Raw genomic sequence first — 853,212 nt, forward strand, 5'->3', positions numbered from 1 at the left:
ATGGGTTCAAATGGGCCATAGAGTTGCAGCGATGTTAATTTTCGCCTGGATACTATACGCGATGATTCTCGCTATTCGCCATTACAAGCAGCAACCTGTAGTATATTGGGGATGGATTATTTCATTTATCCTTGTTACACTTCAAGCTGTAGTAGGAGTTTTAGTTGTATTTACAAACGCTAGTTTAGCGATGGCATTGTTACATTCTCTATTCATTTCTTGCTTGTTTGCCGTACTATGCTATTTAGTTATGCTAGGAACAAGAAGTAAAGTGAATGCAAAAGAAGCCAAATCAACTTCTAAACAAACAAAATAATTTAAAACTAAAATCCCTTGCCAATTCGGCAAGGGATTTTTTGCAATAAAAAAGAGCTGTATTTACACAGCTCTTTTCTTATTTTAGTGATCTAATTCAATAAGTAAATCACCCGTTTGAATTGCATCACCATCGTTAACATATACTTTCTTCACTTTACCATTGAACGGCGCTTGAACTGTCGTTTCCATTTTCATCGCTTCTGTAATTGCCATAGAATCGCCTTTTTTCACTTCGTCGCCTTCTTTTACAACTACTTTAATTACCGTTCCTGGCATCGTTGCACTAATATGATTTGGATTCTCACGGTTCCCTTTCACACGTTGTGCAACTGTTGCTTTTACACTCTCGTCTTTCACGATAATTTCACGTGGTTGACCGTTAAATTCCAAGTAAAGAACGCGGTTTCCATCCGGCTGAGGTTCTCCAATTGATACTAGTTTAACCATCAATGTTTTACCCTGTTCAATTTCTACATCAATTTCTTCACCTAGTCTCATACCATAGAAGAACGTCGGTGTATCAAGTACAGATACATTTCCATAAAGCTCAGCAACTTTTTCATAATCCATAAATACTTTTGGATATAAAGCATATGCCACTACATCAAAAATCGTTACTTCGCGTCCAAGTTTATGGAATAATTCTTCTTTTAACGCTTCGAAATCTACTGGCTCTAGTAATTCACCTGGTCTTACTGTTAATGGCTCTTTCCCTTTTAAAATAATCTTTTGTAATTCTTTCGGGAAACCACCGTACGGTTGACCTAAATCACCAGAGAACATTTCAACAACAGACCCTGGGAAGTCCATAGCATGTCCACGCTCTAAAACATCTTGTTCTGTCAGATGGTTTTGAACCATAAATAATGCCATATCACCAACAACTTTTGATGATGGCGTTACTTTTACAATATCTCCAAACATGTCATTCACACGGCGGTACATTACTTTCACTTCATCGAATCGATCTCCTAAACCAACCGCCTTCGCTTGTTGCTGAAGATTACTATACTGCCCACCCGGCATTTCATGCATATACACCTCTGTATGAGGCGCATTCATACCACTTTCAAACGGTGCATAGTATTTGCGTACATCTTCCCAATAATGAGATAGTTTTTCTAAAGAATCTATATTAACATCTGGTTGTCTTTCGTTTCCGCCTAACGCATAGTATAGCGTGTTCGCACTTGGTTGTGACGTTTGACCAGCCATAGAACTCACTGCTACATCGACGATATCAACACCCGCTTCAATTGCCTTCGTATACGTTAATATACCATTTCCACTCGTATCGTGCGTGTGCAGATGAATTGGAATCGACACTGTCTCTTTTAATGCAGAAACTAAATCATATGCTGCATTTGGTTTTAGTAAGCCCGCCATATCTTTAATACCTAAAATGTGAGCTCCTGATGCTTCTAACTCTTTTGCTAAATTTTTATAGTAATTTAAATCATATTTACTACGCAGTGGATCATGAATATCCCCTGTGTAGCACATTGTTGCTTCTGCAATTTTACCAGTATCTCGTACAGCGTCAATTGCAACTCTCATGCCTTCCACCCAGTTTAAGCTATCAAAAATACGGAATACATCAATGCCTGCTTGAGCAGAACATTCCACAAATTTTTGAATTAAATTATCTGGATAGTTTTTGTATCCAACTGCGTTTGAAGAACGAAGTAACATTTGGAATAACACGTTCGGCATTTTTTCACGAAGATCTAGTAATCGTTCCCATGGATCTTCTTTTAAGAAACGATACGCAACATCAAACGTTGCACCGCCCCACATTTCCGCTGAGAATAGGTTCGGTAACATTCTCGCTGTTGGCTCCGCAATTTGATGTAAATCTTTTGTACGAATACGAGTTGCAAGTAATGACTGGTGTGCATCACGGAATGTTGTATCCGTTAAAAGTACACGTTTTTGATCCTGTACCCATTTTACTAATCCGTCCGCTCCACGCTCGTCCAAAATTTGTTTCGTTCCATTTTGGATTGGCTCTGAATGTTTTAAACATGGAATACGAGCATCTGGGAATATTGGTTTTTCTTTTTTCCCTACTCCTGGGAAACCATTTACTGTTACTGTACCAATGTAATTTAACATTTTCGTTCCACGGTCTTTACGTTTCGGGAACAAGAACAATTCAGGTGACGCATCGATAAATGAAGTATCATATTCTCCTGATAAGAAGTTTTTATGCTTTACTACATTCTCTAGGAATGGAATATTTGTTTTAATACCACGAATACGGAATTCTTTTAAGTTACGTTCCATTTTTGCAGCAGCTTGCTCAAAAGTAAGTGCCCAAGTTGTAACTTTTACAAGTAAAGAATCGTAGTACGGTGTAATAACTGCACCTTGGAAGCTATTTCCTGTATCAAGACGCACACCAAAACCACCACCTGATCGATACGCCATAATTTTTCCTGTATCCGGCATAAAATTATTTAGCGGATCTTCAGTTGTTACACGAGATTGAATTGCAAATCCATGTACAACTACTTCCTCTTGCTTCGGAACACCTACCATTTTGCTATGTAATGAATGTCCATCCGCTATTAAAATTTGTGATTGAACAATATCTACTCCCGTAATCATTTCTGTAATCGTATGTTCTACTTGAACACGTGGATTTACTTCAATAAAGTAAAACTCATCATCTTTTACAAGGAATTCTACTGTTCCTGCATTTAAATAGTTTACATTTTTCGTTAACTTCACAGCAGCATCACAAATACGCTGACGCAGATCATCTGAAAGTGATACACTCGGTGCAATTTCTACAACTTTTTGATGACGACGTTGTACAGAACAGTCACGCTCGTATAAATGAACAACATTGCCTTCTTCATCTGCTAAAATTTGTACTTCTATATGTTTAGGTTTTTCAACAAATTTTTCGACGTAAACTTCATCATTACCAAAAGCTGCTTTCGCTTCTGATTTCGCTCGATTATATGATTCTCCTAATTCCTCACTAGTACGCACAATACGCATACCACGACCGCCACCCCCAAGGGATGCTTTAATAATAATCGGGTAATCATACTTTTCAGCAAATTTTTCGACTTCTTCTAATGAATTTACTGGACCATCACTACCAGGTATAACTGGAATTTGTGCTAGCTGCGCTTGTGTTCTTGCTTTCACTTTATCTCCAAACATATCTAAATGCTTACTTTTCGGACCGATAAAGATAATTCCTTCTTCTTCACAACGTTTAGCGAATTGAATATTTTCTGACAAGAAACCATATCCAGGGTGGATTGCATCTACATGATTACTTTTTGCAATCTCAATAATGCCTTCAATATCTAGATAAGCATCAATTGGTTTTTTTCCTTCCCCAACTAAATAGGACTCATCGGCTTTATAGCGATGATAAGAACCACTATCCTCTTTAGAATAGATTGCAACTGTTTTTAATCCAAGTTCCGAACAAGCTCGAAACACACGAATTGCAATCTCTCCACGGTTAGCTACCAATACTTTTTGAATACGTTGCAGCTTTGTCATGATTTTCCCCCTCTACTTTCCTACCACTCTAGAGATAAAATATACACACACCTTAAAAAGCGTGAAGTTCTTCACTTTCCACATTATATTATACTTAGAAAGCTTCACTTTATTTTTATCCATCATACCTTATTTTCTAACAAATGATAAGTTTTCTGTGCAATTTGTTTCACAAAAATAGTATAGCATACCTCTTCCTTTCATAACAACTTAATTGTATATCACATTTAACTTAATGTGATATATCTTTTAGCTGAAAGAGAAATTAGTACATCATATTTAAAAATAAAAAACACATCATGCTCTAAAGCACAATGTGTTTTTATTTTACAACTACAAGATGTGGTCCATTTTGTTCTCTTTCTTTCATTACACCATTCTGTTGTTTCTCTTGTCGTTTCACGTGACTAGCAATATTGAGTAGTATTCCCATTGCAAGTAGATTAGCTAATAAAGAACTTCCGCCGTAACTAACAAACGGTAATGGTACTCCTGTAAGTGGTATTACTCCAGACATACCACCGACATTGATAAACGTTTGAACTCCAAACAAGCTTGCAATTCCGATAGCTATTAAACTTCCAAATGGATCTGTACACTTTTGCGCAACTCTAAATGACCGAATAATAATAAGTAATAAACAGATTAAAATGATAGCTACACCTATAAAACCAAGTTCTTCAGATATAATTGCCATTATAAAATCCGTTTGCGGTTCTGGTAAATAACCATATTTTTGTACACTATTCCCTAATCCTCTACCATTAAGCCCTCCAGAAGCGATTCCAATAAATGAATTCACTAATTGAAACCCATCCTTTTGAGGATCATTAAACGGATCAAGGAAAACAGAAAAACGTGCCTTTTGATATGGATTTAATGCATAATTACCAAGAAGATATAGTGCCGGAATCCATACTATAGAAGTTAAAGCAATTCGTTTAATCCATAAGTTAACCTGTACTCCCGAACAAAGAAACATAATTCCTACTGTTCCTGCAATTAACAAATCAGTACCTAAATCATTTTGCTTTAATATTAAAAACATGATTATTCCAACACCAATAAGTACTGGACCTGACCCTTTGAAAACAGGTGTATTCGTTTCTTGTCTTTTCGCAAAAAAATGAGCTAAGACGAGAATAACTGTTATCTTAACAAATTCTGCAGGCTGTATTCCAAATATCCACCCGTTTGCACCGTTTACTTTCTTAGTGAAAAAGGCAGCTGCAGCTAATAAGGCAACACTAGCACCGTAACTCCCCAACAAAAAAATTCGTTTTCTCCAAACTTTATATGGGATAGTAGCAATAATTATTAATACCATTGTCCCAACAACTAAAGTAATTAATTGTCTTTTAAAAAAGAAATTTGCTGGTTTATCAAATCTCGAAATCGCAACAATGGAACTCGAACTATATACCATTATTACCCCCAGCACACATAAAATAACAAGAGGAAGTAACAATGAATAATCCATTGATTTCCATACTTTTTTCATTTCATTTCCTCTTTCTGTTTCAATTTAATTATTGTTGTATTCCATATGTACATTGATTCTTCCTGCTTTATTATACAAATAAAAAGCTCAAACTAATTTAGTTTGAGCCCCCTTATTTGAACCCGTTATTGTTGTTTGTTTGTAAATGCTTCATGAAGTGCAGATAACTCACGTTCGAGCTCACCTAACATTGCTTTCCCTTGTTCTTCTGCAATAAGACCAAGGCGAACTGCAAAATCGACCTCGCGGGATAGTCCAAACATTTGTGTGTCTAACACTTCTTCATATAATGGACATTGCGGCATTGTAAGATGGTCCATTTGCACCTTAATAAGTCTTAAAATCTTCTCTGCATCCGCTTGTAGAAGGGCTAGTGCCTTTTCCTGATGATTTGCTACTGTCTCAGACGCCAAATTGATTCCCTCCGTTTCCGTCCTACTCTCCTCTATCCTATCTATTAATATTAGCGATAGTTTTAATAAATTGCAATAGAAACATTTTTTGTGACAACAGTGTCTAATACTATTATACTGAAAAGTGGGAGTATAACACAAATGGGGGAACAACAATGAGCGAAATTTTATTTATTAACGGAAAAGTACGTTTTCCAATCACTATTGATCCAACTGTTTGGATCTTTGATGATCGAAAAGTAGATTTGACAACTTACTTTGATGAAGCTAGAGAAAACACGTCTGAACTAGAAACTTATTTAAAAAACACTTCAGAACATTGGGATCGCGAAATCCGTGATGGTGCCGCTTTTCCTCCAATACAACAAAGTGTGAAGAAATATAAAAAAGAACAGCTGATTACTGGAACATTTGGTATACCATTTCATCCATTCCTTGCTAACGCTGAAATTTTAGAAGACGCTACGCAAGTTGAAATTGAAACGGTAGATCATACAATGACACTTCCATTAGAAACTGTCAAAAATGCTATACTAGGCTTTTCAAAAGAAGGAAAACCATTAAAAGAAGACGGGCCTGTTCATCTCTATTTCAATGATGGATCTAATCAACAAAATCCAATCCGTAACATCCGTAAATTTACAATTTTTTAAAGAAAAGGAGTGAGCTTAAGCTCACTCCTTTTTACAATAAATCTGCTGCTAGTTGAGCTAAATTAGATCGCTCCCCTTTAACAAACTTCACATGACCACTAATACGCTGTTCTTTAAACTTCTCTACAACATACGTTAAGCCATTATTATATTCATCTAAATATGGGTGATCAATTTGCTGAGGATCTCCCATCAATACAATCTTACTCTTTTCCCCTACCCTAGTTAATATCGTCTTCACTTCATGCTTTGTTAAATTTTGTGCTTCGTCAATGATAATGAACTGATCTGGAATACTTCTCCCGCGTATATAAGTAAGGGCCTCTACTTCAATCGAACCCATTCCAGCTAAAATAGCATCTAACTCTCCTGGCTTTTTCGTATTAAATAAATACTCTAGGTTATCAAAAATTGGCTGCATCCATGGTCTTAACTTTTCTTCTTTTTCTCCTGGTAAATAACCGATATCTTTTCCAACTGGAACAATTGGTCTTGCCACAAGTAATTTTTTATATAACCCTAAGTCTTCTGTTTGCATAAGTCCCGAAGCTAACGCAAGTAACGTTTTTCCTGTGCCGGCTTTCCCCGTTAACGTTACAAGCGGAATATCTTCACGAAGCAACAATTCTAATCCCATAATTTGCTGCACGTTTCGTGGTCGTATCCCCCACACTTGTTCATTGTGAAAAATAAGTTTCTTTACCTTCTTACCTAAGTGATCCACAATGCCAAGAGCAGAACTAGAGCCCCCTAATGCATCTTTCATCACTACAAATTGATTTGGATAAAAAGGATGATTCGCAATTTCAGATAGAGGCAATTCACCTTTCTCATAAAAATAATCCAATTGTTCTTTTGATATATATCCTTCTAAAAAACCAGAATATATATTTTCTACTTCAATTACGCGATCACTTAAATAATCTTCAGCCTTCAAACCAATTGCATCAGCTTTTACTCTTACTAGTACATCTTTACTTACTAAAATAACAGACTTCCCGTCCTCTTTTTCCTGTTCTTCTAAAGATAGATTTTTTGCTACAGCTAAAATTCGATTATCATTTGTTTTTTCTACAAAAATATCTTGTAGTTGCACAAATGAACGATGGTTCAATTCAATACGAAATGTTCCGCCGTTTTCTAGCGGGATACTTTCATGCAGCTTTCCTATTTCACGAAATTTATCTATTAACTTAGATACATAACGAGCGTTTCGTCCTACTTCATCCATATAACGTTTTTTCGAATCAACCTCTTCTAATACAACTGCTGGAATCACTACTTCATTGGTTTCAAATGAAAAAATAGATAAAGGATCCTGCAAAAGTACATTCGTATCTAACACATAAATTTTATCCAACCTGTTACCCCCTGACTCCACTTTTAAATTTGTAGAACAAGGGTTTCATCCATACAATATGGACGAACCATTGTTATAATTATATGTACCGTGTAAACGAGGTAGAATCGAAAATCATAGTCATTAAACCTTTTATTTATTCTTTATTCATTTCTATTCAATATATTACTTTTTATTATAATTATTAACGTTAAATCACAATAACCGATTACAAAAGTGAATAAACGAATTTCCTATTTAGCATCTTTATAATTCTCTTATCCCTACTAACACTTCATTATCCAGCTTTTTCGCTGCCCGAAGATCATATGTTTTTTCATATGTTGGTTCAATTGCAAGTTTCGCTCCATAAAACATAACATCACGCACTTCTTGCACATTTACTTCTATTACAGTTAATTTTAGAGAAATACCTTCCATTCTATCTGTCAAAATTTCACCTGCACCACTTATAGAAAATACGGATTCATTCGCCATTATAGTCAATACCACACCTGTATTATGCCGTATATTTTCCACAATACGTGAACGTTGATCTACTGCAAATCGAATACTAGTTTTACTCACTGCATACACCCAAGAAATAGCACTTACGTTAGGAACTTGCTTTTCGAAATCTGTCGTTGCTATCATAACAATACACTCTTTACGCAACGTTTGTACTAAATCCTCTGTTAAGGTAGGCTCTACTACATTCGCCATATTTTCACCTCCAAACATACTTGGTATATCCTTATCATAACTTATTTTTTGAATTGCGAAAATATTATTTTTTCCCGCTATTATTCAAAAACATTATACTTCCATGATATACTTATACTGATAGAATTCGTATTGAGGTGACGAAATGAGAGTCAAATGTATGATTTGTGATAAAAAAGATATGTTAGATGATGAAAATCCTATGGCAAAAAAACTGCGTAATCGCCCTATTCATACATATATGTGCATGGAATGTTCGGAACGAATTGCAGAGCGTACAATGGAACGTCATGCAAGTGGTAATTTCCGATTATATCGTGATAAAAAAATCGAAGATGATTGGTAAAATGTAAATAAGTCCTTACTCATATAGATAAGGACTTATTTATGTTTTTCTGGTTCACGATTCATCTGATCCAAAAAACAATCAATGGCTTCTAACGGAAACCTTGCAGATTTCCGTTCTCCATTCATTTCATATGTAATTAAATACATTTCCTCGTTCTTTTCGACTTCCACATTTCTTAATTTATGTTCTTCATATATCATATTTTGAAATAACAAATATGTTTCTTTTGCAGCACTATCATCTGGACGTGCTTCCGCAACTGTTTTAATTGTTAACCAATTATATAGTGCATCTTGTACTGAACGCATGAAAACTCCCCTTCCTTATCCTGCTTTTTGTTGTTTCGCTTGACGCAAACGCAATCTATAAATTCCAAGTACAATTGCCGCTACAACAAGTCCTTCTCCAACAGGTAAAAACACAGCAAAAAAGGTTAATACTGTGCATCCAATTGCTAATGATATGTATATCACAATATTTTTTAGTACAGACAACTTTCTAGCAAACCCTAAATTATAAACGAGAGCACTTAATATAATAATCGTCCCATAAAGTAACCACATTCCTAACTCTGGATTTTCATCTACCTTACACAATTTTGCAAAAAAAGACATCCTTTCTAACACACTCTTCCCCCCTAGCAGTAAAATGCAATTTTCTTTATACACTTAATACAAGAGTAACTCGCAAAAAAAATACTGTCCACAAAAATGAGTAAATATTCTAAAAAATAAACAAAATAAAAAAACAACGCCCTTTATAAAGGGCGTTGTTTTTTTATTTTTACGCTTCAACAGATTTCTTTTTCTTAGCAGCTCTTTCGCGCTCACTCTTATCAAGAATCTTTTTACGTAGACGAATTGATTCTGGAGTTACTTCACAGAACTCGTCATCGTTTAAGTACTCTAATGATTCTTCTAAAGTCATTAGGCGTGGTTTCTTCATTGTTGAAGTTTGATCTTTCGTCGCAGAACGAATGTTAGTTTGTTGTTTCATTTTCACAACGTTAACTGTTAAGTCGTTCTCACGAGTGTGTTCTCCTACAATCATACCAGCATATACTTCTGTACCTGGTTCAACGAAGATTACACCACGGTCTTCAACTTGCATAATACCGTATTGTGATGCTTTTCCTGTTTCAAGTGAAACTAGAACACCTTGACGACGTCCACCAACTTGTCCAGCGTGTACTGGTTGGTAGCAATCGAATGTATGGTTTAAAATACCGTAACCACGAGTTAATGTTAAGAATTCTGTTGTGTAACCAATTAAACCACGTGCTGGAACCATGAAAGTAAGGCGAACTTGACCGTTTCCGTTATTCACCATATCTAACATTTCACCTTTACGTGCACCCATAGATTCCATAATAGAACCAGTGTATTCTTCAGGTACATCGATTTGTACACGCTCTACAGGCTCACATCTTACGCCATCAACTTCTTTAATGATTACTTCTGGCTTAGATACTTGTAATTCATAACCTTCACGACGCATGTTTTCAATTAAGATAGATAAATGTAGTTCCCCACGTCCAGATACGATCCACGCATCAGGAGAATCTGTATTATCTACACGTAAACTTACATCTGTTTCTAATTGTGAACGAAGACGCTCTTCAATTTTACGAGATGTAATGTATTTACCTTCACGACCTGCAAATGGGCTGTTATTTACAAGGAACGTCATTTGTAGTGTTGGCTCATCAATACGTAATAATGGTAACGCATCTTCATGCTCAACTGGACATACTGTTTCACCAACGTTGATGTCTTCCATACCAGAAACAGCTACTAAGTCACCAGCTTTTGCTTCTTCAATTTCTTGACGTTTTAATCCAATGTAACCAAATAATTTTGTTACACGGAATTGTTTTACACTTCCATCAACTTTCATTAAAGCAACTTGTTGTCCTACTTTCATTGTACCGCGGAATACACGACCAACTCCAATACGTCCAACGTAGTCGTTGTAATCAAGAAGTGCTACTTGGAATTGAAGTGGCTCTTCGCTGTTATCAATTGGTGCTGGAATATGTTCGATAATTGTATCGAATAATGATTTCATATTCTCTTCTTGATTTGCTGGGTTTGAATCTAAGCTTGCTGTTCCGTTCATTGCTGATGCAAATACAACTGGGAACTCTAATTGATCTTCGTTTGCACCAAGCTCAATGAATAAGTCGATTACTTCATCAACTACTTCATCTGGACGAGCGAAGTCACGGTCAATTTTGTTTACAACTACGATTGGAGTTAAGTTTTGCTCAAGAGCTTTCTTTAAAACAAATCGTGTTTGTGGCATACAACCTTCATATGCATCAACAACAAGTAAAACACCATCAACCATTTTCATGATACGTTCTACTTCTCCACCGAAGTCAGCGTGACCAGGTGTATCTAAAATGTTAATTCTTTTATCTTCATAGTGAATCGCTGTATTTTTCGCTAAAATTGTAATACCGCGTTCTCTTTCTAGATCATTTGAATCCATTGCGCGTTCTTCAACGTGTTCGTTCGCACGGAAAGTCCCCGCTTGACGTAATAACTGGTCAACAAGTGTTGTTTTACCATGGTCAACGTGGGCAATAATTGCTATATTACGTAAATCTTGTCGTTTTTTCAACATGTCCAACTCCTAATGTCTTTTTAATCCTTCTCTATTATAAGAGCGAAGGGGATACAATAGCAATTAAAATAAAAGCAAGAATGAAAATATAGTTGTATTCTTACTTTTGTGAAAGTAAAATGAGATTGGAGGGTGAAGAAATGGAACACATTCAATATCGCTTTTTATTAACTGCAATTATCGGTGTTATTTTCTTAATCGGTATCGGCATTATGATTGCTGAAAATAGTCCAATCGGTATTATTATTTGCATTATCGGCACATTTGTTACAGTTGGATACGGTTTTGTAACAAAAAGAAAAATGCGCAAATCACAATAACGCTAAAAAGTAAGAAGCTTATACACAGCCTCTTACTTTTTTTGTTGCTCTCATATAAACGATAACACTTCTTCATACACTCCTGGTTTTGCAACTAACACACTGCTCTTCTCTATGATAGAAAGTGGCGCTCCAGAGAATGTCGTCACCTTACCTCCAACTTCTTCTACAATTATCTGTCCTCCGCCAAAATCCCATGGTGATAATCTCGGCGTTACATATGCATCTATTCTTCCTGTTGCAACGTATACCATCTCTAACGCTGCACAGCCATATGATCTTGTGCCCCTTGCTTTCTTAACAAGTGCCATCATACTTTCCATATTAAGCAATGGATTATCTGTAAGCCATATCGCATTTAAAGCTACAATACCTTGCTCTACAGTTCCTTTTTTCAATGGAGGAATTGATATATCATTACAAAAAGCTCCAGATCCCTTGACTGCATGATATAGTTCATCATGCACTGGATCATATATAAGTCCAATCTTTCCGATACCGTTCTCATAAATCCCAATTGAAATCGCAAAATTTCTTTTTTGATGAACAAAGTTCATCGTGCCGTCAATTGGATCAATTAACCAAACAACCCCGTCAGAAGACGTTATCTCGTCTCCATAACCCTCTTCTCCTAAAATATTATGATTCGGGAATGTTTCTTTAATTTTCCCAATTAAAAACTGTTCTATCTCTCGGTCCATATTTGTAACTAAGTCAGCTGCATTTGATTTTGTTTCTATAATAAGTGCTTTTTTCATTGATGCCATTAAATGCTCTCCTGCATCCCGAATCCACCGTTTGGCGTGTGCATCAATGTCTTTCCATACTTCTTGCATGTTTAAACACTCCGATCTATACTGTTCACAGAAAAAACGAACCCTTTATAAGGTTCGCACCAACTAATTTTTTATACATATACTATTATTACGCTTCTAAACGAATCATTTCAAGTCTTAACACTTCTAACTTTTGTACACACTCTTCTTTTTTCTGTTTGTCATCTTCCATCATCGCATCATATAAAGTTGCTAATTCATAATCTAGCTCCAAACGTAGCACCGGTATTCTCTTTTCAGCATCTGTTCTCTTTAACGCATTAATCACCTGTCTCATATTATTTGCCTCCTCCCAATATTCGTCTGCCCTCGGACTAGAATTAATTCAATTTTCTGATTTTTTGTTTTATACTATACTATGTTGGATAAATCATCTATGCAACAAAATTATATTTTTTTATTTAAATTTTTTTGTGCTGTTTTTTTTATGAATAGTACAAGCTATGCTAAAATAAAAGCAAAATAGGAGTTGGAGGAACAATCATGACAATACAAACATTCAAGTCAACTGATTTTGATGTCTTTACAGTTGATGGTCTCGAAGAACGAATGAGTGCAATTAAAACGAACATTCATCCTAAGCTAGAAGCTTTAGGGGAACAATTTGCAGAATACTTATCCAAACAAACTGATGAGAACTTTTTTTATCATGTTGCAAAACACGCACGCCGCAAAGTCAATCCACCAAACGATACTTGGGTTGCTTTTTCAACAAATAAACGAGGATATAAAATGCTACCGCATTTCCAAATCGGCTTATGGGGTACTCATGCCTTCATATACTTTGGTTTAATCTATGAGTGTCCACAAAAAGTTGAGACGGCTCATGCCTTCTTAGAACATTTAAATGATTTAAAAACAAATATTCCAAATGACTTCGTTTGGTCCATTGACCATACTAAACCAAGTGTGAAATTACATAAAACACTTGAAACTGAAGACTTACAAAAGATGATTGAACGATTAGCTACTGTAAAAAAAGCAGAATTATTAGTTGGTATTCATATATCACCAGAGGAGTTTTCAGCAATGACCAACGAACAATTCCTTGCTAAGATTGAATCTACGATGCAATCACTCCTTCCTTTATATGCACTTTGTAATCGATAGTAGAAAACGGACAATTTATATTGTCCGTTTTTAGTTGTTATCACATTATATCACTTCAGTTTTTATTTTTCAAAATATTTTTTACATTTTTACAAGCTTTTGTTCTTCGACTTCTTTTGCCCTTTGAATAGCACGATATATAGAGTATCCACTTACTTCTTCAAATTCTTTATCAATTTTCTTTTCTTCTGCTTTCGATGGAACAATCTCTTTAAAACGACGATATAAACCCATTAATTCTTCTCTTATAATCCCTTTTTCATAAGCTTTCTCAATCGCTTCATAAAACTTAACAATTGTAACCATTTCCTCATTTGACCAATCATAATCTAACGGATATTGATATTCCATTTCGCACCTCATTTATCATTTCTTCTTGTTTCATTATGCTATCTTAAAGAGAATATTTTATTCTTCATTATAGCCACTCTGCATTATACACTATTTATTCATTTTAATGGAATTGTCTTCCTCTATTCATTAATTGAGGCTAACTATTAAACATACTCACCTTAAAAACATTTTTTTCTATACATCTATAATTATTGGTGATATAATGCTTTTGTTTTATAGAAAGTAAAGTGAAGCTACCATCTCAAAAACGATTTTTTGAATGGCAGAAAAACAAGCCTTATTCTAAAAAGACTAAACTTTTTTAGAGCAGGATTATATAAAACAAATTACACTAAATATTATGAAGAAGAAGGGGTGTATAGATTGTCCCAATACGAAACACCATTGTTTACCGCTTTAGTTGAGCACAGTAAGCGAAATCCAATTCAATTCCATATTCCTGGTCATAAAAAAGGACAGGGCATGGATCCTACATTTCGCGAATTTATTGGGCATAATGCATTAGCAATTGATTTAATTAATATTGCGCCACTCGATGATTTACATCATCCCAAAGGTATGATTAAAGAAGCACAGGATTTAGCAGCCGTTGCATTCGGTGCAGATCATACTTTCTTTTCTATTCAAGGTACAAGTGGTGCTATTATGACAATGGTGATGAGCGTTTGCGGTCCTGGTGACAAAATCCTAGTACCACGAAACGTGCATAAGTCAGTAATGTCAGCTATTATTTTCTCAGGCGCAAAACCGATTTTCATGCATCCTGAAATCGATCCGAAGCTCGGTATTTCTCATGGAATCACAATTCAATCTGTCAAAAAAGCACTTGAAGAGCACTCAGATGCAAAGGGCTTACTTGTTATTAACCCAACGTACTTTGGGTTTGCTGCAGACTTAGAACAGATTGTACAATTAGCACATTCTTATGACATCCCTGTACTAGTCGACGAGGCTCATGGTGTTCATATTCATTTTCACGATGAATTACCCATGTCAGCGATGCAAGCTGGTGCAGATATGGCAGCAACAAGTGTTCACAAATTAGGAGGCTCTTTAACTCAAAGTTCTATTCTTAATGTGAAAGAAGGCTTAGTGAATGTAAAGCATGTCCAATCTATTATTAGCATGCTTACGACTACATCAACTTCTTACATCTTGTTAGCATCCCTTGATGTTGCGAGAAAACGTCTTGCTACAGAAGGAACAGCACTCATAGAACAAACAATACAATTAGCTGAACATGTTCGTGATGCTATAAATTCTATTGAGCATCTTTACTGTCCTGGAAAAGAAATGTTAGGTACAGATGCTACCTTTAACTATGATCCTACAAAGATAATTGTATCTGTAAAAGATTTAGGTATTACCGGCCACCAAGCTGAAGTATGGCTTAGAGAGCAATATAACATTGAAGTAGAACTCTCAGATCTATACAACATACTATGTCTTATCACTTTGGGAGATACAGAAAGTGATACAAATACACTTATTGCAGCTTTACACGATTTAGCAGCAACATTTAGAAATAGGGCAGATAAAGGTGTTCAAGTACAAGTAGAGATTCCAGAAATTCCAGTGCTAGCACTTTCTCCTCGAGATGCTTTTTATTCGGAAACAGAAGTCATTCCATTTGAAAATGCAGCGGGTCGTATTATAGCTGATTTTGTTATGGTTTATCCGCCAGGGATTCCAATCTTTACTCCGGGGGAAATTATTACACAAGAAAACTTAGAGTATATTCGTAAAAACTTAGAAGCAGGTTTACCTGTACAAGGTCCTGAAGATATGACATTACAAACATTACGTGTTATTAAAGAGTACAAGCCTATCAGTTGATAGGCTTTTTTTTCACCTTTTTTCCTTTTCTTCATACGATACTTAAGAATGTAACGTATAGGTGGGGATACTATTATGATTGTAATAGGCCGTTCTATTGTACATCCTTATATTACAAATGAATATGAGCCATTTGCAGCAGAGAAACAACAAATTTTATCAATAATGGCAGGAAATCAAGAAGTTTATTCCTTCCGAACAGCTGATGAACTCAGCTTTGATCTCAATTTACGAGTTAATATTATTATCTCTGCACTAGAGCTTTTTCAAAGTGGATTTCAGTTTCGTACATTTCAACAATCCTTTTGCAACCCCCAGTATTGGAAAAGAACGTCTCTTGGAGGATTCGAGCTTCTTCCAAACATACCACCTTCTATTGCCATACAGGATATTTTCAAAAACGGAAAACTATATGGAACTGAATGCGCAACCGCTATGATCATTATTTTTTATAAAGCTTTACTATCATTGTATGAGGAAGAAACTTTCAATCGTCTATTTGCAAACCTTTTACTTTATACATGGGACTACGATCAAGATCTAAGGCTCATAACAAAAAACGGTGGCGATCTTGTTCCAGGTGACCTCGTTTACTTTAAAAACCCACAAGTGAATCCAGCTACGATTGAGTGGCAAGGAGAAAACACAATCTATTTAGGAAATTTCTTTTTTTACGGACATGGCGTGGGTGTAAAAACAAAAGAAGAAATTATTTATTCATTAAATGAACGAAGAGTCCCTTACGCTTTTATTTCAGCTTTCTTGACTGATACTATTACCCGTATCGATAGCCGTATAATGAGCCAATACGCTTCTTCTAGTACACCACAGACATCCATAAGTTTTATTCCAATTAGAGATGATGCAATCGTTGCAACAGTTGGTCATACAACTACAATTTATTAAAAAAGCGCCTACACATGTAGGCGCTTTTTCTTATTATTAAGCTTTTGTATGTTCTTTATGGTCACATTCGCAATGAGATCCACATTTCCCGTATAGTACTGTTGATTTTTCATCTTCAAAATGTCCAATTGTTCCTTCACATACTTGGCATACGATTGTTCCCATTTTCATTTCCCCCTGAGTTTTAATAGTAATCTATTTATTTATCATTAAGCTTTCGCATTATCTTTTCTAGCACAGTCACAATTTGTTCCACATTTTCCGTAAAGTACCGTCGTTTTCTCATCTTCAAAATGTCCGATTGTTCCTTCACATACTTGGCATACGATTGTTCCCATTTTTCATTTCCCCCTAAGTTTATGGTCCTAAAAACTTTTAGCTGTCCATTTCCTATCAATTATTGGGCTTTTGTATGCTCTGTGTGATCACATCCGCAAGATCCACATTTCCCGTAAAGTACCGTTACTTTCTCATCTTCGAAGTGTGCAATTGTACCTTCACAATCTTGACATACGATTGTTCCCATTTTTCATTTCCCCCTAAGTTTATAATCCCAAAAACTTTTTGTAACCGCTTAACTTTCTGTCTTTATTTTAATATGTTATACTTTTTACGTCAATAGGTTTTCAGTATAACACATTAAATATTTTTAATTTAAATTAGTATGCGATATTCAAATAAAAAACAGCCATATTTATAAGTACGACTGTTTCAAAATAATTATTCTTCATATTCCGCATGTAAAGAAGTTGACGGAACTAGAAATTTGAAAAACTGAGCTAACTCCTTTGCTTCCTCTTCTGATCCTAATTTAAAAATCTCCTGTATATATTGAACATTCTCTACATCATCTCGTCCGAGTAAAGTAGACCTTCCTGTTTGCATACAAACAATGAGCGGCTTTCCAAAAAACATATTTGTATAAATAACACCAAAATCATAACGTGTATCATGTGTCATAAACCCTAAAAATCGTACCTTCACACTTTCATGCTCATCATACAATTTTTCAAACATTGGTTTCCACCTTTCTACATCACGTTTCATTAATAGTATATTAAACAAAACATGTCATACTCCTTTTAATTGTCAAAAAATTCAGTAGGATGTAGAATGATAGTATTCTACTAAGCTAGGGGGAACTTATATGCAACACGCCTTTATTACGCTTGTACCGAAATCCAACCAACAATCAGTTTCAATAGATGATATAAAACAACTTTTTCATTATTATAAAACAGTTACTTCTAAAACTGGTGCCCAAATTAATTACACGTATACAAATACCGCTTTTCCTTATGAAATTTTAGATACATCTACAACAACATTAAAACTTCAATCCACTCACGACCGGTATGACTCAATTTATATTGGTGTTGGTATAGAAAATGAACAATCTTTCATCCAAGTTTCTTTACCACCTAATGCAACATTTGGTGACAAAGGGAAAGCAAATGAATTTTGCCGTTTTTTAGCGAAGAAATTAGAAGGAGAGTTACAATTATTTAATGGAAGAACAATGTATTTTTATAAACGCTAATTTAAAAAATAGATAATATGATTAAAAATAATATACAATTCGAACATGTAAGAAATAAAGCTTGCTTTCTTACGTGCAATACAAAATATGCTATTACATAGGCTAAATATAGAAATACGAAAAAAAGAATAACTTTATAATGAAACTTATCACCATTCGATAATGTTAATACAGTGGAAAAGCCACTCCATAGTAGTAAATGATAAAATATAACATGTAATATTTTCATGGAACCTTCTCCTTTGACATGCTCTATTTTATTAATATATGGGGTTAAGTTTGAATCAATTACATATTATAGGATGATATATATTACCTTTGAAGTAAGTTAAGCCTGAATCATTTGTTAAAGTATTATATATTCATTCGACAAGTACGTTTAAAGACCTTGCAAGTCATTTGATGAAAATAAAAATAGCCCCTCTCTTACAATAAGAGAAGGGCTATTTACATTACTTAAATTATTTTACAATGTGAATTGGCATTCCAAGAGCAACTTCAGCTGCTTCCATTGTGATTTCACCTAATGTTGGGTGAGCATGGATTGTTTGAGCGATATCTTCAGCTGTCATTCCAGCTTCGATAGCTAAACCAATCTCAGAAATAATATCAGAAGCACCTGCACCTGCAACTTGAGCACCTACAAGAAGACCATCTTCTTTACGTGTTACAAGTTGTAGGAAACCGTCAGTGCTGTTTAATGATAATGCACGACCGTTAGCAGCGAATGGGAACTTAGATACAGTTACAGTCATTCCAGCTTCTTCAGCTTGTTTTTTAGTGTAACCAACAGATGCTAGTTCTGGATCAGTGAAGCATACTGCAGGAATTCCGATGTAATCGATAGCTGATGCATGGCCACTAATTGCTTCTACAGCTACTTTACCTTCGTAAGAAGCTTTGTGAGCTAATGGTGGTCCAGGAACGATATCACCGATTGCATAGATGTTTGGTACATTTGTACGACATTGCTCATCGATTTCGATGATGCCGCGGTCAGTCATTTTAACTCCAACTTGCTCAAGACCGATTTCTTGAGTGTTTGGACGACGACCTACAGTTACTAATACGTAATCTGCTTCTACAGTTTGGATTTCACCTTTAACTTCAAAGCTAACTTTTACGCCAGTTTCTGTTTCTTCAACGCCTTTAGCCATAGCTTTTGTATGGATATTTACGTTACCTTTTTTCTGTAGAGCACGTTTAACAACAGAGCTCATAGCTTTTTCGAAACCAGCTAAGATTTCGTCGCCAGCTTCTACTACAGTAACTTCTGTACCGAAGTTAGCATATGCAGTACCTAATTCCATACCGATGTAACCGCCGCCGATTACAACAAGTTTTTTAGGAATTTCAGGTAAGCTTAAAGCACCTGTAGAGTTGATAACACGTTTAGAGTATTTGAATCCTGGAATTTCGATTGGTGTAGAACCAGTTGCAAGAACAGCATTTTTAAACGTATAAGTTTGAGCTGCATCTTCAGTCATAACGCGTAATGTATTAGCATCTACGAAGTAAGCTTCACCGCGAATGATTTCAACTTTGTTACCTTTAAGAAGGCCTTCAACACCGCCAGTTAATTTCTTAACTACGCCATTTTTCCATTCTTGAACTTTTGTAAAGTCAACTTTTACGTTTTCTGCAGTAATACCCATGTCATCAGAATGCATTGCATTCTCATAACGATGACCTGCATTGATTAACGCTTTTGAAGGAATACATCCAACGTTTAAGCATACGCCACCAAGGTTAGCTTTTTCAATGATTGCTACCTTTTGACCTAATTGTGCTGCACGAATTGCCGCAACGTATCCACCAGGACCTGCACCAACAACGACTGTATCTAATTCAATTGGGAAATCTCCTACTACCATTGTTATTACGCCTCCATTACTAATAATTGTGGGTCATTCAATAGACGTTTAATTTGGTTTAACGCTTTTTGAGCAGTTGCACCGTCAATTAAACGATGGTCAAAGCTTAGAGATAATGCTAATACTGGAGCTGCAACGATCTCACCGTTTTTCACAACTGGTTTTTCAGCGATACGGCCGATACCAAGGATTGCTACTTCTGGGTGGTTGATAACTGGAGTGAACCATTGTCCACCTGCAGAACCAATGTTTGTAATTGTGCAAGAAGCACCTTTCATTTCAGCTGGAGCTAGACGACCTTCACGTGCTTTACCAGCAAGATCATTGATCTCGTTAGAGATTGTGAAGATAGACTTACGATCTGTATCTTTAACAACTGGTACTAATAGACCTTTGTCTGTATCAGCTGCGATACCGATGTTGAAGTAATGTTTATGAACTACTTCTTGAGATGCATCGTCTAAAGAAGTGTTTAACATTGGGTATTCACGTAATGCAGATGTTAAAGCTTTAACAACGTACGGAAGGTAAGTTAATTTAATACCTTTGTCAGCTGCTACTGCTTTGAACTTCTTACGGTGAGCAACAAGTTCTGTTACATCTACTTCGTCCATTAATGTTACGTGAGGAGCTGTGTGTTTAGAGTTAACCATTGCTTTCGCAATCGCTTTACGGATACCACTCATTTTCTCACGAGTTTCTGGATATTCACCAGCTGGGATTGGTTGTGCTTTTGGTGCTTCTTCTTTCGCTGCTGCTGGAGTAGCTTCTACTGCTGCTGGAGCCTCAGTTGCTGCTACAGTTTGTCCACCATTTGCAAATGCATCGATGTCAGCTTTTACGATACGGCCATTCTTACCAGTACCAGCTACTTTATGAATGTCTACACCTTTTTCACGAGCGTATTTACGAACAGATGGCATAGCGATTACGCGCTCATTTACTACTTCTGCAGTTGCTGCTGGAGTAGCTTCCGCTGCTGGAGCTTCTACTGCTGCTTCTTCAGCTTTTGGAGCTTCATCATGATCGTCACCTTTAAATTTAAGGTTTTCGTATCCAGGAGCATCAAATTTAATTAATGTATCTCCTACGATTGCAACTGTTCCTTCTTCTACAAGTACTTCAAGTACTTTACCTTTAACAGGAGAAGGGATTTCTACTACTGCTTTATCATTTTGTACTTCAAGAAGTACATCGTCTTCGTTTACTTCATCGCCTGGTTTAATAAACCATTTTACGATTTCACCTTCGTGGATACCTTCACCGATATCTGGTAGTTTAAATTCAAATGCCACGGAATTCAGCCCCCTGATTCATTTCATTATTATGGAATATGTACAAAAGAAACCAGCATGTGCTGATTTCTTTTGCACATGAAAAGCTAAAAATTAGAAGTTCATTACTTTGTTTACAGCTTCAACAATATCTTTGTGGTTTGGTAACCATACGCTCTCTGCTTGAGAGAATGGGAATACTGTATCAGCAGCTGCAACACGTACAACTGGAGCTTCTAAGTTTAAGATTGCACGGTCGTTAATTTCCGCTACAACGTTAGCTGCAATACCAGCTTGTTTTTGAGCTTCTTGAACTACAACTACGCGACCTGTTTTTTCAACAGAAGCGATGATTGTTTCGATATCTAATGGTTGAACTGTACGTAAGTCAACAACCTCTAAAGAGATACCTTCTTTTTCAAGTTCTTCAGCAGCTTTTAATGCAGCGTGAACCATAGCACCGTAAGCGATAACTGATACATCTGTACCTTCACGTTTGATATCAGCTTTACCTAAATCAATTGTGTAATCACCTTCTGGTACCTCTTGACGGAATGAACGGTACAATTTCATATGCTCTAAGTAGATAACTGGATCGTTGTCACGAATCGCAGAGATTAAAAGACCTTTAGCATCGTATGGAGTAGATGGAATAACAACTTTTAGACCAGGTTGTTGAGCCACTAATCCTTCTAAGCTATCAGCATGTAGTTCAGGAGTATGAACACCACCACCGAATGGAGAACGAACTGTTACTGGAGCAGTCCAACGTCCACCAGAACGGTAACGCATACGAGCTAATTGACCAGAAATTGAATCCATTACTTCATAAACGAAACCGAAGAATTGGATTTCTGGAACTGGACGGAATCCTTCAAGTGCAAGACCAACTGCAAGTCCACCAATACCAGACTCTGCAAGTGGAGTATCCATTACACGATCTTCACCAAATTCAGCTTGTAAACCTTCAGTAGCACGGAATACACCGCCGTTTACACCAACGTCTTCACCAAATACAAGTACGTTAGGGTCATTTTTCATTTCAACGCGTAAAGCATCAGTGATTGCTTGAATCATTGTCATTTGAGCCATGGCTTACTTCGACTCCTTTTCTTTGTAGATTTCATATTGTTCAGCTAAGTTGTAAGGCATTTTTTCGTACATGATTTCCATTAAATCAGTTACTTTTTGTTTTGGAGCTTGGTCAGCCTTAGCAATTGCTTGTTTGATATCTTCTTTTGCTTCTTCGATTACTGTCTCTTCAACTTCTTGAGACCATAGTCCTTTAGCTTCTAAGAACTTACGGAAGCGTACGATTGGGTCTTTTTGTTCCCATTCGTTTTCGATATCTTTTGTACGGTAACGAGTTGGGTCATCACCAGCCATTGTATGTGGACCGTAACGGAATGTTAAAGTCTCGATTAAAGTAGGGCCTTCGCCATTTACTGCGCGCTCACGAGCGAAAGCAGTTGCTGCGTATACAGCTAATGGATCCATACCGTCTACTTGAATTCCGTAAATACCTGCTGCTACTGCTTTTTGTGCTACAGTTTTAGCTGCAGATTGCTTTTCTACTGGAGTAGAGATTGCATAACGGTTGTTTTGAACAACGAAGATTGCTGGAGCTTTGAATGCACCTGCAAAGTTCATACCTTCGTAGAAGTCACCTTGTGAAGCACCACCGTCACCAGTGTAAGTAATTGCAACAGATTTTTTACCACGTAGTTTCATACCTAACGCAACACCAGCAGTTTGGATGATTTGCGCACCGATAATGATCTGTGGAGCTAATGCATTTACATTCTCAGGCATTTGGTTACCCATGAAGTGTCCACGAGAGAATAAGAATGCTTGGTATAATGGTAATCCGTGCCATACTAATTGTGGTACATCACGGTATCCTGGTAAGATGAAGTCTTCTGCTTCAAGTGCGAAATGACTTGCTAATTGAGAAGCTTCTTGTCCAGCTGTAGGTGCGTAGAAACCTAAACGTCCTTGACGGTTTAAAGAAATAGAACGTTGATCTAATACGCGAGTATACACCATACGACGCATTAATTCTTTTAATTGGTCATCAGATAATTCAGGCATAGCTGCTTCATTCACAACTTCACCGTTTTCATTTAAAATTTGTAATGTTTCAAATTGAGCTGCGATAGCTTTCATTTGCTCATCAACATTAAATAGGGTCTTTTTTGTTTTAGTACCCATTCCGTTCACCTCTTCCTCTCTTGAACCATATTCTGAAACGCTTTCACTGGCTATTTTCCAGTTTAAAAAGCGCAACGATGTAAACCAACATGTTTATATGTCGGTTGAGAATAATTTTGTGTACCTAACAATCTGTACTAATGTTTTTTCAGAAACATATTAATACAATCTTGATCACGTTTTTTAGTTTACAACTATTCTAATTACGATGTCAATTACTTTGAATACGTTTTTTTATAAATAATATGCAGGTTTCTACTACACAAACGTGTTTTTATTTTTTACATCTGTATTAGTAAGCATTGACCTACTGTTATATTATTCCCTTTTTCACTTATTTTTTCTCTTAGAATAATATGTAAACGATTTAATTCTCTTTAGTTTTTCTCTCTTCGTAACAAAAATATACAAACTACTCTTCCTTTTTTAGGTAAATACCTATACATTTCTACCCTCTCTTCCATACATTATAGTAACCGCAGTATTAGCGGGAAATAATAAAGGAGGTCATCTCATGTACGGATACTCATATTGCTATCCAACTTGTTCATATCCTTCCTACGGTTATGGCGGTTCTTGTGGCGGGTCTGGACGCGGCTTCGCCTTAATCGTTGTGTTGTTTATTCTTTTAATTATCGTTGGTGCTGCTTGCATTCGCTAATGTAAAACGAAACAACTATGGAAAGAAAAAGACGGCTTTGCCGTCTTTTTCTGTTTATCACATACATAACCTACTCTATAATAGAACGATTTCCAAAATGCCTTCCCTTTCTTGCCGATGACTTTTTCCATCTCCTTTGGTAGACTAAAGAGGAAAGGAGAGATTACATATGCTTACAATGAAAGATGTTATTCGCGAAGGAGATCCTATTTTGCGCAACGTTGCAGAAGAGGTGTCATTACCGGCAAGCGAAGAAGATACAACTACCTTAAAAGAAATGATTGAATTCGTAATAAATAGCCAAGATCCTGAAATGGCTGAAAAATATAGTTTACGCCCTGGAATCGGATTAGCGGCTCCGCAAATCGGTGTTTCAAAAAAAATGATTGCAGTTCATGTAACCGATGCGGATGGTACATTATATAGCCATGCATTATTCAATCCAAAAATCATTAGCCATTCTGTTGAACGTACATATTTACAGGGTGGTGAAGGCTGTCTATCTGTAGACCGCGAAGTACCTGGTTATGTTCCTCGTTATACAAGAATTACAGTAAAAGCAACTTCTATTAACGGAGAAGAAGTAAAATTACGTTTAAAAGGTTTACCAGCAATCGTATTCCAGCACGAGATTGACCATTTAAATGGCGTTATGTTCTATGACCATATCAATAAAGAAAATCCTTTTGCCGCTCCTGATGATTCCAAACCTCTAGAGCGATAATAATAAAGAGGCGGAAGTTAATCTTCCGCCTCTTTATTATGAAATGGGTTCCATATTCACTTATAACAATCCAGCCCACTTTAGTCCATGATATATACCGTCTTCATTAACATCCTTTGTCACATGATTTGCAAGTTTTTTCAAGTCTTCATGGCCATTTCCCATCACAATACCTGTGCCAACGGCTTCGATCATTTCTAAATCATTTAAGCCATCTCCAAATGCATACACTTGGTCACGATTAAAACCTAACTTTTCAATGTATTTCTCAATTCCTTTTGCCTTAGAACCACCATTCGGAATGATATCCATTGAATATGCATGCCAACGAATAAAATGAAAATCTGGATAATGATTAATAAACTTTTCCTCTTCATTTACTTCACAAAAAAGTAGTGTTTGATAAATATTACGTTCCTCATAAAAATTAGGCTCATATGTTGGATGCTCAAAGTTTAAGCTTCCAAAGCCTTCTTTCACATAATCATGATATTCCACTGATGCTCTCATATCTTGATGGTCAAGATATACAAGTGGATATCCTTCTTGTTTTGCAAACTGAGTAAACCTATGTAAAGCATCTGGATTTAACGGATTATTAAATATTACCTCATCTTCAAAGACAACATATTGCCCATTAAAACTAACATAATTATGTATATCAAGTTCCTTACGAATATCTTCGAACATAAATGGCGCGCGGCCTGTCGCAATTGCTACATGTACACCTTTTTCTTGTAACTGTTTTACTGCATCTCGTGTAGATTGCGGAATTTTTTTATCATGATCTAATAATGTTCCATCAATATCAAAAAAGACAATTTTATCATTCATTTGTCAAAATCCTTTCTGGCACTCTATATTCCTATTTTGAATATCACTTTTCAAATTCTAAAAAAAAGTATAACATATTAAACATCTGTGAAGAAAGCGTTCCCTTTCTGACCTTATTTATAAACTTTGCATATATATATTAGTAAAACATGTGGATACTTGTTCGGATGAATTTTCTTTTCCATTCTTCCTCATACTATACCTATAACTAACGGCTACTAATCGTTACTATAGAATAACTTTCACTGTATGGGAAAGGACAAGATTCACCCTTCACTTTTGTCCTATCTCTTATATCAGAGATAGAGTTTTCACTAGTAATAGGCATGTTTAAAATAAGGAAAGGAAGGAGTAATCATGCTGAAGAAGCTGAAGAAAAAGCTCAAGCGTTATTTAAACGGTCTAGTCCGTAAAAAGACAATCGCTTAAATTGTGCCCATTTCGGGCTTTTTCTTCATTCTCATTCGAAAAAACATGAAAATCGTGACTGTTTGCTTTATAATAAGTAACAGATAATGCAAAACATAGACAAGGAGAGGTTTTCCAAATGATTTTTAAAGTATTTTATCAAGAAAAATTAACTGAGGTTCCAGTACGTGAAAATACAAAAGTTTTATATTTAGAGGCTACGTCTGAAAAGGATGTTCGTACAAAATTAAATAAGTTCGCATATAATATCGAGTTTGTTCAGTCTGTTACTGGCGCTCATCTTGAATATGAAAAAGAAAACGCTGATTTAACATTAGCGGAAATCGTATAGCGATATGAAATTTCTAAAAAACGACCAAGTTGCTGTATTTGCTCTCGGTGGGCTTGGTGAAATCGGTAAAAATACATACGCTGTTCAATTTCAAGATGAAATTATTATAATTGATGCTGGAATTAAGTTTCCAGAGGACGAACTTCTCGGAATCGATTATGTAATACCAGACTACACTTATTTTGTGCGAAACGAAGATAAAATTAAAGGGTTATTCATTACACATGGTCACGAAGATCATATCGGCGGAATCCCTTACCTATTACGTCAAGTGAACATTCCGATTTACGGCGGAAAATTAGCAATTGCACTCATCAAAAACAAATTAGAAGAACACGGCTTACTTCGTAAAGCAAAACTTTACGAGATTCAAGAAGATGACGTTATTAAATTCAAAAAAACGTCTGTATCCTTCTTCCGTACAACTCACAGTATTCCAGATTCGTACGGCGTTGTTGTGAAAACACCTCAAGGTCAAGTTGTTCATACAGGTGACTTCAAATTTGACTTCACACCAGTTGGTGAACCAGCTGATTTAACAAAAATGGCTGAAATCGGTAAAGATGGCGTACTATGTCTATTATCTGATAGTACGAACAGTGAAGTTCCAAACTTTACTATGTCTGAGCGTCGCGTTGGTGATAGCATTCAAGACATTTTCCGTAAAGTAGAAGGACGGATTATATTCGCAACCTTTGCATCAAATATCCACCGCTTACAACAAGTTGTTGAAGCTGCTGTTGAAAACAACCGTAAAGTAGCTGTGTTTGGTCGAAGTATGGAAGCAGCGATTGAAATCGGACAAAACCTTGGTTATATTCGTTGCCCGAAAGATACGTTCATAGATGCATCTCAACTAAACCGATTACCAGCTAATAAAGTTGTTATTTTATGTACAGGTAGTCAAGGTGAACCGATGGCAGCACTTTCACGTATTGCAAACGGTACACACCGCCAAATTCAAATTATTCCTGGAGATACAGTTGTTTTCTCTTCTTCACCAATTCCAGGAAATACAATTAGCGTAAGTCGTACAATTAACATGTTGTACCGCGCTGGCGCTGATGTAATTCACGGGAAACTTTCAAATATCCATACAAGTGGACACGGTGGACAAGAAGAACAAAAGTTAATGTTACGTCTAATTAAACCGAAGTACTTCATGCCAATTCATGGTGAATATCGTATGCAGCGTATGCACATGAACATAGCAAATGATTGTGGCATCCCTGAAGAAAATTGCTTCATTATGGATAATGGCGATGTTCTTGCTTTACGTTCGGATGAAGCTAGCGTAGCTGGAAAAATCCCATCTGGTTCGGTCTACATTGATGGAAACGGTATTGGAGATATTGGCAATATCGTATTACGCGATCGTCGTATCCTTTCTGAAGAAGGACTTGTAATTGTAGTTGTAAGCATTGATATGAAAGAATTTAAAGTTGCAGCAGGACCTGATATCATCTCACGCGGTTTCGTTTACATGCGTGAAAGCAGCGATTTAATCAATGATGCACAAACATTAATTACAACTCATTTAGAAAAAGTAATGGAGCGTAAAACAACACAATGGTCTGAAATTAAAAATGAAATTACAGACACATTAGCCCCATTCCTATATGAAAAAACGAAACGTCGTCCAATGATTTTACCAATCATTATGGAAATATAAGAAAAAGGACAATGCCATGAAGGCATTGTCCTTTTCTCTTATCTTAAAAAGTGTTTAAATCGATCCACTTCATCGTCATGACCAATGACAATTAATATATCTCCTGCTTGAATATTCTCCGTAGCTCGAGGGGATACGATAACTTCTTTGCCTCGTTTAATTGCTACAATATTCAATCCAAACTTCGCACGAATATCTAATTCAATTAAAGAGTGCCCATCAATTTTTTTATTCGCAATAATCTCTACAATACTATGCTCATCTGAAAGCTCAAGGTAGTCTAGCACATTGCTTGATGCAATATTATTAGCAATCCTTTTTCCCATATCACGTTCTGGATGCACAATATGATCTGCACCTATTTTACTTAACACTTTTTCATGATAATCATTTTGAGCTTTTACAGTAATATTTTTTACACCCAACTCTTTCAAAATCAAAGTCGTTAAAATACTTGAATTTAAATTATCTCCAATAGCAACGACTACGTGATCAAAATTTCGAATACCAAGGCTTTTTAATACCATCTCATCTGTTGAATCTGCAATTACAGCATGCGAAGCTATATTTGCAAATTCATTAATTTTATCCTCATCTGAATCGATTGCCATTACTTCCATACCTAATTGAGCTAGTTCTCGGCAAATACTTCCACCAAAGCGACCAAGTCCAATGACAGCAAATTCTTTTTCTTTCTCACCCACAAGAATTCCTCCAATAACTTCAAGTACTATTTATTTTCAGTGTAACACACTTTATATGCGTCACAAAAACTGTAATTAGCTCTTATTTTTGTTTTTGTATATAAAAATATTGTTGCAAGTAAAAAGCGATACCAACAAGTAGCATAGCAAATACAAATATATTTCCAAAAGAACTAAATGTTTCAAAAACGAATAATAATGTTTCTTGACCAAAAAAGGCAAATAGAAGCTGTATGAATGCAAATAACAACGCCCATATGTAATGATGTTGATGGAATAAATAATGCGTTGCACCTAAAAAAGCAATAAACGAAACGATAAAGATCCACCAATTTTCTAAAAATAGTTGCCAATTAGAAAATTGATATCCATTTACTAATATCGCAATAAGCGCGATAACTGCCATCGTCGGCACACTCCAAAATAATGCCCGTCCTCTAAAGAAACGAGTACCTTTAACATCTCCTTTTTCATGTGCAATATATGTTAGTACTACTGTGCTTATATACAAAACAGAAAGAATTGTTAAAACGATAATAAGCCAAAAATGTAATTGATAATATTCATGCTCTATATTTGTCACGATTGCAGCTAACATGCACGGAATTAACATTCCCGTCCAACCATCTACTTTTCTTTCATTCCAAAAGACCGTATTACCAATCCTTATTCCTAACAACATAAAAATAATGATACCCAATACAAATAACGTAGTTTTATTCCCTACTAAACTCGTTGAGAAAGCAATTAATCCAATAAATAAAAAGAGCACAAACCCATTCATAATTTCTAGTACAGGTGATAAATATCTCTTCACCCATTTGTATGTTTCGTCATATTCATTATTATCTACTAGACGATAGGCATAAAAACTTATCCCAAAATAAACCGCCGCAATAATAACATACGCATATAAGACGAAACATAAAATCGCACTGCTAATTTGCACGTAATTCCCCACCCTTTTTTCTATGTTTCACATTGATTTTACACACTTTTCATACTAAAAGTAAATATATATAAGTTAGTCAAATAATTAATAATGAGCAGTGGCTAAACCCCCTGCTCATTATTAAAACAGTACAATTAACTTTAATTCTTCCATTTGTATGTAAATGTCTAAAATCAATCTATACGAGCGTTACTTACACCTCAGAACAAAAAGTTTTTTGGAACCTTCAAGAAAGCGGAAGTTTTATTTTCTATTCCCTTTCCACTTTACATATTGGCTTAAAAATGTAATTGCCTTTTCAATCACTTCTTCGTCTGGTTTTAATTTTGCATGATGTAAACCATATTCTGAATTTACTCCAAGCCAAAACATAAATCCAGGGATTTCTCGAAGCATATAACCAAAATCTTCACCTGTCATTGCCTCAGTACATGTAATAACATTCATATCAGTTTGTTTATGTACAAATTGCATAAACTCTCTCGTTAACTCTTCATGGTTATATACTTGATGATACATTGCTCCGTAATCTATAATCGACTCACACTGGAAAGAAGCTTCGATACCTGCAACAATTGCCTCAATTCTGCTTTTCACACGCTTCATTGATTCCACTGATAATGTTCGAATCGTTCCTTCTAAACGAGATTTTTCTGCAATAATATTTTGGACCGTACCACCTGTAATTTTCCCGATTGTAATTACTGCACTATCAAGAGGATTTACATTGCGACTAATAACGGATTGAAGCTGTGTAACAAGGTGACTCGCTGCAACAATCATGTCATTTGCAGTATGCGGATAGGCAGCATGGCCACCTTTCCCTTTTAAATCAATATATAATTCTGAAGTATTGGCAAATAACAGTCCTTCTTTCGTTGCAATTGTACCTACAGCGTATTCTGGTGCAATATGAAGACCAAGAATTATATTTGGTTTCCATTCTTTTAACTCTTCACTTTCTAACATAGGAAGAGCACCGCCTGGTCCTTCTTCTGCTGGCTGGAATAGAAATACAAGGTCATCATCTATTCTTTCGCTCACAACTTTCGTTAGAAGGCCTAAACCGATTGTTGTATGTACATCATGGCCACATGCATGCATCATCCCCTCATGAATAGAAGCAAACTCGTATCCAGTTTCCTCTGTAATTGGTAAACCGTCTATATCTGCACGATAACCTATTATTTTTTCGGGATTTTTTCCATTTACTTTAACGATTACACCCGTTTTCCATGTCTTCACTTCCACAAATTCATGAGAAAGTGTTCCTATATAATCTAAAATATACTGTTGTGTTTTCCATTCCTTAAATCCGATTTCTGGAATTCTATGTAGATCTCTACGAATTTGGACAAATTTGCTTACTGTCATTTTTGCACCTCTATCTATAAAAAGCGTAAGAGCCCTTTTACGCTCTTACGCTTTTTTTACTTTTTATTTCTCTGGGTTTAATTGACGAAGCTCTTGTTTAATTTCTGTTTTTGCTTTTGTCTTCTCATCAATTTCTTTAATTACACGTGCTGGAGTACCTGCAACAACTGTGTATGGAGGCACATCTTCTGTTACAACAGCTCCCGCTGCTACAACTGCACCTTTACCTACTGTAACACCCTCTAAAACAACTACGTTTGCACCGATTACTACATCATCTTCAACGATAACTGGTTTTGCAGAAGGTGGCTCAATAACACCTGCAAGTACAGCACCTGCACCTACGTGACAGTTTTTACCGACTGTTGCACGTCCACCAAGTACTGCATTCATGTCGATCATAGAACCTTCACCAATTACAGCACCAATGTTAATTGTTGCATTCATCATAATTACAGCGTTGTCACCAATTTCAACATGGTCACGAATAATAGCACCTGGCTCGATGCGAGCTTTAATACCTTTTAAATCAAGCATTGGGATTGCAGAATTACGACGATCGTTTTCTACAACGTAGTCAACGATGTGCTTATTATTCTCATCAAGAATTGTCTTAATTTCAGACCATTCTCCGAATAATACACCTGATTTTTTATTCACAAATGCTTGTACTGTTTCAGGGAATGTTACTTCTTTTAAATCCCCTTTTATGTATACCTTTACAGGAGTTTTCTTTTCACTTTTTTGAATAAACGAAATAATTTCGTTAGCATCCATCATTTTCATTCTTGTTGCCTCCTAAATCCATTTATAATGTTACTCTACCAAACGAAAGAGCGAGTAGCAAGATAATAATCTTATTTTTCCCTTTGAATTTCTTCTATAATTTCTAAAAATGCTTGCACTTGCTTCAACTGCCTTGCCGAGTCACTTGTTAACAACCATGTTTCTCTCGTCAGTTGAACAGGTGTTTTATACATATTTTCCTGTACTTCCTTTAAAACAGTAGAAGGTAAAAGGGCATAACCTATACCATTTAAAACAAGTTGTTTACATGTTTCAATTTGGTCAACTACAATTGTTCGCTTAGGCGGATTAGAAAATAAACCATACCACCAATTTTGTATTTGTCCATAATAAGTAGAGTCACTTTTAAATTGAATGAACGGCCTATTTGTTTCTTTTAACATCGAAATATCTTTTATTTCTTTATCAACTAAATACAGTTCATCTTCAAATAATTGTTGTTTCTGACCTTTATATTCTTGTGTGCCCCTCAGTATAGCAACATGAACGTCTCCTTCATAAAACTGCTTTTGCACTTCACTACTCCATCCAGTAAACAGCGATATCTTTACAGAAGGATATTTATGCACAAACTTTTTCAAAACAGGAGGGAGCCAATATTGACCAATAACTGACGCAACAGCTATTTTTAACGTTCCATGAGTTTCCGTTCTAAAAACAGCTAGCTCACTTTTTATATCTTCTTCCCTTTGCAACATTTCTTTAGCATAATTTGCTACTTTTTCCCCTTCAGGTGTAATTGTCAATCCTTTTTGTGAGCGAATAAAAAACTTCATTCCCCATTGTTTCTCCATAGATTGTAATCGTTGACTCAGCGCAGGTTGGGAAACAAATAAACGTTCCGCCGCTTTTCTCATATTTGATTCCTGAGCTAACACAACCATCATTTGAAAATCATCAATTTGCAACTTTCTCCCTCTTTCCTTAGCTTCCATACACCTTATTTTAATAAGCTTTTCATCCTTAATTTAGCCGAATGCTTTCATTCAGAAAATACAATTGTCCAGCGCAAACTTTCCTTATGTTTTATGTCTTTTTAAATATAATACATACACAAGTGATATGCACGAAAAAAAGTGACTTCTTCGTTTCTATGAAGTCACTTTTCTCACGTTATCGATTATATTGCCTTACTTTCTTATTCAACAATTTTAAAATAGCCCGACGTGTTAAAATCCCCTCAAAATAGCCTTCTTCATTAACAGCGCAAATAAAAGGATGATCAATTGTCATTTCTAAAGCTTTTGCAAATGAATCGTCTAATTTAAGAACAGGTATATCTTCCTTCATCACCTGCTCTACTTTCATATCATCGAGTCTTTCAAACTCAATACGCTCTAATCCTAACATACCATCTAATATCATGGCAGTACTAATCAAACCATGTAGTTTATACATTGGATCTAAGACAGGTATCGCCGAATATCCAGATTTCACAAGAACGAGTAAAGCATGTTCTAAACTATTTCCAATTTGGACATGAGCTACTTTTTCCGATGAAATCATTAAATCCTTCACAAGAATTTGTTGAAATTCGTCTTTCGGAATACTAATCATATTACATCCCCCATTTTCCTTTTTTCCTGCTTATGTTCACAACTCTATTCACATTTTATGACAGCGTTTTCATATTATTATTTTGTCCTAAATTTATTTCAATAAAAATACAATCACACAGCTATTTTAGCATACAGCACAAAAAAAAGACTACCATTCCGGTAGCGCTTAATACCCTTTATTTTTTAATCTGTAAAATAACCTTGTGATTTTTTTATATTGCATCACATCTGTCTGTTTCAAACCATTCTCAATATCTGTAAGTTCCACAGCTAAAATTTCACTTGCATAATTTTGCTGAAATAAAATATCTAGTAATAAACTTTCTTCTTCCTTTGTTAAAACAACTTCCCTTTGCATATACCCCTCTCCTTACACTCGCATCGTTACTCTTATTATATAAAAAATTCAACCTATTTAATAGATGTAATATTCAGTTTTTATTAAAAGATATGTAGCAATCGTACACATACAAAAAAATCATTTCGTATATCGATTTGCATAGCTAAACGCCGCATAAGCATCCGGCTTAATTTTTGCAGTTAATCCCATTGCTCGAATTTTTTCTGTCATATCTAAAATAAATTCTTTTGTTAAACCATCATTCCCAATGTCTAAATGAATTTCCATTATGAATCCAGCCCCATCTTGAGCATAAGGATGCAATAACTCCCATATTGTTTGTATATGAGTAGGCGTAAATAGACATGCGATTTCTTGACTAAACTGCGTTTCTAAATATATTTTCTCACGTAAGGTTGCCGGCTTATCTTTTACTGATCTGTGGTGTAAACAGCCCCAGGCACCTTTTCCAACACGATGAATATGGATTGCTGTAATAAACCTCGTATCCTTTTGATGCGCTTGCGAGTCTGTCCCAATGGATAATCGATATAAATTTCGCGGATCCTTTTCAATGAAACTACAAATACGGTTAAAGACCGTATCAAAATTTAAATGTCTCTCTGAAACATTGTAAAATTTATGTGCACCGTCCACAGAGTCACGTCCTTTCAATTAGACAGACTTTTCGTATTCTCATTGTATGGGACAAAAACTAAAATTATAACTTCCTATCCTTTATTCGTTTCAATATTTCGAATTACAAAGTGACAAACTTGGCACGTATAAATTACATTTTGATTAGATTGAGCCGTTAATACATGAATAATCTCAGCAGAACTTTGACAATTAGGACAAATCACAACTGGTAAACGTTCCATACGATAACCTCCTAGTTATATTTCTCCCGGCTATTTGCAGAACCCAGCGATTGTGAGAAGTTTAGCTTCACATATTCACCCAGTTGACGGGACTAATTTTCCACATGGATAAGCAAACTTGCACGGATTAAAATTTCATTTTAATACCATTGTAGGAAAAATAAAAAACTTCTATACATTCCGCTAGAAAGTAATAGAACTAAAAAAGGTACTGCCACATGGCAGTACCTTTTTTATATGTATCAAGAAATGATATCGTAAATCTCAATTGCAACCATGTCGATATTATCGAATTGATACACTTGAGGTTTTTCACCTTGTTGATACACTTCTAACTCATACATTTCACTTTTATCGAAAAATTTCACGCTACATTTGCGCTCACCGTTCACTTCAAAATAGCGTTGTGCTACTTCACCGCTTTCAGCTTGTTCTTGTAGACTAACAAGTCGAGTTAAAATTCCTTGGAGTAGAGACATGAAATCTCTCCTTTCTCTAATCTTCCTACCAATAGGTTTTACAGCTATACTCATTCTATCCGCCATAACAGAAAAAATGTTCCACACTCTAGGATAAAGGTTATTGGCCAGAAACTCAACTAAAAATTTGTCGAAATGCGAAGGAAAAAACAGAAAGAACATATTTCCCCTTCTTTATTGCGGTTTTTATACTGGAAGAATATAATAAAAAACAGAAAAAAGGAGGAATAACAATGAAAAAAATTGAGGTTTATACACAACCCGATTGTCCGCCATGTGTTATTGTGAAAGAATTTTTGAAGCATAATAACGTTGCATATGAAGAATTTGACGTAAAAAAAGACGCTGCTGCTCGCAATCGTCTTTTATACGACTATGATTCTTATTCAACTCCAACAGTCGTAATTGATGGCGAAGTAGTTGCAGGGTTTCAAATTGAAAAGTTACAACAACTACTCAATATAGAATAGGAATAGGTAAATACCTATTCCTATTCTTATCCCGCTATTTGTAGGTAGTAAAACTCCCACCCAAAATTTAGCTACAGCAAAGAAGTTAGATGGAAGAGTAATCCCTCTCACTGATTAAAAATTTCACTTTATAATTGTTGCAACCTTTTTATTTCAGTTAAAAGTTCCTGACTTTCATGATATCCTGCTAATTTCCATTTATCTTGATCCCTTTTCAATGTTACAATTTGATACTGTCCACTTTTTGTCCGCTCATATACATATAAATTTTTATGTTCTTCATCATACGACATTTTCGTTTCTGAATTAAAAGAAAACGGTGCTTCTTTTGCCGGAAGTAAATATTCACCACTTTGTTTATCACTTCTGCTATTTTCATCTGTAAATACTTGAAGGAAATTATCTGTAAAATACGGTGATAACGTCTCTATCATCTTATTCATCGGCAAATGCTTCCCACGAATTGAAAACTGTGTTTCATAGCCTTTTTGTATCGTTGTAAATACTTCTTTCCGATCGACTTCCACTTCCTCTTTTCCTAAAACAGTCGTAACACTATAACCAACTAGAAAGGCAACACATACAAATAGAACAAGCCATATTCCATATTTCCTCATTTTTTCACCTTCCTTTTAAAAGAACTTGTCTTTGTAGTATTCATTGTAACAATGATTATGCAAAGAAAGGACAGATTTCGTTCGTAAAATCTTTACAACGATAGACAGCATTTTCATCACCATTTTCACTATTACCAATTTATGATAAAAACAAACAAAAAATGCACGAATTCCTTCGTGCATTAAAATAAAACATCTTCTTCATATAAATATTCATAAGATAAATCTATAAATAAAAAGTTGTCATCATCAATCGGGAAAGAAAATGTTCGTACCATTTCTCCCGTTTCAATATCTGCATATAAATCTGAAAGCCTCGCCTTATTCTCAAAACGCATTTTCATGATATTCTCGAGAAAATACGGGCGCCAACTCCAGTTCTTCATATAATAATCCGGCATCACAATCCATTCTCCATCTTTTTTCATAACATTTCCTGATTGTTGGAAACCATCTTCATTACAAATAAATATACGAAAACTACACTGTGATACACTTTGACTAAATTGTAATAACCAATCATTTATATCTTCATTCTTTTTTTGTTTTGATAAAACATCGCCAATGCGATCGCGTAACATCTCTGTTAAATTATAAATTTTTTGTAACTTCTTCTTTTCATGCTGAATAAACTGATGACATTCATTACCCAGTCGCTCTTTCAAAACATTCGTTTCAATAAAATCAGGTAAACATTCTTTCAAATAATTACCTTGATAATATCTTCCACCGTTCTTCCAAGCATATTGCAGTTGATAAAAAGCATCTATTTCTTCATATAACAAAGTTGCACCAATTCTTCTAGCAAGTAATGATAAAGAATATAAAATATCTTGATAAGATTGTAAAAGTGCTGTTTGCCTTAAGTTCGTTAAATCTACTTTTAAAATATCAGGTGCTAACACGCTAATACGCTCTAAATTACTTGTGCCCGTTCCGACTTTATTAATCGAAATTTGAATACCATATGTACGATAATACATAAGCAAATGATTAAATTGCTCTATATCTTCTTTACATTCATGCTCTGTAATCTCTAAAACAATTTGTTTTAAATTTAAACCTTGTTCTTCATACCTCAATAAAAGTTGAAGCAAGCTTTCATCATTATCATTCATTAATACATTAGCATTCCGATGTATAAATAATAATAATTTTTGATCGCTTTCTAAATAACGATTTAAAGCTTTTTCTACTATAATATTATCCGCTTCCAGTTGAAATTCACTTGGAATCGAATCATCGTGAAAGAAAGAAGCTAAACTTTGTATGCCCTCTTCTGTTTGAATACGTCCTACTACTTCGTATCCAATTACAGTATGCTCATCAGCACTAAAAATAGCTTGATAATAAGGAAGGACTTTATCCAAGTTACTCATTACATCTAATGCATCTATCAACGTGCTTCCCTCCCTTTACTTTTCAAAAATTATAACATGATATTTACGGAAAAATAATAAAAAATCCCTTCAGTTTTCCTGAAGGGATTAGAGGGGTAAAATGCTAAGGGGAATTAGCAATTCTACTATGAAGAAAAAAGAGGTCTTAAATATAACGTATATATGACCTCTTGTAAACACTTTTCTTTCATATGTCACAATTCCGTCACATTTAACCGTAGAAAAATGAATCAAACATTCATTTTTTTATCCCTTTTAAAATGGATATTGATGTAAATGTTGTCCTCCATCCATTGTCATGCAAGTTCCATTTATGTACGCAGCTTCATCTGAACATAAATAATAAGCTAGGCCAGCGATTTCTTCTGGCGTACCCAACCTTCCAAGCGGAACACTTTGTATCGTACGTTTAGCCATTTCTTCTGAAATCCATAATTTATCAGCACCGCCCGTACGTTCAATTGGTCCTGGCGCGATAGCGTTAACTCGTATTCCATATTTACGTCCCCACTCAACAGCGAGCGTCTTCGTCATTGCTAATACTCCTGCCTTCGCTGCAGCCGAATGAATCACTCCTGGACCTGCATCCCATGCATATGTTGCTACCATGTTAATGATATTCCCTTTTATACCTTTTTCAATCCAATATTTTCCGACAGCATGACTACAGTAAAACGTACCGTTTAATACAATATTAATGACTGAATTCCAGCCATTCACAGATAAATCTTCTGCTGGACAAATAAAGTTTCCAGCTGCATTATTTATTAAAACATCAATTCTACCAAACTTCTCATCAATCTGTTCAATCATTTTCTGAATGTCATCCGTATTTCTTACATCCATTTGTACAGGTAATACTTGCCCTGGAAATTGTTCAATTTCCAACTTTGTTTCCTCTAGTTTTTCCTTTGTACGTCCTGTAATAACAACTCGTGCCCCTTCTTTTACAAAACGAGTCGCCATTCCTTTTCCCATTCCACTCGATCCACCTGTTATAATAACTACCTTTTCTTTCACATACATCCCCTCCAAAAAATGAATACACATTCATTTTATCACTTTATTTAATAGAAATCTTTATATTTTTAAACTTTTCTGATATTTTAGCGTAAAGAACTTTCTTTTTATTCATTTTTTTTCGTAATCTATACTACTTTTTATTATGTAAAGTATATTTTAAATAAACTGAAAGGAGATTTGAGTAGCCTATAAATGGAATGAAAACATTGAGGTATACTCATATTTTTATGAAGCACATTACAAGAAGAAATTTTTTAAAAATTGGTATGCGTACTTGTCTCTATTCATTTATAACCAGTAGCATCGGATACTACTATGCTAAATATATAGAGCCCCATTTCATTTCTTTTACACAGCACACATTAAAATCACAACTCATCCCAAAAAGTTTTCATGGTATGAAAATTCTTCAATTCAGCGATTTACATCTCGGATACTATTTCTCGCTTCAACATTTATCTAAAGTTGTTTCTAAAATTAATGCTGTAAATCCAGATATTGTCCTTTTTACCGGAGATCTCATTGATAATTATCAAACGTATACTGACACTCCTTTCGTTGCATCCATTTTAAAAAATATACAAGCCCCCTTTGGTAAATTCGCTATTTATGGTAACCATGATCACGGTGGATATGGAACTGAATACTATGAGCACATCATGCATGAATCAGGATTTGAGCTATTGCTCAATAGTGAAAAAAGAATTCGTCTAATGGATAATAGCGAAATTTCTATTTTCGGTCTCGATGATATACTACTAGGCAAACCAAAAATAGAGAAAACATTAGAGCATGCACGGCAAAGTACTTATAACATTGTTCTTGTTCACGAACCAGATATCGCGCCCAAAGTTTCTAGATATCCAATCAACTTGCAACTTTCTGGTCATAGTCACGGCGGACAAGTACAAATTCCTTTTTTAGGAGCTATTATTACACCTTCACTCGCCAAAGACTATATTGAAGGCTTCTATACAATTCAGGATTTAACTCTCTATGTCAATCGAGGCCTGGGAAGAACACGTGTCCCATTTCGTTTTATGTCAAAACCTGAAATCACAATTTTCACACTCCAACATTCGTAATAATTCGCCTATTTTCTTACATATCCTTTCTTGTACGCGCTCATCCACGTTTTGTTTACCATATGATAAAAGTGAGTCCAATAAAGGAGGTATGTTCATGTATCCATATTATCAACCAATTCCAGTCCGTTCAGCACCTATTGGTCCAGTAGGCGACTCACGCTTCTTCCCGTTTTTTGGCGTTCCCTTTCTAGCTGGAATTGCTGGTGGATTGCTCGGCGGAGCATTAGCTTTCGGCCCTCGACCATTTTATCCACCTTATCCAACACCTTTCCCGCCGCCAGCACCTTATCCTTGTTACGGTGGACCATGTCAGCAACCATACTATTACTAAGTTAAAATAACGATTCTTTCAAATATTATTCTCTCAACGAGCCATCTCATTACACACTTATAATAAAACTATTGTTTCTACTCATCCTTCCATTTTTGGAGCATATGAGTAGAAAAAAGTAAAAACCTCTTATTGACATAAGAGGTTTTTACTTTTTTCATTATTCAGCGTCTGTATTTTGATATGCCATCTTAAACAACTTCACTTGGCTATCAATTTCTTCTGTACTACTATTAATAACATAATAGTAATCACCATCTTTATTTTGTTCACGTGTTTTCACATTATCAGCTAATGTAAGCTGTAAAATCGCCTTAATTCGTGCCTTCATTTCAATATCTAATATTGGGAAAGATATTTCCACTCGCTTCTCCATATTTCGCGTCATCAAATCAGCTGAAGATAAATATATTTTCTCCTCCCCATTATGATGGAAATAATAAATACGGCTATGTTCTAAATATCTTCCAACAACACTAACTACACGAATATTTTCACTTACATTTGGAATGCCAGGTCGTAGGCAACATGTCCCTCGAACAATGAGCTCTACCTTTACTCCAGCTTGTGATGCTTCGTACATTTTTTTAATTAATGGTTTATCTGTTAATGAATTCATCTTAGCGATAATATATCCATTTCCATATTGCCTATGATAACGGATTTCTTCATCTATTAAATCTATAAATTGCTCTCTTATATCAAATGGAGCAACCGATAAATGATGAAAATGTGGCTTTGTTGTATAACCACTTAAATAATTAAAGAAATTGGTTGCATCAACCCCAAAGTCTTTTCTTGATGTAATATATCCAAAATCAGTATATAACTTCGCTGTTGCATCATTATAGTTTCCAGTTCCAAGATGTACGAACCTTTCGATTTTTCCGTTTTTTCTTCTTACAACTAACGTAATTTTACTATGTGTTTTCAAGTGACTTACACCGTAAATAACATGACAGCCTGCCTGTTCCAATTCTTTAGCCCAATGAACATTGTTTTCTTCATCAAATCTTGCCTTTAATTCAACTAATACTGTCACTTGTTTTCCCTTTTCAGCCGCTATCTTTAACGCCTGAATAATCGGTGAATCACCACTTACACGATATAACGTTTGTTTAATCGCAAGTACATTCGGATCGTCCGCCGCATCACGGACAAAATCAACTACCGGCTGAAATGATTCAAAAGGATGATGTAATAAAATATCATGCTCAATTGCTTTTTCAAATACATCTTCTTCATCACCTAAATCTTGAGGTGGTTGCGGAATAAGAGCCGGATATACAAGATGTTCATATAAAGGAGCTAGTTTTTTATATAAAGAAAACAAACATGTTAAATCTAATGGACCATCCATTATATATACATCTTCATCTTTTACTTCCAGAACCTCATATAATAACGCTAATACTCTTTCATCAATGTGTTCTTTCCCAACTTCTAAACGAACAGCAGCCCCCCACTTACGCTTTTTTAATTCTTTTTCAATTACCTTTAATAAATCTCTCGCACCTTCTTCATGAATCGTTAAATCTGCATTGCGTGTAATACGGAAACGAGTAACAGATGATACTGTATATCCCGTAAATAATTTATGAGTAAAGCTACTAATTACGTCTTCTAATAAAATAAATTTATGCTTTTGCCCTTCGCTCGGTAAAATTATGAAGCGCTCAAGTAATGAAGGAACTTGCACAATTCCTAACTTCGTCCTGTTTTCTTCTTCCGCTTGCTTCTCATCATATAAAAGAGTAGCCAAATTCAAACTTTTGTTTAATAACATTGGAAATGGGCGATATGCATCAATAGCTACAGGAGTTAACACCGGAAAAATTTGCTCATCAAAATACTCTTCTATAAATTCTCGCTGCTCTTTCGTCAAATCATTGAATGTTAAACGTTCAATTCCCTCTAACTCAAGTGCTGGTAATACATAATTTTTAAATGTATCATATTGTACTGTCATTAGTGCATGGGCTTTTATCGCAATTTTATTTAATTGCTTTTTTGGTGTTAAGCCAGCTTTATTTTCTGGCTGATTAAATCCAGCACTCACTTGATCCTTTAATCCCGCTACACGTACCATAAAAAATTCATCTAAATTCGAACTAAAAATACTAATAAATTTCAATCTTTCCAAAAGTGGATTATTTGCATCTTGCGCTTCTTGTAAGACACGTTCATTAAATGCTAACCAACTTAACTCTCGATTATTGTAATAAGCTGTATCATTTAAATTTACTGCATTCCCCTTCAATAATTCCATTCTCTTCACACTTCCCCTTGAAACTTTTTTACTATAATTTACTTACTTTTATTTTAGCAAATTACAATATTATAAAGTGTAATTTTTTTGTAAAGACATCCGTACAACCTAATATTTTAGTTCAAATGACAAGTTAATATTCGTTTTTAATACTCTTTCTAACTGTTTTTTTTGTTTTTCAGCTTGCACTTTTTCCGCTAATGCCGATTGTTCACATAAAGCTTTAAACGTTAATCCTTCTTCGCTTTCTGTTATAGATATGGTATCAATAAGCGATCGTTGCCTTGCATTTAAAGTAGCTGAAAATTGTAAAACAGCTCCTAACAGGCGGATTTTTTTTTGTTCGCTTTTATCAAACCAACCTTCAAATGGAGATAAATGTTGTTTAAATAACATTTTTGATTTATACGATGCAATAAGCGCTAGCCTTACTCGATCTTTATGCATCATGCCATCAATTGTCTTATTCGCTAATAAATAAAACGTATGTAAACGGCTCGCTTCTTCGTCTATATATTTGCCTATATTAAACACTTTCGCTGCTTGATGGAACACTTCCCAGTCTTTTACTGACATAGAAATAAGCCCTATTTCCTCAAGTTGTTTGCAAATTAGTCTTCCATGTTTAATAAGTTGAATAACAAATTCCATGTCCATTTCGTATTCATGTGATAGTAAATGCAGACTTTCTTCAACTACGTTCGGATAATATGAAATCCCCAAATCTTTTGTCAACTCTTCATAGAAAACACCTTCTCTTAACCCTTTTCTACTTAATACAAATGCCGGTGCCTCTATAACATTAACAAGTGTATGAAATACTTCAACCGCTGGAATAATCGTATCTGCTCGATCTTTTGCCAATCCTTCCAATTTCTGAAGTTCTATGAACGACAATCTTTCCAATTCATCTTTTACACTTTCAATATCTTCTTCTTTCATCTTGTATAAATGTAATCCTGCTATAGGATAACATATTAAATTTTGATGGATTTTTACTAAGTTCCTAGCACTACCACCAATTGCAATAAGAGGCAATTTCTTATTGATTAACCATGGTAACGTTCGAAGTTGAAACTCTAAATACTGTTGCATTCCCTCTAACTCATCTTTAGTAGGAATATCACCTTTAATAAATTGTTGCTTTAAAGAAAGTGCCCCAAAAGGAAAACTATGGTACTCTAAAATCTCTCTATTTCTAAAGTATGTAACTTCCGTACTTCCCCCACCAATATCTACCGTTATTCCTTCTGAAAACGATGTAGAATTCATAACCGCCAAGTATCCGTAACGCGCTTCCTCATACTCTGATAATACTCTAAGCGTAAAGTCCGTTTGTCCTTCAACAAGCTTTTTAATTTCCTCTTGATTCTCCGACTGTCTAATTGTTGCTGTTGCAACACAAAGTACATGATGCAACTGATGGAATCTTGTACTTTCTTGAAATTGAAATAATGTCTGTAATAATACTTCTATTCCCTCTTCATTCAACACACCATCAATTAAGTAATTCCTTAACCTAGCAACAACTTTCGTATTTTCAATCTCTTTATAAAAACCTCCATTTTGCTTTTCATAAATAACTAAACGCATTGTATTAGATCCAATATCTATAATGGCATACTGTTGTTTTAATATTTCTTTCAAACTTCTCACTCTTTCATTATCAAATTTCAAAAACATATTCTATTACTATTATACAAAATAGTTGTTTTTTGTAACAATATTGCTTTAATATTGAAAATATATACAATCACTTTTTGCGTATAATAAATACCTATTTTATTTATGGTATAATAATGAAAAATTGAAAGGAGATTCAATATGAAACCTTCACAACCACAATCTCAATTACAAAACCAACATTCTATTAATCGACTAGCTCAATCTATTTTCGTTGTGAATCGTCATGCTAAAGCAGCTACTAATCCTAAATATTTATACTGGTTAAAAAAGACAGCTTTAGAACGTTTGATTGCTGAAAAAAAAGCAATTAAAGAAGGATTACATTTTTCTAGAAACCCACGTTTTAGCCAACAACAATCTGATGTCCTTATACGTTTAGGCGATTATTTTTTCCACATCCCTCCTACGAAAGAAGATTTTCGAATTCTACCGCATCTTGGTCATCTTGAATCCTCCTATCGAAATCCGAAAACAACCTTATCTTTAACAGTGGCAAAAAAAACAATTCAAGATTATATTGGTCCTGAAGCATTAAAACAAGAAAAAAAATTAAGTGAACCTGTTCCATGGTATAGTCGTACTTATACAAAAAAATAAAACAGTTTGGCCAAGTGTAGGCCAAACTGTTTTATTTTTTCTCTTCTTTAATTTTAATATTTGCTTGTTTATAAAAAGCTACTTTTTCTGTATTATAAGACTTTGTGAATTCATTAAATTTATCTTTTTCTGACTCAATATCCTTATAAGATTGATTTACTACTTTTACTTTTTCACTAATATCTTTTAATTTAGTACCTTTATCTTGTAACATTGTATATAACTCTTTTTCTTGTTTTAAAGATTTGTCATAGCTGTCATACATTTTATTAAATGAATCGTGTCGTTTCTCATACGTGCTTTTCACTTTATCAGCTTGATCTTTCAATTTCTTATCTTCAATTTTCTTCACATACTTATCAGCTGACTTCACTTCTTCTTGCGCTTTATTTAAAACTTCTTTTTCTTTTGCAAGCACTTTTTCTCGTTCAGTTGTATTTTTCACTGCTTGATTCAGTTTTTCTTTAACGGTTTGATTATTATCTTTTCCTTCTTGAACAATCTGGTTATATAATTCTTGTCCTTCTTTCTCTAAAGTCTCAAGTTTTTTTGCATCTTCAAACATTGTTTTTTCTTGTTTAGCAGCGTTTTCAAACGCTACATATAATTCTTCTTCTGGTTTCGGACCGAAACAACCGGCTAATAAAATCATTGATAATGCAGTTACAATTGCTAATTTACTATATTTCAACATCTCTTCCTCCTACTTATAAACGACCATCGTGTAATATAAAAAAGTTATAAAATATGTAATTGTTCTATACACTCGCATCTTTTTTACGAAGATCATTAATATTGTTTGTACAAATTATTACTTGATATTACATTATTCTTTTTGAATTATTTAGCAATTCCATATCCATCTTTAAGTATACTACTTCGTGTTTTTTAAGGCCTGTTCACACTATGTATTACTTTAATGTCCACGGAATTTCACCTCAGTCTTAATAAGACTATAATAGTTCACCTGATAAAAGGTGATCGCTCCGCTCTCACGTCTATCATTCCCTTTCCAGCTTTCTATCAATTAATCTCTTTGTTCATTTTACACAGTACAATCAATATCTCGCAACAACTTACAAATATTCTTTTCATTTCCTAAAAAGGAAAAGTGTAGAGCTTGCTTTCCTCTACACTTTTAAAATAAAACACACTGTGCAAATTGCATTGACACTACCATCATAATTATATGCTTATTTCATATATTTTTAAAGACTTTTATTACAAACGTGGCGTTTTTTTGTAATAAAAGTCAAAAAAATGTTACAAATAAAACATCTTCCTATCATATATCTTCAAATCAAAGCTTCACTCATTTTCTTGCAAATTTCTATACTGGTACAATTGATTTTGCGACTTTCTCAACAGTTCTTCAAACGTTTTTCCTTCTACTGGATAGCTAGCTGCTCCAAATAAAAGAGTGACACTGAGTAAATCACCTTCTATTTCACTTTCAATATTTTTCATTAATCGTTTTGTTATTGTTGATGTTTCATGACCATTATCAATTGCTACAATAACGTACTTATTTTCATCCCACTTTGTAACAACATCGCCCTTCCGAATTGTCTTTACAATGGTACTCTCTAATTTTTGTACTAACACTCCCAACTTTTTTTCTTGCAACGTGTCTTTTAATCCTTCCCATTCTTTTACAGAAAGAATGTACACTGTAATATTACGAGAATCTCTTTCAGATAAAGCAGCTACTTTCCCAAAAAAATCAACAACAAAATCATTGCTTGCCATTCCTCCTACTTCCATACCCATACGCTCGTTCGCTCTTTTATCGTACCAATGTCCAAAATAATAACTTAGTATCATTTGCAATATATAAATAATAAAGACGGTATAAAATGATCGTGAATCCAGTTTTGCAATTACATCCTGAAGTGCAATCCATTCTGTAACTGCCACAGTATTGCCAAGCAATAATCCACTAATTTTCCCTTTATGTTTCATACTTTCCCCCCTTTTATACCAATATATGTTTCTATATCAATAATGTTTTTCTACAAAATAAAAAATGTACATATGCAATGTACATTTCTGCTTAAGCTTGTATACCTTTTCTACTCTATTTCATATATATATAATATAACTTTTATAGAAAGGAGTAATCTATATGCTACAAAAAGAGAATCTATCAGATGCTATGCGTTTACTAGCTGGTTTTCTATTATCATTAAAATTATTATTTACCTCTTTCGGCATACACTTTATTACAAACGATCAAATCGACGCTATTGTTAATGTTGTTTCATTTTTATTTATTCTATACTTTGGCTACAAAAATAACTATGTAGGAAAAAAAGGAATGGAGCAAAAAAAAATACTCAAAAAACACAACCTTCACTAAAAAAGGAACCTTTTGTACAGGTTCCTTTTTATCATTGACGCACAACAACTTCATTTGTTTGCAGTGGGCCATATGATATCTCTTTATCTTGAAATGTATATGTAGCCTGAAAGAATGTTTGTTTAAGAGCTTTATCTTTATTAGCTTTTATTTTACAACGTAGTTCCACCTTCTCATTCGGTAACAATTCATCAATTCGCCATCTAACAAGCTGGAATAAAAACTCACTTATCCCCCTATCAACTTTTAAAGAATTAGGAATATAAGCAAAGTAATCTCGAATCATATGACTTACAACGACTCTCGAAATCATTTCTACCCCTTTATTTTCCACTTCAATTCGCATAATAAGTATGTCGTTTACATCGTAGGTCAATTCATACGAAAATTGTTCTGTATACATACTACCAATTTGTAATGTAACGGCTACTTGAGGAAATTCGTTTTCCTTTTTCGATCCGTCAATCCACAATACTGGTTGTAGCGGTATTGAATACTTTCCTGTATCCGAAATTCGTCCCCATATTTTCATAATATATATTCACCTCATTTCAGATGTAACATACACACAATGAATTCCCCAAATTACTAAAGCTTGCTACAAGCAATCTTTAATATTTCTCTTCCTTTTATCCTATTCGACAATATGAAGAAAAAACCATTTTTCATCTATTAACAGAAGGTGTTCTTTATGAAATTTTTTTACAATTTACTTCATTTCCTTTATAGCAATATTCAGTATGGCTCACTCGTTCTCTACTCATACGAAAGAATATTTTGACGGAAGAAAAAGTTTGCCTTATAGTCAAATTTGACTATAATATTCTTTATGGCATATCAGTGCACTTATGGAAAAGAAATTAAAATCAACTATACATTAAAATTTTTTATCCACTGCACTCAAAACTTAATATAGTTTACTTATTTCTAAAGGAGGGTTATATTTGGAAACTCAACCATTAAAAAAAGACGCCAACAAGACAAAATTTGTTGTTGCTGGTTTACTGCTTGGTATATTAATGGCCGCAATGGATAATACAATCGTTGCAACCGCAATGGCAACAATCGTTGGAGACCTAGGAGGATTTGATAAGTTTGTTTGGGTCACATCAGCTTATATGGTAGCAACAATGGCAGGGATGCCTATCTTCGGGAAACTTTCTGATATGTACGGGCGGAAACGTTTTTATATTGGGGGCCTCATTCTTTTCTTATTCGGTTCTGCTCTTTGCGGAACAGCTTCAAGTATTGAGCAATTAAGTATTTATAGAGCTATTCAAGGTATCGGTGGTGGTGCCCTTATGCCTATCGCCTTCACAATTATGTATGATATCTTCCCACCAGAAAAACGCGGGAAGATGACAGGGCTATTTGGTGCTGTTTTCGGGACATCTAGTGTATTCGGTCCTTTATTAGGTGCTTATATTACTGACTACATAAGTTGGCATTGGGTCTTCTATATTAATATTCCATTAGGACTTATCTCCTTTTTCTTCATTACTAAATACTACAGTGAGTCTCTAGAATTTAGAAAACAAAAAATTGATTGGGCTGGTGCTATTACACTTGTCATAAGTATCGTTTGCTTAATGTTCGCATTAGAACTTGGTGGTAAAGAATATGCCTGGAATTCCACTGTAATTATTGGCTTATTTACAACAGTATTTATTACACTTATTATTTTCTTCTTTGTAGAACGAAAAGCAACCGAGCCTATTATTTCGTTCCATCTATTTAAAAAACCTTTATTCGCAGCTAGCCAAGGAGTTGCCTTTTTCTATGGTGCCGCTTTTATTATCTGTACAGTTTATATTCCAATCTTCATTCAAGGCGTTCTTGGAGGTTCCGCCTCTAATGCTGGATTAATTTTAACACCAATGATGGTTGGTTCTGTAATTGGAAGTCAAACAGGAGGACAATTAGCTTCTCGAACAAGCTATCGTAACATTATGATGGTATCTGGTGTCTTCTTCGTTCTTGGTATTTATTTATTAAGTACTTTAACAATGGACACACCTCGTTTACTCGTAACACTATTTATGATTCTCGCTGGGCTTGGTGTTGGCTTCTCATTCTCAGTATTAAGTATGTCTTCTATTCACAAGTTGGAAATGCGGGACCGTGGTTCGGCGACATCAACAAACTCATTCTTCCGATCACTCGGTATGACTCTTGGTGTAACGATTTTCGGTACAATTCAAAATCATATTTTTACAGATAAACTAAACTCTGTATTCCCACCTGAACTAGCAAAGTTAGCTCCAAAAGGCGGAGACACAAGTTTCTTATTATCACCAGGCGCTACCGCAAAAATTCCTGCTGAAGTATTAGCGGGTATTAAAGAAGCTCTCGCTACATCTATTGCGAATACATTCTTCTGGGCACTCATCCCGGCTGTACTAAGTATTATTTGTATTTTACTTATGGGAAATGAACGCCTCTTTACAGGCCCTAAAAAGAAAGAAAAACAAAAGCAAGTTAGTTAATATAAAAAAGAAGCGGCATATTCCTTTATGAAAAAGGATATGCCGTTTATAATATGTATAAAGTGAAACTTTAATCAGTGGGGGGTGTTCATCCCCCACTGATTATTAGCCCTCACCAATCGGGCTTTTACGGGCAGTTAATCCCCACCTAACTTCTTTGCTTCCGCTGAATTTTTGGGTGGGGATCTTACTGGATAAAGTTTTTATATACAGGAGTTGAGACAGCATGAGCATGAAATTAGTCATTCTCGGCTTGCTACTCGAAGGAGATAAACATCCATATGAAGTGCAGCATATTATGAAAGAACGACAAATGGATTGTTACATTAAATATGCTAAAGGATCACTTTATTACGCCTTCGAGCAATTAGAAAAGCAAGGCGCAATTCATATTACAAATGTAATTAGAGACACAAATCGACCTGACAAAACGATTTTTCATATAACAGAAGAAGGCAAAAAACTATTCCACACTTTACTATTAAAACAATTCGAAGCCAAAAACCAAATATATAAACCTATTTATTCAGCCTTATCTTTCGCTCACTTTAGCAATGATCACGAATTAGTTCCTATTTTAGAAAAAAAGAAAAACGATACTCTTCAATATTTACATACTATGCAAACGATATATGATTGTAATAAAGGAAAGGTTCCACGTGCACAACTATATATTTTGCAAAGTGTAATTGAGCATATTACAGTTGAATTACAATGGCTAAACACTCTCCTTAAAGATGCTATAGCAGGCCGACTTTCAGAAGTTGCTATAGATGAAAATTGAGCTATGAAAGAAGACATCCCTACTTCTTTCATAGCTCAATTTCTCTTTTTATACTGTACTATTATTAATTACTTCAGAATAAAAACTCAGAATAATAAGAAATAAAAAACTTTAGAATTTTCTTATTTCAAAACAGTAGACAAAATTCCAAAAATTGTGTTAGAATTTGTTTCAATATCATATCGCTTGTTAAATTCCTTTCAAAAGGAAAATAGGTACACGAAAGTTTCGTTTCGTGTTTAAAAGGGAAGCTTGGTGAAACTCCAACACGGTCCCGCCACTGTAAATGCTGAGATTTCTTTTTAGTACCACTGTGAAAACGGGAAGGTGAAAGAAATTATATGAAGCATAAGTCAGGAGACCTGCCTGTTTTAACAACACTGATAGATTCACGGATGATGATGAGGTGTTAAAACAAAAAGGAAGGCTTATTTTCTATGCCTTTGTACTTTTTGTTATAGGTATTTCCTAGTAAACGGAAATGCTTACTTTCAATTAGGGAGGAATTTAAAATGGCAATTCAAACAAGTAACTTAGGTTATCCACGTATCGGACTACAACGAGAGTGGAAAAAAACATTGGAAGCATTTTGGTCCAATAAAATCGATGAAGAACAATTTTTAACAACAATGAAAGAAATTCGCCTTCAACACGTAAAAGTACAGCAAGAAAAAGGGATTGAACTCATTCCAATTGGCGACTTTACATATTATGATCACGTTTTGGATACTGCCTATATGCTAGGATTTATTCCATCACGCTTTTCTGAGTTTACATCTTACCTTGATGTATATTTCGCAATGGCGCGTGGCTCTAAAGATCACGTAGCTTCCGAAATGACAAAATGGTTTAACACAAACTATCACTATATCGTTCCTGAATATGAAGAGGGATTACAAATCTCTTTAAAAGATAATCGTCCACTTCGCTTATACGAAGAGGCAAAACAAGAATTAGGAGTAGATGGAAAGCCTGTTATTTTAGGACCATATACTTTCTTAAAATTAGCTAAAGGCTATACACAACAACAATTTCCCACCATTTTAAAACAGTTAGTTGCACCTTACGTACAACTGCTTTCAGAACTACATGCAGCTGGGGCACAAGCCATTCAAGTTGATGAACCGATTTTCGCTTCTTTAACGAAAGAAGAAGTTCAACAAGCAAAAGAAATTTATGAAGCTATTCGTAAAGAAGTTCCAAATGCGACTCTTCTTTTACAAACATATTTTGATAGCGTAGAAGAAAACTATGAAGAAATTATTACATTCCCGGTATCCGGTATTGGATTAGATTTCATTCATGGTAAAGAAGGTAATTTAAATGCTATTTCAAAATATGGATTCCCAGCTGATAAAACTTTAGCTGTCGGTTGTATAGACGGCCGTAACATTTGGAGAGCTGACCTTGATGAAGTACTTGCGTTATTTACAACGTTACAAAAACAAGTCCAAACGAAAGATATCATCGTTCAACCTTCTTGTAGCTTATTGCATACACCAATCGATAAAACAGAAGAAACTCACTTATCGACTGAGCTGTTTGATGCGTTAGCATTTGCAAATCAAAAATTAGAAGAGCTAGTTCTTATTCATTCCGCTCTCACTCAAGGTACAGAAAGCATTAATAATGAGCTGGAAACATATCGAAACGTACATCATACAATTCGGTCATCTGCTGCTCGTAACCGAGAAGATGTCAAAGCAGCACGAACAGCACTAAAAGAAGAAGATTTTTCACGCCCTCTTCCATTTGAAAAACGATACGAATTACAACAAGTTGCCCTGGAGTTACCGCTATTACCAACAACGACCATTGGTAGCTTCCCGCAAACAACTGAAGTTCGTCAAACGCGAAAAGAATGGCGTAACGGTGTTATTTCAAATGAACAATACGAACAATTTATTGAAAAAGAGACAGAAAAGTGGATTCGTTACCAAGAAGAAATTGGGCTTGATGTACTTGTACATGGTGAATTTGAAAGAACTGACATGGTCGAATATTTTGGTGAGCGCCTTGCTGGTTTCTCATTCACTAAAAACGGTTGGGTACAATCTTACGGTTCCCGCTGCGTAAAACCACCTGTTATTTATGGTGATGTAGCCTTTATTAACGGCATGACTATTAAGGAAACAGTTTATGCACAAAGCTTAACAGAGAAAGTTGTAAAAGGAATGTTAACCGGACCTGTTACAATTTTAAATTGGTCCTTCGTTCGAAATGATATTCCAAGAAAAGAAGTTTCGTATCAAATTGCACTAGCTCTTCGTCACGAAATTGAACTACTTGAATCTTCCGGAATTAGAGTAATCCAAGTCGATGAGCCCGCACTTCGTGAAGGAATGCCACTAAAAGAAAAAGATTGGGATGCTTATATTACATGGGCAGTACAATCCTTCCTTTTAGCAACTTCTTCTGTAGCAAATGAAACACAAATTCATACTCATATGTGTTACAGTAACTTCGAAGATATTGTTGACGCGATTCGCGCATTAGATGCAGATGTAATTTCTATCGAAACATCAAGAAGTCACGGAGAATTTATTGATACTTTAAAACATACAACATATGAAAAAGGCATCGGCCTAGGTGTATATGATATTCATAGCCCACGTGTACCGAGTAAAGATGAAATGTATAAGATCGTAGAACAATCTTTAGAAGTATGTGATCCTAAATATTTCTGGATTAATCCTGATTGTGGTTTAAAAACGAGAAGAACAGAAGAAGTTATTCCAGCTTTAGAACATATGGTGCAAGCAGCGAAAGATGCTCGTTCCCTTTTAAAAACAAACGCATAACAAAAATGGGTTATCCTTTTCTCAGGATAACCCATTTTTTATTCTTTACTTTCAAAAAAGAATTCGTATTGTATTTTATATAATTCATCATCCGTTGGCTCTTCAAGAGGAATTGCTTGTAAGACAACTGTATACTCACCATTTGGAATAGGTATTTGAAATTTATTAGAAAGAATACTCGTTATAACGATACTTTCATTTTCAACTGTAAAAGGAACCGTAATCGTTCTAACTACTTCTTCTTTTTCAATATGTTTCCCTGGGGTCACTTTCACTTCACAAGTATAATCTGAAAGTGCTTCAAAAATAACAGTTCCATCTGCCTTAGCATAACCTCTTTCAAAATCTTCATCAGTCCAGTCTACATAAGGCTGCTCACCGTCATAGTTCATCAACATTAATTGCGAATAAGAAATCGTTAACTCCATAGTTCCCCTTCTCCTTCATTATGAAATGTACAACTACTACTTCACTTCAAATTTTACTCGCGTACCATCTGGATATTTATCTAACTTATTCCCTACCCAAGAGCCTGCTCCGCGGTTATCCGCCGGACTTATATATTCAATATGTGCTCCTTTTCCGCCTTCCTTGCACATCGCCATTGGCCATTCATCACGATCATACCCTTTTTTTGATGGATATGGTGCTAACGACAATTTCCTTCTATCTGCAGCACCACCACGATCGATTGTACAAACTTCTGAATGCCCTTCTTTTATAGCATCCGTAATATGTTTTCCGGTCTCTGGATAACGTTCTTTCGGAAATTCTAACACTTGATCATACGTATTTGTTTTCTTTACACTTGTTTCCTCTGGCACAAGTACTTCATAAACTGCCACTAAAATAGACAGAATTGCGATAATTGAAATGATAATACCTTTTAATTGCTTCATGTATACCTCCATGTTTCTACCAGTTTCTTTTCCTCCGTTATTATAACAAACTTCTCCTGTATATGTTTTCAGACATTATTTTAGTTATTCCTTGCCATTCCGCCAAAAATTTTCATTTTTTCACTAATGCTGTAGAAAACTAATAGCCTTCCGACATTCTTTTTCAAAGGAAGTCCTCATAAAAGATTGAAATGATATATACGATACTTTTTGGGGAGGAAATATGATGGAAGCTACCTATAAAACGAAAGATGTCACGAATAAAACAGGCATCCCAAAACATATAGTTCGCAAATATAGTCAGCTGTTAGAGGAACATGGTTATATGATTTCCAAAACAGCTGATGCTCGTATTTATAAACTTGATGATTTAAAACTATTGAAATCTATACACGAAAGAGCTGCTACATTACAAGAAGATATTTCAGAAACGATACCGATTATTTTAAAAGAAAAAGAGGCCCCGCCTGTACCAGTTATACAAGATAAGCAAGAGATACAAACGAAAGAAAAAGAAGATGGGCGTAACTTTGAGGAGTTCATGTTAAAACTTGAAATGCTAGCTCAATTAAATGAAGCAATTATTCATCAAAATTCTACTCTAATTACACAAAATCGTTTAAAGGATGAGAAACTAGACGAATTGATGCAACAAGTTTATGTAAAAGAAGGCTCTCAAGAAAAAATGCTTCAAGAGTTAGTCGATCACGCCGCTCAAACAGATGCACTGCAAAAAGAAAAGATGGACTTATTAATGAATCATATGTATAAACGAGAATCCAAACAGGAAGAAAAAATGAATAAACTTGTTAGTCAAATTTATAACAAGGACAGTAACCGTGATGCACAGCTTATGCAAGTTATTCGAGAAATTCAAGAAACAAAAAGAATGGTTGCTGCCTCAAAAGAGCAAAGCTTCTTTCAATCATTTAAAAGTTTATTTAGCCGAGCAAAACAAGAAAAAACAAATGAATAAACAATATAAAATAAAAAGTTACCTTCCATCGGTAACTTTTATTCCTTATTTTGTACAGCTGGTAATATAATAATTGCTTCAGTGCCTTTTCCACTTTCACTCTTATATTCCAATGTACCATTATGCGCTTGTAAAATACTAAATGTTACCATAAGCCCTAATCCTGTCCCTTTTTCTTTTAAAGAATAATATGGTTGCCCAAGCCTTGCTAACTGTTCTTTCGTCATACCAACACCACTATCTTTAACTCTTATTATGATTGTTTCGTCTTTTTGAATAGCTGTTACTTTTAAATATCCTTTATTTCCTTGAATTGCTTCAATACCATTTTTAACAACATTCATAATAGCTTGCTTCAATTTTGTCTTATCACCAATCGTATAAAGACTTTCTGAAATTTCAACTTGTAAATACACACCTTGCATCGCTGCAAATGACGACATGAGAGTGGTCATTTCTATTAATTGGGCTGATAAACAAATGTGTTCTTTTTTCTCAATTTGCGGCCTTGCTAAATTTAAGTAATCTGAAATAATTTGTTCCGCCCGATCCAATTCAGCTAATACGAGACTCATATAATCCTTATTCTTCACATCTTCCGTACTTTCTAGTAATTGGATAAACCCACGAACAACAGTTAGTGGATTTCGAACTTCATGTGCCACACTTGCTGCTAACTCACTTACAATATTAAGCTTTTCTGATTTTTGCATCTCTGTACGTAGCAATGCATTTTCATTTAAATATTCAGTTAAATACACCTGAAATACCATTGTCATGACCATGATAAGCGAGGCAAATATAAATCCGCTATATATTTGCGAAATATACGGTGTAAATCCTGTTTCCAAAAGAACATTAATCATGCCTAATACTAAAGAAACAAGCACATAAAATGATGAAATCATAAATGCTAAAATTAATTTCTTATCCCTTGAAAAAAGAGACCATTTCTTTGATAAAAATAGCGGAACTATTAATAGAAATATTACTTCTACAACCGGAAGAAAGCTCATTCCCTTTAGTAACCATTCATATGCAACAAAAATAACCGCTGGGATTAAACCAACAATCCCACCATATAAAAACCCACTGACTATTGGAATTGGGTGAAAGTTATACCCGCACACATTGCCAAAACAAATAGAATATGTCATGGAGAGAACGAGCGTAACGCTAGATAAAAACATAATAAAGTAACGATTTGGCTTCGGAGGCATTTCTTGATAGCGATTTAAACGAATCGCTTCATATAAAAATAGTGGCAAAATTATGATGGCAATTTGAATCAACAAATCACGGATAAGCTCCATAACCTCTCATCCCCTATATGTATTTTGATATGATTATATCATTTTATAGGTGTATTTGTTTTAAAATTTTGATTTTTCTTAACATATTTGTTAATTCTTTGTTAACAACTCATAATAATTGTTACAGATTTTCGAAATGATTGTAAACCCTGTACCAAATTTCCCTCGTGCAGTATACAATGAATACGGATTACAAAGAAAATATAAAAATACTTTTTTAGACGGACAACTATAGCAAAATACAGCATATAATCCATACTATCTATGTTTACAAATAAGTGATCATTACTTTAGTAGGAGGAAGATAAATATGGCGGGTACTACGCTTGTTTTAAAAGAAGAAAATTTGGTTGTTCTAGAAAATGTTGAAAAATCAGTATATGAAGAGTTACAGCATAAAGCAGGAGATGAAGATTGTACATGTGCTGTGAACGAATCAGTTGTTCACCTTGGCAAGGTATCCTCTGTACTCTGGAATGAAGATGAAATAGATTGGGAATACGGATATTAAAAAGTCGCTTATAGCGACTTTTTTTCTCTTTTCTCTCTCTTTCTAAATTACATATACAAAGCGCAATCATAGAAAATATGATAAAATGAACTTAATTTTCAAACGGAAGAAAGGGAGATACAATGGAACAATTCATTAACCCTAGAGTGAAGGATATCCAAATTTCTGGAATCCGTCAATTCTCTAACATGATTCAAAACTATGATAATTTGATTTCTTTAACAATCGGACAACCCGATTTCCCTACACCTTCTCTCGTAAAAGAAGCGGCAAAACGGGCTATTACAGAAAACTATACAAGCTATACACATAACGCTGGTTTACTAGAATTACGTAAGGCAGCTTGTAACTTCGTAAAAGATAACTACGATTTACATTACTCACCTGAAAACGAAACCATCGTTACAATTGGTGCTAGCGAAGCAATTGATGTTGCATTCCGAACGATTTTAGAGCCAGGAACAGAAGTAATTTTACCTGCTCCTATTTATCCAGGTTACGAACCTATTATTCGATTATGCGGTGCAACGCCCATTTTTGTAGATGTTCGTGAAACTGGATTCCGTTTAACAGCTGACGCGCTAAAAAATGCTATTACAGAAAAAACAAGATGTATCGTACTACCATATCCTTCTAACCCAACTGGTGTAACTTTATCCACAGAAGAATTAAAAGATATTGTAGATGTTTTAAAAGATAAAAATATTTTCGTCCTTTCAGATGAAATTTATAGCGAGCTTGTGTATGAACAAAAGCATACATCTATCGCTCATTTCCCAGAAATGCGTGAAAAGACAATTGTCATTAACGGTTTATCTAAATCACATTCTATGACTGGCTGGCGTGTTGGACTTTTATTTGCACCAAGCTATTTAGCAGGACACATATTAAAAGTTCATCAATACAATGTAACGTGTGCTACTTCAATCGCTCAATACGCTGCAATTGAAGCATTAACAGCGGCTAAAGACGCACCCAAAATGATGCGCCACCAATATAAAAAACGCCGTGATTACGTATATAATAGACTCACTCAAATGGGATTAACAGTTGAAAAGCCAACAGGTGCATTTTACTTATTCCCATATGTTGGTCATTTGACATCTTCATCATTTGATTTTGCACTTGATCTTGTCAAAGAAGCTGGACTAGCTGTAGTTCCTGGAACAGCATTCTCTGAATACGGTGAAGGCTACCTCCGCTTGTCCTATGCATATAGTATTGAAACTTTAAAAGAAGGCTGCGACCGATTAGAAGCCTTTCTAATAAAAAAAGCTAAGAGTTAAACTCTTAGCTTTTTTTATGCATAATGATCACAAGTTTGACGTTTTAGTAATTTATGAGGAATAATGATACACTTTGCAGTGGATTCTGCATTCTCTACTTTATCAACTAAAGCTTTTGCTGCCTCATATCCTAGCTGATAAATATTCACATCAACTGTCGAAAGTGGCGGGCTCGCAATTTCTGATAATAAAGCATTATTAAAGCTTACAATAGAAACATCTTTGGGTACAATGAATCCTTTTTTAGAAAGAGCACTTAACACACCAAGTCCAATTAAGTCATCCGTTGCCATAATTGCCGTCGGCGGTTGCTGCAGTCCCATTAATTCCTCAACAGCTTGTTGACCACTTTCCCTCGAAAAATCAAAATGTAAAATATATTCTTTTGGTAATACAATGTCTGCTAATTTCAAGGCATCACTCATACCAGCTAAACGATCTCTCGTTACAAGTAAATCTGATCCACCACCAATGAACGCGATTTGCTTATGCCCTAATGAAATTAAATATTCTGCCACTTCTCTTGCAGCTGTATAATTGTCATTATCTACATATGTAATTTCATCTTTTCGATCATATGGTTTTCCTATTAAAACAAACGGGAAATTTTGTTCATGTAAATATTGAATAATCCGATCATTCTCCCTTGAATATAAAAGAATAATGCCACCAATTTGGCGTCCCTGTACCATCTTTACGACACCATTAAAAATTTCTTCTTCCGTTTCACCTGTCGACATGTAAAGCGCATAACCTTCTACGTGTGCAAATGAACTAATCCCTCTTATAACTTCTGGGAAAAATGGATTTTGAAAAGCTTTACTTGCAGAACTTGGCATAACAAGACCAAGTGTTTTCGTCGTTTGGTTCGCAAGATTTCTCGCATTTAAATTGGGATGATACCCTAATTCACTCATCACTTTCCTAACACGGCGCTTTGTCTTTTCACTTATACTTGGATTATCAGCAATTACACGAGAAACTGTTGATGGTGCAACATTCGCTTGCTTCGCCACATCTTTAATTGTAACTGTCATAAAAATCCCCCTCCTCTCATTTCTCTGCCATTTTTCATATATTTTATCTCGCACTCATTGCAAGTCATAAACTTTCATTTCTTATATCTTGCAAAACTAATCCTATTCTCCCTCTTCATGTATTGTAAGGGATATAGCTATTTTTTCCTATACTATAATATACTATTTATTTCACTTCTTTTCACATGTGATGTCAAATCTCTTTTCATCTCCCTATAAACTTATTTATAGGGAGATGAAAAGAAAAATGGGACGTAATGTCCCATTTTTCATCCTTTTGTACCTCCAGCTGTTAAACCAGAAATAAAGTATTTTTGTAGTGATAGGAATAAAATTGAAATTGGGATCGCAATTAGCACAGAACCCGCTGCAAACGTTGTAAATTCATTACCGAATTTCTTCGCAACCATTTCATATAATCCAACTGCTAAAGTATAATTTTCTGGTGTTCGCAAAATAATACTCGCTAAAATGAAATCTGTAAATGGACCAATGAAAGTAAATAGCGCTACAACCGCTACGATTGGCTTTGCAAGTGGCATAATGATTTGCCAAAAAATACGAAAATGTCCTGCTCCATCCATACGAGCTGATTCATCCAGTTCTTTCGGAATCGTATCAAAATACCCTTTCATAAGCCATGTATTCATCGGAATGGCCCCGCCTACATAAATTAAAATTAATGCAAGGTGTGTATCAATTAATCCTGTTAATTGAGCTAATACGTATAGAGCAATTAACGCTGCAAAGTTTGGAATCATTTGCAGAATTAAAAATGTTAATAAACCATTTTTTCTTCCAACAAAACGATATCTCGAAAATGCATAAGCGGTAAAACTAATTGCTAACACTGAGAAAATCATCGTTAAAACACTTACTTTTAATGTGTTTTTATACCATAGTAAGTAATTACTATTCTCTAGATCTAATAACTTACGATAATGATCTAACGTTGCATTTTGTGGAATAATACTTGATCCAGATAAACTATCACCCGGATTAAACGATGAGCCAATAATCCATAATAACGGATAGAAAATGATGGCACACATTACGAAAATAACTAAATAACTTAATGAGAGACGTAACATCTTCTGTCTTTTAATATTCATTTACATCATATCCTCTTCTTGGAATGATTTTGTTCTCTTAAATTGCCATAACGCAACTGTAATAACGATTAACGATAATATCATTGTAAGAGCTGCTGCTTTTCCGTACTGCGCTGAAGTCATCGTTAACTTATAAATCCATGAAATTAAAATATCCGTTCCACCTGCGTCTTGTCCAGCTACAGCAGGACCTCCACCGTTGAATAGATAGATGATACTAAAGTTATTAAAGTTAAACGTATATTGCGTAATTAATATTGGCGCTGTTGCGTATAACACTAGTGGCAATGTAATTTTACGAAACTGTTGCCAAGCTGTCGCTCCATCTACTGTAGCCGCTTCATATAATTCTCCCGGAATCGATTGCAGTATACCTGTTGTCATCGCAAAGATAAACGGGAACCCAAGCCACGTTTGAATCATAATTAAAGCAATCTTCGCCCAAAATGGATCTGTCATCCAAGCAATCTTTTCAATTCCGAATAAAGCTAATACTTGATTGTTAATCGCTCCGAATGTTTCATTAAACATACCAGAGAAAACAAGAATAGATACGAATGCTGGAACCGCCCACGGTAAAATGAAGATTGTTCGAATAATCGCCTTTCCTTTAATACCGGGCTGATTTACGATAATCGCTAAGAAAATACCAAGTGCAACTTGTAATGTTGTTGCAACGAATGTCCAAATAACAGTCCAAGAGAATACACTTACAAATGTCTCTCTCCACATCGGTAAAGTGAAAATATCAATAAAGTTTTTAAAGCCCACCCAATCTACTAATTTAGCTGGAGGAGAATGATATAAATCATAGTTTGTAAATCCAATTAAAATTACGAAGATGATTGGAAATACGACCACAAAGATAAGTAGTAGAAAACCTGGTGAAACCATTAAATAAGGAAAACCTTGATCTAACAAATTACGGTATTGCTCTTTTACAGAATTTAACGGTGTTCCAATATCACGTTTCTTTCCATTTTGGTATGCATCATATAAGTTAAATGCATATATGCCGAGCCCAAAAGCGATAACGATAAGAGCCAAGATTCCTTCTACTAATAGAAAGACAGAATGGTCACGTGGAACTTCTGTACCAAGCGTTACAATACCCCATAATCCCATATTTAATAAATCAGCAAAGGCTACAATAAATGAACCTGTTAATACTAGAAAAATAAGACCTTTTACAAATTGTTTATTATACATTTGGCCCACGCCTGGAATGATTGATAACATGGTTGCCATTTTCCTATGCTTTGAATGGTTTAACCCATTTGCTGGTTCCATAGATGTTTGCATGTTCCTTCCCCCTCTTTTCTTCCTACATGGAAGGGAGAGAATTCGTGCCTCTCATATTAGAGGCACGAATTTCACCTTATTTTTTCTTGTTATGATTTGCCTCAATATTACCTTTAATTTGTTTCACTGCACTATCAAGCGCCGCTTTTGGTGCCTCTTTATCTGTAACAACTAATTGAAGCGCATCTCCAGCTGGTTTCCAAACTTCTTGCATTTCTGGAATGTTTGGCATTGGAATTCCATTTTCAGATTGCGTTGCAACTGCTTTTGCAGCTTCGTTATCTTTAATAATTGGATCTTCCATTACTGATTTTACTGGAGGAATCTCTTTTGTTTTCTCAAATCGAATTTTTGCGTTTTCTTCATTTGTTACCCACTCAGTGAATTTTGTAGCTAAATCATTTTGTTTAGAGAAACTTGTTACATGCCATCCTTTAACCCCAACAAACGTTTTCATTGGTTGACCATTTGGTAATTTCGGCATTGGAGCAACGCCATAATCAATCCCGTTCTTTTCCATTGCTTGGAACGCCCATGGGCCATTCATGATAGAAGCTGCTTTTCCTTCATTGAATAGTCCATCAGCAGCAGGCCCACCTGATTCACCGATAATACCTTTTGGGAATAATTTTTCCTTGTACCATTTTTGAAGATATTCAGCACCTTGTACTGCTCCGCTATTATTTAATCCAACATCACTTGCATTTGGCTTTCCATCTTTTTCACCAAATACATAACCGCCCATACCTGCCATGAATGCATTAGCAAAGTAGAAGTTATCTCCTAATGCTAAAAATCCGTACTTGCCATCTTTCGTAAATTCTTTTGAGAAGTTAAACAGCTCGTCCATCGTTTCTGGCGCTTTTGGCATTAGTTTTTTATTGTAAATAAAGACTGGTGTCTCAATTGCTTTTGGTAAACCATATAATTTTCCGTTATATGTCTGTGCTTCTATTGATGAATTAGTAAATTTACTCTTTACAGCATCATCTGCTTTCACTTCAGAAAGTAAACCTTCTGTTACTGCATTTCCGATTTGATCGTGTGGCAATGTTACAACATCTGGTCCAGTCCCCGCTGGCCCATCAAGGCGTAACTTCTTCACTTGATCTGTCATTTGCATTTCAACAACTTTTACTTTTACTTTATATTTTTCCTCAAAGCTTTTCACTGCTGGTTCTAACCCAACACCTTTTTTATCATCTTCCCAAACAAGAAGATCATAGTCTTTTTTCGCTTTACTTTCCTCTTTTTTCCCTGAATCTTTCGGTCCACATGCAGATAACATACCAATAGATAATGCTGAAACCGTTAATAATGATAATGCTTTCTTCATCCCAAAAACCTCCCTAAATTGTCTATGTACCTCAGTAACTGAAAACGTTTGCATTTAATAGTTTAATTGAAGCGCAAACAATATCTCAATCCATGAAAACGTTTGCGCTATTTGTCTATCATTATACATTCTTTTATTCATTTTGCAAATATTAATTTAAAAATTATGTCATTATACTCTTTATACATTGACTTTATATAAAATGAATACTACTCTTATAAGCAATATTAAAGCTACGAGAAAGGCAATCGTTTGCAATACAGGCTTTATTATTACACTTAAGGGAATACTATGTATAGAGATATTGAAGGGGGATTTTCTATATGTTTAAAGAAGCCATTTATCATAGGCCGAAAGATAATTATGCATACGCTTATGATGAACAAACAATTCACATCCGAGTACGTACTAAGAGAGATGATATTCAAAGCACCGATCTTATTTACGGTGATCCTTACGAATGGAAAGACGGGAAATGGATATCAGCAAGTACACCCATGAAAAAAACGGGTTCTACTGCATTATTTGATTATTGGTCCATTGCAATCGAACCAAAATTTAAGCGCTTACGTTATGGGTTTGAATTAAAATCTGAAACAGACACTCTTATTTATGCAGAGCGAGGATTCTTTTCTAGCATTCCAAATGATGATGTTGGTAACTTTTTCTGTTTTCCATTTATTCATGCAGATGATGTATTCAAAGCACCACCTTGGATTAAAGACACCATTTGGTATCAGATTTTCCCTGAGCGATTCGCTAATGGCGATAGTACGCTGAATCCAGAAAACACCCTTCCTTGGGGAAGTGCGAATCCAACTCCAACTAATTTTTTCGGCGGAGATTTTTCTGGTGTTATTCAAAACCTTGATTACCTTGTTAAGCTTGGCATTTCCGGAATATATTTCACACCTATTTTCAAAGCTCATTCAAACCATAAATATGACACAATTGACTATATGGAAATTGACCCACAATTTGGGACGAAAGAAACTTTTAAAGAGCTCGTTGAAGAATGTCATAAGCACGGTATAAAAGTAATGCTCGATGCTGTGTTTAATCATAGTGGATACTTTTTCGAGAAATTTCAAGACGTACTAGAGAATGGTGAGAAGTCCGCATATAAAGAGTGGTTCCACATTCATGAATTTCCGATTATAACCGAACCACTTCCAAATTATGATACTTTCGCCTTTACACCGTATATGCCTAAATTAAATACAGCTCATCCAGATGTAAAAGAATACTTACTTGAAGTAGGACGTTATTGGGTACGAGAATTCAATATAGATGGCTGGCGCCTTGATGTCGCCAATGAAGTCGATCACAACTTTTGGAGAGAATTCCGAACTGAAATAAAGACACTAAATCCTGAAGTATATATTTTGGGAGAAATTTGGCACGATGCCCTTCCGTGGCTACAAGGCGATCAATTTGATGCTGTCATGAGCTATCCTGTTACAAATGCTCTACTTTCTTACTTTGCTAACGATTCCATTAAAGCAAGTGAATTCATGAAGCAAATTACAGAATCTCTACATTCCTACTCTATGAATGTAAATGAAGCAGCATTTCATTTATTAGACAGCCATGATACTCCAAGAATTTTAACAACATGCAACGGAGATAAAAATAAGTTGAAATTGCTCTATGTATTCCATCTTTCTTTCATCGGCTCTCCTTGTATTTATTACGGGGATGAAATTGGTATGGATGGCGGCATGGACCCTGATTGCCGTAAATGTATGATTTGGGATACTAAGGAACAAGATCATGCATTATTTACCCATATACAAACATTGATTTTATTACGTAAACAACATAAAGCATTTGGAGGACATGGTACTTTTCAATTCATCGAAGCAAATGATGAACATAATTATATTTCTTATACGAAAACATATGAGGATGAAACTATCTTTTTCGTTTTAAACCCTACTAATAGTGAAGTTACAGTTTCACTCCCTCTTCATGTTACTGGTAAGAAAATAATTAACATTTATACAAACGAAGAATTTTCAGCGGAAGCAAGTGTATTACAAGTTACACTTCCTCCATATGGATTCTCCATATTAAAATGGTAATCCAAAAAAGCCTTATGCCAAGTTTGAAATGGCATAAGGCTTTTTCTTATTTCAATTTGAACACTATCGCTTCATACGGACGTAATGGAATGTTATCTATTGATCCGATTTCTACATCGTAATTGTGTATAAATAACTCTGATTCACTATAACTAATATCCTTAGGCATTTCAAATACACTTTCATCCGCAGTAAAGTTTGCAATGACAAGTAGTTTTTCATCTCCATATGTTCTTACATAAGCAAAAATAGAAGGGTCATTATCTAATATTAAATCATATGATCCATACACAACTATTTCATTATTTTTGCGTAGTTCAATTAATTTCTTATAGTAATAAAAAATTGAACCTTCATCTTGGATTGCTTGTTTCACATTAATCTCTTTATAGTTAGGATTTACAGTAATCCAAGGTTCACCTTTTGTAAATCCAGCGTGATTCTGATCATTCCACTGCATCGGAGTTCTAGCATTATCACGACCCTTTATATAAATAGATTCCATTACTTTTTCTATATCTTCACCATGGTCTATCACTTTTTCTTTATACATATTTAACGTTTCAATATCTCGATATTCATCAATTGATTGGAATCGAACGTTCGTCATTCCAATTTCCTCTCCTTGATAAATATATGGCGTTCCTTTCATCATATGAAGAACTGTCGCTAACATTTTTGCTGATTCAATGCGATACATTCCATCATTACCAAAACGAGATACAACGCGAGGCTGATCATGATTATTCCAATAAAGGCTATTCCATCCGGTATGCTCTAATGCTTTTTGCCACTTTGTTAAATTCTCTTTTAAAGTAAGAAGTGAGCATGGTTTTACATCCCACTTTCCACCTTCTCCTGAATCTAAATCCATATGTTCAAATTGGAATACCATTTGCAACTCTTTTCGTTCTTCTCCAGTATACAATTTCGCTTCTTCTGTCGTTACACCAGGCATTTCACCAACCGTCATAATATCATAATGCGATAATACTTCCTCATTCATTTCATGTAAATATTTATGAATGTTTGGACCGTTCATAAAATGCTTATGACCTGAAACATACCCCTCTTCTTCTGTTTCAACAGCTGGTAATCCCTCTTCTTTAGAAATAAAATTAATAACATCCATACGGAAGCCATCAATTCCTTTTTCTAACCAAAACTTCATCATTTCATAAACATCTTGTCTTACCTTTTCATTATCCCAATTTAAATCTGGCTGTTTTTTAGAAAACAGATGTAAATAATATTCATCTGTCATTTCATCATACTGCCATGCTGATCCACTAAACGCTGCTCCCCAGTTATTCGGCTCTTTTCCTTCTTTTCCAGGGCGCCATATATAGTAATCTCTATATTTATTATCTTTTGATTTACGTGATTCAATAAACCAATTATGTTCATCCGAAGTATGATTAACAACTAAGTCCATCATAAGTTTCATATTACGTTCATGCATTTCATGTAATAGCTCATCCCAATCTTCCATTGTTCCGAACTCGTTCATAATTTTACAATAATCGCTTATATCATAACCATTATCATCATTTGGAGATTCATAGACTGGTGATAACCAAATCACATCAATCCCTAACTCTTTTAAGTAATCTAGCTTTGAAATAATCCCTTGAAGATCTCCTATACCATCACCATTACTATCCATAAAGCTACGAGGATAAATTTGATATACTACACTTTCTTTCCACCATTGTTTTTCCATTATGCTACCCCATTTCATTCATCATTCATTTTTCTCTTTTTTAAGGCGCAAACGTTTTCATTAATGAATGATAACAGATTCTATCTCAATTTAAAATAGCGCTTACAATTTTTATTGTTCTTTTTCTAAGAAAACATATGAAAACCACTAATAAATCTCCAATAAATGAAAACGTTTTATTTTTTTATTTATTTTTTGAATCTATTCGTTTATAATGAACTCAAAGAAAACGTTTGCATAATTATTTCTAGGGGGAAATACCATGGCAGAACTTAAATTAGAAAACATTTATAAAATATATGATAATAACGTAACAGCTGTAACTGATTTTAATTTACACATTCAAGATAAAGAATTTATTGTATTTGTCGGTCCTTCTGGATGCGGAAAATCTACAACATTACGAATGGTAGCTGGACTTGAAGATATTTCAAAAGGCGAGTTTTCAATTGATGGTAAACTAATGAATGATGTTCCTCCAAAAGATCGAGATATCGCTATGGTATTCCAAAACTACGCTCTTTATCCACATATGAGTGTATATGATAATATGGCATTTGGATTAAAACTTCGAAAAATACCAAAAGATGAAATCGATCGTCGTGTGAAAGATGCAGCAAAAATTTTAGGACTTGAACAATATTTAGATAGAAAACCGAAAGCATTATCAGGTGGACAGCGCCAACGTGTTGCTTTAGGTAGAGCAATCGTTCGAGATGCAAAAGTTTTCTTAATGGATGAACCATTATCAAACTTAGATGCTAAACTCCGTGTTGCAATGCGCTCAGAAATTTCTAAGCTACATCATCGTCTTGGAACAACAACAATTTATGTAACACATGATCAAACAGAAGCAATGACTATGGCTTCGCGTCTTGTCGTTATGAAGGATGGAAAAATTCAACAAATTGGAACTCCAAAAGAAGTATATGAAACACCAGAAAACATTTTCGTGGGTGGATTTATCGGCTCACCAGCTATGAACTTCTTCCGTGGTAAATTGACTGAAACCGATTTCGTTATAGACAATACTATAAAAATTAAAGTATCTGAAGGAAAAATGAAGATGCTACGTGAACAAGGCTATGTAAATAAGGAAATTGTTTTAGGTATTCGTCCAGAGGACATTCATGATGAACTACTATTTTTAGAAGCTTCACAATCTACTGCCTTCACAACAAAAATTGAAGTCGCTGAGTTATTAGGTGCTGAATCCATTTTATATATGAAACTTGGGAATCAAGATTTTGCGGCACGTGTAGATGCAAGACATACGTTTTCACCTGGTGACCAAATTAAATTAGCATTTGATATGAATAAAGCGCATTTCTTTGATAACCAAACTGAACAACGTATTCGCTAAAAAATTTATCTTTACTATACACATACAAAAAACCGTCCACATATATTGAGGGCGGTTTTCATTATTATACTAGGGCTTCTACTGTATGAAATGATTGTCCTTTCGTGCTAATAATACCGAAAATCGGTAAATCACTAAGCACCACTTCTTCTTGCTGTTTCATAAAAGATGACGTTAATTGTTTTATCTCTATCCAAACGTCATTAATACAAAGTACATTGGAATCGTTCTCTTGTTGGCGAGAAAAAATAGAATCTATTTTATATAAACCTGCATTTTGAAAAAGCATATCAATGCGACTGAATGCATTCAAAGTAATGCTAATAACGCGTTGCCAATCTCCTTGCTTTCCCATATCATAGGATACAAAAAGTGCCTCTCCGCCTAGATTCATAATTTCCTCCACTGTTGCTTGTCCACTCTCTTGATCAATGTCCGTCACAATAACTTTTGCGCCTTGTTTAGCCAACAAAAGAGCTGTATTACGTCCAATACCGATGCCACCGCCAGTTACGATAGCAACTTTTCCTGCAAGCTTCATTTTCATTACCCCTTCTATAAGTCTTACCGTCATTCAGTATACTCCTTTATAAGATTAATCTGCAAGCAAGAAAAATTGCTATTTCATTTGTAAACGTTTACTTTTTATCCTTCTTTTTTCTTACTATTACGCTGATCGAAAACTAAACCGATGAAAATTAAAATCCCCCAAAAGATTACACTACCTCCAGTCATTTTAATCTCCCCCTTATTATATAAAGATATTATTTTAATCATTATAACATTTTCTAAATTTTCAATCTATTAAAAATAAAAATGATATTATTACATAAATGGTATTTGTATAACAAAAAAAGACCTTCTTATTTTATGTATAAAAAGGTCTTTTTTTCATTATACAAGACTTATTACTTTCGTTTTTGTAATTAAATCCTGAAAACCACAATTATCTTTGCGGAACAACATCATATATATATTACATATTAATGGAATTCCTAATAGCAATACGTTCGGTAATAACACTACAAAAAATCTTATAATTAATGTTTGCAACGTTAGCTTTTCACTCTTCAATGAAATTAATTTTATTCTCGTTACCTTTTTTCCAAGTGTAACACCGTTCCAAATAAAGGGTAACACAATAAAATATATCGCCATTAATATAAAAACTACTGCGAAATCATATCTAAAATCACCTAAGCTTATATTAAAGCGCTTAAACATAGCACTATAGTTTCCGGTCATAACAGCTACTACTGCACCATACATAACCGAGATTAAAAACATGTCAATTAGGGAAGCACCTATGCGATTCATTACAAGCGCTGGACGATGCATCTTTAACTTCATTTTATGTCGACTCCTTCATATCCTTCTTTACCCGTCTCATCGTACCACTTCTAAAAAACATTGTAAACTAGCGTTTCTCTTACTTTTCTTGTACAATTTGTTACAATAGCATTATAAAGGAGGTTCCCATATTGAAAAAATGGATAATCCTATTCGTCGCCTTCCTATTAACTGGTTGTGCAGGAAACACAGGTCACTTAACTTATACGGTTAACGATGAATACGAACTCATACGTACTTCTGGAAATGCATTTGAACTTTTCCCCTCGCCAGATGCTGTATATGCCACACAATACATCCCTGCAAAAATTACAGACATTGCTTGGGATGATAAATACATTATTGCAAAACAAACCGAGGAAAAATCAGATCCGAATAACCCTGACGCAGCAATTGCAAATAAAAAAAGTGAACATTATTGGATTATTGACGTAAAGCACAATAAACGTTTCGGTCCCTACAATGAAAAGCAATTTAATGAACAAAAAGATGCGTTTAAAATTAAGGTGCCTTTTCAAAATGTAGATTCATACATAAAAGAAATAAAAAAACAGTCAGCATAATATTTGAATGCTGACTGTTTTGTCTTACATTATTTTAGTGAGATGTTAAACGTTTGTGGCTCTTTTACAACATCTTGTGTTTCTGAATCCCCTGCAAGTAAATCATCAGTTGTAAACTGAATATCCTTTACCTTGTCTTTTCCATCGTCAAGTATTAAACCAATAATACCATCTCTTGTTTCACCAGGCTTATAGTCTTCTCTTGATACATTTTTTGTACCAACTAACGTATCTTCGTCATATAAAAAGTTTTGAGTGGCTACTTTAAAATGTTGCTTACCATTAATCATAACATCATTCATAGAGAAAAATTGCATATTTTTATTTCCGCTATTCTCCACTTTATATGTAATCTCAACGTAACGAATTGTATTACTAATCTCTGTTCCACTTAGCGATGCATATAATTCTGCATCTTCTTGGCTTACTTTATCCCCTAATCTCCGTTTTACTTCTTCAGGAGTTAGTGCCGTGTATACTTTCAATGTTTTTTTTGCCTTTTCACTCATCTGTGATAAAGAAATTACTTTCACATCTTGTACGTGAATTTTCATTGGCGCTACTTCAAATGTTTGATTCACAGAATGCATCTGCTCTAACTTGAAAGTACCCCATCCTGTTTCTTTCACTTTTTGTCCTACTTTTTTCAGCTCACGCCCACCATATTCTTTTGTTTCAGGAATAGATTCTTTCTTCTTTGGTTCAGCTTTCTTTTCTTCTTGATGGAAGCAACCACTTAACATAAGAAGAAAACTACATAAAACAAAAATACTTTTCCATGCTTTCATCATTTCATTTCTCCTAACGCTATCATTCATGAATATAAAATTAGTCCCTGGCTTTGTAAACTATAGAAACAATGACAAGTCCACAAAATGAACTTGTCAGTCCAGATACTATTATACCTCCAATTTGGAAAATATGAAAATAGGGATCTAGGAACGCGTGCATGATAAATATAATAGTTGCTACAACAATTACTGAAACCCAATACTTTCTTTTTTCCGAAGCTAAAATAAGATCTTTACCCATTTCATTTCTATACTTCCATAAAACGTATACTAATAATAGAACACCAATACATGTACTTCCATGTTGCATGTATTTATAAACAGAGATACCGTACCATTCTCTTTGTAATAATGGTATTTTCATAACAAAATAGCCTGTCTTATGAGTGAATGCATCCCAAACAACATGCGTTAACATACCGAATAATGCTGAATAACAAAATACAAAAAGATTCTTCCATGTATGAAGCCCCCACCGCTTGTCTACTACATATGTATAATACCCAGCAAACGGTTTAGGTAAATGCATTATAAAAGGCTTTTTTAAAATGTAATGATATATGTATGCTAACAAGAAGACAAGTGGTAAATTCAAATATAAGAATCCAAGCCACGTATGCCCAATTACACCATACGGTCTAAAGTGTAAAAAATATTCAAAGTCAGGCGCCATACTACCTAATATAAGAGCCGTTACTGAAATATGTTTAGAATGCTTTTTCGCAAAAGGAAGAACTGCTGCTGGATGTGCAAATGTAAACGGCATACTTTAACTCCTTCTCACATTTTCAATAGAATACCATATATCATAACGAGAGAATGGATCTTCATGCAATATTTATTTTCACATTGGAATATGATAGTTTAAATGATATAATCCACATAAAATATTCAGAAAATAAGGAAGGGATTCAGGTGTCATTAACACTTGTATTTGCCGCCTTTTTAGAATCAAAATCCTTTATGAATTGAGGTTTATATATTGATTGACGTACCTTTTTTACAAAATGTCACATTAAAAAAAGAAAATATCCCTAGTTTTTCCGCATATCCTTACTGCTTACCCGCTATTCGAACATTACAATCACTAGCTTTCCATCCAAATGTAACATTCATTATTGGAGAAAACGGAACAGGTAAATCAACATTACTTGAAGGAATTGCAATTGCGTTAGGCTTTAATGCAGAAGGTGGAACGAAGAATTTCCGCTTTAGCACTAACGATTCACATTCATCTTTACATGAATACCTTCGAATTTCCAAAAGTTTCAATACACCAAACGACGGTTTCTTTCTTCGCGCTGAATCATTTTATAACGTTGCTTCTTATATTGATGAAATAGATGCTATAAAATCTTACGGCGGCGTTTCACTACACGAACAATCTCACGGCGAATCATTCTTTTCCTTATTTATGAACCGTTTTTCAGGACAAGGTTTATACATTTTAGATGAGCCTGAGGCAGCTTTATCACCAATGAGACAACTTTCCATGCTCATTCGAATGCATGAGCTAGCGGAACAAGGTTCACAATTTGTTATTGCGACGCATTCTCCTATTTTAATGGCCTACCCTGAATCCACTATATATTCTTTAACACAAGAAGGGATTCACGAATCCACATTAGAAGAAACTGAGCATTACCAAACGACGAAACTTTTCTTTGAAAATCGTGATCGATTATTTCATCATCTATTTGAATCGTAAAAAAAGAAGCAGCAATAGCTGCTTCTTTTTTATAGTGCTTCTATAAATAAGGCAACCCCGATACCGCCACCGACGCATAAAGAGGCAATTCCTTTTTCTAACCCACGTCTTTTTAATTCGTGAATTAAACTTACTGTAATACGAGCCCCTGTACAACCAATTGGATGCCCAAGTCCTACGCCACTACCGTTTACGTTCACTTTTTCACGGTCTAAGGCTAACTCTTTCTCTACAGCCAAATATTGAGCCGCGAAAGCTTCATTAATTTCAAGTAAATCTGCATCTTCCAATGACCAATCTACTTTTTCTAAACCTTTACGAATTGCTGGTGCTGGTCCAATACCCATAACTTTTGGATCTACTCCAGCTACTGAATATCCAACAATTCTAGCTAACGGTTGTAAGCCTTTTTCTTTCGCTTTTTCTTCGCTCATTAATACTAGAACCGCGCTTCCGTCATTCAGGCCAGATGCATTACCTGCAGTTACTGAACCATCTTTACGGAAAGCTGGTTTTAATCCAGCTAATTTTTCTGCTGTAATATCAGCACGTGGATGTTCATCCTTTGAAAATACTACTTCTTTTCTACGTTCTTTTATTTTAATAGGAACAATTTGATCGTCAAAGTATCCAGACTCGATTGCCTTCAGTGCCAATGTATGACTTCGAAGAGCAACTTCATCTTGTTCCTCTCTTGTAATTTCATATTGTTCAACTAAATTTTCCGCTGTTTCCCCCATCATAATATGATGAATCGGATCTTCTAACACTTCCCACACCGTATCACGAATTTCTCCGTGCTGTAGACGTTGTCCCCAGCGGTGTTGTTTCAATGCATAAGGGCTTGAACTCATTGCTTCTACTCCACCTGCAATAACAACATCACTTACACCTAATTGAATTTGCATTGCAGCTGACATAATTGCTTGCATACCTGAAGAACATTGGCGTTGGATTGTATACCCTGTAACTGTGTCAGGAAATCCTGCCGCTAATGCAGCTGTTCTTGCCGTATTTGCTTCATCAGTTCTTTGAATACAATGACCTAAAATCACTTCATCAACTTCGTGTGGTTCTACCCCGCCTCGTTTTACAGCTTCCTGAAGTACAGGAACAGCTAATTCTACTGGCGTTACATTTTTTAGCGCTCCCCCAAAAGTTCCAATTGGCGAACGAACTGCAGCTGTAATAACAACATTATGCATTTTGCACTTGCCCCTCTCTTATGTACCCTAGTCAGTTTTTAGGTGAAATTCCATAAGATGTATATCTATAACTATCATACTATAAACATACTAAAAAATCAAAATATTTAATATAATAAAAATAGAAGGAATTAACCTTCTATTCTGTCAATGCATATAAAAATTTTTGTAAAATTTTCTCTGTCGTTTCATTCAATTTGGGTAACTTATCTACCGGAAAATATTGAAGCTTCAATCCTTCATGATCGAGCTTTAATTCCCCACTCACATGATGCCCTTGATACAGATGAATGACATTAAAAATTTCATCTCCATTAGGATAACGGAAATATACTTCCTTTCCTGATAGAACACCAAGAAATTGCATTATTTTTGCTTGTAACCCCGTCTCTTCGAATAATTCTCGGCGAGCAGTTTCTTCTGTCGTTTCTCCTAATTCCATCGCGCCGCCAGGTACACCCCAATCATATGTATCTGAACGATATTGAAGCAATACTTCTTGATTATCATTTAATATAATGATTGCTGACCCAACGAGAATAAGTGGCCTTGTCCCAACGACTTTGCGTAACTCTTCAATATACCCCAATATGTAAACTCTCCTTTCCTCACCCTCCCTTATCATAACAAAATTTTTCTCCTTTTGTTGATGTAATTTCCAAGAAAAAAAAGGAAGTTTCCGCTTCCTTTTTTCCCATTTCTATTTCTTAAAACTTTCATATTTTACAGCTTCAAAAGCTTCTTCAATTTCATCATTACGATAATGGACGTATGTAAATCGCCCTAATTCTACTAATCTTGCTATTTCTTGTAACGCTTTATGCTGCTCATATGTTTCTTTCAGCTTAATATGTACATAAAACTTCATCAACGGATGTTCATATAAAGGTTCTCCCACCTCTACATATACATCTTCAACCCCTTGCACAACTCTTACATAACTTGCAAATTGATAAAGAGCTTCTCTGTCTGAAACGATTTTTAATGTATACATATATTCTCCCCCTTTTCTTTACTATATCAAAAAGATGATCACACCATGTTATAGAACTATGAAATTTTTTCGACTTGTCATCTATATATTCAATAAAGAAGGCGTTTATCCATACATGACATCTTTTTCCCACATATATTATAGGAAGAACTTTTTTTCATTTGAGGTGTTCCTTATGGATCCATACGTCAATATATGTATTTGTATTACTCCCGGCGCCGATATTTCTGATGACCGCATCGCAAAAGATTTAGCTGTTGCAGAATCAATTTGGCACCCCATTACATTTCAAATTCAAGAAGTAATTGTATTAAATGAACTTTTCCGTTTTTTTGACCGTGAAATCAGTTATAAAAATTCCATTCAAAGTCAAGAAAAGCTGGCATCCTTTTTCCAAACATGTGTAGATGAAGCTCCTGAATGCGACCTTTATATTTGTTATATTGGCAGTGATTATTTCAAAGAAACAGCAGTAATTGCCTGCGCTTATTCTTTAGCAAAACAACAGCAACTTACTGGCTATATCGTTTTAACAAATTCGGCTGCTCCTATGAAAAATATATATACGCTCGCTCACGAAATCGGTCATATTTTATTTACAAGACGTGTTCACGGAAAACTTACTCATGCAGATCCTCATTCTCCAACCGGCTCGGAGCACCACCCTTCTCCAACAAATCTTATGTATCCGATAGTCCCTCGTCCAGAAAACGTTCATATTCATTCCTTATTAACAGCAGAACAAAAAGCGCTCTCTTTACAAAGCTCTTTATTACAAAGAAAAAAACAGTAACCCTCATGTTACTGTTTAAAACAACTTATTCCAATCAACAAAACAAATCCCGGCTGCTAGAAATAAAAATAGACAACTAAATGTAAATGTAATCCCTCTAAAAATCCCTATATAATATTTCTTTGGAAATAATTTTTGGTATATCCAGAGCAGCCGCTTTTTATTGAATTTCTAGTTCATACTTTTTCTTTCTTCAATTTTTAAAGACCATTTCATTAATCCATATATACTTCCATACATAAGTAAGACCTTTGCAATTCCCCAAAATACATTACTTTCTTCTAAGTCCTTAAATAAGAACATAATCATAAGAGGAACAATTAGTACAAAAACACCCATCCAGCCAAGAACATATACTTCACCAATAAGAAGTAATAAAAAGATAATTGCTGCTAATATATATGTTTGCATTGTCGCCAATTGCAATACAGGTGTCCCATACCATTTATTCATAAACATCAATAACACCAATAATAAAATAGGAACCATTACTATTACATAAATCATTCCAAATTCTACTAATTTACTTTTAAAAGAAGACATTCTAAATGCAACAATCGTTCCAATAATCGTAATGATTAAAACGATAGGATAACCAATTAACTGTACATTTGTTAACGTAAATTGTTGATCGGGGCTTCCAAATAAAATATTTGTCAGTAACCAATATCCACCAATACCAATAATCATCCCTAAAATACTTTTTATGCTCCCGCTTTTATCCTTCTCCATCTCTTTCGCTAATTCTTCCGCATACTCTTTTGGTGAGTCACCAAATATGTCACTTACTGTCTTTCCCTTTTTTTCACCTTCTATTAAATGAAGCTCTGCATCTTCTAGAAAAGCGTCCACATCTTCTTCTTTAATCCCTTTTGTTATTAAATATACTTTCGTATCAATTAAAAACTTTTCACCTTCTTTAGAAATCTTCATTATAACTCCTCCCTTATTTAACCATTTCTCTTCTATTCGTCTTCATCATAATTTCAACAAAAATTAAAATAAATAAACTTCCGTATAAACATATAATTTGAAATAGCATTGGCATAAGATCTTCCGTTGTAAATGTTTTAAACACTAACATAATTGAAAGTGGAATGATTAAATATAAATTTTTAAACCATCCTTCAAAATATATATTTATAGTTACTGTGATGATAAAAATCCCACCAGACACTATATAACTTTGCACTTCGGTGAATGTGAGCATTTTTGTCGGATATATCACATCTAATATCGTAACAACTCCTAATAAAAACATTGGAGCAATCATAACTAAAGACCACATAGAAAACCATGTTTTTGTAAAGCTTGTTACGAAGGTCATTTTGCGAAGTAGAAAATTAGGACCTATAACAACTAAAATAAATGAAAAACTATAACCGATACACTGAATAAGTGAAATCTGTAACATTCCATTATTCACTATTAAGATAGAAGCAATAATCCAAAACGATACGATATTCATTACTGTAAAACCAATTTGCTTCCACGTTTCCCGTCTATCCTTTTCCATTACCTTTACAAGTTCATGCGCATATTCTTTCGGGGAGCTTCCGAAAATATCTTCTACACTCTTCCCCTCACTCTCACCTTCTATTAAATGCAACTCTGCATCTTCTAAAAAGTTTTCAATATCACTTTCTTTTACACTCTTTGCCGTCAAAAATAATCTCATATCTAACAAAAACTTTCGTGCTTCTCTTGATAGCATTATTTTTTTCTCCCCTTCCCTACCAGTAGACGCTCTACACTACTTTGCATCGCTTCCCAGCGATCCATAAATTCATCAAGTGCTTCCTCGCCTTTTTCTGTTAATGTATAATATTTTCGCTTTGGACCAGATGGAGATTCCTTCATTACGCTTGTTATTAGTCCTTCTTTTTGCATTCGTATTAATAACGGATAAATACTCCCCTCACTCGCCATTGTAAAACCATACTTCGCTAGCTTTTCACTCATTTCATAACCGTATATTTCGCCTTCAGAAATAATAGCAAGTAAGCATCCTTCTAAAATCCCTTTCAGCATTTGACTTGTCGACATAATTCAAATCCTCCTACTATCTTGCTTTACAAGATAGATAAGCGTAAGTATCTTGCTTTACAAAATAGTATAGCAAAGACTATTTTGCAAAACAAGATAGCTAACGATATTTTTTCCAAATGTTTGCAGGAATTTCATTATAGCTTCTCTAAATAGAGCACTATGAAAACTTTATTATGAAGGGATGTTTTTCATCATGGTTACAAATCGAGTTGTCTTTTTAACAGGTGCTGCAAGTGGCATTGGTTATGAAATGGGAAAGGCTTTTGCAAAAGAAGGTGCAAAAGTTGTGATTACCGATCGGCTTGAAGAACGTGCAAAAGAAGCTGCTGAACAATTACAAAATGAAGGTTTTCAAGCTATCGGTTTAAAATGTGACGTTACATCTGAAGAGGAAATTACAGCAGCAATTTCTCAAACAGTTGATCATTTCGCTTCATTACATATATTAATTAACAACGCAGGAATGCAACACGTTTCACCCATTGAAGACTTTCCAACTGAAAAGTTCGAGCTACTAATTCAAATTATGCAAATTGCTCCGTTTATCGCAATTAAGCATGCCTTTCCGATTATGAAACAACAAAAATATGGTCGTATTATTAATGTCGCTTCTATTAACGGCCTTGTCGGATTTGCTGGAAAAGCTGCCTACAATAGTGCAAAACATGGCGTAATTGGATTAACAAAAGTTGCTGCTTTAGAAGGTGCTACGCATGGTATTACTGTTAATGCCCTTTGCCCTGGTTATGTCGATACCCCTCTTGTACGTAATCAACTACAAGACTTAGCTACTACACGAAATGTACCACTTGAAAATGTTTTAGAAGATGTTATTTATCCACTCGTCCCACAAAAGCGCTTATTACAAGTACAAGAAATCGCTGATTATGCGATGTTTTTAGCGAGTGAAAAAGCTAAAGGTATAACGGGACAAGCTGTTGTTATAGATGGGGGTTATACCGCTCAATAAAAATAAAGTTTGCTCAAGAAGAGCAAACTTTATTTTTTATCCCGAGGATCTTCGTACTTTAGTAATTGCCGCGGGAGCTTCTCAATTGCAACAATTACCCCCTCTAATTTACTTTCAATACGGTGGAGTAAATATAATGTTACAACAATCGGAAACCCTACATTACCTATCATCTTAATCCACTCTTCCATCCTCTTTCCCTCCTTTCATTATATAAGTAAGAGAAAACACTGCATTTAGGCATAAAAAAACAAGCTATTAAATTTCAGCTTGTCTTTCAAATAATGTCAGAATTTCTTTTTTATAATCTCCACGTAAAATCCCTTTCTCAGTAATAATTCCTGTAATTAATTCATTCGGCGTTATGTCAAATGCTGGATTATAAACATCCGTTCCAATTGGTGCTACTTGTTTTCCAAAGATTTTTGTAACTTCTGTTTCATCTCTTTCTTCAATAATAATTTCGGCTCCAGTTTCTTTCGTAACATCAAATGTTGACAGTGGAGCAGCAACGTAAAATGGGATATTAAAGTGCTTTGCTAAAATAGCTAAATTCATTGTCCCTATTTTATTGGCTGTATCTCCATTTGCGACAATTCGATCCGCTCCCACAATAATCGCGTTTATTTCTTTCGTTTGAATAGCATGAGCTGCAGTATTATCTGTAATAAGGGTCACATCAATATTTGCTTGCTTCAATTCCCACGTCGTTAAGCGACCACCTTGTAAAACTGGCCTCGTTTCACACGCATATGCATGTAAACGCACACCTTTCTCTTTTCCAATATAAAAGGGAGCTAATGCAGTTCCATATCTGGCAGTTGCAATACTTCCAGCGTTACAGATTGTTAAAATATTATCGCCATCTTTAAAACATGTTAACGCATATTCCCCAATATTTCGACACACCTCTTCATCTTCCTGTTGAATACGAAGCGCTTCTTCTTCTAATATTTTTTGTGCTTCTTTTATTGTAGTAATCTCTCGAATAGATTCTCTCATACGATCAATTGCCCAAAATAAATTTACTGCCGTTGGGCGTGATGTCCCTAAATAGTTACAGTCTCTATTAAACTTCTTTTGAAATTCTTCGATATGTAAAGTATTATATTTTTTCGCTGCAAGCGCCAAGCCAAATGCAGCTACAATTCCAATTGCAGGCGCTCCGCGTACTTCTAACATTATGATACTTTTCCAAACCTCTTCAATAGTCGTTAATGTTTTGTATTCTGTGCTATGTGGCAATTTCGTTTGATTTAATACCGCAATTGCATCACCTTTCCAACTTACAGATCTCGGAACAGTAACGATTGTACTCATGCTTTTACACCCCTTGAAACTGTCTGTTGAAATAATGTTCGAAACAGTTGAATATCAGCACTTTTAGATTCATATTTTATTAGTTCTTTTCCTAAGGATAGCGCTTGTTTCTTAGCTTGAATTCTTGTTTCTTTATTTTCTATTTCATCTAAATCTGCTACATGAGCTAAACCAATTGTTCTACGAATTAGTTCACATCCGGCAAATCCAACAGCATCAGTAAAGATATTTTGCAAAATAATTGGTAACCATTGTTTTTCTTTCGTATATGCTTCTACACCTCCCCCAATCCATAACTTTGTAAAAGTCTCTACAAAATAACTCCACGTCTTTTCTATATGAAAAAATAGTACACTTCTCTTTTCTTCTTCTCTAGATAAAGCATTTAATAATAGATTTGCAATAAATTGACCTATGTCAAATCCAAATGGGCCATATGTCGCAAATTCTGGATCAATCACTTTCGTTTCAGAAGGTGACGAAAAAATACTACCAGTATGTAAATCACCATGAATAAGAGTTTCTTTTCTTGTTAAGAACTTATATTTATATTGTGCTACTTTTAGTTTTAAAGTTTTATCACTCCAAAGTTCATCAACCACGAGCTGTAAATCTGGCTCATAATCATTTGTATCATAATGTCCAAATGGATCTGTAAACACTAAATCCTCTGTAATTTTACAAAGGTCCGGATTTACAAAGGCACCTTCTAGTACCCTCTTCTCTTCTGACTGTAAACCAAAATCTGAAGTGTAAAATAAAACATGTGCTAGAAAACGACCAATATGCTGGGATAAAAGCGGATATTCTTCTCCGTCTATTAATCCTTTTCTTGTAATTGTTAGTCTTGATAAGTCTTCTATTACCGTTATCGCTAACTCTTCATCATGACTGTACACTACTGGAACATAATCCGGTACATACTGCGCAAAAATTTGCAGTGCCTTGCTTTCAATCGTTGCTCTTTTTATAGACAATGGCCAGCTTTCACCAACTACTTTAGCATAAGGCAGTGCTTGTTTTATTATAATGGATTTCTCTCCATCATCTAATTTGAACACGTAATTTAAGTTTCCATCTCCAATTTCATGACAAATGACATTTGCCTTCTCTTCAAAATAGCCATGATCTTTCGCATATTGTACAGCTGTTATTTCTGTTAATGAATAATATCCCATCGTCTTCTCCCCCTTTTTAAATTCAGAGGTTTTTCTAACATAGAAAAACCTCTTTCCACTAAGAAAGAGGTTTGAAGTTTATCTTCTCCCCTCTTATCTGCCAGAAAGTTTTACTTTCTGCTGGAATTAGCACCGTGCCTTTTGGCGTAATAAACGCCCCATTTCACAATGGTATTACGGTCGGTTGCTGGGCTTCATCGGGCCAAATCCCTCCACCTGCTCTTGATAAGAGTTGTATAATTTTTTGAATTTTTAACTTTATGTTGAAGACTATACCAAGAATAAAAATCACTTGTCAACATTTTATTTGTATAATTCTGGACGGCGATCCGCAAAAACTGGAATTCCTTTACGTACTTCTTTAATTTTCTCGAATACAAGCTCTCCAAATAAAATTGATTCCTCTTCATTCGCCTCTACTACAACTTCACCCCAAGGATCCACAATTAAAGAATGACCTGCAAATACATTATTCGAATCCTTTCCTGCTCTATTACACGCAACAACATAACATTGATTTTCAACTGCTCTTGCTTGCAATAGCAAACGCCAATGTGCTAAACGAACTAATGGCCATTCAGCTACAACAAATAATAATTTTGCCCCTTTAGCAGTATGGACACGCATCCACTCTGGAAAACGAATGTCATAACAAATTGTTCCAGCGCATTCAACATCATCTAGCTTAAATTCGCCCGTACCATTACCAGCTATTAAATATTTATGTTCATCCATAAGCTGAAATAAATGTACTTTACTATATTCGTTGACTAGCTGTCCTTCATTATTTACAACATACATCGTATTTGTAACGCCTTGATCCGTTTGCTTCGCTATGGACCCACCAACAATATGTACATCATATTGCTTCGCCCATTCTATTAACTTTTCTTTCGTTTCTACTCCATCCCTATCTGCAATTTCAGAAAGTCTCGTTAAATCATATCCTGTTGTCCATAGTTCTGGTAAGACGATAACATCTGGCCTTTCCTTCATAGCTTCGCTTATTTTATTTTTAGCATTCTCAATATTTTTTTCTACATTTCCAAAAACAATATCCATTTGAATACATGCGACTTTCATTTTTTCAGCCCCATTCTTATTTTTCTCTTTACAAAATACTGGAAAGATTATATCATTTGTCACTAGAATTGTAACAACTTTCAAAAGAGGTGGAAAGTATGAAATTATTTCAACCTTCTGAGATAGTAACATCATTGCCAACACAATTTTTCGCTTCACTTGTTGCAAAAGTTAACAAAGTCGTTGCAGCTGGTCACGATGTTATTAATCTAGGTCAAGGTAATCCAGATCAACCAACACCGCAGCATATCGTAAAAGCTTTACAAGATGCTGCCGAAAAGACCATTCATCATAAATATCCGCCATTTCGCGGACATGAAAGCTTAAAGGAAGCCGTGGCTACATTCTATAAACGTGAATACGGCGTCGAATTAAACCCAAAAACTGAAGTTGCTATTTTGTTTGGCGGGAAGGCTGGACTAGTAGAATTACCGATTTGTTTTACAAATCCTGGTGATACGATTCTCGTTCCGGATCCAGGTTATCCAGATTATTTATCCGGGGTTGCTTTAGCAAAAGCACACTTTGAAACAATGCCGCTTATTGCAGAAAATAACTTTTTACCAGATTATACGAACATTGATGACTCTATTGCAGAGCGTGCAAAATTAATGTTTTTAAACTATCCAAATAATCCTACCGGTGCTACTGCATCAAAAGATTTTTTTGATGAAACCATTCACTTTGCTAATAAACATAATATATTAGTTGTTCACGATTTTGCTTATGGCGCTATCGGATTTGATGGTCAAAAACCTGTTAGTTTCTTGCAAGCAGATGGTGCGAAAGATATAGGAATTGAAATTTACACATTATCAAAAACTTTCAATATGGCTGGCTGGCGCATCGCTTTTGCTGTAGGGAATGAAAGTGTGATTGAAACAATTAACCTATTACAAGATCATATGTATGTTAGTATATTCGGTGCAGTTCAAGATGCTGCTCGAGAAGCGCTATTAAGTTCACAGTCTTGCGTAATAGACCTTGTAAATAGTTACGAATCTCGAAGAAACGCTCTTATTTCAGCCTGTCACTCAATTGGTTGGAATGTAGACATTCCAACAGGATCATTCTTTGCATGGCTTCCCGTTCCAAAAGGATATACCTCTGAGCAATTTTCTGATATTTTACTAGAAAAAGCACATGTCGCAGTTGCTCCTGGTGTTGGATTTGGTGAGCATGGGGAAGGGTATGTCCGTGTTGGTCTCTTGCATGCAGAAGATAGATTACGAGAAGCCATTAATCGAATTGGTAAATTAAATTTTTTCAAAATGTAATTGACAACACGAAAAATATCTGACAAAATTCAGTTATCTTAAAATTTTAAACATTTCTAAATACTTCTTATCAAGAGCAGGTGGAGGGACGAGCCCGACGAAACCCGGCAACCGATCTACAATTGTAGACACGGTGCTAATTCTCGCAGCATTACGCTGACAGATAAGGAGCTGGTTGTAAAAAAACCTCTCCTTAGCTGAGAGGTTTTTTTATTTAACTAGGAGGTTATAACAATGAGCGGAATTATAGCGACGTATTTAATCCATGATGATTCACATAACTTAGAAAAAAAAGCTGAGCAAATTGCACTCGGTTTAACAATTGGCTCTTGGACTCATTTGCCACACTTATTGCAAGAACAATTAAAGCAGCATAAAGGCAACGTCATTCATGTTGAGGAATTAGCTGAACATGAACATACCAATTCGTATTTACGTAAAAAAGTAAAACGCGGAATTATTAAAATCGAATATCCGCTATTAAACTTCAGTCCAGATTTACCAGCGATTTTAACGACTACATTTGGAAAGCTATCACTTGATGGCGAAGTAAAACTAATTGACTTAACTTTTTCAGACGAGTTAAAAAAACATTTTCCTGGTCCAAAATTCGGGATAGATGGTATTCGAAATCTTTTACAAGTGCATGATCGTCCCCTTTTAATGAGTATTTTTAAAGGAATGATTGGACGAAACATTGGGTATTTAAAAACGCAATTACGCGATCAAGCAATTGGTGGTGTAGATATAGTAAAAGATGATGAAATATTATTTGAAAATGCATTAACACCACTTACGAAACGCATTGTATCTGGAAAAGAAGTTTTACAATCTGTCTACGAAACATACGGTCATAAAACGTTATATGCCGTAAATTTAACAGGACGAACTTTTGATTTAAAAGAAAATGCTAAACGTGCAGTGCAAGCTGGAGCTGATATTCTATTATTCAACGTATTTGCTTACGGACTAGATGTACTACAATCACTTGCAGAAGATGATGAAATCCCAGTTCCTATTATGGCACATCCTGCTGTAAGCGGTGCTTATTCAGCATCCAAGTTATATGGAGTTTCATCTCCATTATTACTTGGAAAGCTACTACATTATGCTGGGGCTGACTTTTCATTATTCCCATCTCCATACGGAAGTGTTGCGCTAGAAAAAGAAGAGGCTCTTGCTATCTCAAAATATTTAACTGAAGACGATGCATTTTTCAAGAAGAGCTTTTCTGTTCCGTCTGCTGGTATTCATCCTGGTTTCGTTCCCTTTATTGTACGAGATTTCGGTAAAGATGTTGTTATTAATGCTGGCGGCGGGATACACGGACATCCAAATGGAGCGCAAGGCGGCGGTAAAGCTTTCCGTACTGCAATTGATGCTACGTTACAAAATAAACCACTCCATGAAGTAGACGACATAAATTTGCATAGTGCATTACAAATATGGGGAAATCCCTCTTATGAGGTGAAATTATGAGTATTCAAGTATTTTGTGATTTCGATGGCACGATTACAAATAATGATAACATTATGTCCATTATGGAAAAATTCGCACCACCAGAAGCCGAAGAAGTAAAGAATAAAATTTTATCACAAGAACTATTCATTCAAGAAGGTGTTTCTCAATTATTTCAATTAATACCTACTAATCTGCACGATGATATTATTCAATTTTTAATAGAAACTGCTGAAATCCGTAGTGGTTTTCATGAGTTTATACAATTCGTAAAGGAAAATAACATTTCTTTTTACGTGATATCAGGTGGAATGGATTTCTTCGTCTATCCACTCTTACAAGGAATCATTCCAAAAGAGCAAATTTATTGTAATGAAACAGACTTTTCAGCAGAGTTTATTACAGTTAAATGGCCTCATTCTTGTGATGATCATTGTCAAAATCATTGCGGATTATGTAAATCATCATTAATCCGTAAATTAAGTGATACAAATGACTTTCATATTGTAATTGGAGATTCTATTACTGATTTACAAGCCGCGAAACAAGCTGATAAAGTATTCGCTCGCGATTTTCTTATTACAAAGTGTGAAGAAAATCATATTGCTTATACACCGTTTGAAACATTTCAAGATGTGCAAGCTGAATTAAAACTTTTGTTGGAGGTGAAGGCATGAAACAACTTTTTCGTCAATGGTATGACTTAAGCGAGATAAAAAAAGAGTTAACAACACGAAATTGGTTCCCAGCAACAAGTGGTAATATTTCTATAAAGGTTAGTCATGAACCACTTACTTTTCTTATTACAGCAAGCGGTAAAGATAAAACAAAAACCACTCCAGATGATTTTCTATTAGTAGATCATGTAGGAGTTCCCGTTTTAGAGACTGAATTACGCCCTTCAGCAGAAACAATATTGCATACACACATTTATAACAATACGAATGCCGGTTGCGTACTTCATGTTCATACAACCGATAATAATGTCATCACAAATTTATATAGTGATGCAGTCATCCTTCAAAATCAAGAAATTATTAAAGCTCTCGATATTTGGGAAGAAGATGCAACCATTCACATTCCTATTATCGAAAACCATGCCCATATCCCAACACTTGGAGAAAACTTCCGAAAGCATATACAAGGAGATTCGGGTGCAGTATTAATCCGTAACCACGGTATTACCGTATGGGGCCGAGATAGCTTTGATGCAAAGAAGAGATTAGAAGCTTATGAGTTTTTATTCCAATTTCATATAAAACTATTATCAATTCAAGGAGGCGTTTCTAATGGCGCAAATTCGTATTCATGAAGTAAATACTCGTATTGAAAATGAAGTGGAAGTATCTAAATTTCTACAAGAGGAAGGCGTTTTATATGAGAAATGGAATATTTCTAAACTTCCTACTCATTTAAATGAAAATTATTCGTTAACAGATGAAAACAAAGCTGAAATATTAGCTGTGTTTTCAAAAGAAATCGCTGATGTTTCAGCACGCCGTGGTTATAAAGCACATGATGTAATTTCACTTTCAAATAGCACCCCTAACCTTGACGAATTATTAATTAATTTCCAAAAGGAACACCATCATACAGATGACGAAGTTCGCTTTATCGTCAGTGGTCATGGCATTTTCGCTATTGAAGGTAAAGATGGGAAATTCTTTGATGTTGAACTTGAGCCAGGCGATTTAATATCTGTTCCTGAAAATGCAAGACATTATTTTACCTTGCAAGATGATCGCCAAGTTGTAGCTATTCGTATTTTTGTGACAACTGAAGGCTGGGTTCCAATCTATTAAGGTAGTTAGTTGAATAAAAGGACTTGGACCCCCTTTTCCAAACTTTTATTCACTCTACATATATACATCCTCCTATGGAACAGGCTTATTTCATTTTGAAATAAGCCTGATTTTTTATTTACTTGAAAGTACTATTTCATCACAAATTTAACACCTTGATTTTTCAAGTGCATTTTCCGAACATTTTTTGAACATTTATTGAATTTTTTCTGAAAATTCTGTTTTATATGTGATATACTACAATTAATTAAGAAGGAAAATAATATCGCAAACAGAGGGGGATAATCATGAGCTTACTTATCGCACTTATACTTGGAGTTACATGTGGAGCATTTCCTGTTATTTTAGGAGCTATTATGGAAGAGTTAGAAATTGGTGTTTTAGGATTTGTCGCATCTTGTGTAAGCGCTTTATTGTTTGGTTTATTCGGCGCTATTCCTGTTTCAATTCTGTGTGCTTTTTATATAATACGCCATGCTCGTACAAAACAATTTGGCCCTAATCACATCGCACAAATTATCCCGTTCCCGATTGAACGATGCCGCCGGGCTTCTAACTTATAATTATAAAAATTAAAGATGACTAAATAAATAAAAGTCCTCATTTGAGGACTTTTATTTATTTTCTTCTAGAAATTGAAACAATTCTTGTAAATGTAGGGCATCTTCACCATAGCTAACAGATACATGAAATATGCCGTCAATCTCAGCTTGCATATAAAGATCCACTCCATCACGATCATATTTCAATGCTAAATAAAACTCCATTTCTTCTAACATCTTTTTTGAGGTTCGAATTACATAATGCCCCTTCTCATCTCTTCCATATTCAAATTCTGGTTCAAAATCATATTTTTGTTTAAAAGCTTCTTTTTGTCTTTCATTAATTTGCATACAAGTAGCTCGCTGTACAGTATCAATCATCTCATCAAACTTTTGAAGGTCCACCTCGTTTACCCCCTTATATATTTTTTATATAATACTTGTGTTCCACTATTTTCTTCGCCATCCTTAATTAACTCTTCATACAATTCTTTCGCCAAACTTAAGCCTGGGACTGGTAATTGTAATTTTTCTGCTTCCTCTAAAGCAATTTTCATATCTTTCATAAAATGCTTTACATAAAATCCTGGCTCAAAGTCTCCTTTTAACATTCGAGGAGCTAAATTACTTAATGACCAGCTACCTGCTGCCCCTGTTGAAATACTCTCTAACACTTTATCTGGATTCAGTCCAGCCTTCTTCGCGTAAGCAACAGCTTCACATACTCCAATCATATTGGAAGCAATGGCAATTTGATTACACATTTTTGTATGTTGTCCACTCCCAGCTGGTCCTTGTAATTGAATGTTTGTTCCTAACTTTTCAAGTAAAGGTAAGCATCTATCATATATTTCTTTCTCTCCACCTACCATAATTGCGAGTTTTGCTTCTTTCGCGCCAACATCTCCTCCTGAGACAGGTGCATCTAACGTATATATTTTTTTGCTTTTTGCAACTTCATTAATACGTTTTGCTAAAGTAGGTGTAGATGTCGTAAAGTCAATTGCTATCGTACCTTCTTTTGCATGTTCTATAATTCCTTCTATACCAAAATACACTTCTTCTACATCATGTGGATATCCAACCATTGTCATTACAATATCAACTTGCTTCACTAACTCTTTTGGCGTATCACACCAATGTGCACCAGCTTGCACTAAAGAATCTGTTTTTGCTTTCGTTCTATTATATACATATACTTTATGACCATCTTGCATTAAGTGATAAACCATACTTTTTCCCATTACGCCAATACCAATGAAACCTATTGATACAGTTTTATGTTCCATTTTCTCATCCCCTTTGTTCTAATAAATCATTTACCATCTTTCGGAACTCTTTATTAAAGTCATCATCCATACTATTTTTCACATTTGAAAATAACATAACAAAAATTCCTTTTTCTTTATTAAAATTATTGAAAGTGTTCCAACCAGATAATACACCATGATTATGAAAATAATCTGGATATATATAAAAACTAAATGCATATTTCCGTTCTGCTGAAGGCGAAAACATTGCTTGTATACTTTGTTCAGAAAGAAGTTTTCCATTTATAATAGCTTCGTCTAACTTCTTCATATCTCCAACTGTCGTATACATCTCACCACAACCATATAGCCAATCCATGCCTAACTTCTGCGCTGGTACAAGCTCTTGATTTTTTTTCACATAACCCTTTGCAAAATTTTTATCTCCAGGTACCATATTTCCCATACCGGATTCATGCATATCTACTTTTAAAAATATGTTTTCTTTTATGTAATCTCCTAATGGTTTTTTGGAGATATGTTCTATTATATAAGCAAGAACCATATAATTATAATCTGTATATCTCCAACCTGTTCCTGCAGGAAATTCTAAATTTTGACGTCCAATCCAATTAATTAATTGTAAGCGGGAAGCCGCATTCACATTTCCTTTCGCATGTTCAGGTAAACCAGAGGTATGCGTTAATAAATGATATAGCGTAATATTTTTATTCTCCGGAAATGAAGGAATATATTTATTTACATTATCTTGAATATTCAATTTACCTTGTTCTTGCAACTGTAAAATAGATGTGGCAACAACTGTTTTCGTAATAGAACCGATACGATATTTTGTTTGAGGCGTATTTTCTATTTTATTTTGAACATCAGCATACCCATATCCTTTATTCAATATAACATGCTCTTTATCTGTTACCAAAACTGTTCCATTAAATTGCTTTCCGACTAAATATTGATCTAATTTTTGAGATATACTAGCATAATCAATTTGTTGCTCTTCTTTTTCTTCTATATTCCCTTGTACTTCCGATTCAATAGTAGGATTCACTTTAGTTGTTAATACAGTGTTTTCCTTTATATTGGGGCTAACAAGAAAATAGTATACTCCGCCGCCAACTATAGCAGACAGTGAAGCCACCACCATTACTTTTTTTATCATATTGATCCTCCATAATTCCTTCGCTAAAAATTGTCCCCCCCTATTCTATTATCAAACAATAAAAAAAAATCGCAACAATTTGTTGCGAAAAATTACATTTTTTCTTTTCTATACACACATACTTGATTCTTTCCATTTTTTTTCGCTTCATATAATGCAATGTCCGCTCGTTGCATTAATTCTTCTCTTGCAGTTCCTTGTTCATATAACGCAACTCCAAAGCTAGCTGTTAACTTCGAAATTCCAGTAAATTGCTTTGTTTCAATGAAGAATCGTAATGACTCCGCAACTTGAAATGCTTCCTTTTCTACTGTATTTGTCACTAATATAATGAATTCTTCTCCTCCCCATCTTGCAAATACATGTTGCTGCTCCACTTTAGATTTCATAAGCTCTGCAAGTTGTATTAATGCTAAATCGCCAAAATCATGACCATATGTGTCATTAACTGTTTTAAAATTATCTATATCAAATAAAATGATTGCTATTTTCTCATCACTACGTATTACCTTTTCCCATTCTACCTCTAGTATTTGTTGAAACTTTAAACGATTATAAATCTCTGTCAATGAATCTATCATAGCAAGTCTTTCTTGTTCTTGATAGGTTTCATCTAATTCTGTAATTTCCGTGCACTTTACAATAAATCTTGATAAATCTTCTGGCAATGGTGTCGCACGTAATAGAAAAGTAGATACTGCCCCTTCATAATTTAACATCTTAATTCTTCTACCACTAGATAAAGTATCGTCTAGCCATGTTATATCATGCGTCGTCGAGTAGTATCCATTTTCTCTAATAAAATGTTCAGCAAATACTAAATGTTGCTCACGATAGGCAAACAAATTTTCATATCCGAAAAAAGCTAAAAAATTTGTATTACAATCAACTATTTCATCATCTTCTACTATAAATAATAGATCATTTTGAAAATCAAACATCGTTTGAAGCAATTCCTGCTGCAAACTAACTTGCCTTACTAAAGAAAGTTGATACAAACTCTTATTCACTTCCTCTAACACTGCTTGCGGAGTTACAGGAGCTATTACAATATTACGTATTCCTAATGCAAGTACATCTGTGAATTCTTTTGTTATTTGTTGATCCCAAATGACAATGAATGTACTGTGCGGAGTATACATATTCTTTATATATTTTATTTGAGAATAATCTGTTACATACGTAATGATAATGTGTGGTTTCGTTCTTTGAAATAATAGTTCGCCCTCTTCAAAACTATTTGCTATAAACATACATTTTGGATGGATATTTTCTACCGTTTGTTGATGCTTACATCCATTTTCTATATAAAGGACATTTAACTGCAGATCTTGTAACACATTTTGGAAAACCGTATTCTCTAATAAAAAATGTAGTATGTTCATCACTAGTCTTCACTCACTTCATATATCTTGTTCTACTGAATTCCTCACAAATTTTTTTAAAAGACTGGTCTCCAATAAACTTTAATTTGTGAGAGACACATATTAACAAGCTAATTGAGAATGTTATCTTCGCTTTTCACTCTATAAATTCCTTTTTTAGTGTATGATTGTAGGAATTGTATCGTTTGTATGAATGCCCTAGCTAATTTTTAAAACTTGACAATTAAAATAAAGATATTATATTCTTAAATTCGATAACTTACAAAATGTAAGTAGTGTATATTATTTTTTTGAAAATAATTCGATATACAATTTGGAGGATATACAATGACAAACGACAACTTTTTTGATGTTCTATATGAACGCACATCTACACGTGCATTCAACCCAAATAAAGAAATCTCATCTACAGAATTACATGAGATTTTAAAAGCCGCAGCACAAGCACCTTCCGCTTGGAACTTACAACACTGGAAATTCCTTGTTTTTCAAGGTGAAGATGTACAAAAACGATTACACCCAATAGCTTATAACCAACAACAAATTCTTGATGCTTCTGCAGTAGTCGCTATTTTAGGCGATTTAGAAGCTTATAAAAATGTTGAGCCGGTATATGGTCCAATTGTAGAACAAGGATTTATGAAAGAAGAAGCAAAAGAACGCTTAGCTAAAAATATTGAATCTGCATATGCTCGTGAACAATTCCCAAGAGATGCTGCCTTTTCAAATGCATCTTTAGCAGCAATGCAACTTATGCTTGCAGCTAAAGCAACTGGTTGGGATACTTGTGCTATTGGTGGCTTCAATCCACAAGCACTGACAGACGAATTTAACGTTTCATCTCGTTACGTTCCAATTATGCTTATTACAATTGGTGAATCAACTTTAAAAGGCCACCCTGCACCTCGCATGAGCGTAGAGCAAGTGAGTGAGTGGGCAAAATAATAAAAAACGAAGGTAACTACGTTGCCTTCGTTTTTTTATTTCCTGTCATACTTTTGTAATATTACTACAAATCATTCGACATTTATACTTATGGAAAAGTATATTCTATTCCCTCCTCATAAATAAACGTGACGTTTCGTGTCGAATTTTGTTAAGGTGTTGAAATATACCCGTGTATTTTTGTTACAATTGTGATACAATGATAACAAATAGATAACAAGAGAGGGATTTTCATTGAGTTCATACGGAAGCTTTATCGCACTTTTATGTTACATAGTAACTGTACTGCTTCTATATTTTATTGGTGATGCCGCAAACATCTCCATTTTACAATTTCCAAAAGAAGAAGCATTCCAATTAGAATCAGAAAAACATACTGCACGATCCATTGTGCCACTACTCCTAGCTCTTCCTGTATATATCATCGTTTTATATAAAAGTAAAAAAGTGTAAAGGCTACCCATTTCATTTATTTCGGTGGTTTTTACATTTTTTTGTTATATTCCCCCTATTTTAAACATCATTCCATACTAAACACCCAGCTAGTCATTTAAAATGAGAAAATCCCCTAGAAAAAATTCCACTCTCTGTCCAGTCACTAACTACCGAACTTACATAGATTATAAGTGTGAAGGGGGTGATGAGGATTATGTTTGGATCATTTGGATGCTGTGATAACTTTAGAGACTGTCATCATCGTGAAAGAGAGTGTGACCATCGCGAACATCGCGAGAAAGAGAGAGAAGTAGTTAGACCACAACAACCAGCTGTATGTAACGTACTTGCTAGCATTTCAGTTGGAACAGAGCTTTCTCTTTTAAGCATTAGAGGTAATGGCACTTTCAATAATGTAATTTTTGAAGGTTTCGCTAACGGTGTTGCTCTTTTCTCTGCTTTAGCTCGTAATAACAAAGACGACAAAGATAACAATAAAGACGATAAGAACAATCAAAATCGAAATACTTTTACTGGTATTTTACGTGTATGCCCAACTGATATCGTTGCAATCGCTATCTAATTCTGTCTCTTATCCTCAATAGTAAGCAAATAAGATTTACTTTTCTCATAGAAAAAACCTGAGACCGATTTCAAATCGGCTCAGGTTTTTTTATTGTTTATATGCTTTTAACTAGTTCAACAACTTCTTCAGCAGTTGACATCATTAATGCTTTTTCTGCTAATGTTTCCATTTCTGCTTTTGACAACTTGCTTAGCTGTGTTCTTGCAGGAAGAATAGATGTTGCACTCATACTGAACTCATCTAAACCTAATCCTAATAATAATGGGATAGCAAGTGAATCGCCCGCCATCTCACCACACATACCAGCCCATTTGCCTTCTTTATGAGCAGCATCGATAACCATTTTTACAAGACGTAAAATAGATGGGTTATATGGTTGGTATAAGTAAGATACTTGTTCGTTCATACGGTCTGCAGCCATTGTGTATTGGATTAAATCATTTGTTCCGATAGAGAAGAAGTCAACTTCTTTCGCGAATTGATCTGCTAATACTGCTGAAGCTGGGATTTCAACCATCATACCAACTTCAATAGAATCAGAAACAGTTGTACCCGCTTCTACAAGTTTCGCTTTCTCTTCTAATAAAATCGCTTTCGCTTGACGGAACTCATCAAGAGTTGCAATCATTGGGAACATAATTTTTAAGTTACCGTATACGCTAGCACGAAGTAATGCACGAAGTTGTGTACGGAACACATCTTGCTCATCAAGACATAAGCGAATTGCACGGTATCCTAAGAATGGGTTCATTTCTTTTGGTAAATGTAAGTATGGAAGCTCTTTATCTCCACCGATGTCAAGTGTACGAACAACGACTGGTTGACCTTCTTTTACACCTTCAAGAACTGCTTTATACGCTTCGAACTGCTCTTCTTCTGTTGGAAGATTGTCACGGCCCATGTATAAGAATTCTGTACGGTATAAGCCAACGCCTTCTCCGCCATTATCGATAATACCTTGTACATCATGTGGTGTTCCGATATTTGCAACAAGCTCAACGTGATGTCCGTCACTTGTTACAGTGGCTTGGTCTTTTAATTTAGCCCATTCAGCTTTTTGCTCTTCAAATTTCGCTTTCTTTTCTTCAAACGAACGAAGAGTTTCTTCTGATGGGTTTACAATTACTTCTCCATCTAAACCGTCAATGATAACGATATCGCCGTTTTGGATTTTCTCCATAACAACTTTCGTACCAACAACAGCTGGAATTTCCATAGAACGAGCCATAATTGCAGAGTGAGATGTACGTCCACCGATATCAGTAGTGAAACCTTTTGCATACTTACGGTTTAACTGAGCTGTATCAGATGGTGTTAAATCTTCAGCAATGATGATTACCTCTTCAGAAATTGTACCAGGATTTGAGAAGTTAATTCCTAGTAAATGTGCAAGAACGCGTTTTGTTACGTCACGAATGTCCGCAGCACGTTCTTTCATATATTCGTTATCCATGTTTTCAAACATAGAAATAAACATTGATGCAACTTCATCCATTGCAAATTCAGCATTTACTTTTTCGCTATTTACTTTATCTTTTACTAGGTTTACTAGTTCTGGATCATTTAACACTAATAAATGTGCTTCAAAGATCGCAGCTTTGTCAGCACCTAGTTCAGCAAATGCGTGGTCCTTAATAGCTTCTAATTCAGTTTTTGCTTTCTCAAGCGCAGCGTCTAAGCGTGCAATTTCTGCAGCTTCGTTTGTAATTGATTTCTTTTCGATGTTAAATTCAGGATTTTCAAGTCTGAAAGCCTTTGCAATAGCAATCCCACTTGATGCAGCGATCCCTTGAATGTTAAGAGTCATTATTCTCCTAATCCTTCGTTTTTCATAGTTTCTTCGATAGCTGCTAGTGCTTGAGCTGCATCATCACCATTTGCAGTGATTTTAATTTCTGCGTTTTGTTGAATGCCTAAAGACATAACGCCCATAATTGATTTTAAGTTAACGTTCTTTCCGTTATACTCTAAGTTAATGTCAGAACCGAATTTGCTTGCAGTGTTTACAAGTAGAGTTGCTGGACGAGCATGAATTCCTGAGTCGCTAGTTACTTTAAAGATTTTTTCCATGATAATTTATCTCCTTTAAATTACAGTATTTTTTAGTTGTATAGACGTGAGTACTACACCATCTATTGTATATAATAGGCGATGTTCGGTCAACCACATCGCCTATTATAATTATAAACATTTTGCGTCAAATTCCTACTGAATGTCAATAATAGCGGTTTCGCCCTTCTTAACATTTCCATCTTTTTTCAATTCGACTTGTTGCCCTTGTTGTAAGTTTGTAAAGACAATTGGTGTAATGATAGATGGTGCATTTTCTTTTACAAATGCAAGATCTACTTTTAATAATGGTTGGCCTTGTTTCACCTTGTCGCCTTGTGCTACAAGCGCTTCAAAACCTTCACCATTTAATTTTACAGTATCAATACCGAAGTGGATTAAAATTTCTTTTCCGCCTTCAGATTGAATGCCAATCGCATGTTTTGTAGGGAATACATTGACAATCTCACCGTTCACTGGAGAAACTACTGTTCCTTCAGTTGGTTCAATTGCAAATCCGTCTCCCATCATTTTTCCTGAGAATACTTGGTCAGGTACTTCTGTAATTGGTAAGATTTTTCCTTCGATTGGTGATACAATTGTTTCATTTTCATCAACTTTTTGAGGAGTTTCTTCCACTTTTACAGGTTCTTCTTTTTCAACATGAGGTGTACGACCTGACATAATATCATGAATTTGTGATTTTAATGTGTCAGACTTCGGCCCGAAAATAGCTTGAATGTTATTTCCAACTTCAAGTACACCAGCTGCTCCAAGTTCTTTTAAGCGGTCTTTGTTTACATTCTTTTGTTCGTTAACTTGAACACGTAAACGAGTAATACAAGCATCTAAAGAAGCAATGTTTTCTTTACCACCAAGTGCTACTAATACTTCACGAGGAAGTTCGCCTGCTTCTGCTTTTCCTGCGCCGTCATTTGCATTTGCCACTTCACGACCAGGTGTTTTTAGATTCCATTTGCGAATTGCAAAGCGGAATCCGAAGTAGTAAATAACTGCTAGTACAAGACCAACAATAATTACCCACCACCATGCTGTACGGCCTGGTAATACACCGAATAATAGGAAGTCAATTAAACCACCAGAGAATGTCATACCAATTTTAACACCTAAAATTTGCATTGTCATAAATGATAGACCAGCAAATACAGCGTGAATTCCGAATAATACTGGCGCTACGAATAAGAATGAAAATTCAAGTGGCTCTGTAATACCTGTTAAGAAAGATGTTAATGCTGCAGAACCTAAAATACCTGCTGCTAATTTTTTATTTTCTGGACGTGCTTCATGGTACATTGCTAAAGCTGCTGCTGGAAGACCAAACATCATGAACGGATACTTACCAGTTGTAAATGTACCTGCTGTTAATTCTACACCGTCTTTTAACTGTGCCATAAAGATTTTTTGGTCACCACGGATTAATTCGCCAGCTGCATTTGTATACTGACCGAATTCGAACCAGAACGGTGAATAGAAAATGTGATGTAATCCAAATGGAATTAATGAACGTTCAATTAAACCGAATATAAATGCTGCGATTGTTCTATTTGCATCAATCATTTGATGTGAGAACGTGTTTAAGCCACCTTGAATGTATGGCCAAATGAAGCACATGATAATACCTACTATTAAAGAGAATGTTGCAGTTGCGATCGGTACGAAGCGCTTACCTGCAAAGAAACCTAAGTATGATGGTAATTCAATGTTGAAGTATTTATTATAGCAATATGCCGCTACTATACCGACGATAATACCACCAAATACTCCTGTTTGTAGCGTTGGAATACCTAATACGTTTGCATATGCTGGATCTGCAAATCCAATTTTTACTGGGTCTGCTCCAGAACTTGTTACTTTCACTAGCTTATCTACTTCTAAGAACACACTCATCGTTTTGTTCATAATTAAGTAGCCGACGAATGCTGCTAAACCAGCTACTCCGTCTCCACCAGCTAAACCAATCGCTACCCCAACTGCGAATAATAATGCAAGGTTAGCGAAAATAATATCACCAGATTGTTCCATAATTTTTGCAACCATTACGAACCAATCTGCTTTTAAAGCAGGAATAACATTTGTTAACTGTGGATTTTGAAATGCATTACCAAATCCAAGTAAAATACCTGCCGCCGGTAAAATCGCTACTGGAAGCATTAACGCTTTTCCGACTTTTTGAAGAACACCAAAGATCTTCTTAAACATGGAAACCCTTCCTCTCTTATCTATATTGATACCTTCCGACAAACGCCAAAAAGACATGAGGAAAAAAAGATAGAACGATAGCTATACAAAGGGTAGTATATCCCTTTCTCTAGCTTACATTCCTTACTTTTCTCCACTCATGCCTGATCGAATCAGTAACACGTGTCAAAAATAGGTTTACGTATAAGTTCACTATAATTAAGGCAAACGTTTTCGTTACTCACCTTAATGTGTTTGTCGAAATTTGTATAACTTTGCAATAGTTATTATACATAACTATTGTAAGCGATTCAATCATTTTTTTTAACGTTTTCATTTTAGACAAAAATATATGACTTTTTACACATGCTCTGCCTTCACTAAGCGTTGCAAGTGCATCGTTAAATAAATACTTTCAGCTTCATATACAGGTAGTTGCAACTCTTTTTGCATGACCTTAACTAGCTTCCAAGCCAAGTTATAGCAAACTGGATACTCCGCCTTTAATAAATCAGCAAAACTTTGCGATTCTTCTACTTTTTCTCCTTTTTTCACCCTCTCAATAGCATATTGAAGATGACGAATAAGGCGTAAATAATGAATGCTCTCTTGGTCTAATGTAATTTGTAAGTTTGTCTCAATTAAAGATACAAGTTGTGCAATGAGACGGGAGTTTTGATTAACTGAAGATAAATCAGAATTTGTAAGCGAACTGTAAATGTGAAGTGCAATAAAACCAATTTCTCCTTCTGGCAATGTAATTTGCAAACGAGAATTTAAAAGTTGTACAACACCTTCCGCAATTTCATATTCCTCTGGATAGAGCATTTTTGTTTCAACTAAAAAAGGGTTATCAATTGTAAGTCCTTGTTTTAACCTTTTAATCGCAAATGAAATATGATCCGTTAACGCAATATGAATATGTTCATTTAGTGGAGATTTCGCTTTTCCTTGAATGTACAGCATAATATCGTTCATCAATTCAATCAATTTTTCACTAATATGCGGCACTAATAATTTATATTGTTCACGATCACGTTCATTTTTTAAGACAAACATTTTTTCGATTTGTTCTTGCTCCAATACATCTTTCGCTTTTTTCCCAAATCCAATTCCTTTTCCAATCACTACTACTTCCTCATGTTCAGGATGGCTAGCAATGATGACATTATTATTTAAAACTTTTTTAATTTCTAGATAATTATTCATATAACACCACCCTCGTACTTAAATAGCCTACTTTCATGTTACAGAATATTCTTCTTTGTCGTCAATGTAAAACATCTGCCATTTAATAAAAATTCATTTTTTAGACATGTTTATATATGATGCGTATAATGTAAGAGCAACTGTACATAGAAAGGAGATAACAGCATGATTAAAATGTTTGTAAGTGATATCGATGGTACAATGATGCAACACGGAGGTCTTATTGATGAACAAGATGTTGCGGCACTACGCAGCCTTGCCGAACAAAATGTTATTCTTTGCTTCGCTTCCGGAAGACTTGATAATGAAATTGCAGACTTAATGAAAGCTGTAAATACAAATTTTCATCGCATTAGTGTAAATGGTGTTTTTGTATATACACATGAAAATAAACAACTATTATCTGCAACTTTTGATTCCAGCATACTTCCCGATTTGTTAGCTATGACGAATGAAGATCCTTATTTCCGTTATGTAAGTGATGAGCATAATTATTACATTGAAGAGAAAACACCTTTTATTCAAGAACTTGAACAACAAGTAACTATGACTTCTGTTGAAGAACCAAACTTACTACAGAAGATTGATGATACAATTTTCCCAAATAAAATTTCTGTCGGTGGAACAAAGGAGAACTTACAACTCCTTCAGAAAAAAATTGATGAAAAATTCCACGGGAAAGTTAGTACTTTCATCTCAGCAGAACAATGTTTAGATGTAATGCCACCGAATGTTAGTAAAGGCTCTGCCATTTCTGTTTTATTAAATGAGTTTCAAATAAAACCTGAGGAAATTGCTTGTATAGGGGATTCTTACAATGATATTCCTATGTTTTCTTTAACTCCTCACAGTTTTGCTATGTCACAAGCAGATGATGCAGTAAAAAATCACGCTCACTATGTAGTAAATCACGTCAAAGATGCTGTTAACCACGTAATTGCTCATAATAAAAATACGACTCATTCCTTATAAGGATGAGTCGTATTTTTATTTCTTTACATGTTAACCATTTTCAATTCCACTGTACTTCACAAACTGAAATATACTATTTGTTACGTGCGATATTCGTAATAAATTTATAACGATCTCCACGATAAATACATTTCACGTACTCTAGCGGTACCTCACCTTCTGAATATGACCATTGACGCATTACAAGTACAGGCGCCTTTTTAGGAATATGCAGATGTTCAGCTTCATTTTCCGTCGCAACGGAAGCTTCAATTGACTGAGTAGCGCTAACAAGTTTAAAGCCCAGTTTTTTCTCTAAATGTTCATATAAAGATTGTTGCAATATCTCTTCGTTAATATCTTTTACAAGAGCTGGCGACAAATATGTCGTCTCAAAAGCAATCGGTTCATCATCAGCTAAGCGAATACGCCTCACTTCATAAACCGATTCCCCCTCCTGTATTCTCAACCGGTCTGCTATTTTTGCAGTAGCTGGAACTAGGCGGAAACTAAGTAATTGACTACTTGGGTTCATCCCACGAGAAATCATGTCTTCTGTGAATCCCGTCATTCCTTGCAATTTTTGTTCCACTTTCGGAAGTTGGACAAATGTTCCAATTCCACGCTTCCGATATAAATAGCCTTGTTCCACTAAATTATTAATCGCCTGTCTGATTGTCATTCGACTCACTTCGAACTTATCACAAAGTTCATTCTCAGATGGGATTTTATCTCCCGGCTTCCATTCGCCGTCCTCAATTAGCTGTTTCACCCACTCTTGAATCTGATAATAGATCGGAAATGGTGAATACTTGTCGATGTTCATCAGCAATCGCCTCACTGCATAAAGATAGAGCTTCTTGATCAGCGATTACGGTTACATTCGGATGACGTTGTAAAACTGTAGCCGGACACTCTTCACTATATTCACCTTGCAATAATTCTTTAACAGCTTCTGCCTTTTTAGAACCCATAGCAACTAGTAGAACTTGTTTCGCTTTCATAATGCTTCCAATTCCCATTGTAATCGCATGAGTTGGCACATCTTCTTCTTTTTCGAAGAAGCGAAGGTTTGCTTGGCGTGTAGATTCTGTTAATTCAACAATGTTTGTTGGAGAATTAAACGGTGTTCCTGGCTCATTAAATCCGATGTGACCGTTTTCACCGATTCCAAGAATCTGTAGGTCAACTGGGTTAGCAGCTAGAATGCTCTCGTAACGTTTGCACTCTTCCTCTAAATCACTTGCCATCCCGTTTGGTACATAAGTTTGTTTAAATGGAAGATGATCAAACAACTGTTCTTGCATGAAATAATGATAGCTGTTTTTATCTTCATGTGGTAAATTTACGTACTCATCTAAGTTTACAGTGGTTACACGGCTTGTATCAAGTTTATTTTTTCGCATTTCTGCATAAATACCTAATGGAGAGCTTCCTGTAGCCATTCCTAACGTTGGATTTTCTTTTGTTTTTACAACTTCTTCAATTAATTTATAACCTGCTTCTGCTAGTTCTTCTGGCGTTTTTACAACAAGAATATTCATTTAATTACTTCCCTTCCTTCATATGAATTCCTAAACGAACCGTATCATATACATGTAAATCTTCATTCATCACAACAAAGTCTGCATCTTTTCCTACCGCTAATGCACCTTTATTATTTAATCCAAACTCTTCTGCTTGGTTAACTGATGTCATCAGTACTGCATCTTCGATTGAACAACCTGTAAATTCAATTACATTTCGGAAAGCTTGATCCATTTTTAAAATACTACCAGCTAACGTTCCATCTTCTAATCGAGCACTACCATCTTTTACATGTACTGGCTGTCCGCCAAGCTCATATAATCCATCTTCAAGACCCTTTGCACGCATTGCGTCAGTGATAACACTTACTTTTTTTGGTCCTTTTAACTTATATGCTAATTTCACCATATCAGGGTGAATATGAATGCCATCTGTAATTACTTCAACCATTACATCTGGATTTAATAACACATGACCAACAACTCCTGGTTCACGGTGATGTAATCCACGCATTTGATTGTATAAATGTGTCGCATGTGTAATCTTTCTATTTTTTAGTTGCGCATCAATTGCATCTGTATGCCCCATTGTGCCAACTACACCAGTTTCAGCAAGATATTGTTCAAACTCTAACGCTCCCTCTTCTTCTGGTGCATATGTTACTAATTTAATTAAATTCCCACTTGCTTCTTGCCATTGTTTAAATTGCTCAATATTTGCAGGAACGATATGTTCAAGTGGTTGTGCACCTGCACGTTTCTTTGAAACATAAGGTCCTTCTAAGTGAATATATTCGAAATGCGCTCCTTTTTCTTTTGCTTCTTTTGCAGCAGTTAACGCTGCTTCAATTGCCTCTGGAGCTTGTGTCATTGTTGTTGGGAAGTAAGTTGTAACCCCTTCTTTTAACATTTCTTTACCTAGAGTTACTAACCCATCGCTATTTGCATCCATCGCATCAATATCGTATCCACCATGAATATGAACATCGATCATACCTGGAATTACAATCTTCCCTGTAGCATCAAAAACAGTTTCATTTTCTTGTGGTACATATTGAGCCATCAAACCAATTTCTTTAATGGTTTCTGCGTAACGAATAAATCCGTTTTCCACTATTTCTTGACCTGTGTAAATTTTGGCATTGATGACAATTTGCGTTTTCATTTTCATCGATCCTTTCCCATGAATTACCTACTTGTTATTATTACCTTATTCGCCTAGTTCCATCTTAATATACGCACGAGTAGTTGTCTATACATTCTAATGAAATTTCCTTTTTATTCAACAGAAAAGGAAATTTCTTACGTCTCTTATAATTATAATATATATTATTCATTTTTCCAAAAAGGGACAGTATCGCCCCCTAATCTAGAAATCACTTCAATAATGGCATTAACCCGCTAGACTCTAACATAATATGTTCACCATCTGTTTCCATTTCTACTGTACGTTTATTCGTTCTATATACCATTATACCGTGCCTTTTTAAGCGTTTCACTACACTTTGGTGAGGATGTCCATACGGATTACTACTCCCGTACGACAAAATAGCAAACTGCGGTTCCACTTTTTTTATAAACGTTTCACTTGTTGAAGTATATGAGCCGTGATGCCCCACTTTTAACACATCTGCATGGACATCAAATTGTTTTAATATTTCATGTTCTGTCCGTACATCCGCGTCACCCATTAATAAAAAATCCGCTTTTCCATATCGCACCTTTAAAACAATTGATGATTCATTATTTTCATCTTTTGATTTCCCGTTGTTTAATACTTGTATAGAAACATGTGGATCCAGCGGTATATATTGTCCTTCCTTTACTGAAACGAAAGGTATCCCTCTTTTTTTAATATTATTCCGATACGTATGATAAGTAAGAGAACTATATGTTTTTCCGCTATCTAATATAAGCGATACCGGCATTTGCTCTACAATTGGAATTAACCCCCCTATGTGATCCATATCGGGATGCGTACTGACAATTACATCTAAATGATTAATCCCTTTCTCAATTAATTTCTGAATAATAACCTCTCCTGCTTCATAAGGTCCTCCATCAATTAACATTGTTTGTCCATTTGGCATTATAATAAGTGTTGCGTCACCTTGCCCCACTTTTAAAAAGCTCACTTTCATTTTACTAAGATGTTGCCGATGCATATGTAAAGGAGACGTAGTATGAATGGACATCATATACCTTTTAGCTGATGCGCTATTTAAAGAAAAACATAATAAAACAGAAACTAATAATAAAATAATCCGCATACCTCTCATAACTCGTCTCCTTTTTTCATTTAGTATGGCACTGTAAATAATTGATATACAAAAAAAGCTTAGCAAAATGCTAAGCTTTTATTTCGATATCTCTTGTAAGGAACCGAAGAATAAATCTGCTTCATTCATTTGTTCATTCTCTTCAGAAAGCAGTGGTAAATCATCTAATGTTTTCAATCCAAATGTGTCCAAAAATTCTTTTGTTGTTCCGTATAAAATAGGACGCCCTGGTCCTTCTGCTCTTCCCATTTCTTTTATAAGTAAATGTGAAACCAACGTTTGTAACGCCTTATCAGTTTTAACTCCTCTAATCTCTTCCATTTCAGTCCTTGTGATTGGTTGGCGATATGCAACAATCGCTAAAGTTTCGAGGGCAGCTTGTGAGAGTGAAGCAGCTGTTGGTGTATCTATTAATTTTTGATAATATGAAGCATGTTCTTTCTTTGTAGCAAAACGATATACTTTTGCATACTGTACAATTTGCAAACCACGGTTTGCACCTTCACATTCTTGTTGCATTTCTTCTAAAATATTTATTACTTCATTCATTTCAATTTCAAGAACTTTCGCTATTTGTTCTGGATAAATCCCTTCATCACCAGAAACAAATAAAAGGCCTTCAATAATTGACTTTTGTTCTTTCCTATCCATTTCACGAGCTCCTTCCTTCTATTTTCTCATAAAAATACACATCAAAAAAACCGAATCACAATTAATGCGTTCGGTTCAATATTTTTTCTCTTGTTCCAAACGATACATAAAAACATAGCATGAGATAAAATGTTTCTATCCCATTTTCACATACTTGCTCTATGCAGATTTATTAGAGCTTGATACGAAAATTTCATCAAAATTATGTTCTTGCTCAATTATGATTTGTTGATTTTTCATAAGTTCCAGAACTGCTAAAAATGTTACAACCATTATTTCACGTTCATCATCAACAAACAAATCATAAAAACTTTGGCGACCACCCTTTATTTTTAACTGCTTTAAAATATCAGTCATTCGCTGTTCAATTGGTATTTCTTGACGAGTAATACGTGTTGTTACAGGTTTTTTTGCCTTTTTACGGCGCATTAATTTTTGAAATGCTGCTAGCATATCATATAACGTAACATCAAGAGGTAAGCTTGTCTCCTCTTCTTGTTGCAACGATGTAAAGTCAATTGGTGGACGTGTATATAGCTGTGCTCTTTCTTGTTCTCTTTCTTTTAACTCAGTAGCAACTTGCTTATATTTCTTATATTCAATTAACCTCTCCATCAATTCTTGACGAGGATCATCTATAAAATCATCACCGTTATCAAGTACATCTTCTTCATGTTTCGGCAACAACATCTTACTTTTAATTTGTAATAACGTTGCAGCCATTACTAAATACTCACTTGCAACATCTAATTGAAGTTCTTTCATCGTATGCACATAAGATAAATATTGCTCTGTAATATCTGCTACAGGAATATTATATATATCAATTTCATAACGATGTATTAAATGTAACAATAGATCTAACGGCCCTTCAAAAGCCTCTACTTTAAAATTATATTGCACAAAGCATCCCACCACATTTTTTCTATAACAACATAAGTATAGAGCATACTCATGTTCTATCCAACCTTTTTAAGAAATTTAATTAAAAATAGACCGATGCCTATGTCATCATGCCCACCACTTCATATGATAACAGTGTAGTAAGAACAATGTAGGAGGTCAAAAAACTATGGGTCACGTTGATTGTGGTTTTAGCGGTGGGTTCGCATTACTTGTTGTACTGTTTATTTTGCTAATTATTGTAGGAGCAGCTTGCTTCTGCTAATATGAACAATAACGGCTAGGGGGAAACCTCCTAGTCGTTTATTGTTCATATTTCTATGATACACTTATATGTATAACCGTTAGATAGGAGCGAGAAAACATGTATCCTACCGAATACATACAATTTTTAATTCATTTCCATGGAGATTATGACTATTTTGAATGCCACGAAATACTAGAAGAGTATTGGAAAACAAAACCAAGAGGTAATCGTGATCATTACTTAGTTGGTCTCATTCAAATTGCAGTTTCTTTATACCACCAAAGACGTGCTAATTGGAATGGTTCCACAAAAATGATGAAAAGCGCAATCACAATTTTAGAAAAAAGCGGTGTGCCTTTACAACGTTTAGGAATTAATCAAGTACAACTTCTTTCCTTGCTCAATGACAGATTGCAATCTATCCATAAAAAAGAACGTTTTGTACCTTTATTTTTACCCTTATCAGATCCATCGTTAGAGAAGCAGTGCATAGAGTTATGTCAAAAACAAAACCTCTCTTGGAAAGACTTGAATGCTATCCCAGGTGAATATATTATAAACAAGCACACTTTGCGTGATCGCACAGAGGTCATTACTGAACGAAACGAACAATTACAAAAAAGAAAGCAGAGATAATAAACTACTTATCTCTGCTTTCACGAATGTATATTTTGTTCTAGCCCTTTACATTTTTCGCAAAAACTTGCCGTTTGCTCATTTCCGCAAATTGTAAACTCAAGAAATTTACTCTTTAACTCTTGAACCATCTTCGTCCCAATCCCCACATGACGGTGAGACGGGTTCACACTCAAATGCTGAATTTCTAATACTTGATTCTCTTTTTTTACAATCCCCATTATTCCAACAAAATCTTCATTTTCTTTCCACAAATACAATTGCCAATCATCTTTTGCTTCATATTCTTTCATTGTCAATTGTAATGTTTTCACATCTTTTTCAGTTGGCATAAACGAAAGAAGCCCCATTGCAATTTTTTCATAACTTTTTTTAAAACGAATTAACATAACCCTTATCCCTTCTTACAAAAGTTACAAACTAGTAATCCCCTCAATCACTCTTTTCATATCACATTCATTTTACAATATTTTCAACAGAGTGAGAAGAGTCTAAAACAACTTGATAATCATACAAAGCGAAAAGAAGAAAGTCAAATCTATGTTTCAGCACTATTCCTTTAATAAATAGAGTTAAAAAAAGAAAATTTTATATGGAATGGAAAGAAACATATCATTCAACAGCACTTCATTCATAGTTACCCTAAAGCAGCACAATTCTAGCAAAATTAATATAACAAAAAATATTTATTGAAACATATAATGTAATGTATTCTATGTAATTGGTTAAAGGTTTGTTCTCACAAGCAATATATTTTAGCAACAATACTACTTGTATGATGAGCTGTAGAAGAAGTACTCAATCTCATTAAAAATAAAAAAGAGAGCAAAAGCTCTCTTTTTCCTTACCTTATTCTTCCCAAACTTTAACTTCTTTCATTACATCGCCTTGACGCATTTTTAATACTGTTTCAATACCGCTTGTTGCTTTACCAAATACAGTATGAACACCATCTAAATGCGGCTGTGGCTCATGAACGATAAAGAATTGGCTACCGCCTGTGTTACGGCCAGCGTGAGCCATAGAAAGTGATCCTACAAGGTGTCTATGAGGGTTTCCATCAGTTTCACATGGAATAGAGTAACCTGGGCCACCTGCACCTGTACCTGTTGGGTCTCCACCTTGGCTTACGAAGCCAGGAATAACACGGTGGAATGTCACACCGTCATAAAATCCTTGCTCTGCTAATTTTTTAAAGTTTTCTACTGTTTTCGGTGCTTCTTCTGGGAAAAATTCCAAGTCGATTTTTTCACCGTTTTCCATTAATATGTATCCTAAAGTTTTCATACGTATATGTCTCCTTTCAATTATCTCAGCACTATATTACCACATTCATGACTAGAAACAAAAAGAATCCGACAATCTAGATACTTCTTTTTTGAAATGTGGAAAAAGCTAGGTGACAAATAAGAAATATATACTATAATAACTTTGTTGCCCGAAAATTTTAGAAAGAGAAAGGGAGCGATTTTTCGTGAAAACGAAATTATTAGCTCTGCTATTAGCTGTAACGGTATTTATGATGCCAACAGCTTCATTTGCAGACATCATCGAGGGAGAATCAATTGTTACATTAGGAGAGAACTTATCCGAACAACAAAAACAAGATCTGTTAAAAGAAATGAAAGCACCAAAAGATGCTACAATTATCACTGTATCTAATGCGGAAGAACATAAATTTCTAGAAGGCATTGTTCCAAAAGCACAAATTGGTACGAGAGCAATTTCTTCTTCTATGATTACATACACAAAACCAGGATCTGGTCTTATTGTACGATCAAAGAACATTAACTGGGTAACAGATGCAATGTACACTAACGCTTTGATTACAGCAGGTGTAAAAGATGCAGAAATTCAAATTACTGCACCTTTTAAAGTTTCAGGAACTGCAGCTTTAACTGGATTAATGAAAGCATACGAAACTGCGTCCAATAAACAAATTCCTGAAGAAGTTAAAAAAGTAGCGAATGAAGAAATGGTACAAACAGCCCAGCTTGGTGATAAAATTGGTGAAGAAAAAGCAGTTCAACTTGTTGCAAAAATTAAAGAAGAAATTGCAAAAGAACAGCCAAAAACAACAGAAGATTTACGTTCATTAATTAAAAAAATTGCTGATCAACTCGGCATTACATTAACAGATGAACAGTTAGATAACTTAGTATCGTTATTTGATAAAATGAAGAATCTTAATATCGATTGGAATCAAGTTGGTAGTCAATTAAACAAAGCAAAAGAACATGTTTCTGCCTTTTTAGGATCTGAAGAAGGGCAAAGTTTTCTAGATAAAGTGAAAGATTTCTTCTCAAGTATCATTGATTTTGTTAAATCTTTATTCAAGTAAAAAAGAAGCCCGCCAATGACGGGCTTCTTTTTTATACAAGTAACGGTAATTTCATAACAGCCTCTTCAACCGAACGCACTATATGATTTGCTTTCTCCTTTACATATGGATGGGCATGATGAAGAGTAAATGAATGCGGGGTTACTTCAAACATAGAAATATCATTGAAAGAATCTCCAATACAAGCAACTTCATTTGCTTCAATTTGCAAATGATCCATTAGTCGCTTTAGAGCACTCCCCTTACTCACGCCTCTTGGCATAATATCAACATAGCGTTTACCTGATATAAAAACTTCCGCTTCGCCTTGAAACGTATCTCGTAGCTCTTGATCTAACGTCACAATTTTCTCTTCTTCTCCAAAAATAAACAATTTTGCAGGGTGTACAGTCTTACCAAACTCTTCTTCTAACGCTTCAATTTCAGCGATATGCACGCCCATATATGCTTCAAAATTATGGTGATGTTCATTCTTCCTTTTTGTATATCGCTGCTCATTTGCACAAACAATATCCGCTAGTCCTTTTTTATGTATATATCGATATATTTCCTGGGCAACCACATTTTCAAAACTCGATTCATGAAATAAATTTCCATCTGGAAGTAACATTGTCGCTCCATTTAAGCCAGTTGTGTAATATGGGAATGCAAACCTTTTTACAACTTCATCAATTCTGTGTGTAAAGCGGCCAGAGGCAAAACAAATATTTGTCCCTTTCTCAGCTAACCAACACAGCGCACGTTCATCTTCTTTTTGCATATGATTCACATCGTAAACGAGCGTGTCATCTAAATCACTTACAAATAATTTAATCATGTCCTCTTCCCCTTTCATACACAATATCTACTCTAAGTGTACACAAAAAATGTTTGATTTTTGTTAAAAAATAATAAATTTTTGCTAAAAAAAATAAACGGGTGTATAATCCCGTTTATTTTTGTCTTTTTACATTTTGAGGTCTTACAATACTTGGTCGTACTTTTAAACTAGACATCGTTGGACGGAGTAAAATTTTTGTTAACGCGCCCCAATCAAATGGTAAAAACGGCCATAAATAAGGTGTTTGTAAACTTTTTATAGACGTTAAAAATAAAATTAATATCGTCATACCAATTACAAATCCCATCTCATGGAAGAGACCTGTTAAAATAATAACAAACAATTTCCCAACCTTATTCCCTAATCCTAGTTCATAACTCGGTGTTGCATATGCACCAACCATCGAAACTGCTACATACAAAATTACTTCTGGCACAAACAAACCTACATCAATTGCAATTTGACCAATTAATATAGCGGAAATTAACCCTGCTGCAGACGATAACGGCGTTGGAGTATGAATGGCTGCCATCCTTAAAAACTCAAGTCCGACCTCTGCCATTAACACCTGTAATAAAATTGGTAAATGCGTCATCTTAGTCGGTCCAATAAAAGCAAGATTTGCTGGCAAAAGAGTTGGATCAAATACAAACACTAACCAAAATGGTAATAAAAATAACGAGAATATAACACCTAAAAAGCGCACCCAGCGTAAAAATGTACCGACAGCTGGATTTTGTCTAAACTCTTCCGCGTGCTGTAAATGATGAAAATATGTTGTCGGTGTAATCATAGCACTTGGCGATGTGTCAACAAGTACTAACACATGTCCTTCTAGTAGATGATTTGCTGCTACATCTGGCCTTTCTGTATATCGAATAAGTGGGAATGGGTTATAGCTTTGCTTTACAACAAATTCTTCTACTGTTTTATCCGCCATCGTAATTCCATCTACATCGATGTTATTTAATTCTTGTTTTATAATCTTTACTAAATCTGGATTTGCAACATCTTGAACGTATGTAATACAAATATCCGTTTGCGATCTATCTCCTACTCGAACCATTTCATTTCGAAGACGTGGATCTCGAATTCTCCTACGAATTAACGCTGTATTTACAACGATATTTTCAACAAATCCATCCCTCGCACCTCGTACTACCTTTTCGGTATCCGGTTCTGTCGGTGTTCGCCCTGGATAACTACGAACATCGATCGCGAACGCTTCCGTTTCACCTTCCACAAATATCACGATCAGTCCTGATAATACTTGGAGCATTACCTCATCCATCGTTTTCACTTTACTTACTTGTTGATGGATTAAGCGATTCTCTAAAAGCTTCACTGTATCTTCTTCTACATCCCTTATCTCATTTGTATCCACCGCTTCTTCTAAAATAGGGATAATATAATTTGTATCACAAAGTCCGTTTACAAATAACACACCAATTTCTTTATTCAAAATTTGAAATTTACGAATGCCGACATCGTATGTAACGCCTAGTCCAACTGTCTGCTTTAAATAATTTTCATTGTCACTTATGAAAGTTGATATAGGGATATCCACTTTTTTAGGCTTCGTCATAAAAACCACTCCTTTCCAAAATTAATTGAATTGCTTTCTTCGTAATAGGTGATCCCCTCTCCCATTCATCATTTCCACACATCTTACCAATGTCACCGACTCCAACAATGACAGGAACATTTAAATCGTCTAAACAATATATTGTATCTCCGCTAATCCTGCCAATTTCACCATCTGGAAGTCCAAATTTATCAACACCGTATTCGGTTAAATTCCCGTTCCGATCTACACTTACATCTACACGTGCCCATTCCCAATGATGCGTATTAGACGCTACTGCTAAAATACCGAGCACATCAATTTGTTTATGGGTAGCCACATATTTTAATGCCTTTTCACCAGATCCTTCTCCAATAAATCCACTGTCATCAAACATGACAAATACAGGGTCATATGGCGTTTGCATAATAAGCTCAACAACTTTTTTCCCTGTCAATTTGGTTGGATTACTTTGTGATGCTGAAATACACCTTCCCCCAAATTCCTTCGTTAAAAGCTCAATTGTCCGCTTTGCATATTCATCTCCATCTGTGACCAAAACAACCCTTCGTCTCATTTGATTTATCCTTTCGGTTTACATATAAGTGCTATAAAAAATGAAAACAATATCGCTGCGGAAATGCCCGCAGACGTTAAACTAAACATGCCAATACCAATTCCTAAATATCCATGTTTTTCTGCTGCATGCATTGCTCCGTGCAATAGTGAATGTCCAAAACTTGTAATAGGGACTGTCGCTCCAGCACCTGCAAATTTTATTAGTTTATCGTACAATCCAAATCCATCTAAAATTGCTCCGATGACTACAAAAGTTGCCATTAAATGAGCTGGTGTTAACTTTACGAAATCTAACAATAGTTGCCCAATTAAACAAATAGATCCACCTACAAGAAATGCATATATAAAATCCACAATTCACTCTCCTTTAACTCTCTCAAATACGACACCATGTGCAATTGTTGGAATCGTTTCCTTCTGTTGCATCATCATCGGGCTTAATAATGCACCAGTCGCAACGACAAAAATTCGTTGTAAATTCCCTTTTTGCATCTCGTGTAATAAATGGCCATACGTAACAACTGCTGAACAAGCGCAACCACTACCACCTGCAAACACTTCTTCTTGACTTGATTCATAAATCATCAATCCACAATCATTGTATATATGCCCAAGATCATAACCTTCCTCAAGTAAAAGTTGTTTCGCAATCGGCGTCCCAACAGCTGATAAATCACCCGTAACAATCAAATCATAATCATCGGCACTTCTTCTTAAATCTTCAAAATGTTGTTGAATTGTATGAGCTGCTGCTGGAGCCATCGCTGCCCCCATATCCAAAGGATTTGTAATTCCTAAATCTTGCACTTTTCCGATAGTAGCTGACGTAATTTTAATTGCACTTTTTTCATTGCTAATTAATATAGATCCTGCACCAGTCACAGTTGAATTTGCTGTCCCTGGTTTTTGCCCACCGTACTCTGTTGGATAGCGAAATTGTCTTTCAGCCGTTGCATTATGACTGCTTACTGTAGCTAAGACACGATTTGCAAATCCACCGTCTATAAAAGCTGAGCCAACTGCTAAAGTCTCCATAGACGTTGCACAAGCGCTAAACATTCCTAAAAAAGGAATGCCCCACTTACGCGCAACATAATTTGCTGTCACTGTTTGATTTAATAAATCTCCCGCTAAAAAGAAATCAATTTGCGATGTTTTTATATTCCCTTTTTGCACTGCTTGTTGAATTGAGTCTGACATTAATCTTCGTTCGGCGAGCTCCCAATTTTCTTCTCCACAATGCAAGTCATCATATGAAATATCAAATTTTTTCCCAAGAGGGCCCTCAGCTTCTTTCGGACCGACAGCAGTACCCGTTGCATTCACATATATATCATTTTGAAATACCCACGTTTGTTTTCCGGTCAACCTCATACTAGCCCCTCCTTTAAGACATAAAAATTTTAAAGGTATACCTTATTAACCCAATGATATATGCACCAACAACCCCAAATACAATCACACTTCCTGCCAGTTTAAACATATTTGTAGCAATCCCTAGAACAACCCCTTCGCTCTTATGTTCTAAGGCAGCGCTCGCCATAGAATTTGCAAATCCTGTTACCGGTACCGCTGATCCTGCTCCAGCAAATTGACCGATTTTATCATATACACCACACCCTGTTAAAATCGCGGATAATAAAACAAGGGTTGCAACAGTTGGGTTTCCTGCCTCTTGTTCACTGAAGTGAAAATAATGTATATAAAATTTCATCAATACTTCTCCAACTGTGCAAATGAGTCCACCTACAAGAAATGCTTTAATACAATTTAGCAAATAGTTTGGCTTTGGATGATACTCCTTCACTTTATTTATGTAATCATCCTTCAATTTCTGACTTGTCATTTATATACTGCCTCCTACTTTACGAAATAAATCCAGTGAAACAACGATCCTATTACTTTCCCAAGTACAAGAGCAACGAGTAAAACAATAATCTTCCCCTCTACCCCTACTCGTTTCGCTAAAATAGGTAGAACATTTAACACCTCTGTTAATGCTGCAGCAAGCATTCCAATGAACGTGCCACAAAATATCCCTAATATAACGAGCCAATATTGCGACGTTTGAAATGTAATGTTTTTCAAACTGCACCAAGCCCCTGTTAAAGTACCTGCAATGACTGCCCACTCAAAATATTGAATATGCTTTCCACTTCTCGTTAATTGGGCTAAACGGGGGATTATACCAAGTACAGCTAAAAATGCGACATATCCGCTACCTACCGCAATCCCTCCAGCTAAACCAATTAAAATAACAAATCCAGACTCAATCATCGGTAAGTTGTTTCATATTATCCTTGTTTTCATTAACGATTACATACTGATCAAGTGACTGTTGGTATTGAAACATCTCAACTTCTAGCGGACTTGGCTCTTCATTAATTCGCTTTTGAAATACATGATTAAAGAATAAAACCATCCCTAAGCCAAGACCTAAAGAATAAGGAATTTGAAATAAAAGTGGTTGCGCATTAAATTCTCCAGTAATCATGTAATATAACCGTTGATGTACTTGTTGCATACTTACATCTTCATGGAAATAAATGATCGCAAGGGCGGCTCCAATGAACAGTAACAGCCATACAAGCCCGAAAAAAATTGGGTGCGCCTTCTTTTTTTCGTATATAATTTCAACAAGAGTTTGTCCAGAACCGAGTAAATTAATTTGTACATGAGATGCTTTCTGTTGAATAATCTCAATTACTTTCATAACATCAATTACAACATGCGTCTTATCATGCGCTGTTATTTTGTAAACTATCTCATTTTGTAACAACTCAACTACGGAAGAATCTCCGGCAAGTTGAGCAACATCGCCCAGCTTTACTTCATAAGTAGGAGAAACTTTTAAACGATTGCGCATTTTAATATAAATCGTTTGTTCCAACTTTCATTCACCCCTTCACTCTTCCTCGTAGTTGTAGTATGGTTATTGAATTTTTTTCTAATACAATTTTTTCATAAAAAAACATCTGCACCATTTCGGTACAGATGTTTTTTACTTATGCCTTTTTCTTAAATAAGTTTGCAATACTTAATGCAAGCCCTCCCCAAATGACTACTATTCCAATAACCATCATCATAATTGCTGATCCACTCATTATGAAACACCTCGATCTTTCCATTCTTTTTCAAGCTTGGCAGAATCCGAATGTATTTGTGCATTCCATTTCTTTAGACTAATAATTAGCGCAACAATAAGGAAGGCTGCTGCTATCGACCAACCATACGTTACAACAAACTCAGTCGGATAATCTCCATAATTCTTTTTAATATTTTGGATTGTACCATCAATTAGCATATACCCTAACATAAGCGGAGTAATAACGAGTAAACTCACTCTCCAAAACGTTCCTAATTTAATATCAGATACAAAGTTTGCATGATTTTGATAAACTGGTAAACGACGTAAAATGAGCCCTATCGTCACTACTTCCGCAAGTGCAATTGTAATTAATCCGAAATTATTAGCGAAATAGTCGACAACATCTAAGAACATAAGCCCACCACGTGTTGCAAATACAAGAGAAACTAACACGAGAAGGGTTCCCATAATTCCAATGGTTTTTTCCCGACTTAAACTGAATTTTTCAGATACAGCGGCAAAACATACTTCCGCGAGTGAAATAAGTGATGTGATTCCAGCAACCGTTAGCGATAAGAAAAATAATACACCAAACAACGGTGACATCGGCAATTCATTAATAATTTGCGGAAATACTACGAACGCAAGCCCAACGCCAGCACTTGCTACTTTATCAACCGGTACTCCCATATTATTCGCCATAAATCCAAGAGCTGCAAAGACCCCAATACCTGCTAATAATTCAAATCCTGAGTTTGCAAATCCAGTAATAAAGGCATTATTTGTTGTATCCGAGGTTTTCGGTAAATAACTAGAATACGTAATCATAATTCCAAATGCTAAAGATAAACTAAAGAATATTTGACCATAAGCAGCAAGCCATACTTTCCCATCAAAAATACGACTCCAATCTGGTTTAAAGAATGCATCTAGTCCTTGCATAGCACCTTCCATCGTCACTGCACGAACGACGATAATAAGGAACATAACAACTAATAAAGGAATAAATATACGGTTAACAACTTCTATTCCTTTTTTAACTCCTTTAAATGCAACGCCAAGTACAATAATCCAAACGAGAGCTAATGGAATTAATACTTCCGGTACAAGTCCTCCAAATTGCCCTGGCTTATCTGCAACATGTAAGTACTCTTTAAATAAAAATGATTGCGTGTCTTTTCCCCATGCTCCAGTAATTGCAAAGTATGTATACGATATAGACCAAGCAATAATCACTGCATAATATGTTGAAACGATAAATGTTACGCACATTTGCCACCATCCAATAAATTCGGCACGCGGGCTAATACGGAAAAATGTAAGTGGTGCTGAACCACGATGACGATGACCAAGGGCAAACTCAAACGCTAACAATGAAATACCAGTCGTTAATAATGCAAATAAGTACGGTAAAAAGAATGCTCCTCCTCCATTTTCATACGCTGTATAAGGAAAACGCCATATGTTTCCTAATCCAACGGCAGATCCGACCGCTGCAAAAATAAATCCAGCTCTCGTTCCCCATTGTTGCCTCGTTTCCATGTTTCCTTCCCCCTTTATGACAAGTTCATACTTGGATTATATTTTAAATTGACTAAATTATCAATAAATTCTGTTAATTTTTACGAAAATTAACATCTCTCTCCTATTAACGGCATAAAAAAATCGAATAGACAATTATTCGTCTATTCGATCTTTCATCTGTTTTAATATTTTCTTTTCAAGTCTTGAAACTTGTACTTGCGAAATGCCTATGCGCTCTGCTACTTCTGACTGTGTTTGATCTTTATAGTAACGCAAGTATACAATTAAGCGCTCTCGTTCATCTAGTTCTCTAATCGCTTCTTTTAAAGCAATTTTATCGAACCATTTCGTTTCAGATTGATCTGCAATTTGATCTAAAATAGTGATTGGATCTCCATCGTTTTCATATACAGTTTCATGTATAGACGAAGGGGCCCGGCTCGCTTCTTGTGCTAGAACAACTTCCTCTGGCGTTAGTTCTAGTGCCTCTGCCACTTCATTAATCGTTGGAGCCCTTCCGAATTCTTTCGAAAGCTCATCTCTCATCTTTCGAATTTTGTTTCCTGTTTCTTTTAAAGACCTACTAACTTTCACTGATCCATCATCACGTAAGAAACGTTGTATTTCACCAATAATCATTGGAACTGCATATGTTGAAAATTTCACGTCGAAAGATAAATCAAATTTATCTACCGATTTCAAGAGCCCAATACATCCAATTTGAAATAGGTCGTCTGGTTCGTATCCTCGATTAAGAAACCGCTGTACAACCGACCAAACGAGGCGCATATTACTTTGAACGATTGTATCTCTCGCTTGTTGATCTCCATCTTGACTTTTTTGAATTAACGCTTTTAGCTCGTGGTCCTTTAACTGAGGTTTCTTCTTCTCATTTTTGACCTCTATGTCCATAGGCTATTCTCCTTAATTGCATAGAGCGTTACTATTTGATAAGTATTTTGTCAAATGGATTGTTGTCCCGAAAGATTCGTTTGAAATAACTTCTACTTCATCCATAAAATTTTCCATGATAGTAAATCCCATTCCGGAACGCTCTAATTCAGGTTTAGTTGTAAAAAGGGGTTGTCTCGCTTCATCTAAGTTAAAGATTCCAATCCCTTCATCTCGAATCGTGAGTTTCACCATTGCTTCTTCCAAAATTACAGAAATATAAACAATACCTTCTGCATTTCCTTCGTATCCATGAATAATTGCATTTGTAACCGCTTCTGACACAACTGTTTTAATCTCCGTTAATTCTTCCATCGTTGGATCTAGTTGTGCAATGAAAGCCGCTACTGTAACGCGAGCGAACGATTCATTTTGACTTAATGCTGAAAATTGAAGGTTCATTTCATTTCTCATCTATGCCACCCCCAACGTCGCGAGCGCGTGCGCTTCACTTTCTTCTAAGCGAACGATTTTGAATAAGCCCGACATTTCAAATAAACGCTTAACAGGCGGTGAAATTGCACAAACAACCATTTCTCCACCTAATCCCTTTACGTGTTTATATCGGCCTAATATAACACCTAGACCAGAACTATCCATAAAAGATAAGTTCTCTAGGCTCAAAACAATATGATGAACACCATGTGTCTCAATCATATCTGTTACTTTCGTTCGCAACTCTTCAGCCGTATGATGATCTAATTCACCCTCTAGTCTCACACATAGGACGTCACGTTTTACTTCTAATTGCATGGAAAGACTCACACGATTTCCTCCTTATGCTCAAACTTTACTTATTCACATACATAAAGATTTTCGTGATACAAAATAAGAATCCTTCCTGCTGACAAAAGAAGAACTATTTCGTCATAAAGTGAAACCTTTCAGCATTATTCACTTACATACGAATAGAAAAGCGGCAAAATATTTGCCGCTATTTTGATGTTGAAAACATCCCAAAACTTCTTTTAAATAACTCCCACCAGCTCGCTGCAGCAACATCTTCTTTTGCTACAATTGTTTGTTTTAATAAAACATCTTTATCTTTTTTAATAACAAGTGTACCAAGCGCGTCACCTTTTTTAATCGGTGCTTTTACTTTCTTTTCAGCAATTACTTCTTGTTTTACCTTGTCCATATTCTCGCCCTTCTTCATAAGAAGAGAAACATTATCTGATGCAACTAAATCTACTTTTTCTTTTTTCCCTTTCCCTACTTGAACTGTCTTAATTTTTTCGCCGCGCGTATACAATTTCTTTGTCATATATTGACCAAATGCGTAGTCAAGAAGCTTCGTCACTTGGTTGTTCCGTTCTTTTGATGTTGGTGCTCCCATGACAACTGAAATGACACGCATGCCATTTTTTTCAGCCGATGCTGTTAAACAATATTTCGCTTCTGTCGTAAAACCTGTTTTTACTCCATCTACGCCAGGATAAAAACGTACTAGCTTATTCGTATTAACGAGCCAAAACTTTTTATCCGTATCTTCACGTAAATAATCTTCGTACTTACCTGTGTATTTACGAATAAGTGGATACTTCATCAATTCTCTCGCCATTATAGCCATATCATTTGCTGTCGAATAATGGTCTTTGGCCGGAAGACCTGTTGGGTTTTGAAAATGTGTATTTTTCAGCCCTAGATCTTTCGCCTTTTTGTTCATCATATTTACAAATCCTTCTTCTGAACCTGCGATATGCTCGGCTACTGCAACAGATGCGTCATTTCCAGATGCAATTGCAATACCCTTTAACATCTCGTTTACAGTCATCTCTTCCCCAGGTTCTAAAAAGATTTGCGATCCACCCATTGAAGCTGCATGTTCGCTCGCTCTAACTTTATCGGTCAGTTTTAGTTTTCCTTTTTCAACTTGTTCCATAATTAAAAGCATTGTCATAATCTTTGTCATACTAGCAGGTGGTAATTTTTCATTTGGGTTTTTATCAAATAAAACTTTACCTGTATCTTGCTCAATTACGATTGCTGACGACGCTTGTTCCGCTAACTTCGGTGTTGTTTCTTCTGTTTTCTCCTGCTTCGTTTTCTCAGATTGTGCGAAACTCACTGAAGTTCCAGAAAGCAATAACATGAAACAAACAAGTATTCCAAAAACTCGCTTCATGACTAACCCTCCATTCTATATCAGACCTATTTTTTCCAATTTACCTTTTTTTAATACCAAATTTTTCTAAAATTTTCAGTTGACAAATACATTCGTCCCCTATATTGTATTAAGTGTATTGCACACAGTAGTACACTTAATACATATGAGGAAGGAGACATTGCTCTTGCATATTCAACTTGACCCAAGAAGCAACACTCCGATATGGGAACAAATTGTTCAAAATATAAAAGAACTCGTATTGAAAAACATGTTGGCTCCAAGTGATAAACTTCCTTCTGTACGCGAACTCGCTTCTTTACTCGTTATAAATCCAAATACAGTGAGTAAAGCGTATCAAGAGTTAGAGCGACAAGGAATTATTGAAACGTTACGAGGAAAAGGAACATTTGTATCCCAATCGATTACCCCAACATTAGACGAAAGGAAAATCGCTATGGTTGAAAAGCAATTTCATCAATTACTATTAGAAGCCTCTTATCTTGGTATTACGAAAGATAAAATTCATGATTGGATAGATTCATACTATAAAGAGATTGGAGGGAATACGGATGTTGAAAGTGACAAGCTTGAAGAAAACAATTGATAATCAAACAATTTTAGACGATGTTTCTTTTACATTGCAAAGAGGGAGTATCATCGGATTACTCGGAAGAAATGGCGCGGGAAAAACAACTTTATTGCGAACGATGGTCGGTATTTTAGACCCAGACGAGGGAACTGTTACATATGAGGATATCGACATCCATAAAAATCCTGAAACGAAACAAAAAATCGTATATGTTCCGGATTCTACTAACATGCTGAACGGTTATACAGTAAAAGAAATCGTGAAGTTTTATAAATCAGTTTATACAGCATTTGATGAACCATATTTCTATGAACTACTAGAACATTTCAACTTACCAAATAAACGAATTCGTAGTTATTCAAAAGGAATGAAAGCACTGCTCGCCATCATTTTAGCCGTTTCTACAAAGGCAGAATATATCATTTTAGATGAACCGACAAATGGACTTGATCCTATCGTGAAAAGGAAAATTTTACAGTTTCTCGTTGGAGAAGTTGCAGAAAAAGAGATTACCATTTTCATCTCCACTCACCATTTAGATGAAGTAGAACAAATTGCAGATACAATTATTATATTAAAAGGCCATACTATCTCGTCTATTACATCACTAGACGATGCAAAATCACGATTTGCTAAAATACAAGTTGCTTATGAACGTTCACTACCTCAAAAACTAGAAAACTTAAGCAATATTAAAATATTAAATCAAACAGGAAAAGTATATACAATCTTAATCGAAGGAAATGTGGCAGCTACATTAGAAAAGTTTCATAAAGAACAGCCACTGCTCATTGAAGAATTAGCCATGTCGCTCGAAGATATTTTTATCACAACGTTTGAGGAGGATTCGCATGTTTCATAAAGCTTTATGGATAAGGCAATGGAAGCAAGGAAAATATATAATTCTATTATTTTGGTTAATTAGTTTATATCAACTACCTTATAAATATTATCAAGAAGCGCAAATGCAGCTAAAACAATCAAAAATGAAGTTTGATGACTATGCATATTACTACTCCTACTATTTTCACGCATCTGATGGTGCCGTCCTCTTTCAAGGAGTTACTCTTATTGCACTTGCTTGTCTTTTAATTGGGTGGGAACGTAACAATCAATCAACTGATTTTCTCTTCTCAATGCCTTTTAAACGAAAAGATATTTTTTTAACAAAATGGTGGCTTGGTGTTTTGAATATTATTACAGTGCAAATTGTTTGCTGGCTTAGCATGTACGGAATAAAGAACATGTCGTTTCACAATGAGTATCAAATCTTTACTCCGTTCTATAGTTACTTTCTATATGCTACGGTTGTACTTATCGCTATTTATACATTCACCTTATTTATCGGAACCATTACTGGACATATATTCTCTCAAAGTAGTTTAGCTATCATTCTATTATTTTTACCATACGGTTTTGGATTGTTAATTTCCGGATTCATTTATTCCCATACACAATGGTCTTTAGATGCAATGGGAGAAATAGAGCAACGTACTCATGAGTACTTGCAACATATAGATATCATTTCACCATTAGAATCTTTTTCTATTACTTATGATTACCACCCGATAGAAACATTTGATAACTATGGCAATAAACTTTCTAGTGTACCACAGGACAATCCAATGGAGCATACTTTTGTACCTTCTCCTTGGACACTATTAACACCATCTGCTTACATCATTATCTTTTTATCAATGGCAACCTTTCTATACACACGTACACCAAACGAACAAAACGGAAAAATACTATTGTTTCCTAACTTGCAAAAATGGTTCATGATTTGCACTGTTCTATGCTTCGGACTGCTTGGCGGTAGAATATTAGGTGGACGAGATGCACTTCTGTCTTATTATGTTGGATTTTTCCTATTCGCTATCATAAGTTACTTCATTTTTACACGTCTATTAAAATTGAAGTTTGCTTTTGGAGGGAAATAAACATACATTAAGGTGATGAATACATGTTTCAAAAAGCATTATAGATGTGAAACTATAAAAACGGAACAATGGCATTAATAGAAGCTGACAAAAGAAAGATGTTATGAATTATTTAACTCTTATATGAACTAAATAAAAAGGCATTGCACAAGAGCAATGCTTTTTATTATATATGTCCCTATCTAAATAAAGAGGTTATTTCACATTCTCTCTCCTATCCCCATACACCATCTCTTCTTTCATCCCAAATCCATCACCATTTTGCACAATTTGCTCTGTCGGTGCAACTACACTTTCAGCAATTTTCCATTCCCCACGCTCTTTCACAAATACTTGTAGAAAATAGTTCATGCCATCTAGTTGATATGCATTTTCTTTTTTCACATTATAGTGAATCGCAATGTAGTATACTTGAATGTTTTCTTTTCCTGCTTTTGATACGTATTGCGATAATCTCGGTATATAGAGGGCCGCTTTCTGAAAAGGTAGTTGTTTCGCTTTAACAAGCGATGAACTTGTTACATTACGTAATGTGTCCTGATTACGAATATTATCGCTATGGTGGAATAATACTGCGTTTTGCATAGAACGAACCCATAATTTCGAATATAAGACTGTATTATCGGTTTCAATGTACTTCACTTCTTTTCGTACCACTTGGATAGGCGTATCTGCGTACGTAAATGTTTGAAAATAGAAAAAACCAACAAATAAAATGGTAAGTGCAGCAATATATTTCATAATCTTTCCTCCGATCTTTTAATTAAAGTATCGGAGTTTCAAAATATTTTTATTCAAAAGAAAAAGGATAGGAATGCTTTCGCTTCCTATCCTCATTTATTATAATACGCGGCCAAATAGTTCTAAGACCATTTCTATTTCTTGGTCGCTCCAACCTTTAAATCTCTCTTTATAATATTCTTTACGCACAGCTTCAAGTTTTTCAGTTACTTCTCTTCCGTGCTCTGTAATTTCTAAGTACACGATTCGACGATCTGAATTAGAACGTTTTCTTTCTACTAATCCTTTTCGTACGAGACGATCTGTAACAGCTGTAATATGACTGGAGGTTACGTTTACTTCACTCGCAATTTGCGAAGCCATCTGTGGACTCTTTAAAAATAACGCACGTAATACAGAAAATTCATTATATGGCATATGTTCTGCAAAACGTGTATTAATATCATTTTGTAATAAACGTATCATTTTTCGAAATGATGCAGATAAATCTAAAATCAGCGTTTCTCTTTTTTCGTTCAATAGCCTCGTCCCTTTTTTATCATATTTACACATATTATAATCTATAAATACCTATGTTGTACATGCTTTCTTTCCTCAACATTCTCATTTATGTAACTTTTTTCATATAAATTTCTTTTTTGTTCACACATATACATATAAAAAGGATGGTGATGGAAAATGCAGGGTGGAATGAATCCTTATTTACACAACGTACGCACAGCTAATACTGGTAAAGAAGCTACTATTACTGTACAAGGCGAAGGCGTTGTCAAAGCAAAACCGAATGTTGTCATATTAACGCTTGGCATTCGAACAGATGATAAAAATGTAAAACAGGCTCAAGAAGAAAATGCAGTGCAGTCCAAACAATTGCTGGATGCACTTAAACAGCTTGGTATTGCCGATAAAGATATAGAAACGATTTCTTATACGATTACTCCTCAATACGAATATGTAAATGATAAAGCATTGCTACAAGGATACCGTGTGGAGCATTTGTATGAAATTACCGTTTTAAATGTACAAAAAGCTGGGGAAGTATATGATATAGCCGTTTCAAATGGCGCAAATGTAGCAAAAGGTTTACGTTTCCGAGTATCTCATCCAAATAAATATTATGAGCAAGCTCTCATTCAAGCTCTGCACCAAGCAGTAGAAAAAGCTCGTGCTATTGCGAGTACATATAATTTAAATATTAATCCTGTTCCCCTCTCATTCGTTGAAGAATCTGCCCAATTACCACGGGAGGTTACGTCTTATGCTACTTTACATGCGCAAGCAGCCCCGCCCATTCAATCGGGTGAATTAGAAATCATTTCATCCATACGGGCTATTTTTACGTATTTATAACGAATTCTCTTTACAAGTAAACGTTATCATTTTACTTGTTGTAAAAACATGATGTTCTGATATAATAAAGAACGGTGAGCTCTTACAAAAGAGATATCACGGGTGGGAGAGGGATATGAAAAAGAAGGTTTAACATGAAAGGAATACTTGAAAGAACATTTAAATTAGGTTTACACGAAACATCACCAAAACAAGAAGTTTTAGCTGGAGTTACGTCATTTTTCACAATCGTATATATTATGATTGTAAATGCGTCAATCTTATCAGATGCTGGCATTCCTCTTGAAGCTGGAATTTTAGCAACTGTTTTTAGTTCATTTGTCGGATGTCTACTCATGGCATTTTGGGCAAATGCACCTGCTATTCTTGTCCCGGGTATGGGTGTAAATGCATTCTTCACGTACACAGCTGTGCATACGCTTGGACTAACTTGGCAAGAAGCATTGGCTGCTGTCTTTATCTCTGGTATTATTTTTGCAATTGCCGCTTTTACACCAATCGCTCGCGTGCTATCAGTATCAATTCCAAAGTCATTAAAGGAAGCGATTACTGTCGGCATCGGATTATTTTTAGCGTTTATCGGATTGCAAAAAGGTGGTTTAGTCGTTTCGAACCCAAATACTGCTGTGGCAATGGGGAAATTAAGTAATCCTGTCGTTCTTGCGACATTACTTACTCTTATCATTGCACTTGTATTATTTATTCGTAACGTACGTGGAAACTTTTTATGGACGATTGCAATAGGAACTGGTATCGCCTGGCTATTTGGTCTTGTGGATACTAGTCAAGTGGGAAATAGTTCATTCTCATTCGCCAATTACGGTGATGTGTTTGGAGCTATGTCATTTGGGAAACTTTCTTCCTTACCATTTTGGATTGCAACATTCTCTTTAAGCATGGTGCTTATTTTTGAGAACATGGGACTTCTGCACGGTTTATTAGAAGATGATCGTAAATTCCCACGTGCTTACCAAGCCAATGCAATTTCAGCAATGACATGTGGTCTATTTGGCACAAGTCCTACCGTTTCAACAGTAGAAAGTGCCGCAGGTATTACTGCAGGTGGTAAGACAGGTCTGACGTCTATCGTTACTGGGTTGCTATTTTTTGCATCACTGTTTGCTCTTCCATTTGTCAAATTAATTCCTGATAGTGCCATTGCACCCATCTTAATTATTATTGGCGGTCTGATGATTACAAGCATTCAACAAATTCCTCTGAATGATTTTTCAGAAGGATTTCCAGCATTCTTAATTATCGTTATGATCCCGCTCACATATAGTATCGCTGATGGCATTGCGTTCGGATTTATTGCTTACCCTATCTTAAAAGTTGCTCTTGGAAAGCGTAAAGAAGTCGCACCATCTATGTATATCATTACATGCTTATTCTTAGCTATGTTTGTATTACATGCTATTGGTTAAAAAAACACCGAGGAAATCCTCGGTGTTTTTTTTACTTAAACCATCCTTTTTTATAAAACCAGGCCATCATTCCGCCGCCAATTAGTGCCATAATAAGTAGACAAATAAAATAACTATATTGTCCACCAAGCTCTGGCATATGCGTAAAGTTCATTCCATATACTCCCGCAATAAATGTTAATGGCATGAAAATAGTCGAGAATACAGTTAATGTTTTCATAATGTTATTCATATGATGTGAGTTTAATGAAAAATAACTATCCCGAATATCTGCTGTTAACTCTCGGCTTGCCTCAATCATTTCTGTTAGTTTAAGCAAATGATCATGTATATCTTTAAAGTAAATTTCATGATCGCTTATACCGTAAAAACGAGTCGAATTTAAAATACGATATAATAAATCACGCATCGGAATAATTGTACGCCTTAGCTTTGATAAATCTGCACGTATATCAAATACCTCTTCTAATACACTTCCTGCTGTCTCCCCCGTTAAATTATCATCAATTGCATTTAAATGATCCTCAATGTAATATACAGGCGCAAAATAGTCATCTACAATTTGGTCGATAATTGTATGAGCTACGTGTAAAGGACTATTTTTAATACGCTTCTTTTCTCCAAGTGTTTTCCATACTCTTTCGATTGCATTGTTATGAGAAAAGTGGAAAGAAACAATATAACGATCACTAATAAATAAATCGATTTCGTGCGGTTCTAGTCCATCTTCCCCAAATGCATGAAGAACTAAAAAGTTATATCCATCATAAAAATCAACTTTTGGCCTCTGTACATATTCTATACAGTCTTCAATTGCAAGGGGATGGAACTTAAAATGGTCTTGCAGAATATATGTATACTCTTCTTTCGTTGGCTTATATAAATCTAGCCAATACCATACAATATGGTCTTTCTTTGTTTCTTCTAGCGAAACATCATATAATACTTCATCTGTTTTTGTTACTGCACAAATTCTAATCATAATTTCACCCATTATTATTATAAACAAAAAATAGTAAAAAAAGCCAAGGAGAAATCTCCTCAGCTTTTTTTATTACTTCGTTACGATACTGTGTACTAAAGTTGGTGCATCTACATGTTCTTTAGAGATCTTCATGTTCTCATAAATTTTCGCTTTTACATCTTCAACATTTTCGCGGTTTGCGTAAATTGTAACAAGGGATTCACCTTGCTTCACGCTATCGCCTACTTTTTTGCGCAGCATTAGACCAACTGCTAAATCAATTTCAGACTCTTTCGTTGCACGTCCTGCTCCTAAAAGCATTGCTGCTGTTCCGATTTCGTCTGCAACGATTTCTGATACATATCCGTCTTCTTTCGCTTCCACTTCAATTTTAAATTGTGCTTGTGGCAATTTAGAAGGATCATCAACAACAGATGCGTCGCCGCCTTGCGCTGATAAGAACGTTTTAAATGATTCTAGCGCTTTTCCGTTGTTCATTACTTCAATTAGCTTTTCACGTGCATCTTCTAAAGATGAAGCTTGTCCAGCAAGGTACACCATTTGACTTCCAAGTGTTAAACATAACTCTTCTAAATCTTTCGGCCCTTTACCTTGTAATGTATCAATTGCTTCTTGTACTTCTAGTGCGTTACCAATAGCTTCACCAAGTGGTTGACTCATATCCGAAATAACTGCCATCGTGTTACGACCAACGTTATTACCGATACGTACCATTGCTTCTGCTAAACGTTTTGCATCTTCATCCGTTTTCATAAATGCACCTGCTCCAGTTTTTACATCAAGAACAATTGCATCTGCACCAGCAGCAATTTTTTTACTCATAATCGAACTTGCAATAAGCGGAATTGAGTTTACTGTTGCTGTTACATCACGAAGTGCATATAACTTTTTATCAGCAGGTGTTAAGTTACCACTTTGGCCGATAACTGCGATTTTGTTTTCATTTACAAGACGCATGAATTCATCGTTTTCAATTTCCACATGGAATCCTGGGACTGCTTCTAATTTATCAATTGTACCACCAGTATGTCCTAAACCGCGTCCAGACATTTTCGCTACTGGTACATCTAAAGCAGCTACTAATGGACCTAATACAAGTGTCGTTGTATCACCAACACCACCTGTTGAATGCTTATCTACTTTTACACCTTCAATAGCTGATAAGTCGATTGTATCACCGCTATTTACCATTGCCATCGTTAAATCAGCACGCTCTTGATCGTTCATATCTTGGAAGAAAATTGCCATTGCAAGTGAACTTACTTGATAATCAGGAATATCACCATTTGTATATCCTTCAACAATAAAGTTAATTTCTTCTGTCGTTAATGCATGTCCGTCACGTTTTTTTGCAATTAGATCCACCATTCTCATTGTGAGGTCACCCCTTCATTTGTTTTACGATTGCTTTTACTAATGCTAAGAAGTTCGCTTTAACACGTTCTGTCGTTTCAATTACTTCATCGTGGTGAAGTGGCTGATCTAAAATACCAGCTGCCATATTTGAAATACAAGAAATACCTAATACTTTCATACCAGCATGACGCGCTACAATTACTTCAGGTACTGTTGACATACCAACTGCATCTCCGCCAAGTGTACGAAGCATACGAATTTCAGCAGGTGTTTCATATACAGGACCTGTCATTCCTACGTATACACCTTCTTGTACTTTAATATTTAAGTCTGCTGCAACTTGTTTCGCCATTTCGCGAAGTTCTACCGTATATGACGTAGACATATCAGGGAAACGTACGCCCATTTCAGAATCATTTGGTCCGATTAATGGATTCGTACCCATGAAGTTAATGTGGTCTGAGATTAACATAAGATCGCCTGGCTCAAATGATGTATTTACACCACCAGCTGCGTTTGTTACAACAACTGTTTCTACACCTAGTTCTTTCATAACACGAACTGGGAATGTTACTTTTTGCATGTCGTATCCTTCATAGAAGTGGAAACGTCCTTGCATTGCTACTACTGTTACACCTTGAAGTGTACCGAATACTAGTTGACCTGCATGACCTTCTACAGTTGATACTGGGAACTCAGGGATTTCACTGTAAGGTACTGTTACTGCGTTCTCAATTTCGTCTGCTAATACACCTAGTCCTGATCCAAGGATTAGTCCTACTTGTGGTGTCTCTTGAAATTTCTCTTTTAAGTATGAAGCTGATTTTGTAATAAGTTCACGATTCATTTGTTTATCCCCCTATTTCTTTAGCTCGTTTAAGAAGCTTTTTCCGTATTCTGGCATTTTCACACCGAAGTTTTCTGCTACTGTTGCACCAATATCAGCAAATGTTTGACGAAGTGGTAACTCTTGTCCGCCTTCTTTCATGCTTGGGCTATATGCTAATAATGGTACATATTCACGTGTGTGGTCAGTACCAGGGTGAATTGGATCATTACCGTGGTCTGCTGTAATTAATAATAAATCATCTTCTTTTAGTTTTGCGAATACTTCTGGAAGACGTGCATCATATTCTTGCAGAGCTTCTCCGTATCCTTGTGGATCACGGCGGTGGCCGAATAATGCATCAAAGTCAACTAAGTTTAAGAAGCTAAGACCTGTAAAGTCCATATTTAATGTATCTACAAGCTTATCCATTCCATCCATGTTAGACTTCGTACGAAGTGATTCCGTTACCCCTTCGCCATCATAAATATCAGAGATTTTACCGATAGCAATTACATCGTAGTCACTATCTTTTAATTCATTCATTACTGTACGGCCGAATGGTTTTAGTGCATAGTCATGACGGTTTGGTGTACGTGTAAAGTTTCCAGGTTCACCAACGAATGGACGAGCAATAACACGACCTACCATGTATTTCTCATCTAATGTTAATTCACGTGCAATTTTACAGATTTTATATAACTCATCAAGTGGCACTACTTCTTCGTGTGCTGCAATTTGTAATACGCTATCAGCAGAAGTATAAACGATTAAAGAGCCTGTTTCCATTTGCTCTTGACCAAGTTCATCAAGAATCTCAGTTCCTGAAGCTGGCTTATTACCGATAATTTTACGGCCTGTTTTTTCTTCTAATTCATCAAGTAATTCTTTCGGGAATCCTTCCGGGAACACTTGGAATGGTGTATCAATGTAAAGGCCCATGATTTCCCAGTGACCTGTCATTGTATCTTTACCAGTAGATTTCTCTTGCATTTTTGTGTAATATCCAAGTGGTTTCTCTACTTTAGAGATACCTTTCATTTCTCGAATGTTACCAAGACCTAATTTCACCATGTTAGGCATTTGTAACCCATTCATATGTTCAGCAATGTGACCAATTGTGTCAGATCCTAAATCTCCAAATTGCTCAGCATCTGGTGCTTCACCGATTCCCACAGAGTCCATTACGACTAGGAATATACGTTTATATTTATTCATAACTGCGACCTCCTATAAGTTCAGTTCTACTTCTTGTAGTATGTTCAAAACGCTATAAAGTGAAACTGTTATCCAAAAGAATTCTCATTGTCAAACAGTACTTCTTTAAATCATTTTCTAACCTATTTCGTTTACTTGAAACGATTCAAAAACATTTCTAGTTTTTTCTAAGTCAGATGTCAGACATCTGATACTGATATCATAACATGTTTACGCTTTCTTTTTAATACATTTTCGTAGAATTTCTCATTTTCTTCACACTTCTATTGTAATCCATTCTGCAACGAAGTGCTAATTTTTTTATGATTTATTTCTTCATATTAAAAATAAAAAGTAGCTCTAAAGAGCTACTTTTTATTTTACTTCTATTGTTTCTTCTTTATGTTCATGCAATTCGCCTTTTCTTACATGTACTTTCACTTTGTAAGCACCGTTCTCTTTGAAAGTATGTTTTGTTTCATACTCTCCTTTATTCCCTTCTTTCGCTGGAATAAATTCGTGTTTTTCAACACCATCTTTCCAAATCTCTAGTTGTACTTCAGCACCAGTTAGGGCTTCTTCTTTTTGTTTTAAATGAACTTTCATTGTAGATTCAGCATTTGCCTTTATGTCTCCAGCCATAAGATGGATCATTGTGTCACTTTTATGATCTCCATGTCCTGCACTGTGATCACTATTTTCTTTTTTTGCATCTTCTACTTTCGCATTTCCTACAGCAACTTTTACTTCTGGCATAACGTGCATTTCACGTGCATTTGTGTGAGCGATAATATGGTATACTCCATCCGTTTCGAATGTTTTCTCTACTGCATAAACACCTTTTCCTTTATGCTTACCATCTAACATCTCGTGTTTTTCGTCGCCATCTTTCCAAATTTCAAACTTTACATCATCGGCATCCGTTACTTTTTCTTTCCCTTGTGTAACAAGTGCTTGTACTTCTGTTTTTTCACCTGGTTTAATTTCTTTCGGATTTGTTTGTACTGCTACTTTTACAGCTTCAAGTTTCTGTTCTTTTTTCGGTTCTTCTTTGTTTGTATTACAGCCAGCCAACGCTAGCATCGCGATAAATAAAGTTATAATCAGTTTTTTCATCATCATTTCCTCCTTTATACTTTATTTAGTATAGAGGAAATACATTGTAATATTCCAGTCTTCTGCTGAAAACAATATACGAAATGTTTGTGAAGTTTCTGTGAAACGCTCTTCCCCTCTTAATCTATGAAAAAAAGAGCATAGTAACTATGCTCTCGGATGAAACTGTTTATATACATCTTTTAATCTAGTTTTTGAAACGTGCGTATAGATTTGCGTCGTTGAAATATCTGCATGTCCAAGCATTTCTTGTACAGCACGTAAATCTGCTCCATTTTCTAATAAGTGCGTAGCAAACGAATGACGCAACGTATGAGGTGTAAGCTCTTTTTCAATATTTGCTTCTTTCGCTAATCGTTTTAATATTTTCCAAAATCCTTGTCTTGATAATCGATTACCATGATGGTTTAAAAAGAGTGCATCTACTACTTTTTTCCCCATTAATTCTCTTCTTCCTTTTTCAATATACTTTTGAATCGCTTCCGTTGCTAAACTTCCTAGTGGAATAATTCTTTCTTTATTCCCTTTCCCTATGCAACGAACAAATCCCATTGTTAAATGTACATCTTCTAAATTGAGTGCAATCAATTCTGAAACACGAAGTCCTGTCGCATACAGTAACTCTAGCATCGCCTTATCACGAATCCCAAAAGCACTTGTCATTTTTGGTGTTTGAAGTAACGCCTCTACTTCATCAACTGATAATACTTTTGGTAATTTCCGTTCCCCTTGTGGCGTTTCAATATGTACGGATGGGTCGTGTTCTACCGCTCGTTCACGAAGTAAAAATTGGTGGAACGAACGAATTGATGCGATATGACGCGCCAATGTTTTCGAAGATTTTCCGTTCTCTTTTAAATACTGCAAAAAGTTAACAATGTGTAAACGGGTCACTTCATGAAAAGTTTTCGTCTGTTCCACATTTTGCAAATACTTTACGTAGCTTTTTAAATCCCGTTCATAAGATACTACTGTATTCTTTGCTAATCCTTTTTCGACAACCATATAATGAATAAAATCTTTTAATTGATCTTCCACTCTACACTACTCCCCATTTTCATAGAAAAACATCATTCTATTTACGAAAGCATCCTTTGCCGGTTCTTCATTCCCTGATACTTTTTCTACAGTCTCTTCTTTAGGTTTTTCATAACGATGATAGCTTTCATATTCTTCATTTATCCATAGTATAGCGAAATAAAACAAAATCGTACAACTTGTAAATAATAAAAATACTTTTATTCCATCAAAAGTTAATTTTAAAGCTCGGCGCATTGTAAATTCCTCCAAAATATAAGTTATTACAACATATGCCAAGCTTTCACCAATTTATACCTTATTCAAATAAAAAACCTCTTCCTAGATAAATAGGAAAAGGTTATTTTTCATCCGTTTCATTTTCTTGACAATTTTTACAAATCCCATGGAATGTTAAACGATGATCTTTCACCTTAAAGCTCCAGTCTCGTTCTACTTTCCTTTCCACTTCACCAAGTAAATCTTCTTGTATTTCTTGTACAGCACCACATTGTGTACAAATCAAATGATGGTGGAAACGCTGCGCACCTTCTTGGCGTAAGTCATAGCGTGAAACACCGTCTCCGAAGTTAATCTTATCGACAACTTTTAACTCAGATAATAGTTCTAAAGTTCGATAGACGGTTGCTAATCCGATCTCTGGCGACTTTTCTTTTACAAGGAGGTAAACATCTTCTGCGCTTAAATGATCTTCTTCATTTTCTAGCAGCACACGAACTGTTGCTTCACGTTGCGGTGTTAATTTGTAGCTCGCTGCATGTAATTGCTTCTTAATTCGTTCAATTCTTTCTTCCATTCGGTACTACTCCCTCCTCGCCACTCTTACACCATTATATCAGAAGAAGGGCTTCTGTCAAAAGAAAAAACAATAAAAACAAATTGATAATTATTCTCAAAAAGTATTTATTTTTTATTAATAGCCTCAACGACTTCTTTCATTAAAACTGGTGATGCGTAAGCCTCCACACTAGAAGCAAGTGCTAACACTACTCCAATTACGAGAAAGAAGCATGTATAACGGATTAATAATGGTAATAGTGGCTCGGTTATTTTTCTAATAAATTGATGCCTAATCATCCGTAAAGAAAAACTTGCAGCAATAGTTGTCATAACGAGAAAGACTGGAATGATAATTAAATTTTGTGGCAAAACAGATACAAATGCTAATAATAGTCCATTCCATCCATGCTGACTTACTAAAAAACCAACTGTAAATCCAACGACAACTCCTTTTACAAATAATAAAATAAAAATAAGTGGTAATCCAATAATTGAAATCCCTAAAATCCAAATAAACCCGATGTATTTTAATTGCGAAAAGTAACTTTCTCGAAACATTTCGCCCGCAATAGCAAATTCTCCTTTAGAGACTTGTCCAAAAAAACGTTGTAAATAAAATGATAAATCTTGTTTTTGATTGATTTGTAAACTATTCACCAGAATGGCTCCGAATATTACTCCCATCAATAATAAAACAGCGTTAAATATATATAATGAAGAGTTTTCCTGTATGTGAGACATTACACGGTCTTGCCAATTTTTTCGCCACATTTTTCTTCCCTCCGTTCACACTCTTATTAAAAATGTATGAAAGAAAGAAAAAAGTATGACGAATTAACATTGAAATTCCGCTCTACTTTGCTAAACTAAAAAGTAGAGAATAGGAGGGATTTCTCTTGAAACCATTATTATTAGATTTTCCAACATTATTTCAAACTGAACGCTTGCAAGTTCGTAAACCATTTCCAGGTGATGGTGCAGAAGTATATGAAGCAATCCAAGCTTCTCTAGAAGACTTAGTACCGTGGATACCAATTAACGCTGAAACAGAAGAGAGTGCTGAAGAAATTGTTCGCGAAGCTCACGGACAGTTTTTACTTCGTGAAACACTTGATTTTCACTTATACGATAAAGTATCTGGTACATTCATCGGAGCAATTACACTAAAGCCTGAAAACTGGGATATTCCAAAGTTTTCACTTCACTTCTGGCTACATAGTGCCTATACAAAACAAGGCTATATGACCGAAGCTGTTAAAGGTGCAATTCAGTTCGCCTTTGATAAACTAGGCGCTAGAAGAATTGAAATTCGTACTGATGCAACAAATATAAATGCATGTAGCTTAGCAGAACGTCTAGAATTCATTCTAGAAGGTACAATGGAAAATGATTTCCTAGCACCAGATGGTAGCTTACGTGATGCACGTGTATATGCAAAAATCAATTAAAAAACACTCGCCTTTGGCGAGTGTTTATTTTTGTAGTTGTAAATATTGTACTGCAAACATCGTCTTCGCATCATGAATACGAAGATCTTTCATAAGAGTAATCGCTTCTTCTAACGATACTTCCATTAATTCCACAAACTCATCTTCATCTAACTCAGCTTTATTTTCTTTTTTTGTCAAACCTGTCGCTTTATATACATATAAAATTTCATCTGCGAATCCTGGAGATGTATAGAAAGAAGTAATGAGCTCCATATTTTCGCATACATATCCTGTTTCCTCTTCTAATTCACGAACTGCTGTTACCTCAGGTTTTTCACCAGGTTCTAACTTGCCAGCCGGAATTTCTATAATCGCCTTTTCAAGTGCTTTACGATACTGCTCAACAAGCACAATTTTCCCCTCATCAGTAATAGCAATAATAGCAACTGCACCAGGGTGATTTACAATTTCACGTTTACTCATTGCTCCATTTGGTAATACTACATCATCAACACGAACTTTTATAACTCTACCATCAAAAATCGGCTCAGTTTTTACTGTTCTCTCTGCAAGATTACTCACACTACTTCATCTCCCTGTTCTATTTCCTATTCTTTCCTCATACATTTTACCACATTGAAAGGAGCGTGATAGAAATGAAAGTTTATATTTTACCAAATCGCGTCACTTTAGTCGGAAAAGCATGGCAAATTCGCCATAAGCTAAAGCAATATAGCAAAGAGTATACAACTGTACAAGAGTGGATTACAGCAAATAAAGTGAAACATTAATCATGTTTTTACGGGCAGTTAATGCGCAGCGAAAAGTAAACGTTTGTCAACCTCTTTTCCCTCTCGTACAATAAAGGTAAGGAGGTTGACCTATGAAAAAACGTCAATTAGGAAACTCAGATTTGTTTGTTACAGAAATGGGCCTTGGCTGTATGTCTCTCGGTACATCTGAAACAGAAGCTATGCATATTATCGATGAAGCGATCGATTTAGGAATTAATTTTTTTGATACAGCAGATTTATATGATTACGGATTAAATGAAGAATTTGTTGGAAAAGCCTTGAAGGGAAGAAGAGACCAAATTGTACTTACAACGAAGGTTGGAAATCGTTGGACAGAAGAAAAAAATGGCTGGTCTTGGGATCCTTCTAAAGCTTACATAAAGACTGAAGTAAAGGAAAGTTTACGTAGACTTCAAACTGATTATATTGACCTTTACCAACTTCATGGCGGAACGATTGAAGATCCAATAGATGAAACAATTGAAGCTTTTGAAGAATTGAAAAAGGAAGGTATTATTCGCCATTACGGTATTTCTTCTATACGCCCAAATGTCGTTCGTGAGTATGCAAAACGCTCAAACATCGTTAGTGTACTAATGGAATATAGCCTTTTAAATCGTCGTCCAGAAGAATGGTTCCCCCTTCTGAATGAACACCAAATTAGCGTCATTGCCCGCGGGCCACTTGCAAAAGGAATTTTAACTGACAACAATGCAAGAAAAATAGAAAGAGTAAAGGAAAAGGATTATCTCTCTTATTCTTACGATGAATTACATACAACTCTAGCGAGTGTAAAAGAAACGATTGGAGAACGCTCTTTAACAGGAACAGCTATTCAATATTGCTTACATAATAAGACTGTTGCAGCTGTTATACCTGGTGCAAGCTCGCTTCAACAATTACAGGAAAATATACGAGCTAGCCAACAGTTACCTTTAACGAAAGAAGAATATATACAACTTCAAAAGATTGTTAAATATGACACATATGCTTTGCATCGTTAAAAATATCGAATTACCGATAAATAGAAGACTGTCTCCAGTATTAGGAGACAGTCTTTTTTATAACGTATCATATTTATCAGGATTCGTTCCTACATGTAAATCACGATTCAACGTGTTAATTTGACGTATCTCTTCTTCAGTTAGTGCAAAATCAAAAATAGTAAAGTTTTCTTTAATACGAGATGGTGTAACAGATTTAGGAATTGTAACAATCCCGCTTTGAATATCCCACCTTAATATAACTTGTGCAGGTGTTTTTTCATATTTGTTAGCAATAGCCTGAATGATTGGATGCTGGAATACTTCTCCGCCCCTCATTAACGGACTCCATGCTTCCATTTGAATTTGCTCATCTTGACAATAATTGCGCAACTCAAATTGCGTCAACATCGGATGAAGTTCCACTTGGTTTACCATCGGCTTCACTTTGCAATTTGGTAATAATAGTTCTAAATGATGTTTATGAAAATTAGAAACACCAATCGCGCGCACTTTACCTTCTTCATACAATTTTTCCAAAGCTCGGTACGTATCAACATACTTCCCTCTTACCGGCCAATGTATTAAATATAAATCTACATAGTCCATTTGTAATTTTTTCAAACTCTTTTCAAATGCCTCGAGTGTCTCCTCATATCCTTGATCGTCGTTCCATACTTTTGTTGTAATAAATAGATCTTCTCTTGGAATTCCTGATTCACGTATCGCCTCTCCGACACCGCTTTCATTTTCATATACAGTTGCTGTATCAATCGAACGGTATCCAACTTCTAACGCTGTTTTTACTGCTTGCTTTACTTCGTCTCCTTCTTTCGCTTTATATACGCCTAGACCAATCATCGGCATTTTCACGCCATTATGAAGTGTAGTTGTTGGAATATGCACAGTCGTCTCCCTTTCATTGTTACATTTTTTATAAGCCACAACTTTATTTCAACAAGATTCATCCCAAAAGTCAAAACATACGTACAGTTTACATAACACTTTTATATAGTTAAAAAATAACGTGAATTCATTCATTCACGTTATTTTTTCTCCATTCTTTCGCTTTTTCATCCACATTGCGCACAAACTCATTTTTTCCTTCCGTATATAACGCGCCATCATATGTATACTTTTCGGCTAATTCTTTCTTTAAGGTTGCATATGCCTCTGCTTCTTCACAATGAGCCATCATATAATCACGAAATGCTAAATGCCTTACTATCTCTGGATTTCCTTTTTCAAACACGTGTAAATGATACGAACGTTTTTCTTCAGTTCCATGAATAAAATATCGGCGTCTTGAAATACCATTTTCCCCTTTTACGATGTAACCAAGCTCTATAAATCGTTCATTCCACCCATCTACTCTTTCGATATTTTCTACTTCCATGATCATATCAATAATAGGTTTAGCTGCCAGTCCAGGAACTGACGTACTTCCAATATGATGAATTTTTACCGTTTCTGGCATCGCTGATTTTAATCTTTTAGCCTCCATTTGAAATTTTTCACTCCAATGGTTTTCATGTGGAACAACGACAATTTTTCTCATTCTAACTCCCCTTTTCTTACAAGCTCGTCAAAAAATGATCAGTGGTATTTCACTGATCATTTTTTATTATTTAAAGTCTTTCCAAGTAAGGTTACTTTCACTTAGCAGTTCTTCAAATGATTTATTCTTTTCACGTTCTTTTTGTTCTTGGCGCTTTCTTTCCAGTTCAGCTGCCTCTTTTTCCTCTTCCCTCACTTGCAACTCTATCTTCTTACTCTTTAATTGTTGCATGAGTGAATCATTTAATTGATCGCCTAATGTAAGTGTTTCTTTCTTTGGTTGATTCACTTGTGATTGTCTTTGTATTTGTCTTTGTTTCTTTTTCTTCATGCTACTCACCTTTTACTTTTTTCTCCATTATAGTAGATACACGATGAAATCGACAATAAAAAAGGGTCTTTACTCTATTATTCACTTTTTGTAAATATGTTAATTTTTCGAAAAGACTAAATTTTTATGTAGCTATAATCCTATGAATCTATTAAAATTATGTCGTATGATGTCAGATTATAAAAAAAGGAGAATTATATTATGTGGAAAAAAATTATTCCTGCCGTTGCTGTTTTAAGCACCATTACTTTTTCAAGCGTATTTGCCGCTCCCCCATCTCAGAATCCAGCTGAACAAAACCGCTACATAGACGTACAAATGCTTGGTATTAATGATTTCCATGGACAACTAGATACTGTTAAAAAAATCAATAATAAAGAAGCTGGTGGCGCTGATTACTTAGCTACTTATTTAAAAGAACATAAAAAACAAAACCCTAATACACTTCTCGTACATGCTGGTGATATCGTCGGAGCTAGTCCACCAGTTTCAGCATTATTACAAGATGAACCGACAATTGAATTTTTAAATGACTTAAAATTTGATGTTGGTACAATCGGAAACCATGAATTTGATGAAGGTATTGATGAAATGCAACGCCTCATTTACGGTGGATATCATGAAAAAACAGGAAATTTCAAAGGAGCTAACTTCCCCTATGTAGCTGCTAACTTCTACAACAAATCAACTGGCCGCTTATTTTTACCACCGTTTACTGTAAAAATGGTAGATGGTGTTCCTGTAGGATTCATTGGGGTTGTTACAACTGATACACCAAATGTCGTTATGCCTACGATGCTTAAAAATGTACAAATTACTGATGAAGTAGAAGCAATTAATAAATCAACACAACAATTAAAACGTCTCGGCGTTAAATCTATCGTCGTTCTTGCTCATGTCGGTGGAACAACCGATGAGTCTGGAGTAACAAATGGCGATCTTACTCGAATTGCAAATGAAACAGACCCAGAAGTTGATGTTATTTTCGGTGGACATAGTCATACGTATGTAAATGGTACAGTAAATAATAAACTAATTGTCCAAGCAAATTCATACGGAACGGCTTTCTCAGACGTGGATGTAACAATTGATCGTAAAACAAAGGATATTGTAAAGAAAAAAGCTGAAGTTGTTACAACGTATCATGAAGGTGTAGAACCTGATAAACAAGTAAAGAAAAAACTAGATCAATATAAAGAAAAAATCGCACCACTTGTAAATGAAGTGGTCGGAAAATCTACAGCACCTATCGACCGTAAACAAAATGATGCTGGTGAGTCCACTCTTGGAAATTTAGTTGCCGATGCTCAGCGTCAAACGATGCAAACTCAAATTGCCCTCATGAATCCTGGTGGCATTCGTAATGACTTAGATGCTGGTGATATTACGTGGGGTGAGTTATACGGCATTCAACCTTTTGGAAATCAATTGATTAAAGTAGATTTAACAGGTCAAGACATTCGCGATATTTTAAATCAGCAATGGCAAAAAGGAACAACAAGAATGCTTCAAATTTCAGGTATTCAATATACGTGGGATGCAAATAAACCAAACGGTGAAAAAATTACAAATATACGTTTAACAAACGGAGAAGAATTATCTCCATCTACAACGTATAGCGTAGTTGCAAATGCCTTCTTAGCTTCTGGCGGTGACGGATTTGTATCATTTAAAAATGGTACAAATGCAGAAACTGGTCCAAACGACTTTGAAGCGTTAGTCGATTACGTAAAACAATTAAAAGAACCAATTCAGCCAGTTATTGATGGAAGAATTCAAAAAGTAAATTAAGTGTTTCTCTAATAATAAATTTCATTTTTCACACCATAAAGGATTTGTACTGATCCTCTATTTTATACGTAATATACATCATAAAAAGGATACTCGTTCTTCCAATGAACATAGTATCCTTTTCTTTAGTTATCAAAATGTGATGTTTTGTCAACTTCATATTGCTGTAAAAATTGTTGCAACGCTTCTTCTACAAGTTTAGATTTTTGAATTCCTTTCGATTCTGATATAAGGTCCAATCTTGCTAATATTTCTGTATTAATAGAAAAAGTTCGTCTCTTTTTCTCTGTACTTTTACTCACAATTGGTGCAATTACTTCTTCTCTTTTTCTTAATAACTCATAAATACTTTGTAATTGCTCATAAATTAATAATTGATAATCTGTTTTCTCATATTGAAGGGCGGTCGCTTCTTGGAGTTGTAAGTGACGTGGTTCTTCTCCATCTCCTACAAAAATACGTTTCTTCTGCTCTCCATCATATTCGTATCCAATCAATCTTAATTTCTTCGATAATGTATACGGGCTTATTTCAAGACGTTTTGCTATAATAGCGATGGATTCACGTCTATTTAAACCATCTATAATTTCTCCAATCGTCACAATTTCCCTCCTCCCGTGTTGAAATGACACTAGTATGGTATGTTACAATGATTTTCTAACAGTATATGCAAAATGAATAGCCTGTGCGATTCATACGATTTCACAAAAGGAGGTTTTCAATATGCTTTTTCGTAGCTACACCCCTCAGTTCTATAATGAAAACAAACAACTCATTCCTAATAGTATCGCTACGATAGAAAGCGTTATGATTAATAATCGAAAACAAACTCTCCTTATGCGTGGACAAAACGTAGAGCAACCTATTTTATTATGCTGTCACGGCGGACCTGGGATGGCACAAATCGGATTTATTCGCCATTTTCAAAAAGAATTAGAGAAGCAATTTATTGTTATTAATTGGGATCAGCGCGGGGCTGGTAAATCCTTTTCACTGAAAGATTTCGGAGCAAATTTCACAATCGAACAATTCGTTTCCGATGCAAAAGAAGTGATTCAATATGTACTTAAAAGGTTCAACAAACAAAAACTATTTCTCGCTGGTCATTCTTGGGGAAGTATTATTGGGCTTAACATAGCACATCAATATCCAAAGTATATCGAGGCTTACATCGGTATTGGGCAAATTGTACATATGAAACAAAATGAAGAATTGCTATATCAACATTTAATTCATTCTGCAAAAAAACATGATCATAAAAAGGCATTAGCTTCCCTTTTAAAATTAGGCAAACCACCATTTTTAGATACGAGACGTCTCATTATTCAAAGAAAGTGGCTTGGCACATTTGGAGGCGCAATCCAAAACGGATCTTCCTTTTCTTTCATACGAAAAGGTTTCTTTTCTCCTGAGTATACGCTATTAGATTGGTTCAAGTTTCTCGCAGGAAATTTAAAATCTGGCGTTTTATGGGAAGAAATGCTGACAATCGATTTCTTTTCTTCTATCTCAAGTTTATCTATTCCAGTTTATTTTTGTTCTGGTCGCTATGATTATCAAACTCCTTATGCACTCGTTCAGGAATATTGCGATATTATTGAAGCGCCTATAAAAAAGATGATTTGGTTCCCAAATTCAGCACATTCTCCTGATTTAGAAGAACCAGAATTATTCGCTAATTCTTTGCAATCAATTAAACAAGAGCTAGCTTTTCAGCATTAGTAACAAAAGGCTCTTTTACATTTCATAGAAAACATTTTATAATAATATGTCGCAAGTATGTATAAACATAGCAAAATGTTTCATATTTACTTGTCTTAACAGAATAAAAATTTAGGGAGATTACATTTATTATGAACGCTGTACTCGTCGCAGTAGCAATTATGCTATTGCTTAGTTTGTTACGTGTCCAGGTCATTGTCGCCATCATTGTTGGAGCTTTAACAGGCGGAATTATCGGCGGACTCGGTATTTCAGAAACGATTAACACTTTTACAACTGGTCTTGGAAACAGTGCTCCAATCGCTTTAAGTTATGCAATGCTTGGTGGTTTCGCTATTTCCCTTTCCAAAACAGGACTTCCAGATGCTATGATTCAAACTGCATTAAAATGGATTGGCAATGAACAAGACACGAAAAAACAAGTTTATTCTAAAATACTTATTTTATTCATTATCTTAACGATGGCTTGTTTCTCGCAAAATGTGATTCCTGTTCACATTGCTTTCATCCCCATCTTAATTCCAGCACTTTTAAAAGTATTAAATGAGCTGAAAGTGGATCGCAGACTTGTCACATGTATTATTACATTTGGATTGATTACTCCTTATATGTGGATCCCTGCAGGGTTCGGAAAAATTTATCATGACGTATTGCAAACCAACGCTGCGCAAAGCGGCCTTACATTTGATGTCACACTTATTCCAAAAGCAATGACTATTCCAGCAATCGGTATGATTATTGGATTATGTGTAGCAGTATTCATTACGTACCGAAAACCTCGTACGTATGAAACAGAACAAATTCATACTACCGAAAATGAAATCGTTCCCTATACAAAACGTAGTATTACTTTCGGGTTATTATCTATCATTGCTACATTAACTGTTCAATTAACAACAGAATCAATGATTTTCGGTGCTTTAGCAGGTATTATCGTCTTATCAGTTAGTGGCAGTCTACCACTTAAAGAAGCAGATGCGATATTAACAAGCGGAATGCGTATGATGTCCTTTATTGGCTTTGTTATGATTGCTGCCGCCGGATTCGGCGCTGTTCTTCGAAAAACAGGACATGTTGAATCTCTAGTGCAAACGAGTGCACATATAATTGGAAATAACAAACCACTCGCTGCATTTCTTATGCTCGTTATTGGACTTCTCGTTACGATGGGAATTGGTTCATCCTTTTCAACCATCCCTATCTTAACAACCATTTTTGTACCTCTTTGCATTCAGCTTGGATTTAGTCCAATGGCCACAATTGCTATTATCGGTACAGCCGGAGCGCTAGGTGACGCAGGATCTCCAGCATCGGATAGTACCCTTGGACCAACATCCGGTTTAAATGCTGATGGTCAGCACCATCATATATGGGATACATGTGTACCCACTTTTCTACATTACAATATACCGTTACTTATATTTGGCTTTATTGCCGCAATTACATTATAAAAAGGTGCGTATAAAACGCACCTTTTACTTTTTCATTTTTCCTTTTAATTGTTGAAAAGCTACTTTTCCGTTATCTTTGACACAGCTTTCAATTGTCGGTGGTGATGAACCTATCCATTCACACTCTATGCTCCCATTCGGTCCAACAATTTTTAATTTATCTGGTATATGTATATTTAGAAATCTCGCTGACCGAATTAACTCAATAGCAATCTGATCACTTGAGGCTACAATTCCATCTATATATGGATTGTTTTGCAATAATGTAATAAATTGTTTATTTGTATACCCTTGTACACATTCTTCTCGATAAGAGATTCCTTCATCCCAAACAGCGTCTAAAAACCCTGCTATATGATCTTCCATTTCTTCACTTTCTTCTCCCTCACCGAAATATGCAAGAAAGTGACACCCTTTCTCTTTTAATAAAGAAACAGCTCTCTGTCCACTTTCATAATAATTTCCATGTAATTGTTGCTCATCAATCACAACAAACGGAAATGGAATTTCTCCTACACTTTTAAAAACTGCTCTTGTCAAAATAACACCTGCAATGTTATTTTGCTTCAGCATATGTATGTATCTATCTTTATTCTCTATATTACAAATAATGATTTGATAACCTTCTTTATATGCTATTTCCTCAATACAATGTAGCAAAGTGATGTTTGATTGGTTACATAAATTATCTACAAGTAATGCAATTATCGTTGAATTCTCTTTAAATAGTGGCTTCGCTGCACTGTTTGGCCTATAACGTAATTCTTCAATTGCTTCCTTTACTTGTTTTACTGTGTCCTCATGAACGTATCCTTTTTCATTAATAACTCGTGAAACGGTTGCGACTGAAACACCTGCCAATTTTGCAACATCACGTATAGTTGCCACATCGTCACCCCTTAATATGGTAATAGATTACAATTTTACGGTATCCTAAATTACACTATCCGTCAAGATTAATAACTCACATTTCTGAAAATTGTTACATCACTTCACTAAACGATACTCCAACTGAATTTCATGTAAAATTGGGATATTATCATATCCAATACGTGGAATTTCTTTCTTTATTTTTCGTGCCTCCTCTACCGCATTCACATATAAATTAGTCATTACAAAATTACGTTTTTGGTAAAATCGTAACGCATTCATATTATCATTAGTTGTAATAAGCCAAACCTGTCTGCACCGTTCTTCTTCTGCAACTTGTAATACACAATCCACAAGTTTCGTCCCTATTCCTTTTCTTTCTTCAAAGCTATCTAGCGATACAATTTCGCACATATTTCCGGTCACTTCATACGTTATAATTCCGATTATTCTGTCATCTGAGAGCGCAACAAATCCTGGCAACTCTTCTAACTGATGTCCCTTACCACGTGAAACCATCAATGAACTTCCCCAATTCTCACACATGAACATTCGGATTGTTTCTTTCATCGCTGGCGTAATTTTTTGTATATGCAGCATTTCCTATTTCTCCCCTTTTATATCATTGTGATACAATATAAGTGTATCACATGTAACGGTATTTGGAGGATCAGGTAAAGTATGAAACGTTTTTTTGCAGCATTGTTTACTATACTAGGTGCAATAACTGCGCTTGGGATTTTCTTTACAAATAAAGTGATGTACTTAAAGAAAAAAACAGAGGAAGAAGTACTCGAAAGAGAAACGAAAAAACATTTTCGTATAGAGGATTTTGATGCTCTTCATAAAGAAGAAATTCATATCCCTTCACAATTCGGATACGACCTTCACGGATATTACATTCCTGCTGGTCATTCCACCAATAAGTTTATGGTTTTTTGCCACGGTGTAACTGTAAATAAAATAAACTCTGTAAAATATGCAAACTTATTCTTAAAAAGGGGATATAACGTCCTCATTTACGATCATCGTCGTCATGGTAAAACTGGCGGAAAAACAACAAGCTATGGATACTATGAAAAACATGATTTAAAATCCGTAGTTGACTGGCTAAAAAACCGTTTTGGCACCAATATTACACTTGGTATTCATGGTGAATCTATGGGAGCTGCAACACTTCTTCAATACGCAGGACTTGTAGAAGATGGTGCTGATTTCTATATTGCAGATTGTCCTTTCTCTGATTTTCACGGACAATTACAGCACCGTTTAAAGGTTGAATTCCATTTACCAAAATGGCCTTTATTACCTTTAGCAAACGCATTTTTGAAAGTTCGTGACGGTTATACAATTCGTGAAGTTTCACCAATCGATTGTATAAAAAACATTAACAATCCCGTTCTCTTTATTCATAGTAAAGATGACGACTATATTTTAGCTGATATGACAAAAGCGTTATATGAAGCGAAAGAAAATAATAAGCAACTTTATATTGCAGAACACGGTGCACACGCTTGCTCTTATAACGAAAATAAAGAAGAGTACGAAGCAGCCGTCGATCAATTTTTAAACACATATGTGAAAGAAACAAAAAACAGGCTTGCATAAGCCTGTTTTTTATTGCGCTAAAACGTCTGTAACTTGTTCCATATTTTCAGAAATCCATTGCATTGCATCATCTAACGTTGGGAATTCTGTCGTTTGAAATGTTACTTCATCTTGCAGTAACCAAACATCCTTTGCCTCTTGCCCTACACCTGCAATGGACCAATGCAACAAACTATATGGATGATTATCATTCAAAAATGATGCCCACGTGCGCTCATTTGCAATGTTTCGTAATGTATGTAATTGTTTATCCATCTCTCGTCACCTTACTCTAGTCAGTTATGAAAACTATTATAACACTCTCTTCTTTCTCAAACAAAGTGCTCTTTTTCCCCGCTATTTGCGGGCAGTAAAACTCCCACCTCAAAATTCGGCTGAAACAAAGAAGTTAGGTGGGAGATTAACTGCCCCTAAAAGCCCGATTGGTTCAACTAATAATTAGTGGGGGATGCCTCCCCCACTAATTAAAGTTTCACTTTATATTGCCAAGCACTTCCCTTGATTATATGATGAAATTAAGCGTTTGGGAAGGAGGGATAACGTTGGCAAAAGTACAAATTAAAGTAAATGATAATGGCTCTTTTCGCGTTACAGGGGACGTGGAATTAGTCGACTCACAAGGGAATGTATTCCCAGCAAAACCGGCATTTTCTTTATGCCGTTGTGGTTTATCAAAAAATATGCCTTATTGCGACGCTTCGCATAAAGGTAAATTCGAGTCTGTTGTTAGAGCACCAGAGGCAGAATAATTTTACATGTGACATGCACATTTTTTTGTGCATGTTTTTTCTTTTTAGCAACTCCGTTATATCCCTTCTCTTTACAACATTTCTAATACTTTTATTTCCATTCCAGCCTGCATATATTTTCACACAATTCTTCACATTCGAATATTTTTTACTAGCCTTTTATTTTTTTTGTGCTATAATTTGAGCAAACAGCATCCTTCGGGGTCGGGTGAAATTCCCAACCGGCGGTGATGAAGTGAAAACTTCTAAGTCCGTGACCCGTTTTCAACTCGAAAACGGTGGATCTAGTGAAACTCTAGGGCCGACAGTATAGTCTGGATGGGAGAAGGATATGTTTCTAGTTTTTTATATAGTGAATACACTTTTATTTCAGTATGCATATTTTTAAAGATTCATTTTGATTCTTTATATATGTTTAATTTTCTATACTTATTTTTTATACTGAAATAAAAAGAGACAACTAGCGTTTAAAAATTCGATATTTTGCTAGGTTTTTTCCTTATGCAGAAATATCAATTATCGTTAGGTTTCTTTCCTATGCTTTCGTATTCAAACTATATTTCTAGAAATCACGTCTCCCAAACCCCAAGGATATTAAATCCTTGGGGTTTTTTGATTTTTTTTGGAGAGGTGAAGAAAATGACAGATCAAGAATATATGAGGATTGCCCTGCAGTTAGCAGAAGGAACATCAGGACAAACAAGTCCAAATCCTATGGTTGGTGCTGTTGTTGTAAAAGATGGAAACATCGTTGGTATGGGGGCTCATTTACGAGCTGGTGAAGAACACGCAGAAGTTCATGCCCTTCAAATGGCTGGTCAGAACGCCAAAGACGCTACCGTTTATGTAACACTGGAACCGTGTAGCCACTTTGGAAAAACACCACCTTGTTGTGAATTGCTCATCGAAAAAGGAGTTAAGCGTGTTGTAATTGCTACTCTCGATTGTAATCCGCTCGTTTCTGGTACCGGAAAAAGAAGATTAGAGGAAGCTAAAATTGAAGTAACTACCGGTGTTCTTGAAGCAGAAGCAGTTTTATTAAATCGCTACTTTTTTCACTACATGAAAACGAAACGCCCTTTTGTAACAATCAAAACAGCGATGAGCTTAGATGGAAAGACAGCAACTGTAACTGGTGAAAGTAAGTGGATTACAGGTGAACAAGCACGTGCTGATGTTCACCAATATCGCCATACACATGATGCAATTCTTGTTGGAGTAAATACAGTTATAGCTGATAATCCTCATTTAACAACAAGAATTCCAAATGGTGGGAAACATCCTATTCGCGTTATTTTAGATACCCATTTACGAACGCCACCATCTTCTCATGTCATAACAGATGGTTTAGCACCAACATGGATTATTGTCGGTAGGGATGTAAAGAAAGAGAAGATATCTTCTTATGAATCTAAAAATATAGCTATATTCCAAATGGAAACGAAGTATATAGAAATCGAGGACCTTCTTTCCTTTCTTGGAGAGAAACAAATTCTTTCTCTATTCGTTGAAGGTGGCCAATCGATTCATGCAAGTTTCTTAAAAACAAACAATTTTAATGAAATTGTAACCTATATAAGCCCGAAATTAATTGGTGGGAAAGATGCTCCTACTTTATTTGGAGGAAATGGTTTTTCAAAATTACAAGATGCGCTTTCCTTGAAAATTCAAGAGATGAAACAAATTGGTGATGATATAAAAATCGTTGCGAATGCCCGAAACGAGGTGACGGAATGTTTACAGGAATTGTAGAAGAATTAGGAACGATAGCAAACATGCAACAAAGTGGAGAAGCGATGAAATTAACGATTCATGCAAACAAAATTTTATCAGATGTTCACTTAGGTGATAGTATCGCGGTTAACGGTATTTGCTTAACTGTAACAAGCTTTACAACTACTTCATTTACAGTTGATGCAATGCCTGAAACGATGCAGTCGACATCACTTCGCATGCTTAAACCGCACTCTAAAGTAAATTTAGAGCGAGCAATGGCTGCAAATGGACGATTCGGTGGACATTTCGTTTCAGGACATATTGATGGCATCGGAACGATTTTAAATAAAAAACAACATTACAATGCCGTCTATTACAAAATAGCAATTTCTGATGAACTGCTGCGCTATTGTTTGCAGAAAGGGTCCATTGCTGTTGATGGAACGAGTTTAACGATATTTGATATAGACGAATCTTCCATAACGATTTCACTCATCCCGCACACAGTAAGCGAGTCTGTCATTGGAGAAAAAAATGCCGGAGATATCGTAAACATTGAGTGTGACATGATTGGTAAATATATCGAACGCTTTATTACTAAACCTACAAAACGAGTAGGTTCAATGACTGAAAGCTTTTTACAAGAAAACGGATTTCTATAAGGGGGAAGCACAATGTTTCATCGTATTGAAGAAGCTCTAGAAGATTTAAAACAAGGTAAAGTCGTTATCGTATGTGATGATGAAAACCGAGAAAATGAAGGCGATTTTATTGCTTTAGCAGAGTACATTACACCAGAAACAATTAATTTTATGATTACACATGGCCGTGGTCTCGTTTGTGTACCGATTACAGCAGGGTACGCAGAACGTCTACAATTAGAACCAATGGTATCTCATAATACAGATTCACATCATACTGCGTTTACAGTGAGCATTGACCATGTTTCTACAACAACAGGGATTAGCGCTCACGAACGTGCAACTACGATACAAGAATTGTTAAACCCCGCATCAAAAGGCGCTGATTTCAATCGACCTGGACATATCTTTCCATTAATTGCGAAAGAAGGCGGTGTCCTGCGTCGTGCAGGTCATACAGAAGCTGCTGTTGATTTAGCAAAGCTATGCGGTGCCGAACCAGCTGGAGTTATTTGCGAAATTATAAATGAGGACGGCACGATGGCACGTGTACCTGATTTAATAGAATGTGCAAAACAATTTGATATAAAAATGATTACAATAGAAGATTTAATTGCTTATCGCCGCCATCATGAAACACTTGTGACGAGAGAAGTGGAAATTACATTACCTACAGATTTCGGTACTTTCCACGCAATTGGCTATTCTAACTCATTAGATACGAAAGAACATATCGCACTTGTAAAAGGTGATATTTCAACAGGTGAACCGGTACTTGTACGTGTCCATTCTGAATGCTTAACAGGAGATGTATTCGGTTCACATCGCTGCGATTGCGGACCACAACTCCATGCAGCACTTGCTCAAATTGAGCGTGAAGGAAAAGGTGTTCTTCTTTATATGAGACAAGAAGGAAGAGGCATTGGGCTTCTTAATAAGCTTCGCGCTTATAAATTACAAGAAGAAGGATTCGATACTGTAGAAGCAAATGAAAAACTCGGCTTCCCTGCTGATCTTCGTGATTACGGTATCGGTGCTCAAATATTAAAAGATTTAGGTTTACAAAGCTTACGATTATTAACGAATAACCCAAGAAAAATTGCTGGCTTACAAGGTTACGATTTAGAAGTAGTCGAGCGTGTACCGTTGCAAATGCCGGCAAAAGAAGAAAATAAATCGTATTTACAAACGAAAGTAAATAAATTAGGACACTTACTAAACTTATAATTAAAGGAGAGATTTATTATGGTATTCGAAGGTCATTTAGTTGGTACAGGATTAAAAGTTGGAGTTGTTGTTGGACGTTTTAACGAATTTATTACAAGTAAGTTACTTGGCGGAGCTTTAGACGGATTAAAGCGTCACGGTGTAGAAGAAAGTGATATTGATGTTGCTTGGGTTCCTGGTGCATTTGAAATTCCTTTAATCGCTAAAAAGATGGCTAGTAGCGGAAAGTATGATGCTGTTATTACATTAGGTACTGTAATCCGAGGTGCTACAACACACTACGATTACGTTTGTAATGAGGTAGCAAAAGGTGTTGCGTCTTTATCACTACAAATGGACATCCCAGTTATTTTCGGCGTATTAACGACAGAAACAATTGAACAAGCGATTGAACGCGCAGGTACGAAAGCTGGTAATAAAGGATATGAATCAGCTGTTGCTGCAATTGAAATGGCTCACTTATCAAAACAATGGGCATAAAAAAAAGAGGCTGCGGCCTCTTTTTATTTTTTCACCTTTTTTTGTACATCTTTTATTAATTCATTCATCGTTTTTCCTTCTGTTTTTATATGAAGAGCTTGTGCTGTTCTCCATACATTCTCTCTTTTTTTCGCTTCTTCTATAATAGTAATTTCTTTTCTAACTTCCTTTAAATCTTTTCCTTCCGTTTTCAATCCAAAATGTTCAGCTTTCGTTCGAAAGTGTTGTTCGATTCTTTGTTGCATCTCTTTTTGTTCAGGATTTTCAGCAGCCTTAACTGGATCAGAACTTATTGCTTTTATTAAAATTAAACAAGTCATAATCGCTAATATGTATTTGTACATGTAAAATCCTCCAACCCAATATAAATTACATATTTACTATGTACAACTAGGGCTTGGAAAATTCGTCCACAAAAATTCTTTTTTTCGCTCAAAAACCAATAATATCAAGCGTTCACAACTATTTATTACATTTTATTTACAAAAAAAGCAAACCCTTTTACAAGTTTGCTTTTTCATCTATCTTATAATGCACATTCTTCAATCTCAAATCCTAAATCTGCAATCATACCCCAGTCCGCAGTCGGCTCTTGTCCAGCTGTCGTTAAGTAGTCCCCGACAAAAATAGAATTTGCTGCAAATAAACCGATTGGCTGTACAGAACGTAAATTGATTTCACGTCCTCCTGAAATACGAATTTCTTTTGTTGGGTTTACAAAACGCATCATTGCAAGTACTTTTAAACATTCTACTGGCGTTAACTCTTTTTGCCCTTCAAGAGGTGTCCCCTTTACAGCAACAAGGAAATTACAAGGGATAGAATCTGCATCTATACGTTGTAATTCAAATGCAATTTCAGCACGCTCTTCAATTGTTTCTCCCATGCCAAAAATTGCTCCAGAGCATGGTGAAATACCAGCTTGTTTTGCTTTTTGAACTGTATCAACACGATCATCATACGTATGAGTTGAACAAATACTATCGTAATTATTTGCATGTGTATTTAAGTTGTGATTATAACGGTGCACGCCTGCTTCCGCTAAACGTCCTGCTTGATCTTCATTTAAGAAACCTAAACAACAACAAATCTTCAAGTCTGTCGTTTCACGAATTTCCTTAACTGCTCCAATTACGTGATTTACCTCTTTATCCGTTGGACGACGACCAGACGCTACAATACAATATGTACCTGCTTTACGGCGTATTGCTTCATGTGCCCCTTCTACAATCTTCTCCTGCGTTAACCATGCATATTTATCAATTGGTGCTTCTGAAATAATAGACTGTGAGCAATATCCACAATCTTCAGGACATAATCCAGATTTCGTATTAATAATCATATTCAATTTTACTTTCTTACCAAAGTGATGATGGCGAATAATGTAAGCTGCATTCATAATTTCTAAAACTTCTGTATCATCAGCTTCTAATATCGCTATTGCATCTTCTTTCGTAATCATCTTTTCTTCCACTACGTCGTATGCAAGTTTTTTCCAATCCCTTTTTGTTTGTACTTGTTTCATTTCATCTCTTCCCCTCTTTTGTTATGTGTATAAATAAAGCATGATACGTTGCCATTATCCCTTCATTTTCCGTGAAGTCTCTTTCGTATATGCGAAGCATCGCACGAAAGAGTGAGGGACTTTGACAATAGGATTCTTCATTACTATTGGTCGCTCCTACTTTTCGAATAGAATGTAGAAACTCCCTAACTTCTGTAAATCTCTCTATGTAACATGTTTCAGAAACATGTACATCCCCTGTTTCTATCTCACATATATGGCGCAACTGATTTTTCGAATAAAAACGTTGCCCAATCGATGTTTCATTTTGTATATTTTTTTCTTCTTTCGCCCGCTGGAACGAAGCATGCAATTCTTGAAATGTTTCCTGTCCAAACGTTGAAAAGAGTAATATTCCATCTATAGATAGATGATGAAATAAATTTCTTATCACTTGTTTTAAATCATTTAGCCATTGAAATGTGGCATTTGAAATAATGACATCATATGATTCTTCTAATCGTAATCTCTCAATATCTTCACAGTGAAACGTTACATTTTTTACATTTTGTTTAGTTTGCGCAATCGCAATCATACTTTCAGCAAAATCAACTGCTGTAATATGTGCTTTCGGAAATAACTTTGATAATTGCTCTGTTACATACCCCGTCCCGCATCCCAGTTCTAAAATACGTATTGATGCCGTTTCACTATATCGTTCCTTTAAGATTGAAAGTAATGAATGTGCCATCTTTTTTTGTACATTTGCATATCGATCGTAAGATACGGCTGCCCCATTAAACCGTTTTTGTAGTAACGTTTTGTTGATCATGTCGTATCCCCTCTACAAATTGAATCATCTCATTTGCACAATATTCAAAATTCGTTACACATAATGCATGCCCTGCTTCACTTACTACTTTCAGCTCGCTGCTGCTATTCTCCGTCATACTACGTGCCGCAGACAATGGGCATATTACATCCTGTTCTCCGTGAATAAGTAGTATAGGTACTTTAATTTCTTTTAGTTCTTCTCTCATATCTGTTTCTATTAAATAATCCAAACCTAGTTGTAAAGACTGAATAGAATCACCTTTAAAACGGTCTACAATGTCTTCAAAGTTTTTATTCCCTTTTAGCTCATCTTTCGTAAACATATTTTCATAAAACCGCTTGAGCGTATCCTCTCTCCTTCTCGCCAAATTCCTTTTCAGCCGTTCTACATGCAAAGCATTCCATCCATTACTATAGTCGCTCGTATTTGTAAATTTAGCAGTCCCACCAATTAATACGATGCCTTTTGCCTGAATCTTTTTATAAGCTTCAACTGCTGCTAACGCTCCTAGTGACCATCCAACTAAAATTACGTTGTCGTTATGCGCTACATCTATAATTCGTTCCGCAAATTCACTTCGTTCTTTCACATTACGCCAATCTACGCATTCAACAGGATATCCTTTAAAATACGGAAGTACTAAATCCCAAATATTCTCTTCCATTCCCCATCCGGGGATAAAAATAATCTTTAGCTCGTTCATACGAAAATCTCCTCTTCTTTCGCAATGTGAATAATTCGGTCAATAGCCCATTTTAAATCAGCTATTGTATGTTGCGATGTAACTGCAAAGCGAATTCGAGAACTATGAACCGGCACAGTTGGCGGACGAATTGCAATGGCCGCAATCCCTGCCTCTTGCAACCTTTTACTAAATCGTAAAGCATGTTCATTTGAACCGACTACAATCGGTACAATATGAGTTGAACTATTCCCAATATCAAAACCAGCATCCCTTAATTTAGTTCTGAAGTATTCTCCGTTTGCTATAAGGTTCTCTCTTCTTTCGTTATCTTCTTTTACAATTTCAATTGCTTTTTGCACTGCTCCTAACGTACTTGGTGGTAAAGCTGTAGTAAAAATAAAGCTTCTCATCATATTTTGTAAATACTCTATATAAATTTCATCACCTGTCAAATACGCACCATAACACCCTAAAGCCTTGCTAAACGTCCCCATATGTATATCAATTTTTTGAGCAAGATTTTTTTCAATATGAGATAACCCAGCTCCGCCGATTCCATATATTCCACTCGCATGTGCTTCATCGACTATAATGATTGCCCCGTATTTCTCTTTCAGCTGTACTAAATCTCTCAAATACGCAGTATCACCATCCATACTAAAAACGGTATCTGTTACGATTAATTTTCTGCTTTCAGGCGAAGCCATTTTCAACAGCTTCTCTAAATGATCCAAATCATTATGACGATACCTTTTATGCTCTGCCCCGCTTAATATGATTCCATCAACAATACTTGCGTGATTTAACTTGTCACTAAAAACAATATCGTGCCGAGAGGCCAAAGAAGATATGGCACCTATATTTGCCGTATACCCACTATTTACAATTAAAGCTCTTTCAGTACCTTTCCAGTCACATATGCTTCTCTCAACCTCTTCATATAATGGATGATTTCCTACAACGAGACGAGAGGCAGTCGCTCCAGTTCCATATCTTTTTGTACAGGCAATAGCAGCTTCTTTTAACCTTTCATCTCCAGCTAACCCTAAATAATTATTTGACGCTAAATTTAACATCCTTTTTTTATCTCGAATAAGCCAAGTCTCTTCTGCCTTCTCTGTTACATGCAAATCACGATACTGCCCTTGCTCATGTAATTGTTGTAATTTACATTGAAGGTGCGCCCGCCACGTTTGATTCATTTTGGATAAACTCCTCTAATTTTGAAATCATAATATGTTCTTTTGCAGATTCTAATACTTCTTCTTTCGTAAACTCACCTTCAAAGAATGGTAATAATCCTAAAACTGGTACCCCGCTCAGCTCTTCAATCATCTCTTTATTTTCTTGCACTCTTTCCATTTCACATTCTTTGCAACCTGATAAAATGACACCCGCTACGGTTAAGTCATGCGCCTTTGCATAAGCAATCGTTAACACTGTATGATTTACTGTTCCTAATGTAGGACGAGCTACTACAATAAGAGGCAACTGTAATTCTTTTGCAAAATCAATTACTAAAGCATCTTCTGTATATGGGACAGCAAGCCCACCTGCCCCTTCTACAAATAAGCTATTAAACTCTTTTAATAGTTCATTATAGTAATCAGTAATTTCTTTTAACTTTACTACTCTTCCAGCTCTTTTCATGGCAAGTCTCGGAGCAAGTGGTGCTTCAATAGAATAAGGGCAAATTTCATTTTCTTGTGTCGGCACACCTGATAATGCTTTTAACCTTGCCGCATCTCCCTCAGGGTTTGATGCAACATGCCCACTTTGCAACGGTTTATATACTCCGATGTTATATCCCAATTCTCTAAATACACCGGCTAATGCACCGGCAACGACAGTTTTCCCCACTTCAGTATCTGTTGCTGTTATAAAAAAACCGCGCATTATTCTCCCTCCGTAACATCCGAGATTGCTTTATACAAAATACGTAACATATCATCAATCTCCTCAATTGTAGAAGCAAGAGGTGGCATAAATACAATCGTATTACCGAGCGGTCGCAAGATCATACCCAGCTCTCTTGCGCGTTTACATACTTGAACACCGACTCTTTCTGTCCAGTCAAACGCTTCTTTCGTTTCCTTATTCTTCACAAGCTCAATACCAACCATTAATCCGCACTGACGAATATCACCTACATGTTTATACGCAAAGAGCTTTTCTAATTGCGCTGCCACATAATCCGTTTTATGTGCCACTTCTTCTATTAAATTTGTTTTTTCGTATAGCTCTAAATTCGCGATTGCTACGGCACACCCTAACGGATTGCCTGTGTAGCTATGTCCATGGAAAAATGTTTTTTGTTCTTCATATTCTCCTAAGAAGGCATTATATATTTCATCCGTCGTTACCGTAACTGCAATTGGTAAATATCCACCTGTTAAACCTTTCCCAGCAGTTAAAATGTCTGGCGTCACATTTTCATGTTCACACGCAAACATTTTCCCTGTACGCCCAAATCCAGTCGCTACCTCATCTGTAATAAATAATACATTGTACTTAGTACATAAATCGCGCAGTCCTTTTAAATATCCTTTTGGCATTGTAATCATCCCGCCAGCACCTTGCATTAATGGCTCCACAATGATGGCAGCTACTTCTTCATGCTTTTCTTTCAACAATTCTTCCATTTCTTCTAAATGGCTTTTTACAATTTCCTCCCTATTATTTCCGTAAGGAGAACGATATGTATATGGATACGGCATTTTAATCGCATCAAATAAGAGCGAACTATACACTTGGTGAAACAAGTCTATTGCTCCTACCGAAACAGCTCCAATTGTATCACCGTGATATGCTTCTTTTAATGTAACGAATCTTTGTTTCTTTCGTTTCCCTTTATGCTGCCAATATTGGAAAGCCATCTTAATTGCAATTTCAACAGCGGTAGAACCTGAATCAGAATAGAATACCTTCTTCAATCCATCTGGTACAACCTCAATAATTTTTTCTGCTAATAAAATAGATGGAACGTTAGCAAGTCCTAACATAGTAGAATGAGCAATTTTATTTAATTGCTCACGAATTGCTTCATCTAATTCCGGTACTTGATGTCCGTGAACATTTAACCATATAGATGAAACACCATCCCAATATTCATTACCATTTACATCGTATAGCTTTCTTCCCTCTCCACGTTCAATAATGACAGGATCTTCTTCTAAATAATCTTTCATTTGTGTAAATGGGTGCCATACGTAAGCTTTATTTTTCTCTGCTAATTCTTCATATGTATAAGATGATTTTTCAATCGTTTTACTATTTATTGTCACAATTGTCACCCCTAATGTTAACTTATTTATAAATATAGTTAACATTAAATCCGAATGACTGTCAATTATTTTAAAATCAAATAGTTCTTAAAAAAGAACAACTTATCATACGATAAGTTGTTCTACTTTCCATGCTGTATCTTTCCAATTTCTAAAATAATTTCTTCATCTTTTTTCCCCTCTGTATCAATTCCAAGTTGCTTAGCGTGCTCAATTAATAAATCATGACGCTTCTCAAACCTAGCGGTATTTACTTCTTTCGTAACCTCTTCTTTTGTTTTTCCCTCTGTAGAAACTCCTATTTTCTCTGCTGCTTTTTCCATTGATTTCTTCTCTTCTATTTCTTTTACTTTCTTCACTTCTGATTGTTGTATTTGCTTTTGTTTCAGCTGCTCTGATTCAGCCGCAAAAGCTGTGTAAATTCCAGTACTTCCTCCAATAACTAATAAAGTGGTAAAAAGAATTATTTTTTTCTTCACTCTTTCCTCCCCCTTTCAAATTCATTATAACGTACATTTTTACAGCATTAAAAACAATTATCCTTTATTTCCCTAAAAAAACATTTAATATTTTTATTGACATGTAAGATGAAAATATGATAAAAATTTAACTAACATCATATGAATCGGCGTTGATAGGATTTAGTAGTATTTCGATTTCTGATTTCAGAGAGCTGGTGGTCGGTGCGAACCAGTACAGAGCGAATTATGAATTACCCCCTGGAGCTTCTTTTACGAAACGTGAGGAGTAGTGAAAGACGGTTATAGACCGTTATGTCTAAAGAGTGGTGAAACGACACTGTTTCACAATTTAGGGTGGTACCGCGAATTTTTCGTCCCTGCATATATTGCAGGGGCGTTTTTTATTTTATAAGCGCATATCATATGACCCTTTATTTTGTGATACATTCATTTCACAAGCTAGGGTGGTACCGCGATTTCTTCGTCCCTGCATAATTATATGCAGGGACGTTTTTTTATCCAATCTTTTCCGTATCATATAGAAGAACAAACAATTACCGGTAATTTGTCACAAAATTCTAAATTTTAGAAGGAAATATACAATATTGGCGAATTTTATATAAAAAAGAGCTATTTCATATTACTTAGGAGGGGAAAACAATGGTTTCAAAAATTGAGTCTGTTCTTTTAACAATTTTTATCTTTTTCTGTATTGGTTTTAGTGTTATTCAATTAGAAGTTTCACCACACATCCCAATTTTATTTGGTATCGTTCTTTTATTAGCATTTGGATTCTTGAAGAGAATCTCTTGGTCTACTATGGAGAAAGGGATGATTAGTAGTATTTCAGCTGGTATTCCATCTATATTTATTTTCTTACTTGTAGGCGTATTAATTAGCGTTTGGATCGCAGCTGGAACTATTCCGACTTTAATGGTATACGGCTTCCAACTTGTATCTCCAAAAATTTTCGTTCCAACTGTTTTTGTTGTTTGTGCAATTGTTGGAACGAGTATCGGTAGTGCTTTTACAACTGCTGCAACTGTAGGACTTGCCTTTATGGGAATGGGTACTGCCCTTGGATACGATCCAGCTCTAATTGCTGGGGCAATTATTTCTGGGGCATTCTTCGGAGATAAAATGTCTCCTTTATCTGATACAACAAACTTAGCGCCTGCTGTAACGGGTGTAGATTTATTTGAACATATTCGTAACATGCTTTGGACAACAGTGCCAGCTTTCATTATTGCTTTTATCGCATTTTTCATTTTAGGAAGCGGATCTGATGGAAACGTTGATTTCTCAGCATTTATTAACACATTAGAAAAAAATGCAACGATTTCTATCGTTACACTGATTCCTATTTTATTACTGTTCCTATTCGCATTTAAAAAGGTACCCGCAGTTCCAACATTACTTGCAGGAATTGTGGTAGGAATTATTATTCTCTTTATTTTTAAACCTAGCACTTCTTTAGCTGATTTAATTAAAATTATGCAAGACGGTTACGTTTCTAAAACTGGTATCAAAGATATTGATAGCTTATTATCTCGCGGTGGCCTGCAAAGTATGATGATGTCAATTGCTCTTATTTTTCTAGCTCTTTGTATGGGAGGATTATTACAAGGAATGGGTATTATAGCGCAGCTGATGAATATTATCTCTAGCTTCGTAAAAACTAGTACACGCTTAATTATTTCTACTGCTTCAACTGCAATTGGTGTAAACTTCTTACTTGGTGAGCAGTACTTATCCATCGTTTTAACAGGACAAGCATTTGCTAATAAATACGATGAAGTCGGTTTAGAACGTCGTAATTTATCACGAGTATTAGAAGATGCTGGTACAGTAATTAATCCACTCGTACCATGGGGTGTAAGTGGCGTATTCTTAACAAACGTTCTTAGCGTTCCAACATTCGATTACCTGCCATACGCAATCTTCTGTTTAGCGTGTCCAGTCGTAACCATTATCGTCGGCTTTACTGGATTCGGTCTTTCATGGAAAAAAGAAAAAGCAGTACCAGTTTCATAATATAACAAAAAGGATTACCAAATCGGTAATCCTTTTTATATTTCTCTACTATCTATTCGCTTTCTTTTTTCTAAATAACATAAGTAATCCCGCTCCAACAAACGCAAGACCAGCTCCAATTGTAGAAGCAATACTTGCACCTGTTTTCGGTAAATCACGTTCATCTTTTTCAGCTTCTTTATTTTCACTTACAGTTGTTGTTGTTTCTTTTGTATTTTGATCATCTGTTGTAGTTTGTCCAGATCCAGTATTGTTTCCATCTTGTTTTGGTTCATTACCATTATTACCTTCTTCTGTTGGTGGTGTTGGGTTTTCTCCATTACCTGTTGGCGGTGTTGTTGGATTTTCTCCCCCACCTGTTGGCGGTGTCGTTGGATTTCCTTCACCAGTTTCTTTATCATCATTCTTCTTCGTTATATCAATTGCATATTTAGCAAATTCATTTTCAGATGGTCCAACATATGATATGTTCCCATCTTTCTTTATATACTTTTGTGCATTTGGTGAAGAATCAAATGTTGTATTTAATTTATCTGCAACAATCGGTTTAAACGTCCAATTTTGATCAGCTGCTGGATCAATATTTTTTATTTTTTGCATATACTTCACAATGATTTGACGTGTTTCATCTTGTGATTGGTATACAACTTCCCCTTCACTTACACCTGGGAACGTTTGACTACTTCCACGATAGTTATTTGTAGCGACGATGAACTTTTGATCATCAGCTACTGGCTTACCTTCATATGTCATATTTACAATACGATTCGTATTTGCATTTACAACTTTTCCATCTTTATCGTATTTCGCTGGTTGTGTTACATCAATTTCGTATTTTAAGCCATCTAAAATATCAAAGTTATATGTAGGATAGCCTATATTTACTAACGGCTGTTCTTCTGTTTTCTTTGGATCAATTTGATTAAACTGACCTGCAGACATTTCAAGCCATTCTTTCACTTGTGCCCCATTTACTTTTACAGCATATAACGTATTTGGATACACGTATAAATCCGCAACGTTTTTAATTGCTAACGTTCCAGCTGGAATATCCGTATAATATGTAGCACCGTTTCGGCCACCTGCTTTAAATGGTGCGCCTGCAGATAAAACCGGAATATCTTTAATCTCTTCGTACTCTGGTTTTTTAAGTTCTTGTTCTACATACCATTTTTGCGCATTTGTCACAATTTGTACGGAAGGATCATCTTGTACTAATGAAAAATAACTATTAATTGGTGCTTTCGTTTTACCTACAGGTGTATTTACATAGTCGATTGTCGCTTGATGCTCATCTTTAATTTCATTAACTAATTTTTGATCAGATTCTACTAATGGGGTACCTTTACTATTAGCAATCGGGCGAAGTTGTGGCTTAGATTGATCTTTTTGTACTTCCCATTTTCCGTTTACCTTTTTCAATTGCATATCAATAATACCTAAGTTACTTCCAAAGACACCAGGCATTACAACTGGAACACCATTAAATACATCCTTCACTTCAGTATGTGAATGTCCCATTAATACTGCATCTACGCCAGGAACTTCTGTCGCTAAATAAAACGATGAATTTTCCATTCCTTCGTTGTATCCACTCTTATCAACACCTGAATGCGCTAGTGCAACTATAATATCCGCACCTTGCGCCTTCATTTCCGGAACTAATTTTTTCGCTGTTTGCACAATATCTTTTGCTTTTACTTTTCCTTCTAAGTTCGCTTTATCCCAGTTCATGATTTGTGGTGGAACAAATCCCATTACACCAATTTTCACTATTTGTTTTTGGCCTGCTTCATCCACTACTTCTTTCTCTAAAATATGATATCTATCAAAGTAATGCTCGTCATTCTCATCATTACCATCATGGTCATCTATATAGACATTCGAGTTAATAACCGGGAAATCCGTTTTTTTAATCACTTTTTTTAAATAATCTAAACCGTAGTTAAATTCATGATTCCCAAGAGAGATGACGTCATACTTCATTAAATTCATTACACGATATAATGGATGTGTATAACTAGGATCCACAGGATTCTTCGGATCTTTTATTTTATTTGCTACATAATCTCCAAGCGGTGTCCCTTGTAATGCATCTCCATCATCAAATAGGACAGAGTTTTTCGCTTCTTCACGTGCTTTATTAACGAGTGTTGCAGTTTGCACGAGACCTACTTTATTATCTGTTTTCGTTTGATAATAATCGTAATTCATTAAGTTAACGTGAATATCTGATGTTTCTAGAATTCGTAAGTTAACTGTACTCTCCCCAGTGTTCTCATCTGCATGAGCTGTTGCTGGCAATACTTGCGGCGCTATAACACCAATAGCAAGAGTTGCTCCAGCCAGCATTTTTTTTGACTTTTTCACAAAAAATCCCCCTTATACAATTACCAGAAATAATGAAATGAATCCCTATCTGTCTCTAACCACATACCTTTTTTCTTCTATTAGAGACACAATTTTCATTTCATCCTGCGCTAACGAGTAGTCCCCTTAAACGCCCGATTGATGAAGACTAACAATTAATAGGAAATAAAGCTCCCACTAATTAAAGTTTCACCTTATCTGACATTATCATATATAAAGTTCTTTCCTATCGTCAATATTTTTTGACAAACTTCAACAAATTTTCTGTAAAGTTATTATAAACTTTTCATAAACATATAATATGCCCTTACATTGCTAATACTGCTGAATATGATACAATTACCAATTACAAGGAGGATGAATTTATGAAAAAAGTCATCTTAACAATTGTTTGTCTCCTCCTTCTGATCATTTCTTATTCTTATTTTGAAAAGAACGACGAGACAAAACAAAATGAATCTGAAGAAAAAACAGAAAAAACATCTGCCCCAAATTGGATTGATAAGCAAACAAACGAATCTTTTTATCATCTTGTATTAGGTGATTCACTCGCTAAAGGATATGGATCGACACAAGGTGGATTTGCTGAATTAGCTTCTAAGCAAATAGAAGCACAAATTCACAAACCAATTACAGTAGAAAACCTTGGGGTAAACGGTCTTACAACAGATCGTCTCGCTAAAAAAGTTCAATCAGAAGATGTAAAGGAAAAAATTAGAGCAGCAAATATAATTACAATTAATATTGGAGGAAATAATTTATTTCGTTTAAATCGTGATGTTGGTGTTATAGATGGTATAAAAATGTTAAATAAAGAAAAAGCCCATTTTGAAGCGGATATAAAAAGTATTGTAAAGACAGTTCGAGATCAAAATCCGGACGCTTTACTCATTCTCTCAGAACTCTATAACCCGTTACAACTCGATGACTCCATCGCAAGTTATGCAGATATGTTTTTAGATGGCTGGAATGAATCTGTTTATTCCATTTCCAAAGCAAATCAACCATCTATCGTTTTACCAATTCGCAAATTAATATCGAATGATAAAAAAGAGTTATTATTTGACCAAGTACACCCAAATGATAACGGCTATGCAATTATTGCCAATACATTTACAAAGCAAGTGTTATCCTACAAATATTAAAGCGACCATGAAACAATTCTATTTTTATAACATGTCTTTTTTGTTACAATGATAGTGGAAGGGGGCCTTTATATGGAATCACGCGAGTGGGAACGTATTGTTGATCATCTTCTTTCGCTAGTGCCTCTTTTTTATCGCAAATTTATGCTTCCTGGAGAATTTTCTTCTCAAAGACATATGCCGCCATCACATACACAAGTATTACTGCTTTTGCATGAAAACGGCACATTAGCAGTTTCCGAAATCGGCAAGCGGCTAGCGATTTCACGGCCTAACATGACACCTCTATTAAACAAACTTATTCAAGAAGAACTAATAGAGCGTCATTATAGCGAAAAAGATCGACGGGTCATTTTAATTTCCCTAACAGCTGAAGGGAAATTATTAGTAAATCAGTATCAGCAATTCATTTTAGACAAACTAAAAGAAAATTTCCAAACATTATCTGAGGAAGAGCGCGAAAAGCTCATTCATTCTCTTCAAACCATTCAAAATTTAATTTTGAAAACAAACGTATAAAGCTGCTTCTAAATAGAAGCAGCTTTATGATTCGTAATAGTTACCATAGTATACATTGGAATATGGCCATGTTGTTAAATATGGTTTTTTTTCCTGTGTAGGCTGTTGTGTTGGTAATTGTGGTATTTGTGATAATTGCTGTAATTGTTGTTGCCGATATAATTCGTGTTGTCTACTCGTATCATAAACCGGATAATAATTTACATATGGATATACTTGAGGTACGTAATAATAATACATTATCCTCTCCTCCTTTTTCTTAAACATATTCAAAGGAGAAAATGAATGTGACATTGTTTATAATTGTACAAGTGGTTCTCTCACTCGTTTCTTCCTTTTCTTCAAGCGTAACTTACGGTTCTTTTCGTATAAATAATGCACAACGAAATATGAAATGAGACCAAACACAACTCCTAAAATCGTCATTCCAATTAATACATACACTTCACTTTGTAATAAGCTCTTTAATATCGTAAAAATGTGACTTGAAAACAAGTCCGATATCGTAAATGGTTCATGATGAATTTTCTGTACATGAAATGGATAAATCATTTTTCCTAGCGCATACGCAAGCGGAAATAAAAATACTGGGAGAAACGATATTTTCCCAATAATATTGCCAATAACTGCCGCAGGAAAAGATCCCTTTGCTAACCTGACGATTGGATAAAATATTACATATACGAGCGATGCCGTATAAATGACTAACATTTCTAAGCCGAATCCTATAGCAAACCCTAACGATACTTTCTTTGCGCCTTCTGGCGATCGAAGCAACTTATAATATTGAAACTTTAATATTCTCCACATCCGCTGAAAAAACGAATATGTTTTCTTAGTTGTTTTCACCCTCATCATCTCTTTAACTATATTTTTATATGTAGTATGTCCTTACACACTCTGAAAAACAAATTTAGTTTTCTCTTTTATTATAAATGATATCGAAATGGTTAACTAAATATACATATGACATTTTAATATAAAAAAACCTCCCTTTTAGGAAGGCTCTTCTACATTTTTAAATAAACTCACTAATAACGCTTTTTGAGCATGCAATCGATTACCAGCTTGCTCAAAGACGATAGACTGCGGTCCATCTATAATTTCTCCTGTTACTTCTTCTTCACGATGGGCAGGTAAACAGTGTAAGAAACGATATGTTTGCTTCGCATGCTTAACAAGTTCGTTATTGATTTGGTAAGGTTGAAATAAAGAATATTTCTCTTCTTCGCCCTCTTGCCCCATGCTCATCCAAACGTCAGTATAAATGAAATCTGCTTCATTCACCGCTAATTCAGGATTATGCAAAACTTCAATTTCAGCTCCTGTTTCCTTGGCAATTGCTAACGCTTTTTTTACAATCTCTTCATTCGGTTCATATCCTACAGGCGTTGCAACAGTCATATGCATTCCAACTTTTGCACTCGCTAGCAACAATGAATGACACACATTATTGCCGTCACCTACGTAAGCCAATTTTATTCCTTTAAATGTATTTGTTTCTTCGTATATCGTCATAAGGTCTGCCAATGCTTGACAAGGATGATGATCATCCGTTAAACCGTTAATAACAGGAATACTCGATTCTTTTGCAAGCTCTTCTACATCCGCGTGTGAGAATGTACGTATCATGATCCCGTCAATATACTGCGATAATACTTTTGCAGTATCTGAAACGCTTTCTCCTCTTCCCATTTGCATCTCTTTCCCACTTAAAAACATACCATGTCCCCCGAGTTGTACCATTCCCGCTTCAAAAGATACACGAGTACGAGTGGAATGCTTATCAAAAATAAGCCCTAATATTTTGCCTTGTAATAAAGGCTCTTGCTTATTCTTTTTTAAATATATAGCGAACTCAATTAAAGAAATAATTTCTTCTTTCGTTAATTCTTCTAGCGTTAAAAGATCTTTCGTATTTAATTTCGGTACTTGTACAGTTGACATGAAACTTCCCCCTTATATGATTGATACGTTTTTTGTACAAACTACTTTTTTTATTATATATACTGCCTGTTCTAACTCTTCATTCGTGACAATGAGTGGCGGTAATAGTCTTATCACATTAGGACCTGCTTGTAATACGATAAGTCCTTCGTTTTCTAGTTGTTCTATAAAACTTGCAACTTCATGCTTACACTCAATCCCAATCATAAGCCCCTTACCACGTATATTTTGAATACATTCGACATGCTGTAATTCCTCTTGCAACTTCTCTAATACGTACTCGCCTTTTTCTTGTACTTCTTTTAAAAACGATGGTTTTTTACTTACTTGCAATACTTCTTTCGCTGCAGCCATCGCGATGTAATTCCCGCCAAAAGTTGAACCGTGTGATCCTGCAGTAAACGACGCTCCGAGCTCTTTCCGGCCAATCATCGCTCCGACAGGAATCCCATTCCCAAGCGCCTTTGCAACGGTAACGATATCAGGCTCTATTCCCACTTGTTCATAAGCGAATAGTGTCCCAGTTCTTCCTATCCCCGTTTGTACTTCGTCTATAATAAATAAGGAACCGAACTTATTACATAATGTTTCAATCTCTTTCAAAAAAGATAGATCAGCAGGTATTACTCCTCCCTCTCCTTGAACAACTTCTACCATTACCGCCGCAACTTCTTCATTCATTACTTCCTCTAATGCTTTAATATCGTTAAAAGGGATATGTAAAAAAGATGGAAGTAATGGACCAAATCCTTCTTTTACCTTATCTTGGCCCGTTGCACTCATCGTTCCAAATGTTCTACCGTGAAAAGACTGCTGGCATGTTACGACGAGAGATTTTCCAGTATGCTTACGTGCTAACTTTAAAGCTGCTTCATTTGCCTCTGCCCCACTATTACAGAAAAACACATAATCTAATGCTCTATTTTCTGTTAATAATGACGCAACTTCTTCTTGCAAGCTGTTTGTAAACAGGTTAGATATATGCCATATATCATCAAGTTGCTCTTGTACACCTTTGAGAACAGTAGGGTGACAATGTCCTAAATTACATACGCCAATTCCTGATGTGAAATCTAAATATTCCTTACCGTTATTATCAATAACTTTCGTTCCAGTTCCCTTTACAAACTCAATAGTTCTTCTGCCATACGTTTGAAAAAGATGACTCGTCATGCAATACTCACACCTTTCGTTACCGTCGTTCCAATACACTCTCCCGTAACCTCAGTAAAATCTTTTGTACCATTCACAATACTTATCTTTTGCACTCCCATTTTTAATGATGCTAGTGCCGCCTGTACTTTCGGAATCATCCCACCTGTAATAACACCTGTTTCTATAAAAGTAGCAATTTCAGATTCATCCGTTTCCTTTACCAAATTCCCTTCATGTAATATTCCATCTACATCCGTAATAAAAATAAGCTCTTTTGCCCCTAACGCAGCCGCAATCCCAGCTGCAGCATTGTCCGCATTTATGTTATAAACTTCATTACCATTTACCCCGATTGGAGCAATAACAGGAATATACTCCATATTTATTAATCCTTTTAATAAGGCTGTTTCTACATAACTTACTTCCCCCACATATCCTATCTCTTCACTGACAGGTTGAACTTGAAGTAAATTGCCGTCACATCCTGAACAACCTACCGCAAGTAAATTATGCTTTTGTAAATTCATTACGAGTTTTTTATTCGTACTTCCGCATAGCACCATTTGAACAACATCCATAACTTCTCTTGGTGTTACGCGTAATCCATCTCTTTTTTCTACGTTGATGTTACAATCTTTTAATTTGGCATCAATTTCTGGCCCACCACCATGAACAATCACTACTTTATACTTCTGTTGTAATTTCTTTATACATTCAAAAAACACAGCTTTTAATTGATTCAACATACTACCGCCGCATTTCACTACAATATATTCGCTCATCTTCTCTCTCCTTATGTACGATAACAAGCGTTTATTTTCACATATTCATAGCTTAAGTCACAGCCCCAAGCTGATCCTGTCTCTTCTCCTAAGTGTAAGTACACATTAATGACTATTTCATCTTCTTGTAATCTCTCTTTCATTTCTTCTTCAGAAAATGTTTGAGGCTCACTATTTTTTAATACCAATATAGATTGAAGAGTAATGTCAATTGTATTCGGATTAATAGCTACTTCACTTTGTCCAATACTGCTAATAATTCGCCCCCAGTTTGGATCTTCACCATGTATTGCTGTTTTCACAAGACTCGAACCGACTATTTGCTTTGCAATTTTTTTTGCCTCTTCATTCGTTTGAGCTCCTAGCACATTTACTTCTATTAACTTTGTAGCGCCTTCACCATCTTGCGCAATTTTCTTTGCTAAATCTTCACATACCTTCTGTAAAGCACATACGAAAGTTTCCCAATCTGTATGTTCCATATTTATCGGCCTTGTTTCTGATAATCCACTTGCCATAACGATGACCATATCATTCGTAGAAGTATCTCCATCCACCGTAATTTGATTAAATGTATGATTCGTAATTTGGGATAATGCTGTTTGCAATACGTCATGCTCTATATGAGCATCTGTCGTAATAAAACTAAGCATCGTTGCCATATTCGGATGAATCATCCCTGAACCTTTTGCAACACCCGCAATCGCCACTTTCTTCCCATCAATAATCATTTCATAGCAAGTTTCTTTCGTTATGAGATCCGTCGTTAAAATTGCTTCAGAAAAAGAATATGCTTCACTTTCTTCCTTCGTCGGTATAAGAGTTGCAACTCCCTTTCGGATTATATCCATCGGCAGTGGAACACCAATTACACCTGTTGAAGCTACAGCAACGTAATTTTCTTTCATCCCAAAATGTTCCGCCCCTAATGCGCGCATCTCGTATGCGTCTTGTAATCCTTGCATTCCAGTACAAGCATTTGCATTTCCACTATTAACGATAATTGCTTGTAACTTCCCTTCTGCCGTTATACTATCCTTCGTTACTTGCAAAGGAGCTGCTTGTATTTGATTCGTTGTATACACAGCGGCACATGATGCTGGTACGTCACAAACGATGGCACCTAAATCCTTTTTCTCCTTTTTCAGACCATTTGCAGTACCAATTGCCGAAAAGCCTTTCGGCGTTACAATTGAACCATTTTCTAATTTTGTAATAGACGCTACTTTAATCATCATGTCCCCCTTATAGATAAAGCGGCATATGTTGTAAACCTGTTGTCTCTTCTAGTCCCGCTATTATGTTTGCATTTTGAATCGCTTGCCCAGCCGCGCCTTTCATCATATTGTCTATAACAGAAACGACCGTAACTCTTTCTGTTCTTTCATCGTAAGCTATGCCAATATCGCAATAATTTGAGCCTCTCACTTCTTTTGGACTTGGAAATTTCCCTTGCTTACAAATTCGGATGAAAGGCGATTGTTCATACGTTTCTTCATACAATTTTTGAAGTTGCTTTATTTCCATCTTTTGTTTTACTTTTGCATAAAGTGTAATCATGATTCCTCGTGATATCGGTATTAAATGTGTGCTAAATGTAATTGGCTGTGATTCACTATTCCATTCTGTAAGCATTTGCTCAATCTCTGGAACGTGCTGATGCTGGTTTACTTTATAGATGTGTAAGTTATCGTATAGCTCAGGAAAATGAGTCATTGTTGTTGGTGTTTTACCTGCTCCTGATACCCCTGATTTCGCATCAATAATAATTGAATCTTCTTCAATCATGCTACTACGTACTAACGGCGCTATCGCTAGCAATGTGGCTGTAGCAAAACATCCTGGGTTTGCAATTAAATTTGCCTTTTGAATCTCAGTCCTTTTCCATTCACTTAACCCATACACTGCTTTTCTAAGAATTTCTTCTTTCGCTGCTGGCCTTTTATACCACAGTTCATATGACGAAGGATCTATCATACGAAAGTCTCCAGATAGGTCAATTACTTTTAAACCTTCTGCTAATAACTTGGGAGTTAACTCCGCCGATACTCCTGCTGGTGTTGCTAGAAATACGATTTCTGCTTCTTTCCCTATTGTCTCCACATCAATTTCTTGTAACGTATGAACGAGAACATTTCGAAGATGCGGATATACATTTGTTATACACTCACCAACTTGTGAAAAAGAATGAAGAGATGCTATAGAAAAATATGGATGTTGTTCTAATAAACGAATTAACTCAATACCCCCATATCCAGTGGCTCCAATAATTGCGACTTTCATAAGTTCCTCCTCAAATCGATTCTTTAAATTAAGTATGATTATAATATTGTATATTTATAGAGTCAATTAAATATTTATAAATTTTACAAACTTAAAAAACTTAATTTTACTAGAAAAATAATATACAAAACCGAATTTTTATACAAAAGTAGTGCGTGGTAGTTTTTTCATTTCACTTCAAGTACAATAAAACAATACATACGTACATACAGGCGGGAAAAAATATGAACGAAAAATTAATTGAGAAAATGATTATAAAAAGTTTTCAGCAATATCAATGCAGTCCAATATCAAAAGAAGATCAGGAAATGCTAGTGAAACATATTCAAACGGTGACTCATTCAAATATTGAAATTGATTTATACGAGGAGATTGAGGATATTGTTTATGATTATGTGACTGGAAAACAATAAAAAATAGGAGATTTCCATGTGGAAATCTCCTATTTTTTACTTAATGATTTACCTGCTACACGTTCAAATAAACCTGGGAATAAAGCATAAAGTTTCGGGCCAATTCCCATCCACTTCGGTAAGTTTACTTCACGTTTTTTCATGTGCATCGACTTTACGATTTGTTCTGCTACGTATGTTGGTTTTAACATGTAACGTCCCATATTCTTTACATATGTACCAGATTGATCCGCTATTTCAAAAAAGTTTGTATCTATCGGACCTGGATTAATTGCTGTAACATAAATATCTGTATTCGCTAATTCCATGCGTAAACTATTCGTAAATCCTAATACAGCATGTTTCGTTGCTGCATACGCACTTGATTTCGGAGTTGCAATTTTTCCGGCAAGGGAAGCAATATTAATAATATGTCCTTCGTTCTTGTTTACCATATAAGGTAGTACCGCTTTCGTACATGCTACTAATCCAAATACATTTACTTGGAACATATCTTTCACTTCATCCATTGACGCATCTTCAAACGTTTTAAAAATACCAAATCCCGCATTGTTTACTAATATATCAATACGTCCCACTTCTTGTAATACCTTTGAAAAAACAGACTGTACTTCCATCTCTTCACTTACATCTAATACATAATAATAGCAAGGCGTATTATAAGTTTCTTTAATTTTGTCTACTAACGCTTGTAGTTTCTCTTCTGTTCGAGCCATTAATACTGGAGTCGCTCCCTGTGCTGCAACTTGCATTGCAACTTGCTCACCAATCCCACTAGAAGCACCTGTAATGACGATTACTTTATTTTGTAAACGTCCTGTCATTGCTGTCACCTACTTTGCATAATAAATCAATTGTTGCGATGACTCATCAATCATCACTTGTTGATTATATGCTAAATAGTCCAATTGTCCAACCGTTTCTGAAATAGTAAGTGGTAATTGTTCTTTATATAATACCGGAAATAGTTTTACACATACTTCAAATGCTGTCATTGGTTTTTCCTTTAATAACTCAAGCACTTTAAAAGCACGTGTTTCTTGCTTTTGTAATCTCGTTTCAATAAGTTGTTTCACATTTAGAACATCTTCCCCATGCCCTGATAAAATGCGTGAAATATTCATTTCGCTTAAACGCTGTAATGTTTGATTATATTGTAGTAATGGGCGTGCCCGTTCTGTTTGCCCTTCATATGGTGGTTCTAGTATTGGATTCGAAGAAATATGACTGATGAGAGCATCTCCACCAATTAATATTCCATCAGATTCTCTATATAAAGAAATATGAGTAGAAGCATGACCTGGTGTTTCAAGTACTATAAATCCAGGCAAAGAATCAATACGATCTCCTTCTCTCACAGTATGCGTTAACGATCTATTACAAGAATATTTAAGTGTCCTCGTCGTCAATAACGACTCGTCTTTCAAAAATGCTGCTGGCACACCAAACTGTAAGGCCGTCTCTCTAAAAAATTCATGATACCGCTTTAAAAATTCTGGATTTTGTGTGATCCAAGGCTCATTCCAAGGATGTCCAATAATATTCGTCTTCTCAGAAAATATATTTAAAAGTCCACAATGATCTGCATGATGATGCGTAATGACTACTGTTTCAATATCTTCTAGCGTATGTCCTAATGCACCTAATTGACTTTCTAACGCATTCCTTGCCTCTTCTGTATTCGTCCCTGTATCAATTAATGTTAATGTCTCCCCCTCAACTAAAAACACATTCACAGTTTCCACTGCAAATGGTACAGGAATCTCCATTCGGTGAATCGCCGTCATGCTTAGCCCCCCTGTCTCTTTCCGGTTCAAAAATGAATACTTCTTCAGTTTACAACTTCTATATATATTTGTCATTATTTTCAGATAAAAAGAGGTGTTTCCTATAAAAAAACGAATGTATGTACATTTATAAGAATTTCTAACCAAAATTAAAGGAGGAACATCATGTCTATTCAAAACATTTCCTTTCTCGGTGCAGGCTCCATTGCCGAAGCTATTATTGGTGGCTTGTTACATGCAAATGTTGTTAAAGGTGAACAAATTACTGTAAGTAATCGTTCTAACGAGACAAGATTACAAGAGCTACATAAAAAATACGGTGTCAAAGGTACTCATAATAAAAAAGAATTACTTACTGATGCAAATATTCTTTTTCTAGCAATGAAACCAAAGGATGTTGCAGAGGCACTTACCCCTTTTAAAGAATACATAAATAATAACGTGCTTATTATTTCATTACTAGCAGGTGTTTCTACTCACTCAATTAGAAAACTACTTCAAAAAGACGTTCCAATTATTCGTGCAATGCCAAATACATCCGCAGCCATTTTAAAATCAGCTACCGCTATCTCCCCTTCAAAACATGCAACAGCGGAACATATTCGCACTGCAACATCTTTATTTGAAACGATTGGTCTCGTCTCTGTTGTAGAGGAAGAAGATATGCATGCTGTCACTGCATTATCCGGAAGTGGACCTGCTTATATTTATTACGTAGTGGAAGCTATGGAAGAAGCTGCAACAAAAATTGGTTTAAAAGAAGATGTTGCAAAATCACTTATTCTTCAAACGATGATTGGTGCTGCTGAAATGCTAAAAGCAAGTGACAAACACCCTTCTATTTTGCGAAAGGAAATTACTTCTCCTGGTGGAACTACCGAAGCAGGTATTGAAGTATTACAAGAACATAAATTTCAACAAGCACTTATTTCTTGTATTACACAGGCAACGAAACGATCACATAATCTTGGAAAAACATTAGAACAACTAACAAAAGAAAAATAGAAAAAGGAGCTCAAGTTTATTTGAGCTCCTTTTTTTATAATTACACTTAGTTATTGTTCTTCCCAAAAATCTCTTCTTGCAGGCGACGACCAGTCGGCGTTGCTGCAAGTCCACCTTCTGCTGTTTCACGAAGTGCTACTGGCATCGTTTGTCCGATTCTAAACATTGCCTCAATTACTTCATCACATGGAATTGTACTCGTTACACCAGCTAATGCTAAATCTGCTGAGATCATCGCATTTGCAGCTCCTGCTGCATTACGTTTTACACAAGGTACTTCTACAAGTCCTGCAACAGGATCACACACTAAACCAAGCATGTTCTTTAATGAAATTGCCATCGCTGTAGCTGCTTGATCTTGTGTTCCACCAGCCATCTCAACTGCAGCTGCAGCCGCCATTCCACTTGCTGAACCAACTTCAGCTTGGCATCCTCCTGCCGCACCAGAAATACAAGCGTTATTCGCAACAACCATACCGAAAGCTCCTGCTGTAAATAAGAATTCAATCATTTCTTCACGTGTAGGCTGCAATTTTTCTCTTAGTGCAAATAGTACACCTGGCACTGTTCCAGCAGACCCTGCTGTTGGTGTTGCACAAATAATTCCCATCGCTGAGTTTACTTCATTTGTTGCAACAGCTTTGCTTACTGCATCCAAAATCGTATCCCCAGATAAGCCTTTTCCACTCTTCATATACGCTTGAACTTTTACAGCATCTCCACCAGTTAAACCAGTTGGTGATTTCACGCCGCGAATACCACGTTCTACTGCTTGCTCCATCACGACCAAGTTCTTTTCCATACCAGCAATTACTTCTTCACGTGAAATACTTCTTGTTTTCATTTCACATTGAATCATAATTTCTGCGATTTTTACATTTTGTTCTTTAGCTTGCGCCACTAGTTCCGCTGCGTTCCGAAACATGGTGTGTCCCCCCTGCAATTATTCCATAATAGTTACTTGACAAATATTTTGTTGCGCTTTTATTTCTTCAATTACTTCATCTGCTAATAATTCATCTGTTTCAATGACCATAAGCGCTCTTCTTCCTTTTTCTTTACGAGATACACTCATTGTACTAATGTTAATCTCATGTTTCGCAAGGATTGAAGCTACCGCTGCAATAGCACCGAAGCGATCGTTATTTACAATAAGTAGTGCTGGGCTCGTGCCTGATAATTGAAGATCGAATCCGTTTAATTCTACAACTTCAATTTTACCGCCACCAATTGAGCAAGCAACAACTTCAATTTCATCTTCACCTTTATACAAACGAATTCTCGCTGTATTTGGGTGAGGTGCATTGGCATCTTCTTCAATGAATTCCACTTCAATTTCGCGCTCTTTTGCTATTTCTAGCGCCTCTGGAATACGTAAGTCATCTGTTTCAAATCCTAATATCCCACCTATTAGCGCTACATCCGTACCATGCCCACGATACGTCTTTGCAAATGATCCATATAACGAAATGCTTACTCTTTCTGGTTCATGACGAAACAGCTGGCGAGCAACTTGCCCCATTCTTGCTGCGCCTGCTGTATGTGAACTTGATGGTCCAATCATAACTGGACCGATAATATCAAATACTGAGCGATACTTCATCATAACTCCCCCTAAACCTCTATGAAAAAAATTTATTCTACTATTCTATTAAGCTGCTACATCTGTCGCTTTTCCAGTTGTACCACAAATTTGTTCTGCTATACGAATTGGATAGTTTTTGAATAAAAGTAATCCAATATAACCTGAAATAATACCAGTTATCATAATACATAAGAATCTTAGCATTATTTTCATTTAAAAATGATACAAGATAATCCACAATAAAGTCTGGTAGCAATCCAAAGTTTAACACAGAAGCCATTACAAGCATAGCATAAACAAGTGATATAACCATTGCTAATGCAACTAAATTTGCACCCGCTATTCCGCCTAGACTACCTGCTGATGTTCTGAACTCTTTTAAAGAGTGGTGTACCAATTAAATCTCCACCACCTTATTAATAAAAAGCTTCTACTAAGGAACTTGCAATAGATACACTCGCTAATCATATCGTTTAGCTAAAAAGTGAAAAAGACTTATGACAAATAATAGTAATATCTTTCCTATTATAATTCTCGTGTTACTCTCTCATGATTTAGTCAACTTCACTTGTTACGATAATGACTAAAATACATGTGACTTATCATAAATTATAATCTGCCCTCATTATAGCTTGTTTTTTATAAAACGCTTACTTTTGTTGAATTTTAAAAGTTCTGAATAAAAGTCCATTTCTGCTATTTGTATCACTTGTATGTCATCTGACTTATATAACAGTTTTTCTAAATAATCATTATTTCGTATTTTTATCCTATATATTCAAACCATCCTAATTTTCTGTATCATCCAAGTATAAGTATAAAATAATAACAGTTTTATTTTTAAATTTTTTTAGACATAAAAAAATGGTAACCCGCCGTTACCATTTTTTATAAAATTATCATTTTTCTACTGGGAATGATTTCAAATCCGTCGCTATTTCTGTATTAGAAAACAACTCTCTAGCCTCTTTCAATAATTCCTTATATGTATCTCCTTGATAGCGAGAACTAATGTGAGTTAATATTAGTCGCTTCGCATTTGCCTGAAGTGCAATGCTCGCAGCTTGCTTAGATGTAGAATGAAAATAATCATACGCTTGTTGCTCATCTTCTGCTGCGAAAGTCGCTTCATGGACAAGTACATCTGCATCTTGCGCAAGCTCCCTACTCGCTTCGCAATATCGCGTATCACCTAAGATAGTAATAATTCTCCCTTTTTGAGGTGGGCCGATAAACTCATTTCCATTTAATATCGTGCCATCCTCTAATTCAACTGCTTCACCATCTTTTAAACGTTTAAAGATTGGACCTGGTTTCACACCCATCTCAAGCAACTTATCAACTAAAAGAGCACCTTGTATATCTTTCTCTACAATACGATATCCAAAACATTCTATACCGTGTGACAATCTTTTCGTTTCTACATAAAATTCATTATCTTCAAATACGGTACCTTCTTCTGTTATCTCCACAACTTCAAGTGGATATTTCACATGTGTCGTACTTACCGATAATGCCACTTCAATAAATTGTTTAATTCCTTTCGGTCCATACACCGTTAAAGGCGTAGTTCCTCCTTGAAATGAACGGCTACCTAATAAACCAGGCAATCCAAAAATATGATCGCCATGTAAATGCGTAATAAATATTTTTTCAATGCGGCGCGGACGTACAGATGTATGTAATATTTGATGTTGCGTGGCCTCGCCACAATCAAATAACCAAGTTTGTCCTCGTTCTTCTAACAATTGTAAAGCAATTGCTGAAACGTTCCTTCCTTTTGAAGGAACACCTGCACCAGTTCCTAAAAATACAAATTCCACTTTCTTTCCTCCAGCTCTAAATATACTCTATCTCTCATCTTACGGAATGTTATTTCAAATGGCAAATTGAATTTACATAACCAATCATCTAGACAACTATATAACACGAACGTTATACTTAAAAAATTTAGCCATTGTTCGTGTTTTATGGTAAAATGATTATACTACATTTTAAGGGAGCGTTTTATTATGAAAGAAGTATTTCGTTTACAAACTGATTTTTCATCTTCATTTGATCGCTGGGTAAGTTCTTTCGTGTCTGATCACCCAGCACAATTAGAATGGACAACTTTAAAGGAATTAATCCATGAATATACAACATCACATACAAATGATACGTTACCAGCATATATTTCTTCAGCTTTAACATATTACGCCCAACGTGTTTCAACTACAAACAGTTCAGAAATTGTTATTTTTGAAAACCCTACAATCTCGTAATCTATAATAAAAAAGCACTGGTTACAGTGCTTTTTTATTTATACTTATTTAACAAATGATCATATTCCGTCCAAAAGTCGGTATACATACTTCGCTCAAACTCATTTGAAATTATCTTTTCACTTGATTTATTAAATAATTCTTTTGCTTGTAGTGCAAAAGAAACAATTTGTTTTCTATATTCATTTTCATTCAATTCTATATGAAGTCCTTCATAGTATATAGCCTTTTGATTAGTAGAAATAACTTTGACAAAGTCCTTTAAAATCACGTTTTCACCTATATGATTTATAGTCCAATGAATTGAAATTGGGCATCCTAACATTAGCATAGTGCCACATCCGTGCAAAATAAGCCCCGCTTCATTTTCAATATCACAAATATATTCTTTATCTAAAGTTCGTAACAAAGCTAAAGCTGATTCACTTATTCCCCATTCCTCATCCATACCTGTCTGCGTAATAATCGTTCCAGCCACATTTAAATATATTTCTCCATGAGAACATAAATCTTCATGCTCATTAAACAACCATTTTTGATTCTCAATATTTATAATAAAATTTTGTGGTCCCATTACAAATTCCCCTTTTATAAAAATATTTTTCCATATTATTCATAATCAATATCATGCATTTCATCCCACATATCTATTATAAATCCGTTTAATATTTTAAAAACACAGATAAAAAAGATATTGACACTACGATTTTCCATTGCTAACATTCAACATGTAATTGAATATGGTCTCTGTTAGGTGAGGCTCCTGTATAGAGAAACGCTGCTGCCCAAAAATGTCGAGAGACGCCAATGGGTCAACAGGAAAGGTCGGAATGAAGGCCTTTTTTAACGTAGCTGGTTTCAGTACCTATGCTATACAGTGCTAAAACTCAACGAGGGAGAAGTGCATGTATTTTGTCATACACAAAAACTGTTTTTATTTATGTCTACTAACAGTCTTTGTTGTGGACTCTTTTAACTGCGAATTCAGACCTTTACTCGTTTTGAGTAAAGGTCTTTTTACGTCTATATGCACCTTACTATGAAACAAACATAGCATATTCAGAAACTACTAAATTGTACGGAGGTGAGGAACAGTTGGCAATTGATGATTCGGCCCAGATACCCATACGTTTTACATTCATATTTCATCATGTAGGTAGGAAAGAAACTGTTCCTCACCATTTCAAATAGTTAGGTAACAGATTGTTTCCTCCTTCATGACAGAGGAGGAACTACCGATGTTTAATTTACAAAGACAAGAAACAAAGCATGCTTATGAGCAAGATAGCATGCAAACAAATAACGAATTATTAGTGGAGGTTGCAACACAAGATGTAAGCTCTGCGTTAAAACTTTTAGAAACAACACAAGGTGGATTATCTAAACAAGAAGCGTCTCGTAGACTTTCTTTATATGGTCCGAATGAAATAGCTCATAATAAAATGGCGCCGTGGTACATTCAATTTCTATTGGCATTTAAAAATCCATTTATTTTCGTTTTATTAGCTCTTGGAGCACTCTCCTTTTTCACAGATGATATGCAAGGAACGATTGTCGTATCTGTAATGGTCCTACTTAGTGCAACGATTCGGTTTTCCCAAGAATTTCGTTCTCAAAAAGCTGCCGATAAGTTAAAAGCTATGGTTCGAACAACTGCGAGCGTATTTAGAATAAATGGATTTGTACATGAAACAAAAAATGTAAAGAATTTAAACCGAAATTACACAACAGAAATTCCAATTGAGGAACTTGTACCTGGCGATATTATTTCCCTTTCAGCTGGTGATATCGTTCCAGCTGATGTGCGTGTTGTATCCGCTAAAGATTTATTTGTTAATCAATCTTCTTTGACAGGGGAAGCACTTCCTGTAGAAAAATACGAACACTGCTACCATACAGAAAATAAGCATATCTTACCGAAAAACATGAAAAAAAATTACAATCCACTCGATATGGAAAACCTTTGCTTCATGGGAACAAATATTGTAAGTGGTAGCGCAAAAGCTGTTGTCATCTCAACAAGTACCGATACGTATTTCGGCTCTTTAGCAAATAAGGTAATTGGAAAGCGTGTAGAAACAAGCTTTGATAAAGGTGTAAACAAAGTAAGCTGGCTCTTAATTACATTCATGCTTATTATGGCACCTATTGTCCTTCTCATTAATGGATTCACAAAAGGAGATTGGCAAGAAGCTTTCTTCTTCGCTATTGCCGTCGCTGTTGGCCTTACACCTGAAATGTTACCAATGATTGTAACTGCTAATTTAGCTAAAGGTGCCGTTAACATGTCTAAACAAAAAGTAATTGTAAAACAGCTAAATTCTATTCAAAACTTAGGTGCTATGAACATTCTTTGTACAGATAAAACCGGAACTTTAACAGAAGATAAAGTGGTCCTTGTTCGTCACTTAGATCCCAAGGGAAATGAATGCAATCGCGTCTTGCAATTTGCCTATTTAAATAGTTTCTATCAAACTGGATTGAAAAATTTAATAGATAAAGCTGTTATTAAGCATACAGAGGAAAACAATAAATTTAATCCATCAGCTTTTCAAAAGCTAGATGAAATTCCATTCGATTTCGCCCGCCGGCGTATGTCAGTTATCGTAAAGGATATTTCAGGTGAACATACAATGGTTTGTAAAGGTGCCGTAGAAGAAATTTTATCAATTTGTAACTACACTGAAGTGGATGAAAAAATCGTTCCACTCACCGAGGAAATACGTTCAAATGTCAAAAAACTAAGTGAGACACTAAATAGTGAAGGTATGCGAGTTATTGCTGTGGCTTATAAAAAAGATAGAAGAATAAATGATACAGAGTACGCAGTAAAAGACGAAACTGATATGATTCTCAGTGGATATATCGGCTTTTTAGATCCACCGAAACCATCTGCAGCAGCTGCAATTCAAGCATTACAAAAACATGGTGTACAAGTGAAAATTTTAACTGGCGATAACGAAATTGTTACAAGAAAGGTTTGTAAAGAAGTTGGATTAGATATCGGCGAACCAATCCTCGGTTACGAGATTGATTCTTTACCAGATAAAGCATTAGCAAAACTTGCTGAAGAAACGACTGTATTTGCGAAGCTTAATCCAATGCAAAAATCTCGTATTATACACGCATTACAAGGAAATGGACACACTGTAGGTTACATGGGAGACGGCATTAACGATGCTGTAGCATTACGTGAAGCTGATGTCGGAATATCTGTTAATACTGCTACTGATATTGCGAAAGAAGCTTCCGATATTATTCTACTCGAAAAAAGTTTAACTATATTAGAAGCAGGTATTTTAGAAGGACGTACTACATTCGGAAATATTTTAAAATATATTAAGATGACAGCTAGCTCTAACTTCGGTAATGTGTTTAGCGTGTTAGTAGCAAGTGCTTTCATTCCTTTTTTACCGATGCTTGCCATTCATCTTTTAATTCAAAACTTACTTTATGATATTTCACAACTTTCTATTCCATGGGACAAAATGGATAAAGAGTTTCTAGAAAAACCACGAAAATGGGATACTGCAAACTTACGAAGCTTCATTATTTCTATCGGCCCAATTAGTTCCGTATTTGATATTATCACATACGTAGTCATGTGGAATGTATTTGGTGCAAATACACCGAGCGAGCAATCATTATTCCAGTCCGGTTGGTTTGTCGTTGGATTGTTAACACAAACTTTAATTGTTCACATGATAAGAACACAAAAGATTCCATTTATTCAAAGCACTGCATCAACACCAGTCGTTTTATTAACCGCTCTTATTATGGCAATCGGGATTTATATTCCATTCTCACCACTTGGTGCAGCCGTTGGTTTGCAAGCATTGCCACTTAACTACTTCCCTTGGTTAGTAGGAATACTATTAGGCTACGCTTTTTTAACACAGTTCCTAAAAAAGCTTTATATTAAAAAGTTTCATAGCTGGTTGTAAAAATAAGAATGAGTGGGTATTCCCCGCTCATTCTAAAAAACATAACACATATTTATATATGGAGGTGACCATGATGGTATGGTACGACATTGTATTCAGATTAGTTATCGCAATTATTGTAGGAGCTTGCATTGGAATGGAAAGACAATGGAGACACCGAATGGCTGGGTTACGGACAAATGCTCTCGTATCACTTGGTACCTGTATAATAGGAAAGGTGTCATGATTTTACTACTTCATGACACCTTCTACATAAATTTATTTTCTAACTTTTGTTGAAACGACTTCTCTTGCTTACGTAGTAGTTGACTACCTCGTTGTAAAATCGGTGTTCCATACTTATCATTAATTTGATCAATGACAGCAAGTAGTGGTTCTTTTTTCGCATCCTCTTCAAATGAAAACAAATCTAATTGTTTCACCGATTCTGTCTTCCACTCTATTTCAGTAGCTGTAACACCTAGTAAACGAACGGAATCACCATCCCAATGTTGCTTCCATAAACGGGATGCTGCTTGAAAAATATCGCGTTCTTCCCAAATTGCATTTTTCAATTGCTTACTCCGTGTTACTGTTCGCCTATCATGGTATTTAATCATAATTTGAATATTATAGCTGACAAGGGTTCGCTTTTGTAATCTTTTACTCACTGATTTTGATAAACGTTCTAACATATCAAGCAATTCTTTCTCTTCATCCATATCCTTTGAAAAAGTCATCGAGTTACCGACACTTTTATGTTGGCCCATTTGACTCGGATCCACTTCCCTATCATCCGTACCTTTTGCACGCTTTTGTAAATCAATACCGTGCTTCCCAATTTTAGCGCGAATGATATGCTCGTCTCCCTTCGCTAACTGTTCAATTGTATGTATATGAATTTCATTTAATTTTTCAGCTGTTTTTTCTCCAATCCCATGCATTGCTTCAACTGGAAGTGTCCAAATCATTTCTGGAATATCACGTTTTCGAAGTACGGTAATACCGAGAGGTTTTTTCATATCAGAAGCTGTTTTTGCTAGGAAAAGATTTGGAGCAATTCCGATACTACACGGAAGCTGCAACTCTGTTAATAGTGCTTGTTGAATCATCTTTGCTATTTCAAGAGGCGAACCAAGTGCGTAGCAATCTGTAATATCTAAATATCCTTCATCTATTGAGACTGGTTGTATCTTTTCTGTAAAACGGGAAAGGACTTGAAACATTTGAAATGAAGCTTCGCGATATAATGTGAAATTAGGACGCCTTACAACTAATTGCGGGCATAACCTTTTCGCTTCCCAAAGGGGCATCGTCGTACGTATTCCGTATTCTCTCGCCTCATAACTACATGTTATAATAATTCCTTTTCTCTCTTTTTCATTTCCAGCAACCGCTAATGGCTTTCCTTGTAATGATGGATCATGAGCAATTTCAACAGATGCGAAAAAGCAATTCATATCTACATGTAAAATAACACGACCATTTTTCGGATACATTTCTCGCATAGTACTCACTCCCTAATCAGAACGTTCGTTCTTTCATTATATCAAATTTTGCACAATAGTTATAATAATTACTTGTTCTTTTTTATAATCGATATATATGTGAAAGGGTCTGATTATGATGAGATCAGCTAATAAAGTGAAACTTTAATCAGCCTCACCAATCGGGTTTTTGCGGGCAGCAGGGCCCCCACTTAACTTCTTTACTTTCGCAGAATTTTGAGGTAGGGAGCTTACTGTCCGGCAAATAGCGGGATAAACTCAACTATACATTCCTTGTAGTTATATTAATCATTGCAATTAATTATTTACTACTTCCGATTTTCAATATGAATACGTTAGGATTATTCCTTCGTCTAGTACATGTAGCAACAACGTATATACTTCCATAGGTTTTCTTATATTGGCTTATACGTCTTGTCAAAGCAATCGAATCAAAATAAAAAGCGTGTAAATCACAATTGATTTACACGCTTTTTCTATTTCATTACTTCGCTACTTCTTCAATAATTGCAACAACTAATTCTGCTGTTTTTGCTAATTCTTCAACAGGAATCTTCTCGTTTGTTGTATGAATTTCTTCATAACCAACTGCTAAGTTAACTGTTGGGATACCATGTCCTGCAATTACGTTTGCATCACTTCCGCCACCACTTTGGTGAAGAGAAGGTGTACGACCAATTTTTTCAGCTGCACGTTTTGCAACTTCTACAACGTGATCGCCATCAGCAAATTTAAATCCTGGGTACATAACGTTTACTTCAACGTCTGCATGCCCGCCCATTTCTTTTGCAGTTGTTTCAAATGCTTCTTTCATTTTCGCAACTTGTGCTTCCATTTTCTCATTGATTAAAGAACGAGCTTCTGCAAAGATTTGTACATGATCGCAAACGATATTCGTTTGTGTACCACCTTCAAAACGTCCAATATTTGCAGTCGTTTCAGAGTCAATGCGACCAAGTGGCATCTTCGCAATTGCTTTCGCTGCGATAGTAATTGCAGATACACCTTTCTCCGGCGCTACACCAGCGTGAGCTGTTTTTCCGCGAATAATTGCGTTCACTTTCGCTTGTGTTGGAGCTGCAACAACGATTTCACCAACTTTTCCATCGCTATCTAATGCGTAGCCATATTTCGCTGTAATACGCTCACGGTCTAATGCTTTTGCACCAACAAGACCTGATTCTTCTCCGACTGTAATAATAAATTCAATTTTACCATGAGGGATATTTTTCTCTTTTAAAACACGGATTGCTTCGAACATTGATGCTAATCCAGCTTTATCATCCGCACCTAAAATTGTTGTACCATCTGATACGATATATCCATCTTTAATAGAAGGCTTAATTCCATTACCAGGAACTACTGTATCCATATGAGAAGTAAAGTAAATTGTATCAACACCATCTTTTGTTGCTGGTAAAGTACAAATTAAGTTACCTGCACCATGACCAGTTACAGCCATTGTGTCATCTTCAAATACTTCTACACCTAAATCTGTGAATTTCTTCGTTAATACTTTGCAGATTTCTGCTTCAAATTTCGTTTCAGAATCTACTTGTACTAATTCCATAAATTCATTTACTAAACGTTCTTGATTAATCATAAGACTGCGCCTCCTGCACTACCATTATGTATGTAACACTATTAATTATAACAGAATTTCGCAAAAGTTTCGAAATACAAGACAAAAAACAGATGGTTTACATGTCTAGATAACCATCTGCTTTCTATTACTCATTTAACAATACCCAGCGCATATGATCTTCCCACACGCCATTTACCATTAACATCTTCCTAGACACGCCTTCATATTGAAAACCTATCTTCGTTACTACTTGTATAGATGCTAAATTACGAGGCATAATCGGAGCTTCTATACGATGTAACTGAAATTCCCCAAAAGCAACTTGAATTGCTTTTCTAAGCGCTTCTGTCGTATACCCTTTGTTTAACTCTGCTTTATCTAATTTATAACTGAGTACACAAGATTGATAAATGCCACGAACGATTAAATTAAATGAAATACACCCAATTATTTTCGTATCATCACCCTTTTTAAAAATCCATAGTCTGATGATTTTCCCTTCTTCGAACTCTTTTCTATCCTTTTGCAACTTTTTCTTTTGATAATCTAGCGTAAAAAAATCATCCGGTCTATACTCTTCCCAAGCTTTTAAAAATTCACGATTTCTGTCGTAATATTGAAGAACTGTTTCAGCATACGACTCATCAATTTCCCTTAAGTATAAACGATCTGTTTCGTATATTTTCATCATCGTATCTCCATTCTTCAGCTTGCCCAACTAAAAATTAACAATATACCCTTTTACTATATTCTCTACACACTCTCAAATTTCCTGTTATATTTTGCAATCCCCTCCCGAATTTTGTCCTCACTCTCCCCTTGTCCATAATTTCATTTCTCGTTACAATGAAATTGTACTGATTTGCAAGGAGGTATAACGATGCATAAAAAAGCTCAAAAAGTTATGGTTTATGTGATGCTAATTTCTATGCTTGTAACAACATTACTTGCTGGCGCGAGTATGTTTTGGTAAAAAGGGCGATGTGTTCGTCCTTTTTTTACTTTTTACACATAACAAAATAAACCATCTCGACATCGAGATGGTTTATTTTATATAAAACACAATCGCTACAATACTAAAGGAAAATGACATTACAAGCGCTATTACAAAACTTGTATATTGTTTCTGCTGAAATGCCCCAATAACAAAAGTGAGATTAAGTAATGCCATACATACAATCGCTACAAGATAAGAACATATATTAAAAGTTGCCAATATGAATGTAATAACAAATAGAAATCCCATAAAAAACTGCATATACGAAAGTTTTGGATTCAAGTACATATGAGCAACCCCTTTATCTAATTTTATCTTTCTATACTCTCATTAACGCACGGTTATGTACACATGTCAAGACAACTTATTATAATAGAAAAAGCCAACCTTTTCGTTGGCTTTTTCATATGCAACGGCTCCTTTTTCTTTTGCCAATTGCTGAAATGATTTTTTCGATTTCACAATCCATACTTTCGTTCCAATTGGAATGCGATCAAACAAATATTCCACATCGTTTTTCTTCATTCTTATACACCCTTGTGAAATATACTTTCCAATTGAACTCGGTTGGTTTGTTCCATGTATTCCATATTTACTTCCATCAGTTCCTCTTGCATTAAATCCAATCCACCTTGACCCAAGTGGATTTTTTGGCGATCCACCTGGAATATCCTTCGCAATGTAATACGGATCCTTTGCTTTCATTACAACATCAAAATTTCCTTCTGGAGTTAATTCATTCGTTTTCCCTGTCGCTACTGGAAAAACCTTTTGAATCTTTCCATCGTCAATGTAAGCTAATTTATTCGTTGCTTTATTTACAATAATAAAAGTATCTCCGGCACGTGGATTATCCCCAAGAGGCCAAATCGGCGATAAAGAAAGACATAATATGATAGAGAGAAGATACGGCATAGATAATTCCTACCTTCTATATAAGTTCTTTTATATTATCCTTTCCCTTAAAGCGACTTTTAATGAGTAAATATTGTTCCATTTCATACACAAGTTGAACAAGTTTCGCACGTATCTCAAATTCTTCGCGTGTAGCTGGCAATGGCATGTCTCTAAATAATCCCCTCATTTCTTGAAGCTGCCTTAAGGAAATAACGCCAGTACTCTCAGGGCTAATAGCATTACCAATGTTTTCAACAACATCTGCAATCATGTCAGCTTGTTCATATGTCCACGATAAAGAAGCTGCTAGTGGTATCATTCGCTCTAAAATTTCGAATTGTTGCATACGCATATTAAAATAACGATAGTAATAATCATCTTCTCGCATAAATGCATTCTCAAGTTTTTTAAACGATAAATCTCTTGCTTCATTTAACATATTCTCGGTTTCAATGAGTTCTGCTCCACTCCAACTACTTTCTCGATTTCGTAAATACACAACCATTTCAAACAAAATCGTTTTAAAATTATTCTCTATTTTATCCTGATACTCTTTTAGCTTATTTTCACTACTCGGCATATACATATTTACTAATAACGCCACGCTAATCCCTATCGTTAATATAGCAATTTCATTTCCAACTATAAGCCATGTAATTTGCTTCAATGAATATAGATGCATAACAATAACTGAACTCGTGACAATACCTTCTTGAATTTTAAGCATTACTGCAGTCGGAATAAATGTAAGTAACAATATGCTAATTGCAAGTGGTGTATAGCCAATCGTTTCAAAAATACAAAACGCGAATGCCATTGATAATACACACGCTAGAAAACGATGTAACGACACTTGAAGTGATTTGCGCTTCGTATTTTGTACACATAAAATAACTAAAATGCCTGCTGAACTATAAAATTCTAACCCTAATAACTGAGCAATAAAAACTGCCGCACCTGTCCCTATTGCTGTTTTTACTGTACGATATCCAATTTTAAACATATCATTACTCCTATATGTATAAACGTATTTACAGCTAGTATAAAAAAAGGATGACACAATGTCATCCTTTTCTACTTATTATTCACATAACCTTTTCATATTACAATATTTTTTGTAAAAATTGTTGCGCACGTTCACTTTTCGGCGCTGCAAAAAATTCTTCTGGCGCACTATCTTCTACAAGCTTTCCTCCGTCCAAGAAAAGAACACGATCTGCCACTTCTTTTGCAAAGCCCATTTCATGTGTAACGATAGCCATCGTCATTCCTGTCGTAACTAACGATTTCATAACTTCTAACACTTCTTTCACCATCTCTGGATCTAGCGCCGATGTCGGTTCATCAAATAACATAACTTCCGGTTCCATCGCTAACGCTCTTGCAATTGCTACACGTTGCTTTTGTCCTCCCGAAAGACGATTTGGATACGTATCTTTTTTATCTACTAATCCAACCTTTTCTAAAAGTTTCTCAGCTTTCTTTTCAGCTTCTTGCTTCGTTACCCCTTTTACATTGATAGGAGCATACGTAATATTTTCTAATACAGTCATATGAGGAAATAAGTGAAAATGTTGAAATACCATACCGACATTTTCACGAACATGCATAACATTCGTTTTCGGATTCGTTACTTCTTCCGTCCCAATCCAAATGTGACCATCCGTTGGTGCTTCTAACATATTCATACAACGTAAAAATGTTGATTTTCCTGATCCAGAAGGCCCTATAATTGCGACTACTTCCCCTTTTTCAATTGTTGTTGTAATTCCTTTTAATACTTCGTTTTTACCAAATGATTTATGAAGGTTTTCAATTTTAATCACTTTTCTTCATTCTCCCTTCAATTGCCTTCCCGACTAATGTAAGAATAATGACTAACATATAATAAATCAGTCCAACAAAAAGTAATGGTTCAAGATATTTAAATGTCTCACCGCCTACAATGTAAGCACGACGCATTAAATCAGTCGCGCCTATTACTGTTACTACAGCCGATTCTTTCGTAAGTGTCGCAAATTCGTTCACAAGCGCTGGTAATATATTTTTTAATGCTTGAGGGAAAATAATATTTCTCATCATTTTTCCGTACGGTATCCCTAAAGCCATTGCTGCTTCTGTTTGTCCTTTATCAACCGCTTGAATACCAGCACGAATTACTTCTGACATGTATGCACCTGAATTTAAGCTAAATGCAAGTACAGCAGCTAAAAATGCTGGTATTTCATAACCAATTATTTGTGGGACGCCGAAATAAATAATCATTAATTGCAATACAAGGGGTGTACCACGAAAAATTGATGTATAAAAATCTGCTGCTATATTTAATGCTCGTATTCTAGCAATTTTACAAAGTGCTAATAGCGTTCCTAAAATAAATCCTGCTAAAGCTGATACTGCTACAATTTTCAAAGTAACTTCTAAACCTTTTAGTATATATGGTATCGAAGGCGTAATCGCCGAAAAATCTAAGTTCATTCTTTTCATTCCCCTCACAGAAAAGTGAAAAGCAGCTTATTTTCCGCTGCCAAACCATTTCTTCACTAATTTATCCATTTCTCCATTTTCTTGCATTTTTTTAATTACTTTATTAAATTCAGCTGTTTTATCACTGTTTTTCGGAAGGGCAATTGCTGCTCCAACTTCTTCTGGTGCTTCTTTAATTTCAATTCCTTGTAAATCTTTCATTTTCTCTAAATAATTTTTAGCAACTGTATCTTCTATAATTGCAGCGTCAAAACGACCAGCTTTAATTTCTTGTACGATTTCTGGTATACGGTCACGTCCCTCAACTTGGAAATCTACTTGTTTTTTAAATTCTGCAGCTTTCTCTTCTTGAATAGACCCTGTTTGTACCCCTACTTTTTTCCCTTTTAAATCCTCTACAGATTTAATGTTAGAATCCTTTTTAGAAACGACCATATTTTTCGCAACAAAATAAATATCTGTAAAATCAACATTATTTTTACGCTCTGCAGTTGGCGTCATACCTGCCATTACGAAATCAACTTTTCCTGAACTAAGAGATGCTAATAAACCACCAAAATCCATATCTTTCACTTTCACTTCATACCCAAGTTCTTTTCCGATATATTTAGCAACATCAACATCAAAGCCAATAATTTCATCGCTCTTTGACGCATCTACATATTCATAAGGTTTATAATCTGCTGAAGTTCCCATTACGAGTACTTTTTTATTTCCTTTTGTTTCTTTCGATTCCCCATTACTACAAGCGCTGAATATACTTACAATTAAAATAAGTGCAAACGATATTGATACTAACTTCTTCATCTTTCTTCCCCCTAATAATGTATATTTAAAAGTTTAATAGAATATTTATTCGATGTTTGTATTGTATCAGCACTTTTATTTTTATGCAATATATAAAATAAAAATAAATAATATAACAATACAAATGCTGTTTGTTATGTATAAAATGATGCATAAAATAACATAACTATGCATATCTCAGAAATTTTAATAATAAATAAAAAAGGCGGCACATCCACTTGATTGTGGACGTGCCGCCTTTTCTCTTATTTTTTATAGTTCTTCACAATTCTCTTCGAAATACGATTGTAATTTCGCAATAACTTGCATCGGTTCATGACCTTCAATTTCATGACGCTCTACCATCGTTACAATTTTTCCATCTTTTAATAAAGCAAATGATGGAGAAGAAGGTGGGTACCCTTCGAAATATTCACGCGCTCTTGCTGTCGCTTCTTTATCTTGACCTGCAAACACCGTTACAAGGTGGTTAGGACGTTTATCATAATGTACGGAATGCGCAGCAGCAGGACGAGCAATACCACCTGCACAACCACATACAGAGTTTACCATTACAAGTGTTGTTCCATTTCTTTTAAACGCTTCTTCTACCGCTTCTGGCGTCGTCAATTCTGTATATCCAGCAGAGACAATCTCTTCACGCGCTTGGCGGACAACATCATTCATAAAAAAGTTAAAATTAATCACTCTTTTCCCTCCTCTAAAACTACCTATTTGTATCTTACCAGTTAATGTTTATGAAATACAAGTAAGTTTACTTGTATTTAAGTATAGAAAAGGTGTTAGAGCTCTTGCTCTAACACCTTTTCTTTAATGACCACGATATTTTTGCTTTGCTTTTTGTACTTTCATTAAACGTCTTCTTTCTTTTTCAGCTTCTCGCTTCTCTTTAGACTGCAGTTTCTTTTCTTGTTTATGCAATTCATAAGATAAACTAATCGCCTCTTGCGCCTTAGTAAAACGTTTAATAGTTGTTTCTTTTGCTGCTTGTCGTATGATACGCTTTATGTTTTTAGGACGCTGTTTTTCTTTAACTTCTACACCACATTTTGCAAAGTGCTGAAAATGCTCTAAAAGTGAACCATTCACAAACATAAGCACTTCTTCATCTGACGGTTCCGCCCCAAAAATATACCTCGCCCCATACAATTTCCCTTTTTCTTTACATGTAATGATTCCAACAAAAAATTGGCCATCGTGATATACTGTCAAATCCATTGACAGCCCCTCCTTTAAAAGATTAGAAATACGGGACATCCCGGAGGGGAAGGTTACTGACATGAAATCATGCGTCTGGACTACCAACCAGAGCTGTGTTTTTGTATTTCTTTCACTATTATTATATCTTTTTTTCCATAATCTTCATATATTCAGCAATCATTTTTTTATGCGATCCTACAATATAGTCAGGTAGTTCTGTTACTGAAAAGAATTTAAGCTGAACTGCTTCTTCTTTATTCATAACAAAATCCCCTTCGTATTCATCCGTATAATAGGCGGTTGTTACAGATTGAAATTCATCACCGTTTTCTAATTTTGTAAAGTAGTTCGCTCCAGAAAATACATTGATTAGTCGCAAGTTCTTCACTTTTATTCCTGTCTCTTCATATACTTCACGATAAGCTGTTTCTTCTGGTGATTCACTAAGCTCCATTAGCCCGCCAGGTAGCCCCCATTTTCCGTACGGCTCTGTCCGCTGCTGCAATAAAACATATCCATTTTCATTTATAACGAGTACAACAGCACCAACTAAAATTAAAGGGCGATGACCAACTATTTTTCGTAATTCTTCTACATATCCCACCGTATCGCCTCCTTTTTCGTTGTCCACACTATTGTATCATATGTACGAAACGACAAAATGCGTATATTTTTCATTTTTTTAACAAAATATTTATTTTATGTGATTCATCTACTGTAGCTAACATAATAGATTCGACTTCTGTACTCTCCTCTAGAAATTCTCTCGCCCACGCTTCTGTTTTTCCTAATAATGCAAGAACATCTTTCTGTATCCTCCCATCCTTTACTAATACAAAAGAAACTGGAGATTTTTTTCCCGCCACTTTAAGATCAAGCCGCGAAACTGCTTCATATTCTGGATACCGAAATATAGAAACGACACCGTTTGCTTCCCATAACGCTAATTTAATCGTTTGAATATCGCTCACATTTCGCATACGAAGTTCCGAAAACAAATATTCCAAGGTAATTCTCGCCTTTTTCAAATTGCTAAAATCAATGGAACCATTGTGTATAAGAATAATAGGTGCAGGCTCTAAAAAGCGTCTCCATCTATCCCATTTCAGCATTAACACTGAGCTTATAATATGAAGTACAACAAGTATGAACGTTGTAATCATCGATCCCAGTAACCCTACTTTTTCATCAGACAATGCGTTAGAAATATTCCCACCAAGCAATAACACTAATACAACATCTAAAAAACGAAGTTGTGCGATAGACCTTTGCCCCATCGCTTTCGCAACTAATATTAAAAATATGTATGCTATAATAGCCCGAATAACCCATTCACTAGTAGAAAGATGTCGTGCTCCTTCAAAAATATGCATATGCATCACTTTGCACTCCTTACCCGTCTCAAACTGCTATCCTGTTTAGTTTGCAACGTTTATGAGCATATATGTAAAAAAAGCTGGTTCGTTTAAAAACGAACCAGCTTTTTTTACTTAACTGAAAACATATATTTTTTATAAGTTTTCCGTACCGATAATATGAGCCCCATCATAATCATATTTGAGAATAAGGAACTTCCCCCATACGATAAGAAAGGTAATGCAATACCTTTTACAGGCATTAATCCAACGATCATACCGATGTTTTGGAATATTTGAACTGTTAATATACCGATTGATCCAGCGCATAATAATGTACCAAATAAATTATCAGCGGAATAACCAATAATAATTGTTCGATATAGTAGTAATAGGAACAAGAAGACAACTAAGGCTGCTACGATAAATCCACCTTCTTCGGCAATTGTAGCGAAAATAAAGTCAGTATGCTTCTCTGGGATATAGACGCTTCCTCCACCGTATCCTTTACCTTCCATTCCTCCACTACCTACAGCTAAAATCGATTGTTGTGTTTGATAACCTTGATCTGCATTTTCAAATGGATTTAACCAACCTACAATACGCGACTGTTGGTGAGGTTTTAGTAAAGTAACTAACTTATTATAGAAAAAATCTGGATACTTAAAGAAAATAAATATTAAAGCAGATAATATGGTCAACGGAATAACTGTACATAATGCTATCAATTTCTTTTGAATACCTGACATAAATAAAATACATGCAATAGCAGCAGCATATAAGAACACCATACCTGTATCCGGTTGGCTATATACAACAGCCATAGGCGGAAGAGAAACTAGCATAATTTTACCTACTAATTTTAAATCCGTTTGGAATGTCCTCGCCATATACTGCGCATTATGTTTCACAGCTATGCTTGCTACTACAAGAAGCAATGCAATTTTGAAAAACTCCGACGGCTGAATTTGTCCAAGTACTGGAAAAACGAACCATCTTTTTGCACCTAATTTTTCAGGTGTGAAGGTGGAAACCGGTAGTATTTTCAAAAGAATAAGTGAACCAAACCCGGCAATATAAAGTGGCCAAGATAATTTTTGCAATTGATCTAAGTCGATGCTTGCAACAAGAAGTAACAATACAACCCCAATTATGTAGTTAACACCTTGTTTCATAGCAAAGTTTGCAGCTCCATACTGTCCCGTTTGCTGACTGCTATATATAGCAGCTATACTCGTCACACATAGTGCACACAAAATTAAAATTAATTTTACATCTAAACTTTTTAGAAACTCGGTACTTCTTTTCATGACATCCTCCTGAAACATTGTTACGGCAAAAATAAAAAACCAGGAGTCAACATTCTTCATGTTTTGACGACTGATTACACATTATCTATAAAACACTTATATAGAATAACTCTCTTTTTCATACAATACAATATATTATACTACAGTTTCGTCAGTAAGATTTGCCAAAAAAATTATTCTTTTCTTATTTTATATCCATATACCATATATCAGCAATGTATTTTCGTAAATTCCTAATACATAATCGTTTATTGTAAGATTACTGGGAAAGATATTTATACATATAGTAGGATGTAGATGAAGAAATAAGATAATAAAAAGCTCGCATAAGCGAGCTTTTTATTAATATACAGATGTATTGTTTTCTGACATGTTTTCTAAAATTTCTTTAACACGTCCTAAGAACTTACCACAAATTAAACCATCAAGTACTCGGTGATCAAGTGATAAACATAAGTTAACCATATCACGAGCACCGAACATTCCATTATCCATAATTACTGGGCGTTTTACAATTGATTCAACTTGTAAAATAGCTGCTTGCGGGTAATTAATAATACCCATAGATTGAACAGAACCGAATGATCCTGTGTTATTAATTGTAAATGTTCCACCTTGCATTTCGTCTGCTTTTAACGATTTCGTACGTACTTTTCCTGCAAGTTCTGTAATTTCACGAGCGATACCTTTAATTGTTTTCTCGTCCGCTTGCTTAATTACTGGTACAAATAGTTCTTCCTCTGTTGCAACAGCGATAGAAAGGTTAATATCTTTCTTCTGAACAATTTTATCGCCAGCCCACATTGAATTAATTTGAGGATACTCTTTTAACGCTTGTGCTACTGCTTTTACGAAGAAAGCAAAGAACGTTAAGTTAAAGCCTTCACGCTTCTTAAAGTCACCTTTAATTGAGTTACGGTATGACACAAGGTTTGTCACATCTACTTCAATCATCATCCAAGCATGTGGTGCTTCGTGTTTACTACGTAACATGTTTGCTGCGATTGCTTTACGCACACCTGTTACTGGAATTTCGATATCTCCAGGCATTGTAGGTACAGAAACTGGTTTCGCAGCTTCTACTTTTTGCGCTACTGGTGCTGTTTTTGGTGCTTCTGGGCGAGCTTCTACTACTGCCGCTACAGCTTCCTCTTTCTTCGCCGCACCTGCTTGTGGGATATTTCCAGATTCCACTAGCTTTAAAATATCTTTACGAGTGATACGGCCGTTTGCTCCCGTACCTTCTACTAGATCTAAATCAACGTTATGCTCACCTGCAAGCTTTAACACAGCTGGTGAAAAACGTGGTTTTCCATCAGTTGGTTGTTTTACTTTCGGTGCTTTTTCAGACGTAGCTACTTCTGCCTTTGATTCTTCTTTTGTTTTTTCCTCAACAGCTGTTGCTGCTACTTCATCTGCGCCTTCTACTTGAATAACACAAACTACTTCACCTACAGCTAACGTATCACCTTCACCAGCGATTAACTCTTTCACAACACCCGTGAAAGAAGATGGTACTTCAGCATTTACTTTATCAGTCATTACTTCTGCAAGCGGATCATACTTATTTACGTGATCGCCAACATTAACGAGCCATTTACTAATTGTGCCCTCTGTAACGCTCTCCCCGAGCTGAGGCATTGTAATATTTTCTACAGCCATGTATAGTCCCCCCGATTAAAATTCCGCAAGTTCACGCATTGCTTTTTCAACTTTATCTGGATTTACCATAAAGAATTTTTCCATTGTTGGTGCATATGGCATTGCTGGAACGTCTGGACCTGCAAGACGTGCGATTGGCGCATCTAAATCAAATAGACAGTTTTCAGCGATAATTGCTGCCACTTCACTCATAATGCTTCCTTCTTTATTGTCTTCTGTTACAAGAAGAACTTTACCTGTTTTAGAAGCTGCTTCAATGATTGCTTCTTTATCTAATGGATATACAGTACGTAAATCAAGAATGTGTGCAGAGATGCCATCTTGTGCTAACTTTTCAGCCGCTTGAAGAGCAAAATGAACACATAATCCGTACGTGATAACTGTAATATCATCACCTTCACGTTTTACATCTGCTTTTCCGATTGGTAATACGTAGTCATCCTCCGGTACTTCACCTTTAATTAAACGATATGCACGTTTATGTTCAAAGAATAATACTGGATCTTCATCACGAATGGCTGCTTTTAATAAGCCTTTTGCATCATATGGTGTAGAAGGGATAACGATTTTTAAACCTGGTTGGTTTGCAAACATCGCTTCTACAGATTGTGAATGATACAATGCACCGTGAACACCCCCGCCAAATGGTGCACGGATTGTAACTGGACAAGTCCAATCATTATTAGAACGATAACGAATTTTTGCTGCCTCAGAAACAATTTGGTTTACTGCTGGCATGATGAAATCAGCAAACTGCATTTCAGCGATTGGACGCATACCATACATTGCTGCACCAATTGCTACCCCAGCAATTGCAGATTCTGCAAGCGGTGCATCAAGCGCACGATCTTCACCAAATTGATCATACAAACCGTGTGTCGCTTTAAACACGCCACCTTTTTTACCAACATCTTCTCCTAAAACGAATACTTTCTCATCGCGTTCCATTTCTTCGCGCATTGCTAATGTAATAGCATCAATATAAGACATTACAGCCATGAAACGTTCCCCCCTATTCTGCGTATACGTGCTTCAATGCATCTTCAGGTGCTGCATACGGAGCATTTTCTGCATATTCTGTTGCTTCATTTACGATATGCATAATTTCGTCTAACATTTGTTTTTCGGATTCCTCAGTTAACACACCAGCTTCTTTTAAATAAGCTGCGAATGTTATAATTGAATCTTTTTTCTTTGCTTCTTCTACTTCTTCTTTATCACGATAAACACGATCATCATCGTCACTAGAATGTGCTGTTAAACGATATGATACTGTTTCAATTAAAGTTGGTCCTTCACCACGACGACCGCGATCTGCTGCTTCTTTTACAGCTTTATATACTGCAAGTGGATCGTTTCCGTCTATTGTATATCCAGGCATACCGTAACCAATCGCACGATCTGATACGTTTTTACATGCTAATTGTTTTTCAACTGGAATAGAGATTGCATATTTGTTATTTTCACACATAAAAATAACAGGTAGTTTGTGTACACCAGCAAAGTTTGCCCCTTCATGGAAGTCACCTTGGTTTGAAGAACCTTCTCCAAATGTAACGAACGTTACTAAATCTTTCTTCTCCATTTTTCCAGCTAGTGCAATACCAACTGCATGTGGTACTTGTGTTGTTACTGGAGATGAACCTGTAACAATACGATTTTTCTTTTGACCGAAGTGACCAGGCATTTGACGACCACCAGAGTTTGGATCTCCAGCTTTCGCAAAAGCAGACAACATAAGCTCTTTAGCTGTCATACCAAATGCTAGTACAACACCCATATCCCGGTAGTATGGTAATGCATAATCTTTCTCTCTATCAAGAGCGAACGCCGCTCCAACTTGTGCAGCCTCTTGTCCTTGACAAGAAATTACGAATGGAATTTTACCAGCGCGGTTTAATAACCACATACGTTCGTCAATTTTACGTGCAAGTAACATCGTACGGAACATTTCTAATACTTGCTCATCACTTAAGCCAAGCTCTTCATGGCGCTTTTCTTTTACTTCTGCCATTTTTCATAACCTCCTAAATCCACATTTTTATGCGTGTAACGCTCTTCCATCTACAGCAAGTGCTGCTTCACCAATCGCCTCAGATAATGATGGATGCGGATGAATTGTATGTGCTACTTCCCAAGGTGTTGCATCAAGTACTCTTGCAAGACCCGCTTCAGAAATCATATCTGTTACATGTGGTCCAATCATATGAACACCAAGAATGTCATTTGTCTCTTCATCAACTACAAGTTTTACGAAACCATCTGATTCTCCGTATACAAGTGCTTTTCCGATTGCGCGGAATGAGAACTTACCTACTTTTAACTTATAGCCTTTTTCTTTCGCTTCTTGTTCTGTTAAACCGACAGAAGCAACTTCTGGACTGCTATATACGCATTTTGATACCATAGAGTAATCAATTGGTGTAACTTCTTTCCCTGCAATATGTTCTACTGCAGCAATTCCTTCATGAGAAGCAACATGAGCAAGTTGCAGGCCACCGATTACATCTCCAATTGCGTAAATATGCGATTCTTTCGTTTGATAAAACTCATTTGTTTGAATGTATCCTTTTTCCACAACGATATCTGTGTTCTCTAAGCCAATATTTTGCGTATTCGCTTGTCTTCCTACAGATACAAGCATTTTTTCTGCTTTAAATTCTTTATTTTCACCGTTGTGTTCAGCTTGGATTGTTACTCCATTATCTTTTACCAATGTTTCTGGTAATACTTTTGCACCAGTTACCACTTTAATACCTTTTTTCTTAAATAGACGTTGCATTTCTTTTGAAACGTCTTGATCTTCTAGTGGTAATATTGTTTTTGCATACTCTAATACTGTAACTTCTACACCGAAGTCAGCAAGCATAGATGCCCACTCAATACCGATTACACCGCCACCAACGATAATAATTGAACTAGGAAGCGTTTCCATTTTTAGGGCATGATCTGAAGACATTACGTACTCTCCGTCTAATTCTAAACCTGGTAATGAATTTGGACGAGAACCTGTTGCAATAAGTACATTTTTTGGAATTAACATTTCATTCTCTTCTCCACTTGCAAGTTCAACTGAAATTGTCCCTGGCATCGGAGAGAAAATAGATGGGCCAAGAATACGGCCAATACCTTCAAACACATCAATTTTACCTTGTTTCATTAAGTGTTGAACGCCTTTATGAAGCTGCGTTACAATCTTCTCTTTACGCTCTTGTACTTTCGCAAAGTTTAGTTCTACATTGCTTGCAATAACTCCGAACTCTTCGCTTTTTTTAGCAGTTGCATATACTTCCGCACTACGTAAAAGAGCTTTACTAGGGATACATCCTTTGTGTAAACAAGTACCACCAAGATTTTCTTTTTCGACTAGTGCAGTTTTTAACCCTAGTTGTGATGCACGAATTGCAGCAACATATCCACCAGTACCGCCGCCAACGATGACTAAATCATATTCTTTTGCCATTATCTCAACCCCTAGCTACCGTTTCTTTTTCACGTACAACGTATTCTTTTGGAGCTTCTTCTTCACGTAATACACGAAGTGCTCCTTCTGCTAACGCTTCTAACTCATCTTCGCCTGGATGTACGATAACATCTGCAATCCAGTCCACTCGCTCTTTTATTTCATCGACAAGAATTTTACTGTATGCCAGTCCACCAGTTAATACGATTGCATCGATTTTCCCGTGAAGTACAGCGCTAGCTCCGCCAATCTCTTTTGCAACTTGATATGCCATTGCTTTATAAATAAGAGTTGCTTCAGGATCACCTTTTTCAACCATTTTCTCTACTTTAATCGCATCATTTGTACCGATTAAACTTACAAGTCCACCTTGTCCGACAAGCTTTTTAATCATTTCATCTCGGTAATACTCACCAGAGAAACACATTTCTACTAGTTGCCCTACTGGCACTGTACCAGCACGCTCTGGACTAAATGGTCCTTCTCCGTTTAAACCGTTATTCACATCGATTACTCTTCCTTTTTTATGAGCACCAACTGTAATACCACCGCCCATATGTGTAACTAATAAATTTAAATCCTCATATTTGTGGTTTAACTGTTCGGCTACTTTACGAGCAACTGCTTTTTGATTTAATGCATGGAAGATACTTTTACGTTCCATACCAGCAATACCACTTATACGAGCAACTGGCTCCATCTCATCTACAACGACAGGATCCACAATAAATGCAGGAATGTTTAATCCAGAAGCAATTTCATATGCTAAAATGCCTCCAAGGTTTGAAGCGTGATGACCGCTAAACCCATTTTTTAAATCTTCTAACATCGCATCGTTTACTGTATACGTACCGCCTTCGATTGGACGAAGTAATCCACCACGTCCACAAACAGCGTTTAATTTTGAAATGTTAATACCATGAGAATGTAGAACTTCTAAAATCGTTTCTTTTCGAAACTCATATTGGTCGATAATTCGCTTGTATTTCCCAATCTGTTCTACGTCATGACGAATCGTTTCTTCTAAAACGGGTCTTTCATTATCAAAAACACCAATTTTTGTGGATGTACTACCTGGGTTAATAACAAGAATTCGATTTACAGACAATGTTGCTACCTCCACTAATAAATTCAAAAGGAAGTGGAAACCTCATAAGAGGTAACCACGCCTTTTGTAAAAGTTATATATGAATGATTAGCGACGGCTAATAATATCGTGACCGTTGCGTAAGTAAGTGCTACGAGAATTTTTCAAGCTTGCAATGCGCTCTTCAGCTAGACGATCTGCCGCTACATAAGTTGCTATGCCATCGCGTTTTGAAATTTCGATTACTTTTGCAATTGTGTCATAAATAGACTCAACACGTTTTAGTGCACGTTCTCTATTGTATCCATATAATTCGTCTGCTACGTTAATTACGCCACCTGCATTAATTACATAATCTGGTGCGTATACAATACCCATTTCATGAATGATGTCACCGTGACGATTTTCTTTTAATTGGTTATTTGCAGAACCTGCGATTACTTTTGCTTTAAGTTGTGGAATAGTTTCATCATTAACTGTTGCGCCTAATGCACATGGTGCGTAAATATCGCATTCAACACCATAAATTTCATTTGGTTCAACTGCTGATGCACCGAATTCTTCTACAGCACGTTGTACAGCTTCTTTATTAATATCTGTAACGATTAATTTTGCTCCTTCAGCGTGTAAATGTTTGCATAGGTGATATGCTACGTTACCAACGCCTTGAACAGCAATTACTTTTCCTTCTAAATTGTCAGTACCGAAAGCTTCTTTTGCAGCTGCTTTCATACCACGGTAAACACCGTATGCAGTTACTGGAGATGGGTTACCAGAAGAACCGAATGATGGTGAGATACCTGTTACAAAGTCAGTTTCTTCATGGATAATATCCATATCATCTACTGTTGTACCAACATCTTCAGCTGTAATGTAACGTCCGTTTAGTCCTTGGATATAACGTCCTAGTGCACGGAACATTGCTTCGCTCTTATCTTTACGAGGATCACCGATAATTACTGTTTTCGCACCACCTAAGTTTAAACCAGCTGCTGCGTTTTTGTATGTCATCCCTTTTGCAAGACGCAATGCATCTTCAATCGCCGCTTCTTCAGAATCATATGTCCACATTCTTGTTCCACCAAGAGCCGGTCCAAGTGTTGTATCATGAATTGCAATAATTGCTTTTAAACCAGATTCTTTATCTTGACAAAATACTACTTGCTCATAATCATATTTTTCTAAGTATTCGAAGATTTCTAATGTCATTGTCGTTTCCCCCTAATGTTTTACCCTTTTTGGTTTATTTTGAAGCAGTCGCAACTGCCAATGCTAATGAATATACTTTTGTTTCTGCTGAATCAGCACGAGATGTTAAAACAATCGGTGCTTTTGCGCCAGCAATCATTGCTCCTACTTTTGCATCCGCAAAGTATACGAGTGATTTATATAGCACATTTCCAGCTTCAATCGTTGGGACGAGTAAAATATCTGCCTTACCTGCTACATCACTTACTATGCCTTTATGTTCTGCTGCAATTTGTGATACTGCATTATCTAAAGCAAGTGGTCCATCAACGATACAATCTTTAATTTGTCCGCGGCGATTCATTTGTGTTAACATCGCTGCATCAATTGTCGCCTGCATCGCTGGATTCACAACTTCTACTGCTGCGATTGGTGCCACTTTGGGCAAGTCGATTCCTATTGCCTGGGCAACTTCTACAGTATTTTGTATAATAGCAGCTTTTTGTGTTACGTCAGGTGCGATGTTCATCGCTGCATCTGTAACGAAAATAAGACGGTCGTAATTTTGAACTTCAAATGCTGCTACATGTGAAAGTACGCTACCTTTACGTAGGCCCCACTCTTTGTTTAACACAGCCTTCAAAATATTCGCTGTTGGGATGTTCCCCTTCATAAGCACATCTGCTTCACCATTTCTCACAGCTTTAACAGAAAGTTCTGCAGCTTCAGCACTAGACATTGCTGCAATCACTTCAACATGTTCTGAAGTTTGTAAACCATGTTCTTGTAGCATCCCCATTATTTTTTCTTGATTTCCATATAGACGAAATTGAGCTAGCTGTAATTTAATTGCTTTCGCTACAGCTTCAATTACTTCATGATCTTCAGCTACTGCTACAGCCACAGTTTTTTTAGGCTTTCCTGCTGCTTGATCAATTAAGTATTCTAACTTCATATTTTGTAATCAACCCTTTCCGTCGTCCCTCGTCTATTTATAAAGCAAATACCGTGCCAACTTTTAAAAGTGGTCTTACCAATAATGAAAACGCATTCAAAATGCAGTAAAATCAATACTTTGGAAAATAACGAAAGATTCTGTCTTATTTTGTCGCTTTTTGTATACCATGCAATAAATTGCACGGTACGCAATTTATTGCATGCTATTTTTTGCATGGTCATACTTTTCTAGCTTGTAATATAAATTTCGAACGGAAATTCCTAACGCTTTTGCAGTTTGTGTTTTATTCCCATCAAATCTCTCCAAATATTCATAAATAATATTCCCTTCAAACTCTGTCACTAAATGTTCAAGTGGCTTTTCTTCTAATTCAGGTAATAAATGAGATTGCTTTGACTCCACCTGCTCTTCGTTATGTAATGGCGGTAAATGGTGTACATCAATATAGGTCTCGTTATAATTCATAAAGATAATAGCTCTCCCCAAAATATTTTCAAGTTCCCTCACATTTCCTGGCCATTCGTATGATTGTAAATATAAAACGGCTGAATCAGTGAGCCCTTCTACATTACGACCGTAATCTTGATTAATTTTTTGAATCAATCTGTCCGCAATTGTCGGTATATCTCCTTTACGTTGACGAAGAGATGGAATTTGAATTGGAATTTTATTTAATCGATAATATAAATCCTCCCTAAACTTCCCTTCTAGAATAGCCTTTTCTAAATTCACATGTGTCGCTGCAATTACTCGAACATTAATAGGTATCGCTTTCGTTCCACCAACTTTTACAATTTCTTTTTCCTGCAATACACGAAGGAGTTTCGCTTGTGTATTTGCAGACAACTCCCCTATTTCATCTAAAAAAATACTACCGTTATTCGCCTCCTCAAAGAACCCACGTTTCCCGCCTCTTTTCGCTCCAGAAAACGCCCCTTCCTCATAACCAAATAATTCACTTTCTAACAACGTCTCCGAAATGGCCGCACAGTTTACACGGACGAACTTATTGTATTTTCGATTACTTCCATTATGGATTGCATGTGCAAACAATTCTTTACCAGTCCCAGATTCCCCGCGTAACAGTACTGTTGCTGGTGTATTCGCTCCTAGCTTCGCCTGTTCGATAGCTGCCGTTGTTTCATCTGAATTTCCGACAATATCATCAAATGAATATTTCGCTTCTAATGTACGAATAATTTGCCTTGCTCTATTCAATTCATTTGTTAATTTTTGAATTTCCGACACGTCACGGATAACGCCGACGCTTCCTTTCAATATTCCATCCACAATAACTGGTGCTACGTTTACAATTACATCTCGCTTTTTTTGCCCAATCTTCATATGTATTCCGCGCACCGCACGACGCGTTCGAAGTACTTTCATATGCATACTTTCGCCTTCTACAATATCAGTTGTAGCAGGCTTCCCAATAATATCTTCTTCTGTTAAACCCGTTAATTTCGTATATGCTGGGTTAATGACTAAACCTCTTCCTTTTTCATCCACAACCGAAATCGCTTCTTCAGATGAGTTAATAATTGCCTCTAATAGTGTTTGAATTTCTTTTAAGTCTGTAACTTCTTCCGCAAGATCTACAACTTCTGTTATATCTTTAAAAATTGCAAATGCCCCTTGTACCTCTCCTCCTTCTTTTAATATTGGAATACGCGTTGTAATAATTTTCTTTCCATTCTCTAATGTCAGTTCATAATTTACTTCTATTTGTTTCGTACGTATAATGCGAAGTAATTTACTAGTTGGAATGACTTCTAAAATATACTTTCCTATCGCCTCTTCTTTTTTATATCCGATAATACGCTCTGCACTTTTATTAAAAAGACGAACTTGTCCCTCTCGATCAATTACAATCATGCCGTCATGTGTAGAATTTAAAATTAATTCTCCTTGTTGCGTCTGTTCCTCTAACCGCCCAATTAGCCCTTCCTTCTCATGCGCTAATCCTGTAACAATTTTTGCGATATCACCTGGTATAAGAAGAGTGTCTTTTTTCTTTTTTTCTAATAAAACTTTATGTACATCATCTTCACCTGTCATATCAAATATTACATCGATATGCATAGAAAGAAATGGAGTTACACTTTCTCCAATTGCAATCCCGTATTCCTTAGCAATTTGTAGTCCTTTTGCCAACGGATTTATATCAATAATCCCTATAATTTGAAATATATTCGAACTTTGTAACAGATTCAGCAGCGCGCTCCCGCCTTCACCTGCACCAACAATTAATACTTTTTGTTTCATATATTACACTTCCTCTCGAAGTAACTCTGCAAATTTTTTCACACCCTTATCTTACTCGTTCAGCACCCTCTTGACAAACCCCCTTTCCGTATAACATCATTAAAATATACGAAATAATCTGAAAAGGAGCGTTATGTATGCAGCGTTACGTTGCTCTACTATTAGCACTCATCCCTATTTCATTAGCTGTGTTTGGCATAAAGTTAATGAGAGATACTGTATTCGGGATTCTATTTCCACCAATTTCTATACTGTGGTTACAATTTTTAATCGGCGCTCTCTGCTTCGCGCTCGGGTTTTATATCTTTGGTGGCTTCGTCTTGCACCGAGATCGCAAACGAAATAAAGTACAAGCTCGCTTTAGAAGATAGGAATACCCCACTATTTATAAATAAAAAAATGAGACCGTTACACGCGGTCTCATTTTTTTATTGGCAATAACGTTCTTGCCGTTTCAGGGTAATCAGTAATAATCGCCGATATATTCATATCAAAATATTTACGCATAAGCGTTTCTTCATTAATTGTATAAGGGCGAACTTCTACACCACTTTCCATCGTTAGTTCGGCAATTGCATCTTGAAGATAACGATAATTCGGATGTACTGCTGTAGCCCCCATTTTTTTCGCGTATGCCCACGGACTATGCAAACCTTCGCGATATAAAATTGCTGTTTGAATATCAGGGGCCATCATATGGCACCGTTTCATACTGTAGTGATTAAACGAAGAAAATATAACACGATCCTCTAGACTAAATTTCCGTACAAGCGTTATAACTTCTTCCTCTAAACCTCTGTATGGAATTTTATTATTTTTAAGTTCAATATTAAGTAGCAAACTCGTTTGTTCAAGCCATTCTAATACCTCTTCTAAAAGTGGTATTTTACAAAAACCTACTTTATCACCAAATTTATAACTTGCATCTAACTTGCATAAGTCCTCATATACATAATTCCGAACCGCACCTTTTCCATTTGTTGTCCGGTCCACCGTTTCATCGTGAATGACGACAACTTTTCCATCTTTCGTTAATTGAACATCAAGTTCAATTCCATCCGCTCTAAAAGACTCAGCTGCTTCAAATGAAATCATTGTATTTTCTGGGTACGTTCCAGCCGCACCACGATGTGCAAATATAAGAGTCATCCTCACTCCCCCAATCTTATGCTATACTATACGAAAAAGGAGGTACTTCTATGAGACCATTACAAATCTCTCCAGATACTGCAGTCCGCTTATCAAAAGTACTAGGTGTTCCACTTGAACAACTCATGCATATGCCGCAGCACATTTTAATTCAAAAACTAGTTGAATTAGAAAAACAAAATAAAGACGAAGAATAATACAGTCCTGTTTTGCAGGACTTTTTATTATTTTCTATTATATCACGGATGCCTTTCCTACTAAAATCCTTTAACAGATGTACTACGATGTGATTTAGCCGTTCCTTCATCATTTAATAATGAATCACATCTTTTCTTTTTTGTTACACGTCATAAAGAAAGCAGACCATTTATTTATAAGTCCCCATTGCGTCCTAAAAACACGATCATAAAAAAACTAGAAGCCCTTTATATTGTTTTTATTGAACGTGCGGAGCATCCCCTGATTCGTATAGTTCTTTCGCTTTTTCCTCCCCGAATGTAGTTAAAATATAATGTTGCTCTTCTAACGCATCCATTGCTCTAGTTGCTTTACAAACGCTATCTTCTTGAGCATCTGAGAAATAATTGTGATCTTCTACAATTTTACTAAAATCTTTTTTCGCCCATCTATCAGCAATTGCTAAAAGTTCATTTTTCTTCGCAAAGCTACTCTTATTTATAATTTCTTTTAATTTTTTAGTATTACTTTGAATCATTGGGATAGAGCCCAATTTTCGTTCTGCCACCACTTTTTGATGAGTCATGCGATGCATGGCTGTAATGACTTCGCTTTCAGTAGAATTTTCAGTAACATACACATCAACAAAGACCCCATCTACCTCTCTACCTACTATTGTTTGGTCTTCTTTTTTATCTATTTGAGCACTCACTTCTTTATCTACGGGATTATCTGCAAGTTCTAACATTCCAAATGTAACTGCAATAGCAAGAACTCCCATAGCTGCTACTATTCCTAGCCAAGTTGAAATTTTATTTTCCATTCCCCTTCTCCCTATCTATATCTATTTTATTGCCTTATAAAAAACTCACTTACATGTAATATTACTAAAAATAGGTTTTATTTTCCATACTATCAAATAATCTCTTTTTCTCAACAAAATAAAAAGACCAACGAATTATAACATTCATTGGTCTTTAAATAAAAAGTTCATTGGTTTTAAATTTGATATCGAGTATCAATTTCAAGAATTATTAAGCTTTACTAAAGCTTAAATCCCTTACTACTTTTACTCTCAACTAGCTTTATGTTCAAGTCTCAGCTTATCCGCAACCATTGCGATAAACTCAGAATTCGTAGGTTTTGCTTTTGACATGGATACTGTATAACCGAATAAGGACGAAATAGAATCAATATTCCCACGGCTCCAAGCTACTTCAATTGCGTGACGAATTGCGCGCTCCACACGGCTTGCTGTTGTATTATATTTCTTTGCGATATCTGGATACAATACTTTCGTAATCGATCCTAATAATTCGATATCATTGTATACCATGGAGATTGCTTCTCGTAAATACATATATCCTTTAATATGAGCGGGTACACCAATTTCATGAATGATACTCGTAATACTCGCATCTAAGTTTTTCGGTTTTCCATCTACTGTTGTGGCTGATCGGAATGATGGTAGTGGACGCTTAATCATAGTGTTTGCTTTACCACTCACTTGACGAATATGACTCGTTAAATTCTCCATATCAAATGGTTTTAATATGAAATACGAGGCACCTAAGTCAACTGCTTTTTTCGTCACATCTTCTTGGCCAAATGCTGTCAACATAATTACGCTAGGCTGTTTTAACCTTTCAATATGTCGCATTTTCTCCAATACAGCTAAACCATCTAAGTGTGGCATAATAATGTCTAAAACGAGTACATCAGGTTGCTTATCTGTTAATAAGTTTAAACACTCTTGACCATTATAAGCAGTACCGATTACTTCCATATCATCTTGAGCGGCTACATAGCTCTCTAACATTGATACTAGTTCTTTATTATCATCCACAAGACATACTTTAATTTTCTCCACAGCTTTTCCTCCCTTACCGAATCGATTCTCCGACATGTGTATCCTTCTAGGCTACATGAATTGTTCGACAATTGTGTGAAAATTCCCTTTTAAAGTTTCTTACTTTCCGATAAAATCACAAAAAAATATGTTTATCGTTCATTTATTCCCTTTCGCAACACATTCCATCATAGAAATACAACGAAACGTTCAACCCTTTCCTTTTATTTTACAACAAAAAACACCTCTTGCGGAGCTTTTACAAAATTTCAACGAATTTTTCAACAGAAAAAGCGAGCTAATAATATATATTAGCTCGCTTTTTTCTCTTGATCATAAATATTAATTCCAGCTTGATGTAACATCCATTCAATATGAACACCATATCCTGATGTTGGATCATTTACAAATACATGTGTAACAGCACCAATTACTTTTCCATTTTGTACAATTGGACTTCCGCTCATTCCTTGTACGATACCGCCCGTTTTCGCTAATAGACGTTTATCTGTTACTTTTATTACCATACCCTTTGTGGCTGGGAATTTTTGCTGCACTGTACTAACAACTTCAATATCAAACGCTTCTACTTTATCTTGATCAATAACTGTTAATATTTTTGCCGGTCCTTCTTTTACTTGATGAGATAATGCGATAGGCATTGCTTTATCCATTATACCGTTTTTCATATTCGTATTTAATTTTCCAAAAATACCATATGGACTATTAATTGTAATATTGCCAATCACTTCACGGTCTGGTGAGAATCTTGCTAATTTCTCCCCTGGATTCCCATGACTACCTCTTTCAATTGATGTAACTGTCGAGCGCATAATTTGTCCATCTTCGACTTGAATCGGCTTTTTCGTATCATTATCAGAAATAACATGACCAAGTGCCCCATATTTCATAGAATCTGGATGAACAAATGTCATCGTTCCAATTCCAGCTGCCGAATCACGGATATACAAGCCAATTCGATAAGACGATTCACCGTTGTCTTTTTGTGGAGTTAGCTTCGTACGAATATATTTTCCATCTCTTAACAATACAAGATTAAGCGGTTCACCTGTTTCTCCACTATTATGAATAAACGGTGCTACATCACTCATTCTTTCAATTGTTTTACCATTAATTTCAGTAATCATATCTCCAATTTGTACACCTGCTGTTTCACCAGGAGATATTTTACCTTTTTCAGTTTGAATTAAATGATGGCCTACAACAAGTACACCTTTTGTATTTAATTTCACACCAATTGATTGTCCACCTGGAATCACTTTAAAATCTTTTAACACTTTCACATTTACTTTTTTCACTGGAAAACCAGCAAGCTGAAATACCATATCAGCTTCACCATTTTGATGAGAATTTACCATAAGTCCTTGTTTTTGTTCATTCGAACTCACTGTAAATACATGACGATTTGTGGATGAAGCTTTGAAAACTGGTAATGATGATATTTCTGATTGTTGTCCTTCAAAAACAACAAGTTGTTTCGGTGATGAAATAAACGTTCGAAGCGGTTTAAAACATCCAATAAAAACTAAAGAAACAAGGAGACAAAGACCTATTATTTTTCGAAATTTTTCTAATTTCAACTTGTTCACTCTCCTCGCTCCTACCCCACATTCAGCCTCTTGGCTTCACTTTTTAATCTCTCCTTGCAGTGCTTTATTTATAACCGGAAGAATTAAGAAATCGTCATTTGAGAAAAAAAGCTATCCATTACTGGATAGCCTCTGCTGTCTGTTTAAAATGATGCGCTTGCGTAAGTAATTCTTTCGCATGCTCTGTCGTTAAATCTGTGATTTCCACACCAGAAATCATTCGAGCTATTTCTGTTACTTTATCCTCCATAGTTAAAACAGTAACTGATGTAATTGTCCGATCATTCGCTACTTGTTTTCGAATAAATAAATGTGAATCCGCCATTGAAGCTACTTGAGGTAAGTGCGTAATACAAAGTACTTGCGAGTTTACTGATACTCGATAAATTTTTTCCGCAATAGCCTGTGCGACCCGGCCACTTACACCCGTATCCACTTCATCAAAAATAACAGATGCAACCCCTTGATGCTTAGAAAAAATGCTTTTTAAAGCTAAAATGATACGAGATAACTCTCCGCCAGAAGCAACCTTTGAAAGTGGTTTTAGCGGCTCTCCTGGGTTCGTTGAAATATAAAATTCCACATGATCGTAACCATCCGCCGTAAGTCTTACCGGCGCACCTTCCACAAGGGGCTCTTCTGCATTTCCTTCTCTCTTCATAATTCTCACTTCAAATTTCGTTTTTTCCATATATAATTCTTTTAATTCCTGATGAATTGCATTTGTAAGGTGTTCTGCAAGCTCATGACGCATATTACTTAACAACGTTGCTTCTTTCATAATAACACTTTCTAATTCCTTCAACTGTTTCTTCGTCGTTTCAATATGAACGTCTTTATTTTCAATCGTAAAAATTTCCTGTTCAATTTTATCAGCATACGCTAAAATCTCTTCTACATTATTTCCATATTTTCTCTTTAGCATACGAATTTCATTCAAACGTGTTTCGATTTCATCTAAACGATTTGGATCATATTCCATCATATCGAGCTTTTCCCTCAGTTGATAGGCAACCTCTTCTAATAAGTAATAGCTATTTGCAATTGAATCATGATTCTCTTGATACACTTCATCTAAATGTGTAATACTTTCCATTTGCCCCATTGCACTTCTTACATTATCTAATCCTTGTCCGTCGGCACTTAAAGAACGATATGCATCACCTAACGCTTTATAAATCTTTTCAAAATTAGAAATTTGCAATCGTTCCTCAGTTAATTCATTTTCTTCATCCATCTTTAAATCCGCCTTGCGAATTTCCTCGTGCTGAAATTGAATTAAATCTAAGCGATGTGCCATTTGTTGCTCATTTTCACTTAACGATTTCAATTGTTTTTTTAATTTTTCATAGTCAGCGTATACGTTTTGATATATGTCTAATTGTTTAACGATTCGATCCCCATCAAAGTGATCAAGCATAAACAGATGTCGTTCTTCATTCATTAAATCTTGCGTTTCGTGCTGTCCATGAATATCAACAAGTGTTTTCCCAATTTCTTTTAATATGCTAAGTGTAACAAGCTTCCCATTTACACGACATACACTCTTCCCGTTCGCAGCAATATCACGCTTTAAAATAATCATACCATCTTCTATTTCTATATCTAACTCTTCTGCCTTTTCAATACATGGATGCTTCTCATCTTCAACATAAAATAGCCCTTCAATCTCAGCCTTTTCTGTTCCATATCGAACAAATTCTGCTGACCCACGGCCACCTACAAGTAAACTAATTGCATCAATAATAATCGATTTTCCGGCCCCTGTTTCACCGCTTAAAACCGTTAAACCTTTTTGAAAAGAAATATTTAATGCTTCAATAATAGCAAAGTTTCTAATCGATAATTCCGATAACAATGCCCCATTCACCTCGTTATAAAATAATCCCTTACTAAAGGATTTTCTCAGTTCTTCATTCAAATAATCATGCTATATATTTGTATGTATATACTCTTCTAACCCGCTTCATTGTACCAAACATTTGTTTTACGGGTCAATCCATCTATTTTTTAACTTTATGCAAACAAAATATTATATTACAATTGAAAATTCATATTTTTAACCAATAAAAATATCTTGTTCACTTTCCACTTTACGATGGAAAGCAAACAAGATTTTTTGTTACAACATATTTAAGAAACGATCAGAGACAACACCTGTATCGTCAGGTGTACGGCAAATAATTAAGCAAGTATCATCACCACAGATGGTTCCGATGATCTCATCCCACTCTAAATGATCAATAAGTGCTCCAAGTGAATGAGCGTTACCAGGCAATGTTTTTAGCACAAGCATATGTCCTGCCGTGTCTAATTTTACAAATGAATCCACTAGATTTCGTTTTAATTTTTGTAACGGGTTAAATCGTTGATCTGCTGGCAAGCTATATTTATAGCGCCCATCATGTAATGGCACCTTCACTAAGTGCAGTTCTTTAATATCGCGCGATACTGTTGCTTGCGTTACATTAAATCCCTCATTACGTAAAATATCAACTAATTCATCTTGTGTTTCAATTTCTTTGTTTGCAATAATTTCCCTGATTTTAATATGGCGCTGACCTTTGTTCATACATTTGCACCTCACACTATCTCTTACCATAGTTTAAACATTGGTATACTTCACTTATTTATGTTAACTTATAATTCGTTTCTTGTACACAATTGTTTTTACAATCATTATACAATTACAGCAAAAAGAGGAACAACATATGTTATTCCCCTTTCCCTTTTTGTTTTAGAACGTCATGCGCTTCTGTAACAACTTGCTCTATAGAAATCGGAGAATGATTTTCGCCATTCTCACGTTCACCATGCCATTTCAGATGAATTAAAAATTCAATATTACCATCCCCACCCGTAATTGGTGAGAATGTTAAACCTTCCACATCATAGCCTTCTTTTAAAGCAAACTCGACAATCATTTCTACAACAGCTTCATGTACTTTTCTATCGCGAACGATACCTTTTTTCCCAACTTGCTCTCTTCCAGCTTCAAACTGCGGTTTAATTAACGCTGCTACATCTCCGTTAGGCATAAGCATTGTTTTTAAAACTGGCAGTATAAGCTTTAATGATATAAATGAAACATCAATACTTGCAAATTGAGGTAAACCACGTTCTAAGTCTGCTGGTGTCACGTAACGGAAGTTTGTTCGTTCCATTACAACAACACGCTCATCTTGACGTAATTTCCACGCTAGTTGATTGTATCCTACATCTAATGCATAAGATAATTTCGCTCCATTTTGAAGCGCGCAATCTGTAAAGCCACCAGTTGATGAACCAATATCTATCATAACTTTATCTTGTAAATCAAGATGAAATGTCTCTAATGCCTTTTCAAGTTTATAACCACCACGACTTACATACGGCATAACTTGTCCCTTCACCGTAATCTCAGTATCTTGCGAGATTTTCTCTCCTGGCTTATCAAGTCTCATCTCATTTGCATATACGAGTCCGGCCATAATGGCGCGCTTTGCTTTCTCACGCGTTTCTATAAGTCCTCGCTCTACTAATAGTACATCTACTCTTTCTTTTTTTACGCTCATTTGTTACGCCCTTTTTTGTTTTGATGGAATCATTGTATGAATACGGTCTATAACAGCATCTGTCGTTAAACCAATTTCTTCTAATAATTTTGTTACACTTCCGTGCTCTATGAAGCGGTCTGGAATACCCATTCGTTCAACTAATGCACTATGGTAACCATTTTCAGATGCAAATTCAACTACTCCTGTTCCAAAACCACCGATTAAACAAGCTTCTTCAATCGTTAAAATCGGTATATTCTTTCCTAGAAGATCATGTAAATATGCTTCATCCATTGGTTTAATAAAGCGAGCATTCACTACTTTCACTGAAACCCCAGCTTTTTCAAGACGCTCAGCTGCTTCCATTGCCATTGGTATTGTCGTACCAAACGTTAAAATAGCTGCTTGTGTACCCTCTTTTAACGTCTCCCACGTACCAATTGGAATCGCCTTTAATTCTTTATCCATATGAACGCCAAGTCCATTACCGCGAGCATAACGCAATGCGATTGGTCCATCTTCATATTGCATCGCCGTATAAACTAAATGTTGCCCTTCATTTTCATCTTTCGGCATCATAAGCACCATATTCGGCAAGTGACGTAAGAATGAGATATCAAATACGCCTTGATGCGTTTCACCATCTGCTCCTACTAATCCCGAGCGATCTATTCCGATGAAAACATTTAAATTTTGGCGGCATATATCATGAACAACTTGGTCATATGCTCTTTGTAAAAATGTTGAATAAATTGCTAAGAATGGCTTCATTCCTTGCGTTGCCATACCTGCTGCCATTGTTGTAGCATGCTGTTCTGCAATACCTACATCAATCATACGATCTGGGAATTCTTTTTGGAATTTCTCAAGTTTTGATCCAACAGGCATTGCAGGTGTAATTGCTACGATACGCTCATCCGCTCTCGCTAGCTTAAGTACTGTTTCACTAACGACAGCACTCCATGCTGGTGCAACTTCTTTCGGCTTAACGAAGTCACCTGATTCAATTTTATAAGGTCCTGTTCCATGCCAAGTTCCAATAACGTCACTCTCAGCCGGTTTATAACCTTTTCCTTTTTTCGTAATAACGTGAACAAGCACTGGGCCTTTTGTTTTCTTTGCATATTGCAACGTTTCGAATAACTTTTCATAATCATGCCCATCGACTGGACCTAAATATGTAAAGCCTAACTCTTCGAAAAAGACACCAGATACTAGTAAATATTTAAGACTATCTTTTATTTTCTCTGCTGTCGCAGCCACTTTCCCGCCAACTGCTGGGATTTTCTTTAATATATACTCTAATTCATCTTTTACCCAGTGATATTTTCCTGCGGTACGTAAACGACCGAGCACATTATGAAGCGCACCAACGTTTGGTGCAATTGACATTTCATTATCATTCAAAATAACAATCATGTCTGTTTTTTCATGTCCAATATGGTTCAATGCCTCTAAAGCCATTCCGCCTGTTAAAGCACCATCTCCAATAATTGGTATAACATATTCTTTCGTTTTCTTTAAATCACGTGCCAGAGCCATTCCCATTGCAGCCGATAACGAAGTCGAGCTATGACCAGTTTCCCATACATCGTGCTCACTCTCGCAACGTTTCGGGAAACCACATAGACCTTGATATTGCCTTAATGTACCAAACTCTTTCGCACGTCCAGTTAAAATTTTATGTACATAGGATTGATGTCCTACATCCCATAAAAATTTATCTTGCGGGCTATCAAATAATTTGTGCAGAGCAATTGTGAGTTCTACTACACCTAAATTAGGTGCAATATGTCCACCTGTTTGAGAGAGCTCTTCAATTAAAAACTTACGAATATCCTCACTCAATCCCTCTAGTTCACTGATAGACATATCTTTCAAAAAACTAGGGTTTTGAATTTGCGTTAGATCCACATGGATCACTCACTTTCATTTCATAATCTGTCAACATGTCAAATATTATAAAAAACATTTACACAAAACAAGAAATTCTCTTTTCTATTTTTCGTCTTGTCCCGCTATTAACCAGTCTATTGCGCCCTAATCCTATTATAAACCATATTTCTTTAGGCGATGAAAAAAATAGCCGCTAACACGAAGTGATAACGGCAATGTAATCTACATATATTTTTGCCAATAACAAGAAAAGAAAAACCTTTTCCTACATTTATATCATAAAATGATGAATGACTCAACAAATGAAAACGCTGTTATATTAGTTATTACGTTTTGCAATCAAATCACAAATAGATAGTAAATATTCATCTTGTAATTGCAAGGAACTAATCGCACCTTTTGCTTCTGCAATTGTTTCTTCTAAAATATCTTTTGCTCTATCTACAGTAAACAACGTTGTATATGTGCTCTTTTCATTAGAAAGATCGCTACCAATCGGTTTTCCAATCTCTTCTTCAGTTCCTTCGACATCTAAAATATCATCTCGAATTTGGAAAGCTAGACCGATATATTTGGCAAACGTAAGCAACTTTTCTTCTTGCTCTTCTGTCGCATCAGAAAGTATCGCACCCGCAAGTACAGCAAATTCAAGCAGTTTTCCGGTCTTATGTTTATGGATGTACTCCAATTCATCAATCGTAAGGCGTTTCCCTTCAGCTTCCATATCTGCCACTTGTCCGCCAACCATTCCTTCTGGTCCTGCTGCTTTTGCAAGTTCAAGTACAAGTCTTACTTTTTTTTCGGCAGAAATTTCTTTTTGCTCATATGCCATAATAACTTGAAAAGCATACGTCAATAAGCCATCTCCTGCTAAAACTGCCATCGCTTCACCAAATACTTTGTGATTTGTGGGCTTTCCTCTTCTTAAATCATCATCATCCATACAAGGTAAATCATCATGAACTAATGAATATGTATGAATCATTTCAAGAGCACAAGCTGCACCTACTCCAAGATTTCTTTCTTTCCCAAACGCTTGTAATGTTGCAAACAAAAGTAACGGGCGGAGACGTTTTCCACCCGCTTCCAAAGAATATGCCATCGCTTCACGAAGTACATTTGGACATTGTAATTCATTTGCATAGCTTACAAGTTTTTCTTCTACGAAAGTTTTACTTTCTTTCAAAAAAGTATCAAAAGCAATCGTCACTATGCTTCATCTCCTAAAGCAGTAAACGGTTCAAGCTCTCCATCTTCCCCAAGAATAACTGCCATTTGTTCTTGTACATTCTTCAGCTTCTCATCACAAAGCTTAGATAATTCCATACCTTCTTTAAAATAAGAAATCGCTTCTTCTAAAGGTACGTCACCTTGTTCTAGCTTAGAAACAAGATGCTCAAGTTGCGAAATTGCCTCTTCAAAGCTTAATTTATTTTCCATTATTCAATTCACGCTCCTCTATGCCTGATACGCTACAATCTAGTATTCCATCTTGTAATTGAACTGAAACAGCATCTCCAAGGCTTACATCTTTCACACTTTTTAACACTTGCTTCTCTTCATCATATACAAGCCCGTACCCTCTCATCATTACTTTAAGCGGACTTAACGCTTCAAGTTTTTGAGCAGCTCTTACAAAGGCAAATTCTTTCGTTTGAAGTAACGTTTGCATTTCACGTTGTAATTGCTTTTGCAACGTTTCAACAGCTACCTTCGTTTGCATAATTTTTTGAGATGGGTGGTGCTTCTCTAAATAAAATGAAAGTTGCTTTAACTGATTCACCTTTTTATCAATATAGCGCTCTTTCGCTAAAACAAGCTGTTCTAGCGCTCTATCTAATTGCTCTTCCTTTTGCTCATATACTTGTCTTGGATAACGGAACGCATACGATTTTTGCAACACTTGTAGTTTTTCTTCTTTTTTATGTACTAACTCTCTCATTGCTCTTTGCAATCTCAAAGTTCTTTGTAATACCTTTTCTTGTAACTCTATAATGTTAGGTGCTGCCAGCTCAGCTGCTGCAGTCGGTGTTGGCGCGCGTAAATCTGCAACAAAATCTGCGATTGTAAAATCCGTTTCATGGCCTACTGCCGAAATAATAGGAATTTCACTCTTAAAGATTGCTCTTGCAACCATTTCCTCATTGAAAGCCCATAATTCCTCAATAGAACCTCCACCACGACCAACGATTAGTACATCTATCTCTCCCATTTCATTCGCTGTACGAATCGCTTGTACAATCGAGGGAGCCGCTGACTCCCCTTGTACAAGTACCGGAAATACAATAACATTCCCAATTGGATAACGACGTTTAATCGTTGTTATAATATCACGAATCGCTGCTCCTGTTGGCGACGTAATCACACCTATTGTTTTAGCGTAAGGAGGAATCGCTTTTTTATAAACTTGAGAAAAAAGTCCTTCTTCTTCTAAACGAACTTTTAACTGTTCGTACGCTAAATGTAAATTCCCGACTCCGTCAGGCTGCATGTCTTGAATATAAATTTGATAAGAACCACTCGCCTCGTAAACAGAGATTTTCCCTTTCACGAGTACCTTCATCCCATTTTCAGGTTTGAATTTAATATTACGATTATGGCCCGCAAACATAACCGCTGCGATTCTTGCATTTTCATCTTTCAATGTAAAATACATGTGGCCACGGCTATGATTTTTAAAGTTGGAAATTTCACCTTTTAACCAAACAGACTGCAAATGCGGATCATATTCTATTTTTGTTTTTATATAGCGTGTTAACGCTGTAACGGTTAAATATTGCTTCTCCATTTCTCTCTCCTCATAGCCGACTCAAATTATTTACAAACGACACCTGCACGTTTGGCAGATTCAACAGTATTATGAAGAAGCATTGTGATTGTCATTGGACCAACACCCTTTGGCACAGGTGTAATGTAACCCGCAACATCTAACACGTTGTCAAAGTCAACATCACCACAAAGTTTTCCTGTTTCTAAACGGTTAACACCAACGTCAATTACAACCGCTCCTTCTTTAATATAATCCGCTGTTATCATTTTAGGTCGTCCAACAGCTACGATTAAAATATCAGCTAACTTCGATAACTCTTTCATATTTTGCGTCTTAGAATGACAATATGTTACAGTGGCATTTTCATTTAAAAACAATTGTCCCACTGGTTTACCGACAATATTACTTCTTCCAATTACTACTACATGTTTTCCAGAAATATCAAGATTTGTTTCTTTTACTAATTCTACAATACCATGCGGTGTACATGGAAGGAATGTATCTTGTCCCGTCATCATACGTCCCACGCTGATTGGGTGAAATCCGTCTACATCCTTTTCTGGTGAAATTCTTTCAATGATAGCTTTTTCTTCAATATGTTTTGGTAAAGGTAATTGCACTAATATGCCATTAATACGGTCATCTCCATTTAAGCGATCGATTTCAGCAAGCAAACGTTCCTCAGTAATTGTTTCAGGAAGTTCAATTAGCTCTGAGTAAATCCCTACTTGTTCACAGCCTTTTTCTTTTCCTTTCACATAAGAACGAGATGCTGGATCTTCTCCAACTAAAATAACTGCTAATCCTGGTACAATACCTTGCTCTTTCAACTTCACAACTTCTTCTGTTAATTGTGCTCGTTTTTTCTCCGCAACTTCATTTCCTTTGATGATTACTGCTACCATTTTAAGATTCCCCCTTAAAGAATTTACAGTGTATCTTTTATATTAGATAAAACGCCGTTAATAAAACGACGAGATTCCTCATCCCCAAATGTTTTTGCAATTTCAATTGCTTCGTTAATTGTTACGTTGTGTGGAATTTCTTCCATGTACTTCATTTCATACACAGCTACACGTAAAATACTGCGATCAACAATACTAATACGCTCAAGCTTCCACTTTTTTAAGTTTTGACGAATCGCTTCATCGATTGCTTCTTTATTTTCTACAAAACCTACTACAAGTGACTCTAGAAACTCATTTGTTTCTTCGCCTTCATCCAGCGTGTTTTCCACTGCTACTTTCGGTTCTAATTCACCTGTAATATCCATTTGGTATAATGCTTGCATTGCTCTTTCTCTAGCCGTCCTACGTTTCATTGTAACTCTCCTTTATGCTTCAAGTCTTTCCTTATACTTTGTTATATTATTATAATTTATAAGCCGTCAATTCACTTACTCTTACAGTTTTCATTGATTTTCCAACCTTATAATACAATGATAATAACACAATTTATCGTTTCACACACGGGTTACAAGGCTGAAAAATAATAAAAAGATTAACTTCAAGTTCCATATCTTATCACAATGTACGTTTTTTGGAAAAACGACACATTTTCTTGTTTATTTCTTATTTTTTGAAATAGTATAATAATTAGAGGGTTGTAATTTGTGAAGAAATGAAACGATAAAAAAGATGCCTATGTTACTAGGCACCTTTTCATTCTTACACTGGTTCGATTTCTGTTTTTTGTGTTTCGAATGTTACGCCAACGATGTGAACATTCACTTCTTTTGGCTCAAGTCCTGTCATTGTAAAGAGTGCTTGGCGAATATTGTCTTGAATCTTTTGTGCAACAACTGGAATTGCTACACCAAAATACATTACAACATAAAGGTCAACGATAATATCTTCGTTTGCTAATTCAACCTTTACACCTTTACCATGATTTTTCTTACCTAACTTCTCAACAACATCTGTAGCAAAATTACCGCGCATTGCCGCTACACCTTCTACTTCAGCAGCTGCAATACCTGCAATTACTTCAATTACTTCTGGTGCAATTTCTACTTTACCAAGAGTTGTATCTTGACCCATATCTAACATATGTTCAGCCATGAAAAAAACCTCCTTTAATGTATCACTGCGTCACAAGTTCATGCTCTTCCAAAAATTTCGTATTAAACTCACCTTTTACAAAATCAGGATGATCTAGCAATTGCAAATGGAACGGGATTGTTGTATGTACGCCTTCAATGACAAATTCACTAAGTGCGCGCTTCATTTTTGCAATTGCCTCTTCACGTGTTTTTCCGTGAACAATTAATTTAGCAACCATCGAATCATAGAAAGGTGGGATTGAATATCCCGGATATACAGCTGAATCGACGCGAATACCAAATCCTCCTGGTGGTAAGTACATTTCTACTTTACCTGGAGATGGCATAAATTTTTTGGCAGGGTTTTCCGCATTAATTCGACATTCAATTGCCCAACCATTAAATTGTACTTCTTCTTGCTGTAACGATAACTTTTCTCCTGAAGCAACAAGAATTTGCTCTTTAATTAAGTCCATTCCCGTTACCATTTCAGTAACCGGATGCTCAACCTGAATTCTCGTATTCATCTCCATGAAATAAAAGGTTTTCGTTTTATATTCATAAATAAACTCAACCGTACCAGCACCTGTATAATCAACCGCTACCGCCGCTTTAACTGCCGCTTCACCCATCTGCTTGCGAATATCTTCATCAAGTGCAGGTGATGGACTTTCTTCTAATAGTTTTTGCAAACGGCGCTGAATTGTACAATCACGCTCTCCTAAATGAATGGCATTTCCGTGTGTATCTGCCATTATTTGAATCTCAACATGGCGGAAATCTTCAACGTACTTTTCTAAGTATACACCAGGGTTCCCAAAAGCGGTACTAGCTTCTTGCTGTGTAATTTGAATTCCTTTTATAAGCTCTTCTTCATGGCGTGCAACACGAATACCTTTTCCACCGCCACCTGCAGTCGCTTTAATAATAACTGGATATCCAATTTGATTAGCAAGCTCGATCGCTTCTTCGGTATTTTTAATAATCCCTTGTGAACCTGGTACAATCGGAACCCCTGCTTCTTTCATTGTATCACGAGCAACGTCTTTTGTGCCCATCTTTGAAATAGCTTCTGGACTTGGACCGATAAAAATCAAGTTACATTCACGGCATAACTCTGCGAAATCTGCATTCTCTGCTAAAAATCCGTATCCCGGATGAATAGCATCGCAGCCTGTTAACTTCGCAACGCTAATAATGTTTGTCAAATTTAAATAGCTTTCTTTCGAAATCGTTGGTCCTACACAATACGCCTCGTCTGCAATCTGTACGTGAAGTGACTCTTTATCTGCTTCTGAATAAATTGCAACTGTTTCAATATCCATTTCTTTACAAGCACGAATAATTCGTACAGCAATTTCCCCACGATTGGCTATTAATACTTTTTTTATCATCACAAAGACTCCCTTATTACGCTTTTACAAGAAATAGCGGTTGTCCATACTCAACAAGCTGTCCGTTATTAACAAGAATTTCAACAATTTCGCCCTCTACATCAGCATCAATTTCGTTAAATAACTTCATAGCCTCGACAATACATACGATAGAATCTTTCGATACTCTATCCCCAACACTTACATATGGAGGTGTATCAGGCGAAGAAGAAGAATAGAATGTACCTACCATCGGTGATGTGATTTTATGTAGGTTTTCATTTTGAACAACCTTCTTCTCTTCTTGTTTTGGCGCTTCTGCTTGTGCTGCTGCTACTTTCGTTTCAACTTCAACAGGCGCTACTGGTTGCATAGCTTGTTTTGCTGCAGGTGCTTGCACAGCAACAACTTCATTACCACGCTTTTTCATTTTGATTGTTGTACCGTCTTTTTTGTATTCAAATTCATCAATATTAGAGCTATCAATTAATTTAATTAATTCGCGAACTTCTTGAATTTTAAACATGTAAAATCCACTCCCATACTCTTGTTTGTCCCGTTTTTACAGATTCTCGTCACGAAAACTAGATTGACTGTAAAAATACGATGTATTCTATTAGAAAATATATTTCATTAACTAATAGAAATATTTACTATTTCCATCTTACGATAAATTTTTTAAACATTCCAATTTATATTTCTTTATAATAAATCGAAACTCCTGTAAAAATATTATTCCAACAAAAAATTAATACCTAGTAATAATACCAAGTTTCACACGAAATTGGCAAGACCACTTCTTAAAAAACATTCACTACTTTTTCAAAACGTTACACAGCAAACATGCCATCCCCTCTACACTCTTCACACATCTATAGTCAACAACATATTTTTACCAAATATTATTTTTTTGTTTACACGCCATTCATCATTCCTTCATATAAGAATAGTATGTTCAAAGTGTAGAAAATATATTGTGTCGAGGTGTGGAAATATGATATGGCTCATTCTCTTTTTACCTGCCGTAATCGTTTGGGCATGCGTTCTTTGCATCCACGTCAAATCCGGAAAAAGTAATCATCAGTACCATGAACCATTAATCTTTTACTCACAACGTGTTTCTCCATTCCGAGTTGAACATAGTAAAAATAATTACAAAGACGAAATAGAAAAAAGCTATCGAAAATGATAGCTTTTTTCTATACACACGTTTACTTACATACTCTATTTTACTATTTGCATACCCTTTGCTTAGTAAAAGATAATAATCCGTAGGGAAATCCCTACGGATTAAGGTTTTACTTATTTCGCTGGTGGATCAAATTTCACACCTACATCTTTTGATCCGCCTTCACTTCTTACAAGTTGAATAATTTTATTTGCTTCTTTCTGTGAATGTTTTGCCGCTTTAACCGTTACTCTAATATCAGTACCATCAGCTCTTACAAGAGCATCTGGATATCCTCCTTGAGATTTAATTACTGTCTCAAGTAATTCTTGCTTCGTTTCCATTGTCGTAATGGCATCAAAATTTTCTTTCGCTTTATTCTTTTCTGTTGCTGAAGCTTTTGTTGAACTCATCACTTCTTGTAATTTTGCTTTTTGTTCACTACGCTGATCTTCCATTTGCATACGTAAAGCTGTGAAATTCTCATCACTTGATTGAACTGATACATTGCCCTCTTTTTTACTTGTTTCTTTTTTTGCATTTTCTTTTTTGTCTGTTTCTTTATTTGTTGTTTCTTTGCTTGTATTTTCTTTTTTCGGAGTTTCTTTAGGCGCTTCGTTTGTTACTGCTTTATCAGTACCTTGTTTTTCTTGTCCAATCTTTTCACCTGTTGCTGGCGATGCTGTATTCATTTTGTCAGGAGTTGTCACGTAATACACAGATAGTACAACAACTAAACTTAACATCGTTAATAACCAAACTGTTTGTTTTTTTAACACTTTATTTCCTCCCTATCAATTTTTCGGTGAAACTGAAACGCGATGGGCCGGTACATCTAGCAGCCTTATCACAGCTTCTTTTACCATTGCTTTAACTTGTATATTATCCACTCCCTTTGCTACTACAAGAACACCACGTACTTTCGGCTTCTCTGTTCGTAAAACAACAGGAGTTTCTTTATCCCCTTCACGTATAATGACAGTCTTTTCATCAAGAGACTCGTCCTCTACTTCTCTCTTACCGCCTGTTTTATCTGTTTCACCTGTTGTTTGTGAGCGTTTCACTGTATTTTTTTCTAAAATTTTTTCTTCAGATGAATCTAAATTCACTTTAATCGTTACGTCTTTTACTCCTGCTATTTCTTCTAAAGCAGTTTTTAATTCTTGTTCATACGCTTTTTCATATTTTTCTACATTTGACATACTATCATTACTTTTTTGTCCGAAAGTTGGTACGTCTTTTTCTTGGTTTTGAGTTTTTTGTTCTTTAAATACAGGTACTTCTTCTTTTTTACTTGAAAAGAGACTACTAGAAAACATAAGCAAAATTCCAAGTATGAGTAGGACAAGTAAAAACTTAGGTGTTACCTTTTTACCCTTCTCGTTGCTTTCTTTTTGATCCCCATTCAATAAGTTTCGGAAAAATGAGAACTTCGAATTTTTATCTTTATTGTCCATTTACTCTACCTGTCCTCCCTTCCACTTGAACTTGGATTTGTTTACCCTCTAGTTGCCACCTGCTTGAAAAGAAATCTTTCATTTCTCCATTCGTTTCTTCCACTTTTTTTGGAGGCTCTTTCGTGTTAATTTCAATTGGCTTTACTGTTTCGATTGCATCATTTTTACTACGTTCTTTTTCTTTCAACGTCACAACAACAGATTGAATATCTTTCGCTGACTTTACTTCTTCTATATTTTCTGCTGCGACTATTTGTATTTCAGAGACAGTCATACCATACTTTTTCTCAAACTCTTTTCCTACTTCTTTTTTCATTTTGGTAGCCATCTCTTCTAAACTATATGCACGTGTTAGAGCTTGTATTTCTTTTTTCTTCGAATCTATTGAATTTTTTACAGATCCTTCTGCTACGTACTTTTCTTTATTAAAATTTGCAATTACTTCATTTACATCTGTCTGCAATAGTTTAAAAAGGGGTGTTAAAATTAATACGACTAACAAAAGACTTACAACAAATTTAACGTATTTTTGCAAATTCGAATTTGGAAGAATAAGATGAAGCATTGTCGCTAAGAGCAAAAAAACGATAATATTTCTGATCCACTCTGTAACAAATTGCATACTCTTCACCTCCTACCGCATCATAAGTGTAATATTCCCCGCAGCAATAATAATTGTAATACTTAAAAAGAACATAAATGATACGATAGCTAAGCAAGCAAATACGTAAATGATGCTTCTTCCAATAATGTCTAAACATTGAATAATTGCTCCGCCGCCAACCGGTTGTAATACTGCTGCTGCGAATTTATAAATAAATGCAATACAGAAAATTTGAATCGCAGGAAAAGCAACAATTAAGCATAAAATGACGAGCCCAATAATTCCGACTGTGTTTTTCAATAATCCTGATGCGCTAATAACAGTATCTGCCGCTTCCGTAAACATTCTTCCAACTACTGGAATGAAGTTTCCTGTTACAAATTTAGCAGTTTTCACAGCTATGCCATCAGCAACGGCTGTCGCTGTTCCTTGTACAGATAATACCCCTAAAAAAATCGTTAAGAAGATACCGATAATCCCAACGCTAACGTTTTGCAGAAGCTTGGACAATTTTGTAACTTTATATTGATCACTCATTGTACTTACAATACTTAATATCGTTGCCAGTAATAAAAGCGGTAGAACGATATAATTCATAAGAAGCACGCTTGTATTCATTAAGAAAATGATAATCGGATGAAAGAAAGATACAGATACAACCCCGCCACCAGTCGTTATAAGCGCCAATAAAATTGGCAATAGCGCTAATATGAAATCTACCATTGTTTGTATCGTTTCTCTTGCATATGTCATAACGACATAAAAACTATTTAAAGCAAAAATAATAAGTACCATATATACAACAGCATCAGCAATTTTACTTACACTACTTTTTGAAAAAGCGGATTGCAGTGATTGCAACAATGCACTAAAGATTGTGAGCATAATGAGTGTGCCAAGCAGTTTTCCATTAGCTGCAAGCTCATGAAATAAATATTTTAATAACCCTATCATCCACTCTTTTAGAGAGAATTCTTTTTCTCCCTTTACAAACTCCATAAAACTCCCTTTTTGACTCTCTGGCAAATAGCCACCATATTTTGTAACAAGCCCGTCCCAAAATTGCTTCACATCTTCAATTCCGAGCTTATCCAATTGTTGATCAACGACGTTTGTTTCTACAGGAGAAGCTTGTACAACAACCGGTAAAGAAAAGAAAAGGAAGCAAGCAAATAGCAGCTTAGCTCCAAACCTCCTCAACATTCACTCCCCCTTATCCCGTCGGTAAAAATCCGAGAATAGTTTCAATTACAACCGTCAAAATAGGAATTGCCATAACGAGAATTAAGATTTTCCCAGCAAGTTCAATTTTCGAAGCGATGGCACCTTGACCAGCATCTTTTGTAATTTGAGCTCCAAACTCGGCAATATAAGCAATTCCAATAATTTTTAGTAACGTTTCCACGTAGACGTTGCTAACTTTCGCTTCACTCGCTACTCTCTCAATCATTTGTAAAATAGAATGAATTTGATCGATTAAAATAAGAAACATCACGCTACCTACGAACACAATAAATAAAGATGTAATACTAGATTTATGCTGGTTCAAAACAGCAGCTAAAAACGTAGCAACGAGGCCTAATCCGACAATTTGTATAATTTCGATTCGAACCGCCTCCTTTACTGGAAGAGAAAGACACTTTTAATCTTGTCGAATAGCGTATTAATTAAAAATGCAACATGAAATAAAATGACGACAAAACCGACAAGGATAACCCAATTTGCAATATCCTCACGCTTCAATTCTTTTAGTACAGTATGAATGAAAGCTAAAACAATGCCGATTCCGGCGATTTGAAATATTAATCCAACATCAATGGACATCGCCTTTCTCCCCCCTATAGCAGTAAAATTACAATAAGTAGCCCTGCTAGTACCCCTAAGCTCTTAATCATTTTTTCGTATTGCAGTTGTAAAGCTTTCGCTTCCTCTTCTTCTCTCTCCAAATGTGTAATACATAAGCGAATATGTTTTTGTTGTGATTCACGATCATGTTGCCCGAGCGTTTCACCAAATTGCTGCAGTATTTCATACTCGGTTTGTTGAAAAGCCGTCAACTTCCAATTCTCTTTCAAACTATCTATCCAAGCTTCCCTTACTGTTTGTTCTCCACTTTCTAGTTTTTTAGCGAAACTTTGAAATATCCAATTTAATGGCTTTGGCATTTGTTTAACTAATCGCTCGGCAGCCTCAGATAAAGGTGTGTGTCCATACATAATTTCTGCCTCTAATGATTGAAGTGCTGATTTTAATAACCTAAGTTGCCTCGGTCTCTCACTGTATCTTTTAGCGTACGAAAACCCGAAAAAGGTGCTGACCGCAACGATTAACACTGCACCAAATATTTTCACCATACGCCCTCAGCCTTTCTATTTGATAACACTGGTTTTCCATATTTATCTTTCACCTGCATAACCGTTCCTGGACCCCTCGCTTTTGACAACTCCACAAACCTATCAAATATACCAAGCTCTAGCACTGCCTTGAGCGATGGACGTCTCACAACATCCTCATAGGAAAATCCGTGTGCGCTTATAAAAAGCTGGACACCTGCATGCACTGCCTCCATAATTGCTTCACTATCTTCTTTACGGCCAATTTCATCTACGATCAAAATATCAGGACTCATAGAACGAATCATCATCATCATTCCTTCTGCCTTTGGACATGCGTCTAACACATCGACTCGGGTACCAAAATCATATTGCGGGATCCCTTTCACACAACCAGCAATTTCTGACCGTTCATCAACGATCCCCACTTTACAGGAAGGAATTTCCGAAGCACTTACCCCTTGACTCATGCAACGTGCTACATCTCTTAAGAGTGTCGTTTTTCCCGTTTGGGGAGGGCCAATTACCATCGTGTTTAACCACCTTTTTTCATACAAATATGGCAAAAGCGGTTCAGCAATCCCTATTTTTTGACGAGCAATACGAATATTAAAGGAAGAGACATCACGAATCATTTTCACTGCGCTTTTTTCTGTAATGACTTTTCCTGCTAACCCGATTCTATGCCCTCCGCGAAGCGTCACATACCCACGTTTTAATTCCTCTTCCATCGTATAAATTGAGAATTGACTTAACTTATTCAATAAGTAAATAGCATCCTCTGCAGTAGTGATATAGTCATAAAAAAACACCTTTCCGTGTGCAATACACTCTAGCGGCCTTCCAATTCGAACACGAATTTCCTCTAAAGCATCGTATTGCTTACATTCTTCAATTAAGTACTTCATCGTTTTTGGTAAAACTTCTAATACCTCTTTCATCGGCTTCTCCCCACTATACTCGACTTACTATTTCAGTAATGCGATAAAAATACAGCAAATTCCAAGCGCTAGAAAAAAGAGCTTCAAGAAAGAAATTTCACTTGCTACACTCGCTATCCCAATTGTCATTGTTAAAATTAATACGGTAGGTCCAACAAACGCCAACATACCATTTATAAACAACGCTTTCTTCGCATCATTCACATAAAGCATAAGCAAAGCAGCAAATATCTCCGCACTACCTGAAAATAATCGAAGTGCCCCCATAACAAGCACGGATGTTTCCATTGCCGCTAGCCACTGTTTCATTCTTCCACCTTCTCCCGTAACAGTTACTAACTTCGTATTCTAAAAAAGAATATATTTGTACAACCATATGCAGAGGTTGTCTATTTCAGAAGTAAAAACATAATTTTTCTCTAAATTCCGAATTACAATCTGAATATTCATATTATTTCATGGTATATTATGGTATATTTAGTTTAAAAGAGGTTTAAAACATGCAGCACGTCACTTTATTACCACTAGATTTATGCTATACAAATGTGATTTTCGAGCTATCAAGTGATCCACATATAAAAAATGCATTGGGGATAACGGTAGAAAACATCGAAGACACGAAAACATTTCTTCTTTTCGCAATAGACGAAGAGCGTCAAAAGAAATCCTTATCGAGAATGATTGTGAATGAAGAAAATGAAATAATTGGCCTCACCACACTTAAACATATTAATAATGAGAAAAAGCAATCTCACATTGGTAGTTGGCTCGGCTATCCGTACTGGGGAAAAGGCTATAACGAGGCTGCTAAAAAAGAAATCTTTAAAATCGCCTTTTTAGACTTACAACTTTCCTACGTATTTGCTGGTGCTAAAACAAATAATATCCGCTCTTTAAAAGCACAAGAAAAACTACCTTATATTTCATTGCATGTGGAAAACAAGTTTCCAGACGAACACGCTGCACTAGAGAAAGAAGTAAAGTCACCTTGCTCTCTGCATGTCGTGTCACGTGAAAATTTTTTAAACTGGTTGAAATTACAGAATGAGGGGGAAAAATATGAAGGCATTGAAAGTTAGTTTAACCGTTGTAGTAGAATTAGCTCTTATTTATCTTTTTTCATTATTGGTCGGTTGGTCATTTATAGAGACCTTTTTCCTTGGTAGTTTAGCAATATTTGCAATTATGTGGTTAATTATTATGAGTAACCATAGAAATAACATTACAGATCACGCAATAAGTAAAACATTAACTGGCGTTGAGACTGGCGAAATAAAACCATTTCAAATTGTTTTGACTCCATCTATTATGGGTACTCTTTCACTTGTTTTAGTCAGTTTTATAATAACAGCTATTTACTATCTACCCTATTTCCTATAAAAAAGCACTCGTGAATTATCACGAGTGCTTTTTTACTATGCACGAGAAACGTATTTACCTTCACCAGTGTTGATGATAAGCATTTCGCCTTCGTTAATGAAGATTGGTACTTGTACAACAAGACCAGTTTCCAATGTAGCTGGTTTTGTTACGTTAGAAGCAGTATCACCTTTAATACCAGGCTCTGTTTCTGTAACTTGTAATTCAACTGTGTTTGGAAGTTCAACACCAAGTACTTCGCCTTGGTAAGTCATGATTGCTACTTCCATGTTTTCTTTTAGGAATTTAAGCTCGCGCTCGATTTGTTTTTCACCAAGTTCGATTTGCTCATAAGTTCCGTTATCCATAAATACGTGAGCCTCACCGCTTGCGTATAAGTATTGCATACGACGGTTTTCGATGTGTGCTTTTTCTACTTTCTCACCTGCACGGAATGTTTTCTCTTGAACAGAACCTGTGCGAAGATTACGTAGTTTAGAACGAACGAATGCAGCACCTTTACCTGGCTTTACGTGTTGGAAATCAAGTACTTGCCAAAGGGCATTGTCCACTGAAATTGTTAAACCTGTACGAAAATCGTTTACTGAAATCATGTAAAAAAATCCTCCTGTGTATTACAAAATAATAAGTTCTTTTGGTGATTTCGTAATTACTTCATTACCTTCACTTGTCACAATGATATCATCTTCAATACGTACGCCGCCAATACCTGGAATATAAATACCTGGTTCTACTGTTACAGCCATACCTGGTTCAAGTACTGTATGAGAACGGAATGCTAAACCTGGTGCTTCATGGATTTCAAGACCTATTCCATGACCAGTAGAGTGTCCAAAGTATTCACCATATCCTTTTTCCGTTATGTAGTCACGCGTTAGCGCATCAGCCTCGCGACCTGTTAAACCAGCTTTAATACCGTTCACACCACGTAGTTGTGCTTCTAAAACGATATTATAAATTTCTTTTAATTTATCAGATGGTTCACCGACTGCAATCGTACGAGTAATATCAGAGCAATATCCTTTGTAATAAGCGCCGAAGTCTAATGTAACGAAATCTCCTGTTTCTATCACTTTTTCAGATGCCACGCCGTGCGGTAATGCCGAACGAAGACCTGAAGCAACGATAATATCAAACGAAGAAGATGTTGCTCCTTGTTTTCTCATGAAAAATTCAAGTTCATTTGACACTTCAATTTCAGATACTCCCGGGCGAATGAATGATAGAATATGCTCAAAGGCAGCATCTGCAATCTGTGCAGCTTCCTTTAATATCTTAATCTCTGAATCAGTCTTTATCAAGCGTAACTTTTCTACAAGTCCAGAAGTCGGGATAAATTCAGCATCAATCGCTTCCTTATGCACTGAATAAGAACTATATGTAAGAGTATCTTGCTCAAAACCAAGCTTTTGAATTCCAAGCTCTTTCACTTGCTTTGCCACTTCATCAATGATCAATCCTGCGTGCTGTACAACCTCATATCCAACCGCTTGTTTACTTGCCTGCTCGACGTAACGGAAATCTGTAATAAATTGAGCACGATCTTTTGAAATAAGAACAACGCCTGCTGTTCCTGTGAAGTTAGCCATATATCTACGACTATGTTCATTTGTTAACAAAATACCGTCAATACCAGCCTCATCAAATGCACTTCGTAATCTTTCAATTTTCTCCATTACTTTATGCCTCCCTCAATTTCTCCATTAATGCAAATAACGCTAACTTATAGCCATAAAAACCAAATCCTACAATTTGACCTGCACAAACAGCTGCCGTCACAGATTCATGACGGAACGATTCACGCTGATGAATGTTAGAAATATGTACTTCAATAACAGGAATCGAAATGCTCGCAATGGCATCACGAATCGCATAGCTATAATGCGTAAATGCTCCCGGATTTAAAATGATCCCTTCATATATATCTTCCGCTTCATGAATAATGTCGATAATGGCACCTTCATGATTCGATTGGAAACATTCTAACTCCACTCCCATTGTTTCTGCTTCTTGCTTCATATCTGCTTCAAGTGTCGTTAGCGTGCCCTTTCCATATACATTTACCTCACGAACACCGAGGCGATTTAGGTTAGGACCGTTTACGAGGAGTAACTTTTTCATATTCTTAAAACTCCTTAATATTAAATATCTATACAATATTTTAACATAGGAGTTACTTATTTGAATAGTTCGTCTTCTCTTACCCTTCTTGTTCTGCTTTATTGCTATTTACTGCGTAAGAAACAGAATATGCTATAAACACACCATACAATATAAAAATACATATTGTCGTCACAATTGTCTCTTTTGGTAAATGGAGCGCACTTTTAATAACAGGAGCCATTAAACCCATCCCCAAAAACAGTAGTGCCCACCAAAATAGCCCATAAATAATTCCCGCTATAATCCCTTCAAACTTTGCAAAAAATGCTTTATACAAAAAGGCAATTAAAATTGAAAGAAGTCCCATACACACTATTCCGAACACATTGCCCCATACACCCTCTTTCCAACTTCCAAACGCAAATGGTAAAAGGAAATAATTCGGGCCCGCCTCCGTGAATGAAAATATATGAAGGAAATACCATATCCCGCCCCAAAAGATTCCACCAAACAAACCAATCTGCACAAAATTCCTTGTTCCTAATTGTTCTTGACTCACATCGACACCTCCGCTCAATAGTATGCCCGAAACTATTTTGAAGCATGTTTAAATCCTGCGAAATTTGTCTATAAAAAGAATAAGAAATGTCCGACTCTCATAACATTTTCCCTTGTCATCTACTTGTATTTGCCGATAAAATAAAGGAAACTCGGTGATTGTCTTATTTCAAAACGACAGAACCCAGTATGACAATTGCCTCTTTTTCTACATAAGAGAGAAACAAATACAGGTTGGTGTTAACATGACAGAAGAGTCAAAACAAATATATGGCGGGCAAGCGGTCATAGAAGGAGTTATGTTTGGCGGTAGAGAATATACTGTTACAGCGGTTCGTCGTAAAGATAAATCGATTGAATTTTATCGATTACCACGCGTTCGTAATAAAGTACTATCTACCCTAAAAAAAATTCCATTTTTACGAGGGATTGCCGCTATTGTGGATGCAAGTGCGAATGGAGCAAAACATTTAAACTTCGCTTCAGAACGATTTGACGTCCACCCAGAAGATGATGAACAAATTGCAAATAAAAAAGAAGAACAATCAAAATTAACGATGGTATTAGGAGTTGCAGCTGTTGGCGTTTTATCTTTTATATTCGGTAAAGTCATTTTCACAGCAGTTCCTGCACTATTAGCTGAATTAACGAGACCGATTTTCCCATCTCATACTGGGCAAATTATTGTCGAAAGTGTCATTAAGCTCATGCTATTATTGAGCTATATATACTTTATTTCTTTAACCCCACTTATTAAGCGGGTATTTCAGTATCACGGTGCAGAGCATAAGGTAATCAATGCTTACGAGAATAACCTTCCTCTGACTGTAGAAAACGTTCAAAAGCAAACTCGTCTCCATTATAGATGCGGCAGTAGCTTTATTATATTTACAGTCATTATTGGAATGTTCGTTTATTTCCTAGTCCCTACAGATCCTCTTTGGGCACGAGTTATAAACCGAATTTTATTAATTCCAGTTGTACTTGGTATTTCTTTTGAAGTATTGCAATTTACAAATCGATTACGAGATATTCCTGTATTACGCGTACTTGGATATCCTGGATTATGGCTACAACTATTAACAACGAAAGAACCAACAGATGATCAAGTGGAAATAGCAATTGCATCGTTTGAAGAATTATTACGTTTAGAGAACAAACAATAATTATTTAAAAATGGTGTTCAACTCCTTTCCTCATCGTTAATATACTAATTTTAATATACGTTTTTAGGAGGTGTCCCTTATGAACGGTCGTTCGTTTACTTTCGCTATATTTGTGCTTATTATCGGATTGGCAATATTCGGCCTTGTTTCATCTGTTATTACAAATCCCATGGGTGTATTAAGAAATATCGGGTACATGTTACTTGTTGTCGGTATCTTTTACTTGCTATACAAGATGTTTACAAATTCCAATGGTTCTGCAAATTCACAAAGCTCATATAAGCGTGCGGCAAAACAATCGAACCGCAAACATGGGAAACAAAATGTAGCACCCCTAGGCAATTCTTTCTTTAAGTCAAATACTTCTAATGACAAAAGCAAAAAAGGGAATTCTCCCACTTTGAAACGAAAAAGAAAACAGTCTCATTTAACTGTCATTGAAGGCAAAAAAAGCAAAAAGAAAGACCGTGCTTCCTTTTAGGAAATACGGTCTTTTTTTATACTTTGAAGCACTTCTTTTAAACTTTTCTCTCTCATACTTTCAATTCGAAGATGATGATTTTCAAATGGTAAATTCCGTGTCACATCATTAGGTACAACAACGCACGTTAATCCCGCTGCAACCGCTGCTCTCAATCCATTTAATGAATCTTCAAATACAACAGCTTCAGACGGCTTAATTCCTAATTCTTCTATTGCAACTCGATAAAGAGCTGGATCTGGTTTTACCTTCTCAACATCTTCTCTCGTTTTAATCACTTCAAAATATTCTCGAATCTGTAGCTCTTCTAAAAAATGAATAACCCATTCTCTAGACGAACTAGAAGCCAGTGCGATTTTCAATCCCATTTCTTTCGCTTCTTCTAAATATTCTTTTACCCCGTCACGAGCTTCTGGTATTCTCATTTTCTCTTTATGTAAAGTTGCCACTTTTTCTTTTAATGCACTTTTGTTAAACTTCTCTTTTAATTGATCATTTAAATATGTATAAAGTACCTCATCTGTTGTTCCAATACATTTCGCAAATTCCTCTAAAGGTAGTTCCCCGCCGTATTCACGAACAGCATCTCTGAAAGAGTGAAACCATATCGTTTCTGTGTCCACAATTAATCCATCAAAATCAAAAATAATTGCTTTCATAATTCTCCCATCCTTTTCGAATTGAAATAAAAAAGGAAACGCCATACGTTCCCCTTAATTACTTTTCTCTTCATTTGCTCTTTGAACACCACGAAGTGTTTCCACTCGGACTGCATCTTGTTCAAAGTATTCCACTAAATCACCAATGCGATCAATTGCTTCCCAACTTAAATGATGTTCAATTCCTTCTACATCATTGTAAATTTTACTTTCATCCACACCGATAATACGCATAAATTGCTCTAGCAAGTCATGACGATATACGAGACGTTCTCCGATTTTTTTACCTTTTGTTGTTAATACAAGCCCTCTATATTTTTCATAAATTAGATATTCATCTTTGTCTAATTTTTGCACCATTTTTGTTACAGAGGATGGATGTACACTAAGCGCTTCAGCAATATCAGATACGCGGGCGTAACCCTTTTCATCAATCAACAAATAAATTTGTTCAATATAATCTTCCATACTAGGGGTAGGCATCGGTTTCCTCCATCCAAGTTCATTTTGCTTATTCCGTACGAAGCAATCAATAAAATGATACACCAGAAAGAATAACGTGACAAGTTGAAAACGAGCCTAAATATATAAAACAAAAAAGAATCTGTATTTGCATACAGACCCCCCTTAAGTAAAATATTGTATTTCTGCATTAGGAAAAAACTCATTTATATAACCTCTTATCGTTTCTTTTAATACTGCTGCATCATCCTTTTTATATACATATTTTCCGATGGTTTTGGAAAACGATGCTGAATCAATTCAAACGTTAAATTTGGTATCGTCATATCTTTGTCGCTCAAATAGTTTACGGTTCCTTCTTCCCATTCTTCATGCATTTAAATTGGCGCAACTATAAAACCAAGTGGATATTCAAGTGCCTTTCGTTCAAAGTAAACGAGCTTTGGCATAAATGGTCTCATATGCTTTTCGCCCTCTCGTTAGTATGGGGGACATTAAAGTTTTCCACCCCAGTAACTTGCGTTGCAAGTTACTGAATGTTATAATTTGGATGCCAGCTACCTTGCAACGCAAGTTACCTGAATAAAAGGTGGTGAAATCATGCACAGCCAAATGTTAAAAGGCGTGCTCGAAGGGTGCATCCTATACATCATTTCACAAGAAGAAGTGTACGGATATGAACTGAGTACAAAATTAAATAAACACGGATTTACATTTGTAAGCGAAGGAAGCATATATCCATTATTGTTACGTATGCAAAAAGAAAAGTTGATTGAAGGAACATTAAAAGCTTCCTCACTCGGTCCAAAGCGAAAATATTATCACGTAACCGATAAAGGATTAGAACAGCTTGAAGAATTTAAACAAAGCTGGGGGATGGTTTCAACGACCGTAAACAACTTATTATTACAAGGGGAGTGATAGGGATGAATGCACAAGACATGATTGAATTGAATAATAAAAAACGTGAGCTTCTAACTTCCGAAAACGAAATTGCTTATGGTGATATGCTAGTATATCTTCGGTTATCTAATGTACCGAACATCAAGTGGAAGAACTTTTGTTAGAAATATTAGACCACCTTATCGAAGCACAAGCTGAAAATAAAAATGCTTATGACATTTTCGGAAATGATTTACAATCTTACTGCGATGAACTTATAGCTGCTTTACCCGCCCAAACAAAATTAGAAAAAACTTCTTTAATTGGTTTTGTTATTAGTTTACTCCTTGCTATACAGTTTGGCATAAATGCAATTATTTCATTTTTTATGTTTCTCTTTGAAAAAAATAATACATTATCAAGTCCGCCTTTTAGCATCCTTGGAACTACTTTGTCTGTTTCAATAATTATACTAGGTATATTATTTATTTTATATTTATTAAAGCGTTACTCCTTTGATCAGAAAATGAATTGGAAAAGAAAAATTCTATTTGGATTCGCATTTGCTACTCCATTTTGTTCCGCTGTATTCTTAAATATTTATTTTCAAAAGCAACCTTATCTCATTTATCATCTAACCTTTTGGCAAAACGCCTTAATCGCAATCTTATTTTTTATTTTATATAAACTACTATACAAAAAATCAAATTTTTAACAGCCCTTCAAAAGGCTGTTTTTTCTTCTGTCTAATTTTACAAATTGAAAAATTTCATAAAGAAAATAAGAAAAATGCAAAATAATTAAAGTTAATTGTTGACGTGATGCTTTTATTATCGGTATCATAAATCTTCGTGAGCAATTATTTTTCGTTATACGATTTTTTTATTATTACTGAATTTTTGAGAGGAGAAATTAGATGTCAGTTAAGAAGAAAACGCAAGTACGCACCGGCAAAATGGTACGTGAACTAATGTTAGCAGACGAAGATGTAAATGCTTCGCTAATTATGGTATATAGTGAAAACGGTGTAAACGCAGAAATTAAAATCGAGGGCTTAACGCCGAAATGTAACGAAGAATTATTTTTGAGCGGAAACGTGGATTGGAACAAGAGTGTTATTTATAAAATTGTTGATTTCACTGGAAACGCTGAAGTTGGTAAAGTTACATTAACAGCGATGAACAAAAACAATGTTTCTCTAGAAATTGAACGCGTTATGTGGAGTAAAGAAAATAAAGAAGCTGCCGAGCAAGAAGAAACACAGGTAGAAGCAGCACCGAAAAAAGAAGTAGTTGTAGAAGCTCCAAAAGCAATTACACCTGCTCCTAAGCCTGTTACGCGTGTGGAAACACCTGCTATGGCTAAGCCTACTCCAGTACCGACACCGAAGCCAGTAAGCGTAGAAGCAGCTGTAGAACTAGTTACTCCAACGCCTGTGAAAAAAGCAGTCCCTACTCCAGTTACAAAGCAAGAGACAGCACCGGTTGCTCCTGCAAAACCGAAGCAGCCTGCTTTGACTGAAACAAATTCAAAACTACAAGAAAATTATGTTAAACTCGTGAAAAAGACAATTGAAGTTTGTCAAGATTACGAGCTTGGCATCGACATAGATGATTCTATTGAAAGCTTAAAAGAAGAACTACAAAGCCAAGGTATTAGCGTTACATTTGACAAAGAAATTATGGACGTTGTAAGTCGCCTTCGTTCTTTACAAGATAAAGGAATCAAAGTAGAAAAAGTACTTAATTTACTATAAAAAAATAAGAGGTGGCTATCGCCATCTCTTATTTTTTATAATTCCACTCATTACTTTCATACTTTTCTTTCGCTAACGTTTGAACTTCATGTAACTGTTCTTCTGTTAATTCATATGGAACAAGTTCTACATCTAATCCTTTTTCAAAGCCAACTTCAAACGCTTTAATTAACTGCTCTATCGTAAATGTACGGTCTGTTAATTCATTAATTGCTACTGCTTTAGAAGAGAACATACTCTTCATACGTTCCTTCACACGTTCATTTGGGAATAAAAATAGATCATATAGTTCATCTAAATCAATTTCTAATGGAATCGATCCATGCTGTAAAATAACACCTTTTTGACGTGTTTGAGCACTACCAGCAATTTTTCGTCCTTCCACTACAATTTCATACCAAGATGGTGCATCAAAACATACGCCTGAACGTGGATTTTTTAAATTTTCACGATCTGCTTCTGTTTTTGGAACTGCATAATAGGCTTCTAACCCTAATGCCTTAAAACCATCTAATAAACCTTGCGAAATAACACGATACGCTTCTGTAACTGTTTTCGGCATATTCGGATGATCTTCAGACACAATAACACTATACGTTAACTCTTTGTCATGTAGTACACCCCTGCCGCCTGTTTGACGACGAACGAATCCATATTTCTTTTCGTTAACTACATCCATATTAATATCTTTTTCAACACGTTGAAAATATCCAACTGTTAATGTTGGTACTTCCCATTCATAAAAACGAATTGTTGGTGGCATTTTCTTGTCACTTTGCCAATTTAATAAACATTCATCTAACGCCATATTAAATGCCGGTGAACATTGACCAGAGTTAATATAACACCATTTTTCTTTTCCCATCCTGCACCTCATATAACCAATTATTTTTCACATTCTCTAGTCTACCAAATTCGACAAAATTTGTGAAAGAATACGAAATTTCTTCTTATATGCAAATGAATCTGTTGCATAAATACATATGGGCATTATAATATTGAAAGTAGGATAAGAAAAAAGGGAGCGATAGAATCGTGTCAACAACTTGGATTATTTTATTAGCCGTAATCGTAGCATTTATCGGCTACACTGTATGGATGTACTTCTATCAGAAAAAATTAATTAAAACTCTTACAGAAGAAGAATTTCGCGCTGGCTACCGTAAAGCACAGCTTATCGATATTCGTGAAGCAGACGAATATAACGCAGGGCATATTTTAGGTGCACGTAACATTCCGTTATCACAAATTCGCCTTCGCCATAAAGAACTTCGTAAAGATCAACCTGTTTACTTATATTGCCAAAGCGGATTCCGTACAGGTCGTGCAGCGCAATACTTAAAAAAACAAGGCTACAAAGATTTCTACCAATTACAAGGTGGATTTAAATCTTGGACAGGCAAAATTAAAAAGAAATAATAACATACAAAAAACTAGCTGAATAAATCAGCTAGTTTTTTCATTTCATCTTATTCGCAATGTATAATAAATTCTGCTTGATTACCTTTTCATCGTTCTCTTCTACATTCCGATACAGCAGTTGATATTCAATTCCTTTCTCTTTCCATATAAGCGTAGCAAATTCGTCACCACGTTCATAATCATCTTTATTTTTAAAATAAGCAGACGTTCCATTATTCAGTTTCATTTGTTCTTGAAATCGCTTCTCTTCCACAAGATCCGGAAAACTATAAGGAAAGTTCGCGACATTTAACTCAATATACTCATTTCTACCTGACTCCTTCTGTTTATATTTAATCGTTAAGACAGTGTTCTTTTTCCCAAGCGTTCTTACTTCCCCCTTCACATCACTTGTAATGTCGTACGGTAAAAACGTTGGAACTTTAAACTTCACCGGAAAATATTTTGGGAGTTCCTTTAGCGGAATAGGATCCGTAACACGATCCATAGCTCCTCCTGTTGTTCCCACAAAGTGTTTTTCTTCTTGCATCGTTTGTTGAAATGAACACGAACTAAGCATGAAACTAGAAAACACGAAACAAATGATTCTTTTTTTCAATTTGTTTCCGCCCTTTCATACCGCTCTCTTAACGAACGAAGCGTTGATATTCTCTTCATATTCGCTTTGTCACCAAACTCCACCTTTGAAAACTTTCCACGTTATTCTCACACATTTTGACAACACTTTTTGCAAACAAAAAAGACCCCTATCATTCTTACGCCCAAGTGAAAAGGTTACGCGAATAAAAAGAAGTCTTATTAATACCATAGTTTGTGAAAAGCTTTTCAGGTCAAGATTTTTTCTTTCTTATTATTTTCCCTTTATAATAAGGGAAAGAGGTGATACATATGGCCAATATAAAACAAATTGCTAAAACTGCTGGTGTATCGATATCAACTGTTTCTCGTGTCCTGAATAATCACCCTTACGTAAAAGAAGAAAAGCGTAAGCGTGTTCTAGATGCTGTTGAAGAATTAAACTACGCAAAAAATATAAATGCTGTCCATTTAATAAGAGGGAAAACATATACAATTGGCGTTATGCTTCCTTTCATTAACCTCCCCTACTTCAGTACCATTATTGAAGGAATCGGAAACGAAGCGTTAGCTGCTGGCTATCACATTAATTTATGTCAAACGAACTACGATAGCATTGAAGAAATTCGTGTTCTTGAAATGATGAAAATGAAACAATTTGATGGGATGATTATTTGCTCCCGAACGAGCTCTTGGGAACAAATCGAACCTTTTGCAAAATTTGCCCCTATTATTTCATGTGAAAAAATGAAGCATCCCCTCATTTCATCCATCTACGTAAATCATTATGAAGGTTTCCGTCTCGGTACTGCCTATTTACTAAGTAGAGGCCATGAAAAAATCGGAATTTGTTTAGCAAGAAAAACAAGTGTAAATTCCATAGAGCGAGAAAAAGCGTTCGCCGATACACTTCGTAACGAAGGGAAAACGTTGCATCCTGAATGGATTTTCCACCAATGCTATACAATGCAGGACGGAGCACAAATACTCCATCGTATTTTAAATATGACAAATCGTCCAACTGCTATTTTCACAGCGAACGATCAAGTTGCAGCTGGTTTATTAACAGAGGCTCGAAAACATGGTATTCGAGTACCTGAAGACCTTGCTATCCTTGGATTTGATAATCATGAAATTTCAAAGGCATTAGAAATTTCCACAATTGAACATCCCGGTCTCGCAATGGGCTCACATGCTTTTTCTTTATTTCATAAGCAGATTCAAAGCGAGCAAATTGTCGGCAGTGCAAAAGAGCTTTCATTCCATTTAATTGAGCGAGAGACTGTCTAAAAAGAGCGTTACCTATAACGCTCTTTTTCAGCTCTTCACCTATTGACTTTATATTTTCCATCTCATATAATGAACCTAACGAACGGTAGGTAGGGGATAAAAATGACAGCAAACCGCATTAAAGCTGTAGCACTTTCTCATTTCGCACGCTACGGCTACGAAGGAACTTCATTAGCAAATATTGCTCAAGAAGTTGGGATTAAAAAGCCATCGATTTACGCACACTTTAAAGGAAAAGAAGAGCTATATTTTATATGCTTAGAATCCGCTCTTCAAAAAGATTTACAAAGCTTCACTGACGATATCGAAAAATTTTCAAATTCGTCTACTGAAGAATTGCTCTTACAATTACTAAAGGGCTACGCAAAACGATTTGGTGAAAGTGAAGAATCAATGTTTTGGTTACGAACTTCTTATTTTCCGCCTGATGCATTTCGCGAACAAATTATCGAAAAAGCGAATGCGCACATTGAAAACGTCGGAAAACTTTTATTCCCTATATTTAAACAGGCAAACGAGCAAAGTGAACTGCATAACATTGAAGTGAAAGACGCTCTAGAAGCTTTCCTATGCTTACTGGACGGACTTATGGTTGAACTACTATTCGCAGGTTTAAATCGCTTTGAGACTCGTTTAAACGCCTCTTGGCAAGTATTTTGGCGAGGCCTTTCAAACTGACGGATTGCTCCTTTGCAATGCGTCGTTTTTAAGCCCTTTACCTAACGACTGGTAGGAAGGAGAAATGACAAATGGCATGGATTTATGTAATCTTAGCTGGTATTATTGAAATCTTTTGGGTGATTGGATTAAAACACGCGGAAGCACCACTTGAATGGGCTGGTGTTGCTCTATTAATTACAATTAGTTTCGTCTTATTATTTAGAGCTTATAAAGATTTACCTGTCGGCACTGTATACGCAGTCTTTACAGGTATTGGAGCTGGTGGAATCGTTCTTACTGAGATTTTCGTTTTCGGAGAACCTTTCTCTATCGTAAAAGTTTTATTAATCGGTTTAATCTTCTTCGGAGTAATTGGTTTAAAACGAGTAACAGAAGAAAAAGAAGCGAAGGAGGCTGCATAAAATGGCTTGGGTATTTTTAATTCTAGCTGGTATTTGTGAAATTATTGGTGTACTCTTTATGAAAGTAGCCACTGAAAAGAAAGGCTGGGCACCAAAAGTTATCTTGATCGCTAACTTCGGCGTAAGCTTCTTCTTCTTATCTCTTGCGATGAACACATTACCGATGGGAACTGCTTACGCGATTTGGACTGGAATTGGAACTGCCGGAAGCGCACTTCTAGGCATCCTTATTTTCCGAGAATCAGCGGATTGGCGTCGTCTTGCTTTCTTAAGCTGCATTTTATGCGGCGCTGTTGGCTTAAAACTATTAAGCTAACGTGAGGTGAATGTCATGTGGAAAGAACAAGGAAAGAAAATATTAGCATGGATCACACTTTGTATCGTCATTCTATTACAAATAAGTTTTCATATAATAGAATCATTGTTTCATAAAGTATTATCCATTCTCACATTCCTTCCTAACATGACACTTGAAATTATATCGATTGTTTGGTCTATTATCGCCTCCATTGCAATCGTCATTATATGGAGTATCGCCAAACTATGGAATAAGTTATTTAAAAAGGACAGTACTTCTGAAAAAGAGTAACTGTCCTTTTTTATATTCATTCAGACTTTCTGTAGAAGTTAGATGTGATAAGACAAAACAGACCAACTATGGCAATATTTATACTACCCCCTTTATGTAAACTTGGAAATAACGGTGGTATATTCGAGTAAACATTTGCTAATATGAGACCGATTGAAAATAAAAATATTCCTATTCTATATAACCATTTTCTTTTGTTCATCATTCTCCCCTCCTAAAATTTTTCATACACTCCTTTCTTTTGGACATACTACCCTAAAAAAGGAGTGGATAATATGCAAAATTCTATACATAAGCAAATCCTATTTTTATTTTTCCTATTTCTTATTCTCATCATCGTTTTCAGCTTTATATTACATACTCCAAAAGATGTACCAAATAGCGTTTCTTTTTATAAACTACTGCTCTCGTATTGTCGTTATTGAAGAAGGTGCCTTTTTTTAAGGCACCTTTTAAAATTCTCTTTTTTTATATATTTTTACTGAAACAAAGATAGATATTATGAACATGCATATTGAACTAACGAATAACATGCTGTTATATAATTGAATTTGTTCCAAGTTGATTTGAAACAAAGTTTCTAAAATAACAATCGGCGCCATGAATATTACTATTGTAATAAGAATAGTTTTTTTATATCCTAACCAAAAAGATATTGGTAGAACAAAGCTTAAATACACTAAAATAAAGCTAATACTAGCAACCATTGTCGTTTCAATAAATTCAAATAAGTTAACCTCGCTCTTCATTCCTATCGTGAAACAACCGACCGTTACACTTATAAAAAGAATAATTATTGCTACTATATATTTCGCATACACAATTTGTTTTCTCAATATTGGTAAACTATTTACTATAACTTCACTCTCATTTTTACTATCTGCTTCAAATGTTTTTACTGTTGCCCCAATTGTAATAATTACTGACATAATGATGAATAAATTTTCCGTATCTGTTAAGGCCATATAAAAGAAAACAGGATACAGTATGTACCAAATTAAAAATTTCCATTGAATGATGAAATCTTTTAAAATTAGTTGCTTGATCATGTATTACACCTCCTAATATGAAAATGTCCCTTCTATAACTCTGCCTCCTGAAACATTTTCATTGAGAGGAACATGGATACGAATATACTCACTAATACTCCGATACTAAGAACACCCATTGCTTGTGTAGCCTCTTGAGAGTGAAGTACTTTTAACATAATTGTTTTATCACCAAAAATATTGCACATAAGACCAATCATACCCATTAAAGGAAAAAGCATAATCAAATTCAAGACAGTAATAACTTTATATCCCCCAATGTAATTAGTCGGTATCGTTACTGCACAATAAATCAAAGTTGCTACTATTGCTGAAAATATTGCATATCCGGGCATAACTATATCTCTGTTCAATAAAATATTCCCTAATATTACGACTATAAAAGTTACACTCAAACCAGCCATAATAAATAATGTGCTTGAAATATATTTAGCTATAATTATCTCTTTTCTCGTTATAGGCAAACTCACTAATACTTTTTCTGCTTTACTTTTCTCGTCATAATAAAAAGAAATATATATAATCGTACTACATGTTATAAATACTCCTATTGCAATCCCCATTGGTTCGACGGAATTCTTAAAAATAGATAAAATAGGGATTAAAAAATAGAAAGGAAACATCTTCTTCTGTAAAAAAAACTCCTTCAAAATCAACTGTTGCATATGAATTCTCCTCTCTATAAATCACGCGTTTCATAAATTTTAATTGTAAGAAGCATAGAAACGATATAGACACTAGCTAGTGTGATTAATCCAACTATAAATATGCCAAAATGTAATGGATTCATAATCCAATTAATGAATGATGCCGTAGCACTTTCTCCGTCACCAATAAACATTCCAACAATAACACCTATTCCAGCGGCTCCACCTGTAAATATTCCACGTACTACTTTTGATTTTGTCCCATAATAACTCGGGAATAATGCTGTAATATAAACTAAAGAATATACAGCACCTCTGACTACTACATACCAAGGAATTTCAATATACAAATTGGGATGATAAGCTCCAATATCACCAATGACAGCGATACCTCTTATAAGAAAAACAACTAGCGTAGTAGAAATCATGCCACCTACAATAAATATTACACCCGAAATATATCTAGCAATAATGATATCCTTTCGTCCAACAGGTAAACTATTTATAATAACATCACTTTTATTTTTTTCATCCATCGCTATTAGTATCATAGAAGATGATATCGTTATGAGTAAGCAACTCATTGGAAATAACAATTCACCATCTGGATCTAATCCAAAGAAAACAAGAGGCATAATAAAATACACTAACCACATAACCCGAAAAAAGAACAAATCTTTATAGATTAGCTGACGCATAGGCACCTCTCCCTTTCGCAGTGTAAACGATAATGTCATCTAATGTAGGCTTTTCTAGTACAACCTCATTTCCAAACCAATCGATAATTCCTTGTTTATCCTTCGCTAAACCTTCAAAACCAAACTTATTTTTTCGTAATCCAACAAATAGTTCTTTTCCTTCTCGGTCTAATAAATCATTACTTCCTTTTACGATTACGTAGTTCTCCATTAAGTCTTCTTTTTCACCAGTAAATATAATTTCTCCATCATTGATGAACGTAACATAATCTGCAATGCGCTCTAAATCTGTTGTAATGTGCGTTGAGAATAATACGGATACTTCATCTTCCATTACAATTTCTTGCAACATATCAAGTAATTCACTTCGAACAACTGGATCTAACCCTGCTGTCGGTTCGTCCATAATAATAAACTCTGCGTGGTGCGAAAGTGCGATTGCAATCGCAAATTTCATTTTCATTCCTTTTGATAATTCTTTAATTTTTTTATACTTTGGAACTTGTAATCTATGCATATACGATTGATACTGCTCTTCGTCCCACTTTTTATATAACGGTGCAATAATACGCTTCATTTGTTCACACGTTAAATCTTCGTAATAATGATTTTCATCATATACAAAGCCGATATTTTGTTTTATTTCCTTTTCAGCTTTCTTATTGTCCTTGCCAAAAATTTTTATATCTCCGTTATCTTTTTTAATTAAATTCATAATCATTTTGATCGTCGTACTTTTCCCGGCCCCATTCGGTCCGACAAACCCCATAATATATCCGCGTGGTAACGTAAAACTTATATTTTTCACTGCGAAACCTTCATAACTTTTACAAACGTTTTTTAACTCTAACATCTCTCTCATTCCCCCTTATATAAAAACGCAATCATCTGCTGTAATTCTTCAAGTGAAAGCTGCAACGCTTTACTTTCATTCACAATCTCTTCCGCTTTACTTTCCAATAGGCGAAGCCTTTGTTCTTTTAATAGTTCATTATTTTTACGTGAAACATAAGTCCCCTTCCCAGCAACAGTTTCTATATATCCTTCTTTTTCAAGCTCCTCGTATGCACGCTTCGTTGTAATGACACTAATTTGTAATTCCTTCGCTAAGCTACGAATAGACGGTAATTGATCTCCACCCTTTAAACCGCCATTTAAAATAAGCTGGCTTAATTGTTTTCTTATTTGCACATAAATAGGGTCTTGGGAAGAATTCGAAATAATAATATTCATGTTTTCCTCCAGTTTGTGTATATACTGTGTATACCTTATATATACAGTATATACACACTATCCTATTTTTGGCAAGAAAAAAAGACCAACATTTTCCTGTTGGTCTTTCGTATATGTATCACTTTTCAAAGCGATCTAACATCTCGTCTCTCATTCCGAAACTTACTACTGCAATTCCTATATACATAAACAGAAGGAATGCCGGATGAACTGTGTTGTACCAGCTGCTGTCAACGATTAAGTAAATCGTTAATGCCACAACAAGAACAAACGCTAAGATAAACATATAAAAGTGTCTTGTACTACCCATGATAAACTCCTCTCTTCTCACTTCACCATTCAACAGTTTATTTTATCGAATAATTCGATATGACTCAAGGTTAACTTTCTGTTATGTAATCAAGTTCCACCTTTACAATGTCCTCACATGCTATTGAAATGATTGTTCCTTGTTTATCAATCGCCGTCACTTCTCTATTATCCATTACACGATTTGCTACTCTTTCTAACACTTTTCCTTGGTCTCGATAGCAAAATTCTTTTACATCTTTAATTGTTTCTCCATTTTCTAAATGGTATACCATTCTATAACATCGATATCCCAAAATTTCACCCCCGTCTTGTTCGTTTTTTCACATATACATAAAAATGAGTAATCTTTGCCTCATCACATCTTCTTAATTTCAATAAAATTCTAACAAAAATAAATACTTTTATCAAACCGACTTTTTCAACAAAACTACCTATAAAACTACACCTTTACACCATTAGGAAACAAAAAACATATTTTTTTAACATTTTCTTCACTATTTCTGCATAAAGTGAAACTTTAATCAGTGGGGATTTTTGTTCATCCCCACTGATTATTAGTTGAACCAATCGGGCATTTACGGACAGTTTATCTCCCACCTGGCTTCTTTGCACCAGCTAAGTTTTGAGTTGGGAGTTTACTGTCCGTTAATGCGGGACAAATTATCCATACAAAAAAAGAACCCGCCTCAGCGAATTCTTCCTTTGTTATTTTAATCAAACTTGTACAGGAGCTGGCTTCGCATAACGTAAAACTGGTTTACGTGCAGCCATCGTTTCATCTAAACGTTTAATGACTGTCGTATGCGGTGCTTCTTGTACAACTTCTGGATTTTCTTCTACTTCTTTAGCGATTTGAATCATCTTATCAATGAAACCATCTAATGTTTCTTTTGATTCTGTTTCTGTCGGCTCAATCATAATACATTCTTCCACATTTAATGGGAAGTAAATTGTTGGTGGATGATAACCGAAATCAAGCAGACGTTTTGCAATATCTAATGTACGTACACCAAGTTTCTTTTGACGACGACCTGATAATACAAATTCATGTTTACAATGTCTATCGAATGGAAGATCGTAGAATGGCGCTAATCTTCTCATCATATAGTTCGCATTTAATACCGCATACTCAGTTACTGCACGCAATCCATCTGGACCCATAGAGCGAATATACGTGTATGCACGAACGTTAATTCCGAAGTTACCATAGAATGGTTTCACACGACCAATTGCTTCTGGACGGTCGTAGTTGAAGTGATAACCATTTTCGGTTTTCTCTAAAATCGGTTTTGGTAAGTACGGAATTAAATCAGCTTTCACACCTACTGGACCAGAACCTGGGCCACCACCGCCGTGAGGACCTGTAAATGTTTTATGAAGGTTTAAATGCACAACGTCAAATCCCATATCTCCTGGGCGTGCTTGGCTTAATACCGCATTTAAGTTTGCACCATCATAGTATAATTTACCGCCTGCATTATGGACGATTTCTGCCATTTCTAAAATATTTTCTTCGAATAGACCTAATGTATTAGGATTTGTTAACATAAGTGCTGCTGTTTCTTCGTTTACAACACGTTTTAAGTCTTCTAAGTCAACAAGGCCATTTTCATTTGATTTTACTGTAATTGTTTCAAAACCAGCTACAGTTGCAGATGCTGGGTTCGTTCCGTGAGCAGAGTCAGGCACAATTACTTTCGTACGGTTAAAGTCACCATTCGCTTCATGGTATGCACGAATTAACATTAAACCTGTCCATTCTCCGTGTGCACCAGCTGCTGGTTGTAAAGTAACAGTATCCATACCTGTAATTTCAATTAAATGCTCTTGTAAGTCGTACATTAATTCCATTGCACCTTGTACTGTCTTTTCATCTTGCAACGGATGAATATTTGCAAATCCTGCGAAACGAGCTACACTCTCATTAATTTTCGGATTATATTTCATCGTACAAGATCCAAGTGGATAGAATCCAGAATCCACACCGTGGTTACGGTTTGAAAGTGCTGTATAGTGGCGCATAATATCAAGTTCAGATACTTCTGGTAGCTCTGCATCTTCTACTCGAATATAATCGCTCTCAAACACATCTTCTAGTTTCACTTCTTCTACATCTAATTTGGGTAAGCTATATCCTATGCGTCCTTCTTTACTCACTTCAAAGATAAGTGCTTGGTCTTGGTTCTTCATTGGATAGCCCCCATTTCGTTTACAAGTGTGTCAATTTCCTCTTTTGTACGAAGCTCAGTTACTGCTACAAGCATATGGTTTTCATGCTCTTTATAATCACGGCCTAGATCGTAACCGCCGATAATATTCTTTTGTAATAATGCATCGTTTACTTCTTTCACTGGACGTTTGCAATCTACAACAAACTCATTGAAGAATGGTCCAGCAAATGTTACTGTGAAGCCTTTCGCTTCAAATTGACGTTTGGCATATTGTGCTTTAGAAATGTTTTGACGTGCCATTTCTTTCACACCTTGTTTGCCAAGTGCCGTCATTGCAACAGAAGCTGCTAATGCATTTAACGCTTGGTTTGAACAAATGTTAGATGTCGCTTTATCACGACGAATATGCTGTTCACGTGCTTGTAACGTTAATACAAATCCACGTTTACCATCTGAGTCTACAGTTTGTCCAACAAGACGTCCTGGAATTTTACGCATAAATGCTTTCGTTGTTGCAAAGTAACCACAGTGCGGTCCACCAAACTGCGTTGGAATACCGAATGGTTGTGCATCACCGATTACAATATCAGCACCAAATTTCCCTGGTGGTGTTAATGCGCCTAATGATAATGGATTTGAAGAAACGATAAATAATGATTTTTGTTGATGAACGATTTTTTCAATATCAGCTAATTTTTCAACTTGTCCGAAGAAGTTTGGATATTGAACGATTACACAAGCAACTGTATCATCTACTTCACTTTGTAATACGTCTAAATCTGTTACACCATCTTTATGATTAATTTCAACAACTTCAAGATTTTGACCTTTTGCATACGTTTCAAGCACTGCTCTTGATTCTGGATGAACCGCGCTAGATACAAGAATTTTCTTTTTGCGAGTATGACCAGCTGCTAACATTGCCGCTTCAGCTAAAGCTGTCCCCCCGTCGTACATAGAAGAGTTTGCTACATCCATTCCTGTTAATTCACAAATCATTGTTTGGAATTCAAAGATTGCTTGTAATTCCCCTTGTGAAATTTCCGGTTGGTATGGTGTGTAAGCTGTATAAAATTCTGAGCGAGAAATAACATGATCTACAATTACTGGAGCATAATGATCGTATACGCCTGCTCCTAAGAAAGAAGCGTATTCTTTTAAGTTAGCATTTTTACTAGCCATTTGAGATAGCTCTTTTAAAAGCTCTGGCTCTGATTTTGCTTCTTTAATTTTTAAATCCCCTTTAAAACGAACACTCTCTGGAATATCAGAGAATAATTCATCGATCGTTTGAACGCCGATCGTTTGTAACATTTCTTTTTTGTCTTCTTCTGTCATTGGAAGATAACGATGCAACATGAAATCTACCCCTCTCCCCGTTACTTTGAACGTTTGTAAAATGGTGTTGGAACAACTACTGCTTTGACGCGTTTATTACGAATTTCAATTTCTACTTCTGTATCAACTGCTGCGTATTTTACATCAATTAGTGCTAAACCAATGCTTTTCTTTAACGTTGGAGATTGTGTACCACTCGTTACTTCCCCAATTTTTTCTTCACCAATAAATACAGGGTAATGCGTACGAGGAATTCCACGTTCGATTACTTCGATGCCGACTAATTTACGAGGCGCACCGTTTTCTTTTTGCTCTTTTAACGTTGCTTTTCCAAAGAAGTCTGCTTCTTTATTTGTTTTTACCGCAAAGCCAATTCCAGCCTCAATCGGTGTAATATCTTTTGATAATTCTTGTCCATAAAGTGGTAATGTTGCTTCGAATCGAAGTGTATCACGAGCACCTAAACCACATGCTTTTAAGCCCTCTTCTGCTCCAACTTCAAGAAGTTTCTCCCAAAGTTTTGCAGCATCTTCACTCTTACAGTAAATTTCGAATCCATCTTCACCTGTGTAACCTGTACGAGATACAAGTGCTGGAATTCCATCTACAAGAATATCGTTTTTAAATTTAAAGAACTTAATTTCTTTCAAATCTTCTGACACAACTTTTTGTAAAATGCCTTCTGCTTTTGGTCCTTGAATTGCAAGCTGTGCAACTTCACTAGAAACATTGACTACTGTCGCATCGCCAATTACATGACTTGCTAGCCATTCGTAATCTTTCTCGATATTTGATGCATTGATTACTAATAAATAGTCTTCTTCACCACGTTTGTAGATTAATAAATCATCTACTGTACCACCATTTTCGTAGCACATAGCTGTATATTGTGCGCCCCCTACCTTTAAGGTAGATACGTCATTTGTAACAACACGTTGTAAAAATGCTAAACTATCTACACCTTTTACTTCAACTTCTCCCATATGAGATACATCGAACAAACCTGCAGCTGTACGTACAGCTTCGTGTTCTTCTTTAATGCTTGAAAATTGAACTGGTAATTCCCAACCACCGAAGTCGATTGTTTTCCCACCATACTTCGCGTATACATCAAATAACGGTGTACGTTGTAATGTAATCATGCTCTCTCCCCCTTATGCTTTGACAAATCAATAAAAGTTGCTTCCCTTTTCTAAACATTTTCATTCTGAAAAGATAGGATATACGGAATCTCATTATATTTTTTTATGAAAGCGTAAATAAAAAATCACTTTCTTGGATAAAATACGAAAGATTCCACACATTTCACACCATTATCCTAACATCATTCGCTATATTTCATCAATATTCTAGCATAAAAAATAATTTAGAATTTTTTATGTTAAAACACAATAAATACAGCTTTTGAGATTTAATACTTTATTATTGTCTATCATATAGCCTTTAATAACGATAATTTTGCCTTCTTTTAAGGCAAATCATCATACATTAAAAAATAATTACTTTAGTTTATAAAAGGTGGGAGAGTTGTAATGAATGTCGATATTTCCGTAGATCGGACATGGCAAAACAATTTTTTAAATAGAATTGACGAAGATGGTCCTTGGACAAACTGGGATTTATATCACTTAGCTTATGAAACAGAAAAATCGTTACTTGTTCCTACTTTTGATGGACTACAAGCACCGAAACATTTATCCCATTTCACACCGCTTCCGCATCAATTAGAAGTCGCTCAAAATGTGATTGAACAAATGAACGGTAAAGCGATTCTAGCAGATGAAGTAGGCCTTGGAAAAACAATCGAAGCTGGACTTATTTTGAAAGAATACATGGTCCGCGGGCTTGTGAAAAAGGTACTTATACTTGTCCCAGCTTCTCTCGTATCACAATGGGCATACGAACTGAATACAAAGTTTTTCATTCCCGCTGTAGCACAAAAGAAAAGCTACTCATGGGAACAAGCTGACGTAATCGTATCATCAATTGATACTGCGAAACGTTCACCACATCGCGATATCGTGTTGAACTTGGAATATGACCTTATTATTATCGATGAAGCACATAAACTGAAAAATAATAAAACAAAAAACTATGAATTTGCACAACGATTAAAAAAGAAGTTTTGTTTATTACTAACCGCTACTCCTGTTCAAAATAAGATTGATGAAATTTTTAACCTTGTTTCTTTATTAAAACCAGGACATTTAGGCAATCAATCCAACTTTGAAGAATATTACGCTTCCAAAAATCGCTCAGCCGAATCAGATGAAGACTTAAAAGCTCTCATTAATAAAGTAATGGTGCGAAATAGACGACATAATACCGGTATCGATTGGCCGAAGAGACATGTACGTACAATTTTTGTTGAGTTTAATGAACAAGAACAAGCTCTATATAATGATATCGAGAATTGGCGAGGACAAGACGCCTTCACATCTGCTTTCTCATCGTTAACTTTAAAACGGGAAGCGTGTAGTAGTCGTGAGGCTGTTTACTATTCATTGAAAAAGCATGTAGAAAAAAGACAGAAAGAAAACGAACATTATATAAAAGATCCACATATCGATGTGCTAATGGACAAAATTAATCATATTCCTTTCAACTCAAAAGCAAATAAAGCTCTTGAGCTTATAAAAGAAATTGACGATAAAGTCGTTATCTTCACAGAATATCGAGCGTCACAAATGTACTTACAATGGTTTTTACAACAACATGGTATTTCTTCCGTTCCATTCCGCGGCGGGTTTAAACGCGGGAAGAAAGATTGGATGAAGGAGCTTTTCCAAAACCACGCACAAGTATTAATTGCAACTGAAGCTGGTGGTGAAGGGATTAACTTACAGTTTTGTAGCCATATGATCAATTATGATTTGCCATGGAATCCAATGCGTCTTGAGCAAAGAATCGGACGTATTCACCGTCTCGGTCAAAAAAATGATGTTCATATTTATAACTTAGCTACAAAGCATACTGTTGAAGAACATATTCTGAAACTGTTATATGAAAAAATCAACTTATTCGAGCGTGTTATCGGTGAACTCGATGAAATTTTAACGAGAATTAATATGAAAAACATCGACGCGCACATTCAAGAAATTTTCGCGCAATCAAAAAGCGAAGGTGAAATTAGAATTAAGATGGAAAACTTAACATCTATTATCGACTTTGCGAAACGAAATGAAGCTGAGGTGCAAGGCTATGCAGCAACATGAAATTCATAATTACTTATACAATTTCTTTGAGGCGAATAACTGTGAAATTTTAGAACGTTCTCCTCATTTATTAGATGTACAGTTAACAATTGAGATGGATAAACTATTAATGAATCGCCCTTTTTATTGGCACTATCTTGAGAAAACGGGAGGCGTACCGAATCCGATGCGCCTTACTCTTATTACAAATCCAGAAAATGAAGAAAATGATGGTGAGCTTATTCACTACGGTTCACCACGTCTACATCAAATTTTCCAAACGACAAAAGAATTAGGCTCATACATACGTTTATATGAGGATGTAAGACATAATGGGGCAACACATACACCGCTCCACCCTTGGCTCGGTATTAATATAAAAGTTTCCTATCAATGTGATCGAAAAAAAGATATCCTTCACTCGATTGGTATTCATCTCATTTCTGGAACAATGATAGCAAACTTCCATGAAACATTAACAAACATTAAACTTACACCAAAAATACCTGATTTTTGTTTTACGCTCTCGCCCATCATTAAACCGCAAAGTGGTTTACAACGTATAGAAGACGCTTTAAAAAATATAATTGCAGAAGATGACCATACGTGGGCAAAAGAAGCAAGAGTGCGTTGGAATCATGATTTAGACCTTTTAAACCGTTTTTATGAAGAAAGTGACGAACTTCCTGAGAGCTATGAAATTGAAAAACAAGCTCTGCAAGAACAGTATGAACCACGTATTACAGTGCAAATTATTAACGGTGGACTCTTTTATGTTACCGCGAATCATTTTCTATCAAAATAAAGCTCCTTCTGCTTTAGAAGGAGCTTTATTTCGAGTTACTCTCTATCCTCATTACGCTCTTGTTGTTTTTGCTTTGCCATGCGTTTTTGATACGCACGATCCTTCGCGCTCACATGATTTGCATCAGTTGGAAGATTTTCTTTCGAACGTCCAATTCCATTGCTCATCTTTCCCACTCCTTTTTACGTTTTTCAGAATACATGTTTATTTTCAGCTAGAGTTACAATCCTTATACAAAAAAATAAGAGCAGCCATTGGCCACTCTTACTCGCTCACATATTTTTGAAACATATCATGGATGCCTTTATTTACTAGGTTCGAGATCTGCTCGTCAGATTTATTCGGATAACGATCACGCAATCTGATAGATGCCTTCACCATTAAATTTTCTAATACAGAACGGCCACCTTCTCCATAAATAATTTCAGCATATTTAACAAGCCTTCCATCCTCTACTGTTGCTGGATTATGATTGAAGAAAAATTTACTCATTGTCTCCACCTCTCTCTTTTGATAACGTTTACATTTATATAGATTATTTATGTTATTTATTTCACAATATTGTATGCATGTATATTTAATTAGTTTCATTATAAAGCAACATATCGATAGTAAATATGTGATTTTCCGTCCATTTTGTGAACAAATCAAAATGAAAGCGTTTCCTTTATTATATACTAAAAAAACTTACTACGCTAGGGGCAATTTTTTTCAATCTACTAACCCCTCGAAAATTGATATATTTTTTCTTTTCCCATTAAACCTTATACAATTTTCAGAAATTATATTATAAAATATATGTATGACTTAAGGAGGCTTTGTATGAATCAAAATAAAAAAGCTATATTAGATCTTGTCTTTTATCTCGTAATCCCATTCCTCATTTGGAAATTTGCAAAACCTTATATCGATCCTTATTACGCGATGTTACTTTCCTCTGTGCCGGGGATTATTTATACACTGTATACCTTTAAAAAAGAAAAACAGTTTAACGTGACAGGGTTCTTTATTTTAATTACACTCATTTCTAATACAACGGTAGATTTATTATCTGGGTCAGCTGAACGAATGTTGTGGAATGATGCATATTATCACATCGTACTCGGTATTATCGTCATCTGTACAATTTTCATAAAAAAACCACTTATGTTATATTTCGCTGCGGATATTGCAGCGCTGCAAGGCCATGACCGCGATAAAAGTCGTGAGCTTTATCGTGATAGTCGTATATATCCAGCACTGCAATATTTAACGTTATTTTTCGGACTGCAATTTATATTAAAAAGCTTTTTAAAAATTTATTTCATCTCTGTTTTTGGTGTAGATGGCTATGGTGAAATGAGAGCGATTATGACCGCTGTCGGCTGGGGCATTTCTATTTGTATCGGAATAGGATTCGTATGGGTGAACAATAAAATACATGCCGTTACGGAAGAACAAGAATCCGTGCAGTAAATAAAAATCCCCTAGTGTAATAAGACACTAGGGGATTTTTGGTTTGCTAAACATATGACTAAAATTTAACTTGATTTTTTTCTTTTACTTTTTACATTTCGGTAAAACAAAGCAGCACTCAGCGGCATAACACCAAACCACTTATTCATAAATGGCTCTTTTTCAGCACGGCGTTGTTCTTTCTTTTGTTTTCGATCTTCTTTTGGAGCATCCATATACGACACAAACTGCTGCGTCACAAAGCGAACATAATCATTAGTAGACATATTATCATCACCTCTACTTGATTAGTATGTCCACTTTTTTATACATTAATCTTTTCCTTTAATTCATTCATAATTTGCTTTACAGACTTATTTGTCGTATCGATATGAATATGAGCCTCTTCATAATAAGCTCGGCGTGATTCAAATTTCTTTACGAATGCATCTATATCTTTCTTTTGAAATAGTGGACGTGTCGTATCTTCCCGAAGCCTTTCTGCAATTACATGCGGATCACAATATAAATACACGACAGTTCCGTTCTCTTTCATCCACTTGCGATTTTCCGCTCGTTCAATAATTCCCCCACCAGTTGTAATAATAACATTATGGATTGGTAGCGCACGTAACATTTCGCTTTCATATTCCCGAAAAGCCATTTCGCCTTCTTCGGCAAAAATTTTTCGAATTGCCTTCTCTTGCTTCTCTTCGATTTTTTGATCAGTATCTACAACATCCATTTGAAGTTCTTTACTTAACGCTTTTCCAATTGTTGTTTTCCCTGCTCCCATGTAGCCGGTTATGTATATAGATTTCATTTCTTGTCCTCTCAATCGTCATTTATTAATTGTTATTATAACGAAAGATGCTACTTTGTTTAATAAAAAAACGTTTTGTTCTTATACTATAAAGAACAAAACGTAACACTCGCTTTTACTTATAAGTACCTCTTCTCACCCACTGCGTTGCAATCCATTTCTCGCCTTTCGTTACAGGTGCCCCTCCGTGTAACGTAAGCTCGTTTAGTGATTGATCTTGATAAAAATACTCAAAGTATACTGCCATTCCCTTTCTAGGGTGTACAGAAAGATTTAATTTTGGGAAGTACGTTTCTCCGCCTTCTTCTACATCATTTAAATACATTACAAGCGTACTAATACGATTGTTAGCAGCTGATCTACTATGTTCCGCAAAATAATCATAGTGTGCTTTATATTGTTGATCCACTTCATAATTTAAAATGTGCAATCCTTCTCCGTGCGCCACCGGAACATTCATGATAGATGAAATTCGTTTTTCAATCTTTGAAGTAAGTTCATTGTCTTCCAAAAATGCACCGCTACTTGTTCGAATATCATTTACATCACGTGATGAACCAATTTTAGAACGCTCCATTTTATTTTTAGACATTTCAATCAATTCGTCACATTCTTCATCACTTAGTACATTTGCTAATACGACAATAAGAGGTTCTTCGAATTTTGAAATAATGTGTATTTCTCTATCTTCTGTCATAATCGTATTTCCTTTATGATCAAAAATAGTTTGTTCCTTATTTTCACCTATTTGATTGTTGTTTGTCATTTCCCTATTCTCCCTAAAAATAATGATTGGATAGCATGAATATATCATATTCTTTCTACCTTTCTCTTTTTTGAGAAAATTTAAACTTTTAATCATTATATTTATCCATTTCTTCTAAAAAATCAATTCAATTTACAATAGGAAATCCTGGTTTATCTATATATATATTTTACATATTATCCTTCTATCCAATCGACTATTTTCCCATCCTTTTTTCTATACCGAAAACTCACCGTATAGAAAGCTTCCTGTTTGAGTGTACACTGCAAAGCAACGAGAATTAAATCATTTTCAAAGACATAATTTCCACTCGCTTCTCCCTTTTCATACTGAAAGAAAAATGTATCTTCTTTTTCTTTTTGCTGTAAGTCTTTTTTTATATCTGTAATAGATCGGTTAAGTAATTCATCCAATAAAAATTTTTGTTCTATTCCTATATAAAAATTTTTATCTGTAAACAACATATTTGTTTCGTATATAAAAAAAGAAGTTAATAAAATAAGAAAGATAATCGTTCCAGGCATTGTAAATCCCTTTTGCTTTCTCATACGTTTATTCCTATTTCGCTATATCGCATAACTACACCTTCATATATTTTCCCACTAGTATCTTTCACATTTATAATGAGTACATGAGGTGTTAGTTTGTAAGAAACCGTTCCAATATTTTGTAAAACAACTTCCCTCCCGCGCCTATTTACCTTTCTTATAAGACGACTATTCTCTTTTTCATACGATACTTCACTCCCATTACGCGATCGGAATTGTAAAATACTTTCTCCATTTTCAAATGCTAGCTGTTCTCCAGATGATACTTCACGAAACTCCAATTGCATTTGCCCTAAATACACATCCCACTCCCAATCATTTAACCCTTTCGACTGTTTATTTTCCATTTCAATGAAATGTAGGCGGGGAAAGAGCAAAAAAAATATTGATAATAGAAACAGACATACAATCATTTCTATTAATGAAAAACCAAATTCTAATTTATTTTTTCTCCTACATAAAAGCATTGTTCCATCATTCTGTCTTTCACATCTTTCCACATGGTACAAACTTCATTTCCTCCCCAATATGTGTAATACACAATTCCATTTATATTCTTTTCTATTATTCGCTTTTCTTCATTTCCATACATATATATAGCTGCTTCTTTTTTTAATAATCCAGTTGCCTTATAACGAATTTGTATATTTTTTCTTTCTTGCATAACTAATACTGTTTGCGGTAGTAGTAACGATACAGCCATCATTAAAACACTTAACGATACAATCATTTCAGCCATTATGGATCCTTTTTGACATTTCACGATACGTAAATCTCCCTCTTCCAAGCTGAAATACAATTTCATATTTATAATTTCTATACGAAATTATAATCGTACCACCTCTATTAATATTTCCACTTGGATTATATGTCATCGGATTTGGAAACGTATGCAAATCAATTTGTATATCTTCTTCATACTCTCGCTTAACGATATAATACTTTGTACCTGACTCTTTTATAGCATACATATTTCTATCTTTATGCCAACGTAATGTGTAGTGCTTTTGACGGTTTATCGCTAATTGCTGCATATACAAAATATCATTTGAAAACTGTCTCAAAAATTGTTCAACTTTTTGTCGCTCGTATAAGGAATGAACACTAAAATACGTAACTATACTTAATACAGAAATAACAAATAAAACGAGTAACATTTCTAAAAAAGTAAACCCTTGTTGTTTCACAATGCCCTAATTGATACTGTGCCATCATCTGATATATGAATAGATTCGCCATTCGGACACTTATCAGTTGTAATATACTTTTCATCTGCCAGTTCTTTTAACGATGGAATTTTATTATGTTGTAATTGATATACTTGTATTTGCGCTTCTATAGATTTCATGTAAGCTGCACACCCTTTTCCTTGGACCGATGAACGCTGTGTAACTACATTTGGAATAATTAATAGTAATAATATAGTTATGACAACCATTACTAATAGCATCTCTAACAGAGTAAATCCTTCCTCATTCTGCATACAAATGCCCCCTAAATAGAATTCATCATTTGAAACATCGGCATAATCATCGCTAAATACATAAGGACAACGATTCCTCCAATACATGTAAATAAAATAGGCTGAATGATAACTAACATATGTTTAATTTTTCGTTCCATCTTTTCCATAATAAGATCGCTATAGTCACCTAATTCAATCCCTAAATTGCCATTTGCTTGTCCATGCGTAATAACATAAGAAAGTTCTTTCTCGTAATACCCACTTTTAGCAATGATAGATTGTAACTGTTCTCCTCCAATTAATTGTCTTTCAATCCGATTCGCTTCATATTGAAAGAACGGATGATATCTTTGCTCCATCATTATTGTTAAAGCTTCGCATACTGATAGTCCACCATTTAATAAACCACTCAACTGAGTAGCAAAATAATGTGAATGCTTTAAAATAAGAAATGTTTTGATGAGAGGAATACGAAGCATGATTTTTACCTGTCTAATATGTGGAAGTTTCCTAAAATACAACATGTATAAACTACATCCAATAATAACAGTTAAAATAGCGGTTAAAATAATGTATGGTAGCAGTTTTATTGCACTTAAAATTTGTTCTGTAAGTAGTGGTGTATTAGAACCGAACGAACTATAAACCATTTCAACCTGAGGTAATAAAATGAGGTTAAAAATAAAAAGCATGATTAGTAGAAAAAACATCAAGAACATAGGATACTGCATTATTTTCATCATGTCTCTCCTATACTTATCTTTCTTATAAAGAAGTGCACTTCCTTGTTGCAAAGCAAAAGAAATATCACCATGTTGCTCGGCATAAAATAGATAACTTAACATGTCCTGATGAAACTTTAACTGATGAAAAGAATCGTGTAGACTTTCCCCATCTTTTAACCCCTCAATCATGCGCTGCAATTGTACTTTCTTTTCTACAGGTAATTGAAACTGTAAAAATTCTAATGCTTGTAAAAGAGAGTAGCCTTTTTCTAATAATTCTCCTAAACGTTTCAACAATACTACTTGATCACTTAAACTCCAAGTTTTCTTAAACATAAACATCTTCTTCTAAAAAACCTAAAGCATATCCTTTTCGTATTGACGATTCTAAAGTCTCATGTTTGTAAGTAACACATTCTCCATCTGCTTCTTTAAGTGCTTGTTTTAACTCATGTCCATATAGTAGCTCATAAATGCTTGCTTGCCTTACTTGCCTCATTGATTTACATAAAGTTGAGCACTTTCCTCTGCAAAACGGACACTTCAATTCGACAAGTCGCTGTGCAGCTACAGCCAATAAAGACTGTTCGATCTCTTGCCTCGTTATACCATAATCCATGAAACGAATGATTGCTCCTTTCGCATCATTCGTATGCAGCGTTGTCATTACTAAATGTCCTGTCAAACTTGCTCTTATAGCTATTTTTGCTGTTTCCTCATCCCGGATTTCACCGACTAAAATAATATCTGGATCATGACGTAAAATAGCCTTTAATCCTGTTTCATATGTGAGACCCGCTTTTTCATTTATTTGAATTTGTAATACATCGTCACTTCTTTTTTCAACAGGATCTTCAAGTGTAATGATGCGACGTGTTTTCTTTCTTCTAATTACTTCTAATAATGCATACATTGTCGTCGTCTTCCCAGATCCAGTCGGTCCAGTAAACACGAGTAGCCCCTGTGAATATCGTAAAAACGAGAGTAGTTTTGCTGCCGTACTTGGAAATAACGAAAGATGTGATAAGGGCTGAACAGATGCTTGTAAATGAAGGCGAATAACGAGACTTTCTTGATATACTGTTGGAAGTGTTGAAAGGCGTAAATACACTTCTTGTCCATCAATTTGCAAATACAACGAACCATTCTGTGGCTTCCGTTTCTCTCCTATGTCCATAGATGCTAAAAATTTGAAATGTGAGACAAGTTTTTCTCCAAACTCCTTTTCAATACACTGGCTCGTCATTAAATCTTTTCCTATACGTAGTTGCACTGCTACATCCTTCTGCCGGGGCACAATATGTAAATCTGACGCTTGTACCCTACACGCTTCTTTTAAAATTGTATTCGCAAAAATTTCAATCCCATTCATCACTTTTCCCTCCTCACTATGTATATAGCATGAAAACATGCACAATAAAAATTTGGACTTTTGTATTTTCAATAGAGTAAAAAGGAAAAATATGTTTGTGAAATTATGAACAATTTCCGAATTATTGTCTGAAATTACCTATAATAATGTTTATCTGTATTATAATGTTATTATCTTGGATAAAGTGATAAAGGTGGAGATCCTCATGGAACAAGCTTTAAAAATTACAGGTGTATTATCTGACCCAACTCGTTATTACATTTATAAATATATTTCGCAAAAACATAGTTACGTAACGGTACAAGAAATTGCAGATGAATTCGATATTCATCCAAACGTAGCGCGTTTACATTTATCTAAATTAGAAGATGTTCATATGCTAAAATCGGAAACGAAGAAAACTGGAAAAGGCGGAAGACCGAGCAGATTGTATGTCTTATCTGAAGATGTTATCCAATTACAATTTCCATTCCGTGATTATCAATTGTTAGCAAGAATCGCATTTAATTCTTTACTTAGCCTTGGCGCTGCTGGTGAGAAAGCGCTATACGAAACAGGAAAACAATTCGGAGCTGAATTAATGCAACAACATATGCAACGTTTAAATGTGAGTGAAGATGCTTTAACAGTGGAACAAAAAGTTCAAATTGCAAAAGAAGCTTTCTCAACAGCTGGCTTATCACCTGCATTTGAATTAAGTGCAGATGGAACAAAAATTTTCTATGATGTACACAATTGTCCATTTAAAGAAGTTGCTGTTCATCATCCAACTGAAATTTGTAACATGCACGGAGATATGATGAAAGGAATTTTTGAAATCCTATTCCCTAACATGGAATTAACTCGAAATGATAGTCTATTAGATGGATGTAAATCTTGTAATTATAAACTAACAATTTAATTTCTCATATAAAAAGAAGCCAATAATAATTGGCTTCTTTTTATATGAATGAATATTTACAATAGTAAGAAAAATAAACTATAATGAGGTGAGGTTTACTTTTTTTAGAAAAGGAGGGAGATGGCATGGAGCGCATGTTTCGCGTTCTCGGCTTTTGGACTGGAATTTTCTCGGTTATGTTTTACGTAGGGGATATGCAACAGACCGCACTACTATTTTTAGGACAAACAGGTTTCTTCGTACTTTTAAGCTATTTAAAATTAACAGAGCGTATGTATATATACGTATTTGGGGCATATTTAACTGTTTTCTTCATAGGATTTACATACTACACGACGTTTTTACTTGTCCCTGGGGCTGGACATTAAAAGATGGCATTTTGCCATCTTTTTTTAATTCCGGAATTTCCTAGTTGACTTATAGGTTTTATTACCTTATATTCTATATAACAGATTGGAATTAGGGGGAATCAACATGAATACACTGCTTGTCGGAATTAACGTTGCAGTCATGCTCATTTTAGTTGGCATATTATATTATATGCAACGTAAGCATGTATCTTTTAATAAACGTGTATTTACTGCTTTAGGAGTCGGAATTATATTCGGTCTTATATTACAATTTATTTATGAGCCAACTTCTAAAGTAATTATTGAATCAAATACTTGGTTTGGCTTAATCGGTAACGGTTATGTGAAATTACTTCAAATGATCGTTATGCCACTTATTTTAGTATCTATTATTTCAGCATTTACAAAATTACAGTTAACGAAAAACCTTGGTAAAATTAGTGGTCTTATTATCGGAATTTTAATTCTTACTACAGGAATCGCTGCAGCTGTCGGTATCGCTGCAAGTGCAGGATTTGATGTATCTGCAACAGGCCTACAACAAGGTGATGCAGAATCTGCTCGTCTGAAACTAGTTGAAGAAAGATTTACTTCTATTGAAAAGACAACAATTCCAGATAAATTATTAGAGCTATTGCCTACAAATCCGTTTCTTGATTTAACAGGCGCTCGTCCAACATCAACAATTTCTGTCGTAATATTTGCAGCCTTTATCGGCATTGCCTTTATAGGTGTAAAAAGAAAATATCCAGAACAAGCAGAACTATTTAAGAAAATGCTTGATGCTGTATATGCAATCGTAATGCGTATGGTAACATTAATTTTACGCCTTACTCCATACGGCGTATTAGCTCTTATGGCAAAAACAGTTGCTGGTAGCGATATAAATGCTATTTTAAAACTTGGTAACTTCGTGTTAGCCTCTTACGTAGCACTTATCGTAATGTTTATCATTCACTTATTATTAATTGCATTGTCTGGTTTAAATCCAATTCAATATTTGAAAAAAGTGTTCCCTGTACTAACTTTTGCATTCACATCTCGCTCTAGTGCTGGTGCGATGCCATTAAATATTGAAGCTCAAAAAGAAAAGCTTGGTATTTCCGAAGGAATTGCAAACTTCGCAGCTTCATTTGGGGTATCTATCGGACAAAACGGTTGCGCAGGTATTTATCCAGCAATGCTTGCAATGATGGTCGCTCCAACTGTAGGAATTGATCCATTACAACCACAATTTATTTTAACTTTAATCGCTGTTATCGCTATTAGCTCATTCGGTGTTGCCGGAGTTGGTGGCGGCGCAACATTCGCAGCTTTAATCGTACTATCTACAATGAACTTACCAATCGGTATTGTTGCTCTAGTTATCTCGGTTGAGCCATTAATCGATATGGGGCGTACAGCTCTTAACGTAAGTGGTTCTATGACAGCAGGTCTTATTTCAAGTAAATGGCTTGGTGAATTAGATCAAGATACGTACAATCAAGATGATACAAAAACTGGTGAAATTGCTTCATAATGAAAAAAAGACGCTAACATACAATTGTTAGCGTCTTTTTTATTCCGTTCCCTCTTTATAGATTTTATCTTGAGAATTCTTACTCCAAGTATTCTTCTAGTTGCTCTTTTAACTCCTCCTCAATCTCATAACAAGATTCATCAACAAGTTCCCCTACTTTCTTACTCCCAAAAATGTTTGATTGAATTGACATTCCTAAAAAGATTCTTTCGCATTTCCAAATTGGAATATAGTGAAATTCAATCATCTCTTTTTCTTCATCTAATATAGCTATGGCAACTGATGAATAATAACCCACCTCAAAGGGATTCTCTTTTTCTCTTGCAAATCCCATATCTAATTCCATGTGTTTTTCTATGTATAAATGCGCATACTCTTTATGCAGTTTAAGTGATATTCGCTCTATTTCCTTCTCCATACATTGAATGTTCTCTTTTAACTCCAACGTAAACTCCTGTTCTTTATATTTCATTTTCGCCTCCTTAAACATAGAAAAAGAGAATATAATAACATATCCTCTTTCCTCAAATATATTTCATTATCTCACAGCCCGTCCTTTTCACAAATAACCATTTTGTTCGCACCATTTATGAAATTGTCCTACGTCTACTCCAACTAACACGATATCCTTTAGCTCTACATCAATGATTTGTTCTCCAATTACAATAGCAAACTGCGATGCTAATTTTGTCTCGTTTTTCTTTACAATTCCAATTCGGTTCCGATGCGGTCCATCTTTTATATATGCTTTTTGTCCTACAATATCAAAGTTCAAAATTCTCACCTCTTTTACTGCGCTCAAATTGGAAATACGATCTCCACCTCGGAAAATTTCCTTTCATTGCACTATTTCTCTATATATATGACGAAACAATAAAAGAGTCCTTCCTTCTTTACAATTATTTTTTCTTTGTTTCATTTTTGTGATTGAAACGTAAAGTTTATAATAAAATACACTTGGAAGCGCTTTCTATGTAATTTTTTATGTTATAATATATAAGTAGAACTTCGTAAAGAGGGTTAAAAAATGAATACAAAAATGATTAAAAAAGTAATTGAAGCATTAAAAGTATATGGCTTTCAGGATGTATCATTCTGTGACAAAACGAAGCAATTTTTATTTCATAACGAAACCGATATTATGAGCGGCTATGCAGAAATAACATATAGTAGTCAATTTGAAAAATTCAACGTACAAATTCATCCAATTGAAACGCATCACCAAGCAGAGTTACAAGAGATTGAAAGACATATACAAGCTTGTATAAGAAAAGTGGAATATTTAAACGCACTTCTTACCGGGCAGACAAAACTAGATGATAAAATTATTATTATGTAAAAAAAGAACGTGATCCAATCACGTTCTTTTTTCATTATACGTTCATCTTTTCCTTTAGTTGTAATCCTGTAACAGATTCTAATACATCCATCGATTCTCCAAATGTCATATCAAAAATTGTCTTGTCCTCTATGTATGGAAACTGTCTGAAACGCTTTTCTAACACCTTCACAGCATCTGATGTAAAGTTTGCACTATCAATGCCAAATTCTGTTTCAAGAAGAACGATCCAATCTAGCACATGAAAACCTAATCCATTGACGAATGAAATAAGTTTTTCTTCTGGGTTTGAAGATAAGAATACTTGGCGTTCTATCTCACTAAAAAGTTCTTCTCCTAAGATTTCAGCTAACTCATCATCATGTTCACGTTCAACAAGTTCTTCGTAGCCGTAATCATCCACAAGCTCTTCTACTTCTTCACTATCCTGACAAAGCAATTGACTAAGAAGTGCCTCTTTCTTAAATTCACTATTTTGTACGACTTCTAAAAAGCTCGTTTCCCATCCATTTTCTAATTTCATATTATGTACTCCTTTATATACGTTTCTTATCATCACTGTACCCAAAAGATTACTTTTATAACCTTTTAGGTAGTTACTATTATTTCACATGATTCATAACAAAAGATGCAAACTCAGCTACATCTCCTTCAAAATTATTTATTTCTGGCAAGTGATAGAACGTTGTTTGGAGCGGGTTTCCTGCATGATATACATATATCGTTTTCTCTAGTACAATCGCCATTCCAAACTCTGTATGGCTCCCGTTTCCGCCATCTAATATAAGTAAAAATACATCCGCTTCTTTTACAGCATTTCGTTCTGCCTGACCAATTTCTCTTAATTGTTCTTCATTCGCTGCTCTTTCATTTTTGGTCCAATCATATGTATGGTGCCATCCTGCATGTTTCAGTTCATTTGCTACGGAATGTACAAGATGTTTATTTTGGAAACCTGAGGCGATATAAAAATTCATTTATATACACTCCTTCATTGTGTATGGGGAAACTCCTTTTTAGCGTTATTTGTTATAGCTATAATAAAGAACAACTTCAAAAAAAATCCCCATCTTTAAAACTTATTTGCGTTTAAATGATGGGATGCTTCATGGTCTTCTTTTATTTTTTGTTTTTTATAACTTTCATCAGCTAACATTTCTAGTTCAGCTGTTATCTCTGACTTTTCAAGCTCTCTTTCTTGCGAAAATTTCCTTGAAATATAAACAATAACACTACCAACGTACAACACAAAGCATATAATAAGTGCAGTATTTTCATAGAGACTTAGCTCCAACACAGTCACTCCTAATCCATTCGTATTTTCACGCCTCATTAATTGGAATTTCCCTATTAACCCATTTGTTATCCCGCTATTTGAGGGCAGTAAGACTCCCTCCTCAAAATTCAGTAACAGTAAAGAAGTTAGATGTAGGATGAACCCAACTGATTAAAGTTTCACTTTATTGTAACATAAAAATATCAATTCTTGGAATCTTTCACCCTACTAAAAGAGGCATGATTGTTTCATCATGCCTCTGAAATATTTTGAATGATTGTTTTAATTGCTTCTTTTCCATTATATTTTTTTAGTGCTGTTTTATACTTTTCATTATTTTGATTCAATTCTTCGACATACTTTATAAGAGATTTTACAGTTACATCTTCTTCATATAATACGGAGGCATACCCTTGCCTTTCAAAGGACTCTGCATTTAATATTTGATCTCCACGGCTTGCAAATTTCGATAATGGAATTAAAACCATCGGCTTTTGTAATGTTAAAAATTCAAAAATTGCGTTGGAGCCCGCGCGTGAAATAACAAAATCTGTTACCGCTAATATATCTGGCAGTTCTCCATGTACATATTCAAATTGTCTATATCCTTCTTTATTTTGTAAACTTTCATCAAGGTTACCTTTTCCGCAAAGGTGAACAATTTGATATTTTTTAAGAAGTTCTGGTAATGCTTCTCGAGCCGTATCATTAATTTTTTTCGCGCCCAAGCTGCCTCCCATAATCGTAATAACTGGCTTTTTACGTGAAAAACCTAAAAACGCTAAACCTTTTTCACGATTTCCCTTCAGCACTTCTTCACGTACAGGAGATCCCGTATATATTACTTTTTCTTTCGGTAAATGTTTCGCTGCTTCTTCAAATGTAACAAATATTTTCGAAGCGAAACGAAGCGCAATTTTATTTGCTAGTCCTGGTGTCATATCAGATTCATGTAATAAAACTGGTACTCTATTAAGCCATCCTCCAATTACGACTGGTACAGATACGAAACCGCCTTTTGAAAAAATTACATCTGGTTTTAGTTTTCGAATCCTTACATACGCATCCATAACACCCTTCATTACAAGAAAAGGATCTTTTATATTTTTCAAATCAAAATAACGACGTAGCTTTCCACTCGAAATACTATAGTAGGGAATGCCTTCCTTTTCTATAATCGTTTTCTCAATACCTTGATGAGAACCAATATAAGAGATATCCCAGTTGTCTTCCTGTAAATATGGGATAATGGCTAAATTAGGTGTTACATGTCCTGCCGAACCGCCACCTGTAAAGACTATTTTCTTCATACGTCTCCCCCTTCTAGACTATAATACTAAAATATCTTGCCTCAGGGTGAGAAAATACCATAGCCGTTACGGACGCTTCTGGCTCCATCATGAATCCTTCTGTTAATGAAATACCTATTTCCTCTGGATGAATTAAGCGAAATAGCTTTTCTTGATCTGCAAGTTCTGGACACGCCGGATAACCAAATGACACTCGTATTCCTCTATATTTCGTACGGAAACGTTCTTCCATCGTCAGTTCAGGTGAGTCCGGAATGCCCCAGCGGTCACGAATGAGCATATGTGTTTTTTCAGCAAGTCCTTCCGCTAATTCAAGCGCTAACGATTGAATGGCATGACTACGTAAGTAATCACCTTTCGCCTTCCACTCTTCAGCAATGTCCCGAACTCCTTCCCCAACCGTAACAGATAAGAAAGCAACATAGTCCATCTCATCTCCTATTGGGCGCAAATAATCACCTAAAGTACGATAGGGAGCCTTTCCTTGTCTAGGGAATGTGAAACGCTCTATAACACGCGTATGATCTTCTGGATCATATATTACAATGTTTTGTCCGTCGCTTTGCGCTGGGAAAAATTGATACACTGCTTTCGGCTTTAACCAAGATTGTCCTTCCTGCAATAATTCATCTATTAAATCATTTAATTCATGTGCTCTCTTATCTCCCTCTTTCAAAAGCTTCTTCACATTTCCTTTTAATCCAAGGTGATGCCCAAGTAGCATTTGTCTATTTAAAAATGGAGCGAGATGAAGGGCCGGAATATCGCGTAATACAATTCGTTTTGTTGAATCAGGCACGATAACTTCAGCCTTCGGTAATGGCTCAATTACTGCTGGAATTTCTACTTTCTTCTCCTCTTTTTTTACGATATGAAGATGACGTTCTTTTTTATCCTGTTTCATCTTCTCACGCTCTTCTTCTTTTTGAAGCTTATTAATAATATCGAGCCCCGTCATCGCATCACTCGCATAACAAACGAGCCCTTTATATGATGGTGAAATCCGATTATCTGTAAACTTTCTCGTTAACGCTGCACCACCTACAACAATGGGAACATCAATATTTGCTGCTTTTAAATCTTCAGCAGTCGTTACCATTTGTTGCGCTGATTTTACTAATAAACCTGAAAGGCCTATAATATCCGGCTTCTTTTCTTGTACTTCTTGAACAATTCGATCCGAACGTACATTAATTCCTAAATTAATAATCTCATATCCGTTATTTGCTAAAATAATTTCAACGAGATTTTTCCCAATATCATGCACGTCACCTTTTACAGTTGCTAATAATACTTTCCCTTTTTTCGCACTATCACTAGATTCCATATGTGGCTCTAAATAGCTTACAGCAGCTTTCATACTTTCGGCACTTTGCAATACTTCAGCAACAATAAGTTCATTATTATTAAATAGTCGTCCTACCTCATCCATCCCTGTCATAAGCGGACCGTTAATAATATCAAGAGGTTTTCTTCCTTCTTCAAGTGCAAGACTTAAATCCTCGTGTAATCCTTGTTTCGTACCTTCTACAATATAATTTGCTAGTCTTTCATCAAGCGTTAACGTTTCTTGCACAACGATATCTTTCTTTTTAGCAACTCGGTAAAAGTTTGTAAATTCTTCTAACGTCTCTTTCGTCGTTTCAAACAGTAATGCATCTGCAAGGCGTTTTTCTTCCTCTGGAATCGACGCATAGCGTTCTAATTTTTCCGTATTCACAATCGCGTAATCTAACCCTGCTTTCGTAGCATGATATAAAAAGACTGAATTTAATACTTCACGTCCAGCCGGTGGTAAACCAAATGATATGTTACTTACCCCTAAAATCGTTAAACACTCTGGTAACGCTTCTTTAATAAGGCGAATTCCTTCTATAGTCGCTGCCGCTGAACCAATATATTCTTCATCACCTGTCCCTACCGGAAACACAAGTGCATCAAAAATAATATCTGACGGGCGTATCCCATACTTCTTTGTAAGTAATTCATAGCTTCTTTTCGCAATTTCTATCTTTCGCTCCGCACTAACCGCCATACCGTCTTCATCAATTGTTCCTACAACTATAGCAGCACCATACTTCTGAAGAAGCGGTGTCACTTTTTTAAATCGTTCTTCTCCATCTTCTAAATTAATTGAATTAATAACAGCTTTTCCTTGAATATAAGTAAGAGCTCGCTCCATCACATTTTCATCTGTTGAATCAATCATAATCGGTACTTTTAAAACTTTCGTAACTTCTGCTAAGAAGTTTTCCATATCTTCTATTTCATCGCGATCAGGATCTGCCATACAAATATCAATAATATGAGCATTTTTCTTCACTTGCGCTCTTGCCACTTCAGCAGCCTCTTCAAATTTCCCTTCTGCTACTAATCGTTTAAATTTACGTGACCCAATAACATTCGTTCTTTCACCTACAAATAACGGTCTCATAGACTCATCATATTGCAGTGCTTCTAATCCACTAATTCCATGTCCTTCTCTCTCATCATGGTCACGAGGCTTAAGAGATGCTAGCGCGGATTTCATTGCTTTTATATGTTCTGGTGTCGTTCCACAACAACCACCAATAATATTAACCCACCCTTCTTCAGCAAATCGCTTCACCTTTTCAGCAAGAGAAGATGGAGATTCATGGTAATGTCCATCTTCATCAGGAAGACCTGCATTTGGATAACAAGAAATGTAACACTCCGATAAATCAGATAGTGAACGAATATGGTCCCTCATAAACTCCGGACCAGTCGCACAGTTTAACCCAACAGATAATGGTTTCATATGTTCTACTGATAAATAAAAAGCTTCAATTGTTTGCCCAGCCAGAGTCGTTCCCATTGGCTCAATCGTACCTGAAATCATAATAGGAACCGTTTTTTTCAGTTCTTCAAAAGCAGCTTGAATTCCAATATAAGCTGCTTTCACGTTACGCATATCTTGACTCGTCTCAACGAGTAATACATCAACTTCTCCTTTTAATAATCCTCGTGCCTGCCTTGTATAAGCCTCAATCAATTCTTCAAAAGTCACACCACCAGTAACACTAATTGCTTTCGTTGTTGGTCCCATCGCTCCCGCAACATATACTTCATTCCCGCTTTCTTTAACAGCTTGCTTCGCCAAAAGTGCTGCCTTTTCATTTAGTTCTTCATCTAAATGAGACAGCTCATAATCACTTAGTACAATATTCGTTGCCCCAAATGTATTTGTTTCAATAATATCCGCTCCAGCTTCAATATAAGCTTTATGAATCTTTAAAATAACGTCTGGTCTTGTTTCCACTAAATATTCATTACAGCCCTCGTACTCTTCTCCTCCGAAATCTTCAGCAGTTAAATCCTCTTGCTGAATCATTGTCCCCATTGCACCATCTAATATTAAAATGCTATTTTTCAATTTTTCTTCTATACACTTCATCAATTAATACCTTCTTTCACTTCTTGCTTTTCTCTTACATATTTAACAAGATGTTCTGTAATTTCATACTTTAAAAATGGTGTAATAAGATAAATACCATTAAAATATTTCATCGCCGCATCGATCAATTCTTGTGAAATGCGAATCCCTTCCTCAATTGCTGCCTCTTTCGTTTCATGTCCATCCATTCTCTCTCTTATTTCTTCAGGAAGAGTAATACCCGGCACCTCAAAATGAAGAAAATCTGCATTCCGCTTACTTACTAACGGCATAATTCCAATAAAAATAGGTTGTTCCAAATGCTTTGTCGCTTCATACACTTCTTCAATTAACTTGATATCGTAAATTGGCTGAGTTAAAAAATACTCCGCTCCAGCATCTATTTTTCGTTCCATTCGCTTAACCGCTGCTTTTAAGTGCCTCACGTGAGGATTAAATGCGCCGCCTACAGAAAACCTTGTCGCCGGTCCAATTGATTTCCCTAAAATTGAACGTCCATCGTTCATTTCTTTAATCATTTTAATAAGCTCAATAGAGGATAAATCATATACAGAAGTGGCACCGGGAAAATCACCAACGCGCGCTGGATCACCAGTTAAAGCTAACACTTCTTCCATCCCTAACGCCGATAAACCTAACAAATGAGATTGTAGTCCAATGACGTTATGATCTCTACACGTTAAATGCGTCAATACTGGGATATCATGCTTCGTTAATAACGCACCCATCGCCATATTAGAGACACGAGGCGATGCTAATGAATTATCTGCTAGAGTAATAGCATCTGCTCCCGCTCTTTTTAACGCTCTTGCTCCTTCAAAAAAACGCTGTGTATCTAACGTTTTCGGTGGATCTAATTCCACTACAACTGTCGTTTGTTTTTTTGCTTTCTCTGCTAGAGTGACGTGAGCCTTCGAACGTTTCTCATGCGTATGAACGACTTTTGGCCTTTGAATCGTTTCTTTTTCTATTACAGGGGTAATATTCGCAACAGCGCGCTTCATACTTTGAATATGTTCTGGAGTCGTACCACAACAGCCACCCAATAACCGAATACCTTGCTCAATAAATTTCGGTGTCATCACTTCAAAATAAGCTGGGCTTCCCTCATATACGTAACGTCCCTCTACATAATTCGGGAGACCTGCATTTGGGTATGCTGATAAATAGCCATTTTGCGGAATCGATATCATTTTGAAAGCTTCCGTCATATGAAGCGGCCCCAGTTGACAATTCAATCCAACAACATTTGCACCGTAATCTATAAACTGCTTTAATATTTCATTGACATCATTTCCATTTTGAGTCGTACCTGCTTCATGTAACGCTAATTGCGCAACAATCGGAATATTCGTTTGCTTACGCAACACTTTAACAGCATGAAGTAATTCAAATTCATCATAAAAAGTTTCTAATAGTAATCCATCAACCTGTTCTTCTAGTAAAGCCCCCGCCTGTTCAAGTAACATAAACTCCCTTTCCATATCAGTCGTTGTAACAGCTCCGATATGTTTCATACCACCAATTGTTCCTAAAATTGCATTTTTATCTGTCACAGATGCTTTCGCCAATTTCACTGCCGCTCTATTAATTTTTGTAACTTGATTTTCTAAACCATACATACGTAATTTCGCCTCATTTGCTCCATACGTATTCGTTTGAATTACATCTGCTCCAGCAGCTACATATTGTTTATGAATGGATATAATTAGATCTGGATCAGATACGTTCAATTCTTCAAAGCTACTTTGCAAACCATGTGAATGCAATAACGTTCCAACCGCACCATCACCTATTACAATTCCTTTTGATAATAAATCTAGTAATTTCACGAATCTCCCTCATTTCTATCAATATAAAAACCCCCTCTTCACTTTGAAGAGGGGGACATAATTGTTCCTCCTCTTATTATGCAAAACATTCGTTTTGCAGGTATTAGCACCGTTTCAAACATTTCGTTTGAAGGTTGCCGGGTTTCACAGGGCCTTTCCCTCCACCGCTCTCAATAAGAGTTGTCTTTATTATTTTATTTATGTAGCTAAAAGGAAATGCGTTCCCCTTTTAACAATGTTTGTTAATTTTTTAATAAATTTAGCATGCACAAAAGTAAAAGTCAATGACACTTGCGGAAAAATAAAAATTATTTAAAATAAAGTTGCAATTCAATTATCTTTTATTGTAAAGTTAAAAACATAATAAAAATTTCATACGAACATTCTTATCTAGAGAGGTAGAGGGACTGGCCCTGTGACGCCTCAGCAACCATTAACATTTTGTTAATAAGGTGCTAATTCCAGCAAATTGTGAAAGATTTGACAGATGAGAAGAAGACTCTATTCAAACCGAAAGCCTTCTTCTTAGAAGGCTTTTTTTATTTTATATTCACTTAATGTTTCAATTTAAAAAGGAGGAATTTTCACATGTCAACAATCGAAACCAAACTAGCACAAATCGGAAATCGTAGTGAAACTACAACTGGAACGGTTAATCCACCAGTTTATTTCTCAACCGCTTATCGTCACGAAGGAATTGGTAAATCTACTGGCTTTGACTATTCACGAACTGGCAATCCAACTCGCGGTCTTTTAGAACAGGCGATTGCAGACTTAGAATATGGCGAACAAGGTTATGCCTGTAGTTCAGGGATGGCGGCTGTTCTCCTCGTCCTTTCTCTATTCCGCTCTGGAGACGAACTTATTGTATCTGAAGATTTATACGGGGGAACGTATCGATTATTTTCTGAGCATGAAAAAAAGTGGAATGTTCGATGTAGATACGTAAATACACAGTCTATTAAACAAATTGAGCAAGCTATCACAACTGAAACGAAGGCTATTTTCATAGAAACTCCAACTAATCCATTAATGCAAGTTACTGATATTGCTGCTGTCGCAACTGTAGCGAAAAGGCACGGACTACTTCTTATTGTAGACAACACATTCTACACACCTTATATACAGCAACCATTAACAGAAGGTGCTGACATTGTACTTCATAGCGCAACGAAATATTTAGGGGGACATAACGATGTACTAAGCGGGCTTGTCGTTGCAAAAGGAAAGGAACTTTGCGAGGAAATCGCTCATTATCATAATGCATCAGGTGCAGTTTTAAGCCCATTTGACTCATGGTTATTAATTCGCGGTATGAAAACGTTAGCGCTTCGCATGAGACAACATGAAGAAAATGCGAAAGCAGTTGTTGCGTATTTAAGCGATGAAGACGGGGTAACAGATGTATTTTATCCAGGAAGAGGCGGCATGATTTCATTCCGCCTTAAAGATGAAGCTTGGATTAATCCATTCTTACAATCTTTATCCTTAATTACATTTGCCGAAAGTCTTGGTGGTGTAGAAAGTTTAATGACTTATCCAGCAACGCAAACACATGCTGATATTCCTGAAGAAATTAGAACAGCAAACGGCGTATGCAATCGTCTTCTTCGATTCTCAGTTGGCATTGAAAATAGTAACGATTTAATTCAAGACTTAAAGCAAGCCATTAAACTCGTAAAAGAAGGTGTAAGAATATGAGCTATTCTATAGATACACTCTTACTACACAACCAATATAAACATGACTCGCAAACAGGCGCTGTGAACGTTCCTATTTATAACACATCAACTTTTCACCAGTTTGATGTAGATACGTTAGGAAAATATGACTATAGCAGGTCAGGAAATCCAACTCGTGAAGCTCTTGAAGATATCATTGCTTTATTAGAAGGCGGAACAAAAGGATTCGCCTTTGCATCAGGCATTGCAGCGATTTCCACTGCATTCCTCCTTCTTTCACAAGGTGATCACGTACTCATTTCAGAAGATGTGTACGGAGGCACTTACCGAGTGATAACTGAGGTACTCTCCCGTTACGGTGTTTCACATACATTTGTTGATATGACCAATTTAGAAGAAATAAAACAAAACATGAAACCAAATACAAAGCTCTTTTATGTAGAAACACCTTCTAATCCACTTTTAAAAGTGACAGATATTCGCGAGGTTTCTAAACTCGCAAAATCTATTGGCGCTCTTACTTTTGTTGATAATACATTTTTGACACCACTATTCCAAAAACCACTTGAACTTGGAGCTGATGTCGTTCTTCATAGTGCTACAAAATTTATTGCTGGTCATAGTGATGTTACTGCCGGATTAGCAGTAGTAAAGGATGCAGAACTCGCTCAAAAGCTTGGATTTTTACAAAATGCATTCGGTGCTATTTTAGGACCTCAAGATTGTTCTCTCGTACTTCGCGGTCTAAAAACATTGCATGTACGCCTCGAGCATTCAGCTAAAAATGCGAATAAAATTGCACATTATTTACAAGAGCATGCTAAAGTACAAAATGTCTATTATCCGGGATTACAAACACATCTCGGATTTGATATTCAACAATCTCAAGCAACATCAGCTGGAGCGGTCTTATCGTTTACTTTGCAGTCAGAAGATGCACTCCGCCAATTTTTATCAAAAGTAAGATTACCTGTTTTTGCAGTTAGTTTAGGAGCTGTAGAGTCAATTCTTTCTTATCCAGCAAAAATGTCACATGCAGCACTGTCGCAAGAAGCTCGTGATGAAAGAGGAATCTCTAATTCATTACTTCGGTTATCAGTCGGTCTTGAAAATGTTAACGATTTAATATCCGATTTTGAAAATGCCCTTTCTTATGTAGAAGAACCTGTAAATGCATAGAGAAAAAGAAGATATGAGATTAGGTTTTCATATCTTCTTTTTCTGCGTTTTAGTTATATTCATTTGAATTTCTTCTTTTCTTATAGTCCATAAAAAAATAAAAGTATATCATCTATTTCTAAATAATGGATTAATTGATATATTAAGAAATAAAAAGGGGTGAAAATAATGGATACTTGTTCAGATATTTTAATCGTTATCGATTTACAAAATGGCGTATGTTATAGCGAGGAGCATTTATTTGATTTACAGAACTTACTAACAAAAGTAAATAAAAGAATTTATTCATACAGAAAATTAAATAAACCAATCCTTTTTGTTCAACATTGTGATGATGATTTAGTACCCGAGAAAGAACTTTGGGCTATTCATACCGATCTAGATGTTCAAGAACAAGATTTTTTTGTAAGAAAAACACATGCAAATTCATTTTATAAAACAAACTTAAAAGAAATTTTAGATCGATTATCTGTAAATTGCATTGAATTTTGTGGCGCCCAAACAGAGTACTGTATGGATGCTACGATTAAGTTTGCCCACGGACTAGGATACGAAAACTTTATGGTACAGAAAACAACCTCTACGTTGAATAATCCTTTTATGTCCGCAAAAGAGACAATTGATTTTTATGAGAACATATGGAATCACAGATTTTTAACGTTGCTAAAAGATGAATTTTAGAATAAATGACTAATGAATTGATCATCCTAAGATTTATCAGCCGTAATCAAATATTTCATTATCACCATAAAGAAGCGAATTACATTCAGCTTCTTTTCTTTTAACCTGTTTTATATTCTATATATATCATTATAATTCCTTTGTCATATTATTTTAAAAATTTCGTATATTCATTTGAAAGAATAAGAAAATCATGATAAAATTGTGTTACAAATATATCTATATCTTTCAATTTTTAAAACGCATCGAAATTTTCACCCAAAAATGTCATTTTACAAAAACATGCTAATTTACCTATTTTATTTACATCAGGGTCTCTTTTCTTACAATTTCTTTACTTTAGGACTTTTTTTCTGCAACAACTATTTTCTTTTCTTTAAATTTTTGGTATGTATAGTATGGTATAATAGCTCACACGGAGGTGGAAAAGAACATGTTAGAAACCTTTCAAAAAGAATTAGAACTATATGAAAGTAATGCAGAATTATTAAAAGTGCTAGCTCATCCTGTTCGTTTATGTATCGTAAAAGGATTAATCGAGCGCGGTCCAAGCAACGTTTCTACAATGTATACTGGCTTAAACATGCCACAATCTACAATTTCACAGCATTTAGCAAAATTAAAAAGCGCTAAAATCGTTTCTAGTGAAAGAAAAGGATTAGAAATTTATTACAAAGTAGAGAATGAAACAATCATTCAACTCGTTCGCGTATTATTAGGTTAGGGACTAATAATCGAAGAAAAAGAACGTATTCTATATTTTTCATCTCATATCTTTAATATAAATATATATCATGAGAGGAAATATATAATACTACATAAGTCGTATTAAAAAACAAGACACAGTATATACTGTGTCTTGTTTTTTATATTGTTACATACCGATCCAAATGTAAATGTTGCATATCTTTTGTATGTATAACAACATCAAATGCACTCCCTACTCCTCCATTCAAAATCATAGAACGAACAGCTCGATTTTGTTTTTGCGTTTCAGAAAAAGGATTCGTATCTTGATGGCTCGTAAGCTGTTCTAATATCCCTGCAGCTAACAAGAACTCAGATTGTTTCTTATGCCATACTGCATTCATTCCTTGCATACTAAACATCTCCTTTAGCTCGTCCCAATGAATATGAGTAGTAAGATCCATTTCACCTGGATGCGCTAGTGGGTTACGTATTAGCTTATGCTGATAATACCCTCGCAAACTTCCTTCACGGTGTGCTGGATGCATCCATTCTTCTTTTGTGTATCCGTAATCAACTGTAATACATATACCTTTTTGAAACCATTTCGCAATTTCTTTTATATACTCCTCCATCACAATTGGTACTTCAAAACGTTGCCCTTCAGCAATATGAATATTATATTTCAATAAATAGCGACCAATTCTTTTATCTAACGGTCTACATACTTCTGAAAGGCTTCCTTCCTCTGTATATGTAATACGTACTTCATACAACATACCATTTCTTTTCTCAATTATTTCAACAGGAAATGCATCAAACAACTCATTCGAAAAAAGAATTCCCTCGAAAGAATCTCCCATTTCACTATAGGAGGTATAGTACGATACATTAGAAAATGAGCCAAGGTGCTCCTGCTGTAATTTTCTATGAAAGGGGCTCACTTCAATCATTGAATAGTTTAAATCAATAAAGGTTTTTGGAGATAATTGCTTCCATTCTTGTAAAACATCATAGGCAAACTTCCCTGTTCCTCCGCCAATTTCACAAATATTCGGAGCAACTTCACCATTTTCAACAAGACGAATAAAAAGTTTAGCAAAAGTTTTTGCAAACACAGAGGATACGTTGCTACTTGTAAAAAAATCCCCTTGTCTTCCAATCTTTTCACGTTCTTTCATATAATATCCATGACCTTCTGTATACAATACAAGGTTCATATACGTACTATATGAAATTGAATAATCCTTTTCTTTCCCCATCCATTCTCTTAAAATGAGCTCCATTCCCATAATGACTCCTTATTGTAAAAACGGATTATTTTCTTTTTCAAAGCCAATGCTTGTTTCTGGACCATGTCCACATAAAACCGCTGTTTCATCTGGTAATACAAATAATTTCTCTTCAATACTTCCAATTAATTCAGCGAAACTTCCACCAGGTAAATCTGTTCTTCCAATGCTCATTTGGAACAATACATCTCCTGAGAATACAGCATTCGCCTCTTTACTATAATAAGAAATACTTCCTGGAGAATGTCCTGGTGTCTCAAAAATTTCAAAATTAAATGATCCAATTGTTAATGTACCTTCTGCATCAATAATATGATCCGCTGGTTTTGCTGTAATACTGCGGTTCATCATAAAAATTTGAGAGCCGTTTACAGTTGCATCTCCTAACCAATCTGCTTCTTCTTTATGTACGTACACAGGAATATGAAAAGTGTCTCTTACCGCATCAACAGCACCGATATGATCAAAGTGAGCATGTGTTAATAAAACAGCTAATGGTTTTAATTGTTCTTCTTGTACATATGTAACGAGCTTTTCACCTTCATGACCAGGGTCAAAGATAATGCACTCTTTTTGATCGTTCATTAAAATATAAGCATTTGTTTGTAATGGGCCTAACGGCATTTGTATCCATTTCATATGAAAATCTCCTCCAGTTATTAAACTTACTTTTAATGATACAACATTTCTTTCTCTGAGGAAAAGAAAGGATGCTATCTCGACAATCATTTTTAAAACATGTACAATATAAAAGAGTAAATATTCCAAAAACTCATAATAAGAAATGGGTAGACAGAGGAGGATATTGTATGGGCCTTGTTATTATTTTTACACTTGTCACTCTGTTAGCTGTATTTGCTACGCTTAGAACACTTCGTGAAAAAAACTTTTTCGCGAGCGGCTTTGCAATTGCAACTGTACTCGTTTTCGGATGGTTTACGATCATGACTGTTCTATATAACGGGTATCCACCAGCAGCTTAATTCGTTTACACTTTATTCTTCATCGAGATTTCACACAAAAAAGAGGAAGGGTTCCCCCCTTCCTCTTTTCATATTTCACAACTTATATCATCTTCGCTTCGTATTTGTGCTTTTTTACAAGCCAAGCTCCTCCGATAACACCTGCATCATTACCAAGTGTTGCAATAGCTAACTTCGTGCTCTTTACAGCACGTGAGAAAGCATATTGCTCGAAATAGCGTTGAATTGGTTCTAATAGCGCATCTCCAGCTTTAGACACGCCTCCACCAATAACAATTTTCTCTGGGTTCAATGTACTAGAAAGGTTCGCTACAGCTAATCCTAAATAAGAAGCTACTTTTTCTACTACTTCACCTGCTAATTCATCACCTTGTCCAAGTGCTTCAAAGACATCTTTTGATGTAATACGTCCTTCTTCAGCTAACATAGAACGCAACATGCTCTCTTTATTAGTCTCTTGTATTTTTTGCATAGCAACACGTACAATACCTGTCGCAGATGCTACTGTTTCTAAGCAACCAGACTTTCCGCAATTACATGGGAAAGCATTTTCTGTAACGACTGTAATATGTCCAATCTCACCAGCAGCACCACTCACGCCGTGTACAATCTCACCATTGGCGATTACACCACCACCAACGCCCGTACCAAGTGTCATACAGATTAAATCTTTTGCACCTTCACCAGCACCTTTCCACATTTCACCAAGCGCTGCTAAGTTTGCATCATTATCAATAACAACAGGTAATCCTGTTTCTACTTCTAATAAATCTTTTAGCGGATAGTTTTTCCACCCTAAATTAACCGCTTCATAAATCATTCCAGACGCCACATGTACAGGACCAGGAGCTCCCATACCAATACCAATTAACTTGCTCTTCAATTCGCCTAATTCTTCTAGCTTTTTATCAATTGCTTTCGCAACATCAAGTGTAATATGTTTTCCTTGCTCACCTGTATTCGTAGGGATTTCCCACTTATGTAAAATTTCACCGTATACATTAATAAATGCTAATTTAATCGTTGTACCACCAAGGTCAACACCAACTAACCATTTCTCTTCCATGTTGCTTACCTACCTTTATCTAATTCTTATTTAGCTCTTTTTGAATTTCTTGCTTCAATAAAAATAAAGCTGTTTGATAGTCTTGTGGATCGATTAGCTGTGATTGATTTAATTCACGCAATTCATCTTGCATTAATTGTAAATCTGCAATTCGATCTCCCGTATAAATAATCGTACCAAATTTCTTTAGCAATTGCTGAATATCATAAATGGATACCATTTCATCACCCTCTATGCTCACTTACTATAAAAAATTATAATAAGAAAACGTTCACATATTTTATTATAATCAAGAAGAAAAAGTCTCGTCAATTTTTATTTGTCTATACAAGCTTATTTGTAAGCATTGTTCCTTTTTCTGTAATAATTTTTTCTATGTTTTTATCAAATGGCTCTACCGGAATGTGTTTTACCATTTGAAAATCATACGCTAATGATAGCGTTTTCCCTTTATAATACACGAGATAACGATCATAATAGCCACCGCCGTACCCAATTCGCTCTCCTCGTTCTGTATAAGCTACGCCTGGGACAATTTGAAGATCAATTTCATCCATATTCACTTCTTCCGTAAGCCCGGGAATCGGTTCACGTAAATTCATATACACCGTTTCTAATTGATCAAAATTATTAATTTGCCGGAAGGACATCGTTCTTGTTCCTTTATTACACTTAGGAACTACAACTTTCTTTCCTTCTTCCCAAGCTTTTTCAATAATAGGATATGTATTCACTTCATTTTCCATTGAAAGAGTAATTCCAATTGTTTTAGCTTCAACCCACTCTTTTTGCGCATACAACGAAAATGCAATCTGTTCTGATAAAGTTGTATACTGTTCTTCTGATAAAGAATTCATGTGTTCTATTATTTGTTTACGTAAACGCACTTTCTCTGCTTTCACACATTCTCCCCCTTACAGTGACACTTTACTCTATGCTGATAGTGTATCACTTTTAACATAAGAATCGAATAAAAAAAGAAACAGTAGGAAAATATTCCTACTGCTTACTTTGTTTCACGGTGTAACGTAGACTTCTTGTCACGCTTGCAATACTTTTTAAGCTCGATACGCTCAGCGTTGTTACGTTTATTTTTCTTTGAGATATAGTTACGATCTCCGCATTCTGTACATGCTAGAGTAATATTCACACGCATTCTTATTTCCCTCCAGTACTAATAACTTAAATCAGACTATACTATAATACCACTTTTAGAATAAAAATTCTACACCTTTTGATATTGTCTAATTTTTTCTATAAGATTTTTCATGTTTTCCCTTGCTATTACTGGGTTTCTAGCATGTGAATACACCAAAAATTTTGGTTGTTTTGTGTCAGAAACGATATAAGACCACTCTTTTTCAGTATATTTGAACTGTACTCCTTCAAATATACCTTCTCCCTTCCTTTCTATATCATCCAATAATTTCCTCATAATTTCCCCTTTTTCATTCCATGAACATACCACTTCATCATAAAGTAAATAGAGCGGAGGTGATTGCTCTACTATGCTGAGGAACGTTTTTCCTTGCAATGCTATTAGCTCAAATAATTTTCCAATCCGATATAAAATATCTCGCTTCCACCTTACTTGAAACGACTTTCTTTCATCCTGCGTATAAAATAGAAGATAACATTCTCCTAACTTCAAAGACATTGGGTAAATATTTCCTGTCGATTCGAGTAAGAAATCTGGAATATCTACCTCTTCCAAATCTGTCCCCTGGTAAATATTACTATGTTTATCGTATAACTCGAAATGATTTCCTTGCTCAGAAAACATAAGAGCCATATTCGCTTTACTTGATTTCATCAAAGCTTTCACATGATCTTTTTGTTCGCTTGCATAAATCCATGTAACTGTACAACCAAGTCTTTGCAGAAAGAGCATGAGTAAATGTTGCAACGTATCATTTCTCTTATTAATAAGAAGATGAAACTTCTGCATCTGTATTTTCTCGATATCAATATGCTCCAATATAACTTCTATATACTCATTCATAGAAACATGAGCGAGCTTATTACGCCCCATTTCTTTCTCATGCACGTAATAAAACAATTCGGACATATATACTTGTTCTATCTCTTTTTGCTGCTTATACGTTAACGGCATGCCAGCTTGACCGTATAACTTTATAACAATCTCATTCTCATTCTCCACTTGAATGAAAACACCACCTGCACATTGCAAATGATGAACACTATATTGAAAAAGTGACTCGTTCATTTCTTTACATTCCATCGTATGAATCCCTATACCATGAATAGCATGTAAAAATAAATTTTTATAAGAGGTTGTTTCTATATTTTCTTGACTTCCAATTAATATACTTTCTCCTTTTGTAAAAAGAGAACCATACGCCATCGCAATCTTTACGATAAACTGAGGAGTAATTTCAACATTCCCTCTTCCTACAATGCGGCTTTTTTGTAACCACCCTGCACTCATTTCACTCTCTTGAATACCAGCCGCTCCTACTATCGAATGACTATCAATCGCCTTATAAGGCCATACTTTTCCTTTTTGCTTAATTACCGTACTTCTCCCGATATGACAGTGATCCGCTACAACGCTTTTTTGAAACAGTGTAACATCATCTTCAACTATTGTACGCTCTCCTATTGTCGTTTCTAATAGTTCACAATACTTCCCAATGTGGGCATTCGCAAAAACAATACTTTTTTGAAGATGAGAATAACTTGAAACGATACTATTTTTCCCAATAATAGAATATGGCTCAATTACAGCTCCTGTACCAATCTTTACTCCTTCTCCAATAAAAGAGGGGCCATGAATTTTCGTCCCTTTACCAATCGTCACCCCTTCTCCCATCCATACCATCGGTAATACTTCCGTATAAGGAATAGGTACTTGTAACTTTTTCGTTAACAAATCAAATTGTGCTTGTCGATATTGATTAAATGTGCCGATATCTAACCAATAACCTTCTGACAAATATGCGAATAATACATTTTTGTTTGCCAATAACGGAAACACATCATGACTGAAATCAAAAAATTGTCTAGGCGGTATGTAAGAAAAGATTTCTGGCTCCATAATATATATGCCTGTATTCACAACATTAGATACTACCTCATTCCAGCCCGGCTTTTCTATATATCGTGTAACCTCCTGGTCTTTATTCATTACAACCAAACCAAATGAGAGTGGATTTTCTACTTCTTTCACAAACATTGTTACCATTCTTTTCTTTTGTTCATGAAACCTAATTCCTTCTGATAATTGAAAGTCAGTTAATGCATCCCCGCTTATCACAACAAATGTTTCATCTAAAAATTGTTCTGCTTGTTTAATACTCCCTGCTGTGCCAAGCGGAGGAGAGTCTTCAAAATAATACAAGTTAACTCCCCATTTACTACCGTCACCAAAATATTGCTTAATGGTCGTACTCATATATTGAACAGTAATTGCAATTTCACGAATACCATGCTGACGTAATAACTCAATATTATATTCTAAAACTGGTTTTTCTAATAATGGTAACATCGGCTTTGGAGTATTACATGTTAATGGTCTAAGGCGTCTTCCTTTTCCTCCAGCTAAAATAACCCCCTTCATATACTTCAGCCTCCACTTATATAATGTTCAGTAACTCCATATACCATATGTATATTCCCTATCCCACATGAACTAGCAGCATAAACTTGATTAGTTAAACAAATCCTCATTTAGAAGACCATATAATTAAATTTCTCACCTATAAAAACGTACATTTCAAACAACAGGAAAGCGCTTACTATTAATTGTTAAATAATACTTATTAACGACCAACATATATACTAATTTTTCCATTACATTATGATACATCTTATCATCATAAACTAAAGGAAACAACGAGCTTTTTTTGTCATGTTTTGACTAAAAAAAGCAGGTGATTTCCCATCACCTACTTTAATTCCTACTCATTCAATAAATAATGCTTTCCTTTTACTAAATAAAAGACATTTTCAGCAATATTTGTAATATGATCTGCTACACGCTCAATATATCTCGCGACAAATGATAATTGTGTAATTTGCGTAATTGCTTCTGGTTGTTCCGGAACCGAAGATATAAACTCACGAATTGCTTTTCCATATATTTCATCAACGGAATCATCCATTTCAGCAATTTGTTTCGCAAAAGTTAAATTTTCTTGTTCATATGCTTCTAACGCTAAATGCAACATCTCATTTGCAACCGCAAACATTTCATCCAGGTTGTGCAAACTAACAGCCACTTCTTTTTCCCCAAGACGAATTGTAGCCTTTGCAATATTAACAGCATGATCTGCAATACGCTCTAAATCTGTCGCTGTTTTAATTGAAATAAAAATCCTTCTTAAGTCACTTGCTACAGGTTGCTGCTTCGTAATGAGCATAAGCGCAAGATCGTTTATTTCCTCTTCTAAATTATCCATGCGGTAATCACCATCAATGACCTCTAACGCTTTCTCTACATCCCTTGTATGCAGACCTTCCATAGCAATCAATAAAGCCGCATTTGCTAATTCTCCAAGCTCGATCACCTTTTGCTGTAACGCTTTTAAATCACCTTGAAACTGTTCTCTTACCATTTTTCTTCCCCCTCAATATTATGTGCCATTATATAAAAGTGAAACTTTAATCAACCCTCATCAATCGGGCTTTTATGCTTGTAATAAACCTTAAGATAAGGAGAAGTATTACTTCTCTATTAACAGTAAGATAAAATAAGAAATGCCCTCTGTTAAGAGGGCATTTGCTCTTAGCTTTGAAACGATATCAACCAAATCGACCTGTAATATAATCTTCTGTACGCTTATCTGAAGGAGTCGTAAATAATTTGTTTGTATCTGTATACTCCACAACTTCCCCGCTTAAGAAGAAAGCTGTTTTGTCTGAAATACGCGCTGCTTGTTGCATATTATGCGTTACGATAACAATACTAAAATCTTTCTTTAGCTCTTGAATTAATTCTTCTACTTTTAATGTTGAAATTGGATCTAATGCCGATGTTGGCTCATCCATTAAAATAACGTCTGGCTCAATAGCTAAGCAGCGCGCGATGCATAGACGCTGTTGCTGTCCACCAGATAAACCGTATGCATTATCGTGCAAACGATCTTTTAACTCATCCCAAATCGCTGCTCCACGTAAACTTTTTTCAACAATTTCATCTAATGTCTTTTTGTCACGAATACCATGGATTTTTGGACCGTATGCTACATTCTCATAAATAGATTTTGGAAATGGATTTGGCTTTTGGAACACCATTCCTACATGTGTTCTTAATTCTTCAACTGGATATGATTTATCAAATATATTGCGTTCTCTATACTCAATTACACCTGTAGTTCGAACGATCGGTACTAACTCTACCATGCGATTTAATGTTTTTAAATAAGTTGATTTACCACAGCCACTTGGACCGATAATGGCTGTAACTTTATTCTCATGAATACTTAAATTGATATCTTTTAAAGCATGGTCTTCCCCATACCATAAATTTAAGTTTTTCGTATCAAATACTACCTTCTTTGGCGTAGTCTCGATTTTCTCTTCGTTTTTCACCTGTACATTTACTACTGTTGCTACCATTTGAATTCCCCTTTCATCCACTTCCAACTTATTTTCGATTTCGTAACCATAAAACAAATATATTAATAAATAGCAACAAACCTAACAAAACAATCATCCCAGCTGCTGCTACATACTGAAATTCTTCTTGTGGCCTACTCATCCAATTAAAAATTTGAATTGGTAGAACTGTAAATCTATCAAACATACTAAATGGAACATAATTTGCAAACGCAAGTGCCCCAATAACTAATAGTGGTGCAGCTTCTCCAATTGCTCTTGATATCGCTAACGTACAGCCCGTTATAATCCCTGGGAAAGCATATGGCAATACAATTTGATACATCGTTTGCCACTTCGTAGCACCTAATCCGTAAGAACCCTCTAATAATACACTTGGTACTGATCGAATTGCTTCTTGACTCGCCACAACAACTGTTGGTAAAACGAGTAAACTCATCGTCAGTGCTGCTGCAACTATACTCTCTCCTAAATGAAGAGCATATACAAAAATAGTTAAACCAAGCAATCCAAATACAACGGATGGTACTCCTGCTAACGTTTGATTATTAATCTCTATTATTTTTTTAAATAGAGATTCCTTCGCATATTGCTCTAAATAAAGCGCTGTTCCAACTCCAAATATAAAAGAAACAGGTATAACAATACTCATAAATAATATTGTCCCTGACAAAGCTGCAGCAATACCAGCTTCTTTCGGATTACGTGAAGCGAAATTTGTAAAGAAATTTATTGAAAGATAACTTATACCTTTTTCAACAATTTGAAAAAGTAACAAAAACAAAATTACCATTGAAAATAAAATTGCTATATAAAATAACAATTTGTAAATTCGATCTTTTAAAAAGCGTGATGCCATGTTTTTTTGTATTTTTTTATGATTCAACATTCGCATATTATGTCATCCTCCTAAAACGGCGCATAATAGACTGCGAAATGATGTTCATAATAAAAGTAAACAAAAATAACGTTGCACCTACAGCATACATGCTGTAATACGTAATCGTTCCATGCGGAGCATCACCTAAACTTACTTGCACAATATAGGCTGTTAACGTTTGAATAGAATGTGTTGGATCAAGCGATACATTCGGTGTGGATCCTGCTGCAATTACAACAATCATCGTTTCACCAATTGCACGAGAAGCCGCTAATATAATCGCTGCCATAATCCCTGTAAAAGCGGACGGAAACACCACTTGTTTTACCATTTCAAACCGCGTCGCTCCGAGTGCTAATGAAGCTTCTTTCGTCCCTTTCGCCACAGCTCTCATCGCGTCTTCAGATAGAGATGCAACTGTAGGCATCATCATAAATCCGATAACGATTCCTGGACTAATCGCATTAAAAAACTGTAAATCTGGTATAAGCCTTTGTAAAAGCGGCGTAACAATTGTTAATGCAAAAAAACCATATACAATTGTCGGGATACCTGCTAATAGCTCTAACATCGGCTTTAATATTTTCCGTGCACCATTTGAAGCATATTCGCTTAAAAATACGGCACACGCTAAACCGATAGGAATTGCTACAAACATAGCAATTGCTGTTACAAGGAACGTTCCACATATAAGTGGTAATATACCGAATTTAGGATCTTCAAAAAATGGTAACCATTCTTTCTCCGTCAAAAAGGAGTATAATGATATTTTTTGAAAAAACATGATTGTTTCATTAGAGAGCGTAAAAACAATTCCAAGTGTCGTCACAATAGAAACGCTAGCAATTATTTTTAGTAATAAAGGCACTATTCGATTGATTCGCTGCGTTTTTTTTCTTTGCTTTATATTTCTTTCAATCAAATGTTGTACAGAAAATGTAATTTGACTTTTGTCATTATGAGCCAAAGATGAAAACCCCTTTCCACCCCGACATTACCTTTTTATTTCTGTTAACATACGCAGCTGTTCATTGTATTTTTCTTTTCGTAATTTTACATACCCGACCTCTTCAGCGAGGTTACCGACATGCTGAATCATAAACTCAACATAGTTTGCTACATTCATTTTATTTCGGATAGATGCATTATTCACATAAGCAAGTAGCGGCCTAGATAACGGCTTATACTTACCTGATTGAATGGTCTCTTTCGTCGGAAATACACCATTTACTTTTATTGCTTTCACCTTATCTCGATTAGCCATATAATAAGCATATCCTACAAAAGCAATGGCATGTTTATCATTCATTACCCCTTGCATAATAACTTGATCATCTTCAGACAAAGAGACTTTTTTTACAATGCGATGATTTTGTAAGATGACATTTTGAAAATAATCATACGTACCAGAGTCTACGCCTGGTGCATAAAACTTCACTTGTTCACGTGGCCATGTTGAATGAATTTGTGACCATCGCTTCTCTCTTCCATCTTCACTCCAAAGTAGTCGTAACTCGTCTACTGACATATCGTCTATCCATGTATTATGGCGATTCACAACAATCGTAAGACCGTCGTTAGCAACCTCAAAAGGTGTGAACTGAATAGAGTTTTTCTTCATTTCATTTTTCTCGACTTGTTTCATTACTCTCGAAGCATTATTTATATCTACTTCTCCTTTACTGAAACGATTAAATCCTCCCCCAGTTCCAGAAATACTGATGGAAATTTTCACGTCTGGATGCACCTTTGTATATTCCTCCGCTACTGCTTCTATAATAGGAAAAACCGTTGAGGATCCATCAACTCTCACTTCTCCCGTATCATTTAAAGCAAATGCAGTAGACATTTCAAAACAGAGGAACCATATTGATAATACGAAAATCTTAATCGGTGTACGCATCCATTTCACGTGTTCTTCCTCCTAGAAGTAACCGGAAATAACAGGATTACAGATATAAGAATACTGCTAAACTATTAATTCGGTTTTAATTGTTTGTAAAAGTTTTGTAAAGTTCCACAAAAATCAACATACGATACAATTTTAATTCAGTAGTAGCTATTCATTTCCTCTGATGATTTCCCTATAAAACAGTTATCTCCTATCCCATCATATACAAGTATCATTTATACGGCCGCGTTTTTTCAATGTTGTATACTTGTCCACATTTATTACACGATATGCATAAACCATAAAAAAAAGCACACTATCTTTTCAGATAGTGTGCTTTTTTACAACTTTTTTATTCATCATCTTGCTCTTTATTTTTATTGTCTTTATCATCTTTTGGAGCTTCACCATTTACTTCTTTGTTTTTCAAATCAAAGTAAGCGTCCATAATTTCACGACCAATATATCCATTAATACCAGTCTTATCATCATGTACCCATGGAACGACAACAGAGAATGCTACTTCTGGATCTTCAAGTGGCGCATAACCTACTAATGTTAAGTTATATGTTTCCACACGTTCACCTTTTGCATTTCTACCAATCTCTTTATCTCCACCATACACAGTTTGAGCTGTACCAGTTTTCCCAGCAGCTTTATATTTTGCACCTGTAAAGTACTTTGTAGCTGTACCACCTGAATCATTATACACTTGTCTAAATCCTTCTTGAACACGTTTAATTTGCGATTCCGGCATATCAATACGATTTAATACTTTCGGTTCCATAGATTGAACAACTTTCCCAACTTCATCTGGTTTCACTGCCGGTTGACGAATTTCTTTTACAACTTGTGGTTGCATACGATATCCACCATTGGCAATCGTCGAAATATATTGCGCTAATTGAAGCGGTGTATACGTATCATACTGTCCAATTGATAAATCTAGTAAGAAACCTGGTTGACTACTCTTACCCATCTGACCAGCAGATTCATTCGGTAAATCAATTCCTGTTTTTACACCAAGTCCAAACTGTCCGAAATAATAACGCATCGTATCAAATGCTTTTTGAGGTATATCTAACGTACCACCTCTCACATATGGAACACCGGCGATATTCATCGCTGTTTTAAACATATAAACGTTAGAAGACATTTTTAAAGCTGTAAGGTCATTAATGTATCCCATCGTTTTCCAAGACGACTTCGTAGGTGTACCTTTTAATTTAATTGGTTCATCCAATTGTACTGCCCCTGGTTGAATCGCACCAGTTTGATATCCAGTAAGTACTGTTGCACCTTTTACAGTTGATCCCATCGGATAAGAACTTGTCATGGTACCTAATGCAAAGTCATTTACTTTCGTTTGGCCATCTTCGTTAACTAATTGTTTCCCCGCCATAGATAAAACTTCACCATTTTTTGGGTTCATCATTACAACAAATGCGCGATCTAAAAGAGGTTCGCTTCCTTTAAACCTCATTAAATTCTTCGCAAGAATATCTTCCACGCGCTTTTGTAATTCCATATCAATTGTTAAGTTCAGGTCATTACCACTTTGTCCTTTTGATACATTAATCGTTTCTAAAATATTACCGTTTTTATCTGTAACATTTCTAACTTCTGCTTTCGTACCGTGCAGGCTATCTTCATACTGTTGTTCAAGATAACTTTTTCCTACTCGGTCATTTCGATTATAATCACGAACAAGATAGTAATCTAGTCTTTCTCTCGGTAAGCCTTCATCAGATGTCGACACCCCACCAAGTACACTTCGGAATAAATCATCGTACGTATATTTTCGCTCCCAATCAACATTCGTATCTACACCTGGTAATGCTGCTAGGTTTTCACTAATAATCGAATATTCCTTTTCTGTAGCATCCTTTTTAATAACTTGAGGTGTCATTGCATATCCGCCGTCCATCTTACTCTTAATCGCGAGTATTTCTAGATCTTTTGCGGATAATTGATTAATCTCTTCTTCTGTTACACGACTTCGCTGACGCTCGTCTAATTCTTTATCATCAATTTTTTTATCTTTAAACTCTTGACGATCTTTATTCGTAACTTTTTCTTTAGCTTCCTCTTTATGCATAGCAAGCCAATAATCTTTTTTATCACGATCTGTTAATTTATCTGTCGGTACTTCAATCAAATCTGCTAGCTTTTTCGCTGTTTCTAAGCGATCTTCTGCAGTTGATCCTTTCATTTTTGTAAATGTAATAGTACGAACGGCTGCATTATCTACTACAGGTCGCCCATAACGGTCAAATATTTTCCCACGCGGTACAGGATTACTTATCGTTGAGTTTTCTTTCTTCTCCACTTCATTCTTATATTCTTCACCGCGAACAATTTGTACATATCCGAGCCTTACAATAACCGCGGAGAACATTAAAAACACGCAGAAAAACAACACGTTTAATCGAAAAGGAACGTGGGTCTTTTTCTTATTTTGCTTCTGCTTCTTGCTCATACAAACCCCCTCTACCAACAGCTATGTAATGTGAAAGGGACACCTTCATACAGGTGTCCTCACTGCTGTCTTACATCTTTTTCTATTCTAGCATAAAACAAACGAGAAGTTAACCTTCTGGTTCAGTTTGGTTTTGCGCGTTCCCTTGCGTTACAACACTTGTTTTACTCGCATTTCCCTCATCATATTTGACATTTTTAACTGCAAAATAAATAAGAAAATGTCCAGCACCTAAAATACATAATAAGTAAGGTAAACTTTTTTCAGGTGGAAAGAATAGTACAGCACATAAAAAACTTAAAATGGAACAGATTCTTCCGGCGTTTAACCACAGCTCCCGAACAACGACATATTCCACACGCCATTCTCTCGCATTTTTTGCTCTACCAATTACGTCATATGTCATTGATCCGTACGGAACAAGTAAAATAGGATATGCAATTGCAATACATGCCGCATAAATAAGTAATTTCGTGTATGTAACATTGAAAATAACTAAAAAGACGACAGCATATAAAATAATGCCTCCAAGTAAAATTGCTTTTTTTCGCCACTCCTTCTTTAACATACGAGCAACTAAGTAATAACATACAAAGGATACAGCAGAGTTCACTAAACTGTATTTCCCTAATGCGAACTCACTATTAGTTGCTAAATAAACATATACTGAAATGACAAAAATAAACGTTCCTTCTCTCAATCCTTGGAAAAAATGAGCTCGTGTAATCTTTCCCCAATTTTTATCAATCCGTCGTTCTTTCAATACTTGCACGATTTCATAACGCCCTTCACATTCTCTTTTAGATAAAAAGAAGCTTAAGACGACAGCAATTGCAAATAGAACTAATGAAAGAAAGAATATAACAGTATAACCACTCCATTTCTCCATACGTGAAATTGTGTATCCTGCTGCTATTGGTCCGATCATTCCAGAGAAGGATGTAAGAAGTCCAAGAAACCCATTAAAGAAATCTCTTGTTTCTGGTTCCGTAATTTCAAATGTCAATAAGTTAAAAGCCAACCAGTAAAAACCGTATCCTACTCCTAAAAGAGCCCCCATTAATAAAATATACTGAGAAGCACTTTTTCCTGCTACTAAGACAACGATAAAAAAAATTGCGAGCGTTCCTACCCCTATTCGTAATAAAATCGAGCGATCGATACGTTTCGCTAATTTCCCCCCTACAAGAAATGTGAGAGGCTGTAATACCACGCTGGCTAAATTATACAAGCCAAGATTCACATAATTTTGTGTTTGTTTCCATAAATAAATATTTACAAACGTATTCGATAAAGAAATTGCGAGCGTGTATAAACCTCCTATAAGGAGCAATAACACTAAATCCCGATTCACTTCAACGTCACCAATTATATGTTTCCATTTCATACACAACTCTCCTTTACTTCATGTTCTAGTCTTCCAAAGACAAGCCCAATTATGTAAAAGGAAAGCATAGAAAAAAGCTAGGGGCTCTCCCCTAGCTTTTTCTATATTTATTACGATTATTTTGCTTCTTGGTAACGTTTTTCAGCAGCGTTCCAATCTACAACGTTCCAGAATGCACCGATGTAGTCTGGACGACGGTTTTGGTAGTTTAAGTAGTAAGCATGCTCCCAAACATCTAAACCGATAACTGGCGTTTTACCTTCAGTTAAAGGAGAATCTTGGTTTGGAGTGCTTGTTACTTCTAACTCACCATTGTTTACTACTAACCAAGCCCAACCAGAACCGAAGCGAGTTGCGCCAGCTTTTGCGAATTCTTCTTTGAATGCATCGAAGCTACCGAATTTTGCTTCAATTGCAGTTGCAAGTTCACCTACAGGTTGTCCTCCGCCGTTTGGAGATAGGATTGTCCAGAAGAATGTATGGTTAGCATGTCCGCCACCATTGTTACGTACTGCTGTACGGATTGCTTCTGGTACTTCGTTTAAGTTTGCAACTAATTCTTCTACGCTTTTGTCAGCTAATTCTGCATGACCTTCTAAAGCAGCGTTTAAGTTTGTAATGTACGTGTTGTGATGTTTTGTATGATGGATGTTCATTGTTTCTTTGTCAAAGTGAGGCTCTAAAGCATCATACGCATAAGGTAAATTTGGTAATTCGTGTTTTGCCATTGTTATATTCCTCCCAGTTTATGTATTGCCACTTAAGTGACATACAACTTCATTCTACCCTAATTGCCATAGGGTGCAAACAAATAAATCACATTGTCTTGCTATCATTAAAGTAGCAAAATTCCCACTTCTTTTCAATTAAAATGCTCATATATTCCGTAAAAAAAGCTTCCTTCTACAAGGAAGCTTCCTGCTAACATAATAAACATGCGAAATGGATATGGACCCTGTAGGACTCGAACCTACGACCGGACGGTTATGAGCCGTCTGCTCTAACCAGCTGAGCTAAGGGTCCACAATTATGTATGTAACAACATATCAAATAAAGGAATTCCTATCGGATATGCCCTTTAAGAAAGGTAAGATAAATTTACCATATAGAAAAGAAAAGTGTCAATTGTATTTTTCTTATTTAAAAGAAGAAAGTTAATAAAAAGAAATTTAGTTATCTCCACTATATGTAAATATAATATATCTTGAGATTCTCTAGATTACTACGTTACAATGATTTTATACATACATAAAGGAAGTGAATCTATGTCCATATTTACCCAATTCGTAAAAAGCATATACTCGCCTAAAGATATGGCGCTATTCCGTTTTCAAAAAATCGGTAAAACCATTTTGTATATTATGCTACTTTGCTTAATTACTACTATTCCAAGAACTTTTTTGTACGGTAGTTTTATCCAAGATGGTGTAAGCATGGTAAATCAAGTCATCGATAAAGATTTACCTGATTTTAAAATTGAAAATGGCGAACTAAAAGCCGATATTGATCAACCTATTGAAAAAGAAGAAGGAAATGCACTTTTCGTATTTGATCCAAATTCAACAGACCTAGAAAAATATCAAAATAAAACAGGTTTATTTGTTTTAAAAGATAAAGTAGTCTCTATGGGAAATGGTCAAACACAAACGTATTCTTATAACGATTTGTTAGGTGCATCTCTTGAGAAAAAAGATCTACAAGAATTTATTTCTTTATTCGATAATATTTATCCGATTTTATTATTTGTTATTGGATTCTTAGTGTACCTATTCCAATTATTCATCACTTTTGTAGGCGTGACTTTACTTGCGTTCATCGGTTCTGCTATGAGCGGTCAACGTAAACTATCCTATAAACAAGTTTGGACACTAACTGCATACAGCTACACAATCCCAACAATCTTCTTTATGATTATGGATGCATGTAAGATTGTCGTACCTGGATCAACATTCATCTATATCGCAGTTGTTTTAATTGTTCTGTACTTAACGATTAAAGAAGTTCCAAAACCAAAAGAAAAATAAGAACGAAAAAAATGCCTAAATAGGCATTTTTTTTTTGGACAAGCATATATTCCTAGCAAAGGAGTGAAGAATATGAAGAGATTAGGTATATTCCTATTCGTGCTTGTTCTCGGTTATATATTTTATTACGATATAAAAATCGGTACTTTACCGATGTTAAGTTCATATAAAAAAACAACTGCTGCTCAAACGATTAAAAAAGAAAACACAGACAGTCAACAAAATAAAGAGAACAAAACAGAAAAAGAAACGGATGTATCTTATAAAACAATTGAAGTAAAAACTGGTGAGACAGTTCTTTCTATTACAGAACAAATTAACAAGAAAAAAATTCCTTCCATAGAAAAAGTCATTGACGACTTTAAACAATTAAACAAAAGTACATCTGCTACAAAAATACAAATTGGAAAGTCTTATAAATTCCCCTTATATCAATAAGCTATCACTTAATCCTTGTCAATTACATAAAGGCGCTGATACAATAGTAAAAGTGAAACCGAGTACTTCGGTTTCTATAGCCCTATATCACGTATACTATCATTGATATGAGGGACTAAATAAGAAACTTCTTTTATAAGGAGAGCGATCTATTCGTGAATGAAATGACTCATCGTACAAAAACACGTCCAGTTAAAGTCGGTAATTTAACAATCGGCGGTAATAATGAATTAATTATACAAAGTATGACAACAACAAAAACACATGATGTTGAAGCAACAGTTGCTGAAATTAAGCGTTTGGAAGAAGCCGGCTGTCAAGTCGTCCGCGTTGCCGTTCCAGATGAACGCGCAGCAGATGCTATTGCTGATATAAAAAAACAAATCAACATTCCACTTGTTGCTGATATTCATTTTGATTATCGCCTTGCTTTAAAAGCAATTGAAGGCGGCATTGATAAAGTACGTATCAATCCAGGTAACATTGGTCGTCGCCATAAAGTAGAAGCTGTTGTAAATGCAGCAAAAGAGCGCGGTATTCCAATCCGTATTGGTGTAAACGCTGGTTCATTAGAGCGTCACATTTTAGAAAAGTACGGGTACCCAACTGCAGATGGTATGGTTGAGAGTGCGCTACATCATATTAAAATTTTAGAGGACTTAGATTTCCACGATATTATCGTATCTATGAAAGCCTCTGATGTTAACTTAGCAATTGAAGCATACGAGAAAGCTGCTCGTGCTTTTGATTATCCATTACATTTAGGTATTACAGAGTCCGGAACATTGTTTGCCGGAACTGTAAAAAGTGCTGCTGGTCTTGGAGCAATCTTAAATAAAGGTATCGGAAATACACTACGTATTTCATTAAGTGCTGATCCAGTTGAAGAAGTAAAAGTTGCTCGTGAACTATTAAAATCATTCGGTCTTGCGTCTAACGCAGCAACACTTATCTCTTGTCCAACTTGTGGTCGTATTGAAATCGATTTAATTAGCATCGCTAACGAAGTGGAAGAATACATCTCTACACTTCAAGTACCAATTAAAGTTGCAGTACTTGGTTGCGCTGTAAATGGCCCTGGTGAAGCTCGTGAAGCTGATATCGGTATTGCCGGTGCACGTGGAGAGGGATTATTATTCCGTAAAGGGCAAGTCGTTCGTAAAGTACCAGAAGAAACAATGGTAGAAGAACTGAAAAAAGAGATCGACGTAATTGCTGCTGAAATGGCTGCTGAGCGAGAAAAAGAAAAAGAGACACAAGAACAATAAAAAGAAGGTTGCCACAATATTTGTGAGCAACCTTCTTTTCTACGTAAAAAAGCTCGTCAGTTTAACCGACGAGCTTTTACTTTGCACATTTTGGACAACGACCATATATTTCAAACTTATGACCCGTTACTTCATAACCGGTAAAATCTTTATTCATAAAATCCATTGGGCAGGAAGTAATCTCTTTCGTTCCCCCACAATCCAAACAAATAAAATGATGATGATGTTCCATAATAGAACAAATAAAACGAAAATGTTTTTCACCATTTAATTCCGTTTGTTCTAAAACACCAATCTCAGCAAAAACTGTTAAGTTACGATAAATCGTATCAAAACTAAGTCCTGGATAATCGTCCTTCATATGCTCTAAAACGTCTTTCGCAGTTAAATAACGATTATGTGCTGCAAATAATCTGAGCATCTCTTCTCTTTTTCCAGTATGTTTGTATCCTTTTTCTTTCATTAGGCGTAAAGCTTCTGTTAGATTCATACCTATCCCTACTTTATGCAGTTTTTTTCTTCTTCCATAAAATCGCACCGATTAAAATAAGAACTGCTATCATAACAATTGTACCACCTGGCGCTAGATCAAGTTGATACGAAGCAAACATTCCACCAATTACTGCAATTTCACCGAATAAAATGGAAAAGAAAATTGTTTGTTTAAATCCTTTAGCAATACGAATACTTGCTGCAACTGGTAACGTCATTAATGATGATACAAGAAGAACCCCCACTACACGCATTGATACTGCAATGACAAGAGCAACTAATATAATGAAAATAAAGTGAATCCATTTCGCTCTTAAACCAGTTGATACTGCGTATTCCTCATCGAATGATAATAGAAACAGCTCTTTATATAATAAAATAATTGTCGCAACAACAACAATTGCTACAATCCCAATAATAATTAAATCTGTACTTGTTACAGCACTGACACTACCAAATAAATAACTAAATAAGTCTGTGTTAAATCCATTTGCAAGTGAAATGAAAATAACTCCAACCCCCATCCCTGCCGAAAGGATAATTGGAATTGCTAATTCTTGATAGTGCTTATATACAGTTCGTAACTTTTCGATTAGTAGCGCTCCACCAATCGAGAAAATCATCCCCATATATAAGGGGTTTAAAAACCCACCTGTAAAAATGGTTTTTTCAAGTAATAAACTTGCTGCAATACCCGATAACGTCACGTGACTTAATGCATCCGCAATAAGAGATAAACGACGAATAACAACAAACACACCAATTAGCGGTGCAACAAGTCCAATTAAAATACCTGCGTATAAAGAATTACGTAAAAAGTCATATTGTAAAAAATCTTGTATCATTATATCCTCCCGTGATGCTCATGTTCGTGTTCTAAACGATGAACATGATGTCCATATAAGACGGACATTTCTGCATCTTCTAACTCTCGGAACTTCTCTACATTTCCATGGAAATGTAGATGTTGGTTTAGGCATGCAACATGTGTTACTTTTTCAGTAACAGCTCCCATATCATGAGTAACAAGAATTAATGTGATCCCGAGCCTTTTGTTTAAATCCTCTAATATTTCGTAAAAACTTTCCACATTTTTTACATCGATTCCAACAGTAGGCTCGTCCAAAATAAGCAATTCAGGATCACTAACGAGCGCACGAGCAATAAATACACGCTGTTGCTGTCCACCAGAAAGCTCTCCAATGTTACGACCTTGAAACTCACTCATCCCTACATCAGCAATTGCTTTTTCTACCTTTTTCTTATCCTCTTTTGTGAAAAAGCGAAAAAGCCCTTTTTTCGAAACAAGTCCCATTGACACAACTTCAGAAACAGTTGCTGGAAAACCAGAATTGAAACTATTTGCCTTTTGGGATACATAACCAACTTTGTTCCATTCCTTAAACTTCTTACTATCAACGCCAAACACGCGAATGCTTCCTTCTTTTGGCTTTAAAACACCTAATAAACACTTAAGTAGAGTTGATTTACCTGAACCATTCGGTCCCACTAAACCTAAAAAAGCTCCCTTCGGAACTTGCAAATTAATATTTTCTAACACATTCCGATCTTCGTATCGGAATGTTAAACCTTCAATTTCTAATATATTATTCATAGCATCTCACCTATTTTAATTCAGAATGATTCCGATTTATATCTATTTGAATTATAGTACAGCTTATTATAGTTGTAAACCAATCTGCCTAAAATATATCTATTTTTTCAAGAAACCTTACTATTATAACAAAAAGCAGAGAAAAATTCTCTGCTTTCGAAAAATATTCCTATAAACTTTTTAGTGAATAGCCGATTTAAACTTACCACCATTTGTCTCTTGCGTGCTCATAATCGTAACAAACGCATTTTCATCAATTTCATGCACAATTGATTTTAACTTCGTCACTTCTAGACGCGTTACAACTGCATAAATAACTTCTTTTTCTTTATCCGTGTAACCACCTTTCGCTACAAGCTTTGTAGTTCCACGGCCAAGACGATGCAAAATCGCGTTTGATACTTCCTCATATTGATCAGATACAATTAAAACCGCCTTCGTTTCATCTAGCCCTTGAATTACTGTATCGATCGTTTTAAATGCGATATAGTACGTCATAACAGAATACATCGCTTGTTCCACACCAAACACAAATGCTGCCCATGCAAAAATAAATAAGTTCACAAACATTACGAATTCACCAACAGAGAATGGTAATTTCTTCGTTAATAAAATCCCCATAATTTCAGTTCCATCTAGCGATCCACCATGACGAATTACAAGTCCTACACCAAGACCTAAAATAAGACCACCAAACACTGTCGCTAAAATAGGTTCTGTTGTAAATGGTGGTACCGCATGTAACGTTGACTCAATGAAAGCTAACGCTACAATACCAAATGTCGAAGATAACATAAATGTTTTTCCAATTTGCTTATAACCGGAATACATAAATGGGATATTGAGAACAACGACTAAAGTAGAAAAACTTAACCACCAAATGTTAGGAGTAAGATAATCTAATATAAGAGAAATACCAATAATTCCACCATCAATAATTTTATTTGGCATTAAAAATAGTTCAATTGCTACCGCCGCGCATGCTGCTCCAAAAATAATCATAACTAAACGATAAATGAGATGAATAACACTTTCTTTTCGATGTTGCTTTTGCTCCATAAGTCCTCCCTTTACTCTTTTTCTGTAGTTTTGTCCTTATATTATAACATACGCTTCTTTTCCTCATGAAAAAAGAAACTCCATACGAATATGTACAAGCTATATGCTCATATATTTCGATAGAAGAACGCGTGAAGGAGGATAATAAGATGAACCTCATTAAACAAATTGTTAATAAAAAATTAAATCATATTTCTACAAAAGAGTTATTAAAATATAGCAAAGAATATGAAGTTCCCATTACAGCCGCACAAGCTGATCAAATCGTTTTACTTATGAAGGGTAAAAATATTAATATTTACGATAACAACGAGCGACTAGAGCTCTTAAAACAAATCGCAAAAGTAACTTCCCCTGCCACTGCCCAACAAGTAAATACATTATTTCAGCAACTACTAAAATAAGGAGGGGATTTCCCCCTCCTTATTGCGCTTTAATTTTTTCAAGAAGTCCTTCATCAAAAGTGCCGTTTTTCAGCATTTCAATTTCCAATTTGTATGGTGGCTTCTTATCTTTTTTATCTTCCCCTACATACGGTGTTTCAAGAATTTTTGGTACATGCATTAACTGTGGATGATGTACAATGTGATGCAATGCTTTATACCCAATGTGACCAAATCCAATGTTTTCATGACGGTCTTTTCCTGCTCCGCGTACATTTTTACTATCATTAATATGAAGTACTTGTAAACGATCTATACCAACGATCTTATCAAATTCGTTTAATACGCCGTCAAAGTCATTTACAATATCATATCCTGCATCATGCGTATGACATGTATCGAAGCATACAGATAGCTTTTCATTATATTTTACACCATCAATAATTTTTGCAATTTCTTCAAAGCTACGACCGCATTCTGTTCCTTTTCCTGCCATCGTCTCTAACGCAATGTTAACCGTCTGTTCTGGCGTTAATACTTCATTAAGCCCTTTAATAATTTGTTGAATACCAGCATCTGCTCCAGCACCAACGTGCGCTCCTGGGTGAAGAACAATTTGTTTCGCTACACCTAATGCCGATGTTCTTTCAATTTCCATGCGAAGAAAGTCTACTCCTAATTGGAATGTTTCTGGCTTCGTCGTATTCCCAACATTAATAATATACGGCGCATGGACGATAATTTCCTCAATTCCGTTCAGCTCCATATGTTTTCTTCCTGCTTCTATGTTCAATTCTTCAATTGGTTTTCTTCGTGTATTTTGCGGTGCACCTGTATAAATCATAAACGTTGTTGCACCGTATGAAACAGCCTCTTCACTTGCTGCTAATAACATTTTCTTACCACTCATGGAAACATGAGATCCAATCTTTAACATACAATCACCTCTTCAATATACAATAGATATAATGATAGCATAATTTGTAGAAATATGTAGTGAATTGTTTGTTCACAAAAGATGCACTACACAAATTTATATGACTATTTATACAGACTATACTTTTCATTTAAATTAGCTGGATTAAGTGAAACTTTAATCAATACTTTTCTATCCATATTGATTACACCTCCCACAAATAGCGGGATAAAAAAAAGATAAGGGAAACCCCTTATCTTTTTTTATTGCCATATTTTTTCTTCACTTTGTCACGTTCTGTTGCAAGTTTACGTTTATAGTTTGGTTTTACTTTTTTTGGTTTTTTAATAACTTTCGTTGCCATAACATCAAGTTCGTCATTTGGTTTTTTACGGCTCTTACGACGACGACGCTCACCTAAATCGGCCCACTCATCTCCGCGTAAATCTACATGCTTGAACTCAATATGACGTTGTTTTTCTAAACTATCTAACGCTTCTTCGTTTGCTGGATCATATATCGTCACTGCAATACCAGAATGCCCCGCACGTGCTGTTCTTCCAACGCGGTGAACGAAGAAATCTAAATCTGATGGTAGCTCATAGTTAATAACATGGCTAATCCCTTCAATATCAATACCACGTGCTGCTAAATCAGTCGCAACAATATATTGGAATTCAAGGTCACGAATTTGTTTCATCATTTTTTTACGATCACGTGGTGATAAATCCCCGTGAATTCGTCCAACTTTTAAGCCACGTTCCATTAATCCATCAGCAACTTGGTCTGCCATCTTTTTCGTATTCGTGAAAACAACTGCTAAATACGGTTTAAATTGAAGTAGCATTTTATGCACTAAATCAATTTTATTACGATGTTTAGAAGGCACTAAATAGTGTTCAATGTTTCCAGCTGCAACTTGTTTTGGATTGATATGAATATGCTCTGGATTCTCCATATACTTCTTCAGAAACGGTTTTAGTTTTTGAGGAATTGTTGCAGAGAAAACTAACATTTGCAAGTTTTTAGGCATGCGTGCTGCAATTTTATCTACATCATGAATGAATCCCATATCAAGCATTAAGTCTGCTTCATCGACAATAATCGTATTTGCTTTATGAACAAATAATGCTTGCTCTTCTACTAAATCTTTAATACGTCCTGGTGTTCCAACTACGATATGAGGTTGTTTTTTCAACTTTTCAATTGAGCGTTGTTTATCAGTTCCACCAATTAAACAACGTGCTGTAATCATTTGGTCTTCCGCACAAAACTTTGTTAATTTCACGATTTCTTCGTAAATTTGTTGTGCTAACTCACGAGTAGGCGCTGTAATAACAAGTTGTACTTCTTCACGACTTGCATTAATTCTGTTTAATGTAGGAAGTAAGTATGCATGTGTTTTCCCAGAACCTGTTTGGGATTGTCCAATTACACTTACACCTTTTTTCACGACCGGGAAAATTTTCTGCTGAATTCCTGTCGGCTCTGTAAAGCGTAGTTCACGAACTGCATCTATTAAAAATGGTTTAAAATCATACTGTGTAAAAGTTTGTTGTGTCATAAGTTACACCTTCTTTCTAAAATTTCTACTGCGCGCACAAATCAGTCAAGTCTACATTATATCGAAATCTACAAGTAAAATCCATCTTTAGTTTAGGTTTTCACTTCAAAAACTAACCTTCTTCCCTTTTATTGCATATTGTATGTGTATATACCTAACTGAAGAAAGGAGGATTTCTCACATGTTTCCGAAATCCCCTACAAGGCAAATGTATCCGAATCCAGGGCAGCAACCTTATACACCATATCCAATTCCACAACTACCACCAATGGCACAAAAAAAGAAAGGTTTTCTTGCTAAGCTTTTTAAAAAACACGATCCAACCGAGCCTTTTATGCAAATGGTTCCACCTTACCGACAAATGGAAGGGCAACTGATGATGCATCAGCAACCACCACCGCCGCCACAATATCAACAGCAATATCAGCAGCAATACCAGCAACAATATCAGCAGCAACATCCACAATATCAACCATACATGCAGCAACATCCTGAGCAAATGATACCGCCTCAAATGTATGAATCAAATGAAACGCGCGGCGGCGCAACTACAGCTGCCACAACAGCAAGCAGTGGCATCGGCAGTTTCTTTTCGAACTTAATTTCGAATCCTACTAATATGATAAACAACATCGAAAAAGTATCCCAAGTCGTTCAATCTGTAGGTCCTGTCGTCGAACAGTATGGTCCTATTATGCGTAGTCTACCAAGCATTGTTAAAATCCTCACCTCTGGAAAAAGTACGGAAGAAAATCAAACGGAAAATGTAACAGAGCCAGTTGAGGTAGAAAGTCCGCCTCCTGCACCTCAAAAAAAGAAACGAAAACGAAAGAAAATAGTGATTGAACCTGTAATAGAAAAAGAGTTACCGAAAGAACCAGTTCAACAAACAGCAACAAAACCAAAACTATATGTGTAACAATCCTTTGTTTTCTATCCACTCCTCCTTTATAATGTAAAAGACTATGCACAAAAGTATCCCTTGTTTAGAAGGAGAGGATTACTCATATGAAAATTGTTAAAATTTCCCCTCGTGGTTATTGCTACGGTGTTGTCGATGCAATGGTAATTGCACGTAACGCTGCATTAGATAAATCATTGCCGAGACCCATTTATATTTTAGGTATGATTGTTCACAATAAACATGTTACAGACGCTTTTGAAGAAGATGGAATCATCACATTAGACGGTCCAAGTCGCTTAGAAATTTTAGATAAAATTGATTCTGGTACTGTTATTTTCACAGCACACGGTGTTTCTCCAGAAGTTAAACAACGCGCAAAAGAAAAAGGTTTAACAACAATCGATGCCACTTGCCCAGATGTTACCAAAACGCATGACCTTATCGAAGCTAAGAAAGCGGAAGGGTATCATGTCATTTATATCGGTAAAAAAAATCATCCAGAGCCAGAAGGCGCAGTTGGTATTGCACCTGACATCGTTCACCTTATCGAAAGAGCCGATGATTTAAAAACATTAGAAATTCCAACAGATAAAATTTTAGTAACGAATCAAACAACGATGAGTCAATGGGATGTTCAACATTTAATGGAGGACATTCAAAAAAAATTCCCAACAGCAGAATTCCATAAAGAAATTTGTTTAGCTACTCAAGTTCGCCAAGAAGCTGTCGCTAAACAAGCTGATGTTGCAGACTTAACAATTGTTGTTGGTGATCCGAAAAGTAACAATTCAAATCGCTTAGCACAAGTATCACAAGAAATCGCGGGTACAAAAGCATATCGAGTTGCTGATGTAAGCGAAATTCAATTAGAGTGGCTACAAGGTGTAGAAAACGTAGCTGTTACAGCAGGTGCTTCTACTCCAACGCCGATTACAAAAGAAGTTATCGCGTTCTTAGAGCAATATGACCCAATGAATCCCGCTACATGGGAAAGAGTTCGAAAAGTACCGTTACAAAAAATATTACCTCGCGTGAAAGTGAAAAAAGAACAATAATAAAAACCGTTGCTTACATGAGCAACGGTTTTTATTTTTCTTATACAAATATAAATGGATCTGTATGTAACTGCGAAGCATGAATGTGTACATTGAGTTTCTTTGCATCCACTTTTTCTTGTAATTGCTTTTGCACACCTTGTTTCATTACTTTTTCAACATTATGTCCTGGGTCAACTATATTTAAACCGAGCATCATCGCATCATGAGCAACATGATAGTAGATGTCACCAGTTACATATACATCTGCTCCTTTAAATTTCGCTTGGTTTATATATTTATTACCATCTCCACCAAGTACAGCTACTTTACGCACTTTATCATCTAACTTACCGACAACTCTTGCGCCATTCACGTCTAATGATTGTTTCACATGTTCTGCAAATTGACCAAGCGTCATTTCTTCTTGTAAGTATCCTATTTTTCCTAGGCCTAACGTTTCACCTTTATTATCAAGCGGATACACATCGTATGCTACTTCTTCATACGGATGCGCCGTTATCATTGCTTTAATCACTTTCCGCTGTAATGAAGCTGGAATAATCGTTTCGATTCGCACTTCTTCTACACGTTCTAACTGTCCAGTTTCCCCGATATAAGGATTTGTCCCCTCTTGAGGTACAAATGTGCCTGTACCCTCGCTACTAAACGTACAGTGGCTATAATTACCGATATGACCAGCACCTGCGTCTCCTAATGCTTTCCTTACTTCTTCTGCATGAGTGACTGGCACAAACACAACAACTTTTTTCATTTCTTCTGCATATGTCGGTGCTAGAACTTCTGTATTTTGCAATCCTAACGCCTCAGCAAGTAAATCGTTTACCCCGCCCTTAGCAACATCCACATTTGTATGCGCTGCATAGATTGCAATATCATTTTTAATACACTTTTCAATAATTTTCCCATACACCTTATCTGTATGAATCGCTTTTAACGGGTTAAAAATTAAAGGATGATGAGCAATAATGACATTTGCCCCTAATTGAATTGCTTCATCCACAACTTCTTCCGTTACATCTAGCGCAATCAATACGTGCTGCACGGGTTTATTAAGCGCTCCAATCTGCAGACCAATCTTATCTCCTTCCATTGCCAAATGCTTCGGATACATACTTTCAAATAAAGAAATAATTTCATGGCCGTTTGGAATTTTACTCATGATAAAACCTCCCCTATCATTTTCATTTTCGCTTCTACTTCCCCACGCTTCGCTTTTGTTTCTTCAGAATCAGCCGCACGTTCTAACTGTTTTAAAATATTTTGGAAGTTTTTTAATTCTCCTTCCCATTTTTCAACGAAGGCTTCACTTTTTTCTGTTATTAAAAATGGTCCCATAAACAATTCAGCTTGTTTATTTTCAGAGTAAGGCGCTACAACATTTCCGCGCTCCCCTACTAAAATTTCGTAAATTTTCCCATCTTCTTTTACGATTTTTTCATGGATAAGCTCCCAACCATTCTCAATAAACCATTCACGAATATGATGCACTGCAATATTAGGCTGTAAAATTAAACGTGTTACACCTTCTAATTTCTCTTTACCACTTTCTAAAATGTCACGAATTAACGCTCCGCCCATTCCGGCAACCGTAATTACATCTACTTCTCCTGGCGCGATAACAGCTAATCCATTCCCTTTACGCACATCTACTTTATCTTGTAAACCACTTTCAGCTACAGTTGCTTGCGCAGAGCGAAATGGTCCATCTACAACCTCTCCTGCAACTGCTTTTGTAGCAATATTATTTATAATTGTATAACACGGTAAATACGCATGATCCGATCCAATATCAGCAACTGTAGATCCTACTGGTATTTCACGTACAACTTCTTCTAATCGTTTTGAAAGCTTTACTTCATTCATGTATTTCCATTACTCCTTCTCTTGTCAGTCTGTCTGTCTCCATGATAATGAATTTATAGTAGTTGTTGCAAGCCCATAACAACAATTCACCGCTCTATCATTCATCGTATTTTAGAAAATATAGAAAAACAAGCCCTTTGCATAAGCAAAAGGCTTGTCATACGGAACTTTATTTTTTCTTCGATAACCAATCAGCTACTTTAGCGGCTTGATCAGCTGGAACTATATTGGCAGGCATATTGCCTTTTCCTTTCGAAAGAATTTCTTTAATTTCATCCTTTGAAAGTTTCCCACCAATTTTTTGTAAGTTAGGTCCAACTGCCCCTTGTAACTGATCACCATGGCAGCTCGTACAGCTTTGCTTCACAATATCCTCTGGCTTTGATGCTGTTTGTGCTGGCTTCCCGCCATTTTTTGCATCAGCTAACTCTTTAGATTTATTTAGCCCCTGAAATGAAAATACAAACATAACGATAATACCCAATGCTGCAATAAGAGCGAACGGAATCAGCGGATTACGTTTCATATCTCTTCTCCCCCCTCTATACCCCTAAATAGTTAGATGATTCAGTCATTTCCATTGTACTTGAAAACGCTCTATCAGAAAAGAGTAAACTACCACTTGTTAAAAATATTCCATAAATTCAGTTTATTGTTTTTTATTGTCATATCGCTTATTATTTCGATAATTATTAACGTTTCTCATCATATTTTTCGCTTTTCTACATATAATTTTGTATATAATAAACAAAATTAATCGAAAAATCGAAAAATGAGCATTTGCAAATCAAAAGACAATTCTGTAAAATAAATTACAAGAAATTGTAATCGTTGCCGATAGCTAAATTTTAACAAAAATTAACAAAATAAAAAAGTTTACTTCACAAAGGTGAAGTAAACTTAAAAAATAACCTATTCTAAGAAATCCTTAAGACGCTTACTACGGCTTGGATGTCTTAATTTGCGAAGTGCTTTTGCTTCAATTTGACGAATACGCTCTCTCGTTACGCCGAATACTTTCCCAACTTCTTCAAGCGTACGAGTTCGTCCATCATCTAAACCGAAACGAAGACGTAGAACATTTTCTTCACGATCTGTTAGCGTATCTAACACATCTTCTAATTGTTCTTTTAGCAATTCATAGGCCGCATGGTCCGCAGGCGATGTTGCTTCTTGGTCTTCAATAAAGTCACCTAAATGGGAGTCATCTTCTTCACCAATTGGTGTTTCAAGAGAAACTGGCTCCTGTGCAATTTTTAAGATTTCACGTACTTTTTCTGGAGCAAGATCCATTTCTTCACCAATCTCTTCAGGAGATGGTTCACGACCTAAATCTTGTAATAATTGACGTTGTACACGAATTAACTTATTAATCGTTTCAACCATATGAACTGGAATACGAATTGTTCGTGCTTGGTCTGCAATGGCACGTGTAATAGCTTGGCGAATCCACCAAGTTGCATACGTACTAAATTTGAAACCTTTACGATAATCGAACTTTTCAACAGCTTTAATTAGACCCATATTACCTTCTTGAATTAAGTCTAGGAAAAGCATGCCACGGCCTACATAGCGCTTTGCAATACTTACTACAAGACGTAAGTTTGCTTCTGCAAGACGACGTTTCGCTTCTTCATCGCCTTCTTCAATACGCGTTGCAAGTCGAATTTCTTCTTCTGCAGATAGTAAGTCTACACGACCAATTTCTTTTAAATACATACGAACAGGATCGTTGATTTTAACCCCAGGTGGTACACTTAAATCATTGAGGTCAAACTCTTCTTCTGTTTTTGTAATTTGGCGATTATTAGGGCCTTCTTCGTTGTCATTATCACCAACTAAGTCAATGCCTTGTTCACCTAAATATTCATAGTATTCATCCATTTGATCGGATTCAATTTCAAATCCATTCATGCGTTCTGCAATCTCTTCATATGTAAGAACGCCACGTTTTTTTCCGAGCTCAGTGAGTTGTTCTTTCACTTGCTCAAGGGTCATTTCAGTTTCAATTTGTTTAGAACGAGCTGGTTTGTCAGCCATCTGTTCCCCTCCTTACGCGAGATACAAACATTCATTATACTAAAACTTTATCAAAAAAGCTATTTTCTCGCTTTTTGATTTTGTAAATATGCTACATAATATTTAGCAGCCTCTACAGGATCTGTTTTTTCCATTTGTTTCACTTTAAAGATGATCTCCATCTTTTCAAGTTTTTCCTGATGCCGTCTAAGCGTCTCCAAATGGCCTTGCAACACTTCTTCTGTGTATTCTGGATTAATAAATTCATCCGTCGAAATATCAGTGATAATATTTTTCAACTTTTCATCAGAGAGCCAACTTAAAAATGTTCCGACTGAAGGTTCATTTCCCTTTTCATAATATGCGTATAGTTCATATAAAATCCCTTTATGTTCTTCTGTATGAAAATCTTCTATATGGGATTCCATACGAACAGCTACTTCTGCACTTTGCAACATATGGTAAATAATTTCTCTTTCCGCTCTTTCAAAACCTGTTAACTTCGGTTTTGTTTGAACGACTTGAGACGGTTTAGCAACCTGCTTTATTTGTTTTTGCTGTACCTTTTGTTCTTTGCGATATTGGTGCAATTGATTCAAAAGTGTTTCCATTGAATACGAAAATTCTTGCGATAATGACTTCAAATATGACTCTGCCTGCATCGCATCTTGTAACAACGATAACTCTTTTAAAACACTTTTCACATATTCTTCTTTGCCAGACTCATCTTGCAAATTTTTCCCTAAACGCAAATAATTTATTTTAAAACCAACAAAACTCACACTTGATTTCACAAGATTTTCAAAAGCAGTAGTCCCATATTGTTGCACATATTCATCAGGATCAAGCTTATCTGGCAAGGATGTGACTTTCACTTGGCAACCAACTTTTAGCAATAATTGCCCTGCTTTCATCGTCGCTTCTCGCCCTGCTTTATCACCATCATAGCAAAGAACAACAGTTTCAACGTTACGTCGCAGAAGTTTTGCTTGTTCTTCAGTTAAAGCTGTTCCCATTGTCGCAACAGCTTCTTCCACACCACTTTTTACCGCAGCTAGTACATCGGCATATCCTTCAAAAAGAACCACTTGCCCACGTTTTCTAATAAACGGTCTTGCTTGGTGGAAGTTATACAACAATTTACTTTTGTGAAAAATCGGTGTTTCAGGGCTATTTAAATATTTCGGAGTGTCATCTCCTAACGCCCTTCCACTAAACGCTATCACCTTACCTTGTAACGTATAAATCGGGAACATAACTCTTCCACGGAAGCGATCATAATGACTACCATCCTTCTCACTTCTTATTAGAAGGCCAGCTTGTTCCATACTAGACAGCGATAAACCTCTTTTTTGTAAAATTTTCGTCGCTGCATCCCAGGCAGGTGATGCATAACCAATTTCAAACTTCTCAATCATCTCTTTCGTAATACCACGGTTTAATAAATATGAAAGTGCTTCATTTCCCTCTTCCGTATTTACTAATAAATGATGATAATACTTTTTCAATAATTCATGAGCTTGTTGCATGATGACAGTGTCATCAGATATGTCTTCTTGTTGTCCTTGCCCTGATGTATACTCTGCAACCGCAATTCCATTTCTTTCGCCTAGCTTTTGAACAGCCTCGGTAAAAGCCAGTCCTTCCATTTTCATTAGAAAGGAAAATACATTTCCACCTTCTCCACATCCGAAGCAATGAAAAATTTGCTTATCAGATGAAACAGAGAATGAAGGAGAATTCTCACCATGAAATGGACAAAGGCCGAAATAGTTACGCCCCTGTTTTCTAAGTTGAACGTATTCACCAATGACTTCTACAATATCGGATGATGTCCGAATCTGTTCAACAACTTCTTCGGGAATTCTGTTCCCCATAACTCCATCTCCGTGTCGTATTTTGTATTCGATATAAATTAAAAAATTCCTTTATAATTCGACAATATTTTTCTAAACTTGTTAGAAAGTGTTGCCGATTACATTGTATAAACGATTTTAAACCTTTCCTATAGGTCCTTTATCTGCATAAATCGCATATACATACTTGCTATATAAAATTGTATACATTTGCTCATCTGTTACAAATGTATCTCTTAGAAACAATACATATACACCTTTTTATAAGAAGAGTAGCAAGCCACATATACTGTTTGATCTTGAGATTTGTAACTTTTTCATGTTGATCCATATAACGATCAACTCCATTTTGTTCAGTATCTACAAAGATCCAATGGCTTTGCTATTTCCTTAAAGGATGAGCATATGATGCGACAAACAAAATTCCGACATGAAATTCCGCTCCAACTTGCACAATTTCAGCCTTCACGGGATATACATCTACACCAACTAATATGTTGTCGATGCTTTGCATATTTCTGTATTCTACATCCCTTCTGTGAATCCTTCCATAATGTGCGTTTTCTTGTATAGATTTTGTCGATTTAACGTAATTACATGTCTTTTTCGTAAATCCTATCCCTAGTTTATTCTGAAAAATTAAAGTCTAAACGTAAAATATAGGTTTTTATCACAATTTTTTATTATAATATATTTTCTTCAACTACGCTACATATCCCTTTATTTTTTCATCTTACATTTCAGGATGACAAACTCACACCTTGAATATACTAAAAGACAAAGGAGTATAAGTATAACCATTACACTACAATCTATTACAAAATCCATAGGTATCATATTTCACACGAGCGAAAAAAGCACATTCACCTTTGGTAAATGTGCTAAAACATTTTTTGGTTTTGCACTGCATTCACAATAATATTTGCTGTTTCTTCAATTGCTTTATTCGATACATCGATTACTTGACAATTTATTTTACTAATTACTTCCTCAAAGTGATCAATTTCTTCTTGAATACGATTAATATTTGCATATGTTGCTCCATCACTTAATCCAAGTGATTTTAATCGTTCTTTTCGAATATGATTTAACTTATCTGGCGTAATTTTCAAACCGAAACATTTTTCTTTTGCCACTTGATATAGTTCTTCAGGTGGGTCAACTTCTGGCACGAGTGGTACATTCGCAACTTTCAAGCGTTTGTTATGAGCTAAATATTGGGAAAGTGGTGTTTTTGATGTACGCGAAACACCAATCAACACGATATCCGCTTTTAAAATACCTCGTGCATCTCTGCCGTCATCATACTTCACAGCAAACTCAATCGCTTCAATCTTTTTAAAGTATTCTTCATCTAACCTACGGACAACGCCTGGCTCACATCTCGGCACTTGCCCCGTAATTTCTTCAATTTGATCAATAAGAGGGCCGATAATATCGTATGCCTCTACCCCTTCTTTTGCAGCCTCTGTTACTAAATATTTGCGCATATCAGGCTTAACTAACGTAAAACATATAAGTGCTTGATTACTCTTAGCAATCGAAATCACTTCTTTTAATGTCCCTGTATCTTCTACATACGGTACACGTCTAATATCAGGAGCAAACGGGAATTGCCCCATTGCTGCTCGAACAACCAAATCAGCCGTTTCCCCTACAGAGTCAGATACGACATATACGATTTTATTATCCATTACATTACCTCACTTTAAACAAATTACACTTATTCGTTATTTACTAAATTTACAAACGCACGTGTAATATTTGTTTTTGTAATTCGCCCAATCACTTCTAAACCTTGTTTCGTATCTTTTACAACTGGCATTGCATCAATCTGTCTTTCTATTAATTCCATCGCAATATCATATAAAGAATCCTCTCTACGACACATCGCAATGTTTGGCATCCTTGTCATGATAATATTAACCGGAAGAGAGGTTAAATCCTGCTTTCCTAAGCTCGCTCTTAATAAATCTTTACGAGACACAACACCAACTAATAGAGTCATCTGATCTACAACGAACAATGTACCAACGTCCTCTAAAAACATCGTACAAATTGCATCGTATACGGAAACATTTTTATCAATTACAACCGGTCTAGATTGATAATCTTGTACTTTAATTTTCTTAACAGCTTCAGATAATAACTGCCCCCCAGTTTTACCCGTATAAAAATAACCTACGCGTGGACGTGCTTCTAAATAACCAGCCATCGTTAAAATTGCTAAGTCTGGTCTTAGCGTCGCACGTGTTAGACCCAATTGCGCTGCAATTGATTCCCCTGTAATAGGACCGTGATCTTTTACAATCTGAATTATATGTTCTTGCCGTTTATTCAGCTCTATGATAATCACCACCTTTAATGCACAACGAAAAAAGTTATACTATCTCTTAAATATTATATACTAAATATGCTATTCGAAAAAGAAAGTATGTAAAAAGGACCGTATACGGCCCAAAATTATATTTGAAACTTATCAAGTTGTTCTAAAAAACGTCTTGATTTCAAATAAATTCCGCAATATTCATCATAATATGTATTCAATACTAAACGCATTTGTTTTTTTGTGCTATCCTTTACCGATACATTTCCGAGCCTATGTAAATCGAAATGGAAGAAAAGACGTAATAATTTATGAACAGCTTCTCCTACCGGTATACGATACGGGTCTTGCTCCGCATGACGTGAGCACAGAAAACCGCCTTCCCTAACGGAGAAGGCGACAAAGTCTGTTTCTTGATGACAAATCGCACATGTATCAAAGTACGGGCGCATCCCTAATACCGGAAGCATTTTCGTTTGATAAATTAATGATAATACTTCTGGATCAACACCCTCACACATATAATGCAACGTTTGATATAACATTTCAAATAAATACGGATTATGTTTTTTATCTTCTGTTGCTTTATCAGTTAATTCAACAATAAATGATGCATAAGCAGTTAAAAATATATCCTCGCGAATTTCTTTCATAGTTGAAATAATCTCGCCTTGTTGCAATGTTCCAAGCCCAGATCCCATTTGAATAAGAAACTGGCCATGTGTCATTAATTGCGACACAGATGCTAATCGGCTTTTCGGTTTTTTTGCCCCTCTTGCCATTGCACTTACCTTACCAAGTTCTCTTGAGAATATTGTAACAATCTTGTTCGTTTCTCCGTAATCTGTCGTACGGATAACGATGCCCTCAACTTTTTGAAACATGTTCGTCACCATCCAAGGTTTGAACAAAACGGGTCAAGAAATTGGAGAGTCTAGATGCGCTAGCTCCTCTTCATGTTGATCCATCTCATCGTTTACGTCTTTTTCCATTTCTTTCAAAAGCAAGTACGTTTCAATGCTTCCTGTTTTGGAGAAAAACTTCCAGGTAAAATCTAGCATAAGAATCCACCTTTCTCAATAAGCGTAGCCTATAAACCAATTTCCTTTGTTGTTATTAAATTGACCCATTTTGTCCATTTTCATGTGAGAAAAATTTTTCCTAATTTATCAAAGTTCATAAAAACCAATAATCAGTGGATGAACCAACCATCCACTGATTACAGCTTGACTCTATTTTAGTACTCATCCTCGCGGAAACCTAGGTCACGAAGCTGAGACATTTTATTACGCCAATCTTTTTGCACTTTTACCCATACTTCTAAAAATACTTTAGAACCAAGTAGCGCTTCAATATCAAAACGAGCTCGCTTACCAACTTCTTTTAACATTTTCCCTTGTTTTCCGATGATGATCCCTTTTTGTGATGCACGTTCAACAACAATCGTTGCATTTATATAAACTGCCCCGCCCTCACGCTTTTGAATCGCATCGATAACAACAGCCACAGAATGCGGCACTTCTTCACGTGTTAAATGTAGTACTTTCTCACGAATAAGCTCTGCAATAATAAATCTCTCCGGATGATCCGTTACTTGATTATCTGGATAGTATTGTGGTCCTTCTGGTAAATACTTTTTAATTGTTCCAATTAAAGCGTCCACATTATTACCGTCTAACGCAGAAATTGGTACAATTTCTGCAAACTCATGTAGTTTACGATATTGATCAATTAACTCTAGTAATTGCTCTGGATGAAGTTGGTCAATTTTATTAATAACTAAAAATACTGGTTGTTTCGTTTCTTTTAACTTCTCGATGATGAATTCTTCACCACGACCAAAGCCTTCGACAGCATTAACCATAAACAGAACGATATCAACTTCTTTTAATGTCGTTTGCGCCATCTTCACCATGAAGTCGCCTAGTTTATGTTTAGGTTTATGTATTCCTGGTGTATCAATGAAAATTACTTGTGAATCATTTTCTGTATATACGCCTTGAATTTTATTACGAGTCGTTTGTGGCTTGTCACTCATAATAGCAATTTTTTGACCGATAATACGGTTTAAAAATGTAGATTTTCCAACATTCGGTCTGCCAATAATAGAGACAAAACCTGATTTATAACCTTTTCTATTCATGTAAATCCTCCGCTAAAAATGCTCCTGGTAACAATTCTCCGACTGTCGTCTCCTGAACGTCACCATGTAAATTTGTTAAGTATACTTTCGTATCCTGTTTACATAATTCTACCATAACTTGTCGACATGCTCCACAAGGAGGTACTGGGCGCTTTGTATCTGCTACAACCGCAATGGCTACAAATTCTTTATCTCCTTCAGAAACCGCCTTAAATAAAGCTGTTCTTTCAGCACAATTACATAAGCCATATGATGCATTCTCAACATTACATCCACGATATACTTTTCCACCGCGCGTTAATAATGCTGCACCTACTTGAAATTTAGAATATGGTACGTACGCTTGTTTACGTGCTTCGATTGCTTCTAGAATTAATTGTTTACTATTCATATTCCCGCATCCTTCCTGTTCACAGCTATGAAGAGGTACACTCTCTCATTAAAGGCCCTTACGGCACTTCCAAAGCTTAATAAAAGCTTCGGAATGCAACTATACCATATACGGTAAAAAGATAATAGCACCAATTATAACAGCTATAATTGCAAACAATAAAACCGCTCCTGCCGCAACATCCTTTGCAATTTTTGCAAATGGATGAATATCGGCAGTCGCTAAATCTACTGTTTTTTCCACAGCCGTATTTACCATTTCTAAACTCATTACACTACCTATTACAATAAGTAATATCATCCACTCTGTTCTCGTAATATGGAAATAAAAGCCGCAGCATATAACAATGACTGCGGCTAAATAATGGATTTTCATATTTCGTTCATGACGAAAACAAAAGAATATACCAGCTATAGCATATCCAAAACTATCTATAAGTTTTCCTTTTTTCATCGTCCTAATCCAAAAGCTTCTAAAATTTCTTTTTGTCTTCCGAACATTTCTTTTTCATCTTCTTCTGTCATGTGATCATAACCAAGTAAATGTAAAAAGCCATGTAACGCCAAAAATCCAAGTTCACGATCGAAAGAATGTCCGTACTCTTCAGCTTGCTCTTTCGCCCTTGGAATAGAGATAATAAGATCACCTAACATGCGCGGCATCTCTGCACCAACAATCTCCATTTCTCCTTCTCCCATTTCTTCCATGGCAAAGGATATTACATCTGTAGGTTGATCTTTATCTCGGTAATCACGATTAATTTCTCTAATGCGCTCATTATCTACAAATGTCACCGATACCTCCGCACCATCCTCGATATTTTCCATTTGAGCTGCTTTTTCTAACACTTCACGAATTAAACTCATATACGCTTCTTTTACTTCTTCTGTTTCATCAATAAAATCAATTAACAAACTCATTCTTTCTCCTTTTCTTCCGGAAGTTCCGGATATGTAATACGCGAATGGAAAATACCATTTAACGTTTCACACAACGTTTTTCCAACGATTTGTAGTTCCTTAAACGTCAAATCACATTCACTAAATTGACCGTCTTGTAGTCGATCTTTAATAATACTTTGCACCAAATTATTAATTTGTTCTGGCGTTGGGTGATTCATAGAACGTACCGCAGCTTCTACACTATCAGCAATACCAACAATTGCCGATTCTTTCGAAGTTGCTTTTGAACCTGGATAACGGAACATCTCTTCTGTATATTTTTCTTTATCTTCTTTAATAGCTTTATAATAAAAATATTTCAGTAACGTTGTACCGTGATGTTGCCCAGCGATATCAATAATTTCTTGTGGAATATGATATTCTTCGAGCATTCTTACTCCATCCGTTACGTGAGCAATTATAATATCTTTACTCGTTACAGGATCTAATTTATCATGCGGATTTTCAATTCCCATTTGGTTTTCAATAAAAAATTGCGGTTGTACTGTTTTTCCTACATCATGATAATATGCCCCTACACGCGCTAATACACCATTTGCCCCGACTGCTTCACAAGCAGCCTCAGAAAGATTCGCTACCATTACACTATGATGATATGTCCCTGGCGCTTCTAACAAAATTCTGCGTAAAAGCGGATGATTTGGGCTTGATAGTTCCATAAGCTTCATACTTGATACGATTCCAAGTCCACTTTCTAAATATGGTAAAATCCCCATAGCCAAAACGGATGATATAATCCCTGAAAGCGAAGCCATTAATAATTGCGTACCAATTTCAAGAGGCGAAAAATTCCCATTACGTAATAATAAGAGCGCCGCCAATACGACTACATTTAATACAGAAACGAGTATACCAGCTTGTAAAATCATTGTACGACGATTTTTTTCTCGCAAGAAAATACTAACCGATAATGAACTTAACAATACGTAAATCCCTACACTATAATTTAATGTACTCGTTACTCCTTCATTAAACATAATACTTCCGCATACAGAAAAAATCATACTCGTTAAAAAGACAAATCGATCACCAATCATTAGTTTTACAAGTATTGTTCCCATCGCAACTGGGACAACATATGCAATCCCCGCGTATTCAAGTTTTTGAAACAAACTAATGATTTTCATTAAGACAATTGTGATAGACAAAATTGTAATATACGCTAAAACATACGGTCTATCTTCTCTTTTTCTCTTTAAAAATAATTCAAATTGTTTATGCATAAAGTATAGTAACACACCAATGAGTACCGCTAATCCAACATAAGGTTGAAAGCCGTTCCCTTTTTCTAACAAACCAACTAATTTCAACTGATTATACACATCACTTGAAATTGTTTCACCTTCTCTAACAAGAACTTGTCCTTGAAGAATATAAACAGGTGGAACTAAATCTTCCTCTGCTTTTCTCTTCTCTTTCGTTAAGATCGGGTCATAAAAATAGTTCGCTGAAATTGCATATCTTCCTAGCGCCTTAATCGACTCTTTTAAACCATTATCAACATTAACACTATTCATCTCACTTACATATCGTTCTTTCGCATCTTTCAATTCGTCCATTTTAATATGCTCAGTCATGATACTATTAATTGCTGTGACCGCAGCATCTTTCGCTAATACTAATTGGCTCGAATCTGCATTAATCAAACTTAGTAAGTTTGAATCAGATAATTCTTTCGTTAAGTCAGCGGGTAGTTTCTTTTTTAACTTCTCCACTTTCTCAGCATCAGTCATCTTTTTTTGATCATCCGGTCCAACAGCTTTAATCTCTTGCACCACTTCATCCACTTTAGCAAAGACGTCATTCACAATATCAACTTTGTTTTGTTTATACTCACTTTTATATGTATATTGATCTTCAACTTTTGTAGCGGCTTCTTTTTTCTTTTTATCCGTTGTAACTTTATCTTCAATTTTTATAGGAGAATGGATTGTCTTTTTCGCAATAGAATACATATTAACATCTAATTGCTCTGGTTTTACATTATTCATAAGCGCAAAAAACAGCACTGCTCCTAATACAACGTAAGAAATCCAACTTAGTTTTTTCGAATGTTGTAAATTACGAAACCACTTAGAAATTTCTTGAGATCTTGACATGATTTCAATACCTTCTCCTCTCCAGAAATAAAGTGAAACTATTTATAGCTTTCATTTCTTCTACCAAACGATACTTTGAGGCAACATTTTATACACTAGTACCTATAGTTTATTTTCCTTATCTTTCATGATAGTAAAAAATATGACGTTCGCCAACCTTATCATACAAAAAGAAATGATCCTGACAAATAGGATCATTCCATTTTATCATATGCCTCAATAATACGTTGCACCAATGGATGTCTCACAACGTCCGTTTGTTCTAATGTAATAAATGACAGACCTGATACACCAGATAAAATATTAGCAGCTATAGATAGCCCTGATTTTACCCCTTTTGGCAAGTCTACTTGTGAAGGGTCCCCTGTAATAACCATTTTAGAACTAAAACCTAATCTTGTTAAAAACATTTTTATTTGAGCACCCGTTGTATTTTGAGCCTCATCTAAAATAACAAATGAATCATCAAGCGTACGCCCCCTCATATAAGCAAGCGGCGCGATTTCAATTACTCCTCGCTCCATCATACGCTGCGTATATTCTTGTCCAAGAATATCATGTAAGGCATCATATAATGGGCGTAAGTATGGATCTACCTTCTCTTTCAAATCCCCTGGTAAAAAACCTAAATTTTCTCCAGCTTCTACAGCAGGTCTTGTTAAAATAATTTTCTTTACATACCCTTGTTTTAAAGCCCTCACAGCCATTACTACAGCTAAGTATGTTTTTCCAGTTCCTGCAGGCCCTATCCCAAAGACAATATCATTCTTCTTCATCGCATGAATATATCGTCTTTGCCCCATTGTTTTTACACGAATGGATTTACCTTTTGCAGTCTTGAAAATTTCTTCTTCATATAACTCTTCAAATTGAGCAATTTTCCCTTGTTGTGCAAGCTGAATTGCATACGCAACATCTCTCTCTGAAATTGATATACTTTTACGAATTACAACAAGTAATTGCTGTAAGATTTTTTCTACGAGTGTCACCGTTTCAACTGCCCCAGATACATGAACAGTTTCTCCTCTAGTTACGATCGATACATTCAGTTCTCGTTCAATTACTTTTAAATGTGCATCATTGACTCCAAAAAGAGCGATTGCTTCGTTAGTATTTTCCAATTGTTGGTTCATTTCTACTAATTGTTCTGCCATTACTCAGTCTCCTTGAATATCGGATTCGGATATTGGTTGTGGCTCTGCAATATTTTCAACCACAGTATAATGCAATGTGACCTTTAGTTGACCCGCCTCAACCTCTTTACTCAAAATCTTATCACTTACAATCATAGCATGTTCATCCAATTTTTTCTTTAGTTCTTTTTCGGCCATCTCTTTCGCTACTTTCAGCGCTTGCTTTTCTGTATATTCTCGATTCGCTTCTTCCTCTTCTCTCACAACATCTTTTTCATATGCAATCGGCAGTGTAAAACCAAATAATTTCACATCATGCTTTACACTTTCAGTACGAGAGCGTTTATACTTATCATGCTGAAATCCCCATATTTTTATTTTCGTATCCCAAAATTTAAGAAAATGTTCATTGTATACGTTACCAGTATACACTTGGAATTGCGTCTTTAACGGGACATCCACCTTAGATGTATACCACGTTTCGCCATACACAATACCTTTCGCTGAAACAATCGTCGGACTTTCCTCATTACCATATATTCCTGATACGAGAATCTGCCCTTTTTCTACATGATCATTTTTCAGTACAACCGGCTTTCCAACTTCTACGAACGTCTTTGTAATAATCGCTTCTTTTTTTGCTACTAAATTTTGCGGCCTTTGTTCCTTTTCTTTCTTCGGTTCGTTTTTTTCAACAATTTTAAAATGATACGTCGTTCCTCTTACTTCTAGTCCCGCCCAAGTAATGGCATTAATATTATCTGTCAAATGGCGTTGTACATCTTCTACATTCGGCATTTGAAATTGTAGTTTCCCTTTTTTAATACCCATTTTATCCAATTCTTTCATCAATATATATTCTGTTTCAGGTTTTGCTCCTGTAATTTCAATTTTCCAAACCATATTTGACATTGCAATCACACCAAAAAAGAAAATTAAAAAACCAATTAAAAATCCACTATTTTTAATTAAACGCTTATTCCAAAAAGGAAAACCATAACGTCCAATAAAATATAATTTACATTCATTTTTTCTATAAATTGGTTTTATTTTTTTCACATCGCGTAACAATATACAAAAAACTAACGTTTCATCAGCTATCTTTTTAACATCCCAAACTAATAAATTCCTCCGTACACATTCATTAACAAACCGTTCCGCTCCTCTACCTTCAATTCGCACTTTTACATATCCAAGCCACTTTATAAACCATTTATTTTTCATTTACCACCTTCACTACCTTTCTAAAAGTAGATATACTACTTTTTTATTTGAAGCATTAAAATAGCTCGTACTAAAATGAAACCGAGTAAAACTGTAATCCGTCTCTATCAACGGAACTTTTACAGGATAAAGAAGAAAAACTTCACAAATGGAAGTTTCACTTCAATCACCTTTTTTTTCATTTTCTAAAAATGTTACTTGCTCAATTATCCCTTCGAGTAAAAGCTCTTCTGGAAGAATCGTTTTAATAACAAAGGATTGTCCTTTAATTAATAATTGACCGTGTTTTAAAAGCAATCGCACTTCTTTATCTGAAAACACTAATAACCCCCGATGATTTTCTATATAAATATGTATTTGCCCAACAAGAGTAATCCGAGGTAGATCCATTAATACATCCACTGGTAGGTCTACTTGTTTTGTCAACCAATTTTTCATTTGTTCTAATTTCTTCATCTCGAAAGACCCCCTCTCATCCCATATATATGTATTTCTTCACAAGCGCCTATCGTGTTATAACGACTTCACTAACATAACTATATTCTGTAAGAGTTCATATCATGTTAATTAAAACAGTCGCTATATGAAATCATATTTGTCAGGACAATGATGGATTAGAGGATGTTACCTTTAATAATAGAAGTATTAATACAAGAATATGCGCCCCTACAGGATATCAGTACAAGTTACATTAAGAAATTAAGCCTAGCGAGAAGTTGGAAACTTGAAAAAAACTGTTACAATTCGTTCTGGACGTGACATACTGACCATAGAATAAGTAGTTGTCATTTATTGGACAAATGAGATAAAGTGAAACTTTAATCAACCCTCACCAATCGAGCTGCCCGTTAATGAGGGATAAAATCAAAAAAAGAAAATTTCTCCACTCTGAATGTTACGTTTTAAGTAAGAATATTTTATAGATGGTTGTTATATGAATTTCAAAAAATATTAGGGTTCATTAAAAAATGAATTAATAAATGAGGAAATACGAAAGGAAATTGGCTTTGGTCAAGAAATTTTGAATGTTATAAAACAAGTTACCGACAGTAATATCCGGCCATTTTATGCAACTGATGCAAAATCTAAAATAGTTAGAATCTCTTTCATTACCTTTGAGGATTATGCTGAAGAGCAAGCTATAAAACTTCAATCTGAGTTTCAGAAGGTTCGGTACTTAGCTTTTATTTGCGAAAGAAGTTTTAGTCAAGGAAGTAAGAACAGGTGTAGAATCGGAATTATACAAGGAAATAATAAATTGAAACTTTAACTAGAGGGGTTTCTATCACTTACAGAAACCCTTTTTAAGCAATATAGCGTTTCCTTAATAAGAACAATAAAAAAACGTCTCATACGAAATGAGACGTTTTTTTACGCTAATAGCTGGATAACCAGCTTATTCACAAGTGATCCGTCTGTTTTACCTTTTACTTTCGGCATAACAGCAGTCATCACCTTACCCATATCTGCTTTAGAAGTCGCACCAACTTCAGAAATAACTTGCTTGATTACATCAACTAGTTCTTCTTCAGTTAATTGCTCTGGCAAATATGCGCTTAAAATCTGAATTTCACTTTGCAGTTTATTAACAAGGTCTTCACGACCAGCTTTTTTAAATTCAAGGAGGGAGTCCTTATACTGTTTTACTTCACGAGCTAAAACTGTTATTTCCTCTTCTTCAGTAAGAGTATGTTGCAGTTTAATACCTTCATTTTGTAAAGCAGCCTTAACCATACGAATAACGGTTAATTTTTCTTTTTGTTTATTCTTCATCGCTTGTTTCATATCATCGTTTAAACGACCGAGAAGACTCATAACTTACACCCTCTCTTAGAATTTACGCTTTCTTGCCGCTTCAGATTTCTTCTTACGTTTTACACTTGGTTTTTCATAAAACTCGCGCTTTCTTGCTTCAGCAAGTGTACCAGTTTTAGAAACCGATCTTTTAAAACGGCGAAGTGCATCCTCCAAAGACTCGTTTTTACGAACGACTGTTTTTGACATTCTCTTTCCCTCCCTCCGAAACATCACACTTACATACTAACTTCAGCATGCAAAAAGAAACACTTCTTCAGCATGTCTTTTACGATTATAATACATTTTATCACTTCAGGTCAACTATTTGGCAGAATAAAAGAAGAATAGAAGCATTTCCTTTTCAAAAGTTATGCAAATAGCTAGTATCCTTTACTGATGAAGACAACTATATTTTTATCATTTCATCTTTTTTCATACAGGGATGCATGAAACGCCTCCCCACCTTATAGTACTTAAGCGCTTCAAATAAAGAAAGCATGCAAACCGTTTCCGGTTGCACGCTCTTTTTATGCGCTAGCTGATTCTTTTTTTACATCATCTTCAAGAACACGAACAAATTGCGCTTCGTTATATGGATAACCAGCTTTCGTAATTTTCACTTTCACTAGCTTACCAATTAATTCTTCTGATCCTTCAAATACAATTTTTAAGTAGTTATCTGTATACCCTACATATAACCCTTCACGGTCGCCCTCTTTAAATTGCTCTTCCGGAATGATTTCAAGCACTTCACCTTCAAACGCTGATGCGTACTCTTTCGCTAATTGATTAGATAGCTCAATTAAACGATGAACACGATCGTTCTTCACATCTTCAGGAACTTGATCTTCCATGCGTGCTGCAGGTGTTCCTGTACGTTTTGAGTAAGGGAACACATGTAACTCAGAGAAGCGGTTCTCTTTAATGAAATTGTATGTTTCCATGAATTCTTCTTCTGTTTCACCTGGGAAACCAACGATTACGTCAGATGTAATCGCAAGGCCTGGTAACGCTTCTTTCAAACGATCTAAACGCTCTTGGAAGAACTCCATCGTATATTTACGACGCATACGTTTTAATACAGTATTAGAACCAGATTGCAACGGAATATGCAAGTGGCGTACAACTACTTCAGATTTATCTAACACTTCAATTACTTCATCTGAAATTTGACTCGCTTCAATAGAAGAAATACGAAGACGTTTTAATCCGTCTACTTCCGCTTCCATATCACGAAGTAATCCAGCTAAGTTATAATCTTTTATGTCTTCGCCGTATCCACCTGTATGAATACCCGTTAATACGATTTCTTTATAGCCTGCATCCACTAATTGTTGTGCTTGTTTAATAACTTCTTTTCCATCACGAGAACGCATTAAACCACGCGCCCAAGGAATGATACAGAATGTACAGAAGTTATTGCAACCCTCTTGTATTTTTAAAGACGCACGTGTACGATCCGTGAAATAAGGTACATCAAGTTCTTCGTACACACGTGTTTTCATAATATTACGGACAGCATTAATTGGTTGACGCTCTTTACGGAATTCTTCGATGTAACCTAACATCTTTTCACGATCCTGTGTACCAACTACAATATCTACACCCGGAATCGCCATAATTTCAGCTGGAGATGTTTGTGCATAACATCCCGTTACGCAAATAACTGCATCTGGATTTTGACGCACAGCACGTCTGATTACTTGACGGCTTTTTTTGTCCCCAGTATTCGTTACTGTACATGTGTTAATAACATATACATCAGCTTTCTTTTCATATTCTGTTCTTTCATAACCACCTTGTTTAAACAATTGCCAAATGGCTTCTGTTTCATAGTGGTTTACTTTACAACCTAACGTATGGAACGCAACAGTTGACATTGATCATCACCCCATCAATTCAAAATGATACGAAGCAGCACTTAACGCGTATAACGGCGCCGTTTCTGTTCTTAAAATTCTTGGTCCTAAACTACATGGTACAAATTTATGTTCACGAAGCGCTGTAATCTCTTCCTCAGCTAAACCGCCTTCTGGGCCAAATACAATCAATAGCTTTTGACCTGGTTTCATTGTCGTTAAAGCTTTCGCAAAATTAGATTTCTCACCTTGTTTTGCTTCCTCTTCGTAAGCAACAAGACAAACATCATACTCACCACTCATTGAAAGCAATTGCTTAAATGATGCCGGAGCATGTACTTCTGGAATTTCACTTCTATGTGATTGTTCCGCAGCTTCTTTCACAATTTTTCTTAAACGCTCAACTTTTTTATCAGCTTTTTTCGCATCCCATTTTACGATAGAGCGAGATGCTTGAAATGGTAAGAATGCAGCTGCCCCAAGCTCAGTTCCTTTTTGAAAAATTAACTCTAGCTTGTCTCCTTTTGGCAGTCCACTTGCAATCGTCACGAAAACAGGAAGTTCACTTGACGCCTCTACCCATTCTACAATAGCCGTATTAATAAATTCACTGGTAATTTCATCAATTGAACATACTGCTGTTTTTCCGTTTACACAGCAATAAATATGATCACCAGCTGACATACGCATCACTCTTGCGATATGATGTACGTCATCACCTACAATCCGAATACTTGTCTCATTTACATATTTCTCTTCTACAAAATAACGTTGCATATAATCACCTTAGTAGAGTTTCGTTCCTTTCGTAAGTCAACACTTACGAAAAGAACGAAACGTTATCATTTTTCATATAACAAACGGCAAGTCTCTCACCTTATAGTGAGAGACTCCCCTTTTCATTATAGACTAAAATCTATATTACGCATTTCGTGCAATAATTGCTACCCAATCTTCCATTCGTAACACTTCTTCAATTGTAAATCCAGCTTGTTCTAACGCCTCAGAAATTACTTTTTCCTTCGCAGCAATAATGCCCGATGTAATAAATAATCCACCTGACTTCACAACTCTTGCTGCATCTTCAGGGAATAATAGAATAATCTCTGCTAATAAGTTAGCTACGATTAAATCAACAGGACCTTCAATACCTTCTAAAAGACTATTTTGTCCAACAGACACGATATCATCTGTTTTATTTAAACGTACATTCATTTCTGCACTTTCAACCGCAACCGGATCTAAATCATATGCTTGAACAGAAGACGCACCTAATTTTGCAGCCGCAATACTAAGTACACCAGAACCTGTTCCTACATCAATAATAGTGTCACCTGGCTGTACTGTTTTTTCTAAAGCACGGATACACATCGTTGTTGTTGGATGAGTTCCTGTACCAAACGCCATACCCGGATCTAATTCAATGATTTTTTCATCAGGAGAAGATGGTGTATATTCTTCCCAAGTCGGTACGATTGTGAATGTATCAGAAATTTGTACTGGATGGTAATATTTTTTCCAAGCAGTAGCCCAATCTTCTTCATTGACTTCGTTAACGGTAATATTTCCAGTACCAATTTCGATGTCGTAAGATGGAAGCACATCAATAGATGATTTTACACCTGCAATCGTTTCATGTAAAGAATCCGTTTGCGGGAAATACGCTTTTATTAATACACCTTCCGCCGGATATTCATCTGGGTTCAATGCATAAATTTCACCATATTGTTGCTCGCGCTCTTTCGTTAACTCCGCTGGATCCTCAATCGCAACTCCGCTAGCACCAGCTTCATGTAAAATATGAGAGACAGCTTCTACTGCTTCTTCTGTTGTATGAATACTAATTTCTGACCATTTCACAATTTACCAACTCCATTTTTTATTTCCATTATTCCCCTTTGAAAGCACGTTTAAGCTTTCCGAATAAACTATCATCCTGCTCTTCTTGTCCTGCAAATTCACGTAATAAATCTTTTTGCTGCGAAGTCAATTTCGTCGGTACAACAACACGAACGACTACATATTGATCTCCTTGGCCGTATCCACGTACGTTCGGAGCACCTTTTCCTTTTAAGCGGAATTCTGTTCCAGTTTGTGTTCCTGCTGGAATTTTCAGCTTCACTTTACCATGAACAGTAGGAACTTCCACTTCATCACCAAGCGCCATTTGCGCAAATGTTAATGGCATTTCGCAAATAATGTGATCTCCTTCACGCTCGAAGAATTCATGATTTCTTACATGAACGACAACATATAAGTCTCCTGCTGGTCCGCCATTTACGCCGGCTTCACCTTTTCCAGACACACGAATTTGTTGACCATTATCGATACCCGCTGGAATTTTAACATTGATTTTTTTACGTTTACGAACTTTACCTGAACCGTGACATGTCGTACATTTTTCTTTAATAATTTGTCCAGTTCCTGAACAATGACCACAAGCTTGACGGTTTACGATACGACCAAACGGCGTGTTTTGTTCTACACTCACTTGACCAGAGCCTGAACAATGTTTACATGTTTCTTTTGAAGTTCCTGGTTTTGCTCCACTACCTTTACAAGTATCACATGGATCTTCTACTGGAATTTCCACATTTAATTCCTTACCAAAAATAGCTTCTTCAAAATCTAAAGTGACTTGATATTGTAAGTCAGCACCTTGGCGCGGAGCATTTGGATCACGACGTCTGCCACCGCCACCGCCGAAGAAAGAACTAAATATATCTTCAAAACCGAAGCCACCGCCGAAGTCTCCTCCGCCGCCAAATCCACCGAATCCTTGATTTGCACCAGCATGACCAAATTGATCGTACTGTGCACGCTTTTGATCATCACTTAACACTTCGTATGCTTCTTGTACTTCTTTAAACTTTTCAATTGCATTTTCTTCTTTGCTTACGTCTGGATGGTATTTTTTAGCCAAACGACGATACGCTTTTTTAATTTCATCTGTTGAAGCGCCCTTGCTAAGTCCAAGGACCTCATAATAGTCTCGTTTACTCATAAATTTACAACCCCCGAATCTTTCACATAAACGTAATTTTAACACCGAAAGAAAGTGCTTTGCAACAAAGTTTCCTCACTTACAGTATGCAAAGCGAAAAACTTAAGATCCTCACACATCGCTTCTCATTCGTGAAAAAAGCCAAAGTCAAGGCACGCTTGACTTTGACTTTTTGTCATCTTACTTATTATGTTTACAGTTGAATTACTTGTCTTCTTTTACTTCTTCAAACTCAGCGTCAACTACATTGTCTTTCTTTGCGCCAGCGTCTTGTGCACCTTGCGCACCTTCTGCTTGACCAGCAGCTGCTTGAGCTTGCTCGTATAATTTAACAGTTAATTGTTGTACGATTTCTTGTAAAGCATCTTTTTTCGCACGAATTTCTTCAAGCTCGTTTTTCTCAATTGCAGCTTGTAATGCTTCTTTCGCTTCTGTTGCTTTTGCAACTTCAGCTGCATCTACTTTACCTTCTAAATCTTTTACAACTTTGTCTGTTTGGAATACAAGTTGGTCAGCTTCGTTACGAAGTTCAACTTCTTCCTTACGTTTTTGGTCAGCGTCAGCATTTGCTTCCGCTTCTTGTACCATACGTTCTACTTCTTCATCAGAAAGACCTGAAGAAGATTGGATTGTAATAGCTTGCTCTTTGCTTGTTCCTAAGTCTTTCGCACGTACGTTAACGATACCGTTCGCATCAATATCGAATGTTACTTCGATTTGTGGAATACCACGTGGTGCTGGTGGAAGGTCAGTTAATTGGAAACGACCTAACGTTTTGTTGTCAGCCGACATTGGACGCTCACCTTGTAATACGTGAATGTCTACTGCTGGTTGATTATCAGCAGCTGTCGAGAATACTTGTGACTTACTTGTTGGAATTGTAGTGTTACGCTCGATTAATTTCGTGAACACGCCACCCATAGTTTCAATACCTAAAGAAAGTGGAGTTACGTCTAATAATAGAACGCCTTCTACATCACCAGTAAGTACGCCACCTTGAACTGCAGCACCTAATGCTACAACTTCATCAGGGTTTACACCTTTATATGGCTCTTTACCAGTTTCACGTTTAATAGCTTCTTGTACAGCTGGGATACGAGTAGATCCACCAACAAGAATAACTTTATCTAATTCGCTTGGAGCAAAACCAGCGTCTTTTAATGCACGACGAGTTGGCTCTAATGTTCTTTCAACAAGACCTGCTGAAAGCTCTTCGAATTTCGCTCTTGTTAACGTTAATTCTAAGTGTAATGGACCAGCAGCTCCAGCACTAATGAATGGTAATGAAATTTGAGTTTGTGTTACACCAGAAAGATCTTTTTTCGCTTTTTCAGCTGCATCTTTCAAGCGTTGAAGCGCCATTTTATCTTGGCTTAAATCAATGTTATTTTCTTTTTTGAACTCAGCTACTAAGTGATCGATGATAACTTGGTCAAAGTCATCGCCACCAAGACGGTTGTCACCAGCAGTTGAAATAACTTCGAATGTACCGTCTGCTAACTCAAGGATAGATACGTCAAATGTACCGCCACCTAAGTCATATACTAAGATTTTTTGTTCTTCGTCTTGTTTTTCTAAACCGTAAGCAAGTGCTGCTGCTGTTGGCTCGTTAATGATACGCTCAACTTCTAAACCAGCGATACGACCAGCATCTTTCGTTGCTTGACGCTCTGCATCGTTGAAGTATGCAGGTACTGTAATAACAGCTTTCGTTACTGTTTCACCTAAGTATGCTTCAGCAGAAGCTTTTAAGTTTTGTAAAATGATTGCAGAAATTTCTTGAGGTGTATACTCTTTACCTTCAACTTCTACTTTGTAGTCTGTACCCATATGACGTTTAACAGACATGATTGTATTTGGGTTTGTAATTGCTTGGCGCTTTGCAACTTCCCCAACTTGACGTTCTTCATTTTTGAAAGCTACAACAGAAGGTGTTGTACGGTTTCCTTCTGGATTTGGGATAACCTTTGGTTCTCCACCTTCCATAACAGCTACACAAGAGTTTGTTGTACCTAAGTCAATACCGATAATTTTACTCATGGCGAATCCTCCTAGTTTTATGTAAATTATTGATTTACTTTTACCATTGATGGGCGAATCACACGGTCTTTTAGTTTATAACCTTTTTGGAATTCTTCCACAACCGCGTTTGATTCAAATTCACTATCTTCCACTTGCATAATAGCTTGGTGTTCATTAGGATCAAACTGTTTACCAACAGCTTCAATCACTTCCACACCTTCTTTAGTCAGCGCTTCTAACAATTGACGATGCACCATTTCCATACCTTGTAACAAGGATTTCGTTTGCTCATCAGTCGCTTCCACTTGCATTGCTCTTTCAAAATTATCAAGAGCTGGCAAGATGTCTGAAACTAGACTTTGTGCTCTATATTTTTCAGCAGCCTGTTTATCCATTTGGACACGGCGCTTATAATTTTCAAAATCAGCTTGTAGACGTAATGTGCGACCTTCCGTTTCCGTTAGTTTCGCTTGTAGCTCATCTACTTTTTCTTGTAAAAGAGCAGCCTCACTTTTTTCTTCTACAGTTTCTTCACTGTTTTCTGGCGTGACAGCTTCTTCAACTTGCGCTTCTTTTACTTCTTCTACCACTTGTTCGTTACGCTCTTCCACAATATTCACCTCCTTAAAAGGTATTAGGTATCATGCATAGCATGATTACCTAAGCATTATATATTACACACAGCAATGAAAATTTCATCACTTGAGCGAATGTATTACTCTCATTTACTTTTTAAGTCCATCAGTAAATTGTCTCGTAAATAACTGTAACAAACTAATTACACGAGAATATTGCATTCTCGTAGGACCTAAAATAGCAATTGTTCCAAGTTGCTCTTCGCCGATCGAATATGTTGCAGAAATTAAACTACAATCCTCCATAGCCGTCGAAGAGTTTTCCCTACCAATTTTCACTTGAATCCCGACTTGTTTATGACGCAAAATGTCATAAAATTCGGCTTCATTATCAATCATGGTAAGTAAAGATCTAACCTTTTGAATGTCATGGAACTCTGGCTGCGAAAGCATATTTGCTTTTCCTCCAAAGTATATCTTTTCCGATAACGGAACTTGAAATGTACCATCCAACATTTTTATTGCACTATCGTAATTATGAACATACCCACGTAAAACTGTAACAATCTCCTTAAAGATTTTATTATGAAGTTCTTCCATCGGTACGCCAGATAGCTTTTCATTTAAAATATTAACCATTTTTTCTAAATCTGATAAATCAACAGATTCCGGAACGGTAATCGTTTTACTTTGTACATGCCCTGTATCGGTTACAATAATAGCGACAGCAGTTTGACGATCAAGCGGCACAATTTGTACATTTTTAAGTTTATTTGTACTTAACTTCGGTCCAAGAACAATGGCCGTATAATTCGTAAGTTCTGATAAAATTTGAGCAGATTGTTGTGCAATTTTTTCCGCTTCAAAAATTCTTTCAGCAAATAAATCTTTAATTTGTACAATTTCAGCGTTCGGTAAGTTTTGCGGTGCTAAAAGATGGTCTACATAAAATCGGTAGCCTTTCTCAGAAGGAACACGTCCAGAAGAACTGTGCGTTTTTTCAATAAAACCTAATTCTTCTAAGTCCGCCATTTCATTTCGAATAGTAGCTGAACTAAATGTAATTTCATCTTTTTTAGCCAACGTTCTAGACCCAACGGGCTGCGCTGATCCAATAAAGTCATCAATAATTGTTTGTAAAATTAAGAGCTGACGTTCCGTAAGCATCTCATCATCACCTCTGTTAGCACTCTTTGTCTTTGAGTGCTAAATCTATTAATAACTTACCAAAATTGACATTCAATTGTCAACGGAAACGTCACGAAATAATGAAACTTTTTCACGCCTATGGAACATTTAATTAGTCAATCAAAAATGATTGGAATACTTCATTCCCTAATAATTTTCCTTTTCGCGTTAAACGCACATGTCCATCTTCCTCTTCAAGCAATCCCTGCTCTTGGTTACTTTGTAACTGCTTCGCGAAAACTTGATCCATCTCTACATTAAATTTATTGCGGAACGCCGTTTTAGAAACACCTTTTGTTTTTCGAAGCCCTAAGAACAGCTCTTCTTCCATTCTTTCTTTCTCCGTCACTTTGTGAACATCTAAATACGGAAATCCTGTTTCATCAATTTTATTAAAATATTGCTTCAGCGGACCTACATTTTGAATACGTTCCCCGTTCACATAACTATGAGCTCCAGCTCCAAATCCATAATACTCTTCATTATTCCAGTATGTGAGATTATGTCTACTTTTATTGTCACCTTTTGAGAAATTACTAATTTCATACTGGTTATAACCGTGTTTCTCCATTTCATCCATTACTATTTCATACATTTTCGCTTCATGGTCTTCACCCGGAAGACGCAATTTCCCTTTGTTCATTAAGTTATAAAACACTGTTTTAGGTTCCACAATTAATGAATATGCAGAGAAATGTTGTACACCAAGCGTAAAAGCAATATCTAATGTTTCTTTTACATCTTCTATCGTCTGTCCTGGCAAAGCATAAATAATATCTACATTAATATTTTCAAATCCTACTTCCTGTGCTTCTCGAATCGCGAGGAATGCATCTTCCCTCGTATGCTTGCGCCCGATTTTCTCAAGCAGTTCATCACGGAACGTTTGCACACCAAAACTAATTCGATTCACTCCACCTTCTAGCAGTACATTCAACTTCTCTTTCGGCAGATCTCCTGGATTCGCTTCAAATGTTAATTCACAATTTGGGGCGAACGGACGCAAATGACGATTAATAATCTCGAGTAATTTTTTTGTCTGTTCCATATTTAACGCTGTCGGAGTTCCCCCGCCCACAAAAATCGTTTTTATACTATCAAACGGAACTTTTTGAACCGTATTTATTATTTCCTTCTCTAAATAATCTAAATATTGATCAACCGGTTGGCGTTCAATAAACACTTTATTAAAATCACAATAGTGACAAATGTGCTGACAAAACGGAATATGAATATATGCAGCTTGTACCAAATATAACTCCTACCTTTCTAAAAAGAAAACCTCCGCACTCCGGAGGGTTCTCTACTTCTCTAACGTATTACGAATTTGTTCCATTCGCATTTTTCCCCAATCATACATCATTTCAACGATCGGTAAAAGTGACATGCCTAGTTCCGTCATATAATACTCAACGCGAGGAGGAATTTCGGGATATACTGTCCGATCAACAATTCCATCTTCCATTAACTCTTTTAATTGGTTCGACAAAACTTTATGAGAAATGCTTGGGAATAACCGTTGTAATTCACTGAAACGATGTGGCCCTTCCACACCAAGATGCCACAGTATCACAACTTTCCACTTTCCACTAATAATAGAAAGCGTCAATTCCTTTTCACAATTAAAATTACCATTTTGTATTTTATCTTGAATATCTTTTCGAATATTTTCGGACATTAACAATCTCCTAACTCTATATGAACTAAAAAGCTCTCTCATTATTGTAAATGAGAGCTGCTCAGATGTCTAAAAAGTAATTATACAGAAAAAAGAAGCCGCACAAACGACTTCTTTTTTATTTCAAATATTAGTTGTCATCCATTTTCAGTACAGCCATAAATGCCTCTTGCGGTACTTCTACAGAACCAACAGACTTCATACGTTTTTTACCTTCTTTTTGCTTATCAAGAAGTTTACGCTTACGAGAAATGTCACCGCCGTAACATTTTGCAAGTACGTTTTTACGCATCGCTTTAATTGTAGAACGTGCTACAACTTTATTTCCGATAGTCGCCTGAATTGGCACTTCAAACTGTTGTCTCGGAATTAATTCTTTTAATTTCTCTACAATTACTTTACCACGGTCATACGCTGAATCACGGTGTACGATAAATGATAAAGCATCCACTTGTTCATTATTTAAAAGAATATCCATTTTCACAAGTTTAGATGGTTTATAGCCAATTAACTCGTAGTCAAATGATGCATACCCTTTCGTATTTGATTTCAATTGATCGAAGAAGTCATATACGATTTCTGATAACGGGATTTCATATGTTAATGTAACACGCGTTTCATCTAAATATTGCATATCAATAAACGTTCCACGTTTACCTTGGCAAATCTCCATTACAGCTCCAACATAGTCATTCGGAACCATAATTGAAGCCTTCACAAACGGCTCTTCTACACGATCAATAGACTGTGGATCTGGCATATTAGATGGGTTATCAACAATAACATCTTCACCGTTAGTTAAATAAACTTTATAAATAACGCTTGGCGCTGTTGTAATTAAGTCAATCTTAAATTCACGTTCAATACGTTCTTGAATGATTTCCATGTGAAGAAGCCCTAAGAAACCACAACGGAAACCAAATCCTAGCGCTTGAGATGTTTCTGGTTCAAACTCAAGAGCAGAATCGTTTAACTCTAATTTTTCTAATGCATCACGTAAATCGTTATAACGAGCAGAGTCAATTGGATACAGACCACAGAATACCATCGGGTTTAACTTACGGTAACCTGCTAACGGCTCTGCAGCTGGACGTTTCGCATGTGTAATCGTATCACCAACACGTGTGTCACCAACATTTTTAATCGATGCTGCTAAGAAACCTACATCACCTACTGTTAACTCCTCACGTTGCGTAGTTTTCGGTGTAAATACACCTACTTCTGTTACTTCAAATTCTTTACCCGTTGCCATCATACGTACTTTATCGCCAACTTTTACTGTTCCATTTACAACACGGATATAAGCAATTACACCGCGGTACGGATCATATAAAGAGTCGAAAATCATACATTGTAATGGCTCTTCTGAATCACCCGACGGAGCTGGTACTTTTTCAACAATTTGTTCTAAAATTTCTTCAATACCAATTCCAGCTTTCGCAGAAGCAAGTACCGCTTCTGATGCATCTAAACCAATTACATCTTCTACCTCTTGACGTACACGTTCTGGATCCGCACTTGGTAAGTCGATTTTATTAATAACTGGTAAAATTTCCAAATTGTTATCAAGCGCTAAGTATACGTTTGCTAACGTTTGCGCTTCAATACCTTGCGCTGCATCTACTACAAGAATCGCGCCTTCACAAGCCGCTAAACTACGAGATACTTCGTACGTAAAGTCGACATGTCCTGGTGTATCAATTAAATGAAGAATATACTCTTCACCATCTTTTGCTTTATAGTTTAATTGTACTGCGTTTAATTTGATTGTAATACCACGCTCACGCTCTAAATCCATAGAGTCAAGCAACTGAGCTTTCATTTCGCGTTGTGTTAACGCGTTTGTTTTCTCTAAAATACGGTCTGCTAACGTTGATTTTCCGTGGTCAATATGAGCAATAATAGAGAAATTACGAATTTTGGACTGTCTTTTTGCTCTTTCTTCTTTATTCATCTATGTTCTCAACTCCTAATAGTCTCGCCAATATACACTAGCACTGATTATATCAATAGAGCAACAAAGATTCAATGAAAACTCGTGCTGCTTACGATACAAATCATTCTATCTATATCTTATGCGAATAAACCATAAGAGACAAACCCTTTTCAAATTTTAAAACGGCTGTCCTACAAATCAGTAAAACAACCGCCTCCCATGTTACTCTTAGCTAAAAATTTCTTTTATTTTCCCAACAACTATATCCGTCCCGAACTTCGTCATTTCATAAGCTACACTTGCTACCGCCATCCCAATTCCTTCTACAACATTAAAACTTCTTAAACGTTCTAATTGCTGTTGTTTTTCTGAGGCCGAAAACGAGCTACCCAAAATTTCTGATTCAGCACCTGTACTTTCTGTCCCTGTCATATGAGCTATTTGTTCATATGACAATTGCTGATAGCCTTTCATACTTTTCAAACCATGATTAGCAAGTGCCACTCCTGCTATCATCATAAGTAAACATAAAGCTACACTACATATACACAAAAGCGCAAAGCGACTCAAACCATAATCATTCGTTCCCCTCAATGTGTATATGCTCCCGTATTATCTTGATCAATTTGATGATGTAGCGCTGCATTTAAACCACTCGCTATTACATTCGCCATATCCTCAATAAAAGTATCTACTTCTTTTGGGGTTACCATTAAATTATGACCAAGAGGAGATAGCACTTCATAAATCAGCCTTCTTTTTTCTTCTTCTTCCAACGTACCAACAGCACCTAAAAACATATTTCTGCTCTTTTCATCCGGCATATCTTCTTCTGTTAATTTTTTCTTTTCTCCAAATGAAAATCCCGCTGGTAACAAAGATCGTGAAGGTTTATTTCCTTCTTTCATCTCTCGACCAAAATGTTTCAAAATAAAATCAATCGTATCACTTGTAATCGAAACAGCATCGACCACAGTCGGAACACCAATTGCGATAACAGGGATACCTAATGTGTCTTTACTTAGTTCTTTACGTTTATTCCCAACCCCTGATCCAGGATGGATTCCAGTATCAGAAATTTGTATCGTGCTATTTACTCGTTCAATAGAACGGGCAGCTAATGCATCAATTGCAATTACAAAGTCCGGGTTCGTCTTCTCAATAATTCCATAAATAACATCGCTCGTTTCGATTCCTGTAATCCCCATTACCCCCGGCCGAATTGCACTAACAGGCCTAAATCCTTCTTCTACACTTTCAGGCTGCAATTGAAACAAATGTCTCGTTACTAATACATTTTCTACAACTATCGGTCCAAGAGCATCTGGTGTTACATTCCAATTCCCAAGACCTACAATTAAACAGCTTGCTTCTTTTGTAACTCCAACCTCTTCTAAGAAACAAGAAAATTCTTTTGCAAAAATACGCTCCACTTTTTGTTGAAGTTCTGTATCTTGCTGACGTATCCCTTGTACTTCAAGTGTTAAATAATTTCCAGGTTTTTTCCCCATCGCTTCAGAGGCAGCTTCATCAATCGTTACTTTTGTAATTATAGTACCTTCTTCTTCTCTCTCTTTTACAATAACTCCCTGTATCCCTTTTTGTTCTTCTTGGCTTTCTTGCAACATTTGATGAGCTTCTACAGCAAGGTCAGTTCTAATGCTATATTTACTTAAATCTAATGGTTCTTTCATCGTATCTCCTCCGTAATTCATAGTAAATATCGTTAGATTTCCCAAAGTTATATAAGGTCATTCTTTCCTTTACGTGAAATTTCATGGATATACTATTGCAATTCTCTTCACCGTTTGATAGAATATCACTTGTTCTATGTAAGAATCGAGTCATTCGATTGCACCAGGGAGGTGAAAAGTATGGCAAACATCAAATCTGCTATCAAACGCGCTAAACTTAGCGAAGAGCGTCGTGCACATAACGCTTCTATCAAGTCTGACATGCGTTCTGCTGTTAAAACTGTAGAAGCTTTAGTTACTAATAACGATCTTGAAAATGCTAAAGAAGCTTTCAAAACTGCTTCTAAAAAACTTGACAAAGCAGCTCGTAAAGGTCTTATCCACCAAAACGCTGCAGCTCGTCAAAAATCTCGCTTAGCGAAACAAGTAAACGCGTAAGGCGTTTAAAAAACGATCCATTTGGATCGTTTTTTTATATACAAAAAAGTTCATGCACTAAATACATGAACTTTTTTGTGTCATCACATATGATTTAATCGCATTAAGAAAAATTCGAGCACAAGCTTCTTATCCATCTTTCCCGTCTTCATACTATAATCAGCTTCCGCTAATTCTATAATCACTTTTTTTAATTCTTCAAAAGAGAAAAACTTCGTTTGATTCATTGCTAACTTTACACGATACGGATGTACACCAATATGAGACGCAATTTGATTTTGTCCATAACCACGTTGCTGTAGCTCTTTCACTTGATACAACAAGCGGAATTGACTCACTAATAACGCAAGCAATTTAATCGGCTCTTCCTGCTGCGTAAATAATCCATCCAAAATTTGCATTGCACCTGCAATATCTTTTTTCACCACTTTTTCTGTCAAAGCAAATACATTTTGCTCAACTGATTTTGGCACAAGCTCTGCAACAAGTTTCGTCGTAATCTCTCCGCCCATACCAACGTATAACGTTAACTTGTCCATTTCCTTCGCCAACATCGTTACATTACTTCCCACAAGCTCTAGCAACAAACTAACAGCCGCGTTATCAATATGCACATGCACTTCATCTGCACGAGCAACAATCCACTTCTGAACATCCTGTACTTGCATCGCATTCGCTTCTACTACATCTGCTGTTTTCTTTAATAGTTTTGTAATTTTTTTTCGCTCATCAAGTTTTTCGTAAGGCGCAACAAAAACAAGAATAGAAAATGGAGAAGGTTCACCAATGTATTCTTCTAAAATTTTTATATTTTGCTCTAACTTTTCTTTTTGCGAAGTCAAAAATAGCGGTGATTTTATTAACAGTACTTTCCGTTCTCCGAAGAAAGGAAGCGTACGCGCATCCTCAACCACATCTTCTAAATACGCTTCTTCTAAATCGTATGTCACAACATTAAACTCTCGATCTTCTTCTTCAAGTGCTTCTGTCGTAATAAGCTTTATCGTTTCATTTATAAAAAAAGCTTCCGTTCCATATATTAAATATAACGGAGCAAACTGTTTCTTTTTAATTTTTTTATGTATATCACTCATACTTTTTCCTACTCCCTAACTTGGCAATATATATTTATACTAATGCCCTAGCTGTTGTTTTACAAGTACAAAGGAACAGGCTTTATAACCCGTCCCTTTATTTATATTAAACGCCACGCAATAAGCCCCGGGTTTCTTATTGGTGTGCGGTAATCACCTTCCCTTTATTATTCGCAATAAAAATTTGAGTATAAGTGCCAACTGTTAACATGCTTGGAAACGAAAAACTCACATTACTTCATGATTTACAAGTAACAAAAAAGCTCGTTTTCTCTTCATATGGAAATTGTAGATTTTTTTCTGACAATATTTTATACTAAAGTGGAATGTTGGGGAGGGATTCTAAATGAATGATTTTGAACAAAACGTTCAAAGTAAACGCAATGACGCTATTGATTCAGGGGTAGGATTTATCGTCTCATTTGGTTTTTTCGCAACACTTTTCATCATTGCAACTGTTATTAAATTTATCGGTTCTTAAAGACTGCCACTTCATGGCAGTCTTCTCTTTTTCATCTATTATGTGTTTTATCATATGTGATTTTACTTTTAAAGGTTCCATTTTCCCCTTTAAAAACATAGGAAATAGCACCTTGCTTGTCCGTGCGCCATATCGCACTCCCCATCTTCTCAAAACGCTCTATCACTTCTTTATGCGGGTGTCCATACCTATTCTGCTTACCAACAGATATAATCGCTACACGAGGCTGTATGACGTTCAAAAAAGGCTCTATAGATGACGTATTACTCCCATGATGAGCAACTTTTAAAACATCCACTTGTAAATCTGGATATGCCTCTACTAAAATCTTTTCCCCTTCTTCTTCCAAATCGCCTGTAAATAGCCACTTCAACCCTCCAAATTTTGCCCATATTACAATTGAAGCGTTATTTTCGCTTTTTTCTTTTCCTTTTGGAGCTAAAACGAAAAATTCCGCTTCATTTACACTCCAACTCTCCCCTTCCCCCACTTCAGTTATTTTCATTTCCTTTTCTAATGCCCGTTTCTTTACTACTTTTTCTAATACTGCATCTTTTCCCTTTCGACCAAATACCACTTCTTTTACAGGTATATATGATAATAATTCTTGCGCAGCACCTATATGATCTGCATCTCCATGCGTTACGATTAATTTATCAATTGTTTTAATACCTTCTTTTTGTAAAAAGGGTATTAAAACATCATTTCCAACAGAAAATTCATGCTTTTTTTGTTGCCATTCTTCCTTATTCACACGAAGCGTTCCACCTGTATCAATAAGATAAATCCCTTTATCATACGGAAGGCGAATTAATATTGCATCACCTTGTCCAACATCAATAAATGTTACACTTCCGCTTCCTCTAAAATATGGATATATATAATGACATGTGCTAATAAAAAGAAATACACTCGCAACTATACAAACTATTTTTTTCGGCGCTCTCCGTTCCCAAACCATCAATATACTGACAATACTCGCGCAATATACAGCTACAAGATTGAAGGGCGTTTCCCCGAAGATAAGCTGGGTAAATGGTAAACTTTCACAATAACTTAGAAAATCATTAGACATACTCAAGCCTATTGATAATACATCCGCAAATCCTTTTGCGAGAAACGGGACAATTGGCATACACAGTAAAATAATAATGCTACATGGTAATACAATGATAGATAAAAACGGAACGTATAAGAGATTGAGGAGACTGCTATATGGAGAAAAATAACCAAAGTGATATAACAAAATCGGAGTACTAACGAGCTGTGAAATGATAGAAATATAAATAGAATTTCGGATTACTCCGTTGCTACTCCCTAACAATAACGGAGCAGACAAAAGTAAAGCGAAGCTACCTACAAATGAAAACTGAAATCCAATATTAAAAACAAGATAAGGGTCATATATAAGCATACATATAGCTGTTACACTTAAAGCATCTAAACTAGATAAACGAATCGAGCACATAAAAGCAATCAACATCAAAACTCCTGTTATAGAAGCTCTTATAACAGAGGGTGACGCCCCTGCTAAAACCATATACAAAGGAATACAAACGATAAGGCAAATTGTTGCTACCTCCCTTGTCACACCGCTTCTTAGCAAAATAAAATATACTATCACCATTAACAATACAATGTGCGAACCTGAAATTGCTAACAAATGTACAAGACCAAATTGTTGATATTGCTCTTCCACTTCAAACGTCATTTGTTGTCTATCACCAAATAGTAATGCATTCATAAAAGCACCTGATTGCTCTGGAAACATTTCTGTAACTTTCGAGATTGCTTGTTGCCTCAAAAGAAGAATCCATTGCGTGAGCGACAGTGATGTTTTATAGCATTCAGAAATATATGTAGCCTCAAATGTGAAATGAATATGTTGTTTGTATAAATAATCACGGTAATTAAAACCATGAAAATTCCGAGCTGTTTCCGGTTCTTTCCTCTCACCCTCGAATACACATGATATCCCTGCGTATAATTGTTGCATTTTTTTCTTTTCCAAGACTGATTTGATTCTATAACTTAACTGCACTATATTTTTATTCTGATCTTCAAATTGAAAAGATAGGCGATCCCCATTAACAAGCGGTGTATTTTGTATAACCCCTCTTGTAACTCCATAGGACTCCCCTAGAGGCTTATTCCACGTTTGAACATAGGAAGTGTATATAGCGCTACTAAAGCACGCTACAATACAAAAAATGAAGGTTTTACGCGAAGTGCGATATAAACAGAAGAAAACATTTAAAAAGAGGCAAAAAACTATCAATAAAAGTGACGAGGAAAAAGCAATTGCAACCCCTATTATAAACGAGATTGCAACATACCCCCATTGTTCCTGCAACTTATACTCACTCCTTATAGCATCATTTTTGCTTTCGTGAATACATGCTGTAATTCTTCCATTGATAAATTATCTTTTTCTAAAGACGCAAATAATTCTTTCAACTCTGTATAACGTTTTTGCTCCTCTAATGCAGCAATATCATATTCTAGCGGAACGTGCTTCACTGTTACGTTCGCTTGTTCAAATAACTCTATGGCGTATGGATGATTTTTATAATCCTGTGCATAATAAACCGCTGTAATACCACTTTGAATAATCGCCTTACAACATTGTAAACAAGGGAAATGCGTAACGTAAATTTCTGCTTCCTCTGTTTTCGCACCAAACTTGGCACATTGTAATAAAGCATTCATTTCGGCATGAATTGTCCGAACACAATGATTATCGATTACGTAACAACCATCATCTATACAATGTACGCCACCTTTAATTGAACCATTATACCCACCAGCAATAATTCGTTTATCGCGAACGATTGTCGCTCCTACCGCAAGCCTTGTACATGTACTACGCAAAGATAGTAGATGGCTTTGCGTCATAAAATATTGATCCCATGAAATTCGTTCCATATTTTTCACCTACTTTTTTGTCTACTTGTAGTGTAGCGAAAGAAGAAAAACTTCGTCAATCTTTTACGGAATAATAATTTGATCTTTTATCTTTTCAAGAGACTTCGCACCAATCCCATCAATCTCTAATAAATCTTCTATTTTCTGAAACGGACCATGTTCTTCTCGATATTTCAAAATACTTTCTGCCTTTCGAGAGCCAATCCCTGTAATTTTTTCTAGTTGTTCTTTCGCCGCTGTATTTATTCGAATCTTGCCATCTTCCTTAGAAGAAGTAAGCACCCCTTGTTCTGACTCATTTTTACTCGGTATATAAAGAAGCATTTGATCTTGTACAATTTGTGCTAAATTTACTTTTTTCATATCTACTTCTGATAAAAAACCACCAGCCTTTTGAACCGCATCCTTTACGCGATCTCCTTCCTTCATTTCATATACCCCTTCTTTACTAACCGCTCCTTTCACATCAATTATAATTGTTCTTTTCTGTTCCTTTGTATCCGATATTTTCGGTTTACCCTTTTTTTCTATCTCCTTCTCTTGTACATTCATTGTAATAGGCGTTCGTTCTACACTCTGATTCGTTTTCCAAAAAACAAGAAAAAGTAAAGTTCCAATAATAGCTACTAAACCTAACCACTTTTTCGGAAAATCCCACATCATTTTACACCTCTAATCATAAATTTATAACATCATTCATATTGTTTAGGAGAAAGCTGTTACGAAGGAGGGATGAAACTTTGAACATAGGAATTATAGGGACAGGAAACATGGGAAATATACTAATCGATGCATTTTTAGAAACCCGTGCTGTCAAACCTTCTTGCCTTACAATCATTAATCGGACGCCTGCAAAAGCATATCATATAAAAGAAAAATACCCTTCTGTTCAGATAGCAAAAACAATCCCGGAAGTAATCGAACAATCACAACTTATTTTTATTTGTGTTAAGCCGATAGATATATACCCTATCCTAAAAAAATACGCTGAACATTTTTCTGATGAAACGTGCTTAGTTTCTATTACAAGTCCAATATCTCCATCACAATTAGAGACTCTCGTACCTTGCCACGTCGCGCGTATCATTCCAAGTATCACAAATCGCGCGCTCTCTGGCGCCTCACTATTTACATTTGGAGATAATTGCTCTGAAGAATGGCAACAAAAACTACTTCGTCTATTCAAAAACATTTCTACACCTCTTGTAATAAAAGAAGATATAACGCGCGTTTCATCTGATATAGCAAGTTGCGGTCCTGCTTTCTTTAGTTATTTACTACAATGCTTCATTAACGCTGCTGTAGATAAAACAAATATTACACACGAAGAGGCTACTACTTTAGTAAGTGAAATGGTCGTGGGGATGGGGAAATTACTTGAAAAAGAAATCTTCACATTACCTACCTTACAAGAAAAGGTTTGCGTGAAAGGCGGCGTTACTGGGGAAGGCATTCGGGTTTTAGAAGAACACGTTGGAGATATGTTCCATAAGTTAATCGAGCGAACACATGAAAAATTTGATGAAGATTTAGAATGCGTTGATCAGCAATTCAATAAACACACATAATAAATACGTCATTTTCATTCCAAATCCTTTTTATAAATACTTACTTTTTTACAATACATTTTCACTTCAACTACTATTCCCACACTTTACGCATACGATCTTTAGATTATGCTAGAACTAAAAATACATCTTCTTTATAAAACAAAAGCAACCTTCTCGGTTGCTTTTGTTTTTATCCGTTTTTCTTCGCCATGAAGAAAATACGCTCTGTTTGTTCTGTAACTTCAAGTCGCTCAAAATCACCTGTTACACGAAGCACTGTAAAGCCTGCTTCTTCAAGCCATTTCGTTAACTCTTCCACTTGATATGCACGTTGCACGTGACATTCGTCAAACCGATGGTACACATCTTCTTCTGGATCTTGAACAAAGAATGTTAAATCATGCTCTACACTATTTGATTCTTCACCAGGGAAGCAATTCCAAATAAGAGATATTTCTTCTCCATTCACTGTATACGTTTCATTTTGAAATACATGATGTATTTTATATAAAGAGTGTACATCAAATAAAAACAAACCATCTTGACGTAAATGGTGAAATACTCTTCTAAATGTTTCTTGTACTCCATCTTCTTGCAATACATAATTTAATGAATCACAAAAAATCGTTACACAGTCAAACTCACCCGGAACATCAAGCTCGCGCATATCTTGTTGGTAAAAAGGAATAAAATGCCCTTCTCCGCCTAGTTTTTGCTGAGCGACTGTTAACATTTCTTCTGAAAGATCGACACCTATTAAATCGTAACCCTTTTGCACAAGCGGCAGGGTTACATTACCTGTACCGCATGCTACATCAAGAATTTTTGCCTCTTTCATACCTGCCTGCTGTAAACTTCCCTCTGTAAATTCCACCCATTTATCATAAGGGACATCATTCATTAGTTCGTCGTACAACAATGCAAATTGTTCGTATTTCATTGGCCTAACTCTTCTGTAATATCTTCACGTGGCACATCGCCCCATAGACGCTCTAAATTATAGTGATTACGCTCATCTTTATGGAATACATGAGCAACTACATCTCCAAGATCAACTAATACCCAATGTGCTTCGTCAAACCCTTCCATACGTTGTACGTCGATTTGGAACTCATGTGCTTTTGATTTAATTTCACGTGCAATTGCTTGCACTTGTTTATCTGAATTTCCGTGACAAATAATGAAATAATCTGCAATTGGTGAAATACCTTGCATATTTAGGACAACCATATCTTCTGCTCTCTTATCATCAGCTGCTTTTGCCGCTAATACTAATAATTCTTTATCGTTCATTTACTCATTTCCTCCTTGATAACTGCATTGTATGTTTGGAATGTTAATGGATAAATCGTCTGATCTTTTTCCATTAAAAATTGAATTGTTCTCTTTAACGCAAATAATAGGGCTTGATTTATATCCGTATATGCGAGTTTACGAGCCTCTTCCACTCCTGGAAACTTTCGCCCAGGTTCAATGTAATCAGCTACATAAATCACTTTATCTAACATCGTCATATTCTCATGACCACTTGTATGATATGTAATAGCTTGCAAAATTTCAGAATCCGTAATGCCTACTTCTTTTTCTACTAAGTATGCCCCAACAGGTGCATGCCATAACTCTTTGTTATAGCAAAGTAAATCTTTCGGCAAATCTTCACGTTTAATAATCTCTTCCATTTCTGAAATTGCTCTACATTTCGCATAATCATGGAATATAGCTGCCATCTCTGCTTTTTTCTCGTCCACACCGTATAACTTAGCAAGCTCAATCGCTGTCTCCATTACACCAATTGTGTGTATATAACGTTTTTCATGCATTTGTTGTTTGACAATATGCAGTGCATTCTCACGATTCATACAACCCATTCCTCTCGATATATACCTGTACTTTTTCAGGAAGTAAATATTTACACGTTTTCTTCTCTTTATATCTCTCACGTAATAAGGATGAAGAAACTGCAAATTCCGGAATTTCCACTGTAGTAATCTTATATGGTGTATGCAATGTATACCCAGGTCTTGCAACTCCAACAAACGTTACAAGATTAAGTAAAGCTTCAATGTTATACCACTTCGGTAAATATTCAACCATATCCCCACCAATAATAAAGTGAAACTGCACATCCGGATACTTCTTCGTCAATTGTAACATAGTGTCATACGTATAAGATGGGCCCTTCCTACTTAGCTCTTCTAAACAAATAGAAAAGTGTTCTTCTGCCTCAGTCGCGAGCTCCAACATATGTAAACGACTTTCTACACTTGTAATATTCCGCCCTTGTTTATGTGGCGGAATCTGGTTTGGCAAGAACCATACTTCTTCCAAGTTCAAAGCGTGATATACTTCATTTGCAATTAGCAAATGTCCATAGTGAGGCGGATCAAATGTACCGCCAATGATGCCAATTTTCCTCAAAAGAAACGCCCCTTCCTTTTATATACAGCAACTCTCCTCGGTTAGGAATGAAGAGAGTTGCTATTAATAAAAGTTCAATTGGTTTCGCTCTCTACATCATTACGCATCAGCGATAAAAATAGCGCATGCTAATCTTTTTATCGAGGAAGCTTAATTTGTTTATTTTCTCTTGATTCTTTGTATAAAACGATTGTGCTTCCAATTACTTGAACGATTTCAGCACGTGCACCTTTTGCAAGTTCTTCCGCAACCTCACGGCGATCAAATTCACAGTTTTGTAATACACTTACTTTAAATAACTCACGAGCTTCTAAAGTATCTGCAATTTGTTTAATCATATTTTCATTTACTCCGCCTTTTCCTACTTGAAAAATTGGTGTTAAATGATGTGCTTGTGCACGTAAAAATCTTTTTTGTTTTCCTGTTAACATATATGTTAGCCTCCAAGCTTTTCTATAACTAATTGTTTCATTCTCTCGATATTTGGCGTGCGTCCTGTCCACATTTCAAATGCAAGTGCTCCTTGATAAACAAACATATCAATACCATTTTGAATGATTGCACCTTGCTCTTTTGCCTCACATAAAATTTTCGTTTCAAATGGATTATAAATTATATCTGATACAATCGTTCCTTTTTTTAACGAACAAATTTGTAATGGCGTATATTCTACGTGCGGATGCATACCTATCGTTGTCGTCTGAATGATAATATCATAATTTCCTTGTTCTTCTGTCGCTTTTTCTAACGACAAAGCAACAGAATTAACATCGGCCGTACGTGCAGCAATAAGTTCCTTCGCCTTATCTACTGTACGATTGGCTACATCAATCTCTTTTACACCTACATCAGCAAGAGAAAAATAAATAGCTCGGCTAGCACCACCTGAACCAAGTAACAAAATACGTTTCCCTTGAAGTGGTTCATTACTAATTGACTGCAGCGCTCGAACAAAACCAATCCCGTCTGTGTTATAGCCAATTAATCTTCCATCCTTATGAACCACTGTATTTACTGCACCGATTTTCCTTGCCAATGGGTCAATCTCATCCAAATACTCCATAATAGCAACCTTGTGCGGAGTTGTTACATTAAATCCTGAAATACCTAATGCTTTTAAACCTCTTACTGCTTCCCCTAGCAATTCCTCTTCAACAAGGAACGCATGATAATGGGCATCCATATTCAAGTGTTCAAATGCATCGTTATGCATAACGGGTGATAATGAATGTCCAATTGGATTTCCGATTACACCATATAATTGTTTCATAAATCCCTCTCCATATTAAATTAAAGATTTACGTAGTGAAACACTTACTCCTTTTGGTACGTGTGCAACAATTTTTGCTCCTGGTTCGTTCACAGTAACCCATCCTAATCCAGAGAATACAACATCCGTTTTAGGTTCACGAATATTAAATTCGTATTTCACTAGCTCAGGCATATTTGCTAATTCTTCTGGCGTTGGTGGGCTTAGTAAATCCCCGGCATGATTTTTATATAATTCATCTGCTTTCTCAAGCTTTGTACGATGGATTGTTAAGCGATTCGAGAAGTGACAAGTAAATGCACGACGACCACCACTTACATAATCAAAACGTGCCAATCCACTAAAGAATAACGTTTGTTCTTCATTTAATTGGAATACCATCGGCTTAATTTCTTTTGTTGGTGTAATAAGCTTTAAGCTTTGCTTTCCAACATAATGAGCCATTTGGTGGTGGTTAATAATACCTGGCGTATCATATAAAGAAGACTCTTCGTCCAATGGAATATCAATTAAATCCAGTGTTGTTCCCGGGAAATGAGATGTTGTAATTACATTTTCAGTCTCATCACTAAATTCTTTAATCATACGATTAATAAATGTCGATTTCCCTACATTCGTACATCCAACAACATAAACATCTTTGCCGCCGCGATAATACTCAATAGCATCTGCTAGTTCAGCAATTCCTTGTCCCTTCGCTGCACTAATTAAAAAGACATCTTCTGGTTTTAATCCTAGCTGCTTTGCACTATAGCGCATCCAATGTTTTACTTTATCATGTTTTACTGACTTTGGAATTAAATCAGCTTTATTTCCAACAAGTAATACTTTATTATTCCCTACGAAACGATGTAAGCCAGGTAACCAGCTACCATTAAAATCAAAAATATCTACAATTTTGACTACTAATGCATCTGATTTTCCAATTCCATTTAAAATGCGTAGGAAGTCATCATCTGTTAACGATACATCTTGAATTTCATTGTAATGCTTCAGGCGAAAACAACGTTGACAAATGACTTGTTCTTTCTCTAAAGATGAGGCAGGAGCATACCCCACTTCGTTTTTATTTTCTGTTTGAATTTCTACACCGCAACCAATACATTTAATTGTTTCAGTCAAACTTTATTCCTCCCAGTTAATTAAACCTTTTTTCTTCATATTTTTCATAATTCTTCGTTCAATTTTTCGATTAAAGCGCGTTACTAATCCGTCCGTTTGTGCTACCGGTACAACTAAAATTGTATGAAGGCCTACTCGGTTTCCACCAAGCACGTCAGTCAGTAACTGGTCTCCAATTACTACAACTTCATCTGGCTGCAAACGCATCTCTTGTATCGCACGCTTAAATGCGCGAACAAATGGTTTACGTGCACTATGAATAAATGGAATACCTAATGGATCAGCAAAATCTTTCACACGTTGCTCATTATTATTTGAAACGACCGTTACTTGAATGCCTTGCTCTTTCATTTCCAAGAACCATTTTTCAAGTTGTGGCGTTGCATTGGGACGATCCCATTCAATTAAAGTGTTATCTAAGTCAGTAATAACGCCTTTAATCCCACGTTTTTTTAAATCTTCTGGTTGAACATGATATACATTTTTCACATATTCATTTGGTAAAAATAGTTTCAATTTCTTTCACCTCTTTGAGGATTTTTCATAAAATTTTTCGACAACATTTTTCGATATATAACCTGTGGATAAAATTGTACACATTTTCCACATTAATTTTTCAGTTAATTTGGAATTTACTAACAAACTATACACACTTTATCCACCTAGTTATGTGGATAACCACTCGTTTGTGACTGTCATATTTTTTTGGTACATTAAATGCATCAACGAATCAATCCTTATATTATTAGGAGGTGACTCACCTTGAAAACAAAACATATGGAACAGTTATCCACTGAGTTACTCACTGAGTCTTATTATAAAGCAAAAGAACTAAAATTAAATCCCGACTTCATTTTACTTATAAAACAAGAAATCATTAGACGCTCATTAGAGGACAAGCTTGTCAAATCATCTTGATTACATATAAAGTGAAAGTTTAATCAGCCCTTACCAATCAAACAGTTACAGGATAAATTATTAGATGCCTTGTAAAAAGAGCCATCTACGATGGCTCTCGAATAAACAAGTACTCCCATCTAGGGGATTTCATCATTAAGTATCTTTGCCCATAACTCTTACTTACGGTTATAAAAGCTTTTCTTTATTTATGAGCTAAGCGAGTAGCTATTTTTTCACCAAGACGAAGCTCTTGTCCACTCTTTAATTCCTGCACTACTTCTATCATATCTTTTTCAAACAATAACACAACTGTTGAACCAAATGTAAAGTATGCCATTTCTTCACCTTTTTGAACAGTGTCTCTCTCATGCAAAAGCTCGATACTATTAACAAACATAGCACCTACTTTTACAAGAGCCATATGCTCGCCATCACTGCTTACTTCTGTAACAGAACGATAATTTTTTGACAGTGGTTCTTTCCCGTATTCCATACCAGCTGCATTTACCGGATATGATTTTCTACCGAGTACAAATCTTTCAGTCACAGAACCAGAAAGCGGACTATGAATGCGATGATAATGACTTGGACTCAAATAAATTACCATATATGTACCGCCTGCATATCGCGTTGCACGTTCTTCATTACCTAGCATATCCACAATTGAATAGCGCTTTCCTTTAATATCAAATGTTTTTGCATCCTCAATAGGACCATGATCTGCAAAAACACCATCAACAGGACTAACGATACTCGATGCATCTGTATCAATACTACGCTTTCCTTCTTTTAGCTTACGCGTAAATAATTCATGCAATGTTCTATATTCCTTCAAACCCTTTTCCATCTCATCTTGATTAATTTGAAAAACTTTCGCGTACGATGGAATAATGATAGAGCTCAAACGAGATTGTGCAAATTTACGTAATATATAAGAAGTAAAGCGACCATTTGTAAGTTCTATCATAAGTCGATATAATGTACGTCGCAAATTGCGAAACCCCCTAATCAGTCTATAACTTTAGTTTTCCCTTCTTTTCTTTCTATATCATATGTAAAATTGGTTCTTATTCCCACATATCATATAAAGCAGCCTTATTATATATACAGAAAACTAAGTATGGTATTATTCTTAAATTATTTAGCACCTTCTAATATTACAGATAGAATCCGTCATTTTCAACAGTGAACATGTATTTCTTCTTAGCATAACGCGTTTTCTTTTCTTATTTACAATAAGAAAAGCAGCCCATTTTAAATATGGCTGCTTCTAATACACTTTACTCTTTCGCTTTTTTCTCTTTCTCTGCCCTTACAAACTCGTGGAACATTTTCATTAAAGCACGCTTTTCAATCCGTGATACGTAGCTTCTAGAAATACCAAGCGCCTTAGCGATTTCCCGCTGTGTTTTCTCCTTATCTAGCCCAAGTCCAAAACGTTTCACAATCACTTCTTTTTCTCTTTCGTCTAAAATATCGATATACTCTTTAATTTTTTCTAACTCCATACTAAGCTGAATCATATCAATTACATCTTCAGACTCTGATTTTAATATATCAATAAGCGATATTTCATTGCCCTCTTTATCTTGCCCGATCGGATCATGAAGTGAAACATCTTTTTTCGTTTTCTTTAGTACACGTAAATGCATCAAAATTTCATTTTCAATACAGCGTGCTGCATACGTCGCAAGCTTCGTTCCCTTTCCTGCAGAATAGCTCTCGATCGCTTTAATGAGCCCGATCGTACCAATTGAAATTAAATCTTCTGCATCTTCTCCTGTGTTCTCAAATTTTTTAACGATATGAGCTACAAGCCGTAAATTATGTTCAATTAAAAGATTTCTCGCTTGAGCATCACCTTGCTCCATTAACTCTAAGTACTTTCTCTCATCATCTGATGATAACGGCTGCGGGAACGCATTGTTCTTCACATAAGAAACAAAGACAAACACTTCTCGAACCATATATCCAATTGCGGCGAATAGACTCAAACCTTTCACCTCCGCCAAAATAGTGGTCTTTATTATGTGTATGTGGGCGTGAGGTTGTTTGTGTCTGTACAGTTTATTTATAAAACTCAACACTTCTAACATTTAAAATATTTTATCGTTATATTATAATTAAATAAAATTGTTATTTATATATGAATATGCTATTAAAGGGGACACTATTCATGATTACATTAGAACGATTATTAAATGTAACAATTTATTTAGGGGTGTTTTTACTTTTCATTTCGTTCATTACTTTTGTTATTAAAAGAGGGCCTGATTTATTATTTTTTCAATTTGGAATTTCTTTATTTTTTGGAGCTCAAATTATAACTGGAATAAAATTTTTTCATAACTATGGTTTCTCCTTTCACTCAAAACTAGAACTACTTATCTTTATTTTCTATGTAATTGGAATTATTACATGTATACTATTATTCTTTCACTTTCAAAATCCGTATCGAATTTTTTTATTAATCTGTAGTTGTTTATTTTTAACTGGATCCAATTATTACTTTAAAGAAACATTAAATTTTAGTAAAAAAATTCCAAAGCAAAACAAAACTTTTTTAAGTACACAAGAAGACTCTTTTCCAAAAGAAGTTCGTAAATTTTCAGAGGATTACAACAACATAATAAGGAATGATTTTTATGAAATACCGATGATTCCTACTGAATTACAGATTACAAGCAAAAAAGATTCTTCCCATAGTACATCTTACTTAGTTGAACTTCATAATAGCGAGAATGAAATTACTGATGACTCTGTACAATTAACTCCATCAGACCGTTTTTATGTGCTGTTAAATAAACAAAAAACAAAAATATCAAAAGTAGTATATGAAGGGCAGAATTTTTTCACATTTACAGTCACACTAAAGGCTCTTAATTTACAGCAAGAACCAGAGATTCATAATATGTTTTTAGAAATAGATAAACGTAGAGCGATGAATCTTCTTAATTTTGAAATTAAAGCCCATACTAAAGAATGGAAAGTAATATTTAAAAGTGATAGTTCTCATTCCAATCTTCCTATCACATTTACTTTTGAAAAACGAACAGGCAAAGTATAAAAATAAAAAGAGTTATTTTCTTTGAAAAATAACTCTTTTTATTTTACTTACTCCAAATCTTTCTCCCCGCTTGGGCATCAATATAACGAATTTCCCGCCTACAATTAAAAGGTTCTTTATGTTTTTCATCTGTCGTTTGTTTGTAAAGTAGTTTGTATTTCGTTTCCTCTGCATCATGATCTAAAAACCATTCTAATTTAACTCGGATAGCCTCTCTGTATATTTCTAACGCTTTTTCTTTAGTTACTTTTGGTGTTATTTCATATGTGAGCAATTCTTTAATAAAGTTGCTAGACTCCCCCGAGTAGTGCATAACAGCACCATTTTCTGCATTGATGTTAATCATAAATTGGTTATACTCTGCCGGAATATCATTTATATATACAGAAAAGATAAATCTTTCAATCCCATCTTCTGCTTCTTCACGTTCCTCCCAAAGACGCAGATATTGTGTGATATCTGGAATAACTCGTTCTAAAAATTGAAGTGCTTTTTGTAAACATTCCTCTCTAGACAGTATTTGCTTTACTTCTTTATCATCTGTCAGTTTTATAAAACCAGTTAATTCATTGGTTAATTTATCAATTTTAACGCTAACTAAATTATTATATTTCAACATCGGTAAATGCTTTTTAAAGAATTCATTCATTAAATATGGATCCTTTTCTTCTTTCTGTTTTTGTAATTCCTCTTTCGGAACAAATTTCATCCTTATTTCATCATCATTTTCTGTCTCATCTACTTTTGTAAAACCTTCTTTATTCCAGTCAAATAATTCGAATACGTCACCTCGTTCGTTACCTTTTTTCGATTTTTCAACAGCTACAGCCGAAGGTAATTTATAATGATCTGGTCCAAATAAATCTTTACCTGTACTTGCATCAATAAACGCATGACTAGGCTCTGGTTCATATACAAGATGGTACCCTTTTACTTCTTCCCCGCTTTCATACTCACATGAAGAGTATGTTAAATCTACAAATACAAGTCTCATATCTTGTCTAGCTTTCAAATTTTCTAAAACGATATTCTCCTCAACAATTTCACTTGGCCATAACGGTTTTTTCTCTATAGCTTTTTGTCCATTGTAATGAAAATGCACAACATTACCTGAAGGGTGCACTCGCACAACGCACCCTGTATTCGGCAATGGATAGCTATTCACTTCTTGCATATAATTTACTTCTTTCCAACCGCGCCTGTCGTCCTTAACCGTTACATATGTATAGAATTCATATCCTTCTTTTGTATATTTTTTCAAGAACGCATTTGCAATCTCTCTTGCCTTCTTCTCCTCTATCGCTTCCTTGCCACTTGAAAAAGAATTTTCATCATCTATCCTAAATTCAATTAAATTACCAGTATGTCTATTTAATGTAATTTGTATCTGTTTCTCCTCATCATCTTTATGTGCCCACCACAATAAATGATACGGGTCATCAACCCCTTCTTGATCATCTACAACAAGCCTATAATCACCTGGAATATCAATAATATGAGCCACTCGCTCTTTTCTCTCTTTATCTTTTTGATTCATTATTCTCCTCCTCAATCTTACAATTTAAGGTAATTATAACAAAGAAAACTAAAATTTATTAACAAAAAAGACTAGAGATATCTCTAGTCTTCTACTTCGTTTCACGATGTAACGTTACTCGCTTTAACCGTGGACAATATTTTTTTAGTTCGATGCGTTCTGGATTGTTTCGTTTATTTTTTTTAGAAATGTAATTACGATCGCCGCACTCCGTACAAGCTAATGTAATATTTACACGCATATTTATTTCTCCTTTCTTTCAAAGATCGCAACTAAAACGTAATGATTACGATTTATATATTATAAAACTTCATTCTATTTGTCAATTGCAAAAACAAGAAGATTCCATTTAGAATCCCCTTGTTTTTATAGTTAAATAAATTTTCTCCCGTATTAACGGGCAGTAAGACCCCCACTGATTAAAAGTTTCACTTTATTAAAACGATTCGTATGTAACAAACTCACTAATCGGCTTTCGATATCCTCGTGGACGAGTTTTAGTCGTATCACTTTTTCCTATCGTAATCATTAAAACAGGTACTATATGCTCCGGCATCTTCAATTCACTTTGTACTGCTTTTTCATCGAAACCAATCATTGGACATGTATCATAGCCATAATATTTAGCTGCGTACATAAAAGTCATCGCGCTTAACGAAGCATTTCTAATCGCTTCATCCTCCATGAAACGCTCTCCTTTTCCTTCATATAAACCTTTCGTTTGCCTAATTGTATCTTCATATTCACATTCATCAATCATTTTTAAAACTTTCATACCGAAGTAAATATTTTCAACATTTTGGTATGCTTTTTTATCACCACAAACGAGCACTACCGCTGATGCACTCGATACTTTATATTGACCAAAAGCTAATTCTTTTAATCTTTCTTTTCGCTCTTGATCACGAATTACAACATAATGTGTGTGCTGCAAATTATAGCAAGATGGAGAAAGCTTAGTTAACTCAAATATTTTTTTAAAATCCTCATCAGAGATTTCTATACCTTGTATAAATTTCATTGCAGAACGTCTAGCAATTGCTAATTCTTTAAAGTTCACCATATATCCTCCTCGATAACTGTAAATTTAAATATACATTAATTTATCCAAATAGATAAATCAAATAAAAATACTTTAAATCGAATAATAATTATGATTAACAGCAAAAAAGACAAAAAGCTGAAACAATTAGTTCATACGAAATTCACACGAATCTATTACTATAGAAACTGTACATAGTGAACTTATTAACAATCACGTTTATTTATATAAAATCTTACTCGAAAGGAGTTGAAAGTATGAAAACTAAATATCGCTTTATGATCTCATCATTTGCTGCTTGCGCTTATATGATTTGGTATTTAGTATAATAACGACCTCACTTGCAAATAGGAAAAGGTGTGTATATAAATGGAATATAATCAATCAACAGTTAACTACTGGAAAGCTTTTGTATTACCATATACATTTGCTTTAGAAGAGTTAAAAACTAAATTTGAAATTATGAACCGGGAAGCTCAATTTCTAGAGGATTACAACCCGTTTGAACATATAAAAACAAGACTAAAACAACCTGAAAGTATTATTAAAAAACTAGAGCGCAAAAGCTTATTACCAACAGTTGAAAATGCTCAAACACATTTACAAGATATTATTGGTATTCGTATTACATGTTGCTTCGTAGAAGATATCTATCATTTGAAAGAAGTCATTCAAAAACGCGAAGATATGGAAGTCATAGAAGTAAAAGATTATATCGCTAACCCAAAACGAAACGGATATAAAAGTTTACACATGATCATTAAATACCCTTTATCACTAAATTCTGGTACAAAAGATGTATTTGCAGAAATTCAGTTACGTACACTGGCAATGGACTTTTGGGCAAGTTTAGAACACAAACTTTATTATAAATATGAAGGGAAAATACCGGAGTATTTAAAAGATGAACTACATGATGCAGCAATGAAAGCTGAAGATCTGGATAATAAAATGGCCACTATTCGTCAAGATATTGATGATATTGAGGCATGCTCAAATCAAATTATGCTACCACTATAAAAAAGGTTCTCGCCAATGAGAACCTTTTTTCTATCATTTTTGGGAAGTACGACTCCACACTTATTAAAGTTTCACATTATTTTTTCTCTATCGTTCGAACCTCTTCAATCTTCCATTTCTCCTCTTCTTTTCCAAGAGCATACTGTACTTTCTTTTGAAGAGTAATACTGTCGTCTACTTCCTTTTCTTTCGTTTCAACAATAACATACCCTACTTTACTAACTTTCATATCTATATGTTCCAATTCAATTTTCTTATTTCCCTTTTGAAATGCGGCTTCTTTTTGTGTTTTTAAGTCTTCAGCACTAGGCATCTTCTTTGAAAATAACTCCATATGTTCTGCAAGATTTTTTTCATTCGTCGTTCGCACAAATGTATGAATAACATCTTGAATAGATCTCTCTTCTTCTTTTGTTATTTGTACCTTTTCCTCAGTTTTTTTAGTAGTAGATTTTTGTGCTACATTATTCTCTTCTTGTTGACATCCAACTAGTAGTACTACAAACACTAAAAGTAACCTTAATTTTCTAAATATTTTTCCCATATTCCCAACTCCTAAAAAGAAAAGTGAGGCATTCCGCCTCACTTTCGCTCTTAATTAGCGTCTTCCTTTATTCGGATCGCCACCGCCAACAATATCAAAGACACGTTTCGCTATATTTGTATTCTCTTGAACGCCAGAGAACAAGTATTTACCTGGACCAAATGCATACACGTTCACATCTTCCCCTGTATGTCCACCTGTTGTCCAGCCTGTAACCGAGCGCTTATTGAAAATATCTTCAATTGCATTATCAATCTTTGTTACATCTTTTGACGGAGCTATATCATTTACAGCTTGAATTTCTTCTGGAGTTAATTGTAAATCAATATACTTTTTCAATGTTTCTTCTACATTTGCACCTTTTGCAATCTCATTTGCCATAAAGTCTGGTGTGCGTTTTGCAGCTTTAATTGGATCTACTTTAAAGTTATACTCGCCATTGGCACCTAAAGATAAGCCACCAGTAGCGTGATCTGCCGTTGCAACAACTAACGTATTTTTATCTTTTTTTGCAAACTCAATCGCTGCTTTGAAAGCTTTTTCGAAGTCTTCCATTTCACTCATTGCACCAACAATATCATTATCATGTCCAGCCCAGTCGATTTGACTTCCTTCCACCATTAAGAAGAAACCATTTTTATTTTTGTTCAAACGCTCAATTGCTGCATTAGTCATTTCTTCTAATGAAGGTGTTTTCTCATTGCGGTCAATCGTTTTATCTAATCCACCTGGTGCAAATAAACCAAGAATTTGATCATTTTTATCATTTAACAATTGATCTCGATCCGTTACATAGCTATAACCAGATTTCTTAAACTCTTCTGTAAGATTACGATCTTTTCTAACAAAGTTCTTTACGCCGCCGCCAAGCATAACATCTACCTTATGCTTCCCTTTAATTTTCTCATCAAAATAATCATTTGCAATTGCGTCCATATTTTTACGGCTAATGTCATGCGCACCGAAAGCAGCTGGTGTTGCATGTGTAATTTCAGAAGTTGCAACGAGTCCCGTTGATTTCCCTTTTTCTTTCGCTTGCTCAAGAACTGTTTTCACTTCCGCTTTATCATTATCAACTGCAATTGCAGCATTATATGTTTTAATTCCTGCTGACATAGCTGTTGCTGCCGATGCAGAGTCTGTAATATTTTCATGTTCATCTTCTGGGTATGTTTTTTGTGTTCCTACAAGATGCTTATCAAATTCTGTAGATTCCATTTCAAAGGTTTTTGGATTATCTTTCATATAACGGTGAGCCGTCATATATGAAGGGCCCATACCATCCCCAATTAATACGATAACATTTTTAATCTTTGCATTGCTTCCGTTCTCATCTGCATTAACCTCACTAGAACGAGTAAAATTCCATGTTGCTACCGAAGTAACTGCTAATGATGCCACAACTGCAAATGGCCATGCTTTTTTCACAAACTTTTTCACTGTCTTGTCCCCCTAATTAGGTTATTCATTTCCCACTATCAAATTTAATGGAAGACTATTAAGAGAAAATTAGCTGTATGTAAATTTTTTGTTAACTTATGTAAATATCAGTTATAATTTGTATAAGTTTGTCTTTTTGTATCAATCATTCCGCCCTTTACAATTTAAATATAAACAAGTTGGATTTCATTTAACGTAAATCTCTTTTTTTACATTTTGACTCTATGTTTATGAAAATAAATAGAAATGCGGTGAGCCTTTATGAAAATAGTAAAGCTAAATGAGTCTTTTATTTTTGAATTACTTAATCTTTGCAAATCTGTTGGATGGTTACACGATGAAATTTTTATGAAAAAACAATTCGAAATGTATCTTTCTATCGGCACACTTGTAGGTTACATTCATGAAAACAAACTCATTGCGACTGGAGGAGTATTTCCCTTTACAAGTAACTTCGCTTCCATTGGTATGTTAATCGTTCACCCTAATTTTCAAGGACGCGGAATAGGGCGCATGTTGCTAAATCATTGCTTGGAACAAATTCATCCAAAACAACCCACTGCACTTATTGCGACAAAAGCTGGCGAACCTCTATACACATCATGCGGATTTCAAACAGCAACAACGATTCATCGTTTTGAAAAGCAAACTATTAAGACGTACCCTTCTCACTTACAACAAGTACAAGAAGAAGACCTTATATCTCTTACTTCTCTGGATCAAATTGCAACTGGTATGAATCGTTCTCTACTTTACTCTTTGCTATTACCAAGGGCCGTACACTCTTTTAAAATTGAAAGAAATAACTGTATAGAAGCTTTTTCATTATGCATACAAAAGGGCAATATATTATGTATCAATCCACTTATCGCCAAGCAAGAAGAAGATGCTATTCAATTATTAAAAAAGATATGTGAATGTTGGAATGGTATAGTACGAATTGATGTCCCACACTCACAATTTACATTCCGTAAATTTCTTCAAACAGAAAATTTCCAAGAAACGCTCCTTTCACCTCTTATGATAAAAAATGGTAGCCAACTTCCTGGAAATCGTAATATGCTATTTGCTATGATAGATACAGCGTTATGTTAGAAAGGAGACACCTAATTGAAGCGATTTAGCTATTTTATGGTAGGTTGTCTTACTCTTACACTATTAGTAGGATGTAGTGCAGCAGAAAAGCCAGTAGAACAAGTAAAACAAGTTAAAAATACAATTACAGCGAAACTAGCTACCGAGGAAAAAATGGTAGAAATAGATGGTCAAACCATTTACTTTAAAAAGATTGGTAATGAAAAACCACCTTTACTTATGATTCATGGCTTTGGAGGGTCATCAGATGGTTTTCAAAAGATTTATTCCGATTTAGCAAAAGATCATACAATTATTTCTGTAGATGCTTTAGGATTCGGGCGCTCATCTAAGCCAATGGATTTTTATTATTCTTTTCCAACTCATGCAAATTTGTATTATAAATTAATGAAAAAACTTGGGTATGATTCATTCGCAATACTGGGGCATTCCATGGGGGGAGAAATTTCTCTAAATTTAACATATTTATATCCTGAAGCAGTTACTCACCTTATTTTAACTGATGCTACAGGTGGCCCTCATACATTCGTTAATAAACAAGGCTCACCAAAACCACAATTGTCGACTGATTTAAATGCCGTTTCTTCTATTACAGATTATGATGAAAGCAAAGTGAAATTCAAACGTAATGATGAAGAGCATTATAATAAAATGAAATTATGGCCTAGACGTCTTAAAATTAATGCAAATGAAATAAAACAGCCAACTTTAATTATATGGGGCAGAAATGATAGTAGCGTATCCTGGAAAGAAGGAGAAACGTATCATCAATTCTTAAAAAATAGCACTTTACATATTATTGAAAAAGGTTATCATGCACCATTTCGCCAAGAACCACAAGAATTTGTCGGGTATGTAAAAGATTTCTTTAAGAACAATCCGATCAAAGTTGAAAAATAACATAAACGGGTATCTCATTTTGAGATACCCGTTTTCATATATTAAGCAGCTTGCTTTTGGCGTTTTTGAGTTTTTGATCCTAATACTTTCGGGATAACGAAGCCATCCATTCCAAATTTCCCAGCGTTCATACCGGAAACAAGAACAAACATAGATAAGATAACCATCTCAGGGTTCACACCAATTGACCCACTAAACATATAGGAAAAGTTCATTACAAGGCCAAAAAAGACCGCTGTTTTTGTTAAACAGCCTACAATTAAACCAATTCCGACTAAAATTTCTCCCCATGTTACAAGTGTATTAAACAAATCTACATTTGGAATTGCAAATTCTTGTAAGAATGATGCCCACCAAGATTGAACAGCCGGTTGTGCACCTTTAGATTTTTCAATTGCCCCTTGCAAATAACCTGTTGCATCGAATCCTTTTCCTTGTAGTTTACCGATTCCTGCCATTAACCATGTGTAACCAAGATATACTCGAATTACTGCTAATACAAAAGAAACTGCTTTGTTTTCTCTTAAAAATTGAATAACCATATCTTCCTCCTAAAGTTGTAATTAAGTTAGTTACAGATAATATAATAACATTAGTTACTTATTTTTCAAATGTTAATTATGAATAATCTGTGACATGCGTATGAAACATTAAAAACTAATGTTTATATAGTAACTTTTATTACCTGTAAAAACTTGAACATATCATACCACAAGTGATAATCATTTTCATTGAAAAAATGTAAAAAAAATGTGAGTTAAATGTGAAACACGTTTATTCGAATATAGAATAAACGTGTTTCACACTAATTATAGAATCGAAATGTATGTGTCTCCTCATCAATTAAACTCGCTTCTTGAAACGCTTCTTCTAACGTTTTCCCATGGTTAATAACCCCATAAAATAAGCGTATAGTAAACATAAGTGCTGCATTTCCATCTACATAATCAATCGATCCAATATATGATTTCGCCCCACTATGTAAAAAAGATTTTGCTAGATTTTTCTCCCCTAACGTGCACCCGCTATTTACAATATGTGTATTATGCAATTTTGCATATTTATAAATTTCTTCTGTACCAAAATACCCTCTCGGTTCATCTTGTTCATATACTTCTTCGCCTAACTCTTCCATGACAAACTTCCCTTCTTCACCATGAAAGCAAAAAATAATATAATTAATATCGTTAAATAAGTTCTTTCCAGAAAGAACTTCCACAAAATCTTTCGGTCTACCAATCCAATATGTCACAACCCTTGCACCAAAATATTCAAGAGATGCTCGGATTGATTGCGCCTCTAAATCCGAATTAAAACCAACTACTAATGCAATATTCAACATACAACCCCCATCCTATAATCAGCCCTTATCAATCAGAATTTTATGGGATAAATCCATTTCATATATGCCCGTTTCTTTCAAAAAATCTGATCTAGTTAAAACGACTTTCTGTAAATATTGCCTATATGCTGTAATTGTTCCATCGTGAGATACAATGCAAATTCTTTCAGCACCCAGTTCATAACACCAAAGAAGAAATTCATTTACTATTTGCTGAAAACTATTCTCTGAAATAGTGTTTATACCTTCCTTCCATAACTGATTATTTGAGCTTTTCTCTATCGAAAAATGCGGAAATAACTTTGTTATCATTCCCTGATCTACTATATAATCGCACGGTAATGTTTTCGCTCCTTCTCGATAAGGAAAAATACGCGGGGATACATATGGATGGACGATTTTTTGACAAGCAACTTTCGCACTCCATATTGTCGCCGTTTGCAAAGTTCTAAGTGTAGGGCTAACAATTAATATATCCGTTTCTTGCAATGGTACATCAAGTTGAAGTAATTTAGCTTGAGCCTTTCCTACTCTCGTCAATGGTGGGTCAAACACTTGTAAACTTTCTGGTAAATCCGTTGTATGTTCACCTTCACCATGCCGAACAAAAACGATTTTCATATTCAGCCTCCTCTTACTATAAAATCCTCACACATATTTCTTCCCTATTGCATTCTTTATTCCTGCTGTATAAAAAACGATATGTAAAAAAGGTTTGACACTAATCTTTGTAAAATATTACAATATCACATGTAAAATACTTTTTACACCGAAAGGAGAATTACATATATGAAATGGATAATTGTCTTTATTGGAATGATTGTATGGGGATATATAAACGGCTTCTTTAGTAGTGATAAAACTGCTAATCCTTGGATTACAGATGATGAACGTGAAACAAAAATTAAACAAAAAGCAATTGCGGCAAGCTGGTCCGGTGTTTTTATGTTTTGTACCATTAGCCTCTTAAATAAATGGTTAGGTTTAAGCACAAACGATAAATCACCGTACTTACCAGACCCTATCGCAGCTATTTTAAAGGAAAATGTAGAGTTACAAGTTTTACTCATGCTATTTGTTATGTATGGAATATTTTACTTACATTATCGAAGAAAATTAAGTGCCTAACTTCTAACTCATGATTATCCTCCTAAATGGTTATAGTAATTAGGACGAAATGAAAGGAGCGATAGAAAAATGAGTAACTCGAATGACTTTTTAGATACACTGCATGAAAAACAAGCAAAAGATGAACAAAATAGAAAGCGCCAAGGGAACGGAAACCCAGCGAAAAAAAAGCCAAATAAAACGCATAAATAACAATAAAAAACTGCCTAAAATGATCTTTTAGGCAGTTTTTTATTGTTATTTCACCGAGATGACATTTTCCCAATTCCATTTCTCATAATACCACGCTGGTACATCTATATTTTCAATCCACTTCTTTTCCTGTTTCCCATCTTTATGAACAAGCCATACATCCGCTTTCTTACGGTCTGAACGTATCCAAATTAATTGATTACTCTTCTTCATGAAGATCGGGTGGTAATCCCCTTGCTTGTTCGTTTTCTTTGTGATTTGATGCTGTGCATTACTTGTACTATCGACCTCATACAAAGATGGTAGTGGCCTTTTTTCTGGTGGAGTTTCTATCCCTGCCTCTTTTGCTCGTGAAACGATAATTACTCTATCGTTCTTCCATACAAAATCCCAATCAACATATCCTTTCGGCGTAAATATGTTCTGCTGAAGTGCTGGCAATTCCTTTACTTTTAAATGCTTATTTTCTAATGCAACTCTTCCGCTCCCTTCAATATAAGCTAATATATTTTTTGATGGTGCCCATTGAAACCATTGTGCGTTTAATAACATTTGATCTACTTTTTCAAACCGACTGCCATCTGCACGAACTAAGCAAAGCGTATTACTATCAGCTGACCATGAAGCTGTCGGTACTGCTAAAAATGAAATCCACTTTTGGTCTGGTGACCACTTAAAGCCACTTGCTACTAGCGCTAGGAAATCATCATGTTCATTTGGCAATGCATACAAATGCTTCATTTTGTGAGGATTCATATGTGCATCTTTTTGCACTTCATATAGCTGAGCACCTGTCCATCCTGTTGGAAGTAAGTGCGCTTCAGAGGATACAAGAAAGTTCTTTCCATCGGGGTACCATGCATAATCCCCTACACCAGCCGATACATTTTCAAAATCTGCATTCTTTTTTTCTACATCAAATGTATTTAATGTACCTGTAAATATAAATGCAATTATATTTTCTGTTGGTGACCATTGATAATTTGATGCTTCTGAGTGAAACGGCGTAACTTTCTTTCCATCTTTCATCCGATATAACTCAAGAATACTTTGTTTCTTCCCTTTTACATATGCTAGCCACTCCCCATCATATGACCACTTCGGCCCTGTTATGTACTCTCCTTTTGTAATCTGTATTTCTTTCCCATCAACTTTAATCCAAAGGTTATGATGACGAATAAAAGCAACTTTCACACTATTATTTTCTGCACTAGTAATAGTGATAGAAAATAAAAACATAAACAACACTACACTACCACTTACTATTAGCCTTTTCATACCATCACTCCATTTCCCTCATAGCATTCCTCACTTTCTCCCTACAATATGTGAAAAATATCGATTCGACATAATCAGAAAAAATTTCCCAAGAAATTTTCAATTCATAGAGGATTGGTATGAATTATGTCGAAAGTATAGTTTATCCAACATTTATATTTATAATTTTTAACTAAAATGCAAGATTTTATTTCTGAATATTAGCACTTTTATTAGGGGGAGTATCAATGAAAAAAACTACATCTACACTATTAAGCATGGCGCTTGTCTTTTCTAGTTTTGGAGCTTTAAGCGCTCATGCTGAATCACTACAAAAGGAAAAGCAATTTAGTCCACAATTAAAAACAACGATTGAACAGTGGGGAGAACATAAAATTGCTCAAAATGTTGAAACGAAAACAACAAAAGAAATATCAGTAATTGTAGAATTGCAACACGCACCTCTCGCTGCTCAAAGTAATATTCAGCATGCTCCAGATTTCCAAAATAGTAATGCGCAGTCTTATCATGCTGAGCTAAAAAAAGCACAAGAAAATACGACTAAGAAAATAAAAGAAAAAGCACCTGGTGCAAAAATTAAAGAAGTGTATAATACGTTATTTTCCGGATTCTCTATTTCAGTTCCTGGAGATCAAATTACCTCTCTTGCCTCTTTACCTGAAGTAAAAGCAGTCTATCCGAACTTAACATATAAATTGCATGAAACATCAAAAAGTGCTACTAACGAAGAAGCACCAAATATCGGTGGACCGACAATTGGTGCACCTGAAGCGTGGAATTTAAAAGATCCATCTGGCAAACCGCTTGATGGAAAAGGCATGAAAGTAGCCATTATCGACTCTGGCGTAGACTATACACACCCTGACTTAAAGGCAAATTATATCGGTGGATATGACACGGTTGATGAAGATAACGATCCAATGGATGGTAACGTACATGGTACTCATGTAGCTGGAATTATTGCAGGTAACGGAAAAATTAAAGGCGTTGCTCCAAACGCTTCTATTCTAGCCTATCGTGTAATGAATGACGGTGGAACTGGTACAACAGATGATATTATCCAAGGGATTGAGCGAGCGATTCAAGATGGTGCGGATGTGTTAAACCTCTCCCTTGGGCAGGATTTAAATGTACCTGATCAGCCTGTAACATTAACGTTAGAACGAGCAGCGAAACTTGGTGTTACTGCTGTCGTTTCAAATGGAAATGACGGACCAAAACCTTGGTCTGTTGATGCTCCCGGTAACGCAAGTAGTGTCATTTCTGTTGGAGCATCTACGGTTTCTATCCCGTTTCCAACATTCCAAGTAGCTGGTTCCAGCAAAACATATCAAGGGTTACCGTTATCAAAATCCGATTTTCCAATAGGAAATGATTCCCCTCTTGTATATGTTGGTTATGGCAATCCAAGTGATTATGCAAAACAAGATGTAAAAGGGAAATTCGCACTTATTTTACAAGGTACTTCTAGTACATTAGTAAAAGCAGAACAAGCGAAGCAAGCTGGTGCACTTGGTGTGTTATTAATCTCTAGCGAAAAAGAAATTAATATGATGCCGGAATATTTTTCACGTGAACATCTAGCTGTCCCAGTAACGCAATTATCAAATACAAATGGGGAAGAATTAAAAACTTTAATTACAAAACGAAAGAAAAACATAAAAATTGGACAACCAAAGCAAACAGAACTTATCGGTAACTTTAGTTCAAGAGGACCATCACAAGGAAGTTGGCTAATAAAGCCTGATGTTGTTGCACCTGGAGTACAAATTACTAGTACAGTACCGCGAGGCGGCTATGAATCGCATAACGGAACAAGTATGGCTGCTCCGCAAGTAGCTGGAGCGGTTGCCCTCTTGCGTCAAATGCATCCTGATTGGACGACAGAACAATTGAAAGCGGCTCTTGCCAACAATGCCAAAACATTACATGATGTCAATGAAAATACATACCCTGTTATGGCACAAGGATCTGGTTTAATTAACATTCCGAAAGCAGCTCAAACAAATATATTAGTAAAACCTAACAATGTCAGCTTCGGTCTTATTAAGCCCAATAGCGGAAAAGTAAAACTGACGCAAAATGTTACATTACAAAACCTTTCTAGTAAAAAGAAAAGTTTTTCAACTCGTGTGGAATTACTAGATGCAAACACAAAAACAAAAGTAAAAGCTTCTGTCCCTTCATCGATTAGCATACAACCGAATAGTAGTACCGAAAAACCATTTACTATCACTGTAGATAACTCACTACAACAAGGTGTATATACTGGAAATGTATATGTAAAAGAACAAGGGGCAAAAGAAGAAATTCGAATTCCATTCACATTTAGTATCGATCCTAAAGATTATAAACGTATCGATGGACTTGAAATTATTAATTCTACTTTTAGCCCAAATGGCGACCACGTACTAGATGATAATCTCATCAACTACTATTTAGTTGCGCCTGTGGATGATATCACATTGCATGCAAATTTAGTTACGAAAGAACATGTAACGTATCAAGGGATTATCCATCAAGCTAAAAATGCAACTCCTGGGTATAAACCTTTCAAATGGAATGGTACAAAAGCAGATGGCACTCCTTTAACTGACGGGCTATATCAAATTGAAGCAGTTGCTTCTAATTCTGGCGGAGAAACAAAGCAAACAGCTGCTGTATTTCTTGATCGAACTGCACCTAAGTTAACACACGAGGTTGACCAAGAAAATCTTGTAATTAGAGGAAAAGTTGATGATATTCTACTAGATTGGATGTCAGAATCTGGTTGGATAGCACCTGGTATTCCAGTGAGAATGCAATATGAAATTAACGGAAATGGTGTATGGGAACAGGCATTCCTGAACCCTTGGGAGAAAAGCTATGACATTTATTTCGATCGCACTCAATTACACGAAGGAAAAAATACTATTCACATTGTAGCAACTGATGCAGCTGGCAATACCTCTAATTTAACTGTTAATTTAGAAGTGAAATAAAGTGAAATTTTAATCAGTGGAGATTTCGTTCATCCCCACTGATTATTAGCCTTCACCAATCGGGGGTTCACGAGCAGTTAGGCTCCCATCTTACTTCTTTACTTCTTTACTTCCACTGAATTTTGAGGTAGGAATTTTACTGCTCATTAACACGGGATAAAAAATTTTTGTTGACAATTTTTTTAATATAGTTTTATAATACAAAACATAGTTTAGTTGAACGAATTATATATCGGCTTTGAAGGAATGCTAGTAGCGACTTATATCACTGTCTCAGAGAACTGATGGTTGGTGCGAATCAGTACATATACAAGCGTGAATTACAATTCTGGAGCTTCTTTCCCGTAATGCTTTTTATGGCATGAAGAGAAAGACGGATCTTTCCGTTATCGTAAAGTGAGTGGTAAACAATTAGTTGTTTACAAATAGGGTGGTACCGCGATTTTTATCGTCCCTATCGGATTTTCCGATAGGGACTTTTTTGCATCCATCCTCTTACACAATTTCATATATACGCGTTGAAAGAATCGCAGTAGTATCTTATATCCCTGTTACAGAGAGCTAATGGTCGGTGGAAATTAGCACATATATAAGTATGAATTACAATTCTGGAGCTTCTTTTTCGTAGTGCTTTTATGCATGAAGGAAAAGACGGAATTTTTCCGTTATCATTAATTGAGATGTAAGTATATTTTCTCTTACAAATAGGGTGGTACCGCGATTCTTTCGCCCCTATCGGATTTTCCGATAGGGGCTTTTTCTATTTCTCACAGAAACATATGTTAAATAATTCCGAATCTTATGATAAAATTTTATAAGCGCTTACAAAAATGAAAGGAGGTGATACAAGCTATACGAAATCGATATTCAATTTTATTGAAAAAAAAGGAGGATGTCTAAATGACAAAGAAAACAGAAATCCCATCGCATTTAAAACCATTCGTATCCACACAACATTATGATCAATACACACCGGTGAATCACGCTGTGTGGCGTTATATTATGAGACAAAATCATAGTTTCTTAAAAGACGTTGCTCATCCAGCCTATGTGAACGGACTACAATCATCTGGTATTAATATAGATTCAATTCCAAAAGTAGAAGAAATGAATGAGTGTTTGGCACCAAGTGGCTGGGGCGCTGTAACGATTGACGGACTTATTCCCGGTGTAGCATTCTTCGATTTCCAAGGACACGGATTACTACCAATCGCAACAGATATTCGGAAAGTAGAAAATATCGAGTACACACCAGCTCCAGATATCGTACACGAAGCCGCAGGACACGCACCGATTTTACTTGATCCTACATATGCAAAATATGTGAAACGTTTTGGGCAAATTGGTGCAAAAGCTTTCTCTACAAAAGAAGAACATGATGCATTTGAAGCTGTTCGTACATTAACGATAGTAAAAGAAAGTCCTACTTCTACTCCTGATGAAGTTAAGGCTGCTGAAAATGCTGTAATCGAAAAACAAAACTTAGTTTCTGGTTTATCAGAAGCTGAACAAATTTCACGTCTTTTCTGGTGGACAGTAGAATATGGATTGATTGGAAATATAGATGATCCAAAAATATATGGTGCTGGTCTCCTTTCTTCTGTTGGCGAAAGCAAACATTGCTTAACAGACGCTGTAGAAAAAGTTCCATTTTCTATCGAAGCATGTACAGGGACAACTTATGACGTAACAAAAATGCAACCACAACTATTCGTTTGCAAGTCCTTTGAAGAATTAACAGATGCGCTTGAAACATTTTCTAAAACAATGGCCTTTAAAACAGGTGGAAAAGAAGGTTTAGAAAAAGCAATTCGCTCTGAGAACTATGCAACAGCTGAGCTAAATAGCGGATTACAAATCACAGGTACATTTAGCGAGACAATTGAAAACGATGCAGGTGAATTAATTTACATGCGAACAAATTCGCCAACGGCATTAGCGCTTCATAATAAACAGTTAGCGAATCATTCTACTTCTGTACACAGTGACGGATTTGGAACACCGATTGGATTACTTACTGAAAATATTGCATTAGAAAATTGTACAGACGAACAACTACAATCATTAGGAATTACAATTGGAACTATCGCTGAGTTTACTTTTGCAAGTGGTATTCATGTAAAAGGAACAGTAACAGATATTGTGAAAAACGATAAGAAAATTGCTCTTATTTCCTTTATCGATTGCACAGTTACTTATAACGCCCGCGTTTTATTTGATGCTTCATGGGGCGCATTTGATATGGCTGTTGGCTCACAAATCACTTCAGTATTCCCAGGTGCCGCAGATGCAGCAGCATTTTTCCCAATGGATGAAGAAGTTCAAGAAATTCCTGCTCCGCTTGTACTGAATGAACTCGAGCGTATGTATCAAACAGTTCGAGATATTCGAAGTGAGGGGATTTTACACGACGCGCATATCGATCAATTAGTAGCAATTCAAGAAGTATTAAATAAATTTTATGCGAAAGAATGGTTGCTGCGCCTTGAAGTATTAGAGTTACTTTTAGAGCATAACAAAGGGCATGAAACATCTGCAGCATTACTACATCAACTTTCTACTTTCACAACTGACGAAGCTGTAACACGCCTTATTAACAATGGTCTTGCGTTACTTCCAATAAAGGATGTGAAAAATGATGCTAAGATTAACTGAAGAAGAAGTTCACGAGGAATTATTGAAGGTAGATAAATGGATGGTAAAAGATGAGAAATGGATTGAACGAAAATATATGTTTTCCGACTACTTAAAAGGAGTCGAATTTGTCTCTGAAGCCGCCAAACTATCAGAAGAACATAATCACCATCCATTTATCCTTATCCAGTATAAAGCAGTTATTATTACTTTGTCATCTTGGAATGCAAAAGGTTTAACGAAACTAGATTTTGAGCTTGCAAAACAATTTGATGAACTATTTTTACAAAACGAAAATGCAATTATAAGAAAATAAAAAAGAGAAGCCTTTTTAGGCTTCTCCTTTTATTTTGAAATGGATACAATGTCCAAATGGATCCTCGACTTGTAATATTCCATCTTTGTACGTAGCAATCTTGCCAATATTTTTTAAGCTTTCACATACTTGTTCTTTTTGTTTTTCATCCGCTAGTACAATTGTGAAATATTTCAAACCAACAGAACCTGGCATTTGCGGTGGTACCCCTTCACCTTGCCATGTATTTAAACCGATATGGTGATGATAGCCACCTGCTGATACGAACAACGCTCCATTACGAGCTGGGATCGTTACTTCAAAACCAAGACCATCAACATAGAAACGTTTCGCTTCCTCTAAATCAGCTACATGGAAATGAATATGCCCCATCACAGTACCAGCTGGAAATCCACTCCATGTACTTCCTTGCTGCAATAATTCTTCACCAGCTAACGGGTTACTAACAAATGGGAGCTCTCCATTCTCATCACGCCAAACTTCTTTTTGTCGATCATGATAAATTTCAATCCCGTTTCCATCTGGATCAGCTAAATAAAGAGCTTCACTAAAGTAATGATCGGCCCCGCCATGTAGTGGATATACCATTTCTACAAGATGACGAAGAACATTCGCTAAATCCTGCCTACTTGGTAATAAAATTGCGTAATGATATAACCCTGTTCTTCCTCTTTGCTTCGGAAAAGCTTCTTTCTTTTCTTCAATGATAAGAAGTGGTTCATCATTTTCATTCCCAAATGTAACGACTGCTTTTTCTTCTTTTAGCACCTTCATACTTAGTACTTCCGTATAAAACTCTAGTGATTTCTTTACATTAGATACGTATAAATGAACAACATCAAGTGTTGTATTGGGATGAAGTTGAAAACTCATCTTGTTAGCCTCCCCCATTTAAATTATTTCTTCTTTGACATTTTTTCTTTTAAGAAATTATCTACAAAACCATCAGCTTTTGCAACAAATAAGTATGCACCCATTGCTAATAATGCAAGTTCTAATTCGAAACCAGGATTTTTTCCATCTCCCAATAAACCAGCTGACCATTTCACTTTTACGATTGCTCCAACCATAACAAGTGCAAATAATAATCCAATATATCTTACACCTAAACCTAGAATTAATAATAGGCCTCCAACTAATTCAAATGTTGCTACACCGTATGCAAGTCCTCCTGGTAAACCAATGCTTGTAAACCACCCTGCAATATTGTCAATTCCTGATTGGAATTTTGTTAAACCGTGCATGAAGAATGTTACCCCTAACACGATACGAATAATTAAGTTACCAATATGTTGATTCATTTCTTTCTCTCCTTTATAGTTTTATTATATAAAACTTTTATTCACATTACAAAACATACACTAATTTTTTTTATTCGTCAATTCATTTTCACTGGGAAAAAATATATTTTTTTTGCTATGATACAAATAGTTGTTTACAAAAAGGAGCTTGATTTTATGAATATTGGTTCTGCAATACGTGAAATTCGTCAACGTAGGGGCATAACAATCGCACAAATTTGTGAGGGAACAGGTCTTTCTAAAGGATTTATGAGTCAGGTTGAAAATAATAAAACATCACCATCTATCTCAACTTTAGAAACGATCTCCAATTTTTTAAACGTTCCCCTTCCCTATTTATTGTTAGAGCAAAAAGATCGATTAAAAATTGTCAAAAAAGAAGAACGGAAATACAGTGTATACGGCAAAGATGAGCAAAGAATTGAACATGTTGCGGAGCAAGGGGGCCTTCGCCTATCTTTAGTAGAAATCCCTACTGGATTCCCGAAAGAAAACTCACCAAATGCCCATGAAGGGGAAGAATGTCACCTTGTATTACGCGGAAAACTAGAAGTTCAGCACGGTGAAGATATTGCAATTGTAGAAGAAGGTGATTCTTTCTCATGGAATGCATGTGTTCCTCATATTGTTCGTAATATAGGAGAAGAAACTGCATTATTACTCATCTCTAGTTATGCAGAAAATCGAAAACGTGTTTACTAAATAATAAAAAAGAAGCCTGTTAAACAGGCTTCTTTTTTATCCCCTTATAATTCCATAACTTGTCCCAACTAGTACAGTCTTTTCATGCTGATTGCGATAAACTGACTCGATTGAAACTTTTTTATAGCCTTCCATTTGCTCAACATTTGTTAAAGTTAGTTCACAAGTGATCGTATCTCCTGTGAACACTGGTCTAATAAACTCACTTACTAATTCTCTTGCTATGTAATGTAACTCTTCTCCCACTTTCGTCCCAATGCTAGCAGTCAATAAACCATGAACCATTAATCTTCCATCTTCATCGTATTCCACATGGTGTCTACCTTTATCACCGGTAATATTTGCAAATTCAAAAACCTCTTCCTCAGTAAATCTTCTTTCATATTTAAATACATCCCCAACTTTTATACTCATTTTTATCCCCCTAGAAATAAACAGAATTTTCTTTTATTTTATCATAAAACGAGCCTCAATCCATTCTCTATTATCAAAAGTCTCAAAATTACCTCGCTATACTTTTTTACTTGCCATTCATTTATCGGTGACCATCTCTTTTGGCGACTTGATATCCATAATACGCACATGTTCCATTTCTCGATAGCTCTCTAACTTCAAATCCACAGCTTCTATAAAAATCAAAATTGTTCGCAGAAGTATGTGCAAACCAGTCACCATGTGGTAGCTTTTGCAAACAAAGAGCGACAAGTTTCTTACCTAATCCCTTCCCTCTATATTCACATTTCACAACTAAATTTACTATGTTCGCGACCATGATTCCATCAGAAATGACTCTAACCATGGCAATCATCTCTTCTTCATCCCAGATTGTGAATGCCCATGTTGAATTTTCAAATGCTATCGTGAATTTTTCAATTTGCCAAGAAGGGATATTATCATTGCTCCAACCGGCATCTTCAAATAAAGTCTTAATTGCATATGCAGGTACACCATTCGTTCCCTCACGAATAATAAGTCCATTATGATAAATGTACATGTAATCCCCCCCTTTATTTTTATATACCATTCTTCAAAAAATGCAATTAACCTTTTTTCATCCAACGCGCCTAATGGAATAAACGAGAACATCCATCCCATGAAATGAAGTTGTTTTCTCATAACTAAGCCCCGTTTTTCTAGCGACAAAGATTGAGGCGGGGTGGTCCGGATTAATAAGAGAAATCAATTTATTCATTCGTAACGCTTGGAAGCCATAGTCTCGAAATGCTGCCGCTGCTTCTTTCGCATAGCCTTTTCCCCAATACTGAGGTAATAACCAATAACCAATTTCAATTTCCTCTTTTCCATCTATCTGCTGCTTTACTAATCCTGCATGACCAATCCGTATCCCCGTTTCCTTTTCAATTAATACAAATAAACCGAGGCCGTTTTTATAGCTAGGAATTACCCACTCTTCCAAACTTTTTTTACATTGCATATATGTTTTTAAATTCCCATTTCCAATATAGCGCATTACTTTTTCGTTTCCCCATAGTGAAGCGTAGAACTGTAAATCATCCATTGTATATTTACGAATTTGTAAACGGTCTGTATGAAACATTCCTTCACTCCTTTCTACTAATTTCTTCTTAATTTCACAATCATATTTTGTATGCACAATAAATGTTACCATTTATTATAAATGAATCAACTACATAACACAGAATATTCAATCTTATAGAAACAAAAAAAGCAGTAGACAAATATTGTCCACTGCATCCATATCATAACTAGCATAAAGAAAACTACAATTGAGGGGGGTGTAGGATTTTCAAATATACTAGATACTTATCCCGTTCTAACGGGCGGTAAACTTTCCAATTGTTTCAAGTGAAAAGTTTACCGCACATAAGAACTTCCTTCGTTCATTAAGATAGTATTGCTAAATAATCATATACACGCTTAGATTTCTCTCCACCCATTCGTGCATGTTGAAGAAGAGAAATACCATGAGGACCAGATGCGCGCAATGCTTCTGGTTGAGCTACTAAAATAGCTTGTACAACTTCTAATTCACCAAGCATAGCTGCTGCAAAAATATCCATCCGAGCACCCTTTTCTAGTAAATAAAGAGCAATATCTTTACGACCTACATGTGCCGATGCGCCTAACGCACTTTCCCAATCTGATCCACCCCAATTATAAGAGGCGTGAAGTAAGCTTGGTGATTCAACCAATAGCTCTTGTACTTTCTCTAAATCCCCGTGAGCTGCCATAACAAATTTTCTTACTAATTCAATGGTAATACGCTCTTCTGTTTGCATCGCTCTTCTCCCCTTTTAGAAATTCGTTTCGGTGTAAAAAAAGGCTTGTCACTTCCCTGAAAAATATCTACATCTATGCCAAATATATGTTGAAACATTTCATGGCATAGTACTTCTTCTGGTATACCATCATACTGAATTTTCCCTCGCTTTAATACAAGTAAACGATCGCTATATTGAGCAGCTTGGTTAATGTCATGTAAAACCATTATAATTGTCATTCCAAACTCCTCATTTAATCGTTTCACAAGTTCCATTACTTCCAACTGGTGAACGATATCTAAAAAGGTTGTTGGTTCATCCAATAATAAGACATTTGTACGTTGCGCTAGCGTCATCGCAATCCAAGCACGTTGCCGTTCTCCTCCTGATAAAGAATGTAAAAGACGATATTCACACCCTTCAAGATTTGTAACAGACAATGCCCAATCAACAATTTCTTCATCTTCTTTATTTAAGTGGCTACTCCATGATTTATGTGGACCTCTTCCGAACTCAATTAGTTCTTTCACTGTTAAATCTAATTGATGATCATGCATTTGTGGTAACATTGCTAATTGCTTCGCTACATCAGCACTCTTCATCATATGAATATTTTTCCCATCTAAAATGATGTCCCCTTCGCTTTGTTTCAGTAGCCTTGCTATTAAACGAAGCAAAGTAGATTTTCCCGATCCATTCGGACCAATTAAACTAACGATTTCTCCAGCCTTAATATGTACATTCATATTTTGCATTTGAAATCTTTCAGAGTGTGCGTAAAACACTTTGTTAACGGAAATCACTTTGTTTTCCTCCTCTATGAATTAAATATAAGAAGAACGGACCACCTAAGAAGGACAGTAAAATACCAACAGGCAATTCGATTGGGTCAAACCAACTTCGAGCTATTGCATCCGCAAAAACAAGTAATACCCCGCCGCCAAGGCATGATAAAGGTAGCAAATATCTATAATCATTTCCAACTAATAAACGTAGCATATGTGGTACGACAAGACCGACAAATCCAATCAGACCAGACACACTTACTGCAATTCCAGCTAATAATGTACTTACTACGATTAAATAAAACCGACTTTTTTCCACGTTATGTCCTAATAACTTTGCCATTTCATCTCCAAGCATTAACACTCGAATATGCTTAATACCAAAGAAAGCTAATATAATGGCGAATATTGCATAATAAATAATCATATTTAAATGTGCCCAACTTACACCACCAATACCACCCGCTAGCCACGGTAACACCGATTGTACTTTGTCACTATGTAATAACATTAATGCTGACGTTGCTGCACCAATTAATGCATTGATCGACACCCCTACTAAGACGATTCTTGAAGGTGGTGCCCCTTTTTGCCATGATAAAGCATAAATAACCATCGCTGTTATGAAAGCTCCTAAAAACGCCCCTAGTGGTAAAAAAGCTAGATGCTGTGGGAATAAAATCATGATGACAATTGCTACAAGGCCTGCCCCAGATGAAACTCCGATAATACCAGGATCTGCAAGAGGGTTTCTCATAACTCCTTGTAGCAGTGTACCAGATGCAGCTAAACATGTTCCTACTATAAACCCAATGAGCACTCTCGGTATGCGAAGATCCCATACAATTCGATGAACTGTCGAACCTTCATCTTGTATACCCGTTAGAATATCTCGTACAGAAAAGGATAAACTTCCTGCGAAAAGACCGTAAAAGAGACCTAGGATTGTTAATACAACTAAAGTAACTGCTATTATCCATCTTTTTTTCGCAAAAGGATGTTCCTTTTCTCTTACTACTTCACTACTTTCCATACGTATCATTTCCTTACATCTTGTATACTTTTATACATAAAGTCCATTGCTTCTGTAACTTTTGTACCAGGATTAGATCCAAATAAATCAGGTGGCAAAATAACTACGCGGTTTTGTTTTACTGCCTCTAAATTTTTCCACGCTTCATTTTTCATCATTTCGCCTTCGAATGCTTTTTTCACACTTTTTGGATCTCCGTGTGTAATTAAATAAATCACATCTGGATTCGCCTCAATAATACGTTCTACACTTAGCTGTGCATATTGCGGATATTCTTTCGTTTCTGGAAAATCAGAAGCAATATTTTTTCCGCCTGTTTTTTCTAAAATATCACCTGATAAAGATGTTGGTAATGCCGCTAAATAAGTTCCTGGTGCGCCATACACTAGCAATGCTTTCACATCGCTCTTTTTCTCATATTTCTTCATTTGATCATTCATTTTTTGAATAATTTCTTTTGCTTTATCTTCTTTCTTCATTACCGTTCCATATAATTCAATATTCTTTTGAATATCTTGTACAGAATTCGCAGAAGAAATGATAACTTGCGTTCCTTGTCCTTCAACCGTTGGCACATTCTTTTGGAATCCATTGTTAGCAACAAGTACATCGGGCTTTAAACTAACAATTTGCTCAAAATTCGGTTGATGTGCATTCCCAATTACTTGTGCTTTCTTTAGCTCATCCGGAAGAGTTAATTTCGTATCCGGGCGACCTACTATTTTTCCACCTAAAGCATGAATAATATCCATGTCCCCCATACTTAATGTTGCAAAACTTTCTGGCACTTTATCGAATGTTACCTTTCTTCCTGATAGGTCGGTAATTTCGATTTTCTCTTTTCCTTTTTCTGTTTTGGTTGCAGACGCTTTTTCGTCCCCTTTGGCACTGCAACCTATTAACAAGAAAAAAATAGATAAAATCGCTGTAAATAGCGTAATAGATTTTTTCATTTCTTCACCTCTAATTGATAATGATAATCATTAACTACTATTCTACTTTAATTGATAAGGATTATCATTGTCAACACGAAACGCATATATTTTCCTACAAAAAACAAAAAGCGCGACAAAAAGATTTTTTCTTTTCGCTGCGCTCTAGTTAACAATATTATTCACATTCATTTTCCTCTAGCTGGTCACGCATCACTTTCACACGCTGAAAGAAAAAGAACGATAAGCTTAAAAATATAACGATGCTCCCCATCATAACAAAAAATTGGATTGTCTCTTTTGCTCCACTCGGAATCAATAAGCCAACCATTAACAATGTACTTACAGCGAGAAGCATTTGTCCAAACCGAGTATAATCTTCTATTTTTCCTTTTAATTCTTTCATTATATTCTCACTCCTCCATTTCACTGTATCATATTCTATGAAACTGAAAGACCAGTAAATACAGCCATTCTGGGAGATATTTTCCAATAAAAAAAAGAGCCGCTTTTACTGCGGCTCTTTTTTTATCATTATTCACCTTTATATGCTTCCATATAAATTTCTTTCAGCTCTGAAATAAGCGGTAACTTTGGATTAGCAGTTGTACATTGATCTTCAAAAGCTCTTTCTGCTAATACTCCAACAACCTCTTCAAATTGCTCTTTATCGACTCCTTGTCCCGCAATACTCATATTAATATTTAAGCTTTTTCCAAGCTCAATAATTGCTTGGACGAGTGATTCCACCCCTTCTGCTGCCGAACTTGCTGGAAGACCGAGCATTCTCGCTATATGTGCATATCTTTCATCTGCCACAAAGTGCTCATATTTTGGGAACAATGCGTGTTTTCTTGGCTTAATAGCATTATAGCGGACTACGTGCGGCATTAGAATGGCATTTGCGCGTCCGTGCGGAATATGGAATTCTGGTCCAATCTTATGTGCTAAGCTGTGATTAATACCGAGGAAAGCGTTTGCGAATGCCATCCCTGCAATTGCAGAAGCGTTATGCATTTTTTCTCTTGCTTCTTCATCATTTCCATCTTTATATGCTCTCGGTAAATATTTGAATACGAGATCAATGGCTTTTAATGCTAATCCATCTGTATAGTCATTTGCCATAACAGACACATACGCCTCAATTGCATGTGTTAAAACATCCATACCAGTATCTGCTGTTACATGTGGTGGTACTGTCATTACAAATTGTGGATCAACAATTGCTACATCTGGTGTTAATTCATAATCTGCGAGCGGATACTTTATATTATTTTTCTTATCTGTAATAACCGCAAATGGTGTCACTTCTGATCCCGTTCCTGATGTCGTTGGAATCGCAACAAACTGCGCCTTATTTCCTAATTCCGGATATTTACATGTACGTTTTCTTATATCTAAAAATTTCTGTTTAATACCATAGAATGTCGTTTCTGGATGCTCATAGAATAACCACATTCCTTTTGCTGCATCCATAGCTGAACCACCACCAAGTGCGATAATTACATCTGGCTTAAAGCTTTTCATCATTTCCGCACCTTTGAAAACAGTTTCATCTGATGGATCTGGTTCGACCTCAAAGAAAACTTCAACTTTCACATCATTTGCATTCTTGTTTAAATAGTGCGCGACTGTATCGACATAGCCATGTTCAACCATTCCGGGGTCCGTTACAATAAATGCACGTGAAATGTTAGGCATATTTGCTAAATAAGCTGTAGCATGTTTTTCAAAATAAATTTTTGGTGGCAGTTTGAACCACTGCATATTCTTTTTTCTATTTGCCAGCCTTTTTATATTTAATAAATGAGTCGCTGTTACATTTTGGGAAACTGAATTCTTTCCGTATGAACCACAACCAAGTGTAAGTGATGGAATAAATCCATTATATATATCCCCTATTCCACCTTGTGATGAAGGTGCATTTACAATGAGACGGCAAGCTTTCATACGTAACCCAAATTGCTTTTGCACATCTTTATTTGTAGAATGGATAACTGCTGAATGTCCTAAACCACCGAGGTTCAACATTTCTTTGCAATATGTAAATCCTTCTTCTAATGAATTCGCCTTCACACAAGCTAATACTGGACTCAGTTTCTCACGAGATAACGGATATGCTGCTCCGATACCTTGAATTTCAGCTACAAGCATTTTTGTATGTTCAGGAACAGTGATCCCAACTAAATCGGCAATATACTGTGCTGATTTCCCTACAATATCACTATTTACTGCACATGTATTTTCATTTATAACGAGCTTTTCTAATTTTTTTCTTTCTTCTTCTGTTACAAAGTAACAATTGTTTTCAATCATTTCTGTTTTAACATCATCATAAATTTCTTTATCGACAATGATTGCTTGTTCCGATGCACAAATCATACCGTTATCAAATGTTTTCGATAAAATTAAATCATTAACAGCTCGTTTTACATGTGCTGATTTTTCTATATAACACGGTACATTACCAGGACCAACGCCTAACGCTGGTTTTCCAGTAGAGTAAGCTGATTTCACCATACCAGCGCCTCCAGTTGCTAGAACGAGTGCTACACCATCATGGTTCATCAATTGTTTCGTCGCTTCAACAGACGGTCTTTCAATCCATTGAATACAGTGTTTTGGTGCACCAGCTTTCATCGCTGCATCATATACGGTTTTCGCTGCTGCCACAGAACATTTTTGTGCGGAAGGATGAAATGCGAAAATAATTGGATTTCTTGTTTTTATCGCAATTAACGCTTTAAACATTGTTGTCGACGTTGGATTCGTTACTGGCGTTACCCCAGCTACTACACCGACAGGTTCCGCGATTTCTATTATTTCTTCATGAGGATCTTCGTGAATAATCCCTACCGTTTTATCTTGCTTTATACTATGCCAAATATATTCAGTGGCAAAAATATTTTTAATGCATTTGTCTTCATATACACCACGGCCAGTTTCTTCAACTGCCAATTTTGCTAGCGGCATATGTTGATCAACACCTGCTAATGCCATTTCATGAACAATGTTGTCAATTTCCTCTTGTGTAAAACTTTCTAATGCTTGTAAAGCTTGTTGACCATTATTTACTAGCGTATCAATCATCTTTTTTACTTCCTGCATTTCATTTACAACTTTCTCTTTGACTACCATGTGAATTTCCTCCTATTCTACTATCACGGTCCTTATATGTCCCTATAGGTCAAAATAAGTCCCAATTAACACAAAAAAATAGAGATGCTTTCCTACATGAATTTCATTGTTTGTGAAAAGTTTCACAAGTTTGTTCGTGAGTAACATTTCCTGAATTCAATATACATGAAATCATTTCGTTTGTGTATGTCTATTTTGTGAAATGTTTCACAAATGATGTAATAAAAAAATGCACTGCTAATATAGAGCAGTGCATTTTTTATTATGCTAGCGCTTGTGCTAAATCTTCAATTAAATCTTCACCATCTTCAATACCGACAGAAATACGAATTAATGTATCTGTAATTCCTAATCCTTTGCGGCGATCGGCTGGGATTGATGCATGTGTCATTTGAGATGGAATAGAAATTAAACTTTCTACCGCTCCTAAGCTTTCAGCAAGTGTAAAGTATTGTAGTTTCTCAAGTACTTTATTTAATGTCTCTTCACTATCTACATCAAATGAGATAATAGCACCAAATCCGTTTGCTTGTTCTGTTGCTAATTCGTGGTTTTGATGTGATTCAAGACCTGGGTAATATACTTTATTTACTTTTGGATGATTATTTAAGAACTCAGCAATAGCGCGTGAATTCGTTTCATGTTCTTCCATACGAATTCCTAATGTTTTTAAACCGCGAAGTAGTAAGAAGCTATCTTGTGGCCCAAGAATACCTCCTGTTGAGTTTTGTACAAAGTGAAGATCTTCTGCTAGTTGTGGACTATTTACAACTACTAAACCTGCAACTACGTCACTATGACCTCCTAAATATTTCGTTGCACTATGAAGAACAATATCTGCTCCTAAAGAAATCGGCGACTGCCAATATGGCGTCATGAATGTGTTATCAATAATTGTTAATAAGTCTTTCTCTTTAGCAAGAGTAGATATTTTCTTAATATCAGTAATTTTTAGTAGTGGATTCGTTGGTGTTTCCACATAAATTGCTTTCGTATTTGGACGAATCGCTTCTTCAACTTCCTCTAAGTTTGTTGTATCTACAAATGTATGCTCAATACCGAAACGGTTTAATACTTTCGTAATAACGCGGTATGTTCCGCCATAAACATCATCTGTTAAAATTACGTGGTCACCTTTTGAGAACAACATAATTGTCGCTGTAATAGCAGCCATTCCTGAACCAAATGCAAATCCAGCATGCCCATTTTCTAATACAGCAATCATTTCTTCTAAAGCTGCACGTGTTGGGTTACCTGTACGTGAATATTCATATCCTTGATGCTTACCAACTGCTTCTTGTTTGTACGTACTTGTTTGATAAATCGGTACGTTTACAGATCCAGTTGAAGGTTCTCCTATGCGAATACCATGAATTAACTTTGTCTTTGCTCTCATTTTTTATTCCCATCCTTTGTATATGTCTTTACTTAAATAGCGCTCACTGCTATCAGGAAAAATGGTTACAATATTTGTACCTGGTGCTGCCTTCTCTGCCTCCAGTAAGCTCGCATGAAATGCTGCTCCTGAAGAGCTCCCAACGAGAAGTCCTTCTTTTTGGGCTAATTCTTTCACTCGTAAAAATGCATCTCGATCAGAAATCGTATGAATTTCATCAAAATAAGATGTCTTCAAAAATGGCGGGATAAATTCCAGTCCAATTCCTTCGGTCTCATGTGAACCAGCCTTACCACCATTTAAAATAGATCCTTCTGGCTCTACAATCACTGTTTTAATATCTATATTTTTTTCTTTCAAATAAGATGCAGTCCCCATAAACGTACCGCCAGTTCCTGCTCCAGCAACAAATATGTTAATCTCTCCATTCAATGCGTCCCACAGTTCAGGTCCTAATGTTTTAAAATATGCACGAGGATTTGCCTCATTTGCGAACTGACTTGGAGAATATGAATTCGGTAGTTCATTTACTAACTCTTTTGCTTTAGCAATTGCACCGGTCATTCCTTCCTCAGTCGGTGTATGCACGACCGTTGCACCTAGTGCTTTCATTAATTCTTGTTTTTCAATACTAAATTTCTCTGGTACACAAACGATAACACGTAAATCATGTTCTAATGCTGCAAGTGCCAGTCCAATACCAGTATTCCCAGCAGTCGGTTCAATAATTGTTCCACCCTGGGTAACAAGCCCTTTTTCTAGCGCATCTTCGATTAATTCTCTTCCTAAACGATCCTTAACGCTTCCGCCTGGGTTATAAAATTCAAGCTTTGCAAATAAACGGACCCCTTTCGGAAGTGAAAAACGAGTAATTTCTACAATTGGTGTATGACCAATTAACTCATGAACTCCACGATATACATTCATCGTGTTCTCCCCCTTGTTTGCCAATAAAGAAAAGGCAACTGTATGTATTTTCTTTATATGAGACAGTTGCCTTTTTGTTACATTACTTTAACTCTTCTAACACTTTTACAATAAAGTTTGTAGAGTGAAGAGCTGCTTGATCTAAAAACTGATCAAATGAAACATTTGATTCTTTACCAGCAATATCAGAAAGTGCGCGAATGATAACAAACGGAATTTCATATTGGTGGCATACTTGTGCAACTGCTGCTGCTTCCATTTCTACCGCATAAAGATTTTCAAATTTATCACGGATGGCTGCAACGCGGTTCGGATCACTCATAAATGAATCACCTGTTGCAATCATACCTTTTACAACTTGAATATTTTCTTCAGCCTGCATACATTTCTCAGCTAATGCAACTAACGCCTCATCAGCTTTAAATCCAGGCGGCATTCCTGGTACTTGACCATATTCATAGTTAAATGCTGTTACATCTACGTCATGGTGACGAACTTCAGTGGAAATAACTACATCACCTACGTTTAGAGAATGATGGAATCCACCAGCTGAACCAGTATTAATTACTTTTTCAGGCTTATATTTTTCTAATAAAATTGTCGTTGACATCGCTGCGTTTACTTTACCAATACCAGACTTTAACAAGATTACTTCATGCCCTGCTAATAGCCCTTTCGTAAATTCACAACCTGCAACTGTTTCTGTCTCTGCTTGTTCTAATTTGTCACGTAAAATACGTACTTCTTCTTCCATTGCTCCAATTACAGCAATTCTCAATCTAATCCCTCTTTCTATTGCTTAGTTGCCTCCATTACCCAAACGAAATGATTTAATCTCGTGAACGTTACATGGAAGCCATTGTTTTCAAAAATAGTCTGCATAACTGGAATACGTGTATAGTATTCCGTTTGCAAATCGTTTGCTAACTGGTGGAAACCTCTTTGTTTTGCTGTTTCAACAGTTTTATCATATGCATCTTGATCTGCAAATATCGTATCAGCAAACACTATTTTACCACCTTTGTTTAGCAATTGACTATACTTCGCAATCGCTACATTTTTTTCATCATCTGTTAAATGATGAAATGCATAGGTGCTTACAATGGTATCAATTGAATTTGGAACTTCAAACGAAAGAAAATCACCGTCTGTAATTGAAAATTCTTTTGGCAATTTCTCTTTTGCAATCATGCGCATTTCACGCGACGGTTCTATACCGTAAACTGTGCGGCCAGCAAGTAATAATTTATCTGTTAAATTACCTGTACCGACACCAAATTCTAATACATTACCAAATGACTTGTTAACTACATCCTCTAGAATGTCCTCATAATGGGCGAAAACTTCTTTATATTGTATATCTTCGCCTTGTACAAATGAGTCGTACGTATGAGCCCACTCATCAAATAAACCATTAAATTCTGTACCCATAAAAATTCCCCTTTTTCTTATCGGTTTTATCAGTATGATATTCCCTCTTTCTAAAAATGTCAATTGAAATGTACATGGTATTTCCTTCTTTTCTTTGTTACACTATAGTTGATTACATAGGAGAGGGGCCGTCTTCATGTCATTTACCTTTGAAATGTTAGAAGATAAAGTAGAGTTTTTTGAAGCGGGAGACTTAGCTTCTTTAGAACGAAAAATTAGTGAACAAATTGATAATAATAAAGCACTTATGCTTGAAGTTCATCACATCTCACATCAGATGGTTATGGATCCTGAAAGCAAAAGACCGTATTATAGCGCGGTTGTTCATTTTAAATTAAAGAAATTGCGTTAACAAAAAAGAGAAGCTCCTAAGGAGCCTCTCTTTTTTAGTTTAGAGTTTGAACAAGTACTGGTTTCCAGCCCTCATTGTCTACCCAATCAATATTTACATAATATCTTTTCCCACTTTGCTTATCTTGAACATCACCATAAGCTTTACTCTTTCCAGTTTTGTCTCTTCCAACAAAATGGAATACTAATTGCTCTTTCGGTACTTCAACACCTGCAGCAATTGCACTTTGCATCTCATTCCAATCTGATGAACCCTGTTTAAACGTCATCGCTGGTGATGAACCTTGTTCTGTTCCTACAGCTTTCCAAGAAGGTTTTGTATACGCCTCTTTTGCCTTAGATACAGTTTTCTCAGCTGATACTTTCTCGTTAGCTTTCGCTTCTTCTTCAGCTTTTTTCTGTTCTTCTTCAGCCTTTAGCTTCTCTTCTTCAGCTTTTTTCTTGGCTTCTGCTTGCTCTTGTTCTTTTTCTTTTTTCTTAGCAGATTCTTTATCTTCTGATTTTCCAGCTTTCTCATTCTTTGTTGTTTGTTGAGAGACTTTCTTATCAGTAGAAGATGCTTGCTCTTTCGTACTAGGAACGAACAATTGATATGCTACAATAGCTACTAATAGTAATACAATAGCGATTGCAATATTTAAAACACCGTTTTGACGACGTTTTTGTTGTTTCTGTTGGAATCTTGATCCTCCTGCCATTCTCCAAACCTCCATGCAGTTTTTCCTAATTGCTATTGTAACATTAAATCTAGAAAGGTTGAACATTTACAATGATATTTTCATGAAATGAAGACATTTCACTATAAATTGCAAGATTACTTTTCATTCTCCAATTGATAGATTGCTCCTACCATATCTTTAAAAATAGGTGTAACTTTATTCACTTTGCTATCAGTCTCTAGATCAACAACAACTAAAGCATATCTTGGATTCTCATACGGAAAATAACCTGCAAACCAGCGATTCACCCTCGTCCCTTTCCCTGTTTGCGCTGTCCCGGATTTTCCAGCGACACTTAGTGGCAACGAACGGAATGCCGTTCCTGTTCCTTTCTCCCTTGTTACAACGCCTCTTAATAACTCTTGTAATGTTTTCACTGTTTCATACGAAAGCTGTTTTCCATTTAACGTATGGCTCTCAAATGTAAAAAAATCCGCTCCATTTTTATATACTATTTTTTCAACTGCTTTCACTTCCATCTTTTCTCCATTCCTCGCAATCGTCGCCATCATATTTGCAATTGCTAGAGGTGATATACGTACATCTTTCTGTCCAATTGCTGTTTGTTCTACCGCTTTTTTACTATTTTTATTTTCTTCATTCCCCCAAATAGTAGTACCCTTTTCTTCTGGCATTTGCTCAAAATGAGGTGTATGAAATACAGAACCTTTCCATCCAACCTTTTCATTTGCTCCTAAAGCTGCTACGTATGTTTCTAGCACCGTCTTATCCTTTTGTAATAGCTCGTTACCTAACTCGGAAAATGTCCTGTTACAACTCCTAGCAAAGCTCTCTTTAAAGTTAAGTGTACCCATCCTAACTTGCGGGTCGTTTTCACCATATAAATCTTTATTACAGTTAAATGTCCGATTAAACAAATTTACTTTTTGATCAATGACTGCAGCTGCAACTACTGTTTTAAAAACAGAGCCTGGAAAATGTGGCGTTAACATTTGATTTTCAAGTGTAGTTTTATATAAATTCTCATCCCTTACTTGTAAAGACGGCTTACTAGCCATCGCTAATATTTCATTTGTCTTTACATCTAGTAATACTAGTCCCCCCTTCTTTATTTCGTTCGCTTCAATCACTTCTTCTGCTTTTTGCTGCAACTCTTTATGTAAAGTAGTTTGAATCCTAACTGGATAAAATGGATTTCCTGGTGAAGTGTATTTCGCTTGCTTTCCGAAAATTGGTTCTCCTTGCCGATCTACTTGATATAATACTTTTGCCTCTCCATCAGTCAATAGAAATTCATCAAATGATTGCTGTAATCCTGAAATACCTATCGGCGTTTGTTTTGAGATTCTTTTCAATTCTCCATATCGCTTTTGAAACTCCCTTTCGTTCTCCCCTACATCACCAATTAAATGATTTATCTCTCCAGTTTGTTTTAATCGCACTTCAGCTGCTACAATACCTAATACATGTAATTCATTTACCTTCTCCATCTGCTCTCGTGTCACTCGAAATGGAGCAGTTTCTCCTTGTAGTGTAAATGCATTTTTATTATTTTTCATTTGTCTTCTAATCTCTTGTCTCGACACACCAATGATATGCGCGATTTTCTCTAACATGTCATTTTTTATTTGTAAAAATGGAAAAATAATTAAAACAGGATATTTTTCCTCACCTATTTTTTTACCATTACGATCTATAAACTGCCCACGTCCATCGTCTACTGTAATGGATTGTGTGCGTTGCGTAACACTTTTTTCAATTAAATTTATTTTGCGATCAGTAAATGATTCTGTATCTATAATTTGAATTTGGATTAAACGACAAAGCAATACAAACATAACGCACATAAAACAAATTAAAACAATTGTAATTCTCCGTTTTATTTTCATAAAAAACACCTCGTCTATTGTAGTTTAGACGAGGTACTATTTTATTTATACAATCTCCAAAACAAAAACAGATATTATATAAGGCTATTATTGTTTCTTTGGCTTCTCTAAAAATTTCATAAGAAGCGATCTAAATTCAGTTTCATTCACTCCAGTGTTTTTAGCAACTTCAATTACAGTGGTTGTTACATTAGCCGCTATTTTTAAATAATCCTTACTAAGATTATCCATTTCATTTCTTTTTTCTTTTGCATTCTCAACTGTTACAGAATCAATACAAGTAATCATCTTATCTACAATATGTAAATAATTATTTTGTGCATCTATTATTTTTTGAATATCATCTTTATTACTTACTTTCGATTGTTTTAAATATGTATATGCTTGATTCACTTCATCTTTTAAAATTTTATCATTATTCTTCGCCTGTTCTTGTAACATATTCTTCATATCATCTATTGTTTTTTGATCCATCGAATCTCGCAATAAATAATCTGGATTCCCAATTGCGTAATCATACTTAATCGTTACATCTTGAAATATTTTCATGACAATTGCTAATTGATACGCTACATCAAAATCATTAAATTCCTTTTTATCTTGTGGATTTTCTAAGGCTTTTGAACTCTCAGTTGCTTTAATATCCTTTTTTTCTTCTTGCTTTACTTTTTCTCCCTTTGATGATGTAGTTTCTTCATTCGTTCCGCATGCAGCAAGTCCTAATATAGAGATACTACAAACCAATCCTGTAAAGATTTTATGTTTCATAATTAGCCCCTTTTCCCTTTTAAAAACTATGGTCTCTAATTATGATATCAAAGCTTAAAATGTTTTTTTGACATTTTTTGTCGAATCACTCTAAGGTTTACACAAATTTTTCTATTCTACAGATAAAAAGAAACTTTAATTAGCCCTCACCAAGCGGGCGTTTACGAGCAGTCCGATGCCCACCTAACTTCTTTGCTTCCGCTGAATTTTGAGATGGTGGTCTTACTGTCTGGCAAATAGCGGGATAAAAAAAGATTCTCCCGATAGGAGAATCTTTTTTTTATTTTACAGAGACAATCTCTACTTGCATTTCTCCGCCTGGTGTTTGGATTGTTACTTTCTCACCAATTTGCTTACCTAATAAGCTTTTTGCGATTGGAGAATCGTTAGAAATTCTTCCTTCGAATGGATCAGCTTCCGCGCTACCTACGATTGTATACGCTTCTTCATCTCCGTTTGGTAATTCTTTAAATGTTACTGTTTTACCTAATGTAACAACAGTAGATACTTCGCCAGTATCTTTAATGATAACTGCGTTACGAATCATATTTTCTAATTGTGTAATACGTCCTTCTACGAACGCTTGCTCATCTTTCGCTGCATCGTACTCAGAGTTCTCAGAAAGATCCCCGAAGCTACGTGCGATTTTAATACGTTCTACTACTTCTTTACGTCTTACTGTTTTTAATTGCTCAAGTTCGTTCTCTAGTTTTTGCTTACCCTCTTGCGTCATAGGGTATGTTTTTTCTGTTGACATATTTTCCACTCCTTTTATATACCAATCCCCCGAAAAAAAGAGGAGTTCCATATGAAAACTCCTCCGCTTCCATTGTTAGCGGAGGTTTCTAGTACCCTTGCACTAGCGGAGTTGTCACATACAACCCCGTATTTCCAATTCTTCTTTATATAAAGAAGATATGTATGGAAAGTTGATATAAATATGCCCTCACCTATATATAGATGAGGTTGCATGTTTCATTGTATTCGATAGGAAGGGAAAAAATCCCTTCCTACCGTATATCTTTTACTATGCTATTACAAATTTACTTTTTGTTCAAGAATTGTTGCAATTTTTGTCACCATAATATCAATTGCAACGTGGTTTTGTCCACCTTCAGGGATAATAATATCCGCAAATTTCTTAGAAGGCTCAATAAATTGATTGTGCATTGGACGTACAACATTTACGTACTGATCAATAACTGAATCCATCGTACGACCGCGCTCTTTAATATCACGTTGCATGCGGCGCAGAATACGAAGGTCAGCATCCGTATCAACGAATAATTTAATGTCCATTAACTCGCAAAGACGTGGGTCTTCTAAAATAAGAATTCCTTCTAAAATAATTACATCTTTCGGCTCAACCGGAATAATTTCTTCTGAACGCGTATGCAATGTATAGTCATATACAGGCTTATCAATTTGCTCATATGCAAGCAACTGCTGCAAATGTTCAATTAACAGATCATTATCAAACGCAAGCGGATGATCATAATTTGTTTTTAAACGCTCTTCCATTGGTAAATGGCTTTGATCTTTGTAATAATAATCTTGCTCTAAGATTAAAATAGAATGACCTTTAAAATGGTCAAAAATCGCTTTCGTTACACTCGTTTTACCTGATCCCGAACCACCAGCAATTCCAATTACAACAGGCTTATTCGTCCCCATTCGACTATCACTCTTTCTTATTGAAGTATGCTTTTGCGCATCATATTATTCACATACACTCGTTGATCCACTTTGAATTTCACGATTTGCAACGGATGTCTCGCTGCATCTAATTCGTTTCCATCCTCATCCCAAATTTTCTCCACCGTTTGCGTAAAGTTTTCTATTTCTGGTCCAAAGAACTCCACTTCATGTCCTGGTTTGAAATGATTACGTTGCTCAATCGTTACGATGCCCGTTTCTTCATTATAATCTAACACTAAACCAGCAAAATCATACGTTGTTTTCTTACTATGATTTCCAAACATTTGCTCTTGATGTCCTGGAACCCCTTCAAAGAATGCAGGAGCTGTATCACGATTTGCACATTTATCAAGCTCATCTAACCATTCTTGTTTAAACTCAAAGTTATCTGGATCCGCACAATACGCATCAATTACTTTACGATATACAGTTGCTACAGTCGCTACGTAATGGATTGATTTCATACGTCCTTCTACCTTTAAGCTATCGATTCCGATTTCAATCATTTTTGGAATTGATAAAATTAAATTTAAATCTTTTGGACTCATCGCAAAGTGAGCATCTCCTTCTTGGAATAGAGGAAGCTCTTTTGCATCTTTATGTTGTGATACTGTTTGAACTAAATCATAATCCCAGCGGCAAGATTGGCAACAACCACCACGATTAGAATCACGCGCTGTCATATGGTTACTTAATGTACATCTTCCTGAATATGCGATACACATTGCACCATGGACGAATGCTTCAATTTCAATATCCACTTTTTCTTTAATTTCTTTCATTTCTTCATAGCTTGCTTCACGAGCTAATACAAGGCGATGTAAACCTTCTTCTTTCCAATACTGTGCTGCTTTCCAGTTGGATAGTGATTGCTGTGTGCTTAAATGCACCTCAACAGAAGGCGCTACGCGTTTACAAGTCTCAATGATAAGTGGATCAGCAACGATAATTCCCGTTACGCCAGCTTTTTCAATCCCTTTTAAATATTCCTCTAGCCCGTCCATATTTTCATTATGTGCAAAGATATTTGTTGTTACGTATATTTTTGCTCCATACTTCTTTGCAAACTCAACGCCTTCTGCCATTTCTTCTAGCGTAAAGTTACCTGCATTCGAACGAAGACCAAATTCTTGTCCACCTAAATATACAGCATCTGCCCCGTAATGGATAGCTACTTTTAATTTTTCTAAGTTACCCGCAGGGATTAACAGTTCAGGTTTCTTCACAATAACACGTTTGCCATCGATCACTCGTGAAATTTCTTGTACAGTCATTTCCTACACCCTCCTCGTTTAGTAAACCGTTTCTTTAAAGAAGAATCCTGTATCTAACGGACGATTTACTGGTTGCATTTCTTCTATTTCTTTATATAGACCATCTTTCACGTCATAATATGCATCACGATCTTCTACGCATAAATCAATCGCTTGACGATATTTCTTCGTTACTTCAATAATATATTCAGAGCTTTTTAGTACACCGTCGATTTTTAAGCTATCAACTTCAGCATCGATTAGTTCCTCTAATTCATCGATGAAACAAATGTCGTTCGGACTCATAATGTGAGTACCATTTTCATCTTCATAAATTGGATATTTATTGTTACGCTCTGGGTCATATAAGAACATATTCTCTTCATATTTTTTCTTTTCAATGTCAAGATTACGTCCTTGATACTCAAAGTAGTTTCCTACTAATGAACGCTTCGATTGGAACATACAAGTCATACCGTGAATTTGTACTTCCAGTTCCACTTCAGCATTTTCTTTTAAATCAACAATTTCATCTAAGCTAAGCTCACGAGCTAATACAGCACGCTTTGATCCTCTTTGTCCCCAGTAATTACAAGTGAACCAGTTTGTTGCTGTCGTTTCTGTATTCCAGTGCAACTGCATATTTGGTGCTACTTCACGAACAGCCATTAATACCGCTGGATCTCCGAAAACAATTGCATCTACATTTACTTCGTTTAAAAATGAAACGTAATCTGTTAATTCTTCTACTTTATCGTTGTGGAACATAGCGTTCATGGCTACGTATACTTTCACACCATTTTCATGTGCAATCTTCACAGCTTGTTTTACATCTTCACGTGAAAACTCCCCTGCTAAACGTAAACCAAACTTTTGCTCACCGATCATTACCGCATCTGCTCCTGCTTTCGCAAGTTGTTCGATATCCGCCACCGCTCTTGGCGTTACTAACAATTCAGGTTTCTTCATACCTTGGTCACCCTCTCTTTTTACTAACAGCTACTCCATCACCAATTGGGAAAATCGTTGTATCATATCCTTCATGGTTCATAAGCCACTCATTGTACGTCTTAATACGACGGATTAAACCACGTGTACGTCTGTTTTCAATTTTCTCTTTTGTCGTTACAAGACCGTGGTACATAACATTATCTGAAATAATTACGCCACCAGGATTTAATAACGGTTCATATAAGTCAAAAAAGCGACGATACTGTCCTTTTGCTGCATCAATAAAAATAACGTCAAATGTCCCGTGTTCTTTTACTTGTTCACCTGTCTCTAACGCATCACCGTAAATAACTGAAATACGATCTGTTACTGGGGAACGTTCTATATATTCAAGTGCTTTTTCATATCGCTCACGATTGCGCTCAACTGTCACAATACGTGAATTTGGAATAGCTTGCATCATACGAATACTAGAATAACCGATTGCTGTTCCAAGTTCTAAAATGCTTTTCGGTCCAATTAAACGTAAAAATTGCAGCATAAATTCCATTCCAAGTCGATCCATAATCGGCACATGATTTTCTGTTGCATATTCTTCCATTTCAAGAATTAATTTATCTTTCGGATCAATAAATGATAATAGGTACTCGTTAACTGCATCCTCCATAAATGGTCCTCCTTATTTACATGGAGAAGTGCCTCTATGACGTCTTTTCACACATAGAATGCAATAAAAATACAAGCCAGCTTTACCCTTAGCTTGTACGTCCCGTTTTGATATTAAAAACGATTCTTCTGCCAGTTTTTAACCCGATATATTTTACCACAAAAAAGAGGGATGTGCGACTTTTTTCGCTATCCCTCCCCATTTCACTGTTTTTTCGTAATGTATTTTTGCTTTAATGCATTATGCTCTTCTAATGTTTTCGCATAGTACACTTCACCACTTGGTGCAGCTAAGAAATAATAATAATCTGTTTGCGCAGGTTCTAACGCAGCTTCTACTGAATGTTTACCAGAGTTTGCGATTGGCCCTACCGGCAATCCTTTTACAACATACGTATTGTACGGTGAGTTGACCTTTAAATCTTCGTATAATACACGTTGTTTATGCTTTCCAAGTGCATATAATACCGTTGGATCCGTTTGAAGCGGCATACCTTTTGCTAAACGATTATAAAAGACACTAGAGATCTTTTGACGATCTGTAAAACCAGTTGCCTCTTCTTCAATAAGTGAAGATAATGTTAAAAGTTGATGAACATCCCAATTCTTCGCTTTCATTGTCGCCTCATTTTGAACAATGATTGCATTTGTTTTCTCAAGCATTGGAATTACAATTTCTTCTAACGTCGTATCTTTCTTATAAAACGAATACGTTGCAGGATATAAATAACCTTCTAATGGGTATTTAATATTGCTATCAAAGATTTTATCCGTTAATAACTTCGGATACTTTTGCTGCATTTTTTGAATAAATGCTTTATCGTTTAATTGACGCGTAACATCATCTTTATTCCACTTTAGTTCTGTCGCAATCGTTTCTGCAATTTCAGTTACTTGCGCCCCTTCTTTAATCGTCACTTTATAAAGAGCTGGACGATGCACATTGCCAGATGACATTTGTTCGATCACATCTTCAGCACTCATTGAAGGGTTTAATAAATATGTACCTGCTTGTAGACTTTTCGATTTAGCCTTTGTATAAAAACTAAAAACTGTACCGTTTTTCACAGCACCTTTTTCTTCTAAAATTTCTCCAATTTTACTTGTAGATGATCCTTTCGGAATTTCTACTTCAATCTCTTTTTTATTCCCGCTATCAACTGGTCCTAATGCGGATGAAATATACGCATAGACTGAACCACAAACTAAAAGCAGTGCAATAATCGAAAATAAAAAGATACGTCTACGCTTCTTTTTCACTTGATTCTCTATCAAAACATTTCCTCCTTACTTAATTGTAGACCGTATGTACACCTTTCTATACAGCACGATGTAAAAACGCAAAAAATTCACTTATCTTTTTTAATTGACACTTTATTTTTCTACAATCCGTCTCATTATACTACAAAGACTTACACAGTTTCGACAAAAAATCTTTCATTTTACATATAAATACAAAAAAAAGATGGACTGTATGTCGTCCATCTTTTCAGTACTTATTATTCAGCTTCTTGCTCATCAGCTAGAGTGTTGAACATTTCTTGTACCATTTCCCACTCTTCTTCAGATTCGATTGGAAGTAAAGTTCCGCCCTCTTCTTCATTTTGCTCATAAGCCATTGCATCATAAATTTGGTCTCCATCTTCGTCTACTTCACCGATTGGAGAGAAGACTACGTATGATTTTTTTCCAAATTTTTCAGCGTCAAAAGTGAAAATAATTTCACATAAATGTTCGTTACCTTTTTCGTCTACAATTGTAATTTGATTTTCTTCCATTTTGGTCACCTCTTATTTACTATCTAAAAATCCTTGTAAGATTACGACTGCAGCCATCTTATCAATTACTTGCTTTCGCTTCTTACGGCTTACATCGGCTGAAATGAGCAGACGTTCCGCTGCCATTGTTGACAAACGCTCGTCCCACATTACAACGTCTAATTGTAACAGCTCTCGTAGGTTTTCTGCAAATTGTTGGCACGCTTCACCACGCGGGCCAATTGTACCATTCATATTTTTAGGTAAACCTACTACTATCTTGTCCACATTGTACTGCTTTACTAACTCAGAAATACGATCAAAACCAAAGTGACCTCGTTCTTCGTTAATCTTAATTGTTTCTAATCCTTGTGCTGTCCAGCCCATTTCGTCGCTAATTGCAACTCCGACTGTTTTTGTACCTACATCTAAACCTAATATCCGCATAAACTACTCCTCACGATGATGTTTCAAGTAAGACTTCACAAGCTCTTCAATTAACTCATCACGTTCAAGCTTGCGAATGATGCTACGTGCATCTTTATGGCGAGGTATGTATGCTGGGTCTCCACTTAATAAATAACCGACGATTTGGTTAATCGGATTATAGCCTTTTTCTTGAAGTGCATCATACACAGTTAAAAGTACATCATTTACATGGACACTCTGTTTTTCATCTTGAATGCTAAACTTCATTGTTTTATCAAAACCGTCCATTTCAAGCACCTCACTTATATAGTAAGTATAGGGAGAAGAACTTCTCCTCTCCCTACCATTGTACACTACTATCTCTTTATTTTGAAACAGATTTAACGTACTCTTGTACAAATGCTAAAGCTTCTTCGACTTGAGCTGGGTTTTTACCCCCTGCTTGTGCCATATCAGGACGGCCGCCACCGCCACCGCCGCAACGAGAAGCTACTTCTTTCACAAGTTTACCAGCATGGTAACCTTGGCTAATTAAGTCTTTCGTTACACCTGCTAGGATGTTTACTTTATCGTCATTAACAGACGCTAATACAACAACTGCTGACTCTAATTTATTTTTCAAGTCATCCATCATCGTACGTAAGTTGTTCATATCTGCAACATTTACTTTCGCTGCTAATACATTCACCCCATCAACTGTCATTACAGAATCAGTTAAGTTTCCAGCTTCGATATTGCTTAATTTCGCAGCAAGAGATTCATTTTCTTTTTGCAGTTGTTTCACTTCAGCAAATAGACCATCAACTCTTGTTAAAATATCTTTCGGATTTGTTTTCATTTTTCCTGCTGCTTCTTTTAATAAACCTACTTGATCGTTCATTAATTCGTATGCAGACTTACCAGTTACTGCTTCAATACGACGAGTTCCTGCACCGATACCAGATTCAGCAACGATTTTGAAAATACCGATAGAAGCTGTATTATCAACGTGACAACCACCACAAAGCTCTAAGCTGTAATCGCCAACTTGTACAACGCGTACAACATCTCCGTATTTTTCACCGAATAATGCCATTGCGCCCATTTCTTTCGCTTCTTCAATTGCTTTTTGAGAAATCTCAACATCAATACTTTCCCAAATTTTCTCGTTTACCATACGCTCAATTTTTTCTAATTCGTCAGCTTGTACTTGACCGAAGTGAGAGAAGTCAAAGCGTAGACGTTCAGAAGTTACAAGAGAACCTGCTTGGTTAACGTGTGTTCCAAGTACGTCTTTTAATGCTTGGTGTAGTAAATGAGTTGCTGTATGATTTTTTACAACGCTACTACGATTTTTCGTATCGATAATAGCTTTTACAGCCGCATCTTTCGTTAATGTTCCTTCTTCAACAACAACTTTATGCAAGTTTTGGCCGTTTGGTGCTTTTTGTACGTCTTTTACAAGAACTTTCACACCATCTGCAAGAAGGTAACCACGGTCTGCAATTTGTCCACCGCTCTCAGCATAGAATGGTGTTACATCAAGAATTAACTGTCCTTCTTCACCAGCTTGTAAGCTGTCTGTGTATTCGCCGTTTTTCACAAGTGCAACAACGTTACTTTCTGTTGCAACTGTACCGTAACCAACGAATTCGCTCGCTACTTTAATTTCTCCAAGGACACCACCTTGAACTTGCATAGAATCAACGTCTTGACGAGCAGCACGTGCACGCTCACGTTGTTTTTCCATTTCATTTTCAAAACCTTCATGATCAACTGTCATGCCAGCTTCTTCTGCATATTCTTCTGTTAATTCAATTGGGAAACCGTATGTGTCATATAGACGGAACGCATCTACTCCAGAAATAACAGTTGTTTTTTCTTCTTTTGCTTTTGCAATTACTTCAGCTAAAATCGCTTCACCATCATGAAGTGTTTCATGGAAACGCTCTTCTTCGTTCTTCACAACTTTCGCAATGAAATCTTTCTTTTCAAGTACTTCTGGATAGAAGTCTTTCATTACTTCTCCAACAACCGGTACTAATTCAAACATAAATGGACGGTTGATGTTTAATTTCTTCGAATAACGAACAGCGCGGCGTAATAAACGACGTAATACATAACCACGGCCTTCGTTAGATGGAAGAGCACCGTCACCAACAGCGAATGTTACTGTACGGATATGGTCAGCAATTACTTTGAATGCCATATCTTTTTCTAAATCGCCATTACGATATTTTTCACCAGAAATTGTTTCTGTTGCACCAATCATCGGCATGAATAGGTCTGTATCAAAGTTTGTAGGCACATCTTGAACGATAGATGTCATACGCTCTAGACCCATCCCTGTATCAATGTTTTTCTTAGGAAGTGGTGTATATGAACCGTCTGGATTATGGTTAAATTGAGAGAATACAAGGTTCCATACTTCTAAGTAACGTTCGTTTTCTCCGCCTGGATATAATTCTGGGTCACTAAAGTCATTACCGTAAGCTTCTCCGCGGTCATAGAAAATCTCTGTATTCGGTCCACTTGGGCCTTCACCGATATCCCAGAAGTTTTCTTCTAAGCGGATAATACGCTCTTTGGGAACGCCCATTTTCTCATTCCAAATTGTGAATGCTTCTTCATCTTCTGGATGGATTGTAACTGATAGTAATTCTTTATCGAATCCGATCCATTTGTCGCTCGTTAAGAATTCCCAAGCCCAAGTAATTGCTTCTTCTTTAAAGTAATCACCGATTGAGAAGTTTCCTAACATTTCAAAGAATGTATGGTGGCGAGCTGTTTTCCCTACGTTTTCAATATCGTTTGTACGAATTGATTTTTGGGCATTTGTAATACGTGGATTTTGCGGGATTACACGTCCATCAAAATATTTTTTTAATGTCGCTACACCACTGTTAATCCATAACAGAGATGGATCTTCATGCGGAACTAGTGATGCACTAGGTTCTACTGCATGTCCTTTTTCTTGGAAAAAGTCTAAAAACATTTGACGAATTTGTGCGCCTGTTAGTTGTTTCATTGTATTTTCCTCCTTAAATATAAAAAACTCCCGTCCCTATAAAAGGGACGAGAGTTAACTCGCGATACCACCCTAATTATGAATTGATTACAATAACAATCAATTCATCACCTCATGGTGCCGTAACGTGGCAAGACGGCAGTGATTAGCTGCTCTCAGGATTAGCTTTCTGTTACCCTTCATTTAAAGCTTCTTTCAGCCATATGGAAGCTTCTCTCTATAAATGGACTGTAACGTACTTGTTCCGTCATTGATTTAATGTATTATATGACTAAATATAATAGAATTCTCTTAAGTTTGTCAATGTAGATAATCATTTATATTGGATTAATTACTTATTAATCATAAGTATTCTACTATTCATTCTTAACAGCCTTTTCATATAGTATGCATTTATTAATAAATCGGAATCTCCTTATAAGAATAATTTATAAAAATTTCTAAATATTACTTTTTTTGTTATAATTAAATTATTGTTAATAAAATAAAGGAGCGATCACAATGACAACCTTACTTAGCAAAGCTAAAAACATATTAGCGACTGACGAAACGATATTATTTTACGCAGCATGTTCATTAGACATATTTATTTATCGTTCCGTCGCAAGGCCAGGATTGCTAATTTTAACGAACAAAAGGCTATTCTTTTATGGGCCAGATATAAGTAAGAATCCAATATTTGAAGAGTACTCTTTCGCAAAAATTTCTAATCTAAAAGAACAAAAGCGTCTTTTCAACAATCAAATTGTATTTATGTATGATAACGAATGGAAAAAAATAAAACATATTCAAACAAATGATGTGAGCTCCCTCGTTCAAAAGATACACGAGCAGCTTTCTAAATAAATAAATATATGATTAGCCCTCTATTTCTTACATAGAGGGCTTCTATACTTACACATCTTCTTTTTTCAAGAGAGGTCTCACATGAACAATGACAGTGCGAATAACTGCTAAAATCGGAACCGATATTAGCAATCCTACAATCCCAGCTACCTCTCCCCCAACTAGTAAGGCAAGCATAATAATAACGGGATGCATACGAAGTGACTTACCAACGATGTAAGGCGATAAAATGTTACTCTCCACAAATTGCAAAATCGCAATTGTGATCCCCGCCTTAATAAGTAAACTCGTTGATACTGTTGCTGCAATCATTAACGTCGGGATTGCTCCTAAAATAGGACCGAAGTACGGGATTATATCCGTTACCCCAATAATAATGCCAAGCAATAATGGATATTTCATACCGATAAACCAAAAAGAAAGAGCTGATACTCCCCCTAATACTAAACAAACAAATAACTGTCCTCGAATATAACTTCCAAGTGATTTATCAATTTCTTTCGCAAGCATTTGCCCCGTACCTCGCCATTTACTTGGGACTAGTTTCCAAAAGATATGATAAAACTCACCATAATCTTTTAATATGTAAAATACAATGAACGGTATTAAGAAAATAATGAGCAATGAATCGAGTACACCACGAGCTGTACTCATCACTTTATTTAAAAGCGCTTGAATCTTCGTTTCCACACCCACAAAAAGTTGTTTCACCTTTTCATGAATGAACGAAGGGAAATTCGCCGTTTGTTCTGTAACGCCATCCATCCACGAATCGTACATTTTTGTAAACTGCGGAAATTGTTCATTAATCTCTTGTAACTGCTTAATAACGACTGGTGTTCCTTTATAAATCCCATAACCAATTCCGCCAAAGAAAAGGATATAAATGAGCAAAATGGCAAGTGTACGGGGCATCCCTTCCTTATGAATTTTTTCAATTAAAGGGTGCAATAAATACGCAATAAAACACGCGATAAGAAACGGCGTAATCGCTACTTTAAATACAAAAATAATCGGTGCCCATAGCGGCTTAATTTTTAAAAAGACGAGCAGACAAAGAAAAACAAGTAACAATAATCCTAAACGATATATCCAAATGATTTTAAGATTCTTCACATGAAAAACCTCCTCCACCTTTATTTTGAAAATAAATGGGGTAGGTTATGTGCGAAACTTTTAAAATCTTTTCATACGGACCATACTGTTTTTTAAAGACGTACATATAAATAACATAACAAGGACAACCACCCCTGAGAATACAGCATGAATTAATATAATCAGGAGGGCTAATTATGGTTTTGTTTATGCTTGGATTATCAGCACTTTTTATGATTCTTGAATGGATTTGTATCGGGTTCGGTATTTGGAAGGGGTTCTTTATTCATTCCTCACGTAAAGAAAAAGCGAAGCAATTATGGCAGTATGGAATACTTGGCGTTGGCTGCTACGGTCTATCTTATCTTTTCTCAGAGATCGGACTTTTTTATTTGCATATGAGTGCATAAAAAAACTCCCTTGTCTACAAGGGAGTTTTTCACTTTATCGAAATGATTATAAGTAAGACTTAATCATCTTACGTGCTTTTTTCATATTGCGTTTTGAAAATACATCTTGCTTACGAGCATATTGATATGCTGCAGCTCCAACACCTAATGCGATTAATGAATTGCGTAGATTCAAAGTAAATCCCCCTTTTCGTTATCCGATCGTTCTTTCATTCTCATCAAATAAATCATCAAGAGAGCTTAGTGAACCATCTTCCTCAACTTGATGCGTATGGATTTTCCCCTTTGAAACCGATAATTCGATATAACAATTCCAGCAATAAAATTGGTTGACACCTATTTTTCCAATGTCTTTCCCTTTGCAATTTGGACAAATAAACATATGGCTTTCATCTCCTTACAGTCTCCCAGATTCTATTCGCCATTATGTCCAAACTGCATTCATTTATACATTTTACTGGAGCCTTTCAACGCTATGCGTTTGAAAGTTTCACTATATAATTTCACCTTGTTACATGAAATCATACGGTGAAATGTTTTCCACGTCCATTTCCTCGCCATTAACTGTGACCATCTGTACTTCTCCTTGTGATTCTTGCAAGCGACTAGCTAAGGTTGTTTGACGCATTGCATCATCAAGGCGATTTACACCAGATTGGAAAGCTGCTTCCTCTCCGCAAATAATAAGGAACTTCTTACTTCTTGTAATGCCCGTGTAAATTAAATTACGACGTAACATACGGTTGTAACTTTTCACGATTGGCATAATAACAATCGGAAATTCACTACCTTGTGATTTATGAATGGAACAACAATATGCATGCGTAATTTGATTTAAATCGGGCTTCGTATACGTTACCTCAATTCCGTCAAATGAAACGATAATCATATCTTGTTGCTCAACGTTTTCTTTCGCATAAAACACCGAAACAATTTCCCCAATATCACCATTAAACACTTGGCTCTCCGGCTGATTCACGAGTTGCAGTACTTTATCGCCTCTTCGGTACACAACATCACCGTAAGCAATTTCTTTACTCTTTTCCCTCTTCGGATTAAATACTTGTTGCAGCGCTTCGTTTAATACATTAATACCAGCAGGCCCGCGGTACATCGGTGCTAATACTTGTACATCTCTTGCGCTAAAGCCTTTTGTTTTAGCATTTTCACAAACTTTTTTCACAACCTCAACAATTTGAGATCCTGTACAGCCGATAAATGAACGATCTTTTTGATTTTGTGCTAAATCTGGTGGTAGAGTTCCATTTTTTATCGCATGGGCAAGTTGAATCACTGATGAGCCTTCCGCTTGACGATAAATTTCAGTAAGCTTCACTGTCGGAACTGCGCCTGCATTTAATAAATCTTTTAATACTTGTCCAGGTCCTACAGATGGCAACTGATCTTCATCACCTACAACGATAACTTGAATGTTCGTCGGCAACGACTTAAATAGCTGATTTGCAAGCCAAATATCAACCATTGAAAATTCATCGATAATAAGGAGCTTACCTTGGACAGGATCCGTTTCATTACGCTGGAAAGATCCTTCTGGCGTCCAACCAAGTAAACGGTGAATTGTGCAAGCTGGAAGTCCTGTCGATTCACTCATTCGCTTCGCTGCTCTTCCTGTTGGAGCTGTTAATAGTATTGGAAATGGATTATCATCACTGTATTCATTCGGATTTAACGATAACCCGTGTAGTGATGCATACATTTCAACAATCCCTTTAATAACTGTTGTTTTCCCTGTTCCTGGTCCACCTGTCAATAACATCATCGGTTTATGAAGTGCCGTTTGAATTGCTTCTTGCTGAAACGGTGCATATTGTACGTTCAGTTGTTCTTCAATTTCACCTAACGTTTTTAACACTTCTGCTTCTGGAAATGAAGGTGTTTCTTCTTGATTCATAAGCCTGCGAATAGACTTTACAACACCTTTCTCAGAGTAGAATAACGTTGCTAAATACACTCGTTCTTCTTCTATGATGACTTTCCCTTCACTTTGCATCGTTTCAATACAACCTATAATATCTTCCTCAGTCACTCTTCCTTCTTGATTGTTTAAAAGTGACATCGTTTCTCTTACAAGTTGATCTTTCCTCATATAAACGTGACCAAGTTGTAATGAGACATTCTCTAATGTGTAAAAACATCCTGCGCGTACACGGTCGTCATGATTACCCGATATCCCTAACGCACGCCCTATATCATCCGCTCTTCCAAAACCAATCCCGTCCACTTCTTCGATAAGTTGATACGGATTATTACGAATCACTTCTAATGTCATCTCTTTATATTGCTGGTAAATCTTAATAGAAAGTTTCGTTCCAAAACCGTAGCCATTTAAAAAGCTCATTACTTTCTCTAGCCCTTGATGTTCAACAATTGTCTCATATATTTCCTGAGCCTTTTGTTTATTAACAACACCATTTAATGCCTCAGGGTCATCCATAATTTTAGAAATAGCATGTTCTCCGAGATGGTCCACAATTTTTTCAGCTGTACGCTTTCCTATCCCTTTAAATAAATCACTCGCTAAATATTGCACCATACCTGCTTTTGTTTGCGGCAATTCTTTTTTAAATGTTTCAACCATATATTGTTTTCCATACTTTGGATGGTCCTTAAAATGACCTGTCAATGTAAACACTTCATCTTCATGCATGCGGGGAAAATGACCGTTTATCATTACTTTCTTTTCGTCATACGTTTCATTCGTTTCAATGACTTTCATACTGACAACGGAATAGAGGTTTTCTTCGTTGTGGAAAATGGTATGAAGAACTTGCGCTTTTATAAACTTTTTCTCTTCCTCAAACAAATCCATTGCATGTTGATTTCCCATTTTTCCTCTCCTTTCCGGTATTTTCACTTTAATGAGCAGTACATCCCCCACCTTTTTAGATGAGGGATAACTACCCATTAAACTATATTTTTATCTTATTCAGCTTCTTGCTCTAATAAACGAACGCCATTACCCGCTAAAAAGTGATCTGGCTGAATTTCAGTTGCTTTCTTAAATAAAGCGAGAGCCTTCTCATTATTTTCCTCAAATACGTACGCAACACCTAAATTGTAATACGCATCTGCATGCTCCTCATCCATTTCTAATACCTTTTCAAAATAAGGTTTCGCCTCTTGAACGTGTTCTAGTCGCGCGAAGCAAAGTCCGCACTGGAATACAGCTTCTACATCGTTTTCATCTAATTCTGTTGCTCTTTGTAAGAATGGTAGTGCAAGACGATCATTTCCAAGCTGTACATGTGTGATACCTAACATAAATGTTACATCAGCTGATTGTAATCCAGCTTGCATTGCTTGTTCAAATACAGCTTTCGCTTCAGTAAATTGCTCTTGGCCATAATATACATTTCCTAAACCATAATAGGCTGCTGCAGATTTATCATCTAACTCTAGTGCACGTTTATAAAATAAAATCGCTCGCTCGCTATCACCTAATACGTCTAATAAATTTGCAAAATTAATGTACCCAAGCGCATCTTTCGGATTTTCTTCGATTGCTTCTGTAAAATTTTTAGCTGCTTCTTCCCAGTTTCCTTCTTGCATATATTGAATACCTGTTTCAAGTTTGTTTGACATGTCCTTCACCTCTACAACAAATTATAACAAAGAATGTATTTTCCAAGCGAACGAAAATTCGCTTTATGTAAAAGAAACCTCTAACCGCTAATCGGCAGAGGCTTCTCATTTATCCTAAATAATCCAATTTCTTACCACTACGGTACACTTCATCAATTGTAGCACCGCCTAAGCACTCATCTCCATCATAGAAAACGACTGCTTGTCCTGGTGTAATTGCACGAATTGGCTCATCACAAAGAATACGAACTGTATTTTCATCAACGATTTGAACCGTTACTTTATTGTCTTCTTGACGATAACGGAATTTCGCCGTGCACTTAAATTCTGTTTCTTTTTCTTTGTTACTTACCCATCCTACATTCGTAGCAATAACTTCATCACCATATAGAAGTTCGTTATGGAATCCTTGATCAACATATAAAATGTTTTCTTTTAGATTTTTCCCAACAGCAAACCATGGATCACCATTACCACCAATTCCAAGGCCATGACGTTGTCCAATTGTATAATACATTAAACCGTCATGCTTCCCTTTCACTTCACCAGATAATGTTTGCATTACACCTGGTTGTGCCGGTAAGTAGTTACTTAAGAAATCTTTAAAGTTACGCTCACCAATGAAGCAAATACCTGTACTATCTTTTTTCGCCGCTGTCGCTAAGCCAGCTTCTTTCGCCATTTCACGAATTTGCGGTTTCTTTAATTCACCTAACGGGAACATTGTTTTTGATAATTGCTCTTGGCTTAATTGATTTAAGAAATATGTTTGATCTTTATTGTCATCAACACCGCGAAGCATTTTATATTCGCCGTCCATATAAGCAACGCGTGCATAATGGCCTGTTGCCACATAATCCGCACCAAGCGCAATTGCATGCTCTAAAAATGCTTTAAATTTAATTTCTTTATTACACATTACATCTGGGTTTGGTGTACGACCAGCTCGGTACTCATCTAAGAAGTACGTAAATACTTTATCCCAGTATTGTTTTTCAAAGTTTACTGCATAATACGGAATACCAATTTGGTTACACACTTCAATTACATCATTGTAATCTTCTGTTGCTGTGCAGACACCATTCTCATCTGTATCATCCCAGTTTTTCATAAAAATTCCGATTACATCATAACCTTGCTCTTTTAATAAAAGTGCTGCTACAGATGAATCGACGCCACCGGACATTCCGATGACAACGCGTGTTTCGTGAGGTAGTTTGTTCATCATGTCACCTCCCATGCTAATTTTGTGTTAATCGCTTCACGATTTTCACTGTTTCGTACGCCGCTTTTTCAATTTGCTCTTTCGTATTTCCAAGTCCAAAACTAAAGCGTACGGATGAACGTATTTGATCGGAGTCTTTTCCAAACATCGCTACTAATACATGTGATGGATCAATCGAACCAGCTGTACAAGCAGAACCACTTGATACTGCAATGCCAGCTAAGTCTAAGTTCACAAGGAAAGGTTCAATGTTCATTCCTGTAAAACTTACATTAAGTACATGCGGTAAGCGATGTTCTAAGTTTCCGTTTACCTCGAAAGTAATGCCTTCATTTTTGAAGACAGATACCATTATATCTTTAAACTCTTCATATTGGGCATTTTTTTGCTCACGAGTTTTTTCAGCTATAAGAATTGCATACTGAAGCCCAGCAATACTAGGCACATTTTCCGTACCAGCACGGCGTTTTCTTTCTTGCTCTCCGCCTATTAATAACGGTTCAAATTTCACATTTGCACCAGCGTATAAGAAACCTACACCTTTTGGCCCGTTAATTTTATGAGCTGAAATTGATAATAAATCAATACCAAACTCTTTCACATTAATTTCTACTAAACCGTAAGCTTGTACCGCATCTGTATGGAAATACGCTTGATGCTCTTTTAACAGCTTTCCTATTTCCACAATCGGTTGCATCGTCCCTACTTCATTATTCCCAAACATAACAGATACAAGAATCGTCTCTTCTGTTAATGCCTTTTGTATGTCAGAAACTTGAATGCGCCCGGTTTCATCGACAGGTAAATATGTCACTTCAAACCCTTCACGCTCTAACAATTCGCACGTATGCAAAATCGCATGATGTTCAATTTGCGTCGTTATAATGTGGTTACCTTTATGACGGTTCGCACGTGCTACACCGATAAGCGCTAAATTATCAGCTTCTGTACCACCGCTCGTAAATATAATTTCATTCGGATTCGCATGAATGCTGCGTGCACACACTCTTCTCGCCTCATCTACTGTGTGACGAGTTTGACGTCCATAAAAGTGAATACTAGACGGGTTCCCGAATATTTCTGTCATATATGGAATCATCTTTTCGACCACTTCTGGGTGAGTCGGAGATGTCGCAGCATGATCTAAGTAAATGCGTTCCATTAAATCTCCTTCTTTCCAAATCGTTTCACAAGGAATTAAATGTAAAACATATAGCCCCCGTGATTTTCTTCCTCATAACGTACTAAATCTTCTAACGTTGTACTATCTAACACTTCTTGCACCGCATCACGAACACGCATCCATAACTGGCGCTGCGCTGGCTCTTCTTCTTCTATCATTTCTACAACACTAATCGGTCCCTCTAATACACGGATTACATCCCCAGCTGTAATGTTAGCCGGTTGATCAGATAATACATATCCGCCATATGCCCCGCGCGTACTCTTTACAAGACGAGCGTTACGAAGTGGTGAAATTAATTGCTCTAAGTAATGCTCAGATAAGTCATGCGCCTGCGCAATTGATTTTAATGAAATCGGACCTTCACCAAACTTTTTTGCAAGATCAATCATAATTGTTAAGCCATAGCGGCCTTTCGTTGAAATTTTCATCTATTTTGCACCTCTTTTCAAATTTTCACTTCTATTGGTTATATCTTATTTATAAAAAGAACACAATTTAAAATCCTATGAAATTATAGCATAATATAGTATTATAAGAAATTTCAACTTGTGTATCAAAATGATAACATAAAATCACATTGAAAAACTCGGAAATTATTACAATTGAAAGAAAAATGAAAATATTATCCTTCATTTTTCCCATAAAACAGCATCCTATTTCAAATTTCGTAGAAAAAAATGATACGATAGAACGAGATTATATATTAAGGGAGACGGTCCAAATGAAACAACCACTCGCACATCGAATGCGCCCTACAAATATTCAAGAAATTATTGGGCAACAACATTTAGTTGGTGAAGGAAAGATTTTATGGCGAATGGTCCAAGCCAATCATTTTCAATCTATGATTTTATACGGTCCTCCAGGTACAGGAAAAACATCCATTGCCAGTGCAATTGCTGGAAGTACCGGTACCCCGTTTCGTCTATTGAACGCTGTTACTCACAATAAAAAAGATATGGAAGTTGTCGTGCAAGAAGCGAAGATGCATCGACACCTCGTTTTAATTTTAGATGAAGTTCACCGTCTAGATAAAGCAAAGCAAGACTTTCTATTACCTCACTTAGAAAGCGGACTTCTTACTTTAATTGGTGCAACGACAAGTAATCCATTCCATGCAATAAACTCCGCTATTCGAAGCAGGTGTCAAATTTTCGAATTACACGCACTAACAGAAGATGATATTTTAATTGGGTTAAAAAGAGCTTTAGAAGATAAAGAAAAAGGCCTTGGAGAATATGCTGTAACGGTAACAGATGAAGCACTACATCACTTTGCAAATGCCTCTGGTGGTGATATGCGTTCCGCTTATAACGCACTTGAGCTTGCTGTATTATCTAGCTTTACTACAGACGATCAAGCGGCTGAAATCACACTCGAGATTGCGGAAGAATGCTTACAAAAGAAGAGCTTCGTTCACGACAAAGGCGGCGATGCTCATTATGACGTATTATCAGCATTTCAAAAATCAGTGCGCGGAAGTGATGTAAATGCAGCGCTCCATTATTTAGCACGCCTTATTGAAGCAGGTGATTTACAAAGTATTGGCAGACGCCTTCTTATTATGGCTTATGAAGATATTGGACTTGCTAGCCCACAAGCTGGACCACGTACACTAGCTGCAATTGAATCAGCTGAACGAGTTGGATTCCCAGAAGCACGCATCCCACTTGCAAATGCCGTTATCGAGCTATGCTTATCACCAAAATCAAATTCAGCTTATAAAGCACTTGATGCTGCATTACACGATTTACGCAACGGTCAAACAGGTGACATTCCAAGCCATTTAAAAGATAGTCATTACAAAGGCGCAGAATCACTTGGAAGAGGCATTGGATATTTATATCCACACGACCATCCAAATGGCTGGGTAAGGCAACAATACTTACCTGATAAAATAAAAAACAAGCAATATTATAAACCGAAAACGACAGGGAAATTTGAGCAAGCCCTTTCTACTGTTTATGAAAGATTACAAACTTCGAATAAAACGAAAAATAAAGGGTAACATAAACGAAAACGTCACCATTATGGAGGCTTCGCTTATGAAAACACGTCAAGATGCATGGACAAAAGAAGATGATCTCCTTTTAGCAGAAACTGTTTTACGACATATTCGCAGCGGAAGTACACAAATAAAAGCATTTGATGAAGTCGGCGATACGTTGAACCGGACTTCAGCAGCTTGCGGCTTTAGATGGAATGCTGAAGTAAGGCCGAATTACGAAGATGCTGTGCAGCTTGCGAAGAAACAACGTAAAGAATTAAAGCGCTCTGAAGCTAAAATAGAAAAAAATCAGTTCACGAAAACGAAACAACTCGTAATCGATGCTGAGTTTTCTGAAGATATTACGCCAAGTAAACAAGAACTTACGATGCAAAATGTCATCTCATTTTTGCAAAACTTGGAGCATAATAACCCTTCACTCGCAAAGTTGCAAACTGAAAATGATGTATTACAAGCTCAGCTCACTTCTCTGCAAAAAACGAATCATGAACTTGAAACGAAATTAGCGGTACTCACAAAAAAACAACAAGCAATCGAAGAAGATTACGCGATGCTTGTTCGAATTATGGATCGTGCTCGAAAACTTGTTTCAGTCGAAGAGCAAGAAGAGCAAATTGCCCCGATTTTCAAAACAGATCAAAATGGAAATTTAGATATTATTTATTCTGCAGAGAATTAAAAACAGGGATGTCACTTTTTTGACTAAGTGACATCCCTGTTTGTTTCTTTGGTGGAGAGTATATATGTATGTGTCGGTAAATGAAATTACACCGACGATTTTTCAAATATATCTATCGTAACTCAAAATATATCAACGATTTTTTTAATATATCGATGATTCGACAAGAAATATCCCTCCCTATCACACAAGAAAACTCTCGGTATAGATTAGATATTTTTTACTAAAATGTTATTATAAACATATACATTTTAAGGGCGATGGTTGCTATTTCATTAATAGTCTTCAAAATAACACTCGGTATTCTCGTTCTAATATTAGGTCTTTTTACCATTAAGAGTTTAAAAAAGATTTCCGCCTATAAGTCGGATAAATACGATTATTCTTTATTAGGATTACTTACATTCGAATTATTAGTATTGCAAATATCTGCAATTCTTTAAAACATAATAGAAAAAGCATATACCCTTGACGGATATATGCTTTCTTTTTATTCTTGCCCTACACGCTTCACTTCAACGTTTTTAATACGTTCACGTACAACGTGACTTGCCATGATTAAGCCTGCCACAGATGGTACGAATGCATTTGATGAAGGCGGTAATTTCGCTTTACGAATTTTTGCATTTTCGTCTGGTACGATTTCTTTACGTACCTCTTCACGAATTACGATTGGGTTTTCGTCAGAGAAGACAACTTTTACACCTTTTTTAATACCCTCTTTACGAAGCTTCGTACGAATGACTTTCGCAATTGGATCTGTATGTGTTTTAGAAATGTCCGCAATACGGAAACGAGTTGGATCCATTTTATTTGCTGCACCCATACATGAGATAATTTTAATTTTACGACGTAAACATTGTTTAATTAAATGGATTTTGAACGTAATCGTATCAGATGCATCCACTACGAAATCTAAACCGTGCTTAAAGAACTCTTCATATGTTTCATCTGTATAAAACATTTCAAGTCCAATTACTTCACACTCTGGGTTAATGTCTGCGATACGCTCTTTCATTAATTCTACTTTTGAACGTCCTACAGTAGATACTAAAGCGTGAATTTGACGGTTTACGTTTGTAATATCTACAACGTCTTTATCAACTAATACAAGACGTCCAACGCCAGAACGTGCTAACGCTTCAGCTGCAAAAGAGCCTACGCCGCCAATTCCTAAAATACCGACTGTACTATTTTTTAATATTTCAAGTCCTTCTTTACCGAAGGCTAATTCATTACGTGAAAATTGATGTAACATTCAGCTCTACACTCCTATTACAAAAATGGTCTACCATGTATTCTAGCGTTTTTCCGACTATTTGTATAGAAAAAGTTATAGAATTCCTAAAAATACATATTTCGATAATGAAAACATAGTGTAAACCGGTCTTTTTTTACTTCCTTTCAATACACGTTTAAAAAGGAGGATTTAGAGAACCGAGCAGATCGAGGCGCTGAAGCCAGGAGGAGCGCAGTGTAGAAATACTACTCGAGCACCGAACTGGCGAAGCAACGATGAGATGCGACAGTTATCTAAACCGGACTTTTTAAACAACCTCTCAAAAAAAGTCTAGATGGTATTAGTATAACCATCTAGACCCTATTCTTACTTCTCTTCTTTTAAGCTTAATTTTAAGTTTAACTCTTCAAGCTGTGCTTCTGCAACTGGGCTTGGAGCTTCTGTTAATAAGCAGCTTGCGCTTGCTGTTTTCGGGAATGCAATTGTATCACGAAGGTTCGTACGGCCTGCAAGCAGCATAACAAGACGATCTAAACCTAATGCAATACCGCCGTGTGGTGGTGTACCGTATTCGAATGCTTCTAATAAGAATCCGAATTGCTCTTGCGCTTCTTCTTGTGAGAATCCAAGTGCTTTGAACATTTTTTCTTGTACGTCACGCTCGTAAATACGAAGTGATCCACCACCAAGCTCATAACCGTTTAATACAAGGTCATATGCTTGTGCACGTGCTTTTTCTGGTGCTGTTTCTAGTAACTCAACGTCTTCACGGAATGGCATTGTGAATGGGTGGTGAGCTGCGAAGTAACGATCTGCATCTTCATCGTACTCAAGAAGTGGCCAATCCGTTACCCATAGGAAATTAAATTTACTTTCATCAATTAACTCAAGCTCTTTACCTAGACGTAAACGAAGTGCGCCTAAGCTATCTGCAACAACGCTCTTCTTATCTGCTACGAATAGTAATAAGTCGCCAGCAGTAGCTTCTAATGTGCTCATTAACACATTTGCATCTTCTTCACCGAAGAATTTTGCAATCGGTCCTTTTAAACCGTCTTCTTCAACTTTAAGCCAAGCTAGACCTTTTGCACCGTATACTTTCACGAATTCAGTTAATGCATCGATGTCTTTACGAGAATATTTACTTGCAGCACCTTTTGCATTGATTGCTTTTACTTGTCCGCCGCTTTCTACAGCACTTGTAAACACTTTAAAGCCACAACCTGCTGCAAACTCAGATAAGTCTGTTAGTTCCATTTCAAAGCGTGTATCTGGCTTATCAGAACCGTAGCGAGCCATTGCATCAGCATATTTCATACGAGGGAATGGTGCACTAACTTCTACACCTTTTGCATCCTTCATAACTTTCGTCATCATACGCTCCATCATATCTAAAATTTCATCTTGTGTTAAGAATGAAGCTTCGATATCAATTTGCGTGAATTCCGGTTGACGATCCGCACGTAAATCTTCATCACGGAAACAACGTGCTACTTGATAGTAACGCTCAAATCCGCCGACCATAAGAAGCTGTTTAAATAACTGTGGTGACTGTGGTAGTGCATAGAATTCACCATCATGCACACGACTTGGTACTAAATAGTCACGAGCTCCTTCTGGCGTGCTTTTCGTTAAAATTGGTGTTTCTACTTCTAAGAACTCTTCTGTGTCTAAGAAGTTACGAATTGTTTTCGTTACGTCATGACGCATTTTGAATGTGTTAAACATTACTGGGCGACGTAAGTCTAAATAACGATATTTTAAACGCACATCTTCTGATGCATCTGTATCATCAGCAATGATGATTGGCGTTGTTTTCGCTGCATTTAGTACATTTACTTTTGTTGCTTGTACTTCAATACGACCAGTTGCCATATTGTCATTAATTGCGCCTTCACCACGTTCAACAACTGTACCTTCTACGTGTAATACGTATTCGCTACGAATTGTTTCTGCTACTTCTAACGCTTCTTTTGATGTTTCTGGGTTAAATACAACTTGCACGATACCTGTACGGTCACGTAAGTCGATAAAGATTAATCCACCTAAGTCACGGCGTTTTTGTACCCAACCTTTTAATTGAACTGTTTGTCCAACAGCTTCTACTGTTACTTTTCCACATGCATGTGTTCTTTCAGCCACTGTAAGTTCCCCCTATATTAATTTCTCTGCTACGTATGAAGCAAATACATCTAACGCTACTTCTTCTTGTTCACCTGTTGCCATATCTTTTAAGTTAATGATGCCTTTATCTAGCTCATCTTCTCCTAATACAGCTACAAATTTCGCCTTTAGACGATCTGCTGATTTAAATTGTGCTTTCATTTTACGATCTAAATAATCTTTTTCAACTGACAATCCAGCTTTACGAAGATCGAACGCAACTTTTGCAGCATGGTCTTTCGCTTTTTCGCCAAGCGCCACAACGTAACAATCAATACTATGTTCAAGTGGTAATTCGATGTTTTCAGCTTTTAGCGCCATAATTAAACGTTCAATACTCATTGCAAAACCGATACCTGGCATTTCTGGTCCACCGATTTCTTGTACAAGTCCGTTATAACGGCCACCACCGCTTAATGTAGTGATCGCACCGAAACCTTCTGCCTCACTCATAATTTCAAAAACAGTGTGTTGGTAGTAGTCTAAACCACGCACTAAGTTCGGATCTTTTTCAAACGGAACATCCATCATCGTTAATAGTTCTTGAACTTTGTCGTAGTATATTGCTGAATCTTCGTTTAAGTATTCTGTAATAGATGGTGCTGTTCCCATTAATTCATGGTTACGGTCCTTCTTACAGTCTAAAATTCGAAGTGGGTTCTTTTCTAAGCGAGATTGACAGTCAGAACAGAATTCGCCGATACGTGGCTCAAAGTGTGCGATTAATGCATCACGGTGCGCTTGACGGCTCGCTGCGTCACCTAAACTGTTTAATACAACTTTAATATTTTTTAAGCCCATGCCGCGGTAAAATTCAACAGCAAGTGCAATTACTTCTGCATCAATTGCAGGGTCATTACTGCCGATTGCTTCGATACCGAATTGTACGAATTGACGATAGCGACCTGCTTGTGGTCTTTCATAACGGAACATTTGACCGATATAGTATAATTTCGTTGGTTGTGTTGCATCACCAAACATTTTATTTTCAACGTAAGAACGTACAACAGGTGCAGTACCTTCTGGACGTAATGTTAAGCTGCGCTCTCCACGATCTTGGAATGAGTACATTTCTTTTTGTACGATATCTGTCGTATCACCAACACCGCGTAAAAATAGCTCAGTGTGCTCAAAAATTGGTGTACGAATTTCTTTATAATTGTAACGACGGCAAATTTCGCGTGCTTGCCCTTCGATATACTGCCATAACTCAACAGTGCCTGGAAGAATATCTTGCGTTCCGCGTGGGATTTGAATAGACATATTCAGTTCCTCCTCAAATTGTTTTAATCTTAATAAAAATAAAAAAACTCCCGCCTCTACTGTTTAAACAGTAGGGACGAGAGTATTATACCCGTGGTGCCACCCTAATTGAAGCACGTATGCTTCCACTTTTTTAATAACGCTTAAATGTGCGTTCATCCCTACTAAGCGTATATGCCGTTCAAGTTGAAACCTCTAGAGTGTCATTCAATCAGTCATCATGCAGAAATGTTTTCAGCCTAAGACATTCCTTCTCTTTCCATGTGTGTCTCATTTACTCTTCTCTATCAACGGTTATATTCATATGTAAATATAAAATTACTATACGTTTGTTAAGTAGGATTGTCAAGTGCTCTAAGAACGTTCAATCTGCTTCTTTAAACGCTTTACATCTTGAAGAGAAATCCCAAACTCGGAAGCAAGCTCCATTGAAGTATTGTTTTGCTCTTTTGAAATAAAATCATGAAAATTCACGTTAAATAGTTGATTTGCACCATTTGTAACAGAATGCCCTTTTTCATTCATACGCATACGTATATCCCTCACATTCAATATGGATGTTTTACTTTTTATTGTTCCATATTGATGGGAGAGTTATACATAACCGAAACTGCTATTGATTCCAAATAAATGAACAAAACATACAACAATGTATAAAAAAGAGAGGATTATATAACCCTCTCTTTTTTATCAACACTATTTACTTTCTACAATTAAGGTCACCGGACCATCATTGATTAAAGAAACATCCATCATTGCTCCGAACTTCCCTGTTTCCACATGTAATCCTTGTTTACGAACTTCTTCATTAAAGAAATCGTATAAACGCTCTGCATAATCAGGTTTCGCAGCATCCATAAAGTTTGGACGTCTTCCCTTGCGGCAATCTCCGTATAATGTGAATTGCGAAATAGATAGAACTTGTCCTTCTACATCAAGTACAGAATGATTCATCTTTCCGCTCTCATCTTCAAAAATACGTAAGTTTGCAATTTTTTCCGCAATGTAAGTTGCATCTTTTTCTGTATCTTCGTGCGTAATGCCAACTAGTAATGTTAAACCGAACGGAATTTGTCCTACGATCTCACCGTCTACTGTGACAGACGCTTTCTTTGATCGTTGTAAAACAACTCTCATCTTTCTACACTCCCTATTAATGCATCATGCGTCGTACTGCATAAATTTCTGGAACGCGTTTAATGCGTTCTACTACTTTTTTCAAGTGTTGTAAGTTACGAATCGAGATTGACATATTAATTGTTGCCATCTTATTACGGTCACTTCTACCAGAAACAGCTGAAATGTATGTTTTCGTCTCTGTAACAGCTTGCAGTACTTCATTTAATAAACCGCGGCGATCGTAACCTGAAATTTCAATATCAACGTTATACTCTATTTCTTTTTCAGGGCTACCTTCCCACTCAACTTCTAATAAACGTTCTATCGCTTCTTCTGTATGAACATTTACACAATCACGGCGGTGAATCGATACACCTCGGCCTTTGGTAATATACCCAACGATATCATCACCCGGAACTGGGTTACAGCATTTCGATAAACGGATTAATAAATTATCAGCACCGCTTACCTTTACACCAGAATCCCATTTTCGAATTTTCATCGGTTTACGAACTTCTTTAACTTCAACAATTTCTTCTTCTTCGCGTTGCTTGCGGAACTTGTCCGTTAGTCGCGTAACAATTTGCGAAGCTGTAATTCCGCTATATCCAACTGCTGCAAACATATCTTCTTCATTTGCAAAGTTAAATTTCTCAGCGACGCGTTTTAAGTTATCAGGCGCTAATACTTCTTTCATCTCATACTCTAGACCACGTACTTCCTTTTCAACAAGTTCACGGCCTTTTTCAATATTTTCGTCTCTACGTTGTTTCTTAAAGAATTGACGAATTTTATTTTTCGCATGAGATGTTTGAGCAAGTTTTACCCAATCTTGACTTGGGCCATATGAATGTTTCGACGTTAAAATTTCAATGATATCGCCTGTTTTTAATTTATAATCCAGCGTCACCATTTTCCCGTTTACTTTTGCACCAATTGTTTTATTCCCAATTTCCGAATGGACACGATACGCGAAATCAATTGGAACCGATCCAAGTGGTAATTCCATTACATCGCCTTTCGGTGTAAAGACGAATACCATGTCAGAGAATAAATCAATTTTTAATGACTCCATAAATTCTTCTGCATTAGAAGTTTCATTTTGCCATTCTAATATTTGACGGAACCACGTGAGTTTCTTCTCTAATGTACCTGTTGTTTCTGCTGTTTTTCCTTCTTTGTATGCCCAGTGTGCCGCGATCCCGAATTCTGCAATTTCGTGCATTTCTTTCGTACGAATTTGCACTTCAAGCGGATCACCTTTCGGTCCAATTACAGTCGTATGAAGAGATTGATATAGATTTGCTTTTGGCATTGCAATATAATCTTTAAAACGACCTGGCATCGGCTTCCAGCACGTATGAATAATTCCAAGCACTGCATAACAATCTTTAATACTATTTACAACGACACGTACAGCTAATAAATCATAAATTTCATTGAACTGTTTATTTTGCAGTGCCATTTTACGATAAATACTGTAAATATGTTTCGGTCTTCCAGAGATCTCAGGTTGAATTGCAACTTCTTTTAATTTCTCACGAATACCAGTCATTACTTCGTCTAAATATTCTTCACGTTCTGCACGTTTACGCTTCATTAAATTTACAATACGATAATATTGTTGTGGATTTAAATAGCGAAGTGACGTATCCTCTAGCTCCCATTTAATAGTACTAATTCCGAGTCTATGTGCTAAAGGTGCAAAGATTTCTAGCGTTTCATTCGCTATGCGACGCTGCTTCTCTTGAGGCAAATGTTTCAATGTACGCATGTTATGAAGACGATCAGCTAGTTTAATTAAAATAACTCGAATATCTTGAGCCATTGCAATAAACATTTTGCGATGGTTTTCTGCTTGTTGTTGTTCGTGAGATTTATATTTGATCTTCCCAAGCTTCGTAACACCATCAACAAGCATAGCAATTTCTTTGTTAAATTCCCGTTCAATATCTTCTAACGTAATCTCTGTATCTTCCACTACATCATGTAAGAAACCTGCTGATACCGTAGCTGGATCCATGTGTAAATCAACTAAAATACCTGCAACTTGAATTGGATGAATAATATACGGTTCACCCGATTTTCTGTATTGTTCGCTATGCGCATCGCGTGCATATTCATAGGCACGTGCTACTAGCTCAATATCTTCATCCACTAAATATTGACTTGCTTTCTCGAGTACCTGTTCAGCTGTTAGTACCTGCTCATTTGCCATCGAATCACCTTTTATTGAAAATTGACTTTATCTTTATTTAATAGAATAAATTATATTCTATCATTATAACCCAATGATTGTGAATTGTGAAAAGGAAAAGATTTTACTGACATTTCACCATGATTTTTTGTTCAATTATACAAAAGTACCCGCTCCTCTCCAAGAGATTCACGGGTACTTTTTATCACCGTAGTTTTACCTATATAGTGATTAGTATTTTTCTAATACTAATACATCGTAACCATCTAACATTTTACGACCATCTAAGTAAGTAAGCTCTACTAAGAATGCAATCCCTGCTACAACTCCGCCAAGTTCTTCAACTAGCTTAATTGTCGCTTCGATAGTTCCACCTGTAGCTAATAGGTCATCTGTAATTAATACGCGTTGACCTGGCTTAATTGCATCTTTATGGATTGTTAAAACATCTTTACCATATTCTTTACCGTAGTCAACTGTAATTACTTCACGTGGTAATTTTCCTAATTTACGAACTGGCGCAAATCCTACTTCTAACGCATAAGAAACTGGGCAACCGATAATGAAACCACGAGCTTCTGGTCCTACTACAACATCGATATCTCTTTCTTTTGCGTATTCAACGATTGCATCTGTTGCTGCTTTGTATGCTTTACCGTCATTCATTAAAGGTGTAATGTCTTTAAACACAATACCTTCTTTCGGATAATCCGGTACAATTGCGATATGTTGCTTGAAATCCATATTTCTGAATCCTCCTCAGATCTAAAAGGTTTGTAAATACAAATCCTTTACCCTAACTGTTCTACTTCTTTATGATTACGAATCGTTTCAAACCATGTATATAGTTGCTGATATGTGCTATAAACCAATTCTTTTTCTAATTGTAAGTGGTTCATTTTCTCACGATATGTGTTCGATTCAATTAAATCACGCTTTTGTTTTTTGTCTGCCATAAAAATGACGCCATCTTTTATTGTAACAAATTCTAACTCAAAAAACACCTGTGTCATGAAATTTACTGTATCTTTTGACCAACCTTTATGACGACATAGTTGTTCTCCATATTGTCTTAAAGAAAATGGTGTTTTTTGGTTTAAGAAAGAATAATACCATTTAAAGTGTTCTCTCGTAGGAACTGTACTAAATAAGTGGTTATTCTCTTGATAAAATAGCGTATAAATTCGCGCTGGGAATCCTACTTTAAATAACTCACGTAATTCATCGGTTCCTTTTGGTAAATCAAGTAACACAATATATTGATCATCTAAATGCGTTACTTCTGAAGCATGCATGAGCTTTTCTTTATAGCTCTCTAAAGAAAATTTATTCAATACCTCTTCAGAAAAATACACCATTGTTATTTTTTCTTTCGGAAGTTCTGCTAAATTTGCTTCTGCATTACGCATACTACGCCAATCAAATAATTGCCACGCCTCTACAGCAATATCTTGTACCATTAGTTGTGGCTTCTTAAAATTATTCCATTCATTGATGGATGCTTCTCCTATTACAGATACCTTTGCAACTGGAGAGATTTCTTTCGCATATGCACCAAAACCAAATCCAATTGTATCCAGTGTTGCTTGTCCATCACGAAGAGCCATTTTTAAATGAGAGCCATCTGATCCGATTGCGCGAATGCTTTCTAACTCTGCATCTTTTACTGCAATACGTGGTTTCGGATTTCCAATACCAAACGGGGCTAGTTTTTGCATATCTTCAATTGCCGCTAGCGTTACATCCTCTACTTTGCAAAAAACATCAACTGCTGTAATTGGAATAAAATCTTCTTCTGTTAAAATCGCATCTGCTTGTTCATTTAATCGGCGACGTAATTCATCTACATCATTCATATGTAGCGTCATTCCCGCTGCCATCGGATGCCCTCCGAAGTGTGGCAATAACTCTCTACAATCTGATAAGTTTGCAAACAAATCAAATCCTGCAATACTACGTGCTGAGCCTTTTGCTGTTTCTTTTATAGGATCGATGCTTAATACAATCGTCGGACGATAAAAACGTTCAACTAATTTAGAAGCAACAATTCCAATTACCCCTGGGTTCCAACCTTCTTTTGCAAGTACTAATACTTTGTTTTCTTCTGGCGGGAAGTTATTTTCAACTTCAGCGATAGCCTCTTCTGTAATTTGCTTTACAATATCTTTTCGCAGTTTGTTCAGCTCATCAATTTCTTCAGCTAGCTCTTTCGCTTCCTCTGGATCATCTGATAATAAAAGGTGTACAGCCGGCGCTGCATCTTCTAAACGCCCGACCGCATTAATACGCGGTGCAATTGAGAAGCCAATACTCTCTTCTGTAATTTCACTTTGCGAAACGTTAGCAACTTTAAACAATGCCTTCAAACCAATATTTCTCGTCATACGCATATGTTTTAAACCACGTTTCACTAGCAACCTATTTTCACCATGAAGTGATACTAAATCGGCTACTGTACCGATTACTGCAATCTCTAATAAATGTTCTGGTACACGGCCTAATAGTGCATGCGCAACTTTAAACGCAACACCTACACCAGCTAAATAGTGAAACGGATATACGCCACCTTCTAATTTCGGATGTATAATCGCAAGTGCTTCTGGCAATTCTGGCGGTGGCTCATGGTGATCTGTAATAATTAGATCTATTCCAAGCTCCTTCGCTACATTCGCTTCATGTACTGCTGCGATGCCAGTGTCGACCGTAATAATCAGTGAGAACCCTGCGCTATGCGCCCAACGAAACGCTTCTTCGTTCGGTCCATACCCTTCTGTAAAACGATTTGGAATGTAAAATTCTACTTCTGCACCTAATTCTTGAAGAGCAAGATATAAAACCGTCGTACTACTTACTCCGTCCGCATCGTAATCACCAAATATTAATATTTGCTCTCCATTTTGAATGGCCTTATTTACACGTTCTACCGTTCTATCCATTCCTTCTAATAAAAATGGATCATGAAATTCTTGATTTTCTGTATTTAAAAAATCTAAAATCTTATCTTCTGTATCTAGTCCTCTACCGAGGAATAATGAAACGACAAGTGGCGATAACTGTAATTTACTTGCTAATTCACTCACTCGCTCGTCATTATATTCTTTTTCTTTCCAACGCGTCTTCGGTTGTAACACGAAATCACCCCTTAACCTGTTCATTATACAAGACAGATTAAGGGGTGACAATATAATGCAAACTACGATGCAATATCTATATACTAAAATGTTAATGATGTTTAATTTGGAGAATACGGATTTATATGTACGAATACATTTTGTACATTATCTTGTTTCATAAGTATTTCTTTCACATGTTTTCCAATACGGTGTCCTTCTTCTACGGTAATGTATGGATCTACAGACACTTTAATATCGACAATAACATAATGACCATGCTCCCGTGCATATAAAGAACCAATTTTTTTCACACCATCTACTTGAAGAACTGCTTCTCTAAGCGGAATAACCTCCTCCTCATGAAGAACATGGTCAAGCGTTGCATGAATTGCTTCCGCTCCAATGCTCCATGCCATTTTTACAACAAGAAGTGAAACAACTAATCCTGCAATCGGATCAGCATATACGAGCCAGTCTATACCAAGCTTACCACCGATTATAGCTGCACAAATACCGATTAAAGCTGCAATTGAAGAAAATACATCCGAACGGTGCTCATATGCATTTGCAATAATTGCATCACTGTTTACTCTTTTCCCTAATCGGAATTTATATTGAAACATTCCTTCTTTCACGACGATTGAAAGAACAACAGCAAATATCGTAATTCCTTTCGGCGGTTCTAGTTCTTGCGAAAAAGCTTTTATAGACGAAATCGCGATTTCAAGTCCCACAATAAATAATAATACCGCAACAATAATCGCCGAAATCGATTCCGCTTTACCATGACCATATGGATGATCCTCATCAGGTGGCTGCTTTGCCGCTCGCAATCCAAAAAGTACAGCTAGCGAACCAATTACATCTGATGCAGAATGCACCGCATCCGCTAACAGTGCTTTACTGTTCCCAATATAACCAATTACCGCCTTTACAATCGCTAATATAATATTACCAACGATTCCGACAATAGCACCAAACTCAGCCTGTTTAAAACGTTCATCTTTTTCCATCATTAAAATCCCTTCTTTTCTTAACCTATCTTTTTATTTTAACAAAAACAGCGATAATACCACCACTTTCTTCCATCTTCTTTCTGTTAAAAAGTTGCTATCTTATTGTATCCACAAACGAAAAAAGAGATGCCTCATAAAGAGACATCATCTTTTCTATACTTGCGGTTCAGATTCTACTTTCTCAACCTTTTTCTTGTTTTTGCCCTTTTTCAAACGACGGTTTTCAAGCATTAACCAAATTTGAGAAGCAACGAAAACAGAAGAATACGTACCTACAACTAATCCAACTAGTAACGCAAACGAGAAGTTACGTAGTGACTCACTACCGAAGATAAGCAGTGCAATTACTGGGAATAACACTGTTAATACGGTGTTAATCGAACGACCAAGCGTTTGGCGAATACTTGCATTTACGATTTCTTCTAAGTCTTTTATATCGCGAACTCGTTTTTTCTGTTTGTATAATTCACGGTTTCTATCAAATGTAACGATTGAATCATTAATAGAATAACCGATGATTGTTAACACTGCAGCGATAAACGTTAAGTCTACCTCTAATTGGAAAATACTAAATATAACAATCATAACGAACGCATCATGTAATAATGCAAGTACTGCAGATAATGCGTACGTAAATCGGAATCGAATACTTACGTATAAAATGATAACCGCAGAAGCGATTAATACTGCGATAAATGCATTTCGTGCAATTTCTTTCCCGATTGTTGGTGAAACTGTACTTACGTTTGGATCTGTACCATATTTATCGTGGAAGAATGTTTTTGTTTTTGCAATTTCATCTTTTGATAGAACACCTAATGTACGAACTGCGAATCCTTTATTGTCATCTCCAGTCGGTACAATATTTTCTTCCTTCACATCAATGTTCAACTCTTTAAAATCTTTATGAACATCAGACACAGTAACTGCTTGTTTTGATTGCAAGTCGATACGTGTACCACTCGCAAAGTCAATACCAAGATTCAATTTGAAAATTGGCAAGATAATTGCACCTGCAATTACAACTACAATCGAGAAGATAAGGAATTTATGACCGACATTTACGAAATTAATACGATCAAATTTCGTTGGTGGATGTACTACACCTTTTGTTAATGGAATAATATCCTTTTGCTTCACACCAAAGTATCCTGGTTTTTTATCGAAGTAACGGCTCTTTACTAGTAAACTTAGTAAGAAACGAGTACCGAATACGTTCGTAATGAAACCGACTAAAATACTTACGATTAAACTTGTTGCGAACCCTTTTACGGAACTATTACCGTAAACGAATAACACACCAGCTGCTGCAAGTGTTGTAATGTTCGCATCTAAAATCGTTGCTAATGAACGATGGTTACCAGCACGGAATGCTGACATCATTGACTTACCAATTTTCAGCTCTTCTTTCAGTCTCTCGTACGTAATAATATTCGCATCAACAGCGATACCTACCCCGAGCACTAACGCCGCAATACCCGGCAGCGTAAGAACTGCATGCATCCAGTTAAAGACAAGTAACGTAACGAAAATGTATAAACCTAACATAATAACCGCTACAAGTCCTGGTAAACGGTAGAATACAAGCATAAATAAGAAAATAAGAGCGATACCAATCGCACTAGCGAAAATCGTTTGCTCTAACGCTTGTTGACCAAACTTCGCTCCAACAGATGTTGAATACATTTCTTTTAAATCAACAGGAAGTGCACCTGCATTTAATAAAGATGAAAGTTGTTTCGCACTTTCAACTGTGAAGTTTCCACCTACGATAGATACTTCAGCTTGGTTAAATACTTGGTTTACTGTTGCTGCTGATAAGAACTTCGGATTCGGTTTTGCAGATTCTGCTTTGTACGAATCTTTTCCTTCTTCAAAATCAAGCCAAATTACCATTAAATTCGTTGGTGGTGGCATTTTTGAAATTTTTTCAGTTACTTCACGGAATTTTTCAGCGCTCTTTAGTGTAAGACCTACGCTCGCACGGCCTTGCTCATCAAATGTTTGCTTCGCTCCGCCGCCTTTTAAATCCGTTCCGTCCATAAGAAGATTATCATCTACATCACGGAATGTTAATTTCGCTTGTGTTGATAACATTTCACGTGCTTTTTGCTGATCTTGTACACCAGCAAGCTGTACACGAATTCGATCTTGCCCTTCGATTTGAATGTTCGGCTCACTTACACCGAGAACATTGACACGATTCTCAAGAGCACCTACTGTACTTACAAGTACGTCTCGATCGATTTTGTCACCTTTTTTGGCTGGTTTTACTTCATACAGAATTTCAAAACCACCGCGAAGGTCTAGTCCTAGACTAATTCCTTTTGCTATGTCTTTTCCTGCCGCACCAATTACTCCACCGATTAATAAAACGATGAGGAAAAAGGCGGCAATTCTCGTACCACGCTTTGCCATATGTACCCTCTTTCCGCTACTAACACTTTAAATAAATCTCTTACGATTCACTTTTACACGTGTGCATACGTCTAGTTAGTAGACTTCCTTTCTATAATTTTGCTAGCTCATCACTAGCTGTGCCGGTACGTTTTCACGATACCTGCACTTTCATTATTTGTTTTCTCTCTTCACTACCTCCTTTATATATGATCTTAGACATAATTATTTCCTGATTATCAATACCTATCATTATACTGCAAAAGGAAGAACAAACCAATTGCAGTCGGTTATTTATTTTCATATTCATCAAATGACCAAAGTGGCGCTTGATATGCTTCAACAGTTAAATATGTCATATATTCATTAGCACTTACTGTTAATACGTCATTAACTAATTCATACAATCTAACATCGCTGTCTATCTTCTTCCACTTTTTCACTTTAAGAAACTTCCAAATGTCATCATCTGTCACTCTGTCGTAGCCGAACATTTGAAACTCTTCTACTTTACTTTCTAAAACGACTTGTAACTGTCCGCGGTATGATTCTACCAAAGCCTCTCTATCTAACATCTATAACATCTCCTTCTTATTTCGCACGAAAAGTCGCTTTTATTCCCGCTCTAATGGACAGCAATAACTACTTTCAAGAGCACTATCATACTTCACTCTCTTAAATGCTTGTCATTCTTGTCTCGTACGTGCATATAAATTATTGTAAATCATTCCATTGATTTTGAGAAGGTAGGAGAAGAACATGACGAGACAAAGCTTTTTAAAAGGCGCATTTATTTTAATGATAGCCGGCTTTATTACAAAAATACTCGGCTTTATCAACCGCATAGTAATGGCACGTATTTTGGGAGAAGAAGGCGTTGGTCTTTATATGATGGCCGTTCCTACATTCATTTTAGCAATTACATTGACACAAATTGGTCTTCCTGTCGCAATCGCAAAATTTGTAGCAGAAGCGGAAGCTGTGAACGATAAACAAAGAGTTAAAAAAATATTAACCGTATCACTAGCTGTTACATCCGTTATTAGTATCATTTTAACAATCGGAATTATGTTCCTCACACCTATTTTAGCAAAAACATTATTAACCGACGAAAGAACGTACTATCCATTAATGGCCATTTTGCCCGTTGTTCCTGTTATTGCTGTTTCTTCTGTTTTGCGTGGTTACTTTCAAGGGAAACAAAACATGAAACCTAGCGCTTATGCGCAAGTTCTAGAACAAGTCGTCCGCATTACCATTATCGCTATATGCATTCAATTATTTTTACCTTACGGCATAGAATACGCTGCAGCCGGCGCTATGTTATCAGCTGTTCTCGGTGAAGTTGCATCCTTATTATTTTTACTCACGTTATTTCAGCGAGAAAAACATTTATCAATACGCTCTGGATTTTTCACTACTGTAAAGGAAAGCAAAGGAACATTTTATTCTCTGATGGATATTGCCCTTCCAACTACAGGAAGTCGTTTAATCGGCTCCGTTTCCTATTTTTTTGAACCTATTGTCGTTATGCAAAGCTTAGCAATCGCTGGTGTCGCTGCTTCTATTGCAACCCAGCAATACGGTATATTAAACGGTTATGCATTCCCGCTCCTATCACTACCCGCCTTTATTACATACGCTCTCTCTACAGCGCTCGTTCCTTCTATTAGTGAAGCAATGGCAAAAAGACAACATAAATTAGTAGAGCACCGTTTACAACAAGCACTTCGAATTTCATTAATTACCGGCGGATGGTCTGTCGTTATATTATACGTATTCGCTTCTCCTGTTTTAACTCTTATGTATGGATCAGACAGCGCAACAGCATTCATTCAACTTCTTGCGCCTTGCTTTTTATTTCATTATTTCCAAAGTCCACTTACCTCTGTTTTGCAAGCTTTAAACTTAGCAAGAGCTGCAATGATGAATACATTTATTGGTGCCATCGTGAAATTAATCGTTATTTTTGTACTAGCATCAAGGCCAGAATTTCAAATGATGGGGGTTGCTCTCGCTATTGCTGCAAATATTGTAACAGTAACATTTCTTCACTACGCTACTGTTTTAAAAAAGATTACATTTACCATTTACGCAAAAGACTATATTTTCGGCGGACTTGCCATCGGTATCGCGGGCGCCTTCGGTTTTTATCTTCATAAATATATTATTTTCTCTCATGCCCTTGGCATACAAACATTATGGGAAATCACTTTAACAACAATTGTTTATATCGTACTTCTCTTCACTTTCAAACTCATTCGAAAAGAAGAGTTAAGTCGTCTCCCTATCATTCGTAAACTTTCATTTTTGAAATAAGTTGAAACTTTAATCAGTGGGGTAATCTCCACTGATTATTAGTTAAACTAATCATTCTTACTCTTTCAAAGGATAAATCTCTAATTTTCTTTTACATCAACAAAAAATTTTCCGTTTTGAAAACTACAGTATAAAATTTGTGTTACATCGTTATAACCTAAGTTTTTTAATTTCTCAATAAGCCATTCATCTGTATGTTCAATCATTTGTAAATGACTAGATTGAATTTCTCCATCAATAATAAGAGGAAGCGTAAACTGCAATGTATCTTGTTTATTTTTTTGTTTTTGAAAGACAGATAACTTCCCAGACGGTTCCAAAATAGCATATTCTACATCCCGAATATCTCCAACTCCTTGTTCCCTTAATTGCATCATTAAATCATCTATATTATAACGTTGCTTTCTCATCTTCTTTTCATCAATCTTTCCCGCGTTTACAAGAATAGCCGGCTCACCTTCTATTAAATGCCGAAAGCGTTGATACTTTAGGGAAATGACTGACAAAATAATTTGGATGCACATAAGAAAAGTCATCGGAACTAATTGATGCCAAAGTGATTTATCGGTATTTTCAATTGCCACTACGGCCATTTCTCCAAGCATAATAAATACGACTAAATCTAATACACTTAGTTCTCCTATCTCACGTTTACCCATAAGACGAAAAATAATTAAGATGATGATATATAAAAGCATTGTCCGTCCAATTATTGATATCCATTCCATTTCTACATCTCCTTTTTTACGTATAGACTCCCCTATAAAAAAGAAACTAGTCTAACTTAGACAAAAGAAAAATATGCTTGTATTAAAAAGGGGGAATGTATAAATGGATGGAACGAAAAAATTATCCACTGCAATCGGCTTCGGTATTATTACACTATTAATTCTCGCATCTCTTACTAGCATGATTATGGCTCTTTTATTAAAGTTTACGAATATAAACGAAGGGACATTAGCCGTTACTATTTTTATACTCGCTCTTTTATCTATGCTTATGTCTGGTTTTATTGCTGGTAAAAAAGCTCAAGGGAAAGGATGGCTAGTAGGTCTCACAACAGGTCTCACGTTCACTATACTCGTTTTTCTAGTTAACTATTTAGGCTTTTCTCAAACTTTATCGAACTCACAATTACTTTATCAATTAGCATTAATGGGGGCGAGTACACTCGGTGGTATTTTCGGTGTAAATATGTCAAAGCAAAGTAACTAAAAAAGGCCCTGCATATTTTATGCAGGGCCTTCCAAATTAGTTTTTCACAACTTCACGAATCGCATTGCGATCGAAAGTTAAGTGTGAACCACCAGATTTAATAACAATTTTCGTCTCATCTACTGATTCGATTGTACCGTGTAAACCACCGATTGTTACGATAGCATCACCTTTTGCTAACTCACTTTGCATTTGAGCAACTGCTTTTTGACGTTTTTGTTGCGGGCGAATTAATAAGAAATAGAAAATCGCAAACATCGCAACGATCATAACGATATTCATCATACCTGCATTCATCTTTTGTTCCTCCTTTTAAATTATGTATTAGAAGTTTTTAGCATTCGGTTTATTAAAGCCATACTGTTCAAAGAACTCTTCGCGGAAATCGCCAAGACGGTCTTCACGAATAGCTTGTCTCACCTGCTCCATTAAGTTTAACAGAAAATGAAGGTTGTGATAAGACGTTAAACGAATTCCGAACGTTTCATCACATTTCATTAAGTGACGAATGTACGCACGAGAGTAGTTTTTACATGTGTAGCAATCACAGTTTGGATCAAGCGGACCGAAGTCTCTTGCGAATTTCGCATTTTTTACAACGAGGCGACCTTCACTTGTCATACATGTACCATTTCGAGCGATACGAGTTGGAAGTACGCAGTCAAACATATCAATACCACGAATTGCGCCATCGATTAACGAGTCAGGAGAACCTACCCCCATTAAGTAACGAGGCTTATTATCTGGAAGAAGTGGTGTTGTAAACTCAAGTACACGGTTCATAATATCTTTCGGTTCACCTACAGATAAACCACCTACAGCGTAACCAGGGAAGTCCATTGAAACAAGATCTTTCGCACTTTGACGACGAAGCTCTTCGTACTCTCCCCCCTGTACAATACCGAATAAGCCTTGATCTTGCGGACGTTCATGCGCTTTTAAGCAACGTTCTGCCCAGCGGCTCGTACGCTCTACAGATTTCTTCATATATTCAAAAGTAGCTGGGAATGGTGGACACTCATCAAATGCCATCATAATATCTGAACCTAATGCATTTTGGATTTCCATCGCTTTTTCTGGTGATAAGAATAATTTATCTCCATTTAAGTGATTACGGAAATGAACGCCTTCCTCTTCAATACGACGGAAGTCACTTAAACTGAATACTTGGAAACCACCAGAATCTGTTAAGATTGCACGATCCCAGTTCATAAATTTATGCAAACCGCCTGCTTCACGAATAATTTCATGACCTGGACGTAGCCATAAATGATACGTATTACTTAAAATAATGCCAGAATCCATTGCTTTTAATTCTTCTGGTGACATTGTCTTAACTGTTGCAAGTGTACCAACTGGCATAAATGTTGGTGTATCAAATGAACCGTGCGGCGTATGCACACGACCTAAACGGGCACCCGTTTGTTTACATGTCTTAATAAATTCATAACGAATTGCTGTCATAACTTACTCCTTTTATTTGTTTCTCATTTTAGCGTGAGATGCAACGAACATTGCATCACCGAAGCTAAAGAAACGATATTTTTCTTTTACTGCTTCATTATAAGCATGAAGTACATTATCTCTATTTGCAAATGCACTTACAAGCATAATTAATGTTGATTTCGGTAAATGGAAGTTTGTAATTAAACCATCAATTGCTTTAAATTCATATCCCGGATACATGAAAATATCTGTCCATCCAGAAGCGGCGCAAAGCTTACCTTCATGATCTGTTGCAATTGTTTCTAACGTACGAGTTGATGTCGTACCTACAGTAATAATACGTCCACCATTCTCTTTCACATGATTTAATAATGCCGCTGTCTCTTCAGACATATGATAATATTCTGCGTGCATATGGTGTTCTTCAATCGTGTCTGCAGAAACTGGTCTAAATGTTCCAAGTCCTACGTGAAGTGTAATGAATGCTAACTGAACGCCTTTTAGCTTTAACTTCTCAAGTAACTCTTCTGTAAAGTGAAGTCCCGCAGTCGGCGCTGCTGCTGAACCGATTTCTTTCGCATATACTGTTTGATAGCGATCGCGATCTTCTAGCGTCTCTTTAATATATGGAGGAAGTGGCATTTCCCCAAGTTCATCTAAAATTTCATAGAAGATGCCGTCATATGAAAATTCAAGCTGACGTCCACCTTGATCTGCAGTTCCTGTGCAAGTTGCTTTTAATTTCCCTTCGCCAAAAGAGATAACAGTTCCTTCTTTTACACGTTTCGCTGGCTTTACAAGCGTTTCCCACTTATCACCTTCTTCTTGTTTTAAAAGAAGTACTTCAATGTGCGCGCCTGTATCTTCTTTCACACCGTGCAAACGAGCAGGCATAACTTTCGTTTCATTTAAAACTAAGCAATCCCCCTCATGTAAGTAAGAAAGAATATCCGTAAAATGCTTATGCTCAATATCACCTGTTTCACGGTCTAACACCATTAATCTTGATGTTTCACGCTCTTCTAACGGGACTTGTGCAATAAGTTCTTCTGGTAAATGAAAATCAAACAGATTTATATCCATAGCTATATCCACCTATTTCTTATTTAAATCGATTTATTATATACATAATAAAAGATAATACAATACTTAACACAATACATGTAATGATAGGAAAATAAAAGGTAACGTTTCCTTTTTTCACAAAAATATCGCCTGGAAGCCTTCCAATGAACTTCCAAGCTAATCCAACAACGATGAGTAAGATCCCGGCTGTAATAAGCAGCTTTGGCATCTCCGTCATACTTTTGGTATCTCCATTCCGAAATGTTCATACGCAAGCGGCGTTACAATTCGGCCCCTCGGCGTTCGTTGTAAAAAGCCAATTTGTAATAAATACGGCTCATACACATCTTCAATCGTATGAGATTCTTCTCCAATTGTTGCTGAAACCGTTTCTAATCCAACTGGACCGCCACGGAATTTCTCAATAATACCAAGCAGTAATTTATGATCAATATGATCTAGACCTAATTTATCTACTTGCAGTAGCTCTAATGCCATTTGTGTAATTTCCATCGTAACCGTTCCATTACCACGAACTTGTGCGAAATCACGTACACGTCTTAAAAGACGATTCGCAATACGAGGTGTACCACGAGCACGTCTTGCAATTTCTAATGCAGCTAACGAATCGATTTCAACTTCAAATACTTCTGCTGTACGTTCAACAATCGCAGAAAGCTGATCTACTGTGTAGTACTCTAACCTTGAAAGTACACCGAAGCGGTCACGAAGCGGTGCCGATAATGCTCCAGCACGTGTTGTTGCTCCAACTAATGTAAATGGCGGTAAATCTAGGCGTACAGAACGTGCTGAGGGCCCTTTTCCAATTACAATATCAAGGCAAAAGTCTTCCATCGCAGGATACAATACTTCTTCAATTGATCTATGCAAACGATGAATTTCATCAATAAATAATACATCACCTGGCTGAAGCGCTGTTAATACAGCAGCTAAATCTCCTGGTCTTTCAATTGCGGGACCTGAAGTTGTTCTAACATTAACGCCCATCTCATTGGCAATAATATTCGCAAGCGTCGTTTTACCAAGACCTGGTGGTCCATATAAAAGCACGTGATCTAACGTTTCTTCACGCATTTTCGCCGCTTCAATAAATACTTCTAAATTATGTTTCGCTTTATCTTGGCCAATATACTGACGGAGCGTCTGTGGCCGTAATGAATATTCTAAATCCGCATCTTCATATGCAGATTCCCCTGAAAGGAGACGTTCGTCCATTATACTCACCTCTTACCATTTAGTAAAAGACTAAGTGCCTTTTTAATATACTGATCCGTCGTTAATGCTTCTTTTAATAACTCTGGTACAACACGAGAAACTTCGCGTTCTGCGTATCCAAGTGCGCGCAGAGCTTCCAGTGCCTCATCAAGCTCAGCTGATGAACCTTTATTCTCATCAAAACGTTCTGTGTCTGAGAATAAATCAACAAATGCATCTGGTACGACATCTGCTAGTTTTCCTTTTAAATCTAAAATCATTTGGCGTGCTGTTTTCTTTCCGACGCCTGGGAATTTCACTAAAAACTTCTCATCTTCATGCTCAATCGCTTGAACGACCTGTCCTGTTTGACCAGAAGCTAAAATTGCAAGAGCGCCTTTTGGCCCAATGCCAGACACGCCTAACAACTTTGTAAATAATAAACGCTCTTCACGTGTTTTAAAACCGTAAAGTGCCATAATATCTTCTCTCACATAATGATATGTATAGACACGGATTTCTTGCTTACTTCTTTGAAATACATACGGATTTGGTGTGAAAATTTGATAACCAATTCCATTATGATCAATTACGACATATTCCGGCCCTACATACTCCACGTAACCTGTAACATATTCAAACAAAATACGATCTCTCCCTCTTAAATCATGTATTCCATTTTAACATATTTAATGATAGAAAAGCGAGACTGCCCCAACAAATGTTCTCCACTTGAAACTTCTGTTATTTTCCATTGACAGAAAGGTTAAAGCACCTTAATATACAGAAGTCGATAATGATTATCAATACTAATTAAAGGGGTTACATCAGGATGAAACGTAAGCTATTTATTTTATTTACTATTATGCTTGTTGTTCTTTCTATCGTTGGCTGTTCTTCTCAAAAAGAAGAATCGAAAGCAAAAGAACAACCGAAAACAAAAGTTGTAAAACATGCTAAAGGTGAAGCTACAATTCCAGTAAATCCAAAGAGAATTGTTGACTTATCTGGATCAACAGAAGAACTATTACTTCTTGGACATAAACCTGTTGGTACAGCAAATACATATAAAGATAAAATCCAAAATCACTTAACAGACAAGTTAGATGGAGTAAAAGCAGTAGGTTGGTACTGGGCACCTAAAGTTGATTTAGAAGCTGTTACTGCTTTAAAACCAGACTTAATTATTTTAAACAACCGTCAATTAAAAATTTATGATCAACTAGAAAAGGTTGCACCTACAGTTGTTCTAGAAACAAACTTAGAAGACTGGCGTGGTAAGTTTAAAGAAGTAGGTAAGCTATTTGACGAAGAGAAGAAAGCAGACAAATGGATTGCAGACTACGATAAGAAAGCAGACTCTTTATCTAAAAAAATTAAAGAGAAAACAAAAGATGAGAACTTTATGTTCGTTGCAGTTACACCACAAAACTTCCGTGTATACGGTAGCTTCGGATACGGTGACATCATCTTTAATGACTTAAAACTTCCAGCAACAAAAGGTACGGATTTAAAACAAACGATGGCGCAAGTATCACTAGAAGGTCTAGTTGCATTCCAGCCTGACCAAATGTTTATTGTAAACTTCGGCGGCGAAGCTGATAAAGTTTACGAAGACTACAAAAACAGTGCCGTTTGGAAAGACAATAAAGCAGTTAAAAATAATCACGTATATGAAGTATCAAATGAAGTCTTCAATACGAAAGCATTCAATCCAATCGGAAAAGATATGCTAATTGATGAAATCGCAAAAGAAATTTTAGCTAAAAATAAATAAGAAAAAAAGCAGCTCACCATGAGCTGCTTTTTTTCTTACTTTGAACTGCGTATTGCTTCATTTTTTCAATCGTCTTCACAAAACCTTCTTTTGATTTAATACGAATGCCACGTTTCAATTTCGCACGTTCATAGCTCTCAAGCTTTTTCATATCAATTTGAAAGAAAGAATGGATCGCATTATCATTTTTTGGCACACCTTTGAAAATTTGTAATATCCCTTCCTCTGAAACACCAAAATACCCGCTCGTTTTCAATAACGGAGAAATATCATCAACTTTCTTTTGCAATACAATTTGTACATCATCACGATCAACGAGCTGCCATTCTTTATACTGCTGTAAAAACTTTTCTAAATCCGTCACTTTTTCTGTAAGTATTTCTTCGCTTACTTCGCCATCAACATACATACGCTCTAATAAAATTGTAACCTCAGGTTCTTTTTTCGTTACTTTTGGTACTGGCCCTTCCGCCTTCACATTCGTTTCATAAACGAAACAAAACATCATAACGAAAGCTTGCATCGCAATCAGTATCCATTTCATTTCCGTTCACCTCTTTTAGGCAAGATCATACTTTCATTAGTAGTTTTTCCGGAAATGGGGGTTTTATCCATATTACATTTCTTTCGAAAATATAAAAAATGCAGATAAGGATTCACCTCATCTGCATGTATCATTTACTTTTATATAAAATGAAAGACGCCTGCAAAGCAGGCGTCTTGATGCGTTTACGGCGAGAGACCAGGCGACCACATTCGCGTGTTTAGCACTTAAGCATATCTCTCGTCTTACGTAAATTAGCTCATCGCTTTGCTAATATAACATTAATAAAGTATAAGTGCAACATGTTTATAAAAATATTTTATTTCCTCTTTCATCTAAACAAATTATATGTAAATTATAAATTGATAAATGTAATATATATGTTACAATTAATGTAACAGCGAAATTATAATAAACAGGAGATGGGTAGTGTGAAAAAAATAAAGGATGAACGTCTCATTCTGCAAACGTTAAAAAACGTACGTATTGCTTTTCTTTTTCAATCACTTGGTATAATCGGTATTTTAGGCTATATCGGATTCACTGAAGGAATAGATCAAATTACGAAATCTCCATTATGGCTAGTATTTATTCTTACGAGTATGATCCTTAGTTATTTACAGTTAAGTGTTTCAATTGATGTAGAAGAAAGTGAAAAGGAGATAAAATTAACTCCTTATTACAAAATTGTTTTACGCTCTCTTATTGTAGGAATCGTTATGGCTATTATTTATATCATTTTCAGTCCAGAAAGCCCCCTATTTGAAGCTATTTTAACAGGTGGTATTCTCTTCATATGCTTTTTAGGTTCTTATTCCGTTAGTTATTTCATTAAAAAACGTCGTTTACAAGACGAAGATGAATAAAGAGGAAGGGCTCCCCCTTCCTCTTTTGTTTTGCTATCGCACTGTACCAGTTAAACCGTAACGAATGTCTCTGAACATATTTCCTATATCACGATTAAAATCGTTTGTAACTGTACCGTTACGTAGACGCGTACTCATTGCATCGACACGAGTAAACATATCATTTCTTACAGAAACATATACGTTTCTGTTTCCAACTTCATTTGCAACAGCTTGACGAATTTCGTTCGCCATCGCCGTTTCATTTGTCACTGTGTTACGTGGTTTTACCGCAATCGCTACATCGTTTCCATATACAACTGTAGACACACGGTCTACGTTATTCATACGTTTCACACGATTTGTTATTCTTTCAGCTGTTTTACCATCATTGTTAATGTATGAATTGTTCATTGTAATATTACGAGTTGGATGCGGATTAGCAATTTGTCCATTGTAATTTACATCACGGTAATAATTGTATCCTGTATCGTTACGACCATTTCTATATGTTACATAATCTGTATAACGATCATTACGCGTCACATTATCACGATACTGGTGTGTATCATTATAAGATGTACGCTCGTAATTGTAGTTACGTCCATCCATTGCATTGTTTTTTGGTGTACCACATGCAGCTAATGCACTAGTAACTAACAAAGAAGCAGCAATCACTTTTACTTTCGTATTCAATACAAAAACCCCCTCTGTTAGAATGAGCTTCTCTACTGAAAAGCTCCCTCTTATGATGAGTAACAGAGAAGGTTTTTACACTGTTAATATTTCACTGGGAATTTTCTAGCACTTCATAAAAAAACTGCATTTTCTTAATCAACAAGAATGCAAAAAAGGCGGGAATACTCCCGCCTTTTTAAACTTCTTCTTCGTCCTCTTCTTCTGAAACGGGCTCTCCAAATACATTTGGTGGATCTGGTTGATAATACATCGTTCCTGGCTGTGGTGCATATGCAGACTGAGTTGGTTGATAATATAAAGGATTCGCATATTGCGGACCGCCTGGTTGTGGACTATATAGTCTACTTTCTCCTCCGCATCCACAATCTTCCTCACCCTGCACAAGCGGCGGCATGTTATTATCCATTGGCATCATATTCTGGTTTGGCATAGACGTATGTTGCGGTCCAAACGGCGCTCCTTGCTGATATGGCATTTGATATGGATTTGGTTGTTGATAATACGGATTCGGCGGCATCATGGGCTGTTGATACGGCATTTGATAGGGCATCATATTTGGTGGTTGATTGTTATCCATAATCGGCATCATATTCGGCATTTGATTGTTATCCATAATTGGCATTATATTCGGCATTTGATTGTTATCCATGATTGGCATCATATTCGGCATTTGGTTATTATCCATAATCGGCATTATATTCGGCATTTGATTGTTATCCATAATTGGCATCATATTCGGCATTTGATTGTTATCCATAATTGGCATCATATTCGGCATTTGATTGTTATCCATAATTGGCATTATATTCGGTGGTTGATTGTTATCCATAATTGGCATTATATTCGGTGGTTGATTGTTATCCATAATTGGCATTATATTCGGCATTTGAATATTTGGCGGTATGACTTGTGGAATAACTACATTTTCTTTCGATACATTTGGCGATACTATATTCCCTACGTTTTCTTTCTTCACTTGTGGTGACACTATATTTCCTACATTTTCTTTTTTCACTTGTGGCGACACTATATTTCCTACATTTTCTTTTTTCACTTGCGGCGACACTATATTTCCTACATTTTCTTTTTTCACTTGTGGTGACACTATATTCCCTACATTCTCTTTTTTCACTTGTGGTGACACTATATTCCCTACATTCTCTTTTTTCACTTGTGGTGACACTATATTCCCTACATTCTCTTTCTTCACTTGCGGCGATATTATATTATTTTTTTTCGTTTGCGGAGAAATGATATTGTTAGGTTTCATTTTACTAATTTGAGGAGCAATTAACTCGCTTCCTTTTTTTATTACATCTGAAATTTTATATTCTTTTTTCGGTTTTATTGGTGGTTGTGGCGGCTGCGGTAATACATTTACCGAAAACTTCGTGTTTTCTTTTTCCGCCGGTTTTTGTTTTTCTATCACAGGTGGTTTTTGAATAACAGACGGTTTTTCAACTGGTTTTTCTTTTTGAATTGGCTGTTCTTTTTGCACCTCTTTTTGCGGCTTTACCTGCATCTCCTTCTGTGGTTTCACCTGTACTTCTTTTTGTGGCTTTACTTGCATCTCTTTCTGCGGTTTTATTTGCACTTCTTTTTGTGTTTGTTGCATAGCTGGCTGCTGTGTAATTGGTGCTGATTGATACGTAACTTCTTCCTCATCTTCTATTCCAAGCGGAGTTGGTGTTGCTGCAAATTCTTTTTGCTGCACTTCTTTTACGTATTGCTTTGGAGGCGCTGAACCTGCTCCAGCCTGTTGTTTCATGTGAACACTCTTTGATGGCACTTTAATTTTCATACCTGGCATGATTAAATCTGGATTACTAAGTTGTGTATTTGTTTTTTTCAACGTGTCAAAATCCACTCCGTACTTTTTCGCAATTTTCCAAAGGGTATCCCCTTTTTGCACGATATGAATTTTCAAATTTTCCCCCTCCTGTATAACTTATCTATAAGTAACAAATCTCATGAAGTAACTCTTTCTAAATAACATTAACTTCTTTTTACTTTTATCACTTCTTCGATTTTCAATATCATTCGAAGTGGAATAAGCATAAAGAACCACAATGATTTCTTCAAAACAATGTATGCCCATTTCGTTCTCATTATGATTATATGTATGAAAAAAAGCAACGGGAATACCGTTGCTTTACACACGCTCTAACATACGATTTAATGCAAGAACTGCTTCTGCCGTTACTTGTTTGTCTACGCTAATAACGTTAATTTCTTCTCCTCTTTCTATCGTTTCAAGTGTCCATAATAAGTGAGGCAGATCTATTCGATTCATCGTTAAGCACGGACACATAAATGGATTAAGCGAAACAATTTCTTTATCTGGATGTTGCTGAATAATTCGATTCACTAAATTCATTTCTGTACCAATCGCCCATTTGCTACCAGATGGCGCTGATTCAATCATATCAATAATATATTTCGTTGAGCCTGCATAATCTGAAGCAGCTACAACTTCATAGCAACATTCTGGATGTACAATAATATTCATATTAGAATGATTTTTTCGTACACTCTCAATATTCTTCACTGTAAAATTTTGATGAACAGAACAATGTCCTTTCCATAAAATCACTTGAATTTCTTCTATATCCCCATCGTACTCTAATGAATCTGTGTGCGGGTCCCATACTGCCATTTTATCTAACGGGATACCTAGATCGTACGCTGTATTTCTCCCTAAATGTTGGTCTGGTAAAAAGACGAGACGTTCTTTTTGAGTAAACGCCCAAGATACCATTTGCTTTGCATTAGAAGAAGTTACTGTTGCTCCTCCGTTACGACCACAAAACGCTTTAATTGCAGCTGTAGAGTTCACATATGTTAACGGAATCATCGTATCTCCAAATAATTTAGTGAGCTCTGTCCATGCTCTTTCTGTTTGTTCAATATCTGCCATATCCGCCATCGAACAACCTGCACGCATATCTGGTAAGATGACAACTTGATCATCTGTCGTCAACATATCTGCTGTTTCCGCCATAAAGTGTACCCCGCAAAACACAATGTATTTTGCGTCTTTATTGCTCGCTGCAACTTGCGCAAGTTGAAGTGAATCCCCTGCTGCATCTGAAAATTGTACCACTTCATCTTTTTGATAATGATGCCCTGGAATGAATAACATTTTCCCCATTTTCTCTTTAATTTCACGAACACGCTTTTCCATATCTTCCGTTGACATTGTGTAATAACGCTCTGGTAACATCGTTTCAATCGGCTGTACTTTTTCTAAAATACTCATATACGTTTCTCCCCCTCTAAGCCACTTTCCTTACTCTTCAATATTGAAACTAATATCAAGTGCTTTCACTGAATGTGTTAACGCTCCAAGTGAAATATAATCTACCCCTGTTTTTCCGTATTTCGATAAATCTTCAATTGTGATGCCCCCTGAAGCTTCCGTAACGATGGCACTTGGTACAATCTTTGAAAACTCCCGGATTTCATCTGGCGTACGATTATCGAACATAATAATATCCGCACCAGTAGCGACAGCCTCTCTCACCTGTTCCTCAGTTTCTGTTTCCACTTCTACCTTCACCATATGTCCTAACTTTTCTTTTACTGATGTAACAGCTTTTGTAATAGAACCAGCAAAAGCAATATGATTGTCTTTAATCATGACACCATCATATAAACCGAAGCGATGATTAAATCCACCGCCGCACACGACTGCATACTTATCAAACATACGTAGTCCTGGCATCGTTTTTCGCGTATCACAAATGCGAGTATGACTACTATCTAAAGCAAGAACCGCTTTACGCGTCATCGTCGCTATTCCACTCATACGCTGAATAACGTTTAATATAACGCGCTCTGCTGTTAATAACGATGCGATTGGACCTTGCACTGTTGCAATAATTTCTCCTTTTTCTACAAGATCCCCATCTTTTTTATGAAGCTCTATTTCAATTCTCTCATCAATTAATTTAAATCCTGATTCAATTACTAAACATCCTGCAAAGACCCCTGTATCCTTCGCAAGAAACGTTCCTTTCGAAAGCAAGTTATCTGGAAAAATAAGCTGAGATGTTACATCTCTTTCTCCTATATCTTCTAAAAAAAATCGGTTTAATGCTTCTTTAACTTTTATCGTGTTCATAAAGCCCCTCTTCCCCTCATCACACAAGTTGTAGTTTTCTCTTTACTCGAACAATCTCTTTCTTTCCTATATTTCTATCTGGATAATCACTCCGGTAATGCCCGCCAATACTTTCTTCTCTTTGCAAGGCTGACACAACTATAAGCTCACAAACCGTTAACATATTAATAAGCGTTATCTCTTCATTCGTAAGAACATCATGTTGTAATATCATATTTCGAACACCATACTTACTAAACCATCTCTTCGCATAAGATAAACTTTGCTCTGTTCGCACAATCCCAACATATTTCATCATGCATTTTTGTATTTCTTCTTTCGTCGGTAAATGATTCAGAACGATAAACTTTTCTTCCTTTTCAGCTAGCATGTTCACCTTTTCTTTTGTCTCTCTAGATAAAATGTGTCGTCCGATTCTTTTTCCAAACACAAGACCTTCTAATAATGAATTACTCGCTAATCTATTTGCACCATGAACTCCGTTACAAGCTACTTCACCGACTGCGTATAAGTTCGGAATAGACGTCTCTCCATCACAGTTCGTTTTCACGCCGCCCATGTGAAAATGAGTACCAGGCACGACTGGAATAAGTTTTTTATTTATATCGACTCCATTTGTTTTACATATCGATGACACGGTCGGAAAGCGTTGTTCAAAGTTTTGAATCATTTCGATGTTTAAGTACACTTTTTCACCCGCAAGTAGCTGTTCATGAATAGCCCGTGCGACTACATCACGAGGTGCTAGATCCTGTTCGGAATGTATATCCATCATAAAACGCTGCCCTTTTCCATTTATAAGGACAGCTCCTTCTCCGCGAACAGCTTCGGACACGAGGCCGGAACAACGCCCACCCGCGTATAACATCGTCGGATGAAATTGTATAAACTCTAAATCTACAAGCTCTCCGCCTGCACGGTACACCATTGCAAGTCCGTCGCCTGTAATCGTCTCATCATTAGAAGTAAAGGCGTATAAACCGCCAATACCGCCTGAAGCTAACACCGTACAATCTGCATTGTAACGTTTCAATTCTCCTTTATTGTTGCGAGTTAAAGCCCCAACACATTTATCTTTTTCTATAATAAAATCGAGCACCATTTCCTGTTCCACTACCGTAACGTATGGAGCTACTTCTTGAATAAGATGCTCTAATAAATTCTTTCCTGTTGCATCGCCACCTGCATGTAAAATACGACGTTTTCGATGCGCTCCTTCTTTTCCAAGATGAGGACCTGTTTCATCTCCATCAAATTTCATTCCTCTTTCAATAAGGTTATTAATTTCTTTCGGTCCCTCCTCGACTAAATAACGGACCACTTCTTCATTGTTATAATGACACCCTGCTACTAATGTATCTTCAAAATGATCATTAGGATTGTCATATGTAGCTACCGCTGCGGCAATTCCACCTTGAGCTAAATGTGTATTATTATTACGTTTCGTCTCCTTTGTGATAATAATCACATTCTTTTCGTGACAAATCTCTTTTGCAACACGAAGTGCCGCAACACCACTTCCAATAATTAAGACATCTGCACTTGGCATAATTGTTGCCTCCTACTTTACACTTTTCAACTGTCTTGACACCTATATTTACATAGTTTTAAAATAATGACAAGAGTTTTTTTATAATTCTTATTTTCACTACCATTTAAAAAGTAAAAGAACTGTAACTCTTACTAGAGAGAGGAACTTACATGATGATATATCTTGACTATGCAGCTACTACACCTATGAGCGAGGAAGCGTTACAAACATATATGAAAGCAGCGTCGCAATACTTCGGAAATGAACAAAGTTTACATGATATTGGAGGAACAGCTGCTTCTTTATTACAAGTTTGCCGAAAAACATTTGCGGAAATGATTGGAGGAAAAGAACAAGGAGTATTTTTCACAAGTGGCGGATCGGAATCAAACTATCTTGCGATTCAATCACTTCTAAATGCCCGAACTAAGAAGCATATTATTACGACACCTATGGAACATGCATCCATTCGAAGTTATTTTCAATCTCTAAAATCAAAAGGCTATACGATCACTGAAATTCCTGTTGATAAAAGCGGACTCCTTTGTTTAGTAGATTTAGAGGCAGCTATTACAGAAGATACTGCGCTAGCAAGTATACAGCATGGAAACTCTGAAATCGGAACCGTTCAAAACATTACAGAAATCGGGGCACTTTTAAAAAAATATAATGTTTTATTTCATACAGATTGTGTGCAAACGTTTGGTAAACTGCCTATCCATGTTTTTGAGATGGGCATTGATAGTCTTTCTGTTTCAGCACATAAAATATACGGACCAAAAGGTGTCGGCGCTTGCTACATAAATCCGCAATCTCGCTGGGAGCAAGTATTTCCGGGAACTTCTCACGAAAAAGGATTTCGTCCAGGTACAGTGAATGTTCCCGGCATCGCATCTTTTTTAACAGCTGCTGAAAATATATTAAAAACTCAATGGGAAGAAAGTTTACGTTTTAAAGAGTTACGCTCCTACTTTTTAGGGCAAATACAAACACTTCCGCTAGAAATTGAAGTAGAAGGTCATTCTACTTCTTGTTTACCACATATTGTTGGGGTTACAATAAAAGGAATAGAAGGTCAATATACTATGCTAGAATGTAATCGCCATGGTATCGCCATTTCCACCGGAAGTGCTTGCCAAGTCGGTAAACAAGAACCTTCGAAAACTATGCTTGCAATTGGAAAAACGTATGAAGAGGCCAAACAATATGTCCGCTTCTCTTTCGGACAACAAACAACGAAAGATCAAATTGATACTACTATTCATGCACTACACACAATTGGAAATCAATTTTATAGAGGTGTTAAATCATAATGAAACAAAATGACCAAAAAAAGATTTTAGGTGAAGAAAGACGACAGCTTATCCTTCAGTGGCTTCTCGCTGCAAATGAGCCGTTATCTGGGAATGAACTATCGAAGAAGACAAACGTAAGTAGGCAAGTTATCGTGCAAGATATTTCCTTGCTTAAAGCACGAAACGAACCAATTATTGCGACTGCCCAAGGCTATTTATATTTAAAACCACAAGAGAAACAACAAGCTTTTGAACGCGTAATCGTATGCCAGCACAAACCAGCAGAAGTACGTCAAGAACTTACAATGCTTGTTGACCACGGCGTTACGATTAAAGATGTAAAAGTTGAGCATCCTGTATACGGTGACTTAACAGCATCCATCATGGTAAGCAATCGCTTTGATGTAGAGCAATATTTACAAAAAATCGAAAACACAAATGCTTCCTATCTTTCACAACTAACAGATGGTATTCACTTACATACAATTGAGGCAGATTCTAAAGAAAAGTTAGATGCTGCTTGTGAGGCGTTAGATAAAGCAGGATTTCTGGTTTATTAATGTAAGGCACAGAGTTTTTATCATTCTCTGTGCTTTTTTAATGCTATAATATTGTAATCAATCGTAAAGGAGATCAAATATGGGAATTGAACTCGTTCACTTTAGCATTGGCAAACCGAAACAAATGAAATATGGCGAAGATAAAGAAATGATAACAGGTATATGTAAAAACCCTACAGAAGAGGCCTTTCTCTCAAAAGACGGATTTCGTGGTGATGATGTAGCGGATTTAAAACATCACGGCGGTCCTGATCGTGCTGTTTGTGTGTACCCACACGAGCATTACGCACTATGGGAAGAGGAATTTCAAACTACGCTTCCAGCTTCCACATTTGGCGAAAACATTACCGTAACAAATATGTTAGAGCGTGATGTTTGCATCGGAGATACATATCAACTAGGTGAAACAATCATTCAAGTGACACAATCAAGAGTACCTTGTAGCACAATTTCAAAACGTCTTGGCATCCCTGGCATACTGCCACGCATTGTAGCAACTGGATTTACAGGCTACCTATGCCGCGTTCTTCAAGAAGGTACTGTACGTAAAGATTCTAAAATTACATTACTAGAACGTCAACCGAGCAATGTTTCTGTTTTGTTCTCTAACGAAATTTATTTTCATAATAGAAAAGATAAAGATGGCATTGAAAAAATTCTTGCCGTTCCAGAACTAGCTGATATTTGGCGTGGTCAGTTAGAAGATCGTCTTGCGAAGTTAAAATAAAGAATCACACCAGGTAAAACAGTATTGAGTCCATCATACCAGATGGACTCTTTTTATTTTCTCTTCCTTCACGTCCAAACATATAAAAATATATTTCATATTATATATGGACAACCTTTAATTCTTATATGTGAAGGGAGTGATTAATTATGGCGGATTACTTCTTAAAAAATGGAAAAAAATATTATAAGAAAAATGATCGTCCATGTAATTCTTCAAATTCAGATTCAAATAACTGTTTTATACAGAACTATACTATTTTCGGCACGGGAAATACCCCTCAAGATCTTGATATAACAACTGGAATTCCTCGAACTGTATTTGAAAACTTCACTAAAAATCATAATAAGACACTTATTAAATTTAGTTTCAGTCCTGCATTTGCAACAACGATTAGATTAACAATTGCAAGATTAAACCATCGCTCTCCACTTACATTTACCTTAACACCAGGAGATATTAAAACATTTTTAGTAGAAGATGTTGAGAGTATTACTTTCTCAGATACTGTAGCTCCATCTACACTCAATCTATTAATACAACAAACGAATTGTATTTGCTGCAGTAATTCGAACAATGATGAATCCTACTATTATAATAGTTGTAATGATGCGTACTAAAAACACGACAAAAGAGTTACCTATTCCTAACAGAAAGCCGTCCTAAATATCTTTTAGGACGGCTTCTTTATTTTGCTAGCTTAATTAATCACTTACTTCAATAGAATCGATAGCTTACTCTGCCTCAAACCGAAAAACAGCTTTTCATTTCAATCAAGTTTAACAACAGCTCCCCTCTACAACCAATAAGAAGAATAACTTCCCAACACAGTAACAGAAAAACCGAGTGCTTCAAGTTCCATCGTTACGCCTGGCAATAATACGTCATCATATGCTTTATCGACATCGATTAAGAAAAAGTAATTTCCAAGACCTGTTTTCATCGGACGCGATTCGATTTTTGATAAGTTTAATTTTCTCCATGCGAAAGCTGATAACACTTGATATAGGGCACCTGCATAATCTGCAGGTAACGTTATCATAAGCGTCGTTTTCTCTCCGCGATTCTCTCCGTTATTCGGGAGTACTGCTTTCTTTTTCTTATGGAGTACTAGGAAACGTGTGTGATTATTTTTATGCGTATGAATACTACGCCTCACAATTGTTAATCCGTATTTTTCTGCAGCTGCTTCATTTGCAATAGCAGCAACTTTCTCTTCAGGATGTTCTTTCACATATTGCGCAGCAGCACTTGTGGATGTCATATCTCGAACAGTTACTCCTTTTAATTCTTCATTTAAAAATTTATGGCACTGTGCAATGGCATGCGGATGAGAATGCACTGCATATACTTCACCCCACACTTCTGCATACTGCGGATGTACAAGTAAATGCTGCTGAATTGGTACTGTAATTTCTCCTACAATGGAAAGCGGCTGCTCATGTACAAGGTAATCAACCGTTATATTCACTGAACCTTCTATTGCATTTTCTAACGGTACAACTGCGAAGTCTACATTTTCATTTGCAGCTGCATCTATACAATCTGGAATCGTTCGATACGGCACATGCTCTGCTTCCGGAAAAAAACGACTCACCGCCATATTTGTAAATGTTGCTTCTGGTCCTAAATATCCTACTCGAATCATCGTTTTTTCCCCTCTTTTTCGTTTTCTTACTGTTATACCATACTTTTTTATATTCTTCTATGTAAATTTCGAATATTAAAAAAAGACTAGCATTCGCTAGTCTAAATGTTTCTTATATTCTCTTTGAGCGAAGAAGAAATAAATGATACATGCTGCGATATAAAACAGAATGAACAAACCTACTTTTCTTAATGATCCATCCATAAAAAGCGTATTATGAAACGTATATAACGCAACTGCACTGTGCATACTCCCTACTATAATTGGCGCAAAAAATAGCATACATAATTGCCAACGAGAAATTTTCCATACTTCATCCTTCGTCATTCCAAGTTTAGAGAGTACACCATACTGCTTTCGGTCCGATGCAATATTATGGAACCATTTAAAATAAACGATACTACATGAAGTAAGAAAGAATAATATACTAATAAATGAGCCTACAAATAGAGTAATATCGCCGCCTTCTTTCATATTTACATACAACTCCATATTGCTTCGAAATGCATTATTATCTTGTTTCATATGTTTCCGTAAATCTTCATTTAATTTCTTCGTCTTTTCGATATTTGGTAATGTGTAGCCTCTATATATCATTTTTTCAGAATCAGGAACCTGATTTGCTATACTATCAAAATCTTCATCATTCATAACGAAGAACAGACCATTAATGTACGAAGGATGATGGTTAAATTGAACCCCTTCTTTCTGACCGTTAAATACGAATTGATATGGTTGATTCATTACTTGCAATTGAATCTCTTTTTGATTATATACATTCGAATTATTGTATTTATTATAATAAACGAGTGTCACTGTACCTTTTTTAGGACGATACGTTTTCTGTTTTTGTTTCCTTGCTTCTTGGTTATATTCACTTTCTTTTATAAGCGGTACTATTGTTGTTTCTCCTTTACTAGACTGAAAGGATGCATACACTCCAACAAAACTCATATATTGAAAATCGTCATACTCATATTGATGCAGTAATTTTTCAACCGCACCTTCCTCAAAGACTTCATGAGTAGAAATACCTTTTTCTATGTACGAAAACGAGTGTACCCCTCCAGTTCGCCACATATCTTGCATGCTAGAAAAATATAAGAACACCGTACCTGTTGCTGTAACTACAAACGTCGTTGCCATAGACATCAGAAAGAAAAAGCGACCATTTTCCTTCATTCGATGTGACAATTGATTCACTATAAATAAATACGGATATGTATACATAATCTTTTTATTTCGCTTTATCATTTCTAACACTTGGGTAGCTCCATGTGTAAAAGAAAAGTACGTTCCAAAAAAGACAAGTATAGACACAGGGAAAAAGTATATCACTATCGTAGCCATCGTCACTTGTAGCGCCAACGCATATCCGCCCACTAAACAAGCAAAGCCGAATAAACAGAGCCACTTTGATGTTTTCTTCTCTTTTTTATCTGTTCGAAATTCTTTCAACAACCGAATGATTTTTATATTCCATATACGTAAAGCACTTATAAAAGATAACAAAATAAAAACGACCATATATGTAATAAATGTTACACCAATCGCCCTTACGTCAAATATGACAGGGAGTTCTTTCGGAAGCCCCAGTAACATACTAAATACCATAAAAAAGAGTTTTAAAAATATCATACCAAGCCCAATACCGAAAATATTCGCGAAGACCCCGATTAAAATTTGCTCGGTCATAATCACTCCTATTACGTTAGACTTCGTTGCTCCCATTAACATATATAACCCTAATTCTTTCTTACGTGCTTCTATGAAAATAGAAGTAGAGTACAAAATAAATATGACGAAAAAAGAAATGATTATAACATTACATATGATAAGTCCCCAGCGTACGTTTTGATACCACATCGTCTCTTGCATATATGGATGCACAATGACAGACATATATGCGTAAGAAGCAAATATTGCAAAACAACTACTTAAGAAAAACACTTTATAATTACGCCAATTTCCTTTTATATTTTGCAGCGCTAGTTGCCGAATTTTCATCTATCGTCCTCCTGTAACTTACTACATAGGCAAAAAGCTAGAGGTTCCCCTAGCTTTTTACGTGTTTTAAATATCCTCTTTGTGCGATCATAAAGTAAATGGCAGAAGCTAAAATGTATGCTCCAATTACAAGCGTGCCTGATTTCCACAAATCAATATAAAGCATTTTTCCTAACGTATGAAGAGCAACTCCACTATGAATGGAACCGATTAAAATTGGGATAAAGAAGATAACTCCCATTTGTCGAATCGCAATTTTGCGAATTTCTTTATCTGTCATACCGATTCTCTTTAACGATTTAAATTGAATACGATCTTGTTCTTTATCGTTAAACCATTTAAAGTATGTCATACTACAAGCGAAGAAGAAGAACAGTACCGCTACGAAGAAACCGATGAACATTGTAATTGCTCCACCTTCTCTTATATCCTTATACGCAAACACTGAATTTCTCAATTCTCCTTGCTTTTCTGGTGCAATTTCATTTTTCAAATCTAATACAAGATCTTCTGTACTTTTCCAATCCTCAATATAATAACCATAATATTTCGTCTTTTCTTCATCTGGTACGAGTTTTGCATATTTCTCAAAATCTTGTTCATTTACAACGAGATATTCACTATCATTAAAAACAGAATACTGCGTTGAGGCATTTAATTGAACAGACTGCTTTTGTCCGTTAATTGTAAATTCATACGGTTTCGTACGGTCTATCTTCATCAGTTCATTTGACATATCAACCATAACCATCGTTGCACTACCCATTGCATTATGAATTTCTGAAGGTTGCTCTCTCTTTTGTTTACGCACTTCCGCATTATATTCTTTTTCTGAAATAATCGTCATCGGTACTTCATGTTCACTATTAAACAACGTTATTTTCTGTGTTGCTGGTAGTTTAACGTAGGTTACTTTTCGTGCATCTTCAAACCCGTGTCTCTTCACAAGCTCCTGTACCTTTTCTTCATTAATAAGGCTATATGTATTTAACCCCTTTTCCTCATATGAAATAGCATGTGGTGTAAGTTCTACCGTTTTCGCACTCAAATTTTCAAAATATACGTAAAGCGTGCCAACTGCCGAGGATACAATCGCCGTAATAATAGAAATTACAAATAGAAAACGAGCATTATCTTTCATTTTATAAATAAGGTTGCTAAGAACAAACATATTTGGATACGTATAGAAAGATTGCTTTCTTTTTTGTAATGCTTTTAATACAACTGTACTACCTTGTGTAAATAGTAAATACGTTCCGCCAATTGTCAGTCCTACCACCGGTAAAAAGAGGATGAGGAAATTCAGAAACGTTACTTGGAAGCTAAGTACATATGCAACAATAATACATCCTATACCAACTACACATAACCATGTAAATGCAAATGGCTCTACTTTTTGCTTTCTTGCCTCTCTTAATAAATCAATAATTTGCAAGCGTCCTACTGTCCAAACACTAAACAATGATAGGATTAAAAATAGAATAAAGTATACACCAGCTGTAATAAGAACTGCTTTACTATTCCAAACAAGTGGAAGTGTCTTATCTATTTTTAATAATACGCTTAACGCTTGGAAAAATAATTTTGAACAAAGCATTCCAACCCCAATACCAACTACAATTGCAATACTACCTAACATCAGTTGCTCTAATATAATCATTCGGCCGAGCTGCGATTTCGTTCCGCCTATTAATGTTAGTAGACCAAACTCTTTTTTTCTTGCTCGTAAAAACGTTGAATTTGCATATAAAATAAAGAGTGCCGAGAAGATGACCACAATATAATTCATCGATTCTAATCCTTTTGTGATCATCTTTCTCATACTAATATTACCGCTTACGACATCTGGATGATAAATAAAAGAAGCATACATAAAAAATACGACAATCGATAAACAACTACTTATAAGAAACGCTTTATAGTTACGCCAATTTCCTTTTACGTTATTAAGCGCGAGCTGGCGAAAGTTCATGATATTCTCCTCCTAGCATCGCAAGTACGTCCAGAATTTCTTGGAAAAAGGCTTGTTTCGTTCTTCCTTTATGTATTTCCGAGAAAATTTCTCCATCGCGTATGAAAAGGATACGTTCACAATAACTAGCCGCTACTGGATCGTGCGTAACCATTGCAATCGTTACTTTCTTTTGCTCGTGTAAATCTTGCAGGGCTCCCATTAGCGATTTCGCTGACTTTGAGTCTAAGTTTCCAGTTGGCTCATCTGCTAAAATTAACGTCGGTTCATGAATGATTGCTCTCGCTGCTGCTGCACGTTGTTGTTGTCCCCCAGATACTTCGTATACTTTTTTATTTAAAATTTCTTCGATGTTTAAAAACTTTGCAATTTCCAGTACTTTCGCATCGATTTCATTTACAGATTTCTTCGCCATTACAAGTGGTAAAATAATGTTTTCTTTAATGGATAACGTATCAAGTAAGTTAAAATCTTGGAAGATGAATCCTAAATGTGTACGGCGAAACTCCGCTAATTTTGCAGCACGCATTTGATTAATTTCTTCACCATTTACAAGCACATGACCTGAAGTTTGCTTATCAATTGTTGCTAATAAATTTAAAAGCGTCGTTTTTCCGCTTCCTGAAGGGCCCATAATCCCTACAAATTCGCCTTCTTCTATTTTAAAATTTATATCGTTTAAAGCAGTCGTCGCTACTGAACCTTTTGATTGGTACACCTTCGTTAAGCCTTTTACTTCAAGTACACTCATTTCTAATCCCCCTATGTGTTTTCTTCTTACATTTACTATAAGAAAAATAAGAAAAAGAAACGAGTGATTTCCCTTACAAAACGTTTTGTTATCTTACAGTTTTGTCATTTTTCTCATCAATGTATGATATTCTTCATCTTTTGCAAATTGGAACGTGAATGTTGTCCCTTCTCCTTCAGCCGATTGGACATACATTCCATGATGTAAATTATCACAAATTTCCTTCGTAATATATAAGCCCATCCCAGTCGCTTCTCTCGTTTTACGTCCATTTATTCCCGTAAAAAATGGATCAAATATGCGCTTTACGTCTTGCTCTGGAATACCAATTCCATTGTCCTTAATATGTAATAACACCTTTTGATTTTTCTCTTCAATTTGAAATTGAATTTCTTTTTTCTCTGCCGCTGAAATTTTTGTATACTTGATTGCGTTTACAACAATTTGACCTATAGCAATACTCAGCCATTTTCTATCAGATGCAACCATACAAGTATCTTCTTCAAACATCACTTTCGGAAATACAGACGATTGAATGAAGGATTTTCGATTTTCATTAATAATACCTCGCACGACATCTATAACATTTACTACTTCTACCTTATAATCTTTCGCAAACTGCTCTAGTCTTGCCATATGTAACGCTAAATCTAAACCATTTAGTATACGGTTATTTTCTTCACGAATACTTTCAACTGTTGCTCTTGCCTCACGATGCTCTTTGCCAAACTTCTGCAACAATAATTCAATAACAGATACTGGTGTTTTCATTTGGTGAATCCATTGGTTCATAAATATCATTTGTTGTTGCTCTTTCGTATGCTGTTTATGAACTTCATTCATATATTGCTGTCTTAATAACGTAAAAGATTCAACGACCATTTCTTGCTCTGATGTATAAGATTCATCAATAAGTAAAGAGTCATGTAATGTATTTCCACCAGTAACATACTTTTCGATTCTCTTTAAAAACACACTCCGTTTTCGGTAATCGTAAATGAGGTATACAGTAAACACAACTGTTCCTAATAAAAGTCCATATAACCACGTACTCCAATCAATGGATTTCTTTTCCAAAAGACTTTGCAACTGTAAAACGAGCCCAAATAAACAAAGGCTAACAATATAAGAAAGAATTAAAGAAAAGCGGTCCATGAGATAATTTTTAACCTTCATGCCCTTCGCCCCACTCCGTAAGAAGCGCATAACCATATCCACGTTTCGTTACAATTGCATTTTTAATGCCTAACTCCTCTAGTTTCTTCCTTACACGTTTTACATTTACGGTTAATGTATTATCATCCACAAATGCTACTTCATCCCATAGAGCTTCTAACAGTTCTTCGCGCGTTACATATTGATTCACCTGTTTCATTAAACACTCTAATAAGTAAAATTCATTTTTTGTCAGTTCAGTTTGTTGTCCCTGCCACTCAACAATATGCTGAGACGGGAATAACAACAGTCCATTTACACCTAAACAATCACTCTCAGCAGCAGAAGCATACTCTCCGTAACCACGGCGAAGTGCACTCTTCACCTTTGCCATTACGACATCTAAATGGAATGGCTTCGTAATATAATCATCACCGCCATTTTCAATCGCCATTACTTGATCCATTTCTCCTGTTCTTGCAGAAACAAAAATAATTGGCGCATTCGATACAGTACGAATTTGACGACACCAATAAAAGCCGTCAAAGTACGGTAAATTAATATCAAGTAACACGAGATGAGGATTCACTTTTACAAACTCATCTTTTATTTGACGTAAATCACTTGCTCTAAATGATTGATAGCCATACCTTTCTAAATGCTCTTCCAATATTCCCGCGATTTTCTCATCATCTTCTACAATTAATATTTTATACATGCTCGTTTTCTCCCCATAAAAAATTCTTCTAAAACCACTCCCTTTTTATTATAAATTGAAAATTTAATTAGTGGGGATTTTTTCCTATATAAATCCGATTTTTACGATATAAAAAAAGACTGCCGTATTTCGGCAGTCTTAATCGATAAATTCAAATTCATATTCAAGAATTTTTACAATATCTCCGTCTTTCGCACCACGTGCACGAAGCGCTTCATCAATACCCATTCCGCGCATTTGACGAGCGAAACGACGTATAGATTCATCACGTGAGAAGTCTGTCATCTTGAATGTTTTCTCGATATCGTAACCAGAGATAACAAACGTGCCATCACTTTCACGTGTAATTTCAAATTTAACACCTTCAGTATCAAATTTGTACATTACACTTGTATCAGACTCATCCGCAACTTCATGTATTGGGAATTCTGGTGTTGTTTCTATTAAGTTCGCTACTTCAAACAGTAAGTCACGAACACCTTGTCTTGTTACAGCTGAGATTGGGAAGATTTTTACTTCGTCTCCCACTTTCTCTTTAAATGCTTGTAAGTTTTCTTCTGCATCTGGCATATCCATTTTGTTTGCAACAACAACTTGTGGACGCTCAGTTAAGCGAAGATTGTATTCTTTTAATTCATTATTAATCGTTACGTAATCTTCATATGGATCACGGCCTTCTAAACCAGACATATCAATAACATGCACGATTACACGTGTACGCTCAATATGACGTAAGAATTGGTGTCCAAGTCCGACGCCAGCATGTGCGCCTTCAATTAGTCCTGGAAGGTCAGCCATAACGAAGCTGCGGTTATCACCCGTTTCAACAACACCAAGATTTGGAACGATTGTTGTGAAATGATACTCTGCAATTTTCGGACGCGCTGATGATACAACAGATAATAATGTAGATTTACCTACACTTGGGAATCCAACAAGTCCAACGTCTGCTAGTACTTTAAGTTCTAGAATAACATCACGCTCTTGACCTGGTTCCCCGTTCTCAGCGATTTCTGGCGCTGGGTTCGTAGCTGTTGCGAAACGTGAGTTACCACGGCCACCGCGGCCACCTTTTGCAATTACAGCAGTTTGTCCATGCGTTACTAAATCGGCAAGAATTTGACCAGTTTTTTCATCTTTTACTACTGTTCCTGGTGGAACCTTTACAAGTAAATCTTCAGACTTACGTCCGTGCTGACCTTTACTCATTCCGTGCTGACCGCGATCAGCTTTGAAATGACGTTGGTAGCGGAAGTCCATTAATGTACGTAAGCCTTCCTCAACTACGAAAACAACATCTGCACCTTTACCACCGTCGCCACCTGCTGGGCCACCTTTTGGTACATACTTCTCACGACGATACGCAACCATACCATTACCACCGTCGCCGCCTTTTACATATATCTTGACCTGATCTACAAACATTATTTCACCACACTTTTTTCAATTGGTTGTAATATAACTGAGACTTCTTCGTCTCGCACTGTATAAGAAATGGAATACCATTTATTGTTTTGGGTCGCAAGCCAATTCTGTAGTTCTTCTACACTCGTTAGCTTACCACGAAAATCAAAAAAGAAACGAGCATTATCCGCGTCACATTCAATTGTGATACAAACATAATTTTCAACATATACGTCTAAACTATGCTGAAGCATCGAGAAAAATTGATTCGTCCATGTACATACAGTCTCATCTAAGTGAGATAAGTTATGTAATTTCCCTAATACTTCGTACTCCAATAAGCACGGCTGCTGTTTCCAATTATATGTTAAAATCCACTCTGAAAATAAAGGCATTGATAGCCCCATCAGATTGGATTCTTGTCTCGCTTCTTGGACAAAACGATCGATGAGACTATGAATTTCTTCCACTTTTCCAAGGGAAAGGTTTCCTTTCACCATCTGCATACGATTGAGCCAATCATGCCTTGAATGGCGCAATGCATCTATAATTGTCCATTTTTCATTCATTTAGATACCCCTTAATATAGAAAAACTCTAACCTGCACTCAGGTTAGAGTTTTCCGTGAGTTCTTATGCTTCTTGAGCAACAGGATATACGCTCACTTGTTTGCGGTCACGACCAAGACGCTCAAAGCGTACTACGCCGTCAACTTTCGCGTATAAAGTGTCATCGCCACCACGACCAACGTTAACACCTGGATAAATTTTTGTACCGCGTTGACGGTAAAGAATTGAACCACCTGTAACCGTTTGACCATCTGCGCGTTTAGCACCAAGACGTTTTGACTGAGAGTCACGACCGTTCTTTGTACTACCTACACCTTTCTTAGATGCGAAAAACTGAAGATCTAATCTTAACATACGTTACACCTCCTGCACTTTTTCTATTAAACGGATATACTTTCCGTAATCAAGTTCGATCGTCTTAAGCGAAACAACTAATCCTTCTAAAAGTGTTTGTGCTTTTTCTGCTGTATGAACGTCTAAATCATTAGGCAATTCATACGTTAAGAATCCGCCATCACTTCCGAGTTCAATAGTTGCTTGCACATTACAAAGTTCTTCCACTGCATTTATAGAACCAAACACAACCGCTGTAGTTCCAGCACAGACAAGGTCTTGTCCATGTGGCGCATAATCGGCATGTCCAGTCATTTTAAATGATTGGATACTTCCTAATTTCGTGCGACTTATCGTAATTTTAATCATGTTAACCAGAATTAAGCGTTGATAGCTTCAACAACTAGCTTAGTGTAAGGTTGACGATGACCTTGTTTCTTACGATTGTTCTTTTTCGCTTTGTATTTGAAAACGATAATTTTCTTAGCGCGACCTTGTTTTTCAACTTTCGCAGTAACTGTTGCACCTTCTACAACTGGGCTACCAACTTTAACGTTTTCGCCACCAACGAAAAGAACTTTGTCAAAAGTAACAGTTTCACCAGCTTCAACATCTAATTTTTCAATGTAGATTGCTTGACCAGCTTCAACTTTAATTTGTTTTCCACCTGTTTCGATAATTGCGTACATACTTGCACCTCCTCTTAATTACTAAGACTCGCCAAAAACGAGGTAGACATAAATGCCTTTAGGGAACCTGTCTTGTGCGGTTGTAGCATATAGCCGTTTAGGTGCTATAAACTATAACATAAAGATGTTATCATGAATCATAGACGGTTGTCAATAAATGTTCTGCTAACTATTTTTTCCGCTCTACAATTTCTTTTTTACTTCCAAAACGAACGATAGCATACTTTTCGATATTATCATCTTTGAAATAAATTTCAAATGGAATATTTTTTTGTAATTCTTTTTGCAAAAACTGTTTTTGCAGTTCTTTAGGCGCAGCGATTAATACCGCTTCATCTTCTATATTGCCATATGTGATTAGTTCTCTCTCTAACTCATACGCAATTGTTTCATGCGACATCACATAACCCGTCGCTTTGCAAGGTACACACTCTTTTAATAATACGTCTCGTAAAGAATGCTTTTTACGTTTACGTGTCATTTCCAAAATCCCTAGCTCCGTAAAGCCGAGCACCCTTGTATATGTGCGGTCATCTTGCATAGCAGCTATGAGACATTCTCTTACCTTTTCTTTATCTTCTCTTTTTTTCATATTAATAAAATCAATTAATATCATACCACCAATATCACGAATTCTTAATTGGCGTGCAATTTCTTCAGCTGCCATCTCATTTGTGCGAAGTACTGTATCTTGTAAATTTTGTTTTCCCGTAAACTTGCCCGTATTCACATCAATTACAGTCATCGTCTCCATTTGTTCTACAATTAAATAAGCACCATTTGAAAGCCAAACAATTTTTTGAAGTGCTTTCTCAATTTCACGCTCTATTCCAAAATGGTTAAACATCGAAGACTTTTCATTATAAAAAGATACTTTTTCTTTTCCAATTTTGTCTTCTAATTCTTTTACTATACTTCTTGTATCTACAACTACTTTTTCAATGGTTTCAATTGGGTTCTCTTGAAATACACGATCTAAAAAGGTCGCCGGTCGATGAAGTAATAACGGCGCCTTTCCTTGGCCCTCTTTTCTTTTTAACTCTTCATACAACTGTTGTAACTCTTGCATTTCAGCTTGTATTTCTTCAATTGCTCCTTTTTCAGAAGCAGAACGGAAAATGTATCCCCCCGTTCCCTCTATTTCAATTTGGAGTAATTGTTGTCTTCTTTTATTATTTTTTATTTTTCGAGAAACAGCGCGCATCTCACCAAACGGCATATAAACGACATATTTCCCGGTAAATTCTATATTCGCTGTCAATTTAGGCCCTTTCGTATCAATTGCCTCTTTCGCAACTTGTACGAGTATCGCTTGCCCTTCATGTATACGATAAGAAGATGGTACATCATCGTATGAAAGGTAAGCATGTTTTTCTAAACCGATGTTTACAAAAGCTGCATTCATTCCAGCAATTGTTCTTACGACACGTCCAACATAAATATGCCCAACAATCTCTTGCTCTTCATTACGTTTCCATAAAAACTCAACAATTTTTTTCTTCTCTTCAATTGCAACGCGCTTTTCCGAACCAGCGTAATTCACATATAACGTTTTCAAAATTATTTCCTCACTTTATAATCTTCTTTACTTTTACAATAATAAAAGGTTAGTGCTATCGTCAACACTAACCGATTAATTCTTCAACTGATGAAGTTGTTCGTTTTTCAGTAAAATATGCATAGAGCAATTCATTTTCATCCAATGTGTAATGCTCTTTATATTTTCCACGGACGATAATAGAATGCTTATATCCTCTACGAAATTTTGTGAAGATCGTATATAAACGATCTTCCGTTTGCACTTCAATAGGTGCAATCTTTTCGATTCCTCTTTTGTTTCCATAATAACGTTCTAATAAAAAACGCATAAATGCATACCGTCTTTGTTTCCACTCTTGATATAATGACACTGCTAAAAATATGAGTAGTACCCACATCATAATATTGTTACTATTCCAGAGTAACTGCCATCCTAATATTACACCAAAAAAAACACATGACAATTGCATCATCTTTTCATGTGCTTGTAAATAAGGGAAACGATATGATAATACATTAAACAATACTTTCCCGCCATCTAACGGCCAAATAGGGAGTAAATTAAATGCTAAAATAATTATATTATTCCACATAAAGAAATAATATAAATCTGTATTCAGCCAACCGGCTTCGAACAACATGTAACCTACCAGCATCATCCAAACATGTTGAATCGGTCCTGCAATTACGACAACAAGTTCCTCTTTCAATGACTTATTACCATGTTCCTCAAGCTCGGCAACGCCACCAAACGGCAAAAGCTGAATTCTTTTTATACGCCAATTATAGTGTGCTGCTGCAAAAGCATGCCCAAGTTCATGAATAAGAACAATACAAAATAACAGTAGTAACTCTTTAAAACGCGCAGTAAAAATACCAATGACAATAATAACCCAAAATAATGGATGCACGGAAATTTTCGTTAAAACGTCCCTATATTTAATCAAATGATATCACCTGGATCGGATCAATAAATTTTTCATTCTTTTTTATCGCGAAATAAAACTTTCCATTTTTATCATTTGTATCATTACTCACCGTTCCAATTTTTTGTTTCTTTGAAACGTAATCATATAATTTCACTGACATATCGTTTAAGTTTGCATACCATGACTCCGTACCATCTGCATGTTGAATTTGAACTGTATTTCCAAGTTCCTCTTTCTTGCCTGCAAAAACAACTAACCCTTCATTTACTGACTCCACTTTTGCATTTGTAGCTGTTTGGACAAATACACCTTGGCCATTTTTTTGAAACCCTTGCATTACCTTTCCAGAAGCAGGAATTGCATAATCTTTTTGCTGAATACTTCCTTCTTTTTTCTCGTTCGGCGAATAGAATACGAGCGGTTTTCCAAATTGCTTTTCGTACCATTTCGCTACAGTAGCAAACTGAAATTCCTCTTTCATCACTTTTTCTGTAACAGCTTTAGCTCCATTGAATGAAGAAGGAGCATTCTTATATAAAATAGCAACCGAAAGAACTAATATTGCTGATAATAAAACTTTGAAGAAAAAGACTTCCTTTCGAAATAAAGGATGCATTTCCTTTTCTCCATCTTCAATAAATACCGCTTCACTATCAAAATTCCCTCCGTTAAAATACTGCTCTTCCTCCATCCTTTCTTGCTCGGCCTTCCTTTTTGCAATCCGCTTTTTAATTTCTTCTACGCGTCTATTCTTCATACTGTCTCCTTTCTTTCGTTAAGCTAATTTCATTAGAAACAGTTGTATACAGTTTGTACATATGTATGAGCTAAGAAAGAAAGATATTCGTGTGAAGAAAAAAGAAAGCACTTCGCATATGTGCGAAGTGCTCTTAACGGATTCCAAAGAAGTTTTTCACCTTTGCAAATACCGATACCTTTTCTTGTTCAAATGCTTGTAATGGTACATTCTCACCTAACAAGCGTCTTGCAATATTACGATAAGCCAACGCTGCTTTTCCGCTTGGTTGCAACGCCACAGGTTCACCTGTATTTGTAGCTCGAATAACTTCATCGTCATCCTCGACAACACCAAGAAGCTCGATTGACAATGTACGTACAATTTCATCAACATCTAACATATCCTGTTCATGAAGCATATGACTACGCACACGATTAATAACAAGTTTCGGTGGTTCAATATCCTCTTTTTCTAAAAGCCCAATAATACGATCCGCATCGCGCATTGAGGATACTTCTGGAGTCGTAACAACGATTGCTTTATCCGCACCAGCTACCGCATTTTTAAATCCCTGCTCAATCCCCGCAGGACAATCGATTAATATGTAATCATAATCTTGACGTAATACTTGTATTAATTCATCCATTTGTTCAGGTGTTACCGCTGATTTATCACTCGTTTGTGCTGCAGGTAATAAATAAAGATCATCAAAACGTTTGTCTTTAATAAGAGCCTGAGGTAAACGGCAACGCCCTTCAACGACATCAACAAGATCAAATACAATACGATTTTCCAGCCCCATTACTACGTCTAAATTTCGAAGACCGATATCTGTGTCAATTAAGCACACTTTCTTTCCAGATAACGCTAGGGCCGTACCAATGTTCGCAGATGTAGTAGTTTTACCTACTCCGCCTTTTCCAGATGTAATTACTATTGCCTCTCCCACAGCTATACAATTCCCCTTTCTAACTTTGTTAAATTAGGTCTAAGATGAGTGAGAAGTTGCAGGCGATCGACAACAATGTGATTGTTCTCATTAATATACGCACATTCTGCCGCCTCCGCTCCGTCTTCTTTCTCTTCCGGAGCCCGCATTGCCAAATCACTAATTCGAAGTTGCATCGGGTTCATAACAGATGCAGCGATTACAGCATCCGAATCCCCATAATACCCAGCATGTGCAATTCCTCTTAATGATCCTACGACAAAAATATTCCCCCCAGCGATAACCGTTCCGCCTGGATTAACATCTCCAATTAACAACAAATTTCCTTTTACATGTAAAACTTGTCCAGAGCGAACAATTTTGGAAATAGGGACAATTTCTGTTTCTTCTTTCCAAGCTATTGCTTCTGCTTTAGTGATAACATCACTTTCAATTGAATCCACAACAAGATTCTTTTTATTACGAATTAACGTACGAATCTCTTCTTGTTGGACTTCTGTTAAATAACGATTTCCTACTTTCACATGCACTTCAATTAAAGAGCGTCCATCACCATCGTAGTAATGTGTAGAAAGTTTTTCGTCTAATTCCACCAATAATTCTGAGAATGAACAACAATCATCTAAATGAAGCGTTATCCCATCTTTTGTCCCTTTTATCGTTACATTTTGTTGCTTTTTTTCTTCCACTAAAGTTCACCCCACCGATTCAATTCGACATAAAATTAGAAAATCCTTTTTTCTTTTTCTTCCATCGCTTTTGAAAGACGCACTATATATCGTCTCAGTGGGAAACAAACTATCAATAAGAAAATAGCATTTAACAATAAAGTAGAAAGGAGACGATCTGTGAAAAAGACATACGCTGGCATATGAGTACGTCCTAATAAAGTTAAGAATCCATACACATAATACTCTAGTGCTACAACACTAGCTAATATGATAGAAACAACAATAAATAAATTCAATTGTAGTACTTTCATCACACTATATACTAAATAAGCTAAAATCGGATAAGCAAAAATATATATCCCGACAAGTTCTGTGTATACGGTATCAAATAAGAAGCCAAATAATAGTCCGTAATAAATCCCTTGGACCGGACTATAATACACTGTAATAAAACATAAGACGATTATAAAGAAATGCGGTGCTGCTATGCTGTCTTTCCAAAACACATCCGTTGGAACAACAGTAGCAAACATATTTTCAAATAGAAACACAAAAAGGAGCAAAAGAGGAAGAGCTGCTCTTTTTAATATCTTCATCATCTCTTCTTCTCCTCCTATTCTAATGGCGCTGAAGGTGTTGCACGTTTAGCAACCGTAATATGCTCTACGTCATTTAAATCAGCGGCAGGTTTTACATAAGCTGTTTTTGTTAAGCCATATGCATCCGGCTGAACTTCAACGATTTTTCCAATTACAAGACCTTTCGGGAAAATATCACCCAGTCCAGATGTTACAACTAGTTGATCTTTATCTACCGGTGCATCAGAGCCAATCTTTGTGAAAAGAAGTAATTGCTTTTCTTTGTCATAACCTTCAATCAATCCAAAGATTTTCTCTTGCCCTTGTACAATAGCAGAAACGCGATTTGTTCGGCTCATAGAACTTAGTAATTCTACTGATGATGTAAACTGAGATACACTTTTCACTCTTCCAACTAACCCTTGTGAAGTTACTACAGCCATATCTTTTTTAATTCCTTGCTGTGCCCCTTTATCAATTCCAATTAAATCGTACCATTTATCTGGATTACGAGAAACAACAGTAGCTGGAATTTCAGTATACCCGCTATTTAACTCTTTTTTACCCGTTAGCTCTTGTAGCTTCTTGTTATCATCTTCTAATTGTTTTACTTTCCCTGATAGACCTGCATAATTATCTAATTTTGCTTTTAATTCTTTATTCTCTTCATACGTGCGCTTTACATCCTCTACATTTTCGAAGAATCCAGCTACGTATTTCGCTGGCTTTTGGAATACACGTTCTACAACACCGACAGTATCTTTAACAAACTGCTCTGGCCATGTTAAACTGTTCCGTTCTTTCAATGAGATTCCAATCAATGCCACGAGAAGAATAATACTAACCAACAAAACAATTAATCTTTTGTTTAAGAAAAACTGTGGCACGTTCACACCCTCTTAATTTCACTGATTTTTATTTTGCAATATTATCGAGCAGCAGTTTTGAAAAGATCGATATTGTCTAATGCTTTACCTGTTCCAATTGCTACGCAATCTAATGGATCTTCTGCAACAAGAACTGGCATTTTCGTTTCTTCACTAATTACTTTATCTAAATTACGTAGTAATGCCCCGCCACCTGTTAATACGATACCGCGGTCCATAATATCAGCCGCTAATTCAGGTGGAGTTTTTTCTAACGTATTTTTAACTGATTCTACAATCGCATCTACTGTATCTTTTAATGCATCTGCAATTTCTTCTGGCTGAATTAGTACTGTTTTTGGTAAACCACTTACTAAATCACGACCGCGAATTTCCATAGGCTCGATACCTTCTGGCTCGCCTGCAGAACCAATTTCTAATTTTAATGCTTCAGCTGTTCTTTCACCGATCATTAAGTTATAGCTTTTCTTAATGTACTGAATGATTGAATCGTCCATATCATCACCAGCAACACGGACTGACTGGCTTGTTACAATACCACCTAGAGAAATAATTGCAACTTCTGTTGTACCACCACCGATATCAACAACCATACTACCAGTTGGTTCCCAAACAGGTAAGTTTGCACCAATTGCTGCTGCAAATGGCTCTTCGATAGGATAAGCATCACGAGCACCCGCTTGACGAGTCGCATCGATTACTGCACGTCTTTCTACAGCTGTAATACCAGATGGTACACATACCATTACATACGGCTTACGTGAGAAGAAACCGTTTGATTTTTGAGCTTGTTGAATGTAATATTTCATCATTGTTGCAGTTGTTTCGTAATCAGCAATTACACCGTCTTTCATCGGGCGAAGTGCCACAACGTTCCCTGGTGTACGACCAATCATTTGTTTTGCGTCGCTACCTACAGCAACGATTTGTTTCGTATCAGTTTGTAACGCCACTACTGAAGGTTCACGTAAAACTACACCTTTTCCTTTTACATATACAAGCGTGTTCGCAGTTCCTAAGTCTATTCCAAGATCGCGAGTAAATCCACCAAATCCAAACATATTATTTATCTTCCTTTCTTGTTTTCACGGACTCATTTTTTCTTAATTTATATTATAAAAACAGTACGTTTTTTATATCTTTATCCTTTTTGTAGATAAATTTCTACAAAAAACTCATAAATCACATTATAAAACAAAATAAGTAAAAAGCATAGTCTTAAATATGACCTTTTTCCTTTAAACTCACGAATTTATGGTCACCTATTATAATATGATCAAGCACTTCAATTCCGATAATCTGGCCGCATTCTACTAAGCGTTTGGTTACTTCAATATCTTCACGGCTCGGCGTGGGATCTCCTGAGGGATGGTTATGAAGACATATGATAGAGGCTGCTGCACGACGGAAGGCTTCTTTAAAAACTTCCCTCGGGTGTACAATTGACGTGTTTAAACTTCCAATAAAGATCGTTTGCCTATGTATAACTTGATTTTTTGTATTTAAATATAAACAAACAAAATGCTCTTGTTGTAAAAAACGCATTTCTTCCATCATGTATTTCGCACAATCTTCTGGACTTCGAATACTATATCTATTTTGATATTCTAAACGTACCATTCTTCTGCCTAGTTCAAAGGCTGCCATAAGTTGCGATGCCTTTGAAATCCCAATACCATGTATACTAATTAGCTCTTCTAATGTTGCATCTTTCAACATACGTAAGCCATCAAATTGGTGTAAAATTTTATCTGACAACTTTAAAACTGTTTCTTCTTTAGAACCTGTTCTGAGTAACACTGCGAGAAGCTCTCGATTTGATAAACTTCCAGCACCTTCTAACAATAAACGCTCCCGTGGCTGTTCTTCTCTTACAACATCACGAATACCGTTCATCTCTCCACCCCTTTATTTGTTCTCTCAAAGAAAACCCCATGCAATTTTACGCATGGGTTACATCAATATCAAATTGTTTTAATTCCCGAACGAGACGTGCAATTGGTAAGCCAACTACACTATAGTAGTCCCCTTGAATATTTTGAACGAAAATAGATCCTTTACCTTGAATCCCATAACTACCGGCTTTATCAAGAGGTTCTTTCGACGCGACGTATGTATCAATTTCCTCTTCTGTTAACTCCCAAAATGTAACTTCTGTACGCTCATAAAAAGTAACCGTTTTTTCTTTTGCTATAATCGCAACACCTGTATACACTTCATGTGTTTTCCCTGATAGTAATTGTAACATCTCTTTCGCCTCATCCTCATTAGAAGGCTTACCAAGAATACGCGACTCATATGTAACAATTGTATCTGCACCTAACACAATGTAATCACTATTATTTTCTGCCACCGCTGATGCTTTTTGCAAGGCAAGCGACATTACAATATCAGAAGGCGATGAATATGCACCAATTGTTTCCTCTACTTCACTTACAACGATTTCAAATGGCACACTAGCTAACTCAAGTAATTCCTTCCTCCGAGGTGATCCTGAAGCTAAAATTATTTTTCTCATATTTTCTCCTTCCTTTCTCACATGAAGCAGAACAATTTATATTAATCGTATCAAAGGAATAGTTTGCCCACAAATGAAAGAAATATTAATTTCTCTAACTAAAATAAAACTTCTTTATTGCATACGATTATATTCCCGTCATAGAGAAAGCACTTTGCTCTAAATTCAAAAGAAAAGAAAGAAGTACATGTACTTCTTTCTTACTCATTTTATTATCCTATCATTTCACTTTCTACGAAACAATTTTTTCATACGAGAGTAAACCATCAATAATAACTTGATTTAATTTCGCCAAAGATTCCTTATCCACCTTCCCATCTTTTACTGTTTGTACAGCTACCGACGTATACATATACAGTTTCTTTGCTTCTTCTCGTTTCATACTTTCCCCTTCTTTTTCAACCTTTTTCCATTCTTTTTCAATTGCTTCTATATCTTTTGGGCTGCTTTTTCCACCAACTTGTAAGCTAGAAGCATATTTTGCTAAATGAGTGTATAATGGCTGCACTTTTGTTAAAAATGTTCCTACTTCTTTATCATCTTTCAGCAATGCTTTATCTGTTATATCCCAGTTCTTTTTTAAAACGGAGACACCATCATTTTTATACTTAGTCATTAATTGATTTATAGACTGTTCATCGCTAGCAATACCAACAACTATTGCATACTTATCACCGCTCGGTCTCAAAGCACCAATGCCCCCATTGCCTTTCCATTCTTCAAGAGCTGCCTGTCCCTTTTCTTCAGAAGAATAAAGCCCCCCTTGAACAAAAAATAATTTCATCGGATCCAATGACGTTCCTGCCTGTGCTTTTTGTTTTTCTTCTTTCGGTGCTAGTGTTTGTTCTGCCGTTCCACCCACCTTTGATTCTCCATTTCCAGTCGGCCTTGAAGCTGTCACTTCACTTCCTCCTGTCGTTCCTTGTCCAGTAAGTAAATGAAGCATCCCCATTCCAAACGCCGTACCGATAATGATTGCAGTTGCAACGATTACAATTAATGTATTACTCCACTTCTTTCGGTATTTTTCCACAGACATTGATTTCGCTTTTTGAAACGGAACAACATTTTTCAGTCGTTCACTTTCTACTACCATCCATTCAAATTCATCTTTCTTTTTTTCCTCATACTTCGCTTCTGTTCCATTCACTTTCACTGAGATCGTTCGTGATTGCTTGTCCATACACTCACACCTCACCTCTTATCGTTGTCCGCATCATATCATATTCATTTCATAAAAAAACGAGATATTTGTCAGAGGAATTCGCCAAATAACCCTATATATTTATCTTATATGTATGCATTTGACTTCATTTGTAGAACAAAAAAACTAGATAGCAAAGACTATCTAGTTTTTCTCACGAATATATTTTCGTACTTCAGAAATGAAATAAAGAGAACCTGTTATGATAAAAACATCATTTTCTGCTATCCTTTCAACTTTTGTATCAATTGCCTCTTTCCAATTTTCAAAAACTAATTTTGATTCTTTCTGTGAATATGATGCAAGCTTGTCAGCAGAAATAGCACGATCAAAGGCGAATGTTGTAAAAATAATTTCATCTGCAATGGTTTCTAATTGGCCTACCATGTTATGTAATTGTTTATCACCAAGGGCAGTAAATAACACTATTACATTTTTATCTTTGTAATGTGCTTCTACTGTTTTCACAAGGCTTTCGATACCTTCTGGATTATGAGCACCATCTATAATAATATCCGGGTTACTTTGCAGCTTTTCAAAGCGCCCAATCCAATATGCTTCCCGTAATCCCGTTCTTATCTCATCTTCCTCAATTAAAAATGATAAATATGTTTTCACATACATTACTGCCATAAGTGCTAGCGCTGCATTTCCTACTTGATGAATGCCTTTCATTGAGATTTGCAAATCTTCAAATGCGGAAAAAGGACAAGTAAAATCAAACTGTTCCCCATCTTCGTTAGACTGTTTATGTAACGCTGTAAAATGCTTGCCAAGTTCGTATAAGTTTGCATGGTTTTCCTTTGCAACATTTTGAATGACTTGCAAAGCTTCTTCATCTTGTACACCAGTAATTACGGGCACGCCAGACTTAATAATCCCCGCCTTTTCATATGCAATTTCCCCTAGTGTATTTCCTAAAATATGCATATGATCGTGACCTATATTTGTAATAATCGTGAGAACAGGGTGTATAACATTGGTAGAATCAAAACGTCCACCAAGCCCTGTTTCAAATAAAACAACATCACAGAAATTGAATTTTCCGAAATAGCAAATCGCCATAACAGTAATAATTTCAAACTCTGTCGCTTCCCCTAAATCCGTTTCATCTAGTTTTTCCACGACTGGTTTTACCATCTTTACAAGTTCAGTAATCTCTTCGTCTGCAATTGGTGTTCCATTCACACTAATGCGTTCATTAAATGATTCGATGTAAGGAGAGGTAAACGTTCCTACCTTATATTTCGCGCCTTCTAACATGTAACGCATATATGTTAACGTTGAACCTTTTCCATTTGTACCAGCAAGATGAACACATTTTATATGACGCTCTGGATTTCCAAGTTCTTCTAACATCCATCTCATTCTTTCTAATCCTGGCTTAATTCCAAATTTCAATCGGCTATGGATCCACCCTATCGCTTCTTCGTATGTATGTATCACGTATGTTTTTCCCCTTTCAAAAGACAACTTTCATAGTTCTATTATACGCAAAGAAAAGAGACTCACCAATATAGTGAGTCTCTAAAAACATTTTTACTTTTCAAGATCTGCTAGACGTTGACGAACTGCTTCGCGTTTTTCTAGGTAATCTTGCTCTTTCGCACGCTCTCCTTCAATAACCGCTGCAGGAGCTTTCGCTACGAAACCTTGGTTAGAAAGTTTCTTCTGTACACGTTCTACTTCTTTATCGAACTTCTCAAGTTCTTTCTCAAGACGAGCTCTCTCTTCATCAAGATTGATAAGATCAGCTAACGGTAAGAATAACTCTGCACCTGATACGATTGCAGTCATTGCTTTTTCTGGCGCTTGTAAGTCCGTTTGAATTGTTAATTCGCTTGGGTTACAGAAACGCTCAATGTAAGAGCTGTTTTTCGTAAGTTGAGCAAGTACAGCCTCATCTTTTGCTTTAATTTGCATTTGAACTTTTTTGCTCATTGGCGTATTTACTTCTGCACGGATGTTACGAACAGAGCGAATGATATCAACTAGAAGGTGCATTTCTGCCGCAGCTTCCGTATCTTGTAAATCTTCGCGAACTGTTGGCCACGCAGCTACTGTAATAGACTCGCCTTCATGCGGTAAATGTTGCCAAATTTTCTCTGTTACGAATGGCATGAATGGGTGTAATAGACGCATTGTTTGATCTAATACGTAAGCTAAAATAGAACGAGTTGTTTTCTTAGCTGCTTCATCTTCACCGTATAGTGGAAGTTTCGCCATTTCAATATACCAATCACAGAAATCGTCCCAAATGAAGTTGTATAATGAACGACCAGCTTCACCGAACTCATATTTATCCATGTTACGTGTTACGCTTTCGATTGTTTCGTTTAAGCGAGTTAAGATCCACTTATCTGCTACTGATTTTTCACCAGTTAAATCGATTTCTTCATACTTCATATCATCCATGTTCATTAATACGAAACGTGATGCGTTCCAAATTTTATTAATGAAGTTCCAAGTAGATTCTACTTTTTCCATGCTGAAACGTAAATCTTGACCTGGTGCACTTCCTGTTGATAAGAAGAAACGCATTGCATCTGCACCGTACTTCTCGATAACATCCATTGGATCAATACCGTTACCAAGAGATTTACTCATTTTACGACCTTGCTCATCACGAACTAAACCGTGAATTAATACATCTTTAAATGGACGCTCTCCTGTAAACTCTAAACCTTGGAAAATCATACGAGATACCCAGAAGAAGATGATATCATAACCCGTTACTAGTGCATCTGTTGAATAGTAACGTTTGAAGTCTGCTGAATCTTCATTTGGCCAACCAAGTGTTGAAAATGGCCATAACGCTGAACTGAACCATGTATCAAGTACGTCATTATCTTGATTCCAGCTTTCAATATCTGCTGGTGCTTCTGTACCTACGTATACTTCACCAGTTTCTTTATGGTACCAAGCTGGAATACGGTGTCCCCACCATAATTGACGAGAAATACACCAGTCATGAATATTTTCCATCCAGCGTAAATATGTGTTTTCAAAACGCTCTGGTACGAACGTTACTTTTTCTTCTTCTTTTTGTTGAAGCGCTACTGCTTTTTCAGCAAGTGGAGCCATTTTTACGAACCATTGTGTTGATAAATAAGGCTCAACAACTGCACCGCTACGCTCACTATGACCTACTGAATGCATATGTGGCTCGATTTCTACTAATACGCCAGCTTCTTGTAAGTCTTTCACTAATTCTTTACGGCATTCGAAACGATCCATACCGTTATACTTACCAGCTTTTTCGTTCATTGTTCCATCTTCGTTCATTACTAAAATGCGTGGTAAGTCATGACGGTTACCTACTTCAAAGTCATTCGGGTCATGAGCTGGTGTAATTTTTACAACGCCCGTTCCGAAATCTTTTTCTACGTACTCATCAGCAATAATCGGAATCTCACGGCCTACGATTGGAAGTGTAACTGTTTTTCCGATTAAATGTTTGTAACGATCGTCTTCGGGATGAACTGCTACTGCTGTATCACCCAGCATCGTTTCTGGACGAGTTGTCGCAAGACGAATGTGACCAGAACCATCTGTTAACGGATAGTTCATATGGTAGAATGCACCTTGAACTTCTTTATGAATTACTTCAATATCAGAAAGAGCTGTGCGTGTTGCTGGATCCCAGTTGATGATATATTCACCACGGTAAATTAAGCCTTTTTCGTATAATTGAACGAATACTTTATTAACCGCATCTGATAAACCTTTGTCTAATGTGAAGCGTTCACGAGAATAGTCTAGTCCTAAACCAACTTTTCCCCATTGTTGACGAATGTGAGAAGCGTATTCTTCTTTCCACTCCCAAGCTTTTTCAAGGAATTTTTCACGGCCAAGATCGTAACGTGAAATACCTTCTTCACGAAGTTTTCCTTCTACTTTTGCTTGTGTTGCAATACCAGCATGGTCCATTCCTGGAAGCCATAGCACATCGTATCCTTGCATACGCTTCGTACGAGTTAAAATATCTTGAAGAGTTGTATCCCAAGCATGACCTAAGTGTAACTTACCAGTTACGTTCGGAGGTGGAATTACAATTGTATATGGTTGTTTCTTCTCGTCTCCTGTTGCTTCAAAATATTTGCCTTCAAGCCACCATTGATAAAGGCCTTCTTCAACGGACATATGATCATATTTAGTTGGTAAATTCTTTTCCGTGTTTGACATTATTTTCCCTCCTTAAAATAAAAAATGTCCCTCATCCAAAAAGGACGAGGGACATCGCGGTACCACCTTTATTTACAAACAAATTCATAATTTGCTTATACTCTTAATTTGATAACGGACAAATCCGTCTTTTCCTAATAAGAACTATTCCGTTCAGAAAAGATGCTCCAGGGCTACCTTCTAACATAACTATCTAGAGAATCTCCCAGCTAATGATTCTCCTCTCTGAAGACGTTTCATGTTATACTCTTCCCCTTCAAGGCATTTATATGATTGTTAATTATTATATACAATAGTGTAAAAAACGAAACCTTATTCGTCAAGACAAATTTAAAACTACAGCTTTTCGTGCCAAAAAAAGAAGATAAGTAGAATCCTCTACTTATCTTCTTTCCCCCGCTATTTGCGGGCAGTAAGACCTCCACCTTAAAACTCAGCTGAAGCAAAGAAGTTAGATGGGAGCCCTGGTGCCCGTAAACGCCCAATTGGTGAAGGCTAATCATCAGCGGGGAATGCCTTTACTTTATCCGTTCCCTTGCTGGGCAGCTTGTAATTGTGACAGGAAATATTCTATATTGCTAACGAGCCAATGCGATTGTTGCAAACTCTTTACTCCGCGCAGTTCATTTTCCTCGTTGCGATTATCTCTTCTTTTCTTATAGGACTGGATTTGCCGAATAAATTGCGATGGATACGTCATATACGCAAACATAAGTAGTTGCTCTTCTTTCGTAAAAGGGAAATTTTTTTGATACATTTGAAACCATTCAAACCGATCACTTCTTGCGATTGGATATGTGTTTAAAGACCGTGAATAAAAACCTACTATATCTTGCACAGGCGTTGCAAACTTCGATTTTTCTAAACTAATAAAATAGCCATTCCGCTCATAGTCAAATAAAAAATGATTAAGTGACACATTACCATGCACAAAAGTAATACGCGTTTTCTCTTTTTCTTTCATCGCATCGTTCCACTCATTTAATTGCTTCGTTGCAAATTCACGCGCTCTCATTACATGATGATAGTACGTACAATATTGCAATTCAAACGGGGACATATACCATTTTGATTCAGATTCTACGAGAAACTCTTCTAACATCTCACCATCATTTTCCCAACGATCGGATATACTTGTATAATGTTTTTCTAAATCTTCTTCCGTATACGTTTCTTCCTTCACAGTTTTTTGATGCAACGTTCCAAGTGTCTGAAACATTTTATGGTATTGATCATTGTCCTCACCGTTTCCTTCTGCACGTTCTAACCAAGGCATTAAATAATAATTATACGTCCCGTCACTTAAAATATAACTTCCATCCGTCGCATGATATATAGGTACATAATTTGAAAAACCTTTCTCCTTCAAATATTGAATATGATGCAGAAAGTTATTCCGCTCTAACTTTCTGCCTTCTATTTTCTTGAGTGCATATGGACCTTGATTCGTATAAATTTTCATTACATTTCCGTGCTCTTCCATATGCTGCGTATCCAATCTATATTGCCTCACGATAGGTTCATAGTGATTTCGCAACTCAATATCCATACGAATAACCCTTTCTATTCAAAACATAGCCTCTAAGAAAGGAAGTGAGTGAAAACACTCACTTCCTTATTTCGTCTTTACCCTTGAAACGGGAATATAAATAATTTGCCCCGTATTTAAAAATATATCTTCTGTTTGATTAACACGGTATAAATTTTGTACAGACGTTTCATAACGGTCTGCAATAGATTCAATTGTATCTCCTTCTTGCACGAAATACATTCTTAACTTTGTAAATTCTTCTTCCGGTTCTTTCGTAAATAGTTTTGTTAAATAAAGCGCATTTTCATCTCGCTGTGAGTACTCTTCTTCTTGTTCTTCCTGCTTTTTCGCTTTTTCTTTCTTGAAATCTTTTCGTCCGAACAGTTCAAATTGCGGCGTTGTTTCTTGCTCCTCTTCACGTTCCACAAATTCATGTTCTTCTATTTTCTCTTCTTCTAATTCCTGCTCTTTTCTTTCCTCTAATTGGAACGGTTCAAATGCGTAATCTTCCCACTCATCTGATTCCTTATATGCCGGTTCTTCTACATGCGGCGCCGGTCTATTTTCATCCTCTTGCGCTGAATCTTCTTCTAACTCAGCATACACCGTTTCTTCCTCTTCAACTTCATCCTCGCCTCTCTCTTCATCACACAAACCGGTAATAGATATATCCGCTAATAATTGTAAGCAACCATTTTCCTTTAATTCATAATCAAATTCCTCGATTGATACATATAGCTCTTCAATTACTTTCACTCGATTTCTCGGAATTGATATTTCAAGTGGAAAGGAATGAACAAGTTCATTAACCCCATCTTCTCTTGTTTCTACATAATCAATTGACTTTGCTGGCGATAGTTCTCTTAATGAATACGCCGAATCATCTTTTCGTGCAACATACTCTCCCGTTAAATCTAATTGTCCTCTCACGATTACTTCATGATCAAGCTCTTCTATCTCAACGTCTGGATCTAACGAAATTGACAAAAGTTCTTCGACTTCCTGTCCTTTTTGGAACCACACAGATTCTTTTAATGAAAATCGTAATGAATGATCTGCAGCCACTTCTTTTCCCCCTCCCAAACTATATGTCATTACAGATTTATGTGCGGAAAGCTTACTTTATGAATAAAAAAAATCGCTCCCCTTATGGAGAGCGATTTTCTCTAATACATTACGCTTTTAATTTTGACATTGCAATTTCAGCTGCTGCAATCGTCGCTTCAATATCTGCATCACTATGTGCTGTCGATAAGAATAAACCTTCGAATTGAGATGGTGGTAAGAATACACCTTGTTCTACCATTTCACGATAGTAAGCCGCAAAGAATTCTAAGTTTGAAGATTTTGCTGCATCGTAATTAATAACGGGTTCATCTGTAAAGAAAATACCAATCATAGAGCCTGCACGGTTAATATGGTGCGGAATGCCATGTTTTTCAGCTGCTTTACGTAATCCAGCTTCTAACATTTCAGCTTTACGCTCAAATTCTACATATGATTCTGGCGTTAACTGTACTAACGTTTCATAACCTGCCGCCATTGCAAGTGGGTTACCTGATAAAGTACCAGCTTGGTAAATTGGTCCGCTTGGCGCAACTTGGCGCATAATTTCCGCTTTACCACCGTATGCTCCTACTGGTAAACCACCACCGATTACTTTACCTAAGCATGTTAAATCAGGCGTTACGCCATAATAACCTTGGCCACAATTATAAGCTACTCGGAACCCTGTCATTACTTCATCAAAAATAAGCAATGCACCGTTTTGTTCTGTTACTTCACGAAGACCTTCTAAAAATCCAGGCTGCGGAGGAACAACCCCCATATTTCCTGCTACTGGTTCTACAATTACACAAGCAATATCATCACCGAATTGTTCAAACGCGTATTTTACGCTTTCTAAATCGTTATAAGCTACTGTAATCGTATTTTTCGCTACACCTTCTGGTACACCAGGACTATCTGGTAAACCTAAAGTCGCCACACCAGAACCAGCTTTAATTAATAACGAATCACCATGACCGTGGTAACAACCGATAAATTTCAAGATTTTATTACGACCTGTATAACCACGAGCTAAACGTAGTGCACTCATTGTTGCTTCCGTTCCAGAGTTAACCATACGCACAATCTCAATTGATGGCACGCGCTCAATAACAAGTTTTGCTAATTTATTTTCAATTTCTGTTGGTGCACCGAAGCTTGTACCTCTTTCAGCAACAGATTTTAACGCTTCTACAACACGATCATTTGCATGACCATGAATTAAAGGACCCCATGATAATACGTAGTCGATGTATTCATTCCCATCGATATCATATACTTTAGAGCCTTTTCCACGCTCCATAAACAACGGATTCATCCCAACAGACTTAAAGGCACGAACCGGGCTATTTACGCCACCAGGCATTAAGTCTTGCGCCTCTTCAAACGCTGCAATTGACTTATCAAACTTTTTCATTATTTAGCGCCTCCTTCTTGTAACCATCTTGCTGCATCTTTTGCATGATACGTAATAATTAAATCTGCTCCTGCACGTTTCATACTAATTAATTTTTCAAGAACAACTTCTTTTTCATTAATCCAACCATTTTGCGCTGCCGCTTTAATCATCGAATATTCACCACTTACATTATAAGCGACAACTGGTAAATTAAAGTTGTTTTTCACATCACGAACGATATCTAAGTAAGAAAGAGCTGGTTTTACGATTAAGAAATCTGCACCTTCCATTACATCTGATTCTGCTTCACGGAATGCTTCCATACGGTTTGCCGGATCCATTTGATATGTTTTACGGTCACCAAATTGCGGTGCACCGTGCGCAGCATCACGGAATGGTCCATAAAATGCTGATGAATATTTCACAGCGTACGACATAACTGGCACGTGTCCAAAACCATTTTCGTCTAATGCATGGCGAATTGCTGTTACAAAGCCGTCCATCATGTTTGATGGCGCAATAATGTCCGCTCCTGCTTTCGCTTGACTTACAGCTGTTTTCGCAAGAACTGCAAGAGACTCGTCATTTAAAATAATACCATCTTCAATTACACCGCAATGACCATGGCTTGTAAATTGACATAAACATGTGTCTGCAACTACTACTAGCTCAGGGAAATCACCTTTAATTTGCTGAATAGCACGTTGTACAATTCCATGATCACAATATGCTGATGATCCAACTTCATCCTTTTCAGCAGGTAAACCAAATACAATAACAGAACGAATACCTAAATCAACAACTTCTTGCATTTCAGCTTGCAATAAATCTAAAGACATTTGATATACGCCTGGCATAGAAGGAACTTCATTACGAACATTTTCACCTTCTAATACAAAAATAGGGTAAATAAAATCTTCCGTATGTAAAAACGTTTCACGCACAAGCGCACGCATGCCCCCGCTTTGTCTTAAACGACGATGACGATTAAATTGTAAAGAGTTCATAGATTTCTATCCCCATTCTTTCATTTTATAGATTCACAAACATATTGTAGTAATGCTTCTACAGTGTACTCTTTCGGCACAATAACAGACGGAAAATAAAGACTTGCCTCTTTTTCCGTAATAGGTCCTATACAAGCAATTGTACATTTTTTTGTCCATTCTCTCCAGTTTGTACCCTCAAGTAAACGAACAAAACTAGTAACAGTTGAAGGGCTCGTAAATGTAATAATGTCTACTTTCCCTAACTTCAATGCCGCTATAAGCTCTTGCTTTTTTTCTATATTCACTTTCGTACCGTATACGGTTAGCTCATCTAGAGAAACACCAATTTCCCGAAGTGCAACCGGAATTACCTCTCTTGCTAAATTCCCTTTCGGAAATAAAATACGTTCATTTCCACTTAATTCTTTTAGAAACTCTTCTGCAAATGCTTCTGCAACAAATGAAGTCGGAACAAAATGAACTTGATAGCCCCTTTTTTCTAACTCTAATTTTGTTTTCACACCTACCGCAGCGATTTTAATGGTTAGTGGTAGTTTCTTTTTTAAACTATCTAGAAAAAAAGCTACACCATTTCTGCTCGTAAAAATAACCCAGTCGTATGAATGTAGCTGCTCTTCAATATGTTGAATTTGCCTATGAGACATACCTTCCATACGCAAAAGCGGAATTTCCAATGGAATTCCGCTCTTTTCTTTCACTGCTACACTCATTTGTTTCGCTTGATGCTGGGCACGTGTAATCAATACCGTTTTTCCAGCGAGAACGTTCATATTTATTGTTGCTCCTTATTTGCAGCAAGAATGAGTTCTTTGGCGCCTTGCTTAATTAAACGGTCCGCGGCCTCTAATCCTACTTCCTCAGGATCAGTACCCACTACTGTCTCTTTTAATAAAACAGAGCCATCCATAGAGCCGACAAGAGCTGTTAATTCGATTGCATCGTTTTCTGTAAGGGTTGCATATCCAGCGATTGGAACTTGGCATCCACCTTCAAGTTTATGAAGAAATACTCGCTCCGCCGCCACTGTTCTTTCTGTTATCGCATCATTAATATGCGCTAACAACTGCAATAAATCCTTATCATCCTCACGACACTCAATCGCTAATGCACCTTGTCCTACAGCAGGTACACATAACGTTTCATCTAAATGTTCTGTAATAACTTCATCATCCCAGCCCATTCTTTGTAATCCAGCTGTCGCTAAAATAATCGCATCGTAATCTTCTTCTTTTAATTTACGTAAACGTGTATCGATATTCCCGCGAATCCACTTCACTTGTAAATCTGGTCTCGCAGCGAGTAGCTGTGCACTACGTCTTAAACTACTCGTACCTAAAATAGCACCTTCCGCTAACTCTTTAAACGATGCTCCATTTTTTGAGATAAAAGCATCACGAGGGTCAACACGCTTTGGTGTACAGCCAATCATTAAACCTTCTGGAAGTACGGCTGGCATATCTTTCATACTATGTACAGCCATATCGATTTCTTTCGTAAGTAGCGCGTGTTCAATCTCTTTTACAAACAAGCCTTTGCCGCCTACTTTTGAAAGAGTAACATCTAAAATAACATCACCTTTTGTGACAATTTCTTTCACTTCAAATTCATATGGTAGACCTAGGGCTTTTAACTGATCAATAAACCAGTTTGTTTGCGTTAATGCTAGTTTACTCTTTCGTGATCCTACAATAATTTTGCGCATAATTCTCTCTCCTCATTATAAATACCAAAAGTGGAAATTGGATAAACTGCTTAATAGAAAAATGTTTACTAGCATTACGAGAAACGATCCGATATTCCACTGTACAATTTTCTTACCTTGCAACACATCTGCCGCTCGTAAATATAAACCTGTGCAATACACAAATAGAACGACAAAAGATCCGATTACTTTCGTATCATACCAATGGAAATTGTCCAATTTTGTATATCCCCATATACATCCCAATAAAATTGCTAGTAAGAAAAATGGAACAGAAAATAAATTTAATCCGTAAGACATAGATTCTAGCTTCGGTAAATTCCCTAATCTTCTTAATCTCGCATTCCATTTTTTCTTTTTTAATAGGCGATATTGTAATAAGTACATAATAGAAAAAATGAACGATACAGTAAACGTTGCGTAAGAAATAATTGCCATACCGACATGCACGTATACAAGTTCTGAAACTAATTGTTCCGCAAGTACTGGCGACATCTTTCCGAGCGGTGTAAAAATAGAAAAAGCGCTTACGCCAAATGCAACAACATTTGTAAAAAAGACTAAAAAGTCAATTCTCATAAATCGATTAATGACTAACGACATCGTAATCAATAACCAAACATAAAAATATATCCCTGATAATAAAGTTAAAATAGGATTCGTTTCTGAATCTGTAGCCCTAAGTAACATAAAAATAGACTGCAGGACCCATACAATCGAAAGTAACCAAAAAGCAAATCGGTTCGCCTTTCGGTTACTTTGGAAATAATCTATAAAATATAAACTAATGCTACAAGCATATAAAATAATTGCAATATGATAAATAATACTGTTATTTAAAAAACTCATCCGATCATCCTTCCAAATTATAAAGATGGAACGGATGGTGTCCACACTTTTTTATGTTCTACTTCTTCCGCACAATTCTCTACGTCTTCCGTTTCTAAATCGAAAATCTTCGCAAATAACGCTAATTTTTCGCTCGCTCCCTCTTCAGCAGCTATTTCTTTCGCTACTAAAATTGGGTCTTTTAATAATTGATTAATAATACTTTTCGTATGCTTACTAATAACTTTTTTCTCGCGATCACTAAGGTTTGGTATTTTTCGCTCTAGGCTTACCATCGTTTCACTTTGGATTGCAAGTGCCTTATCACGAAGAGCTGATATTAATGGAACAACACCAAGTGTACTTAACCACGTTTTAAATAGAACAATTTCCTCTTCAATCATAAATTGAATTTTCTCTGCTTCTTTCAAACGCTCAGCACGGTTTGCCTCCACTACTCCTTGTAAATCATCAATATCATACAAGAAAGAACCTTCTAGCTCATCAATCGCTGGATCAATATCACGTGGCACTGCAATGTCAACCATAAACAAAGGGCGACCACAGCGCATTTTCTCCACCTTTGTCATCATCTCTTTCGTAATGACATACTCAGATGCACCAGTTGAACTAATTAAAATATCTGCTTCTAATAATGCACATTGTAATTCGCTTAACGATTTTGCATGTCCCATATATTTCTCAGCCATTACTTCTGCTTTCGAAAGCGTCCTATTCATAACTGTTACTTTACGAGCACCACTTCCATATAAGTTTTGCAGTGCAAGTTCGCCCATTTTACCAGCACCAAGAATAAGCACATGACAATCTGTTAACTCGCCAAATATTTTCTTTCCAAGCTCAACAGCAGCATAACTAACAGACATCGCACTTTCCCCGATTGTTGTTTCTGAGTGGGCACGTTTTGCTAATGTAATGACTTGCTTAAACAATTCATTAAAAATTGTGCCTGTTGCTTTAACTTGTTGCGCTTCTAAAAAGCTATCTTTTATTTGACCTAAAATCTGCGTTTCTCCGACTACCATAGAATCTAAACCGCACGTTACGCGGAATAAATGATCTATTGCACCATCTTGTTCAAAAATAGTTAAATATGGCGCGACTTCTTCTATTTCAAGCTGAAACCAATCAGCTAAAAACTTCTTAATATAATACCGTCCCGTGTGTAATTGATCGACAACAGCATAAATCTCAGTGCGATTACAAGTTGATACAATGACATTCTCTAACACGCTCTTTTGATTTTGTAATGTAGTCATCGCTCGCTCTAGTTCTGCTGCCTGAAATGTGAGTTTCTCACGAAATTCTACAGGGGCTGTTCGATAATTTACACTAACAACAAGAATATGCACGCAGCATGTCCCCCTTCACCCGTTTTATCACTTTATCTACTATCATAATACAACTTTCCTCTTATGAATCTGACAATCGTGTGAACAACTGATTATTTTTTAATTATTCTCCGTATGTAATAAAGGAGATTCAGTAACACTAATAAAAAAACTTCTACTTTATAATGATTATAAATTAATAACTCTATTTGTACGTTACCAAAAAAAGCCCTCATAATCAAGTGATGGAAACTATTCCATATAAATTATAACATCATCTTCCCTATCTTCTTTCATCATGAAGGAAAATATGTATGATTGTTCCAAAATGCAACAAAGACTTTCTCAATACAATGTATTTGACATTGTATTTCTTTTTCGTTATATTGGTTTTACGAAATTAAATTGTGAACAACTTAATTAGAAGGGAGTTATTTATGACAGAGGACTCTTTGCATCTAGATAACCAACTTTGTTTTTCTATTTACGCCTGCTCTAGAGAGGTTACTCGTTTTTATCGACCTTATTTAGAAGAAATGGGTATTACGTATCCCCAGTACATTACTTTACTCGTACTATGGGAGCAAGATGGACTAACAGTAAAAGAAATTGGAGAACGTCTATTTTTAGATTCTGGTACGTTAACACCTATGTTAAAACGCATGGAATCATTAAAACTTGTAAAACGTGTTCGTTCCAAAGAAGACGAGCGAAAAGTTTGTATTGAATTAACAGAACAAGGCAAAGATTTAAAGGAAAAGGCTTGTTCATTACCGACAACGATGGCTACAAACTTAGGAATTACAGAGCAAGAATATCGCTCTTTATTAATTCAGCTAAATAAACTAATTGACACAATGAAAACAATTAATGATGGAAAAGGGGAATAAATATGGATAAAATATATACTGCTTCAGTAACAGCAACAGGTGGAAGAAATGGGAAAGTAGTTTCAGATGATGGCATATTAAATCTTGATGTAAAAATGCCGAAAGCACTAGGTGGTGCAGGCGGAGAAGCAACAAATCCAGAACAACTATTTGCAGCTGGTTATGCAGCTTGTTTCGATAGTGCATTACAACTTGTCATTCGTACAAAACGTGTGAAAGTAGAAAGTACAGAAGTAACTGCTCACGTTTCTATCGGAAAAGATACAGATGGTGGTTTCGGCCTATCTGCTGTACTTGATGTACATGTGGCTGGCGTTTCACATAACGAAGCACAAGAACTTGTAGAAGCGGCTCACGGTGTATGTCCTTACTCGAAAGCAACACGAGGAAATATTGAAGTTACATTAAACGTACGCTAAAAAATTTAGCAAAACAAAAACGCGCGACATTCGTCACGCGTTTTTTGTTTTTGTAAATTTATGAATTGCTTTCCACGCTTCTTCTTTTCCAAGTCCTGTTTCAGAAGAGAATAGAACAATTTCATCGCCAATTTCAACAGCAAGCGTTTCTTTTACAACTTTTAAATGCTTTTGCCATTTCCCTTTTGGAATTTTATCGGCTTTCGTCGCAATAATAATTGTTGGGATTTCATAATGCTTTAGGAAATCATACATCATCACGTCATCACTTGTTGGTTGGTGACGTAAATCAACTACTAATACAGCTGCGTCTAATTGCTCACGCGTTGTAAAGTACGTTTCAATCATTTTCCCCCATGCAGCGCGCTCGGATTTAGATACTTTCGCATATCCATAACCTGGAACGTCAACAAAGTGCATCATCTCATTGATTAAGAAAAAGTTCAGCGTTTGCGTTTTTCCTGGTTTAGAAGAAATACGCACTAACTTTTTACGATTTAAAATTTTATTTATAAAGGAAGACTTCCCCACATTTGAACGACCTGCTAATGCAATTTCTGGTAAATCACTGTCTGGATATTGTTCTGGTTTAACAGCACTAATTACAATATCTGCTTTTGTTACTTTCATTGTTTCACTCCTACTAATGCGTGCTCCAATACTTCATCTAAATGAGATGCAAGCACAAACGTAAGGTTTTCTTTTACGCTCTCTGGAATATCATCTAAATCTTTCTCGTTTTCTGCTGGCAAAATAATTTTTGTTAAGCCTGCGCGGTGAGCACTTAATGTTTTTTCTTTTAAACCACCAATTGGTAATACACGACCACGAAGTGTAATTTCACCTGTCATACCCACTTCTTTACTTACAGGAATACCTGTTAGCGCAGAAATAAGTGCCGTTGCCATCGTAATACCTGCTGACGGTCCGTCTTTTGGAACTGCTCCTTCTGGAACGTGAATATGAATATCATTTTTCTCATGGAAATTCGGATCGATTTGAAGCTCTTCTGCACGAGAACGTATATAACTAAACGCAGCTTGTGCTGATTCTTTCATAACATCCCCAAGTTTCCCTGTTAAAATTAGTTTCCCTTTTCCTGGCGCTACAGAAACTTCAATGGCAAGTGTATCGCCGCCTGCTGCTGTGTAAGCTAGACCTGTTGCCATACCAACTTGGTCTGTTTTTTCAGCTTGCCCATAACGGAATATGTGTTTACCAAGTAAATCAACAATCTTTTTCTCTGTCACAACGATACGTTTACGTTCTGCTGTAACGATAATCTTCGCTACTTTACGGCAAACTTTTGCAATTTGGCGCTCTAGCGTACGAACACCAGCCTCACGTGTATAATAACGAATAATCTCAAGCAGCGCTTCATCACGCACTTGTAAATTACCTTTTCGTAAGCCATGTTCTTTTAATTGTTTCGGCAACAAATGCTCACGAGCAATGTGTACTTTTTCAAGTTCTGTATAGCCAGCAATCGAAATGATTTCCATACGGTCAAGTAATGGACCTGGAATACTTGAAAGTGTATTAGCAGTTGCTACAAACATAACTTTTGATAGATCATATGGTTCTTCAATGTAATGATCACTGAAGTTATGGTTTTGTTCTGGATCTAATACTTCAAGTAATGCCGCTGATGGATCTCCACGAAAATCGTTAGACATTTTATCAATCTCATCTAATAAGAAGACTGGATTAACTGTTTTCGCCTTTTTCATACCTTGAATAATGCGTCCTGGCATTGCTCCAACATATGTACGACGGTGACCACGAATTTCAGATTCATCACGCACACCACCAAGAGATACACGGACGAAGTTACGATTCAATGATGTTGCAATTGAACGCGCTAACGAAGTTTTGCCGACCCCAGGAGGGCCTACTAAACAAAGGATAGGTCCTTTTAATGAATTCGTTAACTTCTGTACAGCTAAATATTCAAGTACACGCTCTTTCACTTTTTCAAGACCGTAATGATCGTTATTTAAAATCTCTTCCGAATGAGCAAGGTCAATTATATCTTCTGTTGCCTCTGTCCACGGAAGCGCTAATAACCAATCAATATAATTGCGAATAACACCACTCTCCGCAGAACTTGCTGGTAACTTTTCATAACGATCTAATTCTTTCAGGGCAGCCTTCATTGTTTCTTCCGGCATTCCTGACTGTTCAATTTTCTCACGAAGTTCTTCTACTTCTCCGCCCTTGCCTTCTTTGTCGCCAAGTTCAGTTTGAATCGCCTTCATTTGCTCACGTAAGAAATATTCTTTTTGCGTGCGCTCCATGGAACGTTTCACTTTTTGCCCAATTTTCTTTTCTAGACTAAGTAACTCTTGTTCATCTTGAATAATTGAAATAAGTGTTTGTAATCGTTCTTTTACAGATACAATCTCTAAAATCTCTTGTTTCTGCTTCGTTTTAATCGGCAAGTGAGAAGCAATTAAATCAGCTAATCTCCCTGGTTCTTCCACATCAGCTACCGTTGCAAAAGTTTCATTTGAAACTTTTTTCGAAACTTTAATATATTGTTCGAAATACTCCAGTAACGTACGCATAAAAGCTTTCTCTTCTAAATCATCTTCTACTTCTTCAGTTACCGTTTTAATAGACACTTGTACTACATTTTCTTCTTCGATAAACTCTATTACTTCTGCTCTATGTAAACCTTCCACAAGGACACGAAGCGTACCGTTCGGCAATTTTAACATTTGCTTCACTTTCGCCACTGTACCTACACTATATATGTCATCTTCTTTCGGATCATCGATATTCATTTCTTTTTGCATTGCTAAAAAGATGATATTTTCATCCATTGCCGCCTGCTCTAGTGCTTGTATCGATTTATCACGTCCTACATCAAGATGCAAAACCATCGTTGGATATACGAGAACGCCTCTTAATGGTAGGAGGGGCACGATTCTTTCGTTCGTATTCATACTAGACATAGCACCTCCATAATAAATTAAACTCCTGTTCAACTATTTTATATTACAATACACCTAGATGCAATTGCTGAGATTCCGCGCAATTGTAAATAGCTTGTTTTTCTACCTCACGAAAAGAAAAAGACTCCGATTAAGCATACAAACTTAAACGAAGTCTGGCAAATTTTATTATTGTTTATTTTTACATAGATTGTGCATCTGTTTCGTCTACGTGAGTATGTACATCTAGCTCTCTATGCATATTTTCTTGCATAAACGTTAACTCAAATACTTCTTTTAACTTACGAACAGGAATAATTTCAATTCCCTTGATCGTATACAAAAATGGTTGCATATTTTCAGCAGGAATAATGACTTTCTTAGCTCCCGCTTTTTTCGCAGCTTTTATTTTTGCGTACACGCCACCAATAGGTTTTACTTCTCCGTGTATACTTATTTCCCCTGTCATCGCTACTTCATTATTTACATACGTGCGGTGCACCGCAGAATATACACCTGTTGCCATAGCGATTCCCGCAGAAGGTCCATCAATTGGGATACCACCTGGAAAATTAATATGTATATCATATCCTTCTGGCAACACATCTAAAGAACGAAGTACTGTTAATACATTATCAACAGAGCCTTTCGCCATACTTTTACGACGAATAGATTTCGTTTGACTACCAATACTTTCTTCTTCCACAATTCCGGTAACATTTACCGATCCTTTATCTTTCGCCGGAATTGCTGTTACTTCAATTTCTAATAACGCACCTGTATTTGGTCCGTATACAGCAAGACCATTTACAAGACCAATCCTTGGAATCGGATAAATGCGCTTTTCATATTTCGGTGTAAGCTGACTTGAGTGAACAACCCACTCTATATCTTCATCCTTAATGAAAGAACGTTCTTCATTTATCGCCATACCCGCAGAGATTTGCACGAGATTAATCGCTTCTCGTCCATTCCTTGCATACATCCCAATCATTTCAATACCATTTTCACCTATTTGCATTTCCACTTTTTCCGCGGCATTTTTCGCTACTTTTTGAATTTCTTCCGTATCTAATTCACGGAAAAATACTTCTAAGCAACGTGACCGAATAGCAGGAGGAATTTCCTCTGGCGAACGTGTCGTTGCTCCAACTAAGCGAAAATCTGCCGGTAAGCCTTTTTGGAAAATATCATGTATATATGTTGGGATCATTGTATTTTCTTCACTATAGTACGCACTTTCTAAAAATACTTTTCGATCTTCTAACACCTTTAACATTTTGTTCATTTGAATCGGATGGAGCTCGCCAATCTCATCAATAAACAAAATACCACCATGTGCATCTGTTACAGCACCTTTTTTCGGTTGCGGAATACCTGCTTGCCCCATCGCCCCAGCACCTTGATAAATCGGATCATGCACCGAACCAATTAAAGGGTCTGCGATACCACGTTCATCAAACCGAGCTGTTGTCGCATCAAGTTCAATAAATGTTGCATTCGTACGAAATGGAGATTTAGGATTTCGTTTCGCTTCTTCTAATACAAGACGTGCTGCCGCTGTTTTCCCAACACCTGGTGGGCCATATATGATTACATGTTGCGGATTCGGACCACAAAGAGCCGCTTTTAACGACTTAATCCCGTCCTCTTGCCCTACAATATCTAAAAAGGTTGTAGGACGCACCTTTTCTGCTAGCGGCTCTGTTAAAGAAATCTCACGCATTTTACGAAGTTGTTCTAATTCTTTTTTCGATTCTCGATCAATTGAAACTTTTTGTGTTCGTTGATTTCGAAGTAAATGCCAGAAATACAATCCGACAATTACACCAAAAACAAGTTGAACAACTAAAAATATATTTGTCCAGCTCATTATTTATTTCCTCCCGCAATATTTTATCTCTTAGTATTTCCGCGGAGGAACGTAGCTAAACATAAAGAAAAACAGCAATTATAAAAATTGCTGTTTCCCTTTCGCATTATGCAGATGTTTTTGTATCAAGTACAGTACCGTCTTGTAACACCAGTTTTGGCGGCTCATTATCAGCTACTGTTTCTTTTGTAAGAATACACTTCTCGATATCTTTACGAGATGGAAGTTCGAACATTACATCAAGCATTAAGCCTTCAATAATAGAACGAAGTCCACGAGCACCCGTTTTACGTTCAATTGCTTTTTTCGCAATTTCGATTAGTGCACCTTCTTCAAACTCTAACTCAACATCGTCAAGCTCCAATAGTTTTTGGAATTGCTTAACAAGTGCATTTTTCGGTTTCGTTAAAATATCAACAAGAGCATCTTCATCAAGTGGCTCTAGGTTCGCAATAACTGGAAGACGACCGATAAACTCTGGAATTAAACCAAATCTTAAAAGATCCTCTGGTAATACGTGAGATAAAACATGCTTCTCATTTACATCAGCATTTTTCTTCTCAGAACCAAATCCAATTACTTTTTCACCAAGGCGACGTTTAATAATCGGCTCAATGCCATCAAACGCTCCACCACAAATGAATAAGATGTTCGTTGTATCAATTTGAATAAACTCTTGGTGCGGATGCTTACGACCACCTTGAGGTGGAACGCTTGCTACAGTACCTTCTAAAATTTTCAGAAGTGCCTGTTGCACACCTTCACCAGATACATCACGTGTAATTGATGGATTTTCGGACTTACGTGCCACTTTATCAATCTCATCAATATAAATGATTCCTTTTTCCGCTTTCTCTACATCATAATCAGCTGCTTGAATTAATTTTAGTAAGATATTTTCTACATCTTCACCAACATATCCAGCTTCTGTTAAAGATGTTGCGTCCGCGATTGCAAATGGAACATTTAGAATACGCGCTAACGTTTGTGCAAGTAATGTTTTACCACTACCTGTTGGCCCGATAAGTGCGATATTACTCTTCGCTAATTCTACATCATCAATTTTGCTGTTAGAATTAATGCGTTTGTAATGGTTATATACCGCTACCGCTAGTGCTTTTTTCGCGCTATCTTGCCCGATGACATACTCATCTAAGATTTCACGAATTTCTACCGGTTTCGGTACATCTTTGAATTCTACTTCTTCGTCCTTCGCAAGCTCCTCTTGTACAATTTCAGTACAAAGTTCGATACACTCGTCACAAATGTAAACACCTGGACCTGCCACTAACTTTCGAACTTGCGTTTGTGTTTTACCACAGAAAGAACATTTTAATTGCCCTTTTTCATCATTAAATTTAAACATATTTTCACACCCCTTACAAAGTGCTAACCTCTTGCCTTCGTATGTACACGATAAATGTATCGTATGTAAATACATATTATGTCACTACGTGGCGAGAAATACAAATAATATGACTAGTTATGTACAAATAAAAAATTTTTAAAACTTTTGAAATATGTATATTCGACTTGTAAAGGAACTTTTCCTTCTCCATCGAAAAGTTTTATAAATATATTTCTATATTTATAAAACAAGGCACGATTTTAATCGTGCCTTGTTATTTTATTATGCAGCGTTTTCTACTAAGAAGTCTACAGCTTTACGCACTTTAAGATCTTCAGCTAAAGCGTCTACGCTTCCAAGAGCTTGCTTGATAGCGTCTACTGGCATACCGTACATTTCAGCCATTTTTTCAACTTCTGCAGTTACTTCTTCTTCAGTAACTTCGATGTTTTCAGCTTCAATGATAGCTTCAAGAACAAGATTGATTCTTACACGTTTTTGTGCATCTTCTTTCATTTGCTCTTTTAATTTGTCAGCGTCAGTACCTGTGAATTGGTAGTAAAGCTCAAGGTTCATACCTTGTTGGCTTAAACGTTGCTCGAATTCACGAACCATACGATCTAACTCAGTGTTGATCATAGCTTCTGGAATTTCGATTTCAGCGTTAGCAGCAGCTAATTCTACTACTTCGTCACGTACTTTGTGCTCAGCTTCGTGCTTTTTGCCTTCTTCTAAGTTTGTGCGAAGTTTTGCTTTTAATTCATCAAGAGTTGCAACCGCTTCGTCTGCTTCTTTAGCGAACTCGTCGTTTAACTCAGGAAGTTCTTTTGTTTTGATTTCATGAATTGTTACTTTGAATGTTGCTGGTTTGCCAGCTAATTCAGCAGCATGGTACTCTTCTGGGAATGATACTTCAACGTCTTTAGACTCACCAGATTTAAGACCGATTACTTGCTCTTCGAAACCTGGGATGAATGTACCAGAACCGATTGCTAGAGAGTAGTTTTCGCCTTTTCCGCCTTCAAATGCTTCGCCATCAACGAAACCTTCGAAGTCGATTACAGCTGTATCACCGTTTTCAACAGTTCCTTCTTCTTTAACAACTAGTTCAGCTTGACGCTCTTGTAAAGATTTTAATTCGTTCTCTACATCTTCATCAGTTACAGTTGTTTCAACTTTTTCTACTGCTAAACCTTTGTACTCACCTAATTTAACTTCAGGTTTCACTGTAACTTTTGCAGTGAAGATAAGGTTAGCATTTTTTTCGAACTTCTCGATGTCGATTTCAGGATGATCAACTGGGAAGATACCAGCTTCTTCAATCGCTTCACCGTATGCTTTTGGTAAAATGATATCTAAAGCATCTTGGTATAAAGATTCAATACCAAAGCGTTGTTCGAATAATGGACGAGGCATTTTTCCTTTACGGAAACCTGGTACGTTAATTGTTTTTACTACTTTTTTGAACGCAGCGTCGATAGAGTTGTTTACTTCTTTAGCATCAACTTCGATTGTTAAAACGCCAACGTTACCTTCTAATTTTTCCCATTTTGTAGACATTTATTCTTTCCCTCCAACTATAATAATGTATGCACATACCTCTATAGATTAAGATCTTCATTATCTCTTTTTTGAAATAACAAATACACAAATAATCCTCTAGCAAAAGCTTTCAGATATAATGTTCCAATCTACTAATTGCCCAGAAGACAACTACGGTATATTTTGTTCGAGAATAATATGAAACATATTAAGTAAGAGAATTACACTTCTCTTCTCTTACAAACAGGCAGTTTTCTGCCTTTTGCAACCCTTATATTATAACATAGAATATGCTCGTTTCAAGAACTGAACGATTCTTTTTCATAATTATACGGGCAAATATCCTTCTCTTTCAACACGTAATAACCATTGATAGGCAATATGAAACTCTTCCAATTCGATATTGTATGCTGCCATAAGCTCTTCTTCATCAATAGCCAATCCGAAACGCTTTCTTCCAATTCTCTCTAAAACAGCTGACCAAATCTCTTCTTTATCCATTAATAGAGCGAATGGGAAAATGCTAATTTGCAATTCTTTCCAATATGTAACCATCGCTTCAAATATATCGGGATAATTTTGCTCTAGTCGACTTGATAATTTATGTATAATGTTATTGGATTGCTCCTCATTATGACCTGTAAATGCTGGAATTACCTTAATCGTATTCCCAAACTTTTCTACCTCTATTTCCTCTTCTACCTGACTTTCTATCATTTTATACAAAATAGAAGTTTTCAAATAGGGGTGTTGCTCTTCGTCTATTAAAAATTTCTTTAAAACAGGTAATGCAAGATCTAAGTCTTTTAACGAAAGTCGCTGAATCGCTCTTAGCTTCTGTCCAAAGTTTTCTCCAAAAATTTCATTAGTAAACTCATCCAACTTAAAATTTGAATCCACTAGCGATGCGTCTCCCTCATTTAGCATACCTTCTGCAAATAAAGCAAGCTGCGCTAATTTTTCCTTTTGATCAGGCATTATATCTTTCGTTTGTAAAACCTTTTCAACAGTTTCAATAACACCTTCATAATCATTTGTTTGAACTAAAATAGTCACGTACGTTTCAAGAATATCACCAAATAAGACAACTCCTGTTTTAAGCAACTGTTCACATTTGTCTTTCGCTTCTTCCATACGTTTTAATTCGAGTAAACAAATAACTGAAGCTAATTCCGTTTGTTCCGTTTCCGCATTATACTGACGTAATATTTCAAAGCAGCGCAATGCATCTTCGAACTTCCGCTCTTTCAGCGCTAAAAAACCTTCATCAATATAGCGCTCTGATAGCTGCGGAAACAATACGACCGTATTTTCTTTTTTATCCATACGTCCGCCTCTTTTTCTTGATTTTAATTATGTTCAAAGTAAATATATCAAATGCGTAATGAGAACACAACATCCCAAAACTATTTGTTTGAAATATGAAAATATTTAATTTTTACATTCCAATACAAATAAATCTCTACTAAAAATTAAAATTGTACAAGTAAAAATCCCCAGCAACAAACGCAGAGGATTCATCATTAATGGAAAGCTTTTATAATTGTGGGGTATATTACAAGGGTAATAATTTGGAGAACAATAATTGCCATAACAATCATGCTAAAACAGAAGATTGGTTTACTTCGCTTCATTAAAAACATAATAATAAGCATCGTACAAGCAAACAAACTTAAGAAGAACAAACTTGTTGTCGAACTAAGTATACCACTTGGGACAAAGAACAATAACACTACACTACAAGTACCTATAATTCCAAATAACCATTCCATTCATTCACTCATTCCCTTTCCCTCTCATGGCTGTTTTCTCTAAGCAATCAAATGTTTCACAACATCAACTACATACGTTAATTTCTCATACGCTACAAATCCAAAAGCAACCGTCAAGCCCGTTACAACTAATCCTTTCATCATTTCTGCCTCCTCGTTTTATCGTTGTTATCTTCATTATAAAAGATTAGCAATTTCTTACCATCGAACTACCTTACAGTTACCTTACAGAATTGTAAGATTTCAAAAAGAGATTGAAAAACACCTCATATCGCTTGAGGTGCTTTCACGGAATTTATTTATAATCACTTGCAAAATTAACTTTTTCTCTTTGTTATTTTTCGGAGAATCCACTCTTAAACTAATAGATTTACTAAAAAATTTTGGATTGAAATAATAACAAAAATCTGTTTGAGGACAGTATACACAATACACATCTATCTCTTCTTTATTCACTTCTTTTGTAGTGACTCCGCTTGTCGTAGAATAACTAGATCGGAATCTAACTTCTAGTATCCCTCTTGCATTCAATTCTCTATATTTCACTTGTACCCTTTTAAATCTCCCGTCTTTATACACTACAAGATCAAACGGCGAATGCTCTGTTTGTGGCATTAAAATCATGTATCCTTTTTCATACAAATCAACTTGTGCCTTTAAAACAGCTAAATCTCCTTTTGTTTTTGTATGATGGTACACTTCTTCTCAGCACCTTTTTACATATTTTATAATAATATTCGTTCCTTTTCTTAACTTACCTCCCAATATTTTCTCATTAAAAGAACACCCTTTGTTAAAATCATGTTAATATATTTTTGTGCAATTAAGAATTTTTTTGCAAGGGGGATTATATATGTTCAAAAAAGTAGCTGCCGATGTTTTAGGATTAAGCGATGTAGGTTCTGTCATTACACCGAAAGATTACGATAAAGTCGATGCTGATGATTACGTAATGCATGAAGATGGAGAGAAAATTTACTTTCTAATTAAATCGAAATCAGATGAATATTGCTTCACAAACAAAGGATTACTCCATCTAGATGGTACAAGTGCGACAAGTAAAAAACGTACACTACGCCGCTTTAGTTATAGCAAATATCAAATTAAAAACGTAGCACTTGAAACTGCCGGAACGATTGATTTAGATGTAGAAATTAAGTTTCAAATGGGCGATGAGCATTACTCAATTGATGTTCATAAAAAACATATTGAAGAATTAAAAGATTTATATAAGGCTTTACTTAAAATCGAAGAAATTTCATACGACAACGATATTACATTACAATATGCACACAAAAGTTTAGATATGGCATCTAATGCTTTCAGCCGTATTTCAAACGCACAAGTAAACTTAGCAGAGCAATTTAAAGAGATGAACGAGATCGCCTTTAACTGGCTTGTTGATACGAAGAAACAATATAATGTGAAAGATTATGGTTTTGTCTTTGACAAGTTTATTAACAACTAATTTAAAACAAACAAAAAACCTTGTTATCAGAAGATAACAAGGTTTTCTTAGCGTCCCAGGAGAGATTCGAACTCCCGCTCCGCCCATTTCCTTACTACTTTATATATTTTGATCGCAGTCTTAATATATCTTCTCCTTCGCGAATGCCTGCCGATCCTTTCCTCACATTTTTTACGACAGTCCAATTCGGGTTAGTTTCATCACCGATGTTCTGTACTGTAAAATTGCCATCACCATATTTCCGGTGACCTTCTGCCAATTTCTCCGTTAAATCATTCTCATTTGATCTCGCCATCTTTGCGCCATCTCCCTTTTTTATACGACCTTCTTAAACCATCTAACCAATCACAGGTCCAGTCAATTGGAGATTCTCGTTTTCCGCTTCTATTAATTGTAACACACTAACAGGAATAAGTTTCGATAACGGTTGCTCAATCGTACTAGAGCGGTAAAAAGTTTTATAATATTGTAAGTGAACAGTTAGGAGAATCTGGATATGGATTTGAGTTCCACCATAAACCTATTGATTCTTTAAATTAAATAAGAGGAATAGGGCGCAACAGTTGTAGGCAAAGGGAAACCACCTTTTGTAGGTGGTACGGAAATACCTCCAACTAAAGTTGAAATTAGAAGAAAACAATAGATAAGAGGTGTACTTATGTCTTTATACGAATTAGAAAAAGTTGATTTTATGGGCTACAATAAAGAAGAAAAAATAGCCTATTTAGTCATCGCTGATGAATTAGACTGGTCTGATGAGGAAAAACATATTGAATTACTGCAAGAAAAAATCAATTTGTATTTGGGCTTTATAGAAAGTGACGAGGTTTACGAAAGGTATCCTGAAGTAAAAGGGTATCGTTTTGTTATTAAGATATTGGGGAAATATCTTTTTACTGAATGGGGCAAAGAATTTTTAGAAAAGGTTGATGAGGTTCTCGTTGAAGCTGGATATGGTTTTCAATACGTGCATAAACCATTTGATGAGCCTGAACAAACAAATAATATAACTGACTAGCAAAGAGCTTTTTTAAGCGCTCTTTTTAATGCACTTTAATCTGTTGCATATACTCATTATCATATATCCCGTTATAATATTTTTTAACCTCTTGCACATACATCAATTTGTAGACAAACAAAAAACCTTGTTATCAAAAGATAACAAGGTTTTTTTAGCGTCCCAGGAGAGATTCGAACTCCCGACCCGTCTTTAACCTAAATATATAAACACTAGTATAATCCGTTTGTTGAATCGTTCATTGTTTCGGCCAACTGACCATTTGTTAAAATTCTACCTTATTATATACCTTATCGTCAAGATGATGCTTTTTCAATTAATTGACCTATTCCCTACCCCATATAATCAATTTCTAATTGAATTATAGTACAGTTTCTCGACGCAATCTTTTTCATAAGCAGTCAAAAAAATTATAAAACACATGCTTTTTCCTGTTATAATGTCTCTATTTCTAAATCTACTTCTAATTCTAGAGCTTCGTTACATGCCTTAAATAACATTTCAAACATGTCTTTACCGCCACTTGTGTAGAAATAGTTAGATAAGTCTGTTATATCTGTTGAAATATTATCTCCCCAAGGTGGTTGCTTAGATAAATCTTCAATGTCCCACACTACTTCTGATGGTGAGAATAGTTTTAATTTTTCACGAGCTTCTTTCGCTTCCTCAATCGCCTTTGGGATATTTTTGAGTGTTAACCTTCCATTATATAGTTCTTTCATTAAGTGTGGATATCTTGTTCCCCAACCTTCTTTTTCTAAATGAAAACTAATAGTTGAGAAAAATGAATGTACAAAATCCGATGTACCTAATCTATACCATAGAAAATCTGCTTTAAATCCTGTTGCCATATTCAATCACCTTATTTCAGTTTAAGATGCTAACAGTAAAAGTTAAGGTGTTTTATCTGCTAAACTTTTTCGTATTACAATATCTATTTCTACTTCTTGTGCATCATCAAATGCGTGAAATAGCAGGTCGAAATAGGTAACTCCTCTAGATGTGGCATAATATGTAGTTAAATCTGTCACTTGTGGTGGAAGCTGTTGCCCATCCCAAGGAGGTCTCTTTTCTAAATCTTCAATATCCCATACCACTTCATCGGGTTTCTTTTTTTGTAATACACTTTGAATCTCTTTTAAATTTTCTCTCGCTTCTTTTACATCTTCCCAACTTAATTTTTCAAAGTACAAATCTTTCATAAGTAAAGGATATTTTGTCCCCCACCCTTCAGGTTCTGTATGGTAAGACATTGTTGAAAAAAAGCTGTGTAACAAATCAGGATGACCTACTTCATAAAAAATAACATCTACGCCAAATCCTACTGTCATCTTCAATTCCCTCCTTTATATTATTGTTTTTTAATTTCCACTGTTACTTGATTATTTGTTTTATCAAGAATCTTTTTCTTTAGTTCTAAAATCTCTCTAGCACCAATCTCTTGTCCCCGAATGTCAACAACTATTGATTGAGTAGTTCCTTCAGGTAAGTTTTTTAATCTCGCCTCCACTTGTTTCCCGATAACATACGCTAATCTCGTTCTCTTAGCTGATGTAGACACATCATAATTTTTCACTTCGATTGCATGTTTAACCCCTTCACTATATAAATCAGGAATAGAAGAACCTTTTGTTTTTTTCTCTAACTCTTCGCCATCTTTAAAAATAACTTGTTCTCGATAGTTGGGGTTCTCTTTCCCTACGTCAAGTTCAGACTGCCTCCATGAAGGTCTAGCAAACATAAGATAACCACTTAAGTAATTCCCCCAGCGTCCCGATGGTGGTAATGTACTAAGTATAGCTTCACCAGTTAGACCAACACCTGCAAAAGCAGGTTGTAAACGTGGTGGCGTAATCTGAGTTATTTTAGAGAATCTAGCTCCTCTAGCAAGTGTAGAAACTTTATCCAACCCTTTACCTCCAAGGAATCCTAATCCGACCGATGTTACAAGGTAAGAACCCCAACGAAAGCCACTTTCAACATCACCATGCCAAACATCATCCATAAAAGAATCTGAAAAGGCATTCCACATTGCAGGGAGAGTTTCCTCGTAGTTGACAACTGCATCCCACATGTCTGACCATGTTTCACCGTCACCTAACGCTTTAAATCCTTCCCAAGCATCTCCAACACCTTTTCCTGCACCATCATAAAGACCATCCCAAGCTTTCTCTAAATCAGATTTTGGTTTGCCACACATTGCACCTTCTTCAATTGAATTATCAGCCTGACGATTCCTATCTTCTGCAATCGCTTGAATAGAAGCCACCCACTCCATATTTAATTCTTTCGTACTAAATGTACCACTTGCAGGACTAAATCCTTTTCCACTTTGTACTTCTGCAAGACCTGTTGCAATACTAGCGGCTAGTTGAAGTGCTGTTGCGTAATTATTACTAGACGTTCGATTAAATTCATATAGATGTTCTAATTTTTCCTGAATTTTACGCCGCATCTCAATAAAAAGATTTACCATAGCGTCCATGCCCGAGATTGGCATAGCTTGATTGAGTGCTTCTGTACTTGCTATCATTCGGTCAATCTCTCGAATTTGTTCTAACAGTTCTTGTTCAACTACATCTGTGGAAGCGACTTGTGATTGAAATTGATTTGGAAAGGCATCATTCTGACGGATTAATTCTTCACATAAATAAATAATTCCTTGTGCTAAAGGACGAAAAGTTTCTGCGAAGAATGCTTTTGCACTATCGTAAGTTTGCCCTTGTAGAACAGTATCGCTTGTAAAAGCATCAATCGACTGAATGGCTTGTTCCATACCTTGAATGGTAGAGGAACATACAGCGTTCATGCTATGAGTTTGGCTTTGTACTTCTCCCAAATACATATTTAAACTCATGCATTGATCCTCCTTCTTTATAAAGCATTTTATAAGAAAATTATACCATGTATGGTTATTTCACTGTTCCAAATATTAGAAATTACTAACAGGGAGAATGAATGCAATTAGTTACATAATTGAAAATAAAATTGTTAGACATAACTAACAATTGGGGGTGTATTTTTTTATAATACAATTTGTCACATAAAAAAATAAGCCCCCTAACTCGTTAGCGACCGCACATTGTACGATTCAACTTACGAATTAGAGAGCTTATATATTGCGGACTTTGACGTCACCGCAAAGGTTTTTTTAGCGTCCCAGGAGAGATTCGAACTCCCGACCGTACGCTTAGAAGGCGTATGCTCTATCCGGCTGAGCTACTGGGACATGGAGCGGGTGAAGAGAATCGAACTCTCGACCAGAGCTTGGAAGGCTCTTGTTTTACCACTAAACTACACCCGCATATGTTATTTTCTTTTCTTTGTTAGCGCCGTTGCCCTATCGACAATATTTATTATATGTATAACCACACATAAAGTCAACACCTTTTTTAAAAGAGGATAAATTTTCTTATCCTCTTTTAAAAACTGCTTGTTCAACTAGTTGTCCGTCTAACGTTTCAAAACGAACTTCCATTTGATTTTCATCCATTTCTAATAAAGCAAATGTCTTTTCTACACGCTGACGTGGTAATAAAATACTGCCTGGATTAATAAATAAAACGCCCTCGATTAATTCCGCACCTAATACGTGAGAATGTCCAAAGCATGCAACTTGCGCTCCCACTTCTTCAGCATGGTACGCTAGCGTTTGTAATGTCATTTTCACATTATGACGATGTCCGTGCACAACTAAGAAACGAATGCCATCTACATCAGTTACGATTTCGTCTTGAAAGTTAGCATAATCACAATTCCCTTTTACAACATGGAAACCTTGCAACTCTTCATGAGCAGGCGTTAGCTCCGAATCACCGCAATGAATCATGATATCTACTTTCCCTTCATATTTCTCTTTTAACTGCTGTAATTCCTTCACAGAGCTATGACTATCGCTTACGATTAAAGCTTTCATCAATCTCTCTCCCTTATTCTCCTAAAAACCATTCCGGGATTTTTTCTTCTAATTTACGAAGAGCACGTCCGCGGTGGCTAATGGCATTTTTCTCATCTGAGCTTAGTTCCGCCATCGCTTTTTTATATTCTTCCACATAAAAAATCGGATCATATCCAAAGCCATTTTCTCCGCGGCGCTGTTCTAAAATATATCCTTCACACGTCCCGTTTACAATAACAGGCTTTTTATCACCTTCAGGGAAAGCTACTGCTAATGCACAGTAGAAGCGAGCTTTACGCTTATCAAACGGTATTTCATTTAATTCTTGTAACACTTTATCAATATTCGCTTGATCATCTTTCGGCTCTCCAGCAAAACGAGCTGAATACACGCCTGGCTTTCCATTTAAAGCATCTACAATAAGACCTGAATCATCTGCGATTACAATTGCATTCAACTGTTTGCTCAGACTATCCGCTTTTAAAATCGCATTTTCCTCAAATGTTTCACCAGTTTCTTCGACTTCTTCAATATGAGGAAAATCGTGTAATGATTTTACTTCTAAATCAAATCTCTCAAATAACTCAGCAAACTCACGTACTTTACCCATATTTTTTGTCGCTACAACAACTTGTTTCATACTTTCCACCTCTACTCTATATGAGATACGATGTCACCTAAAGCTTCTTTTTGCATATCAATCAGTTGGAAAATGCCTTGTTCCGCAGCATCAAGTAGTTCATTTAACTGCGCTCTACTAAACGTCGCTTCTTCTCCATTTCCTTGCACCTCAACAAACTGGCCTTTTCCAGTCATAATCACGTTCATATCAACGTCTGCTTTAGAATCTTCTGCATAGTTTAAATCTAAAACAACACCTTGCTCTTCAACAATTCCTACTGACGTTGCTGCTAAATAATCTTTTACTGGAATTTTAGATACTTTTTCTGCTTGTAATAATTTCTCGAAAGCTAATACCATCGCTACATATGCACCTGTAATAGAAGCTGTTCTCGTTCCACCATCTGCTTGGATGACATCACAGTCAATCCAAACTGTTCTCTCGCCAAGCGCTTCTAAATCAACTACCGCACGTAATGCTCGTCCAATTAGACGTTGAATTTCCATTGTACGTCCTGTTACTTTCCCTTTGCTTGACTCCCTAATCGTACGTTGTTCTGTTGCACGCGGAATCATCGCGTATTCAGCTGTTACCCATCCTTTTCCTTCTCCACGCATAAACGGTGGTACACGCTCTTCAATTGTTGCTGAGCAAATCACCTTTGTATCCCCAACTTCAATTAATACAGATCCCTCTGGATGTTTTAAATAATTCGTATGAATATGTATATGGCGTAATTCTGTTTTCTCTCTACCATCTACTCGCATAAAAATAACCTCCTCTTAATTACTACTCGTTAGTATAGCCAAATTTAAATGTATGATATGTATACAATAAAAGAAGGAGAACCCAAAAAGCAATTCTCCTTTCTTACTTAAGTATATCAAATTATTCAAGATTAAAAACTACCTGTATTCACGTTTTCTGGACGATCTACAGGTTTTATTAACTTTCCGCCCTTTTCATCTATAAGATTTGCTTTTCCATTTACTTCAATAGAAATATTTTTCACACCTTTCTTTTCTGTTAAAGATAAAACTAACGACTTCAATACGTAATTTGAAATCATATTTTTATCTGGGTTTACAAATATATTTTCATTAAAGTTTAATGTAAGATTTCCGTCTTGTAATTTCGGATTCGTAATAAGCTTAACGCCTGGATTAAAATCATTCAGGAGCGATTGATGGATCGGACCTTTTACAAGCTCATCTATAATTGCTGCATAGTCATTTTCTTTACCTTCCGCAACGCGGCGTGTGACTGGTACGTAGTATTGCTGTTTATTATTATTTTGCGCCATAAAATACAGTGTGACTGGTTTTGTATTTGTTACATCTGCTACTTGTTCATCATCGAAGTTAATACCATTTGCACGGCTCACTCCTTCACCAAGCGGTGTACCACCAACCGGCATCTTTGCCAATTTCTCACCATTTATTTGGAACTGCACTTGTTTTATCTCTGTAAATTGCGTCAACGTCCAAGCTATAGATTCAACGATTTGACGCTCTTCTTCTTTCGCATAGTTTTTCATTTCTTTAGAGAAATCAATAACTGCCGTTCCGTCCTTTTTCAAATCTAAGGTCATCGTTGTATTCGCCGGAATGACTGCACGAAACCCATTTGGTAATAAATTCGTTACCGGTCCATCTTTCACAAGGTATTCTAACGTTTGCTTCACAGTCTCATTTGCTTTCGGAGTAGGTATAGCTAACGTTTGTGGTACAACATAACCATTTTTATCAACAAGGTATAGTTCTCTATTTACCATTTGCCCTTGCTTATCTTTTTTAGCTACTTCTTTCTTCCCACCCTCTGTATACGTAACTTGTTTTGGCGGATCAATTTGTTCAGTTGCTTTCTCTTGATTTATAAAGCCACACCCTGTTAGTAAAACAGCGCTCACAGTAGCACCAACAACCCATTTAAAAGTGGATTTAGGCATGCCATTCCCCCCTAAAATCTAAGTTTGTACTATTATGTATACGAGCTGTTTCACGTTTTAGAACAAGCTGTGCCTCTTATAAATTGAAACTTTAATCAGCAGGGGCTTACTACCCAGCAAATAGCAAGATAAAACAAAAGCTCCTGATTTCTCAGGAGCTCACTTATATAAATTCTACTATTATTCTTTTTCTAAATGAATATGCTTCACATTTTCAATCGGTTGACCAAACCATTTTGATGCAATTTCTTTAAACAAGCCTATTTTTCCTGTTGTTAAGAAGAGATGATCGCTTTGTTCTTCTCCTTCATTCAACATTTTACTATGATATAAGATTGTACTTACTTCACGTGCTGTTTCATCACCAGAACTAATTAGTTGCACTTTATCTCCCATTACTTTTTTAATAACAGGTCCTAAAATCGGATAATGTGTACAACCTAATATAAGTGTATCAATATCGGTACTTTTCAGTGGTTGCAGCGTTTCTCTTACAACTTCATACGCCATTTCACTTTCGAAATTCCCACTCTCTACAAGTTCAACGAAAGGTGGACAAGCTAAACTTTCTACCATAACACGGTTATTAATAGACTTTAACGCCTCTTCGTATGCACCACTTTTCACCGTTCCAATCGTTCCAATAATCCCAACGTGATACGTGTTTGTCACTTTTAAAGCTGTACGTGATCCTGGGTGAATAACTCCTACTACTGGAATTGGTAATTGTTTTTGCATCTCTTCTAATACAACTGCAGTTGCTGTATTACACGCAATAACTAACATTTTAATATTTAAATCTAGTAAATGCTCCGTCATTTCCCACGTAAATTGACGTACTTCTTCTCGAGAACGTGGACCATAAGGACAACGTGCTGTATCTCCTAAATATATGATACGCTCTTTCGGCAATTGACGAATTAATTCCTTCGCTACTGTTAAACCGCCAACTCCTGAATCGATAACACCGATTGCTCTATTCAACTTCATCACCCGTTTTCTCATTCATCATCTTTTATGTTTATCATTATATTTTACACACTTTAAGTTCGCTCACTTCAAATGCTTCTGTATGAAAATTTTCATTTGCCCATGTATAGACTAGGACCTTTTTTATTTTGCTCCTTTTTTTCGTAATTTGCAAGATAGAAAAATAACCGACCTTCTATAAGAAAGTCGGTTTCTTCTATATAAAGTGCATATTCATTGCTCCATCTTTTTTTGAAAAGAAGACATTCCCATTAATAAGAAGAAATGAGCAGAAATTAAAATGACGATAATTTATTTACAGCCCTTTTTATAGCCTTACCTATTTCCACGCTAGACTGTGGATTTTGTCCTGTAATTAAATGACCATCTACTACTACATGCGGCGTAAAATTGGGGGCTACATAAAACAAAGCTCCTTCTTCTTTCAACTTATTTTCTAACAAAAACGGAACGCGCTTTTCTAAATGTACAGCTCTTTCTTCATCGTTTGTATAACCTGTTATACGCTTACCCGCAACAAAAAACGAGCCATCCTTATTTTTCACACCGACTAAAGAGCTTACTCCGTGACAAACAGCCGCTACAATCCGGTTATTGTTATACATATTCTCAATCAAATTTGCTACATATGGATTACCTGGAAAATCTACAATCGCCCCGTGCCCACCACAAAATAAAACCGCATCATAATCCGAAAAATGAACATTTGAAATCGGCCTCGTATTTTGCAATAAAGAAGCTACATGCTTGAATTCGCGAGGTATACCATTCGGAATAGACACTCTATCTATAGGTACTCTCCCACCTTTTATTGACACAATATCAACATCAAACTTAGCCTTTTTAAATACATGATAAGGAGCTGCGAGCTCTTCCAGCCACAAACCAGTCGGGTGTCCATTCATATCATGAGCACTTGTTGAAACTAACAGTATCCTTTTCAACATATCCCCTCCTTATTACCTATTTATGTATGGAGTGTTCTTATCATTCATATAGCAAGTGAAGCAAACAAAAAATAGCCGACTTTTATATAAAAGTCGGCTGCTTTCTTATAATTCGAGCTCTCCCATACGAAGAAGCTCCACAACTGCTTGTGAACGTCCTTTAACCCCTAGCTTTTGCATTGCGTTTGAGATATGGTTGCGAACTGTCTTTTCACTTATAAAAAGTTCACCTGCAATTTCCTTCGTTGTTTTATCTTGAACCAGCAATTCAAATACTTCTCTCTCTCTCTTTGTGAGTAAAGGTTTAGATTGATACGCTTTTTCCTTCAACTGGTATAACCCTCCTTGCTTAAGCCAGAGCTGTGTATGTGTAAGTTGGGTGTTTATTTAGTCAAGATATTGTATGAACGAAATGTGCAGGTGGTGAATAAAAATGGGCTTTATTTCCTATGTTATTTTAGACTTTTATACAGTGCGTACACTCTTTTTATCCACTTACTTTCCAACGCGCCATATTTGTTCTAGCAATATACTTACAACCGTACCTACAAATAAACCATTACCGAATATATATTGCATAATAGACGGCAAGGATTGGAGTGCTCCAGACGGTAAAAACATTACGCCGCTGCCAAATAATACTGCAACGCCTAAGATCGTTACATTCCTTTCACTCATCGGCACTTGTTTTATATTATTAAATCCAATTCCAATTAACTGTACGAACGAAGCCATTAAAACAGCCGATGCAACAGCTGATGGTAAAGATGCTAAGTAACGAATAATACTTGGAAAAAGAGACATTACGACTAGTAATGCACATGCCATTAAGAACGATCGTATATACTTTTGTTTTGTTAAACGTATAAATCCTGCCGTTGCTGGTAACGGAACGACACCTACAGTTGAAAATACAGAAGAGATGAGATGTGAAATCCCCCCAACCCATGTTCCATCTTTCAACTGTTTTTGTTCAATAGTCGCTTTATGAATAGTTGCTTGATTAATTGCTATAATAGCTGCCACCGTATTCGAAACTAAAATACATACCATAACGAAACTGGATACAGCCATACCAGTATTCCATTTTGGAAGTCCCCAAGCAAATATATGTGGAAGTTGCACAAAATGAGTTACTTGAGATGGGATTGTCACTTTTCCTGCAATGAGAAAAATAATCCACCCACTAATTAATCCTATTAAAACTGCATAACTTTTGACAAAGCCTTTTCCAAAATTAGATAGTATAATAACGAACAGAAATATACTAAACGCGATCATTGCTGTAAATCCGTCGATTTGAGAAATAGTAGCTGTAATTCCTAACATTCCTTTTAAAAATACACCACTTAATTGTAAACATAATAAAAGTAAAAACGTCCCTGTCACAAGCGGCGTAAATAAAAATAAAATACGTCCTATAAAACCAGTTACTCCTAATCCTATTAAAATAACACCGGAGATTATCATTCCTAATTCTAAAATTTGCAGTGTACTATGTAATTGATCCTGTCCGGCCGTTGCATAAGCAAGTACGGTAAATACACCAACCCAAGATCCAGCCGGCCCATCCGCAATTGGCAGTCTATGCCCAAGCCACCCTTGTAAAAAAGAAGATATACCAACTACAAAAAACGTACGCTGCATTAAATAAAATATTTCTTCCGTCGTAAGATGAAATAATCCGCCAACGACAATTGGTAGTGCGATTGAATTTGCTAATAAAAATATAAACCATTGCAAAGTTCCCATAATATGATTTTGGTTATGTTGATTGTCCAATTTTTTCATCCCTTCTAGCTTTCCTATAAAAATATATTGTAAGAATAAAAAAGAAGAGTTCTATACTCACCATTAGAACCCTCCTCAAAATATTTAAACGATTCTTCTACACAAGATTATTTAATTCCACCTCATTTAAACTTCCAACAACAATATTTCCTTTATACACGACTAAACGTTTTTCTGTTTGACGCGCTACTGCTTCAGCAGCGCATGTCGCATTCGTCAAAACAAAGCTCGCTTCATCCCCTACATTCGGCCATACTCGCTTCCCTTCATTATTTAACGTTTCTTTTCCTCCTGTAATAAAGCGGAGTGCTTTTCCTAAAGACCTTTCGTCACTCCACCCAAAACGCTCTGCTAATCGATTCGCCTTTTGAAGCATATCACCTGTTCCAAACGGTGACCAATGATCTGTAATGCTATCATTGCCTAATGCAACCTTAACACCTTTTTTATCTAATAACGGAATTGGGATTACTTGTTTACCAATTGGCACTGTTGAAGTAATATCAATATTTACATTTGCGAGTCTTTCTGCCACTTCTTCAGCCTCTTTATCAGTAACACCACCAAGTCCAAGTGCATGACTAATCGTTACACGGCCTTGCCATCCTGCTTCTTCTGTTAAACTTGCCAATCTCTTCATCGTAAACGTTCCAAGATTATTCGCATCGTGCAAATGAATATCAACATCCGCATTAAATTCTACTGCGATATCCATAATTGTATGTAATGACTTTTCAATGTCATTATCTACTGTAGCTGGATCTACTCCTCCGACTAGATGAGCACCCATACGCATCGCATCTTTCACGAGTTGCACAGAATCACTGCGCAATAATCCATGTTGCGGAAACGCAACAATTCTACTAGACACTCGATTTTTATATGTTTCTAATGCCGCTAACGTCGCCTCCAGATTACCAAGCCCAATAATCGGATCGACATTACAATGCGTTCTAATATTCGTTGCACCATTTTGCAGTAGTAACTCTAGCATATTTTCCGCTCTATTTTGGGCAGTCGCTAATTGCTTTGGTAAAATTTTTTCTTCTTCATTAAAACGTGTAAAAATACTTTCTGCTGGCATACAAGCTTTCCATGGGCCACTATAATATGTTTTATCAATGTGAATGTGCATCTCTTTGAAAGCTGGCAACATTAATAAGTTCTTAGCATCAAAAGTTACTATATCTTCCTCTTGAACAATCCCTTTTATAATTTTTTTAATTCGACCATCTTCAATAAGTAAACTGCATAATTCTGTTTCTGTTTGTGAAATTCTCTCTTCTTCATATGTATATCCTGATTCAAGCATTACGTTAGTCAACCAATATACTGTCATCTCTATTTCCCCACCCTTTATTAAAAATCACCTCATAACTACAAGTTTAATATCCACTGAAAATTAAGACAATTAATACGATCACTTCTCACAAAAAAATGTAATACAACCCCATAGTCTTCTCATAAATTTCCATATAGAATAAAAGTATGCAGTTTGATATAAAAAGGAGTTGATTGGAATATGTCAAAAAAGTTATGTAAATCCGAAACTGATAAAATGCTATTTGGTATATGTGGTGGTTTAGGAGAATATTTTGATATTAGCTCTACTCTTATTCGTATCATTTGGGTTATTGCTGTTTTATGTTTTGGGACAGGATTTTTAGTTTATTTCATTTGTTTATTACTTATGCCACGTTCGTACTAACGGCATTATTTCACATACTTAAGAAGAGAAATCACCTATAGAATCCTATAGGTGATTTTTTCATGAAGAATATTTCATCGTTAAATGTAATACCGCTACTTCTTCTTCTTCATTTTTATAAATATGCTTCTTATTCGCTTCAAATTGAATGGAATCAAACTCATTTAATTCGTATACATCATTCTCCACTTGAATAGACACTTTCCCTTTCATTACCGTTACAAGCTCAATCGCACCTTCATGATGAGCTTCTGGCTCATATATACTATTTGATCGTAAACAAGCACGGTGCATTTCCATCCCTGTTTCTTTCGTATAACGGAACATCGTTTCTAAATGCCACGCTTGTCCTTCATCTACTGCAAATCCTTCTCCACAGCGCGCAACAGCTACAGGTTCTCCAACAACCATTAATCTGGATAAAGGAATTGATAACCCTTTCGTTATTTTCCAAATGACAGCTAGTGTCGGATTTGTTTCCCCTCTTTCGATCTTTCCTAATGTTAATTTACTAACTCCTGTTTTATGAGCTAATTCTTCTAAACTTAATTTCTGTTCATTTCGAATTTGTCTCAATAACTGTCCAACTTGTTGAATGACTTCTTTCGTTTGCATATCTTCATTTTCTTTCATATATAAAACCACCTTAAAGTATAAAATAGTTTACTTTTAATAATTAAAAGTATATCATACTATACATAATTATTTATTTTCGAAAGGAGTGTTATACTTCATGCGCGCAATTTTATTAGGTCTTTTATCATCGGCCTTTTTTTCTGCAACCTTTATTATTAATAGAGCAATGAATGTATCTGGAACGAGCTGGGCTTGGACAGCTTCCTTCCGTTTTTTATTTGCTCTTCCTATTTTATTCCTTATCGTTTTATTTCGCAAAAACTTTAGGGGATTATGGGAAGAGTTAAAAAAACATCCATTGGCATGGATCGGATGGGGTTCTGTTGCCGGTATTGGTTTTTATTCTTTATTAAGTTTCGCAGCTGTCTTTTCTCCAGCTTGGCTCGTTGCTGGAACTTGGCAAGTTACGATTTTAGCTGGTTTACTACTATCACCACTATTTTTCGTGAAAATAGAAACAAAATCAGGTACGAAACTTGTACGTGGAAAAATTCCACTTCGTAGCTTATATGTTGCATTATTTATTTTACTTGGTGTAATTTGTATGCAAGCAACTGCCGCAGGCCATATTACAATGACTCAGTTCATTTCAGGTTTTTTACCTGTCGTATTAGCCGCTTTCTTATATCCGTTCGGTAACCGAAAAATGATGGAGCTTGTTGGTGGACGCCTTGATACGTTCCAACGTGTATTAGGAATGGCAATTGGAAGTCTTCCTATAACAATCTTGCTTGGTATATACGGATTTTCTACTACTGGCATTCCAACATCCAACCAAATACTTCAAGGATTTTTGTTAGCATTATGTTCCGGCGTTATTGCAACGATGACATTTTTCTTTGCTACTGACTTAGCAAAAGATAACCTCGCTCTACTTGGAGCTGTTGAAGCAACACAAGCTGGAACGATGGTCTTTACCGTACTTGGAGAAATCATTTTCTTAAATGGTTCACTCCCTGGAGGACTTTCTCTCATCGGAATGATTATTATCATATTAGGAATGGTTGCAAATAGTATTTTAAACCGTTCTGTTCCAGTCGTTAAACAGAAAAAATCAGCATAAAAAAAGGGTATGGTTCTATAGAGATGAACCATACTCTTTTTTATTGTCCCCCTATTTCGCCTTATCAGAATAGTATTTCATTGGCTGCTTATACTAAAACTTATGTTATAATACGTTTCATGCGCATTAATAGGAGGTAAATTATGTTAAAAAAAGCAATCGCTGAATTTATTGGTACATTTGTACTTGTATTATTCGGAACTGGAGTAGCTGTCACTGGCGGCGGAATTGAAGGAATTGGAACATTAGGAATCGCTATGGCTTTCGGTCTATCTATTGTAGCTATGGCATATAGCATCGGAACAATTTCTGGATGTCACATTAACCCAGCAGTATCAGTAGCTATGTTCATCAACAAACGAATGAACGCTATGGAACTTTGTTATTATGTATTAGCTCAAATTTTAGGTGGTCTATTAGGAACTGCAACGTTAGTAACAATTTTAAAATCTGCTAAAACACCTTTAGATAATTTAGGACAAAATGGTTTCGGAACTCTTGGTTTATCTGGAGCATTTTTAGTTGAGTTCATTTTAACTTTCGTATTTATTTTAGTTATCGTTGCTGTAACAGGTAAAAAAGGAAGTTCTTCTTTAGCTGGACTAGTAATTGGTTTCACATTAGTTTTAATTCACTTATTAGGAATTCCGTTAACTGGAACATCTGTTAACCCAGCTCGTAGTATCGCACCAGCTTTATTTGTTGGTGGAGAAGCACTTTCTCAACTATGGGTATTCATCGTAGCACCAATTCTTGGTGGTATCTTCGCAGCTATCGTAGGTAAATTCATTTTAAATACTGAAAAATAGAATTTTCAATATTTCTGAATAAAAAAAGGCGAGCCCTCATTATGAGGAAGCTCGCTTTTTTTATTCTTTCATTTTAGACTTTAAATTTGTAACTAATTGATCTACCGTTACATTTGCAAGTACGTTTTCCATCGCTTCTTGCGCTTGCATTAAAATAATTTCTAATACTGATTGAATATTAGCTCCTACTGGACATTCAATGTTGGGATTTTCATGGAAGGAAAATAGCTGTCCTTCTTCTACAACTTCCACTGCTTTATATACATCAAGTAATGTAATTTCTTCTAAATCTCGAGCAAGTGTCGTACCACCTTTACCAGCTTGTACATCAACAAGTCCTGCTCTCTTCAACATTCCTGTAATGCGACGAATCACAACTGGATTTGTATTCACACTACCGGCAATCCATTCAGAGGTACAGCGAGAGTTTCGATCTATCGCAAGTAATGTCAGCATATGAACACCTACTGTAAAACGACTACTAATCCCCATCTGCACACCCTCCTTTTTATTCATTCTATTAAAAGACGACTCTTATCATTATATACTATTTTTAATTTATACATAAAGAAAAAGCATGATTTCAATAAGAAATCACGCTTTTCTCTCATTATTGACGCTTTATAAATTTCGCTAAATCTTTAAATTTCACTTTATCTGAGTAATTCATTACGCCGTTTACGTAAATGCGGCTTGTAACAGCATTTAATACCGCAATTGTCGCCAATAAGACTGCTAATGTTATCGTAATTTCTAGCATACCTGCTTCACCAGCTACAATACGTGAGAAGGTAACCATCGGTGTAAAGAATGGAATGTAAGAACTTACAACGACGATAGTACTATTCGGATCACTTAATGATTTAATACTAATAAAGAATGCAGCCATAATTAAAATCATTACCGGGAAAGATACAGCTTGTAAATCCTCCGTCTTAGACACGACAGCTCCAGCAGCAGCATACATCATCGCATAAAGTAAATATCCCGTAATGAAATAAACAAGAAACATGCTGATAACCTTTGCATCTAATTTCGTAAAGTCAATTGGAATACCAAGTAGTGAGGCACTTTCTAAATCGACCCAACCTAACAAATATGGAATAAGATAACCACACGCCAATATGACAAGTTGCAATAACGCCGTTGAAACAACCGCTAAAATTTTCGCATACATCATCGTAAGAGGCTTCACTTTCGGAAGCATTACTTCCATTACACGTGACGCCTTTTCAGATGCAATATTCATTGCGATTGTATTTCCGAACGCTACAATAAACATATATAAAGCAAATGTAAAGAAATAGGCAATTCCGAAAGAAGATGTACGATCTTTTATCGCTTCTTGCTTTACTTGAATTTCTGTTTGTAATTGCTGTGCAATTTCTGGTGAAACATTATTTTTGGCAATCGTCACCATCGTATATTGTTGCTTTAAATATCCTGCCATAATTGCAGAAGTTGCTTGGCTTGGAAATCCATTATACATATATGTAATCGATGGAGCCCCATCCTTTTCCGTCACATGGAATAGACCATCTAAATCGCCTTCTTCTACTTGCTTATGCAGTTTATCAAAATCATCCTTTGAACCAATTGTTATTTTTGCTGATGGCAATAGCTTATTTAGCTCATCTTTTTGTACTTTATATGTGGAACTCTCTACTACAACTGCAATTTTATCTTTATCCTTATTTTTATCATCGCCTGAAGTAAAATGATTAAATGCAAAAATCCCAAACACAACTAAAAATAAAATCGCACTCGTAATTAATGATTTTTTAGATAAAAATGCTTCCCTAAAATAAAATGAAAATACGTGAGAAAATTTACGCATCGTTATTTCGCCCTCTCTACAAAGATTTCGTTTAACGTCGGCTCTAACATTTTGAATTGTCGTAAGCTAACACCTTGCTCTTGCAACTGTTGCAAAATCTTGAGAGCTTCCGCATCGTCTTGTACTTTCATATAAAGAAGGCCTTGTTGTTTTTCATACGATACATGTATAGCTTCTAATTCCTTTTCATTCTCTACTGTATCTTCAATCGTTAAATTACGGAAACCGTATTCTTTCTTAATATCACTTAGCTGTCCTTTTACGACTGCTTCACCTTTTTTCAAAATACATACATGTTGGCAAAAAGCCTCTACTTGTTCCATACGATGACTTGATAAAATAATCGTCTTTCCGCTCTGTACTTGTTCTTCAATAATACTAGCTAACATCCCAGCATTAACTGGATCAAGACCGCTGAATGGTTCATCTAAAATGAGAAGTTCCGGATTATGAAGAAGAGCAGCAATTAATTGGATTTTTTGCTGATTCCCTTTTGAAAGCTCTCCAGCCGTTTTAAATTTATATTCTGGTATCGCTAAACGCTCTAACCAGTGATCAATAGCATGATCTACTTCTTTCTTCGACATTCCTTCTAATCTACCAAAATATCGCAGCTGATCTATTACTCTACTTTTTGTATATAAACCTCTTTCTTCTGGTAAATACCCAATTGTTACACCACTATTTCCAAATGCTTTTCCATCCCATGTAATCGAACCTTCATTAGGCGTTAATAATCCGAGAAGCATTTTGATTGTTGTTGTTTTCCCTGCACCATTTCGTCCAAGTAACCCTAGTACTTCACCTTTTGGTAACAAAATTTGCAAACCGTTAACTGCTTTTGATTCCCCAAATTGTTTCGTTAAGTTTTGAATTTGTAAACTCAAGTATAAAGCCTCCCCTTTAGTATCATTCGTACTCTCTTTCAAAGACTATGTTTATTCAAGACAAAATATAGCACCACGCTTCATCCTCTTATATGTAAACATCGTCATTAATCCATCATTTGTTCTATTTAGTTAAAATTGTAAATAACAAAGTTCTTTTTGTCAATTATAATTGTCATTACGACAATAAAAATTGTCAAAACAACTATTATTATTTTGCTCATCTTTCTAATATAGGACATACTACTATATATACAAAAGACAATATGCAAATGTTCATATAAAAATATTATATTTTAATATATAATATAAAATGATTTTCTAACATCAAGGAGGATACATATGAAGATGAAGAGGGGCATTACCACTTTATTATCTGTAGCGGTTCTATCTACATCACTTGTAGCATGTTCAGGAACACCAGAGAAAACAGTGGCAAAAGAAGAGAAAGTAAAATTAACAGAACAACAATTAATGGCTGATTTATGGTATCAAACAGCCGGTGAAACGAAAGCACTTTACTACCAAGGGTACAACATTGGTCAATTAAAGCTTGATGCAATTCTTGCAAAAGGGACAGAGAAAAAACCTGCTATCGTGCTTGATTTAGACGAAACTGTTTTAGATAACAGTCCTCATCAAGCAATGAGCGTAAAAACAGGCAAAGGCTATCCTTACAAATGGGATGATTGGATTAACAAAGCTGAGGCTGAAGCCCTTCCAGGCGCAATTGATTTCTTAAAATATACAGAGTCTAAAGGTGTAGATATTTACTACATCTCAAATCGTAAAACGAATCAACTAGATGCGACAATTAAAAATCTTGAGCGTGTAGGTGCTCCTCAAGCAACGAAAGAACATATATTACTACAAGATCCGAAAGAAAAAGGAAAAGAAAAACGCCGTGAACTCGTTTCTCAAACTCATGATATTGTCTTATTCTTCGGTGATAACTTATCTGATTTCACAGGTTTTGATGGAAAATCTGTAAAAGATCGTAACCAAACAGTAGCAGATTCAAAAGCACAATTTGGTGAGAAATTCATTATTTTCCCGAATCCAATGTATGGCGATTGGGAAGGCGCTTTATATGATTATGATTTCAAAAAATCAGATGCAGAAAAAGATAAAATCCGTCGCGACAACTTAAAATCATTTGAAGTAAAATAAAAGAGGATGGCATTCGCCATCCTCTTTTATTTTACTTTCTCTGTTAAAGGCAAGATAAATACTTCCACACGTCTATTCTTTGCCTTTCCTTCTTGTGTATCGTTTGGAGCAATTGAACGGTATTCTCCGTATCCAATCGCACTAAATTTTTCTGGTTGTAATTCTTTATTTTGCAGTAATACTTGCATAAAATTAACTGCCCGCTGCGTACTTAATTCCCAATTCGACGCAAACTGCGCATTGGCAATAGGGACATTATCCGTATGACCCGATACTGTAATTTCACGAGGTGACGCTGAAACAAGTAAGCTAGACATCTCTTTTGCAATCCCTAAAGATTCTAATTTCACATCTGCTTTCCCCGAATCAAACAGTATATTTTCTAATATTGTCACCATTAATCCCTTTTCAGTTAATTTAGTTTGAAAAGAAGAGGATAATTGTTTTTCATTAATATATTGATCAATCTTTTTTTGTAATGCTTTCAATTCATCCATCTCTTTTTTTTCTTTAGCTCTAGCTTCTTCTTGTTTTTTTGTTTGTTCTGCCTCAAGGCTACTTGCTGATAATTCTTTTTCATCATTTGGCTTTTGATCACTTAAAAATTCTTTGTTACCTGTTCCCCCAGCTAATTCACTTCGAAAAGCAACTGCCATCTGTTTAAACTTCGCAGCATCTATACTACTCATTGCGAATAAAACGATAAACAATGCAAATAACAACGTTAACATATCAGAATATGGGATTAACCATGTTTCATCGATATGCTCATCATGTTTTTTCTTTTTGCCTCTTCTATTTTTCTTACTCCGCATTTTTTTCTGCTCCTTTTTCTAGCTTTTTACGCTCAGTTGCAGAAAGTGCACCTAAAATGCGGTTCTTCATAATAAACGGATATGTACCTTCTTGTAACATTAATAAACAATCAATGATTAAACGTTTTTTCTCAATTTCAGCTGAAGATTTTTGCTTTAACTTATTTGCAAATGGATGCCATAATACATAACCTGAAAAAATACCAAAAATCGTTGCAATAAACGCACCCGAAATAGCATGACCTAACTTTTCAATATCAGTTAAGTTACCAAGCGCAGCTACAAGACCGATAACAGCACCTAAAACTCCTAATGTCGGTGCATACGTACCAGCTTGTGAAAAAATAGCAGCTCCCTTTGCATGTCTTTCTTCAATTGCCTCTAATTCAGATTCCAAAATCTGCTCCAAATCTTCTGCGGATACGCCATCAATCACAAATTTCATACCGCGCAAAAGAAATTCATCTTGAATTTTGTCTAATTGTTGCTCTAAAGACAAAATACCGTATTTTCTACTTTCAGATGTCCAATGAACAAATAATTCTAGCAACTGTTCATAACTTAAATCCTTTTTATTTGAACCAAAAAGAACTTTAAATAGTTTTGGAACCCTTTTTAGTTGATTCATCGGAAATGCAATACATACTGCAGCAAATGTACCGATAAAAATAATTAATGCTGCGGCAGGATTTAATAAGGCTGTTATGTCAGCGCCCTTGACGACCATCCCTACTACCACTGCTACAAATCCTAAAATAAGTCCAATAATTGTTGCAAAATCCATTCCCATTCACTCCCAGTCTATACAAGAAGTTCTCTATTCTCGATAATCGCTACATCTTCTTATGTATATATATTACATAAAAAATGCATTTCATGAAAGATAAGAAATGAATTATATAAAAAAATACTACAAATTCACACATTTTCTGACATTTTCTTTGCATTTCTATTACGTTATGACTCTTATATTCCTTTTCCAACAAACTAGATTTATAATAAAAAAAACATTACACATTTTATTAAGAAGGGACTGTGATTACAAGGCATCATGAAAAAGATAATAATTATTTCTGCCACTACTATTGTAATCGGGATCACATCTTTCGCTTACTTTGGTTCTAAAACACCACTACATAATGAAGCAAAAGCTGTCGAAAGTCAAAAGCATAATAACCATAAAAAAGAAGAGATTCCTGCTTTTCCAAAAGCTGATCATAATGCAAAGAAAATAGACAATGACTTTTCAGTGGTAACAAATCCAAAATCTAATCTTGTCTTAATTAATAAACATCGAAAACTACCAGATGGATACATTCCTGAAGACTTAACGAGACCAAATGTACCATTTATTAGTCCAAAAGATAAAGAAAAAACATTGCTGCGAAAAGATGCTGCAGAGGCACTTGAAAACATGTTTAAAGCTGCGAAAAAAGAAGGGCTTGATCTTACAGCTGTATCTGGTTATCGTTCATACAAACGCCAAAAATCGTTGCATGATACATACGTTAGACGCCAAGGAAAAGCCGAAGCTAATTCGGTAAGCGCAATTCCTGGTACAAGTGAACACCAAACGGGTTTAGCAATGGATATTAGTTCAAAATCAGCTAAATTTCAATTAGAGCCTATCTTCGGGGAGACAGCAGAAGGAAAATGGGTCGCAGAACACGCTCATGAATTCGGCTTTGTCATTCGTTACTTAGAAGATAAAACAGATACAACAGAATATGCATATGAACCATGGCACTTACGCTACGTTGGTAATCCATACGCTACATACCTATATAAACATCACTTAACATTAGAAGAAGCGATGGAAGACAAAAAATAAGAGAGCAAATTGCTCTCTTATTTTTCTTTCACTCTATTATTGTAGTAATTTCTTCTTCCATTCTTCAGGCCATGGTTCGCCTCTTCCTGTTTTTTTCGACGCTTGAACCATCATTCCACGACCTACTAAACAAACCTCTCCTGCTGCATTCTTCACCATATAATGTAAATCTAAAGAAGAATTCCCGACCGATCCTGCCTTTACATACACCTTCAGCTGTTCATCAAAATATATTTGCTTAATAAAATTACATTGTAAATCCGCAACAACGATCATCGTTTCTGATGATGCATGTGTCCACTCTTGCATAAATCCAAGTTCTTTAAACAACGCAATACGAGCTTCTTCAAAATAAGTAAAAGCAACGACATTATTTACATGTCCAAACATATCTACTTCACCAAAACGAACCTTTACAGGGTTGTAAAACGAAAAACCACTTTCCCATTGCTCAAAGTCTTCAATATAAGAAATCCTCTTCATTGTTATCTCCCCTTTTCACCTTTAAATAAACAGAATAAACAGAAAAATAAAGTTATAAATATTGCCTCTTCGATATGAAGAGGCAATATTTATTAATAGTTATTATCGCTACCAAAGAAATCTTTGAACGATTGAATTGTTGTATCACGGTTTAATGCCGCAATTGAAGTTGTTAAAGGAATACCCTTCGGACATGATTGCACACAGTTTTGAGAGTTACCACAGTTTGCTAGTCCTCCATCTCCCATAATTGCACGTAAGCGATCTGCTTTATGCATTTCACCCGTTGGATGTGAGTTGAATAAGCGAGCTTGTGATAACGGTGCTGGTCCAATAAAGTCAGACTTACTGTTTACGTTTGGACATGATTCTAAGCAAACACCACATGTCATGCATTTTGAAAGCTCATAAGCCCATTGACGCTTTTTCTCAGGCATTCTTGGTCCTGGACCTAGGTCATACGTACCATCAATTGGAATCCACGCTTTAACGCGTTTTAGAGCATTAAACATGCGACTACGATCAACTTGCAAGTCACGTACAACCGGGAATGTCTTCATCGGTTTTAAGCGAATTGGTTGCTCTAATTGATCGATAAGTGCCGTACATGATTGACGTGGTTTTCCGTTAATCACCATCGAACATGCACCACATACTTCCTCTAAGCAGTTCATATCCCATGCAATCGGAGTTGTTTGGTTCCCTTTTGAATCAACAGGATTACGACGGATTTCCATAAGTGCTGAGATAATATTCATATTCGGACGATATGGAATTTCAAACTCTTGGTCAAACGCTTGCGCATCTGGCCCGTCTTGTCTCGTAATGATGAGGCGGATTGTTTTCTCAGACATGTTGTTTATCCCCCTTCTCTTCACCCTTAGCAGCTACATCATGTTTTGAAGAATAATCACGTTTACGTGGTTTAATTAACGAAATATCAACGTCCTCGTAATGGAATGCTGGTGCATTTCCTTCTCCCTCAAATTTTGCCATCGTAGTTTTTAAGAAGTTTGCATCATCACGATTTGGGAATTCAGGTTTGTAATGCGCCCCACGGCTCTCATTACGGTTATATGCGCCAATTGTAATAACACGTGCTAACTCAAACATATTTGCAAGTTGGCGTGTAAATGAAGCACCTTGGTTACTCCATCTTGCTGTATCGTTAATGTTAATACGTTTGTAACGAGCCATTAATTCTTCAATTTTCGCATCTGTTTCTAATAATTTTTTATTTTCACGAACTACTGTAACGTTATCTGTCATCCATTCTCCAAGCTCTTTATGAAGAACATACGCATTTTCGTTACCATCCATCGTTAAAATATTGTTAAATTTCTCTGTTTCGATTAATTCATTTTGCTCATATACAGTAGATGAAACAGCATCAGATGATTTAGAAAGACCTTTCATATACTCAATTGCGTTTGGTCCTGCTACCATACCACCATAAATTGCTGATAATAGTGAGTTTGCACCAAGACGGTTACCACCGTGCATAGAATAATCACACTCACCTGCTGCAAATAAACCTGGAATATTTGTCATCTGTTTATAATCAACCCATAGTCCGCCCATTGAATAGTGAACAGCTGGGAAGATTTTCATCGGTAGTTTACGAGGATCATCCCCTGTAAATTTCTCATAGATTTCAATAATTCCACCTAGTTTAATATCTAGTTCTTTTGGATCTTTATGAGAAAGATCTAAGTACACCATGTTTTCACCGTTAATACCTAGTTTTTGCTCTACGCAAACATCAAAGATTTCACGCGTTGCGATGTCACGAGGTACAAGGTTTCCGTAAGCCGGATATTTTTCTTCTAAGAAGTACCATGGTTTACCATCTTTATATGTCCAAACACGTCCACCTTCACCACGTGCAGATTCACTCATAAGACGTAATTTATCGTCTCCAGGAATTGCCGTTGGGTGAATTTGAATGAACTCACCGTTTGCATAATATGCGCCTTGTTGATATACAGCAGAAGCTGCTGTACCTGTATTGATAATGGAGTTTGTTGATTTTCCGAAAATGATACCAGGGCCCCCTGTTGCCATAATCACGGCATCTGCTCCGAAACTTCTAATCTCCATAGTTTGTAAGTCTTGTGCAACGATTCCTCGGCACACACCTTCATCATCAACAACAGCTCGTAAGAAATCCCAACCTTCATATTTCGTTACAAGTCCTGCTACTTCGTGACGACGTACTTGCTCATCTAATGCGTAAAGTAATTGCTGTCCAGTTGTTGCACCAGCAAATGCTGTACGGTGATGTTGCGTTCCACCAAATCGACGGAAATCAAGAAGTCCTTCTTCCGTACGGTTGAACATAACACCCATACGGTCCATTAAATGAATGATACCAGGTGCTGCTTCACACATTGCTTTAACTGGTGGTTGGTTCGCTAAGAAGTCCCCACCATAAATTGTATCGTCAAAGTGGATCCATGGAGAATCCCCTTCACCTTTCGTATTTACGGCACCGTTAATTCCGCCCTGAGCACATACAGAATGTGAACGTTTTACTGGTACTAAAGAAAACAGTTCAACATTTACTCCTGCTTCTGCCGCTTTAATCGTTGCCATTAAGCCAGCCAAGCCACCGCCGACTACTATAAGTTTCCCTTTCATGCTCTCCCACTCCTTACTGGTTTGCTAGCTGTGGATCGATGAACGCTAATAATGCACTCACACCTACATAAGATAAACCTAAGAAAATAGCTAATGTTACATAAGTAGAGATTCTTTGTGAACGTGGAGATACTGTAATTCCCCAGCTGATGCAGAATGTCCATAGTCCATTTGCAAAGTGGAAAATTGTTGAAACAACACCAACTAAGTAGAATGCAAACATAGCTGGATTGTTTAAAATATCTGCCATCATATCATAGTTTACCTCTTTACCTAACATTGCTTGAATACGAGTTTCCCAGACGTGCCAAGAAATGAAGATCAGCGTAACGATACCTGAAATTCTTTGGAAAACGAACATCCAGTTACGGAAATAACCGTAAGAAACCGCATTGTTCTTAGCTGTAAATGCAATATATAAGCCATATATAGCATGGTACAGTATCGGTAAAAAGATGATGAAAATTTCTAGCGCATACCGGAATGGAAGGAGCTCCATAAAGCCTGCAGCTTTGTTAAAAGCCTCTGCTCCTCGTGTTGCAAAGTTGTTTACAATTAAATGTTGCGTCAAAAAGACACCAACCGGGATGACCCCCATTAATGAGTGCCACTTACGAAACGTATACTCGCGGCCTTTCATGTCCCCATTACCCCCCTTGAATGTTTGACTGCTGTTTTCAGATTAGTTTATGACAATAATGTTTTTTCACTATTGGCATAAGAAAAACTGAAAAAATTATTCGAAATATTTCAGCATAATTTGATACCAAGTTCATTTTACTCCTATTTTTGTCGAAGCGTCAAGAAAACGTATACATAATTTGCATATAATTTGCCAATTCTTTTTTTCTTCTTATATATTCAGATTTTCCTAAAGAAAAATCTGTTTTTATAAATGTGAAATGTTATATAATAATCCCTATAGAAAGAGGGGAATATTGTGAGTAAAAATACAATCGATACAACATCTTTAGAAGATGTTTCATTGAACGCCTTCGCTTATGAATTGCTACGTGAAGAATTACTACCTGATTTAATCGGCAACGATTTAGATGGTATTTTATACTGGTCTGGTAGAAACCTTGCAAGAAAATATCCGCTAGAAACAATTGAAGAAGTCATTCAGTTCTTTGAAAAGGCTGGCTGGGGCACTTTAAGCATTGTTGAACATAAGCGTCGTGAAATGCAGTTCCAACTTAAAGGCACACTCATCGCAGAACGTCAAAAACAAAAACGACATTCTTCTTATCAACTAGAAGCCGGATTCATCGCTGAACAAATCCAAAAGCAACGGAACGTCGTTGCAGAGTCATACGAAGAAAAGAAAAAACGTTCTGACTCTATTACATTTCTTGTAAAATGGGATATAAAAGATCTCATTGAAGTGTAAGCATTACCTACAGTCAACTAGACATATCAGTTTAGTTGACTTTTTTGTATTTTCATTCAGATGCATTTATTTTAAATCTTCAGAAATTATACCAAAAAACAGAAGACGTTGTAAACTACAACGTCTTCTTATCTGTTAAATACGTATAAATCGTCTCCGCGACATTTTTCGGCATACCCGCTTCGACAAATTCCTCTATAGAAGCTTCTTTCATCTTCTTTAATGAACCAAAATGTTTTAACAATACCTTTTTCCGTTTATCACCGATTCCTGGAATATCATCCAATGCTGATTGAATAACAGATTTCCCGTGTAATTGACGATGGAATGTAATCGCAAATCGATGCACCTCATCTTGAATACGCTGCAATAAATAAAATTCTTGGCTATTTCTCTCAAGCATCACAGGTTCCGGTGGATCCCCAATAATTAAATGGGAGGTTTTATGTTTATCATCTTTTACAAGACCTGCCATCGGAATATATAATCCGAGCTCATTCTCTAAAATATCACTTGCAGCCGCTAGATGGCCTTTTCCTCCATCAATAATAATCAAATCAGGTAAAGGTGAATTTTCTTTAAGCGCCCTTGTATAACGGCGCCTCACAACTTCTCTCATAGACTCATAATCATCTGGTCCTTGAACCGTTTTAATTTTATATTTTCGATACTCTTTCTTCGCCGGTTTCCCATCGATAAAAGCAATCATTGCAGAAACGGGATTTGTTCCTTGAATATTTGAGTTATCAAACGCTTCAATACGATATGGCGTTTCAATCCCAAGCTGCTTCCCTAAATGATCTACCGCTTTAATCGTTCGTTCTTCATCACGTTCAATTAAGTAAAACTTCTCTTCAAGAGCAATCTTCGCATTTTTATTTGCCAATTCTACAAGGTCTTTTTTCTTACCACGTTTCGGCTGCGTCGCTTCCACTTCTAAAAAGCGCTCTACTAATTCCGAGTCTATACTTCCTGGAACGACAATTTCCTTCGGCTTAAAATGACTACTGTTTTCATAAAATTGGCCGATAAACGTTAAAAAACCCTCTTCTGGTTCATCGTAAATTGGAAACATAGAAACATCACGTTCAATTAGCTTTCCTTTTCGAACGAAGAAAACTTGAACACACATCCATCCTTTATCCACTGCATATCCAAACACATCACGATCCACTAAGTCACTCATAATCATCTTTTGCTTTTCCATAATCGCATCAATATGAGCAATTTGATCACGCAACTCTTTTGCACGTTCAAACTCTAGTTTCTCTGAGGCCTCATACATTTTTATTTCTAGTTCTGAACGAACTTCTTTATGTCCACCATTTAAAAACTTAATAATTTCATCTACAATTTCTTTATTTTGTTCTTCCGTCACTTCTTTCACACAAGGCGCTAAACATTGACCCATATGATAATACAAACAAACTTTATCTGGCATATTCGTGCATTTCCGAAGTGGATACATACGATCTAGCAGTTTTTTCGTTTCATGAGCAGATTGTGCATTTGGATAAGGACCAAAATATTTCCCTTTATCTTTTTTTACGTTTCGAGTAATGAGTAAGCGAGGTTGCTTCTCCGCTGTAATTTTAATAAAAGGATATGTTTTATCATCTTTTAATTGAATATTATATTTCGGATCATATTTTTTAATTAGATTTAACTCTAAAATAAGTGCTTCTAAATTCGAAGAAGTTACAATATATTCAAAATCAACAATTTCTCCTACAAGCCGCAGTGTTTTCCCATCATGTGAACCAGTAAAGTACGAGCGCACACGATTTTTAAGCACTTTTGCCTTTCCGACATATATAACCGTTCCTTGCTTATCTTTCATCAAATAACAACCAGGTTGATCTGGTAAAATAGCCAACTTCTCTTTCAAATGTTCGTGCACTCGTCTCCCTCCATTTCTACATACTTAGCATTTTTATTTTCCCTTGAAAACATACTATGCCCAAACACCCAACATACGTTCTTTTATTGTAACGGAAAGACTGTAAAAAAGAAAATAAAAAAAGCTACCAAATGGTAGCTTTTTTTCTTTTAGAAGTGTTTAGAAACTAATTCTACTAACGCTTCTTTCGGTTTGTAACCTAACGCTTGATCAACTACTTTACCGTCTTTTAATACGAAAAGAGCTGGAATGCTCATTACTTCGAATTGACGAGCAGTTTCTTGGTTTTCATCAACGTCTACTTTTACTACTTTTACTTTTTCGCCTAGTTCTGCATCGATTTCCTCTAATACAGGAGCGATCATTTTACAAGGTCCACACCAAGGTGCCCAGAAATCTAATAATACAACACCTTCGCTAGTTTCAGCTGCGAAGCTTTGGTCATTTGCGTTTACAATTGCCATTTTATTTCCTCCTTCAAGTATATTCTACCAAGAGTATATCATTAACTTATATACGTGGCGAATAATATGTATCGTTATGTATTGTAACAAAAAAATGTTCCTTTATACTATATAAAAATACGGATTAAATACTAAAAAGATGAGAGACAGGGGATCTCTCACCTTTTTCTATATATAGGGGTACTTCACTTGGAACTCAAGGGTACTAAAATCATGAATGTACTTTTAACTTTTTAAACTCTTCTGTTAAAAGAGGTACAACTTCGAATAAGTCACCGACAATACCGTAGTCAGCTACTTTAAAGATACTTGCTTCTGGATCTTTATTAATCGCAACGATTATTTTTGAGTTAGACATACCTGCTAAATGCTGAATCGCACCAGAAATACCACATGCAATGTATAAGTCTGGGGTAACAACTTTACCAGTTTGACCAATTTGTAATGAGTAATCACAGTATTCAGCGTCACAAGCACCACGAGATGCCCCAACAGCGCCGCCTAGTACGTCAGCTAACTCTTTTAATGGTTTAAAGCCTTCTTCACTCTTCACACCGCGTCCACCAGCGATAATAACTTTCGCTTCAGAAAGATCCACACCTTCTGCCGTTTTACGGACAACATCTTGAATGATTGTACGTAAATCTTTCACATCAACTGTAATAGAAGATACGTCACCGCTGCGAGACTCATCTTTTTCCAGAGTTGCAATGTTATTTGGACGCACTGTCGCAAATAAGATGCCGTCTGTTACAATCTTCTTCTCGAATGCTTTACCAGAGTAAATTGGACGAGTGAAGATAACATTTCCACCTTCAACCTCTAAAGCAGTTACGTCAGAAATTAAACCAGCTTCAAGCTTCGCTGCTAATTTTGGTGATAAATCTTTGCCAAGTGCTGTATGTCCAAAGACAATACCTTCTGGATTTTCTTCAGCATGTACAGCTAAAAACGCTTGTGCATAACCATCAGATGTATATGATTTTAATTTATCATTTTCAACTGTCACAACGCGATCTGCACCGTAATGAATCAATTCATTTGCAAAAGAGGCAACGCTGTCTCCAATTAGAAGACCTACTACTTCACCGCCTTCTGCAATTGTTTTTGCTGCTGCTACCGCTTCAAAAGAAACGTTACGTAGCGATCCATCACGAACTTCACCCATTACTAATACTTTACGAGCCATAGATTTTCCCTCCTGCATATATAATTTCGTATTTTATTAGATTACTTTCGCTTCTGTATGGAGCAACGATACAAGTTCTTTTACTTGATCTTGCAGCTCGCCTTGTAACACTTTTCCTGCATCTTTCTTAGGAGGCAAATAGATTTCAATTGTTTTTGTCTTTGCTTCCACATCATCTTCTTCTAAATCTAAATCATCTAATTCTAATTCTTCTAGCGGCTTTTTCTTCGCTTTCATAATACCTGGAAGCGATGGATAACGCGGTTCATTTAAACCTTGCTGTGCTGTTACTAAAACTGGTAATGAAGTTGCAATCACTTCTGTATCACCTTCAACATCACGCTCAATCTTCACATTTGTACCGTCAATTTCAAGTTTTGTAATTGTCGTTACATATGGAATATTTAACGCTTCAGCTACGCGTGGTCCTACTTGTCCAGATGCACCATCAATTGCAACGTTTCCACCTAAAATTAAATCTGCATCTTTATCTTTTAAATATTCAGCAAGCACTTTTGCTGTCGTGAACTGGTCACCATTTTCTACATCATCTTCAATATTAATTAATACGGCTTTATCACAGCCCATTGCTAATGCAGTACGAAGTTCTTTCTCACTATCTTCGCCACCGACTGTTACAACTGTAACTTCTCCACCTTGTGCGTCTCTTACTTGAATTGCTTCTTCAATTGCATATTCATCGTAAGGGTTGATGATGAATTCCGCTTCGCCATCGTAAATTGCACCGTTTTTAATTACGATTTTTTCTTCTGTATCAAATGTTCGTTTCATGAGTACGTAGATGTTCATTCCATTTACCCCCTTGTTTTTCAGAAAGATTCTATCAATTTTAATTTTCTGTTAATTTATATTAAAAAAATAATTGAACTACCTGCCACTAAATGAAGGTTTACGCTTTTCTAAAAATGCAGCTACACCTTCTCTTCCATCTTCACTTGTAAATACTTCACCAAAAATCTGTGATTCACGTTGTACACCTTCATAGTAATGAGACGATTTTGTCGTTTGCAATAACTCTAGTACAGCACGAGTTGTTGCTGGACTTTTTCCAGCAATTTGTTTTGCAACTTTAAGCGTATCATCTAAAAGAGATTCTTCAGAGAACAATCCGTTAACAAGTCCCCACTTTAATGCTTCTGCACCAGTAATTGGTGTACTTGTTAACATCATTTCACAAGCTTTCGCTTTCCCAACATAACGTGGTAAGCGCTGTGTACCTGCAAAGCCAGGAATTAATCCAAGTGTTAATTCAGGTAAACCAAGTTTTGCACTTTCAGTTGCAAAGCGCATGTGGCAAGACATAGCAAACTCAAGGCCGCCGCCCAGTGCCGCTCCATGAATTGCCGCAATAACTGGTTTTGAACATTTTTCAACACGCTCAAACGTAACTTGTCCAAGCTGTGCTAATTCTGTTGCTTGTTTCGCTTCAGTAACAGATGTAAATTCTTTAATATCTGCTCCCGCTGAGAAGAAACGTCCTTCACCGTGAATAACAACAACACGAATGTTATCATCCTTTTCCACTTGATCAATTAATTCAGTAACGTCATGCATAACTTGTGAAGACATCGCATTCGCTGGTGCGTGATTTAATGTCGCCACCGCGATATGATCTTCAACTCTTACAGATAGGAATTTCAACATGATCCCTCCCATTATTGACGATAACCACAAGCTGCAATAAGTAGCCCGTGTACCGTTTTTGAAAGTGCGACCAGATCATACTTATGATCGCTCATTACCCAATTGGTCACAACTTCATCCACTGTTCCAAAGATCATTTGTCTTGCCACGCGAACATTTAAATCTGCTTGAAATTCACCTTGTTTTATACCAGTCTCTAAAATCTCATCCATAACTTGTAAGTAGCCTTTTAATACTTCATTTATTTTAAGGCGCAAGTCTTGATTGGACTGCCTCAGCTCTAATTGCGTAACGATAGCAAGAGGATCATTTTGCGACAACAGCAAGAAGTGCGTTTCTACCAACATGAATAACTTCGATACAGCGCTTTCAATTCCTGCTGTTTTTTGACGAATTGTTTCGACAAATTCTCCCATCTTCTCTTGGAATAAGGATATTAATATATCTTCTTTATTTTTAAAATATAAATAAATCGTGCCATCAGCTACCCCAGCTTGCTTTGCGATTTTAGAAACTTGCGCTTGGTGGTACCCATTCTCCGCAATCACAATGACTGCCGCATCAATAATTTGATTGTATTTCGGTCTATTTTTCTTCACTTTACTGTCCCCTTCAAGAAGATGACTGAATGAATAGTCATTCATATTCTTATAATACTGACTATTTAGAAAAGTGTCAATCCTATTTTTTCAAAAAGAAAGGGCCTTAGCCCGTTTGCTCATCCTCATTCTTTCTCTTCTCTTCATCTATTAGAACACGGCGCAAAATTTTCCCTACTGTCGTTTTCGGCAATTCATCTCTAAACTCATATACTTTCGGCACTTTATAAGCCGCTAAATATTTACGTGCAAACTGATTTAATTCTTCCTCAGAGCACTCCGTACCTTCTTTTAACACAACAAATGCTTTAACTGTCTCTCCTCGGTACGGATCTGGAACTCCAATTGTCACTACTTCTTGCACTTTTTCATGCTCATATAATACTTCTTCAACTTCACGAGGATACACATTAAATCCACTCGCGACAATCATATCTTTCTTGCGATCTTTTACATAGAAGAATCCATCTTCATCCATGTAGCCAACATCACCTGTATGGAGCCAGCCATCTTGCAATACAGCCGCTGTTTCCTCTGGCTTATTCCAGTATCCTTTCATAATTTGAGGACCTTTCACTACAATTTCCCCTATTTCTCCTGGCGGTAATGCCTCACCAGTTTCAAGTGACATAATGATCGCTTCTGTATCTGGCCACGGAACTCCAATGCTACCTGGCACTCGCTTTTCCCATAAAAAATTACTATGTGTAACCGGAGAGGATTCTGTTAAACCATATCCCTCTACTAGTTTACCACCTGTAACTGTTTCGAACTTTTCCTGTACTTCTACTGGGAGTGGTGCTGATCCACTAATACAAGCACGAATAGAAGAAATATCGTATTCTTTTAAAAGTGGGCTATTTAAAAGAGCGATATAAATAGTTGGTGCACCTGGAAATAGTGTCACTTTATGCTTCTTAATCGCTTCAAAAACCATTTTCATATCAAACTTTGGAATAAGGACCATTTTGTATCCTTGCATAACACTCAAATTCATAACAGCCGTCATGCCGTACACGTGGAAAAATGGAAGAACCCCAAGAACGACTTCTTCTCCTTCTTTGCAATTATATAACCATTGAACTCCCATTAACGTGTTAGAGACGAGGTTTTTATGCGTTAACATAACGCCTTTCGGAAATCCGGTTGTTCCTCCTGTGTACTGTAAAAGAGCTAGATCTTTTTCAGGATCACAAGGCTCCTCAACATCCGTATTCACTTCTTTTTCTACTGAATTCCAAAGATGAATCGTTTCACTCTCTGATACTTTCACAACTAAATTTGACTGTTTTTTCTGCACAAATGGATACAATAGATTTTTAGGGAATGGTAAAAAGTCCGCAATGCGAGTTACGATAATATGCTCAATTTTTGTAGCAGATTGAACATTCGTTACTCTTGGAAACACTAAATCGAGACAAAGAATTACTTTCGCTCCCGAGTCATGAAGCTGATATTCTAATTCTCTCTCTGTATACAGTGGATTTGTTTGTACTACGATACCTCCCGCAAGTAATGTACCGTAATAACCAATTACAGCTTGCGGACAATTCGGCAACATAATAGCAACTCGATCACCCTTTTCCACACCGAGCTTTTGAAGATAATTTGCAAACCTCTTCACCTTATCATGGAAGTCCGAAAACGTAATATCCTTCCCTAAAAAGTGAAGCGCTTTCTTTTCTGGGTAGCGAGAAGCCATCTGTTCTACATATCTATGAAGCGGCTGAATATCATAAGAAATCGTACTCGGAATTTCCTCTGGATAACTTTTCAACCATGGTTTTTCCACCTTCATTCCCCCTTCAAATACATAAAAATAAATGAATGTTCATTCATGATGGTTATTTTCATTATATTATAGTCACCATAGCGTTACAATCATAATATTCTGACTTTTGTATAACTATGCTTTACTTCATTAACTTCTTATTATATGTAGAAACTCTCTTAATCTTAAAAGAGTAAGAGAGTTATAGTTTAACTTAATCTTATTATCGTTAACACTGCTCCTGGAGTAGTTGTTGATAATGTTGCGACAGCTAACAAACCAAATAATTGCAAGCTAATAGCATCTCCTGCTGCAAGAGTTGTAATGATTGTTGCGCTAAATGATGTAGTCGCTACAGCAGGAGAATTGATTGTTCCGGCAAGTGGTGCTCCATTGATTGTAATCCGTGAACTAACTAATAATGAAGCCGTTATATTAATCGAATATGAAATATAGTAATTTCCAGCATTTGCAACCGTAAATACTGTATTTCCCCCGGAAACCGTAATACCTGGACCGATATTTTGATTATTCGGAAGCGGGACATTCGTTCCACCTAGAAGTACTGATATCGCTGTTCCTGACGTATTATTTGCAAATGCATATGTCGCCGTGATACTTGTACCTGTAGCTCCGGTTGAGCCTGTTGCTCCTGTTGGGCCTGTCGCTCCTGTTGGACCCGTTGATCCTGTTATTCCTGTCGCTCCTGTTGGACCCGTTGATCCTGTTATTCCTGTCGCTCCCGTTGGACCTGTTGAACCCGTTGATCCTGTTATTCCTGTCGCTCCCGTTGAACCTGTCGCTCCTGTTGGACCCGTTGCTCCCGTTGGACCTGTTGAACCTGTCGCTCCCGTTGAACCTGTCGCTCCCGTTGGGCCTGTTGAACCTATCGCTCCTGTTGGGCCTGTTGAACCTGTCGCTCCTGTTGGGCCTGTTGAACCTGTCGCTCCCGTTGACCTGTTGAACCTGTCGCTCCCGTTGGACCTGTTGAACCTGTCGCTCCTGTCGTTGGACCTGTTGAACCTGTCGCTCCCGTTGGACCTGTTGAACCTGTCGCTCCCGTTGGACCTGTTGAACCTGTCGCTCCCGTTGAACCTGTCGCTCCCGTTGAACCTGTCGCTCCCGTTGAACCTGTCGCTCCCGTTGGACCTGTCGCTCCCGTCGGACCGGTTGAGCCTGTTGCTCCCGTCGGACCGGTTGGACCAACTTTAGGCACTGTCCCATCGCAACTAAAACAGCATGAATCAACATGTACACCATTTTGATTATTACACCCACAATATCCATTTACGTTATTGCTCCATGAAGACATGTTGATCACTTCCTTTACATGCAATCTTTTAAGTACAATCACCGAGTTAAAAAAATCTATCTAAATAACAAAGAAATACTTTACCTATTAGGGATAAACACAGGTTTATTCTATACATTCTAGTAATTATTACATGCTATTCTCACTCCTTTTGCTTGTACTTTCGCCCCATCTCCACAGATTATTAACCATACACATTACACTTTCGTACACAGCCAAGTTCCCATTTAAACTTTCCACATTCGCCAATCTTTTTAGTAAAGAGGCTTATTCTTCATAAATAGCGACTATAACATATAAAAATCTGTATAATTTGTTGTTTTTAGTCAAAATTTTAAAAAAATATTGACACTTAATTTATCCTCATAGTATGATTTGGTTGTTGTAATTGATAACCATTTTCACTTACGGTACTAGTTACAAAAAACACTTAATTTGGGGGCAGAAGATGAAGAAAATTCTCAGTATTTTCATAGTGATTCTTTTATTCGCTGTTGGATGCGGACAGCAAAAAGAGGAGAAAAAAGAAACAAAAGCGGACAATAAAAATCAAGCTATAACAATTAAACACGCTGAAGGGGAAACGAAGTTAGATAAACCAGCGAAAAAAGTAGTTGTACTTGAGTGGGTATATTCAGAAGACTTATTAGCACTTGGTGTTCAGCCAGTAGGGATGGCAGACATTAAGAATTATAATAAATGGGTAAATACAAAAACAAAACCGAGTAAAGATGTTGTAGATGTAGGGACACGTCAACAACCAAACTTAGAAGAAATTAGCCGTTTAAAACCAGACTTAATTATCACAGCTTCATTCCGTGGTAAAGCAATTAAAAATGAATTAGAGCAAATTGCACCAACAGTTATGTTTGATCCATCAACAAGTAATAACGATCACTTTGCTGAAATGACAGAAACATTTAAACAAATTTCAAAAGCAGTTGGAAAAGAAGAAGAAGGTAAAAAAGTATTAGCTGATATGGATAAAGCATTCGCTGATGCAAAAGCAAAAATTGAGAAAGCAGACTTAAAAGATAAAAACATCGCAATGGCACAAGCATTTACTGCTAAAAACGTACCAACATTCCGTATCTTAACTGACAATTCTTTAGCTTTACAAGTTACAAAAAAATTAGGTTTAACAAATACTTTTGAAGCAGGAAAATCTGAGCCAGATGGTTTCAAACAAACAACTGTAGAATCATTACAAAGTGTACAAGATTCAAACTTCATTTACATTGTAGCGGATGAAGATAACATTTTTGACACGCAACTAAAAGGCAACCCTGCTTGGGAAGAATTAAAGTTCAAAAAAGAAAACAAAATGTATAAATTAAAAGGCGATACTTGGATTTTCGGTGGTCCTGAGTCTGCAACATCTTTAGCAACACAAGTAGCAGATGTAATGACAGCGAAGAAGTGATTACACGATGAATAGCTTACAACACACACTTCGAGCAAGTCTTGTATTCGGAGGAGGAGCAGCTCTCTTGCTCCTCCTTTTCTTTATTCATATCGGACAAGGTCAAGCAAACATTTCCTATAGTATGATTATTGATGCTCTTATCTCACCGAACCAATCGCTAGAACATCAAACTTTAATCATGCTTCGATTACCTAGAGCTGTAATTGCCATTTTAGCTGGAGGCGCTCTTGCTGCATCAGGGGTTATTTTACAAACGTTAACGAAAAATCCACTTGCTGAATCCAGTACAATGGGTATTCACTCTGGCGCATATTTCTTTCTAGTAGCGGCTACAATTTTCTTACCGAAAGGTTTACAAATTAATTCTCTTCTGTTCACATTTATCGGCGGCGCTATTACTGCTTTATTTGTATACCGTATTTCTGGTGGAAAAAAGGGAACCCCACTTAGAATGGCATTAGCTGGTATGGTCGTTACATTAATGCTCTCTGCCTTTACCGGAACGATGCAGCTTTTCTATGAAAATGAAACAGCTGGTTTATTTTTATGGGGAGCTGGCTCTCTTATTCAAAATAACTGGGATGGCGTTCAATTTGCTTTTCCATTTATCATTATTTCTTTCCTAGTTTTACTATTTATGTCTCGTAAACTCAACATTCTCTTACTTGGTGATGATGTTGCTGTTTCTCTTGGTGAAAAAACAGCAGTAACACGTCTTATCGCCTTCATTGCTGCAATCTTTTTAACAGCAGTAATTGTTACTGTTGTTGGACCAATTGGATTTGTCGGCTTAGTTGCGCCTCATTTAATGCGCCTTATCGGATACCGTCAACACTTTACTCTTCTTCTCTCTTCTTTCTTATGGGGGGCAGTATTATTACTTGGAGCAGATGTTGTCGGTAGATTAATAGATCCAACCGGTGCAGAACTTCCTGTTGGGGCAGTCACAGCAATGATTGGATCTCCTTGGCTTATTTACTTAGTGTACCGAATGATGAAGTCGAAACAATATATGAATGATAACGGTGCGAATGCAGCTGGAGCTAGTTCCCGCTATTACTCTTATAAAAAGGTAATCATTATATCTATCACACTTTGTATTGTGACGATTGCTCTTGGTGTTACAATCGGTAGTAACGCTTATATCGAAAGTATTACAAATGTTATATCAGGTCAATTAACACTATTTGACAAAAACATGATGATGAATCTTCGTTTACCAAGAATGCTCGTGGCTGCTATTGCTGGCGCATGCCTTGCAATAAGTGGGCTTGTTTTCCAAGGTATATTACGAAATCCACTTGCCGATCCTTCTATTATTGGTATTTCATCGGGAGCTGGTGTTGGTGCTTTAACTATTATGTATGTCTTTCCTGCACTTCCTGGTTTCTTTCTACCAATTGGTGCATTTATCGGAGGACTACTTGCAGTAGGAATTGTCCTCTTCTTTTCATGGAAATCAGGATTTAGCCCAACAGCCCTTGCTTTAATAGGAATTGGTATTTCTGCACTTGGCTCGGCAATTATTCAAATCTTTATCGTTAGAGCCAATTTGAATGTTGCCGCTGCTTTAACATGGTTATCTGGCAGTACGTATGCAAGAGGATGGAATCACTTAGAAAATATCATTCTATATCCATCTCTAATTCTTGTATTCATTATCTTTTTCTTAATAAAACAACTTGACGTTCTCGTACTTGGAGACGATTTAGCAACTGGACTTGGGCAACCAGTAAATAAAACACGTCTTGCTCTGATTGTGCTAGCGACACTACTTGCATCAGTAAATATCGCTGCTGTCGGTACAATTGCCTTTTTAGGCCTTGTCGCACCTCACTTAGCAAGAATTATTGTTGGTATGAATCATCAAAGACTATTCGTTTGTTCAGCACTATTTGGAGCAATCCTTCTTTCTGTTGCTGACTTACTTGGACGTACAATCGCATATCCGAAAGAAATTCCTTCTGGTCTTGTCGTTGCTGTACTTGGAGCACCTTATTTCTTATGGTTGATGAGGAAGAGTGGGAAGAAGGTTAATTAAAAGACGGCTTCATATATGTGAAGCCGTCTTTTCCTATTATGGCATAAAATTAACATAGGCTTTGTACATAATATATATAACAAGTAAATACATGATTATATTGAACACACTTCGTTTTAAAGTTAACTTTCTCTTTAATTTCTTATCTTGTAATCTCAATTCTATTCCATTCGCTATTTTCAACCTACCTACTATTTGAAATAACTCTCTGTAATCATCAGCATTTCCCAATAATACGTATTCGTTATCATTTTTATACTTTATATGCAGAAACTCACTTCCACCTTTACGGTCTAATATTGTTTTCATATAAGCTACTTCATTCAATACACATACTTTTAAATCAACTTCATTATAATAACGATCCATAAAAAACACATACAACCGTTTATTTGTAACGATTAACACATTATTAATACCGAAGTTCATTGCAAGAACGCCTATCCCTAATGTCATTGCTGTGCCTGTCTGCCAATTTTTCACACGATGATTTTCGGCAAGCATACTATATAAAATCTCTTCGCTTCCCTGTAACTCTTCTTGTACAACCTCATAACAACGTTTCATTAAAATTGTTTTTGTTACAACTTCTTTTGTACGATCTATTTTCTTTTTATCTATTTTCTCATCATTTCTATAATCATCTACACAATTATCGCTATACTGTAAGTTATTTAATTCCTGAAGTAACTTTTCTTTATTCATTCCTTTTCCCCCCCAGCAGCTTCTTCAATTTCTTTCTCCCTCTTGAAAGCCTACTATATACCGTATCTCGTGTCATACCGAATTCAAGCGCTATTTCTTGTACGCTATATTCATCTAAATACCTTTTTATAAAAATTTTCTTATCTTCTTCATTCAATTCTTTAATTAAAACGTAAAAATTATAATCTCGCTCTTCTTTTGTTAAATTGACATTTTTTCTATCTTCATATATTTCTTGCTGAAACTCTTGTAATTGATAAGACTTATTACTTTTTCGTTTATAATCGATGGCCTTAAACCTAGCGACAGATATAAGCCAGTTTCTAAACTTCCCACGATTTTCATCATAACTACTAATGTTGTACCAAACGATTAATAAAATATCGTCAACACATTCATCCACTAACACCTTACTCTGTGCAGTATCTAAAATACTATGAACTACCTTATAAATTAAATCTCCATATCGATCAATTGCTGTATGTAATGCTAACATATCTTGTTTCCGAAGACCTTCTACTATTTCTATATCCTTCACCCTTATCACCACTCTTTATCCTATTCTTTATTCATTATATATACGAATGAGCACATTCGTTTCCTGACACTTTTACAAATATTTTCTAATTGTTTTCATATTGTAGCAATGCTTAATTAATTATTTCTTGTGGAACAGGGATTATATTATCTCTCACGAATTTAATCTATGAACAAAAATAGGAGGGATAACTATGTACCAAACAATTGAAGGCTTTTTACAATCATGGACATACGAAGCAGAGTCTACTGAGAAAATGCTTGATTCATTAACCGATGCATCTTTATCACAAGAAATTGCACCTGAACATTGGACTTTAGGAAGAGTCGCTTGGCATATCGTGACGGCAATTCCTGTTATACTATCTGGCACAGGGCTAAAGTTTGAAGGAGAAACGAAAGATTATCCTGTTCCAACTTCTGCAAAAACAATTGCAGATGAGTACCGTAAAGTGAACGCGGCTTTTGTTGAAACACTTCAAAGTAAATGGACTGATAAAGACTTAGCTACTATTAACGACTTCTTTGGTCGCCCTATGCCGAATTCTATATTTTTAATGACACTTATTAATCATCAAAATCACCATCGCGGGCAAATGACGGTTTTAATGCGACAAGCCGGCTTAACAGTTCCTGGTGTGTACGGCCCCGCAAAAGAAGAGTGGGCTGCGGCTGGAATGGTAGCTCCTAAAATGTAATGACAAAAAAGACAAGGTGTTTACATATCTTGTCTTTTTCTGTAACTTGTTTCATGTGAAACTATTTTTTAAAATGGTTGTTTTATGGAATATATAGGTTAAAATGAATACATATTACGAAGAGGAGTAACCAAATTGAATACAAAAAATAAAAAAATAGCTATGGGAACTATTTTACTAACTTCCCTTATTGGAGTTATTAGTGTATCTCTTTATTTCACCTATTATGGTACCCCTTGGGGAAAACAAGCAGCAATTACGGACTCAAAAGAATATATTACAAAATATTTTAATCTAGATGCAGAAGTCAAAAATACTTCTTACGATGCTAAAATGAATAGCTATGCCATCTCCTTTGAGACAAGTAGAGACGGAGATTTTACTATCGAATATAAAAGTCCTAATAACTTTAATATCTCTCCAGGAGTTCAAGAGTATTTAAGCAAACACTCCAAATTTACAGAGTAGTAACGAAGCATACATATACAAAAAAGAGTTAGTGTAACGCCAACTCTTTTTTCTTATTCTTGTCATACAGTTATATCTTCCTTCTCTATATTTTTAATTCCGTAATATGCAATCACAGCTCCAATTGCTGCGAGTGCTAGTTGAAGGGGAAGTAAAGTTGCTGTAGGAAACGCTGGGTTGCTATTCATTGCAATTGCTACAACGATAAGAGATGAAACAATTGTAGTTGGCACTGAACGTTTACGCATTCCGAAATACAATGGGATTAAACTCATTCCCGCAGTTGCAATAGCTAAAGGAACCAGTTTTATTCCTTCTTGCACCAATTGATCTACTGTGAATGAATGAGGAAGAATTGAAAAATAACTATCTATCCCAAAGAAAATTCCTACTACTAAAATGTTAGATACAATAACTGTTATAAATGTTACTATCGCTGTAATAGCCAACTTACTAGCCATCATTTTCTTTCGGTTAATAGGATAAGAAAACATGAGTAGTATTGTTTTATTTTTATATTCGCCAATTATTAACCTTGCGATTAACACACTACCAAAAATAATAAATGTTGCTCTTACTACTGTACTAGCCATTAGCAAAATCATCTGCGGATCTCTTATTTCTGGATCTCCTTCTATTTGTGCAATGAAACTAACAAAGATTAATAATGCCAGTATAATGATATTTGCAATAACTGCTCCCCTCACATACCATCCAAACTTAAACTTCTTCAATTCTAGCTTCATAAGACGTAGCATGATATTCCTCCTTTCATTTAAACTTTAATCAATATAAATTACCCCTGTTTTACTTAAAATCTTCACTTCGTTTTTTGCATCACCAATAGTTCCCTCTTTTATCTTTTCTGTATTTTTATCTTTCTTAAGTCCTTTTAAATCCACTATTACGTCAGTCGAATTACTTTTAGCCATAAGCTTCAATGATGCCGGGACACCTTTATACCGTACGCCAATATCCCCTGATTTTGTTTCTACAAATAATGATTTTCCTTCTGTCATATCTTTCAGTAATACTTCCCCAGATGTTGAAGTGATGTTCATATTTTCGTTTTTTACATTTTTTACATAATTATCACCAGTAGTGGAAGTTATATTTACTTCTTGTAATGAACTATCTTTTAACATTAAATCTCCGCTTTCGGATGTAAATTCACCCTTCTCTGCCGATAGTCCTGTAATCATTCCATCTCCAGATTTGCCTTTTGTCACGATCCTTTTTACTACTATATCGTTTATTTTCACATCACCCGATTTATTATTTAATACAATTTTATCTATTTCTTTCTTCGGAATAGCTATAGATATACTATTTTTCTTCCTAAACGTAAAACCATAAAAAAATCTGTTCACCTTTTGTTTTTGCTTAATCACAATTTTATTTTCATCATTTTCTATTTTGACGGGATCTATCTCTTTATCTGCTTGTTCACCTTGAGCAGAAATTACTATTTTATTAGCGTCTGTACTTTTAAATTCAAGATTCCAGTTTTCATTATCTACTTCTATTTCTTTTATATTATTTATCTCAAAAGACTTTTCTTTCTTAAAATCTTTCCCCTGAAATACCTTAATACCAAAAACTACACTAGCAATTGTAATGAATAATATTGCAATTACTATTATCTTTTTCACCATTCATACCCCAGTTCGTTGTTGTTTTAAGCTTGCTTCACACCACATCAATCTTATCGATTTTACGAAATGATAAATAACTAATGAAAATCCCTAATAAACAGAGCACGATTGGGATAGCTATAAAATCAAACATACTTACTTGATCGTTTCCAGGACCAACGTTACCACTAATCAGCATACCAATTATTACTGCCGAAGTAATCGTTGTCGGTGTCGATTTCTTTCTCATTCCAAAAAATAAAGGAATTAAACTTATACCAGATATCATAAATGCACTTATAAAAGTATCTGGAACGATAGCTATTATTTCACCTATCGTAGCTGGCGTTTCAATCAGTCCCATCATTGGACTCACAAAATATACGAGTAAACTAATAATAAAAGTAGCGATAATGGTGCTCACAAAACAAAAACAAAAAACAATTGTTAATTTCGCCCTCATTAGCATTTTCCTTTGCAGCGGGTACATAAACGATAATTGCATCGTTTTGTTCTTATACTCATCAATTACTAAACGTGATAAAATGACCGAACTAAAAATAATGAATGTTATCCTAATAAAAATATTTGCTGCAGCCATGTTCTGTGTGAAGTCAGAGAAGAGCATGTCTTCCTCGGCTTTCATTCCCAATGCCATAAGGCTTACTGCAGCAAAAATTGCTATAATACAAATTGCTACACTTTTAAAGTAACGAGATAATTTATGTTTCTTCCATTCGAGCTTCATTAATTTAAACATATAAATTACGCCTCCATTCTTTATATACCTGTCTCTACGCTGCTAACATTCTAATTCCAGCAGTAACGAAGCTTAACATTCCTATCACTAGTACAATGAACAACCATTTCCGCTCTGGTTTTCTATAATATAAAATTCCACTTATTAGCATTACGATAAATCCACTTACCAGGTTCAGCCACAGTCCATTAAGCATGAATACCTTCTCCATCCATTACATTTAAGAAATATTCTTCTAAGGAACTATGTTTTTTATTAATACTTTCAATTTCCACATCGTTCATAATAAGTGCTTTTGAAATGGCTTGCTGTGTCACCGCCACTTCATAAATCCGAATCATGTTTCCGCTCATTATTTTGTAATTTTTTATACCAAGTTTATCTTCTAAAATATAAGCTGCACGTTTCACATCAGGAACAGTAATTTCAATATACTCTGTTTGTTTTCCGTTAATACTCTTCATTGAAACTTCTTTTATTAGTTTTCCATTTTGAATCACACCAATTGTATCGGCCATTAGTTCCATCTCACCTAAAATATGACTAGAAACTAATAATGTAATGCCATATTCTTTGCAGAGCATTTTAAATAAGTCTCGTAACTCTTTAATACCAATTGGATCTAAACCGTTAATTGGTTCATCTAAAATGAGCAATTCTGGCTTTGTAACGATTGCCCTTGCAATACCGAGTCGTTGTTTCATTCCTAATGAAAAATCTTTTACTTTTTTATTATCTACCCCTTGTAGTTTCACTAAATGTAAAGCATGGTCAATTGCATTTTTATCGTAGTAGCCCATGTATTCACAATGTAGGTCTAAGTTTTCTTTCGCCGTTAATTTATCATAAAAGATTGGATATTCAATAATTGTCCCCATTCTTTTTAATACTTCATAAGATGTATCTGTTAATTTATCACCGAAGATTTCAATATCACCACTCGTCGGTTTTATTAAATTTGTAATCATTTTCATAATCGTTGTTTTACCAGCACCGTTTGGTCCTAAAAAACCGTATATCTCTCCTTTTTTCACATGCATGTTAACACTGGAAATAACTTCTTTCCCTTTAAACACTTTCGTTAACTGATTTGTTTTTAATATATATGTCATGTTACTTTCCCCTTTCGCAATACTCTATATTTCTATAATAGACAACGGAAATCTCTTTTTTCTTACCCGTTTCTTACAAATTCCTTACGCTGAAAAAAAGCTTGTAGAATCTACTTCTCTACAAGCTAAAACAGCATCTTTTTTAATACAATTGTAAAAATTGTTTTTTCATACGGTTTACTAGAAAGATGAATTTTTCCGTCCATCGCTTCCACAAGCCGTTTCGTAATCGTTAATCCGAGACCGCTTCCTTGGTACAATCTATTTCTTGAATCTTCAAGTGTGTACATACGCTCAAACACTTTATCAATATGAGATTCATCAATTCCTTTTCCTGTATCCCATATATCTATATACACGCTCGTGTCATCATCTCTTAACGTCATACCGAGTGCCTTTCCATCGTCTCCATATGTAATCGCATTTGATATTAAATTATTCAATACCCTACCTAATACTTCCACATTTCCAAGTGCGTATATATTTCTTTCTGGTATATCAATATGAACCTGAAAACCTTTCGTCGTCACTAAATCATAAAATGATAAAATCTTCTCGCGACAAACTTCATTCATATTTACTTTTGTCATTTCAATTGCTTTGTCACCAGATTCTAATTTCGCTAAATCAAAAAACTTATGAATTAGCTCCATCACTTCTAGTGTTTTCGTATGCACTTTCTCAAGTAATATTTGTTGTTCTTCTTTATTCATCGTTTTATCCTTATTTAACATTTCTGTATATCCAAGAATAACTGTTAGTGGTGTTTTCAAGTCATGCGAAATATTTGAAAGCATTTTTCTCATCGAAATTTCTACTTTTGCATGATCTGCATTCGTTTTCTGTTTTGCATCTAATAATTGATTAATTGCCACTAATAATTTTTGCAATTCTAGATCATCTGTCATAACGAGTAACGTCTCGCCTGTTTTTTCATTTACAATACTTTCTAACTTTTCATATGTGTATCGTAAATTTTTACTACTATTTTTTCTCATTTTATATTGCATATAAATAACACATAACAATATAAAAATAATACCTATTAACAAATTGATCATATTACATCACTTCCAGCTTATAGCCGATGCCCCATAACGTTTTAATATATTCTGGATTAGATGGATCACTTTCGATTTTCTCACGCAATCTTCTCATATGAACATTAATGACGTTATCGTCACCGTAATACTCTTCGTTCCAAACTAACGTGTATATTTGTGCTTTCGTAAATACACGATTTTGATTTTTTACGAACAGTTTTAAGATCTCAAATTCTTTTAAAGTAAGTTTGAGAGGTTTCCCGTTTTTTTCAACCGTAAAATTAATTGGATCGATTGTTAAATCACCAATTTGAATCATTTTTTCTTCTGTTGATTCTGTAGCCGAATATTTCGTAGACCTCCGAATACCTGCCTTTACACGTGCAGCTAATTCAATCATAGAAAATGGCTTACAAATGTAATCATCTGCTCCAAGTCCTAATCCAACAGCTTTATCAACATCTGTATCTTTTGCCGACATCATTAAAATCGGAACTGCACTTTTTTCTCGAATGATTCGTACAACCTCTAAGCCATCTAGCTTTGGCATCATAATATCAAGGATAATCAAATCAAATGAACCTTTTAAATATGTGTTCACGCCTTCTTCTCCATCAGACGCAATTGTTACTTGAAAGCCCTCTTTTATTAAATACTTTTCCACCATCTCTTGAATTGAGATATCATCTTCAACTAATAAAATATGATGCGACATATGTCTATCCCCTTTTTTACAAACATTAGCATTTTAATTGTATCGTAACGAATGAATACTGTGAAGAATTATATGAATTTTCAAACCAACTTCCCTTCCTTCCCTAACAATGATATGATGAAATTTACTACGATAGTTCATAATTAACTTTATATAAAGGAGACTTATCATGTCAGAAAACAAAAAAGTAAGCTTAGCTGATTTAATGCGTGAACAACTTGCAAAGAAAAAGCAAGGTAACGGTAATGGTCAAAATGCCAAAAATCAAAGCCAAGAAACAAAAAAATTACAAAACCAACAAACAAAGAAAACAAACAACCAACGTAGACGTACAGGTGTGTAAATGAACGGACAAAAACGTTCTAATATAGCACCCGGTCTTGAAGTTGATATTGTATTAAAACAAGATCAACGAACAGGCAAATTAACACGTGGAATTGTAAAAGATATTTTAACAAACTCCCCTTCCCATCCGCATGGCATTAAAGTGCGATTGCAGGACGGGCAAGTCGGTAGAGTACAAAATATCGTTCAATAAGAAAAGGAGCTCAAGTAAACTCGAGCTCCTTTTCTTTATTAACCTTTAATTTTCTCGATGAAAACTACTTTTAAATAGTCTCCTTCTTTAAATTGATCAATGGTACGGAAATCTTCTGGTAAAGAATGTTCTTCTAATATTTTATATTTGCCATTCATTTCTTTAAAGGCTGTATCGATAAAGCCTTTAAACTTTTTCATATCGAATGCGCTACAATTTGTAGAAGCAACGATAATACCGTTATTTTCTGTAATAGCAATTGTTTCTTTTAATAAATTTTTATAATCTTTTGCTGCACTAAATGTATATTTTTTTGAGCGTGCAAAGCTTGGAGGATCAAGTACGACCATCTCAAATTTCATTTTTTTCTTCGCTGCATATTTGAAGTAAAGAAATACATCTTCTACAATAATATCTTGCGCTTCATAATCAACTTCATTTACACTAAACTGCTCAATCGTTTTACTTAAACTACGATTTGCAAGGTCGACACTCGTCGTTTTGCTCGCTCCGCCAAGCGCTGCAAATACAGAAAAAGCACCTGTATAAGAGAACATATTTAACACGGTTCTTCCCTTTGCATACTTATCACGAATTTGTTTTCGAACGTTACGCTGATCTAAAAATACACCAACCATCGCTCCGTCATTTAAATAAACAGCAAAGTTCACACCATTTTCTTTTACGATAAGCGGGAACTCACCACGCTCTCCTGCTACGAAATCATCACCCTCAATATATTTCCCTTTCGTATCAAAACGCTTTTTCTCATAAATACCTTTAAAGTTTGCTACTTTTTGAAGAGCGGCTATAATCTCATCTCTGAAAGTATAAATCCCTTCACTATACCAACTTACTACGTAGTAGCCATCATAATAATCGATAATTAGTCCTCCAAGACCATCACCTTCACCGTTTAGGGCGCGGAATGCTGTCGTATCACTTGATTTGTAAAATTGCTTTCGTTTATGTAAGGCAGATTTTATTTTACTTTCAAAGAAAGACTGATTAATTTGTTCACTCTCTTTTCTCGTTAAAATCCAGCCGTATCCTTTATTTTGTTTTCCATAATAGCCTTTTCCGATAAATTGGTTCTTCTCATCTACTACTTTAATGATTGTTCCTTCTTCCTGAACATCATTTAAATTTTGAATCGCATCTTTTAAAATAAGCGGATATCCACTTTTAATTTCTTTTATAAATTTCGGTTTTATTTTTACAGTTACTTCTGATCGCATATAATAACTTCCTTTCCATTTGCATGCTTTCTCTACAGGAAGCATTTAAAAAACGAGACTGAAAAAACAGCCTCGTTTCACTATACCATATTATTGCTTTGCTAGTACAACTCGCTCATTCTCTCGCTTAACTGCCACATATTTACTACATTTTGAACTGGAAATCTTACTGTCCAATATAATATAAAAAACTTTTATATTTCACATTTAGCATTGACAATGATAATGATTTTCATTATCATTTAATGTATATGAGTTCTCGAAAATAAAGGCTATATTTAATAGGAGGAATAAACATGATTATTGTTACAAATACAGCTAAAATTACAAAGGGAAATGGACATAAATTAATTGAGCGTTTTAATAAAGTAGGTAAAGTTGAAACGATGCCAGGCTTTTTAGGTCTAGAAGTTCTTTTAACGCAAAATACAGTTGATTATGATGAAGTAACAATTAGCACTCGCTGGAATGCAAAAGAAGATTTCCAAGGTTGGACAAAGAGCGCTGCATTTAAAGATGCTCACTCACATCAAGGCGGAATGCCAGAATATATTCTTGATAATAAAATTGCTTACTATGATGTAAAAGTTGTACGTATGCCAATGGCTGCAGCACAGTAAAAACAGTCCTTTTTTAAAGTATAGAATATGAGAAGCGTTATCTATCACTTCTCATATTCTATACTTTTTTCTTTAATTTCTTTTTATTAATTTTGCGTGTACAACTAGCCTTCCAGCCTCTGGATCAAGCGCATAGTCACAAGTAGAAAGTGTTACGATTTCATCATTAGCCGTCAATTCCGTATCCGTTTTGTACAGTGATTTTTCTTGAATTTCCTTTAAGAACGATGTATATGCTGCATCATTTTCAAAATCCGTTTCAATGTAATAAAAGTCCGTTGTTGTCGTGTATACTGAAAAAACTTCCACGTCGTATCCTTCAAATAATGTATCGTAATATAATTTACGATGAGACATAAAAAAGTCTTCATCCAACATCTTTTTTAAACTACCAAACATAGAACCGTCTTTCATACGATGGCCATATAAAATCGTATTTCGATTTTGAGATTTCACATCATTACGATGGTCCATAAAAATGCTTCCCGCTCTCATATCTTCACCTTTATAATTACGAAATAAATAGTAATCATTATCTTTTGCTTGAACGATTGGATAATTAATTAGTGTATCATCCATCGTAATCCATCCGACTATCTCTGGATTAATTTTCTGGAGATCCTGAAACTGTTTACGTACCTCTCCATCTTCTGATTTTTCTTCCATTGGACTTCTTTTATAAATATGTTGTGCCTCAGCCATTACTTTACGATTTTCATAATAATCCATGAAAATCCCGCCCAACTCATACATTGAATAGAAAAAGATTCCTAAAAACACAATTGTAAGTATGCGTTGAAAAAAAGAATTCTTTTTCCGTCCTTTCTTACTATTCAAATTATCACCTCAAAACGGATTATGCTCAGCCTTTAGATTCCCATAGGTACCATGTACAATCCGGTATCTTCATCCTGCTTTACAATGACATCTACACCATATATTGCTTTAACCATTTCTTCTGTTATTACATCATTAGGATTACCTTTCGTAATGATTTCTCCATCTTTCATAACGATAATATGGTCGCTATAACGAATGGCTTGATTAATATCATGTAATACCATTACAATCGTTAGTCCATGCACTTCATTTAACTCTTTCACTAACTCTAATATTTCTAGCTGATAGTAAATATCTAAATATGTGGTCGGCTCATCTAAGAAGAGCATTGGTGTATTTTGAGCTAATGTCATTGCGATCCAAACTCGCTGCCTCTCTCCACCAGATAAAGCATAAATTGGCTTATCACGCTTACTTTGTAAATTCGTACATACTAGCGCACGCTCAATCGCTTCTCTATCTTCATCTGTTTGCGGAGAGAATATATTTTTATATGGCATACGCCCGAAGCTTATTAGCTTTTCCACTGTAATATCTGCTGGAGCCTCATTTTGTTGATGGACAACCGCTAGTTTTCTAGCAAACTCTTTCGGTTTATATTCACTAATCGCTTTCCCATCAAGTATTACTTCTCCACTGCTAGGAGCGTGGTTTCTAGACATGACACTAAGTAATGTTGATTTCCCACATCCATTCGGTCCAATGATTGTTGTAATTTTCCCAATTTCTATTTCACTACTAACAGACTTTAATCGATTTGTTACGTTATCGTATGAAAAGGTTACATTTTTAATTTCCATGAACTTTATCACTCTTTCTAAGCAAGAATATTAAGAATGGACCACCAATAACCGCCATAATTGTTGCTGCTGGAATTTCGTTAGGTGGCACAATTAACCTTCCAATCGTATCTGCCGTCAAAATTAATAACGCCCCTGCAAGAGCAGAAAATGGAATTAATACTTTATGGTCTGAACCGACTAATTGTCTTGAAATATGCGGAACTAGTAATCCTACAAAAGCAATAACACCTGCAATCGCTGTTGATACTGCCGCTAAGAGTACTGCAATGGCAGAAATAATAAGACGAACTCTCGTCACGTGCAAGCCTAAGTTTTTCGCAGTCTTATCTTGTAGCGATAATAAGTTACACCAAGCCCCTACGAACAGAGCAAGAATAAGACCAACCGTTCCATAAGTCACCATTATTTCTACATCGCCCCACGTCTTCATTGTTATGTTAGAAGTCGTCGTTTGCTTAATACTCTTAATAAAATATCCACAAATCGTAACGAATGATTCATTTAATCCAGTAAACATTGCATTAATGGCAATACCAATTAAAATAATGCGAAGCGGGCTTAATCCTGATTTCCATGAAAACGAATAAACGAGATAACATGCAAGCGCACCACCTAAAAAGGCGAATACGGGTGTCCAGAAAAAGAATTGCGGGAACAACGTAATAATAACAAGTGTCATAAAACTTGCTCCTGAAGATATACCGATTACCCCAGCATCAGCGAGTGGATTTTTCATAACAGCTTGAAAAAGCACACCTGAAACAGCGAGAGCCGCTCCAGTGAACAACGCAATAATAATACGCGGAAAACGTAAATCTTTAATGACTTCAACATCTTCATTTCCACCTGTAAATATCCCTTGTACAAGTTCAACAATACCTACTTCTAAACTACCTTTCATCGCTGACAATGATGTCATAACAATAAGCAATGCAGTAACAATGAGGAAACTCCAAGTTTTTTTATTCATTCTACTCTTCCTTTATATTAAAATGCATCACGGATACATCATTTTTTTCAATTCATCTAATGCTTCAATTGCTGCTAAATTACCTGTCGTTCCAAATAAACGCTCTTCTAAATCGTAAACACGGTTATTTTTAACCGCAGCAAAGTGTTTCCAAATATCATTTGTTTTAAATTCTTTATCAAACATTTTTACAACTTCATCAGGCATACCATGAGCTGCTCGTAAAATAATATCTGGATCAGCTTTCTTTAAATACTCTGTATTAGAAGCTAAATATTCTACTTGTTCACCTTGCACAATATTTTTACCACCTAGTTGTTTCACTAAATCTCCAATATAAGAATGCTCTGTTGCTACTAAATAACTTCCCGGCACACCTAATAAAATAAGCACTGTCGGTTCTTTCTTTCCTTTTACTTCTTTTTGAATGCTAGCAACCTTTTTATCTAATTTAGTTACTACTGCTTCGGCCTGTTTTTCACGCCCATATTTCTTACCTAAATCGCTAATAGAACTTTGCATATTTTTCAAACTCGTTAAATCTAAAAAGTTTGCTTTCATACCCACACCATCAAAAACTGGCTTTAATTCATATTCAAGTGTTGTCACAGATAACACTTCTGAAGGCTTTAATGACTTTACCTTTTCCATATCTGGACTCATTGGATTCCCAACTTCAGGTAAACCTTTATATCGCTTCGGTAAAGTTTTAGAACTTGTTGGAACGCCGACTAAATCTACTTCTAACGCATCCATAATTTCAGTAACAGCCACTGTTGTTGCAACGACGCGCTCTTTACTTTCACTCTTTACCTGCTTTGCTGATTCTTTTTTTGGTGATGAGCACCCGGCTATACTCATTAACAAAATGATAGCCATTAGTACACTTGCAATTTTCTTCACTCTCAATCACCACTCCTTTCCATACAATATGAAACAAGTCTTGATGCACGCGAATATGCATCAAGACTCCAAAAATTACAATCTACCTGCTCTATATTTACGAACTAGTAAAGCAAGTGAACCTAGCAGTAACACCATATATAAACCAAGTTGTGCTGTATCTGCAGTTTTTGAGTTTTTCTCTTTTTTCGAATCATTTTTTGTATCTTCTTTTTTCTTGTGACCATCTGCATTTCGATTAAAATCAGGAGTACCTACTGTTTTTACATTATCTACTTTCGGTGTAGTCACTGGATTTTTCGGTTCATTTTTCGGTTCCTCTTTAAGAGTTCCTAACGCGCCGATATTATTTGTATCAAATTGAATTTGTACATCGTAGAAATGATGGTAGTTCATCTCATCGATGTCTACCTTTACTTTTGCGTTTAATTTTTTAAATAGATCTTCTACTTCAAACTGTACTACTCGCGTATTTGCATTTTTATCTTCGCTTACTACTTTCGCATCAGCGAATAGTTCATTGTTTTCCGCTTGGAATTTCGTAATCCACGCACTATTTTTCAGCGTCATCTCAATATATTTTTTACCATCTTTTACGATTAATTTCGCTGGATTTACAACATAGTCATGCATCTTTGAAATCTCATCTGTTTTATCTTTTAATACTTTAAATGTAATATCATATTGGCCATCTACTAAATTTTTCGAATCAACTATTACTCTCGGTTTATTATTTTCATCTTGGTTGTTGTTTCCACCTTGGTTGTCGTTTCCGCCTTGGTTGTTGTTTCCGCCTTGGTTGTCGTTTCCGCCTTGGTTGTTGTTTCCGCCTTGGTTGTTGTTTCCGCCTTGGCTATCTAACGGCTTAATGCTACCTTTATCAAATGCAAATTGAATATCGTAAAAATGGTGATAATTCATTGAATCGATATCTACTTTTACTTTTGCATTTAACTTTTTTGATAAATCTGGTACTTCTACTTCCACTACGCGTGTATCAGCTTTTTTATCTTCACTTATTACATGTGCATCAACAAACGAACCATTTTTCTCAAATTCAAATTTTGTAATCCAAGAACTGTTCGTTAACGTAAATGATACATACTTCTTACCATCTTTTACTTTTAGCACACCTGGACTTTTTGTATATGTGTTCATCATTGAAATTTCGTCTGTTTGATCTTTTAATGCTTTGAAATTGATGCTGTATTCACCATCTTTAATTGTTTCAGCATCTGGTTTTTTATTTTCATCTGATTTTTTATTTTCATCTGGTTTTTCTACTTCCGGTTTTTCTGCTTCTGGTTTTTCTACTTCTGGTTTTTCTGCTTCTGGTTTTTCTACTTCTGGTTTTTCTACTTCTGGTTTTTCTGCTTCTGGTTTTTCTACTTCTGGTTGTTTCTCTTCATTTTTAATTTGTTCAAGTTTATCTTGTTCAAATAAAAGTTGTACATCATGCGTTTGCTTATAATTTCTTGATGCCATTTCGATAAATACTTTTGTATTTAGTTTTTTAGATAAATCGTTTACCTCAAACTCTACTACTCTTGTATCTTTTTCCGTATCCTCACTTACTACTTTTGCATCAACAAATGTGCCATCTTTTTCCGTTTGAAAATTTTTAATTAATGAGCTACTTTTTAATGTTACAATTGCTTTTTTCTTACCGTTTTCTACTTTTAATACTCCTGGATTTACCATGTAAGTATTCATCTTAGATTCTTCATCTGTTTGATCTTTTAACACTTTAAATGGAATGCTGTACGCACCATCTTTAATTGTGTTAGAATTTGGTTGTTGATCTGGGTCAGGCTTTTGGTCGGGCTTCTGACTTGGATCCGGTTTTTCATTTGGATCTGGCTTATTAGCTGGGTCCTCTTTTTCATTTGGTTGTTCCACATGAATTGGTGTAATACTATTTTGATCAAATGCAATACGAACGTCGTACTCATGATGATAATTTAAAAAATCAATATCTACTTTTACTTTTGCATTTAATACCTTCTCTACATCTTCTACATCAAATTCTACTACTCTTGTATCTTTTTCTTTATCTTCACTAATTACATTTGTCGCAACTAGCTTACCTGCTTTTTCTGTTTCAAACTTCGTAATCCATGAACTATTCGTTAATGTAAAGGATACTTTCTTTTTCCCATCCTTCACTTTTAAAGTTCCCGGACTTACTGAATATTGATTCATCATCGATTCTTCATCTGATGTATCTTTTAAAACTTTGAACCCAATTGAATATTCACCGTCAGCCAACTTGGTAGCTGCTTGAACTGCAAGTGGTTGTAATGTTGATACGAATGTAAATATCATTAAAAACATAGCAACAATAATTTTTGTATACCTGTTCAATGGAACGACTCTCCCTTTTGAAAATTATTTAATACTGCTCCCATCAAATACAAAGCGAATATCATACGAAGCATTATAATTAATAATTGGAATATTAATTTTCACCTTTCCATTTAGTTTTTTTGACAAGTCAGCAACTTCAAATTCTACTACTCTAGTATTATCTTTTTTGTTTTCACTTAACACGGTTGTTTCTACAAATTGACCATCTTTTTCTACTTGGAAACTTTTAATAGAAGCACTATCTTTCACTTTAAATGAAACGTATTGTTTTCCATTTTTAACTGTTAATGTTGCTGGGCTTTCAAAATAACTATTCATTCTAGACGATTCATCTTTATCGCCTTTCCATACAGTAAAAGCAATATTATATTTTCCATCAGCTAGTTTTGTAGCAGCCTTTGCATCTTGTAAACCTAGTGTTGCGATAAACGTAAATAAAACAGCAAATACGGCAATAATCATTTTAAATTGTTTAAACATATATTCATCACCCTTCAAAAGATTTATTTACTCAACTTCACTTTACGAATTAAGAAAGCACCTGAAATAAGAATTAACGCTGCAAACAATCCAATACGTGCTTCATCGCCTGTTTTTGGGTTATCTGTTTTTTCAGCTTTTCCATTTTCATTTTTTGTTTCTTTGTTCACTTCTTTAGCTGTTTCCTTACTCTCTACTTTTGTTTTCTCTTCTTTTACTTGTGTATCTGTTTTCGCTTGATCATTATTTTTTTTTGTAGCAGCTACGCCGTTATCGCCACCTACAGCTTTTACATTTGCATCAAATGCAAAACGAATTGTGTAGTGGTGGTCATAGTTTGCATTTGGTACAACAACATGAATTTTTACAGCTGCCGGTTTGGATAAATCATCTACTTTAAACTCTACTGTTCTTTTATCTGCCGATTCATCTTTACTAACAACTTTCGCATCAACAAAATTCCCATTCTCTGGTGCTTTAAATTCTGTAATCCAAGCACTATGATTCATCGGAACTTGTACTCTCATCTCACCGTTTTTCACTATTAATTTTGCCGGCTTTTCAAAATAGTCATTTGCCATTGAAGCTGAATCATTTTCCGCTTTTTGAATTACGTAATTAATATCGTAAGTACCATCAGCTAGTTTTGCTGAAGCATTCCCGTATGGCATTACAAGAAAAGCTAGCATACATACGAACGTTATAATAAAAGCGGGTAATACAGAAACCTTTTTCATTTTTCTTGTTTCCTCCTTGGTTATCTTTTATTTCACTTCTTGAAAATGATAATTATTCTCAATTTATAAGAAAAAAATAATCTCTTCTACCTATTATTTAATTAGCATTCTTTTATCTAACATAAGTATTATTGATTATCATTCTCATTTAATGTTAAAAATAATATCTCACCCTATTCCTTATACGAAGGCATAGAAACTGAGAAAAAATGATAAAACGTATTTATTGATTATCATTCTCAATGAAAATCAAAAAAATAAACTATCTCTTCTCCTCTTCTTTCACCTCTTCCCATAACAACACTATAGTTATAGAAACCCCTTTTCCCTCACTTCCCTTCCAATATTTCCACAACTAAGTCAATCTTAGCCTACTCATAAATTTTTTGTCAACTATATTACGTATAAAATTTTTAATATCTGAATTTCTCTATATGCTGCTTTTTTTACAAAAAAAGAGACTTTCTGTTATAGAAAGTCTCTTTTCTCTATTTCTCTACAGCAATTTCCTGCTTTTGAAACTTAGAAACTATATAACCAAATCCTATACCGATTATCCCTGGAACTAACCAACCAATTCCTACACTATATAATGGAATCTTATCTAAAATAGGTGCTAGCGCTGCAATTTGAAGGTTTGCATTGTGTAATCCATCAAAGAAACTTATTGCAAATGCTCCTACAATCCCGCCCACATACATCGCTAATGGAAGACGAACGTAGTTTTCAACAAGTGATAATACGATAAGTACGATTCCAATTGGATAAATTGCGATTAAGATTGGTAACGCTAATGCATTTAACTGAGTTAACCCAAGGTTTGCTACCATAAATGCTAATACACAGAAAATGAAAACGACTTTTTGATAAGAAAGCTTTGGTAATAAGGAAGAGAAGTAATCACCACAAGCTGCAACAATACCTACAGAAGTTGTCAAACATGCTGCTGTAATTGCGATCCCTAATAATAAAGTTCCGTAGCTACCAAATAAATGATTCACGACATTTGTTAAAATAATTCCTCCGTTTGCGCCCATTCCAAGTGACACACTAGAAGCTCCAAGATAAGCAAGTGCTAAATACACAAGTAGTAGACCAAGCGCTGCAATAAATCCTGCAAAGATTGTTACTTTTGCAATACTGTTTTTATTTGTAATGCCTTTTTCTTTTAACGCATGAATTACAACATTTCCGAATACCAGTGCTGCAAGTCCATCTAAAGTTAAATATCCATCAATAAATCCTTTAAAGAGAGGAGCACTATACGCTTCTGTCGGTGCACCAAATTCTCCAATTGGTGTAATAAGTGCTTTACCTACGATAATTGCAATAACAGCTAATAATATTGGAGTTAGCACTTTACCAATACGACCCACTAATTTCGAAGGATTTAAAGCTAAATAGAAAGTGACTGCAAAGAAAATAAGTGTAAAGATAACAAGTGGATATGACTGACCAGCTATCTCACTTGGTAAAAACGGTGCAACACTCATCTCATAAGCTACTGTTCCTGTACGCGGCACACTTACGAATACGCCTAAACATAAATAAATTGCAGTGATAAAAACAAGTGCGAATATAGGATGTACACGTCCTGCTAGCTCATTAATATCTCCCTTTAAAGCTATAACAATTACTCCTAATAAAGGTAGTCCAACGCCTGTTACGATAAAACCAAACAGCGCGATCCATACGTCCGTTCCAGCACCTTGCCCTAACGCTGGTGGAAAAATCATATTACCTGCACCAAAAAACAGTGCAAATAACATTAAACTTATTGCAAACATCTCTGAAAACTTTAAAGATGATTTCATTTCTACTAACCTCCTAAAATGATGAATTAACAAAATATTCTGAATTGAAATCCGTTACATATCCTCTTTCAAGCATACTTCCCCGTAAAAGAACGCAAAAAACACCCGTCCCTAACAAAGGGACGAGTGTTGAAATCGTGGTTCCACCCTTATTCTAATAAAATGAATTTATAACGAAATACGCTCATTTTATAGCTCGTGTAAATTGATAACGGTTTTATCCGCCAAGAATTACAATGCATCATGTATGCAGTTCACTCTTGAAGTTTAGAGGTGGTAAGCTTGTCTTTTCGTATTAGGAAGCTCACAGCCTAAGGCTTCCCTCTCTGAGAATCGTAAAATACAACTCATGTCCTCATCATTACTTTTATAAAATATCTTGTCGAAACTTGTTGCTTTTTATTATATGGGCTATTTTTTAAAAAATCAATAGTTTTATTTTTTCTGACAAAAAAAATATAGGGAGAAAATTTTCCCTCCCTATAACTGCCCTATTAAAATTTCTAACTCTTCAGCCGTAACGCTCCGCCACTTTCCAACTTCAAGCTCATTTAGCTCTATATTCATAATGCGTACTCGCTTTAGCTTTATTACAGTAAACCCGAAAGCTCGACTCATTCTACGAATTTGCCTGTTCATTCCTTGCGTTAAAACAATACGAAATGTTGATTGATCGACTCTTGTCACTTTGCACGGCTTCGTCATTCCATCTTTAATCTTTACACCGCTGGACATCTCATCAATAAACCAGTCCGTAAAAGGTTTATCGACTGTGACAACATATTCCTTCTCGTGCTCATGATCACCATGTAAAATTCGATTCGCAATGCCGCCGTCATTCGTTAATAAGATAAGTCCTTCCGATGCTTTATCTAATCGTCCAACTGGAAAGATTCGCTCTGGATAATTGATATAATCAATAATATTATCTTCAATATGATCAGCTGCTGTACAAGTAATTCCGACTGGTTTATGAAAGGCTATGTACACCTTTTCTTTCTCTTCTTTTACAATAACTTGCCCATCAATCGTTACAACATCACCATCGCTCACAAGTGCACCGTGCGTACATATTTCACCATTAATAGCCACGCGTCCAGCTTTAATGAGGCGATCTGTTTCACGTCTGGAGCATGATTTTGCTTCGCTTATGTATTGGTTGATTTTCATGTTCTATTCCTTTTCACATATATTAAAAGCGTCAATCTATGGCAATATCATTCTGCCACGATTGACGCTTTTTCACTTCGCAAAAACAACTAAATAAATAACCCCAATCACCAAAAACATTCCGCAACAAGCTAACAATACTTTTGCAAGTTTGTCCATAAACATATAATGGTTTCCCCTTTGTTTCGTTGTTTTCTATTTTAATTCGACAACTGTTACGCCTAGGCCTCCCTCGCCCATGTCACCGTAACGGAAGGTTTTTACACCACGATGCTTCTTCAAGTAATCTTGTACACCTTGGCGAAGTGCTCCTGTCCCCTTACCGTGAATAATTGATACGCGAGGATAGCTTGCAAGCTGGGCATCGTCTAAGTATTTCTCAACGCGCGCCATTGCATTTTCAAATCGTTCACCACGAAGGTCAAGTTCTAATGAAACGTGATAGTCTCTACCTTTTACCGTTGCAACTGCTTTTTTCTCTGTTTGCTTCGGTGTGTTAATGTATTCCATGTTAGATTCTTTTACTTTCATCTTCAGAATACCGATTTGTACGCTCCACTCAGTATCGCTTACTTTTTCAAGTAATTGACCTTTTTGACCGAACGTTAATACTTTTACTTCATCACCTGCACGTAACTGTTGCTTCGGCGCAGTGTTTTTCACGTTTACTTTTTGTTTCTTAACAAGCTCTGGTGCTGCGCCTTCTAGACGGCTCTTCGCTTCAATTAACTCGTGATCTTTCACGTTTGCAAGCTGTGCTTTACGCAATTGACGAAGTTCTTGAATAATGCCTTCTGCTTCTTTCTTTGCGGCTTCGACTTTTTCTTCCCCTTCTTTTTGCGCTTTTAATAATCGTTCATCGCGATCTTCGTTAAATTCAATGATTTGACGTTGTAATTCACGATGAAGTTTTTCAGATTGTTTGCGAAGTGCTTCTGCTTCGTTCCAGTCACGCTCTGCGTTCTTCTGGCTTTCTTCTAACTTCGCAATCATATTTTCAATTTTATTCGTATCTGTACTAATGTGGTTGCGTGCTTGGTCAATAACGCGATCAGATAATCCAAGACGTTTCGAAATTTCAAAGGCATTACTACGGCCTGGTACACCGATTAATAATTTATAAGTTGGACTTAATGTATTTACATCAAACTCAACACTCGCATTAATAACTTGCTCACGGTTATATCCGTACGCTTTTAATTCTGGATAATGCGTCGTTGCAACAACGCGAGCACCGCGATTACATACTTCATCTAAAATCGAAATTGCTAGTGCAGCACCTTCTTGTGGGTCTGTTCCAGCACCTAATTCATCGAATAAAACTAAGCTTTCAAAATCAGCTTTTTCTAAAATATCAACGATGTTCACCATATGTGAGGAGAACGTACTTAAACTTTGTTCAATCGATTGCTCATCACCGATATCAGCAAATATATTTTTAAACACACAAATCTCTGACTCATCCATTACTGGAATGTGAAGACCAGATTGCGCCATTAAAACACAAATACCAACTGTTTTCAGCGTAACTGTTTTACCACCTGTATTCGGTCCTGTAATAACAATTGTCGTGAAATCTTTACCTAACATAATGTTATTTGGCACAATAATTTCTGGATCGATTAGCGGATGGCGAGCTTGTCTTAAATCCATATAACGCTCGTTATTTACGATTGGTTTCGTTGCTTTAATTCGCTTTGCATAAAAAGCTTTCGCAAAAATGAAATCAAGATTCGCAACTACTTCTACGTTTGATAAAACGATATCAGCTTCTACTGCCACTTCTTCTGTTAACATCAATAAGATGCGTTCGACTTCTTGTTTCTCTTTCACACGAGCTTCTTGCAGTGCGTTATTTAATTCTACAATGACTTGCGGTTCAATAAATAACGTTTGTCCAGAAGCTGATTGATCGTGAACAATACCACCATATACGCCGCGGTATTCTTGTTTTACTGGGATTACGTAACGTTCGTTACGAATCGTTACAATCGAGTCAGACAGCATCTTTTGCGCGTTTGAAGAGCGCGTCATATTTTCTAACTTTTCACGAATACGGCTTTCCGCAGTACGAATTTGAGTACGAATCCCACGCAGTTTATCACTTGCGCTATCCACTACTTCACCGCCGTCACCGATACAATTTGTAATTTTCTTTTCTAAATCATATAAAGATACAATTTGAGCGACGTGAGTTTCTAAAATCGGAAGCTCGACACCGTTATCAGCCATATCTTCAATGAAACGTTTCATATTACGACTACCATACATCGTATTCGCAATATCAAGTAATTCATTTGGACTTAACATACTCCCAATTTTTGCACGCTTCACATTTGAGCGAATATCCGTAATACCACCTAATGGTGCACTACCTTTTAAACGAATAACTTTCGCTGCTTCATCCGTTGTATCTTGCATTTCTACAATTTCTTCAAAATCAGTGCTCGGCACTAAATGCTTCACTTTGTCACGGCCAAGTGAAGAGGCTGTATGTTCAAGTAATTGTTCTTTTACTTTATTGTATTCTAATACACGCAACGTTCTTTCTAACATGTTGCAGGTCCCCCTTGTGTTACTTATTACGTTTAATATAGTCTAATAAACGTTCAATATCCCATGTGTTAATCACGTTATCTTTTTGAATCCAACCTTTACGTGCTGCTGCTACACCTGTTTCCATATCTTCTAACATTTCAAGTGTATGAGCATCTGTATTAATCGCTACTTTTACACCAGCATCTTGTGCTTGTTTTAATAATTTTGCGCTTAAATCTAGACGGTTCGGATTCGCATTTAATTCTAAAACTGTATTTGTCTCTTTTGCGAGTTCAATTAATAAATCTGTATCTACATCATAACCCTCACGGCGCCCGAGAAGACGTCCTGTCGGATGAGCAATCATTGTGACATGTTTATTCTCAAGTGCAGTACGCAGACGCTTCATAATCGTTTCACGGTCTTGTGAGAAGCTAGAGTGAATCGCTCCAATGACATAGTCTAATTCTTCTAATACTTCATCATCAAAATCAAGCGAGGCATCTGGTAAAATGTCCATTTCAATTCCGCGTAAAATTGTAATGTCTGGATACTTTTCATTCATACGTTCAATTTCTTTCGCTTGCTCACGAAGACGCTCTTTCGTTAAACCATTCGCTACTTTTAAGTATTGCGAGTGATCAGTAATCGCCATAAACTTATATCCACGAGCACGGCACGCTTGTACCATTTCTTCAATAGAAAAAGCACCGTCACTCCAAGTTGTATGCATATGTAAATCACCTTGTATATCGGAAAACTGAATTAAGTTCGGATACTCTTTAATTAATTCAATTTCTTTTCCATCTTCACGCACTTCTGGCGGAATAAATGGTAGACCGAAATGAGCAAAGAAGTCTTCTTCAGTCTCAAATGTTTTCACTTCACCTGTTTCTAAGTTCTCTACACCGTACTCACTAATTTTCTCGCCTTTATCTTTTGCGATTTGACGCATTTTCACGTTATGGTCTTTTGATCCTGTGAAATGGTGAAGTGTTGTAATAAACTCTTCTGGTTTTACTAAGCGGAAATCGATTGAAATATCATATTCATATTGAAGACGAACAGAAACTTTCGTATCCCCACTTGCGATTACCTCAATCATATTATCGAATTGTAGTAAATGCTCACGTACCGCTGCTGGTTCTGTCGTTGCAATGATAAAATCTAAATCTTTCACTGTTTCACGAACACGGCGCAAACTACCAGCGCGAGAGAAACGAATTACTTCAGCAATATTCGACAATTTCTCCTCTATTTCCCCGGCAATAGGCAATACCATCGCAATTGGTAAACGCTCTGGACGAGAGCCTACTTGATCGATTGCTTCTAATATTTTCTCTTCTGTCTTCTTACCGAAACCAGCTAAAGCTTGTACTTTATTTTCCTCACAAGCAGCTTTTAACGTCTCCATATCAATAACGCCTAGCTCTTTATATAACTTAGCCACCTTTTTACCACCAAGACCTGGTAGTTTTAATAACGGTAATAAGCTACTCGGTACTTCTTTTTCAAGTTCTTGTAATACTTCAGATGTTCCCGATTCTATATATTCTTGAATAACGGCTGCTGTTCCTTTTCCGATGCCCGGAATCTTTGTGAAGTCTTCAATCTCAGAAAGACTACGATCGTCACTTTCTAATGCTGCTGCCGCTTTACGAAATGCAGATATTTTAAATGGATTCGCACCCTTTAGTTCCATAAAAAGCCCGATTGTCTCTAATAATTTGATAACTTGTTTTTTATTTACTTTCATCATTGCCCCGCCTTTCTTTCATAGAAAAAAACTTCTCTTTCCGAAAAAAGAGAAGTTATACTCTGCTACCTGTCTGCCATAGTTCCTTCACCTTTTCAGATAGAATCGGTGTATCGTCTACAATTATTTTGCTAATTGATGATTTTTGTAATGGTGTTTGTACTTGTTCAATCGGAAGAATGTTTCCAATGATAATTAAGACAAACAAAACAATATATACTTCTAAAAATCCGAGGATTGCCCCCGCAAACGCATTTACTTGCTTTAAAACCGGTATTTCTGCAAACATATTTAACAAATTACCAAGTAATGAAAGTGCTATTTTTGTAATAATAAACAATATGATAAACGCAAGCGCTTGATAAAATACTGTCTCAATATTATTTGCATCAATCCATTCTGGAACAGATACGTTTTTATCAAATGGATACGGAATAAATTTCGCAAGTGCTGGCGCTAAATCTTTACAGTACCAGTATGCAACAAGGTATGCGATAATAAAGCTTGTTAACTTCACAAGTTGCAGAATAAACCCTCTGCGTAAGCCGAGGAAAAATCCCATAACAAGCAGTAAAATGATAATAATATCAATCATGTTATTCCATTCCTTTTTTTGTCATACTTTCTTTCAATTTCTCATGTTCTTCTTTTAATTTTATGTAATCGTGTATGACGTTTACCGCCGTCAATACCGCTAGTCTACTCGTGTCAAGCGAAGGATTCTTGGCATTGAGTTCGCGCATTTTATCATCCACAATCGCTGCTACCATGCGGATATGACTTGTACTTTCATCGCCAACAACTGAATATTGCTGACCATAGATTTCTACATTAATTCGACTTTTCTTTCCCTTTTGTTGTGACAACTCACCGGCCTCCAATCACGTACAGAATCCTAAAGTTTATCATACCATGAACCTTCATAATATGGAAACAGAAAGAACAATCCGATATGATAAAAATAACAATATAAAAAAAGGGGCGACCATTATGTCAAATTCTATCGTAATTCAAACAAATTCTACAGTAATTGAAGACATGAAACAACAATATAAACATTCGCTTACCCCGAAAATTCCGCAAGGCGGTATCTTTATGGCTAAGGTGCCATCTTGCACGATTACAGCGTATAAATCTGGAAAAGTAATGTTCCAAGGAGGCCGCGCTGAAGCAGAAGCTTCTCGTTGGCAAACTGTCTCTCACGCGCCAAAAACAGCTGTAAAAAAATCTGTCGATTCCCATCGTTATGCGCCGCCTACTTCCATCAGTACAATGTCTATTGTAGGGTCTGATGAAGTTGGTACGGGAGATTTCTTTGGACCGATGACAGTCGTTGCTGTATATGTGGATGCGAAGCAAATTCCACTACTAAAAGAACTTGGTGTAAAAGACTCTAAAAACTTAAATGACGATCAAATTACTGCCATTGCGAAACAACTTCTACACGTTGTTCCTTACAGCTCTCTTGTCCTTCATAATGAAAAATATAACGAGCTATTTGATAAAGGAAACAACCAAGGTAAGTTAAAAGCCTTGCTACATAATAAAGCTATTACAAACTTATTAGCGAAAATGGCACCTACAAAACCTGAAGGCGTCTTAATCGATCAATTCACACAACCTGATACATACTATAAATATTTAGCAAAACAAAAACAGGTACAGCGTGAAAATGTTTATTTCGCTACGAAAGGTGAAAGCGTCCATTTAGCAGTAGCCGCTGCTTCTATTTTAGCTCGCTACTCATTCGTAAAACAGTTTGACGAACTAAGTAAAAAAGCTGGTATGCCACTTCCGAAAGGTGCTGGTAAACAAGTTGATATCGCTGCTGCTAAATTAATTCAAAAGCTTGGTAAAGAACGATTACCCGAGTTTGTGAAACTGCATTTCGCTAATACGGAGAAGGCGCTTCGCTTATTAAAATAGTATCGACAAAAACAGGAGCCTACAAACTCCTGTTTTTTGTTTCATCCTACTATTGTCCTTATAGTTTTGTTATAATTATAATATACGGATTATTCTAACATAGGAGGAGATCTACATTGCTACTTCTACAAATGATTCTAAATATTTTACTAGGCGATCCACACGAAAGACAGTTCGAAATTAGAGAAAACATTCAGCTACTAAGTGAACAACCAGCGTTCAACGATTTAATAGAGCGTTATGGTCGATCTTTCTTATTAAACTTTCGGATTCGAAGATTTATTGGGAAACACGATGCACGCTTGTTAATACATAATCCAGCAAAACTACAACACTTCTGTGAAGAACTTGAATGTATGATTAGAAAAAGGAGGTTTTTCATATGAACGCTGTAAAAGTTAAAAAGGTACTATATGCTTTCGTACACCTCGTAGGCCCACTTTCTTACCTCACTATTTCTATCATTTGGGGAGCTTTTTTCACTACTAAATCCACATTCGAAAATATATCTGATAATCTTGGCGTGATGGCCATCTATTACGTGTTCATAAGTTTACTGTGGTTTTTCTATTTAGATCGATTAGACAAAGACATAAATAAGATTACAAAAGAAATTAACGATAATAAGATGTAACACATAACAAAGGAGAGCCCTTAAGACTCTCCTTTGTTATGTTAGCTTCGTTTCTGCTTCTTATTTGATGAAGATACTTTATGAGAACCTGTTTCATGTGTCGTCGTTCCTTGTCCTTCAACTTCTGGAGAACCTAGGCCCGATCTTGAATGATCTTTTTTCACTTTTTTACTCATTTATATTCACCCCTTCGCGTTACTTTTTGCTACGAGGGAATAAACTATACAATATGTAAAATAAAAAGCGAGAGGAAATCCTCTCGCTTTTTTTCATATTTTAGAATTCAGAAGAACCTGGAGTTCTTGGGAATGGAATTACGTCACGGATGTTAGCCATACCAGTGATGTACATTAGGAAGCGCTCGAAACCTAGACCGAATCCAGCGTGTTTTGTACCGCCGTATTTTCTAAGTTCTAAGTACCACCAGTAGTCCTCTTCGTTCATACCTAATTCTTTAATTCTGTCTACTAAAACGTCCATTCTTTCTTCACGTTGGCTTCCGCCGATTAATTCGCCGATGCCAGGGACTAGAAGGTCAGTAGCAGCTACTGTTTTACCGTCTTCATTTAAACGCATGTAGAATGCTTTAATGTCTTTCGGATAGTCAGTTACGAATACAGGGCGTTTGAAGATTTCTTCTGATAAGTATCTTTCGTGCTCTGTTTGTAAGTCAATTCCCCATTCTACTGGGTATTTGAAGTCAGCACCTGATTCTTGAAGCACTTTAATTGCTTCTGTATATGTGATGCGACCGAAGTCAGAGTTGATTACGTTGTTCATGCGCTCTAGAACTGTTTTATCAACGAAGCTGTTGAAGAATTCCATTTCTTCTGGTGCATGCTCTAATACGTATTTCATTGCATATTTCAGCATATCTTCTGTAAGGTTCATTACGTCACCTAGTTCAGCGAATGCAATCTCAGGCTCAACCATCCAGAACTCAGCAGCGTGACGAGTTGTGTTTGAGTTTTCTGCACGGAATGTAGGTCCGAATGTGTATACATCACGGAATGCTAATGCATAAGCTTCAGCGTTCAGCTGTCCACTTACTGTTAAGTTTGTTTCTTTACCGAAGAAGTCTTTTGACTCATCAACTTTTCCGTCTTCACCTTTTGGTAGGTTATTTAAATCTTGCGTTGTTACGCGGAACATTTCGCCAGCACCTTCTGTATCACTACCAGTGATGATTGGTGTGTGGACATGTACAAATCCACGCTCTTGGAAGAATTGGTGAATCGCAAATGCTGCGATAGAACGTACGCGGAACGTTGCAGAGAATGCATTTGTTCTTGGACGTAAGTGAGCGATTGTACGTAAGTATTCAAACGTATGACGCTTCTTTTGAAGTGGGTAATCAGAATCTGATAAGCCCTCGATATCAATTTTTTCTGCTTTAATTTCAAATGGTTGCTTCGCTCCCGGCGTTGCAATTACTTTACCTTCTACTTTAACTGAAGAGCTAAGTGGAAGTTTTGCAATTTCTTTGAAGTTCTCTAATTCTGTATCGAAAACGATTTGAACGCTTTTAAAGAAGCTACCGTCGTTTAATTCGATGAAACCAAATGCTTTTGAATCACGTAAGTTACGAATCCACCCTGATACTTGTACTGTTTGATCTGCATACTTTTCTGTATCTCTATACAGACTTTTTACTAATGTGTTTTCCATAGTGAAATTCTCCTTTGCTCATATATTTAAATACAAAAAAACCTTTCATCCATAAAGGGACGAAAGGTTAAACTTCGCGGTACCACCCAATTTGTCATAAAGACCAACTTTAACTCGTATGTAATACATACTTCCCGGTTTGTAACAGGCCGGATTCCCGTCTAAGTCTACTCTTGAATACAAAATTCAATTTCGGTTAGCAACTCCAAGGTGTTCTTCACATATACCGCCTCATCAGGCTCTCACCGTCCCTGACTCGCTTTGGATTATAGTATATACTACTTTTCCTTATCATCGTCTTTCATTTTGTTAAACTAAAATTAATGTACTACATTCGAGAGAAAGATGCAAGGTGTCGGAAAATATATGAGCGATTTTTGTAATATATCGACTTACCGACAGCGTCCGACAACCAATCCAATAAAAAAATTGCCGGAATGAATCCGGCAATTTTCTAATTACTTACGTAACTCCGCACCGAATTTCTCTTCTACCGTTGTTAGTACACGGTTATGTGCTTCTGTTACTTCTTCGTCTGTTAATGTACGTTCTGCATCGAAGTAAGTCATAGAGAATGCAAGTGATTTCTTGCCTTCTTCCATTTTTTCACCTTCGTATAAGTCGAATAGTGTTACGTCTTTCAGAAGTTCTCCGCCAGCTTCAGCAATGACTTGCTTCATTTCACCAGCTTTTGTTTCTTTTGTTACTACAACAGCCATGTCACGTGTCATAGATGGGAAACGTGGAATTGCTGAGTAGTAAGTTTCCTCAGCGTCTGCACCGAATACTTTTACAAGAGATAATTCAAATACGAATGTATTTTTCACATCTAATTGTTTTTCTGCTTCTGGGTGCAATTGACCGATGAAACCAATTACTTCGCCATCTAATACGATGTCAGCTGTACGGCCTGGGTGCATACCTTCACGTTTTGCTGGTGCATATGTGATTTGATTTGAAACGCCAAGCACGTCGAATAGTCCTTCTAGTACACCTTTCACAACGAAGAAGTCTACTACTTTCTTCTCACCTTGCCATGCATGGTGAAGAGCAAGACCTGTCATAACACCTGCAAGATGTTGTTCTTCTTTCGGAAGTTCTCCTTCTTCTGTCGGTAAGAAGATAGAACCTACTTCGTATAAAGCAACGCTGTCGTTTTTACGAGCGACATTGTATGAAACTGCTTCTAGTAATTGCGGTACTAAGCTTAAACGAAGTTGGCTACGTTCTTCACTCATTGGAAGTGCAAGACCTACAGGCGCCTTTTCGTTTGGCTCAACCATATATTGTTTCGCTTTGTCAGCGCTTGTTAATGAATACGTAATTGCTTCATATAAACCAGCACCCTCTAAGAAGCGGCGTACTTTACGACGTTTCGTTTGTGCTGATGTTAATTTACCACGAGTCATCGTTCCAGAAGGTAATGTAACTGGAATGTGGTCATAACCGTATAGACGGCCCACTTCTTCTACTAAGTCTTCTGAAATTGTAATATCAGGACGACGTGCTGGTACATTTACATGGAATGTTCCTTCTACTTCTGTAAATGGGAATTTCAAGTTTGTGAACATTGTACCCATTTCACTCGCAGAAATATTTGTACCTAATACACGGTTTACTTTTTCAGCAGTAACAGATACTGTACGCTCTTGTACTTGTAAGTTGTCAGCTTCTACTACACCTTCAAGTGCTTCACCGCCAGCATATTTCGCCATTAAAGCAGCTGCGTGTTGAATTGCTTCAAATGTACGTGTTGGATCGATTCCTTTTTCGAAACGTGCACTTGATTCACTACGAAGACCTAAGTCTTTTGATGTACGACGTACTGTTTGACCTGCAAAGTATGCAGACTCAATTAGAACGTTTACTGTCTCATTTGTAACTTCAGAATCCGCCCCGCCCATTACACCAGCAACAGCTAAAGCTTTCGTGCCGTTTGTAATTACAAGATGGTGGCTTTGTAATGTACGCTCTTGATCATCTAACGTTTCAATTTTTTCGCCTTCTTTTGCAAGACGAACAACGATTTCTTTTGAACCTAATTTATCGTAATCGAATGCATGTAACGGTTGACCGTATTCCATTAAAATGTAGTTTGTAATATCAACTACGTTGCTAATTGGACGAATGCCAGCTGCCATAAGACGAGTTTGCATCCACATTGGTGACGGACCAATCTTTACGTTTTTAACCATTTTTGCAATGTATAATGGGTTTTCTTCTTTCGCTTCTACGCTTACAGAAATATAATCAGAAGTTTTTTCTGCTGTTTCTTGTAAGTCGATAGCTGGAAGTTTTACTTCGCGGCCATAAATAGCAGCTACTTCGTAAGCAACACCTAACATGTTTAAGCAATCTGCACGGTTTGGTGTTAAGCCAAGCTCAAGTACTTCATCGTGTAAGTTTAAAATTTCAAGTGCATCTGCACCAACTTCAGCGTCACTTGGGAAGATGAAGATACCATCTGCGTATTCTTTTGAAACTAACTTTCCATCAATACCAAGCTCTTGAAGAGCACAAACCATACCGTGAGAAGCTTCACCGCGTAGTTTTGCTTTTTTGATTTTGAAGTTACCAGGAAGTACAGCTCCAACTTTTGCAACTGGTACTTTTAAACCTTTTGCAATGTTAGCAGCTCCACAAATAATTTGAACTGGCTCTTCTTCACCGATATCGATTAAGCATTTGCTTAATTTATCAGCTTCTGGGTGTTTTTCACATTCTAATACGTGACCAACTACAACACCTTTTACACCTTTATTTAATACTTCAACGCCTTCTACTTCAATACCACTTTTCGTGATTTTGTCTGCTAGTTCTTGTGCTGTTACATCTTTAATATCTACATACTCTTGTAACCAACGATATGATACGAACATATTTATCCTCTCCTTCCCTTACGCTCGTTTGAATTGTTGTAAGAAACGTACATCATTTGTATAGAAATGACGAATGTCATCTACTCCGTATTTCAACATTGCGATACGCTCTGCGCCCATACCGAATGCGAAACCTTGATATTCTTTTGAATCATAACCAGCCATTTCAAGTACGTTCGGGTGAACCATACCTGCGCCTAGAATTTCAATCCAGCCAGTTCCTTTACAAGTGCCGCAACCTTTGCCATGACACATCATACAAGAAATATCCATCTCTACAGATGGCTCTGTGAATGGGAAGAAACTTGGACGAAGACGGATTTCACGATCTTCACCGAACATCTTTTTCACGAATACTTGCAGTGTACCTTTTAAGTCACTCATACGAATGTTTTTATCAATTACAAGACCTTCAATTTGCATGAACTGATGTGAATGCGTCGCATCGTCGTCATCACGGCGATACACTTTACCAGGACAAATAATTTTGATTGGGCCTTTTTCTTTATTATTTTCCATCGTACGTGCTTGCACAGAAGATGTATGTGTACGTAGTAACGTTTCTTCTGTAATGTAGAATGTATCTTGCATATCACGCGCTGGGTGATCTTTCGGTAAGTTTAGTGCTTCGAAGTTGTAGTAGTCTTTTTCTACTTCTGTTCCTTCAGCTACTTCATAACCCATACCGATGAATACATCTTCAATTTGCTCAACAACAGCTGTTAACGGATGGTGACAACCTGTTTCAATAGGACGACCTGGCAGTGTAACATCGATTGTTTCAGTAGCTAATTTCGCTTCGATTACTGCTTTTTCTAAGTTACTAATTTTGTCATCTAAACGCGTTTGAATCGCTTCACGCACTTCATTTACTAATGCTCCCATACGTGGACGCTCTTCTGCTGACAATTTTCCCATGCCGCGTAATACTTCTGTAATTGGGCCTTTTTTTCCTAAATACGCTACGCGTACGTCGTTTAAGCCCTTTAGCTCTTTCGCTTCTTCAATAAGCTCTAACGCTTTTTGCTTTAGCTCTTTTAAACGTGCTTCCATTTTGGAACCCTCCTAATTTTAAAAATAAAAAAACCTCGCTCCCAAAAAGGGACGAGGTAAATTCGCGGTACCACCCTAAATTGACAGAACAAGTCTGCCCACTCATTAGTTATAACGATCAATTCTGACCGGAACGCCTTTACATATACATGGTCCTGGCGTCAACTCCAGAGGTGAATTCACTTCCGTCTACCATAAGAATGCTTTCAGTCTACGGCACTCTCTCCCTATATGGCGATTTTGTAAGTTACTCTTCTCTATCAACGTTTTTCGTTATTTAACTTTTAATATAATGTACTTCAACTTATTATAAGAAGTTTTTTATTTGTTCGCAACCGGGCTTTGCAAATAATACGTTAAAATCCCTGCTGCAACCGCAACATTTAATGATTCTGCCCCGCCGTAAATCGGAATATACAAGTTTTGATCCGTTTTTGCAAGAATTTCTTGGCGTACGCCATTTCCTTCATTTCCTACAATTAATGCAAAACTGCCAGCCGGCGTTACTTCACCATACGGAACTCCATTTTCAAGAGCTGTTCCATATACAGGAACGTTGTTTTCTTTTAACTTGTCTACCCATTCTTCTAAGTTCCCTTTTACAATTGGTAAGTGGAAAATAGAGCCTTGTGTAGAGCGGAGTACTTTACTATTGTAAACATCAACACAACCTTCTCCAAGCACAACGGCGTGAATACCAGCTGCATCAGCTGTACGAATAATTGTTCCTAAATTACCTGGGTCTTGCAGGCCATCTAATAAAAGGAATTTCCCATCAGTAAGAGCTACTTCTTTCTCATGCTTCTCACAAACAGCAAATACACCTTGTGTCGTTTCTGTTTCACGAAGTATTTTGACAATCGCCTCAGGTACGATATACATTTCCACATCATTAACTGTCCAATCTTTCGGAAGGTCTGTCTGATCTGAAACGATAAGTTCTGTTACAATTCCTGCCTTCAAAGCTTCCTCGACTAAGTGGAATCCTTCTACAAAAAATAAACCTTTTTTATCGCGTTCTTTTTTCGTTTGCAGCTTTTTCCACTGCTTTACACGCGGATTTTGTACTGAATCAATGTTTTTCATAATATGTATTTCCCTCTCTTCTTGTCTTATCATTATAGCCTATTTTTCATACATATTTACATAAAAAAGAACAAAAACTAACGTCAGTTTCAATTCTGAAGAAGAGGTGAAAGCAATGAGTTTTAATTTACGCGGTGCCGTATTAGCGAATGTATCTGGAAATTCACAAGATCAATTACAAGAAACAATCGTCGATGCAATTCAAAGCGGTGAAGAAAAAATGCTTCCAGGTCTTGGCGTTTTATTTGAAGTCATTTGGAAAAACGCTGATGAAAATGAAAAGCACGAAATGTTAGAAACACTAGAGCAAGGATTAAAAAAATAAGCAATTTGAAAATCACCTTTGCATAAGCTAAGGTGATTTTTTTGCAGAAAAATTTTTTCTTCTCCTAAACATTTCTACTTTACTAACGAACTATGATGGAGTACAATGTTCAAAATACATTTAAACCGATCGATTTTTCTTCATATACACCATAAGATAAAAGGAGTGAATGTTTTATGCACCGTATTACGCTTGAACAAATTTTTAAACACCACATTACACAAAAATACGTAAACCGTTCTGGAATGGTCCACGCGATCGCTGTCGCTTACCATGCGTTTCACCTAGCCAAAAAGCATCACGCCTCAGTCGATGCTGCCACAAAAGCTGGCTTCCTTCATGATATCGGACATCATACGTGGTACACAGGCGGTGAATGGGATTATGACTTATATAAAAAGAATGATATACACGCAATTAAAGGTGCTGAAAGAGCACATAAATTACTTATTAGATTAGGAGAACATCCAAAACTAGCAAAAGAAATTTCTATTGCAATTCTTCTTCATACAGATTCTTTCTTAGTGGAACAAGAAATTGAAAGAACATCTCTTCAAAATATTATTAAATGGGCAGACGAAGCAGATGAAGAACCGGGCGGAGCGCATCATTATCGAACAATTTCTTATGAAAAAGCACTTAAAGCAATTCAGCAATTAGATCGATTGGTAGAGCGTGAATTGCAAATAGAGCAAGCAAAATTGAATAACAAGATAGAACATAGTTATCAATGAGAAAGAGGCATCACTACAGGGTGATACCTCTTTTATTATTTTATGGAAAATACACCTTTATATGTAATATTTAAATATTACGCCTGAAAACAAAATGCCTTATAATTAAATATACAAATATAAAGAGGTGATTCTACATATGCAACCCGCTACACAACTTTCTAATGAACAGAAATACTCTATGTCATGGGGACAATTTATTAGCTCCGTTGTATTCGCTTTTTTCGGAACCGGACTTATTACTGTGTTCCTCGCAATGCCCTTAACAATTTATACAGCCGGTCTTACAGATAAAAAACAAATTGCCCTGTATGAATCTATCGTAAATACTGCAAGTATTGTATTACAGCTAGCCGTGTTGTTATTCTTCATTTTTAAATTCGAACCCGCAAAAAAATTACTACTACAATCATTTAACTTTAAAGCACTGAGAGAATGGCGTACATACGTATACTTACTTCTTTTCTTCGCTATAAACATTTTACTCAATTACATCTTGTTAAATTATGTATTCCAAGACGCAACAAAGCAGCAATCTTCCGCACTAAACTTAGATGTCTTTAAGCAGTATCAAATATTATTACTTCTCGGCTTTGCAATACTCACACCAATTTTTGAAGAGCTTATTTTCCGTGGCTTTATACTTCGCTTTTTCTCAGAACGCTTTCCATTTTGGATTGCAGCGATTATAACAAGCTTCTTCTTCGGTATCGCTCATACATACTCACTTGGCGTAATGGTCATTACTTTCTTCATGGGATTATTAATGGCTATTTTATGTAAAAAAACAAAATCCATTATTCCAGCTATGTTATTTCATATTATGAATAATTTGTTGGCATTCTTGAATTAGAAAGAGGTATCCTCACGATACCTCTTTTATTAATTCTTATGATCACTTCTCATCTCTATCAATTTATACATATTTATTAATAATATCCAAAATAAACCTCATGTAGTAAAATATAACTTAATTCATATAAAGGAGTTTACATATGTTCAGTGTTATTTGGATGCTTTTCACGCCACTTCTCTTACTATGCGGGATTGCTGGTGGTATTTTTTTAATAGTAACAGGAATTAAATATCGGAAATTACTCGTTGGTTTAATGGGGCTACTTAGCCTATCCTTTGTCACACTACCTTTTGTTTTTTTAAGTATAGGAATTAATATGGATACAATCTTCCCCATTCCAACTGCTCTTTACTGGACCCTATTTTCTTTAACTGGATTATTAGCAGGGATAAGTGGATTCCAAGCAAAAATTAAAAGTATACGTAATATGGGATTCATTATTTTTACCATTGGAATATTAGGGGTTATCTTCTGGGTACTCATGTCTGTAGGTGTTTGATTCTATATATAACTTTTTTCGAAACCCACAAATCGGAGGTAATACAGAAATGTTCGGAATATTAATTTGGATGATTTTAGCTTTTACTTTAATGTTATGCGAATTCATCGTCGGCATTTTTTTAATTATTGCTGGTATGAAATGTCGTAAATCATTTACTATTATAGCTGGTTTAATTAGCATATCTCTTATCGTTGTTCCTATCATTTGTATAGGTTATGGAATAGACTTAGAGGGGATGATTCCAATTTCAGGAACTTTATATTGGGGTCTCTTCTCTTTAGCTGGACTATTAGCTATTATAAGCGGCAGACAAATATCAAGTATTCGTGCTATGGGAACAATTTTGTTTATAACAGGGCTGTGCTCCGTAGCTGGTTACCAGCTTTTATATTTAACTGCATAAAGAACACAAAAAAGCAGGGAATTTAATTCCCTGCTTTTCTATTTGGTTTATTGCCTGATGGTAAGAAGAACGATAACACCCAAGCGATACCTGCTAGTATCGTTGCGATTAAGAAGGCATCGTTAATACCGTTAATTGCAGATAGCTTTGAAATTTGTCCATATAATAGTTGTGTGCTCATCGCGTCTCCTGCTTGAGCTGATCCAGCTAAGGCCGCTAAACTTTGCCCCATGCCGTGTATTTTATCAACTAAAATTGGGTTTGATGTTGTTAACATGTTGCCGTAATCTGCTACGTGAGCAGTCGTTTGTTGCGTCATAAGTGTAATTAAAATCGCTGTTCCGATTGAACCCGCTACTTGTCTTGACGTATTTTGCGTTGCTGTACCGTGAGAAATTAATTTCATCGGCAGCGCGTTCATACCAGCCGTCATAATTGGCATCATAATGAATGACATACCAATTGAACGTATAATATAATCCGTCATAATAACGCTATACGGTGTATCCATCGATAATTTTGTAAATTCATATGTCGCATACGTCGTAATTGCCAATCCAATTATCGCTAATGGACGAATGCCATATTTATCGAATAATTTACCCGCTACTGGTCCCATGATCCCCATAATTAATGATCCTGGAAGAAGTAGTAAACCAGATTCAATTGGCGTAAAGCCACGAATGTTTTGCAGATATACTGGAAGCAATAACATACCTCCGAATAATGCCATCGTAACGATTGCGTTAATTACTAAAGTGAAAGTAAATACTGGATATTTAAATACTTGTAAATCAAGCATTTTATTGTCCGTTGTTAACTCTCTCCAAATAAATAACGCTAAACCAATTACACCAATGATAAGTGAAATAACAACTTCTGCACTAGTCCAACTATTATTTCCAGCTTCACTAAATCCGTACAATAAGCTTCCTAGTCCAATACTTGAACTAACCACACCGAATATATCTAATTTCGTTTTAGACACTGGCTGAGCTAGTGTAAAGAATTTTAAAGATAGGAACGTAATAATTAAACCGATAATAAACATCGCATAGAACATTAAGTTCCAGCTGTAATTTTCAATTACCCAACCTGTTACAGTTGGTCCGATAGCTGGTGCTAAAATCATTGCTACACCTAGTAATCCCATCGCCGCTCCGCGTTTATGAGGCGGGAATAACGTCATGAAGATATTCATACCAACCGGCATTAAAATACCCGCACCAACTGCTTGAATTACGCGACCTGTCATCATCATTGTAAAGTTTCCTGAAGTAGCACAAATGATAGATCCTACCGTAAAGAATAACATTGCTGCTACGAATAATTTACGATACGTAAATCGTGAAACTAAAAATGCACTAATCGGTACTAAAATACCATTTACAAGCATGAAGCCTGTAATTAACCATTGTGCTGTTGAAGTTGATACGTTAAATTCATTCATTAACGGAGGTAATGCAACGTTAATAATTGTTTGGTTTAAAATAGAAACGAACATGCCGAGAATTAATACAGCTACAACTGCTTTTACGTTCACATTCTCTACAGGCGTAGACATTTGTTTTTTCGGCACTTCTTTTTCTTGTTTTACTTCTTCTTGCTTTCCTGTTTCTAACTCAACTACATTAGAAATTTCCGATTCTTGCTTTCGTTCAATTTCTTTCTCTTCTGTTTCAACTTTACTTATTTCTATTTTACTTACGGCTGGGACTTGTTCTTCTCCCATTTTCGTTTTTTTCTTTCGTAAAAGACGATTTACAAGGAAGAAGACGATTATACAAAATAGTGCATATCCTGCAATTACAATTGAGGACATCTCATCTCCCCCTTACTTATGAATACGAACTGTCACATTCATGCCAGGAACAATATTTACTGATTTGCTATGATCTAAAGAAATTTTAACTGGTACTACTTGTGTTACTTTCGTATAGTTCGCTGTTGCGTTGCTTGATGGCAACATAGAGAATGTATTCGCTGTTGTTAAGCCAACTTGTTCTACTTTTCCTGTTAACGTTGTATCTGGGTATGCATCTACATACACATCTACATCTTGACCTTTTTGAACATCATCAACATCTGTTTCTTCAATGTTTGCTGTTACCCATAAATTGTTCATATCGAATGCGTAAGCAATCGGGCTACCAGCTCCAACGAAAGCATTTGTTGTTGCGTTTGATTGTACAACCGTTGCATTTTGTGGAATGGTTACATCTACTGTTTGTTCTCCATTAGCTGCCGCTACAGTAACAGTGCCTAGTTTATCGTTCTCATTATAATTTTTTCCTACTTCAGCTTTCCAGTCAGTTAGTTTACCTGCCACTGGTGAAGCAACCGGAATTACCTTCCCATCAATCTTTGCATTGTCTGTTTTTAAGTAATTTTCCGTTTGGTTGTAATAGTAATAACCGCCAATACCGCCGCCAACTAGTACAATTAATGTGATAATGTTGATAATTACCATTCTTCGAAACTGATTCATTGCATTCCTCTCCTTATATCGCATATAATTTTTTTCTAAACTATTTATGTCCTTATTGTTTAGATTGTTTAATTGTTAATTATATTAACCTTTTAACAAAAAAATCACACCATCTGCAGCGTAAATCGAAATTTATCTACCTGCGAGCGGTGCTGATTTCTGAAGGACTATCGTTTATAATTATAAATAATTATTTTGAATCTACAACCGACAATTTACGTATGAAATGTCGCTTAAACAACAATATAATACCAATATGTTGTTTAAGTATAGAAAATTAAACGAGGAGAAGAAAAATGTCTATTAAAAATACAAATGATCCACGTGTAAAGCGAACGAGACAACTCATTCAGGATGCTTTTGTCGCTTTAGTAGGCGAAAAAGGCTTTGAAAATGTAACTGTGCAACATATCGCAGAACGCGCTCCTGTAAATCGCGCTACATTTTATAGCCATTACCATGATAAATATGACCTATTAGACAAAAGTATTGAAGAAATGTTAGAGAAGCTAGCAGAAGTAATTAAACCGAAAAATAGAAATAAAGAAGATTTTCAACTTACATTTGATTCACCTCACCCTACATTTTTAGCTTTATTCGAACATATCGCAGAAAATGTAAACTTTTATAACGTTATGCTTGGGGATAAAGCTGCCGGAAACTACTCTTATAAAATGATGAAAACAATACAAGTGCATTTAACATTAAGCTTGTCTATTTCACAACCAGATGATGAAGATCTTATGGTTCCTCGTGATATTTTGATTAGTTATGTTACAGGGGCTCACATCGGAATGATTATGTCATGGTTAAAAAGAGGAATGATATATACTCCGCATTTTATGGCGATGCAATTAACTCGTTTAATTATTTTAGGCGCTCATACTGCAGCAGGATTAGAACGGCCTTTTTAAAACATAAAAAAGCGAAGGAGAATCTCCTTCGCTTTTTCTATTAATTAAATGTAATGTTATGTACAGCCTCTTTATCAAGACGTTTAATAACTTCTACAATTAACTTCACTGCATTTTCATAATCATCACGGTGTAACATTGCCGCATGAGAATGGATATAGCGCGTTGCAATTGTAATTGCCATAGAAGGAATACCATTTACAGCAATGTGAATCGCACCCGCATCCGTTCCTCCGCCCGCTACTGAATCATATTGATACGGGATTTGTAATTCATCAGCAACATCAACTACGAAATCACGTAAACCTGTATGTCCAATAACAGAAGCATCATATAAAATGATTTGTGGTCCATCGCCCATTTTACTTTGCGCTTCTTTTGACGTTACACCCGGTGTATCTCCAGCGATACCAACATCTACTGCGAACGCGATATCTGGTTTAATATAATTCGCAGATGTTTTTGCGCCACGAAGACCAACTTCTTCTTGTACAGTTCCAACGCCGTATACAACGTTTGGATGCTTTTCATCTTTTAATTGTTTTAATACGTCAATTGCAATTGCACAACCAATTCGGTTATCCCATGCTTTTGCAAGTAACATTTTTTCATTCTTCATCACTTGGAATTCAAAGTAAGGTACAACTTGATCTCCTGGTCGTACGCCCCACTCCATTGCTTCTTCTTGGCTAGAAGCACCGATATCGATGAACATGTCTTTAATTTCAACTGGCTTTTTACGAGCTTCTGGAGGTAAAATGTGCGGTGGTTTTGAACCAATTACACCTGTTACATCTCCTTTACGCGTTACAATCGTCACGCGTTGCGCAAGCATAACTTGTGACCACCAGCCACCAACCGTTTGGAAGCGAAGGAAACCTTTGTCATCGATTTGTGTAATCATAAATCCAACTTCATCCAAATGACCTGCAACCATAATTTTTGGGCCGTTTTCTTCCCCTACTTTTTTTGCAACTAAACTCCCTAAATTATCAGTAGAAAGTTCGTCCGCAAACGGCTCGATATATTTCTTCATTACTTCACGTGGTTCACGTTCGTTACCAGCAATACCACGTGCGTCCGTTAATTCTTTTAGCATTGTCAATGTCGCGTCTAATTTTGTCATTGCCAACACCCTCCTTTTTCTTCAGTCAATTCATTATACAATAATTAAATTGAAATATTCAAAAATTAAATTAGTATCCTTGTGTTTGACGCTGATGATTTACTTCATTTTTATCTAAATATGCTTTTTCAATCTCTTCTTGCTCAAATTCAAGTGCTTGTCCAAGTCGAAGATAGCTCGTAAATAATTCAATATAGTTTGTAATAGATGGTTGATCTGTAAAACGAATTACTTTCGCATATGTGTCTAAGAAAATTTCCACTTGTGTTTTATTCGTTTGTGCACATTTATAGAATAGGAAGTTTTTATCAATACCTAAATCAATTCCGATTGATAAAATAAAATGCAAACCATCTACGTATTCTTCTAATATTACTTCACGTTCCGAAGCTGGTTTGTTGCTCCAATATTTAAAACAACGTGTTTCATTTGCAAGTTCTCCAATTTCTACAAGAAGAGCTAACATTTTTTCTTTTAACAATTTTTTCGGTTGTAAGTCATGTTCTTTTGCAATACGGTCATCTAATTCTTTTTGTAATTTAAATAGTTGTAGTAAGTCCATTCTATTGTCCTCCTCCAACATCGCATTTTACGCAACAATGTTGTTTCATCTCAAAGTTCATTATTATGTTTCAGTTCTTATGAATAAGTCAGCTATCTAACTCTTTATAAAATAGCTTGTCCTTAATTTACAAATACGTTTCAGTCATCGCTCTTAAATTGTTCATCTGATGAAAGTTCCATATCATCTTTCCATTATAGCAGTGTCGTTTCGGCTAGGAAAGATACTCTTCTTTCCAAACGAGCAGAATTGAAAAAAGCCAGGAGTATTCTCCTGACTTCATATGTATATTCTTCTATACTGCTATAACTTTTATATTGATTTTGTCATATTGATAACGACATAGTCGTTAATCTTTAGAATTTCTTTCACTTCTAACTTCTATTTGAATACAAATAAAAAAACCTTAGAAGAAAATTCTTCTAAGGTTTCAACTAATTAATTAGTTAATGTTGTTTTTTGCAACTGTTGCTAATTCAGCGAAAGCTTTTTCGTCATGAACAGCTAAGTCAGCAAGCATCTTGCGGTTAACTTCGATGCCAGCATTTTTAAGACCGTGCATTAAGCGGCTGTAAGAAAGACCATTCATACGAGCTGCTGCGTTGATACGTGTAATCCATAATTTACGGAAGTCACGTTTCTTTTGACGGCGGTCACGGAATGCATACATTAGAGATTTCATAACCTGTTGGTTAGCAACCTTGAATAATGTATTTTTTGAACCGTAGTAACCTTTTGCTAATTTAATTACTTTTTTACGACGTTGACGAGTAACTGTACCACCTTTTACTCTTGGCATAATATTACCTCCTAATTGTTCTATATATCAGCCGAACTTATTTTAAGTTGTCAAGCATTTGACGAATGCGTTTGAAGTCACCAGCGCTTACTACACCAGCTTTACGTAGTTTACGTTTAGCTTTTGTAGATTTGTTAGCGAATAAATGGCTTGTGTAAGCGTGAGAACGTTTCAGTTTACCTGATCCAGTCTTTTTGAAACGCTTTGCAGCGCCGCGATGAGTTTTTTGTTTAGGCATAGGTATTTCCTCCTCTATCTATTACTTATCGTTTTTCGGTGCTAAAACTAAGAACATACTGCGTCCTTCCATTTTAGGCTTAGATTCAACTGTACTAACTTCAGCACAAGCTTCTGAGAAGCGATCTAAAACACGTTGACCGATTTCTTTATGAGTAATGGCACGTCCTTTAAAGCGAATTGACGCTTTAACCTTGTCGCCTTTCTCTAAAAACTTGATAGCATTACGAAGTTTTGTGTTAAAGTCGTGTTCATCAATTGTTGGACTTAAACGAACTTCTTTCATGCTAATTACTTTTTGATTTTTGCGCTGCTCTTTTTCTTTCTTCTGTTGCTCAAAGCGGAATTTACCGTAGTCCATAATGCGGCATACTGGCGGTTTCGCATTTGGAGCAACTAATACTAAATCAAGATTAAGATTTGCAGCTAAGTCTAAAGCGTCATTACGAGACTTGATTCCAAGTTGATCGCCATTTGCGCCAACTAAACGTACTTCACGTGCACGAATTTGCTCGTTAATCATCATATCCTTGCTAATAGTAAGCCACCTCCAAGGTTTTCTCAGAACATATTTTGTAGTCATAGAACCCGAACAAAAAAAGTGCGGGCATACGACACCCACACTTGTAAAATCTTAAGTAAGAAATACATTTACCTGTTAACTGCGAATGCGTCCATCAGGTGAGAAGCGGGTGCTTCTACTTGTTCCACAAAACAATATTCTATTATCCTTGATGAGTTTATCATAGGACATGACGTCTGTCAAGAAGACGCGATGTGTTTTACTAACAACAAGAAATATTGTAACAAACAACTAACATACTTGCAATACTTTTTTATGATAAGTGTCACATGGTTATTTTTTCTAATTTCTCTCGAATATATTACATAAAAAAGCCGCGGTATACCGCGGCTTTTTCTTATCGTTTTCCTTCTACTTTAATCATGTCAACAAAAGCATCTAATGCGATTGTTTCTGATTTTTGTTCACCATATTTACGTACGTTTACGCCGTTTTCAGTTACTTCATTGTCACCTACTACAAGCATGTACGGAATTTTTTGCATTTGTGCTTCACGGATTTTGTAACCGATCTTCTCTTCACGAGTGTCTAATTCAACACGGATACCAGCACGACGCAATTCGTCTTGTACTTTTTTCGCATAGTCTAAATGTACTTGCGGAGAAACTGGAATTACTTGTACTTGAACTGGAGCTAACCATGTTGGGAATGCACCTTTGTATTCTTCAATTAAGAAGGCTACAAAACGTTCCATAGTTGATACAACACCACGGTGAATTACAACTGGACGATGTTGTTTACCGTCTTCACCAACGTATGATAATTCAAAGCGTTCTGGAAGTAAGAAGTCTAATTGTACAGTTGAAAGTGTTTCGTCTTTTCCAAGAGCAGTACGAACTTGAACATCAAGTTTTGGACCGTAGAATGCCGCTTCACCTTCAGCTTCATAGTAATCAAGACCCATTTCATCCATAGCTTCTTTTAACATACCTTGTGCTTTTTCCCACATCTCATCATCCGCATAATACTTTTTAGTATCTGCTGGGTCGCGGTAAGATAGACGGAATGAGTAGTTCTCTAAACCGAAATCTTTGTACACTTCTAGAGTTAAGTTTACAACACGTTTTAACTCTTCTTTAATTTGATCTGGACGAACGAAAATGTGCGCATCGTTTAAAGTCATTCCGCGTACACGTTGTAATCCAGATAACGCACCTGACATTTCATAACGGTGCATTGTTCCAAGTTCTGCAATACGGATTGGTAATTCACGGTAGCTGTGAATATCATTTTTATAAACCATCATATGATGAGGACAGTTCATTGGACGAAGAACTAATTCTTCGTTATCCATTTCCATTGATGGGAACATGCCATCACGGTAGTGGTTCCAGTGACCAGAAGTTTCATAAAGCTCTCTGCTTCCTAGTACTGGAGTATATACGTGATCATAGCCTAAGCTTGCTTCTTTATCAACGATGTAACGCTCGATAATGCGGCGGATTGTTGCACCTTTTGGTAACCAAAGTGGTAAACCTTGTCCTACTTTTTGGCTATTAGTAAATAGTTTTAATTCTTTACCTAATTTACGGTGATCGCGCTCTTTCGCTTCTTCAAGCATACGTAAGTGCTCATCTAATTCTGCTTTCTTAACGAATGCAGTACCGTAAATACGTTGTAGCATTTTATTATTGCTATCACCGCGCCAGTAAGCACCTGCAACGCTTAATAATTTAAACACTTTAATTTTCCCTGTAGATGGAAGGTGAACACCACGACAAAGGTCGAAGAATTCGCCTTGCTCATAGATTGAAATAACTGCATCTTCTGGAAGATCGTTAATTAAATCTAATTTTAACTCATCGCCGATTTCTTCAAAGCGACGAATTGCTTCTGCACGTGGTACTTCATGACGAACGATTTCTAAGTTCTCGTTCACGATTTTTTGCATTTCTTTTTCGATTTTCTTGAAGTCTTCAACTGTAATTGCTTCTTCCATATCAATATCGTAGTAGAAGCCATTTTCAATTACTGGACCAATGCCAAGCTCAACCTTAACATCTTTATATAAACGTTTTAACGCTTGTGCTAAAAGGTGGGCTGTTGAATGGCGTAAAATATATAGGCCATCTTCAGAATCTAATGTAATGATAGAAACTGCACCATCTTCTTCGATTGGTGTAACAAGATCGATCATCTCATCGTTTAATTTTCCAGCTACAGCTTTTTTCTTTAAGCCTGGGCTAATAGAAGCTGCGATTTCTTCAGTTGTTACGCCTTTTGGAAACTCCTTCACAGCTCCATCAGGGAAAGTAATTTTAACTACATCTGCCATCACTGGTCACTCCTCTTTTTCTCAAAATAAAAAACACTCACCCCGTAAAAAGGGACGAGTGTTGAATTCGTGGTTCCACCCTTGTTCCAATTAACATAATTGTTAATTGCTCAAGTTCAACATAACGGTGTTGTCCGTTAGCAATTACTAGAAAAACCGTTCACTGCTAAAGTTTAGAGGTGGTAAGTAATAATCCCGTACTAGGAAGCTCACACCCTAAGGCTTCCCTCTCTGAAAATCGTAGAAAACTACTCATGTCCTCATCATGACATTTCAATATATTTCATTTATGTAGGTAATTATATGCTCAAAAACTTAGAAAATCAAGGGCGTTACCTTTATTTTTTAAATTTTTCACATTGCGCTCAAAATCATGTAATCCATGTAATTGGACCCGTTCTTGGAACACATTTCGCAAAGTAATAATCATATTATGGTCTTGTTCTTTCGTATATAAATAAATCTTTTTAGGCGAAATAGAAAGAAGCGGCGCAATTACTTTCGTATCAATATATACATCATTTTGCTTTAATAATTCCTCATCTATATATTGGACCAACTTCTCCTGTTTTAAACGTCTACCTTTATCATCATAAAAGATAAAGCTTTCATCAAAAATAAGATGCACGCAAGACAAACGTGATTTACGGCTACTTACTTGTTGCCGAAGCGTCTCAATGAACATTTGGTATTCTTGCTCCATCTTATATTCATCAATTGCCACTTCCGCAAGTTTAGCCACCATTTCCCTATATGTACGAAGACGAAAACGGATATATGATGAAAACGAGAATGAGAGCGGATCACAAAGCCAATTATTTAAAGAAGACTTAATATATGACTCAAATGCGTTACGCGTTAAATCCTGAGCTACACCTTTTCTTCTTCCCTTTAAAATCTCATGTGCCATGTGCAATATTTGATGACACTCTTCTTGTTCTTCATAAAAAAACTTTTCTTTTAAAATCGTATAAATCCACTCATTTTGTTTCACATTCACAATGAAATACACCATTACTGGCAATAAGATTTTTTCAATATAATTCGATTCACGTACTGGTATGTGAATCACCACTTTTTGTTCCTGTAAATACACACTCGTTTCCTTATATAACACTTCCGCTCTTTTCAGCAATTGTCTATATACGTGCATAGCATCATTTTTTTCTTCGAAGCAAATTTCAATCACTTTTGTCCCCCCTTTTATCCCCGCTCTAAAGGACTGTATCTATACGTTACAAATCCTATAAGAGTCCGTCCCGCGTGAAGTTCACTCTTAGTAGAATCACATTTCCTATCGTTAGAAAATCCACTCAATATGGCTTGCTAATTTTATATATATTAAGGGAGGGAGAAAAAAATGATACAAGCTACTATGAATTTTTATTGTATACTTTACTTATCAATAAAAGGGGGGTATCTGAATGTTTGAATATAAATTCGTAAAAGTCGAATTACATTGGGGGTTCACTCGCTCAAAACCAGCTGAAGACTACCAAGAAATTATTCAAGAACATGCTAGAGATGGCTGGAGGTTCGTACAGATTGTTGCCCCTACGATTGGCAGTTCTGGACAACCTGAATATTTCGACCTCATATTTGAAAAGAAAATATCACTATAATACAAAAGAGCAAGCTTCTCAGCTTGCTCTTTTACTTATGACGACGGTTTTTCCCACCAATTGGAATTGGTTTCGCTAAATATTTAATTCGTTCCATAATACGTGCTGCCTTCATTTCTTCAGCCTCACCACGCTGCGTATACGTTAAATGGTGTTCCAGTTGTTTAAAATCAAAATTAGACGTAAAGAACGTCGGTAAGTTTTCTAACATACGGAATTGCAAGATTGCACCAAGCACATCGTCACGCACAAAGCTTGACATCGCTTCTGCCCCGATATCGTCTAACATTAAAACTTGTACGCGTTTAACCGCATCAATCTTTTCACCAATCGAATTATCTTGAATTGAACTTTTAATTTCACGTAAAAATTCCGGGAAGTATACGAGCATCGAACTTATTTTCTTTCGAGCAAGCTCGTTCGCTATTGCTCCTAAAAGGTACGTTTTTCCTACACCAAATTTACCGTACAAATATAAACCTTGTGCTTTTTTACCTGGTTCATATGTACTTAAAAATTCATTCGCTGCACCAATTGCATCGATACGTGCATTTAAATCAGAAGGGTCTAAGTTTTCCATAGTTGCCTGCAAAATATCCGTTGGCATATATACACTTTGAACGAGTTTTTCATATTTCTTTCTCTCGTCATGCGCTACTTTTCTAACGCAGCGATCGTATTGAATATCAATCATCTTCCCTTGAATAACAAGCTTTGGCTCATAACCTTGCAGCATATTTTTACATGAACCTAAATCCGGACAATCCACGCAACCTACACTTTGTCCAATATATTCATATAACTTCACAAGACTGCGCTCAATCATAGAAGTCGTTACTTCACCCTTATGTTCGTCTATAAATTCTTTCACACGCGGATGCGCCATTACTTCTGCCTTTAATACTTCATATCTATTTTTAAAGTTTTCATTTTCCATTAATTTTGCAAACGAATTTTGAATATGCTCCATTTTCTCACCTCAAAGAGCGTTCATTCTCTTCTATTAATCACGCTTATATTTTTTTAACACTTCTTCTAGTCGTTTTCTTTCATCTTCTAGCGTACTTGCATTTTTTTCTACACTTATATCTTTCTTCTCTGTTTCTTTCTCTTGTTCTTTCGGCTCTTCTTCCTTAAGCCAATCTGGCACCATTTCTTTCCGCACCGTTTTCTTCGCCGTACGGCCTTTTTTCTTCGTCTCAGCCCACTCTTGATATTGACGGTTCTCTTCTTTCGCTAACGCCATCGCGTCCGCTACTGTACCGACCTTTTTACGTGCCCAATGCCCAGCAATCTTCTCGACATACGTTTTCGCAAGTTTCATATCTGAGCGTAGCATAACGTAATAAATAAGTACATTCACAACTCCTGGTGTCAATTTTTGATTAATCATGACATCTTCAACGATCTGCAAGTCCGCTTTCGTTGCCTCTGCACCACCAGAAATCTCTTTCAATAGTTGTTTTGGCGAGATTTCCTCTAGCTGCTTTATTAGCATCTCCTCTTGCGATGAAGGCTCTTTCTCTTTCATCGTACGTGCAGCATGAGGCTGTACTCTTTCACTTAATACCGGTAATGCTTGACCATTTTCAAATTGATACCAATCGCGCGCTCCTTTTCTAAGCCTTTCCGTATCAATTGTTTGCATCTCTGTCACTGCACCAAGAACGATATTTTGCATCGATAACACATCTACACCATACACGTAAGCAAGTGTTATAACGCAGTCTCTCACTTGATCTGTAATCGCCTTTTTAGGAACAAGAGCGGACAATCCATCTACAAATAAAGAGAAATCAAAGAAATCATTCCAAACTTTCGGAGCGTCTCCTTTCTCGTTACTTGGCATAGTTGTCGTTTTTGGAATACGAAGGTCTTCTTGCGCATGCTCAAGCTGTCCTGGATTAAACGAACCAAACACATCATTGAAAGAACGCGTAACATTTTCATAAGAAGCAAAATCAAATTCTTCTTCTAAGAAATATTGCTTTACTTGATTATATTTTGTCCGGCTCAATCGATTGTATAAAAAGATACTTAAAACAATATCATCAAAAAACTGCTTCGGAGATAAAGGTGGTTGCAACTCATATATGAACATTCGAATATCTTTTTCTTTCTTAATATATACCTTCAATAGCCCAATTGCCTCTAACTTTACTCGTTCTTCATATATTTCAGGAAGTTGCATTTGCATAGTCACCATAAGGAAATGATGCGTATTCTCTTTTCCAAATACACGATCTTGCTCTAGCTCTCCCCATAGTGTCATGTATAAGCTAAAAGCTCTACTACCTATTAACGGCTGATACAACATCGTTAACACTTTTCGGTCGTAATTGTGCAGTAGCCCTTTCGCACTTACTTTATAACGATCAATCGGCAATAGCTCCATCCATGACTGTTTTTCCATTCTTGCTTTTCCTTTCTCTCATCCAATCTATCCTCTACTTCATTCGTTCTATCTTCATTATATAAATTCTTAGTGAAAAAGAGCTATTAGCTTGCGCTTCTAGCTCTCTTATCCTATTACTTACGGTATGTAAAGAGAATAAAATACAACTTCTACTCTCTTTCTTTTTGCAGTATATCTTTTAATTCTTCAATAAATACATTTAAATCTTTAAATTGACGATATACAGAAGCAAAACGTACGTAAGCAACATCATCAATATCGCGAAGTTCTTCCATGACAATTTCACCAATCATATCACTTTTCACTTCTGATATACCTAAATTACGCAGTTCACGTTCCACGCTTTGTGTTACTTCTTCTAATTGTCTTAAAGATACTGGTCTTTTTTCACACGCTTTAATTAAACCACGTAAAATCTTTTCTTTATTAAACTCTTCTCGTGTGCCTTCTTTTTTTACAACGATAAGAGGTGACTCTTCTACCCTTTCAAAGGTCGTAAAGCGACTTAAGCAGCTTTCACACTCTCTCCTTCTTCGAATAGAGCGCCCCTCGTCTACCGGACGCGAATCTAACACTCTTGTACCATTATGAGAACAGGATGGACAACGCAATACATTCACTCCTTTACACTATACTCTTTATTTTTCTCTACTCACTTCACCTAAAATATATATACAATATTATATAACTCATTCTAACTCTCTTACCACTTTAAGTTTCAGCGCATCACTTTATCATCTCATCCTTAAAAATAAGATGGTATATAGAGCACTACCTCATTTGCAAGAATCCAATTTATTCAACTAACGAGTACGTTATATTTTTCCTTTTTTATAAACTAAAAAAGAGGTGCATTATACACCTCTTTACATTTTAAATCAATTATGTTCTTTTTTAAAGAGCTTTTGTTTCTCTCTGCTTAATTTCGAAGCTACCAGTGCCTCGAGGAAGCTCGATGCTCTCACGCGTTTTCGCGTTTAAACCTTCTGCAATATATTCTGCAGCAACATTTGGATCAATACGATCCCCACAAGTATAAACATCAATACTCGCGTAACCGTGCTCCGGAAAGCTATGAATTGTTAAATGTGATTCTGAGATAATTACTACTCCACTTACACCTTGTGGTGCAAATTTATGGAAAGCAACCTCACGCACTTCAGCACCAGCTCTTAGTGCTGCATCCACAAATAATTGTTCAATATACGGCATGTCATTAAGCTTGTCGAAATCGCAATCCCAAAGTTCAGCGATTACGTGACGACCCATCGTATCCATAGTATCCATTCTACAGTTCCCCCTTGTAAATTTATTCTAACTGTTCGAATTGAAAACTAATTTGCAATTTGGCTTGCTCCACTACCACGGGGGAAAGTTAGTCCAGAGAGGTCCTAACCCTTTAAGTAGTGACTACGTACCTCAGCTCTTAAGTTTACGAGTGTTAGTATACTTTGTTTATTTTCATTTTGCAACAACAGTTTTTTCGATTTTCTGTCATATTTTCCTCTTTACTTTTCCCTAAAAAAAATAAACGATTCACAAATGCAGTAATCACAACGTTTCGTGGTATGTCCACTTTTTAAAATATACTTATATAATTTTTTCCTTTTCAGAAAAAATTAAAAAAAGAGGGCAAATATTGCCTTGCCCTCTCCTCCCTTATTCACTTAAATGTGTTGCACATTTTCTTGTTTCGCTAACTCTTCAACAACTAACGTTACAAGATCTACAACACGACGAGAATAGCCCCACTCGTTATCATACCAAGCAAGTACTTTCACTTTACGATCACCCATTACCATTGTAGATAAACCATCGATAATAGCTGAATGTGTATTTGTATTAAAGTCGATAGATACTAAAGGCTCTTCGCTGAATTCTACAATACCTTTTAAAGCACCGTTTGCAACAGTTTTGAATGCATCGTTAATAGCTTCTACTGTCACATCGCGTTTTACATCTACTACCAAGTCAACAAGAGACACGTTTGGTGTTGGTACACGAAGTGCCATACCATGAAGTTTTCCGTTTAAATGTGGAAGAACTTTTGCTAGCGCTTTCGCAGCACCTGTCGTTGTCGGAATGATTGATTGTCCGCAAGCACGTGCTCTTCTTAAATCTTTATGTGGGTTATCAATATTTTTTTGGTCATTTGTATAAGCGTGAACCGTCGTCATTAAACCGTTCTCAATTCCAAACTGCTCATCTAACACCTTCACAACAGGCGCTAAACAATTTGTTGTACAAGATGCATTTGAAATAACAGTATGTTTTGTAATATCTAATTGGTCTTCGTTCACACCAACTACAATTGTTACATCTTCATTTTTACCAGGCGCTGTTAAAATAACTTTTTTCGCTCCAGCTTCAACGTGAAGAATTGCTTTTTCTTTTGAATTAAATTTACCAGTTGCTTCAATTACAACTTCAACACCTAAATCTGTCCAAGGCAATTCCTTTGGATCGCGGTTGTTTAAAAGGCGAATCATTTTTCCATCAACTAATAAGTGATCTTCAAATGCTTCTACTGTTCCGTCAAACTTGCCATGAACTGTATCATATTTAATTAAGTGTGCTAACGTTTCAGATGGATAGCTTGCATTGATTGCTACAATTTCGAATGCGCTTTCTTTTATTGCTTGACGAAATACCATTCTCCCAATACGTCCAAATCCATTAATTGCCACACGAGTCATAATATGTTATCCCCCTTGAATGCGTTATACTATTTATCTCCAATCCCAATAATAGTATAACACAAAAAGGAGATATGTCACTAAGCATTTTCATTAATTTCACAATTTTTTAGTCAATAATGTTCCAATTCCTTAAAATTACCTGCAATTGTGTTTTCGTTCCCATAATTGTGCCATCATTATTTATCACTTCATCTGCATTTTTCACTTTTTCTTCTAACGGCATTTGAGATTGAATACGAGCTGTTGCTTCTTCTTCTGAAAAGTTATTTCGTTTCATCAAACGTTCTAATTGCGTATGCGGCTTAACCGCTACAACTAAAATGCGGTCAACGAGACTTGTTAATTTGCTTTCAAATAAGAGAGGAATATCTAACACAACCGCTTGCATACCTTCTTTTATGTACATTTCCTTTTGCCTATTCATTTCCTCACGTACTGCAGGATGAACAATTTTATTTAACTGCAATCGTTTTTCTTCATTATAGAAAACGACACTTCCTAGTTTTGGACGATCTAGTTCTCCATCTTCTTGTAACACTTCCGTTCCAAATACTTCTACTATTTTGTTATATGCTGGTTTTCCTCGCTCTACAACTTCTCGTGCAATAATATCTGCATCAATCACTGGTATACTCAGTTCACGAAACATTTGAGATACTGTACTTTTTCCGCTTGCAATGCCTCCTGTTAATCCAATTACTACTGTCATCATAATCCTCCTCATAATAAAAGGCGCGAAACTAATGTTCCACGCCCATACTTACATTTTCCAAATTCCAATAATAATGAGTAATACTCCAGGCAGGAATGTAAATTTTTGTAACCACTTCATATTCGATAAAACCGTTCCAAGTTTCATTCCAATAAATAAAAACAAAGAACTCATAATTGCAACTAATATCGCCATCATAGCGGGTGTATACCCTAATAAAGATGCACCAATTCCGGCACCAAATGAGTCTACAGAAAGAGCGATACCAAGAAGCAATGCTTCTCCTGCAGAAATGGTGCCTGATTTATCAAAATCTGCTACAGTCGGTTTCCGTAAAATTTGAATCACTAGCCCTAGCGAGGCAATCTCTAATTTCCAGACCTTCTCCTCTTGCTTCGGTTCTTCTTTTTTCTCACTTCGAAAAAATTGATATAATACCCAAATCCCTATTCCAATAAGAACAAGCCCACCGATACGCGTTGCGATAACAGGTGAAAATACTTTCGCGATCATATGTCCAATTCCCATTGAAACAAGCATAACAGCCGCTGAACACATTCCGATAATTATAATTGATCTTAGTGGAATTCTTACGCTTCTTAAACCATATGTTAGCCCTACACTACAGCTATCCAAGCTTAATGTAAAAGCTAATAAAATAAGAGATAAATAAAGGTACATCGGTAAGCTCCTCCCTTATACATAGCTCTGCTGTATGTATATGACAAATGCCTATCCGATGTTATCTCTTTTCTATATTCTAGGCTGACAAATTGGGCAGTAATGCGTTCCTCGCCCGCCAACAACTGTTTTTTCTAATATCGTACCGCAAGTTACACACGGTTCTCCTTTTTTTCCGTATACATTTAGGAGTTCTTGGAACGAACCAATTTGCCCTTGTGAGTTGATATACGTTCGAATTGTACTTCCGCCACGCTTCACCGCTTCGCTTAGCGTTGTAACGGTAGCCTCATAAATTCGCTCAATTTCTTCTACTGTTAAAGACGACGCTTCTCGTTCAGGATGAATTTGAGAACGGAATAAAACTTCATCTACATATATATTTCCAAGCCCTACTAAAAGACGCTGGTCCAATAGCACAACTTTTATTTTACGATTCGTCTTTTTCAATCTTTCTTGTAAATACTGCGTTGTCAATTCCGCATCAAATGGCTCCGGACCTAAGTCAGCAAGAGGCATTTGGTTCATTTCTTCACCTTTCTTAAAGAGATGCATCGTACCAAATTTTCTCACATCTTTATAATGTAATTCCGTTCCATCTGTAAATAAGAAACGGACGTGCGTATGTTTATCGATCAGCTCATCCTCTTGATGTAGTAAAAACTTACCTTCCATACGCAAATGTGAAACAATAACATAATTTGTTACATATAGAAGCAAAAACTTACCCCTTCGCTTTATATTTTCAATCTTCTCGCCTTTTAGCATTTCTTTAAAAATTTCTGCATCATCTGGTCGTTTCACTATTTTTGGATAAGTAACAATAACATCTTCAATCGTTTTTCCTGTTACAAGATTTTCAAGTGTCCGTCTGACATTTTCAACCTCTGGTAATTCAGGCATTTCATCACTTCCTTATTTTGCGTCGTACCAAGTTGGACCGTAAGAATAATCAACTTTCAGCGGAACTGCGAGTTCAATTGCATGCTCCATTACTTCAGGTACAAGCTTCTCTAATTTTTCAATTTCTTCTTTTGGCGCTTCAAATATCAATTCATCGTGTACTTGCAGAAGAAGACGTGCTTGTAATCCTTCTTCTTCTAAACGATCCGCCATAATAATCATCGCTTTTTTAATAATATCTGCGGCAGTACCTTGAATTGGTGTATTCATCGCTGTACGCTCAGCGAAGCTACGTAAATTGAAATTACGACTCGTAATTTCTGGAATATAACGGCGACGATTTAATAATGTAGCCACATATCCTTTTTGTTTCGCATCTTTTACGATGTCCTCCATGTATTCTTGTACACCAGGGAAACTTTCTAAATACTTTTCAATAAATTCCGCTGCTGCTTTTCTTGTAATTCCTAAGTTTTGTGAAAGACCATAATCACTAATACCATATACAATTCCGAAGTTAACAGCTTTCGCTTGTCGTCTCATATTTGAAGTTACTTCATCTTTTTCAACGCCAAATACATCCATAGCTGTTTTCGTATGAATATCCATATCATGTTGGAATGCTTCAACTAGCCCTTTATCATTCGCAATATGAGCTAATACACGCAGTTCGATTTGTGAATAATCAGCCGCATACATAATCCATCCTTCTTCTGACGGAACAAATGCCTGACGAATCTTTCTTCCTTCTTCTAATCGAATCGGGATATTTTGCAAGTTCGGATCCGTTGAACTTAATCGACCTGTTTGCGTTAACACTTGATTAAAGCGAGTATGAATTTTAGATGAATCTTCATGTACAACTTTCAGTAAACCTTCAATGTAAGTTGAATTTAGTTTTCCTAATTGACGATAATGTAAAATATTTGGAATAATTTCATGGTGATTCATAAGCTTATCTAGTACATCAGCTGACGTAGAATAACCTGTTTTCGTCTTTTTAATAACCGGCAAGTTTAAGTTCTCAAACAGAATAACACCAAGCTGCTTCGGTGAATTAATATTAAATTCTGTTCCCGCAAGCTTATAAATTTCCTGTTCCATTTCCTTTAATCTACCCGCAAGTTCTTCTCCCATATTACGAAGACGCTCTGTATCAACTTTTACACCCTTTACTTCCATATCAGCTAATACACGTGCAAGCGGCAATTCTAACTCTGTAAACAGTTCATATTGCTCATTCTTCTTTAACTCTTCAACGAATGTTTGCTTTACATCATATAATACATGCACTTTACGAGCCACATGCTCCGCTACTACCTCTAACTTTGGAACAGCACGCTTCGCACCTTTTCCGTAAACTTCTTCATCAGATTTCACAGCATGCGTTTCTTTCATTTTCGCTACAGTACGGAAGTCTTTATCCGTATCAGCTGGATCAAGTAAATAAGCAGCGATTAATAGATCAAAGTCAATCCCTTGCATATCTATCCCATTCCATTTCAGTGCAACGATTGCACGCTTCGCATCAAATGTATGCTTTCTCATTTCTCCATCTGCAAGCCACTCTTTAAAAGCATCTGACTTAAGAGCAATGTCTGTCTGAATAAAGTAACATCCATTTTCATTTTGAATACCGAAACCTTGAATGTCTGCTTTATGATAGTTATCTTCTTGTACTTCAACGATAAGCGCACTATCTTGCTGAAGCATTTCTTCTGTAACTTCTTCCACAATATCAAATGTAATATCATCTAATTCAGCTGGAGCAGTTTCTTCTGGCGTAACGCCTAATTTATTTAAAAGAGATGTAAATCCTAAACTCTCGAACATTGGAATGACATCACTTGCTTCATATCCTTTATACGCCATATCATCCACATGAACTGTAATCGGCGCATCTGTAATAATAGTTGCAAGATCCTTACTCATAAGAGCTTGTTCTTTATTTTCTTCCAGTTTTTCTTTTAATTTCTTCCCACTTACTTGATCTATATTTTCATACACCGCTTCAACCGTTCCAAACTGTGTTAACAATTTAATTGCCGTTTTTTCACCAACTCCTGGTACACCCGGTATATTATCTGACTGGTCTCCCATTAAACCTTTCATATCGATAATTTGCTTTGGTGATAAGCTGTATTTTTCAAATAAAGCTTCTTTCGTATATTCATCCACTTCTGTAATCCCTTTTCGCGGAATACATACAAGCGTGTTATCAGAAACAAGTTGAAGTAAATCTTTATCTCCTGAAATAACTTTTACACTTGCCCCTTGCTCACTCGCTTCTTTCGCTAACGTTCCCATGATGTCATCCGCTTCATAATTTTCTAATTCATAACGCGGTACATTGAACGCATCCAGCATCTCCCGAATAAACGGGAACTGCTCTGATAATTCAGGTGGAGTCTTTTGACGCCCTCCTTTATACTCACTATACGTTTTATGACGGAACGTTGTTTTGCCTGCATCAAACGCCACTAACATATGAGTTGGCTTTTCTTCCTCTAATATTCTCATTAACATCATTGTAAAACCGTAAATTGCGTTCGTATGTATACCTTTGTCGTTATTTAAAAGCGGTAGTGCAAAGAAAGCACGATACGCGATATTATTACCATCTACTAATACGACCTTTTTTTCCAAAATTAAAACCTCCCCATACAAATTTGAAATGATTTTTTTCACAGAAAAAAACCGTTCCTTTCCTCTCTCTATATTAACATGACTAATAGAGAGAAGAAAAATAACGGCTATTTTCTTTCATATATAAAACAGACTTATATTGGCATAAAGGGAAGTGACGAGAACAGCTTAACTATTCTCGTCCAAAATTACTCCTTGGATGAAGGGGTTTTCATGTATTATATTAACAGAGCTTTATTAATATTTAATTAAGCCATTGTTAATATATTGTAAACATCCTTCATCCTATTTTTCAGTTGCTGATTTCGGTAAAACAACTGTAAACGTTGTCCCTTCTCCAACTTCACTATCTACTGTAATCGTACCTTGATGCGCCTCAACTAAATGCTTTACGATCGACAATCCAAGGCCGGTACCACCAGTATTTCTACTTCTTGCTTTATCCACCCGGTAGAAACGTTCAAAAATACGCGGAATTTCCTCTTTACTAATACCAATCCCAGTATCCGATACTTTTATATAAGCATTATATTTATCTTCCGCTAACTCTACTGAAACAACGCCTCCAGCCGGTGTATATACGATTGCGTTATTAATTAAATTAATAAAGATTTGTTTCAAACGACTTGGATCTCCAATAACAGAGGCACGTTTTAATACATTCACTTGTAAAGAGATTTCTTTTTCTCCTGCTTTATTATCAAGCACCATATGAATATCTTCAAGCAGCCCCTTCATGTCAACGGTTCCCATATTTAATTTAAATCCTTGTTGTTCGATCTTCGACAAATCTAATAAATCTTCAATTAATCCTTGCATGCGCTCACTTTCTTTTAAAATAATGTGCAAGAAATGTTCGCAGAATTTTTTATTATCCATCGCTCCGTCTAAGAGTGTTTCTGAAAAACCTTTAATAGAAGTAATCGGTGTCTTTAATTCATGAGAAACATTCGCTAAAAAGTCTTTTCTCATTTGTTCTAATTTCTTTAACTCTGTTATGTCATGGAATACGAGAACAATCCCTTTCCATTCATGGTTTGTCCCGATAATAGGCGCTCCATATACTTCGAAATGCTTCCGTTCAATTCCAAGTGGTAATAACATTTGTTTACGCACTTTCACTTCTGTCATAAAGATTTCTTCTACAAGCTCAATAATTTCTGTATGATGAAACGATTCATAATATAAGCGATCTAAATATTCTTCATCTGTTACGTGGAAAGTTTCCTTATAAGAGCGGTTTACAAGGTTTATATATCCTCGGCTATCAATTAAAATCATTCCGCTTCCCATATTTTCAATTAACGTATGCAGACGATCTTGCTGCATTTCTTGTTCAAGTGTCATCTCTTGTAAATTTCGTGCTAAAATATTAATCGCTTTACTCAGCATTCCTGTTTCATCCGAATGACTTTCGTATGCACGTGCTTTATAATTACCCTTTGCCAATTCAATTGCAACTTTCGTAACCGATTCAATTGGCCTAATATATTGCCCTGTAATTTTCATACCTAAAAATACAACTACGAGACAAGCAATGACAAATCCGATAATTAATAATCCCCACGTTTTTTGATGTACGTCTCTTAAAGGATCAATTATACTTTTCACCAAAATGTATCCTTGTTTTCCTTCTACATCTTGAACGAACACCGCATGATAAAATTCATTCTTTCGATCCGTTTCTTTCGTAATTACTTTACTTCGTTGTTTTGCCACTTCCGAAGAAAGTTCTTTAATCGTCTCTGGACTAAATGCCAATTCTTGTCCTTTTCTATATTGAACTTTCTTTTTTTCATCCAAAAATACGATAGAAGCTGGTATTTTTTCTTCTAACTTTTCAAATACGTATGGATTTTTTAAGACATTATTAAAACCTTGCTCTTCTGCTAACGTCGCAACATACTCCGTCTCTTTTACCATTCTCTCTTTAGCATGATCTATATAGTAGTTTTCAAACACAGTTTCTAGTAATAAACCTAGTCCAACTAAAATAAATACAATAAGAGAAACAAATGTAAAAAGAAGCCTGGAACGAAATTTATTCATTCCCTTTTGGCTCCTCTAATTTATATCCTAAACCACGTATCGTTTTAATGTACGTCGGTTTTTTCGTATTTTGTTCAATTTTATCGCGCAAATGGCTAATATGAACATCAACAATTCGTGTATCACCAGCAAAATCATAATTCCATACAGCACTTAATAATTGATCACGTGTCAACACGCGACTTTTATTTTTCGCAAGATACACAAGTAGTTCAAATTCTTTTGGTGTTAATTCAAGCTTTCTTCCTTGGAAATAAGCCTCATAAAACTCCGGTAAAATTTTAAGTTCTGCAATTGTAATGCTATCTTCATCTGGCGCTTCTGCAACTTGTTCTTCTTGTTGTAATTTCGTGCGGCGCAAAATTGCCTTCACACGAGCAACAACTTCTCTTGGACTAAATGGTTTCGTCATATAATCATCTGCCCCAAGTTCAAGGCCTAGCACCTTATCAAACTCATCATCTTTTGCCGTTAACATTAAAATCGGCGTCATAACGCGCTGCAATCGTAATTCTTTACACACTTCCATACCATCCATTTTCGGAAGCATTAAATCTAATATAATTAAATCTGGGCGTTCTGTTGTCGCTTTTTGAAGCGCCATTTCTCCATCCATCGCTGTTATAACTTCAAACCCAGCTTGTTGTAAATTAAATTCGATTAAAGTTAAGATAAATTCCTCATCATCAACTACTAAAATACGATTGTTCATTCTTTTCCTCCAAGTTATAGACTTGAAACCTTCTTCATCCTAGTATTTTCCCCGTTATTCTCATCATACTAGAAAACAAGGTCCCTCTCAATATAATTGTCTATTCATGGAGATCGTTTGTGTAGAATTGAGAAAATAGACTTAATTACGCTTCACCTGCAACTACACAGGATTTTGCCAAATTTTATAGATTGCTCTCTCTTCGTTAAAGCTCACTTCCGTATGAACTATAAAGTGAAACTTTAATCAGTGGGGGGTGTTCATTCCCCACTGATTATTAGTTGAATCAATCGGGCTTTTACGGGCAGTTGATTCCCCACCTAACTTCTTTGCTTTCGCTGAATTTTGAGGTGGGATCTTACTGCCCGTTAATGCGGGATAAAATCTTGATTTTGCGCTAAGAACAACGAAAGAGCATACGCTATTTTATAATCTGGTGTTTCATATCCATCAAACACTCTCCCGTACATTTCATTCACAAACCCGTCTGCCCACACTTCAGCTTCTCTTACCGTTTCAAAGATCACTCTTCTCTTTTCCACCTCACCTAAAAAACCACTCCTTTAATTGACTTCAATTACCGATAATAATATTATTAATCTTAATATATAAATTAATAATATTCGGAGGTCTATTATGCGACTAATACTATCCATTCTATCTTTAGCAGTCACATGTATCCTTGCTTTTAACGCTCCTAGCTGGGATACGATTAAAACGGGTTGCTCAGAATTTGCTGAAGGGTTCAAAGAAGGGTTTTTCAACTAAAAATAGCGCTAGCATCCCTATTAAAGGGATGCTAGCGCTATTTTTATTTTCATCTTTTAAAAGTTATCTAATGCTTTTTCCATAATGGAAACAGATTTATAAGGTGGCGTTACTGTTAATGAACCCTTTACAACAGTTTCTCCTTTTTCATCATGAGCAGATACAAGCATATCAATTGTATGTTCCTCCTCAGAAACAGCCACAACTTCAAAGTGGATTTGTAACGTTTCATAATGGTGAACATGTTTCACGAATGTAAGGTCCTTTCTCGTAATATGACTTCCTGGACCCGGTAAATATTTCGTAACCGCCGTTGTAATCATTCCCGTTAGCATAATGCTTGGTACAATCGGCTTTTCATACGGAGTTTGGGATGCGTAATCATGCTGAATATATAATGGATTGGCATCATTCGTTAACCCTAAGTACAATAACAAATCTTTATCCTCAATTTTTTCAGTGATAGATAATTTCTCTCCTACTGTAATTTCATCCATTTTACGACCAATTTGAACTTTTTTCTTTAACATGTTACAACCCCCTCCGATTTTTTCACCTTATTATCCTACTAAAAGCGATACCTTATCCGAAATTTACTATGATGAGGGCAATATATAGTATAAATCTACAGTTTCATTATAGGATATTACAAATGATAGCGTTTTCATATTATTTCAAAAAAACAATTCGGTAAATAGTAGAAAAAGATTCGGAATCCCGAATCTTTTTCACTACTATTCAATTATTAAACAAGAACTTTCATTACGTTACGTACAGATTCTACAGAGCGATCTAACGCTTCTTTTTCATCTGCAAGAAGTTCTAATTCAATAATTTTTTCAATTCCGTTACCACCTAGAATTACTGGTACCCCTAAGTAAAGGTCACTATAACCATACTCACCTTCAAGGTACGCAATAGCCGGTAATACACGGCGTTGATCTTTTAAGATTGCTTCTGTCATTTCAACTAAAGAAGCTGCTGGTGCGTAATATGCACTACCGTTTCCTAATAAGCCTACAATCTCACCGCCACCTTTACGTGTACGTTCTACGATTGCTTCTAAACGCTCTTTCGGAATTAACGTTTCTAACGGAATACCGCCTGCATAAGAATAACGCACAAGAGGTACCATGTCGTCACCGTGTCCACCAAGAACAAATCCTGTAATATCTTTTACAGAAAGATTTAATTCTTGTGCGATGAATGTACGGAAACGAGCTGTATCTAATACACCCGATTGACCGATAACACGCTCTTTCGGGAATCCTGCTTCTTTAAATACAGAATATGTCATTGCATCAACTGGATTTGTTAACACAACAATAATTGCATTTGGTGAATGTTTTGCAATGTCGCGCGTAATACTTTTCATAATTTTAGAGTTTGTTGCTACTAAGTCATCACGGCTCATACCAGGCTTACGTGCAATACCTGCTGTAATAACGACAACGTCAGAATCAGCAGTATCTGCGTAATCAGATGTTCCAATAATGTTAGCATCAAAACCTTGTACTGGGCTCGCTTCTAACATATCTAACGCTTTCCCTTTTGTTGGATTTTCCAGTTGTGGAATGTCCACTAATACAACATCTGCAAGTTCTTTTTGTGCTAATAAGAATGCCGTTGTTGCTCCTGTAAATCCTGCACCGATGACTGAAACCTTCTTGCGTTTGATTGTCATAATTTACCCCCCGCTTTAATTATGCGTTTTTGATTATCGCTACATCCATGTTTTTAATAAGTTCATTAGCGAACTCAGAACATTTCACTTCTGTTGCACCTTCCATTAAGCGTGCGAAATCATAAGTTACTACTTTTGAAGCAATTGTTTTCTCAACAGAAGCAGTTACTAATTTCGCAGCTTCGTTCCATCCTAAGTGTTCTAATAATAATACACCTGAAAGAAGAACAGAAGATGGGTTTACTTTATCTAAACCTGCATATTTTGGAGCTGTACCGTGTGTAGCTTCAAAGATAGCATGTCCAGTCACATAGTTAATGTTTGCACCAGGTGCAATACCAATTCCACCTACTTGTGCAGCAAGTGCATCAGAGATATAGTCACCATTTAAGTTCATTGTTGCAACAACATCGAACTCACGTGGACGAGTTAAAATTTGTTGTAAGAAGATGTCTGCAATAGAATCTTTTACGATGATTTTTCCAGCCACTTCAGCGTCTGCCATCGCTTTATTCGCTGCATCTTTACCATCTTTTTCAACAATACGATCGTATTCAGCCCAAGTAAATACTTTGTCGCCGAATTCTTGTTCCGCTACTTCATAACCCCAGTTTTTGAAAGCACCTTCTGTAAATTTCATAATGTTTCCTTTATGAACTAATGTAACAGAAGAGCGTTTTTCGTTAATTGCATATTGAATTGCAGCACGAACAAGACGCTTTGTCCCTTCTTCTGAGATCGGCTTAATACCAATACCAGATGTTTCTGGGAAGCGGATTTTATTAACACCCATTGCTTCTTTTAAGAAAGCAAGAACTTTTTCTGCTTCTGGAGACCCTTGTGCATATTCAATTCCAGCATAAATGTCTTCAGTATTTTCACGGAAAATAACCATATCAGTATCTTCCGGACGTTTTACAGGTGAAGGAACACCTTCAAAATAACGAACTGGACGTAGACATACATATAAATCTAATTCTTGACGAAGTGCTACGTTTAGAGAACGAATACCACCGCCAACTGGAGTTGTAAGTGGACCTTTAATCGCGATTAAATATTCACGAATTAAGTTTAAAGTTTCTTCAGGTAACCACTCGCCTGTTTGGTTGAATGCTTTTTCCCCTGCAAGCACTTCTTTCCAAACGATTTTCTTCTCACCATCATAAGCTTTTTCAACTGCTGCTTCTAGTACGCGAGATGCAGCTGCCCAAATATCAGGACCAATTCCATCTCCCTCGATAAATGGAATAATCGGATTGTTTGGTACATTCATAACACCATTAGTTACAGTAATTTTTTCACCTGTCGTCAATGTGATAACCCCCATGTTTGAAATTTCATATGTATGAAACTGAGGGAATAACCCCTCAGTTCAAACCGTTAGTCAAATTAAAATATTCTAATCATTACATCTTTCCGAAAAAATCAGACTTTTGAAAGCGTATTTTCACTATCAAAATAGTGTTATTCGCTTATCGTTGTGCAATGGGAACATACACTTGATGCGTTGGTCCATTATAATCAGCACGCGGACGAATTAAACGGTTGTTTTCATATTGTTCTAGAATATGAGCTAACCAGCCTGACATACGGCTAATTGCAAAAATAGGTGTAAATAAGTCATGGTCAATTCCTAAACAATGGTATACAGAAGCTGAATAGAAATCAACATTTGGTGGAAGACCTTTTTCTTTTGTTACAATGTCTTCAATTTTGATAGACATATTATACCATTTCTCTTCTCCTAAAAGCACGCATAATCTCTTAGACATTTCACGTAAGTGTTTTGCACGTGGATCACCCTGCTCATACACACGGTGGCCAAAGCCCATGATTTTCACTTTATTTTGAAGAGCATTATGAATATATGACTCTACATTTTCTTCTTCACCAATCTCAGTTAACATCTTCATTACATTTTCATTTGCCCCACCGTGAAGAGGACCTTTTAATGCACCGATTGCTGCTGTAATACCAGAATATACATCTGAAAGTGTAGCTACGCAAACACGTGCAGTAAATGTAGAAGCGTTTAACTCATGATCTGCATGAAGTACAAGCGCCTTATCAAAAGCTTCAATTTCAACTTCATTTGGCTCGCGATCATTTAACATGTACAAGAAGTTTGCAGCTAATGATAAATCCTTTCTTGGCTCAACAATATCTAAACCTTTACGGATTCTCGCGTAAGCAGCAACTAAAGTTCCGACTTGCGCCTGTAATTTAACCGCTTTCAAATAATTGGACTTTTCATCCATAATTTCAGCGCTCTCATCGTATAATGATAGCATGGAAATTGCAGTTCGTAAAACCGACATCGGATGTGCGATTTTTAAATCTACTTGTTTCAAATATGTTAAAATCTCATCTGGCACTTTATAGTATTCCGATATAGTCCCTTTAAATTTCTCTAGTTCTTGTTCGTTAGGAAGCTTACGATGCCATAATAAGTATACTACTTCTTCAAATGTAGCATTCTCCGCTAAATCATCAATATTATACCCAACATAAGTTAATGTATCATCAATAATAGAGCTCACAGATGATGTTGTTGCTACTACCCCTTCTAAACCTCGAATAACAGTCATGACATTCTCTCCTTTTCCTGAAAATTCTCCCAACCTTGCTCCTTATATCTATTTGCTTCCCTTTTGAATTATGAACGCCCGTTCACTCTTTAGGCAAGCAAAATGCACGATCATGCAAATTTGTTGCGATGTTCCCCTCTTATTGTCCATTGTTTACATGGAAAGCATGAGCGTGAATATCTCCCCGAATCCTCACGCTCAAAACAACAAGTTAGTGAGGAAAATACATTCCGAAGAGTTTTATGATAAAAACAACATAAAACAATATCATTATAAAATTGTTTTATGTTGTTTTTATTTTATCTGGTGTAAAGTCTCTGCTGTTATGTAACTTTTCAAAGTTTCTAATCCTATTATAAACAATTATCTGACTTTTGTGAACAGAAAGAATTCAAAAATTTTATATTACTATAAAATTCCTTATTTAAACATCTGTATAATACTCATAACCGCATAGGCAATTCCAGCCCCAATTAACGGACCAACAGCAACCCCATTAAATAGCGCAACCGCTATAATTGTCCCAAAAACAAGCGCAGTTGTAATGTGAGGATCCGTCGTCAACAATTGTACGCCGCCTTTCGCTAACAAAGCGACCGCTACACCTGAAGCTAAAGCAATCCACGCATAATAAGATTTCGCCGCTTCTCCAAGTTGTTTAAAACCTATTTCCCCTGTCGCAATCGGTACGAGCACCGCTATTGTAATGACCGTTACACCTAGGTTAATTCCTTTCGTTTGTAAATAAGGAAAGACCTTATCTCCTAAAAACGTAAACTTCAATAAAAATAACACACCAATAGCTACAGTAAGCGATTGGTTTTTAGCAATAAGTCCTATAATAAGTAGTATGAATAAAAATAACGTTGACTGACTAATCATGTTTGCACTTCCTTTCTGAAAATAATGAACTCATTTCCAAACAAAAATACCTTTAAACCTATCGTTATACATGCTATATCGATGCCTATTCAACATGAATCACTTCATTTTTTATGTATTTTAAAATGACAAACTGAGACTTTCACCATCAAAATTTAAGCATGTATACATTTTAAAAAACGGGCGTCTCTTCTTTCTTTTCTAATTAGAAACAGGTAAAATAAAAAGAAGAGAAAATGAAGTTTTTACCATATAGTAGAAGCATCAACACCAAGCTTTCACAGTCACTCACATACTGAAAAAGCAGGAAAAATCCATCATTCCACTATAACATAAAGTGAAACTTTAATCAGTGGGGCATTTTCCACTGATTATTAGTTGAACCAATCGGGCTTTTACGGGCAGTTTATCTCCAGCTAACTCCTTTGATCCAGCCGCACTTCGGGTAGGAGATTTACTGCCCGTTAATGCGGGGTAAAGTGAAACTTTAATCAGTGGAGCACACTCGTTATAAGTTGAACGAATTAGGATAATCCAAATTGGAATGGGAGGTATACATCTTTGAACCGAAACTTACTATATATGATATTGAGACTCATATTTGTCATTGTAGCAACGGTAGCTGGGTTCTATGTATTACTATACATGTCAGGGCTTATCTATCCTTTTATTATCGCTTTTGCATTTGCTTATTTGATTAATCCTGTCGTCAATTTCCTTAATCAAAAACTACAATTTCCTCGCGCACTAGCAGTACTCGTTAGCTTAATTCTCGTATTTGGAGCTATCGTTGGACTTGTTACATATCTTGTGACTGAAGCAATATCTGCCACAACATACTTACTACAACTTGTTACAGTAAAGTTTCCAGATATCGTTACATTCGCTCAGCAATTTGCACTTAATCATATTATGCCTCTCTACGATGATTTAATCTCTAAATTTAATCATCTTGGAGAACCACAGCGCTATACAATTACACAAAACATTCAAAACTTAGGAACAGAAGCAACAACACAAATGAAAGAACTTTTAACCGCCATTATAAGCGGGTTAACGAATTTCATTAGTGCACTGCCAACAACTTTAACTGTCCTTGTATTCATTTTATTAGCCACTTTCTTCATCAGTTACGATTGGCACCGTCTTGCTCAGAAAGCAAGAAAATTGCTACCGAATCGTGTACATGGCTATGGAAAAACTATTTTTGTCGACTTAAGAAAAGCTTTGTTTGGTTTTGTGAAAGCACAACTTACACTCGTATCTATGACAACCGTCATTGTACTAATCGGGCTTTTAATATTACGCGTACCATACGCCATTACTATTGCGATTATTACAGGAGTTGTAGATTTACTACCATATTTAGGAACAGGTGCAGTCTTTGTTCCATGGGTTATATACGTATTTTTCACTGGCGATACCGCATTCGCCATTGGTCTTCTCATTTTATACATCGTCGTGATTGTCCAAAGACAAATTATGGAGCCGAAAGTACTTTCATCTAACATCGGTCTCGATCCATTAGCAACACTCGTCGCTCTATTTGTCGGCTTTAAACTTTTTGGCTTTTTAGGATTAATCATCGGCCCAGTCACCTTAGTACTACTTAATACATTACACAAAGCTAATGTCTTCCATGACTTGTGGAAATATATTAAAGGTTCACCTTCAAAATAATAGTTTCTAATTCATACACAACAAAAAACTTACATGTAATCAGTGGGAAATTCCCACTGATTATTCCTTGTACTTATTTTTCATACTCATTACATAAAACAAGAGAATTGCACTCAAAAAAGATAATTCTCTTGTTTTTTTGCATAAAAAACGCATATTTCGTGGTATTTTTACATATTTATTCTATTTATTTTATAATTATTATTTACATTTATTACTTTTTATGTAAATGAATAATTATACAAAATAGCATAAAATAAGACTTCAACTAACAATCTCCGCCTTTTTATATGAATTTTTTACACCAATCGTTCCTTTATATAAGAAAGCAAAACTTTAATTTAGCAGCATTTCCCTCCATCTTATTCACCTAAATTAATAGCACTAAAAAATCACAAGTTTAATCGAAGCACAACAAGAGTTCAAACGAAAATTATATAGCAAATATAATGAGCAGACGTTTTGTTCATCCCCACTCATCATTCGCCCCACATCAGACACTTACGAGCAGCCCAATTTCGAGATAGAAATTCCACCCCACAAATAGCGTGGTAAAACAAAGCTTCAATTAGAAAGTCCCCCTCCTCTTACAAGACAAAAAATAGCACTTAGATTTCTACAATCTAAGTGCTATTTCTGAATAATAATAGTAGAGTTCTTTCTAAATTTCCATTCCATCCACTTCATAACAAGCGGCTTCAATAAAGCTCTCGTAATAGGGATCACGCAGATAAACCCTAGCACATCTGTCACATACCCAGGAAGCACTAAGAGAATACCTCCTACAAATACAAAAATACCATCTAGTACCGCCTCACCTGGCATTTCCCCTCTATTCAACTTAGATTGAATCTCTCCAAGCACTTTAAACCCTTGTCTTTTCGCCAAATACACACCTACAACACCTGTAAATACAATCATAGCGAACGTAGACCATAAACCTATTACATGACTTGATCCAATTAAGACCGTAATCTCAATCGCTGGTATTAAAATAAACAAGAATAGTAACCATTTCATAGTTCTACACCTCTCTCACATCTCACTTTTAATGCCCTCACAACGCCTATATACATCATATGAAATATAGATATCCTTTCATATTAAAACCCATAACAAACAGCTTTTAAAAGCAATTCTAGGCGCTTTAAGCTAATTCTATCTCGTTTTTGTGTAAAAAAAAAAGAGAAGGACTCCGATCCTTCTCTCCGTATTACTTATAGCACTTCCGCATGTCCATTATAAACAATTCCGCGTGCTGCATCAACTGTTACTTCTTGGCCATTTTTTAAAGTTGCTGTTACGCCGTTTACACCAACGATAACAGGAATACCGATTGATACGCCTACAACAGCTGCATGGCTTGTTAAGCCACCTTCTTCTACAACTAAAGCCGCAGCTTTTTCGATTGCAGGAATCATATCTTTATCAGTGCTTGTTGTAACAAGGATATCACCTTCGTTTACGTTCGCTACAGCTTCAGCAGCTGTTTTTGCTACAACTACTTTACCTTTTGCAGCTTTACGACCGATTCCTTGTCCTTTAGCAATTTCTTCACCAACAACGTGGATTTTCATTAAGTTTGTTGTACCAGTTTCAGCAACTGGAACACCCGCAGTAATCACTACAGTATCTCCAAGTCCGATTAGACCTGCATCCATACCTGTTTGAATTGCTGTATCTAACATTTCGTCAGTTGAAGCTGCGCGCTTCTCAGCCATAAATGCTTGTACACCCCAAACAAGTGCAAGACGACGTCCTACTTGCTCGTCAGATGTTACAGCTACGATTGGAGATTTTGGACGGTATTTAGAGATCATTTTCGCAGTATATCCACTTTCTGTTGGAGCTACGATTGCAGCTACATCAAGAGCAAGTGCTGTATGCGCAACAGATTGGCTAATTGCATCTGTAATTGTTGGAGTGAACTCTTTAATACGTTTTTTGAACATATCTTCATATTGTAATGATTTTTCAACACGTACCGCAATGTTAGCCATCATTGTTACCGCTTCTACTGGGTATTGTCCAGCAGCTGTTTCACCTGAAAGCATGATTGCATCTGTACCATCGAAGATTGCGTTAGCTACGTCACTTGCTTCCGCACGAGTTGGACGTGGGTTACGTTGCATAGAATCTAACATTTGTGTTGCAGTAATAACTGGTTTACCTAACACGTTACATTTTTTAATTAGACGTTTTTGTACTAACGGTACTTCTTCTGGTGGAATTTCTACACCCATGTCACCACGAGCTACCATTAAACCGTCAGAAACTTCTAAGATTGAATCGATGTTGTCGATACCTTCTTGGTTTTCGATTTTTGGTACAATTTGGATGTATTGAGCGTTATGCTCTTCTAATAATTCACGGATTTCTAATACGTCAGACGCTTTACGTACGAATGAAGCTGCAATGAAATCAACTTTTTGCTCGATACCGAAGATGATATCTTTTACGTCTTTTTCAGTGATACCAGGAAGCTTAATGCTTACGTTTGGTACGTTAACACCTTTTTTATTTTTTACAGTTCCGCTGTTAAGAACTTTTGTACGGATGTTTCCGTCAGCTTTTTCGATTACTTCTAGTTCGATAAGACCGTCATCGATTAGAATACGAGAACCTGGGTCTACATCGTCATAAAGACCAGCATAAGATACAGAGAACTTCTCTGCAGTACCTAATACTTGCTCAGTAGAAAGAACTACTTCTGCACCTGTTACAAGCTCAGCTTGTCCGTCTACGAAGTCGTGAGTACGGATTTCTGGACCTTTTGTATCAAGTAAGATACCAACTGTTTTACCAGTTTTCTTTGAAGCTTCACGAATGTTTTTAATACGAGCTCCGTGCTCTTCATGGCTACCATGAGAGAAGTTTAAACGAGCAACGTTCATACCTGCTTCGATTAATTGCTCTAATTTTTCAATACTTTCACTAGCAGGACCTATAGTACATACAATTTTAGTTTTACGCATATTGCACCTCCGAAAATTATGAAACCGTTCCCAAATATCTGACATTACGCCGATTAGATGGATAATTCTTTAGATAATTGATACATATCTTTATCGATTGTATGCTTTTGAGCTAACGCTTCGATAATATCATGATCAACAAGTTTGTTATCTTGAATACCTACACAACGTCCACCTTTACCAGCAATTAACAATTCAACTGCTCTTGCGCCAAGACGACTTGCTAATACACGGTCTTGTGCACTTGGTGATCCACCACGTTGTACGTGACCTAATACAGTTACACGAGTATCAAAGTTTGTTGCTTCTTCAATGTGCTTACCGATGTCAATTGCACTTCCAACACCTTCAGCTACAACGATAATACTGTGTTTTTTACCACGTTCACTACCACGCTTCAGACGAGCGATAACATCATCCATATCATACTCTTCTTCTGGAATTAAGATTGTTTCCGCACCATCAGCTAAACCAGCCCATAATGCGATATCACCAGCGTGACGTCCCATTACTTCGATAACATATGTACGTTCATGAGATGTAGCTGTGTCACGAATTTTATCAATTGCATCAATAACAGTGTTTAAAGCTGTATCGAAACCAATTGTGAAGTCTGTTCCAGGGATATCATTGTCGATTGTACCTGGTACACCAACACATGGGAATCCTTGTTCAGTTAATTTTTTAGCGCCTTGGTAAGAACCATCTCCACCAATAACAACAAGTCCTTCGATACCGTGTTTCTTTAATTGCTCGATACCTTTTAGTCGTACTTCTGGATCTTTAAACTCAGGACATCTTGCTGTATATAATTTTGTACCACCGCGGTGGATAATATCGCCAACAGAACCAAGTTCTAATTTTTCAATGTGACCAGAAATTAATCCAGCGTATCCATGGTAAATACCATATACTTCAATATCATGGAAAATCGCTTTACGAACAACTGCACGAATGGCAGCATTCATACCAGGTGAATCTCCACCACTTGTTAATACACCAATACGTTTCATTTGTACTCACCTCATAAAGATTATTTGCCTTATAATAAAATAACACGAAAAAATATAAAAATACAATGGAGAAGATGTGTCTTTTCATAATAAAAACGTGCATTCGCGAAGTGGAACGCACGCTTTTCTTATTTTATCCAAATGGAAGCGTTTGAAAACGAAACTTGCCCAATTTTCATATATTTTTCATAACGTTTTTCGATTAATTCATCTTTCGAAATTCCGTTTAATTGTTCAAAAGTTTTTCGAATCATTAAATCTATATTTTCTGACTGTTTCAAAATATTACGGTGAGCTCCGCCTCTTGCTTCTGGAATAATTTCGTCAATTACACCTAATTCTTTCAAATCTGCTGCTGTAATTTTCATTGCCTCTGCAGCTTCCTTTGCTTTTCCTGCATCTTTCCAAAGAATTGCCGCTGCACCCTCTGGTGTAATAACAGAATAAGTGGAATTTTCTAGCATATGAATGTAATCTCCTACTCCAAGACCTAGCGCACCACCACTACCGCCTTCACCAATAACGATACAAATAACTGGTACCGTTAAACCTGCCATCTCAAATAGGTTGCGGGCAATAGCTTCACTTTGTCCACGTTCTTCAGCTGCTTTACCAGGATAAGCTCCCTTCGTATCGATGAAACAAATAATAGGACGATTAAACTTTTCCGCTTGTTTCATGAGACGCAGTGCTTTTCGATATCCTTCTGGATGAGGCATTCCAAAGTTACGGCGAATATTTTCTTTCGTATCTTTTCCGCGCTGATGCCCAATTACAGTTACAGGCATCCCTTTATATTTCGCAATGCCGCCGACAATCGCTGCATCATCGCCAAATAGACGATCTCCATGACATTCGAAAAAATCAGTAAATAAGTGCTCAATATAATCGAGCGTTGTCGGTCGTTCTGCATGACGAGCAATTTGAACACGGTCCCATACTTTTAGATTGCCGTATATATCTTCCTCTAAATTTTCTAGCTTTTCTTCCAAAATACGAATCTCCTCACTGAAGTCCATCTGGCTGTTTTTCGTATAGTCTTTCAGTTCACGAATCTTATTTCTTAGCTCAACAACTGGTTTTTCAAATTCTAGCTCTGCCATACAGCCATTTCCCCTCCTTGATGAACTTCTAAAATCTTGCGAAGCGATTCTCTCATATCATCACGATGCACCACCGCATCTAATTGACCATGATCTAGTAAGAATTCTGCCGTTTGGAAATCTTCCGGTAGTTTCTCACGCACCGTTTGTTCAATTACACGTCTACCAGCAAATCCGATAAGTGCACCTGGTTCTGCAAGATTATAATCACCAAGTGAAGCGAAACTCGCTGAAACCCCGCCCGTCGTTGGGTGAGTCATAACAGAAATAAATAATCCTCCTGCATTACTATGCTTTTTCAAAGCTACGCTTGTTTTTGCCATTTGCATTAAACTTAATATCCCTTCTTGCATACGGGCACCACCCGAAGCAGTAAAGATAATAAATGGAACTTGTAAGTCGTACGCCTTTTCAACCGCACGGGCGATTTTTTCTCCTACTACAGAGCCCATGCTCCCCATTCGAAAACGAGAATCCATTACTGCAACAACAACAAGCATGTCATCAATTGTTCCTTCACCAGTTACAACCGCTTCGTTCAATTCAGTCTTCTTACGATCGCTCTCTAGTTTCTCTTCATAACCTGGAAACTCGAGTGGATTTAATGAAACCATTTCTTTGTCATACTCACGGAATGACCCTTCGTCCAATATACTATCAAGACGTTCCCATGCATTCATAGGATGATGATATCCACAATTCACACATACTTTTAAATTTTTTAGAAGTTCTTTCGTATACATGATTTTTTTACATTCCGGACATTTTGTCATAACGCCATCTGGTACATCTTTTCGTACTTGTTCTGAAGGTATTGCAGCGTACTTTTTCTTTTTCACGAATAAATCTCTTAGCACAATTTGACCCCCTTCGTTGAGAGCTAAGGTTAGCGTAAGAAGAAAATGGGGCTAACACCAAAGTTTGATGTTAGCCTTATCTTCTCAATCTGTCTAATAACCTCACTCTTTACGTTTAACTTTAACCGCTACGCGGTAGAATGTTTGTCATAACGTGTCATGGTCATTTCGACAAATTTTATACATTACGAGTGAAACTGTATATTCTCTACTAATTCATCGTAAATTTTTAGTGCATCATTTTCTTGTTTTTCTTCCAAAGTAGCGTAAAGCTTTCTATACATATCGATAGAATCTCTTGAAACTTTACAAGAAAGCGTTGATACGTAATCATTTACGATCATCCAAATGCGATATAGTAAATAATTATCGACTTGTTCAATAAGTGTTTTAAAGAACGTTTGATGAAGCATTGGAATTGAGTTTTCGTTTCCTTCGAGCACTTGATGTAATTTACTTAGCACTTTAGAAAACGTTTCTTTCGGTAAATTACATACAATTCGAATCATATCTTTCTCGAGTAACCGTTTCGTTTGTAATAAATCACGAATTGTTTTCTCATCTTGCAATAAGAACGGAGCAATTAATTGTACAAGACCGTTATCATAAAAGTTTCGAATAAACGTCCCTTCACCACGTCTCGTTTCAATCAATCCTACCAGTTCTAAAGCACGCAATGCTTCTCTTACAGAGGAACGTCCTACGTTTAAGCGTGAACTTAACTCACGCTCAGACGGCAAACGATCCCCCGCCACCAATCCATCCTCTTCCATAATGGAACGGATTTTTTTTACAATTTCGAGATATACTTTTGTATTTGATGATGTCAATGGAAATTCCTCGCTTATTCTTTACCAATCAGCGCTAATTGTTTTGTTTTTTCAGCGATCTCATTTGGATCTACTTGACGGCGAGCTACTCCTGTCTCCATTGCTGCTTTTGCAACGTAAGCCGCTACTTGAGGCGCTACACGCGCGTCAAATGGTGCCGGAATGATATAGTCTGCATTTAACTCATCTTCTGCTACAAGCTCAGCAATAGCCTGTACAGCTGCCATCTTCATTTCTTCGTTAATTTGTGTCGCATGTACGTCAAGTGCACCGCGGAAAATACCAGGGAACGCCAGTACATTATTTACTTGGTTCGGGAAGTCAGAACGACCTGTTCCAACAACAGCTGCGCCCGCTGCTTTTGCCAATTCTGGCATAATTTCTGGAACTGGATTCGCCATTGCAAAAATAATCGCATCGTCATTCATTGTACGAACCATCTCTTCTGTTAATGCACCTTCTGCAGATACACCAATGAATACGTCCGCACCTTGTACAACATCAGCTAAAGAACCTTCTATACGATTCTTATTTGTATATTTTGCAACTTCATCCTTCACCGGATTCATACCTGTAGGACGACCATCATAGATTGCGCCTTTACGGTCACACATAATAATGTCGCGTACACCATAGCGATATAAAAGTTTAATAATTGCAATACCTGCTGCACCTGCGCCATTTGCGACAACTTTAATGTCAGACATTTTCTTTCCAACTAATTTCAGTGCATTTACAAGACCTGCTACTGTTACAATAGCTGTTCCGTGTTGATCATCATGGAAGATAGGAATATTTGTTTCTTTTTTCAAACGCTCTTCAATAATGAAGCAGTTTGGTGCTGCGATATCTTCTAAGTTAACGCCGCCAAAAGTTGGCTCCATTAATTTTACAGTTTCAACAATTTTATCTACATCGTTTGTATTTAAGGCAATTGGGAATGCATCTACACCAGCAAAGCTCTTGAATAATACAGCTTTACCTTCCATTACTGGAAGAGATGCTTCAGGTCCAATGTTACCAAGACCAAGTACAGCTGTTCCATCTGTCACAACTGCTACCATATTTCCCTTCATCGTATATTCATATACCTTACTTTTATCGTCATAAATTTCTTTACAAGGTTCTGCAACCCCTGGAGAATATGCAAGACTTAAATCTTTTGCATTTTCTACTTTTACTTTTGATACAGTTTCTAATTTTCCTTGATGCACTTTATGCATGTGAAGTGCTTCTTCACGAAGTGTTGACAAACTATCCACTCTCCTCAAATTATTCTTGCTGATATCAATTTCTCCAAGTGGTCTGACCACGAACACTACTACTATAATAATCGAAGTGTAGGGAAATTGTCCATTATATTTTCACAACTACATTTTCTTCCCCGACAATTTCACGAAGTGCTCCTAAACATTCTTCACTTGGATGAATCGATAAACTCCGAGATAATTGTACCATTTTATGTTCCTTTTCATAATAAATTAGTACTTTCGCAAAACCTGAATAGTCGAACAATATTTTCGTAACCCGATTTAAAAGCTTTTTCTCATACTGAGATGGCAATTTCACGTAAACAGATGCGTCTTTCTTTTCTTCATAAACATCCATTTCCTCTAGCGGATATAGTCCATTTACAATCCATTGAAGCTTATGATTTCTTAGCTCAATCGTACCGTCAACTAAAACAATTGCTCCTTCTTGCAACTTATCCGAGAAATGTATATACGTTTCCGGGAAGAGGACCGCTTCCATTTCATCATTTTGATCACAGAATGTAATAAATGCCATCTTTTGAAACTTTTTCGTACGAATCACTCTAACACTTGTTATATACACAATCGCTCTTTGTACTTTTTTCTTGTGTCGCATCGCCTGAGCGAGAGATGGAATTTCTAATTCTTTTGCTAACTTCACATACTGCGCTGTCGGATAACTTGATAAATAAAAGCCAAGTGCTTCCTTCTCTTTATTTAGTTGTTCAATAAAAGATAGCTCTTCTCCTTGTACATATTTTGATTTTGGAACAGCATCTCCTAAATCACGTGCGAGATTCGCGTACTCTAACGCCCCTTTAATACTTTTCCATAAATTCGTTCTCGAAACACCAAAATCATCAAAACATCCCGACCAGACGAAAGCTTCTAAATTACGCTCCGTTACGAACTTTGACGGCATACGGAGACAAAATTCAAATAAATCTTCGAACATTTTTTTCTCTCGTTCTTCTAATAATGCCGTCACTGTAGCCATTCCAATATTTCGGATCGAAAGTAAACTGTAACGTATCGCATTCCCTTCTATTTGGAAGTTATAACCACTTCTCTGAAGAGACGGCGGCAAAACGTGAAAACCTTTCCGCTTCGTTTCTCGTATATACTGTACAATCTTATCTTCATTTCCAATTGCGCTTGATAATAATGCCGTCATAAATTCCAGCGTATAGTTCGCTTTCAAATAGGCAAGCTGATATCCAATCATACTGTAAGCTACAGCGTGACTTCGGTTAAAACCGTAATTCGCAAATCTTACAATTAAATCATAAATTTTCTCTGCGGATGTCTCATTGTATCCATTTCCCAAACATCCTTGGACAAAATGCTTACGTTCCTGATCTAAAATATCACGATTTTTTTTACTCACCGCACGGCGCAGTAAATCTGCTTCTCCAAGCGAAAACCCTGCTAACTTCGATGCAATTTGCATAATTTGTTCTTGGTATACAATGACGCCGTATGTTCTTTCTAAAATTGGCTTTAAATCCGGATGTAAATATTCGATTTTTCTTTTTCCATGTTTCGATTCAATAAAAGTCGGTATCTGTTCCATCGGTCCTGGTCTGTATAACGAGTTAACAGCTACGATATCTTCAAACTCATTCGGTTTTAACCCGCGAAGTACATTTCGCATACCGCCTGACTCAAGCTGGAATACACCTGTTGTATCTCCTCTTCCTAATAATTGGAACGTCTTTTCATCTTGAAGAGGTAAGTTTCTTATATCGATTTCTTTCCCTGTTTTGTTCGCGATAAATTTTATAATATTTTCAAGTAACGTTAAATTACGTAATCCTAAAAAGTCCATCTTAAGCAACCCAAGTTCTTCTAGCGCATCGGCTGGATATTGCGTAACATAAACATCGTTATGTCCTTCTTGAATTGCTACACTGCCTGTTAGCGGTTCTTGACTCATAATAACACCAGCCGCATGAATAGACGTATGACGTGGCAAACCTTCTACACGTTTTGCGATTTCAAACACACGCTCATGCAAAAGATTCCCTTGTATAAACTCACGAAGTGATTGTGATTCTTCATATGCATCTTTTAATGTTATACCAAGCTTTGATGGGATAAGTTTTGAAAATATATCAATATCTCGCGGCGGAAGCCCCATTACGCGGGCAATGTCTCTAATTGCCGCTTTTGCTGCAAGCGTACCAAACGTTACAATTTGCGCAACACGGAGCTGACCGTATTTATCTTTCACATAGCGAATCATCTCATCACGTCTTACGTCTGGAAAATCAATATCAATATCGGGAAGCGTCACACGTTCAGGATTTAAAAACCTTTCAAATAATAGATCGTATTCAATTGGATCAATATCTGTAATTTCTAATACGTATGAAACGAGTGAACCAGCTGCCGATCCACGACCTGGTCCTGTTAGAATATAATTTTCATGTGCATACTTCATAAAATCCCATACGATGAGGAAATAATCACTAAATCCCATACGAGAAATAACATTTAATTCATGATCCAAACGCTTTATATGCACTTCTTTCGGTTCACCATATCGTTTCCGCAAACCTTCTTCACAAACACGACGCAAGTATATATCACTCGTTTCATTAGACGGAACAGGAAACTTCGGAAGTTGATTTACATGGAACGGTATTTCTACTTGGCAACGCTCTGCAATTTTTATTGTATTTTGGATTGCTTCCGGCGCATGGGAAAATAGTGCTTCCATTTCATCCGATGACTTTAAATAATACTGATCTGTTTTCAGCCTCGGCCTATCTGGATCAGTCATTTTCGTTCCACTTTCAACAGATAGTAAACATTCGTGAACAAGCGCGTCACTTTGATTGATATAGCGCACATCATTTGTTGCAACGACTGAAATATTAACCCTACTAATAAATTCAGGTAGTTTCTCTTGTAAAAGCAACTCATCTTGAATCGCATGATGCTGCAAACTCATATAAAAATGGCCGAACATATTTTGATACGTGCGAGCTACTTCTTCAGCCTGACTCTCATTGTCTTCTAGTAATAATTGCTCAATTTCGCCATCTTTACCTGGTGAAATAGCAATTAATCCTTTCGCATAATGCGCAAGCCACTTCTTAGGAATACCTTCTTTGGACTTTGTCATAATACTGCTAGAAATCTTTAATAAATTTTGGTAGCCTATTTCATTCTCAGCAAGTAATACAAGCGGATAAGACCTTTCTTCTTCTTCACTAAAAATAGAAGCGGTTAATCCAATAACAGGCTGTATACCATGTTTCTTACATGCTTTATAAAACGGAATAACACCATACATAACATTTTCATCCGTAATAGCCAGCGATGAAAAACCAAGTTCTTTCGCCCTGACTACAAGCTCATCAATTTTACAAGCACTTTTTAATAAACTAAAAACGGTTTGACATTGTAAATGCACAAACTTCACTGTTGTACCCTCTCTTTACCTATTTGACTACTTTTATTATAGGTGATGAGGAAAGCGGAAATCAAAACATACTTCTTATACTTTGTCCATATATATGAAGAAGAAAGGGGAATGACGATGGATGTAAGAGAACATACTTTTTTCTCTCTGCTTATTATTAGTTATTTTATTGCCTTTGGGGTTATACTTGGCGGTTCATTAATTGGTGGATTTGGTGCGTTTCTTATTGGAAAACCAGCTCTAACTTACATTAATCAATTCGCCCAAAATTTAAGAATTTGGGCACTCGTTGCAGCAATCGGCGGAACATTCGATACCTTTTATAGCTTTGAAAGAAGTTTCTTTGGCGGAGATATGAAAGATATCGTAAAACAAATTCTCCTTATTTTTTTCGCAACTGGTGGTATGCAAACAGGTCTCATTATTATTAAATGGCTAACGCAGGAACATGTATGAGAGTACCAAGTGCTAATACAGCAAAAAGATGGTACTTAGTATTAGCTGGGGCTGCTGTTGGAGGCGTTTTGAGCTGGTTTATTTTTTTGTACATATACGGTGTTTTTCAAGAAGAACAAGCTAGTAAAATAGCAGAACAAAGAGAAATTATAGAAAAACAAGAAGCAAAGCTCCACGTCCTTCTCGAAGATCAAGAAAAATTGAACACTGAAAATAAACGGCTCTTAACCATTCAAGAGATTAAAATAAAACTTATCAATCGAGAAAAATACGATTTAGACAATCTCACACTCGAAAATATGACTACATCTATCCATAATGATCTCCAACATCTTTTAACGAAAAACATTCAAAGTATCGCAAAAAATAAAGACCTACTTAAAAAGGTAATCGAAAATAAAACGTACAAACATTACGATCGGCTATACCGTTTTAAAGTCGATACAATATCTTTTGATACAGTGCTTGAAATTAGCATTACTATAGAGAAAGAAAAATAAAGAAGGAGGGCTTTAGCACCGCTCCTTCTTTTCGTTCTAACATATAGTCTCTTATTTACAAATCTCACGTAAATCAGCAAAAAGACGATCCGCTTCTTCCCAAGAAGATGCCTTCGCACCAGAAGCCATCGGATGCCCCCCGCCGTTATATTGCATTGCTAATTTGTTTATAACTGGTCCTTTTGAACGAAGACGAACACGAATTACGTCGTCTTCCTCTAAAAATAGAACCCACGCCTTTAATCCATCAATATTGCCAAGCGCTCCAACAACACCAGATGCTTCAGAAGGAAGTACATCAAACTCTTCTAATACTTCTTTCGTTAATTTAATGTAAGCTGCTCCTTCTTCTACCATCGTAAAGTTTTGTAAAATATAACCGTTTAAACGAGCAATTTTTTCTTTTGTCTTATACATTTCATTGTATAAATCTGTGAATTTCACACCCATATCAACAAGCTCACTTACGTAACGAAGTGTTTTTGCTGTCGTATTTGGGAATAAGAAACGACCTGTATCTCCAACAATTCCTGCTAAAATAAGGCGAGCTGCTTCTTTTGTTATTTTTAATCCTTTATCTTTTCCATAGTTATAAAACTCATAAATCATCTCACTTGTAGAACTCGCTGTCGTATCTACCCACGTAATATCTCCATATGGATCTTCATTTGGATGATGATCAATTTTAATTAACATCTTCCCTTTTGTATAGCGTTGATCGTCAACACGTTCTTGATTCGCAGTATCACAAACAATAACAAGCGCATTTTCGTATACACTATCTTCAATATCATCCATTACTCGTAAGTATGCTAGTGACGGTTCATTGTACCCAACCGTATAAATATTTTTCTCTGGAAACGATTCTTGTAGAATTGTACCAAGACCACCCTGTGAGCCTAACGCATCTGGATCCGGACGCACGTGGCGATGAATAATAATTGTATCAAACTCTTTAATTGCTTCTAAAATTTGCTCATGCATATGTATAATCTCCTTTTTAATCAACTTCTTCACTTTATCCTCCATTATAACGGAAAGTATTTCATACATGCGAACAATTGCTTTATAATAAAAGTTAGAAAGTTTAGATATTTCTTTTTCTTTTCTATTATTTTTCATAAAGCGATGGGAGTGTTCACTATGCCAGTATTAGTCTTCTGTATTATCGTCTCATTTATGTTGTACCTCTTTTACAAAACAAAATACTTTCGTACAAACCGCCCAATGGAGAAAGGTTGGCTCTCAGGAAAATCCGCAATGGCACTCGGTTCATTCGTTTTATTTTTCGGGATAAACCAATTCTTTTTAGAACTTTCAACCGCTCGTATTATCGTTGGTGTTTTATTCGTTCTATTTGGTAGTGCAAGTGTATTTAACGGGTTTCGCCAATACAAACATTTCTTGCCATTAGCAGTTAAAGAAGCCGAAGTCTATGAAGCAACATAAAAAAGCATCAATATTGTGATGCTTTTTTATGTTGCTTAACTTTCAAAATCATATATGCAACAAACGCAGATGGTATATTAAATGGGTTACCTTGTACATGAAAATGTAATTGTTCTTCTTCAAAAGACATTTTTTCATATAGCTCTCGCTGAGATAATCCTGTCTTTTCCTTTTTTTCATGTAAACCTTGTAAATATAAATATTGAATAGGTATCATTACAAGAAAGTAAAATAATGCGATACTACCAAAAAAAAGTACGGCTGACGACATAATGCATACCACCTTTCGTAATTCCATTTTCTTACAATATAATCATAACACAATATACAACTGAATTGAATTATTATTCTGTCTTTTCTCACGTTACTTTTCCACTCCATCCCATACATATTTCACTAAAACTCCCATCTAAAATCATGCCTTTCAAATTTAAAACAACAAAAAAGATGGAACAAATCAAAACGATTTGTTCCATCTTTTTATTTATCGATTAACTGAACCATAAGTAATGCTTTTCCAACAACATTACCTTCATGATGCACCTCTACATCGACCTTACCAAATTTACGTCCAATTTCTAATACTTTCGGATGAACAGATACAACATTATCAATTTGAACCGGCTTTACGAAATAAATCGTTAAGTTTTCAACAATTAAATCGCTTTTCTTTTGCGCACGAATGACGCGATTTGTCGCTTCTGTCACAATTGTTGCAAATACACCGTACGATAACGTCCCGATTGAGTTCGTCATTTGCGGCGTCACCGAAAATTGATATAGATGCTCATTCTTCGCTTCTTTTGGTGTCATAAATTGATTCGTTACAATATCATCAATGGTTTCTCCAACTTGTGGCTGACGTTGAATCATTTGCAGTGCCTGAAGTACATCTTGACGGCTAATAATACCTTGCAGTTTGTTTCCTTCCTCAACGACAGGAAGTAATTCAATTCCTTCCCACACCATCATACGTGCCGCAGCTGCGACAGACATTTTACCGTTCACTGTAATTGGGTGCTTTGTCATTACTTTATCAATTGGTGTTTCTTTCGCTACTCCGATCATATCTTTTGAAGTTACGATTCCTAGCACTTTGTTACTTTCATCAACAATCGGATACCTTCCGTGCATTGTCTCTTCGTTATATGCATGCCATTGCTGTACTGTATCACTCGGCTTTAAATATAACGTTTCTTCAATTGGCGTTAAAATATCTTCAACGAGTACAATTTCTTTCTTAATAAGCTGATCGTAAATCGCACGGTTAATTAACGTTGCGACCGTAAATGTATCGTAGCTACTTGAAATAATCGGCAGCTTTAATTCGTCTGCTAATTTCTTCACATGATCTTCCGTATCAAATCCGCCCGTAATTAATACAGCGGCTCCAGTTTCTAATGCTAATTGATGTGCATTCGTACGGTTACCAATAATGAGTAAATTCCCAGCTTCTGTATAGCGCATCATCGCTTCTAATTTCATAGCTCCGATTACGAATTTATTTAATGTTTTATGTAGTCCTTCTCTGCCCCCAAGTACTTGACCATCGACAATGTTAACGACTTCTGCATATGTCAGTTTTTCGATATTCTCTTTCTTCTTCTGTTCAATTCGAATTGTTCCGACACGTTCAATTGTACTAACATATCCTTTATTTTCTGCATCTTTAATTGCACGGTAAGCTGTCCCTTCACTTACACTCAAATCTTTCGCGATTTGTCTTACAGAAATTTTATGGCCTACTGGCAGGCTATTAATATGTTCTAAAATTTGGTTATGCTTGGTAGCCAAATGGTTTCACCATACTTTCTTTTCCCTAAATTCTTCATGTGTTGTACTTTTAGTATACTATATTTTCAAAACTGTTACACTCTCTCTTTGCATACCTGTACTATTTTTTTTATAACAAAATGTCTCTTGCATTCCACCATTCATTCTATTACAACAATGTAATGCTATTGTCATCTCATTCGATAGTTCGTACACTTGATTACTTATACAATTAAGACAAGAAATAAAACAAAGGAGCGAACACATGATGAAAAAATTTTTAGAGGTTGTAGGTGCTGTATTTTTAGCTTTCGTAGATGGGAAAAAAGTTGCAATGGAATTGAATGAAACACCTGAACAACCACGTACCAAAAGAAAAGAATCACCAAAACAAATACAAGCATTAAAAGCTGTCCTACACACATAAAAAACCCTTCACTTTTCTTTTTCAAATGAAGGGTTTCTTTTCTATAGTGTAATACTTTCTCCAGCTTCTAATACTTTCCCTGTACAATTTTGTAGCTTTTCTACAAATTGATATGGATCTTGTTCAATAACTGGGAACGTATTGTAATGCATCGGTACAACAGTTTTCGCATTAATCCATTTTGCCGCTAGTACAGCATCTTCTGGTCCCATTGTGAAATTATCACCAATTGGTAAAAATGCTAGATCAACTTTATTTAATTCCCCAATTAACTTCATATCAGAGAATAGTGCAGTATCTCCTGCGTGGTATACAGTTTTCTCTTCTGCTGTAAATAAAATACCTGCTGGCATACCTGTATATGTAATCGTCTTATTTGCTTCATCAATATAACTAGAGCCGTGGAATGCTTGTGTAAACTTCACTTTTCCGAAGTCAAATTCATGTGAACCACCAATATGCATCGGGTGTGTATTTACACCTTGCCAACTTAAAAATGTTGCTAGTTCAAATGGTGCTACAACAACTGCATTATTTTTCTTCGCAAGTTCTACTGTATCTCCAACATGATCACCGTGTCCATGCGATAAAAGGATTGCATCCACTTTTACATCTTCAGCTTTTAAATCTGTTTTCGGATTACCTGTTAAAAACGGGTCAATTAAAATAACTTTTCCATTCGCCTCAATTTTCACAACTGAATGTCCATGATAAGATACTTTCATTATTACATTCCTCCCCTATTCACATTCTCACTTTTTATTCTACATGATTTTTCAATCCCCTGTCTTTTCTAACATCTATTTACTTGTCATAACGCTTTCTTCCGAGTTAAAGTTATATTTGTAATTAAATATCTCGGGGGTGCCAATCGATGAATGCTAGATTAGAAAATTTAATGCAATGGCTAAAAGAAAAAAACGTAGAAGCTGCGTTCTTAACTTCTACACCGAACGTCTTCTACATGACAAACTTCCACTGTGAACCACACGAAAGACTTCTTGGTATGTTTGTATTCCAAGAAAAAGAACCTATTTTAATTTGCCCTAAAATGGAAGAAGGCCAAGCACGTAACGCTGGCTGGGCACATGAAATTATCGGATTTACTGATACTGACAGACCATGGGATATGATTGCAAAAGCAATTAAAGACCGCGGCATCAATGCAAATGCAGTTGCAATTGAAAAAGAACATTTAAACGTAGAGCGCTACGAAGAATTAACGAAATTATTCCCAAATGCAGCTTTCAAATCAGCTGAGGAGAAAGTTCGCGAACTTCGTTTAATTAAAGATGAAAAAGAACTTTCTATTTTACGCGAAGCAGCTAAAATGGCGGACTATGCTGTTGAAGTTGGTGTAAATGCAATTAAAGAAAACCGCAGCGAGCTAGAAGTATTAGCAATTATTGAACACGAATTAAAAACAAAAGGCATACATAAAATGTCATTTGATACGATGGTATTAGCAGGTGCGAACTCTGCTCTTCCACACGGTATTCCTGGCGCAAACAAAATGAAACGCGGCGATTTCGTACTATTTGATTTAGGCGTAATCATTGATGGTTATTGCTCTGATATTACACGTACAGTAGCATTCGGTGAGATTTCTGAAGAGCAAACTCGCATTTACAACACTGTACTTGCTGGACAACTACAAGCAGTTGAAGCATGTAAACCAGGTGTTACACTTGGCGCAATCGATAACGCTGCTCGTTCTGTTATCGCAGATGCAGGTTACGGAGACTTCTTCCCGCACCGACTTGGTCATGGACTTGGAATTAGCGTACACGAATATCCAGATGTAAAAGCTGGTAACGAGTCTCCATTAAAAGAAGGTATGGTCTTCACAATCGAACCTGGTATTTATGTACCAAACGTAGGTGGCGTTCGTATTGAAGATGATATTTACATCACAAAAGACGGATCAGAAATTTTAACGAAATTCCCGAAAGAATTACAATTTGTAAAATAATAAAAAAGGCAGCTTGATTGCTGCCTTTTTTATTTCTCTACTATTTCAAATTTCTCTACAATCATTTTTGCTGGATAGCTTTCAAGTGTTTGAGAAGACCATACTTTTATTTTATCCCCTGTTTTTAGTTTATTATATGCATCTTTAACCTTAAAACTCAGAACTATATGTGATGGATACTCTTTATTCATTTGTTGTTCTATATAATTTTGTAACTCTACTTTCGTTTCAAACGTTTTATCACTGACGAAAAATACCGTATCATTTCTTACTATGACATATCCTTCTTCAGGTACTTTTTTTACTGCTACTTGCTCTACTTTTTTTGTAGTACACGCTGATAATATGATTAAAAATACACTTAGAAACATAAAGATTTTCATATGCCTATTCATTTTTAACTCCTTACTCTAGGCTATTTCAAATTTAACACCATCTTCTCCTCATACTTATCATCCCATTTAATCACAACTTCTATCGGTTCATCTTTAGATAAAGGCGTACAACTTACACAAGAAGACTTTATTTCAATCTTTGCTCCTTTATGATTTTCTGACGTTTGTGTCATTGTGCTAAAGGCTCCATTAATAGCAATCTCTAAATTTTTAAATTCTGTATTTCCATCTCCGCCCTTATACTGAAATGTAAACATTCCATCTTCACTATCATCCTTAATATGGCCTTTATATTGTCCCGTCCAACTTTTGCTCTCGCTAGAAAAAGTAACATACCAAATCGAACAACTCCCTAAAAAGAAAATAGTAATAAAAAAGAATAATACTCTCTTCATCATGCCCCTCGATTCAAAAGCATTTATTTATTGTCTATTTCTTCCTTTAAATATTATTAAAAAAAGAAGGCCACTCAAAAAGTGCCTTCTTCTATTTCACTAATATTTAATTGAAATTTCACGATCCAAACTGAGAAAAGGTGGACAAGAAGCGCAAACGCCATACATGCTCCGCTTAAAAAAGTTAGTATAGGATGCGAATACACGTGCCCTAATCCATAGGATATCGCCACGAAAAACATAGTTATGTAAATATAAATTGCTCCATGTATTTGCCTCATATAAACCTCCTTTTCCCATAGTATAACATAAGTTTTCTGATTATTCACATTAATAGACTGTAATTAATATTTCTCAACTGTTACACCTCTAACAGCAGCCTTAATATATGGTGCTCCTTGTAAACTTTGTAAATCCTCTGTTTTGCCTGTTACAACTACACCGTATATTTGTAAGTCTTTTGGTTCGGTGTTTTTTATTTCTTTATCCCGCATTAACAGGCAGTAAGACCCCACATCAAAATTCAGCGGAAGTAAAGAAGTTAGGTGGGGGGCGGACTGCTCGTAAAAGCCCGATTGGTGAGGGCTGATAATCAGTGGGGGATGCCCTCACCACTGATTAAAGTTTCACTTTATAGTTTATCCTAAAATATTCTCGATATCCCTCTTTATTTTCACTTAAAGATATCCAAATACAGCTTTTATAAATTTTTCCATAATAAAAAGCACATTTATTTTGATGTGCTCTTCACATATAATTTAGTAAAATATGAATCATTTTTTGAAACAAAAACTCCCACTCATCTCTCCCCATACTATCGTTATGACTTAGTTGCCATAATAATTGAACGAGGATAAAATCCCAGCTTTTCATAAAATGATACAGCTTCATTTCCATACACTACTGTTAATTCAATTTCATCTATCTTTTTCACTTTAAACCATTCCACTGCACTATTCATTAATTTCAAACCAAATCCGTTTCTTCGGTATTTTTCATCAACAAATAAAACTTCAATCTTTCCGCTTACGCTTTTACTATACGCTATACAAAATCCTAATATATTATCTGTTTCTGACTCAATCAATAATTCAATTCTATATTCTCCGTACTTTGAGTTCTTTTTATAATTTTCAATACGTTCCTCAAATGTCATTCTTGGGTAATCGCCAGAAAAATATTTTGATTTATTATTATGATATTCATGCAATTTATTTAAGGATTCTCTTATTATCTCTATTTCATCGAGAGTGATATATTTATTACTAATTCTCATCCTATAGCATCTCCAATAATATATATTTCAGCATAAAAATAAGACTGTTTTTTGTTCACAAAATATTACTCTATTATTCCATCGCTTCCCTCACAACCTCTTGAATCATAACAACTTCTGTTTTCATATCAATAGATGGTGCTTCTTCATCGATACATTCATACCAAAACGCTAAGTGCTTTTTATCGATTTCATAATGAGAATTTTCGACAAGAGCTCCGCCTTCTCCTTGCACAGAATACCAATATAAGTACTCTTCTCCATCTCTTATTTCCCGGAAAATTGTCTCAACATACATCTTTTCGTCGTTTAATGTCAAAAGGACTTCTTTCATATTTTCATTAAGAAGCTGCATCCATTCATCTACTCGATGACTCTTACCAGGCCTAACTTTAAATCTCGTTAATTCTACATTCATTTTTATTCCCCCGTTTTCTTACGTACAAACAAACTGTATTCTATTGGATGATAAAAACTTAATTTACTAGCTAATTTTCGCGAAGGAATATTGTCTACATAACAATCCCAGCTCGGTATAATATCATTTTGCATGCAATGTTCAATGAACCGTGTCGCAACAGCTTGAGCTAATCCTTTCCCTTGATATGCTTTATGCGTAGCAATATCGATTTCAGCAAAACTATTCCCTCTAAATATTGAGACGCATTCAGCTATAATCATCCCACCTTGTTCTATACAAAATCCGAAACCACCGTTCAAAAATAGTTCTTTTGATCCCCAATATTCTTTATAATACTTCTCTGTAAATTCACTGCTTCGTTCTATATCACTTTTATCAATACGCTTCACTGCATATGTATTTTTATTTGCATCTTGTGTTCGCTCTTCAAAGATTTCTCTTTGGAATTTCATTCGTGGCATATTCCGAAGTACATTACTAAAACGCCCTTCAATCATCATTTCCCACTCTTCACTTGAAGCGAATAGTGTAAATCTCTTCTCTGTTTTTTCAATAGCCATTTTTAAATACATCAATAAATCTTCATTATAATTTTGATCATCCGTATGACCAAATAAATAATAGATACCGTTAACTGTACGAATTAATCCTGCTGTTAACTTCTCGTTGGCAAAAATCTCACCATCTATCATTTGGTCACATACCGCATAAGCAAATGTCGTCGTTCTTGTATTACTTTCCAAAATCGGAATGATTTTTCTATACTCGGCTACAGATAATTTTTTCATAACTGCTCCACTTTAATCGTATCAGCTTCTATATTTTCGAAACAAAGATTTACTGTTCTCTTTAATGCTCTCGTTCTATGAATCGTACACGCTGGAATTAAAATAGAATCATTCGGCTTTAAAACTGCTGTTTCTCCATCTTCAAAATCGATAAGCAATTCTCCCTCTAGCACAATGAATAATTCATCCGAATTAGAATGATAATGCCAATCATATTCGCCAGTAAATACAGCGATTCGTAAGCAATGATTATTTACATTTGAAACGACGAAATTTTTATGTTGATCTTTAATATCCTTTGTTAATTCTATTAAGTTCACAGTTTCCATCTTTCGTCCCATCCTTTCATTAGTCGTTCTTCTAAAAAACTAACTTAATCTCCTCCACCTCCGCAATCTCCTCCACCATCACTTGAGCTGCTACAATCATTGCTACTGTAGTCACCGAATCCACTTGATGAGCTTGAATTGGATGAAGATTTTTTGCTTCTTTTTCTATCTTTTTTACTTTCATGACTAGGCCAAACCTTATCAAATAATATAAAGAATAAGATTCCTTCTACCATAACAAGCATAACGCCAAAAATACCTTCAATAACATTAGGGGTTATCCCCAAACTTTTAACCATCCCACATAAAAACACACAAAAAATCACATACAAGAACATACAAATATATCGAAATACTTTTTCTATCATAAGGACTACTTTTTTTGAAAAAGGTATGTTCTGTTCCTGTTTTCTCTTCATATACTTTTGTCTCTTAACTTGCTTTTTCTTCCTCTTTTTGCTCCCCATTGAATCCCCTCTTTTTGTTATATAATTCTAAATTATCATAATAAAAATCGATTTACACCAATAAATAACAATTATTCACATGTTATTTCTCCATAAAAAAGACCCTCCTCATAAAGGAAGGTCTCGAATGTATTTCTATTATGATAAAGCAGGAGCTTTTTCAAGAAGCTCTTTCGCATCAGCGTATTGTAAGCCGTGCGCTTCTGCAACTGCTTCGAATGTTACATAGCCATCTAATGTGTTAATACCTTTTAGTAATGCAGTGTTGCCTAAGCAAGCATCTTTGTAACCTTTGTTCGCAATTTGTACTGCATATGGTACTGTTACGTTTGTTAATGCAAGAGTTGACGTACGTGGAACTGCACCTGGCATATTAGCAACTGCATAATGAACAACGCCATGTTTTTCGTAAGTTGGGTTATCATGAGTTGTAATACGATCAGTTGTTTCGAAAATACCACCTTGGTCAATCGCGATATCTACAACGACAGAACCTGGTTCCATTGATTGAATCATTTCTTCAGTTACAAGTTTTGGCGCTTTTGCACCTGGAATTAATACTGCACCAATAACAAGGTCAGATTCTTTAACAGCTTCTGCAATGTTATATGGATTAGACATTAATGTTTTTACTTGGTTACCGAAAATATCATCTAATTGACGAAGACGTTCTGCACTTAAGTCAATGATTGTTACATCTGCACCTAAACCTACTGCAATCTTAGCTGCGTTTGTACCAGCTTGACCACCGCCGATGATTGTTACTTTGCCGCGTTTTACCCCTGGAACGCCTGCAAGTAAAATACCTTTACCACCTTTGTTTTTCTCAAGGAATTGTGCACCGATTTGTGCAGCCATACGACCAGCTACTTCACTCATAGGTGCAAGTAATGGTAAAGAACGATTGTCTAATTGTACTGTTTCATATGCGATTGATGCAACTTTGTTATCGATTAATGCTTTCGTTAATTCTGGTTCTGGAGCTAAGTGTAAGTATGTGAATAAAATTAAACCTTCACGGAAATAGCCGTATTCACTTGCTACTGGCTCTTTTACCTTCATAACCATATCTTGATTCCATGCTTCTTCAGCAGTTTCTACAAGTTTCGCACCAGCTTGTACGTATTCTTCATCCGTAAAGCCAGATCCTAAACCTGCTCCTTTTTGAACAAAAACTTCATGACCATTTTGTACTAAATGTACTGCTCCCGCTGGCGTCATTGCCACACGGTTTTCATTGTTTTTAATTTCTGTTGGAATACCGATACGCATGATTAGTTCCCCCTTGAGTTATGAAATGACCCCTGAATCATTTTTTAAAGCGCTTTCTACGCTCTTATATTTTAACATAATATCTCAATATTTGACAAAAAATAACACGAGTTTTCCGATAGATTTAATTTTATATTAAAGGACAGTATTATCCGCACCTCTCAGCACAATGGATAAACTGTCCAATTATTCGAAACTTCATCTTATTTTATTCTATCGATGTCTATGAATAACATCCACTGCACCAGTCACTTCAATAATTGTACCGGTAATCATATCGGAATCGTCCTCACATAAAAACGAAATGGTTCTTGCAATATCTTCACCTGTTCCAGATCTACCAATCGGTGTGTTATGCTCTTTCAGCTGACGTGCTTCTTGAATAGTTGCCTCTTTCATCTCGCCTATAATATCACCAGGACATACCATGTTCGCAGTAATACCATACTCCGCTTCTTCATAAGCAACTGTTTTCGTTAATGAAACAAGTCCTACTTTCGCTGCGGCAAAAGCTGAACGATAAATCCATCCCGGTGCACTATCCGCCCCTTGAAATCCGTAATTAATAATACGGCCAAAGTTCTGTTTTCTCATGACCGGAACGACAAGTTTTAATAAATGAAATACCGCTGTTAAATTTCCCTGAATCATTTCATTCCATTCATCTTCTTCATAATCAACTAACTTTTTTCGTTCAAATACATATGGACCAGCATTATTAATTAAAAAGTCAATTTTGCCAAAACGGCTCATCGCTTTTTCTACTATTTTATGTAAATCTTCCTTTTTCGTGACATCCGCTTGCACGAATTGTAGACGCTCTTCCACATCTTTATATGTTTCTTTCATCGTTTCCATAGCCGTGATATCGCTATGGTACGTTACTGTTACTGAATAGCCTTTAGCCAATAATTTTTCTGTTACTTGCTTTCCTAAACCTTTCGTACCGGCTGTAATGAGCGCATGTCTCACAAAACTGCCCCCTTTTAAATTGCTATACTTCATATGTAACAAGTTCTCGCTCCAATTACAACTAAAATGAATTGAAACAGAGTTTTCAAAATTCTGTAACGTTTCTGGCAAGCACGTTACCAAAATTTGTTTTATAATTAAGTTGTAAACAGTTATAAAACAGATTGGGAGGAATTTACTATGAATAATACATATACAAATATTTTAATCGCGGTGGATGGTTCTAAAGAAGCAGAAAAAGCCTTTAAAAAAGCAATTCAAGTCGCAAAGCGCAACAATGCAACATTAACAATTGCTCATATCGTTGATGTAAAAGCATACTCAGCAGTAGAAGCTTATAGCCGTGCAATTGCGGAACGTGCAAATCTATTTGCAGAAGACTTATTAGAAGACTACAAAAAAACTGCGCTTGAAGCTGGTCTTGAAAAAATTGAAACTGTATTAGAATTCGGTAATCCTAAATCAAAAATTTCAAAAGAAATTGCTCCAAACCATAAAGTAGATTTAATTATGTGTGGCGCGACTGGTTTAAATGCTGTTGAGCGTTTCCTAATTGGTAGCGTCTCTGAACATATTATTCGCTATGCGAAATGCGATGTCCTTGTTGTTCGTGGTGATGAAGAGCAAGGTGAGCTTTAATTTATAGATAAAACACCAAGTCCACATAGGCTTGGTGTTTTTCATTTTATAAACTTCACTATAAACACAAGACATGCTACGACAACAACGGTAATTGCCAACACATAAGGCGGAAGAAACTTCAAAGACCATAACGCCATCATGATTGTCGCGATCGTTAAGTACGTTTGCTTTGCATCTGCTGTCATTTTTTTACGAAGTAAGAAGACGTACAAATAGCCAATTGGCGGCGTAATGAAGCAAAGAACATATATGATTTTTGATTTTAAATACCATTTTTGTTCTCCAAGTTTCTTTATATCCCCTTCTATTCTCTTATGCTCTTGTTCTCTCGCTTCTTCTACAAGCGGGTCTTCCTCTTCTCCTCGCTTTTCTTTCATATAAGGAAGAAAGTGCATAAAAAAATAGTATGCGAATACGAACGCTCCAAATCCAATATTTAATCTTTCTAATGGAATATGTTCACTAAAAAAAGCAGCAGTAAGCACTAAAGACAAACAGTACGTCATCATCCAAAATGAACGTTTTCTCTTTTTTTGTTCCATTTCTTTTTTATCTTGTACATATTTTCTTTTCGAAAACCATATTGAAATACAGCAGTCTACTACAAATAGAATAAAGATAAATATCCCGACGTGTACTGTTTCTACATCCTCAAATGAAAACATATTTGGGAATGCAACGTGTAATACAATTAGCGTGTACAAAATTAACCCTATAAAATAAATACGTCTCATTTTCCATCCCTTTCTTATTTCCTAACATTACGTTAACATACATTTTTTAGAAATAGACGGACAAAATATATATGTGTAAAAAAGGAGGATGCAACATGGATGATTCTGAACGTATTATTTTAGATGTGAATGGGAAAGAACTCGAAATGCTAGATACGATTCGTACTCATTTTAAAGAGAAACATGGCGTTGAACTAAGTAACGGTGCATTACTTAGAGATTTGATGGATATTGAGTATATTCGAATTACGGAAGATCGACATAAGTATGATTAAAAGAAAAACGACTGCAGGCGAATGCCATCAGTCGTTTTCTTTCTTTATTTAAGCTCTTGATGCTTCCCGCCCATACCACCTTGCTCATTGCTATCTTGGTGTACAGTTAGTTTATTTGTTTTCGTATCTTTTAAAACTCTATATGTATATGATTCATTTGGTTCATCTTTAAACTGCACATTCATTCCATACGAATCCATTTTGCTATAAAAGGCCGGTTTTATATATAAAATATCACTTTCTTTATATCCTTTATCTTGCAAATGCCACATCGTTGCGATAATCGCTTCTTCTCGCTTTTCTTTTTCACCAACATACATATATTTGTCCAAAAGAAACACTTTAGCATTTGCAATTAAACTAATTACCAGTACAATGATAAACACTATTTTTTTCATAGACTTCCCCTAAATTGTTATTTTTTACTATATTGTAACTTAAATATTATTAAAAAACAAAGTACGCCAGACTTTACTAGACTGGCGTACTTCCCAACTCAATTCTTAATAAATTCTTTCGTTAACCCCTTCGCCTTCTCCAAAGCGTTTTTGATTTGTTCAAACCCTGTCCCACCAGCACTATTACGACGCTTTACAGCCGCATATGGTGAAAGAACTTCATACAAATCTTCTTCAAATAAAGAGCTCATTTCTTGATATGTTTCAAGCGGGACATCTAATAAATAAATTCCTTTTTGTGTGCAATGTAGCACTAACTTCCCAACAATTTCATGAGCTTGACGGAATGGTAGTCCTTTGTTTGCTAAATAGTCGGCAATTTCTGTTGCGTTGGAGAAATCTTGCGTCACAGCTTGCCCCATTTTTTCTTTGTTTACAGTCATCGTTTCAAGCATGCCCCCCATAATATGAAGGCATCCTTCTACTGTTTTTACTGTATCAAACATTCCTTCTTTATCTTCTTGCAAGTCTTTATTGTAAGCGAGCGGTAATCCTTTCATTACTGTAAGTAAACTGAATAAATTACCGTATACTCTGCCTGTTTTACCACGGATTAGTTCCGCCATATCCGGGTTTTTCTTTTGCGGCATAATGCTGCTTCCAGTTGCGTATTGATCGCTCATTTCAATAAATTGAAACTCTTGGCTACTCCATAAAATAAGTTCTTCACAAAAGCGCGATAAGTGCATCATAAGCATAGATGAGTTACTTAGGAACTCCAGTATGAAATCACGATCGCTTACTGCATCTAAACTATTTTCATATATTCCATTAAATCCAAGAAGCTCCGCACTATATTCTCGGTCAATCGGGAATGTCGTCCCAGCTAGCGCTCCTGCTCCTAATGGGGAGATATTAATACGCTTTAACGAATCTTCATAACGATTTACATCACGCTCTAACATCCAAAAGTAAGCGAGAATATGATGAGCAAATGAAATCGGCTGAGCACGTTGCAAATGCGTATAGCCAGGCATAATCGTTTCAATATTATTTTCTGCTTGATGAACAAGAACAGTTTGCAATTGCTTTGTAGCTTTTATAATATGTTCTACCTTTTCTTTTAAATACAAATGCATATCCGTTGCCACTTGATCGTTACGGCTTCGGCCTGTATGAAGTTTCCCTCCTACTTCGCCAATTTGTTCAATTAACATCTTTTCGATATTTAAATGAATATCTTCTGCTTCTACTGAAAATTGTAGCTTATTCTCTTTTGCTTCTTTCAATAAATATTGAAGACCTACCTTTATTTTCTCTGCTTCTTCTTTCGTCACGATGCTCTGCTTTGCTAGCATCGTGACGTGTGCAATACTCCCGTTTATATCTTGATTTACTAATTGTTGATCGAAGGAGATGGATGCTCCAAACTCTTCAACCCATGCTTCCGCTTCTTCTGTAAAACGTCCGCCCCAAAGTTTGCTCACGCTTCCACCTTCTTTTGATTCACTTGGCTGTATACTTTCGTCGGTAAACCAAATAATGAAATGAATCCAACTGCTGCATCATGATTAAATTCGTCCTGGGCAGTATATGTTGCTAATTTTTCATCGTATAAAGAGTACTCAGATTTACGTCCTTCTACAATCGCATGACCTTTAAATAATTTCACACGCACTGTACCTGTTACATTCTTTTGCGTTTCTTGTAAAAATGCATGAAGCGCTTGTTTTAAAGGTGAGAACCATAAACCGTTATAAATAAGTTCTGTTATTTTCTGTTCAATCACTGGTTTAAAATGTGCTACTTCTTTTACGTGTGTTAAATCTTCCAACTCTTTATGCGCAGTGATTAACGTCATTGCTGCTGGGCATTCGTATACTTCACGAGATTTAATACCGACAAGACGATTTTCTACGTGATCAATACGTCCAACGCCGTGTTTTCCAGCGAGCGCATTTAACGTTTTAATTAATTCTGCAAGTGAATATGCAGTGCCATTTAAAGTAGTCGGTACGCCTGCTTCAAATCCGATTTCTACAAACTCTGGTTTATTCGGTGTATCTTCTAACGCCAATGTCATCTCATATGCATCTTCTGGCGGCGCTGCCCATGGATCTTCTAAAATTCCACATTCGTTGCTGCGTCCCCATAAGTTTTGATCGATTGAAAACGGGCTATCTAAATTAATCGGAATTGGTACATCGTTTTCTTTTGCATATGCAATTTCTTCTTCACGTGACCATTTCCATTCACGTACAGGCGCAATCACTTCTAAGTAAGGATTTAATGCTTGGATAGAAACTTCAAAACGAACTTGGTCATTTCCTTTTCCTGTACATCCGTGTGCAACTGCAGTTGCACCTTCTTGTTCTGCAATTTCTACTAATTTCTTCGCAATAAGCGGACGAGATAATGCAGAGACAAGAGGGTATTTCCCTTCGTATAAAGTGTGTGCTTGCATCGCCATCAATGCATATTCATTCGCGAATTCTTCTTGAACGTCAATCATATATGATTTAATTGCACCTACTGAAAGTGCCTTTTCTTTTACAAATGCTAAGTCTTTACCTTCCCCTAAGTCTAAACAAAGCGCGATAATATCATAATTCTTCTCTTGTAACCATTTAATTGCAACGGAAGTATCAAGACCTCCGGAATATGCTAATACAACTTTTTTCTTCTTCATTTTGCATCCCCCTAAAGAATAAATATTCATTTTCTTTTATAATAATTCACACTTTACCACCTTTCACAAAATGTATCAAGAGTCATTTTCAAATTTTTTCAAACAATTTCGTCGAACTTCTTTCTGTTTTTCTGTACAATATAAGCAGGAAAACGGGGGTGAACTTATGGAAAAGTATTTCTTATACGATGAACATCTAGGAATTGAAATTCCGCATTTACAAGAAGACTGGGAAGAAATCCCCGAAAAAATGCAACATGCTATTTTACTAAAATGGGAACAAGTTCGCGGGAAAATTCCTGATCGTATAAAAGAACTTGAGCACTATATTAATACAAAACAACATTATTTAAATAACGAAGAAGACTTCGAAGTTTCTTGTAAACTAAATTCAGAAATTGCCGATCTTGCTTCCATCATTAATGACCTTTGGCTTTGGTATCGACTCACTCAAAATGTATCTGAGGGGAAAGCACACCAATGAAAAAAGCATGCCCCTCAATTACTTTGGGTCATGCTTTTTTTGTCGTAACATGATTTACAATATATCTCTTGTGCTGTTTTTGCCAAACACACATCAAAAGGGCCAACTAATATACTTCTTTCTTTCGGCAACTTTACAAAAGCAACAAGCTCTTCTTCATATTGAATTTTTTTCTGACATGAAATACATATTAATTCTTTTCTTTTGAACATTCCTTTTAGCATACCTTCACTCTCCCCTTCATCTATCTATATTAATATACTCTCATAATAGTTAAGACTTGTAAAAAAATGACACATTCCGAATCGAATGATTCATATACTATGTACAAAAGGAGGTCTACAGCTTATGCGTGCTTTCGTTATTATCGCTTTAACTTTTTTAAGTGTGATTAGTTGGGATGCGTTTTTTAAAGATAAAAGTGATGAAAAGAATACAACGGAATAAAAGCCTTTTTTTCTTACTTATTGGACAAACCGTTACAAACTGTCCAATCCTCCGAAATAACTTAGGCTTTTCTACAAAAATATTTAAACATAACATTTTTTGTAGATTCCCTCCGTTTATTGTCGGTTTCCATCCGCATACATTTTTTAAAAGTATGATATAATAGTATAAATCTTGAAGGAAGGGATTTTGATATCATGATCGCTCGAAGGAGCATGTGGCATCGTATTGACGAATCATACACGTAGCGTATTTTTCAGCTCAGATACTTTAGTCTAGCGAAAAAAATACGAGAGTGGGGAAATTATGATTGCCCGAAGGATAATTTGGCAAAAAAAAGACTCTTCTTACACATAGCGTTTTGTTTAGGACTTAATTGTTACTAACTAAACAAAACAAAGAAGAGCAGGATTGCTAAATGACGAATCCTACTCCACGTTTTGTTTAGTCGTTTTAAGACTTAAACTAAAACGAAGGTAGGGAGAATTGATGGACGAGAGGATTATTCGTTATTTCTTCAGCGACATATAGCGTAGTTAGTTTTTTCGTAAACTAACTGAAAGCTACATGTGAGCTCGTAGTTAGTTTACAACACAAAAAGGACTACTAACTACGGAAAGAAGGAATAACGATGAGGAACATCCAAAGTCGGCAAATTATTAAAGAAATTTTTATGGTTTTAATCGGTTCATTTATTTTAGCAGCAGCGCTATATCACATTCACTTCCAAAACCACTTAACAGAAGGTGGCTTTGTAGGAATTGCACTATTCATTCAAAACTTTTATGATATTTCACCATCTATTTCAACTGTATTAATGGATATCCCAATTATTTTACTGTGCGCTTCATTTTTAGGTAGAAAAATGGTTGGTTATTCATTCCTAGGTTCAATTTCATTCGGAGTATTTTATTCCTTTATGGAAAATTATTCTCCATTTACGGTAGATTTATCAAATAACTTATTTATAGCTGCAGTAGTTGGCGGTGCGTTAGCTGGTATTGGACTCGGTTTTATATTGCGATTTGGCGGTGCAACCGGTGGAGACGATATTTTAACAATTGTATTAAGTAAACGAACTCGTTTTACAATTGGGCAAATTTTCTTCGTCTTTGACGCGATTGTTCTTGCGCTTTCATTATATTATTTAAATTGGACAGAAATTGCTTTTACTATTCTTTCGATTGCCGTACAGGCAAAAACATTGGATTTAATTTATTATCCAAAAACAGAAAAAACAGCAGAAAAACAGCCAGTATCTGTTCCAATGTCCAAAAAACATGCAACAAATTAAAAAAGCGAAAGGCTTCGGCCTCTCGCTTTTTTTATGCTCTTTTTTCTTTCTCGACTATATGGCGCACTTGATAAAATCTATTTGCAAATTCAGTAACGTTTCTTGTTAAACGATAATTCACTGTAGATCCAATTGCCATTCCAATTACCGGTATACCTTGGAATAATTTACGACGAAGAGCATAAATCGAAAATGTCTTCAAAATTTGTTTTAACACAACCTCAGTAGAAGCTGTTTGTAGCACTGCTTCGTCTCCTTCGTAAAAGAACGAATCTTCCTGCTCCAGCTCTTGCAATAAATTGTACCATGCATATTGCTGAAGTCTTCCTGGTAGTAATGACGCATGAAACACCTTTAACGCAAGCATCATTTCATACGGCTTGTTCACATCATGTCCAAATGATGTTGCAATAAGTTGGACTGCCTTCACATTTAACGCGATCATAACCGGAAAATCCGCCGTTAATAATAATAAACCTCCAGCACCTGTTGCCCCGCCTTGTACAAATGAATATAGACGATGACGTGCTGTTTGCTGCTCTGCTATGTATGTTAATTGATCAATAGATAATGCTTTCAAATCTTCAAGCTGTTCAATCGATTCATCAAATAATCTTGATGTTCCTAAAATCCGATTACGTGCATCTAACTGTGCTTGTGAACTTTGAATAAATGCATGCAAATGAAAGAGCCATCCATCTGCTTTCGTGAAGAATTCTTTTCGCTTTTTCTCAGGTAATTTCGCAACTGTAGTATGTAACCATTTATCAAACACTTTTTGAAAATCGGTCGCTTCTTGCTCAACTAATTGCGCTTCCCATTCTTTTATATTGTCTAAAATGGCTTGTTCTCGCTTCGATCGCATCGTAACAACCACCTCGTTCGATTTTTTTCTATTGTAACATATTTCTGCTTATTCTTTGCAAATATGCTTGTCTATCTTTATTCACATACCATTTTTGAATGGCATAAAATATTAACAAAAAGGATGAGATAAATCACATGAATCTATCCGATATAAAAAAAGAATATAATGCGGTATTCAGCTTAGGACAAAACTGCTGGCCTGCTTGGGCATTATATCAATTAGAATTATCACCATTTTTTGGCGTTATTGATTTTATGCTAAGCCCCTCATTAGAAAAAGTGAATGTATTATTACAAAATCGATTTGACCGCTTTTTAAATTTCGAAAATTTATCCTTCATCTCATTTTGGGATGATGATGCAAAATTAAGATTAAGGGACAACCTTTATGAAATTGACTCCTGTCATGACTTTAAAACAGATGTAAACACACCAACTTCTTGGCCTTCTTATACAGAAATTAAGTTAAACTATGAACATCGTATTAATCGTTTTCTAGCTACAATTGAAACGGCAGAATCCATATTATTTACTCGAACTGGAGGAACATATGAAGAAGCATGTTCCCTAGAACAAATTTTATCTCAAATCGTTACACATACATTCTCTGTCCTGTTACTAATTCCTGCCGATATACCAACTATCACCCAAGAAGATTGGGGATTACAACGTGTTTGCGTTATGAAATGTCCTATTATGGATGTATACCAATACAATGAAGCATTTTGGAAAAACTTATTTGATGGAATTACGATTAGACCACATTCTTAAATACATGACACCTTTACTACAAAACACATTATAATCTTCCTTATACAAAAAAATAAGGAGTGATTGTATATGTATCCACGTGCAAAGGCTTTTGGCATTGCTATACATCACGGGCGTCTTCTCGTACAAGAATATCATTCAGCCGATGAAACATTTTACCGACCTCTTGGTGGTTCAATTGAACTTGGTGAACAATCAGCACATACCGTTATTCGTGAATTTAAGGAAGAGCTTCATACAGAAGTGGAAATCACCAATTATTTAGGTTGTTTAGAAAATGTCTTTCATCTAGATGGAGACATTGGTCATGAAATCATTCAACTATATTCTTTGCGTTTATTAGACACGTCACTATATGAAATGAAAACATTAAATATACAAGATGAGGAAACAGTAGCGTATGCGAAATGGATTCCTATTACGGCATTCATTCAGAAAGAAAAAATATTATATCCGGATGGAGTTTTAAAATACATCCAAAAGAAAAAAGACGAAATCCTATAGGATCTCGTCTTTCTTTTCATATATTAACCAATATCTCCAAGACGTAGTACATCACGAGCAATCATAACTTCTTCGTCAGTTGGAATTACGATAATTTTTACTGGAGAATGTGGGAAGCTGATGAATGCTTCTTCACCGAATACGTTATTACGTTTTGCATCAAAGTATACGCCCATGTACTCAAGGCCTTCTAATACGCGCTCACGAATAATCGCACTGTTTTCACCTACACCAGCTGTGAAGATGATTGCGTCTACACCTTTCATACGAGCAGTGTAAGAACCGATGTATTTGTGGATACGGCTTACGAATACATCAAGTGCTACTTTCGCACGGTGGTCGCCTTCTTCTTCTTTCGCAATGATGTCACGTAGGTCACTAGAGTAACCAGTAAGACCTAACATACCACTCTTCTTGTTTAATACGTTAACTACTTCTTCTACTGTTTGGCCTGTTTTTTCCATGATGTATGGAATTAACGCAGGGTCAAGGTTACCAGAACGTGTACCCATTGTTACACCAGCAAGTGGAGTGAAGCCCATAGAAGTATCGATAGATTTACCGCCTTCTACTGCTGCGATACTTGCACCGTTACCTAAGTGACAAGAAAGTAAGCTTAAGCTTTCAATTGGACGACCTAATAATTCAGCCGCACGCTCAGTTACATATTTATGAGAAGTTCCGTGGAAACCGTATTTACGGATGCCGAATTTTTCATAGTACTCATATGGTAGGCTGTATAGGAATGCAGATTCCGGCATTGTTTGGTGGAATGCTGTATCGAATACTGCTACTGCTGGTACGTTTGGTAATACTTCTTGGAATGCTTTAATACCAACAACGTTTGCTGGGTTATGAAGTGGTGCTAAATCGCTTAATTCTTCGATATCAGCTAATACTTCATCAGTAATTAAAACAGAGTCAGCAAATTTTTCGCCGCCGTGAACAACACGGTGACCGATACCGCCAATCTCATCTAGAGATTTAACGATTCCGTTTTCAGTTAATTTTTTTAGAAGCATATTAACTGCTACTGCGTGATCTGGAATGTTTGTAATTTCTTTTTGTTTTTCGCCATCTACAGTAATAGTGAAGATACTATCTTCTAAACCGATACGTTCTACTAAACCTTTTGTTAATACTGTTTCACTTGGCATTTCAAATAATTGGAATTTTAAGGAAGAGCTTCCTGCGTTAATCGCGATGATTTTTGACATCTAGTCTTTCGCCCCTTTTTCTCTTGGTAGTTGTGTGGATGTTTCCACAAACCGCTCGATTTTATCTGATCAAATTCACTAAATATGAAAACGTTTCATCATTAGCAAATTTTATACTCACGATTTTAATTTAAACATCGTCCGACATATATTTCAAGTGAAAAAATTGTAACACCAAGAAAAAATATATATTACAGATTTCAAAAAAATTCAGTTAAATCTTGTATATATTTAAAAATATGACATATTATATAAAACTGTACTACATGAATCACTAATGCTGTTACATATACCTAGCTTTATTTATGTGTTGCAAACCAAGTATTTAATTGATCCATAATGTCTTCCATCGCCTTCATGTTAGAGAATTTAGGCAACTCCACTAATAACGCCTGTTTTGGCATTGTTACATTAGCGCCTTTCTTTTGGAGAACAAATATACTTTTTGCATTTTTCTCGTTTTTAAACATGGAAACAGGAAGCTGTAATAACCCTTGAATAAAGCATGTTTCTTTAATAAATGCATGTAATTTTGGTGCCTGGTCACTTTCAAAAATGAAGTTTGGTACTAAGAAGAATAAGTACCCGCCCTCTTTCGTATGTTTCACACTTTGTTCAATAAATAAGTGATGGGCATATGACATTCCTTCATCTGCTTTTAATTTATATTCACTTGCACCGATTTCGTTTGGATAATAACCAACTGGCAAGTCTGAAACCACTGCATCAACTGGATCGATATAAAGTGGTGCTAGTCCATCTTGATGGAAGAATTCGATTGCATGCTTTTGTAAATTTGCATTTACTAAAGCAAGTTTAATTAGCACTTCATCCACTTCTACACCAAATCCACTCATTGTTAGTCCTTCTTTGGCGCTATTAAACACTGTAGTCATTAAGTTACCTGTTCCAATTGCAGGATCTAAAACTGTAATTTCATTTTGCCCTTGCATAAATTTATGGAATAAATAACTCATAAACATACCAACTGCATCAGGTGTCATTTCATGATTCGCTTGTACGCCTTCTTTCATTCCTTTTAAGATGGCTAACTGAAATGCTTTACGAATTTCTTCACCTTTATATGTTTCTTCATTAAACGTACTATATTCACGATTCAGCCTTTCAATTGCTGATTCGGATAATTCTTCTTGTAAAATCGCTCCCTCAAACAAGTTATCACCTGTCTCTACAAGCGCCTCTAAATATGTTACATCTAATTCTTTACGTAAAACTACCGCAGAAGAATCAAAAATAGAAAATAATGTTTCTACTGTCTGACTCACGTACATTCCTCCTTCTCTCTTTTACACATAACTTATATCATACCACAAAGTGTTTTTTTCCAAAAAGAAAAAGCGACCTCCTGTAAAGAGCTCCCTTTTAAGTTATATATGATATAACGTTTTTTCTCATATATCGATGCCGTTACAGAGCAATATATGAGAAAAAACGACCTCTTTATAAGAGGTCATTTCCTTCACATTACTTCGCAGATTTAGCTGCTTCTAATGCTGCTTCATAGTTTGGATGGCTTGTACCTTCGCTTACGTACTCTGCGTAAACTACTTTGTCGTTGCTATCTACTACGAATACTGCACGAGCAAGTAAACGAAGCTCTTTCATTACTAAGCCGTAAGCTTCACCGAATGAAAGGTCACGGTGGTCAGAAAGTGTTACAACATTTTCTAAACCGTTTGCTGCACACCAGCGTTTTTGAGCGAATGGTAAATCAGCGCTAATTGTTAATACTTTCGCGTTTTCAATACCTGCTGCATCTTGGTTAAAACGACGTGTTTGTGCATCACAAACACCTGTGTCGATTGAAGGTACAACACTAATTAATTTCACTTCGCCTTTGTATGTTTCTAAACTTACTGGAGATAAGTCGTTTGCTAATACTTGGAAGTTTGGCGCTTGATCGCCAACTTTAACTTCTGTTCCAACTAAAGTCATTGGATTACCTTTAAAAGTTACGTTTGCCACTTGAAAATCCTCCCTTATTTAAACAAAATATGTACAATGTAAATGATAGTTTGTCCCTATCGATAATGCAAATAAAATCGCTTTATTTACAAAAAAATTAAAGAAGCTAACCTATTGATTAGCTTCTTTATTCGTTAAATTTGAAATTCAGGATCATCTTCTTTTCGTTTATCCATCATTTCTTTCACTTTATCAACAGCTTGTGGAGCTAATTCAATTATTTTATCGATGACGTGTGTTTGTTTATCTAAGTGCAATACTTTCACACCATCTCCATTTATAACAAGAAAGGCAACAGGATTAATAGAAACTCCTCCACCACTTCCCCCGCCAAATGGATGGCGGCCTGAATGTTCTACTTTACCAAATTCACTTCCACCAGCAGCAAATCCAAAACTTACTTTCGAAACAGTAAGAATTACACTTCCATCTGCCGCTTTAATTGGGTCACCAACAATGGTATTTACATCAGTCATTTGTTTTAAATGCTGCATTGCGGTTGTCATTAAACCTTGAATTGGATGGTCCATTCTATATCCCCCCTATGCTTGAACAGATTTTTCTGTCATACCAGATCTTTGCTTCCTCATAAATATGAGCAATTTCACCGCTGTTTTTATAGTGCGGAATATCCGAAAAGATGCTGTTAACTCACATCTTGACGCAAATCCTTTCCCTTGAAAAACAGGAGTAATTTCAAATTCTGGTACATCGACAATATGCATATATTGTCCGACAACTCCAGCAGCCATACCTTTTGTCCCCCATGCATATCCAGTGACAATTCCAGTACTAGCTGCGTCGCCTGCTCCAATTTGTGTATGCCATTTCCAACCATTGATTTTCACTCGTTTGAGAAAATCTTTAACAATAGTATGAACTTCTTGAAGCTTTTTTATCAGTTCACCAATGCTGTCAAGTTGCGCCATAATTTTATTATCGAGTCCGCCGTCCTCTTCAGCTTTTTCGATTTTCTGTCCTGTCTTTTTCTGCTGTTTTTCAATTCTTTCCAACACATCAAATGTATATCGAATCATCCATATTTTCACTTGAAGCAAACATTGCTTTTCCATTTCTGAATATAAAAATGTCACCTTAAGCTTTATTTTCGACAATAGTATAAACAAAATAAAAAGAAGAAGAATTATTATTCCAATTACGAACCACTTCATACGTATCATCCTTTCACTCCGTACCCATTATCGACAACTTTATTCATCATTAAACAGGGTTCTATAAGATTGAATATAAAAATTTTTCTAAAAATAAAAAGGTATTTTGACAATTTATATCGAAATATATTATTTGAACATATCATCAGGGAACGGACTCTAATGATATGTAGCACGAAAAACAGAAAATTTAACTGCAGTGGAGGGATACATAATGGCAGATCGTCGCAATTTATTTTTCTTTTATGGTGATGACAAAGCAACGCTCGTTGAAAAAATGAAACCAATCTATCGTATTTTAGAAGAGAATGGATTTACCATATTAGATCATCCAAAAAATGCAAACGCTATCGTCAGTGTTGGAGATGATGCAACCTTCTTACAAGCCGTTCGTAAAACTGGTTTTAGAGAAGATTGTTTATACGCAGGGATTTCTACGAAAGATGAAATTTCTTTCTACTGCGATTTCCATATTGATCACGTTGATACAGCCCTTCAAGAAATTACAAAAAATGAAATTGAAGTGCGTAAATATCCAACAATTCAGGTAGATGTAGATGGCAGTACATCTTTCCATTGTTTAAATGAGTTCTCATTACGTTCTAGCATTATTAAAACATTCGTTGTAGATGTTCACGTTGATGATTTATATTTCGAAACTTTTAGAGGGGACGGTTTAGTAGTTTCTACCCCAACAGGAAGTACTGCTTACAATAAATCATTGCATGGTGCAGTTGTTGACCCGCTTATCCCATGTTTCCAAGTAAGCGAACTAGCATCTTTAAACAACAACACTTACCGTACGCTCGGTTCACCTTTCATTTTAAATCACGAACGTACATTAACTTTAAAACTAAGACCAGACGGTAACGATTATCCTGTTATCGGCATGGATAACGAAGCGCTTAGTATTAAACAAGTGGAAAAAGCTGTTGTACGCTTAAGCGATAAACAAATTAAAACAGTTAAATTAAAAAACAACTCTTTCTGGGAAAAAGTACAGAGAACGTTTTTATAGGATTAAAATAACCGCAGAATTATGGAATTCCATAATTCTGCGGTTATTTATTTACCCCGATTGGCGCGGACAATAATCTCTTACTATCCGGCCGTTATTCTTGTCAGTTTTTGTCGGTAAGTCGATATATTCCGATAATCGCTCATATATTTTTACGCATCTTTTCTATAGACAACTTGGCCATCTATTACGGTCATTTCTACTTCTACTTCTTTTATTTCTTCTGCCTCAATTTCAAACATATTGCGGTCTAATATTGTAAAGTCTGCTTCATATCCTTTTGTAATTTGCCCTCGCTTCGCTTCTTTTCCAATTGCATAGGCACTTCCTGTTGTAAATAAAGAAACAGCCTCATATACCGTTAATCTTTCCTCAGGCATATAGCATACACCGTCAATAAAACTTCTACGTGTAACAGCGCTATATATGCCTAAAAACGGATTCACTTGTTCAATAGGAGCATCTGAACCACCGTTGCAGTGTAATCCTGCTTCCAGTAACGTCTTCCAAGCGTACGCATAACGAAGACGGCGCTCTCCTAGTTTTTCAATGACTGACGGAAAATCTGATGAAAGGAAGACTGGCTGTATATCTATAATGGCTTGCAAGTTTTTCATTCTTTCAATTAACTCCTCACGAGCAAGCTGACAATGAATAATGCGATCACGTAACCCTTTTGCTGGTGGATATAATTCGAGTGCATCAATGACATATTCAAGCGATAAGTCACCGATAGTATGAATCGCAACTGGCATATGTAAATCTCGTGCTTTCTTCACTAATTCTGCAAGTTCTTCACGTGAGAAAATCGCAACCCCATTCGTTTCCTTCGCATCTTCATACGGTTCACTTAATAATGCTGTTCTTCCGCCAAAAGAACCGTCAGAGAAAATTTTCATTGCCCCAAATTCAATATAATGTTCATTTTCATATTCTTTTCGTTCATGTGCTACTTCATGGTGAACGAGCAAATGGGCTTTAAATGGCATTTCTTTTATAACGTGAGAAAACGCATTATATGTTTTTCTAAAACCACCATAATAATTTAAATCTTCCGTATGCCCGCCAACGAGTCCGTATTTCCAGCAATCTTTAATCGCTGTTTGCAGAGCTCTTTGTAAATAAGCTTCATCAATTTCTGGCTGAACATGTTTAATTAATTCTTGCCCTTGTTCATATAAAAGTCCTGTTAACTTATTTGATGAATCCCTGCCAATTTTCCCGCCTTTTGGATCTTCTGTCGCTTCTGTTATATTCACTTCTTGCAGTATGTATGAATTCACCCATGTAACGTGACGACAAACTCTCTTTAATAAAATAGGATGGTCTTTCGAAATTTCATCTAAATCACGCGCGTGAACATCTTTCGTATCTGTAAAGTTATTTTCATTCCATCCTTCTCCAATAATCCAAGAGCCCTTTGGAGCTTCTTCCACTCGCTTCTGAACAAGAGCCAGTACTTCGCTATAAGATGTACAATTTGATAAATCTAGACGGAGTAATCTCTCTCCATGCCCAATAAGATGCATATGGCTATCAACGAGACCTGGGATCATTGTTTTTCCTTTTAGGTCATGTAACTTTACGTTTGAATATCTGCTTTCTAATTCTCCCTTATTACCAGCATCAACAATTATGCCGTTTTCAACGTAAACAGCGTCCACTTTTTCATTTTCTTCTCTCATTGTGTAAATGGTGCCGCCATACCAAATTTCTCCCATATATCCCATCTCCTTTATTTTTTATTGTATAAAAAAAAGCACCATTTCAAAACATGGTGCTTTTCTAAAAATTACTTTTGTTCAGTAGTAGACGTTGTAACTTGCCATTCAATATTAAATTTATCTTTTACTTGTCCGTATGCTGGGCTCCAGAATGTTTCTTGAAGTGGCATGATAACTTCTCCACCTTCTTGTAACTTATCGAATACTTCTTTTGCTTTTTCTGCATTACTAATTTGAATTGCGATTGTTACTTGAGATCCGATTGCATGTCCTTGACCTGGGAATGTATCAGAAATCATAAGATCCGTATTACCAACTTTTAAAGTAGCGTGTAAAACACGCTCTTTCGCTTCAGCTGGAATCGGGTATTCTGGATTTTCAGGCATGTCACCAAAAGTTTGCATGACTTCTACTTTTGCATCTAAAGCCTCTTTATAAAACTGTACAGCTTCTTGCCCACTACCATCTAAAACTAAGTACGGATTAATCCCTAAAATCATACGGACACCTCTTTTTTAAGTTTATAAAATCGAACTTGTGTTCGTTTTTATATTATCATTGTTTTGCATTTCATTCAACTATTTACTTCACTGTTTTCAAAATTATTTTGACGGAATCTCCATCTCTTGTTTTCTAAGTTCAATACGGCGAATTTTTCCAGAAATCGTTTTTGGTAGTTCATCTACAAATTCAATTTTGCGAGGGTATTTATATGGTGCAGTGAGTTCTTTGACGTGTTGTTGGAGTGTTGGAATTAATGTTTCTTCGTTCTTTTCTATATTCTCTCTTAATACGATAAATGCCTTCACGACACTTCCACGAATTTCATCAGGACTTGCGACAACTGCACATTCTCTTACGTAAGGATGTTTTACAAGTGCATCCTCTACTTCAAACGGCCCGATTGTATAACCAGAGCTAATAATGATATCATCACCGCGCCCTTCAAACCAGAAGTAGCCGTCTTCATCTTTCTTCGCTTTATCACCTGTAATATAATAATCACCGCGGAATTGCATCGCTGTACGTTCATCGTCTTTGTAATATTGTTTAAAGAGGGCCGGCGTTTCAATGTGAACTGCAATATCACCAACTTCGCCTACTTTAACTGGAGTACCTTCCTCATTTACGATATCGACGTGGTTACCTGGCGTTGGTTTCCCCATTGAACCTGGTCTAATATCCATCCCTTTCATTACACCAACAAGTAATGTATTTTCCGTTTGCCCATAGCCGTCTCTCACTGTAATATGAAAGTGCTTTTGGAACGTTCCAATCACTTCTCTATTTAACGGCTCACCTGCTGATACAGCGCTATGTAATGCCTCTAAATTGTACTGGCTTAAATCTTCTACCTTTGCCATTAATCTATACTCAGTCGGTGTACAACAAAGTACATTTACCTTATTATCGTCTAATAAGTTCAGGTACGTTTTCGGTTCAAACTTACCGTGATATACAAACCCTGTTGCCCCTGATCCTAGCGTTGCTAAAAACGGGCTCCAAATCCACTTTTGCCAGCCTGGACTAGCTGTTGCCCATACAATATCATTCTCTTCAATTCCGAGCCAATTTGGAGCGCTCGTACGTAAATGAGCGTATGCCCACGCATGTGTATGAACGACACCTTTTGGATTTCCTGTCGTTCCTGACGTGTAAGATAAAAAGACCATATCTTCTTTATCTGTCTTCGCCATTTCTAACCTGTCACTCTCTGTTTCTAACGCTGTTTTTAAATTAATCCATCCATCTACTGACTGCTCGCTCAGGACAAATTTTCGAAGAGATTCCATCGCTTCTATATCATCAAACTGCCTAATATACGGCTCATAGCTTACTATCGCTTTTACTTCTCCATGTCCAATTCGATATTCTATATCTTTTTTACGTAACATTTCCGAGCTTGGAATTACGACAAATCCTGCTTTAATAGCAGCAATATACGTCATGTACGCTTCAATTAAACGCGGCATCATAATAAGAAGCTTGTCCCCTTTTTGCAAACCACTTTTTATAAAAGCGTTTCCAATTTTATTCGCACCTTGCATTAATTCAGCGTATGTAACTTCCCTTCGATTCCCTTTATCATCTTGCCAAATTAAAGCTAATTTCCCTTTATCACCCGTATATTTCTCTATTTCAGAAACTAAATTATAAGACGGTGGCGCCAACAATTCTTCTCGCTTCATAAAATATCCTCCCTTTTCTTTATGCCTCCTTTATATAATAAAGAATTTTCTGTTAATTTTGAACCCTCTTCTTTTGACAAATTTTTCAGTTCTGTCGAATTACTAAATGAAATTACATCAACTTACCGACAAATGGCAACACAAAAAAGAAAGAGCGGGAGAACCCGCTCTTTCTAAGCCATCATATGGGATTATTTTTGGTAACCGCCTAATTGTTGCTCAGCTAGTGAAACTAGACGTTTAGTGATTTCACCACCAACAGAACCGTTAGCGCGAGCTGTTGCATCAGCTCCAAGTTGAACACCAAACTCTTGAGCGATTTCGTATTTCATTTGGTCTAATGCTGATTCAGCACCAGGAACCGCTAATTTATTTGTGCTACGTGACATGTTATATCACCTCCTTGTGAGTATAGAGTGTGATAAATAACATGACTTCATACACGTTTTAGATATGGTAATTTATGGTTTAGAAAAGTTCTTCAAATTTTTCTTCTTCCGCCACTACTTCTATCGTTTGTAATACCATTGTTTCTTTGTTCGCTACAGCTTCATCGATTAATGGTGTGAAATCGTATTTCGCTTCAAAACGATTTGCTTTTTCACGTTTCGGCTTCGTCGCTGGGCTTGCTGGTGTAAATACAGTACAGCAATCTTCATATGGACGAATTGAAATATCATACGTGCCGATTTCTTCAGCGATTTTAATAATCTCTAATTTATCCATCGTAATAAGCGGACGAATAACTGGGTAGTTTGTTACTTCGTTAATCGTATGCATACTATCTAACGTTTGGCTTGCTACTTGCCCAAGACTTTCACCAGTCGTAATTGCAAGTGCGTTACGCTCCTCAGCAATACGTTCTGTAATACGCATCATCATACGGCGCATAACCGTCATTGAATAGCTAGATGGGATTTCTTTATTAATCGTTTTTTGCACTTCTGTAAACGGAACAAGGTGAAGCGTTACTCGTTTACAATACTTCGTTAACTCTTGCGCTAAATCGATTACTTTTTGTTTTGCACGCTCACTTGTGAAAGGTGGACTATGGAAGTGAACTGCTTCCACAGATACGCCGCGTTTCATCGTTAAGTAAGCTGCTACTGGGCTATCAATACCACCAGAAAGAAGTACCATTACTTTTCCGCCAACGCCAACTGGTAAACCGCCAGCTCCCATACGCTCATCACACATAATGTAGCTATAACCACTGCGAATTTCTACACGTACATTTACATCTGGATTATGAACATCTACAGTAATATCTTCTGTATTTTCTAGAATGTGTCCACCAATCTCAGGTAATAATTCCATCGTTCTCATTGGGAAATGCTTATAAGAACGGTGTACAGTAATTTTAAATGTTTTCACATCGCCTTTTACTTGTAAGAAAGCTGCTAATGCACCTTCTTTAATGTCTTCTAATTCTGATGGTACTTTCATCGCTAAGTTAAATTTATGAATGCCAAATACATCTTTCAATCTTTCAGATACCGCTTCATGATCTTCGCCATTTAACTGGATGTACATACGGTCATGTGTTGCATCGATTTTAATATTTGGGAATTTTTTCAGTTTGAACTTCACGTTATCTTTTAATGTGCTTACAAATTTAGAACGGTTCTTACCTTTTGTCGTCATTTCTCCATAACGCACTAAAATATATTCATATTTCAACATAATTTCTTTACCTCATCACTTCATATAATTTTGGCATCGTCTCTTTTACAATACCTTCAAATTGTTTTACTTCTTCCATTGTGTTTTCTGGTGCCAAACTAATACGAATAGCGCTTGCAGCTGCTGCATGCGGCACTCCCATTGACACTAACACTCTGCTCACTTCATTTGCTTTTGAAGAACAAGCAGATTTCGTTGACACATATACACCGTGTTCTTCTAAAGCATGAACGACTACTTCTGGTTTTAAACCAACAAATGATACATTTAAAATGTGCGGTGCTGCATATGCAAGCGACGTGTTAATCGTTACATCTTCCATCTCTTTAAAGAAACGAACAAGCTCTGCTTGTAAACTTTGCAAATGAGCTACCTTTTCTTTCACTTGTTCCATTGTCATGCGAAGTGCTTTCACCATCGCTACAATGCCAGGTAAATTCTCTGTACCAGAGCGATACTTAAGCTCTTGTTGACCACCTGATAAAATCGGATCTAATCTTACGCCATCGCGTACATAAAGAAGACCTGTTCCTTTTACACTGTGGAATTTATGTCCAGATATTGAGCAAAGATCAATATGAGAAGCATATAAATCAAGCGGTACTTTTCCTATCCCTTGTACATGATCTACATGGAATCTTATTTTCGGATGATTCGATAATAACGTTCCAATTTCAGCAACGGGTTGAATTGCTCCGGTTTCGTTGTTCACATGAATAATTGACACAAGAATCGTATCTTCACGAAGCGCTCGTTTCACATCTTCTACCGATACAACACCATGCTCGTTAACCGGTAAATATGTTACATCAAACCCGAGTTCTTCTAATTGCTTATATGCTTCAAACACAGACGCGTGTTCAATATTTGTTGTAATGATATGTTTGCCACGCGAACGATTCCTCATCGCTATCCCTTTAATCGCAAGGTTATTTCCTTCCGTTCCACCTGATGTAAAAATAATTTCAGAAGGTTTAACACGAAGAAGCTGCGCTGCAATCGTTCTTGATTGTGTTAATAGACGCTCTGCCTCTCCTCCAAGCGAATGAATAGAAGAAGGATTACCAAAATATTTCCCAGCAACCGTCACGTACGATTGAAGAGCTTCTGGATATGGCTTCGTCGTCGCACTATTATCAAAATAGATCATCGTTCTTCCCCTTTCAGCGCTATCACATCGTATAATCATATCATAAATACGTGTCATTACGCTAAGACTACGCAAAGGTTCCGTTTTATCTCGATTGGTGAAGGCTAATAATTGGCGAGGATGCCCTCCCATTACAGTTTCACTTTATCCCGCGTTAACGGGCAATAAGACTCTCACCTCAAAATCCAGTTAGAGCAAAGAAGTTAGATGGGAGATTAACTGCCCGTAAATGTCCGATTGGTGAAGGCTAGTAATCAGTGGGGATGAATCCTCCCACCGATTACAGTTTCACTTTATTTTGAAACGAATAACCTTGCTGTATTCCGCTATTCATTATAGCAACATCGCCTGCAAAATTACATAAAAAAACAAACCCTTTTATGAAAGGGTTTGTTCATTGTCTACATATTCAGCTATTTTTTGAACAACGCCAGGTTCAAGTTGCTCTAATACTGAAGCCGCTTGTTCTAAAGCTGCATCGTATTGGTATTCACGGAATAATTTCTCAGCATAATTTAAACTTTCTGCTAGGTTTTCATCATGACTACGGTAACGGTTACCGTACTGAATTAATTTTTCCACTAAATACGCTTGTCCAATTAACTCTTCTGTCATTTCAGCCACACCGTTCACAGTTGTATATGCTTCTTCTAAACTGCTATTTACAGCGTTCATATTTAACGGCTTCACTTCTAATTGTTCATATACAGCTTGCATTGCCATTTGCCCTCTTTTTAAATCTTCCATAATACTCTCTGGAAGACCTGGCAAATTCGACTTTTGCATAAAGCGTTTCGTTTCGAAAATAGTATTTCGCATTTCTTGTAACTTCTCACGTGCTTCAAATTCTTCTTTGCGCATCGTTTGCAGCATTTCTTTATATTCTGCATGAAGTACTTTTAACGTTTCACATTGCTCATAAACCTCTTCTAGTTCCTCGCGAATAATAGAGAAGGCAATATCTTGTTCTGCAACGCGTAATTGTAGCATTTCAAAACGTTTCGTTAAAATGTGCATTTGCTTTTCAATTACTTTTTGAGACTCAATGTCTTTATCTTGTAACTGATAGCTTTGTTTCACAAGTTGTGTTTCTGTTTTCGTTTCAATCGTTTCGATGCGCATTTCTTCTAAATCATCATAAACAGAAAGTGTTTTTTGCTCCACATAATGTCTCGCATGTACTTCTTGTTCCAGTTGATCGTAGAAGCCATCTAAACGTGTTTTTAAGTTTTCTACTTTTTCAGCCGCTTCTGTTATATGAAGCTCCTGTATATCCATTAAACATGTTTGTAGTTGTTTCGTCATATCACGAACTTCTTTAGGGACTTCCAAATAATCTAATACATAACCTTGTCTTACCATATCATTGTGTCCGTGTAATAAATCTTCCAGCTGAACTGGTAACGTCGCTTGACACTCTACCAATAAATCTGGAATTTGGTGAATAATGATTTCTAAATCTGCTAAACCTTCTTCCAAACTAATAACAATTTCTCTCGCTTTTAAATAGTCGCCATTGTTTGTCGCTTCTTCAAAGGTTTTAAATTTCTCAGATTCAGCGTCTAGCATCTCTTCGATTTTCTGCTCTGCTGCTCCATACATATGTCTATGAGCAAGAACACTCTTTTTCATACTACGATATGTATCACGTAACCCTTCAATTTCCGAGCTATTTTTCTCATGGCTTTCTAACAATTGCTGTAATTCATTTAAAATGTCCGTAATACGATTATCAGCGTCATCTAAACCACTTATGGATTCGTTCATCGCATGCTTTGCTTTTCGGAAGGAGAATTGCGAGGCGAATTTTCGCGCTTGCGCTAAATCTTTGTCAGCTTTCGGAAGGGTTGTTGATACAATTTCATCCCATTCTTCACGCCATTTACCAAACAGTTCTTCTGTTTGACCCGTCATGTTTAAATCTTTTACCCGTTTTAGTTCATCTGCCACAGGTTTATCTTTTATCTCTTGTTTCCACTGCTCCAGTGCTTCAATATCTTTATATGAACGATTTCTTATCACAAGCTCTATCATGAGCAGCACTAGAATAGAGCTTACTACAATGATAACGATCGTCAGGATAGAATCCATGCAAAAAAGCCTCCTAGTTATATCTCTTTTTTTGTCCGTTCCGTTTATGAAATGGAAGGCATTATGTATAAAAAGGGAATTCCCCTATATTTAACAACTAACAATGTACTAATCATACCATGTAATGGTTTGTTTTTGACCTAGTTTTTTTAAAAATTTCATGTTCCTTTCAATGTGATTGTAATCTTTCTCAATATTCCGCCTACGTCACTACCTATCCTCAAATGATTGTAATAACAAACAATCTTTCGTATGGGATACGAAATAAATTTTCCGCATGAGTGGTGGTTCAACAGAAATTACATGTACATTTCCTTGCCTTACAGACTGCTCTACTGCCCTTTCTGGAAGTAACGTGATACCAAGGCCAGCTTTTACCATTGCAAGCATCGGTTCTGCGTAAGATGTTTCCACAGCTATAGTTGGTTTTACACCTATTTCATGAAACATGTTCATAATCATTTTCCTTACATCACATATTTCTGGATATACAATTAATTTTTCATTGTGCAGCTCTTCTATTTGAATGACTATCTTCTCTTTGTACGGATGATTATTTGAAACGGCACAAACAATTTTCTCTTGTTGCACTTCTTTTATATACGTAGCACCTTCTACTACTGAATCGATGAACATCGCGTCAATCTCCCGCGCTTTAAATAACTCTCTTAATACTTCCGTATGTCCGATTTGCCATTCCACTTCGAACTCATCACCTAATATATCTTTACATTCTGATATGTAATACTCCGCTAAACTCGGTAGTATACCCATTGAAAACTTCCGGTTCTCTTGATACCCCCTCATTTCTGTTTTCACTTCATTTATTTGCTCCAAAATTGGTAACATTCTTTTTATAAATAACTCTCCTGCCTCCGTTAACTCTACTCCTTGCGCAGAACGTTTAAGTAAAGTAACCTCTAAATCCGCTTCTAACTTTTGAATTTGTTTACTAAGCGCTGGTTGAGATATATGTAAAATCTTACTTGCCTTTGATAAACTTCGCGTATGCTTCACTTCAATAAACGATCGTACTGCCTCCAAATCCATTGTACACACCTCTAACAAAAAGTTATAACCGTTATAAGAAATCGATATTTCCTCCTATAAACAATTACTCTTTATACTTATTTCATCAACTTACTATAACGAAATGTAAAGGGGAAAGATACTCTTGAACAAAAAACAAATGCTACTCGGATCCTTTCTATGCTTACTCGCCGTCACTGCCTGGGGATTTATGTTTCCTGTAATGGCAAATGCTCTGCAATTTATCGATCCATTCTTCTTCACAACGCTTCGCTATGGATCAGCAGCTATTATTTTTCTTATTTTGCTATTAATTACTGAAGGAAAGACTTCACTCCGCTTAGAAAAAAGAACACTTTCTCTATTCTTTTACGGGACAGTCGGTTTCGCGGGGTATGGTTTTCTCGTTTTCTACGGACAACAACTTGCCGGACCTTCCGGAGCAATCCATGCAGCTATGATTCAATCCCTTATGCCACTGATTGCCTTATCACTGCAATGGATAACGAAAAATCGCCGCCCACAAAACTATACATTCCTTTGTATGTTCGTTGCATTACTTGGTGTTATGCTTGTCATTTCAAAAGGAAATATTGAATTATTATTTGGAGCTGCAAGCCACTTATCGACAAATATATTGATGCTATGCGGCGTTACTTGCTGGGTCATTTATACAAACGGGGGTGCTCGTTTTCAATCTTGGTCACCACTTAGGTACACGACATTAACTTGTTTATTTGGCTCCATTTCACTCATCGTTATTGTTACTTTCTTAACGTACACAAATATAGTTACTATACCGTCACTGCGTACAGTTGTGAGCGTTCGTTTTGAGCTCTTTTATATGTCGATTATCGCAGGCGTTATCGCTGTATTTTGCTGGAATATGGGAAATCGCTATATTTCATCTATTAACGGCATATTATTTATGAATTTAGTTCCTATCCTTGCACTAATCGGTTCTATCTTTCGAGGTTATACAGTGGATAAAATTGAAATCGCTGGAGCTGCATTAACAATTATCGCGCTATTATGTAACAATTTATGGCAAAGAAAAGTAAACATAAAAATCCCCACCTCAGTTCGTTAGGTGGGGATTCTTCACATATGAACAGCTCTTGGCCATTCATGGTACATATTCGCTTTACATAATGCTTGTTCCATCCATTGCTCAATCTCTTTCGTATACATTTCTATGAAAAATGTCTCAGACGGGAAAGAATGGAGTACTTCTGATATATATTGTGGATATAAAAACGGCATACTTATCATACCTTTTAATTGCGTCATAAACATTGTAAATGATACTTTCTGAAATTCTTGTTTCATTTGTCCTTGTCTAATCATTTGTTCTATATAATATCTTTCTTTAGAAAAATAAACGGTCATCACTTCACGAATTAATGTCGTATCAAGCGAAAGCTCTCGGTAGAAGAAACGTGTTAGTTCTCTATTTTCAAATTGATATCGTAAAATCCCGCGCACCATTTGCACCATTACATCTTTAGCCGACAAATACTCTCTCTGTTCAAACGACATTTCAATCACATGAATATATCCTTCTAAAAAATCAGTAATAAGCTGTTCTAATAAACCTTGCTTCCCAGCAAAATAATATGAAATATTCGCTACATTCACATCCGCTCGCTTTGCAATGTCTCGCACTGACGTTCCATCATAACCTTTCGTATTAAACAACGATATTGCCGCATCAATTACTTTTTGTTTCGTCTGCTTCATGCGCTCACTTCCCTTCACTGAACAGCTATAGTTTAAATTTCTTGACTTTTAAGACAAATTCCTTTAATTTTCTATCGACAAAGTCATGTGAAATACATCGTATTTTGCTAATATTTTACACATCTCGATAAAAAAGGAGCTGTTTCCATGTTTACTAAAGAAAGTTATGCAGGATCTCGCGTGCAGCAATATGAGACAGTAATTAAACAACTGGATGCGTTATTAACTGGCGAATCAAACGTAGTCGCAAACTTATCAAATGCGTCCGCATTATTAAACCAATTTTTAGATCGCGTTAATTGGGTTGGCTTTTACGTAACAGAAGGAACTCAGCTTGTTCTTGGACCATTCCAAGGAATGCCTGCTTGCGTGCGCATTCCATTTGGACGAGGCGTTTGCGGCGTTGCAGCTGAAACGAAAACAACGCAGCTTGTAGCAGACGTTCACCAATTCCCAGGTCACATCGCTTGCGATAGTGCTTCTAATTCAGAAATCGTTGTACCGATTGTGAAAGAAGGAGCTGTCATTGGTGTACTTGACATTGATAGTCCTGAAAAGAATCGTTTCGATGAAGTAGATCAGCGCTATTTAGAAAAGTTTGTGGAAACACTCCTAAAACATATGTAAAAAGAAAAGAGCGAGTTATCGATTTAGTACGTCCTGTACAAAACCGATAGCTCACTCTTTTTTATTGATTAACAGTAGATATTTTCTTTAATGCCTGCTCTAAATCAGAAACGATATCCTCCCACGATTCTAAACCGACCGATAAGCGTATTAAATTATCAAAAATGCCCATTTCTTTTCTTAGTTCCGCTGGAATCGCAGCGTGCGTCATCGTTGCTGGATGCTGAATTAATGTTTCTGTATCTCCTAAACTCACCGCAATTGTAATAAAGTGAAGATCATTAATAAACGCTTGTGTCTCTTCTTTTCCGCCTTTTACTGAAAAAGAAATAACACCGCCCCCGTGTTTCATTTGACGAGATGCTAACTCTCCTTCTGGATACCAAACATCTTCTACCGCATCATGTTTTCTTAAGAACGATACAATTTTTTCTGCATTATCACAATGACGGTCCATTCTTACTGCTAACGTCTTTAACCCGCGTAATAATAACCACGCATCAAACGGCGCCATAATACCGCCGATATCTTTTCGCATCGGGCGAATCTTTTCAGCTAATGCTTTCGTTTTACAAATTGTTACACCCGCTACAACGTCACCGTGACCACCAATATATTTTGTCGCACTATGCACAACAGCGTCACAGCCAAGCTCAAGCGGTCTTTGTAAATAAGGTGAACAAAATGTATTATCAACAATAACAAGTAAACCTTTTCGCTTCGCAACCTGAATCACTTGTTTTAAATCAATTAATTTCATTGTCGGATTAATCGGTGTTTCAACGAAAATAAGCTTTGTATTTGGACGAATTTTATTTTCAATATCAACCTCTGTCTCCATATCACAAAACGAATGCGTAATCATAAATTTTTCTTCTAACACTTCTAAAAAACCGTACGTACACCCATATAATCCATTTGAACAAATAATATGATCTCCAGCCTTTAAAAAACCAATTAAAGTTGCTGAAATAGCTGCCATACCAGATCCGAAGGCAAGCGCCTCTTCTCCTCCTTCTAACACCGCCATACGTTCTTCAAATAATTTCACAGTTGGATTTCCAAGCCGTGAGTAAATATAAGACGGATCCACTCCCGCAAAACTCGCCTCTCCTTGCTGCGCAGTCTCAAATGTAAATGTAGAAGTTTGAAATAAAGGTGGTGTTAAACTTCCTTTATGTTCCTCAGGTATATAACCGTGGTGAATTAACGCTGTCTCCATATGCTTCTTTTTCATAAAAACATCCCCCTTATGTTTTTATTGCCGCATATTCATCCATAAAAATTTGATGAACGTTTTCCTTCATTTTATGTAAGCGTTTTATTTGTGTTTCTATCTCTTCTTCTATATTGTTTTAAATTCCTTCTTATATTAATTCCCAAAATTTTTATGCATAAAACAAAAACGTACTCGCTTGACGAAACTCTGGGTAAAAGATATAATAGCGTTTGTGTAAAATAAAAAGGCAGCCTTGTAATGTGAGTTTATCGTTTGTATTTTGTTCCTCTACGGAGGTGTATCTCGTAACTCCCTGCTGCTGGAGCGAAGGTACATGAAAACAAAATGCCCGTAAATATCGATTACGTCTGTTTTTATTTTACGTAAATAAAAACATTTTTAAAGGAGGAGTCAACTATGGCTCGTTATACAGGTCCAGCTTGGAAACTGTCTCGTCGTCTTGGAATCTCTCTAAGCGGCACAGGAAAAGAATTAGAAAAACGCCCTTACGCACCAGGTCCTCACGGTCCTAACCAACGTAAGAAACTTTCAGAATACGGTTTACAATTACAAGAGAAACAAAAACTTCGTCACATGTACGGCATGACTGAGCGTCAATTCCGTCGCACATTTGACCAAGCAGGTAAAATGCCTGGTAAGCACGGCGAAAACTTCATGATCCTTCTTGAAGCTCGTCTTGACAACTTAGTTTACCGTATGGGCTTAGCTCGCACTCGTCGTGCAGCTCGCCAATTAGTAAACCACGGTCACATCATGGTTGATGGCGCTCGCGTAGATATCCCATCTTACCGTGTAAAACCTGGTCAAACTATCAGCGTTCGCGAAAAATCTAACAGCCTTGTTGTTGTTAAAGAAGCGATCGAAGTTAACAACTTCGTACCAGAATACTTAACTTTCGATGCTGACAAATTAGAAGCTACTTACACTCGTCACGCTGAGCGTTCTGAGTTACCAGCTGAAATCAACGAAGCATTAATCGTAGAGTTCTACTCTCGTTAATCTCGGTACTCTGCAAAGAGTAGTATTAAAAGCCTTAGGAACCTTGTTTATCAAGGGGCCTGGGCTTTTTTTTATTTATCACTAATAATGCAAAATAAAGCATTACAAAGTATGCACCTGGGGCTAAGTGGGGCTAGTTTGGGACAAAAAATATAATGGCTGGCGTGTGTATAGAAATGGATAAGTGCAAAAAACAGATGATAAAAGGAGTTACTTGTTTTGAAAGAAAAATTCAACAAGATTCCTCTTCATGTACAAGACTTTCAAAAATTAAAAATGTTATTAGACGAATTAGTACAAGATGAAATAATGTTCATAGAAGGTCTTTCTAAGTATTCTTTAGATATTTCTTCTAAAAAATCTAAAGTCACCATTAACCTTAGAAGCGAATTTTCCCCCGATCCATACTTGGCGATTACTGCTATAAACATTACACCAAGTAATCAAGGTAAGGGAAGTATTGTTCTTGAATGGTTTAAAACATTCGCTAAAGAAAAAGGATTTGAACGATTAGTATTACAAGAAGTTATAACTGAAGAAGGTTACCACTTTGCATTAAAAAATGGTTTCTCAAAAAAACTTAATCCATTCGAGGAAATATTTAGAAAGCCCAATAGTACTGACGGAAATTATGAACTACATTTATAAAGATTAAAAAGTGAACGAATATTTTCGGTAGGCGTTCACTTTTTTACTTGGCTAATTATTTAATATATTCGGTTCTTTCCACGTTCAATCGCATATACATCTAATACATAATAAAGAGCACACCCGATTGAATGTGACTACATTAATTCTTCAATTAATTTATTTTCTTCTTCAATATATTTATCAATCAGAATCCATATTGACTTCATATTTTTATAAGATGCTCTCTCGAAATTTGATTTTTCTTCATCATTCGATGAATCTAAAAAAGAAGCCCACCAGGTAATATATTCATTACAGTTTATCCTTAAATCTTTTGTAAACTTATTTTTTCTATCTAAGTTAATCCAAATAAATATTTTATGATTTAACAATTCAAATTTTATTTTTTGCTTTTCTTTTTCATCAGTTTCCACACTACACCTTCTACCCAAATCAAGAACTTTTGTAATGTGTTCGAATAAATCATTTTGCATTCTTCTTTTCTCAGATAATTCTACAGCTATCCTACGATCTTTTTCTTTGTTTTCATTTAAGGTTCTAGCGTTATAAATTGATACAACTAATGTAGCTAATGAAAAAATTGATGTAATAATTAGTGCTATATTCACTTTGGTCCCTCCTTATGCTCTAAATCACCATTATTACATAAGGTTATTACGATGTACAAGGACTATGCATTATCACGATAATTTTCATGATATTTATGTAAATCCCCCTTTTATTTAAAATATTGGTGAATTTGTTTGAAGTTATATTAATACCCCTAAAAAAAGCGCAAAAAGAATCTACTTATAATTAAATTCCCCCCTCTTTTCAAAATAACGTAATAAAAATCAGATTATCTTCAAATACCAAATTTCTTTCATACGTCAAATATTAAATTCCAAACCTAGCCACTTCAAATGCTGATAATGGTAAAATATCCTATATAAATACAATTTATGATGGTGGTAAATTTTCTTTATTAGGAGGAGAGGAAAATGGCAGTAACAATGAAAGAAGCTTACTCGACAATTTTGAATGAAAAGGTTTCAGCGCAAGAAATAGATGAACCTGTAAATAAGCATTTAAAACAAGAATTAGAATGTGAAGTTTGTAGAATACCTGTGGCGCATCGCACAAGACATATGAGAAATGAAGTAGAAATTCCAGCGCTTTTTTACCGAAAAGGCGGCATAAACCACGAGGAATTCTGTTCATACAATACACTCGGTCAGATTAAAGTTATCGCACGTGATTCCGATGATGACATTTTAAAAAGTGTAGAGGATAAAACTTTTTTATTTCGCTTAAATATGATCCATGAGCCTTTAGAAGAATTGAAAAATCAAACTACAAAGCCAAAGAATGATCAAAACAAGGCACTGAATAAAAAAGATAGAACTTATCATTCTAGCGGGAGCTTAAACTCATACTTATCAACCATGAAAAAGATAATTGAGTTACGGAATATTCTAGAAAAACAAACCGAACTACACTCTATTATTGAAATTGAAATGCATGGAAAAAGAATAAAGTGGAGTGATTTTTATTATGAACCTGACCGTTATATACAATCGTGCAATTACGTCAAACAACTAAAATGGGAAAACAGACATCCCATTTGTATAGAAGGCATTGTAGACAGCGTGCGATATATAGAAATGTCAGGGAAATATGCTATAAACCTTCGTTGGGGAAAAAAAGGAATTAGTAGTAATGGTATAGAGCAAATTCCTTCACCCTCTATTTACTTCGATTCTGAAACACTTTCGCCAGAAGATATAAACCCCGGACAGCATATTGCTGTATGCGCAGTATGTACATATCGAATGACAGGCGGAAAAGTTAGACAATTTATGAATACAAATGCCCATTTATATCACAAAAACCAGCTTGTAATTTTATCTGATTAATAAAAGTTCAAACTATTTTTAATCCTACTATTTTTCATTTCCAACTTTCAAACTCACATTATATGCTATAGAAATGTGAGTTTATTTTTTTATGTCACCTGTCATTTTGAATATGGATAAGTTCGCTTTGAGGTATATTACTACCTCTAATAAACTCATTGCAATGTAACATTTACAGTTCTCTCCTTAAATTGGTATCATTTACTTATTAAAGGGGAGAGATTTTTGAGTTTAAATATGTATCTAGGGGAAGTACATACCCAAACACAAAGTATGAATGCTGTATGTACCGCTACCATTCAAGGTATGGAACAAGCTATTCAGTCGATTGATGCTTTTGCAATTGATACTGTTCTACAAGGACAAACATATAGCAGTGCAAAATCATTTTTTGTACAAACCTTTCGACCTTTGGCACAAGGAATCATTTATTTGTGTGAAGAATTAATTCGTCAGAATGATGCTTTTCCAAATCAATTTCAATCACAAGTCGCTTCTACAGATGTAATTGAACAAGAGATATTAGAACAAATTCGGGAAATTGACCGAATGATAGCAAGTACAGAAGCGCTCAACCAAACTATGCCGATCCCAGGTATGGACGCTATGGTAAATCTTTTTACTGTCATGAGGCAAAAACTGCAAGAAAAATTAGAACATCTCTATGAATTTAATTATACTTCTAGTAATAATTATGATACTGCACTCCAACTAGCCGCTAGCATTGCGACAGGTTTGGCGGAAGTTCAAAGTGGAAAAGGTTTTAGTCCTGCAAGTGGTACATTTAGTACGCAAGGGTTGAATATGGAGTGGACGGGTCCTATTCAAGCAATTACAGCAAGTAAAGCACAAATTGAAAAAGCAATTGCTTTACGAGAACAAGAAGCCAATAGACCATGGTATGAAAAAACAGCTATCAGTACTTGGGAATTTATGAAAGAATTTTTTCAAGGCGCTGGCAGCGCGGCTTTCGAAAGCGTTATTGGACTAGAATCACCTGATAATGATGAATTAGAAAGCAAGTTAACTTATCAAGCGGGAAGGTTCACGGGAAATGTTATAGCAGGAGCGGCTTCCATTATAGAAATTCTAGAAGGCCTTACCGTCATAGGCGGCTCTAATTTTTTAACTCTAGTCGCAACAGTAGGAACTGGTGGATTAGCATCACCAATTGCTATTACGTTTGATGCAGCTGCTACAACGGCTGGAGTTAGTCTTGTTGGACATGGTGTATTTGTTGGGCGTAATGCAATTCAAAATGGTAAGGATACTCTTCAAAAGTTCCACTCTTCTTCTAATGGGACTAGTGGTAGAATAAAGGAGAAAGCCGATGCTAACAACCTTCAAAAATCCCAGTCTTCTAGCGAGGTTGGTAATAGTGTTAAGAATACAGAAAAAATACGGATTGTTGATGGAAAAAAACAATATAATGTAAACGGAAAATGGTTAACAGATAAACAATTTTCAGCTCTTCGCCAGAAAGCTGTTCGCCACGCATGGAGACAAGAGAAAGAATTAATTAAAAAAACTGGAAAAGGAACGAGAGATTGGACCCCTGCAGAAAAACTAGAGTTATTACAAACAGGAAAAGTGAAAGGCTACGAGGGACAGCATATGAAATCTGCTAATGAATATCCTGATTTTGCTGGTGAACCAGATAACATTCAATTTTTAAAGGGAAGGAATATGGATGTAAACGAACATCTTGACGCCCATCGTGGGAATTATCACAATCCTACAAATGGCTACTATACTCCTAAGAATGATAGTATGACTGACTTTGGAGACGTTGCGCCTTGGAAACATGAATAGAGGGAGATGGTTTTATGCTAAGAAAATATTATTCAAAAAACAATCATTTACAACCATTTTTTGAGGAAGTTAATAAATATGTAGATGGTATTCACAACCTAAATAATGGAATCAGCTTAGAAGATATAACAAGCCTTCAAAATGAACTTAACATTCAAATTCCTGATATATATAAAGATTTTCTCCAAGTGTGTAATGGTGGAGAATTATTTATACCTGGAACAGTCCTGTCAGAAATTCATACAGCTGCTGGGGGCCCAAAACAGCGTGGTGGCTCCTATCTAAATGATTCGTTTAAAAAAGAACGAAGACCGACAAAGATGCCAGACACGTATTTAATCATCGCAGATTTAAACTATGGTGACTCGATATGTATAGACTTAGAATCAAGCAATGGATACGATGCAACGGTAATACAATGGGATAGGGAGACTCACAGCGTTTCTAGATCATGGAATGGTTTGGTGGAATGGTTAATGGATACCTTAGACGAAGGATCATTACTAGTAGATTATGATGGTAATGAAAAAGATTTAGACTTTTAACATGAATAGTAAAAGTGGAGCCACAAGAATTAATTCCTATCTATTCATAATTTCATATTCAAGAAAGACAATGTTATTTTAAATATAAAAAAAAGAAAATCCGACTCACAAGAGCCGGATTTCTTCATTTAACTAAAATTTATACCGTTCTATTCGATTTCGAACGTTTAATTGAGCAGGATAGACTAACAACACCTCATTGGAAAAAACTCGCTCTAAGACAAAAAGAGATAATGAGTATTTGATAAAAGGCGAGATACCAAAAGACTATTTCAAAATTCATGAATAAGAGGGTGCAAATATGAAATTATACTTTAAAGATACTGAAATAGGTGAAATCAGAGACATTTTTGCAGAAACACCATGGATGTATGGAACAATACATTTAAATGATAATAGTAAACCCTATCAAGAATATTTTCGTGAAATGGTAGACGAAGACAGTACTTTTGGCTTTGAAAGTATTGACCCTGAATTTCTAGACGATGAAAATTGGTCCGTTTTCGATGAAAACGAAGAGAAGTATTTAGGAATCGGCATTCCAGCAATCCACATTGAAGATACCACGATTGCATGGCGATGGAGATAAAAATCACACAAAGAAGAACGCCTGATTACTATTTAAACTAACGTTTACGCTAGCTTTTCCTTTGTTTCGAATCAAATATCATGGAAAAGGAATATTTGATTTTACTGGTGAAAATATTATAACTAAGATACTTCAAAATGAACTGTATCAAGCAAATTATACATTTGTAAAGACTTCAATTTCACGTACGAAAAAAGAAACAAATTCAGGGGAAATTTTGAGACGTATTTGAAAGAAATGAAAGGTAAATATGCTATTAGGATTAGATTTAGGGAGGAATAATTGATGGCATATGATTTAGAACTTGAAATAAAAGAGGTACTTGAGAAAATTAACTTTGTAGAAAGATATAAAGCTTTATCAGAAAAATTTTCTAATAGTGAAAATACATTTGAAAACTATGAAAATGAAAAAGTATTTGAAGTATTCGAGACTCTTGGCTATAAAGCTCGTTACAATAAAAAAGCAGACTTTTTTATTGTAGGTGAAGTAAAAAACAAAGATAGCTACGCCTTTAGATTTAACATCAGTTTAAAATATGGTGTTGCTGAATTAATTTGGGAAGCATGGCATAATGATGAAGTTAGAGTTGGAGACCCTTGGGACGTATTTATAAGATTGTTATCAAATGACATGGGAAAAGTACCCGTGTTATATTTCCACAGTTACGATGAACTCAAAGAAATCATGAAAATTGCCTTTGAAATGTACGAAGATTTTAAGCGAGAATTGATTCCTATTTATTCATAATGTAAAAAGCTACCGAAGACACCAAAACAGTTACTTCGAGTAGCTTTTATTTATATATATTAAAGTTATTTATTTTCCTCTTTTTGAACATATACATAAGCATCTTTCTGCTCTTTATGTATATCAACCTTCGAATTCTCTGCAAGTTGACCCGCGTTTAGCAAAGAAAAAATAATCAATGCTTCTAGTGACATTTCGTTTTACCACTCCTTTCTAATTGTTATAAGTTTATCATACCGCTTACATGTGATTTCCGTATGAACTCGAAAAGGAGATTAAAACAAAAAAGCTTTGAGGAATTTCCTCAAAGCTTTTATTTATTAGTAACGAATTAAGAAATATTTCTTCTTACCGCGGCGAATGATTGTGAATTTACCTTCGATGCGGTCGTTTTCTGTTACAACGTAGTCTAATGCTTGTGTACGCTCACCGTTTACGTAGATTGCGCCGTTCGTTACATCTTCACGTGCTTGACGTTTTGATGGAGAGATTTTGCTTTCTACAAGTAAGTCGATTAATACTGTATCTTCTGCAGTACGTTCTACAGATGGTACGTCTTTGAATCCTTGTTCGATTTCGCTTGCAGTTAGTTCTGCTACAGAACCGCTGAATAATGCAGCTGAAATTTTAATCGCTTGCTCTAATGCTTCTTCACCATGAACAAGTTTTGTCATTTCAGAACCTAATGCTTTTTGTGCTGCACGTTTTTCTGGCGCTTCAGCTACTTGCTTTTCAAGCTCAAGAATTTCTTCATGAGATAAGAATGTGAAGTATTTTAAGTATTTAACAACGTCGCGGTCATCTGTGTTAATCCAGAATTGGTAGAACTCGTAAGGAGTTGTTTTCTCTGGGTCTAACCAGATTGCGCCGCCTTCTGTTTTACCAAACTTCGTACCGTCAGATTTAGTAACAAGTGGAATTGTTAAACCGAATGCTTTCGCATCTTCTTCTGATTTACGGATTAATTCAAGACCAGCTGTAATGTTACCCCATTGGTCACTACCACCGATTTGCAGACGACAATTATGTTGTTGGTATAAGTTTAAGAAGTCGTATGATTGTAAAATCATGTAACTAAACTCAGTGAATGAAATACCAGTTTCTAAACGAGATGCTACTGTATCTTTTGCTAACATATAGTTTAAACCGAAGTTTTTACCGATATCGCGTAAGAATGAAATTACATCTAAGCTACCAAGCCAGTCGTAGTTGTTAGCCATCGTTGCTGGGTTGTCCACGTTTTCAAACTCTAAGAAGTTTGAAAGTTGGTTTTTAATGCTTTCTGTGTAGTAAGCAACTGTATCTTTCGTATTTAACGTACGCTCTGCTTTTTTACCACTTGGATCACCGATCATACCAGTACCACCGCCAACAAGTGCGATTGGTTGGTGACCAGCTAATTGGAAACGACGTAACATTAATACTGGTAACATATGACCAATGTGTAAGCTATCTGCTGTCGGGTCGAAACCACAGTACAATTTAACGCTTTCTTTTTCTAATAATTGCTCAAGGCCCTCAGCATCTGTTTGCTGATTAATTAGACCGCGAAATTCAAGATCTTGTAAAATACCCATATCCTACATACTCTCCTTTAAGTTCATTACTGGCGTGAAAGTTGAAAACATAAAAAAATCGCCCCTTCAAATAAGGGACGATTTTGATTATCGCGTTACCACCCTAGTTGCAGGCAAAAAAAGCCTACCACCTTATTTACATAACGGCTTAGCACCGTCTTTTCCCTTTTGAATAAAATTCAATCGAAAAAAGATGCTCTAGGGGCGTAATTCGCGATCATCTATGTGCTGATTTTCACCGGCCATCAGCTCTCTAAAACAGGGAAATGATCACTACTTCTCCCTTTCCACGCTCAATTATTCATATACTTTTCTTTATACCATCATTTATATAGGCATGTCAAATAGAGGTGGAATTTCACTTCTCTCCAATCCTTTACAACGTCGCAAAGAGTAATTTATTAGATATAAAAAAGCCTCCCTCATCTATTCTTTCATAAATGTATACAGACGAGGAAGGCACTTCGTTCAAATATTATTTTAGTTTTTTTATAATCTTTGCAGGATTCCCACCAACTACTACATTATTAGGCACATCTTTCGTTACGACAGCACCAGATGCGATCACCGCATTGTCTCCAATTGTTACACCTGGATTAATAATTGCTCTTCCGCCAATCCATACGTTATCGCCAATTGTAACTGGTTTTCCGTATTCTGATCCGCTTATACGCTCAATTGGATCAAGTGGGTGCGTTGCTGTATAAATGTGGACACCTGGAGCTAACATACAGTTCACTCCGATTGTTACCGGGCATACGTCTAGAATCGTACAGTCAAAGTTCGCGTAAAAATTTTCACCGACATGAATGTTATAGCCGTAATCACATCTAAAAGAAGATTCAAGATGAATATTATCTCCTGTCGTTCCGAATAATTCTTTTACGATTTCGCTACGCTCTTTCAATTGCTCTTCTGACGTATCATTTAATTTTCTCGTTAATATACGCGCTTGCTCTCTTTCTTGTACTAAAACTAGATCAGCCGGTATGTACATTTCTCCTAGTATCATCTTTTCCTTTTCTGTTTTCATCATACTATCCCCTTTAACTTGTATATATAAGTTCATGATATCATAAAAAAGAAAGGCCTGAACATTTTTCGTTCAGACCTTCCTCTCTTAATCTTCCATCGTTGATAAGTCACCTGTTGGTAAATTCAGCTCCCACGCTTTTAATACGCGGCGCATAATTTTACCACTTCTCGTTTTCGGTAATTTATCTCTAAATTCAATTTGTCGTGGCGCTGCATGAGCTGCTAGGCCTTTCTTTACAAATTGACGAATTTCTTCTTTTAATTCATCAGATGGTTCGTATCCTGCTCGAAGTGCGATAAATGCTTTAATAATTTCGCCGCGCACCGGATCAGGAATACCAATTACACCAGCTTCTGCAACAGCAGCATGCTCGATTAATTTACTTTCTACTTCAAACGGACCAACGCGCTCACCTGACGTCATAATTACATCGTCAATACGTCCTTGGAACCAGAAGTATCCATCTTCATCCATATAGGCAGAGTCGCCTGATACGTACCAATCTCCCGGCATGAAATAAGATTCATATTTTTGCTGGTTATTCCAGATCCCACGCATCATAGATGGCCAACCTTTCGCAATTGCTAAGTTACCCATTGTGTAAGGAGGCACTTCATTTCCTTCATTATCAACAATCGCTGCTTTCACACCTGGAATTGGTTTACCCATTGAACCTGGACGGATTTCCATACAAGGGTAGTTACAAATAACTTGTCCACCTGTTTCTGTCATCCACCACGTATCATGAATACGAAGTCCAAATGCGTTCATACCCCAGCGAATTACTTCTGGATTTAACGGCTCACCAACGCTTAATACGTGACGAACTTGTGATAAGTCATATTTTTTAATTGCGTCTTGTCCAGCTCCCATTAACATACGGAATGCTGTTGGTGCGCTGTACCAAACCGTCACACCGTAATCTTGCAGTGCTTCATACCAAGCTTCTGGACTAAAGCGTCCACCTAAAATAACGTTTGACGCTCCAACTAACCACGGTGCGAAAATACCGTAAGCTGTTCCAGTTACCCAGCCCGGGTCAGCAGTACACCAATATACATCGTCTTCTTTTAAATCTAATACCCACTTCGCCGTTTGATAGTGCTGAACCATTGCGTTTTGCGCATGAAGCACACCTTTTGGCTTACCAGTAGAACCAGACGTGTAATGTAGAATCAAGCCGTCTTCACGGCCTAACCATTCAATATGTAATTCTTTTGAAGCTTGTTCAAATAAAGGATTGAACGCTACCGTTTTACCGCCTTCTTCTACATTATCTCCAACAAGGAAAACTGTTTTTAAAGCCGGTAAATCATTTAATGGTACGCGCTCTAACAATTCAGGCGTTGTAATTAACACCTTTGCTTCGCTATCTTCTAAGCGATCGCGAACTGCGCCTTCCATAAATGCTTCAAATAGCGGTCCAACAATTGCTCCTAATTTCACTGCACCTAAAAGTACGAAATATAACTCTGGAGAACGTGGCATAAAAATAAAAACGCGATCGCCTTTTTCTACATCGCCATAATTCTTAAGGACGTTTCCTGCTTTATTAGAAAAATCCTTCATTTCCTTAAATGTATATTTCTCTTTTCGCGATCCATCTTGATAATAAAGAGCTACTTTATTCTTTCGATCGGATTTCGCATGCTTATCAATTGCCTCATACGCCATATTTACTCGGCCTGTTTCATTCCAAGTAAAGTTTTTATTAACCTCTTCCCAGTTAAAATTCGCGTATGCCTCATCATAATTCGGCAAATTATTTTCTCCTTTAATGACAGGAAGCGTTTCTACTTTCATACTTTACATCCCCCTCCTATGTATTCTATTATCTATTATAATGACATTATTTAAAATTTTCAGTATATTTGTTGATTTTTAGACAAATTTTTAATGACAAATTTCGATTCACATCGCATATATTATAAAGTACGATATTAATAGATTCACAAACCCTCAAGGTGGTGAGCAATACATTGATTCATAAAAAAATATATAATGCTAGAAACTTAAAAACAGCGAAAGGCACTTTAATTATTGAAGGTCCTGTCTCTACACATAACTTAGAAATGTATGAGTTTCATCCAGACTTAATTGCGTTTCGTCCTGCCGAACAACAATATAAAGCAATTGTCGAAATTTCTAAATTACCAGAAGCTCGTCTCATTATTGCTAGACATGACCAAACAATTGTTGGATATGTTACATACTTGTATCCTGATCCACTTGAACGATGGTCAGAAGGAAAAATGGAAAACTTAATTGAGCTTGGGGCAATTGAAGTAGTCCCAGCCTTCCGCGGGAGTTCTGTCGGAAAGAACTTACTAGAGGTTTCTATGATGGACGATTATATGGAAGATTACATTATATTGACGACTGAATATTATTGGCACTGGGATTTGAAACAAACAGGATTGAATGTGTGGGAATACCGAAAAGTAATGGAGAAGATGATGAATGCTGGCGGGTTACAATGGATGGCTACAGACGATCCTGAAATTTGTTCACATCCTGCCAACTGTTTAATGGTCCGCATCGGTAAACGCGTTGATACGGATTCTATTCAAGCTTTTGATCGTCTACGTTTTCACAATCGTTTTATGTATTAATAAAGGGGGCAACTGGAATGATTGTAGAAGAAATTATGAATCAAAATGTAGTTACATTACATCCAAACGATACAATCGAAACAGCAATCCGAACGATACGCACGAAAGGCATTCGGCACATTCCAATTGTCGATCAAAATAATCACGTCGTAGGCATTATTTCTGATCGGGATGTAAGAGATGCAAGTCCGTCTATTCTAGATGAACAAGTTTCACTCGATATGCTACAGCAACCGCTCGAACTTATTATGAAACATCCTGTTATGACTTGCCATCCTCTCGATTTTGTTGAGGAAATTGCTACTTTATTTTTTGAAAATAAAATTGGCTGTCTTCCTGTTACAAAGGCCGGGAAGTTAGTTGGAATCATTTCTGAATCTACAGTACTGCACACATTAGTAAAATTAACAGGAGCACATCAACCAAGTTCGCAAATTGAAATTCAAGTAAAAAACGAACCTGGTATTCTTGGAAAAGTCGTTGCTATTTTTAGTGATTTACAAATAAATATCGTGAGCGTTCTCGTCTACCCAGCAAAAGACGAGAATGATAAAGTACTCGTTTTCCGCATTCAAACGATGAATCCTCTAAAAGTGATTGATGCACTTGAAGCAGAAGGTTACCGCGTATTATGGCCAAACATCATGGGGATGCAGGCATGAGTAGCGCGTTTATTTATTCGGATGACTTTCGGGGCTATTCATTTAGCCCTGATCATCCTTTTAACCAACTGCGCGTCACACTTACGTATGATTTATTACAAAAGGGCGGTTTCATCTCTCCCTCTCAAATCATCTCACCACGGATGGCTACAGATGAAGAGATTGCCTACATTCATACAGAGGAGTACATAAATGCGGTAAAACGTGCTGGAGAAGGAAAGTTAGAAAAATCAATTGCGATGACATATGGACTCGGAACAGAAGATACACCAATGTTCCCAAATATGCACGAAGCAAGCGCATTGCTCGTTGGTGGTACGTTAACAGCTGTCGATGCTGTTCTTTCCGGAAAAGTAAAACACGCACTTAATTTGGGCGGCGGCTTACATCACGGCTTTCGCGGCAAAGCATCTGGCTTTTGTATTTATAACGACAGTTCTATCGCAATGAAATATATTCAAAAGAAATACGGTTTACGCGTCTTATATATTGATACAGATGCTCATCACGGTGATGGCGTACAGTGGTCGTTTTATGATGACCCTAACGTATGCACCATTTCACTGCATGAAACTGGTCGCTATTTATTCCCTGGAACTGGCGCTGTAAACGAACGTGGACAAGGTAATGGTTATAGTTATTCTTTTAACGTTCCACTCGATGCTTTTACAGAAGATGAATCGTTCTTAGAAGCATATCGAACTGTTGTAAAAGAAGTTGCAGCGTACTTTAAACCGGATATTATTTTAACGCAAAATGGTGCTGACGCACATTATTATGACCCACTTACACATCTTTGTGCGACAATGAATATTTACCGCGAAATACCGAAGCTCGCTCGTGAAATTGCTAATGAATATTGCGACGGTCGCTGGATCGCTGTCGGCGGCGGTGGCTATGATCACTGGCGCGTCGTTCCAAGAGCTTGGGCACTCATTTGGCTCGAAATGAACAACATCCAAAACATCTCAGGTTATCTCCCTCCAGAATGGATTGCAGCTTGGAAAGGACAAGCAGAAACAGAACTTCCCCTCACATGGGAAGATCCAGACAACATGTATAAACCTATCCCCCGTAAACCAGAAATTGAAGAAAAAAACGCATTAACTGTAGCGAAATCCCTTGAAATTATTCGGAATAATATGACAAAATCTTTATACTAACGAAAAGGAGGCTCGTTTTTGAATAGCCTCCTTTTATTTGAAGTTTGCTATTATTGTCGTTTTCTGTCGGTAAGTCGATATATGTTAATAATCGCTGATATATTCCGAGTTACGCCGATATATTTTGATAATCGCTGATATATTCCGAGTTGCGCCGATATATTCTAATAATCGCTGATATATTTTCATTTCATAACAGTCTGGCCCAACTTTTATGAGAAAAGGTCGTGATATTATGTGGACACAACAAATAATCAACACGAAACGCGGTACATTTGAACTCTTTACAAAAGGAAATGGCGAATCGCTTTGTATTACACATCACTATTCACAATTTAATGAAACTGGTGATTACTTTGCGGATGTTTTTACTGCTACGCATCGTGTATTTCTCATTAATTTACGAGATACTGGTCGCTCTGTAACCGCCCAGTCAGAAAACGAATTAAGCATGATTGAAACAATCCACGACTTAGAAGCCATACGAGAAGCATTACAACTTCCAACATGGCATTTCGCCGGTCATTCAACAGGTGGTATGCTTGGACTTTTATATGCGATTACATATCCAAATTCCTTACACTCATTAGTCATAGCAGGCGCTGCAGCAAGTAACTATACCGAAACACCATTTTGCATTTATCACCCAGCACATCCACAGTTTCATTATATGCAAAAACTCATCGAAAACTTAAAAAGCCCTCACCTTACAAGTGAAGAACGAAAAGAACTATCTACTGAGAGAACAAAATTATCATTGTTTAAACCAGAAAACTACAACTCTTATTTTTGTAAACCAATCAACAAAACAATGTCCATTAGCCGGATGAATGCTTTCGCCAATGAATATCCTTCATTTGATTTAAGAGAGTATTTACCTTTCATCCAAACAAAGACACTTATTATATGCGGAAGATATGATGTGCAGTGTCCTATTCAATATTCCATCGAGATACATGAGGGTATATGCGATTCTACTTTTGTGACATTTGAGGAGAGCAACCATTATCCTTTTTTAGAAGAAGCGCCCCTGTTTACTTCTACTACTCAAATATTTTATAAATCGTTACGCCAGTACCGTTATTATTAAGGAAAGCTCACAGTCTCTATAAGACTATGAGCTAAATTTTCAGAAGAAATATTTCGTACTATATAAAAATAAAAGATAAAAGGAAAAGAGCACCAAACCTACATCAAACAACACTGACTTTTTATCTCCTTCTTTTAAACCTATCGTAATATTAAAAATGCTTCTAACTATCCAACCTAATACTAAAAATAACCAGCCGAAATGATCATTTGTATAATCTTTATCATAAAACATTTGTATTGCACCAATAATCAATAAGATAAGTACGATATTAGTTCCAATCTTTAAAGCCTTGTTTGATTTATTATCTTTTAATATATCCCCCAAAATATAGCACGCCCCTCATGCTCTCCTCTGTTTTGTTTCTCTTTACATTTTAACATAAATTACCTATTCCTTCCTTTCCATTTGAATAACATACAAAAAAACCTGCCAATTACTCGGCAGGTATATTACACATTAAAACGATAACCAGCTCCCCATACCGTTTCAATATATTGCGGGTGAGCAGGATCTCTTTCAATTTTTTCACGTAGCTTTCTAATGTGGACGACAACAGTGGCTAAATCCCCAGCGGAATCTAATCCCCAAATGCGTTCAAATAACTGTTCTTTATTTAATACTTGGTTTGGATGTGTGACAAAGAATGTTAATAAATCAAATTCCTTCGTTGTAAACGCCACTTCTTCATTGTTTATAAAAACTTTTCTCGCTCGTTGATCGATAGAAATTCCGTGAATATATAACGTATCACGTTGCTTACTTACATTTCCTAATAATCTTTCATAACGGGCAATATGTGCTTTTACTCTTGCGACTAATTCACTCGGGCTAAACGGTTTCGTTATATAATCATCCGCTCCTAATCCGAGTCCGCGAATTTTATCTATATCTTCTTTTTTTGCTGAAACAAGTAGAATCGGAATATCTTTTACAGCACGTATTTGTTTACAAATTTCGAATCCGTTCATTTTCGGAAGCATAATATCTAAAATAATTAAATCATAGTCTTCTTGCAGAGCTGTTTGTAAACCTATTTCTCCTGAATGCTCTACATCAACTTGGAAATCATTAATTTCTAAATAATCTCGCTGTAATTCTGCAATACTTACTTCATCTTCTATTAATAAAATTCTTTTCAATTTACTCACCACATTCCTCTACTTTTTCCAATGAGAAGAAAATGCTTGTGCCTTTCCCAAGCTCGCTTTCCGCCCAAATTTCCCCGCCATGTTCTTCAACAATTTGCTTCGCTATCGCTAAACCAAGTCCACTTCCACCTGTGCTAGAATTCCGCGATTGTTCTGCACGATAAAAACGTTCAAAGATATACGGCAATGTATCAGATTCTATACCTGATCCGTTGTCCATCACTTTCACAATAACTTTATTATTATCACTCGATACTGTTACAGTAATTTTCTTCTCTTCTTTATCCATGTATTTCACACTATTATGAATTAAATTTGATATAACTCTATTGATCTTTTCGCAATCAGCCGTTACATATAGTGGTGATGCATGTAACTGTAGGCGCACTTCTATATCTTCTTCACTTAAATCCATCTGCATCTCTTCTATTAATTCTTGCATAAACGTATTCAATTCAACTGTTTCAAACTGGAATGGAACTCGATTCAAATCGAGCTTCGAAAATAAAAATAGTTCATCAATGAGTGTGTCCATATGTTTTGCCTTCGTATGGATAGTTGTTAAATACTTATCCATTTTTTCTGGCGTATTTGCTACCCCGTCCTTTATTCCTTCTACATATCCTATAATTGATGTAATCGGTGTTTTTAAGTCATGAGAGATGTTTGAAATAAGCTCTTTTCGATTTTCTTCATACTGTGTTTGCATCTCTATCGATTCTTTTAATCTCTTCCTCATTTCCTCAAACCCTTGATTTAATTGCCCTATTTCGTCGTGTGATGTAATTGGTATTTGAAAATCTAAATTTCCTTCTTTAATTTTCTCCGTTGCGCCTTTCAATACAAAAATTGGTTTTATTACACTTCTTGAAACGAGGTAACTTAATAATCCAATGAGTAAAATGGCTAGTAGTAAAAGCGATACGAATAAGATTGGAAATAATTTTTGTGTAAGATCTACAAATGAACTTTGCTTTTTTAATACAAATATACTTCCCTCTTCTTCCTGAGGAAAATAAAAATCAAACTTTACATATCGATAAAATGTATCGCCTAGTTCCGTTGTACCACGACTATTAATATTTGCTGATTCAAATTTCGGAAGGGCTTCTTTTAAAGAAACACTTTCAAATACGTTTGAAGCATATGAAAGTGTTTCTCCTTTTCTTACTACTATTTTCACACCCTCTTTTTCTATTGCTGAGACAAACGACTCATCTAACAATTGAGATTGATGCTGTTTGGCTGCTGACTTCAACTCAAGATAGGCATTCTCTTCTTCTGGTGTAAGCGGCTTTTGAATATAAGAACTTTTATAGAAATTTTTCACTGCTTCCAAATCACCTGTTATCGAAAAAACGATTAAAAATCCCGCGACTAATATAAGCGTAATGGAAACGAGGATAACAGCAATATAAGAAAATAAAAACCTTGTTTTAATAGACATATCTTAAATCCTCACTTTATCAAACCTTATTATTTATAAGCATAAAAATATATGTTCAATTACTCAAGCGATTTTATAGTAATTTTAGCGTCAGTTTATAAAAATTTAATGTTCCTATTTTACAGTTGAAATTAGGAGGTTGAAATTCCATGTTCAAAAAAACATTCAGTATGATATGTTGCGTAATTTTTTTACAAGGATGCTCGCAAGAACAAGAAGTAAAAAAGGAGATGATAAACATGGAGACTGCACTACTAGCAGCTACTGAAAAAAATGAAACGAATACTGTTATATCTTTACTAAAACAAGGCGCAAATATAAATGCGATGGATAATCAAGGACGCACTCCGCTTATGATTGCTACATACAAAAATAATGTAAAAACCGCAAAGGCTCTTATCGAAGCTGGTGCTGACGTAAATATCCAAGATGACATGAAAAATAATCCCTTTCTATACGCCGGTGCGGAAGGTTACTTAGACATTTTAAAACTAACAATTGATGCTGGTGCAGATCCTACGATTACAAATCGTTACGGCGGAACAGCTCTTATCCCAGCTTCAGAACATGGCTATATTGACGTTATAAAAGAACTCCTCACTCGAACAAATATCGATGTAAACCATGTCAATAATCTCGGTTGGACAGCTTTAATGGAAGCCATCGTACTAAATAACGGAAACGAAACACAGCAACAAGTCATTCGCCTTCTTATTGAGCACGGTGCAGATGTAAATATTCCAGACAATGATGGTGTTACCCCGCTAGAGCATGCTCGCGCTCATCACTTTGAGGAGATAGGGAAGATTTTGTTAGAAGACCGTAAGTAAAAAGCTAATTTTTGCCTTCCTCCCCCACCCTATGCTACATTTAAGCCGTTACATTACTATTAATAGGGTGGGAATAAAAATGAACAAACCTAAAATTGGGATGATTGGACTTGGAAGTATTGCGCAAAAGGCCTATCTTCCAACACTTACAAAAGAAACTGATTGGAATTTTGTAGGGGCGTTTACACCTAACGCACAGAAAAGAAAACAAGTTTGCCAGCAATACCGAATTCAAGACTTTCATTCTATTGAAATGTTAGCTTCGGAATGCGATGCAATCTTCGTTCATAGTTCAACTGCATCGCATTATGAAATCGTTTCTGAACTTCTAAAAAAAGGGATCGACGTTTATGTTGATAAACCGCTAGCAGCTACAGTGGAACAAGCTGAGCAACTAGTCGAGTTAAGCGAGAAGTATAACCGAAAATTAATGGTCGGATTTAATCGCAGATTCGTTCCTATGTATGTCGCTGCCAAAGAACAGGCTCATGATATTTCATGGATTCGAATTGAAAAACATCGTACAAATAAAGTCGGGCCATATACGTACGACTTCACTATGTTAGATGATTATTTACACATTGTAGATACCGCTCGCTGGTTAGCTAATGATGACCTTAACGCCGTTCACAATATGATGCAAATCAATGAAAAGAATGAACTTCTTTACGGACATCATACATATACAACTCCAAGTGGACTATTACTTTCTACTGCAATGCATCGCCATGCCGGTACTAATTTAGAACAAATTGAACTTGTAACGACAGGAAAAATCATTCGCGTAAAAAATATGAATACATTTGAAATTGAACAGGAAAACTCAGTTTCACAAAGTGGTTCCCCATCATGGGATACGACGTTAAAACAACGTGGTTTTGAAGATGCTGTTCATCATTTTATTGAGTGTGTACAAGGCGATACAAAGCCCGTTGTAGATGGATTAGAAGGATTAAAAACGCAGCAACTGTTGCAATCTCTACTAGATGATGTAAATAAAAATTAAAACGGATACATTTTTCAGAATTTACTTTCATTCCCATTCCCTCTTTATTTCTCTCATAAATTTCTATAGAATATGTTGATAGGAATTATAAATTTCATAATGAATCGTGGAAAGGATGGGATTAACACATGTGGAACGAGTTTAAAAAGTTCGCTTTCAAAGGGAATGTAATCGATTTAGCTGTCGGGGTTGTAATCGGTGCTGCATTCGGTAAAATCGTTAGTTCTTTAGTAAAAGATATCATCACACCATTACTTGGTATGGTATTAGGTGGCGTTGACTTTACAGATTTAAAAATTACATTCGGTAAATCATCTATTATGTATGGTAACTTCATCCAAACTATTTTTGATTTCTTAATTATTGCAGCTGCTATCTTTATGTTTGTTAAAGTTTTCAACAAACTAACATCTAAAAGAGAAGAAGAAAAAGAGGAAGAACTTCCAGAACCAACAAAAGAAGAAGAACTTCTTGGCGAAATTCGCGACTTACTAAAACAGCAAAACTCTTCTAAAGATAGAGCATAATTGAACGGATAAAAAGGCATGTCCCTCGGGACATGCCTTTTCTATATGCTATAACGTTTCCGAATTCATATGAATAAATAAAATAATACCAGCAACCACAAGTACCATAATGCTACCTGCAAATAGTGTAATACCAATAAACATTAAACTTGTGCTCATATCTACTGATACACTTTCAATAAAAATAGAAATTACATACGTGATAAGGGCAATTCCTGCAAGAATACTTCCTGGAACAAATCGCTTTAAACCATTTTGTTTTAACGTCATATATGCAAAAATAGCAGTCATACAAAGCGTAATTATCCAAAGAACGATCATCTCTTTTCCCCCCTCACAAGCCTTTTCTTTCTATTATACATGACATTGCCCTATAATAGTTAAATTTGCACTTATGTGACATATAACAAGGAATAGCCCCATCTATAGCGAAGGCATTATAACATACACTTATACAATAAGGAGGCTTTCATTTGGAATATACTACTACATGTAAATTAGAGCTATCCGAACGATGCGATTATGTTACGATTGACTTAGACAAACAGTTTTTTTACATAGAAGTTGTAAATTTACAAAGTAATATAACTGTACTAAAAATATCAATTAACTTGCAAAAAGACGAAACGATGGTAGAGGGAAATATAATTCATTATGATACTTTGCACGTAGATGCATTATTACAAGAATTGAAATATGTTGCTCGAACATGTATTGATCACAATTTAAAAAACCAAAAGGAACTGTTCGCATTTTTAGAAGAAAATTAGCTCCAACAAAAAAATGGTTATTTTTTCTTTTTATTGATATAATTGTTATATAGAAATATTCTTTATAAGGGAGTGTTCATAATGATTTGGATTTCACTAATCGTATTAGCTTATTTCATCATTCTCGTCCCAATACAGTACAACTACATTAAAATGCTCAAAGAAAAACAGAAAAAAATGAATGTCTCACAAAACGAACTATATGACAATATGTCTTATGAAGAATCCCAAGTACATTACCATTATCAAAGTAACGTATTTACAATACCTGCTTCGCTTGTCGCAAGTATTATTTATAAAGTGAAACATGCAGCATAATATGTACGCTGTAAAATTATTGTTTGAGTCTGTTCATTGTAGTGAGCCTAATTCTACGAAAATTGATGGGCATTATGAAGAGAATCACAATACACTTTTTGAAGAAAGCATTATTCTTGTTAAAGCAAACAGTTTAGAGGATGCTCACGAACTTGGTAAAAAAATTGCTATGCAATCTGAAGATACGTACGATAATGTGTACGGTGAGCAAATAACGTGGAAGTTCCGAAAAGTGTTGCATGTGTTTGAATTAGACAATACACCATTTGAAACCGGAAAAGAACTGTACGCAAGATTTTTACACGTTAAGAAAAATAAAGCGGTGGATACAGTCGTACAAAAATACTATCCTGAATCCGAATAAAAGCTCACAGCAATCGCTGTGAGCTTTTTTATACTTACTTCGTTGAATCTCTAAATTGGATACGGTGAGGTAAGATAACAGTGTGATCTTCCACTTTTTCTTTGTTCATATACTTTGTTAATAAACGCATTGCTACTGCACCGATATCATACATCGGTTGAACAACTGTTGAAAGCTGCGGACGAACCATTAATGCAAGACGTGTATTATCGAAACCAAGTACTTCTACGTCAGTTGGTACGTTTAATCCAGCGTCTTGTGCTGCATGGATTACACCTAGTGCCATTTCATCAGAAGACACGAAGATTGCTGTTGGCTTTTCATCATTGCTCCAAAGCTTTTCGAATGCTTCGATACCTGAGTCATATGTGTAATCTCCATCGATTACAAGATTTTCATCATATGAAATACCTGCTTCTTCTAAAGCTTTTTTATAACCTTGTAACTTCTTCGCGCTTCCCGCTTTATCAATGAAAGGACCAGAGACGAAACCGATACGTTTATGTCCTTGCTCGATAAAGTGCTTCATTGCATCATAAGCTGCTTGTGTATAATCAATATTTACTGATGGCGTTTCATTTTGCTCATCAAATGACGCTGCTAATACAATTGGTACTGGAGATTTTTTAAATTCTTCAATGTGAATGTCTGTAATATCTTCACCCATGAAAACAATTCCGTCCACTTGTTTTCCAAGCATCGTATTTAATAAATGGAACTCTTTCTCTTTGTTTTGATCAGAGTTACTTAAAATGATGTTATATTTGTACATTGTTGCGATATCTTCAATTCCACGTGCAAGTTCTGCATAAAACGTATTTGAGATATCAGGAATAATAACACCTACTGTAGTTGTCTTCTTACTTGCTAGTCCACGTGCTACCGCATTCGGGCGGTATCCTAAACGATCAATTGCTTCTAATACTTTCTTTCTTGTTGTAGGCTTTACATTTGGGTTACCGTTCACAACACGAGATACGGTAGCCATTGAAACGTTTGCTTCGCGCGCTACATCATAGATTGTTACGTTCATCTCATCGCACACTCCTTCTATTTTTGTTATCTATTTTTATGTATCGGTTACTTGAATGAAAAAAAGACATCAACTCTATTTGCAGATGCCACCAATCGTCCCGAGTTCTTCCTTTTACTAATGATACGATAAAAACGCAGGCTCATACAATATTTTCCCGCAAAAGTTTCGAAAAAATTCGCTTCTTTTCTCGTATTTTCGTATTTTTTATGAAAAAAGGGCATTTTTTGTAAAAAAATAGATGTTTCCTAAGTAAAAATCTTATTTTAAGCAGTACGATAGTAAATGAAATTTATATCGGCGATTTTTCGAATATATCGACTGTAACTCGAAATATATCAGCGATTTTCCAAATATATCGACCGCAACTCTAATTATATCAGCGATTTTTTAAATATATCAACTTACCAACAAAAATCGACAATGACAGTCGCTATACAATAGGAGAAAGCTGTTCCAAAATGCCTTTTTGGAACAGCTCATTAAAAGTTTTTATAATTTACTTCCAAATGATTTTAATTCATTCATAAAATCATTGAACTGCGGTATATTCATTTGCTGCGCCGCATCTGATAAAGCTACAGCTGGATCTGGATGTACTTCAGCCATAATTGCATCTGCACCAATTGCCATCGCTGCTTTTGCAGTTGGTAAGAGAAGGTCACGTCGCCCTGTAGAATGCGTTACATCGACAACGACAGGTAAATGTGTTTCTTTCTTTAAAATCGGCACAGCGGAAATATCAAGCGTATTACGCGTCGCTCTTTCATACGTGCGAATACCTCGTTCACATAAAATAATGTTCCCATTTCCCTTTGCCATAATATATTCTGCCGCATTAATGAATTCTTCAATCGTTGCTGATAGACCACGTTTTAATAATACTGGTTTATTTACAGCACCAGCTGCCCTTAGCAAATCAAAGTTTTGCATATTGCGAGCACCAATTTGAATAACATCAACGTAATCTAATGACATCTCAATATCATTCGGATTTAAAATTTCACTAATAACAGCCAAATCATATTCATCTGCTACCTGGCGCAAAATTTGTAATCCCTCTAATCCAAGACCTTGAAAATCATACGGTGAAGTACGTGGTTTGAACGCACCACCACGCATTAATTTCAGACCTTGCTCTTTCATTGCTTCAGCAACTTGACGTACTTGTTCATAACTTTCCACTGCACACGGTCCCATAATAAAATGCTGATTTCCGTCACCAATTTTTTCACCATTAATTTCAACAATCGTATCTTCTGTTTTTTTCTTACGAGAAACAAGTAATGCTTTACGATGATCATCTTCTTGTAATTCTAAACCAGCTTGAAAAATTTGTTTGAAAATATGTTGTAAAGTCGAAGTTTCAAATGGACCATTATTATTCTCTGCAATTAAATCCAGCATATTTCTTTCACGTACAGGATCAAAACGTTTCACACCTTGTACTTCTTTTAAATTACCAACTTCTTGTACGAGACGACCTCTTTCGTTTAGTAACTCTAATATTTGTAAATTAAGTTGATCAATTTCAGAACGTAAACGACCTAATTGTTGTGATGCCATAAGAAAGCCACCTCTTTCAAATTCCTATATGTTACTTTTTTAAGATAACTTATTATAGCTGATACATATACGATTGTCACACGATATACAGCAATGAATTACTATCAAAAAACATTGTATATTTTCATTTAAAATAAAAAAAAGACAGTTTACATACTGTCTTTTTTTACAAGAAGGAAACAAACGGTTTATCACTGTTTTTCTCTTTTATAATAACGGCCTCAATTTTACTCTCGGACTTAATCTGTAATTGTACTTTCGCATCTTTAGGCAATTTGTCTAACATGCCTTGAGCAGCCAATTGGGTAAGAGCCATTAATTCTGTTTTACCGTTATATTTAATAACAATATTCATATTTAATGTATCCATTTGATCTTTCTTATAAGAAACTTTAGCGTTGACTGGAATAAAATCTCCATTAGAAAAACCTTTTATTTCCTTAGCAAAGTTATTTATTTTTGTATTATCTTCTCCATGTGCTTGTGTAAATTCATCAGAAGGATATGAATACGACTTTTCATCAATTGTACTCCAATTTCCAAGGTTCGTATCATTCTTTTGAACAGTAGCACTAGCAATATACGTACCATTTTTTAAAGAACTAGTACTTTCTTGCTTAAAGATAGCAAACGTAATTGGAGATTTGTTATACTTATCATTTTTGTTAATAGCTTCAATAAGTTGTTTAGCAACTTCAGTCCCTTTAGACATAGCTTCTTCATTCGATACACTTGAAGACATAGCTAAACCTATCATAACACCAGATAAACTTAATTCATTTGAATTCTGTTTTCCGAAATAGTCTTGTTCTATAATATTTGTCAAAACTGGCGCTTCTACTTTCGCAACTAGTTCATCAACTAGTTTCTCTGGAATATACTGATTTAATTGCAGTACGTGACTCTCTGTATCAAATTGCTGCGTTGCAATATTTATTAAACCATTTTCATACTCTGCTAAATCTAATTTAGAATTTGTTTTTATATTAGCTGTATTAATAACCTTTTGTTCTTTTAAAGGAATAACAGTTCTATAATAATCTTTAGAAACAGCAGTTCTCGGAATCATACTTTTTTCTTTTGTATCTTTTTGTATAACTTCATCCTTCTTACTAATCGTATTACTATTGTTACTACAAGCTCCTAGTAATAAACTTACGACTGCGAAGGATAATGCCATTTTCTTCATTACTTAAAACCTACTTTCAACAATCTAGTTATTTAGTTTGAACTATTAATAGTGTACCACTAAATATATTTCAACAAAAACAAAAAAAAAGAAGCAAGCACCTTTAGCTTGCTTCTTTTTACTTTATATTCTCTTCTAAAGCATCTTTTTTAATATTCCAATGAGATGTATTCCATACTACCATCCCATCTTTTATGTATAGCACTTGCGGTGATTCATGTCTAATACTGTATTGTTCTGCAACACGATTTGACACATCTCTCGCATCTTGTACGTATAAGTAATACGCTGGCACTTCTCTTTCTTCACTGCAATACGCTTGAAATTCTGTGTATGCACCGTGACTAATCGGGCATGTCGTACTATGTTTAAAAAGAACATACGGCTCATTCTTTTCTACTAAGACTTCAAGCTCTTCAATTGTTTCAAGTTTTGTCATATTCATCACGATTCACCTCTCATACGAAATCTAGAGCGCTTCTCTTTCTTTTCAGCTTTTTTCTCAATTCTTTCTAATTTACGCTCTTCTTTTTCAACCTTCTTCTCTTGTCTCGACGCACGGTAATGATTGTATACTTCAATCGCCGCACTGCTCCACTGTACAACTTGCGCTACTTTATCAGCGTTATTTTCAATTTCGTCCGTTACAGAGTCTGATACATTACGAAGCTTCGTATTTAAAGATTGGATTGTCGTTCCAATCCCATCTACACCCGCTACCACTTTATTTAATGACTGTGACTTCTGTTGAATATCATCAGCTAACGCATTCGTTTTATGTAATAATTGCTCTGTCTCTACGCTAATTCCTTGCATTTGCTTTTCTAAACCTTCTAACGTGCTTGCAACGTTTTCCAACGTCTTCTGAACCGATAACAACGTTCTGCATACATACACTACTAATACTGCGAAAGCAACCGCAATAATAGCCGCACTTACATATAAAAGAACTTGCATTTCATCACTTCCTTTATCTTTTTCATACTTTCCCCTATTATACAATCATTTTCCGTTTCATTCTAATCCCTATCTCATCATTAGAATTTTCATACTTATTCGTTAACTGTAACATAAATCATTCAACAAATTCCACTAAGTAGGTTACAATAGGAGAGGATACATAATTAGTAGGGAGGCTTTACATATGAAAGATCCACGTATTGAAAAGTTAGCATACAATTTAATTAACTACTCTATCCGCTTACAAAAAGGTGAAAAAGTATTAATTGAAAACTTTGGCTTACAAAAAGAACTTGTAACTGCACTTGTAAAAGAAGCATATGCAGCTGGTGGTTTCCCATTCGTCTCTTTAAAAGATCATCAAGTAGATCGCTCTTTATTAATGGGTGCTACTGAAGAACATTTCGAACAAATCGCTGCATATGAAGCAAGCGTAATGAAAGACATGGACGCTTATATCGGTCTTCGCTCTGGCGATAATATTAATGAACAAGCTGACGTTCCAAGTGAGCGTATGAAAGTTCATGGCCAAACAGTTGGTAAAAAAGTTCATAGAGACATTCGCGTTCCAAAAACACGCTGGGTTGTTCTTCGCTACCCAAATGCTTCTATGGCACAGCTTGCTAAAATGAGTACAGAAGCTTTCGAAGACTTCTACTTCGAAGTATGTAACTTAGACTACGGCAAAATGGATAAGGCAATGGATAGCCTTGTTACATTAATGAATAAAACAGATAAAGTTCGTTTAACTGGTCCTGGAACTGACTTAACATTCTCTATTAAAGACATTCCAGCTATTAAATGCTCAGGTCATTTAAACATTCCAGACGGTGAAGTATACTCTGCACCAGTTCGTGATTCTGTTAACGGTACAGTTTCTTACAACACACCATCTCCTTACAACGGTTATACATTTGAAAATGTACAACTTAAGTTTGAGAACGGTCAAATCGTTGAAGCAACTGCAAACGATACAGAGCGCATTAACAAAATCTTCGATACAGACGAAGGCGCACGCTACGTTGGTGAGTTCGCAATTGGCGTAAACCCATACATCTTACATCCAATGGGAGACATCCTATTCGATGAAAAAATCGATGGCAGCTTCCACTTCACTCCTGGACAAGCTTACGACGATGCATGGAACGGCAACAACTCGAACATCCACTGGGATTTAGTATGCATCCAACGCCCTGAATACGGCGGCGGCGAAATTTACTTCGACGACGTACTAATCCGTAAAGACGGACGCTTCGTTGTACCTGAACTAGAAGCTTTAAACCCAGAGAACTTAAAATAATAATAAAAACGCTCGGAATTTTCGCCGAGCGTTTTTTATTTCTTCCCTACCATTTCTATTTTCACATGTGGATTTTCTTTCTCTATAAGCCTTAAGAATTCATCCATATTTTGCGGCATCGCAACCATATGTACTTTATATGCATTCGTCGTAATTTCAAGAAACTTTCCGACCTGACGTATAATTCTCACATCTTTTAATACAATATCATCATTTAAAATACCGTACTTTAATACGCCATTTTCTACTTTATGTTTTTTAATAAATACTTCCCAAACGAGTGGTACATTTACAATGAAGCATAAACCCATCCCAATCAACGCTGACATCCAATGCGCTTTATTAGTGAAAAGCATGACAATTGGATATATAAACATAAAAACTAACGTAAGACAAACGAAAATGACTACTGACTTACTTCTTTGAATTGGAAAGTTCATACCTACACCCCCTAACCCAAATTATACCATTATTTCTATTTTGCTTCATAGAAAAAGGCCATTTCTAAATGACCTTTTACACAATGTACCTATAAAATTTCTTATCTACCTGTAGCACCGGAAAGTTTTTCGGCAACTCGTCTATACTCACACTTTCAAAACCATTCTTTTCATAAAAACGATGTGCCGCTAAAAATTTTACTGTTGTTCCTAAGTAAATATCTTTCAATTTTTTATCCTCAGCCCATGAAATTGCTGTTTGAAGCAACATATGTGATGCGCCCCATTCTTTTCCGCGAAACTCTTTCTTCACGAACATTTTTCTTAGCGCTACTTGATGATTCTCAATATCTAATAAAGCTACTGTTCCAACTACTTTATCATCATAAATTGCTATCCAAAAGTTTCCGTAATCCTTTTGATAGAATGTTTCTATTTCAAGTAAATCAGGTTGCTCTTCTTTCGTAATTGAAACATTATACTCTTTTTGCTGAATATGAACGATAAGATCTACTACTTCCTCTTGAAACGTACTTTCATACGCAATAATGCGTATCTTCTCGTTCATCGAATCTCCTTCCACTCTGAAGCTAGTAAACTATATACAGCGATATCGTGAAAATGATCATATAGCCATTCATCATCTCTTAAAATGCCATCTAACTTAAATCCTAAACGTTCTGGAATAGCGCGGCTTTTCACATTTTCAACACCGCATCTAATTTCCATTTTATTTAATTTTAAATTCTCAAATGCATAGTGAAGTACAGCCTTCACACTACGCGTCATAATACCTTTCCCGCCAGCATCTTCTGCAAGATAATACCCAAGACTCGTCGCTTTCTTTCCCCAGCTCACTGGATGAATACCTACCATCCCAACGAGCTTTCCTTTGTAACGTATGCCACTTTCAAAACCGTCTCCCTCTGCAAATTTCTTTAACCACATCGGACAAATCTCATCATACGCATCAGCAGATTTGGTCCCATCTACCCAAGGAAGCCATCTTCGTAAATGATTACGGTTTTGATCTATTAATTGATATAGTTCCTCCTTATGATGCTTCTCTAATAACTGTAATTCGATTTCATCGTCTACTCGAAGTGTAAACATGTTTTTTGGTCCCCTTTTTATTTTTCTTATTATTCTAACATTTATAACTAAAGAAATACACGCTAATATATCGACTAACCTCAAGAATCATATATGCCAACATAGCACACAAAAAAGACGCATAGCCAAGCTATGCGTCTTTCCTATTACTTCTCTGCAACTTGAACTTCTTTTACGTAAGCTGCTTCGAATTTTTGGATGTCTCCTGCGCCCATGAAAATTAGAACGCCGTTTTTATGTTTCTTTAATACATCCGTTGTTGTATCTGTAATTAGTTCTGCACCGTCAATACGCTTTTGCAGATCTTCGATTGTTAATTCACCTTTGTTTTCGCGTGCTGATCCGAAAATATCACATAAGTATACTTGATCAGCTTTGCTTAGGCTTTCTGCGAACTCATCTAAGAACTTTTCTGTACGTGAGAATGTGTGTGGCTGGAATACAGCGACAATTTCACGCTCTGGATGTTTTTGACGAGCTGCTTCAATCGTTGCATTAATTTCTGTCGGATGGTGTGCGTAGTCATCGATAATCACTTGCTCTCCCATCGGCTTTTCATTAAAGCGACGTTTTACGCCTTCAAAAGTTGTTAGCTGATGCTTAACTGCTTCTACATCAACGTTTTCATAATGGCAAAGTGCAATTACTGCTAATGCATTTAATACGCTGTGATTGCCGTATCCTGTAATTTTGAACGTGTCATAGTACGTATTACGAACGAATACATCAAAAATAGTACCATCTGTTCTCTTTTGGATGTTGCGTGCTTGGAAATCATTATCTTCTCCAAATCCATAGAAAATAACAGGTACTTTCGCTTGAATTTTTTGAAGTTCTTCATCATCTCCACATGCAATAATGCCTTTTTTCACTTGCAATGCCATCTCTTGGAATGCACTGAATACATCATTGATGTCTGCAAAATAATCTGGATGATCAAAATCAATATTCGTCATAATTGCATAGTCTGGATTATAAGACAAGAAATGACGACGATACTCACAAGCTTCAAATACAAAATACTTACTATTTTCTACCCCATGCCCTGTTCCATCTCCAATAAGGTAAGATGTTGGGTGTGCACCTTGCATTACATGGGCTAACAAACCTGTTGTTGATGTTTTTCCGTGTGCACCAGTTACAGCAACACTTGTGTATTGGCTCATCAGGTCACCTAAGAAATGATGGTAACGATGGACTGGGATGTTTAATTCTTTTGCTGCTACGATTTCTTCATGCGTATCAGGAAATGCATTTCCTGCAATAATCACTTGTCCTTCTTCTACATTATTCTTATCAAAAGGAAGGATCGAGATACTACGCTTTTCCAACGCTGTTTGTGTAAAGAAACGCTTTTCATAATCAGACCCTTGAACAGTATGCTTCATATCATGAAGAATTTGCGCTAATGAACTCATTCCTGTTCCTTTAATTCCTACAAAATGGTAAACTGTCATCTTAAAGAACCTCCAACATTTCGAACTAATACAACGGCCTATCTATAAGACAGTATATGAATCTTTTCTTATTTTGGTAATCATCATACATTTTTGATGTAGTGAAGTTATTCTTCCCTTCACTTATCAGGATAAACTCGTACGTACTTCTTTATATATCCATAACAAGTCCATTATAGCAAAAAAGAAGCCGCTATACTATGATAACAGAAAAACTGATAGGGTCAATCACCTATCAGTTTTTCTCTCTTTTACATCTCTTCTCTTTTTTCTAATTGAACACGCTCTAAACGTGGGTTTGGACGATATTTACGACCAGCTTTTGCTTCTGGTTTCCCATTTAATTCTACATTATCACCAGTAAAGCCAATATTCATTTTTAATAAGCTACTTCCTACCCCGTATATGTCAACAGGTACGTTTTGAGCTTCAAATTCACGAATACGCTTCTCATCAAATCCACCAGTTACAACGATGTCTACATGCTGGAATCCTTCTTCATCAAGTGCTTTACGAAGTGCGAATACAAGCGATGGGTTTACACCACGTGGATCGAATGTTCCAAGTACTTCTGGGTGGCGAATGAAGTATTGATCAATCATCGTGCGGGACGTATCTACACGTACACCTTTTAATGTTGATCCAAATTCACGCGCTACGCGAAGTGCATCTGTAATGACATCATTGTTGTAATCAATTAATACAACTAATTCATCTTCTGGGAATTTCTTATGATATGCTTTTGCCGCTTCTACAACATCACCATTAAACATTTGAATTAATGCGTGAGGCATCGTCCCCATACCACTTTTGCCCCACCATTCATTCATCGCATGCGTCGCTTGTGCGCTCATACCTCCGATGTATGCTGCATAACCGTCACCAGCTTGTTGTGTATAATGATCGTCACGATCTCCCATGAAAATAACTGGTTTTTCTTTATCTACGCTACGCGCAGCTTGGACAACGTTATATACGTTTGTCGCAACCGATGTACGACGAGCTAAAATCCCATCAATGACACCTTCTAAAAATCCGAAATTTTCATAAGGACCATGAATTGTTAACACTGTTTCAAATGGACTAATTTTATCGCCATCTTTTAAAGAGTTAATCTCAAGTTCCTCAGGATTTTTAGCGAATGTTTGTAGCAATGCAATTACTTCATCCGTTCCGCAAAGAACTGCATTTTCCTTTTGGAAAAATTGCATCGTTACAACACTTTTCGGGCGAAATTCTTCGATGATTTCTCTAGTCTTTAAAAAGTAAACGGCAGAGAACCACCCTTCTCCAACACGTTCGTCAAATTTAAATGTTTTATTTGTTAGTCTATTTATTTCACCTTTTAATTTTAATTCAATTTCTTTCATGTCGCTTTACTCCCTACTTTACTATCCAACATTTTCTCTTAGTATACAGCATAACCGTTTACTATACATTTGTTTCCTGCATAGCAGCGAATTCATCCTCAGAAATAAGGACATCTCTTGGCTTCGTTCCTCTTGCTTCAGAAATAATTCCTTGCGATTGCATCTCTTCAATGAGGCGTGCTGCGCGATTATAACCGATGCGGAATTTTCGCTGTACAGAAGATGTGGACGCTCCCCCTTGTTCTACAACAAATTGACATGCTTCGAAGAACAATTCGTCTTCCGACTCAGCTTGTTCTGTTTTCGCTAATAAATCCTCTTGCTTAAATAAGTAATTCGGCTTCATTTGCTTTTTCACATGATCAACTGTCTTTTCAATCTCATCATCCGATACATATACACCTTGTACACGAACAGGCTTAGATGTACCGTTCCCTAAGAATAACATATCACCACGGCCAAGTAATTTCTCCGCGCCACCAATATCGATAATCGTACGCGAATCAACTTGAGATGATACAGTAAACGCAATACGCGTTGGAATGTTTGACTTAATTAAACCTGTAATAACATCTACAGATGGACGCTGCGTCGCTACTAATAAATGAATACCACAAGCACGTGCTTTTTGCGCAATACGACAAATCGCTTCCTCAACATCACCAGGTGCTACCATCATTAAGTCGGCTAACTCGTCAATGACAATAACGATATAAGGTAATGTTTCTCCCGGAATTTCTCGCTCACTTACAATCGTATTATAACGAGTTAAATCACGAGCACCTGCGTGCGCAAACAATTCATAACGGCGTTCCATTTCCTCAACTGCCCATTTTAATGCAGCTGTTGCTGCTTTTACATCCGTAATAACAGGTGCTACAAGATGTGGAACAGAATTGTATGGTGCAAGCTCAACCATCTTCGGATCGATTAACATTAACTTCACTTCATGTGGTTTCGCTTTATATAAAATACTCGTTAAAATCGCGTTAATACACACACTTTTACCTGAACCCGTTGCACCCGCAATAAGTCCGTGCGGCATTTTTCGAATATCCGTTACAATTGGATCCCCTGAAATATCAAGCCCCAGCGCAACAGTAAGCGGTGATTCACTCTTTGTGAATACAGGACTTCTTAAAATTTCGCGAAGAAATACTGGCTTACTTTCTTTATTTGGAACTTCAATTCCAATCGCACTCTTCCCTGGAATTGGCGCTTCAATACGAATATCTTTCGCAGCTAAACTTAACTTAATATCATCACTTAAATTTGTAATTTTATTTACTTTCACACCTGGGTCTGGCTGCACCTCAAAACGAGTGACTGCCGGACCTTGCGATACATTAATAACATGTGCTCCAACGTGAAAATTATTAAACGTTGTATCTAATAATTCTTTCTGCTCCTCTAACCATTCTGTATTATCTAACGCTGATTGCTGTGGAATCGACAACAGCGCTAATGGCGGAACAGTGTATGTCGGTGGTGTGTGCAATACATTTCGCATATCGTTCTCTCTTTGATTTACAACATATGCTTTCTCTTGTACTTCCGTACTTGAAATTGGCTTTTGTACTTGCTCTACCACTACTTGCTGTACTGGTTGTTCTTCCACTTGTGGCTCTGCTACTACTTGCTGCACTGGGTGCTCTTCCACTTGTGGTTCTGCTACTACTTGCTGCACTGGGCGTTCTTCCACTTGTGGTTCTGCTACTACTTGCTGCACTGGGCGTTCTTCCACTTGTGGTTCTGCTACTACTTGCTGCACTAGGTGCTCTTCCATTTGTGGTTCTGCTACTACTTGCTGCACTGGGTGCTCTTCCACTTGTGGTTCTGCTACCTCTTGTTGCACTGGCTTATTCTCTACTCGTACATTAGCAGAAGGCTGCATTGCATTTGCTCTAGCTGCATGTCTTTCCATTAATCGTGTTCTATCTTGTTTCAACATAACAACATTAAATGGTACATGACGCTTTTTCTCACGTTTTGGTTCTTCTTTTTGTACAACTGGTTGTTCTTCTGCGACTGGTGTTTCCTCGACAACTGGTTGTTCTTCTACAACTGATTGCTCTTCTACGACCGGTGCTTCTTCTACAACTCGTTGCTCTTCTGCGACTGGCGCTTCTTCTACAACTCGTTGCTCTTCTGCGACTGGTGTTTCTTCTTCAACTTGTTGCTCTTCTACGACCGGTGCTTCTTCTACAACTCGTTGCTCTTCTGCGACCGGTGCTTCTTCTACAACTTGTTGCTCTTCTGCGACTGGCGCTTCTTCTACAACTGATTGCTCTTCTACGACCGGTGCTTCTTCTACAACTCGTTGCTCTTCTGCGACTGGTGTTTCCTCGGCAACTGGTTGTTCTTCTACGACTGGCGCTTCTTCTACAACTGATTGCTCTTCTACGACCGGTGCTTCTTCTACAACTCGTTGCTCTTCTGCGACTGGCGCTTCTTCTACAGCTGGTTGTTTTTCTGCAATTAAAACATCCGCAAAGCTTTGAACATCTTTCTTCGTTTGTTCATCAGCCTCAGCAACATGTATGAATTCACTCTTTTGTTCAATTGCTTCAGCTTCTTGCTGAATGTCCTCAAGTGCTACAAATGTCTCTACTACAGGCGTGTTTATTTCTGCAATCACTTCTACTTCTTCTGCTTCCGCAATTACTCCCACTTCTTCTGACTCTTCCGTTTCTGCAATTACTTCCACTTCTTCTGACTCTTCTGCTTCCGCAATTACTTCCGCTTCTTCTGACTCTTCTGTTTCCGCAATTACTTCCGCTTCTTCTGACTCTTCCGCTTCTGCAATTACTTCCACTTCTTCTGACTCTTCTGCTTCCGCAATTACTTCCGCTTCTTCTGACTCTTCTGTTTCTGTAATTACTTCCACTTCTTCAGGTGCCTCTGTTTCCATAACTACTTCTTCAAACTCTTCCGTTTCTGCAATTACTTCTACTTTTGACACTTCTTCTGGTATTTCCACAATGATTGTTTCTTCAAGTTTTTCTTCTGCTTTGACAATCACTGATTCTTCTGGAGCTTGCTTTTCTACTTCAATAGTAGGTTGTTTTATTTCTGTATTACGTTTAATTTCTTCTGATAATATTGTATCCTCGTGCTCTACTTTAGAAGCTACTAATTCTTCTTGTAGATTGTTTTCGTTTAACACCACTACATCTTTTTCTAGCTTAGCACTTTCCATCTGCTCAGCTACTGTTTTATGAAGTAATTCATCCGCTGAAACTTCCTGCGGTGTACTCATTTCTTGAATCACTTCTTTTTCTTCTACTAAAGGCACTTGGCTTTCAATTTCATAACCATTTTTCTCTAGCCATTGATCAACTACTGACTTTTCTTCCTTTTTATTCTCTTCATATTGTTGCTCTCCTTGCTGGTTAGCAGCTCTATGACTAGAAGAAGTTGGTGCTTGTCCTTCTGAGAAATCAGATAATGTATATCCTTTTTTCTCTAACCATGCATCAACGACTGATTTACCCTCTACAGATATTTCAAGGTCTTCTCTTTCCTTTACTTCCTCCTGCTTTTCTTCCTTTTTCTCTACTGAAGGACGATTATATCCATAAATTGGCGAAATCATTTCTGTTGGACGAAATGGTCTACGGTTACTCTCTTGCGAAGGTGCAGATGCCTTTTTAACGACAGACTCCCGCACCGGTTCATATTGCACTTCCGGCTCTTCATATGTAGAAACTACCTTTTCCACATACGGTCGTCTGCTTCTTTCCACCTTTATTCCTCTTTGGGCAGTCGGTTCTTCATATGTTACTCCTTGAACAGGTTGTTCTTCGAAGCGATTTACTTCGCTTTCATCCTCTTCATCGAACCCATTATCCGGTACTAAAGGAAAACGGCATTTACCTGCATTCCTACTTGCCATTTGTGCTTCTCTTGCTTCAGTGTAGTGGTTTACACGAGGAATTTTCGGCTGACTTTCAATTTGCTTTGGTACTTCTTTATTCATCGCTGTTTGTTCTTCCTCTTTGTTAAACAGCTTTTTCATCCAATCTAACATGCTTACCACTCTTTCTACTAAATAGTAACATCCTTTATTGTATCAGCATTCGGCAAAAAGTGCAGGTAAAATTAAGCATGTCATATTTATCCATAATATTCTAATTTACGAGTGTTTTCATATGGAAAAACGCAGCCTTACATGTAAGACTGCGTTTAAGCTTTACTCTTCCGATATTCATCTACACTATCCGTTACACTTTGCAACAAGGAATTTACATACTGCGAGTCAGATAATTTTTTATCTTCTTCAGGATTTGACATAAACCCAAGTTCTAATAGTACACCAGGTACTTTGGACCAATTAAATCCAGAAAGATCATCCCTGAATTTAATTCCATTCACTTTCACTTGTTGATTCTCTCTCATTTTATTTACAATCGTTTGAGAGATTCGAAGACTTTCAGCATAAATCTCTTTCGTGTACGGACTTCCTTCTGCCGGCGTTAATACAGCAAATCCACTTTGATTCGGATTTTCAGAACCATCTGCATGAAGACGTAAAAATAAATTAGCCTTATGATTATTTGCGAATGTCGCCCTTTCTTTATTACTTATATCAACGTCTTGTGATGTTCTCGTCATTAATACTTGTATCCCTTTTGCTTCAAGCTTTTCTTTTAATAAAAAAGCCATTTCTAATACAAGTACAGCCTCTCTCTTTTTCGTCACAACACCTGTTGTACCGTCTGTCACTTTATATTTTTGCGTTGTTGCCTCTGGTCCAATCGGCTCTAAATTTAAATTCGCTTTTTGTTGATGCCCTGGATCAATAACAACGAGAAACTTTCCTTGTTTTTCATTACTCTCTACTTTTTGTTCATTATTTTGCACTGGTTGCTCAGTCGGCTGCACTGGCGTAGTTTCTTCTTTCTTTTCATCAGATGATACTTCCTCTTGCTTATGTTCTACTTGCTCATTCGTTTGAATTGCTTGCGATTCTTCGTTCTTTTCTTGTTCTTGCTGCTTTTCTACCGGTGCGTCTTCTTTGGTATCTTTGTTTTTCTCTTGTATAGAAGATGTAGTTTCTTTTTTCGGCTGCCCTTGTGAACAACCGGCCATATATATTCCAATGAATGCAATCATGCTCATTATTTTTATATACTTCATACTTCTCTCCCATCACTTTGCACCGGATTCAAAGTTTTTCTTATAATTGCCCTATAATCTCATCTATATTTCCAATATAAACTGGTTGCCATTTTTCTGTACCACGTTCTGCAGTATAAAGCGGATAAGCGTCATCATCTATATTTACGAAAACTGGATCGCCCATATCCGTTTCATATCCAATTGTAATCCATTCTTCTTTCCATTTTCCGTGTTCTTCACTTATTAATGAATTTTTATGTTTATCGTATCGGTAACCGATTTGTCCTTTTTCTAATTCACTTTCACTAAACAAATATATTTCATAAGTACCTAGCTCAACATCTTGCTGTTTTGAAGTTTCAATTCGTTTTAGAAGTTCTGCGATTTTTGGTTGTTGTTTCATACGTCTATTCCCTTCTATTTTTCTAAATTTTAACTAGTTTGTTTATAAAATACAATATAGATTTTAAGAAAAAAGGTGACATCCTTATCATATTAACAATTTTTTTAATATATCTATCACTACTCTCAATATATCAACGATTTTTTAAATATATCTATCACTATTCTCAATATATCAACGATTTTTTTAATATATCTATCACAACTCTCAATATATCAACGATTTAACACGAAATTTCGATTTACCGACAAAGAATGACAAAAAAAGAGAGGTTGTCCAAAAGGACAACCTCTCTTTTCTTATATCAATTAAAATTTGAACTCTTGTCCAACTTCAAAGCTATCTTCTAATACAAGAATACCTTTTTCTTGTGGAGCGTCTGGAAGCTCTAATTCACGTGCAGAGCAGATCATTCCAGAAGAAGGAACACCGCGAAGTTCTGCTGGTTTAATTAACATACCGCTTGGCATTACAGCACCAATTTTTGCAACGACAACTTTTTGTCCTGCATCAACGTTTGGTGCGCCACATACGATTTGTAATGTTTCTGTACCGATTTCTACTTTACAAATGTTTAGCTTATCAGCATTTGGATGTTTCTCTTTTTCAGCTACATAGCCTACAACAAATTTCGGAGAAAGATCTGCTTCTACTGTTTCTTCAAAGCCGTTCTTCGCTAAAATTTCGTTGATTTTCTCTACAAGCTCTTTCGTTAATGTAAGGTTGCCTGTTTCTTTTACTTCTAAGTAAGAAGATGCATTAAAGATGTTGAATCCTGCTGTCTCGTTGCTTTCACGATCGTATACGCGTGCAACATCTCCTTTGCGATCAAAAGTACGGTTCTCTAAAGTAATATCTTGTAAGGCAACAATTAAAGTGTCACCAATTCCTTCAAGGTTGTAAAAAACGTTCACTTCGTTCATCCTTTCTCTTTTCCATCTGTCTTCTTCCGATTTTTCGCTAAAATAAAGATTGGTTCAAATTCTCCATCTTCATATACGAATGAAAGTGATGTAATCGGAACATGCCCTTCGGCAAAAAATTTCATTGTCATTTGTGCAATAATATCATAACCGATTTCGTTGACGATATCAGCAATAATTAATACATCTTGGTGAGGAACAGCAACAACCATGTCACCAGAAATCTTTTCACGCATCGATTGTAGTAACGATTCGTTTAAAATACGAGTCGCGTCATACCCATCATTTGTGTTTAAAAAGTAGAATGTATTACCCGCTACTGTGTCTTGTTTAAATTCATAACCTAATGAGCGTGCGTTGAATAATGCCATTTCACGCACTTGCTGTTCTGTAAGTTCTAATTTTTGTAATAGACGCTCGTCAATTAGTCGATACGTTTTATTCGAATCTAACGCATAGTAAATACGTGTTTCCGCCGTATGATCCGTCATAATAAACGGATTTCCTTCTTCTGCTTGTTTCGGGAAAGAAGTAGAGCGAATAACAGGTAAAATTTTTGCTCCGCTATTTTCTTCTTTATGCATCGCAATTAGCGCTTCTTGTACGTAATAAGCAACTTCTTCAATTGCCTTTTCTTTGTTCACTTCCCATTTTGCCACAACTCCTGGAAGCGATACGTTAATACCTTTTTTGGAGTCTTTTTGTTCAATACGTAAAACTTCTTTCTCACTATCATACTGAAAGTCCCATTCTGGGCGAGATAATTTCTTTATTAACTCATCTTTCATCTTTTTACTTGTCATCTTCATCTCTTTTTCCTCCCTTCCAAAAAAATAACCTCCCCCGCGAAGGTAGAGGTTGTTTTACAATTCAATTGGCAAATTGCCTTATTTTAAACCTTCAATGAACTCTTCGATTTGTTCTTGTGTTTTACGATCTTTGTTTACATAGCGACCAGTTTCTTCACCTTTATTGTACGCTACAAAGCTCGGAATGCCAAATACGTCTAATTTTACACATAAATCAATAAACTCATCGCGATCTACATAGTAAAATGAGAAATCACTATATTTCTCTTCTACTTCTGGCATAAATGGGTCTACAAAGCGGCAGTCTGGGCACCATTCTGCTGAGAACATAAAGACTACATTCTCTTCATTTTTTAACTGTTGGAATTGCTCCATGCTTTCTAATGACTTCATCTATATTTCCTCCTCTAACGGGTGCATTTTTCATGTTATAATCTTTCTTTTATACTACCATACATCGCGCACGGTGCAAGGTTTATGCTTGCTTTTTGTCATACTTATATTGCCCAACTAACAACTTAACAACGTGTACAAATAATTCCGTACGATCGACATAATCCTCTGTAAAAATACCGATCGCACCTTCGTGACTACGAATATCTTTTCGCTGCACAAACTCTTCCATCACTTCGCTTAATTCCTTACCATCTTCAAGAGGTGCTAAAAAATCGTCTGGTAACGTAATACGCGCTCCTCCGGCCACAAATACTTTCCCATCACTTGTTGCTAGCGCGCCCCAGTTACACATAAATAAACCGTGCTCCGTTTTCATTACGCCGCCTTCTAGCCCAATACCAATTGGAGCTTCTCCGTCCTCTAGCGCTCGCTTCGCTCTATTAATCGCTCCTTGCATCGTCTCTTCATCTGAGAAAGGCTGAGCTGATACTCCTGACGGAACAGAAAGAGATGTAATTTCAGCATCTTTCCAAACCTTCTCCACAGCCCCAACCTTCGTTTTATTCTTTGATCCAACTACTACTTTCATTTTGTTCACCTCTATAAAAATTCTTCATTCTATTCTAATATCCGCTTCGGCACAAATTAAGTACCAACCACTACCACACACCATCAGGGAATTCCTTCTCCCCATAAAAGAAGGTCGCTTTCTACAATATTACTGGTCCTAAACACAAAAACAGGCTTCTTCTTTCTTCCTACCCGCGGTCTTAATACATCATTCGAGCACCCATTAGGCACTAACCGCCACCACTCATCGCTGGGTCATCTATTCAACCTAAAAAAAGAAGGGTTTTTCGCCCTTCTTCTCTACGCGTTATTCTTAATTGTCTCTAACGTCGTTTTATCTGTTGTTCTTACAAGCTTCGTAATTAATTCTTTCGCCGCTGCATAATCATCAACATGTAAAATTGAAGCATGTGTATGAATGTAGCGTGCACAAACACCAATTACTGCTGATGGGATACCAGAGTTACTTGTATGTACACGGCCCGCATCTGTACCACCTTGTGAAATAAAGTATTGGTACGGAATGTTGTTTGTTTCTGCTGTATCTAAAATGAATTCGCGCATTCCTCTATGTGTTACCATCGTGCGATCATAAATACGAAGAAGAGCACCTTTTCCTAATTGACCGAACTGCGTTTTGTCACCAGATGCATCGTTTGCTGGACTTGCATCAAGCGCATAAAAAATGTCTGGTTGAATCATATTTGCAGCTGTTTGCGCTCCGCGGAGGCCTACTTCTTCTTGTACAGTAGCACCAGAATATAATGTATTTGGTAATGTTTCATCTTTTAATTCTTTTAACAATTCGATTGCAAGACCACATCCGTAACGGTTGTCCCAAGCTTTCGCCATAATTTTCTTCTCATTTGCCATCGGTGTGAATGGGCAAATCGGCACGATTTGTTGTCCTGGTTTTACACCAATTTCAATCGCATCTTCATAACTATCTGCACCTATATCAATTAACATATTTTTTATATCCATCGGTTTTGCACGTTGCGCGTCACTTAATAAATGAGGAGGAATAGAACCAACAACCCCAATAACAGGACCATTCTTCGTCATAACTTGTACACGCTGTGCTAATAAAACTTGACTCCACCATCCGCCTAACGTTTGAAAACGAAGCATTCCGTTTTTCGTAATTTGCGTAATCATGAAACCTACTTCATCCATATGACCTGCTACAAGAACACGCGGGCCAGTTTCGTCCCCTTTTTTCAGACCAAATACGCTACCTAAACCGTCTTGTACAATTTCATCCGCATATTTGCTTAATTCTTGTTTCATAAAACGGCGTACATCATGTTCAAAACCTGATGCACCTTGTAATTCTGTTAACGTACGAAATAATTGTAATGTCTCTTTATTCACGAAGTCCCCTTCTTTCAAACCTTAGTAGAATACCTCTTTTATTGTAACGAAATTTTCGAAATGTTTCTAGTTTCTTCTTTTTTGGCTGTATTTGCTTTATAATTATTATCGGTACACTATTTTTATTTTATAGAATTGAGGTGAATATATGAGCTGGAAAGGTTTAGTAGCAGGTCTTGGCGTTGGGTTCGCAGCTGGTTATCTCGTTGCAAACAAAGTACAAGAACAATCCCATATTTCTTCAGAAAAAGCATTGAAAATGGTGAAACAAGCATTAAGTCATAAAGGTGAAATTACTGGCTCTTGGGTACATATGGTTCCAGAGACATTTGAAAAATATGATGTCGCATATGAAGTTTATCGCGGCGGTCTTACAACAATGTTAAATGATATACAAGAACGATTTGAATTTTTAGTTGATGCTAAAACAGGTACTGTTTTAGAGGTTATAGCAGCATAAAAAGGAGGGTTCCCATTAGGTGAACCTCTTATTTTTTTTGAAATTGCGGGTATTGATTAAAATTATATCAGCGATTTCCCAATTATATCGGCGCAACTCAATTTATATCAGCGTTTGTTTAAATATATCGACTTACCGACAAAACCCGACAATAAAAAAGAGGCTGCTCCAATAAATATGATGGAACAACCTCCTATTTTTATGCTTCTATACTCGTTTTCCGTTCTACTTTTTCTACGATATGCCCTTCCTCATTCCACTTCACAGCGCGATAATATGCGTCATGGTAAAACGTAAACCATGCCTCTTTTTCAGCACCATACTTCATCCACTTTTGTTTATTTTCAATCGAGGTCATCGGATAATCGTCGTATGCCATTACCCATAATACATTTTGATGTGCGTGCGTCGGCAAGAGATCTGCTAAGTGTAGCATCGTTTCCCCATGGCTTTCTAAAGCAATAACTGCATGTCCATCACTATGACCACCTGTATGCACCATTTTTATTTCATCTGTAATTTCTATTTCTTGCTGGAACGTAACAACTTGATCTACAATCGGCTCCCAATTTTCCTTCCAATATGTATTACGGGATCTAATATTTGGGTTCCTCATTTCATTCCATTCTGTTTCACTTACGTAAACTTTCGCATTTGGAAACGCAGGTACAAGGTGATCACCTTCCCATTTTGTTAAACCAGATGCATGATCAAAATGAAGATGTGTCATTAAGACGTAGTCGATATCTTCTGGCTTTAATCCTAGTTTTTCTAATGATTCATAAACCGATGATTCTTCTGTTACACCTTGATTTCGCTTCATCTTTTCATTCAATTTACCGTTTCCTATTCCGGAATCAATGAGCATATTTCCGTCTTTCGTTTGCAAAAGTAACGGATCTGTTCGTAAATAAATATGATTTGTATCATTATGTTTATACTTACGTGACCAAAGTACTTTCGGGACGACACCAAACATCGCTCCCCCGTCTAAATGTGTGTTCCCACCTTTTAGCCACGTCACTTTTATATCTCCAATTTGTAACTGTTCCATTTTTCATCCCCCTTTTCTTTTAATACTAACATAAAATTCTGATTATTTTAGATGCAAAAAAACCTATGCATTACTGCATAGGTTCTGTACGATATTTTGCTTCCACTCGGTAAATACGATGACCTTTACTAGAGAATTTCTCTTCGTACTCAGTCATAATGTTTCCTTCATAATCACTATTATGAAGATCTAGGCTAAGGTAAGTTAATAACATACCATACTCAGCCATACTCATAAGAGAATATTCAAATAAACCTTGGTTATCTGTTTTGAAATGAATTTCTCCGCCTTCTACTAACACTTCTTCATAATTACGTAAAAACGTTTTATACGTTAAACGACGCTTCGTATGACGTTTCTTTGGCCATGGATCTGAGAAGTTTAAATAAACGCGATCAATCTCACCTTTTGCAAAGAAAACTGTTAAATCTTCAGCATCTTTATTAATTAACTTTAAGTTCGGTAATTCTTCTTCAATTAATTTATCAAGTGCGTCTACAACAACACTTGTGAATTTTTCAATTCCAATATAATTAATATGTGGATTTGCTTTTGCCATATCATACATAAAGCGGCCACGACCTGTACCTACTTCAATATGAATTGGTTGTTCATTTCCAAATACTTCTTTCCAGTTACCAGCGCGCTCCTCTGGGTTTCCAATTACGATATGTGAATACTCATTAATTCGATCCATTGCATATGGTTTATGTCTTAAACGCATAGATGTCTCCCTCTCTTTACATAGCTATTTTAAAGGAATAATTCCTTCTCTCTGTTTTTAATCAATCTACCAAACAAAAAACCAAGTACGTACGAGCACTCGGTCCGTTTCTTTCAAGTATAAGATGTACCATTTTGATAAAAACTACATACAGCATTAAACATTCCATGACGAAACAGCTTTTTCTCTTACATTTCTAAAAAGAGAAAAACAATCGAAAGGATGATCCGTTCATGCCAATTAATCAACAACATCAATTAGAAGTGCTGAAAGATATTTTAGTCAATCACCAAAGTGATTGTTGCGGGACAGTTTCTGAATGCGAGCAATTAGAGCGTCTCATTCAATCGTTACTCGCAAACGATAATGTAAGTAGTGACGCTAAAGCAATGCTAAACGATGTATATTCTTATAGTCAATCGGGTAAATCTTCCTCTAATTTGGACAACCACATTTCCAATAATCAAGAACAACTTACTCAGTGGATTGCTGGAATGGACAATTTTTCTTAAGTATTATTCTGAAGCAAGTAGTTGCTGTAAATATTGATGCCAATATTCAGCTTCTGCTTGCTGTTTTTTTGTTGTATGCCATTGAATAGACAAAATCGTTTGTGCTATCACATACCATCTCATACGCCTAAGCAGCGATTCATCCATTTCAATATCATAATAACCGAGCCACTCACTCCACTCCTGGCGCGGAATGTACCAATATAATAACATACCGAGGTCTAGAGCTGGGTCAGCAATTACAGCTCCATCCCAATCAATTAAAAACAATTCATCTTCATCCGACAATAGCCAGTTGTTATGGTTTACATCACAATGGCATACAACGAATTCATTGTATTCAATAGCTTTTAATGAATCCATTAAATATTGAAGGCCTTGCTGAATTGTTTCATCATCCCTTATATCTCCTCTTAAAACGAGTTGCAGTTGTTGTAATAACTCTTGTGCGTGAAGCGGCTGCTTCCCAAGTCTTTGAATCATCTGTACAAGCGCTTTAGAGGAGTGTATTTTCTTCAAAAGTTTCGCAACACGTTCTAGTTTCATATCCTCTGGCTCTAGCTTCTGTCCCGGAAGCCATTTTTGAGCAGAAATTACATCACCATTCGTTACCCTTCTTGTCCAAAGTAATTTTGGAACAATTCCTTCTGCTGACAATACCGCTAAAAAGGGCGATGTATTCCGCTTTAAAAATAACTTCTGTTGTCCGTTTTGCGCAATATATGCATCGCCCGTTACTCCACCAGCCGGTACAAGACTCCACTCTTTTCCTAATAATTGTTCCAACCATTCCATATTCATTACCCGTTAACAAATCCTTATCTTTTATAGTTATGAAAAGAAAAACCGCAACATTTCTACACATGTTGTGGATTCATATATTTTACTGTAAATGAAAAGAAAAATTAGCCTAAGCCAAAAATCCTCTATTTTATTTTACAAAACCTGTCATAGAATGACAACTTATCAAAATCGTCACCTTTGTCAATTCTACATTTATTACATTCTCATCGTCAAGTAGCGATTTGTCACATTATCGTCAATATATACGTGCTAATTGGAGCGAGCCTAAGTTCCTTTCCTCTAAATGAAGAAATTGGCTCTATTTTCGCTTCGTTTTCGTTTACTAACACATGCCACGTTGCTTCTTTCGGAAGTTGCACAGTTTTAGCTTCTAAACCGCTATTAAATAAGACGATAATCTCTTTCCACGGCCCAAACGATTCTGCATGCTCTAGGTGATATGCAAGTACTTCTGTAGATGTTTGTAAAAAAGTCATATGTTTTTTTATAAGGTCTGCACTTTGTAATCGGAATGCCCCATGCTCTTTACGAATCGCGATTAAACCTTTTATATAGTTAACGGTCTCTATCTCTTTCTCTTTTTGATCCCAATCTAATTGATTGATCTCATCATTTGCATTATAACTATTTTCATTTCCTTTCTTCGTACGATAAAACTCTTGCCCTGCGTGTAAGAAAGGAATGCCTTGTGAAAGAATAACCATTGCGCTCGCTAACAGGTGACGTTTTTTCAAAATCGTTTCTGATTCTTCATTACTGCGCACTAGTTTATCCCACATCGTCATATTATCATGACATTCTACATAGTTAATGCTTTGCGCTGGCTCTAGAAACAGCCCTGTTTCTTTCATACTTAAAAGACTTCCTGCTGCAATATACTGCAAATGATTACAGTCTACATGCCCACCAAATGCAAAACCACGCTTATTTATATGAAATGTACTCCCTTTTATCCCATCACGAAATTGATCATTAAACTGTGCGATATGTGGCATTTTCTTCGCATTATTTAACGTTGCTTTTTCCTCAAGAGGAAGCGGTGTTTGTAAATCCCATCCTTCTCCTAATAACAAAGCATCTCGTTTTATGTTTCGCACTTCTTTCTCTATCATATTCATTGTATCAATATCTAAAATTCCCATTAAGTCGAATCGGAATCCATCGACATTGTATTCAGTAAGCCAATATAAAATAGACTCTACAATGAATTTCCTCATCATTTTCCGTTCAGACGCTATATCATTTCCGACTCCCGTCCCATTAGAAGGCATACCATCTTCACCATGACGAAAATAATATCCTGGAACAAGCTTCTCAAATGATGATAGCTCTCTTTCATAAACATGATTATATACAACATCTATAATCACCCTAATACCTTGTTCATGAAATGTTTCAATTAGTTGTTTGCACTCAACTATCCTGTTATACGGATCAGAGGGGTTTGTAGCATAATATCCTGTTGGTGCATTGTAATATAATGGATTGTACCCCCAATTATAGGCAGAAGAAGGATTCGCCTCATCCACACCACCGAAACAATATAAAGGCAATAATTCAACATGCGTAACGCCTAAATCTTTTATATGAGACAAACCTGTCAATGTCCCATTTCGTCCTGTTGTTCCTTCTTCCATTAGCCCTTTATACATCCCTTTTTTACTCACTCCACTGTTCGGATGAATAGTAGCATCACGAATATGCAATTCATACAATATGGCATCTGTCATTGCTTGTAATGGTGGTAATTGCTCTCGTTTCGTTACAGTCGTCTTTTCTAAATCGATAACAATGCCATACTTTCCATTTACAGTCACTGACTTTGCGTAAGGATCCACCGCTTCGTTCCATATTAAATTAATACAAACAAGAAATGTATAGCGTGCTCCGTCTAAATCACCTTGTAATGTTTGAATCCAAACTCCGTTTTCTCCCCTGTACATTTCATGATCGGTATATTCTTTATCGCTCTTATAAATTCTTACTTTCGCAAGCCTTGCAGTTGGGGCCCATACTTTAAATGTCGTTTCTTGTTTTTGATACACAGCACCTAAATCTGTACCTTCGTAATAATACTTTTCATCGAAAATTTTTGTTCGAATAACAGCACCTATTTGTAAATCAGTTTCTTCATTCCGTTCATCTCGTACTGTATAATACTTCCCCACATCTAGCGGCTCTTCTATAAAGCACTCATACTTCGTTGCATCTGGAAGCGCAATAGTATGAGCAATCGGTAAATCTTTCACATTACTTCCTTCTTGCAAACGAAATGTCCGACTTGTTCCATACGCATGTGGGAGCAAAATTGTAATTTTATTCATTTCATCTAAATAGGCATCAAATGGACGTTTTACTTTCAACATAAAAAAATCACCATCATTCTCAAAGTTAAAATAAAGTGAAACTTTAATGAGCGAGAAAATTTTTCCATCCTCACTTATTATTAGCCTTCACCAATTAGGCGAGATAAAATGAGCTGCAAATGATAAGGCTTTTCTTATCAACAAGACTCTATACAGTAACTCCATTCTTCTCTATAGTATATTCACCTGCATAAAAAACGTTTTCAACATTCTATTTTTGTAATTTTATTTCAGCAATCGATTTATACTTCGGGGTTTCTTTCACGTGGGATTCGTATAAAGTAATTGTATCTGCTTGAAATGATATTTCAGGCACTTCTTTTATACTTTCTAAACGAAACTTTTCTTCTCCTATCCATTTACGAGCAACGGTAATATGCGGGTGATACGGGCGTGTTTCTAGAGAAAATCCATTTTCTTCACAAATGGCATGTACTTGCTTTTGCAACTGAAACAAATGGTGATTCTCACTTACCTTCGCCCAAAAAATACGAGGCTGATCTTCCCTACCAAACGTTGAAAAACCTTGTAACGTGAAGGATAGTTCTTTTGTTTCTGCAATTGTTTGTAATCCATTCTTTATTCCCTCTAACTGTTCCTCCGTTGCACTCCCTAAAAATGAAAGGGTAATATGATAGTCTTCTTTATGTACCCATGAACGAAATTGTAATTCCTCTTGCATGTCCTCTTTATAGTTAGACAGCATTTCTTTTATATGATTCGGTAACGTAATTGCGACAAAATAATGCAGTTCCATGTACATCTTCTCCTTCTTTCTATTGTTGCTTTTCTTTCTTATCTCATTCAGGTAAAAAGAAGCCGCTCTCCAAAATAGAGAGCGGACATTATTTATATATCCATTACTTCGCTAATTCATGAATTGCTTGCGCGTAAATTGCTGTTGCTTTTAATAAGTCTTCAATTTCGATATACTCATCTTTTTGATGCGCAAGTTCTTCTTTTCCAGGGAATAGCGGGCCAAATGCCACACCAGCTTTTAATGAACGAGCATAAGTACCGCCGCCGATTGCTAATAGTTCTGCTTTTTCACCTGTTTGTTCTTCATACACACGTTGTAACGTACGGATTAATACGTGATCTTTATCGACGTGATGTGGGCGAGAATTAGAATAGTCAGCCACTTCAAAACCATGCGCACCAACATATTCTTTCAACTTCACAATTGTTTCTTCAAAGTTAGTTGTAACTGGGTAACGTACGTTTAGCCCTAAGTTACCACCGTTTTCTTTCGTATAAGAAATGCGACCGACATTCACTGTTAACGGACCGCTAATTTCATCTTTATAAGCAATAGTAGCTTTTTCACCAAAAATATCACCAGTAAATGTTTCTGTTGCAAATGTCGCAAATGCAGTTGCTTTTCCATCAAGTGAAACTGTAGTTAAGAAGTTTGCTAATAATAAACCTGCATTTTCTCCTTTTTCAGGAGTAGATCCGTGCGCTGAAATTCCTTCTATTTGCACCGTCACTGCATTTCCTTCTATAGTCGATTTCCCTATTTTTTTAGCAGTTTGTAAATACTCTTCATATGCTACTGTAAGTGCATTTACATCTTCTCCTGTAATAACCGCTTCTGCAAAATCAGGAACCATATTTAAACGGCGCCCTGAATCAAATGAAACAAGTTCATATGTACCTTTTTTCTCTTCACTACCATTTTGCACAACTTGTATATCAGAAATTCCTTTTTCTGCATTAATAATTGGAAAATCCGCGTCTGGCGCAAAACCGATTGTTGGCATTTCTTCGTTTTTAAAGTAGTGATCTACACATTTCCAATTGCTTTCCTCATCTGTTCCTATAATCATACGAACACGTTTGGAAAGAGGTAAGCCTAATTCCTTCACAATTTTCATCGCATAATATGCTGCCATCGTTGGGCCTTTATCGTCAATTGCACCACGTGCAAAAATCTTTCCATCGCGAATATCCGCACTATATGCAGGAGTCGTCCAGCCATCTCCTTCTGGTACAACGTCAACGTGACAAAGAATGCCTACTAACTCTTCTCCTTGTCCCATTTCAAGATGACCTGCATATCCTTCTAAATTTTTAGAAGCAAAACCTTCAGTTTCTCCTTTATGTAACATGAAAGATAAAGCTTTTTCTACACCTTCACCGAATGGTGCGCCCTCTTTCGCCGATTCTTCTTCCCATACACTTTTAATTTGTAAAAATTGTTGTGTATCACGAATTAAATCATCTTTTCGTTTCGCAACTTCTTCTGTCCAATTAATTGCTGACATCACGCATCCATCCTTCACTATATTGTTTCTTTCATCATAACAAACCGAAATCTCTTATGCCATACACGAAAACTAAATACCGAACAATTGTAATATTTCAGATATTTCTTATTAGTTTTTCTTTTATTTTTTCAAAAAAATTTGCAGGAATTTGGCGTTTTACGTAGAATTTTATGTGTTAGTTGACTGACCATATATACAATGTCAACTACCAATATTTTTCTATATGAATATTTGTTAAATTTCTGTAAAATTTAAGTAGATTAAAGCATGAATTTTATCATGTAGAGTACAATGGTAGTAACGACCTTCTTTCCTGAATGAGGTCAAAAAAACTAGTAGAGGAGTGGTTTTCTCTTGAAACCTACAACTACTCGTATGCTAACACGCATTAAATCAATTTATATGTACATCAATGAAAACGGAACGGTAACGACGAAAGACCTTGTAGATGAGTTCGGGATCACACCGCGAACGATACAACGTGATCTAAATGTGTTGCAGTTTAATGAACTCGTGTATAGCCCTTGCCGCGGTAAGTGGACAACAACAGGAAAGAAAGTGAGAATGACCTCATAATGAAAAATAATTGTATGTAAATAAATACATACCCCTTTCTAATAATTAGAAAGGGGTCTTTTCTGCGCCTATAAAGGTACTACTTTTCAGTATCTACTTGATATGTTTTTAACATTTCTACTTCTTCATCTGTTAGCTCTCGGTATTGTCCAAGTTCTAGTTCTTCATCTAATACTAACGGACCCATCTCTGTTCTCTTTAGGTAGACTACTTTTTTCCCTACCGCTTCAAACATACGCTTCACTTGATGGAATTTCCCTTCCGTAATCACAAGCTCAATTTCAGAAATATCATCGCTTTTCAATATTGTAAGTGCACCTGGCTTTGTTTCATAGCCATCATCTAAAATAACACCTTTAGCAAACTCTTTTACATCCTCTTCTGTTACTACTCCTGCAACGTGTGCATAATATTTTTTCGGCACATGCTTTTTCGGAGATAATAATTGATGTGATAGCTTCCCATCATTTGTTATCAATAAGAAACCTTCCGTATCGATATCAAGTCGTCCAACTGGGAACGGATCAAAGATTGCATCTTCTAATTCTAATAAATCTATTACTGTTTCATGATTATCATCTTCCGTCGCTGAAATAACACCTTGTGGTTTATGCATCATTAAGTAAACAAATTCTTTGTATTCCACAACTTCACCGTGAATCATAACTTCTTGCTCTTCTACATTTACATGAACTTTCGCATCTTTTACTGGCGTTCCATCAATTTTCACAACGCCATCTTTCAATAATTTCTTTACTTCTTTTCTACTTCCATATCCCATATTTGCTAATAATTTATCTAATCTCACGTTTTTCACCTTCTTTATTTATCATAGAAAAGGGGACGTAATTACGCCCCTCTTGATTTCAACTTTATTTTAAATCTACTACCAAGTTTACGTTGAATTTTATCTAATGCTTCTCCGCCAAATACTCTTTCAAGTACTCCTGTGCGAATTGCTAACAATCCGTAAACAAGACCGCCAATACCTGCACAAATCGCAACTGTTATAAGAGCACCCATACGGCCATCAGGCGAAATCATGAAGGATAGAAGCCATTGTGATAGTTTTACAGCAACGACCATTATAAGTGTTAATACTGCAATTTGGAATGTTCTTTTATATACAACACCGAATGAATAGTGTGCGTATTTTTTAATTTGTTGATTTGTGTACCAAACAGAAGCTAAGAAACCAACTGCTGTTGCTAGAATTGCTCCTACTGTACCGAAATAACGAATAAAGATTACGTTACATACAAATTTCAAAATAACGCCCATTATAAGCGCAATAATCGCATGCTTCTGCTGGTTAATACCTTGCAGGATTGCCGCTGTTACTGTAAATAAAGCGAATAACAACGCAACTGGTGCATACCACATTAATACTTGTCCACCTAGTGGATCTGAATCGTAAAACGCAGTATAAATTGGATATGCCAGTGAAGAAATACCGACAACTGCTGGCAATGTTAAAAACATATTCGCCTGGAATGTTTGTGTAATTTGTAATTTCAAATAACGGTATTGTTTTTCAGTAAATGATTTTGTAATTGCTGGTACAAGCGTTAAACTAAACGCTGTTGCAAGTGATACAGGAATCATAATTAGCTTATGCGTCCACATTGTGAAAATACCGAGAGCTCGCTCTGCGATATCACCTTGACCAATCGCCTGCATAATTGAGTTAAATGTCAATGTATCAATTTGTTGATATAAAGGAATTGTTAACCCAATTACAACGTAAGGAATCGCATATGCAAATAACTCTTTAAACAATTGAACGGTGCTTACTGTTGATTCTGGTACAGTTTGTTCAATTAGATATTGATCCAAATATTTTTTACGTTTTAACCAGTACCAAATTAACACACCGAGTGCTCCAACCGCTGAAACGAACGCAGCAAATGTCGCTACTCCAACTGCTGTTGCAACTGTACCGCCAAGTACTTTAATAACGATAAAACTACCTGCTAATAAAAAGACGATACGAATAATTTGTTCAATAATTTGTGAAACGGTAGTTGGTCCCATAGACTGGTGACCTTGGAAATAACCACGAATTAAACTCGCTGCTGGTACAACAATAAGTGCGAAACTTACAAGACGAATAATCGTCGTAACTTCTCCTACATTATTGCGTATACTTTGTTTACCAAGCATCGCTTCTGCAAACAATGGCGCCGTCATGTACAGTACTAGGAACGAAAGAACTCCTGTTACTATCATCATAACCATTCCCGAGCGGAACATTCTCCGGCTCGTTTTATAATCGCCAAGCGCATTATATTTGGAAACAAATTTTGAAACAGCAAGTGGCACACCTGCCGTTGCGATACTTAAAAAGATCGTATATGGAATGTATCCATATGTATAGAGCGTTCCGCCTTCTGTTCCTACTAATGCATGAAACGGAAAGACGTAAATCATGCCTAAGAACTTTACTAAAAATGTCCCTAGCGTAACAATAAGCGTTCCGCGCAGAAATTTCGAATCGGACATACAAAAATCCTCCTACATCTACATAAAGTGAAACTATAATTAGTTGGAGACTTCTCTCCTACTCCTTATTAGTTGAACCATTCGAGCATTTACAGGCTAACAGACTCCCTATTTACTTCTCCTAAATCTTGAGGTTTTAGTCTTATCGCCTACAAATGGCAGGATAGTGCTGAACTCTAACTTTTGTATTGTACCACAATTCTCTCATTAAGCAGTACTTCACTCTATTTTTCTTTTAAGGGAAAACATGCTATTCTTTTAGGCAGGAAATGTAGAAAATGAGGTCGATATATTATGCATTATGATGTTATTGTCATCGGCGGCGGTCCTTCTGGGCTAATGGCTGCAATTGGTGCTGCAGAAGAAGGCGCAAATGTCTTACTTCTTGATAAAGGAAATAAACTTGGGCGTAAACTTGCAATTTCTGGTGGCGGACGCTGTAACGTAACGAACCGTCTACCACTTGATGAAATTGTTAAACATATACCAGGAAACGGTCGCTTCTTATACAGCGCTTTTTCTATTTTTAATAATGAAGATATTATTACATTCTTCGAAAATCTTGGTGTTAAATTGAAAGAAGAAGACCACGGTCGCATGTTCCCTGTGTCAAACAAAGCACAATCTGTTGTAGACGCACTTTTAACACGATTAAAAGACTTAGGTGTAAAAATCCGTACAAATACGCCTGTTGAAACGATTGAATATGAAAATGGTCAAACGAAAGCAGTTATACTGCAAACAGGCGAAGTGTTAGAAACAAATCACGTCGTTATCGCTGTTGGCGGAAAATCAGTTCCTCAAACCGGATCTACTGGAGACGGATATGCTTGGGCTGAAAAAGCGGGTCATACAATTACAGAATTATTCCCAACAGAAGTACCTATCCTTTCAAACGAGCCGTTTATACGTGACCGCTCATTACAAGGTCTTGCTTTACGTGATATAAACTTAAGCGTATTAAACCCGAAAGGAAAAGCTATCATTTCTCACAAAATGGACATGCTCTTCACTCATTTTGGCCTATCTGGTCCTGCTGCTCTTCGCTGTAGTCAATTCGTCGTGAAAGCACTGAAAAAGTTTAAAACGAATACAATACAAATGAGTATTGATGCATTGCCAGAGGAAAATAGTGAGCAACTATTCCAGCGCATGCTGAAACAAATGAAAGAAGATCCAAAAAAAGGAATTAAAAACGTTTTAAAAGGTTATGTTCCTGAACGTTACTTCCTATTCTTATTAGAAAAAAATGAAATTGACGGTAGCGAACAAGCTGGACAAGTTTCTCACGAAAAGATTCGTGCACTTGTGAAAGACTTTAAAGAGTTTACTGTGAATGTAAATGGTACGCAGTCAATTGAAAAAGCATTCGTTACTGGCGGCGGTGTATCCGTGAAAGAAATTAACCCGAAAGAAATGTCTTCTAAATTTACGAACGGCTTATATTTCTGCGGAGAAGTTCTTGATATTCACGGTTATACTGGTGGCTATAATATTACATCAGCCCTTGTTACTGGTAGAATTGCCGGAACGACAGCTGGAGAAAACGCGAAAATGCAGTATTAAAAAAAGAAACAGGGATTCCTGTTTCTTTTTTTATAGGTACATGAAATTATATCAGCGATTCCGCAACTTATATCGGCGATTTTCCAAATTTATCAGCGATTCTGCAACTTATATCGGCGATTTCCCAAATTTATCGACTTACCGACAAGAAGCGACAAATATCTGCTCCATGTAACTTTCCATTGCTTTTTTGTTGCTTTATTTACCTTAGTACCTTTATATTTTATATTGTTGAATATTTAAAAAAGGGTAAGGGGAAAACAAATGAGAAAAAAAGTCATGATGTCTTTAATGTTAATGACGTTTCTTTCTGCGGTAGAAGGAACGATTGTTAGTACAGCAATCCCTCGTATAACGAGTGATTTGTCAGGCGTCGAACTTGTTAGTTGGGTATATGCAATTTATATGCTTGCAACAGCTGTTTCGACTCCAATATACGGAAAGCTCGCTGATTTATTTGGCCGTAAAAAAGTTTTACTAATCGGAGCTACAATCTTTTTAGTCGGTTCTGCACTTTGCGGAATCGTTACATCGATGGAACAATTAATCTTCTTCCGCGCGCTTCAAGGTATCGGTGCTGGTGCTGTTATGCCAATCACAATGACGATTATTGGAGACTTATATAGCGAAGCGAAAGACCGCGCGAAAGCACAAGGTTGGATGAGTGCCGTTTGGGGTGTATCCGGTGTTATCGGACCGTTAGTAGGTGGATTTTTAGTTGATTCCCTTTCTTGGCGCTATATTTTCTTCCTAAACGTTCCATTCGGAATTATCGCTTGCTTAATGATTGCAATTTACTACAAAGAATCTATTAAACCTGCTAAGCATCATATCGATTATCTTGGTGCAACAGTCTTCTCATTAAGTACAATCGCTCTACTATATGCATTATTAACAGGTAGCAGTAAGCAAAACTGGGGAGACATGACAATTATCGGCCTATTAATCTTTGCCGCTATTTCATTTATTATTTTCTTATTCATCGAGAAAAAATCTCCAGAACCATTAATTCCGCTAGCACTTTTCTCTAACCGTACATTATCTACGATAAATATATTAACTCTTATTGCTGGCGCAATGATTATTAGTATTACAATGTACCTTCCAATTTGGAGCCAAGGTGTATTAGGGAAAAATGCTACAGAAGCTGGACTTATTTTAATGCCAATCCCTGTTATGTGGACATTTGGCGCTATTTTCTCTGGTAACTTAGTAGGCAAATTAAAAACGAAACAAATCATTTTACTTGGAGCTAGCATTTTATCAGTCGCTACGTTCTTATTATTTACACTATCAACAAATTCACCATCGTTCCTTATTTATGTAGCAGTCGGATTATTCGGCTTAGGAATGGGGCTTGTGACACCGATTTACATGGTAACAATTCAAGCAGCCGTACCAGCTCATACACGCGGAACAGCCGTTGGTTTAAACACATTTATTAATACATTCAGTCAAACGTTAGGTGCTGCAATCTTTGGAACAATCTTTAATACGATGATTCATGCACGCGGCATTAAAAACCTTGATCTTGTATCTGGCGGACACGGCGGGGCTACAGCAAGTGTAGCCACTGAATCACAATCCGCATTAGCTGCAAGTGTACACGTTATTTATATGAGCACTTTCGTATTAGCAGTATGTACATTAATTATCGCTTGGCTTTTATTAAAGCCAGCTACACAAACAAGTGAACAATAATAAAGAGGATGACCATTTCGGTCATCCTCTTTTTACTCTTCATTCTCCACAATATGTTTCAGCATGGACAATTTATTATCCCAAAAACGTTCATAATACGAGAGCCACTGCTGTAATTCCTCTAATGGCTCTGGATGCAAGCGATATATCTTCTCTCTTCCGCTCTTTCTTCCGCTTACTAAATTTGCTTCCGAAAGAATATGAAGGTGTTTTACAACCGCAGTACGACTCATCGGAAAGTGATCCGTTATTTTGGAAATCGGTAACTCTTTATCACTTAATAACCGTATTACTTCTCGGCGGGTTGGGTCAGCAATTGCTTGAAATACATCATATTTTGCTGCTGATGAGGACACTTAGCCTTCGACAACCTTTTTCAGTTTTTCATTTACAATCGCTACCCAGCCGCCGCTCATTCTATCGCGAATAATAGAGCTCTTCGCATTCGCTTTCGGAAGAATTTCATCAGGATGTTTCCAGCCGCCGTGAATTAATGTAAATTCTGTTTTATTATCTCCTAGGTCTTTCAAATTAAATGAAACAACCCAGCCATCTGTATCCCATGAGAAAGATAGGTGGGTTGGCTCATCAATTTCTAGCACTTTACATGGTGATGGCCCAAATGGTGATTGCACATGAAATTCATGTCCTACCTCTAATACAAAATCATTTGGCATAAACCATGATGCAATCCCTTCTGCAGTTGATACTACACTCCATACCTTTTGAATAGACGCGTTAAAAACGATTGTTTGTTTAATATCATTTAATGTATTTTGTTGTTCCATTTTCATTCTCCTTTACTCGGCGTTATAACATAACACCTTTTGGTTATACTTCGATAATATAACACCTTTTAGTTTCATGTCAACGCCAATTCTTTTACTGTTGAGAAATTCTCAACATTTTTTCAACAGGACAAACACCCTCTGAGCATTCCCTCATAATATACTCACAAAGGCAATACAAAATAAAAACTTCTCTCAACATGAAACTCCATCATTCATATTGAAAGAAGCGCCTTACTTATATCATGCGTACTTCGTCTCTCCTCCTTCCCTCAAGGGACAATACGCGAGATATGACAAATCAGAAGGAATATGCCCACCATTTGAGTAGGTAGTTATTTCTCTTCTCCTCAACATTTCCTTAGGAGCGAAATGACTACCGACTCACTTTTTTCAAACAAAAATAAAAAGGGGATGAAAGCTATGTTCTATTGCATTAACTGCTCTGATATTCATCATGAAAAACATCCGAATGATAAAGTATTCAAAAACGGTTTTTATATTGATCCATTTTTAGGTGATCGTTATCACCTTGGTATGTGTAAAGATGCCCAAAATCATGAAACAGGGGAACCTCTTTTAACAACAAAGAAATTAGGCACAACCCAATCTATTATGAACGTATTACCGACACATGTTGTCCCAACATAAAACATAAAAAAGAGCTGGGTGAGCCAGCTCTTTTTTATGCTTTATAAACGATCATTGCTGAAAAACAATAAATTTGGTTTTCATCGTCATTAATGGAAACACCAACTTGATACTTAATATCTACAAAGTTGCTATCATCAATCTTTTTCAAAAACACATTCACAGCGTCTTCTAAGTCTTTTTCGTGACTTTCATCAAACACTTTCACACGAATCATGTTAACACCATCCTAGATCGCAGCCCTCCGCCGCTTGATTATTGCCACGGTGCGTATCTATGATGCGATAAAACTTTCCATTCTCATATATATATCCGTCTTCTAACACATATTTTTTATCTTCAGTATAGACATAAAACTTACCTATCATAAATTTACTCGTATATAATTCCAAATAATTTGGTCTAAATTTAGCTACAACTTTATTTGTAATATCAATTTTTATTGTGCGCCCCACCTTCTCTCCCTCCTTTGCAAAGAACGGATTTAGGTATATTGTATTAGCGCTTTTACATTTTATGCTTAAAAATAAGTGGATATGCCTTCTTTCTCACCTGTACTATTTTTCTAAAAAAATCACTATAAAGTGAAACTTTAATCAGCCCGACCCCCACCTAACTTCTTTGCTTTCACTGAATTTTGAGGTGGGGGTCTTATTGCCCGTTAATGCGGGATAAATATGTTCAAAAAAACATAAAAAAAGCACTTTACATTATTGACTCGAATATAAATGTTATGTTATTATATAAAATTTGACATTTTTATATAAGTGTGCTATCATTAAAAGTGGTTACCACATATGGAGGTGGATGATTTGTTTCAAATTGGTGATAAAATCGTTTATCCAATGCACGGTGCAGGAATTATCGAAGCAATTGAAGAGAAAGAAATATTAGGTACTTCACGTCAATATTGTGTGATACGCATCATTAGTAAAGATATGCAAGTAATGCTTCCGATGGAACAATTAAAAAAATCAGGTATTCGTTATATCGTTGATCGAGGTACGTTAGATGATATACTTCTTGAATTTCAAAACGGGGAGTCAGACCCATCACTCTCATGGAAACAAAGATATACAATGAATATGGAAAAAATGAAAAATGGCAATTTACAAGATAGCGCAGAAGTGGTTCGGGATTTACTTCGCCGTAATAAAGAGAGAACATTAAATGCGAGCGAAAAACAAATGCTAGATAATGCCCGAAAAATGATGATTAGCGAAGTCGCGCTCGTACAAAATGTTACTGAACATCAAGCAACAGAATTTCTTCAAGATACAATTAATCATTAAATTTAAAATAGCTGAACGCTATTTTTTTTGTAAAAAGGACAAAGAGATAAAACTCTTTGTCCTTTTCATATTACCCACGCCCAGCTTGAAACGATGGGTATAAAGTCATTCCGCCATCTGCAAATAACGTAATTCCAGTTACGTAACTCGACTCTGATGAAGCAAGCCAAGTTGCTACCGCTGCAATTTCTTCCGGTTTTCCAATATAGCCCATCGGTATCATACTTTCTACGTCAGCCCGCTGTTTTGGATCAGCAAACTTTTCGGCATTAATTGGCGTATTAATTGCACCTGGTCCAATATTGTTTACCCGAATACCTTTTGGCGCATATTCTAGCGCTAACGTTTCTGTCATCAGTTTAATACCACCCTTACTTGCTGCATAGTGCACAAATAGTGGCCACGGAATTTTCTCATGAACACTAGACATATTAATGACAGACCCTTTAATATCATGTTCTACAAAATATTTAATCGCTTCACGACTTCCTAAAAAAGCACCTGTTAAATTTGTATTAATTACCCTATTCCAATCTTCAAGCGGCATTTCATGCGATGGTACCGCGTTTTCTATCCCTGCATTATTAATCATAACGTCAAGCGTACCAAACTCTTTCACAGCAGATTGAATGAGATTCACAACATCTGATTCGACGGTTATATCACCTTTTACAGCAATCGCTTCGCCGCCTACCTTTTTAATTTCTTCTAACACATCATTCGCTTCTGATTCTCGTGAGCGATAATTAATAACCACTTTCGCTTTTTCCTTAGCAAACCTCACTCCCATCGCTCTTCCGAGACCAGTTGCTGATCCTGTAATAACGACAACTTTCCCTGCTAAATCACTATACATTTCCATACCTCCTTTAACTTTTGGCTATACCTAACATAATTCCGGCTGCGATAATAAAAACGATACCGACAACGATACCCGTTAATTGACGTTTCGTTTTCTTTTCACCTAATATAAGGATCCCACCAAGCGTGGAAATAATAATTCCCATTTGCGATAGCGAGAAACTTGTTGCGACTCCAACACGCGGCTGTGAAATGAATAAAAACATATTTCCAGCTGCCCAAATTAATCCTGGAATAATATTTCGAATTGCATATTTATTAAATGGATGATGTTTAAAGGTAAGCAAAATCCCACCTAACACCATACCAACTGCTTGTGGCAACAAAGCCGACCAGCCATCTACGTTAAATAACCTAATTACTACTACGTAAACTAAATAACCGACTGTTGAAATTAATAAAATTACGATACCTCTTTTAAAGTTTGCTGCTTGCTCTGCATTCTTTTCTTCTTCACTTTGAAGCGATGTTAAAATAACACCGATAATAATACAAACGAGCGCTAAAATCCCAAGGACGACCGATATTGTCGTGGACCATTCATGAAATACGATAACGCCAAATAAAGTCGTCGCGACTAATTGAAGTCCTGTTGAAATTGGCATCGTCCTCGAAACACCCATTAAATCAATACTTTTCAATTGATTCGCCTGACCAAGCGCCCAAAATAAACCTGACACAACTCCAACTCCGATAACGGTAGGTGTTAATACTGGCTTCATAAAAATATAAACAACAATTGAGAAAATAAGTGCTCCAAACGTTGTTCCGAGCGTTTGACTATACGGGCCCCCGCCCAGTTTTACGTTAAATAGCACAATACTTCCCCAAAATATAGCTGGTAAAATCGCTAAAAATATATCCATCACTCATTACCTTTCTTTACTAAATGCCATAGATTATCACTCTAAGTCGTTAGAGTGAGCTTTTATTTTTTCTTTTTCCCGTTCACAAACTTTTTCTGCAATAACGTCAGAAACATTCTTTTCTCGCTCCACTTTCTTTATCTTTACGTGATCTAAATGATCTTCCAAAGTAAGCGTAACTTTATCGTTCGGCGGATTATGCGCTCCTTGAAATGTAAGAAATTGTAGCTTCACTTCGTATCTAGGAACAAATTCATCTTTCTTGCCGAGACGCTTTATATCTATAACTGAAGCACATTCATATTGATCTTCTGTCACTTGTCTAATAACTGAATAGTACCTATTTGATAATGCACTCTCTAAAAGCTGTTCTCTTGATTCTTTCGCGAAAGAATCGCTTGGAGAAGAGAAAAAGGCCACACATAGCATTGTGATAACTACACATATTTTTTTCATAGTTCCCTCCTTGTTCTATAGATTAGTGTTCTCAAAACTGCCATAAAAAAACGACTTTCCCTATGTAGGAAAATCGTTTTAATGAATCCAATATTAACCACCGCTCACTGGTGGAATTAGTGCAACAACATCACCAGATTGAACCCTGTCATCTTCATTTGCGTATTCTTCATTAATCGCAACCATAATTGGCTCTGAAACTGGTACATTATATTCGTTCGCAACAACATCTTTTAACTGTGCAACCGTAATATTTTCTTTTTCTATTTGTAATTCACTTGTCCCTGCTTCTTCTTGCAAGTGCGCAAATAACAATACTCTAATCATACTTATAGCTCCTTCCCAGGCTCTCCCGCCGGATATGGTGTTTTTTCTAATTGATCACCAATCCATGAATCACCATCTTCCCAAAACTCCTTTTTCCAAATCGGCACAATTTGTTTTATGCGTTCCATAATATATTCGTTCGCTTCATAAGCCGCTTTACGGTGTGGTGTTGAAACAGCAACAACAACCGCTATATCAGAAATTTGCAACGTACCGATGCGATGTGTAATCGCAACGTATGTACCTGGCCATTTCTCTTTCACTTCCAAGCCAATTTTCTCTAGCATCTTTTCTGCCATCGTCTTATACGCAACATACTCTAAGTATAATGTACGACGCCCTTTCGTAAACTCTCTAACCGTTCCAATAAATGTTGTAACAGCACCACATTCACGTCGAATTACTTTCTTCGTTACTTCTTCAATCGAGATTTCTGTATCAATTACTTCATAATATGTATTTATCATTTCGCACTCCTAACCGTTTGTAAAAACCAGTCTATGTACAACTCTTCTTCTGTTATATGAAATACTTTATATTCTTCTCGTATATTTGCCGGAACATCATACCACGTAATAACCGCCACTATATTTTCTACTTTATGTAAAAGCTCAATGTCTTCCGCAGAACGAAGTAACACTACTTTCGAGTAATTCTCTTTTTTATAGCCTTCTATTAAAATTGTATCCACTTCAAAAAACTCATATAAGCAAATAATTTCTTCCAAGGACCATTTCTTTCTTAGTGAAGAAAGTGAAAGCAATCCAGCACCTTCTACACTACTTACGACAGCACCAGCTTTACGGTGTCTTTCGCTATCTTTTTGCGCTACTTCTGGAAAGCCTCCGTGCCCGTGATGTTTAATTGTAGCAACTTTCATTTTTCGTTCAGCTAATGCATGCACCACTTTCTCAACAAGTGTTGTTTTCCCGCTATTTTGATATCCTACTATTTGTAAGATTGAAGGGGCTTTGCCCATGGCCAATCACATCCCTCAGAGTGCTCTAACAATAATACGGATACTTTCATTCCGGTCTCAAATCCTCTCGTTCCTCCAGGTAACACGATAAAAGCATTCGCATCTGCAAGTGAAGATACCGCACTCGATTTATCTAAACCAACTGGCATCGCTTGTAACGCCCCGTCCACAATTGTTACGTTCGCTCTTACGAAACGAGTAAATGGATTTGGCTTTGGAAAATCTTTTTGTAAAATAGCATCCGCTCTATATACGTGAAGTTCCTTCGCATACAAATACGTTTTTATAATTGGATGCACAAATAATTCAAAGCCTACATAACAAGCAGACGGATTTCCTGATAAACCAAAGAGTAACTTTCCATCAACTTCAGCTACTGTCGTTACACTTCCGGGCCTCATGGCTATCTTATTAAAGAGTACATTTGCCTGTAACCTTTCATAAATAGCTGGTAAGTAGTCATAATCTCCTACTGATACACCGCCTGTTGTAATTAAAATGTCGACCTCATCCACCGCTGATTGAACAGCTGTAAAACATGCATCTAACTCATCCGCGAGTTGACCATAATAACGAACTTTCCCGCCAGCTTTCATAATTTGAGCTGCGATCATATACGAGTTACTATTTCTAATTTTCCCCGGTTCTAATGGCTCATGTACTTCTAATAATTCACTTCCTGTCGTTACAATACCGACAACAGGCTGTTTTACAACTTTCACAGTGCTATATCCAAACGTTGCTAATAAGGCGGCAACACCTGGATTAATTGCAACGCCTTTCTGAACGAGAACTTGATTTTGTTTTATATCTTCTCCTTTAAATGACACATTGTCACCGTTATTAAAAGGGCGTTTTAACTTCATATATGTTTTCCCGTTCTTCTCAAACCCTTCTGTCAGCTCTAGCATTACGACTGCATTGCAATCTTTTGGAATAGCTGCTCCTGTCATAATACGAACCACCTGAAAAGATCCTACTTCTTCTGTAAAAACAGAACCCGCCCCGATTTCTCCTATTACTTCAAATTCAACTGGATTCTCTTGAGTTGCTTCTTTCGTATCTTCTGCTCGAATGGCGAAACCATCGTAAGGGGAACGATCAAAATGAGGAACGTCATGATCTGAGACAACATCTTCCCCGAGAATTCTCCCGTAACTTTCCGTAATAGAAATTTCTTCTACTTCACCATGCTTTGCATATTTCATTACCCGTTCTACTGCCTCAGCAACTTGAATTGGAATTCGTTTTTCTACCATCGTTTCTCACCTCATATTTGCAATTTTTTTCATCTCGATTAAACTTTATATATTCAATAGAAATTACTTCAAGGAGGAATTCCATGTCTTCATTTACACACTTTAATGACCAAGGACGCGCGAAGATGGTTGATATAAGTGACAAAAAAGCAACCGTTCGAACAGCAATTGCGTGCTCTAGCATTGTCGTTACGAAAGAAATTTACGATAAAATCTCTCACAATGAAATTGGGAAAGGTGACGTATTAGCAGTTGCGCAAATCGCAGGCATTATGGCTGCGAAACGAACTTCTGATATTATTCCAATGTGCCATCCTTTACTATTAAAAGGTGTTGACGTTTCTTTCGATTGGAAACAATCAGAAGAACAATATCGTTTACTCATTAAAGTAAAAGTTAAAACAGAAGGTAGCACCGGTGTTGAAATGGAAGCTTTAACAGCTGCTTCGGCTACCGCTCTTACTGTGTATGATATGTGTAAAGCTGTCGATAAAGGTATGATTATCGGCGAAACGTACTTACTTGAAAAAACAGGTGGAAAAAGTGGAGATTATACGAGAAATTCATAATCCTTTCTCCGTTGAACCTAAAGGATTTCCTTTAGGTTCAACCTATATATCTTGCATATAAACTTTTCGCTACATTTATATCATTCGTCCCATGAATGAAAGCTCTGCCATCTGTAAATAAAACAAAACGATATTCTTCTACCGGAAACGACAATAAATAAGGTGTCGCCTTTATCTCTACGCTTCTTTGTAAGCGCTTTTTAATTTCTTCCAAATTAAAATTCTTCCGCACACCTGGACGAATTTGCACTGTATTTCGCCCACATAACACTTCTGTTTTCGTTTGTGCTTCAAATGTTAAACTCGGATATGTACGTAACCTTCCGCAAGATAAACAAGTATCTTTTTTCTGCCTATTCACTTTAAATGCCATCTGTTGATTATTCCAAAGATCAAATGATAACATCGTTTCACGAAGCGCTCCGTAGTCTTCTACTAATATTTTCAGCGCTTCCGTAGTTTGATGCGCAACTACTAATTGTACTGCCGGTTGTATAATACCAGCTGTGTCACATGTTGCTCCGCTCGCCGGATGCTCCATTAAACAGCGAAAACACGGTGTTTTCCCTGGTAAAATTGTATACGTTACTCCGTAGCTTCCAACGCACCCACCATATATCCACGGAAGATTATACTTTTGTGAAATATCATTAATGAGAAGGCGCGTTTCAAAATTATCTGTCGCATCTAATATTAAATCTACATCATTCACTAATTCTTCCATTTCTTGCACCGTTACATCCGTCACAACAGGAGTTATTTCCACCTCAGAATTAATCGCTCTTAAATGCTCTGCTGCCGCTACCGCCTTCGGTTTATACTGCTTTGCATCTTCTTCTGTATATAGTTGTTGTCTTTGTAAATTACTCCATTCTACATAATCACGATCAGCAATCGTTACTTTTCCAACACCCGCTCTAACAATCGCTTCTGCATTTGCCGCACCGAGAGCACCAGCACCAATAATAAGCACATGCTTCTCTCTTATTTTTCTCTGTCCTTCTTCTCCAACACCAGAAAATAATATTTGTCTTGAATATCGCTCCTGCATGCGATACCCCCCTTTCTTATCCTCCTATATAAGACATTTCGATTTTCGGACGATTTTTTGCACTTTCTTCTGTTCGTTCATCCGAATACCTATCTTTTCTATTCATCCATACATCTTGTATAACACTTAATAACTCCTCATCCGAAAGATTTCCTCTAAGAAGTTCTCTTACATCCAAACCATCTGTCGCAAATAAGCACGTATAAAACTTTCCATCTGCCGAAATTCTCGCCCTCGTACAAGAGACACAAAATGACTCAGAAACAGATGTAATAAAACCAACTTCAACATTTGTTCCAACGTACCGATATCGCTTTGCAACTTCACCAAAGTAATGCGCTTCAGCTGGCTCAAGCGGATACACCTTATGAATCATCTCAATCAATTCTCGTTTTGTAATGACTTGATCAAAATTCCACCCATTTGTACTACCAACATCCATAAACTCAATAAACCGAAGCGGAATTCCTTGCTCTTTAAAATACGCAGCCATCGGTAGTACTTGATGATCGTTCATCCCTTTTTTCACAACCATATTTACCTTTACTTCCAAGCCCGCCTCTTTAGCTGCTATAATTCCCTTAATTACCGGTTTCGTATTAATATTTCGACCATTAATATTCTTAAATATGTCATCATCTATCGCATCTAAACTAACATTCACTCTATGTAATCCAGCTTCTTTTAATGCCTTCGCTTGTTTCGTTAAATGAATAGCATTTGTCGTTAACCCTATATCTATTAGCCCATCAATTTTCACAAGACGTGCAATAAGTTTTGTTAAATCTTTACGAAGCAGTGGCTCACCGCCAGTAAGTCTAATTTTCCGTACACCGATGCTAACAAATAATTTTGCCAAACGCTCAATTTCATCAAAAGTTAGTAAAAACTCGTCTTTCAAAAAAGCATATTCTGGCCCAAATATTTCCGCTGGCATACAATATGTACATCTAAAATTGCAACGATCAATGACAGATATACGTAAATCTTGAAGTGGGCGTCCAAAAAAATCTTTAACCATCTCCTTCATCGCCACCCTCCCTTTCTGCCAAATTTCTTTCTTTTCATTCTATTATAATATATTTTCGAACTGCGATGTTTTTGCTCAAGTGAATAAAGTGAAACTCTAAATAATTAGAGGGGATCCACTTCCCCTTGGTTAACGAGGTTTACTTACAAATACAAAGATAAAAAAACCTTGAAGCATAAAAGCCCCAAGGTTTTCTTCTTATTAACTTAACCTAATAATAGTTAGAGTAGCTCCTGGCGTTGCCGTAGATAATGTAGCTATTGCAACTAATCCAAATAACTGCAGACTAATAGCAGCTCCAGCAGGCAAGTTAGCGATTATTGTTGCACTAAATGAACCAGTAGCCACTGTCGGGGCGTTTATCGTTCCCGCAAGCGGACTGCCATTTACAGTTATACGAGAACTTACAACTAATCCTGCCGTTAAATTAATTGTATAAGCTATATAATAGTTTCCTGCATTCGCAACTGTAAATACAGTATTCCCACCACTAACGGTTATTCCTGGGCCAATATTTTGATTGTTCGGTAATGGTACGTTCGTACCGCCTAATAAAACGGAAATAGCGGTTCCTGATGTATTATTCGCAAATGCATACGTTGCAGTTGTACTAACTCCAGTCGCCCCGGTCGCTCCAGTGGCTCCAGCTCCGGTTGGACCTGTATCTCCAGTTGGACCTTGTGAACCGGTTGCTCCTGTAGCCCCCGTTGGACCTTGGATTCCTTGCGGGCCTTGAATTCCTTGGGGACCTGTCGCTCCGGTTGCTCCTGTAGCTCCCGTTGGACCTTGAATTCCTTGGGGGCCTTGGATTCCTTGGGGACCTTGAATTCCTTGGGGACCTGTCGCTCCGGTTGCTCCTGTAGCTCCCGTTGGACCTTGAATTCCTTGCGGGCCTTGGATTCCTTGTGGACCTTGAATTCCTTGGGGACCTGTCGCTCCGGTTGCTCCTGTAGCTCCCGTTGGACCTTGAATTCCTTGCGGGCCTTGAATTCCTTGCGGGCCTTGTGGGCCGGTCGGACCTATGTCACCTTGTGGACCTTGGATTCCCTGTGGGCCTTGTGCTCCTGTTGCCCCCGTATCTCCTTGGATTCCTTGAGGACCTTGTGGACCTTGAATTCCTTGTGGGCCGGTTGGACCTATGTCGCCTTGTGGGCCTTGAATTCCTTGGGGACCTTGTGCTCCTGTTGCCCCCGTTACTCCTTGGATTCCTTGTGGACCTTGAATACCCTGTGGACCGGTTGGACCTATCTCTCCTTGAACACCTTGGATTCCTTGCGGGCCCTGTAAACCCGTCACTCCGGTTGCTCCCGTTGCTCCTGTCGCTCCTGTCACTCCAGTTGAGCCTGTCGCCCCGGTATCTCCTGTTACTCCTGTCGCTCCTGTTGCTCCTGTCGGACCAGGTGGTCCACCTGATGGACCTGTCACTCCTGCCGGACCTGATGGCCCCGTTGGGCCGGTCGGTCCTGCTGGTCCTCCTGACGGGCCAGTCACCCCTGTTGGACCGGTTACTCCTGTTGGACCGGTAGTTCCTTCTCCCGTCGCTCCGGTTGCCCCCGTATCTCCTGTTGCTCCCGTCGGACCTTGTATCCCTTGAATCCCTTGTGGGCCTTGCACTCCTTGTGCACCTGTTGCTCCTTGAATCCCTTGTATACCTTGCACTCCTTGTGGGCCCATCGGACCGGTTGGACCAATCGCCCCTTGTATACCTTGCACTCCTTGGGGGCCCTCTGGACCCGTTGCTCCTATTTCCCCTTGTATCCCTTGAATTCCAGTTGCTCCTTGTGCTCCAGTTGCTCCCGTTATCCCTTGCACACCTTGGATTCCCTGTATTCCTTGTGGACCTTGTGGGCCTGTTGCTCCTACCGGTCCTTGAATGCCTTGTATCCCCTGAGGACCCTCTGGACCCGTTGCTCCAACTGGCCCTTGAACACCTTGTATTCCTTGCGGGCCCTGAAGTCCCTCTGGGCCTTCTGGACCTGTTGGACCTATCTCTCCTTGTATCCCTTGGATTCCAGTTGGACCTTGTGGCCCAGTCGGACCTATGTCACCTTGCGGACCTTGGATTCCCTGTGGACCTTGTGCTCCTGTTCCCCCTGTCGCTCCTTGGATTCCTTGAGAACCTTGTGGGCCTTGAATTCCTTGTGGGCCGGTTGGACCTATGTCGCCTTGTGGGCCTTGAATCCCTTGCGGACCTTGATCTCCAGTGGGCCCCGTTACTCCTTGAATTCCTTGGGGACCTTGAACACCTTGGGGACCCGTCGGACCTATCTCTCCCTGCACACCTTGGATTCCTTGCGGACCTTGCAAACCCGTCACTCCGGTTGCTCCCGTTTCTCCTGTCGCTCCTGTCACTCCAGTTGAGCCTGTCGCCCCAGTATCTCCTGTTACTCCTGTCGCACCTGTTGCTCCTGTCGGGCCAGGTGGTCCACCAGATGGACCAGTTACTCCCGCCGGACCTGATGGCCCCGTTGGGCCGGTCGGTCCTGCTGGTCCTCCAGATGGGCCTGTTACCCCTGTTGGACCGGTTACTCCTGTTGGGCCTGTAGTGCCTTCCCCTGTCGCACCTGTTGCTCCCGTATCTCCTGTTGCCCCCGTCGGACCTTGGATTCCTTGAATTCCCTGTGGACCTTGCACTCCTTGTGCGCCCGTCGCTCCTTGAATTCCTTGTACTCCTTGCACACCTTGGGGACCCATCGGACCTGTTGGACCAATCCCCCCTTGAGCACCTTGCACTCCTTGGGGACCCTCTGGACCCGTTGCTCCTATTTCCCCTTGTATCCCTTGAATTCCAGTTACTCCTTGTACTCCAGGTGCTCCCGTTATCCCTTGCACACCTTGTATTCCCTGAATTCCTTGTGGACCTTGTGGGCCTGTTGTTCCTACCGGTCCTTGAATACCTTGTATCCCCTGGGAACCCTCTGGACCCGTTGCTCCAACTGGCCCTGGCACACCTTGTATTCCTTGCGGGCCCTGAAGTCCCTCTGGGCCTTCTGGACCTGTTGGTCCTATATCCCCCATCGGACCTTGTATCCCTTGAACTCCCTGTGGGCCTGTTGCTCCTGATGGCCCTGGTACTCCTTGTATTCCTTGTGGACCTTGATCTCCTGTTGCTCCTGTGGCCCCTTGAGGCCCTATAGCCCCCTGTATCCCTTGTGGACCTTGATCCCCTGTTGCTCCCTTTGCCCCTTGAATACCTTGAACTCCTTGTATTCCTTGTTCACCAGTTACTCCCGTCGGACCAGGAATACCTTGAATACCCTGTGGACCTTCTGGACCTGTTGGCCCAATTGGCCCTTGAATCCCTTGGATTCCTTGCAAGCCCTGTGCTCCCGTGCTTCCAGTCGGACCTGTACTTCCCGTTGCTCCTGTTACCCCTGTACTTCCTGTAGCTCCAGTATTCCCAGTTGCTCCAGTCGCACCTGTACTTCCACTCGGTCCACCGCCCGGACCTGTCGCACCAGTCGGCCCCGTCGGACCAGGAGGTCCTCCAGATGGTCCAGTTATCCCAGTTGGACCTGTTATTCCAGTCGGGCCTGTTATCCCCTGACCAGTTGCTCCGGTTGCACCTGTATTTCCACTCGGTCCTTGTGTTCCTTGTATCCCTTGTGCTCCTTGTATTCCTTGTGGACCAGTTGCACCCGGCAACCCTTGGACACCTTGAATTCCTTGAGGTCCCTCAGGTCCCGTCGCTCCAATTGGCCCCTGTAATCCCTGTATCCCTTGTATACCTTGTGCCCCAGTCGCTCCCGTTGGACCAATCGGACCTTGTAACCCTTGCACCCCTTGAGGTCCTGTCGCTCCAGTTTCTCCTTGTGGTCCTCTCAATCCTTGTGGGCCCTGCTGTCCTTCTGCTCCAGTTGCACCTATTGGCCCAACTGATCCTTGTATCCCTTGCACACCTTGAGGTCCTGTCGGGCCCATCTCCCCCATCGGACCTTGTAATCCTCTTGGTCCTTGAGGTCCTGTTGGGCCTTGTGGACCGGTTGGACCAGTAATCCCTATACCTGTAAATCCAGTTGGAACAGGGGGGAAAGTAGGCCCAATAAGTTCGGGTGGAATTCTAAAATTAGAGCTTAACGAATTTTGCTTCCGATTATTATCACGATTCTTCACACTTTCACCGCCTACAAACCGTCTTTTTCATAATAAATAAGCCTCTTCTTAATCTATTTACAAAAATAATTTCCAAGACTATTTTTATTTTGAATAATAAAAACTCCCTTAATTTCTTAAGGGAGTCCTGCAATTGAATCCATATTATCTGTATTAGGGACAGCTTGCGCTATACTCGATGTATTTACATTTTGCCCCATATTTGCTCCTGTTACAGTACCAGCAGGAGTGCCCCTTGTATACGTCGTCGTCACCGAATCTCCCGGCTGTAAACAAAGCTTCGTCTCCGTCCCTATTACTGTAACAACATCAATCCAAGTACACCCCATTGAACCACTATATGATTTCGAAGCAGTAAATGAAGTGTCGCTCAAATTATCACCGGTAAATATATTTCCAGTGTTATTCACAATAACAAACTCTTTTATATGAGCAGGCATAATTACACTCTACCTTTCCTCTATGAACCTAACGTACGTGTACTCGTTGCCAAAGGCGGAAGAAATACTGATGTTCTAATGACCGCTTCTGGCTGCCTTTTTCCATTTAAAAAAATAGCCGCACTCGATCCTCCAGCACCTGCATATACTTTTGCTACAGCTAAAGGTGAGAGATCATAACAGTCACCGACATTAACAGCTCCTGTATTATTAATAATTTTTACTTTACGCAAATTAATCCCCATTTACCCCTCCTCCTTTTTTATACTGTATGCAAAAGAAAAAAACTTGAAACAGACTCGTTTCAAGTTTTTTACAATTAACTATTTCGTTTCACCTTCATATTGAAGCATACCGCCAACCATGTTCACTGTTTTAAACCCTTGTTCATTTAAATAATGACATACATTTTCACTGCGCATTCCTGAACGACAAATAAAGATATATTCATTCTCTTTATTAAAGAAATCTACTTTATGTGGGATATCGCCCATTTTAATATGTACAGCTTCTGGAATCTTTCCTGCCGCTACTTCTTCATCTTCTCTTACATCTACTAAAAATAACGTTTCTCCATTTTCTAAACGCTCTTGTACCTCTTCTGTAGTAATTGTTTTAACTTCTGTCATATGTAGTTCCTCCTTATATACAATAAAACCTTTAGTTTCTTTTTCACAAACATTCTCTACCAATTTTAGCATGCAAAAGAAAGAACGCAAAGAATCGAAAAGCTATTTCTCAATTTTCTCGTAAAACTTATTCTTTACAAACATAACTAGCACATTGTATCCTCAATATACTTGTTTTATGAAAGGAGTCGATTAAAATGACGCTTTTTCTTTTCATTATAGGCATTGTGTTCTTACTCGCTGCAATTATTGTACTTAGTATGAAAAATAATAAAAAGATAAAATCGCCACAAGAAATGTCATTCTTATTTCTATTGCTTAGCATAGCGTTTTTCGGTATAGCAATTGCTACATATATTTTCCGTCTACAAATCATGTAAAAAAAGGTGCCTACTTCAAACACTGCACCTTTTCCCCATCATTTTCCTTCTACACAAAACTAGATACTTTCCGATTCAAAAATTCATAAACTTTCTTTTCGAATAAATGAATATCCAATGCTCCTGCCATATGCCCATTTATACTTTCTATCTCATATACTTCCGCATATTTTCCTTGTTTTTGCAAAATATCTACCATTTTATAATTATAACGAGACGGCTGAAGCAAATCTTGTTTACACGGAATCATAAGTACATTCGCTTCTATGTTAGAAAGAGATTCTTCTAGTGAAGAAAACCCATGTGCAATATCATGCAATAAAACTGCCTTCGCAGTATACATCCATGAATTTGCATCTACTAGCTCTATACTTGTATATGTCGCTTTATTTATTTCTTTTTCAAATGATGTTAGTGTAGCAAACTTTTCATAAGGTTCTATCTCTATACTATTACGAGGAAATGCCATTTCATAAAAATGCTCATCAAACGCGTTCATAAACATCATTCTATTTGCTAAATGAAGCCCCTTTATCGGCTGCTGTTCTCCATATTTCCCCTCTTTCCAACTTGGATCGAGTTGAATTGCTTCAATCGCATTTTGCGCTACGTTTACTGACGTAATAATTGGATTTTGTGGGTTCGTAATAACGCCAATCATCCGCTCTACCATATGTGGATAGTGAACCGCCCATTGTTGTGCAATCATTCCCCCCGCCGACGGTCCGATTACAGCGTGTAACCTTGAAATTCCCATACCTTTTATTAACTCATATTGCATACGAGCTACATCAAGAAATGTAAAAACCGGAAACTCCATAGCATATTCTTCTCCAGTTTCTGGATTAATTGATTTCGGTCCTGTTGTAATTACATATGGATTCCTCACCTGCACATTACAAAGATTATCCGTACATATAACAAAATACTTATTTGTGTCAATTGCTTTTCCAGGTCCAATTAGCCCATCCCACCAACCAGACTCCTCATCATGCACTGTATATTTTCCTGCCGCATGACTTGTTGCACTAAAATAATGACAAACCAAAATCACATTTGACCTTTCTCTATTTAAAGTACCATATGTCTCATATCCCATTTGAACAGGAATTTCTCTACCATTTTCAAACGTAAACTCTTTTAAAACAAATTTCTCCTTTTTTACAATTTGCACAGACTCTCCCTCTCCCCGTTATAGTATGAACTGCTTACTAAAGTTTTTTTTCTATGCAAACTAATCTCCTTCTTCTTTTCATAAATAAATGAATAATATACAAAATTAGCCACAAAATAGCACTATATTACAAGATTAAAGAGGGCGTACATATGATTTGGAATTGGTTACGTAAGAAAAAAAAATCAAATACATCAAAATTAAACGAAACAGATAACCAGGAGCAGCATTCTAACAATCAAGAGGATGATAACAAAGAACAGACTAGAAGTATGAAACATAATAAAGGTAAAAATAACGAGCAAAAAGATTCCTCTCAGGATAAGCAACAAAGCGCTAAACAAGGTGATTCGTCTCAGGATAAGCAACAAAACCCTAAACAAGAGGATTCCTCTCAGGATAAGCAACAAAACCCTAAACAAGGTGATTCGTCTCAGGATAAGCAGCAAAGTGCTAAACAAGAGGACCCTTCTCAGGATAAGCAACAAAACCCTAAACAAGAGGATTCGTCTCAAGATAAACAACAAAGTGCTAAACAAGGTGATTCGTCTCAAGATAAACAACAAAGTGCTAAACAAGGTGATTCGTCTCAAGATAAACAACAAAACGCTAAGCAAGGTGATTCGTCTCAAGATAAACAACAAAACGCTAAGCAAGATGAACCTTCTCAAAGTAAGCAACAAAGCTCTGGAGGTAATAGTATTTATGACTTTACAAAACCAGAAAAAGATCGTATTCATTCTTTACAAAATTTAATAGAGAAGCTGAAAAAGTCTAGTGATTTTGTAAATTATCATACATCCGACGATGAAACGATGCCTTATTGGATTTCTTACTATCGCCCTTCACTTGATGGAGAAAAATTACAAAAGTATTTAATGCCCACTCTTTTAGAACGACCTAACGCATCACTAGAAGAGCTGAAGGAACATATCCCGATGAGCGGCATTACAATTACGAACGACTTGCAAAAAATTGAGGATATGGTTTTAAAGGGGCATGCGATTATTCAATTGAATCAGCAAGATCAAAAATGTATGCTTGCAAACATTGCAATTGATAATTATCGTGCACCAACCCCTCCTTTAAACGAATCAACTGTTATTGGTCCGCAAGAAGGTTTCGTAGAGGATATTGATACAAACATTAATTTAGTTCGAAAACGTCTTCCTGTTTTAGATTTACAAACAAAAGAAATGATTATCGGCGAGTTTTCCAAAACAAAAGTTGTCATGATGTATTTAGACAACCTTGCTGAAAAAGATAATGTAGATTTTCTAGAAGAGTCATTACGCGCTCTTGAATATGATCAAATTAATGATAGTGCTTATTTACAAGAATTAATGGGTGAAAAATCGATTTTCCCTCTCTATATCAATACAGAACGTACTGATAGAGTTACAAAAGCACTAATTGATGGAAAAATCGCTATTTTTGTTGATGGTTCTCCAAGTGTTTTACTAACACCCGTATCCTATTTTGATTTTTTCATTTCACCAGAAGACTATAACGTCTCCTGGATGTACGCTACATTTTCAAGGATTTTAAGATTAATTGCCGTTCTATTTTCAATTTGCGCTACACCGTTATACGTTGCAGTTTTAAATTATCATTATGAACTTATTCCAAGTGATTTACTTGAAACTTTGATTTTATCAAGGGCACAAGTACCATTCCCACCTTTAATTGAAGCGCTCTTTCTAGAACTCGCAATCGATTTATTAAGAGAAGCCGGGGCGAGGTTACCGATGAAAGTTGGGCAAACGCTCGGTATTGTAGGCGGTATCGTAATCGGACAAGCATCTGTACAAGCTGGGTTAACGAGTAATATTTTATTAATTATCGTTGCACTATCAGCACTCGCTTCCTTTATTACACCTATTTATAAAATGGGTAATGCTGTTCGATTACTACGTTTCCCGTTTCTAGCATTCGCGGAAATAGGGGGGCTTTTCGGTATCTCTCTTGGGTTTATCTTTTTATTTACCCATCTATTTAGACTTACTTCCTTACGTAAACCGTACGCTTTGTTTTATCCGACAAGACAACAATCTGTTAAAGACTCTTGGATTCGTTTCCCGTTAACAATGATCGATACAAGAGATGTACAAGCAAGACCACAACATGTAAAAAAAGCTGCTAAAGGAATTTCAACAAAACATAGATCAGACTTTGATGATTAAGAGATGAGGTGCATTGATGAGTAAAGTTCAAGAAAAATATCAAATATCTCCTATCTTTGTTTTCTTCTTAATTCACGGTGCACAGTTTGGAGCTGGCGTTCTCGGATTTGCTCGAATCACCGCAAAGGCCGCTGGATACGACGGCTGGATAGGCGTTGTAATCACAGGCATCGTTATCCATGTTCTTATGTGGATGATGTATTTTTTATTAAGGGAAACAAACGGGAATTTAATTGATTTACAACGACAAACCTTTGGAAAGTGGATAGGGAACGTCTTTAATATCATCTTTGCAACTTATTTTTTAATCGTCAGTATTTCGGTTATTCGAACATACGTTGAAATTATTCAAGTATGGATGTTCCCAACTGCCTCCACCTTTATGTTAACACTCTTTTTGTGCCTAGTTAGCTATTACATCATTTCTTCTGGATTTCGTGTCATTACAGGCATTTGCGTCATCTCTGTTGGTGGTACACTAGGGTATTTATTTCTAAGCTTATTCGTTTTGAAATACTCACATTGGGAAAATTTATTACCCATTTTCACACATTCTTTTTCAGATATTTTAAAATCCGCTCAACTGTCAATCTACAGTATGACTGGTTTTGAGATTTACCTCATGGTTTATCCATTTGTGAAAAACCCTAAACAATCTCATAAATTTGCTCAATATGGGGCACTATTTTCAAACCTTCTATATTTATTTAGCACTCTTTTAGCCTTTTCGTTTTTTAGTGAAAAACAATTGTTAAAAACGATATGGGCCCAACTTTCTATGACCCAAGTTGTTCAATTACCATTCATAGAAAGGCTAGAATATATCGCAATTTCAGCTTATGCCCTCGTTATCATTACAAGTTTTATTCTACCTTTGTGGGCGGCAACGAGAGCAACGCACGAAATATTCCGTGTAAAACAAAGAGGTGTTTTAATCGCTTTTATGTTTATCACCCTCATTGTTTCACAACTTCTAACAAACAGACACGATATTAATAATTTTATTAGTAATGCATCAAAAGGAAGCTTTTGGCTCATTTATGTATACATCCCAATTCTATTTATTATTGTGTGGGTGAAAAGAAAATGGAAAAAATCAAAAGAAAATTAATACTTATCTCTTGTATAGCACTCTTTAGTCTAACTGGATGTTTACAAAAAAATATTATCGATGACGTACACCTTATCCAAGGAACTGTCTTCGATGTAGCAAAAGATAATAAAATAAAGGTAACATTTGTTTGTCCTATTCAGCAAAAAGGAAACAAAGTTCAAGTTTTTGAAGGAACAGCAAATGCGGTAAAACAAGTAAAAGCTGACACATCTTTAGAGTCTTCTCAACCATTTGCTAGCGGGCAAATGCGGGTTGCTCTATTTACCACCCGAATTGCTAAGAAAGGAATGGTTGCTTCCTTCGATACATTAATTCGTGATGTAAACATCGGGAATGCCTTATATGTTGCTTTACTTGAAGGTAATGGTACTGAACTTTTAAAAGGAAAGTACACGACTTCATCCAACGTTGCAATTTATATAAAAAAAATGCTAGAACATAATATGGAGACCGGTCCTTTACCAACAGATAATCTGCATATAGGAGCATTCCGTTATTATCAAGAAGGGCAAGACTACTATATTCCAATTTTAAAGAAACATGGTGATAAAATAAAAATAACGGGAATTGGTCTTTTTAAAAAGGATAAATATGTTGGTAAAATTGCAGAAAAAGATATGTTTATATTCAAAGGACTTTTAGAAAAACATAAGTTAGATTCACATGAATTTAAAGCAGATCCTGGGTACGTAATGATTAATAATATTCGTTCTATTCCAACATACGATATAAAAATAAAAAATGGTAAGCCTTCCTTTTCCATTCATGTTAAACTTGAGGCTCGTATTCAAGAAGTATCGAAACAGATTAACTTAGAGAATGCTAAGAATACAAAAAAGATTGAGAAGGTCGTTCAAAAACAATTGGAGACACAAGGTAAGAAATTAATTAAGCATTTTAAATCTCTAGATGTCGACCCTCTTGGGCTAGGAGCTAAGTATAAGCAACATTATCGCCCATTCAAATTAGAAGAGTGGAAACAAATGTACAAAGATGTTCCCGTTACTATAAAATATACCGTAGACATTACAAATTCTGGTGTAATTGAATGAGAAATGATTGAACTCCTCTCTCCAGCATGATACAACGGAGAGAGGAGTTTTTATTTTAGATAGAGAGAGAAGATATTTATGGGGGAGCTTATGTCTAAAAAATTAGTAAAGCCTATTTTAAATGGTATTTTATTTCTCGCCGTCTTTTTATTTGCTCATACATACTTAAAAAATGTTTCCTTCACACGTTATTTACTTGTCGTTATACCAATGTTACTCGTTGGTATATTCGGTATTGATCTTATTTTATCTATTTTAATTAAGAAAGAAGAATAACGAGCGAACATCTTATTTCTATAAGATGTTCTTTTCATTTCATAATCACCTTATGTTACAATAAACTTCGGCATAACGTAAGAAAGGATGAAACAACATGACAAACGAAAAAGGTTTAGATAAAGGATATGAACTTGTTGCAAAAATGCATGAAGTATTCGGACATCCTGTAACAAATACTCCAACAAAATTAACAGAAGAGCGTGCAAAAATCCGTGCAAGTTTTATGCAGGAAGAACTAGAAGAATTTCTTGAGGCAACGACTGTTGAAGATCAATACGATGCACTGATTGACCTTATTTACTTTGCATTCGGAACGTTTGCAGAAATGGGCGTACGTCCAGATAAAGGATTCGAAATTGTAAACAACGCCAACATGGCAAAACTATTCCCTGATGGGAAGCCTCGATTCCGTGAAGGCGACGGTAAGATTCTAAAGCCAGAAGGCTGGCAAGCACCGGAACCACAACTTCGTGCTGAAATTGAACGTCAGCGCCAAGAAGCTGAAAAAAACTGCTAGGATTTCCTAGCAGTTTTTTATTATGTCTTTTTTCTGTTGGCTTGTTAATGACCCACGTGTCCCGCGTGCCCTGCTGCTCCACTAATGCTAGCCGCTCCTGCCGCTGCTCCTGCTGCTCCCGCTCCAATTCCACCTGTCCAAGGAGAAGATTGTTGTTGTTGATATTGCTGATATTGTTGGTGTTGGTGCTGTTGACTATGCTGTCCTTGATGACCGTGGTGACCTTGTTGGCCTTGATGGTGATGATGTCCATGATGACCTTGTTGGCCTTGGTGGTGATGATGTCCATGATGACCTTGGTGCCCTTGGTGGTGATGTCCATGATGACCTTGGTGCGTTTGATAAAGAACAGCTTGCGGATGAATGTGGTGGTGTCCATGGTGATGTACTTGTTGTTGGTGATGACCATGATGGCCGTGTTGACCTTGATGGTGGTGATGACCATGATGGCCGTGTTGACCTTGATGGTGGTGATGTCCATGATGGCCGTGTTGACCTTGATGGTGGTGATGTCCATGATGGCCGTGTTGACCTTGGTGGTGGTGATGTCCATGATGGCCGTGTTGACCTTGGTGATGATGGTGTCCATGATGGCCATGTTGACCTTGATGGTGGTGATGTCCATGATGACCGTGAACAACTTGCGGATACGCACCTATTCCTCCAGCTACAACACCTATTCCTGGTACCGGAAATCCTGTCTGCACTCCTCCAACGAAAGAAGGAAATGTAGTTGGTGCTCCTACTGGAATTCCTGTCTGTACACCAGCTACTGATGTTGGAAATCCACCTGTTATTGTAGGCATTCCAGCCCCTGATGTCGAAAAGCCTCCCATTGATGTAGGCATTTCAGTTTGCATGCCAGCTACCGATGTTGGAAATCCACCCGCGCCTCCACCCATCCAGCTCGGAATTCCACCGTATCCTTGTTGTCCTCCTCCCATTAACATCATTTGTTCATAACTATCCGATCCACCCCCGACGAAACCATGTGGTGCATTATTGTCCATCCCTTTCATTCCTTTCACCTCTTCTACTCAATTTAGCCTACCTTTTTTATCATATTTCCTATAGAAGAATAGGTGTTTGTCTGCACTAGAATTCCGCTTCTTTTTCTTCATTCATGATAAAATTAATTAACTGAATATTTTTTCTAGGAGGTATGTATATTGAAGAATGTAACAAAGGCTTCTATCAATGATTTAGATTCAATCGTCCATATAGATATTGACGTAATTGGAAACGATAGTAGACGAAATTATATTAAGCACACTATCCGTGAAGGCAGATGCATCATTGTAAAAGAAGAAAATTCTATCTCTGGCTTTCTAACATACGATACAAATTTCTTTGGTTGTACTTTCCTCTCATTAATCATTGTTTCACCAACTAAAAGAAGGCAAGGCTATGCAAGCTCGTTAATCTCATATATGTTAAGTCATTCTCCTACTCAAAAAATATTTTCTTCAACGAACGAATCGAATGAAAGTATGCAGAAAGTATTTAACTCGAATGGTTTTATACATAGCGGAATAGTTGAAAACTTAGATGAAGGTGACCCTGAGATTATTTTCTATACAAAAAAGCTCAGAGCATAAACGCTCTGAGCTTTTATTTAGAATGAATTAGTTTGCAACAACGTTAACAAGTTTTCCAGGAACAACAATTACTTTACGAACCGTTTTCCCTTCAATTTGGTCTTGAATTGCTTCAAGTGCAAGTTGTTCCATTTCTTCTTTTGATGCGTCTTTACTCATTGTTAGTTTTGCGCGAACTTTACCCATAACTTGAACAACGATTTCAACTTCATCTTCTACAAGTTTAGACTCATCAAATGTTGGCCAGCTTGCATATGTGATTGTTTCATTGTATCCAAGCTTGCTCCATAGCTCTTCCCCGATATGAGGTGCAACTGGTGCAATCATTTTTACGAAACCTTCTACATATTCTCTTGGAAGTGTTTCAGCTTTGTATGCATCGTTGATGAATACCATCATTTGAGAAATCGCTGTGTTGAAGCGAAGCTCTGCATAGTCTTCTGTTACTTTCTTCACTGTTTGGTGGTAAGCTTTTTCAAGCTCTTTATTTGGTGCGTCAGTAATTTTCTCACTTAATTCACCGTTATCTTGAACGAATAGACGCCATACGCGGTCTAGGAAACGACGAGCTCCGTCAAGACCATTTTCAGACCAAGCAATTGAAGCATCTAATGGACCCATGAACATTTCGTATAGACGAAGTGTATCTGCACCGTGGCTTGCTACGATATCATCAGGATTTACAACGTTACCTTTTGATTTACTCATTTTCTCGTTGTTTTCACCTAGAATCATACCTTGGTTGAATAATTGTTGGAACGGTTCTTTCGTTGGAACTACACCGATATCGTATAATACTTTATGCCAGAAACGAGCATATAGTAAGTGAAGTACAGCGTGCTCCGCTCCGCCGATATAAATATCAACTGGAAGCCATTGTTTTACTTTTTCAGGATCTACAAGTGCTTCGCTATTGTTTGGATCGATGTAACGTAGGTAATACCAACAGCTACCAGCCCATTGCGGCATTGTATTTGTTTCACGACGACCTTTTTTACCAGTCTCAGGATCAACAACATTTACCCACTCGTCAATGTTGGCAAGTGGTGATTCACCTGTACCTGAAGGACGGATGTTTTCTGTTTTCGGAAGAACTAATGGTAATTCCTCTTCTTTCACAGCTGTCATTGTACCATCTTCCCAGTGAATTACTGGAATTGGCTCACCCCAGTAACGTTGACGGCTGAATAACCAGTCACGTAGACGGTACGTTACTTTTTGATTTCCTGCGCTCGTTACTTCAAGCCATTCAATCATTTTTGCGATTGCTTCTTCTTTATTTAAACCATCAAGGAATGCTGAGTTTACGTGTGCACCATCACCTGTGTACACTTCTTTCGTAATATCTCCGCCTTTTACAACTTCCTTCATTGGAAGATTAAATACTGATGCGAATTCATAGTCACGCTCATCGTGAGCTGGAACTGCCATTACAGCACCTGTTCCGTAAGTTGCAAGAACATAGTCAGCAATCCAGATTGGTAATTTCTCACCGTTTACTGGGTTAACTGCGTAAGCACCAGTGAATACACCAGTTTTTTCTTTCGCAAGTTCTGTACGCTCTAGATCACTCTTCATTTTTACAGCGTTAATGTAAGCTTCTACCGCTTCTTTTTGTTCTGCTGTTGTGATTTCTGCAACAAGTGCATGTTCTGGAGCTAGTACACAGTATGTTGCACCAAATAATGTATCAGGGCGTGTTGTGAAAACTGTGAATTTCTCGTCTGTACCATCGATGTTGAAGTGTACTTCTGCACCTTCAGAACGACCGATCCAGTTACGTTGCATATCTTTTAAGCTTTCAGGCCAATCAAGCTCATCTAGATCTTCTAATAGACGATCTCCGTAAGCTGTAATTTTTAACATCCACTGTCTCATCGGACGACGCTCAACTGGATGTCCACCACGCTCACTCTTACCGTCAATGATTTCTTCGTTTGCAAGTACTGTACCAAGTGCTGGGCACCAGTTTACAGGTACTTCATCAACGTAAGCTAAGCCTTTTTCAAATAGTTTTAGGAAGATCCATTGCGTCCACTTATAGTAATTTGGATCTGTTGTATTTACTTCACGATCCCAATCGTAAGAGAAACCTAATGATTTAATTTGGTTACGGAACGTATTAATATTATGCTCTGTAAATTCAGCTGGGCTGTTTCCAGTATCAAGTGCATATTGCTCTGCTGGAAGACCGAATGCATCCCATCCCATTGGATGAAGAACGTTATATCCTTGCATACGCTTCATACGAGATAAAATATCTGTCGCTGTATAACCTTCTGGATGTCCTACGTGTAGGCCTGCACCTGATGGATATGGGAACATATCTAGTGCATAAAATTTTGGTTTTTCTGTCTCATCTGGCGTACGGAATGTTTTATTTTCTTCCCAGTACCCTTGCCACTTCTTCTCAATTTCTTGATGATTAAAGCTCATGAGATACCCTCCTTGAAATTATATTTATTTTCACCGCCCAAAATACAAAAAACCTCTCATCCCTAGAAAGGGACGAGAGGTTGTAGATTCCCGCGGTACCACCCTAAATTAATGTACAAATGTACATTCGCTTAGATCCGTAACGTGGATTAACGGCAATTGCTACTATTAATTTCACAACTGCAACTCAAAGGCGAGTTCATAACGAAACGTGGATTGACTTGCACCGACCGTCAACTCTCTAAACCAGCTTCTATTACTACTACTCCTTCTCACTGTTATTACACATATAAGTTACGTGAACTATCCTTCACCTAGTATCTCTTAAGAGCTTACTAAAGCGAGGACTTCTCGGTTAATCGTTACTCTTCATAACTAACGAATTCATCTTAAGACAGCCGAGCTATCTCCCTTGTTCTAAAGGTTGTTTTATTTAAATATATTCTAAAACATGTGAACATGTTCCGTCAAACTAAACTGCAATTTTTTCTTCAACTGTTTCTTCTACTTTTACTCGTTTATCATAAATACTTGTTGCTACAAGCGCTACTACAAGCATTACCATGATTGCTATAAACAATACTTCCATATTGTATAAATCAACAATTGCTCCGCCAACGACCGGTCCGAACATTTTCCCTACAGTCGCCGCACTATTTACGACCCCTTGATAAAATCCTAATTTATCTTTTGGTGCAAGTATATTTGCAATCGTTGGAACCGCAGGCCATACAAATAACTCACCAATTGTTAATGTTACCATCGCAACGAGGAACATCGTAAATTGCTGCGCTTGACTTAACACAATGAATGACGCCGCAAAAATGAAAATTCCAATCATAATTTGCTGTTTTAAGGAACGCTTCATCCAGCGAATTAACATACTAACAAGTGGCTGCGCACAAACGATCATTGCTCCGTTTATCGTCCATAATAAACTATAATGACGAAGACTAATGTTTAATTCCTGCATATGTGTTGCAATTGCACCTTGCCACTGTACGTATGTAACCCAGCATAAAGCATATGCTACACACACGATAAGAAGTGCTTTAAATCCAGGTGTAAGTGACCAACCTTTTTTCATTTCGACTTCTTTTTGTACTCCTGGCTCCTTCTTGTCCTCCATACCACGGAATCCAATAAAAGCAATTAAGAAGAAAACAAAGTATAAAATAAAGTTCGCTAAGAAAATATAATCAAAACGATACGAAGCAACTAATCCACCACACGCTGTTCCAATCGCAATACCAACGTTTTGTCCAACATACATCGCATTAAATGCTCGTCTTCCGCCCTCTGGCCAAACTGTACCGACCATCGCATACATCGATGGGAAGACCATTCCAGAACCGAAGCCGATTAACGCTAGCCACACAACGTATAACGGCCAACCGTGGAAGAACACAAGACCTAAAATTGATACAAGTGTAATCACAATCCCTACTAAAGTTGATTTATAACCGCCCCATTTATCAAATAAAACACCGCCGAGCAAGTTTCCGATTACACCGGTAAGCGAGTTGATCATTAATACCATTCCGGCCACAGATAAAGATTTTCCTAGGTGATCATGCAAATAAATTGTATTAAAAGGCCATAAAAAAGAAGCACCCGTGACATTAATAATCATCCCAGCTACTAATAGCCATACTTTCCTTGGCATAGCTTCCCCTCCTATTCTATTTTTTTCGTTCATATATAACAGTAAAATTGTAGTCGTTTTTAAATAGGAAGGCAACTGATTAATAGTTGATGAAATTCAGATAATAGTTCGTCGGTAAATGAATTTATATTGGTTGCTTCTTGGATTATATCAGCGATTATTAGAATATATCGGCGCAACTACAAATATATCAGCGATTATTAAAATATATCGACTTACCGACAAAAAACGACAACAGTAACAATATATAAAAGGGTAGACTGCATGAAATTTTCATGCAGTCTACCCTTATTTGTACTATCCAACTTCCTTTTCTCGCTTCACACGTTCTTTAGCACTCCATTTAAACACCTTATCTAGTAGCGAGTATATTCTCCCAGATTCTTTCGTTAACAAAGGTCCTAACGATGCTAATATTAAAACATACAAAGCTGAGAACGGTTTAATCGCTGCCATTAAGCCACCCGCAATTCCAATATTCGCGACGATAATAGAAAATTCTCCGCGTGATACAAGCGTTAAACCGATATTCGTAGAAGCCTTATGCGATAACCCAGCTTTACGCCCCGCAACCATTCCAGCAGTAAAATTACCGATAAGAGTAATGAAAACTGCTCCTAATGCCAACCACACTGCTCCGCCAAGTGAAAATGGGTCTATACTTAAACCGAAGCTGAAAAAGAATATAGCTCCAAAGAAATCACGAAACGGAACAACAAGCTGTTCAATTCGATCACTATGCTCTGTTTCAGAAAAGACGAGCCCCAATAATAATGCTCCAATCGCCTCCGCAACATGAATCGTTTCTGAAAATCCTGCTACAAAGAACAAAATAGCAAATATTACGATAATAAAAATTTCATTGGACGAAATATCTAACATTTTATTTAAAAATCGTGTAGCTTTTCTAGCAACTACAAAGAATAGTAGCATATACCCTACTGCGATTAAAATAGATGTAAGAGCACCTACAAATGACGTTGCCCCTCCGAGTACTAATCCTGAAACGACTGATAAATATACCGCTAAAAAGATATCATCAAACATAATGATTCCTAAAATTAGCTCCGTCTCTTTATTACCAGATCTTCTTAAATCAACAATTACTTTCGCAACAATTGCACTCGATGAAATTGTTATAATCCCAGCAATAATTAATGTTTCTAATAAGGGGAAACCCATTATATATCCGTAAAGTAAACCTAATATAAAATTAAGCGATATATGAACAGTTCCCCCAAAAGCAATTGATTTTCCTGATTTAATTAATTTTTTAATTGAGAATTCTAAACCTAAGTAAAATAGGAGGAATATGACGCCAACACGGCCGAGGAAGGAAATAACTTCTCCACTTTCAATAAATCTTAAATCGATAAGCCCTAAATCTGGGGCATGAGGCCCCACTAGCATACCGAGTATAATAAGAAACGGGATAATCGAGAACTTTAACTTTGCAGCAAGAATAGCTGCAAAAGCGACTAATACTAACGCAGTTCCAACTTCAAAGATTAAAGTATCCATCGATTATGAATCCCCTCCTACTGAAAGCAACTCATTAATAATTCTTTTCACTTCATGTCTTTCACCTGATAATACGAGCATATCGCCAGCTTCAATGATAGAATCTGGGCCTGGATTAAAGAACTTCTTCATATTCTTTTTCAAAATGGCAATAATCGTTACGTTATATGTGTTTCGAACATGTAAACTACCAATTGTTTTTTGTACAACTGGTGCATTATTTTCCACCTTAAACCACTCAATTGATAATCCCTCAAAAGCCATTTCAATCGTATCTAAAGCTTGTGGTCTATATACCATTCCGCCCAATATAGCTGCAATTTGTCTCGCTTCAGAATCACGAAGAGAGACGCTTGAAATACTCTCTTCATGATCAGTATCAAAATGGTACATTTCTCTTCGGCCATCATCATGAATAACGATAACCATCTTTTCATTACCTTTTGTAATCACTTCAAACTTACATCCAATACCCGGCAGTTCACTCTCTCTAATATTCATATTTTCCGCCTCCTAATTTTTTAGTTACGGCTTTTATAAATCGACATCAATCTCCGTTTTAAAGCTCTCATCCTTTGAGATACCTAAATACTTTAGTGTCTCTGATGGAGTCGCGTGATGAAAATGTTTTTGCAATAGCGCAATCGCTATCCCTCTTTTGTAAGCATGAAATCCGAACGTTTTTCGCATTGAATTCGTTCCGATTTTACCAACAACTCCAACTGCTTCTGCAGCATTATGAATTACACGATACGCTTGTTGGCGCGTAATTGAATTTGGCGTTTTATTAGATTGAAATACGTAATTTTCTCTTTTAACGCCAATAGATTGTACGTAATCTAAAAGCGCTTCTTTTACTTTTGTATTTAAATAAATATCTTGTTTAAATTTTTCATCTTTCACAGGAAGAGCATAAAACTCTTTAACAGTCCCGTCTTCATTTAATACATCTTCAAATTTCATGCTAAGTAGTTCTGTAATTTTTAATCCTGTGTTAATTCCAATAACAAATAAAAGATAATCTCGCTGGGAGTGCTCTTTTAAATATTTTTTCATAGCCTCAATTTGGCTTATATCTTTTAATGCCTCTACAACTTCCATACATGTATTCTCCTCATCTTATGAACGGTAATTTTCTCATTATGTTGTCCATTTTACCTTATCATGCTATGAGATTTCCATGTGTTATCCATTATTTTCACAATATACTCAGGTGGTTCTGAAAACTTTCAATGTGGAAACTTACGATTGTATAAATACGTTGCGGTAAAAAAATGTGGGGGTAAAAGTTCAGCTTTTTTCTACAGATTGGATTCCTCCTTTCCTTATCCAGCTGCTCCTACTTTTATATTACTTTACTTATTTATATTATATTATACATTTCAGTAACATTAAAGTGTTTTTTCTGAAAATAATAAAAACCGAGCGTTTTTGCTCGGTTTTTATTATTAATCTTCTTTCGGAAGAACAATTCCTTTATACAATTGAACTGTAATGAAGTAATAAATCGCATAAATAACTACGAAAATTACGATTGGTACCCAAATACGGAAGTACGGATCGATTAAAATAAATCCGAAAATATTCATACCAACTAATACGTGAGCGATACCCACAATTGCTGGGAATAAGAATACTAAGAATAACTCTTTATAAATTGATTTCGTTAATAACTCACGGCGCACACCGATTTTACGAAGCATTTGATAACGCGTAATATCTTTTGATGCACCAGAAAGAATTTTAAACATAAGGCAGCTTGCCATCATTGCTAAGAACGCAATTCCAAGGAAGAATCCCATAAATACTGTTCCACTCGCAATGCCATAGAACCCACTATAAGCTTGATATTTACTATCCATTTGTTCAGCTTTTACATTTTTATATTTATCTAGCTGCAACTCGTCAAGTTTTTTCCATTCTTTTTTATATGTTAAAAAATCATCTGTTTTTCCGATAAATGCTATACCATCTTTACCATTTATCCCATCGTACATTTTTTGATCTACAATTTTAATTGCATGATCATTGTATAAATAATATGGATGGATTGTACTAAAAGCATCTATCCATTCCGCTGAAAGTTCTTTAGTGTTCGCATCTTTTTGATTCATCTCTCTAGAAACTGCACCTACCGGTAGTTCCTCTGAAACTTTTTTCGTATTTACTAAATCCTTCATAGACTTCATCTTTGCCATATCTTTTACTAAAGGACGATTTTTCTCTAAATCTTCTTTTACATAGTAAACGTATTTATCATCAACTTTGTAACGATATTCGCTTTTCTCTTTAAATGTAATACCGTCTAAAACTTTCTTTTCTTCAGCTGTTGGATTATGAACTACTGAATCATATATTACTAAACCATCTACCATTTTTATAACGTTATTTTTAAACGCCATACCGCCCGAAATTGCACCAGCTCCAAGCGCAACTAACATTGCCACTGTTGCAAGCACTTTCGTTAAACTATTAATTCGGAAGTTTAATTGTGCAAATGTAAAAGCGTTAAGTCCTTTTTCACTACGCTTTTTATTACTCTTTAATTTTTTAATAATAACCGGGAGAAGTGAACTAAATAGCATATAAGTACCAGTTGTTGTCGTAATTAATGCAATAAGGATTCCCATCTCTTTTAGTTTTTCCATATAGATCATAGATGCATAACCTATACCTAATAAAAGAACAGCAAGGAATGCCACTACAACTGTCTTTTTACCTTTTACTGCAACACGCTCTGTTTGCGCATCTGCATGTACTAATTGCAATACAGAAATACGTGACAATTTAATACTGTTCATAATTGCTGATAATACAAATAGTGCAAAGAAGAAGATGCAAGTAACAGTCATAGATGGTAGATAAAATGCTTTATACCCTTCACCAGCAAATTCAAGCTGTTTCATTAATAACTGTCCAATACCTTCTGCAAGTCCTACTCCAACTGCAATCCCGATTGCAAGAGACGCAGCACCTAATACGATTGTTTCAATAAACATAAGTAATGTAACTTTATGTTTTTTCGCACCTAACATCATATACATACCGAACTCTTTTTGACGAAGAGATAATAAGAAAGAGTTTGCATATAAAATGTAGAAGAACGTTATAATTGCTAATAAAAATGATCCTGCTTGGAATACGAATCCAATAGATTTAATCACTGAATTAGATTCTAAAAATGCTTTATTCAGTGCTAACGTTTGGAACATGTAAAAAATTGAAATCGACATGACAAGACCGACAAGTAAGACGATATAATCTTTCAGCTTACTTTTCAGCCCCGACATGGAAAGTTTAAATAACATACTGGAACCTCCTTTCTTACGCCTTTTGTGTACCTAAATCTGCAAGTACATCTAAAATTTCTTTGTAGAACTCTTCACGCGTACCACCGCGATGAATTTCTTTATATAGCTCACCATCTTGAATGAATAAAATACGCTGACAGTAACTTGCACTATATGGATCATGCGTAACCATCATAATCGATACGCCTTGATCTTTATTTAAGTTTGTCATCGCATCAAGTAAACTCGTTGCATTTTTAGAATCAAGCGCTCCTGTTGGCTCGTCCCCTAAAATAATTGCCGGCTCATGCACAAGTGCACGCGCTGCTGCTGAACGTTGTTTCTGTCCACCAGATACTTCAGATGGATACTTTTGAAGAATTTCTGTAATCCCTAACATACCCGCTACTTTTTCTACTTTCGGTCCAATATTACGTGATGCGACACCTTGAAGAGAAAGTGGAAGTGCAATGTTTTCATAAATAGATAAGTTCTCTAATAAGTTAAAGTCTTGGAAGATGAATCCTAACTTTTGTGAACGGAAATCAGAAAGCTCACCTTGTTTCATTTTCGTAATATCTGTACCCGCAATTTCAACAACGCCGCCCGTTGCTTTATCAAGCGTTGAAATTACATTTAATAATGTCGTTTTACCAGAACCAGATGGTCCCATAATCCCAACAAACTCACCCTCTTGAATTGAGAATGAAACACCTTTTAACGCGTGTGATTGGTTCTCACCTTTTTTACCGTACACTTTTTGAACGTTTTTCACGTCTACAACTGGTTTCGTCATATATATCCTCCTACGCTTGTTTTTCCATTACCTATTTTGCGCCTTTTGGAGGTGAACTGCTATTTGTTAACATTACAATTACCTTACACTTTTGTAATATAAAGAAGGTGGGCGTGTAAGTTTGGCTTTTCATACTAGTTCGCATTTCGGCATAGTAAATCGGTAAATGAAATTATATCGGCGATTTTTCAAATATATCAGCGGTTCTTACACTTTTATCAGCGATTTTTCAAATATATCGGCGATTCTTACACTTTTATCAGCGATTACCAAAATATATCGACTTATCGACAAAAGATGACAATAAAAATAGGCTGTTCCGCGAAAGGAACAGCCCACTGATTAAAGTTTCACTTTATTTCTTTAAAGGTGTTACCGTCCAGTACGTAATAACACGCCAAATCCATTCTAATGGACCCATTTTAAAGATTTTCATCCAAATTACACTAAACACAATTTGAATTGCATAAATTGCGATACATACATATAGCGTCTGCATGTATGTTAAGTTACCTGCAAAGTTAAATACACTACCAGCGATTAAAATCATTGCCGTTTGTCCGATATAATTTGTTAAAGCCATACGACCGTAGTATTTCAATGGTGCTAATAATGTTTGAACTGGTTTTAACTGAAGTAATAAAATTAATGCTCCTACATAGAAAGCTGAAATAATTGGTCCAACAGTAATACCAATTTTTAGAAAATGGCTTGCAGCATCCATTGTTCCATCTTCATTCATCAATATCATATTTACAAATGGACCAGCAGGCACGTGTCCATATTGATACCATACAGCTGCCACACTTAAAACAAACATAATGCCTGTAAAAATAGCGACTTGCTTTATGTTTTTTGAAAGATTTTCAAATACACGATATTGTCCTGCAGCAAGACCTAATAAAATTAAACCAAGTGGTAATAGTTCTTTAACACCCATTACACTAAAGGCTATTGTCAAAATAAGACCAATTACTAAGTTCGCTTGTTTTTTCGCTTTATAAAACGGTAAAACGATTAATCCGCAAATTGCATATAACGTTAACGCTTCTCCAGGCTGAAACATGTAATGAATCAAACCAAAAATAAATAATGCAACTACGCGGCGGAAAAATAGAACATATCCATTTTTCCCTTTCGCAATCGCTCTTGTAATGAAGATATAGAATCCCACTCCAAATAAGAATGAGAAAATTGAGAAGAAACGACCTTCTACAAATAAGTATAGAAACCTTTGATAGCTAGCATCTACTGTATTAGGATCTGGAGTTTTAATATTAAGTAGCGCTAGAATATTTACTAAAATAATCCCCAGTAATGCGAAGCCACGAATGTAATCTAACTCATCAATTCGTTTGTTTGTAATATTGTTCCCCATAAGCAACTCCTTGTCCAAAATTTAATCCTCCCTTACTCTACTGGAAAAGGACAATTACAACTATCGGCAAACCTTACAGAAATCTTACATTATTGTCATATAGCAAAATAAAACCAGGTCATATTTCGACCTGGTTTACTCTGATTGTTTTGATTTTTGAGGTTGTCCTTTTTTACTATTACGCTGTTTTACTTGAACAATGGGATCAAGTTCATTCGAAAACTCAGCGTTATGTCCATTTTGTGTTTTTTGCTCTGGATTATTTTGATCTGAACGTTTCGCCATTACATTCACTCCTTCTTAGTGCGGTGTAATAATCATTTGATGTTGCAATTGGCGAATTGCCATGCGTGCTCTATTTAGCTGCTCACGTTGCTCATCATTCGCATGTTGTTGCATCGTTTGTAAATCGTTATATGCTTGTTCTAATTGTAACTGCGCATCTGAATACTCCATCGTATTGTAATGCTCTTGTCTCATGCCTTGGTCTAATTGTTCTTTCGCATATTCCACAGCTTGTTCCGCTTGTGTAATATACGATTCAAGTGATTGACGCTCTGCCATAATTGTCCCTCCTTGCTTCAATTCCCCTTTAGTGTGTCCCTTCCATCTCCACCTTATGAGTATGTTATAATGGATTTTGTTTCATTTTGACTCGGCTTAGGAGGGAAAGTAATGAAGGTTCAAAACCCTTTTCCATATACAAACGACAATAAACGTTATCATACATGGAATTACCATTTACGAAATGAATTTGGTGAAAAAATCTTTAAAGTCTCATTAGATGCTGGCTTCGATTGTCCGAATCGTGACGGTACAGTTGCTTACGGCGGTTGTACATTTTGCAGTGCCGCTGGATCTGGTGACTTCGCCGGTGATCGCCGCGATGATGTTATAACGCAATATCATGAAATGAAAGAAAAAATGCGCTCTAAGTGGAAAGATGGAAAATGTATCGCTTATTTCCAAGCGTACACAAATACACATGCACCACTTGAAGTGTTAAAAGAAAAATTCGAACCGCTTCTAGCAGAAAAAGACGTTGTCGGTCTTTCTATCGCAACTCGTCCAGATTGTTTACCAGATGATGTTGTTGAATATTTAGCGGACTTAAATAAACGCACATACCTTTGGGTTGAACTCGGTTTACAAACTGTTCACGAACGAACTGCAAACCTTATTAATCGCGCTCACGATTATCCGTCTTACGTGGAAGGCGTAAATAAATTACGTAAGCACGGCATTAAAGTTTGCTCTCATATTATTAACGGTCTTCCACTTGAAGATTACGACATGATGATGGAAACAGCTCGTGAAGTAGCGAAACTTGATGTACAAGGAATTAAAATCCACTTACTTCACTTATTAAAAGGAACGCCAATGGTGAAGCAATATGAAAAAGGACAACTCGAATTCCTTTCTCTTGAGGATTACGTAAGTCTCGTTGTTGACCAACTTGAAATTATTCCAGAAGACGTAATTGTGCACCGTATCACAGGTGACGGCCCACCTGATTTAATGATTGGTCCAATGTGGAGCTTAAATAAATGGGAAGTATTAAATTCCATCGATGCAGAATTTGTACGCCGCGGAAGCTGGCAAGGAAAATATGCAAATGAGGAGAAACAACAATGAAATTAGAACGTGTATTACCGTTTGCTCGCACACTGCTGCAAACGGCTGTTAAAGAAGGCGACTACGCTGTAGATGCAACACTTGGAAATGGTCATGACACTTGCTTCCTAGCTGAAATTGTTGGGGATAGCGGAAAAGTATTTGGATTTGATATTCAAAAAGAAGCAATTGAAAGCTCAACAACTCGTCTAAAAGAAAAAGAACTTTTTGAACGTACTGTTTTAGTTCACGATAGTCACGATACACTTCTATCCGTACTACCAGAAGACGCAAAAGGAAAAGTAACAGGCGCTATCTTCAACTTAGGTTACCTTCCTGGCGGTGACAAGCATATCGTTACAAAACCGAACTCAACAATTTCGGCAATTGAACAATTACTAGAAGTAATGGCACCTGAAGGAATCATCGTCCTCGTCATTTACCACGGACACCCAGAAGGACAAGTAGAACGCGACGCTGTTCTCAAATTTGCAGAAGAGCTAGACCAAAAACAAGCTCACGTACTGCGATATGGCTTCATTAACCAGCAAAATAACCCGCCATTTATTGTGGCGATTGAGAAACGATAAAGTGAAACTTTAATCAATGGGGGGAATCCCCTACTGATTATTAGTTGAACCAATCGGGCATTTATGGGCAGTTTATCCCCCACCTAACTTCTTTGCTCCAACTGAATTTTAAGGTGGGAGTTTTACTGCCCGTTAATGCGGGGTAATATATCAACGATTTTTTCGATATATCGACGATTCGACAAAACATAACAAAAAAAGACGTGCACTCATTGCACGTCTTTTTGTTATTCTCCTATATAATGGATATATACACTATTTAAAGAAAGAAGGATAGAACTTTGCTAGTAGAACTAAGGGGAATTCAAAAGAAGTATGGAAAATCGCTTATACTAGACAACATTGATTTATCCATTCCAGAAGGAGAAGCACTCGCTATTGTTGGCGGGAACGGGACTGGAAAAAGTACTCTACTCAAAATAATTGCAGGCTTTATTTCACCTACGGCAGGGACAATTCAAAGGAAAGAACATATACAAATCGGTTATGTACCTGAACATTTTCCTGAAGGAATTCGTTTTACATTAGAGGATTATCTATTTCATCTCGGCCACATTCACGGTTTATCAACAAAATATGTAAAAGATAAAATTCCGCTGCTTCTTCAATCTTTTCACCTACATCATGCAAGGCATTCCGTTGTACGAAACTTTTCAAAAGGCATGAAACAAAAAACAGGCATTATGCAAGCATTACTTACGGACGTACATTTATTAATTTTAGACGAACCTCTTTCTGGGCTCGATCCTAACTCTCAGCAAGAATTAGAACATATTTTACTCTCATTAAAACAACAAGGTATATCTATACTCTTCACATGTCACGAAAAACAACTATTAGAAAACTTCGCCGATAGAATTGTGACGTTAGCAAATCATACAATTGTAGAAAATACCTCTGCACAAAAAGTAGCGGAACAGGTCTATATTGAGGCAATCGTTCACGACACATTTTCAGCAATAGAACTAAAAAAGCAATCCGGTTTTATACACGTTGCACACAATGCAAATCCAAATCTTATTCAATTACAAATCGAAAAAGAATATACAAACGAAATACTTCAGTTTTTATTACATAAAAAAGCATCTATCACACTGCTACAACCTAACTTTTAAATCGAAAGAAGGTTTATTATGTTTGCGCTTATTCGTTACCATTTTCTCGACTATACAAAATCGTATAAGTATGTCCCTCCTATTGCGATGTACTTTGTGAGCTTGCTTTTTGTATATACATATAAACCGACTCCTATTGTACCGACATATTTAGAAACAGCTCTCGCGCTTTATTTATTATCTGCCTGGATTACGGTCACAATTTTTCATACTGAAGACCCTGTACAAGAACAAATTACTATTTCTCACACAAATAATATTTCCGCATTATACGTTGGTAAATATATTACAGCTCTTCTCATTTGTACTGTATTATCTTTTATATCCGTAATCTATCCAATTATTTTGCAAATGTTTAATGAAAAAATGACAGTTTCTTTATTTCTAGTCGGATTTCTCTCTCACATGTCTTTCTCTATACTAGGAATTTCAATCGCAACATTATTTACTAGAAATATGATTCAAAAAGCAGGCACTGCTTGGCTTAGCCTTACCTTTATATTGCTTATAACGATCGCATCTATCCGGTTTAAAAAAGAGTTATTATGGTTTTTACCACCTGTCGAAAGCTTTCTAATGCTTGGCCAATACAAATATAATATACTGACTCACACACTATGGCTCACAGCTTGGGCTATCGTATATTCATTTTTATTATTTACCTTATTTCTTTTTATCGTTCGCAAAAAACGTTTTTAATTACATATTAAAGGAGACGAGACAATGATCGGAATACTAGCAGGAATGGGGCCAAAATCAACCGGACCATTCGTCGATACAGTTGTAGCAGAATGCCAAACAATATACGGAGCAAAGCATGATATGGACTTTCCTCATATGATGATCTATTCGTGCCCAACACCGTTTTACATAGATCGCCCTATTGATCACGAAGCGATGAAAAAAGCGATTATTGAAGGAGCACAAAAACTTGAAAGTACTGGCGCAAGCTTTATCGCTATGCCGTGCAATACGGCGCATCTTTATTTTAAAGAATTACAGCGTTCTCTTTCTATCCCGATTTTAAATATAGTTGACGAAACGTTAAAAGCAATTCCTGAAACTGCAAAAAGAGTCGCTCTTCTTGCAACGGAAGCGACAGTTCAAGCTGGTATTTATCAAGACGGGATTGCAAAACGGAATATAGAATACATTCATTATGAAAAATGGCAAACGATGATTAATCAAATTATTACGTATATTAAAAGCGGAGAAGTTGAAGAAGCTCGCAAATTATGGAGCGCACTCGTTGTGCAATTGAAGGATGAAGTAGATACCGCAATTATCGCATGTACTGATTTGAATGTTGTGGCTAGTGAGGATTTTGTTGATTCTTCTCAATGTCTTGCGAAAGCGGTTGTTAGGATATACTTATCAAATACAAAGAGATCTTCATAAACATAGAAAACATCCCTTTTGAAATGTGTTTTATGTTTGTTGAAACCCCTAAAAACTTTTAACTTTCTTCACAATTCTTTCAAAGTAATCACACTTAATCTCGCTATATTAAATACGTAGTTATTCATATAGGGAAGGTTAGGGGAACTGAAAGTATGAAAGTAAATCGTTCGCTTCATTACATTTTTTGGCGTTGGCATTTTTATGCTGGACTTTTTATTACACCGCTTCTTATTACGTTGTCACTGAGCGGAATTGGGTATTTATTTCGGGAAGAGGTTGAAGATTTCATCTATAAAGATTTATATTTTGGGAAGAGCGCCCAAACAGAATCTATTTCGATGTCTGATTCTATTTCCTTAACCGAGAAAAAATATCCACATTATAGTGTGGCGAAAATTAGTGAGTTTAATGGGGATTATAATACGAGGCTTACGATTGCAAATGAATATACGGGGCAACAAAAGTATGTATATTTAGATAGCAATAATCAAATTGTCGGAGATCAAAACGCAAGTGAAACGTTTGCGAATATAATGAGGGAATTACATAGTTCTCTTTTAATCGGTGGCACTGTCGTCAACTATACTGTAGAACTCGCGGCATGCTGGACAATCTTTTTAATCGTAACCGGATTGTACATGAGTATACGCCAATTCAAAAACACACCATCATCCAATAAGCGAGAAAAAGCAAAAAGACGTCATTCTATTATCGGTATTATATTTACAATTCCACTCGTTTTGTTAGTCGCATCTGGATTGCCATGGTCAGGATTTATGGGTAACCAAATTTATAAAATCGCATCGTCGAATGAATCGATTGGATATCCAAAGTTGTATATGGCACCGCCTGAATCAAAGGTAAAAGAATTGCCATGGGCAACAAGAAAAGAAGCTCCTCCTGAATCGAATTCGAGTAAGCCAAAAACAATTTCTGTCGATGAATTACAAAAAGGAATTGAAATAAAGAAGCCATACGTTATCTCACTACCAGCTGATCCGAAAGGTGTATTCACTGTTTCGAAATCGAGCGGTTCTGGTATTACAGGTATGCATGTTGCACCAAATGAAGAGATAACAGCTTACTTTGACCAATATAGCGGGGAACTCATTTCAAAAACGGACTATCGTGATTATGGATTACTTGCACAATGGTTCACTTACGGCATCCCGCTTCATGAAGGACATTTATTTGGATGGCCAAATAAAATATTATGCTTACTAACGACATTATCTCTACTACTTCTTATTTATTACGGAGTAAAAATGTGGTTAGCAAGAAAGCCGAAAGGAAAATTAGCAGCACCTCCAAAACAAAGAGATAAGAAGAGCATAATCGTTTTCTTTATCATGATGGTTATACTAGGCGCTATCATGCCTTTATTCGGACTATCTGTATTAGTGATTTTTGCGATTGAACTTCTTATATATGTATTTTTAAAAATACGATCATAATGAAAAAAAACCACTCTACATGAGTGGTTTTCTTCATCACTGCGCTGTTTTCTTTCGGTACATCTTCCCATTCCAATAGAAGAATCGTGAAGTGAGGCCTCCGTACTTTACAATGCGCCGTGCCATTTTGTGCATATTCTTTTGTGCTGATACTTTTTGATCTGATAAATAAATACCAAGTAACCCTCGGCTTATGAGACGATGAAACTTCGCATGAGGCAAATCACCAATGCTCTTCTCTGCTTCTTCTACAAAATGTTTCATACGATCTAATATCGCTTGCTCGTTTTCGTAATAACTACAGAAATTCAAATCTCCGCCTATACGGTCTTCTTCTTGATCAATGAAATAATCCAGCAAAATATGAAGTCCTTGTACGTAAGGAAAGTATCCTTGTCTAATTTTCGCAATATCTTCATCATGTAATTCATCATGAAAGGCATATGCGACAAGACAGAAGATTCCAAGCGTAGAACCGGCACATGCTGAAAATTCAAACCAACTCATCTCTGGTAAGTTTTCTTTATGCGCTTCAAACCACTTTTGTAATCGTGGTTCTCTTTCTTCTAATTTCACGTGTTTATGAATTTGCAAATCACAATAATAACAAGCAAGTTCATGAAGAACAGGAGCAATTTTGTCATAGTGCTTCGTTTTCTTTAAAACATCTTGGCATGTTTCAACAAGTTCATCTAAATAACCACCATCATCTTGATCATCACGATAACGATAATAATTACCGCCGCCTTCTACTTCAGGTGATAATGCCATTAACATCGATTCATGCAGTGCGGCAAAATCATTTGGATCAAGTGATGTACTGCGATCACATAAATTATCTAAATAGTCGCTGATTGTTTGATACGCTACGATAAAACGAATACATTCTTCTCGGTGTTCATTTGCTAGCAGAGCTAAAATGCCACCGCCCTCGCAATGAAACGTTTTATGCTCAATACTTGCGATTGCCTGACTATGAAGCTCATCATTCGGAATATGGTAGGCACGCTCTTTCCACATCGCTAGCTCATGGTGTACAACCGGAAACACATCACGGTATACTTTCGCCATGAGCGTTATGGGATTACTCGGTACGTTCACTTCTTCCTTCATCTCCTCTATTAAATGTACAAATAATGATTTATTTGTTTGTTTTTACTATATTATTGACATGCATTTCAGTAAATGACTGAATATAACTCAAAATTTCATCACGCTCATACTCATTTAATAGCTCGTGATAACAATTCGGCCATTCTTTAAAAGCCTTATCACTTATTTTAACATTATCAAACCAAGTGCGGACACGTGTTTTATCTACAAGTTTATCCTCACAAGCTTGCATTAGCAAGAGCGGAACGTCTGGAAAATCATCTATTTTCTTATGAGCAATTTCGATAGACTTAATCAATTCACTATACCAACGTACTGATACTTTGCGCAAGAACAAAGAATCATTCTCCATTGCATCTCTCACTTCATGGTTACGTGTTGACATTTCCACCGTAAGATTCGTTGCAAATTGCAATTTTGGAGCCACAACATTTAATATTTTTGAAGCAAATTGAAGCGGAGCAGAGGGTCCAGTCACTACCCCTAAACAAGGCGAACTCAAAATAATACCCTCTACATCTTCTCTCTTCGTTTCTTGCATCATACGAATGACAATAAGACCACCCATACTATGACCGAATAGAAAAATAGGTAACCTATACTTTCTTGCTTCTTTCACCCATAATTTAACTTCCTCTATGTATTCATCAAATGAATCAATATGTCCTCTATTTCTTGAAGTCGTTCCATGTGACGGAAGATCCCCCATCACGACGTGGTAGCCGATATGATTCCACATTTCCGCAACGGCTTCGTAACGTCCGTGATATTCCATTGCGCCGTGCACAATAACAATGACAGCCTTTGCTTCCTCCGCTTCATAATTCCACATACGGCTCTCCTCCATTTCACTCTTTCTCATAATTTGATACACTAAAACTAGTCTCTAGGAAAGGAAGACTTTACATGATATATCCTTACAAAGAAAAAAATCCGAAAATTGCGAGTAGTGCTTTTATCGCTGACTATGTTACGATTACAGGCGATGTTTCCGTTGGCGAGGAATCAAGTATTTGGTTTAATACAGTCATCCGTGGTGATGTGTCACCGACAATCATTGGAGACCGAGTAAATGTACAAGACCAATGTACACTTCACCAAAGCCCGCAGTATCCTCTTATTTTAGAAGACGACGTAACAATTGGGCATCAAGTCATTTTACATAGTTGCCATATTAAGAAAGATGCTTTAATTGGAATGGGATCTATTATATTAGATGGTGCTGAAATTGGCGAAGGAGCTTTTATCGGCGCTGGAAGCCTCGTCTCACAAGGAAAGAAAATTCCACCAAACACGTTAGCTTTCGGTCGTCCCGCGAAAGTCATTCGTGAATTAACAGAAGAAGACCGTAAAGATATGGAGCGTATTCGCACGCAATACGTTGAAAAAGGTCAATATTATAAATCATTACAGAAGTAAATTTCCGCTGCCATAAGATTGGCAGCTTTTTTATATAAAATCTAACTTTTTCTTTACAAAACATTATTACTCCCTCAACAAAATCTTATTAAAATAAAAGCTAATATCTCCATATATATGTAGATGAGGGAGGAGAATTTTCATGAAGGTCAGTGGATTATATAAAATAGAATGTTACATTTTCAGAGGAATTAACCGCTACTTTGATCAAAAAACATTAAATATCTTTTTCAGCAATATTACTCATATCGGTGGCGCGACTTTCTCCATCGCACTCACACTTTTCTTTTTAATTTTCGCAAAGGGAACTTTGCATCAAGCTGCAATTGCAACTGCTATTTCGTTAGCAATTAGCCATATTCCTGTGCAAATATTAAAAAGGTGGTATCCGCGAAAACGTCCTTATTTAACAATTCAGGATGCAAAATATCCAGTCCATCCATTAAAAGACCACTCTTTCCCGTCTGGTCATACAACAGCCGTTTTCTCTGTCTTCATTCCATTTATTTGCTATAATCCAAGCTTACTTGCTTTCCTATTACCGTTAGCATTATGCGTCGGTATTTCACGTATTTATTTAGGACTTCACTATCCGTCAGATGTATTCGTCGGTATGTGCCTTGGCACTTGCTCTGGCATCATCTCTTTTTATCAATTCATCCCACTTTTCACATAAAGGAGTGATATGATGAGAGTCGCCATTTTTACCGATACTTTTACGCCACAAGTTAACGGGGTTGCGAAAACGTTAGAGCGATTAACACAATATTTTCAGAAAGAACAGATCGCCTATTCTGTTTTCGCCCCTCAGCATACAGCTGAAGATAATTTTGTAGCGAATGTGAATAAGATGAGAAGTATCCCGTTAACAATATTATATCCAGAATGTCGTTTTTCTTTTCCTACTCCGCGCATTAAACGGGAACTACTTTCCTTTAAACCTGACATTATTCACATTGCCACACCTTTCAACATGGGACTTTGTGGATTGTATTATGCAAAAAAGTTAAACATCCCAGTTGTCGGTTCTTATCATACTGATTTCGATGCCTATTTACGTTATTACAAAATCGAATTCCTCTCCAATATGCTGTGGAACTATTTAAAATGGTTTCATAGTCATATGCAAAAAAATTTTGTACCTTCCTTTGAAACATTACATCAATTAAAAAACAAAGGCTTTCAGACCCTCTCTATATGGGGACGTGGTGTAGATTGCACACTCTTTCATCCTGCTTACAATACAGACCTATTCCGAAAAAAATATAATATTACAGCGAAGTATGTCCTTTCCTATGTTGGACGAATTGCTCCTGAAAAAGATATTGATACGCTGCAACACCTTATCGTTAAAACAGCACATACTCGTAACGATATTCATTGGCTCATTGCAGGAGATGGTCCTCTAGCAACAAGTTTACGTGAAGCTGTTCCGAAAACAAATATCACTTTTACTGGCTATTTACAAAGTGCAGATTTAGCTGAAGCATATGCTTGTTCTAACATAATGGTGTTTCCATCAGCTACTGAAACATTCGGAAATGTCGTACTTGAATCACTCGCATGCGGTACACCTGTCATTGGTGCAAATAGTGGCGGGGTTAAAAATATTATTACAGATGGAAAAACGGGAGTTCTTTGTCCGCCTAAAAATGAAGATGCATTTCTATCATCCATTTATTTTTTATTACAAAATGCAGAAAAACTTGAGCAGATGGGAATAGCAGCTTCATCTTTTGCGAAATCAAAGAGCTGGGATGAGATCTTTCGTGGCTTGCTTAACCAATATGAAGAAGTCCTTCAGCATAACGCATCAGAGTTGCTTGCTTAAATAGAAAAACTCCCTTCAAAAAACGAAGGGAGTTTATTACATGGTCATAAATTTTAGTTTAATAAATGATACATAAGGTTAAGCATTGTTTTATTTCTATATTAATTATACCAAAAATAAACATAACTAAACAGACTTGTAATAAAAACCCATAAAAATTAATATATGATTATACAGTATTTTAACTGTATAATGATTTTAAAAATTCCCTTTAAAATCAACTTACTCACATACCTTTATACAGCAATTGTTCCCCAATTCTGTATATCAAAAAACCTTTCATTCATTTGAAAGGTCTTTTTGAGCCTGCACATATTCTTCTTTCGTATTTACATTTATAAACCAATCCGCATTCGCTTGTACATCTTCTCCAGAAACATATTTCACATTACATTGTGATAAAAGCTGGCCCACACTTCTTTTTTCTTCCTGAAGTAAAGCATAAATCTTTTCTTTCACGCGGTTGTGATACGCTGCAAGTAACGGTTGTTTTCTTCCATTAATAATAGGTACAACCGCATCATATTCATTGCTCGTTTGCTCTAATAAAATGATAAACCATTCATGCGAAACATTTGGCGCATCGCAAGGCATAATAGCGTACCAATCTGCTTCTATGTATTCCATACCTGATACAATGCCGGCCAGCGGTCCATTCCCTTTATAGTGCGGGATATCCTCTATAACAGGAACTTGTACGAATTGCTCTACTCGCTCTTTTATATCAGTACGGCTAATTACTACAATGTCTTGCAAAGTATTTCCCATCACTTTCACAATATGCTCAACAAAAGTAGTTCCCTTCCAAATTGCTAACGCTTTCGGCTCACCAAACCTACTCGACATACCACCCGCTAATACAATCCCAGCACACTTACTCATTGGCGATGCAGCTCAAATGTAATATGGCCTAATTCCGGTAAAATTAATTTATTCATCGCAAGTCGAACCGCTCCGCTAGACCCTGGCATCGAGAAGACTACTTTGCGCCCAATTGTACCACCAATCGCTCTACTTAACATTGCGCTGCTTCCGATATCTTCTAAATAACTAATCATACGGAACAGCTCACCAAATCCAACAATTTCTTTATCTAATAACGCTGATACTGCTTCAATTGTGACATCGCGTTTCGTAATACCAGTACCGCCATTTGTTAATACAACATCTACATCTTCCTTATGATAACCAGCTAACACTGCTTGCTGAATACTTTCTTTATCATCTTTTACAATTTCATAAGAAGTTACTTTATGTCCTGCTTCTTTTAACAATTCATGTAATAGTTGTCCGCTCTTATCTGTTTCTTCCGTACGTGTATCGGAAATCGTAACAATCTTGCAACGCACTTCTTTTGGAGCTTGTTTTTTATGTTCAGTTACACTCATTTTTTATCTTTCCTTTCTTAAAGACTTTTCTTCATTTTATCATACATACCTTTACACAATTATGCATGAAACCAATCATGCGCCATGATACAATATAAGTATGCTAACCCACAAAAAGGAAAGTGCACTTTCTTATACTCCTAGACTACACATCTTTAGCTACTCTTTATATTTTCTACATAATAGAATTCAATTTTAAAACTTGTACTAAAAAATAAATTGGAGGTCTACATAGTATGGAACTTTATAAAAAATTAACAACAACATTTATCCTCTTATTCATCGCTTCAATCACTGTCGGCTTTTCCTTAAAAGGTGCAATTCCATACGCTACATTAGTAAGTATTATATTCGCGACACTATTTTTACTAAGTAGTGCCTTTTGCGCAAGTAAAGCACGTCAAATGAAAGGTTGATTACATATGTTCAAAAAGAAATCAATCTTTTGTAAATCATGTAAAACAGAAATACAAACGTATGAAAAAGCGTGGATTCATATGCCCATTCCGGCGAATGGCATGACGAATATGAAAAAGTATATTGAATTAGAAGGACAAATTTATTGTAGTTCGTGTGTTGAGATAATGAACAAAAACCAATAAATACAAAAGGGGTGTTTACATTGTTTGAATCAAACCGTATCCAGTTACGAAAGTTTTCCGAAGATGATATTCTAACATATTATAAATGGCATAATGATGTAGACGTTATGAGTTCAACTACACTCACTCTTGATAAATATTCCTTTCAAGACACAGAAAAACTTTGCCAGCAATTTATTCATTCTTCGAACTCTAAGAGCTATATCATTGAAGAAAAAGCTACGCATCTTCCAATTGGTATTACTTCTTTAATTCATATTGATTCGTATAATCGAAACGCTGAATGCATTATTGATATTGGTAAAAAGGATTACTGGGGGCAAGGTTATGGGCAGGAAGCTTTAACCCTATTATTGGATTATGCATTTTTAGAATTAAATTTACATCGCCTTTCTTTACGAGTATTTTCTTTTAACGATAGAGCAGTTAAATTATATAAATCACTTGGTTTTCAACATGAAGGAACTTGTAAAGAAGCTATATTCCGCAACGGCACTTGGCATGACATTGAACTCTTCGCTTTATTCCAACGTAATTATAAATAAAAAAAGCTTTGCGCTCACCGCGCAAAGCTTTTTTTCATATATTATAGACCAGCTTGCTCTTTTAAAGCTGCAGCTTTGTCTGTACGTTCCCATGATAGATCTACATCAGTACGTCCGAAGTGGCCGTAAGCTGCTGTTTGTTTGTAAATTGGGCGACGTAAGTCTAGCATTTTAATAATACCAGCTGGGCGAAGATCGAAGTTGTTACGAACTAGTTCTACTAGTACGTCTTCAGATACTTTACCAGTGCCGAATGTATCAACTGAAATTGATACTGGTTGTGCTACACCGATTGCGTATGCAAGTTGTACTTCTGCTTTTTCAGCAAGACCAGCTGCTACGATGTTTTTCGCAACATAACGAGCTGCATATGCTGCAGAACGGTCAACTTTCGTTGCATCTTTACCAGAGAATGCACCGCCACCGTGGCGAGCGTATCCACCATAAGTATCAACGATGATTTTACGTCCTGTTAAACCAGCATCACCTTGTGGTCCACCAATTACGAAGCGGCCAGTTGGATTAATGAAGAATTTCGTTTCTCCATCCATTAATTCTGCTGGTACTACAGCTTTAATTACGTGCTCTTTTAAATCGCGATCGATTTCTTCCCATGTAACATCTGGGTGATGTTGTGTAGAAATTACGATAGTATCAACACGTACTGGTTTACCATTTTCATCATACTCAACTGTAACTTGCGTTTTTCCATCTGGACGTAAGTATGATAATGTATCATCTTTACGTACTTCAGTTAAACGGCGAGCTAATTTGTGAGCAAGCGAGATTGGAAGTGGCATTAATTCTTGTGTTTCATTACATGCAAAACCAAACATTAAACCTTGGTCTCCTGCACCAATCGCCTCAATCTCAGCGTCAGTCATTTGACCTTCGCGTGCTTCTAGCGCTTGGTCAACACCCATAGCGATGTCAGCGGACTGCTCATCGATAGATGTTAAAACAGCACAAGTTTCTGCATCGAATCCGTATTTTGCGCGTGTGTAACCAATGCCTTGAATTGTTTCACGAACGATTTTCGGAATATCTACGTAAGTAGAAGTCGTAATTTCCCCCGCTACCAATACTAAACCAGTTGTTACAGTTGTTTCACAAGCTACACGTGCATTTGCGTCTTTTGATAAGATCGCATCTAAAATTGAATCAGAAATTTGGTCACAAATTTTATCTGGATGTCCTTCAGTTACAGACTCAGATGTGAACAGATGACGTTTTTTTGTCATGTGGTAAACCTCCCTACAGTAATTGTATATATTGTACGGAACTCATCCTTAATTTGCCACAAACTGCGACATACATTTATTCTCCCACACAAGCATACAGAAAAACCTTTCCTACTTTACATAGAGGAAAGGTTTAATTTGCTACTTGCATACTGCTTTTTGCCCTTCGCTCTTATCGTTCGAGACCTGTAGCCTCGCACAGGTTTTAGCACCTATTCACCTGCATTTATCAATACAAGTGAGGTTGCTGGGCTTCATCGGGCCTGTCCCTCCGCCAGCTCGGGATAAGAGAGTATCCGTCCCAACCTATACTAAAGAAATGATATTCATTTGTCAATTAATATTCACATTTTCCTGAAAGTTTTTCTCAATACGCCTGAAATGAAATATTAATAGGGAAATAATGCATTCACACAAACAAAAAGAAATAAATAGTATACATTATTTATATAATTGTGTTATACTCTTGTTGGGGATTACGAGAAATATTTCATTAAATGAAAAGGATGGTATATAAATATGAGTACTGTGAATGTCCAAATTGGTTTACACGAATTATTGAACGGAAGCAATGCACAGATTCAACTAAGTGTTCCGCAATTAGTGGAAAAAGTATTAATGCGAAATGAAGGGAAATTAACTTCTACTGGTGCCGTTTCTGCTTCAACAGGAAAATATACAGGACGTTCTCCTAAAGATAAATTTATTGTGAAAGAAGCATCGGTTGCTGACAAAATTGCTTGGGGAGCTGTGAACCAACCGATTTCTGAAGAACATTTTAATAAATTATATACTAAAGTTTTAGAATACTTAAAAGAAAAAGAAGAGTTATTCGTCTTCAAAGGATTTGCAGGCGCTGACCGCAATTACCGCCTACCAATTCAAGTTATTAACGAATATGCATGGCACAATTTATTTGTACATCAATTATTCATTCGTCCAACTGAAGAAGAATTAACGACTCATGAATCAGAGTTCACAATTGTTTCTGCACCGAATTTCAAAGCTGATCCAGCTGTTGACGGTACAAACTCCGAAGCATTCATTATGGTTTCATTCGAAAAACGAATCGTATTAATTGGTGGTACAGAATACGCTGGAGAAATGAAAAAATCAATCTTCTCTATTATGAACTTCTTATTACCTGAACAAGATATTCTTTCTATGCATTGTTCTGCAAACGTAGGTGAAGAAGGCGATGTAGCATTATTCTTCGGTTTATCTGGAACAGGTAAAACAACATTATCTGCTGATCCAAACCGTAAATTAATTGGTGATGATGAGCACGGTTGGTCTGATAACGGTGTATTCAATATTGAAGGCGGTTGCTACGCGAAATGTGTAAACCTTTCTCACGAGAAAGAACCACAAATTTTCGATGCAATCACATTTGGATCTGTTTTAGAAAACGTTATCATTAATGACCAAACGCGTATCGCAGACTATAACGATACTACTTTAACAGAAAATACTCGTGCTGCATACCCTATGCATGCGATCGACAATATCGTACTGCCAAGTGTTGCTGGACACCCAAATACAATCATTTTCTTAACTGCTGATGCATCTGGCGTATTGCCTCCAATCAGTAAGTTATCAAAAGAACAAGCTATGTATCATTTCTTAAGTGGTTACACTAGTAAACTAGCAGGAACAGAGCGCGGTGTTACATCTCCGCAAGCAACATTCTCAACTTGCTTCGGTTCACCATTCTTACCACTTGATGCATCTCGCTATGCTGAAATGCTTGGTGAAAAAATTGAGAAACACGATGCGAAAGTATTCTTAGTAAACACTGGCTGGACTGGTGGCGAATACGGCGTTGGTAAACGTATGAACTTAGGTTACACTCGTGCAATGATTCAAGCTGCATTAAACGGTGAACTTGCGAAAACTGAAACAGCTAAACATGACATCTTCGGTCTTGAAGTTCCACTTCACGTACCAGGTGTACCTGACGAAGTGTTAATGCCTGAACAAACTTGGGCTGATAAAGCTGCTTACAAAGCAAAAGCAATCGAACTTGCAAATGAATTCAAAGCTAACTTCAAAAAGTTCGACAGCGTATCTGAAGACATTATTAACTTAGGCGGTCCAATCGCTTAAATTAAAACTTTCTGTTGAAATAACCCTTTACTCATATGAATAAGTGTCGTGTAACCGTAAAGTTTCGCGTACTCACCGACAAAACCCAATGCGGCTTAACGGTTACACACACTTACATAAAAAAGAAGCTTACGTGAAAACGTAAGCTTCTTTCTATATCTTATATAAAGTGAAACGCTAATCTCTTCATCTGTGACTTAGATTATAAAATTACAGCTTCGAATATATACATTATATCCCTACTCGCTACATCTCTCTGGTTTACACCACATGTGAGCAAAAAAGGCCCTGACCGCTTCTATCCGTGGCTGGATCATCTATTCCATCTAAAAAGAAGTCTTTTATCTTTTTTAGCTCTTTGTTAGTTCTTTCTCATCTTTCATGCTATAGTATCCTAAATTAACAACGATTAAGAAATAACCACCCATAATCCCTACTGCAAATGCCCACATAACCATGTGGTGCTCAATTTCGTACATAATAATAGCACCCAAAATGGCAGCTGCAAAACGGTTAAACATACCGAGTGTCGGTGCTTTCGTCTTCTTTACAATACTATCTCCAAGCTTCTCAATTCTTCTCCCTAAAAGCCAAACGCAATACATACTTACAATAAGCCCAATTCCAGCACCTAAAAAGTGTGCTGAAAACGGTGTTAACATCCATCCTAGTAACAAAATACCTAGTATATAATACGATTGGATTTTAAATGATCTTAGTGACATACTAATCATGCTGTACCTCTCTTCATTCGTTCTTATCTATCCAACAAAAAATTTCTTTCAAATTCATATTCCTTACATCTATTTCACTCAAATTAAAAACAACATAAACAGTATGTTTATGTTGTTTAAATATTTTTAGGAAATAATATTATACAAGATTTCAAACATCATATCCTCATATTTTGTGACGGTTTTTCAAACTTTTTTCGTCCATTTATGAAAAAAATGATATCAATCTATGAACATACGGATATGATGTAATAAGCACACAAATAAAGGGGGCGTCTAATGATTTATTTTTTAATGGCTCTCATTCACATCATTATCCCTGCACTTATTGGACTTTCATTGTATTGGTACACGAAAAACCATAGCATTTTTTACGCTGTCCTCGGTGTTCTTCTTCCAGGTATTATTCTTATTACACTCTTCCGTATTCCATTTTTAAACTTAATTCCACTTATTACTGCTATCTTATTTCTCATCTTCTTACCAAAAATAAAAAAATAGGAAAGCAGATCATAGGTGATCTGTTTTCCTATTTTGATATAGGTTCCCCTGCAATAGAATGAACTTTTACTTTCTCCGATTTCACAAACCATAGACCAACAAAAATGATAATTCCACCGATGGTTTGTTGAAACGATACATATTCATTTGCCCAGACAGCTGCAAATAGAACCGCTACAAGCGGCGTTATATACATATATACCATCGTATGTGACGCCCCAATTTTTTGAACACCAACATACCACATTACTAGACCAAATACTGTTACAAAGAAAATAGAATATAGTAAAGCAAATAGTGTCATTTCGTGAGTAATGTGAAATGGCATGACAAACACATGTGGACCACTTAACAATAATAGCGGAATCGCACCCACTAATGCAGACCATGCTGTAACACGTAATGCTGAATATTTTTTAATTAATGGTCCTGCTAAAACAGGATAAAGCCCCCAGCATATTGATGTAATCAGTCCAATTCCATTGCCATAAAAAGAACTAGTAAGCGAATGTCCTGCTACTAAAACTAATGCTGCACCAACAAAGGCAGTCATAGAACCGATTAACTTTCGAGAAGAAAACTTTTCTTGTTTCAAGAAAATCGCAAATGCAGTTGTAAAAATAGGTGAAATAGAAATGAGTAAAGAGGCATTTGTAGCGGATGTATATTTGACAGTTTCCATAAATAACGTTTGATACAGTACAATACCTACAATGCTAACGATAATTAATCTAGGTATATCCTTTCGCTCCATATAAACCGACTTTTCAATAAAAAAGGTAAGGAGTAACAGAAGCGGTGCCGCCGCCATCATGCGAAGTGCAGTAAACTCAATTGCTGTAAATTCTAAAAGTCCATACTTCGCAATTGTATAGTTAATCCCCCAAATAATAACAACACTTAAAATTAACAACTCAATTCCCCATCTTCTCATGCGTATCCCCTCCGCAAAGAAGATTATACAGAAAATTCAATCATATGTACATTTCATTATGTGAAAAAATCTTTTTATTATATGAAACGTTTTGGTAAATGAAATTATATCGGCGATTTTCTGAATATATCAGCGCAATTCCATTTATATCGGCGATTTCCCAAATATATCGACTTATCGACAAAAATCAACAATAATAGCGACTTATAAAATAAAAAAGGTGATTCCAAAATACATTTTGGAATCACCTTTCCTTTACTATATTCGAACGTGTAACTTCATATTTGGATTATAAAACTGGCTTGGGCTCTTTAACTGAAAAGTTCCTCCACCTTCATGCCAATCAACAGTTAACTTATCATCCATAAATACAAGCTTTGTACGATCAGCGATAAAGTTCATTGTGCTTGATTCAATATCCACATCGCGCTCATCTTTCTCTGCTACAGCTACTAAATCGATAATTCCGCTCATAACACAACCGCAACCTTCATTATCGTAAAATAACTTTATATATTTCGCTTCACTTGGAATCGTATCCATAATCTTTTTATATGCTGCTTCTGTTACAGTAACGTACATACGTTAATCTTCATCCTCTCTTCTCTTATCATTCATATATTGTATCACCATTTTTCTTAAAAGTTATATACAGAAAATTAAGACTAATATACAATGTATGTGATAAAGTTTCAGCAATCGAGCTTTTATGAATAGTTCATGCAGAAGAAAGGAGGTTTACTATCCGTGTTCAAACTACAACGATATCCTATGTTATTAGGGTCTATTGGGTAGTTTCTTCATTTCTAGCGGAATACTGTTACAGCATGTACTTCCCTATTCTCATTCTATCGGCTGGATTCTAGGTTTTATTTGTTACCTATCCGCTTCTTATTTTACTACGAAGAATACAAACAACTCATAAAGCAAGAATCATCTTAAGGAGGATTATCAAACATGCCAGCCTTAAAAAAAATAGAGCAATCACTCAATCACTTATTCCAAATTGAAAAATACGGAAAAGATAGTGCCTTTAGTCGATTTATCCCAGCCGTATATGATCCTATCAAATTTCCTTGGCAACAATTTTTCGACGCAAATTTTGTAGATTTATTTAACGGCCTTATGATGCACGGATCTGAAAATGTAAACAAAGTATTTTTAGCTGTATTCCCTACAGATGACGTTCTTGAAACATTCATTTCACAATCCACACCTGGTGATTTACTCTTTATGCACCATCCCCTTGTAATGGAGTGTGGTGATCCGCTTGGAAGATCAGGTCGCGGTTTCATACCAATTCCTGAAAAATATTTGCAAGGAATAAAAGAAAAACAACTTTCTATATATACATGTCACGTACCAATGGATTTTCATCAAACGCATGGAACGAGTATTTCAATTGCAAAAGCATTAAACGCTACTGTAGTGGACGACTTTGCATATGGAGGTCCAGAACAAGAACCAATTGGCCTTATTTGTGAAATAGATGAAACATCAACAGAAGCACTCCAAAAACATCTAAAACAACTCTTCCAAATTCCTTACACAGACTTCGAAGGTAAACGACATGATTCCATTAAAAAAATCGCAATTATCGCTGGGTGTGGCGATGTTGTATCTTTAATGAAGGAAGCAGAAGAAAAAGGTGCTGAAGCATATATTACAGGAGAAATCCATTGCCATATCGACAATGATTACGGCCGACATAAATACTCGCTCATTATGGATTATGTAAAAGAAACGAATATGTCTCTAATTGGTGTGTCACACTCTGCCTCTGAATATTTAGTGAAAGAGACATTGATGTATGATTGGTTTAAAGAAAATTTTGATGTGGATGTTATTTTGCTTCCGCAGGAGAAATGGTGGCTCTAACGCTATCATTTTTTAAATTTATATACACAATACAATCGACCACAGAAAAATAGAGAAATGTGAAAGCACCACCTGTACCAACGTAAATGCTTTCGTTGTGCCGGAAAACGAACCTACTGGTAGCACCGAGTTTACTGGTGCTACCAGTATTACAGCATGAATATATATTCTATTTTTCTAATCACTGACATATAGCAATTCATTTCATAAAAAAAGACCCGAGATTCGGGTCAACAAATAGAAATATAAATGAACTACAACAAATAACAGACAAAGCCATTATATATTTTTCATAGTAAAACATCCATTATTTTCTTTTTACACTATCAATATATTATTTTTCGTTATAGTCCTCTTTTTTAGAACGTCTACCTAAGAAGAACACAAAAACATTACTTCCAAATAAGTGATGTTTTTTCTATTTAATGCAGTGGTAACATAACCTCAACCGTTGTTCCAACCCCAACTTCACTTTCAAAACTCATTTTACCATTGTGGTCTTTAATAATTTTTTCTGTAACTACTAAACCTAGACCAGTTCCTGTTTCTTTCGTTGTATAAAAGGCTTCATTTAACTTTGGAATTTTATCTTTCGGAATACCACATCCCTCATCTTTCACTTGAACGATGATTCCATCTTTTACAGTAACTTTAATCGTAATTGTTCCCCCAACTGACATTGCTTCAATTGCATTTTTGATTAAATTAAAAAAGACCTGTTTTAATCGTTTTTCATCACATGTAATGGACGGTAAGTCTTTACTGTAAATACCTTGTATGTGGACTCCTTGTTTTAAAGCAGGCTTTTCCATAACTCGAATAACATAAGAGATAATTTCTTGTATGTTATGAGTTTCTGATTCTAGTGATTTAGATTTCTCAAATCCACTAAGTTCTGTAGCAATTATATGAATCCGATCTACTTCTTGTTTCATAATATCACTATAAATTTTATCCTCTGGATGCTTGTCTGCCTGTTTATTCACAAGTTTTTTTAAGTTTGCTAAAGGTCTTCTAATCTTATAACCAATAACCGTTGCCATTTTTCCAACAGCTGCTAGTTTTTCTGTCTGTTTTATTTCTTTGTCCATCATCTCAAGCGTACGAACGTAAGACTGAACCCTCAAAAATATAATCCAACATATAATAGTAAATACACTATATAATGCCATTGGGATTAAAACGAGAGAAGATTGAATAATGATTCCTGTAAGAGCGTACTTCCCGACAAGTATCGCTGGAACTAACCAGAAATATCTTTTGTTCACAAAGATTGGTGCGAACAAAATAAAAAATACTTCTACTATATTTCCACCGTCAAATTCCGCATCGCTACCATAATAAATCATAATGTTATGGATACAATCTAATACATTATAGCCAATTAGAATAATATACTTTACCACAAAAACATTCTTCCATTTCATAAAGTATATTCCAATGCAAAACAATACTACCGTCAAAAGGTAAAGCCATAAACCTAAACCATCTTCAAACTTTCCTACGCCTTCTTGCTCTCCCGCGATTAAAGGTACGATAAATTCATAGGCAAGATCATACACAAAAAATATAATAAAAAATAAACTTAAAAATACTTTCAATGCCTTTATTTCTTCATTTTTAAATATATAGCCTTTATTCATATGGTAACTCCTAGCTTTTCTTCCACTTGGATTTCAGTATTTCCACACTTCCTTGGGAGAATGATGTCTATTCTCGTTCCAGTATCTCTTTCACTTGAAATATGCAGCTCACCAAGGTGCTCGGCGACAATTCGATTCGCTACCGTAAGTCCCAGACCAATTTTATCTTGTTTCGTTGTATAAAAGGCTTCTGTAACACGGGTTAAGTTTTCTTGCTTAATACCATGACCATTATCGATTACGCTGATTATTACATATTCTTTCCCTTTATTCTCTAATTGTAAATGTAATATGCCACCTTGTTCCATTGCCTCTAAAGCATTTTTTATCGTATATAAAAAGACTCCTCTTATTTTTCGTTCATCACATTCAACTTCTATTGTTTTTTCTTCCACATTAGAAATAAACTGCACGTTTAATTCATTCATTTTTCCGCGAAGACTTGTTATTACTTGTAATACAATTTTTCCTACATCGTGTTTCTTATAAATAGAAGGTTTGCATGTAGCAACTTCCATCAACTCACTTATCATATTATTCATATTTTCTATTTCAAAAATCATACGTTTATAAATAGGATCCTCTTCATGCTTCTCTCGTTGTAATTGCGTAAATCCTTTTAATGAAGCCAGTGGATTTTTAATTTCATGTCCAACAGTCGCTGCCATTTTTCCGATTACTGCTAATTTTTGTGATTCACTAGCAATCGCAATACTTTCCTTTACAGCTGAAAGATATTGTAAAAATCGATTTAAAATGATATATGCAGCTATTAACATAAGCGTACACATAATAAGGAACATAAATGCTTTTATTTCCTCTAATACAAATAAATAAATTAAATATTTTCCTAAAATAGAGGAAAGCAAAAACACATAAAATTTTTTATTTAAAAATATGGGTACAAAGAAAATGAGAATAATTTCTATTATATTTGTCGCATCAAACGCCGCCTTATTATAAAAAATATACGAAACTATATTAGCGATTTCTATCCCTATGTATGCAAATATCCATGCATATTTAACAAGGTTTGCCTTCTCTTTTTTCAGTAAATATATATTCACGCATAGTATTGCTACTCCGCAAATAACTTGCCATATTATGTTGTATCCCTTATCCATTATTGATTTATCTTCTAATACGATTGCATAGAAAATTTGATATACAATAACAATGACATATAACACCCATAAAAGGATTTTTGCATTCCTTTCTTCTTCTTTATATGATAGAAAACTTTCTTTCACTTCAACACCCCTTCAAAATAACATCTCAAAGAATACCATTTATTATAATAAATGATTTTCATAGACAAACAAAGATAAATCGAACATTTGAGGAAAATCATCCCAACGATGCAATACCTTCATGCTATATACAAGCATAAAAAATGTAAACAATAATACGTATATTATGGGAGGTGTTTTTTATGGATGGCAAAAAAATAAAAAGACCGAACAACTCCAATCTTTCATGCGTGAAAATGAAGGAAAAGAGATGAAAACTCTTTAACTGCCAGTGATCGTTTCCGAACGATTAGGCATAGTGCAGGGAAATGATACTTTCTTAACAGGCTCACCACTCCTTTATGATGGATTACTTCTTATCGGCGGAAAGATGGAGGATCATTCTCTTAACAAAGCAAGTTCATTTTTCGTAGAATCATATAATCGCTTTAAGCCGATTGGCTCCTTCCAAAACTGCTCTTCTATTATTCAATCTTTAAATATCGAAGGAAAACCTGGTTTTTTAATAGAATAAGACCCTACGCGACTAGCAAATGAATTTATTAAAGCTATAACAAAACAACGCTTTTGGGATAGAACATATTCATAGAATAGGGGGACATTTATGTTTGTTACTGTCGAGAAAGATGTGCATATTTTTGTGCAAGACGTTAATCCTGGTCCAGGTAGTAAGACTGTTTTCTTCGTTCACGGATGGCCTTTAAATCATCAAATGTATCAATATCAACTCAATGTTTTACCAGAGCATGGCTTTCGCTGTATTGCCATGGATATACGAGGGAATGGGCAATCTGATAAGCCATGGACTGGTTACACGTATGATCGATTAGCCGATGATATCGCAATTGTTCTGGAAGCACTTCAAGTAGAGAACGCTACATTAGTCGGTTTCTCAGTTGGTGGTGCTCTTTCTATTCGCTATATGTCTCGCTATAATGGGCGCCGCATTTCTAAGCTCGCATTAATTGACGCTGTCTCCCCCTCTTTCGTTAAAAATCAAGAGTCCCCTTACGGTGTACCGAAAGAACAAGCAGATGCTCTCATTAATCAAATGTATGCTAATTTACCAAAATTTTTAAATGACGTATCTTTATCCTTTTTCAATAGAAACTTAGGGGCTGCAACCCTTGAATGGTTTTCTTATCTCGGTATGCAGTCCGCTTCTTATGCCCTTATCAAAATTTTACAAGCAGCTGCAAATGAAGATGTAACGAAAGATTTAAATAAAATTAACGTCCCAACAAAAATCTTCCACGGCGTTCACGACCAACTAATTCCTTACAAAAGTGCTGAACTTACACAACAACGAATTAAAAATTCTCAGTTACATGCTCTTACAAATAGTGGTCATGGTTCACCAATCGATCAAGCGGATGAATTAAATAAAGAACTGATAAAATTTTTACAAACATAACAACTGCAATATAAGAATGAAAGTTAACATAATCGTTTTTATAAAACATAAAATTCACACATTTCTCACAAATACACGAATAAAACGATTACATTTTCATATATACTAAATGTACAAGTAATACTCCCTAAACCCAGCTTGTCTGGTTACCCCGTTAAATACTATGAAAAAAGAACTTGTATCGTTATACAAGTTCTTTTTGTTTCTTTTATTTAAAGAGGATATCTTTACTATATTGATTTCCAACGAGTAAATCATATTGAAGCATTTTATATTGCTCTAACATTTCGTTTTGTTTCTTTGTTAAATCATTGATTACTTCTCCATTTTTATCAACTTTTAATTCATCTCTAAGCACTGGTATTTCCTTGTAAAGTTCCGATAAAAATTGATAAAATAAGGATTTATTTAATCCTGCATAATCAAAAATAAGATTAGAAAAATGAATTGGGCTTACTAAACCTATATTATCATTTGGCATATCAAAGTTTGCATACATTAATAGCGGCGTTTGCGCCATCGCTAAACGTTCACTCGGTGTTTTTTCATTCGTTATATACCCGTTTTCTTTATAAAAAGATTTATTTGTTCCTAATGATGGAAGATGATCTCCAAAGAATACTAATAATGTAGGTCTATCTAAATTATCTAGTTGCTCTATTAAATATTGAAGTGCCTCATCTGAACGTCTTAATCCTTCTGTATACGTCTCTAATTCTCCTTTTGATTCTTCATTTTCTAGACCGCTAATTTCTATTAGGTTTTCACCAAATCGGCCTTCTGTAAATGGAAAATGATTTTGCATCGTAACTGCATGAATAAATGTTGGCTGTTTTTGTTCCTCTAACTCAGCAATTATCTCTTTACTCATCGCTAAATCACTAATATAATCTCCATCAATATCTACATTTTCCATCGTGTCCTCTGCATTAAACTTATCAAATCCTAACACCTTATATACATCGTCACGTTTAAAGAATGTGCGACCAAATGAATGAATTGCACTTGTATAATAACCTTCTTTTTTCAACGCCGTAGGGATTGATGGAACTTCTTTCTTATTTGTAATAACCTGCTGATATGGTATAGAACCTGGCTTTAACAAACTCATTGAATAACTTGTTAATGCCTCAAATTCAACGTTCGCTGTATTTCCCCCAAATGTAGGAGAAATAGTTTGTCCCCCAGGAAAGTTTTCTATATAATGATGCAAATTTGGTACAGGATCTTCACTAAAAGAAAGGTTGGTTACTTTCGTCGGATCCCAAAACGATTCACTCATTACAAAAATAATATTCGGTTTCTCTTTTTTCTTTTGATTCCCTATATTTCCACTATATTGTTTTTTTATATCGTTTGCTATTTGAAGCATATTTTCTTTAGAATAATTTTTTGGTTTTTCCATAACTGTTGTATCTAAATTGCTAATAAACCCAAGTACAAAACCATTTGAAGCGTAGTTCTCATTTTGATTCCACAAAACAAAATCTACACCTGATTTTTGAAATACTTTATTCATAAATGTATTCGCAAAATTACCGTACGCATATAGAACAAAAATAGATCCTACTACTAATAAGGCTCTTATTCCTAGATGAATCTTTACATTTTGAATATACCTTCTCATATATATCCCTGCTACAATACAAGCTACGATACTTACGATAATGACAAAAATATAACTCCAACTAAAATAGTCCATCACCATCGGTATAACAGATTGCATATGCGTAATTTGTGTGAAATCAGAAGGATATAACGGATCACCTCTGAAAATAAGCTTCAAATAATTCACAATACATAAAATGACTAACGTACAGCTCGTTAAAACCATACTTAGAAAAACCTTACCTATTAAATTATATACAAGAATATATATTGCATAAATTACTACAAAACTTAATATAAACTGCATATTATAAAAGTAAATCCAATTCATTGCCTCTATGAAACTCATATTAACTTGCATGACAATATAAAATAACGCTACTGTATGAGCTAATAAAAGTAATATAAAATGCACTCGCAGGGATGCTCTAAGTATAGACATCTCTTTTTTATTGAAATGCGTAATATAAAACGTTATGCCCCATATGAAAATCATCATAACACTTAAAACAAGCTTTTGATTTAAATGATCTTTCATCATGTCTAAATTAAAAACCTTTAAAATCATAAACAGCATAGTTATTACTAATAAAGTCACCATACTACTTATAATGCTAGAAATTAATATATTTCTTTTTGGAAGATGAAAAAGTGTAGAACCATACTTCAATTCATTCCCTCGTTTCTATGTCTTAATTTCCCCCGCATCGAAAGAACTATTTCTATTAAAATAACATATATTACATATTTCGTCTGCATACTTGCTTCTACTATAAATGTATTGTCTTAATATTCCCTTAATCAACAGTTAAATTGTGGTATACAAATTACTCATTCTTGAAAAACTTAATTTCAGCATTCCACTTTATGATATAATAACTATGTTTTGGAAATCCTTAATACTATTAAAGATTTCACATAAAAATACGAAAGAATTAATAAAAAAGGAGTTGCTCATTTTTGCTTACTAAGTTTAAGAGTTTGCCTAAAGCGGTATATGCAATTTTGGCGCTTTCTTTCCTGTTGCACGTTTTTTGTTTAGTAAAACAGCCAGGATTAGATGGAGAGTTAGTCAAAGTAACATATGGTGCAAATGATGCCTTTAACTATTCGTTAACAGCTGAACAACTATTAAAACATGGTGTATTTGGTTATGTGTATTTAGAACCTAGTGAAGTTCCAGGGAAAAATGCATATATTACACCAGGTCAGCCATTACTATTAGCTGGCGCTATGATTATTTCTGATATTACATCAATTCCTTACTATTACGTAGCAACTGTTATTAACATGATCATGAACCTTTGCACAGTGCTATTAGTATTCTTAATAGGAAAAGAATTGTTCGAAAAAAACATTTATGGAATTGTTGCAAGTATTTTATATGCTATTTATCCAAGTAACTATACATACTTCCGTACATTGCTAACAGAAGTTCCATCCATATTCTTATTGGCGTTATGTGTATATGTATTTGTTCTCGCATGGAAATACAATAAAGTGAAATTCCATATATGGTTTGGAATTGTCGTTTCAATTTTACTTATGTTCCGTCCAAATCCAGCTCCAATGATGCTTATTCCTGTTCTTGTTGTGTTATTTACATATGGATTTAAAGAATCCATTCGAATCGGATTGTTATGGTTTATCGGACCTTTCTTTATTATTGGCGCATGGGTTGTTCGTAACTACTTAGCACTCAACCAATTTATTTTATTCTCAACCCAAGGTGCAGATCCACTAATTGCCGGTGCAGATCCATTTAATAAAATTGGATATGAAAATATAGTAAATGAAATGAGAGCTAAAGGCTTAGATGACAAAGGTGCATACGCAAAAGAATTAATTAAGAACGGATTTAAGACGGACTTCACTTATTGGTTCTCTTGGTTCACTGTCGGTAAAACAATTGAATTATTCAAAACAGCTCCTGCTGTAGACCAATATCGTATTCACAACTTTATGCAACTATGTCATAGAGTGTTTATCATCGGTACATTCTTGAGCAGCTTCTGCTTCATGCTAAATTCATTTAAACATAAACGCGTTATGATGCTAGTAGCAAGTTCAATTATTTACATTATCTTCTCAAACTTATTCTTAGCAATTAATCGCTATGGATTTTTCATTAATCCTCTTATGTGCTTAATTCTTGCATACGGATTAATTCACATTGTGCAGAAGCTTCCATTCTTCCGCACTAATCAAGCATAATAAGAAAGAGGTCGTCCACCGTTGGACGACCTCTTTCTTATTCCCCCACACTTTACACACGGCCAATTTGTCCATTCTGTAATCACACTTTAATTCCGTATGTATGTGTGTCTGTATTTGTCAAAATATCTTTCACAACACCACTCACTGTTTTACGTATAAATGCAAGTTTTTTACAACTATTACTATAACGAAAAGAGAAAATGATTAGTATGTGTATTATATAAAAGGAAGCAGCCATATTTTCCATACGATACATACGAGCACTATAACTACAAAATCAAAAAAATCTAATCTCGGTCCTTTTTTCATATTCATATGTAGCCACATATGAAACCATTTTATTTTTGTATATTTATAGATGTTTTTCTTTGTAAATCGGTAAATAAGCATTTGCATAATAAAAAATCCGGCCACAAAAATAAATAATAAGATGAGAAATCCAATCACAAAATTCCTCCTATTTTTGTAGCGTTTTTTCTACTATCCGATTTTTCAAAACCCACTCTTCAAACTGGGCACTTCCAAATTCCCAACTAAGATCGCGAGCATGTACAGAAAAAACGTAATAACCGGCATATTCGTCCATAAACCTACCTAACTCTACATCGTCTTTCTGAATACCGTATACTCCAAAATTAAAATACACATCCCATACGTCTTCATTCTTCCTCTTATAAGCGATCGATTCCATATCACATTCTGTCCCGAAATAATCAAGATGTAAATGTACGCTATCATCGTATTCGTACTCCATTTTATCACCCCTTATATTTGTACTTCTTTACCACCCAAAAAATTCCTGCTATCTACACTCACATATGGGCACTTACCTACATATCATGCTTGTAGAGTGACTTCTAGGAGGTGTTATATAGTGAAAAAATTAATCGCGATTTTTTGCATCATGTTACTAGCTGTTTTTACTTTTGCTGCTTGTAGTAGTAAAAAAGAAAGTACGAAAGAACAAACTCAAAACATTCGCGTTGGCGAAGTTACCCATTCTCTCTTCTATGCCCCATTATATGTCGGGATTGAAAAAGGATTTTTTAAAGATGAAGGACTAAATATTGACCTACAAACAACAGCTGGTGGCGATAAAACGATGACCGCCCTATTATCTGGCGGAATTGATATTGCTCTCGTCGGTTCTGAAACGTCTATTTACGTTCATCAACAAGGAGCGAAAGACCCTGTCATTAACTTTGCACAGCTTACACAAACAGATGGGACATTTTTAGTTTCACGTAAAAAACTAGGCTCTTTTAATTGGAATGACGTAAAAGGTGTTACATTTTTAGGACAGCGTAAAGGCGGCATGCCGCAAATGGTTGGGGAATACGTTTTAAAGAAAAATGGCATTGATCCTCGGAAAGATACGAACTTAATTCAAAATATCGAATTTGCTAATATTGCAAATGCCTTTGCATCTGGTACAGGAGAGTTTGTGCAGCTCTTTGAACCGACTGCAAGCATATTCGAGAAAGAAGGTAAAGGTTATATCGTCGCTTCATTCGGAAATGAATCTGGTACTGTTCCTTATACAACATTCATGGCAAAAGAAAGTTTCTTAAAGAAAGATAAAGCTGCTGCTGAAAAGTTCACACGTGCGCTCTATAAAGCACAGCAATGGGTTGATACACATAGTCCAGAAGAGATTGCTGATGCTGTTTCTCCGCTATTTAAAGACACTTCGAAAGACATTACAGTAAAAGTAATTGAACGGTATAAAAAACAACATTCTTATGCGACAAATCCACTACTAGATGCGGAAGAATGGAAACAGCTCCAAACGATTATGAAAGACGCTGGTGAATTACAAAAAGAAGTCCCACATGAAGCGCTCGTCAATACAAAAATTGCCGAAAGCGTTATTAAGAAATAGAGGCGAAGTGTATGAGTTTTTTACAAATACGTAACGTTTCTCACTGTTTTTTCGCAAAAGAGAATGCCAAACTTATTCTCGAAGATATGAGCTTACAAGTGGAAGAAGGCGAATTTATTTCTATACTCGGCCCAAGTGGTTGCGGTAAAACAACGCTCCTCTCAATCATTGCTGGACTACTTGATCCAATTGATGGTATCGTCTTTTTAGATGGTGAACCAATTACAACGAAAACTTCATCTATGGGATATATGTTGCAGCAAGATTACTTATTCCCGTGGAAAACGATTGAAGAAAATATTATGCTTGGACTTCATATTCGAAAGATTTATGATGAACAGATGAAAGAACATACTTTAAATCTTTTACAACAAGTCGGTCTACATGGGGTAGAAGGACAATATCCTCGTGAACTATCCGGCGGTATGCGTCAACGTGCTGCTCTCGTTCGAACGTTAGCAACTGATCCGAAAATTTTATTACTAGATGAACCATTTTCCGCACTCGATTATCAAACGAAATTAAAACTAGAAGAACTCGTTTTCAACTTACTAAATAAATATAAGAAAACATCACTACTTGTTACTCACGATATTGAAGAGGCGATTGCGATGAGTGATCGTATTTATTTACTTCAAGCGAACCCTGGAAAAATCGCAAAAACCTTTATCGTCCCGGAAAGTATCCGTTCTTTATCACCGTTAGAAGCACGCCATCACTACGATTTCCCAGCCCTCTTTCAAGATATATGGAAGGAGCTGGAACGACTTGGATAATATCAAACAACTACATGAACAATTTCGAAAGAAAGAACGCAGGCGTGCTTGGATTGCTCGCTCATTACAGCTTTTACTACTTATTCTTTTCTTTGCACTATGGGAAATAGCTAGCAAAAAAGAATGGATCGATCCTTTACTCTTTAGTTCTCCTTCGAGTATTTGGGACCTCTTCTTAACGAAATGGACCGACGGTTCACTTTGGGTCCACATATGGACGACTTTGCTGGAAACAGGAGTAGGCTTCATTCTCGGAACGGTACTCGGTGCTATTATTGCCACGTTTCTTTGGTGGATGCCACTTCTAGCCCGCGTACTTGATCCTTACCTCGTCGTTCTAAATGCAATGCCAAAAGTTGCACTCGGTCCAATCATCATCGTTATTTTCGGTCCAAACATTTCATCTTCTATCGCAATGGGAGTAATCATTTCCATCATCATTACCATTCTCGTTATTTACAGTGCATTTCAAGAAGTCGATTCTAACTATATAAAAGTGATGGACACATTTGGCGCAAATAAATGGCAATGTTATAAGCAAGTCGTTCTCCCTGCATCCTTTCCAGCAATTATCTCAACGTTAAAAGTAAATGTTGGTTTATCCTGGGTCGGTGTTATTTTCGGAGAACTTCTCGTTTCCAAACAAGGACTTGGCTACTTAATTAGCTACGGATTCCAAGTCTTTAACTTCACACTCGTCTTACTTAGCGTACTACTCACATGTGTTCTTGCAACTCTTATGTATGTATTTGTTGAGGCATTTGAAAAAATTCTAATTGGAAAAAGAAAAAGAAGCTGACTCAAAACAGTGCGCTATAGTCAGCTTCTTTCTTTTACCTTTTATCACACATTTTCGTTTCATTTGTAATGTTTCCATCCGCAACCGTAACTGTATGGAAACAGTCTTTCACACGTACTGTAACGACATTATCTTTTCGATCTATCACATGATAATCATTAAACTTTTCATTCAAAGCACTACGAATTTGCTCCCCTTCAAAAATCGGAAAACCGTGAGACATTACCCAAATGAGACCAGCAACAGCAAGAATCGTTTTCATACGTTTCATTACCTCCTCGAGAGTAAACTTATAGTCCCTACAACACGCGCATTATAATTGTGTCTAAATTGTGACATTTTTATACTAATTCTATTTTATACCGCAAGTTCCTTCTTCTTTTTAATAAAAATACAGAATTTTCAATTTTATCAACATAAAAAAACGCAAAGAATTAAAAATTCTTCACGCTTTTCTTTAACGAAACTATATCGAAAGCATAACTCACATTAGTCTCCACTTTGTTGTTCTATCGTTTTTGAAACATCATATAATCCCGACAGCACTTCCGCTCTCATTTTTACAAGCTCAGGGAACTGATAGAAGAAAGCAATTTTCTTATATTTTAACTCTGTTCCTTCTTTCACCTTTTTTGAATCTTGTAAAATGAACGCTGTAAATGTATCTGCGATATCCTCCGTTACATTTGTTGTTCCATACAGCGATACAAAATCATCATGCTTTTCTTTATAAAATTCAATTTGTGCCTCTTCACTTTCTTCTACTTTCTTTTCTGTCCACTCTTGCTCAATTGGTTTCCAAAATTCATTATAAAATTGGTTAATATACGAAGTTTTTCTCGCACATCCATTTTTCAAGAACACCGTGTTACATTTATTTCGATATGATGAAATGTCTTTCTCTTCATCAAACGCCTCTAAATATTTCCTATCCACTGGTACTTGTTTATGCCCAATCGTTAATACGTGAGCCGTTTCATGAATTAATGTTTTCATCACTTCATCTATATTCACCCCAGAATCGAGCACGTCTAAACTAAGCAACCAATCTCTCGGGTCATCCATACTTGGCATGACATGGGCAACAACGCCGTCATAACCATCCGTTATTAGATCAAACCCTGTTATATTCTCACGATATTTCACTGGAATGAGAGTGCGATACATGTCCCATAACGTTTCATGATACTCTCTATCTTGTCGCTGGCTTAACAAATCATCTTTTGCTACTTCGTCATCTGCAAAAACTTTATTCAATCTCTTACGATCCAATTTCTCAAAATAAGGATCTACAATTTCATCATCATCGATATAATAAGAAGCTAAAAAGAAGTAATTGTCATCCTCTTCTTTTTTCTGTTCCGCCTCTTTCATATTCATACTTTCATACTCTTCTATGTCATAATCCTCTACTTTTTCAAGTTCTGAAAGTCCCTCTATCTTTTTATATACTTTTTGTAATGTTTTATCTCCTATTTGCGTGCACTCTTCTTCTGTTTTACAAATTTCTTTTTCTTTCGTAACCTCGATAGCACTCTCGCATCCTGCAACTAAACTGCTTGCTATAATACAACACACTAACTTGCCATACAGTTTCTTCATACAATCCCCCATTATTCCATTCTACAAAATATCATAATCATTTTTTTGCGAATATGCGATAATTAATTATAAAAACTGCAAGGAGGCTTCCCATGATTCGTGCAATCTTATTCGACTTAGATGGAACACTATTAGATCGGCGCCAATCTTTAGAACAATTTATTTGTGAGCAATATAATCGCTTCGCCTCACATTTGAAGAGCATAGAGAAATCAGAGTATTGTTCTCGATTTCTTGAACTCGATAATAATGGCTATACGTGGAAGGATAAAGTATATGCTACTCTCCTTTCCGAATACAACATTACTACTTTAACGCAAGAGCAACTACTACACGACTATATTACAAACTTCCAACATCATTGTATTCCTTTCAAAAACACGCATGAACTACTTCAACAGTTAAAACAGCGAAACATTAAAATTGGTATTATTACAAATGGTTTTACTGAATTTCAGATGAGCAACCTTCGAGCACTACATATACATACGTATACAAACACCATTCTCGTTTCAGAAGCTGAAGGAATTAAAAAACCTCATCCTGAAATTTTCGAACGTGCTTTGCAAAGACTAGATGTGAAGGCAGAAGAATGTCTTTATGTTGGAGATCATCCAGAAAACGATGTGCTTGGTTCTGAACAAGTAGGGATTCTTGGTGTTTGGAAAAAAGATTCGTTTTGGGGGAATTTTAAGCATTCACGTATCGTAGATGATTTGTTGGAGGTGCTTTCGTTTTTAGAGGTGGAGATAAAGTGAAACTTTAATCCGCCCCCACCTGAAAGAAATATATGCAAATAACCAATTCCAAACGACAAAGCAATTATTATAAAAAATAAAGAAAAGTTTAATTTAACCATCGAAACAGTAACAGTCGTTTCTTTTCTTTTATCCATCTTTCCCCTCCTAAAATGTAAATATATCTTTACAAAATTGTATAATATACCCAAAATAATATAAAGATATATTTACATTTATTCTTACATACAAAAAAAGAAACCGGCTACTTTACTTCGTAAAACAGCCGATTTCTTCTATATGTTTCATCGTACGCGCTAATACGTCATCGCGCATTATAAAGCTAAATTTTCTATTCGTTTTAATGTTGTCAGGAATGTCTTTTAATAAAACAGACCCTTTCGTTTCTTCGTAATGCGTATGTTCTTCTACCGCACTAATTGTTGCAAAATAAATGTTTTTAATGATTATTTTGTCTTTTCCAGATACTTTGTATTGTCCTAAGTAAGTTAAATCAGAAACTATGCCGCCGGTTTCTTCATGAACCTCTCGAACTGCCGCTTCTTCCGGTGTTTCCCCTAGTTCTACTTTACCACCTGGAAATTCAAGACCGCGACGTAAATGATGCGTTAATAACCATTGATCCCCGTACCGGCATACAACCCAAACATGCTTTGGCTCAGGAGAAAATGGATAACGTTCAAACGATAATTGTACAGTGTTGTGGTAATAATCTTTAAATTTGTACATGCCATTACTCCCCTATTGATGGTTACAAGTTTTTCCTACCACAAATTGTAGCATATTCTCGCTTTTCTGCATAATATTATCCAATTACAATCCATTGATTATTCCCATTTGCGCGACTAATTCTTTCGTCTCATGATTTCCTAAATCATAAATCATTTTATATGCTTTTTGTAGTTGTTCATCATATCGGTCATTATTTGAATCGTGATGATACTCAACAAATGGAACGTGGGAGCGTACAAATGACCCTAAATCTTCTACATATGCTTGATCGAAGTGCTCTCTTAATTCCGTAATTTCCTCATCATTTGCGGAAATCTCAAAATTATAAGTATCCGCCGTCTTCACTTGTGAAATTTGACCGTTTCCTATTGATATATAATATGTTTTTTTCGTCTCCATGTAACACCCTTCTTTCATCCTTTTAATTTCTATTGTTTTCATCAATTACAAAATTATGTAAAATAAAGAAAAGGAGGGGTTTTATGTTCAAAATATTAATTATCGGTATTATCATCGTCCTAATCATCCTCGTACTCTCCATCATGACAATTAATAAAGGCTATGCTTATAAACATTCGGTCGATAAACTAGAAGATAATCCTTATACAAAAAAGAATAAGGAGGATTCATAATATGCTTCGTATACTCTGCATCATAGTAGCACTCACTGTGATCGTTATGTCGGCAATTGGATTATATACAGGTCAAAATAAATTTGTACCTCTTTCATAATTTCTATTAGGGGCTTTAATGTTTCTCATCGCATTTGAACAAATAAAGAAAAAGGAATTAGCAACTGGACTTATTTGTATTATTGCTGGTGCCTTCATTTGGATTGTTCTCATTATTACCTACATAAAATAGAGGAGGTCTTTTATGCTAAAAGGAGGCCGGATTACTTTATCACTTATTGCCTTATGTATAGCAACCTATGGATTTTTTACTGGTAGTAGAGAAATAATGCCTTATATGTTCATCTTTTTAGGAGGTATGGCCCTCACCATAAGTTTAGAGGAAATATTAAAACGACAAACAGGAGGTAGTGTGCTCGCTCTACTAGCAGGAGCCGCTGCTTTATTTATTGGTTTCACAGAAATATTCTAGTAAATGGTCTAAAGGAGGCCATACAATGCTAACTCTAACTATATTACGGATTTTTTTAGCATTTCTCATGCTTCTCTTACTCACTTTAAGCACTTATGTCCATGTTACCGATAATTTTTCACTTCTTCCATACTTACAATTTATTCTCAGTTGTTCCTTTATTCTTCTAGGAATTAATGAATTAAAATCCGGACGAAAATCAATGAGTATCCCGTATTTTTTCGTTTCTGGTCTTATATTCTTCTTCTTAATATCGAACTACTTTCACTACATGTAGAATGAAATTTTGACCAATTTAGCATTTATAATTATTTTCTCTCAGTAACTATGTCTTTCTACTAAGGGGGATTCCATGTTAAAAAACATTCGAATTATAATCGCCACTATCGCTCTTTCTCTCGCCCTATTTAGCTTCTTTGCAAACTTCACTATTCTTTTACCTTACGTGTTCATCCTTTTAAGTATTATGTGTATCCTTTTTGGAATCGATGAAATAAAGCAGCAGCAAAAAACGAAAGCATTTATTTATTTTCTCTGTTCTGCCTTTGTTTTATATGTTGGAGTATCTAATATATTTTCATAAAAAAGAAGAGTATGGCCGCTCTTAGCACAATAAAAAAACTGCCCTTTCACAGGCAGTTTTTCTTTTTATCCAAAAACTTTCTCAAGTTCATCTTTATCTTGGCTTAACCAGAAGTTCATTAAGCGTTGTGCTCCTTCTAAGTCGTGAAGCTTCGCTTGACCACATTGCGTTTCATTTGCAGCCGGAATTTCTGTAATTTGAACCGCATCTTTTAATGTTAGTTCTAATAAATCAATGATTTCTCGAACTGTCGGCGTTCCGCTCACTACAAGATAATATCCTGTTTGGCAGCCCATCGGTGAAATATCGATAATATCAAAATGCGGATAACGATCAATATATTTACGTAAATTAAATGCTAATAAATGCTCTAACGTATGAATAACATCTGGTTTCATTGATTGTTTATTCGGTTGACAGAAACGAATATCAAATTTATTTACAATACCGTCACTACCTACATTGTGAACTCCGCAATGTCTTACATAAGGTGCCTTTACAATCGTATGATCTAATTCAAAGCTTTCTACTGATGGCATACAACATCTCTCCCGCTTTTAATTTAATTCCGTTATATCCAATATGATATAACGGAAATGCACATTAGTAAAGTATTATGTACAGTCGTGCTATAATACTTTAAGAGTATGCTGAAAAGGAGACCGTTATGAAACAGATTTTTATTGGGATTATACGCTTTTATCAAAAGTTCATTTCTCCGATGACACCACCAACATGCCGCTTTTATCCAACTTGTTCTCATTATGGATTAGAGGCGTTTCAAAAACATGGTGCACTCAAAGGCTTTTGGCTTACTTGTAAGCGTATATTAAAATGTCACCCTTTCCACCCGGGAGGATTTGATCCTGTCCCAGATAAAAAGGATGACAAAGTAAATTCTTAATTGTCGTAACCATTCACAACTAAATCTAATTTTCCTGTATCAGGATCTATAACAAGACCGTGAACAGGTACTTCTTCCGGAAGTAATGGGTGGTTGCGAAGTACCGATACGCTATGTTCTACACTTTCTTCCACACTAGAGAAACCGCGCAAGAATTGTTCTAAATCGATTCCAGAATAACGAAGCATATCTAATTTCTCTTCTGTTATACCGCGTTCTTTCATTTTCTCAATCGTACTCCTTGCTTGAATTTTTGCCATACCACAATCATGGTGACCAACTACACATACTTCATCAGCACCAAGTTCGTATACAGCGACTAAAATACTACGCATAATACTTCCAAATGGATGTGAAATAACAGCGCCTGCTACTTTAATGATTTTCACATCACCGTTACGCATATTCATCGCTTTCGGTAATAGTTCAACAAGTCGTGTATCCATACAAGAAATAATTACCATCTTTTTGTTTGGAAATTTCCCCGCTACAAACTCTTCATATTTTTTCTCTTCAACAAATTTCTCATTGTACTGCAAAATCTCTTCTAATGACTTCATAGTAAAGGACCCTCTTTTCTCTCATTTACACTACATAAATAGTGTACCAAAATATGAAAAACTCAAAAAGGATATCGCTTTATAGTAAAAATAAGATATTTTCAGATAATCGACATAATTCTTTCAAAATATACACACAGCTTTGTAACAAGTTTCACATACTTTAAACGTATTTTCACTATAAACTGATTGTAGATAATGTAAAAAAGGAGTGAATATTTATTATGTCCGACGTTCTGTTACTGAGTCGTTTTCAATTTGCAATTACTATTTTTTATCACTTTTTATTTGTACCTTTGACAATCGGACTTGTCATTTTAGTAGCATGTATGGAAACTCAATACGCCCGCACATTGAATCCAACATACCGTAAAATGGCAAATTTTTGGGGTAAATTATTTACAATTAACTTCGTAATGGGGATTATAACCGGGATTACGATGGAATTCCAATTTGGAACAAACTGGTCTGAGTACTCCAAATATATGGGAGACATTTTCGGATCCCCTCTCGCAATCGAAGCACTTGTTGCCTTCTTCTTAGAATCTACTTTCATGGGAATATGGTTATTCGGTAAAGACAAAATTTCACCAAAGTTTCGTGCCTTCTGTATGTGGATGGTTGCACTTGGAACAAACATTTCCGCCCTTTGGATTATTACAGCAAACGGCTTTATGCAAAACCCTGTTGGCTACGTAGTACGTAACGGCCGCGCTGAATTAAATGATTTCTGGGCACTCGTTACGAATCCATACGCTTGGAATATGTTCTTCCATACTGTAGTTGGTTGTTATATCGTAGGTGCTTTCTTCGTTATGGCAATTAGTGCCTATCACTTATTACGTAAAAATGAAGTAGAATTCTTCAAAAAATCATTTAAGTTTGGTTTAATGTTAGGCTTATTCGCCGCAACAATTACACCGTTTATGGGACATCAATCTGGTGTATCAGCAGCTAAATATCAACCCGCAAAAGGAGCTGCGATGGAAGCAGTTTGGGAAACTGGAAAAGGAAAAGGCTTCTCAATTGTTCAAATTCCTGATGTAAAAAATGAGAAGAACTTTGAATTCCTTACGATTCCAAAACTCGGAAGCTTCTTCTACACAAATTCATTTGATGGCGAAATTGTTGGTTTAAAAGATATTCCGAAAGATGAACGTCCAAATGTTAACCTTGTGTATTATAGCTTCCGCTTAATGGTTGCACTCGGTATGTTCTTTATGGCATTAACTTGGTATGGCTTCTATTTAAACCGAAAAGGAAAACTAGAAAACTCAAAACGTTATTTAAAAATTACAATATGGTCTGTCTTACTTCCTTATATCGCAATTAACGCAGGATGGATTGTCGCTGAAGTAGGTCGTCAACCATGGACAGTATATAAACTAATGCGTACAGCAGAATCTGTATCACCTATATCTGTCCCGCAAATTTGGTTCTCATTAATTAGTTTAATTTTATTCTACACTTTACTTTTAATTGCAGACGTATACTTAATGCTAAAGTTCGCGAAAAAAGGACCTGCCGCATTAGAAGAACCTGCTACTGAGGGAGGTGTGGCTCATGTCTCATGATATGCTTGCAATCATCTGGTTCGGTTTATGGGGCGTGATTTGGACAGTTTACTTCATTCTTGACGGGTATGCACTTGGTAACGGAATGATTTTTCCTTTCGTTACGAAAGACCGACAAGAACGAAATCAATTACAAGAAGCAATTGGCCCGTTCTGGGGCGGTAATGAAGTATGGTTAATTACAGCTGGTGGCGCAACATTTGCTGCCTTCCCAGTCACATATGCTAATATGTTTAGTTATTTATATACACCGTTATTCTTAGTATTACTTGCACTATTTGCTCGTGCCGCTGGACTGGAATTCATGCATAAAGATGATTCACCAATTTGGCAAAAAACTTGTAAATGGGCATTTGCAATTGGCAGTTTCCTAATCGCCTTCTTATTCGGTGTTACATTCGCTAATCTTTATTACGGACTACAAATCGGAAAAAATGGCTATGAAGGAAATTTACTTAGCTTACTAAACCATTACGGTATATTAGGTGGTCTTTTCTTCACTGCTATATTTGTCGTATCCGGTGCCCTTTGGGTCATGATTAAAACGACTGGTGAAGTATCTGATCGTGCTTATAAAATCGCAAGACCATTTTCAATGGCAGCTGCTATTATTTTAGCTATCTTCTATGTAGCAACTGCTAATCGGACAAACTTATTCCAAAACTTTACGGAATATCCGGTACTATTCATTCTTCCAGTACTTGCAATGCTAATGAGTGTACTCGCACTTATTATGGTGTACAAACATAAAATTGGCCTTGCATTCACATTCATTTGCCTAACAATCGCAATGTTTATGACAACTGGCTTTGCAGGTATGTTCCCAAGAATGTTACCATCTCGTATTAACGATGCATACAGTACAACGTTATACAACGCAGCTGGTAGTCAATTAAACTTAAAAATTATGTTCTTCGTTGCAATGATCATGGTACCAATCGTTATTGGATATCAGCTTTGGAGCTACAGTATTTTTAAAAATAAAATTCATAAAGACTCTGCTAAAGGATATCACTAAAATACAAAAGACACTTCGTTTGAAGTGTCTTTTTTTGTACGTATGATTTTCGATAAGATGTTATATTTCTAATCTAACAACTATAATACAGAAGAATCATTAACAGCTCACAGCTAGATTGTATCATAGGGCAACTTCATCATTTTATGCAATTTTACATATTGTGCTATAAAGTAAACTGTATCCCCTGATCATTCACATCGCTATCCCCTACATCTGCTGTACTAACGCCATTAAATGTGTGTACTTTTATTGCTGTATTCGATGACCCTGATCCATTATAAGCTTTCGTTTTTTCAATTGGCTGCACGTTATATTTATCACCTAGGTTAATTGTTCCGTTACAATTTTCAATAATAACACCTTCCACAACTGATGGCATTTTGTCACCCACTTTCATTTCTTTACTTTTATTTTATGAAAATCGCCTAGAAAAATAGCATGTTTCAATAAGAAAAAGCACTCAATTTGAGTGCTTTTTCTTTAAGCATAAAGACAAGTTTGGAGACAGTTGACTTCTTCAAAATTTTATTAGGGGTAATATTTTGAAAAAGAAAGCCTTTCATATGTAGGTTAACACCACTGGAATATATAGTAAATTGATAATATTTATACGGAAGATTGCTAATGTTTAGTATAGATAGTTTACACTATGCTAACAGTGAAAACTGTCTATACTAATAAAAAAAGGTGCCTTTAAAAAAAGACACCTTTCAAAAACAGACACTATAAAACAGAATTATTTATTGTTATACGATTGTTAGATACAAAAAGTAGAGGGAAATGTTTGTATTAAATTCTGCTTTATAAAGTCTGTCTATAACTTATATTGTAATCCTCTTCATTTGAAAAAAAATATAATATGCACAATTGCATACAAAAAGAAAAAGCACTCTATTGAGTGCCTTTTCAACCATTTTACTTTTAATATATCGCTTTGAATATATTGTAACATATGTATCCATATATTTTATTGAGAAAATTCAAAATCCTTTTTCTTTCATTTTCACTTATAAAATCATGTAATATAAAAGGTATGTCAAATTCTTATACAAATTGAGGTGTACTATATTTATGATGTATTTCGGAATTATTCCTCTTATATTATTTATTATTTTTCTTATCTCATATTTAAAAGATCCGCGAAAAATAATAAACGGCTTTTTATTTAATTCCTTTGTCTGTTTTTTCCTTCTTTTTTGTGTGATTATATCTGTAAATTCAAGTAGTGATGTCCTACGCTATATTATAATTTTACCTATTTTAGCACTTCTTATTATGCTTCCTTTCGGTATTGTTGCTTTAATGTTTGGGCTATTTCTTAATGCTAGAATTTTAATGAAGCGAGAAGGAAGACGGTTCACTAACTGTTTAACACTCCTTGCTGCTTTAGGGATGTTATTCTTTATGTTACTCCCTATCATAAACCCAGCAAGTTTGGTCTCATCGCATTTAGAGCCTATTTTTGCAGCTATTTCTCTTATAAGCTTCTATTTCTTTATACACTTATCTAACTTCTTAAGCGCATATTTTTTATACCAATTCAACAGACCAAGACGTAATCAAGATTTCATTATCGTTCTTGGTAGCGGCTTAATTAATGATAAAGTACCACCATTACTTGCAAGCCGCATTAATAAAGCTATCGACTTCTATTGGAAACAAGCAGCTGTAAATACACCACCAACAATTATTTTCTCTGGTGGTCAAGGTCCAGATGAAGGTCTTCCAGAGGCAGAAGCAATGCAAAATTATGCTGTTGAAAAAGGAATTCCTCTTGAACATACAGTGCAAGAAAATCGCTCTGTAAACACATATCAAAATATGTTGTTCTCTAAAGAAATTATGGATTCTTTAAAACCTGAAGGTAAATATAAAAGTATTTTTACCACAAATAATTTCCACCTTTTCCGCGCTGGCATATACGCTAGACAAGCTGGTCTTAATAGCCAAGGAATCGGGTCAAAAACTGCATTTTATTACTGGCCTAACGCAATGATTCGCGAATATGTTGCGATTGTCGTAATGGGACGTAAGCGCCATATGAAAATATGTGGAACTATTTTAGGTTTCGCTTTATTCGTATCAATACTTAGTTTTATATTTTCTTAATAGCATCCCATCCTTTGAAAGGATGGGATTTCTTATACTGATTTCAAAAATATTTTAAAGATAATATGGTGATAATATTCCCTGCATACACCCATTAAAGGAGAATTTTTTCAAATTAAATGTTAAAATAAAATTTAGGTGTGAATGACGTAACAAATAAGAAACTAGTTTGAAACGAGGAAATTATATGGAGAAAATTATCAAAAACAAGCCCAATAAGCTAAAAATTGCTTCAAAAGCTTTGATGATTATTATTGGGGCATTTATCACAGCGTACGGATTAGAAGCAGTATTAATTCCAAATAACGTATCGGACGGTGGTGTGACTGGTTTAAGTATCGTTAGTTCAAGATTATTTGGATTGCCATTAGGAGCTCTAATCGCAGTTATTAACATTCCTTTCGTTTGGTTAGGGTATAAGCAAATCGGTAAAAGCTTTGCGATTTATTCTATTATCGGAATTGCTTCATTAGCAGTAGGTACCGTTGTCATGCACGGAATACCAGCTATTATTGAAGGCGATACATTATTAGTTACAGTTGTTGGTGGTATTATCATCGGTTTTGGTATGGGACTAGCATTACGTAACGGTGGGGCATTAGATGGAATCGATATGCTTGCTGTATTGCTTTCTCGTAAGTTACCATTTGGAACGAGTGACCTTATTTTATTCTTAAACATGTTCGTATTTATTTTCGTATCAACGGTATTCGGTCTTCAAGGAGCTATCCTTTCGGCAATTGCTTACTTTATCGCTTCGAAAGTGATTCATATCGTTGAAGTTGGTTTAAGTGGTTCAAAAGCATTTAAAATTATTACAAAAGAGCCTGAATTAATGGTAGAAACAATTCGCGATCGTTTAGGCCGAAGTGCAACATATAACGAAGTATACGGTGGTTATTCAAGAGAGAAATTCAAAGAAATTTCTTGCGTAATTAACCGTTTAGAAGAAAGTAAAATGAAAGAACTTATTAATGAAATCGATCCACACGCCTTTATTACAGTTTATGACGTAGCAGAAGTAAAAGGCGGTAATTTCAAGAAACGTGATATTCATTAATCGTTATATAAAAGAGGGTATGCCAAAATTTTGGCACACCCTCTTTTTATTATTAAGTTGCTATCGTTGTTAGTTTTTGTCAGTAAGTCGATATATTTCAATAATCGCTGATATATTTTAAGTTGTGGTCGATATATTCCAATAATCCCTGATATATTTTAAATTGCGGTCGATATATTCTAATAATCGCTGATATGTTTTTACTCGCCCCCTTATGCCTAAATTGCACCAACTAAAAGGAATTAATTCCCACAACACGAAAAAAGACCAAAAAGCAAATTCAACTTTTCGGTCTCTATACTATCTTCTCTTTGTAATTTTCCCTGAACCACCGACCCTTGTTTTCGGAGGAGATGTATTCCTTGGCGGCGTTTTAATAGATGATTTTGGCTTCACATCTGATCCGCTTGAACCACCTGGTGTTTTCGTAATTTTCCCCTTGCTTCCAGTAGAAGGTGGGGGCGTCGTATTACTTCCTTTTTCAGTAATACTTCCCTTATCACCTACTGATGGTTTCGAATCTACATTATCGCCTCGCTTAATGATAGACCCTTTCCCTTCCTTCGTAATTGGAGGTGGGGTTTTCTTTTCTTCTTTTGTAGGTGGTCTTTCTGGAATAACTGGTTTATGATTTTGTCTATCGTTATATCCTCGATAATCACCGTATGATGATTTTCGTGAACCGAATATATCGTTTAATATGCTACCCATAATATATCCTTGCAAGAAGGACGGTTGGTAATTTTGACGGACAAATTCTTTGTTACTTATTTCAATTAACGTATCAGATGGTTTCTCTTTATCCTTTTGCAGGTTATAAATCTTATCAGAATAAACGAGGAACATTTGATTTTCGTCTTCTTTAGATGCTTGCTTCGGTTCTCTTTCGTTAATGAGTTCCTTCGCTACTTCAGGAACTGACCGATTGGCGGCCCTATACACGTAAGATTCTTGTTTACCTTCCTTGGCAACAGATTCAAGTGGATAACGGTCTTGAATCGACTTTGTCTGCCCGCCTTGACAACCTGATAAGGCATAACCAGCAACAACAAGTAATATAACGATAGCAAGTATAGGGATTACAAACGATTTAATCATGGTAAACAATCGGTTTGACATGATTACGCCCCCTTACGTTGCTCTTATAATTTGTACATCAGCAGGAATGATTGCTTCTCCCTCATACATCATTGTCCGACCATTTTGCCATTCAATACGCAATAATTTTCGATTATCTGATTGGAATTCCCATACGTACTGTTCTTCTGAAGCTGAGAATGGAGTTTTTCCCATAACAACAACACGTCCGTTATATTGTTCTTCCATATGGTACTCGGTATCATCCATTTCAATTGTCGTCGGAATTTCATCAATTGAATCTAAGCGACCATCAATTGGTGTATATAATTTGTAATACGTATTTTCACGATCTTCAATTTTTAAATAACGAATGTCTTTTCCATCTTGCAATGTCAAAACAATTTCCTTACGCGAATGCATACTCGTTTTCCCGATTAATTCATACATAACTAATGACACTTCAATCATATCGCCAGGAGCTAACGTTAAAAGACTCTTTTCCGGCTTCGGTGGCTCTGGGCTTTTCATTATATTTTTAATTCGTTTAAATAAACTCATGATCTACCCCTCCTTTTCTCTTTATAAACAAGCACCTAAAATTAGTGCACCAACAATATGTAATGATCCGGCTAACATCGCATGTGCAACGCTACCTTCTTTCGTACCTTCTTCTAAATCAAGACCAGACATTTTCTTTAATACAAATTCGATAAACATTTCTACCACTAATAAAATAACGAAAGAAACTGCTGAAGCAAGAAGTGCCTGCCATAAGTCATTTGCTTTCGTAATTGATTGGGATAAAATGTACCCTTGTGCAAATAATTTCATAATAAAACGAGTTGTTACAGCTGTATTTCCATTTTTAATTTCTTTTAAATCATTGTATTTTGTAAAAATTGAATCAACCCACATAATTGCAAATAAAAGTACTGCACTCGCTCCAGTCCATACAAGCATGGCAACTACATTCATCCATGTCATTGCAAAACCTCCTCTAAATATAATAGAAAACCGACATGAATATATTTAGACATGTCGGTTCATTTGTCTCTATTCTATATTATTTCTCATACTGCTTCATAATACGAGCTAATTCATCGTCAACAGCAGAATTTTTGTTTAAGCTTGCGAATTCATCATCTAATGATTTTTCTTTCTTATAAACTTCACCGCTTGCTTCTGCTTCAGCCTCTAATTGAAGAGCTTTCTCTTCCATACGGCTTAAACCAGCTTTTGCTGAGTTTGAATCAAATCCAGACATTGCCTGATTAATATTCTTTTGTGCTTTCGCCGCATTTACACGTGCTACAAGTGTTTCACGTTTATTTTTTAGCTCATTTAATTGCTTGCGCATTTCTTCTAGCTTTAGGCGCAGGTTATCAGCAGCAGCTTTATTTTGCTCGTAGCTTGCTTTATACTCATTCATTTTTTGTTCTGCATTTTGTTTCTCTTCTAATGCACGACGCGCAAGATCTAAGTTATTAGCTTGAACAGCCATATGAGCCTGCTCTTCACGTTTTTTCACAAGTGCTTCTTGCTCTTCAAATAATATTTTGAATTTCTTCTCAAGCGCGATTTGAGCTGCTACACTTTTCTCAGCTTCTTGTACATCCGCTTGCATATCGCGTAAATATTGATCAGTCATCTTAACTGGATCTTCCGCTTTTTCAATTAATGAATATACATTCGACATTGTTAAATCTCTTAATCGTTTGAATACAGACATCTAAATTCCTCCTATGATATACCTCATATTTCAAATTCACTACTTGGAAAACTGAAAAATCTCCCTTTACAGTAAAGAATATTCATTTTTACAGCCTATGTGTTTATTATAACAAAACTAATATGTCCTTACATGTTATTTCCAAAATACATCCATTATAATATGACATTCTATATACAATATTGTATTTCTAATATATTCTCATTATCCCTCTTTGAAATTAACTTACTTTTGTGCAATTTCACTAAATTACATAAGTGTAATGTTACTGTAAGCTAACTCGATAGTTGCATTCTGATATTTCTTATACACTAATACCAGAAGCAACAAACAAGCTTCTTCACTTGTAAGCAACAATACAAAAATTGTATTTAATATAAAACATATAAAAGGAGAAATCATCATGAAAAAATTAGTAGGAATCGGATTAGCAGCAGCAATTTCACTTGGAGCATTATCAGGTTGTTCTTTATTAGGAGAGAAAGCGAACGGTTTTGTACTGTACGGCTCAGAAGAACAAGTTCAGCAAATTACAGATAAAAACAAAAAAGAAGTGAAAGAAAAAGACTTCTATAAAATGAAAATGACAACATTAGATGGTAAAAAAGTTCTTGTAATGGATAAGAAAACTGGTGAGGAACTAGTGAAAAAAGAGTTACTTAGCAAAGTTGATGAAAAAGACAACACGAAACCACTTGATAAATTACCAGCTGTAACAACAGAACAAGGTGTATTATTTGCAAAAGAAAAAGTAGAAAATGCTACACTTGATGGAGCCAAATTAAAATATGAAGGCAACACAATTATCGGAAGTGGCCGTGCATATACAGATATGTATGCGATTGTCGATGACGCAACTTACAACAATGTAAAAGGTGATGAAAAATCTGTAGGTGTATTAAAATTTGATAAAGACCCAAGTAAAGAATTCCCTGGTTACAACGGCGTCGAAGCTTCTCAACTTGTAAAAATTAAAAAGTAAAACAAAAAAGCTTTGCGAAATTCGCAAAGCTTTTTTCTATTTATTATGAGCAACTTGTTCCATATCTGGACTACAAGTTTTCGACTGACATGACTTATTTAAAGAACATGCTGCGCATTTTCCTTTTTTACTTCTCTTTACAAAATTAACTAACGTGTATGCTGCATAACCAAAAATGATAGCTCCAATTATAATATTGACCATCATTATACATCTCCTTTTAGAATCCTAGTAAAGATCCAACTTGGTATATAATAAGCGTTAATACATACGCAACAACAAGCGGGTAAACGACTGAGAAAATCGTCCATTTCGCTGATCCTGTTTCACGTTTAATAACAGCCACCGTCGCTAAACATGGAACGTATAATAAAATAAAGAACATAAATGCATAAGCTGATAATGCTGTATAATGTGCTCCCATTACGTTTCCAAGCACATCTTCTTTAACTGCATAAATAATTGCCATTGTTGAAACGACAACTTCCTTCGCTAAAAATCCTGTTAAAAGGGATGCTGCAGCTTGCCACGTTCCAAAGCCGAGCGGTGCAAATAGCGGTGCGATAAATCCACCAATCATCGCTAAGTAACTGTCTCCCATATCAACACCAAATCCTGATGGACCTGCATAGTTTAATAACCAAATGATAACTGAACCACCGAAGATGAATGTACCAGCTTTACGAACAAATCCTTTTCCTTTCTCCCATGTGCTCAGCCATAACGTTTTTGCTTGTGGCACACGATAAGGAGGTAATTCAATTACGAAAATAGACTTTTCCGCTTTCAAAATCGTAAGAGACATAATTTTTGTAACTAATAACGCAAGAACAATCCCTGCAACATATAAAGAAAATACAACAGTCGCCTGACTATGCGGGAAGAATACGCCCGCAAATAATGCATATACAGGTAATCGTGCTGAACAAGACATAAATGGTGTTACTAAAATGGTAAGTAAACGTTCTTTCTCCTGTTCAATCGTTCTCGCAGCCATAATACCTGGAACGTTACATCCAAAACCGATAATCATCGGAATAAAAGCTTTTCCGTTTAAGCCGAAAAACTCCATAATTCTATCCATAACAACCGCAATTCGCGCCATATACCCTGAGTCTTCTAATAATGAAATGAAAAAGAATAGTGCAAAGATTTGTGGTACGAATACTAATACAGCACCAACACCGGCAATAATACCTTCTGTAACGAGTGCTTGAATAAACTGAGAAGCTCCAATACTTGTAAGTCCAGCCGTCACCCAATCCGTAAGCTGGCCACCAAAAAACTCATCTAACATATCAGATAAAGGTGTACCAATCCACGTAAACGTAACCTGAAAAATAAAAAACATAACTGCTAAAAAGATTGGAAGTCCTAAAATTTTATGTGTAATTAATCTATCAATTTTTTCTGAAAAAGGAATTTTCCCTTCTTTCTCATGCTTCATAACATTTGTTTTTAACTTTTCAATATACGCTTCACGAGTTTTGTAAATGTGCTCTTCTAACGTACAATCAAGTTTTCCTTCTAAGCGAGATCGAATGGCTATGAGTTCCTTATAAATTGGTAATGCTTTCATTTCTTTTTCTACTACTTCGTTATTGCTTAAAAATTGAAGTGCTAACCATCTCGGATGCTCGTAATTCACTGTCTCTAAAAGAGCAATTACTTCTCCAATTCCTTCATCCATTTGTACACCATATGAAATAAGGAATGGCTTTTTCTCTTTTTTGTCATTTTCTTTAAGAGTCGTAAGCAGTTCTTCACAGCCTTTTCCACTCCTTGCAACAACAGGAACGACTGTTACACCTAATAGTTCTGATAATCGTTTTACATCAATGACAATTCCTCTTTGCTTCGCCACATCAACCATGTTTAAACCAATTGAGACTGGCTTACCAAATTCAAGTAACTGCAACGTTAAATGCATATTTCTTTCAAACTGCGAGGAATCTACGATATTTAACATATGATTAAATTCTTCTGTTAATAGAAAGTTTGTTACAACACCTTCATCACGTGAAACTGGATTTAAATCATAAACACCTGGTAAATCAATTAATGTTCCTTGTCTATCTTTTAATTTACCAACCTTCTTTTCTACTGTTACACCGCTCCAGTTTCCTACATACTCATAAGAACCAGTAAGTGCATTAAATAATGATGTCTTCCCTGTATTCGGATTCCCTAGCAAAGCTACCTTATTCACGCTAATTCCACCTTTATCATTTTCGCGTCACAATGACGAATACTAATTAACTGTCCACGACACTCCAATGTACAAGGACCTTTAAACATCGCTTTCTGTTTCAGGCGAAGTTCGCTTCCTTCAGCAAGACCGAAAGCAGCTAGTCTACGCTTTAATAGCTGATCTAAAGACTGAATACTTTTTACTAACACTTTCTCTCCAATTTTAATATCTACTAAGCTCATAACCTTCCCCCTCAGAAGAGAATGATAATTATTTTCAAAAAAATTATACCACACCCAATTTCTCTTGTACTATACCCTTTTGCTTCATATTTATTAACATTTCGCTACAATTCTATTTCAATTATTGTCATACTGTATTCGTTTGCCATTCTCATCCATTTCGCTTACAATAAACAATAGCAAATAAAGAATCTCGTTATCACTGGGGGAGCCATGTCGCTGAGAGGGAACACTTCGTTCCGACCCTTCGAACCTGTTAGTTAATGCTAACGCAGGGATTGTGCAAACGTCCGAAATACATACCTCATTTTTATTTACGTATTTCGTATCCTCCTATGATATCTATTCTTTTTTGTACAACTTGGATTTAGGGGGAGACAACATGCGTAACACTAATTTACAAGCGATGATCGAATCTGCTATTCTTGCAGCCTTCGCCTTGGTCATCGACATTTTACCACTTTCAATAAAAATATCAGCAACAGGCGGTTCCATTTCATTTGCTATGATTCCTATTTTTATTATCGCATACCGCTGGGGCTTCAAAATGGCTTTCTTAGGGGGCCTAATTTGGGGATTATTACAAATTGTCGTAGGCGATGCCATTATCGTCACACCAATTCAAGTACTAATTGAATACTTTGTTGCTTTCGCATTCATTGGATTTGCTGGTTTATTCTATCGTCCAATTCAAAAAGCACTTTTAACTTCCAATGATAATAGCGAAGAGCAATCAAATTTAGGTAACCGTAAAGACAAACCTTCATCAAAACCAAACCAAGGAAAGAAAGTAATTGGATACATTATCGTCGCTACTTTTATCGGTAGTCTAGCTCGTTACTTCTGTCACTTTATCGCTGGTATCATTTTCTGGGGACAATATGCACCAAAAGGCCAATCGGCTTTCCTATATTCTTTAATATTTAACGGTAGTACAATGATTGGTTCCTATATTCTATGTACCGTTTTACTTATATTTTTATTTATCACTTCACCACGCTTATTCAAAAGCATCAGTGCTTATCAAATGAATACACAAAAAAAGGGCGCTTAATGAGCGCTCTTTTTTCATATCGTAATATTAATTAAAAATACAATAAATGCGCAAAAGAAAATAAATACCATTATACTTAGCCAATTGCTATGCACGGTTCATCGACTCCTTACATAACCTCATATTCTAAACAAATTATACTGATTAAAAATAAAGATTAGGTAAAGATAATATGAAAATAAATTAAAAAAGCGTAGCATGCATTATCTACGCTTTTTTCGGTAAGTAAAAGTAAAATAATACACCGTCTTCTGTATTTTTCACTCCATATTCAGCATCGTGTAATTCTAAAATATTTTTAGAAATAGCAAGCCCCAGTCCCGTCCCACCTTGTGAACGCTGACGAGCTGTATCCACGCGATAAAAACGATCCCAAATTTTATCTAATTGTTCTTCTTCAATGTGAGTACCTTTATTTTCAATACAAACTTTTATACGATTCTTCTCATCTATTGTAGAAATAATAATATCTTCTTTATTTGGTGTATAACGTATGGCATTCGTAATGAAGTTCACGATGACTTGTTCAATCCGGCCTTGATTTGCAATCACTTCAAATGAACATATATTTTTATGAACATGAAGTTCTTTTTTCTCTATTTCCACAGATAGATGTTCACATATATCTTCAATTACTGTATCAATATAAAACGAATCCTTTTTCATTTTATATGTACCAGATTCAAATTTAGCTAACTCAAGCATATCCAAAATTAAAGTATCCATTTTGTCTACTTCTCTTTCCATTGCCTGAAAATAATACTCTTTTTTATGTTCAGCTACTCCATCTTTTAAAATAGAAATACAGCTTTTCATAATACTTAGCGGTGTTTTTAATTCATGTGAAACACCAGAAATGAATTCTTTTCGCGTCCTTTCTAACTTTCTTTCCTTTTCAATATCTTCTTCTAACTGTCCAATATGGGAATGGAGTTTATTTGATAGCACATTAATATTTTTCGATAAATCCCCAATTTCATCTTTTGAAGTAATTGGTATTTTTTCTGTAAAATCTAATTGTGCTATTTTCTTCGTCGTATCATTTATTTTTAATAACGGTTTGGCAATTTGTTTTGAGTAATAGAACGAAGCTAAAAAAATAAGAACGACTACAAATGCAATGATGTAGATATAGTAATCTTGCACCATTTGTACAGCTTCATCTACGGGCTGTAAAGAAGCCATCGCATAAATATATGTTACTGATCCGTCTTTTTCTTTTATTGGTTTCATTAATAATTTATATTTTATATCATTCTTTTCATAGTCCATTGTTTGTGTTGTATATTGTATGTGTTTGTTCTCTTTTAATAATAAATCAGTTTGAAATTCTTTTATGTTATCTAAGAAGATGCCATTTTTATAAATTGGATTCACAGGACCTTTTACATCTGGTAACTGTACTTTTGTAACACGTCCACCTATGTAAACATTTGATTCTTGAGCAGCTTGCTCCTGAACAGCTGGTTTCTTTTCCTTAACAAGTTGTTCCTCAGCTGCTCTCTTTTTCTCCTCATTTAATTTACTCATTTTCTCATTAAATGCTTTTTCTAACGGTTTATTAGATCCACTTAAATTCTGCTTAGATAAAGAAAAAGAGAATGGAATAAAACTATCTTCTTTTCTCACTCCAGAAAAATAAATTTCTTGCCCTAAAAACTGCTCTGATAATTTATTATCAATTTCCTCTATATTGACGAGATTACCTAAGGGAATTTTAAATATTTGTTGTCCAAAGCTCTTTTGTTGCCTACGATCTATCGTTACTTCAAAATAAAAATCATCTGTATGTTTTAAATTCCCGTTCTTATCTAATGTCGTAATCCACGTATTATTTTCTCTTAAAAAGTCTTGCTCTAGTTTCTGAATTTCTTCTGCATTTCCTGCATAATTTAAATAATTCTTCTCAAAGGAATTTAAATTTACTTTAATATCTTCCACTTTTCGATTCGCATAATATTGTTTAAAAAATATCGTTTGTCCAATAAATATCGTCGCTAAAATCAACATACATAATGCTGTTGTAAGAGTAAATAATTTTAGTACAATTCCTTTCTTCATACATTCCCCTCAAATTTATAACCAGTTCGTACTACAGTTGTAATATACTTTGCTTTCTCTCCTAATTTATTTCTTAAATTACGAATATGGCTATTCACCGTTCGATCATCGCCAGCAAATTCATATCCCCAAATTCTTGAAATGAGTTGCTCTCGCGTTAAAACGATTCCTTGATTTTTCATGAAATACACCAATATTTCAAACTCCGTATGCGTTAAACTAACATCTGCCTCATCAACAGTAACAGTACGCGACGGAAAATGGACATGGATGCCATGAATCGATAACGTATCATCTTCGTTCTCTAAAGGTTTCTTCGATGCTTTTCTACTTTCTAATAATCGTTTCGCTCTTGCTAATAAAATTGGAGGACTATACGGCTTCGTCACATAGTCATCTGCTCCAAGTTCAAAACCAAGTAACGTATCGTCTTCATCTACGCGCGCCGTCAGCATAATAATAGGCACCTCGGACGTCTTCCTAATCCTTCGGCAAACAGACCATCCATCGAGTTCTGGCAACATAATATCTAAAATAACTAAATCAACCTCTTCTTCTTCAAATACAACTAAAGCCTCTTTCCCGTCCCTCGCTTCAAACACTACATATTGTTCACTCAAAAAATAATCTTTTAATATTTCACGTAATATGTCTTCATCTTCAACAATTAAAATGTTTTTTGACATAACTTATATATCCCCCTCTCGCTTTCAGAAACTATAATTTCACTTTGAATAACTGCCAGTTAACTTCGCCTCGATAATATATCTATCTGGTGCATCCCCTATATAATCAAATGGGTAACAAGTTGTCAGTGTTAATATCGGTTCTTCTTTTTTTATAATAACAGTACGATCATCCGCATGAGTAATCCATGTCTTTTGAATTTCATATGTGTACGTTTTATTATCATACTCTAAAACAAGGGTATCCTTTTCTTTCAACTCTTCTAAATCTGTAAATACAGTATCTCGATGTCCACTCAGTACAGTATGTCCCCCTCCAGATGGAGTTGTCGTTAAATCACTAACGAACATACCCACTCCTTTTTTCAAAGTCGTATCATCTGCTCCCCAATATATAGAAAACTTCTTCTTTATTTTCGGTATGTTTAACATCGCTACCTTTTCTCCCTCTTTATGTTCTGTTTGAGAAGAAGGCACTTGAGAAGTTACAGGTGTTTCATGAGAAAGTTGAGTATCTTGTATATTTTTAAGGCTCTTTATTTCTTCTGCCGTTAATTGCCCGGCAGAGCTTCTTCCTTTATACCATTCCACAGCGTAATAGGACCCCATGAATAGGCCTATAGCCATCAATATGATACCGATATAATTAAGTAACTTCATTCTTCATTCCTCCATGCCAAAAATGGTAGGAGTAACCTACCATTTTTAATATATGAAATTATCCCATTCTTTATAGGAAAATATTTTATTTACGCTTTAATCTTATTGCGACGATTCAAACCAAATAATGTACCTACCGCTACAAGACATGCACTTAATCCCATCATTGCTACATTATTTGATGCTGTATTTGGTAATTTTTCACCTTGTACAACCGGCTTTGCTACTTCTTTTTTAGCTACTTCATTCTTTTGCTCGGCTTTTATCGCTGCTTCTTTTTTAGCCATATTGTTTTTTAACTGTTCTTGCGCTATTCTCTTTTTCTCTTCTTCACTTTTTTTCTCAGCTTTTATTGCTTCCTCTTTTTTAGCCATATCATTTTTTTCTTGTACTTGTGCCGCTTGCTTTTTCTCTACTTCACTTTTTTGCTGTTCCTTAATTGCTTCTTCTTTTTTAGCTTTATCCTGTTGTACTTGCGCTTCTTCTTCCTTTGTTACTGTTCCAGTATCCGCACTCGCTACTGAAGAATATCCTACTGTTAAAAGTGCCATTGCACAAATTGGTAATAGTTTCTTTTTCATTTTCACTCTCTCCTTATATTTTATTCACATCAACTCGCATCGGATGTATTACTAGAATAAGCAAGAGATATAAATATAAGATGCAGATGAAATATATTTCATTTAAAGATTTCATTGTAGAAAAAGAAAAAAACATCGCAATATGTACGATGTTTTTTTCGGGTGTGTGTCTCAATTATTTACATGTTACTTTCGCGTGATTTGGAAGTAGAACGGGCCGGAGCGATAACTAATTGTCTCGGCTCAGTTTTCTTGAAGTGATTTTTGACGTTACACTTACGACGTTGAACAACCCACGCTTTAATAGGGTTTGTTAAAATAATCTTTTGCTCTTCGTTAGGGGCCTCTTCTTCAAACCTACAACTCTCGCTCCATTTATTCCATTTCATTGTAAATTTAGAAGAAGAATGATCATCTTCACGATCAAACAAGTGCAAAAAATCCATTTTTCCATCTAGCATTACGGTGTTACTAGTCGCTAAAAAAGAAAAGGTCGTCCAACGTTTCTCCATGCCCTCCTACTCCTTTTTCACATATAGAGTGCCTAAAACTTAATTTACCTAAAATATGCTTGCCTTTTACCTTACACCCATAGTTTATCCAAAATGCTCTTATGCAACTATCGATTTGCCTTACAACTACCTTACATTTTTGTAAGAAACAAAAAAACCTTCACTCTATATAATGAAGGTTTCTTACTTTTTATCTATATGATCTCTCATATCATCAAGTCCAGCTTCTTTTAGCTGCGACATCATACCGTGCGAAATTGCTCCTAACACTAAAGTCATTCCAATTAATGAAATACGAATCGCAGGTACATCAATTACGTAAGCCAACAGGCCAAGAACAATTGTTAAAAGTAATGCTTTTATAAATGTTACACTTGTGTACTGTTTCTTCTTCATCATATTCACCCTTTATGGAAGCGTTTTCTTAATATACTTAGTATATCATATCATCAGATGATTTTGTCGTTATCTTTGTAAAAAATTACTATCTCCTTTGACTTTTTCTATTCTATCCTTTACAGTCGAAATGTTCATAAGTTTTACACTGTAGGAGGATTACAATGAATATTGAAATAAAAGACACTTTAATTTCTGAAGAACAATTACAAGCAAAAGTTAAAGAATTAGCACTTCAAATCGAACGTGACTTTGAAGGAGAAGAAATCGTAGTTATCGCAGTATTAAAAGGTTCATTCGTATTTGCTGCTGATTTAATTCGTCACATCAAAAATGATGTAACAATTGACTTTATTTCTGCATCTAGCTACGGAAATCAAACAGAAACAACAGGAAAAGTGAAACTACTAAAAGATATCGACGTAAACATTACTGGGAAAAACGTAATTGTTGTAGAAGATATTATCGATTCTGGTTTAACACTTCATTTCCTAAAAGACCACTTCTTTATGCATAAACCAAAAGCACTCAAGTTCTGTACATTACTTGATAAGCCAGAACGTCGTAAAGTAGACTTAACAGCTGAATATGTTGGCTTCCAAATTCCAGACGAATTCATCGTTGGATACGGTATCGACTGTGCGGAAAAATATCGTAACTTACCATTCATTGCTTCAGTTGTAACGAAATAATCGTATAACTTAAAAAAATCGATAGTACATAAAATGTATATCGGCGATTTTCAAAATATATCGACCGTAACTCAAATTATATCGGCGATTTTTTTAATATATCGATTTACCGACAATAACTGACAATCTTAGCACCCAATTAATAGGGAGAAGCTGTTCTAAAATACATGGGAACAGCTCCTTTCTTTCCATTTACAAACTACAGGGAGAGATGAAATATGACAAAGACAAAATTTGAAAAAGTACTCCTCATCGTAAATCCGAAAGCTGGTCAAGGTGACTTACATACAAATTTAACGAAAATCGTACCACCTCTTGCCGCAGCTTTTCCTGATCTACATATCCTTCACACGAAAAAACAAGGTGATGCAACAAAATATTGCCAAGAGTTTGCTAGTAAAGTAGATTTAATTGTCGTCTTTGGTGGTGATGGAACAGTATTTGAATGCACAAATGGCTTAGCACCTCTCGAAAATAGACCTACACTTGCAATCATTCCAGGCGGAACTTGCAACGACTTCTCTCGCACACTTGGTGTTCCGCAAAACATTGCAGAAGCAGCAAAACTTATTACAAAAGAACACATAAAACCAGTTGACGTTGCAAAAGCAAACGGACAACATTTCTTAAACTTCTGGGGCATTGGACTCGTATCTGAAGTATCAAACAATATTGATGCAGAAGAAAAAGCAAAGCTTGGTAAAATCGGTTACTACTTAAGCACAATTCGAACTGTCAAAAATGCTGAAACATTCCCAGTAAAAATCACTTACGATGGACAAGTATATGAAGACGAAGCTGTCCTTGTCATGGTTGGAAATGGTGAATATCTTGGTGGTATTCCATCCTTTATTCCAAACGTAAAATGTGATGACGGAACACTTGATATTTTTGTAGTCAAATCAACAGGTATTCAAGCATTTAAAGATTACATCGGAAAGAAACTATTTGAAGACTCAAATGAAAATGACATCTTCCACGTAAAAGCGAAATCCATTCATATTGAAACGAAAGGAGAAAAAGAAGTAGATACAGATGGAGAAAGTTCGCTTCATACACCTTGTCACATTGAATTATTACCAGGACACTTTACGATGATTTATAATCCTGCGGTTGTGTAATAAAAAAACGAGTGCTAGCACTCGTTTTTTCTCTTCTAATCTAGTTATATTGTTGGATCATTTCCTCTATTTCTTTAACTCTCTCTAAAGTAATTCCATTTCTTTGTTCGATCGCTAAAGGATGCTCGGTTGGCTCTAATTCAACATACGGTGCCATTCCAACTTCTCTTATATGTACATTTGTTTTTAAATTTAATGTTTCTGGATAAACTGGTATTTCTACAGATAACCAACCAAAATAAGGATCACTATTTTCTCGGCCTCTCTCATCCCACTTTTCTAATACTTCATCATAACTTTCTTTACTAAGTGATACCCACACAGTCCAAATAAAATTTTCGTGGTAATCAATGATAGGAATCTCTAAACATCCTCTAATAAAATAGAAGAATGGCTTGTTTGCATACTCTAGTTCTTTTTATGTACAATGAAGGAAAGAAGTACCTTCATATAAGGGAGAGGACAAACTTTGTTCAACCAACAGTTAGTTAATTTACGCATTGATTTTGCATTTAAACAATTGTTTGGTACGAATGGTAGCGAAGATATTCTAATTGCATTTTTAAATGCTATGTTACAAGAGTCTTTAGAGTCGCCCATTGCTTCTCTACAACTAGAAGATCCACATTTACACAGGGAATATGAAGAGGATAAGTTATCTATTTTAGACATTTCAGCAACATTAGACACAGGAACAAAAGTCAATGTAGAAATACAACTCAATAATAATCACGATATGGTTAAACGCAGTTTATATTATTGGGGAAGACTATACACATCTCAACTACAAAAAGAGATGCCCTACAGTGCACTTCACAAAACCATCACCATAAACTTACTAAACTTCGTAATGTTTTCGGAACACCCAGCCTTCCATACAACAAGCATATTATGGAATACACAACAACAAAAACTCCTGAGTGACGACATTGAAATCCACATTATAGAAATTCCAAAGTTAACTGAACAATGGCATGAAGAAAAAGTAAATCCGTGGAAAGATCCATTTGTTCGTTGGCTTTTATTGCTTTCAGCAAATGAGGATGAGCACTTAACTAAACTATTGGAGGATATTGCTATGAACCAAGACCCTATTTTACAAAAAGCGATAAATAAATGGGAACGTATGAGTCAAGATTCATCTTTCCGACAAGCCTATGACGCAAGGGAGAAAGTTTTAATGGATGAAGCAGCAAAATTCGCCCATGCAGAGACAGAAGGAATAAAAAGAGGAATGGAACAAGGGATGAAACAAGGAATTAAAAAAGGCATTGAAAAAGGCATTGAACAGGGCATTGAACAGGGCATTGAACAGGGCATTGAACAAGGTCGAAAAGAAGGAGTTCAGCAGGGAAAAATTCAAATGATTAAAAATATGTATGATCTTGGTATACCACTTGAAACGATTGCTAAGGCAAGTAAATTAAGTTTGCATGAGATTGAGCATATTTTAGGACATAAATAGTGATAAAAAAAGAGCTTGAATAGTTTCAAGCTCTTTTTTTATCAACTCTCCTCAATATCATCCAATTGAGTCTTATAACATTCATCACACTCTGGCCTAGTAGGAAGAATCCCTCTGTCATCAGGTAATAAAACCCTGAAAACTTCTCAATCCATCTCTACGAAAGACTTCATAATAATGGGATATCCTTCAATAATATTCGTATACTCAATCCCTTGTTCAAACTTTTTTCCGCTCTTTATTTCTTCTATTATGGTACAAAAAACACTATGCGCGAATTCAGGATCCATATTTAATGCTATTTGTAAATCTTGATGATTAAAGTTATCTCTTAGACCATGCGTATGATAATTAGCATGGATGCCATCAATATCTTCTGCTAATATGCTATGCATGTACCATCCATACTCTTGTAGCATATTTTCTTCCCATTCATCTGCATCCTCTTCTAAATCTTCATCAAACAAATTCGGATCATACCACACGTCCTCGTAATCTCCAGCAATTAAAAATCTCCAACCAGGTGGTAACCCTAAATACTTCTTTATTTCAGGTGCCCATTCATCAATATGTTGAACGTGTAACGGAAGAAAGAAATCTTCTTCTGTCCCCATTTCTTCACCAGCCCAAATGTACCAACCTGTCGTTCCATTTTCTACAGACATTCGTAACCCATTAATCGGTGCGATACCATCTTTCACATTTTGCGCTATTCCTAATTTCAATTCATTCGTAGATTCTACATACTCCGCTTTATATTTATCACATATACTCCTCTGTTCTTTTATGTATTTTTCCATCCTTTTAGCACACTCCCCAATTTTTGAAAGATAGATTTCTTTGCCGAAGCACTCTCTAACTTCCATACCCCACACGGATTATAAAATGGATCCTCTTGTTCATAACGATTATCTATATAATGAGATAAAAGATACACTGGAGCATCTTCTGTGAAACTAATTGTATCCCCATCTTTCAAATTAGGTTTTTCCAATATATTATGTAGGTTAAAATCATTTAATAAATTTACAGCTACTTCCGGATCTATTCCTCCGTCTAAAACAACGTCTGGTAGATTAAATGCTTGCATTCCACATGAATAGTAGCCGTCCTCTTCATCTCCAACTAAAGTTACAAGGTGCGAATACATCGGGAATATTTCCTTATTCTCTGCAAGCTCTTGCCATTCTTCTTTCGAATAAGCCACACCTGCTGTTTCAACTTTTAAAGCAAGTCCACCTGCATTTAAAAGTTCCATTCCTACATCAATTACTTCTTGTACTCTCTCTGTATCGTCAACTTTTGCAATAACATACACTGTATAAGTATGCTTCTCCAACTCCTGAAGCAATTCTTCATCAAAACGCTCACCACTTGCATAGAAGAAAGCCTCTCTCAAAGAAGGGTCTTGTTCATATATATCAAATTCAAAGCCAATCCCTTTCTCCTTATGGTGCATAACATTTCCTGCTAACATATAGTTACTTTTACTCACAACTTCTTGTATTAATTCTGTTCTATCTTTCCATAAACCAGGTACTCCAATAACGATTTGTGTCTCCATCATATGCACTCCACTTCTCATCTATTTTCAATCTATTCTTTCAATCTTCCAAACTAAATTAGCTGGGATATCTTTCTCTAAGAAGGTTAACATCCGTACAGTTTAGGCATCCTACTATGATTAAAATCTCCAAATATAACACTCCATGTGTACATTTATATTTATTTTCGTTTACATACTATTGTTATTCATAATCCATTTTAGCTAATAAACAAACGAAAGAGAACTAGGTGGATTAATGTTTACTTAAAAATAAAAAGTCCGAAACTATATAAAGTGATTTCGGACTTTTTATTTTTAAAATATTAAATTACATTTCGAACAAAAAGGAGCTGAATTTCCTCTTCTAATTTTCGTATCACATTTTGGACAATATACATATCGTTCCTCTACCTTTTGTCGTTCTATCATGTGTAAGGATACTATTTTCATACTGCACATAATTCCAATTAAGATAAGGCTAAAAATGAGTAGCACAACGCTCTTCCTTCCTTAACTACTTACCTATATTTTACCATTAAATAAAGATAATTTTATACTTATAATCCTATCTTGTCCTTCATACTGGAAGAAACTTTCTTTACTTCTATTTACTCATCAGCGTGATTCTTTTTTGTCTATATAAATAAAGAATACCTGTAACTATAAAAACAATCACGCCAAAATACACGCCATATTCTATCGCGATCGCTACAATACTTTCAATATGTTTTCCAAATAAAGCACCGAGCACAAAGTAAACGAGTGTCCAAACAAATCCTGTCGTATAAGAATACAAAGCATACGTCTTAAATGACATGTTATTCATTCCAACTAAATACGGTACGATATGTCTTACAACTGGTATGAAGTAACTTGTGACTAACGCATAATGACCATACTTCTCTACCATTTGTTGAGATTTCAAAAGATATTTCGCCTTTTTCTTTTTCATTAGCTTATCAAGTACTTTCGTACCAAATATTTTCCCTAATATATAACCTAAAGAAAGCCCAGATACAACACCTAAATATGTTAATAAAAATGCAGGAATGACACTTAATATCCCTAGTGAAGATACAAAGCCACCACTCATTACGATCATTTCGTCTGGAATTGGCATACCGATAATACCTAACCATAAACAGAAAAATAATGCCCAATAACCGTATTGTTCAATATAAGATAATAATTCATGTAATTCCATTATGCATATGCTCTCCTTAGCTCTTTTTTACAGCTAAAGATGTACGCTGGTGGGAAATTGAGCCACACTTTCTCTAGCGTAATTTCTGGAAAGAAGTGCTGTATAAATCCTTTTTTCACAAGTGAATATTGAAATGTAATAAATTCACCATTCTCATGTATCCCTTCCATTACATTGTTTAAAATACGCTTTGAAACTTCTTCTGGTAAAGAGGTAAAAGGTAATCCCGATAAAACGTAATCCACGCATTCTATATTGAGATCTTCTATATACTTTTTTATATTTTCGGCTGAACCGTGTACAACAATGACGTTCTGCTCATCTTTAAATTTTCTCTTTAGCTCCTTGCAAAACACTTCATTAATTTCAATAAGAAGAAATATTGTTTCCTTCTTCTTTCTCTTCATAATTTCTTTCGTAAAGACTCCTGTACCAGGACCTAACTCTACAATGCATTTCGCTTTATTAAAATCAATTACATCTACCATTTTCTTTGCTAATATTTTTGAACTTGGCGCAATTGCACCAGTATGTTTCGGATGTTTAATAAATTCATGTAAGAATGTTATGAGTTGCATATAAACCTCTCCTCATTCGTTCAATAGTTTTTAACTTGTTTCTAAGTATAACTATTATTTCTTAACAAAAATTGAGGAGATTTCTTAAGATTTTATGAAGAATAAAAAAACAGCTATCGTCTCTAGCGATAGCTGTCCCTTATTACTTCGCACTCACGATCTTATAATAAGAACGAACCGTTAAGAAGTAATATCCAATATAAATCGCGCCGTATACTCCAATACTAATGAGAAGCGGAATCATAATTTCAAATGGTAATATATTTGACAAACCTTTTAGTGCAAATAAACTGTGTAAAATACCAATAATTAATGGAATAGCAAAGATAAAGCTCACTTGTTTTGCGATAGCTCTCTTCATCTCTTGCTTCGTTACACCAATTTTATGAAGAACAACGTAGCGATCACGGTCAGCACTTGCTTCTGTTAATTGTTTAAAGTAAATGATTGAGCCTGTTGCTAATAGGAATACTAATCCTAAGAATAACCCAATAAACATCATTAAGCCTGTTGTTTCAAGCCCCATTTGGAATCCTGTATAGAAATCGTTAAATGGTTTTAAAACTTCTGATTCTCCAGCTGGCATAATGCTTGCTAATTTTGCTGTTAACTCTTTACTATTTCGCTCACCTTTTACATCAATATTTTTTACAGTACGCGTTTCGTTTACTTGTTTCACTTGCTCATATGTTTTATCAGGAACGATTACAAATAGTTCATTTAAATTTGTAAGGCTTCTATTATTTACACCTTTAATTTTTAATTCTTTTGACTCGTTTCCAACAGGGAATACAGCTGTATTTCCTGTATAAAGAGGACCAAAATCAAGTTTCTCAATATATAAGCTATCATATACGAAAGCTTCATTCGCACTTAAATTTACAGGTTCTACATCTAAATGTTTCACAAGTGTATTAAAGCTTGATTGAGAAATAAGCTGGTACTGATTCGTAACATTATAGTGTGTGTTCAGAACTTGATCAGCTCTTTCACCTTTAAATGTTCCCTTCACAGGAATCATTTCAACTTCTGATTCATATGTGACTGGGTGATTATTCTTCTCTCCAGCAAGTATTTCATTTACTTTTTTATCTAATGCTGCATCTTTTTTCTCATAGGAATAACTATACGGCGCAGCAACTTTTGATTGCGTAAATGTGTTGTAATACATCGTAACTGACGTACCAACCGCTGTTAATGTAACTGCACTTAAAATAGCGATTGTCGCCAGTGATTTCGCATTTCCTTTAATACGATATAGTAACTGCGATGTCGTTACCATATTCATACCATTATAAAATGCTGACTTATTATTTCTTGCACGTTTCAATACAAATACTGTGAAGAACATGAACAGTAAATAAGTCCCTGCTACTGTCGCTAATAAAATATATAATGCAACGACCATAAAGTCTGCATACATAACTGCTTTCATGTACATTAATGCTAAAAAATAACCTGAACCGATTAAGAAAACTGAAATTAATGCCATGATGACAGATCCTTTTGGCATTGCTTCTCCTTCACGTTCTGCACGGAAAAGTTCAATTAACTTAAAGCGATAAATTAAACGATATCCTTGAAGTGATGTATATAAAATAATCACAAAGAAAATAATTGCTGTATCAATAATGGCAGCCACCGGTACTTCAAAATGAACGTTTAAATTTAATCCCATCATATTTACTAATAACTCAAGGAATAATTTTGAAAGGACACTACCGATCGCAATCCCAATTACTAATGACATTAATCCCATTAACATATTTTCATAAAAGAGCATTTTACCAATTTGTCTTTTCCGAATACCTAGTAAAGAATATAATCCAACTTCTTTTTTACGTTTACGTGTAAAGAATCCGTTCGAATATATAATAAACACTGCTACGAAAATGATAAGCATCACACTGGAAACTTGAAACGCACCGCTAATCTTTTTAGAAGCTTCTGCTGCTTTTTCCATTTGTGAATTATATTGCAGTGCTTTAAATGTGAAATAAATAACGATACTAAAAATCATAGATGCAAAATATACAAAGTAGTCTTTAAAGTTCCGCTGTATGTTGCGGAGGGCAATGCTAGATAAGGTCATCAGCCATACCTCCAGAAATAGAAGACATTACGTCAACAATTTTTTGGAAGAACTGTTTACGCGTCGATTCACCGCGGTGTAATTCTTTATAGAGTTCACCATCTTTAATGAAAATAACTCGTTTACAATAACTTGCTGCAAATGCATCGTGCGTTACCATTAAAATTGTTGAGTTATCATATTCATTTAACGACTTCATACTTTCAAGTAAATCTGTTGCAGATTTAGAATCAAGTGCTCCAGTTGGCTCGTCTCCGAAAATCATACTTGGATTCGTAACAATTGCACGCGATGCTGCACAGCGCTGCTTCTGCCCACCAGATACTTGATATGGGAACTGACTTAAAATATGATCAATACCGAATTTCTTTGAGATTTCAAGAACGCGGCGATCAATCTCACTCGCTTTCACCTTTGATAACGCAAGTGGTAAAGCGATATTCTCTTTCACCGTTAACGTATCTAATAAGTTATAATCTTGGAAAATGAAACCTAAATGATCACGGCGGAATAACGCTAACTTATCATCATTCATCTTTACAATATCTTTTCCATCAATTAAAATTTCACCGTTCGTCGCATTATCAATTGTAGAAAGAACATTTAGTAAAGTCGTCTTACCAGAACCAGAAGGTCCCATAATTCCAACGAACTCACCTTCTTTTACTTGTAAGTTAATACCTTTTAACGCTGCAAATTTATTCCCACCCGTGTCGTACACTTTTTCAATATTTTTTGCTTCTAACACTGTTTTCATCTCGACATCCCTCATTTCTTCTATTCTCTATTTTCAACTATATACACTCTCTACTCTTGCCACTATCGATGTTTCTTACACAAACATGACAGTTATGTAAGACGCATAAGTAAAGATATAAAAATTTAACCTACTGAACAAAAGTACTTTGTTACTATAACATTGGGATATCATACCATCCATTCATTCTCCTTACAGGAACATTACAATTTTGTAAGGTTAAAAATGTCCCCTACAAAGTTGTGCACGAAATGTCGGATGGAGCTATTTCGTTCCTGCTATTCTATGTACAGAGGAGGTCATAATATGGATTCACTTAAAAATATGAATACTGCAATGCGCTATATTGAAGATAACCTTACGAATGAAATTGATTTTAAAGAAGTTGCGAGGCTAGCTCTCTGTTCTGAGTATCACTTTAAAAGAATGTTTTCGTTTTTAGCAGGTATATCACTATCTGATTATATTCGCTGTAGACGTCTTACTCTTGCTGCCTTTGAACTAAAAAATAGCAATGCAAAAGTCATTGATGTCGCTATAAAATATGGCTACAACTCACCAGATTCATTCGCTCGTGCATTTCAAAACTTGCACGGTATAACACCTTCTGAAGCCCGAAATAGTAGCCGTTCTTTGAAAGCTTATTCACCAATGACCTTCCAGTTATCCATTCAAGGAGGAAATGAAATGAACTATCGAATTGAAGAAAAAGAGCCATTTCGAATTATAGGTATTACAAAACGAGTACCAATTGTTTTTAACGGTGTAAATGAAGAAATTGCTTCTATGTGGAAAAGTTTAAACCCAGAGTCTATTCAAACATTAAAGTCCCTTTCAAACATTGAACCTACTGGAATTATTAGTGCTTCTACTAATTTTTCTGAAGGAAGAATGGAGGAAAAAGGCGAACTCGATCACTATATTGGAGTAGCCACAACAAAGGATTGTCCAGAGGAGTTTAAACAGCTTGAAGTTGCTGCTTCAACATGGGCTATATTCGAAGCTGTCGGTCCATTTCCTGATGCACTACAAAATGTATGGGGACGTATTTATTCTGAATGGTTCCCTTCTTCGAACTATGAACTAGCGGAAGGACCGGAGATATTGTGGAATGAAAGTAAAGACGTATCCTCTCCGAATTTCAGAAGCGAAATATGGGTACCTGTTTTAAAAAAGTAATATAAGAGTCTAACCTTTTCAAAATAAAGAAGCTGCTCTTCCTTTTTAAAGGAAGAGCAGCTTCTTTATTTTATACTTCTTCTTGACTCGTTCTTATACAAGAAAATAGTAATAATCGTAAGCACTATAATAACTGCAAAAGTAAATACTCTGTAGTTCGAGATAGTAGCAGTACCAATTAACAAGGCAGGTATAACCGCCACAATTAAGCCACCAAACATACCAACAAACGATCCTATACTTTGTTTTACTACTTGAGTTTCTGATACCCAATCATAATAACCAAATCGATTATTAATGAAAATCCCCCATACTGCTGAAAATAATGAATATGTTATCGGTGTTATTACGATGAAAAGAGAGCTCCAAACATCTAGCTTTAACCCGATTATCAGTAATACAGCACTAATAAGTGATGCAGGTATACTCAATGAAAGATTCATAAGAATTTTACTATCATAAATCATCTTTGGCGCTATAGGCAATGATTTAATAATCCATACATTTTTTCCTTCTAAAGACAATGACACACATGTTGTACATGTCATCGAAATCGCTGCTGCAATAGCAAATGGAGCAATCTTTTGCAACAGGGGCTCAATTCCAGGATACGCTATTAATTGGCTTGGTCCTACTACAACTATAGCTAGCGAGAAAGCTAGCGCCATCACGACTCCCATTCCACTATTTATGACATACACTGTAGAAGAGAAGAAACGTTTCAGCTCTTTTTTATACAATGCGACCAATACACTCTCTTTTTTCATGCTATTAATCTCATAATTTGAAAGCATATGATAAGTGGTGATCCCTGTGTTTATTTGCTTATATTTTAACGAAAGTATTTTTACAAAAAGATAATACCAAATCACTGATATCCCCACGAATAAGATGAAAGCTACCATATCAGCATTAACAATTGCTTTTTGAAACATGTTAGCTAATGGATACACTTTAGTTAATTGCTCCGAAACAATTGCACCAATTCCGTTCATATCATTAAGGCTATATTGAGCATTTCCGTTTTTTAGCATAAAGGAACCGAATGTAATAATTACTATAAAACTTAAAATCGTAGTTATTTTATTCGTATTTTTAAATTTAGAAGCGATTGCCGTAATCGAAGCTCCAAAGATTGCTGCGATTGTTGTTGGGATTAAAGATGCTATAAACATACTGATGAACCACATAAAGTAAAAAGAAACTGATGGATTTTCATGTATGCAATACACAACTCCCATTGGTAGCATGATTATGATTGAAAAGATTGTATTCAGCAAGTATAAATACAAAAACCTACTTGCAATAACAGTACTTACGCGAATCGGCAATGACATTAAAAAGTCGTAATCCTTAAAAGCAAAAATTTCTCCATTTGCCTTAAATATAGTGAAAAACAACGTTAATACACTGCTAATAACTAGTGCATAGACGGGAATAATTTCACTAATTCCTATTTTTATCAATCCATATGCCGAAGCTCCGCAATATAACATTAACATGACACCAACTAGAGCAATAGATACTGTCAGCAAAATCTTATTCTGCTTCTTTCTCTTATCTTTTTCGTATTTAAAGGTGTTTAAACCGAGCTGCGTTATCAACCGAATTTTCAAAAGACCTAAACTATTAGTATTCATTAGCAAGCTCCTTCATAAAGAGCTCTTCCAATGAGCCTTCCTTTATTAAAGAATTTACTTCTCCTGAAAGTGCTAATTTCCCTCTATTAATCATCGCTACTTTATTACATAACTTCTCAGCTACATCTAAAACGTGTGTAGAAAAGAAAATCGCACTTCCTTTTTCACAAAGCTCTTTCATAATACCTTTCAATACTACGGCTGCCTTTGGATCAAGACCAACGAAAGGTTCATCTAAAACTAATAATTTCGGTTTATGTAAAACCGCCGATATAATCGCTACTTTTTGTTTCATACCGTGTGAATAAGAAGATATTAAGTCCCCTAAGTACGGTGTAATCTCAAAAGCATCCCCATACTTCTGTATCTGTTCTTCCCGATCCCTCGCAGGCACTTTAAACACATCCGCAACAAAGTTCAAATATTGAATTCCTGTTAATTGCTCATATAAATCTGGATTATCAGGAATATACGCCATTACTCTCTTACATGCAATCGGATCCTTTTTTACTGAATGTCCATCAACAAAAATTTCACCCTCTTCAAAATCTATAACTCCTACTAACGACTTAATTGTTGTACTTTTCCCCGCACCGTTATGTCCAATAAATCCAAAGATATCCCCTGCTTTAACAGTAATATTCAAATGATCAACTGCTTTCTTACCGTCTTTATATGTCTTGCTAAAATTTATAATTTCTAACATGTAAATCCCCCCAAATCACCTTTTCGATTGAATTTTCAGACCTTAAAACGAAAAATTTACTCAGTGAGCTTTTCATTATTCCCACTGAGTATTAAAATCTCTTAACACATAGAAACTATAAATATAAAATTTGACTAATATAGCTCACATTTGTATTTCTTTTTTATACAAAACGTAAGAATATAAATTCGTTATAATGACAGCAACTACTATAATCCCAAGCATCATATAAGTTCTCCAATCAGCCGGAGCGAAAACACTTATAATCATAATAATTCCTAACGCCACAAATACTTTTCCGCTAAACCGATGTGTTTTCCGCCATACTTCTTCATTACTTAACGTCCATGGATTACGCATCCCAACAAAAAAGTTTGGCTTACACTGTGGTAAATAATTACCCATTACTAAAAATAAAACACCAACTAATAATTCAGGCACCCGATTAATGAATAAGTTATATCCTAATCCACTTGTAATAATATCTATATTTCCTACAAATAGTAGCAATAGTACACCATTATTCATCATCATAAAGGCTTTAGAAAATTTCTCGTAATTTGCTTTTCTTGGATCAATCTTTGGTATCACATTTAGAAATATATATAATGCAATCATAATTCCGACCATAGAAATCATTCCGTAAAATTTAGAAGAATATCCATCTACCTTACCGCCGCTCCAATGCGTTGCAATTGTATCCGGCAAATGTGGCCAAGCAAACGCCCAAGCTAAACAAGTTATAACAATTAATAAGATTGCAAAAAGATGTTTTTTCATTTCCCCTCTTCCCCCTTATTCGTAAATGTAAACACCCAAGTTAATAAATCTTGAAAGACAGTTGTGTTTAAAGAGTACACAACAAATTGCCCTTTCTTTTCATCTTGAATAAGTTCAGCATTTTTAAGTGCGCTTAAGTGGTGTGAAATACTTGGTTTTGTCATATTGAAATGTTCAGCGATTTCACCAGCGGTTAAATCACCTTCTTTTAATAAGTCTAAAATTTTTCGCCTTGTTGGATCTGCTAATGCTTTGAATGCTTGATTCAATGTCTTTCTTCCTTTCGATAATTAGACATTTAGATATTTATCTAAATATTAAACCGATTACTGTTATTTGTCAATTGTATCCAGTTCCCTTTTTACTTTTCTCACTTTTAACCTATACTGTTTACTAGCTTATCTTTCAACATAATGAAAAGACTTGAAACACATGATACACTATAGCTACAATTGTTTTTCTGAGGAGGAATATACATATGTATAAAATTTTAATCGTTGAAGACGATCCAAATATTTCATCATTACTGCAATCTCACATTCAGAAGTACGGTTATGAAGCTGTTGTTGCAGAGAATTTCGATGATATTATGGAATCGTTTAACGCTGTGAAACCACATCTTGTTTTACTTGATGTAAACTTACCGAAATTCGATGGTTTCTATTGGTGCCGTCAAATTCGTCATGAATCTACTTGTCCAATTATTTTCATTTCAGCGCGTGCTGGTGAGATGGAACAAATTATGGCAATTGAAAGCGGTGCGGATGATTACATTACAAAACCATTCCACTACGACGTTGTAATGGCAAAAATTAAAGGACAATTACGCCGTATTTACGGTGATTATGCACCAAATATTTCTGAACGTATCGTTGAAGTAGAAGGTTTAAAACTATTCCCAGAACGTCCTGAAATTCACTTCGGATCTGAACAAGTTCTTTTAACGAAAAAAGAAGCTATTTTAGCTGAAATGTTATTATCTAAATTCCCTCGTACAGCAAGCCGTGAAGATTTATTAGCTGCGCTTTGGGATGACGAAAGCTTCGTTGAAGAAAATACATTAAACGTAAACATTACGCGTCTTCGTAAAAAGTTTAATGAGCTTGGTATTGAGAACTCTATTGAAACAGTACGTGGACTTGGATATCGCTTTAACGCAACTTGGAGTGAATAAGCATGAAGCTATTTTTACGTGATCATTTTGCATTTTTCCTACTGTACGTTTTAAACTTCGGTATCATTTTCGTTCTTTATGATGCAGTAGATGGATTTCAAAACAATAAATTTTATTTCGTCGTTTTAAGTTTATATTTATTTATTTGTTTCCTCGCTTACCGTTACGTTCGCAATCGTAGAATGTACCATAGATTAAGCGAGCAACCAGAGAAAATGGAAGATGCGTTTATTGAAAGAGCAACTGCTCCGATGCCTCACGGTGTAAATGAACTCGTGCGCACGCAATACCGTCTCTTCCAAAAAGAACTACAATCGTATGAAGTAAAACAACAAGAACATCAATTATTCATTAACCACTGGGTGCATCAAATGAAGACACCTGTTTCCGTTATGCAGCTTATGGTGCTCGAAATGGAAGACGAGCATTTAATTCCAAAGTTTAAAAAAGAATTAGAGCGTCTAAACCAAGGGCTTGATATGGCTTTATACATGGCTAGGTTAAATAACTTCCATGAAGATTTCCATGTTGAGACGATTTCATTAAAAGATACGGTAACAAAAAATATTAACGGATTAAAAGAACTATTCATTCGTAATGGTGTCTTCCCTGTTTTAGAAGTCCATTCTGATTTAAAAGTTGCTTCTGATGCGAAATGGCTAAAATTTATCATCTATCAGTTAATGACAAATGCTGTTCGTTACTCTGGTGAGCGCGGAAAGAAAGTTTTCTTATCTGCTTACCGAAACGGAAAGGATATTATTTTAGAAGTTCGTGATGAAGGTGTTGGTATTCCGCAAGAAGATATTCGAAGAGTATTTGAACCATTTTACACTGGGAAAAACGGTCGCGCATTCGGAGAATCTACTGGTATGGGGCTTTATATTGTAAGTAAAATTTGTGATTATTTAGGTCACTCTGTCAAACTAGATTCTGAAGTTGGTAAAGGAACGACGATTAAAATCATCTTCCACAACGCTGCAAATAATCAAGCAGAACATACGGAGAAGGTGACCGAAGCATGATCGTAACATATGCAAGCAAAATGTATGAGAACTCACTCTCATACATTTTTTGCAATACAACTACTTCTATATCTTCTAGCCGGAGGTATAATCTATGACATTTTGGCAATTTGCATTTAAAAACGTCACGCGCAACTCGAGAGCTTATTTTGCTTACTTTGTAAGTAGTTCCTTTTCCATTGCTGTGTTCTTTTCGTTTGCTGTTTACCTATTCCATCCGAAATTACAAAACTTTGACATGACCTCTGAAATTTCAGGGTTAATGATATTTTCAGAAGTAGTAATTGTATTTTTCTCTTTCTTCTTTTTACTATATTCCATTGGTACTTTTTTAAAAGTTAGAAAAAAACAATTTGGTGTTTTGACCATTTTAGGAATATCGAGAAAACAATTACATCGTCTTGTTTTTATGGAGAATATGTTAATCGGGATTTTATCTATCTTTTTCGGCATGCAGTTTGGAGTTGTTTTTTCTCAATTTTTCTTATTAGTAACAGCCAAACTTACGCATGTTCCAGGAATATATTTATACGGTCCTACTAACGCGTTTATTTTAACAACCATTGTTTTCCTTAGTCTTTTTATCATTGTATCTGCATTCACACCAATGCTTATTCGTACAAAAAAAGCGGTACACCTTTTAAAAACAAATGGTGGAAAACAAAAAGAAAGAAAACCATCCATACTTGTTTCATTATTTGGTGCGATTTGTTTATTTGGTGGTTATGCGTTAGCTGGAAATCCTAAATATTTCGTATCAGTAAGCCCGCAAATCGGTGTTATATATATGGTTTCGAGTATTTTCGTTATCCCAATGCTAGTTACAATAGGAACATATTTTTTCTTTTCTCAAATTAGTTTCTTACTTATTTATATTTTAAAGAAAAGAAGAAGATTTTATATGAAACGGATTAATATGCTTTGGATTTCAGATTTAGCAAACCGTATTCGAACGAATATTAATATGCTTTTTATTGTAGCGATGCTCTCTACAATTGCTTTCACAATGATCACGTTCCTATATGGATTCGGGAAATTTATTAAGCTAGAGGTGAATAGAACTTCCCCTTTCCCAATTTCTTATTTCTCTTATGATGCGAACCCTTTTGTTACAGAGCATTTAAATTGGCTTGAGCAACAATTACAAAAAGAGCATTTCCCTTATCAAAAAATAAAAGCTGATATATATGAAACACCACTAAAAGAAGATAAAGATATAGCTATTTATAATGACGTATACGCAATTAAGCAAAGTGACTATAACAAACTTGCGAATTCTTTACGAATGAAACAACTATTTATGGATGATAACGAAGCATATGTGTTAACAGGGACATCTTATATCACCATATTCAACGAATTTGAGCAAAGCTACAATAGAGATTACATTACACTCTCTAGTACAAATACGAAATTAAGAGTTAAAGGCTATGAGCATGTAAATGCAATTCCATCTGGCTTTTCATATCAAACGATAGTTTTGCCTGATGTTATCGTAAATAACTTACCTAGCACCGTAAAGCATATATCAGCATACAATTACAAAATTCAAAACTGGGAACAGACATATGAAATTGCTGATAATTTTATAGAAAAGGTACAAAAAGATCGAAATAAATACCAGTATGAAGGGCCTCTTATTCGCTCCTTTGAATCAGCAGGATCGTTATACAAAATAACATCAGGTAGTGCCGCGTACTTCCTAATCGGGACATTTTTAGGAGTTATTTTCTTCATTGGAGCTGGTAGCGTTCTTTACTTTAGAATGTATACGGATTTGACGAACGAACAAGAGAAATATATAACGCTTTCTAAAATCGGTGTAACAGATACAGAGATGAAACGATCTGCAACCATTCAACTTAGTATTTTATTTTTCATTCCGTACATTATGGCATCCATTCATACAATGTTCGCAACAAAAATGCTACAAGATGTAATTGGTTTATCTCTGTTCAAAGAAGTTTCAGCCGTTCTTATTATTTTTGGATTCGTTGAAATCGTATTTTTCTTATTCATTCGTTCACTTTATATGCAAAAATTATCACATTACACGAGTGGACAAAATATTTAAAACAAACTTGATGAAAAGAGTATCTCTCATACGCTTTTCATCTTCACCCTATTAGGAGGTTTAGGTGAATGACATTTTGGCAGTTTGCATTTAAAAACGTCACAAGAAACGCCAGAGCTTATTTCGCCTATTTTGTAAGCAGTGCGTTCTCCATCGCAATCTTTTTCTCATTTGCAGTTTATTTATTTCATCCTAAATTGCATATGACAGACGTGAATTTTTCTCTGAACATATTAATGACAATTTCAGAAGTTGTCATTGTGTTCTTTTCATTTTTCTTTTTACTGTATTCAATCGGGACGTTTTTAAAAGTACGAAAAAAACAGTTCGGGATTTTAACAGTACTTGGCATATCTCAAAAACAATTAAAGCGACTCATATTTATAGAAAATATGTTAATTGGTGCTCTTTCTATATTTTTTGGCATTCAACTTGGACTTGTCTTTTCACAGTTCTTTTTGTTAGTTACCGCTAAAATTACACACGTACCTGGTTTATATTTATATCCGCCTACAAGTGCTATCGTTTTAACTATCATCATCTTTCTCGGGCTCTTCATTCTCGTATCATCTTTTACACCGATGCTCATTCGCACGAGAAAAGCCGTACGTCTTTTAAAAGAAGGAAAACAACAAAAAGAAAGAAAAGCATCCGTGCTCATCTCTCTATTTGGTGCGATCTGTTTAATATGTGGATATGCGTTAGCCGCAAATCCGCTGTATTTTATGTCGCTAGGTGACATAATTGGACTTTTATATGCCGTCTCTAGTATATTTGTCATCCCATCGCTTATTGCAGCTGGAACATACTTTTTCTTTTCACAAATTAGTTTTTTACTTATTCGTATTTTAAAAACACGAAGAACGTTTTATATGAAACGAATTAATATGCTTTGGATTTCTGATCTAGCATCACGTATTCGGACGAATATTAATATGCTCTTTATTGTGGCGATGCTATCGACGCTCGCTTTTACAATGATTACATTCTTATATGGATTCGGGAAATTTACAAAGTTTGATGCGATTAGACAAAATCCTTTCCCGTTTACTTATTTATCGCATACTGAAAATACGTTAGCTGATGAACATTTAAACTGGTTAGAGCAGAAATTTAATGAAGAGCACTTTACTTATACAAAATTTAAAACGGATATATATGAAGTATCTTCGGCTGAAGATAGCACGCAGCTCTATTATGCCATTAAACAAAGTGACTATAATGTACTTGCTAAGGCTTTAAATTGGGAAACGCTCACGGTCAATAAGAATGAATCTTATATTCTTATGAAAGACTTAGATGATCAGGTTATTGGAACGCTCCATAATAAAGAACAGAAAAATACTCTTACACTTACTCAAAACAATTTACAACTACAAGTGAAAGAATATAAAAGTTATAGCCCATTCCCAAACAGCTTAATATACCAATTACTCATACTATCTGATGAAAATGTAGAAGCCTTATCCACCGTTTCCAAACAAATGAGTGTATATAACTTCAAAGTTACAGATTGGGAAAAAGCACATAATATCGGTTCATCGTTTATAACAAAAATCCATAACGATAATGCAGCAATTCAAGCAGAGCATCCACCTTTCCATGCAAGTGAAGCGAGCGATTCTCTATATAAGACAAAACTAAATGTCGCTTCGTTCTTCTTAATTGGTACTTTCCTAGGAGTTATTTTCTTTATCGGTGCTGGCAGTGTTCTTTACTTCCGGATGTATACAGATTTAACAAATGAGCAAGAAAAATATATAACGATTACGAAAATCGGCTTAACTGAGACTGAAATGAAACGTTCAGCGACAATTCAGCTTGCGATTCTTTTCTTCGTACCTTACATTATGGCATCAATCCATACGATGTTTGCGACAAAGATGCTACAAGAAATATTACATCTCTCGTTCTTCGCTGAAATTACAGTCGTACTGTTGATTTTTGGAACAGTTGAAATTTTATTTTTCCTTTTAATTCGTTCCTTTTATATGCAAAAATTATCACAACACATTAAGTTTTAAAAAGTAGAAAGGTGATTACTATGGAAGAAGTATTACACATAAAAAACGTCTCAAAAGTATATGAGGGGAAAGTCCCTCATACTGCTTTAAAAAATATAAATTTACACGTGGATAAAGGGGAATTCGTTGCCATTATGGGACCATCTGGTAGCGGAAAATCTACATTTTTAAACGTTATCTCTACAATCGATTCTCCGACTTCTGGTGATGTCGTGATTAACGGAAAAAAACCGCACACATTTCGTAGAGAGAAGTTAGCTATTTTCCGAAGACAAGAGTTAGGATTTGTTTTCCAAAACTTTAACTTACTAGATACACTGACAATCGGTGAAAATATCGTACTACCTTTAACATTAGATAATGTTCCATTAAAAGAAATGGATGAAAAGCTTGATAACATTTCAAAAAAGCTTGGAATTGATCATATTTTGGACAAGCGTATTTTTGAAGTTTCTGGAGGACAAGCACAGCGTACCGCAGTAGCACGTGCTGTTATTCATCATCCTTCACTTCTACTAGCCGACGAACCGACAGGAAACTTAGATTCAAAAGCGGCAATTGACGTAATGGAGTTATTTACGAAATTAAATAAAGAAGAAGATGCAACGATTTTAATGGTTACGCACGATCCGTTTGCAGCAAGTTATTGTAACCGTGTTATTTTTATTAAAGATGGCGAACTTTACAATGAACTGCACCGCGGATTATATCGCGAGAAATTTTATCAAGAAATATTAGATGTTTTAGCATTATTAGGAGGAAGACGTGGATGACATTTTGGCAATTCGCATTTAAAAATGTCTCACGTAATTCGAAAGCATATTTCGCCTACTTTGTAAGTAGTGCGTTTTCTATCATGGTTTTCTTTTCATTTACTGTATACGCGTATCACCCGCGGTTACAAAGTGTACAAAGTTTCCAAGAACGTGATCCTCTAATGAACTTAGCTAGTACAGCACAGCTTGTGATCGTTATGTTCTCGTTCTTCTTTCTCTTATATTCAATTGGAACATTTTTAAATGTACGGAAGCAGCAATTCGGGATACTCACCATTCTCGGTATCTCACAGAGACAATTAAAAAGACTGTTATTTACTGAAAATATGATAATCGGGATATTGTCTATCTTTATCGGCATTCAAGGTGGACTTGTATTTTCTAACTTTTTCTTATTAGTCACTTCGAAATTAACAAGTGCGAAAGGTCTCTATTTATATTGGCCAACAGAAGCGATTATCGTTACAACCGTAACGTTTATCATTTTATTTTTAATCGTTTCTACGTTTACACCAATGTTTATTCGTACTCGAAAAACAGCCCACCTCATTAAAGGGAACAAGAAAATGCCAGCTGAAAAAAGACCATCTATACTCATCTCTTTATTCGCTTTAATTTGTTTAGGGCTATGCTATTATATCGCTGGTTATCCGCAAGGCTACGTAACGGAAAAAAATGTGCAAAATGGATCTGTCTTTTTTATTATGTTATCTATTTTACCGCTCGTAATAGTCGGGACATATTTATTCTTTTCACAAACATTCCTTCTTTTCATCTATATTTTAAAGAAGCGCAGAAAGTTTTATTTGAAACAAATAAATATGTTATGGATTTCAGATTTAGTTTCTCGTACACGCAGTAATATTAATGTACTCTTTATTGTTTCTATGCTATCTGCACTTGCATTTACGATTATTATTGGATTATTCGCCGCTAATAACAATACGAAGGCATCAGTACTAGAGCGATATCCCGTTCCCTTCACGTATACATCAGAAGGTGACAATTCCCTTGAACAAAAGCATATTTCTACAATTGAAACGGAGCTTACAACTAATAATTTTCTTTACAAAAAATATAAGTTTACAGTATTAAAAGATACAGCTTCCAAAGAAGATATTATGCTTATGAAGATGAGTGATTATAACGCAATTGCTAAACAATTGAAAAGACCGGAAATAACAATTGATTCTACAGAAGTGTATATTATTTCTCGCCACTCACCAGAACTTCTCGATCTCGTATCTAATCCATTTGCAAAGCAAAATACGATTACACTTGGATCTAATAAAAAAGAATTTCATATTAAAGGGTTTATTAATAAAGGAATCGAACCATCATTTGCATTCCCTCATTTAGCTGTCGTACAAGATTATGTATTTGATAATATGATTCCTCATATTGAAACAACTGTAATCTATAACTATTTCGTAGAAAACTGGGAAAATGCAATCGTTCCAACAAAAAATATGTTACGTGTTATTAGTGGTGATGCACGTGAGTTCTACGAAAAGCATACTGAAGAGAAAGCTCAAGTTCCTTTCTTCATACATACGGCTACGGATGAACTTATTTACGGTAAAGGAAATGCAGTTGCTCAATTCTTTATTTGGGCATTTCTCGGCTTTATTTTCTTTATCGGTGCGGCTAGTGTTCTATACTTCCGTATGTATAATGACTTAACAACTGAAAGACAAAAGTATATTACGATTACAAAGCTTGGCTTAACTGAATCAGAAATGTTTCGCTCTGCTACCATTCAATTAGGAATTTTATTTTTCGTTCCTTACATCGTTGCTGGTGTTCACACGTTATTTGCGGTTAAGTTTTTACAAAGCATGTTTTCTTTCTCATTACTAAAAGAGACATGTATCGTACTCACCTTTTTCGGGATTATCGAGATTATTTTCTTCTTCTTAATCCGCTCTCTGTACATTAATAAATTATCACAGCATATCAAAATATGAATAAAATGGCCTTGTGCATATTGCACAAGGCCATTTTCAATAGTTTTTAATAATTAGCAGCAATATCCGCCGTAGCCACCAGCATAACCACCGTAACCACCATAACCACAACCGCCGCCTCCGCCGAAGCAGCTAGCACCGATGATAATTAATAAAATAAACAATACGATTAGAAGCGCAAAACCGCCTCCGCACCCATGTCTGCGGTTACAATCATCATGTCTGTGTTCACACTTTTCGCTCATTACTCTATTCCTCCTTTAGTATCATTCATAACAAGTTCACCTTGCTCTAAATGAGGGGATTCCATTTATAGTATGTTTTCAGGGCGAATAGGAAGCTTGGCTTTCTTAAAAACGGGCTTGTTTTCGGAAATGGGCTTCATCAAAAAAAGATACCAATTAAGGTATCTTCTAAATAAACATATTTAATAAAAGTGCAAAACCAAATGCAATAAATGATAACAATGTCTCAAGTACCGTCCACGTTTTAAACGTTTCCTTCACCGTTAATCCTAAATACTCTTTTACAAGCCAGAATCCTGCATCATTTACGTGAGAAAACATTAATGATCCCGCACCTGTTGCTATAACGAGCAATTCTAAATTTACACCTGACATGTGCTGAATAACTGGTGAAACAATTCCTGCTGCCGTCGTTAATGCTACTGTTGCTGAACCTGTTGCGATTCGAATTAATCCAGCTACCATGAAAGCTAACACGATCGGTGATAACGATATATGTTCTGCCATTTGCGCAATCGCTGTTCCAACGCCGCTTTCAATTAATATTTGTTTAAACCCACCGCCTGCACCGATAATTAAAATAATGGAACCGACTGGTAATAAACTTTCATCCGTTAACTTTTTAATCATCTTTTTATTAATCCCTTGTCTTATTCCAAGTAAATAAAATGCTGCGAAACATGAAATAAGTAAAGCAATTACTGGGCTTCCTATAAATACTAAAAATTCAGTTATCTTTTTCGGTAATGAAATATATGGTGCCACTACTGATAAAATCATCAATACAACTGGTAATAAAATAATGAAAAATGAAACTTTACGACTTGGTAAATCTGTTGATACAGTCGTAACTCGAACAAGCTCTGGTTCATTTTCGGGTATAACCCTTTTATGTACCCACTTTGCAAATATCGGTCCTGCGATAATGGCTGCTGGTAACGCGATAAGTAATGAATATAAAAGTACCTTTCCTAAGTTCGCGTTATAAATACCGATTGCTGTCATCGTCCCTGGATGTGGTGGCACAAGCCCGTGCACAATAGATAATCCAGCAATAACAGGTAACGCAATTAATAATATATTTTGCTTCGTCGTTTTTCGAATCGAAATAACAAGTGGTAATAATATGACGATCCCCACTTCAAAAAACACTGGAATCCCTATAACAAAACCTGCAAATAACATAGCCCAAGGTAGTTTCTTCACACCGAAAAATCGAATAAAGAAGTCTGCCACTTGCATGCCCGCCCCTGAATCGGACATCATTTTTCCTAAAATTGTTCCGAGGGCTAAAATACCAACTAGATGCCCTAGTACACTACCAACACCAGTTTCATAGGCAGTCACTATTTTCGTCAAATTCAGTCCAGACATAATAGCTAAAAATAAACTCGCCACTGTTAAACTAATAAATGCATGCCATTTCCACCATGATACCCCTAAAATAACAATTGTGATCGCAAGTAACGTGACGATTAATAAGTATATATCCATCTCTCATTCTCCTTACTTTTATCCCGATTGGTGTGGGCTAATAATTAGTGGGTGATGCCCTCCTCCACTAATTAAAGTTTTACTTTATAAAAAAAGAGGGAACATCCCCTCTTTTTATACGTCATAATTCACTACATAATGCTGCATTTCTGTATTGTAGTAGCCTTCGCTATATTCAATTACTTCGCCAACTTCATCATAAGAATAGCGCATACGTTTTAATAACGCTGTCCCCTCTTTTTCACCTAGCGCTTCTGCAACGAAACTAGGCGCGAGTCCAACAGCGAATTCATCTCTGAAGTTTTCTAAGTGAATGCCTCGGTCTTCAACTAAATCATAAAGCGATTGCAAGTCAAAGTCCGATAAATCTGTACTTGCCATTCCTGCTGAGAAATAGTGCGTATAATGAATGTAAGGTGCATCATTTAACGTATATAAACGTTCAATACGAAAACTCTCCTTGCCGAATAATCGAAATGGCACCGTTCCTTCTTCATTATGAACGATTTCTGCTTTTAGCAATTTCTTTTGTACTTTATATCCTTCTTCCACTAACACTTCTGTAAATTTCTTACCTTTTGACAACTTTGTCGCAGAAGTATTACGGATAACTTTCGTTCCTTTACCGCTTTTCTTTTCTAAATATCCTTCTTGAGCGAGTTCTTTAATTGCATTACGCACTGTAATTTTGCTCACTTTGAACTCTTCTTCTAACTGCGGTTCGGAAGGAATATTCGTATGAATCGCATATACACCATGCAATATTCGATCACGAATAATATTTTTTATTTGTAAATATAATGGTCCTTTTTTCCTCGTTACGTTCACCGTTACACCCACTACCTTTCTACATCACCTACTGATGCCGTCATTGCCCGAAGTATATCCTTCTCTGATGACATTGGCGTATCACCGACGATTGTATGTGCAAGCATTCCAGCTACTGACGCAAATGAAACAGCTTTCTCTGGTGCAAACTCTTTTATCTCGCCATGAATAATCCCGCTCGTATAAGCATCTCCAGCACCTATTCTATCATATACAGAAAACGTAAGTGTTTTTGCAAAAGTGAACGCACCATCTTTACATATAAATCCGCGAAGCGAGTGTGTATTATCACTATTAATAGAGCGATGTGTACCAGCGATTGTAGCGATATGATATGTTTCAGCCACCTTTGGAATAAGATCAATAAGTTGTGCTTCTCGCTCCGTCTCCTCTGTTTTCATTCCAAGAACGAACATTGCATCTTTTTCATTCATCATAACGATATCAGCAAGAGCCAGCATTTCTTCATAATGTGGTTTCGCCTGCTCATACCCATCTTCTCCCCAAAGAGATGGACGATAGTTGCAATCAAAGACGACAGTGCCTGCGCTTTCTTTCACTGCTTTCGCTAAAGATTTCATATGATGGCGCACCGTATCATTCATCGCAAGTGTAATTCCGCAAAAATGAACGATATCAATTTCCTTTGCGATTTCTTCAAATTGATACATGTCTTCACATGCCGTATTGAAACTACTTTCTAATCGATTCGAATATGTAACGCGGCTTGCACGTGCGCCAAATCCATTTTCTAAAAAGTACATGCCGACATATTTACCGCTTCTTGAAATAAACGGTGACTGAATGCCTAACTTTTGAATATGTGATACCGCCGCATCCCCAACCGAGTTCTCTGGTAAAGTTGAAATAAGAAAGCCTTCATGCCCGAGATGAGAAAGTGCTGCTGCAACGTTCACACCCGTACCAGAAAATGAGTAATTTAATGTGTTAGCTTGCGACAACAACTCATATCCTGGTACTTGCAGGCGCATCATTACTTCGCCGAATGCTGCAATTTTCTTACGCATTTTGATCAACTAGCTTCTTCACTACCGCTAATAATTCGCGAACATCTTCTACTTTCGTATTGCCAGTTTCTTTATCAATAATAGAAGAGTACACGTGCGGGATCACTTGCTCTACATTTGCCTCAAGCGCAATACGTACAATTGTTTCGAAGTTTTCTTTATCAATTCCGCCTGTTGGCTCTAATGCGAATCCTTCTTCCGCACAAGCTTTCGCAACTGCACGATATTCTTCTTCATGAGCTAGCCCTTTCATCGGGAAGTACTTCAATGAATTTCCGCCCATATCACGTACAAGTGCGATCGCTGTTTTAATTGGAACGATTGCTTTTTCTTCTCCAGCCGCACTAATTGGGCCAGTAGAAATATTTACGTAACCTACTTTTCCTGTTGGCGATACTAAACTATTAATCCAGCTATCTTTTTCGCCAAGATTTGCACGTGTCGCTCCAACTGAAGGGAACACTTGGTTAATATGGCTACCAGGATAATGCTTCGCAATTTCAGCGACAACTGCCGCTTGACGATTATCTCCTGCGCCTAGTCCGATTGATACAGCGTCATCAATTTCTTTTCCGTATGCTTTCATCGCTGTAACAGCTTCTTCTACTGTTGGGTAGTCTTTTGATAACACTCCCACTATTACATAACCTTCTGCTGCTTCAAAAATATCTTTCGCATTTCGGGTATTGTTCGCTAATACATTTAATGCTACGCGGCCTTTATAAAAACGTTTTTGAATATTTGTCATTTTAGTTTCCCCCTACAATTTCTCTCAATTTTTCTTCAATTACATGTATGTCATCACCTTGAAGTGGACGTGGATCAATATCAAAGAATCCTTGTCTTACTCCGTAATCACGTGTATAGATTGCGATTTCCCCTTCGCGTAATGCTGTCACAACGTCTTTTGCCGATTTATTTAACTCTTTTTCGCTAATATGAATACGTGCTCTAAAGATTGCTCTTCCAGCTTCATCTTGAACAATCGTTACATTTACACCTTTTAATTCTTTTAGCGGCATAAGTACTTGTAGCAATTCTTTTTCTTGCTCACTTTTATCTTCTTTTACGCCGTACTCATCAAGCGCTTGAAGTAAGCCGAAAGTTGTTTCTTTCCCAACTTTCATACTTCTTCCGATGCAATGTAATTGCACTTTCAGCCACTCAATATATTTTCGTTTCCCGCCAACAATACCAGAAGTAGGTCCTTCAATTGCCTTTGAACCACTATAAATGGCAAGGTCTGCATACTTCACATATTTTTGAATATCTTCTTCAGCTGCCGCATCAACGATAAGTGGTACGTTATTTCGCTGCGCAACTTCCCATGCTTCTTCAACAGAAATCATATTTTTTTGCACGGCGTGATGGGATTTCACATAAAGAATCGCTGCTGTATTCTCACCAATTGCATCTTCAATATGCTCTGCTTTCCCTTCATTTGCGTAGCCAACTTCTACAAGTTTACCGCCGCCTAAATAAATCATCGTTTCGACTGGAGCACCGTATTGAACGTTATGCCCTTTTAACATAATCACTTCGTTTTTCGCGATGACCTCTTGATGAAGTCTTTCACTTTTACGGCGATTTCCTTCTGTCACGATACCAGCGATAGAAAGTGCAATTCCGCTCGATGCTGAATTCACAACGACCGCTGCCTCTGAATCTAGAATTCTCGCAATATGGTCTCCCGCTTTATCTACTAAATCAGCAATTTCCACATAATTTTGTCCACCATGTTTCATCGCATCCATCACTGTATCTGTCGGAGCGGATACACCTAAAATACTCATTCTACCGCTCGCATTAATTACTCTTTTTAATCCGTACTTAGCATTCAATGAATGACCCATTGATGACAACCCCTTTCGTATCAATTCTTCTTTCAGCAATGCGCTGATCCCCTTCTGAATCAATTAACGTAACCTTCTCATCTTTCACCGTAAATAAAGTTAAGTTTGCAATATCGCCTTCTTGAATACGACCAAGCTCTGGTTTTTTCAGCCACTCTGCCGCATGTTTCGTAACCGCATCAATTACTTCTTCTAGCGGATAACCTAAGTAAAGGAATTTCGAAAGAACGTGAGCCATACTATACACGGGACCGTGTATACGATTCTTCCGGTAAATATCTGTACTAATCGTATTAAAGGTGATATCGTGACGCTTCGCCGCTTCTGCTACTTTAAAAGAAAAACTAGCATTACCGTGACCAACATCTAAATGAACACCGCGCTTCACTGCATCTAGTAATACAGGTAGCGGTTTTCCTTTTTCATCAAATAAATTATTTTCTTTCCCGTTTAAGTAATGTGTAATGACATCATCTTTTTCTAAAAGAGGTACAACTTCCTCTATGCGAGGAGGTGCTGAACCGATATGTACCATAATCGGCAATGATGTTTCACGAGATAACGAGCGTGCAACATGAAGCGGTTCAATTCCACTGTCACAAACGACACTTTTACTCATTCTCGCCTTTAACCCAACGATTACATCTTTATACTTTTCTACTGCTTCTATTACTTTCTCTTTATCGATCCATTCCATATTGGATAATTCATCAATTCGTTTCAAACCGATGCGAGAAATATTTAAAAAGGCAAATAAATTCGTTTTTGCCTGCTCCCTACTTTTTACTAAATCTGCAATACGATCAGCTCCGCAGCTGCCCGCATCAACAATTGTCGTTACCCCTTGCTTAACGCCAATTTCATCCACCTCATCGCCATACGGATCAAACTCCGGAAAAGCATGAACATGTAAATCAATCCAGCCGCTCGATACGTAAGTACCTGAGTAATCAAGAACCTTTCCACCTTCGCCAGCACCAGCTTTCGTCACCTGTGCGATTTTATTATTTTCAATTACAATGTCAATCTCTTCCCCGTTCACACGTTTTACATTACGTAGTACGAATCGTTCTGTCATTGTACTTCCACCCTTTTCTATAAGAAGCCATAAGAATACGCTTACATTAAAGTTTCATTTTATATGTCTTTCACACGTTTAGCGTAACACAAAAAAAGGGAGAAGTAAATATAACGTTATAATGTTTGAAAGTGAATAAAAAGATGCTCCTCCAAAATGGTAATAGTATAGGAAATTATATCAACGATTTTTTGAATATATCTATCATAACTTACAATATATCAACGATTTTTCAATTATATCTATCATAACTTATAATATATCAACGATTCGACAAGGAATATCGATTTACCGACAAGAAACGTCAATTCCTTTCTTATATAAAAAAAGCTGTCCCAAATGGCACAGCCTTTTTCTTTATTCCTGAACCGTCACAATAACCCCATCCATATTGTTCCCGGAAATTTCATACTGCTTGTTTGCTGGAACGTTCACTTTCATATTCTCAGAAACTTTATAATAAGAAACAGTATATTTCTTACCTTCTACTTCAGTTGAAATCTCTTTTTCCTCTTTTAAAAACTCTAAATATTCCTCTAGTGTGAAATTTTTTTTTTGCATAATTGCGCTATGAGGTAGGCCAACATAACGGATATGCCATGGCTCATATTGAATTCCAGTAATGTTACTTTTATTTTTCGGATAACGTAATACAAAGCCATGCTTCCATACGTTCTCTTCGATCCATTTTCCTTCAGGCGCTTTCTCCATCTTCTTTTGCGTTGATCCAACGTCTAGTGATAATCCTAAATTATGTTCACTATATCCTGCTGGAAGCGCGTAATCAGATCCCATTTCTTTATATAATTTACTTTGTTCTTTAAAATCTCGATACCCACTACTCATTAAGAAATGCTGTACGCCATCTTTTCCAGCCGCATCGACAACGTTCAAAAACTTTTTTACAACATACTTTGATAAACGAAGATTTCTATCAAATATTACGTAGCCTCTCACTAATTCACTATTATGATTTACATTTATAATATCAGACCTAATACTATCTTTTTTTACTGGATAATCCCTATTAACTAATAATAAATCACCCTTATAAATTTGTTCCTTCGTAATCTCTTTCCTCTCGGTATTTGTCGCCTTTACTAGCTCATCTTTTCCGACAATTTTAACATCGATTTCCTTCTGAAATAACGGTGATATATAAAAGCCTACACATACTGTGCATGCTATAAAAAAAGAAATAAATACCCACTTTTTCATTTCTAGTTCCTCCTTAACGTAACTTACGTATAGAATAGAAAAAACTATTAAAATAAAAAGTGGGGTAAAGTTTAAATTTTTATTAAATTGTTAAGTTCTCGTCTTTTGGCAATCGCACTTCAAACATTGTTCTAACTACATTACTTTCAGCAGAAATTGTACCGTTATGCTGCTCAACAATATTTTTCGCAATAAACAGTCCAAGGCCTGTCCCGCCACGGTTCTCAGTTCTCGATTTATCACCTGTATAAAACATATCAAAAAGATACGGTAAATCTTCTTCTGGAATACTATCTCCATAATTTATAACTTGTACGACAACTTCTTCATTATCGATATACCCATTCAGATCAACAAATTGCCCATCATATCCGTATCGAACGGCATTTGTTAACAAGTTTTCAAATACTCTAGCTAACAATTTTCCATCACCGTTAATTGGCAAATGAGGATCAATATTCAACCTAGCTTGTAAATGATGTTTCTCTAATAAAGGATACAATTCCTCATCTAACTGTATAAGTAGTTCACTTATATCAATCGGCTTTTTATCCAGCTTTAGCATGCCATAATTCATACGTGTAATTTCAAATAACTCATCAATTAAACTTTCGAGCCTTTGCGATTTCGTATATGCAATTGTGGAGAAATGTTTAATTTGTTCTTTTGTTAAATTCTCATCTTTAAGAATTAAATCTAAATATCCTAAAACGGATGTTAACGGTGTTCTTAAATCATGAGCTAAATTCACAACGAGCTGATCTTTACTACTTTCAGCAAAGTCTCCTCTTTCCACCGCTTCTTTTAACTTTTCACTCGCAACATTTATTTCACGTGCGATATCTCCAAACTCATCGTTTGATGAAACTTGAACTTTATTCGTAAAGTTACCGTTCGCAAGATGATGAATCCCGTTAGAAATCTCACTAAAATACTTTAAATACGGTTTTGTCAAAAAGAAGAAAAAGATAATAGATAACGGAATAAAGAAAATTAAAAAGAAGTTAATGTCTCCAAATTCCCTTACCACTGACCTAAATTGCGCTAAAGGCTCTTCGTAGCGAACCATCGTTTTATAATACAGCTGCAATCCTTTATAAATTATATAAGTTACAGTTGCTGCAAGCACCATACTTAACGCAAATAAGGCAATCATTTTAAATCGAAAACTTTTCATCATATTATCCATTGAAAGTATAACCTACTCCCCACACTGTTTTTATTAATTTATCCTTTCTTTTATCTTCCCCAAGCTTTTTCCGCAACGTACGAATATGTACCATAACTGTATTTCCGCCTTCATAATAATCATCTGCCCATACTTGCTGAAAAATATTTTCCACATTATACACTTTCTTCGGATGGCTCGCTAATAAATATAAAATATCAAACTCTTTCGGTGTTAACTCAATTTGCTCTCCATAGACGTTCACTGTTCTTCGCTCAGGATCAATAATAACTCCGCCTATCTCTAAAGCAGATTTATTCTCCGCTACTTTCGGCTGATTTAATGTAAGAAACCTACGTAATTGTGCATTTACACGCGCAACTAATTCAATCGGTGTAAAAGGTTTCGTCATATAATCATCTGCGCCTAATACAAGACCTGTCACCTTATCAAAGTCCGAAGTTTTCGCACTTAAGAAAATGATTGGCATATGGTGCTTCGCGCGAATTTGACGCGTCACTTCATACCCATCCATTTTCGGCATCATAATATCTAAAACCACTAAGTCGATTGGCTGCGTTTCAATAATATGAACAGCCTCTTCCCCGTCCGCTGCCTTCACGACATGGTACCCTTCTTTTTCTAAATGTATCTCAATTAAATCGGCAATTTCTGCCTCATCATCCACTATTAAAATTGAAATGCGCTTCATTTTACTCCCCCTTTTATACGCTCGATTGTAAACTAGTCTATCCAATTTGTACAATACGAAAAGGTTACTCGCGGGAGTAACCTTTGTAAATGAAATTTATATCGGCGATTTTTCAAATATATCGACCACAACTTGAATTATATCGGCGATTTTCCAATTATATCAACCGTAACTCGAATTATATCAGCGATTTTTCAGTTATATCGACTTACCGACAATTACCGACGAAATTCGCCCGCTATTTGAAAGACTCAACCTACCGCTCCAAAACAATTCGCTGTTTCGTGATCTCCGCCAACCTTCCGCGGTCTACTTCATACTCAGCTTCAACACTTTGCGGCACCATAACTTTTCCGCCCTTAAGCGTCACTTCCGGCGAAATAATATCCTGCTCCCAATGTCTGCTAGAAGCAGATATATCGCCCGGAATCGTAAAGTTCGGCAATGAGGCAAGCGCAACATTTTGTGCTCTTGAAATCCCCATCTCCACCATACCGCCGCACCAAACGGGTATGTTGTGCTCCATGCAATAATTATGGATTTGAACCGATTCTGTTAATCCGCCCACTCGCCCTGGTTTAATGTTCACAATTTGGCAGCTACCAAGGGTAATCGCAACGCGTGCATCTTCTAAACTATGAATACTTTCATCTAAACAAATCGGCGTTTCAATTTTCTTTTGCAACTCCGCGTGATCAAGAAAATCATAATCGGCTAACGGTTGTTCAATCATCATTAATTGGAATTCATCTAGTCGTTTCAGCCTCTCCGTATCCCCTAATGTATATGCTGAATTTGCATCTGCCATTAGCGGGATATGCGGAAACTCTTTTCGAATCTCTTTCAATAATTCGTAATCATGCTCTGGCTTTATTTTCACTTTAAAACGCTCGTACCCTTCTTCTGCGTACTTTTCGATTTGTTTTAACATAACCGGAATTGTATTGATACCAATTACAACACCGACCTCAATTTCAGGTCTAGTCCCGCCTAGTAATGTCGCTAATGACTTCTTTTGTCGCTTCGCATATAAATCCCAAACAGCTCCTTCTATTCCTGCCTTTGCCATTCGGTTTCTTTTTATATGCTGGAACAAACTTGGCACTTCATTCGGATGAGAAATTTCAGCCTTTAATAAATCAGGTAATAAAAAATCTTGCAGTACATGCAATGCTGTCTTCACTGTTTCTTCCGTATACCACGGTTCAGAGAAGGCGACGACTTCGCCAAATCCAATGTATCCGTCCGTATCCTCTAATTTAATAACGATGCTCTCACGCTTCTCATACGTTCCGTAGCTTGCAGCAAACGGGATTACGAGTGGCATTTCTGTTATATGAAGTGTCGCTTTTTTTATTTCCACCTACATCTGCTACTAAAAATATAGACAAATGTATATTCTTAGAGTATTCCTGCTTCTACGTGCCCTGCCTCGCTAATCACTTGCTACTACAGTTTGCTGTGACACTCCACAGGCGTAAATTCCGATGTAGCCCACCGTACATATATACAATCTATTTACGTTAGTATTGTATATTTTTTTGCTTGTAAAAGGTTGATAGATGCATTTAAATCTCTATCCATTACATTTCCACAATCACATGTATATACTCGGTCAGACAGCTTTAAATCCGACTTTTTTTGACCGCAACATGAACATATTTTAGAAGATGGATAGAATCTGTCCACTTGCCGTAGTTCAATTCCATATTCCCTACATTTCGTTGATAACCATGTTTTAAAAGCATAAAAACATTGTTGCGCTACAGCTTTAGATAGATGTTTGTTCTTCATCATACCTTTCACATTCAAATCTTCTACTGTAATAAACATTGGCTTGGTTTTCACCACATCATTTACAATAGACTTTACATACGCTAATCGAATATTTGCTAGCCTAGCATGTAGCTGTTGCACCCTAAGAATATTTTTGTTTATATTCGCTCTTTTATTAGTAACAGGTTGTTCACCTCTCTTTCTTATATTTTCAAATTTGCGTGATAAAGAGCGTTGTTCACGTTTTAACCGTTTTTCTATCTTTTTTACTTGTACTGTTTTATTTATATTTTTGTGAGTTTTTCCATCGCTACGTACAGCGAAGTCTTTAATTCCCAAATCAATTCCTATACCTACTGCATTGAGAATTGAATTTGGTTTTACCTCTTTCACTTCACAGAGTATAGACACATAGTATCTTCCTGCTCTTTGATATACTGTACCACTTTTTACAGTTGTATTTTTTGAAATATATCCATACTCTTTTAACCTTATCCAACCAATTGTAGGGACTTTTACTTTATGTCTTTCTACTGTCCAATCTGTTTTGTTGTTTTTCGGAAAGTAGCACTTCACATCTTGCTTCTTCTTTTTTTTATATCGTGGAAACTTAGATAAACCTTTAAAAAATCGCTTAAAAGCTTTATCTCCATTCATAATCGCTTGTTTTACCGCTTTGCTCGACACTTCTTTAATCCACTGGTCACACTCTTTTGTATGAATGTTGTTTAACCATTTAGAAAAGTCATAGCCACTAAGAAATTTCCCATCCGACTCATATGCCTCTTTATTTTTAGAGATATACAGGTTATATACATATCGACACACCCCAATAGTTTGACGGATTTTACTAACTTGTTCAGTTGTCGGTTTGATTTCTATTAAATATGCTCTTTTCATAAATCTTCATCCTCCGACATTTTCTTTTTGTATTTTCTCAACCCATATATTCTACCGCTAAATACATGAATGATAGATATTAAATCCTGCACAAGTTCTTCTTGAGGAGATAGTTTTTCATTGTTAACAATCATAATTTCCACTCCCATTTTACGAAGAAACTTTTCAAACCACTCATATCCAAAACGTACAAATCTATCTTTGTGTGCAATGATGATAGTCGAAATATTTCTTTCCATACAACTGTCAATCAGGTTATTCCACTGTTTTCTTTTGTAGTTTAATCCGCTACCAATATCTTTGATAACTTCATCTACAATCATCCCTCGTGCATTTGCGAATGTTTTTAAAAACTCAACCTGATTTTCTAAATCATCTTTCTGACCTGGATTTGATACTCTTGTGTAAATAACTACTTTGCCTACTTTATTTTCTTCTTGAATACCCATATATTCCTTATACTGTTCTTCTGTATAGTATCATCTTCCTTTTTGGTTTCGGTAAGCAGTTAAAACACCTTGATTGTCCCACCTTTGCAATGTCTTAACAGAGACATTAAGCATTTCTGAAAATTCTTTTGGTTTATATTGTTTCATAATTACTTTTTATTATATATGCCTACTTTTGTCTATGTTTTTGTTTACTGTTTCTTTCTCCTCCACTAATTCTCTTAACTCTCGTCTTAACAATTTTTTCGAAGCGTTACGTGGTAATTCCTCTAAGAAACATGCTTTCTTCGGCACTTTATATTTCGCTAATTTCTCCTCGCAAAAGTGAAGAATTTCTTCTTCTGTTACCGCCCCGCTTTTCACAACAAAAGCAGCGGGTACTTGTCCCCATTTATCATCAGTCATACCTACAACACCAGCTTCCGCTATCGCTGGATGGGACAGCAACACTTCTTCAATTTGAGCCGGATATATATTCTCTCCGCCAGAAATAATTAAATCACTGCGGCGATCTAATACGTATAAAAATCCTTCTTCATCTAAATAACCGAGGTCGCCAGTATGAAGCCATCCGTTTTGAATAGTCTCACGCGTCGCATCTTCACGGTTAAAGTAACCACCTGTTACGTTCGGTCCTTTTACTACGATTTCACCTTCCGCATGTGGCGGCACTACTACGCCATCTTTTTCAATACGAAGTTGGCACTGAAATAGTGGCTTTCCAGCTGATCCTACTTTCGTTAACATGTAATCTGCGGACAACGTACAAATTTGCGAAGACGTTTCTGTCATACCGTACGTTTGATACACAGGAATTCCTTTATCTACACACGTTTCTAATAACGGCTTCGGCGCTGGTCCTCCGCCAAGTAACATACATCGTAAAGAAGATGGATATGTTTCTTCTCCAAGTCTCTCTAATAAATCAGTTAACATTTTTGATACGACTGAAATAATCGTTACGCCTCTCGTTTGAAGTGCTGTATGAATAAAATCAGCATCATATTTCGGAACGAGTAAAATGCGCATGCCGTACATAATATTTTTCATTAGAAGAGATAACCCGCCAACATGGAACATCGGCATACACGCTAACCAGCAATCATCATCACGAAGTCCTAAATTAAGCGAAGAGCCAACCGCGCTTGCCCAGTGATTGCCGTACGTTAAAATAACACCTTTCGGTTTTCCTGTCGTCCCTGACGTATAAATAATCGTCATCGCTTCTTCTAAAGAGAATTCTTCTTGTATAGAGGCTTCCTCTTTTGGTCCATTCATCACTTCGGCGAATGAATAGACAGGAACATCTTTAGCATCAAATTCTTGATCGGTCACTAAACAAATAACTTCAGCATCATCCATTTGCCAAAGTAGCTCTTCTCTTGAAAGACGCGTATTTAAAAGCACAGCTACTGCCCCTACGTACGATAGGGCGTGAATAACTGTAATCATCTCCATACCATTTTTCATCAGAACAGCCACCTTTTGCCCTCGCTTCACTCCAACATGCGTGAGACGTTCACAAACAGATACTACTGTTTCATGCAGCTGCATAAAAGTAACTTTCTCTTCCTCTATTTCAATTGCAGTTCGATCTGGTGTTAAAAACGCACGTTGCATTAACCAATTTGGCATAGTTTCCATCATACATTCTCCTTTCATGAAAGAAAGAGACTTGATATGACATCAAGTCTCTTAGTTGTTTTGTTTCCGGTTTGTCACATCCAGCTACAGCAGCTAGAATGTTCGGTGGCTTCACTTCTTCCTACGAGGCAAAAAACGCCTCTACGTCAGAAGCTCCATCCCCCTCACATTCTAAGCGAGCCGCTTCCGCTTTTGATTTGATCAAGGGAAACGAGGGAATTGACCGAAGTCCGGACTGCGTTTTTCTTTGAACGCGTCGCGACCTTCTTTTGCTTCGTCAGTTGTGTAGTACAATAACGTTGCATCTCCAGCTAATTGTTGAATACCAGCTAGACCGTCTGTGTCTGCGTTGAATGCAGCTTTTAGGAAACGAAGTGCCATTGGGCTGTTTGCTAAGATCTCTTGTGCCCATTGTACTGTTTCTGCTTCAAGTTGTTCTAATGGTACTACTGTATTTACTAAGCCCATATCAAGCGCTTCCCCAGCACTGTATTGACGGCATAGGTACCAAATTTCGCGAGCTTTCTTGTGGCCTACCATACGAGCTAAGTAACCAGCTCCGTATCCACCGTCAAAGCTTCCTACTTTAGGACCTGTTTGTCCGAATACAGCGTTGTCTGCAGCGATTGTTAAGTCACATACGATATGAAGTACGTGTCCACCACCGATTGCATAACCTGCTACCATTGCGATAACTGGTTTAGGAATTGCGCGAATTAGACGTTGTAAGTCTAATACGTTTAGACGTGGGATTTGGTCGTCACCTACATATCCACCATGACCACGAACTTTTTGGTCGCCGCCAGAACAGAATGCACGTCCACCTTCACCTGTTAAAATGATAACGCCAACATTTGCATCATCACGAGCTTGTGCAAAAGCGTCGATTAACTCCATTACCGTTTTTGGACGGAATGCGTTATGTACTTCAGGACGGTTAATCGAAATTTTTGCGATACCATTGTATGTTGAATAAATAATATCTTCGTAATTGCCTTCTTTTATCCATTCAATAGCCATTACAACTACCTCCTTGTATATTTCTGATTTCCTCTATAAGTGTAACTTCATTCTTAACTGAAAAAAGCATCACTGCATAGTTTTTAGAAATCCCTTTACTATTGTATCAAACTTTTCCGGTTGTTCCACATGAATTGCATGGCCAGCACCATCAATTTTGACAAATTTCGCGTCAGAGACGCATTTTTCGATGTTTTTTAATATGCGAAAGAACTTTTCATCATGCTCTCCGTTCATTAAAAGAACAGGTATTTTTAAGTTTTTCAGCTCATCCCACCATGAAGGCTGAGCCCCAGTTCCCATGCCTCGCAAGCTATTTGCGAGCCCTTTTGGGTTGTTAGCAAGTCGTTCTTTTCGCACCGCTTCTTGTACGTTTTTTGCTAAACGTCTTTGCGTTTCAAAAAGCGGAATATTTTCCCACATCGATACAAAACTTTCTATGCCTTCTCGCTCAATTTTATCGGCAAGTCGATCATCTTTTTCACGACGTTCTTTTCTATCTGCTTCGTTTTCGAGCCCAGCTGTACAATTTTCTAATAAAAGAGAATGTACATAATCTGGATATAGACATGCCATCGTAATCGCCAATCTACCGCCCATTGAATAGCCAAGTATATGTGCTTTTTCAATATGAAGATAATCTAATAGTTCTTTCATTTGCAATGCCACATTTCGAATGTCATAATGCGCAACATCTTCAGGACTCTCGGTCTTTCCATGTCCAACAAGATCCACTACAATAACTTGAAACTGCTCACTCCATGAAGAGATAAAAGAACGCCACGTTTCCATGCTTCCCGTAAAACCATGAAGAAGTAGAAGTGGTTCCCCGCTTCCGACTACTTCATATTCATACGATACACCTTGCAGCGTTACTTTCATTTTGATTCACCTTGTAAAGATGTAGTAATTACGTCCATCGTTTTTGTCCATAATGTACGGTGCAATGTTAAGTTCTCATCACGATTCGTACAAATTTCCACAACGTTTAAACCTTCCGCCCTTGTTCCCTTTTGTACCTCTTCTCGGAATTGCTCCCAACCGTTTACACGGCTAAATGAACCACCGTACATTTTGACAACGTGCTCATAATCAAGTCCAATTGGTGTTCCAAATAATGATTCAAAATGTTCCTTTTTCTCATACTGTGGTAAGAATGAGAAAATACCCCCGCCATCATTATTTACAACGACAATTGTTATGTTTAATTCATGTAATTTCGCTGCTAACAGTCCATTTAAATCGTGATAAAATGATAAATCACCAATCACTAATACAAGTGGGTCGCAAATAACGCTCGCTCCTAGAGCTGTCGAAATGATTCCATCAATACCATTTACACCACGATTTGCCATCACATGGATATTTTTATCCGATGTGAAGAAGAATGAGTCTGTATCACGAATTGGCATACTATTGCTCGCAAATAACGTTGCGTCTTCTGGTAATACGCGCACAATATCTGTAATAACCTTTCCTTCAAATGCAGTTTCATATGTTTCCATTTCACGAAGCGTTTCCTTCGTTTTTTCGTTTATATGTTGCCACATACTGAACCAATCATTCTTTTTCATAACTGGCATTTTTTCTATTAATGCCTTGCAGAATTCAATGTCACTTGCTTGCACAACTTCTGTCGCAACAAGAGCTGGATCTCTCCATTGTCCTGATTCATCGACAACGATATGAACTGCTTTTGTTTGTTTTTTTATGAACTGCGTTAATGATTTAGAAATAGGCATACCACCAAAGCGAATTAAAACGTCCGGTTTCCATGTTTCTTTTAACTGTTCATTTCGTAAAAATGTATCGTAACAGTCAATTACCATCGTTTTATCGTGGTGTCCGCTACGAATATTAGAAAGTGGGTCTGCTAATATAGGATAGCCAGTTTTCTCAGCTAATTGCGTTGCAAACATTGCAATTTCTGCATGACTATCATCTCCACAAATAATAAGCCCCTTTTCCATATGTGAAAGGCGCCCTACAAGAGAATCTACATATTCACTCGGCATCACCGCGTTTCCTTGCTGAACTACTCCTGTATATTCACTACGTCCTTTATCCCATAAGCTTTCTAGTGAGAAATCAGGGATAAGCGGCTCGCGAACTGGAAAATTAAGATGAACAGGACCCTGCGGCGCTAAACAAGCATTTGCTACTATACGCTGCGTCGTCATACGAGCGTAATGATACATCGCCTCACTTGCTTCTGGCAGTGCCATCTCTGTAAATTGTTTCACAAAAGTACCGTATAAATTAAATTGATTCATTGCTTGTGGTGCACCCACATCTCTTAATTCATGCGGTCTATCCGCTGTTAAGACGATAAGCGGGACCCTTGAATGAAAAGCTTCACATACAGCTGGATAATAGTTCGCTGCTGCTGTTCCTGACGTACATAATAATGCTACTGGGCGTTTTTTTGCTTTCGCAATACCGAGCGCAAAAAATCCTGCAGATCTTTCATCTACATGTAAATAAGTGTTCATTCCTTCATGTTGTTCCATTAGTAGAGCAATCGGCGTTGACCGTGAGCCTGGACTAATGACAACATCACATACATTTAGACGCGTCAGTTCATCCACGAACGCGCCTAAATAATATGATAATGCTTCTATATGATTGTTCATTTCATTAATTCCTCCAAAGCACCAAGCATCGGTCTAAACTTCAAACTTGTTTCTTCATATTCAAGTTGCGGTACAGAATCAATTACAATCCCGCAACCAGCAAATAATGATGCTTTCTCGCCATTTAATAACCCGCAGCGGAGTGCAACCGCAAACTCACCATTTCCTTCATCATCTATCCAGCCAATCGGTGCGCCATATAATCCTCTGTCTAACAATTCAACATCACGAATCAGTTTCATCGCTTCCAAACGAGGTGTCCCGCCAAGAGCTGGTGTTGGATGTAATTCTTCTACCATTGTTAAAAGACTCGCATCGCCCTTTGCCTCTACAGGCGTATATAAATGAATTAAGTTTTTCGTTGTTAATAAGCCCGGACTTTCCGGAATATTAACAGATTCGCAGTGCTCATTTAATACTCCTCGAATCATGTTTACAACATAACCGTGTTCAGCTAAATTCTTTTCATCATGAAGAAGCGCATTACTATTTCGCTTACTTTCTTCTATAGATTGACCATGACCAGTTGAACCAGCAAGACACATCGAAGTAAACTTCTCATCTTCTTTGCGAATTAACCTCTCTGGCGTCGCTCCTAAGAAGCATGCTCCTTTATAATCAAAAGAAAATACGTAACAATCCGGTTGCCCAATGCGAAGTGCTTCTAAAACGAGAGCAGAATCAATATGATGATCCATTTCTACTTTTAGCTCCCTCGCTAATACAACCTTCTGCACGTTCCCCTGCTTCATCTCATCTTGCACTTTCTCAATGGCATTCATCCAGCTTTTTGGATCTACTTCCACTTTAGAAGTAACTGTTAATTTCGATCCTTCTAATGCACATTTACTCTCCCCAAAAATTTTCTCTTCTAAAGAAACAATTTCGTTATAAAGAGTTTCTGCACAATCTGTTGCTGAAACGAATGTATTCATTGTTAACCATGCTTTTTCATTTTTTACAGTTAATAAAAATGCTGGTAGTGAAAATGTCGTATCATCGAATTCTTTCCATAAGTCCGTTTTCTCTTTTTCTTGGTCAAATGAAAATCCACCAAATAAAAGAGGACCTGTTCCAAATTCATATTTTTCTCTTTGTACAAATGCTTTCTCTTTTACTTTATCCCACTCGTCACGAGCCGCTTGAAAGCGTTTGTGAGAAGAATTTGCTATAGTGAAAACAGAGCCAATTCCAGCAAATATTACATGCTGAGCTGGATCTGCAAAATAACATCTATTTTCCAATGCAATCCTTTTTCCTGCTGCATAAAACAGAAGCGGATCCATCCAGTCTATTTGTTTTACAAAACTAACCAATATTTTTTCATCAGTTGCATGCTTAATGGCTGCACTAAGAACTTCTTGCAAGCCTTTTTGTTTCGTTTGAATCACAATTGTCTCCCCCCTATGGGCGAAAAATAGTCATAATTACGCTTGATTTTAAGATACACCTCAAACGAAAGGCCTGTCAACGTTTAGCATTTCTGAGAAATTCACCTTCTCTTCCTAGAAAATAAACGTTGACACTAAATGATGCTTTTTCTACACTTAGTTGTGTACAATATGTGACCAAAGGAGGATTCAACATGGAAATGAACGTCGAAACGAATTCCTCTCCTACGGCGCCAAAACCAAGCAAGCAAACAGGCTGGCGCATTTGGTGGAGTTTACTACGTCCCCATACATTAACAGCAGCTTTCGTTCCTGTTTTCATCGGAACAGCCTATGCAATGCAGGTCGGAGGTATAAATCAAATACATCTCCCTCTTTTCCTTATAATGCTTCTTGCTTGTCTTCTCATTCAGGCAGCAACAAACATGTTTAATGAATACTTTGATTATAAAAGAGGACTCGATCACGAAGGTTCAGTTGGTATCGGCGGCGCTATCGTTCGCGATGGCATTCAGCCAAAAACAGTGCTTAACTTAGCATTTGGATTTTTCGGCATCGCAATACTATTAGGTGTTTATATTTGTATGAATTCTAGCTGGTGGCTTGCTGCAATCGGTCTTGTTTGTATGGCCGTTGCTTACCTTTACACGGGTGGCCCACTTCCCATTGCCTATACACCATTTGGAGAGTTAACAGCCGGATTATTTATGGGTGTTATCATTATTGGAATTTCATTCTTTATTCAAACTGGAACTGTAACATCAGAAGTCATTTTACTATCTATTCCAAGCTCCATTTTAATTGGTGCCATTTTACTAGCTAATAATATTCGTGACTTAGATGGCGATAAAGAAAACGGTCGTAAAACGTTAGCAATTCTCGTTGGACGTGAAAGAGCTGTTGGTGTACTTGCTTCGATGTTCATCGTTTCCTACATTTGGACAATTGCTTTAATTATCGTGGGCATCGTATCACCATGGATGCTTATCGTATTTTTAAGTGCACCGAAAGCATTTAAAGCGACGAAAGGCTTTATCGGCAAAAGCATTCCAATGGAAATGGTACCTGCGATGATTGCAACAGCAAAAACAAATACAATCTTCGGTTTCCTAATGGGAATCGGATTATTACTTGGATATTTCCTTTAAAAGGAGCTGCTAACGCGGCTCCTTTTTCATATACCAATTTCAGCTCATAATTCCTACTCGCAACGCTCATACTATGTAAAGAAACTGAATTGTAGGAAGGTGGACGACTATGTTAACTCCACAACAAATAAATCAATTTAAATCCGTTTTAGAAAAGCAAAAGCAAGAACTAGAGCAAACGATACAAACACATGAAAATGAAGATCGTGCATCTGAACGCGAGTCTGTTGGAGAATTATCTAGCTATGATAACCATCCAGCTGATATGGCTACAGAGCTATATGAACGCGAAAAAGACTTCGGACTTATTGAACTTTGGCATAAACAGCTAGAGGATACGAAACATGCCCTGCAAAAAATAGAAGCGGGTACGTACGGCATTTGCGAAGTGTCTGGTGAAGAAATTCCGTTTGAAAGATTAGAGGCAATGCCGACTGCTACAACATGCATCCAGCACACGATAAATAAGTTAAATATGAATACACGACCAGTTGAGGAAGAAGTGTTATCCCCTTCTTTCCATAAACATGATGAAGATCGTTCTGTTGAGTACGATGCAGAAGATGCGTGGCAAGATGTTGCCAATTATGGAACGTCTGAAACACCGTCTGATTTAGAAAGACGAGATTCGAAAAATTATAACGGCATGTACGTAAATAGTGAGGAAAATGTAGGATACGTAGAGGATTTTGAAAACTTTATCGGTACGGATATGTATGGAAAAAATCCGCAAGTTTTCGCTACAGAAGAGCATGAAGAATATGAACAAATGCTTGATGACTTTGAAGAGCGTACGTTTAAGGGCGAACTATCTTCAAATGAGTCGAGTTCCAAAGAATAAAAAAAAGCATTCCGAAAATCGGAATGCTTTTTATCGCTAGCTAATTAGTTTTTTGTAACGTTAGCAGCTTGTGGTCCACGGTTACCTTCAACGATTTCGAAAGAAACTTCTTGACCTTCTTCTAAAGTTTTGAATCCGTCACCTTGGATAGCTGAGAAGTGAACGAATACATCGTCTCCACCTTCAACTTCGATGAAACCGAAACCTTTTTCGCTGTTGAACCATTTAACTTTACCTGTTTGCATGTCATGTACCTCCTAAATAAAAATGAAACTATGAATCCACATGAAAAGGTGGATATAAAGGACATGAATGTATAACAAGCTTACAGCCTTTAATTCAACGTGCTTTATTTCCGTACCACATTATGTAGCTCAATAGTGATTTCACTATATCACGCTATATCCAAAACGTCAAATGAGAACACTTTCATTCCACCATTTTTTTATAATTTTAATATAATGTTGAATTTCCATATTCATATTTTAGCCCGGTATTTGTGGATAATTTGATTGGCGGGAGCTGCTAATCCGTTTGGGTTGGTCCCATTTTATTTGAAAATTAACAAAACTAAAGTATTCTAATCCTATTAAATTCTGTACAATATAAGTATCTATTACATACGAGGTGAAAAAAATGAGAGCACATGAAATCGAGTATAAGTTATACGGAGATGATATGCAGTTTGTTGAAATTGAGTTAGATCCAGAAGAAAGCGTGATCGCAGAAGCTGGCGCAATGATGATGATGGAAGATTACATAGAAATGGAAACAATCTTCGGTGATGGTTCTGGCCCATCTGGAGGTTTATTCGGAAAATTAATGGGCGCTGGTAAGCGTCTCGTTACAGGCGAAAGTATGTTTATGACTGTATTTACAAATACAGGTCACGGCAAACGCCACGTCTCATTTGCTGCTCCTTATCCTGGTAAAATTATTCCTGTAGATTTAACAGAATATCAAGGAAAAGTAGTTTGTCAAAAAGATGCCTTTCTTTGTGCCGCAAAAGGTGTTTCTATCGGAATTGAATTTACGAAAAAAATAGGAACTGGTTTCTTCGGTGGTGAAGGTTTTATCATGCAGAAACTTGAAGGTGACGGTCTTGCTTTCATGCACGCAGGTGGAACTGTATATAAACGTGAATTAAAACCTGGTGAGAAACTTCGCATTGATACAGGTTGTCTCGTTGCTATGACAAAAGACATTAACTATGATGTCGAGTTCGTTGGAAAAGTAAAAACAGCTCTATTTGGCGGCGAAGGTTTATTCTTCGCAACGTTAGAAGGACCTGGAACAGTTTGGATTCAGTCCTTAACACTTAGCCGATTAGCAGCACGCCTTACAAGCCCAGCAGCGCAAAGTACTGGCGAAAGTAGTGTATTAGGTGGCCTTGGTCGTTTATTAGATGGGAAAGAGTAAACTGTGCCCTTATGTGGGCATGGCCATCAACTAATAAAATAATAAAATTAAAACACCCTTGCTTGCAGTAATAAAGTGAAAGGGTGTTTTAATTTACGTCTACAAACGAGAAAAAGCAGTTAAAATAAAGTAATAAGGTTTACTTCAGGAAAATAAGGTATATTATATTTGTTGAGTAGATTCTCTTTAGAGACAAGAAAAGTAGGTGAACAAAGTGGGAAAATATCAATTGGATTCCAAAAGTCAGGTAGCTGTGGCAAAGTTCCATGAAAAACAGAAGCCTGCCAAATTTGATAAAAAGCAGCAACTTGAAAAATTGCGTATGGAGTATTTGAAAAAGAAGCAAAAACAAACAGATAAATAATATGTTTTATTTTCCGAATTTTTTCTGTATGTAACGCAAACAAACACAAGAAAATAGGTAAGTTATTCATCATTCAAATATATACAGGCTATTTTTTCAAACCTCTTACTTATGCAACTAACGCATGCGTCAGTTCATTAAGAATAACTAAAAAAGTCGATTCCTTGAGATGAAAAAGAGTAAACAGTGCCCTTATCAGGCACTGTTTTATTTTGACATTATAATTTCCTCCACTGATTTAGGTAAGCGATACAAGCTATTCCCCACCTCCAAAAGAATGAATCAAGTTCCTCACCGCATATATTAAACTATACCTTTTCTTAAGGAGGGCTACCTTAATGCGTACTCCTTTATCCTTTGATAAAGAAACTGCCATACTGTTAGCTTCTTGTTGTGAGTTAACGTATGAACAATATAAACAAAATGGTATTTTCGAAATACCAGATGGTTTTCAATATGTACAAGGTTTTCAAGGAAAGGCCATTCAAACAACAGAATGGTTCGGATTTATATTAGAATCTGAGGATACAATTATCGTTGCCTTCAGAGGCACTCAAACAGATCCAGATTGGATTATTGATTCTCTCGTCAATCAAAAACCTTATCCTTATGCTTTAAATGGCGGAAATGTCCATAACGGTTTTCTCTCTATTTATGAGTCTTGTCGTGATTCTATTATGGATATGCTCGTATCATTGCCAGCACATAAAAAACTGCTAGCTACTGGGCATAGTCTAGGTGGCGCGCTTGCCACATTACACATATTAGATGCACGTATAAATACTGCCTTCGCACAGTATGGACTTTATACATTCGCTTCTCCAAAAGTAGGAGATATCGCTTTTCGAAATTATTATAAACTACAAGTAGCTAGTAGCTTTCGTTTCGTCAACTTATTCGATGTCGTTCCACTTCTCCCTCCCCGAAACATAAATTTTAATGATCATGACTGGGAGTATGCACACGTCCATCACAACATGACATTTACAAAAAACACAAAATCCATTACAAATAATCATTCCATTACAACATACAAAACATGTCTGACTTCTCATTTTTAACCAGTAAACAATTGGAAATAAAATATTCGTATACTATAATAATCTATGAAGTTATTTTTGGATGAGGGGACCTTACATGTTAAAATTTATCTTCGCATTTTTCCTTATTGTAATTTTTACGGTTACAGGTTTCTTTACATTTTCATACTTTGCGACAGGAGAGTATGATGGGGCAGGTATCATATATACCACTGTTCCATTTCTTTCTTAAGCAAAATAAATAAAACGAGCTTAATTTTATTAAGCCCGTTTTATTTATTAATATCCATTTCTGTTGGTAAATCGATAATATATCTCCCAATATAGCAACCTCTTTAAAACTGTTTAACAGCATTACCAATACCCCAAATTTCATTACTGTACTGCAAAATCGTTCGATCGCTCGCAAAATGACCAGACTGTGCAATATTTAAAATCGACATTTCTAGCCACTTCGTTCGGTTCTCATAAGCTCTACCGACAGCTTCTTGTCTTTCAGCATATGGACCAAAATCTCGCAGAACGAAATATTCATCATTTTGAATAACGAGAGAATCGTAAATTGCTTCAAATTCGGCTCCCGACTGTGCAAAGAAACCATTCGTTAACTGATCTACTACCTTTTTAATGTGCCCATTGTGGTGATAATAATCACTTGCACGATATCCACCATTTTGATAGTAATGAAGAACCTCTTCTGCTGTTAAACCGAAAATGAAACAGTTATCATCACCGACCCTGTCTTTTATTTCAATATTCGCTCCGTCTAGCGTTCCGAGTGTAATCGCACCATTCATCATAAATTTCATATTCCCTGTTCCCGATGCTTCTTTACTCGCAGTTGAAATTTGTTCACTTACATCGGCCGCTGGGAATATATCTTCCGCTAAAGAAACTCGATAGTTTTCTAGAAAGATAACTTTCATATATTGGCTTACGTACGGATCATTATTCACTTTTCTTGCGAGTTCATTTATTAATTTAATAATTTTTTTCGCGTAATAATAGCCAGGTGATGCTTTCGCTCCAAAAATAAAAGTACGCGGATAAAATGTAAAACTAGCATCCTCTTTCAGACGGTTATACAAATATAAAATATGAAGAACGTTTAGTAATTGTCGTTTGTAAGCATGCAGTCTTTTTACTTGCACATCAAAAATAGAATTAGAATCAATTGTAATCCCCATTTTATTATGAATGCGCGCCGCTAAAATTTCTTTACGCTCTTGTTTTACCTCTGCAAATTTCTCTTGGAAACTCGCATCGTATTGAACTAATTGTAGCTCTTGAAGCTTAATCGGTTCTTTCTTCCACTCTGTTCCAATCGCCTCTGAAATAAGGTTTGTCAGCTGTGGATTCGCCTTCATTAACCAGCGTCTATGAGCAATCCCATTCGTTTTATTATTAAACTTATCTGGATAAAACTCATAAAACAATCGCATTTCACGTTGCTTTAAAATTTCCGTATGAATTTTTGCTACACCGTTTACGCTATGGCTACCGACAATTGCCAAATGAGCCATTTTCACAAGATCATGTGCAATAATCGCCATCTCTTCAATACGATGCCATTCATACGGATAACGTTCCCAAAGCTCATGACAGAAACGTTCATTAATCTCTTCAATAATCATATAAATTCTCGGTAATAACGGTTTAAAAATGTGAATTGGCCACTTCTCAAGCGCTTCTGATAACGTCGTATGATTTGTATAAGAAATCGTTTGCGTCGTTATGTGCCAAGCTTCTTCCCATGCTAGTTTTTCTTCATCTAATAAAATACGCATCAATTCTGGAATCGCCAAAACTGGATGTGTATCATTAATATGAATCGCAATTTTCTCATGTAATTGACGAAGATCACCATATCTTTCTCTATGCATACGAACGATATTTTGCAAACTTGCTGATACAAGGAAATACTGTTGTTTCAAACGAAGTATTTTCCCCTCATCATGCGTATCATCTGGATATAAAAACTCCGATACCGCCTCTGTTTCACGCTTATATTTCAAAATATCTTTGCAATTTTGCGGGAAAGGAACTGGTTCAGCATTCCAAAGTCTAAGTGTATTTACAGTACTCGTCTCATAACCTACTACCGGAACGTCATATGGTACTGCCATAATCACTTCTGCATTCGTATGCCTAAACTCTAAACGTCCATCAATGTATAGCGGTTCAACATTGCCGAAATAACTTACTTCTACAGCTTGATCATGCCTTCTTACTTCCCATACGTTTTCATGAAGAAGCCATTGTTCTGGAAATTCAACTTGGTAACCATCAACGATCTTTTGATCAAATAAGCCGTGTTTGTAACGAATGCCACAACCATGACCTGGTAAGTTTAACGATGCAAGTGAGTCAAGGAAACAGGCTGCTAATCGTCCAAGTCCACCATTTCCAAGACCTGCATCTGCTTCCACTTCTTCTAACTCTTGTAACGAAATCCCTAGTTCAGATAACCCCTGCTCGCATACATCTCGAATACCTAAATTCAAGATGTTACTTCCAAGCAAACGTCCAAGCAAAAACTCAATAGACAAGTAATACATTTGCTTTTGCTCTCCGGATCGATAACTCTCGTTCGTTGCAATCCATTGACCATTCATATACTCACGTACCATATGGCCGAGTGTATTATATTGATCACGAGTTGTAGAGTCTTTGAAACTTTTACCATACATCGTCTCTAACTTTTCTAGAAAAGCTGATTTGAAACTTTCAACATGAGTAAACATTTCTTCACCACCTACATGTTATTCCATGAGACTTTTATACAATTTCTTATAAGCAAGAGCTGACTTCTCCCAGCTATAATCTTCCGTCATCGCTTGCTTTACAAGCTGCTCCCATACCGGTTTATCATGATAAAATTCAATTGCACGAAGAACTGTGTGCAACATGTCATGTGCATTAAAGTTCGTGAAACTGAAACCATTTCCTTCTCCAGTTTCTTCATCATAAGATTGTACCGTATCATTTAATCCGCCTGTTTCTCTTACAATTGGAATCGTACCGTAAGCTAATGCGATAAGTTGTCCAAGTCCACACGGTTCAAACAGTGATGGCATTAAAAATAAATCACTTCCCGCATATACTTGGTGAGCTAATTCTTCATTAAAGCCGATATACACTTTTACCTTCTCAGGATACTCGTATGCCATCCACTCAAAGAATTGCTCATATTCCGAATCACCTGATCCTAAAATAATGCATTGTACATCTTCCTCCATTATTTCACGGAATACAGTACGTACTAAATCAAGACCTTTTTGCTTCGTTAATCTCGTTACCATTGAAATAATCGGCGTATCTTCTTTTTCTGGCAAACCGAAATAACGCTGCAAGGCGCGTTTATTTTCATTCTTTTCCTCTAATGACTCTGCATCGTACTGAGCAGTAATATACGAATCCGTTTCTGGATTATATACGCTCGTATCAATTCCATTTACAATGCCGCTAAGCTTATCATTATATTTTCGTAACAACCCATCTAACTTCTCACCGAAAAATTCATATTGAATTTCTTCTTTATATGTCGGGCTAACCGCTGTAATTTGATCAGAAGCGATAATACCGCCCTTCATAAAGTTCACATTTCCATAAAACTCTAACTGCTCACTATGGAAATATTCATCACCAAGTTCTAACAAGTCGTACATCACTTCAGGAGGAAATACACCTTGGAACTGCAAGTTATGAATTGTATATACCGTTTTAATATGCTCATATAATGGGTTATCTTGATACTTTTCACGTAGTAAAAAATTAACCATAGCTGTATGCCAATCGTGGCTATGAAGAACATCCACTTCGAAATCAAGATGCGGAATACACTCTAAAACTGCTTTCGAAAAATAAGAAAAACGCTCTCCATCATCATAATGACCATACAGAGAATCCCTCTTAAAATAATACTCATTATCTATTAAGTAATACGTAATCCCGTCTTGCTCACCTTTTAAAATTCCACAATATTGATTTCTCCACCCAAGCGGGACGTTAATTACTTTATGTAACGTACATCCATCTCTTAACTTTTGCGGAATGAGACTATAATTCGGAAGTATAATACGAACGTCCACTCCTAATTTTTTCAGCTCTTTTGGGAGCGCACCCGCTACATCAGCTAATCCTCCCGATTTCACAAACGGTACACATTCTGATACTGCAAATAAAATATTCACTTGTTGTCCCACTGCGCGAAAAGTTTTTATTACTCCTCTTGCAGCTTCCCCCCTTCGAGTTTTCATTTGAATTAAAACTTTAATCAGTGGAGGAAGACCCCCACTGATTCTTTTAAGAATAACTATTAATCGTACTGTTTTGAACGCTTCCTTTTTCTACAACGTATGGCTCATCGGCGTTTCCTTTTAGTACAACACCGTCACCAATTTTCACGTCTTTATCAATAATAACACCGTCTATTATACAGTTATCTCCAATTTGGCTCTTTTGCATAATAATACTGTTACGAATAATTGAACCTTTTCCAATTTTAACTGAACGGGAAACAACACTGTTTTCGACTTCCCCTTCAATAATACTACCGTTTGCAATCATTGTATTTTTCACGACTGCACCCTTTAGATAACGAGTTGGTGGCTCATCTTTTACTTTCGTAAAGATCGGTGCTTCTTTCTTAAATAATTGCTTCCAAATAGCAGGTTGCAAAATTTCTAAGCTATGTTTATAGTAACTTTCAATCGAGTCAATAATTGCTACATATCCAGTATGTTCATATGTAGCAATGTGTAATGATTTCCCGCGCTTTTCTCTCACTACATCAAATAAACTGTATTGTTCCACATCTTTATATGACTCAAATAAGTCTAACAATAATTGTTTCTTTAACACATATGTTTGAAGCGAAACCCCTTCATGGCAAACTTCCGTAATATCAGCTGCCGTATGTATATGTCGCTCTAACACCGCTTGAAAATTTAATGCTGTTACGAGATGGCTATTCGTAATAACAACGTACTCTTCTCTGCTTCTTAGAAAATAATCAATATGTCTTCTAAAGTGTGCAAAAGACCCAAATTCATCTTGGTCACATTGGCAGTTTGGCGGGAATAAAAATAGTCCGTCTCGTTTTCTATCTAAATCCCACTGTTTTCCTGAACCAACATGGTCCATTAACGAACGATTTTTATGGCTTGTAAAAACTGCCACACTATGAATACTAGAATTCACCATATTTGAAAGCATGAAATCAATGAGTCGATAACGGCCCCCAAACGGTAACGCCGCTAGTGAACGATGCCCTGTTACTTTCTTTAAGGAAGGAAAACTTCCCGTTGCATTAATAATTCCTAACATTTTTTCTCCCATTCATTTCATCCCCCTTTTCTATTTCCCTTCAGCAATTAATACTACATCGTCAACATTCTTTTCTGGACGAATGATTGTTCCATCTTCGATAACCATTTCTGATCCAACAATCGCTCTTTCAATCACAACATTTTTACCAATCTTAGCCCCTGGCATAACGACAGAATCAATCACCATACTTCCTTCTTCCACCGTCACTCCTTGGAATAACACAGAATGCTTCACGTCCCCTTCAATGACGCACCCTTCGTTAATAAGCGATTCTTCTACTTTCGCCTTTTCAGCAATATATTGAGGCGGTTCGTTTGGATTGACAGAGTAAATACGCCAATTACGATCATTTAAATTCAGTGATGTTTCATCGCGAAGCAAATCCATATTCGCTTCCCATAAGCTCTTCACCGTTCCAACATCTTTCCAATATCCTTCAAACGGATACGCCATTAGCTTCTTCCCTTCATCCAATAAAAGCGGAAGTACGTCTTTTCCGAAATCGTTACTAGATTCAGGGTTTCTTGCATCCATCTCTAAATACTCTTTCAAAATTGACCAATTAAAAATATAGATTCCCATTGATGCAAGATTACTTCTTGGAAATTGCGGTTTCTCTTCAAACTCAACAATCTCCATTTCTTCATTTGTATTCATAATGCCAAAGCGACTTGCTTCATCCCAAGGTACTTCAATAACAGAAATGGATACGTCCGATTCTTTCTCAATATGGTAATCTAGCATCTTACTGTAATCCATTTTATAAATATGGTCGCCTGATAAAATGAGAACATACTCCGGTTCATACTGACTTAAATAGTTTAAGTTTTGATAAATGGCACTTGCCGTACCTGTATACCACTTAACCCCTGAAGACTCCGCATAAGGAGGTAAGACTGTGACCCCACCGTTTACTCGGTCTAAATCCCACGCATTTCCGATTCCGATATAATTATGAAGTTCGAGTGGTTGATATTGCGTTAAAATCCCAACCGTTTCAATACCAGAATTCGCACAGTTACTTAGCGTAAAATCAATAATGCGATATTTACCACCAAATGGAACAGCTGGCTTGGCTAAATTCTTTGTTAATGCACTTAAACGACTACCTTTTCCCCCTGCTAGTAACATTGCTACGCACTTTTGTTTTTGAGCCATCTTGTTTTTTGCTCCCCTTTCTCGTCTTCACTGGTCGTAATATGGATACGCCAAATGGTGGAATTGTAATTTCTACATGTGCTGCTTGATTATGAAACGGTTCTTGAATCGCCTTCAGACGTTTCTTATTTACTTGCCCTGACCCGCCATATTGCTCAGCATCACTATTTAAAATCTCGTTATAATACTCGAAATCTGGTACACCTACTTTATAGTTTTCATATGTAGCTTTCGTAAAATTACATACGATAACTAATGCATCTTCTTGTTTATCCCCTTGGCGGATAAATGAGAAAATACTTTGCTCGTTATTATTAGCATCAATCCACTGAAAACCTTCAGGCGAATGATCAAGCTGCCAAAGTGGTTTTGAGCGCTTATACAATGCTATGAGCTCTTTAAAGTAATCATGCATATAACGATGCATTTCAAAATCATGTAAATTCCAATCTAAATCTTCAAGGTCTTTCCACTCATCAAACTGCCCGAATTCTCCTCCCATGAAAAGTAATTTCTTTCCTGGGTGAGTAAAGAAATATCCATATAATAAACGAAGCTGAGCAAACTTATCCCAGTAATCACCTGGCATTTTATTTAATAATGACTTTTTCCCATGAACGACTTCATCATGAGAAAGGGGTAATATGAAGTTTTCAGAGTAAGCATATAGTAAAGAGAACGTCATTTTCTCATGAATATATTTTCTGTACTCTGGCGCACACTCCATATATTTCAGCACGTCATTCATCCAACCCATATTCCATTTGTAATTGAATCCAAGCCCACCTTCATACGTTGGTGCTGTTACAAGTGGCCAAGCTGTTGAATCCTCTGCCGTCATAAGAAAATCTTCATCCTCTGCAAATACCGCTTCATTTAACTCCCGTAAAAATGAAACAGCGTACTCATTACTTTGCTCTTGTCCTTCTTTATTCCAGTACAACATGTTCGCAACTGCATCTACTCTGAAACCATCAATATGGAAATATCTCATCCAAAATAACGCATTTGAAATTAAGAAATTACGTACCTCTCTCTTTCCTAAATCAAAATTGACAGTTCCCCATACTAGATTTTCTTGTACATCTTTATCTTTATATTCATAGGTCGGTGTGCCATCAAACAAATATAAACCGTGAGCATCTTTACAAAAGTGCCCCGGTACCCAATCTAAAATGACACCGATTCCATATTTATGACATTCGTCGACAAAATACATTAAATCATGCGGTGTACCAAATCTACTCGTCGCTGCATAATATCCCGTTCCTTGATATCCCCAAGAACGATCATATGGATGCTCAACAAGCGGCATAATTTCAATATGTGTAAATTGATGTTCCACCACATACGGAATGAGTTCTTCCGCCATTTCCCTGTAAGAATATAGTGTTCCGTCTTCTTTCTTTTTCCAAGAACCAAAATGTAATTCATAAACTGTCATCGCTTCTTTATAAATCGTTTTTTTCTTTTTCTTACGATTCCAGTTTTTATCATTCCATTCATATCCTTTTATATCAAAAACTACAGATGCCGTATTCGGTCTTACTTCTGCATATATAGCATACGGATCTGCCTTTAAAATGACGTCACCAGCCAACGTTTCAATCGCATATTTATATATTTCTCCTTCTTCAATATGCGGTATAAATAAGGACCAAATGCCTTCTTCTGTCACTTGTAGCATCTTATGTTGCTCATAATCCCACTCATTAAAATCTCCAACAACACTCATTGCTTTCGCATGAGGAGCCCACACTGTAAATCGTACCCCTTGAATCTCATCTTCCGTCACAACATGTGCGCCAAAGATGTTATAACTTTCATAGTACTTTTCTGTATGAAACTCATCTCGTTTCACTTCTTCACAATTTATTACACTCAATATGCTCACCTCACTTAGATGACAGAATTTTTTATACTTTAACTATTTCTGCGAAAAACTGCAATATCCTTGTTAATTTATAAAAAACATTCGTTTTTTTCTTAAAAATGTTAGTTTTTCTTCACATTTCCGTGTAAAATATCGAATTTTGACGAATATTCATTGTAAACGCTTCATTCTACTTCTATATTTCCGCCTATTATTTTTTTCTCAACCTTTATTTTATTATGTTTATCCTATTTTTCATGCTATTTTCCACTCAAAATCAAAACAAAATAATCCGTCATAAAAAAATGTTTCTCAATATTTTTTGTCACAATGTTATTGAAATGCGAAATTTAATCCTGCTTTTGAAAAGCTACTTTCCGAAAAAGGAGTAACCGCAAAAGTAAATGAACCGAAACTAGAGGCAGGTTCTGTTACAGTTGGCAGCGCTATCGATGACAAAAACTTTGCTGGATTAGATGGTGATTTCCCGTTCATTGATGTAACTTTCAAAGTAGAAAATGATGAATTTTATGAAGCAAACGCTCAATTAGAGTCACCAATTTTTGTTTACTGGAAACAAGGTGAATCAGAACCAAATAGAATGCGTGTACTTCAAGATCAAACATTCTCAGTTATGTCCTTAAACTCACTAGTAGAAGGAAATATTAAACCTGGTGCGTTCTTAAATGAACGCGAATATTTAGATGAAAAGTTCGATTATACAAAGCTTGGCGTAAAAGTATATGCGACTGATTCTTACCGTCATAAGTTTGAAGGCTCACTAGATAAATACGGATACTTCAAACTAAATGGACTTCCAGTTAATAAACGCGACTATCACTTATATGTAGAGGTGCCAGGACATTTAACAAGCCGCCTAACAACGAAACTTGGTACTGAAAAAGACGGTAAGCTGCTTGGCCAATATTATTATGCAAGACCTGACGAAAACCTTGCTGGCGATGTAAATGCTCATAAAGTAATCGATATTAAAGATGCTGAAATTATCGCTAGCAACTATGGTAAAAAAGGACTAACTGTAAAAGACGGAGACCTTAATAAAGATGGTATTGTCGACGAAAAAGATATTCGCTTCGTTGAAAGGAACTTCTTGAAAAAAGGTCCAGATGCATCTAAATCACAAACACCTGTAGGAAAATCCAAAAGCGGTACACTGGCAGATATTTTAAAGAAATTAGGATTAACACCTAAAAAATAATAAAATGAAACTTTAATCAGTGGGTTTTTACTGCCCGACAAATAGCGGAATAATAAAGAGCACTCTACGTAAAATAGAGTGCTCTTTTCTATAAACGACCCTTATCCAGCAAAAGGGGTATATTGGGGATATACAAGGGATACCGGAAAAGGAATTTATATCAAATTATATAAGTTCAGAGGTAAGAAGCAGTTTCCCACCTCTGAATTATTTAGCAATTATTATAGTACTGGTGCCATTGTTTCTTTTAATACTTTTACAGAATGAGCGAATTTCGCTTTTTCCTCTTCATTTAGCTCAAGTTCTACGATTTCACGTACACCTTCGCGGTTAATTACAGCTGGAACACCTACGTAAGCATCTTTCTCGCCGTATTGACCTTCAAGGTATGCAGATACAGTTAATACGCTGTTCTCGTTGTTTAAGATTGCTTTAGTTACACGAAGTAGTGACATACCGATTCCGTAGTAAGTTGCACCTTTACGCTCGATGATATGGTAAGCTGCATCACGTACGTTTTCGAAGATTTTGTCTAAGTCTTCTTGTTTGTACTGTTCGTTGTTAGCTAAGATTGTTTCTAATTTTTGTACACCGATAGTAGCGTGGCTCCATACTGGAAGTTCAGTGTCACCGTGTTCACCAACGATGTAAGCATGAACGTTGCGTGGATCTACATCTAAGTAGTCACCTAACATGTAACGGAAACGAGCAGAGTCTAAAGTAGTACCAGAACCGATTACGCGCTCTTTCGGTAAACCAGATTCTTTCCAAGTTACGTAAGTTAAAATATCAACTGGGTTAGTTGCGATTAAGAAGATTCCATCGAATCCGCTATCCATAATGCCGCGAACGATTTGTTTAAAGATCTTTGTATTTTTCTCAACTAAGTCTAAACGAGTTTCACCTGGCTTTTGTGGTAACCCAGCAGTGATAACAACTAAATCTGCATCTTTACAATCTGCATAGCTACCGCTCCAAACTTTTGTTGGTGATGGAGAGAATGGTACCGCATGACTTAAGTCCATTGCTTCCCCTTCTGCTTTTGCTTCATTAACATCTACTAATACGAATTCTTCAGCTACACCTTGGTTGATCATTGAGTAAGCGTAACTACAACCTACAGCTCCTGTTCCTACTAATACTACACGATTGATACCTTTTTTCATGGTAATTTCCCCTCTCTATTGTTCACATATATTTTTTTATGATTGTTTAAGTAATTAATTAAAATACTAATTTAATGTTGTTTAACTTCTTTACATTCATATTGTAGCATGTATTATTGTGAATTACTTCACAAATTATGACCTATTTGTGAACTTTTTCACATAGAGTGTAAAGTTATTGGAACAGGTGTGGAATCCATTTCAATGGAGGCGTTTTCTTTAGATTGTGAAAGGGTTTTTCTTGTGTTTTTCGTCGGTAAGTGAAATTATATCGGCGATTTTTAGAATATATCGACCGTAACTCCAAATATATCAGCGATTATTAAAATTTATCGATCGTAACTCAAATTATATCAGCGATTTTTGCAATATATCGACTTACCGACAAAACTCGACAATACTGACAACATAAAAAAGCTGTCTTTTCATATTTCTTCTATTGCATAAAAGATGCAGACTATCCAAAGTCCACCTTTATACAACAAAAAAGAGATAGCAGATTATGCTATCTCTTTTAGTATGACCCGTACGGGATTCGAACCCGTGTTACCGCCGTGAAAGGGCGGTGTCTTAACCACTTGACCAACGGGCCAATTCTGGCAGAGAAGAAGGGATTCGAACCCTCGCACCGCGTTCGCGATCTACTCCCTTAGCAGGGGAGCCCCTTGAGCCACTTGGGTACTTCTCTATAAATATGGCTCCGCAGGTAGGACTCGAACCTACGACCGATCGGTTAACAGCCGATAGCTCTACCACTGAGCTACTGCGGAACAATTATGGTGGGCCTAAATGGACTCGAACCATCGACCTCACGCTTATCAGGCGTGCGCTCTAACCAGCTGAGCTATAGGCCCATAATTGAAAAGCGGGTGAAGAGAATCGAACTCTCGACCAGAGCTTGGAAGGCTCTTGTTTTACCACTAAACTACACCCGCATTAAATTGTAAATGGTGAGCCATGAAGGACTCGAACCTTCGACCCTCTGATTAAAAGTCAGATGCTCTACCAACTGAGCTAATGGCTCATTTTGAAAGTGGTGCCGACTAGAGGACTTGAACCCCCAACCTACTGATTACAAGTCAGTTGCTCTACCAATTGAGCTAAGTCGGCTCGTGATTTCAAAATGGTGGCTCGGGACGGAATCGAACCGCCGACACGAGGATTTTCAGTCCTCTGCTCTACCGACTGAGCTACCGAGCCTTTATGTAAAAAATGGCGGTCCCGACCGGGGTCGAACCGGCGATCTCCTGCGTGACAGGCAGGCATGTTAACCACTACACCACGGGACCATTTGGTTGCGGGGACAGGATTTGAACCTGCGACCTTCGGGTTATGAGCCCGACGAGCTACCGTGCTGCTCCACCCCGCGATGATAAAATATTCACTTTAGAAAAAATGGAGGAGGTAGAGGGATTCGAACCCCCGCGCGACTCTCGCCGCCTGTCGGTTTTCAAGACCGATCCCTTCAGCCGAACTTGGGTATACCTCCGAGATATATACGTCTAATGGTGGACCTTGTAGGACTCGAACCTACGACCGGACGGTTATGAGCCGTCTGCTCTAACCAGCTGAGCTAAAGGTCCTTTATGGTAGCGGCGGAGGGGATCGAACCCCCGACCTCACGGGTATGAACCGTACGCTCTAGCCAGCTGAGCTACACCGCCATAAATGATATTAATATAAGTGGAGCCTAGCGGGATCGAACCGCTGACCTCCTGCGTGCAAGGCAGGCGCTCTCCCAGCTGAGCTAAGGCCCCATGTTTTTTGGGAATATCGGGAAGACAGGATTTGAACCTGCGACCCCCTGGTCCCAAACCAGGTGCTCTACCAAGCTGAGCCACTTCCCGTTAATAAAAGCGCGCCCGAGAGGAGTCGAACCCCTAACCTCTTGATCCGTAGTCAAACGCTCTATCCAATTGAGCTACGGGCGCATATGGTGCCGAGGGCGGGGGTCGAACCCGCACGGTGGTCACCCACCGCAGGATTTTAAGTCCTGTGCGTCTGCCTGTTCCGCCACCCCGGCATGTCATATTGAAAATTGGAGCGGAAGACGGGATTCGAACCCGCGACCCCAACCTTGGCAAGGTTGTATTCTACCACTGAACTACTTCCGCAAGACATTTATGAGTTATTTAATTAAAAGTGCGGGTGAAGGGAGTCGAACCCCCACGCCAAAGGCGCCAGATCCTAAGTCTGGTGCGTCTGCCAATTCCGCCACACCCGCATATTAATTTATTTAAGAAAAATGGGGCGACTGATGGGAATCGAACCCACGAATGCCGGAGCCACAATCCGGTGCGTTAACCACTTCGCCACAACCGCCATGATTTCTGGTGCCGACTAGAGGACTTGAACCCCCAACCTACTGATTACAAGTCAGTTGCTCTACCAATTGAGCTAAGTCGGCTAAATGGTGGAGGATGACGGGATCGAACCGCCGACCCCCTGCTTGTAAGGCAGGTGCTCTCCCAGCTGAGCTAATCCTCCATTTGCCTGGCAACGTCCTACTCTCACAGGGACAAGGTCCCAACTACCATCGGCGCTAGAGAGCTTAACTTCCGTGTTCGGTATGGGAACGGGTGTGACCTCTCTGCCATCATTACCAGACTGTATTCATTTAAGACAAGAATCATTTTAACTTATTTAACTTTTAAAGTCAACAAGTTTTTTATATTCTTTCAAAACTAGATAACATTGCTTCATATTATATGGTTAAGTCCTCGATCTATTAGTATTCGTCAGCTCCACATGTCACCATGCTTCCACCTCGAACCTATCAACCTGATCATCTTTCAGGGATCTTACTAGCTTACGCTATGGGAAATCTCATCTTGAGGGGGGCTTCATGCTTAGATGCTTTCAGCACTTATCCCTTCCGCACATAGCTACCCAGCTATGCCCTTGGCAGAACAACTGGTACACCAGCGGTGCGTCCATCCCGGTCCTCTCGTACTAAGGACAGCTCCTCTCAAATTTCCTACGCCCACGACGGATAGGGACCGAACTGTCTCACGACGTTCTGAACCCAGCTCGCGTACCGCTTTAATGGGCGAACAGCCCAACCCTTGGGACCGACTACAGCCCCAGGATGCGATGAGCCGACATCGAGGTGCCAAACCTCCCCGTCGATGTGGACTCTTGGGGGAGATAAGCCTGTTATCCCCGGGGTAGCTTTTATCCGTTGAGCGATGGCCCTTCCATGCGGAACCACCGGATCACTAAGCCCGACTTTCGTCCCTGCTCGACTTGTAGGTCTCGCAGTCAAGCTCCCTTATGCCTTTGCACTCTACGAATGATTTCCAACCATTCTGAGGGAACCTTTGGGCGCCTCCGTTACACTTTAGGAGGCGACCGCCCCAGTCAAACTGCCCACCTGACACTGTCTCCCGGGTCGATAAGACCCGTAGGTTAGAATTTCAATACAGTCAGGGCGGTATCCCACCAGCGCCTCCACCGAAGCTAGCGCTCCGGTTTCAATGGCTCCCGCCTATCCTGTACAAACTGTACCAAAATTCAATATCAGGCTACAGTAAAGCTCCACGGGGTCTTTCCGTCCTGTCGCGGGTAACCTGCATCTTCACAGGTACTATAATTTCACCGAGTCTCTGGTTGAGACAGTGCCCAAATCGTTACACCTTTCGTGCGGGTCGGAACTTACCCGACAAGGAATTTCGCTACCTTAGGACCGTTATAGTTACGGCCGCCGTTTACTGGGGCTTCAGTTCAGAGCTTCGCTTACGCTAACCCCTCTCCTTAACCTTCCAGCACCGGGCAGGTGTCACCCCCTATACTTCGCCTTACGGCTTCGCAGAGAGCTGTGTTTTTGCTAAACAGTCGCTTGGGCCTATTCACTGCGGCTTTCCGTTAAGAAAGCACCCCTTCTCCCGAAGTTACGGGGTCATTTTGCCGAGTTCCTTAACCAGAGTTCTCTCGCACACCTTAGGATTCTCTCCTCGCCTACCTGTGTCGGTTTGCGGTACAGGCACCTTTTATCTCGCTAGAAGCTTTTCTTGGCAGCGGGGAATCAAAGACTTCGCTCCATAAGGAGCTTCCCCATCACAGCTCAGCCTTTATGATAAGCGGATTTGCCTACTTATCAGCCTAACTGCTTGGACGTGCACAACCAATCGCACGCTTCTTCTATCCTTCTGCGTCCCTCCATTGCTCAAACGATAAAGAGGTGGTACAGGAATATCAACCTGTTGTCCATCGCCTACGCCTGTCGGCCTCGGCTTAGGTCCTGACTAACCCTGAGCGGACGAGCCTTCCTCAGGAAACCTTAGGCATTCGGTGGACGGGATTCTCACCCGTCTTTCGCTACTCATACCGGCATTCTCACTTCTAAGCACTCCACCAGTCCTTACGGTCTGACTTCACTGTCCTTAGAACGCTCCCCTACCACTGATACCATTCGGTATCAATCCGCAGCTTCGGTGGTGTATTTAGCCCCGGTACATTTTCGGCGCAGAGTCACTCGACTAGTGAGCTATTACGCACTCTTTAAATGGTGGCTGCTTCTAAGCCAACATCCTAG

The 853,212-nt window shown here is 36.2% G+C and carries 901 protein-coding genes, 25 tRNA genes, 2 rRNA genes, 18 pseudogenes, 9 riboswitches and 14 other annotated features (2 of these 969 only partly in view); of the genes and pseudogenes, 257 read left to right on the plus strand and 689 right to left on the minus strand.

The annotated features are described in order from the left end of the window. A protein-coding gene (gene ctaA / locus MKY21_RS19870; RefSeq protein ID WP_001188746.1) for a heme A synthase crosses the window boundary here: on the plus strand, positions 1–316 show its end. Its footprint begins 620 nt before the window's first position; 316 of the gene's 936 nt are visible here — the last part of the coding sequence; its start codon lies beyond the left edge, outside the window; the stop codon is at positions 314–316. Positions 317–399: 83 nt separating this feature from the next. On the opposite strand, the gene pyc is transcribed toward ctaA, so the two are convergent. The 3 genes from pyc to MKY21_RS19885 all read right to left on the minus strand — a co-directional run bounded on the left by pyc (position 400) and on the right by MKY21_RS19885 (position 5,760). Beyond that, the gene (gene pyc, locus MKY21_RS19875) at positions 400–3,846 is read right to left on the minus strand and encodes a pyruvate carboxylase (RefSeq protein ID WP_000164087.1); all 3,447 of its coding nucleotides are present in this window, start codon (positions 3,844–3,846) and stop codon (positions 400–402) included. A 322-nt stretch (positions 3,847–4,168) separates the two neighbouring features. After that, positions 4,169–5,347 (minus strand): FtsW/RodA/SpoVE family cell cycle protein, encoded by a 1,179-nt coding sequence (locus MKY21_RS19880; RefSeq protein ID WP_000758404.1) that lies wholly within the window; start codon positions 5,345–5,347, stop codon positions 4,169–4,171. Positions 5,348–5,472: 125 nt separating this feature from the next. Continuing rightward, entirely contained in the window at positions 5,473–5,760 is a 288-nt protein-coding gene (locus MKY21_RS19885) for a YlaN family protein (protein WP_000135694.1), read from the minus strand. Between the two features lie 155 nt (positions 5,761–5,915). Here MKY21_RS19885 and MKY21_RS19890 point away from each other — a divergent pair, with 155 nt between their 5' ends. Continuing rightward, complete coding sequence (locus tag MKY21_RS19890) at positions 5,916–6,413, plus strand: peptidyl-prolyl cis-trans isomerase (RefSeq protein WP_341077219.1); 498 nt, start codon at positions 5,916–5,918, stop codon at positions 6,411–6,413. A gap of 31 nt (positions 6,414–6,444) precedes the next feature. On the opposite strand, the gene MKY21_RS19895 is transcribed toward MKY21_RS19890, so the two are convergent. Then, positions 6,445–7,773 (minus strand): PhoH family protein, encoded by a 1,329-nt coding sequence (locus MKY21_RS19895; RefSeq protein WP_000358083.1) that lies wholly within the window; start codon positions 7,771–7,773, stop codon positions 6,445–6,447. A 246-nt stretch (positions 7,774–8,019) separates the two neighbouring features. Then, on the minus strand, positions 8,020–8,475 hold the full coding sequence (locus tag MKY21_RS19900; protein ID WP_000024597.1) for a pyridoxamine 5'-phosphate oxidase family protein: 456 nt from the start codon (positions 8,473–8,475) through the stop codon (positions 8,020–8,022). 145 nt (positions 8,476–8,620) lie between these two features. Between MKY21_RS19900 and MKY21_RS19905 the strand changes: the two genes are divergently transcribed. Continuing rightward, positions 8,621–8,821 carry a YlaI family protein gene (locus tag MKY21_RS19905; RefSeq protein WP_002082250.1) on the plus strand — a complete coding sequence of 67 codons (201 nt, stop codon included), beginning with the start codon at positions 8,621–8,623 and terminating at the stop codon, positions 8,819–8,821. A gap of 35 nt (positions 8,822–8,856) precedes the next feature. Here MKY21_RS19905 and MKY21_RS19910 read toward each other — a convergent pair whose 3' ends face one another. The 3 genes from MKY21_RS19910 to typA all read right to left on the minus strand — a co-directional run bounded on the left by MKY21_RS19910 (position 8,857) and on the right by typA (position 11,452). After that, positions 8,857–9,132, minus strand: a complete 276-nt coding sequence (locus MKY21_RS19910; RefSeq protein ID WP_341077222.1) for a hypothetical protein — start codon at positions 9,130–9,132, stop codon at positions 8,857–8,859. A gap of 15 nt (positions 9,133–9,147) precedes the next feature. Continuing rightward, positions 9,148–9,450 carry a YlaH-like family protein gene (locus MKY21_RS19915; RefSeq protein WP_000893662.1) on the minus strand — a complete coding sequence of 101 codons (303 nt, stop codon included), beginning with the start codon at positions 9,448–9,450 and terminating at the stop codon, positions 9,148–9,150. Between the two features lie 157 nt (positions 9,451–9,607). Beyond that, positions 9,608–11,452 (minus strand): translational GTPase TypA, encoded by a 1,845-nt coding sequence (gene typA, locus MKY21_RS19920; protein WP_000914759.1) that lies wholly within the window; start codon positions 11,450–11,452, stop codon positions 9,608–9,610. Between the two features lie 140 nt (positions 11,453–11,592). On the opposite strand from typA, the gene MKY21_RS19925 reads away from it, so the two are divergent. Then, positions 11,593–11,772, plus strand: a complete 180-nt coding sequence (locus MKY21_RS19925) for a DUF5325 family protein (RefSeq protein WP_000400127.1) — start codon at positions 11,593–11,595, stop codon at positions 11,770–11,772. Between the two features lie 50 nt (positions 11,773–11,822). Here MKY21_RS19925 and MKY21_RS19930 read toward each other — a convergent pair whose 3' ends face one another. Beyond that, the gene (locus MKY21_RS19930; RefSeq protein ID WP_001158703.1) at positions 11,823–12,608 is read right to left on the minus strand and encodes an inositol monophosphatase family protein; all 786 of its coding nucleotides are present in this window, start codon (positions 12,606–12,608) and stop codon (positions 11,823–11,825) included. Positions 12,609–12,696: 88 nt separating this feature from the next. Continuing rightward, the gene (locus tag MKY21_RS19935) at positions 12,697–12,885 is read right to left on the minus strand and encodes a hypothetical protein (protein WP_001250164.1); all 189 of its coding nucleotides are present in this window, start codon (positions 12,883–12,885) and stop codon (positions 12,697–12,699) included. Positions 12,886–13,091: 206 nt separating this feature from the next. Between MKY21_RS19935 and MKY21_RS19940 the strand changes: the two genes are divergently transcribed. Next, the gene (locus MKY21_RS19940; RefSeq protein ID WP_000155317.1) at positions 13,092–13,718 is read left to right on the plus strand and encodes a YktB family protein; all 627 of its coding nucleotides are present in this window, start codon (positions 13,092–13,094) and stop codon (positions 13,716–13,718) included. Positions 13,719–13,799: 81 nt separating this feature from the next. On the opposite strand, the gene MKY21_RS19945 is transcribed toward MKY21_RS19940, so the two are convergent. Then, a complete protein-coding gene (locus MKY21_RS19945; protein ID WP_000456549.1) occupies positions 13,800–14,069 on the minus strand; it encodes a UPF0223 family protein in 270 nt (89 codons plus the stop codon). Positions 14,070–14,435: 366 nt separating this feature from the next. On the opposite strand from MKY21_RS19945, the gene speA reads away from it, so the two are divergent. Beyond that, the gene (speA, locus tag MKY21_RS19950; RefSeq protein ID WP_341077223.1) at positions 14,436–15,908 is read left to right on the plus strand and encodes an arginine decarboxylase; all 1,473 of its coding nucleotides are present in this window, start codon (positions 14,436–14,438) and stop codon (positions 15,906–15,908) included. 75 nt (positions 15,909–15,983) lie between these two features. Next, on the plus strand, positions 15,984–16,814 hold the full coding sequence (locus MKY21_RS19955) for a protein-glutamine gamma-glutamyltransferase (protein ID WP_000635337.1): 831 nt from the start codon (positions 15,984–15,986) through the stop codon (positions 16,812–16,814). Positions 16,815–16,850: 36 nt separating this feature from the next. Here MKY21_RS19955 and MKY21_RS19960 read toward each other — a convergent pair whose 3' ends face one another. The 4 genes from MKY21_RS19960 to MKY21_RS19975 form a co-directional block, all read right to left on the minus strand. Then, positions 16,851–16,979, minus strand: a complete 129-nt coding sequence (locus MKY21_RS19960; protein ID WP_000536796.1) for a GapA-binding peptide SR1P — start codon at positions 16,977–16,979, stop codon at positions 16,851–16,853. 44 nt (positions 16,980–17,023) lie between these two features. Beyond that, positions 17,024–17,152, minus strand: a complete 129-nt coding sequence (locus MKY21_RS19965) for a GapA-binding peptide SR1P (RefSeq protein ID WP_000536803.1) — start codon at positions 17,150–17,152, stop codon at positions 17,024–17,026. A gap of 59 nt (positions 17,153–17,211) precedes the next feature. Further along, the gene (locus tag MKY21_RS19970; RefSeq protein ID WP_000536778.1) at positions 17,212–17,340 is read right to left on the minus strand and encodes a GapA-binding peptide SR1P; all 129 of its coding nucleotides are present in this window, start codon (positions 17,338–17,340) and stop codon (positions 17,212–17,214) included. Positions 17,341–17,534: 194 nt separating this feature from the next. Beyond that, positions 17,535–17,831, minus strand: coding sequence for a DUF3055 domain-containing protein (locus MKY21_RS19975; protein ID WP_000462038.1), 297 nt, complete (start codon positions 17,829–17,831; stop codon positions 17,535–17,537). 130 nt (positions 17,832–17,961) lie between these two features. Here MKY21_RS19975 and MKY21_RS19980 point away from each other — a divergent pair, with 130 nt between their 5' ends. After that, a complete protein-coding gene (locus MKY21_RS19980; RefSeq protein WP_001163302.1) occupies positions 17,962–18,354 on the plus strand; it encodes a DUF1885 family protein in 393 nt (130 codons plus the stop codon). Position 18,355: 1 nt separating this feature from the next. Here the strand turns inward: MKY21_RS19980 and MKY21_RS19985 are convergent, their stop codons facing one another. The 5 genes from MKY21_RS19985 to pdhA form a co-directional block, all read right to left on the minus strand. Then, positions 18,356–18,583, minus strand: coding sequence for a hypothetical protein (locus tag MKY21_RS19985; protein ID WP_000697469.1), 228 nt, complete (start codon positions 18,581–18,583; stop codon positions 18,356–18,358). 232 nt (positions 18,584–18,815) lie between these two features. Continuing rightward, a complete protein-coding gene (lpdA, locus tag MKY21_RS19990) occupies positions 18,816–20,228 on the minus strand; it encodes a dihydrolipoyl dehydrogenase (protein ID WP_000260104.1) in 1,413 nt (470 codons plus the stop codon). A gap of 5 nt (positions 20,229–20,233) precedes the next feature. After that, the gene (gene pdhC / locus MKY21_RS19995; RefSeq protein ID WP_000863419.1) at positions 20,234–21,523 is read right to left on the minus strand and encodes a pyruvate dehydrogenase complex dihydrolipoyllysine-residue acetyltransferase; all 1,290 of its coding nucleotides are present in this window, start codon (positions 21,521–21,523) and stop codon (positions 20,234–20,236) included. A 93-nt stretch (positions 21,524–21,616) separates the two neighbouring features. After that, the gene (gene pdhB / locus MKY21_RS20000) at positions 21,617–22,594 is read right to left on the minus strand and encodes a pyruvate dehydrogenase complex E1 component subunit beta (RefSeq protein WP_000068168.1); all 978 of its coding nucleotides are present in this window, start codon (positions 22,592–22,594) and stop codon (positions 21,617–21,619) included. 3 nt (positions 22,595–22,597) lie between these two features. Beyond that, a complete protein-coding gene (pdhA, locus tag MKY21_RS20005; RefSeq protein WP_000536895.1) occupies positions 22,598–23,713 on the minus strand; it encodes a pyruvate dehydrogenase E1 component subunit alpha in 1,116 nt (371 codons plus the stop codon). Positions 23,714–24,227: 514 nt separating this feature from the next. Here pdhA and MKY21_RS20010 point away from each other — a divergent pair. Continuing rightward, positions 24,228–24,374, plus strand: coding sequence for a YjcZ family sporulation protein (locus tag MKY21_RS20010; RefSeq protein ID WP_000274562.1), 147 nt, complete (start codon positions 24,228–24,230; stop codon positions 24,372–24,374). A gap of 169 nt (positions 24,375–24,543) precedes the next feature. Further along, positions 24,544–25,098, plus strand: coding sequence for a peptide deformylase (gene def / locus MKY21_RS20015; RefSeq protein WP_000957048.1), 555 nt, complete (start codon positions 24,544–24,546; stop codon positions 25,096–25,098). A gap of 60 nt (positions 25,099–25,158) precedes the next feature. On the opposite strand, the gene MKY21_RS20020 is transcribed toward def, so the two are convergent. Beyond that, complete coding sequence (locus MKY21_RS20020; protein ID WP_000998272.1) at positions 25,159–25,932, minus strand: Cof-type HAD-IIB family hydrolase; 774 nt, start codon at positions 25,930–25,932, stop codon at positions 25,159–25,161. A gap of 547 nt (positions 25,933–26,479) precedes the next feature. Between MKY21_RS20020 and MKY21_RS20025 the strand changes: the two genes are divergently transcribed. Both MKY21_RS20025 and rnjA read left to right on the plus strand, forming a co-directional pair. Beyond that, the gene (locus MKY21_RS20025) at positions 26,480–26,692 is read left to right on the plus strand and encodes a DNA-dependent RNA polymerase subunit epsilon (protein ID WP_000576435.1); all 213 of its coding nucleotides are present in this window, start codon (positions 26,480–26,482) and stop codon (positions 26,690–26,692) included. A gap of 4 nt (positions 26,693–26,696) precedes the next feature. Beyond that, positions 26,697–28,364: a ribonuclease J1 gene (gene rnjA / locus MKY21_RS20030; protein ID WP_000670377.1), complete on the plus strand. Its 1,668-nt coding sequence runs from the start codon at positions 26,697–26,699 to the stop codon at positions 28,362–28,364. Positions 28,365–28,402: 38 nt separating this feature from the next. On the opposite strand, the gene MKY21_RS20035 is transcribed toward rnjA, so the two are convergent. From MKY21_RS20035 to MKY21_RS20080, 10 genes are all read right to left on the minus strand, one after another. Next, the gene (locus MKY21_RS20035; protein ID WP_000504032.1) at positions 28,403–29,068 is read right to left on the minus strand and encodes a potassium channel family protein; all 666 of its coding nucleotides are present in this window, start codon (positions 29,066–29,068) and stop codon (positions 28,403–28,405) included. Between the two features lie 82 nt (positions 29,069–29,150). Next, positions 29,151–30,017, minus strand: coding sequence for a cytochrome C oxidase assembly protein (locus MKY21_RS20040; RefSeq protein ID WP_341077225.1), 867 nt, complete (start codon positions 30,015–30,017; stop codon positions 29,151–29,153). A 246-nt stretch (positions 30,018–30,263) separates the two neighbouring features. Further along, positions 30,264–31,394 (minus strand): N-acetyldiaminopimelate deacetylase, encoded by a 1,131-nt coding sequence (locus MKY21_RS20045; RefSeq protein ID WP_000218675.1) that lies wholly within the window; start codon positions 31,392–31,394, stop codon positions 30,264–30,266. 63 nt (positions 31,395–31,457) lie between these two features. Then, positions 31,458–32,180 (minus strand): 2,3,4,5-tetrahydropyridine-2,6-dicarboxylate N-acetyltransferase, encoded by a 723-nt coding sequence (dapD, locus tag MKY21_RS20050; RefSeq protein WP_000783241.1) that lies wholly within the window; start codon positions 32,178–32,180, stop codon positions 31,458–31,460. Positions 32,181–32,251: 71 nt separating this feature from the next. After that, positions 32,252–33,136 carry a LysR family transcriptional regulator gene (locus MKY21_RS20055; RefSeq protein ID WP_001987174.1) on the minus strand — a complete coding sequence of 295 codons (885 nt, stop codon included), beginning with the start codon at positions 33,134–33,136 and terminating at the stop codon, positions 32,252–32,254. 178 nt (positions 33,137–33,314) lie between these two features. After that, entirely contained in the window at positions 33,315–33,758 is a 444-nt protein-coding gene (cbpB, locus tag MKY21_RS20060; RefSeq protein WP_000623580.1) for a cyclic-di-AMP-binding protein CbpB, read from the minus strand. Between the two features lie 168 nt (positions 33,759–33,926). Beyond that, positions 33,927–34,118: an antirepressor AbbA gene (gene abbA, locus MKY21_RS20065; RefSeq protein WP_001188692.1), complete on the minus strand. Its 192-nt coding sequence runs from the start codon at positions 34,116–34,118 to the stop codon at positions 33,927–33,929. A gap of 120 nt (positions 34,119–34,238) precedes the next feature. Next, the gene (locus MKY21_RS20070; RefSeq protein WP_016118569.1) at positions 34,239–34,757 is read right to left on the minus strand and encodes a ribonuclease H-like YkuK family protein; all 519 of its coding nucleotides are present in this window, start codon (positions 34,755–34,757) and stop codon (positions 34,239–34,241) included. Positions 34,758–34,831: 74 nt separating this feature from the next. Further along, positions 34,832–34,981, minus strand: a complete 150-nt coding sequence (locus MKY21_RS20075; protein WP_000440540.1) for a hypothetical protein — start codon at positions 34,979–34,981, stop codon at positions 34,832–34,834. Positions 34,982–35,223: 242 nt separating this feature from the next. Continuing rightward, positions 35,224–35,460, minus strand: a complete 237-nt coding sequence (locus MKY21_RS20080; RefSeq protein WP_000055151.1) for a YkuJ family protein — start codon at positions 35,458–35,460, stop codon at positions 35,224–35,226. Between the two features lie 233 nt (positions 35,461–35,693). Here MKY21_RS20080 and MKY21_RS20085 point away from each other — a divergent pair, with 233 nt between their 5' ends. Beyond that, positions 35,694–35,930, plus strand: a complete 237-nt coding sequence (locus MKY21_RS20085; protein ID WP_000717875.1) for a glutaredoxin family protein — start codon at positions 35,694–35,696, stop codon at positions 35,928–35,930. 128 nt (positions 35,931–36,058) lie between these two features. Here MKY21_RS20085 and MKY21_RS20090 read toward each other — a convergent pair whose 3' ends face one another. From MKY21_RS20090 to fadH, 3 genes are all read right to left on the minus strand, one after another. Continuing rightward, positions 36,059–36,547 (minus strand): DUF3993 domain-containing protein, encoded by a 489-nt coding sequence (locus MKY21_RS20090; protein ID WP_001233804.1) that lies wholly within the window; start codon positions 36,545–36,547, stop codon positions 36,059–36,061. Positions 36,548–36,729: 182 nt separating this feature from the next. After that, positions 36,730–37,947, minus strand: a complete 1,218-nt coding sequence (locus MKY21_RS20095; protein WP_000564310.1) for an EAL domain-containing protein — start codon at positions 37,945–37,947, stop codon at positions 36,730–36,732. A gap of 255 nt (positions 37,948–38,202) precedes the next feature. Further along, complete coding sequence (gene fadH / locus MKY21_RS20100) at positions 38,203–38,967, minus strand: 2,4-dienoyl-CoA reductase (protein WP_341077228.1); 765 nt, start codon at positions 38,965–38,967, stop codon at positions 38,203–38,205. A 230-nt stretch (positions 38,968–39,197) separates the two neighbouring features. On the opposite strand from fadH, the gene MKY21_RS20105 reads away from it, so the two are divergent. Together MKY21_RS20105 and MKY21_RS20110 are read left to right on the plus strand one after the other, a co-directional pair. After that, positions 39,198–40,055 (plus strand): metallophosphoesterase, encoded by an 858-nt coding sequence (locus MKY21_RS20105; protein WP_341077229.1) that lies wholly within the window; start codon positions 39,198–39,200, stop codon positions 40,053–40,055. A gap of 97 nt (positions 40,056–40,152) precedes the next feature. Then, positions 40,153–40,389: a hypothetical protein gene (locus tag MKY21_RS20110; RefSeq protein ID WP_000283741.1), complete on the plus strand. Its 237-nt coding sequence runs from the start codon at positions 40,153–40,155 to the stop codon at positions 40,387–40,389. Positions 40,390–40,549: 160 nt separating this feature from the next. On the opposite strand, the gene MKY21_RS20115 is transcribed toward MKY21_RS20110, so the two are convergent. Both MKY21_RS20115 and MKY21_RS20120 read right to left on the minus strand, forming a co-directional pair. Beyond that, entirely contained in the window at positions 40,550–42,658 is a 2,109-nt protein-coding gene (locus tag MKY21_RS20115; RefSeq protein ID WP_000421677.1) for a polyphosphate kinase, read from the minus strand. Positions 42,659–42,766: 108 nt separating this feature from the next. Beyond that, entirely contained in the window at positions 42,767–44,341 is a 1,575-nt protein-coding gene (locus MKY21_RS20120) for a Ppx/GppA family phosphatase (protein ID WP_002000750.1), read from the minus strand. Positions 44,342–44,482: 141 nt separating this feature from the next. On the opposite strand from MKY21_RS20120, the gene MKY21_RS20125 reads away from it, so the two are divergent. Further along, complete coding sequence (locus MKY21_RS20125; RefSeq protein ID WP_000804862.1) at positions 44,483–44,941, plus strand: YkyB family protein; 459 nt, start codon at positions 44,483–44,485, stop codon at positions 44,939–44,941. A 31-nt stretch (positions 44,942–44,972) separates the two neighbouring features. Here MKY21_RS20125 and MKY21_RS20130 read toward each other — a convergent pair whose 3' ends face one another. Further along, positions 44,973–45,635 carry a YkyA family protein gene (locus MKY21_RS20130; protein WP_000922482.1) on the minus strand — a complete coding sequence of 221 codons (663 nt, stop codon included), beginning with the start codon at positions 45,633–45,635 and terminating at the stop codon, positions 44,973–44,975. Between the two features lie 614 nt (positions 45,636–46,249). Continuing rightward, the gene (locus MKY21_RS20135) at positions 46,250–46,903 is read right to left on the minus strand and encodes a diguanylate cyclase domain-containing protein (protein WP_000680811.1); all 654 of its coding nucleotides are present in this window, start codon (positions 46,901–46,903) and stop codon (positions 46,250–46,252) included. Positions 46,904–47,066: 163 nt separating this feature from the next. Between MKY21_RS20135 and MKY21_RS20140 the strand changes: the two genes are divergently transcribed. Next, positions 47,067–47,300 carry an SPP1 phage holin family protein gene (locus tag MKY21_RS20140; protein ID WP_000939448.1) on the plus strand — a complete coding sequence of 78 codons (234 nt, stop codon included), beginning with the start codon at positions 47,067–47,069 and terminating at the stop codon, positions 47,298–47,300. A 31-nt stretch (positions 47,301–47,331) separates the two neighbouring features. On the opposite strand, the gene MKY21_RS20145 is transcribed toward MKY21_RS20140, so the two are convergent. Beyond that, complete coding sequence (locus MKY21_RS20145) at positions 47,332–47,832, minus strand: hypothetical protein (protein WP_000708122.1); 501 nt, start codon at positions 47,830–47,832, stop codon at positions 47,332–47,334. A 412-nt stretch (positions 47,833–48,244) separates the two neighbouring features. Between MKY21_RS20145 and MKY21_RS20150 the strand changes: the two genes are divergently transcribed. The 3 genes from MKY21_RS20150 to metE all read left to right on the plus strand — a co-directional run bounded on the left by MKY21_RS20150 (position 48,245) and on the right by metE (position 53,371). Further along, complete coding sequence (locus MKY21_RS20150) at positions 48,245–49,786, plus strand: MDR family MFS transporter (protein WP_000449899.1); 1,542 nt, start codon at positions 48,245–48,247, stop codon at positions 49,784–49,786. A 226-nt stretch (positions 49,787–50,012) separates the two neighbouring features. Next, entirely contained in the window at positions 50,013–50,570 is a 558-nt protein-coding gene (locus tag MKY21_RS20155) for a PadR family transcriptional regulator (protein ID WP_000062063.1), read from the plus strand. Between the two features lie 196 nt (positions 50,571–50,766). Then, positions 50,767–50,954, plus strand: a riboswitch (cobalamin riboswitch). Between the two features lie 128 nt (positions 50,955–51,082). Continuing rightward, positions 51,083–53,371 (plus strand): 5-methyltetrahydropteroyltriglutamate--homocysteine S-methyltransferase, encoded by a 2,289-nt coding sequence (gene metE, locus MKY21_RS20160; RefSeq protein ID WP_001007614.1) that lies wholly within the window; start codon positions 51,083–51,085, stop codon positions 53,369–53,371. A gap of 38 nt (positions 53,372–53,409) precedes the next feature. Here metE and comJ read toward each other — a convergent pair whose 3' ends face one another. Continuing rightward, on the minus strand, positions 53,410–53,799 hold the full coding sequence (gene comJ / locus MKY21_RS20165) for a competence protein ComJ (protein ID WP_000424030.1): 390 nt from the start codon (positions 53,797–53,799) through the stop codon (positions 53,410–53,412). A 36-nt stretch (positions 53,800–53,835) separates the two neighbouring features. Next, complete coding sequence (gene nucA / locus MKY21_RS20170; RefSeq protein ID WP_000811494.1) at positions 53,836–54,270, minus strand: DNA-entry nuclease; 435 nt, start codon at positions 54,268–54,270, stop codon at positions 53,836–53,838. 226 nt (positions 54,271–54,496) lie between these two features. Between nucA and MKY21_RS20175 the strand changes: the two genes are divergently transcribed. Beyond that, a complete protein-coding gene (locus tag MKY21_RS20175; RefSeq protein ID WP_000388471.1) occupies positions 54,497–55,246 on the plus strand; it encodes a DUF3967 domain-containing protein in 750 nt (249 codons plus the stop codon). Between the two features lie 38 nt (positions 55,247–55,284). Here MKY21_RS20175 and kinB read toward each other — a convergent pair whose 3' ends face one another. Further along, positions 55,285–56,559 carry a sporulation sensor histidine kinase KinB gene (kinB, locus tag MKY21_RS20180; protein ID WP_016118571.1) on the minus strand — a complete coding sequence of 425 codons (1,275 nt, stop codon included), beginning with the start codon at positions 56,557–56,559 and terminating at the stop codon, positions 55,285–55,287. Between the two features lie 310 nt (positions 56,560–56,869). Between kinB and MKY21_RS20185 the strand changes: the two genes are divergently transcribed. Continuing rightward, positions 56,870–57,070, plus strand: a complete 201-nt coding sequence (locus tag MKY21_RS20185; RefSeq protein ID WP_000929276.1) for a hypothetical protein — start codon at positions 56,870–56,872, stop codon at positions 57,068–57,070. Between the two features lie 122 nt (positions 57,071–57,192). Further along, on the plus strand, positions 57,193–58,356 hold the full coding sequence (locus MKY21_RS20190; protein ID WP_000434574.1) for an aminotransferase A: 1,164 nt from the start codon (positions 57,193–57,195) through the stop codon (positions 58,354–58,356). A gap of 14 nt (positions 58,357–58,370) precedes the next feature. On the opposite strand, the gene malR is transcribed toward MKY21_RS20190, so the two are convergent. The 4 genes from malR to MKY21_RS20210 all read right to left on the minus strand — a co-directional run bounded on the left by malR (position 58,371) and on the right by MKY21_RS20210 (position 63,143). Then, positions 58,371–59,393: a maltose operon transcriptional repressor MalR gene (gene malR, locus MKY21_RS20195; protein WP_000219051.1), complete on the minus strand. Its 1,023-nt coding sequence runs from the start codon at positions 59,391–59,393 to the stop codon at positions 58,371–58,373. 269 nt (positions 59,394–59,662) lie between these two features. After that, positions 59,663–60,505 carry a maltosaccharide ABC transporter permease MalD gene (gene malD / locus MKY21_RS20200; RefSeq protein ID WP_001022608.1) on the minus strand — a complete coding sequence of 281 codons (843 nt, stop codon included), beginning with the start codon at positions 60,503–60,505 and terminating at the stop codon, positions 59,663–59,665. Further along, the gene (gene malC / locus MKY21_RS20205) at positions 60,506–61,807 is read right to left on the minus strand and encodes a maltosaccharide ABC transporter permease MalC (RefSeq protein ID WP_001194993.1); all 1,302 of its coding nucleotides are present in this window, start codon (positions 61,805–61,807) and stop codon (positions 60,506–60,508) included. Positions 61,808–61,883: 76 nt separating this feature from the next. Then, the gene (locus tag MKY21_RS20210; RefSeq protein WP_000709923.1) at positions 61,884–63,143 is read right to left on the minus strand and encodes an extracellular solute-binding protein; all 1,260 of its coding nucleotides are present in this window, start codon (positions 63,141–63,143) and stop codon (positions 61,884–61,886) included. Positions 63,144–63,466: 323 nt separating this feature from the next. On the opposite strand from MKY21_RS20210, the gene MKY21_RS20215 reads away from it, so the two are divergent. After that, positions 63,467–65,227, plus strand: coding sequence for an alpha-glycosidase (locus MKY21_RS20215; RefSeq protein ID WP_000471788.1), 1,761 nt, complete (start codon positions 63,467–63,469; stop codon positions 65,225–65,227). Positions 65,228–65,273: 46 nt separating this feature from the next. On the opposite strand, the gene malL is transcribed toward MKY21_RS20215, so the two are convergent. After that, the gene (malL, locus tag MKY21_RS20220; protein WP_000415178.1) at positions 65,274–66,950 is read right to left on the minus strand and encodes an oligo-1,6-glucosidase; all 1,677 of its coding nucleotides are present in this window, start codon (positions 66,948–66,950) and stop codon (positions 65,274–65,276) included. A gap of 262 nt (positions 66,951–67,212) precedes the next feature. On the opposite strand from malL, the gene MKY21_RS20225 reads away from it, so the two are divergent. Then, entirely contained in the window at positions 67,213–68,313 is a 1,101-nt protein-coding gene (locus tag MKY21_RS20225) for an ABC transporter ATP-binding protein (RefSeq protein ID WP_000818931.1), read from the plus strand. Positions 68,314–68,377: 64 nt separating this feature from the next. Here MKY21_RS20225 and MKY21_RS20230 read toward each other — a convergent pair whose 3' ends face one another. From MKY21_RS20230 to MKY21_RS20240, 3 genes are all read right to left on the minus strand, one after another. After that, a complete protein-coding gene (locus MKY21_RS20230) occupies positions 68,378–68,887 on the minus strand; it encodes an SDR family NAD(P)-dependent oxidoreductase (protein ID WP_000218410.1) in 510 nt (169 codons plus the stop codon). A 71-nt stretch (positions 68,888–68,958) separates the two neighbouring features. Beyond that, positions 68,959–69,048, minus strand: coding sequence for a hypothetical protein (locus tag MKY21_RS20235; protein ID WP_000145653.1), 90 nt, complete (start codon positions 69,046–69,048; stop codon positions 68,959–68,961). A 159-nt stretch (positions 69,049–69,207) separates the two neighbouring features. Further along, positions 69,208–69,663, minus strand: a complete 456-nt coding sequence (locus tag MKY21_RS20240) for an RDD family protein (protein WP_000769095.1) — start codon at positions 69,661–69,663, stop codon at positions 69,208–69,210. 131 nt (positions 69,664–69,794) lie between these two features. On the opposite strand from MKY21_RS20240, the gene MKY21_RS20245 reads away from it, so the two are divergent. Beyond that, positions 69,795–70,226 (plus strand): DUF3997 domain-containing protein, encoded by a 432-nt coding sequence (locus MKY21_RS20245; RefSeq protein ID WP_044795969.1) that lies wholly within the window; start codon positions 69,795–69,797, stop codon positions 70,224–70,226. Positions 70,227–70,255: 29 nt separating this feature from the next. Here the strand turns inward: MKY21_RS20245 and MKY21_RS20250 are convergent, their stop codons facing one another. Both MKY21_RS20250 and MKY21_RS20255 read right to left on the minus strand, forming a co-directional pair. Beyond that, a complete protein-coding gene (locus MKY21_RS20250; RefSeq protein ID WP_000973894.1) occupies positions 70,256–71,017 on the minus strand; it encodes a hypothetical protein in 762 nt (253 codons plus the stop codon). Positions 71,018–71,054: 37 nt separating this feature from the next. Further along, complete coding sequence (locus MKY21_RS20255) at positions 71,055–71,783, minus strand: DUF4184 family protein (protein ID WP_341077236.1); 729 nt, start codon at positions 71,781–71,783, stop codon at positions 71,055–71,057. Positions 71,784–71,999: 216 nt separating this feature from the next. Between MKY21_RS20255 and MKY21_RS20260 the strand changes: the two genes are divergently transcribed. Continuing rightward, a complete protein-coding gene (locus MKY21_RS20260) occupies positions 72,000–72,725 on the plus strand; it encodes an AAA family ATPase (protein ID WP_000568001.1) in 726 nt (241 codons plus the stop codon). A 29-nt stretch (positions 72,726–72,754) separates the two neighbouring features. Here the strand turns inward: MKY21_RS20260 and MKY21_RS20265 are convergent, their stop codons facing one another. From MKY21_RS20265 to MKY21_RS20275, 3 genes are all read right to left on the minus strand, one after another. After that, positions 72,755–73,930 carry an acetyl-CoA C-acetyltransferase gene (locus tag MKY21_RS20265; RefSeq protein ID WP_341077238.1) on the minus strand — a complete coding sequence of 392 codons (1,176 nt, stop codon included), beginning with the start codon at positions 73,928–73,930 and terminating at the stop codon, positions 72,755–72,757. A gap of 139 nt (positions 73,931–74,069) precedes the next feature. Beyond that, on the minus strand, positions 74,070–74,519 hold the full coding sequence (locus MKY21_RS20270; protein WP_341077241.1) for an NUDIX hydrolase: 450 nt from the start codon (positions 74,517–74,519) through the stop codon (positions 74,070–74,072). Positions 74,520–74,630: 111 nt separating this feature from the next. Beyond that, on the minus strand, positions 74,631–74,924 hold the full coding sequence (locus MKY21_RS20275; protein ID WP_000288330.1) for a DUF3928 family protein: 294 nt from the start codon (positions 74,922–74,924) through the stop codon (positions 74,631–74,633). 175 nt (positions 74,925–75,099) lie between these two features. On the opposite strand from MKY21_RS20275, the gene MKY21_RS20280 reads away from it, so the two are divergent. Beyond that, positions 75,100–75,717, plus strand: a complete 618-nt coding sequence (locus MKY21_RS20280; protein ID WP_016118574.1) for an ImmA/IrrE family metallo-endopeptidase — start codon at positions 75,100–75,102, stop codon at positions 75,715–75,717. Positions 75,718–75,732: 15 nt separating this feature from the next. Here MKY21_RS20280 and MKY21_RS20285 read toward each other — a convergent pair. The 4 genes and pseudogenes from MKY21_RS20285 to MKY21_RS20300 all read right to left on the minus strand — a co-directional run. Then, positions 75,733–75,876 (minus strand): annotated as a pseudogene (locus tag MKY21_RS20285) (DNA-binding protein); the annotation flags it as partial. 12 nt (positions 75,877–75,888) lie between these two features. Beyond that, on the minus strand, positions 75,889–76,650 hold the full coding sequence (locus tag MKY21_RS20290) for a DUF1129 domain-containing protein (RefSeq protein ID WP_000703262.1): 762 nt from the start codon (positions 76,648–76,650) through the stop codon (positions 75,889–75,891). A 13-nt stretch (positions 76,651–76,663) separates the two neighbouring features. Continuing rightward, entirely contained in the window at positions 76,664–77,431 is a 768-nt protein-coding gene (locus tag MKY21_RS20295) for a DUF1129 domain-containing protein (RefSeq protein WP_098616206.1), read from the minus strand. Continuing rightward, positions 77,431–77,763 (minus strand): PadR family transcriptional regulator, encoded by a 333-nt coding sequence (locus tag MKY21_RS20300; protein WP_000107978.1) that lies wholly within the window; start codon positions 77,761–77,763, stop codon positions 77,431–77,433. Before MKY21_RS20300 ends, MKY21_RS20295 begins: the two co-directional genes overlap by 1 nt. A gap of 196 nt (positions 77,764–77,959) precedes the next feature. Between MKY21_RS20300 and MKY21_RS20305 the strand changes: the two genes are divergently transcribed. After that, entirely contained in the window at positions 77,960–78,736 is a 777-nt protein-coding gene (locus tag MKY21_RS20305) for a 3-hydroxybutyrate dehydrogenase (protein WP_341077245.1), read from the plus strand. A 29-nt stretch (positions 78,737–78,765) separates the two neighbouring features. On the opposite strand, the gene MKY21_RS20310 is transcribed toward MKY21_RS20305, so the two are convergent. The 4 genes from MKY21_RS20310 to MKY21_RS20325 form a co-directional block, all read right to left on the minus strand. Further along, complete coding sequence (locus MKY21_RS20310) at positions 78,766–78,927, minus strand: YvrJ family protein (protein WP_000393336.1); 162 nt, start codon at positions 78,925–78,927, stop codon at positions 78,766–78,768. A 67-nt stretch (positions 78,928–78,994) separates the two neighbouring features. Next, complete coding sequence (gene mtnA, locus MKY21_RS20315) at positions 78,995–80,056, minus strand: S-methyl-5-thioribose-1-phosphate isomerase (RefSeq protein ID WP_000104602.1); 1,062 nt, start codon at positions 80,054–80,056, stop codon at positions 78,995–78,997. Further along, positions 80,053–81,234 (minus strand): S-methyl-5-thioribose kinase, encoded by a 1,182-nt coding sequence (gene mtnK, locus MKY21_RS20320; protein ID WP_341077249.1) that lies wholly within the window; start codon positions 81,232–81,234, stop codon positions 80,053–80,055. The genes mtnA and mtnK overlap by 4 nt, the downstream gene beginning before the upstream one ends. 90 nt (positions 81,235–81,324) lie before the next feature. After that, a riboswitch (SAM riboswitch) is annotated at positions 81,325–81,466 on the minus strand. A 71-nt stretch (positions 81,467–81,537) separates the two neighbouring features. Next, a complete protein-coding gene (locus MKY21_RS20325; protein WP_341077945.1) occupies positions 81,538–82,401 on the minus strand; it encodes a carbon-nitrogen family hydrolase in 864 nt (287 codons plus the stop codon). A gap of 14 nt (positions 82,402–82,415) precedes the next feature. Between MKY21_RS20325 and MKY21_RS20330 the strand changes: the two genes are divergently transcribed. The 6 genes from MKY21_RS20330 to MKY21_RS20355 all read left to right on the plus strand — a co-directional run bounded on the left by MKY21_RS20330 (position 82,416) and on the right by MKY21_RS20355 (position 87,417). Then, a complete protein-coding gene (locus tag MKY21_RS20330) occupies positions 82,416–83,594 on the plus strand; it encodes a pyridoxal phosphate-dependent aminotransferase (protein WP_341077250.1) in 1,179 nt (392 codons plus the stop codon). 64 nt (positions 83,595–83,658) lie between these two features. Beyond that, a riboswitch (SAM riboswitch) is annotated at positions 83,659–83,764 on the plus strand. A 64-nt stretch (positions 83,765–83,828) separates the two neighbouring features. Beyond that, the gene (gene mtnW, locus MKY21_RS20335) at positions 83,829–85,073 is read left to right on the plus strand and encodes a 2,3-diketo-5-methylthiopentyl-1-phosphate enolase (protein WP_044795959.1); all 1,245 of its coding nucleotides are present in this window, start codon (positions 83,829–83,831) and stop codon (positions 85,071–85,073) included. Further along, positions 85,070–85,729 (plus strand): 2-hydroxy-3-keto-5-methylthiopentenyl-1-phosphate phosphatase, encoded by a 660-nt coding sequence (locus tag MKY21_RS20340; protein WP_000027455.1) that lies wholly within the window; start codon positions 85,070–85,072, stop codon positions 85,727–85,729. Before mtnW ends, MKY21_RS20340 begins: the two co-directional genes overlap by 4 nt. After that, positions 85,726–86,364, plus strand: a complete 639-nt coding sequence (locus MKY21_RS20345; protein WP_000811338.1) for a methylthioribulose 1-phosphate dehydratase — start codon at positions 85,726–85,728, stop codon at positions 86,362–86,364. Before MKY21_RS20340 ends, MKY21_RS20345 begins: the two co-directional genes overlap by 4 nt. Then, complete coding sequence (locus MKY21_RS20350) at positions 86,342–86,854, plus strand: 1,2-dihydroxy-3-keto-5-methylthiopentene dioxygenase (RefSeq protein WP_000057317.1); 513 nt, start codon at positions 86,342–86,344, stop codon at positions 86,852–86,854. Before MKY21_RS20345 ends, MKY21_RS20350 begins: the two co-directional genes overlap by 23 nt. A gap of 287 nt (positions 86,855–87,141) precedes the next feature. Beyond that, positions 87,142–87,417, plus strand: a complete 276-nt coding sequence (locus MKY21_RS20355; protein ID WP_341077254.1) for a hypothetical protein — start codon at positions 87,142–87,144, stop codon at positions 87,415–87,417. Between the two features lie 51 nt (positions 87,418–87,468). Here MKY21_RS20355 and MKY21_RS20360 read toward each other — a convergent pair whose 3' ends face one another. The 4 genes from MKY21_RS20360 to MKY21_RS20375 all read right to left on the minus strand — a co-directional run bounded on the left by MKY21_RS20360 (position 87,469) and on the right by MKY21_RS20375 (position 91,211). After that, a complete protein-coding gene (locus MKY21_RS20360; protein WP_000365622.1) occupies positions 87,469–87,801 on the minus strand; it encodes a DUF3909 family protein in 333 nt (110 codons plus the stop codon). 5 nt (positions 87,802–87,806) lie between these two features. After that, positions 87,807–88,685 (minus strand): NAD(P)-dependent oxidoreductase, encoded by an 879-nt coding sequence (locus MKY21_RS20365; RefSeq protein WP_000400471.1) that lies wholly within the window; start codon positions 88,683–88,685, stop codon positions 87,807–87,809. 4 nt (positions 88,686–88,689) lie between these two features. Beyond that, positions 88,690–89,826: a serine hydrolase gene (locus MKY21_RS20370; protein ID WP_000592914.1), complete on the minus strand. Its 1,137-nt coding sequence runs from the start codon at positions 89,824–89,826 to the stop codon at positions 88,690–88,692. A gap of 92 nt (positions 89,827–89,918) precedes the next feature. Next, positions 89,919–91,211: a GGDEF domain-containing protein gene (locus MKY21_RS20375; RefSeq protein WP_341077257.1), complete on the minus strand. Its 1,293-nt coding sequence runs from the start codon at positions 91,209–91,211 to the stop codon at positions 89,919–89,921. A gap of 327 nt (positions 91,212–91,538) precedes the next feature. On the opposite strand from MKY21_RS20375, the gene MKY21_RS20380 reads away from it, so the two are divergent. The 3 genes from MKY21_RS20380 (at position 91,539) to MKY21_RS20390 (ending at position 93,174) form a co-directional block, all read left to right on the plus strand. Continuing rightward, positions 91,539–92,156, plus strand: coding sequence for a nitroreductase family protein (locus tag MKY21_RS20380; protein WP_000180372.1), 618 nt, complete (start codon positions 91,539–91,541; stop codon positions 92,154–92,156). Positions 92,157–92,390: 234 nt separating this feature from the next. Next, positions 92,391–92,609, plus strand: a complete 219-nt coding sequence (locus tag MKY21_RS20385; RefSeq protein WP_000100485.1) for a hypothetical protein — start codon at positions 92,391–92,393, stop codon at positions 92,607–92,609. 196 nt (positions 92,610–92,805) lie between these two features. Continuing rightward, positions 92,806–93,174, plus strand: coding sequence for a DUF3915 domain-containing protein (locus tag MKY21_RS20390; protein WP_000468038.1), 369 nt, complete (start codon positions 92,806–92,808; stop codon positions 93,172–93,174). Between the two features lie 97 nt (positions 93,175–93,271). Here MKY21_RS20390 and ptsP read toward each other — a convergent pair whose 3' ends face one another. The 4 genes from ptsP to glcT form a co-directional block, all read right to left on the minus strand. Next, positions 93,272–94,984, minus strand: coding sequence for a phosphoenolpyruvate--protein phosphotransferase (gene ptsP / locus MKY21_RS20395; protein ID WP_341077259.1), 1,713 nt, complete (start codon positions 94,982–94,984; stop codon positions 93,272–93,274). Then, a complete protein-coding gene (ptsH, locus tag MKY21_RS20400; RefSeq protein WP_000411080.1) occupies positions 94,984–95,247 on the minus strand; it encodes a phosphocarrier protein HPr in 264 nt (87 codons plus the stop codon). The genes ptsP and ptsH overlap by 1 nt, the downstream gene beginning before the upstream one ends. A 135-nt stretch (positions 95,248–95,382) precedes the next feature. Further along, a complete protein-coding gene (gene ptsG / locus MKY21_RS20405) occupies positions 95,383–97,446 on the minus strand; it encodes a PTS glucose transporter subunit IIABC (RefSeq protein WP_000473174.1) in 2,064 nt (687 codons plus the stop codon). A 339-nt stretch (positions 97,447–97,785) separates the two neighbouring features. After that, positions 97,786–98,634, minus strand: coding sequence for a glucose PTS transporter transcription antiterminator GlcT (glcT, locus tag MKY21_RS20410; RefSeq protein ID WP_061663479.1), 849 nt, complete (start codon positions 98,632–98,634; stop codon positions 97,786–97,788). A 165-nt stretch (positions 98,635–98,799) separates the two neighbouring features. Here glcT and MKY21_RS20415 point away from each other — a divergent pair, with 165 nt between their 5' ends. Further along, entirely contained in the window at positions 98,800–99,606 is an 807-nt protein-coding gene (locus MKY21_RS20415) for a Cof-type HAD-IIB family hydrolase (protein WP_000594241.1), read from the plus strand. 73 nt (positions 99,607–99,679) lie between these two features. On the opposite strand, the gene phnF is transcribed toward MKY21_RS20415, so the two are convergent. The 6 genes from phnF to scpA all read right to left on the minus strand — a co-directional run bounded on the left by phnF (position 99,680) and on the right by scpA (position 104,944). Then, positions 99,680–100,411: a phosphonate metabolism transcriptional regulator PhnF gene (gene phnF, locus MKY21_RS20420; RefSeq protein ID WP_021727649.1), complete on the minus strand. Its 732-nt coding sequence runs from the start codon at positions 100,409–100,411 to the stop codon at positions 99,680–99,682. Continuing rightward, on the minus strand, positions 100,341–101,129 hold the full coding sequence (nagB, locus tag MKY21_RS20425; RefSeq protein ID WP_001024210.1) for a glucosamine-6-phosphate deaminase: 789 nt from the start codon (positions 101,127–101,129) through the stop codon (positions 100,341–100,343). The genes phnF and nagB overlap by 71 nt, the downstream gene beginning before the upstream one ends. A 4-nt stretch (positions 101,130–101,133) precedes the next feature. Further along, complete coding sequence (gene nagA, locus MKY21_RS20430) at positions 101,134–102,276, minus strand: N-acetylglucosamine-6-phosphate deacetylase (RefSeq protein WP_001987227.1); 1,143 nt, start codon at positions 102,274–102,276, stop codon at positions 101,134–101,136. A 211-nt stretch (positions 102,277–102,487) separates the two neighbouring features. Beyond that, positions 102,488–103,390, minus strand: a complete 903-nt coding sequence (locus MKY21_RS20435) for a ComEC/Rec2 family competence protein (RefSeq protein ID WP_001214829.1) — start codon at positions 103,388–103,390, stop codon at positions 102,488–102,490. A gap of 78 nt (positions 103,391–103,468) precedes the next feature. Further along, positions 103,469–104,041 (minus strand): segregation/condensation protein ScpB, encoded by a 573-nt coding sequence (gene scpB / locus MKY21_RS20440; RefSeq protein ID WP_000375170.1) that lies wholly within the window; start codon positions 104,039–104,041, stop codon positions 103,469–103,471. 159 nt (positions 104,042–104,200) lie between these two features. Next, positions 104,201–104,944 (minus strand): segregation/condensation protein A, encoded by a 744-nt coding sequence (gene scpA, locus MKY21_RS20445; protein WP_001199753.1) that lies wholly within the window; start codon positions 104,942–104,944, stop codon positions 104,201–104,203. A 169-nt stretch (positions 104,945–105,113) separates the two neighbouring features. Between scpA and MKY21_RS20450 the strand changes: the two genes are divergently transcribed. Continuing rightward, the gene (locus MKY21_RS20450; protein WP_000510194.1) at positions 105,114–105,209 is read left to right on the plus strand and encodes a YjcZ family sporulation protein; all 96 of its coding nucleotides are present in this window, start codon (positions 105,114–105,116) and stop codon (positions 105,207–105,209) included. A gap of 99 nt (positions 105,210–105,308) precedes the next feature. Further along, a complete protein-coding gene (locus tag MKY21_RS20455; protein ID WP_000283589.1) occupies positions 105,309–105,827 on the plus strand; it encodes a DUF309 domain-containing protein in 519 nt (172 codons plus the stop codon). Positions 105,828–105,847: 20 nt separating this feature from the next. Here MKY21_RS20455 and ribT read toward each other — a convergent pair whose 3' ends face one another. Both ribT and MKY21_RS20465 read right to left on the minus strand, forming a co-directional pair. Continuing rightward, positions 105,848–106,216: a GNAT family N-acetyltransferase RibT gene (gene ribT, locus MKY21_RS20460; protein ID WP_000908401.1), complete on the minus strand. Its 369-nt coding sequence runs from the start codon at positions 106,214–106,216 to the stop codon at positions 105,848–105,850. A gap of 460 nt (positions 106,217–106,676) precedes the next feature. Next, positions 106,677–107,114, minus strand: coding sequence for a peptidylprolyl isomerase (locus MKY21_RS20465; protein ID WP_000853782.1), 438 nt, complete (start codon positions 107,112–107,114; stop codon positions 106,677–106,679). Between the two features lie 187 nt (positions 107,115–107,301). Between MKY21_RS20465 and MKY21_RS20470 the strand changes: the two genes are divergently transcribed. Continuing rightward, positions 107,302–108,168 (plus strand): DUF1002 domain-containing protein, encoded by an 867-nt coding sequence (locus MKY21_RS20470; protein ID WP_000850515.1) that lies wholly within the window; start codon positions 107,302–107,304, stop codon positions 108,166–108,168. A 31-nt stretch (positions 108,169–108,199) separates the two neighbouring features. On the opposite strand, the gene MKY21_RS20475 is transcribed toward MKY21_RS20470, so the two are convergent. From MKY21_RS20475 to dacF, 14 genes are all read right to left on the minus strand, one after another. After that, positions 108,200–109,003 carry a Cof-type HAD-IIB family hydrolase gene (locus tag MKY21_RS20475; protein WP_341077261.1) on the minus strand — a complete coding sequence of 268 codons (804 nt, stop codon included), beginning with the start codon at positions 109,001–109,003 and terminating at the stop codon, positions 108,200–108,202. A gap of 97 nt (positions 109,004–109,100) precedes the next feature. Continuing rightward, positions 109,101–110,573, minus strand: a complete 1,473-nt coding sequence (gene spoVAF, locus MKY21_RS20480; protein ID WP_000165596.1) for a spore germination protein SpoVAF — start codon at positions 110,571–110,573, stop codon at positions 109,101–109,103. Continuing rightward, the gene (locus MKY21_RS20485; protein ID WP_001254415.1) at positions 110,560–111,129 is read right to left on the minus strand and encodes a stage V sporulation protein AE; all 570 of its coding nucleotides are present in this window, start codon (positions 111,127–111,129) and stop codon (positions 110,560–110,562) included. The genes spoVAF and MKY21_RS20485 overlap by 14 nt, the downstream gene beginning before the upstream one ends. Before the next feature lie 5 nt (positions 111,130–111,134). After that, the gene (gene spoVAE, locus MKY21_RS20490) at positions 111,135–111,485 is read right to left on the minus strand and encodes a stage V sporulation protein AE (RefSeq protein WP_025966313.1); all 351 of its coding nucleotides are present in this window, start codon (positions 111,483–111,485) and stop codon (positions 111,135–111,137) included. A gap of 3 nt (positions 111,486–111,488) precedes the next feature. Then, positions 111,489–112,505, minus strand: coding sequence for a stage V sporulation protein AD (gene spoVAD / locus MKY21_RS20495; protein ID WP_001241163.1), 1,017 nt, complete (start codon positions 112,503–112,505; stop codon positions 111,489–111,491). 13 nt (positions 112,506–112,518) lie between these two features. Further along, the gene (gene spoVAC / locus MKY21_RS20500; RefSeq protein WP_000203810.1) at positions 112,519–112,977 is read right to left on the minus strand and encodes a stage V sporulation protein AC; all 459 of its coding nucleotides are present in this window, start codon (positions 112,975–112,977) and stop codon (positions 112,519–112,521) included. 14 nt (positions 112,978–112,991) lie between these two features. After that, a complete protein-coding gene (spoVAB, locus tag MKY21_RS20505) occupies positions 112,992–113,408 on the minus strand; it encodes a stage V sporulation protein SpoVAB (RefSeq protein WP_000572936.1) in 417 nt (138 codons plus the stop codon). Next, the gene (locus MKY21_RS20510) at positions 113,401–114,021 is read right to left on the minus strand and encodes a stage V sporulation protein AA (protein WP_061663476.1); all 621 of its coding nucleotides are present in this window, start codon (positions 114,019–114,021) and stop codon (positions 113,401–113,403) included. The genes spoVAB and MKY21_RS20510 overlap by 8 nt, the downstream gene beginning before the upstream one ends. A 115-nt stretch (positions 114,022–114,136) precedes the next feature. Next, the gene (locus MKY21_RS20515) at positions 114,137–114,235 is read right to left on the minus strand and encodes a methionine/alanine import family NSS transporter small subunit (protein ID WP_000016826.1); all 99 of its coding nucleotides are present in this window, start codon (positions 114,233–114,235) and stop codon (positions 114,137–114,139) included. Continuing rightward, entirely contained in the window at positions 114,235–115,761 is a 1,527-nt protein-coding gene (locus MKY21_RS20520; protein WP_053512800.1) for a sodium-dependent transporter, read from the minus strand. The genes MKY21_RS20515 and MKY21_RS20520 overlap by 1 nt, the downstream gene beginning before the upstream one ends. 135 nt (positions 115,762–115,896) lie before the next feature. Next, positions 115,897–116,655, minus strand: coding sequence for an RNA polymerase sporulation sigma factor SigF (gene sigF, locus MKY21_RS20525; protein ID WP_000350729.1), 759 nt, complete (start codon positions 116,653–116,655; stop codon positions 115,897–115,899). Positions 116,656–116,667: 12 nt separating this feature from the next. Beyond that, positions 116,668–117,108: an anti-sigma F factor gene (gene spoIIAB, locus MKY21_RS20530; protein WP_001243398.1), complete on the minus strand. Its 441-nt coding sequence runs from the start codon at positions 117,106–117,108 to the stop codon at positions 116,668–116,670. After that, on the minus strand, positions 117,109–117,459 hold the full coding sequence (gene spoIIAA, locus MKY21_RS20535; protein ID WP_000059135.1) for an anti-sigma F factor antagonist: 351 nt from the start codon (positions 117,457–117,459) through the stop codon (positions 117,109–117,111). It abuts the gene before it with no gap. Positions 117,460–117,628: 169 nt separating this feature from the next. Then, positions 117,629–118,819 (minus strand): serine-type D-Ala-D-Ala carboxypeptidase DacF, encoded by a 1,191-nt coding sequence (gene dacF, locus MKY21_RS20540; RefSeq protein ID WP_000831998.1) that lies wholly within the window; start codon positions 118,817–118,819, stop codon positions 117,629–117,631. A gap of 166 nt (positions 118,820–118,985) precedes the next feature. Here dacF and MKY21_RS20545 point away from each other — a divergent pair, with 166 nt between their 5' ends. From MKY21_RS20545 to MKY21_RS20555, 3 genes are read left to right on the plus strand one after another with little or no spacing between them, the layout of a single operon-like run. After that, positions 118,986–119,405, plus strand: a complete 420-nt coding sequence (locus MKY21_RS20545) for a GntR family transcriptional regulator (protein WP_000548027.1) — start codon at positions 118,986–118,988, stop codon at positions 119,403–119,405. Beyond that, complete coding sequence (locus MKY21_RS20550) at positions 119,371–120,252, plus strand: ABC transporter ATP-binding protein (RefSeq protein ID WP_098536729.1); 882 nt, start codon at positions 119,371–119,373, stop codon at positions 120,250–120,252. Before MKY21_RS20545 ends, MKY21_RS20550 begins: the two co-directional genes overlap by 35 nt. Further along, on the plus strand, positions 120,242–121,330 hold the full coding sequence (locus tag MKY21_RS20555) for an ABC transporter permease subunit (RefSeq protein WP_000468501.1): 1,089 nt from the start codon (positions 120,242–120,244) through the stop codon (positions 121,328–121,330). Before MKY21_RS20550 ends, MKY21_RS20555 begins: the two co-directional genes overlap by 11 nt. A 195-nt stretch (positions 121,331–121,525) precedes the next feature. Here the strand turns inward: MKY21_RS20555 and MKY21_RS20560 are convergent, their stop codons facing one another. Beyond that, positions 121,526–122,071 carry a hypothetical protein gene (locus tag MKY21_RS20560; protein WP_137074502.1) on the minus strand — a complete coding sequence of 182 codons (546 nt, stop codon included), beginning with the start codon at positions 122,069–122,071 and terminating at the stop codon, positions 121,526–121,528. Between the two features lie 99 nt (positions 122,072–122,170). Next, positions 122,171–122,590, minus strand: coding sequence for a MarR family winged helix-turn-helix transcriptional regulator (locus tag MKY21_RS20565; RefSeq protein ID WP_001003305.1), 420 nt, complete (start codon positions 122,588–122,590; stop codon positions 122,171–122,173). Between the two features lie 159 nt (positions 122,591–122,749). Between MKY21_RS20565 and MKY21_RS20570 the strand changes: the two genes are divergently transcribed. Together MKY21_RS20570 and MKY21_RS20575 are read left to right on the plus strand one after the other, a co-directional pair. Continuing rightward, positions 122,750–123,421 (plus strand): SIMPL domain-containing protein, encoded by a 672-nt coding sequence (locus tag MKY21_RS20570; protein ID WP_001161448.1) that lies wholly within the window; start codon positions 122,750–122,752, stop codon positions 123,419–123,421. A 134-nt stretch (positions 123,422–123,555) separates the two neighbouring features. Then, entirely contained in the window at positions 123,556–124,845 is a 1,290-nt protein-coding gene (locus tag MKY21_RS20575; RefSeq protein WP_000676240.1) for an NCS2 family permease, read from the plus strand. A 31-nt stretch (positions 124,846–124,876) separates the two neighbouring features. Here the strand turns inward: MKY21_RS20575 and corA are convergent, their stop codons facing one another. The 9 genes from corA to spoIIM all read right to left on the minus strand — a co-directional run bounded on the left by corA (position 124,877) and on the right by spoIIM (position 132,884). Beyond that, positions 124,877–125,839, minus strand: coding sequence for a magnesium/cobalt transporter CorA (gene corA / locus MKY21_RS20580; RefSeq protein WP_002000765.1), 963 nt, complete (start codon positions 125,837–125,839; stop codon positions 124,877–124,879). Positions 125,840–125,899: 60 nt separating this feature from the next. Beyond that, entirely contained in the window at positions 125,900–127,204 is a 1,305-nt protein-coding gene (locus MKY21_RS20585) for a pyrimidine-nucleoside phosphorylase (protein ID WP_001243071.1), read from the minus strand. Positions 127,205–127,211: 7 nt separating this feature from the next. Beyond that, positions 127,212–128,033 carry a purine-nucleoside phosphorylase gene (locus MKY21_RS20590; RefSeq protein ID WP_001078446.1) on the minus strand — a complete coding sequence of 274 codons (822 nt, stop codon included), beginning with the start codon at positions 128,031–128,033 and terminating at the stop codon, positions 127,212–127,214. Between the two features lie 12 nt (positions 128,034–128,045). Beyond that, positions 128,046–129,230: a phosphopentomutase gene (deoB, locus tag MKY21_RS20595; RefSeq protein WP_098782964.1), complete on the minus strand. Its 1,185-nt coding sequence runs from the start codon at positions 129,228–129,230 to the stop codon at positions 128,046–128,048. 354 nt (positions 129,231–129,584) lie between these two features. Continuing rightward, complete coding sequence (locus tag MKY21_RS20600) at positions 129,585–130,325, minus strand: FixH family protein (RefSeq protein WP_000733456.1); 741 nt, start codon at positions 130,323–130,325, stop codon at positions 129,585–129,587. A gap of 147 nt (positions 130,326–130,472) precedes the next feature. Continuing rightward, entirely contained in the window at positions 130,473–131,363 is an 891-nt protein-coding gene (gene xerD, locus MKY21_RS20605; RefSeq protein WP_000390088.1) for a site-specific tyrosine recombinase XerD, read from the minus strand. A gap of 6 nt (positions 131,364–131,369) precedes the next feature. Further along, positions 131,370–131,600, minus strand: a complete 231-nt coding sequence (locus MKY21_RS20610) for a YqzK family protein (RefSeq protein ID WP_001250432.1) — start codon at positions 131,598–131,600, stop codon at positions 131,370–131,372. A gap of 103 nt (positions 131,601–131,703) precedes the next feature. Then, entirely contained in the window at positions 131,704–132,159 is a 456-nt protein-coding gene (gene fur / locus MKY21_RS20615) for a ferric iron uptake transcriptional regulator (RefSeq protein ID WP_000392657.1), read from the minus strand. Positions 132,160–132,266: 107 nt separating this feature from the next. Next, on the minus strand, positions 132,267–132,884 hold the full coding sequence (gene spoIIM / locus MKY21_RS20620) for a stage II sporulation protein M (protein WP_013142149.1): 618 nt from the start codon (positions 132,882–132,884) through the stop codon (positions 132,267–132,269). 155 nt (positions 132,885–133,039) lie between these two features. On the opposite strand from spoIIM, the gene MKY21_RS20625 reads away from it, so the two are divergent. Further along, entirely contained in the window at positions 133,040–133,591 is a 552-nt protein-coding gene (locus MKY21_RS20625) for a GNAT family N-acetyltransferase (protein WP_000803479.1), read from the plus strand. 24 nt (positions 133,592–133,615) lie between these two features. On the opposite strand, the gene MKY21_RS20630 is transcribed toward MKY21_RS20625, so the two are convergent. Beyond that, positions 133,616–134,155, minus strand: coding sequence for an NUDIX hydrolase (locus MKY21_RS20630; RefSeq protein ID WP_000067041.1), 540 nt, complete (start codon positions 134,153–134,155; stop codon positions 133,616–133,618). Between the two features lie 74 nt (positions 134,156–134,229). On the opposite strand from MKY21_RS20630, the gene mciZ reads away from it, so the two are divergent. Next, on the plus strand, positions 134,230–134,364 hold the full coding sequence (gene mciZ, locus MKY21_RS20635; RefSeq protein ID WP_000870302.1) for a Z-ring formation inhibitor MciZ: 135 nt from the start codon (positions 134,230–134,232) through the stop codon (positions 134,362–134,364). 92 nt (positions 134,365–134,456) lie between these two features. Next, positions 134,457–135,371, plus strand: a complete 915-nt coding sequence (locus tag MKY21_RS20640) for an aldo/keto reductase (RefSeq protein WP_000747213.1) — start codon at positions 134,457–134,459, stop codon at positions 135,369–135,371. Between the two features lie 57 nt (positions 135,372–135,428). Here MKY21_RS20640 and MKY21_RS20645 read toward each other — a convergent pair whose 3' ends face one another. From MKY21_RS20645 to MKY21_RS20655, 3 genes are all read right to left on the minus strand, one after another. Then, on the minus strand, positions 135,429–136,256 hold the full coding sequence (locus tag MKY21_RS20645; protein ID WP_000547994.1) for an aldo/keto reductase: 828 nt from the start codon (positions 136,254–136,256) through the stop codon (positions 135,429–135,431). A gap of 127 nt (positions 136,257–136,383) precedes the next feature. Beyond that, positions 136,384–136,908: a GrpB family protein gene (locus MKY21_RS20650; protein ID WP_001227186.1), complete on the minus strand. Its 525-nt coding sequence runs from the start codon at positions 136,906–136,908 to the stop codon at positions 136,384–136,386. Between the two features lie 66 nt (positions 136,909–136,974). After that, complete coding sequence (locus MKY21_RS20655) at positions 136,975–137,238, minus strand: YqkE family protein (RefSeq protein ID WP_000727547.1); 264 nt, start codon at positions 137,236–137,238, stop codon at positions 136,975–136,977. Positions 137,239–137,439: 201 nt separating this feature from the next. Here MKY21_RS20655 and MKY21_RS20660 point away from each other — a divergent pair, with 201 nt between their 5' ends. Continuing rightward, entirely contained in the window at positions 137,440–139,029 is a 1,590-nt protein-coding gene (locus tag MKY21_RS20660) for a bifunctional metallophosphatase/5'-nucleotidase (RefSeq protein WP_033692998.1), read from the plus strand. 125 nt (positions 139,030–139,154) lie between these two features. On the opposite strand, the gene MKY21_RS20665 is transcribed toward MKY21_RS20660, so the two are convergent. Then, positions 139,155–139,631 (minus strand): ribbon-helix-helix domain-containing protein, encoded by a 477-nt coding sequence (locus tag MKY21_RS20665; RefSeq protein ID WP_000151931.1) that lies wholly within the window; start codon positions 139,629–139,631, stop codon positions 139,155–139,157. Between the two features lie 121 nt (positions 139,632–139,752). Here MKY21_RS20665 and MKY21_RS20670 point away from each other — a divergent pair, with 121 nt between their 5' ends. Beyond that, positions 139,753–140,751, plus strand: a complete 999-nt coding sequence (locus MKY21_RS20670) for an alpha/beta fold hydrolase (RefSeq protein ID WP_000898966.1) — start codon at positions 139,753–139,755, stop codon at positions 140,749–140,751. Positions 140,752–140,882: 131 nt separating this feature from the next. Continuing rightward, entirely contained in the window at positions 140,883–142,202 is a 1,320-nt protein-coding gene (locus MKY21_RS20675) for a Na+/H+ antiporter family protein (protein WP_000994810.1), read from the plus strand. Between the two features lie 24 nt (positions 142,203–142,226). Here the strand turns inward: MKY21_RS20675 and MKY21_RS20680 are convergent, their stop codons facing one another. Both MKY21_RS20680 and MKY21_RS20685 read right to left on the minus strand, forming a co-directional pair. Further along, positions 142,227–143,090 carry a LacI family DNA-binding transcriptional regulator gene (locus MKY21_RS20680; RefSeq protein WP_016118588.1) on the minus strand — a complete coding sequence of 288 codons (864 nt, stop codon included), beginning with the start codon at positions 143,088–143,090 and terminating at the stop codon, positions 142,227–142,229. Between the two features lie 99 nt (positions 143,091–143,189). Next, positions 143,190–143,672 (minus strand): GNAT family N-acetyltransferase, encoded by a 483-nt coding sequence (locus tag MKY21_RS20685; RefSeq protein WP_000902437.1) that lies wholly within the window; start codon positions 143,670–143,672, stop codon positions 143,190–143,192. A gap of 81 nt (positions 143,673–143,753) precedes the next feature. Between MKY21_RS20685 and MKY21_RS20690 the strand changes: the two genes are divergently transcribed. Next, complete coding sequence (locus MKY21_RS20690; RefSeq protein WP_000819234.1) at positions 143,754–144,680, plus strand: alpha/beta hydrolase; 927 nt, start codon at positions 143,754–143,756, stop codon at positions 144,678–144,680. A gap of 9 nt (positions 144,681–144,689) precedes the next feature. Here MKY21_RS20690 and MKY21_RS20695 read toward each other — a convergent pair whose 3' ends face one another. Then, complete coding sequence (locus tag MKY21_RS20695; protein ID WP_000360793.1) at positions 144,690–144,935, minus strand: DUF2552 family protein; 246 nt, start codon at positions 144,933–144,935, stop codon at positions 144,690–144,692. A 287-nt stretch (positions 144,936–145,222) separates the two neighbouring features. Between MKY21_RS20695 and MKY21_RS20700 the strand changes: the two genes are divergently transcribed. From MKY21_RS20700 to ribH, 5 genes are all read left to right on the plus strand, one after another. Further along, the gene (locus MKY21_RS20700; RefSeq protein WP_001151582.1) at positions 145,223–145,429 is read left to right on the plus strand and encodes a CDGSH iron-sulfur domain-containing protein; all 207 of its coding nucleotides are present in this window, start codon (positions 145,223–145,225) and stop codon (positions 145,427–145,429) included. Between the two features lie 190 nt (positions 145,430–145,619). Beyond that, a riboswitch (FMN riboswitch) is annotated at positions 145,620–145,763 on the plus strand. 305 nt (positions 145,764–146,068) lie between these two features. Continuing rightward, complete coding sequence (gene ribD, locus MKY21_RS20705) at positions 146,069–147,181, plus strand: bifunctional diaminohydroxyphosphoribosylaminopyrimidine deaminase/5-amino-6-(5-phosphoribosylamino)uracil reductase RibD (protein ID WP_086424066.1); 1,113 nt, start codon at positions 146,069–146,071, stop codon at positions 147,179–147,181. Next, on the plus strand, positions 147,163–147,807 hold the full coding sequence (ribE, locus tag MKY21_RS20710; RefSeq protein WP_000493915.1) for a riboflavin synthase subunit alpha: 645 nt from the start codon (positions 147,163–147,165) through the stop codon (positions 147,805–147,807). Before ribD ends, ribE begins: the two co-directional genes overlap by 19 nt. A 12-nt stretch (positions 147,808–147,819) precedes the next feature. Further along, positions 147,820–149,013 carry a bifunctional 3,4-dihydroxy-2-butanone 4-phosphate synthase/GTP cyclohydrolase II gene (gene ribBA, locus MKY21_RS20715; RefSeq protein ID WP_000468983.1) on the plus strand — a complete coding sequence of 398 codons (1,194 nt, stop codon included), beginning with the start codon at positions 147,820–147,822 and terminating at the stop codon, positions 149,011–149,013. 18 nt (positions 149,014–149,031) lie between these two features. Then, positions 149,032–149,493: a 6,7-dimethyl-8-ribityllumazine synthase gene (ribH, locus tag MKY21_RS20720; RefSeq protein ID WP_000230899.1), complete on the plus strand. Its 462-nt coding sequence runs from the start codon at positions 149,032–149,034 to the stop codon at positions 149,491–149,493. Positions 149,494–149,516: 23 nt separating this feature from the next. On the opposite strand, the gene MKY21_RS20725 is transcribed toward ribH, so the two are convergent. From MKY21_RS20725 to MKY21_RS20760, 8 genes are all read right to left on the minus strand, one after another. Next, positions 149,517–149,837, minus strand: a complete 321-nt coding sequence (locus tag MKY21_RS20725) for a hypothetical protein (protein ID WP_000280032.1) — start codon at positions 149,835–149,837, stop codon at positions 149,517–149,519. Positions 149,838–150,019: 182 nt separating this feature from the next. After that, on the minus strand, positions 150,020–151,018 hold the full coding sequence (gene bioB, locus MKY21_RS20730) for a biotin synthase (RefSeq protein WP_000815856.1): 999 nt from the start codon (positions 151,016–151,018) through the stop codon (positions 150,020–150,022). Between the two features lies 1 nt (position 151,019). Further along, entirely contained in the window at positions 151,020–151,829 is an 810-nt protein-coding gene (bioC, locus tag MKY21_RS20735) for a malonyl-ACP O-methyltransferase BioC (RefSeq protein ID WP_109139895.1), read from the minus strand. Continuing rightward, a complete protein-coding gene (locus tag MKY21_RS20740; RefSeq protein WP_098616198.1) occupies positions 151,795–152,535 on the minus strand; it encodes an alpha/beta fold hydrolase in 741 nt (246 codons plus the stop codon). The genes bioC and MKY21_RS20740 overlap by 35 nt, the downstream gene beginning before the upstream one ends. Further along, positions 152,532–153,719, minus strand: a complete 1,188-nt coding sequence (gene bioF, locus MKY21_RS20745) for an 8-amino-7-oxononanoate synthase (protein WP_001077288.1) — start codon at positions 153,717–153,719, stop codon at positions 152,532–152,534. Before bioF ends, MKY21_RS20740 begins: the two co-directional genes overlap by 4 nt. Then, a complete protein-coding gene (bioD, locus tag MKY21_RS20750) occupies positions 153,685–154,413 on the minus strand; it encodes a dethiobiotin synthase (protein ID WP_341077280.1) in 729 nt (242 codons plus the stop codon). Before bioD ends, bioF begins: the two co-directional genes overlap by 35 nt. After that, a complete protein-coding gene (gene bioA, locus MKY21_RS20755; protein ID WP_009326545.1) occupies positions 154,413–155,846 on the minus strand; it encodes an adenosylmethionine--8-amino-7-oxononanoate transaminase in 1,434 nt (477 codons plus the stop codon). Before bioA ends, bioD begins: the two co-directional genes overlap by 1 nt. Before the next feature lie 77 nt (positions 155,847–155,923). After that, positions 155,924–156,280, minus strand: a complete 357-nt coding sequence (locus MKY21_RS20760; RefSeq protein WP_137074506.1) for a hypothetical protein — start codon at positions 156,278–156,280, stop codon at positions 155,924–155,926. A gap of 143 nt (positions 156,281–156,423) precedes the next feature. Beyond that, positions 156,424–156,644, plus strand: a binding site (T-box leader). 278 nt (positions 156,645–156,922) lie between these two features. On the opposite strand from MKY21_RS20760, the gene nhaC reads away from it, so the two are divergent. Further along, entirely contained in the window at positions 156,923–158,296 is a 1,374-nt protein-coding gene (gene nhaC, locus MKY21_RS20765) for a Na+/H+ antiporter NhaC (RefSeq protein WP_016118595.1), read from the plus strand. Positions 158,297–158,344: 48 nt separating this feature from the next. Here nhaC and cpdB read toward each other — a convergent pair whose 3' ends face one another. Further along, positions 158,345–160,666: a bifunctional 2',3'-cyclic-nucleotide 2'-phosphodiesterase/3'-nucleotidase gene (gene cpdB, locus MKY21_RS20770; RefSeq protein ID WP_044795936.1), complete on the minus strand. Its 2,322-nt coding sequence runs from the start codon at positions 160,664–160,666 to the stop codon at positions 158,345–158,347. A 365-nt stretch (positions 160,667–161,031) separates the two neighbouring features. Here cpdB and MKY21_RS20775 point away from each other — a divergent pair, with 365 nt between their 5' ends. Together MKY21_RS20775 and MKY21_RS20780 are read left to right on the plus strand one after the other, a co-directional pair. Then, complete coding sequence (locus tag MKY21_RS20775; protein WP_000755850.1) at positions 161,032–161,811, plus strand: GDSL-type esterase/lipase family protein; 780 nt, start codon at positions 161,032–161,034, stop codon at positions 161,809–161,811. A gap of 72 nt (positions 161,812–161,883) precedes the next feature. Beyond that, the gene (locus MKY21_RS20780) at positions 161,884–162,330 is read left to right on the plus strand and encodes a MarR family winged helix-turn-helix transcriptional regulator (RefSeq protein ID WP_000445819.1); all 447 of its coding nucleotides are present in this window, start codon (positions 161,884–161,886) and stop codon (positions 162,328–162,330) included. Between the two features lie 24 nt (positions 162,331–162,354). Here MKY21_RS20780 and MKY21_RS20785 read toward each other — a convergent pair whose 3' ends face one another. The 7 genes from MKY21_RS20785 to argC form a co-directional block, all read right to left on the minus strand. Then, positions 162,355–162,570, minus strand: coding sequence for a hypothetical protein (locus tag MKY21_RS20785; protein WP_016118598.1), 216 nt, complete (start codon positions 162,568–162,570; stop codon positions 162,355–162,357). A gap of 57 nt (positions 162,571–162,627) precedes the next feature. Further along, complete coding sequence (locus MKY21_RS20790; RefSeq protein ID WP_002005691.1) at positions 162,628–163,188, minus strand: DUF2062 domain-containing protein; 561 nt, start codon at positions 163,186–163,188, stop codon at positions 162,628–162,630. A gap of 138 nt (positions 163,189–163,326) precedes the next feature. Continuing rightward, complete coding sequence (gene argF / locus MKY21_RS20795) at positions 163,327–164,277, minus strand: ornithine carbamoyltransferase (protein ID WP_016118599.1); 951 nt, start codon at positions 164,275–164,277, stop codon at positions 163,327–163,329. A gap of 12 nt (positions 164,278–164,289) precedes the next feature. Continuing rightward, positions 164,290–165,450 (minus strand): acetylornithine transaminase, encoded by a 1,161-nt coding sequence (locus MKY21_RS20800; protein WP_033694206.1) that lies wholly within the window; start codon positions 165,448–165,450, stop codon positions 164,290–164,292. Next, positions 165,447–166,214: an acetylglutamate kinase gene (gene argB, locus MKY21_RS20805; protein WP_044795935.1), complete on the minus strand. Its 768-nt coding sequence runs from the start codon at positions 166,212–166,214 to the stop codon at positions 165,447–165,449. Before argB ends, MKY21_RS20800 begins: the two co-directional genes overlap by 4 nt. A gap of 11 nt (positions 166,215–166,225) precedes the next feature. Beyond that, positions 166,226–167,449: a bifunctional glutamate N-acetyltransferase/amino-acid acetyltransferase ArgJ gene (argJ, locus tag MKY21_RS20810; RefSeq protein ID WP_016118602.1), complete on the minus strand. Its 1,224-nt coding sequence runs from the start codon at positions 167,447–167,449 to the stop codon at positions 166,226–166,228. A gap of 10 nt (positions 167,450–167,459) precedes the next feature. Continuing rightward, on the minus strand, positions 167,460–168,497 hold the full coding sequence (gene argC, locus MKY21_RS20815; protein ID WP_016118603.1) for an N-acetyl-gamma-glutamyl-phosphate reductase: 1,038 nt from the start codon (positions 168,495–168,497) through the stop codon (positions 167,460–167,462). A gap of 224 nt (positions 168,498–168,721) precedes the next feature. On the opposite strand from argC, the gene MKY21_RS20820 reads away from it, so the two are divergent. Next, on the plus strand, positions 168,722–168,910 hold the full coding sequence (locus tag MKY21_RS20820) for a YqzH family protein (protein WP_001003222.1): 189 nt from the start codon (positions 168,722–168,724) through the stop codon (positions 168,908–168,910). 29 nt (positions 168,911–168,939) lie between these two features. Here the strand turns inward: MKY21_RS20820 and MKY21_RS20825 are convergent, their stop codons facing one another. Then, positions 168,940–169,734: an SDR family NAD(P)-dependent oxidoreductase gene (locus MKY21_RS20825; RefSeq protein ID WP_016118604.1), complete on the minus strand. Its 795-nt coding sequence runs from the start codon at positions 169,732–169,734 to the stop codon at positions 168,940–168,942. Between the two features lie 9 nt (positions 169,735–169,743). Then, positions 169,744–170,697 (minus strand): MBL fold metallo-hydrolase, encoded by a 954-nt coding sequence (locus MKY21_RS20830; protein WP_000125122.1) that lies wholly within the window; start codon positions 170,695–170,697, stop codon positions 169,744–169,746. Between the two features lie 165 nt (positions 170,698–170,862). On the opposite strand from MKY21_RS20830, the gene proI reads away from it, so the two are divergent. Further along, complete coding sequence (gene proI / locus MKY21_RS20835; RefSeq protein ID WP_016118606.1) at positions 170,863–171,702, plus strand: pyrroline-5-carboxylate reductase ProI; 840 nt, start codon at positions 170,863–170,865, stop codon at positions 171,700–171,702. A gap of 46 nt (positions 171,703–171,748) precedes the next feature. Here proI and sdaAA read toward each other — a convergent pair whose 3' ends face one another. The 4 genes from sdaAA to rnz form a co-directional block, all read right to left on the minus strand. Beyond that, the gene (gene sdaAA / locus MKY21_RS20840) at positions 171,749–172,627 is read right to left on the minus strand and encodes an L-serine ammonia-lyase, iron-sulfur-dependent, subunit alpha (protein ID WP_341077292.1); all 879 of its coding nucleotides are present in this window, start codon (positions 172,625–172,627) and stop codon (positions 171,749–171,751) included. Between the two features lie 18 nt (positions 172,628–172,645). After that, on the minus strand, positions 172,646–173,305 hold the full coding sequence (gene sdaAB, locus MKY21_RS20845; protein WP_000877445.1) for an L-serine ammonia-lyase, iron-sulfur-dependent subunit beta: 660 nt from the start codon (positions 173,303–173,305) through the stop codon (positions 172,646–172,648). A 40-nt stretch (positions 173,306–173,345) separates the two neighbouring features. After that, positions 173,346–173,600 (minus strand): hypothetical protein, encoded by a 255-nt coding sequence (locus tag MKY21_RS20850; protein WP_229172745.1) that lies wholly within the window; start codon positions 173,598–173,600, stop codon positions 173,346–173,348. Between the two features lie 586 nt (positions 173,601–174,186). Further along, entirely contained in the window at positions 174,187–175,110 is a 924-nt protein-coding gene (gene rnz, locus MKY21_RS20855) for a ribonuclease Z (protein WP_000397453.1), read from the minus strand. 189 nt (positions 175,111–175,299) lie between these two features. Between rnz and MKY21_RS20860 the strand changes: the two genes are divergently transcribed. Continuing rightward, on the plus strand, positions 175,300–175,551 hold the full coding sequence (locus MKY21_RS20860; RefSeq protein ID WP_000665709.1) for a DUF3932 family protein: 252 nt from the start codon (positions 175,300–175,302) through the stop codon (positions 175,549–175,551). 34 nt (positions 175,552–175,585) lie between these two features. On the opposite strand, the gene MKY21_RS20865 is transcribed toward MKY21_RS20860, so the two are convergent. After that, positions 175,586–176,125: a hypothetical protein gene (locus MKY21_RS20865; protein WP_016118611.1), complete on the minus strand. Its 540-nt coding sequence runs from the start codon at positions 176,123–176,125 to the stop codon at positions 175,586–175,588. A 165-nt stretch (positions 176,126–176,290) separates the two neighbouring features. Next, a riboswitch (M-box (ykoK) riboswitch) is annotated at positions 176,291–176,456 on the plus strand. Between the two features lie 333 nt (positions 176,457–176,789). Between MKY21_RS20865 and mgtA the strand changes: the two genes are divergently transcribed. Both mgtA and MKY21_RS20875 read left to right on the plus strand, forming a co-directional pair. Beyond that, positions 176,790–179,495: a magnesium-translocating P-type ATPase gene (mgtA, locus tag MKY21_RS20870; RefSeq protein ID WP_136986359.1), complete on the plus strand. Its 2,706-nt coding sequence runs from the start codon at positions 176,790–176,792 to the stop codon at positions 179,493–179,495. 73 nt (positions 179,496–179,568) lie between these two features. Continuing rightward, positions 179,569–179,703 (plus strand): annotated as a pseudogene (locus MKY21_RS20875) (MgtC/SapB family protein); the annotation flags it as partial. 40 nt (positions 179,704–179,743) lie between these two features. On the opposite strand, the gene MKY21_RS20880 reads toward MKY21_RS20875, so the two are convergent. The 3 genes from MKY21_RS20880 to MKY21_RS20890 all read right to left on the minus strand — a co-directional run bounded on the left by MKY21_RS20880 (position 179,744) and on the right by MKY21_RS20890 (position 183,258). Further along, on the minus strand, positions 179,744–180,982 hold the full coding sequence (locus MKY21_RS20880) for a DNA polymerase IV (RefSeq protein ID WP_001208860.1): 1,239 nt from the start codon (positions 180,980–180,982) through the stop codon (positions 179,744–179,746). Positions 180,983–181,466: 484 nt separating this feature from the next. Next, entirely contained in the window at positions 181,467–182,585 is a 1,119-nt protein-coding gene (locus MKY21_RS20885) for a tripeptidase T (RefSeq protein WP_000609803.1), read from the minus strand. A gap of 127 nt (positions 182,586–182,712) precedes the next feature. Next, positions 182,713–183,258, minus strand: coding sequence for a GNAT family N-acetyltransferase (locus tag MKY21_RS20890; RefSeq protein WP_001987197.1), 546 nt, complete (start codon positions 183,256–183,258; stop codon positions 182,713–182,715). A gap of 189 nt (positions 183,259–183,447) precedes the next feature. Between MKY21_RS20890 and prli42 the strand changes: the two genes are divergently transcribed. Then, the gene (prli42, locus tag MKY21_RS20895) at positions 183,448–183,540 is read left to right on the plus strand and encodes a stressosome-associated protein Prli42 (protein WP_000549040.1); all 93 of its coding nucleotides are present in this window, start codon (positions 183,448–183,450) and stop codon (positions 183,538–183,540) included. Positions 183,541–183,612: 72 nt separating this feature from the next. Here the strand turns inward: prli42 and MKY21_RS20900 are convergent, their stop codons facing one another. The 19 genes from MKY21_RS20900 to MKY21_RS20990 all read right to left on the minus strand — a co-directional run bounded on the left by MKY21_RS20900 (position 183,613) and on the right by MKY21_RS20990 (position 202,243). Beyond that, entirely contained in the window at positions 183,613–183,852 is a 240-nt protein-coding gene (locus MKY21_RS20900; protein WP_000281167.1) for a DUF3894 domain-containing protein, read from the minus strand. Between the two features lie 66 nt (positions 183,853–183,918). Further along, positions 183,919–184,479, minus strand: a complete 561-nt coding sequence (locus tag MKY21_RS20905; RefSeq protein WP_001146570.1) for a L,D-transpeptidase — start codon at positions 184,477–184,479, stop codon at positions 183,919–183,921. Positions 184,480–184,495: 16 nt separating this feature from the next. Further along, entirely contained in the window at positions 184,496–185,464 is a 969-nt protein-coding gene (locus MKY21_RS20910; protein WP_000472666.1) for an aromatic acid exporter family protein, read from the minus strand. A 100-nt stretch (positions 185,465–185,564) separates the two neighbouring features. After that, positions 185,565–186,287 (minus strand): amino acid ABC transporter ATP-binding protein, encoded by a 723-nt coding sequence (locus tag MKY21_RS20915; RefSeq protein ID WP_000590202.1) that lies wholly within the window; start codon positions 186,285–186,287, stop codon positions 185,565–185,567. Beyond that, positions 186,280–186,939: an amino acid ABC transporter permease gene (locus tag MKY21_RS20920; RefSeq protein ID WP_001046915.1), complete on the minus strand. Its 660-nt coding sequence runs from the start codon at positions 186,937–186,939 to the stop codon at positions 186,280–186,282. The genes MKY21_RS20915 and MKY21_RS20920 overlap by 8 nt, the downstream gene beginning before the upstream one ends. A 36-nt stretch (positions 186,940–186,975) precedes the next feature. Continuing rightward, positions 186,976–187,755, minus strand: coding sequence for a transporter substrate-binding domain-containing protein (locus MKY21_RS20925; protein ID WP_000737673.1), 780 nt, complete (start codon positions 187,753–187,755; stop codon positions 186,976–186,978). Between the two features lie 252 nt (positions 187,756–188,007). Further along, positions 188,008–188,421, minus strand: a complete 414-nt coding sequence (locus MKY21_RS20930; protein WP_001979317.1) for a BrxA/BrxB family bacilliredoxin — start codon at positions 188,419–188,421, stop codon at positions 188,008–188,010. Positions 188,422–188,565: 144 nt separating this feature from the next. Further along, complete coding sequence (locus tag MKY21_RS20935; protein WP_341077297.1) at positions 188,566–188,973, minus strand: YjdF family protein; 408 nt, start codon at positions 188,971–188,973, stop codon at positions 188,566–188,568. A 121-nt stretch (positions 188,974–189,094) separates the two neighbouring features. Further along, the gene (locus MKY21_RS20940) at positions 189,095–189,559 is read right to left on the minus strand and encodes an NUDIX hydrolase (protein WP_000542555.1); all 465 of its coding nucleotides are present in this window, start codon (positions 189,557–189,559) and stop codon (positions 189,095–189,097) included. A gap of 70 nt (positions 189,560–189,629) precedes the next feature. Next, positions 189,630–190,334 (minus strand): DUF421 domain-containing protein, encoded by a 705-nt coding sequence (locus tag MKY21_RS20945; RefSeq protein ID WP_000550978.1) that lies wholly within the window; start codon positions 190,332–190,334, stop codon positions 189,630–189,632. Between the two features lie 107 nt (positions 190,335–190,441). After that, positions 190,442–191,620, minus strand: a complete 1,179-nt coding sequence (locus tag MKY21_RS20950; RefSeq protein ID WP_000831182.1) for an FtsW/RodA/SpoVE family cell cycle protein — start codon at positions 191,618–191,620, stop codon at positions 190,442–190,444. Between the two features lie 342 nt (positions 191,621–191,962). Continuing rightward, positions 191,963–193,282 (minus strand): dihydrolipoamide acetyltransferase family protein, encoded by a 1,320-nt coding sequence (locus MKY21_RS20955; protein WP_086391621.1) that lies wholly within the window; start codon positions 193,280–193,282, stop codon positions 191,963–191,965. Between the two features lie 15 nt (positions 193,283–193,297). Then, positions 193,298–194,281, minus strand: a complete 984-nt coding sequence (bfmBAB, locus tag MKY21_RS20960; protein WP_000290071.1) for a 3-methyl-2-oxobutanoate dehydrogenase subunit beta — start codon at positions 194,279–194,281, stop codon at positions 193,298–193,300. A gap of 13 nt (positions 194,282–194,294) precedes the next feature. After that, on the minus strand, positions 194,295–195,296 hold the full coding sequence (gene bfmBAA / locus MKY21_RS20965) for a 3-methyl-2-oxobutanoate dehydrogenase subunit alpha (RefSeq protein ID WP_000852551.1): 1,002 nt from the start codon (positions 195,294–195,296) through the stop codon (positions 194,295–194,297). Between the two features lie 27 nt (positions 195,297–195,323). Beyond that, the gene (lpdA, locus tag MKY21_RS20970) at positions 195,324–196,745 is read right to left on the minus strand and encodes a dihydrolipoyl dehydrogenase (RefSeq protein WP_001051289.1); all 1,422 of its coding nucleotides are present in this window, start codon (positions 196,743–196,745) and stop codon (positions 195,324–195,326) included. A 4-nt stretch (positions 196,746–196,749) separates the two neighbouring features. Continuing rightward, positions 196,750–197,853, minus strand: coding sequence for a butyrate kinase (buk, locus tag MKY21_RS20975; protein ID WP_000115780.1), 1,104 nt, complete (start codon positions 197,851–197,853; stop codon positions 196,750–196,752). A gap of 87 nt (positions 197,854–197,940) precedes the next feature. After that, entirely contained in the window at positions 197,941–199,041 is a 1,101-nt protein-coding gene (locus MKY21_RS20980; protein ID WP_000171357.1) for a leucine dehydrogenase, read from the minus strand. A gap of 34 nt (positions 199,042–199,075) precedes the next feature. Next, on the minus strand, positions 199,076–199,975 hold the full coding sequence (yqiS, locus tag MKY21_RS20985; protein ID WP_000764670.1) for a phosphate butyryltransferase: 900 nt from the start codon (positions 199,973–199,975) through the stop codon (positions 199,076–199,078). A gap of 195 nt (positions 199,976–200,170) precedes the next feature. Next, on the minus strand, positions 200,171–202,243 hold the full coding sequence (locus MKY21_RS20990; RefSeq protein ID WP_000810974.1) for a sigma-54 interaction domain-containing protein: 2,073 nt from the start codon (positions 202,241–202,243) through the stop codon (positions 200,171–200,173). Between the two features lie 137 nt (positions 202,244–202,380). Here MKY21_RS20990 and MKY21_RS20995 point away from each other — a divergent pair, with 137 nt between their 5' ends. Continuing rightward, positions 202,381–202,614 (plus strand): DUF2627 domain-containing protein, encoded by a 234-nt coding sequence (locus MKY21_RS20995; RefSeq protein ID WP_001190210.1) that lies wholly within the window; start codon positions 202,381–202,383, stop codon positions 202,612–202,614. Between the two features lie 49 nt (positions 202,615–202,663). On the opposite strand, the gene MKY21_RS21000 is transcribed toward MKY21_RS20995, so the two are convergent. Beyond that, positions 202,664–203,392 carry a glycerophosphodiester phosphodiesterase gene (locus MKY21_RS21000; RefSeq protein ID WP_000172580.1) on the minus strand — a complete coding sequence of 243 codons (729 nt, stop codon included), beginning with the start codon at positions 203,390–203,392 and terminating at the stop codon, positions 202,664–202,666. 50 nt (positions 203,393–203,442) lie between these two features. On the opposite strand from MKY21_RS21000, the gene MKY21_RS21005 reads away from it, so the two are divergent. Continuing rightward, a complete protein-coding gene (locus MKY21_RS21005; RefSeq protein WP_137074556.1) occupies positions 203,443–203,589 on the plus strand; it encodes a YycC family protein in 147 nt (48 codons plus the stop codon). 239 nt (positions 203,590–203,828) lie between these two features. Here the strand turns inward: MKY21_RS21005 and MKY21_RS21010 are convergent, their stop codons facing one another. From MKY21_RS21010 to accB, 15 genes are all read right to left on the minus strand, one after another. Continuing rightward, positions 203,829–204,392: a PRK06770 family protein gene (locus MKY21_RS21010; RefSeq protein WP_086391619.1), complete on the minus strand. Its 564-nt coding sequence runs from the start codon at positions 204,390–204,392 to the stop codon at positions 203,829–203,831. A gap of 252 nt (positions 204,393–204,644) precedes the next feature. After that, a complete protein-coding gene (gene spo0A / locus MKY21_RS21015) occupies positions 204,645–205,439 on the minus strand; it encodes a sporulation transcription factor Spo0A (protein ID WP_021727703.1) in 795 nt (264 codons plus the stop codon). 290 nt (positions 205,440–205,729) lie between these two features. Next, positions 205,730–207,028, minus strand: a complete 1,299-nt coding sequence (gene spoIVB / locus MKY21_RS21020) for a SpoIVB peptidase (RefSeq protein ID WP_002000940.1) — start codon at positions 207,026–207,028, stop codon at positions 205,730–205,732. Between the two features lie 118 nt (positions 207,029–207,146). After that, a complete protein-coding gene (gene recN, locus MKY21_RS21025; RefSeq protein ID WP_000947765.1) occupies positions 207,147–208,886 on the minus strand; it encodes a DNA repair protein RecN in 1,740 nt (579 codons plus the stop codon). A gap of 264 nt (positions 208,887–209,150) precedes the next feature. Next, complete coding sequence (gene argR, locus MKY21_RS21030) at positions 209,151–209,600, minus strand: arginine repressor ArgR (protein ID WP_001032580.1); 450 nt, start codon at positions 209,598–209,600, stop codon at positions 209,151–209,153. Between the two features lie 142 nt (positions 209,601–209,742). Further along, positions 209,743–210,582 (minus strand): TlyA family RNA methyltransferase, encoded by an 840-nt coding sequence (locus tag MKY21_RS21035; RefSeq protein WP_000111874.1) that lies wholly within the window; start codon positions 210,580–210,582, stop codon positions 209,743–209,745. Positions 210,583–210,585: 3 nt separating this feature from the next. Next, complete coding sequence (gene dxs, locus MKY21_RS21040) at positions 210,586–212,478, minus strand: 1-deoxy-D-xylulose-5-phosphate synthase (RefSeq protein ID WP_000366453.1); 1,893 nt, start codon at positions 212,476–212,478, stop codon at positions 210,586–210,588. A 301-nt stretch (positions 212,479–212,779) separates the two neighbouring features. Further along, entirely contained in the window at positions 212,780–213,670 is an 891-nt protein-coding gene (ispA, locus tag MKY21_RS21045) for a (2E,6E)-farnesyl diphosphate synthase (RefSeq protein ID WP_000150374.1), read from the minus strand. Then, entirely contained in the window at positions 213,670–213,900 is a 231-nt protein-coding gene (gene xseB, locus MKY21_RS21050; RefSeq protein WP_000428423.1) for an exodeoxyribonuclease VII small subunit, read from the minus strand. Before xseB ends, ispA begins: the two co-directional genes overlap by 1 nt. After that, complete coding sequence (gene xseA / locus MKY21_RS21055; RefSeq protein WP_000415249.1) at positions 213,890–215,248, minus strand: exodeoxyribonuclease VII large subunit; 1,359 nt, start codon at positions 215,246–215,248, stop codon at positions 213,890–213,892. Before xseA ends, xseB begins: the two co-directional genes overlap by 11 nt. A 26-nt stretch (positions 215,249–215,274) precedes the next feature. Next, entirely contained in the window at positions 215,275–216,135 is an 861-nt protein-coding gene (gene folD, locus MKY21_RS21060; RefSeq protein WP_000226732.1) for a bifunctional methylenetetrahydrofolate dehydrogenase/methenyltetrahydrofolate cyclohydrolase FolD, read from the minus strand. Between the two features lie 23 nt (positions 216,136–216,158). Beyond that, positions 216,159–216,551, minus strand: coding sequence for a N utilization substance protein NusB (nusB, locus tag MKY21_RS21065; protein WP_000830247.1), 393 nt, complete (start codon positions 216,549–216,551; stop codon positions 216,159–216,161). A gap of 346 nt (positions 216,552–216,897) precedes the next feature. Next, on the minus strand, positions 216,898–217,290 hold the full coding sequence (locus tag MKY21_RS21070; protein WP_000807630.1) for an Asp23/Gls24 family envelope stress response protein: 393 nt from the start codon (positions 217,288–217,290) through the stop codon (positions 216,898–216,900). Between the two features lie 22 nt (positions 217,291–217,312). Then, on the minus strand, positions 217,313–218,665 hold the full coding sequence (gene accC / locus MKY21_RS21075; protein WP_000592870.1) for an acetyl-CoA carboxylase biotin carboxylase subunit: 1,353 nt from the start codon (positions 218,663–218,665) through the stop codon (positions 217,313–217,315). 16 nt (positions 218,666–218,681) lie between these two features. Then, positions 218,682–219,170, minus strand: a complete 489-nt coding sequence (gene accB, locus MKY21_RS21080; protein WP_000472861.1) for an acetyl-CoA carboxylase biotin carboxyl carrier protein — start codon at positions 219,168–219,170, stop codon at positions 218,682–218,684. 468 nt (positions 219,171–219,638) lie between these two features. Between accB and MKY21_RS21085 the strand changes: the two genes are divergently transcribed. Continuing rightward, entirely contained in the window at positions 219,639–219,833 is a 195-nt protein-coding gene (locus MKY21_RS21085) for a hypothetical protein (RefSeq protein WP_002000935.1), read from the plus strand. Positions 219,834–219,946: 113 nt separating this feature from the next. On the opposite strand, the gene MKY21_RS21090 is transcribed toward MKY21_RS21085, so the two are convergent. Genes MKY21_RS21090 through MKY21_RS21130 form a run of 9 tightly spaced genes read right to left on the minus strand, consistent with a single transcriptional unit; the run spans position 219,947 to position 225,456 of the window. Continuing rightward, a complete protein-coding gene (locus MKY21_RS21090; RefSeq protein ID WP_000914710.1) occupies positions 219,947–220,591 on the minus strand; it encodes a SpoIIIAH-like family protein in 645 nt (214 codons plus the stop codon). A 15-nt stretch (positions 220,592–220,606) separates the two neighbouring features. Beyond that, positions 220,607–221,269 carry a stage III sporulation protein AG gene (gene spoIIIAG, locus MKY21_RS21095; RefSeq protein ID WP_000368890.1) on the minus strand — a complete coding sequence of 221 codons (663 nt, stop codon included), beginning with the start codon at positions 221,267–221,269 and terminating at the stop codon, positions 220,607–220,609. Next, on the minus strand, positions 221,259–221,891 hold the full coding sequence (gene spoIIIAF / locus MKY21_RS21100) for a stage III sporulation protein AF (RefSeq protein WP_044795925.1): 633 nt from the start codon (positions 221,889–221,891) through the stop codon (positions 221,259–221,261). The genes spoIIIAG and spoIIIAF overlap by 11 nt, the downstream gene beginning before the upstream one ends. A 12-nt stretch (positions 221,892–221,903) precedes the next feature. Next, positions 221,904–223,076, minus strand: coding sequence for a stage III sporulation protein AE (gene spoIIIAE, locus MKY21_RS21105; protein WP_341077306.1), 1,173 nt, complete (start codon positions 223,074–223,076; stop codon positions 221,904–221,906). Positions 223,077–223,086: 10 nt separating this feature from the next. After that, entirely contained in the window at positions 223,087–223,470 is a 384-nt protein-coding gene (gene spoIIIAD / locus MKY21_RS21110) for a stage III sporulation protein AD (protein WP_077393170.1), read from the minus strand. Positions 223,471–223,493: 23 nt separating this feature from the next. Next, on the minus strand, positions 223,494–223,697 hold the full coding sequence (gene spoIIIAC, locus MKY21_RS21115; RefSeq protein WP_000020914.1) for a stage III sporulation protein AC: 204 nt from the start codon (positions 223,695–223,697) through the stop codon (positions 223,494–223,496). A 14-nt stretch (positions 223,698–223,711) separates the two neighbouring features. Beyond that, positions 223,712–224,227: a stage III sporulation protein SpoIIIAB gene (spoIIIAB, locus tag MKY21_RS21120; protein ID WP_000238702.1), complete on the minus strand. Its 516-nt coding sequence runs from the start codon at positions 224,225–224,227 to the stop codon at positions 223,712–223,714. Beyond that, positions 224,221–225,147 (minus strand): stage III sporulation protein AA, encoded by a 927-nt coding sequence (spoIIIAA, locus tag MKY21_RS21125; RefSeq protein ID WP_000665905.1) that lies wholly within the window; start codon positions 225,145–225,147, stop codon positions 224,221–224,223. Before spoIIIAA ends, spoIIIAB begins: the two co-directional genes overlap by 7 nt. A gap of 27 nt (positions 225,148–225,174) precedes the next feature. Beyond that, positions 225,175–225,456, minus strand: a complete 282-nt coding sequence (locus MKY21_RS21130) for a YqhV family protein (RefSeq protein WP_000816050.1) — start codon at positions 225,454–225,456, stop codon at positions 225,175–225,177. Positions 225,457–225,647: 191 nt separating this feature from the next. Between MKY21_RS21130 and MKY21_RS21135 the strand changes: the two genes are divergently transcribed. After that, complete coding sequence (locus MKY21_RS21135; protein ID WP_001164984.1) at positions 225,648–226,226, plus strand: GNAT family N-acetyltransferase; 579 nt, start codon at positions 225,648–225,650, stop codon at positions 226,224–226,226. Beyond that, positions 226,207–226,527 (plus strand): hypothetical protein, encoded by a 321-nt coding sequence (locus MKY21_RS21140; protein ID WP_000645695.1) that lies wholly within the window; start codon positions 226,207–226,209, stop codon positions 226,525–226,527. Before MKY21_RS21135 ends, MKY21_RS21140 begins: the two co-directional genes overlap by 20 nt. A 35-nt stretch (positions 226,528–226,562) precedes the next feature. Here MKY21_RS21140 and efp read toward each other — a convergent pair whose 3' ends face one another. The 4 genes from efp to MKY21_RS21160 form a co-directional block, all read right to left on the minus strand. After that, entirely contained in the window at positions 226,563–227,120 is a 558-nt protein-coding gene (efp, locus tag MKY21_RS21145; RefSeq protein ID WP_000626516.1) for an elongation factor P, read from the minus strand. Between the two features lie 21 nt (positions 227,121–227,141). Next, positions 227,142–228,203 carry a Xaa-Pro dipeptidase gene (gene pepQ, locus MKY21_RS21150; RefSeq protein ID WP_000411041.1) on the minus strand — a complete coding sequence of 354 codons (1,062 nt, stop codon included), beginning with the start codon at positions 228,201–228,203 and terminating at the stop codon, positions 227,142–227,144. A gap of 4 nt (positions 228,204–228,207) precedes the next feature. Then, positions 228,208–228,648 carry a type II 3-dehydroquinate dehydratase gene (gene aroQ, locus MKY21_RS21155; protein WP_000735147.1) on the minus strand — a complete coding sequence of 147 codons (441 nt, stop codon included), beginning with the start codon at positions 228,646–228,648 and terminating at the stop codon, positions 228,208–228,210. Positions 228,649–228,727: 79 nt separating this feature from the next. After that, the gene (locus tag MKY21_RS21160) at positions 228,728–229,189 is read right to left on the minus strand and encodes a YqhR family membrane protein (protein WP_000076880.1); all 462 of its coding nucleotides are present in this window, start codon (positions 229,187–229,189) and stop codon (positions 228,728–228,730) included. A 244-nt stretch (positions 229,190–229,433) separates the two neighbouring features. Here MKY21_RS21160 and MKY21_RS21165 point away from each other — a divergent pair, with 244 nt between their 5' ends. Both MKY21_RS21165 and MKY21_RS21170 read left to right on the plus strand, forming a co-directional pair. Continuing rightward, positions 229,434–230,354, plus strand: coding sequence for a DUF1385 domain-containing protein (locus MKY21_RS21165; protein ID WP_086424076.1), 921 nt, complete (start codon positions 229,434–229,436; stop codon positions 230,352–230,354). A gap of 79 nt (positions 230,355–230,433) precedes the next feature. Continuing rightward, complete coding sequence (locus MKY21_RS21170) at positions 230,434–230,835, plus strand: SA1362 family protein (RefSeq protein WP_001014459.1); 402 nt, start codon at positions 230,434–230,436, stop codon at positions 230,833–230,835. Here MKY21_RS21170 and MKY21_RS21175 read toward each other — a convergent pair. The 3 genes and pseudogenes from MKY21_RS21175 to MKY21_RS21185 all read right to left on the minus strand — a co-directional run. Beyond that, the gene (locus MKY21_RS21175) at positions 230,832–231,494 is read right to left on the minus strand and encodes an HAD family hydrolase (protein ID WP_025966333.1); all 663 of its coding nucleotides are present in this window, start codon (positions 231,492–231,494) and stop codon (positions 230,832–230,834) included. The two genes, MKY21_RS21170 and MKY21_RS21175, sit on opposite strands and share 4 nt — an antisense overlap. A gap of 54 nt (positions 231,495–231,548) precedes the next feature. Beyond that, entirely contained in the window at positions 231,549–231,977 is a 429-nt protein-coding gene (gene mntR, locus MKY21_RS21180; RefSeq protein ID WP_001143083.1) for a transcriptional regulator MntR, read from the minus strand. Positions 231,978–232,121: 144 nt separating this feature from the next. After that, positions 232,122–232,366, minus strand: a pseudogene (locus tag MKY21_RS21185) (spore photoproduct lyase family protein); the annotation flags it as partial. A gap of 190 nt (positions 232,367–232,556) precedes the next feature. Between MKY21_RS21185 and MKY21_RS21190 the strand changes: the two are divergent. The 3 genes and pseudogenes from MKY21_RS21190 (at position 232,557) to MKY21_RS21200 (ending at position 234,594) form a co-directional block, all read left to right on the plus strand. Beyond that, positions 232,557–232,877: a PadR family transcriptional regulator gene (locus MKY21_RS21190; protein ID WP_061663458.1), complete on the plus strand. Its 321-nt coding sequence runs from the start codon at positions 232,557–232,559 to the stop codon at positions 232,875–232,877. Between the two features lie 5 nt (positions 232,878–232,882). Further along, positions 232,883–233,553: pseudogene (locus MKY21_RS21195) on the plus strand (DUF1129 family protein). 201 nt (positions 233,554–233,754) lie between these two features. After that, positions 233,755–234,594, plus strand: a complete 840-nt coding sequence (locus MKY21_RS21200; RefSeq protein WP_044795918.1) for a hypothetical protein — start codon at positions 233,755–233,757, stop codon at positions 234,592–234,594. Positions 234,595–234,622: 28 nt separating this feature from the next. Here MKY21_RS21200 and MKY21_RS21205 read toward each other — a convergent pair whose 3' ends face one another. Next, a complete protein-coding gene (locus tag MKY21_RS21205; RefSeq protein ID WP_000514067.1) occupies positions 234,623–235,459 on the minus strand; it encodes a lipoate--protein ligase family protein in 837 nt (278 codons plus the stop codon). A 170-nt stretch (positions 235,460–235,629) separates the two neighbouring features. Here MKY21_RS21205 and MKY21_RS21210 point away from each other — a divergent pair, with 170 nt between their 5' ends. Then, on the plus strand, positions 235,630–236,013 hold the full coding sequence (locus MKY21_RS21210) for a rhodanese-like domain-containing protein (RefSeq protein WP_044795917.1): 384 nt from the start codon (positions 235,630–235,632) through the stop codon (positions 236,011–236,013). 40 nt (positions 236,014–236,053) lie between these two features. Here the strand turns inward: MKY21_RS21210 and MKY21_RS21215 are convergent, their stop codons facing one another. Further along, a complete protein-coding gene (locus tag MKY21_RS21215) occupies positions 236,054–236,590 on the minus strand; it encodes a hypothetical protein (RefSeq protein WP_025966335.1) in 537 nt (178 codons plus the stop codon). A 314-nt stretch (positions 236,591–236,904) separates the two neighbouring features. Here MKY21_RS21215 and MKY21_RS21220 point away from each other — a divergent pair, with 314 nt between their 5' ends. The 5 genes from MKY21_RS21220 to MKY21_RS21240 all read left to right on the plus strand — a co-directional run bounded on the left by MKY21_RS21220 (position 236,905) and on the right by MKY21_RS21240 (position 239,553). Beyond that, a complete protein-coding gene (locus MKY21_RS21220) occupies positions 236,905–237,882 on the plus strand; it encodes a LacI family DNA-binding transcriptional regulator (RefSeq protein ID WP_341077312.1) in 978 nt (325 codons plus the stop codon). Between the two features lie 96 nt (positions 237,883–237,978). Next, a complete protein-coding gene (locus MKY21_RS21225) occupies positions 237,979–238,560 on the plus strand; it encodes a TetR/AcrR family transcriptional regulator (RefSeq protein ID WP_002181118.1) in 582 nt (193 codons plus the stop codon). Between the two features lie 71 nt (positions 238,561–238,631). After that, positions 238,632–238,964, plus strand: coding sequence for a DMT family transporter (locus tag MKY21_RS21230; RefSeq protein WP_000312349.1), 333 nt, complete (start codon positions 238,632–238,634; stop codon positions 238,962–238,964). 1 nt (position 238,965) lies between these two features. Continuing rightward, on the plus strand, positions 238,966–239,280 hold the full coding sequence (locus tag MKY21_RS21235; protein ID WP_000312623.1) for a DMT family transporter: 315 nt from the start codon (positions 238,966–238,968) through the stop codon (positions 239,278–239,280). Between the two features lie 15 nt (positions 239,281–239,295). Next, entirely contained in the window at positions 239,296–239,553 is a 258-nt protein-coding gene (locus MKY21_RS21240) for a DUF3975 family protein (protein ID WP_000265427.1), read from the plus strand. Positions 239,554–239,569: 16 nt separating this feature from the next. Here MKY21_RS21240 and MKY21_RS21245 read toward each other — a convergent pair whose 3' ends face one another. The 11 genes from MKY21_RS21245 to gcvT form a co-directional block, all read right to left on the minus strand. Then, positions 239,570–239,758 (minus strand): hypothetical protein, encoded by a 189-nt coding sequence (locus MKY21_RS21245; protein ID WP_044795914.1) that lies wholly within the window; start codon positions 239,756–239,758, stop codon positions 239,570–239,572. Positions 239,759–240,005: 247 nt separating this feature from the next. Next, positions 240,006–240,602 carry an ABC-2 transporter permease gene (locus MKY21_RS21250; protein WP_000595338.1) on the minus strand — a complete coding sequence of 199 codons (597 nt, stop codon included), beginning with the start codon at positions 240,600–240,602 and terminating at the stop codon, positions 240,006–240,008. A gap of 32 nt (positions 240,603–240,634) precedes the next feature. Continuing rightward, positions 240,635–241,267, minus strand: coding sequence for an ABC-2 transporter permease (locus tag MKY21_RS21255; RefSeq protein ID WP_001186566.1), 633 nt, complete (start codon positions 241,265–241,267; stop codon positions 240,635–240,637). 14 nt (positions 241,268–241,281) lie between these two features. Next, complete coding sequence (locus MKY21_RS21260; protein ID WP_044795913.1) at positions 241,282–241,947, minus strand: ABC-2 transporter permease; 666 nt, start codon at positions 241,945–241,947, stop codon at positions 241,282–241,284. Then, positions 241,928–242,800 carry an ABC transporter ATP-binding protein gene (locus MKY21_RS21265; RefSeq protein ID WP_044795912.1) on the minus strand — a complete coding sequence of 291 codons (873 nt, stop codon included), beginning with the start codon at positions 242,798–242,800 and terminating at the stop codon, positions 241,928–241,930. The genes MKY21_RS21260 and MKY21_RS21265 overlap by 20 nt, the downstream gene beginning before the upstream one ends. A gap of 5 nt (positions 242,801–242,805) precedes the next feature. Beyond that, a complete protein-coding gene (locus MKY21_RS21270) occupies positions 242,806–243,180 on the minus strand; it encodes a GntR family transcriptional regulator (RefSeq protein WP_001021353.1) in 375 nt (124 codons plus the stop codon). A 118-nt stretch (positions 243,181–243,298) separates the two neighbouring features. Continuing rightward, positions 243,299–243,490 carry a hypothetical protein gene (locus MKY21_RS21275; protein WP_000535933.1) on the minus strand — a complete coding sequence of 64 codons (192 nt, stop codon included), beginning with the start codon at positions 243,488–243,490 and terminating at the stop codon, positions 243,299–243,301. Positions 243,491–243,560: 70 nt separating this feature from the next. Then, positions 243,561–243,764: a DUF3929 family protein gene (locus MKY21_RS21280; protein ID WP_000262496.1), complete on the minus strand. Its 204-nt coding sequence runs from the start codon at positions 243,762–243,764 to the stop codon at positions 243,561–243,563. Positions 243,765–244,206: 442 nt separating this feature from the next. Further along, the gene (gene gcvPB / locus MKY21_RS21285) at positions 244,207–245,682 is read right to left on the minus strand and encodes an aminomethyl-transferring glycine dehydrogenase subunit 2 (protein ID WP_000795702.1); all 1,476 of its coding nucleotides are present in this window, start codon (positions 245,680–245,682) and stop codon (positions 244,207–244,209) included. After that, positions 245,679–247,022 (minus strand): aminomethyl-transferring glycine dehydrogenase subunit 1, encoded by a 1,344-nt coding sequence (gene gcvPA / locus MKY21_RS21290; protein ID WP_000903240.1) that lies wholly within the window; start codon positions 247,020–247,022, stop codon positions 245,679–245,681. The genes gcvPB and gcvPA overlap by 4 nt, the downstream gene beginning before the upstream one ends. Before the next feature lie 20 nt (positions 247,023–247,042). Continuing rightward, positions 247,043–248,143: a glycine cleavage system aminomethyltransferase GcvT gene (gene gcvT / locus MKY21_RS21295; RefSeq protein ID WP_000631769.1), complete on the minus strand. Its 1,101-nt coding sequence runs from the start codon at positions 248,141–248,143 to the stop codon at positions 247,043–247,045. Between the two features lie 390 nt (positions 248,144–248,533). Here gcvT and MKY21_RS21300 point away from each other — a divergent pair, with 390 nt between their 5' ends. After that, positions 248,534–250,216, plus strand: a complete 1,683-nt coding sequence (locus MKY21_RS21300) for a DEAD/DEAH box helicase (RefSeq protein ID WP_001100037.1) — start codon at positions 248,534–248,536, stop codon at positions 250,214–250,216. Further along, positions 250,203–251,000 carry a YqhG family protein gene (locus tag MKY21_RS21305; protein WP_016118624.1) on the plus strand — a complete coding sequence of 266 codons (798 nt, stop codon included), beginning with the start codon at positions 250,203–250,205 and terminating at the stop codon, positions 250,998–251,000. The genes MKY21_RS21300 and MKY21_RS21305 overlap by 14 nt, the downstream gene beginning before the upstream one ends. A gap of 35 nt (positions 251,001–251,035) precedes the next feature. Here the strand turns inward: MKY21_RS21305 and MKY21_RS21310 are convergent, their stop codons facing one another. Further along, positions 251,036–251,167 carry a hypothetical protein gene (locus MKY21_RS21310; RefSeq protein ID WP_000064668.1) on the minus strand — a complete coding sequence of 44 codons (132 nt, stop codon included), beginning with the start codon at positions 251,165–251,167 and terminating at the stop codon, positions 251,036–251,038. Between the two features lie 97 nt (positions 251,168–251,264). Beyond that, the gene (locus tag MKY21_RS21315) at positions 251,265–251,492 is read right to left on the minus strand and encodes a hypothetical protein (RefSeq protein ID WP_000032702.1); all 228 of its coding nucleotides are present in this window, start codon (positions 251,490–251,492) and stop codon (positions 251,265–251,267) included. Positions 251,493–251,565: 73 nt separating this feature from the next. Here MKY21_RS21315 and MKY21_RS21320 point away from each other — a divergent pair. Both MKY21_RS21320 and MKY21_RS21325 read left to right on the plus strand, forming a co-directional pair. After that, positions 251,566–251,681 (plus strand): annotated as a pseudogene (locus MKY21_RS21320) (GTP pyrophosphokinase). A gap of 141 nt (positions 251,682–251,822) precedes the next feature. Next, on the plus strand, positions 251,823–252,455 hold the full coding sequence (locus MKY21_RS21325; protein ID WP_001073111.1) for a VC0807 family protein: 633 nt from the start codon (positions 251,823–251,825) through the stop codon (positions 252,453–252,455). Between the two features lie 65 nt (positions 252,456–252,520). On the opposite strand, the gene MKY21_RS21330 is transcribed toward MKY21_RS21325, so the two are convergent. The 10 genes from MKY21_RS21330 to comGA form a co-directional block, all read right to left on the minus strand. Then, the gene (locus MKY21_RS21330) at positions 252,521–252,721 is read right to left on the minus strand and encodes a YqzE family protein (RefSeq protein WP_000106083.1); all 201 of its coding nucleotides are present in this window, start codon (positions 252,719–252,721) and stop codon (positions 252,521–252,523) included. Between the two features lie 38 nt (positions 252,722–252,759). Then, positions 252,760–253,257, minus strand: coding sequence for a shikimate kinase (locus MKY21_RS21335; RefSeq protein ID WP_044795907.1), 498 nt, complete (start codon positions 253,255–253,257; stop codon positions 252,760–252,762). Between the two features lie 115 nt (positions 253,258–253,372). After that, positions 253,373–254,023: a 2OG-Fe(II) oxygenase gene (locus MKY21_RS21340; RefSeq protein ID WP_000183860.1), complete on the minus strand. Its 651-nt coding sequence runs from the start codon at positions 254,021–254,023 to the stop codon at positions 253,373–253,375. Between the two features lie 176 nt (positions 254,024–254,199). Beyond that, a complete protein-coding gene (gene comGG / locus MKY21_RS21345; protein WP_016118625.1) occupies positions 254,200–254,571 on the minus strand; it encodes a competence type IV pilus minor pilin ComGG in 372 nt (123 codons plus the stop codon). Then, positions 254,568–255,038 carry a competence type IV pilus minor pilin ComGF gene (comGF, locus tag MKY21_RS21350; protein ID WP_000923099.1) on the minus strand — a complete coding sequence of 157 codons (471 nt, stop codon included), beginning with the start codon at positions 255,036–255,038 and terminating at the stop codon, positions 254,568–254,570. Before comGF ends, comGG begins: the two co-directional genes overlap by 4 nt. Then, positions 255,008–255,310, minus strand: coding sequence for a hypothetical protein (locus MKY21_RS21355; protein ID WP_000829473.1), 303 nt, complete (start codon positions 255,308–255,310; stop codon positions 255,008–255,010). The genes comGF and MKY21_RS21355 overlap by 31 nt, the downstream gene beginning before the upstream one ends. Next, positions 255,303–255,758, minus strand: a complete 456-nt coding sequence (comGD, locus tag MKY21_RS21360) for a competence type IV pilus minor pilin ComGD (RefSeq protein WP_000813143.1) — start codon at positions 255,756–255,758, stop codon at positions 255,303–255,305. Before comGD ends, MKY21_RS21355 begins: the two co-directional genes overlap by 8 nt. Further along, positions 255,755–256,054, minus strand: coding sequence for a competence type IV pilus major pilin ComGC (gene comGC / locus MKY21_RS21365; protein WP_001178683.1), 300 nt, complete (start codon positions 256,052–256,054; stop codon positions 255,755–255,757). The genes comGD and comGC overlap by 4 nt, the downstream gene beginning before the upstream one ends. Before the next feature lie 11 nt (positions 256,055–256,065). Beyond that, on the minus strand, positions 256,066–257,097 hold the full coding sequence (gene comGB, locus MKY21_RS21370) for a competence type IV pilus assembly protein ComGB (protein WP_000475182.1): 1,032 nt from the start codon (positions 257,095–257,097) through the stop codon (positions 256,066–256,068). After that, a complete protein-coding gene (gene comGA, locus MKY21_RS21375) occupies positions 257,090–258,133 on the minus strand; it encodes a competence type IV pilus ATPase ComGA (RefSeq protein ID WP_098616193.1) in 1,044 nt (347 codons plus the stop codon). Before comGA ends, comGB begins: the two co-directional genes overlap by 8 nt. A gap of 205 nt (positions 258,134–258,338) precedes the next feature. Here comGA and MKY21_RS21380 point away from each other — a divergent pair, with 205 nt between their 5' ends. The 3 genes from MKY21_RS21380 (at position 258,339) to MKY21_RS21390 (ending at position 260,903) form a co-directional block, all read left to right on the plus strand. Then, positions 258,339–259,034 carry a helix-turn-helix transcriptional regulator gene (locus MKY21_RS21380; protein ID WP_000434125.1) on the plus strand — a complete coding sequence of 232 codons (696 nt, stop codon included), beginning with the start codon at positions 258,339–258,341 and terminating at the stop codon, positions 259,032–259,034. A gap of 125 nt (positions 259,035–259,159) precedes the next feature. Further along, a complete protein-coding gene (locus tag MKY21_RS21385; RefSeq protein ID WP_000440721.1) occupies positions 259,160–259,402 on the plus strand; it encodes a DUF2626 domain-containing protein in 243 nt (80 codons plus the stop codon). 106 nt (positions 259,403–259,508) lie between these two features. Then, positions 259,509–260,903 (plus strand): L-cystine transporter, encoded by a 1,395-nt coding sequence (locus tag MKY21_RS21390; protein ID WP_341077321.1) that lies wholly within the window; start codon positions 259,509–259,511, stop codon positions 260,901–260,903. Between the two features lie 79 nt (positions 260,904–260,982). Here MKY21_RS21390 and MKY21_RS21395 read toward each other — a convergent pair whose 3' ends face one another. Continuing rightward, entirely contained in the window at positions 260,983–261,375 is a 393-nt protein-coding gene (locus MKY21_RS21395) for a hypothetical protein (RefSeq protein WP_000875390.1), read from the minus strand. Between the two features lie 87 nt (positions 261,376–261,462). Further along, positions 261,463–261,678 carry a DUF3912 family protein gene (locus MKY21_RS21400; RefSeq protein ID WP_001008326.1) on the minus strand — a complete coding sequence of 72 codons (216 nt, stop codon included), beginning with the start codon at positions 261,676–261,678 and terminating at the stop codon, positions 261,463–261,465. A gap of 252 nt (positions 261,679–261,930) precedes the next feature. Between MKY21_RS21400 and MKY21_RS21405 the strand changes: the two genes are divergently transcribed. Then, positions 261,931–262,242: a hypothetical protein gene (locus MKY21_RS21405; RefSeq protein ID WP_001093237.1), complete on the plus strand. Its 312-nt coding sequence runs from the start codon at positions 261,931–261,933 to the stop codon at positions 262,240–262,242. Positions 262,243–262,276: 34 nt separating this feature from the next. Here the strand turns inward: MKY21_RS21405 and MKY21_RS21410 are convergent, their stop codons facing one another. The 6 genes from MKY21_RS21410 to MKY21_RS21435 all read right to left on the minus strand — a co-directional run bounded on the left by MKY21_RS21410 (position 262,277) and on the right by MKY21_RS21435 (position 270,075). Next, the gene (locus MKY21_RS21410) at positions 262,277–262,765 is read right to left on the minus strand and encodes a hypothetical protein (protein ID WP_000764261.1); all 489 of its coding nucleotides are present in this window, start codon (positions 262,763–262,765) and stop codon (positions 262,277–262,279) included. Positions 262,766–262,844: 79 nt separating this feature from the next. Beyond that, on the minus strand, positions 262,845–263,219 hold the full coding sequence (locus tag MKY21_RS21415; protein ID WP_341077325.1) for a nucleoside 2-deoxyribosyltransferase: 375 nt from the start codon (positions 263,217–263,219) through the stop codon (positions 262,845–262,847). Between the two features lie 95 nt (positions 263,220–263,314). After that, positions 263,315–263,575, minus strand: coding sequence for a DUF3966 domain-containing protein (locus MKY21_RS21420; protein ID WP_001250699.1), 261 nt, complete (start codon positions 263,573–263,575; stop codon positions 263,315–263,317). Between the two features lie 194 nt (positions 263,576–263,769). Beyond that, positions 263,770–264,828: an undecaprenyldiphospho-muramoylpentapeptide beta-N-acetylglucosaminyltransferase gene (gene murG, locus MKY21_RS21425; RefSeq protein ID WP_000724777.1), complete on the minus strand. Its 1,059-nt coding sequence runs from the start codon at positions 264,826–264,828 to the stop codon at positions 263,770–263,772. A gap of 13 nt (positions 264,829–264,841) precedes the next feature. After that, positions 264,842–268,243 carry a methionine synthase gene (gene metH / locus MKY21_RS21430; RefSeq protein ID WP_341077327.1) on the minus strand — a complete coding sequence of 1,134 codons (3,402 nt, stop codon included), beginning with the start codon at positions 268,241–268,243 and terminating at the stop codon, positions 264,842–264,844. Beyond that, on the minus strand, positions 268,243–270,075 hold the full coding sequence (locus MKY21_RS21435; RefSeq protein WP_341077331.1) for a bifunctional homocysteine S-methyltransferase/methylenetetrahydrofolate reductase: 1,833 nt from the start codon (positions 270,073–270,075) through the stop codon (positions 268,243–268,245). The genes metH and MKY21_RS21435 overlap by 1 nt, the downstream gene beginning before the upstream one ends. Before the next feature lie 70 nt (positions 270,076–270,145). Then, a riboswitch (SAM riboswitch) is annotated at positions 270,146–270,255 on the minus strand. 203 nt (positions 270,256–270,458) lie between these two features. After that, a riboswitch (SAM riboswitch) is annotated at positions 270,459–270,569 on the plus strand. Positions 270,570–270,663: 94 nt separating this feature from the next. Between MKY21_RS21435 and metI the strand changes: the two genes are divergently transcribed. The 4 genes from metI (at position 270,664) to MKY21_RS21455 (ending at position 274,341) form a co-directional block, all read left to right on the plus strand. Beyond that, complete coding sequence (metI, locus tag MKY21_RS21440) at positions 270,664–271,776, plus strand: cystathionine gamma-synthase/O-acetylhomoserine thiolyase (RefSeq protein ID WP_000103892.1); 1,113 nt, start codon at positions 270,664–270,666, stop codon at positions 271,774–271,776. Then, entirely contained in the window at positions 271,773–272,936 is a 1,164-nt protein-coding gene (gene metC / locus MKY21_RS21445) for a cystathionine beta-lyase (RefSeq protein ID WP_341077334.1), read from the plus strand. Before metI ends, metC begins: the two co-directional genes overlap by 4 nt. 168 nt (positions 272,937–273,104) lie before the next feature. After that, positions 273,105–273,617 (plus strand): cysteine hydrolase family protein, encoded by a 513-nt coding sequence (locus MKY21_RS21450; protein ID WP_000379179.1) that lies wholly within the window; start codon positions 273,105–273,107, stop codon positions 273,615–273,617. Positions 273,618–274,050: 433 nt separating this feature from the next. Further along, a complete protein-coding gene (locus tag MKY21_RS21455) occupies positions 274,051–274,341 on the plus strand; it encodes an ArsR/SmtB family transcription factor (protein WP_000894377.1) in 291 nt (96 codons plus the stop codon). A gap of 142 nt (positions 274,342–274,483) precedes the next feature. Here the strand turns inward: MKY21_RS21455 and MKY21_RS21460 are convergent, their stop codons facing one another. Continuing rightward, the gene (locus MKY21_RS21460; RefSeq protein WP_000525141.1) at positions 274,484–275,596 is read right to left on the minus strand and encodes a class I SAM-dependent methyltransferase; all 1,113 of its coding nucleotides are present in this window, start codon (positions 275,594–275,596) and stop codon (positions 274,484–274,486) included. Between the two features lie 9 nt (positions 275,597–275,605). Beyond that, a complete protein-coding gene (locus MKY21_RS21465; RefSeq protein ID WP_000871238.1) occupies positions 275,606–276,235 on the minus strand; it encodes an MBL fold metallo-hydrolase in 630 nt (209 codons plus the stop codon). 170 nt (positions 276,236–276,405) lie between these two features. On the opposite strand from MKY21_RS21465, the gene MKY21_RS21470 reads away from it, so the two are divergent. Further along, positions 276,406–276,579 (plus strand): DUF2759 domain-containing protein, encoded by a 174-nt coding sequence (locus MKY21_RS21470; protein WP_000524852.1) that lies wholly within the window; start codon positions 276,406–276,408, stop codon positions 276,577–276,579. A gap of 82 nt (positions 276,580–276,661) precedes the next feature. Here the strand turns inward: MKY21_RS21470 and glcK are convergent, their stop codons facing one another. The 14 genes from glcK to MKY21_RS21540 form a co-directional block, all read right to left on the minus strand. Beyond that, a complete protein-coding gene (gene glcK, locus MKY21_RS21475) occupies positions 276,662–277,645 on the minus strand; it encodes a glucokinase (RefSeq protein WP_000391701.1) in 984 nt (327 codons plus the stop codon). 19 nt (positions 277,646–277,664) lie between these two features. Further along, positions 277,665–277,865, minus strand: a complete 201-nt coding sequence (locus MKY21_RS21480) for a YqgQ family protein (RefSeq protein WP_000253699.1) — start codon at positions 277,863–277,865, stop codon at positions 277,665–277,667. Positions 277,866–277,968: 103 nt separating this feature from the next. Beyond that, positions 277,969–278,547 carry a 5-formyltetrahydrofolate cyclo-ligase gene (locus MKY21_RS21485; protein WP_044795894.1) on the minus strand — a complete coding sequence of 193 codons (579 nt, stop codon included), beginning with the start codon at positions 278,545–278,547 and terminating at the stop codon, positions 277,969–277,971. A 104-nt stretch (positions 278,548–278,651) separates the two neighbouring features. Beyond that, complete coding sequence (gene rpmG, locus MKY21_RS21490; protein ID WP_001265616.1) at positions 278,652–278,801, minus strand: 50S ribosomal protein L33; 150 nt, start codon at positions 278,799–278,801, stop codon at positions 278,652–278,654. A 69-nt stretch (positions 278,802–278,870) separates the two neighbouring features. Next, positions 278,871–281,225 (minus strand): sugar phosphate nucleotidyltransferase, encoded by a 2,355-nt coding sequence (locus MKY21_RS21495; protein WP_000679341.1) that lies wholly within the window; start codon positions 281,223–281,225, stop codon positions 278,871–278,873. A gap of 340 nt (positions 281,226–281,565) precedes the next feature. Continuing rightward, entirely contained in the window at positions 281,566–282,222 is a 657-nt protein-coding gene (phoU, locus tag MKY21_RS21500; RefSeq protein WP_000251240.1) for a phosphate signaling complex protein PhoU, read from the minus strand. 187 nt (positions 282,223–282,409) lie between these two features. Next, positions 282,410–283,225, minus strand: a complete 816-nt coding sequence (pstB, locus tag MKY21_RS21505) for a phosphate ABC transporter ATP-binding protein (protein ID WP_341077339.1) — start codon at positions 283,223–283,225, stop codon at positions 282,410–282,412. 28 nt (positions 283,226–283,253) lie between these two features. After that, positions 283,254–284,120, minus strand: a complete 867-nt coding sequence (pstA, locus tag MKY21_RS21510) for a phosphate ABC transporter permease PstA (protein ID WP_001242564.1) — start codon at positions 284,118–284,120, stop codon at positions 283,254–283,256. A gap of 1 nt (position 284,121) precedes the next feature. Beyond that, complete coding sequence (gene pstC, locus MKY21_RS21515; RefSeq protein WP_016118634.1) at positions 284,122–285,072, minus strand: phosphate ABC transporter permease subunit PstC; 951 nt, start codon at positions 285,070–285,072, stop codon at positions 284,122–284,124. A 27-nt stretch (positions 285,073–285,099) separates the two neighbouring features. Continuing rightward, the gene (locus MKY21_RS21520) at positions 285,100–286,017 is read right to left on the minus strand and encodes a PstS family phosphate ABC transporter substrate-binding protein (protein ID WP_000871821.1); all 918 of its coding nucleotides are present in this window, start codon (positions 286,015–286,017) and stop codon (positions 285,100–285,102) included. 331 nt (positions 286,018–286,348) lie between these two features. Next, positions 286,349–288,475 carry a peptidoglycan D,D-transpeptidase FtsI family protein gene (locus MKY21_RS21525; protein ID WP_044795893.1) on the minus strand — a complete coding sequence of 709 codons (2,127 nt, stop codon included), beginning with the start codon at positions 288,473–288,475 and terminating at the stop codon, positions 286,349–286,351. A 109-nt stretch (positions 288,476–288,584) separates the two neighbouring features. Next, entirely contained in the window at positions 288,585–289,862 is a 1,278-nt protein-coding gene (locus MKY21_RS21530) for an MFS transporter (RefSeq protein WP_000871386.1), read from the minus strand. A 116-nt stretch (positions 289,863–289,978) separates the two neighbouring features. Then, the gene (gene sodA / locus MKY21_RS21535) at positions 289,979–290,590 is read right to left on the minus strand and encodes a superoxide dismutase [Mn] (RefSeq protein ID WP_001052031.1); all 612 of its coding nucleotides are present in this window, start codon (positions 290,588–290,590) and stop codon (positions 289,979–289,981) included. A gap of 221 nt (positions 290,591–290,811) precedes the next feature. Next, positions 290,812–290,885 (minus strand) — tRNA-Ile (locus MKY21_RS21540). A gap of 242 nt (positions 290,886–291,127) precedes the next feature. On the opposite strand from MKY21_RS21540, the gene yqgB reads away from it, so the two are divergent. From yqgB to ispG, 3 genes are all read left to right on the plus strand, one after another. Further along, complete coding sequence (gene yqgB, locus MKY21_RS21545; protein ID WP_000021900.1) at positions 291,128–291,886, plus strand: protein YqgB; 759 nt, start codon at positions 291,128–291,130, stop codon at positions 291,884–291,886. Positions 291,887–291,958: 72 nt separating this feature from the next. After that, a complete protein-coding gene (gene yqfZ, locus MKY21_RS21550; RefSeq protein WP_000825416.1) occupies positions 291,959–292,324 on the plus strand; it encodes a protein YqfZ in 366 nt (121 codons plus the stop codon). A 164-nt stretch (positions 292,325–292,488) separates the two neighbouring features. Next, positions 292,489–293,592: a flavodoxin-dependent (E)-4-hydroxy-3-methylbut-2-enyl-diphosphate synthase gene (gene ispG / locus MKY21_RS21555; protein ID WP_153577907.1), complete on the plus strand. Its 1,104-nt coding sequence runs from the start codon at positions 292,489–292,491 to the stop codon at positions 293,590–293,592. Between the two features lie 76 nt (positions 293,593–293,668). Here ispG and MKY21_RS21560 read toward each other — a convergent pair whose 3' ends face one another. The 4 genes from MKY21_RS21560 to MKY21_RS21575 form a co-directional block, all read right to left on the minus strand. Further along, a complete protein-coding gene (locus MKY21_RS21560; protein WP_341077344.1) occupies positions 293,669–294,082 on the minus strand; it encodes a Fur family transcriptional regulator in 414 nt (137 codons plus the stop codon). A 13-nt stretch (positions 294,083–294,095) separates the two neighbouring features. Further along, positions 294,096–294,929: a metal ABC transporter permease gene (locus tag MKY21_RS21565; RefSeq protein ID WP_000613815.1), complete on the minus strand. Its 834-nt coding sequence runs from the start codon at positions 294,927–294,929 to the stop codon at positions 294,096–294,098. Continuing rightward, positions 294,929–295,699, minus strand: a complete 771-nt coding sequence (locus tag MKY21_RS21570) for a metal ABC transporter ATP-binding protein (RefSeq protein ID WP_001059662.1) — start codon at positions 295,697–295,699, stop codon at positions 294,929–294,931. The genes MKY21_RS21565 and MKY21_RS21570 overlap by 1 nt, the downstream gene beginning before the upstream one ends. A gap of 180 nt (positions 295,700–295,879) precedes the next feature. Further along, a complete protein-coding gene (locus tag MKY21_RS21575) occupies positions 295,880–296,758 on the minus strand; it encodes a YitT family protein (protein ID WP_000435963.1) in 879 nt (292 codons plus the stop codon). Positions 296,759–296,907: 149 nt separating this feature from the next. On the opposite strand from MKY21_RS21575, the gene MKY21_RS21580 reads away from it, so the two are divergent. Beyond that, a complete protein-coding gene (locus MKY21_RS21580) occupies positions 296,908–297,162 on the plus strand; it encodes a DUF2624 domain-containing protein (protein ID WP_001048954.1) in 255 nt (84 codons plus the stop codon). Between the two features lie 19 nt (positions 297,163–297,181). Here MKY21_RS21580 and MKY21_RS21585 read toward each other — a convergent pair whose 3' ends face one another. Next, positions 297,182–298,078 (minus strand): deoxyribonuclease IV, encoded by an 897-nt coding sequence (locus MKY21_RS21585; protein ID WP_000912460.1) that lies wholly within the window; start codon positions 298,076–298,078, stop codon positions 297,182–297,184. Between the two features lie 232 nt (positions 298,079–298,310). Continuing rightward, positions 298,311–299,621 (minus strand): DEAD/DEAH box helicase, encoded by a 1,311-nt coding sequence (locus MKY21_RS21590; protein ID WP_000194015.1) that lies wholly within the window; start codon positions 299,619–299,621, stop codon positions 298,311–298,313. 181 nt (positions 299,622–299,802) lie between these two features. On the opposite strand from MKY21_RS21590, the gene MKY21_RS21595 reads away from it, so the two are divergent. Beyond that, the gene (locus MKY21_RS21595; protein ID WP_061663041.1) at positions 299,803–300,540 is read left to right on the plus strand and encodes a YqfQ family protein; all 738 of its coding nucleotides are present in this window, start codon (positions 299,803–299,805) and stop codon (positions 300,538–300,540) included. Between the two features lie 89 nt (positions 300,541–300,629). Further along, complete coding sequence (locus MKY21_RS21600) at positions 300,630–301,580, plus strand: 4-hydroxy-3-methylbut-2-enyl diphosphate reductase (protein WP_000706659.1); 951 nt, start codon at positions 300,630–300,632, stop codon at positions 301,578–301,580. A gap of 40 nt (positions 301,581–301,620) precedes the next feature. Here the strand turns inward: MKY21_RS21600 and MKY21_RS21605 are convergent, their stop codons facing one another. From MKY21_RS21605 to gpr, 31 genes are all read right to left on the minus strand, one after another. After that, complete coding sequence (locus MKY21_RS21605; protein WP_061663042.1) at positions 301,621–302,742, minus strand: Nif3-like dinuclear metal center hexameric protein; 1,122 nt, start codon at positions 302,740–302,742, stop codon at positions 301,621–301,623. Next, entirely contained in the window at positions 302,739–303,446 is a 708-nt protein-coding gene (locus MKY21_RS21610) for a tRNA (adenine(22)-N(1))-methyltransferase (protein WP_341077347.1), read from the minus strand. The genes MKY21_RS21605 and MKY21_RS21610 overlap by 4 nt, the downstream gene beginning before the upstream one ends. Before the next feature lie 169 nt (positions 303,447–303,615). After that, a complete protein-coding gene (gene cccA / locus MKY21_RS21615; protein ID WP_000828141.1) occupies positions 303,616–303,972 on the minus strand; it encodes a cytochrome c550 in 357 nt (118 codons plus the stop codon). Between the two features lie 386 nt (positions 303,973–304,358). Next, positions 304,359–305,486 carry an RNA polymerase sigma factor RpoD gene (gene rpoD, locus MKY21_RS21620; protein WP_000764066.1) on the minus strand — a complete coding sequence of 376 codons (1,128 nt, stop codon included), beginning with the start codon at positions 305,484–305,486 and terminating at the stop codon, positions 304,359–304,361. A 59-nt stretch (positions 305,487–305,545) separates the two neighbouring features. Next, complete coding sequence (gene dnaG / locus MKY21_RS21625) at positions 305,546–307,342, minus strand: DNA primase (RefSeq protein ID WP_000528221.1); 1,797 nt, start codon at positions 307,340–307,342, stop codon at positions 305,546–305,548. 860 nt (positions 307,343–308,202) lie between these two features. Further along, positions 308,203–309,015 carry a pyruvate, water dikinase regulatory protein gene (locus MKY21_RS21630; protein ID WP_000368935.1) on the minus strand — a complete coding sequence of 271 codons (813 nt, stop codon included), beginning with the start codon at positions 309,013–309,015 and terminating at the stop codon, positions 308,203–308,205. 29 nt (positions 309,016–309,044) lie between these two features. After that, positions 309,045–309,677: a helix-turn-helix transcriptional regulator gene (locus MKY21_RS21635; protein ID WP_000583756.1), complete on the minus strand. Its 633-nt coding sequence runs from the start codon at positions 309,675–309,677 to the stop codon at positions 309,045–309,047. A 107-nt stretch (positions 309,678–309,784) separates the two neighbouring features. Continuing rightward, on the minus strand, positions 309,785–310,531 hold the full coding sequence (gene recO, locus MKY21_RS21640; protein WP_000487013.1) for a DNA repair protein RecO: 747 nt from the start codon (positions 310,529–310,531) through the stop codon (positions 309,785–309,787). A 33-nt stretch (positions 310,532–310,564) separates the two neighbouring features. Next, the gene (locus MKY21_RS21645) at positions 310,565–310,708 is read right to left on the minus strand and encodes a YqzL family protein (RefSeq protein ID WP_000883924.1); all 144 of its coding nucleotides are present in this window, start codon (positions 310,706–310,708) and stop codon (positions 310,565–310,567) included. 176 nt (positions 310,709–310,884) lie between these two features. Continuing rightward, positions 310,885–311,790, minus strand: coding sequence for a GTPase Era (era, locus tag MKY21_RS21650; RefSeq protein ID WP_001080237.1), 906 nt, complete (start codon positions 311,788–311,790; stop codon positions 310,885–310,887). Continuing rightward, on the minus strand, positions 311,783–312,181 hold the full coding sequence (locus MKY21_RS21655) for a cytidine deaminase (protein WP_001086286.1): 399 nt from the start codon (positions 312,179–312,181) through the stop codon (positions 311,783–311,785). Before MKY21_RS21655 ends, era begins: the two co-directional genes overlap by 8 nt. Before the next feature lie 99 nt (positions 312,182–312,280). Next, complete coding sequence (locus tag MKY21_RS21660; protein ID WP_000715469.1) at positions 312,281–312,634, minus strand: diacylglycerol kinase family protein; 354 nt, start codon at positions 312,632–312,634, stop codon at positions 312,281–312,283. After that, positions 312,631–313,101: an rRNA maturation RNase YbeY gene (gene ybeY / locus MKY21_RS21665; RefSeq protein ID WP_000054679.1), complete on the minus strand. Its 471-nt coding sequence runs from the start codon at positions 313,099–313,101 to the stop codon at positions 312,631–312,633. The genes MKY21_RS21660 and ybeY overlap by 4 nt, the downstream gene beginning before the upstream one ends. After that, positions 313,098–315,242 (minus strand): HD family phosphohydrolase, encoded by a 2,145-nt coding sequence (locus MKY21_RS21670; RefSeq protein ID WP_000091514.1) that lies wholly within the window; start codon positions 315,240–315,242, stop codon positions 313,098–313,100. Before MKY21_RS21670 ends, ybeY begins: the two co-directional genes overlap by 4 nt. A 194-nt stretch (positions 315,243–315,436) precedes the next feature. After that, positions 315,437–316,396 (minus strand): PhoH family protein, encoded by a 960-nt coding sequence (locus MKY21_RS21675; protein WP_000840520.1) that lies wholly within the window; start codon positions 316,394–316,396, stop codon positions 315,437–315,439. 3 nt (positions 316,397–316,399) lie between these two features. Further along, the gene (gene yqfD, locus MKY21_RS21680; RefSeq protein WP_044795888.1) at positions 316,400–317,599 is read right to left on the minus strand and encodes a sporulation protein YqfD; all 1,200 of its coding nucleotides are present in this window, start codon (positions 317,597–317,599) and stop codon (positions 316,400–316,402) included. A gap of 162 nt (positions 317,600–317,761) precedes the next feature. Next, positions 317,762–318,055: a sporulation protein YqfC gene (gene yqfC / locus MKY21_RS21685; protein ID WP_000732269.1), complete on the minus strand. Its 294-nt coding sequence runs from the start codon at positions 318,053–318,055 to the stop codon at positions 317,762–317,764. Between the two features lie 915 nt (positions 318,056–318,970). After that, entirely contained in the window at positions 318,971–319,414 is a 444-nt protein-coding gene (locus tag MKY21_RS21690) for a GatB/YqeY domain-containing protein (RefSeq protein ID WP_000054562.1), read from the minus strand. Between the two features lie 15 nt (positions 319,415–319,429). Then, the gene (gene rpsU, locus MKY21_RS21695) at positions 319,430–319,603 is read right to left on the minus strand and encodes a 30S ribosomal protein S21 (RefSeq protein WP_000048061.1); all 174 of its coding nucleotides are present in this window, start codon (positions 319,601–319,603) and stop codon (positions 319,430–319,432) included. A gap of 320 nt (positions 319,604–319,923) precedes the next feature. Next, positions 319,924–321,276: a tRNA (N(6)-L-threonylcarbamoyladenosine(37)-C(2))-methylthiotransferase MtaB gene (mtaB, locus tag MKY21_RS21700; RefSeq protein WP_000108676.1), complete on the minus strand. Its 1,353-nt coding sequence runs from the start codon at positions 321,274–321,276 to the stop codon at positions 319,924–319,926. Between the two features lie 6 nt (positions 321,277–321,282). Beyond that, positions 321,283–322,032, minus strand: a complete 750-nt coding sequence (locus MKY21_RS21705) for a 16S rRNA (uracil(1498)-N(3))-methyltransferase (protein WP_001190159.1) — start codon at positions 322,030–322,032, stop codon at positions 321,283–321,285. 144 nt (positions 322,033–322,176) lie between these two features. Next, on the minus strand, positions 322,177–323,115 hold the full coding sequence (gene prmA / locus MKY21_RS21710) for a 50S ribosomal protein L11 methyltransferase (RefSeq protein WP_000872103.1): 939 nt from the start codon (positions 323,113–323,115) through the stop codon (positions 322,177–322,179). Positions 323,116–323,143: 28 nt separating this feature from the next. Then, on the minus strand, positions 323,144–324,259 hold the full coding sequence (gene dnaJ / locus MKY21_RS21715) for a chaperone protein DnaJ (RefSeq protein ID WP_000043947.1): 1,116 nt from the start codon (positions 324,257–324,259) through the stop codon (positions 323,144–323,146). A gap of 204 nt (positions 324,260–324,463) precedes the next feature. Further along, positions 324,464–326,299, minus strand: a complete 1,836-nt coding sequence (dnaK, locus tag MKY21_RS21720) for a chaperone protein DnaK (RefSeq protein WP_000034706.1) — start codon at positions 326,297–326,299, stop codon at positions 324,464–324,466. A 26-nt stretch (positions 326,300–326,325) separates the two neighbouring features. Further along, positions 326,326–326,892: a nucleotide exchange factor GrpE gene (gene grpE / locus MKY21_RS21725; RefSeq protein ID WP_000392711.1), complete on the minus strand. Its 567-nt coding sequence runs from the start codon at positions 326,890–326,892 to the stop codon at positions 326,326–326,328. 114 nt (positions 326,893–327,006) lie between these two features. Continuing rightward, positions 327,007–328,023: a heat-inducible transcriptional repressor HrcA gene (hrcA, locus tag MKY21_RS21730; protein WP_000954941.1), complete on the minus strand. Its 1,017-nt coding sequence runs from the start codon at positions 328,021–328,023 to the stop codon at positions 327,007–327,009. Positions 328,024–328,156: 133 nt separating this feature from the next. Next, positions 328,157–329,296 (minus strand): radical SAM family heme chaperone HemW, encoded by a 1,140-nt coding sequence (gene hemW / locus MKY21_RS21735; protein ID WP_016118639.1) that lies wholly within the window; start codon positions 329,294–329,296, stop codon positions 328,157–328,159. 51 nt (positions 329,297–329,347) lie between these two features. Further along, positions 329,348–329,722 (minus strand): winged helix-turn-helix transcriptional regulator, encoded by a 375-nt coding sequence (locus MKY21_RS21740; RefSeq protein ID WP_001293539.1) that lies wholly within the window; start codon positions 329,720–329,722, stop codon positions 329,348–329,350. 130 nt (positions 329,723–329,852) lie between these two features. Continuing rightward, complete coding sequence (gene lepA, locus MKY21_RS21745; RefSeq protein WP_065703165.1) at positions 329,853–331,676, minus strand: elongation factor 4; 1,824 nt, start codon at positions 331,674–331,676, stop codon at positions 329,853–329,855. A 210-nt stretch (positions 331,677–331,886) separates the two neighbouring features. Next, positions 331,887–332,252, minus strand: a complete 366-nt coding sequence (locus tag MKY21_RS21750; RefSeq protein ID WP_001215048.1) for a YqxA family protein — start codon at positions 332,250–332,252, stop codon at positions 331,887–331,889. Then, complete coding sequence (gpr, locus tag MKY21_RS21755) at positions 332,249–333,352, minus strand: GPR endopeptidase (protein WP_000662616.1); 1,104 nt, start codon at positions 333,350–333,352, stop codon at positions 332,249–332,251. The genes MKY21_RS21750 and gpr overlap by 4 nt, the downstream gene beginning before the upstream one ends. Positions 333,353–333,532: 180 nt before the next feature. On the opposite strand from gpr, the gene rpsT reads away from it, so the two are divergent. Next, a complete protein-coding gene (gene rpsT, locus MKY21_RS21760; protein ID WP_001274011.1) occupies positions 333,533–333,790 on the plus strand; it encodes a 30S ribosomal protein S20 in 258 nt (85 codons plus the stop codon). A gap of 83 nt (positions 333,791–333,873) precedes the next feature. Here rpsT and holA read toward each other — a convergent pair whose 3' ends face one another. Continuing rightward, positions 333,874–334,884, minus strand: a complete 1,011-nt coding sequence (gene holA / locus MKY21_RS21765) for a DNA polymerase III subunit delta (protein WP_001279908.1) — start codon at positions 334,882–334,884, stop codon at positions 333,874–333,876. Positions 334,885–335,230: 346 nt separating this feature from the next. Here holA and MKY21_RS21770 point away from each other — a divergent pair, with 346 nt between their 5' ends. Further along, complete coding sequence (locus MKY21_RS21770) at positions 335,231–335,365, plus strand: YqzM family protein (protein WP_000997609.1); 135 nt, start codon at positions 335,231–335,233, stop codon at positions 335,363–335,365. Between the two features lie 31 nt (positions 335,366–335,396). Here the strand turns inward: MKY21_RS21770 and MKY21_RS21775 are convergent, their stop codons facing one another. The 3 genes from MKY21_RS21775 to MKY21_RS21785 form a co-directional block, all read right to left on the minus strand. Next, positions 335,397–337,718, minus strand: a complete 2,322-nt coding sequence (locus MKY21_RS21775; RefSeq protein ID WP_033683359.1) for a DNA internalization-related competence protein ComEC/Rec2 — start codon at positions 337,716–337,718, stop codon at positions 335,397–335,399. Positions 337,719–337,732: 14 nt separating this feature from the next. After that, the gene (locus MKY21_RS21780; RefSeq protein WP_000439773.1) at positions 337,733–338,290 is read right to left on the minus strand and encodes a ComE operon protein 2; all 558 of its coding nucleotides are present in this window, start codon (positions 338,288–338,290) and stop codon (positions 337,733–337,735) included. A gap of 63 nt (positions 338,291–338,353) precedes the next feature. Continuing rightward, complete coding sequence (locus MKY21_RS21785; protein ID WP_000989937.1) at positions 338,354–338,953, minus strand: helix-hairpin-helix domain-containing protein; 600 nt, start codon at positions 338,951–338,953, stop codon at positions 338,354–338,356. A gap of 77 nt (positions 338,954–339,030) precedes the next feature. Here MKY21_RS21785 and comER point away from each other — a divergent pair, with 77 nt between their 5' ends. After that, positions 339,031–339,858, plus strand: a complete 828-nt coding sequence (gene comER / locus MKY21_RS21790; RefSeq protein WP_001020560.1) for a late competence protein ComER — start codon at positions 339,031–339,033, stop codon at positions 339,856–339,858. Positions 339,859–340,030: 172 nt separating this feature from the next. Here comER and MKY21_RS21795 read toward each other — a convergent pair whose 3' ends face one another. The 8 genes from MKY21_RS21795 to MKY21_RS21830 form a co-directional block, all read right to left on the minus strand. After that, the gene (locus MKY21_RS21795) at positions 340,031–340,780 is read right to left on the minus strand and encodes a class I SAM-dependent methyltransferase (RefSeq protein WP_000873080.1); all 750 of its coding nucleotides are present in this window, start codon (positions 340,778–340,780) and stop codon (positions 340,031–340,033) included. Further along, positions 340,777–341,133 (minus strand): ribosome silencing factor, encoded by a 357-nt coding sequence (rsfS, locus tag MKY21_RS21800; RefSeq protein ID WP_341077355.1) that lies wholly within the window; start codon positions 341,131–341,133, stop codon positions 340,777–340,779. The genes MKY21_RS21795 and rsfS overlap by 4 nt, the downstream gene beginning before the upstream one ends. Continuing rightward, positions 341,130–341,699, minus strand: a complete 570-nt coding sequence (gene yqeK / locus MKY21_RS21805) for a bis(5'-nucleosyl)-tetraphosphatase (symmetrical) YqeK (RefSeq protein ID WP_001078477.1) — start codon at positions 341,697–341,699, stop codon at positions 341,130–341,132. The genes rsfS and yqeK overlap by 4 nt, the downstream gene beginning before the upstream one ends. Next, entirely contained in the window at positions 341,689–342,258 is a 570-nt protein-coding gene (gene nadD / locus MKY21_RS21810; RefSeq protein WP_001226048.1) for a nicotinate-nucleotide adenylyltransferase, read from the minus strand. The genes yqeK and nadD overlap by 11 nt, the downstream gene beginning before the upstream one ends. Positions 342,259–342,395: 137 nt before the next feature. Continuing rightward, complete coding sequence (yhbY, locus tag MKY21_RS21815; protein WP_000955224.1) at positions 342,396–342,689, minus strand: ribosome assembly RNA-binding protein YhbY; 294 nt, start codon at positions 342,687–342,689, stop codon at positions 342,396–342,398. A 5-nt stretch (positions 342,690–342,694) separates the two neighbouring features. Further along, positions 342,695–343,528 (minus strand): shikimate dehydrogenase, encoded by an 834-nt coding sequence (gene aroE / locus MKY21_RS21820; RefSeq protein WP_000812077.1) that lies wholly within the window; start codon positions 343,526–343,528, stop codon positions 342,695–342,697. 15 nt (positions 343,529–343,543) lie between these two features. Continuing rightward, entirely contained in the window at positions 343,544–344,650 is a 1,107-nt protein-coding gene (yqeH, locus tag MKY21_RS21825; RefSeq protein ID WP_000140799.1) for a ribosome biogenesis GTPase YqeH, read from the minus strand. 3 nt (positions 344,651–344,653) lie between these two features. Beyond that, positions 344,654–345,166: a YqeG family HAD IIIA-type phosphatase gene (locus MKY21_RS21830; RefSeq protein WP_000765314.1), complete on the minus strand. Its 513-nt coding sequence runs from the start codon at positions 345,164–345,166 to the stop codon at positions 344,654–344,656. Positions 345,167–345,412: 246 nt separating this feature from the next. Here MKY21_RS21830 and MKY21_RS21835 point away from each other — a divergent pair, with 246 nt between their 5' ends. Continuing rightward, complete coding sequence (locus MKY21_RS21835; protein ID WP_000850094.1) at positions 345,413–345,568, plus strand: sporulation histidine kinase inhibitor Sda; 156 nt, start codon at positions 345,413–345,415, stop codon at positions 345,566–345,568. 184 nt (positions 345,569–345,752) lie between these two features. Here MKY21_RS21835 and MKY21_RS21840 read toward each other — a convergent pair whose 3' ends face one another. Then, the gene (locus MKY21_RS21840; protein WP_001254992.1) at positions 345,753–346,541 is read right to left on the minus strand and encodes a phosphatidylserine decarboxylase; all 789 of its coding nucleotides are present in this window, start codon (positions 346,539–346,541) and stop codon (positions 345,753–345,755) included. Positions 346,542–346,830: 289 nt separating this feature from the next. After that, a complete protein-coding gene (gene sigK, locus MKY21_RS21845; protein WP_000051382.1) occupies positions 346,831–347,544 on the minus strand; it encodes an RNA polymerase sporulation sigma factor SigK in 714 nt (237 codons plus the stop codon). A gap of 152 nt (positions 347,545–347,696) precedes the next feature. On the opposite strand from sigK, the gene MKY21_RS21850 reads away from it, so the two are divergent. After that, positions 347,697–348,617 (plus strand): hypothetical protein, encoded by a 921-nt coding sequence (locus MKY21_RS21850; protein ID WP_098616183.1) that lies wholly within the window; start codon positions 347,697–347,699, stop codon positions 348,615–348,617. Between the two features lie 43 nt (positions 348,618–348,660). Here MKY21_RS21850 and MKY21_RS21855 read toward each other — a convergent pair whose 3' ends face one another. The 3 genes from MKY21_RS21855 to MKY21_RS21865 all read right to left on the minus strand — a co-directional run bounded on the left by MKY21_RS21855 (position 348,661) and on the right by MKY21_RS21865 (position 351,217). Next, positions 348,661–350,154, minus strand: coding sequence for a YcdB/YcdC domain-containing protein (locus tag MKY21_RS21855; protein ID WP_016118643.1), 1,494 nt, complete (start codon positions 350,152–350,154; stop codon positions 348,661–348,663). Between the two features lie 91 nt (positions 350,155–350,245). Then, entirely contained in the window at positions 350,246–350,395 is a 150-nt protein-coding gene (gene rpmG, locus MKY21_RS21860) for a 50S ribosomal protein L33 (protein WP_001265617.1), read from the minus strand. A 195-nt stretch (positions 350,396–350,590) separates the two neighbouring features. Next, entirely contained in the window at positions 350,591–351,217 is a 627-nt protein-coding gene (locus MKY21_RS21865) for a nitroreductase family protein (RefSeq protein WP_061663047.1), read from the minus strand. 348 nt (positions 351,218–351,565) lie between these two features. On the opposite strand from MKY21_RS21865, the gene MKY21_RS21870 reads away from it, so the two are divergent. Beyond that, on the plus strand, positions 351,566–352,216 hold the full coding sequence (locus tag MKY21_RS21870) for a GTP pyrophosphokinase (RefSeq protein ID WP_000456230.1): 651 nt from the start codon (positions 351,566–351,568) through the stop codon (positions 352,214–352,216). A gap of 76 nt (positions 352,217–352,292) precedes the next feature. On the opposite strand, the gene MKY21_RS21875 is transcribed toward MKY21_RS21870, so the two are convergent. Further along, positions 352,293–352,760, minus strand: coding sequence for a hypothetical protein (locus MKY21_RS21875; protein ID WP_016118645.1), 468 nt, complete (start codon positions 352,758–352,760; stop codon positions 352,293–352,295). Between the two features lie 54 nt (positions 352,761–352,814). Next, positions 352,815–354,200: an alkaline phosphatase gene (locus MKY21_RS21880; protein ID WP_098616182.1), complete on the minus strand. Its 1,386-nt coding sequence runs from the start codon at positions 354,198–354,200 to the stop codon at positions 352,815–352,817. Between the two features lie 261 nt (positions 354,201–354,461). Between MKY21_RS21880 and MKY21_RS21885 the strand changes: the two genes are divergently transcribed. Beyond that, a complete protein-coding gene (locus MKY21_RS21885) occupies positions 354,462–355,295 on the plus strand; it encodes a GNAT family N-acetyltransferase (RefSeq protein WP_044795873.1) in 834 nt (277 codons plus the stop codon). A 15-nt stretch (positions 355,296–355,310) separates the two neighbouring features. After that, positions 355,311–356,195, plus strand: coding sequence for an alpha/beta fold hydrolase (locus MKY21_RS21890; protein WP_000819810.1), 885 nt, complete (start codon positions 355,311–355,313; stop codon positions 356,193–356,195). A 41-nt stretch (positions 356,196–356,236) separates the two neighbouring features. On the opposite strand, the gene MKY21_RS21895 is transcribed toward MKY21_RS21890, so the two are convergent. The 3 genes from MKY21_RS21895 to MKY21_RS21905 all read right to left on the minus strand — a co-directional run bounded on the left by MKY21_RS21895 (position 356,237) and on the right by MKY21_RS21905 (position 358,158). Next, complete coding sequence (locus MKY21_RS21895) at positions 356,237–356,737, minus strand: DoxX family protein (protein WP_000236612.1); 501 nt, start codon at positions 356,735–356,737, stop codon at positions 356,237–356,239. Between the two features lie 263 nt (positions 356,738–357,000). Further along, positions 357,001–357,537: a hypothetical protein gene (locus tag MKY21_RS21900; RefSeq protein ID WP_000931924.1), complete on the minus strand. Its 537-nt coding sequence runs from the start codon at positions 357,535–357,537 to the stop codon at positions 357,001–357,003. Between the two features lie 18 nt (positions 357,538–357,555). Next, positions 357,556–358,158 (minus strand): histidine phosphatase family protein, encoded by a 603-nt coding sequence (locus tag MKY21_RS21905; RefSeq protein ID WP_098616180.1) that lies wholly within the window; start codon positions 358,156–358,158, stop codon positions 357,556–357,558. Positions 358,159–358,326: 168 nt separating this feature from the next. Here MKY21_RS21905 and MKY21_RS21910 point away from each other — a divergent pair, with 168 nt between their 5' ends. After that, positions 358,327–358,665 (plus strand): hypothetical protein, encoded by a 339-nt coding sequence (locus tag MKY21_RS21910; RefSeq protein WP_000871145.1) that lies wholly within the window; start codon positions 358,327–358,329, stop codon positions 358,663–358,665. A 69-nt stretch (positions 358,666–358,734) separates the two neighbouring features. Next, the gene (locus MKY21_RS21915) at positions 358,735–358,857 is read left to right on the plus strand and encodes a DUF4023 domain-containing protein (protein WP_000071861.1); all 123 of its coding nucleotides are present in this window, start codon (positions 358,735–358,737) and stop codon (positions 358,855–358,857) included. Between the two features lie 45 nt (positions 358,858–358,902). On the opposite strand, the gene MKY21_RS21920 is transcribed toward MKY21_RS21915, so the two are convergent. Next, positions 358,903–360,135: a TolB family protein gene (locus MKY21_RS21920; protein ID WP_016118647.1), complete on the minus strand. Its 1,233-nt coding sequence runs from the start codon at positions 360,133–360,135 to the stop codon at positions 358,903–358,905. Between the two features lie 227 nt (positions 360,136–360,362). Here MKY21_RS21920 and MKY21_RS21925 point away from each other — a divergent pair, with 227 nt between their 5' ends. From MKY21_RS21925 to MKY21_RS21935, 3 genes are all read left to right on the plus strand, one after another. Next, complete coding sequence (locus MKY21_RS21925) at positions 360,363–363,116, plus strand: S8 family peptidase (protein ID WP_341077363.1); 2,754 nt, start codon at positions 360,363–360,365, stop codon at positions 363,114–363,116. Between the two features lie 229 nt (positions 363,117–363,345). After that, positions 363,346–363,575 (plus strand) — a binding site (T-box leader). A 50-nt stretch (positions 363,576–363,625) separates the two neighbouring features. Then, positions 363,626–363,853, plus strand: a binding site (T-box leader). Positions 363,854–364,016: 163 nt separating this feature from the next. Continuing rightward, a complete protein-coding gene (locus tag MKY21_RS21930; protein ID WP_000163212.1) occupies positions 364,017–365,771 on the plus strand; it encodes an aromatic amino acid hydroxylase in 1,755 nt (584 codons plus the stop codon). Continuing rightward, the gene (locus tag MKY21_RS21935; protein WP_000979538.1) at positions 365,752–366,066 is read left to right on the plus strand and encodes a 4a-hydroxytetrahydrobiopterin dehydratase; all 315 of its coding nucleotides are present in this window, start codon (positions 365,752–365,754) and stop codon (positions 366,064–366,066) included. The genes MKY21_RS21930 and MKY21_RS21935 overlap by 20 nt, the downstream gene beginning before the upstream one ends. Before the next feature lie 15 nt (positions 366,067–366,081). On the opposite strand, the gene MKY21_RS21940 is transcribed toward MKY21_RS21935, so the two are convergent. Next, positions 366,082–366,939, minus strand: coding sequence for a VOC family protein (locus tag MKY21_RS21940; RefSeq protein ID WP_000009857.1), 858 nt, complete (start codon positions 366,937–366,939; stop codon positions 366,082–366,084). 23 nt (positions 366,940–366,962) lie between these two features. Further along, on the minus strand, positions 366,963–367,367 hold the full coding sequence (locus tag MKY21_RS21945) for a DoxX family protein (RefSeq protein WP_001071552.1): 405 nt from the start codon (positions 367,365–367,367) through the stop codon (positions 366,963–366,965). A 156-nt stretch (positions 367,368–367,523) separates the two neighbouring features. On the opposite strand from MKY21_RS21945, the gene MKY21_RS21950 reads away from it, so the two are divergent. After that, positions 367,524–368,069, plus strand: coding sequence for a helix-turn-helix domain-containing protein (locus MKY21_RS21950; RefSeq protein ID WP_001020693.1), 546 nt, complete (start codon positions 367,524–367,526; stop codon positions 368,067–368,069). Positions 368,070–368,105: 36 nt separating this feature from the next. Here MKY21_RS21950 and MKY21_RS21955 read toward each other — a convergent pair whose 3' ends face one another. The 13 genes from MKY21_RS21955 to MKY21_RS22015 form a co-directional block, all read right to left on the minus strand. Further along, positions 368,106–368,483, minus strand: a complete 378-nt coding sequence (locus MKY21_RS21955; protein WP_000025014.1) for a MaoC/PaaZ C-terminal domain-containing protein — start codon at positions 368,481–368,483, stop codon at positions 368,106–368,108. A 121-nt stretch (positions 368,484–368,604) separates the two neighbouring features. Next, positions 368,605–369,063 (minus strand): GNAT family N-acetyltransferase, encoded by a 459-nt coding sequence (locus tag MKY21_RS21960; protein ID WP_000276114.1) that lies wholly within the window; start codon positions 369,061–369,063, stop codon positions 368,605–368,607. A gap of 57 nt (positions 369,064–369,120) precedes the next feature. Beyond that, complete coding sequence (locus MKY21_RS21965; protein ID WP_136986246.1) at positions 369,121–369,699, minus strand: GNAT family N-acetyltransferase; 579 nt, start codon at positions 369,697–369,699, stop codon at positions 369,121–369,123. 235 nt (positions 369,700–369,934) lie between these two features. After that, positions 369,935–370,330 (minus strand): ankyrin repeat domain-containing protein, encoded by a 396-nt coding sequence (locus MKY21_RS21970; RefSeq protein WP_016118650.1) that lies wholly within the window; start codon positions 370,328–370,330, stop codon positions 369,935–369,937. Then, positions 370,297–371,115, minus strand: coding sequence for an ABC transporter ATP-binding protein (locus tag MKY21_RS21975; protein ID WP_098616178.1), 819 nt, complete (start codon positions 371,113–371,115; stop codon positions 370,297–370,299). The genes MKY21_RS21970 and MKY21_RS21975 overlap by 34 nt, the downstream gene beginning before the upstream one ends. Continuing rightward, complete coding sequence (locus tag MKY21_RS21980; protein WP_002000971.1) at positions 371,102–372,130, minus strand: FecCD family ABC transporter permease; 1,029 nt, start codon at positions 372,128–372,130, stop codon at positions 371,102–371,104. Before MKY21_RS21980 ends, MKY21_RS21975 begins: the two co-directional genes overlap by 14 nt. 5 nt (positions 372,131–372,135) lie before the next feature. Then, on the minus strand, positions 372,136–373,083 hold the full coding sequence (locus tag MKY21_RS21985) for an ABC transporter substrate-binding protein (RefSeq protein WP_000748455.1): 948 nt from the start codon (positions 373,081–373,083) through the stop codon (positions 372,136–372,138). 157 nt (positions 373,084–373,240) lie between these two features. Next, positions 373,241–373,468 carry a YrhC family protein gene (locus MKY21_RS21990; protein ID WP_000661265.1) on the minus strand — a complete coding sequence of 76 codons (228 nt, stop codon included), beginning with the start codon at positions 373,466–373,468 and terminating at the stop codon, positions 373,241–373,243. Between the two features lie 128 nt (positions 373,469–373,596). After that, positions 373,597–376,200 carry a bifunctional acetaldehyde-CoA/alcohol dehydrogenase gene (adhE, locus tag MKY21_RS21995; RefSeq protein WP_016118651.1) on the minus strand — a complete coding sequence of 868 codons (2,604 nt, stop codon included), beginning with the start codon at positions 376,198–376,200 and terminating at the stop codon, positions 373,597–373,599. Between the two features lie 262 nt (positions 376,201–376,462). Further along, a complete protein-coding gene (locus tag MKY21_RS22000; protein ID WP_098616176.1) occupies positions 376,463–377,596 on the minus strand; it encodes a bifunctional cystathionine gamma-lyase/homocysteine desulfhydrase in 1,134 nt (377 codons plus the stop codon). Between the two features lie 3 nt (positions 377,597–377,599). Continuing rightward, positions 377,600–378,523 (minus strand): O-acetylserine dependent cystathionine beta-synthase, encoded by a 924-nt coding sequence (locus MKY21_RS22005; protein WP_016118652.1) that lies wholly within the window; start codon positions 378,521–378,523, stop codon positions 377,600–377,602. Between the two features lie 82 nt (positions 378,524–378,605). Next, the gene (gene mtnN, locus MKY21_RS22010; protein WP_001217024.1) at positions 378,606–379,301 is read right to left on the minus strand and encodes a 5'-methylthioadenosine/S-adenosylhomocysteine nucleosidase; all 696 of its coding nucleotides are present in this window, start codon (positions 379,299–379,301) and stop codon (positions 378,606–378,608) included. 14 nt (positions 379,302–379,315) lie between these two features. After that, positions 379,316–379,954 (minus strand): class I SAM-dependent methyltransferase, encoded by a 639-nt coding sequence (locus MKY21_RS22015; protein WP_000536313.1) that lies wholly within the window; start codon positions 379,952–379,954, stop codon positions 379,316–379,318. Between the two features lie 136 nt (positions 379,955–380,090). Here MKY21_RS22015 and MKY21_RS22020 point away from each other — a divergent pair, with 136 nt between their 5' ends. Next, the gene (locus MKY21_RS22020) at positions 380,091–380,306 is read left to right on the plus strand and encodes a YrzA family protein (protein ID WP_000010984.1); all 216 of its coding nucleotides are present in this window, start codon (positions 380,091–380,093) and stop codon (positions 380,304–380,306) included. A gap of 34 nt (positions 380,307–380,340) precedes the next feature. On the opposite strand, the gene MKY21_RS22025 is transcribed toward MKY21_RS22020, so the two are convergent. From MKY21_RS22025 to alaS, 13 genes are all read right to left on the minus strand, one after another. Further along, a complete protein-coding gene (locus tag MKY21_RS22025) occupies positions 380,341–381,003 on the minus strand; it encodes a YrrS family protein (RefSeq protein ID WP_000897099.1) in 663 nt (220 codons plus the stop codon). A gap of 116 nt (positions 381,004–381,119) precedes the next feature. Then, entirely contained in the window at positions 381,120–382,874 is a 1,755-nt protein-coding gene (locus tag MKY21_RS22030) for a peptidoglycan D,D-transpeptidase FtsI family protein (RefSeq protein ID WP_000695140.1), read from the minus strand. A gap of 87 nt (positions 382,875–382,961) precedes the next feature. Next, a complete protein-coding gene (locus MKY21_RS22035) occupies positions 382,962–383,642 on the minus strand; it encodes a hypothetical protein (RefSeq protein ID WP_000680878.1) in 681 nt (226 codons plus the stop codon). A 280-nt stretch (positions 383,643–383,922) separates the two neighbouring features. Beyond that, the gene (greA, locus tag MKY21_RS22040; RefSeq protein WP_000102591.1) at positions 383,923–384,399 is read right to left on the minus strand and encodes a transcription elongation factor GreA; all 477 of its coding nucleotides are present in this window, start codon (positions 384,397–384,399) and stop codon (positions 383,923–383,925) included. 278 nt (positions 384,400–384,677) lie between these two features. After that, positions 384,678–385,316, minus strand: coding sequence for a uridine kinase (gene udk, locus MKY21_RS22045; RefSeq protein ID WP_000537078.1), 639 nt, complete (start codon positions 385,314–385,316; stop codon positions 384,678–384,680). 17 nt (positions 385,317–385,333) lie between these two features. Then, positions 385,334–386,614 (minus strand): peptidase U32 family protein, encoded by a 1,281-nt coding sequence (locus tag MKY21_RS22050; protein ID WP_000217974.1) that lies wholly within the window; start codon positions 386,612–386,614, stop codon positions 385,334–385,336. A gap of 18 nt (positions 386,615–386,632) precedes the next feature. After that, positions 386,633–387,562 (minus strand): peptidase U32 family protein, encoded by a 930-nt coding sequence (locus MKY21_RS22055; protein WP_086424095.1) that lies wholly within the window; start codon positions 387,560–387,562, stop codon positions 386,633–386,635. 7 nt (positions 387,563–387,569) lie between these two features. After that, a complete protein-coding gene (locus tag MKY21_RS22060) occupies positions 387,570–388,211 on the minus strand; it encodes an O-methyltransferase (protein WP_000389102.1) in 642 nt (213 codons plus the stop codon). A gap of 203 nt (positions 388,212–388,414) precedes the next feature. After that, entirely contained in the window at positions 388,415–389,485 is a 1,071-nt protein-coding gene (gene mltG, locus MKY21_RS22065) for an endolytic transglycosylase MltG (RefSeq protein WP_016118655.1), read from the minus strand. A gap of 224 nt (positions 389,486–389,709) precedes the next feature. Next, on the minus strand, positions 389,710–389,988 hold the full coding sequence (locus MKY21_RS22070; RefSeq protein WP_000392247.1) for a DUF1292 domain-containing protein: 279 nt from the start codon (positions 389,986–389,988) through the stop codon (positions 389,710–389,712). Positions 389,989–390,000: 12 nt separating this feature from the next. After that, positions 390,001–390,414: a Holliday junction resolvase RuvX gene (ruvX, locus tag MKY21_RS22075; protein ID WP_001221193.1), complete on the minus strand. Its 414-nt coding sequence runs from the start codon at positions 390,412–390,414 to the stop codon at positions 390,001–390,003. Between the two features lie 3 nt (positions 390,415–390,417). After that, a complete protein-coding gene (locus MKY21_RS22080) occupies positions 390,418–390,684 on the minus strand; it encodes an IreB family regulatory phosphoprotein (RefSeq protein ID WP_000348590.1) in 267 nt (88 codons plus the stop codon). Between the two features lie 76 nt (positions 390,685–390,760). Continuing rightward, positions 390,761–393,403 (minus strand): alanine--tRNA ligase, encoded by a 2,643-nt coding sequence (alaS, locus tag MKY21_RS22085; RefSeq protein ID WP_000811825.1) that lies wholly within the window; start codon positions 393,401–393,403, stop codon positions 390,761–390,763. 40 nt (positions 393,404–393,443) lie between these two features. Further along, positions 393,444–393,663: a binding site (T-box leader), on the minus strand. 241 nt (positions 393,664–393,904) lie between these two features. On the opposite strand from alaS, the gene MKY21_RS22090 reads away from it, so the two are divergent. Next, complete coding sequence (locus MKY21_RS22090) at positions 393,905–394,249, plus strand: PH domain-containing protein (protein ID WP_061664889.1); 345 nt, start codon at positions 393,905–393,907, stop codon at positions 394,247–394,249. Positions 394,250–394,297: 48 nt separating this feature from the next. On the opposite strand, the gene MKY21_RS22095 is transcribed toward MKY21_RS22090, so the two are convergent. Beyond that, entirely contained in the window at positions 394,298–395,365 is a 1,068-nt protein-coding gene (locus MKY21_RS22095; RefSeq protein ID WP_000793128.1) for an AI-2E family transporter, read from the minus strand. Between the two features lie 176 nt (positions 395,366–395,541). Here MKY21_RS22095 and MKY21_RS22100 point away from each other — a divergent pair, with 176 nt between their 5' ends. Next, the gene (locus tag MKY21_RS22100; RefSeq protein WP_000242536.1) at positions 395,542–395,754 is read left to right on the plus strand and encodes a hypothetical protein; all 213 of its coding nucleotides are present in this window, start codon (positions 395,542–395,544) and stop codon (positions 395,752–395,754) included. Positions 395,755–395,800: 46 nt separating this feature from the next. Here MKY21_RS22100 and MKY21_RS22105 read toward each other — a convergent pair whose 3' ends face one another. The 7 genes from MKY21_RS22105 to cymR form a co-directional block, all read right to left on the minus strand. Further along, positions 395,801–395,929, minus strand: a complete 129-nt coding sequence (locus MKY21_RS22105) for a YrzQ family protein (protein ID WP_001053553.1) — start codon at positions 395,927–395,929, stop codon at positions 395,801–395,803. Positions 395,930–395,947: 18 nt separating this feature from the next. Then, complete coding sequence (locus MKY21_RS22110) at positions 395,948–396,136, minus strand: hypothetical protein (protein ID WP_000469281.1); 189 nt, start codon at positions 396,134–396,136, stop codon at positions 395,948–395,950. Positions 396,137–396,265: 129 nt separating this feature from the next. Further along, positions 396,266–398,602, minus strand: coding sequence for an SF1B family DNA helicase RecD2 (gene recD2 / locus MKY21_RS22115; protein WP_098616175.1), 2,337 nt, complete (start codon positions 398,600–398,602; stop codon positions 396,266–396,268). Positions 398,603–398,697: 95 nt separating this feature from the next. After that, positions 398,698–399,357, minus strand: coding sequence for a tetratricopeptide repeat protein (locus MKY21_RS22120; protein WP_000066409.1), 660 nt, complete (start codon positions 399,355–399,357; stop codon positions 398,698–398,700). Between the two features lie 109 nt (positions 399,358–399,466). Then, a complete protein-coding gene (gene mnmA, locus MKY21_RS22125) occupies positions 399,467–400,582 on the minus strand; it encodes a tRNA 2-thiouridine(34) synthase MnmA (protein WP_001038010.1) in 1,116 nt (371 codons plus the stop codon). 16 nt (positions 400,583–400,598) lie between these two features. Further along, the gene (locus MKY21_RS22130) at positions 400,599–401,744 is read right to left on the minus strand and encodes a cysteine desulfurase family protein (RefSeq protein WP_000439893.1); all 1,146 of its coding nucleotides are present in this window, start codon (positions 401,742–401,744) and stop codon (positions 400,599–400,601) included. 35 nt (positions 401,745–401,779) lie between these two features. Continuing rightward, positions 401,780–402,196 (minus strand): cysteine metabolism transcriptional regulator CymR, encoded by a 417-nt coding sequence (gene cymR / locus MKY21_RS22135; RefSeq protein ID WP_000704116.1) that lies wholly within the window; start codon positions 402,194–402,196, stop codon positions 401,780–401,782. Between the two features lie 293 nt (positions 402,197–402,489). Between cymR and MKY21_RS22140 the strand changes: the two genes are divergently transcribed. Both MKY21_RS22140 and MKY21_RS22145 read left to right on the plus strand, forming a co-directional pair. After that, positions 402,490–403,776: a replication-associated recombination protein A gene (locus tag MKY21_RS22140; RefSeq protein WP_000812919.1), complete on the plus strand. Its 1,287-nt coding sequence runs from the start codon at positions 402,490–402,492 to the stop codon at positions 403,774–403,776. A gap of 37 nt (positions 403,777–403,813) precedes the next feature. Further along, positions 403,814–404,455, plus strand: a complete 642-nt coding sequence (locus tag MKY21_RS22145; RefSeq protein WP_000857722.1) for an RsfA family transcriptional regulator — start codon at positions 403,814–403,816, stop codon at positions 404,453–404,455. A gap of 490 nt (positions 404,456–404,945) precedes the next feature. On the opposite strand, the gene MKY21_RS22150 is transcribed toward MKY21_RS22145, so the two are convergent. The 11 genes from MKY21_RS22150 to MKY21_RS22200 all read right to left on the minus strand — a co-directional run bounded on the left by MKY21_RS22150 (position 404,946) and on the right by MKY21_RS22200 (position 419,538). Further along, positions 404,946–405,713 (minus strand): tRNA threonylcarbamoyladenosine dehydratase, encoded by a 768-nt coding sequence (locus tag MKY21_RS22150; protein WP_000903176.1) that lies wholly within the window; start codon positions 405,711–405,713, stop codon positions 404,946–404,948. Positions 405,714–406,061: 348 nt separating this feature from the next. Further along, the gene (gene aspS / locus MKY21_RS22155) at positions 406,062–407,837 is read right to left on the minus strand and encodes an aspartate--tRNA ligase (protein ID WP_000840898.1); all 1,776 of its coding nucleotides are present in this window, start codon (positions 407,835–407,837) and stop codon (positions 406,062–406,064) included. A gap of 12 nt (positions 407,838–407,849) precedes the next feature. Beyond that, positions 407,850–409,121: a histidine--tRNA ligase gene (gene hisS, locus MKY21_RS22160; protein ID WP_000027081.1), complete on the minus strand. Its 1,272-nt coding sequence runs from the start codon at positions 409,119–409,121 to the stop codon at positions 407,850–407,852. A 69-nt stretch (positions 409,122–409,190) separates the two neighbouring features. After that, positions 409,191–409,421, minus strand: a binding site (T-box leader). A gap of 54 nt (positions 409,422–409,475) precedes the next feature. Beyond that, complete coding sequence (locus MKY21_RS22165) at positions 409,476–409,652, minus strand: hypothetical protein (RefSeq protein WP_001242605.1); 177 nt, start codon at positions 409,650–409,652, stop codon at positions 409,476–409,478. A 165-nt stretch (positions 409,653–409,817) separates the two neighbouring features. Continuing rightward, complete coding sequence (locus MKY21_RS22170; protein ID WP_001266965.1) at positions 409,818–410,258, minus strand: D-tyrosyl-tRNA(Tyr) deacylase; 441 nt, start codon at positions 410,256–410,258, stop codon at positions 409,818–409,820. 16 nt (positions 410,259–410,274) lie between these two features. Next, a complete protein-coding gene (gene relA / locus MKY21_RS22175; RefSeq protein WP_001262813.1) occupies positions 410,275–412,458 on the minus strand; it encodes a GTP diphosphokinase in 2,184 nt (727 codons plus the stop codon). A gap of 210 nt (positions 412,459–412,668) precedes the next feature. Then, positions 412,669–413,181 (minus strand): adenine phosphoribosyltransferase, encoded by a 513-nt coding sequence (locus MKY21_RS22180; protein WP_000346215.1) that lies wholly within the window; start codon positions 413,179–413,181, stop codon positions 412,669–412,671. A gap of 47 nt (positions 413,182–413,228) precedes the next feature. Continuing rightward, positions 413,229–415,568 (minus strand): single-stranded-DNA-specific exonuclease RecJ, encoded by a 2,340-nt coding sequence (gene recJ / locus MKY21_RS22185; protein WP_016118659.1) that lies wholly within the window; start codon positions 415,566–415,568, stop codon positions 413,229–413,231. A gap of 101 nt (positions 415,569–415,669) precedes the next feature. Beyond that, entirely contained in the window at positions 415,670–416,563 is an 894-nt protein-coding gene (locus MKY21_RS22190) for a cation diffusion facilitator family transporter (RefSeq protein WP_033694251.1), read from the minus strand. Between the two features lie 156 nt (positions 416,564–416,719). Continuing rightward, complete coding sequence (gene secDF / locus MKY21_RS22195; RefSeq protein ID WP_001119060.1) at positions 416,720–418,984, minus strand: protein translocase subunit SecDF; 2,265 nt, start codon at positions 418,982–418,984, stop codon at positions 416,720–416,722. Positions 418,985–419,253: 269 nt separating this feature from the next. After that, positions 419,254–419,538 carry a post-transcriptional regulator gene (locus MKY21_RS22200; RefSeq protein WP_000886978.1) on the minus strand — a complete coding sequence of 95 codons (285 nt, stop codon included), beginning with the start codon at positions 419,536–419,538 and terminating at the stop codon, positions 419,254–419,256. 184 nt (positions 419,539–419,722) lie between these two features. Here MKY21_RS22200 and spoVB point away from each other — a divergent pair, with 184 nt between their 5' ends. Further along, positions 419,723–421,282: a stage V sporulation protein B gene (gene spoVB, locus MKY21_RS22205; RefSeq protein WP_016118661.1), complete on the plus strand. Its 1,560-nt coding sequence runs from the start codon at positions 419,723–419,725 to the stop codon at positions 421,280–421,282. An 80-nt stretch (positions 421,283–421,362) separates the two neighbouring features. Here spoVB and MKY21_RS22210 read toward each other — a convergent pair whose 3' ends face one another. Continuing rightward, positions 421,363–422,010, minus strand: coding sequence for a DUF421 domain-containing protein (locus MKY21_RS22210; RefSeq protein ID WP_000454820.1), 648 nt, complete (start codon positions 422,008–422,010; stop codon positions 421,363–421,365). A 103-nt stretch (positions 422,011–422,113) separates the two neighbouring features. Here MKY21_RS22210 and MKY21_RS22215 point away from each other — a divergent pair, with 103 nt between their 5' ends. Beyond that, positions 422,114–422,497, plus strand: coding sequence for a TIGR04086 family membrane protein (locus tag MKY21_RS22215; protein WP_000349141.1), 384 nt, complete (start codon positions 422,114–422,116; stop codon positions 422,495–422,497). A gap of 36 nt (positions 422,498–422,533) precedes the next feature. On the opposite strand, the gene yajC is transcribed toward MKY21_RS22215, so the two are convergent. Genes yajC through ruvA form a run of 6 tightly spaced genes read right to left on the minus strand, consistent with a single transcriptional unit; the run spans position 422,534 to position 426,867 of the window. Then, positions 422,534–422,794 (minus strand): preprotein translocase subunit YajC, encoded by a 261-nt coding sequence (gene yajC / locus MKY21_RS22220; RefSeq protein WP_000991115.1) that lies wholly within the window; start codon positions 422,792–422,794, stop codon positions 422,534–422,536. A gap of 27 nt (positions 422,795–422,821) precedes the next feature. Further along, on the minus strand, positions 422,822–423,961 hold the full coding sequence (gene tgt, locus MKY21_RS22225) for a tRNA guanosine(34) transglycosylase Tgt (protein WP_000125365.1): 1,140 nt from the start codon (positions 423,959–423,961) through the stop codon (positions 422,822–422,824). 12 nt (positions 423,962–423,973) lie between these two features. Next, positions 423,974–425,026, minus strand: a complete 1,053-nt coding sequence (queA, locus tag MKY21_RS22230; RefSeq protein ID WP_044795855.1) for a tRNA preQ1(34) S-adenosylmethionine ribosyltransferase-isomerase QueA — start codon at positions 425,024–425,026, stop codon at positions 423,974–423,976. A 19-nt stretch (positions 425,027–425,045) separates the two neighbouring features. Continuing rightward, positions 425,046–425,246, minus strand: a complete 201-nt coding sequence (locus tag MKY21_RS22235; RefSeq protein WP_000138162.1) for a DUF2905 domain-containing protein — start codon at positions 425,244–425,246, stop codon at positions 425,046–425,048. After that, positions 425,243–426,244, minus strand: a complete 1,002-nt coding sequence (ruvB, locus tag MKY21_RS22240; protein WP_000344449.1) for a Holliday junction branch migration DNA helicase RuvB — start codon at positions 426,242–426,244, stop codon at positions 425,243–425,245. The genes MKY21_RS22235 and ruvB overlap by 4 nt, the downstream gene beginning before the upstream one ends. Before the next feature lie 5 nt (positions 426,245–426,249). Beyond that, positions 426,250–426,867, minus strand: coding sequence for a Holliday junction DNA helicase RuvA (ruvA, locus tag MKY21_RS22245; RefSeq protein ID WP_000464513.1), 618 nt, complete (start codon positions 426,865–426,867; stop codon positions 426,250–426,252). A gap of 188 nt (positions 426,868–427,055) precedes the next feature. Between ruvA and MKY21_RS22250 the strand changes: the two genes are divergently transcribed. Next, positions 427,056–428,000, plus strand: a complete 945-nt coding sequence (locus MKY21_RS22250) for an iron-hydroxamate ABC transporter substrate-binding protein (protein ID WP_000823606.1) — start codon at positions 427,056–427,058, stop codon at positions 427,998–428,000. Between the two features lie 13 nt (positions 428,001–428,013). Here the strand turns inward: MKY21_RS22250 and MKY21_RS22255 are convergent, their stop codons facing one another. After that, positions 428,014–428,544 (minus strand): BofC C-terminal domain-containing protein, encoded by a 531-nt coding sequence (locus MKY21_RS22255; protein WP_000871178.1) that lies wholly within the window; start codon positions 428,542–428,544, stop codon positions 428,014–428,016. A 431-nt stretch (positions 428,545–428,975) separates the two neighbouring features. Between MKY21_RS22255 and MKY21_RS22260 the strand changes: the two genes are divergently transcribed. Next, positions 428,976–429,410 (plus strand): hypothetical protein, encoded by a 435-nt coding sequence (locus MKY21_RS22260; protein WP_000721244.1) that lies wholly within the window; start codon positions 428,976–428,978, stop codon positions 429,408–429,410. A gap of 33 nt (positions 429,411–429,443) precedes the next feature. On the opposite strand, the gene MKY21_RS22265 is transcribed toward MKY21_RS22260, so the two are convergent. The 5 genes and pseudogenes from MKY21_RS22265 to nadB form a co-directional block, all read right to left on the minus strand. Continuing rightward, positions 429,444–430,085, minus strand: a complete 642-nt coding sequence (locus MKY21_RS22265; protein WP_001093541.1) for a YhcN/YlaJ family sporulation lipoprotein — start codon at positions 430,083–430,085, stop codon at positions 429,444–429,446. Between the two features lie 1,773 nt (positions 430,086–431,858). Next, positions 431,859–432,015 (minus strand): annotated as a pseudogene (safA, locus tag MKY21_RS31215) (SafA/ExsA family spore coat assembly protein); the annotation flags it as partial. A 225-nt stretch (positions 432,016–432,240) separates the two neighbouring features. Then, positions 432,241–433,347, minus strand: a complete 1,107-nt coding sequence (nadA, locus tag MKY21_RS22275) for a quinolinate synthase NadA (RefSeq protein WP_000025306.1) — start codon at positions 433,345–433,347, stop codon at positions 432,241–432,243. Between the two features lie 30 nt (positions 433,348–433,377). After that, positions 433,378–434,211 carry a carboxylating nicotinate-nucleotide diphosphorylase gene (nadC, locus tag MKY21_RS22280; RefSeq protein ID WP_341077379.1) on the minus strand — a complete coding sequence of 278 codons (834 nt, stop codon included), beginning with the start codon at positions 434,209–434,211 and terminating at the stop codon, positions 433,378–433,380. A 19-nt stretch (positions 434,212–434,230) separates the two neighbouring features. Continuing rightward, positions 434,231–435,760: an L-aspartate oxidase gene (gene nadB, locus MKY21_RS22285; protein ID WP_001138536.1), complete on the minus strand. Its 1,530-nt coding sequence runs from the start codon at positions 435,758–435,760 to the stop codon at positions 434,231–434,233. Positions 435,761–435,912: 152 nt separating this feature from the next. On the opposite strand from nadB, the gene MKY21_RS22290 reads away from it, so the two are divergent. The 4 genes from MKY21_RS22290 to MKY21_RS22305 all read left to right on the plus strand — a co-directional run bounded on the left by MKY21_RS22290 (position 435,913) and on the right by MKY21_RS22305 (position 438,944). Next, complete coding sequence (locus MKY21_RS22290) at positions 435,913–437,055, plus strand: IscS subfamily cysteine desulfurase (RefSeq protein ID WP_000973758.1); 1,143 nt, start codon at positions 435,913–435,915, stop codon at positions 437,053–437,055. Continuing rightward, positions 437,055–437,597 carry a transcription repressor NadR gene (locus MKY21_RS22295; RefSeq protein ID WP_000812240.1) on the plus strand — a complete coding sequence of 181 codons (543 nt, stop codon included), beginning with the start codon at positions 437,055–437,057 and terminating at the stop codon, positions 437,595–437,597. Before MKY21_RS22290 ends, MKY21_RS22295 begins: the two co-directional genes overlap by 1 nt. A gap of 79 nt (positions 437,598–437,676) precedes the next feature. Then, complete coding sequence (locus MKY21_RS22300; RefSeq protein WP_341077381.1) at positions 437,677–438,324, plus strand: MOSC domain-containing protein; 648 nt, start codon at positions 437,677–437,679, stop codon at positions 438,322–438,324. Positions 438,325–438,473: 149 nt separating this feature from the next. Further along, positions 438,474–438,944 carry a hypothetical protein gene (locus MKY21_RS22305; protein WP_000796370.1) on the plus strand — a complete coding sequence of 157 codons (471 nt, stop codon included), beginning with the start codon at positions 438,474–438,476 and terminating at the stop codon, positions 438,942–438,944. Positions 438,945–439,120: 176 nt separating this feature from the next. On the opposite strand, the gene pheA is transcribed toward MKY21_RS22305, so the two are convergent. The 32 genes from pheA to hemA form a co-directional block, all read right to left on the minus strand. After that, entirely contained in the window at positions 439,121–439,972 is an 852-nt protein-coding gene (pheA, locus tag MKY21_RS22310) for a prephenate dehydratase (protein ID WP_000621707.1), read from the minus strand. A gap of 96 nt (positions 439,973–440,068) precedes the next feature. Further along, positions 440,069–441,979 (minus strand): ABC transporter permease, encoded by a 1,911-nt coding sequence (locus MKY21_RS22315; protein WP_341077383.1) that lies wholly within the window; start codon positions 441,977–441,979, stop codon positions 440,069–440,071. A gap of 49 nt (positions 441,980–442,028) precedes the next feature. Next, on the minus strand, positions 442,029–443,951 hold the full coding sequence (locus MKY21_RS22320; RefSeq protein WP_341077386.1) for an ABC transporter permease: 1,923 nt from the start codon (positions 443,949–443,951) through the stop codon (positions 442,029–442,031). Beyond that, positions 443,926–444,702 (minus strand): ABC transporter ATP-binding protein, encoded by a 777-nt coding sequence (locus tag MKY21_RS22325; protein WP_000114529.1) that lies wholly within the window; start codon positions 444,700–444,702, stop codon positions 443,926–443,928. The genes MKY21_RS22320 and MKY21_RS22325 overlap by 26 nt, the downstream gene beginning before the upstream one ends. Positions 444,703–444,795: 93 nt before the next feature. Next, positions 444,796–445,878, minus strand: a complete 1,083-nt coding sequence (locus tag MKY21_RS22330; protein ID WP_000865402.1) for a HAMP domain-containing histidine kinase — start codon at positions 445,876–445,878, stop codon at positions 444,796–444,798. Further along, positions 445,868–446,575: a winged helix-turn-helix domain-containing protein gene (locus MKY21_RS22335; RefSeq protein ID WP_193533160.1), complete on the minus strand. Its 708-nt coding sequence runs from the start codon at positions 446,573–446,575 to the stop codon at positions 445,868–445,870. Before MKY21_RS22335 ends, MKY21_RS22330 begins: the two co-directional genes overlap by 11 nt. A 138-nt stretch (positions 446,576–446,713) precedes the next feature. After that, on the minus strand, positions 446,714–448,000 hold the full coding sequence (gene obgE, locus MKY21_RS22340) for a GTPase ObgE (RefSeq protein WP_000497127.1): 1,287 nt from the start codon (positions 447,998–448,000) through the stop codon (positions 446,714–446,716). Beyond that, on the minus strand, positions 448,000–448,548 hold the full coding sequence (locus MKY21_RS22345; protein ID WP_001003584.1) for a sporulation initiation phosphotransferase B: 549 nt from the start codon (positions 448,546–448,548) through the stop codon (positions 448,000–448,002). Before MKY21_RS22345 ends, obgE begins: the two co-directional genes overlap by 1 nt. Positions 448,549–448,611: 63 nt before the next feature. Beyond that, positions 448,612–448,902, minus strand: coding sequence for a 50S ribosomal protein L27 (gene rpmA, locus MKY21_RS22350; protein WP_000944958.1), 291 nt, complete (start codon positions 448,900–448,902; stop codon positions 448,612–448,614). Positions 448,903–448,905: 3 nt separating this feature from the next. Further along, positions 448,906–449,250 carry a ribosomal-processing cysteine protease Prp gene (locus MKY21_RS22355; RefSeq protein WP_002001054.1) on the minus strand — a complete coding sequence of 115 codons (345 nt, stop codon included), beginning with the start codon at positions 449,248–449,250 and terminating at the stop codon, positions 448,906–448,908. 11 nt (positions 449,251–449,261) lie between these two features. Then, positions 449,262–449,570 carry a 50S ribosomal protein L21 gene (gene rplU / locus MKY21_RS22360; protein WP_000270907.1) on the minus strand — a complete coding sequence of 103 codons (309 nt, stop codon included), beginning with the start codon at positions 449,568–449,570 and terminating at the stop codon, positions 449,262–449,264. Between the two features lie 14 nt (positions 449,571–449,584). Continuing rightward, positions 449,585–449,662, minus strand: a sequence feature (ribosomal protein L21 leader region). A gap of 77 nt (positions 449,663–449,739) precedes the next feature. Then, positions 449,740–451,128 carry an Rne/Rng family ribonuclease gene (locus tag MKY21_RS22365; protein ID WP_016118671.1) on the minus strand — a complete coding sequence of 463 codons (1,389 nt, stop codon included), beginning with the start codon at positions 451,126–451,128 and terminating at the stop codon, positions 449,740–449,742. Positions 451,129–451,195: 67 nt separating this feature from the next. Then, on the minus strand, positions 451,196–452,056 hold the full coding sequence (spoIVFB, locus tag MKY21_RS22370; RefSeq protein WP_000599054.1) for a stage IV sporulation intramembrane metalloprotease SpoIVFB: 861 nt from the start codon (positions 452,054–452,056) through the stop codon (positions 451,196–451,198). Next, a complete protein-coding gene (gene spoIVFA / locus MKY21_RS22375; RefSeq protein ID WP_000797471.1) occupies positions 452,049–452,795 on the minus strand; it encodes a stage IV sporulation protein SpoIVFA in 747 nt (248 codons plus the stop codon). Before spoIVFA ends, spoIVFB begins: the two co-directional genes overlap by 8 nt. 133 nt (positions 452,796–452,928) lie before the next feature. After that, a complete protein-coding gene (minD, locus tag MKY21_RS22380; RefSeq protein WP_000503309.1) occupies positions 452,929–453,726 on the minus strand; it encodes a septum site-determining protein MinD in 798 nt (265 codons plus the stop codon). Positions 453,727–453,728: 2 nt separating this feature from the next. Further along, positions 453,729–454,415, minus strand: coding sequence for a septum site-determining protein MinC (gene minC / locus MKY21_RS22385; protein WP_341077391.1), 687 nt, complete (start codon positions 454,413–454,415; stop codon positions 453,729–453,731). Positions 454,416–454,450: 35 nt separating this feature from the next. After that, positions 454,451–454,996, minus strand: coding sequence for a rod shape-determining protein MreD (gene mreD, locus MKY21_RS22390; protein WP_000975766.1), 546 nt, complete (start codon positions 454,994–454,996; stop codon positions 454,451–454,453). Between the two features lie 14 nt (positions 454,997–455,010). Then, positions 455,011–455,862 (minus strand): rod shape-determining protein MreC, encoded by an 852-nt coding sequence (gene mreC / locus MKY21_RS22395; RefSeq protein WP_001135486.1) that lies wholly within the window; start codon positions 455,860–455,862, stop codon positions 455,011–455,013. A gap of 41 nt (positions 455,863–455,903) precedes the next feature. Continuing rightward, entirely contained in the window at positions 455,904–456,923 is a 1,020-nt protein-coding gene (gene mreB / locus MKY21_RS22400) for a cell shape-determining protein MreB (RefSeq protein ID WP_000466736.1), read from the minus strand. Between the two features lie 157 nt (positions 456,924–457,080). After that, complete coding sequence (gene radC / locus MKY21_RS22405) at positions 457,081–457,758, minus strand: DNA repair protein RadC (RefSeq protein ID WP_001013391.1); 678 nt, start codon at positions 457,756–457,758, stop codon at positions 457,081–457,083. A 46-nt stretch (positions 457,759–457,804) separates the two neighbouring features. Beyond that, on the minus strand, positions 457,805–458,380 hold the full coding sequence (locus tag MKY21_RS22410; protein WP_001226294.1) for a Maf family protein: 576 nt from the start codon (positions 458,378–458,380) through the stop codon (positions 457,805–457,807). A gap of 232 nt (positions 458,381–458,612) precedes the next feature. Further along, complete coding sequence (locus MKY21_RS22415) at positions 458,613–459,563, minus strand: stage II sporulation protein B (RefSeq protein ID WP_341077394.1); 951 nt, start codon at positions 459,561–459,563, stop codon at positions 458,613–458,615. Between the two features lie 165 nt (positions 459,564–459,728). After that, the gene (locus MKY21_RS22420) at positions 459,729–461,030 is read right to left on the minus strand and encodes a bifunctional folylpolyglutamate synthase/dihydrofolate synthase (protein ID WP_000582066.1); all 1,302 of its coding nucleotides are present in this window, start codon (positions 461,028–461,030) and stop codon (positions 459,729–459,731) included. Positions 461,031–461,123: 93 nt separating this feature from the next. Then, positions 461,124–463,769: a valine--tRNA ligase gene (locus MKY21_RS22425; protein ID WP_267377596.1), complete on the minus strand. Its 2,646-nt coding sequence runs from the start codon at positions 463,767–463,769 to the stop codon at positions 461,124–461,126. A gap of 37 nt (positions 463,770–463,806) precedes the next feature. After that, positions 463,807–464,038, minus strand: a binding site (T-box leader). 254 nt (positions 464,039–464,292) lie between these two features. After that, on the minus strand, positions 464,293–465,318 hold the full coding sequence (ysxE, locus tag MKY21_RS22430; protein WP_000350658.1) for a spore coat protein YsxE: 1,026 nt from the start codon (positions 465,316–465,318) through the stop codon (positions 464,293–464,295). Between the two features lie 66 nt (positions 465,319–465,384). Next, positions 465,385–466,395, minus strand: a complete 1,011-nt coding sequence (gene spoVID / locus MKY21_RS22435) for a stage VI sporulation protein D (protein WP_128267123.1) — start codon at positions 466,393–466,395, stop codon at positions 465,385–465,387. A 79-nt stretch (positions 466,396–466,474) separates the two neighbouring features. Next, entirely contained in the window at positions 466,475–467,764 is a 1,290-nt protein-coding gene (gene hemL, locus MKY21_RS22440; RefSeq protein ID WP_000712943.1) for a glutamate-1-semialdehyde 2,1-aminomutase, read from the minus strand. Further along, complete coding sequence (gene hemB / locus MKY21_RS22445; protein ID WP_001087065.1) at positions 467,764–468,753, minus strand: porphobilinogen synthase; 990 nt, start codon at positions 468,751–468,753, stop codon at positions 467,764–467,766. The genes hemL and hemB overlap by 1 nt, the downstream gene beginning before the upstream one ends. A gap of 20 nt (positions 468,754–468,773) precedes the next feature. Next, positions 468,774–469,526: a uroporphyrinogen-III synthase gene (gene hemD / locus MKY21_RS22450; protein WP_044796518.1), complete on the minus strand. Its 753-nt coding sequence runs from the start codon at positions 469,524–469,526 to the stop codon at positions 468,774–468,776. A gap of 2 nt (positions 469,527–469,528) precedes the next feature. Further along, the gene (gene hemC, locus MKY21_RS22455) at positions 469,529–470,458 is read right to left on the minus strand and encodes a hydroxymethylbilane synthase (RefSeq protein WP_001226399.1); all 930 of its coding nucleotides are present in this window, start codon (positions 470,456–470,458) and stop codon (positions 469,529–469,531) included. Positions 470,459–470,473: 15 nt separating this feature from the next. Next, positions 470,474–471,307, minus strand: coding sequence for a cytochrome c biogenesis protein (locus tag MKY21_RS22460; protein WP_000008999.1), 834 nt, complete (start codon positions 471,305–471,307; stop codon positions 470,474–470,476). Positions 471,308–471,324: 17 nt separating this feature from the next. After that, positions 471,325–472,659 carry a glutamyl-tRNA reductase gene (gene hemA / locus MKY21_RS22465; protein ID WP_000547864.1) on the minus strand — a complete coding sequence of 445 codons (1,335 nt, stop codon included), beginning with the start codon at positions 472,657–472,659 and terminating at the stop codon, positions 471,325–471,327. 416 nt (positions 472,660–473,075) lie between these two features. Between hemA and MKY21_RS22470 the strand changes: the two genes are divergently transcribed. Together MKY21_RS22470 and MKY21_RS22475 are read left to right on the plus strand one after the other, a co-directional pair. Then, positions 473,076–473,528 (plus strand): MarR family winged helix-turn-helix transcriptional regulator, encoded by a 453-nt coding sequence (locus MKY21_RS22470; protein WP_000133916.1) that lies wholly within the window; start codon positions 473,076–473,078, stop codon positions 473,526–473,528. Positions 473,529–473,530: 2 nt separating this feature from the next. After that, entirely contained in the window at positions 473,531–473,947 is a 417-nt protein-coding gene (locus tag MKY21_RS22475; protein ID WP_341077403.1) for an organic hydroperoxide resistance protein, read from the plus strand. 33 nt (positions 473,948–473,980) lie between these two features. On the opposite strand, the gene ysxC is transcribed toward MKY21_RS22475, so the two are convergent. The 8 genes and pseudogenes from ysxC to MKY21_RS22515 all read right to left on the minus strand — a co-directional run bounded on the left by ysxC (position 473,981) and on the right by MKY21_RS22515 (position 484,117). Continuing rightward, a complete protein-coding gene (gene ysxC, locus MKY21_RS22480) occupies positions 473,981–474,577 on the minus strand; it encodes a ribosome biogenesis GTP-binding protein YsxC (RefSeq protein ID WP_000869116.1) in 597 nt (198 codons plus the stop codon). Further along, positions 474,574–476,904 carry an endopeptidase La gene (gene lon, locus MKY21_RS22485; protein WP_044796517.1) on the minus strand — a complete coding sequence of 777 codons (2,331 nt, stop codon included), beginning with the start codon at positions 476,902–476,904 and terminating at the stop codon, positions 474,574–474,576. The genes ysxC and lon overlap by 4 nt, the downstream gene beginning before the upstream one ends. Before the next feature lie 181 nt (positions 476,905–477,085). Next, complete coding sequence (gene lonB / locus MKY21_RS22490; RefSeq protein ID WP_000119179.1) at positions 477,086–478,756, minus strand: ATP-dependent protease LonB; 1,671 nt, start codon at positions 478,754–478,756, stop codon at positions 477,086–477,088. 106 nt (positions 478,757–478,862) lie between these two features. Next, positions 478,863–480,122: an ATP-dependent protease ATP-binding subunit ClpX gene (gene clpX, locus MKY21_RS22495; RefSeq protein ID WP_000472289.1), complete on the minus strand. Its 1,260-nt coding sequence runs from the start codon at positions 480,120–480,122 to the stop codon at positions 478,863–478,865. Positions 480,123–480,386: 264 nt separating this feature from the next. Next, positions 480,387–481,664, minus strand: a complete 1,278-nt coding sequence (gene tig / locus MKY21_RS22500; protein ID WP_000105215.1) for a trigger factor — start codon at positions 481,662–481,664, stop codon at positions 480,387–480,389. A 309-nt stretch (positions 481,665–481,973) separates the two neighbouring features. Further along, positions 481,974–482,972, minus strand: a complete 999-nt coding sequence (locus MKY21_RS22505; RefSeq protein ID WP_206905275.1) for a hypothetical protein — start codon at positions 482,970–482,972, stop codon at positions 481,974–481,976. A 197-nt stretch (positions 482,973–483,169) separates the two neighbouring features. After that, the gene (locus MKY21_RS22510) at positions 483,170–483,418 is read right to left on the minus strand and encodes a hypothetical protein (RefSeq protein ID WP_341077410.1); all 249 of its coding nucleotides are present in this window, start codon (positions 483,416–483,418) and stop codon (positions 483,170–483,172) included. Positions 483,419–483,713: 295 nt separating this feature from the next. Next, positions 483,714–484,117: pseudogene (locus MKY21_RS22515) on the minus strand (group I intron-associated PD-(D/E)XK endonuclease). Positions 484,118–484,271: 154 nt separating this feature from the next. Here MKY21_RS22515 and MKY21_RS22520 point away from each other — a divergent pair. After that, a complete protein-coding gene (locus tag MKY21_RS22520) occupies positions 484,272–484,886 on the plus strand; it encodes a PH domain-containing protein (protein WP_000475205.1) in 615 nt (204 codons plus the stop codon). A gap of 94 nt (positions 484,887–484,980) precedes the next feature. On the opposite strand, the gene MKY21_RS22525 is transcribed toward MKY21_RS22520, so the two are convergent. Then, a complete protein-coding gene (locus MKY21_RS22525) occupies positions 484,981–485,181 on the minus strand; it encodes a hypothetical protein (protein ID WP_000124460.1) in 201 nt (66 codons plus the stop codon). A gap of 152 nt (positions 485,182–485,333) precedes the next feature. On the opposite strand from MKY21_RS22525, the pseudogene MKY21_RS31220 reads away from it, so the two are divergent. Next, positions 485,334–485,426, plus strand: a pseudogene (locus MKY21_RS31220) (DUF6572 domain-containing protein); the annotation flags it as partial. Between the two features lie 118 nt (positions 485,427–485,544). Next, positions 485,545–485,904, plus strand: coding sequence for a DUF6572 domain-containing protein (locus MKY21_RS22530; RefSeq protein WP_000061064.1), 360 nt, complete (start codon positions 485,545–485,547; stop codon positions 485,902–485,904). A 434-nt stretch (positions 485,905–486,338) separates the two neighbouring features. Here MKY21_RS22530 and MKY21_RS22535 read toward each other — a convergent pair whose 3' ends face one another. The 14 genes from MKY21_RS22535 to MKY21_RS22600 form a co-directional block, all read right to left on the minus strand. Further along, positions 486,339–486,755 carry an immunity 70 family protein gene (locus MKY21_RS22535; RefSeq protein WP_016118675.1) on the minus strand — a complete coding sequence of 139 codons (417 nt, stop codon included), beginning with the start codon at positions 486,753–486,755 and terminating at the stop codon, positions 486,339–486,341. Between the two features lie 42 nt (positions 486,756–486,797). Then, the gene (locus MKY21_RS22540; protein ID WP_044796513.1) at positions 486,798–487,235 is read right to left on the minus strand and encodes an Imm70 family immunity protein; all 438 of its coding nucleotides are present in this window, start codon (positions 487,233–487,235) and stop codon (positions 486,798–486,800) included. Positions 487,236–487,255: 20 nt separating this feature from the next. Further along, positions 487,256–488,761 (minus strand): T7SS effector LXG polymorphic toxin, encoded by a 1,506-nt coding sequence (locus MKY21_RS22545; RefSeq protein WP_341077413.1) that lies wholly within the window; start codon positions 488,759–488,761, stop codon positions 487,256–487,258. Positions 488,762–489,059: 298 nt separating this feature from the next. Next, positions 489,060–489,133, minus strand: a tRNA-Arg gene (locus MKY21_RS22550). A gap of 1 nt (position 489,134) precedes the next feature. Further along, positions 489,135–489,208: transfer RNA gene (locus tag MKY21_RS22555), tRNA-Gly, on the minus strand. Positions 489,209–489,316: 108 nt separating this feature from the next. Continuing rightward, on the minus strand, positions 489,317–489,820 hold the full coding sequence (locus MKY21_RS22560) for a metallophosphoesterase (RefSeq protein WP_000645488.1): 504 nt from the start codon (positions 489,818–489,820) through the stop codon (positions 489,317–489,319). Positions 489,821–489,833: 13 nt separating this feature from the next. Then, the gene (locus MKY21_RS22565) at positions 489,834–490,442 is read right to left on the minus strand and encodes an XTP/dITP diphosphatase (protein ID WP_000815929.1); all 609 of its coding nucleotides are present in this window, start codon (positions 490,440–490,442) and stop codon (positions 489,834–489,836) included. Positions 490,443–490,453: 11 nt separating this feature from the next. After that, positions 490,454–491,191: a ribonuclease PH gene (gene rph, locus MKY21_RS22570; protein WP_341077417.1), complete on the minus strand. Its 738-nt coding sequence runs from the start codon at positions 491,189–491,191 to the stop codon at positions 490,454–490,456. 131 nt (positions 491,192–491,322) lie between these two features. Then, the gene (gerM, locus tag MKY21_RS22575) at positions 491,323–492,372 is read right to left on the minus strand and encodes a spore germination protein GerM (protein ID WP_001126746.1); all 1,050 of its coding nucleotides are present in this window, start codon (positions 492,370–492,372) and stop codon (positions 491,323–491,325) included. Between the two features lie 180 nt (positions 492,373–492,552). After that, the gene (racE, locus tag MKY21_RS22580; RefSeq protein WP_000774005.1) at positions 492,553–493,362 is read right to left on the minus strand and encodes a glutamate racemase; all 810 of its coding nucleotides are present in this window, start codon (positions 493,360–493,362) and stop codon (positions 492,553–492,555) included. Between the two features lie 275 nt (positions 493,363–493,637). After that, positions 493,638–494,309: a type 1 glutamine amidotransferase domain-containing protein gene (locus MKY21_RS22585; protein ID WP_341077421.1), complete on the minus strand. Its 672-nt coding sequence runs from the start codon at positions 494,307–494,309 to the stop codon at positions 493,638–493,640. A 105-nt stretch (positions 494,310–494,414) separates the two neighbouring features. Next, the gene (gene gerE / locus MKY21_RS22590; RefSeq protein ID WP_000659484.1) at positions 494,415–494,639 is read right to left on the minus strand and encodes a spore germination transcription factor GerE; all 225 of its coding nucleotides are present in this window, start codon (positions 494,637–494,639) and stop codon (positions 494,415–494,417) included. A 165-nt stretch (positions 494,640–494,804) separates the two neighbouring features. After that, entirely contained in the window at positions 494,805–496,100 is a 1,296-nt protein-coding gene (locus tag MKY21_RS22595; protein ID WP_002062437.1) for a purine/pyrimidine permease, read from the minus strand. 97 nt (positions 496,101–496,197) lie between these two features. Then, positions 496,198–497,439, minus strand: coding sequence for an amidohydrolase family protein (locus tag MKY21_RS22600; RefSeq protein ID WP_000219559.1), 1,242 nt, complete (start codon positions 497,437–497,439; stop codon positions 496,198–496,200). Between the two features lie 183 nt (positions 497,440–497,622). Here MKY21_RS22600 and MKY21_RS22605 point away from each other — a divergent pair, with 183 nt between their 5' ends. Then, the gene (locus MKY21_RS22605) at positions 497,623–497,808 is read left to right on the plus strand and encodes a PspC domain-containing protein (RefSeq protein ID WP_000038411.1); all 186 of its coding nucleotides are present in this window, start codon (positions 497,623–497,625) and stop codon (positions 497,806–497,808) included. Positions 497,809–497,868: 60 nt separating this feature from the next. Here MKY21_RS22605 and MKY21_RS22610 read toward each other — a convergent pair whose 3' ends face one another. Then, the gene (locus MKY21_RS22610; protein WP_000661924.1) at positions 497,869–498,441 is read right to left on the minus strand and encodes a helix-turn-helix domain-containing protein; all 573 of its coding nucleotides are present in this window, start codon (positions 498,439–498,441) and stop codon (positions 497,869–497,871) included. A 100-nt stretch (positions 498,442–498,541) separates the two neighbouring features. Between MKY21_RS22610 and MKY21_RS22615 the strand changes: the two genes are divergently transcribed. Beyond that, positions 498,542–499,507, plus strand: coding sequence for a DMT family transporter (locus MKY21_RS22615; RefSeq protein ID WP_001201627.1), 966 nt, complete (start codon positions 498,542–498,544; stop codon positions 499,505–499,507). 143 nt (positions 499,508–499,650) lie between these two features. After that, entirely contained in the window at positions 499,651–500,316 is a 666-nt protein-coding gene (locus MKY21_RS22620) for an aquaporin (protein WP_000913213.1), read from the plus strand. Positions 500,317–500,376: 60 nt separating this feature from the next. Here MKY21_RS22620 and MKY21_RS22625 read toward each other — a convergent pair whose 3' ends face one another. The 3 genes from MKY21_RS22625 to MKY21_RS22635 all read right to left on the minus strand — a co-directional run bounded on the left by MKY21_RS22625 (position 500,377) and on the right by MKY21_RS22635 (position 503,040). After that, positions 500,377–500,808: an Rrf2 family transcriptional regulator gene (locus MKY21_RS22625; protein ID WP_000512998.1), complete on the minus strand. Its 432-nt coding sequence runs from the start codon at positions 500,806–500,808 to the stop codon at positions 500,377–500,379. Between the two features lie 118 nt (positions 500,809–500,926). Next, on the minus strand, positions 500,927–502,153 hold the full coding sequence (locus MKY21_RS22630; protein ID WP_065703106.1) for an ABC transporter permease: 1,227 nt from the start codon (positions 502,151–502,153) through the stop codon (positions 500,927–500,929). A 2-nt stretch (positions 502,154–502,155) separates the two neighbouring features. Then, the gene (locus tag MKY21_RS22635) at positions 502,156–503,040 is read right to left on the minus strand and encodes an ABC transporter ATP-binding protein (protein ID WP_086392249.1); all 885 of its coding nucleotides are present in this window, start codon (positions 503,038–503,040) and stop codon (positions 502,156–502,158) included. 342 nt (positions 503,041–503,382) lie between these two features. Here MKY21_RS22635 and MKY21_RS22640 point away from each other — a divergent pair, with 342 nt between their 5' ends. After that, on the plus strand, positions 503,383–504,210 hold the full coding sequence (locus MKY21_RS22640; protein ID WP_000782768.1) for a 5'-nucleotidase, lipoprotein e(P4) family: 828 nt from the start codon (positions 503,383–503,385) through the stop codon (positions 504,208–504,210). Positions 504,211–504,236: 26 nt separating this feature from the next. On the opposite strand, the gene motB is transcribed toward MKY21_RS22640, so the two are convergent. Both motB and motA read right to left on the minus strand, forming a co-directional pair. Next, positions 504,237–505,025, minus strand: coding sequence for a flagellar motor protein MotB (motB, locus tag MKY21_RS22645; RefSeq protein WP_001256735.1), 789 nt, complete (start codon positions 505,023–505,025; stop codon positions 504,237–504,239). Beyond that, on the minus strand, positions 505,015–505,809 hold the full coding sequence (gene motA, locus MKY21_RS22650) for a flagellar motor stator protein MotA (protein WP_000344853.1): 795 nt from the start codon (positions 505,807–505,809) through the stop codon (positions 505,015–505,017). The genes motB and motA overlap by 11 nt, the downstream gene beginning before the upstream one ends. Positions 505,810–506,076: 267 nt before the next feature. On the opposite strand from motA, the gene MKY21_RS22655 reads away from it, so the two are divergent. Then, on the plus strand, positions 506,077–506,856 hold the full coding sequence (locus tag MKY21_RS22655; RefSeq protein WP_000720201.1) for a M15 family metallopeptidase: 780 nt from the start codon (positions 506,077–506,079) through the stop codon (positions 506,854–506,856). Between the two features lie 36 nt (positions 506,857–506,892). Here the strand turns inward: MKY21_RS22655 and MKY21_RS22660 are convergent, their stop codons facing one another. The 4 genes from MKY21_RS22660 to sdhC form a co-directional block, all read right to left on the minus strand. Continuing rightward, the gene (locus tag MKY21_RS22660) at positions 506,893–507,339 is read right to left on the minus strand and encodes an acyl-CoA thioesterase (RefSeq protein ID WP_000822734.1); all 447 of its coding nucleotides are present in this window, start codon (positions 507,337–507,339) and stop codon (positions 506,893–506,895) included. Between the two features lie 92 nt (positions 507,340–507,431). Further along, positions 507,432–508,193 (minus strand): succinate dehydrogenase iron-sulfur subunit, encoded by a 762-nt coding sequence (gene sdhB, locus MKY21_RS22665; RefSeq protein WP_001291827.1) that lies wholly within the window; start codon positions 508,191–508,193, stop codon positions 507,432–507,434. After that, positions 508,186–509,979, minus strand: coding sequence for a succinate dehydrogenase flavoprotein subunit (gene sdhA, locus MKY21_RS22670; RefSeq protein ID WP_000676750.1), 1,794 nt, complete (start codon positions 509,977–509,979; stop codon positions 508,186–508,188). Before sdhA ends, sdhB begins: the two co-directional genes overlap by 8 nt. 13 nt (positions 509,980–509,992) lie before the next feature. After that, positions 509,993–510,619 carry a succinate dehydrogenase cytochrome B558 gene (sdhC, locus tag MKY21_RS22675; protein ID WP_000678354.1) on the minus strand — a complete coding sequence of 209 codons (627 nt, stop codon included), beginning with the start codon at positions 510,617–510,619 and terminating at the stop codon, positions 509,993–509,995. A gap of 300 nt (positions 510,620–510,919) precedes the next feature. On the opposite strand from sdhC, the gene MKY21_RS22680 reads away from it, so the two are divergent. After that, positions 510,920–511,369 (plus strand): YslB family protein, encoded by a 450-nt coding sequence (locus MKY21_RS22680; protein ID WP_000042226.1) that lies wholly within the window; start codon positions 510,920–510,922, stop codon positions 511,367–511,369. A gap of 115 nt (positions 511,370–511,484) precedes the next feature. On the opposite strand, the gene uvrC is transcribed toward MKY21_RS22680, so the two are convergent. From uvrC to MKY21_RS22720, 8 genes and pseudogenes are all read right to left on the minus strand, one after another. Next, positions 511,485–513,269: an excinuclease ABC subunit C gene (uvrC, locus tag MKY21_RS22685; protein WP_000544296.1), complete on the minus strand. Its 1,785-nt coding sequence runs from the start codon at positions 513,267–513,269 to the stop codon at positions 511,485–511,487. 149 nt (positions 513,270–513,418) lie between these two features. Beyond that, a complete protein-coding gene (gene trxA / locus MKY21_RS22690; RefSeq protein ID WP_001018943.1) occupies positions 513,419–513,733 on the minus strand; it encodes a thioredoxin in 315 nt (104 codons plus the stop codon). Positions 513,734–513,944: 211 nt separating this feature from the next. After that, on the minus strand, positions 513,945–514,922 hold the full coding sequence (etfA, locus tag MKY21_RS22695; RefSeq protein WP_000101943.1) for an electron transfer flavoprotein subunit alpha: 978 nt from the start codon (positions 514,920–514,922) through the stop codon (positions 513,945–513,947). A gap of 36 nt (positions 514,923–514,958) precedes the next feature. Then, entirely contained in the window at positions 514,959–515,732 is a 774-nt protein-coding gene (gene etfB, locus MKY21_RS22700; protein ID WP_001029028.1) for an electron transfer flavoprotein subunit beta, read from the minus strand. A gap of 78 nt (positions 515,733–515,810) precedes the next feature. Further along, positions 515,811–516,587 (minus strand): enoyl-CoA hydratase, encoded by a 777-nt coding sequence (locus tag MKY21_RS22705; protein WP_000911292.1) that lies wholly within the window; start codon positions 516,585–516,587, stop codon positions 515,811–515,813. Between the two features lie 11 nt (positions 516,588–516,598). Further along, positions 516,599–517,186: a TetR/AcrR family transcriptional regulator gene (locus MKY21_RS22710; protein ID WP_000742223.1), complete on the minus strand. Its 588-nt coding sequence runs from the start codon at positions 517,184–517,186 to the stop codon at positions 516,599–516,601. Between the two features lie 106 nt (positions 517,187–517,292). Further along, positions 517,293–518,978, minus strand: a complete 1,686-nt coding sequence (locus tag MKY21_RS22715; protein ID WP_016118686.1) for a long-chain-fatty-acid--CoA ligase — start codon at positions 518,976–518,978, stop codon at positions 517,293–517,295. A gap of 188 nt (positions 518,979–519,166) precedes the next feature. Next, a pseudogene (locus tag MKY21_RS22720) lies at positions 519,167–520,170 on the minus strand (BclA C-terminal domain-containing protein); the annotation flags it as partial. A gap of 547 nt (positions 520,171–520,717) precedes the next feature. Here MKY21_RS22720 and MKY21_RS22725 point away from each other — a divergent pair. Continuing rightward, on the plus strand, positions 520,718–521,692 hold the full coding sequence (locus MKY21_RS22725; protein WP_086392251.1) for an ABC transporter substrate-binding protein: 975 nt from the start codon (positions 520,718–520,720) through the stop codon (positions 521,690–521,692). Positions 521,693–521,699: 7 nt separating this feature from the next. After that, the gene (gene fhuB / locus MKY21_RS22730; protein ID WP_001087098.1) at positions 521,700–523,736 is read left to right on the plus strand and encodes a Fe(3+)-hydroxamate ABC transporter permease FhuB; all 2,037 of its coding nucleotides are present in this window, start codon (positions 521,700–521,702) and stop codon (positions 523,734–523,736) included. Between the two features lie 36 nt (positions 523,737–523,772). Here fhuB and MKY21_RS22735 read toward each other — a convergent pair whose 3' ends face one another. Both MKY21_RS22735 and MKY21_RS22740 read right to left on the minus strand, forming a co-directional pair. After that, positions 523,773–524,441, minus strand: a complete 669-nt coding sequence (locus MKY21_RS22735; protein WP_001031129.1) for a hypothetical protein — start codon at positions 524,439–524,441, stop codon at positions 523,773–523,775. After that, positions 524,434–524,937, minus strand: coding sequence for a sigma-70 family RNA polymerase sigma factor (locus MKY21_RS22740; RefSeq protein ID WP_206702468.1), 504 nt, complete (start codon positions 524,935–524,937; stop codon positions 524,434–524,436). Before MKY21_RS22740 ends, MKY21_RS22735 begins: the two co-directional genes overlap by 8 nt. Positions 524,938–525,172: 235 nt before the next feature. Between MKY21_RS22740 and MKY21_RS22745 the strand changes: the two genes are divergently transcribed. Continuing rightward, the gene (locus MKY21_RS22745; protein WP_086392253.1) at positions 525,173–525,676 is read left to right on the plus strand and encodes a DinB family protein; all 504 of its coding nucleotides are present in this window, start codon (positions 525,173–525,175) and stop codon (positions 525,674–525,676) included. A 135-nt stretch (positions 525,677–525,811) separates the two neighbouring features. Further along, a complete protein-coding gene (locus tag MKY21_RS22750; RefSeq protein WP_001093299.1) occupies positions 525,812–526,144 on the plus strand; it encodes a YfjL-like protein in 333 nt (110 codons plus the stop codon). Between the two features lie 62 nt (positions 526,145–526,206). Here the strand turns inward: MKY21_RS22750 and MKY21_RS22755 are convergent, their stop codons facing one another. From MKY21_RS22755 to MKY21_RS22785, 7 genes are all read right to left on the minus strand, one after another. Next, a complete protein-coding gene (locus tag MKY21_RS22755) occupies positions 526,207–526,902 on the minus strand; it encodes an ABC transporter permease (protein ID WP_000945182.1) in 696 nt (231 codons plus the stop codon). Positions 526,903–526,926: 24 nt separating this feature from the next. After that, positions 526,927–527,799, minus strand: coding sequence for a DUF4097 family beta strand repeat-containing protein (locus MKY21_RS22760; protein ID WP_044796495.1), 873 nt, complete (start codon positions 527,797–527,799; stop codon positions 526,927–526,929). A 34-nt stretch (positions 527,800–527,833) separates the two neighbouring features. Next, on the minus strand, positions 527,834–528,538 hold the full coding sequence (locus MKY21_RS22765; protein ID WP_000475529.1) for an ABC transporter permease: 705 nt from the start codon (positions 528,536–528,538) through the stop codon (positions 527,834–527,836). 34 nt (positions 528,539–528,572) lie between these two features. After that, positions 528,573–528,734: a hypothetical protein gene (locus MKY21_RS22770; RefSeq protein WP_000931813.1), complete on the minus strand. Its 162-nt coding sequence runs from the start codon at positions 528,732–528,734 to the stop codon at positions 528,573–528,575. Further along, positions 528,727–529,650 (minus strand): ABC transporter ATP-binding protein, encoded by a 924-nt coding sequence (locus MKY21_RS22775; protein WP_044796494.1) that lies wholly within the window; start codon positions 529,648–529,650, stop codon positions 528,727–528,729. The genes MKY21_RS22770 and MKY21_RS22775 overlap by 8 nt, the downstream gene beginning before the upstream one ends. Positions 529,651–529,775: 125 nt before the next feature. Next, positions 529,776–530,711, minus strand: coding sequence for a HAMP domain-containing histidine kinase (locus MKY21_RS22780; protein ID WP_044796492.1), 936 nt, complete (start codon positions 530,709–530,711; stop codon positions 529,776–529,778). Between the two features lies 1 nt (position 530,712). Continuing rightward, on the minus strand, positions 530,713–531,408 hold the full coding sequence (locus MKY21_RS22785) for a response regulator transcription factor (RefSeq protein ID WP_016118692.1): 696 nt from the start codon (positions 531,406–531,408) through the stop codon (positions 530,713–530,715). Positions 531,409–531,577: 169 nt separating this feature from the next. Here MKY21_RS22785 and MKY21_RS22790 point away from each other — a divergent pair, with 169 nt between their 5' ends. Continuing rightward, the gene (locus MKY21_RS22790) at positions 531,578–531,751 is read left to right on the plus strand and encodes a hypothetical protein (protein WP_001293578.1); all 174 of its coding nucleotides are present in this window, start codon (positions 531,578–531,580) and stop codon (positions 531,749–531,751) included. Next, entirely contained in the window at positions 531,752–531,946 is a 195-nt protein-coding gene (locus MKY21_RS22795) for a YwbE family protein (RefSeq protein ID WP_001014310.1), read from the plus strand. It abuts the gene before it with no gap. Positions 531,947–531,984: 38 nt separating this feature from the next. On the opposite strand, the gene MKY21_RS22800 is transcribed toward MKY21_RS22795, so the two are convergent. Further along, on the minus strand, positions 531,985–533,184 hold the full coding sequence (locus MKY21_RS22800) for a class I SAM-dependent rRNA methyltransferase (RefSeq protein ID WP_086392254.1): 1,200 nt from the start codon (positions 533,182–533,184) through the stop codon (positions 531,985–531,987). 296 nt (positions 533,185–533,480) lie between these two features. On the opposite strand from MKY21_RS22800, the gene isdG reads away from it, so the two are divergent. Beyond that, on the plus strand, positions 533,481–533,804 hold the full coding sequence (isdG, locus tag MKY21_RS22805) for a heme oxygenase (RefSeq protein WP_000587818.1): 324 nt from the start codon (positions 533,481–533,483) through the stop codon (positions 533,802–533,804). A gap of 72 nt (positions 533,805–533,876) precedes the next feature. Here isdG and srtB read toward each other — a convergent pair whose 3' ends face one another. From srtB to zapA, 13 genes are all read right to left on the minus strand, one after another. Continuing rightward, positions 533,877–534,641, minus strand: coding sequence for a class B sortase (gene srtB / locus MKY21_RS22810; protein ID WP_086392255.1), 765 nt, complete (start codon positions 534,639–534,641; stop codon positions 533,877–533,879). A 32-nt stretch (positions 534,642–534,673) separates the two neighbouring features. After that, a complete protein-coding gene (locus MKY21_RS22815; RefSeq protein WP_000403761.1) occupies positions 534,674–535,444 on the minus strand; it encodes an ABC transporter ATP-binding protein in 771 nt (256 codons plus the stop codon). Further along, positions 535,434–536,417 carry a FecCD family ABC transporter permease gene (locus MKY21_RS22820; RefSeq protein ID WP_044796489.1) on the minus strand — a complete coding sequence of 328 codons (984 nt, stop codon included), beginning with the start codon at positions 536,415–536,417 and terminating at the stop codon, positions 535,434–535,436. The genes MKY21_RS22815 and MKY21_RS22820 overlap by 11 nt, the downstream gene beginning before the upstream one ends. Positions 536,418–536,444: 27 nt before the next feature. Beyond that, positions 536,445–537,326 carry a heme ABC transporter substrate-binding protein IsdE gene (gene isdE, locus MKY21_RS22825; protein WP_002098036.1) on the minus strand — a complete coding sequence of 294 codons (882 nt, stop codon included), beginning with the start codon at positions 537,324–537,326 and terminating at the stop codon, positions 536,445–536,447. A gap of 69 nt (positions 537,327–537,395) precedes the next feature. Further along, on the minus strand, positions 537,396–539,684 hold the full coding sequence (locus tag MKY21_RS22830; protein WP_341077434.1) for an NEAT domain-containing protein: 2,289 nt from the start codon (positions 539,682–539,684) through the stop codon (positions 537,396–537,398). Between the two features lie 24 nt (positions 539,685–539,708). Next, a complete protein-coding gene (locus MKY21_RS22835; protein ID WP_000476165.1) occupies positions 539,709–540,167 on the minus strand; it encodes an NEAT domain-containing protein in 459 nt (152 codons plus the stop codon). Positions 540,168–540,190: 23 nt separating this feature from the next. Further along, positions 540,191–540,904 carry a heme uptake protein IsdC gene (gene isdC / locus MKY21_RS22840; protein ID WP_016118697.1) on the minus strand — a complete coding sequence of 238 codons (714 nt, stop codon included), beginning with the start codon at positions 540,902–540,904 and terminating at the stop codon, positions 540,191–540,193. Positions 540,905–541,392: 488 nt separating this feature from the next. Continuing rightward, on the minus strand, positions 541,393–542,718 hold the full coding sequence (brnQ6, locus tag MKY21_RS22845) for a branched-chain amino acid transport system II carrier protein BrnQ6 (RefSeq protein ID WP_000842650.1): 1,326 nt from the start codon (positions 542,716–542,718) through the stop codon (positions 541,393–541,395). A gap of 115 nt (positions 542,719–542,833) precedes the next feature. Then, positions 542,834–543,089: a binding site (T-box leader), on the minus strand. A 109-nt stretch (positions 543,090–543,198) separates the two neighbouring features. Further along, positions 543,199–543,888, minus strand: a complete 690-nt coding sequence (locus tag MKY21_RS22850; RefSeq protein WP_061663239.1) for a 23S rRNA pseudouridine(2604) synthase RluF — start codon at positions 543,886–543,888, stop codon at positions 543,199–543,201. 195 nt (positions 543,889–544,083) lie between these two features. Next, positions 544,084–546,444, minus strand: coding sequence for an endonuclease MutS2 (locus MKY21_RS22855; RefSeq protein ID WP_000893716.1), 2,361 nt, complete (start codon positions 546,442–546,444; stop codon positions 544,084–544,086). A 19-nt stretch (positions 546,445–546,463) separates the two neighbouring features. Further along, the gene (gene polX, locus MKY21_RS22860) at positions 546,464–548,182 is read right to left on the minus strand and encodes a DNA polymerase/3'-5' exonuclease PolX (RefSeq protein WP_000867517.1); all 1,719 of its coding nucleotides are present in this window, start codon (positions 548,180–548,182) and stop codon (positions 546,464–546,466) included. Positions 548,183–548,237: 55 nt separating this feature from the next. After that, the gene (locus MKY21_RS22865; protein ID WP_000565412.1) at positions 548,238–548,777 is read right to left on the minus strand and encodes a CvpA family protein; all 540 of its coding nucleotides are present in this window, start codon (positions 548,775–548,777) and stop codon (positions 548,238–548,240) included. 1 nt (position 548,778) lies between these two features. Next, entirely contained in the window at positions 548,779–549,048 is a 270-nt protein-coding gene (gene zapA, locus MKY21_RS22870) for a cell division protein ZapA (RefSeq protein ID WP_000082701.1), read from the minus strand. Between the two features lie 124 nt (positions 549,049–549,172). Between zapA and rnhC the strand changes: the two genes are divergently transcribed. The 3 genes from rnhC (at position 549,173) to MKY21_RS22885 (ending at position 550,742) form a co-directional block, all read left to right on the plus strand. Then, positions 549,173–550,108, plus strand: coding sequence for a ribonuclease HIII (gene rnhC / locus MKY21_RS22875; RefSeq protein WP_016118699.1), 936 nt, complete (start codon positions 549,173–549,175; stop codon positions 550,106–550,108). Between the two features lie 116 nt (positions 550,109–550,224). Further along, positions 550,225–550,494: a hypothetical protein gene (locus MKY21_RS22880; protein ID WP_000925537.1), complete on the plus strand. Its 270-nt coding sequence runs from the start codon at positions 550,225–550,227 to the stop codon at positions 550,492–550,494. Next, entirely contained in the window at positions 550,491–550,742 is a 252-nt protein-coding gene (locus MKY21_RS22885; protein ID WP_000994758.1) for a hypothetical protein, read from the plus strand. The genes MKY21_RS22880 and MKY21_RS22885 overlap by 4 nt, the downstream gene beginning before the upstream one ends. A gap of 41 nt (positions 550,743–550,783) precedes the next feature. Here the strand turns inward: MKY21_RS22885 and MKY21_RS22890 are convergent, their stop codons facing one another. From MKY21_RS22890 to MKY21_RS22910, 5 genes are all read right to left on the minus strand, one after another. Further along, positions 550,784–550,918 (minus strand): YuzL family protein, encoded by a 135-nt coding sequence (locus tag MKY21_RS22890; RefSeq protein WP_000039590.1) that lies wholly within the window; start codon positions 550,916–550,918, stop codon positions 550,784–550,786. A 100-nt stretch (positions 550,919–551,018) separates the two neighbouring features. Further along, on the minus strand, positions 551,019–552,410 hold the full coding sequence (gene asnS, locus MKY21_RS22895; protein ID WP_000432177.1) for an asparagine--tRNA ligase: 1,392 nt from the start codon (positions 552,408–552,410) through the stop codon (positions 551,019–551,021). A 52-nt stretch (positions 552,411–552,462) separates the two neighbouring features. Continuing rightward, positions 552,463–552,714: a binding site (T-box leader), on the minus strand. A 154-nt stretch (positions 552,715–552,868) separates the two neighbouring features. Next, complete coding sequence (pheT, locus tag MKY21_RS22900) at positions 552,869–555,289, minus strand: phenylalanine--tRNA ligase subunit beta (protein ID WP_000498191.1); 2,421 nt, start codon at positions 555,287–555,289, stop codon at positions 552,869–552,871. Positions 555,290–555,307: 18 nt separating this feature from the next. Further along, positions 555,308–556,342: a phenylalanine--tRNA ligase subunit alpha gene (gene pheS, locus MKY21_RS22905; protein ID WP_341077439.1), complete on the minus strand. Its 1,035-nt coding sequence runs from the start codon at positions 556,340–556,342 to the stop codon at positions 555,308–555,310. A 44-nt stretch (positions 556,343–556,386) separates the two neighbouring features. Then, positions 556,387–556,615: a binding site (T-box leader), on the minus strand. Positions 556,616–556,663: 48 nt separating this feature from the next. After that, positions 556,664–557,461, minus strand: a complete 798-nt coding sequence (locus tag MKY21_RS22910; protein WP_001986644.1) for a TrmH family RNA methyltransferase — start codon at positions 557,459–557,461, stop codon at positions 556,664–556,666. Between the two features lie 82 nt (positions 557,462–557,543). On the opposite strand from MKY21_RS22910, the gene sspI reads away from it, so the two are divergent. The 5 genes from sspI (at position 557,544) to MKY21_RS22935 (ending at position 560,248) form a co-directional block, all read left to right on the plus strand. Then, a complete protein-coding gene (gene sspI / locus MKY21_RS22915; protein WP_000009509.1) occupies positions 557,544–557,753 on the plus strand; it encodes a small acid-soluble spore protein SspI in 210 nt (69 codons plus the stop codon). Between the two features lie 176 nt (positions 557,754–557,929). Then, positions 557,930–558,487, plus strand: a complete 558-nt coding sequence (locus MKY21_RS22920) for an HD domain-containing protein (protein WP_016118701.1) — start codon at positions 557,930–557,932, stop codon at positions 558,485–558,487. A gap of 139 nt (positions 558,488–558,626) precedes the next feature. Then, on the plus strand, positions 558,627–559,340 hold the full coding sequence (locus MKY21_RS22925) for a CPBP family intramembrane glutamic endopeptidase (RefSeq protein WP_001182122.1): 714 nt from the start codon (positions 558,627–558,629) through the stop codon (positions 559,338–559,340). Positions 559,341–559,482: 142 nt separating this feature from the next. Next, entirely contained in the window at positions 559,483–559,842 is a 360-nt protein-coding gene (locus MKY21_RS22930; RefSeq protein ID WP_016118702.1) for a hypothetical protein, read from the plus strand. Positions 559,843–559,891: 49 nt separating this feature from the next. Continuing rightward, positions 559,892–560,248: a hypothetical protein gene (locus MKY21_RS22935; RefSeq protein WP_016118703.1), complete on the plus strand. Its 357-nt coding sequence runs from the start codon at positions 559,892–559,894 to the stop codon at positions 560,246–560,248. Between the two features lie 22 nt (positions 560,249–560,270). Here MKY21_RS22935 and MKY21_RS22940 read toward each other — a convergent pair whose 3' ends face one another. Together MKY21_RS22940 and MKY21_RS22945 are read right to left on the minus strand one after the other, a co-directional pair. Then, a complete protein-coding gene (locus MKY21_RS22940; RefSeq protein ID WP_000095271.1) occupies positions 560,271–562,070 on the minus strand; it encodes a DHA2 family efflux MFS transporter permease subunit in 1,800 nt (599 codons plus the stop codon). A 12-nt stretch (positions 562,071–562,082) separates the two neighbouring features. Then, the gene (locus MKY21_RS22945) at positions 562,083–562,736 is read right to left on the minus strand and encodes an HlyD family secretion protein (protein ID WP_001071419.1); all 654 of its coding nucleotides are present in this window, start codon (positions 562,734–562,736) and stop codon (positions 562,083–562,085) included. Between the two features lie 296 nt (positions 562,737–563,032). Between MKY21_RS22945 and MKY21_RS22950 the strand changes: the two genes are divergently transcribed. Next, positions 563,033–563,650, plus strand: a complete 618-nt coding sequence (locus tag MKY21_RS22950; RefSeq protein ID WP_000023661.1) for a TetR/AcrR family transcriptional regulator — start codon at positions 563,033–563,035, stop codon at positions 563,648–563,650. A gap of 40 nt (positions 563,651–563,690) precedes the next feature. Here MKY21_RS22950 and MKY21_RS22955 read toward each other — a convergent pair whose 3' ends face one another. From MKY21_RS22955 to ytxC, 7 genes are all read right to left on the minus strand, one after another. Further along, on the minus strand, positions 563,691–564,776 hold the full coding sequence (locus MKY21_RS22955; RefSeq protein WP_000163555.1) for a M42 family metallopeptidase: 1,086 nt from the start codon (positions 564,774–564,776) through the stop codon (positions 563,691–563,693). Between the two features lie 70 nt (positions 564,777–564,846). Next, positions 564,847–565,338: a dUTP diphosphatase gene (locus MKY21_RS22960; RefSeq protein WP_000365050.1), complete on the minus strand. Its 492-nt coding sequence runs from the start codon at positions 565,336–565,338 to the stop codon at positions 564,847–564,849. 442 nt (positions 565,339–565,780) lie between these two features. Then, positions 565,781–566,137, minus strand: a complete 357-nt coding sequence (gene rplT, locus MKY21_RS22965; protein ID WP_001138362.1) for a 50S ribosomal protein L20 — start codon at positions 566,135–566,137, stop codon at positions 565,781–565,783. Positions 566,138–566,174: 37 nt separating this feature from the next. Continuing rightward, positions 566,175–566,375, minus strand: a complete 201-nt coding sequence (rpmI, locus tag MKY21_RS22970; protein ID WP_001125945.1) for a 50S ribosomal protein L35 — start codon at positions 566,373–566,375, stop codon at positions 566,175–566,177. A 21-nt stretch (positions 566,376–566,396) separates the two neighbouring features. Then, positions 566,397–566,900 (minus strand): translation initiation factor IF-3, encoded by a 504-nt coding sequence (infC, locus tag MKY21_RS22975; protein ID WP_000973215.1) that lies wholly within the window; start codon positions 566,898–566,900, stop codon positions 566,397–566,399. A gap of 63 nt (positions 566,901–566,963) precedes the next feature. Next, positions 566,964–567,084: a sequence feature (ribosomal protein L20 leader region), on the minus strand. 210 nt (positions 567,085–567,294) lie between these two features. After that, on the minus strand, positions 567,295–569,232 hold the full coding sequence (gene thrS, locus MKY21_RS22980; protein ID WP_000786083.1) for a threonine--tRNA ligase: 1,938 nt from the start codon (positions 569,230–569,232) through the stop codon (positions 567,295–567,297). 47 nt (positions 569,233–569,279) lie between these two features. Then, positions 569,280–569,508, minus strand: a binding site (T-box leader). A gap of 31 nt (positions 569,509–569,539) precedes the next feature. Continuing rightward, complete coding sequence (ytxC, locus tag MKY21_RS22985; RefSeq protein ID WP_000569629.1) at positions 569,540–570,421, minus strand: putative sporulation protein YtxC; 882 nt, start codon at positions 570,419–570,421, stop codon at positions 569,540–569,542. A 235-nt stretch (positions 570,422–570,656) separates the two neighbouring features. On the opposite strand from ytxC, the gene MKY21_RS22990 reads away from it, so the two are divergent. Further along, on the plus strand, positions 570,657–570,854 hold the full coding sequence (locus tag MKY21_RS22990) for a DUF4177 domain-containing protein (protein ID WP_000464457.1): 198 nt from the start codon (positions 570,657–570,659) through the stop codon (positions 570,852–570,854). Between the two features lie 31 nt (positions 570,855–570,885). Here the strand turns inward: MKY21_RS22990 and dnaI are convergent, their stop codons facing one another. From dnaI to MKY21_RS23050, 12 genes are all read right to left on the minus strand, one after another. After that, on the minus strand, positions 570,886–571,824 hold the full coding sequence (gene dnaI / locus MKY21_RS22995; RefSeq protein ID WP_000400104.1) for a primosomal protein DnaI: 939 nt from the start codon (positions 571,822–571,824) through the stop codon (positions 570,886–570,888). A gap of 33 nt (positions 571,825–571,857) precedes the next feature. Next, positions 571,858–573,267 carry a replication initiation and membrane attachment family protein gene (locus tag MKY21_RS23000; RefSeq protein WP_016118704.1) on the minus strand — a complete coding sequence of 470 codons (1,410 nt, stop codon included), beginning with the start codon at positions 573,265–573,267 and terminating at the stop codon, positions 571,858–571,860. Positions 573,268–573,419: 152 nt separating this feature from the next. Then, positions 573,420–573,881, minus strand: a complete 462-nt coding sequence (gene nrdR / locus MKY21_RS23005) for a transcriptional regulator NrdR (RefSeq protein ID WP_001203687.1) — start codon at positions 573,879–573,881, stop codon at positions 573,420–573,422. A gap of 283 nt (positions 573,882–574,164) precedes the next feature. Then, positions 574,165–574,548, minus strand: a complete 384-nt coding sequence (gene speD, locus MKY21_RS23010) for an adenosylmethionine decarboxylase (RefSeq protein WP_002003660.1) — start codon at positions 574,546–574,548, stop codon at positions 574,165–574,167. A 389-nt stretch (positions 574,549–574,937) separates the two neighbouring features. Next, complete coding sequence (locus MKY21_RS23015; RefSeq protein WP_000198974.1) at positions 574,938–575,966, minus strand: glyceraldehyde-3-phosphate dehydrogenase; 1,029 nt, start codon at positions 575,964–575,966, stop codon at positions 574,938–574,940. Positions 575,967–576,075: 109 nt separating this feature from the next. After that, positions 576,076–576,678, minus strand: a complete 603-nt coding sequence (gene coaE, locus MKY21_RS23020; RefSeq protein WP_044796476.1) for a dephospho-CoA kinase — start codon at positions 576,676–576,678, stop codon at positions 576,076–576,078. 51 nt (positions 576,679–576,729) lie between these two features. Then, entirely contained in the window at positions 576,730–577,362 is a 633-nt protein-coding gene (gene ytaF / locus MKY21_RS23025; RefSeq protein ID WP_016118705.1) for a sporulation membrane protein YtaF, read from the minus strand. Positions 577,363–577,434: 72 nt separating this feature from the next. After that, entirely contained in the window at positions 577,435–578,265 is an 831-nt protein-coding gene (mutM, locus tag MKY21_RS23030) for a DNA-formamidopyrimidine glycosylase (RefSeq protein ID WP_016118706.1), read from the minus strand. Between the two features lie 12 nt (positions 578,266–578,277). Beyond that, a complete protein-coding gene (gene polA / locus MKY21_RS23035) occupies positions 578,278–580,911 on the minus strand; it encodes a DNA polymerase I (protein WP_000412803.1) in 2,634 nt (877 codons plus the stop codon). Positions 580,912–581,196: 285 nt separating this feature from the next. Beyond that, on the minus strand, positions 581,197–582,960 hold the full coding sequence (gene phoR / locus MKY21_RS23040) for a sensory box histidine kinase PhoR (protein ID WP_001032108.1): 1,764 nt from the start codon (positions 582,958–582,960) through the stop codon (positions 581,197–581,199). Beyond that, on the minus strand, positions 582,953–583,672 hold the full coding sequence (gene phoP / locus MKY21_RS23045) for a two-component system response regulator PhoP (protein ID WP_001065220.1): 720 nt from the start codon (positions 583,670–583,672) through the stop codon (positions 582,953–582,955). Before phoP ends, phoR begins: the two co-directional genes overlap by 8 nt. A 368-nt stretch (positions 583,673–584,040) precedes the next feature. Further along, the gene (locus tag MKY21_RS23050; protein WP_016118707.1) at positions 584,041–584,199 is read right to left on the minus strand and encodes a hypothetical protein; all 159 of its coding nucleotides are present in this window, start codon (positions 584,197–584,199) and stop codon (positions 584,041–584,043) included. 109 nt (positions 584,200–584,308) lie between these two features. On the opposite strand from MKY21_RS23050, the gene MKY21_RS23055 reads away from it, so the two are divergent. Next, on the plus strand, positions 584,309–584,440 hold the full coding sequence (locus tag MKY21_RS23055; RefSeq protein WP_001237022.1) for a hypothetical protein: 132 nt from the start codon (positions 584,309–584,311) through the stop codon (positions 584,438–584,440). Positions 584,441–584,496: 56 nt separating this feature from the next. On the opposite strand, the gene MKY21_RS23060 is transcribed toward MKY21_RS23055, so the two are convergent. The 5 genes from MKY21_RS23060 to MKY21_RS23080 form a co-directional block, all read right to left on the minus strand. Beyond that, positions 584,497–584,970, minus strand: a complete 474-nt coding sequence (locus MKY21_RS23060) for a MaoC family dehydratase (RefSeq protein ID WP_000914181.1) — start codon at positions 584,968–584,970, stop codon at positions 584,497–584,499. 215 nt (positions 584,971–585,185) lie between these two features. Next, on the minus strand, positions 585,186–586,124 hold the full coding sequence (gene mdh, locus MKY21_RS23065) for a malate dehydrogenase (RefSeq protein WP_000153232.1): 939 nt from the start codon (positions 586,122–586,124) through the stop codon (positions 585,186–585,188). Between the two features lie 19 nt (positions 586,125–586,143). After that, entirely contained in the window at positions 586,144–587,436 is a 1,293-nt protein-coding gene (gene icd / locus MKY21_RS23070; RefSeq protein ID WP_000206898.1) for an NADP-dependent isocitrate dehydrogenase, read from the minus strand. A 160-nt stretch (positions 587,437–587,596) separates the two neighbouring features. Continuing rightward, entirely contained in the window at positions 587,597–588,745 is a 1,149-nt protein-coding gene (gene citZ / locus MKY21_RS23075; RefSeq protein ID WP_136986137.1) for a citrate synthase, read from the minus strand. 387 nt (positions 588,746–589,132) lie between these two features. Beyond that, entirely contained in the window at positions 589,133–589,594 is a 462-nt protein-coding gene (locus MKY21_RS23080; RefSeq protein WP_000625507.1) for a DUF441 domain-containing protein, read from the minus strand. Positions 589,595–590,155: 561 nt separating this feature from the next. On the opposite strand from MKY21_RS23080, the gene ytvI reads away from it, so the two are divergent. Further along, positions 590,156–591,274 (plus strand): sporulation integral membrane protein YtvI, encoded by a 1,119-nt coding sequence (gene ytvI, locus MKY21_RS23085; protein WP_001081388.1) that lies wholly within the window; start codon positions 590,156–590,158, stop codon positions 591,272–591,274. Between the two features lie 630 nt (positions 591,275–591,904). Here ytvI and MKY21_RS23090 read toward each other — a convergent pair. The 8 genes from MKY21_RS23090 to dnaE all read right to left on the minus strand — a co-directional run bounded on the left by MKY21_RS23090 (position 591,905) and on the right by dnaE (position 602,735). Then, the gene (locus tag MKY21_RS23090; RefSeq protein WP_000871631.1) at positions 591,905–592,294 is read right to left on the minus strand and encodes an FxsA family protein; all 390 of its coding nucleotides are present in this window, start codon (positions 592,292–592,294) and stop codon (positions 591,905–591,907) included. 197 nt (positions 592,295–592,491) lie between these two features. After that, a complete protein-coding gene (gene pyk / locus MKY21_RS23095) occupies positions 592,492–594,249 on the minus strand; it encodes a pyruvate kinase (protein WP_001232673.1) in 1,758 nt (585 codons plus the stop codon). A gap of 53 nt (positions 594,250–594,302) precedes the next feature. Beyond that, on the minus strand, positions 594,303–595,262 hold the full coding sequence (gene pfkA / locus MKY21_RS23100; RefSeq protein ID WP_000821157.1) for a 6-phosphofructokinase: 960 nt from the start codon (positions 595,260–595,262) through the stop codon (positions 594,303–594,305). Between the two features lie 128 nt (positions 595,263–595,390). Continuing rightward, positions 595,391–596,365 (minus strand): acetyl-CoA carboxylase carboxyl transferase subunit alpha, encoded by a 975-nt coding sequence (gene accA, locus MKY21_RS23105; RefSeq protein ID WP_000818804.1) that lies wholly within the window; start codon positions 596,363–596,365, stop codon positions 595,391–595,393. Beyond that, complete coding sequence (gene accD, locus MKY21_RS23110; protein WP_000942856.1) at positions 596,353–597,222, minus strand: acetyl-CoA carboxylase, carboxyltransferase subunit beta; 870 nt, start codon at positions 597,220–597,222, stop codon at positions 596,353–596,355. Before accD ends, accA begins: the two co-directional genes overlap by 13 nt. A 185-nt stretch (positions 597,223–597,407) precedes the next feature. Then, complete coding sequence (locus tag MKY21_RS23115; protein WP_000204439.1) at positions 597,408–598,052, minus strand: FadR/GntR family transcriptional regulator; 645 nt, start codon at positions 598,050–598,052, stop codon at positions 597,408–597,410. A gap of 14 nt (positions 598,053–598,066) precedes the next feature. Next, positions 598,067–599,275 carry an NAD(P)-dependent malic enzyme gene (locus MKY21_RS23120; RefSeq protein ID WP_161508111.1) on the minus strand — a complete coding sequence of 403 codons (1,209 nt, stop codon included), beginning with the start codon at positions 599,273–599,275 and terminating at the stop codon, positions 598,067–598,069. Between the two features lie 133 nt (positions 599,276–599,408). Further along, positions 599,409–602,735 (minus strand): DNA polymerase III subunit alpha, encoded by a 3,327-nt coding sequence (gene dnaE / locus MKY21_RS23125; RefSeq protein ID WP_000673736.1) that lies wholly within the window; start codon positions 602,733–602,735, stop codon positions 599,409–599,411. 42 nt (positions 602,736–602,777) lie between these two features. Here dnaE and MKY21_RS23130 point away from each other — a divergent pair, with 42 nt between their 5' ends. Then, positions 602,778–603,191, plus strand: a complete 414-nt coding sequence (locus MKY21_RS23130) for a YtrH family sporulation protein (RefSeq protein WP_002005839.1) — start codon at positions 602,778–602,780, stop codon at positions 603,189–603,191. Then, positions 603,188–603,691, plus strand: coding sequence for a sporulation membrane protein YtrI (gene ytrI / locus MKY21_RS23135; protein ID WP_001265736.1), 504 nt, complete (start codon positions 603,188–603,190; stop codon positions 603,689–603,691). The genes MKY21_RS23130 and ytrI overlap by 4 nt, the downstream gene beginning before the upstream one ends. A gap of 51 nt (positions 603,692–603,742) precedes the next feature. On the opposite strand, the gene MKY21_RS23140 is transcribed toward ytrI, so the two are convergent. Continuing rightward, positions 603,743–604,675: a DHH family phosphoesterase gene (locus MKY21_RS23140; protein WP_033683965.1), complete on the minus strand. Its 933-nt coding sequence runs from the start codon at positions 604,673–604,675 to the stop codon at positions 603,743–603,745. Between the two features lie 159 nt (positions 604,676–604,834). Between MKY21_RS23140 and MKY21_RS23145 the strand changes: the two genes are divergently transcribed. Then, positions 604,835–605,140 carry a YtpI family protein gene (locus MKY21_RS23145; protein ID WP_001144776.1) on the plus strand — a complete coding sequence of 102 codons (306 nt, stop codon included), beginning with the start codon at positions 604,835–604,837 and terminating at the stop codon, positions 605,138–605,140. Positions 605,141–605,147: 7 nt separating this feature from the next. Here the strand turns inward: MKY21_RS23145 and MKY21_RS23150 are convergent, their stop codons facing one another. Together MKY21_RS23150 and MKY21_RS23155 are read right to left on the minus strand one after the other, a co-directional pair. Then, the gene (locus MKY21_RS23150) at positions 605,148–605,411 is read right to left on the minus strand and encodes a DUF3949 domain-containing protein (protein WP_000093044.1); all 264 of its coding nucleotides are present in this window, start codon (positions 605,409–605,411) and stop codon (positions 605,148–605,150) included. A gap of 209 nt (positions 605,412–605,620) precedes the next feature. Further along, on the minus strand, positions 605,621–606,934 hold the full coding sequence (locus tag MKY21_RS23155) for a CBS domain-containing protein (RefSeq protein ID WP_000201580.1): 1,314 nt from the start codon (positions 606,932–606,934) through the stop codon (positions 605,621–605,623). A gap of 244 nt (positions 606,935–607,178) precedes the next feature. Between MKY21_RS23155 and MKY21_RS23160 the strand changes: the two genes are divergently transcribed. Beyond that, positions 607,179–607,340, plus strand: a complete 162-nt coding sequence (locus MKY21_RS23160; protein WP_000976017.1) for a hypothetical protein — start codon at positions 607,179–607,181, stop codon at positions 607,338–607,340. A 41-nt stretch (positions 607,341–607,381) separates the two neighbouring features. Here MKY21_RS23160 and MKY21_RS23165 read toward each other — a convergent pair whose 3' ends face one another. Next, positions 607,382–608,065, minus strand: coding sequence for a metal-dependent hydrolase (locus MKY21_RS23165; RefSeq protein WP_000868922.1), 684 nt, complete (start codon positions 608,063–608,065; stop codon positions 607,382–607,384). Positions 608,066–608,214: 149 nt separating this feature from the next. Here MKY21_RS23165 and pepQ (MKY21_RS23170) point away from each other — a divergent pair, with 149 nt between their 5' ends. Next, a complete protein-coding gene (pepQ, locus tag MKY21_RS23170) occupies positions 608,215–609,312 on the plus strand; it encodes a Xaa-Pro dipeptidase (protein WP_000994032.1) in 1,098 nt (365 codons plus the stop codon). A 29-nt stretch (positions 609,313–609,341) separates the two neighbouring features. Here the strand turns inward: pepQ (MKY21_RS23170) and MKY21_RS23175 are convergent, their stop codons facing one another. The 11 genes and pseudogenes from MKY21_RS23175 to MKY21_RS23225 all read right to left on the minus strand — a co-directional run bounded on the left by MKY21_RS23175 (position 609,342) and on the right by MKY21_RS23225 (position 615,660). Continuing rightward, on the minus strand, positions 609,342–609,707 hold the full coding sequence (locus tag MKY21_RS23175) for a DUF3221 domain-containing protein (RefSeq protein WP_001079366.1): 366 nt from the start codon (positions 609,705–609,707) through the stop codon (positions 609,342–609,344). 20 nt (positions 609,708–609,727) lie between these two features. Next, positions 609,728–610,102 carry a hypothetical protein gene (locus tag MKY21_RS23180; RefSeq protein WP_000832323.1) on the minus strand — a complete coding sequence of 125 codons (375 nt, stop codon included), beginning with the start codon at positions 610,100–610,102 and terminating at the stop codon, positions 609,728–609,730. A 74-nt stretch (positions 610,103–610,176) separates the two neighbouring features. Continuing rightward, positions 610,177–610,383 carry a hypothetical protein gene (locus MKY21_RS23185; RefSeq protein WP_001248905.1) on the minus strand — a complete coding sequence of 69 codons (207 nt, stop codon included), beginning with the start codon at positions 610,381–610,383 and terminating at the stop codon, positions 610,177–610,179. Positions 610,384–610,446: 63 nt separating this feature from the next. Beyond that, a pseudogene (locus tag MKY21_RS23190) lies at positions 610,447–610,587 on the minus strand (anti sigma factor C-terminal domain-containing protein); the annotation flags it as partial. A 335-nt stretch (positions 610,588–610,922) separates the two neighbouring features. After that, the gene (locus MKY21_RS23195; protein WP_001222923.1) at positions 610,923–611,378 is read right to left on the minus strand and encodes a GNAT family N-acetyltransferase; all 456 of its coding nucleotides are present in this window, start codon (positions 611,376–611,378) and stop codon (positions 610,923–610,925) included. Between the two features lie 73 nt (positions 611,379–611,451). Continuing rightward, positions 611,452–611,796 (minus strand): DUF6176 family protein, encoded by a 345-nt coding sequence (locus tag MKY21_RS23200; protein WP_341077446.1) that lies wholly within the window; start codon positions 611,794–611,796, stop codon positions 611,452–611,454. A 2-nt stretch (positions 611,797–611,798) separates the two neighbouring features. Further along, positions 611,799–612,587 carry a GNAT family N-acetyltransferase gene (locus tag MKY21_RS23205; protein WP_000736725.1) on the minus strand — a complete coding sequence of 263 codons (789 nt, stop codon included), beginning with the start codon at positions 612,585–612,587 and terminating at the stop codon, positions 611,799–611,801. Continuing rightward, a complete protein-coding gene (locus MKY21_RS23210; RefSeq protein WP_000450927.1) occupies positions 612,584–612,916 on the minus strand; it encodes a cupin domain-containing protein in 333 nt (110 codons plus the stop codon). The genes MKY21_RS23205 and MKY21_RS23210 overlap by 4 nt, the downstream gene beginning before the upstream one ends. A gap of 44 nt (positions 612,917–612,960) precedes the next feature. Next, positions 612,961–613,383: a hypothetical protein gene (locus MKY21_RS23215; RefSeq protein WP_000534949.1), complete on the minus strand. Its 423-nt coding sequence runs from the start codon at positions 613,381–613,383 to the stop codon at positions 612,961–612,963. Positions 613,384–613,521: 138 nt separating this feature from the next. After that, positions 613,522–614,655 (minus strand): alanine dehydrogenase, encoded by a 1,134-nt coding sequence (ald, locus tag MKY21_RS23220; RefSeq protein WP_001219398.1) that lies wholly within the window; start codon positions 614,653–614,655, stop codon positions 613,522–613,524. A gap of 213 nt (positions 614,656–614,868) precedes the next feature. Further along, positions 614,869–615,660 (minus strand): SDR family oxidoreductase, encoded by a 792-nt coding sequence (locus MKY21_RS23225; protein WP_002005829.1) that lies wholly within the window; start codon positions 615,658–615,660, stop codon positions 614,869–614,871. Between the two features lie 147 nt (positions 615,661–615,807). Here MKY21_RS23225 and MKY21_RS23230 point away from each other — a divergent pair, with 147 nt between their 5' ends. After that, positions 615,808–616,266 (plus strand): universal stress protein, encoded by a 459-nt coding sequence (locus tag MKY21_RS23230; protein ID WP_001066673.1) that lies wholly within the window; start codon positions 615,808–615,810, stop codon positions 616,264–616,266. Positions 616,267–616,307: 41 nt separating this feature from the next. Here MKY21_RS23230 and MKY21_RS23235 read toward each other — a convergent pair whose 3' ends face one another. Next, complete coding sequence (locus tag MKY21_RS23235) at positions 616,308–617,003, minus strand: hypothetical protein (RefSeq protein WP_016118715.1); 696 nt, start codon at positions 617,001–617,003, stop codon at positions 616,308–616,310. 95 nt (positions 617,004–617,098) lie between these two features. Here MKY21_RS23235 and MKY21_RS23240 point away from each other — a divergent pair, with 95 nt between their 5' ends. Beyond that, positions 617,099–617,278, plus strand: a complete 180-nt coding sequence (locus MKY21_RS23240; RefSeq protein WP_000342765.1) for a hypothetical protein — start codon at positions 617,099–617,101, stop codon at positions 617,276–617,278. Positions 617,279–617,322: 44 nt separating this feature from the next. Here the strand turns inward: MKY21_RS23240 and MKY21_RS23245 are convergent, their stop codons facing one another. From MKY21_RS23245 to MKY21_RS23255, 3 genes are all read right to left on the minus strand, one after another. Next, positions 617,323–617,676, minus strand: coding sequence for a DUF3139 domain-containing protein (locus tag MKY21_RS23245; protein WP_000724675.1), 354 nt, complete (start codon positions 617,674–617,676; stop codon positions 617,323–617,325). A 98-nt stretch (positions 617,677–617,774) separates the two neighbouring features. Next, a complete protein-coding gene (gene argH / locus MKY21_RS23250; protein ID WP_000041290.1) occupies positions 617,775–619,163 on the minus strand; it encodes an argininosuccinate lyase in 1,389 nt (462 codons plus the stop codon). Beyond that, positions 619,160–620,365, minus strand: coding sequence for an argininosuccinate synthase (locus MKY21_RS23255; RefSeq protein ID WP_000727588.1), 1,206 nt, complete (start codon positions 620,363–620,365; stop codon positions 619,160–619,162). Before MKY21_RS23255 ends, argH begins: the two co-directional genes overlap by 4 nt. A 166-nt stretch (positions 620,366–620,531) precedes the next feature. Here MKY21_RS23255 and MKY21_RS23260 point away from each other — a divergent pair, with 166 nt between their 5' ends. Continuing rightward, complete coding sequence (locus MKY21_RS23260) at positions 620,532–620,849, plus strand: hypothetical protein (RefSeq protein WP_000417218.1); 318 nt, start codon at positions 620,532–620,534, stop codon at positions 620,847–620,849. A gap of 14 nt (positions 620,850–620,863) precedes the next feature. On the opposite strand, the gene MKY21_RS23265 is transcribed toward MKY21_RS23260, so the two are convergent. Continuing rightward, a complete protein-coding gene (locus tag MKY21_RS23265; protein ID WP_000911986.1) occupies positions 620,864–621,073 on the minus strand; it encodes a hypothetical protein in 210 nt (69 codons plus the stop codon). A gap of 854 nt (positions 621,074–621,927) precedes the next feature. Between MKY21_RS23265 and MKY21_RS23270 the strand changes: the two genes are divergently transcribed. Continuing rightward, entirely contained in the window at positions 621,928–622,590 is a 663-nt protein-coding gene (locus MKY21_RS23270) for a YitT family protein (RefSeq protein ID WP_001244515.1), read from the plus strand. Between the two features lie 31 nt (positions 622,591–622,621). On the opposite strand, the gene MKY21_RS23275 is transcribed toward MKY21_RS23270, so the two are convergent. Beyond that, on the minus strand, positions 622,622–623,455 hold the full coding sequence (locus MKY21_RS23275) for an EcsC family protein (RefSeq protein WP_001256853.1): 834 nt from the start codon (positions 623,453–623,455) through the stop codon (positions 622,622–622,624). Between the two features lie 137 nt (positions 623,456–623,592). Here MKY21_RS23275 and MKY21_RS23280 point away from each other — a divergent pair, with 137 nt between their 5' ends. Next, on the plus strand, positions 623,593–624,228 hold the full coding sequence (locus MKY21_RS23280) for a DUF1796 family putative cysteine peptidase (RefSeq protein ID WP_001053735.1): 636 nt from the start codon (positions 623,593–623,595) through the stop codon (positions 624,226–624,228). 69 nt (positions 624,229–624,297) lie between these two features. Then, a complete protein-coding gene (locus tag MKY21_RS23285) occupies positions 624,298–624,732 on the plus strand; it encodes an NUDIX hydrolase (protein WP_200462284.1) in 435 nt (144 codons plus the stop codon). Positions 624,733–624,755: 23 nt separating this feature from the next. Here MKY21_RS23285 and ackA read toward each other — a convergent pair whose 3' ends face one another. The 5 genes from ackA to MKY21_RS23310 all read right to left on the minus strand — a co-directional run bounded on the left by ackA (position 624,756) and on the right by MKY21_RS23310 (position 629,116). Next, on the minus strand, positions 624,756–625,949 hold the full coding sequence (gene ackA / locus MKY21_RS23290; RefSeq protein WP_000034575.1) for an acetate kinase: 1,194 nt from the start codon (positions 625,947–625,949) through the stop codon (positions 624,756–624,758). Between the two features lie 299 nt (positions 625,950–626,248). Further along, complete coding sequence (locus MKY21_RS23295) at positions 626,249–627,235, minus strand: class I SAM-dependent methyltransferase (RefSeq protein WP_000084367.1); 987 nt, start codon at positions 627,233–627,235, stop codon at positions 626,249–626,251. A 199-nt stretch (positions 627,236–627,434) separates the two neighbouring features. Further along, the gene (gene tpx / locus MKY21_RS23300) at positions 627,435–627,935 is read right to left on the minus strand and encodes a thiol peroxidase (protein ID WP_000024525.1); all 501 of its coding nucleotides are present in this window, start codon (positions 627,933–627,935) and stop codon (positions 627,435–627,437) included. A 134-nt stretch (positions 627,936–628,069) separates the two neighbouring features. After that, positions 628,070–628,465 (minus strand): GerW family sporulation protein, encoded by a 396-nt coding sequence (ytfJ, locus tag MKY21_RS23305; protein ID WP_000350003.1) that lies wholly within the window; start codon positions 628,463–628,465, stop codon positions 628,070–628,072. Positions 628,466–628,477: 12 nt separating this feature from the next. Further along, a complete protein-coding gene (locus tag MKY21_RS23310) occupies positions 628,478–629,116 on the minus strand; it encodes a DUF2953 domain-containing protein (protein ID WP_002098024.1) in 639 nt (212 codons plus the stop codon). Positions 629,117–629,321: 205 nt separating this feature from the next. Here MKY21_RS23310 and MKY21_RS23315 point away from each other — a divergent pair, with 205 nt between their 5' ends. Then, positions 629,322–630,125: an NAD kinase gene (locus MKY21_RS23315; RefSeq protein WP_000785177.1), complete on the plus strand. Its 804-nt coding sequence runs from the start codon at positions 629,322–629,324 to the stop codon at positions 630,123–630,125. A 152-nt stretch (positions 630,126–630,277) separates the two neighbouring features. Here MKY21_RS23315 and MKY21_RS23320 read toward each other — a convergent pair whose 3' ends face one another. From MKY21_RS23320 to MKY21_RS23355, 8 genes are all read right to left on the minus strand, one after another. Next, entirely contained in the window at positions 630,278–631,846 is a 1,569-nt protein-coding gene (locus MKY21_RS23320) for an amidohydrolase (protein ID WP_074625555.1), read from the minus strand. A gap of 71 nt (positions 631,847–631,917) precedes the next feature. Then, a complete protein-coding gene (locus tag MKY21_RS23325) occupies positions 631,918–632,349 on the minus strand; it encodes a VOC family protein (RefSeq protein WP_000600350.1) in 432 nt (143 codons plus the stop codon). Between the two features lie 102 nt (positions 632,350–632,451). Then, on the minus strand, positions 632,452–634,038 hold the full coding sequence (gene mbcS, locus MKY21_RS23330) for an acyl-CoA synthetase MbcS (RefSeq protein ID WP_000817770.1): 1,587 nt from the start codon (positions 634,036–634,038) through the stop codon (positions 632,452–632,454). Positions 634,039–634,229: 191 nt separating this feature from the next. Next, positions 634,230–634,427, minus strand: coding sequence for an alpha/beta-type small acid-soluble spore protein (locus tag MKY21_RS23335; RefSeq protein WP_000091640.1), 198 nt, complete (start codon positions 634,425–634,427; stop codon positions 634,230–634,232). Positions 634,428–634,506: 79 nt separating this feature from the next. After that, on the minus strand, positions 634,507–635,721 hold the full coding sequence (thiI, locus tag MKY21_RS23340) for a tRNA uracil 4-sulfurtransferase ThiI (protein ID WP_000922336.1): 1,215 nt from the start codon (positions 635,719–635,721) through the stop codon (positions 634,507–634,509). 7 nt (positions 635,722–635,728) lie between these two features. Further along, positions 635,729–636,871, minus strand: a complete 1,143-nt coding sequence (locus MKY21_RS23345; protein ID WP_000638992.1) for a cysteine desulfurase family protein — start codon at positions 636,869–636,871, stop codon at positions 635,729–635,731. A 378-nt stretch (positions 636,872–637,249) separates the two neighbouring features. Beyond that, complete coding sequence (ezrA, locus tag MKY21_RS23350) at positions 637,250–638,962, minus strand: septation ring formation regulator EzrA (RefSeq protein ID WP_000377305.1); 1,713 nt, start codon at positions 638,960–638,962, stop codon at positions 637,250–637,252. A 210-nt stretch (positions 638,963–639,172) separates the two neighbouring features. Next, complete coding sequence (locus MKY21_RS23355; RefSeq protein WP_000362537.1) at positions 639,173–640,012, minus strand: LysR family transcriptional regulator; 840 nt, start codon at positions 640,010–640,012, stop codon at positions 639,173–639,175. A 124-nt stretch (positions 640,013–640,136) separates the two neighbouring features. Here MKY21_RS23355 and MKY21_RS23360 point away from each other — a divergent pair, with 124 nt between their 5' ends. Beyond that, entirely contained in the window at positions 640,137–641,081 is a 945-nt protein-coding gene (locus MKY21_RS23360; RefSeq protein ID WP_001986680.1) for a DMT family transporter, read from the plus strand. A gap of 11 nt (positions 641,082–641,092) precedes the next feature. Here the strand turns inward: MKY21_RS23360 and refZ are convergent, their stop codons facing one another. Next, on the minus strand, positions 641,093–641,731 hold the full coding sequence (refZ, locus tag MKY21_RS23365; RefSeq protein ID WP_000814923.1) for a forespore capture DNA-binding protein RefZ: 639 nt from the start codon (positions 641,729–641,731) through the stop codon (positions 641,093–641,095). Positions 641,732–641,878: 147 nt separating this feature from the next. Here refZ and MKY21_RS23370 point away from each other — a divergent pair, with 147 nt between their 5' ends. Then, positions 641,879–642,358: a GAF domain-containing protein gene (locus MKY21_RS23370; RefSeq protein WP_000494342.1), complete on the plus strand. Its 480-nt coding sequence runs from the start codon at positions 641,879–641,881 to the stop codon at positions 642,356–642,358. Between the two features lie 61 nt (positions 642,359–642,419). Here the strand turns inward: MKY21_RS23370 and megL are convergent, their stop codons facing one another. Continuing rightward, positions 642,420–643,595: a methionine gamma-lyase gene (gene megL / locus MKY21_RS23375; RefSeq protein WP_000726558.1), complete on the minus strand. Its 1,176-nt coding sequence runs from the start codon at positions 643,593–643,595 to the stop codon at positions 642,420–642,422. Positions 643,596–643,994: 399 nt separating this feature from the next. On the opposite strand from megL, the gene rpsD reads away from it, so the two are divergent. Both rpsD and MKY21_RS23385 read left to right on the plus strand, forming a co-directional pair. Continuing rightward, entirely contained in the window at positions 643,995–644,597 is a 603-nt protein-coding gene (rpsD, locus tag MKY21_RS23380) for a 30S ribosomal protein S4 (protein ID WP_000135317.1), read from the plus strand. 219 nt (positions 644,598–644,816) lie between these two features. Next, complete coding sequence (locus MKY21_RS23385; protein WP_267377572.1) at positions 644,817–645,245, plus strand: N-acetyltransferase; 429 nt, start codon at positions 644,817–644,819, stop codon at positions 645,243–645,245. Positions 645,246–645,382: 137 nt separating this feature from the next. Here MKY21_RS23385 and MKY21_RS23390 read toward each other — a convergent pair whose 3' ends face one another. Further along, on the minus strand, positions 645,383–645,856 hold the full coding sequence (locus tag MKY21_RS23390; RefSeq protein ID WP_076875956.1) for a hypothetical protein: 474 nt from the start codon (positions 645,854–645,856) through the stop codon (positions 645,383–645,385). 372 nt (positions 645,857–646,228) lie between these two features. Between MKY21_RS23390 and MKY21_RS23395 the strand changes: the two genes are divergently transcribed. From MKY21_RS23395 to MKY21_RS23415, 5 genes are all read left to right on the plus strand, one after another. After that, on the plus strand, positions 646,229–647,143 hold the full coding sequence (locus tag MKY21_RS23395) for a hypothetical protein (RefSeq protein WP_076875957.1): 915 nt from the start codon (positions 646,229–646,231) through the stop codon (positions 647,141–647,143). A 225-nt stretch (positions 647,144–647,368) separates the two neighbouring features. After that, entirely contained in the window at positions 647,369–648,955 is a 1,587-nt protein-coding gene (locus MKY21_RS23400; RefSeq protein WP_341077463.1) for a T7SS effector LXG polymorphic toxin, read from the plus strand. A gap of 14 nt (positions 648,956–648,969) precedes the next feature. Then, complete coding sequence (locus MKY21_RS23405) at positions 648,970–649,500, plus strand: SMI1/KNR4 family protein (protein WP_076875959.1); 531 nt, start codon at positions 648,970–648,972, stop codon at positions 649,498–649,500. A gap of 301 nt (positions 649,501–649,801) precedes the next feature. Next, positions 649,802–650,089: a hypothetical protein gene (locus MKY21_RS23410; protein ID WP_000780767.1), complete on the plus strand. Its 288-nt coding sequence runs from the start codon at positions 649,802–649,804 to the stop codon at positions 650,087–650,089. 285 nt (positions 650,090–650,374) lie between these two features. Next, positions 650,375–650,839, plus strand: a complete 465-nt coding sequence (locus MKY21_RS23415) for a hypothetical protein (RefSeq protein ID WP_065703043.1) — start codon at positions 650,375–650,377, stop codon at positions 650,837–650,839. A gap of 65 nt (positions 650,840–650,904) precedes the next feature. Here MKY21_RS23415 and MKY21_RS23420 read toward each other — a convergent pair whose 3' ends face one another. The 4 genes from MKY21_RS23420 to acsA form a co-directional block, all read right to left on the minus strand. After that, positions 650,905–651,033, minus strand: coding sequence for a hypothetical protein (locus tag MKY21_RS23420; RefSeq protein WP_000050940.1), 129 nt, complete (start codon positions 651,031–651,033; stop codon positions 650,905–650,907). Positions 651,034–651,159: 126 nt separating this feature from the next. Further along, complete coding sequence (gene tyrS / locus MKY21_RS23425) at positions 651,160–652,416, minus strand: tyrosine--tRNA ligase (protein WP_000512092.1); 1,257 nt, start codon at positions 652,414–652,416, stop codon at positions 651,160–651,162. 70 nt (positions 652,417–652,486) lie between these two features. Continuing rightward, positions 652,487–652,715, minus strand: a binding site (T-box leader). A gap of 176 nt (positions 652,716–652,891) precedes the next feature. After that, complete coding sequence (locus MKY21_RS23430; protein WP_002001062.1) at positions 652,892–653,452, minus strand: maltose acetyltransferase domain-containing protein; 561 nt, start codon at positions 653,450–653,452, stop codon at positions 652,892–652,894. A gap of 84 nt (positions 653,453–653,536) precedes the next feature. After that, a complete protein-coding gene (gene acsA, locus MKY21_RS23435) occupies positions 653,537–655,255 on the minus strand; it encodes an acetate--CoA ligase (RefSeq protein WP_098686540.1) in 1,719 nt (572 codons plus the stop codon). A 176-nt stretch (positions 655,256–655,431) separates the two neighbouring features. Between acsA and acuA the strand changes: the two genes are divergently transcribed. From acuA to MKY21_RS23455, 4 genes are all read left to right on the plus strand, one after another. Further along, positions 655,432–656,064 (plus strand): acetoin utilization protein acetyltransferase AcuA, encoded by a 633-nt coding sequence (gene acuA / locus MKY21_RS23440; protein ID WP_000581388.1) that lies wholly within the window; start codon positions 655,432–655,434, stop codon positions 656,062–656,064. Between the two features lie 17 nt (positions 656,065–656,081). Beyond that, positions 656,082–656,726: an acetoin utilization AcuB family protein gene (locus tag MKY21_RS23445; RefSeq protein WP_000634583.1), complete on the plus strand. Its 645-nt coding sequence runs from the start codon at positions 656,082–656,084 to the stop codon at positions 656,724–656,726. Then, complete coding sequence (gene acuC, locus MKY21_RS23450; RefSeq protein WP_000092807.1) at positions 656,723–657,889, plus strand: acetoin utilization protein AcuC; 1,167 nt, start codon at positions 656,723–656,725, stop codon at positions 657,887–657,889. The genes MKY21_RS23445 and acuC overlap by 4 nt, the downstream gene beginning before the upstream one ends. Positions 657,890–658,103: 214 nt before the next feature. Further along, complete coding sequence (locus tag MKY21_RS23455) at positions 658,104–658,979, plus strand: alpha/beta fold hydrolase (RefSeq protein ID WP_341077470.1); 876 nt, start codon at positions 658,104–658,106, stop codon at positions 658,977–658,979. 39 nt (positions 658,980–659,018) lie between these two features. On the opposite strand, the gene MKY21_RS23460 is transcribed toward MKY21_RS23455, so the two are convergent. The 3 genes from MKY21_RS23460 to MKY21_RS23470 form a co-directional block, all read right to left on the minus strand. Further along, positions 659,019–659,306, minus strand: a complete 288-nt coding sequence (locus tag MKY21_RS23460) for a hypothetical protein (RefSeq protein ID WP_144574438.1) — start codon at positions 659,304–659,306, stop codon at positions 659,019–659,021. 125 nt (positions 659,307–659,431) lie between these two features. Then, positions 659,432–660,121 (minus strand): response regulator transcription factor, encoded by a 690-nt coding sequence (locus MKY21_RS23465; protein WP_001986686.1) that lies wholly within the window; start codon positions 660,119–660,121, stop codon positions 659,432–659,434. A gap of 1 nt (position 660,122) precedes the next feature. Then, on the minus strand, positions 660,123–661,577 hold the full coding sequence (locus tag MKY21_RS23470; RefSeq protein WP_137074514.1) for a sensor histidine kinase: 1,455 nt from the start codon (positions 661,575–661,577) through the stop codon (positions 660,123–660,125). Between the two features lie 149 nt (positions 661,578–661,726). Here MKY21_RS23470 and MKY21_RS23475 point away from each other — a divergent pair, with 149 nt between their 5' ends. From MKY21_RS23475 to mscL, 3 genes are all read left to right on the plus strand, one after another. Further along, positions 661,727–662,407, plus strand: a complete 681-nt coding sequence (locus MKY21_RS23475; protein WP_341077474.1) for an ankyrin repeat domain-containing protein — start codon at positions 661,727–661,729, stop codon at positions 662,405–662,407. Positions 662,408–662,486: 79 nt separating this feature from the next. Next, complete coding sequence (locus tag MKY21_RS23480) at positions 662,487–663,413, plus strand: Gfo/Idh/MocA family protein (RefSeq protein WP_341077477.1); 927 nt, start codon at positions 662,487–662,489, stop codon at positions 663,411–663,413. A 128-nt stretch (positions 663,414–663,541) separates the two neighbouring features. Then, a complete protein-coding gene (gene mscL, locus MKY21_RS23485; RefSeq protein ID WP_000267003.1) occupies positions 663,542–663,940 on the plus strand; it encodes a large-conductance mechanosensitive channel protein MscL in 399 nt (132 codons plus the stop codon). Between the two features lie 48 nt (positions 663,941–663,988). Here the strand turns inward: mscL and MKY21_RS23490 are convergent, their stop codons facing one another. Continuing rightward, on the minus strand, positions 663,989–664,261 hold the full coding sequence (locus MKY21_RS23490; protein WP_000636590.1) for a DUF3917 domain-containing protein: 273 nt from the start codon (positions 664,259–664,261) through the stop codon (positions 663,989–663,991). Between the two features lie 152 nt (positions 664,262–664,413). Between MKY21_RS23490 and dhp61 the strand changes: the two genes are divergently transcribed. The 3 genes from dhp61 (at position 664,414) to MKY21_RS23505 (ending at position 665,392) form a co-directional block, all read left to right on the plus strand. Beyond that, positions 664,414–664,710 (plus strand): protein Dhp61, encoded by a 297-nt coding sequence (gene dhp61, locus MKY21_RS23495; RefSeq protein ID WP_016118734.1) that lies wholly within the window; start codon positions 664,414–664,416, stop codon positions 664,708–664,710. Between the two features lie 81 nt (positions 664,711–664,791). After that, positions 664,792–665,028 (plus strand): DUF3949 domain-containing protein, encoded by a 237-nt coding sequence (locus MKY21_RS23500; protein WP_000637899.1) that lies wholly within the window; start codon positions 664,792–664,794, stop codon positions 665,026–665,028. A gap of 1 nt (position 665,029) precedes the next feature. Beyond that, on the plus strand, positions 665,030–665,392 hold the full coding sequence (locus MKY21_RS23505; RefSeq protein ID WP_016118735.1) for a DUF4288 domain-containing protein: 363 nt from the start codon (positions 665,030–665,032) through the stop codon (positions 665,390–665,392). Positions 665,393–665,426: 34 nt separating this feature from the next. Here the strand turns inward: MKY21_RS23505 and ccpA are convergent, their stop codons facing one another. The 5 genes from ccpA to MKY21_RS23530 form a co-directional block, all read right to left on the minus strand. Beyond that, positions 665,427–666,425 (minus strand): catabolite control protein A, encoded by a 999-nt coding sequence (gene ccpA / locus MKY21_RS23510; protein ID WP_001103297.1) that lies wholly within the window; start codon positions 666,423–666,425, stop codon positions 665,427–665,429. Between the two features lie 492 nt (positions 666,426–666,917). Next, the gene (locus tag MKY21_RS23515) at positions 666,918–667,991 is read right to left on the minus strand and encodes a bifunctional 3-deoxy-7-phosphoheptulonate synthase/chorismate mutase (RefSeq protein ID WP_000168204.1); all 1,074 of its coding nucleotides are present in this window, start codon (positions 667,989–667,991) and stop codon (positions 666,918–666,920) included. A gap of 166 nt (positions 667,992–668,157) precedes the next feature. Beyond that, a complete protein-coding gene (locus MKY21_RS23520; RefSeq protein WP_000738031.1) occupies positions 668,158–669,180 on the minus strand; it encodes a CamS family sex pheromone protein in 1,023 nt (340 codons plus the stop codon). A 118-nt stretch (positions 669,181–669,298) separates the two neighbouring features. Next, complete coding sequence (ytxJ, locus tag MKY21_RS23525; protein WP_001057469.1) at positions 669,299–669,625, minus strand: bacillithiol system redox-active protein YtxJ; 327 nt, start codon at positions 669,623–669,625, stop codon at positions 669,299–669,301. Next, positions 669,625–670,137: a DUF948 domain-containing protein gene (locus tag MKY21_RS23530; protein WP_001197720.1), complete on the minus strand. Its 513-nt coding sequence runs from the start codon at positions 670,135–670,137 to the stop codon at positions 669,625–669,627. Before MKY21_RS23530 ends, ytxJ begins: the two co-directional genes overlap by 1 nt. A gap of 187 nt (positions 670,138–670,324) precedes the next feature. Between MKY21_RS23530 and MKY21_RS23535 the strand changes: the two genes are divergently transcribed. Next, entirely contained in the window at positions 670,325–671,440 is a 1,116-nt protein-coding gene (locus MKY21_RS23535; protein WP_000654731.1) for an aminopeptidase, read from the plus strand. Between the two features lie 35 nt (positions 671,441–671,475). Here MKY21_RS23535 and MKY21_RS23540 read toward each other — a convergent pair whose 3' ends face one another. The 13 genes from MKY21_RS23540 to MKY21_RS23600 all read right to left on the minus strand — a co-directional run bounded on the left by MKY21_RS23540 (position 671,476) and on the right by MKY21_RS23600 (position 685,416). Beyond that, positions 671,476–671,880, minus strand: coding sequence for a PH domain-containing protein (locus MKY21_RS23540; RefSeq protein WP_016118736.1), 405 nt, complete (start codon positions 671,878–671,880; stop codon positions 671,476–671,478). 76 nt (positions 671,881–671,956) lie between these two features. Beyond that, positions 671,957–672,448: a GNAT family N-acetyltransferase gene (locus MKY21_RS23545; protein ID WP_001003133.1), complete on the minus strand. Its 492-nt coding sequence runs from the start codon at positions 672,446–672,448 to the stop codon at positions 671,957–671,959. Then, positions 672,445–672,993: a GNAT family N-acetyltransferase gene (locus MKY21_RS23550; RefSeq protein ID WP_000494659.1), complete on the minus strand. Its 549-nt coding sequence runs from the start codon at positions 672,991–672,993 to the stop codon at positions 672,445–672,447. The genes MKY21_RS23545 and MKY21_RS23550 overlap by 4 nt, the downstream gene beginning before the upstream one ends. A gap of 146 nt (positions 672,994–673,139) precedes the next feature. Next, positions 673,140–674,450: a UDP-N-acetylmuramate--L-alanine ligase gene (gene murC / locus MKY21_RS23555; protein ID WP_000219468.1), complete on the minus strand. Its 1,311-nt coding sequence runs from the start codon at positions 674,448–674,450 to the stop codon at positions 673,140–673,142. Positions 674,451–674,701: 251 nt separating this feature from the next. Beyond that, a complete protein-coding gene (locus tag MKY21_RS23560; protein ID WP_000658370.1) occupies positions 674,702–675,820 on the minus strand; it encodes a nicotinate phosphoribosyltransferase in 1,119 nt (372 codons plus the stop codon). Between the two features lie 61 nt (positions 675,821–675,881). Beyond that, entirely contained in the window at positions 675,882–679,850 is a 3,969-nt protein-coding gene (locus tag MKY21_RS23565; RefSeq protein ID WP_341077480.1) for a DNA translocase FtsK, read from the minus strand. A 155-nt stretch (positions 679,851–680,005) separates the two neighbouring features. Beyond that, entirely contained in the window at positions 680,006–680,959 is a 954-nt protein-coding gene (locus MKY21_RS23570) for an N-acetylmuramoyl-L-alanine amidase (protein ID WP_137070137.1), read from the minus strand. 40 nt (positions 680,960–680,999) lie between these two features. Continuing rightward, complete coding sequence (locus tag MKY21_RS23575; protein WP_000813343.1) at positions 681,000–681,344, minus strand: hypothetical protein; 345 nt, start codon at positions 681,342–681,344, stop codon at positions 681,000–681,002. Positions 681,345–681,652: 308 nt separating this feature from the next. Further along, positions 681,653–682,267 (minus strand): YtpR family tRNA-binding protein, encoded by a 615-nt coding sequence (gene ytpR, locus MKY21_RS23580; protein WP_001006761.1) that lies wholly within the window; start codon positions 682,265–682,267, stop codon positions 681,653–681,655. After that, entirely contained in the window at positions 682,264–683,076 is an 813-nt protein-coding gene (locus MKY21_RS23585; protein WP_000784588.1) for a DUF1444 domain-containing protein, read from the minus strand. The genes ytpR and MKY21_RS23585 overlap by 4 nt, the downstream gene beginning before the upstream one ends. 78 nt (positions 683,077–683,154) lie before the next feature. Continuing rightward, positions 683,155–683,469 carry a thioredoxin family protein gene (locus MKY21_RS23590; RefSeq protein ID WP_000838193.1) on the minus strand — a complete coding sequence of 105 codons (315 nt, stop codon included), beginning with the start codon at positions 683,467–683,469 and terminating at the stop codon, positions 683,155–683,157. Positions 683,470–683,551: 82 nt separating this feature from the next. After that, the gene (locus tag MKY21_RS23595) at positions 683,552–684,061 is read right to left on the minus strand and encodes a DUF84 family protein (protein WP_000869938.1); all 510 of its coding nucleotides are present in this window, start codon (positions 684,059–684,061) and stop codon (positions 683,552–683,554) included. Between the two features lie 281 nt (positions 684,062–684,342). After that, positions 684,343–685,416 (minus strand): M42 family metallopeptidase, encoded by a 1,074-nt coding sequence (locus MKY21_RS23600; RefSeq protein ID WP_001031508.1) that lies wholly within the window; start codon positions 685,414–685,416, stop codon positions 684,343–684,345. A gap of 148 nt (positions 685,417–685,564) precedes the next feature. Here MKY21_RS23600 and MKY21_RS23605 point away from each other — a divergent pair, with 148 nt between their 5' ends. After that, positions 685,565–685,876 (plus strand): PepSY domain-containing protein, encoded by a 312-nt coding sequence (locus MKY21_RS23605; RefSeq protein ID WP_000118543.1) that lies wholly within the window; start codon positions 685,565–685,567, stop codon positions 685,874–685,876. A 199-nt stretch (positions 685,877–686,075) separates the two neighbouring features. Here the strand turns inward: MKY21_RS23605 and MKY21_RS23610 are convergent, their stop codons facing one another. Further along, a complete protein-coding gene (locus MKY21_RS23610; RefSeq protein WP_044796442.1) occupies positions 686,076–686,930 on the minus strand; it encodes a YtnP family quorum-quenching lactonase in 855 nt (284 codons plus the stop codon). A gap of 70 nt (positions 686,931–687,000) precedes the next feature. Next, positions 687,001–687,654 (minus strand): tRNA (guanosine(46)-N7)-methyltransferase TrmB, encoded by a 654-nt coding sequence (gene trmB, locus MKY21_RS23615; protein WP_001239381.1) that lies wholly within the window; start codon positions 687,652–687,654, stop codon positions 687,001–687,003. Positions 687,655–687,887: 233 nt separating this feature from the next. Between trmB and MKY21_RS23620 the strand changes: the two genes are divergently transcribed. Continuing rightward, positions 687,888–688,166, plus strand: coding sequence for a YtzH-like family protein (locus MKY21_RS23620; RefSeq protein ID WP_016118745.1), 279 nt, complete (start codon positions 687,888–687,890; stop codon positions 688,164–688,166). Positions 688,167–688,169: 3 nt separating this feature from the next. Here MKY21_RS23620 and MKY21_RS23625 read toward each other — a convergent pair whose 3' ends face one another. The 4 genes from MKY21_RS23625 to pepV all read right to left on the minus strand — a co-directional run bounded on the left by MKY21_RS23625 (position 688,170) and on the right by pepV (position 693,603). After that, the gene (locus tag MKY21_RS23625) at positions 688,170–688,967 is read right to left on the minus strand and encodes a phosphotransferase family protein (protein WP_001986674.1); all 798 of its coding nucleotides are present in this window, start codon (positions 688,965–688,967) and stop codon (positions 688,170–688,172) included. A gap of 227 nt (positions 688,968–689,194) precedes the next feature. Further along, the gene (gene pulA, locus MKY21_RS23630) at positions 689,195–691,336 is read right to left on the minus strand and encodes a type I pullulanase (RefSeq protein WP_086424120.1); all 2,142 of its coding nucleotides are present in this window, start codon (positions 691,334–691,336) and stop codon (positions 689,195–689,197) included. A gap of 211 nt (positions 691,337–691,547) precedes the next feature. Then, the gene (gene thpR, locus MKY21_RS23635; protein ID WP_000418985.1) at positions 691,548–692,093 is read right to left on the minus strand and encodes an RNA 2',3'-cyclic phosphodiesterase; all 546 of its coding nucleotides are present in this window, start codon (positions 692,091–692,093) and stop codon (positions 691,548–691,550) included. Positions 692,094–692,196: 103 nt separating this feature from the next. Next, a complete protein-coding gene (pepV, locus tag MKY21_RS23640; RefSeq protein ID WP_001274252.1) occupies positions 692,197–693,603 on the minus strand; it encodes a dipeptidase PepV in 1,407 nt (468 codons plus the stop codon). A 357-nt stretch (positions 693,604–693,960) separates the two neighbouring features. On the opposite strand from pepV, the gene MKY21_RS23645 reads away from it, so the two are divergent. After that, on the plus strand, positions 693,961–694,182 hold the full coding sequence (locus MKY21_RS23645; RefSeq protein ID WP_000805512.1) for a DeoR family transcriptional regulator: 222 nt from the start codon (positions 693,961–693,963) through the stop codon (positions 694,180–694,182). A 79-nt stretch (positions 694,183–694,261) separates the two neighbouring features. Here MKY21_RS23645 and MKY21_RS23650 read toward each other — a convergent pair whose 3' ends face one another. Beyond that, positions 694,262–694,990, minus strand: a complete 729-nt coding sequence (locus MKY21_RS23650) for a pseudouridine synthase (protein ID WP_001234947.1) — start codon at positions 694,988–694,990, stop codon at positions 694,262–694,264. 41 nt (positions 694,991–695,031) lie between these two features. Continuing rightward, positions 695,032–696,684, minus strand: a complete 1,653-nt coding sequence (locus MKY21_RS23655; RefSeq protein WP_341077482.1) for a putative polysaccharide biosynthesis protein — start codon at positions 696,682–696,684, stop codon at positions 695,032–695,034. A 294-nt stretch (positions 696,685–696,978) separates the two neighbouring features. Between MKY21_RS23655 and MKY21_RS23660 the strand changes: the two genes are divergently transcribed. Beyond that, positions 696,979–698,250, plus strand: coding sequence for a BaiN/RdsA family NAD(P)/FAD-dependent oxidoreductase (locus tag MKY21_RS23660; protein ID WP_000558859.1), 1,272 nt, complete (start codon positions 696,979–696,981; stop codon positions 698,248–698,250). Between the two features lie 264 nt (positions 698,251–698,514). Continuing rightward, on the plus strand, positions 698,515–699,951 hold the full coding sequence (locus MKY21_RS23665; RefSeq protein WP_341077483.1) for an MDR family MFS transporter: 1,437 nt from the start codon (positions 698,515–698,517) through the stop codon (positions 699,949–699,951). A gap of 32 nt (positions 699,952–699,983) precedes the next feature. On the opposite strand, the gene MKY21_RS23670 is transcribed toward MKY21_RS23665, so the two are convergent. Together MKY21_RS23670 and MKY21_RS23675 are read right to left on the minus strand one after the other, a co-directional pair. Further along, positions 699,984–700,307, minus strand: coding sequence for an ArsR/SmtB family transcription factor (locus MKY21_RS23670; RefSeq protein ID WP_000098837.1), 324 nt, complete (start codon positions 700,305–700,307; stop codon positions 699,984–699,986). Then, positions 700,308–700,739 (minus strand): SRPBCC family protein, encoded by a 432-nt coding sequence (locus MKY21_RS23675; protein ID WP_341077485.1) that lies wholly within the window; start codon positions 700,737–700,739, stop codon positions 700,308–700,310. It abuts the gene before it with no gap. A gap of 423 nt (positions 700,740–701,162) precedes the next feature. Between MKY21_RS23675 and MKY21_RS23680 the strand changes: the two genes are divergently transcribed. After that, the gene (locus tag MKY21_RS23680) at positions 701,163–701,390 is read left to right on the plus strand and encodes a DUF3973 domain-containing protein (RefSeq protein ID WP_000498989.1); all 228 of its coding nucleotides are present in this window, start codon (positions 701,163–701,165) and stop codon (positions 701,388–701,390) included. A 34-nt stretch (positions 701,391–701,424) separates the two neighbouring features. Here MKY21_RS23680 and MKY21_RS23685 read toward each other — a convergent pair whose 3' ends face one another. Both MKY21_RS23685 and MKY21_RS23690 read right to left on the minus strand, forming a co-directional pair. Then, positions 701,425–701,607: a sporulation protein Cse60 gene (locus tag MKY21_RS23685; protein ID WP_000621751.1), complete on the minus strand. Its 183-nt coding sequence runs from the start codon at positions 701,605–701,607 to the stop codon at positions 701,425–701,427. A gap of 1 nt (position 701,608) precedes the next feature. Further along, positions 701,609–701,845, minus strand: a complete 237-nt coding sequence (locus MKY21_RS23690; RefSeq protein WP_000533804.1) for a DUF2553 family protein — start codon at positions 701,843–701,845, stop codon at positions 701,609–701,611. Between the two features lie 342 nt (positions 701,846–702,187). Here MKY21_RS23690 and MKY21_RS23695 point away from each other — a divergent pair, with 342 nt between their 5' ends. Further along, entirely contained in the window at positions 702,188–702,682 is a 495-nt protein-coding gene (locus tag MKY21_RS23695) for a CarD family transcriptional regulator (protein WP_000451446.1), read from the plus strand. A gap of 70 nt (positions 702,683–702,752) precedes the next feature. On the opposite strand, the gene MKY21_RS23700 is transcribed toward MKY21_RS23695, so the two are convergent. The 7 genes from MKY21_RS23700 to moeA form a co-directional block, all read right to left on the minus strand. Continuing rightward, a complete protein-coding gene (locus MKY21_RS23700) occupies positions 702,753–703,538 on the minus strand; it encodes a glucose 1-dehydrogenase (RefSeq protein WP_137074272.1) in 786 nt (261 codons plus the stop codon). 13 nt (positions 703,539–703,551) lie between these two features. Continuing rightward, entirely contained in the window at positions 703,552–704,409 is an 858-nt protein-coding gene (glcU, locus tag MKY21_RS23705) for a glucose uptake protein GlcU (protein ID WP_000350861.1), read from the minus strand. A 36-nt stretch (positions 704,410–704,445) separates the two neighbouring features. Next, complete coding sequence (locus MKY21_RS23710; protein ID WP_000717679.1) at positions 704,446–704,865, minus strand: DUF3888 domain-containing protein; 420 nt, start codon at positions 704,863–704,865, stop codon at positions 704,446–704,448. A gap of 93 nt (positions 704,866–704,958) precedes the next feature. Then, positions 704,959–705,192: a molybdopterin converting factor subunit 1 gene (moaD, locus tag MKY21_RS23715; RefSeq protein WP_000621778.1), complete on the minus strand. Its 234-nt coding sequence runs from the start codon at positions 705,190–705,192 to the stop codon at positions 704,959–704,961. 2 nt (positions 705,193–705,194) lie between these two features. After that, positions 705,195–705,659 (minus strand): molybdopterin synthase catalytic subunit MoaE, encoded by a 465-nt coding sequence (gene moaE / locus MKY21_RS23720; protein WP_000611226.1) that lies wholly within the window; start codon positions 705,657–705,659, stop codon positions 705,195–705,197. Then, positions 705,656–706,171: a molybdopterin-guanine dinucleotide biosynthesis protein B gene (mobB, locus tag MKY21_RS23725; RefSeq protein ID WP_098330890.1), complete on the minus strand. Its 516-nt coding sequence runs from the start codon at positions 706,169–706,171 to the stop codon at positions 705,656–705,658. The genes moaE and mobB overlap by 4 nt, the downstream gene beginning before the upstream one ends. After that, entirely contained in the window at positions 706,141–707,430 is a 1,290-nt protein-coding gene (gene moeA, locus MKY21_RS23730; RefSeq protein WP_341077487.1) for a molybdopterin molybdotransferase MoeA, read from the minus strand. Before moeA ends, mobB begins: the two co-directional genes overlap by 31 nt. A gap of 83 nt (positions 707,431–707,513) precedes the next feature. On the opposite strand from moeA, the gene moaC reads away from it, so the two are divergent. After that, complete coding sequence (gene moaC, locus MKY21_RS23735) at positions 707,514–707,999, plus strand: cyclic pyranopterin monophosphate synthase MoaC (protein WP_000094148.1); 486 nt, start codon at positions 707,514–707,516, stop codon at positions 707,997–707,999. 37 nt (positions 708,000–708,036) lie between these two features. Here moaC and MKY21_RS23740 read toward each other — a convergent pair whose 3' ends face one another. From MKY21_RS23740 to MKY21_RS23765, 6 genes are all read right to left on the minus strand, one after another. Next, the gene (locus MKY21_RS23740; RefSeq protein ID WP_001158107.1) at positions 708,037–709,050 is read right to left on the minus strand and encodes a molybdopterin-synthase adenylyltransferase MoeB; all 1,014 of its coding nucleotides are present in this window, start codon (positions 709,048–709,050) and stop codon (positions 708,037–708,039) included. A 16-nt stretch (positions 709,051–709,066) separates the two neighbouring features. After that, positions 709,067–710,080, minus strand: a complete 1,014-nt coding sequence (gene moaA, locus MKY21_RS23745; RefSeq protein ID WP_000661857.1) for a GTP 3',8-cyclase MoaA — start codon at positions 710,078–710,080, stop codon at positions 709,067–709,069. Positions 710,081–710,281: 201 nt separating this feature from the next. Continuing rightward, positions 710,282–714,193 (minus strand): BclA-related collagen-like exosporium protein, encoded by a 3,912-nt coding sequence (locus tag MKY21_RS23750; RefSeq protein ID WP_341077490.1) that lies wholly within the window; start codon positions 714,191–714,193, stop codon positions 710,282–710,284. Positions 714,194–714,309: 116 nt separating this feature from the next. Beyond that, positions 714,310–714,633 carry a hypothetical protein gene (locus MKY21_RS23755; RefSeq protein ID WP_001110848.1) on the minus strand — a complete coding sequence of 108 codons (324 nt, stop codon included), beginning with the start codon at positions 714,631–714,633 and terminating at the stop codon, positions 714,310–714,312. A 20-nt stretch (positions 714,634–714,653) separates the two neighbouring features. After that, positions 714,654–714,878, minus strand: a complete 225-nt coding sequence (locus MKY21_RS23760) for a spore germination protein (RefSeq protein WP_000512465.1) — start codon at positions 714,876–714,878, stop codon at positions 714,654–714,656. Positions 714,879–714,956: 78 nt separating this feature from the next. Next, positions 714,957–715,262 carry a rhodanese-like domain-containing protein gene (locus MKY21_RS23765; RefSeq protein WP_000141207.1) on the minus strand — a complete coding sequence of 102 codons (306 nt, stop codon included), beginning with the start codon at positions 715,260–715,262 and terminating at the stop codon, positions 714,957–714,959. A gap of 197 nt (positions 715,263–715,459) precedes the next feature. Here MKY21_RS23765 and MKY21_RS23770 point away from each other — a divergent pair, with 197 nt between their 5' ends. After that, the gene (locus tag MKY21_RS23770) at positions 715,460–715,642 is read left to right on the plus strand and encodes a hypothetical protein (protein WP_000171881.1); all 183 of its coding nucleotides are present in this window, start codon (positions 715,460–715,462) and stop codon (positions 715,640–715,642) included. Positions 715,643–715,691: 49 nt separating this feature from the next. On the opposite strand, the gene MKY21_RS23775 is transcribed toward MKY21_RS23770, so the two are convergent. Further along, on the minus strand, positions 715,692–716,816 hold the full coding sequence (locus tag MKY21_RS23775) for an alpha/beta fold hydrolase (RefSeq protein ID WP_001167628.1): 1,125 nt from the start codon (positions 716,814–716,816) through the stop codon (positions 715,692–715,694). Between the two features lie 152 nt (positions 716,817–716,968). Here MKY21_RS23775 and MKY21_RS23780 point away from each other — a divergent pair, with 152 nt between their 5' ends. From MKY21_RS23780 to MKY21_RS23800, 5 genes are all read left to right on the plus strand, one after another. Then, positions 716,969–718,999, plus strand: coding sequence for a spore germination protein (locus MKY21_RS23780; RefSeq protein WP_080336279.1), 2,031 nt, complete (start codon positions 716,969–716,971; stop codon positions 718,997–718,999). A gap of 16 nt (positions 719,000–719,015) precedes the next feature. Beyond that, positions 719,016–720,110 (plus strand): spore germination protein, encoded by a 1,095-nt coding sequence (locus MKY21_RS23785; protein WP_000049072.1) that lies wholly within the window; start codon positions 719,016–719,018, stop codon positions 720,108–720,110. Then, entirely contained in the window at positions 720,086–721,165 is a 1,080-nt protein-coding gene (locus MKY21_RS23790) for a Ger(x)C family spore germination protein (protein ID WP_000411371.1), read from the plus strand. Before MKY21_RS23785 ends, MKY21_RS23790 begins: the two co-directional genes overlap by 25 nt. Positions 721,166–721,255: 90 nt before the next feature. After that, positions 721,256–721,441, plus strand: a complete 186-nt coding sequence (locus MKY21_RS23795; RefSeq protein WP_000038775.1) for a hypothetical protein — start codon at positions 721,256–721,258, stop codon at positions 721,439–721,441. 97 nt (positions 721,442–721,538) lie between these two features. Beyond that, entirely contained in the window at positions 721,539–721,961 is a 423-nt protein-coding gene (locus MKY21_RS23800) for a hypothetical protein (RefSeq protein WP_000180554.1), read from the plus strand. Positions 721,962–722,005: 44 nt separating this feature from the next. Here MKY21_RS23800 and MKY21_RS23805 read toward each other — a convergent pair whose 3' ends face one another. After that, positions 722,006–722,980, minus strand: a complete 975-nt coding sequence (locus tag MKY21_RS23805) for a hypothetical protein (protein ID WP_341077491.1) — start codon at positions 722,978–722,980, stop codon at positions 722,006–722,008. A gap of 150 nt (positions 722,981–723,130) precedes the next feature. On the opposite strand from MKY21_RS23805, the gene MKY21_RS23810 reads away from it, so the two are divergent. Then, on the plus strand, positions 723,131–723,559 hold the full coding sequence (locus MKY21_RS23810) for a GNAT family N-acetyltransferase (protein WP_000800324.1): 429 nt from the start codon (positions 723,131–723,133) through the stop codon (positions 723,557–723,559). A gap of 27 nt (positions 723,560–723,586) precedes the next feature. Here the strand turns inward: MKY21_RS23810 and leuS are convergent, their stop codons facing one another. The 10 genes from leuS to MKY21_RS23860 form a co-directional block, all read right to left on the minus strand. Next, a complete protein-coding gene (gene leuS / locus MKY21_RS23815) occupies positions 723,587–725,995 on the minus strand; it encodes a leucine--tRNA ligase (RefSeq protein WP_000009466.1) in 2,409 nt (802 codons plus the stop codon). Positions 725,996–726,060: 65 nt separating this feature from the next. Next, positions 726,061–726,280 (minus strand) — a binding site (T-box leader). 187 nt (positions 726,281–726,467) lie between these two features. Further along, positions 726,468–727,661 carry an MDR family MFS transporter gene (locus MKY21_RS23820; RefSeq protein WP_001137555.1) on the minus strand — a complete coding sequence of 398 codons (1,194 nt, stop codon included), beginning with the start codon at positions 727,659–727,661 and terminating at the stop codon, positions 726,468–726,470. A gap of 297 nt (positions 727,662–727,958) precedes the next feature. Beyond that, on the minus strand, positions 727,959–729,182 hold the full coding sequence (locus tag MKY21_RS23825; RefSeq protein ID WP_000380174.1) for a cation:proton antiporter: 1,224 nt from the start codon (positions 729,180–729,182) through the stop codon (positions 727,959–727,961). Between the two features lie 3 nt (positions 729,183–729,185). Beyond that, positions 729,186–729,683, minus strand: coding sequence for a cation:proton antiporter regulatory subunit (locus tag MKY21_RS23830; RefSeq protein WP_001026056.1), 498 nt, complete (start codon positions 729,681–729,683; stop codon positions 729,186–729,188). Positions 729,684–729,716: 33 nt separating this feature from the next. Continuing rightward, positions 729,717–730,283, minus strand: coding sequence for a tyrosine-type recombinase/integrase (locus MKY21_RS23835; RefSeq protein ID WP_000454205.1), 567 nt, complete (start codon positions 730,281–730,283; stop codon positions 729,717–729,719). Between the two features lie 347 nt (positions 730,284–730,630). Next, positions 730,631–732,490: an FtsX-like permease family protein gene (locus MKY21_RS23840; RefSeq protein WP_000897804.1), complete on the minus strand. Its 1,860-nt coding sequence runs from the start codon at positions 732,488–732,490 to the stop codon at positions 730,631–730,633. Between the two features lie 16 nt (positions 732,491–732,506). Then, positions 732,507–733,268: an ABC transporter ATP-binding protein gene (locus MKY21_RS23845; protein WP_000165838.1), complete on the minus strand. Its 762-nt coding sequence runs from the start codon at positions 733,266–733,268 to the stop codon at positions 732,507–732,509. Positions 733,269–733,623: 355 nt separating this feature from the next. Then, positions 733,624–734,646, minus strand: coding sequence for a DUF418 domain-containing protein (locus MKY21_RS23850; RefSeq protein ID WP_341077950.1), 1,023 nt, complete (start codon positions 734,644–734,646; stop codon positions 733,624–733,626). 135 nt (positions 734,647–734,781) lie between these two features. Continuing rightward, entirely contained in the window at positions 734,782–734,931 is a 150-nt protein-coding gene (locus MKY21_RS23855) for a hypothetical protein (protein ID WP_001129340.1), read from the minus strand. A gap of 15 nt (positions 734,932–734,946) precedes the next feature. Then, positions 734,947–735,210 (minus strand): YtzC family protein, encoded by a 264-nt coding sequence (locus tag MKY21_RS23860; RefSeq protein ID WP_000840869.1) that lies wholly within the window; start codon positions 735,208–735,210, stop codon positions 734,947–734,949. 111 nt (positions 735,211–735,321) lie between these two features. Between MKY21_RS23860 and MKY21_RS23865 the strand changes: the two genes are divergently transcribed. The 6 genes from MKY21_RS23865 (at position 735,322) to MKY21_RS23890 (ending at position 740,820) form a co-directional block, all read left to right on the plus strand. Then, the gene (locus MKY21_RS23865; protein ID WP_000868030.1) at positions 735,322–736,281 is read left to right on the plus strand and encodes a TIGR01212 family radical SAM protein; all 960 of its coding nucleotides are present in this window, start codon (positions 735,322–735,324) and stop codon (positions 736,279–736,281) included. After that, positions 736,278–736,850, plus strand: a complete 573-nt coding sequence (locus tag MKY21_RS23870) for a class I SAM-dependent methyltransferase (RefSeq protein ID WP_000764497.1) — start codon at positions 736,278–736,280, stop codon at positions 736,848–736,850. The genes MKY21_RS23865 and MKY21_RS23870 overlap by 4 nt, the downstream gene beginning before the upstream one ends. Positions 736,851–737,131: 281 nt before the next feature. Next, positions 737,132–737,965, plus strand: a complete 834-nt coding sequence (locus MKY21_RS23875) for an ABC transporter ATP-binding protein (protein WP_341077496.1) — start codon at positions 737,132–737,134, stop codon at positions 737,963–737,965. 18 nt (positions 737,966–737,983) lie between these two features. After that, on the plus strand, positions 737,984–738,664 hold the full coding sequence (locus MKY21_RS23880; protein ID WP_000457774.1) for a hypothetical protein: 681 nt from the start codon (positions 737,984–737,986) through the stop codon (positions 738,662–738,664). Between the two features lie 24 nt (positions 738,665–738,688). Continuing rightward, entirely contained in the window at positions 738,689–739,363 is a 675-nt protein-coding gene (locus MKY21_RS23885; RefSeq protein WP_341077499.1) for an aspartate/glutamate racemase family protein, read from the plus strand. Positions 739,364–739,518: 155 nt separating this feature from the next. Continuing rightward, positions 739,519–740,820, plus strand: coding sequence for a PepSY-associated TM helix domain-containing protein (locus MKY21_RS23890; protein WP_016118764.1), 1,302 nt, complete (start codon positions 739,519–739,521; stop codon positions 740,818–740,820). A gap of 36 nt (positions 740,821–740,856) precedes the next feature. On the opposite strand, the gene MKY21_RS23895 is transcribed toward MKY21_RS23890, so the two are convergent. Together MKY21_RS23895 and MKY21_RS23900 are read right to left on the minus strand one after the other, a co-directional pair. Further along, positions 740,857–741,921, minus strand: coding sequence for a tetraprenyl-beta-curcumene synthase family protein (locus MKY21_RS23895; protein WP_001102467.1), 1,065 nt, complete (start codon positions 741,919–741,921; stop codon positions 740,857–740,859). A 40-nt stretch (positions 741,922–741,961) separates the two neighbouring features. Beyond that, entirely contained in the window at positions 741,962–742,765 is an 804-nt protein-coding gene (locus tag MKY21_RS23900) for an alpha/beta hydrolase (protein WP_000267421.1), read from the minus strand. 74 nt (positions 742,766–742,839) lie between these two features. Here MKY21_RS23900 and MKY21_RS23905 point away from each other — a divergent pair, with 74 nt between their 5' ends. The 3 genes from MKY21_RS23905 (at position 742,840) to MKY21_RS23915 (ending at position 745,183) form a co-directional block, all read left to right on the plus strand. Then, positions 742,840–743,352 carry a gamma carbonic anhydrase gene (locus MKY21_RS23905; protein WP_000640206.1) on the plus strand — a complete coding sequence of 171 codons (513 nt, stop codon included), beginning with the start codon at positions 742,840–742,842 and terminating at the stop codon, positions 743,350–743,352. A 142-nt stretch (positions 743,353–743,494) separates the two neighbouring features. After that, positions 743,495–744,028: a phosphatase PAP2 family protein gene (locus MKY21_RS23910; protein WP_000868592.1), complete on the plus strand. Its 534-nt coding sequence runs from the start codon at positions 743,495–743,497 to the stop codon at positions 744,026–744,028. 12 nt (positions 744,029–744,040) lie between these two features. Beyond that, positions 744,041–745,183 carry a glycosyltransferase family 4 protein gene (locus tag MKY21_RS23915; RefSeq protein ID WP_001261603.1) on the plus strand — a complete coding sequence of 381 codons (1,143 nt, stop codon included), beginning with the start codon at positions 744,041–744,043 and terminating at the stop codon, positions 745,181–745,183. Positions 745,184–745,462: 279 nt separating this feature from the next. On the opposite strand, the gene MKY21_RS23920 is transcribed toward MKY21_RS23915, so the two are convergent. Together MKY21_RS23920 and MKY21_RS23925 are read right to left on the minus strand one after the other, a co-directional pair. Beyond that, positions 745,463–746,065, minus strand: coding sequence for a molybdenum cofactor guanylyltransferase (locus MKY21_RS23920; RefSeq protein ID WP_341077503.1), 603 nt, complete (start codon positions 746,063–746,065; stop codon positions 745,463–745,465). Further along, on the minus strand, positions 746,062–746,571 hold the full coding sequence (locus MKY21_RS23925) for a MogA/MoaB family molybdenum cofactor biosynthesis protein (RefSeq protein ID WP_000117124.1): 510 nt from the start codon (positions 746,569–746,571) through the stop codon (positions 746,062–746,064). Before MKY21_RS23925 ends, MKY21_RS23920 begins: the two co-directional genes overlap by 4 nt. Positions 746,572–746,807: 236 nt before the next feature. On the opposite strand from MKY21_RS23925, the gene MKY21_RS23930 reads away from it, so the two are divergent. From MKY21_RS23930 to MKY21_RS23940, 3 genes are read left to right on the plus strand one after another with little or no spacing between them, the layout of a single operon-like run. Next, positions 746,808–746,987, plus strand: a complete 180-nt coding sequence (locus MKY21_RS23930; RefSeq protein ID WP_000424800.1) for a hypothetical protein — start codon at positions 746,808–746,810, stop codon at positions 746,985–746,987. A 6-nt stretch (positions 746,988–746,993) separates the two neighbouring features. Then, positions 746,994–747,173 carry a hypothetical protein gene (locus MKY21_RS23935; protein WP_000473618.1) on the plus strand — a complete coding sequence of 60 codons (180 nt, stop codon included), beginning with the start codon at positions 746,994–746,996 and terminating at the stop codon, positions 747,171–747,173. A gap of 20 nt (positions 747,174–747,193) precedes the next feature. Further along, positions 747,194–747,718: a GNAT family N-acetyltransferase gene (locus MKY21_RS23940; protein ID WP_000464130.1), complete on the plus strand. Its 525-nt coding sequence runs from the start codon at positions 747,194–747,196 to the stop codon at positions 747,716–747,718. A gap of 41 nt (positions 747,719–747,759) precedes the next feature. Here MKY21_RS23940 and metK read toward each other — a convergent pair whose 3' ends face one another. After that, positions 747,760–748,959 carry a methionine adenosyltransferase gene (metK, locus tag MKY21_RS23945; protein WP_000163123.1) on the minus strand — a complete coding sequence of 400 codons (1,200 nt, stop codon included), beginning with the start codon at positions 748,957–748,959 and terminating at the stop codon, positions 747,760–747,762. Positions 748,960–749,128: 169 nt separating this feature from the next. Next, positions 749,129–749,250, minus strand: a riboswitch (SAM riboswitch). A gap of 228 nt (positions 749,251–749,478) precedes the next feature. Between metK and pckA the strand changes: the two genes are divergently transcribed. Beyond that, the gene (gene pckA / locus MKY21_RS23950; protein ID WP_000108802.1) at positions 749,479–751,065 is read left to right on the plus strand and encodes a phosphoenolpyruvate carboxykinase (ATP); all 1,587 of its coding nucleotides are present in this window, start codon (positions 749,479–749,481) and stop codon (positions 751,063–751,065) included. A gap of 350 nt (positions 751,066–751,415) precedes the next feature. On the opposite strand, the gene MKY21_RS23955 is transcribed toward pckA, so the two are convergent. Beyond that, a complete protein-coding gene (locus tag MKY21_RS23955) occupies positions 751,416–751,799 on the minus strand; it encodes an ATP synthase subunit I (protein ID WP_000624926.1) in 384 nt (127 codons plus the stop codon). A 279-nt stretch (positions 751,800–752,078) separates the two neighbouring features. Here MKY21_RS23955 and MKY21_RS23960 point away from each other — a divergent pair, with 279 nt between their 5' ends. Further along, positions 752,079–752,300 (plus strand): hypothetical protein, encoded by a 222-nt coding sequence (locus MKY21_RS23960; protein WP_000639041.1) that lies wholly within the window; start codon positions 752,079–752,081, stop codon positions 752,298–752,300. 28 nt (positions 752,301–752,328) lie between these two features. Here MKY21_RS23960 and MKY21_RS23965 read toward each other — a convergent pair whose 3' ends face one another. Both MKY21_RS23965 and MKY21_RS23970 read right to left on the minus strand, forming a co-directional pair. Next, complete coding sequence (locus tag MKY21_RS23965) at positions 752,329–753,234, minus strand: DMT family transporter (RefSeq protein ID WP_341077506.1); 906 nt, start codon at positions 753,232–753,234, stop codon at positions 752,329–752,331. A gap of 258 nt (positions 753,235–753,492) precedes the next feature. Next, entirely contained in the window at positions 753,493–753,816 is a 324-nt protein-coding gene (locus tag MKY21_RS23970) for an iron-sulfur cluster biosynthesis family protein (RefSeq protein WP_000289569.1), read from the minus strand. A 375-nt stretch (positions 753,817–754,191) separates the two neighbouring features. Between MKY21_RS23970 and MKY21_RS23975 the strand changes: the two genes are divergently transcribed. Next, entirely contained in the window at positions 754,192–755,112 is a 921-nt protein-coding gene (locus MKY21_RS23975; RefSeq protein WP_016118767.1) for a Nif3-like dinuclear metal center hexameric protein, read from the plus strand. Between the two features lie 422 nt (positions 755,113–755,534). Here MKY21_RS23975 and MKY21_RS23980 read toward each other — a convergent pair whose 3' ends face one another. Next, a complete protein-coding gene (locus tag MKY21_RS23980; RefSeq protein ID WP_001032638.1) occupies positions 755,535–756,755 on the minus strand; it encodes an ATP-binding protein in 1,221 nt (406 codons plus the stop codon). Continuing rightward, positions 756,752–758,005: an ATP-binding protein gene (locus tag MKY21_RS23985; protein WP_000664886.1), complete on the minus strand. Its 1,254-nt coding sequence runs from the start codon at positions 758,003–758,005 to the stop codon at positions 756,752–756,754. The genes MKY21_RS23980 and MKY21_RS23985 overlap by 4 nt, the downstream gene beginning before the upstream one ends. Positions 758,006–758,273: 268 nt before the next feature. Between MKY21_RS23985 and MKY21_RS23990 the strand changes: the two are divergent. Together MKY21_RS23990 and MKY21_RS23995 are read left to right on the plus strand one after the other, a co-directional pair. Then, positions 758,274–758,594, plus strand: a pseudogene (locus MKY21_RS23990) (catalase); the annotation flags it as partial. Between the two features lie 15 nt (positions 758,595–758,609). Then, positions 758,610–759,419: an alpha/beta fold hydrolase gene (locus MKY21_RS23995; RefSeq protein ID WP_000498279.1), complete on the plus strand. Its 810-nt coding sequence runs from the start codon at positions 758,610–758,612 to the stop codon at positions 759,417–759,419. A 208-nt stretch (positions 759,420–759,627) separates the two neighbouring features. Here MKY21_RS23995 and MKY21_RS24000 read toward each other — a convergent pair whose 3' ends face one another. Beyond that, positions 759,628–761,697 (minus strand): LTA synthase family protein, encoded by a 2,070-nt coding sequence (locus tag MKY21_RS24000; protein ID WP_000873630.1) that lies wholly within the window; start codon positions 761,695–761,697, stop codon positions 759,628–759,630. Positions 761,698–761,987: 290 nt separating this feature from the next. On the opposite strand from MKY21_RS24000, the gene MKY21_RS24005 reads away from it, so the two are divergent. After that, complete coding sequence (locus MKY21_RS24005; RefSeq protein ID WP_000956220.1) at positions 761,988–763,241, plus strand: glycosyltransferase family 39 protein; 1,254 nt, start codon at positions 761,988–761,990, stop codon at positions 763,239–763,241. An 82-nt stretch (positions 763,242–763,323) separates the two neighbouring features. On the opposite strand, the pseudogene MKY21_RS24010 reads toward MKY21_RS24005, so the two are convergent. The 3 genes and pseudogenes from MKY21_RS24010 to MKY21_RS24020 all read right to left on the minus strand — a co-directional run. Further along, positions 763,324–763,395, minus strand: a pseudogene (locus MKY21_RS24010) (DUF2196 domain-containing protein); the annotation flags it as partial. Positions 763,396–763,460: 65 nt separating this feature from the next. After that, a complete protein-coding gene (locus tag MKY21_RS24015) occupies positions 763,461–763,691 on the minus strand; it encodes a hypothetical protein (protein WP_000578984.1) in 231 nt (76 codons plus the stop codon). 10 nt (positions 763,692–763,701) lie between these two features. Then, the gene (locus tag MKY21_RS24020) at positions 763,702–763,998 is read right to left on the minus strand and encodes a DUF3986 family protein (RefSeq protein ID WP_000455580.1); all 297 of its coding nucleotides are present in this window, start codon (positions 763,996–763,998) and stop codon (positions 763,702–763,704) included. Between the two features lie 120 nt (positions 763,999–764,118). Between MKY21_RS24020 and MKY21_RS24025 the strand changes: the two genes are divergently transcribed. From MKY21_RS24025 to MKY21_RS24035, 3 genes are read left to right on the plus strand one after another with little or no spacing between them, the layout of a single operon-like run. Then, on the plus strand, positions 764,119–765,126 hold the full coding sequence (locus MKY21_RS24025) for an ABC transporter substrate-binding protein (protein ID WP_044796419.1): 1,008 nt from the start codon (positions 764,119–764,121) through the stop codon (positions 765,124–765,126). A gap of 11 nt (positions 765,127–765,137) precedes the next feature. Continuing rightward, positions 765,138–765,902 (plus strand): ABC transporter ATP-binding protein, encoded by a 765-nt coding sequence (locus MKY21_RS24030; protein ID WP_000009029.1) that lies wholly within the window; start codon positions 765,138–765,140, stop codon positions 765,900–765,902. Further along, complete coding sequence (locus MKY21_RS24035) at positions 765,895–766,701, plus strand: ABC transporter permease (RefSeq protein WP_044796417.1); 807 nt, start codon at positions 765,895–765,897, stop codon at positions 766,699–766,701. Before MKY21_RS24030 ends, MKY21_RS24035 begins: the two co-directional genes overlap by 8 nt. A gap of 34 nt (positions 766,702–766,735) precedes the next feature. Here the strand turns inward: MKY21_RS24035 and MKY21_RS24040 are convergent, their stop codons facing one another. Both MKY21_RS24040 and MKY21_RS24045 read right to left on the minus strand, forming a co-directional pair. Further along, a complete protein-coding gene (locus tag MKY21_RS24040; RefSeq protein ID WP_000849112.1) occupies positions 766,736–766,963 on the minus strand; it encodes a hypothetical protein in 228 nt (75 codons plus the stop codon). 227 nt (positions 766,964–767,190) lie between these two features. Then, positions 767,191–768,303: a hypothetical protein gene (locus MKY21_RS24045; protein ID WP_000737827.1), complete on the minus strand. Its 1,113-nt coding sequence runs from the start codon at positions 768,301–768,303 to the stop codon at positions 767,191–767,193. A gap of 92 nt (positions 768,304–768,395) precedes the next feature. Between MKY21_RS24045 and MKY21_RS24050 the strand changes: the two genes are divergently transcribed. After that, a complete protein-coding gene (locus tag MKY21_RS24050) occupies positions 768,396–769,061 on the plus strand; it encodes an HAD family hydrolase (protein WP_341077512.1) in 666 nt (221 codons plus the stop codon). 14 nt (positions 769,062–769,075) lie between these two features. On the opposite strand, the pseudogene MKY21_RS24055 reads toward MKY21_RS24050, so the two are convergent. The 3 genes and pseudogenes from MKY21_RS24055 to MKY21_RS24065 form a co-directional block, all read right to left on the minus strand. Continuing rightward, positions 769,076–769,198 (minus strand): annotated as a pseudogene (locus tag MKY21_RS24055) (DUF3267 domain-containing protein); the annotation flags it as partial. A 112-nt stretch (positions 769,199–769,310) separates the two neighbouring features. After that, the gene (gene mutTA / locus MKY21_RS24060) at positions 769,311–769,790 is read right to left on the minus strand and encodes an antimutator 8-oxo-(dGTP/GTP)ase (protein ID WP_000276385.1); all 480 of its coding nucleotides are present in this window, start codon (positions 769,788–769,790) and stop codon (positions 769,311–769,313) included. Between the two features lie 84 nt (positions 769,791–769,874). After that, positions 769,875–770,192 (minus strand): hypothetical protein, encoded by a 318-nt coding sequence (locus tag MKY21_RS24065; RefSeq protein WP_000448409.1) that lies wholly within the window; start codon positions 770,190–770,192, stop codon positions 769,875–769,877. A gap of 83 nt (positions 770,193–770,275) precedes the next feature. On the opposite strand from MKY21_RS24065, the gene ytzI reads away from it, so the two are divergent. The 4 genes and pseudogenes from ytzI to MKY21_RS24085 all read left to right on the plus strand — a co-directional run bounded on the left by ytzI (position 770,276) and on the right by MKY21_RS24085 (position 771,480). Beyond that, positions 770,276–770,425, plus strand: a complete 150-nt coding sequence (ytzI, locus tag MKY21_RS24070; RefSeq protein ID WP_000472790.1) for a YtzI protein — start codon at positions 770,276–770,278, stop codon at positions 770,423–770,425. Between the two features lies 1 nt (position 770,426). Next, a pseudogene (locus MKY21_RS24075) lies at positions 770,427–770,657 on the plus strand (DUF3953 domain-containing protein). Between the two features lie 12 nt (positions 770,658–770,669). After that, positions 770,670–770,897, plus strand: coding sequence for a DUF3953 domain-containing protein (locus MKY21_RS24080; protein WP_341077515.1), 228 nt, complete (start codon positions 770,670–770,672; stop codon positions 770,895–770,897). Between the two features lie 352 nt (positions 770,898–771,249). Continuing rightward, complete coding sequence (locus tag MKY21_RS24085; RefSeq protein WP_000916676.1) at positions 771,250–771,480, plus strand: YczI family protein; 231 nt, start codon at positions 771,250–771,252, stop codon at positions 771,478–771,480. 65 nt (positions 771,481–771,545) lie between these two features. Here the strand turns inward: MKY21_RS24085 and luxS are convergent, their stop codons facing one another. After that, the gene (gene luxS / locus MKY21_RS24090; protein WP_341077517.1) at positions 771,546–772,019 is read right to left on the minus strand and encodes an S-ribosylhomocysteine lyase LuxS; all 474 of its coding nucleotides are present in this window, start codon (positions 772,017–772,019) and stop codon (positions 771,546–771,548) included. 128 nt (positions 772,020–772,147) lie between these two features. On the opposite strand from luxS, the gene yidD reads away from it, so the two are divergent. Continuing rightward, complete coding sequence (gene yidD, locus MKY21_RS24095) at positions 772,148–772,384, plus strand: membrane protein insertion efficiency factor YidD (RefSeq protein WP_000809334.1); 237 nt, start codon at positions 772,148–772,150, stop codon at positions 772,382–772,384. On the opposite strand, the gene MKY21_RS24100 is transcribed toward yidD, so the two are convergent. Continuing rightward, positions 772,381–772,944, minus strand: coding sequence for a beta-class carbonic anhydrase (locus MKY21_RS24100; RefSeq protein WP_000838158.1), 564 nt, complete (start codon positions 772,942–772,944; stop codon positions 772,381–772,383). The two genes, yidD and MKY21_RS24100, sit on opposite strands and share 4 nt — an antisense overlap. Positions 772,945–773,168: 224 nt before the next feature. On the opposite strand from MKY21_RS24100, the gene cydA reads away from it, so the two are divergent. Both cydA and cydB read left to right on the plus strand, forming a co-directional pair. Further along, positions 773,169–774,518, plus strand: a complete 1,350-nt coding sequence (gene cydA / locus MKY21_RS24105; protein WP_341077520.1) for a cytochrome ubiquinol oxidase subunit I — start codon at positions 773,169–773,171, stop codon at positions 774,516–774,518. Then, positions 774,508–775,536, plus strand: coding sequence for a cytochrome d ubiquinol oxidase subunit II (cydB, locus tag MKY21_RS24110; RefSeq protein WP_000017658.1), 1,029 nt, complete (start codon positions 774,508–774,510; stop codon positions 775,534–775,536). Before cydA ends, cydB begins: the two co-directional genes overlap by 11 nt. 166 nt (positions 775,537–775,702) lie before the next feature. Here cydB and MKY21_RS24115 read toward each other — a convergent pair whose 3' ends face one another. Beyond that, entirely contained in the window at positions 775,703–775,936 is a 234-nt protein-coding gene (locus MKY21_RS24115; protein WP_136986131.1) for a spore germination protein, read from the minus strand. A 674-nt stretch (positions 775,937–776,610) separates the two neighbouring features. Here MKY21_RS24115 and MKY21_RS24120 point away from each other — a divergent pair. Continuing rightward, complete coding sequence (locus tag MKY21_RS24120) at positions 776,611–777,648, plus strand: YdcF family protein (protein ID WP_000990101.1); 1,038 nt, start codon at positions 776,611–776,613, stop codon at positions 777,646–777,648. Between the two features lie 187 nt (positions 777,649–777,835). Then, positions 777,836–778,708, plus strand: coding sequence for a YitT family protein (locus MKY21_RS24125; RefSeq protein WP_000411244.1), 873 nt, complete (start codon positions 777,836–777,838; stop codon positions 778,706–778,708). A gap of 300 nt (positions 778,709–779,008) precedes the next feature. Here MKY21_RS24125 and MKY21_RS24130 read toward each other — a convergent pair whose 3' ends face one another. From MKY21_RS24130 to MKY21_RS24145, 4 genes are all read right to left on the minus strand, one after another. Then, on the minus strand, positions 779,009–779,827 hold the full coding sequence (locus MKY21_RS24130) for a DUF4247 domain-containing protein (protein ID WP_000071190.1): 819 nt from the start codon (positions 779,825–779,827) through the stop codon (positions 779,009–779,011). Between the two features lie 12 nt (positions 779,828–779,839). Next, on the minus strand, positions 779,840–780,346 hold the full coding sequence (locus MKY21_RS24135; protein ID WP_000051746.1) for a DUF4178 domain-containing protein: 507 nt from the start codon (positions 780,344–780,346) through the stop codon (positions 779,840–779,842). Positions 780,347–780,367: 21 nt separating this feature from the next. Next, a complete protein-coding gene (locus MKY21_RS24140) occupies positions 780,368–780,772 on the minus strand; it encodes a DUF350 domain-containing protein (RefSeq protein WP_000220087.1) in 405 nt (134 codons plus the stop codon). Positions 780,773–780,851: 79 nt separating this feature from the next. Then, positions 780,852–781,517: a PspA/IM30 family protein gene (locus MKY21_RS24145; RefSeq protein WP_000110280.1), complete on the minus strand. Its 666-nt coding sequence runs from the start codon at positions 781,515–781,517 to the stop codon at positions 780,852–780,854. Between the two features lie 403 nt (positions 781,518–781,920). Here MKY21_RS24145 and MKY21_RS24150 point away from each other — a divergent pair, with 403 nt between their 5' ends. Continuing rightward, positions 781,921–782,499: a lipoprotein BA_5634 family protein gene (locus MKY21_RS24150; RefSeq protein ID WP_000737502.1), complete on the plus strand. Its 579-nt coding sequence runs from the start codon at positions 781,921–781,923 to the stop codon at positions 782,497–782,499. A 36-nt stretch (positions 782,500–782,535) separates the two neighbouring features. On the opposite strand, the gene MKY21_RS24155 is transcribed toward MKY21_RS24150, so the two are convergent. From MKY21_RS24155 to MKY21_RS24165, 3 genes are read right to left on the minus strand one after another with little or no spacing between them, the layout of a single operon-like run. Next, complete coding sequence (locus tag MKY21_RS24155) at positions 782,536–782,706, minus strand: FeoB-associated Cys-rich membrane protein (protein WP_000989593.1); 171 nt, start codon at positions 782,704–782,706, stop codon at positions 782,536–782,538. A gap of 13 nt (positions 782,707–782,719) precedes the next feature. After that, positions 782,720–784,708, minus strand: a complete 1,989-nt coding sequence (gene feoB / locus MKY21_RS24160) for a ferrous iron transport protein B (RefSeq protein ID WP_001044845.1) — start codon at positions 784,706–784,708, stop codon at positions 782,720–782,722. Further along, a complete protein-coding gene (locus tag MKY21_RS24165) occupies positions 784,705–784,932 on the minus strand; it encodes a FeoA family protein (RefSeq protein WP_000060512.1) in 228 nt (75 codons plus the stop codon). Before MKY21_RS24165 ends, feoB begins: the two co-directional genes overlap by 4 nt. A gap of 194 nt (positions 784,933–785,126) precedes the next feature. Further along, a riboswitch (TPP riboswitch) is annotated at positions 785,127–785,228 on the plus strand. Between the two features lie 86 nt (positions 785,229–785,314). Here MKY21_RS24165 and MKY21_RS24170 point away from each other — a divergent pair. Next, complete coding sequence (locus MKY21_RS24170) at positions 785,315–785,986, plus strand: energy-coupled thiamine transporter ThiT (RefSeq protein ID WP_001246570.1); 672 nt, start codon at positions 785,315–785,317, stop codon at positions 785,984–785,986. A 207-nt stretch (positions 785,987–786,193) separates the two neighbouring features. Here MKY21_RS24170 and MKY21_RS24175 read toward each other — a convergent pair whose 3' ends face one another. The 6 genes from MKY21_RS24175 to MKY21_RS24200 form a co-directional block, all read right to left on the minus strand. After that, a complete protein-coding gene (locus MKY21_RS24175; RefSeq protein ID WP_000715409.1) occupies positions 786,194–788,047 on the minus strand; it encodes a sensor histidine kinase in 1,854 nt (617 codons plus the stop codon). Next, positions 788,044–788,733 carry a response regulator transcription factor gene (locus tag MKY21_RS24180; RefSeq protein ID WP_000041848.1) on the minus strand — a complete coding sequence of 230 codons (690 nt, stop codon included), beginning with the start codon at positions 788,731–788,733 and terminating at the stop codon, positions 788,044–788,046. The genes MKY21_RS24175 and MKY21_RS24180 overlap by 4 nt, the downstream gene beginning before the upstream one ends. A 39-nt stretch (positions 788,734–788,772) precedes the next feature. Continuing rightward, a complete protein-coding gene (locus MKY21_RS24185; RefSeq protein ID WP_000771590.1) occupies positions 788,773–789,393 on the minus strand; it encodes a class D sortase in 621 nt (206 codons plus the stop codon). An 89-nt stretch (positions 789,394–789,482) separates the two neighbouring features. Next, a complete protein-coding gene (locus tag MKY21_RS24190; RefSeq protein ID WP_341077525.1) occupies positions 789,483–789,974 on the minus strand; it encodes an LPXTG cell wall anchor domain-containing protein in 492 nt (163 codons plus the stop codon). 179 nt (positions 789,975–790,153) lie between these two features. Next, complete coding sequence (locus MKY21_RS24195; RefSeq protein ID WP_000415613.1) at positions 790,154–790,486, minus strand: hypothetical protein; 333 nt, start codon at positions 790,484–790,486, stop codon at positions 790,154–790,156. 183 nt (positions 790,487–790,669) lie between these two features. Then, complete coding sequence (locus tag MKY21_RS24200; RefSeq protein ID WP_002001286.1) at positions 790,670–790,885, minus strand: hypothetical protein; 216 nt, start codon at positions 790,883–790,885, stop codon at positions 790,670–790,672. A gap of 161 nt (positions 790,886–791,046) precedes the next feature. On the opposite strand from MKY21_RS24200, the gene hpt reads away from it, so the two are divergent. Together hpt and MKY21_RS24210 are read left to right on the plus strand one after the other, a co-directional pair. Further along, positions 791,047–791,574 carry a hypoxanthine phosphoribosyltransferase gene (gene hpt, locus MKY21_RS24205; RefSeq protein ID WP_001019296.1) on the plus strand — a complete coding sequence of 176 codons (528 nt, stop codon included), beginning with the start codon at positions 791,047–791,049 and terminating at the stop codon, positions 791,572–791,574. Positions 791,575–791,792: 218 nt separating this feature from the next. Beyond that, complete coding sequence (locus MKY21_RS24210) at positions 791,793–792,695, plus strand: diacylglycerol/lipid kinase family protein (protein ID WP_341077529.1); 903 nt, start codon at positions 791,793–791,795, stop codon at positions 792,693–792,695. Between the two features lie 40 nt (positions 792,696–792,735). On the opposite strand, the pseudogene MKY21_RS24215 reads toward MKY21_RS24210, so the two are convergent. After that, positions 792,736–793,080 (minus strand): annotated as a pseudogene (locus tag MKY21_RS24215) (DUF2199 domain-containing protein); the annotation flags it as partial. Between the two features lie 84 nt (positions 793,081–793,164). Between MKY21_RS24215 and MKY21_RS24220 the strand changes: the two are divergent. Continuing rightward, complete coding sequence (locus MKY21_RS24220) at positions 793,165–794,160, plus strand: Rpn family recombination-promoting nuclease/putative transposase (RefSeq protein WP_341077531.1); 996 nt, start codon at positions 793,165–793,167, stop codon at positions 794,158–794,160. Positions 794,161–794,201: 41 nt separating this feature from the next. Here the strand turns inward: MKY21_RS24220 and MKY21_RS24225 are convergent. The 7 genes and pseudogenes from MKY21_RS24225 to MKY21_RS24255 form a co-directional block, all read right to left on the minus strand. After that, positions 794,202–794,960: pseudogene (locus MKY21_RS24225) on the minus strand (DUF4262 domain-containing protein). Then, positions 794,945–795,724 (minus strand): DUF4261 domain-containing protein, encoded by a 780-nt coding sequence (locus MKY21_RS24230; RefSeq protein ID WP_142668950.1) that lies wholly within the window; start codon positions 795,722–795,724, stop codon positions 794,945–794,947. The pseudogene MKY21_RS24225 and the gene MKY21_RS24230 overlap by 16 nt, the downstream one beginning before the upstream one ends. Positions 795,725–796,021: 297 nt before the next feature. Beyond that, positions 796,022–796,201: a hypothetical protein gene (locus tag MKY21_RS24235; protein ID WP_001986677.1), complete on the minus strand. Its 180-nt coding sequence runs from the start codon at positions 796,199–796,201 to the stop codon at positions 796,022–796,024. A gap of 109 nt (positions 796,202–796,310) precedes the next feature. Continuing rightward, the gene (locus MKY21_RS24240; protein WP_000418924.1) at positions 796,311–796,910 is read right to left on the minus strand and encodes a DedA family protein; all 600 of its coding nucleotides are present in this window, start codon (positions 796,908–796,910) and stop codon (positions 796,311–796,313) included. Further along, positions 796,910–797,488, minus strand: a complete 579-nt coding sequence (locus MKY21_RS24245) for a class I SAM-dependent methyltransferase (RefSeq protein WP_001176052.1) — start codon at positions 797,486–797,488, stop codon at positions 796,910–796,912. The genes MKY21_RS24240 and MKY21_RS24245 overlap by 1 nt, the downstream gene beginning before the upstream one ends. A gap of 142 nt (positions 797,489–797,630) precedes the next feature. Continuing rightward, positions 797,631–799,580: an ABC transporter permease gene (locus MKY21_RS24250; protein ID WP_044796400.1), complete on the minus strand. Its 1,950-nt coding sequence runs from the start codon at positions 799,578–799,580 to the stop codon at positions 797,631–797,633. After that, positions 799,567–800,337: an ABC transporter ATP-binding protein gene (locus tag MKY21_RS24255; RefSeq protein ID WP_000859655.1), complete on the minus strand. Its 771-nt coding sequence runs from the start codon at positions 800,335–800,337 to the stop codon at positions 799,567–799,569. Before MKY21_RS24255 ends, MKY21_RS24250 begins: the two co-directional genes overlap by 14 nt. A 306-nt stretch (positions 800,338–800,643) precedes the next feature. Here MKY21_RS24255 and MKY21_RS24260 point away from each other — a divergent pair, with 306 nt between their 5' ends. After that, entirely contained in the window at positions 800,644–801,516 is an 873-nt protein-coding gene (locus MKY21_RS24260; RefSeq protein ID WP_025966501.1) for an AraC family transcriptional regulator, read from the plus strand. Positions 801,517–801,581: 65 nt separating this feature from the next. Here the strand turns inward: MKY21_RS24260 and MKY21_RS24265 are convergent, their stop codons facing one another. From MKY21_RS24265 to MKY21_RS24280, 4 genes are all read right to left on the minus strand, one after another. Further along, entirely contained in the window at positions 801,582–803,156 is a 1,575-nt protein-coding gene (locus tag MKY21_RS24265; protein ID WP_001095689.1) for a hypothetical protein, read from the minus strand. Beyond that, positions 803,146–803,862 carry an ABC transporter ATP-binding protein gene (locus tag MKY21_RS24270; RefSeq protein WP_000889756.1) on the minus strand — a complete coding sequence of 239 codons (717 nt, stop codon included), beginning with the start codon at positions 803,860–803,862 and terminating at the stop codon, positions 803,146–803,148. The genes MKY21_RS24265 and MKY21_RS24270 overlap by 11 nt, the downstream gene beginning before the upstream one ends. A 144-nt stretch (positions 803,863–804,006) precedes the next feature. Beyond that, complete coding sequence (locus MKY21_RS24275; protein ID WP_000716347.1) at positions 804,007–804,642, minus strand: SdpI family protein; 636 nt, start codon at positions 804,640–804,642, stop codon at positions 804,007–804,009. Beyond that, positions 804,639–804,911 (minus strand): autorepressor SdpR family transcription factor, encoded by a 273-nt coding sequence (locus MKY21_RS24280; protein ID WP_001070531.1) that lies wholly within the window; start codon positions 804,909–804,911, stop codon positions 804,639–804,641. The genes MKY21_RS24275 and MKY21_RS24280 overlap by 4 nt, the downstream gene beginning before the upstream one ends. Positions 804,912–805,120: 209 nt before the next feature. On the opposite strand from MKY21_RS24280, the gene MKY21_RS24285 reads away from it, so the two are divergent. From MKY21_RS24285 to MKY21_RS24310, 6 genes are all read left to right on the plus strand, one after another. Beyond that, positions 805,121–805,816 (plus strand): response regulator transcription factor, encoded by a 696-nt coding sequence (locus MKY21_RS24285; RefSeq protein ID WP_000276738.1) that lies wholly within the window; start codon positions 805,121–805,123, stop codon positions 805,814–805,816. A 2-nt stretch (positions 805,817–805,818) separates the two neighbouring features. Beyond that, a complete protein-coding gene (locus MKY21_RS24290) occupies positions 805,819–806,841 on the plus strand; it encodes a sensor histidine kinase (protein ID WP_000765341.1) in 1,023 nt (340 codons plus the stop codon). A 94-nt stretch (positions 806,842–806,935) separates the two neighbouring features. Then, positions 806,936–808,915, plus strand: a complete 1,980-nt coding sequence (locus MKY21_RS24295; protein WP_000145056.1) for an ABC transporter permease — start codon at positions 806,936–806,938, stop codon at positions 808,913–808,915. 68 nt (positions 808,916–808,983) lie between these two features. Continuing rightward, a complete protein-coding gene (locus MKY21_RS24300; protein ID WP_000144972.1) occupies positions 808,984–810,939 on the plus strand; it encodes an ABC transporter permease in 1,956 nt (651 codons plus the stop codon). 20 nt (positions 810,940–810,959) lie between these two features. After that, entirely contained in the window at positions 810,960–811,712 is a 753-nt protein-coding gene (locus MKY21_RS24305; RefSeq protein ID WP_000393250.1) for an ABC transporter ATP-binding protein, read from the plus strand. Continuing rightward, positions 811,709–813,682: an FtsX-like permease family protein gene (locus MKY21_RS24310; RefSeq protein WP_000144953.1), complete on the plus strand. Its 1,974-nt coding sequence runs from the start codon at positions 811,709–811,711 to the stop codon at positions 813,680–813,682. The genes MKY21_RS24305 and MKY21_RS24310 overlap by 4 nt, the downstream gene beginning before the upstream one ends. Before the next feature lie 53 nt (positions 813,683–813,735). Here the strand turns inward: MKY21_RS24310 and MKY21_RS24315 are convergent, their stop codons facing one another. The 18 genes and pseudogenes from MKY21_RS24315 to MKY21_RS24400 form a co-directional block, all read right to left on the minus strand. Beyond that, the gene (locus MKY21_RS24315; RefSeq protein WP_001290392.1) at positions 813,736–813,927 is read right to left on the minus strand and encodes a YjcZ family sporulation protein; all 192 of its coding nucleotides are present in this window, start codon (positions 813,925–813,927) and stop codon (positions 813,736–813,738) included. Positions 813,928–814,095: 168 nt separating this feature from the next. Beyond that, positions 814,096–815,421, minus strand: a complete 1,326-nt coding sequence (gntP, locus tag MKY21_RS24320) for a gluconate permease GntP (RefSeq protein WP_341077535.1) — start codon at positions 815,419–815,421, stop codon at positions 814,096–814,098. A 114-nt stretch (positions 815,422–815,535) separates the two neighbouring features. Continuing rightward, positions 815,536–816,261 carry a GntR family transcriptional regulator gene (locus MKY21_RS24325; RefSeq protein WP_000539261.1) on the minus strand — a complete coding sequence of 242 codons (726 nt, stop codon included), beginning with the start codon at positions 816,259–816,261 and terminating at the stop codon, positions 815,536–815,538. Next, positions 816,261–817,277: a sugar kinase gene (locus tag MKY21_RS24330; protein WP_252209711.1), complete on the minus strand. Its 1,017-nt coding sequence runs from the start codon at positions 817,275–817,277 to the stop codon at positions 816,261–816,263. The genes MKY21_RS24325 and MKY21_RS24330 overlap by 1 nt, the downstream gene beginning before the upstream one ends. Further along, on the minus strand, positions 817,270–818,025 hold the full coding sequence (dagF, locus tag MKY21_RS24335; protein ID WP_341077540.1) for a 2-dehydro-3-deoxy-phosphogluconate aldolase: 756 nt from the start codon (positions 818,023–818,025) through the stop codon (positions 817,270–817,272). Before dagF ends, MKY21_RS24330 begins: the two co-directional genes overlap by 8 nt. Position 818,026: 1 nt before the next feature. Beyond that, positions 818,027–819,130 (minus strand): DgaE family pyridoxal phosphate-dependent ammonia lyase, encoded by a 1,104-nt coding sequence (locus MKY21_RS24340; RefSeq protein WP_061664539.1) that lies wholly within the window; start codon positions 819,128–819,130, stop codon positions 818,027–818,029. Continuing rightward, positions 819,108–820,208: an amidohydrolase/deacetylase family metallohydrolase gene (locus MKY21_RS24345; protein WP_086392315.1), complete on the minus strand. Its 1,101-nt coding sequence runs from the start codon at positions 820,206–820,208 to the stop codon at positions 819,108–819,110. Before MKY21_RS24345 ends, MKY21_RS24340 begins: the two co-directional genes overlap by 23 nt. 357 nt (positions 820,209–820,565) lie before the next feature. After that, positions 820,566–821,426: a D-Ala-D-Ala carboxypeptidase VanY gene (locus MKY21_RS24350; RefSeq protein ID WP_016118793.1), complete on the minus strand. Its 861-nt coding sequence runs from the start codon at positions 821,424–821,426 to the stop codon at positions 820,566–820,568. Between the two features lie 82 nt (positions 821,427–821,508). Further along, positions 821,509–822,615: a HAMP domain-containing sensor histidine kinase gene (locus MKY21_RS24355; RefSeq protein WP_341077544.1), complete on the minus strand. Its 1,107-nt coding sequence runs from the start codon at positions 822,613–822,615 to the stop codon at positions 821,509–821,511. Further along, positions 822,608–823,306, minus strand: a complete 699-nt coding sequence (locus tag MKY21_RS24360; RefSeq protein ID WP_000822516.1) for a response regulator transcription factor — start codon at positions 823,304–823,306, stop codon at positions 822,608–822,610. The genes MKY21_RS24355 and MKY21_RS24360 overlap by 8 nt, the downstream gene beginning before the upstream one ends. A gap of 256 nt (positions 823,307–823,562) precedes the next feature. Further along, positions 823,563–824,669 (minus strand): o-succinylbenzoate synthase, encoded by a 1,107-nt coding sequence (gene menC / locus MKY21_RS24365; protein ID WP_044796388.1) that lies wholly within the window; start codon positions 824,667–824,669, stop codon positions 823,563–823,565. Positions 824,670–824,824: 155 nt separating this feature from the next. Further along, positions 824,825–825,982: an RNA-guided endonuclease InsQ/TnpB family protein gene (locus MKY21_RS24370; RefSeq protein WP_341077546.1), complete on the minus strand. Its 1,158-nt coding sequence runs from the start codon at positions 825,980–825,982 to the stop codon at positions 824,825–824,827. Next, a pseudogene (locus tag MKY21_RS24375) lies at positions 825,979–826,578 on the minus strand (IS607 family transposase). The gene MKY21_RS24370 and the pseudogene MKY21_RS24375 overlap by 4 nt, the downstream one beginning before the upstream one ends. A 12-nt stretch (positions 826,579–826,590) precedes the next feature. After that, entirely contained in the window at positions 826,591–828,075 is a 1,485-nt protein-coding gene (locus MKY21_RS24380) for an o-succinylbenzoate--CoA ligase (protein WP_000449593.1), read from the minus strand. 201 nt (positions 828,076–828,276) lie between these two features. After that, positions 828,277–829,095: a 1,4-dihydroxy-2-naphthoyl-CoA synthase gene (menB, locus tag MKY21_RS24385; RefSeq protein ID WP_000963870.1), complete on the minus strand. Its 819-nt coding sequence runs from the start codon at positions 829,093–829,095 to the stop codon at positions 828,277–828,279. A 69-nt stretch (positions 829,096–829,164) separates the two neighbouring features. Further along, entirely contained in the window at positions 829,165–829,977 is an 813-nt protein-coding gene (menH, locus tag MKY21_RS24390; RefSeq protein ID WP_000869211.1) for a 2-succinyl-6-hydroxy-2,4-cyclohexadiene-1-carboxylate synthase, read from the minus strand. Then, positions 829,974–831,728 carry a 2-succinyl-5-enolpyruvyl-6-hydroxy-3-cyclohexene-1-carboxylic-acid synthase gene (menD, locus tag MKY21_RS24395; RefSeq protein ID WP_016118797.1) on the minus strand — a complete coding sequence of 585 codons (1,755 nt, stop codon included), beginning with the start codon at positions 831,726–831,728 and terminating at the stop codon, positions 829,974–829,976. The genes menH and menD overlap by 4 nt, the downstream gene beginning before the upstream one ends. Further along, on the minus strand, positions 831,725–833,119 hold the full coding sequence (locus MKY21_RS24400) for an isochorismate synthase (RefSeq protein ID WP_000616751.1): 1,395 nt from the start codon (positions 833,117–833,119) through the stop codon (positions 831,725–831,727). Before MKY21_RS24400 ends, menD begins: the two co-directional genes overlap by 4 nt. 194 nt (positions 833,120–833,313) lie before the next feature. Here MKY21_RS24400 and MKY21_RS24405 point away from each other — a divergent pair, with 194 nt between their 5' ends. Further along, positions 833,314–834,267, plus strand: a complete 954-nt coding sequence (locus MKY21_RS24405; RefSeq protein ID WP_044796381.1) for a 1,4-dihydroxy-2-naphthoate polyprenyltransferase — start codon at positions 833,314–833,316, stop codon at positions 834,265–834,267. A 109-nt stretch (positions 834,268–834,376) separates the two neighbouring features. Then, positions 834,377–835,108 carry a yteA family sporulation protein gene (locus MKY21_RS24410; RefSeq protein WP_044796379.1) on the plus strand — a complete coding sequence of 244 codons (732 nt, stop codon included), beginning with the start codon at positions 834,377–834,379 and terminating at the stop codon, positions 835,106–835,108. A gap of 44 nt (positions 835,109–835,152) precedes the next feature. Here the strand turns inward: MKY21_RS24410 and cspD are convergent, their stop codons facing one another. Further along, entirely contained in the window at positions 835,153–835,353 is a 201-nt protein-coding gene (cspD, locus tag MKY21_RS24415) for a cold-shock protein CspD (RefSeq protein ID WP_001193054.1), read from the minus strand. A 391-nt stretch (positions 835,354–835,744) separates the two neighbouring features. Between cspD and MKY21_RS24420 the strand changes: the two genes are divergently transcribed. The 4 genes from MKY21_RS24420 (at position 835,745) to MKY21_RS24435 (ending at position 838,163) form a co-directional block, all read left to right on the plus strand. Further along, complete coding sequence (locus MKY21_RS24420; protein WP_341077553.1) at positions 835,745–836,527, plus strand: TIGR00266 family protein; 783 nt, start codon at positions 835,745–835,747, stop codon at positions 836,525–836,527. A gap of 214 nt (positions 836,528–836,741) precedes the next feature. Further along, complete coding sequence (locus MKY21_RS24425; RefSeq protein ID WP_000521638.1) at positions 836,742–836,891, plus strand: hypothetical protein; 150 nt, start codon at positions 836,742–836,744, stop codon at positions 836,889–836,891. 338 nt (positions 836,892–837,229) lie between these two features. Next, on the plus strand, positions 837,230–837,952 hold the full coding sequence (locus MKY21_RS24430; protein ID WP_001260134.1) for a lipase family protein: 723 nt from the start codon (positions 837,230–837,232) through the stop codon (positions 837,950–837,952). Between the two features lie 76 nt (positions 837,953–838,028). Next, positions 838,029–838,163, plus strand: a complete 135-nt coding sequence (locus MKY21_RS24435) for a hypothetical protein (protein WP_000911065.1) — start codon at positions 838,029–838,031, stop codon at positions 838,161–838,163. 103 nt (positions 838,164–838,266) lie between these two features. Here MKY21_RS24435 and glgP read toward each other — a convergent pair whose 3' ends face one another. The 5 genes from glgP to glgB all read right to left on the minus strand — a co-directional run bounded on the left by glgP (position 838,267) and on the right by glgB (position 846,305). After that, positions 838,267–840,675, minus strand: coding sequence for a glycogen phosphorylase (glgP, locus tag MKY21_RS24440; RefSeq protein WP_240853222.1), 2,409 nt, complete (start codon positions 840,673–840,675; stop codon positions 838,267–838,269). Between the two features lie 18 nt (positions 840,676–840,693). Then, positions 840,694–842,124, minus strand: a complete 1,431-nt coding sequence (gene glgA, locus MKY21_RS24445; RefSeq protein WP_033683981.1) for a glycogen synthase GlgA — start codon at positions 842,122–842,124, stop codon at positions 840,694–840,696. Positions 842,125–842,236: 112 nt separating this feature from the next. Then, a complete protein-coding gene (gene glgD, locus MKY21_RS24450; protein ID WP_000504163.1) occupies positions 842,237–843,271 on the minus strand; it encodes a glucose-1-phosphate adenylyltransferase subunit GlgD in 1,035 nt (344 codons plus the stop codon). An 18-nt stretch (positions 843,272–843,289) separates the two neighbouring features. Beyond that, a complete protein-coding gene (gene glgC / locus MKY21_RS24455; RefSeq protein ID WP_000057604.1) occupies positions 843,290–844,420 on the minus strand; it encodes a glucose-1-phosphate adenylyltransferase in 1,131 nt (376 codons plus the stop codon). Then, the gene (glgB, locus tag MKY21_RS24460) at positions 844,368–846,305 is read right to left on the minus strand and encodes a 1,4-alpha-glucan branching protein GlgB (RefSeq protein ID WP_341077560.1); all 1,938 of its coding nucleotides are present in this window, start codon (positions 846,303–846,305) and stop codon (positions 844,368–844,370) included. The genes glgC and glgB overlap by 53 nt, the downstream gene beginning before the upstream one ends. 328 nt (positions 846,306–846,633) lie before the next feature. On the opposite strand from glgB, the pseudogene MKY21_RS24465 reads away from it, so the two are divergent. After that, positions 846,634–847,512: pseudogene (locus tag MKY21_RS24465) on the plus strand (S8 family serine peptidase); the annotation flags it as partial. 221 nt (positions 847,513–847,733) lie between these two features. Here the strand turns inward: MKY21_RS24465 and MKY21_RS24470 are convergent. The 25 genes from MKY21_RS24470 to MKY21_RS24590 all read right to left on the minus strand — a co-directional run. After that, positions 847,734–848,678, minus strand: coding sequence for an L-lactate dehydrogenase (locus tag MKY21_RS24470; protein WP_000715339.1), 945 nt, complete (start codon positions 848,676–848,678; stop codon positions 847,734–847,736). A gap of 520 nt (positions 848,679–849,198) precedes the next feature. Continuing rightward, positions 849,199–849,270, minus strand: a tRNA-Glu gene (locus tag MKY21_RS24475). Between the two features lie 5 nt (positions 849,271–849,275). After that, a tRNA-Ser gene (locus MKY21_RS24480) sits at positions 849,276–849,366 on the minus strand. Between the two features lie 7 nt (positions 849,367–849,373). Beyond that, positions 849,374–849,448, minus strand: a tRNA-Asn gene (locus tag MKY21_RS24485). 7 nt (positions 849,449–849,455) lie between these two features. Continuing rightward, positions 849,456–849,532, minus strand: a tRNA-Ile gene (locus tag MKY21_RS24490). A 10-nt stretch (positions 849,533–849,542) separates the two neighbouring features. Continuing rightward, positions 849,543–849,613, minus strand: a tRNA-Gly gene (locus MKY21_RS24495). A 13-nt stretch (positions 849,614–849,626) separates the two neighbouring features. Beyond that, positions 849,627–849,702 (minus strand) — tRNA-Lys (locus MKY21_RS24500). A gap of 10 nt (positions 849,703–849,712) precedes the next feature. Next, positions 849,713–849,788, minus strand: a tRNA-Thr gene (locus MKY21_RS24505). A 14-nt stretch (positions 849,789–849,802) separates the two neighbouring features. Next, positions 849,803–849,878 (minus strand) — tRNA-Phe (locus MKY21_RS24510). Positions 849,879–849,891: 13 nt separating this feature from the next. Beyond that, a tRNA-Asp gene (locus tag MKY21_RS24515) sits at positions 849,892–849,967 on the minus strand. A gap of 3 nt (positions 849,968–849,970) precedes the next feature. Next, positions 849,971–850,047 (minus strand) — tRNA-Met (locus MKY21_RS24520). A gap of 27 nt (positions 850,048–850,074) precedes the next feature. Beyond that, positions 850,075–850,167, minus strand: a tRNA-Ser gene (locus MKY21_RS24525). Positions 850,168–850,184: 17 nt separating this feature from the next. Continuing rightward, positions 850,185–850,261 (minus strand) — tRNA-Ile (locus MKY21_RS24530). Between the two features lie 4 nt (positions 850,262–850,265). Further along, positions 850,266–850,342: transfer RNA gene (locus MKY21_RS24535), tRNA-Met, on the minus strand. Positions 850,343–850,362: 20 nt separating this feature from the next. Continuing rightward, positions 850,363–850,435 (minus strand) — tRNA-Ala (locus tag MKY21_RS24540). Positions 850,436–850,451: 16 nt separating this feature from the next. Next, positions 850,452–850,525, minus strand: a tRNA-Pro gene (locus MKY21_RS24545). A 10-nt stretch (positions 850,526–850,535) separates the two neighbouring features. Next, positions 850,536–850,609: transfer RNA gene (locus MKY21_RS24550), tRNA-Arg, on the minus strand. Between the two features lie 3 nt (positions 850,610–850,612). Further along, positions 850,613–850,701 (minus strand) — tRNA-Leu (locus tag MKY21_RS24555). A 16-nt stretch (positions 850,702–850,717) separates the two neighbouring features. Then, positions 850,718–850,792, minus strand: a tRNA-Gly gene (locus MKY21_RS24560). A gap of 29 nt (positions 850,793–850,821) precedes the next feature. Continuing rightward, positions 850,822–850,902 (minus strand) — tRNA-Leu (locus MKY21_RS24565). Between the two features lie 22 nt (positions 850,903–850,924). Then, a tRNA-His gene (locus MKY21_RS24570) sits at positions 850,925–851,000 on the minus strand. Between the two features lie 9 nt (positions 851,001–851,009). Beyond that, positions 851,010–851,085: transfer RNA gene (locus MKY21_RS24575), tRNA-Thr, on the minus strand. 4 nt (positions 851,086–851,089) lie between these two features. Then, a tRNA-Val gene (locus MKY21_RS24580) sits at positions 851,090–851,165 on the minus strand. Positions 851,166–851,169: 4 nt separating this feature from the next. Continuing rightward, positions 851,170–851,285, minus strand: a 5S ribosomal RNA gene (gene rrf / locus MKY21_RS24585). Positions 851,286–851,386: 101 nt separating this feature from the next. Beyond that, a 23S ribosomal RNA gene (locus MKY21_RS24590) occupies positions 851,387–853,212 on the minus strand; it runs 1,097 nt beyond the window's last position.

It is taken from the genome of Bacillus sp. FSL R9-9497, assembly GCF_038005805.1.
Lineage (GTDB): Bacteria > Bacillota > Bacilli > Bacillales > Bacillaceae_G > Bacillus_A > Bacillus_A cereus.

Coding starts and splice junctions, on each gene's coding strand:
- MKY21_RS22625 (WP_000512998.1), bottom strand. CDS start 500,808: ATGGGGATTAGTAGTCGTTTTACAGTAGGTGTTCATATGCTGACATTA.
- MKY21_RS20340 (WP_000027455.1), top strand. CDS start 85,070: ATGAGTATTCAAGTATTTTGTGATTTCGATGGCACGATTACAAATAAT.
- yidD (WP_000809334.1), top strand. CDS start 772,148: ATGAAACAGATTTTTATTGGGATTATACGCTTTTATCAAAAGTTCATT.
- MKY21_RS20585 (WP_001243071.1), bottom strand. CDS start 127,204: ATGAGAATGGTGGATCTAATTGCAAAAAAACGTGACGGACATGCATTA.
- MKY21_RS22780 (WP_044796492.1), bottom strand. CDS start 530,711: ATGATCAATTTGTTAATAGGTATTATTTTTATATTGTTATGTGTTATT.
- MKY21_RS24115 (WP_136986131.1), bottom strand. CDS start 775,936: ATGAAAGTGGGTGACAAAATGCCATCAGTTGTGGAAGGTGTTATTATT.
- MKY21_RS23405 (WP_076875959.1), top strand. CDS start 648,970: ATGCTAAGAAAATATTATTCAAAAAACAATCATTTACAACCATTTTTT.
- MKY21_RS23850 (WP_341077950.1), bottom strand. CDS start 734,646: ATGGGGAACAATATTACAAACAAACGAATTGATGAGTTAGATTACATT.
- MKY21_RS21885 (WP_044795873.1), top strand. CDS start 354,462: ATGAAAATAGTAAAGCTAAATGAGTCTTTTATTTTTGAATTACTTAAT.
- MKY21_RS23780 (WP_080336279.1), top strand. CDS start 716,969: ATGATTTGGAATTGGTTACGTAAGAAAAAAAAATCAAATACATCAAAA.
- MKY21_RS21610 (WP_341077347.1), bottom strand. CDS start 303,446: ATGAATGAAGTAAAGCTTTCAAAACGATTAGAAGAAGTTGTACGTGAA.
- MKY21_RS20230 (WP_000218410.1), bottom strand. CDS start 68,887: ATGACGGTAAGACTTATAGAAGGGGTAATGAAAATGAAGCTTGCAGGA.
- nhaC (WP_016118595.1), top strand. CDS start 156,923: ATGGTTTCAAAAATTGAGTCTGTTCTTTTAACAATTTTTATCTTTTTC.
- MKY21_RS20085 (WP_000717875.1), top strand. CDS start 35,694: ATGAAAAAAATTGAGGTTTATACACAACCCGATTGTCCGCCATGTGTT.
- argC (WP_016118603.1), bottom strand. CDS start 168,497: ATGAAAGTCGCAATTATTGGAGCCACTGGATATGGGGGTATTGAGTTA.
- MKY21_RS23500 (WP_000637899.1), top strand. CDS start 664,792: ATGATTTGGATTTCACTAATCGTATTAGCTTATTTCATCATTCTCGTC.
- MKY21_RS20080 (WP_000055151.1), bottom strand. CDS start 35,460: ATGTCTCTACTCCAAGGAATTTTAACTCGACTTGTTAGTCTACAAGAA.
- MKY21_RS22620 (WP_000913213.1), top strand. CDS start 499,651: ATGTTAAAAAAAGCAATCGCTGAATTTATTGGTACATTTGTACTTGTA.
- sdhA (WP_000676750.1), bottom strand. CDS start 509,979: ATGAAAGGGAAACTTATAGTAGTCGGCGGTGGCTTGGCTGGCTTAATG.
- MKY21_RS22930 (WP_016118702.1), top strand. CDS start 559,483: ATGTTCAGTGTTATTTGGATGCTTTTCACGCCACTTCTCTTACTATGC.
- MKY21_RS20185 (WP_000929276.1), top strand. CDS start 56,870: ATGGCGGGTACTACGCTTGTTTTAAAAGAAGAAAATTTGGTTGTTCTA.
- malC (WP_001194993.1), bottom strand. CDS start 61,807: ATGCAAACATCTATGGAACCAGCAAATGGGTTAAACCATTCAAAGCAT.
- MKY21_RS24125 (WP_000411244.1), top strand. CDS start 777,836: ATGGAGAAAATTATCAAAAACAAGCCCAATAAGCTAAAAATTGCTTCA.
- alaS (WP_000811825.1), bottom strand. CDS start 393,403: ATGAAACAACTAACAGGCGCACAAATTCGTCAAATGTTTTTAGACTTT.
- MKY21_RS19940 (WP_000155317.1), top strand. CDS start 13,092: ATGACAATACAAACATTCAAGTCAACTGATTTTGATGTCTTTACAGTT.
- ptsH (WP_000411080.1), bottom strand. CDS start 95,247: ATGGAAAAAATCTTTAAAGTAACTAGCGACTCAGGAATTCATGCTCGT.
- MKY21_RS20175 (WP_000388471.1), top strand. CDS start 54,497: ATGGAAGCTACCTATAAAACGAAAGATGTCACGAATAAAACAGGCATC.
- folD (WP_000226732.1), bottom strand. CDS start 216,135: ATGGTAGCAGTAATCATCAAAGGAAATGAAGTTGCGGAGAAAAAACGA.
- hemC (WP_001226399.1), bottom strand. CDS start 470,458: ATGCGCAAAATTATTGTAGGATCACGAAAGAGTAAACTAGCATTAACG.
- MKY21_RS23315 (WP_000785177.1), top strand. CDS start 629,322: ATGGCAGATCGTCGCAATTTATTTTTCTTTTATGGTGATGACAAAGCA.
- spoVB (WP_016118661.1), top strand. CDS start 419,723: ATGACGAGACAAAGCTTTTTAAAAGGCGCATTTATTTTAATGATAGCC.
- MKY21_RS23245 (WP_000724675.1), bottom strand. CDS start 617,676: ATGAAAAAAATAGTGTTTATCATTGTACTGGTAATTAGTTTAATTGCA.
- MKY21_RS20910 (WP_000472666.1), bottom strand. CDS start 185,464: ATGTTTAAAATTGGATATCGTACAGTAAAAACAGCAATAGGGACAGGT.
- MKY21_RS22345 (WP_001003584.1), bottom strand. CDS start 448,548: ATGAATGAAAAATGGACAATTATAGATGCATTGCGCCATTCAAGGCAT.
- lpdA (WP_001051289.1), bottom strand. CDS start 196,745: ATGGCAAAAGAATATGATTTAGTCATCGTTGGCGGCGGTACTGGTGGA.
- MKY21_RS24185 (WP_000771590.1), bottom strand. CDS start 789,393: ATGAAGTTACTTAATTATATCGGTATCATATTGATGGCTATAGGCCTA.
- MKY21_RS22015 (WP_000536313.1), bottom strand. CDS start 379,954: ATGGGTACAGAATTTAATGGTTTATTTGATGAGTGGGCTCATACGTAC.
- MKY21_RS23195 (WP_001222923.1), bottom strand. CDS start 611,378: ATGAGAATTAGTAATAAATATATCACTCTCGATGAAATAGAGATAATA.
- menB (WP_000963870.1), bottom strand. CDS start 829,095: ATGGCTATTGAATGGATAAAAGAAGGCAATTACGAAGATATTATTTAT.
- MKY21_RS20955 (WP_086391621.1), bottom strand. CDS start 193,282: ATGGCTGTAGAAAATATTACAATGCCTCAGCTCGGGGAGAGCGTTACA.
- MKY21_RS21565 (WP_000613815.1), bottom strand. CDS start 294,929: ATGATACAAGATTTTTTACAATATGACTTTTTACGTAATTCTTTATAC.
- MKY21_RS19985 (WP_000697469.1), bottom strand. CDS start 18,583: ATGAAAATATTACATGTTATATTTTATCATTTACTACTATGGAGTGGC.
- MKY21_RS20305 (WP_341077245.1), top strand. CDS start 77,960: ATGGTTACAAATCGAGTTGTCTTTTTAACAGGTGCTGCAAGTGGCATT.
- MKY21_RS23430 (WP_002001062.1), bottom strand. CDS start 653,452: ATGATGAAAACAGAAAAGGAAAAGATGATACTAGGAGAAATGTACATA.
- MKY21_RS23180 (WP_000832323.1), bottom strand. CDS start 610,102: ATGAAGAGAGTATTATTCTTTTTTATTACTATTTTCTTTTTAGGGAGT.
- MKY21_RS22080 (WP_000348590.1), bottom strand. CDS start 390,684: ATGGACGGTTTTGATAAAACAATGAAGTTTAGCATTCAAGATGAAAAA.
- MKY21_RS20570 (WP_001161448.1), top strand. CDS start 122,750: ATGCAGGGTGGAATGAATCCTTATTTACACAACGTACGCACAGCTAAT.
- corA (WP_002000765.1), bottom strand. CDS start 125,839: ATGGGTGAAATTATGATTAGAATTTGTGCAGTAACAAAAACAGATGAA.
- MKY21_RS23840 (WP_000897804.1), bottom strand. CDS start 732,490: ATGTTATTTAAACTTTCCATGTCGGGGCTGAAAAGTAAGCTGAAAGAT.
- MKY21_RS22290 (WP_000973758.1), top strand. CDS start 435,913: ATGATGATATATCTTGACTATGCAGCTACTACACCTATGAGCGAGGAA.
- MKY21_RS21260 (WP_044795913.1), bottom strand. CDS start 241,947: ATGCGTCAGCTAATCTATAAAGATTTGTTCTTTTTTCGGGTTATGTGG.
- MKY21_RS22885 (WP_000994758.1), top strand. CDS start 550,491: ATGAACGCTGTAAAAGTTAAAAAGGTACTATATGCTTTCGTACACCTC.
- MKY21_RS24270 (WP_000889756.1), bottom strand. CDS start 803,862: ATGTTAGAAATTATAAATTTTAGCAAGACATATAAAGACGGTAAGAAA.
- MKY21_RS22425 (WP_267377596.1), bottom strand. CDS start 463,769: ATGTCAAACACGGAAAAGAATTTACCAACTAAATATGATCATATGTCC.
- MKY21_RS22330 (WP_000865402.1), bottom strand. CDS start 445,878: ATGAAGGTTAAAAATTATCTCATGGACCGCTTTTCTTTAATTCTTTCT.
- mtnK (WP_341077249.1), bottom strand. CDS start 81,234: ATGGGATATTATTCATTAACAGAAATAACAGCTGTACAATATGCGAAA.
- spoIIIAE (WP_341077306.1), bottom strand. CDS start 223,076: ATGTTGAGGAGGTTTGGAGCTAAGCTGCTATTTGCTTGCTTCCTTTTC.
- MKY21_RS24275 (WP_000716347.1), bottom strand. CDS start 804,642: ATGAAAAAACATCTTTTTGCAATCTTATTAATTGTTATAACTTGTTTA.
- spoVAF (WP_000165596.1), bottom strand. CDS start 110,573: ATGACGAAGCCTAAAAAAGTGGATATCCCTATATCAACTTTCATAAGT.
- MKY21_RS22030 (WP_000695140.1), bottom strand. CDS start 382,874: ATGAAAATAAAACGGAGAATTACAATTGTTTTAATTTGTTTTATGTGC.
- moaA (WP_000661857.1), bottom strand. CDS start 710,080: ATGAAGGAGATGGTTAAAGATTTTTTTGGACGCCCACTTCAAGATTTA.
- obgE (WP_000497127.1), bottom strand. CDS start 448,000: ATGTTTGTAGATCAGGTCAAGATATATGTAAAAGGCGGCGACGGTGGT.
- MKY21_RS23920 (WP_341077503.1), bottom strand. CDS start 746,065: ATGAGTAAGTGTGCTGGGATTGTATTAGCGGGTGGTATGTCGAGTAGG.
- MKY21_RS21940 (WP_000009857.1), bottom strand. CDS start 366,939: ATGAGTTTTCAACTTCATCCCAATACAACACTTGATGTTGTTCATTTA.
- MKY21_RS24470 (WP_000715339.1), bottom strand. CDS start 848,678: ATGAAAAAAGGTATCAATCGTGTAGTATTAGTAGGAACAGGAGCTGTA.
- MKY21_RS22255 (WP_000871178.1), bottom strand. CDS start 428,544: ATGAAATGGATACTGATTGCGATGCAAGCTTTCGTTATGATGTTTTGT.
- MKY21_RS20215 (WP_000471788.1), top strand. CDS start 63,467: ATGTTTAAAGAAGCCATTTATCATAGGCCGAAAGATAATTATGCATAC.
- MKY21_RS24305 (WP_000393250.1), top strand. CDS start 810,960: ATGGAAGAAGTATTACACATAAAAAACGTCTCAAAAGTATATGAGGGG.
- nucA (WP_000811494.1), bottom strand. CDS start 54,270: ATGAAGCAATTAAAAGGTATTATCATTTCAATTATCGCAATTCTGTCT.
- MKY21_RS23550 (WP_000494659.1), bottom strand. CDS start 672,993: ATGTTTACACTTCGAGTAGACGATGAAATCGAATTACAGTTATTAGAG.
- MKY21_RS22200 (WP_000886978.1), bottom strand. CDS start 419,538: ATGTTAGATAGAGAGGCTTTGGTAGAATCATACCGCGGACAGTTACAA.
- comGG (WP_016118625.1), bottom strand. CDS start 254,571: ATGAGAAAGCAAAAGGGATTTACAATGCCTGGAACGATTATCTTTCTT.
- MKY21_RS21585 (WP_000912460.1), bottom strand. CDS start 298,078: ATGTTAAAGATTGGATCTCATGTTTCCATGAGTGGTAAGAAAATGTTA.
- MKY21_RS20310 (WP_000393336.1), bottom strand. CDS start 78,927: ATGGAAGAGTGGATTAAGATGATAGGTAATGTAGGGTTTCCGATTGTT.
- MKY21_RS24135 (WP_000051746.1), bottom strand. CDS start 780,346: ATGAGTTTATTTAAACGAATTAAAAATATAATGAAAAGCCCAGAGCCA.
- MKY21_RS24330 (WP_252209711.1), bottom strand. CDS start 817,277: ATGCGTAAGAAAATTGCAGCATTCGGCGAAGTAATGATGCGCCTGCAA.
- MKY21_RS22055 (WP_086424095.1), bottom strand. CDS start 387,562: ATGAAGAAACCTGAATTGTTAGTAACGCCAAGAGCGGTGGCGGATATC.
- MKY21_RS23740 (WP_001158107.1), bottom strand. CDS start 709,050: ATGCAGGAGCGATATTCAAGACAAATATTATTTTCTGGTGTTGGAGAA.
- MKY21_RS22955 (WP_000163555.1), bottom strand. CDS start 564,776: ATGACAAAATTAGACGCGACATTGACAATGCTAAAAGAATTAACGGAC.
- rpmG (WP_001265617.1), bottom strand. CDS start 350,395: ATGCGTGTAAATATTACATTAGCTTGTACGGAGTGCGGCGATCGTAAT.
- MKY21_RS20475 (WP_341077261.1), bottom strand. CDS start 109,003: ATGAAAGGGGAAGAGGACATGATTAAATTATTTGTAAGTGATTTAGAT.
- MKY21_RS23770 (WP_000171881.1), top strand. CDS start 715,460: ATGACGCTTTTTCTTTTCATTATAGGCATTGTGTTCTTACTCGCTGCA.
- yqfD (WP_044795888.1), bottom strand. CDS start 317,599: ATGAAAAATAAATGGTTTATAAAGTGGCTTGGATATGTAAAAGTGCGA.
- MKY21_RS22755 (WP_000945182.1), bottom strand. CDS start 526,902: ATGCTACGTCTTATGAAGCTAGAATTGAAGAAGTTTAAGTTTGGATGG.
- comGB (WP_000475182.1), bottom strand. CDS start 257,097: ATGTTTAAGAAAACTTGGAGTTTAAGTGATCAAGTAGTATTGTTGAAA.
- glcT (WP_061663479.1), bottom strand. CDS start 98,634: ATGAATAATTATCTAGAAATTAAAAAAGTTTTAAATAATAATGTCATC.
- MKY21_RS21675 (WP_000840520.1), bottom strand. CDS start 316,396: ATGGCAGAACAATTAGTAGAAATGAACCAACAATTGGAAAATACTAAC.
- MKY21_RS23470 (WP_137074514.1), bottom strand. CDS start 661,577: ATGTCTATTAAAACAAGGTTTTTATTTTCTTATATTGCTGTTATCCTC.
- pheT (WP_000498191.1), bottom strand. CDS start 555,289: ATGTTCGTATCATATCGTTGGTTACAAGAGTATGTAGATATTAAAGAT.
- MKY21_RS21655 (WP_001086286.1), bottom strand. CDS start 312,181: ATGAATAGTAAACAATTAATTCTAGAAGCAATCGAAGCACGTAAACAA.
- prli42 (WP_000549040.1), top strand. CDS start 183,448: ATGCATAAAAAAGCTCAAAAAGTTATGGTTTATGTGATGCTAATTTCT.
- leuS (WP_000009466.1), bottom strand. CDS start 725,995: ATGAGCTTTAATCATCAAGAAATTGAGAAGAAGTGGCAAGGGTACTGG.
- MKY21_RS22820 (WP_044796489.1), bottom strand. CDS start 536,417: ATGAATAAAAAAACTTGGAGTTTCCTCATTGTTACTGCATTGCTTATT.
- metE (WP_001007614.1), top strand. CDS start 51,083: ATGGCAATTCAAACAAGTAACTTAGGTTATCCACGTATCGGACTACAA.
- yhbY (WP_000955224.1), bottom strand. CDS start 342,689: ATGTTAACAGGAAAACAAAAAAGATTTTTACGTGCACAAGCACATCAT.
- ptsG (WP_000473174.1), bottom strand. CDS start 97,446: ATGTTTAAGAAGATCTTTGGTGTTCTTCAAAAAGTCGGAAAAGCGTTA.
- MKY21_RS24315 (WP_001290392.1), bottom strand. CDS start 813,927: ATGAGCGAAAAGTGTGAACACAGACATGATGATTGTAACCGCAGACAT.
- MKY21_RS22565 (WP_000815929.1), bottom strand. CDS start 490,442: ATGAAACAAGTTGTTGTAGCGACAAAAAATATGGGTAAAGTACGTGAG.
- MKY21_RS23665 (WP_341077483.1), top strand. CDS start 698,515: ATGAGAAAAAAAGTCATGATGTCTTTAATGTTAATGACGTTTCTTTCT.
- MKY21_RS19980 (WP_001163302.1), top strand. CDS start 17,962: ATGCAACACGCCTTTATTACGCTTGTACCGAAATCCAACCAACAATCA.
- MKY21_RS21270 (WP_001021353.1), bottom strand. CDS start 243,180: ATGAATATTATTATTTCGAATTCTTCCCAAGACCCTATTTATGTGCAA.
- MKY21_RS23480 (WP_341077477.1), top strand. CDS start 662,487: ATGAACAAACCTAAAATTGGGATGATTGGACTTGGAAGTATTGCGCAA.
- MKY21_RS21875 (WP_016118645.1), bottom strand. CDS start 352,760: ATGGGAAAAATATTTAGAAAATTAAGGTTACTTTTAGTGTTTGTAGTA.
- recO (WP_000487013.1), bottom strand. CDS start 310,531: ATGTTTCAAAAAGTTGAGGGCATCGTTATCCGTACGACAGATTACGGA.
- rpmI (WP_001125945.1), bottom strand. CDS start 566,375: ATGCCTAAACAAAAAACTCATCGCGGCGCTGCAAAGCGTTTCAAAAAG.
- MKY21_RS23915 (WP_001261603.1), top strand. CDS start 744,041: ATGAGAGTCGCCATTTTTACCGATACTTTTACGCCACAAGTTAACGGG.
- MKY21_RS21950 (WP_001020693.1), top strand. CDS start 367,524: ATGAATATTGGTTCTGCAATACGTGAAATTCGTCAACGTAGGGGCATA.
- MKY21_RS20775 (WP_000755850.1), top strand. CDS start 161,032: ATGAAAAAAGTCATCTTAACAATTGTTTGTCTCCTCCTTCTGATCATT.
- MKY21_RS21305 (WP_016118624.1), top strand. CDS start 250,203: ATGCAGCAACATGAAATTCATAATTACTTATACAATTTCTTTGAGGCG.
- MKY21_RS23175 (WP_001079366.1), bottom strand. CDS start 609,707: ATGAATAGGCATATGAAAATCTTTATGTTTCTAAGTGTATTTTTAATC.
- MKY21_RS23765 (WP_000141207.1), bottom strand. CDS start 715,262: ATGACAGAAGTTAAAACAATTACTACAGAAGAGGTACAAGAGCGTTTA.
- MKY21_RS22215 (WP_000349141.1), top strand. CDS start 422,114: ATGGATGGAACGAAAAAATTATCCACTGCAATCGGCTTCGGTATTATT.
- bioF (WP_001077288.1), bottom strand. CDS start 153,719: ATGAATCAAACGTGGCGGGCGCACCTTCAATGTAAATTACAACAATTA.
- glgD (WP_000504163.1), bottom strand. CDS start 843,271: ATGGGAGAAAAAATGTTAGGAATTATTAATGCAACGGGAAGTTTTCCT.
- MKY21_RS23680 (WP_000498989.1), top strand. CDS start 701,163: ATGTTCTATTGCATTAACTGCTCTGATATTCATCATGAAAAACATCCG.
- MKY21_RS20465 (WP_000853782.1), bottom strand. CDS start 107,114: ATGAAAACTTTAGGATACATATTAATGGAAAACGGTGAAAAAATCGAC.
- MKY21_RS21230 (WP_000312349.1), top strand. CDS start 238,632: ATGGCATGGATTTATGTAATCTTAGCTGGTATTATTGAAATCTTTTGG.
- MKY21_RS24345 (WP_086392315.1), bottom strand. CDS start 820,208: ATGACAGAACGATTCGTACTACGTAATGTAAAACGTGTGAACGGGGAA.
- MKY21_RS23885 (WP_341077499.1), top strand. CDS start 738,689: ATGATCGGAATACTAGCAGGAATGGGGCCAAAATCAACCGGACCATTC.
- MKY21_RS22090 (WP_061664889.1), top strand. CDS start 393,905: ATGACAACCTTACTTAGCAAAGCTAAAAACATATTAGCGACTGACGAA.
- ribD (WP_086424066.1), top strand. CDS start 146,069: ATGACAGATCAAGAATATATGAGGATTGCCCTGCAGTTAGCAGAAGGA.
- pheS (WP_341077439.1), bottom strand. CDS start 556,342: ATGGAAGCACGTTTAAAAGAGCTAAAGCAAAAAGCGTTAGAGCTTATT.
- MKY21_RS21690 (WP_000054562.1), bottom strand. CDS start 319,414: ATGAGTCTTCTCGGTCGTTTAAACGATGATATGAAACAAGCGATGAAG.
- MKY21_RS20650 (WP_001227186.1), bottom strand. CDS start 136,908: ATGAGAAAAATTGTCGTTGTTCCACATGAAAACCATTGGAGTGAAAAA.
- MKY21_RS23820 (WP_001137555.1), bottom strand. CDS start 727,661: ATGCCAAGGAAAGTATGGCTATTAGTAGCTGGGATGATTATTAATGTC.
- pyk (WP_001232673.1), bottom strand. CDS start 594,249: ATGCGTAAAACTAAAATTGTATGTACTATAGGTCCTGCTAGTGAAAGT.
- MKY21_RS20990 (WP_000810974.1), bottom strand. CDS start 202,243: ATGAAACAAAAAGTATTAATTGTTGGTGCAGGTGAAGGCGGGAGCGCG.
- MKY21_RS21255 (WP_001186566.1), bottom strand. CDS start 241,267: ATGCAACAGTTGATTTTGAAGGAGTTTTTTTTACAGAAGAAGATGTTT.
- MKY21_RS21580 (WP_001048954.1), top strand. CDS start 296,908: ATGAACCTCATTAAACAAATTGTTAATAAAAAATTAAATCATATTTCT.
- metI (WP_000103892.1), top strand. CDS start 270,664: ATGTCAACAATCGAAACCAAACTAGCACAAATCGGAAATCGTAGTGAA.
- MKY21_RS20110 (WP_000283741.1), top strand. CDS start 40,153: ATGTATCCATATTATCAACCAATTCCAGTCCGTTCAGCACCTATTGGT.
- MKY21_RS21470 (WP_000524852.1), top strand. CDS start 276,406: ATGGGCCTTGTTATTATTTTTACACTTGTCACTCTGTTAGCTGTATTT.
- MKY21_RS21595 (WP_061663041.1), top strand. CDS start 299,803: ATGTTTCCGAAATCCCCTACAAGGCAAATGTATCCGAATCCAGGGCAG.
- MKY21_RS20655 (WP_000727547.1), bottom strand. CDS start 137,238: ATGAAGAAAAAGAAACAAAGACAAATACAAAGACAATCACAAGTGAAT.
- phoR (WP_001032108.1), bottom strand. CDS start 582,960: ATGAATAAATTTCGTTCCAGGCTTCTTTTTACATTTGTTTCTCTTATT.
- MKY21_RS20250 (WP_000973894.1), bottom strand. CDS start 71,017: ATGATGAAAGCATGGAAAAGTATTTTTGTTTTATGTAGTTTTCTTCTT.
- MKY21_RS24355 (WP_341077544.1), bottom strand. CDS start 822,615: ATGGATAATATGATGAAAAGTTTTCGATTTAAAATGATTGCCTTATTT.
- MKY21_RS24170 (WP_001246570.1), top strand. CDS start 785,315: ATGCGTAACACTAATTTACAAGCGATGATCGAATCTGCTATTCTTGCA.
- MKY21_RS23455 (WP_341077470.1), top strand. CDS start 658,104: ATGAGAAAAGGTCGTGATATTATGTGGACACAACAAATAATCAACACG.
- MKY21_RS22035 (WP_000680878.1), bottom strand. CDS start 383,642: ATGAAACATAAAATCTTTACAGGATTGGTTTGTAGTATCTCTATATTA.
- comGA (WP_098616193.1), bottom strand. CDS start 258,133: ATGAATGGGATTGAAATTTTTGCGAATACAATTTTAAAAGAAGCGTGT.
- ybeY (WP_000054679.1), bottom strand. CDS start 313,101: ATGAGTTTGTTAATTGATTTTATTGATGAAACAGAAGAAGTAAAAGAA.
- yqgB (WP_000021900.1), top strand. CDS start 291,128: ATGTCCATATTTACCCAATTCGTAAAAAGCATATACTCGCCTAAAGAT.
- MKY21_RS23870 (WP_000764497.1), top strand. CDS start 736,278: ATGAAATTAGAACGTGTATTACCGTTTGCTCGCACACTGCTGCAAACG.
- MKY21_RS20135 (WP_000680811.1), bottom strand. CDS start 46,903: ATGAAACATAAAGGGAAAATTAGTGGATTATTGCTTGGCAATACTGTG.
- MKY21_RS23140 (WP_033683965.1), bottom strand. CDS start 604,675: ATGCATGAGCAAATTTTAGAAGCAATTAAAGAGTTTGATACAATTATT.
- abbA (WP_001188692.1), bottom strand. CDS start 34,118: ATGCAAAGGGAAGTTGTTTTAACAAAGGAAGAAGAAAGTTTATTACTA.
- MKY21_RS21390 (WP_341077321.1), top strand. CDS start 259,509: ATGAATACACTGCTTGTCGGAATTAACGTTGCAGTCATGCTCATTTTA.
- MKY21_RS24210 (WP_341077529.1), top strand. CDS start 791,793: ATGACAAAGACAAAATTTGAAAAAGTACTCCTCATCGTAAATCCGAAA.
- nadA (WP_000025306.1), bottom strand. CDS start 433,347: ATGAGTATTTTAGAAAAAGTACAGCCGATTGAAACGATGTTACCAGAG.
- thpR (WP_000418985.1), bottom strand. CDS start 692,093: ATGGAACTGCATTATTTTGTCGCAATTACGTTACCGAATCATATAAAA.
- def (WP_000957048.1), top strand. CDS start 24,544: ATGCTTACAATGAAAGATGTTATTCGCGAAGGAGATCCTATTTTGCGC.
- kinB (WP_016118571.1), bottom strand. CDS start 56,559: ATGGAGCTTATCCGTGATTTGTTGATTCAAATTGCCATCATAATTTTG.
- MKY21_RS22250 (WP_000823606.1), top strand. CDS start 427,056: ATGAAACGTAAGCTATTTATTTTATTTACTATTATGCTTGTTGTTCTT.
- ytaF (WP_016118705.1), bottom strand. CDS start 577,362: ATGTACCTTTATTTATCTCTTATTTTATTAGCTTTTACATTAAGCTTG.
- mbcS (WP_000817770.1), bottom strand. CDS start 634,038: ATGAAGCGAGAAGAATTGTTGGCGCCACCGTCTTATAATTTAGTTTCT.
- rpmG (WP_001265616.1), bottom strand. CDS start 278,801: ATGCGTGTGAATATTACTCTAGCATGTACAGAATGCGGAGATCGTAAC.
- MKY21_RS23225 (WP_002005829.1), bottom strand. CDS start 615,660: ATGAAGTATAGCAATTTAAAAGGGGGCAGTTTTGTGAGACATGCGCTC.
- MKY21_RS21795 (WP_000873080.1), bottom strand. CDS start 340,780: ATGAAATACGAACAATTTGCATTGTTGTACGACGAACTAATGAATGAT.
- lpdA (WP_000260104.1), bottom strand. CDS start 20,228: ATGGTAGTAGGAGATTTCCCAATTGAATTAGATACAGTCGTTGTTGGT.
- MKY21_RS24380 (WP_000449593.1), bottom strand. CDS start 828,075: ATGGAAACTATGCCAAATTGGTTAATGCAACGTGCGTTTTTAACACCA.
- pepV (WP_001274252.1), bottom strand. CDS start 693,603: ATGTCAGCAATTAATTGGACAGAAGAAGTTGCGAAACGAAAAGATGAT.
- infC (WP_000973215.1), bottom strand. CDS start 566,900: ATGATGATTAACGAGCAAATTCGTGCACGTGAAGTACGTTTAGTTGGC.
- ribT (WP_000908401.1), bottom strand. CDS start 106,216: ATGTTAATTCGTTTTAAAAAAAGTTATGAAAAAATTGCAATGGGGCTT.
- MKY21_RS24430 (WP_001260134.1), top strand. CDS start 837,230: ATGCGTACTCCTTTATCCTTTGATAAAGAAACTGCCATACTGTTAGCT.
- cccA (WP_000828141.1), bottom strand. CDS start 303,972: ATGAAACGTAATCCGCTGATTCCGTTCGCTCTTATTGCAGCATTGGGT.
- MKY21_RS20415 (WP_000594241.1), top strand. CDS start 98,800: ATGATTAAAATGTTTGTAAGTGATATCGATGGTACAATGATGCAACAC.
- spoIIM (WP_013142149.1), bottom strand. CDS start 132,884: ATGTCTCACATACAGGAAAACTCTTCATTATATATATTTAACGCTGTT.
- MKY21_RS21915 (WP_000071861.1), top strand. CDS start 358,735: ATGAGTAACTCGAATGACTTTTTAGATACACTGCATGAAAAACAAGCA.
- mutTA (WP_000276385.1), bottom strand. CDS start 769,790: ATGTACAAATTTAAAGATTATTACCACAACACTGTACAATTATCGTTT.
- MKY21_RS20295 (WP_098616206.1), bottom strand. CDS start 77,431: ATGCTATCAAGAGAAGCACGAAAGTTTTTGTTAGATATGAGATTATTT.
- MKY21_RS22725 (WP_086392251.1), top strand. CDS start 520,718: ATGAAGAAAATTCTCAGTATTTTCATAGTGATTCTTTTATTCGCTGTT.
- MKY21_RS20350 (WP_000057317.1), top strand. CDS start 86,342: ATGGCGCAAATTCGTATTCATGAAGTAAATACTCGTATTGAAAATGAA.
- MKY21_RS23335 (WP_000091640.1), bottom strand. CDS start 634,427: ATGTCACGTAGCACAAATAAATTAGCGGTTCCTGGTGCTGAATCAGCA.
- rpoD (WP_000764066.1), bottom strand. CDS start 305,486: ATGGCTGACAAACCAGCTCGTTCTAAACAAATTGAAACTGAAATGACC.
- hisS (WP_000027081.1), bottom strand. CDS start 409,121: ATGTCTATTCAAATCCCACGCGGAACGCAAGATATTCTTCCAGGCACT.
- MKY21_RS20235 (WP_000145653.1), bottom strand. CDS start 69,048: ATGACTGGAGGTAGTGTAATCTTTTGGGGGATTTTAATTTTCATCGGT.
- MKY21_RS21240 (WP_000265427.1), top strand. CDS start 239,296: ATGTGGAAAGAACAAGGAAAGAAAATATTAGCATGGATCACACTTTGT.
- mreB (WP_000466736.1), bottom strand. CDS start 456,923: ATGTTTGGATTTGGTGGATTTACTCGCGATCTTGGAATAGACTTAGGA.
- MKY21_RS23890 (WP_016118764.1), top strand. CDS start 739,519: ATGAAAGTAAATCGTTCGCTTCATTACATTTTTTGGCGTTGGCATTTT.
- MKY21_RS21980 (WP_002000971.1), bottom strand. CDS start 372,130: ATGGAAAGTAGTGAAGTAGTAAGAGAAAAGGAACATCCTTTTGCGAAA.
- MKY21_RS20225 (WP_000818931.1), top strand. CDS start 67,213: ATGGCAGAACTTAAATTAGAAAACATTTATAAAATATATGATAATAAC.
- hemD (WP_044796518.1), bottom strand. CDS start 469,526: ATGAACGTTCTCGCTGGAAAAACGGTATTGATTACACGTGCCCAGCAT.
- MKY21_RS22170 (WP_001266965.1), bottom strand. CDS start 410,258: ATGAGAGTTGTTTTACAACGATCAAAGAAAGCGTCTGTCACAGTAGAC.
- MKY21_RS22070 (WP_000392247.1), bottom strand. CDS start 389,988: ATGGAAGAAAATCAAATTACAATTGTAGACGAAAAAGGTAACGAACAT.
- menD (WP_016118797.1), bottom strand. CDS start 831,728: ATGAACAATCATATAGAAGCATTATCATATTATTTAGGCGCGTTCGTG.
- MKY21_RS21895 (WP_000236612.1), bottom strand. CDS start 356,737: ATGGTTATTCAATTTTTAAGAGAAAACAAAGCAGTTTCTTTTGTATTA.
- MKY21_RS19905 (WP_002082250.1), top strand. CDS start 8,621: ATGAGAGTCAAATGTATGATTTGTGATAAAAAAGATATGTTAGATGAT.
- MKY21_RS23625 (WP_001986674.1), bottom strand. CDS start 688,967: ATGAATATGGAATGGTTGGAACAATTATTAGGAAAAGAGTGGAGTCTT.
- MKY21_RS23265 (WP_000911986.1), bottom strand. CDS start 621,073: ATGCTAAAAGGAATGTTCAAAAGAAAAGAATTAATATGTATTTCATGT.
- MKY21_RS21130 (WP_000816050.1), bottom strand. CDS start 225,456: ATGAAACAGTGGCTAGCGGCAATGGAAACATCCGTGCTTGTTATGGGG.
- efp (WP_000626516.1), bottom strand. CDS start 227,120: ATGATTTCAGTAAACGATTTTCGTACAGGTTTAACAATTTCAGTGGAC.
- MKY21_RS21865 (WP_061663047.1), bottom strand. CDS start 351,217: ATGGTGAACTTTAAAGAATTAGCAATTGCTAGACGTTCTGCAATGAAA.
- MKY21_RS20115 (WP_000421677.1), bottom strand. CDS start 42,658: ATGGAATTATTGAAGGGGAATGCAGTAAATTTAAATGATACAGCTTAT.
- MKY21_RS19930 (WP_001158703.1), bottom strand. CDS start 12,608: ATGCAAGAAGTATGGAAAGACATTGATGCACACGCCAAACGGTGGATT.
- MKY21_RS21570 (WP_001059662.1), bottom strand. CDS start 295,699: ATGAATAATATATTAGAAATTGAAGGTTTAACATTCCGATACGAAGAT.
- dnaG (WP_000528221.1), bottom strand. CDS start 307,342: ATGGGGAACAGAATTCCCGAAGAAGTTGTTGAACAGATTCGGACATCA.
- MKY21_RS22110 (WP_000469281.1), bottom strand. CDS start 396,136: ATGTTTATTTGTCCAAATTGCAAAGGGAAAGACATTGGAAAAATAGGT.
- MKY21_RS24260 (WP_025966501.1), top strand. CDS start 800,644: ATGGATTCACTTAAAAATATGAATACTGCAATGCGCTATATTGAAGAT.
- MKY21_RS21645 (WP_000883924.1), bottom strand. CDS start 310,708: ATGCTAGATTTTACCTGGAAGTTTTTCTCCAAAACAGGAAGCATTGAA.
- radC (WP_001013391.1), bottom strand. CDS start 457,758: ATGAACGGTATTCGTGATGTTGTAAGAGAAGAACAGCCACGGGAGCGT.
- MKY21_RS20945 (WP_000550978.1), bottom strand. CDS start 190,334: ATGCATATGCATATTTTTGAAGGAGCACGACATCTTTCTACTAGTGAA.
- murG (WP_000724777.1), bottom strand. CDS start 264,828: ATGAAGAAAATAGTCTTTACAGGTGGCGGTTCGGCAGGACATGTAACA.
- rplU (WP_000270907.1), bottom strand. CDS start 449,570: ATGTACGCAATTATCGAAACAGGTGGAAAACAAATTAAAGTTGAAGCT.
- rph (WP_341077417.1), bottom strand. CDS start 491,191: ATGCGAGTAGATGGTAGAGAGAAAACAGAATTACGCCATATACATATT.
- bioC (WP_109139895.1), bottom strand. CDS start 151,829: ATGATCAACAAAACGTTACTACAAAAACGGTTTAATGGGGCAGCCGTA.
- MKY21_RS20140 (WP_000939448.1), top strand. CDS start 47,067: ATGCTACAAAAAGAGAATCTATCAGATGCTATGCGTTTACTAGCTGGT.
- MKY21_RS21455 (WP_000894377.1), top strand. CDS start 274,051: ATGTTAGAAACCTTTCAAAAAGAATTAGAACTATATGAAAGTAATGCA.
- acsA (WP_098686540.1), bottom strand. CDS start 655,255: ATGAAAGTAGAAACGCTTCCTGTCATTAAAGGAGAAAATAATTTGCCG.
- MKY21_RS22190 (WP_033694251.1), bottom strand. CDS start 416,563: ATGGAAAAAGATGAACGTTTTAAACAGGCTGAGTTTGGTGCTATTGTC.
- acuC (WP_000092807.1), top strand. CDS start 656,723: ATGAGTAGCGCGTTTATTTATTCGGATGACTTTCGGGGCTATTCATTT.
- MKY21_RS21925 (WP_341077363.1), top strand. CDS start 360,363: ATGAAAAAAACTACATCTACACTATTAAGCATGGCGCTTGTCTTTTCT.
- spoVAC (WP_000203810.1), bottom strand. CDS start 112,977: ATGACAAGTCAGAAATTGAAGGATGATTACATAAATAAAGTGAAGGAG.
- rnhC (WP_016118699.1), top strand. CDS start 549,173: ATGTCAAATTCTATCGTAATTCAAACAAATTCTACAGTAATTGAAGAC.
- dnaI (WP_000400104.1), bottom strand. CDS start 571,824: ATGGAGCATATTCAAAATTCGTTTGCAAAATTAATGGAAAATGAAAAC.
- ytfJ (WP_000350003.1), bottom strand. CDS start 628,465: ATGGACCATCCAATTCAAGGTTTAATGACAACCGCAATGCAGCATTTA.
- MKY21_RS23145 (WP_001144776.1), top strand. CDS start 604,835: ATGCCAGTATTAGTCTTCTGTATTATCGTCTCATTTATGTTGTACCTC.
- MKY21_RS22305 (WP_000796370.1), top strand. CDS start 438,474: ATGGCGGATTACTTCTTAAAAAATGGAAAAAAATATTATAAGAAAAAT.
- nusB (WP_000830247.1), bottom strand. CDS start 216,551: ATGAAACGTAGGACGGCTAGAGAAAGAGCAATGCAAGCATTATACCAA.
- yqeK (WP_001078477.1), bottom strand. CDS start 341,699: ATGAATCGTGAGAATGCACTGCATATTGTCAAACAACAAATGCATGAA.
- pckA (WP_000108802.1), top strand. CDS start 749,479: ATGAGTACTGTGAATGTCCAAATTGGTTTACACGAATTATTGAACGGA.
- MKY21_RS23655 (WP_341077482.1), bottom strand. CDS start 696,684: ATGTCCGATTCGAAATTTCTGCGCGGAACGCTTATTGTTACGCTAGGG.
- MKY21_RS24295 (WP_000145056.1), top strand. CDS start 806,936: ATGACATTTTGGCAATTTGCATTTAAAAACGTCACGCGCAACTCGAGA.
- MKY21_RS22150 (WP_000903176.1), bottom strand. CDS start 405,713: ATGTTACATCAATTTTCACGTAATGAATTAGCCTTCGGTAAAGAAGGA.
- MKY21_RS21140 (WP_000645695.1), top strand. CDS start 226,207: ATGAAGGCATTGAAAGTTAGTTTAACCGTTGTAGTAGAATTAGCTCTT.
- MKY21_RS20610 (WP_001250432.1), bottom strand. CDS start 131,600: ATGCGCCGAGCTTTAAAATTAACTTTTGATGGAATAAAAGTATTTTTA.
- yajC (WP_000991115.1), bottom strand. CDS start 422,794: ATGAATGCAGGTATGATGAATATCGTTATGATCGTTGCGATGTTTGCG.
- MKY21_RS21705 (WP_001190159.1), bottom strand. CDS start 322,032: ATGCAACGTTATTTTGTAGAAGAGAAATATGTAAATGAGACAAGTATT.
- MKY21_RS23320 (WP_074625555.1), bottom strand. CDS start 631,846: ATGGGAGAAATTTGGTATGGCGGCACCATTTACACAATGAGAGAAGAA.
- MKY21_RS21945 (WP_001071552.1), bottom strand. CDS start 367,367: ATGAATCAACATATTGGTAACTTAATTATTCGTATCGTGTTAGGGGTA.
- MKY21_RS23845 (WP_000165838.1), bottom strand. CDS start 733,268: ATGACGAAACCAGTTGTAGACGTGAAAAACGTTCAAAAAGTGTACGGT.
- MKY21_RS23000 (WP_016118704.1), bottom strand. CDS start 573,267: ATGGAAAAACAGTCATGGATGGAGCTATTGCCGATTGATCGTTATAAA.
- lepA (WP_065703165.1), bottom strand. CDS start 331,676: ATGAATAAAGAAGAAAGAGCAAAAAGACAGTCCAAAATTCGTAATTTC.
- comGC (WP_001178683.1), bottom strand. CDS start 256,054: ATGCAGAATGAGGAAGGATTTACTCTGTTAGAGATGCTATTAGTAATG.
- MKY21_RS21985 (WP_000748455.1), bottom strand. CDS start 373,083: ATGAAAAAATCTATTACGCTATTTACAGCGATTTTATCTATTTTTTTC.
- rsfS (WP_341077355.1), bottom strand. CDS start 341,133: ATGAACGATAAAGAATTATTAGTATTAGCGGCAAAAGCAGCTGATGAT.
- MKY21_RS20090 (WP_001233804.1), bottom strand. CDS start 36,547: ATGAGGAAATATGGAATATGGCTTGTTCTATTTGTATGTGTTGCCTTT.
- MKY21_RS23865 (WP_000868030.1), top strand. CDS start 735,322: ATGAAGGTTCAAAACCCTTTTCCATATACAAACGACAATAAACGTTAT.
- MKY21_RS21355 (WP_000829473.1), bottom strand. CDS start 255,310: ATGGCTGAAATGATTGTATCGTTAAGTGTTTTAATGATGGCTGTATCG.
- MKY21_RS23595 (WP_000869938.1), bottom strand. CDS start 684,061: ATGAAAGTAGTAGTTGGATCAAAGAATAAAACGAAGGTTGGGGCTGTG.
- MKY21_RS22510 (WP_341077410.1), bottom strand. CDS start 483,418: ATGGAATGGTTATTTGGAATTATAGGTACTTGTAGTGTAGTGTTATTG.
- MKY21_RS20485 (WP_001254415.1), bottom strand. CDS start 111,129: ATGAGACGAAGGGTTGTTTTGGTCACAGATGGAGATGAATATGCAAAG.
- spoIIIAG (WP_000368890.1), bottom strand. CDS start 221,269: ATGGACAATAAAGATAAAAATTCGAAGTTCTCATTTTTCCGAAACTTA.
- MKY21_RS20820 (WP_001003222.1), top strand. CDS start 168,722: ATGAACGAAAAATTAATTGAGAAAATGATTATAAAAAGTTTTCAGCAA.
- nadB (WP_001138536.1), bottom strand. CDS start 435,760: ATGCCAAGTGCAGATGTCTTAATTATTGGAAGTGGTGTTGCGGCACTT.
- deoB (WP_098782964.1), bottom strand. CDS start 129,230: ATGAATAAATATAAACGTATATTCCTAGTCGTAATGGACTCTGTGGGA.
- isdG (WP_000587818.1), top strand. CDS start 533,481: ATGATTATTGTTACAAATACAGCTAAAATTACAAAGGGAAATGGACAT.
- pfkA (WP_000821157.1), bottom strand. CDS start 595,262: ATGAAACGTATTGGTGTATTAACAAGTGGTGGAGATTCACCTGGTATG.
- MKY21_RS23685 (WP_000621751.1), bottom strand. CDS start 701,607: ATGATTCGTGTGAAAGTGTTTGATGAAAGTCACGAAAAAGACTTAGAA.
- MKY21_RS22765 (WP_000475529.1), bottom strand. CDS start 528,538: ATGTTTAAATTAATGAAGCTCGAATGGAAGAAACATAAATTATCTCGT.
- MKY21_RS22585 (WP_341077421.1), bottom strand. CDS start 494,309: ATGTTGAAAAGGATACTGTTAGTTTCAACAAGTGCTCATGATATGAAT.
- MKY21_RS23260 (WP_000417218.1), top strand. CDS start 620,532: ATGGAAAAGTATTTCTTATACGATGAACATCTAGGAATTGAAATTCCG.
- etfB (WP_001029028.1), bottom strand. CDS start 515,732: ATGAACATCTACGTACTCATGAAACGAACATTTGATACAGAAGAAAAA.
- pepQ (WP_000411041.1), bottom strand. CDS start 228,203: ATGGAGAAAATTGAAAGATTACGAAGTGCATTTGATGAGGCTGGTATT.
- MKY21_RS20995 (WP_001190210.1), top strand. CDS start 202,381: ATGCAGCGTTACGTTGCTCTACTATTAGCACTCATCCCTATTTCATTA.
- MKY21_RS23760 (WP_000512465.1), bottom strand. CDS start 714,878: ATGGGGATTAATTTGCGTAAAGTAAAAATTATTAATAATACAGGAGCT.
- MKY21_RS24340 (WP_061664539.1), bottom strand. CDS start 819,130: ATGGGTCATTCATTGAATGCTAAGTACGGATTAAAAAGAGTAATTAAT.
- hpt (WP_001019296.1), top strand. CDS start 791,047: ATGAATATTGAAATAAAAGACACTTTAATTTCTGAAGAACAATTACAA.
- MKY21_RS24045 (WP_000737827.1), bottom strand. CDS start 768,303: ATGAAGAAACTGTATGGCAAGTTAGTGTGTTGTATTATAGCAAGCAGT.
- malR (WP_000219051.1), bottom strand. CDS start 59,393: ATGACAGTTACAATTAAAGATGTGGCGAAGCAAGCGAATGTTGCACCA.
- megL (WP_000726558.1), bottom strand. CDS start 643,595: ATGAAAAAGAAGCATATGGAGACAGCGTTAATTCACCACGGTTATATA.
- MKY21_RS24435 (WP_000911065.1), top strand. CDS start 838,029: ATGTTAAAATTTATCTTCGCATTTTTCCTTATTGTAATTTTTACGGTT.
- MKY21_RS22210 (WP_000454820.1), bottom strand. CDS start 422,010: ATGGAATGGATATCAATAATTGGACGGACAATGCTTTTATATATCATC.
- udk (WP_000537078.1), bottom strand. CDS start 385,316: ATGGGGACGAATAAGCCTGTTGTAATTGGAATTGCTGGTGGTTCGGGA.
- MKY21_RS20600 (WP_000733456.1), bottom strand. CDS start 130,325: ATGAAAAAACTGATTATAACTTTATTTATCGCGATGCTAGCGTTGGCT.
- MKY21_RS22165 (WP_001242605.1), bottom strand. CDS start 409,652: ATGCGTATGAATGAAAAAGGGCATTCTGTTACAAATGGTGCAAATCAA.
- MKY21_RS23900 (WP_000267421.1), bottom strand. CDS start 742,765: ATGTGGAATTATGAAGCGGAGGAAGCAAAGGCTGTCATTGTTATTGTG.
- ytxJ (WP_001057469.1), bottom strand. CDS start 669,625: ATGAATATGACAAAACTTGAAACAATTGAAGAGCTTGAAGTCTTAGTA.
- MKY21_RS24065 (WP_000448409.1), bottom strand. CDS start 770,192: ATGGAGACGAAAAAAACATATTATATATCAATAGGAAACGGTCAAATT.
- metH (WP_341077327.1), bottom strand. CDS start 268,243: ATGAAGTGTATAGAAGAAAAATTGAAAAATAGCATTTTAATATTAGAT.
- MKY21_RS19965 (WP_000536803.1), bottom strand. CDS start 17,152: ATGGGAACAATCGTATGCCAAGTATGTGAAGGAACAATCGGACATTTT.
- MKY21_RS21235 (WP_000312623.1), top strand. CDS start 238,966: ATGGCTTGGGTATTTTTAATTCTAGCTGGTATTTGTGAAATTATTGGT.
- MKY21_RS21335 (WP_044795907.1), bottom strand. CDS start 253,257: ATGAAATCTATATACATAACCGGCTACATGGGAGCAGGGAAAACAACA.
- tyrS (WP_000512092.1), bottom strand. CDS start 652,416: ATGGGTATTTTACAAGATCTTGAATTTCGCGGTCTAATTAATCAGCAA.
- MKY21_RS23090 (WP_000871631.1), bottom strand. CDS start 592,294: ATGAAATGGTTACTATTCTTGTTTATTTTAATACCAGCGATTGAGATT.
- moaE (WP_000611226.1), bottom strand. CDS start 705,659: ATGATAAATACATATTATGAAGTAATTGATACAGAAATCTCGATTGAA.
- thiI (WP_000922336.1), bottom strand. CDS start 635,721: ATGTTGAAATATGAATATATTTTAGTGCGTTATGGAGAAATGACGACA.
- ruvB (WP_000344449.1), bottom strand. CDS start 426,244: ATGGACGAACGTCTCCTTTCAGGGGAATCTGCATATGAAGATGCGGAT.
- MKY21_RS21275 (WP_000535933.1), bottom strand. CDS start 243,490: ATGGGTAGTACAAGACACTTTTATATGTTTATCTTAGCGTTTGTTCTT.
- MKY21_RS20550 (WP_098536729.1), top strand. CDS start 119,371: ATGTTGAAAGTGACAAGCTTGAAGAAAACAATTGATAATCAAACAATT.
- MKY21_RS21175 (WP_025966333.1), bottom strand. CDS start 231,494: ATGAAAGCAATTATTTTTGATTTTGATGGATTAATTGTGGACACAGAA.
- pstA (WP_001242564.1), bottom strand. CDS start 284,120: ATGCGAATGTTGAATCATAAAAAAATACAAAAAAACATGGCATCACGC.
- MKY21_RS20105 (WP_341077229.1), top strand. CDS start 39,198: ATGAAGCACATTACAAGAAGAAATTTTTTAAAAATTGGTATGCGTACT.
- MKY21_RS22475 (WP_341077403.1), top strand. CDS start 473,531: ATGGATAAAATATATACTGCTTCAGTAACAGCAACAGGTGGAAGAAAT.
- MKY21_RS20010 (WP_000274562.1), top strand. CDS start 24,228: ATGTACGGATACTCATATTGCTATCCAACTTGTTCATATCCTTCCTAC.
- pheA (WP_000621707.1), bottom strand. CDS start 439,972: ATGATTCGAGTAGGATATTTAGGACCAGAAGCAACATTTACAAATATG.
- MKY21_RS20670 (WP_000898966.1), top strand. CDS start 139,753: ATGCTTTTTCGTAGCTACACCCCTCAGTTCTATAATGAAAACAAACAA.
- MKY21_RS23490 (WP_000636590.1), bottom strand. CDS start 664,261: ATGATCGTTCTTTGGATAATTACGCTTTGTATGACTGCTATTTTTGCA.
- moaD (WP_000621778.1), bottom strand. CDS start 705,192: ATGATTAGAGTATTGTTATTTGCGCACTTGCAAGAAGAAGCAGGGACA.
- rpmA (WP_000944958.1), bottom strand. CDS start 448,902: ATGTTAAGATTAGATCTTCAGTTTTTCGCATCTAAGAAAGGTGTAGGT.
- MKY21_RS22640 (WP_000782768.1), top strand. CDS start 503,383: ATGAAGATGAAGAGGGGCATTACCACTTTATTATCTGTAGCGGTTCTA.
- recD2 (WP_098616175.1), bottom strand. CDS start 398,602: ATGGGAAATCAACATGCAATGGATTTGTTTGAGGAAGAGAAAAAGTTT.
- MKY21_RS24240 (WP_000418924.1), bottom strand. CDS start 796,910: ATGGAATTACATGAATTATTATCTTATATTGAACAATACGGTTATTGG.
- ysxE (WP_000350658.1), bottom strand. CDS start 465,318: ATGGATATTGAGTTGCGAAATCACTATGAACCTATCGTGAGGCAATAT.
- MKY21_RS20290 (WP_000703262.1), bottom strand. CDS start 76,650: ATGAAGATTTCTAAAGAAGGTGAAAAGTTTTTAATTGATACGAAAGTA.
- MKY21_RS24300 (WP_000144972.1), top strand. CDS start 808,984: ATGACATTTTGGCAGTTTGCATTTAAAAACGTCACAAGAAACGCCAGA.
- MKY21_RS20380 (WP_000180372.1), top strand. CDS start 91,539: ATGACAAACGACAACTTTTTTGATGTTCTATATGAACGCACATCTACA.
- MKY21_RS22990 (WP_000464457.1), top strand. CDS start 570,657: ATGTTTGAATATAAATTCGTAAAAGTCGAATTACATTGGGGGTTCACT.
- bfmBAB (WP_000290071.1), bottom strand. CDS start 194,281: ATGGCTGTAATGTCTTATATTGATGCTATTACATTAGCAATGCGCGAA.
- MKY21_RS23995 (WP_000498279.1), top strand. CDS start 758,610: ATGTTTGTTACTGTCGAGAAAGATGTGCATATTTTTGTGCAAGACGTT.
- MKY21_RS21855 (WP_016118643.1), bottom strand. CDS start 350,154: ATGAATCAAAAAGATAAAGAGAGAAAAGAGCGAGTGGCTCATATTATT.
- MKY21_RS24195 (WP_000415613.1), bottom strand. CDS start 790,486: ATGGAGAAACGTTGGACGACCTTTTCTTTTTTAGCGACTAGTAACACC.
- MKY21_RS20575 (WP_000676240.1), top strand. CDS start 123,556: ATGAAAGGAATACTTGAAAGAACATTTAAATTAGGTTTACACGAAACA.
- ruvX (WP_001221193.1), bottom strand. CDS start 390,414: ATGCGGATATTAGGTTTAGATGTAGGTACAAAAACAGTCGGAGTTGCA.
- MKY21_RS21410 (WP_000764261.1), bottom strand. CDS start 262,765: ATGAAATTAGAAAATGGATGGGAAACGAGCTTTTTAGAAGTCGTACAA.
- MKY21_RS20355 (WP_341077254.1), top strand. CDS start 87,142: ATGAGCTTACTTATCGCACTTATACTTGGAGTTACATGTGGAGCATTT.
- MKY21_RS19890 (WP_341077219.1), top strand. CDS start 5,916: ATGAGCGAAATTTTATTTATTAACGGAAAAGTACGTTTTCCAATCACT.
- MKY21_RS22595 (WP_002062437.1), bottom strand. CDS start 496,100: ATGAAAAAATTGGACAATCAACATAACCAAAATCATATTATGGGAACT.
- brnQ6 (WP_000842650.1), bottom strand. CDS start 542,718: ATGAAATCATCTTTAAAGTTTTCAGAGATGTTTGCAATAAGTTTAATG.
- MKY21_RS23205 (WP_000736725.1), bottom strand. CDS start 612,587: ATGAAAAAATTATCTGTAGCCGAGTATAGAAAAATCATTCCGATTTTG.
- mutM (WP_016118706.1), bottom strand. CDS start 578,265: ATGCCTGAATTACCAGAGGTTGAAAATGTCAGACGGACACTTGAAAAT.
- MKY21_RS20980 (WP_000171357.1), bottom strand. CDS start 199,041: ATGACATTAGAAATCTTCGAATACTTAGAAAAATATGATTATGAGCAA.
- MKY21_RS23970 (WP_000289569.1), bottom strand. CDS start 753,816: ATGTACGTTACTGTAACAGAAGCAGCATATAAAAAGATTATGGATACG.
- MKY21_RS20885 (WP_000609803.1), bottom strand. CDS start 182,585: ATGATTAATCAAGAACGTTTAGTAAATGAATTTATGGAATTAGTACAA.
- spoIIIAB (WP_000238702.1), bottom strand. CDS start 224,227: ATGGTGAAAATATTTGGTGCAGTGTTAATCGTTGCGGTCAGCACCTTT.
- MKY21_RS24180 (WP_000041848.1), bottom strand. CDS start 788,733: ATGTCAAAAAACATTTTAATTGTTGAAGATGAAGACATATTACGTGAA.
- ytzI (WP_000472790.1), top strand. CDS start 770,276: ATGTTCAAAATATTAATTATCGGTATTATCATCGTCCTAATCATCCTC.
- MKY21_RS20520 (WP_053512800.1), bottom strand. CDS start 115,761: ATGGAAACGAGGCAACAATGGGGAACGAGAGCTGGATTTATTTTTGCA.
- MKY21_RS20925 (WP_000737673.1), bottom strand. CDS start 187,755: ATGAAGAAGTTAGTATCAATATCGTTTGCACTTATTTTAATTGTAAGT.
- MKY21_RS20280 (WP_016118574.1), top strand. CDS start 75,100: ATGGATCCATACGTCAATATATGTATTTGTATTACTCCCGGCGCCGAT.
- MKY21_RS22925 (WP_001182122.1), top strand. CDS start 558,627: ATGCAACCCGCTACACAACTTTCTAATGAACAGAAATACTCTATGTCA.
- pyc (WP_000164087.1), bottom strand. CDS start 3,846: ATGACAAAGCTGCAACGTATTCAAAAAGTATTGGTAGCTAACCGTGGA.
- pdhA (WP_000536895.1), bottom strand. CDS start 23,713: ATGGGTACTAAAACAAAAAAGACCCTATTTAATGTTGATGAGCAAATG.
- MKY21_RS24165 (WP_000060512.1), bottom strand. CDS start 784,932: ATGAGCTTAGTAGATATTAAAATTGGAGAGAAAGTGTTAGTAAAAAGT.
- MKY21_RS19945 (WP_000456549.1), bottom strand. CDS start 14,069: ATGGAATATCAATATCCGTTAGATTATGATTGGTCAAATGAGGAAATG.
- MKY21_RS24410 (WP_044796379.1), top strand. CDS start 834,377: ATGTTAACTCCACAACAAATAAATCAATTTAAATCCGTTTTAGAAAAG.
- argF (WP_016118599.1), bottom strand. CDS start 164,277: ATGTCAACTGTACAAGTACCGAAATTAAATACGAAAGATCTTTTAACG.
- thrS (WP_000786083.1), bottom strand. CDS start 569,232: ATGGCAGATGTAGTTAAAATTACTTTCCCTGATGGAGCTGTGAAGGAG.
- isdC (WP_016118697.1), bottom strand. CDS start 540,904: ATGAAAAAGGTTTCTGTATTACCCGCTTTTATTATAACGTTCGTATGT.
- pulA (WP_086424120.1), bottom strand. CDS start 691,336: ATGTTGAAAGTAAAACGTCCATTTGATGCCTATTTAGATGAAATGAAT.
- MKY21_RS22060 (WP_000389102.1), bottom strand. CDS start 388,211: ATGGAGGATGCAGTTAACGAGTACCTATTATCATTTATTGATCCGAAA.
- MKY21_RS22320 (WP_341077386.1), bottom strand. CDS start 443,951: ATGAACTTTCGCCAGCTCGCGCTTAATAACGTAAAAGGAAATTGGCGT.
- MKY21_RS23235 (WP_016118715.1), bottom strand. CDS start 617,003: ATGAGACGTATTTATTTTATAGGGTTAATTTTGTACACGCTAATTGTA.
- MKY21_RS20860 (WP_000665709.1), top strand. CDS start 175,300: ATGAAAGAAGTATTTCGTTTACAAACTGATTTTTCATCTTCATTTGAT.
- MKY21_RS22770 (WP_000931813.1), bottom strand. CDS start 528,734: ATGCTTAATGGACTGTGGCTGAACCTGGTAAGTGGATTTATCGTAATG.
- MKY21_RS23660 (WP_000558859.1), top strand. CDS start 696,979: ATGCATTATGATGTTATTGTCATCGGCGGCGGTCCTTCTGGGCTAATG.
- MKY21_RS22660 (WP_000822734.1), bottom strand. CDS start 507,339: ATGAAGAGGATTTCTTATATTGAAGACTTTGAGCAATGGGAAAGTGGT.
- MKY21_RS20560 (WP_137074502.1), bottom strand. CDS start 122,071: ATGAAATATATTGCTGCACTTACCATTTTATTTGTTGGTTTTTTCTAT.
- MKY21_RS22960 (WP_000365050.1), bottom strand. CDS start 565,338: ATGGACTTACTACAACTATTTAAATTACAAAAAGAATTAGATGACCGT.
- asnS (WP_000432177.1), bottom strand. CDS start 552,410: ATGGAAAACACATTAGTAAAAAGTCTGTATAGAGATACAGAAAAGTAT.
- MKY21_RS21280 (WP_000262496.1), bottom strand. CDS start 243,764: ATGGTATACCATTTAGAAAATGGAGAAACAATTAAAGATGTAAAAGAA.
- MKY21_RS21970 (WP_016118650.1), bottom strand. CDS start 370,330: ATGCAAACAGAAGAGCGTATTACCATTGAATTAGTAAGAAAATTTGTT.
- MKY21_RS20950 (WP_000831182.1), bottom strand. CDS start 191,620: ATGAAAAGAAGTACCGAGTTTCTAAAAAGTTTAGATGTAAAATTAATT.
- MKY21_RS23830 (WP_001026056.1), bottom strand. CDS start 729,683: ATGAATATTAGAGAGAGTGAACTGCCGGGTATTGGATGTAAGTTTGAA.
- tgt (WP_000125365.1), bottom strand. CDS start 423,961: ATGACAGCAATTCGTTATGAATTTATTAAGACATGTAAACAAACGGGT.
- tig (WP_000105215.1), bottom strand. CDS start 481,664: ATGTCTACAAAATGGGAAAAATTAGAAGGTAACGTTGGCGTTTTAACA.
- yqfC (WP_000732269.1), bottom strand. CDS start 318,055: ATGAAGAAATTAGAACAAATGAAAAATTGGTTGACAAAACAAGTAGAC.
- MKY21_RS23795 (WP_000038775.1), top strand. CDS start 721,256: ATGTCTAAAAAATTAGTAAAGCCTATTTTAAATGGTATTTTATTTCTC.
- MKY21_RS23210 (WP_000450927.1), bottom strand. CDS start 612,916: ATGGAAACTGTGAACTTAATAGAATTAACAAAGGATATTAAAGATCAA.
- luxS (WP_341077517.1), bottom strand. CDS start 772,019: ATGCCATCAGTAGAAAGCTTTGAATTAGATCATACGATTGTAAAGGCA.
- MKY21_RS23055 (WP_001237022.1), top strand. CDS start 584,309: ATGCGACTAATACTATCCATTCTATCTTTAGCAGTCACATGTATCCTT.
- MKY21_RS21405 (WP_001093237.1), top strand. CDS start 261,931: ATGAATACAAAAATGATTAAAAAAGTAATTGAAGCATTAAAAGTATAT.
- ald (WP_001219398.1), bottom strand. CDS start 614,655: ATGCGTATCGGTATTCCAACAGAAATTAAAAACAATGAAAACCGTGTG.
- MKY21_RS23415 (WP_065703043.1), top strand. CDS start 650,375: ATGGCATATGATTTAGAACTTGAAATAAAAGAGGTACTTGAGAAAATT.
- racE (WP_000774005.1), bottom strand. CDS start 493,362: ATGAAGTTGAATAGAGCAATCGGTGTTATCGATTCAGGAGTTGGCGGT.
- scpB (WP_000375170.1), bottom strand. CDS start 104,041: ATGGATAGGAAAGAACAAAAGTCAATTATTGAAGGCCTTTTATTTGTT.
- etfA (WP_000101943.1), bottom strand. CDS start 514,922: ATGGCTCGTAAAGTATTAGTAATGGGTGAAGTTCGTGATGGATCGCTA.
- comGF (WP_000923099.1), bottom strand. CDS start 255,038: ATGCTTTTATGTAGGAGAAAAAATAAATTAGAATTTGGTTTTTCATTA.
- MKY21_RS22525 (WP_000124460.1), bottom strand. CDS start 485,181: ATGGCGAGATCAAATGAGAATGATTTAACGGAGAAATTGGCAGAAGGT.
- MKY21_RS23960 (WP_000639041.1), top strand. CDS start 752,079: ATGATTTATTTTTTAATGGCTCTCATTCACATCATTATCCCTGCACTT.
- MKY21_RS22815 (WP_000403761.1), bottom strand. CDS start 535,444: ATGGAAATTAAAAATGTAACCTTTTCATACGATAACGTAACAAATCGA.
- rpsD (WP_000135317.1), top strand. CDS start 643,995: ATGGCTCGTTATACAGGTCCAGCTTGGAAACTGTCTCGTCGTCTTGGA.
- MKY21_RS21575 (WP_000435963.1), bottom strand. CDS start 296,758: ATGGAGCAAAAGCAACATCGAAAAGAAAGTGTTATTCATCTCATTTAT.
- gntP (WP_341077535.1), bottom strand. CDS start 815,421: ATGGATATATACTTATTAATCGTCACGTTACTTGCGATCACAATTGTT.
- MKY21_RS22850 (WP_061663239.1), bottom strand. CDS start 543,888: ATGAAAATCAACCAATACATAAGCGAAGCAAAATCATGCTCCAGACGT.
- MKY21_RS23060 (WP_000914181.1), bottom strand. CDS start 584,970: ATGTTAAAGAAAAAAGTTCAAATTGGTCGTAAAATGGATGAAATTACA.
- MKY21_RS22865 (WP_000565412.1), bottom strand. CDS start 548,777: ATGATTGATATTATTATCATTTTACTGCTTGTTATGGGATTTTTCCTC.
- sdaAA (WP_341077292.1), bottom strand. CDS start 172,627: ATGTTTCGGAACGCAGCGGAACTAGTGGCGCAAGCTAAAGAACAAAAT.
- MKY21_RS22785 (WP_016118692.1), bottom strand. CDS start 531,408: ATGTCGCATCATATTTTATTAGTTGAAGATGATATCTCAATTCAAGAG.
- MKY21_RS23805 (WP_341077491.1), bottom strand. CDS start 722,980: ATGAAAGGGATGGACAATAATGCACCACATGGTTTCGTCGGGGGTGGA.
- MKY21_RS22935 (WP_016118703.1), top strand. CDS start 559,892: ATGTTCGGAATATTAATTTGGATGATTTTAGCTTTTACTTTAATGTTA.
- MKY21_RS24245 (WP_001176052.1), bottom strand. CDS start 797,488: ATGCAACTCATAACATTCTTACATGAATTTATTAAACATCCGAAACAT.
- MKY21_RS24085 (WP_000916676.1), top strand. CDS start 771,250: ATGTTAAAAAACATTCGAATTATAATCGCCACTATCGCTCTTTCTCTC.
- MKY21_RS20930 (WP_001979317.1), bottom strand. CDS start 188,421: ATGAATGATGTTGTCCGCCAAGCGCGTGAAGAGATTGTCTCTGCTGGA.
- MKY21_RS24080 (WP_341077515.1), top strand. CDS start 770,670: ATGCTAAAAGGAGGCCGGATTACTTTATCACTTATTGCCTTATGTATA.
- pdhB (WP_000068168.1), bottom strand. CDS start 22,594: ATGGCTCAAATGACAATGATTCAAGCAATCACTGATGCTTTACGCGTT.
- MKY21_RS23930 (WP_000424800.1), top strand. CDS start 746,808: ATGGAACTTTATAAAAAATTAACAACAACATTTATCCTCTTATTCATC.
- mreD (WP_000975766.1), bottom strand. CDS start 454,996: ATGATGAAGATATTAAAAAGAGCAGCTCTTCCTCTTTTGCTCCTTTTT.
- MKY21_RS23855 (WP_001129340.1), bottom strand. CDS start 734,931: ATGGCGAAACGTTCAGATCAAAATAATCCAGAGCAAAAAACACAAAAT.
- MKY21_RS21220 (WP_341077312.1), top strand. CDS start 236,905: ATGGCCAATATAAAACAAATTGCTAAAACTGCTGGTGTATCGATATCA.
- MKY21_RS22600 (WP_000219559.1), bottom strand. CDS start 497,439: ATGACAGTATATTGGTTGACTAACGTAATGCTTGAATCAGGATATACA.
- MKY21_RS22130 (WP_000439893.1), bottom strand. CDS start 401,744: ATGGAACGCATTTACTTAGATCATGCTGCGACATCTCCGACTCACCCA.
- MKY21_RS22235 (WP_000138162.1), bottom strand. CDS start 425,246: ATGACGGAGATGCCAAAGCTGCTTATTACAGCCGGGATCTTACTCATC.
- MKY21_RS23080 (WP_000625507.1), bottom strand. CDS start 589,594: ATGATTAGTCAGTCAACGTTATTTTTATTCATACTACTTATTATAGGA.
- MKY21_RS22300 (WP_341077381.1), top strand. CDS start 437,677: ATGGGAATTGAACTCGTTCACTTTAGCATTGGCAAACCGAAACAAATG.
- gcvT (WP_000631769.1), bottom strand. CDS start 248,143: ATGATTACATTACAACGTACACCGTTATTTGATGTATACGCGAAGTAT.
- mntR (WP_001143083.1), bottom strand. CDS start 231,977: ATGCCTACCCCTAGTATGGAAGATTATATTGAACAAATTTATTTGTTG.
- MKY21_RS22100 (WP_000242536.1), top strand. CDS start 395,542: ATGGTTTTGTTTATGCTTGGATTATCAGCACTTTTTATGATTCTTGAA.
- MKY21_RS20800 (WP_033694206.1), bottom strand. CDS start 165,450: ATGACGAGTCATCTTTTTCAAACGTATGGCAGAAGAACTATTGAGTTT.
- MKY21_RS23675 (WP_341077485.1), bottom strand. CDS start 700,739: ATGGAACAACAAAATACATTAAATGATATTAAACAAACAATCGTTTTT.
- MKY21_RS23935 (WP_000473618.1), top strand. CDS start 746,994: ATGTTCAAAAAGAAATCAATCTTTTGTAAATCATGTAAAACAGAAATA.
- MKY21_RS23565 (WP_341077480.1), bottom strand. CDS start 679,850: ATGTTAGATTGGATGAAAAAGCTGTTTAACAAAGAGGAAGAACAAACA.
- pepQ (WP_000994032.1), top strand. CDS start 608,215: ATGAATGCTAGATTAGAAAATTTAATGCAATGGCTAAAAGAAAAAAAC.
- MKY21_RS21935 (WP_000979538.1), top strand. CDS start 365,752: ATGATGCTAAGATTAACTGAAGAAGAAGTTCACGAGGAATTATTGAAG.
- MKY21_RS24140 (WP_000220087.1), bottom strand. CDS start 780,772: ATGACATGGATGAATGTAGTTGCCATGCTTGTATGGACTGGAGCGAGT.
- MKY21_RS23150 (WP_000093044.1), bottom strand. CDS start 605,411: ATGTCGTCAGCCGTACTTTTTTTTGGTAGTATCGCATTATTTTACTTT.
- MKY21_RS22545 (WP_341077413.1), bottom strand. CDS start 488,761: ATGAGTTTAAATATGTATTTGGGAGAAGTACAAAGCCAAACTCATAGC.
- bioD (WP_341077280.1), bottom strand. CDS start 154,413: ATGCGCGGTTTTTTTATAACAGCAACAGATACTGAAGTGGGGAAAACT.
- queA (WP_044795855.1), bottom strand. CDS start 425,026: ATGGATATAAATCTGTTTGATTTTCATTTACCAGAAGAACTTATTGCA.
- MKY21_RS20690 (WP_000819234.1), top strand. CDS start 143,754: ATGAAACGTTTTTTTGCAGCATTGTTTACTATACTAGGTGCAATAACT.
- accC (WP_000592870.1), bottom strand. CDS start 218,665: ATGATAAAAAAAGTATTAATAGCCAATCGTGGGGAAATTGCTGTACGA.
- MKY21_RS24420 (WP_341077553.1), top strand. CDS start 835,745: ATGAGAGCACATGAAATCGAGTATAAGTTATACGGAGATGATATGCAG.
- mnmA (WP_001038010.1), bottom strand. CDS start 400,582: ATGAACAAACTACCTCACGAAACACGCGTTGTCATCGGAATGTCCGGT.
- adhE (WP_016118651.1), bottom strand. CDS start 376,200: ATGGTAGTCAAAGAGAAAGTTGTAAATGAAATGCAGGAAGTAAAAAAG.
- MKY21_RS22505 (WP_206905275.1), bottom strand. CDS start 482,972: ATGGATAAAAAAGAAAATACGGTCGTATTGTTTCCGCAGCTATCAGAG.
- ispG (WP_153577907.1), top strand. CDS start 292,489: ATGACTCATCGTACAAAAACACGTCCAGTTAAAGTCGGTAATTTAACA.
- moaC (WP_000094148.1), top strand. CDS start 707,514: ATGTCTTCATTTACACACTTTAATGACCAAGGACGCGCGAAGATGGTT.
- MKY21_RS22180 (WP_000346215.1), bottom strand. CDS start 413,181: ATGGATTTCAAGCAACATATCGCAATTGTACCGGATTATCCGAAAGAA.
- MKY21_RS20240 (WP_000769095.1), bottom strand. CDS start 69,663: ATGAAGTTAAAGATGCATCGTCCAGCGCTTGTAATGAATCGCATAGGT.
- MKY21_RS24190 (WP_341077525.1), bottom strand. CDS start 789,974: ATGAAAAAGAAACTATTACCAATTTGTGCAATGGCACTTTTAACAGTA.
- MKY21_RS22335 (WP_193533160.1), bottom strand. CDS start 446,575: ATGTATAAAATATTAATTGTAGAAGATGATGAGAAAATCGCGGGAATA.
- MKY21_RS24230 (WP_142668950.1), bottom strand. CDS start 795,724: ATGGAGACACAAATCGTTATTGGAGTACCTGGTTTATGGAAAGATAGA.
- MKY21_RS20920 (WP_001046915.1), bottom strand. CDS start 186,939: ATGAACTTAGATTTTTCGGCGATTACGCCTTCGATACCATATATACTA.
- mtnA (WP_000104602.1), bottom strand. CDS start 80,056: ATGAGTACAATCGTTACTGTTCCGAGATCTGTAAGTTGGAAAGGTGAT.
- MKY21_RS21740 (WP_001293539.1), bottom strand. CDS start 329,722: ATGTCCGAAAATATTCGAAAAGATATTCAAGATAAAATACAAAATGGT.
- MKY21_RS24145 (WP_000110280.1), bottom strand. CDS start 781,517: ATGTCTGTATTCAAACGATTAAGAGATTTAACAATGTCGAATGTATAT.
- MKY21_RS20825 (WP_016118604.1), bottom strand. CDS start 169,734: ATGACAGGACGTTTACAAAATAAAGTAATCGTCATTACAGGTGCTTCT.
- ysxC (WP_000869116.1), bottom strand. CDS start 474,577: ATGAAAGTAACAAAAGCAGATATTGTAATTAGTGCTGTTAAACCAGAA.
- MKY21_RS21415 (WP_341077325.1), bottom strand. CDS start 263,219: ATGAATTTTTATATCGCCTCAGGTTTCCAAAATAAACATCTTGTACAT.
- MKY21_RS21200 (WP_044795918.1), top strand. CDS start 233,755: ATGTCAGTTAAGAAGAAAACGCAAGTACGCACCGGCAAAATGGTACGT.
- MKY21_RS21900 (WP_000931924.1), bottom strand. CDS start 357,537: ATGTTGAATATTGCATTAGTAGTTGGTTTTAATTCGGATTTAGAGGCG.
- MKY21_RS21250 (WP_000595338.1), bottom strand. CDS start 240,602: ATGATCAAGCAACTAATTTTAAAAGATTTCATCATTCAATGGAAATTT.
- MKY21_RS24050 (WP_341077512.1), top strand. CDS start 768,396: ATGATTCGTGCAATCTTATTCGACTTAGATGGAACACTATTAGATCGG.
- MKY21_RS22535 (WP_016118675.1), bottom strand. CDS start 486,755: ATGGCAACAGGATTTAAAGCAGATTTTCTATGGTATAGATTAGGTACA.
- MKY21_RS20390 (WP_000468038.1), top strand. CDS start 92,806: ATGTTTGGATCATTTGGATGCTGTGATAACTTTAGAGACTGTCATCAT.
- MKY21_RS23710 (WP_000717679.1), bottom strand. CDS start 704,865: ATGAAAAAAATATGTGTAGTTATCACAATGCTATGTGTGGCCTTTTTC.
- menH (WP_000869211.1), bottom strand. CDS start 829,977: ATGAAAGTAACGCTGCAAGGTGTATCGTATGAATATGAAGTAGTCGGA.
- MKY21_RS22005 (WP_016118652.1), bottom strand. CDS start 378,523: ATGAATGTATATCGTGGAGTTCATGAGTTAATTGGTCATACACCAATT.
- mciZ (WP_000870302.1), top strand. CDS start 134,230: ATGAAAGTTTATATTTTACCAAATCGCGTCACTTTAGTCGGAAAAGCA.
- gpr (WP_000662616.1), bottom strand. CDS start 333,352: ATGAAAGAACCATTAGATTTAAGTAAATATAGCATTAGAACTGACCTT.
- MKY21_RS21190 (WP_061663458.1), top strand. CDS start 232,557: ATGCACAGCCAAATGTTAAAAGGCGTGCTCGAAGGGTGCATCCTATAC.
- MKY21_RS23370 (WP_000494342.1), top strand. CDS start 641,879: ATGTTTACTAAAGAAAGTTATGCAGGATCTCGCGTGCAGCAATATGAG.
- MKY21_RS21525 (WP_044795893.1), bottom strand. CDS start 288,475: ATGAGCAAGAAGCAGAAGCAAAATAAGAAAAAGACCCACGTTCCTTTT.
- speD (WP_002003660.1), bottom strand. CDS start 574,548: ATGGATACGATGGGTCGTCACGTAATCGCTGAACTTTGGGATTGCGAT.
- MKY21_RS23560 (WP_000658370.1), bottom strand. CDS start 675,820: ATGAAAGAAATTGAATTAAAATTAAAAGGTGAAATAAATAGACTAACA.
- MKY21_RS23835 (WP_000454205.1), bottom strand. CDS start 730,283: ATGGAAGTTGTAGAGGCATTAAAAGATATAAGCCAAATTGAGGCTATG.
- spoVAD (WP_001241163.1), bottom strand. CDS start 112,505: ATGAGGTTGACCGGAAAACAAACGTGGGTATTTCAAAATGATATATAT.
- MKY21_RS24030 (WP_000009029.1), top strand. CDS start 765,138: ATGAGTTTTTTACAAATACGTAACGTTTCTCACTGTTTTTTCGCAAAA.
- MKY21_RS21770 (WP_000997609.1), top strand. CDS start 335,231: ATGAATGATTTTGAACAAAACGTTCAAAGTAAACGCAATGACGCTATT.
- MKY21_RS22120 (WP_000066409.1), bottom strand. CDS start 399,357: ATGTCAAACAAACTTGAAACAGGTATTCAATATATGCAAGAAGGAAAC.
- MKY21_RS20370 (WP_000592914.1), bottom strand. CDS start 89,826: ATGATAAAAAAAGTAATGGTGGTGGCTTCACTGTCTGCTATAGTTGGC.
- MKY21_RS23270 (WP_001244515.1), top strand. CDS start 621,928: ATGAGGAACATCCAAAGTCGGCAAATTATTAAAGAAATTTTTATGGTT.
- MKY21_RS20365 (WP_000400471.1), bottom strand. CDS start 88,685: ATGGAACATAAAACTGTATCAATAGGTTTCATTGGTATTGGCGTAATG.
- sodA (WP_001052031.1), bottom strand. CDS start 290,590: ATGGCAAAACACGAATTACCAAATTTACCTTATGCGTATGATGCTTTA.
- spoIIIAA (WP_000665905.1), bottom strand. CDS start 225,147: ATGAAAGAGGTATTAGAAGTTTTACCAAAAACGATGAAGTACTTAATT.
- MKY21_RS20045 (WP_000218675.1), bottom strand. CDS start 31,394: ATGACAGTAAGCAAATTTGTCCAAATTCGTAGAGATCTACATAGAATT.
- MKY21_RS19910 (WP_341077222.1), bottom strand. CDS start 9,132: ATGCGTTCAGTACAAGATGCACTATATAATTGGTTAACAATTAAAACA.
- MKY21_RS22050 (WP_000217974.1), bottom strand. CDS start 386,614: ATGACTGTACAAGAAATTTCACGAGTGATCGATGGCAAACGTGTTATT.
- MKY21_RS24250 (WP_044796400.1), bottom strand. CDS start 799,580: ATGACCTTATCTAGCATTGCCCTCCGCAACATACAGCGGAACTTTAAA.
- fhuB (WP_001087098.1), top strand. CDS start 521,700: ATGAATAGCTTACAACACACACTTCGAGCAAGTCTTGTATTCGGAGGA.
- mobB (WP_098330890.1), bottom strand. CDS start 706,171: ATGGGCAAAGCCCCTTCAATCTTACAAATAGTAGGATATCAAAATAGC.
- accB (WP_000472861.1), bottom strand. CDS start 219,170: ATGTTTAAAATTCAAGAAGTTCGCGAATTAATTAAATTAATTGATAGC.
- MKY21_RS22760 (WP_044796495.1), bottom strand. CDS start 527,799: ATGGTGAAAAAGATAATAGTAATTGCAATATTATTCATTACAATTGCT.
- moeA (WP_341077487.1), bottom strand. CDS start 707,430: ATGGTAGAAAAACGAATTCCAATTCAAGTTGCTGAGGCAGTAGAACGG.
- MKY21_RS23185 (WP_001248905.1), bottom strand. CDS start 610,383: ATGAGGCAAATACATGGAGCAATTTATATTTACATAACTATGTTTTTC.
- MKY21_RS23230 (WP_001066673.1), top strand. CDS start 615,808: ATGAATAATACATATACAAATATTTTAATCGCGGTGGATGGTTCTAAA.
- MKY21_RS23120 (WP_161508111.1), bottom strand. CDS start 599,275: ATGCATAAAGTGCATCAAGGAAAATTAGAAACTGTATCAAAAGTAAAA.
- MKY21_RS24120 (WP_000990101.1), top strand. CDS start 776,611: ATGATGTATTTCGGAATTATTCCTCTTATATTATTTATTATTTTTCTT.
- glcK (WP_000391701.1), bottom strand. CDS start 277,645: ATGGAAGAGAAATGGTTAGTTGGTGTTGACCTTGGTGGTACAACGATT.
- MKY21_RS22735 (WP_001031129.1), bottom strand. CDS start 524,441: ATGAATAAAGAAAAGTTACTTCAGGAATTAAATAACTTACAGTATAGC.
- MKY21_RS23275 (WP_001256853.1), bottom strand. CDS start 623,455: ATGCGATCGAAGCGAGAACAAGCCATTTTAGACAATATAAAAGAATGG.
- MKY21_RS24150 (WP_000737502.1), top strand. CDS start 781,921: ATGAAAAAATTAGTAGGAATCGGATTAGCAGCAGCAATTTCACTTGGA.
- MKY21_RS22950 (WP_000023661.1), top strand. CDS start 563,033: ATGTCTATTAAAAATACAAATGATCCACGTGTAAAGCGAACGAGACAA.
- MKY21_RS23215 (WP_000534949.1), bottom strand. CDS start 613,383: ATGGGGAGCAAAAAGAGGAAGAAAAAGCAAGTTAAGAGACAAAAGTAT.
- MKY21_RS20275 (WP_000288330.1), bottom strand. CDS start 74,924: ATGTATACATTAAAAATCGTTTCAGACAGAGAAGCTCTTTATCAATTT.
- argR (WP_001032580.1), bottom strand. CDS start 209,600: ATGAACAAAGGTCAGCGCCATATTAAAATCAGGGAAATTATTGCAAAC.
- MKY21_RS21035 (WP_000111874.1), bottom strand. CDS start 210,582: ATGAGCGTAAAAAAAGAAAGAGTAGATGTACTATTAGTAGAGCGAGGA.
- yqiS (WP_000764670.1), bottom strand. CDS start 199,975: ATGAAGTTAGAATACTTAATTGATCAAGCAGCAGGAAAGCCTAAAAAA.
- murC (WP_000219468.1), bottom strand. CDS start 674,450: ATGACAGTTTACCATTTTGTAGGAATTAAAGGAACAGGAATGAGTTCA.
- MKY21_RS21385 (WP_000440721.1), top strand. CDS start 259,160: ATGGAGCGCATGTTTCGCGTTCTCGGCTTTTGGACTGGAATTTTCTCG.
- MKY21_RS19955 (WP_000635337.1), top strand. CDS start 15,984: ATGATTGTAATAGGCCGTTCTATTGTACATCCTTATATTACAAATGAA.
- sdhB (WP_001291827.1), bottom strand. CDS start 508,193: ATGTCTGAGAAAACAATCCGCCTCATCATTACGAGACAAGACGGGCCA.
- MKY21_RS20675 (WP_000994810.1), top strand. CDS start 140,883: ATGAACGCTGTACTCGTCGCAGTAGCAATTATGCTATTGCTTAGTTTG.
- gerM (WP_001126746.1), bottom strand. CDS start 492,372: ATGCCTAAATCCACTTTTAAATGGGTTGTTGGTGCTACTGTGAGCGCT.
- greA (WP_000102591.1), bottom strand. CDS start 384,399: ATGTCAACAGAAAAAACATACCCTATGACGCAAGAGGGTAAGCAAAAA.
- MKY21_RS23955 (WP_000624926.1), bottom strand. CDS start 751,799: ATGATTAGTATGTCACTAAGATCATTTAAAATCCAATCGTATTATATA.
- rnjA (WP_000670377.1), top strand. CDS start 26,697: ATGAAATTTCTAAAAAACGACCAAGTTGCTGTATTTGCTCTCGGTGGG.
- MKY21_RS19880 (WP_000758404.1), bottom strand. CDS start 5,347: ATGAAAAAAGTATGGAAATCAATGGATTATTCATTGTTACTTCCTCTT.
- MKY21_RS21870 (WP_000456230.1), top strand. CDS start 351,566: ATGGAATATAATCAATCAACAGTTAACTACTGGAAAGCTTTTGTATTA.
- MKY21_RS23965 (WP_341077506.1), bottom strand. CDS start 753,234: ATGAGAAGATGGGGAATTGAGTTGTTAATTTTAAGTGTTGTTATTATT.
- aroE (WP_000812077.1), bottom strand. CDS start 343,528: ATGAAACAATTATATGGTGTAATCGGAAATCCAATTGGACATTCATTA.
- ribE (WP_000493915.1), top strand. CDS start 147,163: ATGTTTACAGGAATTGTAGAAGAATTAGGAACGATAGCAAACATGCAA.
- MKY21_RS22655 (WP_000720201.1), top strand. CDS start 506,077: ATGAAAAAGATAATAATTATTTCTGCCACTACTATTGTAATCGGGATC.
- MKY21_RS22795 (WP_001014310.1), top strand. CDS start 531,752: ATGAACGGACAAAAACGTTCTAATATAGCACCCGGTCTTGAAGTTGAT.
- MKY21_RS23610 (WP_044796442.1), bottom strand. CDS start 686,930: ATGGAACAGTTACAAATTGGAGATATAAAAGTGACGTGGCTAAAAGGT.
- MKY21_RS24200 (WP_002001286.1), bottom strand. CDS start 790,885: ATGATGAAGAAGAAACAGTACACAAGTGTAACATTTATAAAAGCATTA.
- MKY21_RS24255 (WP_000859655.1), bottom strand. CDS start 800,337: ATGAAAACAGTGTTAGAAGCAAAAAATATTGAAAAAGTGTACGACACG.
- MKY21_RS22520 (WP_000475205.1), top strand. CDS start 484,272: ATGTTCAAAAAAGTAGCTGCCGATGTTTTAGGATTAAGCGATGTAGGT.
- MKY21_RS21420 (WP_001250699.1), bottom strand. CDS start 263,575: ATGAGGCGTGAAAATACGAATGGATTAGGAGTGACTGTGTTGGAGCTA.
- MKY21_RS21785 (WP_000989937.1), bottom strand. CDS start 338,953: ATGATGTGGGATTTTCCGAAAAAGTGGTTAGGTTTAGTAGCTATTATT.
- MKY21_RS21315 (WP_000032702.1), bottom strand. CDS start 251,492: ATGAGTAAATTTTTCTTCAATCATAATCCAGCAACAGTAGAGGATGGA.
- yqfZ (WP_000825416.1), top strand. CDS start 291,959: ATGAAGAGATTAGGTATATTCCTATTCGTGCTTGTTCTCGGTTATATA.
- MKY21_RS21165 (WP_086424076.1), top strand. CDS start 229,434: ATGACAGAAGAGTCAAAACAAATATATGGCGGGCAAGCGGTCATAGAA.
- MKY21_RS22745 (WP_086392253.1), top strand. CDS start 525,173: ATGTACCAAACAATTGAAGGCTTTTTACAATCATGGACATACGAAGCA.
- MKY21_RS21590 (WP_000194015.1), bottom strand. CDS start 299,621: ATGACACAACAAACTTTTACACAGTATGATTTTAAACCATTTTTAATA.
- MKY21_RS21300 (WP_001100037.1), top strand. CDS start 248,534: ATGAATGTCGATATTTCCGTAGATCGGACATGGCAAAACAATTTTTTA.
- MKY21_RS21135 (WP_001164984.1), top strand. CDS start 225,648: ATGCAGCACGTCACTTTATTACCACTAGATTTATGCTATACAAATGTG.
- mscL (WP_000267003.1), top strand. CDS start 663,542: ATGTGGAACGAGTTTAAAAAGTTCGCTTTCAAAGGGAATGTAATCGAT.
- comJ (WP_000424030.1), bottom strand. CDS start 53,799: ATGGAGTTAACGATTTCTTATTCGCAATTAATGTTGATGAACTATGAC.
- MKY21_RS24360 (WP_000822516.1), bottom strand. CDS start 823,306: ATGAAGCGCATTTCAATTTTAATAGTGGATGATGAGGCAGAAATTGCC.
- MKY21_RS19925 (WP_000400127.1), top strand. CDS start 11,593: ATGGAACACATTCAATATCGCTTTTTATTAACTGCAATTATCGGTGTT.
- MKY21_RS20740 (WP_098616198.1), bottom strand. CDS start 152,535: ATGAACGAGCTAAAGATTATTTTTATCCCCGGATGGGGAATGGAAGAG.
- proI (WP_016118606.1), top strand. CDS start 170,863: ATGTCTATTCAAAACATTTCCTTTCTCGGTGCAGGCTCCATTGCCGAA.
- typA (WP_000914759.1), bottom strand. CDS start 11,452: ATGTTGAAAAAACGACAAGATTTACGTAATATAGCAATTATTGCCCAC.
- MKY21_RS23420 (WP_000050940.1), bottom strand. CDS start 651,033: ATGTCACTAGAAGCATTGATTATTTTTTCTTTGCTAAACGCGGGTCAA.
- MKY21_RS21990 (WP_000661265.1), bottom strand. CDS start 373,468: ATGAAAGAATTAAAAGGAAAAATAGAAGATTATACTCGGTTTGGACAA.
- ribBA (WP_000468983.1), top strand. CDS start 147,820: ATGTTTCATCGTATTGAAGAAGCTCTAGAAGATTTAAAACAAGGTAAA.
- ccpA (WP_001103297.1), bottom strand. CDS start 666,425: ATGAACGTAACAATCTATGATGTAGCGCGCGAAGCAAACGTTTCAATG.
- MKY21_RS23790 (WP_000411371.1), top strand. CDS start 720,086: ATGGAAAAAATCAAAAGAAAATTAATACTTATCTCTTGTATAGCACTC.
- MKY21_RS22615 (WP_001201627.1), top strand. CDS start 498,542: ATGCGCGCAATTTTATTAGGTCTTTTATCATCGGCCTTTTTTTCTGCA.
- MKY21_RS20780 (WP_000445819.1), top strand. CDS start 161,884: ATGGAATCACGCGAGTGGGAACGTATTGTTGATCATCTTCTTTCGCTA.
- MKY21_RS23860 (WP_000840869.1), bottom strand. CDS start 735,210: ATGGCAGAGCGTCAATCACTTGAATCGTATATTACACAAGCGGAACAA.
- MKY21_RS21930 (WP_000163212.1), top strand. CDS start 364,017: ATGACAAAGAAAACAGAAATCCCATCGCATTTAAAACCATTCGTATCC.
- MKY21_RS23925 (WP_000117124.1), bottom strand. CDS start 746,571: ATGAGTGTAACTGAACATAAAAAACAAGCTCCAAAAGAAGTGCGTTGC.
- MKY21_RS21905 (WP_098616180.1), bottom strand. CDS start 358,158: ATGAAAATCGTTTTTGTTCGGCATGGTGAAGGTGAACATACAACGGAT.
- glgP (WP_240853222.1), bottom strand. CDS start 840,675: ATGTTTACTCATGTTGAAAGTTTCAAATCAGCTTTTCTAGAAAAGTTA.
- MKY21_RS21965 (WP_136986246.1), bottom strand. CDS start 369,699: ATGGTAACATTTATTGTGCATACAAAATATGATTGTGAAATTAAGAAG.
- MKY21_RS21205 (WP_000514067.1), bottom strand. CDS start 235,459: ATGGGAAAAGAAAAATGGTGTTATATTAACTCTGGTCAATGTTCACCG.
- dnaK (WP_000034706.1), bottom strand. CDS start 326,299: ATGAGTAAAATTATCGGTATTGACTTAGGTACAACAAACTCTTGTGTA.
- MKY21_RS20435 (WP_001214829.1), bottom strand. CDS start 103,390: ATGAGAGGTATGCGGATTATTTTATTATTAGTTTCTGTTTTATTATGT.
- MKY21_RS24155 (WP_000989593.1), bottom strand. CDS start 782,706: ATGATGGTCAATATTATAATTGGAGCTATCATTTTTGGTTATGCAGCA.
- MKY21_RS23980 (WP_001032638.1), bottom strand. CDS start 756,755: ATGAATAAAGGCTATATATTTAAAAATGAAGAAATAAAGGCATTGAAA.
- MKY21_RS20055 (WP_001987174.1), bottom strand. CDS start 33,136: ATGGAAGCTAAGGAAAGAGGGAGAAAGTTGCAAATTGATGATTTTCAA.
- dacF (WP_000831998.1), bottom strand. CDS start 118,819: ATGAAGCGAGTTTTTGGAATACTTGTTTGTTTCATGTTATTGCTTTCT.
- MKY21_RS21380 (WP_000434125.1), top strand. CDS start 258,339: ATGGAACAAGCTTTAAAAATTACAGGTGTATTATCTGACCCAACTCGT.
- cspD (WP_001193054.1), bottom strand. CDS start 835,353: ATGCAAACAGGTAAAGTTAAATGGTTCAACAGCGAAAAAGGTTTCGGT.
- MKY21_RS23825 (WP_000380174.1), bottom strand. CDS start 729,182: ATGGATACTTTAATCTTTGAAGTTGGAACTGCGTTAGTATTAGTCGCT.
- MKY21_RS22460 (WP_000008999.1), bottom strand. CDS start 471,307: ATGAGTTTTTTAAATAACAGTATTATTTATCATATTGCAATTATTTTA.
- MKY21_RS24370 (WP_341077546.1), bottom strand. CDS start 825,982: ATGAAAAGAGCATATTTAATAGAAATCAAACCGACAACTGAACAAGTT.
- MKY21_RS20190 (WP_000434574.1), top strand. CDS start 57,193: ATGGAACAATTCATTAACCCTAGAGTGAAGGATATCCAAATTTCTGGA.
- MKY21_RS21560 (WP_341077344.1), bottom strand. CDS start 294,082: ATGAATCTAACAGAAGCTTTACGCCTAATGAAAGAAAAAGGATACAAA.
- MKY21_RS23445 (WP_000634583.1), top strand. CDS start 656,082: ATGATTGTAGAAGAAATTATGAATCAAAATGTAGTTACATTACATCCA.
- MKY21_RS21245 (WP_044795914.1), bottom strand. CDS start 239,758: ATGATGAACAAAAGAAAATGGTTATATAGAATAGGAATATTTTTATTT.
- MKY21_RS20025 (WP_000576435.1), top strand. CDS start 26,480: ATGATTTTTAAAGTATTTTATCAAGAAAAATTAACTGAGGTTCCAGTA.
- spoIIIAF (WP_044795925.1), bottom strand. CDS start 221,891: ATGCAATTTGTTACAGAGTGGATCAGAAATATTATCGTTTTTTTGCTC.
- MKY21_RS20790 (WP_002005691.1), bottom strand. CDS start 163,188: ATGATGAGGGTGAAAACAACTAAGAAAACATATTCGTTTTTTCAGCGG.
- MKY21_RS23570 (WP_137070137.1), bottom strand. CDS start 680,959: ATGAAGTATATAAAAATAATGAGCATGATTGCATTCATTGGAATATAT.
- trmB (WP_001239381.1), bottom strand. CDS start 687,654: ATGCGTTTAAGACATAAACCATATGCAATGGATCGAATTAATGAGTAT.
- MKY21_RS24265 (WP_001095689.1), bottom strand. CDS start 803,156: ATGAATACTAATAGTTTAGGTCTTTTGAAAATTCGGTTGATAACGCAG.
- ribH (WP_000230899.1), top strand. CDS start 149,032: ATGGTATTCGAAGGTCATTTAGTTGGTACAGGATTAAAAGTTGGAGTT.
- MKY21_RS24040 (WP_000849112.1), bottom strand. CDS start 766,963: ATGAAAACGATTCTTGCTGTTGCTGGTCTCATTTGGGTAATGTCTCAC.
- MKY21_RS22140 (WP_000812919.1), top strand. CDS start 402,490: ATGAAACAACCACTCGCACATCGAATGCGCCCTACAAATATTCAAGAA.
- relA (WP_001262813.1), bottom strand. CDS start 412,458: ATGGCAAATGAGCAGGTACTAACAGCTGAACAGGTACTCGAGAAAGCA.
- MKY21_RS21960 (WP_000276114.1), bottom strand. CDS start 369,063: ATGTACATTTATCATAATGGACTTATTATTCGTGAGGGAACGAATGGT.
- MKY21_RS23590 (WP_000838193.1), bottom strand. CDS start 683,469: ATGAAGTCATTAGAAAGCATGGAGCAATTCCAACAGTTAAAAAATGAA.
- MKY21_RS20330 (WP_341077250.1), top strand. CDS start 82,416: ATGAAATTATTTCAACCTTCTGAGATAGTAACATCATTGCCAACACAA.
- MKY21_RS20890 (WP_001987197.1), bottom strand. CDS start 183,258: ATGATGAAAATATACGAAACAGATCGTTTATACTTAAGGGAAATTGAT.
- MKY21_RS23910 (WP_000868592.1), top strand. CDS start 743,495: ATGAAGGTCAGTGGATTATATAAAATAGAATGTTACATTTTCAGAGGA.
- MKY21_RS19970 (WP_000536778.1), bottom strand. CDS start 17,340: ATGGGAACAATCGTATGTCAAGATTGTGAAGGTACAATTGCACACTTC.
- MKY21_RS21850 (WP_098616183.1), top strand. CDS start 347,697: ATGAATATGCTATTAAAGGGGACACTATTCATGATTACATTAGAACGA.
- MKY21_RS21395 (WP_000875390.1), bottom strand. CDS start 261,375: ATGAAATATAAAGAACAGGAGTTTACGTTGGAGTTAAAAGAGAACATT.
- MKY21_RS22315 (WP_341077383.1), bottom strand. CDS start 441,979: ATGAAAATTCGGCAACTAGCGCTGCAAAATATAAAAGGAAATTGGCGT.
- clpX (WP_000472289.1), bottom strand. CDS start 480,122: ATGTTTAAATTTAATGATGAAAAAGGGCAATTAAAATGTTCTTTCTGT.
- MKY21_RS23620 (WP_016118745.1), top strand. CDS start 687,888: ATGCCAATTAATCAACAACATCAATTAGAAGTGCTGAAAGATATTTTA.
- glcU (WP_000350861.1), bottom strand. CDS start 704,409: ATGGATATATTTTTAGCGATTTTACCAGCTATATTTTGGGGAAGTATT.
- sdaAB (WP_000877445.1), bottom strand. CDS start 173,305: ATGAAGTATCGCTCAGTATTTGATATTATCGGTCCAGTTATGATTGGA.
- MKY21_RS21465 (WP_000871238.1), bottom strand. CDS start 276,235: ATGAAATGGATACAAATGCCGTTAGGCCCATTACAAACAAATGCTTAT.
- holA (WP_001279908.1), bottom strand. CDS start 334,884: ATGAGTGATATACATAAAAAAATTAAAAAGAAACAGTTTGCTCCGTTA.
- MKY21_RS20850 (WP_229172745.1), bottom strand. CDS start 173,600: ATGGTTATATCACTTGTTTATGCTATGCTTGTAATGGCTTCTGTGTTA.
- MKY21_RS23165 (WP_000868922.1), bottom strand. CDS start 608,065: ATGAAAGTATCTTATCATGGACATTCAGTTGTGAAAATTGAGGCGAAT.
- MKY21_RS21010 (WP_086391619.1), bottom strand. CDS start 204,392: ATGGAAAATAAAATTTCAACTTGGCTAGGAATAGTAGCAGCTATGGGA.
- MKY21_RS23530 (WP_001197720.1), bottom strand. CDS start 670,137: ATGCAAGTTCTTTTATATGTAAGTGCGGCTATTATTGCGGTTGCTTTC.
- MKY21_RS23880 (WP_000457774.1), top strand. CDS start 737,984: ATGTTTGCGCTTATTCGTTACCATTTTCTCGACTATACAAAATCGTAT.
- MKY21_RS23800 (WP_000180554.1), top strand. CDS start 721,539: ATGACAAACGAAAAAGGTTTAGATAAAGGATATGAACTTGTTGCAAAA.
- pstB (WP_341077339.1), bottom strand. CDS start 283,225: ATGGTAGCAACAGTAGTAAATGTACAGGTGAAAAACGAAGAGAAAATC.
- MKY21_RS23240 (WP_000342765.1), top strand. CDS start 617,099: ATGGATGATTCTGAACGTATTATTTTAGATGTGAATGGGAAAGAACTC.
- lon (WP_044796517.1), bottom strand. CDS start 476,904: ATGTCTAGTATGAATACGAACGAAAGAATCGTGCCCCTCCTACCATTA.
- MKY21_RS20300 (WP_000107978.1), bottom strand. CDS start 77,763: ATGTCGACAAGTCAAATGCTGAAAGGGATTTTAGAAGGATGCTTACTT.
- MKY21_RS21495 (WP_000679341.1), bottom strand. CDS start 281,225: ATGAAGGGGGTTATTTTAGCTGGAGGAAAAGGAAGACGCCTTAGACCA.
- MKY21_RS21910 (WP_000871145.1), top strand. CDS start 358,327: ATGAAATGGATAATTGTCTTTATTGGAATGATTGTATGGGGATATATA.
- MKY21_RS21780 (WP_000439773.1), bottom strand. CDS start 338,290: ATGGAACGAATTTCATGGGATCAATATTTTATGACGCAAAGCCATCTA.
- mgtA (WP_136986359.1), top strand. CDS start 176,790: ATGTTTAATTTACAAAGACAAGAAACAAAGCATGCTTATGAGCAAGAT.
- MKY21_RS23475 (WP_341077474.1), top strand. CDS start 661,727: ATGTTCAAAAAAACATTCAGTATGATATGTTGCGTAATTTTTTTACAA.
- MKY21_RS22325 (WP_000114529.1), bottom strand. CDS start 444,702: ATGAGTGTACTTGAAGTAAAAGGCTTAACGAAGGTGTACCAATCAAAA.
- accA (WP_000818804.1), bottom strand. CDS start 596,365: ATGGCAGAGCTAGAATTTGAAAAACCAGTTGTTGAGCTAAGAAATAAG.
- MKY21_RS20660 (WP_033692998.1), top strand. CDS start 137,440: ATGTGGAAAAAAATTATTCCTGCCGTTGCTGTTTTAAGCACCATTACT.
- MKY21_RS23410 (WP_000780767.1), top strand. CDS start 649,802: ATGAAATTATACTTTAAAGATACTGAAATAGGTGAAATCAGAGACATT.
- MKY21_RS23535 (WP_000654731.1), top strand. CDS start 670,325: ATGAAAGATCCACGTATTGAAAAGTTAGCATACAATTTAATTAACTAC.
- MKY21_RS21265 (WP_044795912.1), bottom strand. CDS start 242,800: ATGTTAGAGTTAAAAAACGTTTGTAAAAGTTATGAAGGTTTCGCAGTG.
- bioB (WP_000815856.1), bottom strand. CDS start 151,018: ATGAAACAAGTACAAACAAAAAGGGATTGGAAAAAACTTGCATACGAC.
- MKY21_RS23905 (WP_000640206.1), top strand. CDS start 742,840: ATGATATATCCTTACAAAGAAAAAAATCCGAAAATTGCGAGTAGTGCT.
- cbpB (WP_000623580.1), bottom strand. CDS start 33,758: ATGATTAGTATTCCGAAAGACGAATTTCAACAAATTCTTGTGAAGGAT.
- MKY21_RS20020 (WP_000998272.1), bottom strand. CDS start 25,932: ATGAATGATAAAATTGTCTTTTTTGATATTGATGGAACATTATTAGAT.
- MKY21_RS24310 (WP_000144953.1), top strand. CDS start 811,709: ATGACATTTTGGCAATTCGCATTTAAAAATGTCTCACGTAATTCGAAA.
- MKY21_RS22890 (WP_000039590.1), bottom strand. CDS start 550,918: ATGAGTAAAAAAGTGAAAAAAGATCATTCAAGATCGGGCCTAGGTTCT.
- MKY21_RS22800 (WP_086392254.1), bottom strand. CDS start 533,184: ATGCGATCAGAAGTAACTGTAAAAATAAAACCGAAATTTATAAAAGAA.
- MKY21_RS23605 (WP_000118543.1), top strand. CDS start 685,565: ATGAGCTGGAAAGGTTTAGTAGCAGGTCTTGGCGTTGGGTTCGCAGCT.
- mtaB (WP_000108676.1), bottom strand. CDS start 321,276: ATGTCAACTGTTGCGTTCCATACGTTAGGTTGTAAAGTAAACCACTAT.
- MKY21_RS21070 (WP_000807630.1), bottom strand. CDS start 217,290: ATGGCTGAACATATGTTAGATATGGGTCAAGATACAACTCTTGGTAAA.
- phoU (WP_000251240.1), bottom strand. CDS start 282,222: ATGGTAAGAGAACAGTTTCAAGGTGATTTAAAAGCGTTACAGCAAAAG.
- MKY21_RS21605 (WP_061663042.1), bottom strand. CDS start 302,742: ATGAGTAAAATTCCAAACGGCCATGAAATTATTTCTTTATTTGAAAGT.
- MKY21_RS20155 (WP_000062063.1), top strand. CDS start 50,013: ATGAGCATGAAATTAGTCATTCTCGGCTTGCTACTCGAAGGAGATAAA.
- mtnW (WP_044795959.1), top strand. CDS start 83,829: ATGAGCGGAATTATAGCGACGTATTTAATCCATGATGATTCACATAAC.
- argJ (WP_016118602.1), bottom strand. CDS start 167,449: ATGATTAAAGTAGCGTCTATTACAAAATTAGAAAATGGTTCAATTGTA.
- MKY21_RS22530 (WP_000061064.1), top strand. CDS start 485,545: ATGTCTTTATACGAATTAGAAAAAGTTGATTTTATGGGCTACAATAAA.
- MKY21_RS24175 (WP_000715409.1), bottom strand. CDS start 788,047: ATGAAGAAAGGAATTGTACTAAAATTATTTACTCTTACAACAGCATTA.
- MKY21_RS23540 (WP_016118736.1), bottom strand. CDS start 671,880: ATGAACTTTCCAATTCAAAGAAGTAAGTCAGTAGTCATTTTCGTTTGT.
- MKY21_RS20865 (WP_016118611.1), bottom strand. CDS start 176,125: ATGGGACCACAAAATTTTATTATAAATATTGAGAATCAAAAATGGTTG.
- MKY21_RS22415 (WP_341077394.1), bottom strand. CDS start 459,563: ATGGACAAGCAATCACGAACGATCTCAGTGAAAGTGAATGGAACAGAA.
- cydA (WP_341077520.1), top strand. CDS start 773,169: ATGTCCGACGTTCTGTTACTGAGTCGTTTTCAATTTGCAATTACTATT.
- MKY21_RS23310 (WP_002098024.1), bottom strand. CDS start 629,116: ATGATACGTATGAAGTGGTTCGTAATTGGAATAATAATTCTTCTTCTT.
- refZ (WP_000814923.1), bottom strand. CDS start 641,731: ATGAAGCAGACGAAACAAAAAGTAATTGATGCGGCAATATCGTTGTTT.
- MKY21_RS23700 (WP_137074272.1), bottom strand. CDS start 703,538: ATGTATAGTGATTTAGCAGGGAAAGTTGTCGTTATTACAGGATCAGCA.
- sspI (WP_000009509.1), top strand. CDS start 557,544: ATGAGTTTTAATTTACGCGGTGCCGTATTAGCGAATGTATCTGGAAAT.
- MKY21_RS23015 (WP_000198974.1), bottom strand. CDS start 575,966: ATGACTCGTGTGGCAATTAATGGATTTGGACGTATTGGGAGAATGGTA.
- MKY21_RS20210 (WP_000709923.1), bottom strand. CDS start 63,143: ATGAAGAAAGCATTATCATTATTAACGGTTTCAGCATTATCTATTGGT.
- MKY21_RS21005 (WP_137074556.1), top strand. CDS start 203,443: ATGAGACCATTACAAATCTCTCCAGATACTGCAGTCCGCTTATCAAAA.
- MKY21_RS22855 (WP_000893716.1), bottom strand. CDS start 546,444: ATGTTAGAAAGAACGTTGCGTGTATTAGAATACAATAAAGTAAAAGAA.
- hemL (WP_000712943.1), bottom strand. CDS start 467,764: ATGAAAAAGTTTGATAAGTCAATTGCAGCGTTTGAAGAGGCGCAAGAC.
- MKY21_RS21340 (WP_000183860.1), bottom strand. CDS start 254,023: ATGACAAACAACAATCAAATAGGTGAAAATAAGGAACAAACTATTTTT.
- MKY21_RS22790 (WP_001293578.1), top strand. CDS start 531,578: ATGTCAGAAAACAAAAAAGTAAGCTTAGCTGATTTAATGCGTGAACAA.
- MKY21_RS19975 (WP_000462038.1), bottom strand. CDS start 17,831: ATGTTTGAAAAATTGTATGATGAGCATGAAAGTGTGAAGGTACGATTT.
- MKY21_RS21170 (WP_001014459.1), top strand. CDS start 230,434: ATGAACGGTCGTTCGTTTACTTTCGCTATATTTGTGCTTATTATCGGA.
- MKY21_RS21450 (WP_000379179.1), top strand. CDS start 273,105: ATGGATACTTGTTCAGATATTTTAATCGTTATCGATTTACAAAATGGC.
- nadC (WP_341077379.1), bottom strand. CDS start 434,211: ATGAACACGATAAAAGTTAAAGAAGCATTAAACCGATTTTTTTTAGAA.
- ackA (WP_000034575.1), bottom strand. CDS start 625,949: ATGTCAAAAATCATCGCGATTAACGCAGGAAGCTCTTCCTTAAAATTC.
- mdh (WP_000153232.1), bottom strand. CDS start 586,124: ATGACAATCAAACGCAAGAAGGTTTCAGTCATCGGTGCAGGATTTACA.
- MKY21_RS21955 (WP_000025014.1), bottom strand. CDS start 368,483: ATGAGTATAAAAGTTGGGGATGTATTTAAATATGAAAGAAGATTTACT.
- fur (WP_000392657.1), bottom strand. CDS start 132,159: ATGGAAGAAAGAATTGAACGAATTAAGAAGCAATTACATGCAGCGAGC.
- MKY21_RS21600 (WP_000706659.1), top strand. CDS start 300,630: ATGAAAATTGTTAAAATTTCCCCTCGTGGTTATTGCTACGGTGTTGTC.
- MKY21_RS21630 (WP_000368935.1), bottom strand. CDS start 309,015: ATGGATAATAAAATCGTATATGTCGTATCTGACTCTGTAGGGGAAACG.
- MKY21_RS22775 (WP_044796494.1), bottom strand. CDS start 529,650: ATGACATATATATTAAAAACAAATCAGTTAACGAAAGTGTTTAAAGGG.
- MKY21_RS20590 (WP_001078446.1), bottom strand. CDS start 128,033: ATGAATCGTGAACTTATTACAAAATCAGCTTCATACTTAAAAGAGAAA.
- MKY21_RS19960 (WP_000536796.1), bottom strand. CDS start 16,979: ATGGGAACAATCGTATGCCAAGTATGTGAAGGAACAATTGGACATTTT.
- MKY21_RS20125 (WP_000804862.1), top strand. CDS start 44,483: ATGAAACCTTCACAACCACAATCTCAATTACAAAACCAACATTCTATT.
- motA (WP_000344853.1), bottom strand. CDS start 505,809: ATGGATTTTGCAACAATTATTGGACTTATTTTAGGATTTGTAGCAGTG.
- ptsP (WP_341077259.1), bottom strand. CDS start 94,984: ATGACTCTTAACATTCAAGGGATCGCTGCATCAAGTGGGATTGCTATT.
- rpsT (WP_001274011.1), top strand. CDS start 333,533: ATGGCAAACATCAAATCTGCTATCAAACGCGCTAAACTTAGCGAAGAG.
- MKY21_RS23505 (WP_016118735.1), top strand. CDS start 665,030: ATGTACGCTGTAAAATTATTGTTTGAGTCTGTTCATTGTAGTGAGCCT.
- MKY21_RS23345 (WP_000638992.1), bottom strand. CDS start 636,871: ATGATCTATTTTGATAATAGTGCGACGACGAAGCCATATCCAGAAGCT.
- MKY21_RS21325 (WP_001073111.1), top strand. CDS start 251,823: ATGAATCAAAATAAAAAAGCTATATTAGATCTTGTCTTTTATCTCGTA.
- MKY21_RS21460 (WP_000525141.1), bottom strand. CDS start 275,596: ATGGGAATGGAGCTCATTTTAAGAGAATGGATGGGGAAAGAAAAGGAT.
- MKY21_RS20935 (WP_341077297.1), bottom strand. CDS start 188,973: ATGGATTTGACAGTATATCACGATGGCCAATTTTTTGTTGGAATCATT.
- ytpR (WP_001006761.1), bottom strand. CDS start 682,267: ATGAACGAAGTGAACGTTTTTTACAACCTTGAAGGAATTGGTGACACT.
- MKY21_RS24290 (WP_000765341.1), top strand. CDS start 805,819: ATGAAGCTATTTTTACGTGATCATTTTGCATTTTTCCTACTGTACGTT.
- motB (WP_001256735.1), bottom strand. CDS start 505,025: ATGCGGAGTAAGAAAAATAGAAGAGGCAAAAAGAAAAAACATGATGAG.
- MKY21_RS20120 (WP_002000750.1), bottom strand. CDS start 44,341: ATGTTTTTGAAATTTGATAATGAAAGAGTGAGAAGTTTGAAAGAAATA.
- MKY21_RS20265 (WP_341077238.1), bottom strand. CDS start 73,930: ATGCATAATGTTGTTATTACAGCTGCAGTTCGTTCGCCAATTGGAACT.
- MKY21_RS22605 (WP_000038411.1), top strand. CDS start 497,623: ATGTCAAAAAAGTTATGTAAATCCGAAACTGATAAAATGCTATTTGGT.
- MKY21_RS22920 (WP_016118701.1), top strand. CDS start 557,930: ATGCACCGTATTACGCTTGAACAAATTTTTAAACACCACATTACACAA.
- MKY21_RS21660 (WP_000715469.1), bottom strand. CDS start 312,634: ATGAAAAAAGGAAAACTTATAGATAGTTTTGGATATGCTATAGCTGGT.
- MKY21_RS22610 (WP_000661924.1), bottom strand. CDS start 498,441: ATGAAAGAAAATGAAGATATGCAAACGAAAGAAGTCATTCAACAAGTT.
- MKY21_RS20145 (WP_000708122.1), bottom strand. CDS start 47,832: ATGAAAATATGGGGACGAATTTCGGATACAGGAAAGTATTCAATACCG.
- spoIVFA (WP_000797471.1), bottom strand. CDS start 452,795: ATGAAGAATAGACGCGTAGAAGAAATTAAAAAGCGGATTGCAAAAAGG.
- MKY21_RS23395 (WP_076875957.1), top strand. CDS start 646,229: ATGGCAGTAACAATGAAAGAAGCTTACTCGACAATTTTGAATGAAAAG.
- spoVID (WP_128267123.1), bottom strand. CDS start 466,395: ATGACATATAGTTTGGGAGGGGGAAAAGAAGTGGCTGCAGATCATTCA.
- MKY21_RS20450 (WP_000510194.1), top strand. CDS start 105,114: ATGGGTCACGTTGATTGTGGTTTTAGCGGTGGGTTCGCATTACTTGTT.
- MKY21_RS24020 (WP_000455580.1), bottom strand. CDS start 763,998: ATGGAGTACGAATACGATGATAGCGTACATTTACATCTTGATTATTTC.
- bfmBAA (WP_000852551.1), bottom strand. CDS start 195,296: ATGGCAGAAGTAAAAGAAAAGCGCCATGAAGAGCTTGGCTTAAGTGAT.
- MKY21_RS20075 (WP_000440540.1), bottom strand. CDS start 34,981: ATGGAACGTTTACCAGTTGTGATTTGTCCTAATTGTCAAAGTTCTGCT.
- MKY21_RS23515 (WP_000168204.1), bottom strand. CDS start 667,991: ATGGCATCACAACAATTAGGTCGTTTACGTTCTGAAATTGATCAACTT.
- hemB (WP_001087065.1), bottom strand. CDS start 468,753: ATGAACTCTTTACAATTTAATCGTCATCGTCGTTTAAGACAAAGCGGG.
- MKY21_RS21085 (WP_002000935.1), top strand. CDS start 219,639: ATGATATGGCTCATTCTCTTTTTACCTGCCGTAATCGTTTGGGCATGC.
- MKY21_RS23575 (WP_000813343.1), bottom strand. CDS start 681,344: ATGAAACAACAACCAAAAATCGCAGAACTTCTAAAACGAATTGAAACT.
- sdhC (WP_000678354.1), bottom strand. CDS start 510,619: ATGAAAGGCCGCGAGTATACGTTTCGTAAGTGGCACTCATTAATGGGG.
- MKY21_RS20255 (WP_341077236.1), bottom strand. CDS start 71,783: ATGCCGTTTACATTTGCACATCCAGCAGCAGTTCTTCCTTTTGCGAAA.
- MKY21_RS23585 (WP_000784588.1), bottom strand. CDS start 683,076: ATGAAGATGACAAGTAAAAAGATGAAAGATGAGTTAATAAAGAAATTA.
- MKY21_RS22940 (WP_000095271.1), bottom strand. CDS start 562,070: ATGTCCTCAATTGTAATTGCAGGATATGCACTATTTTGTATAATCGTC.
- MKY21_RS22295 (WP_000812240.1), top strand. CDS start 437,055: ATGAAACAAAATGACCAAAAAAAGATTTTAGGTGAAGAAAGACGACAG.
- MKY21_RS23285 (WP_200462284.1), top strand. CDS start 624,298: ATGTATCCACGTGCAAAGGCTTTTGGCATTGCTATACATCACGGGCGT.
- MKY21_RS20695 (WP_000360793.1), bottom strand. CDS start 144,935: ATGGATAAACAATTACATACATTACGAAACATTGCAAATGAGCGCACG.
- MKY21_RS21670 (WP_000091514.1), bottom strand. CDS start 315,242: ATGTCAAGATCTCAAGAAATTTCTAAGTGGTTTCGTAATTTACAACAT.
- MKY21_RS22145 (WP_000857722.1), top strand. CDS start 403,814: ATGAAAACACGTCAAGATGCATGGACAAAAGAAGATGATCTCCTTTTA.
- MKY21_RS20685 (WP_000902437.1), bottom strand. CDS start 143,672: ATGCTGCATATACAAAAAATTACGCCAGCGATGAAAGAAACAATCCGA.
- phnF (WP_021727649.1), bottom strand. CDS start 100,411: ATGAACATCGACAAGTATTCACCATTTCCGATCTATTATCAGATTCAA.
- bioA (WP_009326545.1), bottom strand. CDS start 155,846: ATGTTAACTATATTTATAAATAAGTTAACATTAGGGGTGACAATTGTG.
- MKY21_RS20455 (WP_000283589.1), top strand. CDS start 105,309: ATGTATCCTACCGAATACATACAATTTTTAATTCATTTCCATGGAGAT.
- MKY21_RS23280 (WP_001053735.1), top strand. CDS start 623,593: ATGAATCTATCCGATATAAAAAAAGAATATAATGCGGTATTCAGCTTA.
- MKY21_RS22470 (WP_000133916.1), top strand. CDS start 473,076: ATGACAGAGGACTCTTTGCATCTAGATAACCAACTTTGTTTTTCTATT.
- xseA (WP_000415249.1), bottom strand. CDS start 215,248: ATGGAGAAGCAATATTTAACCGTTACAGCGTTAACACGCTATATAAAA.
- MKY21_RS20830 (WP_000125122.1), bottom strand. CDS start 170,697: ATGACGGCGATTCACCGAATGGAGATTCCTGTACCATTTGCAGTGGAA.
- metK (WP_000163123.1), bottom strand. CDS start 748,959: ATGACAAAAAAACGTCATCTGTTCACATCTGAGTCTGTAACTGAAGGA.
- MKY21_RS21920 (WP_016118647.1), bottom strand. CDS start 360,135: ATGAAAAGGCTAATAGTAAGTGGTAGTGTAGTGTTGTTTATGTTTTTA.
- MKY21_RS20515 (WP_000016826.1), bottom strand. CDS start 114,235: ATGAGTGGATCAGCAATTATGATGATGGTTATTGGAATAGTAGTCATT.
- MKY21_RS20785 (WP_016118598.1), bottom strand. CDS start 162,570: ATGTATTATTATTACGTACCTCAAGTATATCCATATGTAAATTATTAT.
- malL (WP_000415178.1), bottom strand. CDS start 66,950: ATGGAAAAACAATGGTGGAAAGAAAGTGTAGTATATCAAATTTATCCT.
- trxA (WP_001018943.1), bottom strand. CDS start 513,733: ATGGCAATTGTAAACGCAAATGACCAAAGCTTCGCAGCTGAAACTAGC.
- MKY21_RS23355 (WP_000362537.1), bottom strand. CDS start 640,012: ATGGATTTGGAGGCAGTACGATCGTTTATTGAAGTGAAGCATACGCGA.
- xseB (WP_000428423.1), bottom strand. CDS start 213,900: ATGGAAAATAAATTAAGCTTTGAAGAGGCAATTTCGCAACTTGAGCAT.
- era (WP_001080237.1), bottom strand. CDS start 311,790: ATGAATAGAAAAGGTTATAAATCAGGTTTTGTCTCTATTATTGGCAGA.
- coaE (WP_044796476.1), bottom strand. CDS start 576,678: ATGACAGTAGTAATTGGATTAACAGGAGGCATTGCAAGCGGAAAAAGT.
- rpsU (WP_000048061.1), bottom strand. CDS start 319,603: ATGTCAAAAACAGTCGTTCGTAAAAACGAGTCTTTGGAGGATGCACTT.
- MKY21_RS22630 (WP_065703106.1), bottom strand. CDS start 502,153: ATGCGTAAATTTTCTCACGTATTTTCATTTTATTTTAGGGAAGCATTT.
- hrcA (WP_000954941.1), bottom strand. CDS start 328,023: ATGCTTACGGAACGTCAGCTCTTAATTTTACAAACAATTATTGATGAC.
- MKY21_RS19935 (WP_001250164.1), bottom strand. CDS start 12,885: ATGAGACAGGTGATTAATGCGTTAAAGAGAACAGATGCTGAAAAGAGA.
- MKY21_RS23785 (WP_000049072.1), top strand. CDS start 719,016: ATGAGTAAAGTTCAAGAAAAATATCAAATATCTCCTATCTTTGTTTTC.
- polX (WP_000867517.1), bottom strand. CDS start 548,182: ATGAAAGTAAATAAAAAACAAGTTATCAAATTATTAGAGACAATCGGG.
- MKY21_RS24130 (WP_000071190.1), bottom strand. CDS start 779,827: ATGTCAAACCGATTGTTTACCATGATTAAATCGTTTGTAATCCCTATA.
- MKY21_RS21000 (WP_000172580.1), bottom strand. CDS start 203,392: ATGACTCTTATATTTGCACATCGTGGTGCGGCTGGAACGTACCCAGAA.
- ezrA (WP_000377305.1), bottom strand. CDS start 638,962: ATGGATTCTATCCTGACGATCGTTATCATTGTAGTAAGCTCTATTCTA.
- MKY21_RS22020 (WP_000010984.1), top strand. CDS start 380,091: ATGTCATTTACCTTTGAAATGTTAGAAGATAAAGTAGAGTTTTTTGAA.
- spoVAB (WP_000572936.1), bottom strand. CDS start 113,408: ATGATTGAGTCTGGATTTGTTATTTTAATTGGTTTAGCTGGAGGGATT.
- spoIIAB (WP_001243398.1), bottom strand. CDS start 117,108: ATGAGAAATGAAATGAACCTTCAATTTTCAGCATTAAGTCAAAATGAA.
- MKY21_RS24350 (WP_016118793.1), bottom strand. CDS start 821,426: ATGAAAAAGTGGGTATTTATTTCTTTTTTTATAGCATGCACAGTATGT.
- MKY21_RS20345 (WP_000811338.1), top strand. CDS start 85,726: ATGAAACAACTTTTTCGTCAATGGTATGACTTAAGCGAGATAAAAAAA.
- MKY21_RS19900 (WP_000024597.1), bottom strand. CDS start 8,475: ATGGCGAATGTAGTAGAGCCTACCTTAACAGAGGATTTAGTACAAACG.
- MKY21_RS23545 (WP_001003133.1), bottom strand. CDS start 672,448: ATGAACGAGAAGATACGCATTATTGCGTATGAAAGTACGTTTCAAGAG.
- MKY21_RS22355 (WP_002001054.1), bottom strand. CDS start 449,250: ATGATTAAAATTACGATAAGTCGCACGAAATTAGGAAGTATCCAATCA.
- lonB (WP_000119179.1), bottom strand. CDS start 478,756: ATGAGCTGGACAAATATATTTTTAGTTGTTCAACTTGTTTTTGGTGTA.
- MKY21_RS22835 (WP_000476165.1), bottom strand. CDS start 540,167: ATGTTTAAACAATTTAAAATGATTATTGCCGTATTTGCTGTTTTATTT.
- MKY21_RS21480 (WP_000253699.1), bottom strand. CDS start 277,865: ATGGTATCCATTTATGATATTCAGCAATTGCTAAAGAAATTTGGTACG.
- secDF (WP_001119060.1), bottom strand. CDS start 418,984: ATGGCAAAGCGTGGTACGAGAATTGCCGCCTTTTTCCTCATCGTTTTA.
- MKY21_RS23755 (WP_001110848.1), bottom strand. CDS start 714,633: ATGCCTGCTCATATAAAAGAGTTTGTTATTGTGAATAACACTGGAAAT.
- dapD (WP_000783241.1), bottom strand. CDS start 32,180: ATGAAAATGATGGATGCTAACGAAATTATTTCGTTTATTCAAAAAAGT.
- phoP (WP_001065220.1), bottom strand. CDS start 583,672: ATGAACAATCGTATTTTAGTAGTTGATGATGAGGAATTTATCTTAACT.
- MKY21_RS23325 (WP_000600350.1), bottom strand. CDS start 632,349: ATGATTTTAGGGATTAATCCGTACTTAGTTTTAGATGGTAGTGGGCAA.
- MKY21_RS23200 (WP_341077446.1), bottom strand. CDS start 611,796: ATGAATGTAGAATTAACGAGATTTAAAGTTAGGCCTGGTAAGAGTCAT.
- rplT (WP_001138362.1), bottom strand. CDS start 566,137: ATGCCAAGAGTAAAAGGTGGTACAGTTACTCGTCAACGTCGTAAAAAA.
- nagB (WP_001024210.1), bottom strand. CDS start 101,129: ATGAATATTCTTGTTGTAAAAACGCCAGAAGAACTAGCAGAAGCAGGT.
- MKY21_RS23160 (WP_000976017.1), top strand. CDS start 607,179: ATGATGAAAAAATTTTTAGAGGTTGTAGGTGCTGTATTTTTAGCTTTC.
- dnaJ (WP_000043947.1), bottom strand. CDS start 324,259: ATGAGTAAACGAGACTATTATGAGGTCCTTGGACTTAGCAAGGGCGCT.
- MKY21_RS24100 (WP_000838158.1), bottom strand. CDS start 772,944: ATGAAGTCATTAGAAGAGATTTTGCAGTACAATGAGAAATTTGTTGAA.
- aroQ (WP_000735147.1), bottom strand. CDS start 228,648: ATGAAAAAGTTACTCCTCGTAAACGGTCCTAACCTAAATCGCCTCGGT.
- MKY21_RS22560 (WP_000645488.1), bottom strand. CDS start 489,820: ATGAAAGCTTTAATCGTAAGCGATAGTCATAGCTCTGTGAAGGAATTA.
- metC (WP_341077334.1), top strand. CDS start 271,773: ATGAGCTATTCTATAGATACACTCTTACTACACAACCAATATAAACAT.
- MKY21_RS23255 (WP_000727588.1), bottom strand. CDS start 620,365: ATGAAGAAGAAAAAAGTTGTATTAGCATATTCCGGAGGTCTTGATACT.
- MKY21_RS24405 (WP_044796381.1), top strand. CDS start 833,314: ATGGAAATGAACGTCGAAACGAATTCCTCTCCTACGGCGCCAAAACCA.
- MKY21_RS21330 (WP_000106083.1), bottom strand. CDS start 252,721: ATGTCTACTAATGATTATGTTCGCTTTGTGACGCAGCAGTTTGTGTCG.
- spoIIIAC (WP_000020914.1), bottom strand. CDS start 223,697: ATGTCCATTGATGTTGGATTAATATTTCAAATCGCCGGAATCGGCATT.
- MKY21_RS22025 (WP_000897099.1), bottom strand. CDS start 381,003: ATGGCAGGAGGATCAAGATTCCAACAGAAACAACAAAAACGTCGTCAA.
- MKY21_RS22740 (WP_206702468.1), bottom strand. CDS start 524,937: ATGTTAGCATTACATACAGCAATTGATCGATATGGAGATTTAATTTAT.
- MKY21_RS20375 (WP_341077257.1), bottom strand. CDS start 91,211: ATGAACATACTACATTTTTTATTAGAGAATACGGTTTTCCAAAATGTG.
- sigF (WP_000350729.1), bottom strand. CDS start 116,655: ATGGACATAGAGGTCAAAAATGAGAAGAAGAAACCTCAGTTAAAGGAC.
- cymR (WP_000704116.1), bottom strand. CDS start 402,196: ATGAAAATTTCAACGAAAGGCCGCTATGGCTTAACAATTATGATTGAT.
- MKY21_RS22705 (WP_000911292.1), bottom strand. CDS start 516,587: ATGTTGAAATTCCTATCTGTAAGAGTTGAAGATCATATCGCGGTGGCG.
- MKY21_RS20555 (WP_000468501.1), top strand. CDS start 120,242: ATGTTTCATAAAGCTTTATGGATAAGGCAATGGAAGCAAGGAAAATAT.
- MKY21_RS20640 (WP_000747213.1), top strand. CDS start 134,457: ATGAAAAAACGTCAATTAGGAAACTCAGATTTGTTTGTTACAGAAATG.
- MKY21_RS21530 (WP_000871386.1), bottom strand. CDS start 289,862: ATGAAATGGAAACATATAATTGGTGACGTTGAAGTGAATCGGGATTTA.
- MKY21_RS20880 (WP_001208860.1), bottom strand. CDS start 180,982: ATGCGAGAAATGTATCCGAAAAATGGTCGTGTTATTTTACATGTAGAT.
- MKY21_RS20130 (WP_000922482.1), bottom strand. CDS start 45,635: ATGTTGAAATATAGTAAATTAGCAATTGTAACTGCATTATCAATGATT.
- cydB (WP_000017658.1), top strand. CDS start 774,508: ATGTCTCATGATATGCTTGCAATCATCTGGTTCGGTTTATGGGGCGTG.
- MKY21_RS20905 (WP_001146570.1), bottom strand. CDS start 184,479: ATGCCGTATCTTCTCTCTATCATATTATGTCTTTCTTTATCGCCGATT.
- MKY21_RS22910 (WP_001986644.1), bottom strand. CDS start 557,461: ATGATAAGACAAGAAGAGAGGGAAATACATATTATGAAAAACATTGAT.
- dagF (WP_341077540.1), bottom strand. CDS start 818,025: ATGACAAATATTCAAAAACGTTTTTATAAAGGCCGCGTAGCATTAAAT.
- gcvPB (WP_000795702.1), bottom strand. CDS start 245,682: ATGAAGAACCAAGACCAAGCACTTATCTTTGAAGTGAGTAAAGAAGGA.
- MKY21_RS20900 (WP_000281167.1), bottom strand. CDS start 183,852: ATGTACTTGAATCCAAAACTTTCGTATATGCAGTTTTTTATGGGATTT.
- glgC (WP_000057604.1), bottom strand. CDS start 844,420: ATGGCTCAAAAACAAAAGTGCGTAGCAATGTTACTAGCAGGGGGAAAA.
- MKY21_RS23975 (WP_016118767.1), top strand. CDS start 754,192: ATGCCAGCCTTAAAAAAAATAGAGCAATCACTCAATCACTTATTCCAA.
- MKY21_RS22540 (WP_044796513.1), bottom strand. CDS start 487,235: ATGACAGTAGGATTTGGCGTAGATGTTATTTTTTATGAAGTAGGTCAT.
- MKY21_RS22000 (WP_098616176.1), bottom strand. CDS start 377,596: ATGAGAGCAAAGACAAAGTTAATTCATGGTATTCGCATAGGAGAACCT.
- nagA (WP_001987227.1), bottom strand. CDS start 102,276: ATGAAAACGCAAATTGTCATCAATGCCAAAATTTACACAGGTCAAGAA.
- ytrI (WP_001265736.1), top strand. CDS start 603,188: ATGAGAGTACCAAGTGCTAATACAGCAAAAAGATGGTACTTAGTATTA.
- MKY21_RS22945 (WP_001071419.1), bottom strand. CDS start 562,736: ATGAATCAGTTTCGAAGAATGGTAATTATCAACATTATCACATTAATT.
- MKY21_RS20725 (WP_000280032.1), bottom strand. CDS start 149,837: ATGTACAAATACATATTAGCGATTATGACTTGTTTAATTTTAATAAAA.
- MKY21_RS22410 (WP_001226294.1), bottom strand. CDS start 458,380: ATGAGAAAAATAATTTTAGCTTCAGGATCACCTCGGAGGAAGGAATTA.
- MKY21_RS23695 (WP_000451446.1), top strand. CDS start 702,188: ATGGAGGTGGATGATTTGTTTCAAATTGGTGATAAAATCGTTTATCCA.
- gcvPA (WP_000903240.1), bottom strand. CDS start 247,022: ATGTTGCATCGTTATCTTCCAATGACAGAAGAAGACAAAAAAGAAATG.
- MKY21_RS24285 (WP_000276738.1), top strand. CDS start 805,121: ATGTATAAAATTTTAATCGTTGAAGACGATCCAAATATTTCATCATTA.
- argB (WP_044795935.1), bottom strand. CDS start 166,214: ATGAGCGAATATATTGTAGTGAAATGCGGCGGTAGTATGTTGAATCAA.
- malD (WP_001022608.1), bottom strand. CDS start 60,505: ATGAATATTAAAAGACAGAAGATGTTACGTCTCTCATTAAGTTATTTA.
- MKY21_RS21310 (WP_000064668.1), bottom strand. CDS start 251,167: ATGAGCAATGGAATTGGACGTTCGAAAGAAAATCTTCCAACTGATGCA.
- MKY21_RS23520 (WP_000738031.1), bottom strand. CDS start 669,180: ATGAAGAAAATGGCATTATCCTTCGCAGTCGTAAGTTTATTACTAGGA.